General features: G+C 46.7%; 642 protein-coding genes, 1 tRNA gene, 10 pseudogenes, 2 CRISPR repeat arrays and 2 riboswitches (1 of these 657 cut by a window edge). Of the genes and pseudogenes, 484 read left to right on the top strand and 169 right to left on the bottom strand.

Going from position 1 to position 744128, the window contains the following annotated elements; translation table 11 throughout:
• Window positions 1–843: 843 nt before the first annotated feature.
• The 3 genes from gntK (ACR32F_RS32385) to ACR32F_RS32375 form a co-directional block, all read right to left on the bottom strand.
• Complete coding sequence (gntK, locus tag ACR32F_RS32385) at window positions 844–2391, bottom strand: gluconokinase (protein WP_440115017.1); 1548 nt, start codon at window positions 2389–2391, stop codon at window positions 844–846.
• A 186-nt stretch (window positions 2392–2577) separates the two neighbouring features.
• A complete protein-coding gene (locus tag ACR32F_RS32380; RefSeq protein WP_440115015.1) occupies window positions 2578–3939 on the bottom strand; it encodes a GntP family permease in 1362 nt (453 codons plus the stop codon).
• A 260-nt stretch (window positions 3940–4199) separates the two neighbouring features.
• Window positions 4200–4874: a GntR family transcriptional regulator gene (locus tag ACR32F_RS32375; protein WP_440115013.1), complete on the bottom strand. Its 675-nt coding sequence runs from the start codon at window positions 4872–4874 to the stop codon at window positions 4200–4202.
• A gap of 694 nt (window positions 4875–5568) precedes the next feature.
• Here ACR32F_RS32375 and rpmH point away from each other — a divergent pair.
• The 12 genes from rpmH to ACR32F_RS32315 all read left to right on the top strand — a co-directional run bounded on the left by rpmH (window position 5569) and on the right by ACR32F_RS32315 (window position 17929).
• Entirely contained in the window at window positions 5569–5703 is a 135-nt protein-coding gene (gene rpmH / locus ACR32F_RS32370; protein WP_017691413.1) for a 50S ribosomal protein L34, read from the top strand.
• Between the two features lie 359 nt (window positions 5704–6062).
• Window positions 6063–6413 carry a ribonuclease P protein component gene (rnpA, locus tag ACR32F_RS32365; protein WP_440115011.1) on the top strand — a complete coding sequence of 117 codons (351 nt, stop codon included), beginning with the start codon at window positions 6063–6065 and terminating at the stop codon, window positions 6411–6413.
• A 74-nt stretch (window positions 6414–6487) separates the two neighbouring features.
• Window positions 6488–7366: a YidC/Oxa1 family membrane protein insertase gene (locus ACR32F_RS32360; protein ID WP_440115009.1), complete on the top strand. Its 879-nt coding sequence runs from the start codon at window positions 6488–6490 to the stop codon at window positions 7364–7366.
• On the top strand, window positions 7363–8064 hold the full coding sequence (gene jag / locus ACR32F_RS32355) for an RNA-binding cell elongation regulator Jag/EloR (RefSeq protein ID WP_440115006.1): 702 nt from the start codon (window positions 7363–7365) through the stop codon (window positions 8062–8064). The genes ACR32F_RS32360 and jag overlap by 4 nt, the downstream gene beginning before the upstream one ends.
• A 134-nt stretch (window positions 8065–8198) precedes the next feature.
• A complete protein-coding gene (gene mnmE / locus ACR32F_RS32350; RefSeq protein ID WP_440115004.1) occupies window positions 8199–9575 on the top strand; it encodes a tRNA uridine-5-carboxymethylaminomethyl(34) synthesis GTPase MnmE in 1377 nt (458 codons plus the stop codon).
• Window positions 9576–9788: 213 nt separating this feature from the next.
• Window positions 9789–11678, top strand: coding sequence for a tRNA uridine-5-carboxymethylaminomethyl(34) synthesis enzyme MnmG (gene mnmG, locus ACR32F_RS32345; RefSeq protein WP_440115002.1), 1890 nt, complete (start codon window positions 9789–9791; stop codon window positions 11676–11678).
• A complete protein-coding gene (gene rsmG / locus ACR32F_RS32340; protein WP_440115000.1) occupies window positions 11678–12400 on the top strand; it encodes a 16S rRNA (guanine(527)-N(7))-methyltransferase RsmG in 723 nt (240 codons plus the stop codon). Before mnmG ends, rsmG begins: the two co-directional genes overlap by 1 nt.
• A gap of 662 nt (window positions 12401–13062) precedes the next feature.
• Window positions 13063–13881, top strand: coding sequence for a nucleoid occlusion protein (noc, locus tag ACR32F_RS32335; RefSeq protein ID WP_440114998.1), 819 nt, complete (start codon window positions 13063–13065; stop codon window positions 13879–13881).
• Window positions 13882–14068: 187 nt separating this feature from the next.
• Window positions 14069–14830 carry a ParA family protein gene (locus ACR32F_RS32330; RefSeq protein WP_440114996.1) on the top strand — a complete coding sequence of 254 codons (762 nt, stop codon included), beginning with the start codon at window positions 14069–14071 and terminating at the stop codon, window positions 14828–14830.
• Window positions 14823–15668 (top strand): ParB/RepB/Spo0J family partition protein, encoded by an 846-nt coding sequence (locus tag ACR32F_RS32325; protein ID WP_440114994.1) that lies wholly within the window; start codon window positions 14823–14825, stop codon window positions 15666–15668. Before ACR32F_RS32330 ends, ACR32F_RS32325 begins: the two co-directional genes overlap by 8 nt.
• 155 nt (window positions 15669–15823) lie before the next feature.
• Window positions 15824–16978 (top strand): aminotransferase class V-fold PLP-dependent enzyme, encoded by a 1155-nt coding sequence (locus ACR32F_RS32320; RefSeq protein ID WP_440114992.1) that lies wholly within the window; start codon window positions 15824–15826, stop codon window positions 16976–16978.
• Window positions 16979–17428: 450 nt separating this feature from the next.
• Window positions 17429–17929, top strand: a complete 501-nt coding sequence (locus ACR32F_RS32315) for a DUF4446 family protein (RefSeq protein ID WP_440114990.1) — start codon at window positions 17429–17431, stop codon at window positions 17927–17929.
• Here the strand turns inward: ACR32F_RS32315 and yyaC are convergent.
• The gene (gene yyaC, locus ACR32F_RS32310) at window positions 17904–18509 is read right to left on the bottom strand and encodes a spore protease YyaC (RefSeq protein WP_440114988.1); all 606 of its coding nucleotides are present in this window, start codon (window positions 18507–18509) and stop codon (window positions 17904–17906) included. The genes ACR32F_RS32315 and yyaC overlap by 26 nt on opposite strands.
• A gap of 165 nt (window positions 18510–18674) precedes the next feature.
• Here yyaC and ACR32F_RS32305 point away from each other — a divergent pair, with 165 nt between their 5' ends.
• From ACR32F_RS32305 to ACR32F_RS32285, 5 genes are all read left to right on the top strand, one after another.
• Window positions 18675–18926, top strand: a complete 252-nt coding sequence (locus ACR32F_RS32305; protein WP_440120080.1) for a DUF3343 domain-containing protein — start codon at window positions 18675–18677, stop codon at window positions 18924–18926.
• 14 nt (window positions 18927–18940) lie between these two features.
• Window positions 18941–19879, top strand: a complete 939-nt coding sequence (locus ACR32F_RS32300; RefSeq protein ID WP_440114986.1) for a mechanosensitive ion channel family protein — start codon at window positions 18941–18943, stop codon at window positions 19877–19879.
• Window positions 19869–20078 carry a DUF951 domain-containing protein gene (locus ACR32F_RS32295; RefSeq protein ID WP_440114984.1) on the top strand — a complete coding sequence of 70 codons (210 nt, stop codon included), beginning with the start codon at window positions 19869–19871 and terminating at the stop codon, window positions 20076–20078. The genes ACR32F_RS32300 and ACR32F_RS32295 overlap by 11 nt, the downstream gene beginning before the upstream one ends.
• A 104-nt stretch (window positions 20079–20182) precedes the next feature.
• Window positions 20183–20273: transfer RNA gene (locus tag ACR32F_RS32290), tRNA-Ser, on the top strand.
• 193 nt (window positions 20274–20466) lie between these two features.
• On the top strand, window positions 20467–22026 hold the full coding sequence (locus tag ACR32F_RS32285) for an IS1182 family transposase (protein ID WP_440114982.1): 1560 nt from the start codon (window positions 20467–20469) through the stop codon (window positions 22024–22026).
• A gap of 415 nt (window positions 22027–22441) precedes the next feature.
• Here ACR32F_RS32285 and ACR32F_RS32280 read toward each other — a convergent pair whose 3' ends face one another.
• The gene (locus tag ACR32F_RS32280) at window positions 22442–22636 is read right to left on the bottom strand and encodes a YjzC family protein (protein WP_440114980.1); all 195 of its coding nucleotides are present in this window, start codon (window positions 22634–22636) and stop codon (window positions 22442–22444) included.
• Between the two features lie 202 nt (window positions 22637–22838).
• Between ACR32F_RS32280 and rpsF the strand changes: the two genes are divergently transcribed.
• The 22 genes from rpsF to ACR32F_RS32170 all read left to right on the top strand — a co-directional run bounded on the left by rpsF (window position 22839) and on the right by ACR32F_RS32170 (window position 46637).
• Window positions 22839–23132, top strand: a complete 294-nt coding sequence (gene rpsF / locus ACR32F_RS32275) for a 30S ribosomal protein S6 (RefSeq protein WP_440114978.1) — start codon at window positions 22839–22841, stop codon at window positions 23130–23132.
• Window positions 23133–23180: 48 nt separating this feature from the next.
• Window positions 23181–23666, top strand: coding sequence for a single-stranded DNA-binding protein (gene ssb, locus ACR32F_RS32270; protein WP_440114976.1), 486 nt, complete (start codon window positions 23181–23183; stop codon window positions 23664–23666).
• 56 nt (window positions 23667–23722) lie between these two features.
• Window positions 23723–23995, top strand: coding sequence for a 30S ribosomal protein S18 (gene rpsR / locus ACR32F_RS32265; protein ID WP_017691433.1), 273 nt, complete (start codon window positions 23723–23725; stop codon window positions 23993–23995).
• 220 nt (window positions 23996–24215) lie between these two features.
• Entirely contained in the window at window positions 24216–24809 is a 594-nt protein-coding gene (locus tag ACR32F_RS32260; protein ID WP_440114973.1) for a M15 family metallopeptidase, read from the top strand.
• A 725-nt stretch (window positions 24810–25534) separates the two neighbouring features.
• Window positions 25535–26533: an ABC transporter ATP-binding protein gene (locus tag ACR32F_RS32255; RefSeq protein ID WP_440114971.1), complete on the top strand. Its 999-nt coding sequence runs from the start codon at window positions 25535–25537 to the stop codon at window positions 26531–26533.
• 4 nt (window positions 26534–26537) lie between these two features.
• Complete coding sequence (locus ACR32F_RS32250; protein WP_440114969.1) at window positions 26538–27470, top strand: ABC transporter ATP-binding protein; 933 nt, start codon at window positions 26538–26540, stop codon at window positions 27468–27470.
• 7 nt (window positions 27471–27477) lie between these two features.
• The gene (gene opp4B, locus ACR32F_RS32245; protein WP_440114967.1) at window positions 27478–28440 is read left to right on the top strand and encodes an oligopeptide ABC transporter permease; all 963 of its coding nucleotides are present in this window, start codon (window positions 27478–27480) and stop codon (window positions 28438–28440) included.
• A gap of 29 nt (window positions 28441–28469) precedes the next feature.
• Entirely contained in the window at window positions 28470–29375 is a 906-nt protein-coding gene (locus tag ACR32F_RS32240) for an ABC transporter permease (protein ID WP_440114965.1), read from the top strand.
• Window positions 29376–29394: 19 nt separating this feature from the next.
• Window positions 29395–31218 (top strand): oligopeptide ABC transporter substrate-binding protein, encoded by a 1824-nt coding sequence (locus ACR32F_RS32235; RefSeq protein WP_440114963.1) that lies wholly within the window; start codon window positions 29395–29397, stop codon window positions 31216–31218.
• Window positions 31219–31463: 245 nt separating this feature from the next.
• Entirely contained in the window at window positions 31464–32354 is an 891-nt protein-coding gene (locus ACR32F_RS32230; protein ID WP_440114961.1) for a D-alanyl-D-alanine carboxypeptidase family protein, read from the top strand.
• Between the two features lie 115 nt (window positions 32355–32469).
• On the top strand, window positions 32470–34899 hold the full coding sequence (locus ACR32F_RS32225; protein ID WP_440114959.1) for a S9 family peptidase: 2430 nt from the start codon (window positions 32470–32472) through the stop codon (window positions 34897–34899).
• 198 nt (window positions 34900–35097) lie between these two features.
• Window positions 35098–36720 (top strand): MFS transporter, encoded by a 1623-nt coding sequence (locus ACR32F_RS32220; protein WP_440114957.1) that lies wholly within the window; start codon window positions 35098–35100, stop codon window positions 36718–36720.
• Between the two features lie 330 nt (window positions 36721–37050).
• Window positions 37051–38085 (top strand): LCP family protein, encoded by a 1035-nt coding sequence (locus tag ACR32F_RS32215; RefSeq protein ID WP_440114955.1) that lies wholly within the window; start codon window positions 37051–37053, stop codon window positions 38083–38085.
• 171 nt (window positions 38086–38256) lie between these two features.
• Window positions 38257–38682: a CBS domain-containing protein gene (locus ACR32F_RS32210; protein ID WP_440114953.1), complete on the top strand. Its 426-nt coding sequence runs from the start codon at window positions 38257–38259 to the stop codon at window positions 38680–38682.
• A 202-nt stretch (window positions 38683–38884) separates the two neighbouring features.
• On the top strand, window positions 38885–39187 hold the full coding sequence (locus ACR32F_RS32205; RefSeq protein WP_024629547.1) for a MazG-like family protein: 303 nt from the start codon (window positions 38885–38887) through the stop codon (window positions 39185–39187).
• Window positions 39188–39192: 5 nt separating this feature from the next.
• A complete protein-coding gene (locus ACR32F_RS32200; protein WP_440114951.1) occupies window positions 39193–40104 on the top strand; it encodes a DUF2232 domain-containing protein in 912 nt (303 codons plus the stop codon).
• A gap of 11 nt (window positions 40105–40115) precedes the next feature.
• A complete protein-coding gene (locus tag ACR32F_RS32195; RefSeq protein ID WP_440114949.1) occupies window positions 40116–42104 on the top strand; it encodes a DHH family phosphoesterase in 1989 nt (662 codons plus the stop codon).
• Window positions 42101–42544, top strand: coding sequence for a 50S ribosomal protein L9 (gene rplI / locus ACR32F_RS32190; RefSeq protein WP_024629550.1), 444 nt, complete (start codon window positions 42101–42103; stop codon window positions 42542–42544). Before ACR32F_RS32195 ends, rplI begins: the two co-directional genes overlap by 4 nt.
• A 1-nt stretch (window position 42545) precedes the next feature.
• Window positions 42546–43907 carry a replicative DNA helicase gene (dnaB, locus tag ACR32F_RS32185; RefSeq protein WP_053781970.1) on the top strand — a complete coding sequence of 454 codons (1362 nt, stop codon included), beginning with the start codon at window positions 42546–42548 and terminating at the stop codon, window positions 43905–43907.
• Between the two features lie 446 nt (window positions 43908–44353).
• Window positions 44354–45640: an adenylosuccinate synthase gene (locus ACR32F_RS32180; RefSeq protein WP_440114946.1), complete on the top strand. Its 1287-nt coding sequence runs from the start codon at window positions 44354–44356 to the stop codon at window positions 45638–45640.
• A 26-nt stretch (window positions 45641–45666) separates the two neighbouring features.
• Window positions 45667–45870, top strand: coding sequence for a hypothetical protein (locus ACR32F_RS32175; RefSeq protein ID WP_440114945.1), 204 nt, complete (start codon window positions 45667–45669; stop codon window positions 45868–45870).
• Window positions 45867–46637, top strand: coding sequence for a hypothetical protein (locus tag ACR32F_RS32170; protein WP_440114943.1), 771 nt, complete (start codon window positions 45867–45869; stop codon window positions 46635–46637). Before ACR32F_RS32175 ends, ACR32F_RS32170 begins: the two co-directional genes overlap by 4 nt.
• A gap of 154 nt (window positions 46638–46791) precedes the next feature.
• Here the strand turns inward: ACR32F_RS32170 and ACR32F_RS32165 are convergent, their stop codons facing one another.
• Entirely contained in the window at window positions 46792–47976 is a 1185-nt protein-coding gene (locus ACR32F_RS32165; protein ID WP_440109429.1) for an IS256 family transposase, read from the bottom strand.
• A 319-nt stretch (window positions 47977–48295) separates the two neighbouring features.
• Between ACR32F_RS32165 and ACR32F_RS32160 the strand changes: the two genes are divergently transcribed.
• From ACR32F_RS32160 to ACR32F_RS32130, 7 genes are all read left to right on the top strand, one after another.
• Window positions 48296–49105: a class I SAM-dependent methyltransferase gene (locus ACR32F_RS32160; RefSeq protein WP_440114941.1), complete on the top strand. Its 810-nt coding sequence runs from the start codon at window positions 48296–48298 to the stop codon at window positions 49103–49105.
• A 484-nt stretch (window positions 49106–49589) separates the two neighbouring features.
• Window positions 49590–51122, top strand: a complete 1533-nt coding sequence (locus tag ACR32F_RS32155) for a peptidoglycan DD-metalloendopeptidase family protein (RefSeq protein ID WP_440114938.1) — start codon at window positions 49590–49592, stop codon at window positions 51120–51122.
• A gap of 276 nt (window positions 51123–51398) precedes the next feature.
• Complete coding sequence (gene yycF / locus ACR32F_RS32150; RefSeq protein WP_440114935.1) at window positions 51399–52121, top strand: response regulator YycF; 723 nt, start codon at window positions 51399–51401, stop codon at window positions 52119–52121.
• The gene (walK, locus tag ACR32F_RS32145; protein WP_440114932.1) at window positions 52121–53971 is read left to right on the top strand and encodes a cell wall metabolism sensor histidine kinase WalK; all 1851 of its coding nucleotides are present in this window, start codon (window positions 52121–52123) and stop codon (window positions 53969–53971) included. Before yycF ends, walK begins: the two co-directional genes overlap by 1 nt.
• Window positions 53955–55235, top strand: coding sequence for a YycH family regulatory protein (locus ACR32F_RS32140; RefSeq protein WP_440114929.1), 1281 nt, complete (start codon window positions 53955–53957; stop codon window positions 55233–55235). Before walK ends, ACR32F_RS32140 begins: the two co-directional genes overlap by 17 nt.
• Window positions 55236–55509: 274 nt before the next feature.
• On the top strand, window positions 55510–56253 hold the full coding sequence (gene yycI / locus ACR32F_RS32135; RefSeq protein WP_440114927.1) for a two-component system regulatory protein YycI: 744 nt from the start codon (window positions 55510–55512) through the stop codon (window positions 56251–56253).
• A gap of 6 nt (window positions 56254–56259) precedes the next feature.
• Window positions 56260–57066 carry an MBL fold metallo-hydrolase gene (locus tag ACR32F_RS32130; protein ID WP_440114924.1) on the top strand — a complete coding sequence of 269 codons (807 nt, stop codon included), beginning with the start codon at window positions 56260–56262 and terminating at the stop codon, window positions 57064–57066.
• Here ACR32F_RS32130 and ACR32F_RS32125 read toward each other — a convergent pair.
• Entirely contained in the window at window positions 57035–57247 is a 213-nt protein-coding gene (locus ACR32F_RS32125) for a hypothetical protein (RefSeq protein WP_036611899.1), read from the bottom strand. The genes ACR32F_RS32130 and ACR32F_RS32125 overlap by 32 nt on opposite strands.
• Before the next feature lie 759 nt (window positions 57248–58006).
• On the opposite strand from ACR32F_RS32125, the gene ACR32F_RS32120 reads away from it, so the two are divergent.
• The 7 genes from ACR32F_RS32120 (at window position 58007) to ACR32F_RS32090 (ending at window position 65379) form a co-directional block, all read left to right on the top strand.
• Entirely contained in the window at window positions 58007–59281 is a 1275-nt protein-coding gene (locus tag ACR32F_RS32120; RefSeq protein WP_440114920.1) for a S1C family serine protease, read from the top strand.
• A gap of 279 nt (window positions 59282–59560) precedes the next feature.
• Complete coding sequence (locus ACR32F_RS32115; RefSeq protein WP_440114917.1) at window positions 59561–60094, top strand: hypothetical protein; 534 nt, start codon at window positions 59561–59563, stop codon at window positions 60092–60094.
• A gap of 406 nt (window positions 60095–60500) precedes the next feature.
• Window positions 60501–61472, top strand: a complete 972-nt coding sequence (locus ACR32F_RS32110; RefSeq protein WP_440114914.1) for an MBL fold metallo-hydrolase — start codon at window positions 60501–60503, stop codon at window positions 61470–61472.
• A 206-nt stretch (window positions 61473–61678) separates the two neighbouring features.
• Window positions 61679–61846, top strand: a complete 168-nt coding sequence (locus ACR32F_RS32105) for a CxxH/CxxC protein (RefSeq protein WP_017691462.1) — start codon at window positions 61679–61681, stop codon at window positions 61844–61846.
• Window positions 61847–62528: 682 nt separating this feature from the next.
• Complete coding sequence (rlmH, locus tag ACR32F_RS32100) at window positions 62529–63008, top strand: 23S rRNA (pseudouridine(1915)-N(3))-methyltransferase RlmH (RefSeq protein WP_440114910.1); 480 nt, start codon at window positions 62529–62531, stop codon at window positions 63006–63008.
• Window positions 63009–63549: 541 nt separating this feature from the next.
• On the top strand, window positions 63550–64506 hold the full coding sequence (locus ACR32F_RS32095; RefSeq protein WP_440108877.1) for an IS30 family transposase: 957 nt from the start codon (window positions 63550–63552) through the stop codon (window positions 64504–64506).
• 69 nt (window positions 64507–64575) lie between these two features.
• Window positions 64576–65379, top strand: coding sequence for a hypothetical protein (locus ACR32F_RS32090; protein WP_440114907.1), 804 nt, complete (start codon window positions 64576–64578; stop codon window positions 65377–65379).
• A gap of 192 nt (window positions 65380–65571) precedes the next feature.
• Here ACR32F_RS32090 and ACR32F_RS32085 read toward each other — a convergent pair whose 3' ends face one another.
• Window positions 65572–66147, bottom strand: a complete 576-nt coding sequence (locus tag ACR32F_RS32085; protein ID WP_440114904.1) for a hypothetical protein — start codon at window positions 66145–66147, stop codon at window positions 65572–65574.
• A gap of 100 nt (window positions 66148–66247) precedes the next feature.
• On the opposite strand from ACR32F_RS32085, the gene ACR32F_RS32080 reads away from it, so the two are divergent.
• On the top strand, window positions 66248–67738 hold the full coding sequence (locus ACR32F_RS32080) for an aldehyde dehydrogenase family protein (protein ID WP_440114901.1): 1491 nt from the start codon (window positions 66248–66250) through the stop codon (window positions 67736–67738).
• A 566-nt stretch (window positions 67739–68304) separates the two neighbouring features.
• Here ACR32F_RS32080 and ACR32F_RS32075 read toward each other — a convergent pair.
• Both ACR32F_RS32075 and ACR32F_RS32070 read right to left on the bottom strand, forming a co-directional pair.
• On the bottom strand, window positions 68305–68757 hold the full coding sequence (locus ACR32F_RS32075; RefSeq protein WP_440114898.1) for a HEAT repeat domain-containing protein: 453 nt from the start codon (window positions 68755–68757) through the stop codon (window positions 68305–68307).
• Between the two features lie 229 nt (window positions 68758–68986).
• Complete coding sequence (locus ACR32F_RS32070) at window positions 68987–69964, bottom strand: YndJ family transporter (protein ID WP_440114895.1); 978 nt, start codon at window positions 69962–69964, stop codon at window positions 68987–68989.
• 300 nt (window positions 69965–70264) lie between these two features.
• Here ACR32F_RS32070 and ACR32F_RS32065 point away from each other — a divergent pair.
• Window positions 70265–70432: pseudogene (locus tag ACR32F_RS32065) on the top strand (DNA alkylation repair protein); the annotation flags it as partial.
• Between the two features lie 166 nt (window positions 70433–70598).
• On the opposite strand, the gene ACR32F_RS32060 reads toward ACR32F_RS32065, so the two are convergent.
• Both ACR32F_RS32060 and ACR32F_RS32055 read right to left on the bottom strand, forming a co-directional pair.
• Window positions 70599–71399, bottom strand: a complete 801-nt coding sequence (locus tag ACR32F_RS32060; protein WP_440114892.1) for an aminoglycoside N(3)-acetyltransferase — start codon at window positions 71397–71399, stop codon at window positions 70599–70601.
• A gap of 333 nt (window positions 71400–71732) precedes the next feature.
• A complete protein-coding gene (locus ACR32F_RS32055; RefSeq protein WP_440114889.1) occupies window positions 71733–72308 on the bottom strand; it encodes a hypothetical protein in 576 nt (191 codons plus the stop codon).
• Between the two features lie 557 nt (window positions 72309–72865).
• On the opposite strand from ACR32F_RS32055, the gene ACR32F_RS32050 reads away from it, so the two are divergent.
• From ACR32F_RS32050 to ACR32F_RS32030, 5 genes are all read left to right on the top strand, one after another.
• Window positions 72866–74989 carry a 5'-nucleotidase C-terminal domain-containing protein gene (locus tag ACR32F_RS32050; protein ID WP_440114886.1) on the top strand — a complete coding sequence of 708 codons (2124 nt, stop codon included), beginning with the start codon at window positions 72866–72868 and terminating at the stop codon, window positions 74987–74989.
• Between the two features lie 196 nt (window positions 74990–75185).
• Window positions 75186–76304 carry a GNAT family N-acetyltransferase gene (locus ACR32F_RS32045; protein ID WP_440114884.1) on the top strand — a complete coding sequence of 373 codons (1119 nt, stop codon included), beginning with the start codon at window positions 75186–75188 and terminating at the stop codon, window positions 76302–76304.
• A 241-nt stretch (window positions 76305–76545) separates the two neighbouring features.
• On the top strand, window positions 76546–77103 hold the full coding sequence (locus tag ACR32F_RS32040; protein WP_440114881.1) for a GNAT family N-acetyltransferase: 558 nt from the start codon (window positions 76546–76548) through the stop codon (window positions 77101–77103).
• A 296-nt stretch (window positions 77104–77399) separates the two neighbouring features.
• Window positions 77400–77945, top strand: a complete 546-nt coding sequence (locus tag ACR32F_RS32035; protein ID WP_440114878.1) for a 50S ribosomal protein L25 — start codon at window positions 77400–77402, stop codon at window positions 77943–77945.
• 225 nt (window positions 77946–78170) lie between these two features.
• A complete protein-coding gene (locus ACR32F_RS32030) occupies window positions 78171–78704 on the top strand; it encodes a hypothetical protein (protein ID WP_440114875.1) in 534 nt (177 codons plus the stop codon).
• A gap of 75 nt (window positions 78705–78779) precedes the next feature.
• Here ACR32F_RS32030 and ACR32F_RS32025 read toward each other — a convergent pair whose 3' ends face one another.
• Window positions 78780–79964: an MFS transporter gene (locus ACR32F_RS32025; RefSeq protein ID WP_440114872.1), complete on the bottom strand. Its 1185-nt coding sequence runs from the start codon at window positions 79962–79964 to the stop codon at window positions 78780–78782.
• 197 nt (window positions 79965–80161) lie between these two features.
• Here ACR32F_RS32025 and ACR32F_RS32020 point away from each other — a divergent pair, with 197 nt between their 5' ends.
• The 3 genes and pseudogenes from ACR32F_RS32020 to ACR32F_RS32010 all read left to right on the top strand — a co-directional run bounded on the left by ACR32F_RS32020 (window position 80162) and on the right by ACR32F_RS32010 (window position 82792).
• Window positions 80162–81058: a LysR family transcriptional regulator gene (locus ACR32F_RS32020; RefSeq protein WP_440120079.1), complete on the top strand. Its 897-nt coding sequence runs from the start codon at window positions 80162–80164 to the stop codon at window positions 81056–81058.
• A gap of 220 nt (window positions 81059–81278) precedes the next feature.
• Window positions 81279–81686, top strand: a pseudogene (locus ACR32F_RS32015) (pyridoxamine 5'-phosphate oxidase family protein); the annotation flags it as partial.
• Window positions 81687–82030: 344 nt separating this feature from the next.
• On the top strand, window positions 82031–82792 hold the full coding sequence (locus ACR32F_RS32010) for a leucine-rich repeat domain-containing protein (RefSeq protein WP_440114869.1): 762 nt from the start codon (window positions 82031–82033) through the stop codon (window positions 82790–82792).
• A gap of 223 nt (window positions 82793–83015) precedes the next feature.
• Here ACR32F_RS32010 and ACR32F_RS32005 read toward each other — a convergent pair whose 3' ends face one another.
• Window positions 83016–84107: a GntR family transcriptional regulator gene (locus ACR32F_RS32005; protein WP_440114866.1), complete on the bottom strand. Its 1092-nt coding sequence runs from the start codon at window positions 84105–84107 to the stop codon at window positions 83016–83018.
• Between the two features lie 418 nt (window positions 84108–84525).
• Between ACR32F_RS32005 and ACR32F_RS32000 the strand changes: the two genes are divergently transcribed.
• The 3 genes from ACR32F_RS32000 to araA all read left to right on the top strand — a co-directional run bounded on the left by ACR32F_RS32000 (window position 84526) and on the right by araA (window position 88431).
• Window positions 84526–86142, top strand: a complete 1617-nt coding sequence (locus ACR32F_RS32000) for a xylulokinase (RefSeq protein ID WP_440114863.1) — start codon at window positions 84526–84528, stop codon at window positions 86140–86142.
• A gap of 1 nt (window position 86143) precedes the next feature.
• On the top strand, window positions 86144–86839 hold the full coding sequence (locus tag ACR32F_RS31995; RefSeq protein WP_440114860.1) for an L-ribulose-5-phosphate 4-epimerase: 696 nt from the start codon (window positions 86144–86146) through the stop codon (window positions 86837–86839).
• Window positions 86840–87006: 167 nt separating this feature from the next.
• Complete coding sequence (gene araA, locus ACR32F_RS31990) at window positions 87007–88431, top strand: L-arabinose isomerase (protein WP_440114857.1); 1425 nt, start codon at window positions 87007–87009, stop codon at window positions 88429–88431.
• Window positions 88432–88775: 344 nt separating this feature from the next.
• Here the strand turns inward: araA and ACR32F_RS31985 are convergent, their stop codons facing one another.
• Window positions 88776–89468 carry a helix-turn-helix domain-containing protein gene (locus ACR32F_RS31985; protein WP_440114854.1) on the bottom strand — a complete coding sequence of 231 codons (693 nt, stop codon included), beginning with the start codon at window positions 89466–89468 and terminating at the stop codon, window positions 88776–88778.
• A 23-nt stretch (window positions 89469–89491) separates the two neighbouring features.
• Window positions 89492–89641, bottom strand: coding sequence for an AraC family transcriptional regulator (locus tag ACR32F_RS31980; RefSeq protein ID WP_440114851.1), 150 nt, complete (start codon window positions 89639–89641; stop codon window positions 89492–89494).
• A 75-nt stretch (window positions 89642–89716) separates the two neighbouring features.
• Between ACR32F_RS31980 and ACR32F_RS31975 the strand changes: the two genes are divergently transcribed.
• Window positions 89717–90412, top strand: coding sequence for a DUF4386 domain-containing protein (locus ACR32F_RS31975; protein WP_440114848.1), 696 nt, complete (start codon window positions 89717–89719; stop codon window positions 90410–90412).
• Window positions 90413–90526: 114 nt separating this feature from the next.
• Here ACR32F_RS31975 and ACR32F_RS31970 read toward each other — a convergent pair whose 3' ends face one another.
• Window positions 90527–91693 (bottom strand): response regulator, encoded by a 1167-nt coding sequence (locus ACR32F_RS31970; RefSeq protein WP_440114845.1) that lies wholly within the window; start codon window positions 91691–91693, stop codon window positions 90527–90529.
• 303 nt (window positions 91694–91996) lie between these two features.
• Between ACR32F_RS31970 and ACR32F_RS31965 the strand changes: the two genes are divergently transcribed.
• The 6 genes from ACR32F_RS31965 to ACR32F_RS31940 all read left to right on the top strand — a co-directional run bounded on the left by ACR32F_RS31965 (window position 91997) and on the right by ACR32F_RS31940 (window position 100650).
• Window positions 91997–94855, top strand: coding sequence for an S-layer homology domain-containing protein (locus ACR32F_RS31965; RefSeq protein WP_440114843.1), 2859 nt, complete (start codon window positions 91997–91999; stop codon window positions 94853–94855).
• Between the two features lie 807 nt (window positions 94856–95662).
• Window positions 95663–96433 (top strand): AAC(3) family N-acetyltransferase, encoded by a 771-nt coding sequence (locus ACR32F_RS31960; protein ID WP_440114840.1) that lies wholly within the window; start codon window positions 95663–95665, stop codon window positions 96431–96433.
• Window positions 96434–96770: 337 nt separating this feature from the next.
• Window positions 96771–98462, top strand: a complete 1692-nt coding sequence (locus tag ACR32F_RS31955) for a diguanylate cyclase (protein WP_440114837.1) — start codon at window positions 96771–96773, stop codon at window positions 98460–98462.
• A gap of 196 nt (window positions 98463–98658) precedes the next feature.
• Window positions 98659–99615, top strand: a complete 957-nt coding sequence (locus ACR32F_RS31950) for a ParA family protein (RefSeq protein ID WP_440114834.1) — start codon at window positions 98659–98661, stop codon at window positions 99613–99615.
• A 21-nt stretch (window positions 99616–99636) separates the two neighbouring features.
• Complete coding sequence (locus ACR32F_RS31945) at window positions 99637–99963, top strand: hypothetical protein (protein ID WP_440114831.1); 327 nt, start codon at window positions 99637–99639, stop codon at window positions 99961–99963.
• 3 nt (window positions 99964–99966) lie between these two features.
• Window positions 99967–100650, top strand: a complete 684-nt coding sequence (locus tag ACR32F_RS31940; protein ID WP_440114829.1) for a hypothetical protein — start codon at window positions 99967–99969, stop codon at window positions 100648–100650.
• Between the two features lie 6 nt (window positions 100651–100656).
• Here the strand turns inward: ACR32F_RS31940 and ACR32F_RS31935 are convergent, their stop codons facing one another.
• A complete protein-coding gene (locus ACR32F_RS31935) occupies window positions 100657–101010 on the bottom strand; it encodes a helix-turn-helix domain-containing protein (protein WP_440114826.1) in 354 nt (117 codons plus the stop codon).
• A gap of 172 nt (window positions 101011–101182) precedes the next feature.
• On the opposite strand from ACR32F_RS31935, the gene ACR32F_RS31930 reads away from it, so the two are divergent.
• From ACR32F_RS31930 to ACR32F_RS31895, 8 genes are all read left to right on the top strand, one after another.
• The gene (locus tag ACR32F_RS31930) at window positions 101183–101989 is read left to right on the top strand and encodes a DNA-binding protein (protein WP_440114823.1); all 807 of its coding nucleotides are present in this window, start codon (window positions 101183–101185) and stop codon (window positions 101987–101989) included.
• Window positions 101990–102144: 155 nt separating this feature from the next.
• Entirely contained in the window at window positions 102145–103455 is a 1311-nt protein-coding gene (locus tag ACR32F_RS31925; protein ID WP_440114820.1) for a S1 family peptidase, read from the top strand.
• Between the two features lie 30 nt (window positions 103456–103485).
• Window positions 103486–103827 (top strand): DUF3221 domain-containing protein, encoded by a 342-nt coding sequence (locus tag ACR32F_RS31920; protein ID WP_440114818.1) that lies wholly within the window; start codon window positions 103486–103488, stop codon window positions 103825–103827.
• A 404-nt stretch (window positions 103828–104231) separates the two neighbouring features.
• Window positions 104232–105452, top strand: coding sequence for a WXG100 family type VII secretion target (locus ACR32F_RS31915; protein WP_440114816.1), 1221 nt, complete (start codon window positions 104232–104234; stop codon window positions 105450–105452).
• A 29-nt stretch (window positions 105453–105481) separates the two neighbouring features.
• Window positions 105482–105892 (top strand): hypothetical protein, encoded by a 411-nt coding sequence (locus tag ACR32F_RS31910; RefSeq protein ID WP_036671821.1) that lies wholly within the window; start codon window positions 105482–105484, stop codon window positions 105890–105892.
• Between the two features lie 83 nt (window positions 105893–105975).
• Complete coding sequence (locus tag ACR32F_RS31905) at window positions 105976–106380, top strand: hypothetical protein (RefSeq protein ID WP_440114813.1); 405 nt, start codon at window positions 105976–105978, stop codon at window positions 106378–106380.
• Between the two features lie 118 nt (window positions 106381–106498).
• Complete coding sequence (locus tag ACR32F_RS31900) at window positions 106499–106786, top strand: hypothetical protein (RefSeq protein ID WP_440114810.1); 288 nt, start codon at window positions 106499–106501, stop codon at window positions 106784–106786.
• Between the two features lie 554 nt (window positions 106787–107340).
• Complete coding sequence (locus ACR32F_RS31895; RefSeq protein WP_440114807.1) at window positions 107341–107745, top strand: Imm7 family immunity protein; 405 nt, start codon at window positions 107341–107343, stop codon at window positions 107743–107745.
• Between the two features lie 68 nt (window positions 107746–107813).
• Here the strand turns inward: ACR32F_RS31895 and ACR32F_RS31890 are convergent, their stop codons facing one another.
• On the bottom strand, window positions 107814–108239 hold the full coding sequence (locus ACR32F_RS31890; protein WP_440114804.1) for a hypothetical protein: 426 nt from the start codon (window positions 108237–108239) through the stop codon (window positions 107814–107816).
• A 377-nt stretch (window positions 108240–108616) separates the two neighbouring features.
• Between ACR32F_RS31890 and nikA (ACR32F_RS31885) the strand changes: the two genes are divergently transcribed.
• From nikA (ACR32F_RS31885) to ACR32F_RS31855, 7 genes are all read left to right on the top strand, one after another.
• Window positions 108617–110167 (top strand): nickel ABC transporter substrate-binding protein, encoded by a 1551-nt coding sequence (gene nikA / locus ACR32F_RS31885; RefSeq protein WP_440114802.1) that lies wholly within the window; start codon window positions 108617–108619, stop codon window positions 110165–110167.
• Window positions 110167–111114 (top strand): nickel ABC transporter permease, encoded by a 948-nt coding sequence (gene nikB / locus ACR32F_RS31880; protein WP_440114799.1) that lies wholly within the window; start codon window positions 110167–110169, stop codon window positions 111112–111114. The genes nikA (ACR32F_RS31885) and nikB (ACR32F_RS31880) overlap by 1 nt, the downstream gene beginning before the upstream one ends.
• Entirely contained in the window at window positions 111111–111965 is an 855-nt protein-coding gene (gene nikC, locus ACR32F_RS31875) for a nickel transporter permease (RefSeq protein WP_440114796.1), read from the top strand. Before nikB (ACR32F_RS31880) ends, nikC (ACR32F_RS31875) begins: the two co-directional genes overlap by 4 nt.
• Window positions 111962–112762, top strand: a complete 801-nt coding sequence (locus tag ACR32F_RS31870) for an ABC transporter ATP-binding protein (protein WP_440114793.1) — start codon at window positions 111962–111964, stop codon at window positions 112760–112762. Before nikC (ACR32F_RS31875) ends, ACR32F_RS31870 begins: the two co-directional genes overlap by 4 nt.
• Window positions 112763–112815: 53 nt before the next feature.
• Window positions 112816–113613, top strand: a complete 798-nt coding sequence (locus tag ACR32F_RS31865) for an ABC transporter ATP-binding protein (protein ID WP_440120078.1) — start codon at window positions 112816–112818, stop codon at window positions 113611–113613.
• Window positions 113614–113994: 381 nt separating this feature from the next.
• Entirely contained in the window at window positions 113995–115695 is a 1701-nt protein-coding gene (locus ACR32F_RS31860) for a cellulase family glycosylhydrolase (protein ID WP_440114790.1), read from the top strand.
• Between the two features lie 345 nt (window positions 115696–116040).
• On the top strand, window positions 116041–117546 hold the full coding sequence (locus ACR32F_RS31855; RefSeq protein WP_440114787.1) for a malate:quinone oxidoreductase: 1506 nt from the start codon (window positions 116041–116043) through the stop codon (window positions 117544–117546).
• A 136-nt stretch (window positions 117547–117682) separates the two neighbouring features.
• On the opposite strand, the gene ACR32F_RS31850 is transcribed toward ACR32F_RS31855, so the two are convergent.
• A complete protein-coding gene (locus ACR32F_RS31850; RefSeq protein ID WP_440114784.1) occupies window positions 117683–120715 on the bottom strand; it encodes an ATP-binding protein in 3033 nt (1010 codons plus the stop codon).
• Window positions 120716–120931: 216 nt separating this feature from the next.
• Between ACR32F_RS31850 and ACR32F_RS31845 the strand changes: the two genes are divergently transcribed.
• The 4 genes from ACR32F_RS31845 (at window position 120932) to ACR32F_RS31830 (ending at window position 131087) form a co-directional block, all read left to right on the top strand.
• On the top strand, window positions 120932–122068 hold the full coding sequence (locus ACR32F_RS31845; RefSeq protein ID WP_440114782.1) for a response regulator: 1137 nt from the start codon (window positions 120932–120934) through the stop codon (window positions 122066–122068).
• Between the two features lie 216 nt (window positions 122069–122284).
• Complete coding sequence (locus tag ACR32F_RS31840) at window positions 122285–126472, top strand: S-layer homology domain-containing protein (protein WP_440114779.1); 4188 nt, start codon at window positions 122285–122287, stop codon at window positions 126470–126472.
• A gap of 430 nt (window positions 126473–126902) precedes the next feature.
• Entirely contained in the window at window positions 126903–130598 is a 3696-nt protein-coding gene (locus tag ACR32F_RS31835; protein ID WP_440114776.1) for an S-layer homology domain-containing protein, read from the top strand.
• A gap of 324 nt (window positions 130599–130922) precedes the next feature.
• Window positions 130923–131087 carry a hypothetical protein gene (locus tag ACR32F_RS31830; protein WP_440114773.1) on the top strand — a complete coding sequence of 55 codons (165 nt, stop codon included), beginning with the start codon at window positions 130923–130925 and terminating at the stop codon, window positions 131085–131087.
• Here the strand turns inward: ACR32F_RS31830 and ACR32F_RS31825 are convergent.
• Complete coding sequence (locus ACR32F_RS31825) at window positions 131084–132721, bottom strand: extracellular solute-binding protein (RefSeq protein ID WP_440114771.1); 1638 nt, start codon at window positions 132719–132721, stop codon at window positions 131084–131086. The two genes, ACR32F_RS31830 and ACR32F_RS31825, sit on opposite strands and share 4 nt — an antisense overlap.
• A 22-nt stretch (window positions 132722–132743) precedes the next feature.
• A complete protein-coding gene (locus ACR32F_RS31820; protein ID WP_440114768.1) occupies window positions 132744–135086 on the bottom strand; it encodes an AraC family transcriptional regulator in 2343 nt (780 codons plus the stop codon).
• 207 nt (window positions 135087–135293) lie between these two features.
• Between ACR32F_RS31820 and ACR32F_RS31815 the strand changes: the two genes are divergently transcribed.
• The 7 genes and pseudogenes from ACR32F_RS31815 to ACR32F_RS31785 form a co-directional block, all read left to right on the top strand.
• Window positions 135294–137909, top strand: a complete 2616-nt coding sequence (locus ACR32F_RS31815) for an S-layer homology domain-containing protein (RefSeq protein ID WP_440114766.1) — start codon at window positions 135294–135296, stop codon at window positions 137907–137909.
• A 330-nt stretch (window positions 137910–138239) separates the two neighbouring features.
• Window positions 138240–138674, top strand: coding sequence for a hypothetical protein (locus ACR32F_RS31810; RefSeq protein ID WP_440114763.1), 435 nt, complete (start codon window positions 138240–138242; stop codon window positions 138672–138674).
• A gap of 155 nt (window positions 138675–138829) precedes the next feature.
• Window positions 138830–139798 carry an SMI1/KNR4 family protein gene (locus ACR32F_RS31805; RefSeq protein ID WP_440114760.1) on the top strand — a complete coding sequence of 323 codons (969 nt, stop codon included), beginning with the start codon at window positions 138830–138832 and terminating at the stop codon, window positions 139796–139798.
• 377 nt (window positions 139799–140175) lie between these two features.
• The gene (locus ACR32F_RS31800) at window positions 140176–141801 is read left to right on the top strand and encodes a rhamnogalacturonan lyase B N-terminal domain-containing protein (protein ID WP_440114757.1); all 1626 of its coding nucleotides are present in this window, start codon (window positions 140176–140178) and stop codon (window positions 141799–141801) included.
• Window positions 141802–141826: 25 nt separating this feature from the next.
• Window positions 141827–142681, top strand: a complete 855-nt coding sequence (locus tag ACR32F_RS31795; RefSeq protein ID WP_440114754.1) for a hypothetical protein — start codon at window positions 141827–141829, stop codon at window positions 142679–142681.
• A 13-nt stretch (window positions 142682–142694) separates the two neighbouring features.
• Window positions 142695–143210: a hypothetical protein gene (locus ACR32F_RS31790; RefSeq protein ID WP_440114751.1), complete on the top strand. Its 516-nt coding sequence runs from the start codon at window positions 142695–142697 to the stop codon at window positions 143208–143210.
• Window positions 143211–143258: 48 nt separating this feature from the next.
• Window positions 143259–143619, top strand: a pseudogene (locus ACR32F_RS31785) (SDR family NAD(P)-dependent oxidoreductase); the annotation flags it as partial.
• Window positions 143620–143756: 137 nt separating this feature from the next.
• On the opposite strand, the gene ACR32F_RS31780 reads toward ACR32F_RS31785, so the two are convergent.
• A complete protein-coding gene (locus ACR32F_RS31780; protein ID WP_440114748.1) occupies window positions 143757–144254 on the bottom strand; it encodes a DinB family protein in 498 nt (165 codons plus the stop codon).
• Window positions 144255–144449: 195 nt separating this feature from the next.
• On the opposite strand from ACR32F_RS31780, the gene ACR32F_RS31775 reads away from it, so the two are divergent.
• The 6 genes from ACR32F_RS31775 (at window position 144450) to ACR32F_RS31750 (ending at window position 150173) form a co-directional block, all read left to right on the top strand.
• A complete protein-coding gene (locus ACR32F_RS31775; RefSeq protein ID WP_440114745.1) occupies window positions 144450–145151 on the top strand; it encodes a dihydroorotate dehydrogenase electron transfer subunit in 702 nt (233 codons plus the stop codon).
• On the top strand, window positions 145132–146064 hold the full coding sequence (locus ACR32F_RS31770; RefSeq protein ID WP_440120077.1) for a dihydroorotate dehydrogenase: 933 nt from the start codon (window positions 145132–145134) through the stop codon (window positions 146062–146064). The genes ACR32F_RS31775 and ACR32F_RS31770 overlap by 20 nt, the downstream gene beginning before the upstream one ends.
• A gap of 99 nt (window positions 146065–146163) precedes the next feature.
• Window positions 146164–146931 carry a LytR/AlgR family response regulator transcription factor gene (locus tag ACR32F_RS31765; protein WP_440114742.1) on the top strand — a complete coding sequence of 256 codons (768 nt, stop codon included), beginning with the start codon at window positions 146164–146166 and terminating at the stop codon, window positions 146929–146931.
• A 73-nt stretch (window positions 146932–147004) separates the two neighbouring features.
• Entirely contained in the window at window positions 147005–147313 is a 309-nt protein-coding gene (locus tag ACR32F_RS31760; RefSeq protein ID WP_440114739.1) for a sensor histidine kinase, read from the top strand.
• A gap of 203 nt (window positions 147314–147516) precedes the next feature.
• Window positions 147517–148839, top strand: a complete 1323-nt coding sequence (locus ACR32F_RS31755; RefSeq protein WP_440114736.1) for an ATP-binding protein — start codon at window positions 147517–147519, stop codon at window positions 148837–148839.
• 203 nt (window positions 148840–149042) lie between these two features.
• Window positions 149043–150173 (top strand): SGNH/GDSL hydrolase family protein, encoded by a 1131-nt coding sequence (locus tag ACR32F_RS31750; protein ID WP_440114733.1) that lies wholly within the window; start codon window positions 149043–149045, stop codon window positions 150171–150173.
• A 121-nt stretch (window positions 150174–150294) separates the two neighbouring features.
• Here ACR32F_RS31750 and ACR32F_RS31745 read toward each other — a convergent pair whose 3' ends face one another.
• A complete protein-coding gene (locus ACR32F_RS31745; RefSeq protein ID WP_440114731.1) occupies window positions 150295–150837 on the bottom strand; it encodes a dihydrofolate reductase family protein in 543 nt (180 codons plus the stop codon).
• A gap of 68 nt (window positions 150838–150905) precedes the next feature.
• Here ACR32F_RS31745 and ACR32F_RS31740 point away from each other — a divergent pair, with 68 nt between their 5' ends.
• The 4 genes from ACR32F_RS31740 (at window position 150906) to ACR32F_RS31725 (ending at window position 153730) form a co-directional block, all read left to right on the top strand.
• Complete coding sequence (locus ACR32F_RS31740; RefSeq protein ID WP_440114728.1) at window positions 150906–151814, top strand: helix-turn-helix transcriptional regulator; 909 nt, start codon at window positions 150906–150908, stop codon at window positions 151812–151814.
• 261 nt (window positions 151815–152075) lie between these two features.
• Complete coding sequence (locus tag ACR32F_RS31735) at window positions 152076–152342, top strand: CD3324 family protein (RefSeq protein ID WP_440114725.1); 267 nt, start codon at window positions 152076–152078, stop codon at window positions 152340–152342.
• A gap of 184 nt (window positions 152343–152526) precedes the next feature.
• Complete coding sequence (locus ACR32F_RS31730; protein ID WP_440114723.1) at window positions 152527–153078, top strand: GNAT family N-acetyltransferase; 552 nt, start codon at window positions 152527–152529, stop codon at window positions 153076–153078.
• A gap of 55 nt (window positions 153079–153133) precedes the next feature.
• Entirely contained in the window at window positions 153134–153730 is a 597-nt protein-coding gene (locus tag ACR32F_RS31725) for a hypothetical protein (RefSeq protein WP_440114720.1), read from the top strand.
• Window positions 153731–153818: 88 nt separating this feature from the next.
• Here ACR32F_RS31725 and ACR32F_RS31720 read toward each other — a convergent pair whose 3' ends face one another.
• Window positions 153819–155636: an AbfB domain-containing protein gene (locus ACR32F_RS31720; RefSeq protein WP_440120076.1), complete on the bottom strand. Its 1818-nt coding sequence runs from the start codon at window positions 155634–155636 to the stop codon at window positions 153819–153821.
• 475 nt (window positions 155637–156111) lie between these two features.
• Between ACR32F_RS31720 and ACR32F_RS31715 the strand changes: the two genes are divergently transcribed.
• Window positions 156112–156297: a hypothetical protein gene (locus tag ACR32F_RS31715; RefSeq protein WP_440114717.1), complete on the top strand. Its 186-nt coding sequence runs from the start codon at window positions 156112–156114 to the stop codon at window positions 156295–156297.
• A 155-nt stretch (window positions 156298–156452) separates the two neighbouring features.
• Here the strand turns inward: ACR32F_RS31715 and ACR32F_RS31710 are convergent, their stop codons facing one another.
• The 3 genes from ACR32F_RS31710 to ACR32F_RS31700 all read right to left on the bottom strand — a co-directional run bounded on the left by ACR32F_RS31710 (window position 156453) and on the right by ACR32F_RS31700 (window position 160021).
• Complete coding sequence (locus ACR32F_RS31710; RefSeq protein WP_440114714.1) at window positions 156453–157700, bottom strand: TerD family protein; 1248 nt, start codon at window positions 157698–157700, stop codon at window positions 156453–156455.
• 362 nt (window positions 157701–158062) lie between these two features.
• The gene (locus tag ACR32F_RS31705; RefSeq protein WP_440114711.1) at window positions 158063–159508 is read right to left on the bottom strand and encodes a DEAD/DEAH box helicase; all 1446 of its coding nucleotides are present in this window, start codon (window positions 159506–159508) and stop codon (window positions 158063–158065) included.
• 156 nt (window positions 159509–159664) lie between these two features.
• Window positions 159665–160021 carry a hypothetical protein gene (locus tag ACR32F_RS31700; RefSeq protein WP_440114708.1) on the bottom strand — a complete coding sequence of 119 codons (357 nt, stop codon included), beginning with the start codon at window positions 160019–160021 and terminating at the stop codon, window positions 159665–159667.
• Between the two features lie 432 nt (window positions 160022–160453).
• Here ACR32F_RS31700 and ACR32F_RS31695 point away from each other — a divergent pair, with 432 nt between their 5' ends.
• Window positions 160454–161392, top strand: coding sequence for a macrolide 2'-phosphotransferase (locus tag ACR32F_RS31695; RefSeq protein WP_440114705.1), 939 nt, complete (start codon window positions 160454–160456; stop codon window positions 161390–161392).
• A 232-nt stretch (window positions 161393–161624) separates the two neighbouring features.
• Here ACR32F_RS31695 and ACR32F_RS31690 read toward each other — a convergent pair whose 3' ends face one another.
• On the bottom strand, window positions 161625–163922 hold the full coding sequence (locus tag ACR32F_RS31690) for a 5'-nucleotidase C-terminal domain-containing protein (protein ID WP_440114702.1): 2298 nt from the start codon (window positions 163920–163922) through the stop codon (window positions 161625–161627).
• A 117-nt stretch (window positions 163923–164039) separates the two neighbouring features.
• The gene (locus tag ACR32F_RS31685) at window positions 164040–165236 is read right to left on the bottom strand and encodes an MFS transporter (RefSeq protein ID WP_440114699.1); all 1197 of its coding nucleotides are present in this window, start codon (window positions 165234–165236) and stop codon (window positions 164040–164042) included.
• 317 nt (window positions 165237–165553) lie between these two features.
• On the opposite strand from ACR32F_RS31685, the gene ACR32F_RS31680 reads away from it, so the two are divergent.
• Window positions 165554–166516, top strand: coding sequence for an endo-1,4-beta-xylanase (locus ACR32F_RS31680; RefSeq protein WP_440114696.1), 963 nt, complete (start codon window positions 165554–165556; stop codon window positions 166514–166516).
• Window positions 166517–166767: 251 nt separating this feature from the next.
• On the opposite strand, the gene ACR32F_RS31675 is transcribed toward ACR32F_RS31680, so the two are convergent.
• Together ACR32F_RS31675 and ACR32F_RS31670 are read right to left on the bottom strand one after the other, a co-directional pair.
• On the bottom strand, window positions 166768–168282 hold the full coding sequence (locus ACR32F_RS31675; protein ID WP_440114693.1) for a leucine-rich repeat domain-containing protein: 1515 nt from the start codon (window positions 168280–168282) through the stop codon (window positions 166768–166770).
• A 393-nt stretch (window positions 168283–168675) separates the two neighbouring features.
• The gene (locus ACR32F_RS31670; protein WP_440114690.1) at window positions 168676–169080 is read right to left on the bottom strand and encodes a flavin reductase family protein; all 405 of its coding nucleotides are present in this window, start codon (window positions 169078–169080) and stop codon (window positions 168676–168678) included.
• On the opposite strand from ACR32F_RS31670, the gene ACR32F_RS31665 reads away from it, so the two are divergent.
• The 10 genes and pseudogenes from ACR32F_RS31665 to ACR32F_RS31620 all read left to right on the top strand — a co-directional run bounded on the left by ACR32F_RS31665 (window position 169074) and on the right by ACR32F_RS31620 (window position 175767).
• The gene (locus tag ACR32F_RS31665) at window positions 169074–169487 is read left to right on the top strand and encodes a hypothetical protein (RefSeq protein ID WP_440114687.1); all 414 of its coding nucleotides are present in this window, start codon (window positions 169074–169076) and stop codon (window positions 169485–169487) included. The genes ACR32F_RS31670 and ACR32F_RS31665 overlap by 7 nt on opposite strands.
• A 161-nt stretch (window positions 169488–169648) precedes the next feature.
• On the top strand, window positions 169649–170539 hold the full coding sequence (locus ACR32F_RS31660; protein WP_440114684.1) for a diacylglycerol/lipid kinase family protein: 891 nt from the start codon (window positions 169649–169651) through the stop codon (window positions 170537–170539).
• A 180-nt stretch (window positions 170540–170719) separates the two neighbouring features.
• Complete coding sequence (locus ACR32F_RS31655; RefSeq protein WP_440114681.1) at window positions 170720–171637, top strand: aldo/keto reductase; 918 nt, start codon at window positions 170720–170722, stop codon at window positions 171635–171637.
• A gap of 275 nt (window positions 171638–171912) precedes the next feature.
• Window positions 171913–173295 (top strand): helix-turn-helix domain-containing protein, encoded by a 1383-nt coding sequence (locus tag ACR32F_RS31650; RefSeq protein ID WP_440114678.1) that lies wholly within the window; start codon window positions 171913–171915, stop codon window positions 173293–173295.
• Between the two features lie 258 nt (window positions 173296–173553).
• The gene (locus ACR32F_RS31645; protein WP_440114675.1) at window positions 173554–173724 is read left to right on the top strand and encodes a Spo0E family sporulation regulatory protein-aspartic acid phosphatase; all 171 of its coding nucleotides are present in this window, start codon (window positions 173554–173556) and stop codon (window positions 173722–173724) included.
• A 98-nt stretch (window positions 173725–173822) separates the two neighbouring features.
• On the top strand, window positions 173823–174203 hold the full coding sequence (locus ACR32F_RS31640) for a GntR family transcriptional regulator (protein ID WP_440114672.1): 381 nt from the start codon (window positions 173823–173825) through the stop codon (window positions 174201–174203).
• Window positions 174200–174352 carry a hypothetical protein gene (locus tag ACR32F_RS31635; RefSeq protein WP_440114669.1) on the top strand — a complete coding sequence of 51 codons (153 nt, stop codon included), beginning with the start codon at window positions 174200–174202 and terminating at the stop codon, window positions 174350–174352. Before ACR32F_RS31640 ends, ACR32F_RS31635 begins: the two co-directional genes overlap by 4 nt.
• Window positions 174330–174419, top strand: a pseudogene (locus ACR32F_RS31630) (ABC transporter ATP-binding protein); the annotation flags it as partial. The gene ACR32F_RS31635 and the pseudogene ACR32F_RS31630, both read left to right, overlap by 23 nt.
• 5 nt (window positions 174420–174424) lie before the next feature.
• Window positions 174425–175072 carry an AAA family ATPase gene (locus ACR32F_RS31625; RefSeq protein ID WP_440114666.1) on the top strand — a complete coding sequence of 216 codons (648 nt, stop codon included), beginning with the start codon at window positions 174425–174427 and terminating at the stop codon, window positions 175070–175072.
• Window positions 175069–175767 carry a hypothetical protein gene (locus ACR32F_RS31620; RefSeq protein ID WP_440114663.1) on the top strand — a complete coding sequence of 233 codons (699 nt, stop codon included), beginning with the start codon at window positions 175069–175071 and terminating at the stop codon, window positions 175765–175767. The genes ACR32F_RS31625 and ACR32F_RS31620 overlap by 4 nt, the downstream gene beginning before the upstream one ends.
• A gap of 103 nt (window positions 175768–175870) precedes the next feature.
• Here ACR32F_RS31620 and ACR32F_RS31615 read toward each other — a convergent pair whose 3' ends face one another.
• The gene (locus ACR32F_RS31615; RefSeq protein WP_440114660.1) at window positions 175871–176710 is read right to left on the bottom strand and encodes an alpha/beta fold hydrolase; all 840 of its coding nucleotides are present in this window, start codon (window positions 176708–176710) and stop codon (window positions 175871–175873) included.
• 145 nt (window positions 176711–176855) lie between these two features.
• Here ACR32F_RS31615 and ACR32F_RS31610 point away from each other — a divergent pair, with 145 nt between their 5' ends.
• Window positions 176856–177719, top strand: a complete 864-nt coding sequence (locus ACR32F_RS31610) for a LysR family transcriptional regulator (RefSeq protein ID WP_440114657.1) — start codon at window positions 176856–176858, stop codon at window positions 177717–177719.
• A gap of 22 nt (window positions 177720–177741) precedes the next feature.
• On the opposite strand, the gene ACR32F_RS31605 is transcribed toward ACR32F_RS31610, so the two are convergent.
• The 3 genes from ACR32F_RS31605 to ACR32F_RS31595 form a co-directional block, all read right to left on the bottom strand.
• A complete protein-coding gene (locus ACR32F_RS31605) occupies window positions 177742–178515 on the bottom strand; it encodes an isocitrate lyase/PEP mutase family protein (protein WP_440114654.1) in 774 nt (257 codons plus the stop codon).
• A 71-nt stretch (window positions 178516–178586) separates the two neighbouring features.
• Window positions 178587–179633 carry a bifunctional transcriptional activator/DNA repair enzyme AdaA gene (locus ACR32F_RS31600; RefSeq protein WP_440114651.1) on the bottom strand — a complete coding sequence of 349 codons (1047 nt, stop codon included), beginning with the start codon at window positions 179631–179633 and terminating at the stop codon, window positions 178587–178589.
• A 202-nt stretch (window positions 179634–179835) separates the two neighbouring features.
• On the bottom strand, window positions 179836–180693 hold the full coding sequence (locus tag ACR32F_RS31595) for a DMT family transporter (RefSeq protein WP_440114648.1): 858 nt from the start codon (window positions 180691–180693) through the stop codon (window positions 179836–179838).
• Between the two features lie 231 nt (window positions 180694–180924).
• Between ACR32F_RS31595 and ACR32F_RS31590 the strand changes: the two genes are divergently transcribed.
• Window positions 180925–181506, top strand: coding sequence for a hypothetical protein (locus ACR32F_RS31590; RefSeq protein ID WP_440114646.1), 582 nt, complete (start codon window positions 180925–180927; stop codon window positions 181504–181506).
• A 188-nt stretch (window positions 181507–181694) separates the two neighbouring features.
• On the opposite strand, the gene ACR32F_RS31585 is transcribed toward ACR32F_RS31590, so the two are convergent.
• Window positions 181695–182612 (bottom strand): phosphatidate cytidylyltransferase, encoded by a 918-nt coding sequence (locus ACR32F_RS31585; RefSeq protein ID WP_440114643.1) that lies wholly within the window; start codon window positions 182610–182612, stop codon window positions 181695–181697.
• Window positions 182613–182709: 97 nt separating this feature from the next.
• Between ACR32F_RS31585 and ACR32F_RS31580 the strand changes: the two genes are divergently transcribed.
• Complete coding sequence (locus tag ACR32F_RS31580) at window positions 182710–183282, top strand: hypothetical protein (RefSeq protein WP_440114640.1); 573 nt, start codon at window positions 182710–182712, stop codon at window positions 183280–183282.
• A 305-nt stretch (window positions 183283–183587) separates the two neighbouring features.
• Here ACR32F_RS31580 and ACR32F_RS31575 read toward each other — a convergent pair whose 3' ends face one another.
• Both ACR32F_RS31575 and ACR32F_RS31570 read right to left on the bottom strand, forming a co-directional pair.
• A complete protein-coding gene (locus ACR32F_RS31575; RefSeq protein ID WP_440114637.1) occupies window positions 183588–183941 on the bottom strand; it encodes a hypothetical protein in 354 nt (117 codons plus the stop codon).
• A gap of 168 nt (window positions 183942–184109) precedes the next feature.
• Window positions 184110–184655, bottom strand: a complete 546-nt coding sequence (locus ACR32F_RS31570) for a GbsR/MarR family transcriptional regulator (RefSeq protein WP_440114635.1) — start codon at window positions 184653–184655, stop codon at window positions 184110–184112.
• A gap of 198 nt (window positions 184656–184853) precedes the next feature.
• Here ACR32F_RS31570 and ACR32F_RS31565 point away from each other — a divergent pair, with 198 nt between their 5' ends.
• From ACR32F_RS31565 to ACR32F_RS31535, 7 genes are all read left to right on the top strand, one after another.
• On the top strand, window positions 184854–185729 hold the full coding sequence (locus ACR32F_RS31565; protein WP_440114632.1) for a carbohydrate ABC transporter permease: 876 nt from the start codon (window positions 184854–184856) through the stop codon (window positions 185727–185729).
• A gap of 59 nt (window positions 185730–185788) precedes the next feature.
• The gene (locus ACR32F_RS31560) at window positions 185789–186634 is read left to right on the top strand and encodes a carbohydrate ABC transporter permease (protein WP_440114629.1); all 846 of its coding nucleotides are present in this window, start codon (window positions 185789–185791) and stop codon (window positions 186632–186634) included.
• A gap of 79 nt (window positions 186635–186713) precedes the next feature.
• Window positions 186714–188084 (top strand): ABC transporter substrate-binding protein, encoded by a 1371-nt coding sequence (locus tag ACR32F_RS31555; protein ID WP_440114626.1) that lies wholly within the window; start codon window positions 186714–186716, stop codon window positions 188082–188084.
• An 87-nt stretch (window positions 188085–188171) separates the two neighbouring features.
• On the top strand, window positions 188172–188939 hold the full coding sequence (locus ACR32F_RS31550) for an HAD family hydrolase (RefSeq protein ID WP_440114623.1): 768 nt from the start codon (window positions 188172–188174) through the stop codon (window positions 188937–188939).
• Window positions 188936–189271, top strand: coding sequence for a DMT family transporter (locus ACR32F_RS31545; protein ID WP_440114620.1), 336 nt, complete (start codon window positions 188936–188938; stop codon window positions 189269–189271). The genes ACR32F_RS31550 and ACR32F_RS31545 overlap by 4 nt, the downstream gene beginning before the upstream one ends.
• Entirely contained in the window at window positions 189271–190302 is a 1032-nt protein-coding gene (locus ACR32F_RS31540) for a metallophosphoesterase family protein (protein ID WP_440114617.1), read from the top strand. The genes ACR32F_RS31545 and ACR32F_RS31540 overlap by 1 nt, the downstream gene beginning before the upstream one ends.
• 301 nt (window positions 190303–190603) lie before the next feature.
• Window positions 190604–192064: a carboxylesterase/lipase family protein gene (locus ACR32F_RS31535; protein ID WP_440114614.1), complete on the top strand. Its 1461-nt coding sequence runs from the start codon at window positions 190604–190606 to the stop codon at window positions 192062–192064.
• A gap of 138 nt (window positions 192065–192202) precedes the next feature.
• On the opposite strand, the gene ACR32F_RS31530 is transcribed toward ACR32F_RS31535, so the two are convergent.
• Window positions 192203–193351 (bottom strand): VanZ family protein, encoded by a 1149-nt coding sequence (locus ACR32F_RS31530; protein WP_440114611.1) that lies wholly within the window; start codon window positions 193349–193351, stop codon window positions 192203–192205.
• A gap of 222 nt (window positions 193352–193573) precedes the next feature.
• On the opposite strand from ACR32F_RS31530, the gene ACR32F_RS31525 reads away from it, so the two are divergent.
• The 3 genes from ACR32F_RS31525 to ACR32F_RS31515 all read left to right on the top strand — a co-directional run bounded on the left by ACR32F_RS31525 (window position 193574) and on the right by ACR32F_RS31515 (window position 196430).
• Window positions 193574–193915, top strand: coding sequence for a zinc ribbon domain-containing protein YjdM (locus ACR32F_RS31525; protein ID WP_440114608.1), 342 nt, complete (start codon window positions 193574–193576; stop codon window positions 193913–193915).
• A gap of 467 nt (window positions 193916–194382) precedes the next feature.
• A complete protein-coding gene (locus ACR32F_RS31520; protein ID WP_440114605.1) occupies window positions 194383–195195 on the top strand; it encodes a class I SAM-dependent methyltransferase in 813 nt (270 codons plus the stop codon).
• Window positions 195196–195368: 173 nt separating this feature from the next.
• Entirely contained in the window at window positions 195369–196430 is a 1062-nt protein-coding gene (locus tag ACR32F_RS31515) for an LLM class flavin-dependent oxidoreductase (protein WP_440114602.1), read from the top strand.
• 114 nt (window positions 196431–196544) lie between these two features.
• Here the strand turns inward: ACR32F_RS31515 and ACR32F_RS31510 are convergent, their stop codons facing one another.
• Entirely contained in the window at window positions 196545–197204 is a 660-nt protein-coding gene (locus ACR32F_RS31510) for a TetR/AcrR family transcriptional regulator (RefSeq protein ID WP_440114599.1), read from the bottom strand.
• Between the two features lie 207 nt (window positions 197205–197411).
• Here ACR32F_RS31510 and ACR32F_RS31505 point away from each other — a divergent pair, with 207 nt between their 5' ends.
• Window positions 197412–198227 (top strand): SDR family NAD(P)-dependent oxidoreductase, encoded by an 816-nt coding sequence (locus tag ACR32F_RS31505; RefSeq protein WP_440114596.1) that lies wholly within the window; start codon window positions 197412–197414, stop codon window positions 198225–198227.
• Between the two features lie 133 nt (window positions 198228–198360).
• Here ACR32F_RS31505 and ACR32F_RS31500 read toward each other — a convergent pair whose 3' ends face one another.
• Together ACR32F_RS31500 and ACR32F_RS31495 are read right to left on the bottom strand one after the other, a co-directional pair.
• Window positions 198361–199644, bottom strand: coding sequence for a VWA domain-containing protein (locus tag ACR32F_RS31500; protein WP_440114593.1), 1284 nt, complete (start codon window positions 199642–199644; stop codon window positions 198361–198363).
• Window positions 199645–199783: 139 nt separating this feature from the next.
• Complete coding sequence (locus ACR32F_RS31495; protein WP_440120075.1) at window positions 199784–200248, bottom strand: DUF4385 domain-containing protein; 465 nt, start codon at window positions 200246–200248, stop codon at window positions 199784–199786.
• A gap of 154 nt (window positions 200249–200402) precedes the next feature.
• Between ACR32F_RS31495 and ACR32F_RS31490 the strand changes: the two genes are divergently transcribed.
• The 4 genes from ACR32F_RS31490 (at window position 200403) to ACR32F_RS31475 (ending at window position 204448) form a co-directional block, all read left to right on the top strand.
• Window positions 200403–200870, top strand: coding sequence for a YfbM family protein (locus ACR32F_RS31490; protein WP_440114590.1), 468 nt, complete (start codon window positions 200403–200405; stop codon window positions 200868–200870).
• A 15-nt stretch (window positions 200871–200885) separates the two neighbouring features.
• Window positions 200886–201014 (top strand): hypothetical protein, encoded by a 129-nt coding sequence (locus ACR32F_RS31485; RefSeq protein ID WP_440114587.1) that lies wholly within the window; start codon window positions 200886–200888, stop codon window positions 201012–201014.
• Between the two features lie 261 nt (window positions 201015–201275).
• Complete coding sequence (locus ACR32F_RS31480; RefSeq protein WP_440114584.1) at window positions 201276–202733, top strand: copper amine oxidase N-terminal domain-containing protein; 1458 nt, start codon at window positions 201276–201278, stop codon at window positions 202731–202733.
• 245 nt (window positions 202734–202978) lie between these two features.
• Window positions 202979–204448, top strand: a complete 1470-nt coding sequence (locus ACR32F_RS31475; protein ID WP_440114581.1) for a GNAT family N-acetyltransferase — start codon at window positions 202979–202981, stop codon at window positions 204446–204448.
• A gap of 113 nt (window positions 204449–204561) precedes the next feature.
• Here the strand turns inward: ACR32F_RS31475 and ACR32F_RS31470 are convergent, their stop codons facing one another.
• Genes ACR32F_RS31470 through pdxR form a run of 3 tightly spaced genes read right to left on the bottom strand, consistent with a single transcriptional unit; the run spans window position 204562 to window position 207401 of the window.
• Window positions 204562–205020, bottom strand: a complete 459-nt coding sequence (locus tag ACR32F_RS31470; protein ID WP_440114578.1) for an N-acetyltransferase family protein — start codon at window positions 205018–205020, stop codon at window positions 204562–204564.
• Window positions 205020–205937, bottom strand: coding sequence for a D-alanine--D-alanine ligase (locus tag ACR32F_RS31465; protein WP_440114575.1), 918 nt, complete (start codon window positions 205935–205937; stop codon window positions 205020–205022). Before ACR32F_RS31465 ends, ACR32F_RS31470 begins: the two co-directional genes overlap by 1 nt.
• 12 nt (window positions 205938–205949) lie before the next feature.
• Window positions 205950–207401, bottom strand: coding sequence for a MocR-like pyridoxine biosynthesis transcription factor PdxR (pdxR, locus tag ACR32F_RS31460; protein WP_440114572.1), 1452 nt, complete (start codon window positions 207399–207401; stop codon window positions 205950–205952).
• A gap of 670 nt (window positions 207402–208071) precedes the next feature.
• On the opposite strand from pdxR, the gene ACR32F_RS31455 reads away from it, so the two are divergent.
• Both ACR32F_RS31455 and ACR32F_RS31450 read left to right on the top strand, forming a co-directional pair.
• On the top strand, window positions 208072–208428 hold the full coding sequence (locus ACR32F_RS31455; protein ID WP_440114569.1) for a nucleotide excision repair endonuclease: 357 nt from the start codon (window positions 208072–208074) through the stop codon (window positions 208426–208428).
• 248 nt (window positions 208429–208676) lie between these two features.
• Window positions 208677–209423: a Bax inhibitor-1/YccA family protein gene (locus ACR32F_RS31450; protein WP_440120074.1), complete on the top strand. Its 747-nt coding sequence runs from the start codon at window positions 208677–208679 to the stop codon at window positions 209421–209423.
• A 365-nt stretch (window positions 209424–209788) separates the two neighbouring features.
• Here the strand turns inward: ACR32F_RS31450 and ACR32F_RS31445 are convergent, their stop codons facing one another.
• Window positions 209789–210475 carry a 4'-phosphopantetheinyl transferase family protein gene (locus tag ACR32F_RS31445; protein ID WP_440114566.1) on the bottom strand — a complete coding sequence of 229 codons (687 nt, stop codon included), beginning with the start codon at window positions 210473–210475 and terminating at the stop codon, window positions 209789–209791.
• Between the two features lie 81 nt (window positions 210476–210556).
• Entirely contained in the window at window positions 210557–211429 is an 873-nt protein-coding gene (locus tag ACR32F_RS31440; RefSeq protein WP_440114563.1) for an arylamine N-acetyltransferase family protein, read from the bottom strand.
• 289 nt (window positions 211430–211718) lie between these two features.
• On the opposite strand from ACR32F_RS31440, the gene greA reads away from it, so the two are divergent.
• From greA to rlmN, 3 genes are all read left to right on the top strand, one after another.
• Complete coding sequence (greA, locus tag ACR32F_RS31435) at window positions 211719–212195, top strand: transcription elongation factor GreA (RefSeq protein WP_440114560.1); 477 nt, start codon at window positions 211719–211721, stop codon at window positions 212193–212195.
• A gap of 309 nt (window positions 212196–212504) precedes the next feature.
• On the top strand, window positions 212505–213860 hold the full coding sequence (locus ACR32F_RS31430) for a sodium-dependent transporter (protein WP_440114557.1): 1356 nt from the start codon (window positions 212505–212507) through the stop codon (window positions 213858–213860).
• 176 nt (window positions 213861–214036) lie between these two features.
• The gene (gene rlmN, locus ACR32F_RS31425; RefSeq protein WP_440114554.1) at window positions 214037–215131 is read left to right on the top strand and encodes a 23S rRNA (adenine(2503)-C(2))-methyltransferase RlmN; all 1095 of its coding nucleotides are present in this window, start codon (window positions 214037–214039) and stop codon (window positions 215129–215131) included.
• A 61-nt stretch (window positions 215132–215192) separates the two neighbouring features.
• Here rlmN and ACR32F_RS31420 read toward each other — a convergent pair whose 3' ends face one another.
• Entirely contained in the window at window positions 215193–215633 is a 441-nt protein-coding gene (locus ACR32F_RS31420) for a GNAT family N-acetyltransferase (RefSeq protein ID WP_440114551.1), read from the bottom strand.
• A 212-nt stretch (window positions 215634–215845) separates the two neighbouring features.
• Between ACR32F_RS31420 and ACR32F_RS31415 the strand changes: the two genes are divergently transcribed.
• The 5 genes from ACR32F_RS31415 (at window position 215846) to ACR32F_RS31395 (ending at window position 220821) form a co-directional block, all read left to right on the top strand.
• The gene (locus tag ACR32F_RS31415; protein ID WP_440120073.1) at window positions 215846–216286 is read left to right on the top strand and encodes a MarR family winged helix-turn-helix transcriptional regulator; all 441 of its coding nucleotides are present in this window, start codon (window positions 215846–215848) and stop codon (window positions 216284–216286) included.
• A 101-nt stretch (window positions 216287–216387) separates the two neighbouring features.
• Window positions 216388–217497 carry a glycosyl hydrolase family 8 gene (locus ACR32F_RS31410; RefSeq protein ID WP_440114548.1) on the top strand — a complete coding sequence of 370 codons (1110 nt, stop codon included), beginning with the start codon at window positions 216388–216390 and terminating at the stop codon, window positions 217495–217497.
• Between the two features lie 113 nt (window positions 217498–217610).
• The gene (locus tag ACR32F_RS31405; protein ID WP_440114545.1) at window positions 217611–218486 is read left to right on the top strand and encodes a diguanylate cyclase domain-containing protein; all 876 of its coding nucleotides are present in this window, start codon (window positions 217611–217613) and stop codon (window positions 218484–218486) included.
• Between the two features lie 165 nt (window positions 218487–218651).
• The gene (locus tag ACR32F_RS31400) at window positions 218652–219947 is read left to right on the top strand and encodes a glycosyltransferase family 2 protein (RefSeq protein WP_440114541.1); all 1296 of its coding nucleotides are present in this window, start codon (window positions 218652–218654) and stop codon (window positions 219945–219947) included.
• Window positions 219948–220092: 145 nt separating this feature from the next.
• The gene (locus tag ACR32F_RS31395) at window positions 220093–220821 is read left to right on the top strand and encodes a class I SAM-dependent DNA methyltransferase (RefSeq protein ID WP_440114538.1); all 729 of its coding nucleotides are present in this window, start codon (window positions 220093–220095) and stop codon (window positions 220819–220821) included.
• A 116-nt stretch (window positions 220822–220937) separates the two neighbouring features.
• On the opposite strand, the gene ACR32F_RS31390 is transcribed toward ACR32F_RS31395, so the two are convergent.
• Together ACR32F_RS31390 and ACR32F_RS31385 are read right to left on the bottom strand one after the other, a co-directional pair.
• The gene (locus ACR32F_RS31390; protein ID WP_440114535.1) at window positions 220938–221720 is read right to left on the bottom strand and encodes an ABC transporter ATP-binding protein; all 783 of its coding nucleotides are present in this window, start codon (window positions 221718–221720) and stop codon (window positions 220938–220940) included.
• Window positions 221721–221793: 73 nt separating this feature from the next.
• Entirely contained in the window at window positions 221794–223026 is a 1233-nt protein-coding gene (locus ACR32F_RS31385; protein ID WP_440114532.1) for an MFS transporter, read from the bottom strand.
• A 117-nt stretch (window positions 223027–223143) separates the two neighbouring features.
• Here ACR32F_RS31385 and ACR32F_RS31380 point away from each other — a divergent pair, with 117 nt between their 5' ends.
• The 12 genes from ACR32F_RS31380 to ACR32F_RS31325 all read left to right on the top strand — a co-directional run bounded on the left by ACR32F_RS31380 (window position 223144) and on the right by ACR32F_RS31325 (window position 237523).
• The gene (locus tag ACR32F_RS31380) at window positions 223144–224034 is read left to right on the top strand and encodes a helix-turn-helix domain-containing protein (protein ID WP_440114529.1); all 891 of its coding nucleotides are present in this window, start codon (window positions 223144–223146) and stop codon (window positions 224032–224034) included.
• A gap of 359 nt (window positions 224035–224393) precedes the next feature.
• Window positions 224394–225311 (top strand): ABC transporter permease, encoded by a 918-nt coding sequence (locus ACR32F_RS31375; protein WP_440114526.1) that lies wholly within the window; start codon window positions 224394–224396, stop codon window positions 225309–225311.
• Between the two features lie 28 nt (window positions 225312–225339).
• Complete coding sequence (locus tag ACR32F_RS31370; protein ID WP_440114523.1) at window positions 225340–226221, top strand: carbohydrate ABC transporter permease; 882 nt, start codon at window positions 225340–225342, stop codon at window positions 226219–226221.
• 55 nt (window positions 226222–226276) lie between these two features.
• Entirely contained in the window at window positions 226277–227872 is a 1596-nt protein-coding gene (locus ACR32F_RS31365; RefSeq protein WP_440114520.1) for an extracellular solute-binding protein, read from the top strand.
• 32 nt (window positions 227873–227904) lie between these two features.
• Window positions 227905–228888: a LacI family DNA-binding transcriptional regulator gene (locus tag ACR32F_RS31360; protein ID WP_440114517.1), complete on the top strand. Its 984-nt coding sequence runs from the start codon at window positions 227905–227907 to the stop codon at window positions 228886–228888.
• A 134-nt stretch (window positions 228889–229022) separates the two neighbouring features.
• Window positions 229023–230135 carry a glycoside hydrolase family 88/105 protein gene (locus tag ACR32F_RS31355; RefSeq protein WP_440114514.1) on the top strand — a complete coding sequence of 371 codons (1113 nt, stop codon included), beginning with the start codon at window positions 229023–229025 and terminating at the stop codon, window positions 230133–230135.
• Entirely contained in the window at window positions 230132–231196 is a 1065-nt protein-coding gene (locus ACR32F_RS31350; protein ID WP_440114511.1) for a pectinesterase family protein, read from the top strand. Before ACR32F_RS31355 ends, ACR32F_RS31350 begins: the two co-directional genes overlap by 4 nt.
• A gap of 361 nt (window positions 231197–231557) precedes the next feature.
• Window positions 231558–233135: a chitinase gene (locus tag ACR32F_RS31345; protein ID WP_440114509.1), complete on the top strand. Its 1578-nt coding sequence runs from the start codon at window positions 231558–231560 to the stop codon at window positions 233133–233135.
• Complete coding sequence (locus ACR32F_RS31340; RefSeq protein ID WP_440114506.1) at window positions 233136–235235, top strand: glycosyl hydrolase family 18 protein; 2100 nt, start codon at window positions 233136–233138, stop codon at window positions 235233–235235.
• A gap of 135 nt (window positions 235236–235370) precedes the next feature.
• Window positions 235371–235499 (top strand): hypothetical protein, encoded by a 129-nt coding sequence (locus ACR32F_RS31335; protein WP_440114503.1) that lies wholly within the window; start codon window positions 235371–235373, stop codon window positions 235497–235499.
• A 568-nt stretch (window positions 235500–236067) separates the two neighbouring features.
• On the top strand, window positions 236068–236736 hold the full coding sequence (locus tag ACR32F_RS31330) for a Type 1 glutamine amidotransferase-like domain-containing protein (protein WP_440114500.1): 669 nt from the start codon (window positions 236068–236070) through the stop codon (window positions 236734–236736).
• 235 nt (window positions 236737–236971) lie between these two features.
• Window positions 236972–237523 (top strand): GNAT family N-acetyltransferase, encoded by a 552-nt coding sequence (locus ACR32F_RS31325; RefSeq protein WP_440114497.1) that lies wholly within the window; start codon window positions 236972–236974, stop codon window positions 237521–237523.
• Between the two features lie 311 nt (window positions 237524–237834).
• Here ACR32F_RS31325 and ACR32F_RS31320 read toward each other — a convergent pair whose 3' ends face one another.
• Both ACR32F_RS31320 and ACR32F_RS31315 read right to left on the bottom strand, forming a co-directional pair.
• Complete coding sequence (locus ACR32F_RS31320) at window positions 237835–238002, bottom strand: hypothetical protein (RefSeq protein WP_440114494.1); 168 nt, start codon at window positions 238000–238002, stop codon at window positions 237835–237837.
• Window positions 238003–238064: 62 nt separating this feature from the next.
• The gene (locus ACR32F_RS31315) at window positions 238065–238421 is read right to left on the bottom strand and encodes a hypothetical protein (protein WP_440114491.1); all 357 of its coding nucleotides are present in this window, start codon (window positions 238419–238421) and stop codon (window positions 238065–238067) included.
• A 435-nt stretch (window positions 238422–238856) separates the two neighbouring features.
• Here ACR32F_RS31315 and ACR32F_RS31310 point away from each other — a divergent pair, with 435 nt between their 5' ends.
• The 3 genes from ACR32F_RS31310 to ACR32F_RS31300 are packed head-to-tail and all read left to right on the top strand — an operon-like array spanning window position 238857 to window position 239651.
• The gene (locus tag ACR32F_RS31310) at window positions 238857–239120 is read left to right on the top strand and encodes a hypothetical protein (RefSeq protein WP_440114488.1); all 264 of its coding nucleotides are present in this window, start codon (window positions 238857–238859) and stop codon (window positions 239118–239120) included.
• Window positions 239110–239475 (top strand): hypothetical protein, encoded by a 366-nt coding sequence (locus ACR32F_RS31305; RefSeq protein WP_440114485.1) that lies wholly within the window; start codon window positions 239110–239112, stop codon window positions 239473–239475. Before ACR32F_RS31310 ends, ACR32F_RS31305 begins: the two co-directional genes overlap by 11 nt.
• A gap of 11 nt (window positions 239476–239486) precedes the next feature.
• The gene (locus ACR32F_RS31300) at window positions 239487–239651 is read left to right on the top strand and encodes a hypothetical protein (RefSeq protein WP_440114482.1); all 165 of its coding nucleotides are present in this window, start codon (window positions 239487–239489) and stop codon (window positions 239649–239651) included.
• Here ACR32F_RS31300 and ACR32F_RS31295 read toward each other — a convergent pair.
• On the bottom strand, window positions 239644–239925 hold the full coding sequence (locus ACR32F_RS31295; protein ID WP_440114479.1) for a hypothetical protein: 282 nt from the start codon (window positions 239923–239925) through the stop codon (window positions 239644–239646). The genes ACR32F_RS31300 and ACR32F_RS31295 overlap by 8 nt on opposite strands.
• 708 nt (window positions 239926–240633) lie before the next feature.
• Complete coding sequence (locus tag ACR32F_RS31290) at window positions 240634–241560, bottom strand: copper amine oxidase N-terminal domain-containing protein (RefSeq protein ID WP_440114477.1); 927 nt, start codon at window positions 241558–241560, stop codon at window positions 240634–240636.
• Between the two features lie 212 nt (window positions 241561–241772).
• Between ACR32F_RS31290 and ACR32F_RS31285 the strand changes: the two genes are divergently transcribed.
• Window positions 241773–242381 (top strand): hypothetical protein, encoded by a 609-nt coding sequence (locus ACR32F_RS31285; RefSeq protein WP_440114474.1) that lies wholly within the window; start codon window positions 241773–241775, stop codon window positions 242379–242381.
• Window positions 242382–243015: 634 nt separating this feature from the next.
• Window positions 243016–244125, top strand: coding sequence for a hypothetical protein (locus ACR32F_RS31280; protein WP_440114471.1), 1110 nt, complete (start codon window positions 243016–243018; stop codon window positions 244123–244125).
• Window positions 244126–244209: 84 nt separating this feature from the next.
• Here ACR32F_RS31280 and ACR32F_RS31275 read toward each other — a convergent pair whose 3' ends face one another.
• Window positions 244210–244839 carry a copper amine oxidase N-terminal domain-containing protein gene (locus tag ACR32F_RS31275; RefSeq protein ID WP_440114468.1) on the bottom strand — a complete coding sequence of 210 codons (630 nt, stop codon included), beginning with the start codon at window positions 244837–244839 and terminating at the stop codon, window positions 244210–244212.
• A gap of 994 nt (window positions 244840–245833) precedes the next feature.
• Between ACR32F_RS31275 and ACR32F_RS31270 the strand changes: the two genes are divergently transcribed.
• The 4 genes from ACR32F_RS31270 (at window position 245834) to ACR32F_RS31255 (ending at window position 249733) form a co-directional block, all read left to right on the top strand.
• Window positions 245834–246685, top strand: coding sequence for a copper amine oxidase N-terminal domain-containing protein (locus tag ACR32F_RS31270; RefSeq protein ID WP_440114465.1), 852 nt, complete (start codon window positions 245834–245836; stop codon window positions 246683–246685).
• A 427-nt stretch (window positions 246686–247112) separates the two neighbouring features.
• Window positions 247113–247847, top strand: coding sequence for a hypothetical protein (locus ACR32F_RS31265; protein WP_440114463.1), 735 nt, complete (start codon window positions 247113–247115; stop codon window positions 247845–247847).
• 373 nt (window positions 247848–248220) lie between these two features.
• Window positions 248221–248949 carry a hypothetical protein gene (locus tag ACR32F_RS31260; RefSeq protein WP_440114460.1) on the top strand — a complete coding sequence of 243 codons (729 nt, stop codon included), beginning with the start codon at window positions 248221–248223 and terminating at the stop codon, window positions 248947–248949.
• A gap of 28 nt (window positions 248950–248977) precedes the next feature.
• Window positions 248978–249733: a hypothetical protein gene (locus tag ACR32F_RS31255; protein ID WP_440114458.1), complete on the top strand. Its 756-nt coding sequence runs from the start codon at window positions 248978–248980 to the stop codon at window positions 249731–249733.
• 185 nt (window positions 249734–249918) lie between these two features.
• On the opposite strand, the gene ACR32F_RS31250 is transcribed toward ACR32F_RS31255, so the two are convergent.
• Window positions 249919–250764, bottom strand: a complete 846-nt coding sequence (locus ACR32F_RS31250) for an aldo/keto reductase (RefSeq protein ID WP_440114455.1) — start codon at window positions 250762–250764, stop codon at window positions 249919–249921.
• Window positions 250765–250941: 177 nt separating this feature from the next.
• On the bottom strand, window positions 250942–252180 hold the full coding sequence (locus tag ACR32F_RS31245) for an MFS transporter (RefSeq protein WP_440114453.1): 1239 nt from the start codon (window positions 252178–252180) through the stop codon (window positions 250942–250944).
• A gap of 164 nt (window positions 252181–252344) precedes the next feature.
• Between ACR32F_RS31245 and ACR32F_RS31240 the strand changes: the two genes are divergently transcribed.
• The 3 genes from ACR32F_RS31240 (at window position 252345) to ACR32F_RS31230 (ending at window position 254236) form a co-directional block, all read left to right on the top strand.
• A complete protein-coding gene (locus ACR32F_RS31240; RefSeq protein ID WP_440114450.1) occupies window positions 252345–252749 on the top strand; it encodes a winged helix-turn-helix transcriptional regulator in 405 nt (134 codons plus the stop codon).
• A complete protein-coding gene (locus tag ACR32F_RS31235; RefSeq protein WP_440114448.1) occupies window positions 252739–253416 on the top strand; it encodes a TIGR00266 family protein in 678 nt (225 codons plus the stop codon). Before ACR32F_RS31240 ends, ACR32F_RS31235 begins: the two co-directional genes overlap by 11 nt.
• Window positions 253417–253774: 358 nt before the next feature.
• Entirely contained in the window at window positions 253775–254236 is a 462-nt protein-coding gene (locus tag ACR32F_RS31230; protein WP_440114445.1) for a MarR family winged helix-turn-helix transcriptional regulator, read from the top strand.
• A 181-nt stretch (window positions 254237–254417) separates the two neighbouring features.
• On the opposite strand, the gene ACR32F_RS31225 is transcribed toward ACR32F_RS31230, so the two are convergent.
• Complete coding sequence (locus ACR32F_RS31225; RefSeq protein WP_440114443.1) at window positions 254418–255392, bottom strand: aldo/keto reductase; 975 nt, start codon at window positions 255390–255392, stop codon at window positions 254418–254420.
• Window positions 255393–255501: 109 nt separating this feature from the next.
• Between ACR32F_RS31225 and ACR32F_RS31220 the strand changes: the two genes are divergently transcribed.
• Window positions 255502–256527, top strand: a complete 1026-nt coding sequence (locus tag ACR32F_RS31220) for an LCP family protein (protein ID WP_440114440.1) — start codon at window positions 255502–255504, stop codon at window positions 256525–256527.
• A 219-nt stretch (window positions 256528–256746) separates the two neighbouring features.
• Window positions 256747–259335, top strand: a complete 2589-nt coding sequence (locus tag ACR32F_RS31215; protein ID WP_440114438.1) for a DUF2339 domain-containing protein — start codon at window positions 256747–256749, stop codon at window positions 259333–259335.
• Window positions 259336–259892: 557 nt separating this feature from the next.
• Here the strand turns inward: ACR32F_RS31215 and ACR32F_RS31210 are convergent.
• Window positions 259893–260048 (bottom strand): hypothetical protein, encoded by a 156-nt coding sequence (locus ACR32F_RS31210; RefSeq protein ID WP_440114436.1) that lies wholly within the window; start codon window positions 260046–260048, stop codon window positions 259893–259895.
• Between the two features lie 228 nt (window positions 260049–260276).
• Here ACR32F_RS31210 and ACR32F_RS31205 point away from each other — a divergent pair, with 228 nt between their 5' ends.
• Together ACR32F_RS31205 and ACR32F_RS31200 are read left to right on the top strand one after the other, a co-directional pair.
• A complete protein-coding gene (locus ACR32F_RS31205; protein WP_440114433.1) occupies window positions 260277–260948 on the top strand; it encodes an FHA domain-containing protein in 672 nt (223 codons plus the stop codon).
• A 146-nt stretch (window positions 260949–261094) separates the two neighbouring features.
• The gene (locus ACR32F_RS31200; protein ID WP_440114430.1) at window positions 261095–261673 is read left to right on the top strand and encodes a class I SAM-dependent methyltransferase; all 579 of its coding nucleotides are present in this window, start codon (window positions 261095–261097) and stop codon (window positions 261671–261673) included.
• Between the two features lie 413 nt (window positions 261674–262086).
• Here the strand turns inward: ACR32F_RS31200 and ACR32F_RS31195 are convergent, their stop codons facing one another.
• From ACR32F_RS31195 to ACR32F_RS31185, 3 genes are read right to left on the bottom strand one after another with little or no spacing between them, the layout of a single operon-like run.
• Window positions 262087–264405 (bottom strand): carbohydrate-binding domain-containing protein, encoded by a 2319-nt coding sequence (locus tag ACR32F_RS31195; protein ID WP_440114427.1) that lies wholly within the window; start codon window positions 264403–264405, stop codon window positions 262087–262089.
• 21 nt (window positions 264406–264426) lie between these two features.
• Complete coding sequence (locus ACR32F_RS31190; protein WP_440114424.1) at window positions 264427–265107, bottom strand: DUF4956 domain-containing protein; 681 nt, start codon at window positions 265105–265107, stop codon at window positions 264427–264429.
• Window positions 265100–265918: a polyphosphate polymerase domain-containing protein gene (locus ACR32F_RS31185; protein WP_440114422.1), complete on the bottom strand. Its 819-nt coding sequence runs from the start codon at window positions 265916–265918 to the stop codon at window positions 265100–265102. Before ACR32F_RS31185 ends, ACR32F_RS31190 begins: the two co-directional genes overlap by 8 nt.
• 251 nt (window positions 265919–266169) lie before the next feature.
• On the opposite strand from ACR32F_RS31185, the gene ACR32F_RS31180 reads away from it, so the two are divergent.
• The 5 genes from ACR32F_RS31180 to ACR32F_RS31160 all read left to right on the top strand — a co-directional run bounded on the left by ACR32F_RS31180 (window position 266170) and on the right by ACR32F_RS31160 (window position 269882).
• Window positions 266170–266847: a response regulator transcription factor gene (locus ACR32F_RS31180; RefSeq protein WP_440114420.1), complete on the top strand. Its 678-nt coding sequence runs from the start codon at window positions 266170–266172 to the stop codon at window positions 266845–266847.
• The gene (locus ACR32F_RS31175; RefSeq protein ID WP_440114417.1) at window positions 266847–268166 is read left to right on the top strand and encodes a sensor histidine kinase; all 1320 of its coding nucleotides are present in this window, start codon (window positions 266847–266849) and stop codon (window positions 268164–268166) included. Before ACR32F_RS31180 ends, ACR32F_RS31175 begins: the two co-directional genes overlap by 1 nt.
• A 172-nt stretch (window positions 268167–268338) precedes the next feature.
• Window positions 268339–268626 carry a hypothetical protein gene (locus ACR32F_RS31170; RefSeq protein ID WP_440114415.1) on the top strand — a complete coding sequence of 96 codons (288 nt, stop codon included), beginning with the start codon at window positions 268339–268341 and terminating at the stop codon, window positions 268624–268626.
• Window positions 268627–268765: 139 nt separating this feature from the next.
• Window positions 268766–269491, top strand: a complete 726-nt coding sequence (locus ACR32F_RS31165; RefSeq protein ID WP_440114413.1) for an IS110 family transposase — start codon at window positions 268766–268768, stop codon at window positions 269489–269491.
• Complete coding sequence (locus ACR32F_RS31160) at window positions 269427–269882, top strand: transposase (RefSeq protein WP_440114410.1); 456 nt, start codon at window positions 269427–269429, stop codon at window positions 269880–269882. Before ACR32F_RS31165 ends, ACR32F_RS31160 begins: the two co-directional genes overlap by 65 nt.
• A 689-nt stretch (window positions 269883–270571) precedes the next feature.
• Here the strand turns inward: ACR32F_RS31160 and ACR32F_RS31155 are convergent.
• Window positions 270572–271339, bottom strand: a complete 768-nt coding sequence (locus tag ACR32F_RS31155) for an SDR family NAD(P)-dependent oxidoreductase (RefSeq protein WP_440114407.1) — start codon at window positions 271337–271339, stop codon at window positions 270572–270574.
• A 199-nt stretch (window positions 271340–271538) separates the two neighbouring features.
• Between ACR32F_RS31155 and ACR32F_RS31150 the strand changes: the two genes are divergently transcribed.
• Window positions 271539–272177, top strand: a complete 639-nt coding sequence (locus ACR32F_RS31150) for a TetR/AcrR family transcriptional regulator (RefSeq protein ID WP_440114404.1) — start codon at window positions 271539–271541, stop codon at window positions 272175–272177.
• A 58-nt stretch (window positions 272178–272235) separates the two neighbouring features.
• Here the strand turns inward: ACR32F_RS31150 and cobA are convergent, their stop codons facing one another.
• Genes cobA through nirB form a run of 4 tightly spaced genes read right to left on the bottom strand, consistent with a single transcriptional unit; the run spans window position 272236 to window position 276697 of the window.
• Window positions 272236–273006 carry a uroporphyrinogen-III C-methyltransferase gene (cobA, locus tag ACR32F_RS31145; protein ID WP_440114401.1) on the bottom strand — a complete coding sequence of 257 codons (771 nt, stop codon included), beginning with the start codon at window positions 273004–273006 and terminating at the stop codon, window positions 272236–272238.
• Entirely contained in the window at window positions 273003–273884 is an 882-nt protein-coding gene (locus ACR32F_RS31140) for a formate/nitrite transporter family protein (protein ID WP_440114398.1), read from the bottom strand. The genes cobA and ACR32F_RS31140 overlap by 4 nt, the downstream gene beginning before the upstream one ends.
• A 37-nt stretch (window positions 273885–273921) precedes the next feature.
• Complete coding sequence (nirD, locus tag ACR32F_RS31135) at window positions 273922–274239, bottom strand: nitrite reductase small subunit NirD (RefSeq protein ID WP_440114395.1); 318 nt, start codon at window positions 274237–274239, stop codon at window positions 273922–273924.
• A gap of 16 nt (window positions 274240–274255) precedes the next feature.
• Complete coding sequence (nirB, locus tag ACR32F_RS31130) at window positions 274256–276697, bottom strand: nitrite reductase large subunit NirB (RefSeq protein ID WP_440114393.1); 2442 nt, start codon at window positions 276695–276697, stop codon at window positions 274256–274258.
• Between the two features lie 590 nt (window positions 276698–277287).
• Here nirB and ACR32F_RS31125 point away from each other — a divergent pair.
• Window positions 277288–277881, top strand: coding sequence for an ANTAR domain-containing response regulator (locus ACR32F_RS31125; RefSeq protein ID WP_440114391.1), 594 nt, complete (start codon window positions 277288–277290; stop codon window positions 277879–277881).
• Between the two features lie 18 nt (window positions 277882–277899).
• On the top strand, window positions 277900–278976 hold the full coding sequence (locus ACR32F_RS31120; protein WP_440114388.1) for an anthranilate phosphoribosyltransferase: 1077 nt from the start codon (window positions 277900–277902) through the stop codon (window positions 278974–278976).
• 34 nt (window positions 278977–279010) lie between these two features.
• Here the strand turns inward: ACR32F_RS31120 and ACR32F_RS31115 are convergent, their stop codons facing one another.
• Together ACR32F_RS31115 and ACR32F_RS31110 are read right to left on the bottom strand one after the other, a co-directional pair.
• Complete coding sequence (locus ACR32F_RS31115) at window positions 279011–279559, bottom strand: acyl-CoA thioesterase (RefSeq protein ID WP_440114385.1); 549 nt, start codon at window positions 279557–279559, stop codon at window positions 279011–279013.
• A gap of 169 nt (window positions 279560–279728) precedes the next feature.
• Window positions 279729–280352 (bottom strand): acetate uptake transporter, encoded by a 624-nt coding sequence (locus tag ACR32F_RS31110; protein WP_440114383.1) that lies wholly within the window; start codon window positions 280350–280352, stop codon window positions 279729–279731.
• A gap of 471 nt (window positions 280353–280823) precedes the next feature.
• On the opposite strand from ACR32F_RS31110, the gene ACR32F_RS31105 reads away from it, so the two are divergent.
• Window positions 280824–286022, top strand: coding sequence for a fibronectin type III domain-containing protein (locus tag ACR32F_RS31105; protein WP_440114380.1), 5199 nt, complete (start codon window positions 280824–280826; stop codon window positions 286020–286022).
• Between the two features lie 349 nt (window positions 286023–286371).
• On the top strand, window positions 286372–286548 hold the full coding sequence (locus tag ACR32F_RS31100) for a Spo0E family sporulation regulatory protein-aspartic acid phosphatase (RefSeq protein ID WP_440114377.1): 177 nt from the start codon (window positions 286372–286374) through the stop codon (window positions 286546–286548).
• Window positions 286549–286684: 136 nt separating this feature from the next.
• Here the strand turns inward: ACR32F_RS31100 and ACR32F_RS31095 are convergent, their stop codons facing one another.
• Window positions 286685–287614: a response regulator gene (locus tag ACR32F_RS31095; protein WP_440114374.1), complete on the bottom strand. Its 930-nt coding sequence runs from the start codon at window positions 287612–287614 to the stop codon at window positions 286685–286687.
• 391 nt (window positions 287615–288005) lie between these two features.
• Here ACR32F_RS31095 and ACR32F_RS31090 point away from each other — a divergent pair, with 391 nt between their 5' ends.
• The gene (locus ACR32F_RS31090; protein ID WP_440114371.1) at window positions 288006–289442 is read left to right on the top strand and encodes an alanine/glycine:cation symporter family protein; all 1437 of its coding nucleotides are present in this window, start codon (window positions 288006–288008) and stop codon (window positions 289440–289442) included.
• Window positions 289443–289622: 180 nt separating this feature from the next.
• Here the strand turns inward: ACR32F_RS31090 and ACR32F_RS31085 are convergent, their stop codons facing one another.
• Window positions 289623–290081, bottom strand: a complete 459-nt coding sequence (locus ACR32F_RS31085; RefSeq protein WP_440120072.1) for a methyl-accepting chemotaxis protein — start codon at window positions 290079–290081, stop codon at window positions 289623–289625.
• Between the two features lie 662 nt (window positions 290082–290743).
• Between ACR32F_RS31085 and ACR32F_RS31080 the strand changes: the two genes are divergently transcribed.
• Entirely contained in the window at window positions 290744–291436 is a 693-nt protein-coding gene (locus ACR32F_RS31080) for a Crp/Fnr family transcriptional regulator (protein WP_440114369.1), read from the top strand.
• Window positions 291437–291667: 231 nt separating this feature from the next.
• On the opposite strand, the gene pepT is transcribed toward ACR32F_RS31080, so the two are convergent.
• Complete coding sequence (gene pepT / locus ACR32F_RS31075) at window positions 291668–292906, bottom strand: peptidase T (RefSeq protein WP_440114366.1); 1239 nt, start codon at window positions 292904–292906, stop codon at window positions 291668–291670.
• 225 nt (window positions 292907–293131) lie between these two features.
• Between pepT and ACR32F_RS31070 the strand changes: the two genes are divergently transcribed.
• Both ACR32F_RS31070 and ACR32F_RS31065 read left to right on the top strand, forming a co-directional pair.
• Window positions 293132–293326, top strand: coding sequence for a tautomerase family protein (locus ACR32F_RS31070; RefSeq protein WP_440114363.1), 195 nt, complete (start codon window positions 293132–293134; stop codon window positions 293324–293326).
• Window positions 293327–293371: 45 nt separating this feature from the next.
• Window positions 293372–294406, top strand: a complete 1035-nt coding sequence (locus ACR32F_RS31065) for an NADH:flavin oxidoreductase/NADH oxidase (RefSeq protein ID WP_440114361.1) — start codon at window positions 293372–293374, stop codon at window positions 294404–294406.
• 463 nt (window positions 294407–294869) lie between these two features.
• Here the strand turns inward: ACR32F_RS31065 and ACR32F_RS31060 are convergent, their stop codons facing one another.
• Window positions 294870–295382: a hypothetical protein gene (locus tag ACR32F_RS31060; protein ID WP_440114359.1), complete on the bottom strand. Its 513-nt coding sequence runs from the start codon at window positions 295380–295382 to the stop codon at window positions 294870–294872.
• 115 nt (window positions 295383–295497) lie between these two features.
• Between ACR32F_RS31060 and ACR32F_RS31055 the strand changes: the two genes are divergently transcribed.
• The 10 genes from ACR32F_RS31055 (at window position 295498) to ACR32F_RS31010 (ending at window position 304729) form a co-directional block, all read left to right on the top strand.
• Entirely contained in the window at window positions 295498–296454 is a 957-nt protein-coding gene (locus ACR32F_RS31055) for an IS30 family transposase (RefSeq protein ID WP_440108877.1), read from the top strand.
• Between the two features lie 267 nt (window positions 296455–296721).
• Window positions 296722–296898, top strand: coding sequence for a hypothetical protein (locus ACR32F_RS31050; RefSeq protein WP_440114356.1), 177 nt, complete (start codon window positions 296722–296724; stop codon window positions 296896–296898).
• Complete coding sequence (locus tag ACR32F_RS31045) at window positions 296895–297125, top strand: bacterial transcriptional activator domain-containing protein (protein WP_440114354.1); 231 nt, start codon at window positions 296895–296897, stop codon at window positions 297123–297125. Before ACR32F_RS31050 ends, ACR32F_RS31045 begins: the two co-directional genes overlap by 4 nt.
• A 27-nt stretch (window positions 297126–297152) precedes the next feature.
• The gene (locus ACR32F_RS31040) at window positions 297153–298499 is read left to right on the top strand and encodes a cryptochrome/photolyase family protein (protein ID WP_440114351.1); all 1347 of its coding nucleotides are present in this window, start codon (window positions 297153–297155) and stop codon (window positions 298497–298499) included.
• A 340-nt stretch (window positions 298500–298839) separates the two neighbouring features.
• Complete coding sequence (locus tag ACR32F_RS31035) at window positions 298840–300015, top strand: acyltransferase (RefSeq protein ID WP_440114348.1); 1176 nt, start codon at window positions 298840–298842, stop codon at window positions 300013–300015.
• Window positions 300016–300269: 254 nt separating this feature from the next.
• Window positions 300270–300416: a hypothetical protein gene (locus tag ACR32F_RS31030; protein WP_440114345.1), complete on the top strand. Its 147-nt coding sequence runs from the start codon at window positions 300270–300272 to the stop codon at window positions 300414–300416.
• 44 nt (window positions 300417–300460) lie between these two features.
• Window positions 300461–302098, top strand: coding sequence for an HNH endonuclease (locus ACR32F_RS31025; RefSeq protein ID WP_440114343.1), 1638 nt, complete (start codon window positions 300461–300463; stop codon window positions 302096–302098).
• 266 nt (window positions 302099–302364) lie between these two features.
• Window positions 302365–303024 (top strand): TVP38/TMEM64 family protein, encoded by a 660-nt coding sequence (locus ACR32F_RS31020; protein ID WP_440114340.1) that lies wholly within the window; start codon window positions 302365–302367, stop codon window positions 303022–303024.
• A 77-nt stretch (window positions 303025–303101) separates the two neighbouring features.
• Complete coding sequence (locus ACR32F_RS31015) at window positions 303102–304169, top strand: DUF1835 domain-containing protein (protein WP_440114337.1); 1068 nt, start codon at window positions 303102–303104, stop codon at window positions 304167–304169.
• Window positions 304170–304270: 101 nt separating this feature from the next.
• Window positions 304271–304729, top strand: a complete 459-nt coding sequence (locus tag ACR32F_RS31010; RefSeq protein ID WP_440114334.1) for a hypothetical protein — start codon at window positions 304271–304273, stop codon at window positions 304727–304729.
• A gap of 182 nt (window positions 304730–304911) precedes the next feature.
• Here the strand turns inward: ACR32F_RS31010 and ACR32F_RS31005 are convergent, their stop codons facing one another.
• Window positions 304912–305430 carry a cupin domain-containing protein gene (locus ACR32F_RS31005; protein ID WP_440114331.1) on the bottom strand — a complete coding sequence of 173 codons (519 nt, stop codon included), beginning with the start codon at window positions 305428–305430 and terminating at the stop codon, window positions 304912–304914.
• 334 nt (window positions 305431–305764) lie between these two features.
• Window positions 305765–305938 (bottom strand): CsbD family protein, encoded by a 174-nt coding sequence (locus ACR32F_RS31000; RefSeq protein ID WP_091012520.1) that lies wholly within the window; start codon window positions 305936–305938, stop codon window positions 305765–305767.
• Window positions 305939–306127: 189 nt separating this feature from the next.
• Between ACR32F_RS31000 and ACR32F_RS30995 the strand changes: the two genes are divergently transcribed.
• From ACR32F_RS30995 to ACR32F_RS30955, 9 genes are all read left to right on the top strand, one after another.
• Entirely contained in the window at window positions 306128–307066 is a 939-nt protein-coding gene (locus ACR32F_RS30995) for a hypothetical protein (RefSeq protein WP_440114329.1), read from the top strand.
• A gap of 43 nt (window positions 307067–307109) precedes the next feature.
• The gene (locus tag ACR32F_RS30990) at window positions 307110–308903 is read left to right on the top strand and encodes an RNA polymerase sigma factor (RefSeq protein ID WP_440114327.1); all 1794 of its coding nucleotides are present in this window, start codon (window positions 307110–307112) and stop codon (window positions 308901–308903) included.
• A gap of 682 nt (window positions 308904–309585) precedes the next feature.
• Window positions 309586–310032, top strand: coding sequence for a DUF1641 domain-containing protein (locus ACR32F_RS30985; protein WP_440114324.1), 447 nt, complete (start codon window positions 309586–309588; stop codon window positions 310030–310032).
• 23 nt (window positions 310033–310055) lie between these two features.
• Window positions 310056–311237, top strand: a complete 1182-nt coding sequence (locus ACR32F_RS30980) for an NAD(P)/FAD-dependent oxidoreductase (RefSeq protein ID WP_440114321.1) — start codon at window positions 310056–310058, stop codon at window positions 311235–311237.
• A gap of 362 nt (window positions 311238–311599) precedes the next feature.
• Entirely contained in the window at window positions 311600–312244 is a 645-nt protein-coding gene (locus ACR32F_RS30975) for an SDR family oxidoreductase (RefSeq protein WP_440114319.1), read from the top strand.
• A 54-nt stretch (window positions 312245–312298) separates the two neighbouring features.
• Window positions 312299–313045 carry a response regulator transcription factor gene (locus ACR32F_RS30970; RefSeq protein WP_440114316.1) on the top strand — a complete coding sequence of 249 codons (747 nt, stop codon included), beginning with the start codon at window positions 312299–312301 and terminating at the stop codon, window positions 313043–313045.
• Window positions 313042–314418 carry an ATP-binding protein gene (locus ACR32F_RS30965; RefSeq protein WP_440114313.1) on the top strand — a complete coding sequence of 459 codons (1377 nt, stop codon included), beginning with the start codon at window positions 313042–313044 and terminating at the stop codon, window positions 314416–314418. The genes ACR32F_RS30970 and ACR32F_RS30965 overlap by 4 nt, the downstream gene beginning before the upstream one ends.
• Before the next feature lie 295 nt (window positions 314419–314713).
• Window positions 314714–315511, top strand: coding sequence for a PepSY domain-containing protein (locus tag ACR32F_RS30960; RefSeq protein ID WP_440114310.1), 798 nt, complete (start codon window positions 314714–314716; stop codon window positions 315509–315511).
• 116 nt (window positions 315512–315627) lie between these two features.
• Window positions 315628–316263 (top strand): PepSY domain-containing protein, encoded by a 636-nt coding sequence (locus ACR32F_RS30955; protein WP_440114307.1) that lies wholly within the window; start codon window positions 315628–315630, stop codon window positions 316261–316263.
• Here the strand turns inward: ACR32F_RS30955 and ACR32F_RS30950 are convergent.
• Window positions 316260–316430 (bottom strand): hypothetical protein, encoded by a 171-nt coding sequence (locus ACR32F_RS30950; protein ID WP_440114304.1) that lies wholly within the window; start codon window positions 316428–316430, stop codon window positions 316260–316262. The two genes, ACR32F_RS30955 and ACR32F_RS30950, sit on opposite strands and share 4 nt — an antisense overlap.
• A 252-nt stretch (window positions 316431–316682) precedes the next feature.
• On the opposite strand from ACR32F_RS30950, the gene ACR32F_RS30945 reads away from it, so the two are divergent.
• From ACR32F_RS30945 to ACR32F_RS30935, 3 genes are all read left to right on the top strand, one after another.
• Window positions 316683–318191 (top strand): RICIN domain-containing protein, encoded by a 1509-nt coding sequence (locus ACR32F_RS30945; RefSeq protein WP_440114302.1) that lies wholly within the window; start codon window positions 316683–316685, stop codon window positions 318189–318191.
• Window positions 318192–318435: 244 nt separating this feature from the next.
• Window positions 318436–319227: an ABC transporter ATP-binding protein gene (locus ACR32F_RS30940; protein WP_440114299.1), complete on the top strand. Its 792-nt coding sequence runs from the start codon at window positions 318436–318438 to the stop codon at window positions 319225–319227.
• 1 nt (window position 319228) lies between these two features.
• Complete coding sequence (locus ACR32F_RS30935; protein WP_440114296.1) at window positions 319229–320884, top strand: hypothetical protein; 1656 nt, start codon at window positions 319229–319231, stop codon at window positions 320882–320884.
• Between the two features lie 234 nt (window positions 320885–321118).
• Here the strand turns inward: ACR32F_RS30935 and ACR32F_RS30930 are convergent, their stop codons facing one another.
• Window positions 321119–322321: a Glu/Leu/Phe/Val dehydrogenase dimerization domain-containing protein gene (locus ACR32F_RS30930; protein ID WP_440114293.1), complete on the bottom strand. Its 1203-nt coding sequence runs from the start codon at window positions 322319–322321 to the stop codon at window positions 321119–321121.
• A gap of 343 nt (window positions 322322–322664) precedes the next feature.
• Here ACR32F_RS30930 and ACR32F_RS30925 point away from each other — a divergent pair, with 343 nt between their 5' ends.
• Entirely contained in the window at window positions 322665–323180 is a 516-nt protein-coding gene (locus tag ACR32F_RS30925; RefSeq protein WP_440114291.1) for a DUF2179 domain-containing protein, read from the top strand.
• A 64-nt stretch (window positions 323181–323244) separates the two neighbouring features.
• Here ACR32F_RS30925 and ACR32F_RS30920 read toward each other — a convergent pair whose 3' ends face one another.
• A complete protein-coding gene (locus ACR32F_RS30920; RefSeq protein ID WP_440114288.1) occupies window positions 323245–324468 on the bottom strand; it encodes a Fic family protein in 1224 nt (407 codons plus the stop codon).
• A gap of 482 nt (window positions 324469–324950) precedes the next feature.
• Between ACR32F_RS30920 and ACR32F_RS30915 the strand changes: the two genes are divergently transcribed.
• Window positions 324951–326378 carry a pectate lyase family protein gene (locus ACR32F_RS30915; RefSeq protein ID WP_440114285.1) on the top strand — a complete coding sequence of 476 codons (1428 nt, stop codon included), beginning with the start codon at window positions 324951–324953 and terminating at the stop codon, window positions 326376–326378.
• A 244-nt stretch (window positions 326379–326622) separates the two neighbouring features.
• Here the strand turns inward: ACR32F_RS30915 and ACR32F_RS30910 are convergent, their stop codons facing one another.
• From ACR32F_RS30910 to ACR32F_RS30900, 3 genes are all read right to left on the bottom strand, one after another.
• The gene (locus ACR32F_RS30910) at window positions 326623–327621 is read right to left on the bottom strand and encodes a LacI family DNA-binding transcriptional regulator (RefSeq protein WP_440114282.1); all 999 of its coding nucleotides are present in this window, start codon (window positions 327619–327621) and stop codon (window positions 326623–326625) included.
• A gap of 200 nt (window positions 327622–327821) precedes the next feature.
• Window positions 327822–329006, bottom strand: coding sequence for a glycoside hydrolase family 130 protein (locus ACR32F_RS30905; RefSeq protein WP_440114279.1), 1185 nt, complete (start codon window positions 329004–329006; stop codon window positions 327822–327824).
• A complete protein-coding gene (locus tag ACR32F_RS30900; protein WP_440114276.1) occupies window positions 329003–330190 on the bottom strand; it encodes an AGE family epimerase/isomerase in 1188 nt (395 codons plus the stop codon). Before ACR32F_RS30900 ends, ACR32F_RS30905 begins: the two co-directional genes overlap by 4 nt.
• A 221-nt stretch (window positions 330191–330411) precedes the next feature.
• On the opposite strand from ACR32F_RS30900, the gene ACR32F_RS30895 reads away from it, so the two are divergent.
• From ACR32F_RS30895 to nikE, 9 genes are all read left to right on the top strand, one after another.
• Entirely contained in the window at window positions 330412–331725 is a 1314-nt protein-coding gene (locus tag ACR32F_RS30895; protein ID WP_440114273.1) for an ABC transporter substrate-binding protein, read from the top strand.
• Window positions 331726–331960: 235 nt separating this feature from the next.
• A complete protein-coding gene (locus tag ACR32F_RS30890) occupies window positions 331961–332848 on the top strand; it encodes a carbohydrate ABC transporter permease (protein ID WP_440114270.1) in 888 nt (295 codons plus the stop codon).
• Window positions 332845–333684 (top strand): carbohydrate ABC transporter permease, encoded by an 840-nt coding sequence (locus ACR32F_RS30885; RefSeq protein ID WP_440114266.1) that lies wholly within the window; start codon window positions 332845–332847, stop codon window positions 333682–333684. The genes ACR32F_RS30890 and ACR32F_RS30885 overlap by 4 nt, the downstream gene beginning before the upstream one ends.
• A 265-nt stretch (window positions 333685–333949) precedes the next feature.
• Window positions 333950–334987, top strand: coding sequence for a glycoside hydrolase family 130 protein (locus tag ACR32F_RS30880; protein ID WP_440114263.1), 1038 nt, complete (start codon window positions 333950–333952; stop codon window positions 334985–334987).
• 380 nt (window positions 334988–335367) lie between these two features.
• Window positions 335368–337005, top strand: coding sequence for a nickel ABC transporter substrate-binding protein (gene nikA / locus ACR32F_RS30875; RefSeq protein WP_440114260.1), 1638 nt, complete (start codon window positions 335368–335370; stop codon window positions 337003–337005).
• 73 nt (window positions 337006–337078) lie between these two features.
• Window positions 337079–338023: a nickel ABC transporter permease subunit NikB gene (nikB, locus tag ACR32F_RS30870; RefSeq protein WP_440114257.1), complete on the top strand. Its 945-nt coding sequence runs from the start codon at window positions 337079–337081 to the stop codon at window positions 338021–338023.
• Window positions 338020–338850 carry a nickel ABC transporter permease subunit NikC gene (gene nikC / locus ACR32F_RS30865; RefSeq protein ID WP_440114254.1) on the top strand — a complete coding sequence of 277 codons (831 nt, stop codon included), beginning with the start codon at window positions 338020–338022 and terminating at the stop codon, window positions 338848–338850. Before nikB (ACR32F_RS30870) ends, nikC (ACR32F_RS30865) begins: the two co-directional genes overlap by 4 nt.
• Before the next feature lie 43 nt (window positions 338851–338893).
• Window positions 338894–339700 carry a nickel import ATP-binding protein NikD gene (nikD, locus tag ACR32F_RS30860; protein ID WP_440114251.1) on the top strand — a complete coding sequence of 269 codons (807 nt, stop codon included), beginning with the start codon at window positions 338894–338896 and terminating at the stop codon, window positions 339698–339700.
• A 150-nt stretch (window positions 339701–339850) separates the two neighbouring features.
• Complete coding sequence (nikE, locus tag ACR32F_RS30855; RefSeq protein ID WP_440114248.1) at window positions 339851–340651, top strand: nickel import ATP-binding protein NikE; 801 nt, start codon at window positions 339851–339853, stop codon at window positions 340649–340651.
• Window positions 340652–341347: 696 nt separating this feature from the next.
• On the opposite strand, the gene ACR32F_RS30850 is transcribed toward nikE, so the two are convergent.
• Together ACR32F_RS30850 and ACR32F_RS30845 are read right to left on the bottom strand one after the other, a co-directional pair.
• Window positions 341348–341926, bottom strand: coding sequence for an NAD(P)H-dependent oxidoreductase (locus tag ACR32F_RS30850; RefSeq protein ID WP_440114245.1), 579 nt, complete (start codon window positions 341924–341926; stop codon window positions 341348–341350).
• 224 nt (window positions 341927–342150) lie between these two features.
• A complete protein-coding gene (locus ACR32F_RS30845) occupies window positions 342151–342747 on the bottom strand; it encodes a TetR/AcrR family transcriptional regulator (protein ID WP_440114242.1) in 597 nt (198 codons plus the stop codon).
• A gap of 236 nt (window positions 342748–342983) precedes the next feature.
• Here ACR32F_RS30845 and ACR32F_RS30840 point away from each other — a divergent pair, with 236 nt between their 5' ends.
• The 17 genes from ACR32F_RS30840 (at window position 342984) to ACR32F_RS30760 (ending at window position 358510) form a co-directional block, all read left to right on the top strand.
• Window positions 342984–343970, top strand: a complete 987-nt coding sequence (locus ACR32F_RS30840) for a phosphotransferase family protein (protein ID WP_440114240.1) — start codon at window positions 342984–342986, stop codon at window positions 343968–343970.
• An 18-nt stretch (window positions 343971–343988) separates the two neighbouring features.
• A complete protein-coding gene (locus ACR32F_RS30835; RefSeq protein ID WP_440114237.1) occupies window positions 343989–344987 on the top strand; it encodes a glycosyltransferase in 999 nt (332 codons plus the stop codon).
• Window positions 344988–345285: 298 nt separating this feature from the next.
• Window positions 345286–347301, top strand: coding sequence for a BglG family transcription antiterminator (locus ACR32F_RS30830; protein WP_440114234.1), 2016 nt, complete (start codon window positions 345286–345288; stop codon window positions 347299–347301).
• Window positions 347264–347728, top strand: a complete 465-nt coding sequence (locus ACR32F_RS30825; protein WP_440114231.1) for a PTS sugar transporter subunit IIA — start codon at window positions 347264–347266, stop codon at window positions 347726–347728. Before ACR32F_RS30830 ends, ACR32F_RS30825 begins: the two co-directional genes overlap by 38 nt.
• A gap of 65 nt (window positions 347729–347793) precedes the next feature.
• Window positions 347794–348111 carry a PTS fructose transporter subunit IIB gene (locus tag ACR32F_RS30820; protein ID WP_124116715.1) on the top strand — a complete coding sequence of 106 codons (318 nt, stop codon included), beginning with the start codon at window positions 347794–347796 and terminating at the stop codon, window positions 348109–348111.
• Between the two features lie 16 nt (window positions 348112–348127).
• On the top strand, window positions 348128–349219 hold the full coding sequence (locus tag ACR32F_RS30815) for a PTS fructose transporter subunit IIC (RefSeq protein ID WP_440114227.1): 1092 nt from the start codon (window positions 348128–348130) through the stop codon (window positions 349217–349219).
• Between the two features lie 60 nt (window positions 349220–349279).
• Window positions 349280–350188, top strand: coding sequence for a ketose-bisphosphate aldolase (locus ACR32F_RS30810; protein WP_440114224.1), 909 nt, complete (start codon window positions 349280–349282; stop codon window positions 350186–350188).
• 188 nt (window positions 350189–350376) lie between these two features.
• Complete coding sequence (locus ACR32F_RS30805; RefSeq protein WP_440114221.1) at window positions 350377–350661, top strand: hypothetical protein; 285 nt, start codon at window positions 350377–350379, stop codon at window positions 350659–350661.
• 108 nt (window positions 350662–350769) lie between these two features.
• Window positions 350770–350931, top strand: a complete 162-nt coding sequence (locus ACR32F_RS30800) for a hypothetical protein (protein ID WP_440114218.1) — start codon at window positions 350770–350772, stop codon at window positions 350929–350931.
• 98 nt (window positions 350932–351029) lie between these two features.
• Window positions 351030–353117, top strand: a complete 2088-nt coding sequence (abc-f, locus tag ACR32F_RS30795; protein WP_440114215.1) for a ribosomal protection-like ABC-F family protein — start codon at window positions 351030–351032, stop codon at window positions 353115–353117.
• 264 nt (window positions 353118–353381) lie between these two features.
• Entirely contained in the window at window positions 353382–353849 is a 468-nt protein-coding gene (locus ACR32F_RS30790; protein WP_440114212.1) for a hypothetical protein, read from the top strand.
• Window positions 353849–354130: a hypothetical protein gene (locus ACR32F_RS30785; protein ID WP_440114209.1), complete on the top strand. Its 282-nt coding sequence runs from the start codon at window positions 353849–353851 to the stop codon at window positions 354128–354130. The genes ACR32F_RS30790 and ACR32F_RS30785 overlap by 1 nt, the downstream gene beginning before the upstream one ends.
• A gap of 4 nt (window positions 354131–354134) precedes the next feature.
• Entirely contained in the window at window positions 354135–355529 is a 1395-nt protein-coding gene (locus tag ACR32F_RS30780; RefSeq protein WP_440114206.1) for a glutathionylspermidine synthase family protein, read from the top strand.
• A complete protein-coding gene (locus ACR32F_RS30775; protein WP_440114203.1) occupies window positions 355517–355921 on the top strand; it encodes a DUF350 domain-containing protein in 405 nt (134 codons plus the stop codon). Before ACR32F_RS30780 ends, ACR32F_RS30775 begins: the two co-directional genes overlap by 13 nt.
• A gap of 284 nt (window positions 355922–356205) precedes the next feature.
• On the top strand, window positions 356206–357153 hold the full coding sequence (locus ACR32F_RS30770) for a nucleoside hydrolase (protein ID WP_440114201.1): 948 nt from the start codon (window positions 356206–356208) through the stop codon (window positions 357151–357153).
• Between the two features lie 202 nt (window positions 357154–357355).
• Window positions 357356–357685: a PadR family transcriptional regulator gene (locus ACR32F_RS30765; RefSeq protein WP_440114198.1), complete on the top strand. Its 330-nt coding sequence runs from the start codon at window positions 357356–357358 to the stop codon at window positions 357683–357685.
• Window positions 357686–357691: 6 nt separating this feature from the next.
• On the top strand, window positions 357692–358510 hold the full coding sequence (locus ACR32F_RS30760; protein WP_440114195.1) for a permease prefix domain 1-containing protein: 819 nt from the start codon (window positions 357692–357694) through the stop codon (window positions 358508–358510).
• A gap of 469 nt (window positions 358511–358979) precedes the next feature.
• On the opposite strand, the gene ACR32F_RS30755 is transcribed toward ACR32F_RS30760, so the two are convergent.
• Entirely contained in the window at window positions 358980–359396 is a 417-nt protein-coding gene (locus ACR32F_RS30755) for a heme-degrading domain-containing protein (RefSeq protein ID WP_440114192.1), read from the bottom strand.
• 293 nt (window positions 359397–359689) lie between these two features.
• Here ACR32F_RS30755 and lspA point away from each other — a divergent pair, with 293 nt between their 5' ends.
• From lspA to ACR32F_RS30645, 22 genes and pseudogenes are all read left to right on the top strand, one after another.
• Entirely contained in the window at window positions 359690–360181 is a 492-nt protein-coding gene (lspA, locus tag ACR32F_RS30750) for a signal peptidase II (protein WP_440114189.1), read from the top strand.
• Window positions 360182–360634: 453 nt separating this feature from the next.
• Window positions 360635–362416, top strand: coding sequence for a sensor histidine kinase (locus ACR32F_RS30745; RefSeq protein WP_440114186.1), 1782 nt, complete (start codon window positions 360635–360637; stop codon window positions 362414–362416).
• Complete coding sequence (locus ACR32F_RS30740; RefSeq protein ID WP_440114182.1) at window positions 362406–363200, top strand: response regulator transcription factor; 795 nt, start codon at window positions 362406–362408, stop codon at window positions 363198–363200. The genes ACR32F_RS30745 and ACR32F_RS30740 overlap by 11 nt, the downstream gene beginning before the upstream one ends.
• 114 nt (window positions 363201–363314) lie before the next feature.
• Window positions 363315–364634 (top strand): extracellular solute-binding protein, encoded by a 1320-nt coding sequence (locus ACR32F_RS30735; RefSeq protein ID WP_440120071.1) that lies wholly within the window; start codon window positions 363315–363317, stop codon window positions 364632–364634.
• Between the two features lie 38 nt (window positions 364635–364672).
• The gene (locus ACR32F_RS30730) at window positions 364673–365554 is read left to right on the top strand and encodes a carbohydrate ABC transporter permease (protein WP_440114179.1); all 882 of its coding nucleotides are present in this window, start codon (window positions 364673–364675) and stop codon (window positions 365552–365554) included.
• 93 nt (window positions 365555–365647) lie between these two features.
• Window positions 365648–366472, top strand: coding sequence for a carbohydrate ABC transporter permease (locus ACR32F_RS30725; RefSeq protein WP_440120070.1), 825 nt, complete (start codon window positions 365648–365650; stop codon window positions 366470–366472).
• Window positions 366473–366702: 230 nt separating this feature from the next.
• Complete coding sequence (locus ACR32F_RS30720) at window positions 366703–368112, top strand: MATE family efflux transporter (protein ID WP_440114176.1); 1410 nt, start codon at window positions 366703–366705, stop codon at window positions 368110–368112.
• 270 nt (window positions 368113–368382) lie between these two features.
• A complete protein-coding gene (locus ACR32F_RS30715; protein ID WP_440120069.1) occupies window positions 368383–369300 on the top strand; it encodes a helix-turn-helix transcriptional regulator in 918 nt (305 codons plus the stop codon).
• A gap of 86 nt (window positions 369301–369386) precedes the next feature.
• Window positions 369387–370262 (top strand): annotated as a pseudogene (locus ACR32F_RS30710) (Rpn family recombination-promoting nuclease/putative transposase).
• 350 nt (window positions 370263–370612) lie between these two features.
• On the top strand, window positions 370613–371323 hold the full coding sequence (locus tag ACR32F_RS30705; RefSeq protein WP_440114173.1) for a response regulator transcription factor: 711 nt from the start codon (window positions 370613–370615) through the stop codon (window positions 371321–371323).
• Window positions 371320–372825: an ATP-binding protein gene (locus ACR32F_RS30700; RefSeq protein WP_440114170.1), complete on the top strand. Its 1506-nt coding sequence runs from the start codon at window positions 371320–371322 to the stop codon at window positions 372823–372825. Before ACR32F_RS30705 ends, ACR32F_RS30700 begins: the two co-directional genes overlap by 4 nt.
• Window positions 372826–372881: 56 nt before the next feature.
• The gene (locus ACR32F_RS30695) at window positions 372882–373991 is read left to right on the top strand and encodes a hypothetical protein (protein WP_440114167.1); all 1110 of its coding nucleotides are present in this window, start codon (window positions 372882–372884) and stop codon (window positions 373989–373991) included.
• 237 nt (window positions 373992–374228) lie between these two features.
• Window positions 374229–375116 carry an oxygen-dependent tRNA uridine(34) hydroxylase TrhO gene (gene trhO / locus ACR32F_RS30690; RefSeq protein WP_440114165.1) on the top strand — a complete coding sequence of 296 codons (888 nt, stop codon included), beginning with the start codon at window positions 374229–374231 and terminating at the stop codon, window positions 375114–375116.
• 12 nt (window positions 375117–375128) lie between these two features.
• Window positions 375129–375776: a helix-turn-helix transcriptional regulator gene (locus ACR32F_RS30685; RefSeq protein WP_440114163.1), complete on the top strand. Its 648-nt coding sequence runs from the start codon at window positions 375129–375131 to the stop codon at window positions 375774–375776.
• Window positions 375777–375972: 196 nt separating this feature from the next.
• Window positions 375973–376926, top strand: coding sequence for an Rpn family recombination-promoting nuclease/putative transposase (locus ACR32F_RS30680; RefSeq protein WP_440120068.1), 954 nt, complete (start codon window positions 375973–375975; stop codon window positions 376924–376926).
• A 189-nt stretch (window positions 376927–377115) separates the two neighbouring features.
• On the top strand, window positions 377116–377688 hold the full coding sequence (locus ACR32F_RS30675) for a TetR/AcrR family transcriptional regulator (RefSeq protein ID WP_440114160.1): 573 nt from the start codon (window positions 377116–377118) through the stop codon (window positions 377686–377688).
• Between the two features lie 22 nt (window positions 377689–377710).
• The gene (locus ACR32F_RS30670) at window positions 377711–378565 is read left to right on the top strand and encodes a phosphotransferase family protein (RefSeq protein WP_440114157.1); all 855 of its coding nucleotides are present in this window, start codon (window positions 377711–377713) and stop codon (window positions 378563–378565) included.
• Between the two features lie 334 nt (window positions 378566–378899).
• Complete coding sequence (locus ACR32F_RS30665) at window positions 378900–379949, top strand: ABC transporter substrate-binding protein (RefSeq protein ID WP_440114154.1); 1050 nt, start codon at window positions 378900–378902, stop codon at window positions 379947–379949.
• A gap of 148 nt (window positions 379950–380097) precedes the next feature.
• On the top strand, window positions 380098–380961 hold the full coding sequence (locus ACR32F_RS30660) for an ABC transporter permease (RefSeq protein ID WP_440120067.1): 864 nt from the start codon (window positions 380098–380100) through the stop codon (window positions 380959–380961).
• Between the two features lie 2 nt (window positions 380962–380963).
• Complete coding sequence (locus ACR32F_RS30655) at window positions 380964–381758, top strand: ABC transporter ATP-binding protein (protein WP_440114151.1); 795 nt, start codon at window positions 380964–380966, stop codon at window positions 381756–381758.
• Between the two features lie 242 nt (window positions 381759–382000).
• The gene (locus ACR32F_RS30650; protein WP_440114148.1) at window positions 382001–383179 is read left to right on the top strand and encodes a winged helix-turn-helix domain-containing protein; all 1179 of its coding nucleotides are present in this window, start codon (window positions 382001–382003) and stop codon (window positions 383177–383179) included.
• Window positions 383180–383249: 70 nt separating this feature from the next.
• On the top strand, window positions 383250–384611 hold the full coding sequence (locus ACR32F_RS30645) for an MFS transporter (RefSeq protein ID WP_440114145.1): 1362 nt from the start codon (window positions 383250–383252) through the stop codon (window positions 384609–384611).
• Window positions 384612–385068: 457 nt separating this feature from the next.
• Here the strand turns inward: ACR32F_RS30645 and ACR32F_RS30640 are convergent, their stop codons facing one another.
• The 4 genes from ACR32F_RS30640 to ACR32F_RS30625 are packed head-to-tail and all read right to left on the bottom strand — an operon-like array spanning window position 385069 to window position 389399.
• Window positions 385069–385740: a class I SAM-dependent methyltransferase gene (locus ACR32F_RS30640; protein WP_440114142.1), complete on the bottom strand. Its 672-nt coding sequence runs from the start codon at window positions 385738–385740 to the stop codon at window positions 385069–385071.
• Window positions 385737–387170, bottom strand: a complete 1434-nt coding sequence (locus tag ACR32F_RS30635) for a glycosyltransferase family 4 protein (RefSeq protein WP_440114139.1) — start codon at window positions 387168–387170, stop codon at window positions 385737–385739. Before ACR32F_RS30635 ends, ACR32F_RS30640 begins: the two co-directional genes overlap by 4 nt.
• A 1-nt stretch (window position 387171) precedes the next feature.
• On the bottom strand, window positions 387172–388101 hold the full coding sequence (locus tag ACR32F_RS30630; protein ID WP_440114136.1) for a glycosyltransferase: 930 nt from the start codon (window positions 388099–388101) through the stop codon (window positions 387172–387174).
• The gene (locus ACR32F_RS30625; protein ID WP_440114133.1) at window positions 388101–389399 is read right to left on the bottom strand and encodes a hypothetical protein; all 1299 of its coding nucleotides are present in this window, start codon (window positions 389397–389399) and stop codon (window positions 388101–388103) included. The genes ACR32F_RS30630 and ACR32F_RS30625 overlap by 1 nt, the downstream gene beginning before the upstream one ends.
• A 579-nt stretch (window positions 389400–389978) precedes the next feature.
• Between ACR32F_RS30625 and ACR32F_RS30620 the strand changes: the two genes are divergently transcribed.
• The 4 genes from ACR32F_RS30620 to cydC are packed head-to-tail and all read left to right on the top strand — an operon-like array spanning window position 389979 to window position 396161.
• A complete protein-coding gene (locus tag ACR32F_RS30620; protein WP_440114130.1) occupies window positions 389979–391394 on the top strand; it encodes a cytochrome ubiquinol oxidase subunit I in 1416 nt (471 codons plus the stop codon).
• Window positions 391378–392394, top strand: a complete 1017-nt coding sequence (gene cydB, locus ACR32F_RS30615) for a cytochrome d ubiquinol oxidase subunit II (protein WP_440120066.1) — start codon at window positions 391378–391380, stop codon at window positions 392392–392394. Before ACR32F_RS30620 ends, cydB begins: the two co-directional genes overlap by 17 nt.
• 1 nt (window position 392395) lies before the next feature.
• Window positions 392396–394210 (top strand): thiol reductant ABC exporter subunit CydD, encoded by a 1815-nt coding sequence (cydD, locus tag ACR32F_RS30610; RefSeq protein ID WP_440114127.1) that lies wholly within the window; start codon window positions 392396–392398, stop codon window positions 394208–394210.
• Between the two features lies 1 nt (window position 394211).
• Window positions 394212–396161 (top strand): thiol reductant ABC exporter subunit CydC, encoded by a 1950-nt coding sequence (gene cydC, locus ACR32F_RS30605; RefSeq protein ID WP_440114124.1) that lies wholly within the window; start codon window positions 394212–394214, stop codon window positions 396159–396161.
• 505 nt (window positions 396162–396666) lie between these two features.
• Here cydC and ACR32F_RS30600 read toward each other — a convergent pair.
• Window positions 396667–397698: a LacI family DNA-binding transcriptional regulator gene (locus ACR32F_RS30600; RefSeq protein ID WP_440114121.1), complete on the bottom strand. Its 1032-nt coding sequence runs from the start codon at window positions 397696–397698 to the stop codon at window positions 396667–396669.
• Between the two features lie 475 nt (window positions 397699–398173).
• Here ACR32F_RS30600 and ACR32F_RS30595 point away from each other — a divergent pair, with 475 nt between their 5' ends.
• The 3 genes from ACR32F_RS30595 to ACR32F_RS30585 all read left to right on the top strand — a co-directional run bounded on the left by ACR32F_RS30595 (window position 398174) and on the right by ACR32F_RS30585 (window position 401360).
• On the top strand, window positions 398174–399517 hold the full coding sequence (locus tag ACR32F_RS30595; RefSeq protein WP_440114118.1) for an ABC transporter substrate-binding protein: 1344 nt from the start codon (window positions 398174–398176) through the stop codon (window positions 399515–399517).
• A 131-nt stretch (window positions 399518–399648) separates the two neighbouring features.
• Window positions 399649–400542, top strand: a complete 894-nt coding sequence (locus ACR32F_RS30590) for a carbohydrate ABC transporter permease (protein ID WP_440114115.1) — start codon at window positions 399649–399651, stop codon at window positions 400540–400542.
• Window positions 400542–401360 (top strand): carbohydrate ABC transporter permease, encoded by an 819-nt coding sequence (locus ACR32F_RS30585; RefSeq protein WP_440114112.1) that lies wholly within the window; start codon window positions 400542–400544, stop codon window positions 401358–401360. Before ACR32F_RS30590 ends, ACR32F_RS30585 begins: the two co-directional genes overlap by 1 nt.
• 101 nt (window positions 401361–401461) lie before the next feature.
• On the opposite strand, the gene ACR32F_RS30580 is transcribed toward ACR32F_RS30585, so the two are convergent.
• From ACR32F_RS30580 to ACR32F_RS30570, 3 genes are all read right to left on the bottom strand, one after another.
• On the bottom strand, window positions 401462–402421 hold the full coding sequence (locus ACR32F_RS30580; RefSeq protein ID WP_440120065.1) for an MraY family glycosyltransferase: 960 nt from the start codon (window positions 402419–402421) through the stop codon (window positions 401462–401464).
• A gap of 142 nt (window positions 402422–402563) precedes the next feature.
• On the bottom strand, window positions 402564–403379 hold the full coding sequence (locus tag ACR32F_RS30575; protein WP_440114109.1) for a hypothetical protein: 816 nt from the start codon (window positions 403377–403379) through the stop codon (window positions 402564–402566).
• Between the two features lie 61 nt (window positions 403380–403440).
• Window positions 403441–403758 carry an ArsR/SmtB family transcription factor gene (locus ACR32F_RS30570; protein WP_440114106.1) on the bottom strand — a complete coding sequence of 106 codons (318 nt, stop codon included), beginning with the start codon at window positions 403756–403758 and terminating at the stop codon, window positions 403441–403443.
• Window positions 403759–403918: 160 nt separating this feature from the next.
• On the opposite strand from ACR32F_RS30570, the gene ACR32F_RS30565 reads away from it, so the two are divergent.
• Entirely contained in the window at window positions 403919–404308 is a 390-nt protein-coding gene (locus tag ACR32F_RS30565; RefSeq protein WP_440114104.1) for a nuclear transport factor 2 family protein, read from the top strand.
• A 571-nt stretch (window positions 404309–404879) separates the two neighbouring features.
• Here the strand turns inward: ACR32F_RS30565 and gntK (ACR32F_RS30560) are convergent.
• The 4 genes from gntK (ACR32F_RS30560) to ACR32F_RS30545 all read right to left on the bottom strand — a co-directional run bounded on the left by gntK (ACR32F_RS30560) (window position 404880) and on the right by ACR32F_RS30545 (window position 409935).
• A complete protein-coding gene (gene gntK, locus ACR32F_RS30560) occupies window positions 404880–406430 on the bottom strand; it encodes a gluconokinase (protein ID WP_440114101.1) in 1551 nt (516 codons plus the stop codon).
• A gap of 385 nt (window positions 406431–406815) precedes the next feature.
• The gene (locus tag ACR32F_RS30555; RefSeq protein WP_440114098.1) at window positions 406816–407643 is read right to left on the bottom strand and encodes a carbohydrate ABC transporter permease; all 828 of its coding nucleotides are present in this window, start codon (window positions 407641–407643) and stop codon (window positions 406816–406818) included.
• A gap of 20 nt (window positions 407644–407663) precedes the next feature.
• Complete coding sequence (locus ACR32F_RS30550) at window positions 407664–408530, bottom strand: carbohydrate ABC transporter permease (RefSeq protein WP_440120064.1); 867 nt, start codon at window positions 408528–408530, stop codon at window positions 407664–407666.
• Window positions 408531–408660: 130 nt separating this feature from the next.
• The gene (locus tag ACR32F_RS30545; RefSeq protein WP_440114095.1) at window positions 408661–409935 is read right to left on the bottom strand and encodes an ABC transporter substrate-binding protein; all 1275 of its coding nucleotides are present in this window, start codon (window positions 409933–409935) and stop codon (window positions 408661–408663) included.
• Between the two features lie 321 nt (window positions 409936–410256).
• Here ACR32F_RS30545 and ACR32F_RS30540 point away from each other — a divergent pair, with 321 nt between their 5' ends.
• From ACR32F_RS30540 to ACR32F_RS30520, 5 genes are all read left to right on the top strand, one after another.
• Window positions 410257–411024 (top strand): GTP cyclohydrolase II, encoded by a 768-nt coding sequence (locus ACR32F_RS30540; protein ID WP_440114092.1) that lies wholly within the window; start codon window positions 410257–410259, stop codon window positions 411022–411024.
• 293 nt (window positions 411025–411317) lie between these two features.
• Window positions 411318–411884, top strand: coding sequence for a glycerol-3-phosphate responsive antiterminator (locus ACR32F_RS30535; protein ID WP_440114089.1), 567 nt, complete (start codon window positions 411318–411320; stop codon window positions 411882–411884).
• Between the two features lie 35 nt (window positions 411885–411919).
• On the top strand, window positions 411920–413407 hold the full coding sequence (gene glpK, locus ACR32F_RS30530; protein WP_440114086.1) for a glycerol kinase GlpK: 1488 nt from the start codon (window positions 411920–411922) through the stop codon (window positions 413405–413407).
• 391 nt (window positions 413408–413798) lie between these two features.
• Entirely contained in the window at window positions 413799–415457 is a 1659-nt protein-coding gene (locus tag ACR32F_RS30525; RefSeq protein WP_440120063.1) for a glycerol-3-phosphate dehydrogenase/oxidase, read from the top strand.
• Between the two features lie 68 nt (window positions 415458–415525).
• Entirely contained in the window at window positions 415526–416530 is a 1005-nt protein-coding gene (locus ACR32F_RS30520) for a Gfo/Idh/MocA family protein (protein WP_440114083.1), read from the top strand.
• A gap of 126 nt (window positions 416531–416656) precedes the next feature.
• Here the strand turns inward: ACR32F_RS30520 and ACR32F_RS30515 are convergent, their stop codons facing one another.
• Complete coding sequence (locus tag ACR32F_RS30515) at window positions 416657–416941, bottom strand: winged helix-turn-helix transcriptional regulator (protein ID WP_440120062.1); 285 nt, start codon at window positions 416939–416941, stop codon at window positions 416657–416659.
• Window positions 416942–417341: 400 nt separating this feature from the next.
• Here ACR32F_RS30515 and ACR32F_RS30510 point away from each other — a divergent pair, with 400 nt between their 5' ends.
• On the top strand, window positions 417342–417728 hold the full coding sequence (locus ACR32F_RS30510; protein ID WP_440114080.1) for a DoxX family protein: 387 nt from the start codon (window positions 417342–417344) through the stop codon (window positions 417726–417728).
• A gap of 174 nt (window positions 417729–417902) precedes the next feature.
• Here ACR32F_RS30510 and ACR32F_RS30505 read toward each other — a convergent pair whose 3' ends face one another.
• The 5 genes from ACR32F_RS30505 to ACR32F_RS30485 all read right to left on the bottom strand — a co-directional run bounded on the left by ACR32F_RS30505 (window position 417903) and on the right by ACR32F_RS30485 (window position 421312).
• Entirely contained in the window at window positions 417903–418739 is an 837-nt protein-coding gene (locus ACR32F_RS30505) for a DNA alkylation repair protein (protein ID WP_440114077.1), read from the bottom strand.
• Window positions 418740–418816: 77 nt separating this feature from the next.
• Window positions 418817–419512, bottom strand: a complete 696-nt coding sequence (locus ACR32F_RS30500; protein WP_440114074.1) for a Crp/Fnr family transcriptional regulator — start codon at window positions 419510–419512, stop codon at window positions 418817–418819.
• 127 nt (window positions 419513–419639) lie between these two features.
• Window positions 419640–420158, bottom strand: coding sequence for an AbrB/MazE/SpoVT family DNA-binding domain-containing protein (locus tag ACR32F_RS30495; protein WP_440114071.1), 519 nt, complete (start codon window positions 420156–420158; stop codon window positions 419640–419642).
• Window positions 420159–420263: 105 nt separating this feature from the next.
• Window positions 420264–420944, bottom strand: coding sequence for a CidB/LrgB family autolysis modulator (locus tag ACR32F_RS30490; RefSeq protein ID WP_440114068.1), 681 nt, complete (start codon window positions 420942–420944; stop codon window positions 420264–420266).
• Window positions 420941–421312, bottom strand: coding sequence for a CidA/LrgA family protein (locus tag ACR32F_RS30485; protein ID WP_440114065.1), 372 nt, complete (start codon window positions 421310–421312; stop codon window positions 420941–420943). The genes ACR32F_RS30490 and ACR32F_RS30485 overlap by 4 nt, the downstream gene beginning before the upstream one ends.
• Before the next feature lie 168 nt (window positions 421313–421480).
• Between ACR32F_RS30485 and cidR the strand changes: the two genes are divergently transcribed.
• The 4 genes from cidR (at window position 421481) to ACR32F_RS30465 (ending at window position 425036) form a co-directional block, all read left to right on the top strand.
• Window positions 421481–422365, top strand: a complete 885-nt coding sequence (gene cidR, locus ACR32F_RS30480) for a cidABC operon transcriptional activator CidR (protein ID WP_440114062.1) — start codon at window positions 421481–421483, stop codon at window positions 422363–422365.
• 308 nt (window positions 422366–422673) lie between these two features.
• Window positions 422674–423531: a carbon-nitrogen hydrolase family protein gene (locus ACR32F_RS30475; protein ID WP_440114059.1), complete on the top strand. Its 858-nt coding sequence runs from the start codon at window positions 422674–422676 to the stop codon at window positions 423529–423531.
• A gap of 65 nt (window positions 423532–423596) precedes the next feature.
• Window positions 423597–424271, top strand: coding sequence for a GNAT family N-acetyltransferase (locus tag ACR32F_RS30470; RefSeq protein ID WP_440114056.1), 675 nt, complete (start codon window positions 423597–423599; stop codon window positions 424269–424271).
• Between the two features lie 93 nt (window positions 424272–424364).
• A complete protein-coding gene (locus ACR32F_RS30465) occupies window positions 424365–425036 on the top strand; it encodes a GNAT family N-acetyltransferase (RefSeq protein ID WP_440114053.1) in 672 nt (223 codons plus the stop codon).
• 94 nt (window positions 425037–425130) lie between these two features.
• Here the strand turns inward: ACR32F_RS30465 and ACR32F_RS30460 are convergent, their stop codons facing one another.
• Window positions 425131–425628: an antibiotic biosynthesis monooxygenase family protein gene (locus ACR32F_RS30460; RefSeq protein ID WP_440114050.1), complete on the bottom strand. Its 498-nt coding sequence runs from the start codon at window positions 425626–425628 to the stop codon at window positions 425131–425133.
• Between the two features lie 329 nt (window positions 425629–425957).
• On the opposite strand from ACR32F_RS30460, the gene ACR32F_RS30455 reads away from it, so the two are divergent.
• The 3 genes from ACR32F_RS30455 to ACR32F_RS30445 all read left to right on the top strand — a co-directional run bounded on the left by ACR32F_RS30455 (window position 425958) and on the right by ACR32F_RS30445 (window position 430871).
• The gene (locus ACR32F_RS30455) at window positions 425958–428270 is read left to right on the top strand and encodes a helicase C-terminal domain-containing protein (protein WP_440114047.1); all 2313 of its coding nucleotides are present in this window, start codon (window positions 425958–425960) and stop codon (window positions 428268–428270) included.
• A gap of 216 nt (window positions 428271–428486) precedes the next feature.
• A complete protein-coding gene (locus ACR32F_RS30450) occupies window positions 428487–429968 on the top strand; it encodes an alpha-amylase (protein WP_440114044.1) in 1482 nt (493 codons plus the stop codon).
• A 333-nt stretch (window positions 429969–430301) separates the two neighbouring features.
• Complete coding sequence (locus ACR32F_RS30445) at window positions 430302–430871, top strand: hypothetical protein (protein ID WP_440114041.1); 570 nt, start codon at window positions 430302–430304, stop codon at window positions 430869–430871.
• Window positions 430872–430948: 77 nt separating this feature from the next.
• Here the strand turns inward: ACR32F_RS30445 and ACR32F_RS30440 are convergent, their stop codons facing one another.
• Both ACR32F_RS30440 and ACR32F_RS30435 read right to left on the bottom strand, forming a co-directional pair.
• A complete protein-coding gene (locus tag ACR32F_RS30440; protein WP_440114038.1) occupies window positions 430949–431227 on the bottom strand; it encodes a hypothetical protein in 279 nt (92 codons plus the stop codon).
• A 39-nt stretch (window positions 431228–431266) separates the two neighbouring features.
• Complete coding sequence (locus ACR32F_RS30435) at window positions 431267–432019, bottom strand: MBL fold metallo-hydrolase (protein WP_440114035.1); 753 nt, start codon at window positions 432017–432019, stop codon at window positions 431267–431269.
• A gap of 205 nt (window positions 432020–432224) precedes the next feature.
• On the opposite strand from ACR32F_RS30435, the gene uxaC reads away from it, so the two are divergent.
• The 4 genes from uxaC to ACR32F_RS30415 all read left to right on the top strand — a co-directional run bounded on the left by uxaC (window position 432225) and on the right by ACR32F_RS30415 (window position 438256).
• Window positions 432225–433667, top strand: a complete 1443-nt coding sequence (gene uxaC / locus ACR32F_RS30430; protein WP_440114033.1) for a glucuronate isomerase — start codon at window positions 432225–432227, stop codon at window positions 433665–433667.
• A 439-nt stretch (window positions 433668–434106) separates the two neighbouring features.
• Window positions 434107–434652: a MarR family winged helix-turn-helix transcriptional regulator gene (locus ACR32F_RS30425; RefSeq protein ID WP_440114031.1), complete on the top strand. Its 546-nt coding sequence runs from the start codon at window positions 434107–434109 to the stop codon at window positions 434650–434652.
• Window positions 434649–436376 (top strand): ABC transporter ATP-binding protein, encoded by a 1728-nt coding sequence (locus ACR32F_RS30420; RefSeq protein ID WP_440114028.1) that lies wholly within the window; start codon window positions 434649–434651, stop codon window positions 436374–436376. The genes ACR32F_RS30425 and ACR32F_RS30420 overlap by 4 nt, the downstream gene beginning before the upstream one ends.
• The gene (locus ACR32F_RS30415) at window positions 436373–438256 is read left to right on the top strand and encodes an ABC transporter ATP-binding protein (protein ID WP_440114025.1); all 1884 of its coding nucleotides are present in this window, start codon (window positions 436373–436375) and stop codon (window positions 438254–438256) included. Before ACR32F_RS30420 ends, ACR32F_RS30415 begins: the two co-directional genes overlap by 4 nt.
• A 205-nt stretch (window positions 438257–438461) precedes the next feature.
• Here ACR32F_RS30415 and ACR32F_RS30410 read toward each other — a convergent pair whose 3' ends face one another.
• Window positions 438462–439052: a hypothetical protein gene (locus ACR32F_RS30410; RefSeq protein WP_440114022.1), complete on the bottom strand. Its 591-nt coding sequence runs from the start codon at window positions 439050–439052 to the stop codon at window positions 438462–438464.
• A 292-nt stretch (window positions 439053–439344) separates the two neighbouring features.
• Between ACR32F_RS30410 and ACR32F_RS30405 the strand changes: the two genes are divergently transcribed.
• Together ACR32F_RS30405 and ACR32F_RS30400 are read left to right on the top strand one after the other, a co-directional pair.
• Window positions 439345–440556, top strand: a complete 1212-nt coding sequence (locus tag ACR32F_RS30405; protein ID WP_440114020.1) for a serpin family protein — start codon at window positions 439345–439347, stop codon at window positions 440554–440556.
• A 106-nt stretch (window positions 440557–440662) separates the two neighbouring features.
• The gene (locus tag ACR32F_RS30400) at window positions 440663–441559 is read left to right on the top strand and encodes a diacylglycerol/lipid kinase family protein (RefSeq protein ID WP_440114017.1); all 897 of its coding nucleotides are present in this window, start codon (window positions 440663–440665) and stop codon (window positions 441557–441559) included.
• 31 nt (window positions 441560–441590) lie between these two features.
• On the opposite strand, the gene ACR32F_RS30395 is transcribed toward ACR32F_RS30400, so the two are convergent.
• On the bottom strand, window positions 441591–442181 hold the full coding sequence (locus ACR32F_RS30395; RefSeq protein WP_440114014.1) for a GNAT family N-acetyltransferase: 591 nt from the start codon (window positions 442179–442181) through the stop codon (window positions 441591–441593).
• Window positions 442182–442489: 308 nt separating this feature from the next.
• Between ACR32F_RS30395 and ACR32F_RS30390 the strand changes: the two genes are divergently transcribed.
• Window positions 442490–443287 (top strand): hypothetical protein, encoded by a 798-nt coding sequence (locus tag ACR32F_RS30390; protein WP_440114011.1) that lies wholly within the window; start codon window positions 442490–442492, stop codon window positions 443285–443287.
• 156 nt (window positions 443288–443443) lie between these two features.
• Here the strand turns inward: ACR32F_RS30390 and ACR32F_RS30385 are convergent, their stop codons facing one another.
• On the bottom strand, window positions 443444–444067 hold the full coding sequence (locus ACR32F_RS30385) for a TetR/AcrR family transcriptional regulator (protein WP_440114009.1): 624 nt from the start codon (window positions 444065–444067) through the stop codon (window positions 443444–443446).
• Window positions 444068–444245: 178 nt separating this feature from the next.
• Here ACR32F_RS30385 and ACR32F_RS30380 point away from each other — a divergent pair, with 178 nt between their 5' ends.
• Window positions 444246–446477: an MMPL family transporter gene (locus tag ACR32F_RS30380; protein WP_440114007.1), complete on the top strand. Its 2232-nt coding sequence runs from the start codon at window positions 444246–444248 to the stop codon at window positions 446475–446477.
• A gap of 272 nt (window positions 446478–446749) precedes the next feature.
• The gene (locus tag ACR32F_RS30375; protein ID WP_440114005.1) at window positions 446750–447703 is read left to right on the top strand and encodes a nucleoside hydrolase; all 954 of its coding nucleotides are present in this window, start codon (window positions 446750–446752) and stop codon (window positions 447701–447703) included.
• A 141-nt stretch (window positions 447704–447844) separates the two neighbouring features.
• Here the strand turns inward: ACR32F_RS30375 and ACR32F_RS30370 are convergent, their stop codons facing one another.
• From ACR32F_RS30370 to ACR32F_RS30360, 3 genes are all read right to left on the bottom strand, one after another.
• Window positions 447845–448234 carry a methyl-accepting chemotaxis protein gene (locus ACR32F_RS30370; RefSeq protein ID WP_440114002.1) on the bottom strand — a complete coding sequence of 130 codons (390 nt, stop codon included), beginning with the start codon at window positions 448232–448234 and terminating at the stop codon, window positions 447845–447847.
• A 54-nt stretch (window positions 448235–448288) separates the two neighbouring features.
• Entirely contained in the window at window positions 448289–449206 is a 918-nt protein-coding gene (locus tag ACR32F_RS30365; RefSeq protein WP_440113999.1) for a hypothetical protein, read from the bottom strand.
• A gap of 346 nt (window positions 449207–449552) precedes the next feature.
• Window positions 449553–450614, bottom strand: a complete 1062-nt coding sequence (locus tag ACR32F_RS30360) for a LacI family DNA-binding transcriptional regulator (RefSeq protein WP_440113997.1) — start codon at window positions 450612–450614, stop codon at window positions 449553–449555.
• Between the two features lie 476 nt (window positions 450615–451090).
• On the opposite strand from ACR32F_RS30360, the gene ACR32F_RS30355 reads away from it, so the two are divergent.
• From ACR32F_RS30355 to ACR32F_RS30295, 13 genes are all read left to right on the top strand, one after another.
• On the top strand, window positions 451091–452014 hold the full coding sequence (locus ACR32F_RS30355) for an ABC transporter permease (protein ID WP_440120061.1): 924 nt from the start codon (window positions 451091–451093) through the stop codon (window positions 452012–452014).
• Between the two features lie 16 nt (window positions 452015–452030).
• The gene (locus ACR32F_RS30350) at window positions 452031–452912 is read left to right on the top strand and encodes a carbohydrate ABC transporter permease (RefSeq protein WP_440113995.1); all 882 of its coding nucleotides are present in this window, start codon (window positions 452031–452033) and stop codon (window positions 452910–452912) included.
• A gap of 95 nt (window positions 452913–453007) precedes the next feature.
• Window positions 453008–454615 carry an ABC transporter substrate-binding protein gene (locus tag ACR32F_RS30345; protein WP_440113992.1) on the top strand — a complete coding sequence of 536 codons (1608 nt, stop codon included), beginning with the start codon at window positions 453008–453010 and terminating at the stop codon, window positions 454613–454615.
• Between the two features lie 99 nt (window positions 454616–454714).
• Window positions 454715–456196 carry a glycoside hydrolase family 32 protein gene (locus ACR32F_RS30340; RefSeq protein ID WP_440113989.1) on the top strand — a complete coding sequence of 494 codons (1482 nt, stop codon included), beginning with the start codon at window positions 454715–454717 and terminating at the stop codon, window positions 456194–456196.
• Between the two features lie 19 nt (window positions 456197–456215).
• Window positions 456216–457109 (top strand): ROK family protein, encoded by an 894-nt coding sequence (locus tag ACR32F_RS30335; protein ID WP_440113986.1) that lies wholly within the window; start codon window positions 456216–456218, stop codon window positions 457107–457109.
• Window positions 457110–457284: 175 nt separating this feature from the next.
• Window positions 457285–461127 (top strand): GH32 C-terminal domain-containing protein, encoded by a 3843-nt coding sequence (locus ACR32F_RS30330; protein WP_440113983.1) that lies wholly within the window; start codon window positions 457285–457287, stop codon window positions 461125–461127.
• 215 nt (window positions 461128–461342) lie between these two features.
• Complete coding sequence (locus tag ACR32F_RS30325; protein ID WP_024632855.1) at window positions 461343–461687, top strand: Na-translocating system protein MpsC family protein; 345 nt, start codon at window positions 461343–461345, stop codon at window positions 461685–461687.
• A gap of 485 nt (window positions 461688–462172) precedes the next feature.
• A complete protein-coding gene (locus tag ACR32F_RS30320; RefSeq protein ID WP_440120060.1) occupies window positions 462173–463243 on the top strand; it encodes an ABC transporter substrate-binding protein in 1071 nt (356 codons plus the stop codon).
• Window positions 463244–463320: 77 nt separating this feature from the next.
• On the top strand, window positions 463321–464259 hold the full coding sequence (locus ACR32F_RS30315) for a nucleoside hydrolase (protein WP_440113978.1): 939 nt from the start codon (window positions 463321–463323) through the stop codon (window positions 464257–464259).
• 283 nt (window positions 464260–464542) lie between these two features.
• Complete coding sequence (locus ACR32F_RS30310; RefSeq protein ID WP_036612869.1) at window positions 464543–465364, top strand: ABC transporter permease; 822 nt, start codon at window positions 464543–464545, stop codon at window positions 465362–465364.
• A 4-nt stretch (window positions 465365–465368) separates the two neighbouring features.
• A complete protein-coding gene (locus ACR32F_RS30305) occupies window positions 465369–466160 on the top strand; it encodes an ABC transporter permease (protein WP_145324685.1) in 792 nt (263 codons plus the stop codon).
• 18 nt (window positions 466161–466178) lie between these two features.
• Window positions 466179–467237 (top strand): ABC transporter ATP-binding protein, encoded by a 1059-nt coding sequence (locus tag ACR32F_RS30300; RefSeq protein ID WP_440113974.1) that lies wholly within the window; start codon window positions 466179–466181, stop codon window positions 467235–467237.
• A 164-nt stretch (window positions 467238–467401) separates the two neighbouring features.
• On the top strand, window positions 467402–469162 hold the full coding sequence (locus ACR32F_RS30295; RefSeq protein ID WP_440120059.1) for an adenine deaminase: 1761 nt from the start codon (window positions 467402–467404) through the stop codon (window positions 469160–469162).
• Window positions 469163–469344: 182 nt separating this feature from the next.
• On the opposite strand, the gene ACR32F_RS30290 is transcribed toward ACR32F_RS30295, so the two are convergent.
• Both ACR32F_RS30290 and ACR32F_RS30285 read right to left on the bottom strand, forming a co-directional pair.
• Window positions 469345–469776, bottom strand: coding sequence for an SMI1/KNR4 family protein (locus ACR32F_RS30290; protein WP_440113971.1), 432 nt, complete (start codon window positions 469774–469776; stop codon window positions 469345–469347).
• 161 nt (window positions 469777–469937) lie between these two features.
• Window positions 469938–470201: a hypothetical protein gene (locus tag ACR32F_RS30285; RefSeq protein ID WP_440113968.1), complete on the bottom strand. Its 264-nt coding sequence runs from the start codon at window positions 470199–470201 to the stop codon at window positions 469938–469940.
• Between the two features lie 341 nt (window positions 470202–470542).
• On the opposite strand from ACR32F_RS30285, the gene ACR32F_RS30280 reads away from it, so the two are divergent.
• The 3 genes from ACR32F_RS30280 to ACR32F_RS30270 all read left to right on the top strand — a co-directional run bounded on the left by ACR32F_RS30280 (window position 470543) and on the right by ACR32F_RS30270 (window position 473486).
• Complete coding sequence (locus ACR32F_RS30280; protein WP_440113965.1) at window positions 470543–471280, top strand: HAD family hydrolase; 738 nt, start codon at window positions 470543–470545, stop codon at window positions 471278–471280.
• Window positions 471281–471667: 387 nt separating this feature from the next.
• Entirely contained in the window at window positions 471668–472147 is a 480-nt protein-coding gene (locus tag ACR32F_RS30275) for a Dps family protein (protein WP_440113962.1), read from the top strand.
• A 127-nt stretch (window positions 472148–472274) separates the two neighbouring features.
• The gene (locus ACR32F_RS30270) at window positions 472275–473486 is read left to right on the top strand and encodes a nitric oxide synthase oxygenase (protein WP_440120058.1); all 1212 of its coding nucleotides are present in this window, start codon (window positions 472275–472277) and stop codon (window positions 473484–473486) included.
• A gap of 48 nt (window positions 473487–473534) precedes the next feature.
• Here the strand turns inward: ACR32F_RS30270 and ACR32F_RS30265 are convergent, their stop codons facing one another.
• On the bottom strand, window positions 473535–474869 hold the full coding sequence (locus ACR32F_RS30265) for an MFS transporter (RefSeq protein WP_440113959.1): 1335 nt from the start codon (window positions 474867–474869) through the stop codon (window positions 473535–473537).
• Window positions 474870–475124: 255 nt separating this feature from the next.
• On the opposite strand from ACR32F_RS30265, the gene ACR32F_RS30260 reads away from it, so the two are divergent.
• Genes ACR32F_RS30260 through ACR32F_RS30245 form a run of 4 tightly spaced genes read left to right on the top strand, consistent with a single transcriptional unit; the run spans window position 475125 to window position 478911 of the window.
• Window positions 475125–476234 (top strand): ABC transporter ATP-binding protein, encoded by a 1110-nt coding sequence (locus ACR32F_RS30260; protein WP_440113956.1) that lies wholly within the window; start codon window positions 475125–475127, stop codon window positions 476232–476234.
• Entirely contained in the window at window positions 476224–477057 is an 834-nt protein-coding gene (locus tag ACR32F_RS30255; RefSeq protein WP_440113953.1) for an ABC transporter permease, read from the top strand. The genes ACR32F_RS30260 and ACR32F_RS30255 overlap by 11 nt, the downstream gene beginning before the upstream one ends.
• Window positions 477032–477841, top strand: coding sequence for an ABC transporter permease (locus ACR32F_RS30250; protein ID WP_440113950.1), 810 nt, complete (start codon window positions 477032–477034; stop codon window positions 477839–477841). The genes ACR32F_RS30255 and ACR32F_RS30250 overlap by 26 nt, the downstream gene beginning before the upstream one ends.
• A complete protein-coding gene (locus ACR32F_RS30245) occupies window positions 477838–478911 on the top strand; it encodes an ABC transporter substrate-binding protein (RefSeq protein WP_440113947.1) in 1074 nt (357 codons plus the stop codon). Before ACR32F_RS30250 ends, ACR32F_RS30245 begins: the two co-directional genes overlap by 4 nt.
• Window positions 478912–479256: 345 nt before the next feature.
• On the opposite strand, the gene ACR32F_RS30240 is transcribed toward ACR32F_RS30245, so the two are convergent.
• The 5 genes from ACR32F_RS30240 to ACR32F_RS30220 form a co-directional block, all read right to left on the bottom strand.
• A complete protein-coding gene (locus tag ACR32F_RS30240; protein ID WP_440113945.1) occupies window positions 479257–479757 on the bottom strand; it encodes a hypothetical protein in 501 nt (166 codons plus the stop codon).
• Between the two features lie 261 nt (window positions 479758–480018).
• Entirely contained in the window at window positions 480019–481020 is a 1002-nt protein-coding gene (locus ACR32F_RS30235; RefSeq protein ID WP_440113942.1) for a cation diffusion facilitator family transporter, read from the bottom strand.
• Between the two features lie 193 nt (window positions 481021–481213).
• A complete protein-coding gene (locus ACR32F_RS30230; RefSeq protein WP_440113939.1) occupies window positions 481214–481807 on the bottom strand; it encodes an SMI1/KNR4 family protein in 594 nt (197 codons plus the stop codon).
• Window positions 481808–482032: 225 nt separating this feature from the next.
• Complete coding sequence (locus ACR32F_RS30225) at window positions 482033–482803, bottom strand: DODA-type extradiol aromatic ring-opening family dioxygenase (RefSeq protein ID WP_440113936.1); 771 nt, start codon at window positions 482801–482803, stop codon at window positions 482033–482035.
• Window positions 482803–483486, bottom strand: a complete 684-nt coding sequence (locus ACR32F_RS30220; protein ID WP_440113933.1) for an alpha/beta hydrolase — start codon at window positions 483484–483486, stop codon at window positions 482803–482805. Before ACR32F_RS30220 ends, ACR32F_RS30225 begins: the two co-directional genes overlap by 1 nt.
• 217 nt (window positions 483487–483703) lie before the next feature.
• On the opposite strand from ACR32F_RS30220, the gene ACR32F_RS30215 reads away from it, so the two are divergent.
• Both ACR32F_RS30215 and ACR32F_RS30210 read left to right on the top strand, forming a co-directional pair.
• Entirely contained in the window at window positions 483704–484069 is a 366-nt protein-coding gene (locus ACR32F_RS30215) for a glyoxalase superfamily protein (RefSeq protein WP_440113930.1), read from the top strand.
• A 174-nt stretch (window positions 484070–484243) separates the two neighbouring features.
• Complete coding sequence (locus ACR32F_RS30210; RefSeq protein WP_440113927.1) at window positions 484244–484792, top strand: helix-turn-helix domain-containing protein; 549 nt, start codon at window positions 484244–484246, stop codon at window positions 484790–484792.
• A 364-nt stretch (window positions 484793–485156) separates the two neighbouring features.
• Here ACR32F_RS30210 and ACR32F_RS30205 read toward each other — a convergent pair whose 3' ends face one another.
• The 5 genes from ACR32F_RS30205 to ACR32F_RS30185 form a co-directional block, all read right to left on the bottom strand.
• Window positions 485157–485876, bottom strand: coding sequence for a 3-ketoacyl-ACP reductase (locus ACR32F_RS30205; protein ID WP_440113925.1), 720 nt, complete (start codon window positions 485874–485876; stop codon window positions 485157–485159).
• Between the two features lie 77 nt (window positions 485877–485953).
• Window positions 485954–486853 carry a DUF4097 family beta strand repeat-containing protein gene (locus tag ACR32F_RS30200; protein WP_440113922.1) on the bottom strand — a complete coding sequence of 300 codons (900 nt, stop codon included), beginning with the start codon at window positions 486851–486853 and terminating at the stop codon, window positions 485954–485956.
• A complete protein-coding gene (locus tag ACR32F_RS30195) occupies window positions 486850–487443 on the bottom strand; it encodes an HAAS signaling domain-containing protein (RefSeq protein ID WP_440113919.1) in 594 nt (197 codons plus the stop codon). The genes ACR32F_RS30200 and ACR32F_RS30195 overlap by 4 nt, the downstream gene beginning before the upstream one ends.
• Complete coding sequence (locus ACR32F_RS30190) at window positions 487436–487765, bottom strand: PadR family transcriptional regulator (RefSeq protein WP_440113916.1); 330 nt, start codon at window positions 487763–487765, stop codon at window positions 487436–487438. The genes ACR32F_RS30195 and ACR32F_RS30190 overlap by 8 nt, the downstream gene beginning before the upstream one ends.
• A 294-nt stretch (window positions 487766–488059) precedes the next feature.
• Window positions 488060–489604: an FAD-dependent oxidoreductase gene (locus ACR32F_RS30185; protein WP_440113914.1), complete on the bottom strand. Its 1545-nt coding sequence runs from the start codon at window positions 489602–489604 to the stop codon at window positions 488060–488062.
• Between the two features lie 370 nt (window positions 489605–489974).
• Between ACR32F_RS30185 and ACR32F_RS30180 the strand changes: the two genes are divergently transcribed.
• Complete coding sequence (locus ACR32F_RS30180) at window positions 489975–492794, top strand: glycoside hydrolase family 3 C-terminal domain-containing protein (protein WP_440113911.1); 2820 nt, start codon at window positions 489975–489977, stop codon at window positions 492792–492794.
• 107 nt (window positions 492795–492901) lie between these two features.
• Here ACR32F_RS30180 and metE read toward each other — a convergent pair whose 3' ends face one another.
• The 3 genes from metE to ACR32F_RS30165 form a co-directional block, all read right to left on the bottom strand.
• A complete protein-coding gene (gene metE, locus ACR32F_RS30175; protein WP_440120057.1) occupies window positions 492902–495271 on the bottom strand; it encodes a 5-methyltetrahydropteroyltriglutamate--homocysteine S-methyltransferase in 2370 nt (789 codons plus the stop codon).
• Window positions 495272–495475: 204 nt separating this feature from the next.
• Window positions 495476–495676: riboswitch (cobalamin riboswitch) on the bottom strand.
• 249 nt (window positions 495677–495925) lie between these two features.
• A complete protein-coding gene (gene nrdG, locus ACR32F_RS30170; protein WP_440113908.1) occupies window positions 495926–496435 on the bottom strand; it encodes an anaerobic ribonucleoside-triphosphate reductase activating protein in 510 nt (169 codons plus the stop codon).
• On the bottom strand, window positions 496432–498393 hold the full coding sequence (locus ACR32F_RS30165) for an anaerobic ribonucleoside triphosphate reductase (RefSeq protein WP_440113905.1): 1962 nt from the start codon (window positions 498391–498393) through the stop codon (window positions 496432–496434). Before ACR32F_RS30165 ends, nrdG begins: the two co-directional genes overlap by 4 nt.
• A 485-nt stretch (window positions 498394–498878) precedes the next feature.
• Between ACR32F_RS30165 and ACR32F_RS30160 the strand changes: the two genes are divergently transcribed.
• Both ACR32F_RS30160 and ACR32F_RS30155 read left to right on the top strand, forming a co-directional pair.
• Window positions 498879–500516 carry a histidine kinase dimerization/phospho-acceptor domain-containing protein gene (locus ACR32F_RS30160; protein WP_440113902.1) on the top strand — a complete coding sequence of 546 codons (1638 nt, stop codon included), beginning with the start codon at window positions 498879–498881 and terminating at the stop codon, window positions 500514–500516.
• 346 nt (window positions 500517–500862) lie between these two features.
• Window positions 500863–501801, top strand: coding sequence for an aldo/keto reductase family protein (locus ACR32F_RS30155; RefSeq protein ID WP_440113899.1), 939 nt, complete (start codon window positions 500863–500865; stop codon window positions 501799–501801).
• 99 nt (window positions 501802–501900) lie between these two features.
• Here the strand turns inward: ACR32F_RS30155 and ACR32F_RS30150 are convergent, their stop codons facing one another.
• Window positions 501901–503025 (bottom strand): GGDEF domain-containing protein, encoded by a 1125-nt coding sequence (locus ACR32F_RS30150; RefSeq protein ID WP_440113896.1) that lies wholly within the window; start codon window positions 503023–503025, stop codon window positions 501901–501903.
• 330 nt (window positions 503026–503355) lie between these two features.
• On the opposite strand from ACR32F_RS30150, the gene ACR32F_RS30145 reads away from it, so the two are divergent.
• The 25 genes and pseudogenes from ACR32F_RS30145 to ACR32F_RS30025 all read left to right on the top strand — a co-directional run bounded on the left by ACR32F_RS30145 (window position 503356) and on the right by ACR32F_RS30025 (window position 527358).
• Window positions 503356–503751, top strand: a complete 396-nt coding sequence (locus ACR32F_RS30145) for a Fur family transcriptional regulator (protein WP_440113893.1) — start codon at window positions 503356–503358, stop codon at window positions 503749–503751.
• Window positions 503727–504533: a response regulator transcription factor gene (locus ACR32F_RS30140; RefSeq protein ID WP_440113890.1), complete on the top strand. Its 807-nt coding sequence runs from the start codon at window positions 503727–503729 to the stop codon at window positions 504531–504533. The genes ACR32F_RS30145 and ACR32F_RS30140 overlap by 25 nt, the downstream gene beginning before the upstream one ends.
• A gap of 352 nt (window positions 504534–504885) precedes the next feature.
• A complete protein-coding gene (locus ACR32F_RS30135) occupies window positions 504886–506349 on the top strand; it encodes a catalase (protein WP_440113887.1) in 1464 nt (487 codons plus the stop codon).
• Between the two features lie 231 nt (window positions 506350–506580).
• Window positions 506581–506997, top strand: a complete 417-nt coding sequence (locus tag ACR32F_RS30130; protein WP_440113884.1) for a BlaI/MecI/CopY family transcriptional regulator — start codon at window positions 506581–506583, stop codon at window positions 506995–506997.
• Window position 506998: 1 nt separating this feature from the next.
• On the top strand, window positions 506999–507859 hold the full coding sequence (locus tag ACR32F_RS30125) for a M56 family metallopeptidase (RefSeq protein WP_440113881.1): 861 nt from the start codon (window positions 506999–507001) through the stop codon (window positions 507857–507859).
• A 41-nt stretch (window positions 507860–507900) separates the two neighbouring features.
• Window positions 507901–508311 carry a DoxX family protein gene (locus tag ACR32F_RS30120; RefSeq protein ID WP_440113878.1) on the top strand — a complete coding sequence of 137 codons (411 nt, stop codon included), beginning with the start codon at window positions 507901–507903 and terminating at the stop codon, window positions 508309–508311.
• 228 nt (window positions 508312–508539) lie between these two features.
• Window positions 508540–509241 carry a pirin family protein gene (locus ACR32F_RS30115; protein ID WP_440113875.1) on the top strand — a complete coding sequence of 234 codons (702 nt, stop codon included), beginning with the start codon at window positions 508540–508542 and terminating at the stop codon, window positions 509239–509241.
• 46 nt (window positions 509242–509287) lie between these two features.
• Window positions 509288–509623: a hypothetical protein gene (locus tag ACR32F_RS30110; RefSeq protein WP_440113873.1), complete on the top strand. Its 336-nt coding sequence runs from the start codon at window positions 509288–509290 to the stop codon at window positions 509621–509623.
• Between the two features lie 203 nt (window positions 509624–509826).
• Complete coding sequence (locus ACR32F_RS30105) at window positions 509827–511410, top strand: spore germination protein (RefSeq protein ID WP_440113870.1); 1584 nt, start codon at window positions 509827–509829, stop codon at window positions 511408–511410.
• A gap of 4 nt (window positions 511411–511414) precedes the next feature.
• A complete protein-coding gene (locus ACR32F_RS30100; RefSeq protein WP_440113867.1) occupies window positions 511415–512614 on the top strand; it encodes a Ger(x)C family spore germination protein in 1200 nt (399 codons plus the stop codon).
• Window positions 512607–512828 carry a hypothetical protein gene (locus ACR32F_RS30095; protein WP_440113864.1) on the top strand — a complete coding sequence of 74 codons (222 nt, stop codon included), beginning with the start codon at window positions 512607–512609 and terminating at the stop codon, window positions 512826–512828. The genes ACR32F_RS30100 and ACR32F_RS30095 overlap by 8 nt, the downstream gene beginning before the upstream one ends.
• A 54-nt stretch (window positions 512829–512882) precedes the next feature.
• Window positions 512883–514031: a GerAB/ArcD/ProY family transporter gene (locus ACR32F_RS30090; protein WP_440113861.1), complete on the top strand. Its 1149-nt coding sequence runs from the start codon at window positions 512883–512885 to the stop codon at window positions 514029–514031.
• Between the two features lie 130 nt (window positions 514032–514161).
• Window positions 514162–514992, top strand: coding sequence for a uroporphyrinogen-III synthase (locus ACR32F_RS30085; protein WP_440113859.1), 831 nt, complete (start codon window positions 514162–514164; stop codon window positions 514990–514992).
• 204 nt (window positions 514993–515196) lie between these two features.
• Window positions 515197–515787, top strand: a complete 591-nt coding sequence (locus ACR32F_RS30080) for an SDR family NAD(P)-dependent oxidoreductase (RefSeq protein WP_440113857.1) — start codon at window positions 515197–515199, stop codon at window positions 515785–515787.
• A 35-nt stretch (window positions 515788–515822) separates the two neighbouring features.
• Window positions 515823–516461, top strand: a complete 639-nt coding sequence (locus tag ACR32F_RS30075) for a ThuA domain-containing protein (protein ID WP_440113854.1) — start codon at window positions 515823–515825, stop codon at window positions 516459–516461.
• Window positions 516462–516533: 72 nt separating this feature from the next.
• Window positions 516534–516914: a phasin family protein gene (locus ACR32F_RS30070; protein ID WP_440113852.1), complete on the top strand. Its 381-nt coding sequence runs from the start codon at window positions 516534–516536 to the stop codon at window positions 516912–516914.
• The gene (locus ACR32F_RS30065; RefSeq protein WP_440113850.1) at window positions 516915–518585 is read left to right on the top strand and encodes an ABC1 kinase family protein; all 1671 of its coding nucleotides are present in this window, start codon (window positions 516915–516917) and stop codon (window positions 518583–518585) included.
• A 116-nt stretch (window positions 518586–518701) separates the two neighbouring features.
• Complete coding sequence (locus ACR32F_RS30060) at window positions 518702–519154, top strand: asparagine synthase-related protein (RefSeq protein WP_440113847.1); 453 nt, start codon at window positions 518702–518704, stop codon at window positions 519152–519154.
• Between the two features lie 32 nt (window positions 519155–519186).
• Window positions 519187–520653: an ABC transporter ATP-binding protein gene (locus ACR32F_RS30055; RefSeq protein ID WP_440113844.1), complete on the top strand. Its 1467-nt coding sequence runs from the start codon at window positions 519187–519189 to the stop codon at window positions 520651–520653.
• 13 nt (window positions 520654–520666) lie between these two features.
• Window positions 520667–521134, top strand: coding sequence for a GNAT family N-acetyltransferase (locus ACR32F_RS30050; protein ID WP_440113841.1), 468 nt, complete (start codon window positions 520667–520669; stop codon window positions 521132–521134).
• 23 nt (window positions 521135–521157) lie between these two features.
• A complete protein-coding gene (locus ACR32F_RS30045) occupies window positions 521158–522372 on the top strand; it encodes a clostripain-related cysteine peptidase (protein ID WP_440113838.1) in 1215 nt (404 codons plus the stop codon).
• Window positions 522373–522529: 157 nt separating this feature from the next.
• A pseudogene (locus tag ACR32F_RS30040) lies at window positions 522530–523309 on the top strand (ABC transporter); the annotation flags it as partial.
• A gap of 230 nt (window positions 523310–523539) precedes the next feature.
• Window positions 523540–523677, top strand: coding sequence for a hypothetical protein (locus ACR32F_RS30035; protein ID WP_440113835.1), 138 nt, complete (start codon window positions 523540–523542; stop codon window positions 523675–523677).
• A 157-nt stretch (window positions 523678–523834) separates the two neighbouring features.
• Window positions 523835–525286: a SulP family inorganic anion transporter gene (locus tag ACR32F_RS30030; RefSeq protein ID WP_440113832.1), complete on the top strand. Its 1452-nt coding sequence runs from the start codon at window positions 523835–523837 to the stop codon at window positions 525284–525286.
• Between the two features lie 434 nt (window positions 525287–525720).
• Window positions 525721–527358, top strand: a complete 1638-nt coding sequence (locus ACR32F_RS30025; RefSeq protein WP_440113829.1) for a DEAD/DEAH box helicase — start codon at window positions 525721–525723, stop codon at window positions 527356–527358.
• 481 nt (window positions 527359–527839) lie between these two features.
• Here the strand turns inward: ACR32F_RS30025 and ACR32F_RS30020 are convergent, their stop codons facing one another.
• Window positions 527840–528772, bottom strand: a complete 933-nt coding sequence (locus tag ACR32F_RS30020; RefSeq protein WP_440113826.1) for a hypothetical protein — start codon at window positions 528770–528772, stop codon at window positions 527840–527842.
• A 408-nt stretch (window positions 528773–529180) separates the two neighbouring features.
• On the opposite strand from ACR32F_RS30020, the gene ACR32F_RS30015 reads away from it, so the two are divergent.
• The 10 genes from ACR32F_RS30015 (at window position 529181) to ACR32F_RS29970 (ending at window position 547645) form a co-directional block, all read left to right on the top strand.
• Window positions 529181–530974 carry a vWA domain-containing protein gene (locus tag ACR32F_RS30015; protein WP_440113823.1) on the top strand — a complete coding sequence of 598 codons (1794 nt, stop codon included), beginning with the start codon at window positions 529181–529183 and terminating at the stop codon, window positions 530972–530974.
• A gap of 18 nt (window positions 530975–530992) precedes the next feature.
• Window positions 530993–534382, top strand: a complete 3390-nt coding sequence (locus tag ACR32F_RS30010; RefSeq protein WP_440113820.1) for a tubulin-like doman-containing protein — start codon at window positions 530993–530995, stop codon at window positions 534380–534382.
• Between the two features lies 1 nt (window position 534383).
• Window positions 534384–536882 (top strand): transcription initiation factor TFIID, encoded by a 2499-nt coding sequence (locus ACR32F_RS30005; RefSeq protein WP_440113817.1) that lies wholly within the window; start codon window positions 534384–534386, stop codon window positions 536880–536882.
• A 252-nt stretch (window positions 536883–537134) separates the two neighbouring features.
• Complete coding sequence (locus ACR32F_RS30000) at window positions 537135–538418, top strand: vWA domain-containing protein (RefSeq protein ID WP_440113815.1); 1284 nt, start codon at window positions 537135–537137, stop codon at window positions 538416–538418.
• 20 nt (window positions 538419–538438) lie between these two features.
• A complete protein-coding gene (locus tag ACR32F_RS29995; protein ID WP_440113812.1) occupies window positions 538439–539086 on the top strand; it encodes a beta-mannanase in 648 nt (215 codons plus the stop codon).
• Window positions 539087–539289: 203 nt separating this feature from the next.
• Window positions 539290–540549 carry a TRAFAC clade GTPase domain-containing protein gene (locus ACR32F_RS29990; protein WP_440113809.1) on the top strand — a complete coding sequence of 420 codons (1260 nt, stop codon included), beginning with the start codon at window positions 539290–539292 and terminating at the stop codon, window positions 540547–540549.
• Window positions 540546–543776 carry a GAP1-N2 domain-containing protein gene (locus tag ACR32F_RS29985; RefSeq protein WP_440113806.1) on the top strand — a complete coding sequence of 1077 codons (3231 nt, stop codon included), beginning with the start codon at window positions 540546–540548 and terminating at the stop codon, window positions 543774–543776. Before ACR32F_RS29990 ends, ACR32F_RS29985 begins: the two co-directional genes overlap by 4 nt.
• A gap of 422 nt (window positions 543777–544198) precedes the next feature.
• Window positions 544199–545077, top strand: coding sequence for an ABC transporter ATP-binding protein (locus ACR32F_RS29980; RefSeq protein ID WP_440113803.1), 879 nt, complete (start codon window positions 544199–544201; stop codon window positions 545075–545077).
• Window positions 545078–545338: 261 nt separating this feature from the next.
• Window positions 545339–545821, top strand: a complete 483-nt coding sequence (locus ACR32F_RS29975) for a glutathione peroxidase (protein ID WP_440113800.1) — start codon at window positions 545339–545341, stop codon at window positions 545819–545821.
• Window positions 545822–546283: 462 nt separating this feature from the next.
• Window positions 546284–547645, top strand: a complete 1362-nt coding sequence (locus ACR32F_RS29970; RefSeq protein WP_440113797.1) for an FAD-dependent oxidoreductase — start codon at window positions 546284–546286, stop codon at window positions 547643–547645.
• Window positions 547646–547778: 133 nt separating this feature from the next.
• Here ACR32F_RS29970 and ACR32F_RS29965 read toward each other — a convergent pair whose 3' ends face one another.
• Both ACR32F_RS29965 and ACR32F_RS29960 read right to left on the bottom strand, forming a co-directional pair.
• Window positions 547779–548264 (bottom strand): hypothetical protein, encoded by a 486-nt coding sequence (locus tag ACR32F_RS29965; RefSeq protein ID WP_440113794.1) that lies wholly within the window; start codon window positions 548262–548264, stop codon window positions 547779–547781.
• Window positions 548265–548456: 192 nt separating this feature from the next.
• On the bottom strand, window positions 548457–548960 hold the full coding sequence (locus tag ACR32F_RS29960; RefSeq protein WP_440113791.1) for a hypothetical protein: 504 nt from the start codon (window positions 548958–548960) through the stop codon (window positions 548457–548459).
• Window positions 548961–549233: 273 nt separating this feature from the next.
• Between ACR32F_RS29960 and ACR32F_RS29955 the strand changes: the two genes are divergently transcribed.
• From ACR32F_RS29955 to ACR32F_RS29905, 11 genes and pseudogenes are all read left to right on the top strand, one after another.
• Window positions 549234–550085 (top strand): formate/nitrite transporter family protein, encoded by an 852-nt coding sequence (locus tag ACR32F_RS29955; RefSeq protein ID WP_440113788.1) that lies wholly within the window; start codon window positions 549234–549236, stop codon window positions 550083–550085.
• 440 nt (window positions 550086–550525) lie between these two features.
• Window positions 550526–552589: a molybdopterin-containing oxidoreductase family protein gene (locus ACR32F_RS29950; RefSeq protein ID WP_440113785.1), complete on the top strand. Its 2064-nt coding sequence runs from the start codon at window positions 550526–550528 to the stop codon at window positions 552587–552589.
• 342 nt (window positions 552590–552931) lie between these two features.
• Entirely contained in the window at window positions 552932–553807 is an 876-nt protein-coding gene (locus ACR32F_RS29945) for a hypothetical protein (protein ID WP_440113782.1), read from the top strand.
• 12 nt (window positions 553808–553819) lie between these two features.
• The gene (locus tag ACR32F_RS29940; RefSeq protein WP_036612733.1) at window positions 553820–554032 is read left to right on the top strand and encodes a hypothetical protein; all 213 of its coding nucleotides are present in this window, start codon (window positions 553820–553822) and stop codon (window positions 554030–554032) included.
• A 153-nt stretch (window positions 554033–554185) separates the two neighbouring features.
• A pseudogene (locus ACR32F_RS29935) lies at window positions 554186–554509 on the top strand (hypothetical protein); the annotation flags it as partial.
• Between the two features lie 222 nt (window positions 554510–554731).
• Window positions 554732–556279 carry a response regulator transcription factor gene (locus ACR32F_RS29930; protein WP_440113779.1) on the top strand — a complete coding sequence of 516 codons (1548 nt, stop codon included), beginning with the start codon at window positions 554732–554734 and terminating at the stop codon, window positions 556277–556279.
• Window positions 556280–556723: 444 nt separating this feature from the next.
• Window positions 556724–557689, top strand: a complete 966-nt coding sequence (locus tag ACR32F_RS29925; protein WP_440113777.1) for an ABC transporter permease — start codon at window positions 556724–556726, stop codon at window positions 557687–557689.
• Between the two features lie 15 nt (window positions 557690–557704).
• Window positions 557705–558574 carry a carbohydrate ABC transporter permease gene (locus tag ACR32F_RS29920; RefSeq protein ID WP_440113774.1) on the top strand — a complete coding sequence of 290 codons (870 nt, stop codon included), beginning with the start codon at window positions 557705–557707 and terminating at the stop codon, window positions 558572–558574.
• Between the two features lie 26 nt (window positions 558575–558600).
• Entirely contained in the window at window positions 558601–560250 is a 1650-nt protein-coding gene (locus ACR32F_RS29915) for an ABC transporter substrate-binding protein (protein ID WP_440113771.1), read from the top strand.
• A gap of 92 nt (window positions 560251–560342) precedes the next feature.
• Window positions 560343–562109 carry a sensor histidine kinase gene (locus ACR32F_RS29910; protein WP_440113768.1) on the top strand — a complete coding sequence of 589 codons (1767 nt, stop codon included), beginning with the start codon at window positions 560343–560345 and terminating at the stop codon, window positions 562107–562109.
• Complete coding sequence (locus ACR32F_RS29905) at window positions 562097–563401, top strand: ABC transporter substrate-binding protein (protein ID WP_440113765.1); 1305 nt, start codon at window positions 562097–562099, stop codon at window positions 563399–563401. The genes ACR32F_RS29910 and ACR32F_RS29905 overlap by 13 nt, the downstream gene beginning before the upstream one ends.
• 336 nt (window positions 563402–563737) lie before the next feature.
• On the opposite strand, the gene ACR32F_RS29900 is transcribed toward ACR32F_RS29905, so the two are convergent.
• The 3 genes from ACR32F_RS29900 to ACR32F_RS29890 form a co-directional block, all read right to left on the bottom strand.
• Entirely contained in the window at window positions 563738–565450 is a 1713-nt protein-coding gene (locus ACR32F_RS29900; protein ID WP_440113762.1) for an ABC transporter ATP-binding protein, read from the bottom strand.
• A 103-nt stretch (window positions 565451–565553) separates the two neighbouring features.
• Complete coding sequence (locus ACR32F_RS29895; RefSeq protein ID WP_440113759.1) at window positions 565554–566582, bottom strand: ABC transporter substrate-binding protein; 1029 nt, start codon at window positions 566580–566582, stop codon at window positions 565554–565556.
• A gap of 95 nt (window positions 566583–566677) precedes the next feature.
• A complete protein-coding gene (locus ACR32F_RS29890; RefSeq protein WP_440113757.1) occupies window positions 566678–568333 on the bottom strand; it encodes an ABC transporter substrate-binding protein in 1656 nt (551 codons plus the stop codon).
• 464 nt (window positions 568334–568797) lie between these two features.
• Between ACR32F_RS29890 and ACR32F_RS29885 the strand changes: the two genes are divergently transcribed.
• Window positions 568798–569814 (top strand): LacI family DNA-binding transcriptional regulator, encoded by a 1017-nt coding sequence (locus ACR32F_RS29885; RefSeq protein ID WP_440113754.1) that lies wholly within the window; start codon window positions 568798–568800, stop codon window positions 569812–569814.
• Window positions 569815–570013: 199 nt separating this feature from the next.
• The gene (locus tag ACR32F_RS29880; RefSeq protein WP_440113751.1) at window positions 570014–573415 is read left to right on the top strand and encodes a GH36-type glycosyl hydrolase domain-containing protein; all 3402 of its coding nucleotides are present in this window, start codon (window positions 570014–570016) and stop codon (window positions 573413–573415) included.
• Between the two features lie 130 nt (window positions 573416–573545).
• Here the strand turns inward: ACR32F_RS29880 and ACR32F_RS29875 are convergent, their stop codons facing one another.
• Window positions 573546–574814 (bottom strand): MerR family transcriptional regulator, encoded by a 1269-nt coding sequence (locus tag ACR32F_RS29875; protein ID WP_440113748.1) that lies wholly within the window; start codon window positions 574812–574814, stop codon window positions 573546–573548.
• A gap of 305 nt (window positions 574815–575119) precedes the next feature.
• Here ACR32F_RS29875 and ACR32F_RS29870 point away from each other — a divergent pair, with 305 nt between their 5' ends.
• A complete protein-coding gene (locus ACR32F_RS29870; RefSeq protein WP_440113745.1) occupies window positions 575120–575620 on the top strand; it encodes an N-acetyltransferase family protein in 501 nt (166 codons plus the stop codon).
• Between the two features lie 29 nt (window positions 575621–575649).
• Window positions 575650–576438, top strand: a complete 789-nt coding sequence (locus ACR32F_RS29865; protein WP_440113742.1) for an SDR family oxidoreductase — start codon at window positions 575650–575652, stop codon at window positions 576436–576438.
• A 115-nt stretch (window positions 576439–576553) separates the two neighbouring features.
• On the opposite strand, the gene ACR32F_RS29860 is transcribed toward ACR32F_RS29865, so the two are convergent.
• Window positions 576554–577102, bottom strand: coding sequence for a GNAT family N-acetyltransferase (locus ACR32F_RS29860; protein ID WP_440113740.1), 549 nt, complete (start codon window positions 577100–577102; stop codon window positions 576554–576556).
• A gap of 31 nt (window positions 577103–577133) precedes the next feature.
• Window positions 577134–577391: a DUF2164 domain-containing protein gene (locus ACR32F_RS29855; RefSeq protein ID WP_440113737.1), complete on the bottom strand. Its 258-nt coding sequence runs from the start codon at window positions 577389–577391 to the stop codon at window positions 577134–577136.
• Between the two features lie 188 nt (window positions 577392–577579).
• Here ACR32F_RS29855 and ACR32F_RS29850 point away from each other — a divergent pair, with 188 nt between their 5' ends.
• Window positions 577580–579313, top strand: coding sequence for a glutamine--tRNA ligase/YqeY domain fusion protein (locus tag ACR32F_RS29850; RefSeq protein ID WP_440120056.1), 1734 nt, complete (start codon window positions 577580–577582; stop codon window positions 579311–579313).
• Between the two features lie 336 nt (window positions 579314–579649).
• On the opposite strand, the gene ACR32F_RS29845 is transcribed toward ACR32F_RS29850, so the two are convergent.
• Window positions 579650–580843 carry an MFS transporter gene (locus ACR32F_RS29845; protein WP_440113735.1) on the bottom strand — a complete coding sequence of 398 codons (1194 nt, stop codon included), beginning with the start codon at window positions 580841–580843 and terminating at the stop codon, window positions 579650–579652.
• Between the two features lie 189 nt (window positions 580844–581032).
• Between ACR32F_RS29845 and mobA the strand changes: the two genes are divergently transcribed.
• Entirely contained in the window at window positions 581033–581665 is a 633-nt protein-coding gene (gene mobA / locus ACR32F_RS29840; protein ID WP_440113732.1) for a molybdenum cofactor guanylyltransferase, read from the top strand.
• Window positions 581666–581703: 38 nt separating this feature from the next.
• Window positions 581704–581926, top strand: a pseudogene (locus tag ACR32F_RS29835) (carbohydrate ABC transporter permease); the annotation flags it as partial.
• Window positions 581927–582026: 100 nt separating this feature from the next.
• On the opposite strand, the gene ACR32F_RS29830 reads toward ACR32F_RS29835, so the two are convergent.
• Window positions 582027–583514: a PLP-dependent aminotransferase family protein gene (locus tag ACR32F_RS29830; protein ID WP_440113729.1), complete on the bottom strand. Its 1488-nt coding sequence runs from the start codon at window positions 583512–583514 to the stop codon at window positions 582027–582029.
• Window positions 583515–583667: 153 nt separating this feature from the next.
• Between ACR32F_RS29830 and ACR32F_RS29825 the strand changes: the two genes are divergently transcribed.
• The gene (locus ACR32F_RS29825; RefSeq protein WP_440113726.1) at window positions 583668–584276 is read left to right on the top strand and encodes a LysE/ArgO family amino acid transporter; all 609 of its coding nucleotides are present in this window, start codon (window positions 583668–583670) and stop codon (window positions 584274–584276) included.
• Between the two features lie 107 nt (window positions 584277–584383).
• On the opposite strand, the gene ACR32F_RS29820 is transcribed toward ACR32F_RS29825, so the two are convergent.
• From ACR32F_RS29820 to ACR32F_RS29775, 10 genes are all read right to left on the bottom strand, one after another.
• The gene (locus tag ACR32F_RS29820; RefSeq protein WP_440113723.1) at window positions 584384–585220 is read right to left on the bottom strand and encodes a methyl-accepting chemotaxis protein; all 837 of its coding nucleotides are present in this window, start codon (window positions 585218–585220) and stop codon (window positions 584384–584386) included.
• A 350-nt stretch (window positions 585221–585570) separates the two neighbouring features.
• Window positions 585571–586572, bottom strand: a complete 1002-nt coding sequence (gene moaA / locus ACR32F_RS29815; protein ID WP_440113720.1) for a GTP 3',8-cyclase MoaA — start codon at window positions 586570–586572, stop codon at window positions 585571–585573.
• 303 nt (window positions 586573–586875) lie between these two features.
• Complete coding sequence (locus tag ACR32F_RS29810) at window positions 586876–589101, bottom strand: methyl-accepting chemotaxis protein (protein ID WP_440113716.1); 2226 nt, start codon at window positions 589099–589101, stop codon at window positions 586876–586878.
• Window positions 589102–589468: 367 nt separating this feature from the next.
• Window positions 589469–592732 (bottom strand): efflux RND transporter permease subunit, encoded by a 3264-nt coding sequence (locus ACR32F_RS29805; protein ID WP_440113713.1) that lies wholly within the window; start codon window positions 592730–592732, stop codon window positions 589469–589471.
• A gap of 33 nt (window positions 592733–592765) precedes the next feature.
• The gene (locus ACR32F_RS29800; RefSeq protein WP_440113710.1) at window positions 592766–593713 is read right to left on the bottom strand and encodes a TetR/AcrR family transcriptional regulator; all 948 of its coding nucleotides are present in this window, start codon (window positions 593711–593713) and stop codon (window positions 592766–592768) included.
• A 223-nt stretch (window positions 593714–593936) separates the two neighbouring features.
• The gene (locus tag ACR32F_RS29795; RefSeq protein ID WP_440113707.1) at window positions 593937–594068 is read right to left on the bottom strand and encodes a hypothetical protein; all 132 of its coding nucleotides are present in this window, start codon (window positions 594066–594068) and stop codon (window positions 593937–593939) included.
• Between the two features lie 333 nt (window positions 594069–594401).
• On the bottom strand, window positions 594402–594716 hold the full coding sequence (locus tag ACR32F_RS29790) for a DMT family transporter (RefSeq protein WP_440113704.1): 315 nt from the start codon (window positions 594714–594716) through the stop codon (window positions 594402–594404).
• The gene (locus tag ACR32F_RS29785; protein ID WP_440113701.1) at window positions 594716–595057 is read right to left on the bottom strand and encodes a DMT family transporter; all 342 of its coding nucleotides are present in this window, start codon (window positions 595055–595057) and stop codon (window positions 594716–594718) included. The genes ACR32F_RS29790 and ACR32F_RS29785 overlap by 1 nt, the downstream gene beginning before the upstream one ends.
• Window positions 595054–595677 (bottom strand): TetR/AcrR family transcriptional regulator, encoded by a 624-nt coding sequence (locus tag ACR32F_RS29780; protein WP_440113698.1) that lies wholly within the window; start codon window positions 595675–595677, stop codon window positions 595054–595056. Before ACR32F_RS29780 ends, ACR32F_RS29785 begins: the two co-directional genes overlap by 4 nt.
• A gap of 129 nt (window positions 595678–595806) precedes the next feature.
• Entirely contained in the window at window positions 595807–597282 is a 1476-nt protein-coding gene (locus tag ACR32F_RS29775; RefSeq protein ID WP_440113695.1) for a phospholipase D family protein, read from the bottom strand.
• Between the two features lie 269 nt (window positions 597283–597551).
• Here ACR32F_RS29775 and ACR32F_RS29770 point away from each other — a divergent pair, with 269 nt between their 5' ends.
• The 8 genes from ACR32F_RS29770 (at window position 597552) to ACR32F_RS29735 (ending at window position 602682) form a co-directional block, all read left to right on the top strand.
• Window positions 597552–597653, top strand: a complete 102-nt coding sequence (locus ACR32F_RS29770; RefSeq protein WP_440113692.1) for a MerR family transcriptional regulator — start codon at window positions 597552–597554, stop codon at window positions 597651–597653.
• Between the two features lie 12 nt (window positions 597654–597665).
• Window positions 597666–598484, top strand: coding sequence for a cobalamin B12-binding domain-containing protein (locus ACR32F_RS29765; RefSeq protein WP_440113690.1), 819 nt, complete (start codon window positions 597666–597668; stop codon window positions 598482–598484).
• A gap of 235 nt (window positions 598485–598719) precedes the next feature.
• Window positions 598720–599172, top strand: coding sequence for a hypothetical protein (locus tag ACR32F_RS29760; protein ID WP_440113688.1), 453 nt, complete (start codon window positions 598720–598722; stop codon window positions 599170–599172).
• Window positions 599148–599636 carry a phytoene desaturase family protein gene (locus ACR32F_RS29755; protein ID WP_440113685.1) on the top strand — a complete coding sequence of 163 codons (489 nt, stop codon included), beginning with the start codon at window positions 599148–599150 and terminating at the stop codon, window positions 599634–599636. Before ACR32F_RS29760 ends, ACR32F_RS29755 begins: the two co-directional genes overlap by 25 nt.
• Window positions 599600–600430, top strand: coding sequence for a phytoene desaturase family protein (locus tag ACR32F_RS29750; protein WP_440120055.1), 831 nt, complete (start codon window positions 599600–599602; stop codon window positions 600428–600430). Before ACR32F_RS29755 ends, ACR32F_RS29750 begins: the two co-directional genes overlap by 37 nt.
• Before the next feature lie 45 nt (window positions 600431–600475).
• A complete protein-coding gene (locus ACR32F_RS29745) occupies window positions 600476–600616 on the top strand; it encodes a hypothetical protein (RefSeq protein ID WP_440113682.1) in 141 nt (46 codons plus the stop codon).
• 351 nt (window positions 600617–600967) lie between these two features.
• Window positions 600968–602035 carry a type 2 isopentenyl-diphosphate Delta-isomerase gene (gene fni / locus ACR32F_RS29740; RefSeq protein WP_440113680.1) on the top strand — a complete coding sequence of 356 codons (1068 nt, stop codon included), beginning with the start codon at window positions 600968–600970 and terminating at the stop codon, window positions 602033–602035.
• Between the two features lie 260 nt (window positions 602036–602295).
• Window positions 602296–602682: a hypothetical protein gene (locus ACR32F_RS29735; RefSeq protein ID WP_440113677.1), complete on the top strand. Its 387-nt coding sequence runs from the start codon at window positions 602296–602298 to the stop codon at window positions 602680–602682.
• An 86-nt stretch (window positions 602683–602768) separates the two neighbouring features.
• Here the strand turns inward: ACR32F_RS29735 and ACR32F_RS29730 are convergent, their stop codons facing one another.
• From ACR32F_RS29730 to ACR32F_RS29720, 3 genes are all read right to left on the bottom strand, one after another.
• Window positions 602769–603881 (bottom strand): amidase domain-containing protein, encoded by a 1113-nt coding sequence (locus tag ACR32F_RS29730; protein WP_440113674.1) that lies wholly within the window; start codon window positions 603879–603881, stop codon window positions 602769–602771.
• A gap of 1002 nt (window positions 603882–604883) precedes the next feature.
• Entirely contained in the window at window positions 604884–605309 is a 426-nt protein-coding gene (locus tag ACR32F_RS29725; protein ID WP_440113671.1) for a hypothetical protein, read from the bottom strand.
• 27 nt (window positions 605310–605336) lie between these two features.
• The gene (locus tag ACR32F_RS29720; protein ID WP_440113668.1) at window positions 605337–605768 is read right to left on the bottom strand and encodes a hypothetical protein; all 432 of its coding nucleotides are present in this window, start codon (window positions 605766–605768) and stop codon (window positions 605337–605339) included.
• 383 nt (window positions 605769–606151) lie between these two features.
• Between ACR32F_RS29720 and ACR32F_RS29715 the strand changes: the two genes are divergently transcribed.
• The gene (locus tag ACR32F_RS29715) at window positions 606152–606652 is read left to right on the top strand and encodes a hypothetical protein (protein ID WP_440113666.1); all 501 of its coding nucleotides are present in this window, start codon (window positions 606152–606154) and stop codon (window positions 606650–606652) included.
• Between the two features lie 517 nt (window positions 606653–607169).
• A CRISPR array of direct repeats spans window positions 607170–607887; the repeat unit is 33 nt; unit sequence GTCGCACTCCGTATGGAGTGCGTGGATTGAAAT.
• A gap of 510 nt (window positions 607888–608397) precedes the next feature.
• On the opposite strand, the gene ACR32F_RS29710 is transcribed toward ACR32F_RS29715, so the two are convergent.
• The 3 genes from ACR32F_RS29710 to ACR32F_RS29700 all read right to left on the bottom strand — a co-directional run bounded on the left by ACR32F_RS29710 (window position 608398) and on the right by ACR32F_RS29700 (window position 610765).
• Window positions 608398–608955 (bottom strand): DUF1700 domain-containing protein, encoded by a 558-nt coding sequence (locus ACR32F_RS29710; protein ID WP_440113663.1) that lies wholly within the window; start codon window positions 608953–608955, stop codon window positions 608398–608400.
• Window positions 608945–609289 (bottom strand): PadR family transcriptional regulator, encoded by a 345-nt coding sequence (locus ACR32F_RS29705; protein ID WP_440113660.1) that lies wholly within the window; start codon window positions 609287–609289, stop codon window positions 608945–608947. The genes ACR32F_RS29710 and ACR32F_RS29705 overlap by 11 nt, the downstream gene beginning before the upstream one ends.
• A gap of 306 nt (window positions 609290–609595) precedes the next feature.
• Window positions 609596–610765, bottom strand: a complete 1170-nt coding sequence (locus tag ACR32F_RS29700; protein ID WP_440113657.1) for a serine hydrolase domain-containing protein — start codon at window positions 610763–610765, stop codon at window positions 609596–609598.
• Window positions 610766–611781: 1016 nt separating this feature from the next.
• Here ACR32F_RS29700 and ACR32F_RS29695 point away from each other — a divergent pair.
• Window positions 611782–611862: pseudogene (locus ACR32F_RS29695) on the top strand (excalibur calcium-binding domain-containing protein); the annotation flags it as partial.
• Between the two features lie 49 nt (window positions 611863–611911).
• Here the strand turns inward: ACR32F_RS29695 and ACR32F_RS29690 are convergent.
• From ACR32F_RS29690 to ACR32F_RS29680, 3 genes are read right to left on the bottom strand one after another with little or no spacing between them, the layout of a single operon-like run.
• A complete protein-coding gene (locus ACR32F_RS29690) occupies window positions 611912–612223 on the bottom strand; it encodes a hypothetical protein (protein WP_440113654.1) in 312 nt (103 codons plus the stop codon).
• Window positions 612216–612386: a hypothetical protein gene (locus tag ACR32F_RS29685; protein ID WP_440113651.1), complete on the bottom strand. Its 171-nt coding sequence runs from the start codon at window positions 612384–612386 to the stop codon at window positions 612216–612218. The genes ACR32F_RS29690 and ACR32F_RS29685 overlap by 8 nt, the downstream gene beginning before the upstream one ends.
• Before the next feature lie 12 nt (window positions 612387–612398).
• Window positions 612399–612524 (bottom strand): hypothetical protein, encoded by a 126-nt coding sequence (locus ACR32F_RS29680; protein ID WP_440113648.1) that lies wholly within the window; start codon window positions 612522–612524, stop codon window positions 612399–612401.
• 485 nt (window positions 612525–613009) lie between these two features.
• On the opposite strand from ACR32F_RS29680, the gene ACR32F_RS29675 reads away from it, so the two are divergent.
• The 3 genes and pseudogenes from ACR32F_RS29675 to ACR32F_RS29665 all read left to right on the top strand — a co-directional run bounded on the left by ACR32F_RS29675 (window position 613010) and on the right by ACR32F_RS29665 (window position 614969).
• Window positions 613010–613492, top strand: coding sequence for a hypothetical protein (locus ACR32F_RS29675; RefSeq protein ID WP_440113645.1), 483 nt, complete (start codon window positions 613010–613012; stop codon window positions 613490–613492).
• Between the two features lie 243 nt (window positions 613493–613735).
• Window positions 613736–613834, top strand: a pseudogene (locus ACR32F_RS29670) (ATP-dependent DNA ligase); the annotation flags it as partial.
• A gap of 964 nt (window positions 613835–614798) precedes the next feature.
• A complete protein-coding gene (locus ACR32F_RS29665; protein ID WP_440113642.1) occupies window positions 614799–614969 on the top strand; it encodes an aspartyl-phosphate phosphatase Spo0E family protein in 171 nt (56 codons plus the stop codon).
• Window positions 614970–615050: 81 nt separating this feature from the next.
• Here the strand turns inward: ACR32F_RS29665 and ACR32F_RS29660 are convergent, their stop codons facing one another.
• Window positions 615051–615404 (bottom strand): hypothetical protein, encoded by a 354-nt coding sequence (locus ACR32F_RS29660; protein WP_440113640.1) that lies wholly within the window; start codon window positions 615402–615404, stop codon window positions 615051–615053.
• 293 nt (window positions 615405–615697) lie between these two features.
• On the opposite strand from ACR32F_RS29660, the gene ACR32F_RS29655 reads away from it, so the two are divergent.
• The gene (locus ACR32F_RS29655; RefSeq protein WP_440113637.1) at window positions 615698–616162 is read left to right on the top strand and encodes a GNAT family N-acetyltransferase; all 465 of its coding nucleotides are present in this window, start codon (window positions 615698–615700) and stop codon (window positions 616160–616162) included.
• 332 nt (window positions 616163–616494) lie between these two features.
• A CRISPR array of direct repeats spans window positions 616495–618019; the repeat unit is 33 nt; unit sequence GTCGCACTCCGTATGGAGTGCGTGGATTGAAAT.
• Between the two features lie 259 nt (window positions 618020–618278).
• Here the strand turns inward: ACR32F_RS29655 and ACR32F_RS29650 are convergent.
• Window positions 618279–618770, bottom strand: coding sequence for a hypothetical protein (locus tag ACR32F_RS29650; RefSeq protein ID WP_440113634.1), 492 nt, complete (start codon window positions 618768–618770; stop codon window positions 618279–618281).
• Window positions 618771–618949: 179 nt separating this feature from the next.
• Here ACR32F_RS29650 and ACR32F_RS29645 point away from each other — a divergent pair, with 179 nt between their 5' ends.
• Window positions 618950–619276 carry a GNAT family N-acetyltransferase gene (locus ACR32F_RS29645; RefSeq protein ID WP_440113631.1) on the top strand — a complete coding sequence of 109 codons (327 nt, stop codon included), beginning with the start codon at window positions 618950–618952 and terminating at the stop codon, window positions 619274–619276.
• A gap of 162 nt (window positions 619277–619438) precedes the next feature.
• Window positions 619439–620539 (top strand): redox-regulated ATPase YchF, encoded by a 1101-nt coding sequence (gene ychF, locus ACR32F_RS29640; RefSeq protein ID WP_440113629.1) that lies wholly within the window; start codon window positions 619439–619441, stop codon window positions 620537–620539.
• A 206-nt stretch (window positions 620540–620745) separates the two neighbouring features.
• Here ychF and ACR32F_RS29635 read toward each other — a convergent pair whose 3' ends face one another.
• Window positions 620746–621600, bottom strand: a complete 855-nt coding sequence (locus ACR32F_RS29635; protein ID WP_440113626.1) for a carbon-nitrogen hydrolase family protein — start codon at window positions 621598–621600, stop codon at window positions 620746–620748.
• 523 nt (window positions 621601–622123) lie between these two features.
• Here ACR32F_RS29635 and prfA point away from each other — a divergent pair.
• The 72 genes from prfA (at window position 622124) to ACR32F_RS29275 (ending at window position 705890) form a co-directional block, all read left to right on the top strand.
• Window positions 622124–623191, top strand: a complete 1068-nt coding sequence (gene prfA, locus ACR32F_RS29630; protein WP_440113623.1) for a peptide chain release factor 1 — start codon at window positions 622124–622126, stop codon at window positions 623189–623191.
• A 25-nt stretch (window positions 623192–623216) separates the two neighbouring features.
• Window positions 623217–624101 (top strand): peptide chain release factor N(5)-glutamine methyltransferase, encoded by an 885-nt coding sequence (prmC, locus tag ACR32F_RS29625; protein WP_440120054.1) that lies wholly within the window; start codon window positions 623217–623219, stop codon window positions 624099–624101.
• Window positions 624102–624186: 85 nt separating this feature from the next.
• Window positions 624187–625407 (top strand): FtsW/RodA/SpoVE family cell cycle protein, encoded by a 1221-nt coding sequence (locus ACR32F_RS29620; RefSeq protein ID WP_440113621.1) that lies wholly within the window; start codon window positions 624187–624189, stop codon window positions 625405–625407.
• 307 nt (window positions 625408–625714) lie between these two features.
• Window positions 625715–626938, top strand: coding sequence for an FtsW/RodA/SpoVE family cell cycle protein (locus tag ACR32F_RS29615; protein ID WP_440113618.1), 1224 nt, complete (start codon window positions 625715–625717; stop codon window positions 626936–626938).
• A 252-nt stretch (window positions 626939–627190) separates the two neighbouring features.
• Complete coding sequence (gene spoIIR / locus ACR32F_RS29610; RefSeq protein WP_440113615.1) at window positions 627191–627853, top strand: stage II sporulation protein R; 663 nt, start codon at window positions 627191–627193, stop codon at window positions 627851–627853.
• Between the two features lie 270 nt (window positions 627854–628123).
• Complete coding sequence (locus ACR32F_RS29605; RefSeq protein ID WP_440120053.1) at window positions 628124–629281, top strand: L-threonylcarbamoyladenylate synthase; 1158 nt, start codon at window positions 628124–628126, stop codon at window positions 629279–629281.
• A 114-nt stretch (window positions 629282–629395) separates the two neighbouring features.
• The gene (locus tag ACR32F_RS29600; protein WP_440113612.1) at window positions 629396–630343 is read left to right on the top strand and encodes a HipA domain-containing protein; all 948 of its coding nucleotides are present in this window, start codon (window positions 629396–629398) and stop codon (window positions 630341–630343) included.
• Entirely contained in the window at window positions 630315–630827 is a 513-nt protein-coding gene (locus tag ACR32F_RS29595; protein WP_440113609.1) for a hypothetical protein, read from the top strand. The genes ACR32F_RS29600 and ACR32F_RS29595 overlap by 29 nt, the downstream gene beginning before the upstream one ends.
• Window positions 630828–630973: 146 nt before the next feature.
• Entirely contained in the window at window positions 630974–631534 is a 561-nt protein-coding gene (locus ACR32F_RS29590; protein ID WP_440113606.1) for a manganese efflux pump MntP, read from the top strand.
• 78 nt (window positions 631535–631612) lie between these two features.
• Window positions 631613–632185 (top strand): low molecular weight protein arginine phosphatase, encoded by a 573-nt coding sequence (locus tag ACR32F_RS29585; protein WP_440113603.1) that lies wholly within the window; start codon window positions 631613–631615, stop codon window positions 632183–632185.
• 107 nt (window positions 632186–632292) lie between these two features.
• A riboswitch (ZMP/ZTP riboswitch) is annotated at window positions 632293–632374 on the top strand.
• 138 nt (window positions 632375–632512) lie between these two features.
• Window positions 632513–633109, top strand: a complete 597-nt coding sequence (locus tag ACR32F_RS29580; RefSeq protein ID WP_440113600.1) for a TIGR01440 family protein — start codon at window positions 632513–632515, stop codon at window positions 633107–633109.
• Between the two features lie 263 nt (window positions 633110–633372).
• Window positions 633373–634620: a serine hydroxymethyltransferase gene (glyA, locus tag ACR32F_RS29575; RefSeq protein ID WP_440113598.1), complete on the top strand. Its 1248-nt coding sequence runs from the start codon at window positions 633373–633375 to the stop codon at window positions 634618–634620.
• A 424-nt stretch (window positions 634621–635044) separates the two neighbouring features.
• Entirely contained in the window at window positions 635045–635674 is a 630-nt protein-coding gene (gene upp / locus ACR32F_RS29570) for a uracil phosphoribosyltransferase (RefSeq protein WP_440113595.1), read from the top strand.
• Window positions 635675–635729: 55 nt separating this feature from the next.
• Window positions 635730–636887, top strand: a complete 1158-nt coding sequence (gene wecB / locus ACR32F_RS29565; protein WP_440113592.1) for a non-hydrolyzing UDP-N-acetylglucosamine 2-epimerase — start codon at window positions 635730–635732, stop codon at window positions 636885–636887.
• Between the two features lie 185 nt (window positions 636888–637072).
• Window positions 637073–637327, top strand: a complete 255-nt coding sequence (locus ACR32F_RS29560; RefSeq protein ID WP_145324430.1) for an AtpZ/AtpI family protein — start codon at window positions 637073–637075, stop codon at window positions 637325–637327.
• Window positions 637320–637697, top strand: a complete 378-nt coding sequence (locus ACR32F_RS29555) for an ATP synthase subunit I (RefSeq protein WP_440113589.1) — start codon at window positions 637320–637322, stop codon at window positions 637695–637697. The genes ACR32F_RS29560 and ACR32F_RS29555 overlap by 8 nt, the downstream gene beginning before the upstream one ends.
• Before the next feature lie 45 nt (window positions 637698–637742).
• Window positions 637743–638561: a F0F1 ATP synthase subunit A gene (gene atpB, locus ACR32F_RS29550; RefSeq protein WP_440113586.1), complete on the top strand. Its 819-nt coding sequence runs from the start codon at window positions 637743–637745 to the stop codon at window positions 638559–638561.
• 77 nt (window positions 638562–638638) lie between these two features.
• Window positions 638639–638863, top strand: coding sequence for a F0F1 ATP synthase subunit C (atpE, locus tag ACR32F_RS29545; RefSeq protein WP_017691934.1), 225 nt, complete (start codon window positions 638639–638641; stop codon window positions 638861–638863).
• Window positions 638864–638978: 115 nt separating this feature from the next.
• Entirely contained in the window at window positions 638979–639467 is a 489-nt protein-coding gene (gene atpF, locus ACR32F_RS29540) for a F0F1 ATP synthase subunit B (protein ID WP_440113581.1), read from the top strand.
• A complete protein-coding gene (locus ACR32F_RS29535; protein ID WP_440113578.1) occupies window positions 639464–640012 on the top strand; it encodes a F0F1 ATP synthase subunit delta in 549 nt (182 codons plus the stop codon). The genes atpF and ACR32F_RS29535 overlap by 4 nt, the downstream gene beginning before the upstream one ends.
• 16 nt (window positions 640013–640028) lie before the next feature.
• Window positions 640029–641543: a F0F1 ATP synthase subunit alpha gene (atpA, locus tag ACR32F_RS29530; RefSeq protein ID WP_440113575.1), complete on the top strand. Its 1515-nt coding sequence runs from the start codon at window positions 640029–640031 to the stop codon at window positions 641541–641543.
• A gap of 244 nt (window positions 641544–641787) precedes the next feature.
• Complete coding sequence (atpG, locus tag ACR32F_RS29525) at window positions 641788–642660, top strand: ATP synthase F1 subunit gamma (RefSeq protein WP_440113572.1); 873 nt, start codon at window positions 641788–641790, stop codon at window positions 642658–642660.
• A 94-nt stretch (window positions 642661–642754) separates the two neighbouring features.
• Entirely contained in the window at window positions 642755–644158 is a 1404-nt protein-coding gene (gene atpD / locus ACR32F_RS29520) for a F0F1 ATP synthase subunit beta (protein WP_440113570.1), read from the top strand.
• 64 nt (window positions 644159–644222) lie between these two features.
• Window positions 644223–644627, top strand: coding sequence for a F0F1 ATP synthase subunit epsilon (locus ACR32F_RS29515; RefSeq protein ID WP_440113567.1), 405 nt, complete (start codon window positions 644223–644225; stop codon window positions 644625–644627).
• Between the two features lie 607 nt (window positions 644628–645234).
• A complete protein-coding gene (locus tag ACR32F_RS29510) occupies window positions 645235–645492 on the top strand; it encodes a DUF1146 family protein (RefSeq protein WP_440113564.1) in 258 nt (85 codons plus the stop codon).
• Window positions 645493–646023: 531 nt separating this feature from the next.
• Window positions 646024–647370: a UDP-N-acetylglucosamine 1-carboxyvinyltransferase gene (murA, locus tag ACR32F_RS29505; RefSeq protein ID WP_440120052.1), complete on the top strand. Its 1347-nt coding sequence runs from the start codon at window positions 646024–646026 to the stop codon at window positions 647368–647370.
• Between the two features lie 535 nt (window positions 647371–647905).
• The gene (gene spoIID / locus ACR32F_RS29500; protein ID WP_440113561.1) at window positions 647906–649246 is read left to right on the top strand and encodes a stage II sporulation protein D; all 1341 of its coding nucleotides are present in this window, start codon (window positions 647906–647908) and stop codon (window positions 649244–649246) included.
• A gap of 460 nt (window positions 649247–649706) precedes the next feature.
• Window positions 649707–650444: a peptidoglycan DD-metalloendopeptidase family protein gene (locus tag ACR32F_RS29495; protein ID WP_440113558.1), complete on the top strand. Its 738-nt coding sequence runs from the start codon at window positions 649707–649709 to the stop codon at window positions 650442–650444.
• A 172-nt stretch (window positions 650445–650616) separates the two neighbouring features.
• On the top strand, window positions 650617–650904 hold the full coding sequence (gene spoIIID, locus ACR32F_RS29490; protein WP_017691945.1) for a sporulation transcriptional regulator SpoIIID: 288 nt from the start codon (window positions 650617–650619) through the stop codon (window positions 650902–650904).
• A gap of 218 nt (window positions 650905–651122) precedes the next feature.
• Window positions 651123–652121 (top strand): rod shape-determining protein, encoded by a 999-nt coding sequence (locus ACR32F_RS29485; RefSeq protein WP_440113555.1) that lies wholly within the window; start codon window positions 651123–651125, stop codon window positions 652119–652121.
• Window positions 652122–652224: 103 nt separating this feature from the next.
• Window positions 652225–653109 (top strand): flagellar hook-basal body protein, encoded by an 885-nt coding sequence (locus ACR32F_RS29480; protein WP_440113552.1) that lies wholly within the window; start codon window positions 652225–652227, stop codon window positions 653107–653109.
• A gap of 420 nt (window positions 653110–653529) precedes the next feature.
• Complete coding sequence (locus ACR32F_RS29475) at window positions 653530–654369, top strand: flagellar hook-basal body protein (protein WP_440113549.1); 840 nt, start codon at window positions 653530–653532, stop codon at window positions 654367–654369.
• 12 nt (window positions 654370–654381) lie between these two features.
• Window positions 654382–654606, top strand: a complete 225-nt coding sequence (locus ACR32F_RS29470) for a DNA-directed RNA polymerase subunit beta (RefSeq protein WP_440113546.1) — start codon at window positions 654382–654384, stop codon at window positions 654604–654606.
• A 486-nt stretch (window positions 654607–655092) separates the two neighbouring features.
• Window positions 655093–655524: a 3-hydroxyacyl-ACP dehydratase FabZ gene (fabZ, locus tag ACR32F_RS29465; protein WP_440113544.1), complete on the top strand. Its 432-nt coding sequence runs from the start codon at window positions 655093–655095 to the stop codon at window positions 655522–655524.
• A 58-nt stretch (window positions 655525–655582) separates the two neighbouring features.
• A complete protein-coding gene (locus tag ACR32F_RS29460) occupies window positions 655583–657304 on the top strand; it encodes a phospho-sugar mutase (RefSeq protein ID WP_440113541.1) in 1722 nt (573 codons plus the stop codon).
• A 211-nt stretch (window positions 657305–657515) separates the two neighbouring features.
• A complete protein-coding gene (locus tag ACR32F_RS29455) occupies window positions 657516–659537 on the top strand; it encodes a DUF5693 family protein (protein ID WP_440113538.1) in 2022 nt (673 codons plus the stop codon).
• Complete coding sequence (gene csaB, locus ACR32F_RS29450) at window positions 659513–660682, top strand: polysaccharide pyruvyl transferase CsaB (protein ID WP_440113536.1); 1170 nt, start codon at window positions 659513–659515, stop codon at window positions 660680–660682. Before ACR32F_RS29455 ends, csaB begins: the two co-directional genes overlap by 25 nt.
• Before the next feature lie 7 nt (window positions 660683–660689).
• Window positions 660690–661448, top strand: a complete 759-nt coding sequence (locus ACR32F_RS29445; RefSeq protein ID WP_440113533.1) for a WecB/TagA/CpsF family glycosyltransferase — start codon at window positions 660690–660692, stop codon at window positions 661446–661448.
• 374 nt (window positions 661449–661822) lie between these two features.
• Complete coding sequence (locus ACR32F_RS29440) at window positions 661823–662950, top strand: glycosyltransferase family 4 protein (protein WP_440113530.1); 1128 nt, start codon at window positions 661823–661825, stop codon at window positions 662948–662950.
• A 160-nt stretch (window positions 662951–663110) separates the two neighbouring features.
• The gene (locus ACR32F_RS29435; protein WP_440113527.1) at window positions 663111–666998 is read left to right on the top strand and encodes an S-layer homology domain-containing protein; all 3888 of its coding nucleotides are present in this window, start codon (window positions 663111–663113) and stop codon (window positions 666996–666998) included.
• 206 nt (window positions 666999–667204) lie between these two features.
• Window positions 667205–667546, top strand: a complete 342-nt coding sequence (locus ACR32F_RS29430; protein ID WP_326067504.1) for a hypothetical protein — start codon at window positions 667205–667207, stop codon at window positions 667544–667546.
• Between the two features lie 513 nt (window positions 667547–668059).
• Window positions 668060–671056, top strand: a complete 2997-nt coding sequence (locus ACR32F_RS29425) for an Ig-like domain-containing protein (protein ID WP_440113524.1) — start codon at window positions 668060–668062, stop codon at window positions 671054–671056.
• A gap of 147 nt (window positions 671057–671203) precedes the next feature.
• The gene (locus ACR32F_RS29420) at window positions 671204–673768 is read left to right on the top strand and encodes a DUF4352 domain-containing protein (protein WP_440113521.1); all 2565 of its coding nucleotides are present in this window, start codon (window positions 671204–671206) and stop codon (window positions 673766–673768) included.
• 72 nt (window positions 673769–673840) lie between these two features.
• Window positions 673841–674437: a hypothetical protein gene (locus ACR32F_RS29415; RefSeq protein WP_440113518.1), complete on the top strand. Its 597-nt coding sequence runs from the start codon at window positions 673841–673843 to the stop codon at window positions 674435–674437.
• Window positions 674438–674585: 148 nt separating this feature from the next.
• The gene (locus ACR32F_RS29410) at window positions 674586–674858 is read left to right on the top strand and encodes a small, acid-soluble spore protein, alpha/beta type (RefSeq protein WP_440113515.1); all 273 of its coding nucleotides are present in this window, start codon (window positions 674586–674588) and stop codon (window positions 674856–674858) included.
• A gap of 259 nt (window positions 674859–675117) precedes the next feature.
• Window positions 675118–676320 carry a methionine adenosyltransferase gene (gene metK, locus ACR32F_RS29405; RefSeq protein ID WP_440113512.1) on the top strand — a complete coding sequence of 401 codons (1203 nt, stop codon included), beginning with the start codon at window positions 675118–675120 and terminating at the stop codon, window positions 676318–676320.
• 376 nt (window positions 676321–676696) lie between these two features.
• A complete protein-coding gene (locus ACR32F_RS29400; RefSeq protein WP_440113509.1) occupies window positions 676697–680476 on the top strand; it encodes a SwmB domain-containing protein in 3780 nt (1259 codons plus the stop codon).
• Between the two features lie 420 nt (window positions 680477–680896).
• Window positions 680897–683620 carry a stalk domain-containing protein gene (locus ACR32F_RS29395; RefSeq protein ID WP_440113507.1) on the top strand — a complete coding sequence of 908 codons (2724 nt, stop codon included), beginning with the start codon at window positions 680897–680899 and terminating at the stop codon, window positions 683618–683620.
• 47 nt (window positions 683621–683667) lie between these two features.
• Window positions 683668–684828, top strand: coding sequence for a sensor histidine kinase (locus ACR32F_RS29390; protein ID WP_440113504.1), 1161 nt, complete (start codon window positions 683668–683670; stop codon window positions 684826–684828).
• Window positions 684829–684832: 4 nt separating this feature from the next.
• Window positions 684833–685555, top strand: coding sequence for a response regulator (locus ACR32F_RS29385; protein WP_440113501.1), 723 nt, complete (start codon window positions 684833–684835; stop codon window positions 685553–685555).
• Between the two features lie 321 nt (window positions 685556–685876).
• Window positions 685877–686257 (top strand): hypothetical protein, encoded by a 381-nt coding sequence (locus tag ACR32F_RS29380; protein ID WP_440113498.1) that lies wholly within the window; start codon window positions 685877–685879, stop codon window positions 686255–686257.
• Between the two features lie 560 nt (window positions 686258–686817).
• Window positions 686818–688728 carry a helicase-related protein gene (locus tag ACR32F_RS29375; protein WP_440120051.1) on the top strand — a complete coding sequence of 637 codons (1911 nt, stop codon included), beginning with the start codon at window positions 686818–686820 and terminating at the stop codon, window positions 688726–688728.
• 767 nt (window positions 688729–689495) lie between these two features.
• Window positions 689496–689987 (top strand): ComF family protein, encoded by a 492-nt coding sequence (locus tag ACR32F_RS29370; protein WP_440113495.1) that lies wholly within the window; start codon window positions 689496–689498, stop codon window positions 689985–689987.
• A gap of 207 nt (window positions 689988–690194) precedes the next feature.
• Window positions 690195–690602, top strand: a complete 408-nt coding sequence (locus tag ACR32F_RS29365) for a TIGR03826 family flagellar region protein (protein WP_440113492.1) — start codon at window positions 690195–690197, stop codon at window positions 690600–690602.
• A 154-nt stretch (window positions 690603–690756) separates the two neighbouring features.
• A complete protein-coding gene (gene flgM / locus ACR32F_RS29360; protein WP_053779526.1) occupies window positions 690757–691041 on the top strand; it encodes a flagellar biosynthesis anti-sigma factor FlgM in 285 nt (94 codons plus the stop codon).
• 11 nt (window positions 691042–691052) lie between these two features.
• On the top strand, window positions 691053–691556 hold the full coding sequence (locus ACR32F_RS29355; protein WP_211085529.1) for a flagellar protein FlgN: 504 nt from the start codon (window positions 691053–691055) through the stop codon (window positions 691554–691556).
• A gap of 19 nt (window positions 691557–691575) precedes the next feature.
• On the top strand, window positions 691576–693132 hold the full coding sequence (gene flgK / locus ACR32F_RS29350) for a flagellar hook-associated protein FlgK (RefSeq protein ID WP_440113488.1): 1557 nt from the start codon (window positions 691576–691578) through the stop codon (window positions 693130–693132).
• A 25-nt stretch (window positions 693133–693157) separates the two neighbouring features.
• Window positions 693158–694078, top strand: coding sequence for a flagellar hook-associated protein FlgL (flgL, locus tag ACR32F_RS29345; RefSeq protein ID WP_440113486.1), 921 nt, complete (start codon window positions 693158–693160; stop codon window positions 694076–694078).
• Window positions 694079–694095: 17 nt separating this feature from the next.
• Entirely contained in the window at window positions 694096–694665 is a 570-nt protein-coding gene (locus tag ACR32F_RS29340; protein ID WP_440113484.1) for a DUF6470 family protein, read from the top strand.
• 103 nt (window positions 694666–694768) lie between these two features.
• A complete protein-coding gene (gene fliW, locus ACR32F_RS29335; RefSeq protein ID WP_440113481.1) occupies window positions 694769–695197 on the top strand; it encodes a flagellar assembly protein FliW in 429 nt (142 codons plus the stop codon).
• A 1-nt stretch (window position 695198) separates the two neighbouring features.
• Entirely contained in the window at window positions 695199–695444 is a 246-nt protein-coding gene (gene csrA / locus ACR32F_RS29330) for a carbon storage regulator CsrA (protein WP_440113478.1), read from the top strand.
• 144 nt (window positions 695445–695588) lie between these two features.
• The gene (locus tag ACR32F_RS29325) at window positions 695589–696404 is read left to right on the top strand and encodes a flagellin N-terminal helical domain-containing protein (RefSeq protein WP_440113475.1); all 816 of its coding nucleotides are present in this window, start codon (window positions 695589–695591) and stop codon (window positions 696402–696404) included.
• Window positions 696405–696550: 146 nt separating this feature from the next.
• Entirely contained in the window at window positions 696551–698440 is a 1890-nt protein-coding gene (locus ACR32F_RS29320) for a glycosyltransferase (protein WP_440113472.1), read from the top strand.
• Between the two features lie 14 nt (window positions 698441–698454).
• Window positions 698455–699465: a Gfo/Idh/MocA family oxidoreductase gene (locus ACR32F_RS29315; RefSeq protein ID WP_440113469.1), complete on the top strand. Its 1011-nt coding sequence runs from the start codon at window positions 698455–698457 to the stop codon at window positions 699463–699465.
• Window positions 699462–700565 carry a DegT/DnrJ/EryC1/StrS family aminotransferase gene (locus ACR32F_RS29310; RefSeq protein ID WP_440113466.1) on the top strand — a complete coding sequence of 368 codons (1104 nt, stop codon included), beginning with the start codon at window positions 699462–699464 and terminating at the stop codon, window positions 700563–700565. Before ACR32F_RS29315 ends, ACR32F_RS29310 begins: the two co-directional genes overlap by 4 nt.
• A 31-nt stretch (window positions 700566–700596) precedes the next feature.
• Window positions 700597–701601 carry a hypothetical protein gene (locus ACR32F_RS29305; protein ID WP_440113463.1) on the top strand — a complete coding sequence of 335 codons (1005 nt, stop codon included), beginning with the start codon at window positions 700597–700599 and terminating at the stop codon, window positions 701599–701601.
• A gap of 38 nt (window positions 701602–701639) precedes the next feature.
• Window positions 701640–702077, top strand: a complete 438-nt coding sequence (locus tag ACR32F_RS29300) for a hypothetical protein (protein WP_440113460.1) — start codon at window positions 701640–701642, stop codon at window positions 702075–702077.
• On the top strand, window positions 702008–703153 hold the full coding sequence (locus tag ACR32F_RS29295; protein ID WP_440113457.1) for a hypothetical protein: 1146 nt from the start codon (window positions 702008–702010) through the stop codon (window positions 703151–703153). The genes ACR32F_RS29300 and ACR32F_RS29295 overlap by 70 nt, the downstream gene beginning before the upstream one ends.
• 70 nt (window positions 703154–703223) lie before the next feature.
• On the top strand, window positions 703224–703622 hold the full coding sequence (locus ACR32F_RS29290; RefSeq protein WP_440113454.1) for a flagellar protein FlaG: 399 nt from the start codon (window positions 703224–703226) through the stop codon (window positions 703620–703622).
• 12 nt (window positions 703623–703634) lie between these two features.
• Window positions 703635–705134, top strand: a complete 1500-nt coding sequence (gene fliD / locus ACR32F_RS29285; RefSeq protein ID WP_440113451.1) for a flagellar filament capping protein FliD — start codon at window positions 703635–703637, stop codon at window positions 705132–705134.
• 20 nt (window positions 705135–705154) lie between these two features.
• Window positions 705155–705544: a flagellar export chaperone FliS gene (gene fliS / locus ACR32F_RS29280; RefSeq protein WP_440113448.1), complete on the top strand. Its 390-nt coding sequence runs from the start codon at window positions 705155–705157 to the stop codon at window positions 705542–705544.
• Window positions 705534–705890 (top strand): flagellar protein FliT, encoded by a 357-nt coding sequence (locus ACR32F_RS29275; protein ID WP_440113445.1) that lies wholly within the window; start codon window positions 705534–705536, stop codon window positions 705888–705890. The genes fliS and ACR32F_RS29275 overlap by 11 nt, the downstream gene beginning before the upstream one ends.
• Window positions 705891–705985: 95 nt before the next feature.
• Here ACR32F_RS29275 and ACR32F_RS29270 read toward each other — a convergent pair whose 3' ends face one another.
• Window positions 705986–707128, bottom strand: a complete 1143-nt coding sequence (locus ACR32F_RS29270) for a DUF4309 domain-containing protein (protein WP_440113442.1) — start codon at window positions 707126–707128, stop codon at window positions 705986–705988.
• Between the two features lie 327 nt (window positions 707129–707455).
• On the opposite strand from ACR32F_RS29270, the gene ACR32F_RS29265 reads away from it, so the two are divergent.
• The 5 genes from ACR32F_RS29265 (at window position 707456) to ACR32F_RS29245 (ending at window position 714272) form a co-directional block, all read left to right on the top strand.
• On the top strand, window positions 707456–707653 hold the full coding sequence (locus ACR32F_RS29265) for a cold shock domain-containing protein (protein ID WP_017691992.1): 198 nt from the start codon (window positions 707456–707458) through the stop codon (window positions 707651–707653).
• Between the two features lie 393 nt (window positions 707654–708046).
• A complete protein-coding gene (gene hpf / locus ACR32F_RS29260; protein WP_440113439.1) occupies window positions 708047–708610 on the top strand; it encodes a ribosome hibernation-promoting factor, HPF/YfiA family in 564 nt (187 codons plus the stop codon).
• A 780-nt stretch (window positions 708611–709390) separates the two neighbouring features.
• A complete protein-coding gene (gene secA, locus ACR32F_RS29255) occupies window positions 709391–711895 on the top strand; it encodes a preprotein translocase subunit SecA (RefSeq protein WP_440113437.1) in 2505 nt (834 codons plus the stop codon).
• Between the two features lie 238 nt (window positions 711896–712133).
• A protein-coding gene (gene prfB / locus ACR32F_RS29250) for a peptide chain release factor 2 (protein ID WP_440113434.1) occupies window positions 712134–713247 on the top strand; the annotation gives its coding sequence in 2 pieces (ribosomal slippage) (window positions 712134–712205 and window positions 712207–713247; 1113 coding nt in all).
• Window positions 713248–713342: 95 nt separating this feature from the next.
• Window positions 713343–714272, top strand: coding sequence for a YitT family protein (locus ACR32F_RS29245; RefSeq protein ID WP_440113431.1), 930 nt, complete (start codon window positions 713343–713345; stop codon window positions 714270–714272).
• A gap of 112 nt (window positions 714273–714384) precedes the next feature.
• Here ACR32F_RS29245 and cls read toward each other — a convergent pair whose 3' ends face one another.
• Window positions 714385–715833: a cardiolipin synthase gene (cls, locus tag ACR32F_RS29240; protein ID WP_440113428.1), complete on the bottom strand. Its 1449-nt coding sequence runs from the start codon at window positions 715831–715833 to the stop codon at window positions 714385–714387.
• Window positions 715834–716164: 331 nt separating this feature from the next.
• Here cls and argC point away from each other — a divergent pair, with 331 nt between their 5' ends.
• The 8 genes from argC (at window position 716165) to argH (ending at window position 725551) form a co-directional block, all read left to right on the top strand.
• Window positions 716165–717214 (top strand): N-acetyl-gamma-glutamyl-phosphate reductase, encoded by a 1050-nt coding sequence (gene argC / locus ACR32F_RS29235; protein WP_440113426.1) that lies wholly within the window; start codon window positions 716165–716167, stop codon window positions 717212–717214.
• Window positions 717215–717329: 115 nt separating this feature from the next.
• Window positions 717330–718568 carry a bifunctional glutamate N-acetyltransferase/amino-acid acetyltransferase ArgJ gene (gene argJ / locus ACR32F_RS29230; protein ID WP_440113423.1) on the top strand — a complete coding sequence of 413 codons (1239 nt, stop codon included), beginning with the start codon at window positions 717330–717332 and terminating at the stop codon, window positions 718566–718568.
• 209 nt (window positions 718569–718777) lie between these two features.
• Window positions 718778–719617 carry an acetylglutamate kinase gene (argB, locus tag ACR32F_RS29225; RefSeq protein ID WP_440113420.1) on the top strand — a complete coding sequence of 280 codons (840 nt, stop codon included), beginning with the start codon at window positions 718778–718780 and terminating at the stop codon, window positions 719615–719617.
• 267 nt (window positions 719618–719884) lie between these two features.
• Window positions 719885–721141 carry an aspartate aminotransferase family protein gene (locus ACR32F_RS29220; protein ID WP_440113418.1) on the top strand — a complete coding sequence of 419 codons (1257 nt, stop codon included), beginning with the start codon at window positions 719885–719887 and terminating at the stop codon, window positions 721139–721141.
• Between the two features lie 233 nt (window positions 721142–721374).
• Window positions 721375–721500 carry a hypothetical protein gene (locus tag ACR32F_RS29215; protein WP_440113415.1) on the top strand — a complete coding sequence of 42 codons (126 nt, stop codon included), beginning with the start codon at window positions 721375–721377 and terminating at the stop codon, window positions 721498–721500.
• Window positions 721501–721516: 16 nt separating this feature from the next.
• Window positions 721517–722482 (top strand): ornithine carbamoyltransferase, encoded by a 966-nt coding sequence (gene argF / locus ACR32F_RS29210; protein ID WP_440113412.1) that lies wholly within the window; start codon window positions 721517–721519, stop codon window positions 722480–722482.
• A gap of 324 nt (window positions 722483–722806) precedes the next feature.
• Window positions 722807–724042 (top strand): argininosuccinate synthase, encoded by a 1236-nt coding sequence (locus tag ACR32F_RS29205; RefSeq protein ID WP_440113409.1) that lies wholly within the window; start codon window positions 722807–722809, stop codon window positions 724040–724042.
• A gap of 105 nt (window positions 724043–724147) precedes the next feature.
• Window positions 724148–725551: an argininosuccinate lyase gene (gene argH, locus ACR32F_RS29200; protein WP_440120050.1), complete on the top strand. Its 1404-nt coding sequence runs from the start codon at window positions 724148–724150 to the stop codon at window positions 725549–725551.
• Window positions 725552–725759: 208 nt separating this feature from the next.
• Here argH and ACR32F_RS29195 read toward each other — a convergent pair whose 3' ends face one another.
• Window positions 725760–726548, bottom strand: coding sequence for an alpha/beta hydrolase (locus ACR32F_RS29195; RefSeq protein WP_440113406.1), 789 nt, complete (start codon window positions 726546–726548; stop codon window positions 725760–725762).
• 446 nt (window positions 726549–726994) lie between these two features.
• Here ACR32F_RS29195 and ACR32F_RS29190 point away from each other — a divergent pair, with 446 nt between their 5' ends.
• Both ACR32F_RS29190 and ACR32F_RS29185 read left to right on the top strand, forming a co-directional pair.
• Entirely contained in the window at window positions 726995–728554 is a 1560-nt protein-coding gene (locus ACR32F_RS29190) for an MDR family MFS transporter (RefSeq protein ID WP_440113403.1), read from the top strand.
• Window positions 728555–728659: 105 nt separating this feature from the next.
• Window positions 728660–729698 (top strand): IS630 family transposase gene (locus ACR32F_RS29185; RefSeq protein ID WP_440113401.1). Its coding sequence is split into 2 segments (ribosomal slippage): window positions 728660–729154 and window positions 729156–729698, totalling 1038 coding nucleotides; the frame shifts between segments, so codons are not numbered across the junction.
• A 160-nt stretch (window positions 729699–729858) separates the two neighbouring features.
• On the opposite strand, the gene ACR32F_RS29180 is transcribed toward ACR32F_RS29185, so the two are convergent.
• A complete protein-coding gene (locus ACR32F_RS29180; RefSeq protein ID WP_440113398.1) occupies window positions 729859–731292 on the bottom strand; it encodes a VanW family protein in 1434 nt (477 codons plus the stop codon).
• 253 nt (window positions 731293–731545) lie between these two features.
• On the opposite strand from ACR32F_RS29180, the gene ftsE reads away from it, so the two are divergent.
• The 5 genes from ftsE to ACR32F_RS29155 all read left to right on the top strand — a co-directional run bounded on the left by ftsE (window position 731546) and on the right by ACR32F_RS29155 (window position 737609).
• A complete protein-coding gene (gene ftsE, locus ACR32F_RS29175) occupies window positions 731546–732232 on the top strand; it encodes a cell division ATP-binding protein FtsE (RefSeq protein ID WP_024631580.1) in 687 nt (228 codons plus the stop codon).
• Complete coding sequence (gene ftsX / locus ACR32F_RS29170) at window positions 732222–733139, top strand: permease-like cell division protein FtsX (RefSeq protein ID WP_440113395.1); 918 nt, start codon at window positions 732222–732224, stop codon at window positions 733137–733139. The genes ftsE and ftsX overlap by 11 nt, the downstream gene beginning before the upstream one ends.
• 185 nt (window positions 733140–733324) lie before the next feature.
• Window positions 733325–734611 carry a murein hydrolase activator EnvC family protein gene (locus tag ACR32F_RS29165; protein ID WP_440113393.1) on the top strand — a complete coding sequence of 429 codons (1287 nt, stop codon included), beginning with the start codon at window positions 733325–733327 and terminating at the stop codon, window positions 734609–734611.
• A gap of 135 nt (window positions 734612–734746) precedes the next feature.
• Window positions 734747–736216, top strand: a complete 1470-nt coding sequence (locus tag ACR32F_RS29160; RefSeq protein ID WP_440113390.1) for a S41 family peptidase — start codon at window positions 734747–734749, stop codon at window positions 736214–736216.
• 64 nt (window positions 736217–736280) lie between these two features.
• The gene (locus ACR32F_RS29155) at window positions 736281–737609 is read left to right on the top strand and encodes a PDZ domain-containing protein (RefSeq protein WP_440113387.1); all 1329 of its coding nucleotides are present in this window, start codon (window positions 736281–736283) and stop codon (window positions 737607–737609) included.
• A 53-nt stretch (window positions 737610–737662) separates the two neighbouring features.
• On the opposite strand, the gene ACR32F_RS29150 is transcribed toward ACR32F_RS29155, so the two are convergent.
• Both ACR32F_RS29150 and ACR32F_RS29145 read right to left on the bottom strand, forming a co-directional pair.
• On the bottom strand, window positions 737663–738352 hold the full coding sequence (locus ACR32F_RS29150; protein WP_440113384.1) for a response regulator: 690 nt from the start codon (window positions 738350–738352) through the stop codon (window positions 737663–737665).
• A gap of 19 nt (window positions 738353–738371) precedes the next feature.
• The gene (locus ACR32F_RS29145; RefSeq protein ID WP_440113381.1) at window positions 738372–739634 is read right to left on the bottom strand and encodes a sensor histidine kinase; all 1263 of its coding nucleotides are present in this window, start codon (window positions 739632–739634) and stop codon (window positions 738372–738374) included.
• Between the two features lie 210 nt (window positions 739635–739844).
• On the opposite strand from ACR32F_RS29145, the gene ACR32F_RS29140 reads away from it, so the two are divergent.
• The 3 genes from ACR32F_RS29140 to ACR32F_RS29130 are packed head-to-tail and all read left to right on the top strand — an operon-like array spanning window position 739845 to window position 743148.
• Window positions 739845–740780 (top strand): ABC transporter ATP-binding protein, encoded by a 936-nt coding sequence (locus ACR32F_RS29140; protein ID WP_440113378.1) that lies wholly within the window; start codon window positions 739845–739847, stop codon window positions 740778–740780.
• Window positions 740781–740792: 12 nt separating this feature from the next.
• Window positions 740793–741977 (top strand): ABC transporter permease, encoded by a 1185-nt coding sequence (locus tag ACR32F_RS29135; RefSeq protein ID WP_440113375.1) that lies wholly within the window; start codon window positions 740793–740795, stop codon window positions 741975–741977.
• Window positions 741970–743148 carry an ABC transporter permease gene (locus ACR32F_RS29130; protein ID WP_440113372.1) on the top strand — a complete coding sequence of 393 codons (1179 nt, stop codon included), beginning with the start codon at window positions 741970–741972 and terminating at the stop codon, window positions 743146–743148. The genes ACR32F_RS29135 and ACR32F_RS29130 overlap by 8 nt, the downstream gene beginning before the upstream one ends.
• A 378-nt stretch (window positions 743149–743526) precedes the next feature.
• On the opposite strand, the gene ACR32F_RS29125 is transcribed toward ACR32F_RS29130, so the two are convergent.
• Window positions 743527–744128, bottom strand: partial view of a flagellar motor protein MotB gene (locus ACR32F_RS29125; protein WP_440113370.1) — the 3' portion only. It continues 241 nt past the right edge of the window; the window shows 602 of its 843 coding nt (coding positions 242–843); the start codon falls outside the window, past its right edge; the stop codon is at window positions 743527–743529.

Below are 744128 nucleotides of genomic sequence, written 5' to 3'. Positions count from 1 at the left end.
AGACTGTCACTCCTTTTACATGTTCCAAGTGTGGCTTAAGCCATGATTCAATGTCGAAATACGAGATATATTGTTGAATTTATCCCCAAACCCCCGCAGGTCGAAAACAAAAAAAGAATGAACAACGGAAAATTGTTCACAACTTTATCCACAGGCTGTTGATAATATTATGGGTCAGATCACATATTCACATCCAAAAGTAATACAATCATAGCAAAAGAAGCCCGGCATTTCAATGTATCGTGTGATTTTATCCACAAATTCAATAACTTGTGTATAATTTTTAATCACAACACAATATATTGTTTATAAATTGTTTAAGTTTCGACAGAATGACCCAAAAACCCAAAATGTTTTATACACAGGTTATCCGTCAAATGATGCTGAATTGTGTGTAAATGTATTCTGAGTTTGTGTATAACTTGCCTGTGGATAACGGGAATGTTGAAAATTGCATGTTGGGGATTTGCTGGGTTCAAGTAAACGATCAATCATCATCTTAGCTAATCTTGTTTTGACGCCAGTTTCATAAATAGTGAAAACTGCAATGCGATGTTATCGAATGGGAGCGACTTTTGGCTTCGCGTAAGCAAAAAAAACAAGGGAAGTGAGCAGTCGAAACCGGAGCAATTGAGAATTAGGGTGGAATGAGTCGTTGAATAGGGATCATGAGCGCGGGCTAATGAGATGGATTTTACGACAGAAGAAAGAGCGGTTTGTTCGATGAGGAGCTAAGTCGATTAACGCTAAAAGAGGTTGTTCCCTAAGACCAGAGAGAGGGTCAGAGGGAACAACCTTTTTTGATGTACTATTTGGATGGAATACGAAGAACAAACCCATGCACTAAGGTATTTTAACGGAAAATTTACGCTGGAAATCGGCGATGTCTGCGTACTCCTCTTCCAGTTTGCGTGAGATGCGAATGAATATGGGAAGCAGCTCCCGATAGATCAATGCATTTTCTCTGATAGGAGTATGCTTGTGCGTTGTACCTACCATAGAAGAAACAGCGTGGAGCGAGGTAATACGACCTGTTGCATACAGCCCCAACACGACGGCACCAAGACAGGAACTCTCGAAACTTTCGGGTACAACGACTTCCTGATTGAAGATATCAGACATCATCTGACGCCAGAGTGGAGAACGCGCAAAACCGCCGGTTGCCTGAATGGAGGTAGGTTGGCCAATCTGTTCTTCCATGGCGAGCAGTACCGTGTAAAGGTTAAAAATAACGCCTTCCAGGACGGCACGGATCATATGCTCTTTCTGATGGTGAAGGGTCAAACCAAAGAAAGAACCCCGAGCATCCGGGTTCCACAAAGGCGCACGTTCGCCCGACAGGTATGGATGGAACAGAAGCCCTTCTGATCCTGGACTGACTCGTTCCGCAATCTTGGTAAGCACATCATAGGAATTGATGCCAAGCCGTTTCGCTGTTTCCACTTCCGAGGCAGCGAATTCATCCCGAACCCAGCGGAACAACATGCCGCCATTATTCACAGGTCCACCGATGACCCAAAGATTCTCCGTGAGGGCGTAACAGAAGGTCCGACCTTTTGGATCAGTAACCGGATGGTCGACGACGGTACGAATAGCACCACTGGTTCCGATGGTTGCTGCGACAACACCAGGTTCAATGGCGTTCACGCCCAGGTTGGACAATACCCCGTCACTTGCACCGATGACGAAGGGGGTAGAGGGGGAGAGAGCCATTTTTTCAGCCCAATCGTTATTCATTCCCTCTATAGTATGTGTTGTAGGGACGAGCTTCGACAGATGGTCTGGTGTGATACCTGCGATTTCAAGAGCCTCCGAATCCCAATCCAGTTTTTCTAGATTAAGCAGACCTGTGCAGGAGGCGATGGAATGATCCACTACATATTGGCTGAACAAACGGAAGAATAGATATTCTTTAATAGAGATGAATTTGGCTGCACGCTCAAAAAGTTCAGGCTCATCGTGGCGCAGCCACATTAATTTGGTCAGAGGAGACATGGGATGGATGGGGGTACCTGTTCGCAGATAGATGCGATGGCCTAACCCATTCTCTTGTAGTTTGTTGGCCCAAGCCGCGCTCCGATTATCTGCCCATGTGATGCAGCGGGTGAGTGGTTTGTTATCTTCCCCCATGGCAATAACACTATGCATGGCCGAGCTGCAGGATACGAACAAGATTTGTTCCGCGTTAACACCACTCTGGTCCATCACTCCTCGTACGGAGCGAAGGGCAGCCTGTACAATTTCCTCTGGATCCTGCTCAGCCACATCTGGTGCAGGGGTGTATAAAGGATATTCCTGTGAGGAAGTACTTACGACTTCACCTTGTTCCGTAAAAAGTACGGATTTGGTGCTGGTCGTACCGATATCCATACCAATCATGTAGTTTTTCATGGGTCTAAACCTTCTTTCCTTGAAGCAATGAAATTTAACTTCTCTTATATAGGAGCATTTTGTATTAATCCAAAGAGCGTCTTTCAATCATTAAGATTTAGACGGGAATGTTTCTATTCGTCTAAATCTTGTACCCGGGAGCGTGCCTGAATCGAATGATGCATAATGCTGTTATAGAAATTCAATCTATACTACTGTACTCAGCAGCAAAATAAAGATCAGTCCAACGACGGATAGTAGTGTTTCCATAACGGTCCACGTCTTGAGTGTCTGGGACACGCTCATATTAAAGAATTCTTTGATCATCCAGAAGCCTGCATCATTCACATGGGACAGGACAAGCGAGCCTGCACCGGTAGCCAGTACTACCAACTCGATATTGGCTCCTGGCGTAAGTGCAAGAACTGGAGCTACAATACCCGCTGCTGTTGTCATCGCAACCGTTGCTGAACCAGTAGCGACCCGTATCAGTGCAGCAACAAGCCAGGCAAAGAGAATCACGTTTATATTGGCGTGTGTGGCTACCTCTGCAATGGCATTTCCTACACCGCTGTTAATGAGTACCTGCTTGAAGGCGCCGCCTCCGCCGATGATGAGAATTATGGTCGCCGTAGGCGCCAGACATTCACTGGTGAAGCGGGAAATATCGTGTTTCGTAAATCCACGTGCAAAGCCGAGCGAAAATAAGGCAAAGACCACCGAGATCAGCAGGGCAATGATTTCATGTCCGATAAATTCACTAAAAACCGTGAATCCACTCGTAGCATCCGGGTCAATGATACTTGCTATCGAACCAAACAGCATCAGGATGACCGGCAGTAATATGGTAAACAGAGTAATGCCGAAACCGGGCAGGTTGCTGTTGGTTTTGTTTGCGAATTGTTCTGCAAGCTCTGCTGGCGGTTCGGTATGTATTCTTTTACCAATAAATTTACCAAACAAAGGGCCAGCAATAATGGCTGTTGGAATCCCTACGATAAGGGAATACAAAATTGTTTTTCCCAAATCCGCGCTGAACGCTTCGATAGCGATCATTGGAGCTGGATGAGGGGGAACCAGACCGTGTACAGTCGAAAGACCTGCCAGAATCGGAATACCGATCTGCAGCAGTGACATATTGGTTTTACGCGCAACGGTGAAAATGATCGGAATCAGCAAAATGACGCCGACTTCAAAAAAAACGGGGATACCAACGATGAAACCAACAATCATCATGGCCCAGTGTACGCGTTTTACACCAAATCGATCCACAAGTGTGGTCGCGATCCGTTCGGCACCGCCAGATTCGGCCATCATCTTGCCCAGCATCGTACCAAGACCGATTACGATGGCGATCGTTCCGAGAGTTCCGCCAAGCCCTCCAGTAATAGAAGAAATCACATCGGCAGGCTTCATGCCTGTAAGCAGACCGAGCATTAATGCGGATAACAAAAGGGTAATAAAGGGATTCCATTTATACTTGGAGATCAAGACGATCAGAAAAACGATCGCAATCAAAGTCCAGATCAATAAAGTGGCATTGTGGGATAGTCCAAAAAGAGTGCTCATGGTGTATGCTCCTTTTTTCTGTTATAGAACGCTTACAAGTAAAGTCATCGTCAATTAAGGAATTGCGGACAGTAGTATTCATGTAAATCGTGCGCCATTCAGTCTAAATATACCCTCAAAAAATCAAACAAATCGCATTTTGTATACTTGTCGACAAGTTAGGGCGCAATCATTCACAGCGGATATGATTGCGAACTCCTCGCACACACTTTAAACAGACCAAGTTGCACCAACGAAGAATAAGGTCTGTCAGCATACCTTCAAGGATCAAAGCTCTCGTGCAGTGTCTTGCCGGAATCTTGGAAATACGTGCGGACTCCAGCCTGAATGAGCATTTTGTCACCGGATTCGAGTGCTTCAACGAGCAAACGGTGCTTCTCAATTACAGCGCTTACTTTCTGCTCGCCCTGAACAAATACCCTGCGGGTCGTGAGCAGCATGACCGTCATGACAACATATCGAATGCTTCTCCATAGATGTGAAATACGTGAATGTTGAGCAGCTTCAATAATGGTCTCATGAAAGGTCAGGTCCTGATAAGCGAATTCAACGGCGTCCTGATGTCGTCCGGCCAGTTGCATTTTGTCGATCACGTTACGAAGCTGTGTGATTAATGAATCTGAAACATCAACCGCGAGTCGCTGTTGTACAAAGCTTTCGATTAGGAAGCGGACATCATACAATTCTTCGACATCCTTAATTTTCATTCCAATAACAACCACACCCATACGTTCAAGCCGAATTAGTCCCTCATTCGACAGTGTTTTTAATGCTTCACGTACAGGTGATCGACTGCTGTCAAAATCAGCGGCAATCCGATTTTCTGACAAAATTTCTCCAGAACGAAGGGTCCCGCTAATAATACGCAGCCTTAATTCACAGGCAATTGCTTCCCCGCGGGAAGCTCCCTGAAGCCAGGAAGAAGGAAACAGCATAATGGCTAACGCTCCTATATTAAGTAATCAGTTCAATACTGATCATAGCACAACTATTTTGCCGTTTGAGCATTTTGCCTCAATCCAATAGAAGGGCATCATTAAAGGGTAACCATAAAAATATAATGCAGATGTGATGAGCTGCGGCAAGTGAACTTTTCAAAGAGCTGCGGCAAGTGAACTTTTCAAAGAGCTATAAGTGTACTTGTATACAAGATGTGATTTTTATCCTACACCTTTCTCGAAAACTTGTAAACCATGAGATTAAAGCGGATACATTAAATTTAAAATACATAAAGTGGATCGCTATTGTTCATTGGTTAGTCCGTATTAGAAATGTGATGACGTCCATGATAATTCATTATCCACATGTGAATAACTTTAAGAACGAGTACAGAAGGTAATAAAGGCTTTCAAAGGGTGTGGATAACCGTAAAAGCTGAAATGTTGAAGTATAATTTGGAGTTGGGGATAACTTTTATGAGCCTCTCGTTTGTTCTTCAAAAGGGATGTAAACGGAGGTAGGCATGGAGAACCTTTCAGGCAGAGTGGAAAGCGTAATTAAAAGGGGGAGGAGTCTGGTGGCATGCTGTTGACTTTTCCAGGTGTACATGGTTAAATGTATAAAGGTGTTTTCTGTGAAGATGAAAGTGATTCATCACATAAGTATTTCCTTGTAAGGAGGTGCAATACATTGAGACCTACATTCAAACCGAACGTTAGCAAACGTAAAAAAGTTCATGGTTTCCGGAAAAGAATGAGCACGAGCAACGGCCGTAAAATTTTGGCCGCACGTCGCCTTAAAGGCCGTAAAAACCTGAGTGCTTAATGCATTGAAGACCACCGCGGTGGTCTTTTTTTTCTTAATTAGCTCAATTCAGACTGGATGCTGGTACAGATCAGGTCTGAATGGTCTGCGAAAAAGCTAGCTATGTGCATTGTTGTAAATGAATGAGTTGTCCGTTTTTTCGAAAACGTTCCTTATATAAGGATGAATGTCTAACCGGTTCAAGTAGCCGATCAACAATCATCCCGGATGGATGTCTGCTCAGTTCAAGTAGCTGATCAACAATCATCCTAAATGAAGTTGTCGCCAAGATGGTTTACCGTCATTCAAGAAAGCCTATACTAAATCAGTAATGAGGCCTTCGTCAATAACGTTGGTAGAGAACAGCAAGGAGAAGCGCCGTGTATAAAAGACTGCGTTTACGAAACCGGGCGGACTTTAGCCGCGTATACCGGTATGGGAAATCGTTTGCCAATCATCAGTTCGTGGTGTATGGCTGCCGCCGTAAAGATACGGAGCAATTCCGGGTTGGGGTATCATGCAGCAAGAAAATCGGAAACGCTGTCGTACGCAACCGGATGAGACGCATGATTAAGGAAATTGTACGGCATCATGAGAAAGAGATTGTTACGCAGATGGATCTGATCTTTATCGTCAGAAAAGGCGCATTGGACATGTCCTACAAGGATATGGAAAAAAGCCTGCTGCATGCGATGCGCAAGGGCTCTCTTTTGAAGTCGAGCAAGCGGTAAGCTTCGGTTTATTTGTCCTCCTAATTATGGTATGATTTACGGTGGAATGGAATGGTTAAGAGAGGGGTTATGAAGTGTCGCGATTGAAGACATCAAAGGGGAAGTGGATTCTCCTCATTGCAGTCATTGCAATGGTCACCGTACTAGCTGGGTGTACTCCGCAAGGGTCTGGGGTTACTACGGAAGATCTTAAAAACAGTGAATCATTCTGGCAAAGTAATGTTATTTACTGGTTCTCCCTGGCGCTCGATACATTTGCCAACTGGTTTAACGGTGAATATGGACTGGCCGTCCTTGTGATGGTGTTGATTGTACGTACGTTAATCTTGCCGCTGACAATGAAGCAGGTACGCAGTTCCAAGGCGATGCAGGCTATTCAGCCGAAATTGAAAGAAATTCAAGCCAAGTATAAAGATACACCTGAGAAAGTTCAGCAAGAAACAATGAAGTTGTTTCAGGAGAACAAAGTTAATCCGATGGCGGGTTGTCTGCCACTTCTGATCCAGATGCCGATTTACATCGCACTTTATAACTCAATTTACGGAAACTCGAGTCTGAGAACACATGATTTCTTGTGGTTACAACTCGGAGAGCCGGATCACCTGTTTATCCTGCCTGTGCTGGCAGCCATCACAACATTTGTCCAAACGTGGATGATGATGCGTATGAATCCTGCCCAGCAGATCGGACCGATGCAGTTCATGCTGTGGGTGTATCCGATATTGATCTTCGTTATGTCTTATCAGTTCCCGGCTGCATTGCCGTTGTACTGGTTCTACAGTAACATCTACACGATCGTGCAAAACTATTTCCTTTACCGGAATAATGATAAAATCGTGGCTGAGGTCAACGTGAAGCAGAGTAGCCCTTCCAAATATGGAGCCAAACGCAAAAACGGTGGCAAGGCAACCATCTCTGGAAAAGGGTCGAAAGGGGCCAAAAAATCGAAATGACCAAAGTCATTACGTCAGGAAAAACCGTTGAAGATGCTGTAAACCAAGGATTGGCTGAGCTTGGCGCAAGTCGGGACAAGGTCGAGATACAAGTGTTAGAGCAGCCGTCAAAAGGATTCCTGGGTTTGTTCGGGGTAAAGGCGGCTAAAGTGGAAGTTAAACTTTTGCCTGTGCCTGAACCAGTTCCACAGCCGATCAAGCCGGCCGCACATATACCTCAGGTTGATGTAACACTTGAGGGTGTTGTAGCTAAAAATCCCTATGAGGAAGCGGCTGCTTTCTTAAAAGAAGTGGCAGCAGGTATGGGACTGGATGTTGAAGTGCATATCAAAAAACACCGTGATGGACATATCTTCAATATTGCCGGTGAAGACCTGGGCATGATTATTGGCAGACGTGGACAGACGCTGGATGCCCTTCAATATTTAACGAACATTGTGGCGAACCGTTATTCGGAAAACTTTGTTCGGATCGTGCTGGATGCAGAGAATTTCCGTCAACGGCGGCGTAAGACGCTGGAAGACCTGGCTGAACGTTTGGCTGGACAAGCCATCCGCTCGGGCAAAGAAGTTGTACTGGAGCCTATGCCTCCACTCGAACGTAAAGTCATTCATGCCAAACTGCAAAATCACCCGCAGATTAAGACATACAGCAAGGGCGAAGAGCCCAATCGCCGCGTGGTCATTATGACGAAATAACACGAAATTGAAGACGCAATGGCTTCCTGCCCGGTGCAGAAGCCATTGCTTTTTTCGTACAGAAGCATTTACGTTGAATTTAATATGGCGTCCTGAGGGTCGGCAATTTTAAAATAGAGCAAGGAGAGATAACCATGATCAGTGATACGATCACAGCGATATCAACGGCTGTTGGAGAGGCGGGGATCGCAGTGATCCGGGTCAGCGGCCCGGATGCGGTGTCGGAGACGGAGAAAATTTTTCGTAGCAAGACCCCTTTAACTCAGGCAGCATCCCACACGGTTCATTACGGTCACATTATAGATCCGGGTACTGGCGAGAAAATAGAAGAAGTTCTGGTTACTGTGATGCGCGCACCACGTTCGTTTACAACAGAAGACGTTGTGGAGATTAGTGCTCATGGTGGTGTAGTCTCGGTTAAACGTGTGATGGATTTGCTGTTGCAGCTTGATATACGTCTGGCTGAACCTGGTGAATTCACGAAGCGTGCTTTTCTCAATGGGCGGATTGATCTGTCACAGGCAGAAGGGGTCATGGATCTCATTCGTTCCAAATCGGATCGGGCTTTCTCGGTTGCGCTGAAACAAGTGGAGGGCAAGCTGTCATCCAAACTACGTGATCTAAGGTACACATTGGTGGAGACCCTTGCTCATATTGAAGTGAACATCGATTATCCCGAGCATGATGTGGAGTCGTTGACGTCTGATTTTATTAAAGAGAAATCCAGTCAGGTGATGACTGAAATCGATAAATTGCTGGTTACAGCAGAGCAAGGAAAGATACTGCGGGAAGGAATCACAACCGCTATTGTTGGACGGCCTAACGTAGGGAAATCCTCATTGTTGAATACACTGGCTCAGGATAACCGCGCTATTGTAACTGATATTCCGGGTACAACGCGTGACGTGATCGAGGAATTCGTTACCATTAATAATATCCCACTTAAGCTGCTCGATACGGCAGGAATACGGGAAACGATGGACGTTGTAGAGAAAATCGGGGTGGAACGTTCTCGTTCTGCAGTGAATGAAGCTGATCTGATCTTAATGGTTATTAATGCGGCCGAGCCACTTCATCAGGATGAGATTGAATTATTGGAACAAATCCGCGGTAGACAATCCATTATTATTATGAATAAAATGGACTTAACACCGCAGGCAGACCGCGATGTTTTGCTTCGTTATATTCCGGAGGAACGAATTGTGCCGATGTCTGTGAAAGATGATCTGGGCGTAGATCGGCTGGAAGATGCCATCTCCACCTTGTTCTTCAGTGGCAAGCTGGAGTCGGCTGACCTGACGTATGTCAGTAATGTGCGTCATATCGCTTTGCTGAAGAAAGCCAAACAGTCATTGATCGACGCTTATGAAGCAGCGGAGCAACTGATCCCAATCGACATGATCCAGATCGATGTTCGTCTGGCATGGGAGCATCTGGGCGAAATTGTGGGCGATACAGCACATGATGCATTAATTGATCAGATTTTCTCCCAATTCTGCCTAGGAAAGTAAAATCAATAGACTGTCTGATCAGTGAAAAAGTAGTGTATGATTAAGGAGTTCAACTTGGCCATTGTCTGAGGATGGAATGACGTTGTAAATCGATGTGGGTTTGATATAGATAGGAATGCGAGTTCTCATGAACGCTTACACGTTCATGATTGTACGAATAGATCCGCCTGCAAATGCTACACAGATTGCAGCGGAATAAGGAGGTAAATGGGAATGGCTTTTGATGGCGGCAGTTATGATGTAATCGTCGTTGGTGCAGGACATGCTGGTGTGGAATCTGCACTGGCCGCAGCCCGTATGGGGTCCAAAACACTAATGATTACGATCAATCTGGACATGGTGGCCTTCATGCCTTGTAACCCATCCATTGGGGGACCAGCTAAAGGACATGTGGTCCGTGAGATTGATGCACTTGGTGGCGAGATGGGACGGAATATCGATAAAACCTTTATTCAGATGCGAATGCTTAACACGGGTAAAGGACCTGCGGTTCACGCACTTCGTGCTCAGGCAGATAAATTCTCATACCAGCATAAGATGAAGGAAACGATGGAGAATGAGCAGAATCTGATCATGCGTCAAGGGATGGTTGATCGCCTGATTGTCGAAGACGGACAGTGTGTGGGTGTAGTAACTCAAACAGGTACTGAGTACAGAGCGAAAGCTGTTGTTTTGACAACGGGGACTTACTTGCGCGGTAAAGTCATTATGGGTGAGTTGATGTATGAGAGTGGACCGAACAACCAACAGCCTTCGCTCAAATTATCTGAACATCTACGTGAGCTTGGATTCGACCTCGTTCGTTTCAAAACAGGTACACCCCCGCGTGTGCATAAGGATACGATTGATTTTAGCAAAACTGAAATTCAGCCTGGTGATGACAAGCCGAAATTCTTTTCCTATGAAACAGAATCTTCTGATAATGAACAACTGCCTTGCTGGTTGACATATACATCTGTGGAAACACATCAGATTATTAATGATAATCTGCATCGTGCACCGATGTTCTCGGGTCTTATTGAAGGTACCGGACCACGTTATTGCCCTTCCATTGAGGATAAAATTGTTCGTTTCAGCGACAAGCCGAAACATCAGATATTCCTTGAGCCGGAAGGCAAGAACACATCCGAGTATTATGTACAGGGGTTGTCCACCAGTATGCCAGAAGACGTTCAACTAGCTATGCTGCGTTCAATTCCAGGTATGGAAAAAGTAGAGATGATGCGTAACGGATACGCGATTGAATACGATGCAATGGTTCCTACGCAACTGTGGCCTTCACTGGAAACCAAACGTCTACCAGGTCTGTTCACGGCAGGTCAGATTAATGGGACCTCCGGCTATGAAGAAGCGGCAGGACAAGGTGTTATGGCTGGAATCAATGCTGCACGCAAAGTGCAAGGCCAAGAGCCGGTTGTACTTGATCGTTCCCAAGGATACATTGGTGTGCTCATTGATGATCTGGTAACCAAAGGTACGAATGAACCTTATCGTCTGCTGACTTCACGCGCCGAGTATCGTCTGTTGCTTCGTCATGATAATGCAGATATGCGTTTGACGGAAATCGGTCATGATATTGGACTGATCCCAGAAGGACGTTATGCCAAATTCCTGGACAAAAAGGCGAAGGTTGAGCAGGAAGTAGCTCGTCTGAAAGTGGCAAAAGTTCGTCCTGTCGAAGTGAATCCGAAGTTGGAAGAGATCGGTTCTACACCCATTCAGGATGGGAGTACGCTGCTCACTTTGATGCGTCGCCCGGAAATTGGGTATGACTGGATTGAACAGATCTCACCATCTGAGGTAGAACTGTCGGCAGATATGAAGGAACAAGTTGAAATTCAAATCAAATATGCGGGTTATATTGATAAACAATTGATCCACGTGGAACGTTTGCAAAAGATGGAGAAAAAGAAAATACCGGATACCATTGTATATGATGAGATTCATGGTCTGGCTATGGAAGCCAAACAGAAGCTCACTAAGATTCGTCCAATCTCGATTGGTCAGGCGTCTCGTATTGCTGGAGTTACTCCTGCCGACATCTCCATTCTGCTGGTCTACCTGGAGCATTACAACCGAGTAACCGCAGCAAGGGGACAATAATGGACGATATTCAACAGATGTTGCAGCGGCGCTTAAAGAAACATGGATTAGAGCTGGGAGAACTTCAGCTGGAGCAGTTTGAATTATATTTTCAGGAGCTGGTAGCCTGGAATGAAAAAATGAATTTGACCGGTATTACGGATCGGGAGCAAGTATATACAAAGCATTTTTATGATTCGGTATCGCTGGCGTTTTATACTGATATGACAAAGGTCAACACGCTTGCGGATATTGGTTCCGGTGCCGGGTTCCCTGGAATCCCGCTCAAAATTTGTTTTCCACATATTAAGCTGACTATTATTGATTCTCTGAATAAACGTATTGGCTTTCTACAACATGTGGTAGATATCCTTGGCCTGACCGATGTGGAGCTGGTCCATGGACGTGCTGAAGAGATTGGACGCAAAGAAGGGTATCGTGACAGTTACGATCTCGTTACTGCGCGTGCAGTAGCCAAGCTTGCTGTGCTTAACGAATTCTGTCTTCCATTTGTTCGCAAAGGTGGAATGTTCGCTGCAATGAAGGGCGGAGATCCACGCGAAGAAATGAAGGAAGCTGAATTTAGCTTTAATCAGTTAAAAGGACGGGTTAAGGCAGTTCATCCTTTCCAGCTACCCGTTGAGGAATCGGAGCGTCATATCATTCTGATTCAGAAGTTTGATAAGACACCTTATAAATATCCACGTAAACCAGGTACTCCAATGAAGACACCTTTGGTATAGCTTCGATTTTTTGAGGTTCTGTGGTTCAGGTAATTCATAAGATTAAAGAGAATGTTTCACGTGAAACATTCTCTTTTTTGTTTTATCATAAATGAGCATTGTACAAAAATCCCCAAAGCGATTTCCATTCAGCAAGAACTAGATCGAAATGATTCTAATCATCTAGATCTTGTACCCATAAGCACTAATAATCGAATGATGCAAAATGCTGAAATATATATTGAGATTGCAGTGACTTCGAGGCAGTTCTCTCATCGCGTTCATCACGAGTGAAAATCAAATTTAACTTGTAAGGATTGTGAACAGAAGGCAGCTGCTAAGAGTAAATCATGTGTATATGCTTCTCCATATTTTTTTGCATATAAGCAGTCATATTACTAATGTTTATGAAGAAAAAGCAGGAAAATGAGAAGAGTTTAAAGAATAGGTAAACATAGGATTATGGAAGAAAAGATGATAGAATAGAAGTATCCGGTCCTGGATTACAGAGATCATAGATTATATGTATAGATAGATGTTTGAGCATTACAGTATTGGCTAGAGAAGGCATCATGGAAGGCAAAACTTATTCGGAGAACGACGGCATTTACGGGTCGCATATTGAATAAGAAGCACCTACATTTATGTGGGAGCTATTATGAAACTAGGTGGTAATATACGGAATGAAAGAACAATTTTCGAAGTTGTTTGGTTTGGCGGAACGCAATAACGGAGATGAGATAAAACAAATTCCGGTCAATGAAATTGTGAGTAGCCCATACCAACCCCGTACTATTTTTGATGATGATAAAATTGATGAGTTGTTGCAGACAATCAAGACACATGGTGTAATTCAACCTATTGTCGTCCGCGTCCGAAATGGATCATATGAGATTATTGCCGGGGAACGTCGCTGGCGTGCAGTTCGAAAACTCGGTTTGGATACTATTCCAGCTATTGTGCGTGAATTCAATGATTCACAGGCTGCATCTATTGCACTCATTGAAAACTTGCAGCGTGAAGGGTTGACCTCCATTGAAGAAGCGGTTGCTTATCAGAAATTGATAGATCTGCACCAACTGACACAGGAGAGCCTTGCACAACGATTAGGTAAAAGCCAGTCTACCATCGCCAACAAAATTCGGTTGTTAAATCTTCCAGATGGAATCAAGATGGCACTGATGGAACGCAAAATCTCTGAACGTCATGCCCGAGCTTTACTTTCGCTTGATACGGAAGAGTTACAGATGAAATTGCTCGGCGAAATTATCGATAAAGAGTTGAATGTGAAACAAACGGAAGCGCGGGTTGCCTTTTACAAAGAATCCTCGAAGATCAAAAAATCTAAACGCATTTCATTTACCAAGGACGTTAGACTCGCACTTAATACGATTCGTCAATCCATTGATATGGTATCGGGCTCTGGTCTGGACATCAAAACCAAGGAAGCGGACCATGAGGACCATTACGAGATCGTTATCCATATCCCAAAACGCAAATAATTGAAGCTTAAGGCGGCAATGGGCCGCTTTTTCTGTCTATAAAGTTGAGTGTGGCTTGAACAACGTAGATTAGCATCATTAAGGAAACGGTAATTGTTGTTTGTGTGGAAGATAGCCACCTGCTTTTGGTTAACATGTAGCTCACAACCTACAAAAAAAGACTCCTAATTTATTTGAGGTGAAGGTATTGTCTAAGATTATGGCCGTAGCAAATCAAAAGGGCGGTGTGGGGAAAACGACGACATCTGTTAACTTGGGTGCTGGACTGGCTTCACTTGGGAAAAAGGTATTGCTTGTCGATATTGACCCCCAGGGGAATACCACTAGCGGAGTCGGAATTAACAAAGCAGATGTGGCCAATTGTATATATGATGTCATCATTAATGAAGTTCCTCCTCAGGAAGCGATTTTGGAAACTCAAATTGAAGGCCTTCATATTATACCTGCAACGATTCAGCTTGCCGGAGCCGAGATTGAGCTGGTATCCACGATATCACGGGAAGTTCGCCTTAAAAAATCACTCGCCATGGTGAAAAAAAACTATGATTACATACTGATCGATTGCCCACCATCCCTTGGTATGTTAACGATTAATTCGTTGACAGCTTCCGATTCGGTGATCATCCCGATTCAGTGTGAGTATTACGCTCTTGAAGGGTTGAGCCAATTGCTCAATACCGTTCGTCTTGTTCAGAAACATCTAAATACTTCCCTGCAGATTGAGGGAGTATTACTGACGATGTTTGATGCACGTACGAATCTGGGCATTCAGGTTATCGAAGAAGTGAAAAAATATTTTCAACAAAAAGTGTATCAGACGATTATTCCGCGCAATGTGCGGCTCAGTGAAGCACCGTCACATGGTCAGTCCATCATTACGTATGATCCTCGGTCCAGAGGAGCAGAAGTGTATTTAGAGCTCGCAAAGGAAGTGATTTCTTATGAGTAAGCGGCTTGGAAAAGGTCTAGATGCCCTCATTCCTTCGCTTTCAATTAATGACGATGATAAAGTCGTAGAAATCCCGATTAGTCAGCTGCGGGCCAACCCTTATCAACCTCGTAAAGTATTTGATGAGGATGCGATACATGAACTAGCCGAATCAATTCGTCAACATGGCGTGATACAGCCAATCATTGTGCGTCCTGTTTTGAGAGGTTATGAGATTATTGCCGGAGAACGGCGTTTCAGAGCTTCCCAATATTGTGGCAATGCGACTGTGCCAGCTGTAGTTCGTAACTTCAGTGATCAGCAGGTTATGGAGATTGCATTAATTGAGAACCTGCAACGTGAGAATCTGAACGCAATGGAAGTTGCCGTTGCTTACCAGGGTTTGATGGACCAATTCGCGTTGACACAAGAGGAGCTCTCTGTAAAAGTAGGAAAATCACGTTCTCACATTGCTAACTTCTTGCGTTTGTTATCTTTGCCTGATGAAGTGAAGGATCATGTTTCACGTGGAACATTATCGATGGGACATGCACGTGCTATTGTCGGGGTTAAAGATGAGAGCCTAGTGATGCAACTGGCAAAACAGACAATTGATCAGCAATGGAGTGTACGCGAACTGGAGGAAGCTGTTCAACAATTGGATCGTTCCAAGACAGGTGAAGCAAGGGCCAAGTCGAAGGTGAAGAAAAAAGATCCATTTATTGATACGGTTGAAGAGTCCTTGCGTGAACGCTTTAAAACCACAGTGAAAATCAAGCATAACAAAGATAAAGGTAAAATTGAGCTCAATTACTATAGTAAACAAGATCTGGAGCGACTGTTGGAACTGCTGCAATAATAGTCATGAATCCTTGATCGACTAACAACAATGCGGGGCTTTTTCATGTGATGACATATCGCCTCTGTACCATGGAGAAACGATATGTCATTGTTTGTTTATAGAGTAGAAATATAAGTCGAACAAATAATTTAAGGGCCAGAGGTGGTTATAGGGTGGAGGAAGTTATCTATCTGGATCATGCAGCGACATCGTGGCCTAAACCACCTTCTGTTGGTGAAGCCATGATGAACGCTCTGGATATAGCAGGCGCCAACCCGGGCAGAGGTAGCCATCGGATGGCGGTTCAGGCAAGCCGAGTGTTGTTTGGCGCGAGAAAAGCGATATCCAGTCTTTTCGGCATAAGTAACGCTAATGATATTGCGCTGGGAGCCAATACTACAGAAGCCTTGAATCTCGCTATTCAAGGTTGGCTAAGAGAAGGCGATCATGTCATTGCTACTATGGCTGAACATAATTCAGTAAGACGACCATTGGAGTATATGCGCAGGCTTCGGAATGTAGAGGTGGATTATGTACCTGTTAATGCGGCAGGGTCCATTGATCTGGTTCAAATGGAACGTATGTTTCGTTCTAATACAAGATTGGTGGTCTGCACACATAGTTCGAACCTGCTTGGCAGTATTCTTCCTATTGGCGAAATTTCGCTTATGTGTCAGAAACATCAGGCGACATTGCTTGTTGATGCCGCTCAGAGTGCTGGTGTGATGCCTGTAGATGTAAAGCAACTCGGAATTGATATGCTTGCTTTTCCAGGGCATAAAGGTTTATTGGGCCCGCAGGGTACGGGAGGGCTCTACATTGCTCCTGAGCTTGATGTGCAGCCGTTGCTTCACGGAGGAACGGGCAGCCAGTCCGAAGCGATTGAGCAACCTCTTGTTCGACCTGATCGGTATGAGGCGGGGACTCCGAATACAGTGGGGGTAGCGGGTCTTACTGAAGGTATAAAGCATGTGCTTGACTGGACACCTGAGTTTATCTATAAACAGGAGTGGGACTTGATTCAGCATATGATGAATGGGTTATCATCGGTACAAGGGATTCGAATGCTTGGCCCCGAACTTGGACAACCGCGTACCGGCTTGTTATCCTTCACTGTTGAAGGATATGATTCAGCCCAACTCGCATTTCGCTTAGACCGGAATTATGGCATTGCTGTACGTGCGGGTTTCCACTGTACACCTCTTGCACATGAGTCTGCTGGGACAACGAAAAGTGGGGCTGTCAGAGCGAGTGTGGGTTATAATACAACAAGAGAAGATGTAGATACTTTAATTGAAGCAGTACATGAATTAACAGCATCAAAATGAGCATTTTGCATAAATCCCAAAAGAAACTTCCAATCAGCTAAATTTAGATCGGGATGCTTCTATTCGTCTATATAAATTGAACTAAACATTTACACGAGAGAGAGGACAGAAATAACCTGAAAAAGCGGAGCTAAAAGCTTTCTGAAAGAAAGCTGCATCAGAAGCATAAGCTTCGCCTTTATCCCTGGGTTTTCCCCTTTAAAAAGGAATCAAAAAATCTGGGGATAACAGCGTTGGAAGGTTGTTCTGTCATCGTAGTGGCAGGTGTAAATATTTTTTAGTTCAATTTATATAGATCTTGTACCCATGAGCGATGGAAACCGATTGATGCAAAATGCTAAAATAAATATGAACAAACCAAATAAGGTTCAAATAAAACGATAATGTGGGCAGGCTTCATAACTACAGACGTTAATCTTGGACAAATCGACGGAGGGGTAGTTGCACTACATGGCTGAACTAAATGAGCTGATCCTGGAACAGCTGTTATGGATTATTGGCGGAATGGCATTACTTATGGTGATCTTGCTAAGCGTAAGTATCGCTCAAGGTGCAAAATTACGGAAGTTTAAACGGAAATATGAAGCCATGATGGCTGGCACTGGAGTAGAGGATTTGGAATCGTTGTTGATCAATCTGAAAATCCAGATGGACAGCATTGAAGATGAGCATAAGCTGCAAACAAATCAGTTACAGGATGTCATGCAGAAGCTGACTCATATTAAAGGTAAAGTGGGCGTGAAAAGGTACAACGCTTATGGGGAACGAGGTAGTGATCTGAGTTTCTCAATGGCTATGGTTAACGATAACCAGGATGGCATGGTGCTAACCGGTATATATAACCGTGACGGTTCGTATGTATATGCGAAACCTCTTAAAGGGGGAGAGTCAACGTATACACTTTCCCCTGAGGAGAAGGAAGCAATTACTCTGGCACAGCAAGCAGAGTAGAGCGTGTATGCCATTCGCGAATGGCTGAATAGAGACTGCTTGATATAATCTCAGACATCCGCATGACGAGACTGAGACGTGTGTTCTGCAGAACAAAGTATTCCATAAAGCCGCCGACGTTAACGATACCCGTTAGATGGATATCGCCGACCGGCGGCAATTCTTTATTTACACCCGCTCCCGGTTTGAGCGGCCCATTCACGACCTGGATACATCCAACACTGGATGATTGTCCGAGGCAGGCATCAATGCCGATCACATAAGGGTTATGATATGTGGTATGTATGTTATGAAGGGTATCCTGCAGGTTCATCGCGTGTACGGGTTCATCCAAAGTACCATAGAGATGAAACAGAGGGCTGTCCCACTTGGCAAGCGACGAGCCGACGAGAGGACCAAGACAGTCCCCGGTAGAGCGATCCGTGCCGATGCAGACAACGACTACATTTTGCAGAGAATGAGCTTTATAGAGATGGAACATTAAACGATGAATAATGGCAGAGTGAATGCCAGGATCAGTGTGTGAAATTTTCAGACTGGTCATGTCTTGAGATGAAAAGGAGTGCGAAGTGGGTTTCATAGGATCTATCCTTTCCCCTTGAAATAGTAGTAACAGTATATGGAAGGATAGAACGTTTTATACTTCGTGGGGACAAGCTTTTTCAAAGGGAATGTACCGATTGTATCCGTAAGGCAAAAAGAGGCTATGGATTTACTGCGAAAGGAGCCGCATATGGACGAGTGGATGGATAATTGGATGCTTATTGCTTTTGATTCTACCCAGCAGGCTTTACGGGCAGAAATGCTACTGGAATTTGCTGAGATTGAGATCGATCTATTCCCAACACCGAAAGAGATCACAGCGGGCTGTGCTCTATGTATACAGTTTCCAAAAGAAGATCTGGAGCGAGTGAAGCAGATTATTCGCAACGAGTTTGTAGAGATCCGGGGCCTCTATTTCAAAACTGAAGACAGCTATGATAACATACCCATGTAGAGGAGGTTGGCTTGATGTTGCCGTTTAAGTTTGCTGAAACGGGTGGTGGGACTGCGGAAGCGGCCGTAAGTGAAGCTATTCGTTGGACAGATCAAATATGGAACAAAGTCGCTGATGCAGATATGTGGTTCAATATCCTGTTCAGCTCTATCCGAATTCTTATTATTTTTATCATCACCCGAGTTGTGATTAAGATTGTATCCCGCATTATAGATCGCACCATGCAGAGGAAGCAGGAAGGCAGGATTCGAGTGAACCCGCGCAGGTTTTACACCGTGGGGGAACTGTTGAAAAATGCGACCTCTATAACATGTAATTTTATTATGATTCTGATACTGTTATCTGAGATCAATGTGGAAGTCGCGCCATTGTTAGCTAGTGCCGGCGTTCTTGGACTTGCTATTGGATTTGGCGCTCAAGGATTGGTGAAGGATGTTATTACCGGTTTCTTCATTATATTGGAGGACCAATTCGCTGTAGGAGATGTTATTCAGACAGGAACCTATAAAGGAACGGTAGAGATTATCGGACTAAGAACGACCAAATTGGTCAGTTGGCAGGGTGAGGTACACATCATTCCAAATGGTACAATTGCGAGTGTAACAAACTTCTCCATGTCCAATTCGCTTGCGGTTGTAGACATTCCGATGAAGGCTGAACAGAGCTTGGACGAGTCCGTTCATTTGGTGAAGCAGGCTCTGGTTGGGATTGAAGCACGTGATCTGAATATTGTTAAAGTTCCAGATGTGCTCGGCATCCAGTCGATGTCTACTTCGGAATATGTGGTTCGCATTGTAGCTGAGTGTATGCCAAACTCCCGGTCCTCTGTAGAGCGTCAGATTCAGGGTGATGTGAAGAAGTCACTGGAGTATCAGGATATGAGTAAACAGGCAGTGTTGGAGCAAGCAGCAGCTCAGGAGAAGGATGAGGGGGATGGCACAGGTGGAGCGTAAAAGTTTCCAACTCGGGGACATTGTACAGATGAAGAAACAGCATCCATGTGGAAGTAATGAAATGGAGATTATTCGGATGGGTATGGATATTCGGATCAAGTGTGTAGGGTGTAAACATAGTGTGTTGATTCCCAGAGCAAAGTTTGAGAAAAACATGAAAAAGGTACTGCGCTCAGCAGAGGATTCAACGGGCTCCTAAAGATATGGATTTTCCTTACACACTATTCATAATAACGTTTTCATTGTAGGCGCAGCTTAAGTATTGCGTTCTGTATATGATCATGCTATAATCATTAATGCTGCGGAAAGGTACCCAAGAGGCCCAAGGGGGCTGACTCGAAATCAGTTAGGCGTGTCAAAGCGTGCGTGGGTTCGAATCCCACCCTTTCCGCCACTTATAGCTCTTGGATAGATTAAATCGTAATTTGCTCAACGTGCGTTGAGTTCTATAAAAGTTAGAAAAGGGGCTGTCCCATAAGTCATAAAAATGGCTAGGGACAGCCCTGTTTTCCAAATTGTAAAACAAAAAGAAGCCTTTCCTTGGTAAAATGGAAGTGTCGAGCAACCATTTCTAAGGAGGGCTTCTTTTGTACATTCAATATACCATGGATCAACTTTTCTTGCCAATGGATTTGGAGACAGATATCCCCGAAAATCACCTCGTTCGTGTTGTGAATGACGCTGTCAATCGCCTGAGCGATTCCATTTTCAACTCGGCGTATCCTGGCGGGGGCCGCCATAGCTATCATCCCAAAATGCTCACCAAAATCATCATCTACGCCTACACCCAGCGCATCTATTCTTCCCGGAAAATCGCCAAGGCCGTTCGCGAAAATATCATGTTCATGTGGCTCGCTGCGCGGCAACAACCGGATTTTCGGACCATCAATCGCTTCCGTTCGGAGCGGATGAAAAAGGTGTTGGAAACCGTGTTTACCCATGTGCTGGAGTTGTTGGTTCAGGAGCAATACGTATCCTTGGAACACTACTTTCTGGACGGAACCAAGCTTGAAGCAAATGCGAATCGGTACACCTTCGTCTGGAAAAAGGCTGTCGTCAAGTACCAGGCCAAGTTGCAAGAAAAAGTACATACCCTGTTCCAAGCCATCGAAGCGGCTGAAGGTGAAGAAGATGCGCTCCACACGGGTACAGACCTTCCTGAGCTCGGTGAAGCTTCTGCGCTCACGGCAGAAAAGCTGGAAAAAGCCGTTAAGCAACTGGAGGAATCTTTACAAGAAAAACCGAAGAACAAAACATTAAAGAAAGCGGTACGCCAGTTGCGGAAGGACTTGCTACCGCGGCTGCAGAAGTATGAGCATCAGATCCAAACCGCTGGCGAGCGCAATAGTTACAGCAAAACCGATCCAGATGCGACGTTCATGCGAATGAAAGAAGACCATATGCGAAATGGTCAATTGAAGCCAGGGTACAATGTGCAGATCGGAACGGAAAACCAGTTTATTTTGGGCTACAGTGTACATCAACGGCCTACCGATACCAAATGTCTGAAGCCGCATCTGGAGCATGTGGAAGAAACGCTCGGTAGACGACCGAAAATCGTCATTGCCGATGCAGGATATGGAAGCGAAGAAAATTACAGCTATTTCGAAGAGCAAAACATCCAGGCAATCGTCAAATACGGGACGTACCACAAGGAGAAAACGAGAGCCTTTCAGCAAGCGATTGGCAAAGTGGATAACTGGAGCTACAACGAAACGGAAGATACATGGACCTGTGCGGCTGGGAAGACGTTACGTTTTCGGTACGAAAGCGAGACGTTCACGGAGAGTGGCTACACGATTCGAACACGCCATTATCGAAGTGCAGATTGTAGCGATTGTCCCCTCAAAACGAAATGCACCAAAGCCAAAGGCAATCGGGAGATCGCGATCAGTCTGACCTATATGCGGCAAAAAAACAACATGCGGGAACGACTGCGTAGCGAGGAAGGATACACCCTTTCGGTTCGGCGCATGACAGAGCCAGAAAGCGTGTTTGGACAAATCAAAAACAACCGGGCATTCCGAAAATTCCTGCTTCGCGGCTTGCAAAAAGTAAGCTTGGAGGTCGGGTGGCTTTGCCTCGCCCACAATCTGCTTAAAAAGGCCGCAATGACGGAAAAACGCAAAAGGGACAAAGCAGGATAAACCTCTGCTTCGTCCCTTTTGAACGTATGGGTGTTATTTCTTTTTGCCGATACGTTTTTTAAGGCTTTTGAGACAGCCCCTTTTTTTGTTTAGACTTTAGTCAGTGGAGTCCGTGAAACGCGCGAAACAAAAAACAAAGAGCCCCGAAGGGCTCTCCATTCAGCGGTGCATTCGGTTTGTTAGGAAACAATCGGTCGTAATGATCAGAAACCTGGCATACTGCTGACGCAATACTCGTGCTCAAAGACGAAGGGCCTTACACAACCAACGTGCTTCTTAAATTACGTGATGAATCTCCAACAGTGAATGTTCGGCTTCGTTGTCCAACGGAACCACACCTCTCTCCTGCACCGCTTAATTGTATTATGTGCATTATTTCTTTTTATATACATTGTTCTGATAAAAAGAACTGCGATTAGTGGACACGCGCTTTGGTCAGCTTCTTCCACTTCCGATTATGATTGCTTGTTTCAGGAAAGGATTCGCCCTTTTGCAGGGTTACCCGTTTCGGGTTGTTAATCTCCGTGTGGAAGCTATTCTCACCAACTTCAGTGTACTCACCATCGTTTGGAGCTTTGTCTCCTGGTTCAAACTCGGTCTTTTCGCCCATGATAAAACCTCCTTGGCATAGTGTCGTTTATTGTAGCTTCTATAGTGTGCTCCATTGGTGTTGTGATCATGTGCCAATAAAAACAGGGAACGTTTGCTTGCATTGAGGCTTGGTTTTTGTTATATTAATATAGTTCGAGTTTGTGCTCGATCCTTGCTCTCAACCTGGATTGAGGGCCAGAGTCCATAAGGAGGTGAAAATTATGCGCAAATATGAAGTGATGTACATTATTCGTCCTGACATTGAACAAGAAGCTGTTCAAGCTGCAGTCGATAAATTCCAAGGCATCATCTCCAACGGCGGTGGTGAAATTACTGCTCACGACGTTATGGGTAAACGCCGTCTTGCGTATGAGATCAAGAAATTCCGTGATGGTGTTTATGTTTTGGTACACTTCACTGCTGAACCAGCAGTTGTTACTGAACTTGAGCGTCTCATGAAGATTTCTGACGAAGTAATTCGTTATCTCATTACGAACGACGTTAAGTCTGCTTAAGACAACTCGTGATCAATGCACCAATACGCTCTGAAGGAGGGGATTACATTGTTGAACCGTGTCATTCTGATCGGCCGGTTAACCCGGGATCCTGAGTTGCGTTATACTCCAGCAGGAGTAGCAGTTACGCAATTTACTTTGGCAGTGGACAGACCGTTTACAAGCCAAGGGGGAGAGCGGGAAGCGGATTTTATTCCGGTCGTAACCTGGAGACAGCTTGCTGAAACTTGTGCAAACTATTTGCGCAAAGGACGCCTAGCTGCAGTCGAAGGACGCATTCAAGTACGGAACTACGAGAATAACGAAGGAAAACGTGTATACGTGACCGAAGTCATTGCCGATAACGTCCGTTTCTTGGAGTCAGCTAACCGTGATAACAACGGTGGTGGCGGTGGGCAACCAGTGCGTGAAGAGCCTTCTTATGGAGGCGGCGGGCGCGCGAACAATAACAATAATTCGCGTAGCAACAATCAGGATCCTTTTTCCGATGACGGAAAACCGATTGATATATCGGATGATGATTTGCCATTTTAACGTGAACTGATACTCTAACGAGTTGTTGGTTACACGATAGGAAAGGACTGAAAAGCATGGGCTTCAAGCAAAGAGAAGGCGGAGACAACGATAAAAGACCAGCACGTCGTGGCGGTCGTAATAAACGTCGTAAAGTGTGCTTCTTCACAGCTAACAAAATTACTCACATCGATTATAAAGATACGGACTTGCTTCGTAAATTTATCAGCGAACGCGGAAAAATTTTGCCACGCCGTGTAACAGGTACTAGCGCTAAATATCAACGCATGTTGACGATTGCCATCAAACGCTCCCGTCAAATCGCATTATTGCCATACACAACTGAGTAGTAATACTCAGCTTGGATACAAAAGCAGTCGGCTTATAGCCGGCTGCTTTTTTGCATATATTAATGGAATAAATGCTGTCATTCTGATGATTAGATCATAGTACGGTTGGAACGATAGGAGAGCAATTAAGGGCCAAATGTTTTATAATAGAGTTTATTCTATTGAAGCTTTCAGCAGCTTAAGTATATAAACCAATATAGGTCAAACATCAGGAGTGGGTATGAATACATCAAAACGCAAAGCTAAACAGCGACGCAAGAGTAGTCTGCGATTCTGGATTATGGCTACGTTGTTGCTCTCCATTATATATGTGTGGTTACAGCAAAAAGGAGATATCTATGAGGTGTGGCCCGGAAGCAACTTGCGGGAAAACGTACCCATTACCGTGCTTCACCCTATAGTAGCGGAAAGTGAAGAGTTACTGGTTCGAAAAGCAGCCAGAAGAGGCATAGAGGTTGTTATCACACATGGTTTCCGCAGTACAGAGGAACAAGATGCCTTGTTTAATCAGGGACGTTCAAGCGCTGGAAATATTGTTACCAATGCTCGTGGGGGAGAATCATATCATAATTATGGATTAGCCATTGATTTTGCACTACGGACTCCTGAAGGAGATGTAGTATGGGATATGGAACGGGATGACAACGGTAATGCAAAGGCGGATTGGATGGAAGTGGTTGAGCTTGCGAAAGAGTTAGGGTTTACCTGGGGTGGAGATTGGGCTAACTTCCCGGACTACCCCCACTTGCAGATGGATTTCGGGTTAAGTATCAACGAATTAAAGCGTGGTAAAAGACCACCGGAGGCTCAATAATTAAGCTATTATATATACATCTAATTGTATAAATATTAGATAAGCCCTGTACTTTGCAGGGCTTTTTGCATTCTTTTGTAAAATAAATGATAAAAGATGACAATTTGCTCTTTACATGAGCAAATAAATAAACCTATACTATATTAACTAGAAATTTTACTCCGTTTAGATCAACAACGAGGTTATACGTATAACCGTACAATCTAGTTAGAAAACAAGCATACTCTCAGATTTAAAACTTCTTAATACTTCACTCAAACATGACATAATAGTTATATATATATCTAAACACAACATTTAATTACACATAATGTGTTATATTAATGTTATATATTTGTCTATTGAAGCATTTGAATACCCAACCCTCACTTTAAAAAGAGCGCTTTCTTATCCGAAATCCTTTGATATTTACCTTTAAAGCTTAACTAATATCCAGAACTGTGTTATAAAAAACAATTATACCAAAAATCTCAAAATAAGCATTGACGTCACCTAAATTTACACGTATGATTACATTAATTATTATGTATTATAATCCCGCTAGGAATTATCGACATTAATTGACCAACGGTCTAAATGACAGTTCGGAAACGTGATTCTCCTAATGAATTGGTATTTTGTATAAACTTTCGTTCGTTATCTTCAAAAATATGGCATTATACAGTGGATGCATTCTTCTACACTTGAATACAGTCTGCGGAAATTTTGGGGTTAGGGTGATTGATTTGAATACAGAGCTATTGGAAGTCAGAAATCTAACTACATCATTCAGAATTGAAGATGACTATTATGCAGCAGTAGATCACGTTAATCTTACAGTTAAGAAAAATGAAGTGTTGGCTATTGTGGGAGAATCAGGATCTGGAAAGAGCGCATTCGCATTTTCGATCATGGGCTTGCATAACAAAGCCAAAATCGAAGGCGAGATTCTGTATAAAGGGCAGAATATAGCCAATATATCTCCTAATAAATTAAACAAGCTTCGCGGTAAAGAGATGGGAATGATTTTTCAAGACCCACTATCCGCATTAAATCCTCTGATGGTGATGGGTGAACAGATCGAAGAGATTCTGACACTACATCAACCCAAGCTATCTTCGAAAGAGAAGAAAAACAAAGTTATTGATTTGCTCAACCAAGTAGGAATCCCACGTCCCGAACATATTTACAAGCAGTATCCCCACGAACTATCGGGTGGTATGAGACAGAGAGTTGTTATCGCAATTGCGATTGCCAATAAACCTGAACTGCTGATCGCTGATGAACCAACGACTGCGCTCGACGTTACGATTCAACTGCAAATTCTGGAGCTTATTCGTGAATTGAAGAGTGAAATCAATGCAGGAATCATCCTGATTACACATGATCTGGGAGTCGTAGCCGAGATGGCTGATCGTGTGGCAGTGATGTATGCAGGCGAAATTGTTGAGATCGCTGATATCTATACTCTGATGACAGATGCCAAGCATCCATATACTCGTTCTCTATTAAACTCTATTCCTACCATTTCTGAAGAAAAATCAAAGCTACATGTCATTCAAGGTATTGTTCCATCATTAAAAAATCTTCCTCGCCAAGGGTGCCGATTCAAGGCCCGAATTCCATGGATAAATGATTCGGCTCACGAAGAAAACCCACAGATGCATGAAATTGCACCAGGCCACTTTGTACGGTGTACCTGTTACCAGCACTTTCATTTCCCTGATCAAGCTGAGGAGGAATAACATAATGGCATTACTCGAAGTAGAAGGACTCAAAATACACTTTCCGATTCGTGGAGGACTGATTAAGCGTGAAATTGGCAGTGTCAAAGCTGTTGACGATGTGAGCTTCTCCATTGAGCAGGGACAGACGTATGGTCTCGTTGGCGAGTCTGGTTCAGGCAAAACGACAACGGGCAGAGCCATTATCGGCCTGAACCATGTGACAGCTGGGAGAATTCTTTTCAATGGAAGAGATCTGGCTACAGAGAGGCGGAAAGATAGACAACTGCAGCGCGATGTGCAGATGATCTTCCAGGACCCGTACTCTTCACTGAATCCCAAGAAACGAGTTATCGACATCATTGCTGAACCTTTACGCAATTATGAGCATCTGACTGCTACGGAAGAGAAACGCCAAGTCAGAGATCTTTTGGAGAAGGTAGGGCTTAGTCCAGAGTCGATCTATAAGTATCCACATGAGTTTTCTGGAGGACAGCGACAGCGGATAGGTATCGCCCGTGCAATTGCACTGAAGCCAAAGCTGATCATCGCGGATGAACCGGTGTCTGCACTCGATGTATCTGTACAGGCTCAGGTGCTGAACTTCATGCAGGAAATTCAAAAGGAATTGAATCTGACCTATCTGTTTATCAGTCACGACCTCGGCATTATTCGCCATATGTGTGATCAGATTGGAATCATGTATAAAGGTCGATATGTGGAACAAGGCACAACGGATGATATTTTTGAGAATCCACAACATATCTATACCAAACGTCTTATTGCAGCCATTCCGGATATGGACCCAACCAAACGAGAGGAAATGGTAGCCTTCCGTCAGCAAGTCAAATCCGAGTATGAACATTCATACCGAAATTTCTTTGATGAGGAAGGGCTTGCATACTCGCTCAAATCCATTTCCGATACTCACCGAGTAGCTCTACCTCAGAAAGGTTGAAGTCCATATGTGGAAAACGATAGTACGCAGAATTATCATAATGATCCCTCAGATCTTTTTACTTAGCTTGTTGGTCTTTCTGATGGCCAAGGCGATGCCTGGGGATGCACTTACCGGTTTACTTGATCCGAGTGTTGATCCAAAAGCACTGGAGGAACAGCGTGAACGATTGGGATTAAACAATCCATGGTATGTCCAGTATTGGGATTGGATCAAAAATGCTGTACAAGGCGATTTCGGACAATCCTTCCGTTTTAAAATGCCGGTAGCTGATCTGATTGGTCAGCGCGTTGCCAATACGTTTTGGCTAGCACTGGCGACACTTGTCTTTACTTATCTAATTGCCATTCCACTTGGCATTATCAGCGGTCGTTACAACGACACCTGGTCTGATCGATTGATCACAGGCTACACCTACCTGGGCTTTGCAGCTCCGTTGTTTATCTTCGCCCTGGTGATGCTGTGGATTTTTGGATTCAATCTTGGCTGGTTCCCGACCGGAGGAAGTGTGGCGCCTGGACTTACTCCAGGTACATTCGATTACGTAGCCAGCAAATTCTATCATTTGTTATTACCGGCACTATCGATGGCGTTGATTACAACGGTATCAACCGTTCAATACTTGCGTAGTGAAATTATCGATATCAAACATAAGGAATTCGTTCTTACTGCGAGAGCCAAGGGCGCTTCGGAATCCCGGATCTACAACAGGCACATTTTAAGAAACTCGCTGTTGCCAATCGCCGCATTTTTCGGTTATGAGATTACGGGACTCATTGGAGGTACCATCTTCATTGAGAGCATATTCAGTTATCCAGGTATGGGACAGTTGTTCCTGAACTCCATTTCTCTTCGAGATTTCAGTGTAGTAACTGCACTCGTCCTGTTATATGGCATAGCTACAATCCTGGGATCGCTGCTGTCTGATATTATTCTGGGAATTGTTGATCCGCGTATTCGGATCAAGTAAGAACTTGAAGATTTCGGGGTGAAAATAAGATGAGCAAGGCCAAAGATGTCGTTATAACTTCACAGAAGATTGATAAAAGCCCCTCCAGCTTGAGTATTTTGTGGAGGGAGCTTGTCAGAGATAAGGTGGCACTAATCTCGCTCATATTTTTGGGACTGGTCATATTGCTGGTCTACGGTACTTCTTTGATCCTGGATCAAGCGGAAATTGTTAAGGTAGATTTGTTCGCCTTATATGAACCGCCTTCCGCACAATATTGGCTAGGGACTGATTACGGTGGTCGCGATGTATTCGGCCAACTGGTCATCGGTACGCGCAACTCTCTAACCATTGGTATTATTGTTACGTTAATGACTGGGGTTATAGGTATTTTGGTTGGACTGTTATCCGGTTACTTCGGTGGAATGATCGATAACCTGTTTATGCGCGTTGTTGATTTCTTTATGATTCTTCCGATGCTGATGATTGTAATTGCGTTTGTAACTGCAGTACCCAAATATAATATTATATCTTTCTCATTAATTATGACTGCTTTTCTCTGGATGGGAATTTCCAGGTTGATCCGCTCCAAAGCGCTGCAGGAACGGGAACTGGATTATGTAAAAGCTTCAAAAACATTGGGATCCTCCCATCTGAAGATCATGCTCACACAGGTACTTCCGAATCTGAGCTCCATTATCATCGTTACGATGACGTTAAACCTCGCTGCCAACATTGGCCTCGAATCCGGGCTGTCTTTCCTGGGATTTGGATTTCCCGAAAGTACACCCAGTCTTGGAACACTCGTAAGCTATGCTCGTAATCCGCAAACACTGGAATCCAGATGGTGGATATGGCTACCCGCATCGGTACTAATTCTGGTATTGATGTTGAGTATAAATAATGTCGGACAAGCCCTAAAGCGTGCGACTGATGCAAGACAAAGAAGAGGTTAAAAAAAGGGAGGAAAGGTTCATGAAAAAGGGAATTTTTTCAAGGGGACTATTTTTCACGATGATGCTGGTCTTTGTACTGGTGCTTGCGGCTTGCTCGGAAAAAGAGGCGACACCTGCGCCTGGGGCGAAACCAGGAGAGACAAAAACGGAAGAGAAGCCATCTAAAGAAGAGGGCGTTTACTCCATCGAAGACTTCAACAATGCCAAAACGAACGAAGGTACTGCAATTGAGGGTGGTTCCATCACATACGGACTTGTATCAGATACAGCCTTTGAAGGAACACTGAACTACAATTTTTATTCTGGCGCTCCAGATGCAGCAGTTTTGCAATGGTTTGATGAAGGCTTGCTGACTTGGGATAAAAACTATGTGTATACGAATGATGGTGCAGCAACATATGAGACATCGGAAGATGGCAAAACTTTTACCCTGACCATTCGTGATAATGTGAACTGGCATGATGGCAAACCGGTTACGGCTGAAGATTTGCAATTTGCTTATGAAATGATTGGTAGTAAGGGTTATGACGGCCCTCGCTACGATTCGAGTTTCACAAGTGTAGTCGGTATGGATGAATATCATGCTGGAAAAGCAAAAACAATCTCTGGAATCAAGGTTCTCAGTGATAAACAAATTAGCATCACGTACAAGGAGTCTACTCCTTCCCTGTTGACAGGTGGCGTATGGACATATCCACTGGCTAAACATATCTTCGGTGATATGGATGTAGCGAAAATGTCTTCTTCCAAAGAAGTACGCGAGAAACCAATTGGTTTTGGTCCATTTAAAGTGGAAACGATCACTCCAGGTGAGTCCGTAACCTACGTTAAAAACGAAGACTACTGGCGTGGAGCTCCAAAACTGGACAAAGTGACTCTGAAAGTTATCAACCCAACAACGGTTGTTCAAGAACTGAAGTCGGGTAGCGTAGACCTTGTGGATTCGTTCCCGACAGATCAATATAAAGACAATGCCAATATGTCCAATGTGGAATTCCTGGGAGTAATCGATCGTGCCTATACGTACGTCGGTTTCAAACTTGGAACATGGGATGCGGAAAATGGAAAAGTTGTAACGAATCCTGAAGCAAAAATGGCAGACAAAAACCTGCGTAAAGCGATGTGGATGGCTGTAGATAATGACCAGGTAGGTAAACGTTTCTACAACGGTTTGCGCTGGAATGCAACAACACTGATTCCACCGTCTCATCCAGAATTCCATGATTCCAGCAATCCGGGCGTAAAATATGATCCTGAAGCAGCGAAAAAATTGCTGGACGAAGCAGGATATAAACTGGATGGTGAGTTCCGCACAAAACCGGATGGATCACCACTTGAGATCAATTTTGCTTCCATGACAGGGAGTGATATTGCTGAACCATTAGCACGTTATTATGTTCAATCTTGGGCAGCGATTGGTTTGAAAGTAAATTTGGAAATGGTTGAATTCAACAGTTTCTATGACCGTGTAGGTAACAATGGTAAAGATGATCCCACCCTTGATATGTATCAAGCAGCATGGACGGTTGGTATCGATGTAGATCCGGCCGGTCTGTATGGTCGTGATGCGCTGTATAACTTCTCCAGATTCTCCAGTGAAGAAAATGACAAATTGCTTGCACAAGGTGTATCTGCCGAAGCGTTTGACGTAGACAAACGTAAAGAGATCTATAAGCAATGGCAGCAGTACATGGTTGATGAAGTTCCTGTATTCCCGACATTGTACCGTGCAGAGGTAGTGCCAGTTAACAAACGAGTCATGAACTTTGCGATTGGTGATGGAACAGGCGTTTACTTGAGCGACTTGGCTGTTAATGCAGATAAAGCTATGGTAGCAGAGTAATTGAGTATAGCAACAATAAGGATTGGGGTCCTTTAACGAATTCGGTTGCTAGATTTCATTGTAAAGATTATTCTAGGTCATGATAGAAAAGTCTCTAAAAACATGGATTCTGTACACTCTGGCATGGGTGTATCGGGTCCATGTTTTTTTGGTAACAAAAAAATAAAAAAAGTTAACTTTTTTTATAAAATTTGCAGACAAAATGCCTCTTTACTTCGTCTATATCTATAAGAGGTGATTTCCGTATGAAAAGATGGTGGAAACGGGCAGGTATGCTGCTGGCTCTACTTGTCATTATATATTTGGGTTTGAAGCCTGACATGTTGGTAGGTAAACCGGGGATTAAAGCTGAATCAGCGGTATTAATGGATATGAACTCAGAGCAAATCCTTGTCAATGTTAATGGTTCGGAGGAGGTTGCTCCTGCAGGCATCAGCAAGTTGATGACAGAGCTGCTCGTGATAGATGCAGTTATCAACGGGGAGGTGCGTTGGGATGATCCCGTCCATATTAGCCTATATGCCAGTTCAGTAGGTGGCAGCCATCTGGATTTTAAAGAAGGTGAGCAATTCACTGTACAGGAGCTATTTCAGATTGTAGCCGTCTATTCAGCGAATGACGCAGCTGTGGCTCTGGCCGAACATATTAGTGGAACAGAGCAGTCTTTTGTGCAAAAAATGAATCAGAAGGCTGCTCAGATTGGGCTGTCTGAAGGGACGCTTTTTACCAATTCAACCGGCTTAAGTGAAAAACTACTCGGGCCTAATCGTCCGAAGGAAATACAAGGGCAGACAGTAATGACTGCTGTAGATGCATGCAAGCTTGCCCGATACCTGGTATATAACCACCCCGAGATATTGAGAGTCTCCAGTCAAATGCAGGTATCGATGCATCAAAAAGGAATGTATATGAGCAACACGAACTGGATGCTGTCCTCCATCGGTGGACCGTATGCCTACGATGGGAATGATGGATTAAAAACGGGGTATGATGAGGATTCTGGATATCATTATGTTGGGACAGCTGAACGGGACGGCAAGCGATTAATTTCAGTTGTATTTGGGACAGATAGCCGTGAAGGACGTTTTATCGAGACACGCAAACTTTTTAATTATGGATTCTCGGGTTCGAAGTAGGTGCAGATATAGCACAACCACGACCCATCTCGCTGTTAACTCAGAGTTAATCATGGTAAAATAATTTACGGATAATCCCAAATTATTATGCAATTCACTTAAAGGGGGAAATGATTTGAACGCAATTAGCAAAAAGATATACGCTCTTACGCTTATTATGGCAATGTCGATCGCACTAATTCAACCGGCAGTACAAGCGGCGGAAGCAGTGAAGCCTACGGCGACAGTCGCAGAAACAATCGCTTCGAAGGCAACACAGACATTACAGCAACTGGGATACATAGATGGCAATTCTGATGGGATGACAGAGTCAACGGCGCCAATTACGCGCGCTCAGGCAGCCATCATTCTGCAACGTGTTCTTAAACTTGATGCACCTGCGGTCCTCACAGGTTTTGCAGATGTTTTACCAGAGAATGAAGCTGCGCCTGCCATCTATGCACTGAAGCAGCGTGGACTTATTCAAGGTAAAGCTAAAGGCTACGCGCCGGATGCCCCACTTACACGGGCACAGATGGCATCGCTATTCACTCGTGCATTTGAACTGAAGGATAACGGAATTCAGGTGGTGTACAGTGACGCGGATCAGATTCCCGCGGTGCACGCGAATGACGCTGTTCGGGTTAAACAGCATTTTATTATCGAAGGTAGCGCGTTTAATGCCAAACATTCCGTAACTCAGGGTGAATTCGCCGATGCGCTGTATCTGGCTCTTGGACTCGATGTGCAGTCAGAAGGTCTCACACCTCTGGAGGACTTCTTCAAACAGCCTGCTCAAGCAGGATTCCAATTGTCTCCAGATGGTAAACATCTGGCGTACATGGAGCCTTGGAACAACCGAATGAATGTTGTGGTGAAAGAGAATGGTCAGGACAAGCCGGTTCGAATTACGAGTGAGACAGAACGGAGTATCACAGGATTCGTATGGGCAACCAATGACAAGCTACTGTATGTAAAAGATGAAGCAGGGGATGAGAACTATCATATTTATGTAACGGATATCGATGGTAAGAATAGCAAGGATCTGACTCCGTATCCGAATACAAGAGCAATCCTGGTAGATTCACTGGAGAATATCCCGGATGAAATCCTGGTGGGTATGAACAAGCGTGATCCGCGGACCTTCGATGTGTACCGTATTAACATCAAGACAGGAGAGGCTGTGCTTGCCGCAGAGAACCCGGGCAATATTACGGGCTGGCTGACGGATCACGAAGGCAAAATCCGTGTTGCCGTATCCAGTGATGGTAATGTGTCTTCGTTGATGTACCGTGATTCTGAGGATCAGAAGTTTGAGCCTTTGCTGACAACGAAACTTGGGGAGACTTTTACTCCAGTCATGTTCTCGTATGACAACAAAAACATCTATGCTGTGTCCAACCTTGAGCGGGACAAAACGGCCATTGTAGAATACAGCCCAAGCAGCAAGAAAGTAACCAGAACAATCTATGAAAATAAAGACGTGGATGTAAGCAGCTTCGTGCCTTCCAAAGAAAAAGGGACGATTCTTGCAGCTGTCTACGAGACGGACAAAGTAAACTACGAATTTTTTGATAATGACTTCAAAAAATTGATGCAGGATATCAAGGCGAAAGTGCCAGGCAAGGAAGTTAGCATGACCCACATGAGTAATGAAGGCCAGGTGATGTTTGTAGCCTACAGTGACAAAACGATGGGAACATACTACTTCTACGATTCCAAAACCGGCAAGCTCGACAAGCTGGCTGACGCCGCACCTTGGATTGATGAAAGCAAAATGTCTGATGTGAAGCCCATTACGTACAAATCGCGCGACGGCTTAACTCTTCATGGTTACCTGACATTGCCCAAAGGCGCTGAGGCTTCCTCATTGCCACTGGTTGTTGTTCCACATGGTGGTCCTTGGGCCCGTGATTCTTGGGGCTTCAATCCGGAAAATCAGTTCCTTGCAAGTCGCGGTTATGCGGTATTACAGGTGAATTTCCGTGGCTCTACCGGGTACGGCAAGGAATTCCTGGATGCCGGGAATAAAGAGTGGGGTAAAGCCATGCAGGACGATCTCACAGACGGCGTGAACTGGCTGGTTAAAGAGGGAACGGTTGATCCGAAGCGTGTAGCCATTTATGGTGGATCTTACGGTGGATATGCTGCACTGGCAGGATTAGCTTTCACACCGGATGTCTATGCCGCAGGCATTAGCTACGTTGGCCCGTCCAATCTGTTCACTCTGCTGGATTCGCTGCCCCCTTACTGGGAGTCGGGGCGTAACATGTTCTATGAGCGCATGGGTGATCCGGTGAAAGACAAGGAGCTGCTGACAGCTGTATCCCCGCTATTCCATATTGATCAGATGAAAGCTCCATTGTTCGTGGTTCAAGGTGCCAATGATCCGCGTGTTAAACAAGCTGAGTCCGATCAGATTGTTGAAGCATTGCGTAAACGCGGAGTGGATGTCCCGTATATGTTAAAAGCCAATGAAGGACATGGCTTCGCCAATGTTGAAAATCAGCTTGATCTGTACCGGGCAATTGAGAAATTCCTGAATCGCCATCTGATGCAACAGTAAGAGTTGAGGTCAAATGAAGGCTGTCCCCTAGGTTCTGTTGAACCTGGGGGCAGTTTTATTTTTGCTTTAAGACAGGGATAAATATATTCAGGTAATCATACTAATGAATTGACATATGGATTTGAATTGTTTTAAAATGACCAATGAGTCATAACTATTCAATCGGGTTTAATATATTGGTATCATTCCAACTGTACGATGCTGAGTTGCGATCTGATCGGGGAGGTAATATGTGTGCAAAAACAAATGAAATGGCCACTCATTCTATTTGCCGTCGGAGTATTTATGGCTGCGCTGGATAACGGGATTATTACGTCGTCTCTAACCACCTTAAACGCTTCGTTCGGGGTGTCGCCGACGTGGGGAGCATGGACTATTACGCTCTATACGCTCGGACTTGCGGTGAGTGTTCCGATTGCAGGCAAGCTGTCAGACCGTTATGGACGCAAAAAGTTGTTTCTGATTGAAGTGGCTTTGTTCGGAATTGGGTCTTTACTCGTTGCGCTAAGCACATCATTTACTTTCTTCCTGATCGCTCGTGTCATTCAAGCACTGGGTGGTGGCGGGATCTTTATCATTGCCAGCTCTTATGTATTAAGCAAGTTCCCTGCGGAGCGTCAGGGGACAGCCTTGGGCCTTCTGGGGGGCATGAATGGTATTGCTGCGATCCTGGGGCCAAACATCGGTGCATTTATACTGGATATCACGGGGAACTGGCATTGGTTATTCCTCATCAACGTGCCCATTGCCATTCTGCTATTTATCGCAGGTATCCGCTATATCCATGAAGAGCAGGAACTGAACCGTGCAGCGGTGGACTGGAGCGGCATTGCGGTTCTAACGCTCGGTGTGCTCAGTCTGATGTATAGCTTCAGCAATCTGGACGGCGTAAACATGCTGCAAAGCCTGGGATCACCGATGTTCTATGGCTTCTTCCTGGCAGGTGTGGTCATTCTGGTTCTCTTCTACTTTCTGGAAAAAAGACTGGAAGGATCACAACGCGAACCTGTTGTATCAACACAACTTCTGGGTATCGCCTCATTCCGTTGGACGCTGCTGATTGCCTTTTTCTCTGGGGCCATTCTGGCATCGGTGATCTTCATTCCGGGTTTTGTGGAGCAATACCTCGGCATATCCAATACAGCTTCAGGCTACTGGTTTACTCCGCTTGCACTGGCATCCGGGATCGGGGCGGGTGGAGGTGGTTACCTTGTGGATCGCAAAGGGCCAATCTGGACGCTATCTGTAGCCGGACTGTTATCCGCTATTGGATTCCTGCTGTTCCCGCTATGGGTAGAGCATATTTGGCAATTCGTAATCGCGAGTGTACTCGTTGGTATCGGTTTTGGCATGATGCTGGGAGCTCCAGTGAACGTGCTCGTTACAGAACAAGCGGGCGAAAACAACAAAGGCATTGCCGTAGCGACCAGTTCGTTGTTCCGCCAGATGGCTATGGCTATTGCGCCTACCATTTTTGCTGGCTTCCTCGCTCGCTCCTTCTCCAACCTGGGGTCCAACATTCAGAGTGGCTTCGCAGATCAGGGAATTCAGGTGCCGCCCGAGATGCTTCAACAGTATGCATCGGGTGGAGCGGCAGGAAGTGATGTTTCCAGTCTAACGGAAGGGCTATCCCAAATTCCTGATCCGGGCGTTCGGGATGTACTGTTACAAGCGGTTCACCAAACGACGGGTGAGGGTTATGGTGGGCTTTTCTGGTCGGCCGTCATTTTCAGTGTACTCACGCTGGTGGCTGCGCGTATTACGGGACGTCTGCGTAATAAAGAGAAGAGTGAACGTGTGGAGACCGCATCATCTAACTGAATGGATGAAATTTCTCAATGAAGAGAACAGTGTACCTTTTGGCAATAAAAAGGGGTGCTGTTCTTTTCAATTTAACCGTATTGTAACTTTTCATCATCCAGCAATGATTACAATAGAACGAGCATCAGCGGTGTCCCGTTTCAGATAGAGAAAACATCAGAGAACACCGTGTCACAAGCCATCTTACGCGTTTAATTGTATGTTATATAAGTTGAACGAACCATTACACCGCATCACTGCGTGGTCAGGACATTGGTGTAAATATTAGATTCAACTTATAATAGCAGGTAATATTGAATTTCATTTTGACAGTGAAGAAGGAATCGACGGATGAAGAGCAGAACTAAAGATAAGAAGAAGAAAAGAAGAAAAGGTCTATATATAACGCTCGTATCGCTCGTTGTTTTGTTAATCGGGGGCTATTTGTTCCGTCAACAGCTGGCTGTAGCGGCATTTGATCTGTTCCTCGCCGGTTCGGTTGAAGATCATTTATCCCGTTCTTATGTTCCGCAAGAAGGCAATAACACACCAGATCCAACTGTATACCGCAAAGAGCCATTCTCGGTATTGCTGCTCGGTTCAGACAAACGCGCCTATGAGAAAACGCGTGGCCGCTCGGATACGGTTATCTATGCGGTTGTTCGTCCGAAGGAATCCCGTGTGCTCCTGGTATCCATTCCACGTGACACGTATGTGCAGATTGTGGGACGGGATGCCAACAAAGACGGGGAAGATGATTATGACAAGCTCGCGCATGCCTACGCCTTCGGTGGAGAGAATATGTCTATCAATACGGTGGAGAAGTTTCTCGATGCGGATGTGGGTTACTATGCAACGATTAACTTTGACGGGATCAAAAAAGTCGTTGATGCGCTTGGTGGTGTGAAGCTGCCGATTGATGAGGACATTGTGAACAAGAACCCGGAGCATGTGAAGTTCACAATTGAAGGCGGTAAGCCGATCTATGACGGGCAAGAAGCACTCTACTATGTAAGATACCGCGAAGACAGCGATTTTAATCGGACCAAGCGGCAGCAGATTTTCCTGAATGCCATGGCCAATGAGATGCTTAACCTGAATGCCATTAGCAAGATCCCGGAATTGATTCAAATTATGGGAGAAAACTTTCAGACGGATATGAGGGCTTCCTTCATTATTGATCTGGCTAAACAGGTACTAACCCAGGAGAAACCTCAAATCTCAAGCTTTACCATTCTGGGCGAGGGGATGCGAAAAAACGGCCTTTATTATGGCATAGCTGATGAGAAAGATGTTCAATATGCCAAAGAGCTGATTACCAACTGGATGGATCAATCGACTCCAGCCGGTGAATTGATGATTCCTGACCGGCAGCAGATTGAGTAACTAATTCCATACAGACGGTGTGTTTCAGACAACGATCAGCAGTACGTTTATTGGCGGGCTGCTGTTTTTTTACTTTGTAGAAGGAGAGTTTGGTCCTTTTGGAACATCCTGCGTTCTGATTCGTATGATATAAGTTGAACGATGAAATACACAAGGAGGATACGTAAGGGTATGAACATCGCATTTTTTTTGCTACCCAAACAAGAGGTTAGTTTCGTTACGTCGGATTCTACGTTGCGGCAAACGCTGGAACGGATGGAATATCATCGGTTTACCGCAGTGCCCATTTTGAATAAGGAAGGCAAATATATCGGCACGGTTACCGAAGGTGACCTGTTGTGGTATATGAAGAACGCCGAGGGAAAGATTACATTTGAAAACGCTTCAAAGTTTTTATTGAAAGATGTTCCACTTCGTCTTGATATCAAGCCCGTATCCATTAATGCCAACATGGAAGACCTCATTAATCTGGCCAAAGTCCAGAATTTTGTGCCCGTAGTGGACGATATGGAGCGCTTCATTGGTATCGTAAGACGGAGTCAGATCATTGAATATTGTGAAGGTATTGTGGCGAAGGAATCCATAAAGGTCAAGTAAGCCGGCTTGATTCTCATCATTGTTATAGCAACACGGATAATCACAGCGGTTCGGTGTCATGATTAGTTGTACGGGGTCTCCGCATCGTACCTGATATAAGTGTCGGAGGACTTCTCCGCTTTTTGGGGTAATTTTGCGGCCCCCCTTTTTAATGCTATAATGGAGAATAAAGCTTTTTCGGGGGAGAGTGACTTTCGCCAATATGCCTAAAGAACTAGATGTAGCCAAACGTGCTAAAGTGATTGAATGGCTGAAAACCGAAGTGCTTGATCAAGTATCCCGATTATTCAAAGCGTTATGGGAAGGCAGTACGACCCGGATCGGGGACAGTCTCGCCAGTTTGATGATGAGTAGTTACATATTGGGCCGCAGGCTCGGTATTCCTTTCAAGGATCTGGATGCACTGCTTGTTGAGAAGTTGAAAAAGCATAAACAGGAAGGTCACCAGCTTGAAGACTGGTACCAAGATATTTCCGCGCTAGAAGATCATATGCGTAAGAGGTGAATTTGTTGAAATTTAGCTTTAAATCAGCTGTCTGGAGCGCAGTATATCTGCTCTTGCTACTTTCGCTGTTAACTCCTTTATCGGTTTTGGCCATATTTTTCATGATGATTCCGGGAGTTATTCTCTATACTTTATTACCTGTAAAATCATTTATATGGCATCTCGTGCCAGTAGCGATTATTCTGGTCGTGTTTCACCCGATTTATCTGCTATTACTGCTTATATTCACTCTGCCCGCGATCATTATGGGCCATGCGTATAAGAAAGGAAAGTCGGCGCTGTTCACACTTATGGTGGGAAGTGGCGCCATGCTGGCCGAATACCTATTGTTGCTCTTGATCGGAAGTGTCATTTTCCAGTTTAACCTGTCTAATTATATCGAAGATGTGGTCAGACTGACTATTGAACCTCTGACGAATTCATCCAATCAGATGATCAATGGGTTTGTGTGGACTCCCGAGATGACTCAGGATGTTGCGAGACAGACTCAACTCATGATTCCGTTTGCCCTAGTTGTTACGTCTCTGGTGATGGCGCTCATTACACATGTTATTGCTCGTCCGATTCTGAGTGTTATGGGTGTGAGTGTACCGAGGCTGCCATTTGCACGTGAATGGCGCATGCCGCGTGCCTTAATCTGGTACTATTTCCTAGCGCTTTTTTTAGAAGTAATCTCCAAACAGAGTGATGGAACGTACTGGACCATGATTGCTATGAATCTATCGCCGCTGATCAATCTGGGCTTCATGATTCAAGCCATCGGTTTCTTTTTCTTCCTCTCACATACAAAAAAATGGAATCCGGTTATACCGTATTTGCTTGCGGCAGCAGTGTTCTTCATTGGGCCGCTTCGGATTATCGGGATTATCGATCTGGCGTTCCCGCTTCGCGAGGCAATATCGAAATCAAAACGATAGGGTGATGAGTCATGCCTAAATTTCTGAAGAAACGCTGGCACGGCTACTATACCGTATGGGCGTTCATACTGCTGCTGTTGCTTGTTATGTTGGTTACCATCTATAACTGGACGCTTGGTTTGATTAGTCTGATACTGGCTTCGGCGCTGGGAATCGTCATGATAAAGGCGGAGCTCGCGTTCCGCCGTGAGCTTAACGACTATATTAATGGCCTAACCATTCGTATTAAACGGATGGAGGGAGAAGCGGTCAGTATGCTCCCATTTGGGATTGTGCTGTACAGTGAAGATCGTACGGTAGAGTGGCATAACCGCTTCGTCGCAGAGATGTTTCAAGAGAAGACGATGGTGGGCAGTACGCTGCAAAATTTGTTTCCCAAACTTCCTCAGCCTAAAGAGAAGAAGGATGGAACCAAAGAGTCATCCAAGGAACTTCATGACGAATTTCAGTTGGATGATCGGCATTATGGAGTCATTCATAACCCGCAGGAGCGGTATGTGTATGTTTACGAGATTACGGAACTAGCCGTTCTTCGTGATAAATATGAAAATGAACGTGTTGCCCTGGGGATTTTGGTGCTGGATAATCTGGATGAAGCTTCTCAAGGGATGGACGATCAGCAGCGGACCGCGCTGATTGCTCGTGTGACAAGTGAGATTACCTCTTGGGCGAAGCGGTACGAAGTATATTTGCGCCGTCTATCCTCTGATCGGTATCTTATGATGTTAAATTACAAATCATTGCAGGAGCTGGAGCAGAGCCGATTTGTTATCCTGGATGAAGTTCGGGAGATGACGGCTGATCTCAAGGTACCGATGACCCTGAGTGTTGGACTGGCGTTCGGCTCGGATAGCATTAGCGAGATGGGGGAACTGGCACAGTCCAGTCTGGACATGGCACTTGGTCGCGGTGGTGATCAGGCTGCTGTGAAGTCTGGACAACGGTTGTCCTTCTATGGTGGAAAGTCCAATGCAGTGGAAAAACGGACACGGGTGAGAGCCCGAGTGATCGCTCACGCGCTGCGTGATCTGATGCAAGAGAGCGATCGGGTAATTATCATGGGTCACAAAATGCCCGATATGGATGCGATCGGAGCTTCAATCGGGGTATGGAAAGCCGCCAGTTTATATAATGTGGAGGCGCGAATTGTACTGGATGGACCTAATCCGTCGATTGAACGCTTGATGGAACAGGTGAACAAGGATGAGAAGCTATCCAAAGCCTTTGTTACACCGGAACAAGCGACCCAGATGATGACCGAGCACACGCTGCTCGTGGTGGTGGACACGCATAAGGCGTCCATGACGATGGAGCCGAAACTGGTTCATTCTGCTACCCGTGTAGTGGTCGTGGATCACCATCGCCGGGGTGAGGAGTTCATTAATGACGCTGTGTTGATCTACCTGGAGCCTTATGCATCCTCTGCGGCGGAACTTGTGACGGAGCTCTTGCAGTATATTCATGACAAGGTACAATTCACTCCGCTCGAAGCAACGGCCTTATTGGCCGGGATTACGGTGGATACGAAGCATTTTGCACTCCATACAGGTTCGAGAACGTTCGAAGCGGCAGGTTTCCTGCGTCGCAGTGGTGCGGACACGATTATGATCCAGCGGCTGATGAAAGAAGATCTGTCAGAATATATTGCTAAGGCAGAAATCATAAAGCGTGCTAAAATGATATATGGGAACATTGCGCTGGCGGTCACGAACCCTGGCAGCAAGATTCCACAAATGATGATCGCCCAAGTGGCGGACACATTGCTCAATATGACCGACGTGGTCGCTTCATTTGTCATTAGTGAGCGTCCCGATGGACTGATTGGCATCAGTGCGAGATCGCTGGGGCGCATGAATGTTCAGGTTGTGATGGAACGACTAGGCGGTGGCGGACATCTGACGAATGCTGCCGTGCAGCTTGAAGGTACGCTTGAAGAGGCAGAAAAACGGCTGACGAACGTACTGGCTGAAATCGAAAAAGAAGAGGGGCTGTTCGAATGAAAGTCATTTTTATAAAAGATATGAAGGGTCAAGGTAAAAAAGGACAAGTGAAGGAAGTGTCTGAGGGCTACGCCCAGAACTTCCTTCTCCCACGGGGAATCGCACGTCCAGCAACAGACGGAAACATGAAAACACTGGACAACCAGAAGGCAGCGGAAGATCGACGCAAACAAGAAGAGAAAGCCGAAGCCGAAGCACTCGCTAAAAAGCTGGAAGCCGAAGTGACTGAACTGAAAGCGAAGTCCGGTGAAGGCGGCCGTCTGTTCGGTGCAATTACGAGCAAACAGATCGCAGAAGCATTGGCAGCGAAAGGTCTGAAAGTCGACAAACGCAAAATTGAGCTGGACGAGCCTATTCGTACACTCGGCGTCACACAAGTAACTGTCAAGGTTCACCCTGAAGTGAAGGCAACCTTGAAGGTACAGGTAACGGAAGAGTAAGATGGGCGGCGAAATGTTATTCGACCGGATTCCCCCGCAGAACCTGGAAGCCGAGCAGGCCGTGCTGGGTGCAATCCTGTTGCAGGGTGAAGCCCTGATTACAGCGATGGAACGGGTGCAAACCGAGGATTTCTATGATAAACCCCATCAATTAATCTTTGAAGCAATGATCCAGCTTGGCGAGGGAAATCAACCGATTGACCTCGTGACACTGACTTCGCTTCTGAAGGATAAAGGTGAACTGGAGGACATCGGCGGCGTTAGTTATCTGGCGAAGCTGGCCCATGGTGTACCTACAGCCGCGAACGTAGACTATTACGCTCAGATTATCGAAGAGAAATCGATGCTGCGTCGCCTGATTCGTACGGCAACACAGATCGTGAGCGAAGGATATACAGGCGGCGAAGATGTTGCTGCTATGCTCGGAGAAGCCGAAAGACGTATTCTGGAGATTTCCAACCGACGTTCCAGTAGTGGTTTTATAGCTATTCAGGATGTACTGATGGAAGTATTCGATCGTGTGGAGACACTGCATCAGAACAAGGGAACGACCACTGGAATTCCGTCCGGTTTCATCGATTTGGACAAGATGACCGCCGGATTCCAGCGCAGTGACTTGATTATCGTAGCGGCTCGTCCTTCAGTAGGAAAAACGGCCTTTGCCTTGAATATCGCTCAGAACGTCGCAATCAGGGCACAGGAGACGGTAGCCATCTTCAGTCTGGAGATGTCAGCCGCCCAGCTGGTGCAACGTATGATCTGTGCGGAAGCCAACCTGGATGCCAGCGTGATGCGTATGGGTGATTTCAAGGGTGATGAAGACTGGCAGAAGCTGACGATGGGCATTGCAGCCTTGAATGAAGCCAACATCTATATCGATGATACACCAGGGATTACCGTAGCGGATATTCGTGCCAAATGCCGTCGTCTCAAGAAGGAGAAGGGCCTTGGCATGATTCTGATCGACTACCTCCAACTGATTAGTGGACGTGGTAAAGCCGGGGAGAACCGTCAACAAGAGGTATCCGAGATCTCGCGTACACTGAAACAGATTGGCCGGGAACTGGAAGTTCCGGTTATCGCCTTGTCTCAGCTGAGTCGGGGTGTAGAGCAACGTCAGGATAAACGTCCGATGATGAGTGACTTGCGGGAATCGGGTTCGATCGAGCAAGATGCCGACATCGTAGCGTTCCTGTACCGGGATGACTACTATAACCAGGAAACCGAGAAGAAAAACATCATCGAGATCATTATCGCCAAACAGCGTAACGGTCCGGTAGGTACGGTGGAACTGGTGTTCCTGAAGAACTTTAATAAATTCGTTAACTATGAGAGGGCACACAATGATGCCTTTGCCATGTAGGGGACAGGCACGGAGTGCTTCGATTGGGAAGCGAAACCGTCTGTCCCGAGCATCAACAAATAGATCATACGAACTCATAAATGCGTCGTAAATACGACATCTAGAGTCCATGTGGAATACGAATAATAGAACCGGTGACAGCAGTCAAGCAAGTTTAGGCTGAAGTCTCCGGTTTTTTGTGTTGAAATACCGGGTTAATTCCGAACATTATAGTTTTACTATATCTAATTGTTCGCCATTTGATTTGACTTTGAAAATGGGGACTGGTACACTAATACTGCTGCGTTAAAGCAGCGCAAACCTTCCCTTGAATGTAACGGAAGGAGCTTTTCACTGTCCGTTAGCACGCTTCTCCGCCGGTTTTTTGCGTAAAAAATTCCTGCCGGGATAGAGGACGGACAGACCAATACAAAGGTGCGCAAGGCACCCACGGAGGAATGTTAACTATGTCAACGGTAGTTGTAGTGGGAACGCAATGGGGAGACGAAGGTAAAGGTAAAATCACGGATTATTTGGCGGAGAGCGCTGATGTGGTGGCTCGTTACCAAGGTGGTAACAATGCGGGTCATACGATTCTGATCGATAACAAAAAATATAAACTGACGATGATTCCATCAGGGATTTTCTACACGGATAAAGCGTGTGTAATTGGTAACGGAATGGTTATCAACCCGAAGGCACTCATCGAAGAAATTAACTATATTCATGATAATGATTTTACAACGAAGAACCTGTCCATCAGTGAGCGCGCTCATATCATCCTGCCATATCACATGGTATTGGATGCATTGGAAGAGGAGAGTAAAGGCCCGAACAAAATTGGTACGACTGGCAAGGGCATTGGCCCGTGTTACATGGACAAATCAGCCCGGATCGGCATTCGTATGGTTGACCTTCTTGATGCTGATGAGTTCGAACTGAAGCTGCGTCATCTGGTCAAAGAAAAGAACCGGATCATCGAGCAAGTTTACGGCGGCGAGCCTGTAGATGTTGAAGAAATTCTGAAAGATTACCTGGGATACGCAGAAATCCTGCGTCCTTATGTACGTGATACATCCGTTGTGCTCAATGAATACATTGATGAAGACAAGAAAGTATTGTTTGAAGGCGCACAAGGCGTTATGTTGGACCTTGATCAAGGAACTTATCCATTTGTTACATCATCCAATCCGTCCGCAGGTGGCGTATGTATCGGTTCTGGCGTAGGCCCTGCTCGTATCCAGCAAGTCATTGGAGTAGCAAAAGCCTACACGACACGTGTAGGAGATGGCCCATTCCCAACGGAACTGCATGATGCAATTGGTGACCAAATCCGTGAGACAGGACATGAGTACGGCACTGTAACTGGACGTCCGCGTCGTGTGGGCTGGTTCGACAGTGTTGTCGTTCGCCACGCTCGTCGTGTCAGCGGAATTACAGGTCTGTCCCTGAACTCTCTGGATGTAATGACAGGTCTGGAAACGGTGAAAATCTGCACGGGATACAAATTCCGCGGCGAGGTTATCACTCACTATCCGGCAAGCCTCAAAATGCTGGCTGAATGTGAAGCGGTATACGAAGAGCTTCCAGGCTGGAGCGAAGATATCACTGGAGCGAAGAAACTCGAAGACCTGCCAGTGAATACACAGAACTATGTAAAACGTGTTTCTGAGCTGACAAACATTCCAATTGCCATCTTCTCTGTTGGTCGTAACCGTGAGCAAACGAATCAAGTTCTTCCAATCTACGAATAATCGAAGAAATAAAGGGAGAACATTTCTTGGATTACAATATAGGTAAGTCTGTCGATCTCAGGCAGGTACAGCCTCCAGTTATTGCTTTTATAGCGATGACTGGAGGTTTTTTGTATGTTTTTCGGATATATTCCCGAGATTTCCGTCAATACTGGTTAACAGTAGAGTTGCAGACCCACATGCAGAATGGCCATATGGGCGTGGAAATCGGAGGGAGAGAACGGAAATGAAGATAGTTTCGTGGTTTACTAAAATATTGCTAACCGTACTGCTGGTCAGTTCGTTAACCTTGTTGACTACCGGATTAATTGTACAGTCTTACGTAAAATCGCTGCTCGCCAGTTTCAATATTCAGTGGGAGGGCCAATCGATGGGACTAACAGCCATGTTCCAAGGGGCACTGGGAGGTAAAGTGAACGAAGAGAAAAACAAGCCTGGATCAGGAAAGACCGATCAGCCTACCGGTGCGGAGCAAGAGCAGGTGCCTGAAGATGCGATATCGGTCATGGTGAACGGGGCAAAAAGCGGAGAATCCGGCAACCATGCAGGTAACAGCTCAGGACAGGATAACGGCTCTGGCGAGGATGCGGGAACGGGTTCAGGAACGGACGCATCTACAGAATCGAATTCAGGTGGGGATTCAGGCACGGGGACGGGTTCAACTCCGGGTAACGGTTCCGGGGAAGCTGGAAAGGGTACAGGCTCTGGCAACGGAACAGGTGCGAACTCCGGTGATGCTACCTCATCTGGCAATGACGACATTGTTGTCTCCCCCGATGACATTACAGGCAAGAAGGATAAGCTGCCGCTGGAGGAAAAGGAGAAGATCTTCAGCCTGCTCATGAATAAGCTGCCTCAGAAAGAAATGCAGCAAATCTCGGGTGCTATGGAAGGTGGCCTGACCGAACAGGAGTTACGGGATATTGAGCAGGTGATCTCGAAATACTTGACCAGTGAAGAATACGATAATCTGATGGAGGTTCTGCAAACAGAATAAGATAGGCAAGGTAGTGGACAAGACATGTTAATTCATGTTTCCTATAGACTTGGCGGATTCTCTTGAATATAATCTAAATAAATATTGGAAATGATATAAGGCAGCGTCAAGATTTTTGTGTAAATGAAATAACCTTTTCTTATGTAGGGTGATGTTACTCTTTTGTGGTGAACATGGCTAGCAGTTCTGCTCGTGCTTGATCGAAGCCAATATGACAACGGGTAGCAAAACGTTGGTTATAGCTTTCAAACTGGGAAACCAGGAATTTTTCTAATGCCTCTTCATGAGGGAATTGTTCTTTCCGATTCGTGTATTTCTTGATTTGCTTGTTAAACGATTCGATCAGATTCGTCGAATACAGGCTTCTCCAGATGGGTTTGGGAAAGCTGTAAAACGTGAAAATATAGGGATTCTCTCTCAACGATTGAACCACTTTGGGATAGGTGGCTTTCCATTTGTCACAGAAGGTAGTCAGAGCAGCCTTACCTGCTTCTTCATCCTCAGCACGATACACGGACTTGAAATCTTCACAGATCTCTGCTCGATCCGTCACCCGAACTTTGTGGGCGATGTTACGAGATAAATGAACGCAACAGGTTTGGTACTTCGCTTGGGGATATACCTCTTGGATTGCATTCACAATCCCGGTCAGTCCGTCAGAGATAAACAGAAGGATTTGTTCGGTGCCACGCTGTTTGACGTCCTGAAGTAGTTCTTTCCAGATATAAGCGGATTCGGTCGGTGCAATCGCGTACGTAAGTACCTCTTTGGAGCCATCCTCACGAATGCCTACGGCAATATAGACCGCTTCCTTGGCTACCGTTTCACGCTTCACAGGGATGTACGTCGCATCAATATAGACGCAGACATAACGCTTCTCCAGCGGTCGTTTCATAAATGCATCGACATGCTGGGTCATGACTTTGGTCATGTTGGAAACCGTTTGAGGCGTGTAGTGATGGCCATACATTTTCTCGATGAGGTCAGCGATTTCCGTCATGGTGACCCCCTTTTGAAACAGGTGAATGACAAAGGATTCCAGGGTGTCATTGGAACGTTTATACGGCGCTACCGTCTGCTGTTTGAACACTCCATTCCGATCCCGAGGCATACTAAGCTGCAAGTCGCCATACTCGGTATGAAGCGTACGAGTGTACGATCCGTTACGAGAGTTGCCTGAATTCACGCCAGCACGGTCGTATTTTTCATAATCCAGAAACGCTGTAAGCTCCGTTTCGAGCAAGTGGTTCATGGCAGACTCTAAATGATTGCGAAATACTTCTGTAATATCTTGTTTGGTGACTAGAGCTTGAACTAAATCTGTTGTAAAATGATTCATAGGGAAGACCTCTCTCTGAATTGTTGTGTGGTAACTCAATTCTACTAGAAAAGGTCTTCCTTTTTCTATTTACACAATATATTTTACGCTCTCTGATATAAAGCATTAGGTTATTTAAGAATTACAGAATTATATCTAAACATCCTATTCAGGAGGGAACATTATATGAAGTATAAAGGTAGAGAACACGACATATAAAAATGGATTTGCCACATTGCAGAAGCCTCCAGCCCAATTCGTGGACCTCCGTTCATATGGTGAATTCAAAAGATACGATGTACCTGTGTTTAGGAATACACTATTGGAGGTTTAATCGAACATGAACTTATATAATTCTAAGTCAGAACCGTCAGTAAAGCAGCTTGCTGAGGCGGCAAATAAGCGGTACGAGCAAGGGCTGCAAGAGGCAGATCAGCCATTTAGTGGCTGGGATTTTAGCTATGTCACGGGGAGTGGTCGACTCCAGAGCGGAATGCTGCCCTGGTCCTATGGAACGATGGCACGCCGATTGTTGAACCAGACAGAACGAATGCTCGACATGGGAACTGGTGGAGGAGAAATGCTGTCCAGCCTGCTTCCGCTTCCTCCGAACACATGTGCGACCGAAGGATATCTCCCGAATATACCGATTGCAGAGAAACGTTTACAGCCGTTGGGTGTGAAGGTGCTTCCGGTGACTGATGATTCGCAACTTCCTTTCGAAGACGGGGAGTTCGATCTGATTCTTAATCGGCATGAGTCGTATGATGAGCAGGAAGTTAGGCGGATTCTATCCGCAGGGGGACTGTTTCTGACTCAACAGGTAGGTTGGTCAGATTGCCGGGAGATCAATGATCGGCTCGGCATTCCTATGCCAGCGGATTACGCTGGATGGGAGATGGATCGTGCTGTCCATCGGCTGGAACAGTGTGGATTCCGTACTCTGGAGCAACGCGAAGCAGCCCCCACGCAGCGTTTCTATGATATAGGAGCACTGGTATATTATCTGAAGACCATCCCGTGGCAAGTACCTGATTTCAAGGTGGAACAATTCCGTGAACCATTGATGGATATTCATATGGAGATGGAGAAACATGGATTCTGGGAAGTGCAGCAGAAGCGATTTGTCATTCTTGCAGTCAAAGAATAGAGACAGGGAAGTTCATTTCTATTGTGCATGAGATGAAATCCAGTTTAAGCTGAAACAGCAATAGGTTGTTTACGTAATCCCTTATCAGAGTTGATCTGGTGGGGGATTTTTTTGTATTTTTTATGAAAAAAAGGCATATTACAGCGGGTCTTAGAACCTAGTCTTAAAATGGGATCAAAAGTACATAGTACAGCGGATGTTGAGGCATAATGGGAGATGGATATACGCTGATACCTTATGGTTAATTCAGGGAAACCAAGCTGGGCGCGGCTTTGCGCTGTGACGTCTACAGTTGAAATGATTGTAAAACCTGTGTTAAAGTATACGAGTGTGATAAAAGGTTAAAATTTTGACACTTTTAAGAGCGCAGATAAAGTCCTGATTTGCGGACACCCGAATACAAATATCGACAAGCATGAGACAGAATCCATGGGTGATGTCTTGACAGAAATGCGAACTGAGAAGTGCTGAAAAGGAGAGAATCATGAAAGGTTTCAGAGGCATACGCCAACCGGACAAAAACCGGGTACACGAACAATCCGGGGAACACCGGACGGCCGAAGACAAAAACAACATGAGCATGTCCACCTTCAGTGTGAATAAGAAGCGCGTTCTGGCCTCGCGCAAATGGATGATTACGGCAGCATGCGGTTTGCTTATCGCTGCTTCGATCGGATTCGCAGGCAAACAATACGTTGCTGCAAATACAGTCCCTTATTATAAAGTGATCGTCAAAGGGAAAGAGATCGGCAGTATTACGGATGAAGCGCAACTACAGAAACTATTTGCAGACAAAACAGAGGAATACCAAAATAAATATCCGCAAGCGGAAATGGTGCTGAACACAGACGGCATTACAACTGAAACGGTGAAAACATACAAACCGGAAGTGAACAGCAAAGAGACGCTGGATAAACTCGGTAATATGTTGACTGCGTATGCCAAGGGTGTTGAACTCAAGGTAGACGGCGAGGTCATCGGCATTGTGAAGGATCAGGCAACAGCAGATGCCATTCTGGAACAAGTACAGAAAAAATACATATCGACATCGGCTGTGCGAAGTTCGCTCAAGACGATGGCGGTATCGGCAAACTCTTCGAAGAAAGCCGAAGGGCCAAGCACAACGCTGAAGTCCGTAGACATCAAGGAAGATGTCGCGACAGATGTGGTGAAGGCTGATCCGAACAAAATATGGGATGTGTCCGAGGCGGTTAAAGCATTAACCGTTGGTAAAGACGCGCCTGTAACTTATGTCGTTCGTGAAGGAGATACGATCTCTTCAATCGCTTCCAAGTATGAAATTACACAAAGCGAGATTCGCCAACATAATCCGGGTATCAAGGAAACGTCACTGCAAATTGGGGACGAGCTGACCCTGACAGTGCCAAAACCGGCGGTTACGGTGAAATCCGTAGAGCAGGTTGTGGAACAAATCGAGATTAAACCGCAAGTGGAGGTACGCAAAAGTGCTGATCTGAAAGCAGGCATAACGAAAGTGGTGCGTCCAGGCCAAAGTGGGCTGAAAAGCATGCAATATCGTGTGACAAAGGAAAATGGTGAAGTTGTTCAAGAAGAATGGCTTGGCCAGGAAGTGATCAAAACAGCAGTTACCGAAGTGGTACTAAGCGGAACGAAAGTGGTTGGTGAAGGTACTGGCGAATTCGCCTGGCCGGTATCCAATGCTACGATGAGCAGCAGCTTCGGACAACGCTGGGGACGCCAGCACAAAGGTGTCGATCTGGTAGGTAACCGGGATGTGAAAGCGTCTGATGAGGGCGTGATTACTTTTGCAGGACAGAAGAGTGGTTATGGCAATGTCATCATTATTAACCATCGTAACGGATACGAAACACTGTACGGACATTTGGACAGCATTGGTGTTAAGGTTGGACAAGTGGTTGAAAAGGGCGAGAGCATTGGCGTTATGGGCAATACAGGCCGCTCAACTGGAACGCATCTGCATTTTGAGATTATCAAGAATGGAACGGTGGAAAATCCGTTGACGTACTTGAACTAGTTATAGCGTGATCAAGAGCAAGGTTGGCATATGATGCTGGCCTTGTTTTTTGGTGCTGTAAATTTTTTTCATTTGGGTTCGGTCGAAGCCCCGGATCGGGATGTGACGGTGCCTCAGGTATGTTAAACTATAAACTATAGGCAACAAGACATCTGATATAGACTATAGTGGATAAAATCAGAAGAAATGAATCAACTAGGCTTATGTACAAGCTATATATAAGAGAGATAGACCGCGCAGGCGGATCAAGCAGGAATATAGGGGTGAATACAGCCGATGCAGGGGAAGATTTTGGTGGTGGACGATGAACAGCCCATTGCGGACATTCTGAAATTTAATTTGGAAAAAGAGGGGTATGAGGTCATCTGCGCCTTCGACGGGATACGTGCAGTTGAACTGGCGTTATCCGAGAAGCCGGATCTGATGCTGCTGGATCTGATGCTTCCAGGTAAGGACGGTATGGATGTGTGCCGAGAGGTGCGTGCCCATCTGGAGATGCCGATCATTATGCTGACCGCAAAGGATGGCGAGATCGATAAGGTGCTCGGCCTGGAGCTGGGTGCGGATGATTACGTAACGAAGCCATTCAGTACACGCGAGTTACTCGCAAGGGTGAAGGCACAGATGCGCAGACGGCAGAAGCCTGCTATTACGGCAGAAGCTCCGGAAGATGAGGAGAGGCAGGTCATGCGGCTGTTCGATCTGGCATTTGATATGGACATGTATACGGCTTACAAAGGCGGAGAACCTCTTGATCTGACCCATCGTGAGTATGAACTTCTCTATTATATGGCGAAGCATTCCGGCAAGGTCATGACACGGGAGCATTTGCTGCAGGCGGTATGGGGATATGAATATTTCGGCGATGTACGTACCGTGGATGTCACGATCCGTCGTCTGCGTGAGAAGATTGAGGAGAATCCGAGTAAACCGGAAACGATTCTGACTCGCCGCGGGTTGGGTTACCTCGTACGCAGTGCCAAAAGCGTGGGGATATAATGGGGCGTTTCTCGCGATTTTCGTTCTTTCGAACGATTCAGGCGAAACTGATTATTATTTATGTACTGCTGATTCTGATTGCAATGCAATTGATCGGCGTTTATTTTGTTAGTGCCATGAAGAACTCGCTCACCAGTAACTTTACAGAGGATTTGCAGGCGCGAGCCGAGATGTTATCCGTTCTGGTTGGAGAGACCATGGCTGGAGGCGAAGCTGAGGCTGGCGAGGATAAAACGGAAAATCTGCGTGTGCTGGTGAACAATCTGTTCAACATTAATGGAGCCGAAATTCAGGTGTTGGATGCCAGCGGTAAAGTGCTGACCACCTCCCTGAGTTCACATTCTGATTATATTGGGCGCAAAAACACCCAAACCGTTGTCAGCCGTGCGTTGCAAGGCATTCGGGACAATGAGGAATATATCGTAGACGAGGATAATGTACGCAAAAAAGTCGTTGCCAAGCCGGTTCTATCTGGTGGCAAAATTATCGGTGCGGTCTACATCGCGGCCTCCATGAACGAGCTTTATTCTACCATGGAGGGCATAAACAAGATTTTCATCTCCGGGATTTTGATTGCCTTGGTGTTAACGGCGGTGCTTGGCGTCATTCTGTCGCATACCATTACGCAGCCGATTAAGGAAGTGACCCGAAGAGCGACAGCGGTCGCAGAAGGCAACTTCGACCAGCAGACACCTGTATTCGGCACGGATGAGATTGGACAGCTCAGTCGGGCTTTTAACTATATGACGAGTAGGTTGCGTGATGCACTCTCCCAGAACGAAGAGGAGAAGGAGAAGTTGACCTCCATTCTGACGAATATGAGTGACGGCGTGGTTGCAACGGATGAGTATGGCAAGGTTATTCTGGTTAACCGCCGTGCCAGCAGCATTCTTGGTATGCGTCCTGCGGATATTGAGGGAAGACACTTCGCCGTGCTGCTTGGCATTGATCCAGAAGATGCGGAAGCACTCGCGAGTGGCTTCACAGGCTCAACGCTGCTGCAGATTGCGCCAGCGGGACAAGAAGAGCCGGTTGTGATCCGCATGACGTTCACACCGGTTCATCGGCGTGAGCTGGGCATTACAGGTACCATCGCTGTGCTCCAGGACGTCACGGAGCAGGAAGAGCTTGAGGCCTCACGGCGTGAATTCGTAGCCAATGTATCGCATGAGCTGCGAACACCACTGACAACAATCAAGAGTTACGCCGAGGCGTTAGATGATGGGGCTCTGGAAGATCCGCAGCTTGCCGGACGTTTCGTTGGGGTCATCCAGAATGAGACAGAGCGCATGATTCGGCTCGTTACAGATCTACTGCATCTGTCACGTCTGGATTCCAAGGAAGCGATGTTGCGCAAACAGCCAACTGATGTCCTGGAGATGCTGGAGGAAGTGACGGATCGGTTCTCGTTCCAGATGCAGCAGAAGGATATTCTGCCTGTATTGTCAGTGGAAAACGGCATTCCGGCGGTACCGCTGGATCGAGACCAGATTGATCAGGTGCTTGATAATGTCGTATCCAATGCGCTGAAGTACACGTTGGAAGGCGGCACGATTACGATTGCGGCCAGACGCAGTGATGCGCATACGCTTGCCATTTCGGTCACGGATACAGGGATGGGGATTCCACAGCGGGATTTGGATCGTATCTTTGAGCGGTTTTATCGAGTGGACAAGGCTCGCTCCCGTAGTATGGGTGGCACAGGGCTTGGCCTGTCCATTGCCCGGGAAATTGTAAAGGCACATGATGGCAGCATCTCGCTGGATTCCGAGGTGGATGTAGGAACAACAGTGACGTTTACGCTGCCGATGCGCGAGGAAGGGGGTGAACACCGTGAAAGAACGGATTAAATCACTGGTGCTCGCTTCCCTCATCGTTGCCAGTTTGGTACAGAGTTACTTCCTGATCTATCGTCTGCCTGGTGGCGGCGATTCGATTGTGACATCAGAGACAAACTATGTGAAGACCGAGAATATGGGTCAGGAACGCAATATTGAACAATTAATCTTCCCGGATCAGATGATTATTCATCTGGGGGAGGACAAACATACGGTGTTTTACCCTGGCAATACGTTCTATCAGTTGATCTACTCTCGTTTGCAGGGACGGACGTTCGATGATTTTCAGCGTCGCAGTGTGCAGTCGGTAAACTGGAATCAGATTCGCAAGGAAAACCCTGGCTTTGAGCTATCGTTCAAAGAGGGGATTCCCGTAGCGTTGTTACAACGGGTGATGAGGCTTGGGACGGATTCCTTGTTCCAAGGGGAGACGATTAACCGAATCTCGATTTATACGGCCAAAAATGAAACAAAAGCTCATGCACTGTTCTTCAGCGCCAAGGGTGATGTGGTATATGAAGCAACACAAGCGGATCTGACCGTACAGGATGTGCAGCAGCACGTTGACTTCGGTACAAACTGGACGCCATATACGTTGATGGACGGCGGGTATTATATCCCGGCTGAGGCACTGGAGACGATTGAAGCGGATGTGCCAACAGGCCAATTCACCGTGGAGCAAATGCAGCGCAGCCTGTTCTTTGATCCAAGCATGACTCGGAACATTCGGGAAAAGGATGGATCGGAGATCTATACAGACAGCAAACGCAGCCTGCAAGTGAAGCAGGAGCAACGTTGGATTAGCTACACCGATCCGGCTACTCCACCTGCAGGACAGATTGATGCGGCGAAGGATGCACTCTCTGCGGTTGATTTTGTGAATCAGCATGGTGGCTGGAAAGGCAGGTCGCGCATGATGCTGGAGACCTCTGAGAACAAAACGCAGCTTCAGTTCCAGCAGTATTACGGCAGCTTCCCGATTATGGATTCGATGCAGTTCCGGTTTGGGACGATCAGTATGGAGATGCAGCAGGAGACGGTATCCAGCTATGAACGTTCATTGGAATACCTGAATGAAGGTGCTGAGACGAAAAAGTCGGTGAAGCTGCCTGGTGGGGACAAGCTGAAGGCCCTCATCCAGAAGGTAGCAGGTGAGAGCCGTCAGGTCGTAGATGTGTACCCGGCATATCGTCCATCCAGTATTGAGGATGGTCTGAAGCTGATCCCTGTCTGGGTGATCCGCTTTGGCAATGGTGAGGAGACCACCGTATCTTGATAGGTTATAGTCATTGAACCAAAGAGTAGCTGTACTTTATCACTACGCGTGCAGAATAACCTTCCGATCGCTGTTACCCCCAGATTTCTTGAATTCCCTTTTAACACGGGAGAAATCTGGTGGTAAAGGCGAACGCTCCGCTTCTTCAGGTTATTTCTGCCCTCTCCGTTATCGTATAGCTTTAAGTTCAAAGGCTACAAACGGCCAGTTCCGGTGGAAGGGGTAGGCAACTTGAGAAAGTATTGCAAGCAGCTTAGTTAGGGAGGTGAATGTTTTGGATTGGGGACGGGCGAAAAATGTATTGATTTATGCCTTCCTGCTGCTGAATCTGGTGCTGGGTTACCAGATCTGGATGGATGCACGGGAGACGGCCGGAGCTAATCTGGACTTCACCTCGTTGGCGGACAATACACAGCAGGCGATGGAAGAGAAGGGCATTCAGGTGTTGGCGCCTATTCCGAATGAAACGCCGAAGCTGCCAAAATTGTCTTATGAGTTCATTGAAGAGAACAAGACGGACATCGATGTTGAACTGGAACAGCCCGTGGATAGCAAGCTGATCTTCTCACAAAGCGAGCTGGAGGATGCGCTGCAAAACGAGATTCCGCAGATCGGTACGTATCGACTGGATCAGCTGATGGCGGAGGATGGGGCTTTTGTGCTCCACCCATTGGTGGATGGAAAATGGCCACTCTTCAATGTTAGCCTGGAGCTGTTCTACAGCGACCAGAAGATAACGGGTTACCATCAGACTCCGGTGCGGATTACGACCGCGGAGGAGAGCGATCAGCAGGTGCTTCCGGCGTCGAAGGCGCTGGGTACGCTGATCGAGAACTTTTTGCCCAATGATGCGATTGTCAAAGATATTCAGCTCGGCTACTACGGCCAGTTGTTCAATTCAGATATGCAAGTAGCGATGCCGGCATGGCGGTTCGTGCTGGAAAGTGGCGAAGTGTTGTACGTGCAGGGCATCAGTGGGGATGTATTCAGTCCCAAGACAGACAAACCAGGGGAGTAATGCGTTATGGGGATTTATTTTACCGTGTTGTCCAGCGGTTCGACAGGGAACGCCACGGTCATACAGCATGGGGGCACCTCTCTCATGATTGACGCGGGTCTTAGTGCGAAACGACTGGATGCATTGTTCCAGGAACGGGAGATTTCGGGGACAGAGCTGGACGGGATTCTGGTTACACATGAACATTCCGATCACATTAAAGGACTAGGCGCGATGTCTCGGAAATATAATTTACCAATCTATGCAAATACGAATACATGGGCGGCACTGGAGAAGTCGGTTGGAGCGATTCCAGAGGAGAACCGGAGGGTATTTGAGACGGGGGAAAAGCATGATTTTGGCTCCCTGCGTGTGGAATCCTTTGGGATCTCGCATGATGCGGCTGAGCCGGTAGGTTATACGTTTGATGACGGCAGTGAGAAGCTGTCTGTTGCAACGGATCTGGGATACATGAGCGACAAGGTTCGCGATGCCATCTCCGATTCTGACGTGCTGGTGCTGGAGGCGAATCACGATGTCGAATTGCTGCGCATGGGGCGTTATCCGTGGAACACCAAACGCCGCATTCTGAGCGACATTGGGCATTTGTCGAACGAAGCGGCTGGGGCTGCTCTCAGCGAACTGATGAACGGACGCATTAAGCGCACCTATCTGGCACATCTGAGCCGGGATCATAATATGATGGATTTGGCGAAAATGACCGTGCGTGACGCGATGGAGAGCCGGGGGTGCTTTTATCGGGATCACGAGTTCAAACTCTGTGATACGTATTACGACCGTCCTACGCCATGGGATAGGGTGGGTGAGCCATAAAGCTGTCGAGTTCGGCGGCTTTGCGCTCGACTTCCTCGCGGGTTAGGATACCTTTATCGATAAGCAGTTCAATGATGGTACTGAGGGCAAGGGTATTACGATAGTGTTCTTCCTTGAGATCGGCCAGCTTGGCCGCCATATGAACTTCATCCATGGCTGTGAGTGTACGTGTGCGATCCATGTATATATCCTCCTTCTATGAAGCTTCGAATTGTCTTTTACTATTATTGTAGTCAGGCTGGGTGGAAAACATTCCTCTTTTTGCCGCTATAATTTGTGTGACGGTGTGTGTATGCTGAACCTGTGACCACGCAGGGGTGAAAAATTTCTTCGAAATTGCCAAAACAGCGCTTAGTGGACCGGATTTTGTGGTGATAGATACTAGAGACCTTTATTGTTAAGTGCGTTATAGCAGAAATTTGCGCTAATCTTCGTAATTATGCAACTTTTTGGGATTTGGCGTGTTTAGTATATAAGGAGCATTGTGAATTTGGCTAATTTGCGTGCGAAAGGGTATGTCGTAGAGTGCGAGAGCAGGATTGATAGAGTGACTGGCAGAATGGGAAGTCCGTTCTGTTGTACATAGACGCTTCATTTCGATTTTGTGGAAATGCAGCGATATGCAAAACATTTTTAAAAAATGCAAGAAAGCATGGGAAACCGTTGGGGTATTCACGTAACGAAAGACGACAGAAGAAACCTGAAGAAACGGAGCGATCGCCTGAAAGCTTTCTGAAAGAAAGCTGCTTCGGAAGCATACGCTATGAACAAATTTTTCACCTTGGAAGAGGGGAATCAAGAAAATTTGTGAGTAACAGCGATCGGAAGGTCTTTCTGTCGGCAGAGTGGGCTATGTGAGAACACCATCGTTGCTCCATGCGACAACGATCAGGCGGCAGTCAGGGTCTTGATGGGTGACAACGAAGGGGAGAGGATCACGATGGGATTGTTTGGAGACGATTTTTATTCAACCAAAGTATCAAGACGCGCCGAACCTGAACAGAAAGGCAAACTTCAGATTATCCGCCCCGGAGGCAGGGGACGTGGACGTGACCGCTGGAGTAATCCACGCAGATCGCGCTCGGGATTCAGCTCCACGGTTAAGGTGGCTGTGATCAGTTCGGTGATCAGCTCCATCGTGACCGTAACGCTGTTCAGCTTCATTATGCAGCCCTCAACGTTACCGTTGGCGAATGCCACCACAGGCAGTGGCGGAGGTGTGCAGGCGGCTCAGGCTGCTGATCCATATGACCGGATTATTCAGGCTGCGGGGAAGGTTCGCCCTTCTGTGGTGAGCATCGTGAATCACAAAACGGGTAGCAGTCTGTCGATGGAGGATTCCGAGCTGGGCTCAGGAGTTATTTTCAAGAAAGAAGACGGCAAAGCTTACATCATGACCAATCATCATGTCGTGGAAGGTGCGAGTGATCTGGAGATTGTGACCGTGGACGGAGAAACGCACAAGGCGAAGCTGGTAGGTAAAGACCGGGTAAGTGACATTGCGGTATTATCAACAGAGGATAAAGGCCTGGGTGCAGTGGCGGAGATTGGCGATTCCAGCAAGCTCCAGCGTGGTCAGACGGTACTGGCGATCGGGAACCCACTTGGCTTGGGCGGAACTCTAACATCGGGCATTGTCAGTTACACGGATCGTATACTGCCTGTATCCATTAATCAGGACGGCGTGTACGACTGGGAGCAAAACGTAATTCAGACGGATGCGGCGATTAACCAAGGCAACAGCGGTGGTGCACTGGTCGATTTGAGTGGCAAAGTGGTTGGCATCAACACGATGAAGATCTCGGATACGGGCGTTGAAGGTCTGGGCTTCGCTATTCCGATGAACGAAGTGATGAAAACGGTCGATTCCCTGCTGCTGAACGGCAAAGTATCCCGTCCATATCTGGGCGTGTACACGGTCGATCTGAGCAATCCATATGCTCCACTGGATGACGAGCAGCGTAAAGACCTGAAGCTGCCATCCCACGTGGACAGCGGTGTGGTTGTATTGGAAGCATCTGGTCCGGCATCCGAAGCGGGCATGAAGTTGAATGATGTCATTACGGAATTTGATGGGCAAAAAATTACCTCTACGCTCGATCTGCGGAAGTATCTGTACGACGATAAAAAGATCGGTGATTCGATTGAAGTGACCTTCTACCGGGATGGCAAAGCTGAGAAGGTATCAGTGAAGCTGACGGATAAGCCGGAGTAAGGGAAGTTCAACGGAGTAACTGTTGCGTGCTTGAAATAGGGCAATGCTAGAAGAGTGATCAGATAACTGACCACTCTTTTTTAGTTATTAGTTCGGTATTATGCATATTGCTTGGTTGTATATGGATTGGGTCGCTCGTAATTCCATAAGACAAGGGGCAATTAAATATAGAGTTGGCAACTATGAGTGGACGTGCTCGTTCGACAGTATATGAGTAGATCAACCATTGTTTGTCGATCTGAAAATCGGAATGGCTAATCTGAGAATGGGGGTATATTAATGAAGCGGTTGAGAAAGAAGTTAATTGGGGGAACAAGCCTTGTATTGTCGCTATTTGTGTTGTCTGCGTGCAGCTCTGAGGTAACACCAACAGGAACGGTGGAAACAAGTACAAATACAAGTGCTCTGCAGGAGAAAATTGCAGGACTTGAGAAGAAACTGGTGGAGCAGGGAGCCAAGAACAGTGAGCAGGAACAAAAGATCGCAGAGCTTGAGACCAAGTTGAATGACCTGAGTTCGACTGTGATAGCGGTAGGTGAGGCTGGTGGTCAAACGCCTGTAGCATCGGGAAACAACGGATCGGCCGGGAAAGGCGACGGGGTGCTGATTACGTTTGCCCAGTATGAGAAGCTTGAGGTTGGCATGTCGGTGGAAGATGTTATTGAGATTCTTGGCGGCGAAGGTGAAGCGCTGAGTGAAGCGGAGAATATGGTGGTTTACAACTACAAAGGCACAGCCGGCAATGGTGCCAATGCCGTTATTGCTTTTCAAGGCGGTAAGCTGTTGAGCAAGGCTCAGTCGGGATTGAAGTAAAATTAGTAATGGATTTGATAAGTATGACCCTGTGGAATGAAGCACATTGCAGAGTTAGGGTGAGTTCATGAGAGGCCAATCAGAAACTTCTGGTTGGCTTTTTTTGTGATTTTTTGAAGTCTGTGAGTAGCGGGGAGAAGTTATTAGATATAGATTTTTCTGCATAAATGACTTGACACATGCAATTAGTTGTAACTATAATGAGTACAAATGAAAGTTGTAACTATGGTTGTTACATTTATTGATTCGAAGGGGGAGTATTATATTGAAATGAGTGTTAGTTGAAACAACTGTACAACCAGACTATGGGGGCAGAATAAGAACGGAATAAGAAATCAACAAATCGGCTGCTAGGTGCATTGTTATTAATAAACGGCAGCGACATAAAGAGAGGAAGATTAATTAAATGTTTACTAAAAAATCATCAGTGGGCGTTATGCTCGTTCTATGTTTCATGTTAATTCTGAGTGCTTGTTCAGGTACAGCAAGTAAAACCGAAACTGCGGCAGAATCTTCATCCAATGTTGTTGGTGCTGAAAATACAAAGAGTGAGGAAACAAACACACCAGCGGTGGAGCTGAAAGTGACCACCTATAATCCTGGGGAAAACAGCATTTTTGGCGTTTCATCAAACCTGATTGAAGGTCCAACTGAAGTCGTGCTCGTTGATGCTCAGTTCCAAAAGAATGATGCCGAGCAATTGGTCAAAATGATTAAAGATACGGGTAAAGAACTGACCACCGTATATATAAGCCACAAGGACCCGGACTATTACTTCGGTCTATCGGTAATCCGTGAGGCGTTCCCTGATGCGAAATTTGTTGCGACTCCAGCAACGGTGGAAGGAATCAAGGAAACAATTCAAGTGAAGAATGATTACTGGAATCCAATTCTGAAAGAAAATGCACCAACTGCACAGATTGTTCCGGACGTCCTTGATGGTGCTCAATTGACCGTAGATGGGGAAGCCGTAGAGATTATCGGTCTGGATGGTTCCGACCCGTCCCATACGTTCCTGTGGATTCCTTCCATTAAGACTGTTCTTGGTGGCGTTCCTGTCTACGAAAATTCGCACGTCTGGCTCGCAGATAACCAAACTCCAGAGAGCCGTGACTACTGGCGCCAACTGCTGGACCAAATTATTGCATTGAATCCAGAGCGAGTGATTCCAGGTCATTACCTGGGTACCAGTGCCGGGGATATATCGAGTGTTACGTTCACCCGTGATTATATTGCTAAGTTTGAAGCAGAGGCAGAGACAGCCAAAGATTCAAAAGAACTGATTGCAGCTATGGAAAAAGCATATCCGGACTTTACGAACACAGGCGATTTGGAAACAAGCGCTCAGGTAATTAAAGGCGAAATTTCTTGGCCTTGAGTCTATCGATGGACTTTTAGAAACGGTATAAGTAAAGGTCAAACATCCTTATCCTTTTACTAGGGAGGGATGTTTTTGCTTTCATTAGTCGTGTAGGGGTTTCTTTTCGGCGGCAGGTGTGATAGAACTGAGAAGTGGCTATCCTGTAATGGGATAAGCGGTTGTGAATCGGGAACATAGCTGGTTACAGAAAGGATGCTTAACGGATGTACGTTGTATGCAAAGAACACGTGGACATTGCCATCGATATGTTTGTCGATGAGTATGAGGACGCTCCAGATATCGTTGATCTGAAGGAGACGGAATTTGCCGACTGGGACCCGCCTGCGAAATGCGCCGAGTGCGAGCAGCACGCGGAATTCCTCGTCGTTTAGCGTACTGAAGGACTTAGACGGCTGGAGGCGTGACTTAATGTGGCGCTTCGGGCTGACTTTCCATCCGGTATGAACATCACAGCAAGAAGCCAAGGAGAGCGTGATGAGCGCTCTTTTTGGCTTTGTGGGGGAATTGGTGTAGTTGGTAGGCAGCGTGGAATTGGGCGGGGGTTTTAGGGGCTGACGATGGAGTAGTGGAGAGTAGGAGAAGATTAAGGTAGGTAGATGCCGAGTTCCGAGTTGGGAGTGAGCTAGGTTGTAGCAGGGGTGCGAGGTGTGTAGGTAATAGAAAACGAAGCCCGAGCCCGAGCATGGGAGAAAAGTGACGTTGGGTAACAGCGACGTGGGTAGGGATGGAGGCTTGGCTGGCCAAGTTGCTATAACGAACCGGAGACGTCTTATTTGGGGCAAACACCGCCTGGTTGAAATCTAACGAATCGTAGACACGTTACATTACTGAAAAGGCCTCGAAAGAGGTGGGGAAAGCTCGTTTTGACTGAGATAGCGTGTTTCAGATTCGTTAGATTTTAAAGGAGCCGAAATAGGGCTCAATAAGGTGAGTGGGATTCGTTAGAATTTGGAGAAATGTGTAGTATAGGTATAATACAGTTGGAACGAACGATGCTATGAAGCATCTTACTTATAGATGATGTCGCAAGACGATATAGAAGGAGTGTTCATTATGTTTATTCAGATTATTGGCGTAGGCAAATTGAAGGGAAAATATCTGACGCTGGGCATTCAGGAATATGCCAAGCGGCTCGCCCCGTACATCAAGTTTCAGATGATCGAGGTCGCAGACGAAAAGGCGCCCGATACCCTGAGCGAAGCTGAGGTTCGGGCGGTAAAAGAGCGCGAGGGCGAACGCATCCTCGCGCATGTGAAGAGCGAGGCGCATGTTGTCGCGCTCGCACTGGATGGCCAGCTCTGGAGTTCTGAGGAGCTGGCATTGGAGATCGACAAGCTCGGCACATATGGGACGAGCCATGTCGTGTTTGTCATCGGAGGAAGCCATGGGCTCTCCGATGAGGTATTGCGCCGCGCGAAGCAGCGCTTGAGCTTCGGGCGCATGACCCTGCCGCATCAGCTTATGCGGCTGGTGCTGGTGGAGCAGATTTATCGCGCTGTGAAGATAAATCGGGGGGAACCGTACCACAAGTAGGGCGAAATTTAGAACTATGAATTAAAGAAGGCAAGTACAAAGGAACCCTCTAAATAGAAGTAGAGGGTTCCTTTGTACTTATATTTATGGGATTTAGTAGGCTTAGCTAGGGTAAGCTTTGAAAGCAAGTAATATAAAAGCTATGCATAATATAAGGCATAAGACAAAGACAAATTGGTTGCCCTTAATTTCTCTGATAGAATATGCACCAAACAGCAGAGCTAAGTTAACTAGCATTAATGTGAAGTTACTGAAAACGAAAATTGATAAAATAAAAGTAATCAAAAATACTAGAAGGACAAATAAGAGCCACTTAGGATACATACTTAGATGAGCACGGATTGCACGGATTTGATTCACCTTCCTTCAAATTACATGATTCGACAAAAAATAATTAAATGGAACTATTTACTAATAAAATTATAAGTGACGGATTGTAATATGAAGTGCGACACCTACTGAAAATAAAAAAATGGCTCATAGCCTGATTCGTGTAGAATGAAAGTTACCACACCAGCATTCACACAAGGAGAATCAGTCCATGAGTTATTCACATCTTAGCATAATCGAACGTAGCAAGCTAGAAATCCTCCACAAGCAAGGCCAAAGTTCACGAGCCATTGCAAAGGAACTGGGTAGACATCCTTCCACGATTTGCCGTGAGCTAGATCGTGTTGTTGCATCGCATCCCTATCAGGCAGAACAAGCTCAGAACGCTTATGAGGAGCGTCGTAAGGTTTCTGTCTCTCCAGGTAAATGGTCAGACGCCTTGGCTGCTTCACTGGAGGAAAAACTTGAGGCAACGTGGTCTCCGGAACAAATCACTGAACGTTTCCGCACCGAAGGCCGGCGTGCAGTCTCTTTCAAAACCATCTACCGCTGGATCTACGCTGGGCGCTTGGTTCGAGGTGTATTACAGGTTCTTCGACACAAGGGGAAGCGCCAGAAACCCGCAGAAACTCGCGGTAAATTCGCTATTGGTCAATCCATTTCAGATCGCCCCAAAGAGGTTCGTTCCCGTGAAACGTTTGGACACTGGGAACTGGATACCGTCGTATCGGGTCGTGGGAAAAGTAAAGGATGCGTAGCGACGTTGATTGAACGCAAAACACGCTTATATACCGCTGTTCTCATGCCCGACCGTACCGCTTTGTCGATGGAGATTGCGCTCGGTGTAGCTATATCACAGTACCCTACTGGGACCTTCCTCACAGCTACGGCTGATCGAGGAAAGGAGTTTGCATGCTATGCCAATCTGGAAACGACCCACAACCTGCACGTTTATTTTGCTGATCCGTATTCGTCTTGGCAACGCGGTTCCAACGAGAATGCAAACGGGTTGCTTCGAGAGTTTTTCCCTAAAGGTACCGATCTCGCTCAAGTGGAGGATGAAGATCTCGCCCATTCACTCGATCTAATGAATCACAGACCACGAAAATGCTTGGGTTGGAGAACCGCTCACGAATCTTTCACAGAGGAACTGTCGCACTTAGTTTGACAATCCGTCAAGTATTAAAATTGCTAATGTAGTAATTATACCATTATACGGGAAGAAAGGAAGAAAAACATGTTTAAAAAGTTTATGGCTGTTGTATTAAGTGTTACATTATTGGGCAGTTCTTCTGCATTTGCAGCATCTGATTATACAGGAGGAGACATTGAGAAACAAAATTGGCAGAATACTTCTGAAGTGATACTTCAAGGAGAGCTAGTAGGTACTAAGTTACAAGATATATCCTATATTAGAGAAGTAGGCTCGGAGGGCGAGGTTAAGGTTACACTTACAACCAACACGCATTATGATTTGCTTCCAACAGCAAGTGCAGAGCAAAGAGAGGTTCTTCAAGATGGCACCAGAACTGATATAATTGAAGCAACTAAGGATGATGAACTATTGCTCAATGGAGAAGAGGTAAGAGACGAGAATAATTTAATTCCTAATTTATCTACCATGTCAGTTGCTAGTCCTAGAGCTTTTGCAGCTGCCGCGAATGATAAAGGTGGAATTCCGGCTGTTTGCCATTATTATGGAAACTTTAAAAATTACAGTTATGGATGTTATAATGGAGTCTCATTGTTTGGAAATCCTAAGGGAAGTAATATCCAGAAAACAAATATTCCTATTACTAATACGTATGCTATTAGAGCCCAGACAACCATTGATACGTTCCAAACAAACTACAACTCTATGTCAAAAAATTTAAAAGATTTTATTGGTGCAACAGGGTTAACAGTTCTCGGTATTGAGTCTATTATTGCTGCGATAGTAGCTGGAGGAGTAGCAGTAAATGAAGCAGGGAATGTACAAGTCAACTATAATGATGCCAACGATAACCTGAAGAAAGCTTACGGTTATATAAGTAACATGTAATTATTTTGTAAATTCTACTAGATCGATGCTCTGGTTGATAATTGTAAATATAAAAGAAACTGTTCTTTTTCAAACGGTGGCTAACATCTATTTGATCAAGGACAGTTTCTTTTTGTATAGAGATATAAAATGTAGTGTGGATATTATTGCCCTTCTAAATTTGAAAAACGGTTTTAATACTGGGTCAAAATTCTAGATGATAAGCGTTAGCTTATTACTAGCTCTGAGGGCTTTTCCTGACATCGGAAAAGCCCCTTCTGCTGATAATAGGGCAGAAGGGGCTTGGCTTAAAAAATGTTTCTGAGTTTCTTCATCGAAGGTAAGCTCGATGCTGTCTACTCGCTTCTTGTCATCTAGCGTAATCTTCTTCACGATTAGGTGCAGCAGGGTCTTGCGCTGCTGAAATGGGGATTGACGAAGTAGATCATCGAAGTTTGCCACTAGGGAACGCACAAGTTCATAAGATACAGGGTCAGCCTGATCATCCCGAAGCTCTAATTCTAGTTTTGACTTGCGGGTTAACTCAATATCCAGATCCTTGTTCAATATGCTCAGGCGCTCAGAAAACATACCGCGGTCAATATCGTCTATTTCATATAATTCGAGGTACTTGCGTTTCTTATCCTCCAGACTGGTGATACGTGTCTGTACTGCTGTTAACTCGTCTCGGAGCGGTTTGATCCGTCCGGATCGTCTTTCATTGACGCTGTGAATAACTCTTTGCAGAATCTCTGGATTGACCACGGCCTGTCTGATGCGTTCAGTCACCGCTTGTTCTGCTTCCACCAATGGCGTAAACTTCGTTATGTTAAGGAAATTGCAGAAGAAGTTTGGAATTAATCCATCTAAATAACGGAGGGGATGTAAAATGACGATACAAGCAGACCAAGAGACAATTATAGTTGAAGCGTTCATTAATGGTCAAAATGTAAAATCCCTTTCGCAGGTAGCAAAAGAGAATCCGACAAACCCAACTGAGATCGTAGGCTATTTCCCTGTCACTACGAAAGAACAAGCGGTTAAAGCAATTGAAGCGGCGGCAGGGGTTTTTAAAACATGGAAGCAGACCTCCATTGATGAACGCATTATCATGATGCGCAAGGCGATAGAGAAGATTAGAGCAGCTGAGAATGAAATTGTGCATTTGCTGTCTAGAGAGCATGGCAAGCCGCTGTATGATGCACACGGTGAAATTTATGTTTCGTTAATGTGGATGGAGTATGCTTGTAATGAAGCCAAATCGTCTCTACAGGAAGAGATCAAAGAGCATGAGAATGGTAAAACTATTCTTTCCTATGATCCAATGGGTGTGGTAGCAGCGATTAGTCCATGGAACTATCCCATTGCTTTATCTACGATTAAGATCGCTCCTGCCTTACTTGCGGGCAACACGATTGTGCTTAAACCAAGCCCATTTGCGCCACTGGCGGCAGCGAAGGTGGCAGAGATTATTGCGAGTGAGTTCCCGGCTGGTGTTATCAATGTCGTTCATGGTGATGCGGATGTGGGCGTTGAACTGACTAGTAATCCTTTGGTTACTAAAATCGCCTTTACAGGTGGAACCGAAACAGCTAAGCATATTATAAAAGCTGCTTCGGAAACGATTAAGGATATGACGCTTGAGCTTGGTGGTAATGATGCGGCTATCTTCTTGGAAAGCTTTGATGTTCATGATGAGCGAGCAATGCGCCGGATTGTCATTTCTAATTTCTTGACAGCAGGCCAAATCTGTATGATCGCCAAACGTGTGTATGTACACCGTTCTATTTATGATGAGTTTGTGGAAAATTATATAGAGGCGGCTAATCGCTGGATTCGAATTGGTGATCCATTTGATTCAAATACGACAGTAGGCCCGGTTAATAACCTGAAGCAGAAAAATTACGTGCTTGGTTTGGTTGAAGATGCGCAAAAGCGCGGGGCTAAGGTCATCCCTCTCGGCCAAATTCTTGATCAGAAGCTGTTTGAACAAGGTTACTACCTACAACCTACGCTTGTTTTAGGTTGCGATGTTCATGATCCGATTGTGGTGGAGGAACAGTTTGGTCCTACGGTTCCGATTCTGCCATTTGACGATGAAGAGCAGGTTATTAATCTACACAATGAAAGCATATATGGATTGACGAGTTCTGTGTGGGGGAAAGAAGAGGATGCCATCTCCGTCGCACGTCAACTCGAAGCTGGAACGACCATGATCAATACAGCTGCTGTGCAGGGGCTCGACGTTCGATTCCCTTTCGGTGGCTTCAAGCAATCTGGTATTGGCCGTGAATACGGCGCGGAAGGTATCCGCACTTATACAGAAAAGCATGTCATCAACGTTCCGAAGACACTGGATCTTCCTTATATACCAGAATAAATTTTATAGAGGTTGTTCAAAAAGTCTGCTTTTGATTACGAAGGATGCCTCTCGGCATCATCAGCGTCGAATATGGAATTCAACCGAAATAAGCGGGTGGCTTACGAAGTATGTTTCCTTTGGAAACATTGTGGTTGCTCACGTAGTTTTCCCTACGCTCCGCTACTCCATTTCTAGCTTCATCCCATCTTCTCGGTACTGAAAACCTGAGCTTAGCGAAACCATTCAAAGAGTAATCCAAGAAACAAAATTATATCTATATAAGTTGAACTAAAGATATATTCACACGTACACTCCGATGACAGAATAACCTTCCAATCGCTGTTATCCCCAGATTTTTTTGATTTCCTTTTCTCAAGGGAAAAATCCGGTGATAAAGGCGAACGCTTCGCTTTTTCAGGTTTTTTCTGTCCTCTCCGTTTCTGTGTAAATGATTATTTCAACTTATATAGGACAAGTTATAGCTAAAGAGTGAGATAGAATCTGGTGACAATCAAAAAAGTAAAGAAGCCACTCCATTTTTTTTGGAGTGGCTTTGTACTCAGCTATTATACGGTGAACGGCGGCTATTTTCTAGCTAGTGTCTCCCAAATTCCATGGAGCCAGGAGTCGAACTCAGCATCTTTGTCGCCCTCGTAAGTATCATAAATATCCAGACGTGTCTTTTGCAATTTTTCCTTAAATTGCTCAAATGTGTGACCTTCAGGAAGGCTTTTTTTAATCCGTAGCAAAATTTTGTTAAGACCTTTAAACAGCTCACCTTTGTTTTTGGCAGGCATTTGTACATCTTCATCCAACTGCTTGAGCTTGCGATATGCAGCTTCGCGCACTTGAAACACTTGATCACTTTTCAAAACATAATGTAGCAACTGTATGGTAGGGACTGTATCCCAGTTTCCCAATTCGTTCACCGCATTCAGTCTATCTCTCCAGCTTGCCGTCCGATTAGCTGCTCGTTTGAGCTCTTCAAAGTTTTCCGGTAGTTCGTTAACTGCTCCAACATCATGGTTGTTCGTCAAAGTTCAATCTCCTTAATCATCGCCATCTCGGCAGAATGATGAATGTTAATCAGGTGAACACCATTATAGCACGAACCTGGCTAAACTACTTCATTAAAGCCGATTGGTTAGCCTAAAAATCACATTCACCAATTCATGTTTTTGCATGGGCAACAGGATGGGAATTTTTGTGTTCCATCCAGCTTGCCCACTTGTTTTTGTATGTAATCACTTATAAAGATGTATCAACCTATCTATTCTTCTTGACAATCTTTTTTTTCTTAATGAAGTCTACCGTGAACACCCAACCAATCAGTCCACATAAAACAAAACCAAACGCATGCAGAGATCCGTAAACGGGAATGAAATCAAGTATGGTTAAGAAAAATATCTTTTTTAGTAGCGGATATAAAATAGAAAGCACGACAACCGTGTAAAAGGCTAGACAAGATAGGCCTAAAAAGAAGGTCGCCTTATTATCCAAAGAGTTTTTCCTCAAGTAAGCAAGGAGATAAGCGGTGTAAACCACAATATTACAGGCGAACAAAGTGACACCAATGTATTCAATTGGCTTGGAGAAAATCATACCAATAGCAATCAAGATTGGTCCGATAATATCGATGGCAACGACCCAGGGATACCAACTTTTCTTCGTCATGATGCGTCCCAGTGCACCAATAAAAATTGGAACGATCGCAGATGAAAAATGAAAGTGAACTGAGCTTAACGCGTGCGTTGTAGGATTAGCTTGGAAGAGGTTTACTTGATATTGATATAAGGTAAACCAAATGCCTCCGATAAAAAAATAAACGAGCCCTGCGCCAATCGCTATTTCCGCTGCTTTTCCTTTAGAGATCACAATAGTGGTTAAGCCATAGATGCCAAGCAGCAGTGTGAACAGTAGCCATCCAAGGGACAGAATCCCTGGGATTGCCGTACTTTCTAACCCCCACATCTTACTACTCATTACCGAGGCTAGGGTAAGAAGCGCAGCGGGAAATTGAAGCCATTTAATAGCAGCATAAATCATTCGTTGATGTTTATTCTTTTCGTCATGGTTCAAAAGTAAAATCACAAGAGGTACAATGACGAAAGCCGCAAACAGTAGAAATTTTTCAACAAGTTCGAATTGAAAGTAATCAAGATAAAATATCAGAATGGTTATGATTCCACCGGGAAACACTGGTGCTAATAATGATTTCATTAGTTGCTTCAAGGAACTATTCATGGGGTTTCCTTTCTAACTACGTTTATCGTAATAACTGTCTGCATCCAGTTGTGTAGCGTTCTTTAGTATAGATCGGCAATTCTTCTTTTAGTAGTCTAACACATTTATTTGTCAATATATGAAAATAAGCTTATCTTACTGCGAGAAGGATCGATATGGGAGAATATCAGTCAGATCAGTACTGTGATTTTCCCCAAGAAAACGAAAGCTATGTTCACCGAATCGCTCGTACAAGGAAGAGCGGGAAAATCGAGGACAGCAATCTCCTTCGCCACGCCGACAGAGGACAGGTTGATGTAGTCATGGGAAAATAGCCCTTCCGCTCTTCAAAGGCGAGCCTTCTGGTATTATCAAGCTCGATTGAGATGGACTGGATAAACACCGCCTGATAACACCGAAGACTTACTATCTGCAATTGAAGCTAATATTACGCAGGAAGAACCGGAAGTTCAATGGGTTATGAATTTTCATAGCGTAGGGAAGGACTTATCATGGAAGGAACTAACGAGGTTCACGGAGGCACACATTTTTTAAATAGGTAGCAAAGCTCATGATGTTCATCCGCATATTCCGATTTTTTCCTTCGAGTGTATTCATCATGATACCGCCCTCCCTCCATGACATTCGTTTTCTGCTAGAGCCTATTACGCTCCATCCATGCTGTTGCCCAGTCGATCAAAGGTCGTTGTTCCAAGAACCGGACATCGGCGTTTCCGACTTTATGAATATTCACGTTCTTTTCGGTATCGTACTGCAGCCCCAATGGAATAAAATCTTCGTCGTTTACGGCTTGGGTCTTGTAGGTTACCCATTCGCGCTTGCCGTTAATGATCATGGCACTGCTTTCCTCAGAGTACTTCTTGCCAGGAAAATTTGCTCTTGTTTCCGCCAAATGCAGCGACGTGTTTTTTTCGTAGCCGACGCCAACCAAAAGCACGTAGCCGTCTAACTGGTACAGCTTATCCAACGGGGAGCCATCTCCAAAAATGTTGCTTAAATCATGGTTTTCCGTTATATATGACGCATGCTTGCCCACCGCCGCTATGGAACGCGCAGGGTGGTGGGATCTTTGGGCTCCCGGCCACTTGCGAAACATCTCAGCTACGACACCCATACCGATTGCGGGGGTAACCTCTTTATCATAAGCAGGCCAGTGTTCTCTAATGGTAGGCCACCACTCTACGGGCTCCTCCCAATGTACGCCTGTAGACGGATCGAGATTTTTCCATGTTTGGGATGGCATGATCAGAGTTCCTTTTGCTCCGATGATTTCAAGAAGGGATCGAATGAACGTCTCGGCTCCGCCTACAACAAAACCAAGCTTGCTTAACGAAGTATGAACCATGATGGTGTGTCCTTCCATGAGTCCGCAGCCTTTGAACTCGTCGATGAGGTCTTCTTTGGTTAGGATCGCTCTTGTTTCCTTCATAATCATAATTAGAATCTCCACCTTGTCATTTTAATAAAAAAACAAAAAGACAACCCGGCTACAAGTAGCGGGGTTGTCTCTAGCAATGCTAGCGAAGCAGTGCCCTGATATTTCATTATATTGTAGCAATCCTTTATCTATGCAGCAATAACTTTTACTTTGTTTCAGGAAGGCTGAGAGTTGATTATATTGGTGGTATTGGACAAGAGCAGAAAACAAAATTCGTGAAAGTATCATATTGAACGGGAATCCAATAAGTTACTTCATCGGACGTTAATAAACTATCAACTTCCTTGGAAAACCAAAAGAGCCGCGTATCACGCGGCTCTCCATCTGATTTTAGCGCCCGCCCGTATTGGAAGCCCAGACAGGAATCCAACTGTTCGGATAATTGCTATTGGTCAGGGTTGTGTTATAGAGAACTAAATTCCCATCACTTTGCATGACTAGTGTGTCACCCGTTGTATCTGCCGGTAGCCCGCTTCCGTGGTGGCCAGGAATCCATGCTGCAGTATTCGCAAACCAGGCGTCTACCTGTCTAGTAGTGTCCGTTACCAACACTGTATCCCAGCCTGGACCCCAATAATATTCGTATTTCCCTGTGGCAGGGTTGGTTCCCCAGCGATAAGCATATTGGTACACCGTGTGCCACTTTGTAGCATATTTATAGATGATAGGTTTCCCATATTGGGTTTCAAACTTAAACGAAATCGCCCCGTTGTTACTAGTACCACTACTCCAAAGAGAAGAACCATTCTGATAGATGACAAAATTCCCGTCATTCTGCCAAATGGCTGAGAACCTGCCATCTTGGGAAGTGAGATAGTCGCCCTTCGCCATGCTTTGGCCGATAGTGAGCTTGTCCCCAAGGTAGCCGGCAGAAGCCGTCGCTGGTACGGCAAATGCTAAAATCAACAAGCAAGCCATAAGAATTCGAATAGATCTGGGGAAAAGTTGTTTGTTCATTGGACACGCTCCTATGTTTTTTATATTGGTAGGAAAGACGGGAAACCAAGATCTTAAATGCTCCCAACGGTCACCTCCTTTAATAGAAAGTGTGAAAATTTTTGATACAAATTATGTAATGGGATGTGTGCTTTTTAGGAGATGGAAGCTACGTATATGCTTGTTCTTTAGTAGAGGAGTCGCATCATCAGGTAAGAACACATACTTTATTTTCCATTATATCAACAAAAATTATAAAATCCATATTTTTCTATATCAAAATTCTGAATCTATCACTCACGTGCAATGCGTCATAACCTCTCGTCTCCTGAGCTAGATAAGACCTAGCATTAGCTTCAATAAATTGAAGCCAAACACTAATTATGGTACAGATCCAGATACGGGCATGTTTTTCTCTAGCAATCTCCCAACTTTTTTACATCTATTTTATATATTTAACGATTTTTATGAATTGAACTATGGTAAAATATCTCAAGATCTAAATTTGGAGAGGGGTTTTGTAATTCATGTCTTGGAAAAAAATTTTGGGGAAAAGCACACTGCGTGTAGCTACTGCTGCACTATTAGTCACCCAACTATTGGGCGCAGCAGGTTCTGTCTCTGCCGCAGGCAACGATGTAGAAGTACACTTGATTGGAATCAATGACTTCCACGGTCAGTTAGACACCACATCGATGGTTAGTGATAAAAAGGCAGGATCTGCTCCGATTCTAGCAACCTATCTCAAAGAAGCTCAAGCAAAATATGAACATTCCCTACTCTTCCATAATGGGGACTCTGTTGGTGCATCTGCTCCAGTCTCATCTCTTGATCGTGACGAGCCTACGATGGAATGGATGAATATGATGGGCTTTGATGTAGCTTCTCTGGGCAATCATGAATTCGACCATGGTATCGCTGCATTAAAAGCACAAATCTTTGGTGGCCTTGATCCCAAAGAAGGTAAGGTAACTCATGCTGGTGCAAAATTTGATTACGTCAATGCTAACGTCATTGAAACCGCTACTGGCAAAACATTGATTCAGCCCTATGTAATTAAAGAAGTGGGCGGAGTCAAAATTGGATTCATCGGATTAGTGACTAAATCTACACCTGCCAAAGTATCCCCATCGGGTACCGCTGGTGTGCGTTTCTTAAGCGCAGAAGAAGAAGTTGAAGCAGTTAATAAATATGCAAAAGAATTGCAAGATAAGGGTGTAGAAACGATCATCGTCTTGGCACATGATCCAGCAACCACCAAAGAAGGCGTAACTACTGGAGAAGCGGCTGATTTGGCAAAAGCATTACCAGCAGATTCCCCTGTTGACGTTATCGTGGCAGGTGACAATCATGCTTTAGCTAACGGTGAAGTGAATGGAAAGTTGATTGTTCAGGCTTATTCATATGGTACGGCATTTGAAGATATCAAGCTGATGATTGACCCTGCTACTGGGGATGTAACCGAAAAATCAGCTACGGTTACAACGACTTTCCAAGAGGGTGTAAAAGAAGACCCTGAAACGTTGGCTATCATTAAAAAATCATTGGACAAGCATCCTGAGCTAACGAAGCCAGTAGGTACAACAGATGGCTCTGTCACTCGTACAGATGCTTATAATAACGAAGCCCCTCTGGGGAACCTGATTGCAGATGCCATGCGTCAAGCAGACTTTGGTGATAAAGCAAGCGATGCTGACTTTGCATTTATGAATCCAGGTGGTATTCGTGCGGATCTGCCAAAAGGCGATGTGACCTTTGCTGATCTTGCTAAAATCCAACCGTTTGGCAATACTTTAGTGAAACTGGAGCTGACTGGCGAACAGGTTAAAACCCTGTTGCAGCAGCAATGGGGTACCAATGCTGACGGTACACCCAACACCAAAACACTACAAATCTCTGGTTTGAAATATACTACAGATTTCAACAAGCCGATTGCAGAACGTATTACGAGTCTTAGTCTGGAAGATGGTACACCCATTGATTCTAAAAAAACATATACGGCTGTAGTTAATAACTTTATGGCCGCAGGTGGAGACAACTATAAAGTGCTAGTGGATGCTAAATCATCCTTGGCAGGCCCTATCGATCTGGATGTATTCTATCAGTACATCGTAGATACGTATAAAGGCGGCGCTATTCAAGCTAAAAATGAAGGACGCATCACCAACCTGGCTGCATCTACCGACCCAACAGAAACACCTGTAACCACAGAGGTCATTTCTCGTGCTGAATTTGTAAGTGCTCTGGTCGACATGTTGAAACTAAACGAAGTAACTACAGCACCTGCATTCAAGGATGTTGCTGCGAATGCTGCATATGCAGATGCGATTGCTGAAGCTACACATGCTGGTTTCATTCAGGGCTACGGGGGTAACTTCTATCCTGATCGTGACATCACGCGTGAAGAAGCGGCTACAATTCTTGCTAAATTGGTAAACGATCAAGCTACGGATAAAAATGCCGCTACGATCATTGCTGGCTTTGAAGATGGCAAATCCGTGTCTGTCTATGCGATTAAGCCTATGGCAAAACTGATTGACAAAGGTATTCTTGGTGGAACAGATAAAAAATCGCTCCAACCTAAACAAGGTCTTACTACTAACGATGCCAAAGCATTAATTGAAAAAACTGTTGCAGCAAAAGCTTCTTAATGTAGAACTTATTCAAACCTTATATTAAAATAGGAAAACACATCCGATTGGGAGAATGCTATATCCCAATCGGATGTGTTTTTTTCATGCTTACATGCGGTCGATCTCTTCTACGCTACTGGGCAGGATATTGAATATGCTCCTAGAATTATGTTTTGGAAGGTAATTTAATATTTAGACTGAAAGGATAGGGCAAATGATTAAATACAGAATGGCAACTCCAGATGAGCGCGAAGAATGTATAGATTTAGCTAACTATGCTTTTCACTTAGATTTTGAAACCCTGATGCCCAAAGGGTATGGGAAGAACGTAGATTCTTCAGCCATGCATAAGGTTGCTGTGGATGAGAAAGGCAGGCTGCGCGCACAGGTGGCTGTTTTTCCAGAGCCTCTGACGGTATGTGACTTTACTCTGCGAACCGGCTATTTGGGTACTGTATCGGTCCATCCACGGGCCCGCGGCGAAGGTCATATGAAGGTGCTCATGGACATGTGGCTTGAGGAACTGCGCAATACGTGTGATATGGTTGTATTATATGGTCAGCGACAGAGATATGAGTATTTTGGCTTCACACTTGGCGGTGTAAAGCTCAAGTATTTCGTGGGAGAGGCCAACGTGCGCCATGGCTTAAAATATGTGAACGACACAGGAATATCCTTCAGGCCGTTATTCGAGATTGAAGGAGCAGAGTCCTTTGCGCATAGCATGAACACCTCGCGGCTTGCTTATGTTGAACGTACAGTGCCGCAATTACCGCTTATTTTCAACAGCCTCCATCAAAAGGCGCTGGGCGTCCTGGATCAAGATAAGCTGATCGGGTATCTGATTGTAAACGAAGCAGGCGATGAAATATCTGAATTCGCGTTGGAAAGTGCGGACGATATTTCACGGACGATCAAGGCTTATAGGGGATATAGCAGAGCAGACCGTATAACTGTTTATACACCGGAATATGACATTCCGCTGAATACAACTCTTGGTAGCATTGCGGAAGACTATGTTATTGAGACATCTGATATGTATCATATTTTGGATTTTGCTAATGTATTGAAGGCTTATCTGACGCTTAAGTTTAAGACCACAGGAGTTATACATGGGGAATTCTCCGCAGTCATGGACGGTCAGCCGATTACTGCGCGAGTGGATGCAAGTGGCGTGAGCGTCGAGCGATCGGCTAAGCCCGATGCAGTTGTCCTTGATAAGCAGCAGGCTCAGGCGCTTTTACTTACACAACATGGTCGTTATATGGCAGTTGCTGCGCCCGTTGGGTGGTTTCCGCTACCGATATTCTGGTACAAGGTTGATAAATTCTGACGAATCCAACGAGTCACGATAGCCCCAAATAAGATCATAAAACAAGCCAGAGGCGATCACTGAAACGTGTGCCATTGGCTTTTCTCTTTTTGTAATGTTTCGTAAAACGATATTATACTTACATATGACAATTTAGATAGCTTCTGTATAATAAAACCTGATTCCATAGATGAAGGGACTGAACTATGCGCAGATATCAATATTTTAAACCTAACTATTAAATTAAATGGAGGTAAAAGTATTGATTACAGAATTACACACCGAACGTTTACATTTGAGAAAAATGAAGGTATCGGATTCACCTAGCTTGTTTAAAATTTGGTCTGATTCGGATGTTACACAATTTATGAACGTGAGTTGTTTTACGGATGTAGAGCAAGCCAAAGAAATGATCACTCTTCTCGATGATCTTTCTCAAGATCGTAAGGCTATTCGTTTCTCCATAATACAGAAGGAGTCCAATGAAATTATAGGCTCATGTGGGTATAACTCCTTGGATTTTGGCAACTTAAAAGCAGAAATTGGATATGATATTGCTAAATCATACTGGGGAAAAGGATACGCTTCAGAAGCGGTCTGTTCTTTGGTAGATCACGCATTTTCCTCTTTAAAGCTGAATCGAATTGAAGCCAAGGTTAATCCCGAGAATTTGAATTCTATTAAGCTTTTGCAAAAGCTCCATTTTACGTTGGAAGGAACGCTTAGGGAGTATGAACGAGTAGGAGATCGGTTCAACGATATTAATATGTATTCAAAATTGGCATCAGCTTTCTGCTCCGCATATGTATCTTCTGAATAATTTGAACGGCTAGTATAGTATTCATGTTCGAATATTTTCAGCCCTGTCTCTCATTGTAGTTTGATCGACAAAACGATGTTTCTATGATAGGGTGAAGGCATCCCATAGGCATTCTACTCTTCCGAGTAGAGTGCCTTCATGTATATCATGGGAGTTTACATTAAATGTATTTAAAATGAATTCGAAAGAATATGGAGGTGGTGATGCTATGTTTCTCTCTTTAGCCCCATTAGGGGATGGTTGGGTGATTATAAAAAATATGAAAATATCATTTAATAAAGAGGAGCGAACATAGCATGACTACTCGTTTTCAAGCGGAGACCCGCATTCCATTAAATACATCCCGACTTCGGGATCTACGCAAATCTGGGCGGTTGCCAGGTATTGTTTTTGGCAAGAATACGGAGAATGAGATGATTCATATTCCAACAATACAATTGCAAAAATGGTTGAAGCAAGGTGCGTCTGGTTTTATCGAACTGCAGTTTGAAGAGAAGGGCTCATTGACTGTATTGTTGGAGGACCTCCAGCGTGATTCGGTTACACGGGATTTGATTCATGTGGATTTTCAGCAGGTGCAGACCAACGAGATCCTGCGCACAAAAATTCCCGTCAAGTTCAACGGCACACCGATGGGCACGAAGCAGGGCGGAGTTGTGCAAATTCAATTAGCTGCTATTGAAGTGGAGGCATTGCCAGGTCATTTGCCAACGTCGGTTGAATTTGATATTAGCGCTATGGATCTTGGAGAATCGTTGCATGTAAGGGACGCAAAGTTCGCACCAGATGTAACGGTTATTTCTGAGGGAAATGAGTCTCTTCTCTCTGTAGTAAAACCTTAACTATGTGATCTGTCTGAGCCCACAATGCGTTTTTGCTTCCACAGAAGATATCTGGAAATAGAAGATAGGTCCAAAACTGAATAAGTCAAAATTAGCTGTATGGGTGATAACCCGTATGGCTAATTTGTGCTGATCACAATATGTTGGATAATACCCCATTCGCACAAGCAGGTAGCCTGCTCCTAGCGTAAACTGAATGATAACCAGTGAGCGAGGTGAAATTCTATGGCACAATCCAAAGAAATGTCCGCTCGGGCTAAGAAGCTCCAGGGTCGTCCGGTCTGCGTAACGCTGCGCAGTGGAGAGACTTACGTTGGCTACATTACGGATGTGAATAGCAACGGGGTGGTCATTGCTGGCGCTGGAGCTCGCCCACGCATGTCTTCCGTGAAGAAAAGCTCCCGCTCTGCCAAGCACAGAGTCGGTGCACATGCCCTGAGTGTTCGTTCGGGCAACCGGAAAAGCAGCACGCGCCAACTGTCCGTTCGGTCGCGCTCCCGCAAGCGGGACGCTCAGGTGTCGGCTTTCATGCCGATGATGGGCTCGATGCTTGGTGGACTTGGAGGCAGTGGTGGCCTGGGTGGTCTTGGTGGCGCAGCAGGAGTCATCGGCGGAGGCATGCGGCTGTTCGGCATGTTCCAAAAATTTGTTCCGGTCGTTAAGATGGGATACGGCATGATCAAGTCCATACGCCCGTTCTTCGGTGCTGTTCAAGGCTTGATGACCCCGGCCGAGGCCGCCGCACAGGATAATGAATAATCTTAGATCCGCGAATGGTAAGCTCCCTTCGGCAACCCGAAGGGGGTTATTCTTGTAGTACTGTCGAGGTGCTATTTAATATTTTTCTTTAGCAACCGCAGACGTTTCAATCCCACTGCTCATTTTTCTGAATAGTAAGATGGCAAGAAGTAATGCAACGCCTACAGCAGCCAGACCTACCCAATTCAAATTCAGAACAGAGGTACGACTGATGACAAGGCCGCCTAATCCAGATCCTAGCGCAAAACCAAATTGGATGAAGGACGTATTTACGCTCAGGGCAATGTCTGGATTGCGAGGTACCAGAGTGACCAAAAATAGCTGCTGAGCAGGGGAAATGCTCCAGGTCGCTAACATAAAGATCATCAAAATGAAGATTAATACAATGATATGGACACCAGCTAGAGTGAATAAGAGGAGCATTGCTCCTTGCAACAGGAGTCCGAGATAAATGGTGAATTTGGATCCCTTTGTATCTGCCAATTGCCCACCCAATTTGGAGCCGATAAAGCTGCAAATTCCTGCCAGAAATAAAACACCGCTAATTTCGGTTATGGAAAGAGAGGATACGGCTTGTAAGAAGGGTGTAATATAAGTAAAGAGCGTAGCGTAACCACCAATATAAAATAAAGTAATAGCTAAGGCTGTTACAATTTTTGAATCTTTTAAAATAGAGAGCTGCATCTTGAGGGTAATAGCTTCATCTTCTCTGATTGAAGGAACCTTTTTATAGATGATAAACAATGGAAGAACGCTTATGATACCGATCAAAACAAACAAAACTTTCCATCCAAACATCTCGCTAAAAAATGTACCGGCTGGAACACCCAGAACTAAAGAACTACTGAGCCCCATCAAGATAATACCAATGGCATTACCCCTTCTTTCTTTTTCGACGAGTCGTGTCGCTACAGCCATGGCTACTACGGTAGCGATCCCTCCGCTGGCCCCTTGAATAATTCGCACCCATAATAATGTTTCGTAAGAAAGGTTTACAAGCATAAGTCCGTTGCTGGCAATAAATACACTGAGGGCAGCGATCAATAGCTTCTTGCGATCCATATTTATGGTTAATGCAATGAGAATCGGAGCAATAATGGCCGCTGCCAGAGCAAATACAGTCACCAGTAAACCAACCTCGGAAGTAGATACGCTCAAGTCCGCGGCGATCATTTCGATGACTCCTGTTATAATATATTCAATGGTTCCGATTAGGAAAACAGCAAGTGCTAGAACATATATAATCCATTTATTTTTCATTTCAAACTGTTCCTCCTCAGTTTCATTCAAGCAAGTAAATTGTGTAATCCTTCATATAAAAAAACGTATTTTCACAGCTAAAGCATGAACTGACTTCCGGCTTCCTTGTCATCACTCTACGATGCTGCTATTGTTAAGTCAAAGAAACGTTGTTGAATATAACCTTCATTTTTTTTGAACTAAGGAGCGAAAACTTGATGGAATTGCGTCAATTAAAAACCTTTTATACGCTTGCTTCCACACTCAACTTTACCCGAGCTGCAGAAGTGCAGAACTATGTCCCTTCAACGGTTACGATGCAAATGAAGGCCCTAGAGGAAGAATTGGGTGTCAAGTTGGTGGACAGATTGGGTAAAAAAGTGACTTTGACCGATGCAGGGAGAACGTTCCTGCGCTATGCGGATAATATATTGTGTGTGGTTGAAGAAGCACAGCATGCCGTCAAGCAATCCGGCGAATTGACGGGTACGCTAGTCATAAGTGCCGATGAAACGTTGGTTACGTACCGACTACCGGCTGTATTGCGCCAGTTTCGTTTGCGCTATCCAGGGGTTCGGTTAATGTTTCGACCGCTGGCTCATTCGAACCTCAAACAGAGCTTGCGTGAAGGGGACTCTGACATTATTTTTATGCTGGATGAGGACAAGAGCGAGACAGGATTTTGCGGTGAAAAAATGATGGATGAGCCCTTTCATCTATTGGTATCCCCAGATCATCCTTTGGCTGCACGTACTACACTAGCTATTGAAGATTTTCATGGCGAGACCTTTTTGTTGACGGAGAAGGAATGTTCTTATCACATTTTTTTTGATCGAAGTCTTTCACAGAAGGGCATGGGGGCAATTACCGAATTGGAGTTTCACAGTGCTGAGGCTATTAAAGAATGTGCGAAAATAGGAATGGGCATTGCGATACTGCCTGAAATGTCCGTGATCGGAGAAGTGAATCGGGGAGAACTCGTTCCGTTGCCATGGGATTTGACCGCTACATCGTTTGCAACCCAGATGTTTTGGCATCAAGAGAAGTGGATCTCGCCTGCAATCGAAGCCTTCTTGAGCTTGACCAGAGAAACCTTTTTGGAAAATAACACTTAAAGAAATCTCGCACAGGTATGCCATAAGAATGCTATTTATACGACATGGGGTCCGTAATTATGGATTGCGTATAACCCTGATATTTGGATGTTTTAAAGAAATCCATTGATTGATATCCTACCCTAATAACACTGGTATTTACCATCCGGTCTTTGCCGCACTCTTGAAGAGTATCTTGGTTTAAGGCCACTGGAGCGGGATGAATATCTTATGAATGCAAGGGAAGCTCTATTTTCACGGGGCTGGGGATGGAAGACGTAATCAGGTCATGAAGGAAAATCCAGAGGTGTGTTTTACGGTATGTGAGGAATATGGAACCATCACAGATCCGGTACCTGCCAAAACGGATACGGCTTATATGAGCGTAATGATCTTTGGACAAGCAGAACCGATTACGGATTTGGACGAAGCCACTCACGTACTTCAGGAAATGATGAATAAATATGTACCGGGCTATTATAACCGCCCTTTGCCCAAGCAGCATGTGGAAAAGTATAGGTCGGCTGTATTCGGCGGACCGGTTCAAGTATGCAGGGTAATTCCGCACCATATGACAGCCAAAGAAAGTCCTATAGAAGCAGAAAAAATGTATAGAGCGGACATGAAAGCAGGACGAGGGAATAAATAATACATTGGATTGGTTCTGACTAAAATACGATTACATTCATCTGAACATAGAACGTCTGTTACAAATCGCTTTTATGAGCTACAGATGATTAGCCAACAATATAAAACAGCGACAGTTAGGACAAAGGAATCTTTGTCGCAACTGCCGCTATTTGTCTATTTCGCATGATAGCCCTTTGGAAATCACCATCAGTGATTCTGAGATGGGGTCTTCAATGATCGTACATTCCAATTCGAAAATAACTTTGATCTTATCTCCCAAAAGGGAGCTGATGATATTAATCAATGTATTACATTCCATATCATGGTATATTTTAAATATCAAATCATGTAAGGAGATTCAATATGCCCACTCCATTCGTAAAAAAGTTGATCGTATTCTTTCTAGTTCTCGTATTAGTACCGACTACAATTATCTCGGCTGCTCCCGTCATTAAAGACGCAGCTCTAGCAAAGGTCATTCGGGGAACATTGAAAATATCAGCTAAAAAAGAAGTGAAGACGAGCGATCTGAGAAAATTAAAATCCCTGTATGCCGAGGATACCCAAAAGAGGATTTCCAATTTACAGGGGCTTGAAAATGCCGTTAACCTGGTGGATCTAATGTTGCCTAGCCAAAATATAAAAAACATAACCCCACTTCGTAAGCTTACAAAGCTGACGTTTCTAGTTCTTGAAGGAAATCAGATTACAGATCTCTCGCCACTGTCGGGACTTACGAATCTGAATAGTCTGCTTATAGACGGTAACCAGATTAAAAGTCTGACGCCGTTGAAAAATTTACATAAGCTGACCAGTCTACTCGCCAGTAACAATCAGGTGACCGATCTAAAGCCTCTTCAGAAGTTAAAGCTAGAATGGATGATTATGAGTGGAAATAAAATTCGAGATTTGACCCCGCTGAAGAATCATCCGACATTGCAGTATCTATATCTGGACAGTAACCTCATTCAGGATATAGCGGTGCTTGAGACGATACCCCATTTACAAGAGGTATCTTTGGCGGATAACCCGTTAAATGAACATGCGGAGCAGGTTGTGAAAAAGCTTGAGAAGAAAGGCGTCATGGTAAGCTTGGAAAATGATGAAGCGGATAAGAGGGAGTGAATTCGATTTCATTTGGATGAATCGGTCATTTCGATGCTACACAGGTGGTTGCTATTAAATAGGAGGCCGTCGATGAAGTCGACGGTCTTTTTCGGTCACAACAAAACCCTCAGTCCGACTGAGGGCTCCAGAACGTTTGAATGCCTATTTGTTAGGTCAGAAATACAACTTTGGAGGCGTACGATACTTTATCTTGCAGCCCCCTTACCCATCCCGCACCTATTTATTCCACCTGGATTGCTTTCACCGTCTCCCCCTCAACCAGCACGGGTTGATAGTAGGTGTGGGTGGGCAGGTCCTTTTTGCCTTGCAGGTTCTTGATAACCCAATCCGCAGCGTCGCGGCCCATTTGCTCCTGGGGGTGGGTTAATGTCGTGAGTTTGATGTTCGCGTTCTTGGCAATGTACGAATTGTCCTGGCCTATGATGGATAACTCATCTGGGATGGATATCCCCAATTTTCGGCATGCATGTACGACCTCCAAGCCCACCTCGTCGTTATAACAAACGATGGCGGTCAGTGCATCCCTGTTTTCGTTCAGAAAAGTCTCCAGATTGGTGGACAGGTCCGGCTTCGACGCCGTATCGAATGAAAGCACCTGCTCGGGATGGAAACGTAATTTGGCTTCCCCCAGCGCTTTGATGTACCCCTTCATCCGATACTTCCCTTGCAAATCATCCATTTTTGCGATAATGCCAATCTGGCTATGTCCTTTGGCGATCAGTTCACGAGTGGCGAGATAGCTGGACTGCACGTCATCCAGACAGAAAAAAGGAACCTCTAGCTCTTCATAAAAGGCATTAATCATTGTAAAGGGTACGTCCTGCTCTTTGAACGACAGGTAGTACGCAATGTTGGGATTGTAGAGATTACTTTTGGTCGGTTCGACGATCAGGCCATCCACACCGTAGGACAGCATCATTTCGAGTGCCTTTTTCTCTTGTGCAACATCATTGTTGGTACTGGCTAACAGCAAAGAATAATTGTCTTCATTTAATCGGCTCTCAATACCGCGGATGATGGAAGGAAAGATGTAATCTGAGATGTACGTTGTGATGACACCAATGGTTTTGTTCATCGTATTCCCGCCCGATCTGGATCGGAATTGATTGCTTACATAAGTGCCTGAACCCTTCTCACTTCTTAGAAAACCTTCGTTGGATAGCTCCAAAATGGCTTTCCGTACCGTCTGGCGGCTCACGTTGTAGCTGTCCTGCAAAGCGGATTCGGTAGGGATTTGTTCCCCTACGGTATAGATTCCTGATAGGATATGGCTTTTGATATCATCAATGATGACTTGATACTTTGGCTTCACACAGTCCACTTCTTTCATCGTTACTTATCTATAAAAAAACATCATTATATACATAGTTGTACGTACATATTTTAGCATGATTCAGTTGGAATGGATATATTACAGCGCGTTTGGAGAAATAAACCGTACAAATCCTTTTTTTCACGGGAGTCTGTACCTTACAGCATAACCTATATCGTATGTTTATAAGAACAAATAGAGTTTATATTATGTATATTGTAAGTATAACTACTATATATTATTGACAAATGTACGTACAAAAAATATACTAAGGCTGTCAGAAAAGGAAAGCGCATTCTTAGAAATGTCTTTATACGAATTTATGAATGGATCATAAGCCAATGTAGCTTGGAAGCATCATCTTATATATGCCATCCTTCGGATGTGAAATCGCGACCAGAGAGGGGATTACGTGAGCATGAGTCATGTGGATATGAAAGAAGCGATTACCAAGGGAGGCACTTCACTTGGAATCGAATTTGGATCGACGCGGATTAAGGCGGTGTTGATCGACGAACGTTTCGAGACCATTGCGTCAGGCAGTTATGAATGGGAGAACCTCCTCAAAGACGGCTATTGGACGTACAACCTGGAGGATATCATCACAGGTCTTCAGACCGCTTACCGTGAAATGAAGCAGGACGTGGAACGGAAATACGGAATCACACTGCAAACGATAGGCTCCATTGGATTCTCCGCCATGATGCATGGTTATATCGCATTGGATAGCGCGGGTGAGCTACTGGTACCGTTCCGAACGTGGCGTAACGCGACCACTGGAGTGGCTGCGAGAGAGCTGACGGACCTTCTGCAATTCAATATTCCGGAACGCTGGAGCATCGCCCACTTGTACCAAGCGATCTTGAATGAAGAGGCGCATGTACCTCGCATTGATCACCTGACAACCCTGGCTGGTTATATCCACTGGTTATTGACCGGCAATAAAGCAATTGGCATCGGCGATGCTTCAGGCATTTTCCCCATCGACGAGTCTACACATAATTACCATCCATCCATGATCCAACAGTTCGATGACCTGATCGCAGGCAAAGGTTATCCATGGAAAGTCGAGGACCTTCTTCCGAAGGTATATCTCGCTGGTGAGAACGCTGGCGAATTGACCGAGGCAGGAGCCAAGCTTCTCGATCCTTCGAATGATTTGCAGTCAGGCATTCCGCTCTGTCCGCCAGAAGGTGATGCCGGAACGGGCATGGTGGCGACAAATAGCGTGAGAAAGCGTACGGGCAACATCTCTGTCGGCACGTCTGTGTTCGCGATGATCGTATTGGAGAAGGAGTTATCCAAAGTTTATCCCGAGATTGACATGGTTACGACACCAGATGGCAGCCCAGTCGGCATGGTGCATGCCAACAACTGCTCCAGTGACATTAACGCATGGATCGGATTGTTCCGTGAATTTTCCCAGGCGATGGGATACGAAGCCGACAACGGCAAGCTGTTCAGCGTCCTGTTCAACAAAGCGCTCGAAGCGGACCCGGATGGCGGCGGTTTGCTGAGCTACGGTTATTACTCGGGTGAGAACATTACGGGCCTGGATAAAGGTCGCCCTTTGTTCGTCCGTTCACCTGAAAGTAACTTTAATCTGGCTAATTTCATGCGGACGCATCTGTTCAGCGCTTTTGGTGCGCTCAAGATCGGTATGGACATTTTGACGAAGAACGAACATGTGGCTATTGATAGCATTTTGGCTCATGGCGGGTTGTTCAAAACCCCTGTTGTCGGACAACGGATCGTAGCTGCTGCAATGAACGTGCCGGTGTCAGTGATGTCCACGGCGGGTGAAGGCGGTGCATGGGGCATGGCACTTCTGGCTTCGTACTTGATTAACAAGGATGAGCAGGAGAGTCTGGATGTATTCCTGGAGCAGAAGGTATTTAATGATGTCGAAGGTGAGGAAGTTGCGCCGGATGCATCGGACGTCAAAGGGTTTGAAGCATTTATCGAACGCTACCGGAACGGCCTTGCGATTGAGCAGGCGGCAGTAGATCATCTGGTAGAGAACGGGAGGGACTAATATGTTAGAACAACTGAAAGAAGAGGTATTCCAGGCAAATCTGGAATTGCCGAAGCATGGGCTAGTGAAGTTCACATGGGGTAACGTCAGTTCGATGGATCGGGATAGTGGCCTGTTTGTCATCAAACCGAGCGGCATCAGCTATGATGTGATGAAACCAAGTGACATGGTTGTAGTCGATCTGGACGGCAATGTAGTGGAGGGGGAGATGAGACCTTCCTCCGATACTGCAACTCACGCGGTACTGTATAAGCACTACCCGGAAATCGGTGGTATTGTGCATACCCACTCCACGTGGGCGACCATTTGGGCGCAAGCAGGACTGGACGTACCTGTAATGGGAACAACGCATGCTGACACCTTCTATGGTGCAGTGCCATGTGCCCGTTTCTTGAACCAAGAGGAGATCGATCGGGGATACGAAGCGGAGACCGGCCGTGTTATCATCGAAACCTTCGAACAGCGCGGGCTTGATGTGATGGCGATCCCGGCGGTTCTGCTTCATGGTCATGCACCCTTCACGTGGGGCAAAGATGCCAAATCAGCGGTCGTAAACAGTGTTGTGCTGGAGGAAGTATGCAAAATGAACCTGTACGCCCGTCAATTGAATAACTTCGCGAAGGAACTGCCGCAAGGCATTTTGGATAAACACTATTTGCGGAAACATGGGAAAGACGCGTACTACGGACAGAAGTAATCGTGATCTAAAGCATAGCTTCGCGTTTATCACGAAAATCCCCTGTTATAGAAAGGGATCAAGGTTCTCCGAGAATAGCCACTGATCGAAAGATTATTCTGGCTGCGTAGTGGTCCAGTGTAACACCATTTATCCAACTTATAAAAAAATGAAAAGAGGATGATTACATGTCAGCAACAGCAGCTAAAGAGTTCTGGTTTGTCGTAGGTTCGCAGCATCTGTACGGAGAAGAAGCATTGGGCGAGGTTAAAGGCAACGCACAGAAAATTACGGATGCTCTGAACGCAAGCGGCGTATTGCCATACCCGCTCGTATTGCAGGATTTGGCCGTAACCGCGGATAAAATCACAAGCATCATGAAAGAAGTGAACTATCGCGACGAAGTGGCTGGTGTCATCACGTGGATGCATACGTTCTCGCCTGCAAAAATGTGGATTCGTGGTACCAAATTGCTGCAAAAACCGTTGCTTCATCTGGCTACGCAATACAATGAAAGCATTCCTTGGGCTACGATTGACATGGATTTCATGAACTTGAACCAAGCCGCTCACGGTGACCGCGAATATGGTTTTATTAATGCCCGCCTGAGAAAACAAAACAAAATCGTTGTTGGCTACTGGGAGCGTCCAGAAGTGCAGCAGCAAGTGGCAGATTGGATGGACGTGGCAGTTGCCTACAACGAAAGCTTCAACATCAAGGTAGCCCGTTTTGGCGACAACATGCGTAACGTAGGCGTGACCGAAGGGGATAAAGTGGAAGCGCAGATCCAATTCGGATGGACGGTTGACTACTTTGGCATCGGCGACCTTGTGCAGTACGTAAATGCCGTGACCGAGCAAGAAATCGATGATCTGATCGCCCAGTATGCGGACCTGTACGAATTCGATTATGGCACGAACAGCAAGGAAGCTTGGGAAGCCAGTGTACGTGTGCAAGCGAGCTATGAAATTGCGATCAAACGTTTCCTGGACGAAGGTGGATACAGTGCCTTTACGACCAACTTCGAAGATCTGCATGGCATGAAGCAGCTTCCGGGTCTGGCTGTTCAACGCCTGATGGCGCAAGGCTACGGTTTTGCTGGTGAAGGAGACTGGAAAACGGCTGCACTTGATCGCTTGATGAAAATTATGGCCCATAACGAAAACACGGGCTTCATGGAAGACTACACATATGAGATGGCAGCTGGTCAAGAGGCTATCCTTCAATCTCACATGCTTGAAGTGGACCCAACACTCGCCAGCAACAAGCCGAAAATTATCGTGTCCCCACTGGGTATTGGCGATCGTGAAGACCCTGCACGTCTCGTATTCGACGGTAAAGCCGGAGAAGGTGTAGTGGTATCCATGGCAGACTTCGGTACGCATTACAAACTGTTAATCAACGAAGTATCCGCATTCGAGCCAACTGTTCCAGCGCCTAACCTGCCGGTAGCCCGTGTACTGTGGAGTGTGAAGCCCAACTTCCAGGATGGGGTTAGAGCTTGGATCGAGAATGGCGGCGGTCACCATACCGTGGTTTCCTTAAACTTAACAACAGACCAGATCGTGACCTATGCGAAGCTGGTGAACCTGGAGTACGTTGTCATCAAATAATGTTGAGCGTTAGCTATTGTTGAACTCATACAAGTTCTTTCCTTGCGGCCGGGGGTTAATCCCTGGCCCTTTATCATGGTGTGACTCAGGATGACGGGGCTAAACTCAGGTTTTGCGTCATTCCAGGGCAAGGTACCGGGGAATAATTCTCGAACGACCATGAGGTGACGTTACTTATGTCATCACGAAGTTATGAAAAAGCATCTCGAAAGAGGTGTTTTTTTCGTTACAGCAAGATTTGGAAAGTGTATGTCTAGCCATTTATGTTATCTTGTGTTCAACAAAACCAATATTCCAAACAGAATGGGGGCAGAAAAGAGTTCACGGTTATTAAAGCGCCAAGATTAATTTGAATCGATAGGCAGCTTTTTGATAGGTGCATAAATGTGGTAGGCCGAATCAAGATTGTGGATGTCATCAAAAAATTGAATAAGTTCAATATGTGAATCATCTGTTTCCTGCCTAGAAATCTTTAAAAATCTTGCATAATCCGTTTTGAGAACATCACCTATATCAAGGAGGTCGCCAGAATATTTGAACTTGGCACAGAAAATTTGAGGTACATCCACGGTAAAATAAAAAGGTTTATTGATCTGAATATCAAATGGGATCCCAAACAAAACCTTGAAGCGGGAAGAATTGGGCTCACAATTCGAATAAATGACAAAACATGGACCATGAATTGTTTTATCAATGTCATTTAACAGTTTGTGCGAATGAGATCGAATCTTCGTCTTGTAGTCATCCGTTGCCAGGTCAACCTCAAAGGCTATGCCGCTCACCCTGATGGATTCGAACTCCGCTAGGGTGAAATCGGTAACAATATCACCATTGATGTTTTTAATGGGTCTTCTAATCACTGAAGGGAGGGGTGTTTGGGAAATGTTCATATCTTTTACTCTTAGAGAGCTTGGAGCAATACCGTACTGGCGTTTGAAAGCGCGGGTGAAAGATGATGGAGTTCCGAAGTTTAGCTGGTAGGCAATATCTGTTAGTGGTAAATGATCGGTTTGAATGAATTGTAGTGATGCATTCAATCTTCTGGAAAGTATGTAATTGTTTAAGAACAACCCATCATGGCAGAGAAAAGTCTGTGAAAGTAATATTTGGACATGTTGAAGGTATTAGCGACAGACTCCAGTGATAAAGGCTGATCTAAATTGTTCTCAATATGGGTTAAAGCACTCTCTATGACTTCATAATGGTCCATAATATCCCCCATCCATTTGATAAGAATGTTCTCTAATTATTGCAATAATGTTAATTAGCTAAGGAGGTAAGGTTTATGATGCAAGACAGAATGAATGGGATCATAATCGGCATTCTTTATATTGTAGCTGCGGTCACTTCGGTCATCGCTGTTATTTCCTATGAGCCGGTATTGTCAGAACAATGGTATATGTCCGTGGCAAATGGATTGAGAACAAAGGTTTTACTCGGTGTCCTTAACGATCTCTTGCTCGTTCTGTCTGCAGTAGGTACAGCGGTTATGTTGTTTCCTTACCTTCGTCGCTTCAATGAACATCTAGCACTAGGACATCTATGCTTTCGATTTATGGAAGCTGTTCTTATTGTAATAGGTGTGGTGAGTATATTAGGTTTATTACAGCTTAGTGTTCATTATGAGGCAAACAGCATAACAAGTGAAGAAAATCTTCACGAGATCGGCTACATGCTGCAGGCCTTCCATCGTTGGACTTCAATGTTAGGTCCCAATTTCATGTTGGGTATCAATACGGCATTGTATAGTTATTTGCTTTTTAGAACAGGTTTAGTGCCAAGACCGTTAGCGCTGTTTGGTATGATTACAGCAGTATCAGTATTCATAGCCGGTCTATTAGAAATGTTCGGTATCGTAGAACCTCTCTCAGCAGCAAAAGGATTGATTGCTCTACCTGTAGGTGTTTATGAGATGAGTTTGGCAGTCTGGTTGATTGTAAAGGGTTTTTACAAGCAAAACCTAGAAAAACTAAAAGCTTAATAGAGTGATTGTATTAATCAACAAGCGGAGATAGATCTATAAAGAAAAGGATGTTCAAAGAAGTCGCTCCATTGCCAAGGGAATAGACTCATACCCTCGCCTTTAGGCGTGGGATTACCCAGTTTCTGTTTCTTCATTGCGCCAGGGAAGCGATTTCATTCTCACTTGTTCGAACCAGTTTACCAGCTTATCGTTCAAGCCGATCCGTAGCTCATTTGAAAACAGATGATCCAGCTTGTGGTAGTGTCTCTCCGCTTCTCGGTGCCTACCGATTGCCGTATACAGCTTTATTAGCGCAAGGCCGTCTTCTTCGTTATACGGATCCACATCATGAATTCGTTCGTACAACGCCAGGGCTTCCTCCAGCATCGCGGATTTCTCATAGAATTGAGCTAACGAACGGGCATTCTGATACCATAGCTTCCGTAGTCTTTCGCGTTCGTCCTCCAACCACCCATAACTAATCTCTTGTAAATAGTCCCCTTCATAAAGCTCAAGCAACCGCTGCAGCTCGGAGTAATTATCGGCCAAATCTCCACCGCTTACCTGCTGCAAACCATTTTCCCATTCATCGACGTCAATCCGAATGCGGCTTGTGTCGAGTATGTAGCCTTCTTGAATAGTCATATTGCGGATGGGAGCATCGACGCCCATTTGCTTCAAGCATTGTCTAATGTGATAAATCGATGTGTACAATTGATTCGACGCCAGTTTCACATCAAGGTTCGGCCACAGTAGCTCCAAAAGCGTCTCCTTGAGGACGATATTGCCACGTTGTTGCAGCAGAAAGGCAAACAGAGCTTGTGTTTTGGCCGTCCGCCATTTTGGAATTTCCGGAGACCCGCCGCTGCGCTGAAAACGGAGAGATCGAAAACACAGAATTCGAAAAGACGCCGTTGAACGGATATCTTCCTGTTTATGAATTCTTCTTTGCATCAGCCGTTTTATCGTTTGATCCAAACGTGGTTGATACAACGGCTTAAGCAAATAATCGACCGCATCCAGCTCAAACGCTTTGACCGCATATGTGTTATCTGCCGTTACAAATACAATATCGACTCCTGGACAAGCCTCCCGTGCCAACTCTATCGCTTCGATTCCAGATAGTCCAGGCAAGTGAATATCGAAAAAAACGACATCCGGTTGAAGTTCCGGCATTCGCTTAATAGCCTCTTCCGCGGTTCCAAACGAGCCGACCACCGAAATAGCGGGATATCCCGATAGAATTTGCCGAATTTGGGTTAACACCAGCGCTTCGTCATCCACCAACATGATCTTCATGTATTTTCACGCTCCATAATAAAACGCATTGTTTTTTGACATGATTCGACCTGCCACACCGATAATATCGGAATTTTGGTAATGGATGATTAGAGCTTGTCCGAGTACGCGCAGCCGCGTCCAATTAGAAGGAGTCACAGTCGGGTGAATTTCCTTGATTCTACGTTGTTAGCTTCAAGTACTTCATTTTGAGGTGAGCGAAAACAATATGTAAAACAATTGTAGAGATCTTGTAAAGTTGCTTTTGTTATAATCACATCTATCGAAGGAAAATGTATTATAACGAGATATGGAGGAATGAGTATGAAATTAAAAAATCGAAGAATGCTATCTACTCTAATGGCAATCGTTATGGTATTGACGATGATGCCTTTTTACCCGTTAGAGGTAAGAGCTGCGGAGACACCAACACTTGATCTTGGTGATCCTATGAGTGTAACCGAAACAACCTATCAGCTATCAAATGCTGCATTTGGAAGCACAGGTGTCGTTAATGCAGGGGGCGGATACTTTAAGGTTGCGGTAAATAATGGATCAATCGATGTTGGGACTCCTCCGAGTGGGATTACCGAGTTGACTAATGGTATAACAATTAGTGGCACTGTTACTGACAAATCTACATCGACCAATAGAGTGTTCAACTTTTCAAGTGAAACTACTTATGAAGACATTCAAGATGTTATTCGAGATATGACATTTACAAAAGTTTCAGGGCAAACCCAAAGGGTCACAGTAAATGTAACGCCTGGGGCGCCATTGGCAAATGGAAAAACATCTGTGCGCACCTACAATGGACGTCATTTTGCCTATGTGCAAAGATTGAGCACCATGACTTTTAAAGATGCTGTGACGATTGCAACGAACAATAACGGACATCTTGTAGAGCCAGCACCAGCTAATCCTGGAGAAATGTTTGCGATTGCCAGTATGTTTGGAGAGTTTAAAAACCCCTTTTCGGGAAACTGGAACTTTTTAACCTTTATAGGCGCCACTAAAACTTACACACCTAATTGGAACACTTCTATTGGTGCCGTGACAAGGTATGTATCAACGGGTTTTCAAACAGGTCTTGAGTCAACGACTAATTATGTGTCTAATGGAGACTACGACCATCTTACACTTCTGCTAGACACGAGTAATAATAAAGTAGGTTACTTAGCCGTAAATAATACACACGGCGGCAGCAGCGCATGGAAAGATCCGGGAGTTATTGTCGAGTATAATTCCGGTGTCATTACCAACATCACTGCCACCAAAGATATACAAGCGAACGAAGTTGTGGCTCCGGCAGCACCGGTAGAAGTTAGCAAAACAGCAACAAGCATTACGTTGCAAGCCGTCACTGGTCAGGAATACAGCATAGACGGCGGTGTGACGTGGCAGGATAGCCCGACGTTCAGCGGATTGACACCGGATACGGACTATATAATTGTAACCCGTGTAAAAGCGACGGCGACGCAGCCGGCGTCTGCTATCAGTACAGGAACATCCATTCGTACATCAACTAAGAACGCGGACTTGGACGGTTTGACGCTGTCGAGCGGCACGTTAAGCCCGGCGTTTGCGGCAGAAACGACAAACTATGCGACAAGCGTGTCGAATGGCGTGAGCGACACGACAGTAACGGCTACGGTATATGATACTGATTATGCTACGGTGACGGCGAGCGTGTACGATAGCGAAGGCGCATTGGTAAAAGGCCCGATTACGTTGACGAGTGGCGTCGCTTCCGAATCGCTTCCGCTCAGCGTAGGCATCAACAAGATCAAGGTGGTTGTGACGGCGCAGGACGGCACGACGCAAACGTACATCATAACGGTTACGCGTGCCCCTCGTGATGACTCCGGCACGCCCGGAAGTCAGACACCTACACCTGTACCAACAACGTCTGTACCAACAACACCAACACCTGCTCCGGCTTCAGGCGTGAAAACAACCGTAAACAATGAAGAGGGCAGCTTCGCTACGGGCACAACGGCAAACAACGTTACGACCGTTGTGATTGATCAAGATAAACTATCGGATTATCTCTCTAAAGGCAACGGACAGCAATTAAATGTCCGTGTGCCGGACGACGGTGACACTAAGGTTGTGGGTTTGACCGCAGCAAACCTGAAGCAGTTGTCCGATACCGGCTCCACGCTGAACATCGAGAACCTGCTTGCTATTTATCCGATTCCAAGCAAACAGCTGGATCTGAGTTCGATCACAAAACAATGGAACGGCGTGCCGCTTGGCGAAATTGCAGTCGATATTGATATCAAGAGATCGTCTGACGCATTGAAAGCCGCAGCAAAAGTTCAGGCGACCAAGGGTGGCTACGATCTGCTGGTTAACCCGGTGGATCTATCGATCAACTTTACGTACCAAGGCCAGTCGGTTAAGCCGGATCAACTGACGGAATACGCGCCTCGCTATATCGCATTGCCTGAAGGCATTGATCCGAACAAAATTACGACCGGCGTCATTGTTAATCCGGACGGTACCGTGTTCCATGTGCCGACACTCATAACGAAAATTAACAACCGTTACTTTGCACTGATCAACGACCTGCGCAGCCAGGGCAGCTACTCGGTCATCTGGAATCCGCAAAATTTTGATGATGTGAAGAGCCACTGGGCACAAGCGAGCGTCAATAATATTGCTGCCAGACTGCAGCTTGAAGGTACAGGCAACAATACCTTCTCCCCGAATCGCAGTATCGACCGTTCGGAATTTGCCACGATTGTGGCAAGTGGACTTGGCTTAATGCGCCAAGGTGTAACCAACACGCCGTATAGCGACGTAGCACCGTCGAGTTGGTACCATGATGCCGTAGCGATTACCAGCCAATATGACATTATCAAAGGCTTTGCAGACGGTGGTTTCCACGGTAGCGAACGGATTACAAGAGAGCAAGGCATCGCCATGATCGCCCGTTCCCTTCATCTCGTTCAGTCGCAGAAGGCGCTGAGCGAAGTGGAAATCAATCAAATTCTGGCTTCTTACAGCGATACGGACCAAATCTCCGGATATGCCCGGGAGTCCGCAGCCCAATTGATTAAGGCTGGCATCCTGCAAGGGACCGGAGGACAGCAGTTGAACCCGAAAGCGGCGATGACGCGTGCGGAAACAGCTGCCATGGTTGAAAGACTGCTGAAAGTTACAAAGTTGATCGACTAGCATTAACGATTAGGAGGGGGCGGACAGCCTCCTCCTTTTTTGTGTCTCACAACACTGGCAAATGTGATGTTGCACCCGCCAAAAAAGATCTGCAAAACTTCATGATATGGATAAAACAAAACCACCTGAAATATGCTGCAAAGTTCCTCCTGTTTCTAAGCCTGAACATGGTCGTACAATTCAAGGGTGTGATAGATCTCCCCGGTGGTTCTCGCGCGCGGAAGGCTGTGCAATGTTGTCGTCGCAATTAATATGCTTGAATTGATGTAGAAACGAAGAAGCGAATTTTTCCCAGAAAGGCTGTTGACCAGCAGTAGCAATATGATACATTGAACGTGTTAGTGATTGATCAATCACTAACAAAACCCAAATGAAATGAGGGCACGCAGGTTGAATTCTCATTGGTGTTCCCTTCCTTCATTCAGCTTCCATTCACATCTGATGGTGAGTACATCCGTTTGAATCTCGGCCGTCAGCTTCCCTTTCATTTTATGCATAAGACTCTTGGCAATGGATAGGCCGCCTGGGGGACGTACCCGCTTTTCCTCACAATGACGCACAATAATTTGTTGATATCGTTGTCATCTTCCACGATTAATATCTCAATATTTTTATTCATATGCTCACCTTTTATCGCTTTGTTGGATTAATCATAAACGTAGGATATTATGATAACAAGGAAAGATAATCATGTTACAGATCAAAATGGAGTGGCAGCTTTTGATTTAGCTAAAGCTTGTGAAAACAAAGCAATTTTGATGTAATTTATCTAACCAGAGCAAGAGCATCGGCAAAGGAGGGAAGAACATGCACACAATAGAGAGCTTAATGAAGCAATTAGAGCAGATGGGCATTGACAGCCAAGGGACGTTGCTGGTCCATTCTTCGATGAAAAGTATCGGGTCTGTCGAGGGTGGCGCGGATACCGTCTTGGATGCGTTCACCGCGTATTTGAAGGACGGACTGCTGGTTTTACCTACCCATACGTGGTCCACAATTAATGCAGACAATCCGATGTTCCACGTGGAATCCTCACCATGCTGCGTTGGCATCCTACCGGAGTTATTTCGCAAACGGCCTGGAGTAGTGCGTTCATGGCACCCTACCCATTCCGTAGCTGCCTTGGGACGGGATGCGGAAGCATTTACGAAAGACGATCATCTTTTTGATACACCATGTGCAAGAGGCTCTGCTTGGGGGAAACTGCTCGATCGGAAGGCAACTATCCTGTTGGTGGGCGTTGATCTGAAAAGGAACACGTTTATCCACGGCGTGGAAGAATGGGTGGATATCCCGGGCAGATTAACGGATGGGCATGAGATGTTATATACCGTTTTACCCGATGGAACTGAGATTTCCGTACCGTCCCGCAGACATTGCGGACTGCCATGGTCGGAGCATTTCTGGAAAGTCGATGACATCCTTGAACGCAAAGGTGCGATGCGTAAAGGGCAGCTTGGTGATGCGGTTGTAAGGGTGTGTGATGCGGCTATGGTGTCGGACATCATCACAGACATGCTGAAAGAGAATCCGGATCTGTTCTCGGATAATTTACCTCTGAAAACGGTATATGAATGATGTAAGGGCCGTCCGGTAGTGGATGGCTCTAAACCTTTTCCCCGTTACAACAGATAACAAGGTACGCTTCGCTTCCAATTTGGGTACTCAAGGTCCTAATTCATTCACAATAACGCAAAAATAGAGCGAGAAATCAATCAGAGGATGGTCATAATTCCATTGTATGGGCTACTCACCCCACTAGCGGTGTGATAAGATATGGTTAATTTAACCATTAGCAGCAGCGAAGGAATATCTTTTATAGGTCTAAAGGTTTATTGAAGCCTCACGTTAAGATTTTAAAATTTCACCTAGATCAATAATATCGTAGCTGTCGCGTCCAAGAAGGAGAAGATTCGTGAACCCATTAGTATGGTATGATCTCTTATTATTCGTCCTATTGTTTGGTGTAGGTGTATATGTGTTTGCTACAGTTAGAATTACGAACTTACATAAGGTGTACTTTTTGTTTCACGGGTTGATGATGCTCTGGCCTTTCTGTCAATTCGCCTCTACGTTGACGGATGATTCCGGTTTGCAGTTGTTCTATGTGACGTTATCTTTCGTCGCAGTCTCCCTGTTGGGGAGCGGGTGGCTTCTACTTACGATCTTTATTACCGGTTATGCGGAGCGTTTGAGCGCAAAAGGGACCTTCCTGCTATTTGTCCCAGCAGTGATTGGGGCTATAGGTGTGGTTGCAAATCCATGGAACGAGTTCGTCATTCCACTGGAGGGCGGATACATCGAGCGGGCATACGGCCCTTGGTTCTGGGTTGTGATGGTTATTCTGGTGAGCTATTTCTTGGCTTCCCTCGTTATTCTGTTCCGGGCGGTGTATTCTGCGCAGACGTCTGCCATGATCAAAAAACAGGTGAGAATCACCCTGTGGGGCATCTTCGTATTGGCTGTTTTTGCAACGATTGATGCTATTCTGAATGTGGTTCTGAGCCAATGGTTGCCGATCATTCCTGGAATGACTTCGCTGGGGATCTTTCTGTCGGACCTCTTCTTTGTTTATGTGATCAAAAGATACAATGTGTTCGATCTGGTCTCCATCGCTCATGAGGATGTGATCAATACGATTCCGTACGGCATTCTGGTACTGGATGAGAATGAGATCATTGTTGAAGTGAACAAAGCCTCCCGATCCTTTATGGATATGCATGTGGGGGATTCTTTTGATATGGAAGCCTTTCTGGAGTCTGTTCATGTCGTGGGCAGCTGCCGGGAGTTCGTCAATCATTATAAGAAAAAAGAAAATACCCTCTCTCACATTGAAGTGATCGTGGAGCGAGACGGCATCCATCACTATATCCTGCAATCGTCTCCGATTGTGGATTCGGCTCTTGTGCCGATCGGTCATATTCTCACGTTCCAGGATGTCTCGCAGGAGCGTTTCTACGTGAAAGAGATGAATCGCCAGAACGTAACGCTTCAGGAGCGAAACCAGGCGCTAGACTTGATCCGTCAGGAGTTATCCGAGGCCAATCGCAAACTGGAGGAACTCGCGCTGACAGACAGTTTAACCAACTGTTACAACCGTCGATATCTGACCCAACACCTGAATCATGAAGTCATTACCAATATTCAATACAAAACACCATTTTCACTCCTACTGCTTGATATCGACTACTTCAAAGCGATCAATGATCGCTATGGGCATGTCATCGGCGATGAGGTGCTCGTCCGCACGGCAGAGGCGGTCAAACAATCGATTCGCAGTACCGATATCCTGACGCGCTATGGTGGAGAAGAGTTCATGATCTACCTTCCGCATACGGAGCATGACTTGGCGAACCAGATCGCGGAACGCGTGAGATTAGCCGTGGAGTCCAACCGTATTATGGTGGATCACGAGATTATGCAGGTGTCCATTACGATTAGTATTGGAATTCTGTCCTTTGAGGATTTTGAAGTTGTGCATGTACCGGAAAATCCGGAGGGGTATTTGACGCATCTATTCGCTGCGGTGGATAAGGCATTGTATCAGGCGAAGCAGAATGGGCGTAATCGGATTGAGTTTGCGGCGTTTGAGCGGGGAGTTGTTTGATAATTAATTGTTAAAGTAGACTTTTGATGAGTCATTTTCTTAAATCCTACAGTAAGCTGGACAAACTTCTTTTATCATTTGTCTGTTAGGATTATACTCAAATTATCGATTTGAGTTTAGAATTTGTAACTAAAGACTCTCGAATAGAGTAGTTTAATTTGTAAAATCAATATTCTAAGAATTAGGAGTGATAGACTTGAGTAAACAAGGAAAAGTTATTTCTTTTATTAATATGAAAGGGGGAGTAGGTAAAACCACCTTGAGTATTGGTATTGCTGATTTTTTAGCAAGGTATGCTGAGAAGAAAGTTTTAATGATTGATATAGATCCTCAATTTAATGCAACTCACTCATTACTGGATACATACAAGGAAAAGAAAAATAATTTAAATAATAATATTGATAATATAGAGATAATAGATGACGAACAAGTGGAATTTGCATTACCTCAGTTAGAAGAAGAAGAGGAAGAAGACGGTACTGAAACTGAAGACACAAGTTATTACAGTGAAGTTCTTAAAAGTAATAAGACTATTTTTCAACTTTTCAAACCTCAGTTAGATGTAAGTCATAAGTTTGTTCTACCTAAACCGGAGAATATAATTATTAACGTTAAAGAGAATTTAGATCTTGTTTGCGGTGATTTGAACCTAGTATTGGCGAATAAAAGTAGCGATTTTAGTTTAGTCAAGCGATTAAGGAACTTTATTTCTACAAATAAATTAAGAGAGGAATATGATTATATTTTAATTGATTGTCCGCCCACTTTAACTATCTATACAGATAGTGCTTTAATAGCTTCCGACTTTTATGTAATCCCCAATAGAGTGGACAGATATTCAATAATAGGGATAGATTCTTTACAAAAAGCAGTAAGTAGCTTAGTAGATGATGAACAAATCCCGTTGCAGTGTTTAGGTATAATCTATACTATGATGAATAAGAAGATTAATACCAAGCAACAAAAAATAAAAGAAGATTTTGAATCTAAAAAATCAGTTCACAGCTTAGATATTTTTGATTCTGTAAGTCATGTTGTTAATCATATTCAATATGGATATAGTGGAACATTACCTACAAGATATAAATCCTCATTAGAGGATATTGAGGCTATAGCGACAGAAATGATAGGAAAAATAGAAGCTTTAAAATAATTAGGTAAGGGAGGAGGAACGGTGAACGAATTAATTATATATAAAAATGAATTGAAAAACTCTAAGCCAGCTAGATATAAAGTTATAGGAATAGTATCTACAATGCTTCTTTCTAAAGAGTTATTTAAGAAAAATGAAGAGATAAATGATTTTTTGAAATATGTATTCAAAATAGAATATAAAGAATATGTTATGGCTTCTCGGACACTGATAGTGGCTCGAACAGTCAGATTAATTGAAACGCTTGATGATAAAGATTATATAAATAGCAAAAAAATATTGTATAAGTACATTGATTCAAAGATAACCAACCCTAACAAGGCGAACATTTTTGATGGGTGGTTATAGAGCATGAAGTATGTTGATGTTAATATACGTAAAGAAGAAATAAATAATTTAATCGATTATATTGAAAAATATGCATTAGAATCAAAAAATATTAATATTGATACTAAAACAAAGAACTTTTACAGATTCATTTCTAAACAGATTGTATTTTTTAAATATATTTTGAATTCTTATCCAAACTCCTACTTTATTAAGGTGATTATATCAGATTTTCTTTCTTTAATATTGAACGATATAAAGCAAGAAACGAGATATTATTATTTGAATCAACGTTCCATAATAGAAAATTATATAAGACTTATTCTCAAAGACGAGCAATATACTACACATATTACAAAACAGTCCTTCATAGATCTCAAAGAACAAAATAAGTCAGAATTATCTGACAAGGAATACAATAAAATAATTAATGAATACAACATTGCTTGCTCTTTTATACATGGAGGGGACTATTTAAAAGAGCATCTGGTAAATAATTTTGAAGATTCTCTTCAAAATAAAACTCAAATTTCAGAAAGACAGAGAACAAATCAAATTGGCCAATTCATTGGTCTAATAAATATACTAAATAAGTTATTTTTACTTCAAAATACTGAAGAGATTGATAGCTCTTTTCATAGGAGTAAAGTGACTCTAGAATATTTGATGGGTAAGCAGTATGAAAATAAGTTTTATCAAATTAGATAATAGCTTTCAATTTTTTTGATCTAGGGAAATAATTTCAAAGATTTCGTTGTTGATTTTCTGTATTGATTCTAATTTTTCAATGCTCACTTTGCTTGTACCCAAAATGAACTCATCAATTGCTTTTTGTCTCACACTATCTTGATCTTCACTTGAAACTAACATTAATTCATTAATGCCGATATCCAAGGCGATCAGAACTTTTTCCAAGGTATCAATGGAAAAGTTTCTTTCGCCTCTTTCTAATGCTCCAATATATCTATAATCTAAACCAGCAATATCAGCCAGCTTTTGTTGAGTAAGTCCTTTGGCATTTCGCATTGCTCTAATTCGTGTGCCTATTAATTGGCGTAACTCTGACATTTAAATCACCTCATACATAAGCTTAGATAAGATGAGTCATAAAAGTCAGGTTAAAATATATAGCAATAATGGTGTTATTTACGCATTTTGAGTAGTATAATGAATGAATATCATTACTTCACAGGAGTAATCAGAAAATTTGTTCGCCTATAATATTAAAGGGGGCTCTTTTTTGCGGAAATCTATCTTAAAATCACTCAAACCGGACATTATTGTTGAAATGTTGGACATGGCTGTGGCTTTTGAAAATTGGAACAAGGTGATGGAGAGGGCGGACATGTTATATCAATGTGTTCAGTCCATCCATGAAGAGCGGCAGGAGTATCAGTCAAAGGGAGTGCCTGTACCACATATACACATTGAGCGGCCCTTGGTCTACTATTACAGGCTCAGTCATTTGATGCGGGGTATGGCTCACCAGAAGATGGGACAGGTAGATCAGGCGCGAGCATGTATCGATCAATATGCAGAACTAGGGTGGATGGAGGATCTGGATGAGGTAGGTATGCAGGTGGTGCAGGAGTTCAGGCATAAGGTACAGGTGAATCGGTATGCTCTTGAGATTGAAGCCGGGCAGGTGAAATTGCTGGAGGAGTTTGTGAACTTTTTGCTTGAGCATCCGGAGGAACGGTTGGCAGGTCTGAAAGTGATTACGGAAGCAGGAGTGCGGCATAGGTGGCAGATTGATCGAGTTTTAGAGGTGTTAGAGGATCAGATGCAGGGCGATGGCAGAGAAATGAATTCATCAAACAACGATAGTGTGTACCATTACTGTTATCAGCGATCTTTGTACGAACAGTGGAGGGGAAGGCCACAGGAGGCAGTGGAGTTCATTTTGCAGGCGATTCAGTTAGCGGATAAGCTTGGGATGGATCGGTATTTTATAAGGTGCACAGCATTGTTGGAATCATTGCGGGAAGAGGCGACGGCGGAGCAGATTGGACGGTATCGGGTGATGTTGGAGGGGTGTGAAAAATAATTACTTTAAAATATAAAAAAATGGAAACTTTAGTATGTTATCAACTGTTATTTATTTTAGAAGGGGGAATATATTTCAAAATGTAATGTAGTAACGTTGTACATTTCTCAGGTTCGTAAACAAAATAAAACCAGATCATTGGAGGTTTAATACTAATGAAAAAATTTTTAAAATTTGTAGGTGTTTTTGTTCTGTCCACTTCTTTTGTTATAACAGGATCATCTCACGCATATAGTGGTTCAATTAATAGTAGTTCAGACTTAGGTTTAGCTGTAGTTGAGAATAAAAACTATGATATTTTGAAAGAATTGAAATTCAGAGATGAGTTTGGTCTCAGCACAATGAGTATCAATTCGCTAACCTTAGATTCAGTTGATGAAACTGAATTCGGAGTAAGACTCTCAAAAATGGAAGAAGATCTGATATCCTCAAGGATTACCCATCAGTCTAAAACCTTACCTCTTGTAGATGAATTTATTGAAGCTAATGGTGGTTACAAAAATGTTCTTGCATATATAGATCAAAGATCAGGTGGTGTTTTAAACGTAGGAATCAAAGAAATAGAAAATGAAGTAAAATTCAAAACAAACATTGAAAGAATTTATGGTTACAATGGGAACCACGTTAATTTCTTTGTAACTGAATATTCAGAACAAGATTTAAATGATTTCCATGACAAGTTAGTAGAATACTTAGATCGTGATCTTAACGGTGTAAAAATTGCCGAAATTGTAGTCAACGTTCCAGAGCAAAAAGTTGAGGTTGGTATAAAAGAGCTGAATGAAGAAAAGAGAAGAGCCTTAGAGGCTGTTTTCAATACAGATATGTTACTAATTAGAGAAGCTAGAGAAACTCAGAATCATGATAGAAATACAACATTCAACCCGTTACAAGCAGGAGTAAGAATTACTAATACAAACACTGGTGGTGGATGTACAATTGGTTTTTTGGCTAAAGCACGTACAACGAGCTCTAATTTTGTCGTTACAGCGGGTCATTGTGGGAGCGCTGGTAATAGCTTCAAACAAGGATCAAATAATATTGGTTCTATGGGAGCGAGATACAATAGTGGAAACGTAGATGCGGCTACAGTAGGATTATCATCTTTGTCCTATAGTAACGATTTATACACAAGTACTTCGAGAGCTGGTCACTTTGATACGGTACAAGGAACCAACAATGAATTTGTAGGGGAAATGATTTGTCTCTCAGGTGCATCCTCACCTAATAATGCTGTCTCCTGTGGTGTGTTAAAGAGTAAAGCTACTTCGACAACATTTAATGGTGTTAATTTTACTGGTTTAAGAACAGCAACTTATTCCACTACTGCTGGAGATAGCGGAGGACCGGTCTATTACAGCACAATCTTAAAGGGTGTAAATAAAGGTTATATAGGTACTGATGGAATATATTCACACATAAGTAATGTGTTAAGTAAACTTGATGTGGAACCAATTCTAAATTAATTTAAATAAATTAATTGGAGGTGTGTCCGTATGAAATTTATGAAGGTGTTGTTAATATGTTCACTGTTATTTATATTGAGTGCATGTACCATTTTTAATTCAAATGATCAACGGGTTCAAGGGTATGTAAAAGAGATTGATCAATCGAACAAAAGAATTCTTGTAATAAGTAATTTGGTACCAGAGGATCTTCAGGAAGATACTAATAAATTAATACAATCAAACAAATATAGTGAAGTATATTGGGTTAGTGGTATAAACCTGTCTAAATTTAATGTTGGGGACGAGATAGAAATAACTTATGATACTTTAGAGACATCGTATCCCGGGATCCTCACTGCTAAGAAATATACTAAGTTAGCAAATGAGTAAAACAAGATGACTTAAATCGATTTAATATATGAAGAGTGTTGTCTATGTTGATTGAGTGCAACACTCTTCTTTCATTTTGCTTAGAAACCCGTATGTGGTTTAGTTCACTCCAGAGTATGAAATAGTTCGCACTTCAAACTTCACTTTGAATCATTGCGGGAAGAGGCGACAGCGGAGCAGATTGGGCGGTATCGGGTGATGTTGGAGGAAATGAAGTAGGAAAGGTATTTACTGAAACTGGTAGGATATGCCTTGAAGTGGGTATATGCATATAGGACTATAGCACCGATGAGGAGCACAGCTTGTGTTTTTACCATGGTGAAATCAGGATGTTAGCCGGATAGTTTACATATTAAACTTCTGCTAACATAGGATAATCCTATTTCGAATGAGCGGAGAAACGTATGAGTACAATCAAAGTTACCCCTGAACAACTACATCACGTATCGAATCAGGTGGATCAAGCCAGACAACAGTTAGAGAGTATACGAAGTGATCTGACAAGACAGATCATGTTTGTTCAGATGATGTGGATGGGCGCGACGCAGGAGCGATTTTACTATGAGTTCGAGCAGTCACGACCTATACTGGATAAAGCGCTGGAGAGTATGGTGAATACATCGAAGGAATTGAAGGATATCGCCACGCGTTTCCAAGATGTAGATGCTCAGAAGGTAAGTCTGGGTGGTGCAATTGGAGCAGTCGGTGCCGTAGCTATGATGACCAAATCATCAGGTGATTCAGGTTCGGGTGACAAGGGCTATCGGATGGCGCAAATCAATATGTTTGGTAAGTGGGTATGGATGCCTGTCAACGAGAATGGTGTTGCAGATCAGGCTGCCCTTCAGGCTTATCAGAGGGATCAGGGAAATCTGGACTTTAATCGCATGCAAGCTGTGAACGTTGAACCGCCTGGGGAAGATATATTTGCGTTACAGATCAAGGCATTTGAGATGGGAATTCATCCTACGACGGGAGAGCCTGTTTCAGATAAGTATGTTCAGATGATGGTGACCTCTCTGAAGTTTAGTCAGATATTCATGGCGATTCAGATGGTTCGTGGAAGTATGCCGGGACGTTCAGGACCATTTAAAACGTCGTCATCTGGTTTGGCATCTAAGATTCAGAATAATATAAAGAAAGCTGAATCCAGAGTTGAGAATACTCAGACCGATAACAGCTTGGGAGCGACTCCAAAAACTGTTATCAGTTCAGAAATGGAATCTAAAATATTGGAAGGGCAGCGAAAAGTCCCGAAAAATATTTTGATAGGTGGGCACTCACCCAATATAAACAATAGCAACAATAGTTATGCTGTAGAAGTAGTAAGAAGTAATCCGGATGGAACTAAGTATGTTCTCTTTACTAAACAATTCGAAGATGGAAATATTTCTAAACTTAAGCATAGTACTTTGTTTCCAAATTCGTGGAGTGAAGATAAGATTATTGGAAGTATAAAAGATGTTGGAGATACGCCCGCCATATCATCAAGAATAAGAGATAGGGCTACGTGGCATCGTGAGAAGGTTGATGGTGTAGAAGTTGATGTAATTAAAAATGGGGATGAAGTTAGTAGCGCCTATCCTACAGGTGATGTAAACGCACCCCAACCAGCAGGTTTCTAAACTTATAAAATGGAAGGTAACTATAAAATATGTACAAACAATTAGATAATCTTTTATCAGCTGTGACGACAGTTGATTCCTGGTATGATGACGGTTGTATTATAGCAGCAGAAATATTGGAGGATTTCGGACAAAGTGATTGGGATCAGTTAACCATTGAGGTGTTGAATAAGCCACTGTACTGGAAGAAAAAGCTGGCTTACTGTCTAGATAGTACACAGCACACACAAGAATTTGAAATCCTACTTTCGCTACTTTCTGTTGAAGACAGCGAGCTATTTGAAATATGTATAGATACATTAAGAAGCTACACATCTACTGAACATAAGCAACGAATTATAAATCATCCTATGATATTAGATCGTGTGCATAATGCAATTTCAGGAGCAGGAACTGCTAGCCAAAAAATATTAGAGGAATTTCTTAAGGGGTTAAAATAGGTGAAATGAGTATAATAAGCGAGTACCTAAGTTCATTAGAGCGAGGGTAATGCTCTTTATGAACGTTGGAGAGTTGATGAACTATGAAAGAAGATAAAGTTAATGACTTTTATTATGTTGGTTACGAGGGGCAACCGGGAATATTAATTGTATTTGAAAACTCTGCGGAGAAAAATATCCTAAAGATGTGGAATGGATATTTTGAGACATTATTGGATCTTATGTGTCAGTATGAGTCTACTGACAATGGTATTCTACAAGAATACTATGCCCATGAAGGTTGGTATGAGGAAAGTCCATGGGAAATACAGGACCTTGATTCAGCTATTCGTTTATTTAAATCCTTCAATGTGAGTAAAGTAACTGGTGAGCAAATAGATAATGTTAAGAATATTGTTCTTACTCTCCCAGAAGCAGCACATCAGATATCAACATTTTTAGAATTAGCCAAAACGAACGGTTGCAGCGTGTATATCGAATACGACTGATTGAGATCAAGGAACATACTTTCAAACGATAACGCAGCTGTCAGGGCTGCGTTATTTAGTCATTACCTTGTACGTAACTCTGAATAGGGTTAATAGTCGATCGAGAGGAGAGCAACGCATGGGGCATCTACTAACTACAGCTATTGAACGTTTGTCGTCTATATCATTTGAGGATACCGAAGATAGCTCACTAGAATCGTCTCATGTTCTGATTAAAGAATATCTGAGACGCGTTAATCAATTATTAAATGAGATGGATGCTTCAATAGATCAATATCCCCTATTTAGTTTTTCTAAAATCCTTGGAAAAGCCATAGATGAAAAAGTATATCGAGCCTGTTCAAAACTGGACACGCTAGTAAATCCTTATGTGAAGGTAATTTGCTACGGTTATATAGAAGTCTGAGAATTAGCAGATCAAGGAGTAGATGAAGCAATTCAATACATCGATCTCTACGACCCGATGATAAAATTCTTTGAACGAGGCAGGAGTTTCACCATAAGACAAGGCGAAATAGTTGTAAGTGGTGCAGCTTATCCTCTTAAGTATTGGAGACATTTAAATATTTCAGTACAAGATATTAGCGACATCGAATAGGATCATGTTGATCAAAGTGGGGGATGACTTTGGAACAGATATAACAGATTGAATGAAGTAATATTTGAAGAGATTTTATTGAGGATGGTCCAACGATTACAGATTCATTATCAAGCCTGTGAGAGAAAAGGACGAGCCTTTGAATAGTACGGATGGAATGATGAGACTTTATATTCTGATTGAGGATAGTATAGGAGGGATGCAGTTACCGTTAGTCAATACGGTGAATATTCTTTGGGGTTTCGAAAACCCACTTTGCGGAGAAATGTTGAAACGGGATATGCTCGATTTCGTGCAGTCATAAATAGTTAATAGTTTCGAAGTATTGTCTACATACATATACAGATCTAGGAGTTGAGATCATGTACGAATATCATGGATGGGCAACCATTAGAGAGAGTGCCTCGTTTGAAGAAGATGAGGATCAATACGAGTTAGTGATTCAACATCTGCGGCGATATGTAGAGGAACTGAATTGGCCTACAGGTGTTTTGGACTTGAGAGCAATTAATGGTGATTTTCAACTTTGGATAGCGGGCCTAGATAATCACAAACCTGAATCCAAGTATGATCCGATCGAAGTGTTTAAAGAAGTAGGTGGAATAGCTCCGGGTTCCTATGGAATTCTTTATGTAAGAGATAGTGATGATGCGGAATCCTCCAATCAGTTTAAGGTTTACACTTTGATTCGAGGTAAAGTAATGGAGAATGATGATCCGTTTCTCTCCCCATTCATACCTAAACTAGAAGATGATTACGAAGGATAGTTTTATACGGAACTTTTCAGCATGTAGTCACTTTGAATACAGTGCTTGTTCATGTTATAAGAACACTCTTATTTTATTGCATCATAAAGTTCCGTCATTCGGTCAGCCAATTCCAACTGTGGCTCCATTCGCTGATGATTCATATTGGTAGGAGTTATATACAACACTTCTTTCCCCTGCTCAAACATCGTGACATGGAACAAAACCCCTGTTGCATCTTCTTGGTCTGGATCAAGTACGATTTCTATATCGCGTACCTTTTCAATCCATTCCTGAATTAGCACTTGATCTGTAGTTATTTTTTTAGTACCATCACTGCCACTCATCATTTCAATAGAATCAACCTGGGTAATATCGCCGGGATAGAAGGTTTCTAATTCCTTCGGTACTTTACTTACTCCGGCTGGATCGGGCTGATTAGAACTTTGGCAGCTGATAAGAATCAGGACCATAAATGCAGCAAGCATTAAGGCGATAAGTGAAAATTTCTTCATTGTACTCCCCCTTAATCTTCAAACGAAATTTACAATTGAAATGTTCCACCTATCTATTTCAAAGAAATTGATTCGATATCCATATTAGACATCGAAGGTTATTAGTCACATTTGCTGGAAGACTACGAAACAGGATTATAACTCTTCGAGAAATCTTGCATGGTTCTACATCTAAACAATCCCAGATCGCAAAGGAAGTACACCATATTAAAGCCCTCATATGTAACAAAAAACATGAAGAATCCGCTCTCATCCGAGAGTCGGATTTTTTCTCGTTCTAACACCAATATAATTCTTGTCAAAACGTAATCATTACGATATGATAATACTCATTGTATAGATCATAATGATTACGATTAAGAGAGAGGGGCATTACCTTGAATAAAAAGACGCCACTGCTAGCGCTGGTCTCCTTGGCATTGAGCGCTGGACTGTTGAGCGCCTGCGGATCATCTGAGTCCAGTCCCGCTGCGCAACCATCCACCGATAATAAAAATGTTCACTTCCTATATAACTTCTCCACCAGTTCGCTAGATCCACATGTGGATTCCAGCTATGTGCCGCTGCGCGCGGGCATTACGGAAACGCTGGTTCGCCTCGATGAAGAGAATCTGACGGTTGCTCCATGGCTCGCTGAGAGCTGGGAGAGTGAAGACGGTCAGCATTGGACGATCGATCTGCGTGATGATGTGACATTCCAGAACGGCAAGCCCATGACTGGCGAATCGGTTAAGGCTTCGCTTGAGCGGGCTTTGCAGGAAAGTGCCGCTATCCAGAATGCACTCAAGATCGATACGATTGAAGCCGAGGGTGACAAGCTGGAGATCACCACAACCCAGCCGTTCCCGGAATTCGCTTCAGAGCTGGTGAATCCGAACACGGCGATTATCGACGTAAGCGAGCCGGACATTGTGAACAAGCCCGTTGGTACTGGACCATTCAAGCTGACCTCCTTTACCCCGGGCAGCAAGCTGGAACTGAATCGGTATGATGAATATTGGGACGGAGCAGCGCCACTGGATTCAGTAACGTTCTCCTTCAATGAAGATGCCAACGCCCGCACGCTTGCGCTCAAATCCGGTCAGGTTGATATCGTATACCGTCCGGAAGTCGAGAGCCTCGACTCGCTCAAAGCAATGGACGGCATGACCGTGGAGTCCACGTCGACGTTCCGCGTGCATCAGATGACGATGAATATGCAGCGGGAGAGTATCAAAGACCTGAACGTCCGCCGCGCGCTGGATGCGTTGATCGACCGTCAGGGTATCGTTGACACGATCCTGCTCGGCTACGGCGAAGCGGCCATCGGGCCGTTCTTGCCATCGCTGCCGTTCGCGCCAACCTATACAGAGACTGCCACGGGGTCAGGAGCTGACGCCGCAGTGAACTATCTTAAGGAAGCGGGATATACACTGCAAAACGGCGTGATGACCAAGGATGGGAAGCCGTTGCAGTTGACACTGCTTACCTATTCAGCTCGTGCCGATCTGCCACTGATCGCCCAAGTGTTCCAGTCTGATGCCAAGAAGATCGGTATCGACGTCCAGATCCGCCAGATCGACACGCCGGAAGACTACATGGCATCCAACCGCGACTGGGATATTGCGACGTACAGTAATTTGACAGCCCCGCGCGGCGATGCCGGCTACTATCTGAATGCAACGTACCATCCGAAGGGTGCTCTTAACTTCAGCGGATCGGAAGATCCGGAACTGACCAAGATCATCGACGAACTGAATCTCACGGTTGAACCGGAGAAGCGTGCGGAACTTGCCGAGAAAGCAGCCAACTACGTACATGACAACGTGCTAAATTCTTTTGTCCTGCATCCAGGTACGATCGTTGCGTACAACGGCAAGAAGATCAAGAACTGGGTCACGGCTCGCAGTGAATATTACATGATTACCAATAAGCTGGATGTGATGTAATGTTTCGCATTTTGCTTCGGAAGTTCCTGGAGGTATTCATTTTTCTGCTGTTTATTATGTTTGTGAGCTTCCTGTTCATCCGTCTTGCTCCCGGTGATCCGGTGCTGACCATCTTGAATGTGGACGAACTGTCCGTTAGTCAGGAACAGGTCGAAGCTGTTCGCGAGGAGATGGGCTTCAACGATTCCCTTCCTGTCCAGTTTGGCAATTGGCTACTCGATTTCGTTCGGTTGGACTTTGGCGTATCGTACTCGACAGGTCAACCTGTCATGCAGACCCTAATGCGTGCGCTGCCAGCCACGGCTGAATTGACCATTGGCGCGCTGCTGGTCATGCTCGTCATAGCGATACCGCTCGGCTCACTGTCAGCGCTCCATCGCGGCAGTTGGATCGACCGGGGCAGCCGTATGCTGTCCATTGTCGGTGCGGCTGTGCCTAGCTTCTGGCTGGGTCTAATCTTGATCGATATGTTCGGCGTACGTTATGGCAATCTGCCGACCATGGGTCGGGATGGATTCGCATCGCTTATTCTGCCATCTCTGACGCTGGGACTTGCCATCTCCAGCGTCTATGTGCGTCTTTTGCGTTCCAGCCTATTAGATTCTCTCAGCCAGGAGTTCGTTCGGTCCGCCCGGGCAAGAGGGTTATCCGAAGGTCGCATTTTCATGCTTCACGCGTTTCGGCACAGTCTGCCGCCTGTCATTACAGTATTCGGCGTAAGCCTCGGCAGCCTGATCGGCGGAGTCGTCGTGATTGAAGTGCTGTTCGCCTATCCGGGCATCGGTAAGCTCGTCGTCGACGCCATCCGCCAGCGTGATTATCCACTGATTCAGGGTTACATCCTGATCATGGCCATCGTGGTATTCCTCGTGAATACGGCGGTTGACCTGTCGTACCGTTATTTGAATCCTGAAATGAAACTTAAGGAAAAGGAGGCCCACCGATGAAAACCATGCCCCTGCATATTCCGGCCAAAAAAACTAAAAAACACGGCTGGCAGGCGATCATTGGTTTGCTATTTGCACTGCTAGTCATCGCGGCCTCCGTATATGCCTTTTTAGTTCTGAAACATGATCACACCTTAACCGATCTACGCGGACGATTGCAGGGTGCTAGTGCGCTTCATCCGTTCGGCACCGACCATTTGGGTCGTGACGTACTCACACGCCTGCTTCTGGGCGGCGGGCAAACGCTCGGTTACAGCCTGCTGGCACTCAGTGCTGCGCTGCTGATCGGCATTCCGTTTGGCTTGATTGCAGGATACAAACGTGGCTGGGTGGATAAGCTGTTCATGCGGATCGCTGATGCTTTCCTCGCTTTCCCTGATACCATTGTCGCCATCGTGTTAAGTGGACTGCTTGGCGCAGGCATCGGCAATCTGGTATTAGCCATCGTGATTGTGAAGTGGGTCAGCTATGCACGTCTTGTTCGAAGTACCGTCTTATCTGAGTCACAAAAGGACTACATTCGTATCGCCCGGACCAACGGACTGTCAGACGGTCGTATCATGAGAAAGCATCTGCTTCCACATATCGCAGGTCATGTGCTCGTGTTAGCCAGTCTCGATCTGGGCAAAATTATCCTGCTCATCTCGTCACTGTCCTACATCGGCCTTGGCGCACAGCCGCCAACACCTGAGTGGGGTGCGATGCTGAATGACTCACGGCCCTACTTCCAGTCTCGGCCAGAGCTTATGATCTATCCGGGTCTCGCCATCGTATCGGTGGTGCTGCTCGCAAACATGCTGGGCGACTATCTGAGAGACCGGTTTGACGTGAAGAAGGAGGTGCAGCCATGATTCTCTCCATTGAGGAACTGAGCATCTCCAGTCGGGATCGCACGATTGTAGATCAAGTCTCTCTGGCTGTTCGCGAAGGCGAGTTCATGGCATTAGTTGGACAGAGCGGTAGCGGCAAAAGCTTGCTCTCGCAAGCCATCGGTCGCCTGCTTCCGCCTAATCTGCATGCGACGGGACGTGTCATGTTCGAAGGGAGCAACCTGCTTGAACGGAAGCCGAAGGAGATGCGCGCCCTGCGGGGAAGCCGCATCTCGTATATTTTTCAGGACTACCAAGGAGCATTCACGCCGTTTCGGAGCATTGGCGGACACTTTGACGAGTACCAGAAGGTACACGGGGAAAAGTCTTCTGCCACCCGCAAGAAACGAGCCGAGGAAGCCTTGGAATCGGTTGGGCTTGGCGCGGAGCTGCTCCGTCGTTACCCGTTCCAATTGAGTGGTGGACAGCTTCAGCGGGCTTCGATTGCCACATCACTGATGCTGTCTCCTCGTCTGCTGATTGCTGACGAGGCAACAACAGCGCTGGACAGTGTATCCGGACATCGCGTGCTGGAACTGCTCGCACGCAAGCAGGCGGAGACTGGCTGTGCCATTCTGTTTATCACGCACGACTGGCGCCATGTACGCCGCTATGCCAACCGCTTGGCTGTCATGAAGGAAGGGCAGATCGTCGAATCTGGCGGAAAGCATCGCATTCTCGACCATCCCCAGCATGAATATACCCGCCAGCTGATTGAAGCGGCTCCCATTCTGAGCCGCTCGCTGAAGTCGGGTCTGAAGGAGGCGGGAACGAAGTGAAGATAACTGCAAATGAAGAACATACGGAATTCATCCAGACAGGCGAATCCGTATTGCACGGTGAGGGCCACGCTACACCAACGACCACGCCTGTATTGAGCGTGGAGCATCTCAGCCGGACCTATGCGGGGGCAGACCGACCGGCTGTAGAGGATATTTCCTTCACCCTGAACCGCGGCGAGTGTCTCGGTCTTGTTGGGGAAAGCGGCTGTGGCAAGAGTACGCTCGCCCGCTGTCTGCTACGGATTGAAGATGCGGATACCGGCTCCATTACACTTGGCGAACAAGATATCGCCCGGTTAAGTGGACGCCGGTTGCGACCTCATCGCCGGAAGATTCAGATCGTATTCCAGAACCCGATGGCTGCACTGAATCCGAAGCTCAAGATTGCCGATTCATTAATCGATCCGTACGAGCAGCTCGGACGGAACGCCAAGCTATCCCACTTTACCTACACGTCGAAGGACGCTTACGTCCAAAAGCTACTTGAAGCTGTCGAGCTTCCCAGCGATTTGGCTGGACGATATCCGCATGAGCTAAGCGGCGGACAGCGACAGCGCGTAACCATCGCACGTGCCATCGGCATTGAGCCGGATGTTGTCGTCCTCGACGAACCGACGGCCAGCCTGGACGTGATCTCGCAGGGCGCAGTTCTGCAGCTGCTAACCGACCTCCGTACGTCGCTCGGTCTGTCGTATCTGTTCATCTCGCATGATCTGGCTGCCGTACACCGCATGAGCCAGCGCATCATCGTGATGCGGGAAGGGCAGATTGTTGACCGCTTCGGCGCGGACGCGTTGTTCGCGGAAGAGCGCCATCCATATACGAAGGAACTGATTTCGATCTTCTGAGTACACAATGCAGGAAATGAGAAAGCTCAAACAAAGAGCCGCTTTCGGAAACAATCGAAAGCGGCTCTTTCCGTGTTCATTTTTCCGGTTCCCCGCTTGATTTTTGCGCATTTGAACAATTACAATCACCCAGCTGCCAATTACAACAGCAGTGGGAAGATTGTTATTTCCGTAAGCAACTACATCACGTATCGAGGTGGACCAGGCCAGATAATATGCACTCAGAGAAAGTTATCGATGATTTGATGAAAAAGGAGTATATACAGCAATTGCGCTGATTATCCGATATATTCAAAGAGCAGGCCATTACAGGCGCGATGTACCTGCGAGGCTATATACGCGCCCAAAATTCAATCCCGGATAATAGAAAGGGGAGAGCGAATGAAACGGATAGGAACTTGCCTGCTGCTTGCGGTCGTGCTCCTCTCAGGCATCGGTGCGACTGCTGCAGCCAAGCCCACATCGTCTTCGGGCTACTACCACACTTCAGGCAACCGCATCGTCGATGCGAAGGACAAACCGGCTAGTTTCAACGGGGTGAACTGGTTCGGATTTGAGACAGACAATTTTTCTCCCCACGGCTTGTGGACGCGGTCGATGGACAGCATGCTGGACCAACTTGCAAAAGAAGGATACAACTTGCTTCGCATCCCGTATACGAACGAAATGCTGCTGCCCGGTAAAAAGCCAAGCGGGATCGACTATGCAAAAAATCCCGACCTGAAGGGGCTGACGCCGCTCCAACTGCTGGACAAGCTCGTTCAGAAGGCGGGAAAGCGCGGCATGAAAATCATTCTTGACCGTCATCGTCCAACCGCCTCGGGGCAAGCGGAGCGATGGTATACGCAATCGGTTTCGGAAAAGACATGGATTAAAGATTGGACGATGCTGGCGAAGCGCTATCTGGGCAACGACACGGTGATCGGCGCCGATTTGCATAACGAGCCGCACGGTTCCGTATGCTGGGGCTGCGGCGATTCAGCCAGAGACTGGCGGTTGGCTGCGGAACGGGCGGGCAATGCGACTCTCGCTGTCAATCCGGACTGGCTGATCGTTGTGGAAGGGGTGGACGCGAATGTAAAGGGACAGAGCGGCTCCTATTGGTGGGGCGGCAATCTGAAGGGCGTTCGCAAATATCCGGTCCGGCTGAAAGTACCAAACAGGATCGTTTACTCACCACACGATTACGGCCCGGGTGTTTCGTCGCAGCCGTGGTTCGCCGATCGTAAATTTCCCGCCAACCTGCCCGGCGTATGGGATGCGAATTGGGGCTACATCCACAAGGAAAAAATCGCCCCGATACTGCTTGGGGAGTTCGGTGGCCGCAGCGTCGATTCGGCTTCGAAGGAGGGCAAGTGGCAAAACGCGCTTGTCGACTACATCAACCGGAATGATCTGTATTGGACATACTGGAGCCTCAATCCGAACAGCGGAGATACCGGCGGGTTGCTGTTAGACGATTGGCAGACATGGAACAAGCCGAAGCAAAAAATGCTTGCGAGGATCATGAAGCCCGTGAACGGCGGCGGCAAGTCGGCCGCTCCAAAGCAGGCCGCAGACTCGGCAGCATCGAAGCCGACAGCAGGAGCGACGGCACCTGCGAGCGGCGGAGCGAACTTTGCCGAGGGACTCGCCGTCCAATACAAAACGAGCAACAGCAGCGCGGCAGAGGACAATATGATCAATGCGACGTTCAACATCACCAATACCGGAAAGACGAACGTTCCGCTGAGTGAAGTGAAGCTCCGCTATTACTTCACGAAAGACGGCAGCGAGGAGCTCAAATTCTGGTGTGATTGGGCCCAGATCGGCACAAACGCAGTCGGCGGAACGTTTGCATCGATCGAACAGGCGCGAACAGGCACGGATGGGTATCTGGAAATCCGCTTTGCGGCGACGGCCGGATCGATATCGGCGGGCGGCCAATCCGGCGACATCCAGGTGCGTATCGCCAAGAGCGACTGGTCGGATTTTAACAAGACGGACGACTACTCGTTCGACGGGACGAAGACGACGTTCAGCGACTGGAACAAAGTTACGCTGTATCGGAAAAGTAAGCTTGTATGGGGAATCGAGCCGTAGCAAAGAGGCCGAACGGTGGAAAAGCCGGTTCGGCTTTCTTGTATTTTCAACGAGGAGGAATTACTGATTGGGAGTGATGAGGATTTTATAATTGAGGATTTTCTCATATCTATGAACACAAAGAAAGAACTCCATACACGTGAGAAGCCCTTTTTTGGCTGGCTGAGCTGAACATTAATAAATATCTTCAAATTACGTATTTAAATCTATCCATATTATTGATACACTATATCAAGGTTATATTCATTCAGAAGAGGCGATCCTATTGAAGAATGGGCTTGCTGCAATGCCAAATCGATAACGCTTACATCCTTTTGGCAAATATAGGATATAAGGACGGTAGACATGAGCCAGGGACAAACGAGTACAGATGTTATCTTGATTGGTGCCGGAATTATGAGTGCAACTTTGGGAACTTTGCTTAAAGAATTGGCGCCAGACTGGAATATTAAGGTTTTTGAAAAGCTCGCCAGTGCAGGGGAGGAAAGCTCCAACGAATGGAATAATGCCGGAACCGGGCATTCCGCACTCTGCGAACTTAACTATACCGTTGAACGACCAGACAAATCGGTGGATATTAGCAAAGCCATCAAGGTGAATGAACAATTTCATATCTCAAGACAATTTTGGTCCTATCTCGTCAATAGCAATCTGATTCGTAATCCGCGGGACTTCATCATGCCGCTTCCTCATTTGAGTTATGTACATGGAGAGAGCAATGTCCTGTTTTTGAAGAGACGCTATGAAGCTTTATCGAACCACCCGTTATTTGAAGGCATGGAATTCTCGGATGACACGGAAACATTGAAGAAATGGATTCCGCTGATGATGAAAGACCGTACAAGTAATGAACCGATTGCAGCCACCAAAATCGACTACGGTACGGATGTTAACTTTGGTGCTTTAACGCGTATGCTGCTGGATCACTTAAAGAATCATAATGTGGATATCCACTATCAACATAGCGTGAAGAATATTAAACGCACGAGCAATGGCTCATGGGAACTAAGTGTAAAAGATTTGGGCAGCGGTGCCGTCGAGCGGCATACTGCGCAATTTGTCTTTATTGGAGCCGGAGGCGGAAGCCTGCATTTGCTGCAAAAATCCGGTATTCCGGAAGGAAAACATATTGGCGGCTTCCCGGTTAGTGGACTCTTCATGGTGTGCAAAAATCCGGAAGTTGTGAAGCAGCATCATGCCAAAGTATATGGCAAAGCTTCGGTAGGGGCACCCCCCATGTCGGTTCCGCATCTGGATACTCGATTTATCGACAACCAGAAGTCGTTACTGTTCGGACCGTTTGCCGGCTTCTCGCCAAAATTCTTAAAAACAGGTTCCAATGCTGATCTAATCACGTCTGTGAAGGCGCATAATCTGTTAACGATGCTCGCGGCAGGGGTCAAAGAAATCTCACTGACCAAATACCTGATTTCACAGCTGATGTTATCCAAAGAACAGCGCATGGAAGAGCTACGAGACTTTGTCCCAGGTGCCAAAACCGAAGATTGGGATATGGTTCTGGCAGGTCAGCGCGTGCAAGTCATTAAAGATACGGTCCAAGGTGGCAAAGGAACGCTTCAATTCGGTACGGAAGTGGTCACGGCTGCGGATGGCTCGATTGCGGCATTGCTCGGAGCTTCGCCGGGGGCGTCGACCGCTGTTCACGTGATGCTGGAGATCCTCCACAAATGTTTCCCGCAGCATATGGATGCATGGGAGCCGAAGATCAAGGAAATGATTCCTTCCTATGGCGTGTCACTCGTGGAGAATCTGGATCTTCTTCAGGAAGTTCATGCTGCAACCGCTCAGGCGCTTGGTTTATCGGATGAGAAACAGGCCCTTCTTGTATAAACGAATAGCATGCCACCGTTCTATGGTGGTCATGATAAAGAGCTAAGCCGGGATATCACCGTGCTTAGCTCTTTGGCTTACTCTTCTGTAATGAAGTGTTATTGTGTTGACCTAACTTAATAGGGTGGGATCAATCTCATTTCGGTTGATGAATGGGTATTACGAAAGCGACTGTAGTTCCTTCGCCCGGAGTGCTACGTATAGTCAGACCCTGGCCATATCTTTGAATAAGTCGCCGATGTGTATTGGTTAGTCCAATACCCCCGGCTCCGATCTTCTTCGGCCATTCCAACGCTTTATCGATCTGAGCCTGATCCATCCCCACACCATCATCCTGAACTTCAATGAGGATAAGGTCATCTTGTTTGTTAATTCGGATTTGTACTGACCCGCCCTTGTGCTGGCTTAAGACGCCATGTCTGACCGCGTTCTCGATGAGCGGCTGAATGGTTAACGGCGGAAGAGATACGCTGAGGGCTTCAGGGATGTCCCAGATGACATCTAGTCTGTCTGGAAACCGTTCTTTCTCAATGTACACATAGGCACGTGCAAGATCTAACTCATGGGCTATATCCACTGTTTTCTCAGAATTCATGAAATGGAAACTGGTCTGCAGATATTGAATGAAGGCATCGCCAAGCTTCTGCATTCTCTCGGTATCCAGATCGCTAAGTGCCATGATGGAATTCAACGTATTGAATAGAAAATGAGGTTGAATCTGTGCCTGCAAATAAGCGGCTTCCATCTGTAGCCTTTCATCGATGGATTGTTTCAGCACAACCAGTGACCCGATGCGATGTCTCAACTCAACAGCATCAACGGGCTTGGTGACATAATCCGTAGCGCCAGCCATGAATCCGGTGTAGATATCGGCCGGTTCGTTACGTGCTGTTAATAACAGGATAGGAAGCTCGGATACGGAATAACGCTTGCGTACATTCTCTGTCAGTTCATAACCAGACATATGTGGCATCATGACATCGGCAATCAGTAAGTCCCACGGTTTTGTATCCAGTAATTCCAGTGCTTCACGCGCCGAAGTTGCGGGTTGGATATGGTATGGCTCGTTCGAAAGCATGGAGATAAGTACCCTTAAGTTCACAGGGTCATCATCGACAGCGAGAATATTGGCGGCCGCCCTTTCATGCGATATCGGTTGTTGCTCTGCAACCGCGACTTCCTCGAAGCTATAAGTGTCTAGGCGCTGCTTCGTCCGGTCAGGCAGCACTACCCCCTCTTCCAGTGGAAGTGAAACTTGGAAAGTCGATCCTTGCCCGAGCACAGATTGCACGGTTAGCTCGCCGCCGTGGAGTTCAGTGAGCTGCTTACAGATACTGAGTCCCAGACCGATTCCTCCACTCGCGCGGGCCTCAGGAGTCCCTTGTTCATAGGCATCGAATATTCGTCTTTGTATCTCCTCACTCATACCAACGCCTGTATCCGAAACTTGAATCACAACGAACTCTTCACGTTCCCGGACAGAAACGGTAATGTTACCTTCGGCGGTAAATTTGAGTGCGTTATGCAACAGGTTGTAGAGGATCTGAACAAGTCGTCTCTCATCGGCCTGAACAAGGGGGAGCGATTCAGGAATATCCACGTTTATCTGGACAGGCTTGCCCTCGGTCATAAACCTGAACATACCGATCACGCCTGGAATGACGGATGCAAGGGATAATGGTTTTTTCTGAAGCTTAATGCGTTTTTCCTTCAGGCGAATCACGTCAAGCAGATCGTCAACCAGCTGGGACATTCGGCGACCGATGGTAATTAGGAGCTTCATGTCTTCTGCATGCTGCCCTCCCGATCTCCGCCGTTCGCGGACCTCGATGCTCTCTGCGATGTTGATGATACCATGTAGTGGTGTACGCAGCTCATGAGCCGTATTGACAAGAAACTGATCCTTCTGCCGGCCTTCTTCTTTGAGCTGTTCGTACAACTTCTCGATCTCATTTGAATTACGGAAGTATTTTTTAAACCAGTAGGTTGAGAAACCGAATATGGCCGCGATGACATCAATTGGATAATACACGTTGGTAATCTCGTTATGTGAGTTCATGAATCCCCACAGCACACTGGATAAACTACCGGTTGCTGCGAATAGCAAGAAGCTGGCGTCACTTTGTTTTCTGACAGCCATTCTGAAGAACAGGTACACAGACCAGGCAATGGCAAACAGATAAAGGAAATCAGAAATCCCGGACCCAAGGACTTGGTATATCAGGGTCACTGGTGCGATCAGCAGAAATACACAGTAGACACCGAGCGTACTGGCATAGACTCGGAAAAGTCTGCGACCTCGCAAACTGTGTGAGAAACTTCTGGCCATTAGAAGCATGAAGAACGAAAACAAGGGATAGGATAACGCTTTGGCCTTGACCATCCAAGAAAAGTTGAGTGGAATCCAGTTCAATAAAAGACTGTCATGGTCAGAAGCAACCGTAAGCGCTGCTGCCAGGGTTAACAGGGAAAACGTGAGCAGAGCACGTTGTTTGCGGTTAAAAAAGAACATCACACACGCATACAAGCTATGCAGCAGCAGTATGGCAAAGGTAATTTTCTGCAAATCGATTGATATTCCCCGTTCGCTCCCGATCGCCTCTGGAGAACCAAAATAGAGGGAGCGTGTAATACCACCGCTAGAAGGATCATCAAAATTGGCAACTTGCACGACAAGCTCGAGCTCGTTTGCCCCGTTTAGAGCATAGGAAGTCGTAAACGTGGTCCTTTCTGGGTGATAGGCTTCGGCATGGGTGGCAGGTTGACCGAATTCGGCGACGATGTTCCCGTTCATTTCTAGGATGGATGAAGCCTGGATTTTTTGAGCCCAGAGCGCAACCTCCCTTACTGAGGGGTCTAGTAGAACACGGAGCCGGTATGTTCCGTATCCTAATGAATTCGAAGAGTTTGGCATTGCGCTGCGCCAATCTCCCGGAACTTGAATCCAGGTCGAAGGGTGGTTCAGTACCCTTGCTTCACGATTAGAAATTAATACACGGGGATAGAATTCCCACTCACCGTCAAGGGATATCGGTGAAGCGTTGGCAAGATCCCATCCTCGAAGATCCAGCACACCCTGAGCTGGTTCAGGGTGTTCAGGTATGGTGAAAGACGCAGACCATATCCAACGAAATCCGAGCAAAAAAGTCAGGAATAATATCGACAGCACGACATATCGGGGTATCTTTTTAAAGGTTATTGGTTTCATGGCAGAAATTAGTTTTCGACATTATACTTCGAATTCCTGCAAATGGAGCGCAAATGAATAACATTTTATTCAATACCGGAACATAGACTTTTTACTCAAATGATAGCGCTACCCTTATGGAATTATGGTAAAATTAAAGATCAGAGGAAGAACAGTGAGCCGGAGGGGTTGTGACATATGAGAATGATTTTGGTAGATGATGAATACCTCGCTCTGAACAGGTTGAACAAACTTTTGCTAGAGAGAGACGATTGCGAAGTTATCGGTTCTTTTTTGACGGCAGAAGAAGCCATGGATCAAATCGAGCGTCATCAGCCGGAAGTCGTCTTCATGGACATTCACATGCCAGGGATGAACGGGATAGAGGCGACTGAACGCATTCATGAGGTTTCCCCTGGAACAGAGATTATTTTTGCGACAGCAAATAACGAACATGCACTAACGGCCTATGGGCTTGAGGTGTTGGACTATATCATGAAGCCCGTAACGCGGGATCGTCTGGACAAAACGATGAAGATGTATCAACGCCGAACCATTCCAGCAAGTCTGAACTCGGTGGAAGAGCCGTCCATGTTGATCCGGTGTATGGGAATGCTGCAGGTACAACTGCATCCGAACGAAGCGCCGATGCATTTGAAGTTCAGAACGACCAAAATCAGAGAGCTATTCGCCTATTTGCTTCACCATCGGAACAAACCGATCAAGCGGGATTCACTGCTTGAACTGTTGTGGCCAGAGCTGGATGAGAAGAGAGGCATTTCAAATCTTCATAGCGGTATACATCGCTTGCGTAGCATGATGAATGAATTCATGGGCGAGGACAAGATATCTATTCGCTACCAACAGTTTGGTTATATACTGGAAACAGGAGAATTCAGGATTGACGCGGAAGAATGGGAAAGTCGTCTTAATCGATTGTCTCTATTATCCTCGTCTACAATGGCTGAGCATCGACAGACCTCAGATCAATATGAAGGCAAATATTATGGTGAGGATGATTACGCATGGGCTGAACTGGAGCGCCAGCGCTTGCATGCACTATGGCGTAACCACGCCATGCAGCTCGCACAATATTACATTGGACTGGGACAGAATACGGAAGCTCTTACGCTATATCACCGGGTACAGCAATTCGAGCCATCATTGGAGGAAGTCGGTCTATCGTTAATGAAAACGTATGATCGATTAGGTAATAAAGATCCCGTGATCGCTCAATATAATCAGTTGGTTACTGCGTTAGAACAAGAGGCGGGCATACGTCCTGGCTTGGAAGTCGAGTTGTGGTACCACGAGTGGAAGAAATCGAATATTTGATTGGAGTTGGACAGCCTTGCAGCCTCACTTGCGAGGCTGTTTTTTTTGGTTCGAGACCTCATTGGGTTTGGTAAGAGTTTGGTAAGAGACAGGGTGGTAGAATGAACGGTGATGTATATCGGAATAACACAATCTAATAAACCAGCTGTCCCAAATGGGAATATGAGAAAAATGGTTTATATGTGAAATCAAATAGAACGAAAGGTGTGAAAAGAGTTGAAGGACGTTAAGAAAACGCAAGGCAGCAAAATGATGCGTGGATGGTCAAAGGCACTTTCCCTCCTGATGGTTGCAAGTATTCTACCATTACCCGGCATAACACCAACGAAGCAAGCACATGCAGATGCAGGTCCGATTTCTACGAATATCACTGTTACGGAGGCGGTTTATCCCGGTGGTGTAAGCGACGGACTCATTTCGTGGGTTGATGTTGAAAAGAGTATGAATCTGGCAGCTGACGGTAGCCAAATCACTTCTTTAACCGATCTGGTCGATCTGGACACGAATGTCGAAGATGATAATGTATGGAGTACCGTGAATCCTAACACACTGGTTAAAGGTGCTGTTAACTTTAATAGTGGAATTTTGATTAATAGTAACAAAGGTTACTATATCAGGGCTCCATTTCATACAACCGATGTTGCCCGTGAAGTGTTTTCCCTACAAGGACCTTCTGCTGAATCAGACATCAGTGGATTTCCATGGAACTTGGGTGGGCAAGGAAGTAAGGATATATTAAGTGCAAGTATGATAAAAACTTCATTTGGCAGTAAATCAGCAAGTGATGAATTAAATTATACAAATACCGGAACCTATCAATTAGGAAAAGCAGATATTTTCAATGTATTGCGAACAGAAAATTATTTTGTAATGTATCTAAATAATAATAAATTATTAGACAAAAATCTTTCTGCTGGAACGACAAGTTTCAATAATGCGACAAGTGCTACGGGTTACTATTTCGGAGCTGGTCACAACAGTCGGTTTAGTGGTCTAGTGTCGGAGACAATACTCTATAATCGCAATTTACAAGATGTTGAGAGAAATAAAGTGTACAGCTATTTGGGGTTAAAATACGGAATCACTTTAGCAGACAACTATGTAGCCAGTGATTGGGACGGAGTAAACGGTACTGTTTTCTGGAATTCGGCCAGTCAAGCAGATTACAGTAATCGTATCACGGGAATTGGCCGTGATGATTTAGGAGCCCAGTACCAGAAGCAATCCAAGTCACAAGCGGTTGGTTCCAATGTGACGATTGCACTTGGAGATACGATCCATAAGGCTAATACCGACAATACGAGCAATATGGATGATAAATCTTTCTTTATGTTCGCGGACAAGAGTGCGAAAGATGAAGTGTCTTATGCAAGTGCACCCATCATGAGAGATGGTGTCCATATGAAGGTGATGGATCGTTCTTATAAAGTGGACAAAACAAACTGGAGCGATCAGGATATCACGCTTCAAGTGGATGATGCTCAAGGCTTAAAACCAAGCCATATCATTCTTAGCCAAGATGACTCTTTTGACAACAATGATTCCTTTTATCCGGTAACGGATGGAAAGGTTACATTAAACAGTTCTAATTTTGCGGACGGCTCTTACTTCACGTTTGCAGCTGCTTACCCGGAACCCAAAGATGCTCATTTGCTAGCATCGCAGGTAAATGACGATGGAACTTTGAATCTTACCTTCAACCGTGATATAAAATTGGATGATTTGAAGGGTTTCACCGTCACGGTCGGAAATAACGTGTATGATAATCTAAGTCAATTTACGTTTAATGGATCTACGATTTCCATCCCTCTAGCAGAACCTCAGCTTAAATCGGGAGAAGAAATTACAGTTAATTATGATGGCAGCGGCACGTTGAGGGACGCGATGACCGGACTTCCGGTCGAAGCATTTGATGATGCTATTCATGCAGTCAATACAATTCAATTAGCGAAAAAAGTGAAAGAAGCCTTAGCTATATCGAATGGTGATTACACGACTGACTCATGGAATGCATTGCAAACCAAAGTCCAAGAGGCACAGGCACTTTTGAGCAATCCTTTGGTAACACAGACTCAGGTAAATGACCTGTTAAGTGAATTGGATCGCGCAATCGGTGGATTGGTCAAGAATCAACCGAAAGCGGACAGAGGCAGCTTCATCGAGGGCGAAAGCACGATATCCATTCATTTTGATAAAGATATCGAAGTCGTTTCTGGAGTAGATCTAAGTGGTGCATTTACGGTTACGATCGATGGGCAAACCGTAGAGGTAGTCGGAGCCGTTATTGATGGATCGGACCCTACCAAATTGATTTTGACCTTGCCCGAATCGGTTAAATTATCAAGTGATGAGACGATTAACGTAGCTTACAATGGGACTTCTGGCTATCTAAAAGGCGAGGGAGCAGAAGGGACATTGGTTCATGATTTCCAATTCGATTTGGAAGACCCATTCGCAGGTGAGCTGAAGATTACTGAACCAGCAGAGAGTACTTCAGATAAGAAGCCAGCCATTTCGGGTACTGTCCATACGGATACAGATGAACTGAGCGTAACGTTGAAAGATGCAGATGGAAATGTGGTTGATGTTGCAGGAAGTTTGATCTGGAACGCTGGCGACCCGAACTGGTCCTATAATCTGGAAGGAGATCTGGCACCAGGTACTTACACCGTTGAGGTAACAGCAGTGGATGGCGGACGTTCCGTTACGGAAAAGAGAACCTTTACCATTGTAAAAGAGGCACTGACGCAACTCAATCTGACAGATTCATATGGGAGAAACATCGCCCTGAACCAGGCATTTGATCCAAACCAATTCAATTACACGGCAACGGTAACGAATGATGTATACAGCCTTCGTATTCATCCGATTGCTCCTGATTCGGCAGACAAAATTGAGATTTTGGTGGATGGTAAGCTCCAGGAAGTGGAGAGCGGAGGCAGCAGTGAAGATATTGCGCTGAACGTAGGTGCAAACACCATTGTTGTTAGAGTTACAGATGCGAATGGACTGCAGACGGATTACACTGTAGTGGTTACTCGAGCCTCAAATAATGATGGGAACAACAACGGTGGAGGCAACAATGGCGGCGGTGGCAATTCAGGAAGCACTCCAGCACCTGCGCCAGTACCAACGCCAACTCCGACACCACCGAAGGATAATTTGGAAACAACCCGGGATGGCAGTTATCAGCCGTTCGCGACTTCCAAGTCATCTGATGATAAGCAAACGTTGGTTCAAGTTGATCCAGCCAAGCTGAACGTTGCCATGTCACAAGGCACAGGGCAACAGTTCGCGATTCATTCGCCGAATGAAGGTGATATGAAGGTGGATGGATTAACGTTGGAAACACTGAAACAATTGACAGATCAAGGTTCCAAACTGAACATCAGCAATCCGCTGGCGATCTATCCGGTACCTGGCAGCAAAATGGACCTGAACGGTGTGTCCAAGCAGCTTGGCAACGTTGCAATGAAAGATATTGCTGTACGTGTCGACATTGCACGTTCTTCGGATGCTTTGATCAGTAGCGCGAAAAACAAGGCGGCAACCGAGGGGTATGAGCTTCTGGTGAATCCGGTGGATCTGGACCTCACCTTCACAAAAGATGGACAAACGGTTAGATCCAGGCAACTGAACGGATACGCGCCGAAATATATTGCACTTCCGGAAGGGATCGATCCGAACCGGATTACAACAGGCGTCATCGTCAATCCGGACGGCAGCATATTCCATGTGCCGACGGTAGTGACGAAAATCAATAGTCGTTACTACGCACTCATCAATGACTTGCGCAGCAGCGGAAGCTACTCGGTCATCTGGAATCCGCAGGATTTTGAAGATGCCAGAACTCATTGGGGTAAAACCGATGTGAATAACATCGCTGCCCGATTGGATTTGAAAGGAAACGGAGATAATACCTTCTCACCGAATCGTCAGGTTACCCGCTCTGAATTTGCCGAGATTGTGGTGCTTGGTCTGGGCTTAATGCGTCAGGATGGACCACAAAATAAGTTCCCTGACATTAACGACTCCGCATGGTTCCGCTCTGCGGTAGCCCTTGCGAATGAATTCGGTATCGTACGCGGTTATAATGACGGTAACTTCTACGGCAATCAGGAAATCACCCGTGAACAGGGTTTTGCGATGATTGCTCGTGCATATCGTCTGATTGAGCCGGAAGCGGCAGTGAGTCCAGAACAGATCACTTCTGAACTGGAACGTTACAGTGATGCGGCTGATGTATCGACTTGGGCAAAAGAAGATGTGGCCCAGTTGATTGCAGCCGGGATCATTCAGGGGAATGGACCAGAGGTTCTCAGTCCGAAAGCATCCATGACGCGTGCTGAAGTCACAGCATTGATCGCAAGAATGCTGAAAGTAACCAACTTGATCGATAAGTAAACCGATCTATAATGAAAAGCCTTTGCTGATATTTGGGGTCAGCAAAGGTTTTTTGCTGTTCTGCAGCCCAGAGGCACACATGATCAAGTTGGTTAAAGTTCATACCCTAGTGGCATCGGACGACTTGGTTAGAGTTTGGTAAGAGGCTTTGTGTAGAATTAAAACGATATGTGTCAATACACGAGGCTAACACAAAAATATCAACGGGGAGGATGAATATATCGGTTTTGTACAGGAAGAAGTGAAAAATAAGATCTAAGATGTCAATTGTTTCCTTTTTTAAACAGATTGGAAGAATCATTTGGCTAACCCAGTGTAACTTTCGAGAATCCAGCAATTGTGAACCACTATAATAGCTCAGTTTGTTTCGCAGGAAATTTCACAGTCAGTGAGCAGTCAAAAAATAAGATGGGTAAGTAGGAGGAAAACTATGTACACAGCAGGAACCCGGAAGAAGCCATGGCAAAGACTTTTCATACTGGTTCTTTCCTTTATTCTGTCGATTGGAACGTTGCCAATGAGTTTGGCTCACGCAAAAGAGGTTAACGATACTCCTGTTGGTCCAGGCGGAGTTAGTACCCCTGCACTATGGCTACGACCAGAGGGGGCAATCGGAGTTGCCAGCGGCGAAAAGGTGAGTATCTGGGAAGATCAAAGCAGTAAAAAAAATAACGCAATACAAGATGTGATCGATAATCAACCGACGTATTGGGATGATAAGAATCATAATATTAATTTCAATCCGGTATTGGAATATAACGGAACGAGTAGTTTTATGAATCTGGATGTAAGTAAGCTTCCTCAAGGGAAGAACCCCAGATCGATCATTACGGTTAGCAAAACCAATAGAACTGGAGACATCAGGTATATCATTTCTTGGGGGATCCAATCCGGTGGTTATACTGGTATAGGGATGCTTCAAAATGGTACAAGGGGCGGCTTGACGACATTTAACAGTGACAGGAACCAGACATTATACACTTCTGACGGGTTTCTAGGAACGACGTTCACGAACGAGCAATTTGTTACTTGGACAGGCGGGAACAATGGAACTAACAAAGCTAGATTGTACAGTAAAATGAAGCAGGTGCAGGAACTGGGTGGGTACGGACAGGATAATCCTAAGTCATGGGATACCGGCAACTCTGACGGAGCTGTAGTCGGTAAGCTTATTCCGGCTGCTACGGGCATTGAACATTGGCAGGGTACGATTGAAGAAATTATCGTATATGATCATGCTCTTACGGACGAAGAACGACAAAAAGTCAGCTCATATTTGGCGATCAAATACGGCTATACGATGGATCAGACGACAGCAAATTCATATGTCGATTCAAACATGGCTACGATCTGGGATTCACACGTGAACGCAGTCTATACCCATCGCATTACAAGCATCGGTCGAGATGATAAAAGTGGCTTGATGCAGAAACAAGCCAAAGCTCAGGAACAGGGATCGATATTGACGATTGCATTGGGCAACAGTGTTCAGGATACGAATTCTGCAAATAAAAATGATTTATTAAACAATTCTTCTTTCTTTATGTTCGGGGACAATGGAGCGAATGCCGAATTCAAAACTCCGATTACTAAAGATGAAGAAAAACTGCTTCTGATGGAGCGGATCTACAAAGTACAGAAAACAAATTGGAATGAAACACAGATTACACTTCAAGTAGACAAAACGGGAGGCACCACAGGGTTGCCTCGATATGTTGTGATCAGCAATGATGAGCAATTTGATGCTCAAGACTCATTCCATTTAATTGAGAACGGTCAAGTAACCATTAATACCTCAAATTTTGGTTCAAATTCGTACTTTACCATTGCAGCTGCTGCCACTCCCTTGACGGCACCAGACGTCAAACTGACCGGTGATGAGTTAAAATGGGAAGCAGTTGAGCATGCGGATAAATATGAAGTAACGATCGAACTGGAAGACGGCACGACGCGGACGGTGGAGGTGACCGGAACGGTACTTAACCTGTCAGAATTGGAACCGTCGCTGGAAGCTGGCACCTACACGGTGACAGTAAAAGCGAAGACAAACAATCCAGCATATGCAGATTCAGAAGCGTCAAATCCGAAACATTATGTTGTTGTTGACAAAACGAAGTTGAAAGCCAAAGCCGATGAGATCAACGGTAAGATTGAAACAGGCGAACTGAACAAAGAGGAGTACACGCCAGAAACTTGGCAAACGCTGCAAGAGGCATTAGAAGTTGCTCAATCGGTGTTCAACGACGAAAATTCAACACAAACAGCAGTTGAGGACGCGTTGAAAGCATTAAATGATGCCTATGAAAAGCTGGAAAAGGTATCAACTGCTCCGGTTGTTGACAAAACGAAGTTGAAAGCCAAAGCCGATGAGATCAACGGTAAGATCGAAACAGGCGAACTGAACCAAGAGGAGTACACGCCAGAAACTTGGCAAACGCTGCAAGAGGCATTGGAAGTTGCTCAATCGGTGTTCAACGACGAGAATGCAACCCAAGCTCAGGTAGAAAAGGCGCTTCTGGATCTGACTAACGCTAGGACAGGACTTACCAAAGTGATTGGTACAGACACATCTACGCTGCAAACGCTGATCCCTTCCGCTGGGAGCCTGTCCCCGGCCTTTGATCCGGGAAAAGATACCTATACAATCTCTGTGCCTAATAGCGTATATCAAATCCAGTTAACGCCAACGGCACTGGATCCACATGCTAAGATTGAAATTTCCGTTGCAAACGGCGCTTGGCAGGAAGTCGAAAGTGGTAATGCAAGTGGTAACTTGCCACTCCAAGTAGGGGAGAACACAATTGTCGTTAAGGTAACGGATTCGCTCGGCCATGTAACTGAGTACAGAATCAATGCGTATAGAGCATCCAGCGACAATGGTAACAACGGTGGAGGCGGTGTCAATACTGGGGGCAATGGAGGCAGTACACCAGCACCTGCGCCAGTACCAACGCCAACTCCGACACCACCGAAGGATAATTTGGAAACAACCCGGGATGGCAGTTATCAGCCGTTCGCGATTCATTCGCCGAATGAAGGTGATATGAAAGTAGATGGATTAACGTTGGAAACACTGAAACAATTGACGGATCAAGGTTCCAAACTGAACATCAGTAATCCGCTGGCGATCTATCCGGTACCTGGCGGCAAAATGGACCTGAACGGTGTGTCCAAGCAGCTTGGCAACGTTGCAATGAAAGATATTGCTGTACGTGTCGACATTGCACGTTCTTCGGATGCTTTGATCAGTAGCACCAAAAACAAGGCTGCAACCGAGGGGTATGAGCTTCTGGTGAATCCGGTGGATCTGGACCTCACCTTCACGAAAGATGGACAAACGGTTAGATCCGGGCAACTGAACGGATACGCGCCGAAATATATTGCACTTCCGGAAGGTATTGATCCGAACCGGATTACAACAGGCGTCATCGTCAATCCGGACGGCAGCATATTCCATGTGCCGACAGTTGTGAAAAAGATCGATAGTCGTTACTATGCACTCATCAATGACTTGCGTAGCAGTGGAAGCTACTCGGTCATTTGGAATCCGCAGGATTTTGAAGATGCCAGAACTCATTGGGGTAAAACCGATGTGAATAACATCGCTGCCCGATTGGATTTGAAAGGGAACGGAGATAATACCTTCTCACCGAATCGTCAGGTTACCCGCTCTGAATTTGCCGAGATTGTGGTGCTTGGGCTGGGCTTAATGCGTCAGGATGGACCACAAAATAAGTTCCCTGACATCAACGACTCCGCATGGTTCCGCTCTGCGGTAGCCCTTGCGAATGAATTCGGTATCGTACGCGGTTATAATGACGGTAACTTCTACGGCAATCAGGAAATCACCCGTGAACAGGGCTTTGCGATGATTGCTCGTGCATATCGTCTGATTGAACCGGAAGCGGCAGTGAGTCCAGAACAGATCACTTCTGAACTGGAACGTTACAGTGACGCGGCTGATGTATCGATTTGGGCAAAAGAAGATGTGGCTCAGTTGATTGCAGCCGGGATCATCCAGGGGAATGGACCAGAGGTTCTGAGTCCTAAGACCACGATGACACGTGCTGAGGTTACGGCATTGATCGCAAGAATGCTGAAAGTAACCAACTTGATCGATAAGTAAACCGATCTATAATGAAAAGCCTTTGCTGATATTTGGGGTCAGCAAAGGCTTTTCGATTTTTCCTTTTTCGAATAAAATGTGGTTGCTACAGACAAAACCTTCCTGCTTGCTCATAAGAACTCTATAACATTTGAATATTTCCTGATATCAATAGCGTTCTTTCTCATGATCCTCTGAATAAAGATGGCATCTGTGAAGATTTTATTGATGATGATGCCGCACCATTCGGGCGTGTCTCTGAATTCATTCACCAATGCATGAATCTCATTAAAGTTAAAATACAGGATATATGAAACATAGTTTTGAAGAAGCATCGGTACACAAGTGCAATTTGAGCAAGCCAAGGAAAAGTATTACTCTAACCTAAGTGCATATCGAAAACAGCAGTTTGATGAAGCAATAGCAAGATTCAAAGCGGACAGGAACAGTCCGATTGGGATTGGAGAAGATTGGGCTTATCTGACGGTGTTAACGATGAGTGGAGATTAATTTTTTAAATCGTTCGCTTCCTTCAACACTTTAGCACCGCCTGCGGCCATAAATTGCTGCACAAACTCGTCAAATTCACTCAGCGGCCGTTCCCCTGTAATGAAGGCAATGTAGGCTTTATTTTTCAGCCTGATTAAAGCTTGTCCGTACTTGGCCAGGGAAGGTGTAGCCACCTCAAGCGCATTATAGATACCATTTTGATCCAGTTTAAGCGTGGAAGCCCACTTCTCCCGTTCTCCGGTCTGTTTCGATGGAACAGTCATGCCGATATTCGCACCGATTCCATTCTGATAACCGAACATCGTATCGTACGGGGGCAGAATGACGATGTCCCGGAGAAGGGTCTCCGTCCAGGTCCAATGCTTTCCTTTTGCACCAAAAGTCATCGTTGCTGCCTGGTCTGGGTCAGGGTTAGCGCTGACATAGTCCAAGATGCGGAGGATCATCTCCAGCTTGCCGGGTTCCTTGACGGCATCGGCACCAATCGCGGTGAAACTCATGAGCATGTCGTATCCTTTGGAACCGCGTTGCCCATGAGGTCCGGTGAACGGTTTGCCGAATACCACCCGGGCATCGGGGGTTTTGGCGGTCAGTTCTTTTACGTTAAAAGTGGATGGTGCCGGGGTCTTCACGATCTGCCTGCCCAGATCATACCGCCAGTCCTGATAGTCGCCGCTCTGAATCCAGTGATAATAATTGCCCATTGAGGTCATGCCAATTCTGCTGCTAATAAAGGCATGAGACAAGTGTTTATACCCGCCTTTATTCTCCCCGGTCACGAATTCCGGATCAATGACACCATCGTGGTACCACTTGCGCAAATATTGCAGTGCCTCTTTCATCTCGGGCTCCAGCGCCCCAATAACCTTCTTTCCGTCCTTCGTGTCAAAGTAGAGCTGATCTGCAAAAACGATCTGTCCAAAGGCTCCGAATACAACGTTCATGCCTTCACTGGATAGACCATAGGTGTCCTGGATACCGTTTCCGTCTGGGTCATCATAGGTAAAGGCATAGATCATCTTCTCGAAATCAGCCAGCGTTTGTGGCACGGACAAGCCCAGCTTTTCCAGCCAATCCTGCCGGTATACGACAGGCGTACGGTAGATGTTGGTTGGATTAATGACTGGGATGCCATAATACTTGCCGTCAATCATCCCGGCATGCTCATAACTGGGCGCCTGTTCGCGAATGATGCGCATCAGGTTCGGGGCGTACGTGTTCAGCTTTTCTACCGGAATCTCAGCCAGTACACCCTGCTGCTGGTACTTCAGCAGGTCCTGTGGCTGGCGAATCCGGAACAGATCGGGGATGGTGCCTTGGGCCAGCCTCATGTCGAGAAGGGCTTCATATCTGTTGTTTTCAAGGTTCCATACATCCAGATCCACATTAAATTGATCTTCCACGTATTTCAGCATCTCTGCATCCTCTGGTACAGGCAGATTCTGATGCATGGTCCACGAAATGTGATAAGGTGCCTTCTCCAATTTGGAATGAGCCGAATCGACTCTTTGCTGTTCCGCTGTAGCCTTCTGCCCCAGGGGCAGAAGGCTACAGCCGCCAAGAATACTGGTTAGACCAACCAGAAACAATACGGTGAGGAGTGCTGTAACATGTTGCCGTCCTTTCCTATTCATCCGCTAACCCTCCCTCCTTACGTTAAAAATCTGCTTCCGCCATTGCCGCCGAAGAGATAGTACGCAAATAATGGCCCGGCGTGCAGCCGTACATATCCTTGAACCGTTTAATAAAATAGGCTGTTGTTCCGTAGCCGACGGAGCTTGCGATTCGTTCAATAGTCATGTTGTTGCTTTCGATCAGTTCCTTGGCCCGTTCCATCCGCCGGGAGGTAATGTAATCGGTATAGGTAGCACCTATTTCTTCTTTAAAAAGCTTGCTCAAATATTTGGGGCTAATGAACACCTTGGTTGCTACGGCCTCCAGTGAGAGGTCTTCGGACAGATGCTCCTCAATATATTGCTTCGCCAGCCCAATGGTAGAAACAGCCCGATCACTGTTTCGCTTCTCCGTTTCAGAGATGAATATTGTGATCGATTCCACCAACCAGTCTCGAAAAGCGAGAATATTGCCCATGCTGACGAACTCTTGGTACAGATCTGGTTGGCCATGCTGAAGTGGATGCTTGTAACGAACGTTCTTCACCACGTCCGAGTACACGAATACGGCATTAGCCAGCATGAAGTGGCAGTAGTTTGCTGGATATAACCCTTCACGCATCGTAGCAATGAACTGATTAAGGGCAGCAATCGCCTCTCCTAGCTGCTTGGCATGCAGCTTGTCCCTGAACTTGGTGAGCATTGTTTGCGGAATTTCCTCCAGATTATGCTCACGCAGGAGGATGTTGTGATCCTTCAGAATGGCGAGTTCAGGTATAAAATATGCGTATTTCATCAATGTCTGCGCTTCGCTGAAGCTTTTGTGTACATCGGTCAACTCTTGCACCCAGGAGCCTGAAGATAGCTGGATTTCCCGTTGGAACTGCTGTCTTGTTTCACATAACAGGAGATGGGATAGCTCGTCGAGGAGCGCTTCTGAAGCTGTGTTAGTACACAAAATGACCACGAGTTTCTTGTCGGGCAGTTCCTCGGAGAGAAGACAGCTGTCCGGCAGAGACAGGGACTCTAGGCCATGAATCAATCGGGATGCGACCGCTGACGGATTTTCCGAATGAAATCCCCAATGGGCTCCACCGGTGTTCAGCAGCAGACAGCAATACGCATGGTATTGCTGTCCTGAGATGCCCAGAGCAGGTCCTTCCTCTGCCCATTGCTCTCGTGTATAACTGCCATGCAGCAGGCTGAAAATTGCTTTTTGCCGGATCGCCGGGCTATTCGCCTGCAATGTCTCCTTCAGGCTATTCACCTTGTCATTTAACTGCATAAACGCACTATCGATCAGTCGGTATTCATTCGTAATATGCTTCGGTTCCGCGCCAGACAAGTCTTTAACCCGACTGACAAGACGTTTAATCGGGCTGTAGTTGGCACGGACTAGTATCGCTGATAAGGTAAGACCGATGAATAGGGCAATGAGACAGATGACAAGGATGAGCTGCTGTACCATGGTCGCTTGCTCATAGTAGAAGCTGGAAGGTGTAGCACTGTAGATCATCCAGCCTGTTGAAGGCAGGGTCTGATAGGAGACCACGTACGATACATCATTCACTTGTTCATCAAAGCTGCCCTTCGTATCTGAGGAATTCAGTATCTTCATCATGCTGGACTCATATTTTCTCGGCTGCACCGACATATCCTCATAGGCATCGCTTATGTTATTTCCTGCTTGGTTTACCACAAATGTATCTTTATATTGTGAAGGCATCATATTCTCTATAATTTGGCTGATTGCGCTTTCTTTCACGTCAATTGCAATGATGACATCACTGGTCTCGCCCGTAGAGTGAAAAGGATAGCTGTGTGCATACGTGAATAGATCATTGCTGGTATCAGCCGGAATGCTGGAGAAAATGTCCTTTGGAATATGACGGGAAGGCGTCCAGAGGCTGCTATCCTTGCTTGTCCTCATCTCCTGCAGCCAGTCCGTATAATAGGCGGCACTTTCGCCCTGATCCGCGTTGTAGCGCAGGCCGTATAGCGAAGATAACATGATATTCTGTTCAGGATAATAGAGATGGATGGCCTGAACGATGTCAGTATTGCCCGCTACTTTGGCCTTGAGAAGCTCCTGAAGATCAACGACTTGATCCAACCCGCCACGATTGGACGTGTCGGCGAACATGCTTATGTTTGCAGATTTGTCGAGGGAAAGGTCTACATACATCTGCTGTACACGTTGCAATACGGTTCCTTCAATCGTGCGTGCTGTATTTTCAAGAATCAACTGATTCTTGTTCTGTAATTCTTCATTATAACTGCGCGAGAAATAGATATAGAAGAATGAGCATATGAGCAGTACAATGACGACTACGATGGAACCATATGAAATCGCCAGACCCGCCCATGCAGAGTTCCATTTTTTCATCAGGCATTCCTCCCGGCAAAGAGTATACACTACCTGATTCCACCAAAGTTCATGATTTATATTAATTTCATGTTAAATATTTAAAATAAGTGATATTGCTCCGAAATTGATACAAAGACGAAATTGTTTTATTGCTGGTGGAACGGATCAAATGCTACATTGAGACCGATTCAAGACCAACCTCAAAACGATGGGAGTCGAAATGATTTGAAAACGAAAGCAATCAAAAGCAACAAGAAGAGAGTGTTCGCCGCAGCTATGGGTCTGGTGCTTCTATCAAATTCTTTCGTAGCGAGTAATGTGCTTGCAGCTTCGGATGAACCTACCATTCCGTTACCACAGCAGCCAGCATGGGGGTATTTTGTAGAAACCTATAGGGATAATGTCCCTGCCAACATGACCGTTGAGACCAATCCGGCAATCGGGACCCTTTCCAAGTTTCTGGATCTGTGGACACCTGGCGCTTCCTGGAATGACGGTGTGAAGCTTAAAGAGCAAGTCTTGGACTATAACATTGATTACGTAGCGAAAATTGCTGAAACCCGTACTCAACAGGACGAGGATGAAGCCTACTATACGGATAGAACAAACCAAACTTATGGAGCGGTTGCCGGATTGGGCTCGCTGGCTGATGTATATCGGACCAAATCAGGCACATTCACTTCTATTAAAGATATCCCGGCAGATGCCACGACGACCAAGTATTCGGATGAAAATGGATCTAACAAAGCAGGCGACTCCGATTCTGAACTTGGCAAAATGGTTGATTTGATCGGAAAAGTGCGGGGAGACTTTGCTTCGACACAACAAGCTAAAAAGTTCTACCAATATATGCGTCCATTCCGCTGGAAGGATGAATCCATAATTGTTCCTACGCTTAGAGCTGTAAAAAGCAGTAACCCAGAAACAGATGGTGGCTTCCCGAGCGGGCATACTAACGCCTCCTACCTAGCTGCCCTTGCACTGGCTTATTCTGTTCCTGAACGATTCCAGGAGCTCATGACTCGTGCTTCTGAAATGGGTGACGATCGGATCGTAGCCGGAATGCATTCCCCACTTGATGTTATGGGAGGCCGGGTACTCGCAACAGCACTGGCAGCGGCGGCTTTGAATGATCCAGAGAACCAGGGGTTAAAGCAAGACGCTTATAATCAGGCACATGACGTGCTTTTGAAACAAACGGGTTCTTCCGAAGATCGGTTTACCAACTATGAGAAAAATAAGGAAGAGTATACTCAGCGTCTGACGTATGGTTTTCCGCAGATCGGTTCAACTACTGAGCCTGTAGCTGTACCTAAGGGAGCAGAGGTGCTGCTCGAAACGAGACAGCCTTACCTGAGCGATCAACAACGTCGCGCTGTACTGGCAACAACGGGGATTGAATCTGGCTATCCGGTACTGGATGATCCGGAAGGCTGGGGACGTCTCAATCTCTTTGCTGCGGCAGATGGATACGGCGCATTCAGCAACGACGTAACGATAACAATGGATGCCGGCAAGGGTGGATTCCATACCCTGGACGCTTGGCGAAACAACATCTCAGGTGAAGGCAAGTTGACAAAGGAAGGCAGCGGTACGCTGAAGCTGCAAGGCAACAACACGTATTCCGGTGGCACTGAAGTGAACGGAGGCACATTGGAAGGAGATACAGCTTCTGCTTTTGGTGCCGGTAATGTAGCCAACAACAGTGGTACGGTTACGGAGAGCGTATATGGAAAGTGGAACATCGAAGGTGATTTCACACAGGCGACGGCAGGTATCTTGGAGCTTAACCTTGCCACAGCTACTGATGTGCTTGATGTAAAAGGTACAGTAAAAGCAGCCGGAGCGCTACACGTGAACTTCGGTAACAGTTATGCGCCGGTTCCGGGTGTTATTACGCTTGTAAGCCATGGTGCTAACCAACAAAGCGGCAAGTTCTCCGCTGTTGAAGTAAAAGGTCTGGCAAGCAAATACAGCACACAAGTTGTGTATGAGAGCAACCGAATTGCATTAGCCATTACGGATACAACAAGTCCGGGAACTTCTCCGGGCACCAATCCAGGTACTACGCCGGGCACAGGTGGCGGCTCCACAACTACACCAGCACCGACAACACCATCAACGGGTACAGAGAACAACCCAGGTACGGTTACAGCACCACCTACTACACAACCAACCGTCCCACCTGCAACACAGCCTAATCCGTTCAAACCAGGTGTAGTTAGCCAGGAGAATGTTCTGAAGACCGTTAGTGAAGCCATTGCTGCAACAAAGAACCAGCAGCTGATGCTAGGGGATATCTCTGGACACTGGGCTGATAAAAACATTAATACGGCCCTGAAGCTGCGCGTCGTTAACGGATACGAGAACGGTACATTCCGACCTAATGCACCTGTTACGCGAGCAGAATTCACGGCTATGATCGCCCGGGCATTCGGCCTTGGAGAAAGTACGGCATCGAACAGCTTCAAGGATTCAAGTTCAAACTGGGCTGCCGGATATATCAGCGCTTTGGCTGATAAGGGTGTAATCAGCGGATATGCAGATGGAACCTTCAAGCCGAATGCGACGATCTCCCGTGCGGAGATGGTAGCCATCATTGCTCGTGTACTTGATCTGAACGCTATCGCAACGAGCGCGCCAACCAGCTTCAATGATGTGGATCGTGGGAGCTGGGCTGTAGAAGTGATTGAACAGGCATCCTCAGCGAACCTGATACAAGGTTCATCTGCCTCTGAGTTCTCGCCTAACGGTAAGTCAACTCGTGCAGAAGCCGTGACCATCATCATCCGTGCGCTGGAGAGCGACAGCTCAATCAAGGCACTTATCGAAGGCTTGTAAATAAAATTCATCATCATTTGATGGCCGAGGCGGTTCGTATATACGAGCCGTCTTGGCTTTTGTGATGAGGCGAATTTACGCACCTTCATGTGAGTATCTTAATGTTGTAGAATATGGATATAAATTGCGAATTTGATAAGAATGGAGGACGATGGGGAAATGGAGCGGTTGAAGAATAGTGGATTTTATAAATTGAAATATCTGATTACACCTGATGGATGAGTTTCATAACGTCTTTAAGCTCTCCGAACTTAAAGAGGCTGAGTTTATTTCGTCCAACCATGCTCAGACCAGGTATACGAAGCTTACAATAGGTTTTATCATTATTTTGTGGCTGCTGAGAAAATGGAAGATTACTTCCCGCATTTTGTATATTCGATCGCACTTGCGCTTGATCAGGAAAAGTCGGGATTTTTCGTAAAAAACGAAGGGATTAGCTTCCCGTATCTTGGACAGTGGGCTGAGGAAGATCTACCGTGCTTCACAATATCGCTTCCTAAAGGTATCCAAGTCCATGCGGAGGATGAGAAGGGGGCATACTATACATACGAAGATATTCGAGACCATCAGCCGTTAACGTATGTATTTCATTCTGAAATAGCGAGCGAGATTAGAAAAATGACCAAACTGTTGCGGTTTTCCGTACAGGCTTCAGACATGTTGCACACACAAAAGCCGTCTGTGCGCATTAGCAAGAACGAAGCCACGGATATGAAGAAATCCTGGATTTTCAATAAGTACAAGCTTGTAATGGATTCGAAATAGATTGCCGCTGCACAGCCCCTGGGAACCTGAGGAGTTGGATTCAGGATATCTTGCAAGACATACATAAGAATCTTCCCCCGCTGGAGAAGCTGTTCCGTATAGTGGTATAATTTTCAATACGTAATAATGAGTGAATGAACGGGGAGGCAAGCTGAATGAGAGACGATCTGTTGGTACAACTGGAAGAGTGGCATGAAGAAGACGAGTATCAAAATATTGTGGATGCCGTACTGGAGGTTCCCGTAGACAAAAGGGATTATGAGTTGATTAGCCATCTGGGCAGAGCATTGAATAATATGGAGCGTTATCAGGAGGCAGTAGAGCAGTTCCTGACGGTTGAAGAAGAGGGGCAGAATGACCCGCTTTGGCATTACCGCATTGGTCTAGCGTATTATTATTTGGAGCAATATGAGAATGCGCGTGAAGCTTTTGAAGCGGCGGACCGACTGGAGCCGGGAGATGAGGATACACAGGAGTTCCTGGAGTGGATTCGAAATAAAACAGAAGAGGAATTCACACAGGAACCCGTAGAGGACAAGCTCGTGGACCCAATCCAATCTGTTACTGGAATCTCCATCGAGGCTGCACCGGGTATCCATCCGGAATTGACGAACTTTTGGAATGACAGCCCAGCATATGTGGATCAATATGTGTTGTCCCCGCCTACTGATGAGCAGATTTCCTCAGTGGAAGAGCAATTGGTATTCAAGCTGCCGACATTCTATGTCGATATGATGAAACTGCATAATGGCGGTGTTCCCCACTATCGTTATTTTCCGGTTAGTCAGGCGGAGAACGGCGGGAAGATCCATATTGAGATTTCGAATATCTTGGGTGTTGGACGAGAGAAGGCACACTCATTGGGTGGAGAAGCGGGCAGCAGGGCGATAATCGAGCAAGGGGGTTACCCCGAAATTGGTGTCGTTCTGTGTGAATGCCCTTCCGGGTCTGAGGTCGTGATGCTGGATTATCGTGAATCCGGTAATGCCGGTGAGCCCGAGGTTGTTCATGTGAATAAAGCAGAAGGCTACAAGATCACTTGGCTTGCACCCGATGTTGCCACCTTTATTCAAGGTCTCGTGAATGAGGAAAATCAGCCTGCAAATCTTGAGAGTTCTCTGTAAAGTAGGTTAGAGCTTCCGGTTATACAAATTGTTTACGAAGCTGCACCCCGTAACAAAGGGTGCAGCTTTTTTATATAACGATTTTCATTGCAATAGTATGTAATATAATGGTATTGTTTTGGTGATATTACCAGTTGGTCGAATGTAGATTGTTACTATACGTGAGGTGGTGGTATAAGAGGACGATAGGAAAGAATATTGACCCGCCATGGATATGCCCACGCAACAGGAATACCGAGATGAGACACAGGCTCGTTTGTCATACATTATAATGTAAGCGCTTTAATGTTAGGTCGGCTATCACATATACGATATTTAAATCCGATTTTGGCCCAACACAAGATCATAAAAAATCGATTCCAGGGAGGGATTCGTTCGTGAGCAGACGTTTAGTGAAGAAGGGATTCAGTTCGTTTCTATTGCTTGTGATGATGGCAGCAGCGGTATTATACCCGACATCTACCGGACATGCAGCTACTATTAATGTTACGGATAATGGGTCAAGGATTGAAGTGAACACGGGAGCAGGGCTGGTATACACGGTGAATAAAACCAATGGCGATATGATATCTGCCAAAATGAACGGGACGGAGTTGAGCAGTTCGAGCAAGGGGTCACATATCGGCTCTGGTTTGGGTTCTGCCAATGTCACCTGGAACAAATCTCCTTCTGGATCAACCATGTTGATTACCGTCACCACCAGCACACTAACCCATTATTATGCTTCACGTGGTGGAGAAAACATCATCTATATGGCGACCCATATTACAGCGCAGCCATCCATTGGTGAATTGCGGTATATATTCCGTGGCAAAGGCAGTGTATTGACAGGGGTTCCAGCCAATTCGAATATTCGGAATAACACCGGAGCGATTGAGAGCCAGGATGTTTTTGGTTACGCCAACGGGCAGACTACCTCGAAGTATTACGGCAACGATCAGGCCAAAGATCTGACCATTAGAGGTGTCACCGGTAATGGTGTAGGCGTCTTTATGGCCTATGGTAACCGGGAGAAAAGCTCGGGTGGCCCGTTCTTCCGTGATATCCAGTTCCAAAGCGGCGGAGATACGGAGGTTTACAATTATATGAATTCAGGACATGCCCAGACTGAAAATTGGCGTATGGGCCTGCAAGGACCGTATGCCTTGATTTTCACCACCGGAGCAACGCCAAGTGTACCTGATTTTAGCTGGATGTCGGGTCTGAACCTGACGGGGTGGGTCGCCAGCCGAGGTAATGTCGTGCTTAACGGGCTTTCCGGCATGGATACGAGCTATGCGTATACGGTCGGTTTTGCCAACAGCAACGCCCAATATTGGGTGAATGCCTCTTCGAGCGGGGCGGCTGCCAAATACAGCATGATTCCCGGTACATACACCATGACGGTGTATAAGGGTGAACTGGCCGTCTTTACTGAAAGTGTGAACGTCACTGCGGGATCAACGACAACGGTGAATACGCGTACGATCAACAATGACCCAAGTAAAGCATCCAGCATCTGGCGCATTGGCAATTGGGATGGTACACCGCGGGAATTCCTGAACGGCCAGACGATTCCGATCCGTCATCCTTCCGATAGCCGCAACCCAAGCTGGGGTCCGGTCAGTTATGCAACTGGCAGTGCGACCAACAAGTTTCCTGCGATCCAGTTCCGTGGACAAAACTCGCCCACAACCGTTACCTTTAATTTGAACTCCGCGCAAGCCGCATCATCGCATACGCTTAATATTGGTATTACGGCAGCGTACAACAATGGAAGACCCAGTGTAACGATTAACGGACATACATTATCCAATCCGGCAGCTTCCTCCCAGCCGAATTCGCGCAGCTTTACGATTGGCACCTATCGGGGTAACAATACAACTTTCTCCTGGAATATCCCGGCATCCTATTTCGTTAATGGGTCCAACATAGTGACCATTACGCCAATCAGCGGCTCGAGCGACTTGGGCAATTGGTTAAGTGCCGGGTGGGTGTATGACTGTGTTGAATTGTTGAATTAAATGTAAAATAGTATTTGTGCCACCAATGAATTATATGGTTCAAGTGACAGATAAGGGCCATCAACAATACTTTGAGATGGAAAATAATTTTCAATCCTTGCGTGATATTACTGAAGCTGTTGAAGTCAATATGGACGAATTACATCAAAAATATGAAACCATCCGATCTGAAGAAAATCGGGAATACATGGATCAAATTCTGCAGAATCATATTAGTGCTCGCACTACCGCAGCGGTTGCCAAAGAAGAAGTAAGTCTCACTGTGGAAGCAAATCAATCCATGTTTGTGCCAGTACAGGATGGTTCGGGTTACAGTTATGGAGGAAACCAGAACTGGTACTCTCAAAATACGCATAAAGAACGGGGGTGTGGTCCGGTTGCAGCGGCCAATATCACCAATTACTTGGCCAAGATTACGAATCCTTCAGTTTACAGTACCTTATATAGTGGTAACACGACATCCAAGCAGGATTTTCTTGCTCATATGGATAAGATGTATGGCTACGTAAGTCCAGGTATCTTGGGTAAAATTTCGGTGGGCGGTTTTGCTTCCGCAGTGGAAAGCTATGCAAAAGATAAAAAGGTGAATTTGAGTAGAGTTAAGGATAATTCGGCATTTACGCTAGATAACACAGCTGCGTATATAAAAGCGGGGCTGAGCCTCAATTCTCCTGTTGCGACCCTCAATCTGTCTAAATTTGATGATTACGAATACGAATGGCATTGGATGACGATTACCAAGTATTATCGAGATACTACAGACAGCAGATGGATTGCTGTTTCGACCTGGGGTCAACGCAGGAGTATCAATTATCGAACTCATTTTGATGCCATATCAGGAAAGCGCACATTAGGCGGAGGATTCATTTATTTCAAATAAAGCAGGTGATTGTATGTATGGCATAAAACATTGCTCGGGGATATTGCATGTAGTGAATATTCTGGCTCTGGTTCTTTTCTTGACGGCATGTACTTCATACACTAACGTATCTTCAGATGAAGCCAAATCTTTTCGGCAGGATATCGAGCAAGATTTTCCTGCTATTCAAAAGACGAAAATTCGTTATTCCACACCTCGGATCGAAGTCGCTTATACGGTCAAGACAGAACCGGATGAAGAAGAGATTCATCGACTTTTCACTCAAACCGCAGCATTTATGACTAGCCCTTCTTTTCAAAGTGAAATGATTGACGCACAGTACCGTGAAAAATATCCAAGCTGGGGGGACCCAGAGCTTGCTATGACTATAACATTGCGCGGAAAGGATATATCTGCTTACCAGTTTACTTGTAAGCCAGAGAAATCCGAATCGGATTCTGGTAATGCGACATATGCTCAGTGGTACGTTCAGACACCGGATGATACTGTGGGCAAGCCTTATCCTGAATCTGGGACGGAGAACAAGTGAATTGATCCATTTTTTAGAAAACATGGATCAATAAACGGATTAAGAGAGCTCTCCATTAATGGATTTGGTCCATTTGCTGGCATGAAACATGTCGCTCTTTATATGGCCGTGCAAAAGAAGGGTTCCATCGTCAATATCTCTTCATATACTGCTTTGATTGGACAAGGCTTTAACCTGCGGTACGCGCATTATCCAAAGCGGCGGCAACAACCTTTGGTCGTCAAGGTGTTGGGGTGAATGCCCTTTTCCCTGGGATCATCGAAACACCAATGACTCAGTCCTTGAACACATCGAAGGAACTGCTTGAACGATTAATTCAGCCAACGCCGCGCTGTTCCTGGCTTCGGATGATTCTTCGTACATTACAGGATCTGAGCTGGTGATCGATGGTGGATACTCAGCCCAATAGCGTGTAAAATGATGGTCCTTAAATCAAATTAGGGCTGTTGTTTATTTTTACGAGCGTTGCAAATGAATCAAGCCGTAAAAGGAGGTATGGCTCCCTTTACGGCTTGATGTCTATCTATACTATCTATATCCCGTCTATTAAGCGGGGAAGCCGCCGCCCGGTGGCGGCCATGCGCCGTAGAAGCGACGAAGCAGAACAATCTCGCCCAGATGGTACGAGTTGTGGGACGCGATATTGCGTAGTAGTCCGGCTATGGTTTCGCCCGGGAAAAACGGTAACGGATCATCCAACTTTGCTGTCTCCGCAATAGCTACCGCTTGATCAACCCCATCCAGAAAGGCCTGGATATCCGCCTGCCATGTGGCTTCATCAAGAGGGCCTGTCTCTTCAGGCCAGCTCTCCATGACATTGGCGGGAAGCTGCGGCTTCCGTCCTTCCACATGCTCCAGCATGAATTGTTGCCAGTAGTGCATGTGTTTCACCAGTTGATAGATACTGTACGGCATATGTTCATGTACACGCCCAGCCAGCTCCACGTTGATATCAGGCAGAGCGCGAGCGATACGAATATGTCCACGTTCCCCGACCAGTGATTTGACCAGAGCTTGTCCAAATAAATGATTTGCGTCTGACATGCGGATTCATCCTCTCTTATAAACCTAATTGGATTCTCGATCCATAATGATAGTATACAATTAAATTTTGTGAAATGAAAATAGCGCCTTGGCTACACGCCCGAGTGGTGTAGAAGGCTCACTGGAACATTGTGAAAATCGTCACGTAAGTTCTGCTGCTTTTACGTTATAGTGAGTGGTTAGTGGAGGGGGGATATGGCTATGATCATTTCGAATGAGGCGCTTGTTCCGAATATCTATGTGATGAAAGTAAAGGGAAACTACAGAGGCAGGATGGGGCAGTTCTACATGCTGCGCAGCGGAATGAGTTACCCACTGTTACCCAGACCCATTAGCATTTATGACATCGGGGAAGAGTATATTGCTTTTTTATACCGCGTCGTCGGAGAGGGAACACGGTTGTTATCGCTGCTAAAGCCAGGTCAGGAGCTTCAGTTGGAAGGACCATTTGGGAATGGCTTTCCTCAGGTAGAGGGGAGTCTGGCCCTAATTGGGGGAGGCATGGGGACGGCTCCATTATTGCTGGCTGCGAAGTATTACCCGGATGCGGACGTGTACCTGGGGTTTGCACAGCAAGCTTTCGGGGTTGAAGCCTTCCAAGCTGTGACGGCATCTGTTCAAGTGAAGGTAGGCGGTAGTATTTTGGAGCAGGTCGACCCGTCATGCTATACCCATATGTTCTCTTGCGGACCGACTCCAATGCTGCAAGCACTTGCTCTGCAAACGTTAGGAACGTCGGCGCGTTTATATATTTCAACAGAACGGCATATGGCCTGTGGTATTGGTGCTTGCTTGGGGTGCACAATAAGTACACCTAAAGGTAATCGCAGGGTGTGCAAGGAAGGCCCTGTTTTTCCAGTGGAGGAGGTGGAGTTTGATGATCTCCATGGCGTGTAAGATCGCAGGTGTACCTTTGAAAAACCCGATTATTATGGCTTCCGGTACATTTGGATTCGGGCGTGAATATGCGGATTATGTTGATCCTGCAGTATTAGGTGGCATGGTTGGCAAGGGACTTACCTTACATCCCAAGGCTGGAAATTCAGGGACACGAATCGATGAGACAGCATCTGGCATGCTCAATAGTGTAGGATTAGAGAATCCGGGGGTTGTCGCCTTTTTGAAGGATGAGCTGGATGACATGACTCGCTGGGATACGGCGGTGATCGCCAATGTGGGTGGTGCCAATCTGGAGGAATATGTGCAGGCCGTAGCGCTGATCACAGAAGATACACAGAAACGCCATAGCCTGAATCGCAGGGGTGTGGACATACTGGAGCTGAACATATCATGTCCTAATGTGAAACAGGGAGGAATGCAGTTCGGCATCCAGACGGAGACGGCGCGTGAAGTGGTAAGACAGGTGCGTAATGCGACGGCGCTTCCACTGATTGTCAAGCTGTCTCCCAATGCGGAGAGCATCACACAGATGGCAGTGATGTGCGAGGAAGAAGGTGCAGATGGCATCTCGCTGATCAATACCTTTTCGGCCATGAAAATTGATATATATCGGCGCCGCAGCGTTTTTGCGAATACGTACGCAGGTCTTTCCGGTCCGGCAATCAAGCCCATTGCGATGCGAATGGTGCATCAGGTTGCACAAGCGGTGTCAATTCCGGTGATCGGCATGGGTGGGATCAGCTCGGTGGAAGATATTATTGAATTCACGATGGCAGGGGCAGCAGCCATTCAGGTAGGAACATACAATTTTGTTCATCTGCGTGCAGGGGCTGAGCTGGTAGATGGACTGGAACAATGGATGCAACGGGAAAAGGTGTATTCATTGGATGAGATACGGGGAATCGTCTAATGAGAATGAAGCCGAGAAAACACTTCCAAAACAAACAAATCCCTATGATATAATGATGACATTATATCTCAAGACTTCGGAGTCAAAGAGGAGGCTCTTGTGAAAGTCATATTGGTTGATGATGAACGATTAGCTTTGATAGGTCTCAGAAAATCTCTGGAGAATGAAGCACAAGGTATAGAAGTTGTTGCTACATACTTGGACCCAACGGAGGTGATGGCAGGTGTATTGCTCCATCGTCCTGATGTGGTTTTTCTGGACATCCAAATGCCGGAGATCGATGGCCTGGACCTCGGTCGGCAGATTCAGGCGGAGGCGTCCGGAGTGGAGATCATATTTGTGACGAGTCACGATCAATACGCTGTCAATGCATTTGAGCTGGATGCTTTGGACTACATCATGAAACCGATACAAAAAGAGCGCCTAAAACAAACCTTGATGCGATTAAAAGGGAAATTGGGCTTAAAACGTGAGCACCAGGCGAGAGATACAAGTGGACCACTCATTAACTGTTTTAATCAGATTCAGTTCAAGCTTCCAGGTATGGATGCCCAAACCGCAAAATGGCGTACAAGCAAGGCGCAAGAGCTATTTGCCTTTCTGCTGCATCATCGCAAACAGACCATTCATCGCAGTGTGCTGCTTGAGTTGCTGTGGCCAGAGCTGGAAGAGTCCAAAACGGCAAAACATCTGTATACGGCGATGTATCATGTACGACAGACGTTGAAAGCTTATAAAATGCACATGATTACGATTGAGAGTGGGCAAACGAAGCCTGTAGATGCACTGGAGTTAAAATATCGAATCCGGGCACTGATCACGCTAAATCAGTCTATCAAGGAACGCGGAAGCCTATCTATTTATTGAGAAAACACGCTTTGAAGATCGGCTGTCAATCGAATGGAATGTCGAGCCGAATCTGCGGCTATTCCTTCCTCCGTTGTCCATCCAGCCTTTGATCGAAAATGCCGTGAGACATGGTCTATTAAGAAAAAACGTTGGTGGCACGGTATATCTGTCCATTTCCCGCCAAGAGGGTTATACCCATATTGAGGTGAAGGATAATGGCATAGGCATCGAACCCGATCAAGTGATTGAGTTGCAGAATGCCAAACTAAAAGGAAACAGCGGGATCGGTATCGCCAATACCCATCGAAGGTTGATTCAATTGTATGGTGGTAAGGGATTGGTGATTGTAAGTAAGCTGGGTGAAGGAACCACGGTGTCATTTGATATTCCGGACAGGTGAGAACGATAACGGGAATCATATAAACATACGCTGAGTATGAAAGAAGGGCCGTAGAAGCGAAACACTTCCGGCCCTTTTTGCATTGATCATCGATGGATCATCCTTATTTTAATTATTTCTTATGGACTTCTCCTATGTTAGTATGTTTACCATTAGAAGCGCGGATGAACGTATGGCGCTAATCGGGACATGGTGGGTGGAGTATGATGCGCAATTGGGTTCGAAATGAAAATGTGCAAATGGTGGCGGTCGCTTTTGCCACAGCTGTAGGAGCACAATTCAAGATTAATCCCTTTCGGGAAGATTATTTCCGCATCGGTCTGGGTGTAAGTATTCTTTTATTTTTGCTGATGATTATGCCGCATCTGTCTTATGTGAAGACAGGAATCTTAACAGGGATCGCGAGCTTCTTCTTTCAATCGGCAGATTTGCTGAATCATGTGAACTCAATATCAATCTTGGAAAGTATGCGTGACAATCTGGGTGCCGGCATCTATTATGTCGTCTTCGCTTATGGTTTGAGCAAATTCAAGAACAGATTCCATGAGTTTCAGCCCCTTATACTGGGAGGAATAATCATGTGCATCGATTTTTCCTCCAACCTTGTCGAGCTGTTCATTCGCGGCGTGTTGAGCGGTGCCAATATCTTTTATATGAAGGAATGGCTGTATCTACTTGTGGTGGGTGGTTTGCGAAGTTACTTTGTGATTGGGCTGTATAACAGCTTTGCGGTGAGGCAGATGCGATTATTGCATGCGGAGCAGGAGAAACGAATGGAACAGATGCTGAGTGTGAACTCAGGTCTGTATGGTGAAGTCTTTTATCTGAAAAAAGCCATGAATACGATTGAGGGTATTACCGTCGATAGCTACGACCTATATCGCGAGCTCAGAGAACAGGATATGAACCAATATAGCCATCGGATGCTTGGCATTGCTCAACAGATCCATGAGGTGAAGAAGGATTCGCAGCGTATTCTGGCAGGTCTGCTGAAACTGTACGATAGTGAAAAAGAAGTCCACATGACTCTTTCCGAGGTATTGAATTATGCTACCAAGGGAAATCGAAAATATAGTGAAATGCTCAACAAGAAAATTGAGATTCACATCGAACAGCAATATGATTTTGAATCCCCTTATTATATCCCTCTCCTCACTGTCATGAACAACCTGATTGCCAATGCGGTGGAAGCGATAGAGAACAACGGGACAATTCAGATTCGTGTTATTAAACAGGATATCAATGTGCAGTTGGTGGTCATGGATTCTGGAAAAGGTGTGCCCGAGGCCAAACGGGATGTGATTTTTGAACCTGGCTATACGACCAAATTCAATGAAGTAGGCATTGCAGCAACCGGAATTGGTCTGTCCCATGTACGCGATATCGTGCAGTCCCTGGAGGGCCGAATCAGCATGGAATCTGCGCCGCGAGGTGAACAGGGCTCCACTTTCATTGTATGTATTCCCACAGCGAATTTAATCAAGGGGGCCGGTGTAGATGACGCTTTCTATCCTGAGCGTGGATGATGATGTCATTCATCATGATCTCACATGAATTACGATGTGAAACTCACTATAGTCTGAGATTTGGACGGATACAATCGCAAAAGTCTCAGTGACTTCATCGATGAGTGCAACCACGGCAAGCATGTAGTATCCTTTTTGAGAAACAAAGAAGAACTTCCTTAAGCTCTGCATAACATCATTTAATCATACAGGAGGAATGCATTGTGAAGGCAAATGAGAAATTACGGACATATGCATTATCCGATGTTAATAAGCTCAAGGTGCATGGCAGAACAACCGGTGGGTTGTCGCCGTTGACTTTATTTTGGACAGGCAGTGCAATTGAACTCAATGTACAGGGCTCCGAACTATGGGTTGAGGTGGAGTCCCGTTACGACATGTATGAGTCCTGGATCAGTATCCTAATCAACGGTGTTTCCGTGAGCAGACAAATGTTAACGGAGGGAAGGTATTGGATCTGTGTATTCCGAGGCATGAACGGGAATGTGGTGAAGAATGTGCGTATCGTCAAGGATGTGCAGGCCATGAGTGGAGACCCGGGCTGTTCGTTGCAGGTTCATGCGGTAAAGTCAGATGGAACATTCCTGTCTGTGGATGAAAAACCGTACAAAATAGAGTTTGTCGGGGATAGCATTACCTCTGGCGAAGGTGCGATTGGAGCTAGAGTGGAAGAAGATTGGGTTCCGATGTGGTTTAGTGCCATACATAATTATACGTTTATGACAGCAGAGGCGTTGAATGCAGAATACCGGGTAATCTCGCAAAGTGGCTGGGGTGTGCTGACAAGCTGGGATAACAATCCGAAGGGGAACATTCCCGATTATTACGAGCAAGTCTGTGGACTGCTTACCGGTGAACGTAACGAAGCGCTAGGTGCAGGAGATCAGCATGATTTTGGTTCGTGGCAGCCGGATGTGGTGGTCGTGAACCTGGGTAGCAATGATGGGGGGGCGTTTCAGTCACCTGAGTGGAAAGACCCCGACACCGGTAAGGTGTACAAGCAGCGGCTGAACGAAGATGGTACGTATCATGAAGAGGATTTGACCGCTTTTGAGAAAGCGGTGGAACAGTTCCTGTTCAAACTTCGGAAAAACAATCCGGCGGCACATATCGTATGGGCTTATGGCATGCTTGGTTTTCCGATGATGCCCGCCATCTACCGTGCGGTTGATGTGTATACGAAGCGGACAGGTGATTACAAGGTTACGATTATCCAGCTTCCCGATACGACTGAGGAGACAGTGGGCGCACGAAGTCATCCCGGGGAGTTATCTCACCGTAGGACGGCAGAGGTGTTGGCAGCATATTTAAAGGGGATTCTGTCATCCGAGTGAGAAATGTAGAGGAATAAAATAAAAGACAGCTCCAGATTGTTCAATACTCCAAAGGCTGAATGTGTATACATCGGACCATTGGTAGCACTGGCATATCGGGCTGTCTTCTTTTCGTTGTAGGCTATTTCAGATTCTGCACCTCATAACGAATCGAAATGATCTGTCCGAGCGTCTGGGTTTGGACCATTTTGAAATGGCTCGGAACGGTTCCAGTTGGGAATAGCGGGATGCCTTCACCGAGGATTTTCGGAATGATGGCGATTTCGATCTCATCCAGTAATTTGTGATTCATCACAGCCTGAACAAGCTTTCCGCCACCCACAATCCACACATCTCCATCCGAAGTCTGTTTTAACCGGGGAATGAGTGTTTCCACAGTCTCGGTTGTAAACTGTACATGCGGGGCAGGAGGCTGTGCCGCGCGGGAAAGCACATACGTTGGGCGATCCGCATAAGGGAATTCCTCAGATAGTTTGAGCACCTCTTCATACGTATAACGTCCCATGACTACGCTGCCGATCGTTTGATAGAATGCGGCATACCCGTTATCTCCTCCGTCACCTTCTACATCGAATAACCAATCCACCGAACCGTCCAGCCTTGCGATATATCCATCCAAACTCATAGCAATGTACAAAATCGTTTTGTTATTGTTCATGTTCATCGCTCCCTTCTAAAAGTATGATACACTTTAACTATGACAAAAGTTGACGTAGTTAGGATGCTGAATGTATGAATAATCGGAAGCTGGCCATCATGCGCCTGATGGACTCCAGACAGAAATTCACTGCCCGAGAACTGGCAGAACGGTTCGATGTATCAGTTCGTACCATTCAGCGTGATCTGGATGCATTGCAAGCGCTGGGTTTTCCGTTGTACACAGAAGTTGGCGTGAACGGCGGGTACCGGGTGTTACCTAATCGGATTTTGCCACCTCTTCAACTGACACAGCAGGAGGCATTGGGGCTGTTTATGATGCTTGAATATTTGCAGCAAGTTCCGGATTTTCCATATGGATCGATGCGTGAGCATTTGGCTGAGCAATACTTCTCTACTTTGCCCAAGGATGTACAGGATCTAATTATGCGGATGAGGGAACATATTACCTTTGTCCAACATCCTGGTGAGCATGCTGTGCCACTAACAACGGATATATTGAGTGCAGCGGTGGAAAAGAGAGAAATCGAGTTTATGTATCATGCCCGCAGTGGTCCTAAAAAAGTCCAGGTCTTCCCCTATGGCATCTACTACGAGCAGGGACATTGGTACATGCCAGCCTGGAATAAGGATCGCGTATTGTTGTATCGGGTGGATCGCATGCAGCAGTTGGCTGTTTTGGAATCCGTGGATGAATCTGTACCGAGCCTGAAAGTATGGCTAGCTGCCAAAGAAAATAGAGCAAGCGTAGAAGTGGTGCTGCAATTCACGGATTTTGGAGCAAGGATTGCCACGTCGGATGTGCTGTTTAAGTCGGTTCAAGGCAACGAATGGCGAGGAATGGTTCCGCCGGAAGAGTTCTATTTTACAGCGCGAAAGTTACTCGCCTATGGCCCGGAAGTGAAGGTCATTACTCCGCTCGAATTGCAACAGCAGGTTAGAGAGATGCTAGAACGGAGTTTGGCCCAGTACAGTCAGGAATAAAGGATATTGTGTTCTGATATGGAAGATATAGGAGTGCCATCTAACGTAAGCTTATATTGATTCACGAAATGGGGGCTACCATGATTCGATTCATAATAAATTTCACGATCCGCTCTATGCAGAGTCCATGCGATGAACAACGGCGGTTGTTTGCATAGAGCTTGAAATTCAATTCCGCCATACGATTGTAGTGCATATTCACTGCGTTCATCGTACGACTCTGCTGCCTTAAAGATTTTAACTTTTAAGGAGTGGAGCAACGTGAAATATATTAATGCTGATACAATATTCCCGGAAGAATTGCTCAAAGAAATACAGCGCCACATACCAGGTGGATTAGTCTATATTCCCAAGCCCAAGGATGCACATAAGAAGTGGGGCGAGAACTCGGGAAGCAGAATGGTTGTCACAGAGCGGAACAAAGAGATTCGCCAACTTTTCTCTGCGGGAACAACAATAGATCAGCTTGTAGAGCAATACTGTTTATCCGTCGATAGCATCAAGAAGATTGTATATTGTAAAAAGTGAGGAAATTATAGAAGCCACGTTCGAGCAATCGAATGTGGCTTTTTTCATGTGTAGAGAATGGTTATTAAGGATTCTTTACATATTCGAGGGCGCTTACTACGGGTACAATTATTTTGACGGTACAAGTATGTGAGATGAGAGTTCCTGAAATAGGTCTTTAAATCATATGGTTAGGTTGGTGAATATGAATATAGAAGTGAAATTAACGAATAAGGACGAGGCGTATGTGATTAAAAATATGTACCCGTTATACCTTTATGATCTATCGGGACATTACGGTCTAGGTGGAGAGCATACTCCGAATGAACACGGCATATTTGAACCCAGTCCTGATTACAAAACGTTGCAGGATCAGTATGATGTGCAGAACATATGGTGGGACAAACCGGAGTGTCTCTATCCATTCCTGATATTGGTGGATGGCGTACCAGCCGGCTTTGTATTGGTGGCTACTCCGCCATATTGCTCACAAGGCACGGATTTCTTTGTACATGATTTCTTCCTGATGCAGCCGTTCAGAGGTAAGGGAATTGCTGAGTACGTAGCAGCAGAAGTATTCGGGAGGTTTAGGGGCAAATGGGAGTTGTTCACCAATCCATCGGAGAAAAACAAGATCGGCCAATCTTTCTGGCGCAAGACGGTATCGAACTATACTCAGGGCAAGTATAAAGAAATGCATGGAGCAACTGCTGATGGATATAAATTGATTTTCCAATTCTCTAATAACTGGACATAATATCCTATTAAAGGGATAATTGAGAGTACTAAAGATCGAAAGGGTTGGATCATCCATGCGCAAGTTAGTTTATGTAGTGGGTACGGTATTTCTTTCATCTGCCATGATAATGGGGTGCACCCCGTCTGAATCTTCAGAGAATGTTGAAATGAACACTCCGAAATTAACGGATCAGCCGAGTATCGTGAGCAATCAGAAGGCATCCGCCCAAGATGAGCAGCAGGCTCTCGAAATGTCGATGGAATATAAAAAGACAGAACTTTCTGTTGATTATAAGGACTATGAAGATACGCTAAATGTGGAGGGGATGCTGGCTAGGGCAGAGGTAATCAGACCGTTTTTGACGGAAAAGAGTTTTGAATCAAACATAAATACTCGGTTTAACACAATTCCTTTACGTGTGGCGGACAAAGAAAGGGCGCTGCTGCATCCTGAAAATATACAAGTCAAAATCAAAGAAAGCAAAAATGACTGGATTCTTGTAGAATACACGCTGGATTTGATATTGGCAGATGAAGATGGCAAAGAAAAGAGGGTTATTCCATTATCTGGTGATATTACTTTTTTGCAGGACCAGGGGGAATGGCGTATTCAAGACGACACGTACAATATTGAAGAACTGCTTGATATCGCTTATGAGAAAAAAGAGTAAGGGAGTAACTCGATACATCCTACAAAAGGCTGCTTCCCTAGGGGGTATTTCCGGGATGCAGCCTCTTTGCTGTAGTTCATATCCCACATTAAAAGTTAGTCCGCCCAAACGTTGCATCACTCTTCACGGTCACACTGCTGGATGCATTGATGGCATCGAGCTGTAGCACGTAATCATAGTGCCGGATGTAATATGCGGGCTGGCTATAAGACCGCAAAGATACTTTGGTGCTGTCAGCCCAGCCGGGATTGCTCAGAAAAGTAGCATCTCCCTTGTAGGTTGCGGTATCCGCGTAAGCTTCAAGTACTATTTTGTTGCTGACATTACGTTTCAGGAAGTAACCGGGGAGGTTGATGGACTCCAGTGATATTCCCGTGGAGCTGGCAAGACCCGGTACGACGCGGAACTGTGAATCCAGAACAGGAGAGACGTTGGCATCCACGCGAGCAGTATAGTTGGCATGACGGATGTATCGATCCGGATAGTTGTGTGAACTGAACCGGCTGTAACCTGTGGCTTCGGGTGTTGCAGTACCCAACATTTTGACCTCATGCAAGGTTGGGGTGTACCAGTTGCCCGGATTATTCCACAAGACAGCGTTTACCATATTGATTCGTACATAACGGGCTGTGAAATGCACGGCATCTGTCGTAAAGCCATAGGTCAGATTGTTGGTGCGATCTAGTAGGGAGTAATTGACACCATCGTTACTGAACTCGATTTTATATTTGTAGTACCCTTCGGAACCTTTATACATAAACCAGGACGTATCGATCTCCGTAATGGTCTTCGGTGCGCCGAAGTCCACTTGCCACCAAGCGGGCCAGCTATTGGAGGAAGCCACCCATGAAGTCTGGTAGTTGCCATCATTGACGTTGGATGCAGATGAGCCAGAGGCTGTGGAGCTGGCGGTGGCCGTTTTGCCTTGCGCGTGATTGACGAGAGCAGGCGGTGTTACTGTGCCTGTGGCTGCATCGATATTCCACGTTGTATACCACTCCAGTGAGGCTGTTCCGTTCGAATCATCCAGAGTTAATGGCAGCCAGATATGCTTGTGCTCTCCAAGGTTCATCGGATTCCAGCGATCCCCCATATAGATGTAGGAGGTGGTGGTGCTACCTGTGATCGTGGCAATATCGTGGATCTGCGAACCGAAGGCAGATGGATTGCCATATGGCGTAAGTGCAGTCCACGGTCCCGTCATGGAAGTGGCTGTGGCATAGGCCCCCTGATTCGGATACCAGCCAGCGGCTTGAGAGGTGAAGAGGTAATAACGGTTCCCTTTTTTCACAACGGCAGGCGCTTCGCGGTAGGCATTCTCGAACAGCCAGCCTTCGAAGGACTGTATCCCGGTATAACTTGCATTCATTTTGAAAATAGCCATCGTATCATTGGCACCGCCATTCTTGCGGGAAGCGGTAACCAGATAACCTGTGCCGTCCGTATCAACAAAGACCGTCATGTCACGAGATTCGTAATCGAGTGGGCGGAAGCTGCCCTCATACGTAAATTTGCCGTTCGGCGTATTGCTTGTCGCTACCGCTACCCGCCCGAGATTATAGTCCGTGCCGTTCTCATAGTGCGCCCAGAGCACATACTGCGCAGTGGTGGCATTGTAGATGACTTTGGGCCGTTCAATCTTGCTGGAGGCGAGTTCAGTGGCTGAATCTTTGGTCAGGATGGCATTGCTGAACGTCCAATTTTTCAGATCCGTTGAGGCATAGACGTTCATACTATCAAACTTGCCGCCAACCGCATGCTCGCCGTACCAATAGTAAGTGCTACCCACTTTCAGAATGTTGCCGCTATTGGCGTGGATGGGGTTACCTGCGGTATCCAGCCAATCCGAACCGTTGGTTAGGGTCACACTTGCTGCATCCGTTCGTTCAGGGTGAATGCCAAACATCGATAGTGTTAGTGCGAAAACCAGAATCCATGCGTATTTCCTGCTTCTCATTGCATTACACCTCCCCAAGGATATGAAAAATAAAGCGCTTTCAATTATAGTGTAGTCTACCTATACGCTATTTCAAGTGAACAATCCATTCATTGCTGAACAAACCGGCATTCGATCAAGTTCGAGCGGTGATAGCGGAAGAATTACTCCTAAATATTATGTCACGGATGAAGTGGTGAGAAAGAGGAACACGCGTTAAAATGAGATAAGACTAATTACCATAAAATGGTTGGAGTGTGATGCATCATCGACACATTTGTCGTGGATAAAGACCTTCAGGTGATATTGCAGAATGGTGTTGGTGGAGAGAGCATTCCGATTAAGGGAGACATTACCGCTCAGGATTTTGAAGTCATCTCTACTTATAAAAAGGGATGGCTGTCCTTCGCCTATCTTCGTGATCGTCAGGGAATACGGTGGTTCAATGCCCGGAAGAACAAGGCGAGCAGGGTTATACTGGGGCAAAGACGACCGTGTGGTCTTCAGCTTTGTGACGGGTGGGGTTTATAAGTCGGCAAATGCTGCTACGTTCCAGGTTACGGATGATATAGGGGGCGCGGAAGATCCGCTATTTCGGTATACGGTGGAAGGCGGTACAGTGAAGAAATAGAAAAGGTAAATCGAACAGCAAGAGTGCGTGTTCAAAAAGACTGGTTTTCAGTACCTAAAACAGCCGCGGTCTAAGACTTTACTTCAAGTCATAAACTGCGGCTGTCTTCCTTTTAGGGCGAGTCTACTTGCTACTATTCTGTATATCCAGGTAAATTATTTATAATTATTTAAGGGTCCTTTATCCATTTCAACTTCTACCATCTTTGAAGATCCCATCTTGAGCTTAGGTCTGAACTCTGAATCCGGTTTACTGTAAAGCTCCAATGGGCTAATAATCACTCCATCTGGTGTATTATGAAGAATTCCGGGCACACAGGTATAAATCCGATCATTATTATTTGCATTCTTAGCGGATATCGTAACGGAGGTTCCACTCAGATTATCTATACTCATGGACACCTTGTATCTGTAGAATGATCCTGATCCATTGGACTGAGCCGAATAGACCACAGGGACAACTGCAAGAATATCATCGTTTAACCTTAATTTAATAACTTCTGTCTTCGTTGATTGGCTGCTTCTTCCAACATCACCCATATGTTCAACTATCCCGTTACCATAACTTTTGAGAGGTGGGGTTCCTGCCGCTCCAAACATAGCTACATCGATCTGCTTACCATTCTTTGTGTAGACTAAAGCGTATATATCATAATCTGTCCCAGTCTGCCAAGATACAGTCGCTGTAATTTCCGGTGTTTTATCAATGATAACGGGCTTCTGCCCTTTATCCAGATTGATATTCCCCTTCACCTTTTCGAGGTTTATTGACGATAAGGTGTGGTTACTATTCTTATTTTCAGGAACTGGTACAGTCGGATCAGGTTCTTTTGTTATTGAATTTTGAGCAGTCTGGGGTTCGGAAAGCTTGTTCTGCTCATCAGCTTCAACCTCAACACCGTAAAGTTTACATAGCCCTTCAAGCCCCGAATCAAATCCACGCCAGATTGATTTTGCTTTTGTCTGACCGTTCCTTAAATATAATTCCAATACTACAATTCCATTCTCATTGGTGAAACTGGATGGGGTTAACTGAATAATCGTATTTCCGCTATCGATCTCTGCCTTTAAATTCTTTACATTTGAAAATCCCGTGCTGTTATCCTCTGTAAGAGTTATAGCTATTTTGGTAATACCTTCAGGAACTTTACTCATATCAAAATTGATTTTATGTACTTTTGTATTGCCTACTAGCTCAGATGGCATGAGGGTAGCTACACCTGATGAGCTTGTTGGTTGATTATAAAATATGACTCCATGATCTCCTTGTACCCTATCCGAATCCGTTAAAAGGAATGCTGTTAAAGAAATATCTATTAAATTAGAAATTTCATGGCTAATCATAACGCTACCTTTTGCAGCACTCAGGGTTGTGTTTGCTCCCATCTGAAGAAACTGATTCATTTAAACCACTCCATTCTATAACAGTTCTTAATATAAATAGACTCTTAAATAGTGCCATTAAATCATTATACACTCAACAACTATTATGTTTAGTCACCAACATGGGGAAGAGGATCAGCCTGTCCAAACAGCAGACACACTGACCCAAACACATCTTGTCCGTGTTGTACTCCGTACTGCAGATAATCACATTCCTACCCATACGTCGATGGCGCTCAGATTTCTAACTCGCAATTGACGTTTCATACCAACGCGAGAGAATTCCTTTCAACAATCACTACAGCCCCTAGTCTAAACGATGCAATAGATCTTGATGATCTTCCATTCTAGTCATCAGTTCCATCGTCCAACTAGTTACCAATCTATTTATGACCTTTGCGAACCTTGAGCTGCATACGTTTTATCGTTGTATTCTGCATGAGCTCCAGTACGAGTGGGCCTTTGCCGTTCAGGATCTCTACATCCGTTACATTGTCCAGAATCGTAATGATCCCGATGTCGTCTGCAGTAACACCTTCAAGCTTGGCGATGGTACCCACGAAGTCTACAGCGCGAAGTTTCTTTTTCTTGCCACCGTTGAAGTTCAGCTTCATAATCTGTTGGTTCAACTGTTCACGCTTGTCCTTTTTACGTTCAGGCACGATCTTCAATCGCTTCTCGAAATCTTCTCTGCGGCGATCCACTGCTTCCTCGGAAGGTGCTTTCACGACAGGGATTTCAAATCCGATATAGGATTCGATCTCAGCCAGACGTCTGCCATCTTTCGGTGTGATCAACGTAATGGCTTTACCTGTTTTGCCTGCACGTCCCGTACGGCCTGTACGGTGTACATAACCCTCTTTTTCCAAAGGAATATCGTAGTTGATTACATGGGTAATATTGGTGATATCAATCCCACGTGCAGCCACATCGGTCGCGATCAGATAACGGAATTGTCCTCGTCTGAAGGCGTTCATGACTTCGATCCGCTCGTCCTGCTCCATGCCTCCATGGATACGATCTGCTGGATAATCAAGGTCAGCCATGACCCGGAACAACTTATCTACATTCTCTTGCGTACGGCAGAACACAATGCAGCTATCCGGATTTTCCACAATGAACAAGTCCTGAAGCAGCGCAGTTTTGTTCACTTCTGGTATGTGAATCACAGCATGTTCAATGGTTGCCGTGGTGAGACCACTCGCTTTGATCTCAATCTCCACCGGGTTGTTCATGTATTTCCGTGACAGTTTGGCTACATCTTCAGGGAACGTTGCAGAAAATAACATCGTCACTCGCTCGCTAGGCAGCGCTTGAATAATGGATTGTACCGTCTCGATAAAGCCCATATTCAGCATCTCATCGGCCTCGTCAATGACGAGATAGGCGATCCGTTCCAGCGGCAGCGTGCCGCGTTCGATATGATCCAATACGCGACCTGGCGTACCTACGGCGACATGTGTTCTTTGTTTTAATTCGGCTTTTTGGATATGAAAAGGAGACTGTCCGTATAGTGCGGTTGCTTTAATACGCTTAAAGCGGCCGATATTCGTAATATCTTCGTTCACCTGCAAAGCCAGTTCCCGGGTTGGTGTAAGAATCAAAGCCTGAGGCTTATTCTCATTCCAATCCACCAGTTCACAGAGCGGAATGCCGTAGGCGGCTGTTTTACCGCTACCTGTCTGTGATTTGACTACAAGATCTTTATTCTCCAGCGCTACTGGAATAACTTTGGTCTGAACCTCAGTTGGTGTCTCATAGCCCAGGCTATCCAGCGCTCTCACGATTTCTTCACCAAGTCCATAATCTTTAAATTGTTGCTTACTCATCGTTTACCTCTTTTGCGTTAGTTTTGTACAAGTATTGCACCGTACATTTATCGTATACCTTTTTATTATACTCTATATACAGGCGAGCTAACGGAGTAAATGCTTCGAGTGTTTAAATTGTTTTCATCAATCCCAATTTTCAGGAGCAAAGGCCCGTTAATGAATGACCATCTTCACAGCCTTAGTTTGGGGAGGAAGAGACTTAGCGATAAATCTATCTATCCACACGTCTGCACTTCGACCAACCAGTGTTTCATCCAAAGAGACGGTGACAGTCTCTCCTTCGATGATGAGTTCGGCATTCTTGCTGAGTGAAATCCAGATGGGTCCTAATCCAACACCGCTCTCCTCCTCATTGTCGATGAGGACCTGTCCCTTTTCTTCATTAAAATCCGTAATAATTCCGTGTACAGGTGGCTTCTCTTTTCCCTCTTCCTCGGATTTTTCTGTGCATCCTAGCGTTAGCAGAAGCAAGATAACCGGTATTACGAATAATCTTCGTACAATGAACATTAGTCTTTCACCTCCCACCTTGTATGGACCATCTATAGGTATGGACGTTTTCTGAGACATCAAAGTTCCCTTACATCAATGAGAAAGAAAAAAAACCTCTTATCAGGATGGAACTGGGAAATGGAATATGTTAGCATAGGGATAACTTACAGAACGGAGGGATACGTGTGGTAAATTTTTTCCGATTGAGATAGTAGGGCGAAACGTTTGTTTGCGCTTGCTGTTTTTCTGCCTGTGTGCAGCTCATCGGGATTGGTTTGCCTATTTACACGTATGCCGCTAGTCGTGAAAGAAATACTCATAGAGAGTAGTTCTTTGATGTACTACTATATTTTTGCGAGCATTCAGGGATACCGAACATCCGAAATGAACTGCACAGGCGAGAAAGGTCTGTGTTTTTTTATTTTATCGAGGAAAAGAGGAATACCTGATATGACAAAATCGAACGTGAACGAACATGTGGAAGCTCAAAAAGAACTAATATCTTTAGCTGAGCAGAACGGGCTTTATATTGCTGAGGAATCCATAGAAATCAATGAGTCCGGTATGGATTTTCGTGTAGCTTTTGCCACCGATGAACAGGGACAAAGGTGGATACTGCGCAAGCCACGGCGCAAGGACGTATGGGAACGGGCTGAAAATGAACGTAGAGTGCTAGATGTGATCAGGGAAAGTATTCCTGTACAAGTACCGAGTTGGCAAATCTGCACGCCAGAGCTGATTGCTTATCCACTGCTTGAGGGGGAACCCATCGCAGTTGTTGACCCTGCTGGTACAGGATATGCATGGCGCTTCCCACAAGAGACTCTGTCTGATACGTTTATGGATTCACTGGCTACTACTCTCGCGGTGCTGCATAACATAGATCCCCATAAGGCGAAGAAAGGCGGAGTGCGGATCAAGACACCTATGGAAGCTCGTCGAGAATTTGCAGCCAATATCGAGGAAATCAAGAAAAGCTTCGTGGTGCCAGATCAACTGGCTGAAAGGTGGGAAGCGTGGCTGTCAACGGATAGCTACTGGCCTGAGTATTCCACGTTCAATCATAGTGATTTGCATCCACCACATATTATCGTCAATGACAACCAACGGGTAACCGGATTAATTGACTGGACAGAAGCAGAAATAGCTGACCCGGGCAAGGATTTTGTGATCTATTATGCGCTCTTTGAAGAGGAAGGATTGCGGGATTTGCTGAAACGTTATGAGAGGGCAGGTGGGAGAACATGGCCCCAGATGCTTGAGCATATTCGGGAGCAGTGGGCGGCATACCCGGCAATCGTTGCGCAGTTTGCACTCGTAACTCGGGAAGAATCTACTATGGAAATGGCGAGGGGCATGCTTGCGAGCTGGGATGTGAAGACGGATTGAGTGCTTGGACGGTGTATGGAGCCTGAACAAAAGAATGGTATACAGCGGGATTCTTTTATTAAAAAGATCAAGATTAAGAACGTGCCGCAAAACTAAAAGCTCTACTCATGAAGTATATATGCTGCAACATCCGTAATTGGTGGTTAACATATGAAAGGGCGATCTCTACCATGTTGTCCATGGAGAGAATCGCCCTTTTTGTACATCGCGGAGCTAGGCCACTTTTTGTGTTTTATTTCAGCATACTTACATATTTGCCATAGACATAAGCTGCGCGTCCATCCAGTTTCACTTTTACCCAACCATACTTGTCTGTACCGATCACCTCAAGAACGGTGCCTTTCGGTACAGCAGTCACTACTTTGGCCTGGGATGAAGCGCTGGAGCGTACATTCAGGTGGGCCGCAGTAACCTTGGCTTGTTTACCTTTAATGATTGTACCCGGTTTACCTGTGCCTGGTGCTGCTGGTTTGCCAGGTTTCGATGTTCCTGGAGTCGGCGTTGGCTTCGGTTCGGTTGGCTTCGTCGGCTTCTCAGGTTTAGGCGGTGTCGCTTCATCACCGCTACCTGTTGCCGCCTTGCGAGCCTTGTTCAACTGCTGATAGAACTCTCCCTTGGTTTTCACGCCAGAGAATTGCGCTATACTCACATTCGCTTTGGTCGCAAGGGCAGTCATTTCTTCTTCAGTTACCGCATCCAAAATGTTAATGGACGCGATGTTGGTATATTTGCCATCTTCCGTGGTCGGAACAGACATGATGCCATCATTAATCAATTCTACGATATCTGCCCGTGCAGGGGCAGTCAGATCCACACCGGTGATTTTCCAGTTGTGTTGGATCTTCGGTTCGTAGACACCTTTCATCACGTCTTTCAGATAGGAAATCGACAGGTTACGGATCGTGCCTTGAATTTCGCCAAATGCGGAAGCATCCTTGGAGGACCATAGTTGTTTGAACTTACGGCCTTCCAGTGCGCCGCCCTTGGCAATCAGGGCTTCCATTCGGTAGGCGTTCATCCCGAGCTTCAATGTATCGTCTTCTTTGACCCCTTTACCATTGCTGTACTTGAGATTCGTGATGCGACTGCCGTAAGGCTTGGTCAGGTCAATCTCATAGGTCACTCCACCGAAGAAATCATCGGTGCTATATTTGGATGCTCGTCGTTTGGGATCAAAACTGATCGTCACATCGCCTGGGCGTGTGGAGTTGAAATATCCCGCAGACCACTCCATGTAATCCTTCAGATCGCTTCCCGTCACTTCGTATACGGTTACTTCACCGAAGGTATATTGGTAGTTGAACGCAATGTCCTTTTTCTTGATCGGCCCCACATCCAGCTTGGCCTTGTCGTTATCGATCTGATGCGCGACAACGTCAGCATCGCTATAATGCAGCATAACTTCGGTGAAGAAATCGGAGAGGGGGGTCTCCTGAATCTGCACCGCAGGAATGCCCTTGATCTCGTCCGCAGGCACCAGGTTGGTTCCTTTCAGTTCAGCCACTTCAATGTTGGCGTCAGCACGGGCGTACTCGTGGAACGGATGCAGCGTATCTTCCAGTCCAGGGTCGGACACTTCATACGTTCCGTCTGCTGCTTTTACAGCGAGCGCTTGAGCTTCTTTGCTTTTGAGAACAAACTTGTCGCCTTCTTTGGCAAACGTCAGATCAATTCGCGAAATGTGTGAACCATATTTGTTCGGTTCGGAGATTAATACACCGTTAACTGTCTGGGATTCAATCAAGGTATGCATGTGTCCGGCAAAAATGGCAGACAGCTCCGGGTTGGCATTGGCAATATCCGTGACCCCGGTGCCCGGGTTCCCATTCTCGTTGTCCAGTCCCATATGCATAAGTCCAACCATGACATCGACTTTACCTTTCAGCTCGGCAATGGCCTTTTTGGTCTCTTCCACAGGATCTTTGACGATAATGCCATCCAGATGGTCCGTACCTTTCTCAAACTCGGTAATCATAGGTGTGTTCATTCCGATCACGCCCACTTTGATTCCGTCCTTCTCAATAATGGTATATGCAGGCATGTAGCGGTCGCCGTTTTCTTTGAAAATGTTACCCACCAAGGGTTGACCCTTGAACTGTGAGGAAATCTTCTCTAATACGTCCAATCCAAAGTTGAATTCATGGTTTCCCATCACCCAAGCGTCATATTTCATCTTGTTCATTGCGACCATCATGGGAGATTGAGGTTGATCGTTGAACAGTTCAGCCGAGTTATCCTGAATCATGTCGCCTGCATCCAGCAGAATCGTATTTGGATTCTCCGCACGCACTTTTTTCACAATGGTATACAACTGCGTCATGCTTCCTGTTGGGTTCGGACCGTCCAAAGCATAGTCCCACGGCATAAATCGGCCATGTATGTCCGATGTTCCCAGCAACGTAATCTTGGTTTCCTTGTCTGCCTCTGCAGCCTGAACCGGAGTTGAAGCGAAGGGGGCGAACAGGATGGAGGCACATAAGAGGAACGATAAGGGCCATCCGGCGAAACGTTTCGGTGCAAATTTGCGCATGTTGTAATCTCCCTTGTTATCTAGTGTTATGTAAAGATATGTGTCATTGAATTAATACTAGATAAACATTTGATAAATGTAAACCACAAAATGACAATCCAAAGGCACCGTTCCAAATCATCCGAAGCAATTAGGACGAGTGTTAACGTATGGTGCCGCAGAGGCGAAGTACTTAATTTTAATCCAAATCAATACAAAAGCGATCAGCGCAAACATCATCCCGCTCCAGATCAGTTGAGGTGTCCCTAGATTCGTGATGAACCATCCACCGATGGCAGTACCCAAGGTAACACCGAGATTGGAAAAGGATACATACAAGCTGTTGCCGAATTCAGGCGCGTCCTGAGCTTCAGCGGTTAACCAGGTTTGGCTTACAATTAATCCTCCCGAATGAACGGATGCCCAGATGATGATTACAATAACCATCCACATGAAGTGGGTACCGGCTAAATAGACGAGTGCGTAAGCTGCTATATACAACAGGGGGAACATGAGAACAGTACGAATCACGCTCTTCCGCAGAAACTGTCCAAAACCCAAATTTCCTATAATCATGACAACACCGAAGACGGTGAGCATAACACTGATCCATGATCCGCTCATTCGGGTGACCTGTCCAAGATACTCGGCGAAATAACTGTACACGGAGAACATGGCGGCAAATATAAAAACGACTGCGGCAACATTCAGCCATAACCCCGGTTTGCGCAGAATACCGATCTGCGTGCCATAGGACATCTTTTCCTTCACCGGCATCGAGGGCAGCCAGATCCATATTCCGATAAAAGCGATCACACTGACCATCGCTCCAAACAGGAAGGCGATTTCGAGGGATAGGCGTTCAGCAAGATAGGATGTCAGTGGCACGCCAAAGGCAAAGCCCGCGGTAACTCCGGTGAATACTTTGGCGACGGCCTGGCTGCTTTTCTCTGCTGGAACAAGTTGGGCACTTGTGACCAGGGCTACGGAAAAGAAAACGGGATGGAATAGCGCGGGAATGATGCGAAAAATAAGCATCGTATCAAATGTTGTGGCGTAGGCATATACGACGTTCGAGATGGCAAACATCAACACAGCGGCTAACAGGATGATTTTGCGATTGATCCCGGACGCCAGCAAGGTGAGAAAGGGGCCCGCAATGGCTACGACCAGCGCAAATATACTGACCAGCCAACCTGCCTGTGCAGCCGTGATGCCGAATTTATGCGCTACTTGAGGCAACACCCCCACAATTCCCATTTCCGTTGTGATGATCCCGAATACACCCAGTGCAAGAATCAGGATAAGCAGTGGGTTGACCTGTTGTGATTTCATTTAAAACGTACCTCCAATAAATTTAAATATACAGATAAATAGATATATTTATCCTAAAAAAAAGCGTGCTTTGCCCTCTATAATATGAAGGACATGAGAGCAGGTTATCTGGTCTATATTATATCTAGATTTATAGATTTGTAAATATAATAATAAAAAAACCTTTGGTTAAGTCAGGTATGATAAAGCCCAACACCTATACTTTTTTAGGGACAAGCTATACTTTTTACATGGATTATTACAAATATATCCAGTAGAATGAGTTTGTAAGCGCTTACCGTATGGTTAAGTATTATACATTCAAAGGAGGAAACACATTGTTTAAGTCCAAATGGTTCAAAACTGTGGGTTCGCTCGCGTTAGTGGGTGTGCTTGCCGCATCAGTAGCCGTTGGTAGTGTGAGCGCCGGCTTGGCGAAGGGAAACAAATTTCTAGGCAATATCATCGCGAGCAGTGTACCTTCCAATTTCAATTCCTATTGGAATCAGGTGACTCCCGAGAATTCAACCAAATGGGATGCAATTGAGGGCACACGCAACGTCATGAACTGGTCTCAGGCAGACATGGCGTACAATCATGCCGTCAATAATGGATTCCCGTTCAAATTCCATACATTGGTATGGGGGAATCAGCAGCCTGGATGGATAAACGGTCTCTCTGCTGCTGATCAGAAGGCTGAGGTGACACAGTGGATTAAAGCTGCAGGCCAGCGCTATCCCAAAGCGGCTTTTGTCGATGTAGTCAATGAGCCTCTGCATGCCAAGCCTTCCTATCGCAACGCTATTGGTGGGGATGGAGCGACAGGCTGGGATTGGGTAATCTGGTCTTTCCAACAGGCGAGACAAGCTTTCCCGAATGCCAAATTGCACATCAATGAATATGGCATTATCGGTGATCCGGCTAAAGCGGATCAATATATACAGATCATCAATATCCTGAAAAGCAGAGGCCTTGTTGACGGGATTGGTATTCAGTCCCATTACTTTAACATGGATAACGTTTCCATAAGCACAATGAATACCGTGTTGAACAAGCTGGCTGCGACCGGTCTGCCGATCTATGTGTCCGAACTGGACATGACGGGCGATGACAATACGCAATTACAACGCTATCAACAGAAATTCCCTGTACTATGGAAGCATTCCGCTGTTAAGGGTGTGACGCTGTGGGGTTACAACCAGAATCAAACCTGGAAAGAGGGTACCCACCTGGTGAACAGCAATGGTACAGAGCGTCCAGCAATGCAGTGGCTGAGAAATTATCTGGCAAACAATCCTTAAGTTCAGTTCGGGTGTGTTCCACTTTTAAAGTTCGACTCATCCTGAATTTTCGATTCATTATCCCATCAGGTCATTTTTGCAGTACAACAGATAGCGCCTGTTCCGCATATGAGGTAGCGGAGCAAGGCGCTATTGTTGTATGGATATACTTAACTTCCAGGTTTCCCGAATGACAATGCTTTTGAAAGAATCGGCCTCCAGCCCGAACCGGAGCGTCTATTCTACATCGTGCAGAATTTTTACTATTTATTTTAAGGCTGTACACTCTCTTCGAGCTGTTTATTTTCGAAGATTAGAATCGTTCTGCTGCTTCCGATATAACCAACGGAGGTGTCGAATTGCTCCGAAATAAAGCGAACCGGAACAAATGCCTTGCCATTTTTCATCAAAAGAGGGGCATCATTCATCGCGAGCGCATCGTCCACGTTCACTTGTTTGTTGCCAACTGTCCAGCGAATGGTCTTATCATTCTGTGAGATTACGGCTTCCTGCGTATCCGAATTCCAATTCACGCTGGCATTCAACTGCTCCGAGACAAAGCGCAGCGGCACATAGGTTCGGCCTTCATTGATAAAGGGAGCAGCCTCCAGCGCATAAGCACGATCTCCTACATAGGCGGTGGTGGACCCTTCAATCAGACGTTGAAAGCTGCCTTGTGGGGTGCGTTTCTGCTCCCGTACGTTCATCTGGTTTAGAAGGCGCATCGTATCACTGCCACTGGCGACATCCAGGTAGTTATTTTGCACCGTGAGTCCTGCAGGTTCAGGCTCAGATACCGACGTCTGGATACCGGAGGATAAGGATGTAGAGGCCGAGATGTCCGTTATGGTATGGGCAGAGCTATTTCTTTTAAAAGTAAAACCTGCAATCGGTGTCAGATCCCACACCTGGTTATTGGACAGTTTAAGCACTTCCAGCTTGGACAGCTGTCGTAACGGTTCCAGGTCATAGATCTGATTAGACTCCGCATTCAATTCCTTTAGGCCGACCAGATCCTTAAGGGGGGTCAGGTGCTGAACCTGATTGCCGGAGATGTCCAGCGTCCGCAGACGTGTCATATGCTCCAGAGGCGTCAGATCGGAAATCTGGCTGCCAGCCACATTTAGTTTCTGAAGTGTATTCGGGAGATCAGCCAGTACTTCCAGCGTCTGAATACGGTTATTCGCCACATTGAGCTGTTGGAGTTGGGTTTTATCCGCAAGCGGCGATAAGTCCGTGATTTCATTATTGGAGATCTCCAGCCATTTCAGAGCCTTTACATCAGCCAGCGCGGCGAGACTGGTAATCTGGTTCCCGCTGGCATGGAACGTATGTAATCGGGTGAATCCACGTACCACCTCTATGGAAGAAATGGAATTGTTGCTGATATACAGCCGTCCAAGGCCTTTCAAATCAGCCAGTTTATCAATGGATGTAATGTAATTATTGCGAACATCAATCTCGCGAAGCTGGGACAGGTGCTCCAGTGGTGTTAGATCTTCAATCTCATTGCCATATAACCGGAGGTGGGTCAGATTAGTCGCATACTCCAGGCCAGCAAGGCTTTGAATGCCTGCATTGCTCAGATCCACAATATTCAGCTCTGCAAGGTCCGATGAGGTTAGAGTGGAATCTACCGGTTTGTTCAGGATCAGCTTCAGTCCGTTCTCCAGTGCAGGATCTTCAACGATGCCTTCGCCCAAATCCGCAGTAGTATAAGCCAGCGCTTGACCCGTTGCCCCGAGACTCAGGATAAATACTAGCAATAGTAGAGTCATTCTTCTCATTGCATGAATTCCCTCCGATTCCGATTTTGAGGATAGTAAGTGTACTGTTCTTATGTACTGTGAGAGTACAACTTTTATGTGAGCATTTTGCAAAAAAATCCAAAGAGCGTCTTGAATCGAATTATGCAAAATGCTGATGTAGAGAAAATAGTAAAGTCACGATAGGGACAGATAGAATAAATGAACACATCTATAGTTATTAACCCATCCGAAGGAAAAGGGAACAGGAAATTCACGATGAGCAGATAACTATACTTCTATTCTATATGATACAAACCTCACACTGCACTCTTCCAGGCCATCTTTTTCAAAAAAATTTTGGACTCCTTATCGGGATCGTTTACAGAAATAACTAAAGGGAAGGAGTCCATTTAATACTTCCAATGAATTTGGTTACTTTTTCTTTTTATAAAGTGGATGGTTTTTTACAGGAGCATTATGATCTAATATTCTATATTCAGACCGGCCAATGTATAATGGTATGTCAATCTTATTGAAGTCAACTAAACTGTCCTCATTAAATACGGATTTATCCTGATGAGCCTGAATCACTTCTCCTACGAACCAATCGTGAGTACCATACCGATTTTGTCCAACCACTCTACATTCATATACGAAGTAAGCATCTTCAATAAACTTGTCAACATCCCTACCACTAAAAGTTCCTACGGCTTGAATCCACTCTGATTTTTCTGCCGGAAGAAAATGAATGGCAAATTCTCTACTCTTGGTAAGTAATTCGTAACTTAATGTTGCTTCACGAAGTCCAAATCCATAGTGGCCAGGACCCGTTGCCAAATAGGTTAAGTCCACTTGAGAATTTAAGCGAGGTGCTTGATCCATCAAAAACGTTAAGAGATCAACTTATTGACTTGTTTGATGCAAGTTTTGTCAGTTGTAAAAGTGTCGATAGTCAAGCAATAACTGCTATAACAACAGCAATCGCTCATAATGCAGAGCTTGAAAAAGCTTTGAATTATAATTTTTTTACGCAATTTCATGAGAAATTAAAAATAATAATACAATCTTCTCTTGCTGATAAAAGCTCAATAGATGCACAATTAATGGACCTGTTCACAGAAATAGGTCCTTCAGTTTTATCATATAGATCCTTGCTCCGTAAAAATATTGACCGATCGTTTGTTGTGCTTCTTGTTGATCATTTAATTATGCCAGCACTTACTCCTTATCTAATTGATCAATGATATACAGCTATAAGTCTGTCGTTGGACAAAGTAATTGGACGAAATAGTAAATTACTCAACTGTAGAAAAAAATTTGTACAATTTCCACTGAACCTATTCAACATGAGGGCAGTTAGGGTATAAATGAAGTAAAGATGCCATGTGGAGGAGAAGATGCGGGTATGCGTCAAGCCATGATTATTAGCAATCCATCGTCGGGTAAAGAAGAGGCTCAGCAATATGTGTCCAAGGTGCAAGAAATTCTCGAATCACAGCAATATGAAGTAGTGGTCAACGAGACAGCCGGAGAAGGTGATGCGACGAACTTCTGTCTGAGTGCATGCAAAGATGGTTGTGACCTCGTTATTTCCATCGGAGGGGACGGCACGCTGCATGAGACGATTAACGGTATGATGGGCCAGGAACATCGTCCCAGACTGGGTGTAGTGCCGCTGGGGACAGTGAATGATTTTGCGAGGGCGCTGAATATCTCGCTCGACCCGGAAGAAGCCATACGGCAGTTACGTTCGGATCAGAGTCATATCGTGGACCTGGGGAAAATCAATGATCGTCTGTTTGCCAACGTGGTGGCAGCCGGGTCCTTGGCCGAGGCGTTGTTCTCGGTATCGTCGGAGGAAAAGTCGAAGCTGGGTTCATTTGCGTATTTGAAAGAAGGATTGAAAGACCTCATGAATACACCTGCCAAGCACCTAACCATTGAATACGATGGGCAGTTCTGGGAGGGGGAATCTCCCCTTTTTCTTGCGGCGCTGACTAATTCGGTTGGAGGCTTTGAGAAATTGTCCCCGGAAGCTGCGATCGATGATGGCTTAGTTCATTGTTTTGTTGTCCGTAGCATGAATGTCTTCAACACGGTTACACTCGGGACTTCCCTGTTGTTTGGCAACCTGAAGAACCATAAGGATGTTGATTATTTTACGGCAAAAGAAGTCCATGTTCGCTCCACCGAAGCAGTCCGCACGAATGTGGATGGAGAGGAAGGGCCTTCCTTACCCATTCGGATCAGTGTCCTGCCCCGGCATATTGAGGTCATTGTTCCGGAAGAAGTATAGTCCGTTTCCGTATGAATGGAGGCATGACCGAAAACCTACCATTTTTCCATATGAATTTAGGATAAATCCATTGAAAACGATTGCAGTTGTGTGTCACAATCATAGATGGAAGACAAGTATAATCTTCGACGCAATGATCAGTACGAGGTACGATAATACCGAATATGGAGGGGAAACATCTTGAGAACCATGAAACTGGGCAGCAGCGCACTCGAAGTACCCGTAATCGCCGTGGGTTGCATGCGTATTAATTCATTAAGCGGCAAGGAAGCCGAACATTTTGTTCGTTCCGCGATGGAAGTTGGAGCGAATTTTTTCGATCATGCCGATATCTACGGTACAGGAACATGTGAGGAGATCTTTGCCGAAGCCGTGCAGATGAATCCCCAAGTTCGTGAAAATATGATTCTTCAGTCCAAATGCGGTATCCGCAAAGGCATGTTTGATTTCTCGAAAGAGCATATCCTGAATTCGGTGGATGGCATCCTGCAACGTCTGAAAACCGATTATCTTGACGTTCTGTTGCTGCACCGTCCAGACACGCTGGTAGAACCGGAGGAAGTGGCTGAAGCGTTTGACCAATTGGAGCGCGAAGGTAAAGTGCGTCACTTCGGAGTATCCAACCAGAATCCAAACCAGATTGAATTGTTGAAAAAATATGTCAAACAGCCACTGGTCGCCAACCAGTTGCAGTTGAGTATTACTAACACAACGATGATCTCCAGTGGAATCAACGTAAATATGGAGAATGACGCCGCGGTTAACCGTGACGGCAGCATTCTGGATTATTGCCGCCTGCATGACATCACGATTCAACCTTGGTCACCGTTCCAATACGGTTTCTTTGAAGGTGTATTCCTCGGCAGTGACAAGTTCCCGGAATTGAATAAGAAAATTGACGAGATTGCTGCAAAGTATGGAGTGAGCAACACCACGATGGCGATTGCCTGGTTGCTGCGTCACCCGGCTCATATGCAGCCTGTGACAGGCACGATGAATATCGAGCGCCTGCAGGACTGTGTTAAAGCTGGCGATGTCCACCTTACTCGTCAGGAATGGTATGAGATTTATCGTGCAGCCGGTAATGTGCTGCCTTAAAGTACGCTTCGCAGTCTGCTGAAAGACTGCCGAATGAGATAAAACACGAGCCTGTATGTGGCTCGTGTTTTTGCCTTTTTTCGTTGATTTGATGCCTGTCCTGTCCCGGTATAAAATTAAGGACAGGGGTCTCTATTCGAGTAATAGGATTAAATTGTAATTAATACAAATTAGTTGAATATATCTTATTGACCCTTGCTTAATAATTACATATAATTACTTTTGCATACCGTTGAGCCTAATTATGGTTTTTCATTTCGGAGGGTGGTGTTTGTTTGGAGCCAACAACCACGATACGCGATCACCTAGAAAGCTATCTGAAGCGTGAACAGATGTCCATTAGTCAATTTTCGGAAACGTCCGGAATTAACTCGGGTACGCTGAGCAATATACTGAACAAGAATCGTCCAATTGCGATGCAGCAACTGGATCGAATCACAGCAGCTATGAGACTCGCAGAAGGTTACTTCTATGAATTATACATAGATGAGTGTTTTGTCCATGCAACCCCCGACTGGCGAAGACTGGGCCCCTTCCTTCATCGTTGTGCTGAGTTGGATAAACTGAACTGTATTGAAGAAGTTATCCGGCTCATGATGGATAATCTATCCTATATCCCTTTATTATTTGATCTGGCTGAGGAATTCTACCATGAGGGTAAATTCAAACCTGCCATTCTTCTATATGAAACGATAGCCGAAAGTGAGAAAATGCAACACTCCGAACGGCTTGCACTATGTCAGTATCGACTATTCAGGTTGGGACTGACCAATGATCAGCAGAGAAATTTAATTATCGCTGCCCAGTTTGAATATTATGTGGATCGACTGGATGAACGCTACCAGTTAGATGCGCTTAATGAACTGATTAATGCATTTGCATCCCTTCACAGATGGAGCAAAGTTCAGGAACTATCTGAAAAGTTAAAGGTGAAAGCAACCATTCATTATGAGCTGAATGGAAGAAGGAAACAGGAGGAGACGAAAAGGCCGATTGTCTTCTACATCCTGTATTCTTATTTGGCATCAGGAAGTGCCAATTTTCATCTGAAGAACTATGAGATAGCACTGAAATATGTTTCTTTATATACGGATTACAGTTGGGTAAGGGAACCTGATTCAGATGAAATGGTTGTTATTAATCAGTTTCAGGAATGGGCGGAGGGCAACCGTTATATATATCAATTAATGGCCGGACAGTTTGAGGTGTTACCTGATTATCTGGCATACATTTCAACAAAGGAGAATGAGATTTTTCCTGCGCTTTGCGATATTGTTACTGCTGCTAACCGTTATGATATGAACATTGATGATGTGCTCCAGCAATACGAAGCCTACTTCACTTATCAGGAACAGAGTAATCGAATTGGGAAAGTCAGTAAACAGGTTACCGATGATCGGTACGTTCGTCTTTTGGCAGGGCTAGGCACTTATTATCTGAAAAAAGACGAGTTTACCCAAGGCTTGGATTTTGTCCTCAATAGTTTAAGATTTTCTATTGAAATTAGCGATGGACGAGGTATGCTTAGAGGTGTCGGACTGTTTGAGCAATACAGGGAGTACGCGTCTGACTCAGCTATACAGCAGTACAAAATTTTGATTAGTGAGGTGCAGGAACTCAATGAAGAGAAAGCTGGCTTTGCTGATAGTTACATGTAGTATAGTGGTGAACATCATAGCTCCTGTTACTGGGCCATTTGTTACTGGGCCAGTCCCACCTGAGAAAAACCCAAATCCTTCAATTTACCGAACAAATGATCATGGTTTAGGGACATAAGTCTAAACCAAAGGACGCTTCTGAATATTCATTCAGAGGCGTCTTTTTTTTGTATGAAGGTGGAAGAATACGTATGTCGTATCCCGTTCGATCTATCGATTGGCATAATAAACTAAAATATGACAAAAAGGAGGAGTACTATGGATTGCCTGGAGTTAAGGTCGCAGATCGAAGAAGCCAGACAGCAGTTATATCGAAAACAGTTGGAGTATGGCAGTCTGCTTCATCCTGAAGTAATCCTGCAATCTGTAGTTCTGGACGGCCTTATTAATCAATACAATCGAGCCAAAATAAAAAAGTTGTTCAATTAATTGTTCGCCTATTTACATAGGGGGCTCTGTGCACTATAGTTAGTTACATCAGTAACTAACCGACTAACTAATTAACGATGAATGAAAGTTGGAATCACATGAAATCGACTTTGGATGAATCTCAACCCATTTTCCATCAGATCGCCATGATGATTATGGATGACATTGTGGACGGCAGATTGAGGGTGGAGGAACAAGTTCCCTCAACCAATGAATTGTCCCGCTTTTACAATATCAATCCAGCCACGGCACGAAAAGGGCTTCAGTCGCTTGTAGACAAAGGCATCATATACAAACAGCGGGGTGTTGGAATGTTTGTTGCGAAGGGAGCCAGAGAAGCATTGCTTGTTGAACGAAAGCAGCATTTCTACGATGAATATATCAAGCCATTACTGGAAGAGGCCAGACGTATTCACATGAATGAGGACATGATCATTGATCTGATTCGAGGCAAGAAAGATAAGGAGAGTGAATTATGATTCGTATGGAGCAGGTTAACTACAGCTACCAGAAGACGCCCGTTCTGAACCAGGTTACGCTACAGGAGAGCGAGCCAATCATCATGTGCATTGTGGGGGAGGAATGGTGCCGGCAAAACAACCCTGATGAGTCTGCTCGCAGGGCATAACCGGCCCGATACTGGAACCATCCGGGTGATGGGTCAGGACCCTTATAATAATCTGGCTGCCCAGGAGCATCTGTGCTACATCCAGGAGAATCATCCCTTGGGCAGAAACTGGACGATCAAGGATATAAGATCGGTCAGTACTTCCACCCCCAGTGGAATCAGGAAATGGCAGAGCGCTTAATCGATGTGTTCGAATTGCATTCCAATCAGAAAATCACCAAATTTTCCAAAGGCATGAAAACAGCTGCCCAGATGATTCTGGGACTGGCAAGCAATGCAAGTGTAACCATTATGGATGAACCCACGAACGGTCTGGATGCCGAGAAGCGTAAGTACTTTTATGATGCGTTGTTGGAAAGTTATGAAGAGAACCCACGCCTGATATTGGTATCCACCCATCATATCGAAGAGATTCAGCCTCTATGTGAATCCCTGATTGTGCTCCAGCAAGGTGAGGTGGTGTTCAATCATCCTATGGAAGAAATGCGAGAGAGAGGAGTTCTTATAACAGGGTTAATAAGTGATATACAGCAGGTAACCAAAGAGGAAAAGATCATAGAATTTTCGCAGCTTGGATCAACCCAAAAAGTAATGATTGATGCTACGTACTCCAAGGAATGGAGAGATACAGCCCAAGCACATGGACTCTCAATCGAGAAAGCGAAACTTCAGGACTATCTGGTGAATATGACCCGGAAGCAGGAGGGGGTAAGGCGATGAACGCAGTAAAAGGTACAAACCGACTGATCCTGGATGATATGCGCTGGTATCTGATCATATTCTCATCGATTTCACTGATGCTATCAGCTGTATACGTGGCCATTGGGTTGCTGTTTGATGTTGCTTTCACCACACAACTATTTGGCCCGATGTACGGAGGAATCTGCGCTTTTGCAGTAGCGAGTATCATTACCCTGTATCCGGTTGCTATCGGCCTGGGCAGTACACGCATTCAGTTCCTGAAATCCTTCTATATGATCTCGGCATGGATGGTTGTGGGCACCATTGCCATTCTGAATATAATCTATCTCATCGTACATCTGCTTCACCAGATCGGAACGCTTGATGTCACTTTCTATCAACCAGGCATGCTGTATTCAAGTGAATATCAACTCTTCTCTTATCTATGGATGGATCTGATGAGTGGATTTCTCGTGCTGGGCATCTCCATCTTCCTGACCGTCTGCTGGATCCGATTGGGGATGCGTAATTTCCTGATTCTGTTCTTCGGGGGAAGCATGATCATCACACTGGTGTTTGTTTTTGCGAATTTTGGGGAGTGGATGAAGTGGATCATGAGTGTAAATACGATGACACTGTTCACCGTTCTGGGGTTCATTGGCGGTGCACTGCTCCTGTCCACCTATCCGATGATGAAGAATGCTCCGCTTGCGATGAAAGGCAGGAAAAACTGACAGGAAACTGTTTTGATGAAGGAAATCCAGGTAACTATCCATTGTGATCAGAAAAACACGAGTGAGTACATACACGCTCGTGTTTTTTCTGTATCACCCTAAATCATGGATGTTTATTGCAGAAACGGTCGATATAATCAGAACATTGTCCAGGTTCATCTTCCATTACGAAATGGCCAGCTTTCGGAATGACATGTAGACAAGCATGTGGAATATCCTGGACAAGCCTCTTTGCATAAGCAAGGGGCTGCCATTCATCTTCCTCTCCCCATAGAATCTGAACGGGAACTTTAAGCTTGGGTAACTCTGTGTTATAAGATTCCGTATATTTGGCATTATAGTGAGCTACTTGGTGGGAGAAAAAAGATGCTTTCCCCAATGAACCGGTATGGGGCGCCAGATATGCGTCCAGTGTATCCCCTGTCATGAGATCTTTATTATAAACTGCCATGGGTAACTGTTTTTTTAGCATGGTATCAAAATCAGTACGGGACATTTGTTCAACCTGATCGAACTGTTCTTCAATAATTTTCTTCCAGGTTGGTGAGGGCCACGAATCATAGCTGGGCATGTTGAGTAATGTGAGCGATTGTACACGCTCAGGTTGTTCCTGAGCCAATTGGAGGCCAACAATTCCACCTAGATCGTGGGCCGCGACATGTAAACGATCCATTCCGAGCTCATCCAAAAGCTGACTGAACAAGGTATATTGTGCTACTACAGAAGTGTCCGCATCGAGTGGTCTTTCAGATGCCCCATACCCAAGAAGGTCATGGACGTATACCTTATACCCTTTTTGAACCAGAGAGGGTATTACTTTTCTCCATTCATAGCTATAAGACGGTGTTCCATGAAGGAGCCATATGGGAGAGCCTTCTCCGTATTGCTCATAAGCAATTCGATATCCATTGATCAATATGGATGACGTTGCTGCTGTTTGCATGGTGATTACTCCCTTCCATAAACGCTTGAGATTAAATTTAGCTATCGTTGAGTTAAATTGAATATAAACGATTGCATTCTATTGGTAAAATTGATAGTTTAAATGAAAACGATCATTATTAATGATGGTAAGAAGAAAGGAGTCAATGATGGAAATACGCCATTTGGTAACATTTATCGCGATTGTGGAACATGAGGGATTTACCAAAGCTGCTGAGCATCTTGGATACGCGCAATCTACAATTACATTGCATATCAAGGCGTTGGAAGAGGAGATTAGCTACCCTTTATTTGATCGAATCGGTAAGCGGGTTATTTTAACGGAGACTGGGAGAAAATTGTTGCCACATGCCCAAAAAATGCTTGAGCTGTATCATATGATTAAGGAAGTGACTGCTGCGCAAGGGGAATTAACGGGTAATATCGTTATCAGTATTGGGGAAACGTTGTTGATCTATCGCTTTCCGCCTATTATTGAAGAGTTCAAAAAATTGCATCCCCAGGTCAACATAGAATGGCACCAATTAGATTCCGTACATTATAAAGAGAATCTAATGCAAGGTAAAAGTGATATTTCCTTTATGCTGGGGACAGAGGTGCATGACCCCAATCTGTACAGTGAGAAATTGGCTGAGGAGCCCATGATGTTGTTGTATCCCAATTCATTTGAGTTACAACGGGACATTGTACGAAGTAATTTACTTTTTACCGAAAGAGGTTGCGGTTATCGCACATTGTTTGAACAATGCATTGAGGAGTATCAGATTGGGATTACTTCCAATATTGAATTCTGGAGTATTGAAGCTGTGAAACAGTCTATATTGAGTGGGATGGGGATATCCATGTTACCCCGGATTACGGTAGAGAGGGAGCTGTTGGAAGGAAAGCTTTCAGGTCAGCAGTATAAACAGAGTCTGGCTACACAGTTGTTATACCCCAAAAACAAGTGGATCTCTCCTCAAGTAGAAGCTTTTATTGAAATCGTTAGAAAGCACGCCTCTCTCTGGTAAGTCATGAGAAGCGTGCCTCCTGTTATCTGCCCGCCAAAATGCTCCGTCCCAGCTCTTTCAAGTGTTCCATAGTTTGCAGATATGGATAAGGGCCATAGCTCACGCGTGCCACACCAAGTGCGGCAAGTTGTTTTGGCGTAGGCTCAGGTGACGTAACCATAATGTTGATTGGAAGTGGGGAATGCTCACACAGTTCCTGAATTAGTTGTAGATCCAGTAATCCTGGCACAAACAGACCGCTGGCTCCTGCTTCAGCATAATGCTTGGAACGTATGAGTGCTTCCTCTAGATGCGAGTGGTCATGATGTTCAGGTATATGTTGCAGAAAAAGATCTGTGCGAGCGTTAATGAACAGTGGAATGCCTGCCTGCTCCGCGGCTTCCCGGGCAGCCGATAGTCTCAGACATTGCTCCTCCACGGCATACAGTCCATCTCCAGTAGGAAGCTGATCTTCGATATTGATCCCCACTGCACCATGATCGATGACTTGGAGGACATTTCCCTTCACTTCTGACGCAAACCTGCCATACCCTCCCTCAATATCGATCGTTACAGGTAGATCCACGCTTGCTGTAATCCGTGCCAGATTGGCAAAAACCAGATGGAATGGCAGTGCTTCACCATCCTGCTCACCATGGGCCGCAGCAACGGACCAGCTCCCGGTAGCAATGGCTGTTGCTCCAGCAGATTGGATCGCGTGTGCACTTCCAGCATCCCACACATTAACGAGAACTAGAGGATTCCCTTTCACATGGTATTGGTGGAACAACATTGCTTTTTCCTTTAGGGTGCTCATATATGTTAACTCTCCTTTGTTATATGGCTTAGTCCTTGGATATCTAATCGTTACGTACCTCATTCATTTTTTCAGCTATCCTGTTTCTCGTGAGTCAAAAGCCAGTCCTTGCGGGTTAACCCACCGCCGTATCCACCCAATTCACCACTGGCATTGATTACCCGGTGACAGGGAATAACAATGGCAAGTTGATTGGCTCCATTCGCCTGTGCTACCGCGCGGCAGGCCGATGGTTTACCAAGTGATATTGCGATATCTTGATAGGATCGGGTCTCCCCCAGTGGAATCGCCATAAGCTGCTCCCAAACTTTCTTTTGGAATGGTGTTCCTAAACAGAACAACGGGGTATGGAATGCGGTTAGTGTGCCTTTGAAATATTGCTCCAGTTCCCGCTCAATTGAACGGATCGGTTCCGTAATACCGGGTACAATGGCCGATTTCGTCCGTTTACGCAACCGCTCCACTTCGCGCTCCAGACCTCTGCGATCCACAAACTCAAGCAGATACAGTGCCATCTCGTCTGCTACTGCCATCATCGGTCCGAGACGTGTGTCGATCCAGGACGCCTTCAATATATGTTCTTCATCCACTTGTGTAGGTGCGGCACCCATGATTCGGGAAAAGGCATCCCGGAAGCCGCTGCTGGATTCATATCCAGTAGAAAGCTGGGCATCAATGACGGGGCGACCAGAGCGAATATTTTTCAGGGCGAGTCCCATGCGGCGAGCACGGGCATATTCCACAAAGGTCATGCCGAATCGCTTCTTGAATTGACGTCGGGCGGTGGATTCATCGATGGATAACGCCTTGAAATCCTGACCTTTCCACCGTTTCTCCGGATTATTCTCCACAGCTTCAACCAATACCCGTACAACATCGGACACTTGATTGGGGTGGGACAACGGACGGCAGCGTTGGCACGGGCGAAACGAGGCTAGGAGCGCCTGCTGTGCGGTCTCATAGAATTCACAGTTCTCGAATTTGGGCTTCCGTGCTGGACATGTGGGTCGGCAGAATACACCCGTCGTCTTGACCCCCACATAGAATAAACCCTCGTATTCCGAATCCTTGGCAACCAGAGCCTGATAGTATTGTTCTTTCCGTTCAGCAGAAATCATTGGCGCACATCCTTACTTCAATAGATGATCAATACAAAACGAACTTAAAAATGACATTAGGTCAAGGCGACTTGGTTTGCATTCTCCGTTATCGTGTACTTTGTACGTTCACTGTAAATTGATTATAAAAAAACGATGCACATGGCATCGCCGAAAATCAGGCATGAATATTTTTATTTCAGCAAGATGCACAATTCGATTATTATCGCTTTTGGGTACCAGTCCAGTTTACCAGAAAGATTCCCAGGAATATGCATAGCCCACCGACATAGACGTAATTACGGATCACCTCGTCCAGAAGCAGCCAGCCAGAGAATACACCGAAGAATGGAGCGAGAAACAGGAAGGCGCTGGTTCTCCCAGGGTCACCCTTACTTAATAGGTAATACCACGTAGCGAACTGCACAATGGAGCCAAGCAGAGCCAGATACAGGATAACGCTAATGGAGGTAGTGTTGAGAATAAGCCGGGATGATTCCAGCGTTAAACTAAGCAGTAACAGGAGCAAGCCGCCGAATAACATCTGATAAGCCGTTAATACCGAGGTGCTGAAGCGTGCTCCCCATTTTTTAACCAAGACGGTAGCGATGGCCCAGGACAATGCAGAGCCCATGCCCAGCAACGTTCCTTCCGATAACTGCATGTGAAATCCCAGTGTGATGAAGACCCCTGTTATACCAATGAGCACCCCAAACCACTGGTATCCCCTGTATTTTAGACCGAGGAACAAGCTTCCGAGAATAACCACCAGCAGTGGATTCGTAAACGTGAGAATGGATGTCTGTCCGGATGGAATCGTCCGCATACTGAGGAAAATGCAAGCCATCACGCCTGTCGTCTGGAATAGACCGATGATCAACAGCCGGGTCCAGTCGGAGAGCGTTGTAGGGAAATTCTTGTTTCGTAGCCACAGCGCCATGAGCCCTCCAGCGAGCGTAAATCGAATACCTACCAGTAGAATGGGTGAGACATAAGCCAGTCCGATTTTACCAACAGCAAAGGATGAACCCATAAGGGATGTGGCGAGTATAACGAGCATCATAAAAGCCAAACGATTCAACCTGTTTTCCTCCCTTATTCAGCACTATTTTTGATCTTATCAGGTTAACATGCGAACATTTCAGGGTTCATCGAAGTGTCATAACGTATTGAATTTATAATCATTTACATATTATGGAGCTTAATGTGGGACGATATGGTGTAGTAATTACTATAGAAGGTGTGGATTAGAAGATCCTTTATGGATTAATGCATAATGCTATTACTTTAGATGAACATGGAGGGAGTTCCAATGATGAAACTCAATACCAATAAATCTGCGCTCTGGGTGTCTGCCCTAAGTATCTTGCTGCTGACGAGTGCATGTGGAGCCAAGAACAACGCTGAATCCGTTCAGGAGCACGCGTATCCACAATCGAAGGAGCCTATTGAGCAAGCCGGGAATAACTCTATTCCCAACGCTGAGGCGAAGAATAACAATGATCAGGAGGATGCAGCTACGGATCAGGGAAAACCTTCGGCAAAATCCGAGCCCTCTGCTAATGCAGAAGGACAGATTATGATCGTCATTGATCAAACCGATAAGCCATCGGAGGGCAACAGCTTTGATTTTGCAGTGAAGCAGGTGCCAGAAGGCTATACGCTATCCGAGATGCGCTGGACATCCAACACGGTTACGATTGTGAACTCGCTTAAGGAAGCCATCGAGCATGGTGCGAATGGTGAAGAGGGCTTTTACTTCAGCGGGAATGGACAATTCTCTGGATTTATCTATTCGGACGAGATGAAGGGTGAACGCGGCAAAGCAACGTTTGTGTTCACCAATGAAGAGGGGAAAGAACTTACCTCGGATAAAGAAATTACGTTGAAGTAAAAGGGCAGATCACAGCCGTGTGGTGCGGTATCTCTTGACGAAAGGAAGGATCGAACGGATGCACTCTGTTGTGTCCGTGATCTTCACTGAAATGGAAAAGCAGCCGTTCGCGGCTGCTTTTTTACCATGCGTAATGTCACGCCTATACGAATACCTTGGTGTACTCAGCCCTCGTATCGGATCTACCCCTACATGAAGTCGAAGAAATAACGCACCACATGGAACATGACCGGAGAGGTGTAGGTTAGGCTGTCGACCCGACTCAGATAGCTTTTTTTCAATGCATCGAATTTGGTATCATCTCCGATTAACAAATCTCGCTTCAATACGGACACTGTCAGACTTCCAAAGAAACCAGCCAGACTGATCAATACACCAATAAACAGCGCGAATCGTGCATCAAACGGGGTTAAATAGGGATGTATAAAGTATGAAGTAGCGGTGGTCACAATAAATGCGCAGACGAATCCTTCCCATGTCAAAAAGGGATTGGCCGTGGGCACCACTTTTCGTTTGCCCAGATAGAGCGAGGCCAAATAATGTATGACATCATTCAGCTGGGTTAACACAACCAGGAACAGCACCAGCTTTGAACCATATTCAGGTGATGCAAACGGAAAGTAGGCGAGATGACTGAGTCCAAATACCATCAGCATCAATCCCCATTGCGTCGAGCTGACACTGCGAAGGAACCCGACGGTTCCTTTATTAATCAGGCGTGGCAGAGGCAGCACCAGAAAGACATACAGCGGAATGAACACGATAAACATCCCATACCATCCAATATAGATCCAGTAGAATTGCACCGGAATCGCCAGATACGCCCATAGAAATAGCCTGCGGTCGGCTTTGCGCGTACTGCGGATCATCGAGAAGTACTCTTTGAGCGCAAAGAACGTAAGCACCATAAGGGAGATCAAGGAGACAATCGGATTGAAAAGGGTGGCAATGCAGAAGATAACAAACATGCCCCACCATGTTTTGATCTTGTTGCCAATACCCGAGTAGTCTCGGTCAGGCTGGAGCTTCGTAATGATTTTGTACACGATATGTATGACAAGTAAGGCTGTAAATATCAGGGTTAATGTAAAGAGTGAACTATTCACGTACGTATCACCTGCTTATCCAGAAGTAACATTCCTATATAGGGTACCTATGTTATTATGAAGGAATAGTGTCAACTTGATAAGGGGAAATTTCGTTATGACAGATAAACGTTCAATTTATATCCTGCTTACGAATACGGGAACGTTGTTTACCAAAGTGATTCAAAGTTACACCAGAGCGCCGTATAATCATGCATCGATCTCATTTGACCGTGAATTATCCGAGCTGTACAGCTTCGGCCGCAAGCATCCCAGCAATCCGCTGAACGGTGGTTTTGTGAAGGAAGATATTCAGACAGGTACATACAGTAAATATCCAAACACCACATGTGTGATCTATGAGCTTCTGGTGACGGAGCGTGAGGTGGAAAAAATGAAGCGGGTGCTGCACATCTTCATTCGCAGCCGCCAGAAATATATGTACAATCTGCTTGGTGTGATTGGCATTACATTGAAGGAGCCGGTGGAGTTCAGCAATTCCTACTTTTGCTCGCAATTTGTAGCTGAAATTCTGCAACGCTCGGGCATCAAGCTGTGGAACAAGCTGCCTGCGCTGGTGACCCCGGAAGATTTTCGTCAGAGTGAGCAGCTAAAGTTGATCTATGAGGGACTGCTCAGGGATTATGCGCCTGAACTGGATCGGGAGGATTCGAACTTTAGCCGGGATTAATGCATGCTTCTTCTTTAGAACAGGTTCTCAAGCAGACCTCCTATGCCATATCTCAGGGTGTATGAGTACTCCGCAATGGATTTCATGCACGACACCTCCTGACTTGATCATTGGATGTCTCAATGAGTTTAATCATGTTCCTGGACAGAAAAGGCCCGTACTTTAGGTTTATGTACGGACCTTGAATTTTATCTGCCATGATGATGTTGCGGTCGATTAACATGGCTTTGTTGTATCCTCATTTTCGGAGAAGCTACTTGTCAACTCCAGCAATTGTGCCTTATTCCTAGTTTTCCACATTTCCGCTATCCCTTAACCCTCTCATCGTATTCTAGTAAAATATTATTGCTTGTTTTAATAGAGAGAGATACAGCATTAATACCAAAGGACTCCATAGACAGGGACATGGTTTTATGAAGAAGTACTTTAATTACTGCACCCCCCAGCAATGTTCCCTCCCCAAAGGTCTCAGCAACATAACCCTGATCATCGGTAATAATAAAAAAACGGGATTGAGAGAACTGTCTGGATACCAAATTAATTTCTGACGTAGCCTCATTAATAAATAGTTGCATACTTTTATTGATTGAACTCATTGGAGCATTGCGCAGTGTTGCATTCATTGAAATGACATGTTGTTTTTCTTTAGTTGTAACCAAAACTATTTCTTAAGCTACCTCTTGCTGAATCTGGTAGTTCTAACGGTACTAAAACACTAGTAATGGTGTGAATGAAAAAGATATTATATAATAGATCCCACAATTATACAAATTAATAAAAGTTTATATAATATGGGGATAAGAATCCCCTAATATACCCAATATTTTTTAAAAAAACTCTCCGCTCCGCAGTTGATCCACGAACCCCTGCAACCAAACATAATACTGCTGCGCATGCTTGAGCTTATGCAGGTCTTTAAGTGACTGCTCGCGTTCCTCGGCAGATGTCGATTCTGCCAGAATGAGTTCAGACAGCTCGGGCACCACTTCCTGAATGCTCTGTTGCATGACTTCGATCTCGTGCTGCAGTTTCGCTCCAAAGAAATTCTGAAAGGTACGGTAGAAATCTGTTTCGGCGACATATTGATCCTTGCGTTCCTTTTTTTCCTCTAACTTGTAGATCATCTGTGAGTCCGTCAGCGAGCGGACAGCATAGCTCATGTTACTTTTGCTCATATTCATCGAGGTCTTCATCTCTTCAAGTGTCATAGGTCGATCCTCAAAATACATGATCCCGTACAACTGGCCGAAGGAATGGTTCACCCCGTACAAATCCATGGTTCCCGCAATGGCCTCAATGACTTTTTCACGAAGTTCCTGCCTGCCGGATGACGGCAAAGCTGAATGTTGCCCTTCAAAGCGCTCTTTTCCCACAATGTCACCTCTGGTTTGTGATAGCGTTCTCACTAGCTGCTTCATATTTTACATGACCTGCGCCAATTTTAACATAACCCGGAATTGGAATTTTCAATACGAGTGTACAATCAATTTTGTACAGAATAAATATATAGCTGATTATACTGAAAAATTCCCAATCATTAAAGAAAAATTGGACAGTGAGGAGTGGGGGATTTGCGTTTAAAACTATGGAGGGAGTCTGAGGCGGTTCTATTCACGCTGCCAGCTCTAATCCCATTGCTGATCTTCTGGCTGGGACCTCTGGGATATATCGTTTATCTCAGTTTCACCGATTGGGACTTCATGAGTCCGGACAAGCTGTTCGTTGGACTGGATAATTACAGTTATCTGCTGACGAACTCTGAATTCTATCGGTCACTGAAAGTTACCTTGTTATTCGGGCTGGGGAGTGTGATTCCAACCATTGTGGGCGGATTGGCCCTCGCGATGCTCATGAATAGCAAAATCAAATCATCCGGTATCTTCCGGACATTACTCTTCTCACCTTGGGTTACTCCGACAGTAGCGGTGTCCATCGCGTGGTCCTGGATCTTTGAGCCAGAGGTAGGACTCGCTAATCTCATGCTGAGCTGGGCAGGTATATCTCCCATCGGCTGGTTGCGTGACGCGGACTGGGCACTGGTTGCAGTTCTGATCGTTACCCTATGGAAGTCGATTGGGTGGGCGATGGTATTCTATCTGGTTGCGCTGCGAAATTTGCCATCTGATCTGCTCGAAGCAGCTTCGATTGATGGGGCAGGCAGTTGGGATAAGTTCAGAAGTATCACGTTGCCGCTTATCTCACCAACCACATTCTTTCTCTCGATTATTCTTACGATCCAGTCCCTGCAAGCCTATGACCAGATTAACGTCATGACTCAGGGTGGACCGGCGGGTTCAACAAGGACATTGCTGTACATGTATTATCAGTCTGCATTTGAATCTTTCAATGTAGGTGAAGCTTCGTCCATTGCCGTTGTGATTATTCTGATCTGCGTGTTGCTGTCGGGAGTATCCTTCCTGCTTGGCAGACGCCTGGTGCACTACTAATGACAATGACATTGCCCAACAAAAAGTCTAAACGGATGAAGCGCAAGGAGATGCAGAGCGTGTCGCATACGAACTTTAAAATAAGCAAAATTATACGCTACCTCCTGTTAGCCCTTATCGCGCTGGGTACAGCCTTTCCCTTCTATTGGATGGTCATTAGTGGATTTAAAACCAATGATGAAATCTGGCAGTTTCCTCCGACCTTCTGGCCGGAGACGTTCCGGTGGGGAAATTATGTAGATGCCTGGAATGCTGCACCATTTGCCCGTTACATGCTGAACAGTACCGGGGTAGCATTAGCCATCTGTCTGTTTCAGATCGTAAACTCCAGTATGATGGCGTACGCCCTGACACATATGAAATTTCGTCTCAAAGGTGTGCTCACATCCTTGATTCTGGTGGGTTATATGATACCAAGTACAGCCGTATATCTGCCTAGTTACCTGGTGCTTAGCGAACTTAATCTGTTGGATTCCTACACAGGCTTGATTGTATCCAATTGTGTCAGCGTGTTCTCGATCTTCCTGATCCGGCAGGCGTTCATGCAGGTATCTCATGAATTGGTGGAAGCCGGACAGCTGGATGGTGCGTCTCATTTCCGGATTCTCTGGACGATTATCACACCGCTTGTTCGCTCAAGCTTCGCCGTGATGGTTCTGATTACGTTCATTGAACAATACAACAACTATTTCTGGCCTATGCTCATTACCAAAGACCCTGACTTGCAGCTGGTTTCGGCTGGTCTGCGCAGCTTCTTTGTAGAAGGCGGGGCATATGGTCTCGCATGGCCACAGATTATGGCTGCAAGTGCATTCACCATTGCACCATTGCTTATTCTCTTCCTGTTCACCCAAAAGACGATCATGCAGAGCGTGAATATTACGGCTGGTGTGAACAAGAACTGATATGAATCGCCTTGTATGACTGCATCCATCCAGATGCACCGTGCCAAACCAACATTTCATCTAAACGGGAGGAACAACAATGAATTGGAGTCAGGCAAGCATGACATGGAAAAAGAGACTGAGGTTGAATTGGAAGGGTGGAATGTCGCTGGTACTCGCGACCAGCTTTGCTCTACTTACCGCTTGTGGAACACCGACACCCGCAGAATCAGGTACATCGGCGGCAGCCAGTGGAACCGAAGCTCAGGCGAAAGATCCGGTGGAGATTGAGTTCTGGTATGGTCTGGGAGGTAATCTGGGCGATAACATGAAAAAAACCATCGATGCGTTCAACGCCTCACAGAGCGAAGTGGTTGTGAAGGGGATTGTACAGGCTGATTACACAGAGACGGAACAGAAGCTGCAAGCAGCGATTGCTTCCAAGAAGGTTCCGGCCGCTGTACTCAGCTCTAATATAGACTGGGCACGCAAAGGATATTATGCACCGATGGATGAGATGATTGCCGCAGATTCGAATTTTAAGAAAGACGATTTCATTCAAACCTTCCTGACTCAAGGACAAGTGGATGGAAAGCAATACTTTTTGCCAATGTACGGCACGACTCAGATTATGTATTACCGTATGGATACGTTCAAGGAGAACGGAATCGATCCAGCGAGCCTGAAGACATGGGAAGCGCTGGCTGAAGCAGCAGCAAAGATGAGCAAGCAGGAGAATGGCAAGACCACCTTCTATGGCTGGGAGCCGATGTGGGGTAGCGGTAACATGATCGACGCTGTGCTGAGTAAAGGCGGACAGATTCTTAGCGACGATGGCAAAACAGTTATGATTGACTCCCCGGAATGGATCGAGACATGGGACCTGTTCCGTAAATGGATTAACGAAGACAAGATTATGGGCATTCACTTTGGAGGTCAGGGCTGGGAGTACTGGTACAAAACGATTGATGATGTGATGAAAAATAAAGCAGCAGGTTACACCGGATCTAGTGGTGACCAAGGCGACTTGGACTTTAGCGTAGTCGCTGCGATGCAACAACCAGGTTGGGAAGGCATTGGTGAAGGAAAACCGGTAGCAAGTGCCATATCGGCAGGTATTCCATCAGCAGCGAGTCCAGAGCAACAACAGGCAGCTTACAAATGGCTTACGTATTTCTCTGAGACTTCAAACACAGCTTCATGGTCCATGAACACCGGATATATTGCAGTGCGTCAATCGGCTCAACAAGATCCAGAGTTCATGAAATTCAGTGAGGAAAATCCACAAATCACCGTACCACTGCAACAGGCAGCTCACGCTTCGGCTCCGTTCCAGGATCCAACGGGTGGCAAAATCAATGATGCATTGAAGGATGCAGCAGATCAGGTACAGATTAATAACGTTCCAGCGGCACAAGCACTGAAAGAAGCTAAAGAAAAGGCCCAAAAAGAATTGGATCGCGTGAAATAACAAGTGAAACAAGCTTATCTTGGAGGAGCGGTGCAGTCATGTACCGCTTTTCTGACCTAGTAATTCAGCAGACAAGGAGCGTAACCGATGTCCGAATTAACACTGGGGAACCTGTCTACCCCAATAGAGGCTATTTTGTTTGACAAGGATGGGACTCTGCTTGATTTTACAGCTATGTGGGGTTTCTGGACAGATCGTGTGATGGAGAGCTTCCGGGAGGAACTTATTGCCCGTGGTCTTCAGTTCAATTCAGCAGACATTCCTCATATATGGGGAACATTCCATGATAAGCAAGGCCGGATGAACGGCTATGATGTGCGGGGACCTCTTGCCATGGGAACGATGGAGGAAGTCTATGCCGTATTAACTTGGCATGGCTATCGTGCGGGATTGAGCTGGGCGGAAGCCAAAGTTATCGTGAGGGAATGTCTTTTGCAGGCAGAATACGCAATGAATAGGGAGCGCCCTGCGCAGCCACTTCCCGGCGTCGTTGCCTTTCTTGAACAGTGTCAAAACAGGGGACTGAAAATGGGCGTCGTCACGGCCGACGAGACAGAGAATGCCCTGAGCCATCTAAAGTGGATGGGCATTGATTCACTTTTCTCCGTGGTTGTAGGTACGGATCAGGTTGGTCGTGGAAAGCCGTTTCCAGACATGTTGTTGCTGGCATGTGAGCGTCTTGGTGTGCCTGCTGCAAAAGCTGTCGTCATCGGGGATACGGATGGTGATATGGAGATGGCACGTGCTGCGGGAGCTGCCTGGAAGATTGCTATCGGTGACCCTGCTCATATCCAGCTTGCTGATCTTACGGTTGGTTCGTTTCATGAATTGCTGGAAGTCAAGGTAACCCGATGACGAATCATTCGTATACCGGATGGATATTGCTTGCACTGGCGATTGGATTGGAACTGAGCGGTACCGTTCTAATGAGGGTATCGGATGGTTTTACCCGCTTGTGGCCTTCCCTTTTTATGTTTGTCTGTTATGGAATGAGCTTTACTCTGTTGAATTTTGCTGTGAGATATATGCCGCTGGGTGTTGCTTATGCCATCTGGTCGGGCGTAGGCATTACATTGATTGGTGTCGTGGGACATTACTTTCTGGGAGAACGTTTGAAGGCGATGTCGATCGTCTGGATGGGCTTCATTCTGATTGGCATTATTGGACTGAAATGGAGTGATTCCTGATGGGAAATGAAAATAAACGTGAACAACCACTAGTCAGCTTCCAGGTCATCACCGATACTCATGTGAGAGAGCAGGCTGATCATATTTATAACCGTCATCTGGAGAAAGCGCTGGAAGACATCGCAACGTATAGCCGTGGCAGCAGCGGAATTATGCATGTGGGCGATGTTACCGATCGCGGACTGGCGCAAGAATACCAGGAGTTGCAGCGTATAGTGGAGGCTCAAGGCGATTCATTGCCTCAAATACGTTACACCGTAGGCAATCATGATATTGGAGCCATTCTATGGGGAGATCCACCGCTGAATTTGAACACAATGACCGAGCATGAAGTGGGTGAGGTGCTGGGGCATTTAGAGGATATGGGCCAAAGAGAGGATCAAGATATTGAGAAACCGCAGGAATCCATTTCAATTGAGGCGTTATGGCAGAAGCGGTTAAACGATTTTACAGCAATCACAGGTATGAACGGGTCGTATCACGACCACTGGATTAACGGTTATCATTATATCTTCCTGGGTACGGAGCAGCCTCATCCGAAAGATTGTGATATATCTGCTGAACAACTGCACTGGCTGGAAACCAAACTGTCGGAACATGCTTCGCCTGAGCAGCCGATTTTCGTATTTCTCCATCAACCGCTAATGGATACGGTGGCAGGTTCCCTGAAGGAACAGGGTTGGTATGGCGTGAATCAGGACGCAGCAGTAAAGGCCATTTTAAGTCGTTATCCGCAGGGAATCCTCTTCTCCGGTCACACCCATTGGCAATTGGAGGCTCAACGCACTGTGTACGAAGGTGGTGGACAGATGCCAACGATGTTTAATGCCTCCTCCGTAGCTTATCTCTGGAGGGATGGGGATGAGCATCTGGAGGGAAGCGAGAGTTTACATGTGGATGTGTATCGTGACCGCGTTGTCGTTAAGGGTCGTAATCATGTAACGGGCAGCTGGATTGAAGGTGCAGAATATACAGTTGATTATCCGGTAAAAGGAATCGGCGGTAATGAATCATTACATCAGGAAAAGTGATGAAGATGTGCAGGGCAGGAATAGAAGACTTCGCTCGTTAATTGAAGCGGAGTCTTTATTATGATTGTAAAAGTTCCACGTGAAACGTAGCGGTAGAAAGCCAATTTGGACAAACTTGTAAATGTGTCTCATGGAGATCTATACTTAAATAAGTGGAAACGTGCCTGTGAGTGTGTGTGAAAAGGGCGTTGAATCAATGACAGTTATTCTTATGTCCGATTTTTAATAAACCCATTCAGATCTGAGTAGCACCAGCCGCCTAGCTGGAAATATCGATCCGTAGAGAGGATGTATATGACACATGAGAGACCTTCAAGTGAACACACGATACGGTACGGTTCAAGGAGACCTTCTGCATGGAACGAGTGTATGGAAAGGTATTCCCTATGCTAAACCACCTGTAGGTGAATTGCGGTTCCAGGCTCCAGCTTCACCCGAGTCTTGGGATGGGGTCAGAGAGGCGAAGCAGTTCGGACCTGAAAATATACAGCCCAGAAATCATCAAGCCGAGGGCATATCCGGAGAGCCTCCGGTGGAATCAGAAGACTGCCTTTACCTGAATATCTGGACACCTGACAAAGAAAGCAATAATCCACTCCCGGTCATGGTATGGATTCATGGAGGATCATTCGTTTCAGGTGCTGGAAGCCAGCCCATGTACGATGGAACGCAATTCGCCCTGCGAGGAGACGTTATTGTTGTGACGATCAACTACCGCTTGGGACCGCTTGGATTCCTGCATATGGCCCCACTTGGAGAAGGCTTTGCATCCAATGTGGGTTTACTGGATCAGATTGCTGCTCTGCAATGGGTACAGGACAACATCGAGGCGTTTGGCGGTGATTCGAATAACGTCACTGTATTTGGAGAATCTGCGGGCAGCATGAGTATTGCGGCTCTGATGGCAATGCCGTCGGCCAAAGGATTGTTTCATCGTGCCATTATGCAAAGTGGAGCTTCACAGTTCGTTCCCGCAGAACAGGCTTCAGCCATTCGGGATGGCATGTTGAAGGTTCTGGGTGTAACACCGAGCGATTTGCAAAAACTTAAAACCGTCCCAGTGGAGCAAATTATCGCTGCTGGCGAGACGGTGAAACAACAAAGCGGTACAGGGATGGCTCTGCTGTTCCAGCCTGTGCTGGATGGAGTCACCCTTCCGAAGGCACCGCTTCAGGCGGTAGACGAGGGTTCGGCACAGGACATTCCTGTACTCATTGGAACTAACTTGCATGAAGGCTCGTTGTTCATTCAGCCTCATGTGCCGTATTCCAAAGAGATCGATATGGTACAGGCTGTGGATTTCATGACGCCCGATTTGGAGAACCGTGTAGCGATTGCAGACAGCTATCCCAAGACGGCAGATGGCCAGGCCCAAATGATGACCGACCTGTTCTTCTGGCGCTCGGCTGTGCAATATGCGACTGCACAGCAGAAGCACGCACCTGTATGGATGTATCGTTTCGATTGGGTCATGCCGGAGCATCCACTGCTGCGAAAATCAATTCATAGCATCGATATTTTCTTTGCTTTCCATACGTTGCCTGTATTGAAGTTTATGAATGCCGAACCGGATGCCGCAGCAGCAGAGCTGGCAGACAAGGTTCAAGACGCATGGATTTCCTTTGCCAAGAACGGAAAGCCAGAGACTGCGGGTGTTGACTGGCCTGCCTATGAGCAGGATCGCGCTACGCTGATTTTCAACCATGATATTGAGTTGATTCATGACCCGGAAGCTTCCAAACGCGAGCTGCTGGGACTGTAGTCTGTAGAAGCTGCGACTGAATCTGATGCACCAAACATGGAAAGGCGCCTCTTGTCGTTGGCCGACAGGAAGCGCCTTTTTTGTTAATATCAGAGTTTGTTCATCATTGAATTACATGCTGTAATCTCCTGTTCGAGTCTACTTCCGGGAAGGTCTAATGTGAGATGCATCATCACAATAGAAGGCTCGCTTGCCCCGAGAGAATAGCACCAGCATGACATGAACGAACAATACTGTGAGGAAAATCATCTGTAGACCGAGAAAGCCAACGGAAATCCATATCTTATAAGGTTCGAGCATCGCATTGTCTTTGATAAAAGCATAATCGTTTACCAGGCGTACTATGGTGAAAATAAACCAAGGAACATAAAGTGCCAGCAATCGTTTAAGCAGGGAACTGGTGGAAGGCTCTCCAGTCTGTCTGTGAACATATCTGAAGCGCATGAAAGCAGAACCTGGCGTTTTACCTCCGCGTGCCCATGGAATGAAGAACAGCACAATGAACATTGCAATCGTTGTATTCAACGCACTGGTGATGGTGTTTGATAAACCTAAGATCGACAACAGGTTGGATAAGAAAACGACAACTATACCGTCTATAATTAATGCGAGCAGCTGAGGGACTGGATATACTTTGTTCTGCTCCACAATCTGTTCACTCTTCGCCTGAATACGGGCACGTGACGGGAATAACGCAAGCAGTATAGGCGCCGCCAAGAATCCAAGGACAGTTCCTGATGTGTTCAATAGAAGGTCATCTACATCAAACAGGCGATAAGGGCAATCATAATAGCCGTAAAAACCGGTAATCTGCGTAATCTCAAAGAACAGGGAGAGACCAAATCCACAGCATAGTGCCTTCTTCCATTCGGATCTTTTTTGCCAAAAATAACGGATATACACGCCAAGCGGCATGAGCAGGCATAGGTTAAACAGCGCTTGCAGGAAAGCTCTGCTCTGAATCATTGCAATGTAGCTGGCTGGTTGGGACCAAACCATAGGCGTCTCTTTCAGGATATCTTTTACAAAAGTGAATGGAACCAGGGTGTAATATACGGTATCTGCCGCTTGCTGCGCACACGTATTTCGTGTCGTTGGAAAGGGGAGGATAACCAGACAATACGCTGCCAGGATATAAAAAATAAATGAAAAGCTGACGCCAAATCGCGACCAGCTAAAAAATCCATCTTTTCGATATCCGTAGATCAACCACGGAACCAGCAGAAACATGGCGATAACCACAAAAATGAAGAAAGCGGTTTGCACAGGGAAAACATAGGGTGACATGAACAAAAACTCCTTTATAGACTGAGATGATGTCCCGAATGGTTCTTCTAATCTTTATCATAAAGCAGTTCCCTTAAAACAGGGGATGGACCAATCTTAAATTTAGTTTAAAATTATTAACCTTATCCGGTCGGGTTCATCATGATGAGCCTATGTGGAAGAATGGGCGGTAATCCCGTATACTTGCGAGGAAGTATACAACGAATGGAGAGTTTAATACATATGTCTAATTTGCCTAATTGCCCGAAATGTAACTCCGAATACACCTACGAGGATGGTAATCTGCTGGTATGTCCAGAGTGTGCACACGAGTGGTCCATGGAATCCGACAACGAGAATGCAGAAGAGACCAAAGTGGTACGCGATTCCAACGGTAATGTTCTGAATGATGGAGATACCGTTACAGTTATTAAGGATCTGAAGGTTAAAGGTAGCTCGCTTGTGGTTAAACAGGGTACCAAAGTGAAAAATATCCGTCTGATCGACGGTGATCATGACATTGATTGCAAAATCGACAGCCTGGGTGCGATGAAGCTGAAGTCCGAATTTGTGAAAAAAATCTAGTGTTGCAATGAAAAACGTTCAATTCTGTTTGAGTTGACAGGAAATATTTAGAAGAACTATACTGGATAGAATTTAACATCCAAATGCAATGATCAGGAGTATTAAGGTTTAAGGTTTGGTCCAGAGAACTGTCGATATGGTGCAAGGCAGTCAACCTATCCCCAACTCACCTGTGAGCAGCAGGGTCGAACGGCAGTTATAGGAGCATCTTGATTTGTTCAGCGAACAAAGGGCTGAATGGTGTAATTGATGCGATATACTGACTTTACGTAGATCCTGACGGTTAACCTCCGTCATCAGGTCCTGAGATGCTATGGCAGGAAAGGTTGGTGCATGTTGAGCCCAATCCTGTTCATGGATCAAAAAGAGTGGTACCGCGAAGGTCAGACCTGTCGCCTCTTAGCTGAGGTGGCAGGTTTTTTTGTATGTATATGGCCTTAATGTTGAGAAAAGGCAGGTGCAGAATCATGGAAAGATCACGTGTGATTGACTATTATTCCAGATTTGATGAGTGGGGGAGGTTGGACCGGGAACCGCTGGAGTTCATTATTAACATGCATTACATCCGAGAGTCACTTCCGGCAACTGGACTTGTACTGGACAATGGTGCAGGGCCAGGCAAATATGCGATGGAGCTTGCCAAACTTGGATACCATGTTACGCTGTCAGACCTGACACCTGCATCTGTAGATATTGCTCGGCAGAAGGCGCAGGAACTGGATTTGACACAGCAGTTTGACGGATTTCATGTATTGGATGCGACCCATCTGAACGGTATTGCAGATGAGATGTATGATGCGTCTCTGATGTTGGGGCCGTTGTATCATTTGCAGACGGAAGAGGAGCGAGTGGCTGCTGTACGTGAGCTGCATCGGGTCACAAAGCCTGGGGGAATCGTGTTTGTAGCGATGCAGAGCCGAATGCGAATGGGCATTACCTCGTTGCAATTCCCACAGCAGTGGAAGCCGCATGACCATATGGGAGCTATTCGATCTTTTGTGGAAAAAGGCACGTTTGATCATCCAGACCAGGGGCGGTTCACGGGGGCATACTATTTCAACATTCAGGATATTAATCCGTTCATGGAGCAACACGGATTTGAGACAGTGGACCTGATTGGATCATCCAGTCTTAGAGCCATGCTCACAGACGAGCAGCAGCAATACTGGAAGGAACGTGGGGAAGGTGAGGCGTTAATCCAGTATATGATTGAGGCGGCCAAAGATCCGTCCATATTGGGAATCTCGTCTCATTTGCTGTACATTGGGAAAAAGAAATAGTCATGAAAGAATAGGGTTATGAGAAGAATATGCCACGAAAGTGCTCTCTGGAAACAGGGGGCACTTGTATTTTTCATCAAAATAGTTCAATATTAAGATAAATAACAAAAGGTGATCTACTTACAATAGGTTAGACGAGGGACGGATCGCTGGACAACAGGGAGGAACAGAGGATGGAAATCGGAATTAGTACTTTTGTAGAGACCAACCCGGATGTGAAAACGGGAGAAGTCATGAGTCATGCGCAGCGTATACGCGAGGTTGTGGAAGAGATTGTTCTGGCCGATCAGGTGGGACTGGATGTATATGGGGTAGGTGAGCATCACCGATCTGACTATGCGGCTTCATCACCAGCAATCATTTTGGCAGCAGCGGCTTCACAGACCAAACGCATTCGCTTGACCAGTGCTGTAACGGTGCTGTCTTCGGCTGACCCGGTACGGGTATTTCAGGATTTTGCAACTTTGGACGGCATTTCGAATGGACGTGCGGAGATTATGGCAGGCCGGGGCTCATTTATCGAGTCCTTCCCGTTGTTTGGCTATGATCTGAACGACTACGATGAGTTATTCGATGAGAAACTGGATCTGCTGCTCAAGCTGCGTGATTCGGAAAAAGTTACTTGGGAAGGCAAGCATCGCCCTTCCTTTACCAATCTAGGCATTTATCCTCGCCCGGTACAGGAGAAGCTTCCGGTATGGATCGGCAGTGGTGGTAACCAGGAATCGGTTGTTCGTGCAGGGCTACTCGGTTTGCCGCTTGTACTCGCCATTATCGGTGGTCGTCCGGTACAATTCGCACCACTGGTGGAGTTGTACAAAAAAGCAGCCGCACATGCAGGTCACGACGCTTCCAAACTGACAGTAGCTTCACACTCGCATGGGTTTATTGCGGATACAACAGATGAAGCAGTGGAGAAATTCTTCCCGCCAGCTCAAGCTGTCATGAACATGCTGGGCCGTGAACGCGGCTGGGGGCACTACAGCCGTGCAACCTTTGACGCGGCACGAAGTCTGGAAGGCGCACTGTATGTGGGTGATGTGGATACCGTGGCCGAGAAGATTATTAATCTGCGCAAAGAAGTCGGTATCACACGCTTTATGTTGCACGTGCCACTCGGTACTATGCCGCATGAGGATGTGATGAGAGCCATTGAGCTGCTTGGTAAAGAGGTCGCTCCAAAAGTGCGTGCCGAAATCTCGCGTTGGGAAGCGGAGAACGAAGCAGCGCGTTAATTCTCGGTGTGAATCTGCACATATATTCAATTGAAAAAAGGAGTAGGTCCTTCAGCGCAATGCGGTGAAGAATCTACTCCTTTTTTCGTTTATTTTTAAGTTCAGTTTCAATGCTTATCCTTTTCCAGATGCGCCAACAAGGGAGAGGATAACCATGGATAACGTATGGTCATAGAGGGTTTTGGCAGCTTCTTCACTCTCAATATGGCCTCCCAAGTATAGATGGATGACACCATGCAGGGGAGCCCAGATCATACGTACCGCAAGCATGGGATCTTGCTCCTGAAGCAGTCCCTGTGCAATCGCTGCCCCAACCAGAGCGGAGACTTGTTTCAGTGCGGTCGCTGTTCCCTGTAAGGTCTCTGCATCCGGTTTGAACTCGGAAAAGGAACCTCCAAACATCAGCTGATAGAAGCTGGATTGAGAAATTCCGAAGTCCCAATAGACATGGGCCAAATCGCGAAAATATTGTTCGAACGATTCCCGCCGGGGCATAGCTTCAAAATTCTGCGCCAGGAGGGAACATCCCTCCAGGTACAGGTATTTGGCTAACCCTTCTTTCTTGCCGAAGAGGTTATATATAATTTTAGTGGAACATTCCATTCGTTCTGCCACTCGTCGAACCGTGACGGCTTCAGGACCATGCTCTTGTAGTAAGGCAGCAGCAGCATGCACAATATTTTGGCGGAGGTTTTCGGAGTGCTGAAGTCTGGCTTCCTGAAAGGTCGTGACCGTGTGAGCGGATTCCGAGGAACCTGAATTCTGATCTTTCATCTATTTCATCCTCATAACATTATTGTTGTTTAATGAAAACGGTGTTTCTTTTTCTTATGGTCATTCTACTGTTTTACGCCAGGCAACGTCAATTTAACAAATATAATTTGACAGGATCTTGGAATGAGGTTACGATGATTCTATACAGAAACACTGTTTCTTTAAGAAAACATGTGTTCTAACTATTCATAAAAGGACGGATGAGAGATGAAGCAGGTTCAAAATCAATGGGTGCTCATTACGGGGGCATCTTCAGGAATTGGACAGACGTTTGCATTGGAAATGGCATCAAAAGGAAAACATGTGGTCTTGGTGGCCAGATCAGAGTCCAAATTGACTCAACTGGCGGAGCGGATTGAACGAACGTATCGAGTGAAGGCGGAAGTCATTGTAGCCGATCTATCTCAGGCGGACGCCCCGCAGATGGTATATGAGGAATGCCTGAATCGTGGCATACGGGTCGATATTTTAATTAACAACGCGGGCTTTGCTACGCACGGCATGTTTGAGCAGGTGGATGGGGCAAGGCAGCAGGAAGAGATTATGCTGAATGTACTGGCTGTCATGAACATGACGCATCTTTTCCTGCCAAACATGGTGCAAAAACGGAAAGGGACCATTATTAATGTCTCTTCGACGGCTGCCTTCCAGCCTGATCCGTACATGGCCGTATATGGGGCTACGAAATCTTTTGTCCTTTCTTTTACAGAGGCGTTGTATGAAGAGAACAGGAAGCGAGGCGTGCAGTTTCTGGCGTTGTGTCCTGGTTCGACACAAACTGCTTTCTTCGATGTCGTAGGAGCAGAAGAAGCATCTGTTGGCAAAAGAGACACACCCGAGCATGTTGTGGAAGTGGCGATGAAGGCACTGGAGTCAGGCAAGCCTTATGCCGTACCGGGGGCCGGGAACTACTGGACAGCTCAGTTCGCCCGCTTGATGCCACGCAAACAAATGCTGCGCATCGTAGGAGGAATGCTTCGCCCGCGTTCCAAGGGTGATAAGGCAGAAAAGGCCAAAGCCTGAGTAGTTGTGTGAGGTGAATAAGTCCGAAAGTGGCATAGTAAAAAAGAAAGACGCTGTCAGCGAGATATTCACTGGCAACGTCTTTTACTGAATAGAGCGTCCGTTCGATTCGATATCCAGACAATCGGAAGTTTTAGGCCAGAATACCTTTGGAACGAGCTTCCTTAATCCAGCCTGGAAATTCATTCAGGAGCCGATCATATAATTCTTCATCACTAACTTTGGAGATATCATCCAATGCAAAAAAGTCGGCATTATCAATGAAGCGTCCAGACATGTCATCGAGTTTTTCCAGAATGCCGTAATTGGCTTTTCCCAGGCCAACAAACTGCCAGAACAAATTTTTGGTTGAGCTTTCGGTGATAAGCCGCATGATTTTCCCTTTTTGACTAACGCCGCCATCACTAAAAAAGATAATGTAAGTTGGGATCTTTACATTAGGCTCCTCTATGGTGTACTTACGAATAACATCCTCCATTACGGGAGGTTCATTGTTCGTGCCGCCCTTGCTCCCAAGGGTATACGTACGACCGATATAATTCTCGAAATCCTGGGCAGTAACGCTAGGCGCACGCAAAAAGTCTTTGGCGAAAAACCATACGTCTAACTCCCCATTATCATCAAACGCTGCGGCAATCGCCAATATGCGTTCAAATGCTTCTTGCACTACGCCTTTGCGGTACAGATGGTACATGGAGCCTGAAGCGTCAAACACAACTGCAACGCGCGCCTGTATAGGATCGACTTTTTTCTTTTCTAGAGATAACGTAACTTTGCGTTTAAGCAAGTCTATTTTGGTCAAATTTAATGGTGCAGAACTAGGACTCTTCACCGGCTCGACAGTAGGTGCTTTTGACTCTGCGGAGGCGGCAATTTCAGACTTGGCGTCACTCTCACTCTCAATGTCGACTCCAAACGACTCAGCAAGTGGTTGCAGACCTCCAAAAAAACCGCGGCCAATGGCACGAACCTTGAACCCGTCGCCATGCTTATAGATTTCAATAAAAATTAGTGCTGTTTCAGATGTAGCTTGAGTAATCTCGTATGTAATTTGTTGCGAACCTGCGCTTATAATCGCTTGGCATTTTTGAACATCCGCGAAAGTGCCTCCTAAGTCAATCGTAGCTGTGAAGACACATTTCTCAATAGGAGCCTGCCGTAATTTGTTGGTATCCAGTACAAAAGAAGATTTCAGATCCTCGGCATGTTGGAGAACAACGCTGTGGTGAGGATCAACATTCTGATTATAAAATACAAAATAATCATCTGAAGGGACTTTACCACCTTCGTTTACCATAAAACAGCTTGCATCCAGAGCAGAGGGTGCTGAGGTACTTTGTATCGTTACGTGTATCTGGGCGGCTTCATTAATATTGGTATTTTGGCCTGTGTTTAGGTGAATGATGGGATCTGTCATAATCCGAATGCCTCTTTTCTTCAATATCATGAATAGATTTTAGAAAGTAACAAGGTAGATTCTGATACAAATGTTTCCATAAGTCAACGAATAGATAACAGATCCGATCGGTGAGTCTATATTACGGTCACCCATGTTCCTACGTCTCCTCAGACTCGTACTTTTCCCGATGCTCCTTCTTCATCTTCACATAGTCCGGATCGGTCTTGGCTATCTCCCACTGGGCTTTGAAAATGGCCGCTGCCTCAGCCTTCACCTCATCATTCTGATATGGCAAGACAGAGCCGTCCTCCTTCGAGTATTTGCGTCCACCCTTATGATTCGTATATCGCCTGGCCCGTGTGTATCCCATTTGCAGAAACTTACGCGCCATATCCATACCGACAAAATCGTCCTTTTTCTTATACTCCAAAAATAGTTCATAGATCTTCTGCGATGATTCTGTCGCAATCTCGGGTGTTTTGAAACGCCAATGTGGCAAAATCTCACCTTTATACGGCTCAACCATCAGCACACCCTGCTCGCCCCGGCCGACAGTATACAGTTCGGGATGCTTGCGCAGATCAAGCTCTTCGTAATTAAGACTGTAATCGAATTTTTTCATCAACGTGATGCCCTCCTTGAAATGCCGATGCTGCACACAGCACACAAAATTCCATTAAAAATTATTGTGCCTCTCCATCATTTACCCCGATTCTTGTACCACATGCAAGGTTAATGGGGAATAAGTGAATTTAAATGATAGGAGGGGTCACGATATGGGGATGTCTGGCAGATATCTTGTGGTAGCCAAGGAGCTAATTGAATCGATCCAGTCAGGTGAAGTCAGCGTGCATGATTGTCCAGTCGATCTTGATATCGATAAAACGTGGCAGATGCTACAGTTTACCTTAACCGGTAATATGGTACAGGGAGAACCACCTCTGGGATATGTGGTGCCTATGGCAGGTGATCAATATTTGGGCAACTACTCGGATATGGATCTGTTTCTGCTTACCAATGAACAGGTGCTGGAAGCCTATATGGCACTGGAGCAGCTGACACCTGAAGAATTGAGGGAACGGTACAGTCTGGAGCAAATGGTGGCTGAGGGCGTATACCCTGTCATGGAGGACTGGGACGCAGACGAAACATTCCAGGAGATCGTTCAGACACTGGACGACGTTCAGGCTTTATATCAGGCAACCGCTGCAAGCGGGAACGGGATAGTCTTTTATATTTTCTAAATGAGGGAATACGATATGACACAGGATCAGAACGAAGAGAACAAAGCTGTTCAAGAGGACGAACTGGATCAATTCGAAACTCCTGCAACAACAGAAGGCAAAGAGTCTGACGAAGAAAACGCAGAGGATAAGGAACAAGAGTAAGTCCAGCAAAATAGTGGATGCATGGTGTTCTCAATTGAAGCACTTGAAATCCTGAAATATAGGTACATTAGAGGTCGGACATCGTTCCGGCCTTTTTGGTATATTTTTGTTAACCCGGTTTACAACAATTACCTGTGCCTTCATAATAGGAGTGAGCCATATTTTTACTAAGGAGGAGATCATATTAAGAATCGAAGGTTAGCTAAGTGGATCGCCGTACCGCTTGTTTTAATGATGGTTGCGCTTACGGGATGTCAGGCTGTGGGTGGAATAGACGTTAGCAAAGCAATGGCTAATGGTACGAATATCAAATCCGGTGAATCCAGACAGTCCATGCATATTAACATAGAGCCGGCTAAAGAGTTTGTTACAGATAAAGATCTCGAAATGATCGAACTCATTAATTCGATATCCGTAGACATTGATCATGCCAAAATGAAAGATACCAGAACAGCGTCGATCAAAGGCACACTGAGTATGCAGAAAACAAAATTACCTTTTCATCTGTCCATGGATGAGTCCCAGATGGTCATTGACCTGGATGGAGCCCAAAAACCCTTGTACATATCCCTGAAGGGATTGGAGGGTACCCAAGAACTTCCTATGATGGATACGAAGGCTCTGGAAAAGCAGATTGAGGAACTTTCTCCGAAATTGCTATCATTTGTCCTGAAGCATTTGTCCAATCCCAAAACTATTTCCGTAACTCCGGTACAGGAGTCGGTTAATGGTGAATCGCTCAGCCTCTCCAAGCTGCACATGGAGATTAGTGGTGAAGAGATGCTTGCCATGGTGAAACCGTTCCTGACGAGTATTGCCAAGGATGAGCAAGGTCTCAAAGACCTGATCGGAGATCTGTATGACGTGTTCTACCCGGTATTGGAAGCTGCCAATGAGGTGGGAAATGCGGGAGATGACACATTGACTTCGATCGTTCCTGAATCCAAGGATGAAGCTGTTGCATCGCTGTATGCCATGATCAAAGTGGGACTCGACAGCATGCTGGTCGATTATGATCAGGAACTGAACAACCTGTTGAATGAAACGCCTGAATTAAAAACGGTGTTCGGCACAGAAACCAAGCTGAAACTGGACTTCTATCTCGATAGCAAGCTGGATATCCGCAAACAAAACTTTGAGCTCAAAGTGGCGTTGCCTGCCTCCGAAGATCTGCCGCTGCAATCGGTAACGGTAAGTGGTGATAGTGAGCAGTGGAATATCGGTGGGAGCGTCGCTGTAGATGAAGTGGATGTGTCCGGTGGCGTTATGGATCTGATGAAGGGGGATCTCACTCCTGGTCAGATGTTGCGCAATTTTGATTCCAATTCACTTGTGTATCAGCTGTTGAAAGACGAAGCGGGTATCACCAACAAAAGTGTAATGCTGTCTCCGGAAGATGAGTACACCGGGGCGATCACCGTTAAAAATACAACCTTTGTTCCTCTTCGCTACCTGTCCGAAGAATTGGACGCTGAAGTGAAATGGACCAAGGGAACGAATCAAATCATTGTGATTGATGACATCACAGGCAATGAGATTGTTCTGACTGTTGGTTCCAAGAAGGCAACCGTTGCGGGCAAAGAAGTGACCATGGTTGAATCCGCCTATGTAGGCAAGAACGGCAAAACGTATGTGCCGCTGCGCTTTATGGCTGAATCTCTTGGAGCTACGGTAGACAAGGAAAAAGAAACAGGCTGGATTTTCATCGACCGGCCTTAAGTAAGACTTTATATGTGAGCCTTAGTATGAGAGGGGATTTTAGAGTATGCCAGATTTCTCGTAATGAACATGAAAAGAACACCGTAAAAATTCCGTTAGAGCATGTACGGGATACGTGTGTCCTTTTTGACCCATTACGAGGAGCTTCGGCGTTTCTGAAATGATGAAACGGATCGGGGAGTGCCTCTATTGGAGGTGCTCCTCTTTGTCGTTCCATCCCAAATAAATCCCCAGAGGTGTTATATATGAAAAGTCAATTCATCATCCATTCCAACTCCATTACGTTGCGTCCGTTCACGCTGAAAGACCATGCCGCCGTGTATGCAATAACCCGGCAACCCGAGATCACGGATATCCTCCCGGACTGGAAAATGACGGAGGAACAACTGCATGATTTCCTACAGTTTGTCGTGGGCAGCTACGAGCAATTCAATCCTGTAGATGTGCGAATCCTTCTTGCTGTTGTACACAACAGAGATCAGCAAATCATTGGCTGGTGTGGTGTATTTCCGAATGACATGCTGGACAGCGCTGACCGCGAAGTGGCCTACGCCATCTCCCGGGATTACCGGAATAAGGGGTATATTACAGAGGCAGTACACGCGTTGACAACGTATTTGTTTGAGCATACCCTGCTGAAGCGGATCGTAGGCATTGTGAAACCTTTTAACCATGCGTCCCGCAAGGTGCTTGAGTATAGGGGCTTTCATTATGTCTCTCGCAGGAAGCTTGTGGATCAGGCTGTCTATGATTATTTTGAACTGTATAAGGTTCAGCCAGAGCAAGCCCATTCACATGGGGTACAGAATGCGATTCGTTTACGCCGAGCACAGGATGAAGACGCGGTTGTACTTACAGAGATGTGCAGTCGTGCTTTCGATCATGCGATAAAATTCTGGTCGGATGGAGCGGATGATTTGGACAATAACATTCATCCACCCGGTTATTCGTCTGTCCGCATGCATAGCTACGTGATCCGCGAATGGGATTACTATGTTGTAGAATCCGATGGATGTGCCATTGGAGGAGTCAGTGTAAATGTACTGGGACGTAGACATGCGAGGCTGGATAAAATCTTTATTGACCCTGTTTGCCAAGGGCGTGGCGTGGGATCTCAAGTCATGATGCTTATTGAGGCAGAATTCCCGGAGATTGAAAACTGGAAGCTGGAGACCTCGGGAAGACAGTTGGATAATCATCGTTTTTACGAAAAGATGGGTTATGTCTGTATGTATTCGTATAAGGATGAATGTGGATATGAGAAAAGCAAATCAGTTGAATCTTCCGAGCAAGCTTTATCAGGTGCGTTATCCAAGGATTTGGATGAGCCGGTCATTGAATTCTATCAAGCCAACCTTGATTCAGTTCGGTATAGTACCAGCAATCTGACCAATACTCGGATCACCGACTGTAACCTAAGTGGGAGCAAATTGACCAATCTGAATATGACCAACATCTTGCTTGCCGATTTGCGTTTGAGTGGAAGTGCGATTGAATTTGCCGCGTTGGATGGTGTTCATTTTCGGGATACACATCTTGGGCCGGACAGCGTACCCATGCAGTGGGCGCATTGTGATCTGAGTGGCAGTCGTTTTAGCGATTGTAATTTAACAAACGTACAGTTGGATCAATGCCAGGTGGCGGGGATGAAGATCAATGGAGTGGCCATAGAAGAGTTGCTTGCAGCCTATGAGGCAGGTAAGGCAAAGGGCTGAATCCGTAAGACTAAATAGAGAACGCCCGTTTCCAGCCAGTGTGTTGGAGATGGGCGTTTTGGTGTTGTTACGCAAAAAAAGGGAGTAATTCCATTCCCTAAATTCATTGGAAATCAGGTGTGCTGCAGTATCTGAGGTGTTTTGCTAAAACCCGTACTTCCCGCTGTAAAGCCCATCTGGCGATAGAATTCATGTGCCGCTTCACGATCGGGGCGATTGCCACTATTCAGGGATAGGGAATCCACATCATGCGTAGCGGCCCATTGTTCAGCTTCAAGAATGAGCTGTCGGCCGATGCCTGAGCCTCTGAACTGGTCATGTACAACTAAGGCCATGATGCGGCAGTGACGTCCATTTTTTTCATACAGGTAAGAGGTCTGTAACCCAATTAATCCAACTACACGCCCACGGACTTCGGCAACCAGAGTTGCATAGTTTGGATCTGCAGCGATGTGGGCGTAGCGCTCCTCCATCTCTACATACGTGGTCGGATAACCGAGCTGATCCATGAGAATGACCATATCTTGCAAATCGACTGCGGAGCTATGGCGAATTGTCACATCCATACTCATTATCGTGTCGCCTCCTTATGACGTTCCTTTAACGAGAGTTCAATGATGGAATCCAGCAGCTGGGAAAAGGAAATACCCGCAGCGGCTGCACTCTTGGGCAGCAGACTGTTTCGGGTAAGACCCGGTAGTGTGTTCACCTCAAGTACATAAGGCATGCCGTCCCGAATCATCATGTCGACGCGAGCATAGACGCTGCATTTTAACACCCGGTAACAGGTAAGCGCCGCAGCTTCCACACGTTTATGGAGATCCGCAGGCAAATGGACGACCTGCTCCTCCGCGCCGCCGTCATTATATTTGGAAGTGTAATCAAAAAATTCAGCGTTTGAACGAATCGAAATCACAGGGAGCATTTGACCATCCAGAATGGCACAGGTGATCTCCTCTCCTTGGATATATTGCTCAATCAAGACCATCTCATCCCACAGAAGCGCTGCTTCTACCGCAGCATGAAGGGCGGATGGCTCCTGCACAACCTGTGTACCGATGCTGGAACCACCCGAATTGGGCTTCACAACAACCGGATAGGTTAATTGCTGTACAGCAATGGATGATAATTCATCCAGCGTGCACACCTGGAGCCATTCCCCTGTAGGTACACCCGCATGCTGGATGAGCCGTTTGGACATATCTTTGTCCATGCATACACTGCTCGCAAGTACACCGCAGCCGGTGTAAGGGACGCCCAGCGATTCCAGGGTGCCCTGAATGGTACCATCTTCCCCGTATTTTCCATGCAGAGCAAGTAGCGCTACATCCAGTCCTGCGGCTTTCTCAATGAGTTCACGTTTACTGTTGATTTCAACTGGAATAACCTCATACTTCTGTGCCTCCAGATGAGTGATCATCTCCTGTCCGGTGAGCAGGGAAATATCCCGCTCCGAAGATGTACCGCCCATAATCACGCCAACTTTCATTGGTAATCCTCCTTATCTCATTTGAGCAACGGTCTCGCCAATAATGCGAATGCCTTTGCGGATATTCTCGTCGCTGACTCGAGAGAAGCCCAAACGCAACGTGTTCAGCCCCTGCCCCGGTTCCAGGTAAAAGGTATCCCCAGGCGTGAAGGTAACGCCCTTCACTTTGCAGGCTGCGAGCAGTTCCCTCGTCCGGTATTCCGGCGGAAATTGCACAAACAGATGCAAACCGCCTTCGCCGGAGATCCGGCACATCGGCAGATGCTGCTTCAAGCAGCGCACAACCAGCTCATATTTTCGCTTATATTCCGTGCGGGCTCGCTTCAGATACTTCTCGAAATTTCCATTGCTCAAGTACTGATAGAGCAGCGATTGGTCTAGCGTTGAAGTGTGAATGCTGCGAGCCCGTTTCATACTCTCCAGATAATCAATCAGGGCCGCGTCTGCAATAATCCAGCCAACCCGCAGTCCCGGAAATAACACCTTGGAGAAGCTTCCCAGATACACCAGTCCGTTCCCCTTGCCCACACTTGCGATCAGGGGAGAGACATGGGAACCGGAATAGCGCAATTCCTCATTAAATCCGTCTTCAATGATCGGCACCTGATATTGATTCATTATTCGGATAATCTCCGCCCGTTTCGCAGGGGATGTCACAATCCCGGTTGGATTGTGATAGGAGGGCACAAGATAGGCCAGATCATATGGGTTGGCTGTCAGTTCCCGTTCCAGCTGCTTCAGATCAAGGCCATCTGGCTCCATGTTCACACCGGTAAGGTGGAACTGGTGAAGCCTCAAGTTTTTGACGGCCGTATGATGTGTTGGATTCTCACATAGGGCCCTGCCACTTTTTTGGCGCAAAGCTCCGAGCACCAGATCGAAGCCTTCCGTAAATCCGTTGGTGATCAGAATATCTTTGCCACTTAGGTCAACACCCTTGTTCTCCATATAACGGAGCAGATAATTCATGAGTGGCCTGTAGCCTTGCGCATATCCGTAATTAAGCAGCACTTCGCCTTCAAGTGACATACGGTCGAGAAAGGCCCGTTTGACGTTGTGCATATCAAACAGCTTCTCATCCGGGGCAATGCTGGTAAACGAAATCTCACCACGTTCCGCACCTGAACCGTGCTTCATCAGATCATACTGCTCTGCCTGGATCGCATAGTCGCTTACGTATGCGTTCCAGTCCAACTGCCAACCGCTAGTCGCTTCAGGCGTCTCGATGGTGGAACTGACGTAATTGCCTTTGCCTTTGACCGCGTAGATGAGGCCTTCCTCTTCAAGCTCGGCATAAGCGAGCAGGACTGTACTGCGGCTAACTTTCATGAGTGTGCTGAGTTCACGGGTGGAAGGAAGCTTTTGGTTGGCTTGCAGACCGCCTTTGAGCATCAATCGCTTCATATAATCTTTGACTTGTATATATACAGGGCGGTCCTCCGTCACTTGCAGATCGGAATACATCCCATCACTCCCTCTATTTGCTATCTTGCCATATTATAAACCCAGCAGAAAGAACCACGATACCTCTGTTTCACTGCGGGCGTGGTTGGTTGTTTGCGCAAACGTAAAAAAGCCCTGGCAATCTGCCGGGCTGGGTGGAGCGTGATCCATGTTCTATAGTTCTACTGCTATGACGTTCTAGGTTGGCATTACATGACTAGTCTTTCTAGGATCGATAGCTATCTGACCTTCTACATGTGTCTATTTAACTTGAGTACGACTATAATTGCAGGCTTTCTAGGTGAATCCAATTCTACAATGACTTTATAAATCTAGAAGCTTTCTACGTTTGCTTGCTGCAAGGGTCGAAAAGATGATGATTCGAAAATCTATAAGCTAGGTTCTTGCTAACTGTACTCTTGTCCTGCGCGCGTAACAAAATTCAGTATGAAAAAGATGTCAATCATAGGGTACAATAGACGAAGGTAGATATAAAGACGTATGTCTCAGTGCCCAATTTCTTCCTCATACCCATATAGTAACACTTTGAATCAGGGAAGTTAACCTTTTTTTTGAAATATTTGTCGTAATAGCGAAAATTGCGTGAATTATACTTCATAAAGAATGAAATGGTGTCCCATTATAATATGTGATAGGATGTAAACCTATAGATAATGAGGAAGTGAGCCTATTGATTAACATTACCGTGCCAACACCGGATGTAACCATCACGAAGCAGGCTGATCCACAGCTTAGCCACATTTATGGATTCACCGATTTCCACCTGATTACCCGGGAACAAGGCGGGATTTTCATGTTTTACAATGCCGCTGGAGAGTTGTTATTTGTCGGGAAAGCACGAAAATTAAGACCACGTATCAAAAAGCATTTTGAAGACACCGTTTCTCCAATGAAGAATCACCGCGAGGAAGTAACGACGATCGAAGTATGTCTGGTTGAAGATCCGGTTGATCGTGAAATTTACGAGACCTATATCATTAACACGATGCGTGCGAAATACAATGTAGATAAAGTCTTGTACAAGTAGGACGCAGCACAGTGCCCGAGAGGGACAAGATTTAGCAGGTATGCATAAAAAGAAAATAATACGCAATGTTTGGGACATATGTCCTAAGTGTTGTGTTCCCAAGTGGGCAAGGATGTGATCGAAGGGTTGCATCCGATTTTGCCTGGGGTCATCCCGATCTTTCCAAGGAGTAATCTGTAGTACTGGAAATGTAGAACGTAGAGCATGGCATCACAGATATACCAAATACATATGAAGAGGTGATTGTGTTGATCGGTCGTAGCGGTAACCCTACACTTAAAGACAGCACGTTTGAAAACAGAGGATATGGAGATGATCGGTACCAGAATTACATGACGATCAACGGCACAGTGAACAAAGCGTTTATTACGCTGGTTATTCTGCTGGGCAGTGCATTTGCAACATGGATGATGTTTTTTAACGGACAAGAAGTGATGCCGCTCGCTTATGGCGGATTGATCGTTGGTTTCATTCTGGCACTTGTGATTTCGTTCAAACCTGTAGCGGCACCTTATTTGGTACCCATCTATGCAGTGGCAGAGGGCCTGTTCCTGGGGGCACTCTCCGCAACCTATGAATCCCTGTACAACGGAATTACCTTGCAGGCGGCCCTGTTGACCATGGCTGTATTCATCGCCCTGTTATTGGCTTACAAAACCAGATTGATCAAGGCTACGGAGAACTTCAAGCTGGGGGTTGTTGCTGCAACCGGAGGCATCATGATTATGTATCTCCTGAGCTTTGTACTCGGTTTGTTTGGCATTACGGTTCCCTATCTGCATGACAACAATCTGATCGGGATTGGAATTTCGGTAGTGATCGTCATTGTTGCCGCGCTGAATCTCGTGCTTGATTTTGATTTTATTGAGAGTGGTGCTGATCATGGTGCTCCGAAGTATATGGAGTGGTACGGTGCCTTTGGACTGATGGTTACTCTGGTATGGCTGTATATTGAAATGATCCGTTTGCTCGGCAAATTGCGGAGCCGGGATTAGTTCCATCCGTTACGTTAGAGACGTAAACAGAGTGTGAACTTAAAGCTAAAAAGCTAACGCGTGATACCTTCACGCGTTAGCTTTTTTTAATTAATAGCCGAGGGCTTTCTCGATGGCAATGCCTCCTATGCCCTGAGTCGCAGTTTGAAAAAACGAACCTCAGCCACCGTATTCGTACCAAATTCAGCAATAACGCCGTCATATTGAGCATAAAGGGGGAAATAGCGTGTGCAGGATTCCTTAGAGGACCAAAGGCCATGTAATCCAAGTCCATAAGGTGTATCAGATTCGTTAGAAATCACCGAACCAGCTCCAATCCACCGAACCCATCGAACCAACGATCCCAACCTCAGCGGAGCACCAGTCTAAACTAACCCCGAGTATAAATCCTCTAAGGTTACGATTTCGGGCTGGCTCGGTAAATCTCCCCCGGCTGAACAGGCTGCCAGCATATGCTGATTATCCAAGCGCTGACTGTGGAAGCGATGTGCCCCAGCCTGCTCGCAGTGCCAACCGCCCTGCTCAATAGGCAGGATGCTGAATGAATCCAGCGGCATGGACAGGCCCATACCGACCGCCTTGATGTAGCTTTCCTTTAGCGTCCATAGACGATAGAAGGTCTCCAGCTGTATCTCAGCAGGTTCCGCAGCCAGATATCGGCTCTCGGCCAGAGAGAAGAATCGCTCTGCAATCTGCATGTCGATGGGTGCAATTTTTTCTACATCCACGCCCAGTTCGCCGCTGCTGCCGGAGATCAAAGCAATCCAATCGCCAGAATGCGAGACATTAAATTGGATATCGGGAAGATTGCTAAGCGACGGTTTGCCGTAGGCATTGCGGGTGAACGTTAGCTCTCCCGGCTTCAGGCCAGTCAACGTACCCAAAGTCACGCGGGCTAATACTTCACCCAGAACGGAGCGATATGCATCCGCCTGATGCATATAACGCGAAGCTTGCCCCCGCCGATCGGCAGAGACATGAGACAGGAACAGATTCCAGTACTCTTCTGGCAATTCTGTCGGAACTTGCAGAACTTGAATGTTTATCATCATTTATCACCTGACGATGTATTCGGCATCGATTGCAGACTTTCCTTTATATTCATCCGTTTCTTGGGTCTTCTCCGCGCGGCTTTACGCTTGCTGTGTCCTTTTCCATTCCTCATGTGCAGCCTGTACTCGATCCCACATCTCTTCACGTTCCATCTTAGTGTATCGTACCAGAGGTTCATGGAATATCTCAGTGAGCGCATCTGTCCACTCGGTGTAGGATTGCAGTTCAATTTTGTGGATTCCGTCTGTATCATGCGTTCGAAGCATACATCCGCGCAGCTCACTGCTTCTCTTGGCGTCTCTTTGACGAAGAAGAAACGCGTTGTGCCAGGGGGACTCGGCAGATCGGCTATAGAATTCATGTTTGGGAATGAACTCCCCCAGATCGTGGACTGCTTCGGGAGCATAGTCGACTCCTTCACTTGGCCCATTCGGTTCGTACTCAAGCCGCCATCCCCCAGTGGCAACAGAAGAGGGAGTCAGGTTGTATGTGAACGGGGCTGATCCATAGGTTCCATAACGAAGAGGCAGAGGCTCGAAGGGCATACCGCCCAGACCCACATCCACAATCCAGCGCTCAACATTCGGGTCAGCATCCGGCAAATGGACAGACAGACCGAGGTGGAACGAGTTCACACGCGGTTTCTCTCCAATTGGCTGAACGCCGGCACGATGCCAATCAACCGTGTAACCAAGAGAGCGGAGAAGGGCGCTGAATGCGCCATTGAGATGAAAACAGTAGCCGCTGCGTCCCTGCAATATAAGTTGAACCGACTCCTGAAGATCAATTCCCGCAGGACGACCTGCAAAAATATCTACCGTTTGCCACGATAGGTGCTGCACATGTGCACGCTGGATTTCAGTTAAGAATTCCAGTGTGGGTTTCTTCATATCATCAATGCCTAAGCGTTTCAGGTAAGCCTGTATTTCAGATGGAGTCAATGTAACATTCATCCAGATCACCTCAAGTCATGTAGTAGGCCGCAGGTCCTTTGCTCTAAACTTCTGCTGCCCTGATTTTATTGTATAAGTGAACGGGTGAATTGAACATGTAGGTTTGTCGCGATTGTACCGGTACAGTTAATGAGGACAACCTTGGAAATGAAATAAAAAGATAAACATGGCTTTGATCATCGCAAAATACAATATATGGATGGGCTATTTCTTTTTCTTGGGTATGCTAACTGTTTGGAGTGGATATAGGTTAGAATATAGATAGATAGCAGGATTAGGAGATGGAATAATGGCTAATGATGAAGTGATTTTGACACAGGAAGGCTTGGAAAAGCTGGAGGACGAACTGAGGGATTTGAAGACGGTGAAGCGTAAGGAACTGGCTGCGCGTCTGAAACTTGCGATCAGTTACGGTGACCTGAAGGAAAATAGTGAGTATCATTCAGCCAAAGATGATCAGGCTTTTATGGAAACCCGCATTTTGATTCTGGAGAAAATGCTGACGAAAGCAAGAGTCATTACTTCGGACAATCTCGACTCAAATAAAGTAAGCATTGGCTCAACCATTACGCTTAACGATATTGAATTTGCTGAGAAGATTGAATACAAATTGGTGGGTCCGGCTGAGGCCGATGTTGCCGATAACAAAATATCGTACGAAAGCCCGCTGGGTAAAGAACTGATGGGTAAAGAAGTAGGCAGCGTTATTCATGTAAATGCTCCCATGGGCGTTATCAAATATGAGTTGCTTGCAATTAAAATCTAATAAGAAATAAGAGGTGTATCCGCAGCAATGAAAGTGGCTGTAGGAACATCTCTTTTTTTGTCCTTTTGGGATATCCGTCTACGTCATTTGGTTAATGATACGGAGTATATTCGCCAAATTGGAACATCATAAGGTTGGACGGACATGCTTTATCACATACTGTTCCTAAAGAGGGGTCTATGGGTAGCACTCTCCATGTGGATTTGATTGTAAATAAATAACATTTCGAAAATTTCGATTTTCGAATGACCTGATACGATGAGTGGTATATAATTACGGGAAAACTTTAGAACAGATGGAGTAGATACGATGAATTTTAGTAAGCCTGATCTGAATCAAGACAATTCTGGCAAAGGGGAACGTTTCTCCCAAACAGGCTTCATTCTGGCTGCCATCGGCAGCTCGGTCGGTTTGGGCAACATGTGGAAGTTTCCTTATATTACGGGTGAAAATGGGGGAGCTGCGTTTTTCCTGCTCTTTATCGTTTGTCTCTTGTTAATCGGTTTGCCTGTACTGCTCGCGGAACTTGCCATTGGTCGCAGCGGAAGAGGAAGCGCGGCAACCGCTTTTATTAAAGCAGGTGGACACAAGGGATGGCTTGCAGCGGGTCTGCTGCAAGTGCTGACACCATTTATCATTCTTTCCTTTTACGTCATCATTGCAGGCTGGACGCTGCAATATTCGATCACATCCTTCAGCGGCAGCCTGTACAACAATGCGGATTTTGCCGGTCAGTTTGATACCTTTATTGGCGGATATATGCCCATTGTCTGGCAATTGGCTGCGGTTCTGATTGCGGGTTGGATTGTAGCCAAAGGGGTCTCCAACGGGATTGAGAAGTTCAATAAAGTATTGATCCCGGCCATGCTGGTATTGCTGGTGATCCTAATGATTCGCGCGGTAACCTTACCGGGAGCGGGGGCAGGGGTTTCCTTTTTCCTGAATCCTGACTTCTCCCAATTAACAGCAGAGTCGGCTTTGGTTGCGCTTGGACATGCCTTCTTCTCCCTGTCGCTCGGGATGGGTATCCTTGTCACGTATGGTTCGTATGTGGATAAGAATCAATCACTCGGTGCGGCTACTGTGGCTGTTGGTGCAGGTGATCTGATCTACGCTTTTATTGCCGGTCTGATTATTTTCCCAACGACATTCTCGTTCGGTATTGCGCCTGACCAGGGACCATCGCTGATCTTTATGGCTCTTCCGGCTGCATTCTCAGCCATGCCGCTTGGGTTCCTGTTTGGTGGATTATTTTTCGTGCTTCTGTCTATTGCGGCGTTAACATCGGCCGTATCCTTGCTGGAAGTTCCGGTGAAATATTTCATGGAAAGATTGTCTTGGAGCCGGAGTCGCGCGGTATGGACTATTACAATCGCTGTCTTCATCGTGGGGCTTCCTTCAGCACTTTCGATGGGTCTGGTACCTGAGTTTAATATTAACGGTACGAATCTTTTTGACTGGATGGACTTCCTGGCTTCCAACATCATGCTACCGGTGGGAGGCTTGCTGGTTACAATCTTTGCAGGTTACTTCTGGAAAAAGGCTGCCGAAGCTTCTGGCCTGCGTGCGGGATGGTTCCGGATATGGCTGTTCATGCTGCGTTATGTAGCACCGATTCTGGTACTTCTGGTTCTGCTGCACACATCCGGCATCATTCACTTCTGAAATAGGCTGTAAGGGTGAACGTGTTCAACTTGTGCAGATTTGCCATAGATAAAACCTCTTGGAAGAAATGCAAAAGCCCTTGTTTTCCCTCGTCAATTTTGGGACAATACGGAGTAGAGGTTTTTTGGGGTAGAACTGATGAGCCATATGCTTTTTTGCGAAAAGAGGATTATACAATGAACAAATCATCCATATATGGATTAACATTAGAGCAATTACGTACCTGGCTGCCGGAGCATGGGCAGAAGAAGTCCCGTGCATCCCGGATATGGGAATGGTTATATCAGGAGCGTGCACATGATTTTTCCGCGATGTCCGATGTGCGTCAGGAATGTCTGGATGTGCTCTCCGAGCATTTCACAATGAACTCGCTGAGTGAACATGTGAAGCAGGAATCGGCAGACGGTACCGTGAAGTTTCTGCTTCGGATGCAGGATGGTAACCTGATTGAGACGGTCTTAATGCGGCAAAAATACGGACTTACCGTATGTGTGACCACACAAGTCGGCTGTAATATCGGCTGCAGCTTCTGTGCGAGCGGGCTGATTAAGAAGAGTCGGGACCTGTCCGGTGGCGAGATCGTGGAACAGATTATGCATGTGCAGCGGCATCTTGATGCGGCTGGTCAGGGCGAGCGGGTCACGAACGTAGTTGTGATGGGCATTGGTGAACCGTTTGACAATTTTGAGCACATGAGCAATTTTATCGAAGTCGTCAAAGATCGCAAGGGACTGGCGCTTGCCGCCAAACGGATTACCGTGTCCACGAGTGGCCTGCCAGACAAGATCAAGGAATTTGCAGATAGCAGCCTACAGGTCAATCTGGCGATTTCACTGCATGCACCGAATAATGAACTGCGTACACACATCATGAAGATCAATCGGGCTTTCCCGATTGAACAATTGATGGATGCGGTGGATTATTATCTGGCTAAGACGAACAAACGCATTATGTTTGAGTACATCTTGTTGCGTGACGTTAATGATCAACGTGAGCATGCCGCGGAACTTGCTGAACTGTTATCCAGCCGCAAGAGTATGGTCAGTGTCAATCTGATTCCATACAATCCAGTCGATGAGCACAGTCAGTATCAGCGGAGTACGGAAGAGTCAATTCTGGGCTTCTATGATACGCTGAAAAAGAATAACATCAACGCTACGGTACGCATGGAGCACGGCACCGATATCGATGCCGCTTGCGGGCAATTGCGTAGCAAACAGATGAAGAACAACACCCCCGAATCACAACCCGGCCGTCTGGCTCTGGGATGAACGTCAAATGCAAACGCCTCTGTATCTCACGGACCAATGAGTACAGAGGCGTTTTTTTCATTTATTTGAGCTTTTTGGTCATCAACAGATGAGGAATGCCATCTTCCATAAATACGTCCGAAGCTGCGGCATATCCGAGACGTTCATAGAACCCGGAGGCCTGTACCTGTGCATGCAGCTTGGCCTTCTTAAGTCCCTGAGCGGTAGCCATCTGCTCCAGTTTGTCGATCAGCACACGGCCAAGGCCATGTTTACGGAAATCCATCATGACACAGATCCGTTCCAATTTGGCGACATGTTCGACCACACGAAGTCTGGAAGAAGCGGCAGGAACACCGTCCACGTAGACAAGGATATGCCGGGCTTCTGCCTCCAGTGCGTCATAGGCATCGAATTCGTCCTCCGCGAGTACCCCTTGCTCTTCCACAAAAATGGCGGAACGAATGGCGAAGCAGGCATCGAGCATTTCCTGATTGTTAACTTCAACAACGGTTGTATTCATGAATGTTTCTCCTTTGGACGATAATAATCATATCCTGGCATGATAAACTGGTATATAGCATAATCATTGCAGCCGTTCCATGTGAGTATCATGGTTAAAATTTAATCCAATTTAACTGTAGTTATATCACTATTTATGTTGTGAATGCAACAATTTTATAAAAGGGCGTGAGTGCATTGACTGATAAAAAAGAAGTGTTGCGTGAAATTGGCATGATTGCCCGCTGTCTGGATTCGATCAGCAATGTTGAATTTCAACATCTGAACTTGTCCCGAGGCCAATATCTGTATCTTTATCGCATATGTGAGAATCCGGGCATTATTCCCAACCAGCTGGCTGAATTAATCAAAGTAGATCGGACAACAGCGGCCAGAGCGATTAGTAAACTCGAATCCGATGGTTTTATTGTCAAACAGTCGGCAATAGATAATAAAAAGAACAAGTTGTTATATCCGACAGAAGCTGGCCTGGAAGCATGGGAATTCATTCGTAAAGAGGGTGCTCATTCCGACCAGGTGACGCTGGACGGCTTGACGGATAAAGAGATAGAGACCGCGGTTAAGCTTCTCCGCCGAATGCGCCATAACATCGAGGTAGACTGGAAATTTGTCAAAAAGGGCGGACAGCGGTCCTACATGGATATCTCAGAATGAACAATACCTCTATCCTTGACCCCTACATCCCAGACCCTAGCCGAATCGATCTCAAGGAGAAGAGTCATTATCTCACAGCAGCAAAAGTACAGGAGGGAATCATGAAGAGAATGAACCGGAAAAGAGTAACGTGGTTGGTCATATTGGCGGTCAGTATCGCAGCAGCATTCATTATTTTCATGAAGGAGCGGTTCGTGATGAATGAATTATCCCCTACAGTATCCTTTGTCCAAGATCATATGACCAATCCCAATGGCACACTTGCGTCCTATTTGCAGGATGCTACATCCGAAAAAGCGGATATCGTAGCAGGCAGGGAGGCTTTATCTGAATCACTTGGTCTTTGGATGCAATATGCTGTAGCCAAGAACGATCAGGCGTTATTTGAGCAAAGCTATGAGCTGCTGACGACCTATTTCCTCATGCCGCAAAAATATATTGCCTGGAAGCTGGATGCCGAGGGTAAATCTCACGTGACCACCAACGCGCTCGGTGATGATTTACGAATTGTCGGTGCCTTATTGAAGGCAGCTGATCAATGGCAACAGGGAAGAGAAGCCAAACTGGCAACGGCCTCGGATATTTCCCGTACACTGACGCAGTCGGTTCAGAATAAAGGATATTATGTTGATTTTCACGATTTTGCCAATGGTCATTCCGCGGATATGTTAAGCCTGGTTTATGTTGATCTACCGTCTCTCCAATTAATGGAGAAGCATGGAATGCTGGAGCCGGGCACATATGCCAAGTACGAATCTATGCTGAAGAGTATGCCGGATGATGGACTATTTTATCCGAAAACATTCAATGTGGGGACGAAAGAGTATACATATGATGACACGGTGAATCTGATCGATCAGCTGATCGTAGCGAACCATCTAACCGCGACCAGTCGCAAACCGGACAAGCTCATTGCTTTTTTGAAAAAAGAATTCAATACTCGTCATCAGCTGCCGGGACAATATAAGCGGGGTACTCGCACACCTGCGGTATCTTACCAATCTCCGTCCGTATATGGACTTGCGATGCTGCTTGCGGTTCAGTCAGGTGATCCAAAATGGGCCAAACAGCTGTATAAGCATATGATTAGCATGCGCAGTCTGGACGCCAGTTATCCGGGTGGATATGTATTTAGTGGAAACACACATATGTTTGATAACTTGTTTCCTCTGCTTGGGGAGATTCAATTACAAAAGTTGCTTAAAAATTAATCAAAATGTCATTTAATATGTTCAACAATGTGTTAACATAATGTTTGTCTATTCATGTCATAAATTGTTGTATTCGAAATATCACTAACCAATCTACTGGAGAGAAGAAACCTATGAGGAATAAAGCACCCATCCTACGCATTGCATGGGGATATGCGAGTTTGATCGGATTGGCCGTGATCCAGCAGCTCGTTGTCTATCTTAAGATTTATATGAATCAGAGTTATACTACACTGGATGTGGTGTTTAGCATCGTGTCGCTTGGAGCGCTGATCCTGGGTTTTGTGATACCCGTCGGGGTATCTGTCGTCGCCGGATTTATATATCTGGTCTCTTATTTTGTATGGCTTGTTACCTACGCGGATGTAAATGTACTTACGTTCTCCTGGTGGCTGCTCATTCCAGCCAATGTGGCTGTGGCTGCTTTTATCAAGGCAAGTCTTGTGCGCAATGCGCGTGTCATGGAGCGCCTGCAGGAGCTTCAGGAGCGTAATCCGGAGATTGATCTGGACACCTCCTTGGGCAATAAGGATGCACTTGCGGATACGCTGGTTAAACAAAGTAATCTGGCCAGACGTTATTCCGAGCAATATGGATTCAGCATGGCGATGTTCAAGATCGAGTTTTTGCCGTTGGTACTGGAATCACTTGGTTCCGTGCGTTATGCACAGTTCCTTCTTGAACTATCCTCTACCATACAGAAGCAGATTCGGTTTGAGGATTATAAATTTTTTGTGGATCGGGGACGGTTTGTGATTATCTGTCCAATGACCAATGTGGAGTACTTGCCCATCCTGACACAACGGATCAAAAAAGCCATGATGGATCTGCAAATCATCGATAAAAAGGGAAATGAGTTGCAGACGGTTATTCGATCGGGTGCACTGGTATTCCAGAAGGAACAATTCAGTAAGTATGAGGATATTGATGCTGTTATTGCGGCACTGGAACGGAATACAGAGACAGATCTCATTGGTGAATACATCTAGATGCATTGGGGAGGGTGAGTGGTATTACTGTGAATTATTTAACCTGGTTTGTTCCATTATGTATTGCAGTCAGCAGTTTCTTTGCCATTACGATTCTTATATTAACCTTTGCGACTCTTCGTTTTCGAGGGAAAATTAATAGGAAATACGATCGGAGGAAATTGAATGGCTGATTTCCTGCTATTGATGTCCATCCTCAGTATTTGGATATCCGTCACCGAGTCGATTATCATTATGGCTGGAGCTATTCGTTTCATTAATAAACAAGAAAAAAAGGGAATTCAAATTCCTGAACATATGGATGATTACCCCACTGTGACTGTCATGGTACCTGCTCATAATGAAGGGGTAGTCATTGTGTCTACCGTTGAGCATATATTACGTCTGAATTACCCTGAGCATAAAGTTCAAGTTATTGTTATTGCAGATAATTGTACAGATAATACAGCAGAGCGCCTCAAAGAACTCAAGGCCAAGACGAGTTATGCAGATCGTGACTTTACCATTCTAGAGCGTACCGGTACAGGTGGGAAGTCTGGAGCTTTGAATGATGGCCTTGAGCTGGCTTGGGGAGAATGGATATGTATCTATGATGCAGATGCAGCGCCTGAGCGGAATGCATTGATGTTTTTGACACAAAAGGCCTTGGAAAACCCAGAGAAGTATGGTGCTGTATTTGGTCGAAACAAAGCTCGTAATCGGGGGCAGAACTTTCTCTCCCGTTGTATTAATCTGGAGCTTGTAACGGTTCAACGTGTTCACCATACGGGACTATGGGAGTTATTCAAACTGGGCACGATTCCTGGTACGAACTATATTATAAAGGCAGCATTGATCCGTGAGATTGGTGGATGGGACCCTGATGCGATAACGGAGGATACAGCCGTGTCGTTTGATATTCTTACTCGTGGTCAGCTTATTGCATTAGCACCACAAGCAGAGGCTTATCAGCAGGAACCTGAGCAATTATCGGTATATATGAAACAGCGCCAGCGCTGGTCCAAGGGGAATTATCAGGTTGTTATCGACAATGTGAAGCATTTATTTGACCGTACTAGCTGGAGAATTAAACTGCATGTTCTGTACTATGCTGCAAGTTATTTCTGGTTTATGATCGCTATTATTGTATCGGATATTATTTTTGTCTCGAATCTGGTGTATCAGGTGATTGCATTATTTAATCCGAATGTCATTTCTCCCTTCCAGTTCTCAGGGGATGTTTACGTGTATCTCGTAATAGCATGGGCATTAATGTACTACATTTATGTACTACAAATTAATCTTGCACTCTCCGCAGATATTGGACAAAGCAATACACAGAATTTTATTGTGGCCTGTCTCTCCTATTTTACGTATGCCCAGTTATTTCTGATCATATCCATCAAAGCATTTATCTCGCTTATCGGAGATAAGCTATTCCGGAGAGAAACCAAATGGTACAAAACGCAGCGTTTCGGCTGATAAACATCAACTCATAAATGAATGGCTGTTTTCTGGATTCGTTCAGAAGGCAGTCTTTTTTACTGTGGAAAAAGTGGTTGGCATTATGTATACTCTTTCAGGCTGTACATATGGAACGTTGCATAAAGGAAACGGAGGAATGTGAATGGGCGACAGGGGATCTAATTTTTACGATAATGAGGACAATTTTGAGAAGTATATGGAACGCCGCCAGTGGCAGGAGAATGCCAATGATACGTTAGAGAAACCCGTTATGCTAGAGCTGATCGGAGACGTGGCGGGCAAGAGCATACTGGATCTTGGCTGCGGGGATGCGAGGTTTGGAGTGGAATTGCTCCGTTCTGGTCAAGAGGGTGCAACTTACACTGGAGTTGAAGGTTCACTGAATATGGTTCGGGCAGCTAACGAATCGGTTAAAGGCACGAATGCACAGATTGAACAGGCATTCATGGAAGATTGGACCTATCCGGCAGGTACATACAATCTGGTTATATCCCGACTGGCCATTCACTATATAGAGGATGTGGAGAGCCTGTTCCACAAGATATATAACACATTAAAAGAAAATGGCACATTCGTATTTTCGGTAGAACACCCTGTCATTACGTCCACCCTGCAGCCCTCAGGAACCCGAACCAGTTGGGTAGTTGATCAGTATTTTGTGGAAGGATTTCGGGAGCAGCAATGGCTTGGAGGTTCAGTGAAGAAGATGCACCGATCCATTGAATCCTACTATATGGCATTACAGCGGGCTGGGTTCCATGTGGAACATTTGCGGGAATCGACCCCGCAGCGCTCCTATTTCGTGAACGAGGAAACCTATCTGCGCAGGCAGCGTATTCCTTTATTTCTCTTCTTGTCTGCTCAGAAATAGTACACAGCGAGCTGTGGATATATCGTGATAAATCAATACAGCCAAAAAACCTGTCCACATGTGGATAAGTTTTTTGGCTGTAGTTGTCGTTCTGGCTGTGGATCATCCGCGTCCGGTTATGATTTGGTCGCAGCTCTCACATAAACGCGTTCTCCATGTCGATCTACATCCACAGGAGCTTCAAAGAAGTTGCTGAGCACCTCTGCATTCATCAGATTACGGGTTAACCCACTCTCGACAATCTCACCTCTGCGAAGCAGAAGGCTGTGACTGAAGATAGGCAATATTTCCTCGGTATGATGAGTGACGTAAATGAGTGAAGGCGTATCTGGTTTCTGGGACAGTTCACGGATGCTGTCCAGCAGCCGTTCTCTGGAGAACAAATCGAGCCCATTACAGGGTTCGTCCAGAATGAGTACGTGCGGATTCGCCATCAGAGCTCTGGCGATGAGGAGTTTTTGTTTCTCCCCTTGAGAACAGGTGCGATATTCGCGGTCCCATAGATGCTGGCAACCGAGCATTTGCATCAAGTCCTTGGCTTGATCCAGATCCTCATCTGAAAGTTTGTCGTATAATCCAATCGTAGCATGTTTGCCGCTGATCACCAGATACTGCGTGCGATCTGTGCCGTACAATTTCTCCTGAAGGGAGGAGCTGACCCAGCCGATGGACTTCCGCAGCTCGCGTAGGTCCACATCACCATAACGGTGTCCAAGTACTGATATGGAACCTTCTGTCGGCCAGAGATATCCGGTGATCATATTCAGTAGCGTTGTTTTGCCGGAGCCATTGAGGCCAAGCAACGCCCAGTGTTCGCCGTCATTGACACGCCAGCTGACGTCGTTCAGCAGGGTGATCGGTCCTCTTTTCCAAGTGACATGCTGTACATCAATGATCATGGGTTGTTCCTTCCTTCTGTTGAACTTGCCCTGTTTAACCTGATTTCATTGTAGTCACAAAATCAGTGAGGTTTCAATGGTGATTACCTGTTCTGGGTCGATCCCTACGCAGAAATACAGCGCACACACCAAGCAGTGGCAAAAAGGAACATAACTTGATGACAAATGAAATGCTGGTCACGTCAATTAAGGAACCCAGTACAACCGAGCCAAGTCCCGCCATTCCGAACGACAGGCCGAAAAACAACCCGGATACCGTTCCGATATGACGAGGAAGCAATTCCTGTGCGTAGACAATGATGACGCTGAAGCCGGACATCAGAATTAGTCCGATCATGCCGCACAACACCATGGACAACACGGGTCCTGCGTAAGGTAACAACAGTGAAAACGGTGCAGTGCCTGCAATGGAGAACCAGATCATCGGTTTACGTCCATAGCGGTCAGCAAGCGGGCCCCCGAGCAGCGTTCCGATCATGCCCGCAAATTGCAGAACAAACAGACAGATTTGTGCCTGGGAGAGAGGCAAGCCATATGCATCTGCGTAATAGAAGGCGTAATACCCGGTCATACCGGCAATATATACGAATTTCGAGAACAGCAGCAGGATGAGGATACCCATCGTAAAAGCGATGAATCCCCGACTTGCTGGCCGAGCTGCTGGCTCTGCGCCGCTTGCCTTTACAGGCTGTTGCTGACGAGTGCGGGTCTCAGCAAGTTTGTCTCTATACCAGCGACTGACCAAAGACTGAATGAAGAAACCGATCAGGGCAAAGCCCATCAGCCATAGAAAACTAAGCTGTCCATGTGGCAGCAGGATAAAGGCAACCAGTAATGGAGCAATTGCCTGCCCCGTGTTTCCCCCCACCTGGAAGATCGATTGCGCCATTCCGCGTCCACGGCCAGCCGCCATATGGGCAACGCGTGAGGATTCGGGATGGAGGATGGATGAGCCTATACCAATCAATGCTGCCGATACAAGCAGCATCCATAATTCTGAAGACAAGGCAAAGCCGAGAACACCGATCAGGGAGAATAACATGCCTCCGGGAAGCAGGATTGGCATTGGCTTGCGATCCGACATATAACCGACCAGCGGCTGAAGCACCGATGCGGTAATATTCAGTGTGAAGGCAATCCAGCCCATCTGGGCGAAACTGAGCTGCATGGTTTGCTGGAACAGCGGGAAAGCGGATGGAACCACCGTCTGCATCGCATCATTCAGCAGATGGGCGAAGCTTACTCCGGCGAGTGCCCAATTGGCGGAGGAGTTCATTTGCATTTTGCTTAAAGTGGCTTGAGCCATGGGAGATCACCTCAAATTATTTTTTTCTATGATAAAAGATATAGACAGGTGTTGTCTTTGTGAAAAGTGCTTGGAAAGTGAGCACGATTTGCTATAATGTCAGCAGGTGAGGAAACGATGGAATTAAACATGACGCTAAATGGGTTGGAATTATGGAAAGCTACGGGAGGGTTCGCGAATGAGCCCCATGTGCATAACGACTGGTATCAGGTAACGCTGCCGGTCAGAGGCCAATGTCATCTGGTACAGGAACGGCATGCATATCCTCTGAAAGCAGGCATGGGGATCATTGCTCATCCCCAGATCGAGCATTATTTTGAGATAGGATTGGATTCGGCGGTGATCGTGATCAAGTTCCGTAAACCGCCATTAGGCAGTCTCGAAGGTGAAGAGTTAGGTGGGGGACGAGCTGAATTTCGGCCTACACAAACCTTCGATCCTGCTGAGATCAGCAGTCTGTTTCGAGGCTGGAACTCCATTTTGTTAGATGACATGCCAGAACCGCTGCAAGTACAGGAAACGGAACTGGCGGTAGAGATGTATCTAAGACGCATGTTGTCGGGGCAGAAAAATGGGAACGAATCTGCAGAGAGCATCGGAGCTGCTGTTGGAATAGATACTGGGACAGGTGCCACATCTGCAAGGATGCCAGCTTCTTCTCAGGGAGCATTGCCACAAGCAGGGGCATTCATAGATCCCCATCTCCGGCGAGTGCTGGAGTACATTCACAGTGCCTACACAGGTCCAATAGATATTGATTCGATGGCGATGGTTGCCCATCAGAGCAGGTATCATTTTATGCGTTCTTTCAAGGCACTAACGGGCTCAACACCCTATCAATATCTGCTGAACTTGCGTGTGGAAGAGGCATCCAGGAGGCTGCGCCTTACTGCTGATTCAGTAACCACAATCAGTTATGGGCTGGGCTTCTCCAGTGTCAGCCAGTTTTACAGAGCTTTTCAGCGAGTGAAGGGTGCGACACCGATGGAATATCGGAATCACATGTAGGTTTCAATGGGCAGTCTCGCGTGTGCGAGACTGCGTTCAGATTTGATACAGGATGACACTGTTTTTTGTTGTTGCTAAACGATGGAGACTTTGCTAAGATGGGAAAAACACAATTATGTAAGCGTATACATTTAATTAAAAATTACAACGTTGTAATTTTGAGGTGAATTTAAAAATGGATACTAGAAGGGATTTTTGAGTAGTAATATTTGAGTCGTAATTCCAGATATAATCCGATTAAACTGAGGTTTTATAAACGAATACAGTTGAGGAGTAGTATGCAAAGAGAGAATGAGCCAGTCTTTTTATATTAAAAATTTCAAACGTTGTAATTATGAATTGAAGGGGAGGGGTTTAGGGTGAAGAATCGCTTGTCCACGCTGTTCAGCCTGATCAAACGGGATAAATATTTGCTGCTTATGTTCTCGCCGATCTTTCTGTATTACCTCATCTTCATGTACGTTCCGATGCCTGGTATTTTGCTGGCCTTCCGTAATTTTATGCCGGGGCAGGGAATGTTCAGCGGGGAATGGGTTGGTTTGAGATGGTTTGATCAGTTTGTGAACTCCATCTACTTCTGGAGGCTCCTGCGTAACACATTTCTGCTGGCTTTTCTGCCACTCCTGTTCGGCTTCTCCATCCCTATTCTGTTTGCCGTTTGTATTGTGGAAATCAAGAATCAGACGTTCAAGCGGTTCGCCCAGACCATCACCTATCTTCCGCATTTTATCTCAACAGTTGTTGTGGCAGGCATGATCATCAACTTCCTGTCACCCACGGACGGGATCGTGAACACGCTGATTGCCAAGCTCGGTATGGAAAAAGTGAACTTCATGATGGATGCCGGATGGTTCCGTACGATCTTCACCAGCTCGGATATCTGGCAGAGCTTCGGCTTCAGCTCCATCATCTACATTGCAGCCATTATGGGCATTGATCCCGAGATGTACGATTCCGGCAAAATTGACGGCGTCAACAAATTCCAGGAGCTGTGGCACTTGACGCTTCCCAGCATCAAACCAACGATTGTCATTCTGCTGCTCTTGTCGCTCGGCGGCATTATGAGCGTAGGCTTCGAGAAGGTATATCTGCTCTATAACGGGGCTACCTATGAGACCGCCGATGTGTTATCCACCTACGTATATCGAATGGGGATTGAAGGTCAGAATTACGGATTTGCTACAGCCGTTGGCCTGTTCAACTCCGTTATCACCTTTGTGCTTGTATTTGCGGCCAACACGATGACCCGGCGCCTGACCAAGATGTCACTCTGGTAAGACCATAACCTGATCGAAGGAGACCTGTATGCAAAAATCGAGAAGTGACCGGTTATTCTACGGATTTGTCTACCTGCTGACCATATTGGCAGTCGTTGTGACGCTGTATCCCTTCCTGTACGTTGTCAGTATATCCTTTAGCTCGGTTGAAGCCATCGACAAACAAAAGGTTGCGTTGTGGCCAGTGGGATTCACCCTGTCCGGGTACAAGATGGTGCTCCAATACCGGGAGCTGTGGGTGTCCTTCTACAACACCCTGTGGTACACCGTGGTAGGTACGTTATTGAACATTGTGGCCACATGCCTCGCGGCTTTTCCGTTATCCAGACAGCAATTTTTCCTGCGCAGGAAGCTGAACTTTTTTATCGCCTTCACCATGTATTTCTCGGGTGGACTCATTCCGGTCTATATGCTGATTACGTCACTGGGTCTGTACAATACGCGCTGGGTGATGGTGCTGCCCGTGCTGGTCATTACGTTTAACGTCATGATCTGTCGCTCAGCGTTCGAGGGTATTCCGAATGAAATCTTTGAGAGTGCCAGCATAGACGGGGCTAATGAACTGACGATGCTGTATCGCCTGGCGGTACCCATCATCAAGCCCACGCTTGCCGTGTTGACGTTATATTACGCCGTTTTCCACTGGAACAACTTCTTCTCGGCCCTTCTATATCTGGGCAAACAGGATATGCAGCCCTTGCAGATGTTCCTGCGGAGGGTCCTGATTATGGCCTCGCCCGAAGTCATGCAGAAAATGGGTGGCACGATGACTACGGGCGCGCTGGCGGTGTCCACACTTCAAGTACGGTATGTGTCGATTGTGGTCAGCATTCTGCCGATCGTTACGATCTACCCTTTTATCCAGCGGTACTTCGTCAAGGGAATTACCCTCGGAGCCGTGAAAGGATAGCCTTATTCATTACCACGCATCATCAAAGGTTGTTCATAACAAGGAGGAATAACGGATGAGAATCAGAGGGGCCGGAAGAAAAAGTGTAATCGCGGCGATACTTGCCATCAGTCTGGCGGGATGCAGCAGCGGTACAGGAACAGGAGGCGACACAGGGAGTGCTCCGGTAAGCTCGGAGCCTGCGTTCAACTACACGGGGGCAGGCCCAGTAACAGACCAGCAGGATGCCAAGTTATCCATTCTCGGAACCAACGCGTGGACAACCAATGTGGATCTATCTACCGCAGCGATTGTGAAGAAAATTGAGAGTAACGCCGGGGTAAAGGTAGACTGGGATCTCATTCCACCGCAGAACTATGCAGATGCTGTGAATCCAAGGCTTGCCGCTGGAACGGGATTACCGGATATCGTTTACCTGCCAGATCAGGATCAGCTTATGAAGTACATTAACAGTGGCCTATTTATTCCATTGGATGAGCTGGTTGAAAAATATGGTGTGAATCTCAAAAAAATATACGAAAAATCCCCAGCGGTCAAAGCCAGTTTGACCACGCCGGATGGTAAAATGTATTATGTTCCGCAACAAACGCTAACCCGAAACTATATGCCACTGTTTATGGTTAACGAGCGCTGGCTGAAGAAGCTGGGGCTGAAGGAGCCGACCACGCTGGATGAGTTCACAGCCATGCTGCGGAAGTTCAAGACGGACGACCCGAATGGCAATGGTCAAGCGGATGAGATCCCGTTGTCGATGGAGTCCAAATTTGTGTCGATGGCGTTTGGCCCTGTCTTTGGGCTGGATCTATCCAATCAGTTCTATGCGGACGATCAGGGCAAGGTGCATTTCAGTTATTATGAGCCTACCTACAAGGAGTATCTGACCTATTTGAACGGGCTTTATAAAGAAGGTCTTCTGGGTGTGGATTACGCGAGTACAACAAGCGACCAGGTTACCTCTCGCATCTCACAGGATGTAACCGGAGCCACGTTTAACTTTAGCTGGTACATGTCCATGGTCTACAGTCCGCTGTTCAAGGATTATGATCCGGCGGAGCCGATCTTTAAAGGCATCCTGCCATTGAAAGGCCCACATGGGGATCAATTCTATATTGGGCGCACACCGGTGAGCGGCATTTTCGGTATCACCAGAGACAGCAAGAATCCGGAACTGGCCTTCCGTTTCCTCGATTATGCTGTAAGTGAAGAAGCACAGACCTATTACACATGGGGCATCAAGGATGATACGTACACCGAAGAGAATGGCGTCAAGACATTCACGGACAAAGGCAAAGACAACGACTATATTCAGAAACTCGGTATTGGCCCTGTAAACCTGCCGAACATTCAGTCTACGGACTCGGCAGATTCCGTTGTGGCAGAATGGCATGCCAAGCTTGATAAGGAGCTTGAGCCCTATATTCACGAACCATTCCCATTTGTATATGCTTTGCCGGATGAGGCGAGTGTAGAGAGCATGTCCATGCCGGACATTACAACGTATGTGGAAGAGATGAACTTCAAATTTATTAGCGGAGATGCCAGTCTGGATCAATTCGACAGTTATATTGAGACATTGAAAAAAATGAACATTGAGCAGGTTATTGCCGGCAGACAGGCGCAATACGACCGGTATAAGGCTGCACAGCAATAAGTTTCCCAAGGTACGAGAGGTGTGGATTGATTTTGATAACCATTAAAGACATTGCCAAACTGGCGGGGGTGAGCTATAGCACGGTATCCAAGGCGCTCAACGGTGATCCCCGCATCAAAACTGCAACGAGACAGAAGGTGCTTGAGGTTGCGGAGAAACACCAGTATCGGAAAAACATGTTGGCCCGGCAGCTCTCCACTGGTCGAAGCAATATTATCGGGTTTGTGCTTGATGAACTGAGCAATCCGTTGTTCTCGAATATATCCGGCAATCTGCACGCGGAGCTGAAGAAACGCGGGTACCAGATGATTCTGGTTGTTGCAGACGATGGGCTCGATGTCTTCAGCCAGCTTCGCGTGGACGGATGCATCCTGTGGGATTATGCGCTGGACAATCGGGATGTCTTCTGGAAGAAGTTTGCGACACTTAATATGCCATGTTTTGTACTCGGCACAGATGAGACGCCGAACTCTCCCTACATTAAGATTGACCGCAAAGAGGGCATATACAAGGCGATTGAGCATTTGAAATCACTGGGTCATACCCGAATCGGTTTCGTTGGTAACTCGCAGAATATCAAGCTGGAAGGGTATCGGGAAGCGTTGCAGCGCACAGGTCTTGTATTTGATCCCCGCCATGTGCTGCCCGCGCATTCCTCTTGGGAGGACGGGTATTTTGCCATTCGGAATTATACGATTGAACCCGATTCGCCAACGGCGTTTATCGGGTTGAACAACCTGGTGACCCGAGGGGCGCTGCGGGCTTTGCTGGAAGCGGGCTACAATGTGCCGACTGACATTTCGTTAATCGGTTATGATGATCTACCGGATATGCAATATGCCGAAGTAGCTTTGACAACAATTGGTCCACCGCTGGACGAACTGGCAGCTCGGGCAGCAGAGCTGATTGTATCGTTGATCCGTGATGAGCAGGTGGACTATCCGGTGGTGATCCAGCCGGAGCTGAATCATCGCAATTCTACAGCGGTTTGTCGGAAGCGGGTGTCGGAGCATTAACTGATTATTGAGCAAGATAGGTAAGCCTCAATTGCTCCTTCTGAAGTTCATCGGATATACGACTGGTTGAGTATGGACGCAATCATGGGAATGAAAAGAATGTACAACATTCAAGGTCCAAGGGGGTTTCCTATATGCAGGTACAGACGCAGTTATCCTGGTCTGAGCGAATAGCAGAGACGATCTACCAGCCATGTGATGGTGAGGGCTATCATGTGTTTCCTTCAGAACGGTGGGCATATGTTCAAGGAATGACATTAATGGCAGTGGCACGCACCGGCAAGCAATACGGCAAGGAAGAGTATGTTTCTTTTATGAAAAGACATATGGATCTGTATGTTCAGGAGGACGGTTCCATCGGAACGTATTCCCTGGAAGAGTATAATCTCGACCAGATCAATCAGGGAAAGAACCTGTTCGAACTGCTTGAAACCACCGGGGACCAGCGTTACGCAGAAGCCGCTCATTTGCTCGCGGCTCAGCTCGCCGGACAGCCCCGAACGTCGGAGGGCGGATTCTGGCATAAAAAAATCTATCCGTTCCAGATGTGGCTGGATGGATTGTATATGTCTTCGCCTTTTCTCGCAGAGTACGCCAAGACGTTCGACCGACCTGAACTGTGGGATGAGGTGGCCCATCAGATTTTGCTGATCGAGCGCAAGACGCGTGATCCGCGCACGGGGCTGCTCTATCATGGCTGGGATGAGTCAAAGGAGCAGGTCTGGGCCGATTCCGTCACCGGATGTTCCGCACACTTCTGGAGCCGGGCGATGGGCTGGTACGCGATGGCGATTGTAGATAGTCTGGAGCATTTCCCGATCCATCATCCGAAACGGGGCACGATTATTGGTATCTTCGAGCGTATGTGTCATGCATTGGTGCGGGTACAGGAGCAGGAGAGCGGGCTCTGGTTCCAAGTGCTTGATCAGGGCTTCCGCAAGGGTAATTATCTGGAAGCTTCCGGTTCAAGCATGTTTGTGTACGCCATAGCGAAGGGTGTGCGCTTGCGTTATTTGGAGCCGAACTTCAGGCAGGCTGCCGAGAAGGGATGGCAGGGGCTGACGTCCCGGCTGGTGGAAGAAACGGCTGACGGCGTGAAGCTGAACGGGATCTGTCACGGGGCAGGACTCAGTCTGGATCGGGATGGTTCGTACAGTTATTATGTCGGCGAGCAGATTGTGAGTGACTCCTTCATGGGCGTGGCACCGCTCTTGCTGGCTGCGCTGGAGATGGAGCGATTGCCATGAATAAACCTGTGTCACATGGATCGGATATGGATTTGGGCGTGAAGGGTTATCTGGTTGCTGCAGATGGAAGCGGCGATTATTCCACGATCCAGGCTGCCATTGATGCTATCCCGGTCAACTGCAACGATAAGTTCGAGATTCGCATTAAGCCAGGAACCTATGTGGAGAAGCTGGATATCGTGAAACCGATGGTTCACCTCATCGGGGAAAGCGCAGAGCAAACCATTGTAACGTTTGACGATTATGCGCTCAAGAAGTTCCCGAACGGGGAGCTGTATCACACCTTTTATTCCTATACGGCCTTTATTGGCACGGATGATTTCACCGCAGAAGGGCTTTCTTTTGTCAACTCTGCCGGTCCGGGTAAGGAAGTAGGTCAGGCGTTGGCCGTTTACGTGGATGGAGACCGCGCGGCCTTCCGTCGCTGCCGATTTGTGGGTCATCAGGATACGATCTTTACCGGACCGCTCCCGGAGCAGCCGATTGACCGAAGTTTCTTCGGCGGTCCGCGTGATGGGGCAGAACGGCGCAAGCTGCGCCAATACTATGAGGACTGTTATATCGAGGGTGATGTGGATTTTATTTTTGGCTCGGCTACGGCTGTGTTTCAGGGCTGTGAGATCTTTGCGAAGAATCGCATAACCGATATTGCTGCTGCGGAGGGAGAAGTGAACGGCTGGATTACCGCGGCTTCCACACCTGAGGATGTTCGTTATGGGTATGTGTTTATCGATTGTGATCTGACCAGCAACGCCCCCGCTCAGTCCGTATATCTGGGCAGACCGTGGCGGAATCATGCCAAAGTCTGCTTCCTGAACTGCTGGATGGGGGCACATGTGAAGCAAGAGGGCTGGCATAATTGGAACAAAGCCGATGCGGAAGCAACCGTTGATTACGCCGAATATCATAGTGCTGGACCTGGAGCTGGAAAAGCGACAGTGCGAGTTCCATGGGCGAAAGTGCTGAACGAACAGGAAGCCGCCAAATATTCGTTACCGCTTATTTTGTCCGGTGAGGATGGGTGGCAACCTTTCGGTGGGGAGAGGGCTGATCGGCGGTAAGTCATGCTTTGCTGTTTTGCAGAATCAAAGATAGAAGGCTGTCTTTCAAGTCTCTTAAGGACTTGGTAGAGAGCCTTTTTTGTGCGGTGTATTACATTTTTCGCCCCCAATAGAAATAATTTATCCCTTATCTCATTTGCATTTTACTGATTAAATACAGGGTGAGGATCTGTAAATTCCCTGTAAAATGCTAAAAAATGAGAACGAGAGGGAAGGTCCATTTTGGTAAGGGAAGGGAGTGAAGCGACACTCATCGTCAGACGGTTTAATAAGGCTCTAATAGATCGCGGATCACATGTAAGTGCACCAGTGAAGCTTTGTTTGCAAGGTGAAAATAACCTTAGTACAGGAGGGATTTTGCTTGAATCAAGCTGTTCGATTCCGCCCGGTCATTACATTCGCTTTGGCATTTCTTCTGATTATTTCGTGGTTTGCACCAAGAGCTGATGCCGCCGCCCTGTGGCAGGCAGGCACCGCATACAAGAAAGGAGATCTAGTAACATATCAAAATAAAGATTATGAGTGTGTTCAGCCCCATACGGCCTTGACCGGATGGGAGCCTTCCAATGTTCCTGCGCTGTGGAAATACGTCGGGGAAGGTTCGGGGGGAGGGGGAGAGACTCCGGGTCCGGATACGACCCCACCTTCCGTGCCCGCCGGTCTGACCTCATCCTCCATCACGGACACCTCAGTCAATCTGGCCTGGAATGCATCCACGGATAATGTGGGCGTAACGGGATATGAGGTGTACCGGAACGGTGTTCTCGTGACAAGCACCTCGACTACAACAGCTGTAGTAACGGGACTGACAGCTGGCACCACCTATGCTTTTACGGTAAAAGCAAAAGATGCCGCAGGCAATTTGTCCGCTGCGAGCACCTCCCTCAGTGTAACGACTTCCAACGGATCTTCAAATCCGGGGCCAACCGGCAGCAAATGGCTGATCGGCTACTGGCACAACTTCGACAATGGCTCTACCAATATCAGACTTCGTTACGTATCAACAGCCTATGACGTCATTAATGTCTCCTTTTCCGAACCGATTTCACATGGTAGCGGAACGCTTGCTTTTACTCCGTATAACGCGACGGTAGCAGAATTCAAGTCCGATATTGCGTACCTTCAAAGCCAAGGGAAAAAGGTGCTGCTTTCCATGGGAGGAGCCAATGGCACCATTGAGCTCACGGACGCCACCAAGAGACAGCAGTTCGAGGAGTCGCTGAAATCGATTATTTCCACATATGGCTTCAATGGCCTCGACATCGATCTTGAAGGAAGCTCCCTGTCCCTGAATGCGGGGGATACCGACTTCCGTAGTCCGACAACACCGAAGATCGTTAATCTCATCAACGGTGTGAAAGCGGTTAAATCATATTTCGGCGCCAATTTCATACTGACGGCTGCGCCGGAGACGGCCTATGTACAGGGCGGATATCTGAACTATGGCGGCCCTTGGGGAGCATACCTGCCAGTCATTCATGCCTTGCGTAATGACCTGACCCTGCTTCATGTGCAGCACTATAACACGGGTTCGATGGTGGGGCTGGACGGACGCTCCTACGCCCAAGGGACAGCTGATTTCCATGTTGCCATGGCTGAGATGCTGCTTCAAGGCTTTAATGTAGGCGGAAGCTCGGGTCCATTCTTTAGTCCTTTGCGCCCGGACCAGATTGCAATCGGTGTACCGGCTTCCCAGCAGGCGGCCGGAGGAGGATATACGACCCCAACCGAGCTGCAGAAGGCATTGAATTACTTGATCAAAGGTGTGTCGTACGGCGGTTCCTATACGCTCCGCCAACCCGCAGGCTATGCGGGTCTTAAGGGGATTATGACCTGGTCGATCAACTGGGATGCGTATACGAACAACCAGTTCTCGAACGCACATCGTTCATTCCTGAATGGTTTTAGCACGCAAACGACGAAGGAGGCTGTGTACTAAATGCCAAATGTAAATAAACACACTGTTTTTAAGAAAACCGCAAAGTTTTTCCTGGGTCTGTCTCTGCTCTTATCTGTTATTGTCCCTTCATTTATGCTCCAATCCAGTACGGCCGAAGCAGCAGATTCATATAAGATTGTTGGTTACTACCCTTCCTGGGCTGCGTATGGAAGAAACTACAATGTAACCGATATCGATCCGACCAAAGTGACACATATCAACTATGCGTTTGCCGATATTTGCTGGAACGGTATTCATGGGAATCCAGACCCTTCGGGACCCAATCCTGTGACCTGGAGCTGCCAGAATGAAAAAAGCCAGACGATTAATGTACCGAACGGAACGATCGTACTCGGCGATCCATGGATCGATACCGGCAAGACATTTGCAGGGGATACGTGGGATCAGCCGATTGCAGGCAATATCAATCAGTTGAACAAGCTGAAACAAACCAACCCTAACCTGAAGACGATCATCTCCGTCGGAGGATGGACGTGGTCCAACCGCTTCTCCGATGTAGCCGCGACTGCTGCAACCCGTGAGGTCTTTGCTAACTCTGCCGTCGACTTTCTGCGGAAGTACAATTTTGACGGGGTGGATCTGGATTGGGAATACCCGGTATCAGGCGGGCTTGATGGCAATAGCAAACGTCCTGAAGACAAGCAGAACTATACCCTGCTTCTGGGCAAAATCCGTGAAAAGCTGGATGCAGCGGGAGCCGTAGACGGCAAGAAGTATCTGCTTACGATTGCAAGCGGGGCATCTGCGACCTATGCTGTCAATACGGAGCTTGCAAACATTGCTTCCATCGTCGACTGGATCAATATTATGACATACGATTTTAATGGAGCTTGGCAAAAAATCAGTGCACATAATGCACCGCTCTATGTTGATCCGGCGGCAGTAGCTGCGGGCGTGCCGGACGCTAATACATTTAATGTGGCTGCCGGAGCACAAGGACATCTGAATGCAGGCGTACCGGCCGCTAAACTGGTGCTTGGTATTCCATTCTATGGCCGAGGCTGGGATGGATGTGCACAGGCAAATAGCGGTCAGTATCAGACATGCGCGGGTGGTTCATCCGTGGGCACATGGGAAGCAGGCTCCTTTGATTTTTATGACCTAGAAGCTAATTACATCAACAAAAACGGATACACGCGCTACTGGAATGATACCGCCAAAGTGCCATATCTCTATAACGCATCCAACAAGCGTTTTATAAGCTATGATGATGCGGAATCCGTGGGGCATAAGATCGCCTATATCAAGAGCAAAGGGCTGGGCGGGGCGATGTTCTGGGAGCTAAGTGGCGACCGTAACAAGACGCTGCAAAACAAGCTGCAATCGGATCTGTCCAACGGGGGCACATTGCCACCTGCAGATACGACAGCACCGAGCGTACCCGGAAATGCCCGTTCTACAGGGGTGACGGCAACCTCAGTGGCACTGGCCTGGAACGCTTCGACGGATAATGTAGGCGTTACCGGTTATAACATTTATAATGGCACTACTCTTGCGGCAACCGTCAATGGAACGACCGCAATGATCAGCGGACTAACAGCGGGTACTTCCTACACCTTTACGGTAAAAGCAAAGGATGCGGCAGGTAATCTGTCTGCGGCCAGTAATGCTGTAACCGTAAGCACTACTGCTCTGCCGGGAGGCGATACGCAAGCACCAAATGCACCAACGAACCTTGCGTCGACCGCGCAAACAACATCCAGCATAACGCTGAGCTGGACCACATCCACTGACAATGTGGGTGTAACGGGTTATGAAGTGTACAACGGAACGGCACTGGCAACAACGGTAACCGGAACGACAGCAACGATCAGCGGGCTTGCGGCGGATACCTCGTATACTTTTACGGTAAAAGCAAAGGATGCGGCGGGCAATGTGTCTGCTGCGAGCAGTGCTGTGACCGTGAAAACGGCGGCAGGAACGACCAATCCCGACGTTTCCGCTTGGCAGGCGAATACGGCCTATACTGCGGGGCAGCTTGTGACGTATAGCAGCAAAACGTATAAATGCTTGCAGGCCCACACCTCCTTGCCAGGGTGGGAACCATCCAATGTGCCTGCATTGTGGCAGGTCCAATAGTTAAATGGCGGTTGATTTATAGGAAAGAAGTATAGTACATGGATAATTAGATAGGATAATTATGGTATAATAGAGAAGACATAGTAACCGGTGGGATTATCGGCACGGCGAAGCTACCCGAAAGGGGGTGACGCCGTGTCACTTCTTGCAGTAGTGCAGCATTTCCTGGAAATTAGCGATAAGCTAGTTAGTATTGCAGTGGGGTTAATAGCCTTATGCAGTGCATGGAAAGCAGCGCGGAACAAGAAAAACCACCGGGATTAGGTTGGGAGCCTTGCAATCCGGTGGTTTTTCATTCATTTGATTGAAATTCGCCGTGGTCGCCCACCGGCCTTTGTTAGACAAGTCACGATGTTACAGCATCGTGGCTTTTGTTTATTTTACACTTGTTATACTTTTATTATACCACAGTAGGAACATTTCGGAACAACACAAACAACATTTTCATGAGTTACCGAAAAGTTTCAAGTTTCACTTTACGGATTAAAGTATTTTCTTAGTGCTTAGGTTAAGATAAGTCCCCTGTTTAAGCGCTACATGCTACCCACGTATGTTCTTTAATAGGTGATTGAAAATGGAATCTAATGAGGAGGACGTAACCCAAGCGAAGGTGCGGGAGCGTTCTTTTTATTGAATTAACGGTTAGGTTAACGTGGGAACATATTTCTCATACTCAAATTCCATGTTATGGTAATATAGAGTTGGATTTATGAAAAGTGTACAAGGGTGTGTAAACGAAATGGCTGAAGGACCGTTCATCTTCTAGCGTGTATAATATGTTTTATCGTTACGAATGGATGAATGTAAATAATACATATGGAGGTAATTAAGTTTGAGTACTCACTACTACTTCAGTTGGTTTAATAATTTTTTTCCAGAGAAGCTGGTCCATTGTTTGCATGAGGATATACAAGACAGAAAATCGCTTGTTATGATTAGCGCTGACCCGTCTGGTTATATAGGTGAGCAAATTAACTTTGATGATATTTCTGAATGGACATGGTTGAATCAGGCTAACGTTATTTTTGATGAATATCATTTCATTGATTACCGCATGAAGAAGGAAGATGCCCAGCGATTAATTCACAACGCTTCTGTCATTTTATTATGCGGTGGAGATCCTGTTTTGCAGAACGATTTTTTGGCGGATTATGAATTATCGGATGTTATTAAGAACAGCAATGCGGTTATAATGGGTGCCAGCGCTGGTGCGTTAAACATGGCTGCAAAATGGTTAAGCTTGTATAACACTGGTTTTAAAGTTGAAACAAGTACTATTTATGATGGTATTGGCTTTGATCATTTTGCCTATGAATCTCATTCTCAACGCGACTACGCCACGTTTGTTCAAGGCTACCTGTTCCCCTTGTCTGAAGCGATTGATGTTTACGCGGCAGAACAGGAGAGCGCTATACGTGTAAAGGACGGCAAAATAGAAATAATGGGTCCTGTATATTTAATTTCCCACTCAAAGATTCAGAAATTGGTTGAGACGCTCTAATTAGGGTGAGTAAATGAGGCGGTCCATGTTTTTGGCGCTGCACATTTGATGATTATTCAACCTGTCGAAATGACAGTTTTTTTTGCATAGAAATGAATAATGAACTAAATTATCGTATAATTTTCCATATACGAAAGGAATGAGAACAATGTAGTCGCAAATAATTGTGATCCTCGGGCAAGGTCTCCACCTCCTCATTAAGAGGCTGAAGAAAAAATAATTTAGGAGGATCAATATGAATAGTTACATTTGGAATGGTATAAAAATAAGGTTGCGTCCAGTGTTACCTACTGATTGGGATAAGTTTCATTACAATGATCTTGACTCGGAGAATGCGAGATTATGTGACGAGATCCATTTCCCGAGATCAGAAGAAGGTACAAGAACCTGGGCTGAGAATCAATCCGTGCATAGCTCTAATGGTGATAACGTCTTTATGGCAATAGAAACGCTTGACGGGACACTCGTTGGGAGCATTTCCACAAATAGCTGTAATCTTCGATGTGGAAATTTCAAATATGGAGTATCCATATTCCGTGAGCATTGGCGCAAAGGTTATGCATCTGATGCGATAAAAACCATACTGCGGTATTACTTTGAGGAATTAGGATATGTAAAGGTCAACGCTCATGTATATGCATTTAATGACGGTTCTGCAGCATTACATGAGCACCTTGGCTTCATTCAAGAGGGAAGAATCAGAAATATGGTTTTTACTAAGGGACGACATTATGACGAATATATATATGGCCTAACTAATAAAGAATTCGATGAAATTCATACGTAAGGAAGATATCGGACTCCTTTGTGAAGTCATTGTGGCCGAACGAATGGGCTGACAAAAAGGATCGTAGCAGAAATGCTGACGATCCTTTTTTGTTATATTTTCGTCCAGGATTATGATTGTCTTTGCAAAATTTTGCTTTTAATCCGAAGTAGAACGAATGTACATGCGAGTTTTACTAAGGACTTGTGATGAAAAGAATTCTTCATAGCACCATTTGACGGAACTATATGAAGGTATTGAAGAAGCGAATTAATTTAGGCAAAAGCAAGGCAGTTCTCTTAAGGGAATAGCCTTGCTTTTGCTTAAAGATTTTAATCTATATTTTCAATCCCCCATTCTCCTGCTTCGTTTTTAGTAAAGAAGTAGGTAATACCTTGATTTTCAATATTGCCGGCTGAGGATTTTCTTGCAAAGCGAACGCCTACTCTAATCTGTACTGGCCGATCTGTTTTTTCTATAAGATCCAAATCATAAAACATAAATTGATCACTTTCGTTTGTGTAATAGAAGCCTTCTCGTATAGATTTCAAAGACTCTTTATTCAGATTTTCTTTAAACTTTTCTTTGTTGTTCTCCACAATCGACTGAGATTGTTACTTAACTTGGAAATAATGTTTTCGTCAAAGAAGTTGTCTTTATATGTGATAAAGTCTATAGAGACACCTTCTTTAAAATTCGCAGGAGTGATGTCCTTATTTGCTGCACTTTCTCCTGGTTCAATCAGACTATCTATTTTTGTAGGAGCATTGGTTGATGGTGTTGGTTGGCTCATTGAATTGCTTGGTTCTTCGCTATTGAAAAGAGTGTCATTGTAAGTGTCATCTGATTTTCCGCATGCAGAGAGAAGTAAAGTTCCGATTAAACATAATGATAAAATACGACGAGTGAGGTTTTTCATTCTGTGAAGTCCTCCCCGATAATTTTGGTGTTATAGGTAAGATATAAGAGAGAAAAAAGTTGCATTTTATAATTTGTAACGATACGTTATATAATATTATATGATTCATAAAGAGCCAATGGTGCATTAAGTTCGGTGGTTACCCTCTCTTTAATTACTTTATATATTGGGCAATTGGTCTTCAGAACTAACATACAACAAAGGCCCCCTTTTAATTGAATACCACGTTTCTGTACCAGGTTCCTTTGTTATATTAAACGGTACGCTCGTATGTTTACGGTAAAATATCCTCAAAAGTAAATTTTTTACTGCCTTATTTAGTTTTTTATTATAGTAAATGTCTATGCATTATAATATTATTTATGGTTTTTATAATATATGTTACAATAACGTATAATATATGCTACAATAACATATAAAGATAGGAGGATATTAATGGAATCAAAAGAAAAGCCTTCTAGGCTCACAGTCTATCTTCCTGAAAGAGCTAGAGAAGAGCTGCTGAATATTGCTAATAATACCGGATTGTCTCAATCGCATCTGGTAGTTCTTGCTACACATAGTTTAATAGCTAATTATAAGACTAAAGGCAATACCATTTTTTCAGATTTGTTAGGTATTGGTTCAAATCTAAATGTAAGTGATTCGAATCGTTATACAATAGCCGTAGCTGAAAAGGAGGGTAAATATGAAATATAGTATCAATTTATTTGGGTTTATGGTGGACTGTGAGTTTAAGATAGATGGTGAGAATTTCGGAATAGAAATACCGGAGGAAAATCAAAAGGCCTTAAAGCAATATTTAATACGCGTATTACCCAAATATGGAAGGGAAGCTTCAAATGATTCGTCCCTAGATACTTTAGTGAAACTTGCCTTAGATGCTGAAAAGTCATTAGATGGTCGTATGGTAGAACCAAAGTTAAAATTACCTTATGAGTTCCAGCCTGAAATTAAGGAGAAGCTAATTGAAGCAGCCGCATTACAAGAAATATCAGCGACTCAATTATTGATCCGTATTATTGAAAATAAATACCAAGAGGTTATGAGATAGGGGGATAAATAATGGCATACGGAAATAAAGTTAAATTCCATTATGACGTACCTGTGTACATTAAAAAACAGTTAGCTACGGCAGCAAAAAAGCTGAATATGACAGCAACCGAGCTGTTATCTAAAATAATTGAAGAAGAATATGAACGTGTGACAAAGGAAAAAAAGGCTAAATGAAATTAGCCTCTACAATGAATTGGTGCATTTTATGGACTTGGTCAATAGTAAAACATTGATAGGAATAATCTTGACCAATATGGTCAAATGAAAATACATGAAAAACAGAATAGCTTTCTGATCGGTTGTCTTCGATTAGATAAACATACACATTAGGGATTTCTGTTGTTACATGACAATGAAATTGAGCTGTTGGACTTGCGTCTATGATCCCCATAATATGTTGCTTTACATCAGAGGACACATCGGGCAATTGGTTTACAAAAACTAACATAAGGGACCCCCTTCTAATTAAATACCGTTTCTGTACTGGGTTTATTCATTATACCAAACGTACGTTCCTATGTTAAGGGTGCAATTTCCACAGGAGTATATTTCTTACGTCTAGGTAAGGTGATATGTTTCGATTTCTCAGGTTACAATATTGACGTTTTGTTATTAATTTCATTAAATAATGTCTTTTTGTATGTATCATTTGATGGCTTTAACTTGGGATCAATACCTTTTTATAAAGAAAGTTATTTTTATTATATAGCGTATTGTTACAATACGTTATGTTTAGGGTTTTGAAAAACATTGGTGAGAACTTCTGAATAGTAGGCTTGGTAACCGAAGAGCTTACATAATTATAAGCATCACAAACGAAAGTCTTTACTAACTAGATTTGGTTCATCATTTTTGGGCTTGAAGCTGCGACAATCGTTAAAACGAGGAATCGCGATCTATTCGATCCGGAGTGAGTTACATAAAAATTATTCCCAATGTAAATACTCGTAAAAAAGTCAGCTCATTCAGCTGGCTCTTTACGTTTTACAGTCATTATGTAAAAAAGAGATTTATGTAATTCTCTCTCAGTATAAAACACGACCCATCACCGGGATAGTGCTGGGTTGTGTTTACAGAAATTGTGTTTGTTTTGCTGGTCCTTCTATTAGAATGTTTTATGAATAGTTTGTAATGCCTTCTCTAACCGATTTTCTAATTATTTTTCTTCTGGAACGTCAACAATAATATAGTTTTCCTTCAGATTAGTTTGCGGCACTTCAGCTTCTTTAAATACAACGTCATTCCAATTATTCTTATTGATTAAACTATATCCGGTAGAAGTAATATGAGGCATCCAGCGAAAGCTAGTGAATGTCGTATCTTTGAAATTTGGTAAGGAACCGTTCTCTTTTGTGAAGGAGCGGTTTATGAAATAAAGGTTATCTTGCGTAGCGACCTTTTCGCTAATGAAAGCTTGCCACTTAAGGTAAGCTGTGTTCTTCGTAATTTGATAATAGTGGACTACATTATTATTGACCTCGATGAATTGTTCATTTGTATCTTCCGGAAAATAATATTGAAGACTAGCCGTTTCCACAGATGGTTCAAAGTTCTCCGTGAGTTGTGAGACTCTAGGAAGATTGATCGCAGCATTTCTAGCTGTGCTTAATGAACTGCTTTTAACATCAGTCAGCAGTTTGGTACTTGGTTTCGAAACAAAAGCCGTTTGGGTCTTTTGATTCCATGTTACTGAACCATCCAACGCTTCTGCAACAAAACGTAAGGGAATCATTGTTTTACCGTTATGAACAAATGGAGCGGTACTTAATGAAACTGAGGTTCCATTTTTTTTTGCAACTTTTTTATTCATCGTCAATTGCAAGTTTGTGTCGTTCCCCTTCACTGTCACTTGCTTAGTGGAGTTATTCCAGGAAAACGTTAAGCCACCCAAACTTTTTAGTGAGGTCAGGCTAAAAAAGAGCTGATTGTCCTTGTTGAGGATGTCTTTTGAATCTAGGTCGTTATTATTCACCACAACTTGTGTCGCTTTTGTACTTTCTACTGCTGCATTTGCCTCATTGGTTGGAAGTGCCAAAAGCGAAGAACATAGAACAGCAAAAGAAAATAAGATCAATTTTTTCATCTGTAAACCTCCTAAATTTTTCAAGCTGTATATGAATAGACGCAAAAAATAACATAAGGTTACTCAAAATATAAAAAAAATACATATATTATATTGCGTAACGCTACGTTATATGATATGGTATGTTTATCCAGTAGAAATCATATCGGTGAGGGATACACTTTTATGATTCCTTCTATCCCATGGAAAAAAAATTATGAGGTGTTATTAATATGTATAGACACTTGGGAATCGTAGTTTCTACAAAATCGAAAACTTGGAATGGTATTCAAGGGGAAATTGTTCTGCCGACTACAGCTTCGGCCACGGTATATGGATATATCGACTGGTACTTTGGTTTGGGTGAGGCTGTAATTGAATCTGGTATTTCGAAAAAAGCTGGTGAAGGCTACAATGTGTTTCTCGGTGGTGTTGGGCTTACATATAAATCAAAGCCAATAGCCATTTATGATGGACAGCGAGTGCGCTTGAAAGTTTATCAATATTCTGAAAAAGGTAAGCGTTATGTAAAAGTATTGGTAAACGATGTTGAGCAACATGTAAGTGAGTTCACAACTGCTACATCTAATGCGCTCGCCGCTAATGATGCAGTGAAGATGGTACATGGTGTAGAGGACCAAGGACATTGCAGCTATAGTCAAGCGAGTTTCTCTAATGTACAATTACGGACAGGTGATGGCTCGAGTTATACAACCTGGAACTCAAATATTCCATACAATTATGCTAAGAAAGAATTAAATGGCAGCGATCCAGGAATGCTTAACTCAATGACTGTGCATTCAGTATTACCGTTAAGCACTTCCTTAAAAACTGCACGTTAAACGCATTTAAAATTTAAAATGGGCAGCTAGGCAACCATTTTGGTTTGCCTAGCTGCTTTTTAACGTATATCGTTACAAGCGGTACAAACTTCTCTATTAGTTAAATGGATATATGCAGCGGCAAAAGCCACGATTGGAGGTAAATGGGAAAGGTAGCTGAACGGATTAAATGGACTCATGTTTGAAACCTTATGTTAATTAGCTAGTCAACCCAACATTTTTAATAAATAACATAGTAAGTTGATCCGCTTCGAAACATGAGGCTGCGAAATCTTTTAGTAACCATGTACCCTTAGTTTGGTAGTTGCGCGGGGGGCATTTCATGATGTTGTTAATTTTGTGTACGAATGATTCTTGGCTTTGTCCCGCGGATTCCATTGCTTGCCAGATTAGAGCAATAGGCTATCACGTAAGTTTAAGGTAATGAGCAAAATAAAGTAAAAATTATTTTAATATATATATTGCGTAACGTTACGTTATATTGTATAGTTGCATTATGAGTTATTTGAGTGTAGAGAATAGTTCAGTTTGATGGGATTCAAACGTTCTATTTTCATATCCCTACATCATTCTTGAACACTCATATAGCGTTACATATTACTACGTAATATCAAAAAATGGAGGTATATATATTATGGCATGTTCCCAACCCGATTTGACTAGAGTGAATATTTCGGCAATACCAGCAGCTCCACCCCATATTACAGGAACCAAGGTGGGGACAACTCGCTTTGTTATTTCAGATAATCCTGAAACAATTGGTAGTCCTACCGATCCTAAATGGCCAGTGAAATTTTCAGGCGGATTCGCCACGCTTTGGCACGATTATCTGAATAATCGAAACAGCGTAAATTATCGTGTGTTTGTCTGGCATTTAAATACTACTGGAAAGACATTAAAATATGGGATTACCATTGGTAATGGTTCCAACGCTACGTCTAATCCGGGGACTATCCAAGTTTCCAACTTGAAACATTCTATTGTAACAACGGGGAATTTTATACCTCATGGTATTTGTACAGCGAAAGCTCTACTTGGTAACACGCTAGATAGTAGTGCAACTCCTATCGATTCTTCGATTACTGCAGGAAATGTAGGGTTGGTTAAGGAGTGGAATGTACCTACTGGTCAATTAATTGGTGGGGTCATTGAATTTACACTCAAAAATGTAACGTCTTCTACAGCCCCGATGACATTTAGATTGCGTTCATCTGTTTCTGACACGACTACAGCGAACCTGCGTATGAATCAATCGGCTGTGGTAAAGGTGATGGAGACTCACCCACGTGGATCTTGGGATTTTGCAGATATTCAAAGTACCATTAATTTTGAAACAGGTGCATTGAATACGTTTCAATACTACAGTTTTGCAAACGGTACGAATGACAATTTGATGAAGCAATCTGGTAGTTACGATTCAGCGAATTCTTATGGTGACAACAAAGGTCTTTATGGTGTGAAAAATAAAATTAATATCACATTTAAGAATACTTCAACTGCAAGTCGATTAATTAAAGTTTTTCTTACATCTAGGGTTAATGCCTTTGGTGGAGCATGTCAGTGGAACAATAATCCGACGGTTGGTGTTCCTAAATTGAATCTGACATCATCTAGTCAGGAGGCAGTCCAAGTGGTTTCATTCACTTTGGCAGCTGGAGCAACAGCAACATACCCGCTCACCACATCGACCGCAGGATCGCTGTCAGGTCCCGGTGTAGTTGCTATACAAACCTTGGCTCCTTAAATGAATAACAAGCCTACTCAGCAACAAATAAAGCCTTCGTCCATAGACGAAGGCTTTATACTTTGAGTTTATTCTGAAAACAAGTTAATTATTTATGAATGAAAGCCCTGGAAAGACAGTATAGGAATTAATATCTGCACTGTTTACCCGTCCCCATTTTTGTATTTTTCCTTTAGTAATATCAAAATCCCAAATCTCTTCTTTTAGCTTCTCTTCATTAGATATGACCTTTACACGTACCTTGAGACCACTTTTAGTGCTTTGGGCATCAATGATATTATAATCTATAATTGCCGGATAGATCCCACCGATCGGTATCATATCGAACCCATCCACTGTAACCGATTTAATTAGTTCATCATCCCGGTTATCATAACCAGCAATATAGACTGCAATAAGATTTTTAACGCCAGACCAACTACTTCCACTTAGATCAAGGTCTTCTTTCCATATATCTTCTTGCTGAGGCTGATTGTTATCTTTAATGGATACGGTCTGATTTTTTTGATCCCAACTTACTTTAGCCCCTAATGCTTTTGAAACAAAACTGATAGGTACCATTACTCGGTTATCAATCATTCGTGGTGCTACATCAGGAGCAACAGTCTGATTGTTTACTACAATTTTAATAGTCCCTTTTGCAAATGCTAGTCCTACTACTGCACTAAGCGAAATAACGAATGCAAAAAAGGAAATCAGAATTTTCTTCTTCATATAAAACATCCTCCTCAAAATTAAATACATACTAAATAACGTAAATAAATGGATTTAGTTGCATACATATAGAAGATATAACAAAAAGGTGAATAACACAAACTTCCAGTTATCAAAGCAGAAGTTACTGGTACAATGTCACTCAACGGGAGTTGTATTCGTTGGAGATACTAGGGTTTATTATGTTCTCTTTAACCCTGCAAATGTTGGAGCTAACTACGAATTGGAATTACGCTGAAGACCGACTCCATTTATTGTATGAAGCCAAACAAACTATAAAGTGTGGCGTCCCTATATTATGGGAACGCCTTTTTTAATGATCGTCTGTTTTATATCGAATTGATTGCAACCAGTGAATGCTAAAAGGGATCTCTCCTAAAACGTTATAAATCCGGATAAAACAACTTATGATGAAAATACAAAGAAAAAGCCCAATTTTGTTTCCTTCAGCTTGAGTTTGAAAACCCTTAAATCATCTTCTACCTTTTTATACAAGAGTGAGCAGTCGGAATGAGAAAGTAGGAAGTAAACAGCCAGCGAGATCCATCAGCAGCTCTGACATGCATATGTAAATAATTCGAGTCGGATTGCTAATCATATTTTATCTGAATTGTTAGACAAGCTGTTTACGTTTTACACTCTACTGAAGGACTGATGCTATCGGATCTAAGGAAATAAAAGAGCGGCCACCTAATAGCCGGTACGCACCGCTGGGTATTACTCGAGCTATAGCTTTACTCCAAGCTCAAGGTCATACTGGCAGTGGATCATAGAAGGCATGGCGACAACATATTCGCTCCACGTTGCTGCGCTCCCATCAAAAAATTATGCATAAAGGCAGCACCATGAGTTTGCTAATTGGTTTAAACCAAACCCAATTCAGTAATTTTATACACAGTTAATTATAAATCGTCTACAAAAAAAAGAAACATTTTACATTTGAATTTTGTCTATACTAAACGTACTAAAAAAATCACCTAAGGGGGTTATCCATATGAAATGGAAATCATTTCTCACTTGCTTGGCTTTATTTTTTGTCGTGTCAACTGCACAAGCAGCCACACCTATATCAATAGTTGTTAACGGTAGTAAGGCTAAGACAGACGTTGATCCTTTTGTTCAAAATGGCACCACTTATGTTTCGTTGAGAAGTATTGAACAGATTGAAGGGCTTTCTATAAAAAGCTGGAACAACAAAACTAAAATACTTGTAATTGCAGATCCTAGCCAGCAAATAACGTTTCGTGTCAATAATCAAAACCAATCTGAGTCACCACAAATTAGAAATAATCGCGTAATGGTTCCTATTCGCTTTATAGCTCAGAATTTCAATAGTGATGTTGCTTGGAATCCTAATACAAACACTGTCCATGTAGCAAAGATAAATGACCAAACAAAAGCAAATTTGGATTCAGCGGACTTAACTAAGGCACGTGTTGCAGCGATAAATATTCCGAAAATTTCTACTTTAAAGGAATTTACTTCAGTAGAGAGTAGCGGAGGCTCCTTTGGATTGTTTTTTCCTGAAGGGCAATCCAATTCATTTTTTACGATAGAAAATAGTATTATCAATTACTACGAGGTTAAATCAAATGCAGCTTGGCTCACATGGAGTGGGAAAATGGGTGGGAATCAAAATAAAGTTAGCTTTCTAAAAAACACCAGCGTATCAAGTGAAGTAGGAAAACGTCCTCAAATCAATGACCGGATATTTTTTTATACCATCTCAGCACATTCAGGGCAGTCTCAGTATGGGTACATTTCCATTGATGGAAAAGTGACGATACTTGGAAGCAAAGATATGGGAAGCTTGAATGATTTATATCCAATTGAGGATGAAAAATAAATAGATTGAATGAAAAAGGCAGTATGGAGCTTCGATAGCTCCATACTGCCTTTTTTGGTATTACGCTTGACTAAGGGTTGTAGAAAGTGGGAGAGCAGATTGCCCCGTAAAATTAGCGCCGCCATTTGGAGTAAGATTTACGCGGGAATACGTATGTCCTACTGATGCATCCTAAGGAACATCCACAGATCCACTCGTATTGGCACGCAATTGAACACTCGAGAATCTTGCTTCGAAGTCGAAGCTGGACGAATTCTCGATAATGCGTTGCTCCCCAGTAGACTTCGGAATGGTAATGACGCCGAATAAAATGTTACGTAATGTTCAATAAAGAAATACAGTTTTTAAACTTATTGGATAAACAGATTGGTATAATGATAGGAAAATCTGTATATGAAAGAAGGCGTTTACAATTAAGAAGTGTGCTTTGCTATTAGCTTCCTCGGTATTGCTGTTCAGTTTGCTACTCGCCTGTAATAATCCAAAAGACAATGGGGCGACTAATCATACAAATCAAGGAACCACCAATCATTCGTCTACTCCAGAACTGAATGCTTCAGTTGTTATATCTAGTATGTTTCCCAAGACCTCATTAACAGAATCAATTGTCATTGATTCTGTTAATGAGGATCAATCTATTCGGGCAGAGCAACAAACGGACAAGGGAACACTGCTTATGGTTTCCAATGGCAAGGAAGAAAGAGGACATTTAAACGTACCTAGTACGCAGGGACAAGAGGGGGATCAGTCGTTCCTGAGTAATTATTCTATCATCTATAGATACGATGGCCAGGATACCGTTTTATTAGAGTTGCCGGCTTATGTATTTATCCAGCCACCTGAAAATAAATTAAATTTTGAAAAGTTAAGTTTTAAAGATGCTGATGTTTATGCTCTCACCCCACAATACCAAACAGGGCATGGAGTGGAAGGTTATTTATTCGCGGTCACCAAACAAAGTGGAGATGCATTCCTGTTAGAGATCGTTAAAAAGGGCAAAGTTTCTGAGAAACTTCTGTATTCTGAATCTGAGCCTATGCCAATTGTCGAAAATGAAGCTTTGGTTGTTCATCCTCCCGTTGGTGCTGGCACCCCTGAAGAAGATACAAAAGTTGTTTTTTACAAGCTCAATCTGAGCACAAAGCAATTAATTGCTGAATAAGCTTGGGCTTGGTATCAATTGTTAATCAAAAAAGCTGACAAAAAAGAAGCCGAGATTCAATCCAGGCTACTTTTTTCTCTAATAAAAACTGATAAGATCAGTAAAATCAACCCAATAGTGATTGAGGTAATTCCTAATGGTTTGTAAGGATAAAGTTCTTCAATATTGAAGCAAGTAAATCCTGCGGAAAATAAAGGAATTCAAACAAATAATAATCTTTTTCAAATTGTTGGTTTTTTCATAAATTTTACCCTTCGTTAGATGATATTTAGAATATATTTACATTATAATCTACGAATGGAATCCGTTTACAGAGGTCGTTGCGCGAATATCTTTGAGTACTGAGAAAAACATGAAATGGAGGATACACTTTTTGAAAATCATTATTGTTACAACGGTAGGAGCTATTTTGTTATATGGATGTGGGGCAAATAATCAGTCTTTAAGTCTACCAAAGATTGATGAAAGCGCGCCCAAAGAAAGTATAGCAAACCCTGCTACATCGACTTCTAATACACTACTATCCGAAACCTCTGATAAGAGAATTGCTGTTTATGGTGTTCAGGATAAAACACAAAAAGATATATTTTCATCTTTAGATGTAGTGATAAACGGAGAAACAAAATCATTCAACTGGAGTAATGTAGCCAATCCTTCCTTTTATCCTCAAATATCGGTCATTGATTTAGATGCAGATGGAGAAGATGAAATGGTTATTGTTTTGACCAAAGCCACAGGGACTGGAGTGCATGACTCGGAAGTGCATGTGCTTAAATCGGATTTTACAGAAATATCGGTTTCAGATCCGAAAAAATATGTTCTAAGTCATATTAAAGTTGACCTAAAAGCAGATAAGGAAATTCGAAAGTATACCCTTTCAGTTGATGGTCAGAAGCACTCCTTTGAATTCAGCGAGAGCGATACTAACGATTGGTTTGAACAACCAACGGTTCAAAATATACTGAGATTTGAGGTAAAGGATAATCAGCTTATTGCGAAGGTACCAATTCAGATTTCAACAGGTCATTATTTAGGTGATGCCATCGTGAGATATGCATTGGTTAATGGGAAATGGGAGCCCTCTACATTAGAAATTGGATAAGCAGGTAGATGGAAAGGGGAATATAGTGTTGAAAAAAGAGTTTGGTGTAGTGATGGTGCTGATTGCCGCTTTGCTTTCAGGATGTGAATCAGATAAGCCTGCAACGGTTATGAAAAGTGCGGGGGAGTCTTCCAGTAAACAAGTAACAGCACAGCCGGAGAAGGAAAATGATTTGAAAATAATTAAGGCATCGCAAAATGAAGAAGTTAAACTTTATAGTATTAAAGAAACGAAGAATGGAATTGAAGGGGTAACCTTAAATATTAGTGGAAGTCAGAAAGACTTTGCTTGGAAAATCCCTGATACCGGAACTGAACCGCAGGTATTCTATACTGATCTTACGGGTGATGGAAAGGAAGAAGCCGTAATTATCATCCAAACTGGAAAAGGGACAGGCTTAGATAACTTTGATATTCATGTCGTTAATTCCGAGGACTTAACCGAAATTAAAGTCCAAAGCTATGAGGAGATTGTTGCTGAACAGATTGAAACGCATGTTGCTAAAAAGGGTGACGGTACGTTAGCGATTTCAGTTAAAGCGCAAGGAAAAGAACACAACTTCAATTATGAATTTGATCCAGTGCCGGATTATAAGCAAGATAGTCTTGGTTTTGGTGGTGTTTATATTTATTTTTTGGAAAATCAAAAAATAAAATTAAACCTTGGGGGAGTTGTAGGCGTGTCTCCCACATATGTGTGTGATTTCAATATCACTTATAAATTCGACAGTGCCAAAAATGAATTTGTTGCGGATCAAATTAAAGTTAAACCTATTGAATTTTAAGGTTAATTTATAAAGTTTGGATAACCTCAATCGTTTGACATAGAGGTTTTAAATCTTCTCGATGATCAGGTGTGAAAGTGAAAAAGGCCTCCAACTCTCTCGCGCATAGCGAGAAGTATGGAGGCCTTTCACTGTTTTATTTTACCTGCAAATCAGTCCAGAACATATCAGGACCCTGACTCAATTTAAAAATCAAAGTTGTCAGGATCTGGTCCAACGCGAACATCTTCGTTCAGGGCGCTAATGCGCTCCATCTCCTCATTGGACAATTCGAAGTCGAAGATGGACGAATTCTCGATAATCCGGTGCTCCTTGGTAGACTTCGGAATGGTAATAACACCGTTCTGCAGGTCCCAACGGAGAATGATCTGTGCCACGGATTTACCTTTCGCAGTAGCAATCTCGGTCAGAACTGGGTTGTCCAGCAGTTGACCCTGCATCAGCGGGGACCAGGCTTCCAATTGAATTCCATTTTTCTCACAGAATGCTTTGAGCGGGACCTGAGTCAGACGAGGGTGGTACTCCACCTGATTAATCATTGGCTTCACTTCGGCATCCTGCATCAAATCCTCCAGGTGATGAATCTGGAAGTTGCTGACGCCAATGGCTTTAATGCGGCCTGTTTTGTAGAGCTGTTCCATCGCTTTCCATGCGCCTTTGTATTTGCCTGCTTTTGGCCAGTGAATCAGATACAGGTCCAGGTACTCCAGTCCAAGTTTGTTCAGCGTAATATCATATGCCGCAAGCGTCTCCTCATATCCGAGATCTGCATTCCACACTTTGGATGTAATAAACAAATCTTCACGTTTCAGATTATTCTCTTTCAATGCCTCCGCAATTGCTTGGCCTACACCAGATTCGTTGCCATAAATAGCGGCCGTATCGATGCTGCGATAACCATGAGCAATCGCTTGTTTAACGGCTGTGATGAGTTCAGTGCCTTCTTCTACCTTAAATACACCAAGTCCAAACCAAGGCATTGGAATGCCGTTATTTAACGTTACCGTAGATTGTAAATGTTGTGCTGTCATGTGAAATCCTCCTCGAATGTTGTATCCATGTTAGTTTTATTGCTTATCAATGCTGGGTTTAGCCGTTCTTCATATGGATACATATAGATATAAATAGAATCAACGTATTATACTAAAGTACATATAATAGGGCAAAATCTATTTCGGCAGGATGCTTCATCACTGAAACAAAGTCTATTAGCCTGCTGTTCTGGCTGAACCTGACTCTGATTTTGTCTCTGTCTCTGTTGAAGAATAAGGATCTCTACGATCAAGTGCTCTAGCCCAACCGGTTAGAAGTACGGCAGCCAGAACCATAATTGCACCTACCCATGTTGTGTGAATCAGACCAATGGAATCCGTAATTACACCACCCAAATATGCACCTATGGCGATACCTGCATTAAACGCTGCAATGTTAAAGGCGGAGGCCACGTCTTTGGCCTGTGGTGCATAACGTTCAGCGAGCGTTACGACATACATTTGAAGCCCAGGCACATTCATGAAGGCAAGCAGACCCATGCCAAGAATGGTGATTAATGCTGCCAGCTTAAATGGAACGGTGAAATACAGTATGCCCAAAATGATCGTCTGAATGATAAACATATAGAAGAGCGCTCGGAGCGGATTGCGGTTGGCCGCTTTACCTCCAATAATATTGCCGATGGCAATGGCAATCCCGTACAGCAACAGAATTCCCACGACCGTTTTCTCGGAGTATCCGCTGATATCATGCAATAGTGGAGACAGGTAGGTGAACACCACGAACGTACCACCATATCCTACAGCGGTAATGGCAAAAGCCAACAGCAGCCTTCCGCCCGTTACCAGCTTCAGCTGTTCGCGAAATGCAGTTCGCGTTCCGCGTTGCAAGGTGGACGGGACCAGAAGCATATTGCCGATGAAGGCAACAACACCTACAACAACGATTAGAATAAATGCTGCGCGCCAGCCCCAGTGTTGACCGATGAGTGTACCCAGTGGCACACCAGTCACCGTCGCGATGGTCAGTCCAGAGAACATGATGGCAATTGCACTTGCTCTGCGGTTCGCAGGCACTAGGTCAGCTGCGATGGTGGAGCCGATGGACATGAACACTCCATGTGCCAAAGCGGAGACGATGCGTGCAATGAGCAGCATCGTAATGCCACTTGAGAGTGCAGCCATTGTATTACCTGCAATGAAGACAACCATGATGGCAAGCAGCAGTGTCTTGCGTGACACAGTAGACGTCAAGGAGGTCAGGAGTGGTGCTCCGAAGGTGACGCCTAATGCATATAAAGTAACGGTCAGTCCCGCTGCTGTAACGGAAATGCCCAGGTCATCTGCAATGAGGGGCAGTAGCCCGACGCTGATAAACTCGGTGGTACCGATGGCAAATGCACTGATTGCCAATGCCAGCAACGCCCACGTACTACGTTTTGAATCTTGTAACATGTCTTGCTCAACTCCCCAGAATGTAGATTTGTGCACCGGCAAATGCTATTATGAATTATTCGTCATAAAATGAATAGTACGTACTTTTTAGTACCCTACGTACTTTTTGGTTCCTATATAGCAACTGCTTGTATGTAATTCATACATTGGGGAGGAAAATCAACATGGTTAGAAAGAAATATAATATTTCGGTTGAAGCCACCCTTGAAGTCATAGGTGGCAAGTGGAAATGTGTGATTCTGTGTCATCTGACACATGGCAAAAAACGGACCAGTGATCTCAAACGTATTATGCCCGCGATTACGCAGAAAATGTTGACGCAGCAACTGAGAGAGCTTGAACATGACGGGATCGTGAACCGAATTGTATATAATCAGGTTCCTCCCAAAGTGGAATATGAACTGAGCGATTATGGCCACAGTTTGGAACCCATTCTAAATGCGCTATGTAACTGGGGAGATCAGCATATTATCAAGGAATACGGAGACAAATCCACCGTGTTGGAGGATAATGGATTAAACGATTTTAATTCTGACGACAACAAGGAGCTGATAGGCCATGAACTATGAAATTCTGTATGATGGTGCATTTGCGATGCTTAAGGTGCAATTGCAACGGGGAGAACGGTTCAAGGCAGAAAGCGGGGCCATGGTATCCATGACGCCAACCGTTGATTTGAAGGGATCTGCTGAGGGCGGTATGCTTGCCGGATTCGGACGCATGATCAGTGGCGAGAAATTCTTTTTTCAGGAATTGACGGCTGCAGGTGGATCTGCGGAAATTCTGCTATCGCCATCGAGCATCGGGGATGTGGAAGCTATTGAACTGGATGGCTCCTATTCACTCTACGTACAGAAAGATGGATTCTTGGCTGGAACGGAAGGTATTCAGGTGAATACCAAAATGCAAAATTTGAAGAAAGGCCTCTTCTCGGGAGAGGGTTTCTTTATTATAGAGATCAGTGGGCGAGGAACCGTGTTCCTGTCCTCCTATGGTGCAATCCATGCCATCAATCTGGCTGCGGGTGAAGAAGTGATCGTGGATAATGCGCACTTGGTGGCATGGCCCAATTATATGGATTATCGCATTGAGAAAGCTTCACAAGGGTGGTTATCCAGCGTGACCAGCGGAGAAGGATTGGTATGCCGATTCCGGGGTGAGGGGGTCGTCCTGATCCAGAGCCGTAATCCGCAGGGATTTGGACAATGGGTGAAGCAGTTTATTCCTTCGCGTTGAAGCTGGACCCCATATTTTGGATATAACCTTGCAACGAAGTTGTGATCATAAAAAACAATGCTCGAATGATATCAGGATGTTGCTTGATCCGCATGTTTCTTTGTTGTAATACTTGCTATATAAGTTGAACTAATCATTTACACGTTAACGGAGAGGATAGAAAAAACCTGGAAAAGCGAAGCGTTCGCCTTTATCCCCGGATTTTCCCTTGAGAAAAGGGAATCGAAAAAATCTGGGGATAACAGCGATTGGAAGGTTATTCTGTCATCGTAGTGTCAGTGTAAATAATCTTTAGTTCAACTTATATAGATAGAGGCAGTGAAGAGAAGTCCTAGGTGTGAAAGATGGAGGTAATAAGATGAAAATTTCACGTTACAAAAACGCACAAGAAAGTCCAGGGTACCTGCTGTGGCAGGTTACAACAATGTGGCAAAAAGAAATGCGCAGGGTGCTGGAGCCCCTCGGATTGACACAACCCCAATTTGTGTTATTACATGCCTGTGTATGGTTGAATGAACACGATCAAGAAGGCAAAGGAGTAACCCAGGTTCAGCTTGCACATTTTGCCAACGTTGATGTAAATGTGACTTCCCAGGTACTCCGAGCCCTTGAAAAAAGAGGACTGATTACCCGTAATCGTCATTTGACCGATACCCGTGCCAACATTATTACAACTACGCCGGAAGGAACCCGGTTGGCGCTTGAGGGTATCGAGCTGGCTGAGGCAGCAGACAATGTATTCTTCGACCTTGTCAGTGATCGGAAGGATGAATACATGGAGATCATGCAGACGTTTATCAAACATAAAGCAGATCGTTAATAGATAGCATTTTTCTATATCTGATTAAACTACAGAATGTAGTGTAATTGGAATTATTTTCAATACAATATAGGAATACGACATTCAGATTATAAAACATAGATCAGCAAAGACCTACCAATAAACAAACCCAAAGAAACCTCCCTGAATTTTTACGAGGGGAGGTTTCTTTGGGTTTGTATTAATCTAATCGGTATGTGGCAAAGGGCTCACCATGACGGAAGGAGCTGCTAAGCTGATCCAGCTCGGTGATCATCTCATCCGTCAGTTTCATGTCCAGGCTGGCGAGATTATGCTCTAGCTGCTCAGTACGGGTAGCGCCCACAATCACGGTTGAAACGGCAGGGCGTGCCAGTAACCATGCGAGTGATAGAACGCTCGGAGAGCATCCAATTTCGGCTGCTTTCTGGCTTACTTGTTGGCCCAAATTAATGTTACGCTCAAGCAGAAATCGGTTGAACGATGGATCGGTATCCGCTCTGGAACCGGAAGGCACGCCTGCTTCGCCATTATATTTTCCAGTCAGAATGCCACCAGCCAGCGGGAAATACGGGATAATGCCCACACCTTGATCGAGACACAGCGGAACAAGCTCAAGCTCGGGTGTACGATCTGCCAGCGAATAGCTGGTTTGAGTTGAGATGTAGCGTACGTATCCTTTCAAGTCGCTGGTACCGAGGGCTTTCATCAGTTCCCAAGCTGCATAGTTGGAGGCTCCGATGTAGCGCACTTTGCCGGAGGTAACCATATCGTCCAGCGTGCGCAGCGTTTCATCCAGCGGTGTATGCGGATCAAAGGTATGGATCTGATACAGATCCACATAGTCCGTTTGCAGACGCCGCAGGCTATGTTCGAGCTCTTGCTGCAAATGGTAGCGGGAGGAACCCCGCCCATGAGGACCCTCATGCCGGGGCAAGCCGGCTTTGGTAGCAAGCACAGCGTTTTCCCGACGGCCTGCCAGTGCTTGTCCGATAATACGTTCCGATTCTGTCCCGGCGTAGATGTTGGCCGTATCAATAAAGTTAATTCCCTGATCCAGTGCTGCATGAATAATGTGGGTGGAGGCCGCGTCATCCGCACGTTTGCCGAACGCATTGGTACCCAGTCCGAGCGCCGATACACGTAAGCCGCTGCTCCCTAAACGTCGATATTCCATCGTTCATCGCTCCTTTTGTGTCATTTCTTGTATAGCAGATTATAACGTAATCTATTGAAAACGTGTTATTAATATAGTTAAATGATTCTAAGACGTTATCAAAGGAGATATGATGGAAAACAGTGCCGCACATTTAACCAGACGGAAGCCGAAGAAGAGCTGGAAGAAGCCATTGATCATCACCCTGAGCGCGCTGATTGTGCTGGGAGGACTTGGGTTTATCTATCAAAAACAACTTGTCAGGTTGGCCTTTAACATGTTCGCCTCGGGTACTGTAAAAGAAGTGCTGAACGAATCCTATAAACCAGTTGGCGACAGGGAAGCTCCCGTTGTGGAACATACTGATCCTTTCTCGCTGTTGTTGTTAGGGATTGACCAACGGGATCACGAACCAAGCCGTTCGGATACCATCATCTATTCTGTCGTGCGTCCCCAAGACAATAAGGTGCTGCTGCTGTCCATTCCGCGTGATTCCTATACCGAGATTGTCGGCCGTGATGCGAAGTCGAAGATTAATTCGGCCTATGCCCACGGTGAAGCCAAGATGGCGATGGATACGGTAGAGAAGCTGCTGGAGAACAAAGTGGATTTCTATGCTGCCATTAATTTTAACGGACTCAAGGATATTGTGGACGCAGTAGGTGGTGTGGAACTGCCGATTAAGAAGAATATTGAGAATAAGCTCAAAATTCATGAGAAGCTGTTTGTTGAAGCGAATAAACCGATCTATAGCGGTGAGGAAGCGCTGGCTTACGTGCGTTACCGGGAAGATTCCGATTTCAATCGGACGATGCGTCACCGTATTTTCCTGAGTGCCTTCATGAATCGTGCGCTGGAGGTCAAAAATCTGACCAAGATCCCGGACGTGATTCAGGTTGCCGGATCGAACTTTACAACCAATATGACTTCGGACTTTATTGTGAAGTTTGCCGAGTCTTTATATATGAAAGACAATACGCCAACAATCAGCAATTACATGCTGAAGGGTGAAGGCGCAACACGCAGCGGTACATGGTATTATGATCTGTCAGAGGATGATCTGCAATACGTACAAACCCTGCTCGCCAACTGGCTGGACCCGGATGCCACGGAGATTATGGAGCCGGAGAAGGCGGATACGAAGGACCCGGCGTAAGCACTATAGCAGTGTGGTATTGCTCGACATGTGCACGTAAGCTGAATCGCCATAGGTATGAATGATTGCCCGGAGAAGCTGGATGGTTCCCGGGCTTTTTGCTGTGCCGCGATCTTTTTTGGCCCAAGAATCCATATATCTATTCGTTAAACCTCATTTTATGGCATATATATAGTAAAATATAGGAAAGGATTAAACTTCAACCAACGGAGGAAGCTCATGAAAGAGTTTAAGGATCGGCTTCACCGGGTTCAGGAGCAGCAAAAGCAGCTAGTAAACGAATATAACACACTGCTCCAGGAATACCAGTCCGACGACCTGATTGTTCAGAATGAACAGCTGCGGAATCAGTATGAAGCACATCAGCTCAAGCTGCAACAGCTTGAAGTACGTTCGCGCAAGATGGAGGAGGAGAATGCACGTCTTCGCATGGCTCTGTCCGAACAGATGCTGGATGAGAAACTGAATCTCATTCGTGTATCGCAGGAGAAGATGGAGACGTATTTTCGGGGAAAGACGAGTGTACATAATGATCGGCTGGCGGCGCATGAACATCGTGCAAAAGTGAATTTGAATGCCATATACAACAAGGCTTCAGAGGCGCTTCAGGAAGACGCCAATGAGATCAAGGAGCGAATCGCTCACTTGGCTGTAGAGGTGAATGAGCGCATCGAGTTGCACAGACAGGCACTTTGGGAGAGAGAAGAAGTGCTGCGCGGGCAGATGCAACAGGGATACGAGCATATGGCGGAGGAAGGCTTAAGCGAAGAAACCATTCAGCGGCGTATTCGCCAGAACCGGATGGAGATGAAGATTGGGCTGAGTTGGATCAACAAGGTAGCTATCTTGCTCATTATTCTTGGGGTCGGTGCAGCATTTCGCTACTCGTACTCCACCTGGTTCAACGATGAGATGAAAGGCGGGGCTTTCTTCCTGCTTGGTGCGCTTATGCTTGCCGGAGGGGAGTATCTGTTTCGCCGCAAACGGCAGACATTCGCAATGGGCCTGCTGGGCGGCGGGATATCCGTTTTGTTTGGCTCCATCTTCTACAGTTACTTTTTGCTGCATATTATCGGGTTATACACGGGACTTGCCCTGTCCGTATTGGTATCGGCGATATCCGTACTGCTGTCCTTAAGGTACCAGTCCAAAACGATCTGTTCCCTCGGATTGGTTGGAGGGTATCTGCCGTTCATTTCCTACATGAACTACTTCGGGCTTGAGGGTTCGGCTGTATATGTTGCGATGATCTATCTGTTACTGCTGAACGGGATTATTGTATTCATTTCATTTGGCAAACGGTGGCCGATTGTGCATTATATCAGTTTTCTGTTCAACACACCGTCGATGCTCATTTTGTTATGGCTCTCGCCAAGTGAGAAGATCGGCATGCTGTATTCCATTGTGACGTTTGCATTATATCTCGGTATTACACTGGCGTATCCGTTCAAACATCGGGTGAAATTAACCTGGTGGGACTTCGCATTGCTGGCCATGAATACGAGTATCAGCTGCTTGATGTTGTATGTATTGTTTGATGCAGCGGGCTGGAATGACGCACAGGGCTTGCTTGCTCTGATTTTCGCTTTAGTCTATATCGGGCTCGCCCGGTTCGTCCAGCAGAGGATGCCTCAGGAGAAGCAGACCCTTCTATTGTTTTACGTAACTTCCTTGACCTTTGCTATTCTGATTATACCGTTCCAATTTGGTGCCAAGTGGTTGTCCATGGGCTGGCTGATCGAAGGGGTTCTGCTCGTCACACTCGGGCATCTGAAACGGTTCAAATCGGTAGAAAGATCCGGTTGGGGTATCGTGCTTCTGAGCATGTTCATCTTCGTGTATTATGATGTGCTGTCCATGTATATGATGGGTGAACGGACTTACTTCATGCTAAAATACACCTGCATCACGCTCGGTGCGCTGCTTATTACGCTGTATTACGCCTTGGCTCGCAACGGCTCGTTGTCTCAGGAGAAATACCACTATAGCCTGGCAGAGCTTAGTTTTCTGAATGCATTCAAGTATATTACACTCGCCAATCTGTGGTTATACGTGCTCTATGAGTCGAATGAATTGTATATGAAAGCAGTTGATGAGACGTTCTTCTTGTACATGTTCTATAAGCTGCTGTTGTTCGCTGCGCTGACCATTGCCATGGCCTATGGTTTGAGCAAAGTGAAGTTGCTGCGGGATCGGATTGTACAGTACTATACCACTTTCCTGCATGCAGCAGGTTGTTGTATCGCACTGGCGGTCACATTGACCATGCCGGCACTTCAGCCGGATATTCAACAGCATACCGCGGCTGAGGTCGTAGGCTTGCTGGTGCTGATTATCTTTAATGTGGGTGTGTTCTTTGCAGGTAGGGATCTGCTGATTGCGGGGATCCGCGGGCAGTTCAAGAGCATCGAGTGGTACCCGGTTATCGCAGGAGTATATCTGCTTGGTGTCATCACCGTCTTCCTGACGATCCAGTTCCAGTGGGGAGATGTGGGACTGCTATTCAGCCTGATCTATCTGCTGCTGGCGATCCTCTACATTGCTTATGGCTTCCGTAGAAAATATGTCATGATTCGGCGGCTGGGGCTTGGATTGACGTTATTCGCTACTGGGAAAATGGTGTTCTATGATGTTGGTCTGCTCACATCTGGCAGCAAGATCATTGCCTATTTTAGCTTCGGTGTGTTGCTACTCGGGATATCGTATCTGTATCAGAAGGTATCCAGCCGGATGGAGGAAATACAGGCCAAAGAAATACTACAGAATGAAGAACCGAATGTATCTGACGAAAATAAAGACGGCCTATGATATAGGACGACCGATGTAACATTCATTCACACTCATGTGGGGAGGGGCTTGAAATGGGATTCGACATGAGCATCATGCTCTGGCAACTGTTATGGATTACTGGCCCTATAGCGCTTATTGTGTATGGTTGGCGGAAATTCGGTGCCAGAAATAAGCGGCGTTGACAGCAGGGAGTGCCGTTGCAACATCGCTTAGGGATGGAGTTATGATGTGATAAGCGTATTGGTTATCAGCATCAGCATTTTGCATCATTTGATTCAACTTACTCCGGTACAAGAGTTGAACGGGAAGAGCGTCCCGATCTAACTGACGTATAGACGAATAGAAGCATTTCGATCGATATCTTGCTGATGGAAAGACGCTCTTTGAATTTATGCAAAATGGTCATCTATAAATATTCACTTAAATGAGGCTCCTGAGTGCAGTGTTTCTAGCATTCAGGGGCCTTGTTGACGTAAGCCAAGTAGGCTCAGATCCTAACTTAATCTAGGATGGGTTGGCGTAATGTGACATTCGTGAAACGTTTTTTGCGGTGATCACGTTATAATAGAGTAGACTTACGGCTGGCTTTTCAGTTGTAACCACGAAGTTTCGGTCGTGGTTGTGCCTTGCAGCGATTCACCGCGTTCATCGTGGATGCGGGAAAGCACAGTTAGTGTAATAGACAGGGCAAGGGCGAGCAGCACATATATGAAAATGTTTTTTTTGTTCATTGTGAGGTACCTCTCTTGTTGATTGAGCTAAAGCATGCATCCGACCGTCATGAGAAAAAAGGCACAACGTCTGGTATAGTAGAGACAACCGATTTAAATATAAAATGGTTCCTTTATAACACTATATTCGTTGCTAGGAATGCAATGGAACAAATCTGATGAAGTTATCATTCGTTATGGACGGAACGCTAATAGAGATAGAGTGATATTTGAAGGTGGGAGAATAACATGCGGGAGACGGCAAAAATCGTCATTCGTACGCCGGGGCAGGAAAGTGACGGTTCGTTCGCTTATGTAAGCCAGGGACGCTCGATTACCGTAGGGCGTTACACGGGCGGCGATGAATTGGATCTGTCTGTATACAATCAATTGATATCGAAGCGGCATTGCCGCATTCATTATGATGAGCAGCATCAGCTGTGGATAGAGGATCTGGATAGCAAAAATGGAACCGAGCTGAACGGGCAGCGCCTCGTGCCCTATGAGAAATATCCGTTTACCGAGGGGGACAGCCTGACGCTGGTCAACGGCTTGATCCAGCTTAGTACAGAAGGTGATCTCGGAGAAACGAGAGAATATCGTGTGTCTGATCTGCTGGGTGAGGGCGTACGTTTGCAGGATCATCTGCAAACCGTGCAGATTGGCGAGGTGGAGATCCCGCTGTCCAAGAAGGAGTATCAGCTGTTCAAGCTGCTGTATAGTCAGCTCGATCACTTTGTGACACGGGAACAGATCGTCGGCCAGGTGTGGCCTGAGCGGAGTATGCTGGAGAGTGACTCTGTAGGCATCGACGAGATTAACTCGTTAATCTATCGCACGAATCGCAAGCTGGGTGTTCATTTTACAATCAAGTCGGTGTACAAAAAGGGTGTATACATGAAGTCCCATGTGCCGGTCTGAATCATTCGAACGGACAGTATGATGCAGCTAAACTAAGCCGAAATACATTAGAAAAGGGGAGCTTCTGCCGGAGTTGTAGACCGGAGGAGTTCCCTTGTTATTATGAAGTGTGAATACCTCTTAATTCATTCCAAAGGGATGAGGTCATGTTCATCGTTCAATTCATTCCATGGCTGATTGTCGTGGTGACGCTTATAGCTGTAGTATCCATTGTGCTTGTGAGCTGGAAAAATGGAATATCGCCTATGCCCACATCCAGCCTTGTCAGGCAGGTGGTCATTCAGGAGGTCAACCGCATCCCCGGTTACGGCGACGTAATTGAAGCGGGCTCGGGATGGGGTACGCTGGGACTGGACGTGGTCAGGCATTGCCCGGGCAAACGGCTTACGGGTATCGAAAACTCAATCATTCCCTTATGGTCATCCCAACTGTATGCCTTTCTAAGTGTGCGCTTCCGGCGAGCGAAGGGAAAGCGCCATTCTCTGGAGGGGCGTCTGCGATTCATTCGTGGCAACATCTATACCCGTTCATATGAACATGCGGATTGTGTGATCTGTTATTTGTTCCCCGGAGCGATGAATCAACTTTTGGACAAATTCAGCCGGGAGTTACCACCGGGAGCCAGAGTAATTAGTGTCTGTTTTGCCCTACCAGGCAAGGTGCCGTTACGCACAATTACGTGTGGGGATACCCTCCGTACCAAGGTGTATGTGTATGTTTTCTGAGGAAAAGGAATGCCTGCACTTCCCCCCGAAGAGAAGAGAGGTGTAATTCTGTTTCCAAAAGTATAAAGAAAGAAGGGGCTGTCCCATAAGTCATGAACATGACGGAGGACACCCCTAGTTTGCGTTGTTTAGTTCTAATGAATCGAGCACACGCTATTCGCTCGCATTTGCACATTCCTCACATTTAACGAATCACAGAGACGTTAATTCGTCGATTCGGTCGTTTTTCTAGGTGCTGACACTTTTTTGTGACGTAATAACGTTACTAAGGTTCGTTAGACGTTGCATTCCTTGATCATCTGCCTCTTAAGATGCGGTAGGTTCGTTAGCGCTTGGAGCGAGGGGAAATCCCTTTCGGGACGCCCCTTTTTTTGTTTAGCCTGAACATACTCTATTGCTCAGGACATCATGACTTATTTTGCAGAATCCGTTGTGCTGGTGCCGTCAGATGTTGTACCGGATTGCGTTCTGTTTCTTCCGCCGCCGAATCCGCCTTGACCACCGCCTCCACCAGGACCGCCCATACCGCCGCGACCAGAAGCAGCCGTAGTGACACCAGATTCATTCACCCAGGTTACGTTGCTGTTGGATTGGAAGGCAATCACTTGAGTTCCGCCACTAAACGTACCGTCTGTGTAAATTCCATCTACTGCTTTACCCGTCGATGTTCCGCCAGAGTAGATCACGTAAGATCCATTTTTCTTCAGATCAGGGGAACTAATCACAACAGATTGATAATCCTTCGCTGGAGCAAAGGTCAGGATGTTATTGCCCTCACCATCTTGTACATGAACGAGCGTTCCAGCTTTTTGCGTATCAGGGAATGTCATCACGATGGTGTTTTGAGTTGATGTATCGGATGTTCCTTGCGCCATACCGGAGCTGCCGGCTGCGACGAGATAACCACCGCTCATTTCGAATGTGCCATCATAGTCGAGTGGACCGTTGCCATCGTTCGTTGGGCCGTTCACAATCACGGTTCCGCCAGTCATGTAGATGGAGCCATTGGAATCGAGTCCGTCACCGTCTGCATTAACGGTAAGGGAGCCGCCGTTAATATGAAGCTCGTTATTGCTCGCTGTTTCTCTGCCAGGCATACCACCCGGTGCGCGGTTTTGTTGACCAGTATCTGTACCTTGTGTTGCCTGATCAGTAGTTGATGTTGTGCCCGTCGTTTCAGTTACAGAGATGTTGGATGTAGCAGTGGTATCGGCTGCTTGAGTGCTGTCTGTCGTGACCGCTGCATCCGAAGCCGTTTCAGTTCCGTCGCCCGAAGTATTCACGCCATCATCCGATGCCGTTACATCTACATCACCATCGTTCAGTGTAATAGTCGCACCTTCGAGTCCTTCATAGCTCTTGGCAATGTTGATTGTTCCGCCGTTGACAGTCAGCGCGCTATCCGCATGAATGCCATCATCGCCCGATTCAATGGTGAATTTCCCGTCATTTACAGTAACATTGCTGTTGCTGTGCACAGAGTCATCCATCGAATCAATTGTATACGTACCACCATTGACGGTAAGGTTTGTACCCGCTTTGAGCGCTTTGGCACTTGTAGACTCGGTTGCTGTTGTTGCCGTGTCAGCATCGGCATTGGAATCCGTCGCTGCTGTTCCATTGGCAGAACCGGAAGCTGCTGCGTCGTTCGTATTAGCACCTGCATTCGTACCCGTGCTATTTGGCATCTCCGGCATATCGGCAGGAGGTTCTCCATCCGGTGGTGTGCCCATATCTGTTGGAGGTGTGCCGCCGCCCCAATCACCACCGCCGCCAAATGGACCTTCTTCTACTTTGGCTGGTGCATTGGCGCTGCCTCCGCCAGTTACAATGTTGTATGTGCCGCCATCCGCAACGAGTGCGGTTTCGGCCTGGATGCCATCGTTTCCACTCTGGATATTGAATGTACCTCCGGCTATGGCTACAAATCCTTTGGTTGTATCCATATCATTCGTTGATTTGATGCCGTCGCCTTCTGCATCAACGGTGATGGTACCAGTTTGGATCTCCACCATATCTTTCCCTTTGATACCGTCATCGGCTGCCTTGACGTTGATTGTGCCGCTAATGATTTTCAGATCATCCTTGCTCGTAATACCTTCATTATAGTTACCTGTGACCGTCAGTTTACCTGTACCGTTGAATGTCAGATCCGCTTTGCTGAAGATGGCTGCATCCGGCTCATCTGTTGTATCGTCAGCGTAGACATACGTTTTGCCATCCGAAACGGCGTTCGCGGTTCCTTTTTCCAATGTAATGACCGCTTTGCCGGCTTTCTGAATATAAATGGCTGCACTGTCGTTATCGTGAATCGTTGCACTGTTTAATACGAGGTGTACAGTGCCCTTATCCGCAATGTTAACCACAATCTGTCCATTGGTCAGTTTGCCGCTAAGTACATAGGTACCTGCTTCGGAGATGGTCACCGATCCATTGGCTGCTTTTGCACCCGAACCGGTAATGGCAGCGGTCGTTCCGTTCAGCTTGATCGTGGTGGAATCCGTTGCGCTCCAGCTTACATTAGTGTCATCTGCATCAAAGGAGATCAGATCCGCAAATTTGACCGAGGTTTGCTCATTGACGGATACGGTTTTGGTTGTTCCTGTCGTTGACGTCGCGGCATTGGCGGTCGTGCTGGTTGAAGTTGGAGCGCTGCATGCTGTAACCAATGCGGTAATCATTGCGATAGACCATAATTTACTGCCACTTATTATTTTCTTTTTCATCATCATATTATATCGTTCCCTTCGGATTTAAAATTCTGGTGTTGGACTCATCGTTAGCGAAATATCCAGGTTGCCGTTTCGTGTGCGAATCGCATCCAGGAATTCCTTTTGGCTGACATTTTCGTGAATCGTGACATTGTAGACCAGCTCATACAAACTACCGAGTTCGGTCGTTCTAATTTTTTTCAAATCAAAGGGCACGTTGAATGTATGGAATACTTCGTTGAGTGCTTCTTCGTAGCTCAAGTTTTCAGGAATGGTCACCTTCAGCATCTTCTGCTGCGCTTTCTTGCGTCCGAAGTTGAAATGGCTTAGAACAAACATCAGGATGCACAGGATGATCGTGAACAGAACGGCGTATCCGAAAGCCCCTACTCCGCAGGCAAGACCGGAAGCCATGGTGAACAGGACGTAAGCAATGTCTTTCGGGTCACCAGGTGCACTTCGGAATCGAATGATGGAGAAGGCACCTGCGAGGCTGAATGCTCGGGCAATGTTGCTGCCGATCAGAAGAATGATGATTGCTACGATGACTGGTAAGATAACCGTGGTTAGTGTAAAGCTCTGGGAGTATGTGCTCTGGTTGGTCTTCATGTATGTCAGGCTGATAATGACCCCCAGAATGATGGCAAGACCAATGGTTACAATGGCGTTGCTGAAGGTCAGATTGATATCGGTTAGTGCAGAGCTGAACAGGGAATCAAGCATACAGGACACGCTCTCTTTCTATAGTTGTTTTTTCTTGTTCTATGGATGGATTGAGATCTGTACCTGGTACCAGTATGCGTTCTGTCTGGTAATTCAGGTTGGTGGTTCTCACCAGATGTCTGTATTCGTTGCCGTATTTGGAGAATCCGGTGCGGTATAGACCGTGTTCGGACAGCAACTGCGATAGCCACATGGGAACGGTTTTTTCGGCTTTGACCTCCATCAGCCACCGACCGTCTTTTACCAGCGGTTCACCGTAATCTCCCTGTTCCAGCTTCAGATCGTATCTTCGACTGCGAATGTTGGTATCAAAGGTGATGCGGAGATCGCGGCTGTTCTTGTCGAACAGCGCTTTGCGTTCATACGCCAGATACACTTTGGGTTCAAGATCGTATAACCGGAGGAAGTATTTGATCTCTTCGATGACCTGTTTGTTCATGTAATCGGCAAGCTCCGGCGCCTGTCCCGAGCGAACGAATTCGTAGGCTTCATCCAGCTTCAAGGCTGTTCTGCGCTTGTTCACCAAGCCGAATACTTTCTTTTTGATCTCCAGATACACTTTGGCATTCTCTTCAGGTACTCCATATGCCCGCAGTCTCAGTTTCTCCTTGTATTTCGGTTTTGAGAGACTGGCACGAATCAGGGAATCCTGTGGTGTATCGAAGTACAGGTTACTTATGGAGTAGTACTCGTGTTTTTTGTTATAGGCATCCAGTTCCATGTATTTCAGCAGGTCATTGTAGAAATGTGCGTACTGCTCATCCGTCAGAAGATACTTGCTCTCATATCGGTTGAATACTTCAATTGCCATTTGATTTCATTCCTTTCGTCGATGGGCTGTATGTTTTGTTTCATCGTGTATTGCTTCCATGTCTGTATCTTAGAGCGCCAACCTTGAATGAATCTTAAATGATTTTACATTGCGTTAATCTTTCTTTACCTTCCTATAATAGTGCGTGGGAAAAAGGGAAATTAAGATTGATTCAAGGTTCCACTGATATAATCGTTGGTAAATAGATCGCAAGATATCGACAACAATCCATGCAGAGGAATGAAGAACCGATGAGAATACTTATTGCGGAAGATGAGGTTCATTTGGCAGAAGCCGTATCGCAGATATTGAAAAAACACAATTACTCCGTGGATATGGTGCATGATGGGAGATCTGGGCTGGATTATGCGCTGAGCGGCATCTATGATCTGGTGCTGCTGGATATCATGATGCCGGAAATGGACGGGATTACCGTGCTGAAGAAACTGCGCAGCGAGGGCAATCACACCCCTGTCATTCTGCTCACTGCCAAAGGTGAGCTGTCGGACAAGGTCACTGGCCTCGATTATGGTGCGGATGATTATATTGCGAAGCCCTTTGCAACGGAGGAATTGCTTGCCCGGATTCGGGCAGCCTTGAGACGGAAGGGAGAAGTGATTCCAGAGGATGGGTTGAAGTTTGGGGACATTGAGCTGAATACAACCCAATTGAAGCTGACCGTTCAGGGCAAGGAGATTAAGCTGAACCTGAAGGAGAATGAACTGTTGGAGCTGCTGATCACAAGAAAACAGGCGATTACCTCTAAAGAGCAGATTATTGAGAAGCTGTGGGGTTTTGATTCGGAAGTGGAGTATAACAATGTGGAGGTGTACATCTCGTTTTTACGTAAAAAATTGACCTTCCTTAATTCCTCGGTCCGCATCAACACGATCCGGGGTGTGGGATATGTACTTGAGGTGATGTCCTGATGTTCAAGAAACTCAGAAATCGATTCCTGATCGTGAATCTGGTATCCATCTCAATTATGATGCTGGTAGCATTTGCGACGATCTATACGATTACTTACCAGAATGTGCAGCGCGAAACCAACATGGAGCTGTACAAGGTGTCTGACTTCTATCACAGTCCCAATAATTCTTCCAAGATGCCGCGTGGGGAAGAAGGGGGTTCGGGGACAGGTGGGCCTGGATCACCCCCATCCGATTCCATCGGTGGCAATGGAGCACAGGGAGGCGATCCTAACTCTCCGCCGGCACGTTCCGTCTCGTTCATGATCAAGACAGATAGCCAGTGGAAGATTACAGATACACATTCCCGGTTTGATATGGATGATGCGTTCTACACCGAGGCGCTGCAAAAGGTCAATAAAGATAACAAAGGCAATGGGGAGCGACAGACCGGGCAGTTTGCACTGGATGGGACGGACTGGGCGTATGTGATCAATCCGAGTAGCGATGGGCATATGATTGTGTTCATTGATGTTACAGCCCAACAGGGTATTCTGACGAATCTGGTTTATACTTTTGCCATTGTAGGATTGCTTATGCTGATCGTCATCTATTTCCTGAGCCGCTATTTCGCCAATCGTTCCATCACCCCGGTGAAGGAAGCGTTTGAGAAACAAAAACAATTCATAGCGGATGCCTCCCATGAGCTGAAGACACCTCTTGCCATTATTCATACCAATACAGATGTGCTGCTGGCGAATCGGGAGGATACGATTGAGAATCAGGTCAAATGGCTGCAATATATCAAGTCTGAGACAGAGCGCATGTCTGGATTAACCAATGATCTGTTGTATCTGACCCAGATGGAGGATTCACGTTCTTCGATGATCCACGCCAAGTTCAATATGAGCGACGCAGTGGAGACGATTATTCTAACGATGGAAGCCGTGATTTTTGAGAAAAATATATCCTTGGACTACAGCATTGAACCGCAGCTTATGGTCCATGGAAACAGCGAACAGATCAAACAGGTGATTGTGATTCTGCTTGATAATGCCGTGAAGTACTCGGGAACGAAGGGTTCTGTCAACGTATCGCTGAAAAAGCAGAACCATGAGGTGGTGCTCGTTGTCTCCAATACGGGAGATGGTATTGCGCCTGAACATCTGGATCGGATCTTCGATCGGTTCTATCGGACCGATGCGTCGAGAGCCCGTAAACATGGTGGGCATGGTCTTGGTCTCGCCATAGCACGTTCCATTGTGGAACAGCATAAGGGGGAGATCTACGCTCGGAGTGTGGTAGGGGAGGGCGCTACATTTTACGTTCGTTTGTCATAAAACGGGAGATGAAGTAATTATTTTTATACTTCGGGAATATGGGAGAATGGGACTGATGGGATTTAGGGGATTGGAGAAAGAGATAACGGTCATCAGGCATAAGTTCTGCCTGTAATGGGTTAACCTATGCTACAATGGCAACAGTATGTATGAATCAAGGAGCTGACTTAACATGACTGAAACGAATCCGATCAATGAACAGGAAATGATGCAATTTATTGCAGATAAAACCAAGGCAAGCCAAGCGAATATCGCTCTTGTGCTGAAGCATGAGCAAGCTTACATTAACAAGGCGCATGAAAATGCTAAAGGTAACGATGTTGATATTGACGGCGATGACTTGGCTGACTATATTCTTAGCCGCAAAGATGTGAAGCTGGACGAGCTGACTGTGGAAGGCATTCTGGATGCCGAGATGGATTATTTGATGGACAAGGGTCACGCGGGATACGTGGATTAAGTTCTGCATATATCTCTATATGTAGCTATGATGAACGTAACCGCAAAAATAGCCCTCCATATTGCTGCACGTCGTAGGTTAAAATGGAAAGTAAGAACACCACCATTTCAGAGCTACACAGCAAAGGAGAGCTATCCCTATGAAGTCTACCACAAAATTCATTGGTTTAGATGTGTCCAAAGAAAAAATTTCTGTCGCCATTGCTGACGTGGGTCAAGACAAGCCACGGTATTACGGGTCCATCGCTCATTCGCCAGCCGCCTTGCGCAAACTTATCAAAGAACTCGGCCCGGCAAGCTCGCTGTCGTTTTGTTACGAAGCCGGACCTACAGGTTACGAAACCTATCGTTGGATTGAATCCATGGGTGCCGCTTGTGTCGTCATTGCTCCTTCACTTATCCCGAAACGCCCTGGCGACCACGTCAAGACGGATCGACGGGATGCCGAGCAACTGGCGCGTCTGTTCCGCGCGGGCGAACTTACGCCCATTTACGTTCCAGAACGTGAAGATGAGGCCCTGCGTGAATTGGTTCGTGCACGTGAAGCAGCGAAGGAAGATGCACATCGGGCACGTCAGCGTGTGCTCAAATTTTTACTACGCCACCAAATCCACCCGCCAGAGAATATCAAACGTCGCTGGACGAAAAAATATCGAGTTTGGCTTGGACAACTGACGTTCTCGTATACGCCCATGCAGATTGCATTCACGGAGTTACTCCATGCCATGGAGGAGATCGACCAACGCATTATCCGGCTGGAAAAAGCCCGTCGAAGAAGCAGCGACCCATTCCAAAGCCGATTTGATTCGGATTCTACAGTCCCTGCGCGGCATTGGATTCCTCACGGCCGTCACGCTGGCTGCTGAAATCGGCTCCTTTGCCAGGTTTCGTTCCCCCGCCCAACTCATGGCTTACTTGGGTCTGGTTCCGCGCGAGCATTCGTCTGGAGTGAGTACCAAACGAGGCACGCTCACCAAAGCAGGGAATGGAAGATTGCGTCGAACCTTGATTGAATCGGCGTGGAGTTACCGTTATCGGCCTGCGATCAAAGGAGACTTGGCCCAACGACTGGAGGGTCTGCCTGCTGACGTGCAGCTCATTTCATGGAAAGCGCAAGAAAGGCTTCACCGAAAGTTCCGTCGGCTGGTCTATGGATTAAACAAGCACAAAAATGTCGCGGTCACCGCCGTTGCGAGGGAACTCACCGGGTTTATTTGGGCGGTTGCGCGAACGTTGGAACTGCCGAACGCACAGTAATCTATTGTACATCTTGAAGAGACGGTCGTATCAAAGGTAAAGGGGAAAACCCGGAGCCTTAAGCCCGGGAGTTCATGGAAGGTTCAAGAGAGAATGTGCGTGGTTCGTTTGCACTAGGCTTTCATCGGCTGAACGTGCGTTTCTAGCCTGCAACAGCTCTCTTTGACGAAGGCATACCATGTGGTAACCAACCCACGGATAGCAGCGTGCCAACCGTCGCTTGCATATGGACTCCCGCGCTTAGGGCTTCGGCGAAAAGCAGCATGTTGTGCAGGGATTGACAAAAACGTTCATAGCAACGAACCTGGTTAGCGCTATTCAAGCAAAATTCACATGTTCAGCAATTTAACGAATCGCAGACATGTTATTCCTGGTTTTCTTTGTTTTCATGATGCATTTGCGGCTCCTCTGCGGAATTAGCGTGCCTGGAGTTCATTAGTTCCGCGAGTTTGCTGTATTAGTCGTTATAAGGTGTCCTCGATTCATTAGGATATGATCATAGGGAAGAGATGGGCTTCAAAAGGACAGCTTGGACTGTGAGCATTAGCCTCACATATTGCCTCCAATTGGTTAAGGAAAGACCTCAGCCTCCACGTACTGTACTGTGGATGTTGAGGTCTTTTTCTGGATTCTATCATTTGGAATTCTCCAATAGGACAGCCCCGTGTTTCCACAGCAATTACTGATTCTTATTGACCGATCATACCACCATCGACGGTATAGAGTGAGCCGGTTACATAGGAAGCTTCTTCGGACAAGAGGAAGTTCATGACCGCTGCAACTTCTTCCGGTTCGCCATAACGGCCCATTGGAATGCTGGATACAGTAGCGGACTGATAATCTTCCACGTTGCCGGAGTTCTCTTCAATCTGACGCATCATGCGTGTGTTAATCGTTCCTGGCAATACAGCGTTAACGCGGATACCGAATGAACCAAGTTCATTGGCTGCCACACGAGTAAGGCCAACAACCGCATGTTTGGACATGATATATGGAGATACCGTTGGTCCACCCAGTAGGCCAGCGAGGGATGAAGTGTTCAAAATTGCGCCGGATTTTTGTTTTTTCATGACGGGAATGACGTTCTGTAGACCCAGGAATACCCCACGTACATTAACGTTGTATACGAGGTCGAGCGCTTCAACACTCAAGTCTTCAATTAGTCCTGTTGGACCTTCAATCCCGGCATTGTTGGCAAAATAATCGATTCTTCCAAACGCATCAAGCGCCTGTTGTACGTAGTTTTTCACGTCTGCTTCCTGGGACACGTTCGCTTTCACCGCAATGACGTGCTCCTTGTCAAGGTTCAGGTCTGTAATGGTTTGCTGGATCGCCTCTTCGTTCAGATCAACCAGTACCAGATTGATTTTGCGTTCAGCAAGACGGCGTGCCAATTCTTTACCGATGCCTCCGGCTGCTCCTGTAATGACAGCTGTGTGGGTATATGATGTACTCATGATATCATTCGCTCCTTCTCAAAAAATGAAGTCAGGTAAACTCATTAAAAATAGTCAACCTGTCGTCTATCGTTCCTGTCTCAATGTTAAGATATACATAGAAGCGTGACAATCATCATTGACAGCGTGTATGTCTACTAATGAACAGAGACGTAAGCGGTGTTCATTTAGGTTACAATAATGGACAAGGGAGGCGTAAATGTTGATTATCGAACATCCTCAGGACCGGAGAGCACGAAGAACGCAGGATGCCATCATCGCTGCGGCTGTTTCTTTAATACTGGAGAAGGGAGCGGAAGCCGTCACCATTCGGGATATTACGGAGCGGGCGGATTACAACCGGGGAACCTTCTATTTGCATTTTCCTGGCAAACCGGAGTTGCTGCAATTCATTCTGGATGATTTCATGCAGGGAGTGGGACAAGCCTATGCAGAACCGTACGCACAGCTCAAAGAAGTGGATATGACCGCAATGCTGCCATCCACGATGCCTGTATTTGAATATATCGAGGCACATCAGGATGTTTTCCGTGCATTAATGACGATGCATAGTGATATGGGTTCCCGACTATGTAATATGTTTAGAACATACTTAACCGAGGATTTTGTGTTGGTGACCGAGGACAGCGAATATACGATTAATTACGACATCATGTTAAGTTATCTGGTATCTGCTACCGTTGGCGTGATCATGCACTGGGCGGAGATTGGATTCAAATACGCTGCACATTACATGGGGGAGCAGCTAACTGCGCTGATTAACATCAAACCGACCCGTCTGCTGATTGAACCAGGGCAGAAGGGTCGGACTATTCATGAACGTATGCTGTTGGATTAAAGACTTTTTGAAGATTTGAATGATAGAGCCAAGGTGTGAAGGAGGACATCTCGTCAGGTTATCCGGTCATGGAGGTGTTCGCGGCCTGCTGCACCTGAAGCAGTTGTTCACGGATTAGGACCGACTCTCCAATGATAATTAACGCAGGATTAGTGACTTGATGTGACAGGGCGAGGGAGTGGAGTTCGGCAAGTGTGCCTGTAATAATCCGTTCCTCGGAAGTGGTTCCCCGTTCGATTAAAGCTGCTGGCGTGCATCCGCATTTACCATGCTGAAGCAATTCACGTTGAATGTGAGATAATTGGCTAATGCCCATATAGATCACCAGTGTGTCGATACTGTGGGCGAGCAGATCCCAGCGGACCGAAGATACGCTTCCGTCACTGCCTGTTCCAGTGACACAGGCGAAGGATGAAGCTACACCGCGATGCGTTAAAGGTATAAGGGACGAAGCGGATGTCCCTATGGCAGAGGTGATACCGGGAATAATCTCATATTCCATTCCGGCTTGTGCGAGCACAAGTGCTTCCTCACCTCCGCGCCCAAAGATAAACGGATCGCCGCCCTTGAGTCGCACGACTTGTTTGCCTTCTGCTGCATGCGCGACCAGCATCCGTCCAATCATCTCCTGACTCATGGAGTGCAAACCAGGAGATTTGCCGCAATAGATACGCAGAGCGTCTTCTTTGGCTTCGGCGAGCAGTTGATCATTAACGAGCCGGTCATACAGGATGACGTCGGCGGCCTGTATGCGTTTCAGGGCTTTAACCGTAATCAGCTCGGGATCTCCAGGACCTGCACCAACAATACTAACTAGGCCCCGGCTCATGATCGCGTCCCCAGCTTGGAAGTGGCATCCGGGCTTGTTAATCCTGAACGACCACCCTGAAGGGTCGCCAGCTTGGCTGAGAGCTGATCAGAGCTTCCCCATTTATACGCCGCATAAAGTCCGAGGCCTGTGAACACAGCGCCGCCAATGAAGTTGCCCAGCAGCACGGGAATCTGATTCCATAGCCACCAGTCTGCCATACTAACGTCAGCGCCCAGCATCATGCCTGCCGGAATAACGAACATATTCACCACAGCATGTTCGAACCCTTGTGCGAAAAAAATCGTAATCGGCAGCCACATGGCTACAATTTTACCGAGTGTAGAAGTGGATGTCATGGCCATGACCGCACCGAGAGTCACCATCCAGTTACATAGGATAGCCTTAATGATCACAAGAGCAATACCTGCTCCGCCCAGATGCTGATACCCCAGCGTTTTGGCTTCACTCGTCTGAATCAAAGTCTGGATGAGCGGACTACTCATATCCGTACCCATCTTGGTGAGAGTCAGCCCATACAGTAGAGCGTAGAATAAACACCCGATCAGATGGCCCACAATGACCCAGAAGTAATTGCGCAGCATATCCACCAGACTGACCTTGCGTTTCATCACCGCGAGTGGAATCATGGCAAAGCTCCCGGTCACCAGTTCAAGACCCAGCAGAATGATAATGACGAATCCCGCAGGGAAAATCAGTGCACCTGCCAAACCAACCGAAGTTTGAGATACAGCGGTATACGCCAGTGTCGTTGCAAAAGCGAGAATCGCTCCCGCCAGAAATCCGCGGATGAGCATCTGTACCCGGTTCATTCTGGCTTTGTTCTCACCTGCCTCGACCATCGATTGCAGCACTTCTGCCGGTTTAACAAAATCCATAGCGCACGCCTCCTTGATGTCAGGGTAACCTTATCCTTTAACCTGCAATGGTAATGTAAATTTCTCCGCTACTGCCATCGACTTCAGTCTTGTAGGTGTTCAAACAACCCTCATCCGGTTCATGCACCTTGCCGCTGCGAAGATCAATTCTCCAATCGTGCAGAGGACAATGAACCGCTGTCCCACAGACCATGCCTTCCGACAGCTTGCCGCCCTTATGGGGGCAGCGATTCTCGACGGCATGCAGACTTCCGTCACTCAGTTTAAAGACGGCAATTTCGGTATCCTGTACCTGAAAGGTTCGAGCCCCCTTTTCATCAATATCCGCAAGATGTCCAATTCGCAATCTGTTCATCGCTGTTCCTCCTCTTCTAATGGGCTGTCGGCTGTGCGCCGACCAAAGGGGTGAAGTTTTTACGCAATTTCTCATCTTCAATGATTTCTTTCCAAGGATCAACCGTGTGGCCCAATGTGACTTCCAGACGTTCAACCAGAGCGAGACGTACATCCCGATCCTCCAGTGCGTTCTTCACATGATCCAGACCTACCCGTTCAATCCATGCCGCCGTTCTCTCATTCCATTTTGCGTTCTCTCTATAGTATTGCAGGTAAGAATAGGTCCACTCTTCCACCTCGGCATCGGTCTTCACCGTACACAACAGCTCGGCTGTGCGGACCTTGACGCCAGCGTTCCCGCCAACATGAATCTCCCAAGCGCCGTCAATCGCGACAACACCCAGATCCTTGATCGTCGCTTCAGCACAATTTCGCGGACAACCCGAGACAGCCAGCTTCACTTTGGCTGGAGCGACCATCTTGTCGAGTTTCTTCTCCAGACGAATGCCCATCTCAATCGAATCCTGTGTACCGAATCGGCAAAACGTATTGCCTACACAGGTCTTAACGGTGCGCAGCGCCTTACCATAACCGAATCCAGAAGGCATATCGAGTTCTTCCCAAATCTTCGGCAGGTTCTCCTTTTGTACTCCAAGCAGATCCAGCCGTTGTCCGCCCGTGAATTTGACCATCGGCACATCGTATTTCTCCGCTACGGTGGCAATTTTGATCAGCTCAGCAGGGGATGTAACGCCTCCATAGATCCGTGGAATAACGGAATAGGTGCCGTCCTTCTGGATGTTGGCGTGGTAACGTTCATTGGTAAACTTGGATACACGCTCATCTGCGTATTCGGTCGGCCAGATCATGCCGAGATAATAGTTCAGGGAAGGACGACATTTGGAACAGCCTTCCGGTTCCTCCCAACCGAGAACGTTCATGACCTCTTTGACGCTTTTGAGTCCCATTTCCTTGATCTGCGCAACAATCTCATCCCGGTCATAGGATGTGCAGTTACAGATGCCTTCTTTGGTCTGTTCGCCTACATTATCACCTGCATAATGCGTGAGCAGCGATTCTATAATGGGTTTGCATCCACCGCAGGAAGCCGAAGCCTTGGTACAGGACTTAATGGCACCGAGGGTGTTACACCCTTTACTCAGAACTGCGTCTCCGATGGCAGCTTTGGTAACACCGTTACAGCCACAGACGATTTCGTCATCCGGCATACTTGCCATACGTTCTTCGACAGATGGTCCGGAGCCTGAACCGCCGGAGGATACGCCGAGCAATATTTCTTTCTCACGACCGCTGATGTTCTCGCCACTCTTCATGAGAGCGAAGAGGGATGCGCCATCTGTGGTATCTCCGAACAATACAGCTCCAATCAGCCGCCCATCCTTCATCACCATCTTTTTGTACACACCATCCACATCATCCTGAATGCGAATGCTGCGGGTGTCTGCAGCGTCTTTGAATTGTCCGGCAGAGAATACATCGACACCGGATACTTTCAATTTGGTGGACGTGACCGAACCTTCGTATCCTTCCGTTGCAGCACCTGCGAGACGTTTGGCCAGCACCATGCCTTGTTCATATAATGGGGCAACCAATCCGTAGGCAATGCCGCGGTGTTCTGCACATTCGCCGACAGCAGAGATCCCTGGGATACTGGTATGCATATAGTCATCTATGACGATACCTCGATTCACGTCAAGACCGGTATTCCGTGCCAGTTCAACCTGTGGGCGGATTCCGACGGCCATGACTACTAGATCAGCTTCAAGCATGGTTTGATCGGTAAAACGAATAGCTTTCACCCGATGTTTCCCAGTGATTTCTTCGGTATGTTTGTTTAAAAGGAACTTCATGCCCTGCTCCTCAAGCTCCCGCTGGAGCATCAAGCCTGCCGGCAAATCCAGATTCCGGTCCATCAGATGGCCGTTAATATGGATGACTGTGACGTCCATGCCCAGATTGAGCAGACCCCGCGCAGCTTCGAGTCCTAGCAAGCCGCCTCCGATGACGGCGGCTTTGCGATACTTTTGCGATGCGTTCATCATAGTCTCGCAGTCCTTGATATCACGGAAACCGATAACGCCCTCTTTGTTTGCACCGGGAAGTGGCAGGATGAACGCCTGTGAGCCGGTTGCCATAATCAGCTCATCATAGGTTGCACGTACACCATTCTGAGATACAACTTCCTTGCGCTCGGCATTGATCTGAACGACCGGGTCACCCGGATAGACCCGAATGCCGTTATCTTCGTACCAGCTCCACTCGTTGATGACGATATCTTCGATGGTTGTTCCGCCAGCCAGTACAGAGGATAGCATGATGCGGTTATAGTTGGGATGCGGCTCTGCGCCGAAGACCGTAATTTCATAAGCATGCGGAGCAAGCTTAAGGATATGTTCAATTGTGCGCATTCCCGCCATGCCATTGCCGACCAGCACCAGTTTTTTCGTTGTACTCATTGTGATTAGCCCCCTTAGATCCATTCTGCGAACTGCCTTGTAACCTGTCTCTAAAATCGAAAAAGCCTGTTATGCCTCGGAGGACTGCGCATATACATACGCTTCCCTTGCTCCGAGATTGCAAAACAGGCTTCATTGCCGTTTCAACCAGCTACGCCGTTGTAGCTGTGATCGATTCAAATATGGAGTTGTTATGGCCTAACTATAAAAGATCCATCTGTTCGTGTCAATATAGTTAACATAAAAAATTATTTGAAATTTGAAGTTAATTATGTTTACATGAGTTTATTGGAATATCGAATGAACGATGAATTTTTGCGAGTATACCTTCATAAAATGAAGGATTTAGATGAAACGAGCATACCGGATGCTACAAAAACTGTAGAAAAGGTGTCATGTGTGGTGCTTTACCCTTTTGAATTGCAGGATGGGCAGTCATAAAATGTGTATCAAAATCTCGAAATCAGAAAGTACAGTCGGTACCATCTGAATCTTTTGTCAGGTAATGTAACATATATAGCGCTTTCATAGATGATGGGGTGCTTGTGTTATTGATTCTGTCTATTGTAATAGGGAGGGATTGATCCATCATGCGATCTTTATTGGTCATCCGTGTACAACCAACGTTATCCGCTTCGTCTGATGCAATCCCTCTGACACCGGAGAGACTTCTGGGAGCGAATGGGTATCATGTGCAGGTGACAGACAGTGAGAACGAGGCAATGAAGTTGGTTGGCGGAGCAGACGCATCCATCCTGCATTTGTCTCTGGCTGATGTAGAATACTGGGTGCGATGCCTGGGAAAGGGGAAGTCGGACACACCACTGCTCTGGTGGTGCGCAGCGGACACAGCTTCTTCTTCAGTGGAAGTCTGCGAGGTGGAGGCATCGTTTGACGGGATCCTTACTCCATCCATGAACGGACCGGAAATTCACTGGGTCCTTCACTTTGCAGCCAGACGCTACATGGAACGCAAACAGTGGGATCAGGAGCGTAAGCAGCTGCATTCCAGGTTGGAGGACCGGAAATGGATTGATATGGCCAAGGCAATCTTATGTGATCTGAAGCAGATTTCCGAGGCCGAGGCCTATGACCTGTTACGCAAGAAAGCGATGGATGAACGTAAACGGATGGTCGATGTGGCTACCGCAATTGTGAAGGCACATCAACTGCTTCAGTCTTAAAAGGAAGGAGGACTCCTCATGGATATGTCCGAGATACTCAGGGAGGTAGGACGTGGGAAACGAGGCTCGCGTGATCTGAATTATGCAGAGGCACTGGCTGTTGCAGAGAAAATTCTGAGACAGGAGGTATCTCCTGTCCAGACAGCTGCCTTTCTGATGGCAGAACGAATGAAAATGGAAAACGTAGAGGAGCTGGAGGCATTTGTCCATGCTTGCCGTAACAGTGCGGAACGTTTATCCATATTTCAGGATGGACTGGATTGTGCAGGGCCATATGACGGGCGGACCAAGTCCTTCGTGGCCACCTTTCCGACTGCGTTTGTGTTGGCTGCTGCCGGCGTTCCGGTGACATTGCATGGAAGTGAACCACTGCCTCCCAAGTGGGGGGTTACGCTGCCTGTATTATTGAGGGAGGCGGGAATTGACACATTGAAAATGGATCGGGAAGATGCACGGAGTGCGGCACAGCGCATGGGCGTTATGTATGTTTCGTCCGAGGATTGGTGTGCACCGCTAAGACAGCTTAGACCCCTGCGGGAAGAACTTGGCTTCCGCACCGTGCTGAACACGGCCGAGAAACTGATTGATTTTAACCATTCGCCGTATCTTGTCTTTGGTGTATTTCATAATACATTCCTTGATCGGATTGCAAAGCTGCTTACCCGATTCAACTACCGTCGTGCTTATGTAGTGCAGGGCATGGAGGGTTCGGAAGACTTGTATATTGATCGGCCCACACGCGTATACGCAGTGGAGGACGGTGATATGAAGCTTGAACTGGTCGATCCCGCAGCCTATGATCTGGATATGCCTGTGCCGGAACTGGTATGGACGGCTGCGAAGCAGCTTGAAGTGGCAGAGAGCGTGTTATGTGGTGAGGGTCATATTGCTTTTGTGAATCAGGTTTTGTTAAATGGAGGATTTCGCCTGTATGTGACAGGACGTGTTAATTCCATAGAGGAAGGGATATACACTTGCCAAGGTTTGCTGGAAAATGGTGAGGCGTATCGCGTATACCAACAGTGGTGTGTCTCCATGGGTGGCGAACTGCCGGATAGCAGAACCGTATCTACGTATCCGGCATCGTCCAGGTAAGTTTCTGTTATACGTTGGAGGAGTTCATGTCCTCTTATTCCCAAGGATAAGTGACGGTCAGGAAGTCGGCGAATTTTTTGCTTTCTTCCCGCCGTTGTTTCCGCATGGCTGCCCGATCTGGAGCAGTCTCGTATAGTTTCTTCTCTTCTTCCGTCTCCGGGATAATGCGAGGTACAATTAATTTGCGATTATTTTCATCCAAAGCCACAAAGGTCAGAAATGCCGTAGCCGCAATCTTTTTCTCCCCTGTTTTCAGGTCCTCACGGATCACCTTCACAAAAATCTCCATTGAGCTGCGTCCCGTCCAGGACACGAAAGATTCCAGGGTAACCGAATCCGTCGGATTAATCGGGTACAAGAAATCGACAGAGTCGGTTGAGGCCGTTACGGTATTCACCCGGCAAAGCTTGGAAGCGGTGATCGATGCAATATCATCGATGTAGGACATCAGTTTGCCGCCGAACAACGTATTATGGTTATTAACGTCTGTTGGGAATACCCGTGACGTCTTGAAACAGCGTGTTTCACGCATATACTTTTTCTCCACCTGATCCAGTTCCGTAGGTTTCGGTATTTCTCTCATGTTGCTTCCTCCTATGCAGTATGGCTGTTGTATGCATTACGCGGGGCAGGGTCTCCGGTATGTTGATGTTATCCCTAGTATAGGTGTCGGTCGGATTCATAATGAAGCAAAAAGTATCGAAAAAAACCGCCAGACGCGGACCGGCGCGCGGGCGGTTTGATGCTGTATATTAAGCCTTGGGTGTGAAAATGCCAGACGGTTTACCGATAGGCAAGAACGTATATCCGAAGTGAGCGTTCAGTACGGAAGCACCTGTGCCATACAGAGACACAATCCCGATACCCAGTTCAGCGTACGCTGCAATGGTATGGAAGATGTGAGGAGCCACGCCGAAAGCGTCAAAAGTCAGACCAAGGAACAGGAAGTCAATGAGAATGAAGATGATGAGCAATACTTTGTTCGCTTCAACAGCACCAATCGTCATGAACAGGGTGAATACAAGGTATCCGGCAAAAGCAAATCCGAGCTGTTTGCCATCTGCCTGTTCCGCGAGGGTTGAGCCGAACACGCCCATTTTGATCATCCAGTTGGCACCCATGGCGAACCAGAAGAATGCGTACGCGCCAAAGGCAGTTGTACCAAAAGTATTGTTGCGTTTGGAATCCTGAATGCATGCGAACAATTGGGCAAAGGCACCCAGGAAGATCGCCCAAGGAATAGCATAGCTAAGTCCGTCTGTAATACCAAGCTTCTGGGAGGAAGCGACCAGAGTTACGATAGCCAACCCAAATAACCCCATTGCGCTGGGATCGGCGTTTGTGATTTTAACGTGAGTCTGTGAACCGGTTTGCATGGTGTTGATAAGCCTCCAATAATATCTAATCAGGTAGATCGGTTAGAGCCGATCAGTCCTCTAAACTAAACATTTCGTTTTCATATCCGCCTGGTCCAGATACGCACATCGCCCTATTGTACCTGAATGACCCCGTTATGAAAAGGGATTTTATTACCTTTTGAACCAAGGGGTGGTCCGTTGTTAAGCCCATGTCAGGGTTGATCAGCCAAGAAAACTGTTTTTTAGTGGAAAAAGACGGAAAATTACATGTTCATTCCCTGGAAGAAACGATAGTATCGAGGGGAAATCAAATCCTTTGCCCTAAAGCTTACCGCTATAAAGTGGTACAGAATCTCAAACTGGCGTTGAAGAGGTGATAGGGAAACCGAAAAATAAGTGTTTTCAATAAATGCAAGCGCTTACTTAAAGGTTGATCCATGAGTCTGTCTTTAATTATTCAATGATATGGAAACGAAGGGATGGGTGTTAATGATCGCGAAGACGCGGCAATTTGGCTTGATCTTGCTCATAGGGGTATTTACCATTTCCAGTCTGGGATGGGGTGCGATGTTTGGTACATCAACAGCAAGTGCGGCAGCACTGGAAGGAGGAGAAGCTGCTGCTGTGGGTACTCACAAATATGACTTTGGTTCAGGTGCTGTAGCGGATGGATACACAGGAGTGGACGGGACGTCCGTCTATACGCCGGAAACGGGCTATGGCTTCACCGATCTGTCCAAGGTAACGCTTCAGGATCGGGGGACGAGTGATCCGGTTAAATCTGATTTTGCCACAATCGCAGCAGGTGCAGGGTTTAATGTGGATCTGCCAAACGGTGATTATACCGTGTCCCTCATTGCGGGTGATTCGACAGGAAACACGGAAATTGCCTTGGATGTGGAGAGCATGAACAAAGTTCAGCTGAACACCAAGGCTGCTGGCGAGTATCTGGAGATGAGCTTTGACATCGCTTTGGTGGATGGGCAGATGAACTTCGTATTCTCCGGATCGGCTGCAAATATCAATGCACTGGTGATCACCAAGCAGGCAGAGCGTGAAGCTGGAAGCAAACCTGTGGTTTACCTTGCGGGTGACTCCACCATGCAGACCTATAACTCCTATTGGGAGCCTCAAGCAGGCTGGGGGCAGATGTTCCCGTCCTTTTTCAGCGATGCTGTGGAAATTAAAAACCATTCCATTGGTGGACGCAGCTCCAAATCCTTTATTTTTCAAGGGCGCCTGGATGAAATACTGCGGATCATTCGCCCTGGAGATTATCTGTTTGTACAGTTCGGACATAATGATGCAACCATCAGTGTGCCTGACCGCTATGCTTCACCCGCCGATTACAAAAACTATCTAAAAACCTACATAGACGGGGTAGAGCAGCGGGGAGCTACGCCAGTCCTGGTGACACCGATGGGTCGCAGGGACTTCAATGCAGACACGGGCAAGTTCAATGTGTCATTTCCTGAATATGTGCAGGCGATGAAAGAGGTGGCTTCCGAGAAAAAGGTGAAGCTGATCGATCTGAGCGCACTTAGCGTCGCCTATTATGATTCCATTGGACCGGAAGCGACATTGTCTGTCTTTCTCCATGTGACACCAGGCATCTATCAGGCGTTCCCGAACGGGGCAACGGATAATACCCACTTCCAGGAATATGGAGCCATTCAGATTGCCCGCCTGGTTGCAGGTGCGGTTCGTGAACTGGATCTACCATTATCGGAAGCGGTTAAGGATGTTGAAGTACCGGCTGAAGTGCCAGCCCAACCTGCAGGATTGAAGGCGGGCAGCATCAGCAACGCCGGAGCGGTGTTGAAGTGGACAGCGGATGATACGGCAGACATCTACAAAATATATCGCAAGCTGTCCTCGGAGCCGGAGTCTGCCTACAAACTGGCAGGTACAGCAACGGTGCCAATCATGACGTTAAGTGGATTGGTGGAAGGGCAATCCTACACCATCCGGGTAACGGCGGTGAATGGCCGCGGTGAATCCGAGCCATCGGATGAAGTCAGCTTCACCACCAAATCGGCAACGTTTCGCTATGACTTTGGACCAGTAGGTTCTCCGGTGGCTGAAGGGTATACGGAAGTGAACCGCAACACACTTTATACCGCTGAGCGTGGCTATGGATTAACGTCTTCAGCCAATATGGCGGATCGGGATCGTGGCAATGCCACGGATAACCTGCGTCGTGACTTCGTTATTTATTTTAACGGCTCCTATGAATTCAAGGTGGATCTCCCTAATGGAAGCTATTCGGTCAAGACGTACACAGGAGATTGGATCGGATCGGCACGAACCAACATCAACATTGAGGGCAAGGATTATGGGACAGTATCTTCCGGTGCCCAGAATATTGCTGAAAAAGTGATCAACCAGATCAACGTCCAGGATGGACAGATGAATCTGGTATTCAGTGGACAGACGGCGCATCTCAACGGTATTGAGATTACGCCTGTATTGATGGCCCCGTCCAACCTGAAGCTGGACGACTTGGATCTGAACATTGATCCAATCACTGCCACATTGTCATGGGACGCATCTGCAGATGATGCTCAGTACAAGGTATATCGCCAGTCTGCGGGTGCAACCAAAGCAGAACTGCTCGCGACAACGGATACCCCAAGCTATGTCGACAGCAAGGTCGATCTGGGCATGGATTATGTATACACGGTAACCGCTGCGGATCGTACGGGTACAGAATCGGTCGCATCCAATGCATTACCTGTATCCACGATAGATTCATCTGTAGACAAGGCAGAGGCTCCAACTGGTCTGTCCTTGCAGAGTATTAACAAAAACGATGTCTCATTCAGCTGGACGGAAGCGGCGGGAGCTCGTTTCTATCAGGTCTATCGTGCTGCGAAGCAGGGGGGGCCATACGATCTGATCGGTCGCACGAAGGAGACGGTATATACGGACTCCGCCATTCTCACTACGATTCCTTATTTCTATAAAGTGGCTTCCGTCAATGCGGGCGGGGTGTCTGAACTCTCCACTGAACTCGAAACTCCGATCGCAACGACGCTGAATCGCGAAATGGAGTTTCTGGATCGTGCTCCGGTCGCGGTAAAAACAGAGAATGGCAACTATATTGGCTGGCGCATGCTCGGCCTGGATTCCGATTCGATTGCATTCAATCTGTATCGGGATGATGTGAAGCTCAACGATGAACCGTTGACAGGTAGTACCAACTTTACGGATGCGGAAGGCACAGATACATCCCAATATCGCGTGATGACCGTAGAGAATGGAATCGAAAAAGCTGCAACGAAGGAATTCGGTGTCTGGCAGGAGCAGTACCTGTCTGTACCTTTGCAGAAACCTGCCGATGCATATACAAAGGACGGTCAACCGTATTCGTACTATGCCGGGGATGCCAGTGTAGGTGATGTGGATGGTGATGGCAAATATGAGATTATTCTGATGTGGTCACCGAATAACGGCAAGGATAATTCCCAATCCGGTTATACCGGTATTGTGTATATGGATGCTTACAAGCTGGATGGAACAAGGCTCTGGCGCATCGATATGGGGCCGAATATCCGGGCAGGAGCCCATTACTCTCCATTCCTGGTCTATGACTTTGATGGTGACGGCAAGGCAGAACTGATGATGCGTACCGCAGATGGTACCATCGATGGGCAAGGAAAGGTAATTGGCGACGCCAATGCAGATCACCGAAACAGCTCGGGTTATGTCCTGCTGGGTGACGAGTTCCTGACCGTATTTGACGGTCAAACTGGTGCGGAGCTGGATACAGTGGAATACGATCCGCCGCGCGGGGACGTGGCTTCTTGGGGAGACGGGTACGGGAACCGGGTAGACCGATTCCTCGCAGCTGTAGCTTATCTGGATGGTGAACATCCAAGTGCGATGTTCAGCCGTGGATACTACACACGTACCGTGCTGGTTTCCTATAATTTCCGCGATGGCAAGATCAGCAAGGTGTGGCGCTTTGACTCGAATGATGAAGGTTACCGCGAGTATGCGGGCCAAGGGAACCATAATCTATCTGTCGGTGATGTCGACAGAGACGGCAAGGATGAGATCACCTTTGGGGCGATGGCTATCGATGATGATGGCACACCGCTCTACAACACGAAGCTGGGACATGGAGACGCGATGCATCTGAGTGATCTGGACCCAACCCGTCCGGGACTTGAAGTGTTTGATGTACATGAGCATAAGGATGCCGAGTATGGTCTGGAGATGCGTGATGCTGCCACAGGTGAGATCCTCTGGGGTGTGTTCACAGGCGTCGATACCGGACGCGGCATGGCAGCAGATATTGATCCGAATTATCCAGGAGCTGAAGTGTGGGCTGCTAATATTACCAATGCCGAGCATATTCCGGTTACGGGACTTTACAGTGCGCAGGGGGAATTGATCACGACGAAGATTCCTTCATCCACCAATTTCGGTATCTGGTGGGATGGTGACCTGCTGCGCGAACTGCAGGATGACATTCGAATAGACAAGTGGGATCATGCAAATGAGACGACCGTTAATCTGTTGACCGCTACTGGTGCCGCATCGAACAATGGCACCAAAGCCAATCCGAGTCTGCAGGCCGACCTGTTTGGCGACTGGCGCGAAGAAGTGATGTGGCGCAGCCAGGATAGCTCGGAGCTACGCATCTATACGACAACAGATGAGACGGACGTGCGGATTCGCACGTTGATGCACGATCCGATCTACCGCCTTGGTGTAGCCTGGCAAAATGTAGCCTACAACCAGCCACCACATACCGGCTTTCATCTGGGCGTAGGCATGGAACAGCCAGCAGCACCAAACATTCGTTATGTAGGCTCTCCGCTGGAGCCGGAAGATACAACACCTCCGGTCATTACCGGAATGCCTGTGCAGCAGATGAATGAAAATGAAGTGTTAAAAGTAGGCGTGAAGGCAGAAGACCCGGAATCCGGGATTACCCTGCTGGAATTGACCTGGGATGGTGAGGTTGTTCAACCAGGGGACGAAATCCCGCTCACAGGTCTGGCGGGGAAGCGCACATTTACAGCTCGCGCAGTGAATGGTGCAGGACTGGTCACAGAGCGGTCAGTCGAAGTAACGGTCATTGCCGCTGATCATGCCACGGGTACGCCGGGAGTGCCGGTGTTGTCTGACAATAACGGGCATGGGAATGGTCTGTCAGGTGGAACCTATACGGTGACGATGAATATGTGGTGGGGTAACAACGCTACCGAGTATAAACTGTATGAGAATGGTGAATTGATCGACACTCAGAAGCTAACAGCCATTACGCCTTCTGCTCAGAAGGCTTCCACAGATGTTACCGGACGAGTGAATGGCAGCTATGTGTATACGTGCGAACTGATTAATTCAAAGGGAACGACTGAATGTCAGCCGCATACCGTGACTGTTCGGGATGCAATACCAGCGAAGCCGATGCTCTCTCATGACAACTGGGATGGGGACGGAAATTACACCATTACGATGAACCTGTGGTGGGGCACCAATGCTACCTCATATCGTTTGTATGAGAACGGTGAAGAGATCGACAGCCAACCGCTGACGGCTTCATCCCCGAATGCACAATCAGCAACAGTAGTCATCAAAGATCGCACATCGGGCGATTATGAGTATCATGTGGAATGGATGAACGAAAGTGGATCGGTTACAAGTGAAGTTATTAAGGTGAAGGTTACACCATGATGAAGATGATTTAACCATCAAGCATCCCTCTATTGGATATGGGCTAACCCTTGTGGGTGGTCTATAGACAGGAGGGATATTTTTTTGTTTTAACAAGATACACAATAATGACACAATCATCTGTTCATGAAGCTGGAGGGGAATTATGGAGGTGGTAAAATTGCAATTTGACCCATAATACGGTATTCTAAAGCCATTTTATGGATTATACTTTGTGGATGGTCATCATAACTATCAAAAAATGGAGAAGCAGACAAAACATCCATGCCGCCTCTGCCATATGTTAAACCAACTATAGATTGACAGGAAAACCTAAAATGTAACACAGAAATAGGAGGTGTCAGATGCGATGGTTATGAGTTTGGAATTGAAAAATAAAATAGAGAATGCCAGACATAACCTGCATATGTTGGTAGAGCATAACGGGGGCGGTCTTGGACATCCCGATGTCATTCGGCAGTCCATGGCACTGGATGAATTAATCAATGAATATAATCGAATGAACCGAAACAAGCCGAGGGCTTGATGGATATACGTTCTTTAGACGATATAGATGAACATGTTACAGCCCTGCGGTATGAAAAGAACTGGAATAAACAGCAGTAGGAATAGGTGCTGTGTCATTCCAGTTCTTTCGTGCCCGTCTGTTTTTGTGGACCCTCTCAATGCAACAGCCGTTTGGCTTCCAGATACAATACCTGCACGAACTTTTTCGTATTAATGCGGGTCTGGGACAAGGAAGGCTCCACATTATTTTGCAGCTCCAGCATTTTCTTGCGTATCTCCGTAAAATCAAAAAACTTCGACGCATAGTTCTCGAACTTGGGATGTGTATAATCCGTAAGTCCGAGCGATACAACATGGCTTAACGTCTGGAAAATGGCCCTGCGGACGCGTTGTTCCGATGCCTTGATCTCCTTGTTCACTTCCGCTGGTGAGGCATCACAGCCCAATTTGCGCACCGCGACATTATGGAAGATGTCCTTGAGGGACGGGAACATGTATGGCGACAGTTTGTGATCCTCCGTCTCAATCTGCTCCAGATATTCCAACATGTCCAGCAGATCCTTGCTGCCCGCTTCCCCGATCATGCCCATCTCAGACAGTAGGAAATGTCCTGCTGTGGTAATTGTTTTGTCCGGGACGGGTGTCGCAGTGCGTTCCGAAGATTGCAGTCCGGACAGTCCCTGCAGCGTCCGCTGAATATCTGCGATGGATTGCTGCATGCGAAGCCGTTCGTCTACCAGCCGCAGAACAGACAAGATCTCCAGCCGATTAATCGGCTTCGTAATATAATATTCAATGCCAAGCGAGTAGGCTTCGCCAATCATATTTTTCGACTCGATCTGAGAGATCATCACGATCTTGCCTTCGAACCTTCCTTCCAGTGCACGTATCGTCTGAATTCCGTCCCGCTGAGGCATGAGCAGATCAATCAGCAGTACATCCACTTTATGCAGTTCCAGCAGCTCGGCATGAATATGCGCCCCATCCTCTGCTTCCCCGGCAATATCGCCGAGCCCTTCATCTTCAATAATATCCATCAACATGGAGCGAACCCCAGGATCATCATCCACGATAAAATAACGCATTTCAGTTTCCTCCTAGATACTCCGCATGTTCCTCAATACGAATTAAATAAACCCATTATAGCCCGGTGTGTACGATGAAACAATATGTCAGATAAAGTAACAACGAAATGGATAAACATTGCTTATTTATAAAAAAATTAAATGATCTCATGTAGGTATTTGTCGTTTCTCGTAGATACGCATGTAGTATAAGTAACATCCAAAAGTGTAGATTCAGAGTTGTGCGAAAGGGTACAAACAAATTCTGCGCAGAACTAATCGCACTTCAAATTGAAGTTTCTGTTGTGAGTGGCAGAATTGCTTCCGTTATAAGCAGTAGTATGAGGATTTTTCGCTCAGACATACGGCCGAAACACTTTTATATGACACATCAGAGACGGGGGTATTACCGATGGAGCAAACAATACAAGATATTGTAGTCATTTTCAACGATTTTTTGTGGTCCAAGCTGTTAATTATATTGTTGGTCGTATGCGGTGTGTACTTCACGACCAAGACCCGGTTCATGCAATTTCGCATGATTGGAGATATGGTGAAAGTACTCCTGGAGCCCAAAAGCAAGGAGCCTGGCAAAATTTCGCCGTTTCAGGCATTTTGCATCAGTATGGCGGCACGTGTAGGCACAGGGAATATTACCGGTATTGCACTCGCCATCGCTTTGGGCGGACCAGGGGCTGTATTCTGGATGTGGGTTATTGCCATTATTGGTTCAGCATCCAGTTTCGTGGAGAGTACGCTTGCCCAAATCTATAAAGTCAAAGATAATGGCGGGTTCCGCGGGGGTCCGGCATATTATATGGAGCGTGGGCTTGGGAAACGCTGGATGGGCATCCTGTTCGCGATTCTCATTACGTTGTCCTTTGGTCTGGTCTTTAACGCTGTGCAGTCCAACACGATTACAGTGGCATTCCAAAATTCATTCGGCATTGATCGGTTGACGGTAGGCATTATTATGGCCGTTGTGTTTGCTGGAATCATTATGGGTGGTGTTAAACGGATTGCCAAGGCTTCCGAGTATATTGTCGTTGTTCTGGCTGTGCTGTACATTGGCGTAGCTGCATTTGTCGTGCTGGCTAACATCACGCAGCTTCCGGCCATGATTGCTCTGATTGTGAAAAATGCCTTCGGCATTGAACAGTTTGCGGGGGGCACACTGGGTGCTGCTCTGATGAATGGTGTCAAACGTGGATTGTTCTCCAATGAAGCAGGGATGGGGAGTGCGCCGAATGCTGCGGCAACAGCCGATACAACACATCCGGTCAAACAGGGACTTATTCAGGCATTTGGTGTGTTAACGGATACCTTGGTCATCTGTACAAGTACAGCCATGATTATTTTATTATCAGGAGTGTACAAAGGTTCTAATCTTGGGGGCATTGAACTGACGCAGGCAGCATTAAGTGTGCATATTGGATCTTGGGCATCCGGGTTTTTGGCAATCATGGTGCTCCTGTTTGCATTCAGTACGCTCATCGGGAATTATTACTATGGGGAGACCAATATTGAATTTATCAAATCCAGTAAAGGTTGGCTGTGGGTATACCGTATCTGTGTTATCGCGATGGTGCTGTTTGGTGCTGTTGCCAAAGTACAGCTGGTATGGGATCTGGCGGACCTGTTTATGGGATTGATGGTTGTGGTTAATCTGATCGCGATCCTGATGTTGTCCAAGGTGACTTTTGCAGCGCTGAAGGATTACAAGAAACAAAAGGCCGAAGGACGTGACCCGATCTTTACACGTGACCGCATTCACATTCCAGGTGAAGTGGAGTGCTGGGAGTCCGAGGCTGAGGTGGTAGGAAGCAAGGAACTTGAAATTGCAAAATAAGAAGTAACAACAGTAAGAAATAACAAAAGAGCGAAGACATCATGAGATTCAAATCCACCACGATATCAAGATAAATCAAACAGGACTTGGAGTTACCACTAGGTGGATAACCAAGTCCTGTTTGTTACATATTTAGAATCATCTCCAACGGGAAAATCTCCGTCTGGTAGACATCATCTTTTAATTTTTCACAGAGTAGCTAATCAGTTGTTCGGACAGAGCTTTCATTCGCTCGCCCGTTTCATTGAGTTTCTCAATAACATCGGTGAAGGATGATACAAGTGTCGCTTGTTCCTGCGAAGAGGCAGCAATCTGGGAGACTTCAACTTCCATCTGTTTGATGACTTGTTGTACATCCTTTAGACTGATACCGATATCACTTGTGGCTTGTTTGGCATCAACAGAAAGCTTGCGCACTTCCGACGCAACCACACCGAAGCCGGCACCGGCCTCCCCAACACGAGCAGCTTCAATAGCGGCGTTAAGACCAAGCAAGTTGGTTTGTTCGGAGATTTCACGAATGAACCCGGCAACCTTGTTGATTTGGGAAGAGTTCTGCACAGCAAGCCGTGTGTTCTCAAGGATCTGTTCACTAGCTGCCTGCAATTCTTCCGCATGAGCGGCAACATGCTGCACCATGTCAACCAGATTACCATTGATGGTTTGATTTTCTTGTATAATGTCTTCAAGCTGATTCTGATTGGACTGATCATACGATACGCAAAAAATAGCAACGACTTCATGATGGTCATCAAAGATCGGAATGTTTAGGACATCCAACTCAATACCAAAAATTTCTGCCGGGATATTCGTAAGCGTAGCTTCTCTCCCATTTTTCAGTGCTGCAAAGTTTTTGTAACTGTCCAGAAGAGGCTCGCCTGATTTGAAACCAAGGTTAAACTTCTCTGTAGTAATGACTTCTAATACCTTCTCGTGATCATAAATGGTCAGGCTCGCTGGTTCTCTTAGGATTAGGCTGATATAAGGCATTACTTTAATTAGAGCTTCTACAACGTTCATGGATTAGGGCCACCTTTCAATATGTGAATGAAATATATTTTCGATCTATGGAACGCTCTATCTTACATCGGATAAGAATGGATTATCGTGAACGGCATTTGTTATGAAAAAATGAACTTTTTATAATTAAATTTTAAAATATTTCCCATATGAATCGGTTTATTGGGTATAAATTCTAGTTGTAACTATTTTTATATCAAGATATCTGTATAGATCTATATCATTTGTAGGACATGTGTCCCTTTCTATACGTTCAATACAACTTAGGAGGTTAAACTGGGATGAAAGAAATCATGGACTTTGAGCAGATGCGTCAACTCGCACGTGAGAATGGCCTCGATCAGGTATTAGACGAGCCTGCACTTGCTGAGTTAAGACTGCTGGAGGCCGCCAAAGGCGAGATGATATGTGCCAAAGGTGAACGCCCCGAGCGTTTGTATTTCCTCGTTCAGGGTAAGCTCAAGATTTATACAACATTGACGAATGGCAAGTCTCTGCTGCTTCGTTTTAGTACTCCACCTGCAATGGTAGGGGATCTGGAACTGGTCAATGGCAAGGAAGCCAAGAATACGGTGGAGTCCGTCAACAAAAGCCTATTGCTTGGTGTAAGCTATCGTTATCTCCAAAGTACGTATGCTGAAAATCCAAAATTTCTTCATTTCATGCTCAGTCATATCACCCATAAGTTATATACCTTCTCGAATCTGTCGAGTCTTAATCTGCTGTATCCGGTAGAGAGTCGTTTTGCCAGTTACCTTTTGTCCACGATGGAACAAGGGGAGCCTTCTACAGAAGAGATCCAGACGTCCAAACTGACAGAGCTGGCAGACATGTTGGGCACAAGTTACAGGCATCTCAACCGGGTCATCCATGACTTGTGTAATCGGGATATTATTCGCAAGGTGCAACGAAAACTTGTGATCTGTGATCTGGAACAGCTGCGTACCATTGCGGGAGGCAATATGTATGAGTGATCGTTTTTTTTAAATAAAGGACAAGCCTTCATATCTAGATGACACGACACGATACTATACTATACGGCACAATTAAATGCACCCTCCGGGATATCCCAGAGGGTGCATTTTGCACCGCGCGCAATTCCCCGCGTGTGTCTCGCTGCATATCAATGGTGATTCGTCGCTTAGCTTTTAGCGGGCCAAAGATTACGCTCCATGGTTTTGCTCACTCCATGCGTTTCAGGCAGATTAGATATCTCCGCGCTGCTCGAACAATTGTGCGATCTCTACAATGACACGGGTTGCCTTAACCATATTGTCTACCGATACATATTCGAATTTGCCGTGGTAGTTCTCCCCACCTGTGAAGATATTCGGTGTTGGCATGCCCATATAGGAGAGCTGGGAACCATCTGTTCCTCCCCGAATTGGACGGATAATAGGTTCAATGTCCAGACGGGTCATGGCTTCATGCGCGATATCGACGATCTGGCGTACCGGTTCAATTTTCTCACGCATGTTATAGTATTGGTTATTCAATTCCACACGGATGCTTTTCTCTCCGTACTTGGTCTTCAGCTCATTTGCAATATTCAAGAGATTCATTTTGCGTGCTTCAAACTTTTCCCGGTCGAAATCACGGATGATGTAGCTCATTTTCGTCAGCTCAACGTCACCCTCCATGGATAACAGATGGTAGAAACCATCATAACCGTCCGTGAATTCAGGAGCTTCCTCCGCAGGCAGGCGTCGGTTCAATTCCATTGCGATTTTCAGGGAGTTCACCATCTTATCCTTCGCTGTTCCGGGATGTACATTGGTGCCCCGTACCGTAATCTTGGCGGCAGCCGCGTTGAAACTTTCGTATTCCAGCTCGCCGAGTGGTCCGCCGTCCACCGTGTAGGCATATTTGGCTCCAAAAGCCGAGACATCGAACTTGTGCGGACCGCGTCCAATCTCTTCATCCGGGGTAAACGCGACCCGGATCTTTCCGTGTTTCACCTCCGGGTGTTCCACCAGATAAGCCATCGCTGTCATGATCTCAGCAATGCCTGCCTTGTTATCCGCACCAAGCAACGTTGTACCATCGGTTGTGATCAGAGTGTGGCCTTTATATTCGTGAAGTTCCGGGAAATCCGAGTTGGATAACACGACATCCAGTTCCTGATTTAGAACAAGATCTGCCCCATCATAGTTATCGATGACCTGTGGTTTGACATCTTTACCTGTAAAGTCGGTAGCTGTATCAAGATGGGCGAGGAAACCAATAACCGGAACCTCCTTGTCTGTATTGGATGGCAATGTAGCCATCACATAACCGTTCTCATCCATGGTTACATCCTGTAAACCAATGGAGGTACATTCTTCAACGAGAAGTTTGCCCAAGGCCAGTTGGCCTGGTGTGGAAGGGCAGGTGTCGCTATTTTCGTCCGATTGGGTATCCATTTGAACATACGTCGTCAATCTTTGTATTAATATATCTTTCACTAGTAACCGCTCCTTTGGCTTGGGTTTATTTCTTTTGGGGTATATTATTTCCTGTGTGTCCGTTTGGTTATCATATCATGTTTTGCAGTCATTTCCAGAATGGTGCAAGTACGAAGTAAAGGAATCACAAGGTATCAAAAAGGGTACTATGGAACAAAAATGTACGTACTTGTATTTCTGTAAGTTAAGTTCATAATAGTTTTGATGAAAGGATGTGTTCAAGCCATGCCATTTATAACCGTTAAGGTACTGGAAGGCAAGACGATTGAGCAGAAACGTCAGTTGATTGAACGGATGACCCAAGTGGCTTGTGAGACACTGGATGTTGATCCGAGCAGAGTATTCATTTTCATTGAAGATCTGGAGAAAGACAACTATGGTAAGAATGGGCAGCTGTTTTCCGATCTGGAAAATAAGTGAGTGTCTCAATATAAATCAATATATGGAATTGGAGATGTAATATAAATGACTGAGCAATTGTTTTCCCCCTATGCGTTAAAGGGACTTCAACTACATAACCGTGTAGTCATGGCACCGATGTGCCAATATTCAGTAACTGCGAAGGATGGCATCCCGAACGATTGGCATCAGGTTCACTATGTGAGTCGTGCCGTTGGAGGTACAGGACTGATCGTGATTGAGATGACGGATGTTGATCCGGATGGACGCATTACCGATAATGACTTGGGCATCTGGTCGGATGAACATATTCCTGCCTTTGCCAAACTCGTAGATGGAATGCACGCGTATGGCTCCAAGGTAGCCATTCAGATCGCGCATGCAGGACGAAAAGCGGAGGATGCGGATCAGCCAGTCGCTCCATCGGTGATCACTTTCCCAGGAGAGAGCTTCAAGACACCACGAGCGTTAAGTACGGTAGAAGTAGAAGCGATGGTGCAGAAGTTCGCAGACGGCGTTCGCCGCGCTGTACAGGCTGGAGTGGATGCCATCGAGCTGCACGGAGCACATGGATACCTTATTCACCAGTTCCACTCCCCGCTGATGAACCACCGTGAGGATGTGTATGGGCAGGATCTGTCCCGTTTCGGGGTTGACATTATTCGTGCGGTGAAAAAAGAAATGCCGGAAGACATGCCGCTGATTATGCGGATTTCGGCTGTAGAATACGCTGATGGCGGTTATGACATCGATCATACCATCAATATCGCTCGTGCCTACCAGGAGGCAGGCGTGGATATGTTCCACATCAGCTCTGGTGGGGAGGGACCTGCGGGACAACGGAAGCCGGGCAACTATCCGGGTTACCAAGTACCATTCGCCCGTCGTTTCCGTGCAGAACTGAACGTTCCTGTAATCGCGGTAGGCATGCTTGAGGATGCGGCATTGGCTCAAGCGGTGATCGGCAACGGTGATGCAGATCTGGTTGCGGTTGGCAGAGGCATGTTGCGTGATCCGTACTGGGCCAACCATGCGGCTTTGGCGTTGGGCGTAAGTAAGGATAAAGCAGCCATTGCGGAGCCATATTCCCGCGGATACTAAACTTACTCTGAATATATTTACACTTGCCACTCCGATGACAGAACAACCTTCCGATCGCTGTTAGTTCAATTTATATAGTAAAAAAGGCCACAGCACGGGGTAAACCTTATGCTGTGGCCTGATCTGGGTTAAAGTCAGCGTATACGCTCAAAACAGGTAGTTTTGATTTCATAACCTATTAGTGCGTGTTCAAAAAGACCGGTTTTCAGTACCGAGAAGATGGGATGAAGCTAGAAATGGAGTAGCGGAGCGTAGGGAAAACTACGTGAGCAACTACAATGTTTCCGAAGGAAACAACCTTCGCAAGCATCTACTTATTTCGGCTGAATTCCAACTTCGATGCTGAGGATGCCACTAGGCATTCTTCGTAATCAAAAGCGGACTTTTTGAACAACCTCTATTAGAAAATGTACTAATTTAACGTTCTCAGACGATCTCTAGTAGGTGAACACCAAAACTTGAATTAATTTGTAACAGCGGTAATGGCTGAGCCAGTTTTTCCAAAAAATTGTCCATTAACGTTACTACCGCCACCACTCCATTGAAGCATATAGTCTCCACCACGTATGCCTTGTTCGTAACCGTTTTCTAAATTTTTCCATGTTAAAGATTCTTTTCCGGGAATTTCTCTAGAAAAATATAATAATCCAGTATATTTGTGTGTCAAGCTAACGGTAACTGATTGGGTACTATAGTTTTTCATTAAAAGTTTAAGATGACCATATCCCGCATTTACAGTAAAGGATTTTTGTACAACTGCGCCTCCCGTTGCGGTATCGCCAATGGGGTTGTCCGTATCAATAACAAGTGGGCTTATCAAGTGATCTTCGATAAAAGGATTACTAATGGGACTTGCTATTACACTAGATTCAGGAATTACATTCTCCTGAGTTGTACTTGGTGGAGCACAAGCAGTCATCGCTGTTGTTGCCATAGCTAAAGATAATGTCGCAAAAAAAGCACTTTTTTTCTTCATGAGACGGATTGTAATATGAAGTGCGACACCTACTGAAAATAAAAAAATGGCTCATAGCCTGATTCGTGTAGAATGAAAGTTACCACACCAGCATTCACACAAGGAGAATCAGTCCATGAGTTATTCACATCTTAGCATAATCGAACGTAGCAAGCTAGAAATCCTCCACAAGCAAGGCCAAAGTTCACGAGCCATTGCAAAGGAACTGGGTAGACATCCTTCCACGATTTGCCGTGAGCTAGATCGTGTTGTTGCATCGCATCCCTATCAGGCAGAACAAGCTCAGAACGCTTATGAGGAGCGTCGTAAGGTTTCTGTCTCTCCAGGTAAATGGTCAGACGCCTTGGCTGCTTCACTGGAGGAAAAACTTGAGGCAACGTGGTCTCCGGAACAAATCACTGAACGTTTCCGCACCGAAGGCCGGCGTGCAGTCTCTTTCAAAACCATCTACCGCTGGATCTACGCTGGGCGCTTGGTTCGAGGTGTATTACAGGTTCTTCGACACAAGGGGAAGCGCCAGAAACCCGCAGAAACTCGCGGTAAATTCGCTATTGGTCAATCCATTTCAGATCGCCCCAAAGAGGTTCGTTCCCGTGAAACGTTTGGACACTGGGAACTGGATACCGTCGTATCGGGTCGTGGGAAAAGTAAAGGATGCGTAGCGACGTTGATTGAACGCAAAACACGCTTATATACCGCTGTTCTCATGCCCGACCGTACCGCTTTGTCGATGGAGATTGCGCTCGGTGTAGCTATATCACAGTACCCTACTGGGACCTTCCTCACAGCTACGGCTGATCGAGGAAAGGAGTTTGCATGCTATGCCAATCTGGAAACGACCCACAACCTGCACGTTTATTTTGCTGATCCGTATTCGTCTTGGCAACGCGGTTCCAACGAGAATGCAAACGGGTTGCTTCGAGAGTTTTTCCCTAAAGGTACCGATCTCGCTCAAGTGGAGGATGAAGATCTCGCCCATTCACTCGATCTAATGAATCACAGACCACGAAAATGCTTGGGTTGGAGAACCGCTCACGAATCTTTCACAGAGGAACTGTCGCACTTAGTTTGACAATCCGTCATGAAATTAATTCCTCCCTCATTTCTTCATTATGTATTAATTAGTTGATACTGTATCAAGTGTATACTAATAGTTAAATAACAATACTAAATGTGATTAATTAACTATAGTTAAATTAATTCCCAAAAAAGAACTTGAGAGTGTGAAAATATAGAGTTAATTTTTACAACCTATCCTAGAAAAAGAACATGATTCCCTATATTTTAACATCTGCATACGTCGGTGTACCAGATTCGAAAGCTCCTCAAGGAATGGAGCATGACAGGCAAGCTGGAGTACAATATGAACCGCTATCGGCTGTTATCGGGTAATTTGGTGAGTGATGTGGAACAATTTGAACAGGGGACAGCTTACGCTGCCGTTACGTCAGACAATATGGATCAACTGAGGCGTAAATATACCGCACTCGTATGGACATGGTCGAATGGAACATGAGGCATGGACGTGGCAAGGAAGCTATTGAACAATTAACGGAGTTACAGGAACGAGAGCCTTATGCTGAAGAAATCTGTCGACTGATGATGGAAGTGTATGCGTCCATGGACGATCAGCAGGGAATACGCCGTTTGTATCATTCATTTACATTGACCCTGGATGAGGATCTGGGACATCAGCCCGAACCGGAAACAAGCAGGCTATATCATAATCTGACCGAAAAATAAGAATAAGCTCAGGCAGGAGGATGAGGCATGAAGCTATTCATACACCGCAAAGATCTGCGAACGGATGATCTGACCGCATTCGATTATCTGCGGAACCAGGAAGAAGAGAGTGTACATCTACTCATCTATGATCCTTTTCTCCTGCGGCAGGGTCGTGCGAAGGAACATAGTGGCGTGAATTTTCTACGCCATGCAGTAGAGCTTGGTGAGCAGTACCGAAAAGCAGAGCGAAAGCTGCATGTCGCTCATGGCAAACCGGTCGAAGTGATTGATTACCTTCTAAACCATTTGAAAGGAGAGATCGATGAGGTTGTTGTTCATCGCGACATGACTCCCTATGCGATAGAGCGGGACAGGGGCATACGCAAAGTAACCGAGACGTATGATGTGACGTTTACACAACTGGTGGATCATCTGCTGCTGGATTTAGCTGGATTCGCTGATTTCACGGGTAAATCAGAGCCTTATAAAGTATTTGCCGCCTTTCACCGACGGTGGGTGGAATTTATGAATGAGCACCCTAACCCTTCTTCGGCAACAACGGTTGCGGATATAAATGTGAGTGATCGTCCGATCGAATGGCCAAATTCGATGCGGGTACCTCAGGATTTGTTGGAGTGCAGTGTATCGAATTACGAGGACCCGCACCTGCTGCTGGATCAATTTCTATCCGATCGAATTGCAGAATATGGTGATCATCGGGATGAATATGAGGCTTACGAACCGAGCCATCTCAGTTCCTACGTAGCTGTGGGTGCTGTATCCATTCGCAAGATGTACGATGCAGCGAGTCGTACAGCTGAGGCTGGGGAATGGATCAGACAGTTGTGCTTCCGCGACTTTTATCTGTATCGAGCAGTATATGAGAGTCATTATTTTACATATGAAAAGGTGTATGATCTCTCGGCACTCCACGAAGTTCATTTTGAACGGTGGTGCAAGGCGGAGACAGGCATTCCGATCATTGACGCAGCGATGACAGAGCTGAACGAGACCGGGCATATGCCCAACCGTCTGCGGATTCTGACGGCGATGTTCCTCACCAAAAATCTGCAATGCCCGTTCACACTGGGGGAAGTGTATTTCAGGCGGAAGCTGAGTGACTATGATCATATTCAGAACCGCGGTAACTGGCTATGGTGCGCCTCGCTTGGTGAGAATGCAGCTCCGTATTTTCGGGTGAATAATCCGGTAACGCAATCGGAGAAGTATGATCCTCAAGGGGACTATATTCGCAAGTGGCTGCCTGAACTGAAGGATCTCCATAGCAAGGACATCCATCAGCCACGCAAGGATGCCATTGTGGATCTGAAGGTATCCAGGCAGACGGCTATAGAGGTCTATAAACAAATTCTGGCGAGTCGAGAGAAGTAAGAGGTGTCCCTAAGGAGAGGCTTCATTGTATTCGTCAACCGTCATCACTCGGATATCGGTTTAGGTAGGTTTGGGTTCAAATTTAACCTTTTTCACCATTTTCATCCTGTTAAACCAACAATTTTTTTGGTTGGAGGCATGATGTTCCACAGACCGCGTACTCGCGGTCTTTTTTACATATATAGACATGAAAAAAGTGTGAAATCCAATTGAAAATTTAGAGATTGTTAAGAAAATGGACTATCCATCTTAAGCAATATGGCTTTTAATAGATAGAGAGCTTTATCGTACTAAGTCATTTCTGACATATTGACGAATATATGAAGGAGAAAAGCTAAACATGAGTGAAACATTGAAAAGAGAGCGAATTCCGGAGCTGAATCTGGTACGTGCCCTGGCCATTATCGGCGTGCTGTGCGTGCATTCCACTTCTTACGCGACGGTAGACATGACTGGTTCGGGATATTACTGGCTGTACAATTTTATTAATATCTTTATGAAATATGGTACGCCAACCTTTATTTTTATGAGCAGTTTCGTGCTGTTCTATAATTATTATTCCCGTCCGCTGGACAAGAAACTTGTCAGTAACTTTTACAAGAAAAGATTTGTGTATATTTTGCTTCCGTATTTCCTGTTTTCATTGATATATTTTGTTTTGGTGCATATCACGCATTATCAGGGCCGACCGTTCGGTGAATCTGCAGTGAGTTTCATTACGAAATTGTTCACAGGCAAAGCTTATACGCATCTGTACTTTGTTTTTATTAACATGCAATTCTATCTGTTATTCCCATTGGTGTTATGGCTGCTCAAGAAGTATCCTTCAGTGGTGAAATGGTCTGTACCGATTGGATTACTGATTCAATGGGCATTCATCGTAAGTAATAAATATGGATTTCAGGTACCCAATAAGGGAAGCTGGGCTTTCTCGTACTTTTCCTACTTCATGCTGGGTGCCTTTCTCGGGGTGTATTTCCCTAAAATCAAGCAATGGTTTGTCATCAGTCGGGCCAATGCCACCAAAGGGCGTGTAGCTTCATGGATTCTGCTCTGGGCTGTGTGGATCATTGCCGGACTTGGCCATGTGTATATCTATTATCTGCTGCGTCTGAAGATTGCAACCTATAATACGCTATGGTACGAATTCTTCTGGAATGTGCATACCTTCGCCTGTGCGCTGGTGCTCATTCAGATTGCTTATCTGCTCTATCGCAAAGGGCCAACGTTGATCGTCAAGCCGCTGAATCGCCTTGGAGCGCTGTCCTTTGGCATCTATCTGATCCATCCATTCTTCCTGCTGGTGTATCGTGAATTTCCGCCACAAACCGGGGTTTCCTGGTTGAATCATCTGTGGTACGCCGGAGGATTCGGTGTAGCTCTGATCGCCTCCTGGATCGTGGTTGGATTGACGGCAAGATTCGTTCCGTTTGCCTGGGTTATCTTCGGCAATCTGCCGAAACCCAAACCGCGTCTGGTACCACAACAGAACTCGGGACAACTCGACGTTCGTTAAATTTTTATGCCAATACAGGAATAATAAACCGTTTCTTGGTCGACCTTAGGGTTGAGCGGGGAGCGGTTTTTTGGATTTAATAAATGCCCATTATATGGGGAACGAGTGTTTCTTTTTCATAAGTGAGGGGTAATCATAAGGCGGAACGATAATAGATTATGGTGAAGCAAAGAGGTTAGAACCAGCGGAAATAATTCAAGTTCATTTTTAACGAATATAAAGAAACTTCAAAGAACAGGATCAAGGTGAGAACAATGACAAGATGTGAACAATGCGGGAAAACGATGCAGGATATATTGGAATATGTGGAGCACATTCTTCATGAATGTGGAGAAGTACAGGAGTATAAGGTAAAGGACTACCAGCCATCGGGCTATGAGTGTGTTCGTGACCAGATGTGATACAATAGAAAGAAACCGGATTCATACGGAACCGAGGTGACAATATGGAGACGGGCTCAGCCCCTTTCCGGCAGGAAATGACGGAACATGAAGCGCGACTGACCAAGACATGTATGTATTGTGGGCAAAAGCGACCCTTGTCCGAGTTTCGGCGCAGAACCGGAAAGCGGACTGGTCCCGGAGCCAGACGTGGAGCCTGCCGTCGCTGTCGACAGCTCGGTGGTCAAGCTGATCAAGATAACACGTTAACCCAGCGCACAGGTAAGCCGATTGAGAGTCAAAGTGGTACCGCAGCGGCTCGGAATATAAGCGCCAATGCGTCTGCCTCTGCTAATCATGTAGCAGCTAGGATTGCTCATGCCATGGGGGGAACGCAGACTGTTATGCCTGCGTCAGAAAGACTTTTGGCATCACCACCGTCAGTAGATTCATCTTCTCCGAGCGAGAATGAACATGCTGAGTTGGTGACTTCTTCGGCTTCCTCTCCTCCGGGCAACCGAAAGAAGAGAAGGAGAAGGAGAAAGGCGAAGCGTCCAGAGAGTCACACTGGATCTGGACAAGCGGAGACGAGCCTGGAGCATGATGGCTCATCTGATGAGGTAATGGCTAATCCGCAGCCTAGCGAGCACAGGCGTGAGGAAGGGCATTCGCAGGGCCATGCTGCTGCGAATGAACGTGGCTCTGCACAGCGGACTGGCGCGCGAGCAGCCGCTGATGCAGATCAGGTCGCCGAGCAGGAGACTGCGGCGACCATGGGCGTGCTGCCGGCCGAGCCGCAAGGCCCGGCAGCAGAGCCAGTGGCTGCGGGTCAACAGACCGCAGCCAAACGCAAACGCAAGCGGCGCCGCAAGCGTGCTGCCGCGTTGCCGCCCGGCGCAGGGCAGGCCCGCAGCATAGCTGCTGAGGCCCATGCGCCGGCTCTGAGCGACCGTGGCGATGCCACAACGGTCGCTGCACGCACGGCGGCGGAGGCACAGCCTGCCGCCACCAGGCGCGAGCCTGGGCAAGCGCCGGGGGCTGCTGCGGAGGCAGGGCCTCCTGCGCCCGTGCGCCAGCCTGGCTCGCCAGGGTCCAAGCCGCGCCCGGCGCGCAAGGAGCGTGCGCCCAAGGCGGGCGGCGAAGATGCTGCCCGGGCCACACCAGCCGGGCAGCGGTCCGCTCTTGCCAGCCGTAGTCACGGTGCTGGCATGGAAAGTCGTCCCCGCCGTCATACGCCGGCGGCCCCGGCAGCGATCGACCCGGAAGATCCGGCATCGCTTCGGACCAACCGGCAAGGTATGGTGCGCATGCGCGGCAAGACGGACAAGGGTCGACGCTGGCATCAGGAAGTGGACATGGAACTTGCGGTCACGCTGGTCAAGGAAAAAGCTGCTGTGGTGGTCAATCGGTACACCATTCGCCGATTGTTCAGCAACAAGGATTTCAAGCGGTATATCCTGACCCGTGATAACAATACCTGTTATTTCTGTGGATCGTATGGAGACACGATTGACCATCTTCTTCCGCGGGCCAAAGGTGGACATACCACCCCGATCAACTGTGTCTGCGCCTGCAATCTGTGCAACCAGTCCAAAGCAGCGATGGATGCTGAAGAATTCATGCGTTCCGGTATTCCCGAGTGGAATGCTGCACATCAGGAAGAACTTAATGAGCTGGAAATGCAGGAAGCGCAGCTGGAATAAGCGATACGATGACCCTCAACACAGGTTAAATAAGGGTTTCCAATAGGAGAGCACACCAAGACAGAAGAGGTCGGGGTGTGCTCTTTGTGTTTCAGTTTTCCGCTGTGATTGAATATTTCTTCAAATTGACAACAGTGCAGAGTGAAGATGTACGTTATACTGGGAGGAAGTTGGTAAAGATGCTTCATCATCCTTATGGATGATGGAATGACATAGTGAACACATCAAACCTGAGAACTTAGACTGTACAGATTGGATGGATGCAGATGACCCCGGCAGCATTGGACATAATGTCCTATATTACCGAAGAGAATATTCGTTTCTGGCTGGAGAAATTTCGCTCCTTGGGCCCATTACCGGGTATCCTGCTGACGTTTATGAAATCATTTGTGCCGCCGCTTCCTACGCTGTTGATTGTTGGCGTTAACGGTGCGGTATACGGTCTGTGGGCAGGATTTTTATACTCATGGATTGGCATGGTGATCGGCTGTACCGTTACGTTCCTGATTGTTCGGGAGATCGGAAAATCAGCCTTTGTGGAACGGTGGGCGCGCAAACCTCGCGTGCAGCGAAGCATGGTATGGATTCGGAGAAACGCGTTCAGTTATGTGTTTCTGCTAAGTATCTTCCCGGTAGGCCCGTTCGTGATTATTAATGTGGCGGCAGGTATCGCGCGAATGAGATTGCTATCCTTCCTGCTCGCTGTAGGCTGTGGCAAAGCCATTATGATTTTCTCTGTTACGTATATTGGCTCCAATGTGGAACAATTTCTGGAGCACCCTGTGCGATGGGTAGGCGTATTACTCTTCATTGCGGTATCCCTGTGGGCAAGCCGAAAACTGGAGCGTCACTTCACTCGGTCAACGTCAGATCGAGAGGAACTAAATGAGCTGAACCAACCCTCAGGCAAGTCTATTTCTTCTTAGTTGTGGGATGTAATGGTAAAATTGAGTGGTATCTAAGTATTTTACGGAGATGGCGACCTGTTAAAAGGGGGTTCCACATGATTGAAAATATCTTTGATTTTGATGAAGAGCTGCACCGTATGAATGAGGAAGAGCTGCGTTCGTTATTGCGAATGCTATACCTCAGGGCAGACATGGCAGTCAGTCATCAGACAGCGGAGGAACATTCAGTTCATTTTGCAGTGAAAATACAAAAGATTTTTGAGCAGTTAGGCGAGGATCGGAAGCAAGCGGAGCGACAAAGGCTTGAGACACAGAAGCCTCGTGAAATGCATATTGCGATAGGGGAATCGCCGCTAGGTAGCATTAAGGTTGCCATGGGTAGCGTTCCTGGACGCTCGGAGCGACGTTTTTTTTCTATGAATGACTACTATGCGATTGGTCCATTGGGCGATCTTATTAATAAGGTGGTTTTACAACGTAGACACCTCTGGTTATTGGAGCGACTCCATCTAAGCGAACACGGAAGCTATGCTACCGAAGGTATAGATGAGCTGCTTCAGCTAAATTCTGTGCTGAGTTCCATTGATGAAGAGACCAGAATAACCATTTGGTATGCAAATAATGCTCATGAGAGAACAGGGCTCCTGTATGCCATGCATTTGCTGCGCAACAGGCAGAGTCCTGTTTATCTGATCGAGACAAGTGAGCTATATCAGGAATTATTCAATACCTCAGATACCCAATATGATGTTTTGAGAACAGGTGAGATTGTTTCAGAGAAGTTGTTAGCCATGTGGCACCACTGTGTGAATGCAGAGCCTATGTCTTCAGAGGAACGCAAGCGTATGGAGCATGAGTGGGATTGGCTGGCTAAACAGCCTGGTCTTCTGAGATTAATGAAGGATGGTATGATCCAGAGCATGTCCGAAGATGGGATTGATGAGTTCATTATGCAGAAGGTCAGAGAGATTACGTTAACCGGACAATCTGGTGAATTCATAAAATGCGCCCGTGTTGTTGGTGAAGTCATGGGTTATCTAGAACAAGCGGTAGGAGACGCATTTATTGAATATCGGATACGCCAACTTGTGCTACAGGGCCGACTGGAAATGGAGGGCAAGCCCCATGCAATGCGTTTCTACAGTATCCGGCTTGCTGAGTAACTGAATGGACTGTTTTCAGGAAGAAATGGTAGACTTCTAGAGATGATGGGTATGTGAATACATGGGTTAAGATCATAGAAGATGAACATGGGAGGTATTTTATGCTTATATTAGAAGAAATTACGAAAAAGTTGGAAGAAGCAGCTCAATTTGGATTTAACTATGTCCCTGCTGAGAGTGGAAGAACAGACATTATGATACAGCGATTTGAAGACTTTGCTGTCTTGGCAGGAAAGCAAAATGTAGGCAATATGTATTACTCGACCTCTATGATAACGGAGGATATGGTGGAGGCATTGGCGTTTAATCAGGAGAGGTTGGCACACCTACCTGAATCGTATGTGGAATCGATTCATTACGAGTTGTCTCTGTATGAGGGCAACCTTAATGAGATTCGGAAACTGGTAGGAAGTCTATACGAGTTGGAGTTTTTCTACGTTTGTCAGGGAGTGATCTATTCACACTATGTGGGAGTTGATTTTGATATCCCTGATCCGGCTGGGTATTTAGACGCTCTAGTACAAAGAGATCAGCACAAGCTTGAAGCATATGGTGAATAAGGAAATGGCATAGAGAAGGCTTTGAAGCTCTATACTTCCAGCCTCTCATGAAACGAAATAGACTGTTCTCCGGTATGTTTCTCATACTTGTCCGGGGAGCAGTCTATTTGTTCATGAGGGTTTACTGGACCGACTTCTCTATGCATTGTCCAATTACATGCTCCTTATCTTTGTCATATCCTTCATAACGGCCTTTCCTTCCAAATTTCCATCAGTGGTCCATCCTGCCCATAGACCGGATCGGTATCCGGGATCGGAACCTCTCGAATTTCCTGAAGAGCCTTGAGCCGCTCGCCTTTCTCGCCTGTCCGTGTGTTGTAACTCATGCCACCCGGATAAGCACCGGCAATACGAAAGTCAGTGCTGGACTCCAAACGTTTATGCCCTGTTCCAGCAGGAAGCACCACAACATCGCCGGTCTGGAGGTAGACTTTCTGTCCATTCTCCCCGCCCAGAATCAGCTGCACGAATCCACTCACCACAGCAAGAGCCTCATGAGCGTTACTATGATAATGATGATAATTGAACACACCATTCAACCAGCTGTTTCCCCAGCCATTACGGTTTAGCAATGATTCAGCATGCAAGGCATCTTCTGCCCATACGTTTTTATACAAAAGTACAGGCAGGGTCGGATGATTGGGAATTACGCCGTTGTCCTGAAGGAACAATGTCTCTATGTTCTTTTTCCGTTCATTCATCTCCTATCACCTCACTATAAATTACCCGAGAACCTCAAGGGCGAACAAAAAAACAAGGGTAAAGTAAGAAAAGATATCATGTCAAGACTATACGTAGTACATATACTCTACAACAAGGGAAACGCGCAGTTCCATTATCGATATGGCAAGATAAGCAGTTCCAGCAGTATAAAACGCACAAAAAAAGCCAGGGAAGGGTGTATTGAGTAACACCTTCCTTGGCTTATTTGCGCCTCCGTCTCATTTTCGGTTTTCATCCGAACTAGGACAGTTAGGCTTTTTACATCTATCTATTGCACGAATCATCGTGCTGCCTGAATCACACCAAAAGGATCTAGTGGTCTTTTTTGATGTCAGCAATTTTATCCTGTACAGCACCTTTGGCTTTGTCTTTCTTACCCTCAGCCTGAAGGGATCTGTTGTTGGTTGCATTACCGATTTGATCCTTCACTTCGCCTTTGGCCTTGTTTACGCCTGCTTTGATTTTATCGCCAGTTGAATTACTCATATCGAACATCTCCTTCGTTGTCTGGTGTAGTCCTTATTAACCGGGATGTCGGCATTCTAAACGTTCGCATTTGGAAGTGAGCCAAACTTTCTTTTCATATTCTGTCAGAAATCTTCCCTGTAAAGAGTCGTATAAGTATAAGCATTGTACACAACGTGCTTCATTAACAGAATGGAAGGATGGTATGATATGACCAATTATATGGGGAATGGAGCGTATTGCTACGCTAATTCAGCGGCGATGCTGTTATCATCGATTGGAGAAAAGGTTGAGCCCAGTTTCCTTGAAGTGATTGGCGGTTTTTCACTGGGGGCTTTTCGAACGTTAAATGACATTCTTTATTTCGATAATTGTACTTCCAGCCCTGATCTGGCAGTCACTAAAGCGATGAGTATTTTAGGATTCAATGTACAAGAGAGTGTACAGGAATTGGGAACAGCGATGCGACTAGATGATCTAAAAGAATCCTTGGAGGAAGGGCCTGTAATGATTGGGCCGCTAGATATGGGTAAACTCGTTTATAACCCCAATTTTCCTAACCTTGGTGGCTGTGACCATTATGTATTGATATTGAAATTGGAGGGCAATGAGGTTTTGTTGCACGATCCTGCCGGCTTCCCAAATGTCTACTTAACGCTTGAGAAACTAGAAGAAGCCTGGCGGCATGAATTTCCATGGAGTAGTGGGGTGTATCGAAAATGGTGGCATCCAGAACGTGTTGAACACCCTGATCCAGAAGAGACTAACCGTCGTGCCTGTGCGTGGTTCCAGTCGCTTGTTATAGAACAGAACCAGGACACTGCCGCACACCAAGGAAGAACTGGATATTCGGCAATTCTTCACAAGGCAGATCAGATTCGTGGTGGAGAAATAGATGATCCTGAGTGGGCCCATTATGTATATTTTACGATGCCGGTAGGTTCACGGCGTGCACTGGATTACGCCTTGTATTTTGAAAAAATTCATCCTGTTCTATCAGCCTTGAAATATGCCCAATCTCTTCAATTTGGAGAATGCCAATCTCGTCTTGTCTCCCGAGATTGGGAAGCAGCTGCCACAATGATGAGGAAACTCGCACAGACGGAAGCGATGATTGAGGCAGAGATTTTGAAGATGAGGATCATTTAATATAAATGCTGTTTATCCAAGTGTAAGAGAGAAGGGAAGCAACATGGGAGACTCGGTTAACACAGGGCTGATCAGGCCAAGGGAAGATGAGGTGTTTGAGGATCGGACCAGCGAGCCAGATAGCTCGCTGGTTCATCGTGCCCAAACAGGCGATACAGGAGCTTTTGACGAGTTGGTACGGCGGTATCGTACACAATTATACGGTTATGTACGTGTGATAACACAGGACGCCTTTCTCGCAGAGGATGTTTTACAAGAGGCACTTATTCGTGCATTCATTCATGTAGGCCAACTGAAAGACACCGAACGAGTGCTGGGTTGGCTACATCGCATAGTGAGAAACCAGGCGTATTCCTATATGCAACGTCAGAAGCGCCAACGAGAACACTATTTATCTTCATTTATAAGCATGGAGCATTCAACCTATGGGCTATCATGGAGTGAACCAGACTCGCTGGACATGCTTTTGACTCAACGCATGAGTAGGACGGATGGTGGAGCACAAGAGCAAACGGATGACCCATATCATACTGTTGCTGATCGAGAGATGGAGAGTAATTTTTACAAGATGTTGGCTGAGTTAAATGAGAGAGATGAGCAGATATGCAAAAGTCATTGGATGGAACAATTGTCAACTCAGGAAATCGCGAGCCGATTCAACCTAGCACCTACGAATGTATATCAAATTTTATCTCGTTCACGTAAAAAAGTATCACAGTATCACATTTATCAATCTGTTGACGAGATGTTGATTGAAGAGAATTCACTTAGACCGAATCAAGTGATGCTGAAGGAGCCTCTTTCGTTCCGGCAACCTCGAACTTGGAATTCGGCAGCAGCGGCGATTTATGGAATGTTAAATTACGTCGGACAATCACCATCTCTTCCCATGGTTATGGGATTGAGTGGTCTGGCCTTTCGCTTAACTATTCTGCCTGGAGACATACATATCGCGGGTCCAACTGCCTACAATTTTAAAGAGGTACTTGCAAGAGGGGTTCGCCATATGGGATATCTCCCTTATGCAGTTGAAGCCGTTGCACGCGAAGTGGGCATCAACGCTAATTTGGCTGACCCTTCGTTGCTCAAGGAGAATGCAAAGGAAAAAAGGTTACTCCATTCAAGGCTCGTTCGAGCCCTTTCCTTGATTCGATACTCTATTCATCGGGGAATCCCGGCAGTTGTATGGGATTTGAATATTCCCGAATTTGGATTAATCTATGGTTATGATGATGAAGTACGTACACTATACGGTGCAGATTTCATCAAATCTGGAACAATTCCTTATGATCATATAGGACGAGGTGTGAACCAGGAGGTGTTCGTCCTGGTAGTGGAATCGGCTGGCATGTCACGCGAGATCAATATTCGCGCAGCACTGACGGATATATTGGCTCATTATCGGGGAGATGACCCATACACTCTGCTGAACACAGTAAGTGCTATCGCTGCATACGCTGCATGGCGAGATGCCTTAATACAAGGGCGAGTTGAGCCGAACGGACATGCCTATAACTTGGCAGTTTTGTGGGATGCGAGATATTATGCCAGTGAATTTTTCAAAGAACTATCTCAACGATGGGCAGTGGATTCTCGTTATAAGGCCTTGATTCCATTTTGCCACCAGGCGGAAGGCTTATATCGTATGATCACAGAGAGGTTACTCGTTCTGGTGCGATTGTTCCCGTTCCCCGATGGAGGACAGCCGAACATGAAGAACCAGGCAGATCAGGCCATATCGATCTTAAATGAGGTGGAAGAGCTGGAGCGTTCAGCTATGGATGTTATAGAAGCGTTGCTGGGAGGCTTGGAGTTAGATGGATGGAATCACGATTAACGTTTGAATTGAATTTGTATTAACGATTTTGAGTATCTGACATGAAGATACATGACAATAAGATAAGTTTTCTTTATGTTTTTTTGCATTCGTGCCGCAATAGGTTCATACTTGTACAAGAAAAAGATGCCTTAAGAGAATAAGGCTGCTGCCATCGCTGCATAATAACGACAGTGACCAAATTCGTTGCATGAAATTCATGTTTTTGGAAAACGATTCCTGAAAATGGAGATCAAAAAATCCTTCCTTGTGTACATATCGCACATCTGGTCATATGTGATCTTGTCCTAATACCACATGTGGTAGGATTACAGATCTTAGACAGGAGGATCACCGATTCTAGCCTAGCTGCAAAGCTTGACAAAAAAATCGATTTTGTTACAATGTTCACAATATCTTCACAAGTGTAAAAAATTTCTTTTTCATGTTCATGTGTAAGAGGTGTAATATAGGGGTATAGAGTTCGGTTTCGGCCTGCTTGTCGTTTTGCGTCAACACATGTTGTTCCGCAATAGACCCAAGATACAATACATGATGTGGGAGCGGCCCTTGGGCTATGCTTATCCTATTGTGTGAAATTTGGTACATTTAGTTGTATTGATGTATTTATGGTTCGGCTCTGCTTGACAGGCATCATGAAAGTCGCGGACTTCTATCCCAAAGTAAAGGAGGACTTTCTCTTATGTCACAATCGCCTACTCAACAAGAGGTGCCAGTTACAGAAGGTGCCGACGTTTCCCAACGCCAGTCCTTGGACGTGCTGGATCAATTAATGAAGCCTGAGGTACAGGAGTCTTTGACCGTTCTGGTGGAGAACTTGCCTAAACTGGCTGAAATGGTTACTGCTATGACCAAAGCTTATGACTTTGCACAAAGTGTAGCTACAGACAAAGTTCTGATCAGCGACACAATGAGCGCAATGGGCGAGTTCGCTAAGCCTGTTGTAGACAAAGCTAAAGGTGTAGCTTCTGCTGCCATCGAAGCTAATGATCGTGCGCAAACAGAGCAAACTTCAGTTGGCTTGTTCGCTATGCTGAAAATGCTCAAAGATCCAAACGTACAACAATCGCTTCGTTTTGCTCAATCTTTCCTGAGCATCCTGAACGAGCGTCAACAACAGCAACGTTAAGATTAGAAGAACGGAGGATGGATATGTCGAAGCAAATTTTGATCTTGGGCGGAGGTTACGGTGGTCTGTTGACCGCGTTGACTGCGCGTCAATACCTGACACCGGAAGAAGCGACTATTACAGTCGTGAACCGTTACCCTACGCACCAAATTATTACGGAACTGCACCGTCTTGCAGCAGGAAGCATTGCTGAAAAAGCAGTTGCTCTTCCACTCGAAAAATTGCTGCGTGGTAAAAATGTGAACCTGAAAATCGATACGGTGGATACAATCAAGCCAGACGAGAAAAAAGTTCTCATGACCAGCGGCTCCACATACTCTTATGATGCCCTTGTCGTTGCTCTGGGCAGCGAAACGGCATTCTTCGGAATTCCTGGATTGCAAGAGTACAGCTTCACGCTGAAATCTGTTAGCGATGCAAACCGCATTCGTGCACATGTTGAAGCACGCCTTGATGCTTACAAACAGTCCGGCAACAAAGCAGACGCTACGTTTGTTATTGGTGGCGGCGGCTTGACAGGTATCGAGCTTGTTGGTGAATTCGCTGACCTGATCCCAGCTATATGCCAAGAAAAAGGGATCGACTTCAAAGAAGTTGCCCTGCATACGGTTGAAGCAGGTCCTTCCATCCTGGCAGGATTCCCGCCAGAGCTGGTTGAACGTGCCAAATCCAGCTTGGAAAAACGTGGCGTTAACTTCATTGTTGGCGTAGCGATTACCGAAATGAAAGAAAATGAAGTTCTGCTGAAAGACGGCAGCTCCATCCCTACGAACACGCTCGTATGGACAGGTGGCGTACAAGGCAACGCAGTTGTTGCTAACAGCGGAATTGAAGTGGATCGTGGCCGTGCAAAAGTTACAGAAGTTCTGCAATCCACATCCCACAAAGATGTGTTTGTTGCTGGTGACAGCGCAGTGGTCTTCCCTAGCGAAGGCGCTCGTCCATACCCTCCAACAGCACAACTGGCTTGGCAAATGGGTGAAACCATTGGTCACAACCTGGGCGTAATGTTCAAAGGTGGCGCAATGGAATCCTTCACACCAGTATTCTCCGGTACGCTGGGAAGTCTGGGTCGTAAAGATGCTGTCGGCATGATCGGTGGCAACCAGACTCGTCTGAAAGGTCTGCCTGCAACCATGATGAAAGAAGCAAGTAACATCCGTTACCTCGCTCATATTCACGGTTTGTTCGCACTGGCTTACTAATCTTAATGTTTTCAAGGGCGCCCTTCTGGGCGTCCTTTTTTGTTGTGGCGCAAGTTCAACTCTGATGCTGAATAACGGACAGTTCAAGAAGAACCGCGAATCTCCAGATGTGAAAAGGGTTCAGCATAAGTGGTCGATGTGAGGTCACGTATAAACCACATAGGGGATATGGTATATTAATGGGGTAACAGAAGACTCCATCTCTCATAGATGTTTTGAAGATGTGTATTAAATGGACATGAACCTGGCAGCCGGCGCTTAGAAGCGTCGGCTTTCGTTTAAATTATAGGATGACTATCTATAAATAGAAGGGACGGGGACTGGCAGAAAAGCCGTCCGTTCAACTGAGAGGAGAATGACGTATGAACGTATTGGTTATTGGAGCAAATGGACAGATCGGCAAGTTTTTGGTGGAGCGGCTGGTACAGGAAGGCCAACATAAAGTCACTGCCATGATCCGCAAACCGGAGCAGGCAGAGGCACTGAAGGAACTCGGTGCCAATGTGGTGATCGGTGATCTGGAGGGCAGTGTTGAGGACTTGGCCGAGGCCATGAAGGATCACAATGCAATCGTGTTTACAGCGGGCTCCGGCGGATCTACCGGTCAAGATAAAACGTTGCTTATTGATCTGGATGGCGCGGTGAAAACAATGGAGGCTGCACAGCTACAGGGGGTCTCCAGATTTATTCTGGTTAGTGCGTTTGGTGCAGATCAACGGGAGAAATGGTCGGATGCCATCAAGCCGTACTATGTGGCGAAGCATTATGCGGATCGTGCGTTGTTTGCTAGTGATCTGAATTACACCATTATCCGCCCAGGGGGTCTGAAGAATGAACCGGGTACCGGCAAGATTGCGGTAGGAACCGATCTGGAGCCTGGGAGCATCCCGCGTGAGGATGTAGCTCATGTGATCGCTGCTTCCTTGCAGGAAGAAAAGACATACCGTATGGCATTTGATCTGATTGCCGGGAATGACTCTGTAGAGGATGCTTTGGGAACATTATAATTGTTCATGTAATATAACGGGAGAATGTAATGATGGAATGAGGGGGAACTCTGCATGAATGAAGCCGTGCTGGTGATTGAGGATGAGCCCAAAATAGCACGCCTGCTTGAACTGGAATTACAGTATGAGGGATATCAGGTAGGTAAGGCAGGCAGTGGAACGGAAGGGTTGGAGAAGTATGGGGATGGGCAGTGGGATCTGATTCTGCTGGATATTATGTTGCCTGGACTGAGTGGAATTGAGGTGTTGCGCCGGATTCGTGCCAAGGATGCTACGGTTCCGATCATTATGCTCACAGCCAAAGACTCGGTGGAGGACAAAGTATCCGGTCTTGATCTCGGAGCCAATGACTACATCACCAAACCGTTCCGTATTGAAGAGCTGCTTGCCAGGGTGCGGGCAGCGCTGCGACTGAGTGCAGCCGCGTCCGCTGTTTCCTCTTCGGTCACACCGGATGCGGGGAATGAATCACCGGGTCAACAGACTGAAGATGAGGCGGGCTGGTTGACTGTTGCCGGGTTGAAACTGAATGAAGGGACACGCGAAATATCCCGAGATGGCGTCCCAATTGAGCTTACCCCGCGTGAGTTCGATCTGCTGGTGTATCTGCTGCAGAACCAACGTAAGGTGCTCAGTCGTGACCAGATAGTGCAGGCCGTGTGGGGTTATGATTATTATGGAGATACTAATGTGGTGGATGTGTATATCCGTTATGTGCGCAAAAAAGTGGATAATGGTTTCGCACTGCCCTTAATACATACCGTCCGGGGCGTCGGTTACGTCCTGAAGGAACAGTCATGAGCTTGCGTAGCAAAATTTACGGATACTCTTCCGTATTGTTCGCCGTGCTGCTAATTGCCGTGAACCTGTCGGTCTACATCGTGTTTGAACGGATGTCGATCGATAACGAGATTAGCCGGGTTGAAGCGGAAGCGGAGTCTATTGTCAAAGGAGTGCGTCAGTCTGCCGGCTCCATTCCGCCGGATGACTTGTTACGGGCCTACGCGCCCGTGAACGGCATGCTTCGGATCGTCAATGAAGACGGCACCAGCTCGCCGGTAACGACAACCGCAGCTTCGGAGCAGCTGAGCAAGCTTACTTATAAGTACGAAAGTGAGAAAAAAACGGAGTACACCCAAGTTGAACAGATTGGTTATGTGTGGGTTTCAGTACCCGTCATCTGGCCCGATGGGGAAGTTGTGAATGTGCAGGTCACGGAGAGTATCGCAGAGACCGAGAACCGTCTGTCTGTTCTCCGCACAGTATTAGTCGCGGTCACCATCATTGCCCTGATTCCGGCCATTATCTCCAGCCGGATTCTGGCGAATCGAATGACCAGGCCCATCCAGCAGATGACACGCACGATGAGTGACATTCAGTCCAGCGGCCAATTCAAGCGTCTTCCATTGGAGGAAGGATCGAAGGATGAACTGAAAACGATGGGACAGACGTTCAATCGGATGATGGATCTGCTCGAATCCAACTTTGAACGGCAGGAGCGATTCGTATCCGATGCATCGCATGAACTCAAGACACCTCTGACCATTATTGAGAGCTATGCAAGCCTGCTGCAACGGCGAGGGAAGGAGCGGCCCGAGGTGTTCGATGAAGCAGTGGAAGCGATTCTGTCCGAATCCGTCCGCATGCGGGAGATGACCGAGCAACTGCTACTGCTTGCGAAGCATCCAGAGCAGTGGAATGTGCAGCTGGAGCGTGTGGATATCACGAGACTTGTATCAGACTCCACCCGTGCATTTCGCGAAGCCTATCACCGCGAAGTCAGGTGTGATGATCCGGGTCCAATCTGGGCAATCAGCGATGAGAGTAAGCTGAAGCAGATGTTGTTTATTTTGCTGGACAATGCCCGGAAGTATAGTGAAGATGCGGTTGAAGTCAGGTTGGAAGTCAAGGGACAGGAGTGCGTAATTCGGATCGTGGATACCGGAATTGGTATGCGGGCGGACGAGCTGGTGAAGGTCTTTGACCGATTCTACCGGGTTGATCTGGCAAGAACACGCAGCGGAGGTGCAAGTGGTTCAGGTCTGGGATTATCTCTTGCCAAAGAACTTGCAGGTGCAGTGGGAGCACGGATTGAACTGACCAGCACCGAGGGTGAAGGCACCGAGGCTTCGATTATTTTGCCCCAATTGGTTCAGAACGGGCCGCTCTCATGAAATTCTCATCCTTCTCTTATATACTATATAAACTGAACTAAAGATTGTTCACACTGACACTACGATGACAGAACAACCTTCCAATCGCTGTTATCCCCAGATTTTTTCGATTCCCTTTTCTCAAGGGGAAAATCCGGGGATAAAGGCGAACGCTTTGCTTGTTCAGGTTATTTCTGTCCTCTCCGTTATTGTGTAAATGATTAGTTCAATTTATGTAGTAACCATTAGAACTAACTCAGAACGAGTATACAGCAAATGAACTTGGGCTATGGGAGAGCTATAAGGAGGAAACGTGATGACAGAGCATGATCCGCGACCACCAGAAATGAAACGGGATGTACAGGGGAACAGCGGTTGGGCGAGATCGCGAAGATCACTTTGGTGGGGTGCAGGGCTTCTGGTTGTGCTAATTGCTGTAGCTGTGGCTTGGTGGAAGCCTTGGCAATCGACTCGCGTGGTGCTTACGGCAGAGGCGGCAGCTCAATCCGTATTGGACCAATATCCGGGGGAGATTGTTAATTCCACGTTGAAGGACGGGATGTACATCATGCAGCTTCGATCGGAGACCGGGTTGTATGATGTGCAGGTCGATGCCGTCACAGCAACCGTGAATTCGATCAAACGGCTGGAGTCTAACCCGCAAGCAGAAGAGAAGACATTGTGGAGCCGCGAGCAAATCAAGACAGAGTTGCTGAAACAAACGAATGACCAATTGGTCTCGCTTGAGCTTATGGAGCAGCAAGGCAGTCCAGTATACACCGCTGTAGTGAAGGCAAAGGATAACAGCCGTGAAGAACTCACGATTGATCCATATACGGGAGAGACATTATCCTCCAAAACAATAAAGGCCCCGGCAACTGAACCGACAAAGGGAGACTCCAAGCCCCAGTTTCTGAGCGAGAAGCAAGCGAAACATAAGGCGCTGGCGGAGGTTCCTGGGGAAGTGGATGATATTGAACTTCGCGGAACCAATAGTGGGAATCCGTATTATCTGGTTGAAATTGATCTGGAAGATGGCCGGGAGGCCATTGTACAGGTGAATGCCATCTCAGGAGCGATCCGGTCCGTTACCTGGGATAAGGACGAGGATTAAAGCTGAGCACTCTCCTCATTTTCTCATCAAATTCTAATCTAACTCTCGCTGATCTCTCATTCGTACAGGTTAAGCTATAGATGTAGACGAGAACGAGAACAATAACGAGGAGATGAATGATGATGATGAACAAACATAAACTTTGGATTGGTAGCTTGTCAGCAGCTGTATTACTTGGAGGATCAGTAGTAGCGGCTAATGGGAGTGTGAACGGACAATCGGTACAAACTACACCAACGCCGACTACACAGTCGGTAACACAGAACCAGAACAGCACTGGTAAATTACTGACCGTGGCACAAGCGAAAGCAGCGGCTCTGAAAGCAGCCGAAGGCAAAGTGGATGACGTGGATCTGGAGCGTAGAAACGGACAAACCTTCTATGAAGTCGAAATCGACAGAAAAGGAAGCAATGACGTAGTGGTTCGTCTGGATGCCTACACAGGCAAAATCCTGGCGGTCGTGGATGATAAAGACGACGATGATGACAATGATGATCAAGGTACTGTAACAGGCAACACTTCTAACTCATCTGCTTCAAAGCAGGTCAAATTGACGGCATCACAAGCTTCAAACATTGCGATGAAACAAGTTACGGGTGGTAAAGTAACCAAAGTCGAGCTGGACCATGATGATGGTCGCTATGTCTATGAGATCGAGCTGAGAACTGCTCAAGGTGAAGCAGATGTAGATATCGATGCCAACACAGGCAAAGTGCTGTCGTTCGACCAGGATTTTAACGACGAAGATTAAGCAATAAGGGCGAGTAAACGCTGATAAAACATCATATAACGAACCTGCCATGAATAGCCACGCGCAACCAGAGACAGTCGCATCATAGAGAGCAGGGCAGGTATAGCAGAAGACGCTTCGGGTGAAGCGTCTTTTTTGCTGTCAGCCTTTTGCATCATTTGATTCAAGACGCTCTTTGGGTTTATACAAAATGTTCTTGTATATGGACAGCGTTCAGTATGAAATTGTACATGTTCCGCCGGATTGTTCACTATTCGAGCAGGGACGTGGCGGATACAATCGGAAGCAGGGAGGTGAACGCCCAACCAGTCTTGCCATGAATTAAAATGCTGAAATGCATCATCGATCGGAGGCAGATGAAACGTATCGATTTTACTTTATGTAAGCGCTTCACAAAAAATATGGAGGTGCATTACGATATGGTTATGAACGATGCATGGTTGAAAAAGAATACACATTCACGTCGCTTCACCCGCCGTTTATGTTATCTGCTCGCTCTACTCTTGGCGCTGCAATCGTTAGGCATGCTGCTCGCACCAGGACCCCACGCTTCCGCCGCTCCGCTCAGTGTGACGAACGGGGTACAGTTTAAGGACACCAATGGCAATGTCGTTCATGCCCATGGGGGCGGGATGATCAAAGCGAATGGGTACTATTACTGGTTTGGAGAGAACCGCAATCCGAATGGAACGTTCAAGGCTGTGTCCGTATATCGTTCATCGGATCTGAAGAACTGGGAATACCGCAATGATGTGCTGACCAGCAGCTCGGCGGCCGAGCTCAACATCTCCAACATCGAACGTCCGAAAGTCATCTATAACAGTGTTACAGGCAAATACGTCCTTTGGATGCACAAGGAGAATGGAGTCGATTATGGCGAGGCTAAAGTCGCTGTAGCGACTTCAAGTACAGTAGATGGCAATTATACGTATGTGGGCAGTTATCGTCCACTTGGATATGATTCCCGAGACATGACGGTATACAACGATAATGGAACGGCTTATCTGATCTCAGCGACCCGAGTGAATGCCGACTTGAATATCTACAAGCTGACTCCGGATTTTCTGGGTGTAGAATCACTCGTAACAACGCTGTGGCCGGGGCAATATCGTGAGGCACCTGCCATGTTCAAAAAAGACGGAGTCTATTTCCTGATTACATCGGGGGCTACGGGATGGAATCCAAATCAGGCCAAGTATGCGACAGCCTCCAGCATTACAGGCACATGGAGTGCTCCCAGCAACTTCGGGGACAGTACAACCTATGGTTCCCAATCGACCTATGTGATTCCGGTAGAAGGTTCGCAGACCACATCTTTTTTCTACATGGGCGATCGCTGGGCTGGTGCATGGAGCGGTCCCGTCCAAGACTCCAAGTACGTTTGGCTGCCGCTTTCGTTCCCGAGCGCGACCAGTCTGGCGATGAACTGGGCCAGCAGTATTACGGTTGATACAGCAACAGGTACCGTGACCGGAGTGAATACACCGGATGTATGGGACCCGAACGCTTCATATCAGCTAATTAGCCGTAAAAGTAACAAGTTACTGAATGTCATTGGGGGTTCTTCCGCTAATGGTGCGGATCTGGAGCAGCGAGCAGATGGGGGTGCAATGAGTCAACAGTGGCAGATTACCGATGCTGGCGGTGGATATGTCAAAATCATCAACCGTTCCAGCGGCAAGCTGATTGGTGTAGAGAATGGCTCCACGACCGATGGTGCTGTCATTGAACAGTGGAATGATGGTGGCTGGGCCAGCCAGCAATGGCAGCTCGTCAGTGTAGGCGGCGGGTATTATAAATTGAAGAACCGCAGTACAGGCAAAGTGCTGGATATTTCTGCACAATCACTGGCAGATGGCGCAGCTGCAATCCAGTGGACGGATAATGGAGGTGCGAATCAGCACTTCCAGATCGTTAAGTTTCAATAGGGGTTCTTTGTAGAGAGTGTACTTATCGCATTAATTATAGCAATAACCATAGGAGCCCTTGTCTGACGCCTGATGGTGGGACAAGGGCTTTGTGATGTTTTCACTTTTGTTACGTGATGCTCTACATAGGGTAATATCCAGGCGATGTCTAGCAACGTGATGCAATTACGATCATGAACATCCTAATCTGTGGTAAACTAGTAGGATTGTAGAAATAGATAGAGGACAGGAGCTGGATAACGAAGTGAGTGAACAACAAGTACTGTCAATTGAAGGCTTGCGTATGAGGTATAACGGACGTTTTGTATTGAATGGCATTGATCTTGAAGTGAATCGTGGCGAGATGATTGGTTATATTGGTCCAAATGGGGCTGGAAAAAGTACGACGGTCAAGATTCTGCTTGGGCTGGTTGAGGGATATGTGGGCACGGTTCGGATCTTTGGCAAGGATATCGCCGATGGTGATGTGGGATATAAACGTAGAATCGGTTATGTACCGGAAGTTGCGGAATTGTACGAGCAATTAACACCTGCGGAGTATCTGACCTTTACGGGAGAATTGTACGGCTTGTCCTATGAAGATGCGGATTACAAAGCCAAGCTGTTGATGGACTGTTTTGGTTTGGAGAAATCGTATCATTCCCGCATCGCTTCTTTCTCGAAAGGCATGCGTCAGAAAGTGCTGCTGATCTCTGCGCTGCTGCATGACCCGGATCTGCTGTTCCTGGATGAACCACTCAGCGGATTGGACGCCAATAGTGTGATGGTGGTAAAAGAGATTCTGTCACAGCTGTCGGCCAAAGGTACAACCATCTTCTATTCGTCACACATCATGGATGTGGTGGAGAAGCTCAGCAGTCGAATCGTACTGATTGCCGAAGGGCGCGTGTTGGCAGATGGTACGTTCAAGCAGCTCCAGCAGCAATCCAAGGAAGGTTCATTGTCATTGGAGGAAGTCTTTAATCAATTGACAGGCTTCCATGAGCACAAAGCCATTGCTGAACGCTTTGTGTCCATCGTTCAGGAGGTGTACTGATATGGAGGAACCCTCTGATTTCCGCACACTGAAGATCCTGGATCGCTTTCGATCGATCATCGCCAGAACAGGGGCGGATTATGATGTGTTGCGTCTCATTTTGCGAGTGAAATTTCAGATGGATCAGCGCAGGGTGCCTACGATCTTAGCAGCTAACAGTAGTAATAAAAAACAGAAAGAAGGCAATCTGTACCTGCGTTCTCTGTGGTTGTATGCATTAATGGGAGGGATTATGGTTCCCTTTATCATCTGGGATACGGGTCATTTCATGCTCCAAATGGGTCTGGTGACTGCCATGTTGATGTTTATGATCATGACGTCCATGATCTCCGATTTTTCCTCCGTGCTGTTGGACATTCGGGATCGAAATATCATTATGACTAAACCGGTCAATCGGCGCACTGTGGGCATGGCTCGTGCGATTCATGCGGGAGTCTATCTTTTGCTTCTGACGGGGTCCTTGACGGCCGCACCACTGGCAGCAGGACTGATTAGACACGGGATTGGATTCTTCCTGCTCTTTCTCGTCGAATTGATTCTGATTATTATGCTGATTCTGGTGACAACGTCTCTGGTCTATTTATTTATGATGAAATTTCTGGATGGCGAGAAGCTGAAGGACATGATTAACATGGTGCAGATTCTGCTCTCGGTTGGGCTCGCGATAGGTTACCAGTTCGTTATACGTTCGTTCAGTATTATTGATTTTAATGTGGTGTTCACCCCAGCTTGGTGGCAATTGCTGCTGCCTCCTGTGTGGTATGCGGCTGTATTTGAATGGTTGTTCGCCGGAGGCGGGAACGCTTGGATATATACCTTCTCCGCCCTGGCTGTCGTTGTTCCTCTTGTAAGTCTGATCGTATATGTGAAGCTCATGCCGTCCTTTGAATTATACTTGGAAAAAATGGCTTACTCCGGTCAGTCTTCGGGACGCAGACGGGGGAACTGGGACCGGATCATGGCGAAAGTGTTCTGTCGTTCCAGGGAAGAGCAGGCCTGCTTCCGTTTGTCGGCCAGCATGATGCGGAATGAACGGGAATTCAAGCTGAAGGTATATCCTTCCATGGGTTTATCTTTTGTATTGCCTTATGTATTCTGGTTCACCCAGTTGCAGTCGTCGACATGGGCAGAGCTTAGGGAAAGTTCGTTCTTTTATACCTTCTACATTATGTTGTTGCTGGTGGTGACAGTTGTGGTCATGCTGAAATATTCCGGACAATACAAGGCGTTCTGGACCTTTCGTGCTGCGCCAATGGCCAATGATAACGCGTTATACAATGGTACCCTGAAGGCGTTCTTGGGCAATTTGTTTATGCCTGTATTTCTGTTGAATGCTGTTGTGTTCATCTGGACATTTGGCCTGCGGATTTTGCCGGATCTTGCTGTGATCTTGCTGGCAGCTACTGCACTTATTCCGTTGTCAGGCAAGTTGTTGTTGCGTAAGCCACCGTTCTCCCAGTCCTTCAGTGTTGCGCAGCAGAGTGACAGCTGGTATGTGTTTGGTGCCTTCCCAGTGCTTGCATTGCTGTGGGGAATTCACGTATTTTTCCGTTCAGTGTCAGGTGGCATCTGGATCTATGGTGCGATTCTGATTGTAGCGAATATGTTGCTGTGGACCCTATTGTACCGGGTAAAGAAACCAGCGGTGATGGTTTAATTTGTAGCAGAACATAAGGGGAGCAAAGAGTAGCACAGTGCAGGGGGCAAGAGGATAGAAGAGAGAAAAACAAAAGAACAGACGAACAGACAAACAGAAGAGCAGACGAACAGACAAACAGACAAACAGACAAACAGAAGAGCTAACCTCGACATCGAGCCGGGGTTAGCCCTTTTTTATGTGCTAAGGTAATGTTGTGGGATACTTCGAGGTTAACGGGGTCATGGCAACAGCTTATTTCTTTTTGCCCGCGAGCAGGATGGATTCCGCCAGTTGGTCGGCTGCATCAGCGGTGGAGATTGCAAATTGCGCAGCCTTCGCATATACCTGAGTTAGCGTGCCCGCAATCCCCGCCACCTTCTGGCGGATCAGGTCGGGTGCCGCGCCCTCCAGCTCGTAGGCGGTGCTGATAATGCCGCCTGCGTTGAGCACGAAATCAGGCGCGTAGAGGATTCCGCGCGCCTGCATGCGGCGAACAACCAGCTCCCGCTCGCAGAGCTGGTTGTTCGCCGCCCCGGCAACGATGGAGCAGCGCAGCTCCTCCACTGTTGCCGGGGTTAATACGCCCCCCAGGGCACAGGGGGCGAACACCTTGCAGTCAGCAGCGTGAATATGGGCCGGATCGGCCGGGGTGGCGCTGCTGAACTGCACAAGGGCGCGTTGTACACGTTCCGGTACAACGTCTGCCACGATGAGCCGTGCCCCGGCTGCATCCAGGTAACGGCACAGGGCATTCCCATTGCCCAGTCCCTGGACGGCAATGGGAATGCCCTGCAAGGAAGCAACGCCCTGATGACGCAGGGATGTCACAATGCCAGTATATACACCGTAGGCAGTCATCTCCGCGGTGAAGTCATCCTGGGCGCCAAGCGATCCGGTCGTATCTGTCACATGGACAGTCTCTAGCCGAATCTGGTCCATATCTGCTGCGGTTGTACCCAGATCAAGACCTGTCATATAACGTCCGTTCAGTCGTTCCAGACAGCGTCCCAGAGCACGGAATATATCGGCTCGCCGGGAGATTGGTGGATTGCCTGCGTCCCTGTCAGTCCTGTCCACTCCGTTCAGTGCATTCGTCCCATTGCCGATGTTCACGTTGAGTTCGGTGTCCTGTTTTGTTTTTTTTAGATCCATCATGTCTGGACTGGTATTACCTGATTGGTTCACCATTCCTGGGGGGAGGTCCCACACGACAGCTTTGCCCCCGCCATAGGGAAGGCCGGAGACAGCCGATTTGTACGTCATGCCTTTGGCAAGTTTGATGGCGTCTCGAACGACATCCTCTTCCGAAGCATACGTCCAGCAACGGCATCCACCAAGCGCCGGTCCAAGCACTGTACTGTGGATGGCAATGACGGCTTTTAGCCCACTGTGTGGATCATGGTAGAACACAAGTTCCTCCATGCCTTCCCGCTCCATTTCCTGCCACAGCTCCATGACGGTATCCCCCTTTTGTGTTGTCCCATCGTGTACTGAACCTGTTCTCGTGGAAGACTGTTCTCTAATTACTGCTCATTCAGCATATTCACCCGTACTGGTTTCTGCCCCAAGGTCACACGCCGGGTTGATAATCGGAAGAAAGGGCTCTATAATGGCAGTTCCGGCATGCCTATGGCGGGAAATCATATGGATTTACGATCAATCGTTTAAAATCACCATTTAACGTCCAATGATGGAGAGAGAGAGTCAATGTACAGATAACGCACGGGAAACATATAGGAACGGACCGATGCACGGAGATGGTCCATACGCTGTGAAGGTCAGGAAAGAGGGATTACGATTGTTTAAAATATTGATATTTATCTTTTTAATCCAGATTGTGTATGTATCAGCTTATACACTCCGGATGATTCTAACGCTCAAAGGGCAGAAATATATCGCTGCGTTAATCAGTACAGGGGAAATCGTGATCTATGTACTCGGCCTGAATCTGGTGCTCAAATATCTCACCCAACCTTCCGCATTAATCGTCTACGCTGTGGGTTATGGGCTCGGTGTACTGCTAGGTGCCTGGATTGAAGAGAAAATTGCGCTTGGTTATATTACAGTTAAAGTGATTTGCAATCAGATGGGTAGCAACGTAGCGAATGCCCTACGAGATAAAGGGTATGGTGTCACCGCGTGGGTGGGTAGTGGACGTGATGGAGATCGTTTGGTCATGGAAATTTTGGCGAAACGCAAAAATCAGAAACTGCTATATCAGACCATTCTGGATCTGGACCCAAAAGCATTTGTCATTACCGTTGAACCGAAACAGTTCCATGGCGGCTTCTGGACACGTTCCATCAAAAAGTAAAATAGAGCAGGTCTGCATCATTGCAGGCCTGCTCTTCAGTTGGAGGGTGTAGAAGATGGAAGAGTTACTCTTCAAAATATCTCTGGCTAATATGATAGTATGCTGGCCGCTCACCTCTTTTTTCAATAAGAGATAGGTCCAGGAGTTCTTTCATTATTTTCCTCAAAGTCACTTCCGACTTTCCTGAGATTACAGCCAATTCTTTAATAGTTAGACCACTACCGGAGTCGAAGAAATGGTTTTGGGCTAAGACAAACATGATATTTCTATATAAATCATCTTTTTCTATGAGGATCGGTTCTTTTAATAATTTGTGATTTGCGATACTCAATAGTTCATTTTTTTCCTTTAATTCCCCGTTCATTTGATTCAGTGTATTGAGGATAATCTCCAGAAAGCACTCGATGAAAAAATTCAGTTCTCCACAGCTTCGAATGCTGTTCGTTATTTCAAAAGCCTCAAGGTATTTGGTTCTAAAGGTGTTGCACCCTCTTGATAGCGAAAGTGTACATATTTTCCCCAGAACATCTGACAGATATAAACTGCTAATGAAGCGTGAGGTTCTTCCATTGCCATCATAGAACGGATGGACATAGCCATAAAAATAATGACCGATGGCTACTCTGATTATTAGAGGAATATCATCATGATTATTCATAAAATTCAGTAACTTTTCCATCGCATCCACAATGTCTTTTTCAGGTGTGATGCCTTGATGAATAATCTTTCCACTTCCAGACTTTTTTTGAACGAAGGTAGCTTCCTTTCTAAAGATATCTCCATCTGGTAATTCTTTAGGATCGATTTCTCCATTCGTGATTTCATCGTATATAATTCGTATATCTTCTGACGACTGAGGGAACTTGATCTCATTACTCAAAAGCGCCATATATGATTTAATCATACTTTCAAATCTTTTTTTGGATTTTACATTTAACTGAATTTCTTTTGTGCTTCTTGCAATCTCTGCCCTTGTACTCCTGATCCCCTCTAGATCATTAGTATTATAGAGTTCTTCCACTAAGCATTCATTAATAAATTGATTCTGAGTAACCTTAGGTAATGATTCAAAAGTTGTCTGAAAATCACGAGAAATCGAGTGAATATTATTAACAAGATTTAGAAGTTGATTTGTAGGAATGTAGTAAAGTTCGTATCGGTTAGGTTGACTCATAGGCTTGATATGTAACCCCAAATGTACAGCTGACTCATAATCAAATCTTTTCTGGTATATGGCATTCAATTCTGAGTTGCTTTTTTCATGGAATATTTTATAGATATGTCTCATAACCTCACCTTATTTCATAATAGTAACTATATATTTATAAATATAACCAAAATTTAATTATCTATTTATAAAAAAATGATTAATTTTATAAATAGAAGATGAAGTTAGCCTTATTTTATCATTATTTTCTTTTCGAATACAAGATCACAGTCATAAACTGTATAGAACATATATACTCCTAGGATATTGTACAGTTTAGGTGAGCATTTCGCATAAATCCCCAAAGCGACTTCAAATCAGCAAGATATAATTCCGAATAAACTTTCGTTTATCTTCTTTGTTCTGCTACACCCAAGTTAACTCCGTATGATTCCAGGTTGCTTCCAGTACCATCCGCGTAGCTACGGCCGTTTATCCATTGACCTGAGATAAGGATTATTGTTGTAATCGCTTCCGTAATCTACATTGAGAACATGTCTTTCGTGACATGGCATGGCAGCGATGGACGAGCGTAATCATTATATTTCGAGAGGATGGATTCTATGAAAAGTAAAATTCGAACATGGTGCAGTGCGGCCTTGGCTTTAACGTTGGGGTTAACTTTATTGTCCGGTCCAGCAAGTGTCCAGGCAGCGGGTAACGCAGACTACAATCTCACAGGCTTCTCCCAAGGTAACGTAGGCGGCGGTATGATCAGCGACACGAACACGTCCACGTATAAGAAGGTGTACAATGCAACCGACCTGGCGGCAGCGCTGAAAAAGAACTCGGGTGTCAAAGTTGTTGAGATTATGAACGATCTGAATCTGGGATGGAATGAAATTCCGAGCGCAGCGAAGACTGCTCCTTTTGCCAAACATAATGATGCCCTGACTCACCCGGTATTGAAACAAACGGGCGTTAGCAAGCTGACGATTGACGGCTTCAACGGCCTGACCATTTTCTCCGCTAACGGCTCCAAAATTAAACATGCCGCCATCAGTGTGAAACGCAGCTCCAACGTGATCATCCGCAACCTCGAATTCGATGAGTTATGGGAATGGGATGAATCAACCAAAGGCGACTATGACAAGAATGATTGGGATTATATCACCCTTGAAGAAAACAGCAACGTATGGATTGATCATTGTACATTTAACAAAGCCTATGACGGACTCGTCGATTCCAAAAAAGGAACCAGCGGCGTGACCATCTCCTGGTCCCTCTTCAAAGGGGATGACGGCAGCTCGAACAGCTGGGTTACCCAGCAGATCAATGAATTGGAAGCGAATAAAGCTTCCTATCCCATGTACAACTATTTGCGCAGCAGTGCTATAGGTCTTAGCAAAGCAGATATCATTGCCATTTCGGGACCGCAGAAAAAAGGGCATCTGGTTGGTTCCACCAGTCTGGAATCGGCTAATGCCAATCTGTCCATGACGCTGCACCATAATCTGTACAAGGATATTCAGGACAGGATGCCACGCCTGCGCGGAGGCAACGCACATGCCTACAACATTGTGATGGACGCAACAGGGGCGCGCGCCGCCAAAGCCAAAATCACCACCGCGATGGCAACAGCGATTGCTTCCCAAGGATATAAGTTTGACATTATCGGCAATGGAGCCATTTCCACCGAGAGCGGCGCAGTGTTGATTGAGAAATCGGTAATTAAGGATGTGCTGTACCCTGTTCGCAACAATCAGACCGATCCATCCGATGCAACCTATACCGGCAAAATCAGAGTGACGGATACCATATACTCCTTGGATGGAAGCTCATTCCGCGGCAGCAGTGATACAACAGGCAGCCCGCTGGCACCGATCCCTGCCGTGGTGAAGTCCTTCTCCTGGAACGGATTTTCGTCACTTCCTTACAGCTACACCACGGATGATCCATCCACGCTGAATGCACGCCTCACGGCTTCCAATGGCGCGGGTGCAGGCAAACTGACCTGGTCCAAAGACAATTGGTTGAAGACGAGTTATTAGATATCCGTGTAATCCGGTTTTGGAGCAAAGGTACCTCCTTTATGGCTCCGGGCTTCGGATATGACGTCGACTTTCCTATATAAAAAGAGTGCTCCAACAGCCTTCATGGCCGGGAGCACTCTTTTTATAGATTAGATTATCGAACCCATACAGCAAGAAAGCTTATACATCTGGTGTGATGAGTGTATGGACTACAACTCACACCTGTATGCAGTAAACGTACCGCTTATTGAGGCACGCTATTCTATGCAAAATTGGGCGCAGCACTCACCGAGTCGCGATAGATGATGTTGCCCTTCACGTGTACACGGCCGAAACTGCGGTTCGGGTTGTCGATCTTTTTGAGCATGGAGTGAACCGCAGTCCGCGCCATCTGTTCCACATCTACCTCGACCGTTGTCAGCTTGGGATCGGACAGTGTGGCATAGATATCATTATCAAAACCAACAACCGAGCATTGACCCGGAACCTGAATGCCCATGGAAGTCAGTTTCTGAACCAGCAGATGAGCGACCTGATCACAGTTGCATACAAAGGCTGTAGGTAGCTGCTCGGGCAGCTCAATCTCAATAAATGTACCCCGTTCATCCCGGTCATTCAGAATCAGATTCGGATTCATTGGCAACCGATGTTCGAGCAATGATTTGTAATAGCCGAGGAATCGGTCCTGGATGCTGCTTGTGGAATACAGATTCCCGACATAAGCAATGTTACGGTGTCCCTGCTGAACCAGGTAGTTCGTCAGTTCATAGGCAGCGTAGAAGTTATCGGTAACAACGGAATCGATATCGGAATGTTCATCGTAGAAATCAAGAAACATTTTGGGAACATCCATCGATTGCACCAGTTCAATATACGCTTTGCTGATCTGTCCAAGCACGATGAAACCATCCACCTTGTTGTCGTTATACAGCTTGGGCAGGGTTAATTCCTCTTCGTCCTCCACATTCAGAATGTGCAGAATGCCGTAGTACCCCTGATCCTCCAAGTGTTTGGTGATGCGCTGGAATACACGTACATAGAACGACTGCGTAGGCCCGGTGAATCGCTCCGGGATAATTACGCCAATATTATGAGTTAAGCCTTCCTTCATCGAACGGGCAGCGGAATTATACCGATAGCCCATCTGAACGGCAAGCAATTTAATTTTTTCCTTTAATTCGCCACTAACGCCATCTTTGTCATTCAAAGCTTTCGAGACGGTCACACTGCTGACCCCGAGCCTGTCGGCGATATCCCGCATGGTGATATTGTTCTTCAGTATGGTCGCCTCCTTCAAGCCGGTTTACGTACAATGTGCTGTCATTATGATGAGCGCTTTTTTCAAACATAATAACAATCCATATTAGTATACATCGTTACCCACATGGAATAAAGCAAATCTGGCTGATGTGCACTATTTACAGCATACTGCATTTTTCCGTTAAAGGTTACTCTTCCGATTTATGCCCATTGTTTCTGTAATAGCTTCTCATTCTGTTCAATCAGCTGACCCCGCTGGCTGGCACAGTCTAGGGAACGGTACGGATCAGTCGGTGTATTAAACGTATAATCGACCAGTTTCTCCAGAGTGGTTGTTGCCACATGACAGCGGGTATCACTGGATGCGTAATAAATGAATACCTCTTCCTTCTCATTGACTACAGCGCCGTTGCAGAAAATAACATTGGACACATCGCCTACCCGCTCGTCGTCATAAGGAGCAATGAAGTGGCCGCCCGGCTTGGCGATAATGCGCGCTGGATCGTTGAGATCCGTGGAGAAGGTGTATAACACATAACGCAGGCCTGCTGCGGTGTTCCGAACCCCGTGAGCAATGTGAATCCAGCCGCGATTTGTCTTGAGCGGAGCAGGGCCCTGGCCGTTTTTGACTTCATATACCGTGTGATATTGCCGTTCGTCGATGATCGTCTCTTCATGAATGACCGGACTCAGAATATCCTCGCACAGACCAAAGGCGATTCCACCGCCGCTGCCTGTGGAGATGAACCCGTCCTGCGGACGAGTGTAGAATGCATATTTTCCATCCACGAATTCCGGGTGCAACACAACATTGCGCTGTTGAGGGGAGTTCGTTGTGATGTTGGGCAACCGTTCCCAGCTTGTTAGATCCCGTGTACGAACCAGTCCTGACTGGGCAACGGCGCTGGAAGTATCAAATGCGGGAGCCTCCGGGTCTTTGCGTTCTGAACAATAGATACCATAGATCCAACCGTCTTCATGTTGGACGAGGCGCATGTCATACTGATTGGTTTCATCTGCATCGATATCTTCCCAGACTAATGGTTTGCCCGTGAAACGGAAACCGTCAATTCCATTGTCGCTCTCGGCGAGCGCAAAGATCGATTTGCGATCCAACCCTTCGGTACGAATGACCATCACGTATTTGCCATCGAAATAGATGGCTCCCGGATTCAGTGTAGCGTTAATGCCCAGACGCTCCATGAAATGCGGATTGGTCGTTTCATCCAGATCGAATCTCCAGTGCAGCGGCACATGATGGCGAGTGATTACCGGATAACGGTATCGATCATATACGCCGTTGTAGAAGGAAGAATCGATTTCATTTGGGCGTGTAAGCAGTTGTTCCTGCTGCTCCAGCAATTCATTGTATTTTGGGTGTATCATTCTGATCCCATCCTCTCCATTAGTTCAATGCAAAATCGGCTGTTATGATACGGGCATTTCCACGGTCCGGCAATTTCGCTCTGATCCGGTGTGCCGTTCCCGTCAACCGACCAGTACCATTCCCCGCCTGCGCGGTGATCAATGATGTTCTTTTGCGTATACGTCCAGAGGTGTTTCACTCTCTCTAGAAACCGTGAATCACCTGTGCGCTGATACGCGTTATAGAAACCGACCATGGCCTCGGCCTGAACCCACCAGATCCGCGTCTCATCCACATGGTCACCCTCTTGTTCGTTCATTAGCGAGCCATCTGCCATCACAGCCACATCGGAGATGTTATAGGCAATATCCGTAACCATCGCCGCATATTCTGGATGTTGTTCCAGCCCCAGAACTTTCAACGTTTCATCGATCAGCCAGCTGGCCTCAATGTCATGTCCGAACGAGCGCAGATCGATGATGGATTCCCACTGTTTGTTGAAAAATACCCCGAGAAACTGGGTGTCTTTGTCATAAACTCGTTCATACAGAATCCCGAGCAGGCGTTCCAGCGCCGCCTTCACCTGTTGATCCGGCCACACTCTATAGAGCGTAGTATAGGCCTCCAGCACATGAATATGGGTATTCATCGTGTAATCGGCTATCACACCATTCTCGCTCAGCATTTCGTTGGGCTGTTCATTCCAGAAGCGATCAAACTGCTCCTTATACGCAGGTGATTCTGTATTCAGACCTTTACTCTCAATCAGGGCAAAAAGCGTTTTCGCTAGTTCCAATGGGGAAGCATCCCCGGTTGCGCGATAGTACTCACTGAGTGCATACACTCCGAATGCTTGCGTGTACACATGTTTACTTGTATCCAGCGGTCCTCCTGTGGCATCCACCATCCAGTACATACCGCCGTATTCGCTATCCATCACGTGTTCTGCAAGAAAATGGTACGCGTGCTTCGCGTGATCGCGCCAGCGTTCATTCCCGGTAACCCGATAGGCGGCTGCGAAAGACCATAATTGTCGTGCGGTCGCGATCCCGCCCTTGGGTGCGAGAGGGTCGATCTGAAGGTCATTGCCAACCCAACCGTAAAACCCGCCATGAGTTGTATCTTTGAGGTTGGACCAGAAGGGGAGAATTTGCTTTTCCCAATGTTCCTTAATTTCAACCTGGATATGGGTCGTTTGAGTCATGAGTGAGCGCTCCTTCAACATAACATGTATCATATTAATTAAGTTATCGTTAACTTTATTTTAGATAATAGTGTTGTGAAAAGATATTGTCAATGACCCATATTACAAAATTATTCTGTTAAGTCGTAAATAATTTAATTGACAGGTAAGCGTTACCATAATAGAATTCATTTTGTAACCTTAACGATAACTTTATTTGATTAAGAAAGGGGTCGAAATCATTGAGAAAAAGCAAAGGTTGGATGATGTTGCTGACGATGCTGCTCATCACTTCGCTGCTTGCTGCATGTTCATCAGGAGGTGGATCTTCACAGGCGGGAGAGGAGATCAGTACGGATCCGGCTGATATCAAAGGTGAAATCACTGTTCTAACGCAACGTACAGATATTGTTGATACTGTATTCAAAGATTATGCTGCCGCGTTCAATAAGGAGTACCCGGATGTCAAAGTAAACTTCCAGGCACTGGCCGACTATGAAGGGCAAGTGAAGATCCGTATGAGTACCAAAGATTACGGTGACGTACTGATGATTCCAACCAGCGTTCCGATCGCTGATATCCCGGACTTTTTCGAGCCGCTCGGCACGTACGATGAATTGAAAGACAAATACACCGCTATTGAAGAACGTATGGTGGATGGTCAGGTGTACGGTATTCCTACCGTAATCACATTCTCCGGGATCATTTATAACAAACAGGTCTTCAAAGACGCTGGCGTTACCGATTTGCCAAAAACACCGGAGGAATTTCAGGCAGCGCTTCAGTTGGTCAAAGACAATACGGATGCGGTTCCGCTCTACACCAACTATGCTTCCGGCTGGGCTCTGACCCAATGGGAAGCAGATCTGCCAACGGTTGCAGGCAGCGTGGATTACGTTAACGTAGACCAACCAAACACGGATGAGAACTTTGTGGCTGGTCAGCCGCACTATGAACTGTACAAAGTACTCTATGATGCAGCCAAAAATGGTTTGATCGAGAAAGATCCAACGACAACCGACTGGGAAAGCTCCAAGGCTGATCTGGCGAAAGGCAAAATTGCCACGATGGCACTTGGCTCATGGGCCATCACACAGATCCAGGGTATGACGGATACCCCGGACAATATCGGATTCTTACCTTTCCCTACCCACGCCAGCGAGGTTGTGGTTCCACTCTCCGCAGACTATAACATTGGCATGAACGTCAACAGTGAGAACAAACCTGCTGCGAAAGCTTGGATTGATTGGTTCCTGGCGAAGTCTAACTACGCTGTTGAACAAGGTGGCGGTATGGATGCAGACAAGAATGCTGAATTGCCACCCATTTTGAATCAATACAAAGACGTTCAATTCTCCACACTTACACCTGCTAAAGAAGGTCAGGAAGGTCTGGTTGACAAGATCGATAACGAAGGGGAGATCGGCCTCTGGCAGCCTGACTTCAAAAAACGCATTATCGAGGCAGGTATCGGTAACCGCAAAGAATCGTATGACGACATCATGAAAGACTTGAATGACAAATGGGTGAAAGCAAGGGCAGAGCTCGCGAAATAAGCAGATTGCAGCGGGAACATCGTTCTGTAAAGGCATTACGTATAGCTGACCACCGTTGACATATAGCGAGGCGACGTACATTTGGGGAAGGAGTTTCCCTTTTCATAAAGGCATTTTGCATCTGCATGCAGGATATCGGATGTAAAATGCCACCTTTGGTGGTTAATTATCCAGCTGGTTTTGGACGGGAGTCTTCCTATATAAAGCGGTTGAACCGTTTGGAGGTGTGGAGAGCATGAAGTACTTGAAGATTTCAAATTGGGGCTACTCAGCGCAACGCATATTTATCATCTGTGCCTTCTCAATCATTCCGCTGGCACTGCTATTCACGTTTGCTTACCTGCCTGTCATCAACATGTTCAAATACAGCTTTACCGATTGGAATGGCTACAGCAAAAGATTCGACTATGTTGGATTTGATAATTACACCCGGATATTCAGTGATCCAGAGTACTTCAAAGTATTTATTGTCAGCTTGTACTATTTTGTTGCTACGTTCGTACAGATGGGGCTGGCCCTGTACTTTGCCACGATACTAAGTTTCAAAATCCGAGGTAAAAACTTTTTCAAAGGCATATTGTTCTTCCCATATCTGTTGAATGGCGTAGCCATCGGATTTATTTTCCTCTTTTTCTTCAAACCAGACGGCACACTCGACATGCTCATGCATGCTGTGGGACTTGGGCAATACACTCAGCTCTGGCTTGGCAATCCGAATATTATTAACGTGTCACTCGCAGGCGCATCGGTATGGAGGTACATGGGTTTCAACTTTATTATCTTCCTGGGTGCGATCTCTTCCATTCCTAAGGATGTGTATGAAGCATCGGATATTGACGGGGCCAATCGCTGGCAGCAGTTCCGCCATATTATCCTGCCGAGCATCACCCGCATCTTACAGCTTAATCTGATCTTGGCGATTAGCGGCGCAATTAGTGCGTTCGATATTCCATATATCATGACAGATGGCTCCAACGGCAGTATGACCTTTGTAATCCAAACCGTTCATTTGGCGTTTAAATATGGCAAGCTGGGACTGGCATCAGCCATGGCTGTGGTGCTGCTCCTGATCGTTATTCTCGTTACGCTTGTGCAGCGCGTCACCATGAAAGGGGAGGAATGAACGTGCATCAACTCAAATACACCCTTGCGAGCGTGATTAAATATGCTTCCCTGATTCTTGCAGCATTTATCGCACTGTTACCCATCGTGGTCATCCTGTTTGCATCCCTCAAAACCAATGCCGAATATGCAACGAGCAGCCCGCTTGCCCCACCAGCCAACTGGCTGAATTTTACAAACTATGCGAAGGCTTTTGTGGACGGCAACATGCTGGTTGGGTTCAAAAATACGATTATCATCCTGATCATCTCCATTATAGGCGCAACCTTAACGGGGTCCATGATCGCGTATGTACTGGATCGGTTCAAATTCAAAGGCAAGAAAATCATGGTCGCCGCATTCCTGCTCGCTACCCTGATCCCGAGTGTGACGACACAGGTCGCCACATTCCAGATTATCAACGCGCTCGACCTGTTCAACACGCGCTGGGCAGCTATCGTGATGTACCTGGGTACAGATATCATCGCGGTTTATATCTTCCTACAGTTCCTGGGCTCGATCTCGAACGCACTGGATGAATCCGCCATGCTGGATGGCGCTTCGTACTTCACGATCTACTGGAAAATCATCTTGCCACTGCTGAAACCGGCTATTGTAACGGTGATTATCGTGAAGGGCGTTAACATCTATAACGACTTCTACACGCCGTTCCTGTACATGCCGAAGACCGATCTGCAGGTCATATCGACCGCCCTGTTCAAATTCAAGGGACCGTTCGGATCACAGTGGGAAGTCATCAGCGCCGGCATCATGATCGCTATCATTCCAACCATGATCATCTTCCTGCTGCTACAGAAGTACATCTACAATGGCTTCGCGCAAGGCTCAGTTAAATAAAATCCGAAGGCTATATGAAATGCATATGAGCATGCACAGGAACGAAGAGGACAGAAGAAAGCTGGAGAAACGGAGTGTTCGCTAAAAGCTTTCTGAAAGAAAGCTCGCTCCGTAAGCATATGCTATAACCGGATTTTCCCCTTTCATAAGGGGATCAAAAAAATCTGGGGATAACGGCGATCGGAAGGTTGTTCTGTCATCAAGTGATCTAGTGTAAATTTTCAATGTTTATTTCATAAAGCCTAACCGAAGGGAGAAATGAAATATGTCATTTGCTAAAACGAAAAACGTACACATTGTTGGAGATGCTTTGCCAAATATGCCTTGGGAGGACAAGCCGGAGGGAACAGAAGGACCCGTATGGAGACATTCAGCGAATCCGGTGGTTCCGCGTAACCCAATCAAGGGCGTTGCCCGCATTTTCAACAGTGCCGTTGTGCCGTATGAAGGGAAGTTCATTGGGGTATTCCGCGCAGAGACTGTTAATGGTCGTCCGCATCTGCATATGGGCTCCAGCGAAGACGGATTGTCTTGGACGATTGAAGAGGAGCGCATTGCATTTTTAGATGAAAATGGTGATCCTTTTATGCCGAACTATGCGTACGACCCACGTCTGGTCAAAGTCGAGGATACGTATTACATCATCTGGTGTACCGATTTCTACGGCGCAGCACTAGGTCTAGCGAAGACAGATGATTTCCAAACATTTGTCCGGCTCGAAAATCCAATGCTGCCGTTCAACCGTAATGGCGTGCTGTTCCCGCGCAAAATCAACGATAACTATGTGATGTTGTCCAGACCAAGCGACAGTGGACATACCCCGTTTGGGGACATTTTCTTGAGCGAAAGCCCGGACCTCGTGTACTGGGGCAAGCACCGTCATGTGATGAGCAAAGGTGGCCAGGGCTGGTGGCAATCGGTCAAAATTGGCGGCGGGCCAGCTCCGATCGAAACGTCCGAAGGCTGGCTGATGCTCTACCACGGCGTAACGGGAACATGCAACGGCTTTGTATATAGCATGGGGGCTGTCATTCTCGATCTGGATGAGCCATCCAAAGTAAAATATCGTTCGTCCAACTTCGTGCTAACACCGGAAAAATGGTATGAAGAACAAGGCTTCGTCGATAATGTCATCTTCCCGTGCGCCACGCTGCACGATGCAGAGACCGGACGCATTGCCATCTATTACGGCGCTGCAGATACGTATGTGGGTGTCGCATATACAACCATCCAAGAGATTGTGAGTTACATTATGGAGACGGATGAAGTTATTGCCGGAGACCGTGAGGAAGGCAAGCTGTAATGTACACATAAATGGAGAGTGCAGAATCGATTGGAAGATGGTGCTGTAATCGTATTGAACGTGTATCTATTTGGCTGGTTGAGCAGGTACGATAAGCGTGGGATCTTGATGTGTCTGTCTGTTTCGAGTAGACAATACATCGATGATATCCGGCTGTGAGCCATAAATAGCATGTAAAGATAAAAGGGCAAGCATACCCGTATAGATGTCAGATCGTTAAGCTAAGACACCGTTCCTACCGCAGGAAAGGTGTCTTTGGCGTGTTTACTATGAACGCATATCATGTCGATTTATGTTGACAAAAGGAGGGCTCCTGCCTATTCTTAATGGATGAATATGATAATCATTATCATAAAATAGAGAAAAGGGGTTCTACATCCATGTTTATACAACGTCGCAGGTTTTCCGCCCTCATGCTGGCAACAACGATATTGTTGCTATTGGTTATTGTGGGCTGCAGTAATACAGAAAGCGGATCGGATTCTTCATCTGCTGGTTCGGATCAGGCTTCTTCTGCGAAGGAGATTACGATGTCATGGCCACGTGATATTGGTACAATGAATCCACATACGTACAATCCTTCGCAATTATTTGCCCAATCGATGCTCTATGAGCCGCTAATCAGTTACCAGAAGGACGGAAAACTGGAACCTGCACTGGCAGAATCATGGACGATCTCCGATGACGGCAAAGCATATACATTCAAGCTTCGCCAAGGTGTGAAATTCTCAGATGGTACGCCATTTAATGCTGAGATTGTGAAAAAGAATTTTGATGCTGTTATGGGAAATAAAGCTACACATAGCTGGCTGGGCATTATAGGCGTGCTCGACAAGACGGAGGTTGTGGACGACCATACTTTCCGTATGACACTCACAGAGCCGTACTATCCTGTTCTTCAGGACTTGTCTGTGGTCCGTCCTTTCCGCTTCCTGGGTGAAGCTGGATTCCCGGATGACAGAGATACATCCAAAGGCATTAAGGAACCGGTAGGAACCGGCCCATGGATGCTGGCTGAATACAAGCAGGACGAATATGCTGTCTTCAAGCGTAACCCGAATTACTGGGGAACAGCGCCGAAGGTGGATCAAATTACGGTCAAAATCATCCCTGATGCGGAAACACGTGTGCTTGCTTTTGAAAAAGGTGATCTTGACCTGATCTATGGTGAAGGTGTGATCAGTCTCGATGCATTCCAACAGCTTCGTGACAACGATAAATATGTAAGTCAGCTGTCTGATCCTGTCGGTACTCGCAATCTGCTGCTGAACTCTTCCAATCCGAAGCTGTCCGATGTCAGAGTGCGGATGGCACTCCAGCAAGGATTTAACAAAAAAGCAATGGTGGAAGGTATCACTCTGGGTCTGGAAGAACCGGCAGATACCGCACTATCCAAAAACTACCCATACACCAATGTTGACCTGAAGCCGATCGAATATAACGTGGAGCAATCCAAAGCCTTGTTGGATGAAGCGGGCTGGAAAATGTCTGCGAATGGTACCGTTCGTGAGAAAGACGGCCAACAGCTGGAATTCGAAATGATTTTTGACAAGACCGATCCGATCCAGAAAGCCATGGCCGAGACCATTCAGGCGGAATGGAGCGAGCTGGGGGTCAAAGTGAACCTTACCGGGCTTGAATTAACGGTACAGATCAAACGTCTGAAAGCCAATGATTTCGACCTGTATTTCTGGTACAACTACGGTGCGCCGTATGATCCACACTCCTTCATTAACGTTGTCGCGAGCCCTGGATTTGGTATTTCCGAGACGCTCAGTGCCTTGCCAATGAAAAAGGAACTGGACGAGCAGGTACATGCCGCTCTATCATCAACAGATGAGACGAAACGTCAGGAGCTGTACAGCTCCATCCTGAAAACACTTCAGGAACAATCGGCTATCGTACCGATCTCTTATATTAAGAAAACAGCTGTATATCAGAAGAAAATTGCAAACTTTGTCTTCCCGGCGAACCGTGATGAAAATCCGTTTGTGGGACTGGAGTTAAGTAATCCATAACATATAGGACACACAGAACAAACCGTGCAGGCAGGTAAGGCCTGTGTAGCTTGATAAAAGGGAGGAAGTTTGGGTGATCAGCTATATCGGTAAACGAATGATCGCGATCATTCCTATCGTTTTTATCGCTACACTTGTTACGTTTGCACTGATTCATATTTCACCGGTTGATCCGGCCGAGGCCTATCTGACTGCCGCTCACATCTATCCGACACCGGAGCTGCTTGCGCAGAAGCGACATGAGTTTGGCCTGGATCAGCCGTTGCTCACCCAATATGCTCATACGCTCCAGAAGATTTCCCAGCTGGATTTTGGCACATCCTATCTTACCAATAAGCCTGTTTGGGATGAGGTGAAATCCAGGCTTCCAGCTACGGCTGAACTGGCCTTCTGGAGTATGTTGTTATCGGCTTTGGTGAGTATTCCATTGGGAATACTGGCGGCAGTGTACAAAAATAGCTGGATTGATATGGTCAGCCGGGCGATTTCCTATTTTGGAGCGTCGATCCCGCAATTCTGGCTCGGTTATCTGCTCATCTTTTTTTTCTCGGTCAAGCTGGACTGGCTGCCTGTGGAAGGGCGCGGATCATGGGAGAATCTGGTGTTGCCTACGGTGACACTATCCATGATACTGATTGCTTTGTACACCCGCATGCTGCGTTCCAGCGTACTGGAGCAATTACAGGAGACATACGTACAGTACGCGAGAACGCGCGGGATACGTGAACGGGTGATTATGCTCAAGCATGTGCTGAAGATAGCTATATCCCCGCTTATTACGGGAATGGGCATGAGTATGGGCAAGCTGCTGACAGGAACCATTATTGTGGAGCAAGTGTTTTCGTGGCCAGGCTTCGGACGATACTTTGTAGATGCGATCTTTAATCGGGATATCCCCGTTATACAATGTTATGTCTTTCTGGCGGCATGCCTGTTCATCGTATGCAACCTGCTCGTGGATCTGGTGCAGCTGGTTATGGACCCACGGATTTCAACGAAAGGACGGGCAGAGCATTGATAAACAAATGGCGTACGGCGTTCAGAGGGAAAAGAGTCATCCAAATCTGCTCGGTGGTCGTGTTATTTTTCTTCGTAATAGCATTACTAGGTCCGTGGATCGCTCCTCATGACCCTGTTAAGGTGAATTTGCTGCAAAAGCTGGCGATTCCTTCTTCTGAACACTGGCTCGGTACGGATCATCTGGGACGGGACAATCTCTCCAGACTGATCTACGGAGCGCGGGTGTCCCTTGGTTTTGCAACTCTCATATTCTTGTCGTCTTTGGTTATTGGAGTCATTGTCGGATCAATCTCCGGTTACCTAGGTGGCTGGGTGGATAGTCTGTTGATGCGCTTCTGTGAAGGCATTATGGCGTTCCCGAATCTGGTGCTGGTGCTTGGTATCGTGGGAATCTTTGGTCCAGGTCTGATGCAAGTGTTGCTGGCGCTCATGATGGTACAATGGGTGTATTATGCACGCATCTGCCGGAATATGGTCGTGAGTCTCAAGGAGCGGAACTTCATCGCAGCGGCGAGAATTAGCGGATCTTCATCGTGGACGATTATTCGCAAACATATCATTCCCAATGTGCAGCGTCCCATCGTTGTCATGGGCACACTGGAGATGGGGTGGGCAATTATGGATATATCTGCGCTATCCTTCCTGGGACTCGGTATTCAACCCCCTAACGCAGAATGGGGTGCCATGATCCATGAAGGAACGGGGTATATCCGCAGTCATCCGGAATTGATGATCTATCCGGGTGCGCTGATCTTGCTGGTGGTCATGACGTTCAACATCCTGGGAGAGTCATTGTCCGAACGTTATGGCATTGCGAAACGATAGTTACAGTTGAACGGGTGGTTAGCAGACGGGAGTGAGCGTAACGATGGTTGATGCAGTGAAGGTACTTGAAATTCGGGATCTGCAAGTGAAGCTTAGAACAGCGGAAGGTTCAGTCCCGTTGCTGGAGCCCGTTAATTTGGAACTGAACAAAGGCCAAGTCTTTGGCCTGGTCGGCGAGAGTGGCTGCGGCAAAACGGTTACGTGCAAAGCGGTGCTTCAACTGCTTGATCCGCGCAGAATGGAAGTGTCGGGCAGCATCTGCCTGAATGGGCGTGAGCTGGGCTCCTTGTCAGGTGAGGAGATGCGGCGCATCCGGGGCAAGGATATCGGCTTCATTATGCAGAATCCGATGAATGCTTTTACACCCGTATATACGATTGGTTCGCAATTCATCGAAACCTTGCGTACACATACACAGCTCTCCAAAGCAGAAGCCCGAGAGCGGGCCGTTGCTGCCTTGGCAGATATGAACCTGCCCGAGCCAGCCAAGCTGATGAAGCGATATCCCTTCCAGCTGAGTGGGGGGATGTTACAGCGGGTGATGATCGCCATATCGATGTGCCTGCAACCTGCCTTGGTTATCGCGGACGAGCCAACGACGGCACTGGATGTCGTGAATCAATTGAAGGTGCTCCGGGAACTGGATCGACTTCGTACGGAATACGGCACATCCATATTGCTGATCTCTCATGATCTGGGCGTAATCTCGCAGATGGCGGATGAAGTCGCGGTCATGCAGAAGGGCCGCATTGTGGAGCAGGCGGATGTGTATCAATTGTTCGATCAACCGCAGCATGAGTATACTCGAATGTTGCTGAATGCCCGGCCCAATATGTCTGTGGGGCGATAGTATAGTTTATATGAGTCGAAACCTAGAGTGAGTGAATGTGTGTATAGAGCTGGATTTCGAGCCGGATTGTCGAAGGAATGGCATGGTGATGTGTGATTTCGTCTTCCTGTGAGATTACTCTTGCCAAGCAGAAGAGAGGAGGGTGACCTGATGCTTCAGGTACGTGAAGTAAGCCATCGTTATGGCAAACGCAGCTGGCTGGATCGTTCGGGGGCACGTCCTCCTGTGCTGGCAGATGTTTCGCTTACGATTGAGAAGGGTGTTTGTCTGGGACTGTTGGGTACGAGCGGGGCAGGCAAAAGCACCTTGGGCAAAATCATTCTGGGGCTGGAGAAGCCCAGTCAGGGACAGGTTATGTTTCAGGGTCAGGACATCTACCAAGCCAGCAAACCGGTACTCAAGGGATTAAGGCGGGATCTCCAAGTCGTGTTCCAGGACTGTTATTCAGCCGTGAATCCAATGATGACTGCGGCACAGATCATTGGTGAGCCGCTGGATAATTACGAGCGATTGTCTGCCAAGGAACAGCTTCGTACAGTCGGACAACTGCTTGAACAAGTCGGACTCACAGCCGAGGATGCAAGCAAGCTTCCGCATCAGTTCAGCGGTGGACAACTACAGCGAGTCAACATTGCGAGAGCCATCGCGCTCAAGCCCAAGCTAATCGTGCTGGACGAATCCATCAGCAGTCTGGACATGGTGAACCAGACTCAAATTCTGTCTTTGCTGGCAGAGTTGAGAGCATCATACGGGCTGTCGTATTTGTTTATCACGCATGACATTCGGGCTGCCCTAACGATCTGCGACAGCATTGCCGTAATGGATCAGGGAAGGCTGGTCTATAGCGGTGATGCCGGGGATTCGGTGATGCAGTCCGATCATCCAGCTGTGAAGCAGTTGGTATCATCCATTTTGCCCGAGCATCCATCGAATCGCATTTCGTTTGGGTAATGGGCTGCTCATGTTGTAGATAGCTGTTTGTTGGTTATCATGATTTGCTGCCATTCCGTTGCGAAAGTGTGACTTCCTAGAGGCGGGTCCCTGCCTCTCTAGTGCAAGGTGCTAACGAACCGAGTGAGCCTTCAATGGGAATTAGCGTGAAATGTAAAGTGTAACGAACCTCAGTGAAGTTATTCCGGTTCAAATCGGTGAAAACCTGCGAAAGCACATACAGATTGGGAGAATAACGCTTCTACGATTCGTTAAACCGCATACTTGTCGGAAATGGAGCTAATAGCGTGTGTAAGATTCGTTAGACCATAATGAATGATGAAAAGGGGTGTCCCGTCATGACTATGACGTAGGAACATCCCCTTTTTGTGTCTGGATATATACTATCTCTCTCTATAATTTGAACTAACCATTTACACGAGAACGTAGAGGGCAGAAATAACCTGAAGGATTGGGCTAATAGCTATCTGCAAGCAAGCTGCTTCGGAAGCATACGCTGCGCCCAACAGCTTTCTGAAAGAAAGCTACATCAGAAGCTACGCTATCCCCATATTTTCACCTTTGTAAAGTGAATTAAAAATTTGGGGGATAACAGCGCACTTTAAGGTTGTTCTGTCATCGGAGTGGTAAGTGTAAATGTTCTTTAGTTCTCTAGTTCAACTTATATAGATACTTTATTTTACGTTCGTTTATCTTCTACCCCATCTTCCGCCCGAGCTGCTCGATCTTATCCAGCCAATTCTTTCTTTGTTCCTCGGACTTTTTCCCCACTTGATCCACCGTTGTTATACGTACGGGTTTAATGCCAGTGAGTCCAAATGTGGAGATTTTCATCATTTTGTGTGCAGGCTCACCCTGGAACCATTTGAAGTACCAGCTCGGACCATCCATTGTGGTGATCATACGTGCGGTGCGGCCTTTGAGCAGTTGATCTGGAAACGGCTTCCCCTTGTGATACTTGAAGGCATAGCCCGGCATGAAGACTCGATCAATGAAACCTTTCAGCAGGGCAGGTGGTCCTCCCCACCAGATCGGGAACACCCATACCAGATGCTCTGCCCATTTGATCGCTTCTTGCGCTTGCAACAAATCTGGTTCGAGTGGAAGTTTATTACGGTATCCTCCTTGCAGATTCATGTTGAATTCCAACTCGTTCAGGGTGATCATGCGGACTTCGGCACCAGCTTGCACCGCACCTTTGCGGTAAGCCTCGGCAATTGCACCGTTATAACTGGGAGAGACGGGATTGGCTTGAACAATTAATATTTTTTTCATAGAAGAGACACTTCCTGACTATTTTAGTTAACGAACACTAACCTCATGTGCAAAAAGAAAAGGTCACGTATGACCTGATAAAACGTTCAGGAATCTCCTGAAGGTAGTTGAAGCTGGTTCTTCTATAAGTTAAACGAATGTTCTACACCGGAACACTGCGCGGTCAGAGCCATCTCTCGATCACCGCCAGATCGGAACGACTTCGGAATGCTAATCCATCGGGGCTATCCCAACTCTGCCGATACCTGTCCCAACATTGATGCAAGTCGCAGAACGGTTTCCTCGGTATACGGGACCAGCAGCTCCGGCAGTTCACCTTGCATACTGGAGACCGCCATGCGTGTAATGGCGCCGATCACCAGAACGGCTGTGAGCCGTGAATCTTGAGCAGGCAATTCTCCCCGCTCCATTCCCTGATCGATCAGATCCATTAACGCATCCAGTGGCTGGCGGTAATCCTCGCTGCTTCCAGCTTCAATGAATATCTCATGATTCTGTGAAATCAGCAGCAGCCCGTAGGGATCTTCATCATGCAGATGGAGAACCTCGGTAACCAGTTGCTTGAAGCGTTCCATTACCGAACCATCCTGGCGTACATACCCGTCAATCAATGCAGTATAGTTTACACAGTATTGGGTGAAGGCTTCCAGGGCAACGGCATCCTTGTTTTTAAAATGTTTGTAGATCGCCGCGTCGGTTACTCCGGCGGCGTCACCGATCTCTTTGACGGATATGCCGTCAACGCCTTTGGTTGCGAACAAGCGCATGGCCGCTTGTAGGATGTCTTTCTTTTTGCTATCGACATGAGATTTGTTCTTCATGATTGTATAGTAAGTGATTACTAACCAAAATGCAACAGATACTTTTAAACCTCAGACTTGAGGCACTGAATAAGCGCTTACGACCAAAGCTTGCAGGCTTGTGAGCGGCAACGTATGATGGATAGAATCATAACCGGATAGGACATTTATAAACGCAGGACAGAAATAAGGATGTTAAAGGCTGCAACAGGTTGCGAACGACAACAATAACATCTGAGATGAGCAGGGAGAACGAAATGGATGGTGGTAGCGTGAACGAGAAGAGGGATGCATACAGCTGGGTGACGCCCGCAGGAATGCTGAATGATCAATATATAACAGGCCGGGAACAGTTGTATAAGGGAATGAACGGAAGAGTTGTGGAGCGATTCACTGTCCATACCGGTGAAAGTTATATTTTCAAACCGCTGACGAATCCTGCTCAGCATGGACGGGAACGATGGATGTATCAGCGCGTGATGTCTGGACTACCCCCGATCTATCCGCAGCTGATTGCTGCATCGGATCTTACGATTGCCCCGGCACAGAGCTGGATAATCTACGAGGATCTCGGCCAACTGGTGCATGATTCACGGGAAGCCACCATGCTCGTCGCAGCTGAACATATGGCAGAGTGGCATACATTGCCTGTTACGGATTGGAGCGAGCTGCCTTGCGTGGGGCAGAAACCGTCCATTCGGACGATGCTGGATGAGTTGCAGATGCAAAAGCAATCAACGGATGATTTGTTGTCCAAGCTGGAGGTGCAGTTGTCTGCATCGGATTGGGACAAGATCACGATGTTGATTCTCACGGCTGAGGACGTGCTTCCTGTGGTGTTGTGTCATGGAGACCTTCATCCAGGCAACATGGCGGAGGTGGATGGCAGACTGATCATCTTGGACTGGGAGCATGCCCATCTGAATACACCGTTGTGGGACGTATATCATCTGGTGGATCTCTCGCATCCGCTGTTCCCCAGAACGGTTACGCCTGACTTGCGAGAGCGAGTTATTGAGGTTTATTTGGACAAACTGGAGAGCCTGGGAGTGCAGGTTGAACGGGGTTCTTTTCGAAGATGGTACGGTGCATATGCCATGGTATTCTCGCTTTGGATGCTGCGTCTGATTGATGGTGATTTGAGCAGCACAGACTGTGTGTGGCCTGAGGAACAGTTGCGGAACCAGTGGCAGGAGACGTCAACGACAGTAAGACAGTGTATGAAGCAGCTAGGCAAGGAATAGAAATGGGGGGTGAAGGACATGCGTAAAGTCGGACTTGTTATGCGTAAAATTCAATTCACAGAGGCTCAGGGGCCGCGCGTGTTTGCGGATCGTCTGAAGCAGATTGGGCAGGAGTTGGGTGTGGAGATTGTGTTCATCTCGCCGGAGCGTCATGTCAGCGGGTATGACTGGTTGCCGGGTTATGAGCATGAGAAAGGTGACCTGGTGAATTATGATATCGTATTGGATCAGATTTATAGCCAAAATATAGAGCATGTCATCTACACCGTATCCGGGTTCACCTTTTTGAAGATGTTTCTACCCAAAAGCGTGTTGTTCCCGCACAGTTTTCCCGATCCCGCGCTGACGGGATATGAGATGATGAAGCCATTCTATACGATGGTGGATAAAGCCATTGTGCAGACCGAGTTTCTGAAAAGAGAGCTGGGCCGCAATTTCGGCGTACATGACGTGAACGTCATCCCGATTGGCTTCAACGAAGAACTGGCGAACCGGCACTATGACCCGAGTCAGGTCGTGCATAACCGTGTGCTCTGGATCGGCCGGGATGAAGCGAATCGCCGCCCAGACTTGGTCCTGGAATATGCGCGGCAGAACCCGGACAAGGAAGTGTATATGGTCTTTGGTGGCCGACGGTATGAGGAAAGTATGAAGAAGTACAATATCCCCGACAACGTAAAACTGCAATTTGCGCTGACACAGGATGAAGTGTTCACCTTGATGAACTCCGCCAAGGTATACTGGAGCTGCTCAGCCTTTGATACGTTTGCGATGCCACTGACGGAAGCGATGGCGATGGGTAAAATGGTTGTGAAGCCGGAGCATGCCTGCTACGGTCACATTCGCTCCACGCATGCCTTTGCAGGCAATGAGGATAACTGGTTTGAACTGGTGAACATGGCGGCTGCTGCGCCGCGAAGTGTGTCGGAAGATAACCGGGAATATGCTTTTGGCGCTTTCTCTCGCACGATTATGAAAGAGGGCTACCGTGACTTTTTTGCTAACTGGTTGAAGTGACCCATATAGATGCAGGTATATACGGTGTGTGGTTCAGGTAGATCTACTTGAGCAACAAGGGCAGGACGAGCAATAACGATAGCATCCAGTCGGTGGACATAAAACGGAGACCAAAAGGCTTCTAATCGGGCAGGGAACCCGATCAGGAGCCTTTTCTATATCCCTAAATCAACGGGTGTTCCGACAGCGCTGAACAGGAGGTATATTATTTTGACCCGAATGAAATGGACATATTTTAGTATTTATCAAAAAAAACAGGGGTGTTATGCTGTGAGCGTTAGGAAGGAGTGATTCCCAAATGAAAGCGCTGTCTACGAGAGAATATCAGATTTTGCATTTTCTATTGGAGCGTAGGGATTTCGTTCCGGTCAAAGAAATAGCCAATCACATGAACTGGTCCGAGAAAACCATTTACAGGGAACTAAACGCCTTGGAGCACAATTTGGATATTCGCGGGATTCGCCTTGAACGGAAGCCGGGAACGGGTATCGCGCTGGCTTTAACCCAGGAACAGACGATGGAACTGAGGAGCTCGCAATGGAGTCCGGGAAAAAAGGTCGTGACTACACTCTCCGTAGAGGCGAGGAGAATCAAAATTTTGACGAATTTATTATATGATTCTCCTGAGGAAACCTCGATTAACAAGCTGTCAGAAGAATACTTTATCGGTAAGGCATCGATTGTGAATGATCTCAAGGCCATTGAAGAACGGATTGAGCCCTTTCAGCTGCGACTGGAAAAAAGCCAACTTGGTACCCGTCTGATCGGTTCGGAGATTGACATCCGCAAAGCTATGGCTTCTCTGATCAACGAACTTGTGAGTGAAGACCGGACGGTAGAACAAGAGCATGAGTCCCGGATTGATGGCAACACACTAGGTGAATTAATAGAGCATTTTGGCTCCGATCCAGTAGAAGGGATTCAACGTATTCTGGAGGAAACAGAGCAGCAATTAGGGTATACCATAGGTGATCCGTATTACATTAATCTGCTGACTCACCTGCTGATATGTATCCGCAGACTGAAAAATGGCAAGGTCATTCGATTGGCTGACGGCATTCCCGATCATTCAGCAACCGACCCTAAGGTGCATTCCATCGCAAAAGCCATGGCCCAACGGATCAGGGAGCTATGCGGATTGGAATTGCCACGTGAAGAGATCTATTTCATCTATCAATATCTGATTTCATCAGGAATGAGTATCCCGTCCCTTAACCTTGAGTTGTCAGGTCTGATGGACAAAGCTTGTCCGGAGTCCAAAGCGATGGTCAAGGAATTGATTCAGACCGTATCCGGTATGATCCGGCGTGACCTCACAACAGACGAACAGTTGTACAAGGGTCTGATTATTCATTTCAAACCGATGCTGAACCGTCTAAAATACAACATTTCCATCAGTAATCCTCTGCTGGAGGATATACGCAAGGCGTATGCCGAGATTTTCTCCCTGGTCCGTTTGGGGATGCTGCCCATTGCCCAAGCCTGCGGGTTGAATTCGTTTAGTGATGACGAGATAAGTTACCTGGTCCTTTATTTTCAGGCATCCATTGAGAAAAGCAGTAAAAAGAAAAGAGTTATTCTGGTCTGCTCCACTGGAATAGGTACCTCTCATTTGCTGAAAAGTCGGATCAACCGTTCATTTCCCGAATGGGAAGTTGTTGATGTCATTTCGGCAAGCTGGTTCAAGCGTATGGAGGATTGGACGGAAATTGATCTGATCATATCGACCGTTAAACTGGAGCATCAGGATCTGCCAGTTGTGTATGTTTCGGCGCTTTTAAGTGACGCGGATGTAAGCTTAATCAAGGCCAAGTTTAACGAGGAGAGATTGCATCAGCATCAAAACAAGGTGTATTCGTTTCCGCTGCTTGGAGCGCACTTCCACCCATCTTATTTGTATACGAGGGAACATCCCGAAGAAGGGACAGCGTCCCGTCTGAAGCTGTTTACATCTATACTCAAACACGTAGGCGCTAACCTTGAGAGCCGAACGTTTGCCGAGGCCAAGCTGAATAATCATTTGTCGGTTTTCCTGATCCGCAGTGATGTGAACGTCAATCCAGTCGTCGGTTTTAATGTTATTCAAGGCGAATCGGCCAATAGCAGACTGGAAATTGTAATCGCTTTCTTTAAAGATGGACCAATAACTGAATTACTGATAGAAATACAGAGCCTGTTGATGTGCAGGCGTATGTATGAACAGATCATGCGAGTGACTACACCTTTGGAGCTTGTCGAGATATTACAGTCCAAGCACGACCAGGAGGAGGACCATTATGGATATAACCAAGATTATCAACGAACGGTTGATTAAGCTGGATCTAAAAGCACGAACCAAGGATGAAGCCATCGAGGAACTGGCAGATTTGCTGGAAAAGGATGGCGCCCTTTCCTCCAAGGACGAGTTTATCAAGGACGTTTATTTAAGAGAGGAAGAAGGTCAGACCGGCCTGGAGAATCATGTAGCGATTCCTCATGGCAAATCGGCGGCTGTCCTCAAAACCTCGCTCACCATCGGGCGGACAGAGCACCCACTTGAATGGGAAACCCTGGACGGCAAATCTGTCCATGTCGTTATTTTATTTGCCGTACGGCTTGTGGACCGGAATACAACCCACATGAAACTGTTGGTCCAGGTTGCCAGCATGCTTGCTGATGAAGAGGTATTGGAACGTTTGATGCATGAGCCTGATCCGGCCCAGATTATGGAGCTGTTTGCTAGCAGGGAGAGCGTATCGTAGAGTAAGGAACTACTTTCTGACTTTCATTAAAATGGAGCACACCTACATTATTTGGAGGGATACTGATGAACATTGTAGCCGTAGCCGCATGCACTGCTGGTATTGCCCACACGTATATTGCCAAGGAAAAATTGATTAAAGGTGCGAAAGCACGCGGACATGAGATTAAAGTGGAAACTCAAGGCACGATAGGAACGGAAAACGAGCTTTCCAGGGAAGAGATCGGGGCTGCCGATGTTGTCATTGTGGCCGCAGATATCAAAATCGGTGGAGAAGAACGGTTCAAAGGCAAACGGATCATCCGAGTAAAAACCGAAACGGTCATTAAAGCCCCGATTAAATTCATTGAAAAGGTGGAGCAGTCTTTAGGGGTATCCTCATAACAAGGGAGGCAGGGCGATGAGCGCAAAATCCAATCACGCAGGTTCAGTAATCAAAGGCCATCTGTTAACAGGAATTTCCTATATGATTCCTTTGATCGTTGCTTCAGGGCTGTGTATCGCGCTGGGTCAAATATTGGGAGGAGCTGATGTGGGTAAGGCGGAAGGTACCGTTCCGTATATGATTAACCAGATCGGCGGTTGGGGAATGGGGCTAGTTGTACCTTTAATCTGCGCAGCGATTGCTTATTCGATCTCCGACCGTCCCGGAATTGCTCCAGGATTAATTGTTGGTTTTATATGCAGTCAGATTCAAGCTGGGTTCATTGGTGGGATGCTGGGCGGATTTCTGGTGGGTTATGTCGTTCTCGGTATCCGAAAATATGTGAAGCTGCCAAAGTCCATGCAGGGATTAATGCCCGTTCTCGTTATTCCGTTTCTGGCCACATTGATTTCCGGTTTATGTATCTTCCTTGTGATTGGTCAGCCGATTGTCTGGCTGCAGGACAGTCTTACCCATGTGCTTGAATCGATGCAGGGGGGTTCCAAATTTGCACTCGGGGCCATTCTGGGCTTGATGGCTACCTTTGACTTCGGAGGACCTGTTAATAAAACGATGTCACTGTTTGCCGATGGAATGCTGGTCCAAGGTATCTATGGGCCTGAGGCTGTCAAGTTTGTTGGCTCCATTATTCCACCACTGGGGATTACCCTATCGTATTTCCTGACGAGAAACAAATATACAGCAGCCGAAAAGGAATCGTTAAAGGCCGCATTTCCGATGGGAATCTGTATGGTTACAGAGGGAGTAATTCCGATTGCAGCAAGGGATCTAATCCGGGTGGTGACCTCCTGCGTCATCGGCTCAGCAGTAGCGGGAGGATTGATAATGATCTGGGGCGTTGAGGCTCCGGTACCACACGGCGGACTATTTGTTGTACCCCTTTTCACGCATCCGTGGCTGTTTATGTTGTCTCTTCTCATTGGTACCGGAATCTGTGGCATAACCTTATCTTTATTAAAGAAGCCAGTTACGGCGACGGATGAAGAGTTTGACGATACTGAAGATGAAAGCGTAAGCTTCGATGACATTGTGTTCAAAGTGGAGTAAGACCCGTTATATGGAGAGCGCTTACAACTAAATTAATACAATCCAAAGGAGATGTGCCTTATGTTGATTACGATGAAGGAATTGCTTAAAGTAGCCAAAGAACACAAATTCGCGGTAGGAGCATTTAACGTGGCGGACAGTACATTTTTGAGAGCGGTAATTGAGGAGGCAGAGCATTCCAATTCCCCGGCAATCATCGCCATTCACCCCACGGAGCTTGAATTTTTGACGGATGAATTTTTCGCATATGCCAGCCAACGTGCACATGCCAGCCATGTTCCATTGGTTATTCATCTCGATCATGGTGGGTCCATTGCTGATATCATTCGGGCGATCAAGTGTGGATTTACTTCCGTCATGATTGACGGTTCTCTGCTCCCTTATGAAGACAATGTGGCTATTACAAAACAGGCAGTGGAGATTGCACACGCCGTTGGCGTATCTGTTGAAGGGGAATTGGGGACGATTGGGCAGACCGGTAACTCTATCGAAGGTGGGGTATCGGTAGTAACTTACACGAACCCGGCTCAGGCGGAAGATTTTGTGGCACGTACGGGTATCGACACGTTGGCGGTGGCCATCGGTACAGCCCATGGCATATATCCCAAACATATTAAACCGGAGCTGCAAATGGATATTCTGAGAGAAATCAATCAATTGGTAGACATCCCTCTCGTTCTGCACGGGGGGTCCGCTAATCCTGATCAGGAGGTCTCCGACTCCGTTCAGTTGGGTATTTGTAAAATCAACATTTCCAGTGATATGAAATATTCCTACTTCAAAAAAGCTCGTGAAATATTAAGCACAACGGAATTATGGGACCCTAATGCAATCTATCCAGAATGCATTGCTGAGGCCCAAAACGTCATTCGCTATAAAATGAATCTGTTCAATTCGGTCGGCAAAGCGGATTTATACAAGGGACTGCGTTATGAACAACGCCAGGCAGAAAGTGTGAGTCTTTACTGAGGCTGCTGGCGGGTACAAGGCACCATAGGAAATATGCCAATTTCTTGAAACCCCTTTGAAGCCCTCATTCACGAATTCGATTTATCGTGAATGGAGGGCTTTATTATGTGATAAACTCTACACGTATTCAGAATGCTTAGTGTTAATGGTCGTTCGGAGGAATGGATGGAGGAAAAGGGGGCGTATAAGTGAAAGGTCTTATTATATTGATACTCCTTGTTTGGCTCGTATTGCTGCTCATTGGATGGATCATCTATCGATTGCAAGGTCGGCAGATGACATGGGCTCAATATATTCTGCCTTGTGTGGCGGTGCTGGGCGGAGCAATTATTATTATGATTAGTGTAGATATTGGCGGCTGGAACGGGATTGGCTATGCTCTGCTGGGGGTATCGATTGCAACTTCCGGTTTGCTCACCCTGATCACAGTCGTTATTGTGGATCTGGTTATGCGGCGGCGCAGAAGGAACTAGCCAGGGACGAGTCATTTTATAAAGGATGAATTGGGCGATAGAATAGTTGCAGGAATGCATTCTTCTGTGATATATTGGCACTAATTATGAAAAGGGAGGTGAAGACAGGTGAATCACGAGATGCTTAACAACCGTATTAGCCAGCTGCCGATTGCTATGGCTGGCATTGTTCATACTTTTCTGACCAACGGGAGAAGTCTGTCCAAATTCGAATATACGGAAGTTAACATTTGCGAGAAGATGCCTGCCTTGACCTCATTCGGACGATAAGCAATTTTGCTTGAATTCTGAAGGGCCGCGGAGCTAACCTCCTGCGGCTCTTTTTGTGTTGCGGTCAGGATCTTCCATACTATAGGAGGAACCTTATTATGATGATCATTAGCGCACAACAACTGACTCAGTATCACGGAGCACATCTGGTGCTGGACGGCATTACATTTGAAATTATGGAGGGCGACAAGGTCGCTCTCATTGGCCGCAACGGAAGTGGAAAAACGACACTCATGCGTCTGATGGCTCGGTTAAACCAGCCAGACGAAGGGCAATTGATGATGAAGAAAGATACACGGATCGGTTACGTGGCACAAGTTCCTGAAGGGCTGGATGACCTTACCGTACTGGATGTGCTGGGGCTTGGATTCAGGGAACTTATCGCGTGCCGCACGCAGATGAAGGAAATGGAGCAGCAGATGTCCGAGCCGGATTACGCAGCAGATCCAGATCAATTGGAGCGCCTGCTGAAACGCTATGCAACGCTGCAAGACCAGTTCGAGCGTGAGGGTGGATATGAGATGGATACTCGAATCGATCAGGTAGCAGATGGTCTGGATATCGCCAAGGCACATTATGAATGGCGCTTCGGTTCCCTGTCCGGTGGGGAACAGACCAGGGTAGTGCTGGCATCACAGCTGATCGTAAGACCCGATCTGTTATTGCTGGATGAGCCGACGAACCATCTCGATCTGGAACGGGTCGAGTGGCTGGAGGGATTTTTACGAGAATACCCCGGCACCATTGTCCTGATCTCGCATGATCGCTACTTTTTGGACCGTGTGGTGACCCGAACGCTGGAGCTGGAGGATGGTGAGGCGCAGACGTCTGCGGGTGGATACACCGAATACATGAAGGTGAAGGAACAACGGCTGTTACAGCAATTCGAGGAGTTCAAGGAACAGCAGAAGGTCATGAAGAAAATGAAGGAAACGATCCGCCAACTGGAGGAATGGGGCCGTGTGGGTGGCAATGAAAAGTTCTTCCGGCGGGCTGCTTCCATGCGCAAAGCACTGGAACGGATGGAACAGGTGAAGCGTCCTGTGCTGGAGCGACGCAATGCCGACTTCGATGTACGTCCTACAGACCGCACCGGCAAACGGGTAGCTGTCATGGAACAAGTCGAGAAGAGTTATGGTGAGCGTTCGATTCTGCGCGGGATCTCGGGTCTGCTAGAATACGGCGATAAGATTGCTCTTATTGGTCGGAACGGTTCCGGTAAGACCACCTTGTTCAAGTTGTTGCTGGGAGATGAGCAGCCGGATTCGGGCAAGCTGGAGTGGGGGGCGCGTGTGGATGTGGGGTATCTGGCTCAACAGGAGGAACCCTCGCATCCGAAGCTGAATGTGCTAGAATACTTCCGTCTGGAAGCGGGCGTAGAGGAAGGCGAGGCCCGCGGAATTCTGGCCCGATATCTATTCTATGGGGCTGACGTGTTCCGCTCGGTCGGACAGTTATCCGGCGGGGAATGGACTCGTCTGCGGCTGGCTCTGCTGGTACAGCGCAAACCGAATGTACTGCTGCTTGATGAACCGACCAACCATCTGGATATCGCTTCTAGAGAAGCGCTGGAAGAGTCACTGGTTGATTTTGAAGGAACAGTACTTGCCATCTCGCATGATCGGTACTTCGTCAATCGACTCGCTTCTCGTGTCTGGGAACTGGAGGACGGGCAGATGACCGCTTATCTGGGAGACTATGAAGCGTATCGTGAGAAGAAGCTTGATTTTCAAGCTCGTGCAGCAAGCTTGGTCCAGCCTGGAGAGGGAGCGGGAGTGTTTTCCCGCGGGAAGGGCAAGTCAGAGATGCAGTCTGGTATAACTTCCGCGTCGAGCGGGAGTGCTAGGTCGGGGATGAAGTCAGAAGCGACCTCCGCAGTGAGCGGGTCCACTGTTGCTGCTGCCGCTGGAAGTCGTGATCATGAAGCTACTACAGGATCAGGTAAAGCGATGGCTCCGCTAGAAGCGACTGCCATGAATCATAGGAATGAGAATGGCAGCAAGAGCAAGCAGTCTGCGGAGAAGCTGGAACAGAAGCTGGCTCGTTTGGAGTCACAGGTTCAGGCACTGGATCAGCAGCTGGAAGCCGTGCAGAATAATCCGGTTGAACTTGAACAACTCTGGAGTGAACGGGAGCAATTGTCCACCCAATACAATGATCTACTGGCACAGTGGGCTGAGTTATAAGCCAGAATAGCATAGGCATAAGATGGAGCAAGCGAGGTCGGAGAATCATCTCCGGCCTTTTGAACTTGATTACATACCAAACGCGGGATCAGGGCGTAATACGCTCCGTCGCTTAGGGGACGAGACCAATAATTCTGTTCTTTTTTATATGTCATGGTGAAAAGTGTAACTTTTTTCCTCCACATGCGTTAAATACGTTTGTATGAATTGAAACGGCTCACCTAAGAGCTCGCAGAAAGGGAGGTTATCGGTATCTATTATTCAATGACGTATCGGAGTTGGTCGGATGATCGACAGGCGGAGACAGGGGTGCTGGAACAAACTTCAGTCACTCGGGATGAATTGTTTATGCGCAAATTGGTGGATGCCACCCTGGTGAAAAACAAACTCTGGGCACATCTGTCCAATGAATGTCAGGATGGGCGGGAACATGCAGTATACGTGACGGCATATGACAAGCAAATGCCAGAAAAATATGGTGCAGCGATTGCGGACGCTGCGCTGGCAATGTGCAAAATGTCCTCCATGTACAGCGCAGAGTATATGCTGTGGAATGGAAGATCATTTCAGGAGCTGGACCTCACAGCCTCATCCACCTATACGATGGAGCTTGCTGAGCAACTACTTGACCATTATATGGTCCGCAGTGGCAAGACGTATGAGTTCCTGTATTCCGTGCTGGATGCAGATCGCAAGAAAGTGTTGTTCTTTATGAAAGAGGTGGATCTGTGATGAACGAAGAAGAGCGAAACCATTCATCGAAACCCGGATCAAAAGCCAAATTGGTTGCGTTCTCCCTAATGCTGGCGGTTCCTGCCGTATTGTCGGGGTGTGGCAGCAACGACGAATGTGACCCGGAATATGATACCGGATGTGAATATGATTCCAGCAGCGGGCACTATTATTACGGCGGGTCATCCTATCGGAGTAATAAGGATAGTAACAGCTCCTATAGCTCATCCAAGTCCAAATCAAGCGGCTTCGGTAGCTTCTTCCGCAGCTCGGGAGGATAACCGGATGAGGCAAGTGTACCAACTGCCGTTCAGTCATGAAGAGGTGTTTGAAGGCGCGGTGGGACAACAAATTCCTTATCATCGAATGTACGGGAAGCAATACTGCGTGCCTGCATTGACGGTCTATTCTCCCTCGGAGTTACAGGAGCTGCGTACTGCAGCTGAGGCGGTAGATGGCATTTACTGCAAAGTGATGCGTTTTATCCAGCAATACATGCCGGATTCTTTCCTTGAGCATCAGCTCGGTATCCATCCAGGGCTTATTCCGGCAGCACGTATGGAGATCATAACTGGAGGGATTACCCGTCAGGACTGGATTATTGGAGAAGCTGGGCTCAAGTGTATTGAAAATAATACCGACACCCCTACGGGGATACCGGAGGCTGCTGCACTGGAAGCGATTTTGATTGGGCTGGCTGAGGATGCTGCATTTAGCGCGCCATCTGCACAGATGGATGCATGTATTCGGGAGTGTTTTCGGCAGTGGCTGGATTTCTATGCGGAGCAGGGCTTGCAGGGTCCAGTGACGTTCACTTCTTTTGGTGAACATGTGGAGGATCGGACCAATACAGAATACCTGATGAGATGCTGCCGGGAAGCTGGATATGAAACTTTCTATGCCCCGCTGGAGGAACTGGAGATTATCCCCGGGGAGGCGCTTTACCATAAAGGTCGGGAGATTAACTTGCTATACCGTCTTTATCCGCTGGAGTATCTGATTGATGACCGGGATGATACGACGGGAGTGGACATCGGCGCAGCGCTGCTTGAACTTGTGCGGGAGGCACGTTTGGGCCTGATGAATCCCGTGCAGCATGTGCTCATGCAGAGCAAAGGCTTCATGGCTGCGATCTGGTCGCTCTACGAGCGGAACGAGCAAACCCCGGATTATTGCGGATTTACACTCTTTGATGAAGCGGAACTGGATGTAATCTCCCGGTATCTGCTGCCCACCTATTTTGCACCGGAGCCTTTCGAGGTGAATGCTATACCTTATGTAGCCAAAAGCTACTGGGGACGCGAAGGTAGAGGAACTCTTTTGCTGGATGGAGATGCGGACAATGCTTCTGGAAGGCGGGATGTACAGTATCCCCTGAACGAAGAGCCGGAATCCAATCTTACAACTATGGCAGCAGACGAAGAGGAAGAGATTACAGCCTATTACGAGAACCAGCCCAAGATCTATCAGCAGCTGGTTCCGATGGAACAGGCCGTGATCGAGACGGAAGATGGAGCGTACGGCGGCTATCTGCTTACAGGAGTATTTGTTATCGGTGGACGTTTTGCTGGTGTACTGCCCCGGATCGGGGAGAAAGTGACTGGAGATATGGCCTATTATTGCGCGGCTACGGTTCGTGAACGGATGAATGATGAGGAGGAGAAGGAATGGAGAACTTAGGACTGAACTTGCTGAATGTTGCAGTGGGTGTAGGCATTCTGCTGGTGGTATTGGTATGTGGATATTTCGCTTTTAGCAGATTGACCCGGTATAACGATAGTGAGGAAATAGCCAAAGGTAACGAAGCGGCAGGTATGTATATGGGCAGCAAATTGCTGGGACTGTGTATTATTGTGGGAATGGTGTCTTTCTCGACACACTCGTGGTTGGATATGCTGCTGTGGTCGGCGCTTGGAATTATTGTGCTGTGCCTAGTCTATATTATATTTGATTTTCTGACTCCGAAGATACGCGTATGTGAAGAAATTGCACGAGGCAATATGGCGGTAGCGCAACTGCTACGTTCGATTATCATCGGCGTTTCCATCGTCATCGGTACGTTTTTGATGTAAAATAGGCCGAGAGATAAACGATAATTTAGAACGAATATAATGTTTACACGTAAACGAAGAGGACAGAAAAAATCTGGAGAAGCGGAGCGCTCGCTTGAAAGCTTCCTGAAAGGAAGCTACATCGTAAGCATAAGCTATCATCAGATTTTTACCTTTGAGAAAAGGTATACAAGAAAATCCGAGGGTAACAGCGATCGTAAGATTATTCTGTACACAGAGTTATTAAGTGTAATGTTATATGTTCGTTCTAAATGAATATCAAACGGAAGAAGGGGCGCGGCATCATGAGAAAAGTCATTATCGATACAGATACAGCAGGAGACGATACGATTGCGATCCTGACGGCATTGCACCACTTTCAGGTGGAAGGTATCACCATTACGGGCGGTAACGTACAATTTGACCAGGAGGTTGAAAATGCCCTGTACACGGTACAGGTTGCCGGACATGGCGGCAAGGTGCCTGTATATAAAGGTTGCGAGCGTCCGCTGATGGCCTACGGAAAGGCGCAGCACCGCACAGTGGAAGATGTGCATGGCGATGATGGCATGGGCGGCGCGCATTTCCCGAAGGCGGATCAGCGCCCCGAGAGCGGGCACGCGGTTGATTTTATTATTGAGAAGGTCCACGCACAGCCGGGTGAGATTTCGCTGCTGGCGATTGCCCCTCTGACCAACATTGCGATGGCAATTCAGAAGGACCCGACGATTATTCCGGAGATTGCTCACCTGTATATCATGGGCGGAACCAATAATGCACTGGGCAATATTACACCGGCAGCGGAGTATAACTTCTACGTGGACCCGGAAGCAGCGAAAATTGTACTGCATGCAGGCATTCCGATTACAATGGTCGGCTGGGAGATGTGTACCCAATATTCCGTTATGGACGATGACGACCATGCAGAGATTGCGGCTCTTGGGACATCCGGTGCCGATTTCTTCACTGCAATCAACAAAGTAGTCATGCAGTTCAACAAGTCGGTACATAAGCTGAATGGTACCACTCATCCCGATACGTTGTTGATGGCTGTTGCCGCAGATGAATCCATCATGACCAAGTCGGGTCAGTATTATGTGGATGTGGAAGCTGTAGGAGAGCTGACACGCGGATACAGTGTGGTCGATATCAACGGGCGTTTTGGCAAAGAGCCGAATGTGCGCGTCTGTGAGGCCATTGATCGACCGAAATTCAAATCCATGCTGCTGGATGTTCTTTCAGCGATTCAATAAACGAATAATATTCCGAGAGATCGTATGAATTGCATGAATCGCATTCGAATCAACAGCGACAATAGTCCTCCCAAATCCGTACCTCTAACTGGTACGGATTTTTTATTTGTCTATTTTAGGATTAACTACTTCACCTGTCGTAGTAAAATATGCTATACTTCAACTACTACGACAGATGAAGTAATGAGGAGGAGTATCTTTTGTGATCAGCAGTGACGTTATACGCGGCTACAATGATACGCTGATTCTCTACATGCTGCTCCAAGGGGAGTCGTACGGCTACGAGATTTCCAAGAACATCAGGCAGCTGACAGAGGAAAAGTACGTCATGAAGGAGACGACATTATACTCGGCCTTCACCCGATTGGAGAAGAACGGCTACATTGAATCGTTTTATCAGGATGAGAGTAGTTTGGGAAAGCGTCGTACCTATTACCGGATTACGCCGCCCGGACTCGATTATTACAGAGAAAAGTGTGAGGAATGGAAGGTTACGCAGGAGGTTGTTAATCTATTTATCAGGGAGTTGTGACGGAACATGGAGACAATTATGGTGTATCTGGAGAACATGTTTGCTGGTCTACCAAAGACCCCCGAGGTGGAGCATCTGAAGCAGGAACTCCTTTCGGGGATGGAAGATAAGTACCTGGAATTGAAGCGGGAAGGCAAGTCGGAGAATGAGGCAATTGGTATTGTAATCTCGGAATTTGGTAATATCGAGGAGTTAACTGCCGAACTCGGTATTCAGCCAGCAAGTACGGAGAAGGCAGCACCTGTGCTGACGGAAGAAGAGACCTACGCCTATTTCGCTGCTAAAAAAAGTGTCGGGTTGTGGACCGGACTGGGGGTTCTATTGTGTGCATCTGGCGTGGCGTTTTTGATTTTTCTGGATACCCTGTTTGAGAACTATGCCATGTCAGCAGATCACAGTTCGGTGGAAACGGGAACTGTGCTGGGCCTGATCGGTATGTTCGTACTGATTGCCATAGGGGTAGGCATGTTCATTCACAGTGGCATGAAGCTTGAACGCTACAAACATATGGAGCAGGGCTTCCAACTCCCGTATGCACTTAAGATGAGTCTTCAGCGTAGCCAGGCAAGCTTCGCTCTGACCTATCGTGTGGCCATCATTACGGGTGTCTGCCTGTGCATCCTGTCTCCTGTTTTTATTTTCGCAGCCTCCTCTCTCAACGATAACTACGCTTCTTATGGTGTATCTGCCTTTATGGTGATGGCTGGGGTAGGGGTATTCCTGTTTGTATATTATGGTAATATGCAGGGGGCTTACACGAACTTGCTGAAGGAGCACCATTTGACGGCAGAGAAGAAGGAAGAAGTAAAGGTTGTGAGACTGTAGAAGCTATTGTATGGCCGCTGGCGACAGCAATCTACTTGTTCACAGGCTTTGTATTTCAGCGATGGGATATCAATTGGGCCATATTCCCGATTACCGGCATACTATCAGGCAGCTTTAGCAATGTATACCGTATCATGAAAAGCAAAAACCCCATCCTGAACGTGCTGCCCTGGCTAGTAAAGCCCATCTGATCACTACGGGATCAGGTGGGCTTTTTTTTGCAAATGTAATCTATATAAATTGAACTAAAGAAAATTTACACTTGCCACTACGATGACAGAACAACCTTCCAATCGCTGTTATCCCCAGATTTTTTAAACTCCTTTTTATAAGGGAAAATCCAGGGATAAAGGCGAAGCATATGCTTCCGATGCAGCTTTCTTGCAGAAAGCTTTTAGCTCCGCTTTTTCAGGTTATTTCTGTCCTCTCCGTTCTCGTGTAAATGTTTAGTTCAATTTATATAGCTTTGCTACAACAAAAATGAGCGGATGCCGGTAGTGACCAGATCATGGTCTTCCTCATCAGGCAAGCCCGATACCGTAATGCTGCCAATCTGTCCTTCATTTTTTACCACCAGCGGGAAGGCACCACCAGCCAGCACATAATCAGCAGAAGGCAGGTTATAATCATGTTCAAGTGTCTGGTTCTCACTTCTTAATCGCAGGGCTGTATGCCAAGAACTGGAGGAGAAGTGATTCACCACGTTGTTCTTGCGTCGAATCCAGTCTTCATTATCCGGGTGAGTGCCTTCCATGGCATGCAAAAAAAGACGATGTCCCTTCAGGGTGATGTCGATGGTCACGGCTTGTGAACGACGTTTCGCTTCTTCGATCAGATGCAGGCCAAGTTTGAGCGCCATTTCAGAATCGAATGTACCAAATATCAAATCTTTTTCTTCTGCTGCATTTCCTTTAATTTCTCAGTCATGGTCAGGTTCAAATTACAGGCAGCCCCTTTACATATGTAGTTGATGTCTACATTTGACGTATAGAGGTGTGGTACCTGCCGAATGCAGTCTGCAGTCTGGACGATGTTACTGTTACTGGATGTTATATGCATGGTTGAAGACCGATCATTTGGAGACCATACATCGGCTGTGTTAAAGTGAAGGGAACGTAATATTCGAAACTCTTAAAGTTAAAATAAGTTATAACTCAGTAGGCAGGAGGAGAGGGCACGATGCTGTTTTATTTTGTAGCACTGCTGGTGACGTTGGTGGATCAGGGGACCAAGATTGCAGTGAGGATGTATATGGAAGTCGGCGATGTAATGAGACTGGGTGACTCCGGCATGCAATTGCAGCATTACGAGAATAGTGGAATGGCCGGCAGTCTGTTTCAGGGGAATGCGCGTCTGTTCGGCGTAATCGCCGTTCTGTTCATAGTAGGTATTCTGTATTATCGGAGAAAAGGTGAAATTCGCGGTTTCTGGATGCAGGCTGGCGCTGGCTTCATGGTTGGTGGGGCTCTGGGGAATGCGATCGATCGATTTATCTATGCCCGGGTAACGGATTTCCTCGTGTTTCCGTCAGGGCGAGGGATTCTGAATCTCGCTGATGTCGCGATTAACATCGGTGTAGTCATGATCATCATTGGTATGTTGATTCGTGCATTTCAGAGTTATCGAGCCAAGCGTTTGCGTAATGCTTTACCGAAAATAGAACGCTCGTAATAGAGGAAAACAGCAGGGCTGTGACCCTCTGATTACGGAATAAACGAAGGACATTGGACCTATTCCGATGTCCTTTTTTGTAGTGTTTTGGCGATCGTTACCGCTCTAGTATGTGGGGAAGAAAAGGACATGTGTAAAGGGAAAGGGATCTGTGTAAAGGGATATGAACAAAGAGAGGTGGACTGTAAGGGTCGCCTCTCTTTTTTTTGGCATTGAAATTCAGCGTTCGGGGACGCCTTGAATGGATTGATTAACCTGTAAAACTATGCTATTTTGTAGTCGTTCGTTTAATCGGTAAACAAAGACTAGAAGAGAAGAAGATTAAGGTTCAATTTTGCAAACGCTTTAACTAGGTGAACTGAATACGTGGATGAATCCGGCATCGTTTGTACCCAGTCTTCAAGAGCACGGGCGTAAGGTGGTGGTTTCTTTTACATGCAGAGAGAGAGGAGAATGGGGAAATTGCAGGGGAAAACAGGGCGTTATAACTCGCTTCGCAATCAGATCTTTGTGGGTTTCGTGATGGTGATGCTTGTTGTTCTGCTGCTCGCAGGCATATCGGCCTATGATCGGGTGGCTGCTCTGCTGAAAAGTAATGCCGAGAAGCATATCCATCAAACCGCCGTCCAAGCCAGCGGCAGATTGGATGCACTCATTGCACAAGTGAACTCCCTGACCGCCCAGGTGGCGGATGATTCATATGTGCAGCGACTGCTGAGCGATGAGAAGCAAGGCAAACCGGCAACCTTTAATCAGCGTCAAGCTCTCTTGCAGATTGCAGGCAGCTATCAGTCTTTCATCAACGGCGCGCAAAGTATGGAGATTTACACCACCGGTTACAACCGCATCTTTCCGATGGATGACCGATCCCTTGATCAGAGAGTGGAGCGCAGCTGGATCAGCAGAGCGGACGAAGGAAAAGGCAGGCTGGTGTGGGCGGGCTCTGACCCTGAAGATCCGGGTGTGCTTCTGGCCATTCGGCGGATTAATCTGCTGGATCATTCTTTCGAACATGGAGGCTATGTTGTGGTGCGGATGCAACGCAGTTTTTTTCAACTCAATGATTCGGATGGTTCAGATGGTTCAGATGGTTCGCAGGACTCCATCATGCTCTTGGACGGGGGCGGAGAAGTGGTGACTTCCAACCTGGAGATTAATCTCGATCCAAAAGCCATATTGGACAGCGGATCAGTCGTTCAGAACGGGGAGGAATCCTATATCGTCGTCCGGCAACAGTCTGAATTGACGGGATGGACACTCGCTGTCCTGACACCACTGAGGGAGACAACAGAAGGTGTATCCATCCTGAGGACGGCCCTGCTCGTTTCGGGAATTATTGGTGTGGTTCTGTTCCTCGTCATGTCATTTTTTCTGTCCACGATGATTACACGTCCGCTGATCCGGCTGATGCGGGCCATGCGTGGTGCACAGCCGGGAGCGATGAGGCCCAATCTGATGGTCAGCTCCACGATGGAGATCAATGAACTCAACGACGTTTATAATCAGATGGTCTACAGGCAGAACGAATTGACCCGTGTGGTCCATGAGAAGGAAGTCATGCAGTCCCGGGCCGAGCTGAAGGCGTTGCAATCTCAGATTAACCCTCATTTTCTGTTCAATACGCTGGAGGCGTTCTATTGGTCCCTTGAGGAGAAGGGAGACGAGGAGATGGCACGTATGGTCGTGGCAATGTCCCGATTATTTCGCTATATTATCTCCAGTTCCCAGCAGGACGAATGGGTTACGATTGCCGATGAGCTGGAACACGCAGAGCGTTATCTTCGAATTATGCAGATGCGGCTGGGAGAAAGAATGCAATGGGAGATTCGGTTGAGCGATGCAGTGCGCAAGGTCCAAATTCCGAAACTGCTCATACAGCCTTTGGTGGAAAATGCGATTCTTCACGGGGTCGAGAGTAAACTGGGCCCGGGAAAGATCAGCGTGCATGTGGATGCTTCGACCGAGGAGAATCTGGTTCGCATTGAGGTTCGGGATGATGGTCCCGGTATGGATGAATCACGGCTTCAATCGGTCATTCATGCATTACATGGTGGCCCCGCTGTATCCAACAAGGGGACAGGTGTAGGTCTGATCAACGTACATCGGCGGCTGAAGCTTTACTTTGGCAGCCAACTTGGCGAACGTTGCAGGCTTTCCATTACGAGCAAGGTGGGGGAAGGGACCGTTATTTGCTTTGAGATTCCCAAGGAAGCGGAGGGTGAATATGATTCATGATAAAACGATTCTTATCGTTGATGATGAGCCGCGTACAAGAGAGGGTATTCGCAAGACGCTGGAAGGATGGTCGGCAGGACGAAATCACATTCTGACTGCTGAGAGTGGTGTTGAAGCCGTGAAATGGCTCACGAAACAGTCAGCAGATCTGTTAATAACAGACGTTCGCATGCCGGAATTCTCCGGCTTGTCCCTGATTGAAGCCATTCAGCATTTTTCGAACAAGCCTGTCGTTCTGATTATGTCGGGACATGCCGATTTTCAGTATGCCCAGCAGGCCATTAAGCTGGGTGTTGTGGAGTATATGTTGAAACCGATTGATAAGGAGCAGTTGCTTCAGACCGTCGAAAAAGCTTTGAGGTTCAGCGAACAACAGAGACGTATTCAAACGATGCAGGAAATGATTGACCCCAAGTTACTGGATGCCAAGGAGCGCGGGGAACAGAGGCTTAATAGCCAGATTAGTGAAGCTTTGGCCTATGTGGATATTCATCTGGGTGAACATGTGACCATGCGTGAAATCGCTGATTTACTTCATCTAAATTCCAGTTACTTCAGCGTATTGTTCAAGGAGCAGATCGGAATCAATTTTAGCGAATACCTGACCCGCAAACGCATTCAGCGCGCGAAGGAGCTACTTGTGCAGACGACCATGCCGATTTCAGAGATTGCCGAGCAGGTGGGTTATCAGACGGATAAGTATTTTATCAAAGTTTTCAAAAGTCTTGAGGGGCTCAGCCCAAGCAAATATCGCCATTCCCTAACTATACGAGATAACAAATAACCTCAAAAAAGTGGAGTTTTTCCAAATCGTTCTGGTCTTATGGGCGTGTTAGGCCCATGCTACAATTTGGTTAAAGCGGTTACATTAACCGAAAAAACCAAGGGGGTTGGGATGATGAGCAAAAAGACGATGGCCATGCTTCTGTCATGGACGCTGGTTCTCGCCGTAATTTTATCGGGATGCAACAATTCAAGTTCGGATGAAGAGGGTGAAACGGGCGGCAACGGCACAGATGGAAAAGTAACCCTCAAATTTATGCACCTCTGGCCAGCTGGCAGCTCCGCACAGCAAAACAAACTGGTCAACGATATCATCAAGCAGTATCAGACGGATCATCCGAATGTGACCATTAAGCAGGAAGTGCTGGAGAATGAACAATACAAGAACAAACTGAAAATTCTGTCCGCATCCAATGAACTTCCCGATGTGGGTGTAACTTGGGCTGCTGGATTTCTGGAGCCTTATGTGAAGGGGAATCTATTTGCACCGGTAGATGATCTGCTGAGCGGCTCGCTGGGCGAGAAATTCATAGCCGGAACAACAGAAGCCTATGCGATAGACGGCAAAACATATGCCCTACCCATTGAGCTGAATATCTCTCCCATTTATTATAACAAAGCCATTTTTGCTAAATATAATTTGCAGCCGCCAGCAACGTACGATGAATTCCTGAGTGTGCTGAAGACGCTGACAGAGAACGGGGAGGTGCCGATTGCACTGGGCAATAAAGACCGCTGGACCGGCTCACTCTGGTATATGTATCTGGCGAATCGGTTAGGTGGAGATGCACTGGAGAAGGCCATCAATGGCTCCGGCAAGTTTGACGATCCTGCTCTGACTCAAGCCGCTGCCGAAGTGCAGAAGCTGGTAGACATGAATGCCTTCAACAAAGGCTTCAACGGGTTGTCCAACGATGAGGGCAAGTCCGAATTCATGAATGAAAAGGCTGCTATGTACCTGATGGGTACCTGGGAACTGCCGAACTTTACAACCAACCCGGACATCCCACAGGAATTCAAGGATAAGATCGGATTTTTTAAATTCCCGACGATCGAAGGCGGCAAGAGCGACATTAACAGCTGGGTAGGTGGCCCAGGCGTAGGTCTGTTCGTGGCCCAGAACTCCAAAGTGAAGGAAGAAGCGCAGAAGTTTGTGCAATACTTTGTGGAAAAATGGGGCGAGAGCTCGGTGACTGAAGCAGGTGTCATCCCGGCTACGAAGGTGGATACGGCTGAAGTACAGTTACCACAGCTCTACACGGACCTGCTGAACGAATTGAATCAGGCCAGCAGCCTCACACTCTTTGCAGACGTGCAGATGAAACCGGCAGCCGCTCAGGCACATCTGGACATGATTCAGGCGTTGTTTGGCAAAGCGGTGACACCAGAGGACTTTGTGAAGAATCATCAGGCAGCGATTGATAAAGGCAATTGACGTACACACGCTTGAATGCTTGAAGGGAGGATAATGTGATGGACAAAGTCATGTCCAACCGTCTAGTTGCTGCGCTCTACGTGCTTCCTGCACTGCTTCTGCTGCTGGTCTTGGTCTACATTCCGATCGTGCTCACCGGTTATTATGGTTTGATGCAATGGGACGGGATCGGTGCAATGACCTACATTGGATTGGATAATTACGCCAGACTGCTTCAGGACGGAACATTCTGGCAGAGTGCGAATCATACCTTTTTACTTGCTTTGTTCTCCGCACTGAGTCTGATCGGTTATCTCATGATTGCTTTGGTGCTGTCGGGCAAGATTAAGGGCGCGAATTGGTTTCGAAAAATATACCTGATCCCGATGCTGCTATCTTCCGTAGCCATCGCCCAGCTATGGCTGAAAATTTATCATCCCAGCAACGGGGTGCTTAACACCTTTCTAGAGGGGATCGGGATTGCCAATCCGCCAGCTTGGTTGGCGGAGCCCTCTCTGGTACTGTACGCCCTGTTCGTGCCCATCCTGTGGCAATATGCCGGATTCTATATCCTGATCTATTATGCGGCGCTCAAAAATATTCCGGAATCACTGGTAGAAGCAGCCCGGATTGACGGGGCAAGCCCTTGGCAGATCGCTTTTCGAATCAAGCTGCCGCTTATTACAGAAGTCATCAAGGTGACCGTGGTGCTGGCTGTAGTCGGCTCGCTCAAGTATTTCGATCTCATCTACGTGATGACCGATGGCGGACCGAATGGCTCCAGCGAAGTGATGGCCTCCTATATGTATCGTCAGGCTTTCCGTAGCTTCGACTTTGGTTACGGCAGTGCTGTAGGTTTCTTCCTGCTCTTGATCTGTCTGGTGGTCACATGGTTGCTCCGAAAGGCAACAGCATCCAAAGATACGATCCAGTATTCCTGACGCAAGTGAAATGAAAGGAGGTCCATCCCGGTGAAGACGGATACGGCCGTTAGGTTGCCAACTTACCCGGGGACAGGCCGAGGTTCGGCATGGATGAGGAGAATAGGGTACGTTCTGCTGTATGTCCTCTTGTCCCTGGTAGCTTTGCTTCAAATTTTGCCCTTGGTATGGCTGCTGTTATTCTCGCTCAAAAATAATCAGGAAGTATTCGACATGGCGCCTTTTTCCCTTCCTGCTACCCCGCGTTGGGAGAACTATGTCAAGGTATGGACAGAAGGTAATATCAGCTTATATTTCTTCAACAGTGTATGGATTACGGTGGTCTCGGTAGTGGTCACCGTCCTGTTTGCCAGTCTGGTGACCTTTGCCATTACGCGTATGCGCTGGAAGGGTCGTTCACTTGTGCTGGGGCTATTCATGGTGGGTCTGATGATTCCGGTACACTCCACGTTGATCCCGCTGTTCAGTTTGTTCCTGAAGCTTCATCTAACAGATCATCCTTTGTCGGTCATTTTGTCTTATATTGCGTTTAATATGCCGATTACGATTATGATTCTACTCGGATTCTATTACGCACTTCCTCGGGAAGTGGAGGAAGCCGCAGTGATGGATGGTTGTTCCGTGCATCGGATTTTCTTTCGGATTGTGCTGCCGATGACGGCTTCGGTCATCTCCACGACGGCGATCATCAACATGATCTATAATTGGAATGAGTTCATCTTCGTCAATACGTTCATCAGCTCAGATTCGTACAAGACCTTGACCGTAGGGGTACAGAACTTTATCGGTCAATATACAACGGATTGGGGAGCCATTGGTGCGACGCTGATGATCAGCATTATGCCGATCCTGATTGCTTTTCTCATCCTGAGTAATCGAATCGTGGAGGGGATTGCCGCGGGTTCTGTTAAAGGTTAAAAGATTGAGGGCTCTTCCATCACTTGCTTAAAAGGCAAGTTGGGAGGGCCCTGTTTGGTCTTCCGAAACCACTGGCAGGCGTACGGAAGATGGGATTGATGAAAATACTGAAAATACCTATTTATGGAATTGCAAAAAACTTTCAACTATTTTCGCAAAACTACTGCATTTTCAAACCACCTGTGCTAACATACCCTAAGAATTAAAGCCCACATGGGAAAGGTGAGAAAATGACAGCAATATCCTCAACCAAAGAGTCCCTTCGGTCTGATGCCAAGGATCTGAATCTGATTCGGCTGACATGGCCTATTTTCTTGGAACTCTTCTTGTTTATGTTGATGGGGAGCGTGGATACGCTCATGCTCAGCTCGGTGTCCGATAATGCGGTCTCCGGCGTTGGAGCGGCCAACCAGATTATTTCTATCGCTATACTTGTATTGGAAGTCATTGGACATGGTGCTGCGATTGTAGTGGCACAATATATCGGATCGAAAAAGCTAAGTGAAGCAGCACAGGTTACAGGTAATGCGATTACACTGAACCTTATTGTGGGGCTGATTCTGAGCGGAATCTTTCTTCTGTTCGGAGGACATTTGCTAACACTTCTGAACCTTCAAGGCGAAATTTACGATTTTGCCCGTTCGTATATAAATATTGTCGGTGGCGGGATCTTTCTCCAGGCACTCATTAATGCGCTGGCTGCGACGATCCGTACACATGGTTACACCAAAGAAACGATGTACGTCTCTGTATTCATGAACGTGATTCACGTTATTGGTAACTATGCATTGATCTTTGGGCACTTCGGCCTGCCCAAGCTTGGGGTGGAAGGGGCAGCCATCTCCACGGTGGGAAGTCGTTTTATCTGCCTGCTGATCTTCTTCTGGTTGTTGTATCGTGTGAGCGAAGTGCGGGTGGATTTCGAATACTACATTAAATTGTCCAAGAAATTCATTGGCAAAATTCTGCGGATTGGCATTCCGTCTGCGATGGAATCCATGGTATATCATTCCTGCCAGCTCGTGTTCACGCTGTATGTGACCTATCTGGGCGCAGAAGCCATGGCAACCAAGCAGTATGCGGGTAATATATCCAGCTATATCTACTTGTTCAGCATGGCGATCGGCATGGGTACATCGATTATTGTAGGCCGCCTTGTGGGTGCGCGCCGTAAAGATGATGCGTACAAACGTGTTTTTGACAGCGTGAAATGGGCGCTTCTGGCAACGATTGTGATCGACGTGATCATCATTCTGTTCCGTGTGCCGCTAATGAGCATATTCACGGATAACCCGGCAATTATCAAAATGGGAGCCCAGGTGATTCTGCTCAGCCTTTTGCTGGAGACTGGACGTACCTGCAATATTGTGATTATCGGTTCCCTGCGTGCGGCGGGTGATGCAAAGTTCCCGGTATACATGGGTTTGATCTCGATGGTCTGTATGAGTCTGCCACTGGGGTACCTGCTCGTATTCCAGCTTAATCTGGGGCTCGCAGGTGTCTGGCTTGCCATTGCGGCTGATGAGTGGACACGTGCTGTAATTATGTATTTCCGCTGGAAAAGCCGTGCCTGGGAGAAGCATGACCTTGTGGAGCATGAGGAGGACGCTGGCGTTCAACCAGTGCCGGCAGTAGGATGATTGAAGCGAAAATAGATTCGATTTGAGCGAATTGTAGTATAAGAGCAAAAGGGCACTGTACCTGGGGTCAATAGTTAGATTGAAGAAGAGCCAATCATGGGACGGAGTATTCCTCCTGATGATGGGCTCTTTTTGGTTATTTTGACGAAGATTGTCCTACGAGCCCAGAGGATTCAGATAGAACAGTTAATCTGATTCGGAGGTCGTTTACTAGAGCAGGTGAGCAGAAATGATCAAAACGGCTTCTGCTCCATCACGTATAGTAAGGATATGGAAAGGGGCTGGACTGGATTGAACTCATATCATGAAATGCTTCAGCAGAGTCTCTACTTCATTGAAATGAATCTTCATGAGGAGATCGGGCTGGAAGAAGTGGCATCCCAGGCATTGTTATCTCCCTATCATTATCACCGGGTTTTCCGCCGGGAGGTTGGCATGACCGTGGTGGATTATATTCGGAACCGCCGGATGAGCCTGGCGTCCACCGCACTGCGATCCACGGATGCAGGTATTCTGGATATTTCCCTGGCCTGTGGATTTGAGAGTCAGGAAGCCTTCACCCGTGCATTCCGCAAAATATATGGCATGCCGCCAGGACGTTTTCGCAAATTGTTCGATCTGAAATTATTCGAAGGAAGAACCAGAGGAGGAGAATTACAGATGAATCAGACGTCAATGATCAAAGGATGGATGTTAACCGGGAGTCACCCGCAAAATTATGAGATGGGTATCGATCCCGTCGAAGTGCATCAGGGCAAGGCTTCAGGGTACTTGAAGGCCGTTACGCCGATGGAGAGCAACGAATTTGCAACGATGATGCAGCAGTTCAGAGCGGACAAGTATGTAGGTCAACGGATGAAGTTATCCGGATTTGTGAAGACTGAGCGCGTGGACGCATTCTGCGGATTATGGATGCGCGTGGATAACAACGCCCAAGATGTGCTCCAGTTCGATAACATGCATGATCGGTCAATCACGGGTACGCAGCCATGGAATCAGTACAGCATTGTACTGGATGTGCCGGAGGAAAGTGCGCTCATCTCATTCGGGATTATTTTGAACGGCAAAGGAAAAGTGTGGGTGGATAGTTTCCGCTTTGAAGAGGTTGACTTGAATACGCCGCTGACGCATATGGAGACGGAATACGAGATGTCGGATGAGCCGTTGAATCTGTCTTTTGAGGAGTAGATCCAATTCAAGTGCAGATCCATTATTAAGCTGAGGCTGTACGGGAATTATGATATAATGCTGGTGTAGAATGGAGCTGATGCGAAATGACGGAACTGCTTGATCCTCGGGTCGATTTTGTGTTCAAACGCATTTTTGGAAGTGAGCAAAATAAAGATGTTTTGTTAGCATTCCTTAACAGCACGTTTATAGAAACTAGCGAATCTCCTCTTACGGAGATTACCGTGATTAACACGTATACGGATAAAGATAGTCCAAAGGACAAACAATCCATTCTGGATATTTAAGCAAGGACTGTGGAAGGCAAGTTGATCAACATTGAAATGCAACTGTTCAATCCGTATAACATGGAGAAACGGACGCTGTTTTACTGGAGTGAGATGTACTTCCATCAGATTAAAAAAGGTGAAAATTATAATCTGCTTAAAAAATGCGTGACAATCAATATTCTTAATTATTCCTGTTTGAATAATGAACGATATCATAATGTTTTTCATTTACGAGAAGATCATACGGGTATTGGTTTGACGGATGATATCGAGATACATGTCATGGAACTAACCAAATTGGATCAGTATTCTGTTCCGATGGAAAAAGGCGGACTTGTGAATTGGCTATTATTCCTGAAAGGAATAGATACATCAAACTGGGAGGTGCTGGCGATGAATGAACCGATGTTGAAAAAGGCAATGGATACGCTGGAATTTCTGAGTCAGGATGCGGCCACCAGAATGGCCTACGATGCACGAATGAAAGCGCTGAGTGACGAGAAGTCAATGATCGAAGGCGCACGAGCAGAAGGGGCAGCCAAAGGCAAGCTGGAAGGTAAGTTGGAAGGCAAGTTGGAGGGCAAGCGAGAAATGGCACGTGAACTGCTTGCACTTGGCATAGACATGTCTGCTGTGGTAAAAGCCTCGGGACTGTCCGAAGAGGAAATTAAAAAGCTGCTGCCTAGCAAGTAACTGAAACCAAATTTACAGTATTGAGGGCTGATCCAATTGCGGGTTGGCTCTTTTTGTTGCCTGTGGGGTATAAAAAAAGTGGAGTGAAGTCCAAGCTGGGAGGATACAGGTTGCTCATGCCTGCCAACCGTAAAGTCCTCCTTGGCTAATTCGTACAGACCTTGTTAACATAAATAAGATGAACTGAGTATTTACACGAAAACGAAGGGTGCAGAACCAGTCTGACGAAGCAAAGCTAAAAGCTTTCTGTAAGAAAGCTGCTCCGGAAGCATATGCTTAACCTTTATAACAGCGCTCAGAAGATGGTAATGCAATCGAAGTTATCCCATGTAACGTAAAGGATGAATCCCATGAATAAAAAAGTGTTGGTTGTCGATGACGAATCAAGCATTGTCAGTGCTATTGCGTATGCGCTGCGGCGCGAAGGATATGAAGTAGATACGGCGAATGACGGGGAGGAAGCACTCGTCAAAGTTACATCGTTTCAACCACAGGTCATGATTCTGGATGTAATGATGCCCAAACTGGATGGATATGGCGTATGCCGCAGGCTGGAGGACCGGGATGATATCGGCATTATTTTGCTAACGGTCAAAAATGATATCGTGGACAAAATCGTCGGCCTGGAGATGGGCGCGGATGATTACATGACCAAACCATTCGAGATCCGTGAACTGCTCGCAAGGGTGAAAGCGCTAATGCGCCGTGTCGAGAAAAGCAGTTCACCCCCTGACGACCAGAAGAATCAGGCCATCGTGAATGGCGCACTGCGTATACATGTTGCTCACCGAACGGTGACCGTGAATGAGGAGAAGCTGGATCTGACACCAAAAGAGTTCGACCTGCTGACGATTCTCATGTCCAATGCTGAGCGGGTGTACACGCGGGATGATTTACTCGATCGGGTGTGGGGCATGGAATATGCCGGGGGCACACGCACGGTGGACATTCATATCCAGCGTTTGCGCAAAAAAATCGGGGATACGGATCAGCAAAAATTGCAGACCGTATACGGGATTGGTTACAAGGCATCTGCTCCTGAATTGGGCGGGGCTGTATGAGAGTCAGCATCAAGCTGAAGTTCAGTGTTTTTCTGGCGGCATTGCTGATTCTCACAGTAGTTGTGCTTAGTTCTCTCGTGCTGCGAGGTATTGAGCGCAACCAGCAAACGCAAATTGAAGGCATTTTGTCCCAGCAGACACGGCTGGTTAATTTGAATGTAAGGCAGTCCTACTACACCGAGTCCGTTCGGCTGGAGCAGGAAGTCTTTTTACAACAAAATGGTCGCAGGCTGGCACAGGAACTTGCCAATTCTACAGGATTGCCTATAGCGCTCTATGATATGAACGGACAACAGGTTGGATCATCGATTACATCCGGGGAAAGCGCCAAAATCCAGGAAACGCTGGCATATGCGCTGCAAAATAAAATTGCATACCACGAGCAGGGCGATACTCTACTGTATGCGGCGCCACTGGATGGGCCAGATGGACAAATGGGTGTGGTTCGCATGCAATATCCGGTTCAGAGCTACCATGAATTCCATGCTCGTATCCTACAGTTGTTTATGTGGGCGGGCATTACCGTTGTGGGGCTGAGCTTCATATTGGGATACCTGTTCTATAATCGGTTTGCTGTTGCGATATCCCGTTTGAAGAAGTCTGCCGATTCCATCCGTGAGGGCAACTATATTGCAGAATCGCCTGTGAGGCGCAAGGATGAACTGGGGGAGCTGGGACAGGGCATTTATTATATGAGCACATCCATTCAACAAAATATAGCGGCCATGCATGCAGAACAGCAGAAACTTCAACTGGCGATTGAGAAGCTTCAGGCTCTGGAACAGCAGCAGAAACAATATATCGGCAACATTAGCCATGAATTCAAGACGCCGCTGACGTCAATCAAGGCCTATGTGGAGTTATTGGACATGTATAAGGATGATCCGCAATTGCTTGATGATGCCACGAATAATATCGGCAAGGAAACCGAGCGACTATACGAGATGGTGGAGAAAGTGCTGCATTTATCTGCCCTGGAGAAATATGATTTCGAGAATCAGGCGGAGGATGTAGAGATTCGTGCGCTGCTTGAGGATGCCTGTGGTCGGATGCGGGGTAAGGCTGAGAAGTTTGCGCTGAAAATGGAACTGAATCTGCAGCCTGCGATGATCCGCAGTGATCGGGAGAGCCTCATGCATATTTTCATCAATTTGCTGGATAATGCCATCAAATATAATATGCCCGGGGGCGTCATCCGGGTAAGCAATGAGATGCGAATACAGGAGCATCAAGCGATCATTCACATCTTCAATTCAGGTACGCCGATTCCGGCAGAGGCGCAGGAGAAGATTTTTGAACCCTTTTATACGGTCAACAAAGACAGGGCCAGGAAAACCGGTGGAACCGGGCTGGGCTTATCCCTCGTCAAGCAATTTGTCGAGAAACAAGGCGGTACAATTACATTGCTGCCGGACGATCCACAGAATGGGGAAGGTGTGACGTTCCAGCTCATATTCCCTTTGGCCGATTCAAGTTTACAAGTTCGAAACAAGTCTGAATAACTTTGGAAGTATGACATGTGTATGCTTGGTCTATAGCGGAGAAATCAGGGGGGACCATGATGAATTGGAAACAAGTAGCCTTGGGTACGTTCGGGGCAATCACCTTGCTCACGACAGTAGCATGCGGGGGAACAACGGAGCCGGGGGGCAATGCACAAGGCGGGAAAACGGGCACAGACATTACGGTAAAAGAGAATACGAACACGTCGGTGTACCAGAGTTTTAAGCTGGAGAAGATCGACAAACTGCCGAATATGCGCGGGGTCGCATGGCTTAGTGATGATTGGATTGTATCGGATAAGGAAAACAAGTCATTGAAGCCAGTCACCGTTGAAGGACAGAAGCGATACCCGCATAACTTATACATGTATGATTTGACCAAAGGAACGGATACGCTACTGAAGGAAAGTGAAGCCAATTTGGGAGCACCTTTGGTTTCACCAGATAGCCAGTATATTTTCTACCGGGAGCCGGAGGAAAATACGGGCAAAGGTTACTTTCTGAACCTCCATAACGGGGAGACCACTGCGGCTGGCAAGGAGGATGGTTTCATCCAAGAGGGTGCGTGGCTGGATCATGACCATGTCGTTTTTCCCAATATGAAAGGTGATCTCATCTCGGCAAGTAAGGACGGTACAACGAAAGTGCTGGTGGAGACAGGCAACTTCAATGTACGAAGCATCAAGGTTTCAGGCGATATGATCTATTATATTACGGGTGAAGACGGCCAGCTGAATGTATACGACACAAAGACCGATGAAGTGAAACAGGTGCTGAAAAGTGTGGAGTGGGTCATTCCCTCCAATGATGGAACCCGGCTGGCGATTGTGAAAAAAACAGCGGATACCAAACGGGCGCTGGTGCTTACCGATCTGGAAGGTAATGAAAAAGCCACGCTTGCCAGAGGCACGCAAATCTTTGGCACGAGCTGGTCTGGCGATGATTCCAAAATCGCCTATACGATCAATTCCGAGAGTGACGACGAGAAGGGCTTGTTCATATCCAATACAGAATCTGCCGAACAGTTCCAGATCTCAGCTGATATGGACAATGCCTCTGATCCGGTCGCCTGGAGCCCGGAGGGCAACAAGATTCTGTTATCGCAGGCCGTATTGGAGAATGAAGCGTATCACTTTTTGACTTCGGTCATTACGATCTCGGAATAGGATGGTTGGTGCAGTAGATGTTCCATATCTTTCATCCCTTTCTATACATTTATATTGACTAAGCTATTCCGCTTCCGATAAACTAGAATGCAGGAATAAAAGTCGAATGTCAGGCAGCAGTTCGAGACGATGTTTCGGGCGGCTGTTTCTTTTCTTTTTTAGAAGTAAGGGTGCAACGTAGTCGTCTTGCCGGATGATCCGGCTAATAACAACATGGAATAGGAACAGGTGATATACATGTGTAACAGCGCGTACCGCGTGCTTTTATATTATAAGTTCGTGAAGATTGAAGACCCCGAGACGTTTACGCAAGAACATCTGCAATACTGTAAGGACCTGGGTGTAAAAGGCCGTATTCTGATTGCATCAGAAGGCATTAACGGTACCGTATCCGGAACGCCTGAACAGACAGAACAATACATGAATGACATGCTTGCGAACCCGCTGTTCAGCGATATGGTGTTCAAGATTGATGACGTGGAAGAGCATGCGTTCAAAAAAATATTTGTTCGTCACAAAGCAGAGCTGGTTACGTTTCGTTATGAAGAAGAGCTCGACCCGAATGTACTCAGCGGCAAACGTCTGTCTCCGAAGGAGTTCTATGAACAGCTTCAACAAGACGATGTGGTCGTGATTGACGGTCGTAACGATTATGAATATGAGATTGGTCATTTCCGAGGAGCGATTCGCCCTGATGTGGAATCATTCCGTGAATTCCCGGAGTGGATTCGTGAGAACCTGGGTGATCTGAAAGATAAAAAGGTCATTACGTATTGCACAGGCGGTATCCGCTGTGAGAAACTGACTGGCTTCCTGATGAAAGAAGGATTCCAGGACGTTGCCCAATTGGACGGTGGTATTGTTACTTACGGTAAAGACCCGGAGGTGCAAGGTCGTTTGTTCGATGGTAAATGTTATGTGTTTGACGAGCGGATCTCCGTGCCGATTAACCGGACGGACGAGGATATCGTCATTGCCAGCTGTTATCACTGTGGAACGACACATGACCGATATATTAATTGTCCAACCTGCAACCTGCAGCATATAAGCTGTGAGGATTGCGAAGAGACGCATAACCGCTTTTGTTCGGATGCCTGCCGGGAGGTAGCACCGGTACACGCATAAGCAGGAGAGCAGGTGCTGATTGTGAAGCGCGAAGAGGAACGAACGACGCGTGAACGTATTTTGTTCATGCTGAAGCAGCAAGGTACATTGACCGCGAGGGAAATGACAGCTGAGCTGGGTCTGACCGGAATGGCCATCCGCCGACATCTGACGGCGCTGGAGCAGGACGGCTGGATTGAGGTTCGGGAGGCCCGGGCTACGGCAGGACGCCCATCCTCGGTGTACCACTTGACGGTACGCGGGGACAGCTATTTTCCAAAGTCATATTCTTCCCTGACCCTGGAATTGCTTGAGGAGTTATCTGACTCAGCTGGCAGTGGTGTGGTGGATGCGTTGTTCGAGAGTCGCCGGGACAAGCTGCTTCGCAGCGGATTGCCACAGATGGAGGGCCAGGATCTGGCCGGACGGGTGGAGGAACTCGCGCGAATTCAGAATGCCAACGGATATATGGCGGATGCTTCCAGAGAAGAAGATGGAACCTACGTCATTACGGAAATGAACTGCCCGATTGTGCAAGTCGCGAGTGTCTACAAGCAGGCTTGCCGCTGTGAACTGGAACTGTTCCGCTCGCTGCTTCAAGCCGAGGTGGAGCGTACCGAATGTTACGCCGATGGCGGCAAAAGGTGCAAGTATGAGATTCGCGAAGCGTCGGGGAATTAACTGGTTTATAAACAAGAGATTGTTTCGATTCGTCGAGATAGTCTCTTTTTTTGTTAATAAATTACGTATAAACGCTATTTTAATATGGCGATGCGTGTTATAATGAAGCTAACATCCAGTGCATGTTCGCATCCTTATATTTGCTGATACTTCAGCAGATATATCCTGTTCATTTTGCGCGTAGGAGTGAATAATGATGACAGAGTTGCTTGATCCCAAGAACGATTATGTGTTCAAACGAATCTTTGGAAGTGAAGAGAATAAGGATGTTCTTCTGGCTTTTCTAAATCACACCTTCAAAAATGCAGGTGAATCCTTACTGACCGAAATTGTGTTGATCAACCCTTATCTGGAAAAGGATACCCCGAGAGATAAACAGTCCATTCTGGACATACGGGCCAAAACAGATCAAGGTGAGCTAATTAATGTTGAAATGCAGTTGTTTAATCAGTATGATTTAGAGAAGAGGACTTTGTTCTATTGGGGTAAACAATATTCCGGACAATTACTTGAAGGACAGAGATATAGTCAACTCAAAAAATGCGTTGCGATCAACATTGTTAATTTCAAAATGCTCGCTAATGACCAGTACCACAACGTATTTCATTTAAGAGAAGACCATACCGATATTCCGTTGACGGATGTTATAGAGATTCATTTTATGGAAATACCAAAGCTGAATGATGAAAATATTCAAATGAAGGATGGATTGGTGCGTTGGCTGTTATTTCTGAAAGGAATGACTAAATCAAGCTGGGAGGCGTTAATGATGCACGAACCGGAACCGGCTTTGAAAAAAGCCATGAGTGTATTGGAGTTTCTGAGCCAGGATGAGCAAGCGCGTCAACGATATATCGACCGTCAGAAATTTCTATGGGACGAAGCTTCCATGATTGAGGGCGCACGAGAAGAGGGTCTCAAGAAAGGCATGGAGGAAGGAATTCAAAAAGGAATCGAAGAAGGGATCAAAGAAGGAATCAAAGAAGGAATCAAAGAAGGAATCAAAGAAGGGATCAAAGAAGGTGAAGCTGAGAGCAAGCGGAAAATCGCAATGAATATGCTCACTTTAGGTCTTGATCAGGCTACTATTATTAAGGCTACCGGACTAACATCGTCTGAATTAGAGGAACTGCAAAAAGAAAAGGAATAAAGCACTCTGGAGCTATCCTTTGATTGATATAAGGCGACTTTTACCCAAAGTACATGGGGAGGGTTGCCTCTTTTTTTTGAAGATTTCAAATGTGAGAAAATCTCATCCCGTAAGTAACTTGACACATGAATTCACTCATAATAACATACGTTATATAACATGTGTTATTAACAAGGGAAGGAGAAACATATGCCACCCAAATCCGAGATTACGCAAGAAAAAGTGTTATCCGCCGCCTTTGAGCTTGTACGGACCCAAGGCTTGGAGGCGCTAACTGCGCGAAACGTTGCTCAGGCGCTCCATTGTTCTACCCAACCGATATATAGTCTCTACAGTAACATTGAAGAGTTGAAATCAAGCGTGTATGACAAGGCTGCCGAATTTGCTCGGCACAGTATGGTGGAATATAAGGACGATGCTAATTCTCCTGCTTTGAACCTGACCATTGGATTCCTGTACTTTGCACAGAACGAGAAGCAGCTATTTCGAACGTTGTATCTCTCGGGATACCGACAATACAATCCCCACACCGATCAATTTCTGGGTGAAGAATTAACCACGTTTTATATGAGATATAGCAAGCGCTTGCAAGATGTATCCGTAGAGCAACTCAAGCGCATTTTTCTTAAACTTACAATCTATCTAATTGGCATTGGGACACTTCTGAACTCGCACACCTTGGAGCTGGACATGAATGAAGCGATTGAGATGATCCGGGAAATGTACGAGATGTTGTTGCACAAGGAAGGTCTCACTTATTAAATCCAATGAGGGAGTGAGCAAGATGGTCCATAGGCTCGGCAACAAAATTGGTGAGGGCGGATGTGCAGAAGTATTCGAATGGGAAGATGGCAGTAAGATCGTCAAGCTGGCCAAACCTAACACTATCACGGCTGCTTTGGAGGCCGAACTTCATCACTGTCGAATGGCTTCGGCGTGTGGGTTGCCGGTTCCTAAACCATATGATCTGGTGACTGTTGAAGGTCGAGCAGGTATTGTATTTGAACGGATTGATGGCGAGACGATCATGCATCGCTTTGTAGACAGAGCAGTTGAGCAGTCCAGAATGCAGAAGCCTTTGGATGTCACGGAAGACTTCGTGAATGCTCGGATTACAGCACAGCTTTTTCACCAGATTCATTCCCATTCAGTGGACCATATGCCGAGTCAGCGGGACAATGTTAAGCATAATATTGTCGAAGCACAATACTTGTCTGAGGCAGAGAAAGCTGCTGTGATTGCCCAATTGGATCAATTGCCCATGAAGCAGCAGTTATGTCACGGTGATCCAAATCCAGGTAACATACTGCTCAGGGACAATGATGCAGTCATTATTGACTGGAACAATGCCTCAACGGGGAATCCGGAAGCGGACTTGGCCGAATACATTATTATGATTCGATACGCCATACTGCCTCCGCATCTGCCACATGAAGCGACGGTTGTTCTCGATGCCACGAGAGAGGCCAGCATTCAGGTCTTTATGGAGGAGTATGAGAAGCTGTCGGGGATTGGTTATGCAGATGTTGAACCCTGGATTGCACCTGTTGCAGCACGCAAGCTGATTGCGGATGCCATATCCGATGCAGAGAAAACATTGCTCATGAACGAGATTAGAAGAAGAATCTCCACTCTTTAGTAGTACCTTATATACTGTCGCGCCGAAGGTGCCATCTACAGCCATTTGTGGGTGGCTTTTTGCAATATGTAATGTTTTCTATCACCATATGACGATAAAAGAAAATTGGAAGCGGTTCAACCATTGACGGAAATCGGGACGCACCTTAATATTAGGGAAACAATAAAACAACACGGGTCATGGACTTCAGTCGCATGAGAAAAGTCTATATTTGTCTGCTTTTGTCGATCAAAGCAACAATGCGTTGAAGCGTTCGTTTTGTCCCGCCCTATCGTGTCAATGGAATAGCGATAAGGGTAACTACATTTTATAAGATGGAGAGGGGTTCTCACACATGAAAAAGAAATTCTGGATGTCACTGATGATGGTTGCATCAATGATCGTAGCAGCAGGTTGCGGAAATAACAGCGGTACAGGCTCGGAATCCGAAGGGTCGGGGAGTACAGCAGGGGAAGGCAGCGCAGAGAAATCATATCAGATTGCCATCTCCCAAATTGTTGAACATCCATCTCTGGACGCTACACGCGAAGGTTTTATTGCAGCGCTGAAGGATGCAGGCATTGAAGAGAACAAGAACCTCAAAATTGATTACAATAACGCGCAGGGTGATTCGACGAACAACCTGTCCATTGCACAGAAAATCTCGGGCGATTCCAAGAATGAACTCGTACTCGGGATTGCAACGCCATCTGCACTGGCTCTGGCTCAACAAGTGAAGGACAAGCCATTGCTGTTCGCTGCGGTAACAGATCCACTTGGCGCTAAACTGGTGAGTGATATGGATAAGCCGGGCGGCAACGTTACAGGTGCATCGGATACCAATCCGGAGGCTATTGTACAATTGGCTGACTTTATCGCCAAAAATCTGCCGGATGTGAAAACGGTAGGTTTGGTCATTAACGAAGGTGAACCGAATGCGGTGGTTATGGCAGATAACGCAGAAAAAGCGCTGGCGACCCATAATATCAAGCTGGTCAAAGCACCAGTTACGAATACATCCGAAGTAAAACAGGCGACGGATTCTCTCGTTGGCAAAGTAGACGCCTTCTACATTACGCTCGATAACTCTGTCGTGAGTGCGGTCGACACCATTATCCAAACGGCGAACAGTAACAAAATTCCGTTCTTCTCTAGTGATCGGGATACCGTTGAGAAGGGTGCATTCGCAACAGTTGGTTTCAAATACTATGACCACGGATATCAAGTTGGTGAGATGGCCGCGGACATTCTGAAAAATGGTACGAAACCTGGTGATATGAAAGTCACTGTTCCGGATAAGCTGGATCTGATCCTGAACCTAAAAGCGGCTGAAGCCCAAGGCATCACGGTTACAGACGAGATGAAGGCGGAAGTGAAGGATCAAGCCAATAACATGATTCAATAATCTGACTGGGTGATCATCCAGCAGATAGATACGAGGCGGACGGGCAACGGGTTCGCCTCATTCTTTTCGATAGACAGGGGGAACTTGCGTGAGTATAAGTTGGAATTCAATTGAAGGGGCAATCGAGTTGGGACTGTTATATGCCCTGATGGCACTGGGCGTGTATATTACGTTCCGCATTCTGGATTTCCCTGATCTTACCGTAGACGGGAGTTTTACAACAGGAGGCGCAATTGCGGCGGTTATGATATCCAATGACTTCTCTCCTTGGCTCGCCTGTTTGGCGGCAATGGCTGGAGGCATGGTGGCTGGCGCATGTACAGGCCTGTTGCATACCAAAGGAAAAATTAACGGATTGTTATCCGGAATATTGATGATGATCGCCCTGTACTCCATAAATATGCGTATTTTGGGCGGGTCGCCGAATAAATCCATTATGGGCATGGATAATCCATTTTCGGGTGAACATGTCATGGTCATTATTATTGTGGTGGTACTTTTGTTCAAAATCATGCTGGATCTGTTCATGAAAACAGATATTGGACTTGCGCTCCGCGCCACAGGTGATAACAAACGCATGATTCGCAGCTTTGGGGCAAATACAGATGTGACCACCATTGTGGGTGTTAGTTTGTCCAATGGATTGGTTGCTCTATCTGGCGCTTTTATTGCGCAGCAAGCAGGCTTTGCCGACATCACAAGCGGGATTGGTATGATCGTTATTGGACTGGCTTCAGTCATCATCGGGGAAGCCATTCTCGGTGCAAGAACGGTATTCTGGGCTACACTCGCGGCTGTAGTCGGCTCAATTATATACCGAATCGTAGTTGCGTTGGCATTGGAAGTAGACTGGTTCAACACGTCTGACCTGAAGCTGATCACTGCTGTCATTGTCATTATCGCTCTGGTGTTCCCTTCTTTGCGGCGCTCCATGAAGCAGCGAAGCTTGGCTCGCAAACGAACGGAAGAGTTGATGCGAACCGGTGGTCAACAGGCGAAGGGGGGGATGTAATCATGCTGGAAATTACGCAAGTGACCAAATTGTTCAATCCCGGCACTACGGACGAGAAGACCGCGCTGGTTGGCGTGAATCTGACGATGAATCCGGGAGACTTTGTGACGGTGATTGGCAGTAATGGAGCCGGTAAATCCACGCTGATGAACATCATTTCGGGCGTGATGAAGCCGGACATGGGTGATGTGCTGATCAATGACCGTTCGATTAAGAACCTGCCTGAGCACAAGCGCAGCAGCTGGATTGGACGGGTGTTTCAGGACCCGATGGCAGGAACGGCACCGCATATGTCCATCGAAGAGAATATGGCGATGGCATACAAACGCGGCAAAGGACGCGGACTGGGCTTCGGGGTGACCCGTACCAGACGGGAGATTTTCAACGCCCAATTGGAGAAGCTGGGCATTGGACTAGAGAAGCGAACTAACGCGAAAGTGGGCCTCTTGTCTGGCGGAGAGCGGCAGGCACTTAGCTTGCTGATGGCAACCTTTACCCAACCGCAGATTCTGCTGCTTGATGAGCATACGGCCGCGCTTGATCCTTCACGTGCCGAACTAATCACGGAACTAACGGAGACACTTGTGCGTGAGATGAGATTAACTACTCTGATGGTGACGCACAATATGGAACAAGCAATTCGTCTGGGTAACCGTTTGATCATGATGGACAAAGGCCGAATTATTCTGGATGTCAGCGAAGAGCGCAAACGTACACTGACCGTACCTGAGCTGCTGGGCGAATTCGAGCGTATTAGCGGTAAAAAGATGGCGGATGATCGCGTTGTGTTGGGTTAAGGTAAGGAGATAACTTGTTCCAAGAATAGGCGTTCATGCCATAACAAGCTCTTTATTACAGAAACCTTTTGCGTTCTCGCAAAGGGTTTTTGTGGTATGTTGAACACGATGAGAATTACGTTGGAATAAGTGGAAAGAACAATGAAGAAGAATGAAGAGACATTGAATAGGGCATCGAAGAGAACCGATAGATTGAATCTATATCATTTCGGATTAGCGAATATACATGGGGGGAACTAGGCATGTCTTTGCAATTTGATGAAGGGACATATACCGTAACACGACGTACGGATTCCATTTGCCTGCTCGCCAAGGAATTTGCACTGCTGCATTTTCTGTATGGGAACAAGGAAAAAGCCTTTACGCGCAGCCAACTGCTGGACCGGGTATGGCCGCTGGAATATCCGGTTGAACGCACCGTGGATGATCATATCTATCGATTGCGTAAGAAACTGAAACGTTGGGATGAGATCAGTCTGGATACGGTACGTGGTTACGGTTATCGACTTTCCTTACGCGAAAACAGGGCCAGCCTCCCCACCAACCCATCTGCTCATGATCCGGAGATGCAAGAAATCATTCATGGACTGCTCCGCAAATATCATTTGTTTGGCCAGGGTAACTCCATCCAAATGCTGGTTCAACAGCAGGAGGCTCTTGGCGTTCAGATTGTCCCGTACTATCAGATGTATATTCATTTTATACAAGGAGATTTGGAGTGGCTGAGTACAACTGATGAATTCCCCTTTGAAGAGCGTCTATATTGGTTGCTGATCTATGTGCATGCCCTGGTTGAACCATCGGAAAGTTTGGCCTTATATGAGCAGGCTCTGAATTCGTCTGTCCTGTCTGCCGATCAACGCCGTGAGCTTCGCATCCTGAACATCATAGACATCTATGCTGAGACGGGTCAGTATCTGCGAGCCAAGGAGCAGTTGGAAGAAACCTATCGGGTGATGGAAACAGACGAGCTGGTTAATTTCAGACTGACGGTAGCCCTTGCAGCGTTGTATGTGGAACTGTGGGGTGGAAGCGGTGAAGCCGTTGAGGCTCAGATGGCAGTCCTGCGAGCAGGATTAAAGGATGCTCCGTATCTGCGGGAGATCGGACGTTTTCAGGTGATGGAAGGGTTATGGTTGCTTCGGCAAGGACGAGTTCGTGAAGCGGAACTTAGAATGGATGACGGTCTGGACGTATTGAAGATGTCGTTGAACGCGCCGCTATATCTCAATTCTGCATATCAGGTCCTGCTGTTTATGGCGCATCATCGCATCGAAGGCAGACTTCAGAGCAAATATCGTCAAGTGTATGCAGAGATCGGCAAAGCTTACGGTGTTCCCGCATATGGACAGCAGATTGTGGATGAAGTACGCAACTTTTTATCCCCTGTCCCCCCATCCTCTGATCTTCCTCTGATATAACACCCTTATGATTACAGCCAAGGAACATACAGATCCGCAAGCGGCTGTAATCAAGGGAGGAAGCACACGTATGACCATCATTTCCAATGAGTCCACTCCATCTAATGAATCTACAGAATCAACCATTCCATCAAAAGACTCATCTGCCGAGCCATCCACACGTTTATGGAGCAACCTTCGGTTTGTTCGTATGTTTATCGCATACTCGCTGGCCACGTTTGGAGACTGGTTCGATGCGCTCGCCATCCAGGTGATGGTTGCTTATCGGTGGGGTGCTGATCCGCTGATCATCGCGCTTATTCCTGTCTGTATGGCTGTCCCGGGCATATTACTGGGCTCCGTTGCAGGTGCACTGGCTGATCGACTGCACAAAGTGAGGATCATGATGCTGTGCGATGTGATCACGGTGATTCTGACTGTGGCTATTTTGTTTGCGCCGAGTCCAGTATGGTTGCTTCCACTTCTTGCCCTGCGGGCCACGATGGGAGTGTTCCATGTTCCGGCCCAGCAGGCGTTAACCCGCCAGGTGGTGGCAGAGGAGCATTTGTTTCAGGCTTCGTCCCTGAACGGTTTTGTGAACCAGTGTTCGAAAGTTGCGGGACCGCTTTTGGGTGCAGTCATTTTGGCCTTTTTTTCACCACAAATCTGTATTGTCATTAATGCCTGTACCCGTCTGTTGTCGGGTGCGGTGTTATGGCCCTTACGCCGTTTAGTGGAGAGGCAGGAATTTGCTGTATCAGACGGAAGTGCTGTGGGCACAAAGGATGGATCGGAATCCTTCTTCACCCAGTGGCAGCAAGGCTGGCATTTTATACGTCGCAACCGCACCGTTCTGAGCACGATTTTGTTTGGCTGTTTTGGACTCATGGCTATTCTCATGATCGATTATCAGTTTACGACCCTGTTTCGGGAGATCAAGCCGGGCAATGAATCACTGCTCGGCTGGTTGGGTTCATCGGCAGGCGCGGGGGCAGTAGTCATCATCCTGCTGTTAAATCGGCTGCCGAGAATTGGTTATGGGTGGGGACTTGGTGGAGGATATCTGTTAGTGGGTGCCGGAATCGCTGCATTGGGGTGGATCGGCCCACAAACACCCGAAATTTGGGTTATCATCTGGGGTCTGTGCATCGGACTGGGTAATGGACTCTTCATGGTAACGCTGAATTATTTGCTGCAAAAAGAAACTCCTCCTGCCTATGTAGGGCGCGTCTTCGGCATCCAAAATTCACTGTCCAGTGTGGTGCTTGTCATTGCCCCGCTTGCAGGAGGTGCCTTAATTCGTGCCGCAGGGCCGAGTCCCACTTTTCAATATATCGGTCTCGCTACGCTAGTGATCGGTCTCGTCGGCATACTGCTACAGCGCATCTTGTGGGAGGTGAAACAACCTCTCGGGTCGGAAGTGACAAAGGTGCTTCCGCAGGAACCAGCTTGAACCTCTTGCGCTGCCGATTATTGTTGCAGCAGTAGCATAATAAATGCAGAAATAGCCACCTTCGGGGTTATCCGAAGGTGGCTATTTCTGCGTTGTGATGTATTGAGTGCTTGCGTTGCTTGGCACGCCGCATGGTGCGCTGCAGCCCAGTGCAAAATGCTGCTGGTACACCTCTAATTTTAAGGGGAATCAGATTTGCATCATTCGATTTAACTCGCTCCGGGTAAAAGAGTTGGACGGGAAGAAGCACCCCGATCCAACCGAAGTATAGACGAATAGAGGCATTGCGATCTAGATATTGCTGATTGGAAGACACTCTTTGGATCTATGCAAAATGCTCAAATAAGCAACTGTGTAAGCTCAGTTGTCCACTATCGGACTTCCATCGGAGGATTGTTCTGACCGCCAGCGGCCTAGTGTAAAATCATTCGTTTAACTTATCTAGACTCAACTTATATCATTCCTTGCGAATGACTGCCCGGAAACAGCGAATCGGCGCGCCATACATGTCAGACCAGATGGCATCGTCCGGTTCGTCCACGATCAGCTTGCCTTCAATGGTCAGTCCAGTGACAGCCATGATCGTCTCCAGTAGATCGGGACGCATCTCGGGCACATCGAAGGTTGCGATTAACTTTCCATCCGGCTTCAGCACCCTGGCGAACTCACGAAAAGCTCGCAGCATCGTGCCTGCATCCAGATGCTCCAATACAGAGATGCAGAACACGCGGTCAAATTTGCCGGCTTCATACGGAAGCTGAGCTAGATTGGCCTGAGCGCGGTGCAATTTGACGAGGCTTGAATTCGGTAGATTACGTGCTGCCTGCTCACCAAAATCAGAGGCGATGTCCAGCCTGATGGCTTCTTCAGACAAAATACGCTCATCCCAGTCACAGGCGTGGACTTCCTGGCAATGTTCTGCGAGCCAAAATTTGAATGGATGGGAGATGCCACAGGCAGCATCGAGCACAACGTCGTCCTGACGTGCGAACTGACGGGCCCATTCATATTCGTAGGGGCGGCTCCACCATGCCGGATGCAGTGGAAAGATTAGTGTATTCGTTTTGGGGTCACTCTCCCGAATGTATCTTGATTCCATTAATTTAGTTGGTTCAGGTATATCCATCATCCCCGAATTCCCTCCTTTAATCCTGCTTCTGCCAGAAAAGATGTTAACACTGTACTCCATCTGCGCCGCCAATGGGATAAATCATAGGACAGTGCTGTCTCACGCGCGTAAATACCCAACCGTTCCCGTTCTGCTCGGTCTTGAACGAGACGTACTAGCGCAGCGGTCAGTGCCTCCTCGCCGGGAGGGACCAACAGACCGTTGAAACCGTCCTGAATCAGATCATTCAGTCCGCCAACATTAGAAGCAACTACGGGAAGCCCGCAGCTCATCGCTTCCAGACAGGCATAGGAAGTTCCTTCCGAGAAGACCGTTGGAATTACAGCGATATCTGCCTGATGATACGCCTCGCGAATGTCCCGAAAATCATAGGTGCGCTGTATAATTCGATCCGCATGCGGGTGAGTACGATGCCAATAGCGGAAGGATCGGCCCACCGTACTGCCTTCGACTAGCTCTCCGGCAAATTCAATCTCCAGATCAGGAAAGGCACCCAGTAGACGGTCTGCTGCCAGCATCATCGGAATAATCCCCCGCTCCATACTAATGCGGCGTGGATATAAAACGCGCAGAGGACGAGAGAGGGGCCTATGTCTCACAGCAACGCTATCGTCATCTTGCTTCTCGGGAGGTTTATCGCTGGTAACACCATGCTGCCAACCATAGGGGTCTGGACTGCTGTCCTGAACTTGCAGTTCATAATCGATTGCCGCGATCTCCGAGCTGACCACCGCTTGCCTGCCTTCTCCGTTATTCCATTTTGCACCCAGTTTTGTTTTATTAAGTCCTGATATAGCTGCACCAACGTTTTCTTCATGACTCGCCAGATCTTTCTTCCATGCTGCAAGCCATTCGCCTTCCTGTTCATGCTCGAAAGTGCGTCTGGGTGGTGCGGGGGTGAAGTAGGACGTATCGACTGTATTTGGAATGAGGACAACCTGTCCGGGATCGTTGAAAGTACATGCTGCCCGGCAAAAGGTTTGAAAATGCGAATCCACAGATACGATACGTATAAGTCCGTCCAGTGCCTGCTGGATGTGTTCGGCGACCTGTTGCTTGGTATTCAGGGGCAGACCTGGGCGATCCCAGTTAATGCCATGGCAGATCCCGAGACTGCCGGGTTTGTAGGCAATGGGTTGCCAGAGACAGCTTGCATAGATCACGGGACCGCGTGCTGCTGCTGCCATTCGGGCGAAGGCTTCGGGCACATCATTCATATCGTAGGCATAACCGAATACATCGATTTGTTCTGTTCGGGTCTGAAACGCTTCGAAATAGGACAACTGATGAACCTCCGGGATATGTCCGAGTCCGCGAATTACACTGCACAGATCCAAAATATAACGCTCCAGCCCACCACCAAATACCCGGCCGAATTCCCGGTTGTAGCCATTGGTGAAGCTGTGTGTCAAAATGCTGATCACGCCCATCTCACCGCTCCTCCTTCCAGGGAATCAACCGGGGCTCCGGGTCCAGAATCGACTCGTAATGCTTCAGATTTCCCCACTCCCCGTTAGGATCAATGCGTTTATAACGCAAGTATTTACGGACCCGATCCTCCAGGCTGCCCGACCAGCCGAGGTGTTGTACCTTTAGCTCCGTATTGATGCCCGGTAATACGGTGCAGGGCAACGGAAGACGAGGCACATGATGATTTTGCTGAGGATAAAAATAGGGATAACCCGGCATGTAGCGCACAAGTGAAGCCGTATGTCTTCTGTGCAGACCCCAGAGGTCATCTTCCCGATAGTGGGTTCGGCCACCCCACATATCGTAAAATCGGAATCCAATCCAGTCCGCATACTCCTGATTAATCAGAGCGCGTATGGCTTCTTTGGCTTCCATACTGTAAAGTTCATCGGCATCCACCGAGAGCAGCCAATCTGGGGAGGTACCCGCAGCTGCTTGCCATAGAGCATTCCGCAGTCTCCATTCCTCGGCAAATAATGGCTTTTCCAGCACCTCCAGGCGAACGACTTTAGGATAAGCTCTGCATATATCAGGTGTTCCGTCCGTACTGGCATCGTCCACAATGACGATCTCATCCACGAATTCACTCAGATCGTCCAACACTTCTTCAAGGTATCGCCCACGCTCATTGCGAACCTGAAGCATGGCGGTCAATTTGTTGTCCTGACTTTTGCGAACCCGGCGAATAGATGCGGACTCCCCCTGTAACACCGAGGTTTCCTGTTGTTGCTTGGGCTTATCCTGGTCTTCCAGAGTATTTTCTGCATAGCCGCTGTTCTGATTGTTTGGTTCGTTCGGTGTTCCGGTGGAAGAAAGGGTTCCTCCGGCAGAGCTGACCGACTGTAGAATCGGACCCTTCACATGTTGCCTTCGTTTCTTCGGGTCCAGCATTATGGCACCTCCCCCAGCAATTGTTGTACGGCATGTTCCAGCAGTTCCATCTCTACAATCTGGGCCAGTGCATCTTCATCGTCCAATGCCGTTTCGAGAAACTGCCTCACTGCACCGTGACGTTCACCGCGTAGCGCCATGGCTGTACCCGACAATTGCTGATAATCGCGGCGACTGGGGCTATCCTGGATATCGACCTCATGAACCAGTGCCAGCGCATCTTCCACACGTCCGGTCTCTTGATAAATGCGGAACTTCCAATGTCGTGCCGTTTCTCCACCGAGTTCATCCAGTATGCGCAGGGCGGTTCCATAGTCGTCATTCAGACGCAGCAGTTCCGCTCGTACGAGCTGATCTTCTCCGGCTTCCAGCCAGCGGCAGAGTTGTTCATAATGATGCCGTTCCTGTTCATTGCCTGCACTGATTCCGTAAACCTGCAGGGCTTCTTCAATTTCCCCGGCTTTGGCGTGAATGGCAGAGAGGAAGCGGTAGTGTGAATTCACACTATCGTTGCGCCCGCTCGTTACCGCATGGGTGAATGACTCCTTGAGTGAAGCGGCTGCTCTGGAATCTCCCAGCACATATTCATAGGCTGCCAGCAAAAAGGAAATCGTCTCATGCGCTCCTGTTTTGGATCGGAGCTGACGGTAGAAGTCAGCCCGCACACTGCATTGAAGCGGGGTTACCGTATCTTGGACACCCGAAAGGGTCTGCCGCAGAGCATGCAGAAATAACAGTTCGTAGTCCCGAAGAGGGACTTCAAGGTCATCCTTTTGCATTGTTCCAGCGGGTGAAGGATCTTCTCCGTTTAGCCAGATGGCGCGTACTCCCTGGAATACGAGCTTCATGTACCGTGTTTCCGATGATGTACCCACCAGATCGGAGATGCCGATCAGCTTAGAGATACAGCTCTCCCACAAGGGAGACTCAATTTCATCACCAACCGGCTCGGGAAGCAGTGCAATACATAGCTCCGGTTCAAGCGAAGCCGTTGCCGTAAGCCAGTAGGGATGGGCCACTACCGCGACGGTGTGTGGTTCCTGCAGCATGCTCTCTGCCTCAGAGAGTGGAATTACGGTAATGGCCGTAGGCATATCCTCAGAACGTTCCAGGCTGCTGACGTAGTAGACGACCCCTTCGGCTGCCAGCAGAGCAGTGATATCTGGATAGGGGAACGTGGACCATCCCCCCTTTCGAGGGAACAGAATATAACGAATCGGGGATCGTGCCGTATCCACTTGCCCTGCATGGATATCTTGTTGGGGCTTCGAGTCCGGGAGTGGAGCAAGTTCTTCCATCAGTTCATCACCTCACTTTATTGTTGGATTTGCAGAAATGCTCCATATGTAAAGCCCTCACAGCATTGCGCATTGTATGCCTGACTCTAACATATGGGCGTTCCGTCCCAAACATGAGCAACTTCCGTGAATAGACGAAGCTGGCGAGCTTAAAGAGGTTGTTCAAAAAGTCCGCTTTTGATTACGAATCATGCCTAGCAGCATCATCAGCATCGAAGTTGAAATTCAGCCGAATAAGCATATGCTTGCGAAGGTTGTTTCCTTCGGAAACATTGTAGTTGCTCACGTCGTTTTCCCTACACTCCGCTACTCCATTTCTAGCTTCATTCCATCTTCTCGGTACTGAAAAACAGACTTTTTGAACACGCACTTGAAGATTAGGCTGAATTTTATCTATTGTGTGACCAGCGTCACTTTTTTTCACTGTCTTGGCAGACTTTGTGATAATTGTCACATGTATAAAATAGCCAATCTGGCACAATACGTTCATCAAACGTATTTGGCGAACAGACATCGAAGGTGCAGCTTCAATGCCAGATATGTAAAACTGCGATATGAACAGAAAGAAGGGGTAACGGTATGGATCCGATCATGTTGTCGCGTATCCAATATGCGCTTACAACGATTTTCCATTTCTTTTTTGTGCCGCTTTCCATCGGTCTGGTGCTGCTGGTAGCGATTATGGAGACGTTGTACGTAGTCAAGGGTAAGGAAATTTACAAAACGATGGCCAAATTCTGGGGCAAGCTATTCTTGATTAACTTTGCCGTCGGTGTGGTCACAGGTATTTTTCAAGAATTCCAGTTCGGTATGAACTGGTCGGAGTACTCCCGGTTTGTCGGGGACGTATTCGGTGCGCCACTGGCGATTGAAGCTTTGCTGGCGTTTTTTATGGAGTCTACCTTTATTGGGATTTGGATTTTTGGATGGGATCGATTGTCCAAAAAAGCGCATTTGGCTTGTATTTGGCTAGTATTCGTGGGTACATTCCTGTCTGCGCTGTGGATTCTAGCAGCCAACTCGTTCATGCAGCATCCGGTCGGATTCGAAATAAATAATGGCCGCGCCGAGATGAATGATTTCTTTGCACTGATAACGAATGGTCAGCTGCTGGTCGAGTTCCCGCATACCATCTTCGGTGCGTTAATGACGGGTGCATTTGTGGTGACGGGAATTAGTGCCTACAAGTTGATGAAGAAGCAAGACGTGGAGATCTTCCGCAAATCGTTTAATATTGCCATCATCATTGCTCTTATTTCTTCAATCGGTGTTGCCTTCTCGGGTCACTTCCAGGCGCAATATCTGGTCGAGACACAGCCGATGAAGATGGCTGCCAGTGAAGGGACATGGACAACAACAGAAGATCCTGCGCCTTGGACTGTCGTGGCATTTATTGATCCGGATAAGCAGGAGAGTTCTGGTGAGCTGAAAATTCCGGGACTACTCAGTTATCTGTCCTATAGCAAGTTTTCCGGCAGTGTTAAAGGCATGAAGGAATTGCAGGCAGAGTATGAGCAGACGTACGGACCAGGAGATTACATTCCTCCGGTACGGACAACTTTCTGGAGTTTCCGCATCATGATTGCTGCCGGCGGATTGATGATTCTGCTTGCTATATACGGTACCTATCTGGCGATGCGCAGGAAGCTGGAGGGAGCGGGCAAGTGGTTTATGCGTCTGATGGTGTGGGCCATTGCACTGCCGTTTATCGCCAATACTGCGGGCTGGATTATGACCGAGGTAGGAAGGCAACCGTGGACGGTATTTGGGTACATGACGACTGAAGCCGGAGTGTCACCGAATGTGTCCGCAGGGCAGATTTTGTTCTCCACCATCGCGTTTACAGCGACTTATGCGATTCTGGGCGCAGTGATGGTTTATCTGTTCGTTCGTGAAATCAAAGCAGGGCCTTACGCAGTCGATAAGCCGGAGGATCACGATGAATCGGCCGATCCGTTCGGCGTGGATGGGGGTTATTCTGTTGTCACTAAGTGAGTTATGGTTTTTGTTGATTGCTGTTTTGTTCGTAGGGTTTTTCTTTCTGGAAGGTTTTGATTTTGGAGTGGGCATGTCCACCGGAATTATTGGCAAAACGGATCGTGAACGCCGCACCCTGATCAACTCGATTGGCCCGTTCTGGGATGGCAACGAAGTGTGGCTGATTACAGCAGGGGGCGCTATGTTTGCAGCCTTCCCGCATTGGTATGCCACGTTGTTCAGCGGGTTCTATCTGCCCCTTGTTGTGGTACTGCTGGCCTTGATTGGCCGTGGAGTGGCCTTTGAATTCCGTAGCAAAATGAGACATGAACGTTGGCGCAAAACATGGGATGTCATCATCGTTGTCTCCAGTGCGTTGTTGCCTTTTTTGTTCGGGGTTGTCTTTGCCACACTGATGAAGGGTCTGCCCATTGATGGGGAGATGCAGATGCGCGCAGGATTCCTGGATATTGTTAATCCGTATTCCGTCGTGGGTGGTTTAAGTGTGACCTTGCTGTGTCTGGTTCATGGGCTGCTGTTTGCTTCATTGCGGACAGTGGGTGATCTCAGAGAACGTGCCTTGAATACGGCGAAAAAACTGATGCTGCCGCTGGCCGCAATCCTTGCGGTCTACGCAGGAATGACATACTTCATGACCGATGTGTTCGCCGTACGTGGATGGGCACTCTGGATTATGGTTACACTTGGAGCGGTATCGTTAGCATTGGCTGCCTACTTCGTTCGTCAAAAACGTGAGGGCTGGGCGTTCGGGATGACGGGAGCCGTGATTGCTATTGCTTTTGCCTCCGTATTTATCGGTCTTTTTCCAAGAGTCATGGTGAGTTCCTTGGGTCCGGCGTTTGATCTGACCGTCTACAATGCTGCATCCGGTGCCTATTCACTCAAAGTGATGACCATCGTGGCTTGTACTTTGCTGCCGTTTGTACTCGGTTATCAGATCTGGAGTTACTACATTTTCCGCAAACGTCTGAACGAGCAGCATCACCTGGAGTACTGACATGGGACGGGGGTTGCTGAAGCTGCCGGGCATCCGGCCCGTACTGGCGCTGGTTTCAGCGCTGGTGCTCTTGCAGGCGATGACGATTATTATGCAGGCCAAATGGCTGGCGCAGGTCATAACGGCATTGTTTGAAGGATCTTCCGTAAAGGAGCAATACCCTGTACTGCTGCTGTTCCTGGCTGCTTTTGCTGCCCGCTATGCCATTTCCTTCTGGTTGCAGCTCGTTACTTCGAGGTATGCAGAGAAGACAGGAACGGATCTGCGTAGACAGATGGTGGAACAGTGGTTCCGGTTGGGACCGCGTTTTGCCAAAACGGAAGGCACAGGACATCTGGTTACACTGGCACGCGAAGGAATAGCCCAGTACAAGACATATCTGGAACTGTTTATTCCCCGCATGCTGGGCATGGGGTTTACACCCATCCTCATTCTGCTGTATGTGTTGAGACTGGATTGGATGTCCGGGATTATCCTGATGCTTACACTCCCGATCCTGATTGTGTTTATGATTCTAATTGGTTTGGCTGCCCAGCGTAAGATCGATGGGCAGTTCAAGTCCTACAAAGCGCTGGCGAATCATTTTGTCGATACACTGCGTGGACTGGAGACATTGAAAACACTGGGACAGAGCGGCAAACATGCGGATACGATTATTCGGGTCAGCCAGCGGTATCGGAAGGCCACGATGTCAACCCTGCGTATGGCCTTTCTGTCCTCGTTTGCACTCGACTTTTTCACCATGCTGTCTGTAGCCACAGTGGCAGTCGGACTGGGGTTGCGTCTAACGGAAGGGCATATGTTACTTGGTCCAGCGCTGACCGTACTCATTCTGGCCCCGGAATACTTCCTGCCCGTACGTATGGTAGGTGCTGATTATCATGCTACATTGGATGGTAAAGAAGCCGGGGAAGCCATCGGACAGATGATTGAGCGAGGAAAAGCGGCTGAACGGAAGCAAAAGGAAGCTTACACAAATACCGTTATACATGGTGTGGTAGGAAAGGACGAAGTTTCCCTTTCGCCACAACATAATAGATTGGATCACGAGGTGCCGATGTCGACTCTCTCATGGGATGAGGACAGCAGACTTGCGCTTACCGATGTGCAGGTACAGCATGAGAAGCACGGACCTTGTTCCCTGAATGATGTCACATTTCAAGTCTCGGGTCTGGGTAAGGTAGGGATTATTGGAGCCAGCGGTGCAGGAAAGTCAACCCTGATGGATGTACTGGCAGGCTTCCAACCGCCGACCTCAGGTCAAGTATTAATGAACGGCGAGCCTTTATCTCCAGAGATGATGGAAGCATGGACAAAACAGGCTGCATCCATTCCGCAGCATCCAACTATTTTTAGTGGCAGTCTGGCGGATAATGTTCGTTTCTACAAGCCGGAAGCTTCCGATGCGGAAGTAGCAGAAGCGATCAATGCAGCCGGATTGAACAAACTTGCGTCCTCGTTGCCAAGTGGATTGCATGAGCTAATTGGGGCTGGTGGCAGACAGCTCAGCGGTGGACAAGAGCAACGGGTAGCTCTGGCACGGGCTTTGCTCAGTGCGCGGCCCGTCTTGCTGCTGGACGAACCGACAGCGCATCTGGATGTGGAGACGGAGTATGAACTGAAACAGACGATGTTGCCGTTGTTTGAGGGCAAACTGATCTTTCTGGCGACACATCGTCTGCACTGGATGCCACATATGGACCGGATTATCGTCATGGACGGTGGCACGGTAGCAGAAACAGGTACACATAAGGAATTACTGGCACGCCAAGGTATGTATTATCAGATGGTTCAGGCCCAGATGGAGGCGGTATGAGATGAAAGCCGGATATGAGCAGACGGAGACCGTCCGAAACGGGAGAGAAAAGAATAGCTGGATCGCTCCTTATGTGGCACAGTACCGCTGGAGATTCATTGCAGTCATTGCGCTGGGAACATGCGCGACGTTGTGTGCGGTGCTGTTGCTCTTTACCTCCGGATTTCTCATCTCCAAGTCCGCACTGCGTCCTGAAAATATTTTGATGGTGTACGTGCCCATTGTGGGTGTACGCGCATTCGGGATTTTTCGCGCCGTGTTCCGATATGTTGAACGGTTGGCTGGACATGACGCGGTCCTGCGTGTGCTTGCGGATCAGCGAGTGAAGCTGTACCGGATTCTGGAGCCGCAGGCACTATTTCTACGTTCGCGTATGCAGACAGGAGATGTGCTCGGCGCACTCGCAGAAGATGTGGAACGGCTGCAGGATATTTATCTGCGTACAGTTTTTCCCGCGGTTACTGCGCTGATGATGTACGGTGGCGCTGTTGTGGCTTTTGGCAGTGTTGATCCGGGCTTTGCCCTGTGGATGAGCCTGTACATGTTGTTTTTGGTCGCCGTGCTGCCTGCCCTTTCACTCAAAGTGACGTGGAACCTGCGGGTGAAGCTGAAAAAGGAAAACAGCAAGCTCTATACCCGCCTAACGGACGGTGTACTTGGCCTCGGAGATTGGGTGGCGAGTGGGCGAGCCGGAGAATTTGTACGTCAGCAGGAGCAAGCAGAGGGAGAGGCTGATGCAGTACGTCGCCGATTGCGGCAGTGGACACGCTGGCGTGATCTGCTTGCCCAATGCGTCATCGGGCTGATGGTGGTATCTGTGACGTTATGGGCAGGGAATGCAGCTTCCGCCGGGCAACTTCCTGCTGTCATGATTGCCGCCTTTGTACTGGTACTGTTTCCGCTAACGGAAGCGCTCCTGCCAGTAGGTGATGCTATAGAACATATTCCGCAGTATCGTGAATCGCTGGAACGATTGCAGCGCTTGGAAGGTAAAGAAGAGTATCAAACGGAGCAGCATGGAGCCGAAGAAGCTGGCGAAACAGAGAGCTTGATCTCTGCATTAAAAGACAGCGGTGCATTGGCTGGGAAGCATTCGGGTTCCTCGTCCTCACATGCTGCGGAGAGTGTCTCAGAACGGCGAATTCGCCTACGCATTCCGCCCAAGTTAAGAGCAGACATCGAGATGGAGCATTTAAGTTACCGTTATGCATCAGATGATGCCTATGCAGTACATAATGTCTCCCTTCACCTTCCTCAAGGCAAACGGTTAGCTATTCTTGGGCGCAGCGGTGGCGGGAAGTCAACACTCCTGAAGCTGATTCAGGGGGCATTACTTCCGTCCACCGGGAAGGTACTCATCAACAATCTTCCTGTTCAGACACTTGGCGAGAATGTGCCTGAGGTTATTGCCGTGCTCAATCAGAGCCCACATTTGTTCGATACAACGGTAGCGAACAATCTACGGATTGGCCGTCCAGATGCAACAATGGAGGACATTAGGAGGGTGGCCGCGCAGGTGGGCTTATCCGGTCTGATTGAATCTTTGCCGCAGGGGTATGATACGCCGATGCTGGAGACAGGTCTCCGTTTCTCGGGCGGGGAACGGCACCGAATCGCGTTAGCCCGGGTATTGTTGCGGGAAACACCTGTTGTCATTTTCGATGAACCGACGGTAGGTCTTGATCCGGTGACGGAGCGAGCGCTCATGCACACGATCCTGGACAGTATGCAGGGCAAAACGATGATCTGGGTCACCCATCATCTAATGGGCGTGGAACAGATGGACGAATTAATTTTTATGGAAAATGGGCAGATCACCATGCAGGGTTCTCACGAACAATTGCTGGCTCGGGAAGAACGTTACCGCCGTCTCGTTGAACTTGACCGGCCAGGCTGGGCCGCCGGACAGAAAACTGCGGCGGTTCCGCTGCCGCCTGCTGCTTCTAGATAGCAGGTACTCCTGGTATAACAACATAGAGAGACTGTTGGTTCTCTCTGAACGCCCAAAGGGGGCTGTCTCAAAAGGAATCTCCCCTCGCTCCAAGCGCTAACGAAACTGCCGCGTCTTAAAAGGCGTATAATCAAGGAATGCAACGTTTAATGAACCTCAGTCACGTTACTCCGTCATAAAATGGTGTCAAAGCTTGAAAATCGATCCAATTGATGAAATAACGTCTCTGTGATTCATTACATCTCGGTTCTGTACAAATGGGAGCGAATAGGGTGTGCTAGGTTCCTTAGAATAAAATAACGCAAACAAGGGTTGTCCTCCGTCATGTTCATGACTTATGGACAACCCTCTTTTTTTGTCATGCTCACTCCTTGCCTGTAGTCATAACGCAGCGATACACGTATTGCTGACGGTTTCTCGTTATGTTCGTTTGGCAATGGGTCTGATGATGAATGGCGTTAAGGCCGATCTGATAACATCGGCTGTGCACCACGCATGTGTTTGTTCAGATCTTCTGTTCCAGAAGCAACGCTGTGCCGCAGGATTGCCGCAGAACCAGTTCCGGCTCTACTTTAATGCAGCGGTTATCCATCTGTTTGTTCATCAGATCGAACAGAATCATGGCGGCAAGGCGTCCGATTTTGTCGGTATCCTGCTTGACGGTTGTTAGCGGCGGATCAGTATAACGGCAGGCTTCGATATCGTCGCAACCTGCAACAGCGATATCCTCCGGAATCCGCAACCCCGCTTCCTTAAAGGCGCGGATAGCTCCGAATGCGAGCAGATCCGTGGCTGCAAACACTGCGCGTGGCAGGACGTCACAGGTGAGCATTTTTTGGGCGGCTTCGTATCCGTCCACCGCGGCATAATCCTTGCTGTATACCACCCATTCGGGGTTCTCCTCAAGACTAAACTGCTTTAGGGAACGCTTAAATGCCTTCTCCCGCTGTTGCATCACGAGAGAGGCGCGCTCCAGCCCGATAAAACCCATTTCCCGGTAACCATTCATATAGAATTGCTCTACAACCTTGGTCGAAATCTTCTCGTTATCCGACATGATGTAACAGGAGCTCTGTCCTGTCAGCTCGATGTCAATTCCGATACAAGGAATGGGACTGGCATCAAGGTCGGACACACTGCTCTCCACTTCATCCCCCGCAATAATAATGCAGCCATCGACTTGAAAATACTTGGATCGCGCCAAGTAGTCCTCGCCCTGGTCCAGAAACTTCTCATTCGAGAAAAAGAGTAAATCATATCCAAGCAAGCCGATTTGTTTCTTAAAAACATTGATGACCTGTACAAAGAAAGGGTGGCTGAAATCTACGTTCAGTTTCCCTGCAAAAACGACACCAACGAGGTTGGATTTTTTGGTTGCGAGCGTTTTGGCTGAAGAAGAAGGACGATAGCCGGTCTCTTCCATAATCTTAAGCACGCGCTGGCGAGTCTCTTCGCCGATATCTGGATAGTTGTTGATGATCTTGGACACCGTTGCAACAGACACGCCGGCTAAACTGGCTATCGTTTTGATATTCATTTACATCCCTCAGATTCTAAACTAGTTTCGTAAAACTGCGGCTGTGTCCTTTTTCGCTTTCCTGCAAATATTCTATGCTACAACGACCCATAGAGTCAACAGCAGAAGGGGTTTTTCATACTGGAATAATATTCATCGATATATTTTAAATGGTCAGAGAGATTTGTTACGAAAATATCAATCGAGTTTTAGCTCATTAACTGGATAAGTATAGTGGATTTAAGTCGTTTTGATAGGGAATAGGTATGTATATCACCTTCGAGGCATATGCTGATTGCAGCAGTTTTCGTAAAGTTGAACCTGGCTGTGAATGAGATGGAGAGGTGAAAAAGTCCTTATATCAAGCCGATTAGGAGCATATAAATTTAATAAGAGAAATTGACTATTTACAAATTAAAGAGGTAGAGTCATAATAAGGATGAATTTAACGAAACTGATTTCGTAAACCGATATTAAAATGGTTGGGGGAAACGATATGACGAAAAAGATTTTTTCTATTTCACTTGTAACCGCTCTATTATTTTTGCTTGCAGCTTGTAGCAGCAACTCTACGGAATCGGAAGGCAGTCAGGCTGCAGATGGCAGCAAAAAGGTTACGCTGAAGATTATTCACTGGCAGCAGGAGAATATTAACAACTACATCAAAGAGTTTAATAAGAAATTCGAAGAGAAATATCCGGAAGTGAAGGTGGAATATACTACGGTTCCGGCGGATGCTACTTACGATCAATTGATGCAAACACGGATGAACGCTGGTAATAACGGGGACGTGGATATCATTCCGCTCAAATCAAGCTTTGTAGGCGCTCCGCAGGAATGGTCCAAGGGCGCTGCTGATCCGATGTGGAAGCAATGGATCGATGCAGGGCTGATCAGTGACTTGTCTGATCAATCGTTCATCAAAAACTACAATGAAGCAGACATACAGAACGCAATGACGTACAACGACAAAGTGTACGGTGTAAACATGGGTAAAGTGGCTTTCACAGGACTGTTCTACAACAAGGACCTCTTCGCAAAATATAATCTGGAAGTGCCTTCAACCTGGGATGAATTGCAAAATGTCATCAAAGTGTTTAAAGATAACGGCGTAGAAGCTATTGGTCTGGCGGGCAAGGACGTGTGGCCAATAGGTCTCGCGGTGCAAGGTCTTCAGGCTTCTATTCATGATGATCAGCTTGCTTATATCCAAGGTCTGTGGACTGGCGAAACCAAGCTGACTGATCCAATCCAAATCGAAGTATTGCAGAAATCTCAGATTTTGATGAACAGTGCCATGCCGGGTTTCATGGGTGTTGACTACGGTACACTGCCAAGTTTGTTTGCAACAGGTAAGGTTGCCATGATTGCTGACGGTACTTGGGATGCAACGACGATTCAAACGGCAAATCCTGAACTGAAATTCGGATATTTCCCGATCCCGGGTAGCAATGATGCGGCCAAGAACAAGAATTTGGCTGGTAAATACGATATGACCTGGATGGTGGTGGATAAATCACCGAACAAGGACTACGCACTGAAATGGCTTGAAATGTTGTCGGAGAAAGAGAACTACACAGACTTTGTTAATGCAGCCGGCTTCTTGCCGACACAGCCTGATGTGGAGATGACGAGTGAATTTATCAAGGGCATACAGCCGTACCTAGAAGACTTCAAGCTTTCCTGGGATCAGCTGTTCATTAACCGTCAAAATGTAGGACAGTACATTGCTGAGTCCAGCGTTCACGCGGAAATGCTCAAGCCTGCCGGACCGATTGCAACGCCGGAAGAGCTTGCCAGCAAATCACAAGTGGATTGGGACGCTGCTGCTCCAAAATAAATGAGCATCCATGGCACAATATGTGCCGCATGCGCCGGAATAGCGCTCGGGGTCAGAGCCTTTAGGCCAGACCAGGCTGTTATTCCGGTTTTCCTTTGTCTAAATTTTACCTTATGAAAGGTGTGAGGACGATGTATCCCTTTGGAAAAGGTAAGGCTCGACTTATTCCTTATCTGTATTTGAGCATTCCATTGCTGTTGTACATGGTGTTTGGTTTCGGGCCATCTATTGTAACGGTACTGTTTTCGTTCACGGATGCCACTGGCGTTCGGGGTCAGGAATGGAGCTTTGTCGGTTTTGAAAATTATAAAACATTTTTCGGTGCATCCAATGCGGGAGATCGACTGGATGCTATTGGGCGATCTTTATATTTTGCGTTTGCTGTTGTTATCATTCAAAATGCGGTGGGCTTGTTTATGGCGATCTTGATCAATAAGAAGCTTAGAGGCGACAAAATGTATCGTGCGGTATTCTTTTTGCCGGTGGTATTGGGTGTTACGGTGTCCGGACTCATCTGGCAACTCGTTGCGAATCCGCTGGGTGGACCAGCCCAGTCATTTCTGAATTTCTTTGGCACCAGTTCTAACTTTTTTGGTGATTATAATATTGCCTTTGAACTGATTATTTTCGTTCAGATCTGGATGTACATGGGTTACTCCATGACGATCTTTCTTGCAGGTCTGCAATCCATTCCAAGCGATCTGTACGAGGCAGGTTACATGGATGGTGCTTCGGGGTGGAAAGCATTTACAAACATTACGTTCCCGATGATTGCCCCTTCATTCACGGTCAACATGCTGCTGTCCATTATCGGAGCTTTGCAAACCTTTGACATTATCTATGTACTCACAGGTGGCAAGTTCAATACAACGACGCTTGCGTTTGATGTATATGCTACGGCGTTTGGCAGCGGAACGGCTGATTACGGTTTAGCTTCTGCCGTTGCCATGATTCAGTTTCTCTTTGTATTTACGATATCCATGGTGGCGCTGTTTTATCTTCGCAGAAGAGAGGTGGAAGTGTAATGAAGCAGAGCCAAACGTCGAGAATGGTCAGTTACGTCATCGTCCTGCTTATGCTTGCGTTGTACGTTTTTCCTCTGTTCTATTTATTCAATGTATCAATGAAAACACAAATGGAGTATTTGCTTGATCCTGTAGCCCTCACCAAAGGAATACGGCTTGAAAACTTTTCTGAAGCATGGAATAAAGGGAGCTTCTCTCAGTATATGTGGAACAGTGTGCTCTATACAGGGACGTCCACGTTCCTGACATTAATTTTATCCATATTTGCTGCCTTTCCGCTTGCCCGCAGATACGTTAAGTTCAGCACATTCATTTATATTTTCTTTCTGATTTCCATGTATTTGCCTAATCCGCTTATTCCGCAGTTTTCCTTGATTAACAATCTGGGTCTCTACAATACCCAATTGGGATACATTATACTGAAGACGACGGGTACGGGAATTGCATTTTTGATGTTTGTGGGTTATATCAAATCTGTATCGCGTGAACTGGATGAGGCGGCTGCCATGGATGGGTGTGGATATACACGGTATTTGTTCACCATCCTTGTTCCGTTAATGAAGCCGATCCTGGCAACAGGCATTATTCTCACTGCGATTGGTGTATGGAACGATATTATTGGACCTACTATTTACTTGTCTGATCCGAATTATCAGCCGGTAACGAAGGGACTCTTCACATTTTATGGGCAATACATGAACAACTGGCCGCTGCTCGCCTGCGGTATTCTGATCGTTACATTGCCGCTGGTTGTACTGTACGTTGCTTTGCAACGCTTTATTGTTGGAGGGGCTATGGCCGGGGCTATTAAATCTTAATTTAGGTGCAGGGTAGCGTGCAAAGTGTTAACCATAGGTGAACAAAAATAAGGAAGCAACCTCATTGGATTGAGGGTTGCTTCCTTGTTTGTTTTGACCTTTTACAGTTCTACGAGCATCAAAATAATAGAGGACAGACAGAGGCATATGCTGACGAGATACAGCACGCCAACCACCTGTTTGTGATTCAGACCTGCACGTAGCAAGCGGTAATGAGCCTGACTTGCATCTGCCTGGTAGATAGCTTTACCTTGGATGAAACGTTTGATCACTACAAAAATGTTGTCGAAGATCGGTACACCCAGCGCCAGAATCGGAATGAAGATCGACAGCATGGTCGCTTGTTTGAATGCACCATCAAGAGCGATGACCGCCAGGATGAAACCGAGGAACGTAGCCCCTGCATCACCCATGAACACCTTGGCGGGAGCTTTGTTGTATTTCAGATAACCAATGGTTACCCCGACCAGAATGATGGACATGAGTGCTGAATCACTTTGACCTTTAGCCAGTGCAACGACAAACAGTGTGATTGCCGAGATAGCCGACAGTCCGCCAGCCAGTCCGTCCATGCCGTCCGAGAAGTTAATGACTGTGGTTACACCAAAGATCCAGAGGATCGTCAGAATGAACTGCAGCCAGATCGGGAGCATGATGTATTCGGAGTTGAGTGGATTCACGAACCCGGTGAAGGCGATGCCAGAAGCGAATACGAGCACTGCCGCCGAGACCTGAACGATCATCTTGGGCAGGGCAGGGAAGTCTTTGCCTTTTGTTTTATACCAGTCATCGACTGTACCAATCGTTAACAGGAGCATGCCGCCTGCGACCAGCGCCGCTGTCTCCCATGTAATTTCTTTTGTTAAAGCAATGTATGTCAGGAAGAATCCAGTAAATATCGCGTAACTCGCCGTCAGTGGAATCGGCTGCCTGTGCAGCTTACGCTCCACGTCTTCACGGGGCTTGTCCACAAAGTCCAATCGATGTGCCAATCGGCCAAGCGGCGGAATAAGCAGAACAACGACAGCAAAAGATAGCAAAAAAGCCAGTATGTATACCATAATTGTGCTTGGTTCACTCCTATCTTTCCATTTCCCCCTATTATACGAGCTAAACGGGAAATCTGTCGATGTCATTATTGTAACCTGACGGTTATAAAAGTTGGCCGAGTAAATGCAGGGTCAGCCACATTCTGGTTACGGTTCAGTACGTTTGAGGAAGATAAGGGCCAAAGTAATCATGCGCTGCTTCTGCCATGTAGCTGTCATCCCCCTGCCAGGTTGCGGCAAACTGAAAGTCGCTATATCCGCCTCTTCCTTTACGCGGTGTGTCCTGTGGAACAAGCAAGCCGGATGCACCCCAGATTTCCAGGATAGCGTCCCGTTCCTGTTTGCTGGAAGGGAACAAACCTTTCCACCTTTTTTCGAGAGAGCGTGCACTTTCATGTGGTTCGCAGGATTGTGCCACTTCAAGCATGTTCACAAGTATGTCGACGTCTGCGTCAGTTACGTCATAAGCTTCTTCCTTGTCAGACAACAATAGCTCCAGATCCATCAGGCAGTAAATCAGGGAGTTGTGGCGAACCCCGCCCCATTTGATCCGTTCAAAGTTCAGCACGTTCAAATCCACATTCGAATAGGATTTATCCGATTGAATCCGCAGGAAGTTGCAATCCCCGCAAGAGCTGGTATTGGCGTGTACTGCACGGCGTTCTTCATAAGTATGTAAGGGTAAGGTGGTAGTCAGGGCCCAACTGGACAAGGCGCTTCGCAAATAACCTTTTTTGGTAGACAGGCTATGCAGAAAAGCCGATATTACGCGTTCCTTGAGGGAGTGATCCTGGTGGATCTCGTAGAGACGTTTGACGATTTCATCATGGGTGATGGTCAACGGATCGAACATGATACCTTTGCTTTTGGCATATTCAAAGTCATCCCCCGAGAAGGGAGCAGATGTCGTTTTCCAACCGCCGCTTCCCCAGAAGGTGCTCATCAGTATTTTTGCCGCTTTTTTGTCCAAAAAATCAGCCTCCCATTCAGGATAATAAAATGATGCATTGTGCGAATCAAGAGTGTGTTCCTCAGTGTGCATATTCCTCGGTTGTATTCAGAATCATTTCTACCAGTCCTGGAAAACGCGCGTGTAGTTCTTCCTTTCTAAGGGAATAAAAGTGCTGTTTACCTTCAATGCGCGGCTGGATCAGGCCAGCTTCACGCAGAATTTTAATGTGATGGGACAACGTTGACTTGGAAATATGGTCGACTTCGAAGGCAGAACAGTTTTTCTCGCCAGAGCTGGCCAGACAGTGTGCGATTTTCATGCGTAACGGATCACCGAGTGCGTTGCAGACAGTGGTCAGGCTCATTTCCGACGCCTTAGGTATTGTTGGAGTTCTCATATCTAAGACGGTAGCACATTCGACAATCTCTTTCAATGTTTGATTTTTTTCGAACTGAGGGTTGTTAATGGGTTGGGAAGTGTGTTACATTTCATTTCATATAGTTCGAAATTAATCGAACTTAAGTGTGGAATCGGATTTTATTCTAGGAGGAATATGAATGAATGCTACAAGTACCATGACCATGTTAAACAACTATTTCCGTCTATTTGATGCTTCACGCGCGGACGAGCGTGCGATGCAGGATCTCTTGTCCCTGTTTACACCGGATGCAGAGATTGTGCTTAACGGCACGAGCAGAACAGGATTTGATGGTTTTATGAAAGCTTTCTACGAGTATAACAAGGACGTAAAACATATGTGGGACCAGTGGGTACTTCAGCCTGACGGCAGCTACCAGACGAATTGGGCCGTATGTGGACAAGCCGCTGATGGAACGGTTTATGCCAAAACAGGTATCGACATCGCTCGGGTAAATGATGCAGGACAGATCGTGTACCTGGAGAACGTGCAAGCTGACGAGAATGCGTTCAGCAGATATAATCAGTAATACGATCAGAATCTAACCAAAGATAGATTGAATCGGGAAGAGAGTAATCGATTTTTATGAATCGTACACTCTCTTTTTTTCTTTTTGGTCAATCTTTCAACTTGAACAGAGCAGGCTCAGTTGTAAGGCTGTGCTATGTGCAAAGATACCAACCAGGAATGGGTCGTCTATATCATCCAGAATGGATTTATGAGAAAGAATGCTCCACAAAAAAAAGCGATCCCACCATGAATGCACAGGGCGGGTCGCTCTTTTTAATGGATTAATATTTCGTGTTACTTCTAATGAACTGGACACACGCTATGGGGTTAAATTCGGCGAATTTAAGATTTTAACGAATCACAGACAAGTTATTATCCTGCAATTTCAGTTCTTGGACAGGTTTTGGGCCATGTAAGCTGATATAAGGCAGCTGAGATTCGTTAGGTTACTCAACCAAGCTTAAGCTTTAACCTTCTAATAAGGTGCGTGCGATTCGTTAAAAAGCGTATAGTGTGTAGCAGAAAGTAGAAGGCAGGGGGAGCGGGGCGGTCTGTGATGAAATCAACCACGCCCACTCACAAATTACATACTACTCTTGCATCGCCTTATTCTGAAAAGCAGCAATATCCGCATATTCCTCTTCAAACTTGCGGGAGATACGGATGAAGATCGGCAGCAGTTCGCGGTATACGCGAACACTATCCGGGTCCGGCCGATGCCGATGCGTCGATCCAATCATGCCGGAAACGGCATGGAGGGAATCGATGCGGCCAAGGGCATATAGACCGAGTACGGCTGCCCCAAGACAGGAGCTCTCGATGCTTTCGGGAATGATGACATCCTGGTCGAAAATATCGGCCATCATCTGACGCCACAGCTCGGAGCGGGCGAAGCCGCCCGTGGCCTGGATTTTTTTCGGACGACCAATCTTCTCCTCAATCGCCAGCATGACGGTGTACAGATTGAACAATACGCCTTCGAGCGCAGCGCGAATCATATGCTCTTTCTTGTGATGCAGCGTCAAGCCGAAGAATGAGCCGCGTGCATTCGGGTTCCAGAGTGGGGCGCGCTCACCCGTCATGTAGGGATGGAACAGCAGACCTTCCGAGCCTGGGGGTACATTTTCGGCGACACGAGTCAGGACCTCATACGGATCGATACCAAGTCGCTTGGCTGTCTCCACCTCGGACGCTGCAAACTCATCCCGAATCCAGCGAAAAATAACGCCGCCATTGTTCACCGGCCCGCCAATCACCCATGCATCCTCGGTGAGCGCATAACAGAAGAAGCGTCCTTTCGGATCGGTCATCGGCTTGTCCACGACCGTTCGAATGGCTCCGCTGGTACCGATCGTAACCGCCACGACACCGGGGTCAATCGCGTTAACGCCCAGATTGGAGAGCACGCCATCACTTGCCCCGATGACAAAGGGTGTGGTTACTGCAATGCCCATCTCATTGGCGTACTCTGGGTGCAATCCATGTTTCAGCACATGTGTCGTCGGTACAAGTCGGGAAAGATGATCTGGCGTGATGCCCGCCACATCTAGCGCTTCCGTATCCCAGTCGAGTTTTTCCAGATTCATGAGTCCGGTGGCGGAGGCCATCGAGTGGTCGATGACATATTCGGAGAACAATTTATAGAAGACATATTCTTTCATGGAAATCAATTTGTGTGTCTGTTTGAACAGTTCCGGCTGATCCCGGGTCAACCACATGATTTTGGTTAGAGGTGACATGGGGTGGATCGGTGTTCCTGTTCTTAGATAGATTTCGTGACCATTCATTTTGGTTTTAAGTACTTCGGTCCACTCGGCGCTGCGGTTATCTGCCCATGTCATGGCCCGCATCAGCGGTTTGCCGTGTTGATCCACAGGCAGAATGCTGTGCATGGCGGAACTAAACGAGACAAACAGGATTTCATCCGGCTTAACGCCCGCTTTGGACGTTGCCTGCTTGACCGATTCGAGGACTGCTTTGAAAATATCTTCCGCATCCTGCTCCGCAATCGCTGGAGTGGGGGTGTGCAGGGGATAATCGGCACCGCCCTGAGCCACGATGGTTCCGTTCTGTTCGAACAGAACGGCCTTGGTGGAGGTCGTGCCGATGTCTACGCCAATCATATAGGGTGAAGAAGCCATTTTATCATCCCTCTTTCTTAAATATATAAGTGAATTGAATGCTGTTACACGTTAACACTCCGGGTACAGAAAGGCTTCCGATCGCCGTTATCCCCAAATTTCTGTGATCCCTCTTTAAAGGGAGAAATTTGGTTATAAATGCGAAGCATATGTTTCCGCAGCAGCTTTCCACTGGAATTGAAAGGTGGTTGGCTTCCGCTTTTTACAGCTTCATGAGGCTTTTCTGTCCCCTCCGCCCACGTGTCGCTATTCATTCAACTTATACGGCATCTGGTATTTCATCTATAGATAAGAATATCAGACTTGAAGGATGGATCAAAATGGACCCAAACACGACATCAATCAGAACATGACACTACGAAACGAGAGCAGGAAACGATGATCTTCAATCTTTCACCGCTCCTGCGGCAATATCCGAAATAAACTGGCGGCTGATGAACAGGAACATCACGATAAGCGGAATGACCGCGAGTAGTGTACCTGCGATGACCATGGCATAGTCTGTGTTATACAGCCCGTTCAACTGAGACAACGCAATCTGTAACGTATATTTGCGTTCATCCGTCAGGACGATCAGAGGCCACAGATAGTCATTCCATACACCGATGAAGGTAAACGCGCCAAGGAAAGCAAAGGCGGGTCGCAGAATTGGCAGCGCCACGTTCCAATAGAGTCGGAAGAAGTTACAGCCATCGATGCGGCCTGCATCCAGCAGATCGTTCGGGATGGAGTCCGTCGCATACTGGCGAATCCAGAAGATGCCGAAGGCGTTCACCATGCCCGGAATAATGAGGGCTTTGAAGGAACCGACCCAGCCAAACGTGGCCATCAGCACAAAGGAAGGCACCAGCGACAGCTGAGAAGGCACCATCATGGTGGCGAGCAGCAGGATGAAGAGCCACTTCTTGCCGGGAAACTCAAACTTCGCAAACGCAAACCCCGCGAGTGAGTCAAAAAATAGCACCAGGATCGTCACCAGGCCCGACACAAACAACGTATTCAGAAAGGCGCCCCAGAAATCAATCTGCTGCAACACCCGCGAAATGTTATTCCACAGTTCACCCCCGAACCAGAGCTGGGGCGGGAACTTGTATATGTCGGACGTCGTCCGGGTAGACATTACAATCAGCCAATAGAACGGGAACATGGATATGAGCATGCCCCCGATAAGACCGGTATACAGTACCAGAGATTTGAGGTGTTTGGACGTCATGAGCGCTCCCCCTTGTTACATCAGGATGATTTGCCTTGAACAAGCTTCCAGTTCACAATCGAGAACAGGGCGATGATGAGGAACATGCCCCAGCCAACGGCAGCACCGTATCCGAAGTAATTGTTAATGAACGATTCACGGTAGAGGTACAAAACAATCGTCATGCCTGCCGCACCCGCGCCGCCATCATTGCCTACCAATACTTGAGGCTCTGTGAACAGTTGCATACCACCGATGGTCGATGTAATGACCGTGAACAGGATAACCGGACGCAGCATCGGAATTGTAATTCGGAAAAAGGATTGCATCGCTGATGCCCCGTCAATCTTAGCCGCTTCGTATAACGTCTGCGGGATACTCTGAAGTCCGGCCAAATAGATGACGGCGTTATATCCTGTCCAACGCCAGACCACCATGGAGGAGATCGCCACTTTGATACCCCAGGGTGCATTCAGCCATTCTACCACCGGGAGCCCGACCGACTGCAATAGGTAGTTGAGAAAGCCGTAGTTGTTGGCAAACAAAGCACCAAAGATAATGGCAACAGCTACGATGGACGTCACGTTCGGCAGGAAATAACCGACCCGAAACAGCGTACGGAACTTCACAAATGGTGCATGCAGCAGAAAGGCAATAATCAGGGCAAAGAACAGCATCGGAATCGTCGAGTAGATCCAGATCATGAACGTATTGCCTACTGCTTGCCAGAACTCTGCGTCCGTCAGCATATATTTGAAATTGTTTATCCCGTTGTAGGTCATCACACCGATGCCGTCCCATTTATGGAAGGCCAGATATAACGAGAACCCAATAGGGAACAGTCCAAATACAGCAAATAAAATATAAAATGGTGATATCGCAACATAAAGTGCACGATGTTCCCACATCCGGGACAAAAGCGATTTTTGCCGATCCAAATCCGGGCTTGCTGTTCCGGGATCGGGAGTGAGGCGAGGTTCGGTTACAGCCATATGAATTTCCTCCTTTGCGGATAGCCATCTCATAGAGTTGTCTGAATTAACGCTGTAATTCCCGCTCAACACGATGCACAGTATCGGTCCAAACCTGCTGTGGATCGGCATTTTGCTTGGCAATATCATTCAGCCGTCGAGTAATGATGTTGTGTACGGAAGGATATCGTTCGCCAAAGAAAGCATCGGGCACATGCTGTGCCGATTCGGCAAACACAGTCCCTGTTGCCTGACCGCCGAAGAAAGGTTCTTCTTCTTTCATTGCAGGTGTATCGAACACCTCCGGCGCCGAAGGGAACAGGTTCAATGTCTGATACTGTTCCAACTGATTTTCAGGACTTTGCAGCCACTTAATCAGTTCGAATGCTTCTTTGGGATGTTTGCTAGACTTCAAGATAGACAGGAATGATCCACCGTTATTGCCATCTCCTCCAGGAGCGCGAGCAACCCGCCATTTACCTGATGTGTCCGGGGCAGCTTCCTGTATGACTTGTTTCATCCAGACTGCCCCCACAAAGGAAGCGATTTCGCCATTATTCATCGCTGCATTCCAGCTGGGTGTCCAACCGTCTGCGTTGGCGAGCAGTCCTTTTTGTTTGAAGGAAACGGCGGTGTCCCAGCTCTGCTTGACCAGTGGTGAATCCAGGCCGATAAATGATCCGTCAGGACGGAAATAACGATCTGTGCCTTGTGACATCATCTGATTGTAAACGGTTCCAATATTATCGGTGAGAAATACCTTGCCTCCGAACTTCTCTTTGATCTGTTCTCCAGCAGCGGCATAGGCATCCCAATTGTCCAACTGACGAGACACTTCTTCAGGCTCGGACGGGAGTCCAGCTTCCTTGAAGAGATCAGCGCGGTAAAAAAGGGCTGTCGGTCCCGTATCCATCGGGAAACCGATCATCTGTCCACCCGGCGTTACGCCTTGCTTCCATTTCCACGCCAGATATTGGTCTTCAACGTCTCTTGCGCCGAGATCATACAGGTTATAGAAACGGTCTTCGCTGGGAAAGAGCTCCATGATCCAATCGTTCAATGCGACAATGTCTGGCTCACCTGAGCGCGCAGCGAGTGTCGTTTTGAGTTTTGCCTTGAAATCACCACCGATTTTCTGAGCGGTAAGTTCAATATTGGGGAACTTTTCCTTGGCCTTGGCAATCAGCTTATCATCGATGGAGCGGTTCCAGTACCACAATGTAAGCGTTACCTTTTTGTTGTTCGATGAATCGTTCTGTCCCGGCCAGATGGAGCATCCGCTCACCAGCATGACACAGACTAGCAGAATGGCTGTCCAGCATGTTCTTTTTCGGCGGATCATGTGCATAACCCCCTCATCGTTAAGTTCGAGGCATGAAGTGCGTTGGACTACAACATAAGTGTATGAGCAGTTTATAAACTCATACCCAATATTCTAGAATTGAAACACAAATTTGTGTCGGTTAGGTCTCATGAATTTTATTAGTTACTTTAGAAACAAAAGTTACTTGACACATTATAATTTTTATTTTAAACTAACTTACATAAAGTAACTAATGATGATGACGATAATATAGATGCGTACTATATACCATCCAGTGATCCATTTACGGTCCGGATGCGAATCATTTCATACCAGACGGCTTAACAGGAGGAACCAATAATGATCAATTCACATATTATTCAGCTACTTGCACCCAAAATCCAGACTTTTCCGAGTGGAAAAGAGTTCATATACCTGGTTGGACCGATTAAACTTCCGGTGAACCTGGATGGAGAGACACGTGATTTCCAGTGGTACAGCTGGATGAAATCGGATAAAGTGATGGAGAGCAGTGAGCTGATCGAATCTCTGGCTTCTGCAGAACTTGCAGAGCGGCAGCAATCCAGCGTGCTGGTGTATGGTGATTTTGCCGACGCACACGAAGCGCTCATTCGGATGCATAGTATCTGTCATACAGGCGATATCTTTGGCAGCAAGCGCTGTGATTGTGGCTTCCAACTGGAGCAGTCGATGAAAATGATTGCTGCTCATGGATCAGGTGCGCTGTTCTATCTTGCCAACCATGAGGGACGTGGCATCGGTCTGTTCAGCAAAGCGATGGCGTACATTTTGCAGGAGGAAGGTCTGGACACGGTAGATGCGAACCTGCAACTTGGATTCACGGATGATGCACGTAACTATGATGATGCCATTGCCGTATTGCGGGCGCTTCGTTCAGCACCTGTTACCTTGATCACGAATAACCCGCGCAAGCTGGCTGCCCTGCAAGAAGCCGGATTGAATGTGGGTGGACGTGTTCCACTGTGGGGAGATCGCTCTGCCTTCAATGAGAAATATTTGCAGACAAAGGTTAATCGTTCGGGTCATTTATCCGAAAGTGATAGCTGGTCTGGAGCAGATACACTGCTTCCACATGCACAAGCGTAAGAAATCGGTTGGATGCAATCATATGAAGGAACAGGTAACGTTGTGACGTAGATAATTTTATACCACATAAGAAATACATGGATCAGCTGTTGTTGTACACTCCGGTATGGAGAAGTACAGCGACAGCTTTTTGTGTAATTTTTGTAGAACTATATTAGTGTGATATGGCGGCTGAGCCTTCTTGTTTTTATCGATAGAACAAGATATACTCTCATGCTCCCCGGTTTGCGCTTGCCGTTCACACCGTACGGATTATACAATATAATCATCTGAGTAATACGGGAGGAACGAAGGTGCCATTTGAGGGACAACGGATTTTGCCGGCTGCCAAGAACATGAAGCAGTTTGAAGCGATGATTGAAGGCCCTTATACCTATGGGGTTATGCTGGATACCCATATTGCACAGCTTCTGAGTGTAGTGGATGAGGCGCGGCGGCGTGACAAAAAAATACTGTTGCATGCAGATCTCATACAGGGATTGAAGAACGATGAATATGCAGCAGAGTATCTCTGTCAGCACATTCGCCCAGCAGGACTGATCTCGACGCGAGCCAGTGTAATTCAGAAGGCGAAGCAAAAAGGAATCACAGCAATTCAGCGCGTTTTTCTGTTGGATACAAATGCACTGGAGAAAAGTTATCTGTTGCTCGCTAAAACCCAACCGGATTATATTGAGGTGTTACCCGGTGTCATTCCGCATATTATTGCCGAGGTATCGGCACGCACGGGTATACCTATTATTGCGGGTGGACTGATTCGCTCACCGGAAGAAGTCGAATTGGCACTTGAGGTTGGAGCAACGGCAGTCACTACATCCAATACGGATCTGATTCGACACTTTGAGAAATCGCTTACATAATAAAAGCAGGAATCCCACAACAGGAGGTTGTCTGTATGGAACAATATGTGTTGGCTCTTGATCAGGGAACGACAAGCTCTCGGGCTATTCTGTTTAACCGCAGCGGGCAGATTGTGCATATTGCACAGCAGGAATTTCCACAGTATTTCCCCAAGCCAGGGTGGGTGGAGCAGAATGCCAACGAAATCTGGAGTTCCATTCTTGCCGTTATGGCTTCTTGCCTTGCGGAGAGTGAAATCAAGCCGGTTCAGATTGCCGGAATCGGCATTACGAATCAGCGGGAGACGGTAGTCGTATGGGACAAAGAAACAGGAAGACCCATCTATAATGCTGTTGTCTGGCAGTCCAGACAGACCGCAGATATCTGTGATGAATTGAAAACAAAGGGATTGGGCGACCTTTTCCATCGTAAAACGGGATTACTTATAGATCCGTACTTCTCCGGTACAAAGGTAAAGTGGATTTTGGATCATGTACCTGGTGCCCGGGAGCGGGCAGGAAAGGGTGAACTGCTGTTTGGTACGATCGACAGCTGGCTGATCTGGAAGTTGAGCGGAGGTACACACGTTACGGATGTATCCAATGCCTCGCGCACACTGATGTACAACATCTATGAATTGCAATGGGATGACGAATTGTTGCATATTCTCGATATTCCCAAAGCAATGCTGCCAGAGGTACGTGGTTCATCCGAGGTGTATGCACATACGGTCGACTATCATTTCTTCGGTCATCAGGTTCCCATCGCAGGAGCGGCAGGAGATCAGCAGGCGGCCCTGTTCGGTCAAGGCTGTTATACCAAGGGCAACATGAAAAACACATACGGCACCGGTTGTTTCATGCTTATGAATACCGGGGAACATCCGGTGCAGTCGGATCACGGGCTGATTACAACGATTGCCTGGGGAATGAATGGCAAGGTAGTATACGCGCTGGAAGGCAGCATTTTTGTCGCAGGCTCAGCGGTTCAGTGGCTGCGTGATGGCTTGAGGATGCTCCGCTCCTCGAAGGATAGTGAAGACTATGCCGTGCGTGTACCTTCCACGGAGGGTGTGTATATGGTGCCTGCATTTGTGGGACTTGGCAGCCCGTACTGGGATAGCGACGTTAAGGGAGCGGTATTCGGCCTGACACGAGGCACGACCAAGGAACACTTTATCCGAGCAACGCTGGAGGCACTGGCTTATCAGACGAAGGATGTGCTGACTGCGATGGAGTCCGATTCAGGCATTCCGGTACATGCATTGCGTGTTGATGGCGGGGCAGCGGCCAATGATTTTCTCATGCAATTCCAGAGCGACATTCTGGGCATCCCCGTCGAACGCCCTACGGTGAATGAAACGACTGCACTGGGTGCAGCTTATCTGGCAGGACTGGCGGTAGGGTACTGGGATAGTGCAGATGAATTGGCGGATCACGAAAATACGGAACGTGTCTTCCATCCGGTTATGGCGGATGAACAACGGATTGAACTGTATGCAGGATGGCAACGTGCGGTCAAGGCAGCGCTGGCCTTCAAATGAGTGGATTACCTTTAGAATGGGCATTTGTACTTTTTCGTTAAACATATACAATAAATGATATTTATTGGTGGAAAATGATGCATAACTTACAGGGTTTTTCTTCCTGGAGAAGGGAAAAAATATACCCACTATAAGGAAAAATAAAGTATTAGTGGATTTGTTTGAAATTACATCCGTTGGCAGAATAAATTTTTAAAATTTTTTTGAATAATGTGTCCTTTCAGGCCTTCACGCCGCCCTAAATCTGTGATAGGATTAAGGCACAAGTTAAAAAATGATGTCTGGAGATCGGGAGAGACCACGTGCCGCTCAGCAATTGCTGAAGCGAATGACGTGGTCTTTTTTTTGTTCTTTTGCGGGTAAACAAAGGCAATCAATGGGAGGAACAATGATGGGGACATCTTTCTCAGCTGAACAGCGTACCGAAAATCTGCACAGGATGGCGAATGCACATTTTGACATATTAATCATCGGCGGTGGGATTACAGGCGCAGGGATTGCGCTGGATGCGGCTTCTCGTGGACTGAAGACCGCACTTGTGGAAATGCAGGATTTTGCGGCAGGCACCTCCAGTCGTTCTACCAAGCTGGTTCATGGTGGCTTGCGTTATTTGAAGCAATTTGAAGTGAAAATGGTCGCGGAGGTAGGGCGGGAGCGAGCCGTGGTCTATGAGAATGGGCCGCATGTGACGACACCTGAGCCGATGCTGCTGCCCATCTACACGGCTGGTACATTTGGCCGCTTCAGCACATCCATTGGTTTGATGGTGTATGACCGGCTCGCTGGAGTGAAGCGTAGTGAACGGCGCCAAATGTTGAATGCCGGAGCTGTATCGAATAGTGAACCTTTGCTGCGTAAGAAAGGGTTGCTGGGGGGTGGACTCTATGTGGAATACCGAACAGACGATGCCAGACTGACCATTGAAGTCATGAAGGAGGCCGTAAAGCGTGGGGCACAGGCTGTGAACTATGTGAAGGCACATGGTTTTCTGAAAGAGAACGGCAGGATTACAGGTATTCAGGCTGTGGATCAGATTAGTGGTGACACCTATACGCTTCGGGCTAGCAAAGTGATCAATGCCTCCGGTCCATGGGTGGACGAGCTACGGGAAGTGGATGGTTCTCGGCAAGGCAAAACGTTGCAGATGACCAAAGGCATTCATCTGGTGTTTGACGGAGTGCGTTTCCCGTTAAGACAGGCGGTATATTTTGATACACCGGATGGACGAATGGTTTTTGCGGTCCCGCGTGATGGCAAAACCTATGTAGGGACAACCGATACGGTCTTTCAGGATGATCCTGCACACCCGCTGATCTCCGAGTCAGACCGCGAGTATGTGATTGATGCAGTGAATGGCATGTTTCCCGATATACAGATTGGTGTGAAGGATGTGGAGTCCGGTTGGGCAGGTGTGCGTCCGCTGATTCATGAGGAAGGCAAGAATCCTTCCGAAATTTCCCGTAAAGATGAAGTTTGGGTATCTCCTTCTGGGCTGATTACAATTGCCGGAGGCAAGTTAACCGGATACCGCAAAATGGCCGAAATGGTCGTTGACCTCGCCGCCCGCCAATTGGAGCAGGAGACTGGACGAATGACAGGCCCATGTATAACCAAAAGAATGCCGATCTCGGGAGGAGACGTGGGTGGTTCGGCTGGATTTACTTCTTATGCTGAACGTAAGATTAAGGACGGCGTTGCACTAGGGCTTGAGCGGACTGTTGCCGAGCGACTAGCTCGCACATATGGCTCCAACGTGGACGCACTGTATGAGCGAATCCCCAATCCGCGAACGAAGGCTGAGCTTCATGGCATGCCGCAGGAACTGTTGCTGATGCTGAATTATGCGCTAGATGAAGAGATGGCCATGACACCATCAGACTTTTTTGTGAGACGCACAGGGGATCTGTTTTTCCGCATTGACGAAGTCCGTCGTTGTAAGGCAGCGGTAAGTTCTTATATGGCAGAACGTTTGAATTGGTCCGAAGAGCGAGCTGAACGATATGCACAGGAACTGGATCGGCTACTGTTGGAAGCATCCGGCAAAATCTAAGGCAGGATTTCGCATCTGGGAGTCGAATGGAACATGTAAGCGTGTAACATAGAGAGGGGATTACATCCATGACATTACAGATCGGAATCATTGGAACAGGCTGGTTCAGCAAGGTACATGCGGATATCCTGGCACGAATGGAAGGCGTTCGTGTGGCGAGTGTCTATGGGACAACATTGGAAAAGGCAGAGGCGATGGCTTCTGTCTATGATGCTGTTGGTTACGGTGAGCTTGAACATATGTTGGAAGGTGAGAAGCTGGATGCGGTTTATATCTGTGTGCCTCCAATGTCTCACGGCTCGATTGAAACGGAATTGATCCGCCGTGCTATTCCATTCCTCGTGGAGAAACCATTGAGTACCGGAATGGATGTCCCGCGCCAGGTGTTGGAACAGGTGCAGAAGAGCGGATTGTTGACCTCGGTAGGTTACCACTTCCGCTACCAGGAGGCTGCACAAGTACTGAAGCAAGCCATGAAGGGACAAACCGTAGGCATGGCGCTTGGACGCTGGATGGGTGGAATGCCCGGGGTTGCCTGGTGGCGTCGACAGGACGGTTCAGGAGGACAATTCGTGGAGCAGACTACACACATCGTAGACTTGCTCCGGTATTGTGCAGGAGAAGTCACGGAAGTATACGCTGTAGCTGCTCAGCGAAGCATGCACGAGAGGCATGATCATGTCACCGTTGCCGATGTGGCGAATGTCACGCTCAAGCTGGAAAGTGGTGCTATTGCAAGCATCGCCAATACGTGCCTGCTGCCAGATGGAGAAGGCGGTGCAGGACTCCAATTTTACACAGATGCCGGGGTATGGGATTGGACACCGGAACGTCTGCTTCTGCCAAGTGCTGCTCCACATGCAATGGCAGGCCTGGAGATTCCGGCAGGACATAATCCATATGAGCGGGAGAACGAGGCATTCATTCACGCCCTTCGTACCGGGGACCGTTCACGAATTTTGTCCGACTATACGGATGCCTGTCTTACACAAGAGATTACAACGGCGGCGCTGGTTTCGGCAGATTCGGGATTGCCGGTACGGGTTCAGCCATCCAACCAATTCTCGAAATGATGCTTAATAGTACCGATGAGTTATGAGTGTTTGACAAATTATAAGTGCATGACAAATACGCCTGAATCTGGAACTGATCCGAAGATCCGCCAGATTCAGGCGTATTTGTGTTGATCAAAAGTCGGGCTACTTGGATTGCTGCTGCTTCAGCCAGTCGGAGGACCAGTTATATATCTGATTAATGACAGGTTCAATAGCTCTGCCTTTGGGTGTCAATTCATACTCTACACGGGGAGGGATCTCTGGAAACATGTGACGGGTTACAATGCCTTCCGTTTCCATTTCCTTCAGACGTTCAGATAACAGCCGTCCGCTAATAGCCATCTCCGCTTCCAGTTCCGTGAACCGCTTGGGTCCGGATAACAGTTGATACATGATCAGCAGCACCCACTTCTTACCTATAATATCCATGGCCTGAGTGATCAGACAGGGACTTGGCGATTTTACTTTTCTCAGCTTCAACGTGTTCACCTCGATTCATGGTTCAATGAATGTGTGCATGTATATAAAAGTGCTTGGCTTTCTGCGACTCTAACGAGATTAAGGGGCAATCAAGTCCATAAGTTACTACGGATAATACCGTAACATACCTTTTGTATGTAGTATACACCATTCATCATAAAATTACTTGAATAAATAATGTTATTATTATATACTCACTTCATAAAAGTAAGTTAATGATAATTAATACGTATAATATGAATACATACTAATTTGACAGTGCACTACGCTGAACTTTTCTAAAATGAAGTTACCTTCGGGAACTTTGACATAGATACTTTTTTGATGACAGTACAGGAGGACCATACATATGAACAAAGGGTTGCGCATTGTGGGATATATTGTACTGGTTGTGTTAGCGGGTGTGTTTGTGATGACAGGGTATAGCAAGGTGAGCGGAGCAGAGTTGATGATACAGACTTTCGAAAGTTTCTCCTATCCGACATGGACGATGTATCTGCTTGGCGCTGTGGAGCTGCTAAGTGCTGTAGGTCTATTGATTCCGCGTACTCGTATTCTGGCTTCAGGCATACTGACGTTCATTTTAATTGGGGCTGTGGGAAGTCATCTGATTTATGGACAATATTCGGCGATTCCTTTCCCGGCGGTGTTGTTGGTTGCCAATATCATCATTCTGATCATGGGCATGCGCCAATTGGAAGAAGAGGAGGCAAATATGGAGACTGCGCAGGCGTAGATAAGGGCTCAGAATGAGCCAATGTGGGTTAATTATCGATGGATCAGATCGTCGCGTAACAAGGAACATTATGCTCGAATAAATAGACTAAAGATGACCACTGCCAGCGAGCGGTGGTCATCTTTTTATTAGCCGTATTGTTCTTATCCGTACTTCGGACAAGGCTTTGGCCGATTAAAGGCTTCGTTGACCGCGTGTGACGATTCGCAGTGTATGCTTGGTATCTGACTGCTGAGTCCAGGTGGCACAGACCTTACGAACCCATTCTGGATTGGTCTTACTGGCATCGTTTAGCCAGTTGCTCACCGAATCCTGCACATACTTATGGGCATCGGACTTCACGGCGTCTAGCAAGGGAAGAGCTATGGCGGGATTTTCTTTCAGCTCCTGAATATGTTTGGCCCAGACGCCATGCGGTCTGGTTGATTCTATGGCAAAGCGCCGGATTAGTGGATCAGGGTCAAGGGTCCATGGTATTAAATGTTGCAAAGCTACTGATAATTCGGCAGTGATCGATTCCCGCACAGCCATCCATGCTATTTCCCTCACACCAAAGTGATGATCTGCTGCGAAGGGGCGAATTAGCTCCAGTTTTTCGATCAAGTCCAACCGGGAATCCAGTCCAATGATATACGCTGCCCAGCACCGAATACTGTCTGAACGATGCTCAGTAAGGGAACGGAAGAGAGGCGTCCGCTCATGGACTGCCAGCCGCTCCAGAAGAGCAAGCCAATGCAAGCCAATGGCCGGAATGATTTTCATAATCCGTTGCTCATTCATCTGCTGTAGCTGCTCAGTGATTTCTCTGGTTTCGGCATCCATATCCCATTCATGGACGATCTGCTGAAAAAGAAGGACATGATCCACTGCCAGCCATTCCGTCAGGTTTACCGATTCAATATGTCCTGCTTGTAGCAGGATGCGGATATGTTCCTGGATCTCTGTTGCTTTACGGGCACCTTTGCGAAGAAGAACGTCTTCCGGGATAAACAGGTCTGGCTTAGCATCCAATATTGTACTCCTCCTTGGTTGTATAGACTCACGATCTATACGATACAATTTGCCGGGGTACAGGGATGTAAGGCATATTACAACTGGGCAGTTCCCCTGCGGATCGCAGCCATTTCATCCCGATGAAGGGAGACGGACTTGAATCCGGTACGGATACGGCCTGCTCGCGATAGCTCCTGCAGTGCAAGGGTAACAGACTCACGAGTGGCTCCAGACATCCATGCGATCTCCTGATGAGTGAGTGCGAGGTTAATCCGGCAGTACTCGTTCTCTTCAATCCATCCGATCTGTTCGGCCAGTCGAAAGAGGTTAAGTATTATTTTATCATGCAGGTTTCCGAGTGCGAGCGTCTGTGTCAACTCACTCATTCCCTTGATTCGCTCACTTAGTACTTTCATCAGTCGTAACATGAACCCTGGATGTTCAATAAGAAATTGTTCAAAACGCTGCCTGTCTATTAGGCAAATGTCGGATTCCTCCATTGTTTCAATATAAACGGTACGTGTTCCCAGGGAAATTCCGTTCATTTCCCCGAACACGTTACCTTCCTTCAAAATATCCAGAGTAAACTGCTTGCCCTCCGGGTTCAATGTATATAAACGTACCTTTCCCCGTTTCACAAAATGGAAACCCTCCGTAAACGTATCGGGTGTCTGGATCTGCATATTCTTCGGCATGGTCGTAATGGAAGTCATGCTATCCATTTCTATCAGGTCTGCCTCTGACAATGAGGACATAAGGTTGAATTGCGATAAATACAGGATTTTATCCATAGAACTGCTTCCCCTTACTGTATGAATATAAAAAAAGAAGAACCCATGAAACACAACGGGTTCTCTTGCAGCGGGACTTCCTGAAATCGGAAGGTCTCCTGACTATAAATGATTGAATTCATTCTTATTATAGCAATTTTTTTAATTGGGAGACGCGTCCTTGGCTAATGCCAAGCTTTTCCGCAATTTGCTGTTGAGCCAGCCCGGGATTCTGTTCAACAATTTCCTTCATCTGTTGCAGCATACGTGCCGTCTTCGGCCGCAGGTCCGGGTACTCATGATTGGCAGCTGTGGTCCCTTCTTCCCATGCAGGAGAGGAGACAGTGGCAGATTTGGTAGTAGGACGCTCGACGGGTGCAGGAGCCTGTTTGCTTGGAGGAACGGACCAATCAGAAGAATCATCTGGATGTTTTAATTGAATTGCACAAGTCCGGCAGATGAATTGCTCTTTGAAATACATTTCCGTATTCACATCGCCGCAAAAAATACATAATGTTGATTTGTACTTTCTCAAAATCAACTCTTTCCCTTCAATGAAAAACTCGAGCGGATCGCCGATACGGATTTCCATTGTATCCCGCATTTCTTTGGGAAGGACAATTCGTCCAAGGCGGTCCAGAGATCTCTTCATACCAGTTCTTTTCATCGCATCTCCCCCGCAATATTCACAATTAAAACCTGTCCTTATTGTAAGGAAGAAAGGGCTTTAATACAACAATAATATTTCAAAAAATAGGGATATTGCCATCTATTATGGGAAAATAAGTTTCGAAAGCATGGGTGCAACCGCCAAAGTGAACAATGCAGCCAGCACCATGGAGATACTGGAGATCGTTCCTGTCAGTGAACTAAGCTCGAATGCCTTGGATGTCCCTGTTCCGTGGGCACCGGTTCCAAGCAGTGTTCCGCGTGCAATCTCTCCATCAATGTGCAGCATTTTCACAATAGACGGCCCCATAATCGACCCGAGCAGACCAGTCATGATGACAAAAACTGCCGTAACCGCTGGAATGCCTCCAATCGTAGCAGATACGTTCATAGCAATCGGAGTCGTAATGGAGCGTGGGATCAGGCTGTGGATTAGCCCCGAATCCAGGCGCAGCCATTTGGCGAGCAGGGCAGAAGAGAGAACAGCCACGACGGAGCCAGTCATGACACTGAAGACAATTTCGGAAATATGTTTTTTGAGGACATGGAAAAAAGTATAGAGCGGTACGGCAAAGGCCACTGTAGCCGGTTGAAGCAGCAGACTTAGCCATTTGCCGCCACTACTGTAGACGGTGTAGTCGGTTCCCGTTGCAAGCAGTACACCAACGACAAGAAGCGGCGTAATCAGCAGCGGAGACAGGTATACTTTCGGCAGATTGCGATATATCCGTTTGGCGATCCAGTAAATACCAATGGTTAACAACAGGCAGAGAAATCCGATCATCCGGTGTGGTGCTCCTTTCGTTTGGCAATTCGTGTGGCAACAAGGCCCGTACAGACCATAACCAGAAATGTACTGAGCAGTACAACAAATAAAATTTGCAGGCCGTCATGCTCCAGCATGGGCATGTAGTTCATGATTCCAACGGCTGAAGGAATGAAAAAGAGCAACAGCTCGCCGAGCAGCCAGGCAGCTCCAACGTCAATCCAGCGCAGCTTCACGACGCGAGTTTGAAGCAGAATGAAGAGCACAACCATACCGAGTATTGAACCCGGTACAGGCAGATGGAGGACACGGGCCAGCAGGTCCATGAGCAGTGAAAAGGCCATTAAGAGCGCAACCTGTACAATACCAAGGCCCCATTTTTTCACTTCAATCCCTCCTTGTATAATCAATGTAGTGAATTTTTTTTAGCTATTATGAAAATGAATGGAACCATTGCTGAATATCACAAATTTTACATCGCATTCTTTCATGAGTAAAATGCATATTAAGAATGTTTACTATTCCATTTATCTATGAGAGGCTGAAATCAGACGATGGATATCCGCCATTTGCAATATTTTCTGGAAGTTGCCCGGCAACAAAGCTTCACCAAAGCTGCCGAGGTGTTATATATTACACAGCCCACGATCAGCAAGACCGTCAAAAGCCTTGAAGAGGAATTGGGTGTCACGTTGTTGGACCGTTATGGCAAGAAGGTGGAAATGACCGATGCCGGACATGTCTTCTTTCGGCAAGCGCTGGAGATCGAGAAGTCATTTCGCAGTTTGTCATCCGAACTGGATGATCTGATGAATCTGAAGAAAGGGCATCTGCGAATCGGACTGCCGCCGATGGTGGGGTCCAGCTTTTTCCCCATGATTATTGGTGAATTTCACAAAGCCTATCCGCAGGTAACCATTCAGCTGTTCGAGGATGGGGCGAAAAAAGTGGAGGCCGATGTGATTAGCGGTGCACTGGATATTGGTGTTGCGGTACTGCCAACCGTGGATGAGTTAGTGGATCATTTTGTTTTTGTGAAAGAGAAGCTGAATCTGCTGGTGCACCCCTCGCACCCGCTTGCGGAGAAAGAGTCAGTCGCGCTACGTGAACTGGAGCATGATGCATTCGTGCTGTTTCGGGAGGATTTTGCGCTGCATGACCGGATTATTGCCGCCTGTCAGCATGCGGGATTCCAGCCTAGGGTGGTGTATGAAAGCTCCCAGTGGGATCTGCTCAGTGCGATGGTCGCCGCCAATCTGGGGGTGGCTTTGTTACCGGAGACGATCTGTCGTGAGGTTGACCATATGCGCGTGCGTATTATACCGGTGGTGGAACCCGTCATTCCATGGCAGCTCGGCATGATCTGGCGGAAGGATCGCTATCTTTCCTTTGCCACGAGAGAGTGGATCGGCTTCACACAGTCCATGCTGGGTGAGTAAGGAATCCGTATATGTTATCTACGTCAGTTCAACTAAACATTTACACGAAACGGAAAGGACAGAAATAACCTGAAGAAGCGAAGCCAAAAGCTTTCTGAAAGAAAGCTGCTTCGTGAGCATTATCTCGCCTTTATCCCCGGATTTTCCCTTTAGAGAGGGAATCAAAAAAATCTGGGGGTAACAGCGGTCACTGCAATCGGAGTGGCAAGGTGTAGCTTTCTCAAGGTCACCTTACACTTATTCGGAAATAGAAATATCCCCGGATGGTTGTTACAATGGAAGCATAATATTGGTGGAGGTGTAGGGACATGAAACTGCGGGTATCCGCTGTACAGTACCAACTGCAAACAATCAGCTCATTTGAGCAGTTCGCCGCTCAGGCTGAGCATTACATACGGACAGCTAACGAATACGGAACCGAATTTGTGCTGTTCCCGGAATTTTTCACGACCCAACTGATGTCCATTGGAGACGGTGAGGGCAACGCGCTCACGATTGAGGATCTGCCCGAATTTACGGAGCAATACGAACAATTATTCACATCGCTCGCTGCGAAATACGGCATGCATCTCATCGGGGGAACGCACGTTATCCGCCGCGAAGGGAAGCTGTATAATACAGCCCATCTGTTCTACCCGGATGGTCGCATCGCGCGCCAGGACAAGATTCACATTACGCCAACCGAAGTCCAGGAATGGAACATGGCACCCGGGAATGGACTTGAAGTGTTCGATACGGATAAAGGGTGCATTGCGATGCTGACCTGTTACGATATTGAATTCCCGGAAATTGTACGTATGGCAAAAGCCAAGGGAGCGGATGTGATCTTCTGTCCTTCCTGTACGGATGACCGTCATGGATTTTATCGTGTGCGTTATACGAGTCATGCCCGCGCCGTGGAGAATCAGATCTATGTGGTGTTAACCGGCACGGTGGGGAACTTGCCGACGGTCGATTTCATGCGTGCCAACTACGGACAAGCTGCGATCATTACGCCGAATGATATTCCCTTCCCGCCGCGTGGCATTCTGGTCGAGGGAGAGATTAACAACGATATGATTGTGACCGCTGATCTCGATCTGGACTTACTGTATGAAGTGCGCGAACGTGGGTCGGTGACGACCTGGCGTGACCGCCGTACTGATCTGTATACCGATTGGGAGTAGATAGACGATGGGCAAGAGGAGAAGTTAGGGAATGGGTCGGTCTGTTGAGAGGGGAGTGAGGCGCGATGTATCAAAAAGAGATGCTTATCACCGGTCCGGATCGGAACGGTACACCCGCAAGGGCAGTGGTGCGTACATATCAACCTGCTGATTTTGATGAACTAATCCGTATTCAAGCCGAGAGTTTCCCACTGCCTTACCCGGAGGAACTGCTCTGGAACCATGAGCAGCTTGCCAGCCATGTCGCGAACTACCCGGATGGTGCCATCTGCATTGAAGTGGATGGAGAACTGGCGGGGTCGATGACTTCGCTACGGATGCATGGGGACCCTTCTCATTCGGCAAGTCATACCTGGGGCGAAGTGACAGATGATGGGTATATCCGCAATCATCAACCGGATGGCAATACGCTGTATATTGTTGATCTCTGCGTACGTCCGAAGTACCGCAAATGGGGACTGGCGCAGCTTATGATGCAGGTGATGTGTCAACTTGTTATCGCACAGGGTATTGACCGGCTTCTTGGTGCGGGAAGGATGCCGGGATATCATCTGGTTGCAGACCAGATGTCCGCTGAAGCGTATCTGGATCAGGTGGTGAAGGGAGAACGACGTGACCCTGTCATCTCGTTTCTGCTGCGCTGTGGACGTATGCCAGTAGGTGTGACGGCAGACTATCTGGATGATGAGGAATCCTGCAATTATGCTGCCTTAATGGAGTGGCGTAATCCATTTAAATAAAGGAATCACCGGATTAAACCGTTGGTTTTAGTTGGAGCCAATATTATTCAATATCATAATGAAATACATAATCTATCGAGGAGGCATTTATCCATGGAATTCAAGCGTATTACATCCATCAATGATCCATTGTTTGCCCAGATGCACAAGCTGATGCAAGAGATTTTCCCGCGGGAGGAAGTGCTGGACTTTCCGCTGTGGGCAGAACCGTTGGAGGATCCGGGCATTCGGGTGTTCGTGGCTGTGCATGAAGGGCAGGTCGTTGGAGCAACTGAATACCGTTATTATGAGGACTGGAACGTGGCCATGACGGACTTTACGATTATTGGGCGCGAGGGTCTGGGGATCGGCAGTTTCCTGGCGAATAACCGCAAGCGTGATCTGCAAAAGCTGGCTGCGGCAAACGGGAAAGAATTGTTCGGTATGTTTGCTGAAATCTACAATCCTTATCTGAGTCAGGATCATGAATTTGGCGGCATCAAGCCGATGGACCCTTATGTACGTCGCGAAGTGCTGTCCCATCTGGGATACCAGCGTCTGGACTTCCCGTATGTTCACCCATCCTGGCAAGGAGACGGCGAAGCGGTTGGAGGCTTGGATCTGTGCTTCATGCCAGGTGATGAGTCGCTTGGTGAACTGCCAGCCAGCCTGGTGGCTGATTTCCTGAATCGATATTATGCCGTATTGCCTAACAAACCGCAGGAATGGCTTGCGATGGTAGACCAGTTGACTGCTCGTCAGACGGTTTCACTGCTGCCGTTGTAACCGGAAGCAGGAGTGAGCACAGATATATAGCGTCATGGTGTCATGAATAGAGGAAGACTGTTTCTATGCTGAGATCCTGATTCGACCCGAAACGTTATTCTATAGTGTATGTTGTGACGTAAGAAGGTCTTGGGAACATAGCAGGCTTCTGTGCAGTCAAGCCGTCACTCGTACTGCGATTGCGGTGAGCATGGTTGTAGGCCTGAGACTGCTGCCAGCCTTTGAAATGTTCCTCGGACTGCCAGAGTGTAAGTACAACATACGTGTCATCCTTCAGCGGGCGAAGCACACGAATACCGACAAAACCAGGCTCGTCCTCAACCTTGCGTGCACGGTTCTTGAACCGTTCTTCAAAGTCGTTACGTCCCTCTTCTGTGACAGGGATGTTGTTCAAAACGGCATAACCCCCGCCTGCCCAAGAGCCTGCAGCATCAAACGCTTCATATGCGGCTATTCTGTCATCAGACTCGATATTCATCAAGCGTTCTTCAGATTCAATGGCTAGATGCACCTGCTCTTCGCTGCGTAACGTCAGATGCGGGTATGCAGCAAGTGCATCCGGGATCGGTGAAGGAACCAAATAGATATACATAGAAGCTGCCTCCTTATTAAATACATTCCATATAAGTTAAACTATACGTTTACACGAGAACGCAGAGGACAGAAATAACCTGAAGAAGCGGAGTGTTCGCCTTTATCCCCAAATTTTCACCTGTGTAAAAATGAATCAAAAAAAATCTGGGGATGACAGCGATCGGAAGGTTGTTCTGTCATCGGAGTGGCAAGTGTAACATTATCTAGTTCAACTTATACACCCCAACATAGCATATGGGAATTGGCGAGTCCAATCTGCTGATCAACTGGTTTGGGCACGTCTTTTCATGATAAAGTATAGTCACTACAAACAGAACGGGTGATCGTATGACAACAGCAATTCGGATATCAGTCAGACCTTTGGTGGAGTATGTGTACCGCAGTGGCAGCATACGGCCAGGGTTTCGCACCAATGCATCGATGCAGGAGGGGACTCGAATTCACCAGCGGGTACAGAAGGATTACACCGAAGAAGATTTGAAAGAGATTGTACTTGAAGCTGAGATTCAACACGGTGATCTGACCTATGTGGTCGAAGGGCGATGTGACGGGTTGATTCGTCTGGACGGTCAGTTAACGGTGGATGAGATCAAATCCACTGCGGGAAATCTGGACGATCTGGGTGAGGGACTTCCCGTGCATTGGGCGCAGGCGATGATGTATGCCTATATGTACGCCGTTCAGCAGGATGAACCGCGTATGCAGGTTCAGCTTACCTATGTGCACTCGGTGAACCATGAAGAAAGGCGTTTCCGCCGTATGCTGGAGTGGCAGGAATTGGAACAGTTTGCTGCAGAGGTGATAGCCGGTTATGCGCCATATGCAGAGATGATCGCTGCATATGAAGAAAAGCGCGATATCAGTGTGCGGGAGCTGCCGTTTCCTTTTCGCAAATATCGGGAAGGACAGCGCAAGCTGGCAGGAGCCGTATACAAGACGATCCGTGAGGGACAGGGATTGATGGCGAAGGCGCCAACAGGGATTGGCAAAACGATGTCCGTGCTGTTCCCCACGGTCAAAGCGATTGGCGAAGGCGAAGCGAGCCGATTGTTCTATCTGACCGCGAGGACAACAACACGGGTTGCGGCAGAAGAGGCTTTTGCCCGGATGCAATCGGAAGGATTGCAGATGCATGTCATCAGTCTGACCGCGAAGGACAAGATTTGTTTCAAGGAAGAGGAAGCTTGTGATACGGGGCAGTGTGGCATGTGTGAAGGATATTATGACCGTATTAACGGGGCCGTGCTGGATATGCTGGAACATGAGACGTTAATGACACGACCGGTGATTGAACAGTACGCACGCAAGCATCGGGTGTGTCCGTTTGAGTTTTCACTGGATGCCGCGTACGCAGCCGATGCAGTAATCTGCGATTATAACTATATTTTTGATCCGCGTATATCGCTCAAACGTATGCTGGAGGAACATAAGCGCAAGACGGTGTTATTGGTGGACGAGGCACATAATCTGGTCGATCGTGGGCGAATGATGTTCTCCGCGGAGCTGGAGAAGGCAGTGTTTCTGGATGTGAAAAGAGAGTTCGAGACGCTGGGCAACAGTGTGTCGGCAGCCAAAGCCATTGTGGATCGCACCGGGGCCATTGACAAGTATCTGATTACCCTACGCAAAAACGGTGGAGAAGAAGGCAAGATCATTCAGCAGGAGGCACCGGAGGAACTGATTGAACTGCTGGAGCCCTTTGTCATGGTTGCGGAGCAATGTCTTGTCGAGGGCGGTTCGGGGAATGCCGAGACGGATCAGTTGTTACTGGATGCCTACTTCACAGCGCAGAATTTCCTGCGCATAGCCAAGCTGTACGATGAACGTTTCATTACCTATGCCGAATGTGTGCGAAGTGAAGTGAGAGTGAAGTTGTTTTGTCTCGATCCCTCTGTGCTGCTTCGTCAGACGGCCAAAGGATTCCGCTCCCTCATTCATTTCTCGGCTACATTGTCACCTCTTCGTTATTATCGGGATATGCTGGGTGCAGAGGAAGAGGATTATACATTGCAGATTCCATCCCCATTTCAGCGCGAACAGCTGGATGTGAGGCTTCTGCCCCTATCTGTGCGTTATAAGGATCGGGAGCAATCCCGGCGGCCCATTGCGGAAATGCTGCAACAACTGGTAAGCGAATGGCCGCGTAGCAATCTGATGGTGTTCTTCCCTTCTTATCCCTATATGCGAGAGATATATGAAACCTATACACAGCTTCCGAATGAAGCGGATACGGTCATACAGAAGCAGGGGATGAACGAACTGGAACGTGAGCAGTTTCTGGATGCATTTCAGCCACACCCTGAACGAACACGATTGGTATTTGCCGTGATGGGTGGCGTATTCTCCGAAGGTGTCGATCTTCCGGGGGATCGTCTGAATGGCGTTGTTGTCGTAGGTGCGGGGCTGCCGCAGATTGGACTTGAGAACAACGTGCTTCGTGATTATTATGATCGGACAGGACGAAACGGCTTCAATTATGCCTACATTTTCCCTGGAATGAACAAGGTGCTGCAGGCGGGCGGAAGGCTGATTCGGACGGAAGAAGACAAGGGCGTGCTGGTGTTGGTCGACGATCGTTTTACCCAGGAACCCTATCGTTCCCTGTTGCCAGAGGAATGGCAGGACTACAAGCGAATCTGATTCTACCTATCTCAACAGATAACTTATATAGCGATTCAAATCGAATGAGGCAAATGCTGAACCAAGGAGTTAAGCACTTTTTTCAGATTTCTTTCCCTTACATGATTGAAGGGTGGGGTGAAAGGGTTATAACTTGGTTAGCAACGAACGAACAACGGCGAATACCTAACCCGTTCCGAGGTCCGCTTCGAAAGCAATCAAGGAGGTCGGTTTGTAATGAAGAGAAATCATACCATGATGCAGTTTTTTGAATGGCATTTGGCTGCGGACGGAGATCATTGGAAGCGACTGGCTGAAATGGCCCCGGAACTGAAAGCCAAAGGCATTGATACAGTATGGGTGCCTCCTGTGACCAAAGCCGTATCGGCTGAGGATACAGGTTATGGTGTATATGATCTGTATGATCTGGGCGAATTTGACCAAAAGGGCACCGTGCGCACCAAATATGGCACCAAGCAGGAACTGATAGAGGCCATTGCCGAGTGTCAGAAGAACGGAATTGCCGTCTATGTGGATCTGGTCATGAACCACAAGGCCGGAGCAGACGAGACGGAAGTCTTTAAAGTGATTGAGGTTGATCCCAATGATCGAACGAAGGAAATCTCCAAACCGTTCGAGATTGAGGGCTGGACCAAATTCACATTCCCGGGTCGCGGGGATCAATACTCCTCCTTTAAATGGACCTCCGAACACTTCAACGGCACGGACTTTGATGCCAGGGAAGAGCGGAGTGGTGTATTCCGCATCGCAGCTGAGAACAAGAAATGGAATGAGAATGTCGATGATGAGTTTGGCAACTACGACTATCTGATGTTCGCCAATATAGATTATAACCACCCGGATGTTAGACGCGAGATGATTGATTGGGGGAAATGGCTGATTGATACACTCCAGTGTGGTGGTTTCCGACTTGATGCCATCAAGCATATCAACCACGAATTCATCAAGGAATTCGCAGCAGAGATGATTCGCAAACGCGGTCAGGATTTCTACATCGTAGGTGAGTTCTGGAACTCAAACCTGGATGCTTGTCGTGAATTCCTCGATACGGTAGACTATCAGATCGATCTGTTCGATGTATCTCTTCACTACAAGTTGCATGAGGCTTCACTTGCAGGCAGAGACTTCGATCTCTCCAAAATTTTTGATGACACCCTGGTTCAGACACATCCTACCCATGCGGTAACCTTTGTAGATAACCATGACTCTCAACCCCATGAGGCGTTGGAATCATGGATTAGTGACTGGTTTAAGCCAAGCGCATATGCCCTGACGCTATTACGCCGTGATGGTTATCCGGTTGTATTTTACGGCGATTATTACGGCATTGGTGGACCTGAACCTGTGGAGGGCAAAAAAGAAATTCTGGACATTCTGCTGTCTGCCCGTTGTAATAAGGCTTATGGGGAGCAGGAGGACTACTTCGATCACGCGAATACGATCGGCTGGGTGCGTCGTGGTGTAGAGGAAATCGAAGGCTCTGGTTGTGCGGTGGTCATCTCCAACGGGGATGACGGTGAGAAAAGAATGTTCATCGGCGAGCATCGCGCTGGAGAAGTCTGGGTGGATCTGACGCACAGTTGTAAGGATCAGATTACCATTGAAAAAGACGGCTGGGCTACTTTCCATGTATGCGGTGGAGGTGTCTCTGTATGGGCCCTTCCAGAGCAGAATGAGGACCGTGCAGACGCTGAGTAATAGAATGAATGACAGTAGGAAGCGTAACTGCACGAATAACGATATATAGACCGTTATCCACCTGAACCGGCGAGTATTTGCCGTGCAGGTGGTTTTTGTTTTTGAATTCGTCAGACTTGTTGGTTGGCTTTGGCTTTCATAAATAGAGCGTTTTAAATGGGAAGTTTGTTTTTACCCTTTTATGGTACAATAATCCAATTAGGTGATGGCCAATTGCGCATTATAATCATCATTAGCCATAGATTTAGAATGTACGGAAGAGAGGGATTGCATGAATAGAAAAAGTAGAACAAAGCGTGCCTTACCGTTGGGAGTATCCCTCTTTGGATAGCGTTGTGTCTGGGGGCTTGCAGTCTCGAGCCGAATCAGGGGCCAGAGGGTGTACCGAAGCGAACGGATGAGTATACGCTGAATTCGGAGCGAAGAGATCTGAATCAGCGGGTTACGAAGAACCCTGAATCCTTTCAGGAGCATTTGCCAGACGATTATACTTTGACTGCAACGGTGGATGTGAGTCATGAATCCGGAGTTGACCGGATTTCTTATGAGATTTTGGTGAATGAGGCTCGGTTGCCCATGGTTAATGTCATTCAGTCCTTCACCCTCGATCCCAACATGATGGAGCGAATCAATGCTGCAGAGCTGATTCATTCCAATGCGAGCAATACATATGAGACGAGTCTAAGCCCAGAGAAGGAACCGCTCGGATTGAGTTTGGGCAGGAGTTATGTTTTGAAACCCAAGGCGGAGATCGACAGCTATATCACTCAGAGCTACACGGACATGTATATTAAAATATCTTATGGGCCGAATGATCAGCGAACCGAAGATTATGTTCATGTTCAGGCCAAACCGTCTCCCCGAACGATTGAATATATGAAGTCATGGAAGGATGAAAAATAGAAAGGCAGCTACCCACTGGTTCCGTATTAGGAATGTAAGTAGATGCTGCCTGTTCATTTATCAGCAGGGCAAGGTTATTAATTTTCAAAATACTGATTCATCGTATCCCACATTCGATTGAACTCACTTCGTTCCATTGAAAATGCTCCAGGTTTTTCAGGTTTATGATGAGAAGTTGGCTCAAAGTTTAAGTATTCAGTGTGTGTAGTGCACTCAGAGTTTTTGCTGTTAACAAGGAATTCAAATCTATCTTTAAATGGTCTGTCCTGTAATTTAACAACCATAATATCTCCACTACTGGTGCTTCTTGCAGGAGAATATATCAAAAAGTAACCTTGTTCAAATCGATATTCCATAGCACTTACCTCCATTAGAATACAGAACGATTACGGTACTTATCCAATACTATCCAGTTCAAATGATTCCAGCGTGCCGACCATCCGCAGATCATGCTCGCGGTTGAACTGTTCCCGTTTGTCCGCATCGGCATACTCATCATGATAATGCATCAGTACGGTTTTCTGTCTCACTTCGGCAGGCAGATGCTTCAGGTCATTCAGTGAGGTATGGGATTTGATGACCAGATCATGCATGTGGCATTCATGGAAAATCAGCTGTACATCAGTGGCAACCTGTTCCACCCGCTTCTGATCTAGCGTACTGTCTGCACTGTAATAGAAGTAAGGCTTGGCAAGCAGTCCATTACTGACCATACCGGGAACGTGCTGCGTCCGAAATGTCTCAAACGTTACGCCGCCCAGTTCAAATGTACCTCCATCGGGAAGGGGAACAACATCATAATAGTCGCTCATCGTACGTTCTCCATCGGTTGTGTAGCGCATGCCCGGGGATAGAATATTCCACAAAGCCTCCACCAGTTGTTCGTGGATAAACAGACGGGGTTTACGATCGCCCACAATCTGTGCGTAATAACCGAGCATCTGTATACCGTTAATATGATCTTCATGCAGATGGGTAATAAAGACGTTGTGAATATCAGTCATTGGAAAACCGTATTCCTTGAGCGCTTTCGCATTCGATTCAGGGAAATCAATGACGAGATGCGTCCCTCCGAATTCGGCCAGCATACTATTGTGGTATTGCTCCACACTGAACATGTCTCCTGTGCCGAGAAATGTGATTTTCATAGTAAATTCATCTCCTTGTATCATCTTCAGATCAGCAACCTTGCGTTAAATCCAGTATACCGTGTTCCCGAATATATGCCTAAATCAACCTTTTTTGATAACGCTATCATTTTATATTGAACTTTGAAGGTAAACAGTGTAGCGTAAAGATTGGGAAGTGAACCCATATGAACGTAAACTCACCTAAAGGGAGCGTGCGAGGCGAATGAAGTCTTTTCTGGATGAACAATTTTTGCTGCACAATGAAACAGCGATCAAGTTATATGAGGATTATGCCAAAGACATGCCGATTATTGACTATCACTGTCACCTCAGTCCTCAGGAGATCTACGAGAACAAAACCTTTGGCAATATTACAGAGGCCTGGTTATACGGTGATCACTACAAATGGCGGCTGATGCGCGCAAACGGAATTGAAGAGAAGTACATCACAGGTGGAGATGGCGTGACCGACTATGATCGTTTTCTGGCTTACGCCAAAACCGTGCCGATGATGATTGGTAATCCGCTGTACGCGTGGTCTCATCTGGAATTACAGCGATATTTCGGCGTTTATGAAGTGCTGAATGAGACAAGCGCTCCGACCATATGGGAAAAGGTAAATGACAAGCTGAACAGTGACGGATTCGGTGCACGTGATCTGATTACCAAATCCAATGTTACTGTTGTATGCACAACCGATGATCCATGTGACTCGCTGGAGTATCATGTGAAGATTCAGGAGATCGAAGGTTTTGATACGGCAGTATTACCTTCTTTCCGCCCGGATAAAGGACTGGAATTAAACCGTGAAACGTTCACGGAATGGGTAGGCAAGCTGTCGCAAGCAGCCGAAACGGCGATTTCTGACTATGATTCATTCCTTGCTGCGCTGGAATCTCGCGTAGAGTTCTTCCATTCAGTAGGCGGCAGAGTCTCTGACCATGCACTCGATTATGTCCCTTACGGAGTGGCTACACGCGAAGAAGCTGCTGCCATCTTTGCAAAGGCACTTGCGGGCCACAAGGTGAGTCGTGAGGATGAGGACAAGTATAAGACGGTGACGCTGACGTTCCTTGGCAAACTGTATGCAGATCGGGGCTGGGTGATGCAGTTCCACATTAATGCAGCTCGCAACAACAACACGCGGATGTTTGCCAAGCTTGGGCCGGATACCGGTTATGATGCGGTCAATGATACGCCACTGTCATCGGCGATGATCGGATTGCTCGACACATTGGAGCAGGAGCAGGCGTTACCGAAGACGATCCTGTATTCCCTGAATCCACGGGACAATGAAGTGCTCGCAGCGATTATCGGCAGCTTCCAGGGAGGGGGCATTCCGGGCAAAGTCCAGCTTGGTGCAGCCTGGTGGTTCAATGATACGAAGGACGGCATGCTCGCGCAGATGAAGGCATTGGCGAATGTGGGTCTGCTCAGCCGTTTTGTTGGTATGCTGACTGATTCACGCAGCTTCCTGTCGTATACAAGGCATGAGTATTTCCGCCGTCTGGTCTGCAACCTGATTGGGGAATGGGCGGAGCAAGGAGAGGTGCCACACGATATGGATTTGCTCGGACAGATCGTTCAAGGTATCTCTTATAACAATGCCAAGGAATATTTCCCGTTTGCTTCTGCACTGAAAACAGTCGCTGCTTCAAAGTCCTAATGATCAATATCATGCCAGCTTTCTGAGCACTAGAAAGGCTGTCTCTTTCAAAGTAAATAATAAGCTCCCCTCATGTTTTCGGGTTAAATCATCAACCGGAATACACGAGGGGAGCTTCTGTATGTTATTGGTCAATGTGCTATACATCAGTGAGATTCACTCGACGGCACCTATGAATGAGCAGATACGCAAACAGTTCTGCACTTTTGCTTGATTTCCATTTGGCTGGCAAAATGATAAACCCACAACCAAGCGCGATTAAGCTCTTCATTGTGGGTTATATTTTGACGTTTTAAGTGGTTTGACTTTTGAATCTTACGGAAATATAATTAGTATACCTAATTAATTGTTATACTATTTAATCGTGAAGCTATCTAATAGGTGTACTACGGTGTTTGATTTGTATGGACATGATAGCCTAAATAAGGAGGGAACCATTATGACTGGCATAGATCCGGTCGCTCAGAAGCTTTTATACTCGATTCTGCAGTTTAATAAAGGCAAATGGAAGCAACAACATAAACCTCAGGGACGTAATCATAATGAAATTATGGTGCTGGCCTGTTTGCTACACGGTTCACATCCGGGAGAACGTCTGGATTGGCGAGATAATCCGCCTGATTTTGAGAGCCAGCTGAATGAGGACCATCCCGGGCTAAAGGTTTCGGAAATCAGTGCGTTGCTGCGGGTGAAATCACCAACCATAACCCCTGTGATTCGTGGGCTTGAGGACGAAGGGCTGGTTGAACGAACGATGGACCCCGAGGATCGCCGGGCAGTTCGTATCACCATTACGGAGGCAGGTCGTAACATCATTCGGGCTGCTCATCAGGAGCGCATGGAGATATTCAACAAGCTCGCCGAACATCTGGGTGAGGAAGATAGCCAGCAGTTGGCTGACTTGTTGACCAAGGTTTACACCTTTTTTGATACACTGGCTTCACAACAGACGGATGCGTCCGCACAAGGAGATGATACGCCATGATAAAATTGTTTCACATGCTTAAGCCATACCGAATCCCCATTATCTTCATTCTGGCTCTGGTGCTGTTACAGTCGCTAGCTGAACTGTACCTGCCTACCCTGATGGCGGACATCGTTAATGACGGTATAGTTAAAGGAGATGTTCCGTATATCTGGCAGATTGGTGGCTGGATGCTGGTGATTGCCATTGGAGGTACGGCCTGTTCTATAACAGCCAGTTATCTGTCATCCCGTACAGCGGGTGGATTCGCCAAAAAACTGCGCAGCAGAGTGTTCCGCCATGTGGAGAACTTTTCCTTGCAGGAATTTGATAAATTGGGTACAGCTTCGCTGATTACCCGTACCACCAATGATATTACGCAGGTTCAGAACGTATTAACCATGATGCTGCGCATGATGATTATGGCTCCGATGATGTGTATCGGGGGGATCTTTATGGCGGTATCCCAGGATGCCAAATTGTCGACCATTTTCCTGGTTGTCCTGCCTATACTCGCCGGAGCAATTGCTCTAATTGGTGCGAAGGGGCTTCCGTTGTTCAAGCAAATCCAGAAGAAGCTGGACCGGCTTAACCTGGTATTGCGTGAGCAGCTAACAGGGATTCGGGTGGTTCGCTCCTTCAACCGAGGTGAGCATGAACGTGTTCGTTTTAATGGAGCTAACAGCGATCTAAGGGATGTTTCGATCAAGGTGAACGTACTCATGGCAACCTTGATGCCCGTGATGATGCTCGTCATGAACTTCTCGATGATTGCCATCCTTTATTTCGGAGGACAGCGTATCAATAGTGGGAATATGGATATCGGTTCATTGATTGCTTTTATTCAGTATGCGATGCAGATCATGTTCTCCCTTATTATGGTTTCCATTATCTTTGTCATGATTCCAAGAGCCTCCGCTTCGGCAGAGCGGATCAACGAAGTGTTGGATATGCAGCCGGATCTTAGCAATCCCGATCAGCCTCGCGGTATGAGTGCGCTGCAAGGCACCATTGAGTTTGACAATGTTACTTTCCGATACCCAGGCGCAGAGAATGCGGCTCTTTCCAATATTTCATTCACGGCTCGCTCTGGTGAGACCACGGCTATTATCGGCGGTACGGGCTCAGGAAAATCAACGTTACTCAGTCTAATTCCACGTTTCTATGATGTAACCGAGGGTACCGTAAGAGTGAATGGAACAGATGTCCGTGAGCTTCGGCAGGAAGATCTGCGGGCCAAGATTGGTTTTGTACCGCAGAAGGCAGTTCTCTTCACCGGAACGATTACGGAGAATATCCGTCACGGAAAAGACGATGCGACCATGGAGGAAGTGGTTCGTGCAGCGCGGACGGCCCAAGCCGAAAATTTCATCACCGAGATGAAAGATGGCTATGACAGCCTGATTGCACAGGGAGGGAACAACGTGTCTGGTGGACAGAAACAACGTTTGTCCATCGCTCGCGCACTTGTTCGCCACCCGGAAGTCTATATTTTTGATGACAGTTTCTCTGCCCTGGATTTCAAAACGGATGCACGACTTCGTGCTGCGTTGAAGTCCGAAACGACTGAAGCAGCCGTGCTTATTGTTGCTCAGCGCGTAAGTACGGTAATGGATGCGGATCGCATTCTGGTTATGGACGAGGGCCGAATTGTCGGTTCGGGAACACATAAAGAGCTGCTGGAGCACAATGAAGTGTATCGCGAGATTGTATCCTCCCAGCTGACCGAGGAGGAGATCGCATGAGTGAACGTAAAGAAGAAAGCAAGGCACCTCGTGCCTCTGGCGGACCAGGCCATCCGGGAGGCGGCATGGGCATGCGCCCTCCAGTGGAAAAAGCAAAAGATTTCAAGGGTACACTCCGGCGCTTGATGCGTTATCTCCGGCCCCACAGTTCTCGTCTGCTGGGTGTACTGGTTGCAGCGATTCTGAGTACCGTGTTCAGCATTATCAGTCCAAAGGTCATGGCTGAAGGAACGGATATTCTCAGTAAAGGCGCCATTGCCATCCTTCAGGGTGTGCAGGGAGCCGGAATTGATTTTCCTGCATTGATCAAAGTGTTGTATCTGCTTGTGGGTCTCTATCTGTTCAGTGCAGCGTTTATGTATATTCAGCAATACATGATGGCAGGTGTAGCTCAGCGGGTTGTGTATGATATGCGTGAGCAGATCAGCGCCAAGGTTGGGCGTCTACCTCTGAAATATTTTGACTCCCGTACCCACGGGGAAACATTAAGCCGGGCGACCAATGATGTGGACAACATCAGTAATACGCTCCAACAGAGCTTGGCCCAGTTTATTACGTCTGTTGTCACCATTGTTGGGGTTATCGTTATGATGTTAACCATTAGTCCATGGATGACGCTCATTACTGTTTTGACACTGCCATTAAGTGTAGTTGTTGTGATGCTGGTGGCATCTCGCTCACAAAAACACTTTGCAGGCCAGCAGAAATCACTGGGTGAATTGAATGGTCATGTGGAGGAAATGTACACGGGGCACAAGGTCGTCAAAGCCTTCGGACGGGAAGAACAATCGGTAGAGCAGTTTGAGAAAGTCAACGAGGAGCTGTATGAATCCGGTTGGAAAGCTCAGTTTATCTCAGGTATTATCATGCCATTGATGGCGTTTGTTGGTAACATTGGTTATGTGTTGATCTGTGTGGTCGGCGGGATCTTTGTTACACGTGGTGCTATTTCCATCGGGGATATTCTTGCATTCACACAGTACTCCCGTCAGTTCACCCAGCCGATAAACCAGATTGCCAACATCTCAAACATCATTCAATCCACGATCGCATCGGCGGAGCGGGTATTCGAATTGTTGGATGAAGAGGAAGAAGTTCCGGAGTCCAACAAACCGGTACAATTACAACAGCCTAAAGGTGCGGTTGCCTTCCACGGTGTGAATTTTGGATATAAAGAGGATGAGTTGCTCATTCGCAATATGAACATTGATGTGAATCCGGGGCAGACCGTGGCCATTGTTGGGCCAACGGGAGCCGGGAAAACGACTTTGATCAACCTGTTAATGCGTTTCTACGAAATTCAGGAGGGTCAGATTACGATTGATGGTGTCAACATTAAGGACATGGAACGTGGCAAGCTGCGCAGCCTGTTTGGGATGGTGCTTCAGGATACATGGCTGTTCAACGGAACCATCCGTGACAATATTGCCTATGGTCGAGAAGGTGCAACGGAAGAAGAAGTGATTAAGGCAGCCGATGCGGCTCATGCCGATCACTTTATCCGCACACTGCCTGATGGATATGATACGGTGCTGAATGAAGAGGCATCGAACATATCCCAAGGACAGAAGCAGTTGCTTACAATTGCGAGAGCAATTCTGGCGAATCCGGCCATTCTCATTCTGGATGAAGCGACAAGTAGTGTCGACACGCGGACCGAAGTGTTTATCCAGAAAGCCATGAATGATCTCATGAAGGATCGCACCAGCTTTGTGATTGCCCACCGATTGTCCACCATCCGTGGAGCCGATCTGATCCTGGTTATGGATCATGGTAACGTGATTGAGCAGGGTAATCATGAGGAACTGATGGCAAGTCAGGGCTTCTATGCTGATCTGTACAATAGTCAGTTCACGGAGCAACAGCCGCAGGCGATCTGATGAATCGGAACTTTTAATCAACAATTACTCCAGAAAGCTATATGTACAAAAAACGGGCCGATGCAGTGTTAACACTGCATCGGCCCGTTTGAATATATGGGAACTGAATTGTACCTGGTATACGATTCTTCAACTAACTTTTGAGACATTCCCATGTGTCCTATGGTCACGAAATGTCGAGGCTATGAAAGATCTCATCTATTTACTAATCGTTGGATTTCTCCGCAGGTGCATCCGCGTTATCGCTGGATGGTGTTTTCACTCCAAGCTCCTTCGCGTCATCATTTGTTTCCTTCAGCGCAGAGGGTTCTGGTTCACCTGGGAGCAGCTCACGCTGCTCAATCATGCGTTTCACGACCTCATAACAATCATCAACATGTTTGTTACCAACATAGCGCATAGCTGTGAAGCTGAGGGCGGCAGCCAGTCCCTGTCCTGCAAAAGGAACAAATTTGGCTACCGATTTGGTGGCTACGCGTACGCCGACTCTTTTCAGAACCTGTACCACCAACTCCTTAGTGATCATACGACCAATTACTTTGCTTCCGATGGACATCACGAATCCGTAGATCATGGATTTGGTCTCGGGGTCCATGCCATCGAGCTGCTTTTGTGATAATCCAAATTTATTGTTAATAGCAGGCAGTAGCTGCATGAGCATTCCCACATCGGCCAGTACGTCTGTACCGGGCAGAGGAACGAGTGTTGTACCGGCGGAAGCGGTAGCTCTCTTACGTACCATGGTACGGCATTCTTTGCGAACTTGCTCCAATTGTTCCAACGTTGCCGGAATCATAGGGAATCCCTCCATTCGTATATGGTATAGATATAACCGTTTTAACTCGATTTGAATGGGTTATCTCCAGCAAAAATTTGCGTCCTTGTGACGTAAAGAGCGGAGTAACCTTTTTCCTCAACCATTCGTCTAGTAAAAAAAGGAAATCAACATCCATTTGTCATGACGAGTATCTAAGTAATACGCATGAGGGGGGATAACGATGCATGCACGGTTATGGGGACGGTTGTTATTATGTTGCGTATGTTGGTTGCTCATTATAAGTTGTTCAGAACAGGAGGACCCAAACAAGATGGAATCGAATGTAACGCAGGAGCTAACCGAAGCAGAACGAAATGCCGCTCTGAAAGCGATCGAGACCAAGCATATCCAAGCGATGAACACAATGGGGCTGCGTATTCTTCAGCAGATGGGAGTAAAAGAGCAGGCTGGCGGGAATAATCTGTTGATCTCGCCTTATAGCATCGCAGCGGCCATTGGCATGGCGTACAACGGTAGTGAAGGGGAAACCCAACGAGAGATGGAGAAGGTGATGAGCTGGTCAGGGCTTACACGTGAACAGGTGAATTCTGCACAAGCTGCATTGCAACAATTGTTGGCCCATCCGGGCGAAGGCATACAGATGAATTTAGCCAATTCCCTGTGGGTCAAGGATGGATTAACGCTAGAGGCGGCGTACACATCAACCTTACAAGAATCCTATGATGCCGAAATTCGGGAGCTGGATGGACAACCGGAGCAGGCTAGACAAGAAATAAATCAGTGGGTAAAGCAGCGTACTGCAGGTATGATTCCCGAGATGATGCAGCAACCTCCTGAAGTCATCACATTAATGGTGCTTCTGAATGCCATTGCTTTTGATGGCAACTGGATGGATGAATTTGATCCGGAACGTACGCAGGACAGCGAGTTCAATCTTGCAAATGGAAATGTAATGACTGTACCCATGATGCACCAGTCGAAACAGTTCAGTTACGCAGAGAATGAGGACTGGCAGGCCATCGAGCTGCCTTACGGCAAAGGTCAGATGCATCTGCTCGTTGTACTGCCAAAAGAAGGACGAACTCTGGCGCAGGTTCAGCAACTGCTCCTGGATGATCCGAGAAGCCTTAATACCGGAGCTGATTTCAGGCTGGTGGAGCTGTCCTTGCCCCGTTTTCGCGTGGAGTACGGAAGTGACCTGAATTGGGTTTTTCAGCAACTGGGGATGCAGACGGCGTTTGACCGAACGAGAGCTGATTTTCGGAACATGTCTTCATCGGCGCTGGAGAAGCAGCTTCATATTGGCAAGGTGTTGCATCGGGCGGTAATGGAGGTTAACGAGCAGGGCACCTTAGCGGCAGCTTCGACATTGCTGGAGATGCGTGCCGGAAGCGCACCGCCAACCGAATCGGTGAAGATGGACGTGAACCGCCCATTTATGGTTGCTGTGGTGGATCACGCAACAGATGCATGGGTGTTTGCTGGAGTCATTAATCAACCAGAACAGATTGCTTCCCGGTGATCCATGCCCCAAGCTTCCAAATTTGCTAAATCGATTCAACTCGCCGTTACTGGCTTAACCTTTGCGGGTAAAGGTTAACAAGCATCCGAATGGAGGAAGAGAAACGATGGAATTTAACAAAGCCTTGTTAATTCATCACAATCATGCCGGTAAAGCCAATCGTGTAAATACAGTGGGCATTGTGGCTGGTGTGCTGGCTCCCGCTGTCCATGAGCTTGTCATTGTGCGCACGGATGAACCGGGTGAGGGAGAGAAGCTGTGTCGTGAGCGTGGGGAGCAGTTCGACGTGGTCTTTATCCTGGGTGGGGATGGCACGGTGCATGAATGCGTGAACGGACTGGCAGATGTGGAGAATCCACCGTTGATCGGCATACTGCCAGGGGGCACCTGTAATGACTTTGCCCGTTCGCTAGGCATTTCACCCGATGTCGAGACCGCAGCGAGTGAAGTGTTACAAGGGCGAGCGGTGTCTATCGATCTGGGAAGAGCTAATGATCGAGTGTTCACGAACTTTTTTGGCATCGGACTAATCAGTGATACATCGCAAAATATTAACTCCAACCTGAAAGGTGCGCTGGGCAAGCTCAGCTATTTCATCAGCACCTTGCAGACGCTCAGTAATACGGAGCCTTTTCGTTATCAACTGGAGGCGGACGGAAAGACAATGGTGGGAGAAGCTGTCATGATTTATGCAGCGAATGGGCGTTTTCTGGGTACGAATTCGCTACCTTTTGCCCCGGAATCGCTGCAAGATGGTGAACTGGATGTGCTCATTATTCATGAGACAGGCATCCCGTTGCTTCGGGAAATCTTGTCGCACAAGCCGGAAGGGGAATGGCAACCCCGAAACGACAGCATTAGCTACTTTAGGGCCTCCACCCTGAGCGTAAAAACGGATGTACCCATGCCTGCCGATACAGACGGCGAATTGTATATGAAAACACCCGCCGAGCTGTCGGTGCTGGCGGGTCATCTGACTTTTCTGACCGGGGATGGATATTGATCCGCGGTTTTTCTTTTTTTTGAATAAAAAATTAACGGTTACCTGTCTGATCCCTCGTATGCCGTTCCCGGAATTCATCCTCCAGCATGCTCATCTGAATGGCATCGTGATATTGATGATTATAAAACAAAACATCCCGCTTCACACCCTCGCGCTGGAATCCGAGCTTCTCATAGGTACGAATGGCTCGCTCGTTGAAGGCATAGGCTTCAAGTTCGATTCGATGCAGATTACAGATGCCGAAACCGTAATCCAGCATGAGAAGCAGTGCTTCGCTGCCATAGCCTTTACCCTGGTGCTCCTGATTATCAATAGCGATCCGAATATGTGCGCTGCGATTCTTGGCATGCATATCCATCAGGGCGATATCGCCAATAATTTGATCATTCTCCTGCAAGACAATGAGCAGCGTGAGTCTTGAGTCATCCCGGGCTTCGTTTTCAACGTATCGTTCAACCTGGGTGCGGGTGAAGCTGTTCTGTGTCCCGGTGAGTCTGCGCATCTCGGCGTCAAATAGACTGGGAAAATAGGCATCCACATCTGTAATCTCGAATGGACGCAGGTATATACGCTTCGTTTCCATCAAGCGTGGAATGCGTGGGGGTAATGTTGGTTGGGACATGATTTTTCCTCCTATAGATTTAAGGCCTGTGTTGTTCATGGTACATATCGTATTAACCAATAGTACTTACCATATTTTCTCATGTTTATAGCTATAATGGTCGATATAAGTATTATCGTGCTTGCTAAGCTAAAAGAACCTTATTTAGAAAGTGGTTGGGATTACTCTGTCTGAATTACATATTTAGATTTATCCAAAAATTCTACGTTGTAGCAAACGAGATGGTCTTATGTGTCTAAGAGACGTATTTTGAATTAGTTTTAGCAAGCCGATAAGATTTTATTAAATAGAAATGGGGATTCAACGAAATGCGAAAGTTAGAGAATTATTTGAAGTGGTTTACTGTTTTTTTAATTTTGGTTACACCGCTGTTTACATCACCTGGACAGATCTCAGCAGCGAAAAAGGAGATCTACATCACTTTATCCGGGGAGAAACACAAATATGTGGGAGAAGTCAAAAATGGCGTAGCTAATGGCAAAGGAACATCCTACTTTTCAAACGGGAAGAAGAGCTTTGAAGGTAAGTTTGTAGCAGGGAGACCCTATGAAGGGAAAAGGTATAACACAGATGGAAAGCTGTACTCGGATATTTCTAACGGACAGGGTAAGATTTATTATCCTAATGGGAAGTTTAATTATGTTGGTAAAGTGGATAAGGAAACCTGGCTTCCTTCAGGTAAGGGTACCGAATACTACCCAGATGGAACGGTTAAATATAAGGGTGATTTTTTGAATGGTTCTTTTCATGGTCAAGGTAAATGGTATACAGTGGACGGTGTAATTTTCTATCATGGCACATTCAAGAGTGGATTGCCACAGGGACAGGGTAAAGCATATGAGTATGGGAAAATTGCCTATGTAGGCGCATTCAATAAAGGAGTACCCATCTATTCTGGAAAGATTAAATTGTATGAAGATGGTGTAATCATCTATGATGGGCAAGCCAAGAATGGAGCCATTACCGGTAAAGGTAAAGGGTACCTGAATGGCAAATTAGTCTATGTAGGTATGTTCAAAAATGGCAGACCAACGGGTGAAGGGAAATTCTACACGGATAATAATAGTGATGGACCTAATATATCTATTTATATCACCGTAGATTAAATAACAGATAAGTGGGCACGGGATCAATCTGAAATTTTCAAGAGTAGAGTCCTATAATCATGATTAGATTTCATCAATAAAACCATCGGTAGAGTGGGTTTAGCTCATTTGACCGATGGTTTTTGGCGTGGGTTGCTGTGAATCCTCAGTCTATATTCACTTGCTATGAACGGCTCCATCCAGAAACAGGGCTACCAGTTCCTGTGCCAGATCGGCAATAGTTGCATGCATGTTGTGTACATCTTCGCGGTTCGCCAGCATCAGCAAAGACGTAAACGCATGGGCAAGCAGCATGGGACTGGCGAGTCGCAAATAACCGCTATCCATCTCCCGCTGGAAGTGGGTGGCAAGTACTTCATAGATACGGTTCTCGGCTTCCCTGATCTGGGTGAGCTGTTCTATGTTTAGATGCTTCTCGGCTTCTCGCATCATGGTCTCCGTTTCAATATGTGAATGTTGCATCTTCGCTTCCGCAACCTTGATCAACCGTTCTTGCAGCGTACCTGGTTCCTCCAGCCGAAGAGCGGTCTGCTGCATGCCCATCGCCATCATGCGAGTGATGGCAACGGTGAACAGCTGGGGTTTGCTGGAGAAGTGATAATAGATGGATGCCTTGGTTACATTGCATAGCGAAGCGATCTGCTGGAGAGACACGGGTTCGTAACCGTATTCCATAAACAGACGTGAGGCGGTCATCAATATTTTCGACTGAGCGGATGCTTGGTCGACATCGGCTTTGGGTCTGCCCGGCGAGCGGGGCGGGTTTGTTTTTTTGCTCATGGTTGCATACCTCTTTACTTGTCATGTTTGCTGTGGAAAATTGTTCACAAAATTAGGGATTGCATAATTAACCTTCTGGTATATATAATTTAATTAATTATACTATGACCCGTGGTTCATTTCTATACTATCACATAAATACGGCTTCATAGAAACATAATAGGGAGATGAAGAGACAATGCAGGAAGGCTCGGGTTACGGCCGTTGGGTCGCTGGCAAACGAAGCAAATGGATTACACTGTTAGTATGGATCATCATCGCGATTGTTCTAGGTGTAGTATGGCCTGCTGTAGGCGATCGTGAAACGAATAACGCACAGGATTTGAGTGAGTCCAAACCATCGGTACAGGCGGCCGCGGTTGCCCAGAAAGAATTTCCTGGTGGCGAAGGACTCCCCGCTCTCATTGTATGGCGTCAAGCTGGAGGCCTGACGGATGAGCAGATTCAGAACATTCAGGCATTAACGGAGCGACTGGACCAAGATCCGGTTGAGCAACAACAATCTGTTGTGCCACTCTATCAATTGCCGCCACAGGCATTGAAAGGCCAGCTTTCGGAAGACGGAAGCACGTTGGTGATGCCGCTTTTCTTCAATAAGGGTGCAGAGTCGGAACAGTTGAAGGAAGGCATTGAAGCGCTTGAACAGAACACACAAGATATCTTCGGGTCCAATCCGTTTGATGTGGCTATAGACGACGTCAACGCCCTAAGTGCACGTGTCACAGGACCGGTGGGCATATCTGTCGATGCGAGTGGCCTCTTCTCATCGGCTGATGTATCTTTGCTGATTGCAACGGTTGTACTGGTACTTGTGCTGCTGCTGCTGATCTACCGTTCGCCAGTACTGGCGATTATCCCGATTATTGCGGTTGGATTCGCTTATATGGTGACCAGTCCGATTCTTGGGTTTATGGCCGATCAGGGCTGGATTACGGTGGATGCGCAGTCCATCTCGATTATGACGGTGCTGCTGTTCGGTGCAGGAACGGATTACTGCCTGTTCATGATCTCCAGATTCCGCCAGATTCTCTATCATGAGCCGGACAAAAAGAAAGCATTGTTCCAGGCGATTACCGGATCATCCGGTGCGATTGCCATGAGCGGATTCACGGTTGTTGCAGCGCTGTTGGTACTGCTGCTCGCTGAATACGGTGCGTATCACCGTTTTGCCGTACCATTCAGTCTATCCATCTTTATCATGTTTATTGCGAGTCTGACGCTGGTTCCGGCTTTGCTGGCGATCTTTGGTCGAGGTTCATTCTACCCGTTCGTACCGCGTACGCACGACATGGAAGTGGAACGTGCGAAGAAAAAAGGCAAACCTGCTCCTGCTCCGCGCAAAATAAAGGAAAGCTGGATTGGTCGTACCGTGGTCACCAAACCTTGGACGGTTCTGGCGATCACGCTGGTGTTGCTAGGTGGACTGGCTGCTTTTTCAAGCCAAATCAAATTCACGTATGACCTGTTATCTTCCTTCCCGGAGGACGTTCCTTCTCGCGAAGGTTTCACGGTTATTGGAGGACAGTTCTCGCAAGGGGAGCTGGCTCCGGCGAAAGTGATTATCGATACCGAGGGAAAAGAAACCGATCTGAAACAGCGCCTTGAGGCGTTGGATTATGTAAACAAGGTTGGTGACGCCAAGCAGGGTGCGGAGAATGCTAACATTACGGCCTACGATGTGGAATTTAATCTGAATCCATACTCGATGGAGGCCATGCAGCATATTCCGGATCTGCGGGCAACGGCAGAACAGGCACTGAAAGATGCCGGAATAACGAGTGTGGACAGCCATGTCTGGATCGACGGTCAGACAGCTGAACAATATGACATCGAAGTCACTGGAGAGCGAGATGCCAGCATCATTATTCCGGTTGTCATTGGGATGATCACGTTGCTACTGCTGCTATACTTGCGCTCTATTGTAGCGACGGCATATCTGATTGCCACGGTAGTCCTGTCCTACTTCTCGGCACTCGGTCTGGGCTGGCTCATTATCCACTATGGGCTAGGGGCAGAAGCCATTCAGGGAGCGATTCCGCTGTATTCCTTTGTATTCCTCGTGGCTCTGGGTGAGGACTATAACATTTTCATGATCTCAAGCATCTGGCAGAAACGCAAAATAATGCCGCTTCGCCAAGCCATCAAGGAAGGTGTGGGCGAGACTGGATCAGTCATTACTTCCGCAGGTCTGATTCTGGCAGGCACGTTCGCGGTACTGGCAACATTGCCAATTCAAGTACTGGTGCAGTTCGGAATTATCACGGCTGCGGGTGTGTTGCTCGATACGTTCCTTGTTCGTCCGTTCATGGTGCCTGCCATTACAGCGTTGCTGGGCAAATGGGCCTTCTGGCCAGGCAAGTACATGCCTGTTGCTGAGAAATCGGAAGAGAAACAAAATCAATCCATGTAATCGATGGATGGATTCAGACAAGGACAGTGGGGATTCAAGCCTGCTGTCCTTGTCTTTTTACTATTTTCAATATTGGAGGTTAGATTGGGCAAGATCTGAGATGGAATGGTGGAACTGTAAAATATCCGCTGAATAAGGCGTGTTTCCTGCTTTGTTTGGAGGTGTAAGGTTTACGTAGCGCAGGGTTTTGGGACATAATAGAGGGAGCGTCGGCCTGGGCAGACGGATGAATGAACATCAATGGGACAACCAGGGGAAGGATGAAAACAATCATGACAAACCAACTTAACGTGTACTTTAACCATGACGGCGGCGTGGATGACCTCGTATCGCTGTTTATGCTTCTGCAAATGGACAATGTAAATGTAACCGGAGTATCGGTTATTCCTGCTGACGGATATCTGGAGCCAGCAACAGATGCCAGTCGTAAAATTATCGATCGTTTCGGTACATATTCCGTAGAGGTATCCAAATCCAATTCCAGAGGTAAAAATCCGTTTCCAGCAGCTTGGAGACTGCACTCCTTCTATGTAGATGCACTTCCAGTACTGAACGAGTCCGGCAAAATGGAAGCTCCACTCTCTGCCATTCCGGCCCACCAGCATCTGATCGAGAAAGTGCGCAACACCGAAGGGCAAACGCTGCTTCTGTTCACAGGACCTCTGACGGACCTGGCGCGTGCACTGGACGAAGCACCAGACATCGAAGAGAAGATCAGCAAGCTGGTGTGGATGGGTGGCACATTCGAAAAAGGAAACGTGGAAGAGCCTGAGCATGATGGCACAGCGGAATGGAACGTATTCTGGGACCCGGAAGCGGCTTACCGTGTATGGCAGAGCGGGATCCAGATTGATCTGGTTGCCCTGGAAAGCACCAACAAAGTACCTCTTACACCTGCTGTTCGTAACCGTTGGGCTGCAGAGCGTCGCTTTGAAGGCGTGGATTTCCTTGGGAACTGTTACGCAGGATGTCCGCCACTGGTGTACAGTGAGACAAATTCCACATACTATCTGTGGGATGTGTTGACAACGGCTTCTGTTGGTCGCGAGGATATCGTGAAGAAGAAGACGGTCAATTGTATTGTGATCCCGGATGGTCCAAGCCAAGGCCGTACGGTGGAGCAAGCAGACGGACGTCCAGTACAACTGGTGTATGATACCGATCCAGAAGCGTTCTTCACGTACATGACGGATTTGGGTAAAAAAGCTGCTCCGCAGCGTTATTAATTCAGGCAGCCGCGAGGCCAGCCTCCATTAAAATAATAACCAAAAAACCGCAGGAAGAGAAGCCGGGATACCCCCGGTACTCGCCTTGCGGCTTTTTGGTTTTTGGTGAGCTGGGCTGCTTTGTCCCACCACGAGCCTCATCTATATTTTGAAACGGCTTATCAAACCGTTCAATTCACTGGATAATACCCGAAGAGACTCGGCAGATTCACTCATCTCATCCATGGATTGCAGCTGGCTGCCAGTAGCCGTTGAAACTTTCTGAATACTTGAAGAGGATTCGCGCGAGATATGCTCCATGTCTTCAATGGAAGCAGATACTTCTTCGGCGCTCGCCGATAATTGCTCGGAAGCAGCAGATACTTCATGCACCCGTTCATTAATAGTATCAATTCCTGAGTGAATGGATGAGAACGAACGTCCGGCTTCTTGAACCACAACGAGACCGGACTGGACTTCTGTCGTGCTGGCCGACATGTGCGCTGACAATACGGATGTCTGGCGTGTAATCTCGGCGATCAGTTCAGTCACATGCCCTCCTCGCGTTAGCAGGGAGAGCCTCCAAAGCTTTTAGATATGTGAATACTATAGACGACCGAATGGAGGAAACATCAGACTAATCAGTCCAATCATCGTGATAGCCAGCAAACGATACAGAATAAAAAGCAATACCACGTTGGCAATCAGCACACTGTACATGCTGTCGATGACAGCTTTGGAACGATTCAGCGGATACTGGAACAGTACCGTGTTAAGAGCCACAAAAATGATCACGTATGCGACAACGAGGAAGAAGATGGCGATGGAATAGGAGATCATAATGAATAGATTCGCCAGAACAAGAGATGCTACAGCAGGCACGAGCAATGTACCAAACTGGGCAACCAGTGTTTTGGGGCGGAACGTTATTTTCTCCATTTTCAATATGGCATACATCAGTGCAATAGCTACAATCAGGGAAATGGCGGTGAACAGCAGCGGTCTAATAAACCCGCCTATGAACAGCCCTTCCATGTCCATACGGCTAAATGTAATCAAAAAATATGTAGAGGATAGAACTGCAATCAGAGCCATCGTCAGCCATCCGTTCAGTGAATGCTGCTCACCTACGGTTTTCATGGTCTGATACGGACGGGCCAATACGCTAAGGAAATAGGATAGATACTGTTTACTTACTTCTTTGGCTTGCTGAACTTTCTCATTTTGCACAATGTTGTTCCATTGATTGGAGATGTTGTCCCCTGCAGACGAGTGACCACTTGTGCTTGACGATTCGGAAACCGGTTGTTCGGATGTGGAAGCAGAAGGTGTGTTGGATGGGACTGGGGCATGAGAAGAGGCAGATTGCGTGCTGGACCAACGGGTGTATTTGGGTTCGGCAGCAGTAGCGGCTTTCTTATCAAGGATAGGTTTGGCAGATGGGGTAGATTGAGTCAGATCAGAGCCGCACCTCTCGCAAAAACTGGCATTTCCATTTTCGTGATTACATACTGGGCATTTCATGGCATGAGCCTCCAATTTCATAAATTAAGATGATATAGACATTGTGTCTCATTTTAACGTTTGATGACGAAGTTTGTCTATGTTTCGATGGAATTAATATCCAATATTTTCCACATGTAATGTGTTGGATTGGAGGAAGGGCATCGATAAACCCCTATAAAAATAGCCGTATCCTGCACGCTCTATTCTACGTGAAAGATACGGTTATTTGTTTTTTTATAATATCGAATAGGTTAAACTCCAGAGCATCATCTTCCTGATGTTGTAAGGAGAAAATCCGCTAAACGCATTCTGGCCTCTTTGAATCACGGCGATAACCGTTTTCTTAAAGAGGTCTATGTGATAGTTAGACAGTCTGTGGATTGGCTCCCATTAGTGTGGGCGTGGATTCCCTGATGATCGGTTTGGTCACGATATGTGAGACCTGATAAGGCTGTGCTGGGTTATCGATTCGAGATAACAGCATCTCCGCAGCCTTGATGCCCATCTCGTTACTGTAGATATGAACCGTCGTTAATGCTGGCTCAATAATCCGTGATTCAGGTGCGTTATCGAATCCACATATGGCAATATCCTGCGGTACGGTAACATTCCTCGCTCGCAGTGCCCGGATCAGCTCAACAGCGATAAAATCATTAGCGCATACATACGCATCAGGCAGCGACTTCAGCTCTGCCACTCGCTTGTTCAACCAGCCAGGCTTCGAGAAGAAAAGGCGGTCATCATCCACAATACAATGGGATAGATCGACTTGCAAACCTGCTTCCAGCATGGCTCGGTGATATCCTACCCAACGCTCATTGAAACTCTTGCAATGATTGTAATCCCCGGCGAATCCAATATTGTTGTAGCCGCTCTCAATTAAATTTCGGGTTACCTGATATATGCTGTGCTCGTTCTCCATCAGCAGCAGGTCTGCATGAAATTCCGGGTAACATATGTTGGAAGCGCAATCGATAAAGATCGTGGGAATTCCTAGATCGGTAATAAGCTTAGTGTAATTCAGGTCGAATAACTCGATGCAAATGATACCGTCCACATTGGAAGTATCAAAATTGTTGGGAAGTGTAAGTGAATCCTGATCAATCTCACGCACGATATGGATGGAGAGATTGTACCCCTCTGCACTGATTCGTTTCTCCAGGCCGCTGATCAACAACGAACCAAAATGGGACGTATTGGGCAGGTTTTCCGTTAACAGGGCGATATTACGTGGGGCCTTGGTTAGAACATGCTCACTTTCCATATAGGCGAACTGTTTATATTTAAGTTCAATTGCTTTCTTAATGACACGATTACGTGTCTCCTCCGGAATATTCCCACTGTCATTCAGGGCTTTGGAGGCCGTATTCCTAGAGATGCCCAATGCATCAGCTATGTCCTGAATCGTAACTTTTTCTTTTGCCATCTCGTGCTTCACCTCTAATGATCAAATGATCGTCCATAGTATTATCTAAGTCAAATGTATAATAGATCAGAGCAAATAGCAATCTTAATTTTACATATGCACAATTAAGTTTACATTTCGATTCAGATATTTCGCTTATATATGTATTTATAGTCCCCGCTATATATACGGGTAAGTTCTCTCCTCCCGTATTGTTCATAGGGGGAAGATGAGTTTTAAACCTTTGAACAAGCATTATATATGCATTTATATGGACATTCAGTACGGAGAACACACATAAAATGTTATCAAATGCACAAATAATTTTTTACATAAAGTATTGACTAATGCCTATATTACCTGCTAAATTGTAAATTATTAAATGATCAATTGTAAATATTGAAAACCCTTACTACAAACAATTGTCAACTTCAGGAATGAACGGAGGTCATGTGTTGGATAACACAGTGGATACCAAAAAGGGTACAGGAAGGGCGTTGAAAGAGAGGACATCGACCAGTCACAAGATACAGCAGCTCAAAAAGAACTATTTTTTGTATTTGTTGCTCGCACCAGCTCTGATCCTGACCCTTATCTTTAAATACATCCCGATGTACGGAGCCATTATCGCATTTAAGGATTTTAGTCCGATTAAAGGTATCATGGGCAGTGAGTGGGTAGGACTGAAGCATTTCGAGAAGTTTTTGGCATCGCCCAATTTTGACGTCATTTTTATGAATACGCTTAAACTTAGCTTTTTTGGATTAATATTCAGCTTTCCGGTGCCCATTTTGCTTGCTCTCATGCTCAATCAGGTACGTAAAGCCGGCGTGAAGAAAAATATCCAATTATTTCTGTACGCACCCAACTTCATATCGGTTGTTGTCGTTGTGGGTATGCTGTTTATCTTTCTATCACCGACAGGGCCCGTTAACCAATTCGCTACATGGATTACCGGTCAGCCGATCATGTTCATGTCCGAGCCTGAATATTTCCGATGGATATACATTTTGTCAGATATCTGGACCGGAGCAGGCTGGGCTTCCATCATTTATGTTGCAGCTTTGGCCAATGTTGATCCGGAACTTCACAATGCGGCCAATCTGGACGGAGCAAATCTTATTCAGCGTATTCGCCACATCGATCTTCCGACCATTCGTCCGATTATGGCCATCGTATTTATTCTTGCCGCTGGCGGGATCATGTCCATTGGATTCGAGAAGGCCTACCTGATGCAGACGTCCATGAACCTGCCTTCCTCCGAGATTATTGCCACGTATGTTTATAAGGTGGGCTTGCAATCCGGGGATTACGCTTACTCTGCCGCTGTCGGATTGTTCAACTCGGTCATCAATGTCATATTGCTGGTTACTGTGAATCTGATCGTGAAGAAATTGAATGAAGGCGAAGGTCTTTATTAAGAAAGGAATGTTATTCATGGTAGTCAAACATACGGGACTGGATCGTCTGATCCTCGCACTGAACGCGATTTTTCTTACCTGTGCTGTACTGGTTGTGGTTGTCCCCCTGATTTACATCGTTGTTGCCTCATTCATGGACCCGACTGTGCTGCTGAACCGCGGATTGTCCTTCAATGTATCCGACTGGAGCCTGGATGGGTATCAGATGATCTTGTCCAATCCGGCCATGATCCGAGGTTTTGCAAATGCGGTGTTGTACTCGGTTTCCTTTGCATTGCTGACCGTAACCGTATCCATATTTGCAGGCTATGCCTTGTCGGATGAAAGGCTGGCAGGACGCGGATTTTTCATGATCATATTCATCATTACAATGTTCTTCGGTGGCGGATTGATCCCCACATATCTGCTTGTCCGTAATCTCGGCATGCTGGATACCGTGTGGGCCGTTATCATTCCTGGCGCAGTCAACGTCTGGAACATCATTCTCTCCAGAACCTTTTTCAAAGGGGTACCGCGGGAACTGAAAGAAGCCGCCAATGTGGATGGCGCCTCCGAGATGAAAATTTTCTTCCAGATCGTCATTCCGTTGTCCAAACCCATCATTTTTGTACTCGCATTGTACGCGTTTGTGGGGCAGTGGAATTCCTATTTTGACGCCATGATCTATCTGGATAATCCGAATCTCCATCCGTTACAGCTCGTACTGCGTTCCATTCTGATCCAGAATCAGGCTGCACCGGGTATGATCAGTGATCAGCTTGCCATGGCGGAACTGAAACGCCTCTCGGAAATGATCAAATATTCAGCTATTGTCATTTCGAGTCTGCCACTCATTATCATGTATCCGTTCTTTCAGAAATATTTCGAAAAAGGTGTCATGGTAGGTTCGCTCAAATAATGACGCTCAAATAATGAACAGCCAGAATTATGGCAAAGTTTGGCCCGCTAAAAATGGCAAAGTTTGACCCAACATAATCCACGGAGGTCATTACCATGAAAAAAATGAACAAGTCCAGAAAAGCCGTTACTACCGCATCCATTTCCATGCTGTCTGCCATGCTTCTGCTCTCGGCCTGTGGTGGGGGTGGAGGCGGTGCAGCGAGTGAAGCCCAGTCACCTGATGGCAAAGTGACATTGAATTTTATAACCCAGAGCTCTCCGCTGGCCCCCGCTGATCCCAACGAGAAGCTGATCAACAAGAGACTTGAAGAGAAGACCAATGTGCATATCAACTGGAAAAACTATACAAGTGATGTGTTTGCGGAAAAAAGAAACCTGGCGATAGCCAGCGGTGATTTGCCGGATGCCATTTTTGACGCAGGTTACGGGGATTATGATCTCCTGAAACTGGCGAAGGATGGGGCCATCATTCCACTGGAAGACCTGATTGAGCAACACATGCCCAATCTGCAAAAGGTGCTGGAGGAAGCTCCCGAATACAAGAGCATGATCACAGCTCCGGACGGACATATCTATTCATTTCCCTGGATCGAGGAACTCGGCAGTGGCAAACAACGGATTCAGGCGGTGGATAACTTGCCCTGGATCAATGTGGAATGGCTGAACAAACTCGGACTAAAGATGCCGACGACAACCAAAGAGCTGAAAGAAGTGTTGATTGCGTTCAAAACCCAGGACCCAAACGGCAATGGCAAGGCAGACGAAATTCCGTTGTCCTTCATTAACAAACCGGGCGGAGAAGACCTGACCTTTCTCTTTGCGGCATTTGGACTCGGGGAGAACTGGGACCATACCGTGGTGACCGATGAAGGAAAGGTGGTCTTTACGGCAGCTGATGAAGGTTACAAGGAAGCGGTCCAATACATTCACGAACTGGTTCAGGAAGGTCTTGTAGATGTAGAAGCGTATCAGCAGGATTGGAATACGTATCTGGCCAAGGGCAAAGACAACAAGTATGGCATGTACTTCACTTGGGATAAGGCCAACATTACAGGCATGAATGATACGTATGATGTTCTGCCTCCCGTTGCCGGACCGAGTGGCGAGGCCAATGTGACAAGAACAAACGGCATCGGTCTCGACCGGGGACGCATGGTGGTTACGAGCAGCAACAAAAACCTGGAATCGACAGCGAAGTGGGTAGACCAATTGTACGATCCGCTCCAATCGGTACAGAACAACTGGGGAACTTACGGCGATGAGACACAGCAGAATATTTTCGAATTGGATGAAGCCAAGGGCATGCTGAAGCATCTTCCGCTGGAAGGCGCTGCACCTGTGGAGCTTAGACAAAAAACGAGTATTGCAGGACCGCTGGCGATTCTCGACAGTTACTACGACAAATACACAACCAAACCGGAAGACGCGGCATGGCGTATGGAGCTTCTCGACAAATACATGGTTCCACATATGAAAGCGGAAAACGTCTATCCAAGCGTGTTCTTCTCCATTGATGAACTTGACCGCCTCTCCACGATTGAGACTGATCTGTTCGCCTATGTGCTGCGTATGCGCACAGAATGGTATCAGAACGGAAAGATCGACCAGGAGTGGGATGCTTATCTGAAAGAGCTGGATCGTCTTGGACTGCAAGAATGGCTTCAGATTAAACAAGCGGGATATGACCGCAACAACAAATAAAACAAACCGGTTGGGGAGACGCTGTCCTACTTAACAGCAGGTTGCGTGAGTGATGCAGCGTTTTCTCTTCAACGGTTTGATCCGAAGGAGTAAACCGATATGTCTACTATTTCAACATCTGATTACCGGGGCGTCTATCATTTCTCACCCAAGGAGAAGTGGATGAATGATCCCAATGGCATGGTGTTTTTCAAAGGCGAGTATCACTTGTTCTATCAGCATCATCCGTTTGGCACAACATGGGGACCGATGCATTGGGGACACGCGGTGACCAGGGATCTCGTTAACTGGGAAGAGCTTCCTGTGGCTTTGGCGCCGGATGAACATGGCATGATATTTTCGGGCAGTGCGGTGGTGGATTGGAACAATACTTCCGGATTCTTTGACGATGAGCCAGGACTGGTAGCTATTTTCACCCATCATCAGGAGGTGCCAAACGATCATCCGATTCAGAAGCAGAGTCTCGCTTACAGCCAGGATCGCGGCAGAACATGGATAAAATACGAGGGCAATCCAGTGTTGGAGCATGAGTCGTTTGTGGATTTCCGTGATCCCAAAGTATTCTGGCATGAGCAGACCCAGGAATGGATCATGATTATCGCTTGTGGTCAAACGGTATGTCTGTACCATTCTCCCGATCTGAAGGATTGGACACTGGGCAGTGAATTCGGCGCAGGGATCGGTTCGCATGATGGCGTCTGGGAGTGTCCTGATCTGTTCCCGCTGACCGTGGACGGCGATTCGAGTCAGGAAAAATGGGTGATGCTCGTCAGCATTGGTGCAGATCCTGCTTTCAAGGAAGGCTCCAGAACCCAGTACTTCACTGGAGAATTTGATGGCATTACATTTGTTCCGGATGAAGCTTCGCATACCGTTCGCTGGTTTGATCATGGCCGGGATAACTACGCAGGGGTCAGTTGGTCCGACATTCCGGCAGAAGACGGCAGACGCCTGTTTATGGGCTGGATGAGTAACTGGATGTATGCCAACCAGACGCCAACCGAAGATTACCGCGGCGCAATGACGATTGCGAGGGAGCTGGCATTAGAGACAAGGGACGGAGAAGTCATGCTGGTTCAGCGTCCTGCACGTGAGCTGGAGCAGGCTCGTAAGCCCGTATTGTCCCTTCAGGATGTGTCCATCAGACAAGTGAGTGAGCAGTTGAATGCATTGCAGCTTGTGAACTATGAGATTGATGCGGAATGGTCTTCTGCATCCTCCGTACAATTTGCATTACGAAGTGGCACAGATAACGAAACACTTGTAGGCGTAGACGCTAATCAGGGTGAAGTATACGTGGATCGCAGTCGATCAGGTATCATCGATTTCCATGAGCATTTTCTGGGTCGCCATGCGGCCGGGTTAACAGCGGTGAGTGGTACTCAACGTTTGCGTATCTTTGTCGATCATGCCTCCGTAGAGGTATTTGCCAATGATGGTCAAGCGGTTATTACCGATCTGATCTATCCGGATGCGGGCTCCAAGGGAATCTCTGTTCATGCCGAACAGAATGATATGATAATCAATTCGCTTCATATCTACGAACTATCCCCCATCCAAGCCAAAGATCAGTCCAAATGAGCGCAAGGGGGACGGGAAGATGCGGATAGGCGCCATCGAAGCGGGCGGAACAAAGTTTGTGTGTGGAATAGGGAATGAACAAGGAAGAATTGAAGATTGGTGCAGCTTTCCAACGGAACATCCCGACACCACACTTGCGAAGGTTATTGATTATTTCAGGGATAAAGGAGTGGCAGCCATCGGCATCGGCTCCTTTGGCCCCATTGATCTGCAACCGGATAGTCCCACCTATGGCTACATTACAACGACCCCGAAGCCGGGCTGGGAAAACTGCAATGTTGTCGGAACCTTGAAGGGTGAATTCCCGGTTCCCTTTGGATGGGATACGGATGTGAATGCAGCTGCCCTGGGAGAAGTCACCTGGGGAGCAGCGCAAGGATTGGACAACTGTGTGTATTACACCATCGGCACAGGTGTCGGGATTGGACTTGTGACAGGAGGCAAACGTGTACATGGATTATTGCATCCTGAGGGTGGGCACATCCGGACGAGAAGGCATCCGGAGGATCACTTTGCCGGATTATGTCCGTATCATGGCGACTGCCTGGAGGGCATGGCTGCAGGGCCAGCCGTTCAGGCCCGCTGGCAGCGTCCTGGCAGTGAACTGCCGGCAGACCACCCGGCGTGGGAGATCGAATCCTTTTACATTGCAGAGTCCGTTACAACCGCCATTCTGCTTCATTCGCCGCAAAAGGTCATCTTGGGCGGTGGAGTGATGCAGCAAAATCATCTGTTTCCCATGATCCGGGAGCGGGTTGTACAGAATCTGAATGGGTATGTGAATGCAGCTCCAATAACGCAACATATCGATCAGTACATTGTCCAGCCCGGATTGGGCCAGCACGCAGGACTATGCGGTGCCCTCGCATTGGGTTTGGAAGCATTACAGCAACATGCCATGTCGGTTTCATAGTTTTTGATCCTTTGTGTCCCGTAGGGGACGGATGCAGGTTAACTTTTGCTTCAGCGTTTTGCATTGGAAGTCGCAAGGCTGGATGTATGCGAAATGCTCGCTTCAAGAGGCTGCTGAACCGTCCCTTACGGGATTTTTGTGTCATCCACTACAACAAGAAAAAGAGGGAATGCTCATGAAATGGATCTTCCGATCTATCAGTTGTGTTCTATTTTCATGTGTCCTTGGTACATCTTCTGCAACAGCGTATTCGACAGCATCTCTAACGGATACCGATAAGAACATCTTGCAAATAAGAAAGCAGACATCCGAAGGATCAGCGAAACAAAAGGGGGAGGTGGTTGCCGTGTTGACCGATGGGGCCAAAGCGGATACGAATTTGTCGGATTGGGCATTGCAGGGCAGAGGCAGTCTGGAAGATACGGATGAAGGACTCCATCTGGCTTCGGATGCTGGGGAGAACGTAATGGCCTTATCAGCCACAAGAGCCGATAATTTTATCTATGAAGCTGACGTGATGATTCAGGATGTGAGGGCGGATGCCAGTCTTGTTTTTCGATCCAATGATACAGGCTGGTCTTCGTATATGCTGCAAGTGGTTCCCGAGGCTGGTGTGATACGTCTAAGAGATGCAAGTGGACAGCCGGGAACGTTAAATGTAGAACATAAGGTAACCCTGACACCTGGAGGTATCTATCATCTGAAAGTGAAAGCGGACGGGGAGAGCCTTCAGGTATATTGGGATAATCGGTATGACCCGGTGATGGATGTGAAGGACAGTGCCTACTCGTCAGGAAATTTGGGGCTTCATGTGTGGGATGGGGCGGCTTTGTTCCAGAATGTGCAGGTTAGCACCATGAATGGCAACTTGGGCGAGCCAATCAGTAGCGTAGGCGAATGGCAGCCGGATTTGAATGGTTATCGAGGGACGGGAAACACTCAGGGGAAAGGACGGATCATTTACGAGAAGGCAGCATCTGATTTTGTATATGAGGGGAATATATCTCTGGCCCAACCGAATGCAAGTTCCTCGGCAGCACTGCTGTTCAGGGCAAATGCAGACGGAACGAGGGGATATGAAGCAGTCCTGATCAGGGAAGGCGAAGAAGTTCGGGTACAACTTCGAAAAGCGGATGGTACCGTACTCGCCAGCTCGTATCGAAAGTATCCAAGTCAATCGGGAGCGAGGCATCATATCGAAGTTATAGCCTCGGGCAGTCTGATTCAGGTGTATGTGGATGGTTACACACCTCCGGCTGTTGAGGTCACAGATACAAGCTACGCCAATGGGAATGCCGGGCTTGTGGTTCAACAAGGTATGGCTTATTTTCAGGATATGTATGTGACGGAAGAGTCAATGTATTACAAGGAAAACTATCGACCTCAGTATCATTATTCTCCGATTCGGGGATCGGCAAGTGATCCGAATGGGCTGGTCTATTACGAAGGGGAGTATCATCTGTTTCATCAGGATGGAGGGACCTGGGCTCATGCAGTCAGTTCTGATCTCATAAATTGGAAGCGCTTACCAATGGCATTGCCTTGGAATGATCAGGGTCATATATGGTCTGGATCAGCGATTGCTGATCTGAATAATACATCCGGTCTGTTCACGGATTCAGGCGGAAAAGGTCTGATTGCGTACTACACTTCCTATCATCCGGATAAACCGGGCGGCAATCAGCGCATTGGTCTCGCCTACAGCACCGATCAAGGACGGAATTGGCAGTACGCTGAAGATCGTCCGATCGTGATTGATAATCCTGGCAAGAATGGTGATGACCCCGGAAGCTGGGATTTCCGTGATCCTAAGGTTGTCTGGGATGAAGATCACAACCGCTGGATGATGGTCGTGTCTGGCGGGGATCACATCCGGTTCTTTACTTCAACCAATCTGCTCGATTGGACGTTAACCGATAACTTCGGATATGGCGATTACGTTCGTGGTGGAGTATGGGAGTGTCCCGATCTGATTCAGTTGCCTATAGATGGAACGGGACAGCGGAAGTGGGTGTTGATGCTCAGTACAGGAGCGAATCCAAAAACCCAAGGATCTGATGCGGAATATTTTGTAGGCGAGCTGACAGCTGAAGGGAAATTCCTGAATGATCTTCCGGCAGGTCAGGTGTTGAGGACAGACTTTGGCAAGGAGTTCTACGCATCCATGTCCTTTGCGAATATGCCCGATCAGCGGAAAGTCATGCTTGCATGGATGACGAATTGGGATTATCCGTTTGAATTCCCAACCTCCTCTTGGAAAGGGCAATTGACCATACCGAGAGAAGTATCTCTTCGAACCACGAGCGAGGGAGTACGTTTGGTACAAACACCAATCACTGAGCTCCAGACGCTGCGGCAAAACCTGTACAGTGTAGAGCAGTTAAGGGTGGGACCCGAATCCAAGAATCCGCTTGATGGCCTAACGGCAGGGGCGTATGAGATTGAAGCCGAAGTGGAAATTCCGGCTAATCATGCTGTAACCGAGTTCGGTTTTCATCTGCGTCAAGGGGAGGGGCAGAAAACCACAGTAGGATACAGGGTGGATCAGCAAAACATGTTCGTGGATCGCACTGCATCGGGGGACGTGAGCTTTTCCGACTTGTTCACCAAGGTTCATGGGGCTCCGTTACAACCGGAAAATCAAAGGGTCAAGCTACACATATTTGTGGATGAATCCTCCGTTGAAGTCTTTGGCAATGATGGCAAGATTGTCTTTTCGGATGTTATTTTTCCAGACCCGGCGGGTAGAACAATGGCTTTCTATAGCCTGGGTGGGGAAGTGAAGGTGATTTCCATGAAGGTGTACGCCTTGGACAACATTTGGAGAGAAGGCACATCTTCCAGGACTCAGGTCATTGCAGACACCCACAGAAGAATGGCAACTGTAGGGCAGACCCAAACGTTGTACGCGACGTTAGAGGGCGGACCGGGAAAAGGTGCCCAACCGTTGAAATGGAAAGTAAGCGATCCTAAAGTGATGCAGATCGTTTATTCTGACAAAACAAAAGCGATGGTTCGTGCTGTAGGCAAGGGTGAGGTTTGGGTGACGGCTTCAACGGCTAACGGCAAAGCCTCCGCCAAAATCCCTATTGTCGTATCCAGTGGCACATTCGATACCAACCTGTCCGGTTGGAAGTCGGATAAATCATCTGCCGATTGGCTTGTTTCCGAACAAGGCATACAGGGCAATTCTAGCGGTGATGCACAGTATATCGCACAGGAAACGGCAGGTGATTTCCAATATGATGTTGACCTGAGGCTGGATGCACAGGGGGGAGCAGGCTCTATTATATTCCGTGCGAGCGAGGATGGACGAAGCGGCTATTACTTGAATATGGACCCCAATATGAAGGCCATCCGACTTTTTTATAAAGTGAACGGGAAATTCGAAAATCGGCAGGTGCTTGCCCAAATTCCGAGATTCATTCGTAAGGATCATACGTACCACATCCGAATTCAGGCAGACGGTCCCCGGATTCGGGTTGATGTAGACGGAGAGCGAATGATGGATATCCAGGATGGAACGTTTGCCGAAGGACATTTCGGTGTTCATGTATTTGGAGGAAGTGCGTCCTTTCAGCATGTGAATGCAATCCATAGGAAGCAAACGGACTTGGAGCAGGTGATCATTCGTAACGCAGGACGTCCCGCTGTGATTCAAGCTGTTCCATCTGAAGAAGGAGAAGTAATAAAGATTGCTGATGAGGCAAAAAATTTAAGTGAAGGTTTCAAATGGGTACTTGTACCAACTGGCGATGAGTCTGGCTCTTACTCCATTCGAACCTTGAACGGAATGGCGCTGGATTGGGATGTAGGACAGAATCGCATTCAGCTCTATTCGTATCTTGGGTATGCGAATCAACGCTGGAATATTTCCAAGAATGAGGATGGGACGATGCGCATTACCAGTGCCCATAACGGGGACACACTCGGCCTAGCTGAGGATGGGTCAAAACTGGTGATGGGTGAGCTTCTTCAAGAGAACGAGTATCAAAAATGGGTGTTGAAGCAACAATAATGGTGAAGTAGATGCAGATATAGTGTGACTCAAGCATTGGTTAATCTCTGAAGGGAAATGCGCGAAATAATTACGACGCTTTAAACCTATCGTTCGCTTTTATGTGGGATTATCATGTCAACTATATCTTTTGGGTTGCCTATGATCGTATATTTATGTATAATCAATCGTGTTAACACGTCGAACGTACGGTAGTAAGAGATGTGGGTGAGTTCATGGAACTACTGGACAGCAATGAGAGTAAGAAAAAGATGTGCCAGTATTATAACGAAATCTCGAAGGAACTGTTCGGCTTTGGCACCACTCTCCTGAGAGTGACCATTGATCAGAACATCGTTACCTTCTATGCGAAGCACCGACGTTCACCGCGCTCTGACGCCCTGGAAGGGGAGGCCCCCGGCTTGAAGCTGGAAGTGGACTTCCGCATGTCTGTCTTATATAAGAAGAAATTCCGGGAGAAGCTCGAGCAACACATGGGTTTGCCAATCGAAGCTGTATTACGGGATTATGATGCGTCCACGCAGTGGGCCATTACGAATGTGATTCTGGAACAGGCCTAAGGATGAAATCGGCAGGATTGATTCTTGTTGAGACATACAGAGGTTGTTGCCTGAATTCATAATCTAATTCCGAACAATTTCATATGATGGCGTTTGTCTTCGGATTGATTCTGAAGCAGAAACCGATGATGTACCGGCAACGGGTGTCGCTTTCCTTTGTTTACGAAGAAAAGTGTTCTTGTTTATACAAGAATGCTTTTCTTTTTGTTTTTTAAGTTGAACTAGCTCTAAATGACACATGTATCCTTCGAAAATCAGAAGACCTTCCGATCGCTGTTATCCCCAGATTTTTTTTGATCCTTTAGAAAAGGTGAAATCCGGTGATAGCATATGCTTCCGAAGCAGCTTTCTTGCAGAAAGCTTTTAGGCGAACGCTTCGCTCCTCCAGGTTCTTTCTGTTTTCTACGTAAAATGCGTTATCAAGCTAGTTCGACTTATTGGTTTGGGTTGTAAAATCACACATATCAGGGGGAATCAGGATCATGATGAAAAAGTGGATTAGCGGTTTGGCAGCAGTGGCAATGACATCGGTATTACTTGCAGGTTGTGGCAGCAGCACAGAGGATGCTACAGGCGGATCAGGCAGCGGGGGAACAGCAGCTAACAAATTGGTCATCTCCACTTGGGGCTTCTCGGAAGATTTCTTCAATGAATCCGTATTTGGTCCCTTTGAAAAAGAACACAATGTAGACATCGTGCTTGAAGTCGGCAATAATGCTGAACGTCTGAACAAAATCCGTCAGGGTACATCGAATGTCGATGTCATCTACCTGTCTGACTACTATGCCCAACAAGGTATCGATGAAGGTCTGTTTGAAAAAATCGACCGATCCAAAATTCCGAATGTGAATGACATTTATGATATTGCCAAAGCACCACTTGGCGAAGATTACGGCCCGGCCTACACGGTTGGACAGCTCGGAATCGCGTATAACCCGGACCTCGTTTCCAAAGAAGTGACTTCATGGAGCGACCTGTGGGATCCGGCGTTCGCGGGTAACCTGACCATCCCGAATATTACGGCAACGGCAGGCCCAATGGTTGTGGATGCAGCTTCCCGTGTAGCCGGAAACGATACGTTTAATGAAGATGCGGCATTTGCCGAACTGAAAAAACTGAGCAGCAATGTGGTGAAATTCTACAGTCAAACGTCCGAGTTCGTGAACATGTTCTCCCAGGAAGAGATTGCAGGCGGACCGATCATGGAAATGTACTTCAAAGATCTGAAAGCAGCTGTGCCTAATGCGAAGTTTGTTACACCTAGCGAAGGAGCATATGCTGTGATGAACACAATCAATGTCGTGAAGGGCAGCAAAAACAAAGAGCTTGCTGAAGAGTTCATCAACTGGCAGCTCAGCCAGGATGTACAAGCTAAATCGGCCAAAGCCAAAGTGGATTCCCCGGTTAACACGAAGGTTGAACTGACTACTGAAGAAGCTGACGGCGTAACATATGGTGCCGAAGTCGTTGAGAAACTGAACAAGCTGGATATGGAATTCGTGAATCAACAAGTTAAAGGCTGGACAGATCGCTGGAACCGTGAGATTGCGCAATAAACATAAGCTTTTTTCAACAGGTTTGACCTAAAACATTTGCAGCAAGCAACCATATCAAGCATAGGAGTTGAGAACAGATGAGTGAAGCGGGAAATCGCATCATTTTGGATGTGGACACGGGCATTGACGATGCGCTGGCGATCCTGCTTGCCGTTAAGAGTCGGAAGCTGGACATTCTCGGGATTACTACGGTCTGTGGGAACGTATCACTCCAGCAGGCAACAGATAATACGTGCAAAATTCTTGAACTCGCGGGTGCACCAGCCATTCCGGTGATTGCGGGGGCAGCTGGACCACTCACGCGCAAGTCTCACTATGAACATCGGGTACATGGACAGGACGGATTGGGTGGTGCATTGCCTGATCCGGCAATGTCCAAGCAAGCCGAGGAAGGTTTTGCACCGGACTTTATCGTGGAGCAAGCCAAGCTATATCCAGGTGAACTGACATTGATCATGACCGCACCATTAACGAACCTGGCACTCGCGCTGATAAAGTATCCTGAATTGCCTTCTTTATTGAAGGAAGTGATCTTCATGGGTGGTGTTGTTCGCGGACATGGCAATATTACACCAACAGCGGAGTACAACACATACGCTGACCCGGAGGCCGCACGCATCGTACTGCATGCAGGCATTGAGAAGCTTACACAAGTAGGTCTGGATGTGACGCGTCAAACCTTGCTGAATGAAGCTACGATTGAGCGTCTCACCGATCCGGTACTGCGCGCGTACGTGGCTCAGAGCACCGAGATCTATATCAATCGTTATGAACAAATGAACGGCGTGCGAGCTTGTGCGCTGCATGATCCGCTGGCAGTCGGTGTTGCCCTTGCCCCGGAACTGGTTGGACGCAAATCATATTACGTGGATGTCGAAACCGCCAGCCGCCTGTGCGATGGCCAGATGGTATGTGACTTCCAAAACCGTTTGGGCCAGCAGCCCAACACATTCGTCTGCGAAACCGTAGACGCAGAAGCATTCCTTGAACTGTTTATCAACGCGTTAAATGCGTAGTTATGATCTTCACGGCATTGGGGTTCAGTCTAAAAATCAATCCTTACGTATTTCGCTGGTAGTGGAGGGGACGAAATCGATTCTGTAGAAGCGAAGCGTTCGCCTTTATCCTTGAATTTTTCCTTCTATAAAGAAGGAGATCAAGAAAATCCAAGGATAACAGCGATCGAAAGAACGATTCGTAACCGGAACGGCTGGTGCGACTAACGTGGAGCGTTTATTTTTGAAATGTGCGCCAGTGAAACGTGTGAATAAAACCATTTTACAAGTCAGGAGTATCGCGATGAAGAAATCAGTAATCTACTGGCTATTGCTGCCGGGATTCGTGTTTTTGGCGGCATTTATGATCATTCCGATTGTCCTGACGATCGGGTCGACGTTTTTCCAAGAAAACTCCTTCACGTTTGAAGGATACATGCATTTTTTCAGAGACCCATACTTTTTGAAAATATTGCTTACGACGCTGCAAGTCAGCGTGGTCACCACCATCGTCTGTGTGGTGCTCGGATTCCCGACAGCTTATTATATCTCGCAGAAAGCACCGCGCCGCAAAGGCATTTTGCTGGCACTGGCGATCTTCCCGCTGCTGACGAGCCCGGTCGTGCGCTCGTTTAGCTGGATGATTATCCTTGGACGCAAAGGGCTGATCAATAACACCCTTGTTGGCCTGGGCATCGTGGACAAGCCGCTGGATATTCTGTATACACCGGCAGCGATGATGATCGGTCTGACGCACCTGTTCCTGCCACTGATGATTATCTCTCTGGTGGGTGTGCTTGAAAATATTGACGGTGACCTGCTCAAGGCAGCACAAAGTCTGGGCGCATCGCGCATTACGGCATTCCGCCGGGTCGTGTTCCCACTGGCTGTGCCAGGACTTGTGATCGGAGCCGTGCTTGTCTTTGTCGGAAGCCTGACGGCGTATACCACTCCTGCCCTCCTTGGAGGCAAGCAGCGTGTAATTGCTACGTTCCTGTATCAGAACGCCATGACCCTCAACGACTGGTATCTGGCCTCGGTTGTTGCCGCGATTATGATTGTGATTACATTTGTCGTGGTCGGTGTCATGAACAAAATGGCCAAAACTTTAAATCCGAAGGGGTAGACATATGCGGGAGAAACATATCGGGCTGGGCCTGTTCAGTCTGCTGGTCTTTATCTTTCTGCTGGGCCCGCTTCTGATCATATCGGTCACTTCGTTTGAACCGGGAACGGTACTCAAATTTCCGCCGGAAGGGTTCTCCTTCCGTTGGTATGAGAATATTTTCAACACGGGCGGTTTCCTCCGCACATTCCAGACGTCCATCATCATTTCCTTGCTGGGGAACCTGTTGGCACTGGTGCTCGGAGTTCCGGCTGCTTATGCACTCAGTCGTTACGATTTCAAAGGCAAGTCCGTGCTGAACGCACTGTTCCTGTCCCCGGTGTTGATCCCGGGAATCGTGCTTGGTTTTACATTGATGAAATATCTGATCGTAATCTACCATCTGCCGATGTATCTGGGTCTGCTGATCGGTCATACGATTATCATGCTTCCATTTATCATTCGGGTAATCGCGTCGAGTCTGTCGAGCTTTGACTTTGCAGTGGAAGAAGCTGCGCTGAGTCTCGGTGCGGGACGGGTAAGAACGTTCTTCACGATCGTGCTTCCTAACATTCGTTCCGGTATTCTGGCGGCGGTGCTGATCGCCTTCCTGGAGTCCTTCAACAACGTGGACATCTCCGTGTTCATGACCGGACCAGGGGTAAGCACATTACCGATCCAGATGCTGACGTATGTGGAGAATTATTTTGACCCAACGATTGCAGCGATTTCCGTGCTGTTGATGGTACTGACCGGACTCTTAATGTTCGTGATCGAACGGATCATGGGCGGGTTTTCATACTTTACTAAACGTTAATTGGAGGCGCAGAACGCTATGGCATTGCTGACATTAGACCACGTATCCGTGGCATACGATAAGCAGACAATCCTGAAGGATTTTCAGTTGGATCTGGAAAAAGGTAAGCTGCTCTCCCTGCTCGGACCGAGCGGTTGCGGCAAAACAACTACGCTGCGCCTCATCGCCGGATTCCTGGAAGCATCGCAGGGCAAGTTTATGTTCGGCGGCAAGGATTATACGAAGGTTCCGGCGAACAAGCGGAACTTCGGATTTGTATTTCAGAGTTATGCGTTATTCCCGCATCTGTCTGTCTATGACAACGTGGCCTTTGGCTTGCGGATGCGCAAGGTGAAAGACAAGGATATCTCTTCCCGTGTGATGCGAATCCTGGAAGTCGTTAACCTGAATGGATTCGAGAAACGTTTCCCGCAAGAACTGTCCGGTGGACAGCGTCAGCGTGTGGCGATTGCCCGCGCACTGGTGATTGAGCCTGACCTGCTCTTGTTCGATGAACCGCTCAGTAACCTGGATGCCAACCTGCGAATCAACATGCGGGTGGAGATTCGCCGGATTCAGCAAGAGCTGGGCATTACGACGCTATATGTCTCTCATGACCAAGAAGAGTGCTTCTCCATCTCGGATCAGGTAGCGATTATGAACAAAGGCGTGGTTGAGCAGCTCGACCGCCCGGAAACCATTTTCAAATATCCGGCAACGGAGTTTGTAGCACAATTCATCGGGTTCCATAACTTCATTGAATTTGCGGACCGCAGTGATGCAGGTGAATTAATCACACTGAGCGCAGGTGGACGCACATTTACAGCAACAGCACATCCCGGAACAGCACGTCCCGGTGCACGCAAAGGTGCGATTCGCCCGGATGATCTGATCGTTAGTGGAGATACCTCTGCGGATGTGGTGAACGCCTTGCCGGGGATTATCAAAGTCAGCACGTATCTGGGACGCAGCTACCAGTATGTGATCGAGACGGAGCTTGGTGACTTTACAGCGAATCAGGAGATGGAAACACCGTACCTTAGTGGGCAACGTGTCAGCCTGATTTTCCCGCAGGACAAGCTTGTGCTGGTGGAGTAGCTGGGAGTTGTGAATTTAGGGTATAGCATCAGGAAGTAAGAGCAGCAAAGAAGGCATTTCATGCGGCGAATCCGGATGATGGCGGTGTGCACACAGCAAAGGGTTGGAGATGGATTGCCCAGTCGGATCGCTGCGAAATGCTTGTGAAGAAGGAGATTATGCCCATGCGCGCAGATCAACTAATTGTAAACGTGAATGTATATAACAGTTATTATAAACGATTTGAGAAGAACAACGTTGCCGTACTGGACGGCCGGTTTATGTATGTTGGCCCCGGCGGGGCGGAGATGATTCAAGCAGAGGAAGTCATTGATGCGCGGGGAAGATATATGATTCCTGGCCTGATCGATATCCATCTGCATATCGAAAGTACCATGGTGACACCGGAAACCTTTTCCCACGGTCTGATTGGCTGTGGGGTCACGTCCATTGTGGCAGAACCGCATGAGATGGCGAATGTGTTTGGGCTCGAAGGGGTGCAGGAGATGATGGCTGCGAGTCGGGAAACGACCGTTGACATGTTCTATGCCATCCCAAGTTCCGTTCCGGCGACCCCGATGGAGACGACAGGTGGTTCGATTGAGATCGAAGACATGGATGTGCTGCTCGCAACGGGAGAGATCATCTGTCTGGGCGAGATTATGAACTATGTCGATGTGATCCGTGACCCGGAGTGCAAGACGAACCAGATTTTACAGCATATCCGCAAAAACTATCCCGATCTCGTGATCGAAGGTCATACACCGAAGTTGCTTGGACTTGATCTGCATCGACTGATCTACGCAGGTATCGATTCCGACCATACCCATCAGAGTATTGAGGGATTGCAAGCGCGGATTGCGGCAGGCATGTTTATTGAAATTCAGGAGAAATCGATGACGCCTGAAGTCATGGACTATCTGATTCAGCATGATGTGGCGCAGCATTTCTGCTTCGTGACAGATGATGTCATGCCAGATTCCCTGGTAGAACGTGGTCATCTGGATCATATCGTACGCAAGGCCATTCATATGGGCATGCACCCGGAAGATGCGATCTACGCAGCAACATCTACCCCCGCGTCCCGGATGAAAATGACCGACCGTGGCAGCGTTGCACCAGGCAAAGTGGCCGATTATGTGCTGGTGTCCAACCTGAAGGAACTTTCGATTGATCAGGTATACAAAAATGGCCGTAAAGCTTATGACGACTACGAACCGTATAAGCAGGAACGGATCACCGGGCAGTTCCCGTCTCATTTCTATAAAAGTGTGCAATTGGATAAACTGGGCGCAGAGGACTTTGCCATTCGATTGTCAGACCCGAAGGTCAGTGGTCGGAAGGCTGGTTCGAATGCAAGTGACGCTTTCTCTGGTAGCGAGGGTGAGTACACGTGCCGCGTCATGATGGTGAAGGATGGCTCCACGTTTGTGGAAGAACATATCGCACCTGTGCAGGCTGTGGATGGCGAATTGCGGTGGGAAGAAAGCGGATATGCGCAGATCGCGACCTTTGAACGTTATGGCGTGAACGGCAATCGCGCACATGGTCTGATTGGTGGAGATACGATCAAACGCGGCGCTATTGCTACAACATATTCGCATGACAATCACAACCTGCTGGTTGTAGGACGTAATCGTGAGGATATGATATTGGCAGCTAACACAGTGATTTCGAGCCAGGGTGGATTCTGTGTGGTGGAAGACGGCAAGGTGCTGTCCCATCTGGAACTACCCGTAGGTGGCATTTTAACGGAAGAACCGCTTGCGGTGGTGTCTCACCAAGTGAAGGGATTGCGCGCAGCCATGCTGTCTCTTGGATATGTACATTACAACCCGATCATGTCGATTAGCACTCACTCTCTTGCGGTAAGTCCGGCTCTGAAAATTACGGATCATGGCCTGATTGATGTGAATGCAGGTAAGGTTGTATCGTTGATAACCTAATTTGAATACACACATTCCGTGATGTACCTCTAATTAGATTGTTTGATTGTGGAGTAGTATTGATTATAAAAAGTGCGAAACCCCGTTGCACCACGGATGAGTGGTGTAACGGGGTATTTATGTATACTCAAGGATTCCAAACATGCATTCAATGCGCTGAACCTCGCAAGAGGAAGATTGAACTAAATTTTGATCTTCCCTTGTAAAGACCATTCCATATATTTGGACACTGAAGGTGCAACCCACTTTCGGCTATCATTTTCATGATTCCACACAAATACATCTTCTCTACAGATTCCATCCCCCGTCACTGGAAACGCGAATAAATCGCCAATGCCACTTTCCCCGAAGAAAATCAGGTTATCAAATGGCATATAATATTCTTGGAAGTGGTCGTCACGATAGTGTTTGTTTTCATTCTTGATTCGATCTACTGACCAGATTAATCCTAAATCATAAATGGCTTTTACCCCATTGGTTTCCAACAATATTTCCTTTAGTTCATGAGGCAGAGTGACATGGAACAAGCTCTCAACCTTTGCAATTTCGTCTGCAGATGCAGGAGAACTGAACGTATACTCTTCTGAAATTCCTTTGAAATAATCTTTCCACATGAAGGAGTCCTCCCGGCATTATGTAATTTAATCATATGACTCGTATGAAATATCATCTTATTGTTCAATGAAAAGAAGGCAGCCCTTCATAGACTGGCCCTACTGCTGATACCAAATAACAATAGGGAGAGTTCTGTAGGGCTACCTTTTCTAACTCTAGCTTACCAAGTAAGCCAACCACTCGTTCGTTTATAATTGTGCAGAAGATCGTACTGCTCGCGGTACATCAGGCGTTTCATTGTGGTTCTATACTGACGATAATCGTGTTTTCGATCCATTTTGCTTTCTTTGTTGAAATGAGTACTTTTGATTCCTTTACGGAAATCTTTGATCTTCTCTTTTCTTGGATCAATGAACTTCTTGCTGTTTTTCAGATTGAGTGATTGTTCTTCTTCCCAAGATCGAATTTCATCATGTGTTAACATCTTCATCCCTGTTGTGCCGGGTTAGATTTTGGCTCTTGAAGCCATGGCCTCAGACACAACTATTAGAAGAAGATTTTCGGATTGAACATTAAATATCACCTCTGATTATAATCATCCTTATTTTAACATAATTGCAACGTGGCTGTCCGATAGTCTCAGTCTGATAGGTGTCGCTTCTCTGAAGGTATAAATTAACAACTGCTGCCATAACAAAAAACTGCAATTAAGATGTAGTACATGATAGATGATTGAAAGTGATTCCTTATTTGGACGTGAAAACTGAATACATATATAGTAAGAAGATAAGTTTCGAGCTAAGAGTAGGAGGACAAGCAACGAATATGGATAAAATAGAAGCTGCCACAGCCATATTTTTTGATGTGGATGATACCTTATATGATCACTTGCAGCCACTTCGTGGTGCATTGCAGAACGTTCTCGGCCTGCCGGATGATTTCCCTTATGCTGAGGCGTATCATCGTTTTCGTTATTATAGTGACTGGCTGTCTGCACAAGAAGATCTGTCCGCTGTACCCGAACCGGATGCGGTGGAGCGAATGCGCCGTCGTAGGTTTGAGCTGACAATGGAGGAATTTAGGCGCCCCTTGCAACCGGGACAGGCTGACGAACTGCAAGCTCAGTATTTGAGCAGACAGTTCGAGATAGTGCCTTTTGAAGGAGCCTATGAGCTAATTAGAAGGCTTCAGGCAGAAGGCCATACCGTTGGTCTAATCACCAACGGAGAAGGGGAGCATCAGCGGCGCAAGCTCGAAGCATTGGATGTGTTTGGTCTTGTGAATGAAAAGCTGATCTTTATCTCCGGTACGACTGGTTACGCGAAGCCGGATCGCAGGTTGTTTGAACATGTGAGTAAGCAGACAGGGACAGATGCTCGTTCCAGCTATTACATCGGAGATTCATGGCGTAATGATGTGGTGGGAGCAGTGGATGCGGGATGGACAGTAATTTGGTTCAACCATCGCAATGTGCAACCTGAGTCCGATCATCAGCCCCATTTTGTAGCACGGAACTATGAAGAGATCAGTCGTATCCTTACTTTTAAGCTTGTTCAGCAATAAAGAGATTCATATGTGAATTCGTGCAGTCCTGTCATCTCGGGGAGATGAAGGGCTGTTTTTGCATTATGCGCACTGTGAGAATGTTCGCTGTACGCCAGCTTGATCTGAGGTATAAATACAAAGTGTGATCTGGTGCAATGAGTGCTGTACACTCGTAATGATCAGCCGGCAGCAAGGTTATCACTGGATATTCCTTCTCTGTCACAGGATGAAGCTCAGCTTCATGGAATCTTCATCTGGATGAGAGTGCAAATACCTTCCGAAAAAGCCTATGTGATGCTATAATTAAAACAAGATTTAGATTAAGTCTAAATTAAAGGAACGAATCAAAGCAATGCATAATAATAATTCAAATTCTATTTTTATATTCGAGAGGGGATAATTTCCATGAGCACAATCCAAACTAACAACAACACTTTTGCAACTAATGCCACAGCACTTCACAATGTCCTGAACCGCCAGATTGCAGGCTGGTCTGTACTGTACACGAAACTGCATCATTTCCACTGGTATGTCCAAGGACCTCATTTCTTCACACTGCACGCCAAATTCGAAGAACTGTACAACCTAGCTACTGCGAATATGGATGAGGCTGCCGAACGCTTGCTTGCTATTGGTGGACGTCCGGTAGCTACAATGGCTGAACAGCTGCGTCTGTCTCCAATTGAAGAGGCACAAGGACAGTTGTCTGCTGAGCGTATGGTAGAGTCGGTGGTTGCCGATCTGCGCACGATGGTGGAAGTGATCCATCAAGGTATTCATGAAGCTGGTGAAGCGAATGACAATGCAACCGAGGATATGCTGATTGGATTCACCGCCGCGTTGGATAAAGAGGTCTGGATGTTAAACGCATTTCTGAGCAAATAAGAAAAGTCACCCTACATCCTGACAACGATATGTAGAGTCCGTGAACAAAGTCTCCGTTCGCTTACAAATCCGGTGTGCTTGCCGTATAATGATGGCATTCAAGATGTACAGAATGGTGGAATGAATGATGCGGACAGACCTGGAACCATTGCAGGACGAAGCTGAACGGTTTATATGTAGATGTTATGAAGAGCTGGGCCATTCGCGTGAAGATGCGCAGGCCCGGCTTGTTGCCGTTATGGGCGAGATCGAAGCAACTGGTACCTATGTGCATACCACCGAAGAGTTGGAGCAGGGTTGTAAAATGGCCTGGCGGAACAGCAACCGCTGCATCGGGCGGCTGTTCTGGGATAAATTGCGGATCGTGGACGCACGTCATGCAGATACGGCAGGAACGGCAGCGGAAGCCGTGCTGAATCATATCCATGTTGCATCCAACGGAGGTAAGGTGATTCCGATGATTACCATCCTGCCACCGGATGGACCGGATGGGGCACCTGTGCGGATCTGGAATCACCAGCTCATTCGTTATGCAGGATACGAGACCGAGCAAGGCATTATTGGTGATCCTGCTTCGGTGGAATTGACCAAAGCAGCCATGTCACTTGGCTGGCAGGGTGCAGGTACCTCATATGATGTGTTACCGCTTATTATTCAGGCAAAAGGAAAAGCTCCTGAGTGGTATGTTGTACCCAAAGAAGAGATTGTGGAAGTAGCCATTGAACACCCGGAGCTGGCGGGGATTGCCGATCTGGGCATGCGCTGGTATGGTGTGCCGATGATTGCCGATATGCGACTGGAGATTGGCGGCATATCTTATCCGGCAGCGCCGTTCAACGGCTGGTATATGGGAACCGAGATTGGCGCCCGTAATCTGGCGGACACGTTCCGGTATAACAAGCTGCCTGCGGTGGCGGCAGCGCTTGGATTGAATATGTCGAGTGAAACGACGCTGTGGAAGGATCGGGCGTTGGTGGAACTGAATGTGGCTGTGCTGCATTCGTTCAAGAAAGCAGGCGTGAGCATTGTGGATCACCACACGGCGGCAGCGCAATTTGCTTTATTCGAGCAGCGGGAAGAGCAGGCTGGACGTGAGCTGACCGGGGACTGGGTGTGGCTGATTCCACCGGTATCCCCGGCGACGACGCATATTTTCCACAGCTCCTATCGCAATGAGATCGTGAAGCCGAACTTTTTTCGTCAGGATCGGGCATATACGCTGAAAGATGGCGTGGCATCTGCCGCAGAGCCGCGAAGCAGTGAGCAGCAGAATGCACAGGTAGAGAATCGCCAGCCTCAGGCCGGAGATGCACCGATGAAATGCCCGTTTGCACACTAAGTTGTGCGGGCGGGTTATTTTTTGTGATCATTTTTATCAAACGAAACACTACCCCTGTTTCAATCGGTACCGACTGCGCATCACGGCCTGAACTGCAATGGCAGCAGCAATCAGTACCAGATTGAACACGAATACGGAGTACAGCGATCCAACCTCCATAAGTAGTGCTGCAATTAGTGGAGACATGATGGAGCCAATCTCGGCCGCAGAGACAATTTTGCCTATGACTGAGCTTCGACTCTCGTCTGGGATGTGATCACCAATATGAGCAAAGAACGAATCCATGTAACATGCACCGCCGACCCCGCCAATGAACATGCCGACGTAGACCCACAGATATGAGGATGTGCTCAGAAATACAACGACTTCGATCCCAATCATAAACATGCCGAACATGCAGAGCAACAGTCGATCGCCCATTCGGTCAGAGAGATATCCGACGAGTGGAGCAGCGGCAAGGGTAGAGATCCCGGCTACGGTGAAGGCCAGACTGGTGGCAAAGGGGTCCCAACGCATAATGTGAGCTGCATACAATGCGAAGTAAGTGAGAAACACGGCATAGGCGCTCATCTCAAGGAAATGCACGATGCTGTAACCAATAAGCTGTTGTCGGCGGGTAAGCTTTGTAGTTGGATCAGATGGAGTTGGTTCGTGAGTTGGAAAAGTTGCAGCATAAGGATGAGATTCGGTAACCGCAGGATCATCTGAAATTCCATTTGTGGAGGGCGTTGGTGGTATGGAATGGGTTAAAGATTGTTGTTTTGTTACAGCTGAAGATTCCTCTAATAGATGACGGTCTAAGTTAATTCCAGATTCGTGATTAGCTCTAGCTTGTGCCTTCGTCCGCATTCCCATAGCGGCGCCCACAGCCATCAGGCAGCACACCGTAACTAGCAAAAAAGGAACCGATAGCGGCCAGTGCAGCGCGAGCCAGCCGCTTATTACCGGGCCGAGTACCATGCCGCCGCCTTCACTGCTACTGATATACCCATTGTACAGTCCGCGGTTATCTACATTTCCCCCATCCCCGATGATGGAGCGTACGACCACGGTAAGACCTGTGGAAGCCAGCCCTTGCAGCAGCCGGAGCAGACCGAATAACACCGCAGCAGAAGACAGCGCGAAGCCACCCATACAGACGGCCAGCAGTATCAGCATCAGGATGAGCACCTTTTTCCCTCCGAGCTTTCTATAGATTGCCGCTGCAGGAATGCCCCCAAGGACTTTACCCACATAAAAGAGTGCAAAAATAACCCCCATCATCCAGCCGGATAGGCCGAACTCCTCAATAAACAAAGGAAACAGGGGCAGGATCATGAATCCGCCCATCTGACTTAGGAAACAAATGGTCATCAGCAAAGGCAGGTTACGACGAATATCCAAGAGCCAATACTCCTCTCACACATAAAATGGAATCCTAAAATTCCTTCATTTACTCCATATGGGTACGTAGTATCGATATTACCCGTAATGTATGCAGTGTTCTTTAAAATAAGAAGAAATGACACATGGCGTTTACATCAAAAACATTGCGGATATACCTGAATCATATATAATAGATGGGTTGTCAATAAGGATATATGAAGGAAAGTGTACAGACTTAAAATGTACCTCAAATATAAGGGGGCGATGTGAAGTATGTCAGAACAACAACCGATTATCCGCTTCGAAGGGGTGACTCAGCAATACGATCAGGATGAAGCTGTATTGAAGGCAGTCAGCTTTGAGATTGAGCGGGGTAAATTTTATACGCTTCTCGGCCCGTCAGGCTGCGGGAAAACAACCATATTGCGGCTGATCGCCGGCTTTGCGGAGCCGACACAGGGCAGTATTTATTTTAATGGTAAGCTTATCAACCGTGTGCCTGCCCACCAGCGGCAGGTGAATACCGTATTTCAGGATTATGCGTTATTTCCACATTTGAATGTGTTTGAGAACGTAGCTTTTGGTTTGCGGATCAAAAAGATGAAAACGGCTGAAATTCGCAGCAAAGTATTGGAAGCACTCAAATTCGTCAATCTGTCCGGTTATGAGAACCGTGAAATTGGCGAAATGTCCGGCGGACAGCGGCAGCGTGTTGCGATTGCACGCGCGATTGTGAATGAACCCGAGATTTTGCTGCTGGACGAGCCACTCTCAGCGCTAGATCTGAAGCTGCGGACCGAAATGCAGTATGAGTTGCGGGAGCTGCAACAGCGACTGGGCATCACGTTCATTTTTGTTACGCATGATCAGGAAGAGGCGTTGGCGATGTCGGACGAGATCTTTGTCCTGAATGGCGGCGTGATTCAGCAGAGCGGTACACCGAATGATATCTATGATGAGCCGATTAACCGTTTTGTGGCGGACTTTATCGGGGAATCGAACATTGTATCGGGCAAAATGAAGCAGGACTTTGTGGTGGAATTCGCTGGTGCACAGCACGAGTGTGTCGATCAGGGTCTCCAGCCGGACGAGCCGGTAGAGATTGTCATTCGTCCAGAGGATCTGGAGATTACAACCGAAGATCAAGGCAAGCTCAAGGTCAATGTGGACTCCCAGTTATTCCGTGGGGTGCATTACGAGATATCCACATATGACGATGCAGGCAATGAATGGCTCGTGCATTCAACGAAGAAAGCCGTTGTCGGCGCGCGGATTGGATTGTACTTTGACCCGGAAGCCGTACACGTCATGCGCTTTAACGAGACCGAGGAAGAGTTTGACAAGCGACTCGAAGCCTACCAAGAGGCCGCTCATGCAGACTAAGGCCAGCACACGCAATGCGTATCTGATTCCATATGTATTATGGATGGTGTTGTTCGTTGTGGCGCCGGTTTTGCTGGTCATCTATTATTCGTTCTTCGATGTAGAGGGCAACTTCACGTTTGGCAACTACGCCCGGTTCTTCACGCCGGTGTACTTGCAGATGACGCTCAGTTCGTTCTGGTATGCATTTCTGATTACGGCGTTCTCGCTGCTCATCTCCTACCCGACGGCGTATATGCTGACCCGGACGAAGCACAAGCAGCTATGGCTGCTGCTGATCATTCTGCCAAGCTGGATCAATCTCCTGTTAAAAGCGTATGCCTTCATTGGCCTGTTCGGAACGTACGGTTTAACTAACTCCCTGCTTGAAGTGGTGGGTATTGGTACACAGCAGATTTTGTTCACCGACTTCAGCTTTATCTTTGTCTCGGTGTACATCTTCATTCCGTTTATGATCTTGCCGATCTTCAATGCGCTGGAAGAGATGAATCCTACGTTGATCTACGCGGCGCGGGATTTGGGGGCCTCATCGTGGCTGACATTCCGCCGGGTCATCTTTCCGCTGACGATTAGCGGGGTGAAATCAGGCTGTCAGGCTGTATTTATTCCTGCGTTATCCCTGTTCATGATTACCCGCCTTATTGCGGGGAATCGTGTAATTACGCTGGGAACAGCGATTGAACAGCATTTTCTCGTCACCCAGGACTGGGGGATGGGTTCAACGATTGCCGTCTTTTTGATTATTGCGATGGCGGTTATTATGTTCCTGACCGGATCAGGCAAAAAGGAGGTGCGTAATGGGAAGAAACGGAAAGCTGTCTAACGTCTATCTGGCCGTTGTATTCGCCATACTGTACGCACCGATTGCGTATCTGATCTTCTATTCCTTCAACAGTGGCGGCCATATGCGCAGCTTCGAAGGATTCACGCTGGAATGGTACAGAGAAGTGTTCGCCGATACACGGCTGCTCATCATTGTACTGAATACATTTATCATTGCGCTCCTGTCATCGGCCATCTCGACAATCCTTGGTGTAGCAGGGGCACTGGCGATCTACCATGTGCGGCGCAAACGGACCAAGAATACGTTGCTGTCACTCAATAACGTGCTGATCGTCAGCCCGGATGTCATCATTGGTGCGTCTTTCCTGATTCTGTTCACCATGATTGGCATCAAGCTCGGCTTCACTTCGGTCCTGTTGTCGCATATCGCATTCAGCGTGCCGATCGTTGTGATCATGGTGCTGCCAAAGCTGCAGGAGATGAGTACAACGTTGATGGATGCAGCGCGCGATCTGGGCGCTGGATCATGGCAGATTCTGACGCGTGTGGTGCTGCCATACGTAAAACCAGGTATTTTTGCCGGATTTTTCATGGCACTGACGTACTCGCTCGACGATTTTGCGGTAACGTTCTTTGTCACGGGTAATGGCTACTCCACGCTCTCTGTGGAGATTTATTCCAGAGCAAGGCAGGGTGTGTCATTGTCCATCAATGCGCTGTCCACCCTCTTGTTCCTGCTCACCGTGCTGCTGGTGGTTGGCTACTACTTCATTAATCGCCGTGCAACACGGATACCACCTGGAGGAAAGGGGCTGCGTCCATGAAGCAACTGGTACGGACATTTGCAATTGTATTTGTGGCCGCCTTTGCCCTGATGATCCTGGCTTCATATCTGAATAAGAGTCAGGGGTATTCGGGTGGTAACACGCTGACCATCTATAACTGGGGCGATTACATTGACCCGGATCTGTTGAAGGAATTTGAAGAAGAGACGGGCATCAAGGTGATCTACCAGACGTTTGACTCAAACGAAGCGATGCTGACCAAGATCGAGCAGGGCGGCACCACATTTGATGTGGCGATTCCTTCCGAATATGCGATTAGCAAAATGAAAGAAGAGGACCTGCTCGTTCCACTCGATCACAGCAAGTTGCTCAATCTGAAGAACATCGATCCCCGGTTCATGGACTTGTCCTTTGACGAAGGCAACAAGTACTCCATCCCTTATTTTTGGGGAACAGTAGGGGTTGTGTACAATCCCGAACTGGTGGATGGGTTAACGTTTGATAGCTGGAATGACCTGTGGGACCCGCGTCTGAAAAACCAAATCTTGCTCCTCGATGGTGCCCGTGAAGTCATTGGTATGGGGTTGAACAGCCTTGGCTATTCGCTGAACGACACCAACGAAGACCATCTGCAAGAAGCCCTGAAGAAGCTGTCTACATTGACACCGAACGTCAGAGCAATTGTTGGTGACGAGATCAAGATGTTGCTCGCGAATGAGGAGGCAGCGGTTGGACTCGTATGGTCTGGAGATGCGTCCGAGATTATGGATGAGAACGACAAGCTGGATTACATGGTGCCTGAAGAGGGATCGAATCTCTGGTTCGACAACATGGTTATTCCCAAAACAGCGAGTAATATTGAAGGAGCACACCAGTTTATTAACTTCATGCTGGACCCGGATCATGCCGCTCGCAATGCGGAATATGTCGGGTATTCCACTCCGAACGCGGAGGCACTTAAGCTGCTGCCAGAGGACATCTCGGAGGATGAACGCTTCTATCCAGACGAGACGCTGACAGGCAAGCTTGAAGTGTACGATAATCTGGGCAAAAAAATGCTCTCGCATTATAACGACCTGTTCCTGGAGTTTAAAATGCATAGCAAATAAAAGGTAACACCATCTGCTAACGAATCCACCCTGCTTTATTAGGTAGTATCATAACGTGTGCACAGTTCGTTAGAATTGAGAAATCAAATAGGGGTGCTGCTCGTCATTTCAATTAATGACGAGCAGCACCCCTATTTTTTTACCTGCTTCAGAGCAAAAAGCTCAGGTCATATTTTTTTTCGTGCACACGTTAACGGAGGGGACAGAACAAACGAAGGAAGCGAAGCGGTCGCCTTTATCCTCGGATTTTCCCATTGCAAAAGGGGAATCAAAAAAATCCGGGGATAACAGCGATCCGAAGTTGTTCTGTCACCGCAGTGACCCAGTGGGAGCGATTCAAAAAGGTTACATGCGCTTTTTGCGACCCATAATGATCCACGCCCCACCCATAATCAGCGCAATAGCCACAAAAGGCTGGATGTAAGTCATGCTGTTCAGCATCGTACCAATGGACATGACGGAGAAGAACAACAGCGACAATACCGTCAGAATGTTGATGGGGATCAGCAACCATTTGTTCCGACCACCGAACCAGTACAATTCGAACAAACCAACAGCCACAGCGAGAATGAAGCCCGGCCACATCGTACTCCAGTTGTTAAACAGCATGGCGATCTGACAGACAATACCCACGGTGAGCAGCAATCCACCGGGAACCAGCAGTCCAACCCCTCTGCCAATCATGGAGAAGTACAGCCAGTGGAAGAATAACCCCAGTGGAATCACGAATAACGTGGGCCAGAAGGTCGCAAAGATTGTACCCGGACCGAGCGAACCTCCCTGGTTTAGAATCAGATACACGCCCAGCAAAATTAGAACAGGCGCAAGGATCGTACGTTTAGCCATAATATCTCTCCTTCTCAATAAAACATCAGTTTCCGTACGGTTGTATGTAGAGCAATTACTTTCGTTATTCACAGCATACCATGTACTGGAAAAGGTTATCCTCCGTCTTTGGAGTTAAACTTAACCTAGACCAAAGTCTAGGTAGGCAAATGTATAAACGATACTTCTCTGTAGATGAGATGAGTGTATAGTTGAACATGCTGAAAACCCACTCTGTTGAAGAGTGGGTTCTGTCATTCATTTTATAAAAAAAGAAGCTCGTTATTTCAATATGTCCGAATGTTTCTTGCCCCAGCTGTTCACGCCGTCATCCTCAATAATGGAGATGGCTGCGTCCGCGATGTCGGGATCGGTCATCAACTTCTCCTGAATACGGAACTTGATATCATCCGCATCGGCAAGGCTGAGTCCTTTGGTCAGTTCAATCAGACCTTCAACATGATAATAACGGCCTTCCTGAATGATACGCATCATCTGAATATCGGCAACGTGCGTGTCTGCCAGAATGGTCTGGGATACTTTATCCTCGATATCCTGCGGAGCCGCTACACCAATCAGTCCGATCATATTATCATAACCGACACGGAAGGCTACAGCGATCATCAAGCAGCCAATAATCGTTGTCACAATGCCATCAAGCAATGCAAAATTGGTCAAGGCAATGACTACAACGGAGATCAGTGCAAGCAGGGCACCGAGTACAGCCACGACATCTTCGTAGAATACGAGACGTGTTGGCGGTGCAGCACGGCCTACGTTTTTGATGGCAGCGGGTACCAAGGCAAATCCGGCGGCTTTGGGTGCGCGTGCTTCTTTGAGAATTTCCTTCATGGCTTTAATCAGAATGGCCCCGTCAATGACAATGTTCAGAATAAGCACTCCGATGTTAATCCAGAGACCGCCGGTATGACCAACAGGATGCTGCAACAGATGGATGCCTTCATGGATCGTTTCATACGCCATGATGGTAACAACAATAACGGCGATCATGCAGAAAATGTTGATGACCCGTCCGAATCCGGTCGGGAAGCGGCGTGTAGGTTTTTTCTCGGACAACACACTTCCGACAAAGACAAACCCTTGGTTAATGGCATCGGCGAGCGAATGCATCGCCGAAGCGAACATGGCGCCACTGCCACTGAATAGGAAGGCTCCTCCTTTGCACACAGCAAGTACGGCATTCCCTGTCATCGCTACGGCGGAAGATGTATTTCCCTTTTTGACGAGAGACATAAAGCTCTCAGACTTTGGTTGTTCAGCCACTTCGATTGTTCCTCCCAGATTAATGTAATAGGTGTAGAAAGACAGTCCTTATTTAGATAGTTTGTGCATTTCCACTAAATGTTATTATAACCGCTTCGACATATCCCAGCATTATGCAAAAAAGGTCATATCATCATATGGATTCCATAGGCGATCAGAAGATAGGGACCATGGTGGTATATGTTACACTTGATCAGTATTCAATGGCCTCCATATCACCTAAATTCCGGTTGGATTGCTCCAGAAGCTCCGTAAACGTCCCAGCCACATAGTATATAAAATCCGGATCATGCACGTACATAATAATCTGCCCATACGTCCCTTGCTCTGTCGGATCAAAATCGAACATCAGATACAGTGACCCTCCTCCAAGCATGCCAAACGTAATCCATTTCTTTTGAAAAAGGTAGGGTTTGATCCGGGGATCAAGCTGTTTCATCTCTTCAGCGGTAAACGAGTCTAGCTTGCTTTCCACCACCATGGACTGCTCCTTTTGAATCTTCTCCAGGGATAACAGGTAAAATGGCTCGGATTCCCGTCCTTCCTCAAGGCTTGGATACAAGACGTGAAAGCCATAACCACTGCCGTTTTTTCGTTTGTAGAATGCACGAAAATCAGTGGGCAAACGAACATCATGTTCACGCTCGAACGCATCGAGCTGCTCGTCCGTCACGCCTTCAAACGCATGATATGCGTTCAACAGTTCCTGGTTTTCCTCATTCTGTACCTTCTCCTCCAGCAAAACATCCAGTTCATCCATCAATGCATGTATACGCTGTTCTGGCATCCAATTTCCCTCCAACTGAGCTATTTGAGATCATGTGGTGAGTGATTTGCGAGCAATCTGTGTCTGATTTCACCTCATATTATAGTTATATAATCAGGAAAAACACACAAGAATCAGGAGTCCTTGTCCTGCATGCTATGATGGTCTTACCTGACAACCAATAAAGCGTGGGCAACAGGGGAGAGCCCTGTAATCCACGCTACATTTTTTATCCACAAGTCCTCTTTAATCAAACTTCCAGCAGGACAAGCTGAGGTTGCCATACTGATAGGCTTTGAACAACAATGATGCCCGCTTGTTCTGATCTCCTGCACCCATGGCGAGCAACAGCGGTACAAAATGCTCCGACGTAGGCACGGCGGCTTGAGCTGAAGGTGCTTGCTTATCGTAGTCGAAGAGGGACTCCGTATCCCAACTCACCAGCTTGTCATGCAGCCAGTTGTCGAACTCCATCGCCCACGGGTCCACGCCGTTACTTTCCCAATTCAATTGCCGCAGATTGTGTACAGTCCCGCCGCTGCCAATCACGAGAATGTCCTGCTCACGCAAGGCTGCGAGCGTCTGTCCAACTTGATATTGCTGCTCGCCTGTCAGATAGCGATTCACGGACAAGGCAACTACGGGAATATCTGCATCCGGGTAGAGCAGGCGCAGAACGACCCAGGCGCCGTGATCCAGGCCACGAACGTCATCTGTCTGTACCGGAATTCCGGCTTCTGCAAATAGGCGCTCCACCTCGGCTGTGGTCTCTGCATGTCCTTCAGCCGGGTATTTAATCTGGTACAGTTCAGGCTGGAAACCGCCAAAGTCATAGATCGTCTCGTATTTGGCTACCGAGGATACAAGCTGAGTTGTGGATTCCCAGTGAGCAGAGAATAATACGATTGCTTTGGGTTTCGGCAGTTCCTGTCCGAGTTTCTGCAAAAATTCGGTGTATGCATTCTCCTCCAGTGCCAGTGATGGCGCACCGTGAGCAATAAACAGGGATGGCATCATTATGAATTCAGTCCTTTCGAGTCTTCGGTAGTCAGATTCGCATCCGTCCGAAGCCAGTGTTGGATTTGTTGATATAGATCGGGGGTCACCTGGTGCCCGCCGTTGTAAGGTACATATGTGACGTGATCGGTATGTTGACGGAAGAAATCGGCGTTATCTTCGCCCAGTTGGAGCGGGAATATATGGTCTTGATCACCATGCGAGATGAACACAGATAGCGCCGAATCGGGTTGCAGCTTGTACTCGTCTTTTACAAATTGCGGGATGTACCCGCTCATAGCTACAATGCCTTTAATTGCATCTCCCATCACCAGCGAGAGCGTCATCGCCATAATGGCGCCCTGGCTGAATCCGGCGATATAACGCCGTCTAGGATCAATGGCATATGTGGAGGACAGATCAACAATCAACTGTTGCAGTCCCTGAACGGAGGCATCATATAATTCACGGACGGGATTGCCAATGCTTTTGATCTGAAAATAAGCATAACCTCCACCCTGAACGATAGGCCCACGGATGGCAACAATAATAAAATCCGAAGCTAGGGGCTCCATTAAACGGAGCATATCCTGTTCATCCGAACCCATGCCGTGCAAGGCAAAGATAACGGGATAACGTTGATCTGTGTTGTAATGGGAAGGTAGCAGAACTTCATGTATATAGGAAGAATGGAATGGAAACACCACCTGATATGGATTGAGTTTATTATGTTCAAAACTAGAAAGTTTACTTATATGAAACAAATATTCTTATTTATGAACAAAACTTATCATGCTTTCATTGTAGGGTCAATACTTTTTTTGTATGATGAACATATGTTGCCTATAAGAAATCTCAAGTGTAGATAAGAGAAGTGTCTTTTCGTATGATCCATATCTTATTCCCGAGGACGTGATCAGAATGTTGAAGAGTATCGTGCCTATTCTAAGAATATTTGATGAAAACAAGGCCAGGGAGTTCTACCTTGATTACCTTGGTTTTCAATTGGATTGGGAGCATCGATTCAAGCCGGATATGCCCTTATATATGCAGGTCTCGCTTGATTCCATCGTGATCCATCTATCTGAACATCATGGGGATTGTACACCGGGAGCTGCATTACGCGTGGAGACAGACCATCTGGATGCATTACGTGATACGTTTCTTGAGAAAAAATACAAACATGCGAGGCCCGGTATAGAGGACACACCTTGGAATTCAAGGGAAATGACCGTGACTGATCCGTTCGGCAATCGGATTGTTTTTGTTGAGTCATTGGCTGAATAGATAACCTGAAGAAGCGAAGCGTTCGCCTAAAAGCTTTCTGAAAGAAAGCTGCATTGAAGCATATGCTTTATTGCTTAACAGCGATCGGAAGGTTGTTTTGTCATCGTAGTTAGTTGCCAGTGTAAATATTCTTTATTTGAACTGATATAGATCTATGAAGGGGAGGGACGTCATATGGATATTGGTCTAGCTATTCGTACGATACGCAAACAGAAACAGATTACGATCATGCAGATGTGCGAGGGTACGGGGCTGTCCAAAGGGTTTATCAGTAACGTAGAAAATAACAAAACGTCCCCTTCCATTGCTACACTTGAAAGTATTGCGGATTATCTGGAAGTGCCGCTGCCATACTTGTTATTGACACCGGAGCAGCGGATGAACGTGGTGCGCAAGGATGAGCGCAAGGAAACGACTGCCGGAAGCGGACAGATCAAAGTGCAGCAGCTTACCGCCAAAGGCGCGATGCGCATGTCCATTGTGGAATTGCCGCCAGGTGCATCAACCGGGGTAAGCAAACATGCGGGAGAAGAGAGTCATCTTTTATTACAGGGAATGATTCGTGCGCAACAAGGTGAAGATGTGGAAATTCTGGAAGCGGGTGATTCGTTTAGCTGGAATGCCATTGTGCCCCATGAAGTGACCAATATTGGTGAGGAGTCAGCGGTGGTACTGATCGCTGTGTCCAAGGAACTGGATCTGGACCATCTGTGGAATACATAAAAGGACGGTTCCCAAAGTCATGAACATGCGAACATGCATACATGTACAATGGGAAACGTCCCTTTTTATGTCTAACGAACTGAGCGAGCTCTATTAGATGGTTTTAAGCAGATATAGAGATTTAACGAATCTCAGACGCTTTATTTCACTGCTGTGTGTGTGATTTTGCTGGATTTCACAGGCTTATGGCGAAATAACATTGCTGGAGTTCATTACGTTTGCCATAGCCTCCCCGAAAAACCTTCATCGATAACCTCAACGGATAACAAAACTCTCCTGAGTGTATGAGATTTCTTCAGCCGAAAGAGGTTATTCCCTATTACACGTTATGTGTAATAGGGAATAACCTGTCCGATAATGCTGTCTATTGCGGATTGGTCGTCCAGATGCCTGCTGCTTTGACAAATACACGGTCGGACAGCTTGAGCGTCGCCAAAGCCAGTTCAGCCACGTCTTCAGCCTGCATCATGCGATCTTCGTCTCCAATTTTGAGTCCGGCATTGGTCGCTAGCTCCGTATTGACTGTACTTGGTGTCAGCGCCGTTACACGAATGTTGGACTTGCGCACTTCCTGCATTAAAGATTCGGTCATGCCGAGCAACGCAAACTTGGATGCACAGTAAGCGGAACCTGTAGCGAAGCCTCGCTCGCCTGCGGTGGAAGCAATATTGATGATACTGCCGCTGCTTTCCTTGATCATGCTTGGAAGCACAGCACGAGTTACATAGTATGTACCCATGACATTCACATGCAGGATGCGCTCCCACTCTTCCGGTTCCATCTCCATGAATGTCCCGAACTTGCCGATCCCCGCATTATTGATGAGAATATCGACAGCTCCGAGTTCCATTTCAATGGCAGCCACGGCTGCTTCCGCCTGGGTGCGATCGGAGATATCCGCGATAGCGCTGGTAACCTTCACACCATATTCCTGACTGAGTGATTGTTGAAGGGCCTCCAAATCGGAAGCAGTACGGGCGATAAGTCCGAGATGCACACCTTCCTTGGCAAGTGCTTGAGCAATGGCGCGGCCAATACCTTTACCGGCGCCAGTGACGATCGCTGTTTTATTTTTAAGTTCCATATGGGTAATTCCTCCTTAGAAATGGGCTGGCATCTGATTATACTATATTACCCACAGTTCGGATATTTGCTTCATCATTATTTGGTGATCTCAATGCTCCCAGAAGAGGTACGGGCTTTGATCACTTCCCGGCTTACCATTGGGGATTCGGGTACATCTACATCACCGGAAGTAGCCTGCGCGTCATAGATTCCGTCAAAATCCGGTGCAGCCTGAATGAAAATATCCCCGGATGTTCCCGCTGCTTGAATTGTGGCAGAATGGGACTGTTCAATATGAATACTTCCCGAGGTGAACCGGACGTCAGCCGCGCCATTCAATTCAGTGATTTCGATATCACCTGATTCAATCTCACTGTTTACACGTCCGGCTACCCGATCTGCAGTGAAGCTTCCAGATGTCTGCTTAACCGTCATGTCCCCATTAATATTGGAAGCCATGATGTCACCAGAAGTTAAGACCAATTCAATACGGGAGGCCTTGACCTCTTCCAGACGAATGGAGCCGGAGGTGTTGTTCAGCTCAAGCAAGTTAGCATTCATCCCTGTCAGATCCCATTCACTTGAGGAAGAGTCGAGTTTAACCTCATTTAATTGGTGTCCTTCAGGCAGGGCAACGGTTATTTTGGAGTCTCGATCATTCCAATAAAGGGTGAAAAATTGCAATCGTTCACGTTCTGCCTGCGACAATTTGAAGGTACCGTCGGATAAAGTGGCCTGTTCAAAGCTTTTGACTACGGCAGGGTCCCATTTGCCATCGACTTCAATATAACCACTAGAATCCGGGCTCATTACAAATTCAATATCCGCGCTAAAGTTAGCATTCATGATGATGTTTTGTAACTCTTCATTTTTAAAATCCCACCGTTTGGAATAAGCTTCTCTCTGATCTCCGAACTGAACTCCATATATGGATGTTCCGAGCAAACCTATTCCAATACATATGACAGCCAAAGCAAGCCATTTCTTGGTACTCATGCGGAAACATCTCCTTTCATCATATTTTTATTCCATCTGACGTATTGAAGAGTGATGATTTTGAAGGCTCTAAAAATCCATTTTGATGCAATTGCAAATAGAATGCCTACACCGAATGCACCAATCGCAACGAACAACTCAGCCTTATCAAAATCGCCCTGAAACAAGAAGTCCACAGCAGCAGCGACAGGGGCCAATACCAGCAAGGACAGGCTGGCAATCGTAAGCCATACCGACCACAGGGTTAGACCAATGGGAATGCCAAGCATCAGATTCAGGAAAAGTAGGCCGATGCCGATGAAAAAGTTGCGAGTGGCTCTGGTGCGGTTCCTCGGTGATCTCATTTCTTCATACGTCGGTGCATAGAACGGATCTGAACCCGGTGTGTGCAGATCATAACGATCACCGAGCGCTTCCCGTGCAATCTCTGACGGCTGCCCAAGTTCCCGAGCGATCTCTTCTTCTGGTCTGCCCTCTTTTAGTCCTAGCTCGAAATGCTGATCATAATCAGCAAGCAGTTCTGCCCGTTCCTGCGGGTCCATCGGCCGTAGATGAATTTCCATGGCTTGCATAAATTGATGTCTATTCATTAGGGGTTCCTTCCTCAATCAGATTTGCGACATTGCGCACAAAATCATTCCATTCACTGCTGAGTGTCTCCATGTAGTTCCGACCTGTATCGGACAGCTTATAATACTTCCGCGGTGGTCCTTCACTGGATTCTTGTAGGTATGTGGTGCAGTAACCTTCATTCACAAGTCTGCGAAGTAAAGGGTACAGTGCACCTTCCGCAACTTCAATATGTTTGGAGACCGCCTGAGCCAGTTCGTAGCCATAACGATCCTGGCGGTTGATTAGTACCAGGACGCACAGCTCCAGCACTCCTTTTTTGAACTGGATATTCACATTCACACAGGTTCCTCCTTATAGCTTCATCAATCACTAGTGTATATTGTTCAGTAGTTGTGAAATCATCATAGCATCGGGTAGTGTATAATGCAAGGTAGTGATTTTAAAATAGTTCTGTATCACGAATGATCGTTCATATGGTTCGTTTGATGTTGAAGCTTGCATGAATCTGCTTGCTTAGCTATAGTTCAGCATACGCAAAAACCGGATCGGTGACTTCCGTCTGGAGGCGGATCCCGATCCGGTCTGAGAGATGAACTTGTATCTGCGGTTTACAGGGTTAATAGCTATAGTCGGTTACTCCTGTGCGTCGAGAACCTTAAGGTCTTCAACAGCAGGGCCCTCAATCACATGACCTGCATAATCAAAACGGGAACCATGGCAGGGGCAATCCCAGGAACGCTCCCCTTCATTCCATTCCACTTCGCACCCCAGATGGGTGCACGTTGTATCCACCAGAAACAGCTTGCCGCTGGTATCCTTGTAAGCGCCGGCACGTTTACCGTTATGACGAACTACAGCTCCTTCATCTTGGCCAATATCGCTAACATGTTTGTGAACGATACCTACTTTACCGGAGATTAATTCTTTGGCTACATTGGCGTTTTCCACAATAAAGTTCTTCATGCCTGGGTCGGCTTTGAATCTTGCTGGATCAAATACAGCTGCATGCGGGTTGTCACGCCCGGTGATGCGATCCGCGAGTAGATGCCCGGCCATCGTGCCCGTTGTCATACCCCATTTGGCAAAACCAGTCGCCACGTAGACACGCTCATGTCTTCCGGTAATTGGTCCAATGTAAGGCACCTTGTCAATGGAGATCAGATCCTGGGCCGACCAGCGAAAGGGAATGTTGCGAATGCCGAATGTCTCCGCTGCGTACTGCTCAAGGCGTTCATAATGACCGAAGGTGCAGATGCCTTGTCCGGTTTTATGATTCTCTCCCCCGAAGAGAATGAGTTCTTTCCCTTCATGAACGACTACGCGAAGCGACCGAGCTGGTTCATCGTCAGAGATGTACATGCCACCAGCAAACGGCTTCTGAGGTTCGACTAATACGGCGTAGGATCGTTCCGCGTGTAGCCGTGTGAAATAGAATCCGGGATCATAGACGGGAAAATGAGAAGCCACGACGACATGGTCCGCTGTTACGGATGGTCCGTCTCCATAGGTTCTCACATGCAGTGAAGCATCTTCCTCCACATCGGTTACGGTCGTGTGCTCATAGATACGGACCCCGTGTTTCACAGCGGAATCGAGCAGGTAATGCAGATAGGCGAGCGGATCAAAGCGTGCCTGACCTGGCATACGAATGCCTGCTCTGGCTGGAACCGGAATAGGGAGAGGATCTACCCACTCACCAGGGATATTCAGTTTGCCATAGGCGGTAAGCTCGACCTCAAGCTTTTTGATATTTTCTTCCGATTGAATATAGACGTAGGCATCTTCCTCCGCCCACTGACAATCAATCTGCTTTTCCTTGACCAGACTGCGCATCCACTTGGCCGCTTCAGCATTGCCTTCATAGTACATTCGAGCCTGTTCCTGTCCGAAGTGGTGCATCAATTCGTCAAAGATCACGCCATGTTGTGCAGATACCTTGGCGGTGGTATGGCCAGTCGTGCCATCCAGAACTTTTCCAGCCTCCAGCACGACCACACGCATGCCCGTCTGTGCCAGCAGATAGGCTGTTGTAATCCCGGCAATGCCCGCACCAATAATCGCTACGTCGGCGGTGATATCTTCTGTCAGCTTAGGATAGGCGTCGAATTCATGCGTAGCACGCCACAATGATTCCGGGACCGGGGGCAGACCCGTCTTGGGCTGCGGATTGTCGCTCATTTGTCTTCCTCCTTGATCATCTTCAATCTATTGAATGGGGTGTTGTTCAGTGCACGTCGTTGTACTCATATTCATGATTGCCAGAGTGTGCCAGAAAAAAACGATCCTATGCAGATTTGTTAGGGGATGTTCACCATTTCCTGCGCAGAACCTCTGTTTTTTTTGTTAAACATGCTATATGATAGGATAATCGAAACCGTTTTAGGTTTTGCGTTGAAAGTAGATCCATATTCATATAAACGTTGAATACAAAGGACTTATTGATCCCTTTAAAGAACAAATTCATTCGGATTGATATCGGTTTTTTCTTGATGAGTGTAATCGCTATCATTTTAAACCAACAACCGATAAACCAAAGGAGACTCCAATCATGACCAATCAAACGAAATATCCGTTTCAGGATACTACGCTCGAACTTGATACACGTGTAAAAGACCTCGTATCCCGTCTGTCGGACGATGAGAAAATTGAATCCATGCTGCAATATCAACCAGCGGTAGAACGCTTGGGTATTGCTCCATATAAACACGGCACAGAAGCAGCACACGGGCTGGCTTGGCTTGGCGAGGCTACTTCATTCCCGCAGCCGGTGGGGCTCGCGTGCACATGGGATGCCAAATTGATGAAAGAGATCGGCTCCGTGATCGGAGACGAAGCACGTGTATTTTACAAACGCAATCCAGCAGTAAACGGTCTTACCCTGTGGGCACCTACAGTGGATATGGAACGTGACCCGCGCTGGGGGCGGAATGAAGAGGCGTATGGTGAAGATCCGGAACTGACAGCCGAGCTGACCACAGCATTGGTAAAAGGAATTCAGGGTGATCACCCGAAGTATCTCAAGGCAGTTGCTACATTAAAGCATTTCCTGGCGAACAATAATGAAGTGGACCGTGGCAGTGGCTCTTCTAGCATTGATCCGCGTAACATGCGTGAATATTATTTGAAAGCGTTCGAGAAACCGTTCAAGGAAGGCGGCGCACAGTCCATGATGACCGCGTACAACTCCATTAATGGTACTCCGGCGTTGCTGCACCCTTTTGTGAACGAGGTTGTTAAAGGCGAATGGGGCATGGATGGTTTTGTTGTTAGTGATGCAGGAGACGTGATGGGCATCATGAACGATCATCAATACTATGATTCCCACACACCGGGTACCGTAGAGTCTGTGAAGGCTGGAATTGATAGCATCACAGATGACGCCAATCTGTCCAAGCAAGCGCTTCGTGAAGGATTGGAGCAAGGCACACTTACGATGAAAGATATCGACCTGGCGTTGTTTAACACGTTCCGAGTACGTTTCCGCCTGGGGGAGTTCGATCCGGAAGAAGGCAACCCATACGCCTCCATTGGCGAAGAGTCCATGATGACGGAGAAGGCCAAGGCATTATCTTTGAGAGCAGCGAGAGAACAAGTTGTATTGCTCAAGAACGATAAAGGCACCCTCCCGCTGGATAAAACCAAAGCAGGTAAAGTGGCTGTGATTGGTCAACTGGGCGGAACAGTCTATCGTGACTGGTATGCAGGAACCATGCCGTATAGTGTATCTCCTCTTGAAGCAATCAGCGGCAAAGTGGGTAGCGACAAGGTAACATTCAAGGATGGAAATGATCAGATTACGCTGACTTCCGTCGCAAGCGGGAAGGCTGTCGGACTGGCTGGAAGGGAGAAATCTTCTGTTATGGCTTCCGGGGAAGCCGAGACATTTACGTTAGCGGATTGGGGCTTCGGTAGCTATACGCTTCAGGCAGGAAGCAATGGGAAGTACCTGACTACGGATGAAGAGACGGTTACTGCATCTGCGAATGAAGTATACGGCTGGTTCGTCAAGGAAGTCTTCCACCTGCTGCCACAACATGACGGTAGTATCGGCATGACCACGTGGAATGGCAAAACGGTAACTGTACCGAATGGTGGAAATGATGCCTTTGCGGTGTCTGAAGAACTGAAATCCTTCGGTGCTACGGAGACCTTCAAGAAGGACGTGCTTGTGAATGGTCTGGATGAAGCTGTAGCAGCAGCGAAGGAGGCGGAAACAGCGATTGTCTTTGTTGGTAACCATCCACTTGTGAATGGTAAAGAAGAGATCGACCGTCCAAGTCTGGAACTGGCAGAATCCCAGCAACGTCTGGTTGAGGCCGTATATGCCGCTAACCCGAATACGATTGTGGTGATCGTGGGCAGTTACCCGTTCACATCCAACTGGGTTCAGGAGAATATTCCGGCTGTATTGTACACTTCACATGCAGGACAGGAACTGGGGAACGCAGTGGCTGACGTATTGTATGGCGACTATGCACCAGCAGGCCGTCTGAACATGACATGGGTACAATCCGTAGATCAACTGACCGACATCAAAGATTACGATATCATTCAATCCGGTCGGACGTATCAATATTTTGAAGGCGATGTACTGTATCCGTTCGGACATGGTTTGACGTATGCAGCGTTTGAATACAGCAATCTGGAGCTTAACCCTGCCCAAGCTGGAACAGATGGCAGCATTACAGTAACGGTTGATGTGACCAATACCGGATCTATCGCCAGTGACGAGGTTGTACAATTGTATGTTCGTGCGGGTAAATCCCGAGTGAAACGTCCACTCAAAACGTTAAAAGGATTCCGTCGTCTTCATATCAAAGCCGGAGCTACAGTGAAAGTTAGCTTCACCTTGCCTGTGCAAGAATTGGCTATCTGGGATGTCACTCGTGACCGTTATGTGGTGGAAAGCGGAACCTATTCCATCATGGTAGGCAAATCTTCCTCCGATGTTCAGCTTGTTGCTGATCTGACGGTAGAAGGGGAGACGATTCCTTCTCGTAACTTGAGTATCGCTACTCGTGCCGAGAACTACGATGCGTACCTGAGTGTTGATCTGGATGAGAGCAAAGAGGGCGGAAGTGCTGTACGCGTAATTGGAGAGCAAGGATGGATTGCCTTCAAGGATGCTGATCTGGGTAGTGGTGCAGCAGCAATGGAAGCTCGTGTATCCGCAGAAAAAGCAGGCACAGTGTTGGAAGTACGGCTTGGTGCGGCTGACGGTACGCTCGCAGGACGTGTGGAACTGGCACAAGGCGAAGCCCAGCAGTGGTCTACCGTTAAGGCAGAACTCCTGGGTGCAGCAGGTGCGCAGGATGTATACCTTGTGATGTCCGCAGGTGTACGTATCAGTCATTTCGAGATTCGTTAAACAAATAATAATGCTAAAAAGGGGTGCCCTAGTCATGTTCATGACGATAGGACATCCCCTTTTGTTTGTGATCCAACTTTTAGAATAGTGATTAGAGAAATATAGCTTTAGATGGAGGTGTTGGCGGTAACGCGTTCTCTCGCTGTACGAGCTGCGTCCACCATAATGCGCAAGGCATCCACAACTTCAGTTTTACCGCGTGTTTTCAGTCCGCAATCCGGGTTTACCCAGAACAGATCTGCCGGAAGTACCTGTAGTGCACGCTCAATCATATGGAGCATCTCATCTTTGCCCGGAACACGAGGGCTATGGATATCGTATACGCCGAGTCCGATTCCTTTGTCATAGGTGTGTTGTTCGAAGCTGCCCACCAGTTCTCCGTGGCTGCGAGACGTCTCAATGGAGATGACATCCGCATCCAGATCGCTGATGGCTTCAATAATGTCATCAAACTCGCAATAGCACATGTGGGTATGCACTTGCGTTGTTGGTTTCACGGTTGCTGTTGCCAAGCGGAAGGATTCCACAGCCCATTGCAGGTATTCGTCCCACTTGCTACGTTTAAGCGGAAGCCCTTCACGCAGAGCTGGCTCATCCACCTGAATCATCTCAATGCCTGCGTGCTCCAGTGCTTCAACTTCATCCTTAATGGCGCGAGCAATCTGGTAAGATACTTCGCTGCGCGGAATATCCGAGCGTACAAAGGACCAGTTCAGGATCGTTACCGGGCCTGTGAGCATACCCTTAACCGGTTTGCTGGTCAGTGTTTGGGCATAAGCCGTTTCTTTGACTGTCATGGGTTCATTGAACAGCACATCTCCGTAAATAACAGGCGGCTTCACGCAGCGTGAACCGTAGGATTGTACCCAGCCATTTTTGGTAAAGGCGAATCCAGTCAGCTTCTCACCGAAAAACTCAACCATATCTGTACGTTCAAACTCACCGTGTACCAGCACATCCAGACCGATTTCTTCCTGGATCGTAATCCATTCCTGGATCTGCTCTCGAACATAGGCGTCATATTGCTCCGCATTCCATTCGCCTTTGCGGAAGAGGGCGCGTGCCCTGCGCACGTCTGCCGTCTGCGGGAAGCTGCCAATCGTTGTTGTTGGCAGCAACGGGAGCGGCCATTTCTGCTGCTGCAGCTCGCGCCGCTCCTGGAATGACGTGCTGCGACGCAGCAGCTCGTCAGCCTGCACCCCTGCGGGGGCACCACTCAGGCTTGTCCGTGACTCGGACTCGCCCAGCAGGCGCACCGCCTCGGTGCTGGCCTCTACGCGGTGGCTGGCTTCAGCTACAGCCGCTGCCTGATCGTCCTGCCCGGCCAGCTTCGCACCGCTGGACAACAACGTGCCGAGCGTCGCGATTTCCTCCAGCTTCTCGTCGGCAAAGGCAAGGGCATTGCGCAGTACCGGATCAAGCGCGCTCTCTTGAGCGGCAGTGACCGGTACATGCAACAAGCTGCAGGAAGGCTGAATGATCAGCTTGCCTTCGGCTGCGAATTCAGCCACCTGCTCCAGCAGCTTCGCCGTCTCTGCGAGATCGGCGCGCCAGATGTTGCGCCCGTCGATGACACCGGCGCCAAGCCATTTATCCTGCGGGAAACCATACTCCCGCAGGCTGGCAAGATTGCCTTCATAACCGTGGATCAGATCCAGGCCAATTGCGGCTACAGGCAATGCGGTTACGACCGGATAGGCTTCCACCGATTCGAAGTAGGTCTGGAGCAACAGCTTTAGTTCCGGTGCAGCTTGTGCGAGTGCAGCATACACCTGCTGCAGCAAGGCTTCATCCTCGGAAGAGACAGCCAGCGTCAGGGAAGGCTCGTCGATCTGTACCCACTGAACGCCTTCTGCTTGAAGTTCTGCCAAGAGCTGGGCGTAAACAGGAACGAGGCGTGTAACAATCTCCGCAAAGCGTTCCGGGTCATATCCTTTGGCGAATCGTACATACGAGTACGGGCCGACAACGACCGGTTTGCCTTCCAGCCCAAGCTCCTGCTTCGCTTCGCGATAGGCGGCAAGGGGTTTATTTTCGAGCAGTGCAAATGCAGTATCATTATGAATCTCAGGTACGATGTAGTGATAATTGGTGTTGAGCCACTTGGTCATCTCACAGGCAGTTGCCTGATCATTGCCTCGGGCCATTGCGTAATATGTGGATACCGGAACCGGTCCACCTGTATGGTTAAAACGCTCGGGAACGACGCCAAACATGGCCGATACGTCGAGAATGTGATCATAATAGGAGAAGTCGCCCACCGGAATCAGATCAAGCTGCTGTACCTGCTGTTTCTTCAGATCCTGCAGTCGAAGCGTGGTCAGTTCCTGATGCAGCGCGGACTCATCGATGCGTCCAGCCCAGAAGGATTCAAGAGCCTTTTTCCATTCACGTCCCGCACCGATGCGGGGGTAACCCAGATTGCCTGTAAGTACCTGTGATTGCTGCTGTTGTTGCGCCTCCTCATTTATAAATATTCATTCCAATCATGCAAAGGGTGTACCGAATCAAGCCAAATGATCTATGAATTGCAACATCAAAAAAGGTGTTCCTTCCAATCCATAACCGGAGAGACAGGCATCACGAATGATGATTGTGCACAACGATAGAATAGGAAAGAACACCTGCTATAAGTTTATTTTAGCGGTTGCTCTAACACCTCCCTATCTTCCGTAGGTCACGCGATGCTGTCGAAACAGGCAGGTCTCCTGGCTTACGGATCATGGTCATGCGGCATTCCTTCCCGGTGGTTACACCAGTGGATTGTTATGCACAGACTTCCCGTTTACAGTGGCGGGACCGCGACGGATTTGCACCGTGCTTCCCTATTAAGCCTGGCCACGCATGTAGCTGCGGCCGGCACCTGTTTCCTTGTGCGGAAATGTGCGTGCACATCTCCGGCTATGAAATTAATGATCATGCATGAATTGTATAATTATGCAGTGACCATGCATTTGTTCTTATGCTACCAATCATAGACCATACTCTGGTAGGTTGCAATATATATTATTAATCCGATCGGAAATAAAATCGAGTCCAATGAACGCGTGGAATCTTCATGGATTAACCTCTTTTATACTCAGTCGGATAACCATCACACGTTGCTGTTTCCCCCTCCATAAAAAAAATCGTTACAACGCATCAATCTGCATTGTAACGATTGTCTCACCAGCCATAGTTGCACCCACATCAATGATTCGCTGATTACGACTGCCGCGGAAAGGCAAGGACACATCACGCTCAGACGCAAGATAAGGACCATCAATAATGACATCGCAGAGTCCGGCAAGCTCCGCTCGAGCAGGATCAGTGATCAGTTCTTCATAAACAAAACCTGTGTAGGCCCAGAGCGTCAGATCAGGTCTTGCAGCACGAAGCTGCCGAACCCAGGAGGTACACTCTGCCGCTGAGAAAAAAGGGTCACCTCCGCATAACGTAATGCCATCCAGAAGGGGATGAGCGGTCACTTCATGCAAAATCTGCTGCTGTCTTGCTTCCGTGAAGGGTTCACCTGCACGGAAGCTCCACGAATCTGGACTGAAGCAGCCTGGACAGGCGTGACGGCATCCGCTGATAAATATTACAGCACGCAGGCCTGTACCTTCATTCACCGATTCTGGGATATAACCGTACAGATTCACCGGTGTTTCACCCGGTCGCGTACTTCAGCCTGCTTGGCAGTGTTGAAGCGTACTTTGTAATCACCGGTCAGATATCCGGTTACCCGGCGTAGCCGCTGAAAGTGCACATGATTTTCGTGTGCTTCACATCCAGGACATACATCACCAATGACGCCTTCATAGCCGCACGCCGGGCAACGGTCAATCGGATGATTAATGGAGAAATAGCCGATATCCTGCGCCAGTGCGTATTGTACAATCCGTTGGAAAGCCGTGGTATTGGCTCGTACATTCCCGTCAAGTTCGACATAGGAGATGGCGCCCGCGTTACATAACGTATGGAAGGGGGCTTCCAGTTCGATTTTCCGATAGGCTGGAAGGGTATAATAGACCGGAATATGGAATGAATTCGTATAGTATTCCCGATCATTGACGCCTGCAATGCTGCCATAGCGTTCTCGGTCAATTTTGGTGAATTTCCCGGATAATCCTTCGGCAGGTGTAGCGAACAGCGTGATATTCAGGTTGTGCTGCTCGCTCATTCTGTCACAGAACTCTCTCATGGTACGAATAATGTTTAATGCTTCACGATGTACATGCGGGTCTTGTCCATGATGACGGCCATATAAAGCGGTCATACACTCGGCAAGCCCAATAAAACCAAGGGATAATGTACCGTGCTTCAGCAGATCGGCAACCGGATCATTCGGAGCCAATTGCTCGCCGCCCTCCCATACACCTTCCCGCATCATGAAGTCCGATGCCTTGGCAGGCTGTGCCCTCTGAATGCGATAACGGTGCAGCAGTCCATCCGCTGCATTGTGCATGACCGATTCCAGTGCAGTATAGAAACCTGCCCGGTCAGCGACAGCTCTTGCCCCCTGACAGATCCCATATCGAATGCCCAGCTTGACCAGATTGATGGTGTTGAAGGACAGGTTGCCCTTGCCACTCTGGCGATTGCGTCCGAAGCGATCGGCCAGTGTACGTGTTCGGCATCCCATGGTAGCAATAATCGTATCGGGATCTTCCGGGTGATAGTAAGGCAGGTTGAAGGAAGCATCCACGTTGACAAAATTGGGATACATCCGCCGTGAAGAGCAGGTCACAGCGAGCTGGAACAAGTCATAGTTAGGCTCTCCCTTGGCCTGATTAACCCCTTGCTTGCATTGGAAAATATGCTGCGGAAATACAGGCGTTTCCCCGTTACCGAGTCCACGGATGGTCGCTTCCAGCAACGAACGGGATACCAGACGGCCTTCTGCTGAAGTGCAGATTCCGTAGTTCAGCGATGTGAACGGAATCTGTCCGCCAGCCCGACTGCTCATGGTGTTTAGGTTATGGATCAGGGACTCCGCAGCTTGTACGGTTTCCAGTTCTGTTTCTTCGGACGCAAAGGCGAAGGCTCGCGGACACGTCTCCTTGGCTTCAAGGCTGTCGAGATGCAGCAATTCATCCTCGATCAGGGCAATCTCCTCAAACAGCCGCTGTCCCTTGCGATAATGCTTGCGGAATGAGCGCTGTACGTAAGGTGCGAGATCCCAGTCGATTTTATTGGCTGATACTCCGCCGTACTGACTGTTCTGCTGGGATTGAAAAATAATGGCAACCAGCGCCATTGCAGACATGATCGTCTGTGGTGTACGTACAGAGCCATTCCCCGTGTTGAAACCGGAAGCCAGCAGCCGATCAAACGGAATAAAGATACAATTTGTTGTTCCGAGGGCATACTGATCCAGATCATGCACATACAGATCACCATTCTCCACGGCTTGGGCAAGCTCCTCTGGCAGCACATGACGCAGAGCATGCCACTTGGCCGTCTCCGAACCCAGCCTGCTCATCTTGCCGCTGAAAGAGTCTCCGTTCAGGTTGGCGTTCTCTCTTAGCGTATCAGCGTCTTCGGCGCCGATAATGCGTCTTCCCAGGTCGGATAATAGATCGGATGCGGGTGGAGAGTCGTACTCAAGCACGTTCATATCAGGTTCCTCCTAAAAAATGAGTTTGTATAGGGATAATGTTCCTTGAACACTATATGTAGTTTTTCTTTATCCATTTATAAACTATATATGGTTTTTTGGGTGTGACAATCCTCACACCCGATGATGGCTTGAACACTCGTTATCTGTAGCGTTGAATGATAAAGGTGTTCAAAGTGGAAGGGGAAGCGTATAATCTCTATCTACCCTGCGATGCAGTGGACAATATTTGGGACAAGGACAGAAAACCTGCAGAGGAAAGGGCTGGTCCGCCTTCCTGTCATGGATGCATGAGCCCATATCAGGCTCTCATGAGAGGGTTGAAATGTGGATGCTCACGATTGATTCTCTTTGACTTCTGCGGTGTTAATCATATATGAATAGGTTGTGACAGTTAATTCGGAAAATGTTGAGCCCTCGATACTCGATGGAATCTTTCTGTGGAATACGGATTTGAAGTGCAGCTAAGACAAGAGGGGTGAATCATGGGAACGGTAGGTATTAACGAGGGCTTCTATGAAAATATACAGGAAGCCGCGTCCCATATAGTTGATGTATTAAGCGGCATTCTGAAGGTGAACACCATCTTCGTTGCCACGAATGATGGGGTGACCAATGTCATTCTGGAAGCATTTAACCGGGAGGAAGTATGGGTTGCCAAAGGCAGTGAACTTCCATTTGAAGCTTCATATTGCAGCCTGGTATTAAGAGATAAAGGCAGCGTCCTGACCATTTCAGATACATGTGAACATCCGCTTACGCGGTCCATGGACGTGACGAGTGGACTCGGGAACCGATTCTTCGTAGGCATTCCCATTATGCGGAGATCCGGGGAAACATTCGGTACCATCTGTCTCATGGATGATCCCGATTATGAGATCAGCGAAACGGATATGAAAACGCTCAAGGCAATGGCTGTTTTTTTGGGATATGTCGTGGATCTGGAGAATACGTTACATGTTCAGGAGCAGAAGCTGAGTGTGTCGGAACAACTACAGGAACAGCTGCAGGCAGAGAAGGAACGTGCCGAATCTGAGGCGATGACCAAAACGCAGATGCTGTCGCTGATGAGCCACGAGATTCGCAATCCGCTGAATGGTATTCTGGGACTTACGGATCTGATGCGTACACCCGATATGCCCGAGGAGCAGACAGAGTATGTGAACATGATTGAAACCAGCGGAAATATCCTGCTTTCTCTGCTGAACAACATGATGAATTTCAACATTAACGATGCAGGCAAAACGGTTGTTCACGATGATCCATTCGATCTGGTAGCGACCATTGAGAATACTGTCTATCTCTATGCGGGACTTGCGATGGGTAAGAACATTGAGTTGGGATTGAATCTTGAGCTGAATGTATCCCAGGTATTCGTTGGGGACGAGATTAAGATCGGACAGCTGCTGGCGCATGTCATCCAGTATGCCATGGATTCAACGCGCACAGGAGCGGTACTAATCACGGCATCCGTGGATGAGGGAGAGGACGAAGAAGAGGGTATGCTTCAACTCCATGTGAAGTACACAGGCCGAATGTTATCTTCGGACAAGAAGCTCAGAGCATTTAACAAGTTGGACGGAAACATTAGTACACAGAAGCTGATAGGTACCAATCTTGGTTTGGCAGTGAGCCAGAATCTTGCCATTCTAATGCATGGGCGTATTCAGGTGCATGGCATAGGAGAGAACCAGACGGAGTTCGAGATCAGGCTGCCACTTCGCAGACACTGGGAATTACCGCAGCTTGCCAATATTCAGCAACGACTGAAGGGGAAAAAGGTGCTGCTTGCCAAAGACCCTGATATTTTGCAAGGGGTATCTTCCCTGATGCGCAGATGGGAAATGGATGTGCATATGACCTCTGTTTTAACCGAAGCGAATGAATGGATCCGAGAAGGCTTCCAACCAGATGTGGCGGTTGTGGATATGGGTTTGCTGGAGGGCGACGCAGTCCATTTTGTACATGAGCTGAAGCTGCGGAATGAGAACTTGCCAGTCATTGTTCTGATTCCCTATGGCATGCATATCGATCCGCATGAAGCGGAAGTCTTTGATGCGGTTTTGACGAAGCCTGTGAAGCAGGCGGATCTATTGAACGCCCTAAACGTCATTTTGCATTAAATGAGGTAGTTCAAAAAGTCCGCTTTTGATTACGAAGGATGCCTGGTGGCATCATCAGCATCGAATATGGAATTCAGCCGAAATGTCCGTTGCTCACGTCGTTTTCCCTACGCTCCGCTACTCCATTTCTAGCTTCATCCCATCTTCTCGGTACTGAAAACCGGTCTTTTTGAACACGCACTTAAAGTAAAGAGAAGCGTGATTATCCAGGCGCACCTGATCAGGGTGCGCTTATTTGAGTTTTTCCAAATTCCGGCCCTAAGCCCTTTTAATCCGAGCTGATTACGTTACAATAGAGAGGGAACTTCATCATTCATCAGTTTAATTAGAGGAGGATGTGCATTCAATGGAATACCGTAGATTGGGTGGAAGCGGACTGAAAGTAAGCGAGATCAGCCTGGGTAGCTGGCTGACGTACGGAGGATATGTGGAGCGTGAAAATGCGGTGAAATCAATTGAAACTGCATTCGATGAAGGAATCAACTTTTTTGATACGGCTAATGTGTACGAGCGGGGTGCAGCCGAGGAACTGCTTGGGCAGACTTTGAAAGCGTATTCCCGTGATTCGTATGTGCTTGCAACTAAGGTTTTTGGCAAAATGGGCGACGGGCCCAATGACCAAGGATTATCCCGTAAACATATCAAGGAGCAGTGCAATGCCAGCTTGCAACGGCTCGGTGTTGATTATGTAGACATCTATTATTGCCATCGTTATCATACGGAGACACCGATTGAGGAGACATTGCGAGCACTGGACGATCTGGTACGTCAAGGCAAAGTGCTCTATGTTGGTGTTAGTCAATGGACGGCGGCACAGATGGAAGCTGCACTGGGGACAGCCGATCAACTGTTGCTGGACCATATCGTGGTGAACCAGCCTGTGTACAATATGTTTGATCGTTATATCGAGAATGAAATCATTCCGCTCGGTGAGCGCAAAGGCATTGGACAAGTCGTTTATTCCCCGCTGGCTCAAGGGCTGTTGACGGGCAAATACACTTCGGTATCCGATATTCCCGAGAACAGCCGGGCCGCGAAATTGGGCTGGGATGAAGGGAAAATCAACGCAGACCGCATCGGCAAGGTTCGTCAGTTAATTGAGGTGGCGGACAAGCTGGATCTGAAGGTGGGGCAACTTGCCCTGGCCTGGATTTTACGACAGAACAATGTATCCAGTGCATTGGTAGGGGCTAGCCGTCCCGAGCAAGTGAAAGAAAATGCAGCTGCTTCCGGTGTGAAGCTGGATGCTGCAATCGTTGAAGAAATCGAACAAATACTGGCTTGATGCCATAATAGTGAGTGGTTGAGAAGCTCATTAATGACTAAGAAGGGATGCCCTGTCCACCTGAAATGGTGGATAGGGCATCCCTTTCTACATGGGAAGTCAGAGCTGACTTTGGTTGGAAATTGGCGTGGAACGAAGTGGAAGGGCACAGACCCTGTTACGTCCCGTATTCTTGGCTTCATATAAGGCACGATCAGCCTGCTCGAAGAAATCATCGTCATCCCGGTCATCGCAATGATCCGGGAACACAGCTACACCGATAGAAATGGTTAGACGAATCGTATGGCCGTCGGGCAGGGCGAAGTGATACTTTTCCACAGACTGTCTGATGGATTCGGCAATCGCCATCGCCTGGTGATGACCACAGTCGAGCAACAAAAGTGCAAATTCCTCGCCACCATTTCGTGAGACCATATCTGCGGATCGGGCATGCTTAATGAGCAGTTGTCCGAGTTGTTTCAGGACTGCATCACCGGAAGTATGACCGAAGGTGTCATTTACTTTTTTGAATCGATCAATATCGATGACCAGCAGGGAAAGCTTCTGTTTGTATTCCCGTGAACGTTCCAGCTGCAGTTCAAGTGACTTTTCGAACTGTCGACGATTGCTTAGGTTGGTAAGATGGTCAGTAGAGGCTCTTCGTTCGAGCAGGAATAACATCTCATTCGATTTATTAATGAATTCTGCGATGAAATAAATAAAGAGTCCACCGACAAAGGAAATCGTCATCTGTACCGGATATACTTTCATTAACGAATTCAAGCTGGTGGTATTAAGCATAAGGATAATAAAGATCAGGGTTATACCCAGCAGATTCATGGTAATAATCTTGGTTAATCTTGACCAGGGGGCATAGGCAAAATATACACCGGATAGTCCGATAAGGGTCATGACGAGTGCCGCATCAATGGCAGAGGGTGATAATCCAAACATCACAATACGCAGGATTGAGATAAGGAGTCCCGAGATGACCGAGGCAAGCCCTCCCAGATACACGGCTGCTGTTACGATGGCCAGATGCCTCAGATCAACGATGGTGCTTTCGTTCAGGGGGAAGGAATAGTTCATAAGCACAGTTCCGTAGATACCGAATAATATACCACCGATCATCTGAACACGCAGTGAGGGAAAGGGCAAACGAATACTATTGAACTTGGCGATGATTCCGGACACATACATAAACGTGATCATGACACAGATATTTACGAAAAACGTGCTTAGCAACCAGCATCCCCCCTTTTTTTGCGCACATCCCTATATTTTATCTGAAAAACAGCATAGTAGCGAACCATATTATTCCAAATTATTGAGATGGATGCTGAGAAAATACTGAGCTATCCATACAATTACAACACATAGAAGTAATATTGACTTCATCATACATTAAGATTTATACTTAATCTAAATCAAAATTAATTTAGATATTTCAGGGAATCATAACAATCAGCTGATTGCTATGTCATCTTATATACTTGAGCATTTTGTATCCATTCAACCAGCGTCGAATGATGCAAAATGCTGACTTTTGAATGGATAAATAAAGGAGAATTGCTGGTGAGAACTTTAAATCTGACGATACAAAGACAGGCCGTTTATGATGTAGTACGTCATTCAGAAGACCATCCGACCGCAGCGGATGTGATGAACCGACTTGTGGAACAAGGTTATAATCTGGCCTATGGCACAGTATATAATTCACTCCGATATTTGACGGACAAAGAAATGATTAGAGAGCTCAAGTTGGGCGAGACAGCAAGTCGTTATGATGCCCGCATGGATGATCATCAACATATTATGTGTGAAGTATGCGGCAAGGTTGATGAAGTCATGACGGAAGTCCCTCCGCAATGGATGAAGCAAGTCGCGGAGGAAACCGGATATGCGATTGATCACGCTCATGTGGTCTTTGGAGGTGTCTGCGGGGAATGCAGAAACAAACGGGTCAAGTGAAAATAAACCTGTCTGGCCGTCGCTTGCCACTTCGGGTCAAACCTGCCTTGTCTGATTCGGCCCCTCTTGTGGATAATTGTCCCGTTACACGGCGTGTCATTCTGATTAGTCCGATGCCGGGTCAGGTGCATGAACTGGTCAAGGCACTTACGGATAGCTGCTTCGATGTGCTGGTGTTTCATCGCTGGGAACCGGATCTGCATGAACGGCTTGTATTCGATCTGTTAATCTACGATCTGTCTGTTGCCGGAACCATTGATGCATTCACTGGAATCAGCAGCCGTCTGAACCGGGAAGCCGATCATACACCGCCCTGCCTGTACCTGGTGGGTGAGAAGATGATTGGCAGTGCCAGCGGACCGATGCTGCAGGAGGAGTTGCTGGTTTGGCCAGCGCGTCCACAGGAGGCGTTATATCGGGTACAACGCATGATCGGCAATAGTCCGGCTGTACCCAAACGTGGATTTCTACCTGAGGAAGGACAACGTATTGGCTTCAAGGACTTGTGGCTGGATCGTGAACGGATGAGCGTGCAGCGGGACAATAATCGGATTCATCTGACCAAGACGGAGTATGATCTGCTACTGAAGCTGATTGACGCCAAGGGCGCGGTGATTTCTCGTGAGGAGATGCTCAGCGATATTTGGGAGACGGATTTTACAGGTGGAAGTAATGTGGTGGATGTTCATATCAAAAGCTTGCGCAAAAAACTGGGTGATAATGCGGCTTCGCCGCAATATATAGTAACCGTAAGAGGAGTGGGCTACCGCCTGGCGGATTAGTCCGCTTTTTTTTGCCACATGATGCAGTTCACCTCACACGTATGCGGGTATATCCATAGGTATATCCAATAGATTAAAGTACATTAAGCCACCATAGTATCAACTCCAATTGCCAAACCCCTGATTTAATCATTCTCCGAGTCTATGTTCATGATTCATTCATCAAAAGACGAAGAAACTCATCTTAATCTCATACGAACCTCATGCAAGAGACAAGAGGGACATGATAGAATCGTTTTAACAGTTAGATCAAGTCTAAATGTATATTAAAACGGATGATGAATATGATTTTAATAGAGCGTATGCAGCAGGCATGAGAGCAACATGAGACCAACATGAGGAGGATAACGATATGACAGAACGCATGACAACCAATCAGGGCGCACCGGTAGGTGACAACCAAAACTCCCGTACAGCAGGTAGAAGAGGACCGACATTACTTGAGGATTATCATCTGCTTGAGAAGATCGCCCATTTTGACCGTGAGCGTATTCCGGAACGGGTCGTTCATGCGCGAGGTGCCGGTGCACATGGCCTCTTTACATTAGAGAAGAGTATGAAGGACTATACTACAGCCGACTTCCTTCAAGATCCAGGTACTGAGACAGATGTGCTGGTGCGGTTCTCCACCGTCATTCACGGTACGGGTTCACCAGAGACGGCACGTGATCCGCGTGGATTTGCCGTGAAGTTCTATACCCGTGAAGGCAACTATGATATCGTGGGTAACCATTTGCCTGTATTCTTTATCCGTGATGCCATCAAGTTCCCGGATATGGTTCATTCCCTGAAGCCTGCGCCGGATACGAATATTCAGGACCCTGCCCGTTATTGGGATTTCATGACACTGTCACCGGAATCAACCCATATGATGACCTGGTTGTTCTCCGATCTGGGTACGCCGGCAAGTTATCGTGAGATGGATGGATTCGGCGTACACGCCTTCAAATGGATTAATGCACAAGGGCAGGTTCATTATGTGAAATACAAGTGGGAATCCGTTCAGGGCGTACGGGGCTTCTCGCGTCAAGAGGCAGCTGAGGTTCAGGGACAGGACTTCAACCATGCGACCCGGGATTTGTATGACCATATCAAAAACGGACAATACCCGCAGTGGAAACTGCAGGTGCAATTGCTGAAACCGGAGCAGATGGATGATTTTGCTTTTGATCCGCTTGACCCAACCAAGACTTGGCCTGAAGACGTATTCCCATTCCAGACAGTAGGGACCATGACACTCAATCGCAACCCGCAAAACTTCTTCGCCGAAGTGGAGCAAGCAGCCTTTTCACCAAGTGCCTTGGTGCCTGGAATCGAGCCTTCCGAGGACAAATTATTGCAAGGACGTCTGTTCTCCTATCCCGATACACAGCGTCATCGGCTTGGAACGAACTATTTGCAGATTCCGGTGAACTGCCCTTATGCTCCGGTTCGTAATCATCAACGTGATGGACTCATGAATGTGAATCAGGATCCATCCCCGGTAAACTATGAACCGAACAGCTCGGGCAACAGTCCGCAGGAAGCACCGGAATACCGTGACAGTCAGGCTCCGATCCAGGGGCATGTTACGCGTGAAAAGATTGAAAAGACAGATAACTATACGCAGGCAGGGGAACTATTCCGTTCATTTACAGCGGTGGAGCAGGAACACTTGCTTGATAACCTGATCAATGACCTCAAGGCTGTACCGGAACAGACCCAGTTGCGTGCATTGTGTCATTTCTTCCAGGCAGACGGACAGCTGGGTGGTCGTCTGGCTCATGGACTTGGTCTGGATATGTCTGCATTTATGCCATCACAGGATCGGAAATAAAGCATTTATTCCATCTTTTTTCAGAAAAGAATAATTGATCTTTAAATGAGCCCGGGTAGAACTGCAATATTGCAGAACTGCCCGGACTTTATGCTTTCTTTACCCATATAACACTTCAGGATATTCTGAAATGGAAAACAAATTTACAAATCATTTACAATAAATAGCTTACATAGAGGTTGACATCTTCTTTGGTGGCACTACAATGAGTAGTGTGAGGGGTGTCTGAACATGAGAATACACAATTTTAAAGTGGGTGAGCGTGGACTGAACCGTTTTTTTGGTCCACTGGAGGCGAAGATCATGGACATTTTATGGGCGCGTCCAGGCAGCAGCATCCGCGAAGTGCAAACCGCACTTGAACAAGATAGAGATGTTAATTTTAATACTGTCATGACGGTGATGAATCGCCTTGTAGACAAGGAGTTGCTCCGCAAATCGCAGAAGGGCCGAACATCACTATACCATCCATTGCAGAGCAGGGAGGAATTTATGAACGACCAATCGAAGGAGCTGTCACATGAGTTGGTGGATGAATTCGGATCACTGGCATTGAATCACATGCTGGATGCACTGGATGAAGCTGATGCAGGCTTGATTGAACGCCTGGAGCAGAAGATCAAGCAATGGAAAAAGGATAGCGATTGACATGTGGAAGGCCCGCTCGAAGCTGTTGTTTACCGTCGGGTTTGGCATTCCGTTGCTCGTGTTTATCCAGATGTTCATGTACGCAATGTACAAAATATTTGGATGGGATATTCCGTTTAATTTGCTCTGGCTGTGCAATCACTGGATGAGCAGACTGGGATGGTTGTCTGTGGGTCATGTTCTTATGGCACTGGTACTCCTGACATTTACAGGTACAGGCTGGTTGCTGTTTGATCGGATGATTCAGACCCGTGCAGCGGTACGAAAGTTACGGTCGATGGAGGATGGGGCCAAGTCTCTTGAATTAGAGATGCGGTACCATCATCTGAAGCAACCCTCTTTCCTTGTGGTAGACAAGCCGTCACCGGTTGCATTTACGATCGGTCTATGGAAGCCGGTTATTGTGCTTTCTACAGGGTTGCTCAAGATGCTGGACGCCGAAGAAGAAAGAGCGGTTGTATATCATGAAGTTCATCATCTGTGGCATCGTGATCCACTTAAGACGACTATACTTTCGGTATTTGCCATCATGATGCCTTACATCCCCGTATTGAAGCATACTTCAAAGCACTACAATATCGTGAGAGAAATTCTGGCCGATAATGAAGCGATTGAACGTACAGGCAATCCTGCGGGAATCGGCAGTGCGCTGCTTAAACTGATCCGCGCTTGCCCCGAACCTTGGCAGCCCAGAGCAACGGCTATTCAATCGTCATTTGCCGATACTTCGGTGAATGTACGAATTTCCCGTTTATTGGACCCTGAGCAGGATGTTACGCTGACGCTTCCACGTTATGCGGTATTCATTTCTACAACAGTGATCCTATTGCTGTCTATCTTGTTTGTTTGGTCCATTGGATAACATTGAAACGTTGATTTAAAACTTGAAGGAGGATGATGAGTATGAATAGAAGTGTAGAGATTGGATTACTTTTCTCAAGGATTATGATTGGACTCATTTTTGTATTACACGGGTGGAGCAAATTCGAAGGTGGAATTAGCAATACAGTCGGCTTCTTCGAAAGTATCGGCATTCCCGGTTTTCTGGCATCCGTTGTAGCGATCATTGAGCTGGTAGGTGGCGCAGCCATGATTCTGGGATTGGGAACACGTGTATTTGCAGCATTGTTCATTGTGGTTATGGCGGGTGCTCTGCTTACGGCAAAAGTGGGTCAACCATTCATGAGCGGGACGGAGTTTGATTACCTGCTGCTGGCGGGTTCATTGACACTGCTCTTCACAGGCAGTCGTTTTCTGGCGGTGGATCATTTCTTCTCCAGACAAGGGAACGCTCGTCGGGACGTGAGTGCTTAACATGTTGGCTATCATTCAGGATGGATTAAGGTAACAAGTTCTACAAGCTGGTCTTTTCTTTCGATTGAAGCCTTTTCCTGTGTTTTTCGGTTTACGGGTATGACTAACGTGGATCGAATGATGACGGGAAAAGGCTTTTTTGCTTTGGACGACAAGCCTATCTATTTGGTACAATGAGAATAAGTATGCAACTAAGAAAAAATAAGAATGTTTGGGAGGGTGCGCTTTATGATTAACGTCATTCCATCCGATGACCGCTCAAGCTTTGACCGGGGTTGGCTGCGCGGCAATCACAGCTTTTCATTTGGAGAGTATCAAGACCCGGAGAATACCGCTTTTGGACCGATGCGTGTCGCCAACGACGATGTAATTGCACCTGGCCGCGGCTTCGGGGCACACCCGCATAGTGACATGGAGATTGTATCCATCGTGCTGAACGGCAAGCTGCGTCATGAAGATAACTTGGGCAATGTGGCTGTTACCTCATTTGGTGGAATCCAGCGCATGTCGGCAGGCAGTGGCATGATTCATACCGAGCATAATGCTTCGGATACGGAAGAAGTACGTCTACTTCAACTCTGGTTCATGCCACATACGAGGGGACTGGACCCTTCTTACGAAACGACTTCATTTGATCCAGATGCACTCGCGGGAGCGCTTGTCCCCGTGGTATCCCCTAAAGGTGGGCCGCGTATCGCTTCTATTCATCAGGATATGACGATTTATCTTGGCCGCCTGGCTAAAGGTGGGACCTTAACATATGAACAGGCTAATGATCGCCGCATGTACATTTTCACCATTGAAGGCAAGCTTGGCTTGAATGGTGAGCATCCGTTGAATGAAGGCGACACGGCTCGTGTGGAACAGATTACATCCATGAAGCTGGAAGCAAGCGAGGACGCTTTTTATATGTTGATCGATTTGCCCTAGATAACCGAATGGAATGAACTCCAAGATCAAAGGAGGATGTACGCCTATGGCGCAGCAGGAATGGTTTATGGTTAAACATGCGGTGACGGGAAGAGGGCTGGCGAACAGCAAATCCGATTCGTTGTCCTACCGCTATCATAAAGAGGGTACGGGCTTTCTCTTTACAGTTACCGGTCTGGAACAGCAAGCGGTGGACAACATTATGGAGCTTCGACAGGAGCTGAATGTGTTTCGCTTTGTACAGCGCAAGGATCAACCGCTTGTGAAGCACTGGTATTACGTTCAGGGAGATCAGGTGAAATATGATGGAGAGAGCCATACATTGACCATCTATGCGGGTTCGGAAATCCGCTATGTGCCTGAAGATTATTTTGCCGATTAGATAGAGCAGATCATGATTCAATGGGTATCATTTAAACGTTGTCATAACACCAAAGGTTCCTGTTCCTACAGGGGCCTTTTTTTTGTTGCCAATTTGTTGCCTAAGGATCGAGAAGTCATTCGAAATTTTGAAAAAAGACCACATAATTCCGTACTGTCTGGCACAAGCTACCTTGTATAAAAACAAGAACGGAGGGACGGCATATGGCGGATAGAACATCAGGGAAAGACAAGTCTCGGGCATCGGAAGAGAAAAGGCATATCCCTCTGGGATTGCCGTCCCCGCCTATTCTGCGGCAGCCCATTAGTACAGTACATGAAACTCAGTTTCAAGCGCTAAAAGAGATTTTCTCCGACTGCTCAGATGTGGTTTTTCGTAATGTGATGATCACACCTGAAGTGAAGGGACTTCTGGTGTATATCGAAGGTATCGTCAATTCAGCCGATATCCAGGAGCACATGCTGCGACCAATCATTCGTGGTCTGGTACAACAGCGTACGGATGAGCCGGATGTTCCGCTGGATGATACACGCGTCGAGCTGACGCAGGTGAAACGAGTGGAAACTTGGGCAGCCGCCGCGGAAGGCGTGCTTGCATCTTCGGCGCTTCTGGTGGTCGATGGGAGTCGTGAATCCTGGCTGTTCAATGTAAAAGGCGGCGTACGACGTGGTGTGGAAGAACCCCAGACAGAGTCCGTTATTCGTGGACCGCGGGAAGGATTCACTGAAACACTGCGGGTCAATACAGCCTTGTTGCGCTTTAAGCTCAAAACCCCCTCGCTCAAGATGGTGAGCATGACATTGGGCACGGAAACCAAAACCGATATTGTGTTGACCTATCTGGACGACATTGCCGATCCCAAATTGATTAGAGATGTAAAGAAACGTTTGGAGAAAATCAATATCGACGGCATTCTGGAAACAGGGTATATCGAGGAACTGATTGAAGATCACCCGTATTCCCCGTTTCCGCAAATGCATTATTCGGAGCGTCCAGATACAGTAGCAGGCAATCTGCTTGAAGGACGGTTCGCCATTCTGGTGGACGGGACTCCTTTTTCTCTGATCGCGCCTGTCACGATGTGGCAGATGCTTCAAGCCAGTGAGGATTATTATGAACGATTCTTTATCAGTAACCTGCTGCGGTGGATTCGATTTTTGTTCGTAGCTATTGCACTTTTCCTGCCAGCCTCATATATCGCCATTACGACATTTCATCAGGATATGTTGCCGACGACATTGATTCTGAGTATTGCCGGAGCCCGGGAGGCCATTCCTTTCCCGGCCTTGGTTGAAGCGCTCATTATGGAGCTTTCGTTCGAAGCTTTACGCGAAGCCGGGGTGAGGTTGCCCAAAACGGTAGGTCAGGCAGTCAGTATTCTTGGAGCGCTTGTCATTGGACAGGCAGCAGTACAGGCGGGGATCGTCTCTGCGCCCATGGTTATTATTGTATCCATGACAGGGATTGCATCCTTCACCATACCGCGATTTAACTTCGCCATCACCGTTCGTTTATTGCGTTTTCCCATCATGTTACTTGCTGGCATGCTTGGGCTGTATGGCATTGTTATCGGACTGGTCCTGATCTCAGTGCATCTGACCCAGATGACGTCTTTTGGTGTGCCCTATCTGTCAGGCCTTAGTCCTTACAGTAAAACAGATACCAAGGATATTATCATTCGTGTGCCGTGGTGGAAAATGATTCATCGTCCTTCTACGGTTCACCGTAACGAGCAACGAATGAGTGATAAGATCAATGGTTCACCTGAAGCTGAGAAAGGGTGGTGAACACATGTTTTTCATACGCAAACGACGTGCTGTCGCCATGCTGCTCCTGTGTACTGTTTTCATCTCTGGATGTTGGGATCGTAAAGAAATTAACGATGTAGCCTTTGTTATCGGCATTGCCATTGATAAGGAAGAGGAGAATTACAGATCAAGCTTGCAAATCGCTCTTCCGGGTCAATCCGGTTCTTCCGGCAGTTCGGGAGGCGGGGGTGGTACAAGCAGTGATAAATCATGGTTTATGTTATCCAATACAGCCAAAACTCTTCGAGGAACGACAATTGAAGGCCAGAAGGCGCTATCTCGAAAGATTTATTATGCACACCGCCGTACCGTGCTCATTGGAGAGAAGCTTGCCCGGGAGGGGGTTGCCCCCATGCTGGATTTGATGACACGTTACCCGTTGAATCGTTTCTCCGCATTGCCGGTTGTTACCAGGGGAGAAGCGTTTAAGGTAATGGATACAGATGCACCCATTGAAAAGTTTCCATCGGAGATGGTGCGAGAATTATGTTATCTGAATATGCGTAGCCCCCGTTCGCTCAAAACCTTCACGGATGCCATCCTTAGTGAAGGCGTAGATCCATTTTTGCCTGTTGCTTCAAGTGTAGACAATGTGCCGAAAGACTGGAAGGACGTAAAGACCAACATCAAGCTTGATGGATTAGCCATTTTCAAGAAGGACAAGCTGGTTGGCATGATTGAGAAAGCACCCGGCGATGCACTGATCTTGGCGATGGGTGAAGCCAACGCACCGGAAGTGATGATCGAGGCCCCACGCGGAAAAGGCACTCTGTTTATCAAATTAAATGAGAATAATGCATCATTGCACCCCAGTGTTCAGAATGGAAAGGTAACCGTAACCGTTCAATTGTATGCCAAGGGGGTTCTGGTAGATAACGAATCGAATTATGGTGACTTGTGGGAAAAAGAGATTCTGAAATTAAATTCAGCGATTCACCAAAAAATAAAAGAGGACATCGAGCAAGGAATTCAATTGGTTCAGAAAAAATATCATGCCGATATTCTCGGTCTGGGCCGATCGATTCATCAGCAACTGCCAAAAGAGTGGACCAAAATGAAGGATCGTTGGGATGATATTTATCCAGATGTGGAAGTCGAGGTAATACCGCACATCATTATTGAGAATATAGGGATCATTGATAAACCAATCGGAGTTTTGGAGGAGGATATCGTGCATGATTAAGCCGTTATTATTCACCTTTCTGGGCATGGTGATCGCAGTGATCATAATGGATTTCAGACATTTGAAGCAGGCGGCAGCTATCAATCGTTGGCTATCGTATGGAATCATCGCACTGGGCACGGCGTTATGGTTCTATGTGACGCACTTGAGCAAGACTTTTTTTGTGTCGGTATGGGTGTCTCACATGATCCAACGATTCTTGCCGCTTCCATAGAATGCAACGATGTATGTCTGGATTGAAAAGTGAACACCACAAAGGAGGTATATCATGAATCAGGGAGTAACCAAGCGGCAACTGGTGCTGCTCGTGATGCTGCTTAGTATTACAGGCACTTTGATTCAGCCTCATGCACAGGCCATTTTTTATGCTGAACAGCATGCTTATTTGTCCTATATACCAGTGCTTCTTGTGTTGGTGTTATCCTTATGGATGTTGAGCCGTGTTCAGCGAAGATTCCCCAAACAGGACTTGTTTGGGGCTCTTGTTGAGCGGCATCCTTTTTTGGGACGAATGACAGGATTGCTGTACATCTTGTTTTTTTTCTTTATATTTGCCCGTGACATTCGATTGATTGGTGATTACGTGAGCATTACATTGCTGGAGACCACACCTATTTCCATTGTTGCATTATCGCTTCTGGTCATGGCTGTTTTTATTGTGAGGGGTGGGCTAGGGTCCCTAATCGGGATGTCTGAACTGTACGTTACTTTGTTTCTGCTGATCTCAATGATCGTACCCTTTATGTTGATTCAGCAAATTAACATGGACAATCTTATGCCGTATTTTGACGTCGATGTGGTTGGTGTCGGAAAGGGGAGCTGGTACATATTCTCCTTTTTTGGAGAGGTGGTCGCATTACCTTTTGTGATTAAGGACAGTGATTTTCAGTTCAAATCGGTTTTCTGGGGTATTACGATTTCGGCTTTGCTTATGATGTTGATTCTCATTGAGACCATTACCTCGATTGGAGTACCGATTGCATCCAGACTGGTTTATCCTTCCTATGAACTGGCAAGACAACTGCAAATTAGTGATTTTCTTGATCGGTTTGACCTGGCGCTGGCAGCAGCAACTTTGCCCGCGATGATTACGAAAATAGCTTTCGATCTTTACTTTGTCTGCTGGGGACTGAAACGCATGATCCCGAAAGTTTCGGGTAAAGTCATGACGGGACCGGTTGCTCTGGTTGGATTTGTCTGTGCTTTCTGGTTTTTCAGAAGTGCCATTCAGCTCTTTCGTTTCACCCGGGAATGGACATGGATCGCCATTGTATTTGAGGTGTTGTTTCCATTGATACTCTTCATGTTTCTTCACCCTCGCAAAAAGGGCAAACCAGAGATGGCATCACGTGATAAAAAGCAATCCAACGAGGGTAAACATGAAGGGAATCCAGGGGGTGAACTGCAGCCTTCCTGATGAATATCATCAAAAATCGTTATAGATAAACCGTCGAAAAGAGGTGAAACACGGTTTCCCTCCATAGAAGTACCCTGTATACTGTAGTCAGACTGATGAACTTTCGGCTGAAATAACGGGGGGTACGTGGATGGCTCAACATTTGGCAGGTATACGTGTAGCACTGACAGGACCACGCAAATCCAAAGAAATGTCCCTATTGGTAGAAAAAATGGGCGGAATCCCACTTGTTCGACCTGCACAGGGAACGGTTTTTTTGGATGATCGGAATATTCGTGATGGTTTGGTATCCTGGATCTCAGATCCACCCGATTGGGCAGTTTTGACCACTGGCATGGGGTTGGACGCGATATTCGATGTGGCTGAGGACATGGAGATTGCTGATCAATTGCTGGACGTATTGTCAGCATCGTCGATTGCAGCAAGAGGTTACAAGACGGTGAATGCACTCCGCAAGCATACACTGACTCCGTTGGTGCGGGATGATGATGGCAGTACAGACGGGCTGATCCGTGAATTCGCTCCGTATGATCTGACTGGACAGAAAGTGATGCTGCAGCTTCATGGAGAAACGGCACCCAAGCTTGTAGACTGGCTCGAAGAACAGGGAGCGCTGGTAAGGCAAGTGCTTCCCTACAGCCATGTGCCACCGGAAGATGCGGAACTGGAACAGCTTTTGAATGAGATTGTGCAGCATAAGGTAGATGCTGTTGCTTTTACAAGCGGACCGCAGGTCAGGTTTTTGACCGAATACGCGGCTTCTCAGGATAAGCTTGAACAGATGCTGGAAGCTTTCAGACAAGGTGTTATACCTGCTTCGGTTGGTAAAGTTACCGCGAATTCCATGCGTGAGGAAGGCATTGAGGCTTTGGTGGTTCCGGAGGAAGAGAAGATGGGCGCTCTCATTGTTGAACTCGGGCGTTATTTCGCTGCAGGTCATGTGAACAAGAACCGCAGTTGATATGCCCCTTTATTTCCTGATTCTGATCCGAATTCCGGATTAGAATCTTTTTTTTCTTATGGCCGGATCATAGAGGGTGAAAAAGGAATGATTCCATATGCTTATGAAAGAATTATATAATTAGGATAGCACTGGTCGTGGTCTGCCCCCCTGAGACTTTGGTCGTGATGTTGGTGGGACTCGTCTATAATTAAAGGTTTTCAGATGGAGATGTGGAATGAATTAAAGACAGACGCCATCGAATTGGATATTGCGGATGACCTGTCGGTAGCTCTGTTCACGGAAACACTTAAGCTGGACACAGAACATCTGGATATGCTTATCAATAATGCGGCTATACTAGGAAGTATTACGGATCATATCCGCGGCCCGTTGAATATGGCGGAGATGGCAGAAGTATTTAACGTGAATACCTTAGGTACACTACGTGTGACTCCTTCGCTGTTGCCCCTCCTTCTTCAAGGGACAACCAAGCTGATTGTCGATATATCTTCAGAGGCAGGTAGTATTAAGCAATGCAGTCGCGATGGCTGGTTTGCCTATTTCATGTCCAAATCCGCATTGAACATGCAGGCCCGTCTTGTGCATAATGGATTGAAGGATGAAGGTGGACAAGTGATGCTTGTGCACCCCGGTTGGGTACAGAGTTATATGCGGGGAGAATTGGATGCTGCTGCCGAGCTTACACCTGAACAATCGGCACAACATATTGCAGCACTTATCGATCGCCATAAGCAATTCAAGGGAGGTCAGCCCGCGTATGTAGATTACAAGGGAGACACGCTTCCTTGGTAGTCTTTGTTAGGTTAACCAGAAAGGAGATTTTATGAATGGATCATCGTAAAAAAGCGTTGTTACTTGGCGATTATACTCATCCAGACTGGCACCCGCTTCAGGGTGTGGATGCAGAAATTAGCCGAATTTTCCATGATACTATGACTGTGCAGTGCAGTGAGAATCGCAACATGCTGCTGCAAGAAAATATAACTGGATTTGATGTGTGTATCTCATACATGGACGATTGGAAAGGAAAAGTCTCTCCACAGCAAACAGCAGGTTTGTTGTCGTATGTTAGTAATGGAGGTGGACTGGTTATCATACATAACGGGATATCGCTCCAAAATCGTTATGAGCTCAAGCAGATGATCGGTGCCAAGTTTCTTCATCATCCGCCGTACGCACCGCTGGAATTTACCGTAACTGCGGAGAAACATCCGGTGACCGAAGGCATTTCAGGGTTTACGATGGAGGAAGAACCGTATCAGTTCGAGTTTGGTTCGTTTGCCGAAACGAAGATTCTGCTTGAATATCAATCCGAAGAAGGGCCGAAGCCCGCAGCTTGGGCGCACAGATACGGACTTGGCCGGATTGTTTACCTTATGCCAGGACATCACATACCTTCTTTTGCACACGAAACGTACCGTCAATTGATCCTGCAAGCAGGGAAATGGGCAGCACGTTACGTCTGATCTGACTGTAAATTTTGCATGCGGAGTATAAGGGGTATAGTATAGAGATCAACAAAGAGGAGGATGACAAAAATGAGCGATTTGTTCAAAAAGGCGATCTCGTTAGGGTTGGGTCTTACTGTTGTAAGCAAAGAAAAAATTGAGAAAACCGTGGATGATTTGGTCAAACGCGGGGAACTTGCGCCCGGTGAATCCAAAGCTTTGATTGAACGTCTAATGGAGCGTGGCGATGAAGAGCAGGGCCAGTTCAAGCGAGTGATCCAGGAACAGGTCAAACGGGTGCTTCAGGAAGCTGGCGTGGCATCCGAAAGTGATGTAACTAGTCTGGAACAGCGCGTTGCTGTCCTGGAGAAAAAGCTTGCTGAACTGGGCCACACACCACAGCTTCAACCTGATGAATCCCCGGCTCCACTTGAAGTTCCTCCTCCTCTCAAAGGAAACGAGATCGAGTAGATGGCTGTGCGAATCAAACATGTCGGCAGATACCGTGAAATTGCCATGGCGCTGGTGCGTCATGGCTTCGGTTATATGGTCGAGGAGCTGGGATTGTTCCAGCTGCTGGCCCTACCCCGGCGGTGGATGTCGCGTGAAGCACACACCACCAAAACGCTGAGTGAACGCATCAGGCTTGTGCTGCAGGAGCTGGGGCCAGCTTTCGTCAAGCTGGGGCAACTCGCAAGCACAAGGGCAGATCTATTGCCTGAGTCTGTCATTCGCGAACTGGTGAAGTTGCAGGATCAAGTCCCCCCGTTCTCTTCGGAGACGGCACGGGGTATTTTGGAACAGGAATTGGATACACCGCTGGAAGAGATCTTTTCCCGGTTCGAGGATACCCCTGTAGCTGCAGCCAGCATTGGACAGGTGCATCTGGGCAAGCTTCGTAGCGGCGAGTCGGTAGCCGTTAAAATTCAGCGGCCGGGGATCTCACGCATTGTACAACGTGATTTGGATATTTTGCGGGAACTGACAGCCATGGCGGAGAAACGCTGGGATTGGGTGAAACAGTACCAGATTCCGCAAATGGTAGAAGAGTACGCTCAGGCACTGATGGCCGAGCTGGATTATACCGTCGAAGGCCGCAATACGGAGAAGATTGCACAGCACTATCAGCAGGATAACAAGGTGAAGATTCCGGTGATCTACTGGGATCAGACCTCATCGCGTGTGCTGACCATGGAGTACATCGAGGGCATCAAACTCAATGATCGTGACGAACTGGTGAGACGTGGACATGATCTGAATAACATTGCAGAGCGGCTGGTGGATTCATTACTGAATCAGATCTTTATTCAGGGATTCTTTCACGCTGATCCACATCCGGGTAATCTGATGGTGTTGAAGGATGGAAGGCTTGCCTTTATTGACTTCGGCATGGTGGGCAGTCTGAGCGATGAGATGAAGCAGCAGCTCGCTTCGCTTATTATTGGACTGATGCGCAAAGATACAGAGAGTATGATCCGGGCCATTGAGAAGCTTGGCATGATGCCAGATGATATGGATCTACGCGGGCTTCATGTGGATTTGGACAAGTTGCGTACCAAGTATTACGATATTCCCTTTTCCAAAATTAGTGTGGGTCAAGCGTTGAATGACCTGTTCGGTGTAGCCCAGAGACACCAGGTCGTGATGCCTGCCGACATTCTGTTGCTGGGGAAATCGTTGCTTACGATGGAAGGTGTTATTGAACATCTCGATCCTTCCCTGAGCATTGTGGATATGGCCGAGCCCTTTGGTCGGAAGCTGATCAAGGAACGTTTCAGTCCAGGAAGAATCAAGAATCGGTTGTTCCGCAGTGCGGCGGATATGGCCGAGAGTGTCATTGGTCTGCCGGGGCAGTTAAGGCAATTATCTTCTATTATTAGCAAAGGTAAGCTGAGGCTGGAGATCAGTGTCCCTGAACTGGATGCGCTCATGCGCAGAATGGATCAAATCAGTAATCGACTGTCCTTCAGCATCGTGCTGCTCGCCTTTTGTATTATCATGGTTGGATTAATTATTGGTTCATCGATTAGTCATCAGTCCACGATGCTGTGGGACATTCCGGTCATTGAGATTGGTTTTCTGGTGGCGATTCTGATGGTGGCTTTCCTGCTCTATTCGATATTCAAATCGGGAAGATTCTAGAATAACAACAAGACCCGCAAAGAGACCTTATTAAAGGATCTTTGCGGGTCTTGCTTTAATTCTACTAGTTTTTTGGAAAATGCCATATTCAGGCCAGCAATCAGTATACGTGAGCCATGACAGCTAATATAATTCCGCCTGTATCCAGTCTTGCTTCAGAATTTCAATATGGATTGGCTCCATTTCTTCCTTATATTGGGGAGAAAATGTACTACAAGCTGTTATGGTCAGATACGGAATACGACTTGCCCGAATTTTTTACAAACGAGCATCTCCAGAGAGAACGGCAGATGAATGCGGAGGAGGTTCACCGATATCGCAAAAGCAGGCCACTAAACTATTGGAGAAAGCGTTATCATTACGACTTTCTGTGGCCTCGTGCAAGATACATGGACTCTGTAGGCATTACCTTGCCTGCGTATCATCCGTTTCTGGACCGGCGCATGATCGAGTTTTCGTTCTCGGTTCCGCCGGAGCAGCATTTTGATCTCTTGAAGGGGGAGCAAGACAGCTATGCCGGTTCCAAGCTGCTGCTTCGAAAAGCATTCACGGATATCTTGCCTTCGTAACTGCAAAACTTCAAGCGCATATTGATGAGTTGTTGATCAGCAAAGCAATGTCGATTCCGGATATTGCTCCTTTTGAAAAGGCAGGCTTCCATACAAAAACTCGAGTTATTCAATATAACGAATACTTCGTTACAATGTGGTTAACGATTATTTCTCAGACCATCGGAGGACTGGTCGTGATTGCAGCCGGGAGTATAATGATCGGAACGATCGCTCCCTGGGCCCCGATCGTCTTGCTGGCGTTGGTCGTTCCCAAGCTGTATTGGGAAGCGAAGCTCAACAACGCGACCTTTGAAGGGCGTGAGGAGGTCCAGGAATTAAGGCGGCGTGCTGAATATTACGCTGGTACGCCGCTCAGGCCTGAAACAGCCGGAGAGCTGAAGGTATTTGGTCTTGTTCCTTTTTTTAAGGAGAGATACCTGAGCACTTCACGAGAGCTTCTGCTTACACTTTCAGCCGACCAACGGAAACTGGCTCTCCATCAATTATTGTGGTCTGTGCTCCAGTCGCTGGCCGCCGGCCTCATCATTATTTATCTAGTTGGACAGGCAATTTCCGGCCATTTCACAGCAGGAGACATCTTTTTATTTATTGGTGCCACTATTCAGTTGAATGAGGGAATGAATGAATTATTTGCGGCTTTTGCAATCGGTCCCAGGGAAGCCAAGCATCTGGAGAAGATTCGTTCTTTTCTCTATAGCGAGAATGAAATGAAGTCTGGCTCATACCCTCCGGCGGTGTCTGTCAAAGAGGGCTTCCGCCTGGAAGGAGTCCGTTTCCGGTATGATGAAACCAAAGTTGTGCTGGATATCCCTGAGCTTATCATCCCTGCTGGAAAAGTGACCGTGCTGGTCGGTGAAAACGGGTCAGGCAAAAGCACGCTTGTCAAACTGCTTCTGCGCTTCTTTGATCCGAATGAAGGAGCGGTGTTTTACAACGATATTCCGCTGGGAGAGTATGATATCGCTGCCTATCGGACACAGGCCACAGCGGTATTCCAGGATTTTGTACGCTATGAAATGAATCTTCGGGACAACATTGGGCTAGGCAATCTTGCGGCTGTTAACGAGCAAAGGATAATTGAAAGAGCTGCCAAGCTGGGCGGAGTGGACGAATATCTCCACAAGCTGGGGCACAAATATGTTACACAGCTAGGCAGGCTATTCGGAGGCAGAAGCCTTTCAGGAGGAGAATGGCAGCGGATTGCATTATCCCGTGCTTTTATGAGAGAAGATATTGCCGGATTGCTGATCATGGACGAACCTTCCTCTGCGCTTGATGTGTTCATGGAGGAAGACGTGTTCCAGCGAATGCGGGATTTAATGAAAAACAAGACGGTGGTCATCGTCTCGCATCGGTTAAGCACTGCACGACACGCAGATTATGTAGTCTATATGGAACAGGGCAGAATCATGGAGACGGGAACCCACGACCAATTACTCGAAAATGGCGCAGGGTATGCCGAACTATACAACATGCAGGCTGAAAAATACAGATAAGAGGTGAGATGAAATGAGCGTGGTATTGATTGATAACCTGCGTCCGTTTACTGAACGCGATCTGGCGATGCTGGAGGATTGGTTTAAGGATGCGGAGGTTCATCGGCGATTGGAGGGAATGCTTCCTTTAGGCGAGTGGTACCGGCATGTCGAGCAGCATCCCGGTTATGACGTGTGGGTCGCGTTCTCGGAGGGTGAAGCCGTAGGTGTAATTATGATTGAGCGGGAGGAGCAGAATACGGGAAGTATCGCCATCGTTGTCAATCCGTCGATTCGGGGTAAGGGCTACGGCAGAGCAGTGGTTGGAAATGCCATGCAACTGCCTGAGCTGGGAACGATCTATAAATGGTACGCCGGAATTGAAGCTGACAACGCTGCTTGTTTAAAGTGTTTTCAGTCTACTGGTTTTGTACTGGAGAACGAAGCTCCCGATGAAGACGGTTATTTCTCTTTATGGCATATCGCTAATATTAAAGTGTAGAGCGGAAACAAGGAGGGAGGGGAATGAAAAGAACAATACGGCTGCTCGTGTTCATTCTGCTTGTCTCGTTTCTTCCTGTAGCTGAACTAAAAGCATCCGATCGGCAGGCCGATTACACCTTTCTCATCTATATGATTGGTTCAGATATGGAAAGTGATTTTCATATGGCAAGTGATGACTTGAAGGAAATGATGAGTGTCGGCTCTTCCAGCAATGTAGGTGTTGTCGTTCAGACAGGAGGGGCCCGAAGCTGGGACCATTCGCCCATCGAACCCGGTCTGAATCAACGATGGCGTGTCGAAAAGGGGAGGTTGGCCCTTCTGGATAACGCAGGCTCGCAAAATATGGATACATCCGCTTCCCTTACAGATTTCATTCGCTGGGGAACCCGTGAATATCCGGCTCGGAAGCATGTGCTTATGTTCTGGGGACACGGTCTTGGACCGATCGATGGATACGGGGGCGACGAGCACTACGGAAATAAAAAAATGAGCTTGACCGAGCTTCAAAAAGGAATTGGGCATGCCTATAACGAAACGGGAATTAAATTTGAACTCATCGGCTTCGATAATTGCAAAATGGCAAGTGTGGAGGTGGCCTATGCCCTTAGGGACTATGGAAAATATATGCTTGCATCCGTCGATTACACGAATCAGAATGGGTGGGATTATACGAAAATGCTGAAGGCAGTTCAAGACAATCCCGGGATTTCCACCCTTGAGTTGGGCAGAACTATTGCTCAAGGATATCTGGAACAGTCGAAGGAAAACGGCGAAGAGGAGGACCTTCAGCAATCGATCATTCGAATGGATCGGATGGAAGAGGTTATGAAGGCAGTCGAGTCATTCAGCAAAAGTTTGTTAAAGCCCCAAGCTATGACAAAGGGAATGAGTCATTTGAGAAAAGCCCGGGATCAAGCCGAGGATTATGCGGACGAAGCCGATTTGGTGGATCTTGCTGATTTGTTTACCTTGATCGGCAAAAGAATGAAAGCTGAGAACGAGGCGGACCGCGTCAAAAAAGAAATTCAAAAAGCGGTTGTTTTTAACATGAAGTCTCCTGAGCATCCCAAGGGAGAAGGAATGAGCGTTTATTTTCCGAGCAAGGATGTCCATCGCTTTACTGAAAAGTCCAGTAAGTACCAAAAACTGAAATTTAGCCCAAGCTATAAGTCCTTCATTACTGAATACTCGGCATTGTTGTCACGTCGGACTCCAGATACTCCCAACAAAAAGTGAACGTTGTTGTATGCTGATGTAACATTTTTCGCCAGATGATATAGGAGGCAAATTTCAGGGGTCACGGAACAAAAATATAACTGAAGTTAAGGAAACAACGTAGCAATAGAGTCTGAGTGAACCAACTGCACGTCAGCACATAATCAGCGGTGGAGCAGGAGAGCTACACACCTTTTTTGTTGGCATGGTTGGCAGCCTGAGCGATGAGATGAAACAGCAGCTCGCTTCACTTATTATAGGCTTAATGCGCAAAGATACAGACAGTATGATTCGGGCGATTGAGGAACTCGGCATGATGCCAGAAGACATGGACCTGCGTGGGCTTCATGTGGATTTGGACAAATTACGTACCAAATATTACGATATTCCCTTTTCCAAGATCAGTGTGGGTCAGGCGTTGAATGACTTGTTCGGCGTAGCCCAGAGGCACCGGGTTGTGATGCCTGCCGATATTTTGTTGCTCGGTAAATCCTTGCTGACGATGGAAGGTGTAATCGAACATCTCGATCCTTCCCTGAGCATTGTGGATATGGCTGAGCCCTTTGGTCGGAAGCTGATCAAGGAACGTTTCAGTCCCGGAAGAATCAAGAATCGGTTGTTCCGCAGTGCGGCCGATATGGCTGAGAGTGTCATTGGTCTGCCAGGGCAGTTAAGGCAGTTATCATCCATTATTAGCAAAGGCAAGCTTAGGCTTGAAATCAGTGTCCCTGAACTGGATGCACTCATGCGCAGAATGGACCAGATTAGCAATCGGCTGTCCTTCAGCATCGTGCTACTCGCCTTTTGTATCATTATGGTGGGGTTGATTATCGGTTCGTCGATCAGTCATCAATCCACAATGCTATGGGATATTCCGGTCATTGAGATTGGTTTTCTGGTGGCGATTCTGATGGTCGCTTTCCTGCTCTATTCGATATTCAAATCGGGAAGATTCTAGCTTCAGCATCACATTACAAGAATACCCGTAAAGAGACTTTCTCCAAAGGATCTTTACGGGTTATTTGTTTATAAATAGAGCATTGGCGAGTAAATTATAGAAAAATTAAGATAATAGGAGATATGATCCTGTTTTTTAAGCTTAATTGTGTTAGTACATATCATGTCCTATGACTATAATAATAGTTCAGTACATTAACGGACCCGGTTTTTCTGAGAGGGGAAAACCTATTGGCATTGGCATCGGAATCAGATCGTGATGTCGCACGAGTAAGACAACTGAAGGCAGTCATGGAACAGCGGTACACACTGGAACGGAAAAGACATGAGTGTTCATTAACCCGTCAAGGATATACAGATGGTCAATAATGACGCAACTCAGGCAAGAGCATAGGCGAATGATGCGGAGAGGAATCCGTTGTTTTGTGCTGTCCTGGGTAGTCAGTTAGTGGTGTATTGCTTTCGTTACTCTTTAGCAGAATTATACAATATGAGGAATACACGTAGGAGGAACGGCAAAGAACATATGAATACTCTAAAACAACAATGGTTTGGCAACATTCGCGGAGACGTGCTGGCAGGCATTACGGTAGCGCTGGCGTTAATTCCGGAAGCCATTGCTTTCTCCATCATTGCAGGTGTCGATCCAATGGTCGGGTTGTACGCTTCGATTACCATTGCGATTGTGATCTCGATTGCAGGAGGAAGACCAGGCATGATCTCGGCGGCAACAGGTGCCATGGCGGTACTGATGGTTGGACTCGTCAAGGATTATGGGGTGGAATACCTTTTTGCAGCAACGATATTGACGGGAATTATTCAGTTTATTTTGGGTATTTTCAAGGTGGGGCGATTTATTACGTTTGTGCCTCATTCGGTACTAACCGGATTCGTGAACGCACTGGCTATCCTGATCTTTATGGCACAGTTAACCCACTTCACGGGAGCGAATTGGATCATGTATGCGATGGTGGCAGGTACGCTGGCGATCGTCTATATTTTGCCGCGGTTTTTCAAAGCCGCACCAGCTCCACTGATTGCGATCATCATGATGACGATTATTACGGCGATGCTAAATCTGGACGTGAAGACTGTCGGCGATATGGGGAACCTGACCAGTACGTTGCCAATGTTCCACTTGCCTAATATTGCATGGACTTGGGACACACTGATGATTCTGCTGCCCTATTCATTCACTCTGGCACTCGTCGGTTTGCTGGAATCTCTGCTGACCGCAACCATCGTAGATGAGATGACCGAGACCAAGAGCAGCAAGAACCGCGAAGTACGCGGTCAGGGGATTGCCAACTTCATTAACGGTTTGTTCGGTGGTATGGCTGGCTGTGCCATGATTGGGCAATCGGTGATTAATGTGAAGTCTGGTGGACGCGGAAGATTATCCACGTTTACCGCAGGTGCGTTTCTCGCGATCCTGTTGTTGCTGCTCAGCGGAGTGGTGAAACAGGTACCGATGGGTGCACTCGTCGGTGTAATGTTTATGGTGTGTATCGGAACATTCGACTGGAGTTCCATCAAAAATATTGCCCGCGTGCCACGTGCGGAAGCCTTTGTCATGATCGTTACGGTGGCGATTGTGGTCTATACCCACGATCTGTCGATCGGGGTCATGGTCGGCGTTGTGCTCAGTGTGCTGCATTTTGGCTGGAAACAGACCAAGATTCGCGTACAGGCGAGCCAGGAACAAGGGCAGAAAGTATATCGGGTTCACGGACCGTTCTTCTTTGGTTCTTCGTCCCGCTTCGTGGATGAGTTCGATGCAGAGACTGATCCGAAGGAGATCACGATTGATTTCGGAGGTTCACATATCTGGGACAATACTGCGGTTGTGGCTATTGGTAAAGTGAAGTTCAAATACGCGAAGCTGGGCAAAACCGTGCACCTGCGCGGGTTGAACGAGGAAAGCTCTCGTATTCTTGAACGGAGTGGATTTGCCACTGCTGGAGGGCACGGTTCGTAACTTGGTTGGACGACAAGACAATATAAAAAGATACTTTGTAATCGGCGACGCACTTTTCCGGATTCAAACCGGGGAGAGGGCGTCGCTGTTTTTATTAGAGCCTGAGGCATGTTAGGTCAGATCCACATCATCAGCAACCTGAAGGCAGATCTAGAGTCACTAACTAAACGCTCTTAAACTCACTTGGTCGATACAGGTCACGCTGATCTTGGGATTTTGTGCTACAAGTTAGGGGTGTAACGCTGTATCCCCTTTTGTTTTGCTGGACTAACGTGTAAACTACAGGGTATAGAGAAGAAGAGCAACGTGTGGGATTGCTTTTTAAAAAATTCATTTCATAATCATGATTGATATAAGGAAAGCTAGTCTTGATTGCAGATACTGAAGTCATTATGAAATGGACTTATCTAAATGAATATACAGAGGTGTAACGATTGGCAAACTTTGAACAACTGGGCATTCGCCCGGAATGGTGCGAGATCCTGAAGCATCAGGGCATCACCGTGCCGACTCCGGTACAGGAGCGTTCGATTCCGGTACTGCTGGGTGGACGTGATATTATCGCCGAGGCACAGACAGGAACAGGGAAAACGCTGGCTTTTTTGCTGCCGATTATTCAGAAAATTAACGTATCCGATCGTTCGCCGCAAGCGCTGATTATCGCGCCTACGCGTGAGCTTGCGCTGCAAATTACGGAAGAAGCGAAGAAGCTCACTGCAAATGACGATAAACTGCATGTGCTTGCCGTTTACGGCGGGCAGGATGTGGACAAGCAACTGCGCAAATTGCAGAACGGCACCCAGATCGTTATTGGTACGCCGGGTCGTCTTCTGGATCACCTGCGTCGTGGCACGTTGAAGCTTGATAATGTGAAAAAACTGGTGCTGGATGAAGCCGACCAAATGCTGCACATGGGCTTCCTGGACGATGTGGAGACGATTCTTAGCGAGCTGCCACACAAACGCCAAACGATGCTGTTCTCAGCAACGATGCCAAAGGGCATTCGCAACCTGGCGAAGAACTACATGAAAGATCCGGAAGATGTGAAAGTATCTTCCCAATCCGTCATTCCGATCAAGCAGATCCGTCAGCAAGTACTGGAATGTACAGATCGCGGTAAGCTTGAAGCACTTCGCGGCATGATTGATACGTACAACCCGTATTTGGCGATTATTTTCTGCCGGACGAAGCGTCGTGCGTCCAAGCTGAACGAAGATCTGCGCGAAGCAGGTTATGCCAGTGATGAACTTCATGGAGATCTGTCCCAATCCAAGCGTGAGAACGTAATGAAAGCGTTCCGCGATGCCAAACTGCAAGTGCTGGTTGCTACAGATGTAGCTGCACGCGGACTTGATGTTGAAGGCGTCACGCATGTATTTAACTACGATATGCCGCATGATGCGGAAAGTTATATCCACCGGATCGGTCGTACGGGCCGCGCAGGCGGTACGGGCCTTGCTGTAACGTTTGCAACAGAGCACGACAGACCGGAACTTGCACGTATTGAACAAGGTATCGACCAGAAGCTGTCCCGTATCCAGTGGACGAGCGAAGGTCCGGTAGCATCGACTGGAGCAGCTAGACGTTCCATAAATGGTCAGGGTGATGACGAACGTTCAGGCGGACGCTCTTCCGGGACAGGCAGTGCCCGTCGCGGTGCAGGTCGTAACGATCGCAGAGATGGCGGACGTGGTGGTCGTGGTTCGCGCGGTGGCGAAGGTGGACGCAGTGAAGGTACACGTAGTGGTGGCCGTAGCGGTGACGAGCGCGGCGCAGGCCGTGGTTCCGCGCGCAGCAGCGACAGCAGTCGTGGTGCAGCGGGCCAAGGTGGACGCGGTGCAGGTCGCAGCGGCGATGAGCGCAGCGCAGGTCGTGGTTCCGCGCGCAGCAGCGACAGCAGTCGTGGTGCAGCAGGCCAAGGCGGACGCGGTGCAGCTAGCAGCAGCGGCTGGGCTGGCCGTAGTGCCGACAAGCGCAGCTCCGGGCGCAGCAGCGAAGGCTCACGCCGTCCGGAATCCGCAGGACGCGGACCGGCGAAGGGCGACCGTCGCGATTCTCGTCGCGGACGGTAAAGCTTTTGGCGCAAGCGGCGATATAGCCGCTCCTGCGCAGGCACCATGCCATGCCACAGAATTTGGCATGGCTCATATGAGAGGGTTCGGGTACAGATGTACCGAACCCTCAGATCAAGGGTCGCGACGGAACCACGTCGCGGCCCTTTTTCACCAGGAAAGACAATGATTTCCGCTTATTGCTTTTGTCGTCTGCGAGTGTCTGTTTGCACGCATGCTTAATTCCATGGGAAATGCCATTCGGGTATTTTCATTTTTGTCCGTGTACCGCGGGTAGCACTCGGCAGACTGCCATAAACTTCAAAACACCTCATCCTAGACCTAAGGATGGGGTGTTTTTTGATCAATTCTTATATCATTAGAATCATAACATTCAATCCGTGTTGCTGACGCGCATGCAGGGGTGGATGAAATTCCATTCGTCTATATACACGGAGTGAGTTTGCACTAAACTACATTTTCCATTCCAAATATATCATCCCTACAACTGAACATCTGCGTACTGATCCCGATATTTCTCGTTATACACCCGGCCCACCGACTCTGCAAGTCCCCCGCGTGCCTTGCTTGGATAGCGTTCAATCGTGTGATAAAGTCTCATGAATCGATCCTTAGGCATAAAGCGGGCGTAGCGGGTAATAAGACTAGGGAATGACTCAATATATTTGCTCTTGCGCACGGCAGCTGCAGCCACGGCTGTGAGAATCTGAATTCCGTTGTGGAGCTGTAAAATGTTCACTTCATAGGTAGCGATATAACGAATCGCGTCTTCACGGATCAATTCCGGCTTAAGCCGCGCGATCTCACCGATATATTCAGCAAGCAGCCGCTCGAAGCTGTGTAGCAGCAGGGGCTTAAGCTGCAGATCCATATCGCTGCGCAGGACGAAGGATTGTAACAACGCAACCTGCTGCAGTCGAATTCGGTCATTGTAGACGAGTGAGCCGATCTCGCGGAGCATCTCATACGCCAGCGCTTCATCCTGCTTCCGGGCTTCTGCGACGAGGGCCCAGTTCCGGTTGATACCCTGACGGATGATTTCCTCATCCTGTTGCAACATACGCTTCGTCTCACGCTGCTGCTCTACCTGGAACGAACGTTGTTGCATGAAGATCAGTCCTGCCAGAAGCAACAGGGAGATCGTAGCTGCCATCATGGTCTGATCTATGGTTTCACCGAAATAGGTGGCAGCTGTACCGAACAATAGGGTAATGAACAGGTCGCGTGCGATTCGGCGTTTCACGCGGGAAGCGGCTCGCTCTTGAACGGAGACAAGGGCACCCCGGCGACAAGCGGTACATGCATCTTCCCACAGGCAGGTGTATTGTCCACAACGTTTGCAGACGTGCAACTTTTGGAACGCATGTGTCGTTCGAATAAACGGTCGGATGGATACAACTTGTTTTGGGCTCATGCTCAATCACGCTCACCATTCAGAATAGTATATAGGGTACGATCCGTGTCTTCCCGGGAAACTGGTTTGCGTCGATGGAGCTGTAACGCAATTACCTTTATCATGACAAAAAGAAACAATATGGCGAGGCAACCGTATGTAACCATAATCCGTTCCTTTCTATGGCTTGATGATCAAGCACTGTTATATTGCAGTTTGCTGGCAATAACTATATCATATTTCCATAGTTGGTACTTTTGTGTCAGCTACAGGCGTTTATTCGTCGATTTTTGTCAGTCATTACAAAACTGTAACTCAAGATAGGGGTGCTTTTCAGAATTTATTAGTAGACTGTTAAGATTTCCTTAAGGCTTGACGCCTATAATAAACTATTCCCATTTTAATCTCAAACGTGAAGGAGTACACCTAATGCTGCGGACACGCAAAATACGCTGGCTCAGCGGAACTCTGGTTCTGCTGGCATTTCTAACGCTGCTGTTACCTCAGGCGTTGCTGCCACAAGCTGCAGCGGCTCAGGCACAGACAAGCGGAATCGATGCGGTGCTTGTAGCCGATGTAAGTAACTCGATGAATACAAGTGACCGTGACAAGATCAGTAATGAAGCCATGAAAATGTTTATTGATATGCTGCCCGTCCAGGGGGACAAGGTAGGGATTGTCGCTTACACTGATCAGGTGGAGCGGGAAAAGGCTATGCTGGAGATTCAGTCCGATGCAGACAAGAGCAGCCTGAAGGATTTTATTGATCAGCTCGGCCGGGGGCCATATACCGATGTCTCTGTTGGTGTAGCGGAAGCGGTGAATGTGCTGAACCATGGTGCTGACCCATCCCACTCGCCGATGATTGTGCTGCTGGCGGACGGCAACAATGATTTTAATAAAACTAAAGGTCGCGCACAGGCACAATCGGATGCAGATCTGGAAAAGGCTGTTAAGGAAGCGCAGAACCAGGGTATTCCGGTATATACGATAGGACTCAATGCGGATGGCAAGCTGAACAAGAATGCACTCTCAGATCTGGCCCAGCAGACCGGAGGCAAGTCATTCATTACCGATACGCCTGATGATCTGCCACAGATTTTGAGTGAAATCTTCGCTGATCATGCCAAGCTGAATGTTGTGAAGCTGCCCTCTGTAACGGGAAACGGCAGTTATCAAGAAGTTACCGTGAACGTGCCGAACGACAGTGTGTTGGAAGCGAACATCTCGATTATGTCCTCGAAGCCGGTGGAAGTACAATTGACCGATCCTTCGGGCCAAGCTGTAAACCTGAACTCGGATGCAGCCAAGCTCTCGACTTCGAAGAGTTATTCATTGGTGAAGCTGTTGAAACCCCAAGAGGGCGATTGGAAACTTCGGGTAAAAGGGGCTCCGAAAGACAGCATTGATATCAACCTGCTGTTCAACTATAATCTGGAGCTTGTTGTGGACCCAATTAAGACCAAGTCCTATACAAAAGGCGATAAGGTTGAACTTGTTGCCAAGCTGGAGAATGGCGGTCAGCCACTTCAGGATAAGGACCTGTATGCGGATATGAAGGCCACACTGGTCGTGAAAGATGTCGATACAGGCAAAAGTGAGGAACAGCCGTTGGAGAACATGGGCACTGGTTTTGCCGGAACATTTGAAATCCCGGACAATCATCAGTATGAATTGATCATTCGGGCGGAAGAGGACAGCTTTTACCGCGAAAGTGCTCCAATCACCATTAACGCGGGCGGAGCAGCCGGAAGTGGTACTCAACCGACAACGTCAGGCGGTGAACAGGACAAGCCGTTCCCTTGGTTACCTGTCATTTTGGGTATTGTAGCCCTGCTTGTGGTAGCTGTTGGTGCCTGGTTCCTGATGGGCTGGCTGAAACGCAAAAACCGGGGATTTGTGGGTCAAATGATTGTGGAGATTCGGGATGAGAACACAGGAGACAAGTCATATCCACAATATAAAAAGCTGGTATCCTTCCGGGGCAGATTCCATCTGCATCAGTTGTTGCAGCTGGACCCTGAGCTGAAGGAAACCGAAAAATATATATTTACGCCTAGCAATGGGGATCGAATTATAATTCGTAACACCGCAGGCGGTACGCTGGAGAAATCCGGTCGTGCAGTCGATGCAAGCTCAGGCGTTGAACTGAAGAACGGTGACCGACTGAGCATCCCGCTGCAACAGGCGGACAAAACGATTTTGATCGAGTATTTAGTGTAACCAAAGGGAGGACAACGAATGAAACCGATTGTTAGAGAACATATTCAGCAGCTGGATGTATCACTTGGCGGAGGGATCGTCAGTGAGAAAATCCGAGTCGATACGATTGATAACCCCATTCTGATTATCGGTCTGGGTGGAACGGGCATTGATGCGCTGCTGCGCCTCAAATATCAGATCAACCGTCGTTTTAAGCTGCCACAGGACCCGGTATCCAAGAAAAAAATGGACAAGCCGGACAATGTGGAGTTTCTGGCTTTCGAAACGAACGAACAGGATCGCGCCAAAAAATATAGAGGGATCGGACTTGATCCCATTAATGAATTCGTATTGTTATCCAATGCCGAGATCGGCGGGCTGTTACAGAACCGCAGCGTGCTGGAGCCGTATATTACGGACTGGCTGTCTCCGGAACTGAGCATCACGGATGGCATGAACGGTGCCGCAGGAGTGCGTCAGGCTGGACGCCTGCTCCTGTTCACGAAGATTAATCAGGTCGTGCAAGCGATCGACAAAAAGATTAAAACGTTATCTGTAGGCACCAACAAAAAACTGATGGTGTTCCTGCTGACAGGTCTGTCCGGCGGTACAGGCAGCGGCTGCTTCCTCGATATTTCCTATATCGTGCGCGGCATCATTGAACGTGATCACGGCTCTGCCGGGATTGACCGCGTCAATACGCTGGGTTACCTGTTCACGCCAGACGTGAACCTGTCCAACAAAAGTTTGAGCGAACACACTCGCGAATACATTCGCAAGAATGGATATGCTGCGCTCAAAGAGCTGGATTACTGGATGAACGTGGATAGCCGCAATGAGCGGTTTACCCAGAAGTACGGCAATATCCTGACGGTCAACTCACCGCTGCCGCCATTTAACCTGTGTCATCTGATCTCTGCGACGAATACCGAAGGCAAATTGCTGGAGAACGCCTATGATTACTGCATGAACGTCACCGCCGAGAATATTACAAACTTCATGGCAAGTGAGGAGAAACAGTCTGGTGAGGAGTTCGCGATCCATGATTATATCAGCAACATTCGGACCAACATTGCACAGATGAACAAGGTGTACCCGGCCAACTATGATTACAACATCATCGGTGCCTCTTCGGCTGTATTGCCGATTGAAGAGATGACCACTTATCTGGCCTACCGGATGTTCGATAAAATGAATACCATGTTCTCCAAAGCACCGAACCAGGAGGATACCGAGAAGTTTGCCCGTAAGCTGGGCATCGATCTCGAAAGTGTAGTTAAGTCCTTTGAAGCACGCGTGCCAGAGCCGCTGCCTGGTTACCAGAACAGCGAGCGTCTGTCCTATGGCAATGTGGTGAAATCACAGGTGGTGAACATGGACACCGAGCTGGAACAGAACTTCCTGGCCCGTGCCCGTGAAGAATATATTAAGGCGAAGAAACAGCTGCCGGGCGAGATTGCCGGTCAGTTCACCGAACAGATCCGGCGTATGTTTTTGCATCCCGAACAGGGTCCGTTCTATGTCTCCCGCCTGATCTATACGGAAAAAGGCTTCTGTGTACTGAAGATGATCCAGTCTTATATTGAAACCCTGCGTGAGAATGCCTTCCGCATTCCGCGTGATATTGAAGCAGCTCAGGAGCAGTCTGAAGAGAAACTGGGCGATGCAAAGAGTGCTTTTGTCTCCAAAGAGAAGAAAAAGAATGCTTATATTGAAGCAAAAATTCATGAGTACTGGCTGCACGCCGACGTGGAACGCAACGATCAGATGATCGAGTTCTACGAAGATCTGTACGAGTTGCTGAACCAGGAAAACAGCCGCATTTATAACGTATTTACCGAAACGCTGAACGCCCTTAGCTCGATATTCGCCAAGAATGGTGATCTGCTGACACGCGGCGAAGAACAATCCGATCACAAAGGCAACAAGACGTATTACTGGAACGTGGTAAGTGTGCCGGATATCGTCAGTGTGGTGGATGGGCTGCTGGATAAGCGCGATACGGATGATCTAATCCGTGACTTCTCCCGTGAATTGCTGGAAAACTCCAGCCAATGGGTGAAAGAAAACGAGATTGATATCGTCAGCTCCATCTCCGATTTCCTGAGTGAGAAATTCGGTGATCTGATTACCCGCTCCATGGAAGATTTCCTGGTGATTAAATATGGACAGGATGAATCGGTTGAGAAATTCGTGGAACGTTTCATTGCTGGCAAGCTGGATGATGAGGCCGTTCCGGTGTTCAATCTGAGCAACAGTACGGGGAGTCTGCATTTCCCTTCATGGGGATTTGTATCGGTACCGGCGCAGGCGCCAGGCATTCTGAAAGGGATTCGCAATTATCAGAACAATGCGGTAGGCAAATCTCATTTTACCGTCAAGGAAAGTGAAGTGCGTAACCGGATTTTCTGGCTGAACACCCGCAACGGGGTACCACTATTTGTGTATACACCACTCAAAGTATATGAGGAAAGCTATGAACGTACCATTTTGGATAAAGAAGGCATTGGTCGTCACTTGGTGCAAACGGAGAAAAACAACTGGACCTATCTACCGTCACCAATTCCAGAGAAATCCTGGGGAGATGTGTACGAGAACGCCCGCGTGAAGCAGTATAACGCCCGTGTACGTGCGGAATTCGAACAAGCGCTTGGATACAACATTGTGACAGCCAAATCCATTGATGAGAATACAAGTAACCGGTATGCGATTGTGACAACAGAAGCGTTTGACTTGTCTGCAAAACTGGGAGCCTACGACATGCGTCTCACGTCCACCACGCCGAACCTCGGCGAAGTGAAGCGGGCCGTGATCGAGCTGAAACGTCTGCAATCCGAAGGGTTGCCGCGTGTAGGAGTTAAGGATATTTTCGGCAGTATTAATGAAGATATGGCTAAAGAAAACCTGGTGCGCTCCCCGCAGCTGATCGCGCGCGTACGTGAGGAACTGGCAAAGATGAATGCCATCTCGGCCAAAGTCGCGGAACTCGAAGGCATTCTTGCCCAGTACCAGGACGAAGAGCAGTGGTATGATCGCTTCATCGAAGCGCTATATACCGACACCATCGTCAAAAAAGGTGCGCTCTACGTCTATGACCGTGACCCGGAAGAAGACGCATGGGAGCCATTCGCGAACCTGATGAAGAGCCGTAACTTTGCCGAGTATGAAGTGTTTGGTAACTTCCGCGGCCTGACGGAAAAAGACCGCAGTACACTGCTGCGTAAAGCCTCCCGTCGGGATAATGATCTGACGGCTTCAGAAGATATCACCCCATTGCTGACGAAGCTGGATGATCTGGCTGCGCTGTTCATGGAATCGCGTGATCGTCTCGAATACGAGCGGGTGGAACTGGCTAATGGGGAAGACATCTATCAGTTCTACAGAACGATGTCATCGAAGCTGAACGACATCCGCAGAAGGCTGAAGTAAGATGGCGGCCGGGATGGAGTTGGGTGCGAAGTATACCCTGAAGCGCGATCTGGAGAAATATGCAGCACAGTATGCAGCAGAGCAGGAGCGTCAAGGTAGCCTGGGTGATGGACGCAGCAGCATTCATTACCCGGCACTGTTTCTGTTCGTGGGTGATCTGGCCGCACCTGCCGTGTCTGCCGTGCGGGAGATCAATCGACTGAAATGGGATAATGGAGACGGTGTGGTCTACGTTCAGATCGGAACCGAAGATGAGGCGGATGACCAAAGTTATCGCAGTCAAGCTTATGCATCTGCTAACCCTCGAATGGATCGTCCAGGTGAAACGAGGAATGATGGCTCGCCCGATGACGGTCAGGTGACTCGTCACCGCTTGCCTCTGTCCGCTGGACAGACGGAGCGACCGTCCAAAACGCGGCGTAAGGATGTGCATCGCAGTTTCCATGAATCGGATCAGGCGCTCTTTGATCTGAATCGTACACTTCGGCGGGTCAGTAACCGAATTGCCGAATACGGGCGGCTATACTCGTCATTTGATCGGATTTACGTTACGGTGGTAACCAGAGCGGATGATCCGTTAAATGTATTGTTGCCTGAGCTCACCAAGCTGACGGAGACCATTTTGTCCCAAGCCTTCAAGTCGGTGCAGACGGATCTGCATGTATTGGTCAGCGAGATGGAACAGGTGGATTCCTTCGGATATGCCAGCGCAGCAGGTCTAGCGTTCTTGCGTGAACTGGATTATATGCAATCCCTGGACTATACGTTCAAGGGGAATCTGCTGGTGACAGAGGATGGTATCTCCATTCCGGTTGCACATCCCGCGTCACCGTTGTTTGATCTTGTATATATATTGTCCGACAAAAATGAGCGGGGAACCGGCGTTCCAGGTGGCTGGATCGAGAATGCCGAGATCATCTGCCGAATCTGCCTGTTGAAGAACCGAAAGCAGGATACGGATCACTCGGGTACCGTTTCAAGCACAGGAGCGAACACGTACAACAATACATCATTTAAAAACAATATCCGCACCACCTCTGATCAGCATGGTTATGCAAGTGCGGGTTTTGCCGAGATCAGACGGCCAAACAAACCGATTGCACTGACAGTGTTATACCACCTGTATCGGTATCTGCTCGCACGTATGCGGCAGGAGCCGGACTGGAGCATCAAGGACAAGCTCGCTTTCTTTGGACTGGACGCAGTCTCGGTGGAACGCAAAGTCGAAGGCCTGCTGCCCGATGAAGATCTGGTTAGTGGCATGAGCGGCATCATGACGCATAACGTCAGTTTCTCCGATCTGAAGCCGCTCTCGCTGCGGGAAGCGGAGAGAGCGCTATTTGGACAAGGGGCCGAGGCATACTTCCGCGATAACGTCGTCCGTCTTGTCAACGAACGTGTGCGCGAGCGCAGCTCTAGCGGCTCCCTGCTCCGTCAGGCCGAACAATCCCGAGTGGAGCATCCAGAGGTTGGCTACTTCCAGTGGGCAGCCTGGAGTGACAGTGAGCCTGGCAGTGTACGTGAGGCACTGCTCGGACTGATTCGGGATAAATCCATGCAGCTTGAATCCGCACGAGCTCTGCTGGAGCAGCGTCAGCAAGAGCGAGTGGAGGATCAGTCGTTCAAGCGAGCGTTGTTCCGTGATAAGCAGAATGTTCGCAATCTGATTGACTGCATGCTGGAGCGTGTGTATGTACCGAAGGTTGAATTGCTGCGACTGGAAAATGAATTACATCTACTGCGTATCTACGATACGGAAATGGAAGGAATGCACCGCTTCAGCCGCCAGGTGACGGCTGCACTCGAAGCGCTGGAACGCACGCTGCGAGAGAAGGCTGTTGAAAGTATCGCCGCTGCGGATGAATACATCGGGCAGAACGTGATGGAGTACTACGGCAAAGTGACGGAAGAACTAATCACCGACTTGGAGGCCAGGCGCGGCCGGGATGTATGGTTTGAGGATCGTTACATGGGAGACATGAACCGACTCGCAACGGAAGGCGATGACCGACTGTTGAAGCGTCTGATGGAGGTATGCCACTCGCTACTGCTTACAGCCGAACCGTTGCGATTGTCATTTGAAGAAGAGTTGTTGCAGCGGGCCAATGTGACGATTACCTATGGAGATAAAGACGTATTGACCCGGGATGATCTGTTCCGCAGGTTGTATCATACGCTGGAGGATCAGGCGGTCGTTCGGGTGCGGGTATTTGACTATACACAGGAACATCGATATGAAGAGAAGTATTTCTTTGGTGACCATCATAGTGCCTTCATGGACTACGCAGCACATGCCGAAGAAACGTCACGAATCTACAAGCTTGGTGTGGTGTACGAAGAACGCAGCAGCGGTGTGGAGAAGCTGAATCTGATGGGTGGTTTCCATCTGGAAGATCTCATGGTGTATCGCAACGGTAAAGTCTATTATGATTCGTATACGGAGAATGGGTACGAGCTTCACCCTGCAGGTCTGGCTGAGAAGCTCTCGCCAATGCGATAGAATCGCAGGTTGTGTTTAAAGGTGTGCCTTTATGGACGGAAGGGAGGTACAGAATGTACGTATCCTTGGAATGGGCACAGTGCAGTTCAATGTGAACTGTGAACGATTGTGCAGTTGCTGCGTGTCTCCAATGGATTTTAACGTTCATCTGTTCTCCGTCCAGGGCAGGATGGAATTAGAACATGTTTGTCACCCGATATCTTGTATTAACTCAGCCTGCTTATGGCTGGTATGGAAAGGATGCATGCGGACATGCAGCGAAAAATCAATCTTCTCCTGGTCCTGTTCAGCCTGATTGGCGGGGCAGTTGGCTTTGCGGCAGGAGAAATCATGCTGCGTCAGTGGCTTGGGGAGATGCCGCGTCTGTTACTGATGGGACTATACTTCGGCGTACTGGCACTAAGCATTGGATTGTTCTGTTTGATCGCGGAGATGATCTCACCCAAGCTGAATGGCGCTTCATGGAAGCTCCGATATCTGGGACTGTCGTGGAAATTGCTTGTTCCGGCAACACTGGCTCTGTTGCTCGTTGTTGGACTTGCCCTGCAATTGTTGTATCAGATCAATCCGGGCGGCGTGAAACAAGTGAAGGATATTATACTGATGATCGACAACTCAGGCAGCATGAACGATACGGACCCGGATAACGGACGCTTTGAAGCAGCCAAGACACTCATCAGCCAGATGGAAAGCGATAAACAGGTGGCGGTCATCACGTTTGATGACCAGCCGCAGATGTTGCAGCCGTTTATTGCGCTGGATAGTGAAGCAGCCAAGAATGAGGTGTATAGCAAAATTGATGGCATAGTCACGACTTCGGGCGGCACCAATTTTGACGCCGTGCTGCGGGAAGGCATGGAGCAGATTCAGGGCAAGCAGGACCCGAAACGTGGTACGGTTGTCATCCTGTTATCTGATGGCTTCAGTGAAGCGGATACGACGGATATTTTGTCCCAATATACCAATGAACAGATCTCCATTAATACGGTCGGCCTCAGTCTGGTGGACCCTTCGGGTACGGATCTGCTGCGCAATATTGCCCAGCAAACGGGTGGCATATACTACGATGTACCGGATTCCGGTGGTCTGAACCTGGTATTCCAGCAGATCTACGATACGATTGATGAGCGGACGCTGGTAACCGAGCGTACGGGCATGATGGAAAACAGCATGTATCTGGCGATCTTCCGTGTGGTAGCCTTGCTGCTGATTGGTGTGGCGCTGGGTGTGTCACTCGGACTGGTATTTGATAACCGTCATCTGGCGTTAAGCTTCGGTATTGGTGGTGCAGTGTCTGGTCTCTTGGCAGGGCTGCTGCTGGAATGGGGACTTAACGGTTCGAACGTGGGTGATACATTTGTGCGACTCGGTGCGATGCTCATCTTATCTGGCGTATTGACCCTGTTCTCCTGGATTATTCCGATTAAGGAGAACACACCGCGGAAGAGCCGGGGTCGCCGTGATGCTGGCGGCGGAACTTCTTCTGCTGAAGGGTTCGGTCAGAGAGCAAGAGATTCACGCAGCAAAGGTTTCTAACGTCGGGAGGTCAATGGAACATGCGGTTTATGGATGCAGACCCTTCGACACCCTTGATTCGAAAACTGACACTTGCGGTGGACGAAGGGCGATGTACACTTCGCTGGCTCTGGCCGGAACGGGTAGAAGCTGTATATGTGGAACGGCTGGAGCTGGATATGATGAGCGATGATCGTACCGGGGAAGAGCCTGCACAGGGCAAGCTGAAGCTGTACACGAAAGAGGAATATAAGGCGAGCAATGGTTACATGGATCGGATCACGGGTTTTGGTGCTATCAAGTACACGGTGTATGTGTGTCAGATGGAGGAAGACGGGCCTGTGCTGATTCGTCAACGAGATGAGGATAATATGGTCATTGCGAGCGCAGGCAAGGCGGATATCCGCTTTGCCATTCGCTACAAGAGCGGTTTTTTTCAAAAACGAAAAAGTGTACTGATCACCGTCACAGCGGAAGTCCCTGTTCCAAAGGAAGCGCTCTGTTATGTTCGCAAGCAGGGCGGGGTTCCGCTGAATAAGGAAGATGGTACGGTGTATCCTTTTGTGAGTGATTTTGCTCCCGGAAGAAATGAGATGCCGCCCGTTGAAGTTGCCAAGGATGATTATGTGAGGTTGTTCTTCACGGATGGACCGAAATATGGAGCCGCCTATCGGCTTATATCAGACTAGATGGTTGGGCTAATTTTTTACACAGAAACGGAGAGGACAGAAATAACCTGAAAAAGCGAAGCGATCGCCTTTATCACCGGATTTTCCCATTTAGAAAAGGGAATAAAAAAAATCTGGGGATAACAGCGATTGGAAGGTTACTCTGTCATCGTAGTGCAAGTGTAAATCACCTTAGTCGGACTGATCAGGGGAGGGGAGTGACTATGAGTTTTTTTAGCCGGTTTTTAAAGAGACAGCAGCCGGAGGAACGGCCGTTGTTCTACGATATTGTATGTCCTTACTGTTTCAGTAAGTTTTCACCGGAAGAGGTTGTGTTCCGGGCCGCTCATCACCGCGATGATGATGAGGACTACGCACTCGGGGAAGATGCGAAGTTGAATCGGTATCGAGAACGATTTGGACTTGACACGGTATTTGATATGGAGGCCGTGCTGGCCCCTCATGATGTACCCGAGGAACATCGTATTTATTCAGATAACATCGTGATGGGATTAAATGATCGGTACGGTGTCGTTACCCGCCGCCGGTTGTGTCCGCAGTGCCATAATGAACTGCCTGTTACGGCAGGTAAAGCACCGAGCAATATCATTTCCATCATTGGTGCATCCCAAGTAGGTAAATCCGTATATATGACCTCATTGATCCATACGTTGCAGCATTATACGGCTGATCACTTTGACGCGGCATGTATGCCACTGAATGCAGAGATTAGCCGCCGGTTCCGTGCCGATTATGAAGAACCGTTGTTCGAACGGGGCGATCTGCTCGATTCCACGCAGAAGGAGAAGCTGCAGGAGCCGTTTATTTTTCAGTTTGTATTCAAGGACGAAGATAAAGCGCCGCTGACCCTGGTGTTTTTTGACGTTGCGGGTGAAGGTATGGTGGAGCAGGATTACCTCGGACTTCACGGGCAGCATATCAAGAACTCGGCAGGCATTCTGTTCATGGTGGACCCGCTCCAGATTCGTTCCATTCGGGACAAAATCCGCATTAACCTTGGCAACGAGCCGGGCGAGTGGACCCCACGATACGATGAGCCGCGTGATGTGGTACTGACGATGTTTGGAGATTTTATCGCGTATCAGGAAAAGGCCAAGACGACTATTCCTACGGCCGTTGTACTGACCAAAAGCGACATGCTGCATTCCCTAAAGGATGAAGAGGGGGATTATATCAAATCCAACAGCAATGTGTTCCGCAACATGGTGCACCGTGATTATTTTGATCTGACCGAATTCGAGAATATCGACGGGGAAATCCGGCGTTTTATCGAGAAGGTTGATCGTCCGTTCAAGGGCACGATGGATGTGTACTTTAAGGATACAGCATACTTTGCAGTGTCTGCGCTGGGCAGCAATCCGGTCGATATGAAGCTGCAAGGTGTCGTCAGCCCAATCCGTGTGGATGAACCCTTTCTATGGTTGCTGTACAAGCTGAAGTACATTGAGGGGAGAGTGGGATGATGCGTTCTTCCGTAACCCCGCCCATTGAACAACAGATGTACACGAGGGAGCGGCGCGGGGTATTTCGTTCCACAGAGGGGTTCGACACGGTTGCAGCATCGCCGGGACTGGACCCTTCTTTTATCAAAAAAGTGCTTCACCCCTACTGTGTCTATGATGCTCCAGCGGAGCTGACAGGCCGGAGTGAGAAGGATGAGACAAAATTCCCGGCTTCCATTCATTTACTTCATCTGGAGAGCGGAGAGACGATCTTAGGGCAAAATGTGTACCAGTCTGCGGATTTTACCGGGCTGCGCAGTGCCTTTTTCGCGCATAATTATGTCCTGTCTCCCGAACGCTCGGAAGAACAGATGAAGAAGGGCGGCTGGCTGGACGCCATGTTCGCCACGTCCTATGACATCGAACAAGGCATCGTTCTGCCTGTACTTCCTGAATTGCCTGTAACGCCTGGTCGTGGGCAGGGCTCAGCCGGAAAGACAGGTGCAGGCCAAGAATCATGGATGCCTTCAGGCGGCAGCCTCAGCCCGGACGCATCACCAAGCGAGATTCTGAGCGCCCTGAAAATGAACGAGGTGCTGTTCAAGCGCCTGCTCTACGCCGTGATGCAGTCCGTAGCCACTCGCCGTAAAGTATATATTGCGCTGGATGTTCCCGCAGAGGAAGTAACCGCCGGAGCCAAAGGGCTGCTGCGTTTGCTGTACACGGCATTGCCATACGCCTTCCGGCGGCAGCTTGGTTTCATGACATTTGCCAAGGAGCCGCAGGCCAAAAAGGGTATTCACGTCCAGTTTGTAGAGCGGGGTACGTTGCGTCCGAAGGACCGGAATACGGAGAAGGATTTTACGTTTGATCTCGTATCCGGCAGAGTGACCCATGCGGACGCATCTGTGGCGAAGTTGCCTTATGCGGAATTTGCCTGGTCCCTGCTGCAGGAACCTGTTGCTGCGGATGCGTTTTATACGTTTGCCGACGAGATGCTGTCCGGCATGGAGCCTGGACGGGAGCTTTCCATCGAAGCTTATGGGGAACTCTCGGTGTTCTATGGTCTTGAACAAGGCATGGAAGACCTGTATCTGGATAACAAAAGCAATGTCCTGAGTGGCTTGCTGACCTATCTGAAGCCGGAAGGTGGACCGCAACAACGTTCACGCCTGAACGAGCTGTTCCTGACCTTGCTCAGCAGGGAATTGGACAGCGTGAAGCGCGAGAATGTACCTGAAGAAGCAGTCGCTGCTCGCATCGGAGAATATTTCCGTGTCGCTGCCCCAGTAGTGCAATCCCGGATCGTGGACTATTTCATCTATGGTGTGAATAATGCCCGCGCCCAGAAGCGTATGCGTGCTGTGCAGGAATTGTATGGTGTGCTGGATCGGGATATGCAGCTGAGTCAGGCTTTCTTTGATAAAGTGCTGGCAAATGAATCGCTCACCAAGTTATTGTTCGAGCCCTATCTGGACAATCAGCTGAAACGCACTGATTCGGCAGCTAACGTCGTGGAAGTGATCCGAAGATGGGTTACATCCCATCCGTCTGCGATCCACTACAGCTTTTTGCTGGAGCGGACAGCCAGTGAGCTGAATGAACGGTTATGTTCTGCGCCTAATCCGGTACAGTCTGCAAATGAAGCATTACAGCGGGTTAGCGTACTCGACCGGGTATCAGCCGAAGATTCCTATGTTACAGGCATTACGGCACGAATTGGCCAATCGGAAGCTACAGCTCGCTCTAACCGAAAAGGAGGATCTCTGTCCGCCAGTCCAGATCCGGCGTATCAGGAGGAGCTAACCCGCCTTGCAGACAAGCTAGCCTATGTCATTAACCTGTTTATGATTCAGGATCTTGATCTGGAACGGGTTAACCGTGAACAGCTGTTAAGTATCGATATATTGCACCATGGCAATGAGGTCCGGGATTGGGCGGCACGTCAGGGCTCCGATGTATCTGCTCGAACGAACATGATGCTGGCTGCAAGAGTATGGCTTGGCGGTGAAGGGAATGGCGAAAAAGAACTGGAGTCGCTCTCCCTGGCCGAGCGTAATGAACTTCAGCGCTGGACGCGCCGCTGGCTTGTCGAAGAGCTTAGGGATCACCCGGGTGTGGCAGCGTATGAAGCTCTGCCACTGGCTTTCTATCGGGGTGGGAGTGGCAGCAACCGGCTGGACTATGCAGGCCTGATTGAATTTGTACGCAGTAGTGCAGGTCGTGCGGAAGGGTTGTATCCATTCTTCGAATGGTCAGGGAATCAGCGGATGTTTGTTCGGAGTTCCAATGTTCACAAAGGCTATTCGGATGCGATCGTAGCCTACTTCAAGGCCCATGACCGTGAAGCCTTTAAGTCCAAGTCTGCCTTCAAGCCTTATTATGCGAGAGCAAGCAAGGCGATGAAGCCAGTCTATGATCGGGCCAAGGTGGAATTGTCTTCTCCACTGGTGCGGATGTTAACGGGCAAAAGGAAAAATCTGTTCTTGGGAACCGTGATCCTGATCCTGATTCTTGGTATTGCTGGCGGTACATATGCGTTAATGAGTGACAAAGGGATGCCGCCAGCGGCATCTCCTCCAACCACACAGGAGCCTGTCATTCCGGCTGAACCTGAGGTTCAGTTGGCAGACCAGATCGCTTATGTTGTTCCTGCAAACGAACAGGAAGGTACCGATTCGGCAGCACAACTGGTGATCCGTTTCAGGAATGAAGCGGAAAGCAGTGGTTTTGAGCAAGGCTCACTCCAATTGATGATGAAAGATGGCAGCACTCAGGAGCTTGATGCTGCAGGCAAGTGGGAGAGCTTTAATCGGAATGAGGAGCCAGATGCCCAAGATAACTCCGATAGTGCTGGAAGCACATCTCAAGGAAGCGCGGATGCTTCGACAGCGGGAAACGCGGGGGACACAGAGCAATCGGAGGCTGGAGATCAGCGGGCAGATCCAGGGGCGACAGGTGGGTCCACTTCAGATCCAGCAACGGGTACAAAAACGGATGTCGGGACGGGTAAAGCATCTGACTCTACGGGTGAAGATGCAGCCCAAGGAACAGGCACTACATCGCCGGATTCGTCTGTATCAAATGGATCGAATCCCTCTTCAGAAAGGATGTCTGTTGCAGAAGCGGATCGTCTGTATCCCTATGGTCGACAAGTGGAACTTCCGGTCGATATCAATCCGCAGAATATCGTGAGTGTTCAAAGTGGAACGACGGTAATTAATTTAATCGCAGTACCCAAGTCATGATTAGGATGCTATAACATCATATAAAGAATTAGATACAGCCTCGATTGTTACTTGAGGCTGTATTTTATAGGTTAGCATGGTTGAACAGTTCATATTGAAACTACAAGGCATGTATTCACAAATTGGACACATTGTTATCCCTTCATAATTTCAGCGTTTGTTCAGAAGTGGTGAAATGCACATATACATTGAGAAAAGCTCTCATACGAAACCGGAATACTGGAACAAATTTCGATCAAAACCCAGCAAATAAAGCTTGGTTCAAGCAATAAATTCGATTTTTAGTGTTGACAAATGATAATGATTATCAGTATCTTTAGTAAAGAAGATATTGTTGTGCCGGAAATAAGCTGAACTTAAATTTCGTTTTCGTTGTCATAGCCGGATTACATAACCGGGATAAATGAGAGAGGGATGATCGCATGTTTCGTCTGGAGACGTCCAAGCTGGATATCGCTTATGAGGATAGACTGATTGTTGAGGATCTGAGTATTCAAATTCCCCAAGGAAAAATTACAGCACTTGTTGGAGCTAACGGTTCGGGTAAGTCAACGATCCTGAAAACAATGGCTCGGATTATGAATCCGAAAGCAGGTCATGTGTTGCTCGACGGGAAGTCCATCCATAAGCAGTCTACGCGCGAAGTAGCCAAGCAGCTTGCCATTTTGCCGCAGAACCCTACAGCTCCTGAAGGACTGACAGTAACGGAACTGGTCTCCTACGGTCGATTCCCTTATCAAAAAGGCTTTGGTTCCATGCGGGCTGAAGACAAACGCATGATTGAGTGGGCCATTGAAGTGACTGGAATGACGGAATTCCATGATCGCCCGATTGATCAATTGTCTGGTGGACAGCGTCAGCGTGCCTGGATTGCGATGGCACTTGCCCAAGAGACAGACATTCTTTTCCTGGACGAGCCGACTACGTTCCTGGATATGGCTCACCAGCTTGAAGTACTGCAATTGCTGGAGCAGCTGAACGCCACAGCCAACCGCACGATTGTTATGGTTGTGCATGACTTAAACCACGCTTCCCGTTATGCACATCACATGATTGGTATCAAAAAAGGTCAAGCGATCGCTACAGGGTCACCCGTGGAAGTCATGAACTGTGATGTACTTCGTGAAGTGTTCAACATTGAAGTGGATATCGTGGTTGATCCACGTTCCGGTGTGCCACTCTGCTTGCCATACGCTCTTGCTGGTGAGCGTCAGCCGTCAAAACCAGAGCAAATGATCATGAACACTGCGATGGTTCATGCGGGAGCACGAACAGAGCAACGGGTTCGCCACGCAACGTGAAGTTAATGGAATGGGCCATATTTGGCTCTAAATTATAGAATGAAGCCGCTGTGCGTTATTGCACACGGCTTGTTCGCATTCATGGGAGGTCTACATAATGGGAACGATCAGCTACATATGGTTATTGCACAGAATTCATTGAAGATTTGGTGATTGCATTGCATCAAGTCTATAATATGAAGACAGGCTGTGTGCCACTTTGTCACTTGGCATAGTAGAAGCAGCAGCCCAAACCTACATCTGTCATGGGAGGAATCAGTCATGTCCGTATATTCGTATCAGGCGGTAACGACCGCAAATCAGGAAGTTGCACTGGATCTGTATCAAGGCAAAGTATTGGTGATTGCCAATACAGCCAGCAAGTGTGGACTGACCCCACAATACGGTGAATTGCAGAAGCTCTATGATCGTTATCGTGATCAAGGCTTGGTTGTACTCGGGTTCCCTTGTAACCAGTTTGGAGGCCAAGAGCCGGGCAGCAGCGAGGAAGCAGAATCATTTTGCCAGATCAACTATGGTGTTAATTTCCCGGTGTTTGCCAAGGTTGACGTGAACGGTGAAGAAGCGCATCCTTTGTTCAAGTATCTGCGTGAACAGCAACCTGGTGTTGGTGAAGACGATAGCATCCAATGGAATTTCACCAAGTTCCTTGTGAACCGCGAGGGTGAAGTAGTAGGACGTGTTGAACCAAAAGAATCCCCTGAAGCCATGACAGCCGAGATTGAAAAGCTGCTTGGCGTATAAATGAATTGAGAAGCCTGCCTCCACATTTTGGAGGACAGGCTTTTTTTGAAGCAAATTTTTATTTCAGAATTTTACATCGTTCGATTCATCTTTCTTCCGGGTGTCCGAAGCGAGTTGAAGCAAATTGAGCGCATAGCTTATATGATGTTGAATTGAGCAATGTGCATATAACTTGAACAGCAATATACGGATTTTAGAAGTCATGTCGGAGCATAAACAGGTCCAGATCGGGGGAAAATGAAGTTAATAAAGATAAGCGAACGAATGACTTCCATGCAGGGGACGAGTCCTTTCGACAAATTTTTTTTGATAAAGCTATTGCAATGTGAAAAAGATCACATTATAATAAGTGTATAAAGTGAAATAAATCACATATACAGTATCGTTTAAGAAGTGAAATATTTCACAACCACAATGACGTTATATACAATCTCATTTATATATTTCGAGGAGGAACTTTTTATGAAAATCGCAGTTATCGGATGTACACACGCAGGAACCGCAGCCATCGTTAACACCGCCAAATTATACCCGGATGCAACCATCACGGTGTATGAGCGCAATGACAATATCTCCTTCCTATCATGCGGCATTGCGCTCTACGTAGGTGGGGTAGTGAAAGACCCTGACGGCTTGTTCTATTCTTCACCCAATCAATTGGCAGAGCTTGGCGTTGTGACTAAGATGCTTCATGAAGTGACGGCAGTCGATGCCGCGGGGCATACCCTTCAGGCTAAAAACCTGCAAACCGGGGAAGAATTTGAAGATACATTCGACAAGTTGATTGTAACTACAGGTTCATGGCCTGTCGTTCCGAAGCTTGAAGGCATCGAGATGGATAACATTTTACTTTGCAAAAACTACAACCATTCCAACACCATTATTGAAAAAGCCAAAGATGCCAAACGCATCACTGTAGTCGGTGCAGGATACATCGGCGTAGAGCTGGTGGAGGCTTTCCAGATGAATGGCAAGGAAGTTACACTAATTGACAGTGTTGACCGAATTCTGAACAAATATTTGGACCCTGAGTTCACGGATGTGATTGAAGATACGTTGACTGGACGCGGCATCAAGCTGGCGCTCGGCCAAACGGTACAGAAATTCACCGGAGAGAATGGCAAAGTGACCAAGGTCATCACCTCCAAAGGTGAGTTTGAAACAGATCTGGTTATTCTGTGCATTGGTTTCCGCCCAAATACTGCTCTGCTTAAAGACCAGGTGGATATGCTGCCCAACGGCGCGATCATCGTGGATAAATATATGCAAACCAGCCAAGAAGACATCTTCGCTGCGGGTGATAGCTGTGCGATTCATTACAACCCGACAGGCAAAGCATCTTACATTCCACTGGCGACCAACGCCGTTCGGATGGGTACACTCGTAGCCCGTAACCTGGTTCGTCCTACGACACCTTATATGGGTACACAAGGGACATCGGGTATCAAAATTTATGAACAAAATATCGCCGGCACAGGTCTGACCGAGACGTCTGCTGCTGACGAAGGTCTGATTGTTGAAGCGGTGATACTGGAAGACAGCTACCGTCCGGAGTTCATGCCAACCGCTGAGAAACTGTTGCTCAAAGTTGTATATGAGAAGGCAACTCGCCGTATCGTCGGAGCACAAGTGATGTCACAGGTTGATCTAACCCAATCGATCAATACCATCTCGGTCTGCATTCAGAACAACATGACGGTAGATGAGCTGGCCTTCATCGACTTCTTCTTCCAGCCACATTACAACAAACCGTGGAACTTCCTGAACACGGCGGGTCTGCAAGCACTGCCTCCAATAGAAGTAAAAGCACCAGCAATGGTGTAAGGAAGGTTTGATTAATTTATAGCAACAAATAACCCGATCGGCCGATGAGAAATCACCAGCCTGTCGGGTTAACTTTTTGTTACGGATGATCGAATAATTTAAGGATATGAGTTTTAACTTTCCTGTTTTTTCTCTATAGCTCGTTGTTGTTCTCAGCAGATATTCCCCATGCACTTCCACTCAGCAGATTTCCATTAGCACGATAAGTTATCGTATAATCTCCACCTCTAACTCCCTGTGGAGTATCCGTAAAGCTTCTCCAATCCAGAGTACCACCGGGAGCTATATCTTTACTGAAGTATTCTTTTTTTGTTGAATCGTGGACCATTACCGCTCTAATTGTATATTTTCCAGTATTTTTAATATAAACTTTGACATGGCCATATCCACCAGCGACATTGAACAAACTATTATCAGTGACTCCGGATAAGGTAGTTTTAAAAAGGTCTGAAGTTCTGAATGGAACAATAACAGGATCATCATCTTGAACAATAATCGGAGTTATAGACGGATTAACATTGGTAACTCTGTCTGTTTTTTGATCAGATGAAGCTGCTGCAACAGATACTGATGCTGCTAGTGACAAGGACAAAACGGATAATAAAAGTGCTTTTTTCATTTAGTGTATATCCCCTTATGTATGTGTAATGTTAATACATTACTATTAAACCATATATATAAATATAAATCAATATATTACCAATATAATTCCTTATTTTGTAACAATTCATGAATTTTACTATCCATATTGTTGTAGATAAATTCCAATTAATTAACTATGCACTGAACTTGAGGTTCCAAGATGTATAAATTACATATCAATGGCTATTTCAGATGATATTCCCCAAGCTTGCCCGCTAAAGTTGTCTCCATCAGCACGATAGGTGATGGAATACTTTCCTTCCTCAACGCCTTGTGGAAATTCAGTAAAACTCGTCCATTTAATAGTCTCGCCAGGGGCTACTTTTTCGACAAAATATTCGTCGCTTGAACGGTTATGCACCATCACCGCTTTTATCGTTTTTTTTCCAGAGTTCTCAATAAAGATTTTCACATGCTTATATTCTCCGTCAACATTAAAATTAGTAGATGTATTGTTTCCAGCTAATACCGTTTTAAATAGCGGTTTGGATTCATGTTCATGAGTTGTCACTGCGTGATCAGGATCTCCTATAGATACCGTTTCGGTGAGTTGACTCCTATTCTCGGTGTCTTTGGTTGTTACACGGGCATCTCGACTATTCAAAAAAACGTAGGATATGATACCCACCGTCAAGGCTAAACATAGAGTAGATATAAATGTTATTTTTTTCAATGGAGTATATCTCTCCTCACATACATAGTTATTGATTAAATTATAATTTAATATGATTTCTATAGAATATTCAAGTATTTTCCAAAAAAAAGTTTAAGTTACTTTTTATTCGTCTGCTAGTCAGTACGAAATTTTTTGAAAGCAGAGTAAAATAGGAACCTTCAGACTTTGTGATAAAAGTAACAAACCTATCGATATCTTCGCGTTACAATGAACTTATCAACCAACCAAACTGATTTAATTTGTTCATGAACCGTGAAGGAGAGGATCGATATGGCAGCAAAGACACCTCTTGAGGTTGCACAATATACAGCGCAAACGGGAATGAAGAAGGCTCAAAATCCGGTATCTTCTGTACTCGTGCTCAGTTTTCTGGCAGGGGCTTTTATAGCGCTTGGATTCTTGCTTGATGTTCGGGTGATTTCCTCAGCTCCGGCAGAGTGGGGGAGCCTGGTTAATCTGATCGGTGCGGCGGTATTCCCTGTTGGTTTGATGTTGGTACTCATAGGTGGCGGCGAATTGTTGACAGGTAATATGATGGCTGTTCCGCTCGCTACGATTGCACGCAAGCTGTCGGTAGGCGGCATGTTGAAAAACCTTACTTTAGTAACGTTAGGTAATTTTCTTGGAGCCATCTTTGTGGCCTATGCGTTTGGACATGTTCTTGGTCTAACTGGTGAGGGCGTTTACTTGGCTAAAGTGGTGGATATGGCTGGTCACAAGCTGCATGACAGCTTCCTGCAGGCCTTTATCTCCGGGATTGGCTGTAACTGGCTGGTTGCACTGGCGGTGTGGCTATCTTATGCATCGGATACGATGAGTGGTAAAATCTTAGGAATTTGGTTCCCAACGATGGCCTTTGTCGCTATTGGATTCCAGCACGTTGTGGCTAATATGTTTCTGATCCCTGCGGCGATTTTCGAAGGGCATTATTCGTGGGGACAATATATCATGAATTTCATTCCGGTATGGCTGGGAAATATGGCGGGGGGCGCACTGTTTGTTGCTGCTGCCTACTGGATGGTTTATCTGCGCAAGAGTGAGCCGGAAGTGAAACCAGAGGTGAAGATGGTGGTCGAACCTGTGGAGACTGAGGCTAGAGCGATGTGGAGCAAGCAGGCGTAGCAGATACAGTCGAACGACCCGTTATCATCGAATCGGCTGCATAAGTTCATCGTATCGTATATGGATATAGGCTAAGGCGATTCTGATCTCGTTCGGATCATGGCAATCATGCTGTGATGGAACGGGAATGGAATCGTCTTTTGGTTGTTGGATTTCCAGGCAAAATAAATTCGCCATGACAAGGTTCGGGGGAACGAAACCTGTTCATGGCGAATTTCGGGAGTGGTCCATGATATGGCATAAGGAGGAAGTGGGGAAACACTAGCCTAATGCCTTATTTTTAATTTACCCCTGCATTCCGAGAATGAATCATGGAGTATAAATATTTTTTTATACATTTTGGAGCGGCTGTAGCGGTGAATAAAGACTGTTCTCTTTACGCGATTACCTTGGAGAAGATATGATATAAGGATAGTTTTTGAAGGGGGAGAAACCTGGAAATGATCGATCAGGAGAATGGTGTATTTGCGGCAGTTTGCCCGCTCGACTGTCCAGATACTTGCGGCCTACTGCTTCACAAAGAGAACGGCAAAATCGTGAAGGTAGCCGGCAATCCGGACCATCCGATTACGAAGGGCGCCATCTGTAATAAAGTCAGAAACATGACAGAGCGGGTATATCACCCCGAGCGGTTGCAATATCCGATGAGACGTGTTGGAGCCAAGGGTGAAGGCAAGTTTGAACGAATCAGCTGGGACGAGGCGATTGGGGAGATTACAGCGAAATTCAGTTCGCTGTCTGAAACCTATGGACCCGAGAGTATCCTCCCATACAGCTTCTACGGCAACATGGGCATTCTTGGAGTAGATGGCATGGATCGGCGGTTCTTCAATGCGCTTGGTGCGAGTGTACTAGAGCAGACGATCTGTAACTCGGCCGGAAACACCGGCTGGAAATATACGATGGGTGCCAACCGGGGAACTCTACCCGAAGATACGGAACATGCGGATCTCATCCTGGTGTGGGGTGGCAACATCGTCAGTACGAATATGCATCAGGTGGTTTTGGCGGAGAAAGCCCGCAAGAAAGGCGCCCAAATCGTCGTAATCGACGTTCATCGCAATCGTACCGCCCAATGGGGAGATTGGTTTATCCCACTTTATCCGGGTACAGACAGCGCACTGGCGTTGGGATTGATGCATGTGTTATTCGAACAGGGACTGACGGATGAAGCGTTTATGCAAAAGTATACCATTGGTCATGAGGCGCTGCGTGATCATGTCCGCAGTTACACCCCTGATCGCGTTGCGCGTATTACTGGCGTGCCGGAGGAGACGATTGTGAAGTTGGCCAAGCTGTACGGCAACGCACAGGCAGCCCATATTCACATCGGGAATGGCCTCCAGCACCATGATAACGGTGGCATGAACGTGCGCAGTGTCGCTTGTCTGCCTGCTATTACAGGACAATGGCTGAAGCAAGGCGGCGGTGCCGTTCGTACCAACAGCTACGCGAGCACGAATAGCGAGGCGTTGGAACGTCCGGAACTGCGGCAGAATCCGAAGCCGCGTGTCGTGAACATGAACCGGATTGGCGAAGCGCTGCTGGAAGCGGAGCAGCCGATCCGGGCCATGATGGTCTATTGCAGCAATCCACTGGTGGTGGCACCGGATACCGAGCGGGTGGAGCGAGGTTTTGCACGGGAGGATCTGTTCACGGTTGTACATGATCTGTTCATGACGGATACGGCGAAATATGCAGATATTTTATTACCAGCCACTTCATCATTTGAAGCGACGGATCTGTATACCTCCTATTGGCATCAGTACGTTCATCTGCAAGAGCCAGTGATTGCACCGATCGGGGAGAGCAAGAGCAATGTGGAATTATTTTCACTGCTTGGGATGGCTATGGGGTACGATCCTGTGATCTTCGGAGAAACGCCGGAACAGATGATTGAGGACGCGCTTCAGGGCACAGGCAACCCATACATGAACGGAGTAACGTTGGAGGGACTGAAGCAGCATCGATTCGTGAAGCTGGATATGTCGCCACATGCTGCATTTCTGGATCAACTGCCTACACCTTCGGGCAAAATCGAATTGTATTCGGAGACGATGGAACAGAGAGGGCTTCCACCGCTCCCTACCTATAGCGCTCTGGTTGAAGGATATGATGGGGAGAATCCGGCTGGACCTGCCGATACGTATCCGTTGATGTTCTTATCGCCGCCAAACCATAATTTCCTGAACTCCACCTTTGGCAATTCAGCCAAACATCAGCGTTTGGAAAAGATGCCTCTATTGCAAATGCACCCCGAGGACGCTACCCGCAGAAACGTGGAGGATGGAGATGCAGTGGTTGTATGGAATGATCGTGGGCGCATCGAACTTACCGCCAAGGTAAGTGAAGCCATGCTGCCGGGAACCGTCATCAGCCAAGGCTTATGGTGGGATGGTGATGGCAAGAAGCAGCGAGCCAATTCGCTCACGTCCAACCGATTGTCTGACATGGGCAACGGGGCGACCTTCTTCTCGGCCACTGTTGAAGTGAAGCGTCAATGAGTGTGCTTGCAGCGTGAATTTTTGAGGTAAGATGAACAACTCAAATGGCCTTTGCACTGACTGGTTACATTGTCAGCGTAAAGGCCTATTTTTATAAGAAACTGTACTTTAAATGTGTTAAAAATAGTATAAGATAGGGCGATAGGTTCTTTGTCAGGTGTATTAATTTATTAGTTGCCTAAAGTTAAATATATAAGTAAATAGACCTAATCTTCCGAAATAATGTAGTTAATTTGTATTAATATTCTAAAAAAGGGTTCCCTTATATCCTCTGTATGTCATAATTAAAGCAATAAATGGATTATTTGTTGTTATCTATTTAACTTAAAAAGGAGGTATATAATGAGAAAATTTGCTTTAATTACTTCTTTGACACTGATACTAACGTTTTTACTTTCACCTTTTTCTGCTAACACTTACGCTGATAAAGTTGGCGTCGAAGATGACCAAATTAAAGAATTAAACTATGAGTATTCTGATCAGGACGGGTTAATTGATATTGACGCGAGCTACGAAGAGACTAACACAGGAGAGATAATAGATTTTAATATAAAAGAAGAAAACGGAATACGTACTGTTAAGCATTTTATAGACAATAAACTCGTAGCTGAAGCCATTTACGATATAAGTTCTGACGAAATAGTAACTACTACGGCGAATGGTGAGGTCGTTACACAAAAAGCAAGTGAAATGATTAGTGAGTCAGATGGTAATGCACTTTCTAATGAACATGATAATCAAATCACAGGAGCGGTAGAAACACAAAGCGCTGTATTGAATGCTTCTCCAGGTTTTAACTTTGTTAAGCAAAAGTATAATACGGCTTGGAAGCAATATGGTTCTATATATCAAAAGCAATCTGTTCTGCAAGATAAGCATTATAAGCTGAATATATCCGCTGGGACTGCTGTGGCAACGGTAATTACAATAATAGATATTTATTATACTAAGGGTAAGTTCACTACCTTCTTGAAGGCAATGGGGATCACGATTCTAGGAGTTACAGTTGATTCAATAATTGGTGCAATGGATGCAACTAGATATTTAACACAAGTGGAAGTCTATTCTCAGGGTATGCTAGGATTGGCCTCAGAAAGATATATAGTAAAAGCTACGTTTAATGGCAAAACAGCACAGGTGAATGATGGCGGGGATGAAAGAACTTATGATGAATTAATTGATATCGGGGTATATAATGTAGTACTCCAGAAGATATAAAGGAATGATGATATGAAGCAATTAACCGAATACGAGGCAGCGAAGAGAGATATCATTATGTCCATTGTTTATATTATTGGTGTCTTAATATTATTTTATATGGCGTTAGAGGCTTCTTTAGTGGTGGCAATTATCATTTGTATGCCTCTTGAAATTGCTTTTATAATTAGATTAATTCATGAAGTCAAAAAGTTTAAAAAGTTAAAAAAAAATGATGCACCTTAAGTGGGATTTCAGTGGGATGTATGTTAACAATAGTAAAAAATTTCTTAATGAACTAGTTATACCCTGTTGAGTAGACTCTAAGTTAAAAGCTTGCTTCCAGCGCGTATCGATATTCAGTCGGTGCGCGTTGTTTGAGTTAGGCCTAAAATTCACGGAAGCTCTATAGTTCTGGATTATGCAGATGAGCACCTTTTTGAGGAAAAAGGAAGGTTTAATCGGGTTGAAAATATGGTTAAATTGGCTGCAATAGGTGGTGAGCCGATGAAATCCGGGTACGCTTATGCAGAGATGGAGGCCTTGCTTGATGAAGCAGGACTGCTTATATATGAGCATCTGGATCCTGAGGCGATTCAGGAACAGTTTTTCCAGGATCGGACCGATGATCTAAGGGCATTTGAAACGATACATTTCATTCACGCGGTAAAAAATAAATTGATCCGGGCATGTATGGTCACTGTATATCCCGCATTTATATAGGAGCGACCAACCCTCACCCTGTAGCAGGGTGAGGGTTGTTTGGTTTGGACAAGGGTCAACATAGACCATGATTCGTTAGCCAAGGACTTCGCACGTGATACAGGTGTTCAGTAATCAGACCTGTTTTGCTTCAAAACCTTGCTATTCGGTATGCAGTCCTCTATTTACGCATAATGCTCATATAATAGAAGGGAACTGGTTAAAGGCAGGAGGATGTATACGATGTACAAGGTTTTGTTGGTCGATGATGAATTTATGATCTCGGACGGAATCTCCAGTGTCGTGAACTGGTCCCGATTGGGAACAGAACTGGTCGGCATTGCCCAGGATGGATTGGAAGCGCTTGCTTCAATTGAGCGGCAACGTCCGGATATTATCATCTCGGACATTCGCATGCCGGGAATGGATGGGTTACAGCTGGTTGAAGCTGTGGCGGAGAAGTATGGGGATATCTCGTTTATCATGCTCACGGGTTTTACGGAATTTGAATATGCAAAGACCGCCATGCAGTATGGGGTGAAGCACTATTTGCTCAAGCCCTGCAGTGAGGAGCATCTCGTACAGGCTATTAATGAATTGGTCAGTGAGAAGCGGGAGTTGTCCGATCAGGAGCGTTTTGTACAGTCGATTCAATACAATCTGGAGCGTGTACTGCCACATGCCAAGGAATATTTTTTGAAGGAGCTGGTTACCAACAGAACGTACGGTGTCAAGGAATGGAAGTATTTCGAGGAATTATTCGATGTACAATTTCAGGATCAGCGTGTCCGGTTGCTGTTGGTAGAGATTGAGGGGGATCATGAGTATTTGCACTTGTTCGCGGTCAAGAACATTGCCGAGGATATTTTTCACAATCCGATCTTAAGTGCCACGGTGGGAGGTCATGTGTTACTGATGATGGAGGACAAGTTGTCTGAAACGCAGTTGTTCCATAATATTGATGAGATTCGCGCCACATTTACCCGATATTATCATGATGATCTCACGATTGCTCTGAGCGAACCAGGAGATCTTCCACAGGCACGACAATTGTACATGCAGACGCTGGTTTATCTCAATTACCGCTTTTACCTCGGTGAGGGCAGTCTTATTATGGAGCGGGATGTCTGTTCTCCCGGGGAGCGTACTCTTCCCGAATTCGAATATGATCCAAAGCGGATGGCAACTGCGATCAAGGCTGGACACTGGCAGGAAGTCGGAACAGAACTGAACCGGATGTTTCAGCTGCTTGCCGACTTGCGATACGATATATCCCAAACGAAGTCCTATCTCATTCAGATGTTTATGGAAATGATTCGGCTCAGTGGCTCTGCCGAGATGAAAAGGTATATGGACCAGTTGCCAGGCATGATTGAATCCAGCACGCTGCATTCTTTTCAGCAGTTTCTGCTTGCCGTTGCCAAGGAAATCACGCTGCGCCGCTACGAACAACACCGCTCCAGACAATCTCAGATGGTGGGGAGTGTGAAGCAGATCGTGGAGAATCGTTACAGGGACGAAACACTGACGCTCCAATCCATCGCCGGGGAAATATACATGAATCCAGATTATATTGGCAAAATGTTCAAAAAAGAAACCGGTGAGAAATTTACGAACTATGTATTAAGTTACCGCATTCGCAAAGCGTTCGAGCTTCTGGAGCAGGACGGGAACTGCACCGTATCTTCGCTTGCCGAACAGACGGGGTTTGGCTCCAACTGGCCGTATTTCAGCAAAATGTTCAAGAAATATACGGGCTTCTCCCCTTCCGAGTATAAAAAAGTACCTTAAGACAGCGTTGCTGTCGGTTCTACAGCATTGAACTAAACATTTACACGAAAACGGAGAAGACAGAAATAACACGAAGAAGCGGAGCGTTCGCCTAAAAGCTTTCTAAAAGAAAGCTACATCGGAAGCATATGCTATCCCCGGATTTTTCCTTTTGGAAAAGGGAATCATAAAAATCTGGGGATAACAGCGATCAGAGGGTTGTTCTGTCATCGGAGTGGTAAGTGTAAATATACTTTAGCTCGATTTATATAGATAGCAACCTCTACATCCGATCTACGTTCGCGCCCTGTTTGCCATTCATCGGCAGCAGGGTCTTTTTTTGTCGGACGGAACTCGGTTTTGAACATCCATTCAACGGAAATGAGCATGGGAAGAAAAAGCGCTCGCTTCTATGATTATAAGTGTCAGGTTATAGAAACATCATCGAGAGTGGAGGTCGAGTGGATGGAGCTGAATCGAAGCCGGGGAATTGAACCTGGGCGCTTGAAGCCAGCTGGCAAATGGAGTTCGGTGAAAAAGGAGCTTGTCCGCAACAGATACGTATATCTGATGCTCGTTCCTGTTGTAGCCTACTATCTGATTTTCAGCTATGGACCGATGTACGGATTGTTGATGGCATTTCAGGAATCCTACAGCCCGATCAAAGGGATCATGGCCGGGGAATGGGTCGGATTTGACAATTTCACCATGTTTTTCGAAAGTTATTATTTCTGGCGCCTAATCAAGAACACACTGATTCTAAGCTTTTACAGTATCGTATTTGGTTTCCCGGCTCCGATCATCCTGGCCCTGTTACTGAATGAAGTACGGAAAAAGTGGTTCAGAAGCACGGTGCAGACGATCAGTTACATGCCGCATTTCATCTCGGTTGTCGTCGTGGTCGGAATGTTGAAAACGTTCTCAACTTTGGATGGTGGGTTATTTAACGTCATTCGTGACTTTTTCGATCTGCAGCCCATCATGTTTCTGGCGGAGAAGGATATGTTCCGTCCGATGTACATTCTGTCCAACATATGGCAGGGTGCAGGATGGGCCTCGATTATCTTTTTGGCAGCGCTCAGTGGTATTGATCCACAGTTGTATGAGGCTTCCAAAATTGACGGCGCAGGCCGCTGGAGACAGTTGCTTCATATTACACTGCCAGGCATTATGCCAACGATTGTGATTATGTTAATTCTGCGCATGGGGGCGGTCATGAACGCTGATTTTCAGAAAATATTGCTGATGCAAACGGCACCGACCTATGAGACATCGGATGTCATCTCCACCTTTGTCTATCGATCCGGTATTTTGGAGGGGAACTATACGTATTCAACGGCCATCGGGCTGTTCAATGGCGTCATTAATTTCGCGCTGCTCATTATCGCGAATGCGATCAGCAGAAAGCTTAACTCAACCAGTCTCTGGTAATTGGAAGGTGAAGCGATGAAACAGTCTATAGGCGAACGACTTTTTGATGTATTTAATACATTGCTGCTCTTGGTGATCATGGTTTTATGCTTTTACCCGATGCTGTACGTGTTCAATTCTTCAATCAGCGATCCGGATCAGATGCTGCGTTCCCGGTCACTGATGCTCATTCCTGAAGGTTTCCAGCTGGGAGCGTATAAGTCGGTCTTTCAGGATACTCGCATCTATACGGGATACATAAACACCTTGTTCTATGTTGTGGTGGGTACAGCCATCAATCTGCTCATGACTTCGCTGGCTGCCTATGGGTTATCACGCAGTGATCTGATGGGCAGAAAAACGTTGATGAAATTAATTACGTTCACGATGTTTTTCGGTGGGGGCATGATCCCGACTTTTCTGCTAATTCAGAATCTGGGGATGGTGGATACCCGTTTTGCACTTATTATTCCTGGTGCCATCAGTACGTTCTATTTCCTCATTATGAAAACAAACTTTGAGGGCATTCCGATCAGTCTGATCGAATCGGCGAAGCTCGACGGCGCCAATGACTTTCTGATTCTGTTCCGTATTGTACTGCCTTTGTCGAAACCAATCCTGGCAGTCATGATGTTGTATTATGCGGTTGACCATTGGAATGATTATGTCGGACCGATGCTCTACCTGCGCAGTCAGGAGCTGTATCCGATCCAGATTATTATGCGTGATATTCTGATCAGCAGCAGTACAGAGGCCATGGGCGCTGGCGCCGATACCGGCTTCGCCATTGGAGAGAACATCAAATATGCAACCATCATTATCTCTACTCTGCCTATTATGCTGGTATATCCGTTCATCCAACGTTATTTTGTTCAGGGCGCTTTAATCGGCGCTGTGAAACAATAAAAATGTAATCTATGGAGGCGAATTGTGTGAAAAAAAGAATGGGGTCCATCCTGTTGTCCTCGCTACTTACCATGTCTTTACTGGCGGGCTGTACGGGCGATAAAGAACCAGGTAACGCAGAGCCAGCGGAGGGAACAGAACCTGCGGTTCAGGCGTTGACCGAGATTTCGCTACCGATTACCAGTGAGCCCTTTACCATTGACTACTGGCGCGCCAATGATGCCAAACTGACGGCTTCCTTGAACAATTTTGGCGATATGGCGGCTTACAAGGAGAAGGAAAAGCTCACAGGCATTCAAGTGAAGTTCACACATCCCCCGCTTGGGCAACAACGCGACCAGTTCAATCTGCTGATTTCCACGAAAGAGCTGCCGGACGTCATTTATTATAACTGGGCGGATGCGGTTGGTGGACCGGAAAAAATGATCAAGGACGGTCGGATCATCCGGTTGAATGAACTGATCGACAGTTATGCACCGAACTTGAAGCGGATTATTGAATCCGATCCCGATGTGAAGAAGCAGATCGCTCTCGACGATGGGACGATCTATATGTTCCCGCTGCTGAAGCTGGATGCATTGAAGCTGAATGCTACTTCCGGTTTGATTATGCGCCAGGATTGGCTTGATACATTGAACCTTAAGGTACCTACTAACATTGATGAGTGGTACACGGTACTCAAGGCATTCAAGGAACAGGACCCCAATGGCAACGGCAAGCCTGATGAGCTGCCATTCACCGGAAACTGGGGGCCGGGCAACCTGACCAAGCTCCATGATTTTGCCGCGGCTTTTGGCGTGATTGGTGGTTTCCAGATGAATGGAGACAAGGTGGAGTTTGGACCAATCCAGCCGGGCTACCGTGATTTCTTGGAGACCATGGCCAAGTGGTACAAGGATGGGCTGATTGATCCCGAGATCATGACCAATGACGGCAAGGCGTTCGACTATAAGGTCACCAGCAATCTGGCAGGCGCATATCAAGGTGGTGTATTCAGCGGTATGGGGAAATACTTCAATCTGATGAGAGATACGGATCCGAGCTTTAATGTGACCGGTGTACCGTGGCCCGTATCTCCGGATGGAACCTCTTATGCTACCTTCAATCTGGAGAATAAGGTACTAAGTTATGGTGAGGCCATTACGGCTTCCGCAGACGAAGACAAACTGAAATATATTGTACAATGGATGGACTACAACTATAGCGAAGAGGGCAGTGATCTGTTCAACTTTGGTATCGAAAATGACAGCTATGTTCGTGACGGGGAAGGTGTCAAATTCACGGATACCATCATTAACAATCCGAACGGTCTGACGTATGACCAGGCACTGGCTTCCTATGCCCTATCCATAATGGACGGTCCAATCAATCAGGATAGCCGTTATCTGGATGCATTACTATTTGACGACGGACAGCGTGCGGCGAATGCGGAATGGATGAAAGCAAGCTCTGCCTTGACGCTTCCTCCAATTCGTTTGTCAACAGATGAGGTAAGCACAAGTACATCCATCATGAGCCAGGTGAATACGTATTTGAATGAGACGATGACTGCCATCATTAGCGGACAGAAGCCGATTACCGAATTTGACACCATGGCCGAAACGATCAAGAGCATGGGCATTGACCGGGCGATTGAGGTTCATCTTGCTGCATATGACCGATACCAAGCCAAGTAATACGTGAGAAATCGAGCGCTAAAACTTTGGGAAAACCTTCCTGCGTGTGATATACCTAGTAGTATCACGTGGTTCAAAGGAGCGCTTTTGTCATGACAGCCTACCGCAAACTGAGCATCAAAATGAAAATGTTTCTGATGATGTTGTTCATGATGGCGTTTATCATCATTCTGGCGTTTGGGTCCTTGTATTATACGTACTCGGTGTATGACAAGCAGCTGTTTGATAAGTCGTCCCGTCTCTTGAACCTTTCCTCCTCAACAGTGGATGTAGAACTTAAGAAGTTGGAAGCGTTATCATTAAACATGATATCCGATACTCAAATTCAAAGGGCCTTGAAGTCGTTGTTGGATGACGATAGCGCATATTCAAGCTTTATTGAACGGAAGAAGATCACGGATCGGCTATGGGAGCATATTAGTGGGGCTGCACGATATGTGCAGTCCGTTCATCTGATTGATTCCAGAGGAAGAGTGAATAAATATGGCGAAACGCTAACCGTGTCCCAGGAAAAATATGATCGGATGATCGAGGCTGCCGAGCAGGCAAATGGTGCAGTACGCTGGCTATACCCGGATGACGATGACCCGATGCTAGTTATGGTGCGTCAGGTGCGAGCCTATGAACCGATGACCCTAGAACCGGTAGGCATACTGTTTCTGCGTATTAATATCGAGCGACTGATTGAGGAGTATGCGGGCATTGACAGCCAGGACAGTGGCATTATCTTAAAAGCAGGCAGTGAAGTTGTCTATCCTTATCGCCAGCTTCCGGAAGCGGTGTCCACCGGACTGAATCCACTTCCAGGCAGCGGGGGATATGAGATCAAGAATCTGGATGGGAGGGCATTATTTCTTTCCCAGAAGAAATCGGCCTACACCGGCTGGGTTTACTATAATATGGCCTCTTATGATGAGATTTTTGAACGTATTATATGGTTGAAAAATATACTGATTGTCGTCTATCTTATCGCAATTCTGGTTGTTCTCGCGCTCGGCATGGTGTTCACACGCAGTCTGACGAGGCCGATCAGGCAGCTCATCAGTCAGATGAAGGAGGTCCAGTATGGGGATTTGGAGAACATGGACGCCAATCTGTCCATTCCAACGCACCAGCACATGGATGAACTGGGGTTGCTACAGCGTACGTATCGACTGATGATTACACATATTAATACATTGATCAAAGAAAATTATGCAAGCCAGCTGGTCATTAAGGAAACGGAGTTCAAGGCACTGCAGGCGCAGATCAATCCCCACTTTTTGTATAATGCGCTGGATTCGATCCATTGGCTCGCCAAAAAGAACAGGCAGGAGCAAATCTCCAGTATGGTGCTGTCACTCGGGTATTTGCTACGTTCCTCCATCAGCTTCAAGCAAAATATCATTACCATTGCCGAAGAGCTGGAGATCGTCAACCATTACATCACCATTCAAACATACCGTTTCCGGCAGCGGCTGGATTTCCACATGGATGTGCCCGCTCCTTATCTGGGGTGTGCCATTCCCAAGTTAACCCTACAGCCACTACTGGAAAATGCCATTCAATATGGCCTCGAACCGCAGATAGGATCATGTCTGATTCGACTGTATGCCGAAATGTCAGGTGGCAAGCTGGCCCTTATAGTTGAGGATCATGGCCCCGGCATGGAGCCCGAATATGTGGGACAAGTGCTTCGTGGAGAAGTGAAAACCAGAGGCACAGGTATTGGTCTGCTGAATATCAGGGAGCGTGTGCGTCTGGCTTTTGGCGAAGAATATGATGTTTGGCTGGAGAGCAAGCCGGGGCTTGGAACGAGAGTAACGGTGCTGCTACCACCCCCATCACGAGGTAAGGAGGAGAAGCTGTGGGAAGATTGATGCAAACGATAGGCATGATCTGCCTTATGCTGACTCTTCCTGGATGCGTGAGCCAACTGGATCAAAGGCCAGGCATGATTGTGGAAGAAGAGCCGATAACGCTACGAATCGCTTGGTGGGGCGGGGAGTTTCGTAACAATGCAACGATAGCCGTTATCGATCTGTATGAGAAGTTGAATCCGCATGTGAACATTGAATACGAATATAGTAGTTTCAACGAATACTGGAGAAAACTTGCCCCGCATGCAGCAGGCAATGCGTTGCCCGACATTATCCAGATGGACATCTCCTATCTGTCCCAGTACAGCTCGCTGCAACTGCTAGAGGATATGACTCCGTACATGCAGAGCGGGCTGATCGACACGACAGATATTGAGAAGGAACAGCTGGGAAGTGGTAGCCTGAATGGAAAAACCTACGGTCTCAGTTTGGGTGTTAACGCCATGCTCAGCATCTATGATCCGGAAGTGTTGAAGGCGAACGACATTGAATTGCCAACGGAGGCGTGGACATGGGATGATTTTGACCGGATGGGCGAACAATTGCTGGGGAAAGGCATCTATTTGGGAACCTATTTCACACCGGAACAGTTTTTCGCGTATTACTTGAGACAGTATGGTTCCAAGCTGTACGCCGAGGATGGCAAGGGGTTGGGTTATGAGGATGATGGACTGTTTATCGATTACTTTGGTCGGATGCAGCAGCTGGCACAGAAAAAGCTTATTTTTGCACCGGATATCTGGACGTCAGACATTGGCGAACCTGACAATGACCCGTTCTATCTGGGTGAGGCTTTATTTAGCTGGGGGTATTCCAACCAATTTATCAGCACCGCTCAGCGTTATGGCAAACCGTTAACCATATCCCCGATGCCTGGGCCTAACAGCCAGGAGGGGTTGTTCTTGAAGCCAGGCATGTTTTTCTCCATGGCGGGCAATTCCAGACATAAGGAGGAGGCTGCCAAGTTCATTAGCTTTTTCGTTAATGATTTGGATGCCAATCTGCTGCTCAAAGGGGAGCGGGGTGTGCCTGTCTCATCCAGTGTCAAAGAGCGGATGAAGCTGCTGGTTGAACCGGAGCTGGCGCAAGTGTTTGACTACATTGATTGGGTTGGCAAGAACAGCAGTCCGATGGACCCACCTGATCCTGTAGGTGCAGCCGAGGTTACTGCGGTGCTACGTGATTTATATGATCTGTTGTTGTTTGGCAAGATTACACCTGAGCAGGCGGCGGAGGAATTCCGTGAGCGGGCGAATGCGATTCTGGGTGAGAAGTTATATAAATTGAACTAAAGGTTATTTACACTTGCTACTCCGATGACAGAACAACCTTCCGATCGCTGTTATCCCCAGATTTTTTGGATTCCCTTTTTCAAAGGGGGAAATCCGGGGATAGCGTATGCTTCCGATGCAGCTTTCTTGTAGAAAGCTTTTAGACGAACGCTCCGCTTCTTCAGGTTATTTCTGTCCTCTTCGTTTTTGTGTAAATATGTAGTTCAATTTATATAACGAGTAGTAAATATAAAAACAACCTTCCCTCTAGTACAGAGGGAAGGTTGTTCTGCTGTTGTTGTAGTGACTTGTTTGTGCAACTTATATGTTGAACTTTTAAACGTTTAAGCCTCGCATTTACCCAAACTGGGCTTGATGCAATCGACTGTACGAGCCTTTTCGCACGAGCAGTTCTTCATGGCTTCCTTGTTCGGCTACGCTGCCGTTCTCCACCACTACGATGCGATCTGCGTGTCTGATGGTCGCCAGTCGATGGGCAATCACTAATGTCGTCCGTCCCTGAGCCAGCTCGGATAAGGCCAGCTGAATGGCAGCTTCCGTCTCGGTGTCGAGCGCGGAAGTGGCTTCGTCCAGAATGAGGATTGGCGGGTTTTTCAAAATCATTCTTGCGATGGACAGACGCTGCTTCTGTCCGCCGGACAACTTCACGCCACGTTCACCAATCAACGTGTCCAGCCCATCTGGCTGGGATTGTACCAGCTCTTCCAGTTGGGCCCGGCGGATGGCCTGCCAGATTTCTTCGTCGGACGCATCCAGTTTGCCATACGCAATATTTTCACGGATCGAGCCGTCAAACAGGAAAATATCCTGCTGCACAATCCCAATATGAGAGCGCAGTGATTCCAGCGTCATGTCCTTCACGGGGATTCCATCGATGGAGATATGACCCGCATCCACATCGTAGAAACGTGGGATCAGACTGCATAACGTAGTTTTGCCGCCTCCCGATGGTCCAACAAGAGCAACCGTCTGGCCTGCCTGAATATCCAGATTGACCTGAGAAAGCGTAGGTTTGTGTTCCCCATAAGAAAAGGTAACGTTATGGAAGGCGATATCGCCCTTCACATTCTGGACCGGTTTTGCCTGCGGCGTGTCATCTACATCAGGTACGGCCTCTAACAGCTCCAGATAACGTCTGAACCCGGCGATGCCTTTCGGATATGTCTCAATGACCGAGTTGATCTTCTCAATTGGTCCCAGAAATACATTGGACAGCATCACAAAGGCGATGAATTCCCCGTAAGTCATGCTGCCCTGAATGACGAACCAGGTTCCACATACCAATACAAACAGTGATACAAATTTCATCAGAATGAAGCTGAGTGAAGAGTTCCAGGCCATGATGCGGTAGGTGATCAGTTTGGTGATTCGGAAACGTTCATTGTTTTCGACAAAACGTCCCACTTCATGCTTTTCATTGGCAAAAGCCTGTACCACACGAATTCCACTCACATTGTTCTCAACTCGTGCATTATAATCGGCAATATCTGCAAACATACGTTTGAACGCTTTGGACATTTTACGGCTGAAATACAGGGATAGATAGATCATCAACGGTACAATGATAAAGGTCATAACAGCGAGCTGCCAGTTGATGCCCAGCATAATACCGAAAGCTCCGGCCAGTGTCATGAGGGCGATGAACAGATCTTCAGGCCCGTGATGTGCAATCTCACCGATATCCATCAGGTCGTTGGTCATACGGGATACGAGGTGACCTGTCTTGTTGTTATCGAAGAAACGGAACGACTGCTTCTGTACACGCTGGAATAGTTCACGCCGCATATCCGATTCGATGTTAATACCAAGCTTGTGCCCCCAATAGGTGACTGCATAATGGAAAAAAGAACTGAGCAGGTAGATGCCGAGCAATCCGACACAAGCCGCTACAATCATGGACCAATTGCCAGCCGGTAGCAGTTGATCGACAACCCGGTTAACGGCGAGTGGAAAGGCCAGCTCCAGCAGCGCGGCGGCGATGGCACAGGAAAAGTCCAATATAAAGAGCCTTTTGTAAGGACGATAATAAGCCATGAAACGGCAAAGCATATGTAAGTCCTCCTCCTCTAAATGACGCAAATGCCCGGGCGGGCTATTAAGCCTGTCCGGACATCACGTACTATCCTATGAAATGAATATCGAATCCATCCTCTTATTTACGGTTTTGCTGTGCACGTTCTACGATCATATCGGCGAATTCTTCAGCCTGACCTTGAATGGCGATTGGGTCAAAGTACCAGTACCGATCTTCCAGCAGCTCATACACCTGATTGTTTTTTACAGCCGGGAGCGATTGCCAGATGGAATCACCTTGGTAATTTTTATTGTTCTCCCCAACGGTTAGGAAGATATGATCCCCTGCATAATCCCCAACGACTTCACGCGAGATCTCTTTCCACTGGGTATCGCCCATCAGTTCTTTCTTGGTAATGTCGAGTGGTGCAAGTTCCAGTGCACGATAGACGGCCTGACCACCGCGTCCAAAGTTATCACCGTACCCATAGTAGCTCTTATCGGATACTTCGAGGATCGAGAAGGTCTCCTCCGGCTTGATGACTGTTTTCACCTTGTCGCGAGCGGCTTCAATCCGTTCATCGTACGTTTTCAGCCAAGCTTCGGCTTCTTCGGCTTTGTTCATCAGCTCTCCGAATCCCCGGATTTCATCATGCACATTGGTAAACGTGCCGTAGGGAATGACTACAGTAGGTGCAATTTTTTGATAGCTCTCAATTTCTTCGGCTTGGTCAGAGTAGGTGATGATCAGATCCGGGCTCAAGGCAACGACCTTCTCCAGAGATATAGCACCCCGGTCACCAATGTTTTCTATGCCTTTCACCTGATCTGCATAGAATGGGTTTTCCAGATAATATTGAACAGCACCAACAGGTTTTACACCCAGCGCGAGCAGATCACTTACGTACATATCGGTAACGATCCGTTTCGGTTCAGCTGGAATCTCTACATCTCCGCTTAATGACTTGTAGATCCGTGTAGCATTCGAATTGCTTGCACCGGACGAAGTGTCCGTGTTGGTCTCGGAAGAGCCTGATGTGGTTTCTGCTCCCGCAGCCGAGGTTTGTTCAGTGGCAGTTGAGCTTGTTCCACTGCCACAGGCAGCCAGGATCATGATCATGGCTATCATAAGCAGCAAGCCCCAAAAGCGTTTTTTTGCAGCAAACATGTGATTGTTCCCCCTATGTATAATTAATAATGATTATTATTCTCATTAATAACATAGAGGATGACGTGATATTTGTACATGGACAACTATGATCACTACTGCATGGACAGATGTGATGTCAGCAGGTGCATAATGTGCTGTAATTGCTCCATAACGGATAGTGGATCGAATCCGTAGAACATATCGGCGTTAATCTCGTATACTCTTCCTTCTCGGACCGCACTCAAGGTGTTCCAGGACTCCTGAGCGAACAGTTTATCCACAGCATGCTGCTCCGATGATTCCCTGGCATAATCAATAAAAATATGATCCGCCGCATACAAATGAATCTCTGATAACGGAACATGCACGTAACCTGTGAGCAATTGTCCATCCTTCTCCATCAGTGCAGGAGGGGTGAAGCCCAGCGAGTGATATAGAATGTGAGAAGCTCTGCCCCACCCGTGACCATAGATATACGCTCCGCTCTCCCCAATCATGAATATGCATACCGCTGATCCGCGTTCATCCAACAACTGATCCAGTGTATAATTGGCCTCTTGCTGAAGCGTATCATAAAGGTCTAACAGTGCCTGAGCTTTTGCCTCCAAGCCGGTGATGCGTCCCAAATGGAGGAATTGCTCCTGCCAGTCCAGTTCTTCAAAGGGCATCAGAATGGTCGGTGCAATCTGCCTTAATTGATCCATGCCCGAATGAGGTGCATAACCAAGGATGACATCGGGGCGAGCGTTGGTGATCAGATCCACATGATTGATAAGTTCATGCTCAGAGTACTGTTTGAATGGAACAGGTCCATGCTCATGAAGCTTCGGCTCCATCCATTCTGCCACGGCGCCTAGATGAGGGATATGGCCGAGTGCAAGCAGGGACGCGGTGTAGTTGTAAGTAAGGCTAGCAATTTTTTTTGGTGTTTTTCGGTAAAGTGTCGGTGCACAACCTACCGTTTGTTTGAATTTGCGACTCAGATAGAAGGTGTCCCTGTAACCCGTCACCTGCGCGAGTTCCTGCATGGTGGGGGTTGCGAACAGTAGATGTTCCTGGGCCATTCGGATCCTTAGCCGGGTAACGTACTCAACGAATGTAAGTCCGGTGTGCTTTTTGAATTCTCTTGAAAAATGCTCCGGGCTTACATTAACCTCTCTCGCTAATTGCTCCCGGGTAAGGGGATGGGCAACCCTCTCATGAATGTGTGTGATCACAAAGTCCAACCATGAATGATCTTCATGAGCCAGGCGCATAGCGTGATCACGTAATGTATCCAGCAATTGATAGAACAACGCATGAGGTTTGAATGGGCCTGCCTCTTCGCTTCTGGAACAGGCAAGAATTAATTCAGATGCGATCTCGGCAATGGCACGATTTGTCATGGGCGCGGGAGGTCCAAACGGCCAGAGGGGTTCAGCGTTATGGGCTAAATCAAAGTCAAAGGTCATGGCAATGCCTTGAACCGGAGAGAGTGAACCGCGTTTGCTTTCATGCTGAAGCCAGGTCCCTGCTTGACGCACAGCAGCCGAGCCGGTACTCACCGTTAATGGTCCATGTACACTAATCAGTCTTGCCTGTCCCGAGGTAATGACATAGAGAACGTGCTTGTTGCTCCATAGCTCATCTATATGAGAGAAGGATTCCCGATCGTGGAACCGAATCAGATGACACAGCCTAAACATTGCCGGAGGAATGGAGCGAGTCTCCTGCAAGGGCAAAGATTGGGGTACAAGATGCTTATGGACATGTTGTTTCGAATTGCTCATAACATAACGGTCTCCTTACTTAAGTTTCAACTACTAAGCAGTATATACCATAACAGGGGCATGTGGATGACTGTATCATTCGGTCAAATATTTCTGTGAAAAATAATAAAGTGGTTGAAATCGCTATCAACACCGACTATAATGAAAATGTCGAAACGTTTCAATATGCTGGTTATGGGCGGATTCATTGTATTTTTGTAATGAAGTCCTTATTTAATCCAGTATGGAAATATTGTGCATCGACCATACTTTATCTGTGATTAGAGGGTATGTGAATTCAGCAGTGGGGCCAAAGAAACGCGAATAAGGACTTTTTTTGAGAGTGCTTCGAAACGTTTCGATAGATAGGTGTTTGACGCGACATCTTGTGAATAATGAATAGGAATGGTGGCTGTCACGACCATTTACAGTATAAAATGTAGGTAACAAGAGAATTTGGTCAAGGTAGAGGGAGCGAACGTGGAATGGCAACGATTAAGGATGTGGCAAAGCTTGCAGGTGTGGCGCTCTCGACCGCTTCCTATGCACTCAGTGGGGACAGCAAGGTTAGTGCCAAGACCAAGGCAAAAGTGCTGGCAGCAGCACGGGAACTGAATTACCGCAAAAACGGCTTTGCCATGGACCTGAAGCGTAGCCGAACAAACACGATTGCGTTGATTCTTACCGATCTGTCGGGTCCGTATTACTCCGAATTGATTCGCAGCGTACAGGATGTGGCTCTGGCTAACGGATATGATCTGATTGCCTGCAGCTCCATGGGTGGACGTGATTCGACAGCGGTTCGGTTTTTACGTGAAAAAAGAGTGGATGCCGCCATTGTGCTGGCTCACAATATCCACGATGATATTCTCGTGGAATCTGCAGGTGAACGGTTCCCGATCATCGTGATGGATCGCCAGCTATCGAGTGACCATCTGGTCAACGTGCTGGTGGATGGAGAACAGGGGGGCTACCTGGCCACACGTCACCTCATTCAGAAGGGACACCGGACAGTGGCCTATATCAGCGGACCATCCAATTCTTACGACAATGCTCTGCGTTATCAGGGGTATATGCGGGCTATGCAAGAGGCAGGTCTTGAAGAAAAGTCCAAGTGGCGTCTGAGCGGTAACTTTGTACGTGAGGGCGGATACAGCGCAACCAAAATGATGATTATGCAGGGCGAGCTTCCATCGGCCATATTTTACGGGAATGACGAGATGGCGATTGGCGGTCTGAAAGCCATGCAAGAGAGCAGCATATCGGTGCCGAATGACATTTCGGTTATCGGTTTTGATGACATTCAGTTGTCCGAATATGTGAATCCTCCACTTACAACCGTGCGGCAACCCAAGCATGAAGCCGGAGCACTGGCAGGGCATCTGCTCTTCCAGATGCTCAATGGGGAAACGGTGAATTCATCGTATACGCTAACCATTGATATGGTCGAACGCCAATCGGTACGTTCAATTCAGGTGGAGTCAGGGAATCAGCTTGCTTAGATATTACTTTTTAGAACGGACATGGCTCGCTGCTGTTCAGTCGGGTCATGCCATTCCAGGCCTGCTATGTGAAGTGAGAGTTAAATGATGGGTTCATCGTCCGAATTGGCCTGTAAAAGGTTCGTTCGCAGAGGACCCTATTCTTTTTCAGATCTATCGAAACGTTTCGATTTTATAATTAATTCAAGGAGTGAACCATATGACAACTATGATTAATGAACCGATCCGGCTGACTGCCGGGGAATTATCCTTTACCTTTTTGAACAGTGGAGACCTGTATCAGGCCACAGCCGGCACAACGATGTTGAATCAATTGCTCAGCAACCAGATTGATGGATCTCTGAACAACCTGTACCTGCGTGTGCACGAGGGAGAGAAAATTAGTTCGTTCCCGCTGCTAGGTGTACGTTCGAACAGCAAAGTGAGCACTAGCAAAACACAATCCGGCAATCAACTGATCTGGGAAGGTAAAGTACAGGTTGAAGGCAAAGAACAAGGCATTGGGTATCAGGTTGTATTTACCGCTACACCGCAAGGGGTCTGGTTCTGGGAAGTGAAGCTCACAGGGCAACAACATAATGTAGACGTAGTATACGGACAAGATGTAGGACTTGCTGATCCAGGTGCGGTACGTAGCAATGAAGCCTATCTCTCACAGTATGTTGACCATACAGTGTTTGAAGATGAAGCCAAAGGTTATGTCGTTTGTTCCCGTCAAAACCAGCCTCAGGGCGGTGCATTTCCTTATATGCAACAAGGTTCCCTGACCAAAGCAGTTGGTTATTCCACAGATGGATTCCAATTCTTCGGTCTGTCTTACAAGGAAACCAATCAGCCGGAGAGCTTGAGTCGCCAAACACTGGCGAATGAGACGTATCAGTATGAGTTTGCCTATACGGCATTGCAGTCCGAGCTGCTGAATCTGAACGGGGAAGCTCAAGTGGTTTTCTATGGACTGGCGAAGCCAGATCACGCTGCCGGAATCTCTGTACTGGAATTCGGGGATGAAGTGACTGCAGCATGGAATGAAGTACAGGCTTTGACTGTGGAGAATGGCGACACGCTGGAACAGGTGAAACTGTCATCCTTCCTAGGTGAACCGCTGGTTACGCTCGATCTGACGCAAAATGAGATTAATGATCTGTTCCCTGATCGCCACCAGGAAGAGCATAGCGGTGATGAACTGTTATCCTTCTTCACAGGAAGCTATGAACATATCGTTCTGAAAGCGAAGGAACTGCTCGTAGAGCGCCCGCACGGCCATATTCTGATGAGTGGTGGCAACGTGGAGCTTGGAGCGCAGGTTATTACGACGTCGTCGTATATGTACGGTATTTTCAACTCACAGCTCGTGATTGGTAACACCAATTTTAATAAAATGATCAGCAATGCGCGTAACGCGCTGAATGTGCCGAAGACGGCTGGGCAACGCATATATGTGGAAATGGACGGACAATATCGTCTGCTGACGATGCCTTCCCTGTTCGAAATTGGCTTCAACTATGTACGCTGGATCTACAAAACCGCTTCGGATACGATCATCGTAACCAACTATACCGGAGCACACTCAACTGAAGTGCGCATGAACGTGCGTTCCACAAGTGGCACAGCATACCGCTACCTGGTGACTAACCAGGTTACAATGAATGTGAACGAGTATGAATATCCGCTGCATATGACGCAGGATGGCAATACACTGATCTTCAAGGCTGACCCACAAGCGATTAGTGCCGGAACGTATCCAGATCTGCAATACCGCATGTCGGTGGATGGCGCAGCCGTAAATGTTGGAGACGAAACGTTGCTGGCGAGTGGTATCCGCAGCGGGTCTGCATCGCTGGTTACACTCAGTCTGGAAGCAAGTGCTGAATGGACGCTGAAGGTACAAGGGGTATTAGAAGGCCAAGCGGATGAGATCAAAGGCGGTGTGGCAGCAGGCTCAAGTCTTTCGTTCGAAGAGGAAGTGCAGGCATACCGCGAGTTCTTCGCAGGTGTCATGAACGGGTTCCGTTTGTCTCGTGGAGAAGGTCAGAGTGCAGAGGATCTGTTCAAAGTAAACGCGTTGGCTTGGTGGTACACCCACAATATGCTGGTTCACTACTCTGTGCCTCACGGTTTGGAGCAGTACGGCGGCGCGGCTTGGGGTACACGGGATGTGTGCCAGGGCCCGGTTGAATACTTCATGGCGACGCAAAAATATGAGCAAGTTCGCGATATCATCAAAATGGTGTATACCCACCAATATGAAGATGATGGCAACTGGCCGCAATGGTTCATGTTTGATAAATACTTTGCGATTCAACAGGAAGAGAGTCATGGCGATATCATCGTATGGCCTCTGAAAGTATTGGCGGATTACCTGACAGCAACTCGCGACTATGCGATCCTGGACGAGAATGTACCTTATACCGTCAAGCATAGCTTCGGATTCACAGAAGAAACAGCGACCGTATTGGATCACGCGAAAAAAGAGATCGAATATATCCGTTCGCATTTCCTGCACGACACATTCCTGTCTTCCTACGGCGATGGGGACTGGGATGATACGCTCCAGCCAGCCAATGCACAGCTCAAACAATACATGGTGAGCAGCTGGACGGTTGCACTGACGTACCAGTCTGTAAATGTACTTGCACAGGCGCTGCAACATAAGGACGCTGCATTTGCACAGGAGCTTGACGTTCTGGCTCAAGGCATCCGTGAAGACTTTAACCGTTACATGCTGGGCACAGATGTGATTCCAGGCTTTGTGTACATGGAAGAAGCGGATCAGGCGAAGCTGATGCTTCACCCAACCGATACAGAGACAGGCATTCAATACCGCCTTCTGCCGATGACACGCAGCATGATCGGTGAATTGCTCAGTGCAGAACAGGCTGAATCGCACTATGCGCTGATCCGTGAGCAGTTCCTGTGCCCGGATGGGGTACGTCTGATGAATCGTCCGGCTCAATATGCTGGTGGTGTGAGCAGCCACTTCAAACGTGCAGAACAAGCGTCCAACTTTGGACGTGAGATTGGTTTGCAGTATGTACACGCCCATATCCGTTACGTTGAAGCGATGGCGAAGCTGGGTAAGACGGATCAGGTATGGAATGGTCTCGCTATGATCAACCCGGTTGGCATCGGCGAGGTTGTGCCTAACGCGGAGATTCGCCAGGCGAATGCGTACTTCAGCAGTTCTGACGGCAAGTTCAATACCCGTTACGAGGCGCAAGAACATTTTGACCAGTTACGCAAAGGAACCGTGCAAGTGAAGGGCGGATGGAGAATCTACTCCAGCGGCCCTGGGATCTACATGAACCAGCTGATCTCGAACGCACTTGGCATTCGTCAGGAAGGCGGCGATCTGGTCATTGACCCGGTATTGCCAGCAGAACTGGATGGCATGCAATTTGAATTCGAATATGCAGGCGAGCCGGTAACGTTTATTTACCACTTGAACGAAGGTGCTGTTAGCCGTGTAACGGTGAATGGCAAGGATATTCGTACCGTAGAAACGGCGAACCGTTACCGTCAGGGCGGGGTCAGCATCTCACTCGATGAGTTCAGACAGGCAAGCAGTGCTACGGAGCGCACGATCGTTGATATTTATATGTAAATTCAATTCAAGCTTTTGATGTTTCACTAAAAGTGGAAGGTCATCCTCCTTAACAGGGCAGGGTGACCTTTTTTGATTTGAGAACGATGAATTGGAAGATCAGGGGTACAGTGACGATACGATAATTATGCTAACGCAAAGGAACCGCCAGCAACGTATGCAACAGCGTATTATGCTGTACATGCTTCGTAACATAGCCCTCGTCCTCTAGCCAGCCGCACAGCTCGTCCAGCAGCGGGAAATGACGTTCTCTTATCATGTGCAGCTGCTCCACATGACCTGCTGCATCAGCCTGTTGGATATACGTCTGGCGGTGAACTGTATTTGCAAACATCAGATCCGTCAGGCAGATCCGTCCACGGGTGGTTAACACCCGCTGCATCTCCTGTAATGCCAACTGCTGCTGATCTGGGCTCAGATGATGGAAGGCGAAGCTGGAGACGACAAAATCAAAAGACTGATCGGCAAAAGGCAACGCCAGAAAGTTGCCAAGCTTGACATGCATCCCAGGATGTTTGATGCGGCATGTACGCAGCATCTCCCGGGATTGATCGATGGCGGTCATCACCGCGGCGCGCTCCAACAACTTGCCCGCCAGATTGCCTGTGCCTGTCCCGATGTCCAGCCCCTTCTCACCGGGCACAGGAGAGATCCAGCTTGCCGTTTGTTCCAGCGCCTCGTCATAGTTGTCATACAGAGAGAAGGAGGAAGGTACTGCGTCTGTTCCCAACCCTGATTCTGCATCTAATGAATACATTGTATTGCTGTTATGTCTGTGTACTGTCCCGCTATTCCTCAGGCTGTGAACTTCATCAACGTTATGATCTGGCTCGCCTCCTTGAACGGATTCATCTGTTGCTCCCATGGCTCCGGGTTTCCAATCATGTCTGAACCTCGCGGCAGTTTGTCCAGGCATACTGCCATTTGCCGCCTGTACTCGTTGATCATGGATGGCTGCCTGTGTATCATAGTTCCAGCGATCATGCCAGTTCTGCCGTGCTTCCCGCAATCGGCGAGCACTGTCTGCGAGGTCATGCAGATGACTGACATCCAGCGGTCCCTCCTGACGGTTCAGATCAATCATACGCTGGGTTGTATCCAGCATGCGTTTCAGCTCAACCCATTGAGCGTACATTACGGCTTGTTGCAGCTCCAGATATTCTTCCAGCCGCTGTTGATTACCTTGATCAATCTCTCCGAGTGCTTGCGTGATATCCTGAAGCGACATGCCAATCTCTCGCAGGGCAGCGATGGTCTGCAAGCGCCAGATATCATTCTCAGTATAGGTGCGATACCCGTTACTTGTCTGTTTGGCTGGATGAATTAATCCCTTCTCTTCATAAAAGCGAATCGCTCTCGCAGATATGCCAAGCCTGTCGGCTGCTTCCTTGATATTCATTCAAGCACCTCCTTATCACACCAGTATAAACCATGACGTTACGGCAAGGTTAAGTGTTTATTTCATTTTACTGAAGGGGTAATTGTTGACTTATCGTACTAAACGAAGTTGAATTTTGGTCAAAGCCGAGTTGAATTTTAGTCAAAGCTGAGGCTATGCTACAATATATAGAACGAATAACCGAAGCAAAAAGCTAAACGGTGAAGCGAACAGACTTTGTATCTCCTAACTTTCCCAACTTTCCCGACATCCCCGACGTTGCCACGTAGAACGTTGTCGACTATAGCACGAAAGGTTGAATCTCTATGCTTACCAGCCATACGTATATGATTCGCCCATCCGAGATTAAGGATGCAGCCCAGCTGATGGAGTTGGACACCCTGGTATGGGACAAACACACGTCTCCTGCGCCGCTTCATTGGCGGTCCAGACAGCAATATTTACAGCATTGTCCTCCGGGTAGCCAGCTGCTTGCCGTTCAGGGAGAGCGGGTATGTGGTTATGTGGGCTTTCATCCAGCCACAGGCATGCCTGTCAACCGTCATGTATACGAGATTAATATTGCTGTTCATCCCCATGATCGCCGCTGCGGGATTGCTACAGCCTTGATGGATACGATCAAGCAACATGCGCTGGAACAAGGAATTAGCAAGCTTAGATTACGTGTTCTCTCCAGCAATCCGGGAGCCATCGCGTTTTATACACAGTGTGGATTTGTGACAGAAGGCAGGTTGGTGTCCGAGTTTTATATTAGTGGCAAGTATGTGGATGATATTCTCATGAGTTATTTTATTCAGGCCAAATAAGCAGGAGCAGAGATGAAGGAGGAACTACAATGGACATGGGACTGCGGGGTAAAAAAGCTCTGGTGCTGGCTTCCAGTCGTGGACTGGGCAAAGCGGTTGCCGCTCAGTTAGTAGCAGAAGGTGCTGATGTCATGCTTGCCAGTCGGAATGAAGAAAAGCTCGCAGAAGTGAAGCAGGAGCTGCTGGCGCTTGGCGTTGGCGGACGTATTGAATATTGTGCAACCGATGTGACACGCAAAGCGGATATTGATGCCCTGATTCACAAGACAGCGGAGCTATTCGGTCAGATTGATATTCTGGTGAACAATTCAGGCGGCCCGCCTTCGGGTTCATTTGAGACACTGACGGATGAAGATTGGGAACGGGCATTTGAGTTGAATGTGCTTAGTTATGTAAGACTGATTCGCGGTGCTCTTCCTTATATGAAAGAGAATGGCGGACATATCGTCAATATTGCTTCAACCTCTGTGAAGCAGCCGATTCCGGGTCTGATTCTGTCCAATACGTTCCGTACCGGTGTCTTCGGATTGGCCAAAACCTTGTCACAGGAGCTTGCGCCCTACGGCATCTTAATTAATACGGTTGCACCCGGGCGAATCGGGACAGATCGGATACGTGAACTGGACGCAGCGAGGGCAGAGCAGAGTGGAATCAGTGAGGACGAGGTTGCCGAACAATTCCGCAAGGAAATTCCACTGGGACGTTATGGTCAACCCGAGGAATTTGCCAAAGCAGTGGTGTTCCTTTTATCCGGAGCCAATACGTATATTACCGGAACCTCGCTTATCGTTGATGGGGGTATGGTTCGAGCCCTCTAAATGTGTTGATAATCCTGCGGGTACAAAAAATGAAATACCCTCTGTCACCACATTTCGTGGAGATGGAGGGTATTCAGGTTGATCCGATATGTTGACGTTTCATTATGTAAGTCTATTATCGCAAAAGTTCCCATTCATGTTGCAGCATACCGTACACCGCATGATTAACGTATCCCTTAGGCAGCTTCTCCGCCTGACGAATAACACCCTCAAGAACAAATCCGAGTCTTTCCGGGATGGCGCGGCTTCGTTTGTTGTTGGTTGCCGAACGAATCTCGACCCGGTTCAGGTCCAGTGTGACCAGGGCATAATCCACCAGAACCCGGCAGGCACTAGTCATCAAGCCTTGACCCTCGAAGCCTTTTCCAAGCCAGTATCCGATGCTTACCGAGCGGTTGGTCCAGTTAATCTCGTGGAATCCGATGACGCCTGCAAGATCCCCTTTTAACCATACGCCAGCGGTGAAGCCGCCATTTTCGGCGCCCTGTTTCAACGCGTTAGTAATGAAACTCGAGGTGTGCTCAACCTCTGTCACATGATCCACCCAAGGTAACCAATGTCTGAGTTGATCCCGGGAACGATCCGTGAGTTCGAACAGCGGTTTGGTGTGCTCCATAGCAAGTGGGCGGAGTTCAGTATATTCATCTAATGAATAGGTAAACATGAGTGCAACCTTCTTTCTTTGAAATAATGTATTATCGGGAAGTCTGCGGCAGCTTGCGCTCCAGAGCAAACAGGTCTTCTTCCATCGAGGCCATGCGTTGGTTGATCGTAGTGCGGGCATCACCCAGTGCCTGATTATATATGTAGGGAGCCAATCTGGTCATGAAAAGATCCAGCACACCCCAGGCCGCCAGATCGCCCAGTTCTTCGCCGCGTTCCTCTTCGAAATACGACTGGATGGTGCGTATGGCTTCATCCTGCTGTTCTTTAGTCAGTTTTAGCGTGTTCAATGGGAAACCCTCCCTTAAATTATGTTTTTCTATCATGCTACATGATTCGAGCGAACCCGTCAAAATGGTTTTGGGCCTATCTTGTGTACGTTGATCCCGACTTTGGTGCCGTTTTTATTGAACTCGTCCCCCGTTAAAGGTATATTTAGATGAAACGCATTGCAAATGCTGAAAGTTCCAATCAATTCATGAAAGGTTTGATACCTGTGGACAATCGTACAACCCCACCTAACTTTATCAAAAATATTATTACCGAAGATCTCCGGTCAGGGAAAGTCCAGGAAGTTATTACCCGTTTTCCTCCGGAACCGAACGGTTATCTGCATATTGGCCATGCCAAGGCGATCTGGATTAACTTTACGCTGGGCGGTGAATTTGGCGGCAAAACCAATCTTCGTTTTGACGACACGAACCCGGTCAAGGAAGATGTGGAGTATGTACAATCGATTCAGGAAGATGTGAAATGGCTCGGATACGAGTGGAACGAGAAGCGTTTTGCCTCGGATTATTTTGATGAAATGTACAACCGTGCTGTCCTGCTGATCCAAAAAGGGAAAGCCTATATCGACGACCAAAGCGCCGACGAAATCCGTGAAATGCGCGGAACGCTGACTGAGCCGGGCAAGAACAGCCCGTACCGTGATCGTTCTGTGGAAGAGAATCTCGACCTGTTCACACGGATGCGTGCAGGGGAATTCAAGAACGGTGAGAAAGTGCTGCGCGCCAAGATCAATATGGCTGCACCGAACATCAACCTGCGTGATCCAGTCATTTACCGGATTTCTCATGCACACCATCATAACACGGGTGACAAATGGTGTATCTATCCGATGTACGCTTTTGCTCACCCGCTTGAAGATGCGATTGAAGGTGTGACGCATTCTCTCTGTTCCCTGGAGTTTGAGGATCAACGTCCATTCTATGATTGGGTTATTGCCGAGTGTGAGATGGAGAACCAACCGCATCAATATGAATTTGGCCGCCTGAATCTATCCCAAATGGTGACAAGCAAGCGGAAGCTGAAACTGCTCGTGGATGAAGGACATGTGGATGGATGGGATGATCCGCGTATGCCGACGATTTCGGGTCTGCGCCGCCGAGGGTATACACCGGAAGCCATTCGTGATTTTGTATATGAGACAGGCATTTCCAAAAACTATGGAGTTATCGACCTGCAAACGCTGGAGCATTTTGTCCGTGAAGACCTGAAACTGAAAGCTCCACGCACGATGGCTGTCCTGCACCCGCTCAAAGTGGTCATTACGAATTACCCTGAAGGGCAAGTGGAATGGCTTGAAGCGGAGAACAATGTAGAGAACCCGGAGATGGGTAATCGCCAAATTCCGTTCTCTCGTGAGATTTATATTGAACAAGATGACTTCATGGAGAATCCACCGAACAAATATTTCCGTTTGTTCCCTGGCAACGAGGTTCGTCTGAAACATGCGTATTTCATCAAATGTAACGATGTGATCAAGGATGCGGAAGGCAATGTGACCGAGATTCATTGTACCTATGATGTGGAGACGAAGAGTGGCAGTGGATTCACAGGCCGTAAGGTCAAAGGAACGATCCACTGGGTAGAAGCAACTCAAGCGGTACCTGCGGAGTTCCGTCTGTATGAGCCATTAATCTTGGCAGAGGCGCCGGAAGCAGATGTGGAAGTGGAGATAGCAGGGGCGGAAAATGAAGTTTTGGAAGAGCAACCGGAGAAAACGTTCCTGGATCAATTGAACCCGAACTCCCTTGAGATTGTTCACGGGTATGTGGAACAGGAGATGCAAGAGGCGAAAGCGCAGGATAAATTCCAATTCTTCCGCCACGGTTACTTCAGTGTAGATCCGAAACATTCCGAGCCAGGTCGTCCGGTATTTAACCGGGTTGTATCTTTGAAAAGTTCGTTCCAACTGCCGAAGGTATAAGGCAAAGAACAGATAGTAGCTACAAGTTAGGGTTATAAACCTAAACTAGACTTAAATCTATAAATGTAAAAGGCGTCTCCGTGGCAACAAGCCCATGGAGACGCCTTTCTCTTTACTGCACCTATTCTTAATCTTTTGTTTGATGTTTGAACTTTTTATTTACACCTTAATGGAGAGGACAGAAAAAAGCTGGAGAAGCGGAGCGTTCGCATTTATCACCGTGATTTTACCCTTTGAAGAAGGGAATCAAAAAAATCCGGGGATAACAGCGATCGAAAGATTGTTCTGTCATCGTAGTGCTCCAGTGGAAATCTTTCAACTTTTTCAAACAAAAGATTACCTGTCCTCATCCAAATTGCCCATCTCCGTCAACACAACCGGCTGATAGCCGTTTCGCCGGTTCGAGAACCACATCACAGCAAAGCCTACGGCCCCGATGAGAGAGAAGAATACTCCGATGTTATACATGACTTCGGCACCGAAGCTCTGGAACAGCCAACCGCCGAACAGACCGGCAATGACACCGGAGAGACCGCCCCAAGCCATTGTATACACGGCTTGGCCAGAGGAACGATAAGGTCGTGGAATGAACAGCATCGTAAGTTGGGTTCCCACATAGAAGTATCCACCAAATGTAATGGAGTGCATGAGCTGAATCAATACAATCTCCATTGGGTTATTCGCTGAGGCCATGAGCTGCCAGCGGAAGGCGAACAGCAGGCTGATCAGCACAAGGTATGCAAGCAGCATACTCATTTTACGTTTGAGAAAGCGGTCCAACAGCAGGAATACGCCCACTTCGAGAATAGATGATGTGAAGATGGCCCAGCCAACCATCTTGATGTCGCCACCCATCTCAACGATGTATAGTGACATAAATGTACTGTTCATGGCATTGGGTACAGATACGAGCACGCCGAGTCCTATAAATGTCATGAAATATGGATTGAACATCACTTTGCCAAAACGTCGAAAACTGACAACAGGTGTATCCGAAGCGATCGGCTGTCTGGGGAGGAACAAAGCGAACATAAAGGCAATAGCTATCATACAAGCAAAAACAATCGATACACTCCCCGTGCCAAGGATGTCAATAAGCGGTCCCGCAGCAGCAGCAGTCAGAGCCCAACCGAGTGAACCCCAGAGCCGAAACGTGCCAAATTTCTGTGTGGTACCATCGATATAACCGAGAATCAAACTGTTGGTTTGGGCAAATAAGGGACTTTGGAAAAAGTAAAACAGAATCATTGCAGCATAAATCCAGGCGTACGTAGGTGCATAAAATACAGCTTGGGCAAGCACAAAGGTGCCTCCCATCATCATCATCAGAATGATGCGAATATTGCGTGATTTATCACTCCAGAAACCCCAGAACGGATTAGCGAACAGGGATACAAAGGGACCAATCGCCATTAGACTGCCGATCTCCAGTTTGGTCATACCGATTTCTTGTAGGTACAACTGAAGAAAGCCAGCGAAGATGGAAATGGCTCCATATATGAAAAAGTTATATAATTTCAGCGAAACCAAAGAGGGGTTGCCTCTTGCAGGTGCAGATCTATCCAATTGAGCCATTCCTTTCAGAATCATATTGTTCAATGTATCATTTGTTGAAAGGGGATTCAATGTATAGAATAAGTTTATTGAAAGCGCATTGAAGCGTATGTCATCTTTTGATGGGAAATTTACTCACAGATGAGCCAGAGGGGAGGATTACCCGTGAACACGAGGGAATGGACAGGTATTATATTGGCAGGGGGATTATCCAGCCGTATGGGTTCCAACAAGGCTATGCTGGAACTGAATGGTTCCCGTGTGCTGGAACTTGTCCTGAGAGCAATGATCCCCGCAGTATCCCGTGTCATCCTTGCCGCAGGACCCAACGCTACTATTTACGGCCAACTGGACTACGACTGTGTTCAGGTGCAGGATCAATATCCGGGAAAAGGACCGCTTGCTGGCCTTCATGCTGCGATGGAGGCTTCGGATACGGAATGGAATCTCGTCTGTGCATGTGACATGCCGCTGTTGCAGACTTCTTTTTTTGCTGGCATGAAATGGTTGACCGAATCCGGCAACAACGATGCTGCAATCGTTCCACGGGTGGAAGGACGGGTTCATCCTCTCGCGGGTGCATACCATAAGCGTGTTCTTCCTGATCTCGAACAATGTCTGATGCAAGACAGGCTACAGGTAACCCGTTGGCTGGAAAAGATCGGTTGTCGGTATGTGGATGAGGATGTGCTGGAACGAGCGGGCATCCATGATGCGGCAGGTCAGCTGAGTAATATGAATACCCCCGAAGAATACCAGCACATACGCAATCATCAACTTCGCTACTATATAGATTAGACAATTCTATCGGATTTTTCAGCCTTTGGAATTCCTGTTGGATCTGGAATGATTTCCTGTTGCCAGCCATTGCTTATGCTGACAGATGTGAATCGCTATACGCTAATTCTGTCCACAAACATGTTGTTCGGCGAATATAACAAGGAATGACCGCTGATTCTGTCTTCCCTGGTACTTACCGCGATTCCGGTTGTTCTCATCTATGCGTTCTTCCAGAAATTCATCATGGAAGGCATTGCAGAGGGTGCGGTAAAAGGGTAAGGAAAACCTGTGACCTGGACGTATCAGTCTTTTATGTACAAAAAAACGAATAAACCGCCTTGACCCGAGGGATGTAATGCCTTCAGATCAAGGCGGTTTTTCATGATGCCAGAAGTTTTTTGACTGCCTGTGCCAGCAAGTGAAGACCGCGCTCCATCTCATCTGGTGAAGCATAGGCGTAGGACAGCCGAATGTGGTCTACATCCAGGCGGTCATATAGATAACCCGGATGAATCAGTATATTACTTTCCAGACAGGTATTGAACAGTTCACGAATGGAAAGAGGCTCAACGGTAAACCGGAGCCAGATATAAAAGCCACCCGCAGGTGTGGTCCATTCGGCCAATTCACCAAAGTGATGTTGCAGAAGCTCAAGCATGAAGTCTCTACGTTTGAGGAGCTTCGGCCGCAGGCGATCCATATGCCGCGTATGGTATCCTTCGGCAAACCAGAGGGCAGCCGCCTCCTGAGCCAGGGAGCTGGTACCATAATCGGTCTGCATCTTGATGTCTGCGAGACGGCGGATAACGGGCTCAGGTCCAACCAGCCACCCGAGACGCAGACCGGGACTGACTGCCTTTGACAGGGTGCCCATATGCAGCACCCGTCCTTCCCGGTCACGCGCCTTCAGCGATGGCGGCGGAGGTTCGCCCAGCCACAGATCCGTGTAGGCGGCATCCTCCAATATGGAGATGCCAATGTTCCGTGCTATGGCGAGCAGCTCTTCCCGGCGGCTGTCACTCATGACGGAGCCGGTAGGATTATGGAAGCTCGGAATGGTATAGAGAAGCGACATGCTGTCCATGTTTGTTACGCTCTGCGCAGCATCCTTCAGACGCGGGATGTGCAATCCATCGGGACCCATTGGAATGCCGCTCATCTTCAATCCTGCCGATTGAAAGGCATGGATGGAGTACAGATAGGATGGCTTCTCCAGCAGGACTGCCGATCCACGGGGGAGCAATCCCACTGATATAAGATGTAGCGCTTGGAGGGAGCCGGATACGATCAGAATCGATTCAGGAGATGCCTGAATGCCACTGGCTTGCAAATGAACAGACAAGGCTTCACGTAATTCCCTGCTACCCTGAGGTTCGAGGTAGTTCAGTGTACTAGAACGACTGGATAGAGAATGGAGGATGTCGTTAAAGGCCTCCTGAGGCATTAACTCAGGCGCAAGCTCCCCTGTGCCGAGCCGAATGATGCCGGGCTGGAATTCAGCTCGGTTAATCTGCTGTACCTCCGGCAGGTTGGGATAATACGAGCCTTCTTCGATGGCATCCTCCCAGTTGGGCATGGCGCCGTGAGCCATTGCATGCCAGCTGGAGCCGCAGACGTACGTTCCGCCGCCATGTCTGCCTTCTATCATGCCTGCGGCTGCGAGATTATCGAACGCGGTTACCAGTGTGCTGCGGTTCACGCCCATCGATTGGGCCAGCGTCCGCTGTGAAGGAAGACGATAACCTGTAGTCCATTCCCCGGTAGTGATTTTCTCGCTGATATAGATCTCAATCTGGCGGTATAGGGGTAAGTCATGCGAGGGGTCCGGCTTCCAGCCGCTTCCGTGTTGGGAATCGGAACGATCCATGGTCAAGTTGGCCTCCTTTTTTGAATGACTTCTATGAATGATTCTTTCGTATCAAACACTATATCATTTGGTTGGGTCCAATGCCATCCAAGTGGTTGGTTACGTCTGGCGGTAACTCACCTAATATGGAGACATATATAAGGGGGAGGAACGATGGGAGTATTTATTCACGCGGTGGTGCTGGCGTTTGGCCTAATCTTGCCACTGGGCGTACAGAATGTGTTTATTTTTAACCAAGGCATGAGTCAGCGAAGTTATTCGCGTGCACTTCCCGCGATCATTACGGCAGGGCTCAGTGATACGCTGTTGATTGGAGCAGCAGTCGGAGGGGTATCCCTCATTTTGCTCCAATGGCCGTTGCTGGCGAGTGTGTTGTATGTAGGAGGGAGTGTATTTCTGCTCTATATGGCATGGAGCATTTGGAGATCATCCGGGTCTGCGAAGGGTTCCATAACGGTACTATCAGCGGGACGGCAGATCACCTTTGCGGCTTCAGTTTCCTTGCTCAACCCGCATGCCTTGCTGGACACGGTAGCCGTAATCGGCACCAGTTCGCTTCAGTATGATGGATTGGCACGCATTTATTTTGCCTTGACAGCCGCAGCGGTATCTTGGGTATGGTTTCTGGGGCTTGCAGGAGCAGGCAGGCTTATTGGGAGGTCGGACCACACAGGTCGAATCAGTGTGCTCTTCAACCGCTTGTCCGCTGTCGTGATGGTTGGGATGGCGTGTATGATGCTGTGGAAGCTGATTCATTCGTAGTTTAAAGGGATACATGGCTTGTTAGGACCATAGCAAAGAATCCCCGCACGATGGATATGTGGGGATTTGCCGTATGTTGATATAACTTTCCATAGGGGAATTATATTTTATTCCGCATTCAGGAGCATGGATTCAATGAACAATTTCAGATCATGACTCACGCTGTTCAGTTGATCAATAACTTCACTGAACTCGGTTACAAGCTCGGCTTGCTGGTTGCTGGACTGTGCGATGGATGTAATCTCTTGCTCCATCTGGTGTATGGAATGCTGGACGTCCTTCAAGGAACGTTCGATGTTTACCGTGGCCTCTTTGGTTCCGGTCGATAGTTTGCGTACTTCGGATGCAACTACGCTGAATCCGGCGCCTGCTTCACCTGCTCGTGCCGCTTCAATGGCAGCGTTCAGGCCCAGCAAATTGGTTTGCTCCGAAATTTCACGAATGAATGAGGCTACTTTGTTTACTTCACTGGAGTTTTGTACAGCCATTCGGGTGTTGTCCAGAATTTGCGAAGACGAAGCGGTCAATTGCTGGGATTGGGCAGCTACGGTTTGAACCATATCGGTCAATCTGCCGCTGATCCCGCCGATTAATTCGGTGAAGTGCTCCAGCTTTTCTTCATTTTTAAGTGAGAAACCGATGGCAAGGGCACCCACAATATGACCCGCCTCATCTCGAAGAGGAGTAGCCGCCGAGTTGATGGCAGTCCCATAGAAATGTGCTGCAATACGGTTGGCCGAAGTCTCGCCATTCATAAGTGCACGGCGCAGAGTGGGGTCATCCAGGGAGATGGAATCTCCAGCCTTGATGCCCAGATCCAGATCTTCGCTAGGCACGTAATACCAGAACCTCTCGGTGTCTGTGACCGCAATCATCAGATCATGTTCCTTGAGCATGATTTTAAAATAGGGGCTTGCTGCAACCATTGCTTCAACAATATTCAAACGACTCAACTCCTATATGTGTACATATTATATTGATATATTGTATATACATCGTCAGAATTATAGGAAACTTGAAGGTCCGGCAAGGTTATGGCATAGATTTATTGATTTATTTTCAATTAAAATCATTGGATCAGGAGAATCGAAGAACCATGTTTGACATTCAAATGAATACAAGACAAAAAAACTGCTGAGGGCAGTACGTCTCAGCAGCTTCGGGGTACAACGATGATCGTTACGATCATTCAGTATATCGGATCATCATGTGTTTATTTCGGTGTTTTATATTGGTCCGTTCTGATATACATGCCCATAAGCAGGCAAGTGCATCCCCGCTAGGCAGCTCTTATCTACCCGCCGATCTGGGACATGCGTCTTACCGTCGGCGTATGACTTTGCATTTTTTGTTCCAGGGCCAGCGCCATTTCATGGTTCTTCGGCTTGGTGCCAAGAGCCTTGAGGAAGAGCGCTGCTATGGCATCGGGATCATCCACGTAACGACGAACGTTATATTCATCCGACCAGTACAGGCAGGCTTTGATATGTCCGTCTGCCGTCAGGCGGAGACGGTTGCAGTTGTCACAGAAATGATCGCTCACGGGATGAATCAACCCGAATGTACCTTGTGAACCGGCAATCTTCATGTTCCTCGATGGACCATTTCCTGCTGGGCCAGTTGTATTCTCCACCGTCCAGCCTGCCTCAGCACATACATCCGTGACCGCCTCCAGCGGCAAATAGGATTTGCGCCATGAATCGGAGGCCTGTCCAATCGGCATATATTCGATGAAGCGCACATGGAGTGGTTGATCCATGGTCATGGCGATGAAATCCTTGATCTCATCATCGTTGATGCCCTTCATCAGCACCACATTCAGCTTAATCGGAGCAAGTCCAACAGCCGTAGCGGCTTCAATGCCTTTCAGCACCTTGTTTACATCCCCACCGCGAGTAATCATGGAGAAGCGGCTGGCTTGAAGGGAGTCTAGGCTGATATTAATCCGGTTCAATCCGGCATCCTTCAGCGCTTGTGCCTGTTTATCCAGCAACAAAGCATTGGTCGTCAGTGCAATATCTTCAATCCCGTCAATTGCCGAGATCATGCCAACAAGTTTATGCAGGTCTTTGCGTACCAGCGGCTCACCTCCGGTCAGGCGCACTTTGCGCATGCCCATTGGAGCAAGTACTTTGAGCACCTGGGTAATTTCTTCGTAGCTCATAATTTGGTCATGCGGGGCAAATTCCATGCCTTCTTCGGGCATACAGTATACACAACGCAAATTACAGCGGTCCGTAACCGAAATACGGATATAGTCATGTATCCTGCCGAAAGAATCCTGGAGTATTTCCATGCAGACCCCCCTTTCATTGATTCAGATTGGAAAGCTTCTATGAGTGCGTGTTCAAAAAGACCGGTTTTCAGTACCGAGAAGATAGGATGAAGCTAGAAATGGAGTAGCGGAGCGTAGGGAAAACTACGTGAGCAACGGACATTTCGGCTGAATTCCATATTCGATGCTGATGATGCCACTAGGCGTCCTTCGTAATCAAAAGCGGACTTTTTGAACAACCTCTATAATAAATGATACGACCATTTCAAAACGAACAGTTGCATCAAATTTTAGCTATTTCTCCAATCCGCGTCAATGATGACGTCAGGTGATAGCATTTTTCTCCGCATGAGTGAGCTGGAATTGTCCCACAAGCTGTTGCAAAAAAACCGTGATGGCCTCCACGTTATTCGACGAATGCTGGACATGCAGCATGTCACTGATAAGCTCCATCATTTCGGCTTCTACCTCGGCGGAGGTGGAGCGGTTTTGGTGACTAATGGCTGCGATATTCTCCATTAACACGACAACCTGATCCACCACATGTATTCGTTGGGGTTCTTCAGCTGTGGCATTCTGCAGAAGATTCGAAGCGGCCCGAACAAGTGTAGTACCCTCAGCCAGCACCTGATCTCCTTCGGTGATTGATTGAGATGCTGCTCTCGCCGCGGTAGAGATATGATCCAGAATCTGATGGATATCCTCCGTGGAAGAACGGGATAGCTCCGCCAGCTTGCGGATTTCTCCAGCAACGATGGCGAAGCCGCGTCCATGTTCACCGACATGTGCCGCTTCAATGGAAGCGTTCAGTGCGAGCAGGTTGGTCTGAGCAGAAATTTCATCAATGACTGCAAGCACGCGGTAAATGTCCTTCATGGTCGCCATAAAGGACAGAATCGTACGATTCGTATCGGAAACGGCTCCGGAGATCTGGGTCATTTTATCACCAATACGTTCCACTTCCTGCCTGGCAACACTAATCTGCTCGGTTGCAGACGTCTCTAACTGTTGTAAGGTCAGCCGCATATGGTCTGCAGCCAGCTTCGCCTGATCGAGATCCTCAAGCTGTTTGCGAATTCCCTGAATCATGGAGCCGAGCTTGCGATTAACACGTTCGGTTGTACCCTGTGTAGTCTCGGTTGAGGTCCGCATCTGATACTGGTTGTCCATTACATCCACTGTGGCGAGCTGCACCTTGAGCATAATTCCTTCAAGAGAATCAATCATATTGTTGATCCACTTTGCCAGTTCACCCGATTCATCTTGGGCAAAAGCAGACGTGTCCAGGCGCTGTGTCAGATCGCCTTTGCCTTCGGCATTGATTCGAATAAATCGGCTGATGCGACTTAGGTCATCATGAACCCGTCGGTACTGGCTGCGATGCAGTTGTAATGCAGTGAAGAACCCGAACAGCACATTAAAAGCTGCCATTGCTGCTGCACTCCATCCACTGCCCGTGAAGGCATAGACAAGGGCTGCTCCCGCAACGCCTGACAAGAGGGTGAAGAGGCTATGCTGCTTGAACTGGCGCCAGCCGATGCTCCGTATCCGGTACACTTCCTCCAGATCACCCTCACACATCATGCCCCAACGATCAGGACAGTGTGGGAGTTGGAAGGTGATGCCTTTGCCAATAACAGAAATATGGCGGTAATCCGAATAGCCGGGAAAGGCAACAAACAGATTGGAGCCATTCTGAATGGTGTTCGCAACTCCAGGATGCAGATCTCCGGTAGATGGATCGGTGAACATGAGCTCCAACTCGGTATGCTCCTTAATGGAAACGATGCCCCAATCGGTTGTGACGCCATCTTTCAGATTTTCCCCATGCGTAAAGGTACGATCCTCGAAGCGGCTGCGGGACAAGGCGGTGCCGGGCTTCAGATGGGGTCGCAATATCGACTCGGCCATAAAGAGATAGTTGTCCCCGGAATCGGGGTAGATATGTCCGGATTCCCGCTGAATCAGGTCACCCAGCACATCCCCGGGAACACGACTGCACAATGAACCGACGTATCGACCTTCCTGTAGGATCGGGGCAATAAACAGCAAGGTGACATCATCGTGAAAAGAGGACGAGCGTGGTCCAATGTCCAACGTTAGTGGATCGGAATAAGGACCATACAAACACTTTTTCTCATGGTGGTCTGCTCTGGAATACTTCAATCCGGGTCCAATCAAAGCTTCGTAATCTTCATAGATCTGTCCAATATGTTTCTGATATGTAGAGAATACAACCTGATTCTGTTCGTTCAGCATAAATAGCTCCGTACTATCAACGGCTCGAATGTAACTTGATTTAAACCATACCTCTAGTTTGCTCTGGTGCTGTGAGCCTTGCAATACATCTTGTGGTTGAATCGACTGTACCTGTAGAAGCAAACGATCCAGGTGACTCCACTGCTCATCTGCCCAGTCCATCATAAGCTGCCGCCTGGTTTCGGCAATCCCCTCAAAAATCTGTTCCACATCCTCCTTGTTCTGTGCGTTCAACCGATACGATCGCCACAGCGGCAATCCTTTTCTCCATCCCAGCCAATCAAACATCATGACCACCCCCGATTTCTGGATTTGAAAGCCTCATTCTTTTGGTCTTTGGACAGCCCTATATGTGGTTTTTAAAGGTGGAATGCCTTGTCCTTCTATATCAATCTTTATACAAGAAAATCAACAAAAATACGAGAGGATATGTCATATCTTCCGAATATTTATTCAATAAATACAAATGAATATGCGGATTTTTCTAGCGTGACGTAGATGTCAGATCACATTCATATTATCCAAATCCAAGCCGAAGCAGGGTTTCATTTCAATAAAAAAAATCCCCTTAGCATGATATCGGAATGTTCATTCATTCCAATATGTACTAAGGGGGGGAGAGGTTAGATTATTTTAGCTTAGGTATACAGCTATCCAATTAACTTTCAATTCTTTTCTTTTTGAATTTCATCAGGAATTCATACACAATCGGCACGATAACCAGGGTGAGCAACGTGGAGCTAATCAGACCGCCAATGACGGTAATTCCCAGTCCTTTCGAGATGATACCCGCACTTTCTTCGAGACCCGTAACCAGTGGCAACAGGGCACCGATAGTAGCGAGAGCGGTCATCAAAATTGGACGCAAACGTGTTGCCCCGGCTTCCAGCAAGGCTTCACGGGTAGACATACCCTCTTTCTCCTTGTGGATAACACGGTCGATCAGGACGATGGCGTTGGTGACCACGATCCCGATCAGCATCAGTCCACCCATCATGGCAGAGACGTCAAGCGTACCACCAGCGATGAACAAGCCGACCATAATCCCAATGACCGTAAACGGCAGGGAGAACAGGATGGCGAATGGTGCCAATCCGCCGCCGAATGTAACAACAAGCACGAAGTATACAATGGCAATGGCTGCAACCATAGCGAGACCCAGTTGAGTAAAGGTATCATTAATCTGTTCCGTTGTACCACCGAATTTTACTTCAACTCCGTCAGGCAGATCGAGCTTGTCGATGTTCGCCTGTAGGTTCTGTGAAGCTTTCTGTACATCCGACGCGAGGATGTTGGCTTTCACCTGAGCGACAACCTTGCCATCAATTCGCATGATGGAGTTCGGAGAGGTACCTTCTTCCACTTTGGCAACATCTTTGATCGGTACTTGGATGCCAAGCGGTGAAGTAACTTTTTCATTCTCAATATCAGCAATGCTGCTGAATGTTTTGTTGTCTGTCTCCACATATACTTTATACGTTTTGTTCTCAATATCCACTTCCGTGAGCACAGGGCGTTCCCGCGCCGGGCTCAGCGTCATAGCCAGTTGGCCTGCAGTCAGACCGAGCGAACTCAGTTTCTCCTGATCTGCAACGAGCGTGTATTGCCCGTAGGTGTCAGCGAGTGTAGTTTCCGCTTTTTCGAAAGAATCGGTATCTGCTTGAACCAGCTTCAGGACTTCATCCGAGACGGGTTTGAGCTGCTCTACATTGTCACCATAGATGGACAGGCTCAGACTGCTGCCACCCAGACCTCCGGACATGTCGAGTTCACTCCAGGTTCCTACGGTAACTTGCTTCTGGAGACCTTCCACAAGCTGCTCCTTCACTTGGGTAAAGTCTTTCGTATCTTCGTTATATTCGATATAGAAGAGAGCTGAGTTGGAGCCTCCGCCACCCATACTGCTTAGTGGGTTCGTGCCGCCGATGGAATATTGCATTTTCTCCAGACCCGGCTGTTTCAGCAACCACTTCTCGGCAACGAGTGCTTCTTTTTCTACATCTTCACGCAAAGCCCCGGCTTGAGGACTGTACGTAACGGTCACATATTTATCCTGTTGTTCCGGCAGGAAACTCGCGCCGATGAACGGATACAGGAACAAACTTCCGACCAGCAGCACTACAGCAATGCCGACCGTAATGAGTTTATGTGAAAGTGTCCAGTTCAGCAGGCGTTTGTAACCTTCCGCCATCGTACCTGGTTTTTCCTCGTGATTTTGCTTGTTCTTCAACCCTTTACGGAACAGGGTATGGGCCAACATCGGCACAATGGTAATGGCAACAATCAGGGATGCCAGCAAGGCAAACACCATGGTCAGAGCAAATGGCGTGAACAGCTCACCGACCATACCACTCACCAGTGCCAGCGGCAGGAATACGGCAATCGTTACAATGGTGGAAGAGAGAATCGGAACAAACATTTCGCGAGTTGCTTCGCGGACCAGTTCACGGCCTTTCAGTTTCTCACCTTTGAGTGTTAATCTGCGGTAGATGTTCTCAATAACCACGATGGAGTCATCGACAACCCGTCCAATGGCAACCGTCATGGCGCCCAGCGTCATCATATTCAAAGTAATATCCATCATATTGAGCGCGGTCAATGCCATCAGCAAGGAGAGCGGGATCGAGACAATGGAGATAATGGTTGAACGGATATTACGCAGGAACAGCATAATGATCAGGATGGCGAACAAGGCACCAAAAACGGCTTTGCCCAGCATCGTGTTCACAGAGTCCTGAATCGGCTTACCTTGGTCAAGAAGTACAGTTAGATCAGCGTTTTTGAATTGCTTTTGCAATTCCTCCGCTTTGTCTTTCACTGCATTGACGACATCAACCGTGTTGGCATCGTTGGATTTTACGATAGAAATACCGATCGATTCCTTGCCGTCCGTCCGGGAAATGGATTCCGCTTGACCAATGACTTCGATCTTGGCGATTTCACTTAATTTTACCGTAGGGATACCAGGTGCGTTGGCGGCGCCCGAAGAAGGGCTACCCGCAATGGTATTTCCACCAGCGGCTTGTCCAGCAGCCTGTTCAGATCCCTGTGCAGCGCCTGGAACGGTACCTTGACCTGCTTCACCCGCCTGTGGAGAGGAATTAGGGGGTGTTGTTCCGGCACCTTGGGGTGCTCCTGCGGCTGAACCACTGCCTGTGGAAGCTCCTGCTCCGCCCGGAATAACCGGAATGGCAAGGTTTTTCAGATCATCAATATCGATAATGTTGCCATCAACGACAACGGATTTCTGAGCTTTATCCAGTTCGAACAGTCCAAGGGGTACACGTACGGATGAACCTTTAACGACACCGTTGACCGTATCTTCGGTCAGGCCGAGTTTGTCCATTTTGGCTCGATTAAATTTCAATTGAACTTCTTTCACATATTGACCGGACACTTGAACTTGAGCTACACCGTCGATATCTTCGAGTGCAGGCTGGATATCCGATTCAACCAGTCGTGTTAATTGTTCCAGGTCACCACCGTCTTTGTCGGACAGGCTCAGTGATACAACCGGGAAAGAGTTGATGCTGAATTTGGAAATGGTCGGCTTCTGCACACTGTCAGGCAATTGCACTTCATTCAGTGCCTCACGAATGGTTGCAGTTGCGTTGGTCAGATCTGTTCCATAATCAAACTCGAGTGTGATGGACGCTGCATTCTCCATGGAGGTGGAGGTAACGGTCTTCACACCTTCTACATTGCGCAGTTTCACTTCCAGCGGCTTCGTGACATCTTCGACAATTCCCTCCGGAGCAGCCCCCGGATCAATGGCAGTGACATTCAAAAACGGAACATTGATGTTCGGAATCGTTTCTTGTTTCATCGTGAGTCCGCTGTATAAACCTGCGAAGGAGATGATAATCGTCAGAATCCAGATCGCAAACTTGTTGTTCAGTGAAAAATTAATAATACCTTTCATACGATGGTTTCTTCTCCTCTCTGTTTCTCCTGTTTATGTGTGTGACGAGTCAGCTTGGATAAACCGGCTATACCTGGCATCCAGAATGTGCTGAAGCTCGGAGTGCAAAGGCTTAATGGCAGATACGTTCTCCAAATTGTGCATCATGCCCAGAATGATGGCACGCCGCGGTGTGAATTCCATCAACTCCTGTCTGAGAATGGCGATGGTTTCGAGCACATCATTCTTCGGTTGCCCTGCGGGCAAATCGGAAGCAGCGATATCCTGCATCTGTTTGACGATTTGAATGGGATGACGAAACACAGTGGAATCTGTATCTGTATCACTGTTCCACGCGGGCCAGTCTTCCAAAGGAATCAAAGGCGCTGGCCGCTGATCGAGCAATCCATGAGCTACGTAATCGATCGTTTGCAGCATGTTGGTTGCCATCTTGGAGACGGTGAGGGAAGGCATTTCCGTAAACCAGATCTTAACGTAGGAGAGGAACAGACCGTGTACAAGCAAAATAAGGTCTATAGTATAGGGTTCAATCTCCGTTCCGTACATATCTTCCAGTTTGTCCTTGAACCCGTGCAGCGTGAGGATCTCCAGGTCTTTATGCTGCGGGTTGCACTTTTCCTTGCTATGCTGTTCATCATCCATCATCATGCTGCGCATTTGCACACGTAAAAATTCCTTTAGCTCGGATACATGGATGAGCAGTGTCTCAATCTGTTTGTGCGAACGTTCTCTCGGAGTGAGGCCAGCCTCATGTTCAATCTGGGACATTTCGTCCACTAGCGTAAATATACAGTACTCCATGGTACTGGCTTCCAATTCCTCTTTGGATTTGAACATAAGGTAGAGGCTGCCCTTGGACATCCCGCATATCTCTGCAATCTCCTGCATGGAGGTTGCGGCACTGCCTTTGGCCGAGAACAGCTTAAGTGCTGTAGTGATAATGAGCTTTTTCTTCTCATTCATTTCATGGACAGGGTTCATTAACGATGCTTTCACCTCATTCGGAACTTGTGAGTTCTCTAATTGACTTAAGAGTCAAAACAAGTATAAACGATATAGATAAGTGAATTCAAATGGGAGAAATATGGAATAAGAGGGCGGGAAGTAAAGCCCTGTATGTATAGGGAACATAAGGAAGAAGGAAGGGAAGAGGTTGTAATAGGTGAACGTGATTCACCCTATTAGTTAGACGAACTGGAACAAGCTATGCTCCTCCTCTGAAGGCATATATGGCGAGTATGATAATGGCTAGAAGAGAGATGAAATAAAAGGCGCCTAAGGCGATCAGAAAGGTGTACCCTGAAAAAGAACCAATGCGTGCCAGTAGTTTCTTCATATAATAAGCCATCCTTTCTTACGGTTAACATTTTGTATCATTCGATTTAAGTCGCTCCCGGGTACAAGTTCTAGACGAATAGAAGCATTTCGATCTATACCTCGCTGACTGAAGACGCTCTTTGGATTTATGCAAAATGCTCACGTAGTAGAGTGTAGAGAAGACTCTTATTTACATCATATCCCAAAAAGACGACTTTCTGATCGAAGTCGTCTAATTTCTATTACTAAATATCATAGATATTATAATGGAAGCTAAGAATTACACGATAACGGAGAGTGCAGAACCAACTTGGAGAAACGGAGTTATAAAGTGTAACTTCATTTCGTTCAGTTAGGTGATCAGTTTCAAACCAACCGCCGCTACCAAAATCATGGCAATAAACAGCAGCCGTTTGGCTTCTTTCCGCTCGCCGAATAGGAACATACCTGTTAACGTACTGCCTACCGTGCCTATTCCAGTCCACACCGCATACGCTGTGCCCATGGGAATGGACGTCATCGCGTAGGATAACAGCGAGAAGCTGAATACAAACGACACCAGCATCAGTACGATATAAGGCCAGCCCTTTCGTGTGGAAGCACCGTTGATACCGATGACGCCGAAAATTTCACAGATTCCCGCACCCACAATTGCTAACCATGCCATTATGCCGCACCTTCTTTCGCCGACTGCTGATCTGTGACAAGTTTCAGCCCGATTACACCACAGAGCAGTAAGCCGATCAGCAACATTTTAGCGAGGCGGAATTCCTCACCAAACAAAACCATCTCCGTTAGAACCGTACCAGCCGTACCAATTCCCGTAAACACGGCATACACCGTACCGACAGGCAGTCTTTTGCATGCGGCGATGATCAGCCCAAAGCTGATGACAATGGCGATCGCCGTCAAAGCCCACTCCCAACCATTTGAAGCGTGTTTCAGCCCGCTCACCCAGACAATCTCAATAATTCCTCCAATAAATACATATAACCAGTTGCGGTTCATGATGATGAATCTCCTTCCGGCACGATGGTTCGTGCCTCTTCGTTCAGATGATGAATGCCATGCCAAAAGACAGGCCAGGACGCTTCAAGACGTCTCTTGTACCGGCGTGAACTTCCATAAATAATCTCCACTGTAATTCCGTCTAGAAACGTCATGAATGCGATGGCCGCCTGTTCCGCTGGAATAGGAGGAATGTCTCCATTACGCATCGCACCCTGTAGCAGACGATTCAGTGCACGCTCCATGCCATCCAGAAAAGGATACACCAGATCCATCACTTCGCTGTAAAGGGCAAGCGGCGGATAATAACAGTTGCGCAGCATCAGGCGAGCAGAGGCATGGTCGTTATACTCCTGCTCAAACCAATTCAGCAAACCCTTTAAGCGTTGCTCCAGTGGAAGATCCACATGGTCACGGAAATACTCAAGTGTGTGTCTCTGTACCTCTTGAAATGCAAAGGCCAATGTGTGCAAAAACAAGTCATCCTTACAGCTGAAATGCGCATATATCGACGGTTTCTTAATCCCGACTTCATCAGCAATAGCTCTCAGGGAAGCCCCTTCATATCCATCTCTCGCAAAATGGAACAGGGCTGCATCCCGAATGGAATGTGCAGTCATTAATATCACCTTCCTAACGATCGTTAGGTAACTTATATTTTCACATTTCACATCTCATGTCAAGACACAAATATCCGCCTGCACGATAGAGTACAGGCGGATAGGATCATGATGAAGTCCGCTTCTATATTAAAAGGTCGTGAAGCCCAAAATTAATTGCAGCTTATATACAATCCCTTTCAAAAACGTTGTTTTCTCCTGAAACTCATCCAGGTCCAACGTAAACTCGGCATCATCATTATTCCAAATACGTTCAAAATAATTCGCGATATTTTGGGTGAACTCATTGTCAGCAGGAGCGGCAACCCAAAGATCATTTTCCAAATTGTAGTCATTCATGTTGCGGGGTGTGAAGTTGGTTGAGCCGCCAAGGACAATATGATCTCCGGTTGCTTTGGCGATGTATATCATCTTGGTATGGTACTGCTCCTTGGTTGTGTTATACCAGCGAATCTGTATTTTGCCGTCCGATTTATCATGTAATTCGGCGGCTACAGGACGATTCGGAATACCAATTTTTTCTTGACCAAAGGCATTTTCATTCGGATCGAGCACGAGCCGGATCTCGGTTCCGCGCTTCGCCGCTTCCAGCAGGGCCTCCAATACCTTCGGAGAAGCAACATAGAACATGCCCATCCATAAAGTATCCCCTTTGCCGGCTTGATTGATCTCATGGAGAACAGCGTCATTCACTTTGCCTTCCGTTAAATAACGAATTCGCAAGTCTCCCTTGTTCGGGTCTGTAGAAGGGGCAGTATAGGAAGGCAGCTTGCCCCCGCCTGAGAAGTTCAGCACAGCCTGCTCCGATTGAAGGATATCTCCAATAATCGGACCTGTTACTTCAAAAGCCATGTTTGAGTGGTAGGCGCTGGCATCATGGATATTGCCGGAAGAGACAATGGCTGTCTTCTCATTAAGCACAACTTTGCGATGGTTAGCCTTCACATTGAGCAGCTTCAGATAGGAACGTACGGTGACATCCGGGCCATCGGTTGCCATCAGATTTCGAATCCAACCATCCCCAGACTGTCCAAACCACTGGAAGAAGGTACGCCAGACTGCGGAGTATACGGGAGTTGAATCCCGCAGCGGGTCCACGTCGGTGATCACAACATGAATGCCGGCTTGTTTCATCTGCTCAAGCAGTGGGTTGGGTGCAGAGTTGTAGTTGGTATTTACCTCATCTGTAATAACCCAGATGTCCATGTCCGGTTTCTGATTTTTTTTGGCAATTAAGGTATCTGTGAATTCTGCGCTGACGGGTGGGAAGCTCTGTCCTTTGTGCTGATAATTGTTGAACAAAAACATATCCACCACCACGAACTGCTGCGCGTCCTCTACAATCTGGAGCATACGCTGGAAAATCTGTTGTTCATGCTGCATCTGACCGTCTGCGGAGGGATAGGTCAGGTCATGCAGGAACTGTACCTGATCCACACGGTATTCCTTGCTCTCGTAGGAAATGCCAGGTGGTAATGGCTTATAGGTCTGGTAGAGCATGACGGCGATGAGCCATAACACCAGTAATCCAAGACCTGTTCGTATGTATGGAAATTTGCCGCGTGAAGACTTGCGGTCGGATGATTTGCGGCGAAATGAAAACAACGGTAGACTCCCCCTTTTGTGCTTGCTGAATTCTATATACCACCCGGGTGACAGCGTTGACGCAGATAGTCTTAAGGATGAGTAGATGTAATCAGGGAATGCAGATAACAAATTAGATGGATGCAATCGACAGGTGTATGACCGTTGTGTATAATGAGTGTATTATTTTTGTGGAATGTTAGGGTTTTCATACACCTGACAAGGACGGGGGAAGTGCTCGTTTCACCTGCGAAAGTCTGGCTATTTCAGGAAAGAAAGTGGGTAATAAGGTGTATTCCATCAAACAAGTCGCTGCCACGCTGGGTATTCCGGCGGTAACGCTCCGGGCTTGGGAGAATCGGTACAGTGCGGTCACCCCTGAGCGGACATAATCGGGTTATCGCTTGTACACGGAAGAGAACGTTGCGGATCTGCGCTGGTTGAAAGAACAGATTGAGCAGCATCAGACCAACATCTCGGAAGCGGTTCGCATGCTCAAGGTGAACAAAGCCACACCACCTGAAACGGCTGTGCCTACACCGCTAATGCCTCCAGTACCTGCAATGGAAGAGGCATATGTACGTATGGCAGATCAGATCTATGACTCGCTTTACAACTTTCAGGGAGAACGAGCCAATGGTCTGATTGATTTTGGCTTCACCATGTACGGCTATGATTCGATGTTTTATCATGTGCTGGTGCCCATTCTGGTTCGGGTTGGAGATGCATGGGAGCAGGGCAGGGCTTCGGTAGCACAGGAACATTTCATGACACAGCTGATCTCACAGCGGTTCTATCAGTTTTTCCATCTGTTCCCGATCTATCCGCATCTGCCCAAAGTTCTGGCGATGTGTCCGGAAGGGGAGCATCATCAGGTGGGATTGCGGCTGTTCTCCCTATTTATGCGCAAAAATGGGGCCGAAGTACTTTATCTTGGAGCCAACACACCGGAAGAAGGCTTATTCCCCATCATTCGGGAGCAGAAGATTAAGCTGGTATGCCTTTCGATCACAAGTCCCGAGCTTCTTGAACGGTGTGATCAGCTCGTAGAGCGGATTATAGACGAGTTTCCGCATATTCACTTTGTACTTGGAGGCAAGGGCTACGAGCGAGCAGCGCAGGCGCGTTATCCGCAGTGGATCATGCCCGAGGATTCTTCCAATTGGCAATCTTGGATGGAACGTGAATATTTTGCAGAACGGCAGCCCGGAGCAAGGTATTGATGAGCATATTGAACAGCATATGTTTAAAACAATCTTAAAAACAGATGTATAGGTTAGTGTATACAGGACATCCTTTGACGCAAGAGCGCAAGGGGTGTTTTTTGCATTTCATTTATCCCATTTAACTATTTTGACCAGTGGGTCATTTTTTTGATTTACAAGTTCTGTTGATTCACCGATCCAGCTATGAAGCATCTGGGGACATGCAGCCATTCAGGCCGATCTGGTGGATGACATGATTCTTGCCAAAGCAGTCAAGCGCGCAGGACACCCGGTTATGTTGGCCGATGTGCATGATGTGACGAACACTCGGATGTATCAGAATGGCTCAGAAGTGTGGAACAGGTATAAGAAAAACATGTACGAAGGCATGGGACGCAAAGACGTTCTGCTGCTGGGCACGATGCTGATGTATATCCTGATGTATATCCTGATGTATATTTTGCCTCCACTGGGTCTGATCATTGGATTAATGACGGACAGTTCTACGTTCATCATCTATGGATTGGCGGGAACATTGCTCGGCATGGCAGTCAAAAGAGTATCGGATCACGTCGGAGGACAGCCTTGGTGGCTCGCACTCTTGCAACCCATCAGTATGGCATGTGTTATTGCTATCGGGATAGCTTCTTGGCAAGCGGGCCGTTCCGGCAAGGGGTATGTATGGAAAGGCAGGCGGTACAATTGAAAGGTAACGTCAACATTATCGGTGCAGGTTTTGGAGGTCTGTCGTGTGCTATTCGGCTGGCTTCGCAGGGCGTGCAGGTGACCATTCTGGAGCGGCAGGACCGGGTCGGCGGGAAGCTGCAGCAGATCGAACGGGAAGGATATCATTTTGACCGGGGACCCAGTACAATCACGATGCCATCTACCTTCCGATCCGTCTTTGACCATGCGGGTGTAGCGATGGAAGACTACGTGCAGCTATATGAGCTGGAACCGCGCACACGTAACATATCTGCAAATGGTACGGTGGTAGATCTGTCTGGCAATCGTGGATGGATGCGGCTCGTTATGATGCGTTTATGGATGAGTCTGCTGCACTGTATGCGGAAGCCAATCGTCATTTTCTCGGCAAGCTGTTACTGTCCCCCAAAGATAAATACAATCTGCAAATGCTGCGTAGCCTGCTCCGGGTGCGGCCGACGGTGAAGCTGGATAAGCTGCTGCGTTCGTATTTCCAGCATCCCCATACGCTGGCTATGTTCGGCCGGTACGCGACCTATGTGGGATCATCGCCATATCAGGCGCCTTCGATCTTTGCCATGATGGGTCATGTGGAGGCAGAGGTTGGCATCTATGGAGTCAAGGGTGGAACCTATCAACTGATCGAGGCGATGACCCGGCTCGCGCAGGAAAAAGAGGTAAAGTTTGTTACGGGTACGGAGGTCCGGCAGATTGTTGTCCGGCATGGTAAAGTGGCAGGTGTCGATACGGATCAAGGCTTCCGGGAAGCGGATCAGGTTGTTGCCAATGGAGATGTGCTCAGTGTGAATCGGTTGCTGCTCACACCAGAGCATCGTAAACAGATGAGTGATGCCCGGATTGGCAAATATGAGCCTTCGATTTTGGGGTTTGTGACACTGGCTGGTGTGCGAAGACAATATGATTCTCTGTTGCATCATACCGTCTTTTTCCCGGAGCGTTATGATCCGGAGTTTGACCACATTTTCCGAGACCGTAAAATGCCCGCCGATCCCACGATTTACATCTGTTATTCCGGGTATTCGGAAGCAGGTATGGCTCCAGCCGGAGCCAGTAATCTGTTTATTCTGGTCAATGCCCCATACTTGTCGGATTCGTGGAAATGGGAGGAGCAGACAGATCGCTACGGCGAGTTTGTGCTGGAACGATTGGCAGAGCGGGGAATTACCGGGTTGAAACAGTCGGATGTGCTGATCCGGTACACGCCGCGAGATATCGAACGGGATACATTGGCCCATTAAGGGTCCATCTATGGCATCTCGTCTAACTCGGTGAAGCAGACCTTTATGCGTCCCGGAAATAAAAGTAAGGATGTAAGCGGGTTGTGGTACGTGGGCGGAACGACGCATCCGGGCGGTGGTACACCGATTGTGACGTTATCCGGGCAGCTCGTTGGTGAACAGCTTGCATCCCAAATCGTCAGGTAAGTTCGTTGTGCAGCATGATGAAGGGGAAAAGGGTTATGTCGATCGGGTATACGTACTAGCCTGCTTGGTGAATGCCACGGACGATGAGCACTTTTGCAAGACAACATATAGTGATGCCCTGAGATTCAAGTGATAAAATTGGTCTTGGGGCATCCTTTCAATCGCTGGTTTGGAACGGTATACTGGATTGAGTTGACCTAAATTGATCTGAGTTGATCTGGGATGTGTCTAACCTATAAATCATATAGTAGATCCAAATCATACAGTTTGTACGTTACATAGAAGCAAAGAATCTGGAACGGGCAGGTAATCCTGTCTATCCGCACTATTCTCACATAAGGAGGTCACATCATGAATGAACAAGAGCGGGCTGGCGAACGGCTACTTCCCGAGGTGGCTACAGGGGAACGGAAGCTGGAACACGTGCGCCTCTGTCTTGAGGAGAATGTGGCAGGAGAAGGGGTAACCAGCGGTATGGAGCGGTTTGCTTTTCGTCATCATCCGCTGCCTGAACTGAATTTTGAAGAGGTAAGTCTGGAGACTGCGTTTATTGGCAAAAAGGTGCGCACACCCCTGCTCATCAGTTCGATGACGGGTGGAAGCAAAACAACGGGCGCCATCAATGAGCGGCTGGCCCGTGTGGCGAACGCCAGAGGCTGGGCGCTCGGTGTAGGCTCCATCCGGGCTGCCGTGGAGCAGCCCGAACTGGCGGCTACGTTTGATGTGCGGCGCTGGGCGCCTGACATTCCGGTCATCGCCAACCTCGGTGCGGTTCAGCTGAACTATGGCTTCACTACAGCCGACTTCCAGCGCGCCGTGGATATTGCTGGCGCGGACATGCTAGTGCTACACCTGAACAGCTTGCAGGAGATATTCCAGCCGGAGGGAAATACCGATTTTAGCGGTTTGCTTCATCGGATGGAGGAGCTTTGTCGTCAATTGGAAGTGCCTGTTGGCGTGAAAGAAGTGGGCTTTGGCATAGATGGCGTGACTGCGCAACGATTGTATGAAGCGGGTGCAGCCTTTGTCGATGTGGCTGGCGCAGGGGGTACAAGCTGGGTACAGGTGGAGAAATTCCGGAACCGTAATCCGGTACGCCGGGCGGCGGCGGAAGCCTTCGCCGATTGGGGCATTCCGACAGCGGAGTGTATCCAGGAAGTGAGAGCGCTGAACCCCACGGGTGCCCTGATTGGCAGTGGTGGGTTATATACCGGTGTCGATGCTGCCAAAGCGCTCGCGCTCGGTGCAGACCTGGCCGGGTTCGGACGGTCTTTGCTCGAATCCGCCGTCGCTTCGGATGATGCGCTGGATCAGCGTCTGGAACAGGTGGAATTCGAGCTGCGTACGGTCATGTTTGGCATCGGCGCAGGGCGGATCGAAGATTTGAAGCAGACGACACGTCTGGTGGAGCGGCGTTAGGCTGATGGTGAAAATGCAGGTGCGAACCCCAAGCTCACATGATTTCCCTGGGGGATTCGCACCTCGAAGTTTGTAGGAATTGGGAGGGAATGAACGTTCTTTTTTCGCACTGATATAGATTTTAACGTTCTTGCTGCACAACACTATTTGATGGAGCAGTATGTAAGCGCAGGAGGTAAAGATTAGCTAGTTTGGTTTTTTAATGCAACTATGTACTAGAGAAGTTCGTTTATATATAAACAAGGGAAGGGGGAGGGGAAATGAAAAAAGGCTGGAAGATCGCTTGGATTAGCGTTCTTGGAGTTGTTGTTCTGATCATAATACTTTCCGTATTGTATATTAATAATGTCGGTTATAGTAATGTAAAGCAGATGTATCGCTTAGAGACTGGTGAGAATTCCATTGTACAATTAGAGAGTATCACTCCGGGTCAGGAACGCTATCTTACAAAATTCACAAAGAGTGATCGGCCACGGGAGTTGTTAAAAGATCGCATGGGAAATGAAGGATGGACATTTATACAGCAGGATGGATCAGGACATTTTTTTGAGAAGAATGGTCAGCAGGTCATTGTACAGGCACAAAGATGGAACCGTTTTTTTGTACTCTATACCTTGGAAAGTGACGTGGCTAACCTTGCCGATTGAATTAGAAATATAAAGCCCGCCGCTTCGTAAAAACTAAAGTGTACCCTTTGTAAAGGACATTTTAAACAGCGGTGGGCCTTCTTTAATTAATTAGGGGCTTTATCTATTTCGTATCCATAAACTTTATATCCGGAAGAAAACCAGTTTTGGAGCGTGTATGGAGTGCCGGGCGATATTTCTTCTTTTCTATCGATTGAATGCTGAGTTAGGTATTTATTGCTGCTGTTGTCGCCAGTGTTTCTTGTAATTATAGCAGTATGATTGATAGTTCCGTCAGCGCCAAAATCGGCGTTAACAGCATCGCCTGTTTGTAGAGCTGTTACCGAGGACGCAACCCCAGCTCTATTACTCCAATGGTTATAAAATTTCTGAGCTCCACCCCATGTATGAGTAGGTACAAGAGGACCGAAAGCCCAAGATTCGTTATCTGTGTAATGCGCCCCATGTTGAAAATTCATTCCTCCAGCACGTAGAGCTTGAGATACAAAATTTGTGCAGTCGTCCCAACATTCAGCGGCGGGTGCACAGCCCCATACGTCACCATAATAGGTTGAATATGTGGGGTTTCGTGTATCCCACCACTTGTAAGCGTAGTCGCGTGCAGTAATGTTATTGTACCCATTTGCGGATACAGCTTTGGTAGTAATGTCTGAAGCATTGGTTTCACTGGTACTATTAAGACTAGTAGATTGTTCGTTATCAGCTGTAGAAGGTGTATTTACAAGTATTGGACTAATGTTACTCAGTTCAATAATCTCTTCGGTTGATAGCTGTACATTCTGTTTCAGACGACTTTGATATTCTTTCAGTTGGCGATTAAGATCGTAATTTTCATACCAGTCCATAAATTTTACAAACTCTACTACTTTTTTCATATCCTCTTCAGCGAATTGCCCAAAGGCAGTTCCCAATGAGAGAACATACTGCTGATACTTTATGTTATCCATGTCTTCTTCAAGATCGAAGCCGTCTGCACGCAATTGCTTAGATACGAGTTCGATAGCATCTGCATGTTCAATGAGGGCTTTTTCTTTCTCGTTTTGCGATGTACCTGGGAGTGTTTTGTAGAATTGAATACTACTAGCCTGAATTTGGATTTCTTCTCTGGCTCCTGAGTTGGTCTCAGCTGACACATTGCCCATTAAGCTGAAGCTTAGGGCAAACGTACCCGCTATTAGCCCAATCTTCTTAAATTTCAATACATTCACGCTCCTTATAACAAGTTTTGAGGATTCCCTCATAATAATTAGACGCTTAAAAAGGGAAATAGTTACTTTTTTTATTCATTTTTTGTTATAAATAACAAAAAAAGATATAATGATCGCCTACATGCACACACCGTAGGAATAAATTCCATATATCAAATACGAAGATATGTCCGTAAAGGTATATCTTTTGCGATACCAATATTAAAAAGAAGGAGGCTGTCTCAAAGCCTCTAAAAAGAGTATCGGTAAAGAGAAATAAATCAATATGTTCAAAAGGGACCGATCCGGATTTTTTAAAATGTAGATTTTGGGAAGCTTAATACTGCGGTGTATGTGGATGTGCCTTCGGACCTACCCTATGGAATGTTCAGATAGTTGATTGTCATGAAGTAATCTAAGGCAAGTGAGAACCCCAAGCTCACATGATTTCCTTGGGGCATTTGCACCTCGAAGTTTGTCGAAAACTTCTTTTTCGTGACCTTTTGGCAACACTAGTATTCAATTTAGGCTGTTTTTTATCACAGATGTAGATATGATTTGTTATAATTATTGGTAATACGTGATAATTTCTGAATTTAATGACTTTATTACGTGTGTTTTCGCTGTCGCACTCCGTATGGAGTGCGTGGATTGAAAATGCGTTGGGATTTCGACAGGTCTAACGGATCAGCGAGTCGCACTCCGTATGGGGTGCGTGGATTGAAATAAATCCCATGCTTTATTGTCTTGGAGTGTCATTGTAAGGGTTGTTACAGAGTATTAAGAATAGTTGAAAGAGATAAGATATGATGCTTGGAGTTGGAGATCCAACAGAGGGAGACATCACATACATTTATGTGAATGGGGTGGATAAGTATTATCAGGCGGTTCGGATATTCAAACGATTATTGGTTGCAAGGACGCAAATAAACAACGAACACGTTGCGTGATTAAACTATATATAAACAAAAAAAAGGCCCTATCAGTAAGCAAATAATAGGGCCTTTTACCGATTTATCTTTGTTTTAATAATTGTTTACAAAGATCAACATGCATTCCTTGCATCTGAAGTGACTTCAAAAGGTATGACGGATTAACATCTGCCGGCGCAATCAACTTAATGAGCGAAACGAACTCTTCATATGTTGGCGGAGAATCACTCAATAGAAAATCATCAGGAACAGAGAAAAACTTATTACGTTCCTTAATATCTTCTACTTTCTCATGATAAAACAGCTTCATCTGTTCATCATTGTCAGTGGAGTGTTTACCTATTCGGCGGTTGAATATGTACAATACGTCATTCAAAGATCGGGTTTGCTTTTCCGTGAAATCATGATCAAGTAAGAACATTTGATGCGGATGATCATCGGATGCAACCAATGTTTTAATGAGCTTGATTTGATATTTTAGAAGCTCAAGTTGTTCATCAATACTCATTTAATTACCCACCTTTATTAAAATAGTTTAGAATGCAATGAACATAATAGCCGAAGCAATTACACGAGCAGCACCTTGAGGAATTCCACACTCGAATATGAGGAAGTTCACCAAGCTTTTCTCAACAACCAACTCAGTACTTTCCAAAAAGTCGGCTATCAGTAATCTATTATCTTTGACATAATCAGCATACTCTTTTTTACCTAAATATGTTAACAAATCTTCAAGTAGTTCTCCACCATGTTTAAGTGCAAATACAAATACCGATTTCTTTACACCCATTGTTGTAACAGTTCCATCATCGACTTGGTTAGGAGCGATGGCTTGCGTTTCTAATGATAGTTGGTTGACAGGATTCGGAGTGCTAGCAAATGCAGAGATTGGAGCAATAACTAACGATAGAGCGAGTACTGAGGTTGACAGAGCTAGTACTAATTTCTTTTTCATAGACACAATCATTCCAAATACCTCCAAATATTTGTATTTATGTTACTTCATCATGATATTACATGCAATATGTCGAAGTAAGGTGAAATTTGTAATACAGTTGGAAATATTCGCTGTAGGTAATATTATATTTATTCCAGAGTTATTCACGAATCTATTGTAGAGTATTAATATGATAAAATGACTTTACACATCATGTTTGTAAAGTCATTTTTTAGAAGCGGTTGGGTAAGTGAATCCAGTTAAAGAGTTTAAAGAATGGTCTGATCAAAACGATGACTATATTGATATACTGCTGCATTTCTAATAGTAGTTTATTATTATAGGCGAGTGGCGAATAGCTGCACGTCTTTATTCTAACAAGTTTCATCTCTGCAAAGGAGCCTATTATATGATTGAAAAAAACTCTTTTTAAAGTTAAGAGCAGTTTACTCAATACCTTTTACGGTGATCTAGATCAGGAGGAAGTATTAAAGCAAGAAGTTTATTCGATTCAAAATAATAGGGTAACGGTCAGAAGAATCATAGAAAGTGGAGTGGACTTCCACGAAATCCCTTTTGAAGCACAGGATGTGGAACAGATTATGCTTTCTAATGTGGAAGTGCAATTTGCGTTGTACCAATTTTATATGATCTATCACTGTGAGCTTCGAGATTCGAGCAACCAACCTAAGTATGTAGGAGAGCTACACTATTCAGAGTCAGAAGGTCAGCTAAATGAAAAGATCATATTTAAGCTACTTTCGGTCTTTGACTCCTTACGAGTCGCATACAAAAAAGGGAAGGTTCATGTCCAAATTACTTTATCAAGTCCAGATTCGATGAAGAAGATTTATAATACCTATCAAATGTTATATAACGAAGCTCTCTTAAATCCATTCATATCGTTTTTATAAGCAAGGGACAAGGAAAACCTTTGACTCACACTCCTTATGTTACATTTCAGTATCAGCCAAATGTTTCTGAAATTAGTGAGATGGAAGTTAACCAAGAGGAAATGAGATTTATAGAATATATCCAGCAACAGCTAACGTTGTCTCCTTATTTTGTATGTTATTGTGTAGGTTGGAGGGAAGACGAGATAGTGGTCAGTATAGTGATGAAGAAGCTGACTAAGTATTTTCCAAATGTTTTTTTTCTTTCAACAGCAAACACCTTTCTGTCCCAAATGCTTATCATAAGTAAATGAGGAGAGAGTAGTAACCGGCGAGGTGCGAACCCCAAGCTCACACGGATTCCCTAGGGGATTCGCACCTCGAAATTTGTCGAAAACATCCTTTTCGTGACCTTTTGGCAACATCGGTATTCAATTTAGGTTGTCTTTTTATCACAAATGTAGATTTGATTTGATATAATTATTGGTAAAACGTGATGGTTCATGAATTATATGACTTTATTACGTGTGTTTTCGCTGTCGCACTCCGTATGGAGTGCGTGGATTGAAATCCATGTGATCGGAAGATTTAAGCCACTGCTTAGATGTCGCACTCCGTATGGAGTGCGTGGATTGAAATCTCCTAGAGTAGTTTTTTAGGATTGTCCTATGGAGTCGCACTCCGTATGGAGTGCGTGGATTGAAATCGCAATAAATGACAAACTATTAGAAAGTAATAGCGGGTCGCACTCCGTATGGAGTGCGTGGATTGAAATAGTAATATGACAATGTTTGTTTCTGGACTAGCCGCGTCGCACTCCGTATGGAGTGCGTGGATTGAAATTTTTTGGGAAATGATGCCTGCATCAAGCATTATTTGTCGCACTCCGTATGGAGTGCGTGGATTGAAATCTCGTACAGTCCTGTTAGTGATAGCGTAAGTAGTGGTCGCACTCCGTATGGAGTGCGTGGATTGAAATTTCTATAGTATGAATAATTCAGGTTTGAAAGTTTCTTGTCGCACTCCGTATGGAGTGCGTGGATTGAAATTCTGTAAGGGTTATCTTCATCCGGGATAGTGTCTGGTCGCACTCCGTATGGAGTGCGTGGATTGAAATCCCTGAAAAGGGATGGAGGGTATACCGGGAACAGGAGGTCGCACTCCGTATGGAGTGCGTGGATTGAAATTTAATGGATGCCGAGGACCGGGATCGAACCGGTACGGTCGCACTCCGTATGGAGTGCGTGAATTGAAATAGGACTAGCATCGCAGAACAAGACTTGATAAATAAAGTATTAGACAGCCGCTGTTATTAAACTAATGTATCCCGTTAGCTTAATGATCCGGACTTCTACTGGTTCATCGAGAACATAACCTAAACACAAAGTACAGTTTGACCACTAAATATACATAAACACAAATTTGAAATGCTCTTTTGCCCAATTGTGATAGCCGCACGACCTGGTAACCCGGCTCATCTCCAGTCGTGAACTCCGATGGCTACGGTGTACTTTAACGTCCCCTCGGTAATTCATCTCAGCCAAACGCCAAGCATCATCTGCATCTGTCTTCACCTTACGAAGCTGTGTGCCTTATGATCGTTTCGCTTGAAGAGGGTTGACGAAGTAATAAATCCATCCACTGCGCGTTTAAGATACCCTGCTCTCGTTTTGAGAGGGGTAAGGGCTTTACTGCGTGACACACCCATAGTAAAAACGGGGGACGGTTGGTCTATGAATGACCGCCGCACCCCGTTCTTTATATTATTACACTGTTTTCTTTTTCTGACTAATTGCTTGTATGTATTTAATTGTAAGTTTCCATAAGACTTTTCCGAGCCAAAACATTAACACACCAATCATAATAGAAATTGGCAAGAACTGCATTGGGCTTGGTGTAAATGCTCCCATTTCGATTGTTATTCCGGCAATATTATATCCCATAAGATACCCGACAAATTTAATAATTCCGCCTATCGGCGTAATAACTCCACCAATCATGAAAGCAATGGAAAGAGTACTGATGAATGGCAAAAGTAACATACCGCTGATGCCTGCAAAGCTGCTACAAAATGCAAATATTGCGCCGAATTTACTCCAACTAAATTTATTGTTCTTTGAAATGGCTTCACCTAAGTATGCTTTCGCTAATTCTTTTGGGTTTCCTAACCGTTTGATGATTTGCTCATAAGAAAAACCATTATTTTGCAATTCAAGCATTACGCTTTTGATTTCTTTTACAATGTCAATACGCTCGGAATCGGACATAGAATTCAAATACTTTTCAATTTTTACAAGATAGTCGTTCATAATTTTATCCATCATTTAATTCTCCTTTAATTTCTGATATAACTTTTAATAAATTATCCCATTCTAAGGACATCGCGTTTAAGTATTTGTCTCCTTTTTCTGTAAGGGTATAATATTTTCTCGGTGGCAAGCCCTCTGTACCTTCTTGCCAAGATGAAGAAATATATTCTTCTTTCAGTAATCTTCTAAGCAGTGGATAAATTGTATTTTCTTTTGCAGCAACAATAGGATATTGCTCTAACATACCTATGATTTCATACCCGTAATATGGTCGCTGCTTTATTAGCAATAGAATACAAAAATCGAGTGTTCCTCGCTTAATTTGTGATTTCCAATCTTCAACATTCATGTATTGTACCTCCTGCATATATATCGTACAACACAGTACTATATTTATCAATATTAAATTCAGTACCAACAGCCGCCGAACGCAAGCAGAAACAGCGGGCAATGTCACGCAATAAGGGCGTAACACCCCCTTGTATTGCGCGGGTTTTCCGGGCGCGTTTTGAGACGGGCAAGGTTTAAAAAGTTTCCGTCATAATTCCAAAAAGCTCCAAATTTATTTTAAAAGTAAGTTGGGGCTTTTGAACCAGAAAGGTATATTTTTAACTATAAAAACTATGACAAAATTTATCCGTATTTTCCTTTTTTTCTATTTGCTAAATTCAGCAAGTAAAATATTTTTAAAAGGATTAGGACTGTTATCTCTACCCAAACTGTTCAAACTGACGACCAACGTATGCTTGCCTCCAAGTGTACCTCCAGCAATAGTAGAAAACCCTAGAATGCCACCTGTGTGTCCCCATATCGAGACACCGTTTGGAAGCTTAAATTCAAAGATTCCAAGACCATATCCATCCATTCCTGCTCTTCCTGTAGGAACTGTAGTAAGCATTTGTTTTAGTTGCTGTTCCTTCAGCAATTTGCCACCGAGCAAGGAAGAGAAGAATTTATTTAAGTCGTCAGCAGTAGAAATCATATCTCCAGCTGAGCTACCTGCACTTGGGTTATAATAAGTAACGTCTTTTATCTCACTTGCTTCGTCTGGTTGGGAATATCCCCGAGCATGCTTGGTGCCTGGAATAACGCTTGAATTGCCAGGTAGGAATGTATCTGACAATTCAAGCGGTTCAATAATCCGATTTTCTATCTCTTCCGCGTAGCTATTTCCGGTTACTTTTTCAATAAGAATACCCAGTAATACGTATCCTGTGTTTGAATAAGACCAGCCCTTTCCTGGGACAAAGTCTGGGGGCAGAGAAATCCCCATCTTCACTATTTCTTCAGCCGTATACGATTTTTTTGTATCCATAAAATCAGCGTCTTTTGACATTGAGTATTCAGCGATACCACTTGTATGGTTCAATATCTGCCGGATGGTAATCAGTTTACCATTATATCCGTTTCCTTGAATGACACCAGGCAACCATTTTTCGATGGAGTCGTCTAGATTTAAGCGGTTCTCTCCAGCTAATTGAAGTACAACCGTTGCAGTGAACGTCTTCGTTACGCTGCCAATGCGAAATAGAAAATCTGTTTCCATTGGTTTCTTGGTGCTCAGATTCGCTACCCCAGCGGCATAACCCCACGTTTTTCCACCCTCAGAAGTTTTAGCAAGTATCCCCGGGAATCCAAGTTGCAATGTATCCCGCATTGCTTGCTTGACGGAATTATGATCTCGTTGAGTGGTTGTTTGTAACGAACTAGATACATTTTGAGTGGGTTCTGCTTTTACAATTGAGGTTGGCGATGTGTATAGCAGGGAACTTCCAGTTATTAAAAGGACCAGACTTGCAAATGTAATTTGACTACGTATTTTCATAAGGAATTCCTCTTCTCTATTAATATTGTAAGTTTGTAATTATCTTCATAATTGTTGTTTTACCAACGCCATTCTGTCCTACCGAGCGGTAAATTCCTCTTTTTTTCGCATCCCACAAATTAATTCTTTCTTTAAAATACTCTATTAACTGGTTTGTTTTTCATATATTCGTCATATCTGTTCCTCCTTTCACTCCTACCTCCTGCATATACATCGTGCAACACAGTACATATACATCGTACAACACAGTACCTCAATTATCAATAGTACATCAGTTTTTTTATTCAACGAGAGATATTTTGAAAGAAATTCAGTATCAACAACCGCCGAGTGCAAGCAGAAACAGCGGGATATTACGCAATAGGGGCGCATATGCCCTTATATAGTGCTGGTTTCCGGGCGCGTTTTGAGAGGAGCAAGGGTTTTATACCTTTTCCCTCAAAATCATCGTTCTGCTGCGTGACACACCCATAGTAAAAACGGGGTGCGGTTGGTCTATGAATGACCGCCGCGCCCGTTCTTTTTTTTGTGCTTATCGTTCAGTTTCATTTTGCTGTTCAGCTTCTCTTGGCTGTTGCAAAATCCCATCAATGTTCCGCTTGCCGCCGATCTGCGCCGCCTTTAATACTTTGGCGGCTACTTCTACAAAAATACTGCTTTCGTTCGCTATCGAGCTTAATATGGGGTTTATATCCAGGGTATGACCCGTTTTTACACGTATCTCGGTCGTACCCCTTCATGACGGCTGTAGGTCGGAATCTAACGCTGGTGGCCTTTAGGGAACCAGTTGTATTGGTCCAGATTACTTTATCAAGTCCAGATTCGATGAAGAAGATTTATAATACCTATCAAATGTTATATAACGAAGCTCGTTTAAATCCGTTCATCTTGTTCTTTATGAGCAAGGGACAAGGAAAGCCCTTGACCCACACTTCTTATGTTTCATTTCAGTATAAGCCGAATGTTTCTGAAATTAGTGAGATGGAAGTTAACCAGGAGGAAATGAGATTATCGAAGGCGCTGCCCCGATCTATAAGGGTGAACCTGGTTACTCTAAAAAGTTGGACCGGGATGGTGATGGAGTCGCGTGTGAATAAAACAAAACCCCAGGGTGATCTCCTGGAGTTTTGTTATGTCGCTGGATACTTACTTAAAATAATCTTTTAATGAGTCTCCAAGTTCCGATGTATACTTGGTCAATCGCAGGCTGATTTCGGTACGCATCACATCACGGGTCATTCCAAACCGCTCCTGGTATCCACGGCATAAGATTTTATGATACACCAAGAATTCCTCCTGTTCATCCGCCAACACTTTTATATTCCGCTGCTTCAGTTCTTTTTGCAACTGATAAGTATCCTGCATGATCCTACGCTGGATGGCTTCACCAGCCATCGAATACGCGCGTTTCAGAATGTTGCCGGAGTGCTCGATCTCCTTGAGGCTCTTGCTAACCATGTGTGTCTATGTATGGGAGCAATATGAGGTCACGGACCAGCGTCCTCTCTTCAATCGTTATCAATTTATTTCCAGTATCACGCCGCTGCTCCTCGAACTGCTCAACATGCTCAGTCATGATCATTTTTGTTTTCCACCGTTCGTTTCCCTCCAATTTGGTCACTGTGGCCCCTCCTTAATGATATAGCCAATAATCAATGTTATTCCCCTCTCTGCGGCTCTGCACACCTTGCTCCGACGAGTTATCATACGGCACGTTACGTTCCCAACCCTCAAGGTTTACTGCCGTCTGGATAGGCATGGATACGCTCCATTGTATGTAATTTTCGGCGGACAGGACTTTAAATGCCTTGATGATCTCCGGCGGTCGCCGCCCGTCGGGTGTCAATTTTTGAGATAGGGTCAAAAATAAGGGGTTCAAAAATTTATAGGCGTGCATCTGCAGGAACGCCGCAGGAGAGAGCATAACAGGGCAGCGTTCTCTTGATTCCTAGAGTGCCCCCGCCCAGTTGCGCGGGCACCTCACTTTCATTCCATGTACTTCCGAATCTCCGTCAGAAATTCCCGTGTGCAGGACGGAAGCAGCATTACCGGAACCGGGCTGTAAGAATCGAAGCAACCGGTATGTCTCGTGAGCAACAGAGAAGGACGAGGTGAGTCGGGGGCGGTTAGAACTCGGTTGGTTACTGCCTTATTGATTTTCTGATATATTTATTTATACATTTATATCGATTTTATGATATATTTGGTGAGAAAATAATAAAATATTCCAGAAAAGAGGCTATTATGAAAAAGATTATTCTACTTTTATTTGCGGTGTTCATGATCCAGCTCCCTATTGCTCCTGCAACATTTGCAGCTGGAGAACGTCTCACGGTTCGCGAAACATTTACTGCGAATGCGATTCCGTTAAGATCAAACAACATGACTTATTCCCTGGAATTTATGCCTTCTGGAGATATTCAGCTATGGAATAATCGCACACACACCATGATATGGCACACCAATACCCGCGACCTTAGAATATCACAGCTCAGTATTGATCATTATAATGGAAGACTTAAGTTAATGGATTGGAATAATACTCCGTATTGGACGTCAGACAATAATGCATGGGCTAATGCGTGGTACGGACAAGGTAATGTACCAGTAAACCTCGTGGGTGACCTGCTAATCGTTCAAGATGACGGAAATTTAGTTCTTTACAACACAAAGAACTTGAGTATAGGCTGGTATCCTGTCTGGGCTTCAAATACAGGCGGGCAATAAGTATATATTAATTAGAGCCGTGTTACGATGCGGCTCTTTTTGTTTTGGTGAGGTGATGCCGTAGTACGGCACTACCTGGGTGTGTTTGATCGATTAGAGGACGCTGTAGATGCCGGAAGAGAGCTGAGGACTGAAGAGAAAAAGCCCGCCGACCAGTGTGAAAGTGCACGGGTATTTTCATACCCATTACTTCCCTGCTCTTTCCTCTACCAATGCCATTTATAATTAGGTAGAGGTGAAACTATGTTTATATCCCCTATGCTGCTGAAAACGGCTCCTGGTCCGTTTAGCCACAGCGATTTTATATATGAGCCAAAGATCGACGGCCATCGTCTGATCTATCCTTATTTTGAGGTTGATTATATGTGTGGACGTTTTACAATTACAGTCACCCTGAAGAGTTGATGACTCGTTATCTAATCAATGACAGAAAAATAGCGCATTTCTCATCAAATTACGTGGCACCTATGCATAATCCGTTTATACATAGGCTGTTGGTTGTTCTGCCCTAGCACTCTTCAGTTGATTTTGATATTAACATTAATTCAGTTCTTGAAGCGTATGAACCTTATTTCATGTATCAAGAACAAAGTAGCCGTATTGGAAAAATCAACGAGCAATATACTAGTGACCAATATGGTACTTTGCTTGTGAACCTACGGTATTATGCAGTTGAAGAGGCTAAAGTGCGATACAAAACATTAATTCGGGAGGTTTGAACAAATGAAGATGAAGTTGGCACTATTGATATTGACATGTAGTATCACAGTAGGAGTAACTGTTCCGACTACTCAACCTATTCCCGTTGAAATAAATCCTCCCGTCATCATGACAACTAATGGTCATGGCATGGGGAGTTGATAGTACTAATTGGGTATGAGTTTATAGTAAATGTGTGGGGATATATTTAAAAAACATCGAAGCTTGGCGTCTCAAACAATGATCTTGCAATATTAAGGTCTAACCGTGATGTCTGTTTCAGTAACAATTCAGTTAGATACTGGACAACAACCGGCTGTCAAAATGACAACGAACAGTCATGGACTTGGAAATTAACAAACATTTCTCAAAAGACGTTCTATAAATATGAGATGCTCCCTCAAGCAGACTGGTTTAATCCATCTACTTGGAAGGGTTTTTTTTGTATTAAGATGCTTTTAGGGTTTGTTTTTGAAGAGAATTTGTTAGCACTGAAGCTCAGTAACATGGCTCCAGACTATGATGACTGACAATATGTGTTGGAGTTCACTTGCTTTCCTACTAAATAGCAGAATAGTCTAAAATGTTACAACAGGGAGGGGTGGATATGCATTGTGATGAACTCAAGTTGCAGATCGAAGCAGCGAGGCAAAAGCTTTATCAATTAAAGATGGACTATGGAGATCTTCTTCATCCCCAGGTCATACATCAATCCATGGTCCTGGATGATCTAATTAATCGATACAATCATGTTAAAATAGAAAAGCCGATGGAATAATCCAATCGACTTAGGGCGAGAAACTTTGGCGGGTAGCTCGCCTTTATATTTTAACATAAGTTGTGGTGTGCAGTAGAAAGTTTACATACATTCTTCTTTTACGGTTACATCATCGTTGGTCACGGTGACATATGAATTGCCGGATAAGGATTCGGTGTATCCGCAGACCGTCCGGTTATACGTTTTGCCTTGGCTGTCCGTGAACTCCAGGTAGACGGCTCCTTCACCGGATAGTTGAAGCTGTGGAGCAAACTTTACTTTTTTTCCACTGGGGACATTCTTTTTCCATAAATATAATGTTCCATTATCTACGTTGTTCATGGAGTTGTCGCCTAGGATTAAACCTGCCTTCACATCAACAAGCTCCAGATCAGATTGGTTGTTAATGGTGATTCGGAGGTGACCGAAACGATCAAAAGCGTTCTGAAAACTCATGTAAGCGATCGTACAGATGAAGAGAATTACGGCGGTCAGGATAATCTATTTCCTCTTTGAAACGGGACGGCGTGTATGCATAGGACAATTGCTCCTTTCTTTCTAGATCATTAATCGAAAGACGGTTCGGCAGCACAGTGGGAGTGATCCAGTGTAAACTCATTTGTTCAACCTATATAGATACAAACGTAACGAGAGAATCCAAAGTTGGATATGATAAAACAGAGTATAATACGATGAAGTTCAAATAACATTATACATAGAGAGTCAACGTGTGGGGGGAGCAACATCAGATGGAATTGGTAGCAATGAATCAAGAAGAATATGCAAATTTCCGTGTTCGCTCGATTAAAGATTTTGCAGAAGAGAAAGTGCAGGCAGGCACATGGGCTGCGGAAGAAGCACAAGAGCGGGCAGAGGCGTCCTATGACAAGTACTTACCAGAAGGGCTAAACACACCGGGAAATTACATCTACAATGTGGTGCATGAGGCCGAGGGTAATGTGGGGTACATCTGGTTCAATATCACAGAGAATCGTCGTGGTAAGGAAGCTTTTTTGCTGGATATTGTGGTTGAAGAAGTGCATCGAGGCAAGGGATATGGTACAGAAACGATGGAGGCGCTTGAACAGAAAGCTTTGAGTCTTGGCGTGGATCGCATTGGTTTGCATGTGTTTGGACATAATGTGCGTGCAAGCAGCCTGTATCGCAAGATGGGGTATGAGGTAACGGATCTGACGATGTATAAGGATTTGTAAAGGTAAAAACAAACGGATTATAGTGGAATTCAAGCTGTGCACTGTCTTGTTTGGCATAGGCGCAGGGAGAATTGAAGATTTGAAGCAGACGTCACGTCTGGTGAGGGGTGTTAGATAGGTTGAAATAGAGGTGCGAACCCCAAGCTCACATAATTTCCCTGGGGGATTCGCACCTCGAATTTTGTCGAAAACATCCTTTTCGTGACCTTTTGGCAACACCAATGTTCAATTTAGGCTATTTTTTATCACAAATGTAGATATGATTTGTTATAATTATTGGTAATACGTGATGATTTCTAAATTTTTATGACTTTATTACGTTTGTTTTCGCTGTCGCACTCCGTATGGAGTGCGTGGATTGAAATAAACAATCAGCCGAACACTAGAGTATATTTGCTCGTGTCGCACTCCGTATGGAGTGCGTGGATTGAAATTGCACGAAAGTAATGTAATCAAGCTTGGTTTTAAAGTCGCACTCCGTATGGAGTGCGTGGATTGAAATAAGTATCGTTGCACCAGTGAGCAACGCGCTACAGTCGCACTCCGTATGGAGTGCGTGGATTGAAATAATCACTCTCCTTATTGTTTAGGAGGGGAAAACCCCGTCGCACTCCGTATGGAGTGCGTGGATTGAAATGTGTAGCGATATATAATAAACTCATCCGAAATTGGTCGCACTCCGTATGGAGTGCGTGGATTGAAATAATAATTTTATCATTTTATCTGTTTATATTACAGGTCGCACTCCGTATGGAGTGCGTGGATTGAAATTCGGACAAGATCGGGCAAGTATGGAAGAATGTTAAGTCGCACTCCGTATGGAGTGCGTGGATTGAAATCTTGATGATTGGATCTTTGTGTTTAGGCCCTTTGTGGTCGCACTCCGTATGGAGTGCGTGGATTGAAATCCTGCTTCGCGCTTGCCCTCTGCTTTTTGGAGAGCGGTCGCACTCCGTATGGAGTGCGTGGATTGAAATAAAGCATGGCAAACCGACAGGTCGAGATAGATCCTGTCGCACTCCGTATGGAGTGCGTGGATTGAAATTCATGTGTAGCAAAGAGATTTGTGGTTATGTTCATCGTCGCACTCCGTATGGAGTGCGTGGATTGAAATATCATGAGCAAATATGCTCTCCCTGCTGTTGCGTCGTCGCACTCCGTATGGAGTGCGTGGATTGAAATGATCAGTACCTCCAAGAAACGTTTGTAATGTCTGGTCGCACTCCGTATGGAGTGCGTGGATTGAAATATCGTCCTTTGGACTTTTCTTGCCTTTTGAGAGAGTCGCACTCCGTATGGAGTGCGTGGATTGAAATCCCGATCAGGGATGACGTTGCTGTATGCGTGATGGGTCGCACTCCGTATGGAGTGCGTGGATTGAAATCGTACATCGGCTTTGGCGCGAACATATGTCATCGGGTCGCACTCCGTATGGAGTGCGTGGATTGAAATTATACATTATCATCATTGTTTGGATCCAGAACAGAGTCGCACTCCGTATGGAGTGCGTGGATTGAAATGAAAACACTCATGCTGACTTGGGCGCTCGTGGTATGTCGCACTCCGTATGGAGTGCGTGGATTGAAATTTTGACATATGCCATTGGACTGGCATTACTGACGTCGCACTCCGTATGGAGTGCGTGGATTGAAATTTGAGTCCCGCCATTAGTGACGGCTTCGTCGTCGTGTCGCACTCCGTATGGAGTGCGTGGATTGAAATTTTACCTGGCGCTTTGTCTGCACATTCGAATTAAGTCGCACTCCCTATGGAGTGCGTGGATTGAAATTAACGCGTATCCGTCAGTTAATGCTTCGTCAACGAGTCGGACTCCGTATGGAGTACGTGGATTGAAATCCATCCCCCCATAAAAATCATGTTTTTTTACTTCATTTCCGTACTGAAACAGATGTTTGTCTCCATCACTGTCGGCTGCTTGAACTAAAAAATTTGCAACCGGCACGTTCAAAAGCCCAAACATAGCAAAGCGCCGCAGTATCGATAAATAGGATACGCGGCGCCCTATTCTATTCCAGGAACGCAATTCCGGATACGAAACGAAAAGATCAAGTTGCTCCGGTTAGGCCAGTCCGCGCGGCATTCGCAGAACCCCGATTCAACTTTCTTTAACCTCCAGCTTTTTAGTTTCTGTAATTTTCACATCTTTACTATTTCCATTATCCATAATCGAAAATTCAGCAACTGCCGAGACATCGTAAGTGCCCGATTTATTGATCTTATAAGTGTAATCTTCCGAAATATTGCTTTTACCGCTTAAAATAAAAGCGCTTCCTCCATCTTTAACAGAATAAGAATTGATCTGATTCCCACTCTCATCCTTGATTACATAAGTAAACAGTCGTGTTCTACTCGAAATTTCCAAATTGGATAGGGTTTCTTTTTTCAAACTAGCTTTAATTGAAAATTCCTCATTGACCTTAACTTTTTGAGGTAGGGAAAGCGTAACCGTAAAAGGACTTTGTTTACTGTCCATTGTGGAAGAACCTCCTTCTACACTTGATGTGGAAGATTGATTTGGTATTTGTAATGGATAACTAAAAAGAATAAAAAGAGCAAGAAACCCCAAATAATATTTTTTCAAAATCATTATCCACCTCTTTCCTCTCCTATTTAGACGGTGAAAAAGTTTTGTTGTTTCAATAAAAATCATTTTTTTTCAAAAAAAGGGTTAGGCTTAGGGAGGAACGTTATAATTAAGTAACACTCTAAAGTTGGCAATTAAAGGAAGGTGGAGAGTGGAAACCAAAAGGTTTCTAGGCTCACTCTTTGCCAGAAGGACTGAACACACGGGGAAACTACATCTACAATGTGGTGCATGAGGTGGACGGAAACGTGGGGTACATTTGGTTCAACGTTACGGATAATCGTCGGGGTAAGGATGCATTTTTGTTGGATATTGTGGTTGAAGAAGTGCATCGTGGCAAGGGATATGGTACCGAGACGATGGAGGCGCTTGAGCAGAAAGCTTTGAGTCTTGGGGTGGATCGCATTGGTTTGCATGTGTTTGGACATAATGTGCGGGCGAGCAGCCTGTATCGCAAGATGGGATATGAGGTAACCGATCTGACGATGTACAAGGAGTTGCAAAGATAAAAACAAACGGATCATAGAGGATGTTGCCGGAGGCGTCTGTAACGGAAACGGATTACGCTTTAGATCGAATTGGCGAACTTCCTTGATGCACCGGGGCTTGTCATATATAATGAATAGGATTATCCATACCGAACAAGTAATGAATGAGGAGTTGTCATATACATGGCTTTGAAAGCAGGGATTGTGGGCTTGCCGAACGTCGGCAAATCTACGTTGTTTAATGCAATTACACAAGCAGGTGCCGAATCGGCAAACTATCCGTTCTGTACGATTGACCCGAACGTGGGGATCGTTGAAGTACCCGATGAGCGTTTGGACAAATTGACAGAACTCGTTGTACCAAAGAAAACGGTGCCAACGGCGTTTGAGTTTGTAGATATCGCAGGTCTTGTTCGTGGTGCGAGCAAAGGCGAAGGTCTTGGTAACAAGTTCCTTGCTCACATTCGTGAAGTTGATGCAATTGTACACGTGGTACGCTGCTTTGTAGACGAGAACATCACACACGTAGATGGGAAAATTGACCCGGTAAGCGACATCCAGACGATTAATCTGGAGCTGATTCTGGCAGATATCGAGAGTGTGGAGAAAAAAATCGATCGTTCTCGGAAAAACTTGAAGGGCGGTAACAAGCAATCCGCTCAGGAAGTGGAAGTACTGGAGAGAGTGAAAGCCGTTCTGTACGAAGATATGCCAGCACGTAGCATGGAGCTTACGGATGACGAGCGTCTGATCGTACGCGATCTGCACTTGCTTACCCTGAAGCCTGTTCTGTACGCAGCGAATGTAGCTGAGGACGAAATCGGCGATGTGGCGAACAATGCCTATGTGCAAAAAGTAAGAGAATTCGCAGCTGCTGAAAACGCAGAAGTTGTGCCGATCAGTGCGAAGGTTGAAGAAGAGATCGCCGAGCTGGAAGGCGAAGATAAACAAATGTTCCTGGAAGAACTCGGTATCGAGGATTCCGGTCTGAATCTGTTGATCAAAGCCGCTTACAAATTGCTGGGTCTATACACGTATTTCACAGCAGGTGTACAGGAAGTACGCGCATGGACGATCCGTCAGGGAACGAAAGCACCTGGTGCAGCGGGTGTTATTCACACGGACTTCGAGCGTGGATTCATCCGGGCAGAGGTTGTTTCTTATAATGACCTGGTTGCTGCCGGTTCCATGAACGGTGCCAAAGAGCGTGGACAACTTCGCCTTGAAGGTAAAGAGTATGTTGTAAATGACGGCGATGTTATGCACTTCCGTTTCAACGTATAGGTTGTTCTACACTTATATATATATTCAATAACAATAACCCTACGATCTTCTCGTGAAGATTGTAGGGTTATTGTTTTCGATATATGGAACCATTCCAATCGTAATGTACGTATGTACGTTTCAATTCATACGAGGTTTACTGTAAGGTTTGGTTATCCCGAACTATGCTCTCATCTTCAAACAGCGCATGGAGGGAGTTTCGTACTTTAGTTACCAATAATAGTCTTGAAAGAATAGTGTTCTTTATTTATATCAAACGAATCTGCAAGCATTCGTTCGCCATTTCTAGCTTGATTAAGAAGATCGGGGTCTAATTCAGCTATCAGCAATTCAACGTTGTCTTGCGAGGCATCAATTATATTATCACCTAGAGGGTTCCATATACCGCTATGTCCACACGTATCCCAAACTCCAGTTGTTCCAACGTGATTACACATCGCTGTGAATATAGTATTATCCAGAGCGCGCGCAGGAAACCATACTCGTGACTCTTTGTACCCCATTCCTTTACTAAAAAGAGAGCTACCCATATAAAAATGACAGCCATTTTGTGCTAAAAGACGAGAATGTTCAGGGAAACCTGCGTCATAACAGATGGCCATCCCAATATTCCAGCCCTTTAATTTGATGATGACCTGCTCATTATTGGTTGAAAAAATTTTCTTTTCGGTTTGAAATAAATGGGACTTGTCATAAACGCCTACTTCATTTCCATTTGAATCTATTATGATTGAAGATATGAAAACATCCTCACCTCTTCTTACAGGGGTTCCAATTATTGACCAAATGCCGTACTTTTCGCATGCTTGACGCAACTTTTCAATCCTCGCATCATTAATGGAAAGCGTATATTCAGTTAAATTGGATTCTACTATTTCTGGCACATACCCCGTCAGATATTTTTCTGGAAACATGATAATATCGGCATGCTCTTTTCCAGCTTCTTCAATCATCTCATAAGCCCTATTAACGTTTTCTTCAATATTTCCGTCGATCGAAGAACACTGTGCTAAAGCAATCTTTAATTTTTCTGTTGGAAAAACATCTGGTGTTAAGTTCATATCATCCATTCCCTCCTAATATAAAATATCAAAACTATTGATTATAGGGTCCCTTGAATATATTTTACAACATCAGAAAGAAACTTGAATTATCTATTTGTTACAATCATTTCCGGCAGGCTAATCCATGAGCAGGATGGCAATGAGTGAAGGGAGATGAAATCGCAGTATAAAAGTTAGTTCTTCCGACTGCGGAACAGTTACTATTCAGAATCATAAGAATATGCTATAATCAAGAGTTGTATACCCACGTTGAATTTCGCGCTCGACTAGATGAGTTGAAGCGGGTTTCATACAGGGCACGCGATTTCTTTATATCACTTTAAAAGTAAAGGATTTGATGACGTTGTAGCGATGTTATACGTCGATCATACATGAATGTGAATACATGCTGCGGTCAGGGGATTCGATGAGAATCCTGTGCGTTGTGGAATATAGATTATAGATGTTATGAATAATGAAACCGGAATAATTATTGAAAACGATATGTGAATGGACAAAATAAAGCATGAGGTGACTATATATGTTGGATAAATTACAGGCGTTAGCCGATCGTTATGACAAACTTAGCGAGTTACTGTGTGACCCGGATGTAGCAAGTGATAACAAAAAGCTGCGGGAATATTCAAAGGAACAATCCGATCTGCAACCTACGTATGAAGCATACAATGAGTATAAGCAGGTAAGTCAGGATCTCGAAGCTGCGAAGGAGATGCAGGGAGAGAAACTGGACGACGAGATGCGCGAAATGGTCAAAATGGAAATTGATGAACTGAGCGCGCGCAAGAAAGAACTGGATGATCTGATTCGTGTGCTGATGCTACCAAAAGATCCGAATGACGATAAAAACGTGATCGTGGAAATTCGCGGTGCGGCTGGTGGAGATGAAGCGGCGTTGTTTGCAGCGGATCTGTACCGGATGTACACACGTTATGCTGATAATCAAGGCTGGCGCGTGGAACTGATGGATGCCAATACGAATGATGTGGGCGGATTCAAAGAGGTTATTTTCCTCATCAACGGGCGTGGGGCGTATAGCAAAATGAAATACGAAAGCGGCGCACACCGTGTGCAACGTATCCCGACAACTGAATCCGGTGGACGGATTCATACGTCTACTTCGACGGTAGCGGTGATGCCTGAAGCCGAAGATTTCGATATCGAAATCCATGATAAAGACATCCGTGTGGACACGTTCTGTTCCAGCGGTGCTGGTGGACAATCCGTTAATACGACGAAATCTGCTGTACGGGTAACCCACGTTCCAACGGGAATTGTAGCAACGTGTCAGGATGGTAAATCCCAGAACTCGAATAAGGAAAAAGCATTGCAAGTACTACGTACCCGGATCTTCGATATGATGCGTCAGGAAGAAGAAGCAAAAATTTCGGTTGAGCGGAAGAGCAAAGTCGGTACAGGTGACCGCAGTGAGCGGATTCGTACCTATAACTTCCCTCAAAGCCGTGTGACAGATCACCGCATCGGATTGACGATGCATAAGCTGGACCAGGTGATGAACGGGGAGATTGAAGATATCTTGTCTGCACTGACGATTGCTGAGCAGACCGATATGATGGATAGAGGAGAATAATGCTGTGAGCCGCGCGCAGTTTGTCATGACGCCGGAACAGAGCTGTCGGGAAGCCTTCGTGGAGGCTTCCTCTTTTTTGGAGAAGTGCGGCGTGTATGAGCCGCAAAATAATGCTCGGCTGCTGCTGGAGCATGTACTCGGCCTCGAAGGGGCCGCGTACTACATGATGCAGCCGGAGCCTTTCCCCAGCGAGCATCGCAGCCGCTGGGAAGACGCCGTCACGCGCAAGGCTGCGGGTGAGCCGGCGCAATACATTATCGGCAGCCAGGAATTCTACGGGCTGCCGTTCGAGGTCACGCCGGCCGTGCTGATTCCGCGGCCGGAGACCGAGCTGCTGGTCGAGGCTGTGCTGCGCGAAGCCGACCGCGTGTTTCCCGGCGGCGCTCCGCTCGCCGTCGACATTGGCACGGGCAGCGGCGCCATCGCGGTGACGATGGCCTCGCAGCGCCCGCGCTGGCAGGTTGGCGCCGGGGATATCTCGGCGGCTGCCCTGCAAGTGGCCGCGCGGAACGCGGCCGCGAACGGGGTACAGATCGACTTCCGTGAAGGCGATCTGCTGGCCCCGTTCGCCGGGGCACGGGTGGACATCCTGGTGTCCAACCCGCCTTACATCCCGGCGGCGGATATCGCCGGGTTACAGCAAGAGGTGCGCGATCATGAGCCGCGCATGGCACTGGATGGCGGTCCGGACGGGCTCGCGCCGTACCGCATCATGCTGGAGCAGCTGGCACTGCTGCCCGCACCGCCACGGGTCATCGGTTTTGAACTGGGGCAAGGACAAGCTCGCGACATTGCGGATTTGCTTGAATCGGCGGGACATTGGCCAGAGATTATCATCGTGCCGGACCTGGCAGGTATTGAAAGGCATGTACTGGGTGTTCGCACTTCGGAACAGGTGACGAAAATGTAAGGTTCTGCGGGTTTTCTTTTTGCCGTGAAATCCTCTACAATGAGATATACCGAAGATTGCTGAATGCTTGGAGGAACAGGACTACATGCTGCATAAATTCAAAAAAATAGATTACTCGATTGTTTTCATATTGCTTGTATTGATGGCTATTAGTATTTTGTCGATTTACAGTACGACCTTCGGTCGGACGAAGTGGGAAAGTTACCCTACCAATGCTGTTGTTTTTTATATTTTGGGTTTTATCATCTTTTTTGTCATGTCGATGATCAACTATAAGTTTATTGTCAAAAATTATTTATATATTTATGGCGTGGGTATGCTGCTGCTCATTTTCGTTATGTTCTTTGGTAAAGAGTATTATGGCGCGAAAGGTTGGCTATCCATATTCGGAGTCAGCTTGCAGCCTGCTGAATTGTTCAAGCTATGCCTGATTGTATTTCTAACAGGTCTTCTGACAAGAAAGAGAAATCAATCGTTACGCTTTGGACGCGATGTCATTCCTATATCGCTATGTGTTCTCCCGCCTTTACTCCTGGTATTGTTGCAAAATGACTTGGGGAACGCACTTAGTTATGTCGTTATTCTTGTGGGATTACTCTGGATCGGTAATGTGAAATTTTCGCATGCCCTGATCGGTTTTGTGATCGCTGTTGCTGCTTTCATTGGTGGAACTCAGGCCTACATCCACTACCACGATGAAATTGTTAAATTTCTGAATGATATCGGCCGAGCCCACTGGGCCGAGCGATTCGATCCGTGGCTGGTGCCGGATCAGACATCCAGGGACGTGCTCTGGCAGACCTACAACGCGAAACTCGCAATAGGTTCTGGGGGGATTAGCGGTAAAGGATACATGGAGGGCACGACAATTCAGTCCAATCGGGTACCACTCGCTTATGCGGATTCCATCTTTGTACAGATTGGAGAGGAATTCGGTTTTGTAGGAGCGTCGGTACTGCTGTTGTTGTACTTTATCCTCATTCACAGGTTGGTGCTGATTGCGCTGGAATGTAAGGACAGGGCCGGGCCGTATCTGATCGTCGGCATTATTGCGATGCTGCTGTACCAGATTTTCGTCAATATTGGACCGTTTATTGGTTTGATGCCACTGACAGGGATTACGCTCCCGTTCATCAGCTATGGAGGAACCTCACTAGTGCTCAATATGATTAGTATGGGGCTTGTGATGAGCATCAAGGTTCATACGGAAGAGAACGAGGACATCCTTGGTTCCGGGGAACAACCGAGCATTACGGAACTGTTCATGAAGCTGTTCAGACGTAAATCCACACAGCAAGAGCAATAGTTTGTTGGAACGAAAGATCAAGGCACTGCCAAGATCATATATAAGGTGATTGATATAATGTAACCCTGGAATTCACAGATCAGAGCAAGAATGACCTGTGAATTCCAGGGTTTTTCGTTTTTTTATACCGAATGGATACTCATGATCTGATCCTTAAAATCCTGTTTTCTTGTCGAGTATTATATTTTAAGGGGTACAAGGACAAGAATTCCATTTTGTCTTTTGATTCTATACAATGGTAATGGTAATATTGAAGACTGCTGGAAATAACTATCGGGTTATTTACGCCTCTGGGGGATATGGGAACATGCTGAGAATGCTGAAGAAGATGGACGGGGTTATTCTGTTTGTGTTGTTGCTGCTTATGGTCATGAGTGTGTTTACGGTGTATAGTGGCATTCAGTTCGATCCGAGAATGGGCAATCATCATATCAAAACGTTATTGTTTTATGTGATTGGATTCGTAGCTGTCATTGGTGTTGGGTTGGTCAATTATAAACTATATATCCGATATGCGTTTTATATTTACGGGATTGGGATCATCCTGCTGATCCTCGTCAACTTTGTTGGTGGCACTATCAATAATGCGAATGGCTGGATCAAGATTAACGAATATCTTTCTTTTCAACCGGCAGAGTTGTTCAAAATGATCTTGATTCTGTTTCTGGCGCATATATTGGTCAAAAGAAATAAGTCTACGCTTCGCTTCTGGAAGGATATTGTGCCCATCGGCTTATGGACGTTTGTTCCTTTTGCGCTCGTAATGGCTCAGAATGACCTCGGGAATGCCCTCGGATACATTGTAATTCTGGTCGCTGTGTTATGGATTGGAAATATCAAGTGGTCGCACGCACTTATTGCGCTTGTCATTGTGGGGGTATCCTTTTTTGGTTGTGTCAAAGCTTATACGTCATACCACGATGAGATCTTTACCTTTCTGAAAAAGGCGAACCGTGAGCATTGGGCCGAGCGGATTGATCCCTGGCTTGTCCCAGATAAAGCAACGTCAAAAGCTTCCTGGCATACAAAAAATGCGGGTCTCGCGATAGGCTCGGGCGGAATAACCGGTAAAGGCTACATGCAGGGCACATCCGTTCAATCCGGGCGTGTACCGTATACTTATTCGGATTCCATCTTTGTGGTCATTGCCGAGGAGTTTGGATTTGTAGGTGCGTCTGTGCTGCTCTTATTGTACTTTATTCTCATCCATCGTATGGTACTAATCGCTTTGCAATGCAGAGATCGGGCAGGGCCTATCGTAATTGTAGGAATTATTGGCATGCTGTTATATCAAGTGTTTGAAAATATAGGGGCTTTCCTCGGGCTGATGCCACTTACGGGGATTACGCTGCCGTTTATCAGCTATGGAGGTACCTCGTTGCTTATTAATATGACCTGTGTCGGGTTGGTCATGAGCATCAAATTGTATGGTGAGGAAGATGAGGACGAACTTCTGCTTGGAGAACAACAGCGGCCGAGCTTACAGGAACGTGTATTGAATTGGGTCAAAAAGGAAAAGACAACGGTATAATCGATGATGTTCTTAAACTTTGAGTAGGCATATTAACTTGGATGGACTGTTAATGGTTTGCATGCTGATCTTCCCTTGGATGAGGAGAGGATTGGCTTTTTTTATTGTGTGGGCGGGCAAAAAAATAAAATGATAGAAACGTTTTGCTAGATTTATGGAGTGTACTAGGTTTACTTCCGTCTCTACCGGGCATACTGATAGACATGAGAGAGTTACAGAAACATGATCAGGGAAGCCGAGGGGGAGAATGGAATGAACAGACGAATCGTGAAACAAATTGGACTTATTATAGTATGTCTTATGATGATTATTATGATGTGGGAAGGTCAGAAAACCGATGCGGCTGTGGCTGCTACAGCGATTCCGGAACAATCCATTCGTTTGCGTATTCTGGCCAATTCGGATGGAGCAGGAGATCAGCTGGTGAAACGCGAGATTCGCGACGCGGTCGTTGCTCAGATGGATCAATGGGTAACCGAACTTAAGAATCCACAAAGTCTGGACGAAGCGCGCAGTGTGATCCGCGAGCATTTGTCTGAAATTGAGGATCGTGTGGGAGAAGAGCTTGCCAGCCGTGGATTAAACTATTCGTATCAGGTAGAACTCGGCGTTGTGCCGTTTCCTACCAAACTATATGGAGGTACCGTATATCCCGCTGGAGATTATGAAGCAGTGCGGATAACACTGGGAAAAGGTGAAGGTCAAAACTGGTGGTGTGTGCTGTTTCCTCCATTGTGCTTCATTGATGCCGGTACAGGGGATGCACTGGCGAAGCCTGTAACAGCATCGGCAGCAGTTGATGCGGAGCCAGGAGATGCAGAGGCATTGGTGCAGGATGCAACCCCGGAGGCGCGTTTCTTCCTGTGGGATATGGCGGTAAAATTGTGGGACTGGGTGACCGGATTGTTTGCATAACATACTGCTATAGTTCATTATGTCTGGGGACTTCGATTAGGGGAGTGCCCTTTTGTCTTTGGATGAATTTTGGTTGAGATTCCGTTACATTAGCCTTTGGGGAGAAACGAACCACAGCCTCGGGCAGATTAGATATGTTATAATTATAAGAATGAGATGATAAAAGCGAAATAAGGTATCGCGGCAGCGATATTTGCACTAACTACCCTATTGAAGTTTAGGAATGATGGATATATGAATAGAGAAAATAAACATTTGCATCAGTCTTCCATGAAAGGCATGGGGATGGATGGGAGTACAGGGCAACTGGTTACGCATATGTGGGATGTCAATGTACTGGTAGCTAATGAGAACATGGATGATGTGGCAAAAGGGAGCGCCTGCCAGCAGGCGCTCGCTGACTTGCAGGCTGCGGCAGCCTGCATTCGTCAAGGTCAGACCGTAGCATTCCCCACCGAGACGGTATACGGTCTTGGAGCAGATGCCCGCAGTACAGCAGCGGTAGAAGCTGTATTCGTAGCCAAAGGGCGTCCTTCGGACAATCCACTGATTGTGCATATTGCGCATCGGGACCAGCTGGATTCACTGGTCACGGAAGTGAATGCCACAGCGGAGGCGCTGATGACGGCCTTCTGGCCGGGGCCGCTAACGCTGGTTCTGCCGGTTAGGCCGGGGGCGGTATCCCTGCGTGTTACCGCCGGTTTGGATACGGTGGCCGTGCGCATGCCGGACCATCCGGTGGCCTTGCAGTTGATTGCGGCGGCGGAATGCCCTGTAGCTGCGCCGAGCGCCAACCGTTCCGGGCGGCCAAGCCCGACACTCGCGGCACATGTGCGTGAGGATCTGGCTGGCCGCATCGGCGGCATCGTGGACGGCGGCCCCACCGGGGTGGGCGTCGAGTCCACGGTTGTGCAGGTCGGTGACGACGGTACCGTCACCATCCTGCGCCCTGGCGGCATTACGGCGGAACAGCTGTCCGCCGTTGCCGCCCGTGTCGCCACGGACCCGGCGTTGCTCGCCGAAGGGTCCGATGGCGTGGGTAGCCCGGCGCCGCGCTCGCCGGGCATGAAGTACACGCACTACGCGCCCACAGGTGCGCTGTGCGTGGTAGAGGGGCCGCCCGCAGCGGTGGCGGCCTGGATCAGCGCCGCCCTCGAGGAGGCGGCGCAGCGCGGAGAGCGCACCGCTGTGCTGGCGTTCGCCGAGCACGCGGAGCAGTACCGCGCCGATGCCGTGTTCTCGCTGGGCGAAGCCAGCGAGCTGGAAGAAGCAGCGCGCCGGCTATACGCCGCGCTGCGCAGCTGCGATGAGCAAGGCGCCACATATATTGTGGCTGAAGCCTGCTCACGCGAAGGGCTGGGAGCAGCCGTCATGAATCGGCTGCTCAAGGCGGCAGGTCACCGACTCATACAGGTCAGTGACCGATAACCCTGCCTCCCAAGGGTCGCTCATCATTCTATGAAGTGTAGCTGTCTTTCGTTTATCAGGGTCTGGAAAGGGCTTTTTTAACACGTTTATAACCCAAGAGGAGGGGGGATTCTTTTGAATTCTATAGTGAGTTCGGGTATAAAGAAATATGGCGAATACCTCTTAGGTGATTTTCATATTGCTGATGTTTCTATACCGCAGTCTAGGACAACACAAATACAAGCTTCAACACCTTCTTCTCTAGGCGTACTAAGAAAGTTTAATATACATCATGATAAATCAGGGCTTCTGTACGTAAAGTCTGGATATAGCAGAGGTGCCTTCTTCTCCATAGATCAACCTATGTCAGAAAAGATAGCGTGTGAGATAGGTGAGTTATTAGGTTTTAATGTGGTTCATTATAAACTTTGGATTGTGGATTTACACTTGTTTCTCCCGGAAGAAGAGATTGAGCAATTATCCGAAAGACCAAAGGGACAATATCAAGGGAATTCTTTTGAAAGACTTCTTGCAGATCATCACAAAGTTCTGGTGAGTGTTAGTCAGTCCTTCAAGCTCCCACATCAGGAATTTGCTAGCTGTGATGTGATTACAGGAAAAAAGGGGAAAGAGTTATATAATGAACTAACGACAGAAGGCTTAGATGGTGGGAAGAAAAATATAGATCAGATGATTGTATTTGATTACATTATTCATAACACAGATCGACATAAGAAAAATTTTGGATTCATAGTGGATAGAAAAGCAGAGAAATTTTCTTTTGCACCGTTGTTTGATCATGGTCTTGCATTTTGTTCTGAGTTTAGTAACTCTGATATCGTTAACGATGACCAAGAAATTTTAGGATTTTCAATAGGTAAGCCTTTTACCAATCTGAGTGGGGCTTTGGATTTAGTGGATAAAGATAGCCTTCAGGGAATTAATCTCAGAATTTCGACAGAAGAGGTTGTTGCTATAATCGATAAATATGCTCCCTTGATGTCAGTGAACAGAGCAGAATTTATTAAGCAGTTTGTCGCTAGGAGGTATAAACATGTCCAACGGTTATTTTCTCAGATATAAAAATGTTGTTATTGGAGAATTTTCATTGGATGGGAAAAAATATACGCCAACAGTTGAGGCAGGAAAATTAGGGGATGCGGGGTACCCTTTTGGACTTTATAAACTCATTCACTCTAGGTCGGGAGAGCTCTATATTGACAAGGATAAACAGCCAAGCCAAGCAGACATTAAACTCTGGCTAAGTGATCGTGTTTTCCCGAAGGAACGTCAAGGAGCGAATCAAATACTTGAATCGCTGGGTTTGTCCACGTATGACTCTTGGGAAATCGCAAAGAAGACAAATGCTATAAGTTTAAACGATTTTTATTGGATGAGTGACAGGTTGGATGATTCATTCGAGAATATGAACGCTTATCATGCTGCTTTTGAGCATTTTAATGATTTGGCTGCGAAGTCGACACTACAAGACCCTATTAAAAAGGTCAAAGATTTTGAAGATTTTGAGGAACCTAGGGAAGAACTGGCTATTAAATGGGTTGAGTAAGCAGTTGCTGTAGCACAAATAAATGAGTTTGAATTGGTTATTAGGGATGTAGATTATCCAGTTCTGAAAGTTATTCCCCCGGTCATGTTTAGGTCCTTGTCCGCATATCGTGTACAAGAACCTTTACGTGACTTGGGGGTATGGGGATGTGGGATGTGTCTGCCCATGTAGGGCAGTTGGTAACCATTTTGATTATGGCCGTCGCTCTTGGCCTAGATGCTTTCTCACTCGGAATTGGGATCGGCATGAAGGGCATTCGTCTGCGAGACGTATTGCGGATCAGTGTTGTAACGGCTCTGTTCCACATCATCATGCCGCTTATCGGCATGTATACGGGGAAATACGTCAGTTCCCTGCTTGGTGATATTACCACGTATGCGGCAGGTGGGTTGCTTGTTCTGCTGGGTGCCCATATGATTTTGAACGCTTTCCGTGAGGGAGACACCAAAATGGTGGATCATCGTTCTCTGCTCGGTGTGATTCTGTACTCACTCAGTGTCAGTGTGGATTCGTTCTCCGTTGGCGTTTCTCTTGGGATGTTCAGTAGTAATCTGGTACTAACTGTGCTGGCGTTCGGGGTGTTTGGAGGTGCAATGTCCGTTATGGGTCTGTTGTTAGGACGGCGCGTGAGCCAGAATATGGGTGATTATGGTGAAGCAATAGGCGGAGCGATCTTGCTTGCCTTTGGACTTTTGTTTATATTTTAAAATACGATTCGAACTATTCCAGCCTTGTGCTATTTCAGTTATTTCGACAAACATTTGCAAAATGGGGAGGCTACCACAATGAAACATATTTTATTTGTATGTACAGGGAATACTTGCCGCAGCCCCATGGCGGAGGGGCTATTACGTAAATTGGCGTCTGAACGCGGCATTCAGGTGCACGTTCGTTCCGCAGGAGTAGCAGCAACGACGGGTATGCCGATTTCCCGTCATGCGGAGGACGTTCTGAGAGATCATAACGTTGAGGGACCGCCGCATTCGACGATGCTTAGCGCGAATTTAGTGGGCTGGGCGGATCTGATCCTTACGTTGACACAGAGTCATAAACAGCATGTTATGCAGGTTTTTCCTGATTCTGTCCACAAGACCTATACACTGAAAGAGTATGTTGAAAATGACGAGCAGGTATTGAATGATCTTCAGGAACTGGACAGCCTGTTCGCTACGATGGAAATGAAACGTGCTCTTGGTCAGGAAATCCTGGCATCGGAACGTGAGCGGGCGATTGAAATCCGGCAACGCATCCCCAGTTTTGATATCTCCGATCCGTTTGGAGGCAGCCGTGATGACTATAATATCGCCGCTGCAGAGATTCGTACAGCACTCGACCGCCTCTTGGACAAGCTAGAATAATAGAGAGCGCTCCAGGGTAAAAGTGAAATGGTATAAAAAAGAAGACGCGCGCTGTAAATTACCCGTTGATTTTAAACGCAGGTTGTTTTATGATGAAAGGGAAAACAGGGATCCGGTGTAACTGGCGACGAAGTGGGCATAACCACGATGGAGCACCGGAACAAACGGCCGGTCGCCTGGGCAAAAGAGCAATTCTGCGTTACCCGCAGACTGCTCTTTTTTTCGTCTTTCATCTGATTATTCGCTATAATAGTACCTGAAATGCCGTGCAAGAATACGAAGACAGCCAAGAGAAAGCCGGGCATGATTTTATCGGGAGGCGATAGGGTGACTATAGAGTTAGATTCGGAACAACCCGGATTGCATGAACAGACCGCATCCGTTCTGCGTGAACTGGCGCTTGCTGGACAGCTTGGGCCTGGACAGATCGTTGTGATCGGTACAAGTACAAGTGAAGTCGCAGGCCAACGGATTGGTACGAGTGGTGCAATTGAAGTGGCGCAGCAGCTTCTTGCGGGTATACGCGAGGTGCAGCAGGAGTTTGGTTTTGAGACTGTATTCCAATGCTGTGAGCATCTGAACCGTGCGCTGGTCATGGAGCGTTCTGTGCTTACACGTCTTGGTTTGACTGAGGTTGGCGCAGTACCCGTGCCCAAGGCAGGTGGTTCAATGGCATCCGCAGCGTATCTTTCGCTGACCGATCCATGCCTGGCTGAACATGTGCAGGCCCATGCGGGTCTGGATATTGGGGAGACGATGATTGGCATGCACCTTCGGCATGTAGCTGTACCATTTCGTACAGCGCTCCGCTACATTGGGGATGCCCGTGTGACCACGGCGTTGACTCGTCCGAAGTTAATTGGCGGCGAACGCGCGGTGTATCGTAATGATGAACAACAACCAGATTCGACATTTTGTGAGTAATTTTTATTCAACCTATATAAAGCGCAACTAATTTTTTACACAAAAACGGAGAGTGCAACACCAATCTGAAGAAGCAAAGCCAAAAGCTTTCTGAAAGAAAGCATAGGGGCTTCGCCTTTATCATCGGATTCCCCATTATTAAGGGTATTAGAAAAAAATCCGTGGATAACAGCGTTCGGAAGATGGTGCTGAACTCGGAGTTTAGGGTGTAATCTCTTTTATTCGCTTTATAACTTCACTTATAAACTGGGAGGAATTTAATCATGGAACAATTGCGCAAGAATGACCCGGCAGTACTGGAAGCGATGAATCTTGAATTGAAACGTCAACAGAACAACATTGAGCTGATCGCATCTGAGAACATCGTAAGTGAAGCAGTTATTGAGGCAATGGGATCTGTACTCACCAATAAGTACGCTGAAGGATATCCAGGCAAACGTTACTATGGTGGTTGTGAGCATGTTGATATTGTTGAAGATATCGCACGCGATCGTGCGAAGGAACTGTTTGGAGCAGAGCATGTGAATGTTCAACCTCACTCCGGCGCACAAGCCAATATGGCGGTATATCTTGCGGCACTGAAACCTGGTGATACCGTACTGGGTATGAACCTTGCGCATGGTGGACACCTTACACACGGGAGTCCGGTGAATGCATCCGGCTTGCTGTACAATTTCGTGGCATATGGTGTACAGGAAGATACGTTCCTGATTGATTATGATGAAGTTCGCAAAGCGGCTTTTAAGCACCGTCCTCGTATGATCGTTGCAGGTGCAAGTGCATATCCGCGTACCATTGATTTTGAAAAGCTTGCTTCCATCGCTAATGATGTAGGCGCTTTGTTCATGGTGGACATGGCTCACATCGCAGGATTGGTTGCTGCTGGTTTACATCCTAGCCCGGTTCCGCATGCTCACTTCGTAACAACAACAACACACAAAACGCTGCGTGGACCTCGTGGTGGTATGATTCTGTGCCGCAAAGCATGGGCAGCAGCTATTGATAAAGCCGTATTCCCAGGTTCCCAAGGTGGACCTCTGATGCACGTTATTGCTTCCAAAGCAGTAGCGTTCGGTGAAGCTTTGCAACCTTCGTTCAAAACATATGCACAAAATGTGGTGAAAAATGCACAGGTTCTGGCTGAAACACTGGTTGCTGAAGGATTGAACATTGTATCCGGCGGTACAGACAACCACTTGATGCTGATCGACACACGCAGCGTGAACATTACAGGTAAGGAAGCCGAGCATGTACTCGATTCTATCGGCATTACCGTGAACAAAAATGCAATTCCATTCGACCCTACCAGCCCGTTTGTAACGAGTGGTATCCGAATTGGTACGCCTGCTGCCACTTCCCGTGGTATGAACGAAGAAGCGATGGTAGCCATTGGTAAGATCATTGCCAAAACGCTGAAAAATCCAAAAGATACGGCGAAGCTGGATGAAGCCCGTGCAGAAGTGACTGCACTGACTGATCAATTCCCGCTCTACACCGACCTTAAATACTAAAAAAGATTGCTCATGCTGTTTGTATTTGAGTGTTCTTAAAATGGGATACAAAAAAACGAAGCAGACAGAATGAGACCACAGAAGCGAAGCGTTCGCCTTTATCCCCGGATTTTACCCTTATTAAGGTGGTTCAAAAAAATCCGGGGATAACAGCGATCGAAGGATCATTCTGTTGGCGGAGTGCCATTGTATTCATCATTTTCATGTTCTCAACGACATAACAGCATGAGCAAAAAGGACCGGATGACTCATTTTCCGGTCCTTTTTTTGTAGGATTCGTTTTTCTGTAATGATTGGGTGCCCTTTGATGGTGTAATTCGTTGTAGGTGATGATATAATATACAGGATTTATCGGGCCTATGAATGATGATTAGGCATATTTGGAAATGCTGAACATGAAGAACTTACCGGAGGGACAAATTAGATGGGAAAATTAGTAATATGTGATCACCCTTTGATTCAACACAAACTGACGTTTATACGCGACATGCGTACGAATACGAAAGATTTTCGTGAATTGGTGGATGAAGTAGCAACGTTGATGGCTTATGAGATTACAAGAGATGTTGAGCTGGAGTCTATCGATGTACAGACACCTGTAGCTGCAACACAAGGCAAAGTCATTTCCGGACGTATGCTCGGACTGGTGCCGATTTTGCGTGCAGGACTCGGAATGCTGGATGGCGTTGTGAAATTGCTGCCAGCAGCCAAAGTTGGACATGTAGGTCTGTTCCGTGACCCGGAAACACTGCAACCTGTTGAATACTATACAAAGCTGCCTACGGACGTTACAGAGCGTCAGTTGATTGTCATCGACCCCATGCTGGCAACTGGCGGTTCTGCCATTGCTGCCATTGACGTGTTGAAAAAACGCGGCTGTACCCAGATTAAAATGATGAACCTTGTTGCAGCACCGGAAGGCGTGAAGGCAGTACAGGAAGCGCATCCAGATGTGGATATCTACGTGGCTGCATTGGACGACCGTCTTGATGATCACGGTTATATCGTGCCAGGGCTGGGAGATGCAGGAGACCGTCTATACGGCACTAAATAAGCATATTGCATGCTTGTAAGAGGTTCGGAACTTATAGAAAAGGGGCTTTGCTTGAATGTCCAACAAAATTAAAGTTATGACGATATTCGGGGTACGCCCGGAAGCCATCAAGATGGCTCCGCTTATTTTGGAATTGCAGAAACATCCCGAATCGATTGAATCCATCGTCTGCGTTACTGCGCAGCACCGTCAAATGCTGGATCAGGTTCTTGAAGTATTTAATATCCATCCCGATTATGATCTGGATGTCATGAAAGAACGCCAGACGTTGAATGAAATTACAATACGTGTGCTGGAAGGTCTGGAGCCGGTTCTGCGTGAAGCAAAACCGGATATCGTGCTGGTTCACGGTGACACACTGACAACGTTTGTAGCCAGCTATGCTGCGTTCCTACAGCAGATTCAGGTAGGGCATGTGGAAGCAGGGCTTCGGACGTGGAACAAGCTGTCTCCGTATCCGGAAGAGATGAACCGTCAGTTGACCGGTGTACTCGCTGATTTGCATTTTGCACCTACCGACTGGTCTTCTTCGAACCTTGCCAAAGAAAATAAATCAGAGTCTAGTACGTATGTCACAGGCAACACGGTAACAGATGTGTTTCAATATACAGTACGGCAGGATTACACACATCCGGTACTTGAATGGGCACAGGGCAAACGTCTTGTGCTGATGACAGCCCACCGCCGTGAATCCCAAGGCGAGCCTCACCGTAACATTTTCCAGGCCGTCAAACGGATTGCCGACGAGTTTGAGGATATTGCCATCGTGTACCCGGTGCATCCAAGTCCTGCTGTGAAGGAGCCGGCTCACGCGATTTTGGGGGATCATCCCCGGATTAAACTAATTGATCCACTAGACGTAGTGGATTTGCATAACTTCTACCCGCACACTCACTTGATTCTGACTGATTCAGGCGGTTTGCAAGAAGAAGCGCCTTCGTTTGGTGTGCCTGTTCTCGTTCTGCGGGATACAACAGAGCGTCCAGAGGGAATCGAGGCTGGAACATTGGAGCTGGTGGGTACCGAAGAGGAACGTGTGTATGAGCGGACCAGAGCTCTGCTTACAGACGAAACACTGTATGCAAGCATGAGTCAAGCTGCCAATCCTTACGGAGATGGACATGCTTCAGAGAGGATTGTCAATGCGATTTTGCACCATTTTGGTGTGAATAGTGAACGTCCGGAATCATTTCACAGAAAATTCAAAAAATAATTCATTTTTTCTGACGGATTTATAAAGGGCAAGCATACAGTTAAACTGTACGGTTTACGCGGGTTTATGGGCTCTAATGGTCTATACTCCCGTCGTTTCCCCCTTTAAAACGCTAAAATCATTCAATTGACAAAGGCTCTCATCATTCAGTAAAATTAACTGGGATTGCAAGGGTGGCGTGGAAAATGGCCGATTCGAACAAACCAAATTCATCCCGTAACCATGACGATAACGTGTGGAAAGCGATGGGACTCGTGACAGCATTTGGGATCGAGATTGCCATTCTCGCTGTTGCCGGATATTACGCTGGCTCCTGGTTGGACAAGACCATTGGGGGTAACGGAATATGGATCGCCGTAAGCGTTCTCTTTTTCTTGGCGGCAGGCGGCGTAAGCATCTACTTTATCGCGAAAAAAGTCATGGGGGAAAGTGATGAGTGAACTAACCAGATACCGCAGATCGATGACTGTTTTCATCATGTACTTTCTTATGGTTTGTTTTCTCGCAGCGGCCTTTATGCCACGTGTGGAGACAATTGCTTTGGGACTAGCCCTGGGTACAGGAATTAGCTGGATCAATGCATTTTACCTGGGCTTCAAAGTAAGGAAAATGTCTGATGACGCGGCAGAAGGTAACTTGAAGCGTGTGAACCTGGGATTTTTGACAAGAGCAGCACTTGCTGTGCTCGGTATATTCATATCGATGCGCTATCCGCAATACTTCAATACATATGCGGTTGCAGGCGGGCTGGTTATTGCACAATTTTCCTTACTGATTATAGGGATCATCTATTCCCGCAGAGCAGAATGATGTTAGGTGCTGCAGCTTTCAAGTCGAGAAAGGGGTGAGAAAAATATGCATGAAGCTCCAATTATTATGCTTGGCGGATTTCGACTGGATCTATCGGTTCTGTTGATGCTGGTTGTAACAGGTGCACTTGTTTTTATCTTTGCTGTACTGGCAACACGGAGATTATCCGTTGAAAATCCCGGCAAGCTGCAAAATTTTATGGAGTGGGCAGTAGAATTCGTCCGCAATCTGATTTCCAGCACGATGGACATGAAGAAAGGGAAACATTTTATTTCTCTCGCTCTTTCGATGATTATGTTCATTTTTGTAGGTAACATGTTGGGTCTTCCATTTCAGGCGGTAACCGCAGTGGATAGCGCAGAACATGCGCAGGTGTTCGGTCAGCCGATCGTTACAGCGGTGGAGGCATTTGAAAAAGCGCATGCCAAGGACCCTGAAGCACATCCGCACGTTGAACTAGCGTGGTGGAAATCACCAACAGCCGACTTGTCTGTTACAATGGGACTGGCACTGGTAGCATTCCTGGTATCTCATGGACTCGGATTGTTCCGCAACACAAGAGGATATCTCCAGCACTATTTTAAACCGTTTGCCTTGTTCTTGCCGATCAACCTGATTGAGACGGCATCCAAGCTGCTGACACACGGAATGCGTTTGTTCGCGAATATTTTCGCGGGCGAGGTATTGATTACAACGATCCTGAAGCTGACCACGTTCAAAGTGTTTGGCGCCATTGCAGCGATTCCGTTGCTCGTAGCTTGGCAGGGCTTTAGTATCTTTATCGGTGCAATCCAGGCATTTGTATTTGTAATCTTGATGATGGTGTACATTTCACAGAGCATCGAGACGCATGATGAACATTAAGTTTCAAGTCCTACGAAGATTTCTTCACTAGGCTGAACAATAAAAATTCGATTTATAATTTTAAGGAGGATATACAAATGGGAGCAATGGCATTAATCGCAGCAGCAATTGTTGCAGGACTGGGCGCGTTTGGCGCAGGTATTGGTAACGGTATGGTAATCAGCAAAACGGTGGAAGGTATTGCCCGTCAACCGGAAGCAAAATCCACTCTTCAAACAACAATGTTTATCGGTGTAGGTCTGATCGAAGTATTGCCGATCATCGGTGTGGTACTCGCGTTCATGTTCTACGGTATGGCTTAATTAAATTGATACAGGTTTGGCGGGGAAGGCCATAGCCATCCGCGCCTTCTTTTTAGGTAATGTCCGCACACGCGGATGATGGTTTCAAGGATACCTCCAGGAAGGAGTGAACAGATTGAGTTTCATATGGGAAAATACGATTCTTGCGATGGTTGCATTTTTAATTTTATATTGGCTGCTTAGCCGTTACGCCTTCGGTCCTTTGTTCTCCATTATGGAAAAACGTCGTGAACTCGTGATGATGCAGATGAATGAGGCTGCACAGACTCGGGATCAGGCCATTGCCTATGTGGAGGAACAAAAACAAGCACTGGAGCAAGCGCGCAAAGATGCTTACGACATCATTGAACAGTCCAAACAAACAGGTGGAAAACAGGCTGAATCCATCCTGGCAGATGCGAAAGCAGAAGCTAATCGTCTCAAAGACGATGCTGTACGTGAGATCCAGAGTGAAAAGAACAAAGCAGTTGCAGCGCTTCGCAGCGAACTGGGTACTGCTTCCGTACAAATCGCTTCCAAATTGATTAAAAAAGAAGTTGAGAACGGTCCTGCACAAGAGGAACTTGTGAACCAATACCTCAATGAGGTAGGAGGCCGACAATGAGCCGCGATACGATAGTTGCCAAGCGTTATGCGAAAGCATTGTTCGAAGTTGCTCTTCAGCAACAGCAGGTACTTGAGGTTGAACAGGAACTGCGTGCGGTTGTTAGTGCATTGACCGGGGATGCTGATATCGAAAAGTTTATCGTATCTCCGAACATCTCTGATGAAGCGAAGCAGAACGTCCTACACTCAAGCCTCGATGGCAAGGTGTCCGAGCCTGTCCTTCGCACCGTCCTGCTCTTGATTGAGCGCGGACGCGTTGAATTGCTGGAAGAATTGCTGAATGATTATCGGAAGATCCAAGGCGAGTCGCTCGGCATAGCTGATGCGCGCGTTTACTCAACTTATGCATTGAATGATGTAGAAAAAGAAGCGGTAGCCCGTGAATTCGGTGGCCGTGTCAATAAAAAGATTCGTATCGAGAACATTGTTGATCCGACTCTGCTGGGCGGATTGAAAGTCGCCATTGGCGATACGATCTATGACGGCAGCTTGGCTGGCAAGCTCGAACGTCTTGAGCAGTCTTTTAACAGACGAGTACAGTAGATTGGGGTGAGGACACTTGAGTATCAAGCCAGAAGAAATCAGTACATTAATAAAGAGCCAAATCGAACAATACAAGACTGATATCGATGTAGTCGAAGTCGGGACGGTTATTGAGGTCGGTGATGGTATCGCTCGTGTATACGGACTTGAGAATGTCATGTCCAATGAGTTGGTTGAATTCCCAAGCGGTGTTATGGGACTCGCCATGAACGTGGAAGAAAGCAACGTCGGTGTCGTTATCCTGGGACCTTATTACGATATTCGTGAAGGCGACCAAGTTAAACGTACAGGTCAAATTATGCAAGTGCCTGTTGGCGAAGCATTGATTGGACGCGTTGTGAACCCACTCGGTATTCCGGTGGATGGCAAAGGGCCAATCGCTACAACGGAATTCCGTCCGGTTGAAGGTAAAGCACCAGGCGTAATGGATCGTAAATCGGTTCATGAGCCAATGCAAACAGGGATCAAAGCGATTGATGCAATGGTTCCAATCGGCCGTGGACAACGTGAGTTGATCATCGGTGACCGTCAAACAGGTAAAACATCCATAGCGATTGATGCGATCCTGAACCAAAAAGGCAGCGGCATGAAATGTATCTATGTTGCTATCGGTCAAAAACAATCTACGGTTGCGCAAGTTGTGGAAACCCTTCGTCGTAAAGGCGCAATGGAGTACACGATTGTTGTAACTGCAGCAGCATCCGATCCATCACCGCTCTTGTACATCGCACCGTATTCCGGTTGTTCGATGGGTGAGTACTTCATGTACAAAGGTGAGCACGTTCTCGTTGTCTATGATGACTTGACGAAACAAGCTTCCGCTTACCGTGAGCTTTCCTTGTTGCTTCGTCGTCCTCCGGGCCGTGAGGCTTATCCGGGTGACGTCTTCTACTTGCACTCCCGTTTGCTGGAGCGTGCTGCGAAGCTGAATGATGAACTGGGTGGTGGTTCTTTAACCGCACTTCCGTTTATTGAAACACAAGCTTCCGACGTATCTGCTTACATTCCGACGAACGTAATCTCCATCACGGACGGACAAATCTTCCTGGAAGCTGACCTATTCAATGCTGGACAACGTCCAGCGATTAACGTAGGTATTTCCGTATCCCGTGTTGGTGGTTCTGCTCAGATCAAAGCGATGAAAAAGGTTGCAGGTTCCCTGCGTCTCGACCTCGCTCAATATCGTGAGCTTCAAGCGTTCTCCCAGTTTGGTTCCGATCTGGATAAAGCGACTCAGGCCCGCCTGAATCGTGGTGCTCGTATGATGGAAATCCTGAAACAAGGTGTAAACCAGCCTCTGCCTGTAGAACAACAGGTAGTCAGCTTGTACACAGCGGTTAAAGGTTTCCTGGATGAAATCCCTACAGGTGATGTGACTCGTTTTGAAGGTGAGTTCCTTGCGTTCATGGAGAGCACTCATCCAGAGATTCTTCAATCCATCCGTGATACAAAAGAATTGACGGCAGACAATGAGAATGCTCTGAAGGGCGCCATCGAGAAGTTCAGAAAGAGCTTTGCTGTCTCTAAATAAATAATTGCAGATGCGGAGTTGTTTACCGATTCCGCTTGTCTGCATGCCAAACGTTGACATCGTCAAAGTAAGGTTATGCTTTATGAAGTAAGCTTTGGCTCCGCCAAAGTAAAGATTATGCTTACGAAGTAGTTTTGACTATGTCAAAACTGGTTGTGCTTACGAAGTAACTTTGACTCTGTCAAAGTAGGATTATGCTTACGAAGTAGTTTTGACTATGTCAAAACTTGAAGGTGGTGAAATCATGGCAAAAGGCATGCGCGAAATAAAGCGGCAAATTAAAAGCGTACAAAGCACGAAGCAGATCACCAAAGCAATGGAGATGGTTGCTGCTGCAAAACTGCGTAAAGCGCAGGAAAAAGCGGAAGCGGCCCGTCCTTATTCGGAGAAACTGAAAGAAGTTGTGGCTAGTATCGCATCAAGCACGCAAGGAATCCAACATCCGATGCTGGAGAGCCGTCCGGTCAAAAAGACAGCTTATCTGATCATTACATCGGACCGTGGTCTTGCGGGTGGTTACAATGCGAACGTTTTGCGTCAAGTGAATCAGACGCTTAAAGAGCGCCATAGCTCTCAGGATGACTACCAATTGTTCGTCATTGGACGAAAAGGACGCGATTATTTCAGACGACGTGAAATTGCGATGGCTTCCACAACAACGGATCTATCCGATTCTCCTTCATTTGCAGATATCAAATCGATCGCACACGAGGCTGTTCATGGATTTGAACTGGCTGAATTTGATGAATTGTACATTTGTTATAACCGCTTTGTAAATGCGTTGACCCAGATTCCTACGGTAGAACGTCTTCTCCCGATGGAAACACCTGAGGTAACTGCTGCGGAAGGACCAACGGCAAGCTACGAATACGAGCCGTCTGCTGAAGCTGTACTGGAGGTTCTGCTCCCGCGTTACGCGGAGACGTTGATCTATGGTGCACTTCTGAACGGTAAGGCTAGTGAGCTGGGTGCGAAAATGACGGCGATGGGTAATGCAACCAAAAATGCATCCAAACTCATTAACGACTTGTCATTGACTTACAACCGGGCCCGTCAAGCGGCGATAACGCAGGAGATTACGGAAATTGTGGCAGGTGCCAACGCAGCACAAGGCTAATCGTTTTTTATTAATAAAGGCTTGCAGTGCAAAGATAAGCGAACGGTACTTTATTTTTGTAAAAGTAGCAGGCTTGTAGGAGGGGAACGTTAAGATGAACAAAGGACGCGTTGTGAGCATCATGGGTCCGGTTGTTGACGTCGAGTTTGATCGCGGCGGCCTGCCGGAAATCCTCAATGCCATTACGATCACTACAGTAAGCGAAAGCGGCGTAAGTGTGAATCTTACACTCGAAGCTTCGAAACATCTGGGTGACAACCGTGTACGTTGTATCGCGATGTCCTCCACGGACGGACTCGTTCGTGGTATGGAAGTAGTAGATACAGGAGCTCCAATCTCTGTACCCGTTGGTGAAGCTACACTGGGTCGTGTATTTAACGTACTCGGCGAAGCGATTGATACTGGCGGTAACGTAGCGACTGAACGGAAAAACCCGATTCACCGCTCGGCTCCTGCATTTGATGAACTGACTACCCAGGCAGAAATGCTGGAGACAGGGATCAAAGTTATCGACTTGCTGGCTCCTTATGCCAAAGGTGGTAAAATCGGTCTCTTCGGTGGTGCCGGTGTAGGTAAAACCGTAACGATTCAGGAACTGATCAACAACATTGCGCAAGAGCACGGCGGTATCTCCGTATTTGCAGGTGTTGGTGAGCGTACACGTGAAGGTAACGACTTGTATCATGAGATGAGTGATTCCGGCGTTATCAACAAAACAGCAATGGTCTTCGGACAAATGAACGAGCCTCCAGGCGCACGTCTTCGTGTAGCCCTCACAGGTCTGACGATGGCGGAATACTTCCGTGATGAAGAAGGCCGTGACGTGTTGCTCTTTATCGATAACATCTTCCGTTTCACCCAAGCGGGTTCAGAAGTATCTGCCTTGCTCGGACGTATGCCTTCCGCGGTAGGTTACCAACCTACACTGGCAACAGAAATGGGTCAACTGCAAGAACGTATCACTTCGACCAAAAAAGGCTCCGTAACATCCATCCAGGCGATCTATGTGCCTGCGGATGACTATACAGATCCGGCTCCTGCAACGACGTTTGCCCACTTGGATGCAACGACGAACCTGGAGCGTAAAATTTCCGAGATGGGTATCTACCCTGCGGTAGATCCGCTGGCATCCAGCTCCCGGATCTTGTCCCCTGAAGTTGTAGGTGAAGAACACTACAACGTAGCTCAAGGCGTTAAACGTATTTTGGCGCGTTACAATGAATTGCAGGATATCATTGCGATCCTGGGTATGGACGAGCTTAGTGAGGAAGACAGAGCGCTCGTATACCGTGCTCGTAAGATCCAGCGTTTCTTGTCCCAGCCATTCCACGTTGCTGAAGCATTTAACGGTATTCCGGGTAAATACGTTCCGGTTAAAGAAACAGTGCGCAGCTTTAAAGAAATTCTCGAAGGTAAGTATGATGACCTTCCAGAAGCAGCCTTCCTCTTCGTAGGTACAATTGAAGAGGCAGTGGAGAAAGCTAAAACACTGGTATAATCCTGAATCAGGATTGTCCTTATGAAGCGAGCTATCCTTCGGATAGTTTCCAGGAGGGATGGAATTGAGCACCTTTTTGTTGGAAATCGTAACACCCGAGCGTCTGGTATTTTCAGAACAAGTGGATAGTATCACGGCTCGTGGTATTGAAGGAGAACTGGGCATTCTGCCAGGTCATATCCCTATGGTTACACCTCTACAGATCGCACCAATCTATATCAAAAACGGAAAAGAGAATAAACGGGTTGCCATTGGTGGCGGGTTTATCGAAGTCCGTAAAGATAAGGTTGTTGTGCTTGCAGAGAGTGCCGAATTCCCGGAAAGCATTGATGTGGATCGTGCGCGTGCAGCGAAAGAGCGGGCAGAACGCCGGCTCGGCAGCCAAAGCAATCAGGACCACTTTGATCACCGCCGGGCAGAGATTGCTCTGCAAAAAGCGGTTAACCGGATCAATGTGTACGGCAAATAAACAATCTTGGAAGCCCGGCGGCTTAGTCTGTCGGGTTTTTTTGAGTTCAATGAAGTCATTTATTTTCCAAGTACATGATATAGATTTGTCATCAACTTCAATTAATACATTGAACTTAATATGATGTATTGATGTTAATTATATTCACCGTTTAGGCGGAGTTGAATAGGATGTAGGACTATAGTAGTGGCGATAATTACCACTGGAAGAACTATTTTTAACGACGAAAATCTAAATTATTTCCGAGGAAATGACAAGATCGATATCGAAATTACGATCTTTTATGTCGTTTTAGTAACAAAATCCCGGCAATTTGAATTTAAAATATTTACGAAGTGGAAATCAATGTAATTGACAATGTATGATGAAAGAGCCTATATTCCTTAGAGTCAGCAGATGCAGGAAGCTTCGTTGATGAATTCCATACTCATTAACACCCAGTTCGTTGCTGCTCGAAGATTGGGCATCAGGAGGTTCCGTCTTAGTGGGAGCAACTCCGACAGTAGGTGTAGTGTGTTGTGCTTCAGACATTCCGGTGTTCTAACAAGTTATGGGTGCCAGGCATAATTATGCTGATCGCTGCAACAAATGTGGAGGTAATGAATATATGGGTACTGATTTAACAAATCAGTTGAACCAGACAATGAGTACGAATGGTATCGTTTCAATTATCGTTTCGCTTTTATGTATAGCGTTGTCATGGTGGGCCCTGCAAAATCTCAAGCTGGATTTAATGATCAGGCAGCCACGAGGTGCTCAGGGAAGACTGTTACATTTATTGCTGGCCATCATTCTTGGGCATGCTGTTGCGGGCTTTGTGATTGACTATTTGTCATGGACACAAATGTTGCGCAATTTGTTTTAATATTGAGATGGTTGGTTAATCATCTGTTAGGTTCTTCATGCTGTTCATGCAGTTCATTGTCGAATAACATCGATTGATTGTGTTAACAATTAGAGTATGAGTTGTCGGTGAAGGAATTAAGAAAAAAGTGTGACATGAAGTTGGATGAATTTGAGATGTTTTATGTAAAAATAGCTTGTATCGTACAATTCATCAATGGTATGATGGAAGTTAGGGAATTCACAATTTTTCACTTGATTTGTGGCTGTAAACGGGATATCCGGTTGAATCCGGCTACTAATCATCCCAGTCTGTCTGTTTTGATGCTTAGATGACCTGTAAACATCTTACATTTACAAGTCATGAGTCATTCTGTACAGTACGTGTATCATTGATATGGATTATAAACCAATTCTTTTCTGAATAGACATCAAGGGCGGTATTTGCCAGGTTATGTCGAAATTCCACACACAGTAACAGTCCTTTCTATCACAGGGGGGCTCACGTATTCCGGAATGAAGAAAAGGGAATAAAAGCGCGGAGGGAACCATGATGAGCAAATTTATCGTCCGCGGTGGCAAAAGATTGACCGGAAGTGTCAAAGTTAGCGGCGCTAAGAATTCTGTTCTTCCGATCATCGCTGCCTCTCTCTTAGGGGAAGAAGGACAAAGCGTTATTATTGACGCACCTCCTCTAGACGATGTGATGACGATTAACAAGGTGTTGGAATCGCTGGGAGCGGGAGTTACATACCGGGACGAAGTGATTACCGTAAATGCGGAGAAGCTTACTTCTTGTGAAGCCCCGTATGAATGGGTAAGTAAAATGCGGGCGTCTTTTCTGGTCATGGGGCCATTGTTGACGCGTATGGGTCATACGAGAATTTCACTTCCTGGTGGATGTGCCATCGGTACACGACCTATTGATCAGCATTTGAAAGGTTTTGAAGCCATGGGTGCCGAGATCAGCTTGGGCCAAGGCTATGTCGAAGCTCGCATCCAAGGAAGGTTGCGTGGCGCGAAAATTTATCTGGATGTGGCTTCCGTAGGTGCCACTCAAAATATTATGATGGCTGCTACACTGGCCGAAGGTGTAACTGTTCTGGAGAACGCAGCTAAAGAGCCAGAAATCGTGGATCTTGCCAATTTCCTGAATGGAATGGGCGCCAAAGTTCGTGGTGCTGGAACAGGCGTCATTCGCATCGAAGGTGTGGAGAAGCTGACAGGAGTTAAACACACGGTTATTCCGGATCGGGTTGAAGCAGGTACCTATATGGCTGCTGCTGCAATTTCCGGTGGTGATGTTTATATCGAAGGTGCAATTTCAGGCCATTTGGGCTCTGTTATTGCAAAGCTGGAAGAGATGGGTGTAACCATCCATCCTGACGAGAATGGCGTGCGAGTGATCGCAGACCGTCCTCTCAAGGCTGTAGATGTAAAAACATTACCATACCCAGGATTCCCTACCGATATGCAATCCCAGATGATGGCGCTTTTGCTTGCCTCTGAGGGAACCAGTGTTGTGACAGAGACTGTTTTTGAAAATCGCTTCATGCATGTGGATGAATTCCAATTGATGAATGCGGAGATCAAAGTTGAAGGACGTTCGTCCATCATCACGGGGAATGCCAAACTGAAGGGTGCCAAAGTAACAGCTACTGATTTGCGTGCGGGTGCCGCACTCATTATTGCAGGACTGGTTGCTGAAGGTACAACGGAAGTAGGCGGTGTTCATCACATCGACCGTGGCTACGTACATCTCGCTGAGAAGCTTAACGGACTTGGAGCCGATATTTATCGTATTTCGGTAGAAGAGCCTAAGCTGGAAGCAGTCAAAGCACCTAGGGAAAAAGTCGAGGAAGAAGTACCGATGTTCAAGGTACAACCAACCTGGGCTTAATACCGGATATATCGGTGAATGCTGTGATCTGTAGCACGAAACACAAGGCTGTGTGGAGTGTGGATCAGAGAGCGCATACTGTAATGTAACGAATATTTAAAGCTAAGCCATCTGGCTTGGCTTTTTTTTTGTTTTTTTCAATAAATCACTCTGAAGCTGTATTGCCTTTGAAGGTTATATACGACCATTGTAGCCCTTCTCCCTGGTCTGATTACTAGATAAATCAGCACCTGATTCTATTAATAGCTGGTCCTAATGTGTATAGCATAACATCGTACACTGTATACATTCTGACGAAATGAAAGAGCATAGAATTGGAGGAGTAGAGTAAACCATATCCACTCAGATATAGCGTTAGATCAACATTTGTTCAACTCCACGGAGCAAAGGTGAAACGGAAAAGAACGCATGTGGGTGCCTTCGTTTCTCTCAAATGAGGTTCTATCAGATCCATACAGCTCATACTTTAAACTATGGATTTGAACAAAAGGACCGGCAATGGATCGGCCCATGGACAACGGAGGTTATATCAAATATGAAAGAAGCTCGTGTGCAGGTTAAGGTGCCCCTTGTCCCGCGCCCACTCAAGAAGGAGCCGGAGGAGATTGCCGGTTCCGGTGTGGACAAAGACAAGCATGCCCCAATGAACATCAGAACGGTTCCATCCCAGCCTACAATGTCCCGCCCCAAAGGACCTGTTCCAACAGATGAGCCGCATCTTGAAGCTACCGCGCGTATGCATGTACCTGTCATTGAATTGGACCAGTTTCGCCGTGTCAAACGTCGCCGTATGCGTACGTTTGGCCGAGGCCGAAGATGGGGACGGAACGCCACTCGATGGCAGCCCGCAGCTGCTGTATCGGCAATGTTGGCGCTGGCGTTGTTCATTCCGGCTATTCTGGTATGGCCGCGGACGAGTGATCCGGTGAAACCCATACCTGTTCCCTCGGGTACAGGCAGTGTAACGGCCCTAGCGCCTTCTCCGGCTGTGCCAGTTACTTACCCTGAACCGAATGTACGAGTATACTTGTCTGCAACGGGTACTACAATGAATCTGCCGCTTGAAGAGTATGTTGTGGGAGTGGTTGCTGCCGAGATGCCGGCTGAATTCAGATTGGAAGCATTGAAGGCACAGGCGATAGCAGCCCGTACATTTATCGTGAGGAGATTAGCTGCCAATGATACAAGCGGTGTACCTTCAGGTGCAGCGGATGTGACGGATACGGTTAGCCATCAAGTGTTTATACCACCAGATCAGGTGAAAGACGATTGGACACGTCTGGGAAAGGCGAAAGAATGGGAGAAGCTGCAGCAGGCTGTTCGGGAAAGCCGGGATGCTATAATGACATATCAGGGCAAAGCAATCACGGCTTCTTTTTTCTCCACCAGTAATGGCTACACGGAAAATGCCGAAGATGTATGGGGGAACCCTGTACCTTATTTGAAAAGTGTAGACAGCCCGTGGGATAAAAGCCTGGCCCCAGGTTTCAAGCAAACAATCACAATGAAACGCAGTGAGATCTTTCAGAAGCTGAATGTGGACTCCGTTCCTGTTACCACCCAGAATGGAGGCTCGTGGATGGAAGTACTGTCCACAACGAAGGGGCATCGGATTAAGGAAGTGCAGATTGCAGGTGAAATGTTCAGTGGCCCCGAGGTACGTAAGCTGCTTGGACTAAGATCCAGCCAGTTTAGTTGGAAGACCGTAAGAGATCAGGTTGAGATTACAACGTATGGATACGGGCATGGTGTGGGTATGAGCCAGTGGGGAGCCAATGGCATGGCGCAGGAGGGTCACACCGCAACTCAGATTCTCAAACACTACTATACCGGCATCTCGTTCGGACAGGCATCCAAGATGCTGGCCTCGAAATAGGAGACATGATTACATCTTACTTTAACGAGCCTGGAGCCCCTTGAATCGGTTTTGTTCAATTACCGCCTGTATGATATTGCTTTCAGCCAATTAACTCACTTCATAGAAGGATTGGCCATTACAGCTAATCCAGGCTTCTCTACCAACCACCCATTCCGAAGCTTTCAAGACTTGGCTATATATGCGGAGAGTGCGATCGTACGAGGAGCGCAGGGGACAGAAAAGACCTGTAGAAACGAAGTGTCCGCCTTTATCACCGGATTTCTCCCTTGGGAGAATATAATCAGGAAATCCGGGGATAACAGCCGGTCGAAAGGTTTTCTGACCCCGGAGCGGAGCACATACTAACTGCACATCTCTCAACTTATATAGCACTCTCTGAAACCTCCGTGAAAATAATTAGAGTCGCGCGTGTATAAAAGAGTTGCACCCGGTAACACTTGTTACTGAGGTGATCAAGATGAATGAACAAAATAAAAAAACAGTCCAAGAAGAAACTCCTAAAACAACTCAAGGAGTAACGGCCAGCCAGCCCTCTTCATGGAGAAGAGCAATGTCCAAACGTTGGGTCTTCCCGGCAGCCTACATCGCAGCAGCAGGCATTATACTAACCTTAGTGTGGGTCTATCAGGGCACAGGCGACAAAACGCTTAACTCGGACCCTGCTAGTGGGGTAGTAGAAACGGGTGCAGCGGGTACAGAAGAAACAGCAGTAGGCGGAGAGCAGGAAAGTGTGGAAGTTGTTGCGAAGTCGGAGAATTTTGTATGGCCGGTAGCGGTACCGTCCGAAATTTCAGTAGTGAAGCCATTCTATGACAACGAGGCTTCGACCGAGGAACATGAAGCAGCGATGGTACAGTACAATGACACATTCATTCCGAACACGGGTGTGGACCTGGCACGCGGCGATAATAAATCGTTCGAAGTCAAAGCAGCACTCGGGGGTAAAGTTACACGGGTGGAGCAGAACCCGCTGACAGGTCAAGTTGTGGAAATCACACACAGTGATAACCTCAAGACGGTATATCAAAGCTTGGCTGACGTCAAAGTGAAACAGGATGATGAAGTGAAACAAGGAGATGCGATTGCATCGGCCGGCGTCAACGAATTGGAAAAAACGCTGGGCAACCACCTTCACTTTGAAGTGTACGAAGACGGACAACCGGTTAACCCGCAAGGATATCTTCCGGAAAAATAATTGATTTTTAACGCAGCAACAATGATGGGCAGAGGGAATTCTCCTCTGCTCTTTTTGTGCTTTTCAGAAAATAATGGGACCTTAGAAGCTTGTCACACCTCTAAACCGCGAATATATAAGCATGCTCCTCATATAATGTACCAAACTATCCACACAGTAGGGAGGCGGGAGCGTGCACGATTACATCAAGGAACGGACCATCAAAATTGGTCGCTGCATTGTTGAGACGAGGAATACGGTCCGTACCATTGCCAAGGAATTCGGCGTGTCAAAGAGCACTGTGCATAAGGATCTGACGGAGCGTCTGCCGGAAATTAACCCTGATCTTGCTGACCAGGTGAAACACATTCTGGAGTACCACAAGTCGATCCGCCATTTGCGGGGCGGTGAAGCGACCAAAATCAAATATAAAAAAACAAGTGGCAAAAAACGCGAGGTGTTGGCTTCCGCGAAATTGTAAGCCCTTTGGAAAGACGTAGGCCAAAAAGCTCACACATGCATTGAATCCCTCCCCTGAAGTATGATATGTTAAAAGCTGGTACAGGATCGAATTATGACATCTTATCAGCCCGATTTTTACATATATATGTTGCACTTTGTCGAACAAGCGGTGACGTGATAAGGGACTCTTTTTCACAGGATACGCTGACCAAATAATATCACTTTGGGGGCTCTTTTATGTTTAGCAAGGATATCGGTATTGATCTTGGCACGGCGAACGTGCTTATTCACGTGAAAGGAAGTGGGGTTGTCCTCGATGAACCTTCCGTCGTGACCATTGAAAGAGATACGAAGCGGATCCTTGCTGTTGGGGAAGAAGCGCGTCGTATGGTGGGGCGTACTCCAGGTAACATTGTTGCCATTAGACCGCTGCGTGACGGCGTTATCGCGGACTTCGAGATTACGGAAGCGATGCTCAGACATTTCATTAATCGTGTGGGGGCAAGAAGCTGGTACAGCCACCCGCGTATTCTGATCTGTGCACCAACCAACATTACTTCCGTGGAGCAGAAGGCCATCCGTGAGGCTGCGGAGCGCAGCGGTGCCAAAGAAGTGTTTCTGGAAGAAGAGCCGAAAGCGGCAGCGATCGGTGCGGGAATGGATATTTTTCAGCCGAGCGGCAATATGGTCGTGGATATCGGCGGCGGAACGACTAACGTTGCAGTCCTGTCTATGGGCGACGTAGTCACCGCCTCTTCTATTAAAGTTGCAGGGGACAAGTTCGACGAAGCAATTATAAAGTATATCAGAGCTAAATATAAGCTCATGATCGGTGAACGTACAGCCGAGGATCTCAAGATTGCCATTGGTTCCGTACATCCGGGTGGACATCAAACGGAGATGGACATTCGAGGTCGGGATATGGTATCCGGTCTGCCTGTTACCGTAACGGTGTCGGGAAATGAAGTGCAAGAAGCATTATGGGATTCCGTGCAATCCATTATCGTTGCAGCCAAGTCGGTATTGGAGCGGACACCACCAGAATTGTCGGCAGACATTATTGACCGAGGTGTCGTGTTGACAGGTGGAGGCGCGTTGCTGAACGGACTGGACGAACTGTTGTCCAATGAACTACATGTACCGGTATGGGTTGCAGAGGATCCGATGCATTGTGTCGTAAAGGGGACAGGCATTATGTTGAATAATTTGGATCAAGTGGTTAAGAAAAAGTTCTAATCTGCCGATATAAAAAGCAAAGGTTCGCCCACGCTCGGGAAGCAGAACGGACAAGCAGCCATCCTGCTTTGCAGGATAAGCGCTTGAGGAGAGGGGTTAATACATGTTAAGAGGTCTGTACACCGCTACTGCGGGAATGATTACGCAACAACGCCGCCATGATACAGCAACTCAAAATATCGTGAATATGAACACAACGGGATATAAACAGGTGAACAGCGTTAGCCGTTCTTTCCCTGAAATGCTCATTACTTTGGTAGGTGGAGATGCCAATCTTCCAACAAAGCGGCTGGGCAAGCTGAACACGGGTGTGTTCGCAGAAGAAAGTTTGTCCATGAATTTGCAGGGGACTATTATGGAGACTGGACAAAAGAATGATTTTTCCATTTCATCCAATATGAGCGTCAATGATCCACAGACCGGACAACCTGTCGCGTTTGACGGTTCAGGCAAATTTGTACGGGCAGATGGCACAGTAACTTACCAGCCTCAGGCGTATTTTACAGTCCAGGATGCAGAAGGTAATACCGGATATACACGCGATGGTCACTTCGAGGTTACAGGAACTGGACAGCTGTTAAGTTCAACGGGCTCTCAAGTGTTGGATAATAATGGTCAACCTGTTGTGTTGACAGGTTCGGTGGACCAATTTAAAGTGGATGAGCAAGGTCGCCTCGTAAATGCGGCGACCGGTGTTCCGACAGGCGTTACAATGGGAATTAGTGTAATCGATCAACCTAACCAGCTGGTACGTCAGGGTGATGGGAATTTCAGCCTGAACGATCAGGGTGGAGCAACAGCCAGAATGATGGCTGCCGGAGATAATGTGCAGATCCGTCAGGGTTATCTGGAAGGGTCCAATGTGGATGCTTCACAGGCGACTGTGGATATGAATGCCGCATTCCGTGCGTATGAAGCGAACCAGAAGGTCGTGCAATTCTACGACCGCAGTCTGGATAAAGCCGTTAATGAAGTCGGGCGTGTATAACGCCGACGTTTAATATAACCGCGCAGCGGAGAGCCAAACGTCCTTTGCGTAGCAAAGCAGAGAGGCTCACGCGAAGCGCAAGAGCCTAAACGCAGCCGAGCCTATGCGAGGATTGCGTGGCAGTACCTTGAGCGTAGCGAGGGTCTCGACAGCCCTTTGCGAAGCAAAGCAGGGAGAGACCACGCGGAGCTACCCGCCGCATAAAGAGCGTGCCCAGCTAGGATTCAGCCATGTGGAACTATGGCGGGAATCCTAGCTGGGCAGTCGCGGCGCACACACACCACCGTCACTTAGCAAGATCGTACCCCACTTACCTAATCCGCCTGTTTCGGGAGTCCAGAGGGCAACGCCATCTGGGGCCCTCCCTACTAGGGAGGGTTTGGGAGGGTGGAAAGGAAACAGGGGAGGGTAAACCACCGTATGAATAATTCCATGATTAGTGCAATGGTCTCCATGACCGGAATACAGCAACGTCTGGATGTCATTTCCGATAATATTGCCAACGTAAATACGGCAGGCTATAAGAGTAAGCAAGCTGCTTTCGAAGATGTACTCACCCGGGTGCAGCAGCAACACGACAAGTACAAGCTGGATGGACGTTCCACTCCGATGGGATATAACCTCGGTTTCGGTGCTCGTTTGGCTGATGTGACGAAGGATATGTCTCAAGGCAGCATGAATGAGACAGGTGTTCCTACCGATCTGGCCATTGAGGGAAATGCCATGTTTGCGGTTGAAGCGAATGGTCAGAAAATGTGGACACGTCAAGGTGCATTCCATTTTGTACCTGATACCAGACCGAAACCTAACCCGAATGCACCAGATATGATGGTGATGGTTAATGGTGAGGGTCACTTTGCTCTGGATCGTCAAGGTAATCGCATTACTGCACCGAATAACAGCAAAGTTGCTTTTGATGAAAACGGCAATCTGCTTATCCGTCGCGGCAATGAGGCTAATGCAAGGATTGGAGGCCAACTCCAACTCGTAGACATAGAACGCCCAGAAGGACTTGTGCAGTATGCGGATAACCTGTTTGGTCTGGATGCCGATTTGACTGAGGATGATGTATTTGGCGCCAATGCAGCTACACGTAAAGCGACAGCCATGATCCGCGCAGGTTACCTGGAGCAATCCAACGTGGATTTGACACAGGAAATGGCTTTGCTGATGCAAGGACAGCGGACATATCAACTGGCGGCGCGCGCGCTGACATCCAGTGATTCCATGTCGGGCCTTGCCAACAATATGAGAGCATAAAAGGTGAATGTGATGACAGATACACAGCAGCAGAACAGCAAGCCGGAGAAGAAGGAAGTCAAGAAGAAAAAGAGTGGATGGCGCATCGCAAGATGGTTTCTGGTTCCAGCCCTGCTTGTTCTTGCCCTCGCTGGCGGAATGGTAGCTGGCTATGTGGTACTGGGCAAACAGGATATCGGTTCCGTATTGCAATGGAGTACATGGGAACATGTGTATGATCTGGTATTCGCACCGTAGATTAACGATATAAAGCGAAAACTCCTGCGCAGGCAGGAGTTTTCTTTTTGGTGTTGAAAACAGTATAATGATGGATGACGTTTGACGACCAAAAAAGGCCTCCCCTGCGAAAGACAATCGTCATCGCGAAGAGAGACCCCTTATCTTAACCTTCACTACTGTAGTCATGAAGGATATTTCTAGTGTTAACCGAAAAAATGCTTTCTATACAAAAATTAAATTAAAACCTATTTATATGAGGTTCGACTTGATCATAATCAGGTTTTCCATGTCCGCACTAAAGTCAGTGGAGGGGACGGAATCGTTCGAAAGAAGCGAAGCGCTCGCCTTTGTTTCCGAATGTTATCCATCTGAAAAATAGTTCAGAAACATTAGGAAACAACAGCGATCGAAAGAACGATCCGTAACCGTAACGGTCACCTGTACGCACATGAGAACTTTATGATGGAGAATTCTCATATAAACACCCCGAGAGGAGATTACATTGTGCTCGATAGCAAACAGATTCAAGCGATCATTCCGCATCGTCCCCCGTTTCTGCTGGTGGACAAGATTGTAGAGATCGAGGATGGCAAACGTGCCGTAGGTTTGAAAAATGTAACCATCAACGAACCTTTCTTTATTGGACATTTTCCAGAATATCCGGTAATGCCGGGCGTGTTGATTACAGAGGCACTGGCACAGGTTGGTGCAGTAGCTATTCTTAATTTGGAAGGTAACAAAGGTAAAATCGGCTTTTTGGCGGGACTGGACAACTTCCGATTCCGTGGACAGGTTGTGCCTGGAGATACGTTAATGCTGGAAGTGGAGATTACTCGTCTGAAAGGTCCAATTGGTAAAGGCAAAGCTACAGCCAGAGTGGGCGACAAAGTGGTTGCTGAAGGCGAGATCATGTTCGCATTGTCTGATCCAAGCTGATTAAATATGTAGTTCAGCTGGCAATTGAATTTTATATAGAAGGAAGGGGTTTGCAGGAATGGAACAGTTAAGCGCAGCAGCAGCACAGACGTTACAGCAATGGTTGGAGGATGCTTCGATTGATGAAGCGACGAAACAGGAGCTTCGTGATTTGCAGGATCAGCCGAAAGAGTTGGAGGATCGTTTCTACAGAAATCTGGAGTTTGGTACGGGTGGATTACGCGGCATAATTGGTGCCGGAAGCAATCGTATGAACCGTTACACCGTGGGTCGGGCAACTCAAGGATTTGCGCGTTATCTGCTCGAGCAGCATGGGGACAAAGAAGGCAAACCTTCCGTCGTTATTGCTCATGATTCCCGTCATTTCTCACCTGAATTTACGTTGGATGCTGCGTTGGTTCTTGCCGGAAACGGTATTGTAGCCAAGCTGTTCACATCCCTGCGTTCAACGCCTCAGTTGTCTTTCAGTGTGCGTCATCTACAAGCAACCGGCGGTATTGTGGTGACGGCGAGCCACAACCCTCCCGAATATAATGGATACAAAGTGTACAACCACGAAGGCGGTCAATTGGTACCGCATGAGGCAGAGCAAGTCATCCAATACATTCAGGAAGTGCCTTCCCTCGCGGATGTGAAAAAGCTGACGCAAGAGGAAGCAGAAGCACAAGGATTGCTCGTATGGCTTGGCGAGGAGGAAGATCAGGCATTTATTGATACCGTGGCTAGTCTGAGCCTGAGTCGTGAGTTGATCCAATCTGGTGTGGGCCGTGATTTCAAAATCGTCTTCACACCGTTGCACGGAACAGGCAATGTTCCTGTACGTCGTGTATTGGAAAAGATCGGTTTCGAGCAGGTACACATTGTGGCCGAGCAAGAGCAGCCTGATGCTGAATTCTCTACAGTGAAATCCCCTAACCCGGAGGAGCGCGAAGCGTTCACGCTTGCGATGAAGCTGGGTGAATCCGTGGGTGCTGATATTCTAATCGGTACAGATCCGGATGCAGACCGTATGGGTGCGGTCGTGAAAGACAACGATGGCAAATATTTCGTCTTGTCTGGTAACCAGTCTGGTGCCATTATGGTGCATTACGTACTGAGCCGTCTGCAAGAGACGGGTAAGCTGCCAAGCAACAGTGCAGTTGTCAAAACGATTGTAACGAGTGAACTAGGCGCTGTTATTGCCGAGCATTACGGTGCAGAAGTGATGAACACCTTGACAGGCTTCAAATATATCGGTGAGAAAATGAATCAGTTCGAAGCAACCGGCAGCCATACGTTCTTGTTTGGATACGAAGAGAGCTATGGTTATCTGGCTGGAAGCTATGCACGTGACAAAGATGCTGTCCTCGCTGCAATGCTGATTGCTGAAGCTGCTGCTTATTATAAAAACCAAGGTAAAACCCTTTACGATGTTCTTCAAGAACTGTACAGACAATTTGGATATTTCCTGGAGAAGCTGGAGTCTCGTACGCTGAAAGGCAAAGACGGTGTAGCTCAGATTCAAGCGAAAATGACGGATTGGCGTTCCAATCCACCTCAGGAAGTAGCCGGCATTGCTGTTCAAGATGTGCTGGATTACTCTCTTGGCCTGGATGGTTTGCCTAAAGCGAACGTCCTCAAATTCATTTTGGCAGATGGTTCTTGGTTCTGCCTACGTCCTTCGGGAACAGAGCCGAAGATCAAAATCTATTTTGCAGTGCGCGGTGAGAACCTGGAAGATGCAGAGAACCGCATCGAACGTCTGGCTAACACAGTAATGTCGCGTGTAGACGCGCAATAATACGAATGCAACAGGAGCAAGAACATGAGAAGGCCTCTCCGCACCGTAAGGTTGGTTGGCGGAGGGGCTTTTCTTTTAGGTAAAAGTATGGATGGATCAAGCATATAAGAAGGCTTGTTGACACAAGCTGTTTGTATCCGTATTAAGTTTAGAGAACGAATTACTTGAGCTGAACGTGCATTTGGTTCCAACACTTGAGGAGGTACATGTAGTGCGTCAAAAATGGCTTTATTGGAATACCGCTTCCCGGAAGTGGCTGTGGCTTGTCGTCATTATCGGTCTGATTGCTTCAATTCCCGTTATTAGTGATCGGGTGCAGACAGAATCATCTGCCAAAAAGGTAGAGCTAGTCTTCAATTATCGTGGACTGTTGGATATCTCAGTGTATCAGGCCCATCCGCAAGACTTCATGAATGAACAATTGACACGTCTGAAAGATGCTGGTGTGACCACCATGGCTGTGTTCGAAAGTACATTGGATGAGCTCCGTAAGTCACGCCGACTGATGGTCTATAACGGCTTGGATCTCGCGAACCTGACTAAAAAAGTCATTCCATCTAACGATAATTATACGTATGTGTTATTCACAACAGAGGAAAATGCACAAACGTATACACCCATTATTGAACAAACGTTCGCCGATCGGCAGATTCCGGTTGTCCCATGGGAATACGAAGGTCGTAGCGGCTTAATATTGCAGACTCCACCGGAGAATGCCAACATGCAGCCTTTGCAGCCGGACCCGGTTGCTGTGAAGATGCTGCGTGATAAAGGGTTCTACATTTTGCCTCGTATTGCAGACAGCGTTCCTTACAATGAGGAATCCATGGAGCGTATGCTTACGTTCTTCGAAGAGAATGGTGTTAAGCGCATTCTGTTTGATGGCGATGCTGTGAAAGGGTACAATGATAATGAAGAGATGAAGAGTCTCAATATGTTTGCCCAGTTACTGAACAAGCATGATATCGGTTTAGCGGCTATCGAAAATCTGAAGAAACCGCAGTCCGGTTTTGAGGCACTTGCCTATAAAACGGATTACAATGTAACTCGTTTGTATTCGCTAAGTGATAACGATGCCAATCTGGATGTGGACACCATTGCTGACCGTTTTGTTCTGGCTACCAAAGACCGCAACATTCGTATGCTCTACATGAATGCAGCGCCAAGTCGGAATACAGCGAAGGCTATGATTACAGATCCGATTGAGAACCTGATCAACAGTCTGGGTGAGCCGGGTCATGCGGTAGAACGTATGGCGAAGCATGGTTTTGAACTCGGACAAGCAGAGGCGTTCACGGTTAAAGATTCTTCCATCCAGCGTTACGCCAAGCTGGTGGCTTTGATTGGTGCGATCGCAATGATTGCACTCATGGTTTCTTATTTTGTACCACTACTGACATTGATCGCATTTGCACTTGCGCTGGTGGGTAGTGCCGGATTGTTTGTCTTGAAACCTACGCTTCTGGAGCAAGGAATAGCCTTGCTGGTAGCGATTAGCGCTCCGACTATTGCGATGGTGCTGGCCGTTCGTACAGTGAACGATCAACAGCTGCGTCAACCAGACGCACCTGCAGGTCGTCGTTTGACACAAACGATATTTTTATATGTAAGAACGTCAATTCTGTCTTTCCTGGCTGTACCTTTTATGATCGCATTGCTCAACAGCGTTACGTACAGTCTGGTTATTAACCAGTTCCGAGGCGTGAGTTTGTTGCACTTTGCACCTATGGGGCTTGTAGCGATTTATATTGTGTTTTACCGGGGTTCGGGTTCGTTCTCCATTAAACAAGTCAAGGAACTGCTGCGTACACCGATTAATGTACTGATGGTTGTACTGGCACTTGTTGCTGCTGTTGTTGGGTATTATTATCTGAGCCGTACAGGCAACTCGGGTTCGGTTACACCATTCGAGATGTTCCTGCGTACAACGCTGGAAGACACATTCGGCGTGCGGCCAAGATTCAAAGAATTTATGCTGGGACACCCGCTGTTTATCGTTGGCGTGTTCGCCGCTTTAAAATATCGTAAAGTCATCTTTGTACTCATTATTGCAGCGATTGGACAATTGTCCATGGTGGATACGTTTGCGCATATCCATACGCCGGCTGTATTGTCACTCATTCGTGGAGTGATGGGATTGGGACTTGGCTTAATCTTCGGTATCATTGCTGTGGGTGTGTGGCAAGTAGCGGAAGGATGTTGGAAAAAATGGTCACCACTTCTCAAAAGTTAGTCATCTCGGGATATTACGGATTCCGCAACAGCGGAGACGAAGCGGTGCTGAAGTCGATTTTGACAGCGCTGGAAGAGGAGAGTCAAAGGTCGAACATAACCATTGAACCTATTGTGCTCTCGGTTGATCCTGAGTTGACAACCTCCATGTACGGTGTACGTTCAGTACATCGTATGAAGTTGAAGGAAGTTCGCGAAGCAATCAAAGAAAGTGACGGGTTAATCAGTGGCGGTGGAAGTCTGTTGCAGGATGCTACAGGACTCAAATCCATTCCTTATTATCTGGGTGTGATCAAGCTTGCCCAGTGGTTGAAGAAGCCAACGTTTATCTATGCTCAGGGCATTGGTCCCGTGAATCGCAAAATCTTCGATCCGATGATTCGATCGGTGTTCAGGGCCTGCACATATGTATCGGTTCGTGATGAACAATCCGCGGATTATCTGCGTGGGCTCGGGCTGCAGTGGAATCAAATTCATGTTGTACCTGACCCGGTGATGGGGTTGCCTTTACCAGAAGCGGAAGAAGTTGCATCTGGAAAGGGTGCTTCTGCCCAGATTAAGGGGATGGACCGTTCCGCGTCAGGCCATACAAAACTCCCGGTAATTGGCGTATCGGTACGTTTCTGGGAGTCAGATCGCAAAGAGCTTACGGCGATTGCTGCTGGACTGAAAAAGTTATGCGCCAAAAAGGCAGTTCACTTGCGTTTTCTGCCATTTCACTTGCCGAATGATGAACAAGCGTCACGTTTCATTATGGAAATGCTCGGTGATGTAGTCAGCAAAGGCAGTGAGATTAGCATTACACAGGATCTAACCGATCCTCAGTTGATGCTTGAGGAAGTCAGCAATTGTGATCTTGTAATCGGCATGCGTCTGCACAGTCTAATCTATGCTGCTTCACAGTATGTGCCGCCGGTTGGGATCTCGTATGATCCCAAAATCGATCAATTCTTGCTGCGTCTGGATAGTGAGCCGGCAGGTAGCACGGATGCACTCGATGGAGATAAACTGGCGAAGACTGTGTTCAAGTTACTGGATCAGCGTTCGCAGTGGCTGAATGAACATGAAGAAGGCATTACTGAACTGAAACAGGAGGCCAGAGTGCCTGCACAGCAAATCATTAATTATTTAGGCCGCAAAGGATGAGATAAAGATGAATCAGACCGGATCAATACCTACCGTTTCGATCTATGGTATTCCTTTTTCCAAACTGACGATGAAAGAAACGGTGGAGGTTCTCCGGGAAGCGGTGCTGTCCAAGCAGCCGCACCAAGTTATCACTGCCAATCCAATCATGGTTATGGCGGCGTTGGAGAATCCAGCAATTATGCAGGTTATGCAATCCGCAGAATTGATTGTTCCTGATGGGACAGGCGTTGTATGGGCGGCTAATTATTGCGGAGAGCCGCTAGCAGAGCGGGTGCCGGGATTTGAGCTTTTACATGAATTGCTGCGTGTTGGAGAAAACTATCGGTGGGGTGTATATTTACTCGGTTCCACACCTGAAGTGATTCAAGAGACGGCAGTTCGGTTACAACAGCAATATCCGGCGATTCGAATTGTAGGTTATCGTGACGGTTATTTTGGTCCGGCTGAGGATGAGCAGGTTGTTGCTTCTATTCGAGATGCTGCACCTGATCTATTGTTTGTTGCACGTGGGGCGGATACGCAAGAACCCTGGATTCATCAGTACAAAGAGGCACTTCAGGTTCCTGTTATCATGGGGGTTGGCGGCAGCTTTGATGTGATTTCGGGTAAAACCAAACGTGCACCTAAGCTGTTCCAAAAGCTGAGACTGGAGTGGTTTTACCGCCTTCTTCGCGAACCTAGCCGTGCTGGCCGAATGCTTGCGCTCCCGAAATTCGCTGTGAAAGTGATACAGGACAAAGAAAACGTGACTAAAGTCCCTTAAAATTAGGCTAATGCGAGATAAATGCGTGTTTTTGCTAAAAATTGAGGTTGGCTTTTCGGCAGTGATGAGCGTATAATTCATTCCTGATTACATGTGTGCCACACCATGAAACAGAAGCGTTACACTGGGCACTACGATTGCAAGACAACCTTTCGATTGTTGTTATCCCCAAATTTCTTTTATTTCCTTTATATAAGGGAGAAATGTGGGGATAAAGGCAAACGCTGCGCTTCTACAGGTTTTCCTTGCGCTCTCCGTTGTCGTGTAACTATATTTTTTTCATCAAAAGTGACGAACAATAATTTTCTATATAAAAAGAGATCAGGGGATTTATAATTTCGTACAGGTATTATAATTGGGGGTCGAATGTTCAAATGGTAGCAATCTTTATCATTGGATTTATCGTGTCAATGGGACTGGCACTTGCCCTGACACCACTTGTCAAAAAGTTCGCAGTCAGAATAGGCGCTATGGATACACCAAATGCACGTAAAGTGCATACTCGGATTATGCCGCGTCTTGGTGGCCTGGGGATCTTCTTGGCCTTTATTATTACAGTTGCTGCACTACTTCCATTTGTATCCGCATGGTTTACCACAAGAGATATGAGCTTTGTCAGTGCTTTTTTGATCGGTGGAACGATTATCGTGCTAATCGGCGCGTTGGATGATCGGTTTGAACTGTCAGCCAAAGTGAAGCTGCTCGGCCAAATTGTTGCTGCTTCTGTAGTCGTATTCGGATTCAATATCCGGGTAGATTTCGTGAACATTCCTTTTCAGGATTCCTATTCTTCACTCGAAGCTTGGGTATCCATTCCGCTGACGATCCTGTGGATTGTGGGTGTGACGAATGCGATTAACCTGATTGACGGTCTGGATGGTCTGGCTGCCGGTGTATCCGGTATTGCGATTGGTACCATTGCCGTGATGTCCTTCCTGATGGGGAATATGATGATTGCCTTGATGTGCCTTGTGCTCTTGGGCAGTATCATTGGATTCTTGTTCTTTAATTTCCACCCGGCCAAAATCTTCATGGGGGACACCGGATCACTATTCCTTGGTTTCTCTCTGGCGATGCTGTCCATGCTTGGGTTCAAACAAATTGCAGTTGTGTCCTTCATTACTCCGTTGATCATTATCGGTGTGCCGCTCTCGGATACCTTCTTCGCAATCATTCGTCGTGCGGTACAACGGAAACCGATTTTCTCACCGGACAAAGGTCACTTGCATCACTGCTTGCGTGAACTTGGATTCAGTCATCGTCAGACAGTGCTGATTATCTACGGCATTGCCGCATTTTTCGGCGTACTGGCAATTATCCAGTCCTCTGCTGCCATGTTTGAAGCTAACTGGGTTACATTCGTTGTGATCTGTATCATGATGTTCTTCCTCCAGGTAGGAGCGGAAGTTATCGGACTTGTAAGTAAAACGAGAAGGCCGGTTATTAACTTCCTAATGCGTATGCGCGTCAAGATGAATCCGGAGACCCGTTCGAAATCCTAAAGATAAATGTAAGGGTTACTGCTATTCTTGAATAATCCCAGACCCAAACCTTGTCCCTCGTGGACAAGGTTTTTTGTTTATTTTGATGTTTTTACTAAATAATTGGAACCTTTTGCCGATATATAAAGGTAACTGACTTAAAAAGAGGAGAGATGATTGCATGCAGCGTACGAAAAAGCCGATGATTTGGCTGATGATGGTGGCACTGGTTGTATCTCTAATACCAGCAGGCCTTGCACCAGTGGCATCGGCGGCGGACAAACAGACGAGTTATTTTACTCCGGACGTATCTGATCTTAGGAATACGGTAGATCTCACACTGGAAGGTACTAATCAGATCACGAGAGAAAAAGTATATAAAGTGACAAGTGCAGAACAGTCGATTACAGGAACGTTCACCAAAGTGACAGGATCAACCTTAGGAGCTAATATCCAGTTGCTGAGCTATGATCAGAGTCTGCAAAAGTGGGTCAAGGACCCGACTCGAGTGGCTCCGGCTGTAGTTACGCTTGATCCGGATCGACCAGATAACCGCTTCAAGGCAAATGTAACATTGTATCCGGGTATGAACCAGGTTACATTTACCGGAGCACAAGGCCAGAATGAACGCTCTGAAACATTTTACGTTCTGTTTGATAAGGTGCCATATGTAGAGAAACTTCAGGTTCTTGGTGGAACAGACAACCTTGAATTGAATGAAGGTGCTCAGATTGTAATTAATAAAGATGAAATTACCCTTGAGGGTACAGCAATTAATGCAACAAAAGTAACCGTTCAAGTGAATGGTGGAGAAGTGTTGGGAACTTCACTGTTGCAAAATGGCAGTTTCTTCTCACCGCAACTTAAAATGAATCCAGGTGTCAATGACCTTAAATTGGTTGTGGAGAACGGTTCAGACAAGCTGACATTCAGTTACTCTCTCTACTTTTATGATGAGAAGAATCCAGTTGTGAAACTGAATATTGTGGATTCTCTGGGAAATGCCCAAAGCTTGCTTGGTGCAGAGCCTGTATTTACGGAGAAAGCTGATTCGGCTAAAGTACATGTTCAGATGCTGGTTCCAAATGATGAAGTATCCAAGAAAAGTTTCAAAGAGGGCGCAATTATTGGTGTAGATGGTCAAACGGTAACACCATCCAATGTGACAGAACTTTTTATTCCAAGTTTGAAGAATAACACGCCTTCATATTGGTTAGCATCTTTTGATATTGACGCAGTGCCCTTTACCAAGACAGGAACGGTTGTAGACATAGATCAAAACCATACCCTCTCTGTGACATATGGCACAAAGACAATAAGCAAACCAATGGACTTCCAATACATGGAGGGTCAAACGGTAATTACAAACCTCAAGTATCTCAAAGGTTACTCGGAGGACAACAAATCGAATATTCCTTCAGGTGAGCCATTAAATAATGCTAAAGTAGACTCGGGTGACTTCTATATCCTAGTGGAGACTAATAGTGCACCTGCGGATTTGAATAAACTGTTGGCAAATTATTTGCCACTGGGCACAAGTCCAATTACAGTTAAGCATATACACACTATCCCTACTAGTGCTACATCACAGAAGCTGCAATATGTGTACAAAGTTGAAGGGTTGAAGAACGGGAATCAAACCGTCCGCTTTAATTATGAAAATTCAACAGCGTACAGAGATGTTACCATCTCTTATGCATCCAAGAACTATATCTATGTTGAAAATCTTACAGACGGTCAGACTTATAATGTAGATTCTTCAGATAAGAAAAGCATGTTTGTTAAAGGACAATATATTGATTTTGATACGTTGAAAAGTGACTATTTTATGGCTGAAGTATTTGTAAATGGTGCGAAAGAGTATTCTACAGATCCGGTAGAAAACATGACTCCTACTTGGTTAAATACAAACACAGGTAATTTTGAATTTGATCTGCCCATTTCACTAGATAAAGGACCACTGGTGTATGGTGAGAACCGAATCATTTTTACAGGTACAGGCAAGGATGATAAAGGACAAGCTCGTGAAGTTCGAAAAGAACTAAGGATATATGTTGTTGACAACAACGTGTCAACAATAGTGAACTTCCAACCGGCGGTAGGTAAGGATCGTCCGACATTCCCACCGAAAGAATATAGTGGAAATAGCGAAGTAGTTAAAAACATTTTCAACCTTACACCTGAATTTACATTTAATGATAACAAATATACAACTTCGTTGAAGGAGTATGACCTCGTTCTGCGAGGTAGTGGAGCTACGAAACTCAACCTGAACATGGGAACGAAAAATATTCTCTCTGTAGACATTCCGGCAAATGCAACAGTGGGTACGCCGGTAGTCACTTTTGCGGATACCAGATATACGTATGAGTTTGCAGGGGACCAAAAAGATTTCATGATGCGTATTCAGGATATGGTCTCTGATGCGCCGGGAACATATGTGTATACCCTTGAACTCGTGAATGAACTTGGAGCGAAAACGACGCGAAAATTGGAAATTGTAAGAGAAGTCAGTGCATATCGTATTCTTTCTCCACAGCCGACAGTAGGCAAGCAAATTGTTGTGAACAAAAACTTTGTCCACTTTGATATTGAAGCAGAAGGGGCAACCTCTGTGCTGATCGGTAAAGATCCAGCTGTGAAGCGTACAGATCTCGGAGCTAACCGTTTTGTATATGATTATGTAGGCTTAAAACAGGACAAGTCTAACAAGATCAAAATTACAATTAATCGAACGGGCGCAAGTAACACTGATACGGTGGAAGTGTTCTATACCGGAACTGTGGGTGTGGATGCACAGTACATGGCACCTAAAGTTGCAAACAAATACAACGTATTTAACAAAGGTCTTCAACTGTCATTCCCGAAAGGGACTGTCATGCAGAGCACAACACCTAGAGGTATTGCAAAGTATTATCCAGATACTAAATTATTGTTTGGTATTGCTGATCCAGTGACAGGTATTGTAGAGCGACGTAATGACTATGGGAATATTATTGGGTTCCCTGGAACGGGAGAAGACAGTGGGACTCCTTCATGGAGTATACCGGATGAATACACGCTCAATTTTGGATCGACTACTGCTTCTAGGAACTTTGGTCTGATCTCACAAATCTACTGGGTTAATGGTGGTCTGGGTGAGTCTGGCGATGCAGGTTCAGCAACGTATAAAGCACCTACGAATGGACTGGCTCCATATTCACTGGAAGGATTGTTTGGGAACCCACAAACACCAGTTGAACGTAAAATTAAGCCTTCGAAACGTGGGGAACTGACGCTTTCGTTTGATCCTAATGTGGTAGACGAAGCTGGTTCAACGATTACGGTGTATCGTTATACAGACAAACGTCAATGGGAGAACATCGGTGGACAAGTGGACACCAAGAGTCATACTGTAAAAGTGCCATTTGATGAATTCGGGTATTACAAAGTTATGAAATTGAATCGTGGATATAATGATATTACGAATCACAACTGGGCACGTAATATTCTGAATGGACTTTATTCCAAAGGTTTCATGAACAATCTGAGATTTGAACAGTTCGGTACAGATGATCAGACAACACGCGGTGAGTTTGCTACGTTACTGGTTAAAGGGCTGAGTCTGCCAATTAATTCGGATAGTAACCGTACGTTTGCCGATCTTGTTCCGGGTGCTCGTTCCGCAACATGGGATTATGATCACATTGAGACGGCAGCAAGAGCAGGTATTGTAACAGGGCTTACGGACGGAGTATTTGGTCCTGACCAACCGCTTACGCGTGAGCAAGCTGCGGTAATGATTGCGCGTGCACTGAAGTTGAAGCTGCCGAACAATGATAGTAAGCTGCAAGCTACATTGGCAAAATCATTCCTGGACTCTGGCCGTATTGAGACGTATGCAGGACCAGCAGTTATAGCTGTTTCCAAGGCTAAAATAATGGAAGGTGCAGCTGTTACCGTTCCTGGTCAGAAAAAAGCACAATTTAATTTCAACCCGAAAGGAAACCTGACTCGTGCAGAAGCAGGGAAGATCGCGGTTGAACTGCTTAAGAAGAGCACCAAGGTTTTCCCTAAAAACCTGAGCTAATTATGTAAAGATATGAATGCAATTTAGGAAGGACCTGTCCCTTGAACTAAAAGGGCAGGTCCTTTCTATGACTGTTAGGCAACTGATAAAGAACACTTTTATAATAGAAGAAATCTGTTTTTTACCAATAACTATTTTTGTAATTTGCTAGAGATTAAGATACAATAACGGTAAATACACAATGATCTAGAGGGTGAAGTTAGCTAATGAAACCGATTTATTCGAAGGCCCAGCTGGGCTACATGAAGGCAAAGACACAGTTCGAGAAGCAGGCAGTCATTCTGGAGAAGAAAATAGAAGATACACGCAAAACACAGGAAGTTTCCCAAGAAGTGATGGAAGGGCTCGTACAGGCGACTGGCTTCCATGACGCGTATAATAATCTGGTTCTGGCTGAGAATGAATTGATTGAATGGTCTCATACCACGATGAAGCATGAGAAGACATACCGGGAGAACAGACAACCAATTGACGATATGTATCTAAGATTGAACAGTGATCCTAACATGCGTGCTCAAATTATTGACCTTGCGATGAAAATTCGCTAAGTTATAGAAACCAGAAATTTACGAAAGGCATTCCACTTGGAATGCCTTTTATTAATATTTAGAAGAATTTGTCGCTTCATGGAGTGCATTAACGGGTATAACTAACCGTCTTGATCCATTCATATACCATATAATTTTACACAGTTTGCTGCATTTCCACTGAATTAAAGGTTCTGAACATCAAAATTACCCGCGCTGCATCAATACATAAATAAGTTCAAAACTTTTTTTGAAGAATCCGCAACTTTTTGAATTCTGCTGCGTTTAAGATGTAGAGTCGAAAACATTGGGCCTCTTACCAAGAATGACCTCGTGAAGAATCTTGTCTATTTATTAGAAAAAATTGCTTTACGGCGAGAGTAACCCATTGTATAATACGTAAGGTAGGATTAGGAAACTACTCTATTTACGTATGATTCTATTATTATTCTCGTTTACAAGTTTCTGTGATATGCTCACAGACATCATTTATATTAACTTGCTCAAAACTCTGGAAAGGGGGTGCAACAATATATGAGGAATACGAGCGACCCTATTAAAGAAAATTCAAATGTTATGAACGCCCAAGGAGGAGAAAAAAAGGTTATGAAGAAAATTTTATCCGTAGCATTGTCTACAGCAATGGCATTCTCGATGTTTGCATCTGTAGCATTCGGTGACACAGCAGTTTCACCACAACAACAGTTTGATGCATTGAAAGCAAAAGGTGTTTTCTCTGGCTACCCTAATGGAACAGCTGGTTTGGACAAAGAGATGACTCGCGCTGAGTTTGCAAAAGTTGTCACTAAATTGCTTGGTCTGAAAGAAGTTACTGGTGTATATTCTTACAAAGATAAAAACTATAATGCTAAAAACTGGGCTGCTCCTTATATCGAAGCAGTAACAGCTGCAGGCATCATGGAAGGTAAAAACGTTGAGAAGAAAATCTTCGACTTCAACGGTAAAGTAACAATCGAAGAAATGGCGAAAATTCTGACAATCGCTTTGGAACTTGAAGTTCCAACTGAAACTAACAACTCAGCAACAACTTGGGCTAAAGGTTATGTTCAAGCAGCAATCAATGCTGGTTTGCTTGATTCCAAGTTGAACTTCCAATCCAATGCTTCCCGTCAATTGCTTGTAGGCGCTGCTTACGCAATTGATCAAGAGCAAAGCTTGAAAGTTGCTTCTTACGATGTAACTGATGCTGGTAAAGTTGTTACTTTCAAAATGAGCGATGGTGAATCCGTTAAAGTAACTTTGGATAAAGCTCTTGAAGCTAACAAAGAAACTGAAGTGAAATTTACTTACAAAGAAAAAACTTTCACTGAAAAAGTAACATACAAAACTACAGTAGCTCAAGCGGTAGCTTCCGTATCTGCTACAAACCTAAAAGAAATCACAGTTAAATATGATGGAGCTGTAGATCCATCTACTGCTGAAAGCACTAATAACTATGTAATTAGCGGTGTATCTTTCAAAAGTGCTACACTGTCCGAAGACAAAACTACTGTAACATTGTTGATTGCTGAAGGATCTTCCGCTTTGACTAACCAAAGAGCGACTAGCCTGCAAATCAACAACGTTAAAAATGCTGATGCAACTAAAACATTCACACAAAAAGTAGAGTTTACTCCACTTGATGTTGCAGTTCCAGAAGTGAAAGAAGTTAAAGCTCTGGGAACAAAAGCATTCAAAGTCGTATTCAGCGAGCCAGTTCAACAATCCACAGTTAACGCTACTTCTTTCCGCGTTGACAACAACGTGATTGCTGCTTCTGTAAAATACGTTTACCCTAACACGGCAATCGTAACTACAGATCTGACTGCTGGTGAACACACACTGCGTGTGAGCAATGTGAAAGACTTCTCTGGTCTGACTATCGTTCCAGTGGAAAGCAAATTCACTGCTGCTGTAGACACAGCTGCTCCACAAGTTGTTTCTGTTAAGTCCAACGACTTGAAAGAAGTAACTGTTGAATTCGACGAAACTGTTAAGAGTGTTGCGAGTGCATATGCAAACGTAACTGGAAACAGTGCAAAAACGATCGAAATCAATGATAACAAAGTTACACTGAAATTCGACAACCCGTTGAACTACAGTGAGAACACAATCCACTTGGCTACTGTAAGTGACTACAGCAACAACACTGCTTCTGTAGACGCTAAAGTAACTCCAACTTTGGATACTATTCGCCCAATTGTAGTAAGCACTGACTTCTACATGGAAAATGGAAACTACTACGCTAAGCTTCAATTCAGCAAATCGTTGAAAGCTGATTCTGCACAAGACGCTTCCAACTATGTACTGAAAAACTCGGCTGGTAATGTTCCATCTATCGCTGGTCTCAACTCCAACGGTAACCCAGTAATCAAACCAGTTTACACTGATAACAACAAAACAGTTGTTGTTAACCTGGGAAGCAGCTTGAACGCTGATACAACATATACATTGACTGTATCTGGTGTAGTTGATACTGCATATGTTGGTAACGTATTGTTGCCTTACACTGCTACATTGAATGCAAACACAGCACAAAACGGTAAAGTAACTCGCGTTTGGTCTAACTTCAGCGAAGGTACTCGTTATGTCTATGTTCAATTCAACAAAACTTTAGCTACTACTGGTGAAGGTAATGCTCTGGAAGCTGCTAAATATACTGTTACTGATGGAACATATACAACTCAAATCGCTAAAGAGAACAATGATATTAACTTGATCTCTACCAATACTGTTCGTATTGCAGTAACTGGGAAATTCTCAGCAAACTTCGATTGGAATAAAGCAAGTGTAACTGCAAGTTACATTAAAGATTCCGAAGGTAAATACTTCAACAACGGAACTTACAATGTTGGTGACGAAGTAAAAGGTTCTGCAGTGAACTTGTCTACAGCTACTGACGCTGTATATGCAACAGGCCGTAACGAAGTGAAGTTGAAGTTTGATACTGCACTTTCCAATGTAAATACAGGCGACTTCATCTTGAACGTAGCTGGGAATAATTACTCCCCTACAAGCTACACTCAAGCTGATGGAAACAAAACTCTTGTATTGAAATTTGCTAACGATTATATTCCACAAAACGTTGCTAACACTACAATTACAACTGTAGAAGCACCAAATAGCCAAGATGGATTTGGTAATAAAGTTGCTAAGTTCGCAGCACCAAAAACTGTGAATGACGGTATCGCACCAACTGTGAAAGATGCTGAAGGTGTAATCAATGTAGTTGGTAATGAAATCACTGTTAAACTTACTGCTAATGAAGCTCTTAAAATTAGCAATGGCTATGACCTTGATTACATCAAAGGATTGTTCACTGTTAATGTAGGTAGTGATAAAGCTGTAATCAACACTGTTACTATCTCAAACACTACTGGTGACATTGAAGTTAAAGCTACATTTACTGGTACTAAAGCTGGTAAAGTTGCACAATTGACTTTCGATGGTGCTAAAAACAAAGCAGCTGAAGCTGTAACTGATCTGAACGGTAATGCTCTTGGTAGCATCACTGTTGGTAAAGAACTGTAATAATCAGATTATTTATAAAACAAAAGGTCTTGCATTCATTTGCAAGGCTTTTTGTTTTATATAGTAAAATCTTTGAAACTTCCTCTTGTCGTAAAACGTCTATAATAAAGGATATATCTTGGAATAAATTTTATTTGGAGGTTTCTAGTGAATAATAAACTGAAGAAAGTCATTGTCGCAGCTACTGTGGTGGGATTAACTCAAGCTGTTTGGGTTAATAATCTTCAAATTGTTCAAGCCGCAACTTCTTCTAGCAATACATCTCAAACTCAAAAAGCTGTAAAAACGCTGGGAAATGTCCCTGCTGTCAAATTATCATCCAAAAGTAGTGTCAGACTCACGGATGTCAACGTGCTCACACAGGATGAAGGCAAGCTAATTACATATACCCTCACATATACTAACAATGATAAGAAAAGCTTGCAGTTAGTTGATTATTGGACAAAGGTGCGCAGCAAGGGAGGAACAACCTATAATTCCAAATTGCTGGCTCAGGATGCAGAGAAAAAAAGTGTTGCTGGGGGCTCCACACTTTCGGTTACATATGTGACTACGGTAGGTAAAAACGTGCAGTTAAGTAATCTTAATTTTGAAATTGTAAAATGGGACTTCAGCAAAGCGAACTATGAAAGCATTCTGGGGAAAATCAATATTCCAGCAGCGTATACGGTGGCTACTCCTGTAAATACACCTAAAAAGGTGCGAATTAGCGATATCCCTGTGAAGGTCAAGGTTCAAAGTCTTCAGACATTTTCCGCATCAGACAAATCCAATTATGTAAGTGTGAAAATTAATCTGCATAATGTGGGCTTCAAAGGTTTGGAGAACCCAGGTGTGAAGTGGGTTCTTATCACAAAAGGCGGTAGCAGCTACCCGCTTAATTTGAATGCTAAAGATGCAACGTACAGTTTACAGCCTCAGGAGTCGAAAAGTATTAATTATATAACGACCGTTTCTAAGAAGGTCAAGCTGGACGGGGCTGAACTCATCATGGTGCAGGAAAATGAAGCAGAGAAATCTGTCATTCCGCTGGCTACCATGCAATTGCCAAAATCTACTTCATTGAAGAATACAGAAATTAAGGTCGGAAAGGTTCATACGATCACGCTTGAGGATAACAAAGGTAAGATGGCTACAAGTGTAGGAGAGGTAAGTGTAAGTCAGACCCACGGGAATAACTATTATACCGTCAACTTTAAAATAAAAAATACAGGTTCACGGGAAGTTACCGTTCCAAAGTATGAATTCTCGGTTCAGAATAACAAAGGAAAGGATTTTCCATTGGCGACCAAGGCTCTGGAAAGCCTCAAATTAAAGCCAGATGAAGAGCGATTGATTCGTCTGACACTTAGTCTTCCTTATGACGAAGCAGAGGGTACCATGAAATTGGTTATGAATACGCCAAAAGTTGAAGGCACCGAGGAGAAAGAGATTAAATTCTCGTATCCTGCTGGAACTTACATTTTACCCCAAGCTACTTCGATGCAGCAGTCGGTTGGCACGGAAAGTACTCTTCAGCTTGAAAACGGCAAACTGGGTGTAACCTGGAATTCCATTCAGCGGCTGCCTTGGGATAGTGCTGATGTACTGTCGGCAAAGGTGACGTTGCGCAATATCTCGACCAACACGGTTAAACTTCCGCAGTTGAAAGGCATGTTGTCAATTGATTCTGCAGATATACCGGACACCCAGCTTCTAGTGAGCGAAAGCTCGGCGTTGCTCGGACCGGGAATGTCAGTGGATCTACATTTGTTGACGACACTGCCAACGAACTTGGATGTAGCCCAATTGCAAGTGGCTTTGAATGAAGTCGTCGGGGAAAATTCATCTGAATTAATCCGACTCACCCACATTGGGCAGCTACCAGCGGTACCGAAAGTCGAACTCAGCGGCAATCATGCGATTAATACGTCTGGCCATAAAGCTGAATTAAAAGTGAAGCGTACCTTGGTTTATCCGGGGACTTCATCAGATATTGTTTATACGGAGATGGAGGTCAAAAATGCTGAGGATCGCCAAATTGACCTTGCAAAATTGACCGGATATTATGAAACGAAAAACGGTGATTATTATAAAACAACCGTGAAGCAAATAGATTATCCTGCCGGACCTGGCGATTCTGCGTTAGTAACTATGTGGTCCAAAATCCCGCGGCAAACGGTGGTGTCCGATATGTCTCTGCTCGTTGGACAAACGGTTGGGGGAGAAAGCAACGGCAAAGAAAGTACGGCAGGCAAGGGATATGTGGATGCGGTCTCGTTTGAACTGAAGCCGGATCAGTCGTCTGCACAGAATACGATTAAAAATTTCAATATTTATCCTTACACCCTCGAAACCCATGACTTTAAGGCTTCTCTTAGTGGTGGTTCATCAGTCAATGTTACATGGAAGTATGATGTATCCCGGAACAACGATCTGAACCTGCCGGAGAATGAGCACAAGCTCATTATGCAAATTATCGAGCCTACTGGGAAAGTGTTCCATAAAGAAATCGTGCTTGATAAAGATCTGAAAGAAGGAAATAATCAAACGATGAGCTGGACGATTGAAGATGCTGTCTTCAATGAAAGACGTAGTGGGGCTTACACAATAGCCATTTATGATGAATTCCAGGGACAACGGATCAAGCTTGCTACACAAGCGATGGGTTTTGTGCCTGCGGTTGGAAATCTACCGGATGGTGGAAATAATCCCTCACCGGAGTCGTTGTAGAATCTTTCTATTAAAGATAAGATAGGGAGTGAGGATGTCCCTCAGAGTTCAGAAGGGAAGGTGTATCAACAAATGAAACCTTATATGAAAATCTCAATGGCTGCGCTGGCGATTGGTGTTGGCGTGTGGGTTGGGTCGGTATACAGCAATACGGCAATAGGTGCAGGCACAAGCCAGCCGGGAACAGCAGATGATCCGGTAGTGACGAAGAGTTATGTAGACCAGCAAATTCAGCAAGCCTTGGGTGGTAAAATTCCCGCGGGCAGTGATAACACGAATAGTGGAGGCACTAATAATGCGGGAACTGGAAATTCATCAGGAACCAACAATGGCTCTACAGGCACGGGTAGCACGGGCGGAGACAAAACAATTCCACCACTGGTATCCGGTACGACAGAAGCGGTTGAGATTGTAACCGTGAAGCCGGGTCAACAGCTGATCGGTAAGTCTGGCGCGGAGTTCATCGTGCGTAGCGGCAAAGCTGTGATCGTCAGTGAAGGTACGAATGGTGTAGCTGATCTGACGGACGGGATTGACCTGACGAATGGTCAGACAGCGCCGACCAATCACCTGCTCTCTTTTCCAAGAGACGGACGGGGTATTAAGGTATTGGATGGGAACAAGTACAGCTTGACGGTAATGGTACGTGGTGGATATTCTTTGAAATAGGTTTTGCATTTGTTCAAGAAATTATTCCTTCTTCATTCATCTTATTTGCGTAGATTACCCAGTTCTAACAAACATTAATACGGCTAGCCAGCCTTGTTCCTGCTTACTCTATAACTGTACACAACCAATAAACGGAGGTGCAGGAATCATGGCTAGAAACAACCGCAAAGTGGTACCGGAAAGTCGTCAGATGCTGGATCAGATGAAGTATGAAATCGCTGCGGAATTCGGCCTGAATGTGGGTTATGGTGGCAGAGGTCTTGCTGGAGCAGATACCGAATTTGGATCTGAATTGGGTGAAGTGGGTGATCATTCATATGGGCAATACAAAGGTTGGGGACACCTGACTTCCCGTGAGAACGGATCGGTTGGTGGAGAGATCACCAAACGGCTGATTCGTCAGGCAGAGCAGCACTTGTAGAGCTTTTTACCTTATACAGCGTTGATTGACATGGGTTGACAAATACGTTAAGATGGCACTTGAGGTACTCAACCTTTTCCTACTAAGGAGAAGGTTGATTTTTTGTTGGGGCATTACCTGAATAATCCTTATCTTCGTAACTGCGGACCTTCCGTCCTTATTCCACCCGGAAAGCTTTCGAGGGTACAGTGAACGAATCACCGTAAATGTTTTGTTCGGGCAATCGCCATACTACTAGTTATGGGAGGTTGAAACTTCAATGTCTATTAAAGGCCGGCATCTATTCACATCGGAGTCTGTAACCGAAGGACATCCGGATAAAATTTGCGATCAGATCTCGGACGCCGTGTTGGACGCGTTCTTGGCGAACGATCCAAACGCTCGTGTGGCGTGCGAAGTTTCCGTAGCTACAGGCCTTGTGCTTGTCATCGGTGAGATCAGTTCAGCGTCTGAATACGTGGACATTCCGTCCATCGTTCGTAATACGATTAAGGAAATTGGGTACACACGTGCCAAGTTTGGTTTCGACTTCAATACATGTGCAGTTCTGACTTCTCTTAACGAGCAGTCTGCTGATATTGCACAAGGCGTTAATGCAGCACTGGAGAACCGTGACCCAGAACAAATGGCTCGTGAAACAGAGGACATTGGTGCTGGTGACCAAGGTCTGATGTTCGGTTTTGCAACCAACGAAACCCCTGAACTCATGCCTTTACCCATTGCTTTGTCTCACCGTATCGCACGCCGTCTAGCCGAAGTGCGTAAAAATGGTACATTGGATTACCTCCGTCCGGATGGTAAAACTCAAGTGACGATTGAATACGACGGTGACAAACCGGTACGTGTTGATACCATCGTAGTGTCCACTCAGCACGCTGAAGAGACTACATTGGAGCAAATTCAAAAAGACATCAAAGAACATGTCATCCTGCCAGTCGTTCCGGCTGAATTGTTGGATGAGCAGACTAAATATTTCATCAACCCAACAGGACGTTTCGTTATTGGCGGACCTCAAGGAGATGCAGGCCTCACTGGACGTAAAATCATCGTAGATACCTACGGCGGTTATGCACGTCACGGCGGCGGTGCGTTCTCTGGTAAAGATCCGACAAAAGTAGACCGTTCCGCAGCTTATGCGGCTCGTTACGTAGCAAAAAACCTCGTTGCTGCAGGTCTTGCAGACAAAGTGGAAATCCAGCTCGCTTACGCGATTGGTGTAGCTAATCCGGTATCGATCAATGTGGATACATACGGAACAGGCAAAGTCAGCGAAGAGAAATTGGTTGAGCTTGTACGTAACAACTTCGATCTTCGTCCGGCTGGCATCATCCGTATGCTGGATCTGCGTCGCCCAATCTACAAACAAACAGCAGCTTACGGTCACTTCGGCCGTACAGATCTGGATGTACCTTGGGAGCAAGTGGACAAAGTAGAACTTTTGAAAACACAAGCAGGTCTTTAACCTAACGATATAGTCATTAATAGAAGCCTTTGGTTCCGTTAAGGAATCAAGGGCTTTTTTGATTGGAGGAAACAAAAGCTGGGACGATATAGTAGAGAGTTATATATAGATAACTTCTAATTTAATGAATATATGTTGTGGTCTGTTAGACTAGCGAAGCTTCTGTTCATGAACATGATGGAATGCGTCTATGATTTCATTTCTTCAATACCAAGGATCTTATGGAATAGAAAATCGTTGGGAGAGTCAGGTAGCGGAGAATAAATAAATTCCAAAAACCTCCTTTTTTCTAATTGAAAAGCCTCGTTTTGCCGACATAAATAATGAGGTCTGTACATCAGACAATTGAAGAAATGGAGTTAAGGGGGAAGGATCAGTGAAGTTAAAGACAATTGCCAGAAAAGGCATACTCGGACTCTTAATCGTCATGCTGACCGCGCAAGGTTGGCTGACGGGGTGGAGTGGAGTGAAGCAAGTTGATGCAGCTAATGAATTGAATGCAAACGGAATCCTAAGTACCGTTCCTGCTGTTAAAGGTGATAAAGTCGATGGGGCAGCGCCATTAGTTATCGAGTTTGCTAAACCCGTTCAAAAGGCAGTAGACACCCAGAGTGTTATCTCTATTAAGCGTGTCAACGATGATTCGTTGGTTCATTCAGTAGAGGTGTCCGGTCCCAATGTAACTATTGTAAATACGGGACCCATTACAGGTCCGGCAACACCGCCAGTAGGGGACAGCACGACTGCACCAATCGCAGGTACATTTGTATCAATTCAACCAGAAAGCCCTCTTCCAGGAGGGACCTATTACGTCCAGATTGATGCAAAATCATTTGTCTATGCAGATGATAATGCTACATTTTTTGCGGGGCTGAACAAAGAGTGGACCTTTCGTACCCTGAGTGTAGGTTCGACTAACATCGTGAACAAAGTTCCTCAGAATGCTGCAAATCAGGTAACGCCTTCGTCTAATCTGACGATCACGTTTGATCAGCCTGTTGTTGCTGGTTCAGGTTCACTTCAGATTTTTCAAGGGAACGTTACAGGTACCGCATTTGAAGAGATTAAACTCCCTTCAACTACGGGGACACCCCTGATTACAGGGCTGGGTACCAAGACGATTACGATTGATCCTGTGAAAAACTTCAATAGCAATAATACATATTACATTGTAATACCAGAAGGGTTTTTGCGGGATCAGCAGGGAAATGACATTAGTGCAATCAGCGGGTTGGATTGGGGGTTCAATGTGCTTTCTGACCCTACTTCCCTCAAAGTAGATGCTGTTTCTCCTATAAATGGTGCTACCAATGCCCCCTTGACAGGAAATCTGACAGTCACGTTTAACAAGGAACTAGACCTGAACTTTACAGGTAAAGCAGTTCTAAAGAAAACGAATGGAGCGATTGTTGAATCAACGACAATCATTAATAGCTCGAACAACAGACAGTTGCTTATTACACCAACAAGCGCATTGGATAGCAATATGAATTATGTTGTAGATATCCCCGCAAATACGTTTCGTGATAAAGCAGGGAATACATTCGCGGGTTTGAATGGTTCTACTTCATGGGCATTCAAAACATTAAGCAAAGATACAACAGCGCCTGTACTCAAGACAGCGAAAATGCACAGCAATAATACCATTCGTCTGACATACGATGAATGGCTATACAGCACCAATTCGCTCAGTGCCAGTTATACGGTTACGGTAAATGAAGAGAAGCGAAACGTGAGTTCCGCCTATATTTCGGGTGACAGTGTGTATGTAGTCATGGATACCGGTGTAGCGGTAGGACAGGTCGTGCGGATTGCTTATGCGCCTGGCACGGGCAATCGCCTTACTGATCAGTCTCTGAATGCTGCGGCTGCTTTTGGTGCACGGGATGTGGAGAACAATTTGGACTCCGTCATGTCCAAGCCGCGAGAAGGTAGTGTATATTACAGTACAATTACGCTGTATTACCCCGAGACGGTGTACATTACCTCAAGTGATGCAATGAGACAATTCAGCGTAACAGCTGATCAGTCTGCTGTAAGCATTAATAGCATATCCGTCAATGGAAGTTCCGCTGTGACCTTGAATCTTAGCCGTTCTATTACGGACGGAGAAGTGGTTCGAGTTGCTTATACACCCGGTTCATGGCCGGTAAAAGATAGCCGAGGACAGGCACTCGCAGGGTTCAGTGGTTTGTATGTTCGTAATACGATTGATACCAAAGCACCTGTATTCCAAAGTGCCGAGGTAAGTGGTTCCAAGATGTGGGTGCGCTATAATGAACCCCTTAACACAATAAATAAGCCTCTGAAGAGCCAATATTCTGTACTTGTAGATGGCAAGGCAGTGTTCGTAAACGATATTGCGATTGAAGATGAACTGGTAACGTTAACACTAGCCTCATCTGTTACGAATACTCAAAATGTGACATTATCTTATGTACCGGGATCATTAAGATTGACTGATCTGAACGGGAACCCGGCAGGTTACATTAATCTGGTGCCCGTAGCCTACACCGCAGGCACTGGCTTGATCCAATCAGCCTCTGTGCAAGGAGATACCGTTACCATTACGTTTCGCAATGCAGTGCAATCTCAGACGGCGCTGACTACTTCTCAATTCAACGTACAGATTGGTGGTAGCACAGCAGGAATCATCTCTGCGGCTTCCTCGGGTACAACAGTAAAACTCAAACTGTCAAATACAGTCACAGCAGGACAGACAGGTACCGTAAACTATGTTCCAGGTGCAGTTCCAATACGTGACCAGCTTAATGTAGCAGTTGGAGCATTTGGACCGCTAGCATTGCAACAAAACGGGGATGTAACTACTAGCACAGGAAATACGAATACGAATACGACTCTTCCTTCATGGCTAACGGTGTCGGATACGTCTGCTTTTAATAAGTCCATGTATGTGATGAGTAAAGAGGCGGCAGTCTCTTCATCTGCTTCGTCGCGAAACAGTCGCTCTACTCATCAGTTCAATGTGGATGCTTCCAAATTGAATCAGGCATTCCAGTACGCCGGATTAAGCAACAATGCAAGTCGTCTGGTTGTATTCGAAGTTCCGTCAACTGAATCAGCAGCTTACGTTGGATTCCCACTCGACACATTGGCAGAAATTGCTGCTCGTGAGCGCTTTTCTTCCATTGGTGTAAGATTCGGAGACCGTTTGTGGTCAGTACCTTTATCCGATTTGAATATATCCGCGATCGGTCAAAGTGTGGGGACCTCTGTTGGCTCAGGAAAATCATCATATTTGTATGTCCAACTTGAATCGGTCCCTATAACCGTATCGGGTACGATGGACGGTATGCTAGCCTCGGCTGGAGCCCAGAGAGTTTCGGAAAATACGGATGTATATCTGTCCGTCTACAATGGTTACAGCGGTCAACGGGCTGAACAACAGACGAAGAGTCAGTTAGCGCTTAGATTGCCCTCAACGACAGTAGGAGCAGTAACGGGACTAGTGTACATCGATCAGGGCACTTCATCTCTGACTAACATTCCTCATGCATTTTCCAATGCAGCAGGGGCGGTTATCGTGACTGGTCAGCTGAATGGCAATCAGACTGTTGTTGCGGCATCACATCCGGTTTCGTATCGGGATATGACTTCTCACTGGGCAAAGGATGTCATTGGTGAGTTGTCCGCCAAATGGATTATCAATGGACAAAATGGGACGCTCTATGTACCAGATCAGCAGATTTCGCGTGCAGAATTCGCAACTTTGGTTGCAAAAGGGTTAGGATTGCCGGGTGACTATTTAAGTGCACAGCAGTTCAAGGATGTACGCTACGGTGATGTTTCGGGCGCTTATATCGGAGCAGCCGCCAAGGCAGGCATTATTAAGGGCAATACGGATGGTACCTTTAGACCGGATAGTCTCATTAACCGGGAACAGATGGCCATTATGATGGTGCGTGCATTGGATTACGCGGGTCAGCCAACTGTGCTGAAATCATCCTCAGCATCGACGTTATCCAAGTTTAAAGACAATAACAAGATTCAATCCAAGGATTCTGTAGCGAAAGCAGTCCAGGAAGGCATAATTCAGGGAATGACATCGACGACATTTGAGCCTCAGGGGAATGCCGACCGTGCACAAGCAGCCGTCATGTTGAAACGTGTCTTGGATAAGTTAGGATATTTATAAAAAACGGAATGATGATATCATTCATTTTATTCAGGAATAGTCGAGATAACGATAGGTAACAAGGTTGGAACATTTCAAGAAAGGTCATTTCTTGAGGTGTTCCTTTTTTACAGAATTAAATACTAACAATGATTGGGTTCCGACAATTGTTTTAAGGACCGGATCTAATTTATGTCGACTTCTGTTGTGCTGACTTCAGCATAGCTGAAGTCTATTTGCTATACAGGTTGATCGTATAACTCAATCATAAGATGTCGCATAACCCAATAAATACCTGAATTCGAGCTGCAGGCGTAACTTTTTCCTCAAAAAGCAGTCTATTAATAGAAGAGTATACTAGAGATCTCGTTGTCTGCTGCCGCTAGGGTAGAGCTCGTGATGTCTAAGATTGATATACAAGATGGGAGAGACGTTTCAAACATGCTGGGGAAACACGGAAAACAGCTGGTAGACGTTAAGGGCAGTAAGGCAAAGAAATGGATGATTGTGACGCTGGCAGGCGTAATCTGGATTGCACCGGTTATGGGAGCGGGACAGCAGGTATGGTCAGGCACTTCATGGCAATCGGTGGCCGCAGCGGCATCTACGAATACAAGCAAGCTGAGTGAGGAAATTCTGACTTCGGGTGCGAAGTTGATGAAATACAGATATACAACCACACGTTCCGGTTCGAAGGTCAACGTACTGGCGGACGTAATCCAGGTGGATCTGCAAAATCCATATGTGAAGCTGGATGTCATGACAGGCAAGGGTGGCAATCTGAACAGTAAACAAAGCACAGGTGGCATGGCCAAAGAGAACGGGGCAGTGGCCGCTGTGAACGGCGATTATTTCAATGTGTCCGGGGAACTCGCTCCAATTGGGGGACAAGTCTCTGACGGCGTTCTGGTGTCTACACCTTCCGAGCTGTCGGGCATGTATGCTCTCACGGTGACCAAGGATGGCGTACCCATGATCGATGAATATTCATTCGATGGTACAGTGAAGGCGGATGATGGCTCAACGTTCGCTTTGCGTGGGATAAATAAAGAGGATTACACAGTAGAATCAGGTGCGGTCAAGTACAGCCACTCCAACTCGATGTATATTTATACACCGGCCTGGACCTCCACCAAGCGTCCGAACGACCCTTCCACAACGCCGACTGAAGTACTTGTACAGAATGGTGTTATTACCCAAATTTCCGATAAAAAAGCATTAAATATGACGGTGCCGAAGGATGGGTATATTTTGCGTGCCCATGGAACGGCAGCGACATGGATCATGAGTCACCTCTCCGTCGGACAAACCTTGAACACGGATTACAAGCTGAAAGCCAAAACAACCGGGCAAACCGTTGATCCAAACAACCTGGAGACGATGATCGGCGGTCATACCATTCTTGTGAATGGTGGAAAAGCAGCCTCCTTTTCCCGTGATATTGCCTCTTCCGGCATCGGTGGCATTCGTGCAAGAACGGCAGTAGGTTACTCACAGGATGGTCGCTACGTCTATATTATTGCAGCCGAGAAAAACAGTAACAGTAGTGGAATGTCGCTAACTGAACTGCAATCCTTCATGACCCGTGTTGGAGTATGGAAAGGCATGAATCTGGATGGAGGCGGCTCCACAACGATGGTGACTCGTCCGCTCGGTGAACAAGCAGCAGGTCTTACGTTCAACACAGAGTATGGCACAGAGCAACGCCAGGTTGTAAACACGCTGGGTGTGTTCTCCACGGCTCCGCAAGGCAAGCTGAAGGGCTTTGCCGTGAGTGGCAGCCAAACGCTACTGGTAGGGCAAGAGGGCAAGTATACAGCCAAAGGATATGACACCTACTACAATCCAATTGCGACAGGCGATATCCAGATGACATGGAAATCAAGCAACAACGGCATTGTGAATGTAAGCAATGGAACAATCAAAGGGATGAAGCCAGGCACAGCAACGCTGACCGCAACGAGTAACGGTGCTTCATCTTCGATTAAAGTGAATGTACTGGGTGGAAGCGAGCTGGCCTCGCTGACAGCGGGATCTGGTTTGGGATCGCTTCAAGCGGGTACAACCATCTCGATTCCAGTGACAGCGAAGACGAAAGATGGGCAAAGTGTAACGGTTCCAGCAGACTCGCTAACATGGGAGTTCGTTGGTTTCAAAGGAAAAGTTGCAGCTGACCAATTAACGGTATCCTCCGTCGATTCCGGCGCGCAAGTGGGATATGCAATCGGTCGTTATGACGGTTATAGCACGATCGTTGTACTTACGGCTTCGGACAGTGAAACCATATGGGAAAACTTCGAAAACGTGAGTTATCCGGTCAGCTTCACAACAAACGCGGCAGGTGTAACCGGGTCGGCCAACGTGAATGCCGGTACAGATGAAAAAGCCAGCTCCAAGGTGCTGCAATTAAGCTATGACATGACCGCAGGGACGGGCAAAATGTATGCTTATGCACAGCTGAATGGTTCCACAGGTAGAGAGGTGTCTGCTGCAGCTACATCGATGACGATGGATGTTATGGGAGATAAGAGCCTGAATTGGCTGCGGGCCGAGTTTACCGATGCCAATGGCAAAACCGTATACGCTGATCTGGCGAAGGCCATTGACTGGAATGGTTGGAAAAAGCTGAGCGTGGACCTGAATGGACTGAATATGGCCTATCCGGCGAAGCTGAAACGGGTCTATGTGGTGAACGTGGCAGAAGGCCAGGATGAGCGTGCGATGACAGGCACGCTTGCTTTTGACAACATCGCTTTCACTACGCCATCGAAGTCCAGTGAAGTCGGATTGCCTACAGGAACAGCTTCGCTGGTGCTTGGACAGAAATCGATGACCGTGAATGGAACGAAAAAAGCGATCGATGCAGCACCAGTGCTGAAAAATGGCACAACGTATGTGCCCATCAAACATGTGCTGGATGCTTTTGGCGGACAAGCGAGCTGGGACAGCAAAAATCAGCGTATAACGGTTATGCGCGGTGGAAAGCTGATTGATCTGGTTGTAGGTCAGAAAGAATTCATTATCAATGGTAAGAGACAAAGTGCTACAGTTGCGCCATATGTAACTGGTGGCAGGACTTTAGTCCCTCTTCGACTCGTTTCCGAGCAACTTGGACTGACTGTAAAATGGGAACAGAACACGAAGACCGTTACCATCTCATCGTGATATGGTATGATATATACCGGAAACGATAGAAATGGAGTCGAACAAACGTGGATTTACAAGCCGATGCCATAGACCGCGTCATTAAAAACGCCGTACAAGTCATGGAAAACAGTAAATATCAAATGTTTGAGATTATGGACTCGACCCGTAATGAGCTGAAAACGCTGAACGAGGAGTTGAAGTCGGTTCTGAAGGAAACGGCGGAAACGATCGAGAAAGTAGATCAATTGGAGCTGAACTACCGCCGTTCCCGGATCCGGCTGACTGAGGTTAGCCGTGACTTCGTCCGTTATTCCGAGCATGATATCAAGCAGGCATATGAGAAGGCAACACAGCTGCAGCTGGATCTGATGATTTATCGTGAGAAGGAAATGTATCTGAAAGCCCGTCGGGATGATCTGCAGAAGCGTGCCAAAAATGTGGAGGCTTCGGTGGAGCGTGCCGAGACGATCGGTTCGCAGATGGGAGTTGTGCTGGAGTACCTGTCGGGTGAGCTGGGTCAAGTGACCCGGATTATCGAATCTGCCAAAAATCGACAAATGATAGGTTTGAAAATAATTTTGGCCCAGGAAGAAGAGCGGAAACGCATTGCTCGTGAGATCCATGACGGGCCTGCACAGATGCTCGCCAATCTAGTGCTTAGGACGGAAATTGTAGAAAGAATGCTCATAAAGCAGGATTTTAAGATGGTCCAGGCCGAAATAGTAGATTTGAAAGGCCAGGTTCGTTCAAGTCTTGGAGAAATGAGAAAAGTTATTTTCAATTTGCGTCCTATGGCACTGGATGACCTGGGATTGATTCCAACGCTTCGGAAGTACGTGCAGGATTTTGAAGAAAAAACAAAAATCCGCTCGCTTTTTGAAACCAGAGGCAAGGAACACCGTTTATCTTCCGCGATGGAGGCTGCAATCTACCGCCTCGTGCAGGAGGGTCTATCCAATGCTGCAAAGCATGCTTATCCCACTTATGTTGTAGTGGAAATTACATACCAGGCTCAGCTCGTCAAAATTGTTGTTCAGGACAATGGGCTTGGGTTCAAACCGGAGCTTCTTGCCAAGAAAAGCAAGGACCATACCCACTTCGGTCTGATTGGGATGAGAGAGCGGGTTGAATTGTTAGAGGGAAGAATAGAGATCGAATCCGCGGAAAATCAAGGAACCAAAATAGTGATTCATATCCCGACAAACGTGGATAAGGGAAAGGAGTAGCAGGATGGAAAACCGTGATACTGGTAAGGCATCAATTAAAGTCCTTTTGGCTGATGATCATCAGCTGTTCCGTGAAGGTTTGAAACGCATTTTAAATATGGAGGACGACATCGAGGTCATCGGCGAATGCGGCGATGGGATTCAGGTGCTCGAATTCTGTAATCAGGATAAGCCGGATATCGTATTGATGGACATTAACATGCCGATCGAAAATGGGGTTGAAGCGACGGAGAAATTGCGTGAGCTGTTCCCGGATGTCAAAGTCATTATCTTGTCTATTCATGATGATGAGAGTTATGTGTTCGAGACGCTGCGTAAAGGTGCCAACGGATACTTGCTGAAGGATATGGAGGCCGAGTCCCTGATCAATGCGATTCGTTCCGTTCATGAAGGGCATGCATTTATCCACCCTAAAGTGACAGGCAAACTGATCATGCAGTTGCGTCGTATGACGTATCTTAATGAGACAGGAGCAATGAGTGAGGGTACTTCGAAAGAGGCAGGCGTTAAGTTTGTTGCTGGAGACAATAATCCACTTACTCGTCGTGAGGCTGAAGTTCTGCGTCTGATGGCTGAAGGTAAGAGCAATAAAATGATTGGTGAGTTCCTGTTCATCAGTGAAAAAACAGTAAAAAACCATGTCAGCAGCATTCTGCAGAAAATGGAAGTGGACGATCGTACACAAGCTGTTATCAACTCGATCAAGTATGGTTGGGTTACGCTCTAATATACGTTTTTAGTTATAAACCCAATTTACGATTATAGGATTCTGTTTACTCGCGCCCGTTCCAGAATGTTGGACTGGTTTGCGGGTTAATGGACTTTATTACTGCAAATGAACAAAGTGTAAGGAATACAGAACACATGTTCAAGCTTCGGCATGAATGAGTGAACGACCTGGCCTGTCTTCTTCGTCCGGTGTCGATCAGAATGGGGTATGAGTGTTTGGAATTTGCAAGTGTAACCCTTCGGGGAATACAGCATATACTGTTGTATACAGGGATGTTCGCCATGGGTGAGCATGACCTTCCGAGGAGGTGCAGTTGCCATGGTTGCTCATCTGACTATGATTCTGCTCATATACTTCCTGGCGGCAATGGCCGTTCATGCCATGCACCAGCGCCATCTTTCCCGTCCGGAATCCGAAGGTTACGAACAGATCATGCTTATTCCTTCCAATCAGGAGCAACGGATTGAAGGCATTGTAAGAGCGCTTTGCCGGGAATTATTATACCGTGGAAAGAGTTTCACATTGACCGTTATCGCTGATCGTACGGAAGCGGAAACAGTTCGTATAATTGAGAAGCTTATGCTTAGGCAAGGAATGGAGCTAACCTATCTGTCTGCTGTCCCTTCCGATGTGGAACCGTTGACAGAGACGAGGAACCGTACGGTTCGCCTTATTGATTTGCGAGAGTCGAAGTACTGAAAGATTTTATGGACCCTGTTGGGTTCATGAATCATACTTATGCACATGGCGCGACAGTTTGGCTGGAGAGCTTCATCTTGGAGAAGGTACCAGTAACAAAGCAAAGCCTGCCGACTCAAGCTTGGGTCCAATAGGTTCGAGGTTAAAGATTACAGCGTATGCTGTAGTCTTTTTTTGTCATTGTAGTCAAGCTTGCTGTTAAATTAAATATGGGTTTTTATGCAATCTATGGTTATTGTCTGGGATGGAACCTTCCAAGCGAGTAGCAGTAAGCTTTTGAAACCAGAAATCTTAACTTAAAAGTATATACTGTGTGGATTGGAAAAAGTTTCGCAGTTTAATTCGGAAGATTACCGTTATTAGATGAATTGGGAGAATGGGGCTATACGATTGAATGTGGGACGACAAGAACTTGTGGGACAACTCTACAATTGATATAGTGATATTACAAAAGCATAATGAATGGAATGGATATGGACATGAAGCACATGCTCCGGCGAATCGTCGGGTCGGCATGTGCTTTTTTTGTTTTTTTGTTGTGATCGGTTCGATTGCAAGTGATGGCAGAAAGGGGAGGGAAACAGGTGAGGGTAGCGTTATATGTATGCAGGGTGGAGTTGGGATGGGACATGGTAATGTCTTTGGACATGCGTGTGGATGTGAGTTGGTGGCTTGAAGGGGAGAGTGGTCAGCGAGTGTTACGTTGGCTATTGTTAGACGAGGCAATGCCGTTAAGTCAGGCATCATGGTTGGTTGAACATTTTCAGATGGAACGTGAGATGGATCAGTGGGGGGAGGAGCATTGGTTGACCTATATTCAGCGTAAGCTGGATTGGTATGAAAAGGCCTCGGGGGAGGCGGAGGCTAGAAAAGGAATTGCGGGCAATTCGGGACTGGCCGCTGGCAGAGGGCTTGAGATGGGCGGGATACCGGAGGCATATCCCGCTAGTGAGTGGGCTAAGCTGGAGCGGGGCGCAGCCCAGCTGGCTGAGCGGCTTCACGGCCGCCAATTGCTGGCGGCCGAGGCAGAGGCGCTGCTGGCGGACACCGCCCCGCCGCTTGCCTCTTGGCGTGCGGCTGCGCAGCTCGCGCGCTTGCATGGGCGGCTAAGCATCGCTGCCGCCCTGGAGGGGCCTGCCACGCGGCGTCGTGCCGCTTGGCTTGGTAGCGCGCAGAGCGCGCCCCGCTGCCGCCGATGCGGCAGCTTTGCCGGGCAGCGCGTGCCCTGCGCTGCCTGCGGCCTGGCGGCGTGCGCCTACTGCGAGGCTTGCCTCGCGCTGGGGCGCAGCCGTGCCTGTGCGCTGCTACTACGCAGTGCAGCGCCTGGGGCCAAGCCACGCGGCGATGCACCGCGTGGCTTGGCCGTTGCCCCCACCGGCGGCGGACTTGTCCGGTGGGGGCTTAGCGCAGCGCAGAGCGCGGCAGCTGCCGCGGCGCTGGCGTTTTTGGCCCGGCCACCCGCAGGGGATGGGCCGGGGCGGTTTTTGCTGTGGGCCGTGACCGGGGCCGGCAAAACAGAGATGATCTTCCCGTTGCTCCATACCATATTGGAGCGGGGCGGACGAGCTCTTGTCGCTACGCCACGCCGGGACGTGGTGTTGGAGCTGGCTCCGCGTCTGGCAAAAGCTTTTCCGGACATCTCGCTCGCGACGCTGTACGGAGGCAGCACCGAGCGCTGGAAGGATGCACAGCTCACACTTGCGACCACGCACCAGCTGATGCGTTTTTACCAGGCATTTGATCTCGTCATTATCGACGAATTGGATGCATTTCCTTACCATAATGATCCCATGCTTGCTCATGCGGCGGCGTCTTCGTGTAAGCCCGATGGGCATTTTGTATACCTGTCTGCTACACCGCCAGCCAAGCTTCAGAAGGAGGCGGCTCGGGGGAAGCTCGTTCATGCCAAAGTTCCAGTGCGTTTCCACCGTTACCCGTTGCCCGTACCGCATTTGCTGAGGATGTCTACCGTTGCTCAGTGTATTCAGAAGCAGGAGCTTCCCGTTTCATTAAAAAACAGCATTCGCACGTCATTGCTTCGAGATGCTCAAGTGTTTGTGTTCGTGACGCGCATTGCTCAGATCGAAGCATTTGTTAACCTGATGCGTCGCATTTTCCCAGAGATTCATATTGAAGGAACTTCGTCACAGGACCCCGATCGTGCGAGCAAAGTTACGGCATTTCGTGAACGCACCATTCGCCTGCTCGTAACCACCACCATATTAGAGCGGGGGGTGACGATTCCGCGCAGCGATGTATTTATTTTGGATGCGGATAACAGCCTCTTCGATGAAGCTTCATTAGTACAGATGGCGGGTAGAGCAGGGCGCTCCATGGACGATCCGGCGGGAAGAGTCGTTTTTGCATCCTCGCGTCGGACACGTTCCCAGGTAAAGGCCGTGGCACAGATACAAAAAATGAATACCATCGCCCGTCGCAAAGGCTACCTGCATCCACCATCCCATCCGTAAATCCATTTGAGGAGGTTCGCACCCCTATGTTCAACTGGCTAACCAGCATAACCGATCACGTGCATCAACTAACCCATCGCCTTCATCATCTGCTCGCCCCGCCCGGAGCGACTTGTCTGACCTGTGGCACCCGAGCGATCCTGTCTTCAATCTATCCGGGCATATGTGCGCGTTGTGTGAAGCAAATTCCATGGATTCGTTCCATCCGTTGTCTGCGCTGTGGTCGAGGGATTGGCTGCCCGGACTGCGTCCGTCCAAACATGCAGAGTCGCTCTTTCATTTGCAACCGCAGCGCTGTTCAATATAACGCTATGATGAAGGAATGGATTGGAATGTATAAATTTAGAGGCCATGCACGTTATGCGCCGCTATTAACATCCCTTCTGATTCAAGCGTTTCAAGCCATGAGCGAAGAACTCAATCCTGTTTTGGCAAAAGAAACCCTCGCTCCCGTGGCTCATACCGCCCCGCCTGCCCAAAACCAGGTGGATGCTAACTCACATCCACCCGACTCGCGCGCGTTAACAAACGCCCACGTTCAACCACCTGGCACGCACGCGTCCACTTACGCGTACGTTCAACCGTCTGCAGTGCCTGCAACAACACTCGCATCCGTCAATCAATCTGGTGCGGATGCATACATTCACGCACCCACCCAACCCCTCGGTATCCACGCGTTCAAATACGCGCAACCTCAGCCCGCAGCAACGACTCACCTTCTCAAGTCGTTGCCTCAACACACGAAGCCACGATGGCGACCTGACGCGGTGACTTATGTCCCGGTCAGCGATGAACGCCTTGCCGAGCGCGGCTTCAACCAGGCTGAGCAGCTGGCTGCAGGGCTTGCCACCGCCTGCCGTTTGCCAATCGTGGATCTGCTGCAACGCCGGATCAACACGACCAAACAAAGCTTTAAAACACGCGGTGAGCGAATACAGACGATGCAGAATGCTTTTGCCATGCAGTCAGGCGCAGTGGAGCTGATGATTGATCTCTACAGAACTTCTGAATTACCTAAGCATAGGAGCAGGCATCACCAACTGCATTCAGCGGGTTCTTATTTAAGTGGAGTGAGGAACGCCTTTCCTCTCACATCTGCCACAAACCATCCTAGAATTACACCACTACGTTTGTTGTTGATAGATGATATTTACACGACCGGTAGCACCCTGGATGCTTGTGGACGAGTCATTCTGAACGCTGGATTTTCTAATGGCATTCCAATTGAGGTCTACACGCTAACTTTGGCAAGATCCTGAGTCTGGCTTCGTTCATATTTTGTAGCTAATAACGACTAATGTAATTCTGCAAAAACAATTTTAGTGTAGTATCCTATAATTTGCGCATACATGCATTCTGTTGCTCAGCTTCGATTGAAAAGAGACTATGGACTTGATGTGAGAAAATAAGGTAATGTATAGTTATTATCCATTCGGAAGAGGAAGTTTGAGAGGGGCGTTTAAGCGATGAATCTGGGTAATTGTCCTCGCTGTGGCAAATTATATGCTTTAAATTTTCGGGATGTATGTTCGAACTGTATCAAGGAGATAGAACTAGAATATCAGGCTTGCGTAGATTATTTACGTGAACAAAAAGGTGCAAATATACAGGAATTATCCGATGAAACGGAGGTTTCTATTAAGCAGATCACCCGGTTCATTCGAGAGGGACGTATTTCCATCGAAAACGCCCCGAATATGATGTATCCTTGTGAAGTATGCGGAACCCTTATTCGTGAAGGCCATATGTGCGACTCCTGCCGGAATCGTCTGACGAAAGACTTGGCTGGAGCAGCCCGCGAAGTAGGTCAGAAGGATAACAACAATGTAGGCGGACGAACCTACAATGCAGTCGACAAACTGCGCGATTCATAGGAACGTGGTCTTAAATACGAATAATGCTATAACAAATGTTTTGGAACGTACCGATAAACTTATTAAAGATTATCGGTTTTTTTTATTACCCAAATCGATCGACAACATAAAGATAATGTGAAAAATCCTAAAGTTGGAAGGAAGTGTAGTTCATATGAAAATCAATGAACCGAGTAGAATTGGTGCAATCAATTCATATCAGAGGAACGTTGAATCCAATCAGCAGGCTGATGCCAAGAAGAGCCGCCGTAAGGACGAGGTATCCATTTCTCCGGAGGCGATGAAGATGCTTGAGGAACAAGGTCGTACACAGGATGCAGGACGTATACAACGGATACAGGAACTGAAAGAACAGGTGAGTTCGGGAACGTATCAGGTAGACAGCAGCAAGCTTGCTGACAAGCTGCTGCCGTATTTTAAGTCTTTTGATAAGGAATAGGTGATCACGTAATGGCAGCACTGGACAGATTGATTGCAGTTTTGCAGCAAATGGAACAAAGTCACCGCGATATGCTGGCACTCAGTGAGGTCAAGAGACAGGTCATTGTCAAAAACGATGTGGATGAACTCATTGCCCTCCTCAATAAAGAATCTCGTTTCATGAAACAACAGGAGCCATTGGAGATCGAACGGCAGAGCGCAGTTCACGAACTGCTACAGGAGCGTGGAATCAAATCTATGCTGAACCTGAATATTACCGAGATCTCGAAGCTGATTTTTGATCCGGCTGACAAACTGCGATTGCTTGAAGTCCAGAAGAAGCTGGCGGGAACACTGCAGGAGTTAAAAGAAATTAATCAATTGAACCAAATGCTGATCGAGCAATCCTTAATGTTTATTGATCTATCTATGGACATATTTGCTTCTCGACCAGAACAGGATGCCACCTATCAGCATCCTGCTGATAAGAACGGCAATCCAGGGCGAATCGGTCTGTTTGACACGCGTGCCTGATTAATTAGGGGGAAACCAGGTGACATCTACATTTCATTCAATCGAAACGGCTAAACGCAGCTTATTCACACAGACGACAGCTCTTAGCACAACAGGCCACAACGTAGCCAATGCCAACACTGAAGGATACTCACGCCAAAAGGTTAACATGCAGGCATCCATACCAATGGAGCCGTTTGCATTTTTGCATAGCACAACACCAGGACAATTGGGTACAGGCGTAGAGTTCGACTCCATTACCCGTGTGCGGGAGAAATTCTTAGATGACCAATATCGTAATGAAAACACCAACTTCGGGAGTTGGTCCATTCAACGGGATACACTTGAGAAACTGGAAGCGATTGTGAACGAGCCGTCCGACACCGGATTCCGGACCGTTATGGATAACTTCTACAAATCATGGTCAGACCTGAGTAAGAACCCCGAGGATGTTACGGCACGTCGGATCGTGAAGGAAACGACCCTAGCACTAACAGATGCGATGAATCAAATTAGCCGCCAACTGGATGCGCTCAGTCAGGATCTGGACAGTAACATTGCTGTGAAAGGTAATGAAATTCAGGGCTATCTTGGTAATATTGCGAATCTCAATAGTGCCATCGTGAAAGTCGAGTCTCTTGGCGACAATGCCAACGATCTGCGTGACCAACGTGATCTGATGACGGACAAGCTGTCTAAAATCATGAACGTTACTGTTACGGATTCTCCGCAAGGATACCAGGTTCAAATGAACGGACAAGCACTTGTTACAGGCGGAGCCGTGCAGGTAGCAGTAGATCCTGCCTTTCTGAATGCTGCGTATACAGCAGGTACGCTCACCAACGGCGAGGTCCACGGCATGATTAAGTCCAGAGATACGTTAGTCAGTGACTATCAGAAACAAATGGATGACTTAGCCAATACGCTTGCCAACGGTGATATTCAGATTACGCTCCCAGCAGGTTCTGTACTGCCGGATAATACTGTTCTGGGTGGTGTGACATACACAGGGGCTGCGCGTACATTGTCAGCTGATCTGACCGTTACGGTAAAAGGCCTGAATGGTTTGCACCAACTTGGATACAGCATGGATGGAAGTAATTCAGGAGGACTACCGTTCTTTACAGCAGCGGGTGGTGGAACAGCCATTACGGCTGGAAATATCTCGTTGAATGCCGCCATTTTGGCTGATCCGAACAAGATTGCTACATCTCTGAGAACGACCACGGATGCCTCAGGAGCAGAAACTGTAATCAAGGGGAATAATACACTGGCCAATCTGCTTGCTAACCTTAAAGATACGCCGATGAAATCAGCTGACGGTTTGCGTAATGCAACGGTTGGCGCTCAGTTCAGTGCAATCGTAGGTCAACTTGGGGTTCAATCCCAAGAAGCAGCTCGTCAGACTTCCAATTCCGAATTTTTGGTGGAGCAGGTAGACACGAGACGTCAATCGGTTAGCGGTGTATCTCTGGATGAAGAAATGGCGAATATGATCAAATTCCAACACGCGTACAGTGCATCAGCCCGCTTTATGACGACATATGATCAGTTGCTTGATAAATTGATTAATTCTACTGGTATGGTTGGCAGATAATAAGAGGGGACTGACATAGAAGACGATGAGAATTACGAATAATATGCTTAGCTCGCAATTGATCCTTAACCTGAATCGGAATGCACAACAGATGAACAATACGCAAACTCAATCGGCAACAGGCCGTAAAATCAATAAACCTTCTGACGATCCTGTAGGGATTACATACTCCCTTCGTTATCGTGGAGAGCTTTCTTCCAATGAACAATATCAAAAAAATGTGGATAGCACGATTTCATGGCTTGAGTTTAATGATACGGTAATGGACCAAACTGGAAGTGTCGTTGGACGTCTGAGGGAACTAACAGTGCAGGCTGCTACTGGAACTAATCCTCAAGAGGCACTGGATAGCATTAACGAGGAGGTAGTGCAACTTAAGGCGCAACTCGTTGATATTGCAAACAGTAAGCTCAATGGGAAATACATTTTCAATGGCGAAACCTATGACCAAAAACCTTATGATTTCCCAACCAGCGCGGATGGCTCATTTGATACAACGAATGCAGCTGCGGTAATAACCGACCCTGGCAAGATAAATTTCATCGTTGGTGAGAGCATACAGATGCCAATTAATGTAACCGGAAATGAGTTTTTTGGAAACTCTACAGAAACAGATAATTTGTTTGTAATTTTTAATACGATTAGCCAGGCCCTATCTGACGGGGATCTGAAAGAACTGTCTAATCAGCTTGATACGATTGACAGTCGTACAGATAAAATACTGGCGATCCGTGCTGAGGTTGGGGCTAAAACGAACAGGGTTGAACTTATGCAAGGAAGATTGAGTGATTTAGAGGTTAACCTAACCGACCTGCAATCGAAAGTGGAAGATGCAGATTTTGCCGAATTAGCTATTCAATCGAAGATTCAGGAAAATATTTATAATGCTTCGTTGTCTACGGGTGCCAAAATTATATCTCAATCCTTGGTTGATTTCCTTAGATAACTAGGAAGGGTGATCTTATGAAAACACTCCCCATCCTACAAATTCATACAACTCCTTCCGTGTTGCAAATTGATGCCGATTTGGGTCAGTATTCCATTCGTCAGCCTAAGGCGGATGTTCAAATGACGACACGCCCGTCGAGGCTGACCGTGGAGAGTCATCCCATCCGATTCGAGGTGGATCAGAGCAGGGCGTTCTCCGCCTATACGGGTGGAAACATGATTGATATGAACGCACGCATCTATTCGGGGATCGAGAAAATTTTTTTCGAAAACATGGCTGAACGTGTTGAGCAAGGTAATGACTTGGCTGCCATCCACAAACCTGGTAATACGATTGCCAACATTGTGGGGACTAATTGGAAAGCGAAGCCTTTCCCCGAAATAAGGACGCCTGCTTCCATGGATAACGTCGATATACGAATTGAGACTCGAGCACCGAGTATTCGTTTCGAATCGGCTGTTTCTGAATTGAACGTAACCGTGAACAAACCAGAGATTGAGTATCATCGGGGGAAATTGGATATCTATGTGAAGCAGTATGCTTCAATTCAATATACCCCGCCTGCTATAGATATAGGGATGTAATAGTTATAATAGAGCTATAGACGGTCTTGGTTGCAGACTTCTATGGCTCTTTCTGTATAAAATCTTCGCCAAGGAGGCGCTTATTATTAATATTCAGACAAGCATGTGGGGAGAACTTGAGGTCAGTGAAGAAAATATATATCACTTTTCAAAAGGGTTACCTGGATTCGATGAAGAGACTCAATTTGCATTAATTCCATGGGAGGAGACTCCATTTCTCTACTTACAGTCTATAAAAGAACCTGATTTGTCTTTCTTGCTGATAAGTCCTTTTATATTTGCCCCAGACTATAGTTTTGAGCTTCCTGAGGCAGAACGAGCCGAACTGGAGATTAGTGAAGAGGTTTCCGTATTCTCAATTGTAACAATTCAATCAGAAGTGAGTAAATCCACGATGAATTTACTTGCACCAGTGGTACTTAACCCGAGTAAAAGAACAGGGAAACAAGTCGTGCTTCATCAATCCTCATACGTGACACGCCATCAGATTTGGCCAGCAGGGGATACAAGTTCAGTGAAGGAGGGAGTTTGAGATGCTGGTATTGTCACGCAAAAAAGGAGAGTCCATTATCATCCAGGATCATATTGAGGTGACTGTACTGGCAGTAGAAGGGGATACAGTTAGGATTGGCATTTCCGCTCCTAAGCACATCGATATTTTTCGTCAGGAGGTTTATGCGTCTATTCAGGAGGCAAACCGCGAGTCTGCAGCACCCCTTGCACCTAACGTCGAAGCATTTATGGAATTACTCCGTGAGACGGAAAATAAAAAAAAATAAAAAAATTCCAATTTGCTATAAACAGTTCCCCATAATCTGTCGATATATAATTTAGACGCTGCTTCGGCAGGGCGGCCGACCTTAATGTCGCGGCGTTTACCACAAGGATGTGGAACTAACTTATTTTCAGGGAGGAAATTTCTAATGATTATCAACCACAATATTGCTGCAATGAATACTCACCGTCAATTGGGTGCAAACACAACTAACACAAACAAGGCTATCGAAAAATTGTCTTCCGGTCTGCGTATCAACCGCGCTGGTGACGATGCTGCAGGTTTGGCAATTTCCGAAAAAATGCGCGGTCAAATCCGCGGTTTGGATATGGCTTCCAAAAATGCTCAAGACGGCATCTCTTTGATCCAAACTGCTGAGGGTGCATTGAACGAAACACACAGCATCCTGCAACGTGTTCGTGAGTTGGCGGTTCAATCTGCGAATGATACAAACACTAATGATGATCGTGCTGAACTGCAAAAAGAAGTCGCTGAGCTGACAAAAGAAGTAAACCGTATCTCCACAGATACTGAATTCAATACTAAAAAATTGCTGGATGGTGCTGGTATCAGTAGCGCAGTGTTCCACATTGGTGCTAACGCAGGCCAAGCAATTACATTGTCAATCGGAAACATGGGTGCTGCATCCCTGGCAATTGATGCGGTTGATATTTCTACTCAAACAGGTGCGAATGCTGCGATTTCATCTTTAGATGCGGCTATTAAAACAGTATCTTCCGAGCGCGCTAAACTGGGTGCAAACCAAAACCGTTTGGAGCACACAATCAATAACCTGGGAACTACTTCCGAGAACCTGTCTGCTGCTGAATCCCGTGTACGTGACGTAGATATGGCTAAAGAAATGATGAACCAAACGAAAAACAATATTCTTGCTCAAGCTTCCCAAGCTATGTTGGCACAAGCGAACCAACAACCGCAAGCAGTTCTTCAATTGCTTCGTTAAGTTTAATCGAATATCTTTATCGGGAACTCTCATCTTTTTTGATGAGAGTTTTCTTTTTTATGCCCTCTGAACTAATTACTCATTGAAATATGACCGATATAAGGAGTAACGATAATTATTCTTTTGGTGAGAGGAAATTCTGATATATGTACAAAACAATTGCATTATGTATGATTGTGAAAAATGAGGAACAGTATTTAAGAAGATGCCTAGATAGTGTAAAGGACAAAGTGGATCAAATTATAATTGTAGATACAGGTTCGACAGATGCAACGGTGGATATAGCGAAGGAATATACAGATGAGGTTTATAACTTCAAATGGGTTAATGACTTTTCTGCTGCGAGAAATGAAGCAATTAAATATGCGACATCAGATTATATTTTGATTATGGATGCAGATGAATATTTGGATGAGGACTCAGACCTAAAAGCGGATGTAAGTTCAGAATGTGATTATTATTTCCTGAAAGTTCATAACCTGCTTTCTCAGGGTCAAAAAATAGAGAATACCTCTATACGACTTTTCGCTAATTTTAGGGGGCTATATTATCGCAATCGGCTGCATGAGCATTTAAATAATTTAGACGAGGATAAGAAGGCATTTACGAGTGGCGTTGGAAAATCCTATCTTTATCACACAGGGTACACAGATGAAATGATGCAAGATAGAGATAAACAAAAAAGAAATTTACCTTTAATGCTGCAGGAAGTAAAAGAAAATCCTAATGCCTATAATTTGTTTAACATGGGCAGAACCTATAAGTGGGTTGGGGAGCATGAAAAGGCAGTACACTATTTTAAAATGGCATATCCATTAAGTACGAATTTGATTATTGTATCTGATCTTATAACCAATTTAAGCCAATGCTTAATTTCTTTAAAACGAGAGTTTGATGCTTTACAAATACTTAATGATGCTACTGTTCTGTATCCTAATGAAACTGATTTACGTCACACCCAAGCGCTGGTGTTCTTGGAGGTTCATTATTATAAAGATGCAATAGCAGCATTAAAAACTTGTTTACAACTTGGTGATCAAGGAATAACAATAACAGAGGGCAATGGAACCTATATGGCATATTATAGGTTGGCTGAATTATATGAAAAAAATTATGGCTTTTCGAAAAGCTATGATTACATTGTGGAAGCGATAAAATTGAAGAAACATTTCATACCTTCGGTTGCGAAGTATTTTCAGATTGTTACTCTGGCAAATATTCCATTAGAAGATGTTTATCAAAATTTTAATCAGATGTATCGTATCTCTGATGTCAGTGAATTAAAGACCCTTCTAGAAGTGCTTTATTCATTGCGACATCCTCTATTAAATAGATATATCAATGACTATCAAATTAACTTGGAAGCAAATGTTTCAGCAGTGGCGACTCAGTACGATAAGCAATATGACAAAGCAAAATCAATGTGGTTAGGAATGGAAGATATAAATGCTGAGAATGGTGAAGATATTTTACTACTTGCACTCATTCTTAAGGATTCTGAGCTTTTCGAATTATCCAGATCTTATTTGAATTTAAGTGTAAAAGAAGCAAAGATGCTTCGAAGCATTATTATGAATCACGAAATAGATACACCGAAATTTACAACATACTTGGAAAATAAACTGGAAAACCTAGTTGATCGCTTGTTGGTACTTCAAGAGTATGAAAGCTTCCAATGTATTTTAGAGTATATTTGGTTGGGTTCTTTAGAACTTAAATGTAATACTTTAGAAAAAATGATGAAGTATGGTTTTAATGAAGTAGCTATTGATCTTTTAGTTAAATTATTCGAGGTTAATCCTACTGATACGAAAATAATAAGATTATTGGGAGATGCTTGTTTGAATTCCAGTTATCTGGAAGATGCACAGCTTCTTTATACAAAGTTATTAGATCTTTGCCCTGAATACAGCTCTTATGAAAGAAGCTATCGTTTGTACGAGCAATTAGAAGATAAGGAAATGATGAATAATATTGTTGATAGTATCAAGATGAAATTTCCGCTTTGTTTGTGGGTTCATGAGCTAGCGAACTAAGGAAGGTGAAGCAAATGAAAGTCAGAACTGCTGTCATTGGCTCAGGTAATATGGGATTTCATCATATACGTAATTTATATCATAATCCCAACGTTGATTTAGTTGGCATGGTTGATATTAATGAAGAAAGAATAAAACAAGTGCAACATTTGTTTGATGTGGAAGGGTTTCATGACTACAAAGAACTATTGGGAAAAGTTGATGCAGTAAGTATAGTGACACCAACAAGTACCCACTTTGAAATTGCTAAGTTTTTCTTGGAAAATGATGTGAATGTTCTTTTAGAAAAGCCCATCACTCAAGAGATAGATGATGCAGAGAAACTCATTGAGATTTCTGAGAAGATGGGAAAGAAACTAGCCATAGGACATATTGAGCGTTTTAATCCAGTCATGACTGAGATGAAGCAAATGCTCAATGGTAAGAAGCCTGTTTATATTGATATTCACCGGGAGAGTCCATATGATGCTCGGATTTTCGATACAGATGTGATATCTGACTTGATGATTCATGACATAGACTTGATACACTTTTTGCTTAATGAACCTATTCGGGTTGTATCTGCACAGGGAGTAAGTGTTCATTCTGATAAGAATGACATAGTAAATGCCCAGCTTATAAGTAAAAGCGGTGTTCTCATTAGTATAACAACTAGTCGAGCTACTGAGCAGAAAATTAGATCATGGAGAGTTATTATGCCGGAAAAATTAATAGAGGCAGATCTTCTTGAACGTAAATTATATTTAACTCGCAGGACATTAGTAGGAGTAGACTTATTTCAAACAGGCTTTGATCATAAATATACGCAGGAGCAGATTACTGCAAAAGTTCTAGTCGCTAATTATGAGCCTTTGCAGATGGAGATAAATGATTTTATCAATTCTATACAAACGGGGATTGCCCCCCAAACTGGTGGAGTTGAAGGTTTAAAAGCTTTGAAATTAGTCAAAGAAATTCAAGAAGCTACAATAATTGATTCTCAATCATGGGTATTAGATGAACAGGAGTTGAGTAATACGATATGAGACATATTCCTATAGCCAAACCATCCATAGGAACAGAAGAAATTGAAGCTGTAAGTCGAGTTTTGGAGACAGGACATTTAGCTCAAGGTGAGACAGTTTTTCAATTTGAAAGAGAATTTTCAGAACATTTTGGTTATAGAGGATCAGCAGCGGTTGCCAATGGTACTGCAGCTTTGCACATTGCCTTATTGGCTGCTGGCGTCAAGCCAGGAGATAAGGTTCTAACTACTCCATTCACCTTTGTAGCAACTAGTAATGCTATATTATATTGCAATGCAGTCCCTGTTTTTGTAGATGTAGATGAGGCCAGTTTTAATATCTCACCGGAAGCTATACGTAAGGCAGCTAATGACTTTCCCGAGGCAAGGTATCTTTTGCTTGTTCATTTGTTTGGACAATCTTGCGAGATGGACAAAATAGCTGAAATAGCAAAAGAATTTAATCTGACCATTATTGAAGATTGTGCTCAAGCGCATGGTGCAACTTATCAATCCAAGCCAGTAGGTACATTTGGATGTAGCGGCACGTTTAGTTTTTATCCTACCAAGAACATGTCTACTGGGGAAGGGGGAATGATTGTTTCTCAGGATACGCAGTTTTTGGATAATAGTAAATTGCTGATTAACCATGGTTCAAAACAAAGATATGTGCATGAAGTGCTTGGTTATAATTATAGATTGACTAATATTGCGGCAGCTATTGGTATTGAGCAACTCAAAAAAATTGATCAAATGAATTCTGCTCGCAGAAAAAATGCTGAATATTATTTCTCCAATATACACAACAGCCTAGTTACATTACCATTTGTTCATGAATATTCACATCATGTGTTTCATCAATTTACAATAACGACTACTAATAGAGATGAACTCGTAAGCTATTTATCTGCAAAAGGAATTGGGACGGGCATTCATTATCAATTACCAGTCCATAAGCAATTGCACATAAAAGAGTACTTGGTATCTGTTAAACAAAAGCAGTATTCATGTCCTACAGCAGAAAAACTATCAGAACAGGTATTGTCTATTCCAGTGAATCCTGCGCTATCAATGGAAGACCTTGAGTATGTGGTTCAGACAATTAATAACTTTTCTGTATAATTTAAAATTTAGTATGGCAAGGTGGTTTTAAATGGAAATGGAATTAAGTATGAACCCCATATTGTTATCTTCTATAGCGAAACAATTTAATTGCAAAGTTTTTGGGAATGATATTCTTATTTCTAAATTTGGGAATTTGTCCAGTAGGGCAAATATGCCTCAAATGCAACTAAGCTATATTAATTCAGAAGTGTATGTAGAACAATTTAATCATTCTGATATTGGCGCCTGCATTGTTCATAGCTCCTTTATAAAGTTGAAATCATGCAGTTCAGTAAAAAGTTATTTAGTAACTGATGAAAATCCTGAGCAATTGTTCTATCAAATTTTTATGTATTTTGTTCATGAAAATACATTTCAAGTTGTAGAAGAACGAAGAGGAGCTAATATTTCTCTAGCAAAGACAGCGGTGATTGGAGAATCAGTCACTATTGGGGATGATTGCGTAATAATGGATAACGTAGTTATCATGCCTAACACTATTTTGGGTGATCGGGTCGTTATAAAACCCAATACAGTTATAGGTGGAAATGGATTTCAAGTGAAAGATATAGGTGGAAAGAGGAAAGTTATTCCGCATGTAGGTGGAGTCTATATCTCTGATGATGTTGAAATTGGATCATGTGTGACGATTGATAAAGGCCTATTTGGAGAGTTCACAACTATTGGTAGTGAAGTGAAAATAGATAATAATGTATATATAGCACATTCTGTTTCTATTGGTAACAGAACGATGCTTGCTGGGGGAGTAGTGGTAGCAGGAGGGGTTTCCATAGGTTCAAGTGCATGGTTAGGTATATTAGTTTCAGTAAACCAACTTTTAACGATTGCAGATTATGCCTATGCAGGAGCTCATGCGGCTATAGTGAGGTCAGTGAGAGCTCATCAGAAGATAGTTGGTGTTCCAGCAAGAGTAATCGGGTGGGTATGTACTTGTGGAAATAATTTATATCCAGCAAAAGAACCTTCAGTTTGGATTTGTTCCCATTGCAAAAGTCACTATATCTTAAGTGATAGTGGATATATGAATAAATAATAGAACTGTAAGCTAAAGAATGACTTAGTCTTAAGGGGATGAAGTATATCACTTTAAAAAATGGTATTAATATAATTGAATACTATACCGATGTTGAGAAACTAAATGTACTTAGAAATGAAATGCTTGGACTGAGTCGTGAGTATGAAATATTTAGTTATATTAACATCTTGGCTGAATTCATTATTGGAAGCCAGAAATACTTAATGTATCTGGAGTTCGAACAACTAACGGATAGGGTCACTACATTTATTGAGTATTGCAACGGTGAGTATACTCAAGAAGAAATGATTTCATTATATCAAGGAGTTCTATTTAAATGCAGTGAGTTTTATCAAGTTCTAAAAAATCAACATCCAATCAATATATATTTTTTAGGGCAAGATGATGAAAATATTATAACCCAATGTTTAATGAAGAAAATACAGTATTTAAAGGGTTCTTCTCAAATGATAAAAATTCATTACCTTTTTTAAAGAGAATAGTAGAGAAACAAGAGGACGAATATCATGTTTTAATTCAAAATGTGGATGATGTAAGTGAAGAATTAGTTGGTTTGTTATCTGATTTTGACGAAGTCATTAGTTATAAAAAATTGGTCCAAGAACTGATTAGCAATTTTGTGAATAAGAAATATTATAGTAATTATGACTACTACTATTTATCTAAAAATATGAAGAGAAATACTGATTCAGAAATTTTAGCAGCTGGATCGTCTTATTCAATGTTTGGAATTAGTGAAAGAAGCTTTGGTAAAAGTGTTCTAAATTTGTCTCTTGCTTCCCAAGATCTTTACTATAGTCATAAAATCGTAAAAGAGGCCTTGAAGTATAATCGGAATATTAAATACTGTATCATAGGTATGTCCTACTACAGTTTTCACTATGATTTATCCAGAAGTAAAAAAGAAGCTGAAAAAAGGATTAACAAGGTTTATTATCCTATTTTTAAGGATTCTCACCATTTCGAAGTAAAAGAAAGTTTTACCTTATCTGATATGAATTTTGATGATAATAACCTAAGTTTTTTATATCATTTTATCTTCAATAAAATAAAATTAGACCAAACTATTGTTGATGCAGTAATTGTACACGATTCATACTTTAATAATAATATTAACAGAGAATTATTCAGCTTACTCGGAAAAGTTAGATTGGAGGATATGGATCTGCCGCAAAAGGTAGCAGTAGGTCAACAAAGAGCAGAACAACATAATCAGTTATTAGTCCATAATAAAACTGTAGAAGAAAATACTAATGTGTTGAGAAATCTTATTAATTATTTAAACGAAAAAAGGATAACCCCTATCATTGTGGCGTTCCCTGCTACGGAATATTACCAAAATTTCATTAATCCCGAATTTAAGACTGTTTTCTATGACGTCATGAATAGTCTGGCTGATACACACATGTTTAAGTTAGTTGATTTCTTTCATTCAGATGACTTTGTTGAGTCTGATTTTTTAGATATGGACCATCTAAATGAAAAGGGTGCTGTTAAAGTTACCAATATGCTGAATATAGTATTAAATAGCCTCAATAAACTATTATAGTTTTAAATTCTTCACAATATACTTTAAACAACCGATAAAATAATAAATAGGCAATCGGGAGGTTGGAAGAATGAATCTGCAATTTTCTGTTTCAACGAATCAGATGAATGGACAGGCGCACGGTGTGTCTCAAAGTAGTGAAGGTTACACTACTGGTAACAAAACAATTGAATCATTATTAACTGCTATTAAAAGTGGATCTGCTTTAGCTAAATTGGAGCAGCAGGGGGTCGCTATTCCTCTTGGAGAAGAGCAGCTGATTCGTGCTATAGACCGCGCAGTCAAAGCTCTTCAGGGACCCACAACGACCTTGGAAATGAGTGTCCATGAGAAAACACGTCAGATCCTAGTTAAGGTTGTGAACAAAGAAACTGGCGAATTGATCCGTGAAATTCCACCTGAGAAAACGCTTGACCTTGTGGCTAACATGATGGAAATTGCCGGGATACTTATAGATGAAAAAGTATAAGGGGGTACTACTATGCGTATAAATGGATTTTCTGGTATGGATATAGATAGTATGGTGACATCACTGATGACTGCAAAAAGATTACCGTTAAACAAATTAACTCAACAAAAACAAATTTTAGAATGGACACGTGATAGTTATCGTGAGTTAAACAGTAAGATTGTTCAACTTAGTGATAAATTGCAGAAAATGAACCGTTCGGAAGCGATGAATACACAACAATCTACAGTTACAGGGAATACAACTGCTGTTAAAGCCGATGCCAATGCTGACGCCAGCAGTATACCGATGTCTGTAGTGGTTAGTAAGTTAGCAACGAAGTCTAGTATGCAAACCGCGAGCGGACTAACAACGGCTGGCACTACTCCAACAGATGCTACTAAAAAGACTACATTGGAGCAAATTGCAGGCAGTGGCGCATCAGGTACGTATGAACTAAATATTAACGATAAAACGATAACATTTCTTAAAACAGATACAATTGAAGCGGTAATCGGACGTATTAATTCGGAGAATGCTAACGTATCAGCGAGTTTTGATGAAATTAGCGGTAAGTTTTCAATTACAGCTAAAGATTATGGGACAAATAATAATATTAAACTGACCGGCGCTGATAAGCAGCCTAAAGATAGTACGCTAATGGACTTATTCGGAATTACCAGTGCTAATGTAAAAGTAGCTGAAGCAGGTGAGGTTACTGTTACCAATACAACCGACAATAGTACTAAGACTTACAAACCGGATGGAGATTCTATCAATGTAAATGGTGTAAAGCTTACGTTACTTGAAACAACAGGAATTACAGGACCAGCCAAAATCACAACGCAATCAGACCCTGCCAAAGCAATGGAGACTATTAAGTCTTTCGTTGAAACGTATAATGAACTATTGGGTTTGATGAATACTAAGATGGGCGAACAAAAGTATCGTGATTTTCCGCCATTAACAGCGGATCAGAAAAAAGATATGAAGGAAGAAGAGATCAAGCAATGGGAAGAGAAGGCAAAGAGCGGCCTTCTGAAAAATGACTCTATACTGAGTTCCGCGGTTTCCTCGATGCGTATGGTAATCGTAGGGAAATTAGGCGACTTAAGTGCCATCGGCATAACGACTGGGCAATATTATGAAAATGGTAAGCTGAAAATTGATGAAACTAAATTAAAAGCTGCACTGACAACTAATCCTGAGAAAGTTGTGAGTATATTTCAGGGTTCTTCTGCACTTGAAACGAATAAACCTCTCTTCAGTGAATTAAGAAGTAAGCTAAACGCTCCTTTAGAAATGTTCGTGAAAAAAGTAGGTACATCGAAAGTGGATACAGACGGCAGTTTCACTTTGAATGCTGACAGTATTATGGGCAAACAACTGAAAAATTATAACAGTCGGATTACGGAATTCGAACGTAAAATGAAAGATGCTGAGGCACGTTATTATAAACAATTTACTGCGATGGAGTCTGCGATGAGTAAATATCAATCTCAGTCTTCTAGCTTGACAAGTCTTCTACAATAGTAAAGAAAGGATGATTTAACTTGATTACATCTCCTTATGAGAAGTACAAAAATTCATCTGTGCAAACTTCCACACCAGGTCAGCTTGTCATCATGTTATATGATGGAGCAATTCGTTTTGTTAAGGCTGGCTTGGATGGAATATCTTCGAATGATTACGCTAAAGCAAATGTGAACTTAGGGAAGGCTCAAACCATTATCAGTGAGCTTATGTCTACATTGAATCGTTCTTACGATATTTCAAAAAACTTATATTCACTTTATGAATATATGAACTATTTGCTTATTCAAACGAACATCAAAAAGAAAGTGGAATCGGGTGAAGAGGTTTTGGGTTACCTTCAAGAGTTACGTGAAACGTGGATCACTGTAACTAAACAAACAGCAGGTATGTCATTACATGCTGAGTAAAACTGACATGATAGATGAAACTCTCACTCATTTAGAGCAGAAAACGCAGCAATTTATTTTACAGTTGAATGAGGTTGACTATGAAGATGTTGAGCGTTTTGTAGAGGAACGTCAGGATCATGTAGAACGACTACTCAAGATGCTTGATGAACAAGTGATTACTGTAGAACAAAAACAAATGTTGGAGCGTATTTTAAGTCACGACGCTGAGATAAACCAACGTATGCACTTCCTTAAAGAAGAAGCCAAAGATTGGCTAGTCCAACGTAGCCGAGCAAAGTCACAACGGAATGCTTATGATTCTAAATATGCACCTGATAGTTACTTGATGGACAGAAGAAAATAGTAATAATCTAAGTTTAAGCACAAATAAAGAAAAGGAGCCTTACAGACATGCTGTAGGCTCCTCTTCTTTATTTGTATCCATCTTTATTGTGATGATCAATATATATTCGTAAAATCGATCAAATCGTCTTCTTCCTCATAATTAAATACCAATGTGTGTTTCCCCAATATGTAGATCATCTCATACCCACCCGCAGCTTCGTTATAATATTCATCATAAGGTTTACCCAGCCAAAGTCTTACATTCTGGGGCGCGAGGTTTTGTTTTTCATTGTATAGTTGCAAGACCGCTATACGGGACTTGGCATTAAGCTCATGCATATAAGAATCAAAGCCTAAACCAAATTGAGGATAGTAATAAAAAGCTCCCCATTCCCCGTTTCCACGAGATTCAGGTTTGTTTAACTTGCTCTGTACCGACTTGAGAGTCATTCCAATCTTGATGTCGGATCGGCCTGGTAACATTCCCTTTGATGCAGCGGTTTTAAGGCTTTCCAAGTAGGCACGGTCTCCCATTCCGGAGTTAGGCCAAGAGGATTGATCAAGATATCGCGTATCGTTTAGACACAGCTCCAGCTTGCTGGCATTTAACTTAAACGTGTCGACTGCATATTTGAATTGCAGGTTGTTATAATATTTGAATTGTACTCTGGAGCCTGACAAACTGCGGATGCCATTATTTCTTGAGGCCCAGTAAGAGTCGGAAATCTTTTTTCCTTTGATGTCGGTGAATTTTAACGGTTGCAACACGCCTGAGCGGATAATAAAAGTTTGCACCTCATTAAAATTGGAAGTACCCCAATCAGTAAGCATTAACATGTCAGGTGTGCCTTTTTCCTTACTTCTAATGGTGTAATTCCAGGTCTGAGGCAAAATAATAGTCTTAATGGATAATTTGGCGGTTTGGACAGTGCCGTACTTGGCACCTTTTTTCAGAAGTGCTGCACGATACGTGCCGGAATAACTTTTGTCACCTGCTTTATTGTTTGTCCAGCCATTAGGCTCTGTAAGGGTGGACTTCTGTTCATCATCTGCGAAAATGTAGACAGTATAGGGTGTCTGATTTGCATCCCTTAACGTGAAAGAAAGACGGCTATTACTCTGTAGTTGCTCGGCTGAAATTTGTTTTTCCTTTGCGGATGCAGTCGTGGGTATCATTAGTAATGTGCACAATGCCAAGCAGGTGAAAGCTAGTATTGCTAATGGACTCCATTTTCTGTAATACTTTGAATAAATCATGGTTGATTCTCCTCTGACTATAATAGTGAATTTATGTAATTTTAAACCACGTAAATTGTATCATGTATACCATTATCCGCACAGTAACTCACTTACAGTTTATCTATGATTAATAGTACGAAAATAGATGGTTTATCTTCCTAAAAACCTGATATATTAACAATATTCCACCATTCATCACAATCCCCAATTAATCTACAAAAAATTCCAAGAAAACATTTACGTTTCCAATTGACAATGGATAACTTTGGATGTTATCATCTGAATTGTGGGCTGAGGTTAAGGCCAAAGCTTCACTTCATTTGATGACGAAGGGAATGTTAGTGCATGCAAGGTAAAGTAAAATGGTTCAACGCAGAAAAAGGTTACGGTTTCATTGAAACTGAAGATGGCGGCGACGTATTCGTACATTTCTCCGCAATTCAAACCGAAGGATTCAAAACTTTGGAAGAAGGTCAATCCGTTGAATTCGACATCGTCGAAGGCGCGCGTGGACCGCAAGCAGCTAACGTAATCAAATTATAATCATCCGGACAATCCGACCTACATATATGGTTAGATGGTTACCAAATTGAATTAACGCTAGCATCAGACTCCGGTTTTCCGGGGTCTTTTTTTGATTTAATAGATTCATAACATATGTGTCACGAGTCAGTTGAGGAGTATGGATGTATTCATTTTACATAATAGATTGAAGAAGCCTGGAATAGGTTAATAACATCATCAAGCGCCAAATAAGACATTCCTTGCAAATAAACGATTATGCCTTAATAAGGCGAAATATCGCGGAATATGGCGTTAAGCCTACGTTGGTAGATGTGGCTGGAACAGATGTCATTATTCGGTCACCAGGAGTTTTTACATGGCGCTTACATTCATGTTATAATGAAGTGGCAAAGGAAAAAGGAGGAGTGCCCTATGAATTTAAGTATTCGAGGTCAACAAATCGAGGTTACTGATGCTTTGAAGGATTATGTCGACAAAAAGTTGAGTAGACTCGAGAAGTATTTCGATGCACCCCTTAACTCTGACGGTGCTGTTACATTGAGCACGACGAGAGGCTTGCATACGGTAGAGGTGACGATTCCTTTGAAAGGCTTTGTGCTCCGCGCAGAGGATGAGAGCGATGATATGTACGCTTCCATTGACTCCGTGGTGGACAAGTTGGAACGTCAGATTCGCAAACACAAAACAAAAGTTAACCGTAAGTTCCGCCAAGAAGGCGGCCTGAAAACGCTCTTCGTTGAAGATCCGACAGGTACAGTGGCTACCGCTGAACTGGACATGGATACGGACGATGATGATTTTGAAGTGGTACGGACAAAACGGTTTATGTTGAAGCCAATGGACGTGGAAGAGGCAATCCTCCAAATGAACATGGTCGGCCATAATTTCTTCGTATTCTCCAATATCGATAATGAAGAAGTAAGTGTTGTCTACAAACGGAACGATGGAAAATATGGTTTAATCGAACAAGGTTAATTTGGACGGACTGAACCATCGATTGAAAATGAATACTTAAGATAACCAACAAAGACAGGAACAGTAGTTCCTTTGTTGGACCTAACAAGAGCCTCCGTCCTATATGGGATGGGGCTCTTTTGTGCGTGGATGGGCGGAGAAAAGTCTCTGAAATGAATTTGTGAAACTATTCCCCATACTGTTGCGTCTAATAGATAGTAGGATCGAGATAAATCCCTGCTAGTGGAGTACAAAATTCACGTGCTCACGGAGATGTCTTACCAATATACTCATTTATTGGATATTGAGATTTTCATCCAAATTTACCACCAAAATCTGTTGAAATGGCAATTCTTACTCGGAAATTAAACTTTACATTAGAAGGCTTCCACTAACGGCTGTGATTTATCGCACGCTATCTCTATCTGAGAGGCTTTGAAACTTCAAAGAAGTGTGCCGTAGCGTGTTGCGGCGACCCTTACAAACTGTTACAATTTAGGCAAGAGAATCATTGTCCTGATGAAGAATTGTCAACGAATGATCGTTAATCATAATCAATGACAGGCACAGCACCATGAACATGATTCATAAGGCTCGGCATTCGGCTTATTTCTAATAACCGGATCCGCTGGAACACCGAATCACTTCATGAGGGAACCCTGGCAAGCCTGGAGTTGATTCATCCTATATTATTTTAATTATATCGTTTGTCACCCCCGGGAAAGTGGATGCATATCCATCCGATGGTGTCGCGTGGCGGCAACAGGGGGTCTATTCTGTTTTGCACGAAAGGGGTATACCATGCTAGGACTTGTCAAAAAGATCTTCGGCGACATGAACGAACGTGATGTTAAACGTCTGATGAAGACAGTCGATGTGATCAATAAACTGGAACCACAACTTCAGGCATTGTCTGATGACCAACTGAAAGCCAAAACGGATGAATTCCGTGCCCGTATTGAAAAGGGAGAAACTACGGATGAACTTCTTCCCGAGGCATTTGCAACCGTACGTGAGGCATCGCGTCGTGTACTTGGTAAACGCCACTATGATGTGCAGATGCTGGGAGGAATTGCCCTGCATGAAGGCCGGATTTCAGAGATGAAGACGGGTGAAGGTAAAACGCTGGTAGGAACACTTCCGGTATATCTGAACGCGCTGACGTCCAAAGGTGTGCACGTGGTCACAGTCAATGACTATTTGGCACAACGGGATAGCCAAGAAATGGGACAAATCTATGAGTTCATGGGCATGACGGTAGGGGTTAACCTGAGCGGTATGGACCATGCATTGAAACAGCATGCGTATGCATGTGATATTACGTACGGAACAAATAACGAATTTGGCTTTGACTATCTTCGTGACAATATGGTGCTCTACAAAGAGCAGATGGTACAACGTCCGCTGTTCTTCTGTATCATTGATGAAGTGGACTCCATTCTGGTCGATGAAGCACGTACACCTCTGATCATTTCTGGACAAGCCCAGAAGTCGACAGACATGTATTATGCAGCAGACCGTTTTGTGAAACGTTTGGTTCCGGAAGAAGACTTTACGGTAGACATCAAGGTGAAATCCGTAGCGTTGACTGAGGCGGGCGTGGCGAAGGCGGAGAAAGCATTTGGCATTGAAAACTTGTATGATCACGCCAATGTTACGCTGAACCATCACATTGTACAGGGATTAAAAGCGAACGTAATCATGCGTCGTGACGTGGATTATGTTGTCAGTGAAGAAGAAGTATTGATCGTGGATGAATTCACAGGCCGTCTGATGGCAGGGCGTCGTTACAGCGATGGATTGCACCAAGCGATTGAAGCCAAAGAAGGCATCGAGGTACAGAACGAGAGCATGACGCTCGCTACGATCACATTCCAGAACTATTTCCGGATGTACCGTAAGCTTGCGGGCATGACAGGTACAGCGAAGACTGAGGAAGAAGAGTTCAAAAAAATCTATGGTCTTGAAGTGCTGCAAATCCCGACCAACCGTCCAAACAAACGGGATGATATGGCTGATGTTGTTTACAAGAGCATTGATGGCAAGTTCAAGGCGGTTGTGGAAGAAATCGTGGAACGTCACAGCAAGAACCAGCCGGTTCTGGTGGGTACGGTGTCGATTGAGAACTCTGAGCGTCTTTCGGACATGCTGAAACGCCGTGGTGTACGTCACCAAGTATTGAACGCGAAATACCATGCGGAAGAAGCAGAAATTATCTCAGGTGCTGGTCAAGCAGGTGCGGTAACTATCGCAACCAACATGGCTGGACGGGGTACGGATATTATCTTGGGTGAAGGTGTTGCTGAAGTAGGCGGCCTGCATATCATCGGTACAGAGCGTCACGAATCACGCCGGATTGATAACCAGCTGCGTGGACGTGCAGGACGTCAGGGTGACCCTGGTTCTACACAGTTCTACCTGTCACTGGGTGATGAATTGATGAGACGTTTCGGTGCAGACAATGTACTGAACATGATGGAGCGTCTTGGCTTTGAAGAAGACCAACCGATCGAGAGCCGGATGATTACCCGTGCGGTAGAATCGGCACAGAAGCGTGTTGAAGGAAATAACTTTGACGTGCGTAAAGTCGTTCTTCAATATGATGACGTGATGAACCAACAACGTGAAATTATATATAAACAGCGCCGTGAGGTGCTGGAGTCCGAGAATATTAAACAGATCGTTATGGATATGATCAAGCCGTCCATTGAACGCATCGTGGAAGCTCATTGTAGTGACGATATTCCAGAAAACTGGGAATTCCAAGAGGTTGCCGATTACATGAACAGCAAATTGCTGGATGAAGGTTCGGTAACGAAGGATGACCTGTGGGGCAAGGAAGCAGAAGAGATCATCGAGTACCTGTTTGAGAAAGTACAGAACAAGTACAATGCCCGTGAAGAGCGAATCGGTGAAGAAATGGTACGTGAGTTCGAGAAAGTGGTTGTGCTCCGTGCAGTCGATAGCAAATGGATGGATCATATTGATGCGATGGATCAATTGCGTCAAGGTATCCACCTCCGCGCTTACGGCGGTACAGATCCGCTGCGTGAGTACCAGTTTGAAGGCTTCGAAATGTTCCATCAGATGATTGCTTCGATTCAGGAAGAAGTAGCTACCTATGTGATGAGAGCACAAATCGAGAGCAATCAGGAGCGTCAGGCCGTTGTTGACGAGAGTCAGATCTCAACGAGTGGCGAACCGACTGAGAAACGTCCGGTGAAAGTATCCGATCAGATCGGACGTAACGATGCATGCCCATGCGGCAGTGGTAAAAAGTTCAAACACTGTCACGGTCAAGAGTAGTTAAAGAATTATTAAATAGCATGACAAGTACGGCTCCTTGCAGCCGGGTATTCCAAATGTTCAAGTGAAGGATGCATAACCTGTCATTGGTGCATAGTTATAACTATGTGACTATGATTATGGAGAAGAGGTTTGCCGATATAATGGTGACCGAGGCTCCAGGGTGAAACATCGGAACTTGAGCTGGAGGAATACCCTGGATGCGGGGAGCTTATCTTAATGAAAAGAGGAATTGCACATGATCGATCCAAGCGTGAAGCAAGACCTGCGTGAAATAGGCAAGAAACTAACAAATCTTAGGGGGTCTCTTTGACTTAGATCTGAAGCAAGAGATGATTGGAAACTTCGAAGTGAAGATGTCCGCCCCGGATTTTTGGGACGATAGCGACAAGGCACAAGCTTTAATCGCCGAGCTAAACGCGGTGAAGGGATCTGTGGATCAATACGCGAAGCTCCAGCAGGACTATGATGATGCGGTGATGATGGCAGAGCTGGCTGACGAAGAAGGCGACGAAGACCTGGCTGCAGAGATCGGTAGAAGTGTTACAGCGATCGTGAGCAAGGTGGCAGAGTTCGAACTTCAGCTGCTCCTGAACCAGCCATATGATAAGATGAATGCCATTCTGGAGCTTCACCCTGGGGCAGGCGGTACCGAGTCGCAGGACTGGGGACAGATGCTGCTACGGATGTACACACGCTGGTCTGAGAAGCGTGGCTTCAAGGTGGAGGTACTGGATTATCTGCCAGGAGATGAGGCAGGGATCAAGAGTGTCACGCTGTCGATCAAGGGACACAATGCGTATGGATATCTGAAAGCCGAGAAGGGTGTACACCGACTTGTGCGGATTTCACCTTTTGACTCCTCAGGACGCAGACATACTTCCTTCGTATCATGTGATGTGGTTCCTGAGATTGATGATACGATTGAAGTGGACATTCGAACAGAAGATCTCAAGATCGATACGTACCGTGCGAGTGGCGCGGGTGGACAGCATATCAATACCACCGACTCAGCCGTACGGATTACCCACCTTCCAACGGGTGTGGTTGTAACGTGTCAGAATGAACGTTCACAGATCAAAAACCGTGAGCGGGCGATGACGATGCTTCGTTCAAAATTGTATGAGCGTAAAATTGAAGAACAAAAGCAGCATCTGGATGAAATCCGAGGAGATCAATCGGAAATTTCATGGGGTAGCCAGATTCGCTCCTATGTATTCCATCCCTATAGTATGGTAAAGGATCACCGTACGAGCGTGGAGACTGGAAATACAGGAGCAGTTATGGACGGCGACCTCGATGCATTCATCGACGGTTATTTGCGTAGCCAGATTAAAGTAGACACCGACTAATATAAGTTCCTGTATGGACCCGATACGTGTAGGCGTATGCTGGTGTATACAGGGGCTTTTTTTTGAGCTTACACACAAAAGGAGAGCACGATGACATGCAACAGCAACAGCAACAGCAACAGCAACAGCAACAGCATATACACAATAACCGCAAAAAGAGGCTGACCGCCCTCATCCCCCTAAATGGTCCATGGAGAAATGTGGTGGATACGTTATCCATCATTTTAGGTTCGTTTTTGATTGCGGTGGCATTTAATTTATTTCTACTTCCGAACCAGATCGCTTCTGGTGGAGTATCCGGGTTATCTATATTGGGTAAACAATGGCTGGGACTTGAGCCGGCATACACCCAGTGGGCCATTAACATTCCGCTATTGATCGCAGGTTTCCTTTTAATCGGTAAACAGTACGGTATTCGTTCTGTGCTTGGTAGTATTGTTCTGCCACTGTTTGTCTATCTTACGAAGGATTGGGCCATTCCAACGACAAATCCGCTACTTGGCTCCCTCTATGGGGGAATAGGCGTCGGTCTTGGGATCGGAATCGTATATCGGGGCAGAGGATCAACTGGGGGAATGAGCATACTCGCCAGAATCGTTCAAAAATATAGCGGACTGAGTTACTCTCTTTGTGTAGTGATTATGGATGCTACAGTCATCATTATGGCTGCTTTTGTATTGTCATTGGAACAGTCACTCTATGCCCTGATTGGGTTGTACGTTACCGGAAAAGTGATTGATGCCGTCGAGATGGGACTTGGTTACTCCAAGGTAGCTTATATTATCTCTAACCAGACCGAACCGATTACAAAGGTGATTCTGGATGATCTGGATCGTGGATTGACAAAGCTGGAGGCAAAAGGTGGATATACGGATGACCAACGTACAGTACTCATGGTGGTTGTGGGGCAAAATGAGGTGCCGAGACTGAAAGCACTGATCCGGTCCGTAGACCCGGGGGCTTTTGTCATTATAAGCAATGCACATGAAGTGCTCGGCGAAGGCTTCAAACGGGAACATTCTTAATTGCATAAAAAAAGCAGGGACATTCTTCACCAGACATAACTGGAAAGGACGTTCCTGCTTTTGATTTTTATTTTTCTTTTGACCGATAATCATCATTAGCGTATCACTTTATTTATAGAATCGGAGACAGCAGGCGGGAGATCGCTTCTTTGAAGCGGATTTTCAAACTGCGTTTGTTGTATTCGTCCAACGTCATTTCCCGGGATACATTGAGGTCATGCTCAAAGGTATGCACAAGTGCTGTTGCAATCGTCTCATCATACATAAATGCATTAACTTCAAAGTTCAGCCGGAAACTCCGATAGTCGATATTGGCGGTGCCCACCGATGCAATCATACTGTCAACAATGAGCGTTTTGGCATGTATGAAGCCATTATCATAGATAAATACTTTGGCTCCCACCTTTAACAGCTCACCGATATAAGATAGCGTAGCCCAATATACGAAGGCGTGATCCGGTTTATTGGGAATCATAATGCGCACATCGATGCCTGACAGGCACGCCAGACGGATAGCTTCGAATACACTGGAATCCGGGATAAAATAAGGCGTCTGAATCAGTATGGAGTGTTTGGCCCCATTAATCATTTTCAGATAACTGTTCTTGATGTGCTCTATCTCTGCATCCGGTCCACTGGAGACAATCTGCATGGCAGTCGTTCCTGTGCCTTCAATAGGAGGGAAATGTGCTGGAATATAAGGTGTGTCATGCTGCTTGGACGCTTCATTCCAATCCAGTAGGAAACGCGTCTGGAGAGCGTGAACGGCATTTCCCCGAATACGCAGATGGGTATCGCGCCAATAACCGAACTTCGAGTTCAAACCGAGGTATTCATCACCTACATTGAACCCGCCTGTATAACCGAGATTGCCATCGATAATGACAATTTTGCGGTGGTTTCGATAGTTCATACGCAAGTTAATCAGACTGAATTTGGATGGGAAAAAGACTTCAACCAATCCGCCTGCTTCGCGGAGTTCTTTGAAAAAGCGTTTCGATACCCGCCGAGATCCGAGCGCATCGTACAGCAGGCGGACTTTGACGCCTTCCTGTGCTTTGCGGATGAGAGCATCCCGGATTCTTTTGCCGAGTCGGTCGCCTCTATAGATGTAGTATTGCACGTGAACATGATCCTGCGCTGCTTCGATATCATCGAGTAACCGTTGGAATTTGTCCGTTCCGTCCGTGATAATCTCAACAGCATTATCTTCTGTTAGGAGAGCATCGTTCTGCTTCAGGTTCATATAGATCATGTCCTGGCTGCTCTCTGTTGCTTGGTTACGGAAAGGGTTTCGGTTGTCATGCAATTGCTCAATCTGGGCAGCAATACGTTCTTCAAGCCCGAGTTTCTTGCGTTCTTTCCACTGGAAAAGACGATAGCGGGTCAGATTTTGTCCTGTTAATAGATAAAGTACAAACCCGAACACCGGAATAAAGTTTAAGACGAGCAGCCAAGCCCAGGATGCACTGGCATCCTTTCGTTCGAAGAATACGACCGCTGCAGCGAAAATAATATTCAGGCCCAGGAGTACAACAAGTAAGATGGATTCGATATGCACTATAGTCCCCCATGTCTCATAATGATCCTCATGAATCCATTCAAAAACCTTTCATCGTGCCCATTAGTTATGAATTAGACTCTGGTGTGTAATGTTTCCTATTATACGTATTTTAACAGAAGTATTCGGGTTCGTCCGCAGATGTTGGAAAGTTATGTTCGAGATCAATGAAAATCCAAGTAAAATTGATAGTAGAGTGTTGTATTTATATAACCATAGTCGTATAATAATACACAAATATGCATATAAGCGACGGAATAACTGTGTGACGCCTCTATCTGGGCAGAAGCATAGTATAAGTAGCGCATACAACAGGATTGGGGGAGCGAGAGTGAATAACAAATTAAAAGTGGCAATCGTCGGTTCCACCGGCTACGGCGGGGTGGAGCTGATTCGTTTTTTACAGAACCATCCGCAGGTTGAAATCACGTCGGTGATCTCTTCATCCAGCAGTGGTGAGTCCATCGCAGATGGATTCCCGCATTTGACGGGCGTGATTCATAGGCCACTTGACGGAGTAGACCCGGCAGAGATCGCAAGTCGTGCAGATCTGGTGTTCACAGCAACCCCATCCGGTGTAAGTGCAAAGCTCGTTCCAAGCCTGCTCGAAGCAGGGCTTAAGGTCGTTGATCTATCTGGAGACTTCAGACTGAAGGATGGAACGGTGTACGAAGAGTGGTATAAACATCCTGCTCCTGCTGCCCAATTGCTAGAACAGGCGGTGTACGGTATGGCAGAGTTGTATGGAGACGAAGTGAAAGGCAAGAACTTTATTTCCAACCCAGGCTGTTACCCAACGGCTACGCTACTCGGATTGATTCCAGCTGTCGAAGCGGGATGGATTGATGCTTCCAGCATCATTATTGATGCCAAATCGGGTGTATCCGGAGCAGGACGCGGAACAAGTCTGACGAATCATTATGCAGAGATGAATGAGAATTTCAAAGCTTATAAATTGAACAAACATCAACATATTCCAGAGATTGAGCAAGTGCTTGGCAATATTACCGGGTCTCCTGTTGCAGTTACCTTTACAACACACCTGGTACCGATGACGCGTGGAATCATGAGCACGATGTATGCCAGCTTAATCGGGGAACATAGTGATCGGGAAATCATTGATTTGTACCGTAAATATTATGAGAATCGGCCTTTCGTACGTGTGCGTGAGCCGGGAATCTGGCCTTCCACGAAGGAAGTATACGGATCCAACTATTGTGATATCGGATTTGCGGTTGACCCTCGCACAGGACGTTTGACGATTATTTCGGTTATTGACAACTTGGTGAAGGGTGCTTCTGGGCAAGCGATTCAAAATATGAACCTGATGATGGGATGGGAGGAAAACCTCGGGCTGAACATGACACCGGTATATCCGTAAAGTTGGAATCTGGGAGGAGCGCTGAGGCGTGATTCCGGAGCCATCTGGGGAGGGTCGGATCAGGTAAAGCAAGCGGATCATCGGCATGCAGCCGAACGCATACGGGGGATAATATATGGAAACGAATGTGAAGCAACAGGCTTTTACCATAGTTGAGAACGGAACGATTGTAACCCCACTCGGGTTCACTGCTGGCGGACTGCACTGCGGGTTGAAAAAAACATCACGCAATGACATCGGAGCGATTCGCTGTGAAGTGCCGGCTAGTGCAGCTGCGGTGTATACAACGAATGTATTCCAGGCGGCACCACTCAAGGTAACACGTGAGAGCTTGAGCAACGGACGTCTCCAAGCCGTTATCGTAAACAGTGGGAACGCCAATGCATGTACGGGGCAGCAGGGTGAAGAGGATGCCTACGCGATGCGTACGGCGGCTGCACGTGAGTTGGGAGTAGCGGAAGAGGATGTCGCTGTCGCTTCCACTGGTGTTATTGGTGAACTGCTGAAGATGGACGCTGTACACTCGGGTATTACCGCACTTCCGGCGCAATTGGGAAATGAGGCTGTCGCGGCTGAGCAATTTTCACAAGCCATTCTAACTACCGATTTGGTGAAAAAAGAAGCCTGCGTCTCCGTTGAGGTGAACGGTAAAACGATTACGATTGCAGGTGCAGCCAAAGGATCGGGCATGATCCATCCGAATATGGCGACCATGCTGGCCTTCATGACCTCTGATGCGGTCATTGGCGCAGAAGCGTTGCAGCACCTGCTGCGCCAAGCGACCAACCATACATTTAACATGATTACGGTGGATGGAGATACGAGTACAAACGACATGCTGGTAGCCATGTCCAGTGGGTTGGCAGGAAATGAAGAATTGACCATGGAGCATCCAGATTGGGAAGCTTTTGCTGCAGGATTCACCTATGTGTGCCAAGTACTGGCGAAAGCCATTGCGCGTGATGGCGAAGGAGCAACCAAGCTGGTTGAGGTAGCCGTTACGGGTGCGGTAAGTGATGAGTCCGCACAGGCTATTGCCAAGACCGTCATTGGGTCGAGTCTGGTGAAATCCGCCATGTTCGGTGCCGATGCCAACTGGGGACGCATTATTGCAGCCGTAGGGCGTGCTGGACAGCCGGTGAACCCGGAGACGGTCGATATCCGCCTGGGAGATATTTCGGTACTCGCACAGTCTCGTCCGGTTGTGTTTGACGAAGAGGTGGCTTTGGCGTATTTACAGACCGATACCGTACGCATTGTGGTTGATCTGAACCACGGCGAAGGAACAGCCATCGCATGGGGCTGTGACCTGACGTATGACTATGTACGAATTAACGCGGCATACCGCACGTAATAAGCAACTTTTAATATTTACACGGTAACGGAGAATGCAGAACCAATCTGAAGAAGCGAAGCGTGCGCCTTTATCCCCGGATTTTACCCTTTGAATAAGGGATCAAAAAAATCTGGGGATAACAGCGATCGAAAGATGGTACTGCAGTCGAAGTGGTGGAGTGTAACGATCTACAGTTCATTATAAGTAAATACGAAAGGAGTGCCCTCATGAATTCAACATTGCAGAATGAGAGTGCCGGAACTGAAACAGGTGCCGAGAAGCAGACGTTTGTCATGAAATGCGGAGGCAGTACGCTGGCGGCATTGCCTGAATCCTTTTTTGCAGATCTGCGTGACTTGCAGTCTCAGGGTGCTCAGCCTGTGATCGTGCATGGTGGCGGCCCGGCGATCTCGGATAATTTGGCGAAGCTTGGCATTGAGACTGAGTTCGTGAACGGATTGCGCAAAACGACGGAACCCGTGCTTGATGTGGTAGAGATGGTGCTTGCCGGAAGTATTAACAAACAGATTGTACGCCTGATTCAACGTGTTGGTGGACGTGCACTTGGTTTATCCGGTGTGGACGGTGGTCTGATCCAGGCGAAACCTGTTTCAAACCATGCAGAGATCGGCTGGGTAGGCGATGTAACTGATGTCAAAGCGGAGATTATTCAAGGCATTGTGGACATGGGCTATATGCCAGTTATTGCGCCGGTTGGCGTCGATGCATCCGGGCAGCGCTATAACATCAATGCGGATACAGCCGCAGGTGCAGTTGCGTCCCATCTTGGAGTTAGCCGGATGATCGTAGTCACGGATGTTCCTGGCATCATGAAAAACGTGGGCGGCGAGAAAAAAGTAATGCCATCTGTCTCCGTGCAGGAGGTCGAGGATATGATTCAGACCGGGGAAATCTATGGCGGCATGATTCCAAAGGTGCGTGCAGCTATCGCCTGCATTCATGGCAAGGTGCGTGAGGTCGTCATCGTAGACGGCAGCGAACCAAAGATCCTGAGCCGTGTGCTTGGCGGAGAAACGATCGGAACCCGAATCATCCGTATGCAGTAATTGACTTGGGTCCTATACAAGATATAAAAAATATACGCACGGCTTTTTTTATAAGAGATCTAATATTACACAATAACGTAGAGTGCAGAACCAATCTGAAGAAACGAAGTGCTCGCCTTTATCCCCTGATTTTTACCTTAAGATAATTAATCAAAGAAATCCGGGGATAACAGCGATCGGAAGATGGTTCTACAATCGGAGTGGTCTAGTGTAAATCAGGGTTCTTATATGATTGCCCGTGTACCAACAAATAAGGAGTGAATGGTGATGGCAAAAGGCAACGAACAGCCAGGTTCTGGCACAGCAGTAGCGGGCGAAGCAGCGACAAATGCAGCGGGGCAGACGGAAAGCTCTCTTTTCCAAACGTATGCGCGTTATCCAATCAGTCTGGTCAAGGGTAAAGGCAGCTGGTTATGGGATGATCAGGGCAACCGTTATCTCGATTTCATGTGCGGATTGGCTGTAACAAGCCTGGGCCATGCACCGGAGAAAGTTGGAGCTAAGCTGAAAGCTCAGATTGATGAGCTGTGGCATGTATCTAACCTGTTCCAGATTCCGGGTCAGGAACGTGCAGCAGCTTTGCTGACCGAAAACACATGTGCAGACGCCGTATTCTTTTGCAACAGCGGTGCAGAGGCGAATGAAGCGGCTATCAAACTGGCTCGTCGTTATCACCAGAAGGTGAAAGGCACAGGTCGTTACGAAGTCATCACATTTGCACAGTCCTTCCACGGACGGACGCTTGCCACCTTAACAGCGACCGGGCAGGATAAGGTGAAAGAAGGGTTTTTGCCATTGCCGGCAGGATTTACTACAGTACCTTTGCATGACACGGCTGCACTTGAAGCGGCGATTGGTCCCAACACAGCGGCTATTATGCTGGAAATGGTGCAGGCAGAGGGTGGCGTTTATCCGGTCAAACCAGATTTTGTCCACCACGTTCGGAAACTGTGTGAAGAGCATGGACTGCTGCTGATTGTTGACGAAGTGCAGACAGGAATGGGACGTACAGGCAAGTTGTTTGCACATGAGCACTATGGCATTGAACCGGATATTTTCACCGTTGCCAAAGGCATCGGCAGTGGTTTCCCTGTGGGCGCAATGCTCGGCAAAGGGTATCTGAAGGACGCTTTTACGGCAGGCAGCCATGCGACGACGTTTGGCGGTACACCACTAGCTTCCTCCGTTGTGATTGCAACGATTGAAACGATGCTGGAAGATCATTTGCCAGAGCGTGCAGCCGAGATGGGTGAATACCTGATGAGTGCCCTGCGGAATCGTTTGGCAGGCAATTCCTTTGTGAAGGAAGTTCGGGGTATGGGACTGCTTGTCGGAATCGAATGTGCAGAAGCGATAGGCGAGATTGTGCTCGCTGGGCAAAAACGAGGTATTTTGTTTGTATCCGCTGGACCGAATGTTATTCGTCTGCTTCCGAATCTATATGTAAGCAAGGAAGAGATCGACGAGGCGGTTTCCCTCGTAGCGACATTGATTGAAGAGCATGTAGCGACCAAGAAATCCTGATACCAAACGAAGGCTAAACGATATATGTTCAACTAAACATTTACACGATAATGGAGAGTTCAGAAATAGTCTAAAGAAGCGAAGCGTTCGCTTTTATCCAGTGTAACTATTTATTAGTTGAAATAATGATACGTGCATTCGCGTTCAGCGATAATCGGAGTTAACATGTTTAACCTGCAAAAGGCAGGAAGCTTTCTGTCTCGGGGCCTCTAGCGGCCTCGAAGCAGAACAAGATGATGAATCCCTGTAGCCGTGCGGTGAACCTGCGGAAGATGGAAGATGGACTTGAACAGTCTGGGTGGCAAGATCTCAAACTTCAGCTCACTTCTGCCCATGCGGGTGCAGGGAACCGGAAATAAGGAGGACTTTATTAACATGACAGCACAACAGACGGAAAAGATTCAGAAGATTGATCTGAGAGGCCGCGATTTCATCGAGTTTACGGACTATACGGCAGAGGAAATTCGCTACTTGCTTGATCTGGCGATTGAGATTAAGGGCAAGCAAAAAAACGGAGTACCCTTTCAGCCGCTGAAAGGCAAAACGATCGGACTTATTTTTGAAAAATCATCCACACGTACGCGTGTATCCTTTGAAGTCGGTATGTTCCAATTGGGCGGGCATGCGCTCTTCCTGAGCAAAAACGATATCCAACTCGGTCGCGGAGAAACGACACATGATACGGCCAAAGTATTGTCTCGTTACCTGGACGGCATCATGATCCGTACCTTTGGACACCATAATGTGATTGAACTGGCAGAGCATGCTAACGTTCCTGTCATTAATGGCCTGAGCGATGCAGCGCACCCATGCCAGGTACTCGCCGACTTCCAAACGGTGCTGGAACACAAAGGCAAGCTGGCTGGCCTGAAAATGGCTTACGTCGGAGATGGAAACAACATGGCGCACTCCCTTATGCTGGGTGCAGCAAAGATGGGCATACACGTTGCAGTAGCCACTCCGAAAGGATATGAGCCTGACAGCGTAGTTGTGGAACAGGCACGCAGCATTGCACAAGAGAGCGGTTCACAGGTGACTGTAACGTACAGTGCACAGGAAGCTGTGAAAGATGCAGATATCGTGTACACGGATGTGTGGGCGAGCATGGGCTTTGAAGAGGAACAGAAGATTCGTGAGCAGGCATTTGCCGCATATCAGGTGAACGAGGAATTAATGAAAGGCGCGAAGCCGGACTATATGTTCCTGCACTGCCTGCCAGCGCACCGCGGAGAAGAAGTGAGTGCAGGTGTAATTGACGGACCGAACTCGCTGATCTTTGATCAGGCGGAGAACCGGTTGCATGCACAGAAAGCATTAATGGCTGCGTTAATGAGCGAATAAGAAGCGGATTGCCTGAATGGGTTGATTTTAAGCGCAAATTTCGCGATGATAGATTCATCTATTTTTACTCTAAAAAAACAAGGTAACCAGGAGCATACACAAAAACGGAGAGACAGAAGAGACCTGAAGAAGCGAAGCGTGCGCCTGAAAGCTTTCTGAAAGAAAGCTGCATCGAAAGCATACACTATCCCCGGATTTCACCCTATGAAAGGGAATCAAGAAAATCTGGATAACAGCGATCGAAAGGTTTTCTGGCTTGTAGTTTTAAGTGGATGAATGGTTTGTTTAACTTATCGCAACTGAACTTGGGGAGGACCAACGAACATGGCTAAGGAAAAAATTGTACTCGCTTATTCTGGCGGGTTGGACACATCAGTAATTTTGAAATGGTTGAAAGAAACATATGATGCAGAGATTATTGCATTTACAGCGGATATCGGACAAAAGGATGAACTGGATGGCCTCGAAGAGAAAGCACTTGCTACAGGCGCTTCCAAAGTATACATCGACGATCTGCGCGATGAGTTCGCAAAAGATTTCATCTATCCGATGTTCCAGGCTGGTGCCCTCTATGAAGGACAATACCTGCTCGGCACAAGTATCGCTCGTCCACTGATCGCCAAACGCATGGTGGATATCGCTCGTGCAGAAGGCGCTACTGCCATCGCTCACGGCGCTACGGGTAAAGGGAATGACCAGGTTCGTTTTGAGCTGAACGCGGCTGCACTGACACCAGACATTCAGGTCATCGCACCTTGGCGTCTGGAAGAATTCCGCAACCAGTTCCCTGGACGTGCCGAGATGATTGCTTACGCTGAAAAGCATGGCATTCCGGTAACCGCATCTGCGGCTAAACCGTACTCGACAGACCGTAACCTGCTGCATATCAGCTATGAGAGCGGTGTGCTCGAAGATCCTTGGTTCGATCCAAGCGCGGACGAGAACAAAGACATGTTTCTGCTCAGCAGTGCTCCTGAAGATGCACCGGATCAAGCGGAATATGTTGTACTTGATTTTGAACAAGGTAACTGTGTGGCATTGAATGGTGAACGTCTGAGCCCACTGCAAGTGATGGAACAATTGAATGAGCTGGGTGGAAAGCATGGTATTGGCCGTGTGGATATGGTTGAGAACCGCTTTGTTGGCATGAAGAGCCGTGGCGTGTACGAAACACCAGGTGGAACAATCCTGTTCACTGCACATCGTAAAATGGAGTCCATCACAATGGACCGTGAAGTGATGAACCTGCGTGATAGCCTCATCACACGTTACAGCACATTGGTATACAACGGCTTCTGGTTCGCACCGGAACGTCTGGCGCTGCAAGCGCTGGTGAGCGAAAGCCAGAAAAACGTAACAGGTACCGTTCGTGTGAAACTGTACAAAGGCAACATCATCGGCGCAGGTGTGAAAAGCCCTGTCAGCCTCTACAACCCGGACATTGCGACTATGGAAGCAGATCCAACGCAAGCGTACGATCAAGGGGATGCAACGGGCTTTATCCGCCTGAATGCATTGCGTTTGAAAGTCAACTCTGGTGTGGAACAAAACAAAAACTAATTTCATCAAGCATGTAGAGCTACACGATTATAACTGACAAGGCAGGCCGTTCTTGCACATCTGGCAGGAGCGGCTTTGTCCATGAGCGAAAGGGGAGAACTCACTGTGAGCAAGCTGTGGGGAGGACGTTTTACGAAGCAAACCAATCATTTGGTTGAGGAATATACAGCTTCAATTAACTTTGACAAAGCGTTGGCTGAGGAAGATATTCAGGGCAGTCTGGCCCATGTGACTATGCTGGGCAAATGCGGTATTCTGCCAGCAGAAGATGTAGAGACGATCAAGGAAGGCTTGATCACCGTTTTGCATAAAATCCGTGCGGGTGAAGTGGAATTCTCCGTATCGGACGAAGATATTCACATGAACATTGAGAAAAATCTGATCGAGACGATTGGTCCTGTGGGTGGCAAATTACATACGGGCCGCAGCCGGAACGACCAGGTTGCAACCGATATGCACTTGTACCTGCGTGAGCGTGTGGTTGGATTTGTGGGCATGCTGCACTCCTTGCAGGAAGCACTGATTGGACAAGCGAAAGATAACCTCGATACGATTGTTCCGGGTTATACGCATCTTCAACGTGCACAGCCCATTCTGTTCGCACATCACCTGATGGCGTATGTGTCCATGTTCCAGCGTGATGCGGAGCGTCTGATGGACAGCTACAAACGCATTAACATCCTGCCACTGGGTGCAGGTGCGCTTGCGGGCACAACGTTTCCGATTGACCGTCATTTTGTGGCGGAGCAGCTGGGCTTTGACGGTGTGTACGAGAACAGTCTGGATGCAGTAAGCGACCGTGACTTCATCGTTGAGTTTCTGGCAGCAGCATCGCTGATTATGACTCACTTGTCCCGTCTGAGCGAAGAGCTTGTGCTCTGGAGTAGCACGGAGTTTGGTTTTGTTGAATTGGACGATGCATTCTGTACAGGTAGCAGCATCATGCCGCAGAAGAAAAATCCGGACGTTCCCGAACTCGTTCGTGGTAAAACCGGACGTGTGTACGGTAACCTGATTGGCCTGCTGACGGTACTGAAGTCTCTTCCACTGGCTTACAACAAGGACATGCAGGAAGACAAAGAGGGCATGTTTGACACCGTAGCAACGCTGGAGGGTGCACTTCAATTGTTCGCTCCAATGATTGCCACGATGACGGTGAACAAGGATCGGATGCGCCAAGCGGTCAACCAGGATTTCTCCAATGCTACAGATATTGCGGACTTCCTCGTGGGCGAAGGTTTGCCTTTCCGTCAGGCGCATGAAGTGATTGGTAAAACGGTGTTGTACTGCATCCAAAACAGCAAGTATTTGCTGGATCTGACGATTGATGAATTCCGCCAGTTCTCGTCACTGTTCGATGAGCGTATCTACGATGTGCTGCAACCAGAAGCGGTTGTGAACGCTCGTAATGTTTACGGAGGAACGGCTGCGGGTCAAGTTGCTGATGCGATTGGACGCAGTGAGAAGGTACTGGAAATTACGGAGCAATGGATTACAAATCGCGGTTAATGCCAAGGTTATCCTAATGAAATACGAATGCACAATGCAAAAGCAGGCCAGAGAATTTCTTTCTCAACGGCCTGCTTTTTTGTGTATTACAGCGATCGGAAGGTGTTCTGTCATCGGAGTGCCAGTGTAAATATTCATTAGTTGAACTGATATGGTTATTCCTTTAAATTTTCATGTAAAATGCAGTAGTTTCATTTAAATTTGTCGACTATTCGCGTTTAGGCAAAGGAAGCCAGTTCAATACATTCTGAATCTTTTTGTCCCAATAGCCCCATTCATGTTCACCAGGCTCTTCCTCATAGGTCAGTTCGAAGTCCGTCTGTGCACAGGCTTGACGGAAGGACTGATTATCCTCATACAAGAAGTCTTCTGTACCACAGCATTGGTAGAGCAGGGGCCGTGGTCCTTGGTTCGCTTGACTCTCTTTCAGCAAATGAATCAGATCGTTCTCAGTGCCTGCGACCTGTGGTCCGAAGATCCGTTGCAGCTCGGCTTGCTGCAGCACTGATGATGCGTTTCTGCCCATATGTGCCGTCATATCCAGTGCTCCCGACAAACTTGCCGCCGCAGCATATTGCTCCGGTTTGCGCAGAGCCAGCTTGAACGCACCATACCCACCCATCGACAATCCGGCAACGAAGTTATCTTTGCGTTTGTGTGACAGTGGGAAGAAAGAACGTGCGAGTGCTGGCAGCTCTTCACTGATGAATGTCCAGTACTGTCCACCCTCAACCATGTCTGTATAGAAGCTGCGATGCACTTGAGGCATCACTACAGCGATACCGAGATTGGCCACATAACGTTCAATGGAAGTCCGGCGCAACCAGATGGAATCATCGTCTGACAAGCCATGCAACAAATACAGCGTAGGATGCAGGCCCTGACCTGTCACGTTCTCCATGCCAATCTGATTGTGGGTTTGTTGTGGCAGGATGACATGCATGCTGGTGCTCAGTCCAAGCGTATCCGAGTAAAAATCACATTTAATCAGTGCCATGTGTAAAAGAAACCCCTTTCATGAATGAATTAACGAAATGTTCTAATTAAGATGATGAGGATGAAGCTGGCTCCTTAATGGTTCCAAAATGTCTATACAAACAGGTTATACATAAATCTGTTCCATTGCAATAACAAGGTCAACTGTAGGAATAACAAGAGTCTGCTTCCGGCATTGCCTGGCTTCTTCAGGCAGACTCAGAAGACAAGGAAGGTGACGAGATTGAAATAGAGAACACGGTGGCCGAGGTTGTCCGAGGGGATAGCATAAAAATTGGTCCTGGCTGCCGGATTGGTACAGTGGAATACCACACTTCTCTGCAAATTCATCCGCAATCGGAAGTTTTGGTGCAAAGCAATCGGTCCTTGGACTGATTAACGAAGACTTCTTTTCGGATATACTAATGCAGTCATATGATTAGAGCGTGAATGGAGAGATTGAGTACAATGGCTGCACGTAAAAACAATATTGGATTGGTGCTGGCAGGATTACTGCTGAGCATACTAATGGCTTCGATGGATAATACCATCGTGGCAACAGCTATGGGGGATATTGTCGGGAAGCTGGGTGGGCTCGACAAGTTCGTCTGGGTGACCTCCGCGTACATGGTGGCAGAGATGGCAGGTATGCCGATCTTCGGTAAGCTATCGGATATGTATGGACGGAAAAAGTTTTTTGTATTTGGTATTATCGTGTTTATGATTGGCTCAGCCCTGTGCGGAACGGCAACATCTATTGTGGAATTGACGATGTACAGAGCGATCCAGGGTATTGGTGCAGGTGCACTGGTTCCGATTGCCTTTACGATTATGTTTGATGTGGTCGCACCTGAATCCCGGGGGAAATTAGGTGGATTATTTGGAGCCGTGTTCGGCTTGTCCAGTGTATTTGGGCCACTATTGGGCGCTTATATTACGCAATATGCCACGTGGGAATGGGTATTTTATATTAACCTGCCGCTGGGTCTGATTGCATTTGTGTTTATTGCGTTCTTCTATAAAGAATCCCATCAGCATCATTCTCAACAGATTGACTGGCTGGGTGCTGTGACACTGATTGGTGCTGTGGTTTGTCTGATCTTCGGTCTGGAACTAGGCGGCAAAACGTTTGCCTGGGGTTCATGGCAGATTATGGGGTTGTTTGCCGGATTTGTGGTGCTGACGTTGCTTTTCCTGTTTGCCGAAACGAGAGCCAAGGAACCAATTATCTCCTTCAGCATGTTCCGCAACCGGGTGTACTGGTCCAGTAATGTCATTGGCATGTTCAGCGGCGCGGCATTTATTACGGCATCCGTGTACATTCCGATCTTTATTCAGGGCGTGCTCGGCGGAAAAGCGACCAATTCGGGTCTCGTTCTGCTGCCCATGATGCTGGGTTCTGTCGTAACTGCCTCTTTGGGTGGGATGCTGATGACCAAAATCAAGTATCGCAACATTATGATTCCTACGTTGGCTCTGCTGGTCATTGGACTCGGGTTGCTCACCACACTGGATGAGCATTCTTCCCTCTGGACGATACGTATATTCATGGTGATGATTGGTCTCGGTGTCGGAGCGTCGTTCTCCGTGCTTAGTAATGCAGCCATGAATGCGTTTGAACCGCAAAGACGCGGTGCTGCGAGTTCCACGCTTAACTTTTTACGGTCGCTCGGCATGACGATGGGCATTACCATCTTTGGTATTGTGCAGAGTCAGGTGTTTACACGCAAAATGAATGATGCCCTCGCCGGATCAGGGGCGGAAGCGGGTGGTGCAGGTGCTCCAGCAGGCGGCGTACCTCAGGGAGTGAATCTGAGCGATCCACATGCATTGCTGTCACCGGAGCTGAGAAAGGCGATTCCGCCTCAGGTACTGGATGCGATTACGCATGCCTTGTCTTCCTCCATTGTGCAGCTCTTTGCCTGGGCTGCGATCCCGGCGGCACTCGCGTTGATTGCTGCTTTCTTCATGGGTAATGAGAAGATGGTCATCGGCGAGGAGCAGGGAGAATATACAGGCGGACATTAAACGGTCTATATAAATTGAACTAGAGGTTTTAGCAAAGCCTAAAAGGAAAAACGCTCCATTTGTCGAATTAAAAATAATCTAAAAAACGGACAAGTGGGGAGCACTATGAATAAGCATACTGAACTGGAAAAAGTAAGAGAAGCTATGAAGCAAGCCAAAGATCGACGGATGTATGAACGCTACCAGGCCATCTATTTGCATTTGAAAGGCACCTCCATCGTGGCTATTGCTGATATTCTGAATCGAAACCGAATGACGGTGAGTAGTTACATTCATGCATACGAAAACGGTGGAATAGGCGCTCTGCAGCTCAAGCATTCATCCGGTGCTCCTACTCGGTTGACGAAGGAACAGCAGGCTCAACTCAAACAAATCATCGCCTACTCGGTTCCTTATGAGGGTGGTTTTACAGCCAGACACAACTGGACACTTGAACTTATTGCCTCGTATGTAGAACGAGAATGGGGCCATCGCTACTCGCTCCGCGGGATCTCCAAGCTCATGGAACGGTTAGGACTCAGCTACACGAAACCGACCTATACGCTTGCAGCAGCAGATCCAGAGAAACAGCGTCAGTTTACGAAACAACCTTTCCCCAATTGAAAAAAAGTTACTGAACCATGAAATCGATCACTTGCTGTTCGAGGATGAGTCCATGATTCGAGATTACCAAGCCATTCAGAAAACGTGGTTTCTTCGAGGAAAACAGCGCATGATTCCAACCACAGGCAAGCATCGCGGAGTCAAGCTGCTCGCAACGATTGACTATGAAACTGGACAAATCGTATGGCAAGAAGACGAGCAATATACTGCTGAAACCTTTCTTGCTTTTCTCCAAAAGATTCTTGCGGCGTATCCGACAGGGAAGCTTGTGATCGTATTAGATATTGCTCGGATTCATCATGCAAAGCTGCTTCAACCTTTCCTGCAAGATCAGAAGAACAGGCTTGAGTTTGTATTTTTGCCACCGTATAGCCCGCAGTTTAATATTGTAGAAGGGCTTTGGAAGTGGCTCAAGTCTAGTGTAGTCAATAATGTGTTCTACTCTACTGTCACTGAAATCCGTCTGCGTGTAGGGCAATTTATGGATGAAATTATGAAGAATCCTTGTGTCATCATCGACCGCCTCTGTATTCGCTTTTAAGTGCTAGTTTCTTTCGTTCAACTTATATAGCAATGAATGCTGAACAACGTAATTAATTTATATTAAATCATTAAAGACACACTTCTCACGTAGCCCGCTAGGGGAAACTTGGAGTGTGTCTTTTTTGGGTTTGATCCTAGGTGCTTTAAGCGAGTTAAAATTAAGGTTGTTTCGTGCCGCTGATGCCGTCTTCGACGACAGATGGCTGCTGCGAATCAGGCAGACTGCTATGACCCGAGCGTGCAATCAGGCGATTCTGCGCTTTGTACGTATCACGTGTAATCGTTTTGGATTCGACGACTTGACCGTCTACCTTCTTGGTACGTACGGTTTCGACAATATATCCGGGCTGACCGTCCTGAAGTACCTGCTGGGCACCGTCAGGGAGTACATTGCTGGACACATATTTCACAGGAGCACTTAATGTCTCAATGGTGCGGGATTCCAGCGCATACGTGACGTTCTCTGGAAAGGTACCGAAAAATTTGACAGTCAGACGTTTATTCTTCACTTCAGCATGGATAAGCAAGGCTTTGCCCGTGTTATTTTTGAACCGGAAATTAATCGCACCTGACGCAAACGTGGCATCCAGCCCTTTCGGCAAATATTTGACGGGCAGGGAGTGATTGCGACGCTCCACAATGTCCAGCCCTGTCAACAGGGCTGCATTATAGACTGTACTGGATACCTGGCAGATGCCACCTCCAATTCCGGGAGTAAGTCGCCCATTTACAATGACTGGAGCTTCCTGGAAACCGAAGTCCTTCTCTGCCTTGCGGATGACCTTCTCATAATCAAATATGCCATTTGGCTGCAAAACCATCCCGTTAACGGTTTGCGCTGCTGCGCCGACATTATGTATCCGTCCTTCACTGCTATTGCCCAGGCTAGTGGAGAACTGGATGATCTTGCGGTCAATGCCCTCCTGACGCAGTGAATCAATGGTCACTTCGGGTTTTAGCGTATACAGGGGTACCTGGATCAGCAGTGGGGCGGGTTTTTCATTAGGGTTTAGTACACTAAAATCCCGGTGTAGCTTCGCCTGAATTTTGCTTGCGAGTACATCCCAGTTGATTCGGCGGACGCCTTTTTCCGGGATGTACTGGACTTTGTCACTTGCGGTAATGCGGCGAACAGCGTTCGCGGGTGTCCCGAAGGTTTCTTTTTCCCAGGCAGGACCGAGCTGCTCTTTGAGTGGTTTTGAATCATAGATCAGCTTCAGTGGCCATTCCTTGGCAAAATCATATCGGGCGTAGGCACGCTCCCACAGATTTCCTTCCTCCAGGCGTTGTACGGCTGCTCGAAAGTCATTAGCGCTGTAATTTGCTCCCGTCTGGGCGGCAGTGAACGTCATCGTTTTGGATACCGGATCTTCCACCTCCAGGGTAATGGGCCAGTCCTCCAATTGTTTGATTCGATTATCCACGGCATGCAGCACTTCCTTGCGATGCATCCCCTCTAACGCCCAGCCTCCAACATGAACATCTTTGGGTATGGCGGGTTGGTTCACGTACATATACAGCAATCCATAGGACGCGGAGCCGATCAAGAGCATTGAGAATAGCACAATGACCGTCAAATGTATTTTTTTCATGGTCCGTACGCTCCTTTACACTTCTGTTGTTCCGCAATTCGTAACACTTTCTATATATATGATCCAATGCAGGAAAACTTTCGGGTACTCAATAGGTAACAAATTTGTTACAATAAAATTCATATGATTCCATTCCTGCTGATCGAATTAAGGATAAAATGGATTTCTCCTGATGAAATTCAGGTCTTTTTAAAGGAAATGCCGGGATTGTGTCGAAATGATAATGGCTAACTATGCAACGGGAAGTGATGATGTGATAGAAATGCAGGACGTGTGGAAGACCTACGCCAATGGGACCCACGCATTACAAGGGGTGTCGGTGAAGATCGACCGCAATGAATTTGTTTATATCGTCGGTCCGTCCGGCGCAGGCAAATCGACATTCATGAAATTGATGTACAGGGAAGAAGTTCCGACCAAAGGACAAATATCCATTAACGGATTTAATATCGGCAAGTTGAAGCCACGTAAGATCCCTTATGTACGCCGAAATATCGGCGTTGTGTTCCAGGATTTTCGTTTGCTGCCACGCATGACAGCATTTGAGAATGTGGCATTTGCCATGGAAGTAATTGAAGCACCGAAGCGCCACATTAAGAAACGGGTGATGGAAGTACTCGATCTGGTGGGACTGCGCAGCAAGGCGAACCGTGAACCGTCACAATTGTCGGGTGGGGAACAGCAGCGTATTGCCATCGCACGTGCTATCGTGAACAATCCGTCTGTCATCATTGCGGACGAGCCTACGGGTAACCTTGACCCGGAGACGTCATGGGGCATTATGCAGTTGTTGGATGAGATTAATTTTCGGGGGACAACCATTGTTATGGCGACCCATAACAAAGATATCGTCAATACGATGCGTAAACGGGTTATTGCGATTGAACGGGGACAGATTGTAAGGGATCAGATGAGAGGGGAATACGGTTATGAATTTTAACACTCTCTTGCGTCATGTGCGGGAGGGATTCAAAAACGTATTCCGCAACGGCTGGATGTCGGTGGCCTCCATCATGTCCATTATCGTGTCACTGTTCATTCTGGGTGTGTTCATGCTACTCGTGCTGAATGTGAATTCCATGGCCAATCAAGTGGATAGCCAGGTGGAGATCAGTACATTTCTTGAACTGAACGTGGATGAGAACCTTCGCAATACACTGGAGAAAGAAATCAGTGCCATGCCTGAAGTGAGCCAAATTCGTTTTGTCTCCAAAGAAGAAGGGCTCAAAGAGTTCCGTGAACGTCTCGGGGAAAGTGCAGACAACGTACTTAGCGGTTTCGATGTGGATAACAATCCACTGCCAGAGACCATTGAAGTTGAGGTCATTGAACCGGAAACCGTCTCTTTTGTAGCGCAAAAAATCCAAGCACTGAACGAAAAACACCCGGAGAAGCCGATCATGAAAGTGAACTACGGTAAAGAAACGGTGGAAGTGTTATTTAAATTTACGAAGCTTGTTCGGAACATCGGATTTATTTTTGTCGGAGGACTGGGTCTGATGTCCATGTTCCTGATCTCCAATACGATTCGCGTAACCATTCTGGCAAGACGCCGGGAGATCGGCATTATGAAACTGGTTGGAGCAACCAATACATTCATTCGCTGGCCTTTCTTTATTGAGGGAGCATTGATTGGACTGATTGGTTCGGCAATTACGGTAGGCGTCCTCTTCTTCGGATACAGTCGTCTGATGGCCACGTTTGGCCAGGATGTATTCATGCAGATGCTTAATCTGATTCCGCTCGGAGATATCTGGCTGCTGTTTGGAACACTCTTGATCGGACTCGGTGTACTGGTTGGTATCTTGGGAAGCACACTGTCTATCCGCAAGTCTCTTAATGTGTAAAGTTTATTACATCGTTATAAATGCAGGAAGTGTCGAATGAGAATGACAAAACAGGTTCACATATGAAACCTGTTTGACGATAAGTAGTAAAGACGGAGCCTTAAGAGTAAAGAAAGCAAAGAACATGCTGTTCACCACCTGTGCAGGTTGCTTTCTTGTGAAATCATAGGATGGGGGATCACATTTTGAAAAAAACAGCTTCGCTGCTGGCCATGGTGTTATTGGCCGGTATGACGCTTCAACCTTCTGACGGATATGCCAAGAGTAGCATTAGCGATATTGACCAGCAGATTCAGCAACTGGAGAGCAAGGCGGCTTCGGCCAAACAGGAGCAGAAAAAAGCGGCTTCGAACAAGAAACAAGCCCAGCATTATAAGAACAAGACCAATGCTTACCTGAAGGTTGTCATGGAGCAGATTAATGTGGTTAGTGATGAACTGGCAAACGTATCCTTACAGATCGAAAATACGGAAGAAGATCTTCGGACTACGAAAAAAGATCTGGAAGCGGCTGAAGACCGTATCGTTGCCAGAGAGAAACTCTTGGAATCACGTGTACGCCTGATGTATACGGACGGTGCTGTATCCTATCTGGACGTGTTGTTGACTTCAACAAGCTTCTCGGACTTCCTGACTCGTGCGGATTCACTGAAAACGATTGTGGATCAGGACCAGCATTTGCTGGATGATCATAAAAAGGACAAGCAGCTCGTTGTGGCCAAAAAGGCAGAACTGGATGTGCAATATGCAGAAGCCAAGAGCCTGTATGCGCAGAAGAAACAGCGCAAGTCCCAATTGAATGAGAAGGAACAGGAAAAGCAAGTACTCCTCGCTACCTATGATGCCAAAATAGAAGAGTCAGAAGAGTTGACGCAAGAACAGGAAGATGTATTGATACAGATTGCAAGCAAGCGTTCGGTACTTCTGCAAGAGAAAAATAAATTGCGTGAACAGCAAGCCGCAGCCGCAGCTAAAGCGAAAGCTGCCGCCGCAGCCCGTGCAGCCGCAGCCGCGAAAGCGCCGACCAAAGTCAGCACAAGTAGCAGCAGTCCTAGTACTACTTCGTATTCCAGTGGTAACGGAATCTTTGGAATGCCTGTATCCGGAGCACGCGTGTCCTCCACGTTTGGTCCCCGTACCCATCCAATTACGGGTGTAGTGGGTAAAATGCATAATGGTGTTGATTTCGCTGTTCCAACGGGCAGCTCTGTTCATGCCGCTTCAGGCGGGATCGTTATTATGGCCGAATGGTATAGCGGTTATGGTTACACCGTCATTGTTGACCACGGGGGCGGATTATGGACGTTATACGGTCATTTACGTGAAGGTGGATTTAAGGTCGGCAAGGGAGACCAGGTGAGTCGTGGAGATATTATTGCTGAATCAGGCAATACAGGTAATTCCACCGGACCGCATTTGCATTTTGAAGTGCGTGATAATGGAACAGCCGTGAATCCATTTAACTATTTGTAGTTTTCAGGTAACGATTGGAATGGAAAAAACATATTCCGTACAAGCTAGACATATACTAAGCTGGCATGTTCAGGGAATGATTCACAGCAGAATTGAACTCTACACGCTTCAATACTAAAGGCGGTGACAAACGGAATGATGAAAAAAAGATCGGCCCTGCTGCTTGTCATTGTGGCCCTACTTGGTGGCAGCTTGCTTACCCTGGTGCTCATGAACTCGCCTGGCATGGCGCAGACCACATCTGGTGAAGGGTTGTTCGCCAGTGTAACTGGCACTGCACAGCAGAAAAATGATTTGAAGAAGATTGAAACCGCGATGGATTTGATCTCAAGTAACTATTATAAAGATGTTGATCGAACCAAACTGATTGATGGTGCGATTAACGGTATGATGGAATCCCTTGGTGATCCATACTCCAACTATATGGCACAGGAAACAGCGGCCCAGTTCGAAGAGTCGATTGAAGGTTCATTTACCGGAATCGGAGCAGAAGTTTCCTCACAGGATGGGAATGTAGTCGTCGTTTCCCCGATCAAGGGATCGCCTGCGGAGAAGGCGGGTATTCGAGCCAAAGATATTATTACATCGGTGAATGGCGAATCTCTGCAAGGTCTGGAATTGAACAAAGCCGTTAACAAAATCAGAGGTCCCAAAGGCAGTGAAGCCAAGGTACAGGTGAAACGTGCTGGAACCTCCGAGCCGATTGAATTCGTTATTGTGCGTGATGACATTGATCTTGAGACGGTCTATGCTCATATGGAAGACAACGGTGTCGGTGTTATCTCGATCACCCAATTCTCGCTGAACACTGCTGACCGCTTCAAGGAAGAACTGGCGAAGCTGGAGAAGCAGAATATGAAGGGTCTGATCATTGATGTGCGTAATGACCCGGGTGGTGTGTTGCATGTTGTTATCGATATTGCGGAGCAGTTTGTTCCAAAAGGCAAGCTGATTGTACAGGTCGAAGACAAGAACGGTAAAAAGGAACAAAGTAAATCGGGCGGATCAGGCAAAGCCTACCCAGTTACGGTACTGATGAACAAAGGAAGCGCGAGTGCGTCCGAAATTTTGGCTGGTGCATTACAACAGTCAGCAGGTGCAACGCTGATCGGTGAAAACTCCTTTGGTAAAGGTACGGTACAGACGAGTTATGACAAACAAATGGGTGATGGCAGTCTGTTGAAGATTACCATCGCGAAATGGTTGACTCCAAATGGTGACTGGATTCATGAAAAAGGCATTAAACCGGATATTGCGGTGAACCAGCCGGATTATTTCTCGGTGGCACCCATCAATAAAGAGAAATTACCATTGAAATACGACAGTAATAGCACGGATGTGAAAAGTGCGCAGACGATGCTAAGAGGATTAGACTTCAAGCCGGATCGCGTGGATGGATACTACGACCAGAAGACGGAAGAAGCGGTCAAAGCATTCCAGAAGCAGAAGGGCATTCAGACAACAGGTCAGATTGACGTGAAAACCGCCGAATCCCTGGAAGCGGCTCTGATTGAACGTATTGCTAATCCTCAATATGATGCACAGCTGAAGCGCGCGATCGAAAATGTCTCGAAGGATATTTCGTCCGCTGTGTCGAAGCCATAAAGAAGGCTGATTTTCAGCCTTCTTTTTTTCTGAATCGGCTGAAGGAGAGGGGTGACCATCCACAATGGAATGGGTTTGGGCATGGTTAACTACATTAGGAGAAGCATTGTTGCAGTTGTTTATTCAGCCGTTTTATTATATTGCGGTAATCTTGATTGCACTCGTATATCATCGTCAGTTGTTGCAGGAGCGTAGATTATTCCACGTTCGTCTGCAAAGCTCGATAACACAGACCATCCGTGCAGTGCTCGGGGGTATACTGATTGGTGTAATGGTTTCGATTGTGTCGTTGTTTCTCGGAGCACATCTTACGCTGGGAAGTTTGATATGTATATGGGCGGCTGCGATAGTTCTAGCGTTGTTCCGTATTCGATATTTATGTTTTGCTTACGCGGCGGGTTTGCTTGGTGTGTTGCAGTTCGGATTGCATATGGCTTCGGGCTGGCAACCGACAGGATGGATGGGGAGTGTCACTGAAGCATTACGTGCGCTGGATATGCCTGCGCTGTTGGTGCTGGCAGCCTTATTACATATCGGGGAAGCGGTGCTGGTACGCATGCAAGGGGTATCCATGGCTTCACCGTTACTCTTCGAAGGTAAACGCGGCAAACTGGTTGGAGGCTACCAGCTTCAGCATTTCTGGCCAATCCCGTTACTGATTCTTGTACCGGTAACAGGTGGTGGCGCAGAACTGGCGTGGACGCCTTTAATTAGCGGAGGAAACAGCTATATGCTCGTTGCACTGCCGATTATGCTGGGGTTTGGTGAGGTTACACAGAGTATGCTTCCGGGTCGGAAAGTGCAGATTTCTGCCAAACGTTTGCTGCTGTACGGGACAGGCCTGCTCGTGTTCAGCCTGCTGGCAGCCTGGTGGTCGCCTCTCATGGTGGTTGCTGCACTGGTTGCATTTATCGGTCATGAATTCCTGGTATGGTACAGTGGGTTTGAAGAACAGAACCGCAGCCCGGTGTTTGTTCATCCTGAACATGGATTGAAGGTATTGGGTGTCATTCCCGATAGTCCTGCAGAAGATCTGGGGATTGAGGCAGGGGAAGTATTGTATAAGGTGAATGGCGTTCTGATTCATTCACCAGAGCAATTACATCGTGCCTTGCGGATGAATTCGGCTTTTTGCAAGCTGGAGATCCGTAATCACCAGGGAGAGAGCAAATTTATGCAGCGGGCAATCTATGAAGGTGAACATCATCAACTTGGAGTGATCATGGCACCGGACAATCATGAAGCCTGGGCGATTCAACTGCGCCCACTGTCCCTGTTCCATATCATCACCCTCAAATTGTTCGCTCGCCGAAAAGATCAGCGTGGTGCTGAAGCTCCACTGGCACTTCCGCCTACACCTGCTGCAGGTGAGCAAAAGTCTATAGAGATGTAATCAAAAAGGGTATTCCACAGCCTGACCAGGCGATGGGATACCCTTCTTTCTACTTACTTTCTCAACATAAAGATAGCAATTTGTGTTCTGTCCCGCAAGCTCAGCTTGCCGAGGATATCAGTGACATAGTTTTTGACCGTGCCTTCACTTAGGAACAGCTTGGCGGCTATCTCCTTATTGGACAGTCCTTCCGATATGGCCTCGGCAACAGCCAGCTCCATACGGGTCAGTCCATGTGACTCCATCGGTGTAGATGTCTGTGCAGACGCTACTGGACGGAGCAGACTAGCCAGTTTCCGTGCAATATCAGGATGAATGAGCATATCACCGTTATGTACCGTTTTGATTCCTTGAATGATCCGGTCAGGGGGGACATTTTTGAGCAAATAACCGCTTGCTCCATTCTGCAAAGCCTGAATAATGTACTCGTCATCGTCAAACGTGGTGAGCATCAACACCTGGATTTCAGGGAACCGTGTTTTGATGAGTTGGGTACCTCTGACACCATCACAATCCGGCATGCGAATATCCATCAGCACAACGTCAGCATCCGTTCCTGACTCCAGCAATTCCAACGCTTCCAGTCCATTGGAGGCGGTACCTGTAACGGTAATGCCAGGATCGAGTCCAAGCAGGACTTTGAGACTCTCACGGATGAAAGAATCATCGTCTGCCAGGATCAGTCGGATGGACTGAGGTTCGGGAGTATCATGCTTTTTAGCAGTATCGTTCCGTTCAGACATGAGCAGATCACTTCCTTTATCAGATGATATCAGCTTTGTTTGTTATTGGCAGGCGTGTAATCACTGTATAGGGATAAGCCGGCTTGATTTCCACTTGTCCTCCAAGCAATTGTGTACGCAGACGCATGCCTTCATGTCCCATGCCTGTTCTGGCAAATTCTTTTTGGTTCGTACGTTCCTCGTGTCTTCCATTGGATTGTCCCTTGTTGGACGGAGGGTTGATCTGCCCATCGTTACTGATGCTCATACAGACTTCCTGCTCCCCAAATGATAGTTCTACAGTAATCGTACTGGCATTTCCATGCCGCAGGGCATTGGTAAGGGCTTCTTTGGCATTTTTGTACAAGACGATTTGTATGCTCGGATAGAGAGCATAGGCATAACCGCTTACTTCGTAACGGGTCTTCACGCCTGTTTCCCTACCCACATCTTCAAGTAGGCGATCCAGCGCGTAGGCATCAGATATGTTCGAGGCAGGACGCAATTTATGCAGTGTGGTGCGCATATCGTCCATACTGGCCGCCAATTGATCCCGAATCTGTTTCACCATGTCTGTACCCTGTTCCGTGTTTAAAGGAAGAGTCAGCAGAGCGGCCTCAGACATCATCTTGGTTCGAATCAGTCGGTGTCCGATCTCATCATGAAGCTGCCGTGAGATTCGGGTGCGTTCCTCTGCTTGCGCCGCTCCTTCAAGCTGCTTTGTGAATTGTAACAACTGTGCACGCGCGTCCTCAAGCTCATAGTGTTTACTGCGAAGTTCGTCATACACCTGTTCGAGTTGTCCGCGGCTGCTCGCCGTTCTTGATCCCTGCCATGAAATTGCACCAGTGATGAGCAGGAGCAGGTTACCTGTAACCCTGCCTGTTGTCTCCTCGGAGAAAAAAGTCATCGCATTCGGTTGATAGGCAATCAGCCATGAATGCAGTACATGTGGGACTGCATAATGCCAGTGCAACGCGATATTGCTGGCGATAAGTTGGATGCCTAACATCAACCATTGCTGTGTTCCTTCGAGTCTATACATATACACATAGAGCGCCGATAAGGAGATAAACAACATAAAGGGGCCATATAAAGTGACCAGCCAGCAGCTCCAGAGCATTTCAGCAAGCAATACGAGCATTCGCTGTACCCCTGAGCGTGTGAAGTCCTTCCACACGGCGAGTCCAATTGCGACGATAATATACAAGGTATACATGTCTTCTTGTTCTATGGGCAGCGTCAACATATACAGTACAGCTGGAACTATAATTAAACCGTATTGCAGCAACCGCATTGGCATATATCAGAGACATCCTTTTTTATAAAGTGTTTTGAAAAAATCCCCTCTTAGTGCACCCCTGATTATACCACAGGCTGCTCTCTGATCAGGAGATGACTTAAGTCACCTTCATTTCATGACCTTTCGTACCTTCGCACGAGGCCCGAATTCGGTACAATACAGATATGAAATCCGCGGCAGGCGCCGAAACGGAAGAGGAGCGTAATCAGAATGGCTATACTTGAAGTGCATAATGTCGTGAAACGATACGGCAACAAGTTATCGGTGGATCATTTGAACCTGAACGTAGGTAAAGGAGAAATTTTTGGATTGCTCGGTCCCAATGGAGCAGGGAAAAGTACCACGATCAGCATGATTGCCGGTCTCCTGAACATCGATCAGGGTGAAATACGATTGGACGGCATATCGGTCAAGGAGCGACCGCTTGATGTGAAACGCAGGATCGGACTGGTGCCACAGGATCTGGCTTTATACGAAACGATGACCGCTGCGGAGAATGTAACTTTTTTTGCCCGACTATACGGACTCCGTGGGAAGGTGCTTAAGGAAAGGGTGCAGGAATCCCTTGAATTTGTAGGATTGCAGGACAAAGCAAAGGATGTGCCCTCCACCTTTTCAGGTGGGATGAAACGCAGGCTGAACATCGCATGTGCCATTATGCATCGGCCGGACTTAATTATTATGGATGAACCGACGGTTGGCATTGACCCACAATCGCGGAATCATATTCTGGAGTCGGTACGTACGCTGAACCAAATGGGATCTACGATCATCTATACAAGCCATTACATGGAGGAAGTGGCTGCGATTAGTCACCGGGTAGCGATAATGGATCAGGGGCATATCATTGCCTGTGGTACCGAAGCAGAGTTGAGAGAGCGGGTAGCATCTGAGGAAAAAATCGTACTTGCGACTACGGGTATCGGTTCCGATGTTGTAGAAGAATTGAAACTGCACCCCCGCGTGCGTGCGGTAGAAATCTCGGGGGACACCTTGACGATTACCTTGCCTGCGGCACAGCAGGATTTGCAGGACATGCTTTTTATATGCAGCAAACATGAAGTTTCCATTCAGTCGCTCAAGGTCGAGGAGCCGGATCTGGAAACCTTGTTCCTCAATTTGACCGGGCGTACGCTGCGGGACTAGGGGGAGCGAAAGATGAATATTTGGCATATTTGCGTCTTTGAATTGAGACGTATTTTGAAAATTCGATCTGTGGTGCTGAACCTGTTTATTCTGCCTTTGCTGCTGATCTTTATATTAGGTACCGCCCTTTCCAGTGCGATGGACAATGGCGAGGGAACGACTCCCGACCCAGTGAGAGTGGGCATTATACAGGCTGAGTCTTCTTCCGGTTGGGCCAGTAAAGCCCTGAATACTTTTGTGACATCTCCGGCAATAGCCAGCATGATGACGGTAAAGCCCATGTCTGCAGAGGAAGAGGCCGTACATGCTCTTCGTCGCGGTGAACTTGATTTTGCGGTTATAATCCCGGCAGATCTGGAAGAGCAGATCATGAAAGGGGAAGAGGTAAGGCTACAATGGATACTAGGGAAAGATGGCACGCTTAACGTTATGGGTCAGACGTTGTTTACCCGATTCACGGACGAACTGAACAGACAGGTTGCTGCGGCGAAGGTGTTAGGTCCGAAAGCGGTGGCTGCGAAGGCTGTAGGTTCGCAAACCGATGCTTCAAACGCATCATATATAGCTGTCAGCAGTCCTGGGAAAGTGGGAACTTCCTATAGTGCTTCACAATATTACGCGGCTTCCATGCTCGCCATGTTTATGCTTTACGCGGGCATGACCACCAGCAACAGTCTTTTTGGAGAGAGAGATAAAAAAACGTTAACTCGTCTACAGGCAGCCCCGATTGGCAACGGAGTTATTTTTGCAGGGAAAGTTGCAGGCAACAGCCTTCTTGCTTTCATGCAGGCCATTATCATCGTATGGATGACGCATTGGTTATACGGTGTGAACTGGGGCACACATCCCTGGCTGATCGTGCTGATCTGTGTGTTGATTACACTGGCTTCTATGACTTTTGGTATAATCGTTGCCCTGGTATGTAAAAATGCTGCTTCAGCAAGTGCTACTTTGCAGGGCATTATCATTGCCATGACGTTTATCAGCGGCGGATTTACGCCAATTGCCATTGATTTTGTACAGCAATTAAGCCAATTTACGGTAAATCACTGGGCTCTGCAAAGTTTTCTGCGGATGATGTTGGACGCTCCTGTAAGTGAGATTATGTATAGTATCACGATGCTTGGTGCGGTATGTGCTGTAATGGTGACGGCAGCGGCATTGATCTATAGAAAGGTGGGATATCGGTATGAATAGCCTGAATATTGCCTGGTTGATGATTCGGCGCACCCTATTGCGCAAACGGGGCTTCATCACGTATTTCCTTCTGCCGTGTTTTGTGGTCACCGGAGCGGTTGCATTGTTTGGGAGTGAGCAAGGCACACGTGCTGTCATTCCTTATGTTAACGAGGATCAGGGTGCAGCTGGTCAATGGATCTTGGATGAGCTGGCCCACAAAGAGGAATACCTGCTCAAGCCCATGAACAATGTTGCTGAACTTAAGGAAACCATTGCCCAGCAAAAGGGGAGCTCCGGCATCATCATTCCGGCGAATTATACAAATGACCTGCTGGAAGACAAACAGGCTGAAGTACAGCTAATCGAACTTCGTGTCAGTGAAAGCTCATATACGTTGAGGGCGGCGGTGGAGGGTTTGGCGGCTGGACTGAATCATTCTGCTTCGGCAGTACTGGCGGCAACAGATGCAGCTTCTGGTGGGACGCCTGACCCTGCTCAGACACAAGCCGAATTTGAAGAGTTGTTACATGAGCTGGGTAAACATCGGATCTCGGGTGAAGCAACCGATCTGAAGATCTATCCAAAACCCGGCCTGAACAACGTGACCGGATTTACGATTATGTTCATGATGGGACTGCTGACCAGTGCAGTCGCTGTGATTATGGAAGATCGCAGGCAGCGTACGATGGCAAGGATCTATACGGCTCCAGTCCGCGCCTACGAAATTGCACTGGGTAATTTCCTGGGCAGCTTTGCGATCGGCCTGCTCCAGATTGTGCTGGTACTGGGGATCAGCCGATGGGTGCTCCATTATGATGCGGGTGTTCCCTTTAGTATTCATTTCCTCATTCTGGCTGCGTTTATGCTAGTTTCCATGGGGATTGCAAGTACGGTTGCCGGATTAATTCGCGAATCCAAAAATGCAAACATGCTGAACTCGCTGATTATTACACCAACGTGCATGATTGGCGGCTGTTTCTGGCCGCTGTCGATTATGCCGGACTATATGCAAAAACTGGCCAATTTTGTACCGCAGAAGTGGACGATTCAGGCCGTGGAAACGATCTCCGCTGGGGGTACGTTGTCGGATATTACACTGCCGCTGTTAATCCTGGGTGGTATGGCTGCCATTTTGTTGACCGTGGGTTCAGCAATTCTTCGTCCGAGCCAGCCGGGTGTGGACTCATGATGAGCAAGTTTCATTAATTAGTGCAGAGCAGGGTAGGGTAGAAACAAAAAGGGGATGCCCCATAAGTCATGAACATGACGGGGACATCCCTTTATTTGCGTTAATACGGTCTAACGAACGGAGCACATGTTATTCGCTTCATTTACCGCAGGTCTACGTTCTAACGAATCACAGAGGCGTTATTTCCTTGATCTGCACGTCCTGCCACAGTTTATATCCAAAATAACTTCTCTGAAGTTCGTTAAAGTTTTTATTCTACGATAATACTTTATTTAAGGCACAGTCGATTCGTCAGCAATGTGACTCAAGAAGCAACGACTTCCGGAATGGCCCTTTCTTATATCAGGAGCAATGATACATTACGCGAAATGTGGGAGTTTAGGGCTGTAATTGACGCAAGACAGTTATTTCCACGCGCCGATTCTTTTGCCGTCCTGCCACGGTGGTGTTGTCACCGGTTGGACGAGTATCCGCATATCCCGCGTATTGAAAGTTGTCGGGGTGCAGCTTCTCTTGGTCGAGGAAATATCGTAATACGGACAGTGCGCGTTCGCCGGAAAGTTCCCAGTTGTCTTTATAAGCGGAGTTTGCCCCGACAGGAATGTTGTCCGTATGACCTTCGATGCTGACCACGGTGTTCAGATCCCGAAACAGGCTTGCCAGTTTGCTCAGTGTGGGTGCAGCATCACCTTTGAGGGCAGCTTGCCCCTGGTCGAACAGGAAGCGGTCACTGAGTGTAATGGATAAGCCTTGTGGCTTATCCGCAACAAAAATCTGATTTTCCAGTTTATTGTCCTCAATATATTGGGTAATCACATTGAATAGATTTTGCAATTCCTGCTCTTGTGATCTAAATTGCTCTTCCCGCTCTGTGAGCGGCTTATTGTCATCTTCTGGTGTTGCTGTCCCGGAACCGGAAGATGGGCCTTCACCTTCTCCAGATTCTTCTCCCTGAATCTCAGAGGGGGGATTCTTCGTAA

The sequence above is a fragment of the Paenibacillus hebaui genome, from assembly GCF_051934385.1.
Classification (GTDB): domain Bacteria; phylum Bacillota; class Bacilli; order Paenibacillales; family Paenibacillaceae; genus Paenibacillus.
This window is presented reverse-complemented; position numbering and strand designations above follow the sequence as displayed.

Bases quoted from the DNA above. Each gene is read 5' to 3' on its own strand.
- gntK (WP_440115017.1), bottom strand. From the start codon at position 2,391: ATGAAAAACTACATGATTGGTATGGATATCGGTACGACCAGCACCAAA.
- ACR32F_RS32380 (WP_440115015.1), bottom strand. From the start codon at position 3,939: ATGAGCACTCTTTTTGGACTATCCCACAATGCCACTTTATTGATCTGG.
- ACR32F_RS32375 (WP_440115013.1), bottom strand. From the start codon at position 4,874: ATGCTGTTTCCTTCTTCCTGGCTTCAGGGAGCTTCCCGCGGGGAAGCA.
- jag (WP_440115006.1), top strand. From the start codon at position 7,363: ATGACCAAAGTCATTACGTCAGGAAAAACCGTTGAAGATGCTGTAAAC.
- mnmE (WP_440115004.1), top strand. From the start codon at position 8,199: ATGATCAGTGATACGATCACAGCGATATCAACGGCTGTTGGAGAGGCG.
- mnmG (WP_440115002.1), top strand. From the start codon at position 9,789: ATGGCTTTTGATGGCGGCAGTTATGATGTAATCGTCGTTGGTGCAGGA.
- rsmG (WP_440115000.1), top strand. From the start codon at position 11,678: ATGGACGATATTCAACAGATGTTGCAGCGGCGCTTAAAGAAACATGGA.
- noc (WP_440114998.1), top strand. From the start codon at position 13,063: ATGAAAGAACAATTTTCGAAGTTGTTTGGTTTGGCGGAACGCAATAAC.
- ACR32F_RS32325 (WP_440114994.1), top strand. From the start codon at position 14,823: ATGAGTAAGCGGCTTGGAAAAGGTCTAGATGCCCTCATTCCTTCGCTT.
- ACR32F_RS32315 (WP_440114990.1), top strand. From the start codon at position 17,429: ATGGCTGAACTAAATGAGCTGATCCTGGAACAGCTGTTATGGATTATT.
- yyaC (WP_440114988.1), bottom strand. From the start codon at position 18,509: ATGAAACCCACTTCGCACTCCTTTTCATCTCAAGACATGACCAGTCTG.
- ACR32F_RS32305 (WP_440120080.1), top strand. From the start codon at position 18,675: ATGGATAATTGGATGCTTATTGCTTTTGATTCTACCCAGCAGGCTTTA.
- ACR32F_RS32300 (WP_440114986.1), top strand. From the start codon at position 18,941: ATGTTGCCGTTTAAGTTTGCTGAAACGGGTGGTGGGACTGCGGAAGCG.
- ACR32F_RS32280 (WP_440114980.1), bottom strand. From the start codon at position 22,636: ATGGGCGAAAAGACCGAGTTTGAACCAGGAGACAAAGCTCCAAACGAT.
- rpsF (WP_440114978.1), top strand. From the start codon at position 22,839: ATGCGCAAATATGAAGTGATGTACATTATTCGTCCTGACATTGAACAA.
- rpsR (WP_017691433.1), top strand. From the start codon at position 23,723: ATGGGCTTCAAGCAAAGAGAAGGCGGAGACAACGATAAAAGACCAGCA.
- ACR32F_RS32260 (WP_440114973.1), top strand. From the start codon at position 24,216: ATGAATACATCAAAACGCAAAGCTAAACAGCGACGCAAGAGTAGTCTG.
- ACR32F_RS32250 (WP_440114969.1), top strand. From the start codon at position 26,538: ATGGCATTACTCGAAGTAGAAGGACTCAAAATACACTTTCCGATTCGT.
- opp4B (WP_440114967.1), top strand. From the start codon at position 27,478: ATGTGGAAAACGATAGTACGCAGAATTATCATAATGATCCCTCAGATC.
- ACR32F_RS32240 (WP_440114965.1), top strand. From the start codon at position 28,470: ATGAGCAAGGCCAAAGATGTCGTTATAACTTCACAGAAGATTGATAAA.
- ACR32F_RS32235 (WP_440114963.1), top strand. From the start codon at position 29,395: ATGAAAAAGGGAATTTTTTCAAGGGGACTATTTTTCACGATGATGCTG.
- ACR32F_RS32230 (WP_440114961.1), top strand. From the start codon at position 31,464: ATGAAAAGATGGTGGAAACGGGCAGGTATGCTGCTGGCTCTACTTGTC.
- ACR32F_RS32220 (WP_440114957.1), top strand. From the start codon at position 35,098: ATGCTGAGTTGCGATCTGATCGGGGAGGTAATATGTGTGCAAAAACAA.
- ACR32F_RS32215 (WP_440114955.1), top strand. From the start codon at position 37,051: ATGAAGAGCAGAACTAAAGATAAGAAGAAGAAAAGAAGAAAAGGTCTA.
- ACR32F_RS32210 (WP_440114953.1), top strand. From the start codon at position 38,257: ATGAACATCGCATTTTTTTTGCTACCCAAACAAGAGGTTAGTTTCGTT.
- ACR32F_RS32205 (WP_024629547.1), top strand. From the start codon at position 38,885: ATGCCTAAAGAACTAGATGTAGCCAAACGTGCTAAAGTGATTGAATGG.
- ACR32F_RS32195 (WP_440114949.1), top strand. From the start codon at position 40,116: ATGCCTAAATTTCTGAAGAAACGCTGGCACGGCTACTATACCGTATGG.
- rplI (WP_024629550.1), top strand. From the start codon at position 42,101: ATGAAAGTCATTTTTATAAAAGATATGAAGGGTCAAGGTAAAAAAGGA.
- dnaB (WP_053781970.1), top strand. From the start codon at position 42,546: ATGGGCGGCGAAATGTTATTCGACCGGATTCCCCCGCAGAACCTGGAA.
- ACR32F_RS32180 (WP_440114946.1), top strand. From the start codon at position 44,354: ATGTCAACGGTAGTTGTAGTGGGAACGCAATGGGGAGACGAAGGTAAA.
- ACR32F_RS32170 (WP_440114943.1), top strand. From the start codon at position 45,867: ATGAAGATAGTTTCGTGGTTTACTAAAATATTGCTAACCGTACTGCTG.
- ACR32F_RS32165 (WP_440109429.1), bottom strand. From the start codon at position 47,976: ATGAATCATTTTACAACAGATTTAGTTCAAGCTCTAGTCACCAAACAA.
- ACR32F_RS32160 (WP_440114941.1), top strand. From the start codon at position 48,296: ATGAACTTATATAATTCTAAGTCAGAACCGTCAGTAAAGCAGCTTGCT.
- ACR32F_RS32155 (WP_440114938.1), top strand. From the start codon at position 49,590: ATGAAAGGTTTCAGAGGCATACGCCAACCGGACAAAAACCGGGTACAC.
- yycF (WP_440114935.1), top strand. From the start codon at position 51,399: ATGCAGGGGAAGATTTTGGTGGTGGACGATGAACAGCCCATTGCGGAC.
- walK (WP_440114932.1), top strand. From the start codon at position 52,121: ATGGGGCGTTTCTCGCGATTTTCGTTCTTTCGAACGATTCAGGCGAAA.
- ACR32F_RS32130 (WP_440114924.1), top strand. From the start codon at position 56,260: ATGGGGATTTATTTTACCGTGTTGTCCAGCGGTTCGACAGGGAACGCC.
- ACR32F_RS32125 (WP_036611899.1), bottom strand. From the start codon at position 57,247: ATGGATCGCACACGTACACTCACAGCCATGGATGAAGTTCATATGGCG.
- ACR32F_RS32120 (WP_440114920.1), top strand. From the start codon at position 58,007: ATGGGATTGTTTGGAGACGATTTTTATTCAACCAAAGTATCAAGACGC.
- ACR32F_RS32115 (WP_440114917.1), top strand. From the start codon at position 59,561: ATGAAGCGGTTGAGAAAGAAGTTAATTGGGGGAACAAGCCTTGTATTG.
- ACR32F_RS32110 (WP_440114914.1), top strand. From the start codon at position 60,501: ATGTTTACTAAAAAATCATCAGTGGGCGTTATGCTCGTTCTATGTTTC.
- ACR32F_RS32105 (WP_017691462.1), top strand. From the start codon at position 61,679: ATGTACGTTGTATGCAAAGAACACGTGGACATTGCCATCGATATGTTT.
- rlmH (WP_440114910.1), top strand. From the start codon at position 62,529: ATGTTTATTCAGATTATTGGCGTAGGCAAATTGAAGGGAAAATATCTG.
- ACR32F_RS32095 (WP_440108877.1), top strand. From the start codon at position 63,550: ATGAGTTATTCACATCTTAGCATAATCGAACGTAGCAAGCTAGAAATC.
- ACR32F_RS32090 (WP_440114907.1), top strand. From the start codon at position 64,576: ATGTTTAAAAAGTTTATGGCTGTTGTATTAAGTGTTACATTATTGGGC.
- ACR32F_RS32080 (WP_440114901.1), top strand. From the start codon at position 66,248: ATGACGATACAAGCAGACCAAGAGACAATTATAGTTGAAGCGTTCATT.
- ACR32F_RS32070 (WP_440114895.1), bottom strand. From the start codon at position 69,964: ATGAATAGTTCCTTGAAGCAACTAATGAAATCATTATTAGCACCAGTG.
- ACR32F_RS32060 (WP_440114892.1), bottom strand. From the start codon at position 71,399: ATGATTATGAAGGAAACAAGAGCGATCCTAACCAAAGAAGACCTCATC.
- ACR32F_RS32050 (WP_440114886.1), top strand. From the start codon at position 72,866: ATGTCTTGGAAAAAAATTTTGGGGAAAAGCACACTGCGTGTAGCTACT.
- ACR32F_RS32045 (WP_440114884.1), top strand. From the start codon at position 75,186: ATGATTAAATACAGAATGGCAACTCCAGATGAGCGCGAAGAATGTATA.
- ACR32F_RS32035 (WP_440114878.1), top strand. From the start codon at position 77,400: ATGACTACTCGTTTTCAAGCGGAGACCCGCATTCCATTAAATACATCC.
- ACR32F_RS32030 (WP_440114875.1), top strand. From the start codon at position 78,171: ATGGCACAATCCAAAGAAATGTCCGCTCGGGCTAAGAAGCTCCAGGGT.
- ACR32F_RS32025 (WP_440114872.1), bottom strand. From the start codon at position 79,964: ATGAAAAATAAATGGATTATATATGTTCTAGCACTTGCTGTTTTCCTA.
- ACR32F_RS32020 (WP_440120079.1), top strand. From the start codon at position 80,162: ATGGAATTGCGTCAATTAAAAACCTTTTATACGCTTGCTTCCACACTC.
- ACR32F_RS32010 (WP_440114869.1), top strand. From the start codon at position 82,031: ATGCCCACTCCATTCGTAAAAAAGTTGATCGTATTCTTTCTAGTTCTC.
- ACR32F_RS32000 (WP_440114863.1), top strand. From the start codon at position 84,526: ATGAGTCATGTGGATATGAAAGAAGCGATTACCAAGGGAGGCACTTCA.
- ACR32F_RS31995 (WP_440114860.1), top strand. From the start codon at position 86,144: ATGTTAGAACAACTGAAAGAAGAGGTATTCCAGGCAAATCTGGAATTG.
- araA (WP_440114857.1), top strand. From the start codon at position 87,007: ATGTCAGCAACAGCAGCTAAAGAGTTCTGGTTTGTCGTAGGTTCGCAG.
- ACR32F_RS31980 (WP_440114851.1), bottom strand. From the start codon at position 89,641: ATGGACCATTATGAAGTCATAGAGAGTGCTTTAACCCATATTGAGAAC.
- ACR32F_RS31975 (WP_440114848.1), top strand. From the start codon at position 89,717: ATGATGCAAGACAGAATGAATGGGATCATAATCGGCATTCTTTATATT.
- ACR32F_RS31970 (WP_440114845.1), bottom strand. From the start codon at position 91,693: ATGAAGATCATGTTGGTGGATGACGAAGCGCTGGTGTTAACCCAAATT.
- ACR32F_RS31965 (WP_440114843.1), top strand. From the start codon at position 91,997: ATGAAATTAAAAAATCGAAGAATGCTATCTACTCTAATGGCAATCGTT.
- ACR32F_RS31960 (WP_440114840.1), top strand. From the start codon at position 95,663: ATGCACACAATAGAGAGCTTAATGAAGCAATTAGAGCAGATGGGCATT.
- ACR32F_RS31940 (WP_440114829.1), top strand. From the start codon at position 99,967: ATGAAGTATGTTGATGTTAATATACGTAAAGAAGAAATAAATAATTTA.
- ACR32F_RS31935 (WP_440114826.1), bottom strand. From the start codon at position 101,010: ATGTCAGAGTTACGCCAATTAATAGGCACACGAATTAGAGCAATGCGA.
- ACR32F_RS31925 (WP_440114820.1), top strand. From the start codon at position 102,145: ATGAAAAAATTTTTAAAATTTGTAGGTGTTTTTGTTCTGTCCACTTCT.
- ACR32F_RS31920 (WP_440114818.1), top strand. From the start codon at position 103,486: ATGAAATTTATGAAGGTGTTGTTAATATGTTCACTGTTATTTATATTG.
- ACR32F_RS31915 (WP_440114816.1), top strand. From the start codon at position 104,232: ATGAGTACAATCAAAGTTACCCCTGAACAACTACATCACGTATCGAAT.
- ACR32F_RS31910 (WP_036671821.1), top strand. From the start codon at position 105,482: ATGTACAAACAATTAGATAATCTTTTATCAGCTGTGACGACAGTTGAT.
- ACR32F_RS31905 (WP_440114813.1), top strand. From the start codon at position 105,976: ATGAAAGAAGATAAAGTTAATGACTTTTATTATGTTGGTTACGAGGGG.
- ACR32F_RS31900 (WP_440114810.1), top strand. From the start codon at position 106,499: ATGGGGCATCTACTAACTACAGCTATTGAACGTTTGTCGTCTATATCA.
- ACR32F_RS31895 (WP_440114807.1), top strand. From the start codon at position 107,341: ATGTACGAATATCATGGATGGGCAACCATTAGAGAGAGTGCCTCGTTT.
- ACR32F_RS31890 (WP_440114804.1), bottom strand. From the start codon at position 108,239: ATGAAGAAATTTTCACTTATCGCCTTAATGCTTGCTGCATTTATGGTC.
- nikB (WP_440114799.1), top strand. From the start codon at position 110,167: ATGTTTCGCATTTTGCTTCGGAAGTTCCTGGAGGTATTCATTTTTCTG.
- nikC (WP_440114796.1), top strand. From the start codon at position 111,111: ATGAAAACCATGCCCCTGCATATTCCGGCCAAAAAAACTAAAAAACAC.
- ACR32F_RS31870 (WP_440114793.1), top strand. From the start codon at position 111,962: ATGATTCTCTCCATTGAGGAACTGAGCATCTCCAGTCGGGATCGCACG.
- ACR32F_RS31860 (WP_440114790.1), top strand. From the start codon at position 113,995: ATGAAACGGATAGGAACTTGCCTGCTGCTTGCGGTCGTGCTCCTCTCA.
- ACR32F_RS31855 (WP_440114787.1), top strand. From the start codon at position 116,041: ATGAGCCAGGGACAAACGAGTACAGATGTTATCTTGATTGGTGCCGGA.
- ACR32F_RS31845 (WP_440114782.1), top strand. From the start codon at position 120,932: ATGAGAATGATTTTGGTAGATGATGAATACCTCGCTCTGAACAGGTTG.
- ACR32F_RS31835 (WP_440114776.1), top strand. From the start codon at position 126,903: ATGTACACAGCAGGAACCCGGAAGAAGCCATGGCAAAGACTTTTCATA.
- ACR32F_RS31825 (WP_440114771.1), bottom strand. From the start codon at position 132,721: ATGAATAGGAAAGGACGGCAACATGTTACAGCACTCCTCACCGTATTG.
- ACR32F_RS31820 (WP_440114768.1), bottom strand. From the start codon at position 135,086: ATGAAAAAATGGAACTCTGCATGGGCGGGTCTGGCGATTTCATATGGT.
- ACR32F_RS31805 (WP_440114760.1), top strand. From the start codon at position 138,830: ATGAGAGACGATCTGTTGGTACAACTGGAAGAGTGGCATGAAGAAGAC.
- ACR32F_RS31795 (WP_440114754.1), top strand. From the start codon at position 141,827: ATGAATTATATGGTTCAAGTGACAGATAAGGGCCATCAACAATACTTT.
- ACR32F_RS31790 (WP_440114751.1), top strand. From the start codon at position 142,695: ATGTATGGCATAAAACATTGCTCGGGGATATTGCATGTAGTGAATATT.
- ACR32F_RS31780 (WP_440114748.1), bottom strand. From the start codon at position 144,254: ATGTCAGACGCAAATCATTTATTTGGACAAGCTCTGGTCAAATCACTG.
- ACR32F_RS31775 (WP_440114745.1), top strand. From the start codon at position 144,450: ATGGCTATGATCATTTCGAATGAGGCGCTTGTTCCGAATATCTATGTG.
- ACR32F_RS31770 (WP_440120077.1), top strand. From the start codon at position 145,132: ATGATCTCCATGGCGTGTAAGATCGCAGGTGTACCTTTGAAAAACCCG.
- ACR32F_RS31755 (WP_440114736.1), top strand. From the start codon at position 147,517: ATGATGCGCAATTGGGTTCGAAATGAAAATGTGCAAATGGTGGCGGTC.
- ACR32F_RS31745 (WP_440114731.1), bottom strand. From the start codon at position 150,837: ATGAACATGAACAATAACAAAACGATTTTGTACATTGCTATGAGTTTG.
- ACR32F_RS31740 (WP_440114728.1), top strand. From the start codon at position 150,906: ATGAATAATCGGAAGCTGGCCATCATGCGCCTGATGGACTCCAGACAG.
- ACR32F_RS31730 (WP_440114723.1), top strand. From the start codon at position 152,527: ATGAATATAGAAGTGAAATTAACGAATAAGGACGAGGCGTATGTGATT.
- ACR32F_RS31725 (WP_440114720.1), top strand. From the start codon at position 153,134: ATGCGCAAGTTAGTTTATGTAGTGGGTACGGTATTTCTTTCATCTGCC.
- ACR32F_RS31720 (WP_440120076.1), bottom strand. From the start codon at position 155,636: ATGTTTGGCATTCACCCTGAACGAACGGATGCAGCAAGTGTGACCCTA.
- ACR32F_RS31715 (WP_440114717.1), top strand. From the start codon at position 156,112: ATGCCCGGAAGAACAAGGCGAGCAGGGTTATACTGGGGCAAAGACGAC.
- ACR32F_RS31710 (WP_440114714.1), bottom strand. From the start codon at position 157,700: ATGAATCAGTTTCTTCAGATGGGAGCAAACACAACCCTGAGTGCTGCA.
- ACR32F_RS31705 (WP_440114711.1), bottom strand. From the start codon at position 159,508: ATGAGTAAGCAACAATTTAAAGATTATGGACTTGGTGAAGAAATCGTG.
- ACR32F_RS31700 (WP_440114708.1), bottom strand. From the start codon at position 160,021: ATGTTCATTGTACGAAGATTATTCGTAATACCGGTTATCTTGCTTCTG.
- ACR32F_RS31695 (WP_440114705.1), top strand. From the start codon at position 160,454: ATGACAAAATCGAACGTGAACGAACATGTGGAAGCTCAAAAAGAACTA.
- ACR32F_RS31690 (WP_440114702.1), bottom strand. From the start codon at position 163,922: ATGCGCAAATTTGCACCGAAACGTTTCGCCGGATGGCCCTTATCGTTC.
- ACR32F_RS31685 (WP_440114699.1), bottom strand. From the start codon at position 165,236: ATGAAATCACAACAGGTCAACCCACTGCTTATCCTGATTCTTGCACTG.
- ACR32F_RS31675 (WP_440114693.1), bottom strand. From the start codon at position 168,282: ATGAGAAGAATGACTCTACTATTGCTAGTATTTATCCTGAGTCTCGGG.
- ACR32F_RS31660 (WP_440114684.1), top strand. From the start codon at position 169,649: ATGCGTCAAGCCATGATTATTAGCAATCCATCGTCGGGTAAAGAAGAG.
- ACR32F_RS31645 (WP_440114675.1), top strand. From the start codon at position 173,554: ATGGATTGCCTGGAGTTAAGGTCGCAGATCGAAGAAGCCAGACAGCAG.
- ACR32F_RS31640 (WP_440114672.1), top strand. From the start codon at position 173,823: ATGAAATCGACTTTGGATGAATCTCAACCCATTTTCCATCAGATCGCC.
- ACR32F_RS31635 (WP_440114669.1), top strand. From the start codon at position 174,200: ATGATTCGTATGGAGCAGGTTAACTACAGCTACCAGAAGACGCCCGTT.
- ACR32F_RS31620 (WP_440114663.1), top strand. From the start codon at position 175,069: ATGAACGCAGTAAAAGGTACAAACCGACTGATCCTGGATGATATGCGC.
- ACR32F_RS31615 (WP_440114660.1), bottom strand. From the start codon at position 176,710: ATGCAAACAGCAGCAACGTCATCCATATTGATCAATGGATATCGAATT.
- ACR32F_RS31610 (WP_440114657.1), top strand. From the start codon at position 176,856: ATGATGGAAATACGCCATTTGGTAACATTTATCGCGATTGTGGAACAT.
- ACR32F_RS31605 (WP_440114654.1), bottom strand. From the start codon at position 178,515: ATGAGCACCCTAAAGGAAAAAGCAATGTTGTTCCACCAATACCATGTG.
- ACR32F_RS31600 (WP_440114651.1), bottom strand. From the start codon at position 179,633: ATGATTTCTGCTGAACGGAAAGAACAATACTATCAGGCTCTGGTTGCC.
- ACR32F_RS31590 (WP_440114646.1), top strand. From the start codon at position 180,925: ATGATGAAACTCAATACCAATAAATCTGCGCTCTGGGTGTCTGCCCTA.
- ACR32F_RS31580 (WP_440114640.1), top strand. From the start codon at position 182,710: ATGACAGATAAACGTTCAATTTATATCCTGCTTACGAATACGGGAACG.
- ACR32F_RS31555 (WP_440114626.1), top strand. From the start codon at position 186,714: ATGAATTGGAGTCAGGCAAGCATGACATGGAAAAAGAGACTGAGGTTG.
- ACR32F_RS31550 (WP_440114623.1), top strand. From the start codon at position 188,172: ATGTCCGAATTAACACTGGGGAACCTGTCTACCCCAATAGAGGCTATT.
- ACR32F_RS31545 (WP_440114620.1), top strand. From the start codon at position 188,936: ATGACGAATCATTCGTATACCGGATGGATATTGCTTGCACTGGCGATT.
- ACR32F_RS31540 (WP_440114617.1), top strand. From the start codon at position 189,271: ATGGGAAATGAAAATAAACGTGAACAACCACTAGTCAGCTTCCAGGTC.
- ACR32F_RS31535 (WP_440114614.1), top strand. From the start codon at position 190,604: ATGAGAGACCTTCAAGTGAACACACGATACGGTACGGTTCAAGGAGAC.
- ACR32F_RS31530 (WP_440114611.1), bottom strand. From the start codon at position 193,351: ATGTCACCCTATGTTTTCCCTGTGCAAACCGCTTTCTTCATTTTTGTG.
- ACR32F_RS31525 (WP_440114608.1), top strand. From the start codon at position 193,574: ATGTCTAATTTGCCTAATTGCCCGAAATGTAACTCCGAATACACCTAC.
- ACR32F_RS31520 (WP_440114605.1), top strand. From the start codon at position 194,383: ATGGAAAGATCACGTGTGATTGACTATTATTCCAGATTTGATGAGTGG.
- ACR32F_RS31515 (WP_440114602.1), top strand. From the start codon at position 195,369: ATGGAAATCGGAATTAGTACTTTTGTAGAGACCAACCCGGATGTGAAA.
- ACR32F_RS31510 (WP_440114599.1), bottom strand. From the start codon at position 197,204: ATGAAAGATCAGAATTCAGGTTCCTCGGAATCCGCTCACACGGTCACG.
- ACR32F_RS31505 (WP_440114596.1), top strand. From the start codon at position 197,412: ATGAAGCAGGTTCAAAATCAATGGGTGCTCATTACGGGGGCATCTTCA.
- ACR32F_RS31500 (WP_440114593.1), bottom strand. From the start codon at position 199,644: ATGACAGATCCCATCATTCACCTAAACACAGGCCAAAATACCAATATT.
- ACR32F_RS31495 (WP_440120075.1), bottom strand. From the start codon at position 200,248: ATGAAAAAATTCGATTACAGTCTTAATTACGAAGAGCTTGATCTGCGC.
- ACR32F_RS31490 (WP_440114590.1), top strand. From the start codon at position 200,403: ATGGGGATGTCTGGCAGATATCTTGTGGTAGCCAAGGAGCTAATTGAA.
- ACR32F_RS31485 (WP_440114587.1), top strand. From the start codon at position 200,886: ATGACACAGGATCAGAACGAAGAGAACAAAGCTGTTCAAGAGGACGAA.
- ACR32F_RS31475 (WP_440114581.1), top strand. From the start codon at position 202,979: ATGAAAAGTCAATTCATCATCCATTCCAACTCCATTACGTTGCGTCCG.
- ACR32F_RS31470 (WP_440114578.1), bottom strand. From the start codon at position 205,020: ATGAGTATGGATGTGACAATTCGCCATAGCTCCGCAGTCGATTTGCAA.
- ACR32F_RS31465 (WP_440114575.1), bottom strand. From the start codon at position 205,937: ATGAAAGTTGGCGTGATTATGGGCGGTACATCTTCGGAGCGGGATATT.
- pdxR (WP_440114572.1), bottom strand. From the start codon at position 207,401: ATGTATTCCGATCTGCAAGTGACGGAGGACCGCCCTGTATATATACAA.
- ACR32F_RS31445 (WP_440114566.1), bottom strand. From the start codon at position 210,475: ATGATGATAAACATTCAAGTTCTGCAAGTTCCGACAGAATTGCCAGAA.
- ACR32F_RS31440 (WP_440114563.1), bottom strand. From the start codon at position 211,429: ATGAATGTTACATTGACTCCATCTGAAATACAGGCTTACCTGAAACGC.
- greA (WP_440114560.1), top strand. From the start codon at position 211,719: ATGGCTAATGATGAAGTGATTTTGACACAGGAAGGCTTGGAAAAGCTG.
- ACR32F_RS31430 (WP_440114557.1), top strand. From the start codon at position 212,505: ATGAATTTTAGTAAGCCTGATCTGAATCAAGACAATTCTGGCAAAGGG.
- rlmN (WP_440114554.1), top strand. From the start codon at position 214,037: ATGAACAAATCATCCATATATGGATTAACATTAGAGCAATTACGTACC.
- ACR32F_RS31420 (WP_440114551.1), bottom strand. From the start codon at position 215,633: ATGAATACAACCGTTGTTGAAGTTAACAATCAGGAAATGCTCGATGCC.
- ACR32F_RS31415 (WP_440120073.1), top strand. From the start codon at position 215,846: ATGATTGCCCGCTGTCTGGATTCGATCAGCAATGTTGAATTTCAACAT.
- ACR32F_RS31410 (WP_440114548.1), top strand. From the start codon at position 216,388: ATGAAGAGAATGAACCGGAAAAGAGTAACGTGGTTGGTCATATTGGCG.
- ACR32F_RS31405 (WP_440114545.1), top strand. From the start codon at position 217,611: ATGAGGAATAAAGCACCCATCCTACGCATTGCATGGGGATATGCGAGT.
- ACR32F_RS31400 (WP_440114541.1), top strand. From the start codon at position 218,652: ATGGCTGATTTCCTGCTATTGATGTCCATCCTCAGTATTTGGATATCC.
- ACR32F_RS31395 (WP_440114538.1), top strand. From the start codon at position 220,093: ATGGGCGACAGGGGATCTAATTTTTACGATAATGAGGACAATTTTGAG.
- ACR32F_RS31390 (WP_440114535.1), bottom strand. From the start codon at position 221,720: ATGATCATTGATGTACAGCATGTCACTTGGAAAAGAGGACCGATCACC.
- ACR32F_RS31385 (WP_440114532.1), bottom strand. From the start codon at position 223,026: ATGGCTCAAGCCACTTTAAGCAAAATGCAAATGAACTCCTCCGCCAAT.
- ACR32F_RS31380 (WP_440114529.1), top strand. From the start codon at position 223,144: ATGGAATTAAACATGACGCTAAATGGGTTGGAATTATGGAAAGCTACG.
- ACR32F_RS31370 (WP_440114523.1), top strand. From the start codon at position 225,340: ATGCAAAAATCGAGAAGTGACCGGTTATTCTACGGATTTGTCTACCTG.
- ACR32F_RS31365 (WP_440114520.1), top strand. From the start codon at position 226,277: ATGAGAATCAGAGGGGCCGGAAGAAAAAGTGTAATCGCGGCGATACTT.
- ACR32F_RS31355 (WP_440114514.1), top strand. From the start codon at position 229,023: ATGCAGGTACAGACGCAGTTATCCTGGTCTGAGCGAATAGCAGAGACG.
- ACR32F_RS31350 (WP_440114511.1), top strand. From the start codon at position 230,132: ATGAATAAACCTGTGTCACATGGATCGGATATGGATTTGGGCGTGAAG.
- ACR32F_RS31340 (WP_440114506.1), top strand. From the start codon at position 233,136: ATGCCAAATGTAAATAAACACACTGTTTTTAAGAAAACCGCAAAGTTT.
- ACR32F_RS31325 (WP_440114497.1), top strand. From the start codon at position 236,972: ATGAATAGTTACATTTGGAATGGTATAAAAATAAGGTTGCGTCCAGTG.
- ACR32F_RS31320 (WP_440114494.1), bottom strand. From the start codon at position 238,002: ATGTTTTATGATTTGGATCTTATAGAAAAAACAGATCGGCCAGTACAG.
- ACR32F_RS31315 (WP_440114491.1), bottom strand. From the start codon at position 238,421: ATGAAAAACCTCACTCGTCGTATTTTATCATTATGTTTAATCGGAACT.
- ACR32F_RS31310 (WP_440114488.1), top strand. From the start codon at position 238,857: ATGGAATCAAAAGAAAAGCCTTCTAGGCTCACAGTCTATCTTCCTGAA.
- ACR32F_RS31305 (WP_440114485.1), top strand. From the start codon at position 239,110: ATGAAATATAGTATCAATTTATTTGGGTTTATGGTGGACTGTGAGTTT.
- ACR32F_RS31300 (WP_440114482.1), top strand. From the start codon at position 239,487: ATGGCATACGGAAATAAAGTTAAATTCCATTATGACGTACCTGTGTAC.
- ACR32F_RS31295 (WP_440114479.1), bottom strand. From the start codon at position 239,925: ATGTTAGTTTTTGTAAACCAATTGCCCGATGTGTCCTCTGATGTAAAG.
- ACR32F_RS31290 (WP_440114477.1), bottom strand. From the start codon at position 241,560: ATGAAAAAATTGATCTTATTTTCTTTTGCTGTTCTATGTTCTTCGCTT.
- ACR32F_RS31285 (WP_440114474.1), top strand. From the start codon at position 241,773: ATGTATAGACACTTGGGAATCGTAGTTTCTACAAAATCGAAAACTTGG.
- ACR32F_RS31280 (WP_440114471.1), top strand. From the start codon at position 243,016: ATGGCATGTTCCCAACCCGATTTGACTAGAGTGAATATTTCGGCAATA.
- ACR32F_RS31275 (WP_440114468.1), bottom strand. From the start codon at position 244,839: ATGAAGAAGAAAATTCTGATTTCCTTTTTTGCATTCGTTATTTCGCTT.
- ACR32F_RS31270 (WP_440114465.1), top strand. From the start codon at position 245,834: ATGAAATGGAAATCATTTCTCACTTGCTTGGCTTTATTTTTTGTCGTG.
- ACR32F_RS31250 (WP_440114455.1), bottom strand. From the start codon at position 250,764: ATGACAGCACAACATTTACAATCTACGGTAACGTTAAATAACGGCATT.
- ACR32F_RS31245 (WP_440114453.1), bottom strand. From the start codon at position 252,180: ATGTTACAAGATTCAAAACGTAGTACGTGGGCGTTGCTGGCATTGGCA.
- ACR32F_RS31240 (WP_440114450.1), top strand. From the start codon at position 252,345: ATGGTTAGAAAGAAATATAATATTTCGGTTGAAGCCACCCTTGAAGTC.
- ACR32F_RS31235 (WP_440114448.1), top strand. From the start codon at position 252,739: ATGAACTATGAAATTCTGTATGATGGTGCATTTGCGATGCTTAAGGTG.
- ACR32F_RS31230 (WP_440114445.1), top strand. From the start codon at position 253,775: ATGAAAATTTCACGTTACAAAAACGCACAAGAAAGTCCAGGGTACCTG.
- ACR32F_RS31225 (WP_440114443.1), bottom strand. From the start codon at position 255,392: ATGGAATATCGACGTTTAGGGAGCAGCGGCTTACGTGTATCGGCGCTC.
- ACR32F_RS31220 (WP_440114440.1), top strand. From the start codon at position 255,502: ATGATGGAAAACAGTGCCGCACATTTAACCAGACGGAAGCCGAAGAAG.
- ACR32F_RS31215 (WP_440114438.1), top strand. From the start codon at position 256,747: ATGAAAGAGTTTAAGGATCGGCTTCACCGGGTTCAGGAGCAGCAAAAG.
- ACR32F_RS31210 (WP_440114436.1), bottom strand. From the start codon at position 260,048: ATGAACAAAAAAAACATTTTCATATATGTGCTGCTCGCCCTTGCCCTG.
- ACR32F_RS31205 (WP_440114433.1), top strand. From the start codon at position 260,277: ATGCGGGAGACGGCAAAAATCGTCATTCGTACGCCGGGGCAGGAAAGT.
- ACR32F_RS31200 (WP_440114430.1), top strand. From the start codon at position 261,095: ATGTTCATCGTTCAATTCATTCCATGGCTGATTGTCGTGGTGACGCTT.
- ACR32F_RS31195 (WP_440114427.1), bottom strand. From the start codon at position 264,405: ATGATGATGAAAAAGAAAATAATAAGTGGCAGTAAATTATGGTCTATC.
- ACR32F_RS31190 (WP_440114424.1), bottom strand. From the start codon at position 265,107: ATGCTTGATTCCCTGTTCAGCTCTGCACTAACCGATATCAATCTGACC.
- ACR32F_RS31185 (WP_440114422.1), bottom strand. From the start codon at position 265,918: ATGGCAATTGAAGTATTCAACCGATATGAGAGCAAGTATCTTCTGACG.
- ACR32F_RS31180 (WP_440114420.1), top strand. From the start codon at position 266,170: ATGAGAATACTTATTGCGGAAGATGAGGTTCATTTGGCAGAAGCCGTA.
- ACR32F_RS31175 (WP_440114417.1), top strand. From the start codon at position 266,847: ATGTTCAAGAAACTCAGAAATCGATTCCTGATCGTGAATCTGGTATCC.
- ACR32F_RS31170 (WP_440114415.1), top strand. From the start codon at position 268,339: ATGACTGAAACGAATCCGATCAATGAACAGGAAATGATGCAATTTATT.
- ACR32F_RS31165 (WP_440114413.1), top strand. From the start codon at position 268,766: ATGAAGTCTACCACAAAATTCATTGGTTTAGATGTGTCCAAAGAAAAA.
- ACR32F_RS31155 (WP_440114407.1), bottom strand. From the start codon at position 271,339: ATGAGTACATCATATACCCACACAGCTGTCATTACAGGAGCAGCCGGA.
- ACR32F_RS31150 (WP_440114404.1), top strand. From the start codon at position 271,539: ATGTTGATTATCGAACATCCTCAGGACCGGAGAGCACGAAGAACGCAG.
- cobA (WP_440114401.1), bottom strand. From the start codon at position 273,006: ATGAGCCGGGGCCTAGTTAGTATTGTTGGTGCAGGTCCTGGAGATCCC.
- ACR32F_RS31140 (WP_440114398.1), bottom strand. From the start codon at position 273,884: ATGGATTTTGTTAAACCGGCAGAAGTGCTGCAATCGATGGTCGAGGCA.
- nirD (WP_440114395.1), bottom strand. From the start codon at position 274,239: ATGAACAGATTGCGAATTGGACATCTTGCGGATATTGATGAAAAGGGG.
- nirB (WP_440114393.1), bottom strand. From the start codon at position 276,697: ATGAGTACAACGAAAAAACTGGTGCTGGTCGGCAATGGCATGGCGGGA.
- ACR32F_RS31125 (WP_440114391.1), top strand. From the start codon at position 277,288: ATGCGATCTTTATTGGTCATCCGTGTACAACCAACGTTATCCGCTTCG.
- ACR32F_RS31120 (WP_440114388.1), top strand. From the start codon at position 277,900: ATGGATATGTCCGAGATACTCAGGGAGGTAGGACGTGGGAAACGAGGC.
- ACR32F_RS31115 (WP_440114385.1), bottom strand. From the start codon at position 279,559: ATGAGAGAAATACCGAAACCTACGGAACTGGATCAGGTGGAGAAAAAG.
- ACR32F_RS31110 (WP_440114383.1), bottom strand. From the start codon at position 280,352: ATGCAAACCGGTTCACAGACTCACGTTAAAATCACAAACGCCGATCCC.
- ACR32F_RS31105 (WP_440114380.1), top strand. From the start codon at position 280,824: ATGATCGCGAAGACGCGGCAATTTGGCTTGATCTTGCTCATAGGGGTA.
- ACR32F_RS31100 (WP_440114377.1), top strand. From the start codon at position 286,372: ATGGTTATGAGTTTGGAATTGAAAAATAAAATAGAGAATGCCAGACAT.
- ACR32F_RS31095 (WP_440114374.1), bottom strand. From the start codon at position 287,614: ATGCGTTATTTTATCGTGGATGATGATCCTGGGGTTCGCTCCATGTTG.
- ACR32F_RS31090 (WP_440114371.1), top strand. From the start codon at position 288,006: ATGGAGCAAACAATACAAGATATTGTAGTCATTTTCAACGATTTTTTG.
- ACR32F_RS31085 (WP_440120072.1), bottom strand. From the start codon at position 290,081: ATGGTGCAGCATGTTGCCGCTCATGCGGAAGAATTGCAGGCAGCTAGT.
- ACR32F_RS31080 (WP_440114369.1), top strand. From the start codon at position 290,744: ATGAAAGAAATCATGGACTTTGAGCAGATGCGTCAACTCGCACGTGAG.
- ACR32F_RS31070 (WP_440114363.1), top strand. From the start codon at position 293,132: ATGCCATTTATAACCGTTAAGGTACTGGAAGGCAAGACGATTGAGCAG.
- ACR32F_RS31065 (WP_440114361.1), top strand. From the start codon at position 293,372: ATGACTGAGCAATTGTTTTCCCCCTATGCGTTAAAGGGACTTCAACTA.
- ACR32F_RS31060 (WP_440114359.1), bottom strand. From the start codon at position 295,382: ATGAAGAAAAAAAGTGCTTTTTTTGCGACATTATCTTTAGCTATGGCA.
- ACR32F_RS31055 (WP_440108877.1), top strand. From the start codon at position 295,498: ATGAGTTATTCACATCTTAGCATAATCGAACGTAGCAAGCTAGAAATC.
- ACR32F_RS31050 (WP_440114356.1), top strand. From the start codon at position 296,722: ATGACAGGCAAGCTGGAGTACAATATGAACCGCTATCGGCTGTTATCG.
- ACR32F_RS31045 (WP_440114354.1), top strand. From the start codon at position 296,895: ATGAGGCATGGACGTGGCAAGGAAGCTATTGAACAATTAACGGAGTTA.
- ACR32F_RS31040 (WP_440114351.1), top strand. From the start codon at position 297,153: ATGAAGCTATTCATACACCGCAAAGATCTGCGAACGGATGATCTGACC.
- ACR32F_RS31035 (WP_440114348.1), top strand. From the start codon at position 298,840: ATGAGTGAAACATTGAAAAGAGAGCGAATTCCGGAGCTGAATCTGGTA.
- ACR32F_RS31030 (WP_440114345.1), top strand. From the start codon at position 300,270: ATGACAAGATGTGAACAATGCGGGAAAACGATGCAGGATATATTGGAA.
- ACR32F_RS31025 (WP_440114343.1), top strand. From the start codon at position 300,461: ATGGAGACGGGCTCAGCCCCTTTCCGGCAGGAAATGACGGAACATGAA.
- ACR32F_RS31020 (WP_440114340.1), top strand. From the start codon at position 302,365: ATGACCCCGGCAGCATTGGACATAATGTCCTATATTACCGAAGAGAAT.
- ACR32F_RS31015 (WP_440114337.1), top strand. From the start codon at position 303,102: ATGATTGAAAATATCTTTGATTTTGATGAAGAGCTGCACCGTATGAAT.
- ACR32F_RS31010 (WP_440114334.1), top strand. From the start codon at position 304,271: ATGCTTATATTAGAAGAAATTACGAAAAAGTTGGAAGAAGCAGCTCAA.
- ACR32F_RS31005 (WP_440114331.1), bottom strand. From the start codon at position 305,430: ATGAATGAACGGAAAAAGAACATAGAGACATTGTTCCTTCAGGACAAC.
- ACR32F_RS31000 (WP_091012520.1), bottom strand. From the start codon at position 305,938: ATGAGTAATTCAACTGGCGATAAAATCAAAGCAGGCGTAAACAAGGCC.
- ACR32F_RS30995 (WP_440114329.1), top strand. From the start codon at position 306,128: ATGACCAATTATATGGGGAATGGAGCGTATTGCTACGCTAATTCAGCG.
- ACR32F_RS30990 (WP_440114327.1), top strand. From the start codon at position 307,110: ATGGGAGACTCGGTTAACACAGGGCTGATCAGGCCAAGGGAAGATGAG.
- ACR32F_RS30985 (WP_440114324.1), top strand. From the start codon at position 309,586: ATGTCACAATCGCCTACTCAACAAGAGGTGCCAGTTACAGAAGGTGCC.
- ACR32F_RS30980 (WP_440114321.1), top strand. From the start codon at position 310,056: ATGTCGAAGCAAATTTTGATCTTGGGCGGAGGTTACGGTGGTCTGTTG.
- ACR32F_RS30975 (WP_440114319.1), top strand. From the start codon at position 311,600: ATGAACGTATTGGTTATTGGAGCAAATGGACAGATCGGCAAGTTTTTG.
- ACR32F_RS30970 (WP_440114316.1), top strand. From the start codon at position 312,299: ATGAATGAAGCCGTGCTGGTGATTGAGGATGAGCCCAAAATAGCACGC.
- ACR32F_RS30965 (WP_440114313.1), top strand. From the start codon at position 313,042: ATGAGCTTGCGTAGCAAAATTTACGGATACTCTTCCGTATTGTTCGCC.
- ACR32F_RS30960 (WP_440114310.1), top strand. From the start codon at position 314,714: ATGACAGAGCATGATCCGCGACCACCAGAAATGAAACGGGATGTACAG.
- ACR32F_RS30955 (WP_440114307.1), top strand. From the start codon at position 315,628: ATGATGATGATGAACAAACATAAACTTTGGATTGGTAGCTTGTCAGCA.
- ACR32F_RS30945 (WP_440114302.1), top strand. From the start codon at position 316,683: ATGGTTATGAACGATGCATGGTTGAAAAAGAATACACATTCACGTCGC.
- ACR32F_RS30935 (WP_440114296.1), top strand. From the start codon at position 319,229: ATGGAGGAACCCTCTGATTTCCGCACACTGAAGATCCTGGATCGCTTT.
- ACR32F_RS30930 (WP_440114293.1), bottom strand. From the start codon at position 322,321: ATGGAGCTGTGGCAGGAAATGGAGCGGGAAGGCATGGAGGAACTTGTG.
- ACR32F_RS30920 (WP_440114288.1), bottom strand. From the start codon at position 324,468: ATGAGACATATCTATAAAATATTCCATGAAAAAAGCAACTCAGAATTG.
- ACR32F_RS30915 (WP_440114285.1), top strand. From the start codon at position 324,951: ATGAAAAGTAAAATTCGAACATGGTGCAGTGCGGCCTTGGCTTTAACG.
- ACR32F_RS30910 (WP_440114282.1), bottom strand. From the start codon at position 327,621: ATGCGGGATATCGCCGACAGGCTCGGGGTCAGCAGTGTGACCGTCTCG.
- ACR32F_RS30905 (WP_440114279.1), bottom strand. From the start codon at position 329,006: ATGATACACCCAAAATACAATGAATTGCTGGAGCAGCAGGAACAACTG.
- ACR32F_RS30900 (WP_440114276.1), bottom strand. From the start codon at position 330,190: ATGACTCAAACGACCCATATCCAGGTTGAAATTAAGGAACATTGGGAA.
- ACR32F_RS30890 (WP_440114270.1), top strand. From the start codon at position 331,961: ATGAAGTACTTGAAGATTTCAAATTGGGGCTACTCAGCGCAACGCATA.
- ACR32F_RS30885 (WP_440114266.1), top strand. From the start codon at position 332,845: ATGAACGTGCATCAACTCAAATACACCCTTGCGAGCGTGATTAAATAT.
- ACR32F_RS30880 (WP_440114263.1), top strand. From the start codon at position 333,950: ATGTCATTTGCTAAAACGAAAAACGTACACATTGTTGGAGATGCTTTG.
- nikA (WP_440114260.1), top strand. From the start codon at position 335,368: ATGTTTATACAACGTCGCAGGTTTTCCGCCCTCATGCTGGCAACAACG.
- nikD (WP_440114251.1), top strand. From the start codon at position 338,894: ATGGTTGATGCAGTGAAGGTACTTGAAATTCGGGATCTGCAAGTGAAG.
- nikE (WP_440114248.1), top strand. From the start codon at position 339,851: ATGCTTCAGGTACGTGAAGTAAGCCATCGTTATGGCAAACGCAGCTGG.
- ACR32F_RS30850 (WP_440114245.1), bottom strand. From the start codon at position 341,926: ATGAAAAAAATATTAATTGTTCAAGCCAATCCCGTCTCTCCCAGTTAT.
- ACR32F_RS30845 (WP_440114242.1), bottom strand. From the start codon at position 342,747: ATGAAGAACAAATCTCATGTCGATAGCAAAAAGAAAGACATCCTACAA.
- ACR32F_RS30840 (WP_440114240.1), top strand. From the start codon at position 342,984: ATGGATGGTGGTAGCGTGAACGAGAAGAGGGATGCATACAGCTGGGTG.
- ACR32F_RS30835 (WP_440114237.1), top strand. From the start codon at position 343,989: ATGCGTAAAGTCGGACTTGTTATGCGTAAAATTCAATTCACAGAGGCT.
- ACR32F_RS30830 (WP_440114234.1), top strand. From the start codon at position 345,286: ATGAAAGCGCTGTCTACGAGAGAATATCAGATTTTGCATTTTCTATTG.
- ACR32F_RS30825 (WP_440114231.1), top strand. From the start codon at position 347,264: ATGGATATAACCAAGATTATCAACGAACGGTTGATTAAGCTGGATCTA.
- ACR32F_RS30820 (WP_124116715.1), top strand. From the start codon at position 347,794: ATGAACATTGTAGCCGTAGCCGCATGCACTGCTGGTATTGCCCACACG.
- ACR32F_RS30815 (WP_440114227.1), top strand. From the start codon at position 348,128: ATGAGCGCAAAATCCAATCACGCAGGTTCAGTAATCAAAGGCCATCTG.
- ACR32F_RS30810 (WP_440114224.1), top strand. From the start codon at position 349,280: ATGTTGATTACGATGAAGGAATTGCTTAAAGTAGCCAAAGAACACAAA.
- abc-f (WP_440114215.1), top strand. From the start codon at position 351,030: ATGATGATCATTAGCGCACAACAACTGACTCAGTATCACGGAGCACAT.
- ACR32F_RS30790 (WP_440114212.1), top strand. From the start codon at position 353,382: ATGACGTATCGGAGTTGGTCGGATGATCGACAGGCGGAGACAGGGGTG.
- ACR32F_RS30785 (WP_440114209.1), top strand. From the start codon at position 353,849: ATGAACGAAGAAGAGCGAAACCATTCATCGAAACCCGGATCAAAAGCC.
- ACR32F_RS30780 (WP_440114206.1), top strand. From the start codon at position 354,135: ATGAGGCAAGTGTACCAACTGCCGTTCAGTCATGAAGAGGTGTTTGAA.
- ACR32F_RS30775 (WP_440114203.1), top strand. From the start codon at position 355,517: ATGGAGAACTTAGGACTGAACTTGCTGAATGTTGCAGTGGGTGTAGGC.
- ACR32F_RS30770 (WP_440114201.1), top strand. From the start codon at position 356,206: ATGAGAAAAGTCATTATCGATACAGATACAGCAGGAGACGATACGATT.
- ACR32F_RS30760 (WP_440114195.1), top strand. From the start codon at position 357,692: ATGGAGACAATTATGGTGTATCTGGAGAACATGTTTGCTGGTCTACCA.
- lspA (WP_440114189.1), top strand. From the start codon at position 359,690: ATGCTGTTTTATTTTGTAGCACTGCTGGTGACGTTGGTGGATCAGGGG.
- ACR32F_RS30745 (WP_440114186.1), top strand. From the start codon at position 360,635: ATGGGGAAATTGCAGGGGAAAACAGGGCGTTATAACTCGCTTCGCAAT.
- ACR32F_RS30740 (WP_440114182.1), top strand. From the start codon at position 362,406: ATGATTCATGATAAAACGATTCTTATCGTTGATGATGAGCCGCGTACA.
- ACR32F_RS30735 (WP_440120071.1), top strand. From the start codon at position 363,315: ATGAGCAAAAAGACGATGGCCATGCTTCTGTCATGGACGCTGGTTCTC.
- ACR32F_RS30730 (WP_440114179.1), top strand. From the start codon at position 364,673: ATGGACAAAGTCATGTCCAACCGTCTAGTTGCTGCGCTCTACGTGCTT.
- ACR32F_RS30725 (WP_440120070.1), top strand. From the start codon at position 365,648: ATGAGGAGAATAGGGTACGTTCTGCTGTATGTCCTCTTGTCCCTGGTA.
- ACR32F_RS30720 (WP_440114176.1), top strand. From the start codon at position 366,703: ATGACAGCAATATCCTCAACCAAAGAGTCCCTTCGGTCTGATGCCAAG.
- ACR32F_RS30715 (WP_440120069.1), top strand. From the start codon at position 368,383: ATGGAAAGGGGCTGGACTGGATTGAACTCATATCATGAAATGCTTCAG.
- ACR32F_RS30705 (WP_440114173.1), top strand. From the start codon at position 370,613: ATGAATAAAAAAGTGTTGGTTGTCGATGACGAATCAAGCATTGTCAGT.
- ACR32F_RS30700 (WP_440114170.1), top strand. From the start codon at position 371,320: ATGAGAGTCAGCATCAAGCTGAAGTTCAGTGTTTTTCTGGCGGCATTG.
- ACR32F_RS30695 (WP_440114167.1), top strand. From the start codon at position 372,882: ATGATGAATTGGAAACAAGTAGCCTTGGGTACGTTCGGGGCAATCACC.
- trhO (WP_440114165.1), top strand. From the start codon at position 374,229: ATGTGTAACAGCGCGTACCGCGTGCTTTTATATTATAAGTTCGTGAAG.
- ACR32F_RS30680 (WP_440120068.1), top strand. From the start codon at position 375,973: ATGACAGAGTTGCTTGATCCCAAGAACGATTATGTGTTCAAACGAATC.
- ACR32F_RS30675 (WP_440114160.1), top strand. From the start codon at position 377,116: ATGCCACCCAAATCCGAGATTACGCAAGAAAAAGTGTTATCCGCCGCC.
- ACR32F_RS30670 (WP_440114157.1), top strand. From the start codon at position 377,711: ATGGTCCATAGGCTCGGCAACAAAATTGGTGAGGGCGGATGTGCAGAA.
- ACR32F_RS30665 (WP_440114154.1), top strand. From the start codon at position 378,900: ATGAAAAAGAAATTCTGGATGTCACTGATGATGGTTGCATCAATGATC.
- ACR32F_RS30660 (WP_440120067.1), top strand. From the start codon at position 380,098: ATGGCACTGGGCGTGTATATTACGTTCCGCATTCTGGATTTCCCTGAT.
- ACR32F_RS30655 (WP_440114151.1), top strand. From the start codon at position 380,964: ATGCTGGAAATTACGCAAGTGACCAAATTGTTCAATCCCGGCACTACG.
- ACR32F_RS30650 (WP_440114148.1), top strand. From the start codon at position 382,001: ATGTCTTTGCAATTTGATGAAGGGACATATACCGTAACACGACGTACG.
- ACR32F_RS30645 (WP_440114145.1), top strand. From the start codon at position 383,250: ATGACCATCATTTCCAATGAGTCCACTCCATCTAATGAATCTACAGAA.
- ACR32F_RS30640 (WP_440114142.1), bottom strand. From the start codon at position 385,740: ATGATGGATATACCTGAACCAACTAAATTAATGGAATCAAGATACATT.
- ACR32F_RS30635 (WP_440114139.1), bottom strand. From the start codon at position 387,170: ATGGGCGTGATCAGCATTTTGACACACAGCTTCACCAATGGCTACAAC.
- ACR32F_RS30630 (WP_440114136.1), bottom strand. From the start codon at position 388,101: ATGCTGGACCCGAAGAAACGAAGGCAACATGTGAAGGGTCCGATTCTA.
- ACR32F_RS30625 (WP_440114133.1), bottom strand. From the start codon at position 389,399: ATGGAAGAACTTGCTCCACTCCCGGACTCGAAGCCCCAACAAGATATC.
- ACR32F_RS30620 (WP_440114130.1), top strand. From the start codon at position 389,979: ATGGATCCGATCATGTTGTCGCGTATCCAATATGCGCTTACAACGATT.
- cydD (WP_440114127.1), top strand. From the start codon at position 392,396: ATGGGACGGGGGTTGCTGAAGCTGCCGGGCATCCGGCCCGTACTGGCG.
- cydC (WP_440114124.1), top strand. From the start codon at position 394,212: ATGAAAGCCGGATATGAGCAGACGGAGACCGTCCGAAACGGGAGAGAA.
- ACR32F_RS30600 (WP_440114121.1), bottom strand. From the start codon at position 397,698: ATGAATATCAAAACGATAGCCAGTTTAGCCGGCGTGTCTGTTGCAACG.
- ACR32F_RS30595 (WP_440114118.1), top strand. From the start codon at position 398,174: ATGACGAAAAAGATTTTTTCTATTTCACTTGTAACCGCTCTATTATTT.
- ACR32F_RS30590 (WP_440114115.1), top strand. From the start codon at position 399,649: ATGTATCCCTTTGGAAAAGGTAAGGCTCGACTTATTCCTTATCTGTAT.
- ACR32F_RS30585 (WP_440114112.1), top strand. From the start codon at position 400,542: ATGAAGCAGAGCCAAACGTCGAGAATGGTCAGTTACGTCATCGTCCTG.
- ACR32F_RS30580 (WP_440120065.1), bottom strand. From the start codon at position 402,421: ATGGTATACATACTGGCTTTTTTGCTATCTTTTGCTGTCGTTGTTCTG.
- ACR32F_RS30570 (WP_440114106.1), bottom strand. From the start codon at position 403,758: ATGAGAACTCCAACAATACCTAAGGCGTCGGAAATGAGCCTGACCACT.
- ACR32F_RS30565 (WP_440114104.1), top strand. From the start codon at position 403,919: ATGAATGCTACAAGTACCATGACCATGTTAAACAACTATTTCCGTCTA.
- gntK (WP_440114101.1), bottom strand. From the start codon at position 406,430: ATGGCTTCTTCACCCTATATGATTGGCGTAGACATCGGCACGACCTCC.
- ACR32F_RS30555 (WP_440114098.1), bottom strand. From the start codon at position 407,643: ATGACGTCCAAACACCTCAAATCTCTGGTACTGTATACCGGTCTTATC.
- ACR32F_RS30550 (WP_440120064.1), bottom strand. From the start codon at position 408,530: ATGTGGGAACATCGTGCACTTTATGTTGCGATATCACCATTTTATATT.
- ACR32F_RS30545 (WP_440114095.1), bottom strand. From the start codon at position 409,935: ATGATCCGCCGAAAAAGAACATGCTGGACAGCCATTCTGCTAGTCTGT.
- ACR32F_RS30540 (WP_440114092.1), top strand. From the start codon at position 410,257: ATGATCAATTCACATATTATTCAGCTACTTGCACCCAAAATCCAGACT.
- glpK (WP_440114086.1), top strand. From the start codon at position 411,920: ATGGAACAATATGTGTTGGCTCTTGATCAGGGAACGACAAGCTCTCGG.
- ACR32F_RS30525 (WP_440120063.1), top strand. From the start codon at position 413,799: ATGGGGACATCTTTCTCAGCTGAACAGCGTACCGAAAATCTGCACAGG.
- ACR32F_RS30520 (WP_440114083.1), top strand. From the start codon at position 415,526: ATGACATTACAGATCGGAATCATTGGAACAGGCTGGTTCAGCAAGGTA.
- ACR32F_RS30515 (WP_440120062.1), bottom strand. From the start codon at position 416,941: ATGGATATTATAGGTAAGAAGTGGGTGCTGCTGATCATGTATCAACTG.
- ACR32F_RS30510 (WP_440114080.1), top strand. From the start codon at position 417,342: ATGAACAAAGGGTTGCGCATTGTGGGATATATTGTACTGGTTGTGTTA.
- ACR32F_RS30500 (WP_440114074.1), bottom strand. From the start codon at position 419,512: ATGGATAAAATCCTGTATTTATCGCAATTCAACCTTATGTCCTCATTG.
- ACR32F_RS30495 (WP_440114071.1), bottom strand. From the start codon at position 420,158: ATGAAAAGAACTGGTATGAAGAGATCTCTGGACCGCCTTGGACGAATT.
- ACR32F_RS30490 (WP_440114068.1), bottom strand. From the start codon at position 420,944: ATGATCGGATTTCTCTGCCTGTTGTTAACCATTGGTATTTACTGGATC.
- cidR (WP_440114062.1), top strand. From the start codon at position 421,481: ATGGATATCCGCCATTTGCAATATTTTCTGGAAGTTGCCCGGCAACAA.
- ACR32F_RS30475 (WP_440114059.1), top strand. From the start codon at position 422,674: ATGAAACTGCGGGTATCCGCTGTACAGTACCAACTGCAAACAATCAGC.
- ACR32F_RS30470 (WP_440114056.1), top strand. From the start codon at position 423,597: ATGTATCAAAAAGAGATGCTTATCACCGGTCCGGATCGGAACGGTACA.
- ACR32F_RS30465 (WP_440114053.1), top strand. From the start codon at position 424,365: ATGGAATTCAAGCGTATTACATCCATCAATGATCCATTGTTTGCCCAG.
- ACR32F_RS30460 (WP_440114050.1), bottom strand. From the start codon at position 425,628: ATGTATATCTATTTGGTTCCTTCACCGATCCCGGATGCACTTGCTGCA.
- ACR32F_RS30455 (WP_440114047.1), top strand. From the start codon at position 425,958: ATGACAACAGCAATTCGGATATCAGTCAGACCTTTGGTGGAGTATGTG.
- ACR32F_RS30450 (WP_440114044.1), top strand. From the start codon at position 428,487: ATGAAGAGAAATCATACCATGATGCAGTTTTTTGAATGGCATTTGGCT.
- ACR32F_RS30440 (WP_440114038.1), bottom strand. From the start codon at position 431,227: ATGGAATATCGATTTGAACAAGGTTACTTTTTGATATATTCTCCTGCA.
- ACR32F_RS30435 (WP_440114035.1), bottom strand. From the start codon at position 432,019: ATGAAAATCACATTTCTCGGCACAGGAGACATGTTCAGTGTGGAGCAA.
- uxaC (WP_440114033.1), top strand. From the start codon at position 432,225: ATGAAGTCTTTTCTGGATGAACAATTTTTGCTGCACAATGAAACAGCG.
- ACR32F_RS30425 (WP_440114031.1), top strand. From the start codon at position 434,107: ATGACTGGCATAGATCCGGTCGCTCAGAAGCTTTTATACTCGATTCTG.
- ACR32F_RS30420 (WP_440114028.1), top strand. From the start codon at position 434,649: ATGATAAAATTGTTTCACATGCTTAAGCCATACCGAATCCCCATTATC.
- ACR32F_RS30415 (WP_440114025.1), top strand. From the start codon at position 436,373: ATGAGTGAACGTAAAGAAGAAAGCAAGGCACCTCGTGCCTCTGGCGGA.
- ACR32F_RS30410 (WP_440114022.1), bottom strand. From the start codon at position 439,052: ATGATTCCGGCAACGTTGGAACAATTGGAGCAAGTTCGCAAAGAATGC.
- ACR32F_RS30405 (WP_440114020.1), top strand. From the start codon at position 439,345: ATGGAATCGAATGTAACGCAGGAGCTAACCGAAGCAGAACGAAATGCC.
- ACR32F_RS30400 (WP_440114017.1), top strand. From the start codon at position 440,663: ATGGAATTTAACAAAGCCTTGTTAATTCATCACAATCATGCCGGTAAA.
- ACR32F_RS30395 (WP_440114014.1), bottom strand. From the start codon at position 442,181: ATGTCCCAACCAACATTACCCCCACGCATTCCACGCTTGATGGAAACG.
- ACR32F_RS30390 (WP_440114011.1), top strand. From the start codon at position 442,490: ATGCGAAAGTTAGAGAATTATTTGAAGTGGTTTACTGTTTTTTTAATT.
- ACR32F_RS30385 (WP_440114009.1), bottom strand. From the start codon at position 444,067: ATGAGCAAAAAAACAAACCCGCCCCGCTCGCCGGGCAGACCCAAAGCC.
- ACR32F_RS30380 (WP_440114007.1), top strand. From the start codon at position 444,246: ATGCAGGAAGGCTCGGGTTACGGCCGTTGGGTCGCTGGCAAACGAAGC.
- ACR32F_RS30375 (WP_440114005.1), top strand. From the start codon at position 446,750: ATGACAAACCAACTTAACGTGTACTTTAACCATGACGGCGGCGTGGAT.
- ACR32F_RS30365 (WP_440113999.1), bottom strand. From the start codon at position 449,206: ATGAAATGCCCAGTATGTAATCACGAAAATGGAAATGCCAGTTTTTGC.
- ACR32F_RS30360 (WP_440113997.1), bottom strand. From the start codon at position 450,614: ATGGCAAAAGAAAAAGTTACGATTCAGGACATAGCTGATGCATTGGGC.
- ACR32F_RS30350 (WP_440113995.1), top strand. From the start codon at position 452,031: ATGGTAGTCAAACATACGGGACTGGATCGTCTGATCCTCGCACTGAAC.
- ACR32F_RS30345 (WP_440113992.1), top strand. From the start codon at position 453,008: ATGAAAAAAATGAACAAGTCCAGAAAAGCCGTTACTACCGCATCCATT.
- ACR32F_RS30340 (WP_440113989.1), top strand. From the start codon at position 454,715: ATGTCTACTATTTCAACATCTGATTACCGGGGCGTCTATCATTTCTCA.
- ACR32F_RS30335 (WP_440113986.1), top strand. From the start codon at position 456,216: ATGCGGATAGGCGCCATCGAAGCGGGCGGAACAAAGTTTGTGTGTGGA.
- ACR32F_RS30330 (WP_440113983.1), top strand. From the start codon at position 457,285: ATGAAATGGATCTTCCGATCTATCAGTTGTGTTCTATTTTCATGTGTC.
- ACR32F_RS30325 (WP_024632855.1), top strand. From the start codon at position 461,343: ATGGAACTACTGGACAGCAATGAGAGTAAGAAAAAGATGTGCCAGTAT.
- ACR32F_RS30320 (WP_440120060.1), top strand. From the start codon at position 462,173: ATGAAAAAGTGGATTAGCGGTTTGGCAGCAGTGGCAATGACATCGGTA.
- ACR32F_RS30315 (WP_440113978.1), top strand. From the start codon at position 463,321: ATGAGTGAAGCGGGAAATCGCATCATTTTGGATGTGGACACGGGCATT.
- ACR32F_RS30310 (WP_036612869.1), top strand. From the start codon at position 464,543: ATGAAGAAATCAGTAATCTACTGGCTATTGCTGCCGGGATTCGTGTTT.
- ACR32F_RS30305 (WP_145324685.1), top strand. From the start codon at position 465,369: ATGCGGGAGAAACATATCGGGCTGGGCCTGTTCAGTCTGCTGGTCTTT.
- ACR32F_RS30300 (WP_440113974.1), top strand. From the start codon at position 466,179: ATGGCATTGCTGACATTAGACCACGTATCCGTGGCATACGATAAGCAG.
- ACR32F_RS30295 (WP_440120059.1), top strand. From the start codon at position 467,402: ATGCGCGCAGATCAACTAATTGTAAACGTGAATGTATATAACAGTTAT.
- ACR32F_RS30290 (WP_440113971.1), bottom strand. From the start codon at position 469,776: ATGTGGAAAGATTATTTCAAAGGAATTTCAGAAGAGTATACGTTCAGT.
- ACR32F_RS30285 (WP_440113968.1), bottom strand. From the start codon at position 470,201: ATGTTAACACATGATGAAATTCGATCTTGGGAAGAAGAACAATCACTC.
- ACR32F_RS30280 (WP_440113965.1), top strand. From the start codon at position 470,543: ATGGATAAAATAGAAGCTGCCACAGCCATATTTTTTGATGTGGATGAT.
- ACR32F_RS30275 (WP_440113962.1), top strand. From the start codon at position 471,668: ATGAGCACAATCCAAACTAACAACAACACTTTTGCAACTAATGCCACA.
- ACR32F_RS30270 (WP_440120058.1), top strand. From the start codon at position 472,275: ATGCGGACAGACCTGGAACCATTGCAGGACGAAGCTGAACGGTTTATA.
- ACR32F_RS30260 (WP_440113956.1), top strand. From the start codon at position 475,125: ATGTCAGAACAACAACCGATTATCCGCTTCGAAGGGGTGACTCAGCAA.
- ACR32F_RS30255 (WP_440113953.1), top strand. From the start codon at position 476,224: ATGCAGACTAAGGCCAGCACACGCAATGCGTATCTGATTCCATATGTA.
- ACR32F_RS30250 (WP_440113950.1), top strand. From the start codon at position 477,032: ATGGGAAGAAACGGAAAGCTGTCTAACGTCTATCTGGCCGTTGTATTC.
- ACR32F_RS30245 (WP_440113947.1), top strand. From the start codon at position 477,838: ATGAAGCAACTGGTACGGACATTTGCAATTGTATTTGTGGCCGCCTTT.
- ACR32F_RS30240 (WP_440113945.1), bottom strand. From the start codon at position 479,757: ATGGCTAAACGTACGATCCTTGCGCCTGTTCTAATTTTGCTGGGCGTG.
- ACR32F_RS30230 (WP_440113939.1), bottom strand. From the start codon at position 481,807: ATGCCAGAACAGCGTATACATGCATTGATGGATGAACTGGATGTTTTG.
- ACR32F_RS30225 (WP_440113936.1), bottom strand. From the start codon at position 482,803: ATGATGCCATCCCTGTTTATTGCTCACGGTGCGCCATCACTGGCACTG.
- ACR32F_RS30215 (WP_440113930.1), top strand. From the start codon at position 483,704: ATGTTGAAGAGTATCGTGCCTATTCTAAGAATATTTGATGAAAACAAG.
- ACR32F_RS30210 (WP_440113927.1), top strand. From the start codon at position 484,244: ATGGATATTGGTCTAGCTATTCGTACGATACGCAAACAGAAACAGATT.
- ACR32F_RS30205 (WP_440113925.1), bottom strand. From the start codon at position 485,876: ATGGAACTTAAAAATAAAACAGCGATCGTCACTGGCGCCGGTAAAGGT.
- ACR32F_RS30200 (WP_440113922.1), bottom strand. From the start codon at position 486,853: ATGAGTACCAAGAAATGGCTTGCTTTGGCTGTCATATGTATTGGAATA.
- ACR32F_RS30195 (WP_440113919.1), bottom strand. From the start codon at position 487,443: ATGAATAGACATCAATTTATGCAAGCCATGGAAATTCATCTACGGCCG.
- ACR32F_RS30185 (WP_440113914.1), bottom strand. From the start codon at position 489,604: ATGAGCGACAATCCGCAGCCCAAGACGGGTCTGCCCCCGGTCCCGGAA.
- ACR32F_RS30180 (WP_440113911.1), top strand. From the start codon at position 489,975: ATGACCAATCAAACGAAATATCCGTTTCAGGATACTACGCTCGAACTT.
- ACR32F_RS30165 (WP_440113905.1), bottom strand. From the start codon at position 498,393: ATGAACGTGCTTGAGTACGACTCTCCACCCGCATCCGATCTATTATCC.
- ACR32F_RS30160 (WP_440113902.1), top strand. From the start codon at position 498,879: ATGGGAACGGTAGGTATTAACGAGGGCTTCTATGAAAATATACAGGAA.
- ACR32F_RS30155 (WP_440113899.1), top strand. From the start codon at position 500,863: ATGGAATACCGTAGATTGGGTGGAAGCGGACTGAAAGTAAGCGAGATC.
- ACR32F_RS30140 (WP_440113890.1), top strand. From the start codon at position 503,727: ATGCAGAAACAAACGGGTCAAGTGAAAATAAACCTGTCTGGCCGTCGC.
- ACR32F_RS30135 (WP_440113887.1), top strand. From the start codon at position 504,886: ATGACAGAACGCATGACAACCAATCAGGGCGCACCGGTAGGTGACAAC.
- ACR32F_RS30130 (WP_440113884.1), top strand. From the start codon at position 506,581: ATGAGAATACACAATTTTAAAGTGGGTGAGCGTGGACTGAACCGTTTT.
- ACR32F_RS30125 (WP_440113881.1), top strand. From the start codon at position 506,999: ATGTGGAAGGCCCGCTCGAAGCTGTTGTTTACCGTCGGGTTTGGCATT.
- ACR32F_RS30120 (WP_440113878.1), top strand. From the start codon at position 507,901: ATGAATAGAAGTGTAGAGATTGGATTACTTTTCTCAAGGATTATGATT.
- ACR32F_RS30115 (WP_440113875.1), top strand. From the start codon at position 508,540: ATGATTAACGTCATTCCATCCGATGACCGCTCAAGCTTTGACCGGGGT.
- ACR32F_RS30110 (WP_440113873.1), top strand. From the start codon at position 509,288: ATGGCGCAGCAGGAATGGTTTATGGTTAAACATGCGGTGACGGGAAGA.
- ACR32F_RS30105 (WP_440113870.1), top strand. From the start codon at position 509,827: ATGGCGGATAGAACATCAGGGAAAGACAAGTCTCGGGCATCGGAAGAG.
- ACR32F_RS30100 (WP_440113867.1), top strand. From the start codon at position 511,415: ATGTTTTTCATACGCAAACGACGTGCTGTCGCCATGCTGCTCCTGTGT.
- ACR32F_RS30095 (WP_440113864.1), top strand. From the start codon at position 512,607: ATGATTAAGCCGTTATTATTCACCTTTCTGGGCATGGTGATCGCAGTG.
- ACR32F_RS30090 (WP_440113861.1), top strand. From the start codon at position 512,883: ATGAATCAGGGAGTAACCAAGCGGCAACTGGTGCTGCTCGTGATGCTG.
- ACR32F_RS30085 (WP_440113859.1), top strand. From the start codon at position 514,162: ATGGCTCAACATTTGGCAGGTATACGTGTAGCACTGACAGGACCACGC.
- ACR32F_RS30080 (WP_440113857.1), top strand. From the start codon at position 515,197: ATGGAGATGTGGAATGAATTAAAGACAGACGCCATCGAATTGGATATT.
- ACR32F_RS30075 (WP_440113854.1), top strand. From the start codon at position 515,823: ATGGATCATCGTAAAAAAGCGTTGTTACTTGGCGATTATACTCATCCA.
- ACR32F_RS30070 (WP_440113852.1), top strand. From the start codon at position 516,534: ATGAGCGATTTGTTCAAAAAGGCGATCTCGTTAGGGTTGGGTCTTACT.
- ACR32F_RS30065 (WP_440113850.1), top strand. From the start codon at position 516,915: ATGGCTGTGCGAATCAAACATGTCGGCAGATACCGTGAAATTGCCATG.
- ACR32F_RS30060 (WP_440113847.1), top strand. From the start codon at position 518,702: ATGACAGCTAATATAATTCCGCCTGTATCCAGTCTTGCTTCAGAATTT.
- ACR32F_RS30050 (WP_440113841.1), top strand. From the start codon at position 520,667: ATGAGCGTGGTATTGATTGATAACCTGCGTCCGTTTACTGAACGCGAT.
- ACR32F_RS30045 (WP_440113838.1), top strand. From the start codon at position 521,158: ATGAAAAGAACAATACGGCTGCTCGTGTTCATTCTGCTTGTCTCGTTT.
- ACR32F_RS30030 (WP_440113832.1), top strand. From the start codon at position 523,835: ATGAATACTCTAAAACAACAATGGTTTGGCAACATTCGCGGAGACGTG.
- ACR32F_RS30020 (WP_440113826.1), bottom strand. From the start codon at position 528,772: ATGAGCCCAAAACAAGTTGTATCCATCCGACCGTTTATTCGAACGACA.
- ACR32F_RS30015 (WP_440113823.1), top strand. From the start codon at position 529,181: ATGCTGCGGACACGCAAAATACGCTGGCTCAGCGGAACTCTGGTTCTG.
- ACR32F_RS30010 (WP_440113820.1), top strand. From the start codon at position 530,993: ATGAAACCGATTGTTAGAGAACATATTCAGCAGCTGGATGTATCACTT.
- ACR32F_RS30005 (WP_440113817.1), top strand. From the start codon at position 534,384: ATGGCGGCCGGGATGGAGTTGGGTGCGAAGTATACCCTGAAGCGCGAT.
- ACR32F_RS30000 (WP_440113815.1), top strand. From the start codon at position 537,135: ATGCAGCGAAAAATCAATCTTCTCCTGGTCCTGTTCAGCCTGATTGGC.
- ACR32F_RS29995 (WP_440113812.1), top strand. From the start codon at position 538,439: ATGCGGTTTATGGATGCAGACCCTTCGACACCCTTGATTCGAAAACTG.
- ACR32F_RS29990 (WP_440113809.1), top strand. From the start codon at position 539,290: ATGAGTTTTTTTAGCCGGTTTTTAAAGAGACAGCAGCCGGAGGAACGG.
- ACR32F_RS29985 (WP_440113806.1), top strand. From the start codon at position 540,546: ATGATGCGTTCTTCCGTAACCCCGCCCATTGAACAACAGATGTACACG.
- ACR32F_RS29980 (WP_440113803.1), top strand. From the start codon at position 544,199: ATGTTTCGTCTGGAGACGTCCAAGCTGGATATCGCTTATGAGGATAGA.
- ACR32F_RS29975 (WP_440113800.1), top strand. From the start codon at position 545,339: ATGTCCGTATATTCGTATCAGGCGGTAACGACCGCAAATCAGGAAGTT.
- ACR32F_RS29970 (WP_440113797.1), top strand. From the start codon at position 546,284: ATGAAAATCGCAGTTATCGGATGTACACACGCAGGAACCGCAGCCATC.
- ACR32F_RS29965 (WP_440113794.1), bottom strand. From the start codon at position 548,264: ATGAAAAAAGCACTTTTATTATCCGTTTTGTCCTTGTCACTAGCAGCA.
- ACR32F_RS29955 (WP_440113788.1), top strand. From the start codon at position 549,234: ATGGCAGCAAAGACACCTCTTGAGGTTGCACAATATACAGCGCAAACG.
- ACR32F_RS29950 (WP_440113785.1), top strand. From the start codon at position 550,526: ATGATCGATCAGGAGAATGGTGTATTTGCGGCAGTTTGCCCGCTCGAC.
- ACR32F_RS29945 (WP_440113782.1), top strand. From the start codon at position 552,932: ATGAGAAAATTTGCTTTAATTACTTCTTTGACACTGATACTAACGTTT.
- ACR32F_RS29940 (WP_036612733.1), top strand. From the start codon at position 553,820: ATGAAGCAATTAACCGAATACGAGGCAGCGAAGAGAGATATCATTATG.
- ACR32F_RS29930 (WP_440113779.1), top strand. From the start codon at position 554,732: ATGTACAAGGTTTTGTTGGTCGATGATGAATTTATGATCTCGGACGGA.
- ACR32F_RS29925 (WP_440113777.1), top strand. From the start codon at position 556,724: ATGGAGCTGAATCGAAGCCGGGGAATTGAACCTGGGCGCTTGAAGCCA.
- ACR32F_RS29920 (WP_440113774.1), top strand. From the start codon at position 557,705: ATGAAACAGTCTATAGGCGAACGACTTTTTGATGTATTTAATACATTG.
- ACR32F_RS29910 (WP_440113768.1), top strand. From the start codon at position 560,343: ATGACAGCCTACCGCAAACTGAGCATCAAAATGAAAATGTTTCTGATG.
- ACR32F_RS29900 (WP_440113762.1), bottom strand. From the start codon at position 565,450: ATGCTTTGCCGTTTCATGGCTTATTATCGTCCTTACAAAAGGCTCTTT.
- ACR32F_RS29895 (WP_440113759.1), bottom strand. From the start codon at position 566,582: ATGTTTGCTGCAAAAAAACGCTTTTGGGGCTTGCTGCTTATGATAGCC.
- ACR32F_RS29890 (WP_440113757.1), bottom strand. From the start codon at position 568,333: ATGAGCAATTCGAAACAACATGTCCATAAGCATCTTGTACCCCAATCT.
- ACR32F_RS29885 (WP_440113754.1), top strand. From the start codon at position 568,798: ATGGCAACGATTAAGGATGTGGCAAAGCTTGCAGGTGTGGCGCTCTCG.
- ACR32F_RS29880 (WP_440113751.1), top strand. From the start codon at position 570,014: ATGACAACTATGATTAATGAACCGATCCGGCTGACTGCCGGGGAATTA.
- ACR32F_RS29875 (WP_440113748.1), bottom strand. From the start codon at position 574,814: ATGAATATCAAGGAAGCAGCCGACAGGCTTGGCATATCTGCGAGAGCG.
- ACR32F_RS29870 (WP_440113745.1), top strand. From the start codon at position 575,120: ATGCTTACCAGCCATACGTATATGATTCGCCCATCCGAGATTAAGGAT.
- ACR32F_RS29865 (WP_440113742.1), top strand. From the start codon at position 575,650: ATGGACATGGGACTGCGGGGTAAAAAAGCTCTGGTGCTGGCTTCCAGT.
- ACR32F_RS29860 (WP_440113740.1), bottom strand. From the start codon at position 577,102: ATGTTTACCTATTCATTAGATGAATATACTGAACTCCGCCCACTTGCT.
- ACR32F_RS29850 (WP_440120056.1), top strand. From the start codon at position 577,580: ATGAAAGGTTTGATACCTGTGGACAATCGTACAACCCCACCTAACTTT.
- ACR32F_RS29830 (WP_440113729.1), bottom strand. From the start codon at position 583,514: ATGGATCGTTCCGATTCCCAACACGGAAGCGGCTGGAAGCCGGACCCC.
- ACR32F_RS29825 (WP_440113726.1), top strand. From the start codon at position 583,668: ATGGGAGTATTTATTCACGCGGTGGTGCTGGCGTTTGGCCTAATCTTG.
- moaA (WP_440113720.1), bottom strand. From the start codon at position 586,572: ATGGAAATACTCCAGGATTCTTTCGGCAGGATACATGACTATATCCGT.
- ACR32F_RS29810 (WP_440113716.1), bottom strand. From the start codon at position 589,101: ATGATGTTTGATTGGCTGGGATGGAGAAAAGGATTGCCGCTGTGGCGA.
- ACR32F_RS29805 (WP_440113713.1), bottom strand. From the start codon at position 592,732: ATGAAAGGTATTATTAATTTTTCACTGAACAACAAGTTTGCGATCTGG.
- ACR32F_RS29800 (WP_440113710.1), bottom strand. From the start codon at position 593,713: ATGAACCCTGTCCATGAAATGAATGAGAAGAAAAAGCTCATTATCACT.
- ACR32F_RS29795 (WP_440113707.1), bottom strand. From the start codon at position 594,068: ATGAAGAAACTACTGGCACGCATTGGTTCTTTTTCAGGGTACACCTTT.
- ACR32F_RS29790 (WP_440113704.1), bottom strand. From the start codon at position 594,716: ATGGCATGGTTAGCAATTGTGGGTGCGGGAATCTGTGAAATTTTCGGC.
- ACR32F_RS29785 (WP_440113701.1), bottom strand. From the start codon at position 595,057: ATGAACCGCAACTGGTTATATGTATTTATTGGAGGAATTATTGAGATT.
- ACR32F_RS29780 (WP_440113698.1), bottom strand. From the start codon at position 595,677: ATGACTGCACATTCCATTCGGGATGCAGCCCTGTTCCATTTTGCGAGA.
- ACR32F_RS29760 (WP_440113688.1), top strand. From the start codon at position 598,720: ATGATTCTTGCCAAAGCAGTCAAGCGCGCAGGACACCCGGTTATGTTG.
- ACR32F_RS29755 (WP_440113685.1), top strand. From the start codon at position 599,148: ATGGAAAGGCAGGCGGTACAATTGAAAGGTAACGTCAACATTATCGGT.
- ACR32F_RS29750 (WP_440120055.1), top strand. From the start codon at position 599,600: ATGCTGCGTAGCCTGCTCCGGGTGCGGCCGACGGTGAAGCTGGATAAG.
- ACR32F_RS29745 (WP_440113682.1), top strand. From the start codon at position 600,476: ATGCGTCCCGGAAATAAAAGTAAGGATGTAAGCGGGTTGTGGTACGTG.
- fni (WP_440113680.1), top strand. From the start codon at position 600,968: ATGAATGAACAAGAGCGGGCTGGCGAACGGCTACTTCCCGAGGTGGCT.
- ACR32F_RS29735 (WP_440113677.1), top strand. From the start codon at position 602,296: ATGAAAAAAGGCTGGAAGATCGCTTGGATTAGCGTTCTTGGAGTTGTT.
- ACR32F_RS29725 (WP_440113671.1), bottom strand. From the start codon at position 605,309: ATGAGTATTGATGAACAACTTGAGCTTCTAAAATATCAAATCAAGCTC.
- ACR32F_RS29720 (WP_440113668.1), bottom strand. From the start codon at position 605,768: ATGATTGTGTCTATGAAAAAGAAATTAGTACTAGCTCTGTCAACCTCA.
- ACR32F_RS29710 (WP_440113663.1), bottom strand. From the start codon at position 608,955: ATGATGGATAAAATTATGAACGACTATCTTGTAAAAATTGAAAAGTAT.
- ACR32F_RS29705 (WP_440113660.1), bottom strand. From the start codon at position 609,289: ATGAATGTTGAAGATTGGAAATCACAAATTAAGCGAGGAACACTCGAT.
- ACR32F_RS29700 (WP_440113657.1), bottom strand. From the start codon at position 610,765: ATGAAAATACGTAGTCAAATTACATTTGCAAGTCTGGTCCTTTTAATA.
- ACR32F_RS29690 (WP_440113654.1), bottom strand. From the start codon at position 612,223: ATGGTTAGCAAGAGCCTCAAGGAGATCGAGCACTCCGGCAACATTCTG.
- ACR32F_RS29680 (WP_440113648.1), bottom strand. From the start codon at position 612,524: ATGCCTATCCAGACGGCAGTAAACCTTGAGGGTTGGGAACGTAACGTG.
- ACR32F_RS29675 (WP_440113645.1), top strand. From the start codon at position 613,010: ATGAAAAAGATTATTCTACTTTTATTTGCGGTGTTCATGATCCAGCTC.
- ACR32F_RS29665 (WP_440113642.1), top strand. From the start codon at position 614,799: ATGCATTGTGATGAACTCAAGTTGCAGATCGAAGCAGCGAGGCAAAAG.
- ACR32F_RS29660 (WP_440113640.1), bottom strand. From the start codon at position 615,404: ATGAGTTTTCAGAACGCTTTTGATCGTTTCGGTCACCTCCGAATCACC.
- ACR32F_RS29655 (WP_440113637.1), top strand. From the start codon at position 615,698: ATGGAATTGGTAGCAATGAATCAAGAAGAATATGCAAATTTCCGTGTT.
- ACR32F_RS29650 (WP_440113634.1), bottom strand. From the start codon at position 618,770: ATGATTTTGAAAAAATATTATTTGGGGTTTCTTGCTCTTTTTATTCTT.
- ychF (WP_440113629.1), top strand. From the start codon at position 619,439: ATGGCTTTGAAAGCAGGGATTGTGGGCTTGCCGAACGTCGGCAAATCT.
- ACR32F_RS29635 (WP_440113626.1), bottom strand. From the start codon at position 621,600: ATGAACTTAACACCAGATGTTTTTCCAACAGAAAAATTAAAGATTGCT.
- prfA (WP_440113623.1), top strand. From the start codon at position 622,124: ATGTTGGATAAATTACAGGCGTTAGCCGATCGTTATGACAAACTTAGC.
- prmC (WP_440120054.1), top strand. From the start codon at position 623,217: ATGACGCCGGAACAGAGCTGTCGGGAAGCCTTCGTGGAGGCTTCCTCT.
- ACR32F_RS29620 (WP_440113621.1), top strand. From the start codon at position 624,187: ATGCTGCATAAATTCAAAAAAATAGATTACTCGATTGTTTTCATATTG.
- ACR32F_RS29615 (WP_440113618.1), top strand. From the start codon at position 625,715: ATGCTGAGAATGCTGAAGAAGATGGACGGGGTTATTCTGTTTGTGTTG.
- spoIIR (WP_440113615.1), top strand. From the start codon at position 627,191: ATGAACAGACGAATCGTGAAACAAATTGGACTTATTATAGTATGTCTT.
- ACR32F_RS29605 (WP_440120053.1), top strand. From the start codon at position 628,124: ATGAAAGGCATGGGGATGGATGGGAGTACAGGGCAACTGGTTACGCAT.
- ACR32F_RS29595 (WP_440113609.1), top strand. From the start codon at position 630,315: ATGTCCAACGGTTATTTTCTCAGATATAAAAATGTTGTTATTGGAGAA.
- ACR32F_RS29590 (WP_440113606.1), top strand. From the start codon at position 630,974: ATGTGGGATGTGTCTGCCCATGTAGGGCAGTTGGTAACCATTTTGATT.
- ACR32F_RS29585 (WP_440113603.1), top strand. From the start codon at position 631,613: ATGAAACATATTTTATTTGTATGTACAGGGAATACTTGCCGCAGCCCC.
- glyA (WP_440113598.1), top strand. From the start codon at position 633,373: ATGGAACAATTGCGCAAGAATGACCCGGCAGTACTGGAAGCGATGAAT.
- upp (WP_440113595.1), top strand. From the start codon at position 635,045: ATGGGAAAATTAGTAATATGTGATCACCCTTTGATTCAACACAAACTG.
- wecB (WP_440113592.1), top strand. From the start codon at position 635,730: ATGTCCAACAAAATTAAAGTTATGACGATATTCGGGGTACGCCCGGAA.
- ACR32F_RS29560 (WP_145324430.1), top strand. From the start codon at position 637,073: ATGGCCGATTCGAACAAACCAAATTCATCCCGTAACCATGACGATAAC.
- ACR32F_RS29555 (WP_440113589.1), top strand. From the start codon at position 637,320: ATGAGTGAACTAACCAGATACCGCAGATCGATGACTGTTTTCATCATG.
- atpB (WP_440113586.1), top strand. From the start codon at position 637,743: ATGCATGAAGCTCCAATTATTATGCTTGGCGGATTTCGACTGGATCTA.
- atpE (WP_017691934.1), top strand. From the start codon at position 638,639: ATGGGAGCAATGGCATTAATCGCAGCAGCAATTGTTGCAGGACTGGGC.
- ACR32F_RS29535 (WP_440113578.1), top strand. From the start codon at position 639,464: ATGAGCCGCGATACGATAGTTGCCAAGCGTTATGCGAAAGCATTGTTC.
- atpG (WP_440113572.1), top strand. From the start codon at position 641,788: ATGGCAAAAGGCATGCGCGAAATAAAGCGGCAAATTAAAAGCGTACAA.
- atpD (WP_440113570.1), top strand. From the start codon at position 642,755: ATGAACAAAGGACGCGTTGTGAGCATCATGGGTCCGGTTGTTGACGTC.
- ACR32F_RS29510 (WP_440113564.1), top strand. From the start codon at position 645,235: ATGGGTACTGATTTAACAAATCAGTTGAACCAGACAATGAGTACGAAT.
- murA (WP_440120052.1), top strand. From the start codon at position 646,024: ATGAGCAAATTTATCGTCCGCGGTGGCAAAAGATTGACCGGAAGTGTC.
- spoIID (WP_440113561.1), top strand. From the start codon at position 647,906: ATGAAAGAAGCTCGTGTGCAGGTTAAGGTGCCCCTTGTCCCGCGCCCA.
- ACR32F_RS29495 (WP_440113558.1), top strand. From the start codon at position 649,707: ATGAATGAACAAAATAAAAAAACAGTCCAAGAAGAAACTCCTAAAACA.
- ACR32F_RS29485 (WP_440113555.1), top strand. From the start codon at position 651,123: ATGTTTAGCAAGGATATCGGTATTGATCTTGGCACGGCGAACGTGCTT.
- ACR32F_RS29480 (WP_440113552.1), top strand. From the start codon at position 652,225: ATGTTAAGAGGTCTGTACACCGCTACTGCGGGAATGATTACGCAACAA.
- ACR32F_RS29475 (WP_440113549.1), top strand. From the start codon at position 653,530: ATGAATAATTCCATGATTAGTGCAATGGTCTCCATGACCGGAATACAG.
- ACR32F_RS29470 (WP_440113546.1), top strand. From the start codon at position 654,382: ATGACAGATACACAGCAGCAGAACAGCAAGCCGGAGAAGAAGGAAGTC.
- ACR32F_RS29460 (WP_440113541.1), top strand. From the start codon at position 655,583: ATGGAACAGTTAAGCGCAGCAGCAGCACAGACGTTACAGCAATGGTTG.
- csaB (WP_440113536.1), top strand. From the start codon at position 659,513: ATGGTCACCACTTCTCAAAAGTTAGTCATCTCGGGATATTACGGATTC.
- ACR32F_RS29445 (WP_440113533.1), top strand. From the start codon at position 660,690: ATGAATCAGACCGGATCAATACCTACCGTTTCGATCTATGGTATTCCT.
- ACR32F_RS29440 (WP_440113530.1), top strand. From the start codon at position 661,823: ATGGTAGCAATCTTTATCATTGGATTTATCGTGTCAATGGGACTGGCA.
- ACR32F_RS29435 (WP_440113527.1), top strand. From the start codon at position 663,111: ATGCAGCGTACGAAAAAGCCGATGATTTGGCTGATGATGGTGGCACTG.
- ACR32F_RS29430 (WP_326067504.1), top strand. From the start codon at position 667,205: ATGAAACCGATTTATTCGAAGGCCCAGCTGGGCTACATGAAGGCAAAG.
- ACR32F_RS29425 (WP_440113524.1), top strand. From the start codon at position 668,060: ATGAGGAATACGAGCGACCCTATTAAAGAAAATTCAAATGTTATGAAC.
- ACR32F_RS29415 (WP_440113518.1), top strand. From the start codon at position 673,841: ATGAAACCTTATATGAAAATCTCAATGGCTGCGCTGGCGATTGGTGTT.
- ACR32F_RS29410 (WP_440113515.1), top strand. From the start codon at position 674,586: ATGGCTAGAAACAACCGCAAAGTGGTACCGGAAAGTCGTCAGATGCTG.
- metK (WP_440113512.1), top strand. From the start codon at position 675,118: ATGTCTATTAAAGGCCGGCATCTATTCACATCGGAGTCTGTAACCGAA.
- ACR32F_RS29395 (WP_440113507.1), top strand. From the start codon at position 680,897: ATGCTGGGGAAACACGGAAAACAGCTGGTAGACGTTAAGGGCAGTAAG.
- ACR32F_RS29385 (WP_440113501.1), top strand. From the start codon at position 684,833: ATGGAAAACCGTGATACTGGTAAGGCATCAATTAAAGTCCTTTTGGCT.
- ACR32F_RS29380 (WP_440113498.1), top strand. From the start codon at position 685,877: ATGGTTGCTCATCTGACTATGATTCTGCTCATATACTTCCTGGCGGCA.
- ACR32F_RS29375 (WP_440120051.1), top strand. From the start codon at position 686,818: ATGGCAGAAAGGGGAGGGAAACAGGTGAGGGTAGCGTTATATGTATGC.
- ACR32F_RS29365 (WP_440113492.1), top strand. From the start codon at position 690,195: ATGAATCTGGGTAATTGTCCTCGCTGTGGCAAATTATATGCTTTAAAT.
- flgM (WP_053779526.1), top strand. From the start codon at position 690,757: ATGAAAATCAATGAACCGAGTAGAATTGGTGCAATCAATTCATATCAG.
- ACR32F_RS29355 (WP_211085529.1), top strand. From the start codon at position 691,053: ATGGCAGCACTGGACAGATTGATTGCAGTTTTGCAGCAAATGGAACAA.
- flgL (WP_440113486.1), top strand. From the start codon at position 693,158: ATGAGAATTACGAATAATATGCTTAGCTCGCAATTGATCCTTAACCTG.
- ACR32F_RS29340 (WP_440113484.1), top strand. From the start codon at position 694,096: ATGAAAACACTCCCCATCCTACAAATTCATACAACTCCTTCCGTGTTG.
- fliW (WP_440113481.1), top strand. From the start codon at position 694,769: ATGTGGGGAGAACTTGAGGTCAGTGAAGAAAATATATATCACTTTTCA.
- csrA (WP_440113478.1), top strand. From the start codon at position 695,199: ATGCTGGTATTGTCACGCAAAAAAGGAGAGTCCATTATCATCCAGGAT.
- ACR32F_RS29325 (WP_440113475.1), top strand. From the start codon at position 695,589: ATGATTATCAACCACAATATTGCTGCAATGAATACTCACCGTCAATTG.
- ACR32F_RS29320 (WP_440113472.1), top strand. From the start codon at position 696,551: ATGTACAAAACAATTGCATTATGTATGATTGTGAAAAATGAGGAACAG.
- ACR32F_RS29315 (WP_440113469.1), top strand. From the start codon at position 698,455: ATGAAAGTCAGAACTGCTGTCATTGGCTCAGGTAATATGGGATTTCAT.
- ACR32F_RS29310 (WP_440113466.1), top strand. From the start codon at position 699,462: ATGAGACATATTCCTATAGCCAAACCATCCATAGGAACAGAAGAAATT.
- ACR32F_RS29305 (WP_440113463.1), top strand. From the start codon at position 700,597: ATGGAAATGGAATTAAGTATGAACCCCATATTGTTATCTTCTATAGCG.
- ACR32F_RS29300 (WP_440113460.1), top strand. From the start codon at position 701,640: ATGAAGTATATCACTTTAAAAAATGGTATTAATATAATTGAATACTAT.
- ACR32F_RS29295 (WP_440113457.1), top strand. From the start codon at position 702,008: ATGTTTAATGAAGAAAATACAGTATTTAAAGGGTTCTTCTCAAATGAT.
- ACR32F_RS29290 (WP_440113454.1), top strand. From the start codon at position 703,224: ATGAATCTGCAATTTTCTGTTTCAACGAATCAGATGAATGGACAGGCG.
- fliD (WP_440113451.1), top strand. From the start codon at position 703,635: ATGCGTATAAATGGATTTTCTGGTATGGATATAGATAGTATGGTGACA.
- ACR32F_RS29275 (WP_440113445.1), top strand. From the start codon at position 705,534: ATGCTGAGTAAAACTGACATGATAGATGAAACTCTCACTCATTTAGAG.
- ACR32F_RS29270 (WP_440113442.1), bottom strand. From the start codon at position 707,128: ATGATTTATTCAAAGTATTACAGAAAATGGAGTCCATTAGCAATACTA.
- ACR32F_RS29265 (WP_017691992.1), top strand. From the start codon at position 707,456: ATGCAAGGTAAAGTAAAATGGTTCAACGCAGAAAAAGGTTACGGTTTC.
- hpf (WP_440113439.1), top strand. From the start codon at position 708,047: ATGAATTTAAGTATTCGAGGTCAACAAATCGAGGTTACTGATGCTTTG.
- secA (WP_440113437.1), top strand. From the start codon at position 709,391: ATGCTAGGACTTGTCAAAAAGATCTTCGGCGACATGAACGAACGTGAT.
- ACR32F_RS29245 (WP_440113431.1), top strand. From the start codon at position 713,343: ATGCAACAGCAACAGCAACAGCAACAGCAACAGCAACAGCATATACAC.
- argJ (WP_440113423.1), top strand. From the start codon at position 717,330: ATGGAAACGAATGTGAAGCAACAGGCTTTTACCATAGTTGAGAACGGA.
- argB (WP_440113420.1), top strand. From the start codon at position 718,778: ATGAATTCAACATTGCAGAATGAGAGTGCCGGAACTGAAACAGGTGCC.
- ACR32F_RS29220 (WP_440113418.1), top strand. From the start codon at position 719,885: ATGGCAAAAGGCAACGAACAGCCAGGTTCTGGCACAGCAGTAGCGGGC.
- ACR32F_RS29215 (WP_440113415.1), top strand. From the start codon at position 721,375: ATGATGAATCCCTGTAGCCGTGCGGTGAACCTGCGGAAGATGGAAGAT.
- argF (WP_440113412.1), top strand. From the start codon at position 721,517: ATGACAGCACAACAGACGGAAAAGATTCAGAAGATTGATCTGAGAGGC.
- ACR32F_RS29205 (WP_440113409.1), top strand. From the start codon at position 722,807: ATGGCTAAGGAAAAAATTGTACTCGCTTATTCTGGCGGGTTGGACACA.
- ACR32F_RS29195 (WP_440113406.1), bottom strand. From the start codon at position 726,548: ATGGCACTGATTAAATGTGATTTTTACTCGGATACGCTTGGACTGAGC.
- ACR32F_RS29190 (WP_440113403.1), top strand. From the start codon at position 726,995: ATGGCTGCACGTAAAAACAATATTGGATTGGTGCTGGCAGGATTACTG.
- ACR32F_RS29180 (WP_440113398.1), bottom strand. From the start codon at position 731,292: ATGAAAAAAATACATTTGACGGTCATTGTGCTATTCTCAATGCTCTTG.
- ftsX (WP_440113395.1), top strand. From the start codon at position 732,222: ATGAATTTTAACACTCTCTTGCGTCATGTGCGGGAGGGATTCAAAAAC.
- ACR32F_RS29160 (WP_440113390.1), top strand. From the start codon at position 734,747: ATGATGAAAAAAAGATCGGCCCTGCTGCTTGTCATTGTGGCCCTACTT.
- ACR32F_RS29155 (WP_440113387.1), top strand. From the start codon at position 736,281: ATGGAATGGGTTTGGGCATGGTTAACTACATTAGGAGAAGCATTGTTG.
- ACR32F_RS29150 (WP_440113384.1), bottom strand. From the start codon at position 738,352: ATGTCTGAACGGAACGATACTGCTAAAAAGCATGATACTCCCGAACCT.
- ACR32F_RS29145 (WP_440113381.1), bottom strand. From the start codon at position 739,634: ATGCCAATGCGGTTGCTGCAATACGGTTTAATTATAGTTCCAGCTGTA.
- ACR32F_RS29140 (WP_440113378.1), top strand. From the start codon at position 739,845: ATGGCTATACTTGAAGTGCATAATGTCGTGAAACGATACGGCAACAAG.
- ACR32F_RS29135 (WP_440113375.1), top strand. From the start codon at position 740,793: ATGAATATTTGGCATATTTGCGTCTTTGAATTGAGACGTATTTTGAAA.
- ACR32F_RS29130 (WP_440113372.1), top strand. From the start codon at position 741,970: ATGAATAGCCTGAATATTGCCTGGTTGATGATTCGGCGCACCCTATTG.